This is a genomic window from Lysobacter korlensis (assembly GCF_042434515.1).
In genome coordinates, this window is sequence record NZ_JBHLTG010000001.1 from 1 (window position 1) to 910,287 (window position 910,287).

798 protein-coding genes, 4 tRNA genes, 2 other RNA genes, 7 pseudogenes and 1 riboswitch (1 of these 812 only partly in view) are annotated in these 910,287 nt (G+C 68.2%); of the genes and pseudogenes, 467 read left to right on the forward strand and 344 right to left on the reverse strand.

Features of this window, described 5'->3' with window-relative positions; genetic code table 11:
* Positions 1-144: 144 nt before the first annotated feature.
* Positions 145-1,386: a tyrosine--tRNA ligase gene (gene tyrS / locus ACFFGH_RS00005; protein WP_386663788.1), complete on the reverse strand. Its 1,242-nt coding sequence runs from the start codon at positions 1,384-1,386 to the stop codon at positions 145-147.
* Positions 1,387-1,558: 172 nt separating this feature from the next.
* Here tyrS and ACFFGH_RS00010 point away from each other — a divergent pair, with 172 nt between their 5' ends.
* Complete coding sequence (locus ACFFGH_RS00010; RefSeq protein ID WP_386663789.1) at positions 1,559-3,004, forward strand: M23 family metallopeptidase; 1,446 nt, start codon at positions 1,559-1,561, stop codon at positions 3,002-3,004.
* Between the two features lie 3 nt (positions 3,005-3,007).
* Positions 3,008-4,159: an anhydro-N-acetylmuramic acid kinase gene (locus ACFFGH_RS00015; protein WP_386663791.1), complete on the forward strand. Its 1,152-nt coding sequence runs from the start codon at positions 3,008-3,010 to the stop codon at positions 4,157-4,159.
* A 145-nt stretch (positions 4,160-4,304) separates the two neighbouring features.
* Here the strand turns inward: ACFFGH_RS00015 and ACFFGH_RS00020 are convergent, their stop codons facing one another.
* Positions 4,305-5,642 carry an AmpG family muropeptide MFS transporter gene (locus ACFFGH_RS00020; protein WP_386663792.1) on the reverse strand — a complete coding sequence of 446 codons (1,338 nt, stop codon included), beginning with the start codon at positions 5,640-5,642 and terminating at the stop codon, positions 4,305-4,307.
* Complete coding sequence (locus tag ACFFGH_RS00025) at positions 5,639-6,418, reverse strand: exodeoxyribonuclease III (RefSeq protein WP_386663794.1); 780 nt, start codon at positions 6,416-6,418, stop codon at positions 5,639-5,641. Before ACFFGH_RS00025 ends, ACFFGH_RS00020 begins: the two co-directional genes overlap by 4 nt.
* Before the next feature lie 132 nt (positions 6,419-6,550).
* Here ACFFGH_RS00025 and pyrE point away from each other — a divergent pair, with 132 nt between their 5' ends.
* Both pyrE and ACFFGH_RS00035 read left to right on the forward strand, forming a co-directional pair.
* On the forward strand, positions 6,551-7,225 hold the full coding sequence (gene pyrE, locus ACFFGH_RS00030; protein ID WP_386663796.1) for an orotate phosphoribosyltransferase: 675 nt from the start codon (positions 6,551-6,553) through the stop codon (positions 7,223-7,225).
* A 140-nt stretch (positions 7,226-7,365) separates the two neighbouring features.
* A complete protein-coding gene (locus tag ACFFGH_RS00035; RefSeq protein WP_386663797.1) occupies positions 7,366-8,040 on the forward strand; it encodes a hypothetical protein in 675 nt (224 codons plus the stop codon).
* A gap of 61 nt (positions 8,041-8,101) precedes the next feature.
* On the opposite strand, the gene ACFFGH_RS00040 is transcribed toward ACFFGH_RS00035, so the two are convergent.
* From ACFFGH_RS00040 to coaBC, 3 genes and pseudogenes are all read right to left on the reverse strand, one after another.
* Positions 8,102-10,462, reverse strand: a complete 2,361-nt coding sequence (locus ACFFGH_RS00040) for a phosphomannomutase/phosphoglucomutase (RefSeq protein WP_386663798.1) — start codon at positions 10,460-10,462, stop codon at positions 8,102-8,104.
* Positions 10,463-10,513: 51 nt separating this feature from the next.
* Positions 10,514-10,972: a dUTP diphosphatase gene (gene dut / locus ACFFGH_RS00045; protein ID WP_386663800.1), complete on the reverse strand. Its 459-nt coding sequence runs from the start codon at positions 10,970-10,972 to the stop codon at positions 10,514-10,516.
* Positions 10,973-11,114: 142 nt separating this feature from the next.
* Positions 11,115-12,310, reverse strand: a pseudogene (gene coaBC, locus ACFFGH_RS00050) (bifunctional phosphopantothenoylcysteine decarboxylase/phosphopantothenate--cysteine ligase CoaBC).
* A 209-nt stretch (positions 12,311-12,519) separates the two neighbouring features.
* On the opposite strand from coaBC, the gene radC reads away from it, so the two are divergent.
* The 4 genes from radC to ACFFGH_RS00070 all read left to right on the forward strand — a co-directional run bounded on the left by radC (position 12,520) and on the right by ACFFGH_RS00070 (position 16,353).
* Positions 12,520-13,194, forward strand: a complete 675-nt coding sequence (radC, locus tag ACFFGH_RS00055) for a RadC family protein (RefSeq protein ID WP_386663801.1) — start codon at positions 12,520-12,522, stop codon at positions 13,192-13,194.
* Positions 13,195-13,373: 179 nt separating this feature from the next.
* Positions 13,374-15,062, forward strand: a complete 1,689-nt coding sequence (gene argS / locus ACFFGH_RS00060) for an arginine--tRNA ligase (protein ID WP_386663803.1) — start codon at positions 13,374-13,376, stop codon at positions 15,060-15,062.
* Complete coding sequence (locus ACFFGH_RS00065; protein WP_386663805.1) at positions 15,063-15,860, forward strand: SPOR domain-containing protein; 798 nt, start codon at positions 15,063-15,065, stop codon at positions 15,858-15,860.
* 55 nt (positions 15,861-15,915) lie between these two features.
* On the forward strand, positions 15,916-16,353 hold the full coding sequence (locus ACFFGH_RS00070; RefSeq protein WP_386663807.1) for a hypothetical protein: 438 nt from the start codon (positions 15,916-15,918) through the stop codon (positions 16,351-16,353).
* 27 nt (positions 16,354-16,380) lie between these two features.
* On the opposite strand, the gene ACFFGH_RS00075 is transcribed toward ACFFGH_RS00070, so the two are convergent.
* Positions 16,381-17,304: an NAD(P)-dependent oxidoreductase gene (locus tag ACFFGH_RS00075; RefSeq protein ID WP_386663808.1), complete on the reverse strand. Its 924-nt coding sequence runs from the start codon at positions 17,302-17,304 to the stop codon at positions 16,381-16,383.
* 83 nt (positions 17,305-17,387) lie between these two features.
* On the reverse strand, positions 17,388-19,295 hold the full coding sequence (speA, locus tag ACFFGH_RS00080; protein WP_386663810.1) for an arginine decarboxylase: 1,908 nt from the start codon (positions 19,293-19,295) through the stop codon (positions 17,388-17,390).
* A 181-nt stretch (positions 19,296-19,476) separates the two neighbouring features.
* Here speA and speE point away from each other — a divergent pair, with 181 nt between their 5' ends.
* The 3 genes from speE to ACFFGH_RS00095 all read left to right on the forward strand — a co-directional run bounded on the left by speE (position 19,477) and on the right by ACFFGH_RS00095 (position 24,373).
* A complete protein-coding gene (gene speE, locus ACFFGH_RS00085; RefSeq protein WP_386663812.1) occupies positions 19,477-20,334 on the forward strand; it encodes a polyamine aminopropyltransferase in 858 nt (285 codons plus the stop codon).
* Positions 20,335-20,435: 101 nt separating this feature from the next.
* Positions 20,436-22,382, forward strand: coding sequence for a diguanylate cyclase (locus tag ACFFGH_RS00090; RefSeq protein ID WP_386663814.1), 1,947 nt, complete (start codon positions 20,436-20,438; stop codon positions 22,380-22,382).
* Complete coding sequence (locus tag ACFFGH_RS00095) at positions 22,379-24,373, forward strand: GGDEF domain-containing protein (protein ID WP_386663816.1); 1,995 nt, start codon at positions 22,379-22,381, stop codon at positions 24,371-24,373. The genes ACFFGH_RS00090 and ACFFGH_RS00095 overlap by 4 nt, the downstream gene beginning before the upstream one ends.
* Positions 24,374-24,725: 352 nt before the next feature.
* Here ACFFGH_RS00095 and ACFFGH_RS00100 read toward each other — a convergent pair whose 3' ends face one another.
* On the reverse strand, positions 24,726-25,064 hold the full coding sequence (locus ACFFGH_RS00100) for a P-II family nitrogen regulator (protein WP_386663818.1): 339 nt from the start codon (positions 25,062-25,064) through the stop codon (positions 24,726-24,728).
* 178 nt (positions 25,065-25,242) lie between these two features.
* Here ACFFGH_RS00100 and ubiK point away from each other — a divergent pair, with 178 nt between their 5' ends.
* Entirely contained in the window at positions 25,243-25,542 is a 300-nt protein-coding gene (gene ubiK, locus ACFFGH_RS00105) for a ubiquinone biosynthesis accessory factor UbiK (protein WP_386663819.1), read from the forward strand.
* Between the two features lie 10 nt (positions 25,543-25,552).
* On the forward strand, positions 25,553-27,064 hold the full coding sequence (locus ACFFGH_RS00110) for a YifB family Mg chelatase-like AAA ATPase (RefSeq protein ID WP_386663821.1): 1,512 nt from the start codon (positions 25,553-25,555) through the stop codon (positions 27,062-27,064).
* Positions 27,065-27,215: 151 nt separating this feature from the next.
* Here ACFFGH_RS00110 and ACFFGH_RS00115 read toward each other — a convergent pair whose 3' ends face one another.
* From ACFFGH_RS00115 to aceB, 3 genes are all read right to left on the reverse strand, one after another.
* Positions 27,216-28,238: a GGDEF domain-containing protein gene (locus ACFFGH_RS00115; RefSeq protein WP_386663823.1), complete on the reverse strand. Its 1,023-nt coding sequence runs from the start codon at positions 28,236-28,238 to the stop codon at positions 27,216-27,218.
* Positions 28,239-28,376: 138 nt separating this feature from the next.
* On the reverse strand, positions 28,377-29,699 hold the full coding sequence (gene aceA, locus ACFFGH_RS00120; protein ID WP_386663824.1) for an isocitrate lyase: 1,323 nt from the start codon (positions 29,697-29,699) through the stop codon (positions 28,377-28,379).
* A gap of 155 nt (positions 29,700-29,854) precedes the next feature.
* Positions 29,855-31,492, reverse strand: coding sequence for a malate synthase A (aceB, locus tag ACFFGH_RS00125; protein WP_386663826.1), 1,638 nt, complete (start codon positions 31,490-31,492; stop codon positions 29,855-29,857).
* Between the two features lie 116 nt (positions 31,493-31,608).
* Between aceB and ACFFGH_RS00130 the strand changes: the two genes are divergently transcribed.
* Positions 31,609-32,568, forward strand: a complete 960-nt coding sequence (locus ACFFGH_RS00130) for a LysR family transcriptional regulator (protein WP_386667244.1) — start codon at positions 31,609-31,611, stop codon at positions 32,566-32,568.
* 9 nt (positions 32,569-32,577) lie between these two features.
* On the opposite strand, the gene ACFFGH_RS00135 is transcribed toward ACFFGH_RS00130, so the two are convergent.
* From ACFFGH_RS00135 to ACFFGH_RS00175, 9 genes are all read right to left on the reverse strand, one after another.
* Entirely contained in the window at positions 32,578-33,975 is a 1,398-nt protein-coding gene (locus ACFFGH_RS00135; RefSeq protein WP_386663827.1) for a glycosyltransferase, read from the reverse strand.
* A gap of 110 nt (positions 33,976-34,085) precedes the next feature.
* Positions 34,086-34,697: a lysophospholipid acyltransferase family protein gene (locus ACFFGH_RS00140; protein WP_386663828.1), complete on the reverse strand. Its 612-nt coding sequence runs from the start codon at positions 34,695-34,697 to the stop codon at positions 34,086-34,088.
* 4 nt (positions 34,698-34,701) lie between these two features.
* Positions 34,702-35,121, reverse strand: coding sequence for an alternative ribosome rescue aminoacyl-tRNA hydrolase ArfB (gene arfB, locus ACFFGH_RS00145; RefSeq protein WP_386667246.1), 420 nt, complete (start codon positions 35,119-35,121; stop codon positions 34,702-34,704).
* 185 nt (positions 35,122-35,306) lie between these two features.
* Positions 35,307-36,035 (reverse strand): pseudouridine synthase, encoded by a 729-nt coding sequence (locus ACFFGH_RS00150; RefSeq protein WP_386663829.1) that lies wholly within the window; start codon positions 36,033-36,035, stop codon positions 35,307-35,309.
* An 8-nt stretch (positions 36,036-36,043) separates the two neighbouring features.
* Positions 36,044-37,732 (reverse strand): ubiquinone biosynthesis regulatory protein kinase UbiB, encoded by a 1,689-nt coding sequence (ubiB, locus tag ACFFGH_RS00155; RefSeq protein ID WP_386663830.1) that lies wholly within the window; start codon positions 37,730-37,732, stop codon positions 36,044-36,046.
* Positions 37,729-38,400 carry a ubiquinone biosynthesis accessory factor UbiJ gene (locus tag ACFFGH_RS00160; RefSeq protein WP_386663831.1) on the reverse strand — a complete coding sequence of 224 codons (672 nt, stop codon included), beginning with the start codon at positions 38,398-38,400 and terminating at the stop codon, positions 37,729-37,731. The genes ubiB and ACFFGH_RS00160 overlap by 4 nt, the downstream gene beginning before the upstream one ends.
* Before the next feature lie 174 nt (positions 38,401-38,574).
* Positions 38,575-39,579: a 2-alkyl-3-oxoalkanoate reductase gene (gene oleD, locus ACFFGH_RS00165; RefSeq protein ID WP_386663833.1), complete on the reverse strand. Its 1,005-nt coding sequence runs from the start codon at positions 39,577-39,579 to the stop codon at positions 38,575-38,577.
* A 145-nt stretch (positions 39,580-39,724) separates the two neighbouring features.
* Positions 39,725-41,398, reverse strand: coding sequence for an olefin beta-lactone synthetase (gene oleC / locus ACFFGH_RS00170; RefSeq protein WP_386663835.1), 1,674 nt, complete (start codon positions 41,396-41,398; stop codon positions 39,725-39,727).
* A gap of 20 nt (positions 41,399-41,418) precedes the next feature.
* A complete protein-coding gene (locus ACFFGH_RS00175) occupies positions 41,419-42,375 on the reverse strand; it encodes an alpha/beta fold hydrolase (RefSeq protein WP_386667248.1) in 957 nt (318 codons plus the stop codon).
* Positions 42,376-42,500: 125 nt separating this feature from the next.
* Between ACFFGH_RS00175 and xth the strand changes: the two genes are divergently transcribed.
* On the forward strand, positions 42,501-43,280 hold the full coding sequence (gene xth, locus ACFFGH_RS00180; protein WP_386663837.1) for an exodeoxyribonuclease III: 780 nt from the start codon (positions 42,501-42,503) through the stop codon (positions 43,278-43,280).
* An 88-nt stretch (positions 43,281-43,368) separates the two neighbouring features.
* On the opposite strand, the gene ACFFGH_RS00185 is transcribed toward xth, so the two are convergent.
* Both ACFFGH_RS00185 and ACFFGH_RS00190 read right to left on the reverse strand, forming a co-directional pair.
* Positions 43,369-43,638: a GlsB/YeaQ/YmgE family stress response membrane protein gene (locus tag ACFFGH_RS00185; protein WP_386663839.1), complete on the reverse strand. Its 270-nt coding sequence runs from the start codon at positions 43,636-43,638 to the stop codon at positions 43,369-43,371.
* A 155-nt stretch (positions 43,639-43,793) separates the two neighbouring features.
* Complete coding sequence (locus ACFFGH_RS00190) at positions 43,794-45,092, reverse strand: AMP-binding protein (protein ID WP_386667250.1); 1,299 nt, start codon at positions 45,090-45,092, stop codon at positions 43,794-43,796.
* A 147-nt stretch (positions 45,093-45,239) separates the two neighbouring features.
* On the opposite strand from ACFFGH_RS00190, the gene ACFFGH_RS00195 reads away from it, so the two are divergent.
* From ACFFGH_RS00195 to rpmG, 7 genes are all read left to right on the forward strand, one after another.
* Positions 45,240-45,842, forward strand: a complete 603-nt coding sequence (locus ACFFGH_RS00195) for a 4'-phosphopantetheinyl transferase family protein (RefSeq protein WP_386663841.1) — start codon at positions 45,240-45,242, stop codon at positions 45,840-45,842.
* A gap of 36 nt (positions 45,843-45,878) precedes the next feature.
* Complete coding sequence (gene rsmG, locus ACFFGH_RS00200) at positions 45,879-46,541, forward strand: 16S rRNA (guanine(527)-N(7))-methyltransferase RsmG (RefSeq protein ID WP_386663843.1); 663 nt, start codon at positions 45,879-45,881, stop codon at positions 46,539-46,541.
* A 202-nt stretch (positions 46,542-46,743) separates the two neighbouring features.
* Entirely contained in the window at positions 46,744-47,550 is an 807-nt protein-coding gene (locus ACFFGH_RS00205) for a ParA family protein (RefSeq protein ID WP_386663845.1), read from the forward strand.
* Complete coding sequence (locus ACFFGH_RS00210) at positions 47,547-48,470, forward strand: ParB/RepB/Spo0J family partition protein (protein ID WP_386663846.1); 924 nt, start codon at positions 47,547-47,549, stop codon at positions 48,468-48,470. The genes ACFFGH_RS00205 and ACFFGH_RS00210 overlap by 4 nt, the downstream gene beginning before the upstream one ends.
* 14 nt (positions 48,471-48,484) lie before the next feature.
* The gene (locus ACFFGH_RS00215; RefSeq protein ID WP_386663848.1) at positions 48,485-48,916 is read left to right on the forward strand and encodes a hypothetical protein; all 432 of its coding nucleotides are present in this window, start codon (positions 48,485-48,487) and stop codon (positions 48,914-48,916) included.
* A gap of 281 nt (positions 48,917-49,197) precedes the next feature.
* Positions 49,198-49,434, forward strand: coding sequence for a 50S ribosomal protein L28 (rpmB, locus tag ACFFGH_RS00220; protein ID WP_386667252.1), 237 nt, complete (start codon positions 49,198-49,200; stop codon positions 49,432-49,434).
* An 11-nt stretch (positions 49,435-49,445) separates the two neighbouring features.
* Entirely contained in the window at positions 49,446-49,610 is a 165-nt protein-coding gene (rpmG, locus tag ACFFGH_RS00225) for a 50S ribosomal protein L33 (protein ID WP_123088055.1), read from the forward strand.
* 125 nt (positions 49,611-49,735) lie between these two features.
* Here rpmG and ACFFGH_RS00230 read toward each other — a convergent pair whose 3' ends face one another.
* The 5 genes from ACFFGH_RS00230 to ACFFGH_RS00250 form a co-directional block, all read right to left on the reverse strand.
* Entirely contained in the window at positions 49,736-51,529 is a 1,794-nt protein-coding gene (locus ACFFGH_RS00230) for a GGDEF domain-containing protein (RefSeq protein WP_386663850.1), read from the reverse strand.
* A 511-nt stretch (positions 51,530-52,040) separates the two neighbouring features.
* Positions 52,041-53,843 (reverse strand): sensor domain-containing diguanylate cyclase, encoded by a 1,803-nt coding sequence (locus ACFFGH_RS00235; protein ID WP_386663851.1) that lies wholly within the window; start codon positions 53,841-53,843, stop codon positions 52,041-52,043.
* Between the two features lie 83 nt (positions 53,844-53,926).
* A complete protein-coding gene (locus ACFFGH_RS00240; protein WP_386663853.1) occupies positions 53,927-54,196 on the reverse strand; it encodes a hypothetical protein in 270 nt (89 codons plus the stop codon).
* Between the two features lie 29 nt (positions 54,197-54,225).
* A complete protein-coding gene (locus ACFFGH_RS00245) occupies positions 54,226-55,068 on the reverse strand; it encodes an SAM-dependent methyltransferase (protein WP_386663854.1) in 843 nt (280 codons plus the stop codon).
* Positions 55,069-55,130: 62 nt separating this feature from the next.
* Positions 55,131-55,664, reverse strand: a complete 534-nt coding sequence (locus ACFFGH_RS00250) for a GNAT family N-acetyltransferase (protein WP_386663856.1) — start codon at positions 55,662-55,664, stop codon at positions 55,131-55,133.
* Between the two features lie 119 nt (positions 55,665-55,783).
* Between ACFFGH_RS00250 and ACFFGH_RS00255 the strand changes: the two genes are divergently transcribed.
* Positions 55,784-59,212: a hybrid sensor histidine kinase/response regulator gene (locus ACFFGH_RS00255; RefSeq protein WP_386663858.1), complete on the forward strand. Its 3,429-nt coding sequence runs from the start codon at positions 55,784-55,786 to the stop codon at positions 59,210-59,212.
* A 16-nt stretch (positions 59,213-59,228) separates the two neighbouring features.
* On the opposite strand, the gene ACFFGH_RS00260 is transcribed toward ACFFGH_RS00255, so the two are convergent.
* The 5 genes from ACFFGH_RS00260 to acs form a co-directional block, all read right to left on the reverse strand.
* A complete protein-coding gene (locus tag ACFFGH_RS00260) occupies positions 59,229-59,828 on the reverse strand; it encodes a hypothetical protein (RefSeq protein ID WP_386663859.1) in 600 nt (199 codons plus the stop codon).
* On the reverse strand, positions 59,828-60,271 hold the full coding sequence (locus ACFFGH_RS00265; protein WP_386663861.1) for an RNA polymerase sigma factor: 444 nt from the start codon (positions 60,269-60,271) through the stop codon (positions 59,828-59,830). The genes ACFFGH_RS00260 and ACFFGH_RS00265 overlap by 1 nt, the downstream gene beginning before the upstream one ends.
* Before the next feature lie 50 nt (positions 60,272-60,321).
* The gene (locus ACFFGH_RS00270; protein ID WP_386663863.1) at positions 60,322-61,035 is read right to left on the reverse strand and encodes a hypothetical protein; all 714 of its coding nucleotides are present in this window, start codon (positions 61,033-61,035) and stop codon (positions 60,322-60,324) included.
* A gap of 223 nt (positions 61,036-61,258) precedes the next feature.
* The gene (locus ACFFGH_RS00275) at positions 61,259-61,927 is read right to left on the reverse strand and encodes a response regulator (protein WP_386663864.1); all 669 of its coding nucleotides are present in this window, start codon (positions 61,925-61,927) and stop codon (positions 61,259-61,261) included.
* Positions 61,928-61,954: 27 nt separating this feature from the next.
* Complete coding sequence (gene acs / locus ACFFGH_RS00280) at positions 61,955-63,907, reverse strand: acetate--CoA ligase (RefSeq protein ID WP_386663866.1); 1,953 nt, start codon at positions 63,905-63,907, stop codon at positions 61,955-61,957.
* Positions 63,908-64,105: 198 nt separating this feature from the next.
* On the opposite strand from acs, the gene ACFFGH_RS00285 reads away from it, so the two are divergent.
* The 3 genes from ACFFGH_RS00285 (at position 64,106) to ACFFGH_RS00295 (ending at position 67,920) form a co-directional block, all read left to right on the forward strand.
* Positions 64,106-65,512, forward strand: a complete 1,407-nt coding sequence (locus ACFFGH_RS00285) for a DcaP family trimeric outer membrane transporter (RefSeq protein WP_386663868.1) — start codon at positions 64,106-64,108, stop codon at positions 65,510-65,512.
* Positions 65,513-65,526: 14 nt separating this feature from the next.
* Positions 65,527-67,194, forward strand: a complete 1,668-nt coding sequence (locus ACFFGH_RS00290) for an MFS transporter (protein ID WP_386663870.1) — start codon at positions 65,527-65,529, stop codon at positions 67,192-67,194.
* Positions 67,195-67,512: 318 nt separating this feature from the next.
* Positions 67,513-67,920: an EF-hand domain-containing protein gene (locus tag ACFFGH_RS00295; RefSeq protein ID WP_386663871.1), complete on the forward strand. Its 408-nt coding sequence runs from the start codon at positions 67,513-67,515 to the stop codon at positions 67,918-67,920.
* Positions 67,921-68,072: 152 nt separating this feature from the next.
* On the opposite strand, the gene ACFFGH_RS00300 is transcribed toward ACFFGH_RS00295, so the two are convergent.
* Positions 68,073-68,468: an EF-hand domain-containing protein gene (locus ACFFGH_RS00300; protein ID WP_386663873.1), complete on the reverse strand. Its 396-nt coding sequence runs from the start codon at positions 68,466-68,468 to the stop codon at positions 68,073-68,075.
* Complete coding sequence (locus ACFFGH_RS00305) at positions 68,465-69,649, reverse strand: DesA family fatty acid desaturase (protein ID WP_386663875.1); 1,185 nt, start codon at positions 69,647-69,649, stop codon at positions 68,465-68,467. Before ACFFGH_RS00305 ends, ACFFGH_RS00300 begins: the two co-directional genes overlap by 4 nt.
* A 288-nt stretch (positions 69,650-69,937) precedes the next feature.
* Between ACFFGH_RS00305 and mutM the strand changes: the two genes are divergently transcribed.
* The 4 genes from mutM to ACFFGH_RS00325 all read left to right on the forward strand — a co-directional run bounded on the left by mutM (position 69,938) and on the right by ACFFGH_RS00325 (position 74,396).
* Complete coding sequence (mutM, locus tag ACFFGH_RS00310; RefSeq protein ID WP_386663877.1) at positions 69,938-70,765, forward strand: bifunctional DNA-formamidopyrimidine glycosylase/DNA-(apurinic or apyrimidinic site) lyase; 828 nt, start codon at positions 69,938-69,940, stop codon at positions 70,763-70,765.
* Positions 70,766-70,789: 24 nt separating this feature from the next.
* Positions 70,790-71,434, forward strand: coding sequence for an ECF-type sigma factor (locus ACFFGH_RS00315; RefSeq protein ID WP_386667254.1), 645 nt, complete (start codon positions 70,790-70,792; stop codon positions 71,432-71,434).
* Between the two features lie 120 nt (positions 71,435-71,554).
* Positions 71,555-73,297, forward strand: a complete 1,743-nt coding sequence (locus tag ACFFGH_RS00320; protein ID WP_386663879.1) for a serine/threonine-protein kinase — start codon at positions 71,555-71,557, stop codon at positions 73,295-73,297.
* 82 nt (positions 73,298-73,379) lie between these two features.
* A complete protein-coding gene (locus ACFFGH_RS00325) occupies positions 73,380-74,396 on the forward strand; it encodes a tetratricopeptide repeat protein (protein WP_386667255.1) in 1,017 nt (338 codons plus the stop codon).
* A 73-nt stretch (positions 74,397-74,469) separates the two neighbouring features.
* Here ACFFGH_RS00325 and ACFFGH_RS00330 read toward each other — a convergent pair whose 3' ends face one another.
* A complete protein-coding gene (locus ACFFGH_RS00330; RefSeq protein ID WP_386663880.1) occupies positions 74,470-75,090 on the reverse strand; it encodes a thymidine kinase in 621 nt (206 codons plus the stop codon).
* A gap of 223 nt (positions 75,091-75,313) precedes the next feature.
* Here ACFFGH_RS00330 and ACFFGH_RS00335 point away from each other — a divergent pair, with 223 nt between their 5' ends.
* On the forward strand, positions 75,314-77,293 hold the full coding sequence (locus tag ACFFGH_RS00335) for a UvrD-helicase domain-containing protein (protein WP_386667257.1): 1,980 nt from the start codon (positions 75,314-75,316) through the stop codon (positions 77,291-77,293).
* A 251-nt stretch (positions 77,294-77,544) separates the two neighbouring features.
* Here ACFFGH_RS00335 and ACFFGH_RS00340 read toward each other — a convergent pair whose 3' ends face one another.
* The 7 genes from ACFFGH_RS00340 to ACFFGH_RS00370 all read right to left on the reverse strand — a co-directional run bounded on the left by ACFFGH_RS00340 (position 77,545) and on the right by ACFFGH_RS00370 (position 82,196).
* A complete protein-coding gene (locus ACFFGH_RS00340) occupies positions 77,545-77,871 on the reverse strand; it encodes a hypothetical protein (RefSeq protein WP_386663882.1) in 327 nt (108 codons plus the stop codon).
* Between the two features lie 85 nt (positions 77,872-77,956).
* Positions 77,957-78,388 (reverse strand): hypothetical protein, encoded by a 432-nt coding sequence (locus ACFFGH_RS00345; protein WP_386663884.1) that lies wholly within the window; start codon positions 78,386-78,388, stop codon positions 77,957-77,959.
* 69 nt (positions 78,389-78,457) lie between these two features.
* Positions 78,458-79,216 (reverse strand): alpha/beta hydrolase, encoded by a 759-nt coding sequence (locus tag ACFFGH_RS00350; RefSeq protein WP_386663885.1) that lies wholly within the window; start codon positions 79,214-79,216, stop codon positions 78,458-78,460.
* A gap of 278 nt (positions 79,217-79,494) precedes the next feature.
* Positions 79,495-79,965, reverse strand: coding sequence for a hypothetical protein (locus tag ACFFGH_RS00355; protein WP_386663886.1), 471 nt, complete (start codon positions 79,963-79,965; stop codon positions 79,495-79,497).
* A gap of 93 nt (positions 79,966-80,058) precedes the next feature.
* Positions 80,059-81,285: a serine hydrolase domain-containing protein gene (locus ACFFGH_RS00360; RefSeq protein WP_386663887.1), complete on the reverse strand. Its 1,227-nt coding sequence runs from the start codon at positions 81,283-81,285 to the stop codon at positions 80,059-80,061.
* Positions 81,286-81,362: 77 nt separating this feature from the next.
* Entirely contained in the window at positions 81,363-81,908 is a 546-nt protein-coding gene (locus ACFFGH_RS00365) for a longin-like domain-containing protein (RefSeq protein WP_386663888.1), read from the reverse strand.
* Positions 81,909-82,119: 211 nt separating this feature from the next.
* Positions 82,120-82,196 (reverse strand) — tRNA-Arg (locus tag ACFFGH_RS00370).
* 240 nt (positions 82,197-82,436) lie between these two features.
* Between ACFFGH_RS00370 and ubiA the strand changes: the two genes are divergently transcribed.
* Positions 82,437-83,336, forward strand: coding sequence for a 4-hydroxybenzoate octaprenyltransferase (ubiA, locus tag ACFFGH_RS00375; RefSeq protein ID WP_386663890.1), 900 nt, complete (start codon positions 82,437-82,439; stop codon positions 83,334-83,336).
* 22 nt (positions 83,337-83,358) lie between these two features.
* Here ubiA and ACFFGH_RS00380 read toward each other — a convergent pair whose 3' ends face one another.
* On the reverse strand, positions 83,359-84,168 hold the full coding sequence (locus tag ACFFGH_RS00380) for a ComF family protein (RefSeq protein ID WP_386663892.1): 810 nt from the start codon (positions 84,166-84,168) through the stop codon (positions 83,359-83,361).
* 49 nt (positions 84,169-84,217) lie between these two features.
* Between ACFFGH_RS00380 and bioB the strand changes: the two genes are divergently transcribed.
* From bioB to ACFFGH_RS00405, 5 genes are read left to right on the forward strand one after another with little or no spacing between them, the layout of a single operon-like run.
* Positions 84,218-85,300, forward strand: a complete 1,083-nt coding sequence (gene bioB, locus ACFFGH_RS00385; protein ID WP_386663894.1) for a biotin synthase BioB — start codon at positions 84,218-84,220, stop codon at positions 85,298-85,300.
* A 2-nt stretch (positions 85,301-85,302) separates the two neighbouring features.
* Positions 85,303-86,517, forward strand: a complete 1,215-nt coding sequence (gene bioF / locus ACFFGH_RS00390) for an 8-amino-7-oxononanoate synthase (protein WP_386663896.1) — start codon at positions 85,303-85,305, stop codon at positions 86,515-86,517.
* Positions 86,514-87,296 (forward strand): pimeloyl-ACP methyl ester esterase BioH, encoded by a 783-nt coding sequence (gene bioH, locus ACFFGH_RS00395; RefSeq protein WP_386663897.1) that lies wholly within the window; start codon positions 86,514-86,516, stop codon positions 87,294-87,296. Before bioF ends, bioH begins: the two co-directional genes overlap by 4 nt.
* Positions 87,297-87,333: 37 nt before the next feature.
* Positions 87,334-88,248: a malonyl-ACP O-methyltransferase BioC gene (gene bioC / locus ACFFGH_RS00400; RefSeq protein WP_386663899.1), complete on the forward strand. Its 915-nt coding sequence runs from the start codon at positions 87,334-87,336 to the stop codon at positions 88,246-88,248.
* On the forward strand, positions 88,245-89,246 hold the full coding sequence (locus ACFFGH_RS00405; protein ID WP_386663900.1) for a multidrug resistance efflux transporter family protein: 1,002 nt from the start codon (positions 88,245-88,247) through the stop codon (positions 89,244-89,246). The genes bioC and ACFFGH_RS00405 overlap by 4 nt, the downstream gene beginning before the upstream one ends.
* Positions 89,247-89,295: 49 nt before the next feature.
* On the opposite strand, the gene ACFFGH_RS00410 is transcribed toward ACFFGH_RS00405, so the two are convergent.
* On the reverse strand, positions 89,296-90,279 hold the full coding sequence (locus ACFFGH_RS00410; RefSeq protein ID WP_386663901.1) for a pyridoxal-phosphate dependent enzyme: 984 nt from the start codon (positions 90,277-90,279) through the stop codon (positions 89,296-89,298).
* A 9-nt stretch (positions 90,280-90,288) separates the two neighbouring features.
* Positions 90,289-91,239 (reverse strand): DMT family transporter, encoded by a 951-nt coding sequence (locus ACFFGH_RS00415; RefSeq protein WP_386663903.1) that lies wholly within the window; start codon positions 91,237-91,239, stop codon positions 90,289-90,291.
* A gap of 195 nt (positions 91,240-91,434) precedes the next feature.
* Here ACFFGH_RS00415 and ACFFGH_RS00420 point away from each other — a divergent pair, with 195 nt between their 5' ends.
* From ACFFGH_RS00420 to ACFFGH_RS00430, 3 genes are all read left to right on the forward strand, one after another.
* Positions 91,435-91,983: a hypothetical protein gene (locus ACFFGH_RS00420; protein WP_386663904.1), complete on the forward strand. Its 549-nt coding sequence runs from the start codon at positions 91,435-91,437 to the stop codon at positions 91,981-91,983.
* 519 nt (positions 91,984-92,502) lie between these two features.
* Positions 92,503-94,407, forward strand: coding sequence for a tRNA uridine-5-carboxymethylaminomethyl(34) synthesis enzyme MnmG (gene mnmG / locus ACFFGH_RS00425; RefSeq protein WP_386663906.1), 1,905 nt, complete (start codon positions 92,503-92,505; stop codon positions 94,405-94,407).
* 289 nt (positions 94,408-94,696) lie between these two features.
* The gene (locus ACFFGH_RS00430; protein ID WP_386663907.1) at positions 94,697-96,034 is read left to right on the forward strand and encodes a sialidase family protein; all 1,338 of its coding nucleotides are present in this window, start codon (positions 94,697-94,699) and stop codon (positions 96,032-96,034) included.
* Positions 96,035-96,119: 85 nt separating this feature from the next.
* On the opposite strand, the gene ACFFGH_RS00435 is transcribed toward ACFFGH_RS00430, so the two are convergent.
* The 3 genes from ACFFGH_RS00435 to ACFFGH_RS00445 all read right to left on the reverse strand — a co-directional run bounded on the left by ACFFGH_RS00435 (position 96,120) and on the right by ACFFGH_RS00445 (position 99,183).
* The gene (locus ACFFGH_RS00435) at positions 96,120-96,644 is read right to left on the reverse strand and encodes a PA2171 family ribosome-binding persister protein (RefSeq protein ID WP_386663908.1); all 525 of its coding nucleotides are present in this window, start codon (positions 96,642-96,644) and stop codon (positions 96,120-96,122) included.
* Between the two features lie 591 nt (positions 96,645-97,235).
* Positions 97,236-97,982 carry a hypothetical protein gene (locus tag ACFFGH_RS00440; RefSeq protein WP_386663910.1) on the reverse strand — a complete coding sequence of 249 codons (747 nt, stop codon included), beginning with the start codon at positions 97,980-97,982 and terminating at the stop codon, positions 97,236-97,238.
* A gap of 22 nt (positions 97,983-98,004) precedes the next feature.
* A complete protein-coding gene (locus ACFFGH_RS00445; protein WP_386663912.1) occupies positions 98,005-99,183 on the reverse strand; it encodes a hypothetical protein in 1,179 nt (392 codons plus the stop codon).
* Positions 99,184-99,468: 285 nt separating this feature from the next.
* On the opposite strand from ACFFGH_RS00445, the gene ACFFGH_RS00450 reads away from it, so the two are divergent.
* Positions 99,469-100,200, forward strand: a complete 732-nt coding sequence (locus ACFFGH_RS00450) for a DUF4142 domain-containing protein (RefSeq protein ID WP_386663913.1) — start codon at positions 99,469-99,471, stop codon at positions 100,198-100,200.
* A gap of 201 nt (positions 100,201-100,401) precedes the next feature.
* Here the strand turns inward: ACFFGH_RS00450 and ACFFGH_RS00455 are convergent, their stop codons facing one another.
* The 7 genes from ACFFGH_RS00455 to glyQ all read right to left on the reverse strand — a co-directional run bounded on the left by ACFFGH_RS00455 (position 100,402) and on the right by glyQ (position 111,168).
* The gene (locus ACFFGH_RS00455) at positions 100,402-101,277 is read right to left on the reverse strand and encodes an MBL fold metallo-hydrolase (protein ID WP_386663914.1); all 876 of its coding nucleotides are present in this window, start codon (positions 101,275-101,277) and stop codon (positions 100,402-100,404) included.
* Positions 101,278-101,292: 15 nt separating this feature from the next.
* Positions 101,293-101,502: a hypothetical protein gene (locus tag ACFFGH_RS00460; protein WP_386663915.1), complete on the reverse strand. Its 210-nt coding sequence runs from the start codon at positions 101,500-101,502 to the stop codon at positions 101,293-101,295.
* Between the two features lie 85 nt (positions 101,503-101,587).
* Positions 101,588-105,781 carry a translocation/assembly module TamB domain-containing protein gene (locus tag ACFFGH_RS00465; RefSeq protein ID WP_386663916.1) on the reverse strand — a complete coding sequence of 1,398 codons (4,194 nt, stop codon included), beginning with the start codon at positions 105,779-105,781 and terminating at the stop codon, positions 101,588-101,590.
* Positions 105,778-107,562 carry an autotransporter assembly complex protein TamA gene (locus ACFFGH_RS00470; RefSeq protein ID WP_386663918.1) on the reverse strand — a complete coding sequence of 595 codons (1,785 nt, stop codon included), beginning with the start codon at positions 107,560-107,562 and terminating at the stop codon, positions 105,778-105,780. Before ACFFGH_RS00470 ends, ACFFGH_RS00465 begins: the two co-directional genes overlap by 4 nt.
* 272 nt (positions 107,563-107,834) lie before the next feature.
* Complete coding sequence (gene glyS / locus ACFFGH_RS00475; protein WP_386663920.1) at positions 107,835-109,910, reverse strand: glycine--tRNA ligase subunit beta; 2,076 nt, start codon at positions 109,908-109,910, stop codon at positions 107,835-107,837.
* Positions 109,907-110,254 (reverse strand): cupin domain-containing protein, encoded by a 348-nt coding sequence (locus ACFFGH_RS00480; RefSeq protein WP_386663921.1) that lies wholly within the window; start codon positions 110,252-110,254, stop codon positions 109,907-109,909. Before ACFFGH_RS00480 ends, glyS begins: the two co-directional genes overlap by 4 nt.
* On the reverse strand, positions 110,251-111,168 hold the full coding sequence (glyQ, locus tag ACFFGH_RS00485; RefSeq protein ID WP_386663923.1) for a glycine--tRNA ligase subunit alpha: 918 nt from the start codon (positions 111,166-111,168) through the stop codon (positions 110,251-110,253). Before glyQ ends, ACFFGH_RS00480 begins: the two co-directional genes overlap by 4 nt.
* Positions 111,169-111,303: 135 nt before the next feature.
* Here glyQ and ACFFGH_RS00490 point away from each other — a divergent pair, with 135 nt between their 5' ends.
* Positions 111,304-112,026 (forward strand): glutamine amidotransferase, encoded by a 723-nt coding sequence (locus tag ACFFGH_RS00490; protein ID WP_386663924.1) that lies wholly within the window; start codon positions 111,304-111,306, stop codon positions 112,024-112,026.
* A gap of 69 nt (positions 112,027-112,095) precedes the next feature.
* On the forward strand, positions 112,096-113,007 hold the full coding sequence (locus ACFFGH_RS00495; RefSeq protein WP_386663925.1) for a hypothetical protein: 912 nt from the start codon (positions 112,096-112,098) through the stop codon (positions 113,005-113,007).
* A 119-nt stretch (positions 113,008-113,126) separates the two neighbouring features.
* On the opposite strand, the gene tatC is transcribed toward ACFFGH_RS00495, so the two are convergent.
* The 4 genes from tatC to ACFFGH_RS00515 all read right to left on the reverse strand — a co-directional run bounded on the left by tatC (position 113,127) and on the right by ACFFGH_RS00515 (position 115,512).
* Positions 113,127-113,876 (reverse strand): twin-arginine translocase subunit TatC, encoded by a 750-nt coding sequence (gene tatC / locus ACFFGH_RS00500; RefSeq protein ID WP_386667259.1) that lies wholly within the window; start codon positions 113,874-113,876, stop codon positions 113,127-113,129.
* Between the two features lie 13 nt (positions 113,877-113,889).
* The gene (gene tatB / locus ACFFGH_RS00505) at positions 113,890-114,312 is read right to left on the reverse strand and encodes a Sec-independent protein translocase protein TatB (RefSeq protein ID WP_386663927.1); all 423 of its coding nucleotides are present in this window, start codon (positions 114,310-114,312) and stop codon (positions 113,890-113,892) included.
* 25 nt (positions 114,313-114,337) lie between these two features.
* Entirely contained in the window at positions 114,338-114,592 is a 255-nt protein-coding gene (gene tatA, locus ACFFGH_RS00510) for a Sec-independent protein translocase subunit TatA (RefSeq protein WP_386663928.1), read from the reverse strand.
* 89 nt (positions 114,593-114,681) lie between these two features.
* Positions 114,682-115,512, reverse strand: a complete 831-nt coding sequence (locus ACFFGH_RS00515) for a lipid-binding SYLF domain-containing protein (protein ID WP_386663929.1) — start codon at positions 115,510-115,512, stop codon at positions 114,682-114,684.
* Positions 115,513-115,688: 176 nt separating this feature from the next.
* On the opposite strand from ACFFGH_RS00515, the gene hemH reads away from it, so the two are divergent.
* Together hemH and ACFFGH_RS00525 are read left to right on the forward strand one after the other, a co-directional pair.
* Positions 115,689-116,669 carry a ferrochelatase gene (gene hemH / locus ACFFGH_RS00520; protein WP_386663931.1) on the forward strand — a complete coding sequence of 327 codons (981 nt, stop codon included), beginning with the start codon at positions 115,689-115,691 and terminating at the stop codon, positions 116,667-116,669.
* A 2-nt stretch (positions 116,670-116,671) separates the two neighbouring features.
* Positions 116,672-117,520 (forward strand): alpha/beta fold hydrolase, encoded by an 849-nt coding sequence (locus ACFFGH_RS00525; RefSeq protein WP_386663932.1) that lies wholly within the window; start codon positions 116,672-116,674, stop codon positions 117,518-117,520.
* Here the strand turns inward: ACFFGH_RS00525 and ACFFGH_RS00530 are convergent.
* The 3 genes from ACFFGH_RS00530 to ttcA form a co-directional block, all read right to left on the reverse strand.
* Positions 117,517-118,293, reverse strand: a complete 777-nt coding sequence (locus tag ACFFGH_RS00530) for a M48 family metallopeptidase (RefSeq protein ID WP_386663934.1) — start codon at positions 118,291-118,293, stop codon at positions 117,517-117,519. The genes ACFFGH_RS00525 and ACFFGH_RS00530 overlap by 4 nt on opposite strands.
* 97 nt (positions 118,294-118,390) lie before the next feature.
* Positions 118,391-119,299, reverse strand: a complete 909-nt coding sequence (locus tag ACFFGH_RS00535) for a recombination-associated protein RdgC (RefSeq protein ID WP_386663936.1) — start codon at positions 119,297-119,299, stop codon at positions 118,391-118,393.
* 200 nt (positions 119,300-119,499) lie between these two features.
* Positions 119,500-120,402 carry a tRNA 2-thiocytidine(32) synthetase TtcA gene (gene ttcA / locus ACFFGH_RS00540; RefSeq protein ID WP_386663938.1) on the reverse strand — a complete coding sequence of 301 codons (903 nt, stop codon included), beginning with the start codon at positions 120,400-120,402 and terminating at the stop codon, positions 119,500-119,502.
* 66 nt (positions 120,403-120,468) lie between these two features.
* On the opposite strand from ttcA, the gene ACFFGH_RS00545 reads away from it, so the two are divergent.
* A complete protein-coding gene (locus tag ACFFGH_RS00545) occupies positions 120,469-120,678 on the forward strand; it encodes a YdcH family protein (RefSeq protein WP_386667261.1) in 210 nt (69 codons plus the stop codon).
* Positions 120,679-120,880: 202 nt separating this feature from the next.
* Here the strand turns inward: ACFFGH_RS00545 and plsB are convergent, their stop codons facing one another.
* Together plsB and ACFFGH_RS00555 are read right to left on the reverse strand one after the other, a co-directional pair.
* Entirely contained in the window at positions 120,881-123,541 is a 2,661-nt protein-coding gene (plsB, locus tag ACFFGH_RS00550) for a glycerol-3-phosphate 1-O-acyltransferase PlsB (protein ID WP_386667263.1), read from the reverse strand.
* A gap of 258 nt (positions 123,542-123,799) precedes the next feature.
* The gene (locus ACFFGH_RS00555) at positions 123,800-124,672 is read right to left on the reverse strand and encodes a hypothetical protein (RefSeq protein ID WP_386663940.1); all 873 of its coding nucleotides are present in this window, start codon (positions 124,670-124,672) and stop codon (positions 123,800-123,802) included.
* 165 nt (positions 124,673-124,837) lie between these two features.
* On the opposite strand from ACFFGH_RS00555, the gene ACFFGH_RS00560 reads away from it, so the two are divergent.
* The 5 genes from ACFFGH_RS00560 to ACFFGH_RS00580 all read left to right on the forward strand — a co-directional run bounded on the left by ACFFGH_RS00560 (position 124,838) and on the right by ACFFGH_RS00580 (position 129,529).
* Positions 124,838-125,569, forward strand: coding sequence for a hypothetical protein (locus ACFFGH_RS00560; protein ID WP_386663941.1), 732 nt, complete (start codon positions 124,838-124,840; stop codon positions 125,567-125,569).
* A 96-nt stretch (positions 125,570-125,665) separates the two neighbouring features.
* On the forward strand, positions 125,666-126,298 hold the full coding sequence (locus ACFFGH_RS00565; RefSeq protein WP_386663943.1) for a hypothetical protein: 633 nt from the start codon (positions 125,666-125,668) through the stop codon (positions 126,296-126,298).
* The gene (locus ACFFGH_RS00570) at positions 126,295-126,765 is read left to right on the forward strand and encodes a hypothetical protein (RefSeq protein WP_386663944.1); all 471 of its coding nucleotides are present in this window, start codon (positions 126,295-126,297) and stop codon (positions 126,763-126,765) included. The genes ACFFGH_RS00565 and ACFFGH_RS00570 overlap by 4 nt, the downstream gene beginning before the upstream one ends.
* Positions 126,762-127,562 (forward strand): COG1470 family protein, encoded by an 801-nt coding sequence (locus tag ACFFGH_RS00575; protein ID WP_386663946.1) that lies wholly within the window; start codon positions 126,762-126,764, stop codon positions 127,560-127,562. The genes ACFFGH_RS00570 and ACFFGH_RS00575 overlap by 4 nt, the downstream gene beginning before the upstream one ends.
* On the forward strand, positions 127,559-129,529 hold the full coding sequence (locus ACFFGH_RS00580; protein WP_386663947.1) for a carboxypeptidase-like regulatory domain-containing protein: 1,971 nt from the start codon (positions 127,559-127,561) through the stop codon (positions 129,527-129,529). Before ACFFGH_RS00575 ends, ACFFGH_RS00580 begins: the two co-directional genes overlap by 4 nt.
* 174 nt (positions 129,530-129,703) lie before the next feature.
* On the opposite strand, the gene ACFFGH_RS00585 is transcribed toward ACFFGH_RS00580, so the two are convergent.
* The 7 genes from ACFFGH_RS00585 to ACFFGH_RS00615 are packed head-to-tail and all read right to left on the reverse strand — an operon-like array spanning position 129,704 to position 134,788.
* Positions 129,704-130,867: a glutathionylspermidine synthase family protein gene (locus ACFFGH_RS00585; protein WP_386663948.1), complete on the reverse strand. Its 1,164-nt coding sequence runs from the start codon at positions 130,865-130,867 to the stop codon at positions 129,704-129,706.
* Complete coding sequence (locus ACFFGH_RS00590; protein ID WP_386663950.1) at positions 130,867-131,421, reverse strand: DUF1190 domain-containing protein; 555 nt, start codon at positions 131,419-131,421, stop codon at positions 130,867-130,869. Before ACFFGH_RS00590 ends, ACFFGH_RS00585 begins: the two co-directional genes overlap by 1 nt.
* Before the next feature lie 10 nt (positions 131,422-131,431).
* Positions 131,432-131,839, reverse strand: a complete 408-nt coding sequence (locus ACFFGH_RS00595) for a DUF350 domain-containing protein (protein WP_386663952.1) — start codon at positions 131,837-131,839, stop codon at positions 131,432-131,434.
* Between the two features lie 23 nt (positions 131,840-131,862).
* Positions 131,863-132,531 carry a DUF2491 family protein gene (locus ACFFGH_RS00600; RefSeq protein ID WP_386663953.1) on the reverse strand — a complete coding sequence of 223 codons (669 nt, stop codon included), beginning with the start codon at positions 132,529-132,531 and terminating at the stop codon, positions 131,863-131,865.
* Positions 132,528-133,592 carry a potassium channel family protein gene (locus ACFFGH_RS00605; protein ID WP_386663955.1) on the reverse strand — a complete coding sequence of 355 codons (1,065 nt, stop codon included), beginning with the start codon at positions 133,590-133,592 and terminating at the stop codon, positions 132,528-132,530. Before ACFFGH_RS00605 ends, ACFFGH_RS00600 begins: the two co-directional genes overlap by 4 nt.
* An 18-nt stretch (positions 133,593-133,610) precedes the next feature.
* The gene (locus ACFFGH_RS00610; protein WP_386663956.1) at positions 133,611-134,375 is read right to left on the reverse strand and encodes a PspA/IM30 family protein; all 765 of its coding nucleotides are present in this window, start codon (positions 134,373-134,375) and stop codon (positions 133,611-133,613) included.
* A complete protein-coding gene (locus tag ACFFGH_RS00615) occupies positions 134,372-134,788 on the reverse strand; it encodes a YjfI family protein (protein ID WP_386663957.1) in 417 nt (138 codons plus the stop codon). The genes ACFFGH_RS00610 and ACFFGH_RS00615 overlap by 4 nt, the downstream gene beginning before the upstream one ends.
* A gap of 274 nt (positions 134,789-135,062) precedes the next feature.
* On the opposite strand from ACFFGH_RS00615, the gene ACFFGH_RS00620 reads away from it, so the two are divergent.
* The 4 genes from ACFFGH_RS00620 (at position 135,063) to ACFFGH_RS00635 (ending at position 139,285) form a co-directional block, all read left to right on the forward strand.
* A complete protein-coding gene (locus ACFFGH_RS00620; RefSeq protein WP_386663959.1) occupies positions 135,063-135,578 on the forward strand; it encodes a c-type cytochrome in 516 nt (171 codons plus the stop codon).
* A gap of 115 nt (positions 135,579-135,693) precedes the next feature.
* The gene (locus tag ACFFGH_RS00625; protein WP_386663960.1) at positions 135,694-136,380 is read left to right on the forward strand and encodes an alpha/beta hydrolase; all 687 of its coding nucleotides are present in this window, start codon (positions 135,694-135,696) and stop codon (positions 136,378-136,380) included.
* Positions 136,381-136,472: 92 nt separating this feature from the next.
* Positions 136,473-137,540 (forward strand): cell division protein ZapE, encoded by a 1,068-nt coding sequence (gene zapE, locus ACFFGH_RS00630; protein ID WP_386667265.1) that lies wholly within the window; start codon positions 136,473-136,475, stop codon positions 137,538-137,540.
* A gap of 83 nt (positions 137,541-137,623) precedes the next feature.
* Positions 137,624-139,285 carry an alpha-amylase family protein gene (locus ACFFGH_RS00635; protein ID WP_386663961.1) on the forward strand — a complete coding sequence of 554 codons (1,662 nt, stop codon included), beginning with the start codon at positions 137,624-137,626 and terminating at the stop codon, positions 139,283-139,285.
* A gap of 32 nt (positions 139,286-139,317) precedes the next feature.
* Here the strand turns inward: ACFFGH_RS00635 and ACFFGH_RS00640 are convergent, their stop codons facing one another.
* The 7 genes from ACFFGH_RS00640 to ACFFGH_RS00670 form a co-directional block, all read right to left on the reverse strand.
* A complete protein-coding gene (locus ACFFGH_RS00640; RefSeq protein WP_386663963.1) occupies positions 139,318-139,695 on the reverse strand; it encodes a sensory rhodopsin transducer in 378 nt (125 codons plus the stop codon).
* A gap of 54 nt (positions 139,696-139,749) precedes the next feature.
* On the reverse strand, positions 139,750-141,126 hold the full coding sequence (locus ACFFGH_RS00645; RefSeq protein WP_386663965.1) for an APC family permease: 1,377 nt from the start codon (positions 141,124-141,126) through the stop codon (positions 139,750-139,752).
* Positions 141,127-141,201: 75 nt separating this feature from the next.
* Positions 141,202-142,452: a threonine synthase gene (locus ACFFGH_RS00650; protein ID WP_386663966.1), complete on the reverse strand. Its 1,251-nt coding sequence runs from the start codon at positions 142,450-142,452 to the stop codon at positions 141,202-141,204.
* 99 nt (positions 142,453-142,551) lie between these two features.
* Complete coding sequence (locus tag ACFFGH_RS00655; RefSeq protein WP_386663967.1) at positions 142,552-143,262, reverse strand: DUF1499 domain-containing protein; 711 nt, start codon at positions 143,260-143,262, stop codon at positions 142,552-142,554.
* Between the two features lie 224 nt (positions 143,263-143,486).
* A complete protein-coding gene (locus ACFFGH_RS00660; protein WP_386663968.1) occupies positions 143,487-144,212 on the reverse strand; it encodes a DUF1440 domain-containing protein in 726 nt (241 codons plus the stop codon).
* 280 nt (positions 144,213-144,492) lie between these two features.
* Positions 144,493-145,413 carry a DUF305 domain-containing protein gene (locus tag ACFFGH_RS00665; protein ID WP_386663969.1) on the reverse strand — a complete coding sequence of 307 codons (921 nt, stop codon included), beginning with the start codon at positions 145,411-145,413 and terminating at the stop codon, positions 144,493-144,495.
* A gap of 20 nt (positions 145,414-145,433) precedes the next feature.
* Positions 145,434-146,114, reverse strand: coding sequence for a c-type cytochrome (locus tag ACFFGH_RS00670; protein WP_386663971.1), 681 nt, complete (start codon positions 146,112-146,114; stop codon positions 145,434-145,436).
* Between the two features lie 234 nt (positions 146,115-146,348).
* Between ACFFGH_RS00670 and ACFFGH_RS00675 the strand changes: the two genes are divergently transcribed.
* Positions 146,349-147,497, forward strand: coding sequence for a threonine aldolase family protein (locus ACFFGH_RS00675; RefSeq protein ID WP_386663972.1), 1,149 nt, complete (start codon positions 146,349-146,351; stop codon positions 147,495-147,497).
* Positions 147,498-147,518: 21 nt separating this feature from the next.
* Here ACFFGH_RS00675 and ACFFGH_RS00680 read toward each other — a convergent pair whose 3' ends face one another.
* A complete protein-coding gene (locus tag ACFFGH_RS00680; protein WP_386663974.1) occupies positions 147,519-148,871 on the reverse strand; it encodes an erythromycin esterase family protein in 1,353 nt (450 codons plus the stop codon).
* Positions 148,872-149,033: 162 nt separating this feature from the next.
* On the opposite strand from ACFFGH_RS00680, the gene ACFFGH_RS00685 reads away from it, so the two are divergent.
* The 3 genes from ACFFGH_RS00685 (at position 149,034) to ACFFGH_RS00695 (ending at position 151,738) form a co-directional block, all read left to right on the forward strand.
* Positions 149,034-150,380, forward strand: a complete 1,347-nt coding sequence (locus ACFFGH_RS00685) for an amidohydrolase (RefSeq protein WP_386663976.1) — start codon at positions 149,034-149,036, stop codon at positions 150,378-150,380.
* Positions 150,381-150,467: 87 nt separating this feature from the next.
* On the forward strand, positions 150,468-151,277 hold the full coding sequence (gene queF, locus ACFFGH_RS00690; RefSeq protein WP_386663978.1) for an NADPH-dependent 7-cyano-7-deazaguanine reductase QueF: 810 nt from the start codon (positions 150,468-150,470) through the stop codon (positions 151,275-151,277).
* Between the two features lie 101 nt (positions 151,278-151,378).
* Positions 151,379-151,738, forward strand: coding sequence for a LysM peptidoglycan-binding domain-containing protein (locus ACFFGH_RS00695; protein ID WP_386663979.1), 360 nt, complete (start codon positions 151,379-151,381; stop codon positions 151,736-151,738).
* A 259-nt stretch (positions 151,739-151,997) separates the two neighbouring features.
* On the opposite strand, the gene ACFFGH_RS00700 is transcribed toward ACFFGH_RS00695, so the two are convergent.
* Positions 151,998-152,381, reverse strand: coding sequence for a YchJ family protein (locus ACFFGH_RS00700; RefSeq protein ID WP_386663981.1), 384 nt, complete (start codon positions 152,379-152,381; stop codon positions 151,998-152,000).
* Between the two features lie 149 nt (positions 152,382-152,530).
* Between ACFFGH_RS00700 and ACFFGH_RS00705 the strand changes: the two genes are divergently transcribed.
* The 3 genes from ACFFGH_RS00705 (at position 152,531) to ACFFGH_RS00715 (ending at position 156,233) form a co-directional block, all read left to right on the forward strand.
* The gene (locus ACFFGH_RS00705) at positions 152,531-153,238 is read left to right on the forward strand and encodes a UPF0149 family protein (protein ID WP_386663983.1); all 708 of its coding nucleotides are present in this window, start codon (positions 152,531-152,533) and stop codon (positions 153,236-153,238) included.
* Between the two features lie 101 nt (positions 153,239-153,339).
* Positions 153,340-153,693: a YkgJ family cysteine cluster protein gene (locus ACFFGH_RS00710; protein ID WP_386663984.1), complete on the forward strand. Its 354-nt coding sequence runs from the start codon at positions 153,340-153,342 to the stop codon at positions 153,691-153,693.
* A gap of 308 nt (positions 153,694-154,001) precedes the next feature.
* On the forward strand, positions 154,002-156,233 hold the full coding sequence (locus tag ACFFGH_RS00715; RefSeq protein ID WP_386663986.1) for an NADP-dependent isocitrate dehydrogenase: 2,232 nt from the start codon (positions 154,002-154,004) through the stop codon (positions 156,231-156,233).
* Between the two features lie 227 nt (positions 156,234-156,460).
* Here ACFFGH_RS00715 and ACFFGH_RS00720 read toward each other — a convergent pair whose 3' ends face one another.
* Positions 156,461-156,682: a hypothetical protein gene (locus tag ACFFGH_RS00720; protein ID WP_386663987.1), complete on the reverse strand. Its 222-nt coding sequence runs from the start codon at positions 156,680-156,682 to the stop codon at positions 156,461-156,463.
* 193 nt (positions 156,683-156,875) lie between these two features.
* Between ACFFGH_RS00720 and ACFFGH_RS00725 the strand changes: the two genes are divergently transcribed.
* The 3 genes from ACFFGH_RS00725 (at position 156,876) to ACFFGH_RS00735 (ending at position 159,694) form a co-directional block, all read left to right on the forward strand.
* Complete coding sequence (locus tag ACFFGH_RS00725; protein ID WP_386663989.1) at positions 156,876-157,766, forward strand: class I SAM-dependent methyltransferase; 891 nt, start codon at positions 156,876-156,878, stop codon at positions 157,764-157,766.
* Positions 157,767-157,904: 138 nt separating this feature from the next.
* Positions 157,905-158,444, forward strand: a complete 540-nt coding sequence (locus tag ACFFGH_RS00730; RefSeq protein ID WP_386663991.1) for a pseudouridine synthase — start codon at positions 157,905-157,907, stop codon at positions 158,442-158,444.
* Positions 158,445-158,599: 155 nt separating this feature from the next.
* On the forward strand, positions 158,600-159,694 hold the full coding sequence (locus ACFFGH_RS00735) for a hybrid sensor histidine kinase/response regulator (RefSeq protein ID WP_386663993.1): 1,095 nt from the start codon (positions 158,600-158,602) through the stop codon (positions 159,692-159,694).
* A 63-nt stretch (positions 159,695-159,757) separates the two neighbouring features.
* Here ACFFGH_RS00735 and ACFFGH_RS00740 read toward each other — a convergent pair whose 3' ends face one another.
* Complete coding sequence (locus ACFFGH_RS00740; RefSeq protein WP_386663995.1) at positions 159,758-160,174, reverse strand: hypothetical protein; 417 nt, start codon at positions 160,172-160,174, stop codon at positions 159,758-159,760.
* Between the two features lie 231 nt (positions 160,175-160,405).
* Positions 160,406-162,913 carry an ATP-dependent helicase HrpB gene (gene hrpB, locus ACFFGH_RS00745; RefSeq protein ID WP_386663996.1) on the reverse strand — a complete coding sequence of 836 codons (2,508 nt, stop codon included), beginning with the start codon at positions 162,911-162,913 and terminating at the stop codon, positions 160,406-160,408.
* A gap of 493 nt (positions 162,914-163,406) precedes the next feature.
* Between hrpB and ACFFGH_RS00750 the strand changes: the two genes are divergently transcribed.
* The 3 genes from ACFFGH_RS00750 to ACFFGH_RS00760 all read left to right on the forward strand — a co-directional run bounded on the left by ACFFGH_RS00750 (position 163,407) and on the right by ACFFGH_RS00760 (position 168,481).
* Positions 163,407-164,219 carry a TatD family hydrolase gene (locus ACFFGH_RS00750; protein ID WP_386663998.1) on the forward strand — a complete coding sequence of 271 codons (813 nt, stop codon included), beginning with the start codon at positions 163,407-163,409 and terminating at the stop codon, positions 164,217-164,219.
* A 75-nt stretch (positions 164,220-164,294) separates the two neighbouring features.
* Positions 164,295-165,398 carry an efflux RND transporter periplasmic adaptor subunit gene (locus ACFFGH_RS00755; protein WP_386663999.1) on the forward strand — a complete coding sequence of 368 codons (1,104 nt, stop codon included), beginning with the start codon at positions 164,295-164,297 and terminating at the stop codon, positions 165,396-165,398.
* Entirely contained in the window at positions 165,395-168,481 is a 3,087-nt protein-coding gene (locus tag ACFFGH_RS00760; protein ID WP_386664001.1) for an efflux RND transporter permease subunit, read from the forward strand. The genes ACFFGH_RS00755 and ACFFGH_RS00760 overlap by 4 nt, the downstream gene beginning before the upstream one ends.
* Before the next feature lie 328 nt (positions 168,482-168,809).
* Here ACFFGH_RS00760 and ACFFGH_RS00765 read toward each other — a convergent pair whose 3' ends face one another.
* The 5 genes from ACFFGH_RS00765 to ACFFGH_RS00785 all read right to left on the reverse strand — a co-directional run bounded on the left by ACFFGH_RS00765 (position 168,810) and on the right by ACFFGH_RS00785 (position 175,930).
* Entirely contained in the window at positions 168,810-171,941 is a 3,132-nt protein-coding gene (locus tag ACFFGH_RS00765; protein WP_386664003.1) for a TonB-dependent receptor domain-containing protein, read from the reverse strand.
* Positions 171,942-172,380: 439 nt separating this feature from the next.
* The gene (locus tag ACFFGH_RS00770; RefSeq protein ID WP_386664005.1) at positions 172,381-173,070 is read right to left on the reverse strand and encodes an OmpA family protein; all 690 of its coding nucleotides are present in this window, start codon (positions 173,068-173,070) and stop codon (positions 172,381-172,383) included.
* A gap of 497 nt (positions 173,071-173,567) precedes the next feature.
* Positions 173,568-174,053, reverse strand: coding sequence for a hypothetical protein (locus tag ACFFGH_RS00775; RefSeq protein WP_386664007.1), 486 nt, complete (start codon positions 174,051-174,053; stop codon positions 173,568-173,570).
* Positions 174,054-174,116: 63 nt separating this feature from the next.
* Positions 174,117-174,923 (reverse strand): ABC transporter permease, encoded by an 807-nt coding sequence (locus tag ACFFGH_RS00780; RefSeq protein ID WP_386664008.1) that lies wholly within the window; start codon positions 174,921-174,923, stop codon positions 174,117-174,119.
* The gene (locus ACFFGH_RS00785) at positions 174,920-175,930 is read right to left on the reverse strand and encodes an ABC transporter ATP-binding protein (RefSeq protein WP_386667267.1); all 1,011 of its coding nucleotides are present in this window, start codon (positions 175,928-175,930) and stop codon (positions 174,920-174,922) included. The genes ACFFGH_RS00780 and ACFFGH_RS00785 overlap by 4 nt, the downstream gene beginning before the upstream one ends.
* Positions 175,931-176,025: 95 nt before the next feature.
* Here ACFFGH_RS00785 and ACFFGH_RS00790 point away from each other — a divergent pair, with 95 nt between their 5' ends.
* The 5 genes from ACFFGH_RS00790 (at position 176,026) to ACFFGH_RS00810 (ending at position 184,777) form a co-directional block, all read left to right on the forward strand.
* Positions 176,026-176,793 carry a ferredoxin--NADP reductase gene (locus ACFFGH_RS00790; RefSeq protein ID WP_386664009.1) on the forward strand — a complete coding sequence of 256 codons (768 nt, stop codon included), beginning with the start codon at positions 176,026-176,028 and terminating at the stop codon, positions 176,791-176,793.
* Positions 176,794-177,271: 478 nt separating this feature from the next.
* On the forward strand, positions 177,272-178,780 hold the full coding sequence (locus tag ACFFGH_RS00795) for an alpha/beta hydrolase (RefSeq protein ID WP_386664011.1): 1,509 nt from the start codon (positions 177,272-177,274) through the stop codon (positions 178,778-178,780).
* A gap of 97 nt (positions 178,781-178,877) precedes the next feature.
* Positions 178,878-179,624, forward strand: a complete 747-nt coding sequence (locus ACFFGH_RS00800; protein WP_386664013.1) for an ABC transporter ATP-binding protein — start codon at positions 178,878-178,880, stop codon at positions 179,622-179,624.
* Positions 179,621-180,802, forward strand: coding sequence for an ABC transporter permease (locus ACFFGH_RS00805; protein ID WP_386664014.1), 1,182 nt, complete (start codon positions 179,621-179,623; stop codon positions 180,800-180,802). The genes ACFFGH_RS00800 and ACFFGH_RS00805 overlap by 4 nt, the downstream gene beginning before the upstream one ends.
* Positions 180,803-181,060: 258 nt before the next feature.
* Positions 181,061-184,777 (forward strand): indolepyruvate ferredoxin oxidoreductase family protein, encoded by a 3,717-nt coding sequence (locus ACFFGH_RS00810; RefSeq protein ID WP_386664015.1) that lies wholly within the window; start codon positions 181,061-181,063, stop codon positions 184,775-184,777.
* 99 nt (positions 184,778-184,876) lie between these two features.
* Here ACFFGH_RS00810 and ACFFGH_RS00815 read toward each other — a convergent pair whose 3' ends face one another.
* A complete protein-coding gene (locus ACFFGH_RS00815) occupies positions 184,877-185,740 on the reverse strand; it encodes a murein L,D-transpeptidase catalytic domain family protein (RefSeq protein WP_386664016.1) in 864 nt (287 codons plus the stop codon).
* 143 nt (positions 185,741-185,883) lie between these two features.
* Entirely contained in the window at positions 185,884-186,495 is a 612-nt protein-coding gene (locus ACFFGH_RS00820; protein ID WP_386667269.1) for a DUF938 domain-containing protein, read from the reverse strand.
* A gap of 151 nt (positions 186,496-186,646) precedes the next feature.
* Here ACFFGH_RS00820 and ACFFGH_RS00825 point away from each other — a divergent pair, with 151 nt between their 5' ends.
* Positions 186,647-187,186 (forward strand): hypothetical protein, encoded by a 540-nt coding sequence (locus ACFFGH_RS00825; RefSeq protein WP_386664018.1) that lies wholly within the window; start codon positions 186,647-186,649, stop codon positions 187,184-187,186.
* 103 nt (positions 187,187-187,289) lie between these two features.
* Here ACFFGH_RS00825 and ACFFGH_RS00830 read toward each other — a convergent pair whose 3' ends face one another.
* The gene (locus tag ACFFGH_RS00830) at positions 187,290-188,975 is read right to left on the reverse strand and encodes an NAD(P)/FAD-dependent oxidoreductase (RefSeq protein WP_386664020.1); all 1,686 of its coding nucleotides are present in this window, start codon (positions 188,973-188,975) and stop codon (positions 187,290-187,292) included.
* A gap of 211 nt (positions 188,976-189,186) precedes the next feature.
* Between ACFFGH_RS00830 and ACFFGH_RS00835 the strand changes: the two genes are divergently transcribed.
* The 3 genes from ACFFGH_RS00835 to ACFFGH_RS00845 all read left to right on the forward strand — a co-directional run bounded on the left by ACFFGH_RS00835 (position 189,187) and on the right by ACFFGH_RS00845 (position 193,247).
* Complete coding sequence (locus ACFFGH_RS00835; protein WP_386664021.1) at positions 189,187-191,685, forward strand: DEAD/DEAH box helicase; 2,499 nt, start codon at positions 189,187-189,189, stop codon at positions 191,683-191,685.
* The gene (locus ACFFGH_RS00840) at positions 191,682-192,821 is read left to right on the forward strand and encodes a ribonuclease H-like domain-containing protein (RefSeq protein WP_386664023.1); all 1,140 of its coding nucleotides are present in this window, start codon (positions 191,682-191,684) and stop codon (positions 192,819-192,821) included. The genes ACFFGH_RS00835 and ACFFGH_RS00840 overlap by 4 nt, the downstream gene beginning before the upstream one ends.
* 75 nt (positions 192,822-192,896) lie before the next feature.
* A complete protein-coding gene (locus ACFFGH_RS00845) occupies positions 192,897-193,247 on the forward strand; it encodes an I78 family peptidase inhibitor (RefSeq protein WP_386664025.1) in 351 nt (116 codons plus the stop codon).
* A 5-nt stretch (positions 193,248-193,252) separates the two neighbouring features.
* Here ACFFGH_RS00845 and ACFFGH_RS00850 read toward each other — a convergent pair whose 3' ends face one another.
* The 8 genes from ACFFGH_RS00850 to egtB all read right to left on the reverse strand — a co-directional run bounded on the left by ACFFGH_RS00850 (position 193,253) and on the right by egtB (position 200,667).
* Positions 193,253-194,047 carry an ion transporter gene (locus ACFFGH_RS00850; RefSeq protein ID WP_386664026.1) on the reverse strand — a complete coding sequence of 265 codons (795 nt, stop codon included), beginning with the start codon at positions 194,045-194,047 and terminating at the stop codon, positions 193,253-193,255.
* A gap of 37 nt (positions 194,048-194,084) precedes the next feature.
* Complete coding sequence (locus tag ACFFGH_RS00855; RefSeq protein ID WP_386664028.1) at positions 194,085-194,318, reverse strand: metallothionein; 234 nt, start codon at positions 194,316-194,318, stop codon at positions 194,085-194,087.
* Positions 194,319-194,396: 78 nt separating this feature from the next.
* Positions 194,397-195,584 carry a DNA topoisomerase IB gene (locus ACFFGH_RS00860; RefSeq protein WP_386664030.1) on the reverse strand — a complete coding sequence of 396 codons (1,188 nt, stop codon included), beginning with the start codon at positions 195,582-195,584 and terminating at the stop codon, positions 194,397-194,399.
* A gap of 154 nt (positions 195,585-195,738) precedes the next feature.
* Positions 195,739-197,004: a TCR/Tet family MFS transporter gene (locus tag ACFFGH_RS00865; RefSeq protein ID WP_386664032.1), complete on the reverse strand. Its 1,266-nt coding sequence runs from the start codon at positions 197,002-197,004 to the stop codon at positions 195,739-195,741.
* Positions 197,005-197,101: 97 nt separating this feature from the next.
* A complete protein-coding gene (locus tag ACFFGH_RS00870; protein ID WP_386664033.1) occupies positions 197,102-197,407 on the reverse strand; it encodes a hypothetical protein in 306 nt (101 codons plus the stop codon).
* Between the two features lie 15 nt (positions 197,408-197,422).
* Positions 197,423-198,391, reverse strand: coding sequence for an NAD(P)/FAD-dependent oxidoreductase (locus ACFFGH_RS00875; RefSeq protein ID WP_386664035.1), 969 nt, complete (start codon positions 198,389-198,391; stop codon positions 197,423-197,425).
* Positions 198,392-198,400: 9 nt separating this feature from the next.
* Positions 198,401-199,381 (reverse strand): L-histidine N(alpha)-methyltransferase, encoded by a 981-nt coding sequence (gene egtD / locus ACFFGH_RS00880; protein ID WP_386664036.1) that lies wholly within the window; start codon positions 199,379-199,381, stop codon positions 198,401-198,403.
* The gene (egtB, locus tag ACFFGH_RS00885) at positions 199,378-200,667 is read right to left on the reverse strand and encodes an ergothioneine biosynthesis protein EgtB (RefSeq protein WP_386664037.1); all 1,290 of its coding nucleotides are present in this window, start codon (positions 200,665-200,667) and stop codon (positions 199,378-199,380) included. The genes egtD and egtB overlap by 4 nt, the downstream gene beginning before the upstream one ends.
* Positions 200,668-200,756: 89 nt before the next feature.
* Between egtB and ACFFGH_RS00890 the strand changes: the two genes are divergently transcribed.
* The gene (locus tag ACFFGH_RS00890) at positions 200,757-201,899 is read left to right on the forward strand and encodes an aminotransferase class V-fold PLP-dependent enzyme (RefSeq protein WP_386664039.1); all 1,143 of its coding nucleotides are present in this window, start codon (positions 200,757-200,759) and stop codon (positions 201,897-201,899) included.
* A 94-nt stretch (positions 201,900-201,993) separates the two neighbouring features.
* Here ACFFGH_RS00890 and folE read toward each other — a convergent pair whose 3' ends face one another.
* The 3 genes from folE to ACFFGH_RS00905 all read right to left on the reverse strand — a co-directional run bounded on the left by folE (position 201,994) and on the right by ACFFGH_RS00905 (position 205,086).
* Positions 201,994-202,581: a GTP cyclohydrolase I FolE gene (folE, locus tag ACFFGH_RS00895; RefSeq protein ID WP_386664040.1), complete on the reverse strand. Its 588-nt coding sequence runs from the start codon at positions 202,579-202,581 to the stop codon at positions 201,994-201,996.
* 189 nt (positions 202,582-202,770) lie between these two features.
* Positions 202,771-203,232 (reverse strand): hypothetical protein, encoded by a 462-nt coding sequence (locus ACFFGH_RS00900; RefSeq protein WP_386664041.1) that lies wholly within the window; start codon positions 203,230-203,232, stop codon positions 202,771-202,773.
* Positions 203,233-203,388: 156 nt separating this feature from the next.
* Positions 203,389-205,086 carry a sensor domain-containing diguanylate cyclase gene (locus tag ACFFGH_RS00905; protein WP_386664043.1) on the reverse strand — a complete coding sequence of 566 codons (1,698 nt, stop codon included), beginning with the start codon at positions 205,084-205,086 and terminating at the stop codon, positions 203,389-203,391.
* Positions 205,087-205,336: 250 nt separating this feature from the next.
* Between ACFFGH_RS00905 and ACFFGH_RS00910 the strand changes: the two genes are divergently transcribed.
* The 6 genes from ACFFGH_RS00910 (at position 205,337) to ACFFGH_RS00935 (ending at position 209,725) form a co-directional block, all read left to right on the forward strand.
* Positions 205,337-206,134: an ABC transporter ATP-binding protein gene (locus tag ACFFGH_RS00910; protein WP_386664044.1), complete on the forward strand. Its 798-nt coding sequence runs from the start codon at positions 205,337-205,339 to the stop codon at positions 206,132-206,134.
* The gene (locus ACFFGH_RS00915; RefSeq protein ID WP_386664046.1) at positions 206,134-206,883 is read left to right on the forward strand and encodes an MlaE family lipid ABC transporter permease subunit; all 750 of its coding nucleotides are present in this window, start codon (positions 206,134-206,136) and stop codon (positions 206,881-206,883) included. The genes ACFFGH_RS00910 and ACFFGH_RS00915 overlap by 1 nt, the downstream gene beginning before the upstream one ends.
* A gap of 57 nt (positions 206,884-206,940) precedes the next feature.
* Complete coding sequence (gene mlaD / locus ACFFGH_RS00920) at positions 206,941-207,486, forward strand: outer membrane lipid asymmetry maintenance protein MlaD (protein WP_386664047.1); 546 nt, start codon at positions 206,941-206,943, stop codon at positions 207,484-207,486.
* Between the two features lie 4 nt (positions 207,487-207,490).
* Positions 207,491-208,195 carry an MlaC/ttg2D family ABC transporter substrate-binding protein gene (locus tag ACFFGH_RS00925; protein ID WP_386664049.1) on the forward strand — a complete coding sequence of 235 codons (705 nt, stop codon included), beginning with the start codon at positions 207,491-207,493 and terminating at the stop codon, positions 208,193-208,195.
* Position 208,196: 1 nt separating this feature from the next.
* Positions 208,197-208,487, forward strand: coding sequence for an STAS domain-containing protein (locus ACFFGH_RS00930; RefSeq protein WP_386664051.1), 291 nt, complete (start codon positions 208,197-208,199; stop codon positions 208,485-208,487).
* A 158-nt stretch (positions 208,488-208,645) separates the two neighbouring features.
* Positions 208,646-209,725, forward strand: a complete 1,080-nt coding sequence (locus ACFFGH_RS00935) for an MlaA family lipoprotein (protein ID WP_386667271.1) — start codon at positions 208,646-208,648, stop codon at positions 209,723-209,725.
* A gap of 217 nt (positions 209,726-209,942) precedes the next feature.
* Here the strand turns inward: ACFFGH_RS00935 and ACFFGH_RS00940 are convergent, their stop codons facing one another.
* On the reverse strand, positions 209,943-211,556 hold the full coding sequence (locus ACFFGH_RS00940; RefSeq protein ID WP_386664052.1) for a DNA recombination protein RmuC: 1,614 nt from the start codon (positions 211,554-211,556) through the stop codon (positions 209,943-209,945).
* Positions 211,557-211,700: 144 nt separating this feature from the next.
* Between ACFFGH_RS00940 and ACFFGH_RS00945 the strand changes: the two genes are divergently transcribed.
* A complete protein-coding gene (locus ACFFGH_RS00945) occupies positions 211,701-212,252 on the forward strand; it encodes a DUF421 domain-containing protein (protein WP_386664053.1) in 552 nt (183 codons plus the stop codon).
* Between the two features lie 6 nt (positions 212,253-212,258).
* On the opposite strand, the gene ACFFGH_RS00950 is transcribed toward ACFFGH_RS00945, so the two are convergent.
* Complete coding sequence (locus ACFFGH_RS00950; protein ID WP_386664054.1) at positions 212,259-213,428, reverse strand: class I SAM-dependent rRNA methyltransferase; 1,170 nt, start codon at positions 213,426-213,428, stop codon at positions 212,259-212,261.
* A 242-nt stretch (positions 213,429-213,670) separates the two neighbouring features.
* On the opposite strand from ACFFGH_RS00950, the gene ACFFGH_RS00955 reads away from it, so the two are divergent.
* From ACFFGH_RS00955 to ACFFGH_RS00985, 7 genes are all read left to right on the forward strand, one after another.
* Positions 213,671-214,630 carry a TerC family protein gene (locus tag ACFFGH_RS00955; RefSeq protein ID WP_386664055.1) on the forward strand — a complete coding sequence of 320 codons (960 nt, stop codon included), beginning with the start codon at positions 213,671-213,673 and terminating at the stop codon, positions 214,628-214,630.
* A 57-nt stretch (positions 214,631-214,687) separates the two neighbouring features.
* Positions 214,688-215,476 carry a rhomboid family intramembrane serine protease gene (locus tag ACFFGH_RS00960; RefSeq protein WP_386664056.1) on the forward strand — a complete coding sequence of 263 codons (789 nt, stop codon included), beginning with the start codon at positions 214,688-214,690 and terminating at the stop codon, positions 215,474-215,476.
* A gap of 192 nt (positions 215,477-215,668) precedes the next feature.
* The gene (locus ACFFGH_RS00965) at positions 215,669-217,375 is read left to right on the forward strand and encodes a M28 family metallopeptidase (protein ID WP_386664058.1); all 1,707 of its coding nucleotides are present in this window, start codon (positions 215,669-215,671) and stop codon (positions 217,373-217,375) included.
* Positions 217,376-217,441: 66 nt separating this feature from the next.
* Complete coding sequence (locus ACFFGH_RS00970) at positions 217,442-218,131, forward strand: aspartate/glutamate racemase family protein (RefSeq protein WP_386664060.1); 690 nt, start codon at positions 217,442-217,444, stop codon at positions 218,129-218,131.
* A gap of 50 nt (positions 218,132-218,181) precedes the next feature.
* On the forward strand, positions 218,182-219,210 hold the full coding sequence (locus tag ACFFGH_RS00975) for a TIGR00266 family protein (RefSeq protein WP_386664061.1): 1,029 nt from the start codon (positions 218,182-218,184) through the stop codon (positions 219,208-219,210).
* Positions 219,211-219,370: 160 nt separating this feature from the next.
* On the forward strand, positions 219,371-220,408 hold the full coding sequence (locus ACFFGH_RS00980) for a patatin-like phospholipase family protein (protein WP_386664063.1): 1,038 nt from the start codon (positions 219,371-219,373) through the stop codon (positions 220,406-220,408).
* A gap of 158 nt (positions 220,409-220,566) precedes the next feature.
* Entirely contained in the window at positions 220,567-221,796 is a 1,230-nt protein-coding gene (locus ACFFGH_RS00985; protein WP_386664064.1) for a GGDEF domain-containing protein, read from the forward strand.
* Here the strand turns inward: ACFFGH_RS00985 and ACFFGH_RS00990 are convergent.
* Positions 221,759-222,235 (reverse strand): Lrp/AsnC family transcriptional regulator, encoded by a 477-nt coding sequence (locus ACFFGH_RS00990; RefSeq protein WP_386664065.1) that lies wholly within the window; start codon positions 222,233-222,235, stop codon positions 221,759-221,761. The genes ACFFGH_RS00985 and ACFFGH_RS00990 overlap by 38 nt on opposite strands.
* A gap of 131 nt (positions 222,236-222,366) precedes the next feature.
* Here ACFFGH_RS00990 and phhA point away from each other — a divergent pair, with 131 nt between their 5' ends.
* The 4 genes from phhA (at position 222,367) to ACFFGH_RS01010 (ending at position 227,372) form a co-directional block, all read left to right on the forward strand.
* The gene (phhA, locus tag ACFFGH_RS00995) at positions 222,367-223,257 is read left to right on the forward strand and encodes a phenylalanine 4-monooxygenase (RefSeq protein WP_386664066.1); all 891 of its coding nucleotides are present in this window, start codon (positions 222,367-222,369) and stop codon (positions 223,255-223,257) included.
* A gap of 268 nt (positions 223,258-223,525) precedes the next feature.
* Positions 223,526-223,954 carry a heme oxygenase-like domain-containing protein gene (locus ACFFGH_RS01000; protein WP_386664068.1) on the forward strand — a complete coding sequence of 143 codons (429 nt, stop codon included), beginning with the start codon at positions 223,526-223,528 and terminating at the stop codon, positions 223,952-223,954.
* On the forward strand, positions 223,872-225,686 hold the full coding sequence (locus ACFFGH_RS01005; protein ID WP_386664069.1) for a GAF domain-containing protein: 1,815 nt from the start codon (positions 223,872-223,874) through the stop codon (positions 225,684-225,686). Before ACFFGH_RS01000 ends, ACFFGH_RS01005 begins: the two co-directional genes overlap by 83 nt.
* Positions 225,687-225,752: 66 nt before the next feature.
* Positions 225,753-227,372 carry a TIGR00271 membrane domain-containing protein gene (locus ACFFGH_RS01010; RefSeq protein WP_386664070.1) on the forward strand — a complete coding sequence of 540 codons (1,620 nt, stop codon included), beginning with the start codon at positions 225,753-225,755 and terminating at the stop codon, positions 227,370-227,372.
* Between the two features lie 10 nt (positions 227,373-227,382).
* On the opposite strand, the gene ACFFGH_RS01015 is transcribed toward ACFFGH_RS01010, so the two are convergent.
* On the reverse strand, positions 227,383-228,090 hold the full coding sequence (locus ACFFGH_RS01015) for a DUF2306 domain-containing protein (RefSeq protein ID WP_386664071.1): 708 nt from the start codon (positions 228,088-228,090) through the stop codon (positions 227,383-227,385).
* Positions 228,091-228,233: 143 nt separating this feature from the next.
* Between ACFFGH_RS01015 and ACFFGH_RS01020 the strand changes: the two genes are divergently transcribed.
* The 6 genes from ACFFGH_RS01020 (at position 228,234) to ACFFGH_RS01045 (ending at position 234,674) form a co-directional block, all read left to right on the forward strand.
* Complete coding sequence (locus ACFFGH_RS01020; protein WP_386664073.1) at positions 228,234-229,340, forward strand: sensor histidine kinase; 1,107 nt, start codon at positions 228,234-228,236, stop codon at positions 229,338-229,340.
* On the forward strand, positions 229,337-229,993 hold the full coding sequence (locus ACFFGH_RS01025) for a response regulator transcription factor (RefSeq protein WP_386664075.1): 657 nt from the start codon (positions 229,337-229,339) through the stop codon (positions 229,991-229,993). Before ACFFGH_RS01020 ends, ACFFGH_RS01025 begins: the two co-directional genes overlap by 4 nt.
* Positions 229,994-230,153: 160 nt before the next feature.
* Positions 230,154-230,444 (forward strand): hypothetical protein, encoded by a 291-nt coding sequence (locus tag ACFFGH_RS01030; protein WP_386664076.1) that lies wholly within the window; start codon positions 230,154-230,156, stop codon positions 230,442-230,444.
* A gap of 81 nt (positions 230,445-230,525) precedes the next feature.
* Positions 230,526-231,569 (forward strand): class 1 fructose-bisphosphatase, encoded by a 1,044-nt coding sequence (locus tag ACFFGH_RS01035; protein WP_386664078.1) that lies wholly within the window; start codon positions 230,526-230,528, stop codon positions 231,567-231,569.
* Positions 231,570-231,689: 120 nt separating this feature from the next.
* Positions 231,690-233,183 (forward strand): sigma-54 dependent transcriptional regulator, encoded by a 1,494-nt coding sequence (locus ACFFGH_RS01040; RefSeq protein WP_386664080.1) that lies wholly within the window; start codon positions 231,690-231,692, stop codon positions 233,181-233,183.
* 777 nt (positions 233,184-233,960) lie between these two features.
* Positions 233,961-234,674: a 2OG-Fe(II) oxygenase gene (locus ACFFGH_RS01045; protein WP_386664081.1), complete on the forward strand. Its 714-nt coding sequence runs from the start codon at positions 233,961-233,963 to the stop codon at positions 234,672-234,674.
* Between the two features lie 34 nt (positions 234,675-234,708).
* Here ACFFGH_RS01045 and ACFFGH_RS01050 read toward each other — a convergent pair whose 3' ends face one another.
* Positions 234,709-235,146 (reverse strand): response regulator, encoded by a 438-nt coding sequence (locus tag ACFFGH_RS01050; RefSeq protein ID WP_386664083.1) that lies wholly within the window; start codon positions 235,144-235,146, stop codon positions 234,709-234,711.
* A complete protein-coding gene (locus ACFFGH_RS01055; RefSeq protein WP_386664085.1) occupies positions 235,139-236,242 on the reverse strand; it encodes a PAS domain-containing sensor histidine kinase in 1,104 nt (367 codons plus the stop codon). Before ACFFGH_RS01055 ends, ACFFGH_RS01050 begins: the two co-directional genes overlap by 8 nt.
* 97 nt (positions 236,243-236,339) lie before the next feature.
* Here ACFFGH_RS01055 and ACFFGH_RS01060 point away from each other — a divergent pair, with 97 nt between their 5' ends.
* Positions 236,340-238,151 (forward strand): SLC13 family permease, encoded by a 1,812-nt coding sequence (locus ACFFGH_RS01060; RefSeq protein ID WP_386664087.1) that lies wholly within the window; start codon positions 236,340-236,342, stop codon positions 238,149-238,151.
* A 27-nt stretch (positions 238,152-238,178) separates the two neighbouring features.
* Here ACFFGH_RS01060 and ACFFGH_RS01065 read toward each other — a convergent pair whose 3' ends face one another.
* Entirely contained in the window at positions 238,179-239,267 is a 1,089-nt protein-coding gene (locus ACFFGH_RS01065) for a PA0069 family radical SAM protein (RefSeq protein WP_386664088.1), read from the reverse strand.
* A 71-nt stretch (positions 239,268-239,338) separates the two neighbouring features.
* On the opposite strand from ACFFGH_RS01065, the gene cls reads away from it, so the two are divergent.
* The 3 genes from cls (at position 239,339) to ACFFGH_RS01080 (ending at position 242,013) form a co-directional block, all read left to right on the forward strand.
* Positions 239,339-240,772: a cardiolipin synthase gene (gene cls, locus ACFFGH_RS01070; protein WP_386664090.1), complete on the forward strand. Its 1,434-nt coding sequence runs from the start codon at positions 239,339-239,341 to the stop codon at positions 240,770-240,772.
* A 93-nt stretch (positions 240,773-240,865) separates the two neighbouring features.
* Entirely contained in the window at positions 240,866-241,159 is a 294-nt protein-coding gene (locus tag ACFFGH_RS01075) for a hypothetical protein (RefSeq protein WP_386664092.1), read from the forward strand.
* A gap of 68 nt (positions 241,160-241,227) precedes the next feature.
* Positions 241,228-242,013, forward strand: coding sequence for a pyridoxine 5'-phosphate synthase (locus ACFFGH_RS01080; RefSeq protein ID WP_386664093.1), 786 nt, complete (start codon positions 241,228-241,230; stop codon positions 242,011-242,013).
* Positions 242,014-242,180: 167 nt separating this feature from the next.
* Here the strand turns inward: ACFFGH_RS01080 and ACFFGH_RS01085 are convergent, their stop codons facing one another.
* From ACFFGH_RS01085 to dnaA, 10 genes are all read right to left on the reverse strand, one after another.
* On the reverse strand, positions 242,181-242,597 hold the full coding sequence (locus tag ACFFGH_RS01085; protein WP_386664094.1) for an ExbD/TolR family protein: 417 nt from the start codon (positions 242,595-242,597) through the stop codon (positions 242,181-242,183).
* A gap of 17 nt (positions 242,598-242,614) precedes the next feature.
* The gene (locus ACFFGH_RS01090; RefSeq protein ID WP_386664096.1) at positions 242,615-243,034 is read right to left on the reverse strand and encodes an ExbD/TolR family protein; all 420 of its coding nucleotides are present in this window, start codon (positions 243,032-243,034) and stop codon (positions 242,615-242,617) included.
* 39 nt (positions 243,035-243,073) lie between these two features.
* Positions 243,074-243,823: a MotA/TolQ/ExbB proton channel family protein gene (locus ACFFGH_RS01095; protein ID WP_386664098.1), complete on the reverse strand. Its 750-nt coding sequence runs from the start codon at positions 243,821-243,823 to the stop codon at positions 243,074-243,076.
* A 79-nt stretch (positions 243,824-243,902) separates the two neighbouring features.
* The gene (locus tag ACFFGH_RS01100) at positions 243,903-244,583 is read right to left on the reverse strand and encodes an energy transducer TonB (RefSeq protein ID WP_386664099.1); all 681 of its coding nucleotides are present in this window, start codon (positions 244,581-244,583) and stop codon (positions 243,903-243,905) included.
* A gap of 145 nt (positions 244,584-244,728) precedes the next feature.
* Positions 244,729-246,012 carry a tetratricopeptide repeat protein gene (locus ACFFGH_RS01105; protein WP_386664101.1) on the reverse strand — a complete coding sequence of 428 codons (1,284 nt, stop codon included), beginning with the start codon at positions 246,010-246,012 and terminating at the stop codon, positions 244,729-244,731.
* A gap of 133 nt (positions 246,013-246,145) precedes the next feature.
* Complete coding sequence (locus tag ACFFGH_RS01110; RefSeq protein WP_386664103.1) at positions 246,146-246,949, reverse strand: M48 family metallopeptidase; 804 nt, start codon at positions 246,947-246,949, stop codon at positions 246,146-246,148.
* A gap of 154 nt (positions 246,950-247,103) precedes the next feature.
* A complete protein-coding gene (gyrB, locus tag ACFFGH_RS01115; protein ID WP_386664105.1) occupies positions 247,104-249,560 on the reverse strand; it encodes a DNA topoisomerase (ATP-hydrolyzing) subunit B in 2,457 nt (818 codons plus the stop codon).
* Positions 249,561-250,130: 570 nt separating this feature from the next.
* Positions 250,131-251,234: a DNA replication/repair protein RecF gene (recF, locus tag ACFFGH_RS01120; protein WP_386664107.1), complete on the reverse strand. Its 1,104-nt coding sequence runs from the start codon at positions 251,232-251,234 to the stop codon at positions 250,131-250,133.
* A 94-nt stretch (positions 251,235-251,328) separates the two neighbouring features.
* A complete protein-coding gene (dnaN, locus tag ACFFGH_RS01125; RefSeq protein WP_386664108.1) occupies positions 251,329-252,432 on the reverse strand; it encodes a DNA polymerase III subunit beta in 1,104 nt (367 codons plus the stop codon).
* A gap of 285 nt (positions 252,433-252,717) precedes the next feature.
* Positions 252,718-254,064, reverse strand: a complete 1,347-nt coding sequence (dnaA, locus tag ACFFGH_RS01130) for a chromosomal replication initiator protein DnaA (protein ID WP_386664110.1) — start codon at positions 254,062-254,064, stop codon at positions 252,718-252,720.
* Positions 254,065-254,391: 327 nt separating this feature from the next.
* Between dnaA and rpmH the strand changes: the two genes are divergently transcribed.
* The 16 genes and pseudogenes from rpmH to ACFFGH_RS01210 all read left to right on the forward strand — a co-directional run bounded on the left by rpmH (position 254,392) and on the right by ACFFGH_RS01210 (position 271,918).
* Positions 254,392-254,532 (forward strand): 50S ribosomal protein L34, encoded by a 141-nt coding sequence (rpmH, locus tag ACFFGH_RS01135; protein WP_031374044.1) that lies wholly within the window; start codon positions 254,392-254,394, stop codon positions 254,530-254,532.
* 52 nt (positions 254,533-254,584) lie between these two features.
* A complete protein-coding gene (gene rnpA / locus ACFFGH_RS01140) occupies positions 254,585-255,088 on the forward strand; it encodes a ribonuclease P protein component (protein ID WP_386664112.1) in 504 nt (167 codons plus the stop codon).
* 55 nt (positions 255,089-255,143) lie between these two features.
* Positions 255,144-256,835 carry a membrane protein insertase YidC gene (yidC, locus tag ACFFGH_RS01145; RefSeq protein WP_386664113.1) on the forward strand — a complete coding sequence of 564 codons (1,692 nt, stop codon included), beginning with the start codon at positions 255,144-255,146 and terminating at the stop codon, positions 256,833-256,835.
* A gap of 168 nt (positions 256,836-257,003) precedes the next feature.
* A complete protein-coding gene (gene mnmE, locus ACFFGH_RS01150) occupies positions 257,004-258,338 on the forward strand; it encodes a tRNA uridine-5-carboxymethylaminomethyl(34) synthesis GTPase MnmE (RefSeq protein ID WP_386664115.1) in 1,335 nt (444 codons plus the stop codon).
* A 207-nt stretch (positions 258,339-258,545) separates the two neighbouring features.
* The gene (locus tag ACFFGH_RS01155; RefSeq protein ID WP_386667273.1) at positions 258,546-259,574 is read left to right on the forward strand and encodes an energy transducer TonB; all 1,029 of its coding nucleotides are present in this window, start codon (positions 258,546-258,548) and stop codon (positions 259,572-259,574) included.
* Between the two features lie 156 nt (positions 259,575-259,730).
* On the forward strand, positions 259,731-261,473 hold the full coding sequence (ggt, locus tag ACFFGH_RS01160; protein WP_386664116.1) for a gamma-glutamyltransferase: 1,743 nt from the start codon (positions 259,731-259,733) through the stop codon (positions 261,471-261,473).
* Positions 261,474-261,582: 109 nt separating this feature from the next.
* Positions 261,583-262,212 carry a ParA family protein gene (locus ACFFGH_RS01165; protein ID WP_386664117.1) on the forward strand — a complete coding sequence of 210 codons (630 nt, stop codon included), beginning with the start codon at positions 261,583-261,585 and terminating at the stop codon, positions 262,210-262,212.
* Positions 262,213-262,282: 70 nt separating this feature from the next.
* Positions 262,283-262,759: a SixA phosphatase family protein gene (locus ACFFGH_RS01170; RefSeq protein ID WP_386664118.1), complete on the forward strand. Its 477-nt coding sequence runs from the start codon at positions 262,283-262,285 to the stop codon at positions 262,757-262,759.
* Positions 262,750-263,310, forward strand: coding sequence for a YceI family protein (locus ACFFGH_RS01175; protein ID WP_386664119.1), 561 nt, complete (start codon positions 262,750-262,752; stop codon positions 263,308-263,310). Before ACFFGH_RS01170 ends, ACFFGH_RS01175 begins: the two co-directional genes overlap by 10 nt.
* The gene (locus ACFFGH_RS01180) at positions 263,307-265,223 is read left to right on the forward strand and encodes a phospholipase D family protein (protein WP_386664120.1); all 1,917 of its coding nucleotides are present in this window, start codon (positions 263,307-263,309) and stop codon (positions 265,221-265,223) included. Before ACFFGH_RS01175 ends, ACFFGH_RS01180 begins: the two co-directional genes overlap by 4 nt.
* Before the next feature lie 502 nt (positions 265,224-265,725).
* Positions 265,726-266,160, forward strand: coding sequence for a hotdog fold thioesterase (locus tag ACFFGH_RS01185; RefSeq protein WP_386664121.1), 435 nt, complete (start codon positions 265,726-265,728; stop codon positions 266,158-266,160).
* Between the two features lie 339 nt (positions 266,161-266,499).
* Positions 266,500-267,297, forward strand: a pseudogene (locus ACFFGH_RS01190) (lysophospholipid acyltransferase family protein); the annotation flags it as partial.
* Between the two features lie 202 nt (positions 267,298-267,499).
* Positions 267,500-268,432: a YheT family hydrolase gene (locus ACFFGH_RS01195; protein WP_386667275.1), complete on the forward strand. Its 933-nt coding sequence runs from the start codon at positions 267,500-267,502 to the stop codon at positions 268,430-268,432.
* A gap of 44 nt (positions 268,433-268,476) precedes the next feature.
* A complete protein-coding gene (locus ACFFGH_RS01200; protein ID WP_386664122.1) occupies positions 268,477-270,546 on the forward strand; it encodes a tetratricopeptide repeat protein in 2,070 nt (689 codons plus the stop codon).
* 77 nt (positions 270,547-270,623) lie between these two features.
* The gene (locus tag ACFFGH_RS01205) at positions 270,624-271,250 is read left to right on the forward strand and encodes a YbhB/YbcL family Raf kinase inhibitor-like protein (protein ID WP_386664124.1); all 627 of its coding nucleotides are present in this window, start codon (positions 270,624-270,626) and stop codon (positions 271,248-271,250) included.
* A 290-nt stretch (positions 271,251-271,540) separates the two neighbouring features.
* Positions 271,541-271,918 (forward strand): YkvA family protein, encoded by a 378-nt coding sequence (locus ACFFGH_RS01210; protein ID WP_386664125.1) that lies wholly within the window; start codon positions 271,541-271,543, stop codon positions 271,916-271,918.
* 78 nt (positions 271,919-271,996) lie between these two features.
* Here the strand turns inward: ACFFGH_RS01210 and ACFFGH_RS01215 are convergent, their stop codons facing one another.
* The gene (locus ACFFGH_RS01215) at positions 271,997-272,791 is read right to left on the reverse strand and encodes an undecaprenyl-diphosphate phosphatase (protein ID WP_386664127.1); all 795 of its coding nucleotides are present in this window, start codon (positions 272,789-272,791) and stop codon (positions 271,997-271,999) included.
* A gap of 259 nt (positions 272,792-273,050) precedes the next feature.
* Here ACFFGH_RS01215 and glnA point away from each other — a divergent pair, with 259 nt between their 5' ends.
* From glnA to ACFFGH_RS01260, 9 genes are all read left to right on the forward strand, one after another.
* Positions 273,051-274,460, forward strand: a complete 1,410-nt coding sequence (gene glnA, locus ACFFGH_RS01220) for a type I glutamate--ammonia ligase (RefSeq protein WP_386664129.1) — start codon at positions 273,051-273,053, stop codon at positions 274,458-274,460.
* A 418-nt stretch (positions 274,461-274,878) separates the two neighbouring features.
* A complete protein-coding gene (locus ACFFGH_RS01225; RefSeq protein ID WP_386664131.1) occupies positions 274,879-275,397 on the forward strand; it encodes a copper resistance protein NlpE N-terminal domain-containing protein in 519 nt (172 codons plus the stop codon).
* A 329-nt stretch (positions 275,398-275,726) separates the two neighbouring features.
* A complete protein-coding gene (locus tag ACFFGH_RS01230; protein WP_386664132.1) occupies positions 275,727-281,147 on the forward strand; it encodes a HAMP domain-containing protein in 5,421 nt (1,806 codons plus the stop codon).
* A complete protein-coding gene (locus tag ACFFGH_RS01235; protein WP_386664134.1) occupies positions 281,132-282,886 on the forward strand; it encodes a response regulator in 1,755 nt (584 codons plus the stop codon). Before ACFFGH_RS01230 ends, ACFFGH_RS01235 begins: the two co-directional genes overlap by 16 nt.
* Complete coding sequence (locus ACFFGH_RS01240; RefSeq protein WP_386664135.1) at positions 282,883-283,524, forward strand: sensor histidine kinase; 642 nt, start codon at positions 282,883-282,885, stop codon at positions 283,522-283,524. The genes ACFFGH_RS01235 and ACFFGH_RS01240 overlap by 4 nt, the downstream gene beginning before the upstream one ends.
* 46 nt (positions 283,525-283,570) lie before the next feature.
* Complete coding sequence (locus ACFFGH_RS01245) at positions 283,571-284,635, forward strand: two-component system sensor histidine kinase NtrB (protein WP_386664137.1); 1,065 nt, start codon at positions 283,571-283,573, stop codon at positions 284,633-284,635.
* The gene (gene ntrC / locus ACFFGH_RS01250; protein WP_386664138.1) at positions 284,632-286,044 is read left to right on the forward strand and encodes a nitrogen regulation protein NR(I); all 1,413 of its coding nucleotides are present in this window, start codon (positions 284,632-284,634) and stop codon (positions 286,042-286,044) included. Before ACFFGH_RS01245 ends, ntrC begins: the two co-directional genes overlap by 4 nt.
* A gap of 66 nt (positions 286,045-286,110) precedes the next feature.
* Positions 286,111-286,686: a superoxide dismutase family protein gene (locus tag ACFFGH_RS01255; protein ID WP_386664139.1), complete on the forward strand. Its 576-nt coding sequence runs from the start codon at positions 286,111-286,113 to the stop codon at positions 286,684-286,686.
* A 2-nt stretch (positions 286,687-286,688) separates the two neighbouring features.
* The gene (locus ACFFGH_RS01260; RefSeq protein ID WP_386664141.1) at positions 286,689-287,180 is read left to right on the forward strand and encodes a GNAT family N-acetyltransferase; all 492 of its coding nucleotides are present in this window, start codon (positions 286,689-286,691) and stop codon (positions 287,178-287,180) included.
* Between the two features lie 159 nt (positions 287,181-287,339).
* Here the strand turns inward: ACFFGH_RS01260 and ACFFGH_RS01265 are convergent, their stop codons facing one another.
* Together ACFFGH_RS01265 and ACFFGH_RS01270 are read right to left on the reverse strand one after the other, a co-directional pair.
* Positions 287,340-287,828 carry a P-loop NTPase family protein gene (locus ACFFGH_RS01265; RefSeq protein WP_386664143.1) on the reverse strand — a complete coding sequence of 163 codons (489 nt, stop codon included), beginning with the start codon at positions 287,826-287,828 and terminating at the stop codon, positions 287,340-287,342.
* Between the two features lie 5 nt (positions 287,829-287,833).
* On the reverse strand, positions 287,834-288,739 hold the full coding sequence (locus tag ACFFGH_RS01270) for a hypothetical protein (protein WP_386664145.1): 906 nt from the start codon (positions 288,737-288,739) through the stop codon (positions 287,834-287,836).
* 95 nt (positions 288,740-288,834) lie between these two features.
* Here ACFFGH_RS01270 and ACFFGH_RS01275 point away from each other — a divergent pair, with 95 nt between their 5' ends.
* The gene (locus ACFFGH_RS01275) at positions 288,835-290,112 is read left to right on the forward strand and encodes an acetyl-CoA C-acetyltransferase (RefSeq protein ID WP_386664147.1); all 1,278 of its coding nucleotides are present in this window, start codon (positions 288,835-288,837) and stop codon (positions 290,110-290,112) included.
* Positions 290,113-290,390: 278 nt separating this feature from the next.
* On the opposite strand, the gene ACFFGH_RS01280 is transcribed toward ACFFGH_RS01275, so the two are convergent.
* From ACFFGH_RS01280 to ACFFGH_RS01290, 3 genes are all read right to left on the reverse strand, one after another.
* Positions 290,391-291,644 carry a heme biosynthesis protein HemY gene (locus ACFFGH_RS01280; protein WP_386664149.1) on the reverse strand — a complete coding sequence of 418 codons (1,254 nt, stop codon included), beginning with the start codon at positions 291,642-291,644 and terminating at the stop codon, positions 290,391-290,393.
* Between the two features lie 35 nt (positions 291,645-291,679).
* Entirely contained in the window at positions 291,680-292,633 is a 954-nt protein-coding gene (locus tag ACFFGH_RS01285; RefSeq protein WP_386664150.1) for a uroporphyrinogen-III C-methyltransferase, read from the reverse strand.
* A 141-nt stretch (positions 292,634-292,774) separates the two neighbouring features.
* The gene (locus ACFFGH_RS01290) at positions 292,775-293,545 is read right to left on the reverse strand and encodes a uroporphyrinogen-III synthase (protein WP_386664152.1); all 771 of its coding nucleotides are present in this window, start codon (positions 293,543-293,545) and stop codon (positions 292,775-292,777) included.
* Here ACFFGH_RS01290 and ACFFGH_RS01295 point away from each other — a divergent pair.
* The 5 genes from ACFFGH_RS01295 to ACFFGH_RS01315 all read left to right on the forward strand — a co-directional run bounded on the left by ACFFGH_RS01295 (position 293,544) and on the right by ACFFGH_RS01315 (position 296,727).
* Positions 293,544-294,032: a YiiD C-terminal domain-containing protein gene (locus tag ACFFGH_RS01295; RefSeq protein ID WP_386664154.1), complete on the forward strand. Its 489-nt coding sequence runs from the start codon at positions 293,544-293,546 to the stop codon at positions 294,030-294,032. The two genes, ACFFGH_RS01290 and ACFFGH_RS01295, sit on opposite strands and share 2 nt — an antisense overlap.
* A gap of 69 nt (positions 294,033-294,101) precedes the next feature.
* A complete protein-coding gene (locus tag ACFFGH_RS01300; RefSeq protein WP_386664156.1) occupies positions 294,102-294,527 on the forward strand; it encodes a hypothetical protein in 426 nt (141 codons plus the stop codon).
* A 66-nt stretch (positions 294,528-294,593) separates the two neighbouring features.
* Positions 294,594-295,031, forward strand: coding sequence for a rhodanese-like domain-containing protein (locus tag ACFFGH_RS01305; RefSeq protein ID WP_386664157.1), 438 nt, complete (start codon positions 294,594-294,596; stop codon positions 295,029-295,031).
* A gap of 121 nt (positions 295,032-295,152) precedes the next feature.
* Complete coding sequence (gene secB / locus ACFFGH_RS01310) at positions 295,153-295,680, forward strand: protein-export chaperone SecB (protein WP_386664158.1); 528 nt, start codon at positions 295,153-295,155, stop codon at positions 295,678-295,680.
* 12 nt (positions 295,681-295,692) lie between these two features.
* Entirely contained in the window at positions 295,693-296,727 is a 1,035-nt protein-coding gene (locus ACFFGH_RS01315; protein ID WP_386664160.1) for an NAD(P)H-dependent glycerol-3-phosphate dehydrogenase, read from the forward strand.
* An 87-nt stretch (positions 296,728-296,814) separates the two neighbouring features.
* Here the strand turns inward: ACFFGH_RS01315 and ACFFGH_RS01320 are convergent, their stop codons facing one another.
* A complete protein-coding gene (locus ACFFGH_RS01320) occupies positions 296,815-297,387 on the reverse strand; it encodes a diffusible signal factor-reguated Ax21 faimly protein (protein ID WP_386667277.1) in 573 nt (190 codons plus the stop codon).
* A gap of 208 nt (positions 297,388-297,595) precedes the next feature.
* On the opposite strand from ACFFGH_RS01320, the gene ACFFGH_RS01325 reads away from it, so the two are divergent.
* The 3 genes from ACFFGH_RS01325 to ACFFGH_RS01335 all read left to right on the forward strand — a co-directional run bounded on the left by ACFFGH_RS01325 (position 297,596) and on the right by ACFFGH_RS01335 (position 299,315).
* Positions 297,596-298,630 (forward strand): LacI family DNA-binding transcriptional regulator, encoded by a 1,035-nt coding sequence (locus ACFFGH_RS01325; RefSeq protein ID WP_386667279.1) that lies wholly within the window; start codon positions 297,596-297,598, stop codon positions 298,628-298,630.
* Positions 298,631-298,715: 85 nt separating this feature from the next.
* Entirely contained in the window at positions 298,716-299,027 is a 312-nt protein-coding gene (locus ACFFGH_RS01330; RefSeq protein WP_386664161.1) for a hypothetical protein, read from the forward strand.
* Positions 299,028-299,111: 84 nt separating this feature from the next.
* Entirely contained in the window at positions 299,112-299,315 is a 204-nt protein-coding gene (locus tag ACFFGH_RS01335) for a hypothetical protein (protein WP_386664163.1), read from the forward strand.
* A 68-nt stretch (positions 299,316-299,383) separates the two neighbouring features.
* On the opposite strand, the gene ACFFGH_RS01340 is transcribed toward ACFFGH_RS01335, so the two are convergent.
* Positions 299,384-301,045 carry an alpha-amylase family glycosyl hydrolase gene (locus ACFFGH_RS01340; protein ID WP_386667281.1) on the reverse strand — a complete coding sequence of 554 codons (1,662 nt, stop codon included), beginning with the start codon at positions 301,043-301,045 and terminating at the stop codon, positions 299,384-299,386.
* Between the two features lie 83 nt (positions 301,046-301,128).
* The gene (locus tag ACFFGH_RS01345; RefSeq protein WP_386664164.1) at positions 301,129-302,634 is read right to left on the reverse strand and encodes an MFS transporter; all 1,506 of its coding nucleotides are present in this window, start codon (positions 302,632-302,634) and stop codon (positions 301,129-301,131) included.
* Positions 302,635-302,827: 193 nt separating this feature from the next.
* Here ACFFGH_RS01345 and ACFFGH_RS01350 point away from each other — a divergent pair, with 193 nt between their 5' ends.
* Complete coding sequence (locus ACFFGH_RS01350) at positions 302,828-304,459, forward strand: alpha-glucosidase family protein (RefSeq protein WP_386664165.1); 1,632 nt, start codon at positions 302,828-302,830, stop codon at positions 304,457-304,459.
* 16 nt (positions 304,460-304,475) lie between these two features.
* Here the strand turns inward: ACFFGH_RS01350 and ACFFGH_RS01355 are convergent, their stop codons facing one another.
* Entirely contained in the window at positions 304,476-305,990 is a 1,515-nt protein-coding gene (locus ACFFGH_RS01355) for a tryptophan halogenase family protein (RefSeq protein ID WP_386664167.1), read from the reverse strand.
* On the opposite strand from ACFFGH_RS01355, the gene ACFFGH_RS01360 reads away from it, so the two are divergent.
* The 3 genes from ACFFGH_RS01360 (at position 305,989) to ACFFGH_RS01370 (ending at position 312,395) form a co-directional block, all read left to right on the forward strand.
* Positions 305,989-308,835, forward strand: a complete 2,847-nt coding sequence (locus ACFFGH_RS01360) for an alpha-1,6-glucosidase domain-containing protein (protein WP_386664169.1) — start codon at positions 305,989-305,991, stop codon at positions 308,833-308,835. The two genes, ACFFGH_RS01355 and ACFFGH_RS01360, sit on opposite strands and share 2 nt — an antisense overlap.
* A gap of 69 nt (positions 308,836-308,904) precedes the next feature.
* The gene (locus ACFFGH_RS01365; protein WP_386664170.1) at positions 308,905-310,929 is read left to right on the forward strand and encodes a glycoside hydrolase family 97 protein; all 2,025 of its coding nucleotides are present in this window, start codon (positions 308,905-308,907) and stop codon (positions 310,927-310,929) included.
* 758 nt (positions 310,930-311,687) lie between these two features.
* Entirely contained in the window at positions 311,688-312,395 is a 708-nt protein-coding gene (locus ACFFGH_RS01370; protein ID WP_386664172.1) for a DUF6445 family protein, read from the forward strand.
* A gap of 701 nt (positions 312,396-313,096) precedes the next feature.
* On the opposite strand, the gene ACFFGH_RS01375 is transcribed toward ACFFGH_RS01370, so the two are convergent.
* Positions 313,097-315,775, reverse strand: a complete 2,679-nt coding sequence (locus ACFFGH_RS01375) for an alpha-amylase family glycosyl hydrolase (protein ID WP_386664174.1) — start codon at positions 315,773-315,775, stop codon at positions 313,097-313,099.
* 250 nt (positions 315,776-316,025) lie between these two features.
* Here ACFFGH_RS01375 and ACFFGH_RS01380 point away from each other — a divergent pair, with 250 nt between their 5' ends.
* Positions 316,026-318,740, forward strand: a complete 2,715-nt coding sequence (locus tag ACFFGH_RS01380; protein WP_386664176.1) for a TonB-dependent receptor — start codon at positions 316,026-316,028, stop codon at positions 318,738-318,740.
* A gap of 129 nt (positions 318,741-318,869) precedes the next feature.
* Positions 318,870-320,294, forward strand: a complete 1,425-nt coding sequence (locus ACFFGH_RS01385) for a solute:sodium symporter family transporter (protein WP_386664177.1) — start codon at positions 318,870-318,872, stop codon at positions 320,292-320,294.
* Positions 320,295-320,357: 63 nt separating this feature from the next.
* Here ACFFGH_RS01385 and ACFFGH_RS01390 read toward each other — a convergent pair whose 3' ends face one another.
* The 9 genes from ACFFGH_RS01390 to ACFFGH_RS01430 all read right to left on the reverse strand — a co-directional run bounded on the left by ACFFGH_RS01390 (position 320,358) and on the right by ACFFGH_RS01430 (position 328,926).
* Entirely contained in the window at positions 320,358-321,020 is a 663-nt protein-coding gene (locus ACFFGH_RS01390) for a bifunctional 4-hydroxy-2-oxoglutarate aldolase/2-dehydro-3-deoxy-phosphogluconate aldolase (protein WP_386664179.1), read from the reverse strand.
* Positions 321,017-322,015 carry a glucokinase gene (glk, locus tag ACFFGH_RS01395; protein WP_386664181.1) on the reverse strand — a complete coding sequence of 333 codons (999 nt, stop codon included), beginning with the start codon at positions 322,013-322,015 and terminating at the stop codon, positions 321,017-321,019. Before glk ends, ACFFGH_RS01390 begins: the two co-directional genes overlap by 4 nt.
* The gene (edd, locus tag ACFFGH_RS01400; protein ID WP_386664183.1) at positions 322,012-323,877 is read right to left on the reverse strand and encodes a phosphogluconate dehydratase; all 1,866 of its coding nucleotides are present in this window, start codon (positions 323,875-323,877) and stop codon (positions 322,012-322,014) included. The genes glk and edd overlap by 4 nt, the downstream gene beginning before the upstream one ends.
* Complete coding sequence (pgl, locus tag ACFFGH_RS01405) at positions 323,877-324,623, reverse strand: 6-phosphogluconolactonase (RefSeq protein ID WP_386664185.1); 747 nt, start codon at positions 324,621-324,623, stop codon at positions 323,877-323,879. The genes edd and pgl overlap by 1 nt, the downstream gene beginning before the upstream one ends.
* Positions 324,607-326,073, reverse strand: a complete 1,467-nt coding sequence (gene zwf / locus ACFFGH_RS01410) for a glucose-6-phosphate dehydrogenase (protein ID WP_386664186.1) — start codon at positions 326,071-326,073, stop codon at positions 324,607-324,609. The genes pgl and zwf overlap by 17 nt, the downstream gene beginning before the upstream one ends.
* A gap of 573 nt (positions 326,074-326,646) precedes the next feature.
* Positions 326,647-327,222 (reverse strand): hypothetical protein, encoded by a 576-nt coding sequence (locus tag ACFFGH_RS01415; RefSeq protein ID WP_386664188.1) that lies wholly within the window; start codon positions 327,220-327,222, stop codon positions 326,647-326,649.
* Between the two features lie 90 nt (positions 327,223-327,312).
* Positions 327,313-327,462: a hypothetical protein gene (locus ACFFGH_RS01420; RefSeq protein ID WP_386664190.1), complete on the reverse strand. Its 150-nt coding sequence runs from the start codon at positions 327,460-327,462 to the stop codon at positions 327,313-327,315.
* Positions 327,463-327,721: 259 nt separating this feature from the next.
* Positions 327,722-328,201 carry a tRNA (cytidine(34)-2'-O)-methyltransferase gene (locus ACFFGH_RS01425; RefSeq protein ID WP_386664191.1) on the reverse strand — a complete coding sequence of 160 codons (480 nt, stop codon included), beginning with the start codon at positions 328,199-328,201 and terminating at the stop codon, positions 327,722-327,724.
* Positions 328,202-328,212: 11 nt separating this feature from the next.
* Positions 328,213-328,926: an SDR family oxidoreductase gene (locus ACFFGH_RS01430; RefSeq protein WP_386664193.1), complete on the reverse strand. Its 714-nt coding sequence runs from the start codon at positions 328,924-328,926 to the stop codon at positions 328,213-328,215.
* A 263-nt stretch (positions 328,927-329,189) separates the two neighbouring features.
* Here ACFFGH_RS01430 and ACFFGH_RS01435 point away from each other — a divergent pair, with 263 nt between their 5' ends.
* The 7 genes and pseudogenes from ACFFGH_RS01435 to ACFFGH_RS01465 all read left to right on the forward strand — a co-directional run bounded on the left by ACFFGH_RS01435 (position 329,190) and on the right by ACFFGH_RS01465 (position 336,193).
* Positions 329,190-332,177, forward strand: coding sequence for a M16 family metallopeptidase (locus ACFFGH_RS01435; protein WP_386664195.1), 2,988 nt, complete (start codon positions 329,190-329,192; stop codon positions 332,175-332,177).
* 123 nt (positions 332,178-332,300) lie between these two features.
* Positions 332,301-332,615: pseudogene (locus tag ACFFGH_RS01440) on the forward strand (DUF4156 domain-containing protein); the annotation flags it as partial.
* A 226-nt stretch (positions 332,616-332,841) separates the two neighbouring features.
* Positions 332,842-333,858, forward strand: coding sequence for a 3-oxoacyl-ACP synthase III (locus ACFFGH_RS01445; RefSeq protein WP_386664197.1), 1,017 nt, complete (start codon positions 332,842-332,844; stop codon positions 333,856-333,858).
* 91 nt (positions 333,859-333,949) lie between these two features.
* On the forward strand, positions 333,950-334,192 hold the full coding sequence (locus ACFFGH_RS01450; protein WP_386664198.1) for a hypothetical protein: 243 nt from the start codon (positions 333,950-333,952) through the stop codon (positions 334,190-334,192).
* Positions 334,193-334,367: 175 nt separating this feature from the next.
* Positions 334,368-335,060, forward strand: coding sequence for a phospholipase D-like domain-containing protein (locus ACFFGH_RS01455; RefSeq protein ID WP_386664200.1), 693 nt, complete (start codon positions 334,368-334,370; stop codon positions 335,058-335,060).
* Between the two features lie 84 nt (positions 335,061-335,144).
* Positions 335,145-335,687 carry a gamma carbonic anhydrase family protein gene (locus tag ACFFGH_RS01460; RefSeq protein WP_386664201.1) on the forward strand — a complete coding sequence of 181 codons (543 nt, stop codon included), beginning with the start codon at positions 335,145-335,147 and terminating at the stop codon, positions 335,685-335,687.
* Positions 335,684-336,193 carry a hypothetical protein gene (locus tag ACFFGH_RS01465; protein ID WP_386664203.1) on the forward strand — a complete coding sequence of 170 codons (510 nt, stop codon included), beginning with the start codon at positions 335,684-335,686 and terminating at the stop codon, positions 336,191-336,193. The genes ACFFGH_RS01460 and ACFFGH_RS01465 overlap by 4 nt, the downstream gene beginning before the upstream one ends.
* 6 nt (positions 336,194-336,199) lie before the next feature.
* Here ACFFGH_RS01465 and ACFFGH_RS01470 read toward each other — a convergent pair whose 3' ends face one another.
* The 3 genes from ACFFGH_RS01470 to hemB form a co-directional block, all read right to left on the reverse strand.
* Positions 336,200-336,469 carry a YkgJ family cysteine cluster protein gene (locus ACFFGH_RS01470; protein ID WP_386667282.1) on the reverse strand — a complete coding sequence of 90 codons (270 nt, stop codon included), beginning with the start codon at positions 336,467-336,469 and terminating at the stop codon, positions 336,200-336,202.
* A gap of 135 nt (positions 336,470-336,604) precedes the next feature.
* Positions 336,605-337,429: a shikimate dehydrogenase gene (gene aroE / locus ACFFGH_RS01475; RefSeq protein ID WP_386664204.1), complete on the reverse strand. Its 825-nt coding sequence runs from the start codon at positions 337,427-337,429 to the stop codon at positions 336,605-336,607.
* A 79-nt stretch (positions 337,430-337,508) separates the two neighbouring features.
* Complete coding sequence (hemB, locus tag ACFFGH_RS01480) at positions 337,509-338,501, reverse strand: porphobilinogen synthase (protein WP_386664206.1); 993 nt, start codon at positions 338,499-338,501, stop codon at positions 337,509-337,511.
* Positions 338,502-338,819: 318 nt separating this feature from the next.
* Here hemB and ACFFGH_RS01485 point away from each other — a divergent pair, with 318 nt between their 5' ends.
* Together ACFFGH_RS01485 and ACFFGH_RS01490 are read left to right on the forward strand one after the other, a co-directional pair.
* A complete protein-coding gene (locus ACFFGH_RS01485; protein ID WP_386664208.1) occupies positions 338,820-339,659 on the forward strand; it encodes an ABC transporter permease in 840 nt (279 codons plus the stop codon).
* On the forward strand, positions 339,656-341,248 hold the full coding sequence (locus tag ACFFGH_RS01490; protein ID WP_386664210.1) for a dipeptide ABC transporter ATP-binding protein: 1,593 nt from the start codon (positions 339,656-339,658) through the stop codon (positions 341,246-341,248). Before ACFFGH_RS01485 ends, ACFFGH_RS01490 begins: the two co-directional genes overlap by 4 nt.
* A 92-nt stretch (positions 341,249-341,340) precedes the next feature.
* Here ACFFGH_RS01490 and ACFFGH_RS01495 read toward each other — a convergent pair whose 3' ends face one another.
* From ACFFGH_RS01495 to ACFFGH_RS01505, 3 genes are all read right to left on the reverse strand, one after another.
* Positions 341,341-341,589 carry a hypothetical protein gene (locus tag ACFFGH_RS01495; RefSeq protein ID WP_386664211.1) on the reverse strand — a complete coding sequence of 83 codons (249 nt, stop codon included), beginning with the start codon at positions 341,587-341,589 and terminating at the stop codon, positions 341,341-341,343.
* 87 nt (positions 341,590-341,676) lie between these two features.
* Complete coding sequence (locus tag ACFFGH_RS01500; RefSeq protein ID WP_386664213.1) at positions 341,677-342,684, reverse strand: chorismate transformation FkbO/Hyg5 family protein; 1,008 nt, start codon at positions 342,682-342,684, stop codon at positions 341,677-341,679.
* Positions 342,681-344,066, reverse strand: coding sequence for an NAD(P)/FAD-dependent oxidoreductase (locus tag ACFFGH_RS01505; protein WP_386664215.1), 1,386 nt, complete (start codon positions 344,064-344,066; stop codon positions 342,681-342,683). Before ACFFGH_RS01505 ends, ACFFGH_RS01500 begins: the two co-directional genes overlap by 4 nt.
* Positions 344,067-344,158: 92 nt before the next feature.
* Here ACFFGH_RS01505 and ACFFGH_RS01510 point away from each other — a divergent pair, with 92 nt between their 5' ends.
* The 8 genes from ACFFGH_RS01510 to fabG all read left to right on the forward strand — a co-directional run bounded on the left by ACFFGH_RS01510 (position 344,159) and on the right by fabG (position 350,716).
* Positions 344,159-344,431 (forward strand): phosphopantetheine-binding protein, encoded by a 273-nt coding sequence (locus ACFFGH_RS01510; RefSeq protein WP_386664217.1) that lies wholly within the window; start codon positions 344,159-344,161, stop codon positions 344,429-344,431.
* 10 nt (positions 344,432-344,441) lie between these two features.
* Positions 344,442-345,134, forward strand: a complete 693-nt coding sequence (locus tag ACFFGH_RS01515; RefSeq protein WP_386664219.1) for a COG4648 family protein — start codon at positions 344,442-344,444, stop codon at positions 345,132-345,134.
* A gap of 100 nt (positions 345,135-345,234) precedes the next feature.
* On the forward strand, positions 345,235-345,528 hold the full coding sequence (locus ACFFGH_RS01520) for an ApeI family dehydratase (protein WP_386664220.1): 294 nt from the start codon (positions 345,235-345,237) through the stop codon (positions 345,526-345,528).
* Positions 345,525-346,502, forward strand: a complete 978-nt coding sequence (locus ACFFGH_RS01525; RefSeq protein ID WP_386664222.1) for a lysophospholipid acyltransferase family protein — start codon at positions 345,525-345,527, stop codon at positions 346,500-346,502. The genes ACFFGH_RS01520 and ACFFGH_RS01525 overlap by 4 nt, the downstream gene beginning before the upstream one ends.
* The gene (locus ACFFGH_RS01530) at positions 346,414-347,100 is read left to right on the forward strand and encodes a LolA-related protein (RefSeq protein ID WP_386664224.1); all 687 of its coding nucleotides are present in this window, start codon (positions 346,414-346,416) and stop codon (positions 347,098-347,100) included. Before ACFFGH_RS01525 ends, ACFFGH_RS01530 begins: the two co-directional genes overlap by 89 nt.
* Positions 347,097-349,457, forward strand: coding sequence for an MMPL family transporter (locus ACFFGH_RS01535; protein WP_386664226.1), 2,361 nt, complete (start codon positions 347,097-347,099; stop codon positions 349,455-349,457). Before ACFFGH_RS01530 ends, ACFFGH_RS01535 begins: the two co-directional genes overlap by 4 nt.
* On the forward strand, positions 349,454-349,909 hold the full coding sequence (locus ACFFGH_RS01540) for a hotdog family protein (protein ID WP_386664228.1): 456 nt from the start codon (positions 349,454-349,456) through the stop codon (positions 349,907-349,909). The genes ACFFGH_RS01535 and ACFFGH_RS01540 overlap by 4 nt, the downstream gene beginning before the upstream one ends.
* 72 nt (positions 349,910-349,981) lie before the next feature.
* The gene (gene fabG / locus ACFFGH_RS01545; RefSeq protein ID WP_386664229.1) at positions 349,982-350,716 is read left to right on the forward strand and encodes a 3-oxoacyl-ACP reductase FabG; all 735 of its coding nucleotides are present in this window, start codon (positions 349,982-349,984) and stop codon (positions 350,714-350,716) included.
* A 388-nt stretch (positions 350,717-351,104) separates the two neighbouring features.
* On the opposite strand, the gene ACFFGH_RS01550 is transcribed toward fabG, so the two are convergent.
* A complete protein-coding gene (locus ACFFGH_RS01550) occupies positions 351,105-351,527 on the reverse strand; it encodes an Sbal_3080 family lipoprotein (protein ID WP_386664231.1) in 423 nt (140 codons plus the stop codon).
* Between the two features lie 144 nt (positions 351,528-351,671).
* Positions 351,672-352,430 carry a hypothetical protein gene (locus ACFFGH_RS01555; RefSeq protein ID WP_386664233.1) on the reverse strand — a complete coding sequence of 253 codons (759 nt, stop codon included), beginning with the start codon at positions 352,428-352,430 and terminating at the stop codon, positions 351,672-351,674.
* A 133-nt stretch (positions 352,431-352,563) separates the two neighbouring features.
* Between ACFFGH_RS01555 and ACFFGH_RS01560 the strand changes: the two genes are divergently transcribed.
* Positions 352,564-352,974, forward strand: a complete 411-nt coding sequence (locus tag ACFFGH_RS01560) for a hypothetical protein (protein ID WP_386664234.1) — start codon at positions 352,564-352,566, stop codon at positions 352,972-352,974.
* A gap of 48 nt (positions 352,975-353,022) precedes the next feature.
* On the opposite strand, the gene ACFFGH_RS01565 is transcribed toward ACFFGH_RS01560, so the two are convergent.
* From ACFFGH_RS01565 to ACFFGH_RS01580, 4 genes are all read right to left on the reverse strand, one after another.
* The gene (locus ACFFGH_RS01565; protein WP_386664235.1) at positions 353,023-354,696 is read right to left on the reverse strand and encodes an NAD(P)/FAD-dependent oxidoreductase; all 1,674 of its coding nucleotides are present in this window, start codon (positions 354,694-354,696) and stop codon (positions 353,023-353,025) included.
* A complete protein-coding gene (locus ACFFGH_RS01570) occupies positions 354,693-355,565 on the reverse strand; it encodes a glycosyltransferase family 2 protein (RefSeq protein WP_386664237.1) in 873 nt (290 codons plus the stop codon). The genes ACFFGH_RS01565 and ACFFGH_RS01570 overlap by 4 nt, the downstream gene beginning before the upstream one ends.
* Positions 355,558-356,334, reverse strand: a complete 777-nt coding sequence (locus ACFFGH_RS01575) for a beta-ketoacyl synthase chain length factor (RefSeq protein ID WP_386667284.1) — start codon at positions 356,332-356,334, stop codon at positions 355,558-355,560. The genes ACFFGH_RS01570 and ACFFGH_RS01575 overlap by 8 nt, the downstream gene beginning before the upstream one ends.
* Positions 356,335-356,430: 96 nt before the next feature.
* Entirely contained in the window at positions 356,431-357,636 is a 1,206-nt protein-coding gene (locus ACFFGH_RS01580; protein WP_386667286.1) for a beta-ketoacyl-[acyl-carrier-protein] synthase family protein, read from the reverse strand.
* 379 nt (positions 357,637-358,015) lie between these two features.
* Between ACFFGH_RS01580 and ACFFGH_RS01585 the strand changes: the two genes are divergently transcribed.
* Entirely contained in the window at positions 358,016-358,714 is a 699-nt protein-coding gene (locus ACFFGH_RS01585; protein WP_386664239.1) for a YdcF family protein, read from the forward strand.
* An 81-nt stretch (positions 358,715-358,795) separates the two neighbouring features.
* Positions 358,796-359,203, forward strand: coding sequence for a hypothetical protein (locus tag ACFFGH_RS01590; protein WP_386664241.1), 408 nt, complete (start codon positions 358,796-358,798; stop codon positions 359,201-359,203).
* 102 nt (positions 359,204-359,305) lie between these two features.
* Here ACFFGH_RS01590 and ACFFGH_RS01595 read toward each other — a convergent pair whose 3' ends face one another.
* A complete protein-coding gene (locus ACFFGH_RS01595; protein ID WP_386664243.1) occupies positions 359,306-361,180 on the reverse strand; it encodes a DUF885 domain-containing protein in 1,875 nt (624 codons plus the stop codon).
* Positions 361,181-361,523: 343 nt separating this feature from the next.
* Positions 361,524-363,749, reverse strand: coding sequence for a dipeptidyl aminopeptidase 4 (locus ACFFGH_RS01600; RefSeq protein WP_386667288.1), 2,226 nt, complete (start codon positions 363,747-363,749; stop codon positions 361,524-361,526).
* On the opposite strand from ACFFGH_RS01600, the gene ACFFGH_RS01605 reads away from it, so the two are divergent.
* The 3 genes from ACFFGH_RS01605 (at position 363,748) to uvrD (ending at position 372,138) form a co-directional block, all read left to right on the forward strand.
* Positions 363,748-366,843 carry a sensor domain-containing protein gene (locus tag ACFFGH_RS01605; protein WP_386664245.1) on the forward strand — a complete coding sequence of 1,032 codons (3,096 nt, stop codon included), beginning with the start codon at positions 363,748-363,750 and terminating at the stop codon, positions 366,841-366,843. The two genes, ACFFGH_RS01600 and ACFFGH_RS01605, sit on opposite strands and share 2 nt — an antisense overlap.
* A 177-nt stretch (positions 366,844-367,020) precedes the next feature.
* Complete coding sequence (locus ACFFGH_RS01610; protein ID WP_386664246.1) at positions 367,021-369,951, forward strand: sensor domain-containing protein; 2,931 nt, start codon at positions 367,021-367,023, stop codon at positions 369,949-369,951.
* 9 nt (positions 369,952-369,960) lie between these two features.
* Positions 369,961-372,138, forward strand: a complete 2,178-nt coding sequence (uvrD, locus tag ACFFGH_RS01615) for a DNA helicase II (RefSeq protein ID WP_386664247.1) — start codon at positions 369,961-369,963, stop codon at positions 372,136-372,138.
* A gap of 81 nt (positions 372,139-372,219) precedes the next feature.
* On the opposite strand, the gene ACFFGH_RS01620 is transcribed toward uvrD, so the two are convergent.
* Positions 372,220-372,612 carry a DUF805 domain-containing protein gene (locus ACFFGH_RS01620; protein ID WP_386664248.1) on the reverse strand — a complete coding sequence of 131 codons (393 nt, stop codon included), beginning with the start codon at positions 372,610-372,612 and terminating at the stop codon, positions 372,220-372,222.
* A 540-nt stretch (positions 372,613-373,152) separates the two neighbouring features.
* Positions 373,153-373,452, reverse strand: coding sequence for a DUF2782 domain-containing protein (locus tag ACFFGH_RS01625; protein WP_386664249.1), 300 nt, complete (start codon positions 373,450-373,452; stop codon positions 373,153-373,155).
* Positions 373,453-373,545: 93 nt separating this feature from the next.
* Here ACFFGH_RS01625 and polA point away from each other — a divergent pair, with 93 nt between their 5' ends.
* Entirely contained in the window at positions 373,546-376,314 is a 2,769-nt protein-coding gene (gene polA, locus ACFFGH_RS01630; RefSeq protein ID WP_386664250.1) for a DNA polymerase I, read from the forward strand.
* A 329-nt stretch (positions 376,315-376,643) separates the two neighbouring features.
* Here polA and ACFFGH_RS01635 read toward each other — a convergent pair whose 3' ends face one another.
* On the reverse strand, positions 376,644-376,832 hold the full coding sequence (locus ACFFGH_RS01635; RefSeq protein WP_386664252.1) for a hypothetical protein: 189 nt from the start codon (positions 376,830-376,832) through the stop codon (positions 376,644-376,646).
* A gap of 547 nt (positions 376,833-377,379) precedes the next feature.
* On the opposite strand from ACFFGH_RS01635, the gene ACFFGH_RS01640 reads away from it, so the two are divergent.
* From ACFFGH_RS01640 to ACFFGH_RS01715, 16 genes are all read left to right on the forward strand, one after another.
* Positions 377,380-377,865 carry a hypothetical protein gene (locus ACFFGH_RS01640; RefSeq protein WP_386664254.1) on the forward strand — a complete coding sequence of 162 codons (486 nt, stop codon included), beginning with the start codon at positions 377,380-377,382 and terminating at the stop codon, positions 377,863-377,865.
* 279 nt (positions 377,866-378,144) lie between these two features.
* Complete coding sequence (locus ACFFGH_RS01645; RefSeq protein ID WP_386664255.1) at positions 378,145-379,059, forward strand: OmpA family protein; 915 nt, start codon at positions 378,145-378,147, stop codon at positions 379,057-379,059.
* Positions 379,060-379,374: 315 nt separating this feature from the next.
* Positions 379,375-379,656, forward strand: coding sequence for a pilus assembly protein (locus ACFFGH_RS01650; protein ID WP_386664256.1), 282 nt, complete (start codon positions 379,375-379,377; stop codon positions 379,654-379,656).
* Between the two features lie 65 nt (positions 379,657-379,721).
* Positions 379,722-381,182: a pilus assembly protein TadG-related protein gene (locus ACFFGH_RS01655; RefSeq protein WP_386664258.1), complete on the forward strand. Its 1,461-nt coding sequence runs from the start codon at positions 379,722-379,724 to the stop codon at positions 381,180-381,182.
* Complete coding sequence (locus ACFFGH_RS01660) at positions 381,182-382,045, forward strand: hypothetical protein (protein ID WP_386664260.1); 864 nt, start codon at positions 381,182-381,184, stop codon at positions 382,043-382,045. The genes ACFFGH_RS01655 and ACFFGH_RS01660 overlap by 1 nt, the downstream gene beginning before the upstream one ends.
* Positions 382,042-382,857: a pilus assembly protein gene (locus ACFFGH_RS01665; RefSeq protein ID WP_386664261.1), complete on the forward strand. Its 816-nt coding sequence runs from the start codon at positions 382,042-382,044 to the stop codon at positions 382,855-382,857. Before ACFFGH_RS01660 ends, ACFFGH_RS01665 begins: the two co-directional genes overlap by 4 nt.
* Before the next feature lies 1 nt (position 382,858).
* On the forward strand, positions 382,859-383,530 hold the full coding sequence (locus ACFFGH_RS01670) for a hypothetical protein (RefSeq protein ID WP_386664262.1): 672 nt from the start codon (positions 382,859-382,861) through the stop codon (positions 383,528-383,530).
* Complete coding sequence (locus ACFFGH_RS01675) at positions 383,527-383,721, forward strand: hypothetical protein (protein WP_386664264.1); 195 nt, start codon at positions 383,527-383,529, stop codon at positions 383,719-383,721. Before ACFFGH_RS01670 ends, ACFFGH_RS01675 begins: the two co-directional genes overlap by 4 nt.
* Positions 383,718-384,563 carry a Flp pilus assembly protein CpaB gene (gene cpaB / locus ACFFGH_RS01680; RefSeq protein WP_386664265.1) on the forward strand — a complete coding sequence of 282 codons (846 nt, stop codon included), beginning with the start codon at positions 383,718-383,720 and terminating at the stop codon, positions 384,561-384,563. Before ACFFGH_RS01675 ends, cpaB begins: the two co-directional genes overlap by 4 nt.
* Position 384,564: 1 nt before the next feature.
* The gene (locus ACFFGH_RS01685) at positions 384,565-386,100 is read left to right on the forward strand and encodes a type II and III secretion system protein family protein (RefSeq protein ID WP_386664266.1); all 1,536 of its coding nucleotides are present in this window, start codon (positions 384,565-384,567) and stop codon (positions 386,098-386,100) included.
* A 2-nt stretch (positions 386,101-386,102) separates the two neighbouring features.
* Positions 386,103-387,821 (forward strand): TadA family conjugal transfer-associated ATPase, encoded by a 1,719-nt coding sequence (locus ACFFGH_RS01690; RefSeq protein ID WP_386664268.1) that lies wholly within the window; start codon positions 386,103-386,105, stop codon positions 387,819-387,821.
* Positions 387,818-388,666, forward strand: coding sequence for a type II secretion system F family protein (locus tag ACFFGH_RS01695; RefSeq protein WP_386664269.1), 849 nt, complete (start codon positions 387,818-387,820; stop codon positions 388,664-388,666). The genes ACFFGH_RS01690 and ACFFGH_RS01695 overlap by 4 nt, the downstream gene beginning before the upstream one ends.
* Positions 388,663-389,553, forward strand: coding sequence for a type II secretion system F family protein (locus ACFFGH_RS01700; RefSeq protein ID WP_386664270.1), 891 nt, complete (start codon positions 388,663-388,665; stop codon positions 389,551-389,553). Before ACFFGH_RS01695 ends, ACFFGH_RS01700 begins: the two co-directional genes overlap by 4 nt.
* A 29-nt stretch (positions 389,554-389,582) precedes the next feature.
* Complete coding sequence (locus ACFFGH_RS01705; RefSeq protein ID WP_386667290.1) at positions 389,583-389,945, forward strand: DUF192 domain-containing protein; 363 nt, start codon at positions 389,583-389,585, stop codon at positions 389,943-389,945.
* Positions 389,942-390,619: a TadE family protein gene (locus ACFFGH_RS01710; protein ID WP_386664272.1), complete on the forward strand. Its 678-nt coding sequence runs from the start codon at positions 389,942-389,944 to the stop codon at positions 390,617-390,619. The genes ACFFGH_RS01705 and ACFFGH_RS01710 overlap by 4 nt, the downstream gene beginning before the upstream one ends.
* A 20-nt stretch (positions 390,620-390,639) precedes the next feature.
* On the forward strand, positions 390,640-391,227 hold the full coding sequence (locus ACFFGH_RS01715; RefSeq protein WP_386664273.1) for a hypothetical protein: 588 nt from the start codon (positions 390,640-390,642) through the stop codon (positions 391,225-391,227).
* A gap of 649 nt (positions 391,228-391,876) precedes the next feature.
* Here ACFFGH_RS01715 and ACFFGH_RS01720 read toward each other — a convergent pair.
* The 4 genes from ACFFGH_RS01720 to ACFFGH_RS01735 form a co-directional block, all read right to left on the reverse strand.
* Complete coding sequence (locus tag ACFFGH_RS01720) at positions 391,877-393,859, reverse strand: M20/M25/M40 family metallo-hydrolase (protein WP_386664274.1); 1,983 nt, start codon at positions 393,857-393,859, stop codon at positions 391,877-391,879.
* Positions 393,860-394,115: 256 nt separating this feature from the next.
* On the reverse strand, positions 394,116-395,987 hold the full coding sequence (locus ACFFGH_RS01725) for a M4 family metallopeptidase (protein ID WP_386664275.1): 1,872 nt from the start codon (positions 395,985-395,987) through the stop codon (positions 394,116-394,118).
* A gap of 538 nt (positions 395,988-396,525) precedes the next feature.
* Positions 396,526-397,470: an oxygen-dependent coproporphyrinogen oxidase gene (hemF, locus tag ACFFGH_RS01730; protein ID WP_386664276.1), complete on the reverse strand. Its 945-nt coding sequence runs from the start codon at positions 397,468-397,470 to the stop codon at positions 396,526-396,528.
* 93 nt (positions 397,471-397,563) lie between these two features.
* Positions 397,564-399,948: a S9 family peptidase gene (locus ACFFGH_RS01735; protein WP_386664277.1), complete on the reverse strand. Its 2,385-nt coding sequence runs from the start codon at positions 399,946-399,948 to the stop codon at positions 397,564-397,566.
* A gap of 227 nt (positions 399,949-400,175) precedes the next feature.
* Here ACFFGH_RS01735 and ACFFGH_RS01740 point away from each other — a divergent pair, with 227 nt between their 5' ends.
* The 6 genes from ACFFGH_RS01740 to ACFFGH_RS01765 all read left to right on the forward strand — a co-directional run bounded on the left by ACFFGH_RS01740 (position 400,176) and on the right by ACFFGH_RS01765 (position 408,841).
* Positions 400,176-401,591 (forward strand): cytochrome ubiquinol oxidase subunit I, encoded by a 1,416-nt coding sequence (locus ACFFGH_RS01740; RefSeq protein ID WP_386664278.1) that lies wholly within the window; start codon positions 400,176-400,178, stop codon positions 401,589-401,591.
* Positions 401,588-402,601: a cytochrome d ubiquinol oxidase subunit II gene (gene cydB, locus ACFFGH_RS01745; protein WP_386664280.1), complete on the forward strand. Its 1,014-nt coding sequence runs from the start codon at positions 401,588-401,590 to the stop codon at positions 402,599-402,601. Before ACFFGH_RS01740 ends, cydB begins: the two co-directional genes overlap by 4 nt.
* Before the next feature lie 86 nt (positions 402,602-402,687).
* Complete coding sequence (locus tag ACFFGH_RS01750) at positions 402,688-402,960, forward strand: YcgL domain-containing protein (protein ID WP_386664282.1); 273 nt, start codon at positions 402,688-402,690, stop codon at positions 402,958-402,960.
* Positions 402,953-406,270, forward strand: coding sequence for an ankyrin repeat domain-containing protein (locus ACFFGH_RS01755; protein ID WP_386664284.1), 3,318 nt, complete (start codon positions 402,953-402,955; stop codon positions 406,268-406,270). Before ACFFGH_RS01750 ends, ACFFGH_RS01755 begins: the two co-directional genes overlap by 8 nt.
* Positions 406,271-406,330: 60 nt before the next feature.
* Entirely contained in the window at positions 406,331-407,257 is a 927-nt protein-coding gene (locus ACFFGH_RS01760) for an energy transducer TonB (protein WP_386664286.1), read from the forward strand.
* A 549-nt stretch (positions 407,258-407,806) separates the two neighbouring features.
* Positions 407,807-408,841, forward strand: coding sequence for a GGDEF domain-containing protein (locus ACFFGH_RS01765; RefSeq protein WP_386664287.1), 1,035 nt, complete (start codon positions 407,807-407,809; stop codon positions 408,839-408,841).
* Positions 408,842-408,999: 158 nt separating this feature from the next.
* Here ACFFGH_RS01765 and ACFFGH_RS01770 read toward each other — a convergent pair whose 3' ends face one another.
* The 3 genes from ACFFGH_RS01770 to trxA all read right to left on the reverse strand — a co-directional run bounded on the left by ACFFGH_RS01770 (position 409,000) and on the right by trxA (position 411,963).
* On the reverse strand, positions 409,000-409,512 hold the full coding sequence (locus ACFFGH_RS01770; RefSeq protein ID WP_386664289.1) for a hypothetical protein: 513 nt from the start codon (positions 409,510-409,512) through the stop codon (positions 409,000-409,002).
* 141 nt (positions 409,513-409,653) lie between these two features.
* Positions 409,654-411,390, reverse strand: a complete 1,737-nt coding sequence (rho, locus tag ACFFGH_RS01775) for a transcription termination factor Rho (RefSeq protein WP_386667292.1) — start codon at positions 411,388-411,390, stop codon at positions 409,654-409,656.
* Between the two features lie 246 nt (positions 411,391-411,636).
* Positions 411,637-411,963: a thioredoxin gene (gene trxA / locus ACFFGH_RS01780; protein ID WP_386664290.1), complete on the reverse strand. Its 327-nt coding sequence runs from the start codon at positions 411,961-411,963 to the stop codon at positions 411,637-411,639.
* A 229-nt stretch (positions 411,964-412,192) separates the two neighbouring features.
* Here trxA and rhlB point away from each other — a divergent pair, with 229 nt between their 5' ends.
* The 6 genes from rhlB to rpoH all read left to right on the forward strand — a co-directional run bounded on the left by rhlB (position 412,193) and on the right by rpoH (position 418,625).
* Complete coding sequence (gene rhlB / locus ACFFGH_RS01785) at positions 412,193-413,968, forward strand: ATP-dependent RNA helicase RhlB (protein WP_386664292.1); 1,776 nt, start codon at positions 412,193-412,195, stop codon at positions 413,966-413,968.
* Positions 413,969-414,366: 398 nt separating this feature from the next.
* Complete coding sequence (gene ftsE, locus ACFFGH_RS01790; protein ID WP_386664294.1) at positions 414,367-415,050, forward strand: cell division ATP-binding protein FtsE; 684 nt, start codon at positions 414,367-414,369, stop codon at positions 415,048-415,050.
* A complete protein-coding gene (ftsX, locus tag ACFFGH_RS01795; RefSeq protein WP_386664295.1) occupies positions 415,047-415,991 on the forward strand; it encodes a permease-like cell division protein FtsX in 945 nt (314 codons plus the stop codon). The genes ftsE and ftsX overlap by 4 nt, the downstream gene beginning before the upstream one ends.
* 4 nt (positions 415,992-415,995) lie before the next feature.
* Positions 415,996-416,844 (forward strand): response regulator, encoded by an 849-nt coding sequence (locus ACFFGH_RS01800; RefSeq protein WP_386664297.1) that lies wholly within the window; start codon positions 415,996-415,998, stop codon positions 416,842-416,844.
* Between the two features lie 3 nt (positions 416,845-416,847).
* The gene (gene ung, locus ACFFGH_RS01805; RefSeq protein ID WP_386664299.1) at positions 416,848-417,603 is read left to right on the forward strand and encodes a uracil-DNA glycosylase; all 756 of its coding nucleotides are present in this window, start codon (positions 416,848-416,850) and stop codon (positions 417,601-417,603) included.
* Positions 417,604-417,731: 128 nt separating this feature from the next.
* Entirely contained in the window at positions 417,732-418,625 is an 894-nt protein-coding gene (gene rpoH / locus ACFFGH_RS01810; protein ID WP_386664300.1) for an RNA polymerase sigma factor RpoH, read from the forward strand.
* Positions 418,626-418,956: 331 nt separating this feature from the next.
* Here the strand turns inward: rpoH and ACFFGH_RS01815 are convergent, their stop codons facing one another.
* The gene (locus tag ACFFGH_RS01815) at positions 418,957-420,072 is read right to left on the reverse strand and encodes a COG3904 family protein (RefSeq protein WP_386664301.1); all 1,116 of its coding nucleotides are present in this window, start codon (positions 420,070-420,072) and stop codon (positions 418,957-418,959) included.
* 212 nt (positions 420,073-420,284) lie between these two features.
* Positions 420,285-422,477 (reverse strand): primosomal protein N', encoded by a 2,193-nt coding sequence (locus ACFFGH_RS01820; protein WP_386664303.1) that lies wholly within the window; start codon positions 422,475-422,477, stop codon positions 420,285-420,287.
* Positions 422,478-422,921: 444 nt separating this feature from the next.
* Here ACFFGH_RS01820 and ACFFGH_RS01825 point away from each other — a divergent pair, with 444 nt between their 5' ends.
* Positions 422,922-423,872: a hypothetical protein gene (locus ACFFGH_RS01825; protein WP_386664304.1), complete on the forward strand. Its 951-nt coding sequence runs from the start codon at positions 422,922-422,924 to the stop codon at positions 423,870-423,872.
* A complete protein-coding gene (locus ACFFGH_RS01830; protein WP_386664306.1) occupies positions 423,859-424,500 on the forward strand; it encodes a DUF3106 domain-containing protein in 642 nt (213 codons plus the stop codon). Before ACFFGH_RS01825 ends, ACFFGH_RS01830 begins: the two co-directional genes overlap by 14 nt.
* Positions 424,501-424,544: 44 nt before the next feature.
* Here ACFFGH_RS01830 and ACFFGH_RS01835 read toward each other — a convergent pair whose 3' ends face one another.
* The gene (locus ACFFGH_RS01835) at positions 424,545-424,853 is read right to left on the reverse strand and encodes a DUF4286 family protein (protein ID WP_386664307.1); all 309 of its coding nucleotides are present in this window, start codon (positions 424,851-424,853) and stop codon (positions 424,545-424,547) included.
* Between the two features lie 4 nt (positions 424,854-424,857).
* Positions 424,858-426,039, reverse strand: coding sequence for a DUF3667 domain-containing protein (locus ACFFGH_RS01840; RefSeq protein WP_386664309.1), 1,182 nt, complete (start codon positions 426,037-426,039; stop codon positions 424,858-424,860).
* Between the two features lie 136 nt (positions 426,040-426,175).
* On the opposite strand from ACFFGH_RS01840, the gene ACFFGH_RS01845 reads away from it, so the two are divergent.
* On the forward strand, positions 426,176-427,567 hold the full coding sequence (locus ACFFGH_RS01845) for an MATE family efflux transporter (RefSeq protein ID WP_386664311.1): 1,392 nt from the start codon (positions 426,176-426,178) through the stop codon (positions 427,565-427,567).
* A gap of 88 nt (positions 427,568-427,655) precedes the next feature.
* Positions 427,656-429,542, forward strand: coding sequence for a signal peptide peptidase SppA (gene sppA, locus ACFFGH_RS01850; RefSeq protein ID WP_386664313.1), 1,887 nt, complete (start codon positions 427,656-427,658; stop codon positions 429,540-429,542).
* Between the two features lie 121 nt (positions 429,543-429,663).
* Here sppA and ACFFGH_RS01855 read toward each other — a convergent pair whose 3' ends face one another.
* Positions 429,664-429,882, reverse strand: coding sequence for a hypothetical protein (locus ACFFGH_RS01855; RefSeq protein ID WP_386664314.1), 219 nt, complete (start codon positions 429,880-429,882; stop codon positions 429,664-429,666).
* Positions 429,883-429,970: 88 nt separating this feature from the next.
* Here ACFFGH_RS01855 and ACFFGH_RS01860 point away from each other — a divergent pair, with 88 nt between their 5' ends.
* A complete protein-coding gene (locus ACFFGH_RS01860; RefSeq protein WP_386664316.1) occupies positions 429,971-430,747 on the forward strand; it encodes an SDR family oxidoreductase in 777 nt (258 codons plus the stop codon).
* Positions 430,748-430,816: 69 nt separating this feature from the next.
* On the opposite strand, the gene ACFFGH_RS01865 is transcribed toward ACFFGH_RS01860, so the two are convergent.
* The 8 genes from ACFFGH_RS01865 to ACFFGH_RS01900 all read right to left on the reverse strand — a co-directional run bounded on the left by ACFFGH_RS01865 (position 430,817) and on the right by ACFFGH_RS01900 (position 439,365).
* On the reverse strand, positions 430,817-431,026 hold the full coding sequence (locus tag ACFFGH_RS01865) for a KGG domain-containing protein (protein WP_386664317.1): 210 nt from the start codon (positions 431,024-431,026) through the stop codon (positions 430,817-430,819).
* 352 nt (positions 431,027-431,378) lie between these two features.
* Positions 431,379-432,125 carry a DUF4124 domain-containing protein gene (locus ACFFGH_RS01870; RefSeq protein WP_386664318.1) on the reverse strand — a complete coding sequence of 249 codons (747 nt, stop codon included), beginning with the start codon at positions 432,123-432,125 and terminating at the stop codon, positions 431,379-431,381.
* Positions 432,125-432,829: a DUF4124 domain-containing protein gene (locus ACFFGH_RS01875; protein ID WP_386664320.1), complete on the reverse strand. Its 705-nt coding sequence runs from the start codon at positions 432,827-432,829 to the stop codon at positions 432,125-432,127. Before ACFFGH_RS01875 ends, ACFFGH_RS01870 begins: the two co-directional genes overlap by 1 nt.
* 169 nt (positions 432,830-432,998) lie before the next feature.
* Positions 432,999-433,571 carry an L-threonylcarbamoyladenylate synthase type 1 TsaC gene (tsaC, locus tag ACFFGH_RS01880; RefSeq protein WP_386664321.1) on the reverse strand — a complete coding sequence of 191 codons (573 nt, stop codon included), beginning with the start codon at positions 433,569-433,571 and terminating at the stop codon, positions 432,999-433,001.
* A gap of 103 nt (positions 433,572-433,674) precedes the next feature.
* Complete coding sequence (locus tag ACFFGH_RS01885; protein WP_386664323.1) at positions 433,675-436,167, reverse strand: DNA topoisomerase I; 2,493 nt, start codon at positions 436,165-436,167, stop codon at positions 433,675-433,677.
* 279 nt (positions 436,168-436,446) lie between these two features.
* Positions 436,447-436,938, reverse strand: a complete 492-nt coding sequence (locus ACFFGH_RS01890) for a DUF494 family protein (protein WP_386664325.1) — start codon at positions 436,936-436,938, stop codon at positions 436,447-436,449.
* A gap of 63 nt (positions 436,939-437,001) precedes the next feature.
* The gene (gene dprA, locus ACFFGH_RS01895; RefSeq protein ID WP_386664327.1) at positions 437,002-438,138 is read right to left on the reverse strand and encodes a DNA-processing protein DprA; all 1,137 of its coding nucleotides are present in this window, start codon (positions 438,136-438,138) and stop codon (positions 437,002-437,004) included.
* A 78-nt stretch (positions 438,139-438,216) separates the two neighbouring features.
* Positions 438,217-439,365 carry a LysM peptidoglycan-binding domain-containing protein gene (locus ACFFGH_RS01900; protein WP_386664329.1) on the reverse strand — a complete coding sequence of 383 codons (1,149 nt, stop codon included), beginning with the start codon at positions 439,363-439,365 and terminating at the stop codon, positions 438,217-438,219.
* 165 nt (positions 439,366-439,530) lie between these two features.
* On the opposite strand from ACFFGH_RS01900, the gene def reads away from it, so the two are divergent.
* The 3 genes from def to rsmB all read left to right on the forward strand — a co-directional run bounded on the left by def (position 439,531) and on the right by rsmB (position 442,396).
* Positions 439,531-440,043: a peptide deformylase gene (gene def / locus ACFFGH_RS01905; RefSeq protein WP_386664330.1), complete on the forward strand. Its 513-nt coding sequence runs from the start codon at positions 439,531-439,533 to the stop codon at positions 440,041-440,043.
* A gap of 102 nt (positions 440,044-440,145) precedes the next feature.
* Positions 440,146-441,069, forward strand: coding sequence for a methionyl-tRNA formyltransferase (gene fmt / locus ACFFGH_RS01910; RefSeq protein WP_386664332.1), 924 nt, complete (start codon positions 440,146-440,148; stop codon positions 441,067-441,069).
* 1 nt (position 441,070) lies between these two features.
* Positions 441,071-442,396 (forward strand): 16S rRNA (cytosine(967)-C(5))-methyltransferase RsmB, encoded by a 1,326-nt coding sequence (gene rsmB, locus ACFFGH_RS01915; RefSeq protein WP_386664333.1) that lies wholly within the window; start codon positions 441,071-441,073, stop codon positions 442,394-442,396.
* 239 nt (positions 442,397-442,635) lie between these two features.
* On the opposite strand, the gene ACFFGH_RS01920 is transcribed toward rsmB, so the two are convergent.
* Entirely contained in the window at positions 442,636-443,394 is a 759-nt protein-coding gene (locus ACFFGH_RS01920) for a glycosyltransferase family 2 protein (RefSeq protein WP_386664334.1), read from the reverse strand.
* Here ACFFGH_RS01920 and ACFFGH_RS01925 point away from each other — a divergent pair.
* On the forward strand, positions 443,299-444,675 hold the full coding sequence (locus ACFFGH_RS01925) for a glycosyltransferase (protein WP_386664335.1): 1,377 nt from the start codon (positions 443,299-443,301) through the stop codon (positions 444,673-444,675). The two genes, ACFFGH_RS01920 and ACFFGH_RS01925, sit on opposite strands and share 96 nt — an antisense overlap.
* An 18-nt stretch (positions 444,676-444,693) precedes the next feature.
* Here the strand turns inward: ACFFGH_RS01925 and ACFFGH_RS01930 are convergent, their stop codons facing one another.
* Genes ACFFGH_RS01930 through ACFFGH_RS01940 form a run of 3 tightly spaced genes read right to left on the reverse strand, consistent with a single transcriptional unit; the run spans position 444,694 to position 447,670 of the window.
* A complete protein-coding gene (locus tag ACFFGH_RS01930) occupies positions 444,694-446,232 on the reverse strand; it encodes a PH domain-containing protein (protein WP_386664337.1) in 1,539 nt (512 codons plus the stop codon).
* Positions 446,219-446,731, reverse strand: a complete 513-nt coding sequence (locus ACFFGH_RS01935; protein WP_386664339.1) for a PH domain-containing protein — start codon at positions 446,729-446,731, stop codon at positions 446,219-446,221. Before ACFFGH_RS01935 ends, ACFFGH_RS01930 begins: the two co-directional genes overlap by 14 nt.
* 12 nt (positions 446,732-446,743) lie before the next feature.
* Positions 446,744-447,670, reverse strand: coding sequence for a lauroyl acyltransferase (locus ACFFGH_RS01940; RefSeq protein WP_386664341.1), 927 nt, complete (start codon positions 447,668-447,670; stop codon positions 446,744-446,746).
* A gap of 102 nt (positions 447,671-447,772) precedes the next feature.
* On the opposite strand from ACFFGH_RS01940, the gene dtd reads away from it, so the two are divergent.
* The 5 genes from dtd (at position 447,773) to ACFFGH_RS01965 (ending at position 457,165) form a co-directional block, all read left to right on the forward strand.
* Positions 447,773-448,213 (forward strand): D-aminoacyl-tRNA deacylase, encoded by a 441-nt coding sequence (gene dtd / locus ACFFGH_RS01945; RefSeq protein WP_386664342.1) that lies wholly within the window; start codon positions 447,773-447,775, stop codon positions 448,211-448,213.
* 88 nt (positions 448,214-448,301) lie between these two features.
* The gene (gene rpoD, locus ACFFGH_RS01950; protein WP_386664344.1) at positions 448,302-450,155 is read left to right on the forward strand and encodes an RNA polymerase sigma factor RpoD; all 1,854 of its coding nucleotides are present in this window, start codon (positions 448,302-448,304) and stop codon (positions 450,153-450,155) included.
* A gap of 757 nt (positions 450,156-450,912) precedes the next feature.
* Complete coding sequence (locus ACFFGH_RS01955; protein WP_386664346.1) at positions 450,913-453,885, forward strand: EAL domain-containing protein; 2,973 nt, start codon at positions 450,913-450,915, stop codon at positions 453,883-453,885.
* A gap of 266 nt (positions 453,886-454,151) precedes the next feature.
* The gene (locus tag ACFFGH_RS01960; RefSeq protein WP_386664347.1) at positions 454,152-454,868 is read left to right on the forward strand and encodes a hypothetical protein; all 717 of its coding nucleotides are present in this window, start codon (positions 454,152-454,154) and stop codon (positions 454,866-454,868) included.
* A 293-nt stretch (positions 454,869-455,161) separates the two neighbouring features.
* A complete protein-coding gene (locus ACFFGH_RS01965) occupies positions 455,162-457,165 on the forward strand; it encodes a TonB-dependent receptor (protein WP_386664349.1) in 2,004 nt (667 codons plus the stop codon).
* A 67-nt stretch (positions 457,166-457,232) separates the two neighbouring features.
* Here ACFFGH_RS01965 and ACFFGH_RS01970 read toward each other — a convergent pair whose 3' ends face one another.
* A complete protein-coding gene (locus ACFFGH_RS01970; RefSeq protein ID WP_386664350.1) occupies positions 457,233-457,691 on the reverse strand; it encodes a helix-turn-helix domain-containing protein in 459 nt (152 codons plus the stop codon).
* A gap of 265 nt (positions 457,692-457,956) precedes the next feature.
* Here ACFFGH_RS01970 and ACFFGH_RS01975 point away from each other — a divergent pair, with 265 nt between their 5' ends.
* From ACFFGH_RS01975 to hemC, 3 genes are all read left to right on the forward strand, one after another.
* Positions 457,957-458,637 (forward strand): alpha/beta hydrolase, encoded by a 681-nt coding sequence (locus tag ACFFGH_RS01975; protein WP_386664351.1) that lies wholly within the window; start codon positions 457,957-457,959, stop codon positions 458,635-458,637.
* A gap of 81 nt (positions 458,638-458,718) precedes the next feature.
* Positions 458,719-459,444 (forward strand): LytR/AlgR family response regulator transcription factor, encoded by a 726-nt coding sequence (locus ACFFGH_RS01980; RefSeq protein WP_386664353.1) that lies wholly within the window; start codon positions 458,719-458,721, stop codon positions 459,442-459,444.
* Between the two features lie 123 nt (positions 459,445-459,567).
* Complete coding sequence (gene hemC / locus ACFFGH_RS01985) at positions 459,568-460,512, forward strand: hydroxymethylbilane synthase (RefSeq protein ID WP_386664355.1); 945 nt, start codon at positions 459,568-459,570, stop codon at positions 460,510-460,512.
* A gap of 265 nt (positions 460,513-460,777) precedes the next feature.
* On the opposite strand, the gene ACFFGH_RS01990 is transcribed toward hemC, so the two are convergent.
* From ACFFGH_RS01990 to ACFFGH_RS02010, 5 genes are all read right to left on the reverse strand, one after another.
* The gene (locus ACFFGH_RS01990; RefSeq protein WP_386664357.1) at positions 460,778-461,728 is read right to left on the reverse strand and encodes a dimethyl sulfoxide reductase anchor subunit family protein; all 951 of its coding nucleotides are present in this window, start codon (positions 461,726-461,728) and stop codon (positions 460,778-460,780) included.
* Positions 461,729-461,822: 94 nt separating this feature from the next.
* The gene (locus ACFFGH_RS01995; protein ID WP_386664359.1) at positions 461,823-462,671 is read right to left on the reverse strand and encodes a 4Fe-4S dicluster domain-containing protein; all 849 of its coding nucleotides are present in this window, start codon (positions 462,669-462,671) and stop codon (positions 461,823-461,825) included.
* Entirely contained in the window at positions 462,668-462,880 is a 213-nt protein-coding gene (locus ACFFGH_RS02000; RefSeq protein WP_386664360.1) for a hypothetical protein, read from the reverse strand. Before ACFFGH_RS02000 ends, ACFFGH_RS01995 begins: the two co-directional genes overlap by 4 nt.
* Positions 462,877-465,756, reverse strand: coding sequence for a molybdopterin oxidoreductase family protein (locus ACFFGH_RS02005; protein WP_386664361.1), 2,880 nt, complete (start codon positions 465,754-465,756; stop codon positions 462,877-462,879). The genes ACFFGH_RS02000 and ACFFGH_RS02005 overlap by 4 nt, the downstream gene beginning before the upstream one ends.
* Before the next feature lie 1,000 nt (positions 465,757-466,756).
* Positions 466,757-467,473 (reverse strand): hypothetical protein, encoded by a 717-nt coding sequence (locus ACFFGH_RS02010; RefSeq protein WP_386664362.1) that lies wholly within the window; start codon positions 467,471-467,473, stop codon positions 466,757-466,759.
* Here ACFFGH_RS02010 and ACFFGH_RS02015 point away from each other — a divergent pair.
* From ACFFGH_RS02015 to ubiE, 14 genes are all read left to right on the forward strand, one after another.
* A complete protein-coding gene (locus ACFFGH_RS02015; protein WP_386664364.1) occupies positions 467,450-468,418 on the forward strand; it encodes a helix-turn-helix transcriptional regulator in 969 nt (322 codons plus the stop codon). The two genes, ACFFGH_RS02010 and ACFFGH_RS02015, sit on opposite strands and share 24 nt — an antisense overlap.
* The gene (locus ACFFGH_RS02020) at positions 468,418-469,323 is read left to right on the forward strand and encodes a patatin-like phospholipase family protein (RefSeq protein WP_386664365.1); all 906 of its coding nucleotides are present in this window, start codon (positions 468,418-468,420) and stop codon (positions 469,321-469,323) included. The genes ACFFGH_RS02015 and ACFFGH_RS02020 overlap by 1 nt, the downstream gene beginning before the upstream one ends.
* Before the next feature lie 186 nt (positions 469,324-469,509).
* On the forward strand, positions 469,510-469,854 hold the full coding sequence (locus ACFFGH_RS02025; RefSeq protein ID WP_386664366.1) for a hypothetical protein: 345 nt from the start codon (positions 469,510-469,512) through the stop codon (positions 469,852-469,854).
* A gap of 87 nt (positions 469,855-469,941) precedes the next feature.
* On the forward strand, positions 469,942-472,095 hold the full coding sequence (locus tag ACFFGH_RS02030) for a prolyl oligopeptidase family serine peptidase (protein WP_386664368.1): 2,154 nt from the start codon (positions 469,942-469,944) through the stop codon (positions 472,093-472,095).
* Positions 472,096-472,461: 366 nt separating this feature from the next.
* Positions 472,462-474,606, forward strand: a complete 2,145-nt coding sequence (locus tag ACFFGH_RS02035) for a S9 family peptidase (RefSeq protein ID WP_386664369.1) — start codon at positions 472,462-472,464, stop codon at positions 474,604-474,606.
* 608 nt (positions 474,607-475,214) lie between these two features.
* Positions 475,215-475,598 carry a YbaN family protein gene (locus tag ACFFGH_RS02040; RefSeq protein ID WP_386664370.1) on the forward strand — a complete coding sequence of 128 codons (384 nt, stop codon included), beginning with the start codon at positions 475,215-475,217 and terminating at the stop codon, positions 475,596-475,598.
* Positions 475,599-475,668: 70 nt separating this feature from the next.
* Complete coding sequence (gene lptM, locus ACFFGH_RS02045) at positions 475,669-475,902, forward strand: LPS translocon maturation chaperone LptM (protein WP_386664371.1); 234 nt, start codon at positions 475,669-475,671, stop codon at positions 475,900-475,902.
* Between the two features lie 4 nt (positions 475,903-475,906).
* Positions 475,907-476,758, forward strand: a complete 852-nt coding sequence (gene dapF, locus ACFFGH_RS02050) for a diaminopimelate epimerase (protein WP_386664373.1) — start codon at positions 475,907-475,909, stop codon at positions 476,756-476,758.
* On the forward strand, positions 476,745-477,416 hold the full coding sequence (locus ACFFGH_RS02055; RefSeq protein ID WP_386664375.1) for a DUF484 family protein: 672 nt from the start codon (positions 476,745-476,747) through the stop codon (positions 477,414-477,416). Before dapF ends, ACFFGH_RS02055 begins: the two co-directional genes overlap by 14 nt.
* 16 nt (positions 477,417-477,432) lie before the next feature.
* On the forward strand, positions 477,433-478,341 hold the full coding sequence (xerC, locus tag ACFFGH_RS02060; RefSeq protein ID WP_386664377.1) for a tyrosine recombinase XerC: 909 nt from the start codon (positions 477,433-477,435) through the stop codon (positions 478,339-478,341).
* Positions 478,342-478,527: 186 nt separating this feature from the next.
* Positions 478,528-479,079: an ATP-dependent protease subunit HslV gene (gene hslV, locus ACFFGH_RS02065; RefSeq protein WP_386664379.1), complete on the forward strand. Its 552-nt coding sequence runs from the start codon at positions 478,528-478,530 to the stop codon at positions 479,077-479,079.
* A 91-nt stretch (positions 479,080-479,170) separates the two neighbouring features.
* Positions 479,171-480,556 carry an ATP-dependent protease ATPase subunit HslU gene (gene hslU / locus ACFFGH_RS02070; RefSeq protein WP_512700299.1) on the forward strand — a complete coding sequence of 462 codons (1,386 nt, stop codon included), beginning with the start codon at positions 479,171-479,173 and terminating at the stop codon, positions 480,554-480,556.
* 107 nt (positions 480,557-480,663) lie between these two features.
* Entirely contained in the window at positions 480,664-482,538 is a 1,875-nt protein-coding gene (locus tag ACFFGH_RS02075) for a S8 family serine peptidase (RefSeq protein ID WP_386664382.1), read from the forward strand.
* Positions 482,539-482,745: 207 nt separating this feature from the next.
* Positions 482,746-483,507: a bifunctional demethylmenaquinone methyltransferase/2-methoxy-6-polyprenyl-1,4-benzoquinol methylase UbiE gene (ubiE, locus tag ACFFGH_RS02080; RefSeq protein WP_386664384.1), complete on the forward strand. Its 762-nt coding sequence runs from the start codon at positions 482,746-482,748 to the stop codon at positions 483,505-483,507.
* A 130-nt stretch (positions 483,508-483,637) separates the two neighbouring features.
* On the opposite strand, the gene ACFFGH_RS02085 is transcribed toward ubiE, so the two are convergent.
* On the reverse strand, positions 483,638-485,866 hold the full coding sequence (locus ACFFGH_RS02085; RefSeq protein ID WP_386664386.1) for a carbohydrate binding family 9 domain-containing protein: 2,229 nt from the start codon (positions 485,864-485,866) through the stop codon (positions 483,638-483,640).
* Positions 485,867-485,973: 107 nt separating this feature from the next.
* Here ACFFGH_RS02085 and ACFFGH_RS02090 point away from each other — a divergent pair, with 107 nt between their 5' ends.
* The 3 genes from ACFFGH_RS02090 (at position 485,974) to ACFFGH_RS02100 (ending at position 489,476) form a co-directional block, all read left to right on the forward strand.
* Positions 485,974-487,923: a M1 family metallopeptidase gene (locus ACFFGH_RS02090; protein WP_386664387.1), complete on the forward strand. Its 1,950-nt coding sequence runs from the start codon at positions 485,974-485,976 to the stop codon at positions 487,921-487,923.
* A gap of 116 nt (positions 487,924-488,039) precedes the next feature.
* The gene (locus tag ACFFGH_RS02095; RefSeq protein ID WP_386664389.1) at positions 488,040-488,762 is read left to right on the forward strand and encodes a hypothetical protein; all 723 of its coding nucleotides are present in this window, start codon (positions 488,040-488,042) and stop codon (positions 488,760-488,762) included.
* Between the two features lie 246 nt (positions 488,763-489,008).
* The gene (locus ACFFGH_RS02100; RefSeq protein WP_386664391.1) at positions 489,009-489,476 is read left to right on the forward strand and encodes an aminoacyl-tRNA deacylase; all 468 of its coding nucleotides are present in this window, start codon (positions 489,009-489,011) and stop codon (positions 489,474-489,476) included.
* Positions 489,477-489,552: 76 nt separating this feature from the next.
* On the opposite strand, the gene ACFFGH_RS02105 is transcribed toward ACFFGH_RS02100, so the two are convergent.
* The gene (locus ACFFGH_RS02105; protein WP_386664393.1) at positions 489,553-490,485 is read right to left on the reverse strand and encodes a carbohydrate kinase family protein; all 933 of its coding nucleotides are present in this window, start codon (positions 490,483-490,485) and stop codon (positions 489,553-489,555) included.
* A 267-nt stretch (positions 490,486-490,752) separates the two neighbouring features.
* Between ACFFGH_RS02105 and ACFFGH_RS02110 the strand changes: the two genes are divergently transcribed.
* From ACFFGH_RS02110 to yedA, 13 genes are all read left to right on the forward strand, one after another.
* Positions 490,753-491,799 (forward strand): rod shape-determining protein, encoded by a 1,047-nt coding sequence (locus ACFFGH_RS02110; RefSeq protein ID WP_386664394.1) that lies wholly within the window; start codon positions 490,753-490,755, stop codon positions 491,797-491,799.
* 210 nt (positions 491,800-492,009) lie between these two features.
* Entirely contained in the window at positions 492,010-493,179 is a 1,170-nt protein-coding gene (gene mreC, locus ACFFGH_RS02115; protein ID WP_386664395.1) for a rod shape-determining protein MreC, read from the forward strand.
* Positions 493,176-493,661, forward strand: coding sequence for a rod shape-determining protein MreD (gene mreD, locus ACFFGH_RS02120; protein ID WP_386667294.1), 486 nt, complete (start codon positions 493,176-493,178; stop codon positions 493,659-493,661). The genes mreC and mreD overlap by 4 nt, the downstream gene beginning before the upstream one ends.
* A 12-nt stretch (positions 493,662-493,673) precedes the next feature.
* A complete protein-coding gene (mrdA, locus tag ACFFGH_RS02125; RefSeq protein WP_386664397.1) occupies positions 493,674-495,845 on the forward strand; it encodes a penicillin-binding protein 2 in 2,172 nt (723 codons plus the stop codon).
* A complete protein-coding gene (rodA, locus tag ACFFGH_RS02130; protein WP_386664399.1) occupies positions 495,842-496,954 on the forward strand; it encodes a rod shape-determining protein RodA in 1,113 nt (370 codons plus the stop codon). The genes mrdA and rodA overlap by 4 nt, the downstream gene beginning before the upstream one ends.
* A 142-nt stretch (positions 496,955-497,096) precedes the next feature.
* Complete coding sequence (mltB, locus tag ACFFGH_RS02135) at positions 497,097-498,275, forward strand: lytic murein transglycosylase B (RefSeq protein ID WP_386664401.1); 1,179 nt, start codon at positions 497,097-497,099, stop codon at positions 498,273-498,275.
* A complete protein-coding gene (locus ACFFGH_RS02140) occupies positions 498,272-499,630 on the forward strand; it encodes a septal ring lytic transglycosylase RlpA family protein (protein ID WP_386664403.1) in 1,359 nt (452 codons plus the stop codon). The genes mltB and ACFFGH_RS02140 overlap by 4 nt, the downstream gene beginning before the upstream one ends.
* Before the next feature lie 46 nt (positions 499,631-499,676).
* A complete protein-coding gene (locus ACFFGH_RS02145) occupies positions 499,677-500,897 on the forward strand; it encodes a D-alanyl-D-alanine carboxypeptidase family protein (protein WP_386664404.1) in 1,221 nt (406 codons plus the stop codon).
* A 137-nt stretch (positions 500,898-501,034) separates the two neighbouring features.
* Positions 501,035-501,313 carry a DUF493 family protein gene (locus ACFFGH_RS02150; protein ID WP_386664406.1) on the forward strand — a complete coding sequence of 93 codons (279 nt, stop codon included), beginning with the start codon at positions 501,035-501,037 and terminating at the stop codon, positions 501,311-501,313.
* A 46-nt stretch (positions 501,314-501,359) separates the two neighbouring features.
* The gene (gene lipB, locus ACFFGH_RS02155) at positions 501,360-502,055 is read left to right on the forward strand and encodes a lipoyl(octanoyl) transferase LipB (RefSeq protein WP_386664408.1); all 696 of its coding nucleotides are present in this window, start codon (positions 501,360-501,362) and stop codon (positions 502,053-502,055) included.
* Positions 502,056-502,116: 61 nt separating this feature from the next.
* Positions 502,117-503,136, forward strand: a complete 1,020-nt coding sequence (gene lipA / locus ACFFGH_RS02160) for a lipoyl synthase (RefSeq protein WP_386664410.1) — start codon at positions 502,117-502,119, stop codon at positions 503,134-503,136.
* 262 nt (positions 503,137-503,398) lie between these two features.
* Positions 503,399-505,660: a carboxy terminal-processing peptidase gene (locus ACFFGH_RS02165; RefSeq protein ID WP_386664412.1), complete on the forward strand. Its 2,262-nt coding sequence runs from the start codon at positions 503,399-503,401 to the stop codon at positions 505,658-505,660.
* Positions 505,661-506,739: 1,079 nt separating this feature from the next.
* Complete coding sequence (gene yedA / locus ACFFGH_RS02170; protein ID WP_386664414.1) at positions 506,740-507,675, forward strand: drug/metabolite exporter YedA; 936 nt, start codon at positions 506,740-506,742, stop codon at positions 507,673-507,675.
* A gap of 9 nt (positions 507,676-507,684) precedes the next feature.
* Here yedA and ACFFGH_RS02175 read toward each other — a convergent pair whose 3' ends face one another.
* The 6 genes from ACFFGH_RS02175 to ACFFGH_RS02200 form a co-directional block, all read right to left on the reverse strand.
* Positions 507,685-508,872: an ABC transporter permease gene (locus ACFFGH_RS02175; protein ID WP_386664415.1), complete on the reverse strand. Its 1,188-nt coding sequence runs from the start codon at positions 508,870-508,872 to the stop codon at positions 507,685-507,687.
* 4 nt (positions 508,873-508,876) lie between these two features.
* Positions 508,877-510,037, reverse strand: coding sequence for an ABC transporter permease (locus tag ACFFGH_RS02180; RefSeq protein WP_386664416.1), 1,161 nt, complete (start codon positions 510,035-510,037; stop codon positions 508,877-508,879).
* A 15-nt stretch (positions 510,038-510,052) separates the two neighbouring features.
* Positions 510,053-510,805, reverse strand: coding sequence for an ABC transporter ATP-binding protein (locus ACFFGH_RS02185; protein WP_386664417.1), 753 nt, complete (start codon positions 510,803-510,805; stop codon positions 510,053-510,055).
* 4 nt (positions 510,806-510,809) lie between these two features.
* The gene (locus ACFFGH_RS02190; protein ID WP_386664419.1) at positions 510,810-512,051 is read right to left on the reverse strand and encodes an efflux RND transporter periplasmic adaptor subunit; all 1,242 of its coding nucleotides are present in this window, start codon (positions 512,049-512,051) and stop codon (positions 510,810-510,812) included.
* Between the two features lie 137 nt (positions 512,052-512,188).
* Positions 512,189-513,568, reverse strand: coding sequence for a leucyl aminopeptidase family protein (locus tag ACFFGH_RS02195; RefSeq protein ID WP_386664420.1), 1,380 nt, complete (start codon positions 513,566-513,568; stop codon positions 512,189-512,191).
* Positions 513,565-514,296 (reverse strand): HAD family hydrolase, encoded by a 732-nt coding sequence (locus tag ACFFGH_RS02200; protein ID WP_386664421.1) that lies wholly within the window; start codon positions 514,294-514,296, stop codon positions 513,565-513,567. The genes ACFFGH_RS02195 and ACFFGH_RS02200 overlap by 4 nt, the downstream gene beginning before the upstream one ends.
* Positions 514,297-514,470: 174 nt before the next feature.
* On the opposite strand from ACFFGH_RS02200, the gene ACFFGH_RS02205 reads away from it, so the two are divergent.
* Complete coding sequence (locus ACFFGH_RS02205; RefSeq protein WP_386664423.1) at positions 514,471-516,459, forward strand: alpha/beta hydrolase family protein; 1,989 nt, start codon at positions 514,471-514,473, stop codon at positions 516,457-516,459.
* 109 nt (positions 516,460-516,568) lie between these two features.
* Here the strand turns inward: ACFFGH_RS02205 and ACFFGH_RS02210 are convergent, their stop codons facing one another.
* The 5 genes from ACFFGH_RS02210 to ACFFGH_RS02230 are packed head-to-tail and all read right to left on the reverse strand — an operon-like array spanning position 516,569 to position 520,551.
* Positions 516,569-517,708, reverse strand: coding sequence for an AI-2E family transporter (locus tag ACFFGH_RS02210; RefSeq protein WP_386664425.1), 1,140 nt, complete (start codon positions 517,706-517,708; stop codon positions 516,569-516,571).
* Positions 517,705-518,184: a hypothetical protein gene (locus ACFFGH_RS02215; protein WP_386664426.1), complete on the reverse strand. Its 480-nt coding sequence runs from the start codon at positions 518,182-518,184 to the stop codon at positions 517,705-517,707. Before ACFFGH_RS02215 ends, ACFFGH_RS02210 begins: the two co-directional genes overlap by 4 nt.
* On the reverse strand, positions 518,181-518,726 hold the full coding sequence (locus ACFFGH_RS02220) for a phage holin family protein (RefSeq protein ID WP_386664428.1): 546 nt from the start codon (positions 518,724-518,726) through the stop codon (positions 518,181-518,183). Before ACFFGH_RS02220 ends, ACFFGH_RS02215 begins: the two co-directional genes overlap by 4 nt.
* A gap of 8 nt (positions 518,727-518,734) precedes the next feature.
* A complete protein-coding gene (locus ACFFGH_RS02225; protein ID WP_386664429.1) occupies positions 518,735-519,094 on the reverse strand; it encodes a hypothetical protein in 360 nt (119 codons plus the stop codon).
* Positions 519,095-519,114: 20 nt separating this feature from the next.
* Complete coding sequence (locus ACFFGH_RS02230) at positions 519,115-520,551, reverse strand: Do family serine endopeptidase (protein ID WP_386664430.1); 1,437 nt, start codon at positions 520,549-520,551, stop codon at positions 519,115-519,117.
* Positions 520,552-521,097: 546 nt separating this feature from the next.
* Between ACFFGH_RS02230 and ACFFGH_RS02235 the strand changes: the two genes are divergently transcribed.
* From ACFFGH_RS02235 to ACFFGH_RS02280, 10 genes are all read left to right on the forward strand, one after another.
* Positions 521,098-523,248, forward strand: coding sequence for an adenosylcobalamin-dependent ribonucleoside-diphosphate reductase (locus ACFFGH_RS02235; protein ID WP_386664432.1), 2,151 nt, complete (start codon positions 521,098-521,100; stop codon positions 523,246-523,248).
* A gap of 242 nt (positions 523,249-523,490) precedes the next feature.
* Positions 523,491-524,843: a histone H1-like repetitive region-containing protein gene (locus ACFFGH_RS02240; RefSeq protein WP_386664434.1), complete on the forward strand. Its 1,353-nt coding sequence runs from the start codon at positions 523,491-523,493 to the stop codon at positions 524,841-524,843.
* Between the two features lie 141 nt (positions 524,844-524,984).
* Positions 524,985-525,785 carry a TSCPD domain-containing protein gene (locus tag ACFFGH_RS02245; RefSeq protein WP_386664436.1) on the forward strand — a complete coding sequence of 267 codons (801 nt, stop codon included), beginning with the start codon at positions 524,985-524,987 and terminating at the stop codon, positions 525,783-525,785.
* Positions 525,786-525,863: 78 nt separating this feature from the next.
* A complete protein-coding gene (locus ACFFGH_RS02250) occupies positions 525,864-527,657 on the forward strand; it encodes an ATP-binding protein (RefSeq protein ID WP_386664438.1) in 1,794 nt (597 codons plus the stop codon).
* A gap of 182 nt (positions 527,658-527,839) precedes the next feature.
* Positions 527,840-528,364, forward strand: a complete 525-nt coding sequence (locus ACFFGH_RS02255; protein ID WP_386664439.1) for a hypothetical protein — start codon at positions 527,840-527,842, stop codon at positions 528,362-528,364.
* Between the two features lie 559 nt (positions 528,365-528,923).
* Complete coding sequence (locus tag ACFFGH_RS02260; protein ID WP_386664441.1) at positions 528,924-529,304, forward strand: VOC family protein; 381 nt, start codon at positions 528,924-528,926, stop codon at positions 529,302-529,304.
* A 197-nt stretch (positions 529,305-529,501) separates the two neighbouring features.
* Complete coding sequence (locus tag ACFFGH_RS02265; RefSeq protein WP_386664443.1) at positions 529,502-531,601, forward strand: MASE1 domain-containing protein; 2,100 nt, start codon at positions 529,502-529,504, stop codon at positions 531,599-531,601.
* A gap of 151 nt (positions 531,602-531,752) precedes the next feature.
* Positions 531,753-532,073, forward strand: a complete 321-nt coding sequence (locus tag ACFFGH_RS02270; RefSeq protein ID WP_386664444.1) for a transposase — start codon at positions 531,753-531,755, stop codon at positions 532,071-532,073.
* Positions 532,055-532,669 (forward strand): IS3 family transposase, encoded by a 615-nt coding sequence (locus ACFFGH_RS02275; protein WP_386667296.1) that lies wholly within the window; start codon positions 532,055-532,057, stop codon positions 532,667-532,669. The genes ACFFGH_RS02270 and ACFFGH_RS02275 overlap by 19 nt, the downstream gene beginning before the upstream one ends.
* A 35-nt stretch (positions 532,670-532,704) precedes the next feature.
* Complete coding sequence (locus ACFFGH_RS02280; protein WP_386664445.1) at positions 532,705-532,902, forward strand: IS3 family transposase; 198 nt, start codon at positions 532,705-532,707, stop codon at positions 532,900-532,902.
* 74 nt (positions 532,903-532,976) lie between these two features.
* On the opposite strand, the gene ACFFGH_RS02285 is transcribed toward ACFFGH_RS02280, so the two are convergent.
* On the reverse strand, positions 532,977-533,558 hold the full coding sequence (locus ACFFGH_RS02285; RefSeq protein WP_386664446.1) for a hypothetical protein: 582 nt from the start codon (positions 533,556-533,558) through the stop codon (positions 532,977-532,979).
* Positions 533,559-533,796: 238 nt separating this feature from the next.
* Positions 533,797-534,273, reverse strand: a complete 477-nt coding sequence (locus ACFFGH_RS02290) for a hypothetical protein (protein ID WP_386664447.1) — start codon at positions 534,271-534,273, stop codon at positions 533,797-533,799.
* Between the two features lie 443 nt (positions 534,274-534,716).
* Between ACFFGH_RS02290 and ACFFGH_RS02295 the strand changes: the two genes are divergently transcribed.
* Together ACFFGH_RS02295 and ACFFGH_RS02300 are read left to right on the forward strand one after the other, a co-directional pair.
* On the forward strand, positions 534,717-535,460 hold the full coding sequence (locus ACFFGH_RS02295; RefSeq protein ID WP_386664449.1) for a hypothetical protein: 744 nt from the start codon (positions 534,717-534,719) through the stop codon (positions 535,458-535,460).
* 496 nt (positions 535,461-535,956) lie between these two features.
* Entirely contained in the window at positions 535,957-537,435 is a 1,479-nt protein-coding gene (locus tag ACFFGH_RS02300) for a serine hydrolase domain-containing protein (RefSeq protein ID WP_386664450.1), read from the forward strand.
* Positions 537,436-537,483: 48 nt separating this feature from the next.
* Here ACFFGH_RS02300 and ACFFGH_RS02305 read toward each other — a convergent pair whose 3' ends face one another.
* Positions 537,484-538,764 (reverse strand): phospholipase D-like domain-containing protein, encoded by a 1,281-nt coding sequence (locus ACFFGH_RS02305; RefSeq protein WP_386664452.1) that lies wholly within the window; start codon positions 538,762-538,764, stop codon positions 537,484-537,486.
* Between the two features lie 418 nt (positions 538,765-539,182).
* On the opposite strand from ACFFGH_RS02305, the gene yiaA reads away from it, so the two are divergent.
* Together yiaA and ACFFGH_RS02315 are read left to right on the forward strand one after the other, a co-directional pair.
* A complete protein-coding gene (yiaA, locus tag ACFFGH_RS02310; protein WP_386667298.1) occupies positions 539,183-539,617 on the forward strand; it encodes an inner membrane protein YiaA in 435 nt (144 codons plus the stop codon).
* Between the two features lie 427 nt (positions 539,618-540,044).
* Positions 540,045-540,914: a hypothetical protein gene (locus tag ACFFGH_RS02315; protein WP_386664454.1), complete on the forward strand. Its 870-nt coding sequence runs from the start codon at positions 540,045-540,047 to the stop codon at positions 540,912-540,914.
* A gap of 127 nt (positions 540,915-541,041) precedes the next feature.
* Here ACFFGH_RS02315 and ACFFGH_RS02320 read toward each other — a convergent pair whose 3' ends face one another.
* A complete protein-coding gene (locus ACFFGH_RS02320) occupies positions 541,042-543,147 on the reverse strand; it encodes an Ig-like domain-containing protein (protein WP_386664456.1) in 2,106 nt (701 codons plus the stop codon).
* A 717-nt stretch (positions 543,148-543,864) separates the two neighbouring features.
* Here ACFFGH_RS02320 and ACFFGH_RS02325 point away from each other — a divergent pair.
* On the forward strand, positions 543,865-544,935 hold the full coding sequence (locus ACFFGH_RS02325) for a hypothetical protein (RefSeq protein ID WP_386664458.1): 1,071 nt from the start codon (positions 543,865-543,867) through the stop codon (positions 544,933-544,935).
* A gap of 339 nt (positions 544,936-545,274) precedes the next feature.
* Positions 545,275-546,018, forward strand: coding sequence for a DUF4184 family protein (locus tag ACFFGH_RS02330; protein WP_386664460.1), 744 nt, complete (start codon positions 545,275-545,277; stop codon positions 546,016-546,018).
* A gap of 110 nt (positions 546,019-546,128) precedes the next feature.
* On the opposite strand, the gene ACFFGH_RS02335 is transcribed toward ACFFGH_RS02330, so the two are convergent.
* On the reverse strand, positions 546,129-547,058 hold the full coding sequence (locus ACFFGH_RS02335; RefSeq protein ID WP_386664461.1) for a tetratricopeptide repeat protein: 930 nt from the start codon (positions 547,056-547,058) through the stop codon (positions 546,129-546,131).
* 226 nt (positions 547,059-547,284) lie between these two features.
* On the opposite strand from ACFFGH_RS02335, the gene ACFFGH_RS02340 reads away from it, so the two are divergent.
* Positions 547,285-548,976, forward strand: a complete 1,692-nt coding sequence (locus ACFFGH_RS02340) for a putative bifunctional diguanylate cyclase/phosphodiesterase (protein WP_386664462.1) — start codon at positions 547,285-547,287, stop codon at positions 548,974-548,976.
* 30 nt (positions 548,977-549,006) lie between these two features.
* On the opposite strand, the gene ACFFGH_RS02345 is transcribed toward ACFFGH_RS02340, so the two are convergent.
* The 3 genes from ACFFGH_RS02345 to ACFFGH_RS02355 all read right to left on the reverse strand — a co-directional run bounded on the left by ACFFGH_RS02345 (position 549,007) and on the right by ACFFGH_RS02355 (position 550,744).
* Positions 549,007-549,531 (reverse strand): hypothetical protein, encoded by a 525-nt coding sequence (locus ACFFGH_RS02345; RefSeq protein ID WP_386664464.1) that lies wholly within the window; start codon positions 549,529-549,531, stop codon positions 549,007-549,009.
* A 207-nt stretch (positions 549,532-549,738) separates the two neighbouring features.
* On the reverse strand, positions 549,739-550,005 hold the full coding sequence (locus ACFFGH_RS02350) for a hypothetical protein (protein WP_386664466.1): 267 nt from the start codon (positions 550,003-550,005) through the stop codon (positions 549,739-549,741).
* 241 nt (positions 550,006-550,246) lie between these two features.
* Positions 550,247-550,744 carry a hypothetical protein gene (locus tag ACFFGH_RS02355; protein WP_386664468.1) on the reverse strand — a complete coding sequence of 166 codons (498 nt, stop codon included), beginning with the start codon at positions 550,742-550,744 and terminating at the stop codon, positions 550,247-550,249.
* A 366-nt stretch (positions 550,745-551,110) separates the two neighbouring features.
* On the opposite strand from ACFFGH_RS02355, the gene ACFFGH_RS02360 reads away from it, so the two are divergent.
* Together ACFFGH_RS02360 and ACFFGH_RS02365 are read left to right on the forward strand one after the other, a co-directional pair.
* Complete coding sequence (locus ACFFGH_RS02360; protein ID WP_386664470.1) at positions 551,111-551,452, forward strand: hypothetical protein; 342 nt, start codon at positions 551,111-551,113, stop codon at positions 551,450-551,452.
* A gap of 355 nt (positions 551,453-551,807) precedes the next feature.
* Positions 551,808-553,328 carry an NAD(P)H-dependent oxidoreductase gene (locus ACFFGH_RS02365; protein WP_386664472.1) on the forward strand — a complete coding sequence of 507 codons (1,521 nt, stop codon included), beginning with the start codon at positions 551,808-551,810 and terminating at the stop codon, positions 553,326-553,328.
* Between the two features lie 9 nt (positions 553,329-553,337).
* Here ACFFGH_RS02365 and ACFFGH_RS02370 read toward each other — a convergent pair whose 3' ends face one another.
* The gene (locus ACFFGH_RS02370; RefSeq protein WP_386667300.1) at positions 553,338-554,135 is read right to left on the reverse strand and encodes an ABC transporter permease; all 798 of its coding nucleotides are present in this window, start codon (positions 554,133-554,135) and stop codon (positions 553,338-553,340) included.
* Entirely contained in the window at positions 554,132-554,905 is a 774-nt protein-coding gene (locus ACFFGH_RS02375) for an ABC transporter ATP-binding protein (protein ID WP_386664474.1), read from the reverse strand. The genes ACFFGH_RS02370 and ACFFGH_RS02375 overlap by 4 nt, the downstream gene beginning before the upstream one ends.
* Here ACFFGH_RS02375 and ACFFGH_RS02380 point away from each other — a divergent pair.
* Positions 554,904-555,785, forward strand: a complete 882-nt coding sequence (locus ACFFGH_RS02380) for a DUF1259 domain-containing protein (RefSeq protein WP_386664476.1) — start codon at positions 554,904-554,906, stop codon at positions 555,783-555,785. The genes ACFFGH_RS02375 and ACFFGH_RS02380 overlap by 2 nt on opposite strands.
* An 88-nt stretch (positions 555,786-555,873) precedes the next feature.
* Positions 555,874-558,204: a hybrid sensor histidine kinase/response regulator gene (locus tag ACFFGH_RS02385; RefSeq protein ID WP_386664478.1), complete on the forward strand. Its 2,331-nt coding sequence runs from the start codon at positions 555,874-555,876 to the stop codon at positions 558,202-558,204.
* 360 nt (positions 558,205-558,564) lie between these two features.
* On the opposite strand, the gene ACFFGH_RS02390 is transcribed toward ACFFGH_RS02385, so the two are convergent.
* The 3 genes and pseudogenes from ACFFGH_RS02390 to ACFFGH_RS02400 all read right to left on the reverse strand — a co-directional run.
* Positions 558,565-558,783: a hypothetical protein gene (locus ACFFGH_RS02390; RefSeq protein ID WP_386664480.1), complete on the reverse strand. Its 219-nt coding sequence runs from the start codon at positions 558,781-558,783 to the stop codon at positions 558,565-558,567.
* A 296-nt stretch (positions 558,784-559,079) separates the two neighbouring features.
* Positions 559,080-559,205: a hypothetical protein gene (locus tag ACFFGH_RS02395; protein WP_386664481.1), complete on the reverse strand. Its 126-nt coding sequence runs from the start codon at positions 559,203-559,205 to the stop codon at positions 559,080-559,082.
* 76 nt (positions 559,206-559,281) lie between these two features.
* Positions 559,282-559,488, reverse strand: a pseudogene (locus ACFFGH_RS02400) (hypothetical protein); the annotation flags it as partial.
* 603 nt (positions 559,489-560,091) lie between these two features.
* Here ACFFGH_RS02400 and ACFFGH_RS02405 point away from each other — a divergent pair.
* Positions 560,092-560,406 (forward strand): hypothetical protein, encoded by a 315-nt coding sequence (locus ACFFGH_RS02405; RefSeq protein WP_386664483.1) that lies wholly within the window; start codon positions 560,092-560,094, stop codon positions 560,404-560,406.
* 566 nt (positions 560,407-560,972) lie between these two features.
* Here ACFFGH_RS02405 and ACFFGH_RS02410 read toward each other — a convergent pair.
* The gene (locus ACFFGH_RS02410; protein WP_386664485.1) at positions 560,973-563,264 is read right to left on the reverse strand and encodes a methyl-accepting chemotaxis protein; all 2,292 of its coding nucleotides are present in this window, start codon (positions 563,262-563,264) and stop codon (positions 560,973-560,975) included.
* Between the two features lie 341 nt (positions 563,265-563,605).
* On the opposite strand from ACFFGH_RS02410, the gene ACFFGH_RS02415 reads away from it, so the two are divergent.
* The 4 genes from ACFFGH_RS02415 to ACFFGH_RS02430 are packed head-to-tail and all read left to right on the forward strand — an operon-like array spanning position 563,606 to position 570,211.
* Positions 563,606-564,310 (forward strand): GAF domain-containing protein, encoded by a 705-nt coding sequence (locus ACFFGH_RS02415; RefSeq protein ID WP_386664487.1) that lies wholly within the window; start codon positions 563,606-563,608, stop codon positions 564,308-564,310.
* Positions 564,276-565,385, forward strand: a complete 1,110-nt coding sequence (locus ACFFGH_RS02420; protein ID WP_386664489.1) for a porin PorA family protein — start codon at positions 564,276-564,278, stop codon at positions 565,383-565,385. The genes ACFFGH_RS02415 and ACFFGH_RS02420 overlap by 35 nt, the downstream gene beginning before the upstream one ends.
* Positions 565,385-569,284 (forward strand): response regulator, encoded by a 3,900-nt coding sequence (locus tag ACFFGH_RS02425; RefSeq protein ID WP_386664490.1) that lies wholly within the window; start codon positions 565,385-565,387, stop codon positions 569,282-569,284. The genes ACFFGH_RS02420 and ACFFGH_RS02425 overlap by 1 nt, the downstream gene beginning before the upstream one ends.
* A 30-nt stretch (positions 569,285-569,314) precedes the next feature.
* Positions 569,315-570,211, forward strand: coding sequence for a GGDEF domain-containing protein (locus tag ACFFGH_RS02430; protein ID WP_386664492.1), 897 nt, complete (start codon positions 569,315-569,317; stop codon positions 570,209-570,211).
* Between the two features lie 165 nt (positions 570,212-570,376).
* Here the strand turns inward: ACFFGH_RS02430 and ACFFGH_RS02435 are convergent, their stop codons facing one another.
* The 3 genes from ACFFGH_RS02435 to ACFFGH_RS02445 are packed head-to-tail and all read right to left on the reverse strand — an operon-like array spanning position 570,377 to position 574,140.
* A complete protein-coding gene (locus tag ACFFGH_RS02435; RefSeq protein WP_386664494.1) occupies positions 570,377-571,405 on the reverse strand; it encodes an ABC transporter ATP-binding protein in 1,029 nt (342 codons plus the stop codon).
* The gene (locus ACFFGH_RS02440; protein ID WP_386664495.1) at positions 571,395-573,020 is read right to left on the reverse strand and encodes an ABC transporter permease; all 1,626 of its coding nucleotides are present in this window, start codon (positions 573,018-573,020) and stop codon (positions 571,395-571,397) included. Before ACFFGH_RS02440 ends, ACFFGH_RS02435 begins: the two co-directional genes overlap by 11 nt.
* On the reverse strand, positions 573,004-574,140 hold the full coding sequence (locus ACFFGH_RS02445) for a Fe(3+) ABC transporter substrate-binding protein (RefSeq protein ID WP_386664497.1): 1,137 nt from the start codon (positions 574,138-574,140) through the stop codon (positions 573,004-573,006). The genes ACFFGH_RS02440 and ACFFGH_RS02445 overlap by 17 nt, the downstream gene beginning before the upstream one ends.
* A gap of 730 nt (positions 574,141-574,870) precedes the next feature.
* Here ACFFGH_RS02445 and ACFFGH_RS02450 point away from each other — a divergent pair.
* The gene (locus ACFFGH_RS02450) at positions 574,871-578,881 is read left to right on the forward strand and encodes a PAS domain-containing protein (RefSeq protein WP_386664499.1); all 4,011 of its coding nucleotides are present in this window, start codon (positions 574,871-574,873) and stop codon (positions 578,879-578,881) included.
* Between the two features lie 160 nt (positions 578,882-579,041).
* On the opposite strand, the gene ACFFGH_RS02455 is transcribed toward ACFFGH_RS02450, so the two are convergent.
* Positions 579,042-580,076: a hypothetical protein gene (locus ACFFGH_RS02455; RefSeq protein ID WP_386664500.1), complete on the reverse strand. Its 1,035-nt coding sequence runs from the start codon at positions 580,074-580,076 to the stop codon at positions 579,042-579,044.
* A gap of 306 nt (positions 580,077-580,382) precedes the next feature.
* On the opposite strand from ACFFGH_RS02455, the gene lepB reads away from it, so the two are divergent.
* The gene (gene lepB, locus ACFFGH_RS02460; RefSeq protein WP_386664501.1) at positions 580,383-580,946 is read left to right on the forward strand and encodes a signal peptidase I; all 564 of its coding nucleotides are present in this window, start codon (positions 580,383-580,385) and stop codon (positions 580,944-580,946) included.
* A 147-nt stretch (positions 580,947-581,093) separates the two neighbouring features.
* Here lepB and ACFFGH_RS02465 read toward each other — a convergent pair whose 3' ends face one another.
* Together ACFFGH_RS02465 and ACFFGH_RS02470 are read right to left on the reverse strand one after the other, a co-directional pair.
* Positions 581,094-581,783 (reverse strand): hypothetical protein, encoded by a 690-nt coding sequence (locus tag ACFFGH_RS02465; RefSeq protein ID WP_386664503.1) that lies wholly within the window; start codon positions 581,781-581,783, stop codon positions 581,094-581,096.
* A gap of 15 nt (positions 581,784-581,798) precedes the next feature.
* Positions 581,799-582,422 (reverse strand): RNA polymerase sigma factor, encoded by a 624-nt coding sequence (locus ACFFGH_RS02470; RefSeq protein WP_386664505.1) that lies wholly within the window; start codon positions 582,420-582,422, stop codon positions 581,799-581,801.
* 193 nt (positions 582,423-582,615) lie between these two features.
* Here ACFFGH_RS02470 and ACFFGH_RS02475 point away from each other — a divergent pair, with 193 nt between their 5' ends.
* A complete protein-coding gene (locus ACFFGH_RS02475; protein WP_386664507.1) occupies positions 582,616-583,728 on the forward strand; it encodes a GGDEF domain-containing protein in 1,113 nt (370 codons plus the stop codon).
* 5 nt (positions 583,729-583,733) lie between these two features.
* Here ACFFGH_RS02475 and rtcA read toward each other — a convergent pair whose 3' ends face one another.
* The 4 genes from rtcA to ACFFGH_RS02495 form a co-directional block, all read right to left on the reverse strand.
* Complete coding sequence (rtcA, locus tag ACFFGH_RS02480) at positions 583,734-584,753, reverse strand: RNA 3'-terminal phosphate cyclase (RefSeq protein ID WP_386664509.1); 1,020 nt, start codon at positions 584,751-584,753, stop codon at positions 583,734-583,736.
* Positions 584,754-584,829: 76 nt separating this feature from the next.
* Entirely contained in the window at positions 584,830-586,059 is a 1,230-nt protein-coding gene (locus tag ACFFGH_RS02485) for an RtcB family protein (protein ID WP_386664511.1), read from the reverse strand.
* A 263-nt stretch (positions 586,060-586,322) separates the two neighbouring features.
* Positions 586,323-586,453 (reverse strand) — tRNA-OTHER (locus ACFFGH_RS02490).
* Positions 586,454-586,700: 247 nt separating this feature from the next.
* Positions 586,701-588,245 carry an RNA-binding protein gene (locus ACFFGH_RS02495; protein WP_386664513.1) on the reverse strand — a complete coding sequence of 515 codons (1,545 nt, stop codon included), beginning with the start codon at positions 588,243-588,245 and terminating at the stop codon, positions 586,701-586,703.
* Between the two features lie 183 nt (positions 588,246-588,428).
* Between ACFFGH_RS02495 and rtcR the strand changes: the two genes are divergently transcribed.
* The 3 genes from rtcR (at position 588,429) to ACFFGH_RS02510 (ending at position 591,505) form a co-directional block, all read left to right on the forward strand.
* Positions 588,429-590,033 (forward strand): RNA repair transcriptional activator RtcR, encoded by a 1,605-nt coding sequence (gene rtcR / locus ACFFGH_RS02500; protein ID WP_386664515.1) that lies wholly within the window; start codon positions 588,429-588,431, stop codon positions 590,031-590,033.
* Between the two features lie 459 nt (positions 590,034-590,492).
* Positions 590,493-591,092, forward strand: a complete 600-nt coding sequence (locus ACFFGH_RS02505) for a hypothetical protein (protein WP_386664516.1) — start codon at positions 590,493-590,495, stop codon at positions 591,090-591,092.
* Between the two features lie 203 nt (positions 591,093-591,295).
* Positions 591,296-591,505 carry a hypothetical protein gene (locus tag ACFFGH_RS02510; RefSeq protein WP_386664518.1) on the forward strand — a complete coding sequence of 70 codons (210 nt, stop codon included), beginning with the start codon at positions 591,296-591,298 and terminating at the stop codon, positions 591,503-591,505.
* Positions 591,506-591,621: 116 nt separating this feature from the next.
* On the opposite strand, the gene ACFFGH_RS02515 is transcribed toward ACFFGH_RS02510, so the two are convergent.
* Positions 591,622-592,464, reverse strand: coding sequence for an N-acyl homoserine lactonase family protein (locus tag ACFFGH_RS02515; protein WP_386664519.1), 843 nt, complete (start codon positions 592,462-592,464; stop codon positions 591,622-591,624).
* A gap of 217 nt (positions 592,465-592,681) precedes the next feature.
* Between ACFFGH_RS02515 and ACFFGH_RS02520 the strand changes: the two genes are divergently transcribed.
* From ACFFGH_RS02520 to ACFFGH_RS02530, 3 genes are all read left to right on the forward strand, one after another.
* Positions 592,682-594,697 carry an alpha/beta hydrolase family protein gene (locus tag ACFFGH_RS02520; protein WP_386664521.1) on the forward strand — a complete coding sequence of 672 codons (2,016 nt, stop codon included), beginning with the start codon at positions 592,682-592,684 and terminating at the stop codon, positions 594,695-594,697.
* A 50-nt stretch (positions 594,698-594,747) separates the two neighbouring features.
* On the forward strand, positions 594,748-595,083 hold the full coding sequence (locus ACFFGH_RS02525) for a hypothetical protein (protein ID WP_386664523.1): 336 nt from the start codon (positions 594,748-594,750) through the stop codon (positions 595,081-595,083).
* Between the two features lie 439 nt (positions 595,084-595,522).
* A complete protein-coding gene (locus ACFFGH_RS02530; protein ID WP_386664524.1) occupies positions 595,523-596,557 on the forward strand; it encodes a sensor histidine kinase in 1,035 nt (344 codons plus the stop codon).
* A 176-nt stretch (positions 596,558-596,733) separates the two neighbouring features.
* On the opposite strand, the gene ACFFGH_RS02535 is transcribed toward ACFFGH_RS02530, so the two are convergent.
* Positions 596,734-597,852, reverse strand: a complete 1,119-nt coding sequence (locus tag ACFFGH_RS02535) for a serine hydrolase domain-containing protein (RefSeq protein ID WP_386664525.1) — start codon at positions 597,850-597,852, stop codon at positions 596,734-596,736.
* 245 nt (positions 597,853-598,097) lie between these two features.
* Between ACFFGH_RS02535 and ACFFGH_RS02540 the strand changes: the two genes are divergently transcribed.
* Positions 598,098-598,505 carry a DoxX family protein gene (locus tag ACFFGH_RS02540; protein ID WP_386664527.1) on the forward strand — a complete coding sequence of 136 codons (408 nt, stop codon included), beginning with the start codon at positions 598,098-598,100 and terminating at the stop codon, positions 598,503-598,505.
* Between the two features lie 90 nt (positions 598,506-598,595).
* On the opposite strand, the gene ACFFGH_RS02545 is transcribed toward ACFFGH_RS02540, so the two are convergent.
* The gene (locus ACFFGH_RS02545) at positions 598,596-599,171 is read right to left on the reverse strand and encodes an aspartyl protease family protein (protein WP_386664528.1); all 576 of its coding nucleotides are present in this window, start codon (positions 599,169-599,171) and stop codon (positions 598,596-598,598) included.
* A 256-nt stretch (positions 599,172-599,427) separates the two neighbouring features.
* On the opposite strand from ACFFGH_RS02545, the gene ACFFGH_RS02550 reads away from it, so the two are divergent.
* Both ACFFGH_RS02550 and ACFFGH_RS02555 read left to right on the forward strand, forming a co-directional pair.
* On the forward strand, positions 599,428-600,492 hold the full coding sequence (locus ACFFGH_RS02550; RefSeq protein ID WP_386664530.1) for a sensor histidine kinase: 1,065 nt from the start codon (positions 599,428-599,430) through the stop codon (positions 600,490-600,492).
* Positions 600,489-601,232: a LytR/AlgR family response regulator transcription factor gene (locus tag ACFFGH_RS02555; protein WP_386664532.1), complete on the forward strand. Its 744-nt coding sequence runs from the start codon at positions 600,489-600,491 to the stop codon at positions 601,230-601,232. The genes ACFFGH_RS02550 and ACFFGH_RS02555 overlap by 4 nt, the downstream gene beginning before the upstream one ends.
* A 276-nt stretch (positions 601,233-601,508) precedes the next feature.
* Here ACFFGH_RS02555 and ACFFGH_RS02560 read toward each other — a convergent pair whose 3' ends face one another.
* Together ACFFGH_RS02560 and ACFFGH_RS02565 are read right to left on the reverse strand one after the other, a co-directional pair.
* A complete protein-coding gene (locus tag ACFFGH_RS02560; RefSeq protein ID WP_386664533.1) occupies positions 601,509-602,981 on the reverse strand; it encodes a tyrosinase family protein in 1,473 nt (490 codons plus the stop codon).
* A 207-nt stretch (positions 602,982-603,188) separates the two neighbouring features.
* Entirely contained in the window at positions 603,189-603,416 is a 228-nt protein-coding gene (locus ACFFGH_RS02565) for a hypothetical protein (RefSeq protein ID WP_386664534.1), read from the reverse strand.
* A gap of 125 nt (positions 603,417-603,541) precedes the next feature.
* Between ACFFGH_RS02565 and ACFFGH_RS02570 the strand changes: the two genes are divergently transcribed.
* Both ACFFGH_RS02570 and ACFFGH_RS02575 read left to right on the forward strand, forming a co-directional pair.
* On the forward strand, positions 603,542-604,183 hold the full coding sequence (locus ACFFGH_RS02570) for a PH domain-containing protein (RefSeq protein WP_386664536.1): 642 nt from the start codon (positions 603,542-603,544) through the stop codon (positions 604,181-604,183).
* A gap of 159 nt (positions 604,184-604,342) precedes the next feature.
* The gene (locus tag ACFFGH_RS02575; protein WP_386664538.1) at positions 604,343-604,792 is read left to right on the forward strand and encodes a DMT family transporter; all 450 of its coding nucleotides are present in this window, start codon (positions 604,343-604,345) and stop codon (positions 604,790-604,792) included.
* A 142-nt stretch (positions 604,793-604,934) separates the two neighbouring features.
* On the opposite strand, the gene ACFFGH_RS02580 is transcribed toward ACFFGH_RS02575, so the two are convergent.
* The gene (locus ACFFGH_RS02580; RefSeq protein ID WP_386664540.1) at positions 604,935-605,150 is read right to left on the reverse strand and encodes a hypothetical protein; all 216 of its coding nucleotides are present in this window, start codon (positions 605,148-605,150) and stop codon (positions 604,935-604,937) included.
* Positions 605,151-605,617: 467 nt separating this feature from the next.
* On the opposite strand from ACFFGH_RS02580, the gene ACFFGH_RS02585 reads away from it, so the two are divergent.
* Both ACFFGH_RS02585 and ACFFGH_RS02590 read left to right on the forward strand, forming a co-directional pair.
* On the forward strand, positions 605,618-606,088 hold the full coding sequence (locus ACFFGH_RS02585) for a YehS family protein (RefSeq protein ID WP_386664541.1): 471 nt from the start codon (positions 605,618-605,620) through the stop codon (positions 606,086-606,088).
* Positions 606,089-606,191: 103 nt separating this feature from the next.
* Positions 606,192-606,704, forward strand: coding sequence for a DUF3833 family protein (locus ACFFGH_RS02590; RefSeq protein ID WP_386664543.1), 513 nt, complete (start codon positions 606,192-606,194; stop codon positions 606,702-606,704).
* A 90-nt stretch (positions 606,705-606,794) separates the two neighbouring features.
* Here the strand turns inward: ACFFGH_RS02590 and ACFFGH_RS02595 are convergent, their stop codons facing one another.
* Entirely contained in the window at positions 606,795-607,361 is a 567-nt protein-coding gene (locus ACFFGH_RS02595; RefSeq protein ID WP_386664545.1) for a hypothetical protein, read from the reverse strand.
* 595 nt (positions 607,362-607,956) lie between these two features.
* On the opposite strand from ACFFGH_RS02595, the gene ACFFGH_RS02600 reads away from it, so the two are divergent.
* The 4 genes from ACFFGH_RS02600 (at position 607,957) to ACFFGH_RS02615 (ending at position 611,090) form a co-directional block, all read left to right on the forward strand.
* Positions 607,957-609,762, forward strand: a complete 1,806-nt coding sequence (locus ACFFGH_RS02600) for an SLC13 family permease (RefSeq protein WP_386664547.1) — start codon at positions 607,957-607,959, stop codon at positions 609,760-609,762.
* Positions 609,763-609,833: 71 nt separating this feature from the next.
* The gene (locus ACFFGH_RS02605; RefSeq protein ID WP_386664549.1) at positions 609,834-610,220 is read left to right on the forward strand and encodes a hypothetical protein; all 387 of its coding nucleotides are present in this window, start codon (positions 609,834-609,836) and stop codon (positions 610,218-610,220) included.
* A gap of 101 nt (positions 610,221-610,321) precedes the next feature.
* Positions 610,322-610,552, forward strand: a complete 231-nt coding sequence (locus ACFFGH_RS02610; RefSeq protein WP_386664551.1) for a hypothetical protein — start codon at positions 610,322-610,324, stop codon at positions 610,550-610,552.
* A gap of 106 nt (positions 610,553-610,658) precedes the next feature.
* Entirely contained in the window at positions 610,659-611,090 is a 432-nt protein-coding gene (locus ACFFGH_RS02615; protein ID WP_386664553.1) for a BLUF domain-containing protein, read from the forward strand.
* Between the two features lie 409 nt (positions 611,091-611,499).
* On the opposite strand, the gene ACFFGH_RS02620 is transcribed toward ACFFGH_RS02615, so the two are convergent.
* The 4 genes from ACFFGH_RS02620 to ACFFGH_RS02635 form a co-directional block, all read right to left on the reverse strand.
* On the reverse strand, positions 611,500-612,807 hold the full coding sequence (locus ACFFGH_RS02620; protein ID WP_386664555.1) for a mechanosensitive ion channel family protein: 1,308 nt from the start codon (positions 612,805-612,807) through the stop codon (positions 611,500-611,502).
* Positions 612,808-612,933: 126 nt separating this feature from the next.
* Positions 612,934-613,401, reverse strand: a complete 468-nt coding sequence (locus tag ACFFGH_RS02625) for a LysM peptidoglycan-binding domain-containing protein (protein ID WP_386664557.1) — start codon at positions 613,399-613,401, stop codon at positions 612,934-612,936.
* Complete coding sequence (locus ACFFGH_RS02630) at positions 613,382-614,272, reverse strand: cytochrome c oxidase assembly protein (RefSeq protein ID WP_386664559.1); 891 nt, start codon at positions 614,270-614,272, stop codon at positions 613,382-613,384. Before ACFFGH_RS02630 ends, ACFFGH_RS02625 begins: the two co-directional genes overlap by 20 nt.
* On the reverse strand, positions 614,269-614,718 hold the full coding sequence (locus ACFFGH_RS02635) for a DUF2243 domain-containing protein (RefSeq protein WP_386664561.1): 450 nt from the start codon (positions 614,716-614,718) through the stop codon (positions 614,269-614,271). The genes ACFFGH_RS02630 and ACFFGH_RS02635 overlap by 4 nt, the downstream gene beginning before the upstream one ends.
* Before the next feature lie 292 nt (positions 614,719-615,010).
* On the opposite strand from ACFFGH_RS02635, the gene ACFFGH_RS02640 reads away from it, so the two are divergent.
* Positions 615,011-615,451 carry a DoxX family protein gene (locus ACFFGH_RS02640; protein ID WP_386664563.1) on the forward strand — a complete coding sequence of 147 codons (441 nt, stop codon included), beginning with the start codon at positions 615,011-615,013 and terminating at the stop codon, positions 615,449-615,451.
* 123 nt (positions 615,452-615,574) lie between these two features.
* Here the strand turns inward: ACFFGH_RS02640 and ACFFGH_RS02645 are convergent, their stop codons facing one another.
* Positions 615,575-616,411, reverse strand: coding sequence for an NAD-dependent epimerase/dehydratase family protein (locus ACFFGH_RS02645; protein WP_386664565.1), 837 nt, complete (start codon positions 616,409-616,411; stop codon positions 615,575-615,577).
* 471 nt (positions 616,412-616,882) lie between these two features.
* Between ACFFGH_RS02645 and hbs the strand changes: the two genes are divergently transcribed.
* Positions 616,883-617,194: a non-specific DNA-binding protein Hbs gene (hbs, locus tag ACFFGH_RS02650; RefSeq protein WP_386667302.1), complete on the forward strand. Its 312-nt coding sequence runs from the start codon at positions 616,883-616,885 to the stop codon at positions 617,192-617,194.
* Positions 617,195-617,298: 104 nt separating this feature from the next.
* On the opposite strand, the gene ACFFGH_RS02655 is transcribed toward hbs, so the two are convergent.
* Together ACFFGH_RS02655 and ACFFGH_RS02660 are read right to left on the reverse strand one after the other, a co-directional pair.
* On the reverse strand, positions 617,299-617,610 hold the full coding sequence (locus ACFFGH_RS02655; protein WP_386664566.1) for a hypothetical protein: 312 nt from the start codon (positions 617,608-617,610) through the stop codon (positions 617,299-617,301).
* 73 nt (positions 617,611-617,683) lie between these two features.
* On the reverse strand, positions 617,684-618,133 hold the full coding sequence (locus tag ACFFGH_RS02660; RefSeq protein WP_386664568.1) for an AAA family ATPase: 450 nt from the start codon (positions 618,131-618,133) through the stop codon (positions 617,684-617,686).
* Positions 618,134-618,168: 35 nt separating this feature from the next.
* Between ACFFGH_RS02660 and ACFFGH_RS02665 the strand changes: the two genes are divergently transcribed.
* Positions 618,169-618,426: a YbjN domain-containing protein gene (locus tag ACFFGH_RS02665; protein ID WP_386664570.1), complete on the forward strand. Its 258-nt coding sequence runs from the start codon at positions 618,169-618,171 to the stop codon at positions 618,424-618,426.
* Positions 618,427-618,461: 35 nt separating this feature from the next.
* Here ACFFGH_RS02665 and wrbA read toward each other — a convergent pair whose 3' ends face one another.
* Both wrbA and ACFFGH_RS02675 read right to left on the reverse strand, forming a co-directional pair.
* Entirely contained in the window at positions 618,462-619,070 is a 609-nt protein-coding gene (gene wrbA / locus ACFFGH_RS02670; RefSeq protein WP_386664571.1) for an NAD(P)H:quinone oxidoreductase, read from the reverse strand.
* A gap of 197 nt (positions 619,071-619,267) precedes the next feature.
* Positions 619,268-619,549 (reverse strand): hypothetical protein, encoded by a 282-nt coding sequence (locus ACFFGH_RS02675; protein WP_386664573.1) that lies wholly within the window; start codon positions 619,547-619,549, stop codon positions 619,268-619,270.
* Here ACFFGH_RS02675 and ACFFGH_RS02680 point away from each other — a divergent pair.
* The 4 genes from ACFFGH_RS02680 (at position 619,548) to ACFFGH_RS02695 (ending at position 622,143) form a co-directional block, all read left to right on the forward strand.
* A complete protein-coding gene (locus ACFFGH_RS02680; protein ID WP_386664575.1) occupies positions 619,548-619,775 on the forward strand; it encodes a hypothetical protein in 228 nt (75 codons plus the stop codon). The two genes, ACFFGH_RS02675 and ACFFGH_RS02680, sit on opposite strands and share 2 nt — an antisense overlap.
* A gap of 127 nt (positions 619,776-619,902) precedes the next feature.
* On the forward strand, positions 619,903-621,174 hold the full coding sequence (locus ACFFGH_RS02685; RefSeq protein WP_386664576.1) for an FAD-dependent oxidoreductase: 1,272 nt from the start codon (positions 619,903-619,905) through the stop codon (positions 621,172-621,174).
* A complete protein-coding gene (locus tag ACFFGH_RS02690; protein ID WP_386664578.1) occupies positions 621,171-621,737 on the forward strand; it encodes a DUF4166 domain-containing protein in 567 nt (188 codons plus the stop codon). Before ACFFGH_RS02685 ends, ACFFGH_RS02690 begins: the two co-directional genes overlap by 4 nt.
* Positions 621,727-622,143 carry a thiol-disulfide oxidoreductase DCC family protein gene (locus ACFFGH_RS02695; protein ID WP_386664580.1) on the forward strand — a complete coding sequence of 139 codons (417 nt, stop codon included), beginning with the start codon at positions 621,727-621,729 and terminating at the stop codon, positions 622,141-622,143. The genes ACFFGH_RS02690 and ACFFGH_RS02695 overlap by 11 nt, the downstream gene beginning before the upstream one ends.
* Here the strand turns inward: ACFFGH_RS02695 and ACFFGH_RS02700 are convergent.
* Positions 622,106-623,524 carry a saccharopine dehydrogenase family protein gene (locus ACFFGH_RS02700; RefSeq protein WP_386664581.1) on the reverse strand — a complete coding sequence of 473 codons (1,419 nt, stop codon included), beginning with the start codon at positions 623,522-623,524 and terminating at the stop codon, positions 622,106-622,108. The two genes, ACFFGH_RS02695 and ACFFGH_RS02700, sit on opposite strands and share 38 nt — an antisense overlap.
* Here ACFFGH_RS02700 and ACFFGH_RS02705 point away from each other — a divergent pair.
* From ACFFGH_RS02705 to ACFFGH_RS02715, 3 genes are all read left to right on the forward strand, one after another.
* A complete protein-coding gene (locus tag ACFFGH_RS02705; RefSeq protein WP_386664583.1) occupies positions 623,523-624,110 on the forward strand; it encodes a hypothetical protein in 588 nt (195 codons plus the stop codon). The genes ACFFGH_RS02700 and ACFFGH_RS02705 overlap by 2 nt on opposite strands.
* Positions 624,111-624,491: 381 nt before the next feature.
* Positions 624,492-625,274, forward strand: a complete 783-nt coding sequence (locus ACFFGH_RS02710) for a hypothetical protein (protein ID WP_386664585.1) — start codon at positions 624,492-624,494, stop codon at positions 625,272-625,274.
* A gap of 8 nt (positions 625,275-625,282) precedes the next feature.
* Positions 625,283-625,903, forward strand: coding sequence for a GAF domain-containing protein (locus ACFFGH_RS02715; protein ID WP_386664587.1), 621 nt, complete (start codon positions 625,283-625,285; stop codon positions 625,901-625,903).
* A 196-nt stretch (positions 625,904-626,099) separates the two neighbouring features.
* Here ACFFGH_RS02715 and ACFFGH_RS02720 read toward each other — a convergent pair whose 3' ends face one another.
* Positions 626,100-626,450 carry a hypothetical protein gene (locus ACFFGH_RS02720; protein ID WP_386664588.1) on the reverse strand — a complete coding sequence of 117 codons (351 nt, stop codon included), beginning with the start codon at positions 626,448-626,450 and terminating at the stop codon, positions 626,100-626,102.
* 77 nt (positions 626,451-626,527) lie between these two features.
* The gene (locus ACFFGH_RS02725) at positions 626,528-626,713 is read right to left on the reverse strand and encodes a DUF3606 domain-containing protein (RefSeq protein WP_386664590.1); all 186 of its coding nucleotides are present in this window, start codon (positions 626,711-626,713) and stop codon (positions 626,528-626,530) included.
* A gap of 238 nt (positions 626,714-626,951) precedes the next feature.
* On the opposite strand from ACFFGH_RS02725, the gene ACFFGH_RS02730 reads away from it, so the two are divergent.
* Positions 626,952-627,476, forward strand: coding sequence for a hemerythrin domain-containing protein (locus tag ACFFGH_RS02730; protein ID WP_386664592.1), 525 nt, complete (start codon positions 626,952-626,954; stop codon positions 627,474-627,476).
* Between the two features lie 51 nt (positions 627,477-627,527).
* Here ACFFGH_RS02730 and ACFFGH_RS02735 read toward each other — a convergent pair whose 3' ends face one another.
* Positions 627,528-628,049 (reverse strand): hypothetical protein, encoded by a 522-nt coding sequence (locus ACFFGH_RS02735; RefSeq protein ID WP_386664594.1) that lies wholly within the window; start codon positions 628,047-628,049, stop codon positions 627,528-627,530.
* A gap of 141 nt (positions 628,050-628,190) precedes the next feature.
* Between ACFFGH_RS02735 and ACFFGH_RS02740 the strand changes: the two genes are divergently transcribed.
* On the forward strand, positions 628,191-628,739 hold the full coding sequence (locus tag ACFFGH_RS02740) for a DUF4334 domain-containing protein (protein ID WP_386664595.1): 549 nt from the start codon (positions 628,191-628,193) through the stop codon (positions 628,737-628,739).
* A gap of 82 nt (positions 628,740-628,821) precedes the next feature.
* A complete protein-coding gene (locus ACFFGH_RS02745; protein WP_386664597.1) occupies positions 628,822-629,076 on the forward strand; it encodes a hypothetical protein in 255 nt (84 codons plus the stop codon).
* Positions 629,077-629,187: 111 nt separating this feature from the next.
* Here ACFFGH_RS02745 and ACFFGH_RS02750 read toward each other — a convergent pair whose 3' ends face one another.
* A complete protein-coding gene (locus ACFFGH_RS02750) occupies positions 629,188-629,820 on the reverse strand; it encodes a 2-hydroxychromene-2-carboxylate isomerase (protein WP_386664598.1) in 633 nt (210 codons plus the stop codon).
* Between the two features lie 304 nt (positions 629,821-630,124).
* Positions 630,125-630,811: a hypothetical protein gene (locus ACFFGH_RS02755; RefSeq protein WP_386664599.1), complete on the reverse strand. Its 687-nt coding sequence runs from the start codon at positions 630,809-630,811 to the stop codon at positions 630,125-630,127.
* Positions 630,812-631,005: 194 nt separating this feature from the next.
* Between ACFFGH_RS02755 and ACFFGH_RS02760 the strand changes: the two genes are divergently transcribed.
* The 5 genes from ACFFGH_RS02760 (at position 631,006) to ACFFGH_RS02780 (ending at position 634,752) form a co-directional block, all read left to right on the forward strand.
* Positions 631,006-632,271 (forward strand): cation:proton antiporter, encoded by a 1,266-nt coding sequence (locus ACFFGH_RS02760; protein WP_386664600.1) that lies wholly within the window; start codon positions 631,006-631,008, stop codon positions 632,269-632,271.
* Positions 632,272-632,378: 107 nt separating this feature from the next.
* Positions 632,379-633,278 (forward strand): aldo/keto reductase, encoded by a 900-nt coding sequence (locus tag ACFFGH_RS02765; RefSeq protein WP_386664601.1) that lies wholly within the window; start codon positions 632,379-632,381, stop codon positions 633,276-633,278.
* Positions 633,279-633,478: 200 nt separating this feature from the next.
* Positions 633,479-633,673, forward strand: coding sequence for a CPXCG motif-containing cysteine-rich protein (locus ACFFGH_RS02770; protein WP_386664603.1), 195 nt, complete (start codon positions 633,479-633,481; stop codon positions 633,671-633,673).
* A 42-nt stretch (positions 633,674-633,715) separates the two neighbouring features.
* On the forward strand, positions 633,716-634,489 hold the full coding sequence (locus ACFFGH_RS02775; protein WP_386664604.1) for an HAD family hydrolase: 774 nt from the start codon (positions 633,716-633,718) through the stop codon (positions 634,487-634,489).
* Positions 634,486-634,752 (forward strand): DUF2798 domain-containing protein, encoded by a 267-nt coding sequence (locus tag ACFFGH_RS02780; protein WP_386664605.1) that lies wholly within the window; start codon positions 634,486-634,488, stop codon positions 634,750-634,752. Before ACFFGH_RS02775 ends, ACFFGH_RS02780 begins: the two co-directional genes overlap by 4 nt.
* Before the next feature lie 4 nt (positions 634,753-634,756).
* Here ACFFGH_RS02780 and ACFFGH_RS02785 read toward each other — a convergent pair whose 3' ends face one another.
* The 3 genes and pseudogenes from ACFFGH_RS02785 to ACFFGH_RS02795 all read right to left on the reverse strand — a co-directional run.
* Positions 634,757-634,975, reverse strand: a complete 219-nt coding sequence (locus ACFFGH_RS02785; protein ID WP_386664607.1) for a hypothetical protein — start codon at positions 634,973-634,975, stop codon at positions 634,757-634,759.
* A gap of 103 nt (positions 634,976-635,078) precedes the next feature.
* Entirely contained in the window at positions 635,079-635,201 is a 123-nt protein-coding gene (locus ACFFGH_RS02790) for a hypothetical protein (protein ID WP_386664609.1), read from the reverse strand.
* 372 nt (positions 635,202-635,573) lie between these two features.
* Positions 635,574-636,346 (reverse strand): annotated as a pseudogene (locus ACFFGH_RS02795) (hypothetical protein); the annotation flags it as partial.
* A 292-nt stretch (positions 636,347-636,638) separates the two neighbouring features.
* Here ACFFGH_RS02795 and ACFFGH_RS02800 point away from each other — a divergent pair.
* The 5 genes from ACFFGH_RS02800 (at position 636,639) to ligD (ending at position 642,804) form a co-directional block, all read left to right on the forward strand.
* On the forward strand, positions 636,639-637,412 hold the full coding sequence (locus tag ACFFGH_RS02800) for a lytic transglycosylase domain-containing protein (RefSeq protein WP_386664610.1): 774 nt from the start codon (positions 636,639-636,641) through the stop codon (positions 637,410-637,412).
* A 114-nt stretch (positions 637,413-637,526) separates the two neighbouring features.
* Entirely contained in the window at positions 637,527-638,129 is a 603-nt protein-coding gene (locus ACFFGH_RS02805) for a M15 family metallopeptidase (RefSeq protein ID WP_386664612.1), read from the forward strand.
* A 194-nt stretch (positions 638,130-638,323) separates the two neighbouring features.
* A complete protein-coding gene (locus ACFFGH_RS02810) occupies positions 638,324-638,905 on the forward strand; it encodes an EF-hand domain-containing protein (protein WP_386664613.1) in 582 nt (193 codons plus the stop codon).
* Positions 638,906-639,174: 269 nt separating this feature from the next.
* Positions 639,175-640,068 carry a non-homologous end joining protein Ku gene (ku, locus tag ACFFGH_RS02815; protein WP_386664615.1) on the forward strand — a complete coding sequence of 298 codons (894 nt, stop codon included), beginning with the start codon at positions 639,175-639,177 and terminating at the stop codon, positions 640,066-640,068.
* A 3-nt stretch (positions 640,069-640,071) separates the two neighbouring features.
* Positions 640,072-642,804, forward strand: coding sequence for a DNA ligase D (gene ligD, locus ACFFGH_RS02820; protein WP_386664616.1), 2,733 nt, complete (start codon positions 640,072-640,074; stop codon positions 642,802-642,804).
* A 170-nt stretch (positions 642,805-642,974) separates the two neighbouring features.
* Here ligD and ACFFGH_RS02825 read toward each other — a convergent pair.
* The 3 genes and pseudogenes from ACFFGH_RS02825 to ACFFGH_RS02835 form a co-directional block, all read right to left on the reverse strand.
* Positions 642,975-643,175 (reverse strand): annotated as a pseudogene (locus ACFFGH_RS02825) (KGG domain-containing protein); the annotation flags it as partial.
* 93 nt (positions 643,176-643,268) lie between these two features.
* Complete coding sequence (locus ACFFGH_RS02830) at positions 643,269-643,871, reverse strand: RES family NAD+ phosphorylase (protein WP_386664618.1); 603 nt, start codon at positions 643,869-643,871, stop codon at positions 643,269-643,271.
* Between the two features lie 14 nt (positions 643,872-643,885).
* Positions 643,886-644,437, reverse strand: a complete 552-nt coding sequence (locus ACFFGH_RS02835; RefSeq protein ID WP_386664620.1) for a hypothetical protein — start codon at positions 644,435-644,437, stop codon at positions 643,886-643,888.
* Positions 644,438-644,718: 281 nt separating this feature from the next.
* Here ACFFGH_RS02835 and ACFFGH_RS02840 point away from each other — a divergent pair, with 281 nt between their 5' ends.
* Positions 644,719-645,951: a BON domain-containing protein gene (locus ACFFGH_RS02840; protein ID WP_386664622.1), complete on the forward strand. Its 1,233-nt coding sequence runs from the start codon at positions 644,719-644,721 to the stop codon at positions 645,949-645,951.
* An 89-nt stretch (positions 645,952-646,040) separates the two neighbouring features.
* Here the strand turns inward: ACFFGH_RS02840 and ACFFGH_RS02845 are convergent, their stop codons facing one another.
* Together ACFFGH_RS02845 and ACFFGH_RS02850 are read right to left on the reverse strand one after the other, a co-directional pair.
* Complete coding sequence (locus ACFFGH_RS02845) at positions 646,041-646,298, reverse strand: hypothetical protein (protein WP_386664624.1); 258 nt, start codon at positions 646,296-646,298, stop codon at positions 646,041-646,043.
* Positions 646,295-647,638 (reverse strand): sigma-54-dependent transcriptional regulator, encoded by a 1,344-nt coding sequence (locus ACFFGH_RS02850; protein ID WP_386664625.1) that lies wholly within the window; start codon positions 647,636-647,638, stop codon positions 646,295-646,297. The genes ACFFGH_RS02845 and ACFFGH_RS02850 overlap by 4 nt, the downstream gene beginning before the upstream one ends.
* Positions 647,639-648,503: 865 nt before the next feature.
* Here ACFFGH_RS02850 and ACFFGH_RS02855 point away from each other — a divergent pair.
* The 9 genes from ACFFGH_RS02855 (at position 648,504) to ACFFGH_RS02895 (ending at position 655,905) form a co-directional block, all read left to right on the forward strand.
* Positions 648,504-649,064 carry an EF-hand domain-containing protein gene (locus ACFFGH_RS02855; RefSeq protein WP_386664627.1) on the forward strand — a complete coding sequence of 187 codons (561 nt, stop codon included), beginning with the start codon at positions 648,504-648,506 and terminating at the stop codon, positions 649,062-649,064.
* 211 nt (positions 649,065-649,275) lie between these two features.
* Positions 649,276-649,731 carry a hypothetical protein gene (locus tag ACFFGH_RS02860; RefSeq protein WP_386664629.1) on the forward strand — a complete coding sequence of 152 codons (456 nt, stop codon included), beginning with the start codon at positions 649,276-649,278 and terminating at the stop codon, positions 649,729-649,731.
* A gap of 97 nt (positions 649,732-649,828) precedes the next feature.
* Positions 649,829-650,260, forward strand: coding sequence for a hypothetical protein (locus tag ACFFGH_RS02865; RefSeq protein WP_386664631.1), 432 nt, complete (start codon positions 649,829-649,831; stop codon positions 650,258-650,260).
* Positions 650,257-650,925 (forward strand): hypothetical protein, encoded by a 669-nt coding sequence (locus tag ACFFGH_RS02870; RefSeq protein ID WP_386664633.1) that lies wholly within the window; start codon positions 650,257-650,259, stop codon positions 650,923-650,925. The genes ACFFGH_RS02865 and ACFFGH_RS02870 overlap by 4 nt, the downstream gene beginning before the upstream one ends.
* Positions 650,926-651,221: 296 nt before the next feature.
* Positions 651,222-652,256 carry a tRNA dihydrouridine(20/20a) synthase DusA gene (gene dusA, locus ACFFGH_RS02875; protein ID WP_386664635.1) on the forward strand — a complete coding sequence of 345 codons (1,035 nt, stop codon included), beginning with the start codon at positions 651,222-651,224 and terminating at the stop codon, positions 652,254-652,256.
* A complete protein-coding gene (locus ACFFGH_RS02880) occupies positions 652,253-653,164 on the forward strand; it encodes an arginine deiminase-related protein (RefSeq protein ID WP_386664636.1) in 912 nt (303 codons plus the stop codon). The genes dusA and ACFFGH_RS02880 overlap by 4 nt, the downstream gene beginning before the upstream one ends.
* 149 nt (positions 653,165-653,313) lie before the next feature.
* A complete protein-coding gene (locus ACFFGH_RS02885) occupies positions 653,314-653,646 on the forward strand; it encodes a hypothetical protein (RefSeq protein ID WP_386664638.1) in 333 nt (110 codons plus the stop codon).
* A gap of 45 nt (positions 653,647-653,691) precedes the next feature.
* Positions 653,692-654,375 (forward strand): response regulator transcription factor, encoded by a 684-nt coding sequence (locus tag ACFFGH_RS02890; protein ID WP_386664639.1) that lies wholly within the window; start codon positions 653,692-653,694, stop codon positions 654,373-654,375.
* A gap of 132 nt (positions 654,376-654,507) precedes the next feature.
* Positions 654,508-655,905: an ATP-binding protein gene (locus tag ACFFGH_RS02895; protein ID WP_386664641.1), complete on the forward strand. Its 1,398-nt coding sequence runs from the start codon at positions 654,508-654,510 to the stop codon at positions 655,903-655,905.
* A gap of 226 nt (positions 655,906-656,131) precedes the next feature.
* Here ACFFGH_RS02895 and ACFFGH_RS02900 read toward each other — a convergent pair whose 3' ends face one another.
* A complete protein-coding gene (locus tag ACFFGH_RS02900; RefSeq protein WP_386664643.1) occupies positions 656,132-656,881 on the reverse strand; it encodes a M90 family metallopeptidase in 750 nt (249 codons plus the stop codon).
* Positions 656,882-656,895: 14 nt separating this feature from the next.
* Here ACFFGH_RS02900 and ACFFGH_RS02905 point away from each other — a divergent pair, with 14 nt between their 5' ends.
* From ACFFGH_RS02905 to ACFFGH_RS02925, 5 genes are all read left to right on the forward strand, one after another.
* Positions 656,896-657,234, forward strand: a complete 339-nt coding sequence (locus ACFFGH_RS02905; protein ID WP_386664645.1) for a hypothetical protein — start codon at positions 656,896-656,898, stop codon at positions 657,232-657,234.
* Between the two features lie 160 nt (positions 657,235-657,394).
* Positions 657,395-658,399 carry a biotin--[acetyl-CoA-carboxylase] ligase gene (locus tag ACFFGH_RS02910; protein WP_386664647.1) on the forward strand — a complete coding sequence of 335 codons (1,005 nt, stop codon included), beginning with the start codon at positions 657,395-657,397 and terminating at the stop codon, positions 658,397-658,399.
* Positions 658,396-659,142 (forward strand): type III pantothenate kinase, encoded by a 747-nt coding sequence (locus ACFFGH_RS02915; RefSeq protein ID WP_386664649.1) that lies wholly within the window; start codon positions 658,396-658,398, stop codon positions 659,140-659,142. The genes ACFFGH_RS02910 and ACFFGH_RS02915 overlap by 4 nt, the downstream gene beginning before the upstream one ends.
* 57 nt (positions 659,143-659,199) lie before the next feature.
* On the forward strand, positions 659,200-659,865 hold the full coding sequence (locus ACFFGH_RS02920; RefSeq protein ID WP_386664651.1) for an SPOR domain-containing protein: 666 nt from the start codon (positions 659,200-659,202) through the stop codon (positions 659,863-659,865).
* A gap of 31 nt (positions 659,866-659,896) precedes the next feature.
* Positions 659,897-659,972: transfer RNA gene (locus ACFFGH_RS02925), tRNA-Thr, on the forward strand.
* A gap of 298 nt (positions 659,973-660,270) precedes the next feature.
* Here the strand turns inward: ACFFGH_RS02925 and ACFFGH_RS02930 are convergent.
* The 5 genes from ACFFGH_RS02930 to ACFFGH_RS02950 are packed head-to-tail and all read right to left on the reverse strand — an operon-like array spanning position 660,271 to position 665,263.
* Entirely contained in the window at positions 660,271-661,047 is a 777-nt protein-coding gene (locus ACFFGH_RS02930; protein ID WP_386667303.1) for a DUF2894 domain-containing protein, read from the reverse strand.
* Positions 661,037-661,684: an OmpA family protein gene (locus ACFFGH_RS02935; protein ID WP_386664653.1), complete on the reverse strand. Its 648-nt coding sequence runs from the start codon at positions 661,682-661,684 to the stop codon at positions 661,037-661,039. The genes ACFFGH_RS02930 and ACFFGH_RS02935 overlap by 11 nt, the downstream gene beginning before the upstream one ends.
* On the reverse strand, positions 661,681-664,224 hold the full coding sequence (locus ACFFGH_RS02940) for a DUF802 domain-containing protein (protein ID WP_386664655.1): 2,544 nt from the start codon (positions 664,222-664,224) through the stop codon (positions 661,681-661,683). Before ACFFGH_RS02940 ends, ACFFGH_RS02935 begins: the two co-directional genes overlap by 4 nt.
* A complete protein-coding gene (locus ACFFGH_RS02945; protein WP_386664657.1) occupies positions 664,214-664,939 on the reverse strand; it encodes a DUF3348 family protein in 726 nt (241 codons plus the stop codon). Before ACFFGH_RS02945 ends, ACFFGH_RS02940 begins: the two co-directional genes overlap by 11 nt.
* 27 nt (positions 664,940-664,966) lie before the next feature.
* Entirely contained in the window at positions 664,967-665,263 is a 297-nt protein-coding gene (locus ACFFGH_RS02950; protein ID WP_386664659.1) for a hypothetical protein, read from the reverse strand.
* Between the two features lie 345 nt (positions 665,264-665,608).
* Here ACFFGH_RS02950 and ACFFGH_RS02955 point away from each other — a divergent pair, with 345 nt between their 5' ends.
* The 3 genes from ACFFGH_RS02955 (at position 665,609) to ACFFGH_RS02965 (ending at position 668,211) form a co-directional block, all read left to right on the forward strand.
* Positions 665,609-666,760 carry a PAS domain-containing protein gene (locus ACFFGH_RS02955; RefSeq protein ID WP_386664661.1) on the forward strand — a complete coding sequence of 384 codons (1,152 nt, stop codon included), beginning with the start codon at positions 665,609-665,611 and terminating at the stop codon, positions 666,758-666,760.
* Between the two features lie 124 nt (positions 666,761-666,884).
* Positions 666,885-667,808, forward strand: coding sequence for an arginase (gene rocF, locus ACFFGH_RS02960; RefSeq protein ID WP_386664663.1), 924 nt, complete (start codon positions 666,885-666,887; stop codon positions 667,806-667,808).
* A 229-nt stretch (positions 667,809-668,037) separates the two neighbouring features.
* Complete coding sequence (locus tag ACFFGH_RS02965) at positions 668,038-668,211, forward strand: entericidin A/B family lipoprotein (protein WP_386664665.1); 174 nt, start codon at positions 668,038-668,040, stop codon at positions 668,209-668,211.
* A gap of 222 nt (positions 668,212-668,433) precedes the next feature.
* On the opposite strand, the gene ACFFGH_RS02970 is transcribed toward ACFFGH_RS02965, so the two are convergent.
* The gene (locus ACFFGH_RS02970; protein WP_386664667.1) at positions 668,434-669,258 is read right to left on the reverse strand and encodes a hypothetical protein; all 825 of its coding nucleotides are present in this window, start codon (positions 669,256-669,258) and stop codon (positions 668,434-668,436) included.
* A 114-nt stretch (positions 669,259-669,372) separates the two neighbouring features.
* On the opposite strand from ACFFGH_RS02970, the gene ACFFGH_RS02975 reads away from it, so the two are divergent.
* The 3 genes from ACFFGH_RS02975 to ACFFGH_RS02985 all read left to right on the forward strand — a co-directional run bounded on the left by ACFFGH_RS02975 (position 669,373) and on the right by ACFFGH_RS02985 (position 672,180).
* Complete coding sequence (locus ACFFGH_RS02975) at positions 669,373-670,674, forward strand: tryptophan--tRNA ligase (RefSeq protein WP_386664669.1); 1,302 nt, start codon at positions 669,373-669,375, stop codon at positions 670,672-670,674.
* Positions 670,671-670,979: a hypothetical protein gene (locus ACFFGH_RS02980; RefSeq protein WP_386664671.1), complete on the forward strand. Its 309-nt coding sequence runs from the start codon at positions 670,671-670,673 to the stop codon at positions 670,977-670,979. The genes ACFFGH_RS02975 and ACFFGH_RS02980 overlap by 4 nt, the downstream gene beginning before the upstream one ends.
* Positions 670,980-671,085: 106 nt before the next feature.
* Entirely contained in the window at positions 671,086-672,180 is a 1,095-nt protein-coding gene (locus tag ACFFGH_RS02985; RefSeq protein ID WP_386664673.1) for a sensor domain-containing diguanylate cyclase, read from the forward strand.
* 254 nt (positions 672,181-672,434) lie between these two features.
* On the opposite strand, the gene ACFFGH_RS02990 is transcribed toward ACFFGH_RS02985, so the two are convergent.
* From ACFFGH_RS02990 to ACFFGH_RS03005, 4 genes are all read right to left on the reverse strand, one after another.
* Positions 672,435-673,913: a dihydrolipoamide acetyltransferase family protein gene (locus ACFFGH_RS02990; RefSeq protein ID WP_386664675.1), complete on the reverse strand. Its 1,479-nt coding sequence runs from the start codon at positions 673,911-673,913 to the stop codon at positions 672,435-672,437.
* Between the two features lie 83 nt (positions 673,914-673,996).
* The gene (locus tag ACFFGH_RS02995) at positions 673,997-675,028 is read right to left on the reverse strand and encodes an alpha-ketoacid dehydrogenase subunit beta (protein ID WP_386664677.1); all 1,032 of its coding nucleotides are present in this window, start codon (positions 675,026-675,028) and stop codon (positions 673,997-673,999) included.
* Positions 675,028-676,098, reverse strand: coding sequence for a pyruvate dehydrogenase (acetyl-transferring) E1 component subunit alpha (pdhA, locus tag ACFFGH_RS03000; protein ID WP_386667305.1), 1,071 nt, complete (start codon positions 676,096-676,098; stop codon positions 675,028-675,030). Before pdhA ends, ACFFGH_RS02995 begins: the two co-directional genes overlap by 1 nt.
* A gap of 202 nt (positions 676,099-676,300) precedes the next feature.
* Positions 676,301-679,846 carry a lamin tail domain-containing protein gene (locus ACFFGH_RS03005; protein ID WP_386664679.1) on the reverse strand — a complete coding sequence of 1,182 codons (3,546 nt, stop codon included), beginning with the start codon at positions 679,844-679,846 and terminating at the stop codon, positions 676,301-676,303.
* Positions 679,847-679,987: 141 nt separating this feature from the next.
* Between ACFFGH_RS03005 and ACFFGH_RS03010 the strand changes: the two genes are divergently transcribed.
* Positions 679,988-680,869 carry a tryptophan 2,3-dioxygenase gene (locus tag ACFFGH_RS03010; protein WP_386664681.1) on the forward strand — a complete coding sequence of 294 codons (882 nt, stop codon included), beginning with the start codon at positions 679,988-679,990 and terminating at the stop codon, positions 680,867-680,869.
* Positions 680,870-681,077: 208 nt separating this feature from the next.
* Positions 681,078-682,616, forward strand: a complete 1,539-nt coding sequence (locus tag ACFFGH_RS03015) for a peptide MFS transporter (protein ID WP_386664683.1) — start codon at positions 681,078-681,080, stop codon at positions 682,614-682,616.
* 112 nt (positions 682,617-682,728) lie between these two features.
* Here the strand turns inward: ACFFGH_RS03015 and ACFFGH_RS03020 are convergent, their stop codons facing one another.
* Positions 682,729-683,196 (reverse strand): MarR family winged helix-turn-helix transcriptional regulator, encoded by a 468-nt coding sequence (locus tag ACFFGH_RS03020; RefSeq protein WP_386664685.1) that lies wholly within the window; start codon positions 683,194-683,196, stop codon positions 682,729-682,731.
* A 144-nt stretch (positions 683,197-683,340) separates the two neighbouring features.
* On the opposite strand from ACFFGH_RS03020, the gene hppD reads away from it, so the two are divergent.
* From hppD to ACFFGH_RS03040, 4 genes are all read left to right on the forward strand, one after another.
* Positions 683,341-684,435: a 4-hydroxyphenylpyruvate dioxygenase gene (gene hppD, locus ACFFGH_RS03025; protein ID WP_386664687.1), complete on the forward strand. Its 1,095-nt coding sequence runs from the start codon at positions 683,341-683,343 to the stop codon at positions 684,433-684,435.
* A 139-nt stretch (positions 684,436-684,574) separates the two neighbouring features.
* Positions 684,575-685,867 (forward strand): homogentisate 1,2-dioxygenase, encoded by a 1,293-nt coding sequence (hmgA, locus tag ACFFGH_RS03030; RefSeq protein WP_386667307.1) that lies wholly within the window; start codon positions 684,575-684,577, stop codon positions 685,865-685,867.
* A gap of 98 nt (positions 685,868-685,965) precedes the next feature.
* Positions 685,966-686,622, forward strand: a complete 657-nt coding sequence (locus ACFFGH_RS03035) for a lectin (RefSeq protein ID WP_386664689.1) — start codon at positions 685,966-685,968, stop codon at positions 686,620-686,622.
* Positions 686,623-686,664: 42 nt separating this feature from the next.
* Entirely contained in the window at positions 686,665-687,618 is a 954-nt protein-coding gene (locus tag ACFFGH_RS03040) for a calcium/sodium antiporter (RefSeq protein WP_386664691.1), read from the forward strand.
* A gap of 10 nt (positions 687,619-687,628) precedes the next feature.
* On the opposite strand, the gene ACFFGH_RS03045 is transcribed toward ACFFGH_RS03040, so the two are convergent.
* Genes ACFFGH_RS03045 through ACFFGH_RS03070 form a run of 6 tightly spaced genes read right to left on the reverse strand, consistent with a single transcriptional unit; the run spans position 687,629 to position 693,448 of the window.
* Complete coding sequence (locus ACFFGH_RS03045) at positions 687,629-688,021, reverse strand: Na+/H+ antiporter subunit G (protein WP_386664693.1); 393 nt, start codon at positions 688,019-688,021, stop codon at positions 687,629-687,631.
* Between the two features lie 13 nt (positions 688,022-688,034).
* Complete coding sequence (locus tag ACFFGH_RS03050) at positions 688,035-688,256, reverse strand: K+/H+ antiporter subunit F (protein WP_386667309.1); 222 nt, start codon at positions 688,254-688,256, stop codon at positions 688,035-688,037.
* Between the two features lie 44 nt (positions 688,257-688,300).
* Positions 688,301-688,786, reverse strand: a complete 486-nt coding sequence (locus ACFFGH_RS03055) for a Na+/H+ antiporter subunit E (protein ID WP_386664695.1) — start codon at positions 688,784-688,786, stop codon at positions 688,301-688,303.
* The gene (locus tag ACFFGH_RS03060) at positions 688,783-690,312 is read right to left on the reverse strand and encodes a monovalent cation/H+ antiporter subunit D (RefSeq protein WP_386667311.1); all 1,530 of its coding nucleotides are present in this window, start codon (positions 690,310-690,312) and stop codon (positions 688,783-688,785) included. Before ACFFGH_RS03060 ends, ACFFGH_RS03055 begins: the two co-directional genes overlap by 4 nt.
* On the reverse strand, positions 690,312-690,665 hold the full coding sequence (locus tag ACFFGH_RS03065; RefSeq protein WP_386667313.1) for a Na+/H+ antiporter subunit C: 354 nt from the start codon (positions 690,663-690,665) through the stop codon (positions 690,312-690,314). The genes ACFFGH_RS03060 and ACFFGH_RS03065 overlap by 1 nt, the downstream gene beginning before the upstream one ends.
* Complete coding sequence (locus ACFFGH_RS03070) at positions 690,665-693,448, reverse strand: monovalent cation/H+ antiporter subunit A (RefSeq protein WP_386664697.1); 2,784 nt, start codon at positions 693,446-693,448, stop codon at positions 690,665-690,667. The genes ACFFGH_RS03065 and ACFFGH_RS03070 overlap by 1 nt, the downstream gene beginning before the upstream one ends.
* A gap of 224 nt (positions 693,449-693,672) precedes the next feature.
* On the opposite strand from ACFFGH_RS03070, the gene ACFFGH_RS03075 reads away from it, so the two are divergent.
* Complete coding sequence (locus ACFFGH_RS03075; RefSeq protein ID WP_386664699.1) at positions 693,673-694,530, forward strand: NAD-dependent epimerase/dehydratase family protein; 858 nt, start codon at positions 693,673-693,675, stop codon at positions 694,528-694,530.
* Between the two features lie 3 nt (positions 694,531-694,533).
* On the opposite strand, the gene ACFFGH_RS03080 is transcribed toward ACFFGH_RS03075, so the two are convergent.
* From ACFFGH_RS03080 to ACFFGH_RS03090, 3 genes are all read right to left on the reverse strand, one after another.
* Positions 694,534-695,427, reverse strand: a complete 894-nt coding sequence (locus ACFFGH_RS03080; RefSeq protein WP_386664701.1) for a DMT family transporter — start codon at positions 695,425-695,427, stop codon at positions 694,534-694,536.
* The gene (locus ACFFGH_RS03085) at positions 695,427-695,906 is read right to left on the reverse strand and encodes an Mpo1 family 2-hydroxy fatty acid dioxygenase (RefSeq protein ID WP_386664703.1); all 480 of its coding nucleotides are present in this window, start codon (positions 695,904-695,906) and stop codon (positions 695,427-695,429) included. The genes ACFFGH_RS03080 and ACFFGH_RS03085 overlap by 1 nt, the downstream gene beginning before the upstream one ends.
* 670 nt (positions 695,907-696,576) lie before the next feature.
* Positions 696,577-697,518: a phosphoribosylaminoimidazolesuccinocarboxamide synthase gene (locus ACFFGH_RS03090; protein WP_386664705.1), complete on the reverse strand. Its 942-nt coding sequence runs from the start codon at positions 697,516-697,518 to the stop codon at positions 696,577-696,579.
* 151 nt (positions 697,519-697,669) lie between these two features.
* Between ACFFGH_RS03090 and ACFFGH_RS03095 the strand changes: the two genes are divergently transcribed.
* Positions 697,670-698,002: a J domain-containing protein gene (locus tag ACFFGH_RS03095; RefSeq protein WP_386664707.1), complete on the forward strand. Its 333-nt coding sequence runs from the start codon at positions 697,670-697,672 to the stop codon at positions 698,000-698,002.
* A gap of 124 nt (positions 698,003-698,126) precedes the next feature.
* Here the strand turns inward: ACFFGH_RS03095 and ACFFGH_RS03100 are convergent, their stop codons facing one another.
* Entirely contained in the window at positions 698,127-698,960 is an 834-nt protein-coding gene (locus tag ACFFGH_RS03100; RefSeq protein ID WP_386664709.1) for an outer membrane protein, read from the reverse strand.
* Between the two features lie 176 nt (positions 698,961-699,136).
* Here ACFFGH_RS03100 and rpe point away from each other — a divergent pair, with 176 nt between their 5' ends.
* The 3 genes and pseudogenes from rpe to trpE all read left to right on the forward strand — a co-directional run bounded on the left by rpe (position 699,137) and on the right by trpE (position 702,618).
* Positions 699,137-699,823, forward strand: coding sequence for a ribulose-phosphate 3-epimerase (gene rpe, locus ACFFGH_RS03105; protein ID WP_386667315.1), 687 nt, complete (start codon positions 699,137-699,139; stop codon positions 699,821-699,823).
* Between the two features lie 214 nt (positions 699,824-700,037).
* Positions 700,038-700,979: pseudogene (yegS, locus tag ACFFGH_RS03110) on the forward strand (lipid kinase YegS); the annotation flags it as partial.
* Between the two features lie 160 nt (positions 700,980-701,139).
* A complete protein-coding gene (trpE, locus tag ACFFGH_RS03115; RefSeq protein WP_386664711.1) occupies positions 701,140-702,618 on the forward strand; it encodes an anthranilate synthase component I in 1,479 nt (492 codons plus the stop codon).
* A gap of 38 nt (positions 702,619-702,656) precedes the next feature.
* Here trpE and ACFFGH_RS03120 read toward each other — a convergent pair whose 3' ends face one another.
* Entirely contained in the window at positions 702,657-702,899 is a 243-nt protein-coding gene (locus ACFFGH_RS03120; RefSeq protein WP_386664713.1) for a DUF6582 domain-containing protein, read from the reverse strand.
* Between the two features lie 176 nt (positions 702,900-703,075).
* On the opposite strand from ACFFGH_RS03120, the gene ACFFGH_RS03125 reads away from it, so the two are divergent.
* From ACFFGH_RS03125 to ACFFGH_RS03145, 5 genes are all read left to right on the forward strand, one after another.
* Entirely contained in the window at positions 703,076-703,654 is a 579-nt protein-coding gene (locus tag ACFFGH_RS03125) for an anthranilate synthase component II (protein ID WP_386664715.1), read from the forward strand.
* Between the two features lie 109 nt (positions 703,655-703,763).
* Positions 703,764-704,795 carry an anthranilate phosphoribosyltransferase gene (gene trpD, locus ACFFGH_RS03130; RefSeq protein WP_386664717.1) on the forward strand — a complete coding sequence of 344 codons (1,032 nt, stop codon included), beginning with the start codon at positions 703,764-703,766 and terminating at the stop codon, positions 704,793-704,795.
* Positions 704,792-705,163 carry an antibiotic biosynthesis monooxygenase family protein gene (locus ACFFGH_RS03135; protein WP_386664719.1) on the forward strand — a complete coding sequence of 124 codons (372 nt, stop codon included), beginning with the start codon at positions 704,792-704,794 and terminating at the stop codon, positions 705,161-705,163. The genes trpD and ACFFGH_RS03135 overlap by 4 nt, the downstream gene beginning before the upstream one ends.
* Positions 705,160-705,951: an indole-3-glycerol phosphate synthase TrpC gene (trpC, locus tag ACFFGH_RS03140; RefSeq protein WP_386664721.1), complete on the forward strand. Its 792-nt coding sequence runs from the start codon at positions 705,160-705,162 to the stop codon at positions 705,949-705,951. The genes ACFFGH_RS03135 and trpC overlap by 4 nt, the downstream gene beginning before the upstream one ends.
* Positions 705,948-706,676 (forward strand): HAD-IB family phosphatase, encoded by a 729-nt coding sequence (locus ACFFGH_RS03145; RefSeq protein WP_386664723.1) that lies wholly within the window; start codon positions 705,948-705,950, stop codon positions 706,674-706,676. Before trpC ends, ACFFGH_RS03145 begins: the two co-directional genes overlap by 4 nt.
* Before the next feature lie 230 nt (positions 706,677-706,906).
* On the opposite strand, the gene ACFFGH_RS03150 is transcribed toward ACFFGH_RS03145, so the two are convergent.
* Both ACFFGH_RS03150 and crp read right to left on the reverse strand, forming a co-directional pair.
* Positions 706,907-707,362: a GNAT family N-acetyltransferase gene (locus tag ACFFGH_RS03150; protein WP_386664725.1), complete on the reverse strand. Its 456-nt coding sequence runs from the start codon at positions 707,360-707,362 to the stop codon at positions 706,907-706,909.
* Positions 707,363-707,365: 3 nt separating this feature from the next.
* Positions 707,366-708,055 (reverse strand): cAMP-activated global transcriptional regulator CRP, encoded by a 690-nt coding sequence (gene crp / locus ACFFGH_RS03155; RefSeq protein WP_386667318.1) that lies wholly within the window; start codon positions 708,053-708,055, stop codon positions 707,366-707,368.
* Between the two features lie 194 nt (positions 708,056-708,249).
* Between crp and speD the strand changes: the two genes are divergently transcribed.
* On the forward strand, positions 708,250-709,044 hold the full coding sequence (speD, locus tag ACFFGH_RS03160) for an adenosylmethionine decarboxylase (protein WP_386664727.1): 795 nt from the start codon (positions 708,250-708,252) through the stop codon (positions 709,042-709,044).
* 113 nt (positions 709,045-709,157) lie between these two features.
* Here speD and coq7 read toward each other — a convergent pair whose 3' ends face one another.
* Together coq7 and ACFFGH_RS03170 are read right to left on the reverse strand one after the other, a co-directional pair.
* Positions 709,158-709,799, reverse strand: coding sequence for a 2-polyprenyl-3-methyl-6-methoxy-1,4-benzoquinone monooxygenase (gene coq7 / locus ACFFGH_RS03165; protein WP_386664729.1), 642 nt, complete (start codon positions 709,797-709,799; stop codon positions 709,158-709,160).
* A 39-nt stretch (positions 709,800-709,838) separates the two neighbouring features.
* On the reverse strand, positions 709,839-710,972 hold the full coding sequence (locus ACFFGH_RS03170) for a (Fe-S)-binding protein (RefSeq protein WP_386664731.1): 1,134 nt from the start codon (positions 710,970-710,972) through the stop codon (positions 709,839-709,841).
* Positions 710,973-711,132: 160 nt separating this feature from the next.
* Here ACFFGH_RS03170 and rplM point away from each other — a divergent pair, with 160 nt between their 5' ends.
* The 5 genes from rplM to maiA all read left to right on the forward strand — a co-directional run bounded on the left by rplM (position 711,133) and on the right by maiA (position 714,003).
* Entirely contained in the window at positions 711,133-711,561 is a 429-nt protein-coding gene (rplM, locus tag ACFFGH_RS03175) for a 50S ribosomal protein L13 (protein WP_386664733.1), read from the forward strand.
* 9 nt (positions 711,562-711,570) lie between these two features.
* The gene (rpsI, locus tag ACFFGH_RS03180) at positions 711,571-711,963 is read left to right on the forward strand and encodes a 30S ribosomal protein S9 (protein ID WP_189457008.1); all 393 of its coding nucleotides are present in this window, start codon (positions 711,571-711,573) and stop codon (positions 711,961-711,963) included.
* Positions 711,964-711,987: 24 nt separating this feature from the next.
* Positions 711,988-712,062: transfer RNA gene (locus ACFFGH_RS03185), tRNA-Gln, on the forward strand.
* A 197-nt stretch (positions 712,063-712,259) separates the two neighbouring features.
* Entirely contained in the window at positions 712,260-713,246 is a 987-nt protein-coding gene (locus ACFFGH_RS03190) for a fumarylacetoacetate hydrolase family protein (RefSeq protein ID WP_386664736.1), read from the forward strand.
* Between the two features lie 85 nt (positions 713,247-713,331).
* The gene (gene maiA, locus ACFFGH_RS03195) at positions 713,332-714,003 is read left to right on the forward strand and encodes a maleylacetoacetate isomerase (protein ID WP_386664738.1); all 672 of its coding nucleotides are present in this window, start codon (positions 713,332-713,334) and stop codon (positions 714,001-714,003) included.
* 72 nt (positions 714,004-714,075) lie between these two features.
* On the opposite strand, the gene ACFFGH_RS03200 is transcribed toward maiA, so the two are convergent.
* Positions 714,076-715,173 (reverse strand): PilT/PilU family type 4a pilus ATPase, encoded by a 1,098-nt coding sequence (locus ACFFGH_RS03200; RefSeq protein WP_386664740.1) that lies wholly within the window; start codon positions 715,171-715,173, stop codon positions 714,076-714,078.
* A gap of 171 nt (positions 715,174-715,344) precedes the next feature.
* On the opposite strand from ACFFGH_RS03200, the gene ACFFGH_RS03205 reads away from it, so the two are divergent.
* The 13 genes from ACFFGH_RS03205 (at position 715,345) to ACFFGH_RS03265 (ending at position 730,600) form a co-directional block, all read left to right on the forward strand.
* Positions 715,345-715,647, forward strand: a complete 303-nt coding sequence (locus ACFFGH_RS03205) for a DUF4398 domain-containing protein (RefSeq protein ID WP_386664742.1) — start codon at positions 715,345-715,347, stop codon at positions 715,645-715,647.
* Entirely contained in the window at positions 715,644-716,573 is a 930-nt protein-coding gene (locus ACFFGH_RS03210) for an OmpA family protein (RefSeq protein ID WP_386664743.1), read from the forward strand. Before ACFFGH_RS03205 ends, ACFFGH_RS03210 begins: the two co-directional genes overlap by 4 nt.
* A gap of 376 nt (positions 716,574-716,949) precedes the next feature.
* The gene (locus tag ACFFGH_RS03215; protein WP_386664745.1) at positions 716,950-717,168 is read left to right on the forward strand and encodes an HP1242/YdcH family protein; all 219 of its coding nucleotides are present in this window, start codon (positions 716,950-716,952) and stop codon (positions 717,166-717,168) included.
* A gap of 171 nt (positions 717,169-717,339) precedes the next feature.
* Positions 717,340-718,716, forward strand: coding sequence for a pyridoxal-phosphate dependent enzyme (locus ACFFGH_RS03220; RefSeq protein ID WP_386664747.1), 1,377 nt, complete (start codon positions 717,340-717,342; stop codon positions 718,714-718,716).
* A gap of 124 nt (positions 718,717-718,840) precedes the next feature.
* The gene (locus ACFFGH_RS03225; RefSeq protein ID WP_386664749.1) at positions 718,841-720,022 is read left to right on the forward strand and encodes a cystathionine gamma-synthase; all 1,182 of its coding nucleotides are present in this window, start codon (positions 718,841-718,843) and stop codon (positions 720,020-720,022) included.
* A gap of 13 nt (positions 720,023-720,035) precedes the next feature.
* Positions 720,036-720,869, forward strand: a complete 834-nt coding sequence (locus tag ACFFGH_RS03230; protein WP_386664751.1) for an ABC transporter permease — start codon at positions 720,036-720,038, stop codon at positions 720,867-720,869.
* Positions 720,859-722,214 carry an ABC transporter ATP-binding protein gene (locus ACFFGH_RS03235; RefSeq protein ID WP_386664753.1) on the forward strand — a complete coding sequence of 452 codons (1,356 nt, stop codon included), beginning with the start codon at positions 720,859-720,861 and terminating at the stop codon, positions 722,212-722,214. Before ACFFGH_RS03230 ends, ACFFGH_RS03235 begins: the two co-directional genes overlap by 11 nt.
* On the forward strand, positions 722,214-724,034 hold the full coding sequence (locus tag ACFFGH_RS03240) for a hypothetical protein (protein ID WP_386664755.1): 1,821 nt from the start codon (positions 722,214-722,216) through the stop codon (positions 724,032-724,034). Before ACFFGH_RS03235 ends, ACFFGH_RS03240 begins: the two co-directional genes overlap by 1 nt.
* On the forward strand, positions 724,031-725,656 hold the full coding sequence (locus ACFFGH_RS03245) for a glycosyltransferase (protein WP_386664757.1): 1,626 nt from the start codon (positions 724,031-724,033) through the stop codon (positions 725,654-725,656). Before ACFFGH_RS03240 ends, ACFFGH_RS03245 begins: the two co-directional genes overlap by 4 nt.
* A gap of 11 nt (positions 725,657-725,667) precedes the next feature.
* Positions 725,668-726,732, forward strand: a complete 1,065-nt coding sequence (locus ACFFGH_RS03250) for a hypothetical protein (protein WP_386664759.1) — start codon at positions 725,668-725,670, stop codon at positions 726,730-726,732.
* A gap of 168 nt (positions 726,733-726,900) precedes the next feature.
* A complete protein-coding gene (locus ACFFGH_RS03255; protein WP_386664761.1) occupies positions 726,901-727,503 on the forward strand; it encodes a hypothetical protein in 603 nt (200 codons plus the stop codon).
* Between the two features lie 54 nt (positions 727,504-727,557).
* Positions 727,558-728,991 carry an MBOAT family O-acyltransferase gene (locus tag ACFFGH_RS03260; protein WP_386664762.1) on the forward strand — a complete coding sequence of 478 codons (1,434 nt, stop codon included), beginning with the start codon at positions 727,558-727,560 and terminating at the stop codon, positions 728,989-728,991.
* Between the two features lies 1 nt (position 728,992).
* Entirely contained in the window at positions 728,993-730,600 is a 1,608-nt protein-coding gene (locus ACFFGH_RS03265; protein WP_386664764.1) for an alginate O-acetyltransferase AlgX-related protein, read from the forward strand.
* Here the strand turns inward: ACFFGH_RS03265 and ACFFGH_RS03270 are convergent.
* Positions 730,597-731,820: a hypothetical protein gene (locus ACFFGH_RS03270; RefSeq protein ID WP_386664766.1), complete on the reverse strand. Its 1,224-nt coding sequence runs from the start codon at positions 731,818-731,820 to the stop codon at positions 730,597-730,599. The genes ACFFGH_RS03265 and ACFFGH_RS03270 overlap by 4 nt on opposite strands.
* A gap of 207 nt (positions 731,821-732,027) precedes the next feature.
* On the opposite strand from ACFFGH_RS03270, the gene ACFFGH_RS03275 reads away from it, so the two are divergent.
* The 5 genes from ACFFGH_RS03275 to ACFFGH_RS03295 all read left to right on the forward strand — a co-directional run bounded on the left by ACFFGH_RS03275 (position 732,028) and on the right by ACFFGH_RS03295 (position 737,573).
* Positions 732,028-733,077 (forward strand): glycosyltransferase family 2 protein, encoded by a 1,050-nt coding sequence (locus ACFFGH_RS03275; RefSeq protein WP_386664768.1) that lies wholly within the window; start codon positions 732,028-732,030, stop codon positions 733,075-733,077.
* A 5-nt stretch (positions 733,078-733,082) separates the two neighbouring features.
* Positions 733,083-733,469, forward strand: coding sequence for a GtrA family protein (locus ACFFGH_RS03280; protein ID WP_386664770.1), 387 nt, complete (start codon positions 733,083-733,085; stop codon positions 733,467-733,469).
* 10 nt (positions 733,470-733,479) lie between these two features.
* Entirely contained in the window at positions 733,480-734,334 is an 855-nt protein-coding gene (locus ACFFGH_RS03285) for a GNAT family N-acetyltransferase (RefSeq protein ID WP_386664772.1), read from the forward strand.
* Positions 734,335-734,344: 10 nt separating this feature from the next.
* Positions 734,345-735,118: a PIG-L deacetylase family protein gene (locus ACFFGH_RS03290; protein ID WP_386664774.1), complete on the forward strand. Its 774-nt coding sequence runs from the start codon at positions 734,345-734,347 to the stop codon at positions 735,116-735,118.
* 76 nt (positions 735,119-735,194) lie between these two features.
* On the forward strand, positions 735,195-737,573 hold the full coding sequence (locus ACFFGH_RS03295) for an FG-GAP-like repeat-containing protein (protein WP_386664776.1): 2,379 nt from the start codon (positions 735,195-735,197) through the stop codon (positions 737,571-737,573).
* A 67-nt stretch (positions 737,574-737,640) separates the two neighbouring features.
* Here the strand turns inward: ACFFGH_RS03295 and ACFFGH_RS03300 are convergent, their stop codons facing one another.
* Complete coding sequence (locus ACFFGH_RS03300) at positions 737,641-738,582, reverse strand: electron transfer flavoprotein subunit alpha/FixB family protein (protein ID WP_386664778.1); 942 nt, start codon at positions 738,580-738,582, stop codon at positions 737,641-737,643.
* Between the two features lie 102 nt (positions 738,583-738,684).
* The gene (locus ACFFGH_RS03305) at positions 738,685-739,437 is read right to left on the reverse strand and encodes an electron transfer flavoprotein subunit beta/FixA family protein (protein ID WP_386664780.1); all 753 of its coding nucleotides are present in this window, start codon (positions 739,435-739,437) and stop codon (positions 738,685-738,687) included.
* A gap of 155 nt (positions 739,438-739,592) precedes the next feature.
* On the opposite strand from ACFFGH_RS03305, the gene ACFFGH_RS03310 reads away from it, so the two are divergent.
* The 3 genes from ACFFGH_RS03310 to ACFFGH_RS03320 all read left to right on the forward strand — a co-directional run bounded on the left by ACFFGH_RS03310 (position 739,593) and on the right by ACFFGH_RS03320 (position 742,479).
* Positions 739,593-741,005 (forward strand): mannose-1-phosphate guanylyltransferase/mannose-6-phosphate isomerase, encoded by a 1,413-nt coding sequence (locus tag ACFFGH_RS03310; protein ID WP_386664782.1) that lies wholly within the window; start codon positions 739,593-739,595, stop codon positions 741,003-741,005.
* Positions 741,006-741,102: 97 nt separating this feature from the next.
* Positions 741,103-741,840 carry a CoA transferase subunit A gene (locus ACFFGH_RS03315; RefSeq protein ID WP_386664784.1) on the forward strand — a complete coding sequence of 246 codons (738 nt, stop codon included), beginning with the start codon at positions 741,103-741,105 and terminating at the stop codon, positions 741,838-741,840.
* 12 nt (positions 741,841-741,852) lie between these two features.
* Positions 741,853-742,479: a CoA transferase subunit B gene (locus ACFFGH_RS03320; RefSeq protein WP_386664786.1), complete on the forward strand. Its 627-nt coding sequence runs from the start codon at positions 741,853-741,855 to the stop codon at positions 742,477-742,479.
* Positions 742,480-742,867: 388 nt separating this feature from the next.
* On the opposite strand, the gene ACFFGH_RS03325 is transcribed toward ACFFGH_RS03320, so the two are convergent.
* Together ACFFGH_RS03325 and ACFFGH_RS03330 are read right to left on the reverse strand one after the other, a co-directional pair.
* On the reverse strand, positions 742,868-743,614 hold the full coding sequence (locus ACFFGH_RS03325) for a class I SAM-dependent methyltransferase (protein ID WP_386664788.1): 747 nt from the start codon (positions 743,612-743,614) through the stop codon (positions 742,868-742,870).
* Positions 743,615-744,046: 432 nt separating this feature from the next.
* Positions 744,047-745,672: an electron transfer flavoprotein-ubiquinone oxidoreductase gene (locus tag ACFFGH_RS03330; RefSeq protein ID WP_386664790.1), complete on the reverse strand. Its 1,626-nt coding sequence runs from the start codon at positions 745,670-745,672 to the stop codon at positions 744,047-744,049.
* An 88-nt stretch (positions 745,673-745,760) separates the two neighbouring features.
* On the opposite strand from ACFFGH_RS03330, the gene ACFFGH_RS03335 reads away from it, so the two are divergent.
* The gene (locus tag ACFFGH_RS03335; RefSeq protein ID WP_386664792.1) at positions 745,761-746,378 is read left to right on the forward strand and encodes an alpha-ketoglutarate-dependent dioxygenase AlkB family protein; all 618 of its coding nucleotides are present in this window, start codon (positions 745,761-745,763) and stop codon (positions 746,376-746,378) included.
* Here ACFFGH_RS03335 and ACFFGH_RS03340 read toward each other — a convergent pair.
* The 4 genes from ACFFGH_RS03340 to ACFFGH_RS03355 are packed head-to-tail and all read right to left on the reverse strand — an operon-like array spanning position 746,375 to position 749,882.
* Positions 746,375-747,022 (reverse strand): ABC-type transport auxiliary lipoprotein family protein, encoded by a 648-nt coding sequence (locus ACFFGH_RS03340; RefSeq protein ID WP_386664794.1) that lies wholly within the window; start codon positions 747,020-747,022, stop codon positions 746,375-746,377. The genes ACFFGH_RS03335 and ACFFGH_RS03340 overlap by 4 nt on opposite strands.
* Positions 747,019-747,945, reverse strand: coding sequence for an MlaD family protein (locus tag ACFFGH_RS03345; protein ID WP_386664796.1), 927 nt, complete (start codon positions 747,943-747,945; stop codon positions 747,019-747,021). Before ACFFGH_RS03345 ends, ACFFGH_RS03340 begins: the two co-directional genes overlap by 4 nt.
* Before the next feature lie 3 nt (positions 747,946-747,948).
* Complete coding sequence (locus tag ACFFGH_RS03350; RefSeq protein WP_386664798.1) at positions 747,949-748,764, reverse strand: ABC transporter ATP-binding protein; 816 nt, start codon at positions 748,762-748,764, stop codon at positions 747,949-747,951.
* Positions 748,764-749,882 (reverse strand): ABC transporter permease, encoded by a 1,119-nt coding sequence (locus tag ACFFGH_RS03355; protein WP_386664800.1) that lies wholly within the window; start codon positions 749,880-749,882, stop codon positions 748,764-748,766. The genes ACFFGH_RS03350 and ACFFGH_RS03355 overlap by 1 nt, the downstream gene beginning before the upstream one ends.
* A gap of 141 nt (positions 749,883-750,023) precedes the next feature.
* Between ACFFGH_RS03355 and ACFFGH_RS03360 the strand changes: the two genes are divergently transcribed.
* Complete coding sequence (locus ACFFGH_RS03360; RefSeq protein ID WP_386664802.1) at positions 750,024-751,274, forward strand: threonine/serine exporter family protein; 1,251 nt, start codon at positions 750,024-750,026, stop codon at positions 751,272-751,274.
* A 382-nt stretch (positions 751,275-751,656) separates the two neighbouring features.
* Here ACFFGH_RS03360 and ACFFGH_RS03365 read toward each other — a convergent pair whose 3' ends face one another.
* The 8 genes from ACFFGH_RS03365 to ACFFGH_RS03400 all read right to left on the reverse strand — a co-directional run bounded on the left by ACFFGH_RS03365 (position 751,657) and on the right by ACFFGH_RS03400 (position 760,940).
* Positions 751,657-752,031 (reverse strand): H-NS histone family protein, encoded by a 375-nt coding sequence (locus ACFFGH_RS03365; protein WP_386664804.1) that lies wholly within the window; start codon positions 752,029-752,031, stop codon positions 751,657-751,659.
* 123 nt (positions 752,032-752,154) lie between these two features.
* The gene (locus ACFFGH_RS03370; protein ID WP_386664806.1) at positions 752,155-753,894 is read right to left on the reverse strand and encodes a proline--tRNA ligase; all 1,740 of its coding nucleotides are present in this window, start codon (positions 753,892-753,894) and stop codon (positions 752,155-752,157) included.
* A gap of 82 nt (positions 753,895-753,976) precedes the next feature.
* Positions 753,977-755,194: a c-type cytochrome gene (locus ACFFGH_RS03375; protein ID WP_386664808.1), complete on the reverse strand. Its 1,218-nt coding sequence runs from the start codon at positions 755,192-755,194 to the stop codon at positions 753,977-753,979.
* A complete protein-coding gene (locus ACFFGH_RS03380; protein WP_386667320.1) occupies positions 755,191-755,865 on the reverse strand; it encodes a cytochrome c oxidase assembly protein in 675 nt (224 codons plus the stop codon). The genes ACFFGH_RS03375 and ACFFGH_RS03380 overlap by 4 nt, the downstream gene beginning before the upstream one ends.
* A complete protein-coding gene (locus tag ACFFGH_RS03385; RefSeq protein ID WP_386664810.1) occupies positions 755,865-756,311 on the reverse strand; it encodes a hypothetical protein in 447 nt (148 codons plus the stop codon). Before ACFFGH_RS03385 ends, ACFFGH_RS03380 begins: the two co-directional genes overlap by 1 nt.
* A complete protein-coding gene (gene ctaD / locus ACFFGH_RS03390) occupies positions 756,308-758,845 on the reverse strand; it encodes a cytochrome c oxidase subunit I (protein WP_386664811.1) in 2,538 nt (845 codons plus the stop codon). The genes ACFFGH_RS03385 and ctaD overlap by 4 nt, the downstream gene beginning before the upstream one ends.
* Complete coding sequence (coxB, locus tag ACFFGH_RS03395; RefSeq protein ID WP_386664813.1) at positions 758,842-759,939, reverse strand: cytochrome c oxidase subunit II; 1,098 nt, start codon at positions 759,937-759,939, stop codon at positions 758,842-758,844. Before coxB ends, ctaD begins: the two co-directional genes overlap by 4 nt.
* A gap of 581 nt (positions 759,940-760,520) precedes the next feature.
* Positions 760,521-760,940, reverse strand: coding sequence for a DUF4124 domain-containing protein (locus ACFFGH_RS03400; RefSeq protein ID WP_386664815.1), 420 nt, complete (start codon positions 760,938-760,940; stop codon positions 760,521-760,523).
* A 74-nt stretch (positions 760,941-761,014) separates the two neighbouring features.
* Between ACFFGH_RS03400 and pssA the strand changes: the two genes are divergently transcribed.
* From pssA to rimI, 3 genes are read left to right on the forward strand one after another with little or no spacing between them, the layout of a single operon-like run.
* Complete coding sequence (gene pssA, locus ACFFGH_RS03405) at positions 761,015-761,800, forward strand: CDP-diacylglycerol--serine O-phosphatidyltransferase (RefSeq protein ID WP_386664817.1); 786 nt, start codon at positions 761,015-761,017, stop codon at positions 761,798-761,800.
* Positions 761,797-762,159 carry a hypothetical protein gene (locus ACFFGH_RS03410; RefSeq protein ID WP_386664819.1) on the forward strand — a complete coding sequence of 121 codons (363 nt, stop codon included), beginning with the start codon at positions 761,797-761,799 and terminating at the stop codon, positions 762,157-762,159. The genes pssA and ACFFGH_RS03410 overlap by 4 nt, the downstream gene beginning before the upstream one ends.
* Positions 762,156-762,638 (forward strand): ribosomal protein S18-alanine N-acetyltransferase, encoded by a 483-nt coding sequence (gene rimI, locus ACFFGH_RS03415; protein WP_386664821.1) that lies wholly within the window; start codon positions 762,156-762,158, stop codon positions 762,636-762,638. The genes ACFFGH_RS03410 and rimI overlap by 4 nt, the downstream gene beginning before the upstream one ends.
* Positions 762,639-762,708: 70 nt before the next feature.
* On the opposite strand, the gene ACFFGH_RS03420 is transcribed toward rimI, so the two are convergent.
* From ACFFGH_RS03420 to ACFFGH_RS03430, 3 genes are all read right to left on the reverse strand, one after another.
* Positions 762,709-765,510, reverse strand: a complete 2,802-nt coding sequence (locus tag ACFFGH_RS03420; RefSeq protein ID WP_386664823.1) for a valine--tRNA ligase — start codon at positions 765,508-765,510, stop codon at positions 762,709-762,711.
* Between the two features lie 201 nt (positions 765,511-765,711).
* Positions 765,712-766,137 carry a DNA polymerase III subunit chi gene (locus ACFFGH_RS03425; protein ID WP_386664825.1) on the reverse strand — a complete coding sequence of 142 codons (426 nt, stop codon included), beginning with the start codon at positions 766,135-766,137 and terminating at the stop codon, positions 765,712-765,714.
* A 70-nt stretch (positions 766,138-766,207) separates the two neighbouring features.
* A complete protein-coding gene (locus ACFFGH_RS03430; protein ID WP_386667322.1) occupies positions 766,208-767,689 on the reverse strand; it encodes a leucyl aminopeptidase in 1,482 nt (493 codons plus the stop codon).
* Positions 767,690-767,858: 169 nt separating this feature from the next.
* On the opposite strand from ACFFGH_RS03430, the gene lptF reads away from it, so the two are divergent.
* Positions 767,859-768,950, forward strand: a complete 1,092-nt coding sequence (gene lptF, locus ACFFGH_RS03435; protein WP_386664827.1) for an LPS export ABC transporter permease LptF — start codon at positions 767,859-767,861, stop codon at positions 768,948-768,950.
* Positions 768,947-770,047: an LPS export ABC transporter permease LptG gene (lptG, locus tag ACFFGH_RS03440; RefSeq protein WP_386664829.1), complete on the forward strand. Its 1,101-nt coding sequence runs from the start codon at positions 768,947-768,949 to the stop codon at positions 770,045-770,047. Before lptF ends, lptG begins: the two co-directional genes overlap by 4 nt.
* Positions 770,048-770,351: 304 nt before the next feature.
* Here the strand turns inward: lptG and ACFFGH_RS03445 are convergent, their stop codons facing one another.
* Positions 770,352-770,804 (reverse strand): RDD family protein, encoded by a 453-nt coding sequence (locus ACFFGH_RS03445; protein WP_386664831.1) that lies wholly within the window; start codon positions 770,802-770,804, stop codon positions 770,352-770,354.
* 29 nt (positions 770,805-770,833) lie between these two features.
* Here ACFFGH_RS03445 and xerD point away from each other — a divergent pair, with 29 nt between their 5' ends.
* The 16 genes from xerD (at position 770,834) to ACFFGH_RS03525 (ending at position 790,854) form a co-directional block, all read left to right on the forward strand.
* A complete protein-coding gene (gene xerD / locus ACFFGH_RS03450; RefSeq protein WP_386664833.1) occupies positions 770,834-771,802 on the forward strand; it encodes a site-specific tyrosine recombinase XerD in 969 nt (322 codons plus the stop codon).
* A 290-nt stretch (positions 771,803-772,092) separates the two neighbouring features.
* A complete protein-coding gene (locus tag ACFFGH_RS03455; RefSeq protein WP_386667323.1) occupies positions 772,093-772,923 on the forward strand; it encodes a DsbC family protein in 831 nt (276 codons plus the stop codon).
* Positions 772,924-773,107: 184 nt separating this feature from the next.
* Positions 773,108-777,067 (forward strand): phosphoribosylformylglycinamidine synthase, encoded by a 3,960-nt coding sequence (purL, locus tag ACFFGH_RS03460; RefSeq protein WP_386664835.1) that lies wholly within the window; start codon positions 773,108-773,110, stop codon positions 777,065-777,067.
* Between the two features lie 443 nt (positions 777,068-777,510).
* A complete protein-coding gene (gene gspE, locus ACFFGH_RS03465) occupies positions 777,511-779,208 on the forward strand; it encodes a type II secretion system ATPase GspE (RefSeq protein WP_386667325.1) in 1,698 nt (565 codons plus the stop codon).
* A gap of 64 nt (positions 779,209-779,272) precedes the next feature.
* Positions 779,273-780,490, forward strand: coding sequence for a type II secretion system protein XpsF (gene xpsF / locus ACFFGH_RS03470; RefSeq protein ID WP_386664837.1), 1,218 nt, complete (start codon positions 779,273-779,275; stop codon positions 780,488-780,490).
* A 426-nt stretch (positions 780,491-780,916) separates the two neighbouring features.
* The gene (gspG, locus tag ACFFGH_RS03475) at positions 780,917-781,354 is read left to right on the forward strand and encodes a type II secretion system major pseudopilin GspG (RefSeq protein WP_386664839.1); all 438 of its coding nucleotides are present in this window, start codon (positions 780,917-780,919) and stop codon (positions 781,352-781,354) included.
* Positions 781,355-781,510: 156 nt separating this feature from the next.
* Positions 781,511-781,984, forward strand: a complete 474-nt coding sequence (xpsH, locus tag ACFFGH_RS03480) for a type II secretion system protein XpsH (RefSeq protein ID WP_386664841.1) — start codon at positions 781,511-781,513, stop codon at positions 781,982-781,984.
* Positions 781,985-782,127: 143 nt separating this feature from the next.
* The gene (gene xpsI, locus ACFFGH_RS03485; protein ID WP_386664843.1) at positions 782,128-782,565 is read left to right on the forward strand and encodes a type II secretion system protein XpsI; all 438 of its coding nucleotides are present in this window, start codon (positions 782,128-782,130) and stop codon (positions 782,563-782,565) included.
* A gap of 68 nt (positions 782,566-782,633) precedes the next feature.
* Complete coding sequence (locus ACFFGH_RS03490) at positions 782,634-783,260, forward strand: type II secretion system protein GspJ (protein WP_386664845.1); 627 nt, start codon at positions 782,634-782,636, stop codon at positions 783,258-783,260.
* Positions 783,257-784,135, forward strand: a complete 879-nt coding sequence (locus tag ACFFGH_RS03495; RefSeq protein WP_386664847.1) for a type II secretion system minor pseudopilin — start codon at positions 783,257-783,259, stop codon at positions 784,133-784,135. Before ACFFGH_RS03490 ends, ACFFGH_RS03495 begins: the two co-directional genes overlap by 4 nt.
* Positions 784,136-784,140: 5 nt before the next feature.
* Positions 784,141-785,316, forward strand: a complete 1,176-nt coding sequence (locus tag ACFFGH_RS03500) for a PilN domain-containing protein (protein WP_386664849.1) — start codon at positions 784,141-784,143, stop codon at positions 785,314-785,316.
* Positions 785,303-785,941: a type II secretion system protein GspM gene (gspM, locus tag ACFFGH_RS03505; protein ID WP_386664851.1), complete on the forward strand. Its 639-nt coding sequence runs from the start codon at positions 785,303-785,305 to the stop codon at positions 785,939-785,941. The genes ACFFGH_RS03500 and gspM overlap by 14 nt, the downstream gene beginning before the upstream one ends.
* Entirely contained in the window at positions 785,931-786,728 is a 798-nt protein-coding gene (locus ACFFGH_RS03510) for a type II secretion system protein, XpsN-like (protein ID WP_386664853.1), read from the forward strand. The genes gspM and ACFFGH_RS03510 overlap by 11 nt, the downstream gene beginning before the upstream one ends.
* 9 nt (positions 786,729-786,737) lie before the next feature.
* Positions 786,738-789,041, forward strand: a complete 2,304-nt coding sequence (gene gspD, locus ACFFGH_RS03515) for a type II secretion system secretin GspD (RefSeq protein WP_386664855.1) — start codon at positions 786,738-786,740, stop codon at positions 789,039-789,041.
* 11 nt (positions 789,042-789,052) lie between these two features.
* Positions 789,053-789,970: a glycosyltransferase family 2 protein gene (locus tag ACFFGH_RS03520; protein ID WP_386667327.1), complete on the forward strand. Its 918-nt coding sequence runs from the start codon at positions 789,053-789,055 to the stop codon at positions 789,968-789,970.
* Positions 789,971-789,975: 5 nt separating this feature from the next.
* Positions 789,976-790,854, forward strand: coding sequence for a glycosyltransferase family 2 protein (locus ACFFGH_RS03525; protein ID WP_386664857.1), 879 nt, complete (start codon positions 789,976-789,978; stop codon positions 790,852-790,854).
* A 6-nt stretch (positions 790,855-790,860) separates the two neighbouring features.
* Here ACFFGH_RS03525 and ACFFGH_RS03530 read toward each other — a convergent pair whose 3' ends face one another.
* The 3 genes from ACFFGH_RS03530 to ettA all read right to left on the reverse strand — a co-directional run bounded on the left by ACFFGH_RS03530 (position 790,861) and on the right by ettA (position 794,215).
* Complete coding sequence (locus tag ACFFGH_RS03530; RefSeq protein ID WP_386664859.1) at positions 790,861-791,361, reverse strand: hypothetical protein; 501 nt, start codon at positions 791,359-791,361, stop codon at positions 790,861-790,863.
* 213 nt (positions 791,362-791,574) lie between these two features.
* Positions 791,575-792,387 carry an orotidine-5'-phosphate decarboxylase gene (gene pyrF / locus ACFFGH_RS03535; RefSeq protein WP_386664861.1) on the reverse strand — a complete coding sequence of 271 codons (813 nt, stop codon included), beginning with the start codon at positions 792,385-792,387 and terminating at the stop codon, positions 791,575-791,577.
* Positions 792,388-792,550: 163 nt separating this feature from the next.
* Positions 792,551-794,215, reverse strand: a complete 1,665-nt coding sequence (ettA, locus tag ACFFGH_RS03540) for an energy-dependent translational throttle protein EttA (RefSeq protein WP_386664863.1) — start codon at positions 794,213-794,215, stop codon at positions 792,551-792,553.
* 279 nt (positions 794,216-794,494) lie between these two features.
* Between ettA and glyA the strand changes: the two genes are divergently transcribed.
* The 11 genes from glyA to thiL all read left to right on the forward strand — a co-directional run bounded on the left by glyA (position 794,495) and on the right by thiL (position 803,734).
* Positions 794,495-795,748, forward strand: a complete 1,254-nt coding sequence (glyA, locus tag ACFFGH_RS03545; protein WP_386664865.1) for a serine hydroxymethyltransferase — start codon at positions 794,495-794,497, stop codon at positions 795,746-795,748.
* Positions 795,741-796,253 (forward strand): hypothetical protein, encoded by a 513-nt coding sequence (locus ACFFGH_RS03550; protein ID WP_386664867.1) that lies wholly within the window; start codon positions 795,741-795,743, stop codon positions 796,251-796,253. Before glyA ends, ACFFGH_RS03550 begins: the two co-directional genes overlap by 8 nt.
* Positions 796,254-796,256: 3 nt before the next feature.
* Complete coding sequence (gene nrdR / locus ACFFGH_RS03555) at positions 796,257-796,787, forward strand: transcriptional regulator NrdR (protein ID WP_386664869.1); 531 nt, start codon at positions 796,257-796,259, stop codon at positions 796,785-796,787.
* Positions 796,784-797,905 carry a bifunctional diaminohydroxyphosphoribosylaminopyrimidine deaminase/5-amino-6-(5-phosphoribosylamino)uracil reductase RibD gene (gene ribD, locus ACFFGH_RS03560; protein WP_386664871.1) on the forward strand — a complete coding sequence of 374 codons (1,122 nt, stop codon included), beginning with the start codon at positions 796,784-796,786 and terminating at the stop codon, positions 797,903-797,905. The genes nrdR and ribD overlap by 4 nt, the downstream gene beginning before the upstream one ends.
* Positions 797,902-798,741, forward strand: coding sequence for a class I SAM-dependent methyltransferase (locus tag ACFFGH_RS03565; protein ID WP_386664873.1), 840 nt, complete (start codon positions 797,902-797,904; stop codon positions 798,739-798,741). The genes ribD and ACFFGH_RS03565 overlap by 4 nt, the downstream gene beginning before the upstream one ends.
* A gap of 97 nt (positions 798,742-798,838) precedes the next feature.
* Positions 798,839-798,993, forward strand: a riboswitch (FMN riboswitch).
* A 135-nt stretch (positions 798,994-799,128) separates the two neighbouring features.
* A complete protein-coding gene (locus ACFFGH_RS03570; RefSeq protein ID WP_386664875.1) occupies positions 799,129-799,731 on the forward strand; it encodes a riboflavin synthase in 603 nt (200 codons plus the stop codon).
* 113 nt (positions 799,732-799,844) lie between these two features.
* Positions 799,845-800,384 carry a GAF domain-containing protein gene (locus tag ACFFGH_RS03575; RefSeq protein WP_386664877.1) on the forward strand — a complete coding sequence of 180 codons (540 nt, stop codon included), beginning with the start codon at positions 799,845-799,847 and terminating at the stop codon, positions 800,382-800,384.
* 97 nt (positions 800,385-800,481) lie between these two features.
* Entirely contained in the window at positions 800,482-801,591 is a 1,110-nt protein-coding gene (gene ribB / locus ACFFGH_RS03580) for a 3,4-dihydroxy-2-butanone-4-phosphate synthase (protein WP_386664879.1), read from the forward strand.
* Positions 801,592-801,649: 58 nt separating this feature from the next.
* Entirely contained in the window at positions 801,650-802,147 is a 498-nt protein-coding gene (ribH, locus tag ACFFGH_RS03585; RefSeq protein ID WP_386664881.1) for a 6,7-dimethyl-8-ribityllumazine synthase, read from the forward strand.
* Entirely contained in the window at positions 802,144-802,602 is a 459-nt protein-coding gene (gene nusB / locus ACFFGH_RS03590) for a transcription antitermination factor NusB (RefSeq protein ID WP_386664883.1), read from the forward strand. The genes ribH and nusB overlap by 4 nt, the downstream gene beginning before the upstream one ends.
* 127 nt (positions 802,603-802,729) lie before the next feature.
* A complete protein-coding gene (thiL, locus tag ACFFGH_RS03595; RefSeq protein ID WP_386664885.1) occupies positions 802,730-803,734 on the forward strand; it encodes a thiamine-phosphate kinase in 1,005 nt (334 codons plus the stop codon).
* Between the two features lie 39 nt (positions 803,735-803,773).
* Here the strand turns inward: thiL and ACFFGH_RS03600 are convergent, their stop codons facing one another.
* The 5 genes from ACFFGH_RS03600 to ACFFGH_RS03620 form a co-directional block, all read right to left on the reverse strand.
* Positions 803,774-804,367 carry a uracil-DNA glycosylase family protein gene (locus tag ACFFGH_RS03600; RefSeq protein WP_386664886.1) on the reverse strand — a complete coding sequence of 198 codons (594 nt, stop codon included), beginning with the start codon at positions 804,365-804,367 and terminating at the stop codon, positions 803,774-803,776.
* 132 nt (positions 804,368-804,499) lie between these two features.
* Positions 804,500-805,882: an FAD-binding oxidoreductase gene (locus ACFFGH_RS03605; RefSeq protein WP_386664888.1), complete on the reverse strand. Its 1,383-nt coding sequence runs from the start codon at positions 805,880-805,882 to the stop codon at positions 804,500-804,502.
* Positions 805,879-806,406, reverse strand: coding sequence for a metal-dependent hydrolase (locus tag ACFFGH_RS03610; protein ID WP_386664890.1), 528 nt, complete (start codon positions 806,404-806,406; stop codon positions 805,879-805,881). Before ACFFGH_RS03610 ends, ACFFGH_RS03605 begins: the two co-directional genes overlap by 4 nt.
* Positions 806,407-806,409: 3 nt before the next feature.
* Positions 806,410-806,805, reverse strand: coding sequence for a YraN family protein (locus ACFFGH_RS03615; protein WP_386664892.1), 396 nt, complete (start codon positions 806,803-806,805; stop codon positions 806,410-806,412).
* A complete protein-coding gene (locus ACFFGH_RS03620) occupies positions 806,789-808,177 on the reverse strand; it encodes a penicillin-binding protein activator (RefSeq protein WP_386664894.1) in 1,389 nt (462 codons plus the stop codon). The genes ACFFGH_RS03615 and ACFFGH_RS03620 overlap by 17 nt, the downstream gene beginning before the upstream one ends.
* Before the next feature lie 87 nt (positions 808,178-808,264).
* On the opposite strand from ACFFGH_RS03620, the gene rsmI reads away from it, so the two are divergent.
* Complete coding sequence (gene rsmI, locus ACFFGH_RS03625) at positions 808,265-809,089, forward strand: 16S rRNA (cytidine(1402)-2'-O)-methyltransferase (RefSeq protein WP_386664896.1); 825 nt, start codon at positions 808,265-808,267, stop codon at positions 809,087-809,089.
* A 33-nt stretch (positions 809,090-809,122) separates the two neighbouring features.
* Here rsmI and ACFFGH_RS03630 read toward each other — a convergent pair whose 3' ends face one another.
* Positions 809,123-809,413, reverse strand: coding sequence for a hypothetical protein (locus ACFFGH_RS03630; RefSeq protein WP_386664898.1), 291 nt, complete (start codon positions 809,411-809,413; stop codon positions 809,123-809,125).
* A gap of 109 nt (positions 809,414-809,522) precedes the next feature.
* Between ACFFGH_RS03630 and rnpB the strand changes: the two genes are divergently transcribed.
* The 16 genes from rnpB (at position 809,523) to lpxC (ending at position 827,431) form a co-directional block, all read left to right on the forward strand.
* Positions 809,523-809,939: RNase P RNA component class A (rnpB, locus tag ACFFGH_RS03635), an RNA gene on the forward strand.
* A 455-nt stretch (positions 809,940-810,394) separates the two neighbouring features.
* Positions 810,395-810,841: a division/cell wall cluster transcriptional repressor MraZ gene (mraZ, locus tag ACFFGH_RS03640; protein WP_386664900.1), complete on the forward strand. Its 447-nt coding sequence runs from the start codon at positions 810,395-810,397 to the stop codon at positions 810,839-810,841.
* A complete protein-coding gene (gene rsmH / locus ACFFGH_RS03645; protein WP_386664901.1) occupies positions 810,841-811,797 on the forward strand; it encodes a 16S rRNA (cytosine(1402)-N(4))-methyltransferase RsmH in 957 nt (318 codons plus the stop codon). Before mraZ ends, rsmH begins: the two co-directional genes overlap by 1 nt.
* The gene (gene ftsL / locus ACFFGH_RS03650) at positions 811,794-812,060 is read left to right on the forward strand and encodes a cell division protein FtsL (protein ID WP_386664902.1); all 267 of its coding nucleotides are present in this window, start codon (positions 811,794-811,796) and stop codon (positions 812,058-812,060) included. Before rsmH ends, ftsL begins: the two co-directional genes overlap by 4 nt.
* Positions 812,057-813,985: a peptidoglycan D,D-transpeptidase FtsI family protein gene (locus ACFFGH_RS03655; protein WP_386664904.1), complete on the forward strand. Its 1,929-nt coding sequence runs from the start codon at positions 812,057-812,059 to the stop codon at positions 813,983-813,985. Before ftsL ends, ACFFGH_RS03655 begins: the two co-directional genes overlap by 4 nt.
* The gene (locus tag ACFFGH_RS03660; protein ID WP_386664906.1) at positions 813,982-815,454 is read left to right on the forward strand and encodes a UDP-N-acetylmuramoyl-L-alanyl-D-glutamate--2,6-diaminopimelate ligase; all 1,473 of its coding nucleotides are present in this window, start codon (positions 813,982-813,984) and stop codon (positions 815,452-815,454) included. The genes ACFFGH_RS03655 and ACFFGH_RS03660 overlap by 4 nt, the downstream gene beginning before the upstream one ends.
* Positions 815,451-816,848, forward strand: coding sequence for a UDP-N-acetylmuramoyl-tripeptide--D-alanyl-D-alanine ligase (locus ACFFGH_RS03665; protein WP_386664907.1), 1,398 nt, complete (start codon positions 815,451-815,453; stop codon positions 816,846-816,848). The genes ACFFGH_RS03660 and ACFFGH_RS03665 overlap by 4 nt, the downstream gene beginning before the upstream one ends.
* Positions 816,838-817,935 (forward strand): phospho-N-acetylmuramoyl-pentapeptide-transferase, encoded by a 1,098-nt coding sequence (mraY, locus tag ACFFGH_RS03670; protein ID WP_386664909.1) that lies wholly within the window; start codon positions 816,838-816,840, stop codon positions 817,933-817,935. The genes ACFFGH_RS03665 and mraY overlap by 11 nt, the downstream gene beginning before the upstream one ends.
* Complete coding sequence (gene ftsW / locus ACFFGH_RS03675; RefSeq protein ID WP_386664911.1) at positions 817,935-819,275, forward strand: putative lipid II flippase FtsW; 1,341 nt, start codon at positions 817,935-817,937, stop codon at positions 819,273-819,275. Before mraY ends, ftsW begins: the two co-directional genes overlap by 1 nt.
* On the forward strand, positions 819,272-820,396 hold the full coding sequence (gene murG / locus ACFFGH_RS03680) for an undecaprenyldiphospho-muramoylpentapeptide beta-N-acetylglucosaminyltransferase (RefSeq protein WP_386664912.1): 1,125 nt from the start codon (positions 819,272-819,274) through the stop codon (positions 820,394-820,396). Before ftsW ends, murG begins: the two co-directional genes overlap by 4 nt.
* Positions 820,393-821,850, forward strand: coding sequence for a UDP-N-acetylmuramate--L-alanine ligase (gene murC, locus ACFFGH_RS03685; protein WP_386664913.1), 1,458 nt, complete (start codon positions 820,393-820,395; stop codon positions 821,848-821,850). The genes murG and murC overlap by 4 nt, the downstream gene beginning before the upstream one ends.
* Positions 821,847-822,821: a D-alanine--D-alanine ligase gene (locus tag ACFFGH_RS03690; protein ID WP_386664914.1), complete on the forward strand. Its 975-nt coding sequence runs from the start codon at positions 821,847-821,849 to the stop codon at positions 822,819-822,821. Before murC ends, ACFFGH_RS03690 begins: the two co-directional genes overlap by 4 nt.
* The gene (locus ACFFGH_RS03695; protein ID WP_386664916.1) at positions 822,818-823,588 is read left to right on the forward strand and encodes a cell division protein FtsQ/DivIB; all 771 of its coding nucleotides are present in this window, start codon (positions 822,818-822,820) and stop codon (positions 823,586-823,588) included. Before ACFFGH_RS03690 ends, ACFFGH_RS03695 begins: the two co-directional genes overlap by 4 nt.
* A complete protein-coding gene (gene ftsA, locus ACFFGH_RS03700) occupies positions 823,585-824,835 on the forward strand; it encodes a cell division protein FtsA (RefSeq protein ID WP_386664917.1) in 1,251 nt (416 codons plus the stop codon). The genes ACFFGH_RS03695 and ftsA overlap by 4 nt, the downstream gene beginning before the upstream one ends.
* A gap of 262 nt (positions 824,836-825,097) precedes the next feature.
* Positions 825,098-826,318, forward strand: a complete 1,221-nt coding sequence (gene ftsZ, locus ACFFGH_RS03705) for a cell division protein FtsZ (protein WP_386664918.1) — start codon at positions 825,098-825,100, stop codon at positions 826,316-826,318.
* 204 nt (positions 826,319-826,522) lie between these two features.
* Positions 826,523-827,431 carry a UDP-3-O-acyl-N-acetylglucosamine deacetylase gene (gene lpxC, locus ACFFGH_RS03710; RefSeq protein ID WP_386664920.1) on the forward strand — a complete coding sequence of 303 codons (909 nt, stop codon included), beginning with the start codon at positions 826,523-826,525 and terminating at the stop codon, positions 827,429-827,431.
* A gap of 210 nt (positions 827,432-827,641) precedes the next feature.
* On the opposite strand, the gene ACFFGH_RS03715 is transcribed toward lpxC, so the two are convergent.
* Positions 827,642-828,091 carry a DciA family protein gene (locus ACFFGH_RS03715; RefSeq protein WP_386664922.1) on the reverse strand — a complete coding sequence of 150 codons (450 nt, stop codon included), beginning with the start codon at positions 828,089-828,091 and terminating at the stop codon, positions 827,642-827,644.
* A gap of 5 nt (positions 828,092-828,096) precedes the next feature.
* On the opposite strand from ACFFGH_RS03715, the gene ACFFGH_RS03720 reads away from it, so the two are divergent.
* From ACFFGH_RS03720 to ACFFGH_RS03730, 3 genes are all read left to right on the forward strand, one after another.
* The gene (locus ACFFGH_RS03720) at positions 828,097-829,023 is read left to right on the forward strand and encodes a M23 family metallopeptidase (RefSeq protein ID WP_386664923.1); all 927 of its coding nucleotides are present in this window, start codon (positions 828,097-828,099) and stop codon (positions 829,021-829,023) included.
* A gap of 188 nt (positions 829,024-829,211) precedes the next feature.
* Positions 829,212-831,944, forward strand: a complete 2,733-nt coding sequence (gene secA / locus ACFFGH_RS03725) for a preprotein translocase subunit SecA (protein WP_386664924.1) — start codon at positions 829,212-829,214, stop codon at positions 831,942-831,944.
* A gap of 153 nt (positions 831,945-832,097) precedes the next feature.
* Positions 832,098-833,084 carry a Nudix family hydrolase gene (locus ACFFGH_RS03730; protein WP_386664926.1) on the forward strand — a complete coding sequence of 329 codons (987 nt, stop codon included), beginning with the start codon at positions 832,098-832,100 and terminating at the stop codon, positions 833,082-833,084.
* Positions 833,085-833,190: 106 nt separating this feature from the next.
* On the opposite strand, the gene coaE is transcribed toward ACFFGH_RS03730, so the two are convergent.
* From coaE to ACFFGH_RS03810, 16 genes are all read right to left on the reverse strand, one after another.
* Complete coding sequence (gene coaE, locus ACFFGH_RS03735) at positions 833,191-833,826, reverse strand: dephospho-CoA kinase (protein WP_386664928.1); 636 nt, start codon at positions 833,824-833,826, stop codon at positions 833,191-833,193.
* Positions 833,827-833,828: 2 nt separating this feature from the next.
* Positions 833,829-834,692, reverse strand: coding sequence for a prepilin peptidase (locus ACFFGH_RS03740; RefSeq protein WP_386664930.1), 864 nt, complete (start codon positions 834,690-834,692; stop codon positions 833,829-833,831).
* A 15-nt stretch (positions 834,693-834,707) separates the two neighbouring features.
* Positions 834,708-835,961, reverse strand: a complete 1,254-nt coding sequence (locus ACFFGH_RS03745) for a type II secretion system F family protein (protein ID WP_386664932.1) — start codon at positions 835,959-835,961, stop codon at positions 834,708-834,710.
* A 3-nt stretch (positions 835,962-835,964) separates the two neighbouring features.
* Positions 835,965-837,695, reverse strand: a complete 1,731-nt coding sequence (pilB, locus tag ACFFGH_RS03750) for a type IV-A pilus assembly ATPase PilB (protein ID WP_386664933.1) — start codon at positions 837,693-837,695, stop codon at positions 835,965-835,967.
* Positions 837,696-837,805: 110 nt separating this feature from the next.
* A complete protein-coding gene (locus tag ACFFGH_RS03755) occupies positions 837,806-838,600 on the reverse strand; it encodes a methyltransferase domain-containing protein (protein WP_386664935.1) in 795 nt (264 codons plus the stop codon).
* Entirely contained in the window at positions 838,513-838,917 is a 405-nt protein-coding gene (locus ACFFGH_RS03760) for a GtrA family protein (RefSeq protein ID WP_386664937.1), read from the reverse strand. The genes ACFFGH_RS03755 and ACFFGH_RS03760 overlap by 88 nt, the downstream gene beginning before the upstream one ends.
* Positions 838,918-840,108 carry a glycosyltransferase family 2 protein gene (locus ACFFGH_RS03765; protein ID WP_386664938.1) on the reverse strand — a complete coding sequence of 397 codons (1,191 nt, stop codon included), beginning with the start codon at positions 840,106-840,108 and terminating at the stop codon, positions 838,918-838,920.
* Positions 840,105-842,123, reverse strand: a complete 2,019-nt coding sequence (locus ACFFGH_RS03770) for a hypothetical protein (protein ID WP_386664940.1) — start codon at positions 842,121-842,123, stop codon at positions 840,105-840,107. Before ACFFGH_RS03770 ends, ACFFGH_RS03765 begins: the two co-directional genes overlap by 4 nt.
* Positions 842,124-842,219: 96 nt before the next feature.
* On the reverse strand, positions 842,220-842,624 hold the full coding sequence (locus tag ACFFGH_RS03775; protein ID WP_386664942.1) for a pilin: 405 nt from the start codon (positions 842,622-842,624) through the stop codon (positions 842,220-842,222).
* 692 nt (positions 842,625-843,316) lie between these two features.
* Positions 843,317-843,979, reverse strand: a complete 663-nt coding sequence (gene rpiA, locus ACFFGH_RS03780; RefSeq protein WP_386664943.1) for a ribose-5-phosphate isomerase RpiA — start codon at positions 843,977-843,979, stop codon at positions 843,317-843,319.
* A 17-nt stretch (positions 843,980-843,996) separates the two neighbouring features.
* Entirely contained in the window at positions 843,997-844,467 is a 471-nt protein-coding gene (locus tag ACFFGH_RS03785) for an EVE domain-containing protein (protein ID WP_386664945.1), read from the reverse strand.
* Entirely contained in the window at positions 844,464-845,048 is a 585-nt protein-coding gene (locus ACFFGH_RS03790) for a 5-formyltetrahydrofolate cyclo-ligase (protein ID WP_386664946.1), read from the reverse strand. The genes ACFFGH_RS03785 and ACFFGH_RS03790 overlap by 4 nt, the downstream gene beginning before the upstream one ends.
* Before the next feature lie 98 nt (positions 845,049-845,146).
* Positions 845,147-845,332: non-coding RNA, 6S RNA (ssrS, locus tag ACFFGH_RS03795), on the reverse strand.
* Positions 845,333-845,425: 93 nt separating this feature from the next.
* On the reverse strand, positions 845,426-845,731 hold the full coding sequence (locus tag ACFFGH_RS03800; protein ID WP_386667329.1) for a cell division protein ZapA: 306 nt from the start codon (positions 845,729-845,731) through the stop codon (positions 845,426-845,428).
* Positions 845,731-845,949 carry a TIGR02449 family protein gene (locus ACFFGH_RS03805; RefSeq protein ID WP_386664948.1) on the reverse strand — a complete coding sequence of 73 codons (219 nt, stop codon included), beginning with the start codon at positions 845,947-845,949 and terminating at the stop codon, positions 845,731-845,733. The genes ACFFGH_RS03800 and ACFFGH_RS03805 overlap by 1 nt, the downstream gene beginning before the upstream one ends.
* 30 nt (positions 845,950-845,979) lie before the next feature.
* Positions 845,980-850,563, reverse strand: coding sequence for an EAL domain-containing protein (locus ACFFGH_RS03810; RefSeq protein ID WP_386664949.1), 4,584 nt, complete (start codon positions 850,561-850,563; stop codon positions 845,980-845,982).
* Positions 850,564-850,662: 99 nt separating this feature from the next.
* Here ACFFGH_RS03810 and ACFFGH_RS03815 point away from each other — a divergent pair, with 99 nt between their 5' ends.
* Both ACFFGH_RS03815 and ACFFGH_RS03820 read left to right on the forward strand, forming a co-directional pair.
* Positions 850,663-851,229, forward strand: a complete 567-nt coding sequence (locus ACFFGH_RS03815; RefSeq protein ID WP_386664951.1) for a UPF0149 family protein — start codon at positions 850,663-850,665, stop codon at positions 851,227-851,229.
* Positions 851,229-852,566, forward strand: coding sequence for an aminopeptidase P N-terminal domain-containing protein (locus tag ACFFGH_RS03820; protein WP_386664952.1), 1,338 nt, complete (start codon positions 851,229-851,231; stop codon positions 852,564-852,566). The genes ACFFGH_RS03815 and ACFFGH_RS03820 overlap by 1 nt, the downstream gene beginning before the upstream one ends.
* Positions 852,567-852,595: 29 nt before the next feature.
* Here the strand turns inward: ACFFGH_RS03820 and ACFFGH_RS03825 are convergent, their stop codons facing one another.
* Positions 852,596-852,967: a CrcB family protein gene (locus ACFFGH_RS03825; RefSeq protein WP_386667331.1), complete on the reverse strand. Its 372-nt coding sequence runs from the start codon at positions 852,965-852,967 to the stop codon at positions 852,596-852,598.
* Positions 852,968-853,001: 34 nt separating this feature from the next.
* Positions 853,002-854,336, reverse strand: coding sequence for a Xaa-Pro dipeptidase (gene pepQ / locus ACFFGH_RS03830; protein ID WP_386664954.1), 1,335 nt, complete (start codon positions 854,334-854,336; stop codon positions 853,002-853,004).
* Between the two features lie 10 nt (positions 854,337-854,346).
* On the opposite strand from pepQ, the gene ACFFGH_RS03835 reads away from it, so the two are divergent.
* Positions 854,347-857,016: a bifunctional diguanylate cyclase/phosphodiesterase gene (locus ACFFGH_RS03835; protein WP_386664956.1), complete on the forward strand. Its 2,670-nt coding sequence runs from the start codon at positions 854,347-854,349 to the stop codon at positions 857,014-857,016.
* Between the two features lie 17 nt (positions 857,017-857,033).
* On the opposite strand, the gene ACFFGH_RS03840 is transcribed toward ACFFGH_RS03835, so the two are convergent.
* The 5 genes from ACFFGH_RS03840 to rph all read right to left on the reverse strand — a co-directional run bounded on the left by ACFFGH_RS03840 (position 857,034) and on the right by rph (position 862,763).
* A complete protein-coding gene (locus ACFFGH_RS03840; RefSeq protein ID WP_386664958.1) occupies positions 857,034-857,414 on the reverse strand; it encodes a PilZ domain-containing protein in 381 nt (126 codons plus the stop codon).
* A complete protein-coding gene (locus tag ACFFGH_RS03845) occupies positions 857,411-859,546 on the reverse strand; it encodes a DUF1631 family protein (protein WP_386664959.1) in 2,136 nt (711 codons plus the stop codon). Before ACFFGH_RS03845 ends, ACFFGH_RS03840 begins: the two co-directional genes overlap by 4 nt.
* 158 nt (positions 859,547-859,704) lie before the next feature.
* A complete protein-coding gene (hemW, locus tag ACFFGH_RS03850; RefSeq protein ID WP_386664961.1) occupies positions 859,705-860,862 on the reverse strand; it encodes a radical SAM family heme chaperone HemW in 1,158 nt (385 codons plus the stop codon).
* A gap of 522 nt (positions 860,863-861,384) precedes the next feature.
* Complete coding sequence (gene rdgB / locus ACFFGH_RS03855; protein WP_386664962.1) at positions 861,385-862,011, reverse strand: RdgB/HAM1 family non-canonical purine NTP pyrophosphatase; 627 nt, start codon at positions 862,009-862,011, stop codon at positions 861,385-861,387.
* Positions 862,008-862,763 carry a ribonuclease PH gene (gene rph, locus ACFFGH_RS03860; RefSeq protein ID WP_386664963.1) on the reverse strand — a complete coding sequence of 252 codons (756 nt, stop codon included), beginning with the start codon at positions 862,761-862,763 and terminating at the stop codon, positions 862,008-862,010. Before rph ends, rdgB begins: the two co-directional genes overlap by 4 nt.
* 102 nt (positions 862,764-862,865) lie before the next feature.
* Here rph and ACFFGH_RS03865 point away from each other — a divergent pair, with 102 nt between their 5' ends.
* The 10 genes from ACFFGH_RS03865 to ACFFGH_RS03910 all read left to right on the forward strand — a co-directional run bounded on the left by ACFFGH_RS03865 (position 862,866) and on the right by ACFFGH_RS03910 (position 873,344).
* Complete coding sequence (locus tag ACFFGH_RS03865; protein WP_386664964.1) at positions 862,866-863,738, forward strand: YicC/YloC family endoribonuclease; 873 nt, start codon at positions 862,866-862,868, stop codon at positions 863,736-863,738.
* Between the two features lie 123 nt (positions 863,739-863,861).
* The gene (gmk, locus tag ACFFGH_RS03870) at positions 863,862-864,485 is read left to right on the forward strand and encodes a guanylate kinase (RefSeq protein ID WP_386664966.1); all 624 of its coding nucleotides are present in this window, start codon (positions 863,862-863,864) and stop codon (positions 864,483-864,485) included.
* A 150-nt stretch (positions 864,486-864,635) separates the two neighbouring features.
* Complete coding sequence (gene rpoZ, locus ACFFGH_RS03875; protein ID WP_386664967.1) at positions 864,636-864,935, forward strand: DNA-directed RNA polymerase subunit omega; 300 nt, start codon at positions 864,636-864,638, stop codon at positions 864,933-864,935.
* 118 nt (positions 864,936-865,053) lie between these two features.
* The gene (locus tag ACFFGH_RS03880) at positions 865,054-867,240 is read left to right on the forward strand and encodes a RelA/SpoT family protein (RefSeq protein WP_386664969.1); all 2,187 of its coding nucleotides are present in this window, start codon (positions 865,054-865,056) and stop codon (positions 867,238-867,240) included.
* Positions 867,241-867,343: 103 nt separating this feature from the next.
* Positions 867,344-867,724 (forward strand): RidA family protein, encoded by a 381-nt coding sequence (locus ACFFGH_RS03885; protein ID WP_386664971.1) that lies wholly within the window; start codon positions 867,344-867,346, stop codon positions 867,722-867,724.
* A gap of 7 nt (positions 867,725-867,731) precedes the next feature.
* Positions 867,732-869,885: an ATP-dependent DNA helicase RecG gene (gene recG / locus ACFFGH_RS03890; protein WP_386664972.1), complete on the forward strand. Its 2,154-nt coding sequence runs from the start codon at positions 867,732-867,734 to the stop codon at positions 869,883-869,885.
* A 69-nt stretch (positions 869,886-869,954) separates the two neighbouring features.
* Positions 869,955-870,890 (forward strand): nucleoside hydrolase, encoded by a 936-nt coding sequence (locus ACFFGH_RS03895; protein WP_386664974.1) that lies wholly within the window; start codon positions 869,955-869,957, stop codon positions 870,888-870,890.
* A gap of 69 nt (positions 870,891-870,959) precedes the next feature.
* Positions 870,960-871,205 (forward strand): type B 50S ribosomal protein L31, encoded by a 246-nt coding sequence (locus tag ACFFGH_RS03900; protein WP_386664975.1) that lies wholly within the window; start codon positions 870,960-870,962, stop codon positions 871,203-871,205.
* A gap of 213 nt (positions 871,206-871,418) precedes the next feature.
* On the forward strand, positions 871,419-872,744 hold the full coding sequence (locus tag ACFFGH_RS03905) for a citrate synthase (RefSeq protein WP_386667333.1): 1,326 nt from the start codon (positions 871,419-871,421) through the stop codon (positions 872,742-872,744).
* A 3-nt stretch (positions 872,745-872,747) separates the two neighbouring features.
* The gene (locus tag ACFFGH_RS03910) at positions 872,748-873,344 is read left to right on the forward strand and encodes a hypothetical protein (protein WP_386664977.1); all 597 of its coding nucleotides are present in this window, start codon (positions 872,748-872,750) and stop codon (positions 873,342-873,344) included.
* A gap of 104 nt (positions 873,345-873,448) precedes the next feature.
* Here the strand turns inward: ACFFGH_RS03910 and ACFFGH_RS03915 are convergent, their stop codons facing one another.
* Together ACFFGH_RS03915 and ACFFGH_RS03920 are read right to left on the reverse strand one after the other, a co-directional pair.
* Positions 873,449-874,102: a hypothetical protein gene (locus tag ACFFGH_RS03915; RefSeq protein WP_386664979.1), complete on the reverse strand. Its 654-nt coding sequence runs from the start codon at positions 874,100-874,102 to the stop codon at positions 873,449-873,451.
* Between the two features lie 162 nt (positions 874,103-874,264).
* Positions 874,265-876,796, reverse strand: a complete 2,532-nt coding sequence (locus tag ACFFGH_RS03920; protein WP_386664980.1) for a penicillin-binding protein 1A — start codon at positions 876,794-876,796, stop codon at positions 874,265-874,267.
* A 268-nt stretch (positions 876,797-877,064) separates the two neighbouring features.
* On the opposite strand from ACFFGH_RS03920, the gene ACFFGH_RS03925 reads away from it, so the two are divergent.
* From ACFFGH_RS03925 to tkt, 13 genes are all read left to right on the forward strand, one after another.
* Entirely contained in the window at positions 877,065-878,123 is a 1,059-nt protein-coding gene (locus ACFFGH_RS03925) for a pilus assembly protein PilM (protein WP_386664981.1), read from the forward strand.
* Entirely contained in the window at positions 878,123-878,908 is a 786-nt protein-coding gene (locus ACFFGH_RS03930; protein WP_386664982.1) for a PilN domain-containing protein, read from the forward strand. The genes ACFFGH_RS03925 and ACFFGH_RS03930 overlap by 1 nt, the downstream gene beginning before the upstream one ends.
* Positions 878,905-879,585, forward strand: a complete 681-nt coding sequence (locus ACFFGH_RS03935; protein ID WP_386664983.1) for a type IV pilus inner membrane component PilO — start codon at positions 878,905-878,907, stop codon at positions 879,583-879,585. Before ACFFGH_RS03930 ends, ACFFGH_RS03935 begins: the two co-directional genes overlap by 4 nt.
* 22 nt (positions 879,586-879,607) lie before the next feature.
* A complete protein-coding gene (locus ACFFGH_RS03940) occupies positions 879,608-880,129 on the forward strand; it encodes a pilus assembly protein PilP (protein ID WP_386664985.1) in 522 nt (173 codons plus the stop codon).
* 17 nt (positions 880,130-880,146) lie between these two features.
* On the forward strand, positions 880,147-882,102 hold the full coding sequence (locus tag ACFFGH_RS03945; protein ID WP_386664986.1) for a type IV pilus secretin PilQ: 1,956 nt from the start codon (positions 880,147-880,149) through the stop codon (positions 882,100-882,102).
* Between the two features lie 148 nt (positions 882,103-882,250).
* Positions 882,251-883,276: an AAA family ATPase gene (locus ACFFGH_RS03950; RefSeq protein ID WP_386664987.1), complete on the forward strand. Its 1,026-nt coding sequence runs from the start codon at positions 882,251-882,253 to the stop codon at positions 883,274-883,276.
* A gap of 135 nt (positions 883,277-883,411) precedes the next feature.
* The gene (locus ACFFGH_RS03955; protein WP_386664988.1) at positions 883,412-884,308 is read left to right on the forward strand and encodes a DUF58 domain-containing protein; all 897 of its coding nucleotides are present in this window, start codon (positions 883,412-883,414) and stop codon (positions 884,306-884,308) included.
* The gene (locus ACFFGH_RS03960) at positions 884,308-884,763 is read left to right on the forward strand and encodes a DUF4381 domain-containing protein (protein ID WP_386664990.1); all 456 of its coding nucleotides are present in this window, start codon (positions 884,308-884,310) and stop codon (positions 884,761-884,763) included. Before ACFFGH_RS03955 ends, ACFFGH_RS03960 begins: the two co-directional genes overlap by 1 nt.
* Entirely contained in the window at positions 884,745-885,761 is a 1,017-nt protein-coding gene (locus tag ACFFGH_RS03965; protein WP_386664991.1) for a vWA domain-containing protein, read from the forward strand. Before ACFFGH_RS03960 ends, ACFFGH_RS03965 begins: the two co-directional genes overlap by 19 nt.
* On the forward strand, positions 885,761-887,452 hold the full coding sequence (locus ACFFGH_RS03970; protein WP_386664992.1) for a vWA domain-containing protein: 1,692 nt from the start codon (positions 885,761-885,763) through the stop codon (positions 887,450-887,452). Before ACFFGH_RS03965 ends, ACFFGH_RS03970 begins: the two co-directional genes overlap by 1 nt.
* Positions 887,449-889,128, forward strand: a complete 1,680-nt coding sequence (locus tag ACFFGH_RS03975; RefSeq protein WP_386664994.1) for a BatD family protein — start codon at positions 887,449-887,451, stop codon at positions 889,126-889,128. Before ACFFGH_RS03970 ends, ACFFGH_RS03975 begins: the two co-directional genes overlap by 4 nt.
* An 80-nt stretch (positions 889,129-889,208) precedes the next feature.
* A complete protein-coding gene (locus ACFFGH_RS03980; RefSeq protein ID WP_386664995.1) occupies positions 889,209-890,534 on the forward strand; it encodes a dicarboxylate/amino acid:cation symporter in 1,326 nt (441 codons plus the stop codon).
* A 246-nt stretch (positions 890,535-890,780) separates the two neighbouring features.
* Positions 890,781-892,787 (forward strand): transketolase, encoded by a 2,007-nt coding sequence (gene tkt / locus ACFFGH_RS03985; protein WP_386664996.1) that lies wholly within the window; start codon positions 890,781-890,783, stop codon positions 892,785-892,787.
* Positions 892,788-892,865: 78 nt separating this feature from the next.
* Here tkt and ACFFGH_RS03990 read toward each other — a convergent pair whose 3' ends face one another.
* Complete coding sequence (locus ACFFGH_RS03990; protein ID WP_386664997.1) at positions 892,866-893,615, reverse strand: sulfite exporter TauE/SafE family protein; 750 nt, start codon at positions 893,613-893,615, stop codon at positions 892,866-892,868.
* A gap of 119 nt (positions 893,616-893,734) precedes the next feature.
* Complete coding sequence (locus tag ACFFGH_RS03995; protein ID WP_386664998.1) at positions 893,735-894,667, reverse strand: S1/P1 nuclease; 933 nt, start codon at positions 894,665-894,667, stop codon at positions 893,735-893,737.
* Positions 894,668-894,812: 145 nt separating this feature from the next.
* Between ACFFGH_RS03995 and gap the strand changes: the two genes are divergently transcribed.
* Positions 894,813-895,817 carry a type I glyceraldehyde-3-phosphate dehydrogenase gene (gap, locus tag ACFFGH_RS04000; protein WP_386665000.1) on the forward strand — a complete coding sequence of 335 codons (1,005 nt, stop codon included), beginning with the start codon at positions 894,813-894,815 and terminating at the stop codon, positions 895,815-895,817.
* A gap of 68 nt (positions 895,818-895,885) precedes the next feature.
* Here gap and ACFFGH_RS04005 read toward each other — a convergent pair whose 3' ends face one another.
* Positions 895,886-897,472: an MFS transporter gene (locus ACFFGH_RS04005; protein ID WP_386665002.1), complete on the reverse strand. Its 1,587-nt coding sequence runs from the start codon at positions 897,470-897,472 to the stop codon at positions 895,886-895,888.
* Between the two features lie 646 nt (positions 897,473-898,118).
* Here ACFFGH_RS04005 and ACFFGH_RS04010 point away from each other — a divergent pair.
* The 4 genes from ACFFGH_RS04010 to ACFFGH_RS04025 all read left to right on the forward strand — a co-directional run bounded on the left by ACFFGH_RS04010 (position 898,119) and on the right by ACFFGH_RS04025 (position 904,113).
* Positions 898,119-900,821 carry a DUF2339 domain-containing protein gene (locus ACFFGH_RS04010; protein ID WP_386665003.1) on the forward strand — a complete coding sequence of 901 codons (2,703 nt, stop codon included), beginning with the start codon at positions 898,119-898,121 and terminating at the stop codon, positions 900,819-900,821.
* The gene (locus ACFFGH_RS04015; RefSeq protein ID WP_386665005.1) at positions 900,818-902,188 is read left to right on the forward strand and encodes a DUF3999 domain-containing protein; all 1,371 of its coding nucleotides are present in this window, start codon (positions 900,818-900,820) and stop codon (positions 902,186-902,188) included. Before ACFFGH_RS04010 ends, ACFFGH_RS04015 begins: the two co-directional genes overlap by 4 nt.
* A gap of 81 nt (positions 902,189-902,269) precedes the next feature.
* Complete coding sequence (locus ACFFGH_RS04020) at positions 902,270-903,460, forward strand: phosphoglycerate kinase (protein ID WP_386665007.1); 1,191 nt, start codon at positions 902,270-902,272, stop codon at positions 903,458-903,460.
* Positions 903,457-904,113, forward strand: coding sequence for an HAD hydrolase-like protein (locus tag ACFFGH_RS04025; RefSeq protein WP_386665008.1), 657 nt, complete (start codon positions 903,457-903,459; stop codon positions 904,111-904,113). The genes ACFFGH_RS04020 and ACFFGH_RS04025 overlap by 4 nt, the downstream gene beginning before the upstream one ends.
* A 69-nt stretch (positions 904,114-904,182) precedes the next feature.
* Here ACFFGH_RS04025 and ACFFGH_RS04030 read toward each other — a convergent pair whose 3' ends face one another.
* The gene (locus tag ACFFGH_RS04030; protein ID WP_386665009.1) at positions 904,183-904,740 is read right to left on the reverse strand and encodes a GNAT family N-acetyltransferase; all 558 of its coding nucleotides are present in this window, start codon (positions 904,738-904,740) and stop codon (positions 904,183-904,185) included.
* A gap of 107 nt (positions 904,741-904,847) precedes the next feature.
* Here ACFFGH_RS04030 and pyk point away from each other — a divergent pair, with 107 nt between their 5' ends.
* Both pyk and ACFFGH_RS04040 read left to right on the forward strand, forming a co-directional pair.
* Positions 904,848-906,314 (forward strand): pyruvate kinase, encoded by a 1,467-nt coding sequence (pyk, locus tag ACFFGH_RS04035; protein ID WP_386665011.1) that lies wholly within the window; start codon positions 904,848-904,850, stop codon positions 906,312-906,314.
* A 177-nt stretch (positions 906,315-906,491) separates the two neighbouring features.
* Positions 906,492-907,502 (forward strand): class I fructose-bisphosphate aldolase, encoded by a 1,011-nt coding sequence (locus tag ACFFGH_RS04040; RefSeq protein ID WP_386665013.1) that lies wholly within the window; start codon positions 906,492-906,494, stop codon positions 907,500-907,502.
* Positions 907,503-907,632: 130 nt separating this feature from the next.
* Here ACFFGH_RS04040 and ACFFGH_RS04045 read toward each other — a convergent pair whose 3' ends face one another.
* A complete protein-coding gene (locus ACFFGH_RS04045; RefSeq protein ID WP_386665014.1) occupies positions 907,633-908,214 on the reverse strand; it encodes an O-acetyl-ADP-ribose deacetylase in 582 nt (193 codons plus the stop codon).
* A gap of 2 nt (positions 908,215-908,216) precedes the next feature.
* On the reverse strand, positions 908,217-909,179 hold the full coding sequence (gene cysK / locus ACFFGH_RS04050) for a cysteine synthase A (protein ID WP_386665015.1): 963 nt from the start codon (positions 909,177-909,179) through the stop codon (positions 908,217-908,219).
* 246 nt (positions 909,180-909,425) lie between these two features.
* Here cysK and ACFFGH_RS04055 point away from each other — a divergent pair, with 246 nt between their 5' ends.
* A protein-coding gene (locus ACFFGH_RS04055) for an efflux RND transporter periplasmic adaptor subunit (protein WP_386667335.1) crosses the window boundary here: on the forward strand, positions 909,426-910,287 show its 5' portion. Its footprint extends 260 nt past the window's final position; the window shows 862 of its 1,122 coding nt (coding positions 1-862); the start codon lies at positions 909,426-909,428; its stop codon lies beyond the right edge, outside the window.

A 910,287-nucleotide genomic window follows, 5' to 3' on the forward strand; every position in this document is an offset into this window, starting at 1 on the left:
CATGACAAGCGCTAAATCCACTTCGCCGTCACCAGCCCCCGACTCCGTTCAGCTCCTACCGCGAGCCACTCGGTGCCGGGGCGCGCATTCTGCACAACTGTCGGGGCCGTGGGAAGCCCGTTTTTCTGAAAGCTTCAGCGCACGTTAGTCCGCGGCGGTGAGGCTGATGCGGACGAATGTCCGCTTGCCGACCGCGAGGACAGCTTGGAAGCCCGGGGCGAATAGACGCTGGGCGTCTTCGAACACTTCGCCATCGATTCGGACGGCTCGCTCCTTGAGCTTGCGGCTGGCTTCGGAGTTGCTGGCCGTAAGCCCGGCCGCGGTCAGGAGCGCGGCGATCCGAATGCCGTCACGTGGAACCGCCACGGCCGTTATAGGAAGCGCGGAGGTGTCGCCTTCGCCGCGTACCGCCGCGTTCCATCCCGCGACCGCCTGTTCGGCGGCAGCCGGCCCGTGGAACCGTGACGCAAGCTCGTGCGCCAGGCGCAGCTTCAGGTCGCGGGGATTAAGTGTGCCCTGATCGATGTCTCTCCTTAGCTGCGACACCTCGGCCAGCGTGATCTCGAAGCTCAGCAGCTCGATCCATCGCCACATGAGCGTGTCGTCGATCTTCATCGTCTTGGTGACGATGTCGATCGCCGGTTCGCTGATGCCGATGTAATTGCCGAGCGACTTGCTCATCTTGTTGACGCCGTCGAGGCCTTCGAGCAGCGGCATCGTCAGCACGACCTGGGCGTGCTGGCCGAAGTGCTCCTGCAGACCGCGCCCCATCAGCAGATTGAACTTCTGGTCCGTGCCGCCGAGCTCGACGTCGGCCTTCAGCGCGACCGAGTCGTAGCCCTGCACCAGCGGATACAAGAACTCGTGTATCGCGATGGGCTGCTGGGCCGCGTAGCGCTTGGCGAAGTCGTCACGCTCGAGCATGCGCGCGACGGTGTGCTGGGAGGCAAGCCGGATCATGTCGGCGGCGGACATCTGCCCGAACCACTCGGAGTTGAAGCGCACCTCGGTGCGCTCGCGATCGAGCACCTTGAACACCTGCTCGGCATAGGTCTGCGCGTTCGCGAGCACGTCTTCACGTGTGAGCGGCTTACGGGTGGCGTTCTTGCCGGTCGGGTCGCCGATCATTCCGGTGAAATCGCCAATCAGGAAAATCACCTGATGGCCGAGGTCCTGAAACTGCCTCATCTTGTTGAGCAGAACCGTGTGCCCGAGGTGCAGATCCGGGGCGGTTGGATCGAACCCCGCCTTGATCCGCAGCGGACGGTCGAGCTTCAAACGGGCTTCGAGTTCCTCACGCTTGAGTATCTCGTCTGCACCGCGTCCGATAAGGTCGATTGCGTCGGTTACCGGGACAAAAGCGTTGTCGGACAAGGGCGTGCTCACTGTTCTTCCAAATATGAATGCGACGTCGTGGGTATTTACAAGTTAACGTGTCGTTAAAATGAGACGTAAGCAAAAAAACCTGCAGTCTCAAGGGTTTGACGCGACTTGCTCGTGTGTCTATGTTAGCCCCGTTACGCGGCCTACACATCTTCGCGCAGGGGAGGTTCCATTCATGACCACCGCACCGGACAACGAGCGTCGCGAGCGCTTGAAAGCCAAGCGAGAGGCCGCGCTTCACCGTCCAGTATTGGCACGGGAGCTGTCCGCCGGATTTACCGGCCGCTGGTCGCGCCGGCAGTGGGCACAGGCGAGCCTGTTCGCGACGATCGGCATGCTGATCGCCGCCATCGTACCGGGCTTCAACCCGCAGGCGCCGGTGACGACGCAGACGCCGCGCCATTCCATGGCGTTGACGCTTCCACCGCTGCCGATGTCGCGCCTGCGCGGGCAGCATGGTGACAGCTGGCAGATCGTACGCGTGTCGCGCGGGCAGACCCTTGGAAAGATCTTCGAAGAACACGGCGTGCCGGCGACGACGATGCATCGTCTGCTCGAGCATCCGGGCGTGAAGCAGGCACTGACGCGGCTGAAGCCGGGCACCGAGCTCGGGCTCGATCTGCCGGTCAACGGTGGCCTGCGCGCGTTGCGCTTCGATCGCGACGACAGCCACCGCGTCGAGCTGACGCTGGTCGGTAATGACATCCGCGAGACCGTCATCGAACGGCCGACGGAAACCCGGACGGTCGTGCTCAGCGGTGAAGTGGGCCGCTCGCTGTATCGCTCGGCACGCAAGCTCGGCCTGGACGGCAAGCACATCAGCACGTTGACCGACGAGATCTTCAAGTACGACATCGACTTCAACGAGGACGTTGGCGCGAAGGACCGCTTCAGCGTGGTGGTCGAGCAGACCTGGCGCGAGGGCGAACTCATCCGCACGGGCCCGGTGCTCGCAGCGACGTTCACCACCGGCGACAAGCTGCACTCGGGTTTCCGCTTCGAGCGCAACGGCAAGGCCGAGTATTTCACCGCCGACGGCCGCTCGCTCCGCAAGAGCTTCATCCGCATGCCGATTCCGTACGCGCGGCTGACCTCGGGCTTCGGCACGCGCCGGCACCCGGTGCTCGGCACGTCGCGCATGCACAAGGGCGTCGACTACGCGGCCGGGACCGGCACGCCGATCATGGCCGCAGGCGATGCGCGCGTTGCATTCGTCGGCTGGAAGGGCGGCTATGGCCGCGCCGTCATCCTCGACCACGGGCGCGGCTACACGACGCTCTACGGACACATGTCGAAGTTCGGCAACTACAAGGCCGGCCAACGCATTTCACAGGGCGCAGTGATCGGCTATGTCGGCAGCTCGGGCATGTCGACCGGCCCGCACCTGCATTACGAATTCCGCGTCAACGGCGTGCACCGCAATCCGCTGTCGATCACGATGCCGCCGCCGGAGCCGCTCAGCGGCGCCGCGCTGGCGCAGTTCCGCACGCAGACGCGCACCGCGCTCGACCGCATCCGTGAAGTCGAAAACATCATCTACGCCGATGTTGACGGCGACGATGACTCGAGCTCGCGCGTTGCAAAGAAGGCTGCGCCTGTAAAAGGCGGCCCGAAGGCCTGATGCGTGCCTGCGTCCGCTGCGCCTGAAAACGCAGGCCTGTTTGTCGGCCTTATTTCAGGCACGAGCGCCGATGGCATCGATGCGGCGCTGGTGCGCTTTGCCGATGAGGCAGGCGGCCTGCGCTGCGAGCTGGTGCATGGGCTCACCGCGGGCTGGACTCCGGAGCTGCGCACAAGACTGGTCGAACTCGGGCAGGGCGGCGATGCGCGTTCGCTGGAAGAACTGGCGACCCTTGACGTGCAGGTCGGCGAAGCATTCGCAGCGGCAGTGCATGCGCTGCTGGCAGCTGCGGGCACCGATGCCGGCGCGGTGAGCGCGATCGGCTCGCACGGCCAAACGATCCGGCACCGGCCCGCGGGCGCGGCTTACGACGGCCGGCATCCGTTTTCGTGGCAGATCGGCGACGCGAGCGTGATCGCCGAGCGCACCGGAGTGGCAACCGTCGCCGATTTCCGCCGACGTGACGTGGCCGCCGGCGGCCAGGGCGCCCCTCTGGTGCCGGCTTTCCATGCCGCGCTTCTGCACAGCGCTGACGAAGACCGCGCCGTGCTCAACCTCGGCGGAATCGCGAATTTCACGTTGTTGCCTGCGCATGGAGATGTGCGCGGGTTTGACACCGGGCCGGCCAATGCCCTGCTCGACGCCTGGTGCGCGCGCCATACGGGGCAGCCGTTCGACGCCGATGGCGGGCTGGCGGCGAGCGGGAACATCGACAACGCGTTGCTTGCGCGGCTGCTTGATGAGCCGTGGTTCGCGTTGCCGCCGCCGAAGAGCAGCGGACGCGAGCAATTCCATCTTCACTGGCTGGCCCCGCGCCTGAGCGGCAGCGAGACCGTCGCCGGTGTGCAGGCAACCCTGCTCGAGCTGAGCGCGGTGACAATTGCAGGCGCCCTGCAGACGCACCAGCCAGCCACGAAGCGCGTGCTGGCCTGCGGGGGCGGGGTGCGCAATGGCGCGTTGATGCAGCGGCTGCAGGCGCACCTGCCTGGGGTTGCGTTGGAATCGACCGCCGCCTTCGGGCTTGATCCGGATTACGTCGAAGCGATGGCGTTCGCCTGGCTGGCTCGACAGACCCTGCTCGGCCGCCCCGGCAACCTGCCGGCCGTGACGGGAGCGCGCGGGCTGCGCGTGCTCGGAACGCTGCACCCGGCCTGAGGCGCGCTGCATCGAGCGACACGTAGCGACGGCCTGCGGGCGTGCTTCGCGGTGCCCAGCCACGCGCAGCGTCGTGCCCTGACAGCAACGACGGCCGACCTCGGCGCCCCGACCGGCCGGACGCAGCGCTGCAGCGCGCGTCGGGCTACGGCGCGTGGGCGCCCGCCACGTCCTGCGGCTGTGAAGCTTCGCGGATGCGCCCCCACAGCCATGCCAGCAGCAGCAGCGTCGGCACCACCGTGAGCGCGCTGAGCAGGAAGAACGTGCTGTAGGACGTCGCCTCGACGATGTAGCCCGACGCGCCACCGACGAACTTGCCCGGCAGGTTCGCGAGCGACACCAGCAACGCGTACTGCGTGGCGGTGAAGTTGCGGTCGGTTAGCGAGGACATGAACGCGACGAGCACCGTGCCTGCGAACCCCTGCGAGAGGTTGTCGGCGGTAATGGCAGCGTAGAACGCCCAGATCTCCGACGGGTTCTGCGCCATCAGCAGGAACGCGAGGTTCGACAGCGCGACCATGATCGCGGCGAGGAACAGCGTGCGGCGGAACCCGAATGCCGCCACGGCAAGACCGCCCGCAAATGCGCCGGCAATGCCGGTCCACACGCCGTAGAGCTTGGAGACGGTCGCGATGTCGGCCTTGGTGTAGCCCGAGTCCAGATAGAACGGTCCGGCCATGACGCCGATGACCTGGTCGGGGAACTTGAACAGACCGACGAACAGCAGCAGCCCGAGGCCGAGCGCCAGGCCATTCGCGCTGAAAAAGCTCGTGAACGGCTGCCAGAACGCACCGAAGAAGTCGACTTTGCGCGCGACCGTCATCACCGGCGCGACCGGCTCGCGGCTGAGCAGCGTCGCAGCGATCGGCAGCGCCATGAGCGCTGCCATGACGAGGTAGGCCTGCGTCCAGTCGCCGAACTCCGCCAGGTAGAGTGCGCCGGCGCCGGCGACGATCAGGCCGATCCGGTAGCCGAGCGTGTACGTTGCCGCGAGCGCCGCCTGCGCGGACGGCGGGGCGATTTCGATGCGGTAGGCATCGACGGCCGAGTCCTGCGTCGCGCCCGCAAGCGAGGCCACCAGCACCCAGACGACGAGCTCGCTGACGCCGAGCTGTGGCTGCACGAACGCGAGTGCAGCCAGGCTGATCGCAACCACCACCTGGGCCGCGAGCAGCCACGAGCGGCGGCGGCCGAGGAACGCGGTCAGCGGAAACGCGTAGCGGTCGATCAGCGGCGCCCACGCGAACTTGAGCAGGTAGAAAAAGCTCGCCAGGCTGATCAGGCCGATGCTGCCCAGGTCCAGCCCGACGTCACGCAGGCGCGTGGACAAGGTGCTCGAGGCGATCAGCAGGAACGGCAGGCCGCTGCCGAAGCCGAGCAGCATCATGGTCAGCGCCGACGGCGTGCCGAATGCGCGCTTGATGCCGGCCCAGCCCTTGTACGACACCGGCTCGGAACTGCTGTGGTCGGCGGCAGTGCTCATGCGGTCTCGATCTCGTAGTCGACAATGAACGGGGCGTGGTCGGAAAAACGCCGCTCACGCTCGATCGCGCAGGCGCGGATGCGCTCGCGCAGGCTCGGCGTCACCAGCTGGTAATCGATGCGCCAGCCGACGTTGTTCGCGCGCGCGGCGCCGCGGTTGCTCCACCAGGTGTAGTCCTGGCCGGACGGATGCAGCGCCCGGTAACTGTCGACCCAGCCGGACTCGTCACAGCACACGGCATTGAACCAGTCGCGCTCGCACGGCAGGCAGCCGGAGTTCTTCTGGTTGCTGGTCCAGTTCTTGATGTCGAGCCTGGAGCGCACGATGTTCCAGTCGCCGCAGAGCACGTAGTCGCGGCCTGAGGCGAGCCACTCGTCGAGGTGCGCGCGCAGCCAGTCCATGACCTGCAGCTTGAATTCCTGCCGATCCTCGCGGGAGGAGCCGGACGGGATGTAGAACGAGGCCACGCTGAGGTTGCCGAAGCGCGCTTCGATGTAGCGGCCCTCGTCGTCGAACGGTGCCCAGCCCATCTCGGTGCGCACCTCGTCAGGCTCGCGGCGGCTGTAGATCGCCACGCCGCTGTAGCCCTTCTTCGACGCGTCACGGAACGCGACGCGGTAGCCCTCGGGACGGAACTTCGCATCGACCAGCTGGGACTCCTGCGCCTTGGTTTCCTGCACGCACAGCACATCGGCCTGCTGCTGCGCGAACCACTCGAAAAACCCCTTGTTGGCGGCCGAGCGCAGGCCGTTGGCGTTGAAGCTGATGATGCGCATGGAACCACGTGGCGGACGGACGACGGCGCAGCCTAGCCGATCGCAGCCGGCGCGGGGATTAACCGCCGCGGCGCTGGGTGTGACGCGACGCGTGTTTTACGATGGCCGCCCCTCCGAGCCGGTAGACCATCCGTGTCCGAGCACCGCACCCGTTTCCTGCAGCTCGCCCTGCGCGCCGATGCGCTGCGGTTCGGCGAATTCACGCTCAAGTCGGGACGGGTGAGCCCGTATTTCTTCAACGCCGGCCGTTTCGACAGTGGCGCGGCGCTCGCCGAGCTCGTGCGCTGCTACGCCGATGCGATCGACGAACGCGGCGTGGAGTTCGATCTGCTGTTCGGTCCGGCCTACAAGGGCATTCCGCTCGCCAGCGCGCTTGCCTGCGAATACGCGCGGCGCGGCCGCGACCTGCCGCTCGCGTTCAACCGCAAAGAGGCCAAGGCGCACGGTGAAGGCGGCAGCCTGATCGGCGCGTCGCTGGAAGGCCGGCGCGTGCTGATCGTCGACGACGTGATCACTGCGGGCACTGCGATCCGCGAAGCGCTGTCGATCATCGCGGCGGCAGGCGGCACCGCGGCCGGCATCGTGATCGCGCTCGATCGGCAGGAAGCTGCCGGGGGCGTCGAGGTGGGCGATGACGAGCGACGCTCGGCGGCAGAAACGGTCGCGCTCGAGCATGGCCTGCCGGTGATCGCGGTGGCGACGCTGGGCGACCTGCTCGCGTTCGCCGCCACCGACCCGCGACTGGGCGAGCACCGCGACGCTTTGCTCGACTACCGGGCGCGCTACGGCAGCAAAGCGGCGGGATGAGCCACGCAAACGGGCGCTCCCGACGCGCCCATGCGTCGACGAATGTGCCGGCGGTCGTGCTTGGCTCAACTCTTGCTTGAATATGGCCAGTGATCCCGCAAGGATCGACATCCCACGCCCCGATCGGAGGGCACCGGCCCATGCGAAAGACCTGCGCGCTGTTTATTGCCCCGCTGTTCGCCCTGCTGACCCTGCCGGCCGCGGCGCAGTCGGGCAATGCACCGGCAAAGAAGCTGTACTGCTGGAATGAGGGCGGCCGCAAGGTCTGCGGCGACGCCCTGCCTGCGAATGCGGTCGATGCTGCACGCACCGAGATCAGCGCACGCAGCGGCCTGGCCACCGGCCGGGTCGACCGCGCGCTGAGTGCCGAGGAGCGTGCGGCCGAGGCCGCTGCGGCAGAGGCCGAACGCCAGGCGGCGCTCGCGACCCAGGCGCAGCAACGACGCGAGCTGGCGATGGTCGAGTCCTACGCGTCCGAGGCCGACCTGCGCCGCGCATACGAACACCGCCTTTCGTTGAGCGAAGGCACGCTGAAGGCATCGCAGATGGCGGTGACCGGCCTGCGCCAGAGCCTGCTGACGCTGTTGCGCCGCGCCGGCGAAGCCGAGCTGATGGGCAAGCCGGTCGTGAAGCCGCTGGCCGACAACATCCGCCAGCAGCATGCCGAACTGCTGCGCCAGCAGCGCCTGCTCGCCGAACAGCAGCGCGAGGCCGACGCGATCGCAGGTGAGTTCGCGGACACGCTTGCCCGGTATCGCGAGCTCAAGGCCCCGGCCTCGGCGCCGGCGGTGCTGCCGGTCGCGAACGGCAGCTGACGCAGGCCGAGCGGCCGGCGGGTTGCGCACGACGCCGGGCGACGGCGCCGTGCGCGTTCGCTTAGAACGGCAGCGTCAGGCCGGGATCGACCTTCAGCAACTGCTCGCGGAATGCCGCCTGGATGCGGGCCAGCGCGGCGTCCGAATCGGCATCGAAGCGCATGACCAGCACCGGCGTGGTGTTGGACGCACGCACCAGCCCCCAGCCGTCCTGATAGTCGGCGCGTACGCCGTCGATCGTCGACAGCCGCGCACTTTCGAACGTGGCCTGACTGCGGAAGCGCTCGACGAATGCATGCGGATTGCCGGCCGGCGCATCGACCTTGATCTCCGGCGTCGAGATACCGTCCGGCAACGCGTTGAGCGTGTCGGATGGGCCGCCGGACTGGATTGCGAGGATCTCGAGCAACCGCGCGGCGGCGTAGATGCCGTCGTCGAAGCCGTACCAGCGCTCCTGGAAGAAGAAGTGGCCGCTCATCTCGCCGGCGAGCTCGGCATCGGTCTCGCGCATCTTCGCCTTGATCAGCGAATGGCCGGTCTTCCACATCAGCGGGCTGCCGCCGTGGCGCAGGATGTATCCGGGCAACCGGCCGGTGCACTTGACGTCGAAAATCACCAGCGCGCCCGGGTTGCGTTCGAGCACGTCCGCAGCGAACAGCATCAGCAGGCGGTCGGGAAAGATCGTGCGGCCGTCGCGCGTGACCACGCCGAGGCGGTCGCCATCGCCATCGAACGCAACGCCGAGGTCGGCGCCTTCACGTTGCACGGCGGCGACCAGATCCACGAGGTTGTGCGGCTCGCTCGGGTCGGGATGGTGGTTCGGGAACGTGCCGTCGATCTCGCAGTACAGCGGTACCACGTCAGCGCCGATCGCGCGCAGCACGCGCGGGCCCAGCCCGCCGGCGACGCCGTTGCCCGCATCGACGACGACCTTCAACGGCCGGTCGATCTGCACGTCCGCGGCGATGCGCTGGACATAATCCTCGCCGATGTCGCGCTCGCTCAGGCTGCCCGGCGTGGCGGCGCGGTGCAGGCGGTCGCTGGCGATGCGGTTGAACAGCTCGACGACCGCGTCGCCGGACAGTGTTTCGCCGCCGATCACGACCTTGAAGCCGTTGTAGTCCGGCGGGTTGTGGCTGCCGGTGACCGACACGCACGAGCCTGCGTTGAGCTGGTACGCGCCGAAATAGACGACCGGCGTCGGCGCCATTCCGATGTCGATGACGTCGCGGCCGGTCGCGCGCAGGCCGCGGATCAGCCCGTCGCTGAGCGCCGGGCCGGACAGCCGCCCGTCGCGGCCGACGACGATCTCGCGCAGTCCGCGCTCGTGCATCACGGTGCCGATCGCTTCGCCGATGCGTTCGGCGACCTCGGCGTCGAGGTTCTGACCGACGATGCCGCGGATGTCGTAGGCGCGGAAGATGCCGCGGTCGATGTCCATCGACACCGGATCCGGGTCGACCGTGGTCGCCGCGGGTCGGTCGCTGGCCGCGGCCATCGCGTGCGTCGCCGGCGGCTGCGCGGCCAGCTGCTGCAGCGTCTCGGCCAGAGTCCGTTCCGAGTCGCCACCGTGCTCATCGCGGCCCTGCCGGCCCGCACCGAGCCTCGGCGCAAACCACGCCAGCAGCGCCAGCGCGGCCAGCACGAGCGCAGCGATCGCACTGCCCAGTGCATCCAGGCCCAGCGGCCCCCCGGCCATATCCGGGGTCGCGGCCGCAACGCGCAGGTCGCTGCCTTCGATTTTGCGGGCAAGCGCCTCGGCGCCGTTCGCGAGCGCGGTGTCGCCGGATTCGACGACGCTTGCGGTGCCCTGCCGCAGCGCGAGATACGCGCCGTCCGGCACCTGCGCCGATTCGAACGCCGCGCTTACGCGCTGCAGCGGCAGTTCGGCGACGGCCACGCCGGCCAGCAGGCCGTTGGCGCGCACCGGTGCGGCAACTGCAAGCCGCGCGCTGCCGCCATCGCGTACGAGCAGCGCGACCGGCCCGTCCTCGACCAGTGCCGCTTCGAGTACCGCCAGCCGTCCGTAGGTGCCGGGCTTGGCCGAGCCCGATGCCAACGGCGAATACGCCGGGTCGAGATCCGGTGGCACCACCTCACCGTCCGTGGCGCCGGGCCACCCCTGGGTCAGCAACCGGCCAGCGGTGGCGCGATCTTCGCGTGCGATCGCGGCCTGCAATTCGGGCTGCGCGAGCTGGGTCGACAGGCGGCGCTTTTCGGCGGTCAGTGCCACGCGCGCAGCATCGACGGCTGCATCGCGGGCGGCCTTCACGGTCTCCAGTCGGGCTTCATGGCGGTAGCGCTCCCAGGCGCTCCAGGCAAACCAACCCGCCAGCAGCAGGCAGACCGCGGCCAGCACCGCGAGCAGCGGCTTGAGCTGTTGTGCTGCCTGGCGCGAACGCCCGCTCTTCAGATCGACCATCGTTGCACTCCCTCAAGCCTGCGCGGACGCGGGCGCATCCGTCGGTGTCGCTCAGCGCACGCCGGTGTGGCCGAAACCGCCGGCTCCGCGTTCACTGGTTTCGAATTCCGTTACCACCTGCAACCGGGCGCGCACGATTGGCAGCACGACCAGCTGTGCGATCCGGTCCCCCGGTTGCATCGTAAAAACCTCGCGCCCGCGATTCCAGATGCTGATCAGCAGCGGGCCCTGGTAGTCGGCATCGATCAGTCCGGTGCCGTTGCCGAGCACGATGCCGTGCTTGTGGCCCAGCCCCGAACGCGGCAGCACGACCGCGCAGAGGCCAGGATCGCCGATATGGATCGCCAGCCCCGACGGCACCAGTGCTGTGTCGCTTGGAGCGAGTGACAACGGGGCATCGAGCGCCGCGCGCAGGTCGAGCCCGGCGCTGGCTTCGGTCGCGTATTCGGGCAACGGCCACGTGCCGCCGAAGCGGGCATCGAGCAGCTTGACCTCGAGAGTGTGGTGCATGCGTGCGTTCAGTGCGGTCTGCCGGCAGTCTCGCAGATCGCCGCGCGAACCGCGCGTCGACGTGCTGCCTGCCCGCAACGACGCTGCGTCCGCAGCAGCAGCAGCAGCAGCGGCCCCGATCCGCGCTACCTGCACCGATACGTCAACGCGTGATGCCGGCCCAGCGCTCGGCGATCAGGTCCAGCAACATGTCGGCCAGTTCGGCCTTCGGGGCGGGACCAAGCGCCCGGCTGCCGTCGTTCCAGAGCACCGACAGCGCGTTGTCATCACATTCGAAACCGCACCCGGCCACGCCGACGCGGTTCGCTGCGATCAGGTCGATGCGCTTGGCGAGCAGTTTGCCGCGTGCGTATTCCTCGACGCGGTCGGTCTCGGCCGCGAAGCCCACGACGAGCGGCGGGCGCTGCGCATGTGCGGCGACGTCGGCCAGAATGTCGGGCGTGCGCACCAGCTCCAGTGTCAGCGTGTCCTGACCCGGGCGCTTTTTGAGCTTGATCGGCGCCACTTCGCGCGGGGTGAAATCCGCGACCGCCGCCGCGCCGATATAGATGTCGGCCGGCAATTGCGCGAGCACGGCGGCATGCATCTGCGCGGCCGAGCGCACGTCGATGCGCTGCACGTCATCGGGCGTCGGCAGCGAGACCGGTCCGGACACGAGCATCACGCGCGCGCCGCGGCGCGCGGCGGCCTGCGCGATCGCGTAGCCCATCTTTCCGCTGCTGCGGTTGCCGATGAACCGGGCCGGATCGATGTCCTCGAACGTCGGCCCGGCGCTGATCAGCATGCGCCGTTCGGCGAAATCGAAACCGCGCGCGTTCATGCCATCGCCTCCAGTTCTCGAACAATTGCATCCGGTTCCAGCAGGCGGCCTTCACCGGTCTCGCCACAGGCCTGCTCGCCCGCCGCGGGGCCGAGCACCGCAACGCCGCGCTCGCGCAGCGTCGCGACGTTCGCGCGTGTGGCCGGGTGGCTCCACATCAGCCGGTTCATCGCCGGCGCGACGGCGACCGGGGCCTCGCTGGCCAGACACAGCGTGCTGACGAGGTCATCGGCGAAGCCGTGCGCGAGCTTGGCGAGCGTGTTCGCGGTCGCAGGCGCGATCACGATGCGGTCGGGCCAGCGCGCGAGTTCGATATGGCCCATCGCCGCTTCGGCCTGCTCGTCCCACAGGCTGCTGCGCACCGGCTCGCCGCTGAGCGCCTGAAGCGTCGCCGCGCCGATGAAGCGCTGCGCGTTTTCGGTCATCGCCACGCGCACGCGGGCACCGGCGTCGCGCAGGCGGCGCACGAGTTCGGCCGTCTTGTAGGCAGCAATGCCACCGCAGACGCAGAGCAGGATTTTCTGACCGTGCAGGGCCGTCACTGTGGGGTTTTTCCGACGCAGCAAGCGGGCGACAGCTTACCCGAACGCGGCCTCACGCCCGAGGTCCGCGGCGGCCCGGAGGCCGCCAGACTGGTCTGCCCGGCGATCGCGGGCGCCGTGGATGCGGTCGATCCGCCAGGCGTCCCGGCCGCAAACACCCACCCGCCTTTGGAAGCCGAGAACCCATGCACATCCGCGACTGGCCCGTACACGAGCGTCCGCGCGAGAAACTCATCGCGCACGGCGCGGCGGCGCTGTCGGACGCCGAGCTGCTCGCGGTGTTCCTCGGCTCGGGCCTGCGCGGGCGCGATGCGGTCGCGACCGCGCGCGAGCTACTCGGCGCGCACGGCCCGCTGCGCACGCTGCTTGAGCGCACTCCGGCGCAGCTCGCGAAACTGCCGGGCCTCGGGCCGGCGCGCGCCTGCAAGCTTGCCGCCGCGCTCGAACTCGGCCATCGCCATCTGCAGGCGCAGCTCGAGCGTGGCGCGGCGTTGACCGACCCCGGCGCGGCGGGCCGCTATTTCGCCCAGCGGCTGCGCGGGTTGCCGCATGAGGTGTTCGCCGCGATGTTCCTCGACACGCGCCATCGCACGATCGCGTTCGAAGAACTGTTCCGCGGCACGATCGACGGCGCCGAGGTACACCCGCGCGAAGTCGCCCGGCGTGCGCTCGCGCTCAACGCGGCCGCGGTGATCGTTGGCCACAACCACCCCAGCGGCAATCCCGAACCGAGCGCGGCCGACCGGGCCGTCACCGAGCGGCTCAAGCAGGCACTCGCACTGGTCGAGGTCCGGCTGCTCGATCATTTCGTCATCGGCGACGGCGCACCGGTATCGATGGCGACGCGCGGCTGGGTCTAGCGCACGGCCGCGCCGGCGGCTGGCCAAACCTGTCGCGAGCTCTGCACGGCGGCCTCGCGCCCTAGCCGGCGTGGAGGGCCGAAACCTTGCGCGAGCGCGGCGGATCACACCGGCGTCGGTCCCGGCCGCGCGGCCCCCTCGCGTACAATGCCAGCCCTTCTGCAGGTCCCGGATCCGTCGTGAAATCCACTCTCCGCGCGCTGGTTGCGCAGGCCATCGAATCGCTGCGTGCCGCTGGCACCCTGCCGGCCGATCTCGCCACGCCCGACTTCGTGATCGAGCGCCCGAAGAGCCGCGCGCAGGGCGATTTTTCGACCAATGCGGCCATGCTGCTCGCGAAACCGGCGAAGTCGAACCCGCGCGTGATCGCGCAGGCGCTCGTCGATGCGCTGCCTGCAAACGGGGACATCGCGAAGGTCGAGATCGCCGGTCCGGGCTTCATCAATTTCCACGTGGCCGAAAGCGCGTGGCGCCGACAGCTCGCCGACGTGTTCGCGTGCGGCGAACGCTTCGGCCGCAACGAAAGCGGCCGCGGCCACCGCGCCGGCGTCGAATACGTCTCGGCCAACCCGACCGGCCCGCTGCACGTCGGCCACGGCCGCGCGGCGGTGATCGGCGATTGCATCGCGCGCGTTCTCGAGGCGAACGGCTGGGACGTGGCGCGCGAGTTCTACTACAACGACGCCGGCGCGCAGATCAACAACCTGGCCATCTCGGTGCAGGCGCGTGCGCAGGGCCGCGGCCCCGACGACGCCGGCTGGCCCGAGGACGGCTACCGCGGCGACTACATCAATGACGTCGCGCAAGCCTACCTACGCGGTGACACGGTCGAGTTCGAGGACCATGCGGTCACCGGTGCGAAGGACCCGGAAGATCTCGACGCGATCCGCCGCTTCGCGGTGGCCTACCTGCGCCGCGAACAGAACTCCGACCTGGCCGCATACGGCGTCGCGTTCGACGTCTATTTCCTCGAGTCGTCGCTGTATGCGGACAACAAGGTCGAGGAGACCGTGCGCACGCTGACCGAGCGCGGGCACACCTACGAGGAAGGCGGCGCGCTGTGGCTGCGCACGACGGACTTCGGTGACGACAAGGACCGCGTGATGCGCAAGTCCGACGGCACCTACACCTACTTCGTGCCGGACGTCGCGTATCACCTGAGCAAGTGGCAGCGCGGCTACGAGCGCGCGATCACCGAACTCGGCGCCGACCACCACGGCTCGCTCGCGCGTGTGCGCGCCGGTCTGCAGGCGCTCGATGTCGGCATTCCGCAGGGCTGGCCCGAATACGTGCTGCACCAGATGGTCACGGTGATGCGCGGCGGCGAGGAGGTGAAACTGTCCAAGCGCGCCGGCAGCTACCTGACGCTGCGCGACCTCGTCGACGAAGCGGGCAAGGATGCGACGCGCTGGTTCCTGGTCGCGCGCAAGCCCGATTCGCAGCTCACGTTCGACATCGACCTCGCGCGCAGCCAGTCGATGGACAACCCCGTCTACTACGTTCAGGTCTCGCACGCACGCATGTACGGGCTCGAGCGTCAGATGCGTGAGCGCGGCCTGTCGTTCGACCGCGACGCGGGCCTGGCGCAGGCGCTCGACCTCGACGACGCAGCCGCGCACGAACTCGTCGTGACGCTGCTTCGCTATCCGGACGTGGTCGAAGCCGCGGGTCGGGACCTCGAGCCGCACCAGCTCGCGGTCTACCTGCTCGAACTCGCACAGACGTTCCAGACCTATTACAACGACCACCAGTTCCTCGTCGACGATGCCGACGTGCGCAACGCGCGCCTCGTGCTCGCGTTCGCGACGCGCCAGGTGCTCGCGAACGGGCTCGGTCTTTTGGGCGTGCATGCGCCCGAGGTGATGTAAGTGGCAAAGCGTGGCAAGACCCAGGCGCGACGCAACCAGGGCAACGGCGGACTGCCGGGCTGGGCCTGGGGCGTGCTCGGCGTGGTGATCGGCATCCTGCTGATCCTCGTCGCGCCGAAGATGCTCAATTCCGACGGCGACGGCTTCCTGCGTCCACGTCCGAACCCCGATGCGCAGCCGGCCCCGGTCGAAAGCGCCGGGGACGAACTCGGCATTCCCGAGGCACCGGTCGAAGACGTAGGCAACGACGCGAAGGCCAAACCCGAAGCTTCGCGCAAGCAGACCGATTTCGACTTCTACACGCTGCTGCCGGGCCGCGAAGTGCCGGTGAGCGACGCCGAGCTGGCCGAAAGCGCGCGCATCGAGGCCGAGCGCGAAGCAAAGGCAAAGGCCGCGGCCGCGGCGTCCCCGGCTGCCGCCGAGACGCCGGCAGCGCCTGCGACCACGCCGCTGCCGGCCCCGGTCGAGGACACGCCGCGGCCGGCGACCGAACCGGCGACGCCTGCACCTGCACCGGCGCCGGCTGCCCCCCCTGCGCCGACCCCCGCCCCGGACAGCGCCGACGCCACCCGCTACCTGCTGCAGGCAGGCGCGTTCGAAGCGTCCGGCCAGGCTGAGGAACTCAAGGCGAAGATCGCGATGCTCGGCGTCGGCGCACGTGTCGAGTCGGCGCGCATCAACGGCAAGACCGTGTTCCGCGTGCGCATGGGGCCGTACGGCAGCGCGAGCGAACTGGCCGACGCCAAGCGCAAGCTCGCCAGCGGCGGGCTGCCGGCGATGGCAATCAAGGTCGAATGAGCGCAGCCGCGGCCGCCGTCACGCGCCTCGCGGCCGCCCATTGTCGGAGCACGGGGTGCTGACCGATTCGCTCGGCGCACCGGGCCAGCCGAAGCGAATGCTCGCGGCGGCGCTGGTCGCAGTGGTTACGATGATTGCCGGCAGCCTGCTCGTGCAGCTGTTCGGCGCGCAGCTCAACCGCGAGATCGCCTCACCGCTGGGTGCATTGCCGCTCGCCGATGTCCTCGGCGTGCTGCTGGCGATGGCGGCCGGCGGCGCGGTCGCCGGGCACCGTGCGTTCCGCTGGATCGCCGTGCTGCTGCAGTTGGTGGTCTGGGCGGCGATTATCGCGACGCTCTACCTCGCCTACGACGGCTCGCCGGTGTCGTCGCTGCCCTTGGCGGCGGTGCTGCGCCACAACGCGCTCGCACTTACCGCCAGCTTGGTCGCTGCGGGCCTGGGCGCCTGGATCGGCGAGCGGCTCGCGCAGCGGCGACGCGCGACGCCACGGTGACCGCCCGGGCGGTCACGCCGCCCGCGTTCAGCCGCGCCGCTTGAGTTCGATCAGTGCCGACGTGTCGGCTTCGCCGAAACCGCGCTCGATCAGTTCGGCGTAATCGGCCAGCGCCTGCTGCGTCACGCTGACGTAGACGCCGGCATTGCGCGCGATGCCCTGCACGATGCGCAGGTCCTTGAGCATGTGCGCGCACTTGAACCCCGGTGTGAACTCGCTGCGCAGCATCGTCGCGCCACGCTTTTCGAGAAACCAGTTGCCGGCCGCACCCGCCATCAGCGTCGGCAGCAGCTGCTCGGCGTCCAGGCCGAGCTTCTCGGCCAGCGCCAGCCCTTCGCAGACGGCCTCGTTGATGCCGGCCACGAGCACCTGGTTCACCGCCTTGGTCGCCTGCCCGGCGCCAACCGCCCCCATGTGGGCAATCCGCCCCGCATAGCTTTCCAGCACCGGCCGCGCGCGCTCGAGCACGTCGGCCTCGCCACCGACCATCACCGACAGCCGGCCGTTGCGCGCACCCTCGACGCCGCCGGAGACCGGCGCGTCCACGAACGCGATTCCCTGCGCTGCCAGCTGCGCGGCCGCACGCCGGGCGGTTTCAACCGCGGTGGTCGAATGGTCGATCACCAGCGCGTTGCGCTTGAGCACGCCGGCGAGCGCGGCGACGTTCTCGAGCACGTCGGCGTCCAGCGACACGCACAGCACGACGATGTCGCAATCGGCGAAGTTGTCCGCACTGCGCGCGGCGCGCACGCCAAGCTCGGCGGCAAGTGCATCGGCCTTGTGCTGGCTGCGGTTGCCGACCGCGGCCAGCAGGCCGCGGGCATGCACGTGCCGCGCCATCGGCGCGCCCATTGCGCCCAGACCGATGAATCCGACTTTCATGAACTTCTCCTGGTCAATGCAATACGGCCCGGGGCGGGCCCGGTGCCGATTCGAAACCCGCGATTCCACGGCCGCGCCCCGCTCCTGCAATAACGCGGGAACCGCCGTATGCAGGCAGCCGCTTCCCCCGGCTGCCGCGCCCGCCGCTGCCGTCAGTCCAGCGGCGCGTCGTCGAGGTAGGTGTAGCTGGTCAGTCCGCTCTCGAGCGCGGCCTCGAGCCGGCCCGACTCGTCGTCCGGCAGCCCGGCCGCGGCCACCCGGTCGCGGTACGACGCGCGCAGGTCTTCGAGCCGGTAGCCGACGTAATCGAGCATCACGTCGGTGGTGTCGCCGCGGCGTTGTTGCACCAGCGCGTAGCCATCGCCCTCGACCCGCACTTCGACCGCGTCGGTATCGCCGAACAGGTTGTGGATGTCGCCGAGGATTTCCTGGTACGCGCCGACCAGGAAGAAGCCGAGCCGGTAGCTCTCACCCGCCCGCAGCGCGTGCACTGGCATCGAGGTGTTCAGCGCCTCGTTCTCGACGTAGACGTCGATGCGCCCGTCCGAATCGCAGGTCAGGTCGGCGATCACGCCGCGCCGGTCCGGCACTTCGCGTAGCCGTTCGATCGGCACGATCGGGAACACCTGCTGGATCGCCCAGATGTCGGGCATCGACTCGAACACGCTGAAATTCACGAACAACTTGTCGACCAGTCGCTGGTTGAGCTCGTCGAGCACGGCCTGGTGGTTTTTCTGGCCCGGGCTCAGGCGCGCGCGAACCGCGTTCGCGATCGCGTAGAACAGATCGTCGATGCGGGCGCGATGCACGAGGTCGATCTGGCCGAGCGCGTACGCGGCGAGGCCTTCGCTGTGGTGGTGCACGGCCTCGTGGAACAGCTCGACCGCGGGGCGCGCATCGAGCTCGTCGTGGATCGCTCGCAGGTGGCGGATCACCGCGGGCTCATCGTCATGCACGTCCGGCACGCGGCCCTGCGGGGCCTTCTCGACCTCGGACACGTTCGCGATCAGCACCGCGTGGTGCGCGGTCATCGCGCGGCCGCATTCGGTGACGATGCGCGGCTGCGGCAGGCCGTGTTCGGCGCAGGCTTCGGCGAGCGGCTGCACGATGTTCAGCGCGTACTGCTTGAGGCCGTAGTTGATCGAGTAATAGCTGCGCGAGCGCGTGCCTTCGTAATCGATACCGAGGCCACCACCGACGTCCATGTAGCGCACGTTCGCGCCGAGCTTGGACAGCTCGACGAAATACCGCACGGCCTCGCGCATGCCGTTGGCGATGTCGCGCACGTTCGAGATCTGCGAGCCCATGTGGAAGTGCAGCAGGCCGAGCGTGTCGCCCATCCCCGAGTCACGCAGCTGTTTCCACAGGTCGAGCACCTGGCGCGGGCTCAGGCCGAACTTCGCCTTGTCGCCGCCGCTGTTCTGCCATTTGCCAGCGCCGAGGCTGGCTAGGCGCATGCGCACGCCCAGGCCCGGCTTCACGCCGAGCGCCTTCGCTTCTTCGATCACCAGCGGCAGTTCGGACGGCTTTTCGACGACGATGAACGTCTCCAGCCCGAGCTTGCGACCGATCAGCGCCAAGCGGATGTATTCGCGGTCCTTGTAGCCGTTGCAGACGATCACGCCGCCGGGCTGGCTGAGCGCGAGCACGGCCATGAGTTCAGGTTTACTGCCGGCCTCGAGGCCGAACGCGGTGCCGCGCGGCGACGCGCCGCCGCCGTGCTCGGCAAGCGTGCCGGCGACGCCACGGTGCTGGTTGACCTTGATCGGATAGACCGCGGTGTACCCGCCTTCGTAGCCGACATCGTCCATGGCCGAGGCGAACGCGCCCTGCAGCTTGCGCAGGCGGTCGCCGAGGATGTCCGGAAACCGCACCAGCAACGGCAGTTTCGCGCCGTTCGCGCGCGCTTCGTCGACGATCTGCGGCAGCGCCACGGCCGGGCCGTTGTCGCCGCGCGGACGGACGCTGATGCGCCCTGCGTCATCGATGTCGAAGTAGCCCTCGGCCCAGTGCGGAATCGAGTACGTCCTGCGGGCCTGATCGAGCGACCATTCGGTCATCGGTGCGTTACCGGCGGTGTGGGGGACGCGCATTCTAGCGCCCGCACCCGCGCGCGCCGGATACGAGCCGGTCACCGGCGCGCCCGCTACAATTCGCCCCCTTTCTTCGCCCTGATCGACGTGCGATGCCCGGACAGGATCGCGTACGTCTGAATGTGGCCACTGCACTGGACGGACTGGCATGAACGCTGACACGACGTGGCACTACGAAAACTTCGACCCGACCGGTTCGGCGATCGGCTACCGCATCACTCGCAAGCTCGACGAAGTGCAGTCGCCGTTCCAGAAGATCGAGATCTACGAGAGCACGGACTGGGGCAACCTCATGCTCATCGACGGCGCGATGATGCTGACGACGAAGGACAACTTCTTCTATCACGAGATGATGTCCCACCCGGCGCTGCTCACGCACGACAACCCGAAGAACGTGGTGATCATCGGCGGCGGTGACTGCGGCACGCTGCGCGAGGTGCTCAAGCACCCCGGCGTCGAGACGGCCGTGCAGTGCGACATCGACGAGCAGGTCACGCGCATGGCCGAGGAGTGGTTCCCGGAGCTGTGCGAATCGAACAACGATCCGCGCGCGCAGCTGCTGTTCGACGACGGCGTGGCGTACATGAAGAACTGCGCCCCGAACAGCGTCGACATCGTGATCGTCGACTCGACCGATCCGGTCGGCCCGGCCGAAGGCCTGTTCAACAAGGCGTTCTACGAAAGCTGCTTCGCGGCGCTGCGCGAGGACGGCATCCTGGTGCAGCAGTCCGAATCGCCGCTGATGCTGATCGAGCTGATCAAGCAGATGCGCGCGGAGATGGGCAAGGCCGGGTTCCAGTCGTTCCAGACCCTGCCGTTCCCGCAGCCGTGCTACCCGACCGGCTGGTGGAGCTGCACGATGGCGCGCAAGTTGGCGGGTGCGACTTTTTCCCTATCCGAACGTGACGCACGCCCGGATTCATTGGAGACGCTCTACTACAGTGCGGACATCCACCGGGGGGCTCAGGCGCTACCGCCGTTCGTGGCGCGCGCTTTGGGCGATTGACCGGCACCCGGTGCCGGTCCGACGTGGCGCGGGCACGGGCGGCAGCGCGTTGACGACCGCCGCGCTCCCCGCCCTGCTCGTTTCCATCCAGGCGGACTGTCATGCTCGTGCGTCGCCGCAGTCGCTGGTTGTGCCTGGTGTCCGCTGCCGCGTTGGCGGCCGGCCTGGCCGGCTGCGAGCGGTCGTCCCCGACTGAACGCACGGCCGAGGCGTTCGACCGGCAGTTCGCCTGGCTCGACGCCGACGCGACGACGCTGGATCTGAACCGCTGGCGGCGTGAGACCGCGCGGCTCAAGACGCTGGTGCCGCCCGGCGACGTGCGGCGCAGCCTGCAGTACAAGACGCTCGCCTGCCCGGCCGACTTCGACGACGTACGCGCCGGGTTCGCATTCGCCTCCACCGCGCTAGCCGAGGCGATCGCGGCCGGCGAGCGCGCCGCGCAGATCCGCCTGACCTACTGCCTGGCCGGCTACCGCGAACTCGTCGAGCCCTCGAAGGCCGCGCTCGCCGGCTACGAAGAGGGCCTGGAGCTCGCGCGCGAGACGAATGATCCGCGCCTGATTGCCGAGGGGCTGTCGCTGCGCGGCAGCGTGCGTTCGCTGCTGGGCGACCAGGGTCTGGCGCTGCTGGATTTCCTCGAGGCGCAGGCGCTGTACGAGCGCGGCAATTACCGCCGCGCAGCCGAGGCGAACCTGCAGGCGATCGCGATCGCCTACCGCCGCATGGGCGAATACGACAAGGCGCTCGAGTACCTCAATGCGAGCCGCGCGAAGTCCGCGCAACGCAAGGAGTGGGACGTGCTGGTGCTCGACCTGCTGCAGCTGGGCTTCGTGTACGAAAGCCTGGGCCAGCCCGAGCGCGCCCTGCGCATCTATCAGGAAGCCGAGCAGCTGTCGCGCCGCCATGGCTGGCGCTACAACATCGCATCCGCCCACCTCGGCATGGCAGGCGCACTCGTGCTCTTGCGGCGGTACGACGAAGCCCTGCGCATGGCCGAGCAGGCGCGTGGCGAATTCGCCGCACTCGGCGACGGCTCGAACACCGGGATGGTCGAGCTGTACGTCGGCCAGGCGCTGGCCGGGCTCGGCCGGCACGAAGCGGCGATGGCGCATTTCGACCACGCCGAGCGTGATTTCACCGCCACCGGCAACGAGCGCTACCTCGCGATGCTCTATCCCGAGCGCTCGGCAAGCCTGGAGGCAACCGGCCGCGTGCAGGCCGCAGTCGACGACTACAAGCACTTTCTCGCACTGCGCGAGGCGCTGGAGAAAAAACACAGCGACCAGCACACGCAGGTGCTTCGCTACCGTTTCGACGCGGCCCAGCGCGACCTCGACAACCGCCGGCTGGCCGAGGAAAAGGCGCTCGACGAACGCCAGGTCGCCGCGTTGCACGCCGCCCGGCGCTGGCAGTGGCTTGCCATCGGCATTGGTGCGGCACTGATCCTCGTGCTCGGCACGCTCGTCGCACGCCAGGTTCGTCGCTCGATCCGCCTGCGCGGCCTGGCGCTGACCGATGAGCTGACCGGCGTGCCGAACCGGCGCAGCATCGAGCTGTCCGGCGCGTCCGCCGTCGCCACGGCGCGCGCCGCCGCCACGCCGCTGACGGTGCTCACGGTGGACATCGACCGCTTCAAGGCGATCAACGATACCCACGGCCATTTCGCCGGCGATGAAGTGCTGATGCGCACCGCCCAGGCCTGCCAGGCCGCGCTGCGCCAGTTCGACCGATTGGGCCGGATCGGCGGCGAGGAGTTCCTCGTGCTGCTGCCCGACACCGCACTCGACCGCGCGCTGCCGATCGCCGAACGGTTGCGGCAGGCTGTCTGCGCGCTCGAGTTCGAGGACCTGGCGCCTGACCTGCGCGTGACGCTGAGCATCGGCGCGGCCGAACTGCAGCCGGACGATGCGGGGCTGGCGGATCTCATGCGCCGCGCCGACCGGGCGCTGTACCGGGCCAAGCGGCAGGGCCGCAACCGTGTCGAATTCGATGCCTCCGTTCCCGCTGCCGCGCCAACGGCCGCGGATCCCGCGCAGGCGGCACTGTGAGCGTACGACGCCTGCGTCGTGGCGCGGCCTGGCTGCTGGCCGTCGCGCTCGCGCCGTGGATCGCGGCGGACGCCCTGGCAGGCGTCCGGCCCGGCGCCGAGGCGTTCGATGCACTGTTCGCGCAGGTCGACGCCCTGCCGCGCATGCACGGCGACCACGCCGAATTGCGCCCCCAGTACGACCGCCTGCGGGCGGTACTGCCACCAGGTGACGAGGCCCGCGCGCTGCAGCTGGCGGCACTGCAGTGCGGCCTCGGCCTCTTTGGCGACGCCGCGCGCGTGGTCAGCGAAGCCGACGCGGGGCTGGCGAAGGCCGAACGGCTCGGCGACACCGAGTCGCAGGTCCGCCTGCTCTACTGCCGTGGCGACGCACTCGAGGCGCAGCGCGACGAACGCGCCGCGGTCGCAGCCTATTCGCGCGGCATCGAGCTGGCGCGCCAGGCGGGCCTGCCGCGACTGCTCGGCGAAGGGCTGGAGCTGCGCGCTGGAACCGTCTCGATCCTTGGCGAGCATGCAGCGGCGCTGCTCGATCTGATGCAGGCGCAGCGCGTGTACGAGCAGGCGCGGCTCACCGACCTTGCCGAAGGCAACGTGCTCGGCCTGGCCGTCGCATACCGCCGCATGGGCGAGTACGCCCAGGCGCTGGCCTACCTGCGGCGCAGCGAGGAGGCTGGCCGCCGCCAGCAGGACTGGCAGGTTGTCTACACCTCGCTGCTGCAGCAGGGCTACCTGCACTTCGACCGAGACGACGCGGCCGCGTCGCTGGTACCCCTGTCTCAGGCGCTGGCACTGGCCGAGCGCAAGCAGTTCCCGCGCGATACCGCGATCGCGCGCGTCGCACTCGCGGCAAGCCATGTGCAGATCGGCAAACCCGAGCGTGCGTTGCAGCTGCTATCGCAGGCCCGCGCCACACTGGATGCGCTAGGCGACCGCTCCAGCCTGGACACGTTGCTGAGCCTGCGCCGCGGCGAAGCGCTCGCCGCGCTCGGGCGCCACCGCGAGGCGCTGCAGCAGTACGCGCGGGTGGATGCAGCGCTCGCCGGCAGTGACAACCTGCGCTACCGGATCATGCTGCACCGCGCCCGCGCGCCGAGCTTCGAAGCCCTCGGGCAACCGCGTGAGGCGCTGGCCGAGTACCGGCAGTGGCTGCGGATGCAGACCCAGCTCGACCGCGTGAACCGGGGGCAGCGCGAAACGCTGATGCGGCACCAGTTCGAGCTCGGCCGGCGCGACGCCGAGTACCGTCGCTTGGCGGCCGACAAGGCGGTCAACGCGGCGCGGCTGCAGGCCGAACTGCGGTTGCGGCGCTGGCAGCGCGCCGCGCTCGCGGGCAGCCTTGTGCTGCTGCTCGTGCTGGCGGCCTTGGGCTTGGGCCAGCGCCGCAGCGGCCGCCGACTGCATGCGCTCGCGATGACCGATCCGCTGACCGGCGCCGCCAACCGCCGCAGTCTCGAGCGCTTCGCCGCGCTCGCGATCGCCGAGGCCGACCCGCGCACGCGCCCGGTCAGCGTGATTGCGCTCGACGTCGACCACTTCAAGCGCATCAACGACCGCTACGGCCATGCCGCGGGTGACGCGGTGCTGCGCCGGGTTGCTGAAGCCTGCCAGTGCGAGATGCGCAAGTGCGACCTGCTCGGCCGCACGGGCGGCGAAGAGTTCGTTGCGGTGCTGCCCGGCACGGCGCTGCCGGCTGCACGGCGCGTCGCCGACCGCCTGCTGGCCGCGGTCGGCGCGCTGGAGCTGGATCCGGTCGCGCCCGGCCTGACGATCTCGGTCAGCATCGGCGTTGCCGAATACACGATGACCGACGGCGATTTCCGTTCGCTGCTGCATCGCGCGGACGCGGCGCTGTACCGGGCCAAGCAGAGCGGGCGCAATCGGGTCGAATGCGACGACGGCAGCCGCGATGCGCGGACCGCTGGCGACCGGTGCGACGGTGCAGGGTCAGGGTGCGCATCAGCGCTCGCGGCGACTGGGCAGGCCGGGGGTTGATGCTCACGTGGGTGATGCGACGCGCGGCGCGGCGTCACTCAGCGGCTAGGGACGCACGCCTTGCGCTAGCGGCTTATGACTTGCGGCTTGCGGCTTGCGACTTGCGGCTTGCGACTTGCGGCTTGCTACTTGCTACTTGCGAACAGCGATTACTAATAGCGATCGCGAATAGCGAATCGCGGCAACCCTTGCTGGTTTCGACCGAACGCGCGCGCGCGGTCGGGGGCGTTTGATCGCTGCGGCCGCGCGCGTTATCGGTGGCCTCCGCCGCAGCGGCCGATCCGACGCGTTGATTGCATCGACCGCCCGGTCCGCCCCAACCGCTCGGCGTCGACCTCCGGCCTTGCCTGCGCTAGAGCGCGTCGGCGTCGAGCTCGCCGGTGCGGATGCGCACGACCTGCGCGAGGTCCCAGACGAAGATCTTGCCGTCGCCGATCTTGCCGGTGCCGGCCGCCTTGATGATCGCCTCGACCACGGCATCGGCCTGGTCGTCGGTGACCGCGACCTCGAGCTTGATCTTCGGCAGGAAGTCGACCACGTATTCGGCGCCGCGGTACAGCTCGGTGTGGCCCTTCTGCCGTCCGAAGCCCTTGACCTCGGTCGCGGTGATGCCGGCGACGCCCGCCTCGGCCAGCGCCTCGCGCACATCGTCGAGCTTGAACGGCTTGATCACCGCCATGACCATCTTCATTGCGCGCTCCCGGTTGCGGACGCGGCAGGATAACGCGCCCGGCGCGTGGCTTTGCCGCGCCGTTGGGCTAGAGTGCGCGCCGACCGTTCGGATTTGTCCGACAGCGCCGCGAGGCCTGCGCCGACGGCACCATGCCGGTGCCGGCCGCATGCTGAGTGCCTCGCCGCAGGAGCCTGCCATGATCGACCTCGCCCAACTCGATGACCTCGCCCGCCGCCTCAGCTCGCTGGTCCCGCCGGGGCTGCGCGGCGAGTCGACGCAGGAACTGCGCGCCGAACTGCAGCAGAACTTCAAAGCGGTGCTGCAGTCGGGCCTGGGCAAGCTCGATCTGGTGACACGCGAAGAGTTCGAGGTGCAGCGCGCGGTGCTGCTGCGCACGCGAGAAAAACTCGAGGCGTTGCAGCGCACCGTTGCCGAGCTCGAAGCCCGCGCCGGCAACCCGGCGCCCGCCGGCTCGCTGCCTCCGCCCCAGCACTGAGCCCCCCGCCATGAATCTGGCACTCGTGCACAGCCGTGCGCGATCGGGCGTTCGTGCGCCTGCAGTCCGCGTGGAAGTGCACCTCGCCGGCGGGCTGCCGCGGATGTCGATCGTCGGCCTGCCTGAAGCGGCCGTGCGCGAATCCAAGGACCGGGTGCGGGCCGCGATCGTCTGCGCGCAGTACGAATTCCCGGCGCGGGCGATCACGGTCAACCTCGCACCGGCCGATCTGCCCAAGGACGGCGGCCGCTTCGACCTGGCGATCGCGCTCGGCATTTTGGCCGCGAGCGGTCAGGTGCCGCTGGAGACGCTGGCGGGATACGAGTTCCTGGGCGAACTCGGCCTGACCGGAGAACTGCGCGCGGTCGACGGCGTGCTGCCGGCCGCGCTCGAAGCCGCGCGAGAAGGTCGCCGCTTGATCGTGCCGGCGGGCAACGGCGCCGAAGCCGCGCTCGCCGCGCATGTGGAGGCCTATACGGCGCGCACGCTGCTCGAGGTCTGCGCAATGCTCGACGGCCGCAAGACGCTGCCGCCCGCCGAGGCGGTGCCAACTGTGTCCGCCAGCGGGCCCGACCTCGCTGACGTTCGCGGCCAGGCGCAGGCGCGGCGGGCGCTCGAAATCGCGGCGGCCGGCGACCACCACCTGCTGCTGGTCGGCCCACCGGGCTGCGGCAAGACGCTGCTCGCGTCGCGCCTGCCGGGCCTGCTGCCCGATGCGTCCGAGGACGAGGCGCTGGAAACCGCGGCGATCGCGTCGGTGAGCGGCCGCGGCCTGGATCCGGCCCGCTGGCGCGAGCGGCCGTTCCGCGCCCCGCACCACACGGCGAGCGCGGTTGCGCTCGTCGGTGGCGGCGCGCAGCCGCGGCCCGGCGAGATATCGCTCGCGCACCACGGCGTACTGTTTCTGGACGAACTGCCCGAGTGGCAGCGCCACACGCTGGACGTGCTGCGCGAGCCGCTCGAGTCGGGCGTCGTGACCGTCTCGCGCGCGGCCCGCAGTTGCGAATTCCCGGCCCGGTTCCAACTCGTTGCGGCGATGAACCCCTGCCCTTGCGGATGGGCCGGCGACCCGAGCGGCCGCTGCCGCTGCAATCCGGATGCGGTGCGCCGCTACCGCGCGCGCGTGTCTGGGCCGTTGCTGGACCGCATCGACCTGCACGTCGAGATGCCGCGCCTGCCATCGGCGGACCTGCGTCCCGACGCGCCGGGTGGCGAATCGAGCGCGACCGTGCGCGAGCGCGTGCTGCATGCGCGCGCTCTGCAGCATGCGCGTGCCGGCCGGCCGAACGCACGCCTGTCGCAGGCCGAGATGAACCTGCACTGCCGGCTGTCATCCGCCGACCATGCCCTGCTCGAACGCGCGGTCGACGCGCTGCAACTGTCGGCGCGGTCGATGCACCGCATCGTGCGTGTCGCGCGCACGATTGCCGACCTCGCCGGCAGCCAGACCATCGAAACAGCCCATCTGGCCGAAGCCATCGGGTATCGGCGGGTCGACCGCGGCGAGCGGCAGGCCGCATAAAAACACAGCCGCGCAGGCGCGGCGGGCGCGACCACGGCACGAGAATGCACGCCTCACGCGTCGTTATTGATGCAGCACGTTGATGGCAGCGCGACGGGCCGGTACGCCGGCCGGGCCGCGACCGGGCAGTAAAACGTATGTCGCAGGCAGGCTATCCCTCCACCGACAGCGGCGCACTCCACTCGGCCCGGTTACCCCCGAGGCGCTTGGCACGTGCCAGTGCCGCGGCGGCGTTTGCGTACCACGCGTTCCAGTCCGCGCCAGGCGTAACCAGGCAACCGCCGATGCTCAGCGTGCACATCAGCGGAGGCGACTGCGGCACCTGCACGAGGCCGTGCGCGGTACCGATCAGAAAGTCCGCCTGACGCATCACGCCCTCCCGATCGCGCGCACTGACGAGCAGGCAGAACTCGTCGCCACCGAGGCGGCAGGCAACGTCGTCGGTGCCGGCGGCGGAGTTGAGCAGGCTCGCAACGCCCTGCAGCAGGCGGTCGCCGACGCGATGGCCGTAGACGTCATTGAACGCATGGAAGCGATCGCAGTCGATCAGCAGCAGGCCGAGGTTGCCGAGCGCGCCGCTGCGCCGGCGTTCGGCGATGTGCCGGTCGAGGCCACGGCGGTTGAGCAGGCCGGTCAGCTCGTCGGTGCGGATGAACTCATCGTGCTCGTCCGAGGTGTACGCCGGCGTGCGCAGGTCACCGAGCGCATCCTTCAGCGCATCGTGCCGTTGCTGGAGCCGGTCGATCCGTTGGCGCCCGCCGTGCACGGTATGCGCCAGCACGTGCTGCATGAATCGCAGCCCGAAACCGGGGTGGCGATCGATCAGCTGGTCGAAATCGCTGCGCTGCACCTCGATCAGCAGGCTGTCGACGATGGCGACCGCGTCGGCCTGATCGGGGCAACCTTCAATCAGCAGGCCCAGTTCGCCGAAAAACCCACAGGCCTCGACGTAGCGGGCGTCGGGTTCGCCGCCGAAATCGAGCTCGACCGCGCCGTGCGCGACCACGTACATCGCGCCGCCGATCACACCGCGGCGCATCACGATGTCTCCGGCGTGGAACCTGCGCAGGCGACCGACCTCGGCGAAGAGTGCGTACTCGTCCTCGTCGAGCACGGCCGACACCGCCGGGACGGTGTCGTATCGGGTCAACGGTGCTCGGGGGTCCTGCGACATCTGCGCTCCGGGCCGCGGCGGGGCCGGTCGCGATAGTACCGGCCCGCCGGTTGGCGGGACGGTGCCGGCCGCGGCATGAAGACCGCGGCGGGCGTGGGCGGTCCGCGCTGCCGGCGAGGCCGGCAGCGCGTGGGCCGGTCAGGCGGCTGCGCGCGTCACCACGGTCCCCGCTTTCTGCTGGTCATGGAACTGCTCTTCCTCGGTCGAGCCCTTGAGCGCGACGGTCGAGGCCTGCGCGCCCTGGATCGTCTGCGTGACCGTGTCGAAGTAGCCGGTGCCGACTTCGCGCTGGTGCTTGACCGCGGTGAAGCCGCGATCGGCCGCGGCGAATTCGCGCTCCTGCAGTTCGACGAACGCGCTCATCTGGCGGCGCGCGTAGCCGTGCGCGAGGTCGAACATGCCGTAGTTCAGCGCATGGAAACCAGCCAGCGTGATGAACTGGAACTTGTAACCGTAGGTCGCGATTTCCTTCTGGAACTTCGCGATCGTCGCGTCGTCGAGGTTCTTCTTCCAGTTGAAGCTCGGCGAGCAGTTGTACGCAAGCAGCTTGCCCGGGTACTTCGCATGGATCGCTTCGGCGAACTTGCGCGCGAATTCCAGGTCCGGCTTGCCGGTTTCGCACCACACCAGGTCCGCGTACGGCGCATACGCCAGGCCGCGGCTGATCGCCTGGTCGAGGCCGTTGTTGGTCTTGTAGAAGCCTTCAGCGGTGCGCTCGCCGGTGCAGAACGGGCGGTCGTTGTCGTCGATGTCGCTGGTCAAAAGATCGGCCGCTTCGGCATCGGTGCGCGCAACGATCAGCGTCGGCACGCCGCAGACGTCGGCAGCCAGACGCGCGGCAACGAGCTTGTCGATTGCCTCGCGAGTCGGCACCAGCACCTTGCCGCCCATGTGGCCGCACTTCTTGACCGATGCGAGCTGGTCTTCGAAATGCACGCCCGCGGCGCCGGCCTCGATCATCGCCTTCATGAGCTCGAACGCGTTGAGCACGCCGCCGAAACCGGCTTCGGCGTCGGCCACGATCGGCTGCAGGAAGTCGATGTCACCGCCGCCTTCAGCCTGCTGGATCTGGTCGGCGCGCAGCAGCGTGTTGTTGATGCGCTTGACGACCTGCGGCACCGAGTTGGCCGGATACAGCGACTGGTCGGGGTACATCTCGCCCGCGATGTTCGCATCGGCCGCGACCTGCCAGCCCGAGAGGTAGATCGCCTTGAGACCGGCCTTGACCTGCTGCATCGCCTGGTTGCCGGTCATCGCGCCAAGCGCGTTGACGAAATCCTCGGTGTGCAGCGAATTCCACAGCTTCTGCGCGCCGAGCTTGGCGAGCGAATGCTCGATCGGCACGGTGCCGCGCAGGCGCACGACGTCGGCCGCCGAGTACGGGCGCGTGATGCCGCTCCAGCGGGCGTCGGTGGCCCACTGCTGCTCGAGCTGTTCGGCGGTCGGGAGGGACGTGGTCATGGCGAACTCCTTTCGTATGGATGGTCGTATCGGGGGATTGGATGGCCATTGGCGGCCGGATTCGAAAAACACGGGGTGCAGCGGGCCGCTGCGGCGCGAAACCGCAGGGCGAATCGCTGAGCGGAAGGGCCTGCCGCGGCAGGCCCGGCGCGGATTTACTCGAGCCGCGCGTACGCGGGCAGCGTCAGGAAGTCCTCGAGCACGGCAGCGCGCGTGAGCTGCTCGAGCAGTTCGATCGCCTCATTGACGCGGCCGGCGCCGGGCAGGCCCGGCTGCGCAGCGAGCCGGCTCGGCAGGCCGATCAGCGCCTGCTCGAACAGGCATTCATCGACCGGCGTGCCGTCGTCCAGGCACAGGCCGCTCGGGCAATCGGCGGTCGGCGGGTTGGTGTGGTGCAGCCACTGCCACAGCTGCGCGCGGGCGATCTCGGCGGTCGCCGCGTCTTCCATCAGGCCGTGGATCGGCACGCAGCCCAGGCCATCGAGCCAGGCGGCGAGGTAGCGCACGCAGACCTCGACGTTGTTCTCGAAGCCGGCACGCGTGATCGTGCCCCGCGACGGGGTGATCAGGTCGTCGCGAGTCACCTCGACGTCCTCGCGGCGCACGTGGTGCTGGTTCGGCGTCGGCATGTGCTCGTCGAACACCTCGCGCGCGACCGGCACCAGCGCCGGGTGCGCGACCCAGGTGCCGTCGCAGCCGGCCTTCGCTTCGCGCAGCTTGTCGGCGCGCACTTTCTCGAACGCCGCTTCGGTCGCGACCGGATCGCCGCTGACCGGGATCACCGCGGCCATGCCGCCCATCGCATGCGCGCCACGCTTGTGGCAGGTCTGCACCAGCAGGTCGGTGTAGGCGCGCAGGAACGGTTGCGTCATCGTCACCTGGCCACGCTCGGGCAACGCCTTGCCACGGTGCGCGCGGAACGTCTTGAGGTAGGAAAACACGTAGTCCCACCGGCCGCAGTTCAGGCCGGCGATGCGACCGCGCAGCGCATGCAGGATCTCGTCCATCTCGAACACCGCCGGCAACGTCTCGATCAGCACGGTGACGCGGATCTGCCCGACCGGCAGGCCGAGCGCGCGCTCGATGAAGCCCAGCGCGTCGTCCCACAGCTGCGCTTCCTCCATCGACTGCAGCTTCGGCAGGTAGAGGTAGGGGCCGCGGTCCTTGGCGGCGAGCGCATGCGCGTTGTGGAACGCGAACAGCCCGGCATCGAACAGGCTGCCCGACATCGGCTCGCCGTCGACGGTCAGGTGCTTTTCGTCCAGGTGCCAGCCGCGTGGGCGCACCATCAGCACGGCCTGCTCGGCGAACGGCTTGAGCGCGTAGTGCTTGCCGTTCGGCGCATCGAACGTGAGCGTGCCGGCCACCGCGCGGCGCAGCGCCTGCTGGCCGGTGACGAGGTTGTCCCAGGTCGGCGTGGTGCTGTCCTCGAAGTCGGCCATGTAGACCTTCGCGCCGGAGTTCAGCGCGTTGATGACCATCTTCGGGTCGACCGGGCCGGTGATCTCGACGCGGCGGTCGCGCAGCGCCTCGGGCAGCGGCGCGACGCGCCAGGCGCCTTCACGGATCGCGGCGGTGTCGGGGCGGAAGTCGGGGGCGTTGCCGGCATCGAAGAACTTCTGCCGCTCGCGGCGCGCGGCGAGGCGCGCCTGGCGGGCGGGTTCGAACGAACGATGCAGCGCGGCCAGGAAGTCGAGCGCGGGCGGTCCCAGCAGGTCCGGCGGGGCCGACACGGCCGGTGAAAGCCGGATGTTCCGATCCGGGCCCTGATCCATTTCCATTACTGCCGCCATGCGTGCACTCCACAGTCCAGTTACCGCAGACCATGCGCCGGCGTGTGCTATACGACAAACGAGTTTTGCAAATGCGCGTTATAAGTTTTTTAAATACACATCGCCGTCACGTTGAAATGACAAATACCAGCCCCCGTTTTTCCTACAAAGGCAGCCGCCTCAAGCCCCTGCGTGCGTTCTGCCAGGTCGCCCGGTTGGGATCGGTGTCGCGGGCGGCCGAGGCGTTGTTCCTGAGCCAGCCGGCGGTGAGCCTGCAGCTGCAGGCACTCGAGCGCGATTACGGCACGCGCCTGCTTGAGCGCAGCGGGCGCCGCCTGACGCTGACGCGGGAAGGCGCCGAGCTCTACGAACTCGCCCGGCCGCTGGTCGAAGGTCTGGACAATCTCGAGGGCAGTTTCCGCGAGCGAGTGCGCGGGCTGGATGCGGGCGAACTCAACGTCGCCGCCGGCAGCTCGACGATCCTGTACCTGCTGCCGCGCATCATCGAAGCGTTCCGCGCGGCGCACCCCGAGGTGCGGGTGAGCCTGCACAACGTCACCGGCGCGGGCGGCCTCGACCTTTTGCGTTCGGATGGCGTCGACCTCGCGGTCGGCTCGATGCTCGACGTGCCGGCCGACCTCGATTACGCACCGGTCTACCGCTTCGACCCGATGCTGATCACGCCGCCTGACCACCCGCTGGCGTCCAAGCCGGAGCTGACGCTCGAGGACCTCTCGCCATACGGGCTGATCCTGCCGCCGCAGCGGCTGACGACCTACCGCATGGTCGACCTCGTGTTCCAGCGCGCGCGGGTGCCCTACACCGTCGCGCTCGAAGTCGGCGGCTGGGAGATCATCAAGCAGTACGTCGCGATGGGGCTGGGCATCAGCATCGTCACCGCGGTCTGCCTCGGCGAGGCCGACCGCGAGCGGCTGGCGGCGCGCTCGCTGGCGCAGTATTTCCCGTCGCGCAGCTACGGCGTGGTGGTGCGCAAGGGCAAGTACCTGTCGCCGCAGGCGCGTGCCTTCACCGAGCTGATCAAGCCCGAGCTGTTCGTGCGTCGCGACTACTACGCGGCCGGGCACTCCGAGCGCTAGCCGGTTGCGTCAGCCCCGGCGGCGGGTGCCCAAGAAGCCGGCCACCGCGACCGCGTCGGCGGCCATTTCGACATAGCGCAGCGGCGCGACCAGCAGCCCGCATCCGAGCGTGCGCCACCGCGGACCGGAGGCAACCGCCGCGAGCACGGCGAGCCAGACGCCCAGCTCGACCAGCGCGATCCACGCCAGCCACGAGCCGAAGCCCGCAGCGACGGCCACCACGACCGCGAGCGGCAGCAGCGCCTTGTCGAGCGCGGTGCATGCGAACGCCCAGCCCATCGGCCGGCCACGCGCATGCGTGAAACGCGCGCCGAATGGCTGCCGGAACGGCTCGGCATGGCGCCGCCGCTCGCAGCCGTGCGCGGGTTCGGCCAGCGGCGCGCGCCTGGGCATGCGCAGCAATGCGCGAAAGCGCCGGCCGGCCTCGAGAAACGCACGCGTGTACTGCAGGCGTGCCCGTGGCACCGCGGTCACGCCCTGCGCGCTATGAACGCGCGCGATCACCTCGGGCACCTGCACGGTGCGAAAGCCCTCGTGCGCAAGCGCGAAGCCGAGCAACAGGTCTTCATCGCAGGCCGAGCGCGCCTCGTCGTCGGACGCAAGGTACTGATGCGACAGCGCCGCGAGGTAGCGGCGCCGGTACGCGACCGCGCCGCAGGGATGGCAGATGCCGCCGAACGCGCGCAACTGCCCGCGGTGCACGAATCGCTGCTGCACCAGCCCCACGCATTCCCCATGGCGTTCGGCGAGCCAGCGGCTGAAGCACTGCACGCCATTGCGCGGGACCAGTGGATCGCGCCAGCGGTCGCCGCCGAGCCAGCGCCGGAATGCGTCGCTCATCGCCCACCTGCGACGATCGCTGCCACGCAACGGCAGCCGCGCGCCGCAGGCTCCGGCTACGCCCGCGCCTTCGTACAGCGCATGCACGCAGCGCTCGAGATAGTCGGGCGAGTCGATCACCGTGTCGGCATCGAGCACGACCATGACGTCGCCATCGAGCAGCTCGGCCTGCGCCGCGAGCGAGGCTGCGCGGCCGCCCGGCTCGTGCTGTTCGACGACTTCAATGCGAAAGCCGTTCGCCTGAGCGAACTCGCGCGCGAGCACGGCCGTACCGTCGCGCGCGCCACTGCAGTCCTCGACCAGGCGGATGCGGCGCGGACGCAGCGTCTGCGCGTGTAGGCCCGCCAGGCACAGCACGATCGTCGACTGGTTGCGGCAGACCGGAATCACCACGTCGACCGTCGCGGCGCGCACGTCGAAGCCGGGCCCGCCCGCACGCGCGGGCCGGTGCAGCCAACCGGTCGCACCGACCAGCGCGGTCGGCGCAAGCACGAAGCAGCCGGCCGCGAAGACCCACGGCGCTTCTGCGGCGAGCGCATGCGGCAACGGCGGAATCGATACGGCCATGCGCGGTGGATGGCTTCCGGAAGGCGGCAAGGGGACGGCATCTGACGCCCTCGACCGGGCGTCATCGAAAACTGTCACGCAATCTGCGTGCCAGCAGCGGTCAACGCAGTTCAGGGCGTGCCGTGGTGCCTGCCCTGCCACGGCCGGTACCACGCACGCAGCTCGGCGATGTCGGCTTCCATGTCCGCGCTGGTCACGAACGGCCGGCCCACGCCGATCACGCGATCGGGGTAATGGAAATACACCGGCAGCACCGGCACGTCCGCGGCGCGCGCGATCTTCCAGAAACCGGTTTTCCACTGCTCGACCGGCTTGCGCGTGCCTTCGGGCGCGATGCCGACCCAGAAGCGCTCGCTGCCGCGCATCCGCATCGCAACCTGCTCAACCACGCCACGTGCGGCGGCGCGGTTGACCGCAATCACGCCGAGCCGGCGCATCAGCGGCCCGAGCGGGCCCCAGAACAGCTGGTGCTTGCCGAGGATGCGAATGTCGAGCCCGAGCGCGAGCTTCACTGCGATGCCCCAAACGCCGTCCCAGTTGGACGAATGCGGCGCGCCGATCAGCACCAGCTTCGGCAGGTCCGGAAACTCGCCGACCACACGCCAGCCGCCGAGCCTGAGCACAGTACGCCCGAGCCAGCGCGCGAAGCGGTTGTGCTTCATGCGTGGCGCGTTCGGCGGCAACGGCGGCACGAAGCGGTCACCGCGTGGCGCGTCGTGCATCGGCTCAGTCCCAGTCGCGACGCGTGCGCCCTTGCTTGATCGAGCTGCGTTCGCGCTTGGCGCCCAGGCGCCGTTCCTTCGATCCGCGCGTCGGACGCGTCGCGATGCGCGGCTTGGGTGCGTGCAGCCCGCTGTCGACGAACGCAGCGAGCCGCTCGCGCGCATCCTGGCGATTGCGGTCCTGGGTGCGGAAGCGCTGCGCGCTGATCACCAGCACGCCGTCATCGGTCAGCCGGCGATCGCGCTTGGCGAGCAGGCGCGCGCGCACCGCGTCGGGCAGGCTCGGCGAATTGGCCACGTCAAAGCGCAGCTCGACCGCGGTCGCGACCTTGTTGACGTTCTGCCCGCCCGGCCCGGTCGAACGCACGAAGCGTTCGACGAGCTCGTTTTCGGGGATTTCAATGGAAAGCGGCGAACCGGACATGCGCGTCAATGCGGAGCGATCGCGCGATTCTACGGTTACGCCAGCCGCGACTGGCTGCACCGGCGTCACGCCAGGGCGCCGATGGGACGCTGCACGAACCGCGGCCCTGGCCTGCGCGTCGGCCGCGCGGCCTGCCCTGCTCACCCAGCCGACGAGACAAACCGCCGAGCGGTAACCGTGCGCCGTCAGCCCGCCCGGTGCGCGTCGAATAACGCCAGCGCGCGCTCGAACTGCGCATCCGGCGGCGCGATGACTTCAGTGCGCTCACCGCTGCGCGGATGCACGAATGCAAGCCGGCGCGCGTGCAGCAACATGCGGTGGATGCCGTGCATGCGGAAACTGCGGTTGTGGCGGCCGTCGCCGTGGCTGGTGTCGCCGATCAGGTGGTGAGAGAGGTGCTTGAGGTGGCGTCGGATCTGGCGGAAGCGCCCGGTCAGCGGCTGCGCTTCGAGCAGCGCATAACGCGAGGTTTCGAAGCCTGCTGAGGGCCACGGCAGCTCGCAGGTCGCAAGCCGGCGAAAGCGCGTAATGGCGGGCTTCTTCACCGGCTTGCCGGGGCCGCCATCGAGGTCGTGCTCGACCGTGAGCTCGGCCTCGGGCCAGCCGCGACAGACCGCCCAGTAGTCCTTCTCGACCTCGCGCGACATCAGCACCTTGCCGAGTGCGGAGGCGGTGTCGCGGTCGAATGCGAGCAGCAGGCAGCCACTGGTCGCGCGGTCGAGCCGGTGGACGAGGAAGATCGGCCGCCCGAACTGCTCACGCAGGCGATCGGCGGCGAAGTCGGTCTCGCCGCGCGCGAGCGCGCTGTCGTGGACCATCAGCCCGGCCGGCTTGTCGATCACCGCCAGCGCGTCGTCGGCGTACAGCACCGGCAGCGCCGCCGGCACGGCGACGGCGTCATCGAGATCACTCATTGCCGTGCTCAGCGCCGCGGTGGCCAGGCGGCCAGCAACGCACCGATGCCACCGAGCCCGGCAATCCATGCCGAGGCCGGGATCGTCCACCACTGCGGCCCGCCCGCGTCGAAGCCGTACAGCACCGCCGCGACGATCAGCAGGCCGGTGCCGAGGATCGAGGCGACCATGCGCCGCTGCAGCTCCCGCACCGACCGTGCGAGGTCGCGCAGGTCATGCGAATGCATCTGCAGGCGCTGCTCACCGGCCACCTGCTGGCTGAGCCAGGCATGCAGCAGCCGCGGCATCTCGGGCGCGCGCGTGACGAGCTCCGGCAGCTGCTTGCGGAACTCGCCGAGCAGCCGCTTCGGGCTGTAGCGTTCGAGCAGGATGCGCTGCAGCACCGGCCGGGCCACGGCCCAGATATCGATCTTCGGATCGAGCAGCCGGCCGATGCCTTCGATGTTGAGCAGCGTCTTCTGCAGCAGGATCAGCTGCGGCTGCAGCGTCAACTCGTACCGCTGCGCGGTGCGGAACAGTTTGACGAGCACTTCGGCCAGCGAGATCTCGCTGAGCGGGCGCGTGAAATACGGCTCGCAGACCGCACGCGCGGCCGCTTCGAGCTCGTCGATGCGGATGTACGACGGCATCCAGCCGGCCTGCACGTGCAGCTCGGCGATGCGGCGGTAATCGCGATTGAAGATCGCCATGAAATTCTCGGCGAGGTAGTACTGATCCTCGCTCGAGAGCTGGCCCATGATGCCGAAGTCCAGCGCGATGAAGCGCGGGTTGTCGCGCCGGGCCGGGTCGGCGTCGACCCAGATGTTGCCGGCGTGCGCATCGGCGTGGAAGAAGTTGTCGCGGAACACCTGCGTGTAGAACACGCGCACGCCTTTCGCAGCCAGCGCATGGCGGTCGATGCCGGCCGCGTCGAGCGCGGCGATGTCGTCGGACGGGATGCCGCGCACGCGCTCGAGCGTGAGCGCGCGCTCGCCTGTGTGCGACCAGATCACCTCGGGCACGTACAGATCGTCGCTGTCGGCCCAGAAGCGCCGCAGCACGCTCGCGTTCGCACCTTCGCGCTGCAGGTCGAGTTCGGCCGCGAGCGTGCTCTCGATCTCGGCCACGACTTCGCGTGGGCGGATCTTGTCGGCGTTCGGGTGGGTGCGCTCGACCAGCGTCGCCAGCGCGTTGAGCAGCCCGATGTCGGCGGCGATCTGGCGGCGGATGCCGGGCCGTAGCACCTTGACCACGACCTCGCGGCCGGGCGCATCGCCGTCGCCCGGAAGCATCGCCGCATGCACCTGCGCAATCGACGCCGATGCCAGCGGCGTGGTGTCGAAGTGCGCGAACGCCTCGGTGACCGGGCGGCCGAGTGATTGCTCGACGATCAGGCGCGCCTCGTCGCCATCGAACGGCGCAACCCGGTCCTGCAGCAGCGCGAGCTCCTCGGCCACGTCGACCGGCACGACGTCGCGCCGGGTGGAGAGGATCTGCCCGAACTTCACGAATATCGGCCCGAGTTCCTGCAGCGCCAGCCGCAGCCGTGCGCCGCGCGAACGGGCGGCGATGTCGGCCGAGGCGCGCGGCACGAATGGTCGCGCCAGCTGCAGCCAGCGCTCGGCCGGCGTGCCGTCGAGCAGGTCGTCGAGCCGGTAGCGCAGCAGCACGCGGCCGATGCGCCAGGCCCGCGCCGTCGATTGCGCGGTGCGCCTCATTCGGACGTGGTCCGGCCGCCCGGCAGCGGCGGCGCGGCGCCGCGTTGCAGCCTTGCCACGCGCGCGGCGAGCCGCTCGACATCGTCGCGCAACACGTCGACGTCGTCGTTGAACGCGTCCAGCTCGGCACGCGCGACCACGTCGCGCGACTCTTCGGTCACGTATTCGGCCGCGCTGCCGGCGAGCGCGCCGGCGGTGCCGCGCGCCTGCCGCAGCCCGGCCGCGAACGCCTTGGCGATCTGCATGCCGATCACGTCGCCGAACACTGCCGCGAATGGCTGCTGCCAGTCCGGGTCGAACCGCGCGGCCATCCGCTGCAGCCGGCGCGCGAGATCGGCGTCGCCTTCGATGCGCAGCTTGCCGACCGACGGCGCGTCCTCGCGCTTGAAGAACGGCAGTTGCGAGATCAGGCCACCGAGCGTGCCGCGCACTGCCAGATCAGGTTCGTTGGCATTGTCGACCGGGCCGACGCGCAAGCGGTCGCCATCGACGGTGATCTGCAGTGCGAGCGCCGGCGCTGCAATGCGTACGACGACGCGGCGGCCGTCGAGCGCGCGCAATCCGTCGCGGGTTTCAGGATCCAGCGCGAGCGCGCGGTTGAGTGCCGCCTCGAGCGTGCGACCGGCAAGCGGCTTGAGGGAATCCAGTGGCGAGCGTTGATCGTTCATCGGGGCATTCTAGGGCGCCTGCCCGACGCTCGCTTCATGGTGCCGGTGGAGCCTCGAGACCGACCAGCGCTTACCGCGTCACAGCGGAGTTCAGATCAGACTCGACCGTGGGCAGTGTTGCGAACCATATTCCGCAGGCGGGCATGTGCGCTGCGATGCGCGAAGCCGCGCGGATCAGTGTTCGACGTGCGACACATGGGCCGCACGCAGGCGCCGCAGTCCTTCGTCGAACGACACCGCCGGCACGTAGCCGAAGTCGCGTCGTGCCGGGCCCATGTCGTACCAGTGCGTGGTCGCGAGCTGCTCGGCGAGAAAGCGCGTGATCGGCGGTTCGCCGCGCAACGGCAGTGCATGCCACAGGCCTTCGCAGAGCGCGCCGATCGCGTAGGCAGCCGGCAGCGGCAGCGACCGGCTGACCGGTGGCGCACCGACCGCGGCGAGCAGGGCGTTGATGGTCTCGCGCATCGTGCGCGGCTCGCCATTGCTGATGAAGTACGCACGGCCCGCGCAGGCCGCGCCGGGCGCCAGGTGGTCGAACGCATCGAAATGCGCCTGCGCCGCGTTGTCGATGTAGGTCGTATCGATGCAGTTGTTGCCGTTGCCCACCAGGCGCAGCCGCCCGGCATGCGCGCGCTCGGCCAGCCGCGGCAGCAGATGGTTGTCGCCGACGCCCCAGATCAGCCGCGGCCGCAGCGCGACGGTGGCGAGTGGTGCGTCGTTCGCCGCGAGCACGGCCTTTTCGGCAATCTGCTTGGTCTTCGCGTACGGCGCCTTGAGGTCTTCGCCGTACGGCACCTCGTCGGCGCTGCCGCCTTCGACCGGATGCGTCGCGCGGTGGGTGACGCTGGGCGTTGAGGTGTAGACCAGCCGCGTGATGTCGTGCCCGCGGCAGGCGTCGATCACATGCTGTGTGCCGAGCACGTTCGCCCGGTGGTAGCTGTCGTAATCGCCCCAGGCCCCGGCCTTGGCCGCGTTGTGGAACACCGCACCGCAGCCGCGCGCCGCGGCGAGCACCGCATCACGATGCGCAAGATCGCCCTGCACCTGCGCCACCCCGAGCGCATCGAGCGCGGGGTAGCGACCGCGGCTGAGGCTGACGACCTCGTGCCCGCGCGCGCGCAGGCCGCGACACAGCGCCTGGCCGAGAAACCCGCCGCCGCCGGTGACCAGGATCCTCATGGCAATACGGCTCCGGAAGCGTGGCCGCGAGATTTGCTGCCACAAGGCCGGGCCACGCATGGCGCTTCGCCCGCGCAGCGAACACGACGGGACACGCGCGAAGTGGTAACGGGCGCGCAACGGACACCGTGGGTGGGAACGCGGCTCATGGGCGCCCCGCGATGCGCGGATGCCGGCGCGCAACCCAGGCCGCCAGCGCTTCGCGCCCGATCTTCGCGTTGTGGCGGATGTCGACCGGAAAGCGCGGATGGCGCACGAAGCAGGTGATCGACGCGGTGTGCGCATGCATCGCGCCGATCTCGCGAAGCTCGCGTTCGATGCGTGGCCACTGCGCGGGCCTCACGCCGGCCGCCAGCTCAACGCACAGCACCGGCGTCTGCGCGCCGTGCTGGCCGAGGCCAACCAGCGCGGTGCGGCGCACATGCGGATGGGCGTTGAAGACGGGCTCGGCCTGCTCGGTGTACAGCGGGCCGGTAGCGGTCTCGACGCGATGCGATTTGCGTCCGCAGAACCACAAGCGCCCGCCGGTATCGAAGTAACCCACATCGCCCATGCGGTGCACGATGCGTTCGCTGCCATCGGGCCGCGATTCGTGGATTTTCGCCAGGCGAGTCTGCACATCGCGGTTGAAATAGCAGTCGGTCGCGGTCGGGCCGGCGACGGTGATCTCGCCGATCTCGCCCGCGGACAGCACGAGCGCGTCGTCCCACTGCGCGATCGCCTCGTCGGTGATGCGCACGATGCGCACCTCGTTCGGCGCAACCGGGCGGCCCACGCAGGTGCCCGCGCCAGCCTCGGTCGCCGCGCGCGTGGCCTGCAGCTCGCGCCCTTCGATCACCGCGACCGGCAGGCATTCGGTGGCGCCGTACGGGGTCCAGAACTGCGCGTCATCGGGCAGCAGCTCGCGGATGCGCGCCACCACGTCGGCCGGCACCGGTGCGCCGGCCGAGGTCACGCGCTTCACGCCGTTCAACGGCATGCCGTAGCGCGCAAGCACGCCCATCAGTGCCGGCGAACCGAACAGCTGGTCCACGCCGAACCGCGCGATCGCCCGGTGCAGGCGGCGCGGGTCGGCCTTCGCCGGGCGGGTCGGGTCCATGTCGGGAATCACCGAGGTCAGCCCGAGTGCGGGATCAAACAGCGCGAACGGCGGGAACGTCGGCAGGTCGACGCCGCCGGCCGCGATGCCGAACGCATCGGCGAGCATGCGCACCTGCGCGGTGAAATGCCGGTGCCGGTAGACCACGCCCTTCGGCACGCCGGTCGATCCGCTGGTGAACAGGATGGCCGCGATGTCATCGGGCTGGGTGATGGCGAGCTGCGCGCCGGCTCTCGCTCCATCGCACTCGACCTGCGCGAGCGTCGCATCGCTCCAGCGCGTGCGCGCACCGGTCGTGATGCGCACTCGCGCGGACTTCGCCCAGCCCAGCAGCACGCGCGCGGCATGCGCGAGCGGAATGCCAACGAAGGCATCAGGCTGCGCTTCGTCCAGGCACTGTTTGAGCGCCCGTTTGTCGATGCCCGGATCGACCAGCACCGGCACGGCGCCGGCCTTGAACAGCGCGAACATCAGCAGGAAGAACTCCGGCGTCGGCCGCACCATCACCACGGTGCGTGTGCCGCGCACGATGCCGCGTTTGGCCAGCCCCGCGGCGATCGCGTCGCTGCGCTGATCGAGCTGCGCATAGGTCAGCGTCAGGTCGTAGCGCGCAAAGCCGCGCAGGCCCCGCCGGCCCGGGCAACGCATCGCGATGCGGTCGGGCGCTTCACGCGCGAGCCGCGGCAGCGCGGCGGCGATGTTGCATGGCTCGGTGCTCACGACGTGCCCCGGCAGTATCGCTATCGCATCGCGTCAACGCCCGACGCGCGCGGGGCCGCCGCCTGCGCGTCAAGCGGATTCGCATCAAGAAACCCGCGGATCGCCGGCACCAGAACCTCGGCCTTGTCCTCGAGCACGAGGTGGTTCGCATCGTCGAACGCATGCACCTGCGCGCCCGGCAACGCGCGCCGGAAGCCGTCGAGGAAATGCCGGTCGAACACGAAATCGCGCAGCCCCCAGCCGATGAACACCGGCCGGTCGGCGTACTGCGGCAGGCGCCGGCCGGCTTCGACCACGAGCGGCCAGGCGGCATCGCCTTCGCGCAGCGGAATGTCCTGCATGAAGCGCAGCGTGCTGATCGCATTGCCCCAGCCGTCATACGGCGCGATGTACGCGCGCCGCACCGCGGCCGGCATCGGCCGGCTCACGCCGAGCCAGGCCGCGCCGCGCGCGAACAGGTTGAATGCGCGGATCGCAAAACCGCCTGCGCGCGAATCGCGCCCGAGCGAGAGCTGCCACGGCATCGGCTTCGCGTCCGGCAACGGAAATGCCGCGGTATTGAGGATCACGAGCCGCCGCACCTGCGCGGCGTGTGTCAGCGCCCAGCCGAACCCGATCATGCCGCCCCAGTCGTGCACCGCCAGCGTCACGGGGCCTTTGATGCCCAGGTGATCCAGCAGTGCGGCGAGATCATCGATGCGCGACTGCAGCGTGTAGGCATAGCGCGGCGACGCACCGGGAGCATCGTCGGGACGGTCGGACAGGCCCATGCCGACATGGTCGGGCACGATGCAGCGATAACGGTCGCGCAGGCCCAGCACGAGCCGCCGCCAGTAATAGCTCCAGGTCGGGTTGCCGTGCAGCATCACGATGATTTCGCCATCACGCGGCCCCTCGTCGAGGAAGCTCATGCCGATCCCGGGCCGGACCTCGAACCGGTGCGGCGTGAACGGATACTCGGGCAGGTCGGCAGGCATCGTCATCATCGGCGTCCACGCGGCGCGGTCACGCGACGCAAGGCCGGCATTTTACGCCCGCCACGCTGGGCGGGCCGGTCGCGTCAATGCGGATCGGCACGTTCGCAGCCGCTAGACTGCCGCGCATGAAGATCGCCAGCTGGAACGTCAATTCACTCAATGTGCGCCTGCCGCACCTGGAAGCCTGGCTTGCGCAGGCGTCGCCGGACGTCGTGGCGCTGCAGGAAACCAAGCTCGAGGACAGCCGTTTCCCCGACACCGCGCTCGCCGCACTCGGCTACCGCAGCGTGTTCGCGGGCCAGAAGACCTACAACGGCGTGGCGATCCTCGCGCGTTCACCGATCGAAGACGTGCAGATCGGCATTCCGGACTTCGAGGACGAGCAGCGCCGCGTGATTGCCGCGACCGTCGACGGGGTGCGCATCGTCGATCTGTATGTCGTCAACGGCCAGTCGGTCGGCAGCGACAAGTACGCGTACAAGCTGCGCTGGCTCGAGGCGGTGCATGACTGGATTGCCACCGAACTGCGCACGCATCCGCGCATGGTCGTGCTCGGCGACTTCAACATCGCGCCCGACGAGCGCGACGTGCACGACCCGGCCGCGTGGCACGAAGGCCACATCCTGACCTCGAGCGCCGAACGCGACGCGCTGCGGCGGCTTTATGCACTGGGCCTGCACGATGCGTACCGCCTGCACCACGAGGCCGGTGGCGTATTCAGCTGGTGGGACTACCGCCAGGCCGGCTTCCGCCGCGACCTCGGCCTGCGCATCGACCTGACGCTGGTGTCCGACGCGCTGCGCCCGTTGTGCATCGCCGCGGGCATCGACCGCGAACCGCGCAGCTGGGAGCGACCGAGCGATCACGCACCGGCATGGGTCGAACTGGCGCCGCTCGAGGCCTGAGCGCGGCCACCACGGCGCCGGATAGCAAAAGGCCCGGCATTCGCCGGGCCTTTCGTCTACTGCGCGTACTGCGCGCTGGTGCGTTGGATTAACGCACGCGGCCGCGACGGAACAGGTTGACGATCGCGAGCAGCACGATTGCGCCGACAAGCGACATCAGCAGGCCCGACAGGCTGAAGTCGCCCTGGTTGATATCGCCACCGACGCCAAGCATGCCGCCGATCCAGCCGCCGATGAATGCGCCGATGATGCCGACGACGATATTGAGGAAGACACCCTGCTGCGCGTCGGTCCTCATGATCTTGCTTGCGAGCCAGCCGATGATGCCGCCTACGATCAGCCAAACGATGATGCTCATCATGTCAGTGTCTCCTGGGTCCGGTCAGAGGTGAAAAACGCACCCCTGCTTTGGGGGCACGACCAGTCTCTAGCGACATACGTGACGGGAACGTCAGAGGGCTTGACAACACCTGAAAGCTCATTTTCGCGCGGCTTTGACGCGCAATGCGCAACTCAGGCCTGCAGCAGGGCAAGCACTGCGTGGCGCGGTAGCTTGCCGGTTTCGTTGCGCGGCAACACCGGCACGCAGCGCAGCCGACGCGGCAGAAACACCGGATCGACCTGCATCCGCATCGCCTGCACGATCGCTTCGGGGGCAAGCCCCGGGGCCACGGCCAGCGCCGCGATGCGGCGCACGCCGGCCGCGTCGGCATCATCGAGCTGCACCACGACGCCGTCCTCGACGCCGGGCACCGCGAGCAGCTTGCGGGTCAGGTCGCCGAGCGAGGCGCGCTTGCCGGCGATCTCCAGCAGGTCCGCATTGCGCCCGCACAGGATGAAGCGCCCGTCGGGCTGCAGTTCGACCAGGTCGGCCAGGACGACCGGATCGGTCAGATGCGGCGCGTGTACCGCGGTGCCATCCGGCTGCGGCGCCAGGCGCACGCCCGGCAGCGGCGTCCAGGCCGATTCGCAGGCGGTGCGCCGGCGCGCGAGGACGCAGGTCTCGGTCGATCCGAACAGTTCACGGACCTCGCAGCCGAAGCGCGCTTCGGCGGCGGCGGCCAGCTCGACGGGCAGCGGCGCGGTTGCCGAGACGATGCCGGCCAGCCGCGGCAGCACGACCTGCGCCGCGACCAGCGCGCGCAGGTGCACCGGCGTGGTGACGAGCAGCGGCGGCACCGGCGCATCGGCCAATGCGCGCGCCACGTCGTCGGGAAAGAACGGGCGCGCGGTGTGCACGGCGAACGGCGCGAGCAGCGGCAGCAGCACCGACATCTCCATGCCGTACATGTGCTGCGGTGGCACCGTTGCGACCAGTGGCGTCACCGGCGCATGCAGCAGGTCCGCGAGCGCGGCGAGGTTCTGCGCGGTACTCGCCTCGAAGCCCGCCCAGCGTTTCGGGTTCGGCTTCGGCTGGCCGGTGCTGCCGGAGGTAAAACCGATCGCGACGCAGCCCCCGCGTTCGACCTGCGGCGACGGTCCGTCAAGCCGCGGCAGTTCGGCCGGCAGCGGCCAGAACCGCGGCGGCAATGGATCCAGCGCGGCATCGCCGATGCAGTAACTCAGCGGATGCTGCGCGAGCGCATCGTCGATCACCGCCGCCGCGCGCGAGGACGGCAGCAGCGTGGTTTGCCCGCGCAGGGCGACGGCGCAGAACGCCACGAGGAACCGGTAGCGGTCCTCGCAGAGGTTGATCGCAAAACGCGCATCCGGCAGCGCTGCCGCGACGCCGCGCACCTCGGCCTCGAACTGCGCCTGCGTGACAACGCCCGCGCCGTTGAACGCGATCGCCCGCCCGGCATCGCCGCGCATGAGCGGCGAAACCGTCGGTGCATCCAGCAGCAGCCGCTGCGCAGTGGTATCGATGACAGCGGACATGCTCGACGTCTTACTCGCGGCCTCGGCCGCTCCCCTGCGGTAGCTTACGCTGGCGCGCTCCGCCTGCGTATCCGTTCACCGATGAGCCGCCCCGTCCTCGAACGCTCCGACGGCCCGCTGCGCTGGGCCCTGCTGCCGCACCTTGCCCGCGAAGCCGCCGAGCCGATTGCGCGCGCATGGCTTGCGGCGCGGCTCGGCGTCGAGCCAGGCGAGCTGCCGCTGCAACGCGACGCACGCGGCCGACCGGGATTCGGCGAGCGGTTTTCGTTTCACGATTGCAACTGGAGTCATAGCGGCGACCGGCTGCTGGTCGCCGTCGGCGAGGGCGTGCGCATCGGCGTCGACCTCGAACGGCTGCGCCCGCGGCCACGCGCATTGGAGCTCGCGCGGCGGTTTTTCACCGCCATTGAGGCCGATGCACTCGCCTGCGTGCCGGCCGATGCGCGCGATGCGGCGTTCGTGCGGCTGTGGTGCGCGAAGGAGGCCGTGCTCAAGGCCCACGGGCACGGCCTGTCGTTCGGCCTGGATCGGCTCGAATTCGCAGCCGCCGATCGCGCCCCCCGGCTCGTCGCCTGCGATGCCGCGCTCGGCATGCCGGCCGACTGGACGCTGCGGATGTTCGAGCCCGAACCCGGCTACCTCGCGGCACTGGCCTGGCGACACGCGGCCTCGTCCGGCGGTTGAAGACCGCCCCGGCCGCAAGCCGCATACTTTGCGCGCATGAATACCCCTGCTCCCCTGCCCACCGGGCTGCGCCCGATGCTGGAATCCGGCCTCGATGCGCTTTCGATCGATCGCGCGTTCGCAGCGCCGCTGCTCGACTACCTCGCGCTGCTGGCGCGCTGGAACCGCACCTACAACCTGACCGCGGTACGCGACCCGGGCGAGATGGTCGGCAAGCACCTGCTCGACTCGCTCGCGATGCATGCGTTCGTCGAGCCGCTGGTCGCCACCGGGGGCGCACTGGCCGACCTCGGCACCGGCGCCGGCCTGCCGGGCATCCCGCTGGCGATCGTCAAGCCGGGCCTGCGCGTCACGCTGGTCGAAAGCAACGGCAAGAAAGCGCGCTTCATGCGCGAAGCGATCCGTCAGCTGGGGCTGAAGGACGTGCGCGTGGCGGAATCGCGCATCGAAGCGCTCGACGAGACGGGCGCGTATGCGGCCATCACCGCCCGCGCGCTGGCGACGCTGCCGCTGATCCTCGAACTCGGCGGCCACCTGCTCGGCGAGGACGGCGTGCTGCTGGCGATGAAAGGCGTCCACCCGGGCGACGAAATCGCCGCGCTGCCGGCCGGCTGGCGGATGCAGGCATCGCATCCGCTGCAGGTGCCGGGGCTCGACGCCGAGCGCCACCTCGTCGTGGTCGGCCGCACGCCGCGCTGACGGGGAAGTCCGGTCGCGGCGCCCGCCGTTCCGTCGACGCAGGCGCCGACACGGTCGGCGTGCTGCAAGACCCGCCACGCGGATCGCCGCACGCGTCCGGACCGGAGCCCAAGGTCTGGACGGACCCGCGGCCGTGATACCGCATAATCCCCGGTCCGGCCCCGCGCCGGCCTTCCCGTTTCCAGCCCGCAGGACGAGCCGCATGGCCCGCATCATCGCCGTCGCCAACCAGAAAGGCGGAGTCGGCAAGACCACCACCGCGGTGAACCTCGCCGCCGCGCTTGCGCGCGCGCCGCGCCGCGTGCTGCTCGTCGACCTCGACCCGCAGGGCAACGCGACGATGGGCAGCGGCATCAACAAGCGCAGCATCGAAACGTCAGTCACCGACGTGCTGCTTGGCGAGGCACCGGTGGACGATGCGATCGTGCGCACCGCCGAGGATTTCGATCTGTTGCCGGGCAACATCGACCTCACCGCGGCCGAGATTCAGCTCATGGCCCAGGACGACCGCGAGCAGCGCCTGAAAAGCACGCTCGCGCCGCTGGTGGAGCGCTACGACTTCATCCTCATCGACTGCCCGCCGGCCCTGAGCCTGCTCACGCTCAACGCGTTGACCGCGGCCGATTCGATCATCGTGCCGATGCAGTGCGAGTACTACGCACTGGAAGGCATCAGCGCGCTGCTCGATACGATCGAGGCGCTGCGCCAGCGGCTCAACCCGCAGCTGGAGATCGAAGGCGTGCTGCGCACGATGTTCGACGTGCGCAACAACCTCGCCAACGCGGTCTCGGCCGAACTCGTGAACCACTTCGGCGACAAGGTGTTCCGCACGATCGTGCCGCGCAACGTACGTCTGGCCGAGGCGCCGAGCCACGGCCAGAGCATCGTCGGCTACGACAAGGGCAGCCGCGGCGGCATCGCTTATCTGGGCCTGGCCGGCGAAGTGCTGCGCCACCAGCGGGAGCGTGACCAGGCGGCGAAGAAGGCCGCGAAGGAGACCTCCGCATGAGCGCCGCGAAGAAGCGTGGCCTCGGCCGCGGCCTCGAAGCCCTGCTGGGGCCGAAAGCCGCCGCCGAAGCGCCGGCCACCGTCGAAGACGCGCAGCCCGGTGACGTGCTGCGTTCGCTGCCGATCGAGTCGCTGGTCGCCGGCCGCTATCAGCCGCGCCAGCACTGGGACGAGGACAAGCTCGCCGAGCTGGCCGAGTCGATCAAGGCGCAGGGCGTGATCCAGCCGATCGTCGTGCGCGAGATCGCGCGCGAGCCGGGCGGCAGCGGCGTGACCTACGAGATCATCGCCGGCGAACGCCGCTGGCGCGCGTCCAAGCTGGCCGGCCTGCTCGAAGTGCCAGCGGTGATCCGCGAAGTCGACGACCGCACGGTCGTGGCGATGGCGCTGATCGAGAACATCCAGCGCGAGGACCTCAACCCGCTCGAGGAAGCCAACGCGCTGCAGCGGCTGATCGACGAGTTCGACCTGACGCACGCGCAGGCCGCTGAGGCGGTGGGCCGCTCGCGCGCGTCGGTGTCGAACCTGCTGCGCCTGCTCGAGCTGCCGCCGGAGATCCGCACGCTGGTGGAAACCCGTGCAATCGAGATGGGCCACGCGCGCGCGCTGCTCGCGCTGACGCCGCAGGCCGCGATCGCGCTTGCGCGGCAGGCCGCGGAACACGGCTGGTCGGTGCGCGAAGTCGAGCACCGCGTGCAGCAGATCACGGCCGGTCAGCTTCCCGGCCGCAACAAATCCAAGGCCGCGCGCGCCGCGCCGCAGGCCGACATCGCGAGCCTCGAACGCGAGCTGTCCGAATCGCTGAATACCAAGGTCAACGTGATGCACGGCCGCGGCGGCAAGGGGCGGCTCGTGATCCACTACACCGACCTCGACTCGCTCGAAGGCGTGCTCGAGAAGCTGCGCGGCAAGGCCGAGTGACGACTGGGTACTGCGTGTCGCTGCAGCTCGTGCACCCGCAGGCCGACCTCGCGCCGGTGTTCGCGGCACTCCGGCTGCAGCCTTCGCACCTGCATCGCCGAGGCGATGCGCGGCACGACGCGGACGGCGCGCGCCAGTGCGGCGAGTACCGGTTCAGTGCCGGCACCGCGCTGCTGTCCCCGCCCTGTGGGCCGGACGGCCGTCAGCCCGAACCGCTCGATGCCTGCCTCACCCGCGCGCTCACGGCGCTGACCGCGCACGGCCCGCTGCTACAGGCCTGCATCGACGAGGGCGGCCGCGCTCGTATTGCCGTGCGGCTCGGCGAGCGCGCCAGCACCGACTGGGCGCCGGCGGCCGCGCTGGCCGACATGCTCGGCTCGCTCGGGCTTGAGCTTGCGGTCACAACGGATGACGGCACGGCCGGCGTCGATGCCGGCGCGCGCTGACTCGCCCTCTCCGGCCGGCACTCGTTCAGACAGATGAGCAGCTAGACGCGACCGCATTTGCTCGACGCCGACACGGCCCGCATAATGCCCGGCTCGCTGCGTCCGGCGCGCCCTCACGGGTGCCCGGGCGACCGCCGGAAGCGCGATTCCGGCCCGCCATGGTGCAGCGTCCCCGCAGCCTGCTGCGGATCTCCTGCCTGTATCGCGCGCTTCCGCATCCGTGCGTTAGCGGGGCCGCCGCCTCCCTGGCCAAGGGAAGCCCAATACCTTTCGAGGTGCGTATGTCCCGTGTATGCCAAGTAACGGGCAAGCGAACGACGACCGGCAACAACGTCTCGCATGCCATGAACAAGACCCGCCGCCGTTTCATGCCGAACCTGCATGAGCGCCGCTTCTGGGTTGCTTCCGAAAACCGCTGGATCAAGCTTCGCGTGTCCGCGAATGCCCTGCGCACCATCGACAAGAACGGCATCGACGCCGTGCTGGCCGACCTGCGCGCCCGCGGCGAAAAGATCTGAGGACCTGAACCATGGCTTCCAAGCGCGACAAGATCCGACTGATCTCGACGGCCGGCACCGGCCACTTCTACACCACCGACAAGAACAAGAAGAACACGCCCGGAAAGATGGAGATCAAGAAGTACGATCCCGTCGTCCGCAAGCATGTCCCGTACAAGGAAGGCAAGATCAAGTGACCTGCAAGGCTGCGTCCTGCAGCCGGCAGTCCTGATCGGCGTCTGCAAAAAACCCGCCTTCCGGCGGGTTTTTTGTTGTCCGGCGACAGCCGCTCGGCGTGAAGCGGGCCGGCTTCGACAATGCATCAGACCGCGTGCTGCAGCGTCGTCGCGTCATCGCCGGCAACGGCCGGCACCGTATCGGGCTGCTGTTGCAGCGGCTGGTACATCGCAACACGATTACGGCCACCGCTCTTGGCGCGGTACATCGCGGCGTCGGCATGCGTTGCGAGTATTTCGTAGTTGTAGCCCGACAGCGAGGTCGCGGAGCAGCCGATGCTCACGGTGACCGGCAACGCGCAACCGAGCGCCCGCGCATCGATCTCCGCAACGGCCCGCCGCAGCGCCTTTGCGATGTGCAGCGCGCTGTCGGGATCGCAGTCCATGAGCGCCAAAGCGAACTCCTCGCCGCCGATGCGCCCGAACAGATCGCCGTCGCGGCAATGCTGCTGACCGACGCGGGCGACCTCACGCAGCACACGATCGCCAATCCCGTGACCGAGCTGATCGTTGATGCGTTTGAAATGATCCATGTCCAGCGCGAGCAGACTGACCGCCCCGCCGCGCTGCGCACGCTGGGCAAGCGCCGCCTCGACCGCTGCGCGGAAGTGGCGTCGATTGCTGAGGCCGGTGAGGCTGTCGGTCTCTGTCAGTCGCCGCAGCGCCTGGTGGATGCGACGGGCGCGCCAGAGCCACGCGGCCAGTGATGCCACCACCACGAGCAGCAGCGCGATCGCAAGCCGCGCATTCCAGGCTTCCTTACGTGCCACATCGTCGCGCAGCTGCAGCAGGCGGTTGCGCTGCGCGAGCGATTCGGTGTTGCTGGCGATCTGATGCCGGCCGAGCTGGATCGCGTACTCGCGCGCCTTGATCTCGTCGAGCCGCGCCTTGTCGGCCGCGGCGTAATGCTCGTGCTCGATCAGCGCGGTTGCGAGGTCGCCCCGGCGCTTGGCGATTTCGTAGAGCACCCGGTGCGCGCGTACGAGCGGCAGCGAATGCTCGCCACCCTGCCCCGCCAGGCCGTGCACATAACGCGCATGCGCTTCCGCCGCGACCAGGTCGCCTTGCACTAACCCGTACTCGGCGAGCAGGGCGCGCACTTCGCCGATCAGCCGCGTGTACTGCGTCGCTTCGACGGCCGGCAGCGCGCGCTCGAGCAGCCGCCGCGCATCATCGACACGTCCCTGCGCAGCCCAGTGCAGCGCAAGGTCGCGCTGGATCAGCCCGACCGCAATGGGTTCCTTCTGCCGCGCACATTCCTTGATCGCCGCCTCGACATAGGCATCGTCCACCGCGCGCCCGAGATTGAGCAGCGCCTCGATCCTCACCTGGCTATTCAAGCAACGTGAGCGCGGTGACGAGGCCTGTGCCTGCGCCCGTTCGGCATGGTGCAGGCCGAGCGCATATTGCCCGGACTGGTTGTAGAAGATCGCCGCGACGCCATGGCCCATCAGTCGCGTTTCGGCATCTGGGACCGAGTATTGCATCGCAAGCGCTCGCTCGAGGTATTGCACGCCGAGCGGGAAGTCACGTGTAACGGCTGCCGTGTTCGCAACCAGCAGCCCGGCACGGAACCGGATTGCCGGATCCTCTGCGCGTTTGAACAGCTCGCTGGCCTGTTTCAGCGTCGCCTGCGGGTTGCCGCGGATCACATTGCGGTAGGCAACGAGCAGTTCGAGATGATCGCGTTGCGCGGCGGTTGCGCGCTGCTTGTCGGTCTCGAGTTGCTTCAGCAGCGCTGCGAACTGGTTGTGGTCGCTGCTACGCACCCGGTCGGCGCGTTCGAGCAGGCTCTGGAAATCCGGCGCGGCCATCGCGCATGGCAGTGCCAGCGCCATCAGCGCCGCCATCAGCCCAGTTCGGATAGCACGTAAAGCCACGTCAGGACCGCCTTCAATCGATACCGCTCGAGCGCGTTCATCAGCGCGCCTGTTACTGCCTTGGCGCCGCATGACCTGCCGTCCGTGACCTTGCACCGCACCCTCGCTCCGAGCCTGCGGCCATCACAGGCCGTCAGGACCAGTGCAGCGTATGCCCACCGGGCAAGGCTGGGACGACTCCGCTGGTGCGGATCATCACAGAAGCTTCACGGCGCGCATGCTCCAGCCATGCAATCTGCCTGAACCCGTTCACCTAAAGTTGTGTTTTAGCGGGTCAGGCGTGAACGCGTCAGTACTGCAGTCGTGCGGACGTGGCCGCTGGGCTCAGCGCTGCCTGTATCGCCGAGCGGCAGCCGCGGGATTGACTGCTTCTCGGCCGCGCTCAGACAACGCAGGAGCGGCGGCAGCGCCGAAGCGCATCAACTCTGACACCCCGCTCGGTGCCCTTCAGGCAAGCACATCCGACAGCCTGCGCGTATGCGGCCAGACGCATTAGGCGTGCCTCGCGTACTCAGAGGGCACCGAGCACGACCTCGGCACTATCCGATTCACGCCATGCCGTTCCGGCGCCGCCCGCGGTAGGCGGCTGGTAGCGGCAGACGCGGTTGCGGCCACCGACCTTTGCTCGGTACATCGCGGCATCCGCGTGCGCGATCAGCACTTCGTAGTCGTGGCCCGACACCGAGGTACCCACGCAGCCGATGCTGGCCGATACCGGCAGCGTGCAGCCGACGGTGTTCGCATCGATGCCGGCAATCGCGCGGCGCGTCTGTTCGGCGACGAGTTCGGCAACTTCGAGGTCGCAGTCGATCAGCGTCATCGCGAACTCCTCGCCGCCGATGCGACCGAACAGGTTGCCGTCACGGCAATGCAGCCGGCCGACACGCGCGACCTCACGCAGCACCCAGTCACCGGTCGCGTGCCCGCACTGATCGTTGATCTGCTTGAAGTGATCGAGATCGAACAGCAGCACGCTGATCGGCCAGCTGCGCTGCTTAGCGAGTGCGAGCGCCGCTTCCGACTGCGCGCGGAAATGCCGGCGATTGCTGAGCCCGGTCAGGCTGTCGGTCTGCGCCAGCTGACGCAGCGTGCGATGCGTGCGCCGACCGCGCCAGCCCCAGTAGGCGAGCGAGCCCGCGAGGACGACCAGCAGTGCGATCAGCAGCCGCGAGTTCCACATGTCCTTACGCGCCACTTCCTGCTGCAGGCGCAGCAGCTGGTTCTGACTCTTGAGGAGCTCGATCGATTGATTTTTCTGCGCAACCTCGTGTCGGCTTAGCTGGAACGCATACTCACGCGCCTTGACATCGTCCAGATGCGCTTTGTCGGCTTCCGCGTACAACCGATAGTGGTTCAGCGCAGCGGGCACGTCCCCACGCTGGAGAGCCACCTGATAAAGAACTTGCCGCGCGACCACGTTCGCCAGCCAGCGAAAATCCTGCCCCTTGATCGCGACGATCGCGTTGGCATGAGCCTCGGCCTTCGCGGCGTCACCGAGCTCAAGGTGGTATTGCGCGAGCATGCTCCTGACCTCACCGACAAGGCGCGTGTATCCCGTCGCAGTGGCATCGGGCAGTGTCGCCTCGAGCAGGGCCACCGCCTGCTGTTTTTTGCCGACGCTCGCCCAGTATTCGGCCAGCGTGCTGCGAATCGCGTTGAGCGGGATGCCTTCCTTGATTGCTGCACAGTCCGCGATTGCGTCGTGTACGTCGCGATCTTCGTCAATCGCGCGCGCGAGACCATGGAGTGCCCGCACGCGGATCTGCCTGGCGATGCAACGGTTGCGAGGATCGGGCTGACTTGACAGAAGCCGGTTCGCCTGCTCCAAGGCGAGCTCGTAATGCCCGAATTCGTTGTACAGCGTGCCTGCAACAACATCGCCCATATTCCGCAGCGCCGGATCCGACACGGCGTCCTTCAGCGCCAATGCGTGATCGAGGTAGCGCAGACCCATCAAATAATCGCGATTGACGGCTGAGACGTTTGCCACCAGCAGCGCCGACCGGTACTTGAGCTCCGGCTCGGGCGCCTGATCGAACAGGGCGATCGAGTCGCCCACCACAGCCTGATAGTTCCCCTGGATGGCGTTTCGATAGTTTTGCAGCAGCCGGAGGTGGCGACGTTCGGGCTCGGTCGCGCTGTTCTGCTCCCGCACCAGGCGATCCAGCAGCGCTTGGAAGTGCGCGGGGTCGCTTCCACGCACTTTGTCAGCCTCAGCCAGCAGTCCACCGTACTCTGTCGCCACAGCACTCGGCGAGCACACGAATGCCAGCGCCATCGCAAGCAGTACTTTGTGGATCGCGAGCGCTTTCACGCCAATTGCCTCCCTGCATTGCCGACCCGGGGCCAGCAGGCGGCCTGTGACCGTAACGCGGGCCACGGCCGTGCCTGCCTTGCTCAGGCTGCCTTGACGTCGGAATCGGCCGGCGGCTCATCTCCCTCGAACGGCACGTCTTCCGGAGCGGGCTCGTCATTTTCCGGAATGGCGATGACGCAGGCCACGGTGGCGCGTGCGTGCAGTGCCGCCGCTAGCGATATCGGGTCCCGGGCCAGCAGTGCATCGCGCGCTGGCGCCTCGAAGGATATGGTCGCCGATGCGTACTCGGCATCCGTGAGCGCGCGCGGGCTGCGGCCAAGCAATTCCAAGAACTGGATGACGTTCGACATTTTGGCGTCCCTTCTTCAATCAACAGTCTTCAATCAACAGTGGACGACTCGGCCAGTAGAACCGATCGGCCCGCCAGCTGGGTCTCAAGCTGCGCCAGCCGGGCAAGCATCGCCTCGTCCGGCACCATCGTCATCGCTGGCGGCACGACGAGCGTCGAGTGCATATGCAGCTTCACGTCCGCCAACCTTTCAAGCGTGATCCGCTCCATCCGGGGCGATGCGATGGGCAGCGTGGCCGCCTCATAGACGATCAGCCCGTGCCCCGCAGGATAGTCCTCCAACAGGCGCTCAATGAGCAGCCGCCGGTGCGCCTCGGTGGTCGCGAAACGACGGCAGCTGCGATCTCCAACGATTCCAATCTGCCACAGCACCAGGTGGGCCGACGGGTCGACGCGGCGCCGGTAGAACAGGAACTGGCTCGCTTCGTAGTGCTGGCAGCCGACGCGACCGGGGTCGATACCGAGGTCGGCATAGAGACAGTCCTCCGCGGAGACTGCCGCATCCATCGACGCATCAAACCCTTCGGCGCGCGCCTTGGCGATTGCATCGTGGGGCACTGTCGCGAACACGCCAGGATGCCCGTAAAAGGCGCCACACACGGATCGGCCTGCGCGGACCTCGACGAGCATGGCCTCGACCATCTCTCGATACGTTTGCCGACGCGACTTTCCCTCGGCGTAGAAGGGCTGCAGGCTGCGCGCGTCCGGGCGCATCTGCTGCACCCACAGCTCGACGAGCGCGTCCGATGCGGCCACGAAGACGATGTCGGCCAGCTCGATATGGCCGCGTGCACGCGGGCCGAGATGCGCTCCCAACATCATCCCAAGACCCACGCAGGCCAGGCTGCCCCGTCCGATGGCGGCAGTGGTCATAGTGTCGCTCCCCGTTACGACCCGTGCACCCTACCCGGCCGAGCCGCGAAATGCCAACGGACTCAGGCCGCGCTGCGAGCCAACCAACGCGTACGTGGCAGCATCCAGTCGGCAAAGCCCGGGCGCGGATCGGGAGCAGGTATGAAGTCGAACGGCGCGAGCAAGCGGCGTGAGACACGCGTGTTTCGACCGTCGCGACACCCTGCATCGATGTACTCCAGCCCCATGGCGGCGAAGCCGTAGTCAATCGCGGGAGCGAGCGCTTCGATCGAGATCCGGCCGGTCCACGCTTCGGGCGCGAGCATCAGGCCAAGCTCGGCGCGCGAGCCGCGACGATGCAACGCCACCAGCCCGAGAGCATGGCCGGTTTGACGGCCGGCTACGGCCCAGGCGCGATGGCCAGGCGCAGCAAGCGTGTTGTGGCGACAGACGCGGGCGAACCCGGCATCTGCCGCCTCGGCCGTGAGCGGCGGACCGATTTCAGCCATGACCTGCTGACAGGTGTAGAGCCTGCGGTACAGCACGGCATGGTCGGATTCATTCAAGTCCAGCAGCCGCAGCCGTAGATTCGACGTAAGCAGCGTTGCATCGTCCATCGGCGCACTTCACGAATCAACGGACCGGCAAGATAGTCGAAACGAATCGCGGCGGATAACCGGCAGGCAGCCGGCGTTCGCCGCCCTACACTCGCCCTGTCTGCACACCGAGCCCACCCGTGATTCCAGGCTGGTTGCTGTTTCTCGCCTCGGCCGGCTATGTCGGCCTGCTGTTCGCGGTCGCCTACCTCGGCGACCGGCAGCCGGTGCCGCTGCGGCCGCGATGGCTGCGGCCGGCGATCTATGCGCTGTCGCTGGCGGTGTACTGCTCGTCGTGGACGTTCTATGGCGCGGTCGGCACGGCGGCGCGCACGGGACTGGGGTTTCTGCCGATCTATCTCGGTCCGCTGCTGCTGCTCGCGTTCGGCTGGCGCATCCTCGAGCGATTGGTGCTGGTCTCGGACGAGCACCGCATCGTCTCGATCGCGGACTTTCTGTCGTCGCGGTACGGCCGCGCGCCGGGGCTGGCGGCGCTGGTTGCGGGCGTTGCGCTGGTCGCGGCGGTGCCGTACGTGGCGCTGCAGTTCAAGGCGGTCGCGCTGAGCGTGCAGGTGCTGGCGGGCACGCCCGCGCAGCCCGCACCGCTGGCCGATCCAGCGCTGTATGTCGCGCTTTTGCTGGCGATGTTCGCAATCGCATTCGGCACGCGTGCGATCGATGCGACGGAGCATCACCGCGGCATGGTGCTGGCGGTCGCGTTGGAGTCGCTGATCAAGCTGCTGGCCTTCATCGCGATCGGCCTGTTCGCTCTTGCGCATCTGCCCGGCGAAGGCGCTTTGCCGGCGCGCATGGTGCAGGCGGCGCATGTGGTGACGGCGCCGGGGCTGCCGGCGGGATTCATCGCGCAGATGCTGATCGCGTTCACCGCGATCGTCTGCCTGCCGCGGCAGTTCCACGTCGCGGTGGTCGAGTGCCAGGACCCGGCCGACCTGCGCCCGGCGCGATGGATGTTCGGCGGCTACCTCATCGTATTCACGCTGCTGGTGGTGCCGATCACGCTGGCCGGGCAGGCGGTGCTCGATGGCAGCGGCGTGTCGCCGGACACCTATGTGCTCGCGCTGCCGCTCGCGCTCGGCGAGCGCACGCTCGCACTGGCGGTGTACATCGGCGGCTTCTCGGCGGCCACCGGCATGGTGATCGTAGCCAGCGTCGCGCTGGCGACGATGGTCAGCAACGATCTGGTGCTGCCGCTGCTGCTGCGCGGGCGCGAGACGCGCGCGCTCGATCGCACGGTGCTGTGGGTGCGGCGCGCGACGATCCTCGCGCTGGCGCTGATGGCGTATGCGTACCACCGCGGCGCGCTCGGCGAGACGCTCGCACAGCACGGGCTGCTCGCGTTTGCGGCGGTCGCGCAGTTCGCGCCGGCGCTGATCGGCGGACTGTACTGGCGCGGCGCGAGCCGCTCGGGTGCGTTCACCGGGCTGCTGGTCGGCGCGCTGGTGTGGAGCTACACACTGCTGATGCCGGCGCTCGCACGGGGCGGCGACTTCGGCGGCGACTGGCTGCTGCACGGCCCCCTGGGCGTGCAATGGCTGCGACCGGAGGAGCTGTTCGGGCTGCGCGGCTGGGACGCGCTGACGCATGGCGTGTTCTGGTCGCTGCTGCTGAACCTGGCGACGTTCGTATTCGTGTCGGCGCGGCAGCGCCCGCGGCTGCAGGAGCAATTGCTGGCGGCGCCGTTTCTGGACCCATATGCGCAGCGCCCGCCGCTGGGACCGGGCGGCTGGGCCGGCAGCGTGCGTGGCGGCGAGCTGCTCGCGCTGGCCGAGCGCATCCTTGGCGAACGCGTCGCGCGGCGTGCGTTCGACGACTACGCCGCGCAGCAGGGCCTGACCTGGCACCCCGGCACGCCGGCCGACCGCGCGCTCGCGCAGTTCACCGAGCGCCTGCTCGCCTCGGCGATCGGCGCGGCGTCGGCGCGACTGACGCTGACGAGTGCCTTGCGCGGATCGGGCATGGAGCTCGGTGAAGTTGTCGCGCTGCTCGATGAGGCCACGCAGGAGGCGCGCTTCAACCGGCAGGTGCTGACGACCACGCTCGACCACATCAGCCAGGGCGTCAGCGTGGTCGACGGCGAGCTGCGGCTGGTGTCGTGGAACCGGCGTTACCAGCAGATGTTCGATTACCCCGACGGCATGCTCTACATCGGCCGGCCGGTCGCCGACCTGATCCGCTGGAATGCCGAGCGCGGCGAGCTCGGCCCCGGCGATGTCGAAGAGCAGGTGCAGCGCCGTCTCGCGCACCTGCGCGCTGGCACGCCGTATGTATTCGAGCGCGTGCGTGCGAGCGGCCAGGTGATCGAGATGCGTGGCCAGCCGCTGTCCGGCGGCGGCTACGTGACGAGCTACAGCGACGTCACCGATTACAAGCGCGCCGAGCAGGCACTGATCGAGGTCAATGAAACGCTGGAGCAGCGTGTCGATGAGCGCACGCGCGAAGCCGAAGCCGCGCAGCAGTCGAAGACGCGATTCCTGGCCGCAGTGAGCCATGACCTGCTGCAGCCGCTCAACGCGGCGCGGCTGTTCGCCTCGGCGCTGCGCGAAAGCGACAACGTGCCGGAGCAGCAGCGGCTCGCCGAGCGCGTCGACGCGGCACTGCGCGCGGCGGAAGACCTGCTCGATGGCCTGCTGGATGTCTCGCGCCTCGACGCCGGTGCGCTGCGGCCCGAGCGCAGCGACTTCGACGTGGGCGCACTGCTGCGCGAGCTGGCCGCGCAGTACGCGCCGCATGCGGCCGCGCGCGGGCTGCGTCTGAACGTGCATGCGCCGGCCACGCCGCTGCCGGTCCTTAGCGACCGCCGCCTGTTGCGGCGTGCGCTGCAGAACTTCCTGGCCAACGCGCTGCGGTATACGCGGACCGGCGGCGTGCTGCTGGCAGCGCGTCAGCATGGCGACTCGGTCACGCTGCAGGTCTGGGATACCGGACCGGGCATCCCGCCGCACCACCTGCAGCAGATCTTCGAGGAGTTCCGACGCTTCGATCAGCCCGGCAGCGAAGGCGAGCGCGGCCTCGGCCTGGGCCTTTCGATCTGCCAGCGCATCGCGCGTACGCTCGAGCATCCGCTGGATGTGCACTCACGCGTGGGCCGCGGCAGCGTGTTCGCAATCAGCGTGCCGCGTGGATGCGCGTTACCTGCCCCAGAGCCGCTGCCCGCCGCCGGTCTAGGCGAATCGCTCGCCGGCCTGCGTGTGCTGTGCGTCGACAACGATCGCGAGATCCTCGACGGCATGCGCGCACTGCTGGTGCGCTGGGGCGTCACCGCTGTCACTGCGACCACCGTGGACGAGGCACTTGCATCGCTCGAAGCGCCTGACGCGCTGATCGATGTCGCGCTGGTCGACTATCACCTGCACGACCGCCTCGACGGACTGGGCGTGATTGCCGCGCTGCGCGTCCGTGCCGCGCGCGTGCTGCCGGCCGCGCTCGTGACCGGGGACGGAAGCGATGCGGTCAAGCATGCCGCGCGCGAGCATGGCTGCACGGTACTGACCAAGCCGGTGAAACCCGCATCGCTGCGCGCGTTTCTGGCCGCGCAGCGGGCGCGCTAGAGGCGCCCGCCATACATCAGGTCCGCAGCTGCTGGAGGATCTCGTCCAGTCGGCGGATGTCGGCGTCAAGGCGCCTGACGCGCCAGCGCTCGAACCACAGCGAGCCGAGCACGAGCGGAAACACGGCGGCGACTGATAGCCAGAGATTTCCCGCGCGCGCGGTGATCTGCCATCCGGCCGCTTCGGCGGCGGCCAGTGCCGCAAGCGCCAGCCACATCGCGACAGTGACCACGCTGCTCACTCGCCAGTAGCGCTTGGCATTGTGCGCGCGTCGGATCTGCAGTTCGACCAGCGCCTGCGGGCCGGATGCATCGGCGCCCCGCAGCCTGTGTCGCATCCAGATACCCCAGCCGGTGTAACCCAGAAGGACGAACAACAGCACGATCAGCGTCCATTCGAATGCGGACATCCGCGGCTGGGTGATCAGATGCTTGACGGTCACGCCGATCGCCACCGGAACCGACAGCACTTCCATCGCGATCATCGCGCGCATCCGCCGCGTATACGCCGCCGCCTCGCGTTCCACCGCAGCAAGATCGATTGCGGGCACCTCCCGGGAGCGCCAGAGCGCACCCAGCTCCGCCCATTCGGCGTCATCGCGATTCCGCTCATCCATCATCGCTCTCCCAACCATTCGCGAAGCTGCCGACGCGCGCGACTGAGCCGCTGCGCCACCGTGTTTTCATCGACGCCCAGTGCCTGCCCCGTCTCGCGCTGGGAAAACCCTTCAAGCGACAGCACGACCACCTGGCGCTGCCCGAGCGGCAGCCCGGCGATCGCCTCGATCAGGTTGCGACGACGCTGGCTGGTTTCCGCGGCACGGGCCGGGTCGGGCGCCGGGTCGACCCACTCGTCATCCAGCGCGTCCTCGTACCGCGCCCGGTTACGGGCGAGGTGGTCGATCGAACAGTTGTGCGCCACGCGTGCGCAGAACGTGCGCACCGAAGCCTCGCCACGCCAGCGCGGCAGCGCTTTCCACAGCGCGACACTGATCTCCTGCAGCAGATCCTGACAACGCGCGGGATCGGCTTCGTAGCTGGCCGCGATGCGCGAGAGCATGCCTCCATGCTCGGCCAGCACCGCGTCGAGGGTCGGGCTCGCGTCCAAGCTCAGTCTGCCGGGCCTGCAAACACGTCGCGGTACATCGCATAGCCGACGCAGAGTGCGCTCGGCAGCATGACAAGCAGCACCCAAGGCGCCCACAACACCAGCGCCACGAGCACGGTGGTGATCGTCGACATGATCAGCACGGGTTGCCAGTACGCGATGCTGCGCTCCACGCTCTCGACCAATGCCTGCCTGGCGGTGCGTCCGTCCAGCACGACGCGGGGCGCGACAAAGGTCAGGAAAAGCCCCGGCACCGTACCGGACGCGAACACCAGCGCCAGCTCCGGGCGCGACAGCGTCAATGCTCCCATCGCGCCCGTAGCGAGCGCAAACGCTTGGGCGGGCCCGGCGATCATTGCCGCGACGGCAAGCTGGAAGATCGCCACACTCGCGGTCAGGGCCGCTACCGCAAGCAGCGACGGCGGGCGTGCCCGCCCGAACCAGGCGCCGCCGTTCGGACGAAACACGCCAGTGCGCGCCTTGTTGTCCACCAGCACCCAGAGCCACGCGCTGGCAAGCGGCGTGACGAGCTTGGACACTCCGATCCCGACCACCGGCACCACCTGACAGGCCGCTTCGACCAGGATCGGCAGCAACGACAGCAGAAACAGGCGCACCGGGCTGCGGCGGAAGAGCGACCAGCCACCGGCCAGCCAGCTCAGAAGCCGGGCGGACCCGGTGGAATGGAGGGGCACGGGCATGGCAGCGAGCGACATCGGGACCTCGGCAGTGATTGACCTGATCCTTTAGTCCGAGCCACCGCGGAAAACCTGACAGCGCGCGAGAGGTCGGCATCGCCCGGCCTTCGCGCGAGCAGGCAAGCCACCGGGGCCCGTCGGTGCCCGCGGTTTCCGATTGTCGTGCATGCCTGCGCGAAGCCGCCGCAGTACGAGGCGTGTCGCCCGCCGCAGGGTGCGGCACTCCCGTAGCGGTGCGACGCTATTCGCCGTCCTCGGGCGGCAGCGCAATCGCCCCCGGGTCCAGCGCAAGCCGCCCCGCAATCAGCACCGCCTGCGTGCGGTTGTTCGCGCCGAGTTTGCGCAGCACTGCGGTCACATGCGCCTTGACGGTCGCCTCGGACACGTTGAGGTCGTAGGCGATCTGCTTGTTGAGCAGGCCGGCGCCTAGCATCTGCAGCACGCGGAACTGCTGCGGCGTCAGGTCGCGAAGCCGATGCGCGGCGTCGTGCTCGTCGGCGGCCGCGGCCGGTGCGGACAACGCGGCGGGCGGCGCCCACCGATCGCCATCGAGCACCGTGCCGATCGCCTCGCCGAGCGTGGCGGCGTTCGCGGATTTCGGGATGAAGCCGACCGCTCCGTGGTCGAGCGCGCGCCGCATCACCGCAGGTTCCTCGCGTGCGGACACGACCACGATCGGCAGTTGCGGATGCAGGCCGCGCAGGTGCACGAGCGCACTGAAACCCTGCGCACCGGGCATGTTCAGATCGAGCAGCAGCAGGTCGGCATCGGGTTCGGCATCGACCAGTTCATACAGCGCGGCGACGCTGTCGGCCTCGCACAGGTGCGCATCGGGCAGCACGCGCGCGACCGCACCGCGCAGCGCTTCGCGGAACAACGGATGGTCGTCGGCGATCAGCAGGGTCGGCATCGCAGCCCTCGCTTCTCCAGGCCCCGCTCAGCGCCCGCGCCGCTCGCGCACCAGCGATTCGACGACCGAAGGATCGGCGAGCGTGCTCGTGTCGCCGAGCTGATCCGGCGCATCCTCGGCGATCTTGCGCAGGATGCGGCGCATGATTTTGCCCGAGCGTGTCTTCGGCAGGCCGGGCGCCCATTGCAGATGATCGGGCGTCGCGATCGGGCCGATTTCCTTGCGCACGTGGGCGACGAGATCGCGATGCAGTTCGTCTCCCGGGCTCTCGCCGGCCACCAGCGTCACGTAGGCATAGATGCCCTGCCCCTTGAGGTCGTGTGGGAAACCGACGACCGCCGCTTCGGCCACTTTCGGATGCGAGACCAGCGCGCTTTCGACTTCGGCAGTGCCGATGCGGTGGCCGCTGACATTGATCACGTCGTCGACGCGGCCGGTGATCCAGTAGTAGCCATCGGCGTCGCGGCGGCAACCGTCGCCGGTGAAGTACGTGCCGGGATAGGTGCGGAAGTAGGTGTCGATGAAGCGCTGGTGGTCGCCGTAGACGCTGCGCATCTGACCCGGCCAGGAATCGAGCAGCACGAGGTTGCCTTCGGCGGCGCCTTCGAGCAACTGACCATTCGTATCGACCAGCGCGGGCCGCACGCCGAAGAACGGCTTCGTCGCCGAGCCGGGCTTGAGGTCGGTCGCGCCCGGCAGCGGCGTGATCAGGATGCCGCCGGTCTCGGTCTGCCACCAGGTATCGACGACCGGGCAGCGGCCGTCGCCAACGACGTCGAAATACCAGCGCCAGGCTTCGGGATTGATCGGCTCGCCGACCGTGCCAAGCAGCCGCAGCGATGCGCGCGAGGTCGACTTCACCGGCGCCTCGCCTTCGCGCATCAACGCGCGGATCGCGGTCGGCGCGGTGTAGAACAGCGTGACCTGGTGCTTGTCGATCACCTGCCAGAAACGCGACACGTCCGGGTAGTTCGGCACACCTTCGAAGATCAGCGAGGTGGCGCCGTTCGCGAGCGGCCCGTAGACGCCGTAGCTGTGGCCGGTGACCCAGCCCACATCGGCGGTGCACCAGTACACGTCGTCCTCGCGCAGGTCGAACACGCACTCGTGCGTGTAGCTCGCGTAGGCCAGATAACCGCCGGTCGTGTGCAGCACGCCCTTCGGTTTGCCGGTGCTGCCGGAGGTGTAGAGGATGAACAGCGGATCCTCGGCATTCATGCGCTCGGGCTCGCACTGCGCGCTCTGCCCCGCGACCACCGCATCGAACCAGCGATCGCGCGGCATCTGCATGTCGATCGCCGCACCGGTGTGGCGCACTACAAGCACGGTTTCGACCGAGTTCGCACCCGGCATTTTCAACGCCGCATCGACGTTCGCTTTCAATGGCACGCGCTTGGTGCCGCGCAGGCCTTCGTCGGCAGTGATCACGAGCTTGCTGCCGCAGTCCTTGACGCGGTCGGCGATCGACTGCGGCGCGAAGCCACCGAACACGACCGAGTGCACCGCACCGATGCGTGCGCAGGCGAGCATCGCGACCACCGCATCGGGAATCATCGGCAGGTAGATCGTGACGCGATCGCCCTTGCATATGCCGAGGTTGCGCAGCGCATTGCCGAGTCGGCACACGCGCTCATGCAGTTCGCGGTAGCTGATGCGTTGTGCGGGCGTCGCCGGATCGTCGGGCTCGAAGATCAGCGCAGCCTTGTCGCCGCGCGTTTCGAGCTGACGGTCGAGGCAGTTCACGCTCGCGTTGAGCTCGCCATCGGCATACCAGCGGATGCGGAAATCCGCGAGGTCGTAGCTGACATCCTTGACCTGCGTCGGCGGCCGCATCCAGTCCAGGCGCTGCGCGACGCGCCCCCAGAACGCGTCGGGTTGCTCGACCGATTCGGCGTACAACCGTTCGTAGTCATCGCGCGTGATGCGTGCCTGCGCGGCGAAGCGCGCATCGACGGGATAGACGGGGGCGGCTTCGGACATGACGCGCTCCAGCTGTCGCAAGGTCGGGTAGCCGCAGTGTGCCGCATGCATCCGGAAATCCGGCGTCGAAACCCTTAGACCATGGTCGTAGGACGACGCGAAAACCGCCGACGTACGACCAAAGGCGAATGGCGATGCAGCGCGATGCCGCCGCAGGCTGGCCCTGTCACGCAGTGCCGCGTGCCTGAAGGAGGCGTCATGGCTTCACGTCCACCCCGTCGGGGAGTGTCCGCGCGCGTGGCCCGGCGTCCGCTGGCCGCGGCGCTGCTGGTCGCGCTGGCGCTGCCGGGCGCCGCGTTCGCGCAGACCGCGAAAGAACGCGAGCTCGAGGCGCGCGTTGCCGAGCTCGAGCGCATGGTGCAGCAGCTGGTCGCCGAACGCAGTGCGCCGGCCGTACCGGTGGCGGGCCCTGCGCCGCCGGCGGCGCCGAACGCGACGGCGACCGCGGCTACTCCACCAACACCGGTGATCCAGACCGCACCGATCACGCCGGCCGCGAACCCGAACACCACGTTCACCTACGGCGGCTTCATCAAGCTCGATGCGATGGTGACCGACACCACCGGCGGTGAGATCCCCGACGGCAGCGCCGGGCGCCTGTTCTACCTGCCCGGTACGATCCCGGTCGGCGCGCCGGCTGAAGCGCGCGCGGACACCGACGTGCACGCGCAGTTCTCGCGCTTCTGGTTCAGTGCGGACACCACGCTGCCCTCGGGCGACAAGCTCAAGGGCTATATCGAGCTGGACCTGTTCGGCGGCGGCAGCAACGCGCTGCTCGGCAACGAAGTGGCGACGAACACGCACGGCGTGGCGGTGCGGCACGCGTACGTGGTCTGGAACCGCTGGCTAGCCGGTCAGGCGTGGTCGAACTTCCAGGACCCGGTCGCCCTGCCCGACGCGGTGGACTTCGTCGGCCCGACCGAGGGCACGGTGTTCGTGCGCCAGGCGCAGCTGCGCTACACGAACGGACCGTGGTCGTTCTCGGTCGAGAACCCCGAGACCACGGTGACCCCGCTGCTCGGCATCGGCCCGCGTATCAGCAGCGACGACAACCTGATGCCGGATCTCACCGCGCGCTGGCTGACCAAGGGCGACTGGGGCCACTTCACCGTCGCCGCATTGCTGCGCGAGCTGCGTTACGACAACCCGGCCACCGGCATCGACGACACCGCGCGCGGTGGCGGGCTCAGCGTATCGGGCCGCTACAACATCGGCGCGAATGACGATGTCCGCTTCATGGCCACCGGCGGCCGCGGCATCGGCCGCTACCTCGCGCTGGGCGGCCTGGCCTCCGACACGGTGCTCGCGGCGGACGGCTCGCTGGAGGCGATCGACGGATACGGCGGCTTCGTCGCCTGGCGCCACGCGTTCTCGCCGAAGCTGCGCGGCAACCTGTTCTATTCGATGGCGCACTTCGACAACGACGTCGCGCTGACCGGCTTCGGTGTGACCGAGCGTGCGCAGTCCTGGCACGCCAACCTGATCTATTCGCCGCTGCCCAAGCTCGACATCGGCGCCGAGCTGATCTGGGGCCAGCGCTCGCTCGAAGGCGAGGCCGACGGCGATCTGCGTCGCCTGCACACCCACGTCAAATACACGTTCTGACCGGAGAAACGCGCATGTCCGCCACATCCGCCAATGCCGCTGCGCCACCGCCCGGCCAGCTCACCCAAAGCCACAGGAAGGTCATCCTCGCATCCAGCCTGGGCACGATCTTCGAGTGGTACGACTTCTACCTCTACGGCGCGCTGGCCGTGATCATCGCCAAGCAGTTCTTCAGCGGTGTCAACGAAACCACCGGCTTCATCTTCGCGCTGCTCGCGTTCGCGGCCGGCTTTGCGGTGCGTCCGTTTGGCGCGCTCGTGTTCGGACGGCTCGGCGACCTGGTCGGTCGCAAGTACACGTTCCTCGTCACGATCGTGCTGATGGGCATTTCGACGTTCCTGGTCGGCGTGCTGCCCAACTACGCGAGCATCGGCATTGCGGCACCGATCATCCTCGTCGTGCTGCGCATGGCGCAGGGCCTCGCGCTGGGCGGCGAGTACGGCGGCGCGGCGACGTATGTCGCCGAGCACGCACCGAACGGCAAGCGCGGGCTGTACACGAGCTTCATCCAGACCACCGCGACGATCGGCCTGCTGCTGTCGCTGATCGTGATTCTCGCGGTTCGTGAAACCGTGGGCGTGGAAGCGTTCGAAGAGTGGGGCTGGCGCATCCCGTTCCTCGGCTCGATCCTGCTGCTCGGCATTTCGGTATGGATCCGCATGCAGCTGCACGAATCGCCGCTGTTCCAGCAGATGAAGGCCGAGGGCAAAGGCTCGAAGTCACCGCTGCGCGAGAGCTTCCTGTCCAAGAACGGCCGCATCGTGCTGCTGGCACTGATCGGCGCGACCGCGGGCCAGGCGGTGGTCTGGTACGCGGGTCAGTTCTACGCGATGTACTTCCTGACCCAGTCGCTGAAGGTCGACGCGACGACGACCTGGCTGCTGATCGGCGGCGCACTGATCATCGGCACGCCGTTCTTCGTGTTCTTCGGCTGGCTGTCGGACCGCATCGGCCGCAAGAAGATCGTCATGGCCGGCTGCCTGATCGCCGCGCTGACCTACTTCCCGTTGTTCAAGGCGCTGACCCACTACGCGAACCCGGCAATCGCCGAAGCCAGCGCCCGCGCACCGGCCGTGGTCACCGCCGACCCGGACACCTGCAGCTTCCAGTTCGATCCGGTCGGCAAGAAGAAATTCACCAGCTCCTGCGACATCGCCACGGCCGCGCTCGCGAAGGCCGGCGTGCCGTACACGATCCAGCCCGCACCCGCCGGCACCGTGGCCAGCGTCGCGGTCGGCAACGAGCGCTTTGCCAGCTACGAGGCGGCCGGGCTTGATGCGGACGCAGCAAAAGCCCAGGGCGAGGTATTCGGCAGCTCGCTGACGGCGGCGCTCACCCAGGGCGGCTACCCGACCAAGGCCGAGGACGCGCGCATCAACAAGCCGATGGTGCTGCTGATCCTGACGATCCTGGTGCTGTACGTGACGATGGTCTACGGCCCGATCGCAGCCTGGCTGGTCGAGCTGTTCCCGACCCGCATCCGCTACACGTCGATGTCGCTGCCGTACCACATCGGCAATGGCTGGTTCGGTGGCTTCCTGCCGACGATCTCGTTCGCACTCGTCGCGGCCACCGGCAACATGTATTTCGGCCTGTGGTATCCGATCGTGATCGCACTGATGACGTTCGTGGTCGGCTCGCTGTTCCTGCGCGAAACGAAGGATGTCGATATCCGCGACTGAAATCGTCGCGGACTGCATCCCCCGACGCCGGCGCAATGCCGGCGTCTTTTTTTGTGTCGGCAGGCGTGCGATCCGTTTACCCCCGCGCGCCCAACCGCGCCCATTGACCCGCGATGGTTAACCGATAATGCTCGAGCCGGATATGGCACGAGCGCTGACGATTATCGATCCAGCCTCATCCGCTTTTATGGCTCGAGTATTCGCGTGGATTTACGAATCCACGTGATTTCAACGGCCGCTACGGCATGATGACTCGGGTGCCTCGTCAAAACATAATCTTTCAGGGGCACTCCTTCCCAAATAGACAGGAGACACGCCATGAACAAGAAAATAATGGCCGCACTCGGGCTTTCCGTCCTTCTCGCCTCGGGCTGCGCCTCGACCGAGGGCATGCAGTACGCGGAAACCAACAATGGCTTCGCGCAGTGGGACCGCGACCGTAACGGCATGATCGCCAATGACGAGTTCCGCGCAGGCTTCACCCAGAACGCCTCGTTCAACGAATGGGATACCGACCGCAACGGCATGTTGTCGGATCAGGAGTTCGGCGTTGCATCGGCCGAGTGGGGCATCGGCGCGGATTCGTTCGGCGTTTGGGACGCGAATCGCGACGGCATGCTCGACAATAACGAGTTCGGCATCGGCGCGTTCAGCACCTGGGACCACGACCGCGACGGGTTCCTCAATGACGACGAGTTCGGCGTCGGCATGGGCTGGTTCGACTAATCGCCCCCCCGCTAGACCCCAAGCTGCCGTTAGCCGCGAACGCGGCTTCGAGCCTCTACGATGAGCCGGCAATCATTGCCGGCTCGTTGCCGTTTAGGCGGGCGTATCCGGCGGTTCCCGGGCGGCGGGGCCGCGATCTGACGCGCTGTAGATCAGCGCGGCGGCGCGGCGAGTTCGCGCGCGTCGAGTGATCCGTCGCGGTTGCGGTCCTGCCGTGCGAACGCCTCAGCCAAGGCCGCGCGGTGCGCGTCAAGCCTGACCGGCCTGCCGCGGCCGCCCGGCAACTCGGACGTGCTGAGCACGCCATCGCCGTTGCGGTCCATGCGCTCGAACCCGTAGCTGAGCCAGGCCTGGTACTCCGGCAGCGATACGCGGCCGTCGTGGTCGGCATCCATGCGCATCAGGTAATCGCTCGTGGCCCGCACCTGAGCCGATGGCGTCGTCGCGCCGCACACGGATGCGACTGCAAGCACGAGCGGCAGCGCGAAAAAAAGGCCCGCGCGATGCTGCGCGGGCCCTTGTCGGATGACCGACCGCAGCCGGCTCATGCGTGTGCCGGCGCCAGCGAGTAGCCCTTCAGACGCTGCGAGAACAACTGCAGCGAGCGGATGCCACTGGCTTCGGCTTCCGCACACCATGCGTGCAGCTTCGCGAGCGTGACCTGTGCATCGTTCGAGCGCTCGTCGAGCACCTGCGCAAGGCGGGCGCGGTATTCGGCCAGCGTGGCCATCTGCGGACGCTCGTCGAGCCAGGCCTGCAGCCGGGCGCGCTTGTCGTCGTCGAGCCAGCGACCGCCGTCAGCCAGCGCATTGCGCAGCGAACGCGGCAGCTTCTCGTGACGCGCGCGCAGCGCCGGCAGCGTCACCGTGCGGTAGTAGTCGGTCATCGCCTGGAAGCGGATCGCGAGCAGCGCCTTCAGCGTCTCGCTGTCGGGCATCGCGATGTTCGGGCGCACATCGAGCGATGGCGCGACGCGCAATACCTTCGCAAGCCCGACCTTCTCCAGCGTCTTGATCGCGAACCAGCCGATGTCGAATTCGAACTTGCGCAGTGCGAACTTCGCCGACGACGGGAACGCATGGTGGTTGTTGTGCAGCTCCTCGCCGCCGATCCAGAACCCCCACGGGCTAATGTTGGTCGCCTTGTCGGTGGTTTCGAAGTTGCGGTAGCCCCACCAGTGGCCGAGGCCGTTGATGACGCCGGCCGCCCAGAACGGAATCCACGCCATCTGAATCGCCCAGATCGCGATGCCGGCAAAACCGAACAGCGCAAAGCTCACGAACAGCAGCACCACCGGGCCCATCGTCGCGTGCGGGGTGTAGAGCTTGCGCTCTATCCAGTCGTCCGGGCAGCCCTTGCCGTACTTCTCGATGTCCTCGCGCTGGTCGCGCGCTCCGCGGTAGAGCTCGGCGCCACGCCAGAACACGGTCTTGATGCCCTTGACCTGCGGGCTGTGCGGGTCTTCCTCGGTCTCGCACTTGGCGTGGTGCTTGCGATGGATCGCCGCCCACTCCTTGGTGATCATCGACGTGGTCAGCCACGTCCAGAACCGGAAGAAATGCGCGAGCACCGGATGGAAATCCACCGAGCGGTGCGCCTGGCTGCGGTGCAGGTAGAGAGTGACCGAGAAAATCGTCAACTGGGTGGCGACCAGCAGGTAGAGCAACAGCGTGCCCCAGCCGGCCTGGAGGAGGCCGCCGGCAAGGAAGTCGAGCAAAGAAGCGGGCATTTCTGACTCCGGAAAACAAGGATCGACCGCTGGCGGCATATACGCCGGTCCTGGGTCTGGTTTTGATGATGCCATCGGAACGGCATTGCGCGTGTCGACAAGCTCGCGCGCGGTATTTATTGGGTGGGGGGCGTTAAGGCCGTTGCAAGCCGAACCGGCCGTGCGGCCAGATCAGGCACAAGCATGCGATGCACGACCGCAGCGCCGCGCGATTCCGCGCCGCACGGCATTCGACGGGGCCTTCCTGCATTGCAGGAACATACGGCGCGCAGGCTCTAACATCGCGCGATGCCCGAGCTGCCCGAAGTCGAAACCACCCGCGCCGGCCTGGCGCCGCACCTGCTCGGGCGGCGCGTGCTCGGCGCGACCTTGCGCCGGCCCGACCTGCGCTGGCCGATCGCACCCGAAATCTCGACCGTGCTGCCGGGCCAGCGGATCGACGCGGTGCGCCGCCGCGCGAAATACCTGCTGCTCGATACCGCCGCCGGCAGCGCGCTGATGCATTTAGGGATGTCAGGCAGCCTGCGCGTGCTGCCCGCGGCGACGCCGGTGCGTGCGCACGACCACGTCGACCTCGCGCTCGAGCCGCGTCATGGCGAAGCGGGCGCGGTGCTGCGTTTCAATGATCCACGCCGCTTCGGCTGCGTGCTCTGGCAGGCGCCGGGCACGCTGCACCCGCTGCTCGCGGGCCTTGGGCCGGAGCCGTTGTCGGACGTATTCGATGGCGATTACCTGTTCTCGCTCAGCCGTGGTCGCCGCGCGCCGGTCAAGACGTTCCTGATGGATCAGTCGGTCGTGGTCGGCGTCGGCAACATCTATGCGGCCGAGGCGCTGTTCGAAGCCGGCATCGCGCCAGCGCGAGCGGCCGGCCGCGTTTCGCGCGAGCGCTACGTCGCGCTCGCCGATGCGGTCAAACGCATCCTCGCGTATGCGATCACGCGCGGCGGCACGACGCTGCGCGATTTCATCAGCCCCGACGGCGCGCCGGGCTACTTCGAGCAGGAGCTGTCGGTGTACGGCCGCGACGGCCAGGCGTGCCTGCGCTGCGGCCACGGGTTGCGGCACGCGGTGCTCGGCCAGCGCGCCACGGTCTGGTGCGCGCGCTGCCAACGCTGAGCGAGGCTGAATCCGGCCTTGCGCGTGAAGCTCATGCATACGGCACGGAAAAACTTGCACGCTATAGTCCGCGCCACGAAGTCGTATGGAAATTCGATGACTGCCAGCGCTGATATCACGATGCTGCTGGACGCCGCCCGTGGCGGTGACCGCAACTCGCTCGATCGCGTGCTCGCGACGCTGTACCAGGAGCTGCACTCGATGGCGCGCCGGCAGCTTGCCGGTCAGCACGGGCAGACCCTGGATGCGACCGCGCTGGTGCACGAGGCCTACCTCAAGCTGATCGGCCGCCGCGAGGCGAAGTTCGACGACCGTGCGCATTTCTTCGCGTATGCGGCGTCGGCGATGCGTTCGGTCGTGGTCGATTACGCGCGCCAGCGCATGGCGCAAAAGCGCGGCGGCGATCTGCACCGCGTCACCGACCTGCCCGAGGACGTCGAAGGCGGCCTGCGGCTGGACGAGGAAACGCTGGGCCTGGACACCGCGCTGACGCGGCTGGCTCAGGTCGACCAGCGGCTCGCACAGGTCGTCGAACTGCGTTATTTCGCTGGCCTGTCCGAACTCGAGATCGCCGCGCTGCTCAAGCGTTCGGAGCGCAGCATCCGCCGCGACTGGCAGAAGGCGCGCATGTTCCTGCTCGCGTCGCTGCGCGACGAACCGGCAGGCTGATGCCCGCGCCGTTTGTCGGAGCCCGCCCGATGAATCCGCACCTGTTACGTCCCGGTCGCGCCGCAACCCGCCCCGCAGCGCGCATCATTGCGTGCTCCGGATTTTCGGCAGGCTGACGACATGGATGCCGAACGCTGGCAGCGACTGTCACCGCTGCTCGATTCGCTGTTCGAACTCGACGACGCCGAGCGCGCGGCGCAGCTGCGCCAGATGCGTGCGCAGGATCCCGCGCTGGCCGATGAACTCGAAGCCCTGATCGCGCTCGAGGAATCGCAGAGCGATTTTCTCGAGCAGCCGATCGTGCCGCAGATCATCGCGGGCCTAGGCCCCGGCAGCGTGGTCGGGCCGTATCGGCTCGAGCGGCTGCTCGGCGAAGGCGGCATGGGCCAGGTCTGGCTCGCCGGCCGTGCCGACGGGCTCTACCAGCGTCGCGTCGCACTCAAGCTTTTGCGGCCGGGCCTGGCCGATCCGAACCTGCGACTTCGCTTTACTCGTGAGCGCGAAATCCTTGCGCGGCTCGCGCATCCGCACATTGCGCGGCTGCTCGATGCGGGCATCAGCGAGAACGTGCCCTACCTCGCGCTCGAATATGTCGAAGGCGAGCCGATCACCGACTACTGCAAGCGCCACGCGACGCCGGTCGAGGCGCGGCTACGGATGTTCCAGCAGATCTGCGACGCGGTCAGCCACGCGCACGCGAACCTGATCGTTCACCGCGACCTCAAGCCGTCGAACATCCTCGTGACGCCAGCGGGCGAAGTGCGCCTGCTCGATTTCGGCATCGCCAAGCTGCTCGACAGCGAAGTGCCGCTGATCGAGCAGACGCGCACCGGCATGCGCGCGTTCACGCTGCACTACGCCGCGCCCGAGCAGATCCGCGGCGAACCGGTCACCACGATGACCGACGTGTATTCGCTCGGCGTCGTGCTGTACGAACTGCTGACCGACACCAAGCCCTACCGGCTCAAGCGCAACACCGACGCCGAGTGGGAAGAGGCGATCCTGCAGGTCGATCCGTTGCGGCCGTCGCAGACCGTGCTGCGCCGCGGCGAGAGCGAAACCGCCGAGCCGCATGTGGCGCGCCGGCTGTCGCGGTTTCTGTCGGGCGATCTCGACAACATCGTGCTCAAGACGCTGTCCAAACGGCCCGAGCACCGCTACCCGTCGGTCGAGGCGCTCGCGCTCGACCTGCAGCGCTTCGAAGCCGGGCGCCCCGTGCATGCGCGGCCGCAGAGCCTGGGCTACCGGGCGCGCAAATATCTCGTGCGTCACCGCTGGGCACTCGCCGCCGGCACGATGACCGCGACCGTGCTGGGCCTCGCGCTGGGCATCGTCGCCTGGCAGGCGCGCGAAGCGGTCACCGAAGCCAGTCGCGCGCAGGCGATGCAGGACTTCATGGTCGGGCTGTTCGAACACGCTGGCGGCATGCCTGAAGGCGGCACGCTGGACCTGCGCAGCCTGCTCGACGCGGCCGTCGAGCGCGGCGACCGCGAACTCGCGCGCCAGCCGCGCGCGCGCGCCGAGCTGCTCGGCGCGGCTGCGCGGCGGGCTCGGCGATTACCGACAGGCCCATGCGCTGCTCGATCGCCAGGCGGCGATCATCGACATCACCGACGACATCCCGGTCAGCCTGCAGCTCGAATCGCTGGCGCTGCGCGGCGAGATGCTGCGCCGGCTCGGCGAGCCGCAGGCCTGCATCGACCTGATGCAGCCGGAACTGGCGACCACGCGCCGCGAGCAGGCGCAGCTGCCCCCGCAGGCGGCCGAGTTCTACTCCCAGCTCGGTCGCTGCCGGCAGGCGGTCGGCGAGCGCCAGATCGCGCGCGTGCTGTTCGATCGCGCGCTTGCGCTGCGACGCAATGAGGCGGGCTCGACGACCGGCGAGATCGAAAGCCGCCTCGACCTCGCCAGCCTCAGTGCCGAAGCCGGCGACAGCGACGGTGCGGTGCGGGCCTACCTCGCGGCGCGCGCGCAGTTGCTGCGCGAGGCCGGCGAGAGCCATCCGCTGCTGATCCCGATCGGGCGCCGACTGGCCGCGCTGCATCGCGAGCATGGCCGGCTGCCCGCCGCCGAGCGCAACCTGCGCGACGCGGTCCGTATCGCGATCGAAACCAATGGGCCGCAGCACCCGGGCACGCTGACGGTGCGGCGTGAGCTCGGCGAGGTGCTGCTGATGCAGGGGCGCCATACGAAGGCCGCGCGCGAGTTCGATGCGGTCCACCAGGGTCTGGTCGAACGCCACGGCGAAGGCCATGCCGAACTGCGCGACAGCCACCGCATGCTCGCGCAGGCGCACTGGCAGCGCGGCGACACCGAGACTGCGGAAACCCAGCTGCGCGCGGCGCTGGTCATCAGCCGGCGCGGCGGCGACCCCGACCAGGTCGCTGAAGTGCAGCTGGAACTCGGCGAGTTGCTGCACGAAACCGGCCGTGCCGGCGCGGCGCTGCCGCTGGTGCGGCAGGCCGTCGCGCTGCGGCGTGCGCGGCACGGAGCAGCGCACGGCCTGACCGCCGATGCCGAACGGCTGCTGGCCGAAATCGATGCGAGCATTGCCGGCCCCGGCCCCGGCCCCGGCAGCGCACGCACGCGCCTGCAGCGCCCGGTCGAACGCGCGGACCTCGCGCTCGAGCCGCCGCCGGCGGGCGCGAATCAGGCAGAGCTGGTGCTGGCACGGCGCGACATCACCGCCGAAGACGCCAGCGCGCTGGCCAGGCTCGACCCTGGCGCCGGTGAGCCGGCACTGCAGCCGGCGGCGCTGCGCGCACGCGCGTCGGCCGCCGAGGCGCTCTGCAGACGCGGCGGCGACGATGCGGCGCGCGCTGCGCTGCTGCTCGACCTGCTGCTGGCGGACGTGCGCCGATACGAACCCACGGGCGGCACGATCACGCGCGAGGTCGAAGCGATCCGCAGGCAGTGCAGCCCGGTCGACGCCAACCCCGGCGGAACGGTCGCGGCCCGCTGAGCGCCGGGCTTGTGCCCCTGGCCGTTCCATCCGGATCCGGAGTTCGGCTTCCCGACGGCTCCGTGTTGGCGGCCTAGAGCGGCAGCGGCGGCTGGAGCGGCGCGATCGCCCCTTCGCCGCGCATGACCTTCTTGAACTCCGCGCGCGAGACCGACACGTAGCGCTCGTTGCCCCCGATCTCGACCTGCGGGCCGGCCTGCACCGCGCGGCCGTGCGCGTCGATGCGCACGTTCATCGTCGCCTTCTTGCCGCTGTGGCAGATCGTCTTGATCTCGCTGATCTCGTCGGCCCAGGCCAGCAGGTGCTGGCTGCCTTCGAAAAGCTCGCCGCGAAAGTCCGTGCGCAGCCCGTAACACAGCACCGGGACGTGCATCGCATCGACGACTTCGCTGAGCTGCCAGACCTGTTCGCGCGACAGGAACTGCGCCTCGTCGACCAGCACGCAGTTAAGCGCGCCGTGCGCGGCGACGTCCTCGTGCACGAGTTGCTGCAGGTCGCGATCGCGCCCGAACGCGATCGCATCCGAGCGCAGGCCGATCCGCGACGCAACCACACCGACGCCCGCGCGGTTGTCGAGGTTCGGCGTCAGGATCAGTGCGCGCATCCCGCGCTCGCGGTAGTTGTGCGCCGACTGCAGCAGCGTGGTCGTCTTCCCCGCATTCATTGCCGAGAAGTAGAAGTAGAGCTTGGCCATGAGCGCCATTTTACGGCCGGTGCGCCCGGCCGGCCCGGCCCGGCGCGGCGGCCCAGTCATCTGGCGCTGCGGCACGCCGGCTGCGTTCGCCCCGGTGCCGGCCGGTGCTGGTGTCCGCGTCGCAGCCAGGCGCGCGCGGCGCAACGCCACCGGCGCGTGCGATGTCACGGATCGGCGCGAACCCCCGCCGCTAAACTGCGCGCCCCCCGGTTCCGCGATTCCCATGCACGGCCTTAACCCCCCGCAACGCGAAGCCGTCCTGCACACCGACGGCCCCCTGCTCGTGCTCGCCGGCGCCGGCAGCGGCAAGACGCGCGTGATCGTCGAGAAGATCGCGCACCTGATCTCCGAACGGATCATGCCGGCCAAGCGCATCGCCGCGATCACGTTCACGAACAAGTCCGCGAAGGAAATGCGCGAGCGCGTCGCCAAGCGCATCAAGGGCGATGCGGCCGAAGGCCTGACGGTCTGCACGTTCCATGCGCTCGGCCTGCGCTTTCTGCAGATCGACCATGAGAAAGCCGGCCTGCGGCGCGGGTTTTCAGTATTCGACAGCGACGATTCGAACGCGCAAATCAAGGATCTCATGCCTGCGGGCAGCAAGCCCGACGTGATCGATGCGATCCGCGGGCTGATCTCGCGCGCGAAGAACGCAGGGCTTTCGCCCGAAGAAGCGATGAAAGAGGCACGCAGCCCGCGCGAGATCGAGGCCGCGACGGTCTACGACCTCTACCAGCGCCGACTGACCACGTTCAATGCGGTCGACTTCGACGACCTGATCCGGCTGCCGGTGCAATTGCTCGAAGCGCATGAGGAATTGCGCCTGGCCTGGCGCGAACGCATCGGCTACCTGCTCGTCGACGAATGCCAGGACACGAACGACGCGCAGTACCGCCTGCTGAAAGCGATTGCGGGCCCGAAGGGGCTTTTCACCTGCGTGGGCGATGACGACCAGTCGATCTACGCCTGGCGCGGCGCGAACCCGGACAACCTGCTGCAGCTGGGCAAGGACTACCCGACGCTGCGCATCGTCAAGCTCGAACAGAACTACCGCTGCTCCAACCGCGTGCTGCGCGCGGCGAACGCGTTGATCGCGAACAACCCGCACGAGCACCCGAAGACGCTGTGGTCGGATCAGGCCGACGGCGAGCGCATCCGCATCTGGGAATGCCGCGACGCCGCGCACGAAGCCGAGAAGGTCGCCAGCGAGATCCACTTCGTCGCCACCGCCAAGCGCGCGCCGTGGAGCGATTTCTGCATCCTGTTCCGCGGCAACTTCCAGTCGCGCGCGCTCGAAAAAGCGCTGCAGCTGCTGCGCGTGCCGTATCACCTGACCGGTGGCACCGCGTTTCTCGAACGCGGCGAGGTCAAGGATGCGTTGAGCTGGCTGCGCTTGATCGCAAACCCGGACGATGACGCGGCATTTTTGCGCGCGGTGCAGTCGCCCAAGCGCGAGGTCGGTGCGACCACGCTGAGCAAGCTGGCTGAACTCGCGCATGGCGCGAACATGCCGATGTCGCGCGCAGCCGAATCGGTCGGCGCGCTCAAGCAGCTCACGCCGCGCGCGGCGAATGCACTCGATGGCTTCATGGGCATCGTGCGCGACCTGCGCACGAAGTCGCGCACGCTCAGCCCGGCCGAGCTCGTGCGCGAACTCGCCGAGCGCAGCGGCCTGCTGCGCTCGATCCGCGAGCAGTGCAAGGACCAGGCGATGTTCGAGCGCCGCAAGCAGAACCTCGAAGAACTCGCCGAATGGTTCGACGGCGCGCGCAACGCGGGGCCTGGTGAGCTCGCCGCCTCGCTCGCACTGCTGTCGCACGCCGACAAGGGCGATGCCGGCAACCAGGTGCGGCTGATGAGCCTGCACGCATCGAAAGGGCTCGAGTTCCGCTACGTGTTCATCGTCGGCATGGAAGACGGCACGCTGCCGCATGAGGCCAGCATCGACGAAGGGCGCCTGGATGAGGAGCGCCGCCTGATGTACGTCGGCATCACGCGCGCGAAGGAACAGCTGTGGCTGTCGTACTCGAAGATCGCCCAGAAATGGGGCGATACGTTGCGACTGAAGCCGAGCCGGTTTTTCGATGAGCTGCCTGCTGCGGAAGTCCAACGCGACGGTGCGGACCCGGAAGCCGATGCGGTGCGCAAGCAGGAACGCGCAAGCGCGGGGCTGGCGGCGATCCGGGCGTTGCTGGACGAGTGAGCGCGGGCGGCGCGCCTGCCGCGCGCCCCGCCGTAGCGGGACTACGCCCGCTGCCGCTCCGATGCGAATGATGGGATTACGACATCCAGTGCGTGCGGCTGCTGTGTCACCGCGGTATCAGGTGGATGCGGCCGCCGACCGGATCGGAAGGTCCGGACCTTCCCGTTCTCGATCGGTCCCGCGAAGCCTTTTGACCCGCACCGGTGATCGACGGGCGCGGCCGGTATCCCCTGAGCGGCACTGCAGAACGCTCAGCCGCGCAGGCCACCGAGCTGGTCGTACCAGTCGCGGTAGGGCGTGTTCTTGACGAGGTAGCGGTTCCAGTCTTTTGCGCCATCCTGCCACCAGACCGACCCACGTTCGCCGAGCGCGGTCTTTGCCGCATCGACGGCTCGGCGCGCCTGTGCGAGGCGCTCAGGGTCATCGCTCGAGAGCGCCGCCTTGACCTCGCGTCGCGCGCCCATCAGTGCATGGACAAGCGCTTCGCGCTGGTCCGGCGGCAGGTGCGGGTTCGCCACGCGCCACAGCCGGCCGCGAACCACGATGTACCTGCCGTCCGGCGTCAGCGGATGATCCATAGGCGCCTTGTGCCTGGTGTACGCCGCTTCGAAGCGGCCGGGACCGCAGCGTGAGTTTGCCCTGCCGCAACGGCCGTACGCATTTCTACAGGCGCGCCCAGGCCCGTCGCAGCCCGACCAGATGCACGACGCCGAAGCCGAGGCAGATGGCCGAGCTCCAGAACCAGAACGCGGCGCTGTTACCCGGGAAGTACGCCATCAGCGGCATGAACGCGACGCCGCGCAGCAGGTACACGGCGGTGATCGCGCACAGCGCCACGCGGGTCAATGGCAGCTTGCGAATAACGCCTGCGCCCGACAGCGCGTACGCCGACCACACCAGCAGCATGCCGGCGATCACCAGCGTCGCGGCGGTGGGATACCAGTGGCCCGCGAGGTCCATCTGCGCCATCCGCTCACCCGCACCGAGCCATCGGTACCACGGCGCGCCGAACACGATGCAACCCAGGTGCAGCAGCGCGGCCAACGCGCTGAGCACGGCGCCGGTGACGAGAAACTTGTTGGGCGTGCGTTCCAAGTGCTTTCCTCTGCAACCAGGTGATCAGGTGAAGTCGAACCGCGAACGAGATCGGCATCGACCAAGCTGTTACATGCCGCAGCCGCCCGTTCTAATAAAACGCGAGATGAGCGTGTTGATCTGCGCCTTCAGCGGCTGCGGCCCGTCATCGGTCATGTCGTTATGACGCGATCCGGGAATCTCGACGATGCAGATCCCTGTCGAAGCCACTTCAGGCTCCGATGGTAGGACACCTGGATCGGCCTCGAAGTCGCTGGCCCGGATCGACAACACTTTCAATGAACTGCTGCGCGGCAACGGAACACGCCGGTGATCCAGCGTGATCAGCCCGGTCGCGAACCCCGGGGTATCGCGCAGCAGCAGTGACGAGATGTCGCCTCCGTTCGAGTGCCCGATCAGCGTCAGCGCCGACCAGTCGTGGTCGGGGTAGAGTCGCGACAACTCCGCCTTGGCGAACCGAAGGTTTTCGGCGCCCCGCTGCCACGCCGGGGTGCGAATGGTCACCAGATCCCCTTTGCTGTTCAACGGCGGGTCGGACGGCAGGTCGTGCTGGATCGCAACGGCCAGGTATCCCTGCGCAGCCAACGTGTCTGCGATGAACGAATAGCGTGTATGGGGTATGCCATAGCCCGGGCTGATGAATGCCACCGGGCAGGACCTTTGCGCCAGACAGGGGCTGGCCTCGACCGGAAAGTGAAGCCGCACCGACACATGGCGCGCTCGGCTTCGATCGACGAGGGTGATTGCCTCGACATCCAGCTGGGCAGCGACTGCCGAGCCCGCACAGGTGGCAAGGATGAGAACTACGGCGAGTACGGAAGAACGCATCAGTAACCTTTTCGGCGCTTGATCAGGACTGCAAGAAACGACGGGCGGGCGCGCCCCGAAGGACGTGCTTTGCTGTTGCGCACGCTGACCGCGGGTGGCGACTGCTGGTCGGCATGCGCCAGGCGGCCCCCTGCGGTGATGACACGATCAGTGCCACTCGGGAAGTCGTTCGCACACGGTTGGTGGAAGCGACGAACAAGCGGCCGCCGCAGCACATGCAAACAAGCTGCGTCGTCAGACTTCACTGCCTCTGGCGCTTGTGGGATGACCGCACGCAGCTACCGGCTGAGCTGCTTGCACTTGCAGAAGAAGTTGCCGGCTTCGACCGCCGCGACTGCGCTCTGAAAGTTTCGTTGAGGCACGCCGACAAAGGACACCTGCGTTCCCTGGTCTGCTTTGGACACCACAATGCCGCAATACAGAATGTCCGGCTCGCTGGTGTTGCGCATTGCGTACCACCTGGCGCCATCGGCGAGCCTGCCCTTGTCGACGTAAAGGCCGTCCCCGCCGGATGGCCGGGTCAGCAAGCCGCTGCTCAGCCCAAGAGCTGACATGTCGTCATTCGCCGTCCCGCACCCGCTTTTGGTGATGCGCCGGTTGACGGCGGAAAGCGAAAGCGCAATCGGGAAGGTTTCGAGGTCAGCGCGATCCGGGAAATCTGCCGGCAACACCTGGTTTTCACGTCCGGTGGCGGACGTGCTTGCGAAGCACAACAGGGCAATGGCGAGGCTGGTCAGACGCGAGCTCATACGTTTCCTTGTAGTTCGGTCTCACACCTGGGTTAAACCGCGCCGCGAGCCGGCGTCGGCCTGGACGAGTGCCCGGCCAGTAGGCACCCCGCCTCAGCGGCGGGCAGCAAGCTTCCCCTCACTCTTCAGCTTCTCCGCCTGCGTCCACAAGGCCTCGAAGATCTCGAAATAACGTTCGGTGCCCCGGTCGTCCAACGAAGTGTTCGTAAACAGCACTACGCCGACACGCTTGTCTGGATCGGCCAGCATCACTGTTCTGATGCCCGGGTCGGAGCCGTTGTGCCCGATCCTGGTGGTGTCGTACTTCGTGGCCCAGAAGATTCCGGAGTTGACCGAATCTTCCCCCTGCAGGTTGACGTTGCCCGGCTTGTTTGCGCTCGTGAACTGGAACCTGAGCATCTCGTCCGTTGAGCGCTTGTCGAGAATGCGTGCGCCCTCGTATTGGCCGTCATTCAACAAGGCGGTGAAGAATCTGGCGAGGTCGGACACCGAGGTGCGGACTCCGCCGTCCGGATACGTCGTTACCTCGTAGAGCTGGATCGGAATGCCGGGCCCTTCGGCCACATACAGTCGCGCGTGCTTTGCAGGCGGGATCTCGGACAGGGACCAGCCCGAGTTGCCCATCTGCAGGGGGTCGAAGATGTGGCGCCGGCCATAGGTGTTGAGCTTTTCCCCGACGGCGAGCTCGACGATGTAGCCGGCCAGTCCTGCTGCGATGTTCGAGTACTCGTGGTATTCGCCAGGTCTGGTTTTCAGAAAGTTGTCGGTCGAGTAGTGCTTGCCGTTGCGCTCGAAGTAGCTTCGCAGAAACCCATCAAGCGCCTCGGGAGTATCGCCACCGTAGTGGTAGGTGCGGTCGTAGACCTCTGGGCGATCCGTGATCCCCGAGGTATGCGTGGCCAGATGCCTCAGCGTGATGGGCTGGTCGGGCGCATGTGGATTGACGACCTTGAACGGCAGGTAGGTATTGATGTCCTCGTCCAGCGACAGCTTGCCCTCCTGGACCGCGCGCATCAGGGCCGCGCCGGTGAAGGTCTTGCTGATCGAGCCGGTGTTCATGACCGTGTCGGGAGTAAACGCGATCGCGTTCTCCTTGTCGGCGAACCCATAGCCCTTCACCCAGACGATTTTCTTGTCGACGATGATCGCGGCGCCAAGGCCGACGATGCCGCTGTCTTTCATCCGCTGCTCGACGACGTCGTCAATCGCAGACCTCGCGTGCGCCGATTGCACTTGGATGGGCACAGCCGCCGCAGCGTGTCCTGCAGCGAGCGCAGCGACGACTGCGGCGGTTACGGCGAGCGATTTCCTGTAGCGCATACGGTCCTTCCTTGGTGGGTTGCGGCCTAGGTTAAGCCGCGCCGCAAGCGGCGCCTGCCTGAGTGAGATTCAGCGGACTACTTATCGGTGTTCGCGCGATCGGCTTCGGCCTGGGCCTGCGCGAGTGTGGGTACGCCGAGCGCCACGCGATCGGCGTCGGTGACCGCATCGGGGTGGACCGTGTAGAGCACGAACTTGCCCGAGTCGTCCTGTATCGACTGCGTGCCGTACCACTGCGGTTGCTTGAAGCGCAGCATGAGCCTGTCCCACGATGCGGCCATCAGCCATTTGGCACTCGGGTGCTTGGGGTCCAGCGTGGCTGCGATCGTGGAGAGGGAATGCGCGAGCCGGATGTCGTCGGACGACCTTCCGTGCTGCATGACCAGCGCTGCGTTGTAGTAGTCCCACGCCGTGGTCAACCCGCCGGCCTGCAGGATTTCCAGCACCCGCTTGCGGCGCTGCGCGTCGCGCTGCAGCACGTCGGGCCACTTGTCGCTGAGCATCGGGTCGCTGCGATCGGTCTGGTCCGCCTGCTTGAGCGCGCGGAGCTCGGCGTTGTCGGTGGCGAACGCCACAAACGGAAGCGCCATCAGCAGCAAGGCGGTCGCAATCGTTTTGTGCACGGCAATCTCTCCATGGTTGCCTGACACCCGGGTCCGCCAACGCGGTGGGGCGTTGGATGCTGGGAGGCACGCAGCGGTCGGTCAAGCGGAATACGTCCGGCTCGGCCTGGAGTCACCCGGGGGTGGTGCTGTGCGGGATCGCAGGCGCGGTGCATGGACGGTGCGTCGGCCCGGACGGCCGGACGCGGCATCGGTGAGTCGCTTGGGAAGATGGCGCGCCTGGAGGGATTCGAACCCCCGACCAATGGCTTCGGAAGCCACTACTCTATCCGGCTGAGCTACAGGCGCGTGGTGCCCGGATCGGTGACACACGATACGGGCCGAGCATTCTAGCCGGAAACCGCCGAGGCAGGCCAAGCGGCCGATGACGAGGCGGTAGCGCGGCGGCGCGCCGCTCTGGTGATGGGCCATTACGGGGGCCAAACCGCTCGCATCGGCGCCCGCGCTGTCCCACTGCGCCGGTGGCGGACTGGCAGCTGGAAAGGCGCACTGCATCGGCCGCGAACGGCGGCTTGCTACCCTGTTTCGATGAGTTCCGACCCGATTACCGCGTCCGCCGGGCCGCCGCGCTGGCGGCAGAAACTTGCGCTCTACTGGCAGCTGGTCCGCGGCGACCGGCCGATCGGCTGGTTGCTGCTGCTGTGGCCGACCTGGTGGGGGCTGTGGCTTGCGGCCGAAGGTGTGCCGCCGCTGTGGACGCTGGTGGTGTTCAGCGCGGGCGTGTGGCTGACGCGCTCGGCCGGCTGCGTGATCAACGATTATGCCGACCGCTGGCTCGACCCGCATGTCGAGCGCACGAAGGACCGCCCGCTCGCGACCGGCGCGGTGCGCGGGCGTGAGGCGCTGATGGTGTTCGCGGCGTTGATGCTCATCGCGTTCGCGCTGGTGCTGACATTGAACCGCCTGACGGTGCTGCTGAGCTTCGTCGGCATCGCGCTTGCGGCGAGCTACCCATACCTCAAGCGTTACACCTACCTGCCGCAGGTCTATCTCGGGCTTGCGTTCGGCTGGGGCATCCCGATGGCGTTCGCCGCGATACGCGGTGAGGTGCCGGCGATCGCGTGGCTGCTGTATGCGGCGAACATCCTCTGGGCGACCGCATACGACACCTGGTACGCGATGGTCGACCGCGAGGACGATCTGCGCATGGGCAGCAAGTCGACCGCGATCCTGTTCGGCGAGCTGGATCTGATCGCGCAGGGCGTGCTGTATGCGCTGTTTTTGATCGCGCTCGTGCTCGTAGGCCAGCGCGCCGGGCTCGGGCTGTACTGGTGGCTCGGCGTCGCGCTCGCGGCCGGGCTCGTGGTGTACGAGTTCTGGATCGCGCGCAATCGCGCGCGCGGCGCGTGCTTTCGCGCGTTCCTGCACAACCACTGGGTGGGCTCGAGCGTGTTCGCCGGGCTCGCGCTCGACTTCGCATTGCGCTGATTCGCGGCTGGCGCGCCCACAGTTACGGCGTCCGCGCGCACACCCAAGCATCGACGCGCGCCACACCGGCGCGCCGCAATGCGCTCGCCGCGGCCTGCAGCGTCGCCCCGGTGGTCATCACGTCATCGACCAGCACGACATGGGCGGGCAGCCTGGCACCCGGCCGGACGGCGAATGCATCGCGCAGGTTGCGCCGCCTGTGCGATGCCGACAGGCACGACTGCGCGTCGGTGGCGCGGGTGCGTACCAGCGCTTCGGCGATCAGCGGAAGGCCGAGCGCGCCCGCAAGCGGGCGCGCGAGTTCCAGCGCCTGGTCGTAGCCGCGGCGGCGCAGTCGCGAGCGGTGCAAAGGCACCGGGATCAGCGCGTCCGGCCGCGGGGCCGAAGCGAGTGCCTGCGTCATCAGCTGCGCGAGCAGGCGGCCGGCCGCGAGGTCGTCGTGGAACTTGTAACGCGGCAGCAGGCGGTCGAGCGGGCGCGCGTAGACGAACGGCGCGTGCACCGCCGCCACTGCCGAGCCGCTACCGCGACGCGCAAGCCAACCGGAGCGTCGCAGGCAGGCCCCGCAGGCCGGCGCGGGCATAGGCAGCGGGATCGCGCAGCTGCCGCAGGCACTGTGGTTGCGCGGCAGCGCCTGCTCGCAGGCATCGCACAGGTCCAGCGCCTCGCTGCCGGGCTCGCCGCATACCAGGCAGCGGCTCGGCCAGAGCAGCCGGGCCGGGTCGCAGCCGAGCCAGAACCGCAGCCGCGCGCGCACGCCATCGGTCGCATCCGTGGAATGAAGCAGCCCGTCAACTTCGGGCGGACAGGTTTGGTTGACAGGCAGCGGCATGGTTTCCAGACTGCCGGCTCCGTATCGCCACGTCCGTCGGAATTTCCCCATGTCCGTTGTCAGTGAACTGCCGACCGCTGCGCCGGCGCTGCGCCATGACTTCTCGCGCAGCGAAGTGCGCGCGCTGTTCGACCTGCCGTTTCCCGAGTTGCTGCACCGCGCCGCAAGCGTGCATCGGGCGAATTTCGACCCGGCCGAAGTGCAGGTCAGCACGCTGCTTTCGATCAAGACTGGCGGTTGCCCCGAAGACTGCGGCTACTGCCCGCAGGCCGCGCGCTATCACACCGGCGTCGACGCGACGAAGCTGATGAGCACCGACGCGGTGATCGAGAAAGCGAAGCAGGCCAAGGCCGCCGGCGCCTCGCGCTTCTGCATGGGCGCGGCGTGGCGCAGCCCGAAGGACCGCGACATCCCGAAGGTCGCGGCGATGATCTCGGAAGTGAAGGCGCTGGGCCTTGAGACCTGCGCGACGCTGGGCATGCTCGAGCCGCACCAGGCGCGCGCGCTCAAAGACGCGGGGCTGGACTACTACAACCACAACCTCGACACCGCGCCGGAGTTCTACAACGAGATCATCCACACGCGTGAGTTCCAGGACCGGCTCGACACGCTCGAGCACGTGCGCGACGTCGGCATGAAGACCTGCTGCGGCGGCATCGTCGGCATGGGCGAATCGCGCGAGCAGCGCGCCGGCCTGCTGCAGACGCTGGCGAACCTGCCCGCGCATCCGGACTCGGTGCCGATCAACCGCCTCGTGCAGGTGGAAGGCACGCCGCTGGCGGGCACGACCGAGCTCGATCCGTTCGAATTCGTACGCACGATTGCGGTTGCACGCATCCTGATGCCGAAGTCGATGGTGCGATTGAGCGCCGGGCGCGAGGCGATGAGCGATGAGTTGCAGGCGCTGTGCTTCCTCGCCGGTGCGAATTCGATCTTCTACGGCGAGAAGCTGCTGACCACGGGCAACCCCGACACCGAACGCGACCTCGCGCTGTTCGCGCGGCTCGGCCTGCGGCCAATGGCGGTCGTCGAGACCAGCGGCACCGTGCATGCCGACATCGTCGAGACCGCCGGTGCGGCCGGGCTCGATGACGGGCACGGTTGCGCGAAGCGCGCTCAGGCCGGGGGCTGACCATGGCGCGCGCATCGTGGCGTGGGCGCATCGAAGCCGCGCGCGATGCGCGTGTCCAGGCCTCGCGCTCGCGTGTGCGCCGCACCGTCAGCCATCGCGACGGCGCCCGCTGTGAGCTCGACGGGCGCACGCTGCTGAATTTCTGCGGCAACGACTACCTCGGGCTCGGCCAGCATTTCGGCGTCGTCACCGCGCTGCAGGATGCCGCCGCGCGTGAAGGCGCGGGCGGGCTCGCCTCGCACCTGGTCTGCGGCCACCACGCGTTGCATACCCAGCTCGAACAGGCGCTCGCCGATTGGCTCGAAGCGCCGCGCGCGCTGCTGTTCGGCAGCGGCTTTCTCGCAAACCTCGCGGTCGTGCAGGCGCTGCTCGATGACGACGGGCTGTGCGTGCAGGACCGCCTCAACCACGCCAGCCTGATCGATGCCGCGCGCCTGACCGGCTGCCGGCTGCGACGCTATCCACACGCCGACGCCGAAGGCGCGCTGCGGCAGCTCAGGGCCGAGCCGCAGGCGATGGCGATGCTGGTGACCGACAGCGTCTTCAGCATGGACGGCGACGTTGCGCCGCTGCGCGAACTCGCGCTGGTCGCGCGCGTGCAGCAGGCGCTGTTCTACGTCGACGAGGCGCACGGCGTCGGCGTGACCGGGCCCGACGGCCGCGGCAGCGTCAGCGAAGCAGGGCTGACCAGCGCGCAGGTGCCGCTGCGCCTGGTCACGCTGGGCAAGGCGCTAGGCGGATACGGCGCGGCCGTGGTTGGCGATGCCGACCTGATCGCGCACCTGGAAGAAACCGCACGCCCGTACCTGTACACGACCGCGCTGCCACCGGCCCAGGCCGCGGCGGCGCTGGCCTCGGTGGCGCTCGCACGACGCGAAGCATGGCGCCGCGAGAAGCTCGTCCAGCTCGTCGCACGCTTCCGCACGCGCGCGGCGATCCACGGCCTGGATCTGCTGCCGTCGGACACGCCGATCCAGCCGGTGATGTGCGGCGAATCGGCACGCGCGGTCGCGATGGCGCAGGCGCTCGAACAGGCCGGCTACTGGGTCGCGCCGATCCGCGCGCCGACCGTGCCCGAAGGCCGCGCGCGGCTGCGGGTCACGCTGTCGGCGCTGCACGGCCCGTCCGACGTCGACAGCCTCGTCGACGCGCTGGCGCAGGCGCGCGACCGCACGACGCCGAGCGGCTTCAACGACAGCGCCACGGTGTCGGCGTGATCGTCGAAACCCTCGGGCAGGGGCCCGCTCTCGGGCTCGTGCACGGCTGGGCGATGCATGCGGGCCTGTTCGCGCCGCTGGTCGAACGGCTGCGCGAACACTGCACGCTGCACCTCGTCGACCTGCCCGGGCACGGCCATGCGCGCGACGATGCACGCCCGCTGGACCCCGGCGCGCTCGCAGGCGAACTCGTCGATCGCGTACCGGGTGCGGTCTGGCTGGGCTGGTCGCTCGGCGGCCAGGTGGCGCTGCGCGCCGCGCTCGACCATCCGCAGCACGTGCGCGGCGCGATCCTCGTTGCGTCATCGCCACGCTTCGTGCGGGACGAGGACTGGCCGCACGGCGTCAGCCCGACGCTGTTTTCCGATTTCGGCGATGCACTCAAGCGCGATTTCCGCGGCACGCTCGACGGCTTTCTGGCGCTCGAGGCGCTGGGCTCGAGCAGCGCGCAGGAAGAACTTCGCGGCCTGCGTGCACATGCGTTCGCACGCGGCGAGCCTGCACCGCGCGCGCTGCTCGAAGGCCTCGTGCTGCTGGACAGCTTCGACGTGCGCGACGAACTGCCCGGGCTGCAGGTGCCTAGCCTGTGGATCTCCGGTCGCCGTGACCGGCTGGTGCCCGCGGGCGCGATGCCGGCCGCCGCCGAACGCACGCCGCAGGCGCGCAGCGTCGTGATCGCCAATGCCGGGCATGCGCCGTTTCTCGGCGCCGCCGATGAAGTCGCGCAGGAAATCCTGCGCTTCATGGCCGAGGTGGCGCCCGGCCACCGCGCTTCCTGACGCGCCCGCTCGTCACCCTCCTTCCGGCCCGACGCCCGTGTCCACGCTGTTCGACCACCGCCAGATCCGCCGCGCGTTCTCGCGCGCCGCCCAGCATTACGACGAAGCCGCCGCGCTGCAGCGCGAAGTCGCCTCGCGGCTGTCCGAGTCGCTCGATTACTACGAAGACCCGGCCCACCACGGCAGCCCACCGCAGCGCGTGCTCGACATCGGCTGCGGGCCGGGTGCGATGGCGCTGGCGATGCAGCAGCGCTGGCCGAAGACGCAGGTGATCGCGCTCGATCTCGCGCCCGGCATGGCGCGCGAGGCGCAGGCGCGCTTCGGCACGCGCGCGCACCTGCTCGATTTCCGCCGCCGCCCCGCGGCGATCTGCGCCGATGCGCGCGCGCTGCCGTTGCCGGATGCGAGCGTCGATGTGCTGTTTTCGAGCCTTGCGCTGCAGTGGGTCGAAGACCTGCCGGCGGTGTTCGCCGGTTTCCGCCGCGTGCTGCGTCCCGGCGGTCTGATGCTGCTGTCGACGTTCGGCTCGGACACGTTGTGGGAGCTGCGCGAGGCGTTCGCGCATGCCGACGAAGCGCCGCATGTCAGTCCGTTCGCGACGATCGCGCAGTTCGGTGATGCGCTGATCGCGGCCGGGTTCAAGGACCCGGTGCTGGACCGCGACGAGTTCGTGCTCGGCCATGCGGACCTTGCTTCACTGATGCGCGAGCTGCGTACGCTTGGCGCTACGAACGCGATGGAGCGCCGTCGCCGCAGCCTGACCGGGCGCGCCCGCTTCGAACGCGCCGCGCAGGCGTATGAGCCGATGCGCCGCACCGACGGCCTGCTGCCGGCAACGTGGGAGGTGGTCTACGCGCATGCGTGGGGGCCGCCGGCGGGCGCGCCGATCCGCGTCGGCGGTGTCGACGAAGTGCGCGTGCCGGCTACGGGCATTCCGGTACGCCGGCGTTGACCACTGCGCGCAGCCCGCGCGCACTCGCGCTCGCGGCGATCGCGGTCGCACTGCTGTCGGCGCTGTTTTTCACCTGTACGTATGTGCTCAACCGCGCGGCCGCGGTTGATGGCGGCCACTGGGCCTGGATCGCGTCGCTGCGGTACCTGATCACATTGCCGCTGATGCTGCCGCTGATGCGCTGGCAGGGCGGCATCGCGCCGGTCTGGCATGCGATCGGCCTGCATCCGGGGCCCTGGCTGCTCTGGAGCGGCATCGGCTTCGTGCTGTTCTACACCTGCCTCAGCTTTGCTGCCGCCAGCGGGCCGTCGTGGCTGGTGGCCGGCACGTTCCAGCTGACCGTGGTCGCCGGAATGCTCAGCGCGCCGCTGCTGTACCGCAGTCGCGGCATGCGCGATGCGCGCGCACGGATTCCGCCCGCGGCGCTGCTGTGCGGGCTGGTGGTCGTGGCGGGCGTGCTGCTGATGCAGTTCGGCCAGGCCGACGGCCGGCTCGATCGCGGGGCGTGGATCGCGCTGGTCTGCGTCGCCGTGAGCGCGTTCGCGTATCCGATCGGCAACCGCGGCCTGCTGCTGCATCTGGAGCGCACCGGCATCGACCTCAACGCAACGCAACGCGTGTTCGGGATGACACTCGCCAGCCAGCCGCTGTGGCTGGCCGTTGCCGTGTTCGCGCTGCACCGCGCCGGGCCACCGTCGACCTCGCAGGTCATGCTCGCCGCGGGCGTCGCGCTCGGCGCGGGCGTGATCGCGACGGTGCTGTTTTTCCAGGCCACCGGCATGGTACGCCGCAACCCGAGTGCGCTCGCCGCCGCCGAGGCGATGCAGGCTGCGGAGATTTTGTTCGCAACGCTGATCGGCGCGCTGTGGCTCGGTGAGGCCTGGCCTCAGGGCACGGCTCTGATCGGCGCCGGACTGGTGGTCGTCGGCATCGTGCTGTTCAGCGCGGTTGCCGCCCGCGAGCCCGCGGTCGAGCTGCCGGACAGCCGGGCCGCCTGACGCGACGTCGCGCGGCCCTCAAGCCGCCGACGCAAGCAGGCCGATGCGCTCAGCGCGCCAGCGCGAACAGCGCCGGCAGCGCGTCGAGGTCGACGTTGCCGCCCGACAGCACGATGCCGACGCGCCGGCCGGCGAAGCGCGACGGATCGCGCAGCACCACCGCGAGCGGCACCGCCGCCGACGGTTCGACCACGATCTTCAGCCGCTCCCAGATCAGCCGCATCGCGCGAATGATCTCTGCCTCGCTGGCCAGCCCGATGCCGGCGCAGTGCGCGCGCAGGATCGGGAACGTCAGCGTGCCCAGCTGCGCGCGCAGGCCGTCGCAGACCGTGTCGGGCACCATGTCGGTCACGCGCTCGCCGCGCTCGAGCGAGGCGTGTGCATCCGCCGCCTGTTCGGGCTCGGCGCCCCAGACTTCGATCGACGGGTCGATTCCGTGCGCGGCGATCGAGGTGCCCGACAGCAGGCCGCCGCCGGAGACCGGTGTGATTACCACATCGAGCCGACCGGCCTCGTGCAGCAGTTCGAGCGCGGCCGTGCCCTGCCCGGCGATCACGCGCGCATCGTTGTACGGATGCACGAGCTCGCCGCCGGTCTGCGCAAGCACCCGGGCGCAACTGGCATCACGCGCGGCGATCGTCGGCGCGCACGACACCAGCTGCGCGCCGAAGTCGCGGATTGCCGAGAGCTTGATCTGCGGGGTGTTCTCGGGCGCGACGACATGCGCCGGAATGCCGCGCAGCCGACACGCAAGCGCGATCGCGGCCCCGTGGTTGCCCGAGCTCTGCGTGACCACACCGCGAGCGGCGGTGGCGTCATCGAGCCCGAACACGGCATTGGCCGCGCCGCGGAACTTGAACGCACCGATGCGCTGCAGCGTTTCGCACTTGAAGTACAGCTCGCAGCCGGCGATCGCGTCAAGGCTGTGCGAGCGCAGCACCGGGGTGACGCGTGCATGCGGGGCGATGCGCGCCGCGGCGGCGAGCACATCGTTGAAGCCGGGTGCGCCGGCGCTGTCGGGGATGGCGGTCATGGGACGATCCTAGCGTGGTGCGCGACGACGGCCGAGCAGGCTGACCGCGGCCGAGCCGGCGACCGCGAGGCCCGCGCCGGTCCAGCCCAGTGCGGTGATGCGTTCGGCCTCGAGCCATTGCGGCCACAGCGCATGCACGGCGGTCACCGCGGCGATGCACAGCAGCGGCGTGGTCGCGAGCACGGCCGACACGCGTGAGGCCTCCCAGTGCGCGAGCGCCTCGGCAAACGCCCCGTACGCGCCGACGGTGTTGAGCGCGCAGTACAGCAGCAGCCAGGCATGCGTGCTATCGAGCGCGAGCAGCGTGGCGGGCTTCGCGAACGGCAGCAGCACGACGGCGGCGATCACGTAGATCACCGCAAGCACCTGCATCGAGCCGAGCTTCACGAGCAGCTGTTTCTGCACCAGCGCGTACACCGCCCAGACGACTGCCGCGACGACGACGAGCGCCGAGCCGAACGCATAACCCGTGCTGGTCGCAGTGGCGGCAGCATCCGCCTGCAGCAGCTGGTCGCGGAAGAACAGCCCGAGCCCCGCGACCAGCAGCGCGAGGCCCGCCCACTGCGCGGGACGGAACACCTCGCCGAACACAAAGATGCCGCCGAGCGCCATCAGCAACGGCGCGAGCTGGATCAGCAATTGCGCATTGCCGGGCGAGGTGTACTGCACGCCGAGCAGGTAGAACACGTAATTGCCCAGCAGCATGAAACCGGCGAGCAGCAGCAGGGCCCAGCCGCGTCTGCCGAGCACGCCGTAGCCGCGCAGCTTGCCGCGTGCAGCCAGCCACGCACCGGTACACAGCGCGGCGACGACAAACCGGAACCAGGTCAGCGTGATCGGATCCAGCACGTCGAGCACGATCTTCAGCGCGATCGGCAGCGTCGCCCAACACGCGGCGGTGGCCAGGCTGAGCAGCAGGCCGAGCCGCCACTGGCCCGAAGCGCGGTGCAGGGAAGTCATCGATGCATCCGGTCGGAAAGCCGGGCATGCTGGCATCACGCGCGCAGTGCGACAACGACGCGAGGTGGCCGTTCGATGCATACCCACCGGCTGCGAGCTGAACCGCTCAGCCCGTTTGCGCGTGTTCCCGAAAAGTTAAGCCCGAGTTCAAAGCCGCGCGTCGAAGCTGCAGCAGTACCTTCCGGGGGATCGATCATGCTTCGCAAACTGCTTCTTCCGCTGGCCGCCGTCGCAGTGCTCGGTGGCTGCACCACGTCCGGTTACAACTACCGCGGTGGCACCGGTGACTACTACTACGGACGTCCGAGTGTCGAGTACCGCCATCATGGCTCTCCGTACGGCTATTCCCCATACGGCTCGCATTACGGCTTCGGCCTGTCGGGCTTTTATGGCTACCCGTATTACAGCCGCTTTGGGCATCCGTATTACGGGCACCCGTACTACGGCCATTCGTTCTACGGCCATCCCTACTACGGCTACCCGTACCGCCGTCCGATCGTGATCGTGCAGCCGCGTCCAGATGAAGGCACGCAGCGGACCGATAACGGCGACCGCCCGCCGCCGTGGCGCGACTTCAACGCGCGTCGCCGCATGGACCCGGATGTCGGCGCCGCGATGCAGCCACGGCCCGAGCCGGCACGGCCGATGCCGCGCGCTTCGGTCGACAGCGGTTCGCGCATGGAGCAGATGATTCGCCGCAGCCGCCAGAGCGCAGACCCGGGCCCTTCGTCGGTCGAGCCGTAAGCGCGTGGTTGTGCATTCGGGAACGTGAACGACTTGCAATTCGCCCGGCAGTGACATCAAGCTAGCGTCACTGACCGGGCGCGTCGCTTTACGACCCACCGGGCAGGTGCCTGACCCGTCCGCGCCCATGCCGGTGCCCGGTGAGAACCACGGATCCCCCCTGTTCCGTCCTCGCCGGCACCGGCGCCTCGGCGCCGCTTATACGGGCGGGGCCTGATCACGCGGCCGTCGCGTCTGGATCGGGACAAAAAAAGAGGGGCCGAACGTCCCCCGACATTCGGCCCCCCGGCTTCCCCCGCGAGCGCTTGGCCAGCCCCTGTTCCAATTCCGGCCGGCGCAGAGCGCCTGCCCCGCTGGGTGCCTTGGGTATGTCGCAGGAAGCGTGCCAAGCAGGCGCCGGCCCCGTTCCGACGCGTTAACCGTTCAGCGCTGGCGGGCTGACAGCAGGCCTGTAGCCCTTACGCACTGGCGGCCCTGAGCGCTCGCCCTACAATCCGCGCCTGCACGCAGGAGCCCGCCATGAGCGATTCGTTCTACCGCTATGACGTGATCGTAGTCGGCGGCGGTCACGCCGGCACCGAAGCCGCGCTCGCGGCCGCGCGTGCTGGCGCACGCACGCTGCTGCTGACGCACAACATCGAAACCGTCGGCGCGATGAGCTGCAACCCGGCGATCGGCGGCATCGGCAAAGGCCATCTGGTCAAGGAAATCGATGCGCTCGGCGGCGTGATGGCACGCGCGGCCGATGCGGCGGGCATCCAGTGGCGCCGGCTCAACGCGAGCAAGGGCCCGGCCGTGCGCGCGACGCGTTGCCAGGCCGACCGCGCGCTGTACCGCGCGTTCGTGCGCCGCGCGGTCGAGAACCAGCCGAACCTCACGCTGTTCCAGTCGGCAGTCGACGACATCCTGTTCGAAAACGGTTCGTCCGAGGCCGGCCGCGTCACCGGCGTACTGACCCAGGCCGGGCTGCGCTTTGACGCGCCTGCGGTCGTGCTGACGGCCGGCACATTCCTCGCCGGCAAGGTGCACGTGGGCCAGACCACGTTCGCGGCCGGCCGCGCCGGCGATCCACCGGCCACCGCGCTCGCGCAGCGGCTGCGCGAAGGCCCGTTCGTGGTCGACCGCCTGAAGACCGGCACGCCGCCGCGCATCGACGGCCGCACGCTCGACTACTCGGTGATGGAAGAGCAGCCCGGTGACAATCCGCGTCCGGTGATGTCGTTCATGGGCAGCACCGCCGACCATCCGCGCCAGGTCTCGTGCTGGATCACGCACACCTCCGAGCGCACCCACGAGATCATCCGCGCCGCGCTCGACCGCAGCCCGCTCTACACCGGCCAGATCGAGGGCATCGGTCCGCGCTACTGCCCGTCGATCGAGGACAAGGTGGTGCGCTTTGCGGAAAAGGCCAGCCATCAGATCTTCGTCGAGCCCGAAGGCCTGGACGTGGCCGAGATCTACCCGAACGGCATTTCGACCTCGCTGCCGTTCGACGTGCAGCTCGAGCTCGTGCGCTCGATCCGCGGCTTCGAGCAGGCGCACATCACCCGCGCCGGCTACGCGATCGAATACGACTTCTTCGATCCGCGCGGGCTCAAAACCACGCTGGAGACGAAGACGGTCGCCGGACTTTTCTTCGCCGGCCAGATCAACGGCACGACCGGTTACGAGGAAGCGGCGGCACAGGGCCTGCTCGCCGGCGTGAACGCCGCGCGCTTCGTGCGCGGCATTGAGGGCTGGAGCCCGCGCCGCGACGAGGCGTATCTGGGCGTGCTGGTCGATGACCTGATCACGCACGGCACCAGCGAGCCGTACCGCATGTTCACCAGCCGCGCCGAATACCGGTTGCAGCTGCGCGAGGACAACGGCGACCTGCGCCTGACGCCGGTCGGGCGCGCGCTCGGCCTGGTCGACGATGCGCGTTTTGCCGCGTTCGAGACCAAGCGCGAGGAGATCGAGCGCGAGAACGCGCGACTGGCCGCCGTCTGGGCGGCGCCGAACAACCCGCTCGGGCGCGAAGTCGCGGCGACGCTCGGCATCGAGATCAGCCGCGAGACGAATGCACGCGACCTGCTCAAGCGACCCGAGCTCGATTACGCGCAATTGATGCAGGTGCCGTCGCTCGCGCCCGGCGTCGACGATGCCACCGTTGCCGAGCAGGTCGAGATCGGCGTCAAGTACGCGGGCTACCTCGACCGGCAGCGCGAGGAGATCGAACGCGCGCGCCGGCACGAGACCACCGCGATTCCGGACGGGTTCGACTATGCGCAGGTGCGCGGACTGTCGGCCGAGGTGCAGCAGAAACTCGAGCGCGTGCGGCCCCAAACGGTCGGGCAGGCGCAGCGCATCCCGGGCATGACGCCAGCGGCGATCTCGCTGCTGCTCGTGCACCTGACGCGGCAGCGGCGCAGCCGGGTGGCGTGAGCTGTCGGCGGGCGCGTCCGAATACGGCGAGGCGGTGCGAGTGCTTTGCACGCGGATCTCTTCGCAGCGCGCGGCCTGACGCCAGCCGTGATGTCGCTGCTGCTGGCGCACCTGCCGCACCTGACGTGGCAGCTGCTCGGCCGCCGAGGCGGCTGGTGCTGCACCGAGGCGCAGGTTTGGCGCGGACGCGGCCCCGCTGCCCGCGCTCGTCACACCCACTGACGCACGGATAGACGTAACGCTGCGCCCTGCGGTACCGGCAGGCGCGCCGCTCGTTTATGTTGGGCGCATGAAGACTTCCCCGCTTGCTCCGCTTGCCCTGCTGGCCGCGCTCGCCGTCAGCGCCTGTGACCGTGGCCGACCGGCCGACGCTGCTGCCGCTGCTGAATCACCCGCGCCCGCCACGGCGCCAGCGAAGCCCGTCGCAGTCGCGCTGCGTGACTGGCCGCTTCCCGCCCCGCCCGGCGCGGCGCAGCCGGACCTGGTGCGCGCACCCGATGGCAGCCTGCTGCTGTCATGGATCGAGCGCGACGGTAAACAGCATCAGTTGAAGTTCGCACGCTGGCGCGACGATGCGTGGTCGACGCCACGAACGATCGCGCGCGGCAGCGACTGGTTCGTCAACTGGGCCGACACGCCGCACATCACGCAAACTGCCGACGGCGCGCTGTGGGCGCACTGGCTGCAGAAATCCGCCGCCGCGCCGTATGCGTACGACGTCGTGCTCACCCGCTCGGGCGATGACGGCGCGACCTGGTCCAAACCGGTGCACGTCAATGACGACGGCACGCCGACCGAGCACGGCTTCGTCTCGCTGTGGCCGGCATCGCACGACCGGCTCGGCATCGCCTGGCTCGATGGAAGGCGCACCGCGGGCGCCGATGCGCATGGCGGCCACGACGACCATGCGGCCGCGACACCGGCGGCGATGATGACGCTGCGCACTGCACGCTTCGACGCGGGCATGCAGCGCCACGACGAGCGCGAACTGGACCTGTCGACCTGCGACTGCTGCCAGACCGATGTCGCGGTCAGCGCGCGCGGGCCCGTGATCGCCTACCGCGATCGCACGCCGGACGAGATCCGCGACATCCAGGTGGCCACGCTCGACGGCGGGTTCTCGCCCAAGCGCGTGCACGCCGACAACTGGAAGATGCCGGCCTGCCCGGTCAACGGCCCGTCGCTCGATGCTCGCGGTGACACGGTCGTGGTCGGCTGGTACACGGCGGCCGGCGACGTACCGACGCTGCGCCTGGCGCGCTCGGTCGACGGCGGCCAGCGCTTCGCCGCGCCGGTTGATGTCGATGCCGGCACGCACGTGCTCGGACGCGCGGACGTCGCGATCGATTCCGATGCGGTGTGGCTGCTGTCCACGCGCGAGGACGCGGGCGCGCAGTCCGTGCAGCTGCGGCGATTTGCTCCGACGCTCGAGGGCGCGCCGCAGCTGGTCGAGGTCGCGCGCCTGCAGGGACGCGGACGCGGCACCGGCTTTCCCCAGCTCGCGCCGGGCCCGGACGGTATGCACGTGGTCTGGACCGACCTGGTCGAGGGCCAGCCGCGGCTCGCAGGCGCACGGGTCTCGGCCGCGGAAAACGACGCCACCGATACCGGCATCGCGCGTCGCTGAGGTTTGAAAACGCGAACGGCCGGCGCGTGTCCCGCGCCGGCCGTCGCCGTCCTACTGGGTGCGGTTCTACCGCGCCCCGATGCAGTTACTGCAGGCTCTGCGAAGCGGCCTGCCCGGCGAGCTTGCGCTCCTTGAGCTGCTGCATCATCTGCAGGCCGCCCTCGAGCAGCTCCTTCTTGCGCAGCTGCATGCGCTCGCCGAGTTCGATCAGCTGGTCCTTGTCGAGCAGCTCCTTCGCACGCGGGAACAGCTCTTCTTCCTCTTCCTGCGCGTGGTGCTCGACGAGCTCCTTGAGCACTTTCGCGCGCCCGGAGAACTTCTCCGAGGTCACCTCGGTATTGAGCAGATCCGGCAGCACCAGATCGCCCGAGGCGCGGTGCTCTTCGAGCGCTTCGAAATACATCTGCTCGTCGTCCGACTTCTTGCCGGCTTCGCGGAATGCGGGGTAGAAAATTTCTTCTTCGATCGTGGCGTGCACTTCGATTTCAGTCGCGAGCTTCTGCAGCAGCTCGGTGCGGGTCTTTTCCGCACGGCTGGTGGTCTTGGCCAGCTGGCCGAGCAGGTCGCGAACCTTCGCGTGATCGGAAAGCAGCAGTTCAATAGCGTCCATAAGGTGTCCTTGCGGTCTGGCTGGGTTACCCGCGGCTACCGTCGCACCGGCAACGTGACAACAACGTCTGTCGGAGCGCGCGCGCATGACTCTCCGATGACCGCGATTTCTTCGCGCTAAGGCACTCGTGAAACGGCCGCGCTTTCGATCAGCAAACCCGGGGCCATCGCTTTAGAAGTGCACGCGCGATTCACCACTTTTCGCAGTGGCTGTGGGCAGTGCACTGCGCGTGAGACACAAACAAAAAGGCCGCGCCCCCGTTACCGGGGTCGCGGCCGTTACATCAGCGTCGGCATCGCCTTCGATGCCGCTCTCTCGTGTCATTCGTCGTGGTCTTCGAGCATAGAAAAACATCGAGGATGTCTACGAAATGTCGAAATAAAACGTCATCCACATGACCGCAGTTAAACGATTAAGCTCGGCTGGCCGGAGACGTTGCGCTCGTCAGCGTGGCTACACAACCGGCTGCGGACCGCAGCAGTCGCGCGCCCCGTCCGCAACGAACACACAGGCGGTAACAGCTCATAAAAAATAAAGCGCCCCAATGCCCGGGGCGCTTTGCAGCCGACCGTGTCGGCGTAACCGATCGCCTCAGCCCGCCTTGGCTTTGGAGTCACCAAGCGCGCGTTGGTGGATCGCGGCCGTGAACCAGCCGCGCACGCGCTCTTCGTGCTCGAGTTCACGCACATGCGCACGGCTGAATTCGTTGGCGAGTTCTTCCTGGCCGAAGCCGTCCATCAGGCTGACCAGCAACTCCCACGACGCGGTGTCGATGCGCTCCACGGCGAGCAGCGTTTCCAGCGCCTGCGCTGTCGTCGTGCGCGGGTCGTTCATGACCTGCACCAGCCCGAGGGCCTGCACGCCGGTGATGTCGGCGCAGGGCGTCTGCGTGGTCGAATCGCCGCCGAGCCGCTCGATCGCATCGCAGAGCAGTGCGAAGTGCGAAGCCTCGTCATCACGGATCTCGCGTAGAGCCGCTTCGGTCAAACCCGGCGGCAAATCTTCGGCGCCGTCGAGCTTGCGCAGCATCGCCTCATAAATGCGCACGCCCGAGCGCTCGTACGCGGCGCGCTCGCCGAGCTTGTCGAGCAGCACATGCATGCGGTGACCGCCAAGCGCTTCGACGGCGGCACCGAACATGCCCTTGATCGAGGTCGGCGGCGGCACCGAACCGACCGGCTCGGCGTCCTCGCGATACGCGCGTCGCAGTGCGTCGGCATCGATCGCCGGCGCTGGCGCATCGGCCTGCAGATCGAGCTGTTCCAGCAGTTCGTCCGCAAGCAGGGGCGAGGTCTTCAGCCCGGTGCGGTTCATCCCCATCGAAATCTTGTCCTGCATGGTCGAATCCTCGAATGCGTGCTCAGGCGTGGCCGATCTGGTTGACGCGCGTGGACAGCTCGGTGCCGGGGCGCCAGTGGTACCCGGCTGCGACCGCTTCGGTCGGCGAGCCTTCGGAGTTGAGGTGTTCGCGGTAGGCGAGCGTCGCTTCGCTTTCCTGATCGCGCGGCACGTACTCGGTGCCGTTCGCGCGCAGGTCGACTTCGCCGGACAGCACGCCGCGTACGAAATCGCGCTGGCTGTCGAACGGGATCGGGTCCGGCAGTTTTTCCGGCAGCAGCTCCATCGGATCGCGCCGCTCGACCTGCTTGAACAGGTCCATGACGTAGCTCAGGTGGCCCAGTTCGTAGTCGAGGAAGCGCTCCCAGATCGCGCGGATGCGCGGGTTCTTTTCCTGCTGCACGCAACCGAAGTAGTTGTAGACCTCGTTTGCCTCGTGCATAAGCCATTGCTCCATCCACGTCTGGCGCGGATCGATGATCGACTCGTACTGGGTGACGTGCTGCTCCTCGATCGACGCGATCTCCGCATACAGCATGCGCGCGACCGGATCGGTGAACAGCGGGCCCACGTTGAGGTAGTAGTTCTGCGTCTGCTGCTCGGCCGCCATGATCGTCAGCGCATGCAGCTTGCTGAGCGGATGGGCGGTGCGTGCGTCCATCGGCGTGCGCAGGTCATCCTCGGGCGCGCGGTGCTCCATGATGGTCGGGCGGCCCGGCAGGATGTCGGTGTAGCACTGCAGGATGTTGTTCGCGTCCTTGCCTTCGAGCCGGTCGAGCATCGCCGAGTAGCGATACAGATGGTCGAAATCCTCGAGCAGGCCGAATCGGTAGGTCTGCGCGAGGTACTCGTCGGGCTCGCGCTGCGCGACGGCGGCGGTGACCTCGATCGCGACCTGCTCATAGGCGATCGTCGTTTCCAGCGGCGAGTGATCGGCGCCGAGCAGCCAGTTGATCGTCGTGGCCTGGTGCTGCTCGACGCGGCGCAGCTTCGCGAGCGGCGCGCGCAGGTCCTGATTCATGCGTGCGGCCGAGTGCGAAAAGCGCAGGGCCTCCATTTCCAGGCCGGTCAGCAGGATCACGCGGATGCGGGTAAACGCATCATCGTCGAGCTTGCTGATCGGCTTGTTGACGAGTTCGCGCCAGGTGAAGCGTTGCTGGTCGATCGGGCAGCCTTTGATATCGGTCAGGCTCAGGGCCATGGGGGTCTCCGGAAGCGGCGCGGTGCGGATGGGCGTGGTTGTGCGATGCGATGCACTTCACGTGCCATCGGATGCAGGCCCCGCGTTTCGTGCGCGCAACGCGGATATCCGGCGCATAAAGCAGCCGAACGCATGCGCAAAAGTTGCAAGGTGCGCAACCGTTTCGCGCTAGCGCGGCCGTGTCGCCGCCTTCACGTTGCGTGGAATCCCCGATGACCTAGCGTGCTGCCACCGGCCGACCGGCTGGATTGTTATGCGCGCAAGCGCCCCACTGGAGAATTCGGCATGAAAACCAAGAACCCACTGATCCTGTCCACCGCCGTGCTGTCGATGGCACTGCTGGCTGCCTGCGGTGGCGAGCGCGAAGGCGAGAACAATGCGGTCGGCGATGAGGACGTCACTGTCCCGGCCGAAACCAACACGGCCATGGTCGATGACCCGACCGCGACCGCCAGCGTCAACGACCCGCTGCTGGCCGAAGGCGCGCCGGTCGAGTCGACCACACCGGTGGCCGAAGGCGATGCGCTGGGCATGATCATTGTCGTCAACGAGCATGAAGTCGCTGCCGCCGACCAGGCCGTTGCGAAGAAGGTCAGCGCGCCGGTCAAGACCTATGCCGACATGATGCGCACCGAGCACACCGCGAACATGGAGCAGGCGCGCACGGTCGCCGGCACCGCGGGCGTGCAGGTCGGCGACGGCCCCGAAGTCGGCGCACTGCGCACGCGCTCGGAAGCGACGCGTACCCAGCTCAACGGCATGGAAGGCACGGCGTTCGAGCAGGGCTATGTCGATGCGATGATCAAGGATCATCAGATGACGCTGCAGATGCTCGACCAGCGGCTGATCCCGGGCGCGCAGAACGCGGCGATCAAGCAGTACCTGCAGACCACGCGCGAAGCGGTCGCCAAGCACCTCGAAGCGGCCCAGCAGCTGCGCAGCCAGATCGGCGGCGCTGCAGCACCGGGCGCGACCACCCCGGGCCAGGCCCAGCCGACGCCGGCTTCGCAGTCCTAAGCGTTGCCAGATGCGGTGGCCGCACGCGCAGGCGTGTGGTCACCGCAGCATCGGTGCGTGGCGTGATGCTGCGTGCGGATGCATACCCGGCGCCGCCCTTTGGGGCGTCGTCGTCGTTTCAGTGCTTTCTGATCGCAGCGTAGCCGGAAGTGGACACGGGGCACGCTGGGCACGTGCCGCAAGGGCCTGTGCGATAAGCGTCTAGCGACTGCCCGGACCGCCCACGCGCGCAGCCGTCAAACGCTCGAACTCCACCGCGTCGTGCGCGCTGAAGATGCGCACCTGGTCGCCGTGCTGCACGGCAAGCTCGCGCAGCCGCTGCTGGTTGAGCAACCTCGCGGTGCGATCGACCTGCATGACCCGTTGCAGCAGCGCGAGCCCCGGCGTGCAGCGCGGCAAGGCCGGGCCGGGCACGCTGCGCTGCGGAATTTCGTCGCGGAAGAAGTACGCATCGCCCGCGTGCAGCAACCACTGCGCACCGTCGTGCACGGCCACGCCGCAATGGCCGTACGTGTGCCCCACGAGCGGCACCATCAGGATCTCGGGCGGCAGCCCTTCGATCTCACGCACGCAGCGGAAGCCGAACCACGGCTCGCCGTGCGCGACATAGGTCTTCCACTGGATCGTCTGGTCCCACTGCCGCGGCCGATAGCGCTGGCGCGCGATAAAGCCACGCCGGTGCGTCGCGGCGTTGAGTTCCTCGGCATAGACATGCACGTGCGCATACGGGAAATCCTCGATGCCGCCGGCATGGTCGAAATCCAGATGCGTCAGCACGATGTGGCGCACGTCGCGCGTCGCATACCCCAGCCTGCGGATCTGCTCGTCAGCGGTCTCGGCCATCTCAAGCCGCGGCCGAAGCAGCGCGCGCATCGGGCGGCCCAGGCGCTCACGGGCCTGGTCGACATCCTTGCGCCCCAGCCCCGTGTCGACGAGCACGAGGCCGGCGTCGGTTTCGATCAGCAGGCAATGACAGACCGTCGTCGCGCTGCCGAAGCCGCGCGTGCGGTCATCGACCAGCCGCCCGCCGAGCGGGCACATCGTTCCGCAGTTGAGATGATGGACGCGCACCGTCATCTGCGCGAAGCCGCGTCAGTCGCCCAGCGCGCCGGGCGGCTTGCGCCCGGGCGCGGTGTCCTCGCGCGCGGCCTGGTCGGTGTACGGGTTCACATGGCCGGGATTGGGAATCGAGATGTCGCCGCCCTGCTCGGGCTGCGAGGCGTAGTCCAGCGGCTTGCGCAGCTCGCCACGCTCGTGGTCGACGGCCTCGCCCGGTGGGTGGCGGTTCGGGATCTTGCTCATGGCATCGCTCCGGTCGCGGGTGGGGCCATCCAAGCACGTCACCCGCGTTCGATCGGTGAAACGGCGCGCGCTGTTTCTGGGCGCGCTACTTCTCGATGCGGTAGTTCACCGAGCCACGGTTTTCAACCGAACTCGATTCGACCTCGAGCACGAACGCCTCCGAGATCAGGTACTTCAGCAGCAGCACCTGGCCGGTGCCGAGCAGCGATACGCCGTAGCCGATGTAGAGCTTCGGCGAGAGGTACTTGCCGATGCCGAATACGCTGCCGCCGAGCGAGCGGCTCTCGATGGTGCCGGCGTCGTCGAGGCCGATGCGCGCACCGAGCTGCGAGGCGAGCAGGCTGCCGCCGGCGGTCAGTGCGGCGTTCGCGGCATTGAGCTGGTCGCCTTCCTCGCCGGTGACGGTCGACAGCGGACGGCCCAGCGCGAGGTAGGCAAGCGCTTCGGACTGCGAGCCGCCTTCGCTGGACCACACCGACGCGCGTGGCGCCGAGGCGCGGCCGCGCACGTCGACGCCGGCGGTGATGTCGCCGATCTCGCGCTCGGCGCGGATGTCGAGAATCGGATCGTTGACCGGCCCGCCCGACCAGTTGAGCTGGCCGCGTTTGATCGTCAGCTCCTGACCGTACGCCTCATACCGGCCGTCGATCTCGAGCTGGCCGCGCGCGGTCATCTCACGGCCCGGCGCAGTGCGCACGCGCAGCTGGCCGTCGAGGCCGCCGGCCAGGCCGAAGCCGTTGAGCTCGACGTCCTCACCGAGCACCAGCGTGAGATCGAGCACGACCGGGGTTTCGAGCTCGGCGGTCGCGCCGTCGATCGGGTCGAGCACGACCACGTCGGATGATGCCTTCACCGCGCGGTCGAGCCGCTCGAGATTGATCTCCGCCGACGGCACGCGCACGGTGCCGGTCACGGTGATCGGATCGGCGAGCGGCACGGTCACGCGCACGTTCGGATCGATCACCGCTTCGAGCTGGCGCGTGTCGGCAGCGAGGAAATTCTCGCCGGTGACGTTGAGCACCAGCGGCGCGGCGCCCGATTCCAGGCCCAGGCGGCCGTCCAGCCGCAGCACGCCGTCGCCGGAGCGCACGCGCCCGGTGATCGCGGCGCTGCCATCGGGCCGCGCATCGAGCCGCGCCTGGCCTTCGCGCAGCGTGATGCCGAGCGACGGCACTTCGGTGGTGAACTCGTCCAGGCGCGCCTGCCCGCCGATCGTCGGATTCGAGCGCGTGCCGCCCAGCGTGATGTCGCCGCTGAGCCGGCCGTCGGGGTCGACGATGTCCGGCGAGAACAGCTCCATCCAGGTCAGCTCGTTGGTGTTGACGCTGATCGCGCCGGTCAGCGGCGAGTACGCATCCCAGCCGGTCGCCACGCGCGCGGCGAGGCGGCCGTTGCCGGTCAGGCCGGCAGCGAGTTCGGCATTGAGGCGCTCGGGCGTGAACGTGGCTTCGAGGGCAAGGTTGTCGTACCCGAGCAGCTCGCGTTTGGCATCACCGAGCCGCAGGCCGCCGCCGCTGGAGCGCAGCTTGGCCTGTCCGCGCCAGGCGTTGCCGACCGGCTGCAGCTGGGCATCGAGCGCGAAGTCACCGCGCAGGTGCCATTCACGCCCGTCGCGTTCGGGCAGGTAGGGCTCGACGAGGGCGAGCGACAGCCCGCTGCCTTCGACCTCGACGCCACGGCTCGGCCAGTTCGCGCTGGCGCACAGCGTGCCTCCGCCGCCGACGGCGGCCAGGCACGCGCGCTCGAGCGTCGCGCTCTGCCCGGCCCATCCGAACGAGGCCGGCGACTGCAGCGCCCAGGCGTCGCCGGGCTCGGGGTCCAGCCGCAGCGAGCCGATCGTGCCGGTCCAGGCCTGCCCGCGCCTGCGTAGCTGGCCCTCGAGCGCGAGCGCGCCGGCGTCGCCACTGGCCTGCGCCTCGAGCGACAAGGCCTCCACCGCACCGCGCGCCTGCAGCACCAGCGAATCGATCGGCAGGCCGGCCTGCAGGCCACTTGCACGCACTTCGAGTGCGCCCGGGCGGGCGCTCGCTTCCCACGGCAGCCGCCCCTGCGCCGACAGCGAATCGGCGCGCATCGCGCCCCACTGCAGGTTGTTGCCTTCCAGGTCGGCGACCACGCTCGGCGCGGTACGCGGGCCGCTGAGCTGCAGCGTGCCGCGCAGCACGCCGTCGGCGTCGGGCGCGAGGTCCGCAAGCTGCAGCGGCAGCAGGCGCACGTCCACATCGAGCACGTCGGCGATCGTGCCTTCGGCATCGATGCGGCTGTTGCCGATGCGCAGGTCGACATCGCCGCGGTAGCGCACGGGGCGCGCGCCACCCAGCCCCTCGATCGCGACCTTGGCCTCACCGCCCAGCGCGCGCCCACGCAGCGTTCCGCCCAGGCGCTCGATGTCGACGAACGCATCGAGCGGTACCGGATCGCCAGGCGTGACGTCGCGGGCGCGGCCGCGCGTGCTCAGGCGCGCGTCGACCGCGCCGTCCCAACCGTCGAGCACGAGCGAGGGATCGAAATCCGACAGCCTCGCCTCACCCTGCCACTGCAGCTGCGGTTCGGTCGCAAACGTGCCTTCGAGCGCGAGCTCACCATCGCCGAGCGACAGCGCGGCCTCGGTGGCGAGCTGCTGGCCGCGCATCGTCACCACCGCCTGGCCGCCGAGGCGGCGATCGCGCAGCTGCCCGCCGAGGTCGCGCAGCGTCGCAGTGGCATTGAACCCACCGGTTTCGAGCGCGCGGCCTTCGCTGGTCAGGGTGCCGCGCACGGCGCCATTCCAGCCCGGCGCGAAATAGCCCGGATCGAACCCGGCCAGCTGCGCGCGCAGGTCCCAGTGCAGGCGCGGGTCCCAGCCCACGGTGCCGGCCACGTCGAGCGTGCCGGTCGGCATCGCGACCTTGAACGTGGTCAGTTGCAGCTGCTGCTCCTGGCCGCGGCCGGCCAGCTGCAGCGTCGCGGCCTCGCCGTCGCGTTCGAGCCGCGCATTGCCAGCGACCGCCCAGGCGGCCTGCGTGCCGGTCAGGTCGAACGTGGCGTCGGCGGTCACCGGCGTACCGGCGGCATCGCCCCACTGCAGGTCGCGCGCACGCACGGCGTAGCGCAGCTCGCGCGCACCCGGCTCGCCTTCCTCGCCGAAATCACCGCGGCCACGCACGACGATCTCGCCGCCGAATGCGCGCACGACGAGCGGGTCGAACGCGAGCACCTGCTCGGAGATCGTGATCTGCGACGGCAGCAGCGTCGCGCTGAACGCGCCCTGCTCGACCTCGCCCTGCGCCCGCATGACGCCGCCAACGCCGCTGGCGCGCAGGTGCAGCGACAGCGGTGTCTGGCTCGGCGCGTCGGCGCCGGCCAGCAGCGCCGTGTCGAGCGCATCGGCGTCGGCGCGCAGCTGCCAGCGCGCGCGCTCGGTATCGGCCACGCGATCGTCGCCCGGGATCAGCGGCGCGCGCAGCGTCAGCGTGGCACGCACCGGGCCCGGCGCGGCGCCGGCGACCGCGGCATCCAGGTGCGTGAGATCACCACGCGCGACGAAACCCAGCCGCAGCGGCGCGCGGCGTTCCGGTGTCGGGATCACCGCGGCCGCGGTCAGGTCCATGCGGTAGTTGTCGGCCGGCGCATAGGTGCCGTCGGCGGTGAAGCGGCCACGGTTGCTGTCGATGACGAGGTCTTCGACCTCCAACGATCCCGGCTCGGCGGCCAGCCCGCCCCGCAGCCGGTCGATCGCGATCACCCGCTCACGCGCGCGGGTGACGACGAAGTTGTCGATGACGATGTCGTCCGCGCGCAGCGCGAGCGGCGGGTTGATCTGCGGCAGCACTTCCGGCCAGCGCGGCAGCTCGAACGGCTCGTCGCTCGGCGCGAGCTGCAGGTGCGCATCGCGCACGACCAGTGCATCGAGCACGACCCTGCGCCCGAACAGCGGACGCAACGCCGGATCCAGCGTGACCAGCTCGGCGGTGAACACGACCTCGTCCCACGTGAAGCGCACATCGTGCAGCGTCAGCGGTCCCGATGCCGGGCCTTCGGCCTTTTCCCAGGTCAGCGTCGCGTTCTCAGGCAGGCGCGCAGTGATCTGCCGAAGCAGCAGCTCGCGCCCGCCGATCGTCGTCAACAGCCAGTAGCCGAATACCGCGAGCGCAAGCGTCAGCAGCCCGGCGATCAGGCTGCTGCGGATCGCGAGCTTGCGGGTACGCGCATGGCGGCGTGCACGCAGCTCGGCGATGCGCGCCTCGCGCTCTTCCGGCGTCGGTGCGTCCGGGTCGTGCTTCGCGTCAGGCAGCGTCACAGCTCGGCTCCGAGACTGAGGTAGAGCTGGAACGACGAGTCCGGATCATCGAGCCCATGCGCGATGTCCACGCGCACCGGGCCGACCGGCGAGCGAAAGCGCAGGCCGACACCGACGCCGGTGCGCCAGTCGGGCGAATCATTGAATGCGCTGCCGCTGTCGACGAACACCGCCGCACCCCACCGCTCGGTGAAATAGCGCTCGTACTCGACGCTGCCGGTGACGACGTTGCGCGCGCCGATCGCGTACTGGCGTCCTTCCGGGCCGACGCGCGGGCCAACCTCGCGGTAGGCGTAGCCGCGGATGCTGCGGTCGCCGCCGGCGTGGAAGCGGATCGCCGGCGCCAGCGAGCCCACCGGGTCTTCAATCAGGGTGCGGCCGACCTCGCCGCGCAGGATCAACCGGCTGCGCTCATCGAGCCCGCGGAACCAGCGCGCGGTCGCCTGCACCTGCGCGAACGTCGCGTCCGAACCCACGCCCTCGACGCCGCCACGCAGCATCAGCGTGCCGCCGAGGCCGTCGCGCGGCTCGAGGCGGTTGTCGACGTCGATGTATTCGGCGCGGATCGACGGGAACGTAAACGTCGCGTAGCGGTAATCGACCGGCGCGTCGTCGGCCTCGACATCCTCGACGGTGTAGGCCCAGCGCTCGCGCAGCGCATGCACCGCGACGATCGCGGTGAGATATTCGTTGAGCTCGCCGCTGCGGCTGGCGACGAAATCGATGCGGCGCGTGTCCACGTAATCGGTCTGCTCGTCGGCGGCCTGCGCGCTGAACGTGTACCAGCCGTCGAACCACGCGAACGCCGGAATCCGGTAGCGCAGCGTCAGCGTCTTGCGCCTTTGCAGGTAATCGAGCTGCGCGAGCGCCTTGTGGCCGCGCATGTTGAGGTAACGCCGCTCGACGCCGAGCGTGACACCGCCACCGCTGTCGGTGCCGTAGCCGAGGCCGGCGGTGTAGACGCTGCGCTTGGCCGGCACCAGCGTGACCAACACCGGCACCTCGCCGTCCACCGCCTTTTCGGGCATGGGCTCGATGTCGATCGCGGTGAAATAATCGAGCCGGCGCAGGCCTTCACGCAAACGGTCGAGCTTGCCCTGGTGGTAATAGCTGCCCGGTTCCCAGTACACCAGCCGCTCGAGCAGCCGCTCGTAGACGATCTGCCTCGGGGTCTGATTGAATTCGACGTTGCCGATGTTGTAACGCCTGCCGCTGTTCCAGATCAGATCGATATCGGCCGCGTTCTCCGCGCGCGTGACCTCCACGCGCCGGCTTTCGAACGTGGCATCGAAATACCCGCGCTCGGCGAGCCGGCGGCTGATCTGCGCCTTGCTCGCCTCGTACACCGGATGCTCGAACACCTCGCCCGTATCGGGTTCGAACTCGGCAAGCTCCTCACGCAGGTAGCGGTCGTCACGGCCATCGCCCTCGATCGCGACGTTCGTCTCACGCACGCGCACCGGCGCGCCCGGATCGACGGTAATCGTGACGTTGACGCCACCGGCGCCCGTGGAGCGGTCGACGCGGATGCTCGGCGAGTAATACCCGAACGGCTCCAGTGCGCCGCGGGTTTCCTCCTCGGCTTCGCCCAGCAGGTATTCCAGCCGGCGGTCCGACAGATCACGGCCGGCCGCATCGACGAGCGACAGCGACTGGCGCACGTTTTCGGTCATCTCTTCGTCGAGACCGACCACGTCGACGCGGGCGACCTCCGCGGCTTGTGCAATCCCCGCGCAGGGCGCGAGCGCGGCGATCAGTAGAAGTCGGGGCAGGCAGGGCATCGACGCAGCATACGCACCGCATGTCGAGATCCTATTAAGGTCGCGTCCGCTCGCCGCGCCCATGCTCGCGCTTGGCGATGGCGTGTTTCGGGCTTTTTGCATGCCTGCAGGTGACGAGCCCGGCTGCGCCGGGCGTGCGTGTTGCACGCCGGCCACGCGATTCGAACGACGGCGCGATGACGATGCTCGCGCGCCGCCATCGATCATCCAGGGACTTCCGCGGGCCGCCGTTGCCCGCTGCCGTGACCCGCCCGCATCCGGGCGGGCGCAGGTCAGATCGACAGGTGCTCGATCGCCGCCACGCTGCCGAGGCGATCGGACAGGCGCTTGAGCAGCGCAAGCCGGTTCGCGCGCACCGCCGCATCGTCGACGTTGACCATCACCTTGTCGAAGAACGTATCGACCTGCGGACGCAGCCGCGCAAGCCGGCCCAGCACGGCGACGTAATCGCGCTGCTCCAACGATGCATCGGTCTCGGCGATCGCGGCATTGACCGCTTCGGCCAGTTCGCGCTCGGCGGCTTCGGAAAACAATGCCGGATCGATCGCGGTCGGCACGTCGCCTTCGACCTTACGCAGGATGTTGCGGATGCGCTTGTTCGCGGCTGCGAGCGCGGCCGCCTCGGGCAGCGCCGCGAATTCACCGAGCGCCTGCAGGCGTGCGTCGAAATCGGTCAGCGAATCGTGGGCGACGTTGTCGACCGCCTCGAACTGCTCGGCGGCCACGCCGCGCTCGGCGTAGTACGCACGCAGGCGGTCATAGACGAAGCGGGTGACGTCGAAGCTGCCCACGTCCTTGGCCTGCACCGGCTGCAACGCCACCGCGCGCTCGATGAGCTCATGCAGCAGCACGTCGTGGCCGCCCTCGAGCAACGTGCGCGCCAGGCCCAGCGCATTGCGGCGCAGCGCGAACGGATCCTTGTTGCCGGTCGGCCGCAGGCCCGCCGCGAAACCGCCAGCCAGCGTGTCGAGCCGCTCGGCGATCGCGAGCACCTGGCCCGGTTTCGACGGTGCGATCGCATCGCCACCGAAACGCGGCATATAGGCCTCGTCGATCGCGGCCGCGATGTCGTCCGGCGCGCCTGCGGCCTTCGCGTAGTAACGCCCGGCAATGCCCTGCAGCTCGGGGAACTCACCGACCATGCGCGATTGCAGATCGTTCTTGCTCAGCTGCGCGGCGCGGCGTGCCGATGCGGGGTCGACGCCGACATCAGCCGCCACCGCTTCGGCGAGCTGCGCGATGCGCGCGACCTTGTCGGCGATCGTGCCGAGCTTGGCCTGGTAGGTCACGCTCGCGAGGCCCTCGCCCATCGCCTCGAGACCCTGCTTGAGGTCCTCGTCGAAGAAGAACTTCGCATCGGCAAAACGCGGGCGGATCACGCGCTCGTAGCCCTTGCGCACTTCGCTTTCGTCGCGCGATGCGATGTTTGCGACGCCAACGAAACGTTCGCTGAGCCGGCCTTCGGCGTCGAGCACCGGGAAGAACTTCTGGTTCGCCTCCATCGTAGCGATCAGCGCTTCGGACGGCACCGCGAGAAACTCGCGTTCGAACCCGCAGAGCACCGCAACCGGCCATTCGGTCAGTCCGTTGACCTCCTCCAGGATGCCCTCATCGATACGCGCTGCGCCGCCGGCGGCCTGCGCCGCGGCCTCGACCTCGCTCACGATGCGCGCGCGGCGTGCGTCGGGATCGACGAGCACGTGCGCATCCTCCAGCGCCTGCACGTAAGCGTCGGGCGATGCGATCGCGACGTCGCCGGCATGCATGAAGCGGTGGCCACGGCTGGTACGGCCGCTGCGTACGCCGAGCACCTCGGCATCGACCACCTCATCGCCGAACAGCAGCACCAGCCAGTGCACGGGCCGTGCGAAACCATACTCGCGTGCACCCCAGCGCATCGGCTTGGGGATCGGCATCGCCGCAACCGCCTCGCGCACGATGTCGGCGAGCAGGTCGGCCGTCTTCGCGCCCGGCTTGACCGCACGATGCACGAAGCGCTCGCCCTTGTTGTCGCTGACCTTCTCGAGCTGCGTCCAGTCGATGCCGGCCTTGGCTGCGAAGCCCTGCAGCGCCTTGGTTGGCGCGCCATCGGCATCGAGTGCGATGTTGACGTAGGGGCCGAGTACTTCCGAGCGCTGCTCGGGCTGCTCGGTCGCAACCGCCGGCAACTGCACCGCCAGCCGGCGCGGCGAGTACAACGCCTTGGCCTCGCCGCGCTCGAACGCGACGCCGCGCTTGTGCAGCCCGTCGATCACGCCATCGAAGAACGCCTGCGCGAGCGACGGCAGTGCCTTGACCGGCAGTTCCTCGGTGCCCAGTTCGATCAGAAGCGGCTGCATCGTACTCATTCGGATTCCTGGCAAAGCGCGGCTTCACCACCCTCGGGGCCGTAGAACAGCACCCAGGTGGCGAAGTCGCTGCTGAAGTTTTCAAAACGGTGTTCGACACCGGCGGGTACGAACAGCACTTCGTCGGCACAGAACGGCTGACGGGTATCGCCGTTGATGAATTCGCCGTGGCCGGCGATCACGACATAGACCTCGTCGCGCGTGTGCGGCGTCTGCAGGTCGCGCCCGACCGGGCGGTAGACCTCGATTTCCAGCGAGCCATGCGCGAACACGCGCATGAACGGTGCTTCGCCGCCCTGCGAGAGCGCGGCCAACGCGGCCTCGGGAGTGAGGCGATCGCTCATGCCCCGGCCTTGCGAACGCCCGGAAAGCCCAGCTTCTCGCGCTGCGCGAAGTACGCCTCGGCCACGCCCTGCGCAATGCGGCGCACGCGAAGGATGTAGCGCTGGCGCTCGGTCACGCTGATCGCGCGGCGCGCATCGAGCAGGTTGAACGAATGCGAGGCCTTGCACACCTGGTCATACGCCGGCAGCGGCAGGCCGAGTTCGATCAGCTTCAGCGCCTCGGCCTCGCAGGCATCGAAGCGGTGGAACAGCTCGGCGACGTCGGCGTGCTCGAAGTTGTACGTGCTCTGCTCGACCTCGTTCTGGTGGTAGACGTCGCCGTAGGTCACCGGCGTGCCGTCCGGCCCGTAGGTCCACACCAGGTCGTACACGTTGTCGACGTTCTGCAGGTACATGCACAGACGCTCGAGACCGTAGGTGATCTCGCCGAGCACCGGCTTGCACTCGATGCCGCCGGCCTGCTGGAAGTACGTGAACTGCGTGACTTCCATGCCGTTGAGCCAGACCTCCCAGCCCAGGCCCCAGGCGCCGAGCGTCGGCGATTCCCAGTTGTCCTCGACCAGGCGCAGGTCGTGCACCTGGGGGTCGACGCCAAGCGCCTTGAGCGAGTCGAAGTAGAGCTCGACGATGTTGTCCGGGCTCGGTTTCATCGCCACCTGGTACTGGTAGTAGCGCTGCAGGCGGTTCGGGTTTTCGCCGTAGCGGCCATCGGTCGGACGGCGGCAGGGCTGCACGTAGGCGGCATTCCACGGCTCGGGGCCGAGTGCGCGCAGGAACGTGGCCGGATGGAACGTGCCGGCGCCGACTTCGAGGTCGAGCGGCTGGATCAGCACGCAACCGCGCTCGGCCCAGTAGGCGTTGAGGCGCTGGATCAGTTCCTGGAACGTCGGGGACACGCGGTGCGGTGCGGGCATGGGGTCCATTGCGCGGCGCAAAGCGCGCTAGTATAGCCACGGCCCCGAAACCGCCTGCCTTCGCGCGTCGCGACCGGCCTGCACCGTCGCGGTGGCCGCCGATCGCCCAACCTTCGCCGCTGCCAGCGAGTGCTCGTGACCCCGCCTTTCCTGATCCTCGAGACCGGTCAGCCGGTCGCTTCGATGCGCCGCCACCGCGGCTTCCCGCACTGGATTCGCGTCGCCGCCGGACTGCCGGCCGACGAAGCCGTCGCGGTGGACGTGCAGGGCGGACAGCCGCTGCCGTCGCGCGAGGGATTCGCCGGCGTGATCATCACCGGCTCGGGCGCGATGGTGACCGACCGTGAACCCTGGAGCGAAGCAAGCGCGCAGTGGCTGCGTGATGCGGCGCACGCAGGCCTGCCGCTGTTCGGCATCTGCTACGGCCACCAGTTGATTGCCCATGCGCTGGGCGGCGAAGTCGGCTGGCATCCGGCCGGCCGCGAGATGGGCACGGTGGAGCTCGAACTGCACGACAGCGCCACGCACGACCCGCTTTTTGCGGGCCTGCCCGATCGCTTCCCGGCGCAGGCCACGCACCTGCAGACCGTGCTGCGCGCGCCCGAGGGTGCCACCGTGCTCGCGCGCTCGGCGCACGATGCCTGCCATGCGTTCCGCTGGGGCACCAGCGCATGGGGCGTGCAGTTCCACCCCGAATTCAGCACCACCCACATGCGCGGCTACGTGCGTGCACGCCGCAACGCGCTGCGCGGTGAAGCGCGCGACCCGAATGCGGTCGAGCGCGAGATCCGCGCAACGCCGCATGCGCGGCGCGTGCTGCGGCGCTTCGTGCGGCACGCGAGGCATGCACTGCGGTGAGCGCAGGATCAGTTATGCCTTCGGCCCGAGCTGCTAGTGCCGGCACTTGGAAACGTGTTCAGGAGTGACGTGACGATGGAGATTCGCAAGGTTCCGGTCCGGCGAGCCATCACGTGGCTGGCTGAAGCGATTAATCTTGGTCGAGCCAACCCCCGTGCGATCTTTGGGGCCGCGCTACTGATGATTTCGACGCTTTATGGCGTCCTGCTTGTTGTTGCAGTGATTTCAACAGCTGTGTCGGGCGCAAGCTCGTCTTCCAGCCTGGCGACGAAACTGGCCGCAATGATCCCGGCATTCCTTGTGACCGTGCTCGCGCTGCCGGTTCTGATGGCAGGCCTTCTCCAGGTCATCCGGGCAGCTGAGACTGGGCAGCCGGCGCGCGCACGAGATCTGTTCCAGATCCTGAGGCAGCCGCAAGCCAAACGGCTCGCGATGCTCGGACTAATTCATATCGCGCTTGGGATTGCCGGGGCCTTGGCGGTGGCTTTGCTTGCTGGCGGAAGCTACTGGGACGATTACCTGTCCGCTGTCCAGACCGCAGCAGGCGGCGGAAGTCTTGTGCTTCCTGAGCCAGAGCATCCCCAGTTGATCTTTGTGTTGCAGCTCGTATTCAACTACATCAGCTACGCGATCATGCTGCTGGGCGTGCCCTTGATCACCTTTTCCAATGCGGGGCTTGGAGATGCGGTACGCAGCAGCCTGAGAGCCTCGTTGCTGAACATCGGCGCAAATGTGTTCGGCATCGTCGTTTTTTTTGCTGGCATGCTGCTGGCAGCGCTCGTGATCGGCCTCGTTGGCCTGCTGATCGTCGCGGTTGGCAATCTGGTTCACCCGTTGATCGGCAGCGTGTTATCGGTGGGCCTGTATCTAGCCTTCGGCACCATGCTTCTGGTCGTGCTTGTAGGGGGCGCTTACGCTGTATGGCGCGACACGTTCTCAACAGAATCAGACACACCAGCACTGACAGGCTTCGAGGCCTGAGCGTTTCGTAATTTTCCGCAGCGACACACCTCCGGTGACCGGGACGGTCGAAGCCTGATCACGGGTAGCGGATCGAACGACGGGCCGGCACTGCCGGCCCGTTTCCGTTTCGGGGCGCGTTAGCGGACCTGGTCGCGCGGGCTGACCCAGCGCGAGGCGATGATGCCCAGCTCGTACAGCAGCACCATCGGGATCGCGAGCATCAGCTGCGAGACCACGTCGGGCGGCGTGATGATCGCGGCGATCACGAAGATGCCGACGACCGCGTAGCCGCGCGCCTCGCGCAGCTGCGCCGGCGTGACCCAGCCCAGCATCACCGCGATCACCAGCGCGACCGGCAGCTCGAAGCTCATGCCGAACGCGAGGAAGATCACCAGCACGAAGTCGAGGTAGGCGTTGATGTCGGTCATCATCGCCACGCCCTGCGGCGCCATGTGCACGAGGAAGCCGAACACGCCCGGCAGCACGAGGAAGAACGCGAACGCGCAGCCGATGTAGAACAGCATGACCGCCGACACCAGCAGCGGCATCGCCAGGCGCTTCTCGCGCGCGTACAGGCCCGGCGCCACGAACGCCCAGGCCTGGTAGAGCAGCCACGGCACGGTGGCCATCAGCGCGGTGAAGAACGCGAGCTTGACTGGCGCAAAGAACGGCGAGGCGACCTCGACCGCGATCAGCTGGCCGCCGGCCGGCAGTTTCGCGAGCAGCGGCGCGGCCAGCCACGCGTAGAGCCGGTTGCCGAACGGCAGCAGCGCAACGAACGCGACCAGCAGGCCGACGACCGCGCGCAGCAGGCGCGCCCGCAGTTCGAGCAGATGGTCGAGCAGGCGCGGCTCGGCCGCTTCCACGGGCTCGGTCGACGGGTCCATGCCCGGCTGCGGATCAGCGTTCATCGGGGCGCGGTGCGGGCCTTGCATCGGTCTCGGCTGCGGCCGGCGTCACGGCATCGACAGGAGCCGTATCGGCAGTCGCCGCATCGCGGTCGCGAGTGGCCTCGGCCGGCGGATGCCAGTCGGCGTCATCGTCGGCCGCCGCGCCCATCACTTCCCGGTGCAGCGCCTGCCCTTCGCGCTGCACCCGCGCATGCGCTTCGCGCAGCTCGTCCTGGGTCTGCTGCAGGCTACGGCGCAGTTCATCCGCCGCCAGCTCGTTCTCGAGCTCGGACTTGACCGAATACCACTGCGCCCGGGCACGCCGCATCCAGAGGCCCGCGAATCGCGCCGCTTTCGGCAGCCGCTCGGGCCCGAGCACGATCAGCGCGACGACTGCGATCACGAACAGCTCGGAAAAGCCGATGTCGAACATGGCCGCGCCCGCTCAGACGCGCGGATCAGCGCGGGTCGCGACGGTCCGACGAAGCCGAAGGCTCGCGGCTGTCCTCACGCGGGGTCGCGCTGTCACGCCGGGTCTCGTCGCGCAGCTGCGCGGCCGGCCGGTCGTCGGCATCGTCCTCGCGCATGCCCTTGCGGAAGCCGCGCACGGCGTCGCCGAGGTCCTTGCCCACATTGCCCAGCCGCTTGGTGCCGAACACCAGGACCACGATCACCAGCACGATGAGCCAGTGGGTGATACTCAAACTGCCCATGGATAGTGCCCGTCAGACGTAGGAACGCAAGAATACCGCAGGCGTGTGACAGCCGATGCGGCGGACGCGACCATGGCGGTCGCGGCCGGTCACGGCAGCGGTTCGATGCGGGTCGGCTGCTCGACGGTTTCGAACGGCTGCGGTTGCGCCTGACCCGCGGCCGGCAGCGCAGGCTGCGGCTGTGCGACCGCGGCCGGTCGCGTGCTCGCGACGGTGCTGCCGCCGCGGCTCACGCGGGCCGATGCGGTGGCTTCCTCGAGGTGGTCGCGGAAATCGACGATCGCCTCCGACGGCGCAGCGGCGGTGCGGCCTTCGAAGATCATGCGCGGCGTCGTGCCGGCGCCGTAGACGGCCTGGTTCGCGGAGTCGTCGATCGTCAGCACCGCGCCGTCGAGCGCGATGCCGGCAAACAGGCCACGTGCGCGCGACCACGACCAGATCTCGGCCTTGAGCTGACCATCGGTCGCCGTTGCGGCGTTGCGGCCGACCGGACCGGCGGCGACGCCGGCGTCGGCGCCGAGCGTGATCTTGCCGTTGACGATCGAGTCCAGGCCGCGCTCGCTGCGGAACACGAGCACGATGTCGGCCGACTGCACTCCGGCCTGGAAGCCGACGCTGCCACCGGTGAGCTTGACGAAGCTCGGCGCCGACCAGCTGCCATCGGGACGCTTGACCGACAGCAGGCCGTGGCCGCGGCGCCCGCCGAAGACGAGCCCGACCTTGAGCGCATCAGGCACGACGACGATCGCGCGCGCCTCGTCGAGCAGCTTCTCGGGGATCGCCGATTCGGGGATCTCGCGGATGTCGCCGAGCACGCGCAGCGCGTTGCGTGCGCGGGCGTCCTCGGTCGGACCTGCAACGGCGGACGTGGCGACGGTCAGAGCAAGCACGAGGGCGGCGATGCGCGGCAGGCGGGGCATGTGAAACTCCACGGGGGATGAGGGAGGAAACGACTGGTTCAGGCTAGTGACGAGCGAATGAATCCCGCTGCAACCGCCGGTGGCCTCGCATCGGCGCGGCGGTGGCAACGTTGCGTTGCGTGGCCGCACGGGCCGGACGTCGGCGGCCGGGCCACGGCAGCTGTCATCCTATGCCAATGACCGCGACCGCTTCGCCCCGCTCCGACACCGCCCTCGTGCTCGTCAACCTGGGCACGCCCGATGCGCCCACGCCCGGCGCCGTGCGGCGCTACCTGGGCGAGTTTCTGCACGATCACCGTGTGGTCCAGCTCACGCGCTGGCTGTGGTGTCCGCTGCTGCACTTCGTGATCCTGCCGCTGCGCAGCAAGCCGGTCGCACACAAGTACGCAACGATCTGGCTGCCCGGCGACGACGGCGGCTCGCCGCTGGCCGTCTACACGCGTCGGCTCGCGCGCGCGGTGCAGGCACAGCTGCCGCAGTTGCGCGTCGTCGATGCGATGCGCTACGGCAATCCGGCGCTGCCGCGCGTGATCGACGAACTGCGCGAAGCCGGTGCGAAGCGCGTGCTCGTGCTGCCGCTGTATCCGCAGTACTCGACGACGACGACCGCCTCGGTCGGCGACGTCGTGGGGCGCGCCGGCGACGTTCGCACGCGCATGCTCGAGGACTACCACCTCGCCCCCGAGTGGACCGGCGCGGTCGCCGATTCGATCCGCACGCACCGCGAGCGGCACGGCGGGGGCGAACACCTGCTGTTTTCGTTCCACGGCCTGCCGCAGCGGCTGGCCGACGCGGGCGATCCGTATCCGCAGCAGTGCGAGGCGAGCGCGCGCGCGATCGCCGACGCGCTCGGGCTCGCCGCAGGCAGCTGGTCGCTGAGCTACCAGTCGCGCTTCGGCCGCGAGCGCTGGCTCGAACCGGCCACCGACGCGACGTTGCGCGCGCTTGCCGCGCGCAACATCAAGCGCGTCGACGTGATCGCGCCCGGCTTCGCGGTCGACTGCCTGGAGACGCTCGAGGAGGTGTCGCTGATGCTGGCCGAGGAGTTCGCGACGCTCGGCGGCGAACTGCGCTACATCCCCTGCCTCAATGATTCGGCCGCGCATGCCGAAGCGCTCGCACGCATCGTGCAGCGCGAACTGCTCGCCGTGGACTGAGCATGCGCGAGCTCACACTGGACACCGCGTTCGGGCGGCTCGCCGCGCTGCGCTTCGGCCACGGCGGCACGCCCGTGCTTGCGCTGCATGGCTGGCTCGACAATGCCGCGAGCTTCGTGCCGATCGCGCCGCACCTGCCGGGGCTGGATCTGGTCGCACTCGACCTGCCGGGCCACGGCGCGAGCGCGCATCTGCCCGTCGTCGCCGAGTACACGCTGCTCGCGGCCGCGCGCGCCGCGCTGGCTGTAGCCGATGCGCTGGGCTGGTCGCGTTTCACGTTGCTCGGCCACTCGATGGGCGCGGCGACCGCAACGCTGCTGGCGGCAGCCGCGCCGGCGCGCATCGAGCGGCTCGCGTTGATCGAAGCGCTGGGCGGATTGACCGAGGACGAGGACCGCACCGCGCAGCGGCTGCGCGAGGCATTCAACGTGCAGGCCGAACCGGCCGGTGCGCGCCGGCGGCTGTTTCCCGACATCGCCACCGCGGTGCGGGCGCGGCTGCAGGTCGGCGGGCTCGGCGAAGCGGCGGCGCGGCTGATCGTCGAACGCGGCATCGCGCCGGCCGCGGGCGGCAGCGGACTGAGCTGGCGCAGCGACCCGCGGCTGACCCGGCCCACCGCGGTGCGCATGACCGAAGCGCAGATGCGCGACGTGATTGCCGCGATCGAATGCCCGGTGCGGCTCGTGCATGCGCGGCCGGCGTTCCGCTTCTTCCCCGAGGCCGCCCGCGAAGCGCGCGTGGCCTGCCTGCGCAATGCACAGGTCGTCGGTATTGACGGTAACCATCACCTGCACATGGACGAACCGGCCGCGGTCGCAGCCGCGCTCGGCGACTTCCTGCGCGGCGGCTAGGCGCCTGCGCAGAGCGCGTGCAGCGCCGGTTTCAGGCCGCGGCCTCCCTCACGGAAATACGCGCGGTGCATGCGCCAGTCCGGGCAGCGCGCCTCGACCTCGCGCCAGAACGCGGGCGAGTGGTCCATGTGCAGCAGGTGGCAGAGCTCGTGCACGAGCACGTACTCGAACGCGGCCGGCGCGCCGAGCACGAGCGCGAGGTCAAGCGTCATCGCGCCATCGCGCGTCAGCGAACCCCACAGCGACGACATCATCCGGAACCGCAGCCGTGACGGTGCGCGTGGTAGACCGCCGAGGTAGCGCGGCAACCAGCGGCCGACATCGGCGCGTGCCTGCGCTTCGTAGAAATCCCGCAGTGCGCGGCGCAGCGCCGCTTCGCTGGCCGCCTCGGGCGCGGTAATCACGATCGCATCGCCTTCAAGGCCGATGCGCACCAGCCGCCCGGTCTGCCACAGGACCGGCACGGCAACGCCCCGCAGCGGCAGCTGCGCGGTCACGTGTGCCTGCAACGCGGCCGGTGCATCGCCGCGCCGGCCGAGTGCGTCGACCAGCCAGCCGTGGTGCTCGCGCAGGAATTTCGCGGCCGCCGCTTCGCTCGTTCGCAGCGGCAGCGTCAAGCGCACGCCGTGCAGGCCGACGATCAGGCGCATGCGCTTGGCGCGCGGATCGCGCACGCGCTGCACGTCGATGCAGCGCCCGTCGGGCAACGTGACGGCGAGCGTCTCGCGCGTGACCGTGCGCGGCTTCGGCGCTGCGCGAAATCCACCGATCACCGGATCACGTCCTTCATCGCCTCAGCCTCGCGCGGACGGCCAAGCCGGCACCGCGCCGTCAATCACACCCCGCCGTTCCAACGCGGTCCGCGTGGGGTCAGCCTTCCACCTTCGACAGCTTCAGCGCGCCCTCGAGCACAGTGAACAGCCGCCGCAGCTCGCCACTCATCAGCGCAAAGCGCGCATCGAGCTCGGCATGCATGTCGTCGGTGTCGTTCGATTCGAGCTGATCGACCGCACCGTCGAGCAGCTTGAACTTGCGCACGATCAGATCCTCGCCGAGCACGAAGCTGACGTGGTCATCGAGATTCAGCGCCAGCCGCGTGACCTGCTTGCCCGACTGCAGGTGTTTGTCGATCTCGGCGTTGCCGGTCAGCTCCATGCGCTGGCACTTCACAATCGCGCCCTGATCAATCGGATCGCGCAGCTCGCACTCCTCGCCCAGGCTCAGCCCTTCGGGCAGAGATTCGCCGGCCACCCACGAGGTCAGCACCGAGCGCGGCGCGATCTCGGCGTTGAGCGGCAGCGCCGGAAAGCTGCCGATCGCGCGACGGATCTCGCTGACGATGTTCTCGGCGGTCTTGCGGCTGGAGCTGTCGACCGCGACCACGCCGAGCGAGCGGTCGATCAGCGCATCGGTGCGCGACGGCTTGATGAACGCGCGCGGCAACAGCTCGGTGATCAGCTCGTCCTTGATGCGCTTGCGCGTACGGCCGCCAGGGCGACGCCCTTCCTTCGCCTCGATTTCTTCCAACTTGCGCTGCAGCATCTCGTTGACCACCGCGCCCGGCAGCAGGCGGTCCTCACCGCCGACCGTGAGCCACAACGATTCGCCCTGGCGCGCAGCCAGCAGCTCGCTGTCGCGCCCGAACGGGGAGACGAAGCCGCGGCTGGACAGCTCCAGCGGGCCCACGGGCTTGAGCTGTGCGGCGTCCAGGCCGGCATCGAGATCGTCGAATGCGGTGGCGGTCGGGAAACGGAAGAACGTCAGGTTGCGAAAGAACATTCGAGGGCCGGAGTAGGAAGTTCGGGAATTGGAAGCTGCACCGACGCATGCCGCGTCGCGCGCTCACTCGGATGCAGGGTCAGCTGCGGTACTTCATAGCCAAAGGCGCAGGCCGCGTTCGCACGCACTCAACGCCGGCCGTGTTCGATCGACCACGCACGCCGACCGCACGGGAGCGCACCGCATCAATCGACGCGTTCCTAGTCATCGGCCTGGGAGTCACGCGGATCACCCGCAAGCCATGCATGCGCATCCGGCAGCGGCGCGTCCCCAAGCGTGCCAAGGCCGAGGAAGTCGAACAGCTTCGGATCACTGAGCTGCGAGGGGCGGATGTCGCCGAGCGCGCGCGAGATCGTTTCGATGCGGCCGGGACTCTCGCGCTCCCACGCGTCCATCATCTTCTTGACCTGCTTGCGCTGCAGGTTCTCCTGCGAGCCGCACAGGTTGCACGGGATGATCGGAAAACCCTTCGCCTGCGCGTACTCGGCGATGTCGTCCTCGCGCACGTATGCGAGCGGACGGATCACGACGTGCTTGCCGTCGTCGCTCAGCAGCTTCGGCGGCATGCCGGAGAGCTTGGCGTGGAAGAACAGGTTGAGGAAGAACGTGGCGACCAGATCGTCGCGATGGTGGCCGAGCGCGATCTTCGTAAAGCCTTCGGCTGCGGCATACGTGTACAGCGCGCCGCGGCGCAGCCGCGAACACAGCGAGCACATCGTCTTGCCTTCCGGCACGACGCGCGTGACCACCGAATAGGTGTCCTGCTCGAGGATGTGGTACTTCACCCCGATCGATTCGAGGTACTGCGGCAGCACGTGCTCGGGGAAGTCGGGCTGCTTCTGATCGAGGTTCACTGCGACCAGTTCGAAGCGCACCGGCGCTTTTTTCTGCAGTTGCAGCAGCACGTCGAGCATCGTGTAGCTGTCCTTGCCGCCGGACAGGCACACCATGACCTTGTCGCCGTCTTCGATCATCCCGAAGTCGGCAATCGCGCGGCCGACCTGGTGGCGCAGGCGCTTGGCGAGCTTGTTCAGCTCGCGCGCGCGGCGCTGCTCGGCGCGCACATGCGGGCGGGGCTCGAGAAGGGGCAGGATCGTGCTCATGGACCGTGCATTCTACCGGCCGCGCCTGCCATGCCGCTGAAGCGCGGGCGCGCTAAGCTGCGACGCATGCTCGAAAATGCCGATCCCGCCGAGATCACCCGCATGCTGGTCGACCTGCGCCAGCAACACCGCGACCTGGACGCGGCCATCGAGCGGCTGGCCGCGGACGCACGCGCCGACCAGCTCGCCGTTCAGCGGCTCAAGAAGCGCAAGCTCTGGCTGCGCGACTGCATCGCCCGGCTCGAAAGCGCGCTGATTCCGGACGAGCCTGCATAAGCTCGCCAAGCTATCGCTGGCGAAGCGGCGCCGCCGCTCGACCCTGAACCGGTTGAGCTTCGACTCCGCGGAAGCGGTCGCGTTTGCGCCATCGCCCGGCGATGGACCGGCCGTGGGCTCCGCGTGGCAACTGGCCTGACGAGCCGATCGCGACAGCAGTCCCTCCACCCCGACCGGCACCACGACAGTCAGTCGCCGCGCATCAGTCCTGACGCGCGGTGCGCGCCGCGGACGCGGCTTCCGGGCTGACCTTCTCGATGCTATGGCGCAGCTCGCGGCCAAGGATCACCTTCGCATCGCGCGCCCAGGCTTCCAGCCGCTCGTCGAACACGAGCTTGCCGTTCTCGTCGGTGCGCACCAGGCGCAGTTCGCGGGTCTTCTGGATGAAGCCGCGGAACAGCGTCTTGTCGAAAAACTCCGGCGCGGCCGGCGCGTACAGCAGGCTCAGGCGCTGGGCGGCGAGCTGGCACAGCGTCTCGAGCTCGCCCGCGCTGAGCGTGCCCGGGCCGTTCTTCACCAGCACGGACGTGGCGATGTAATAGCGCTCGAAGGCCTGCTGCAGCGAGTGGCCGATCGCGCGCAGGCGGAACACCTCGTCGCTCTGCGCGGAATTACGCGCGAGCACGCCGCTTTCGTCGTCAGGCAGCTGCAGCAGGCCTTCGCTGACGAACAGGCCGATCGTGCGGTCGAGCCGCTGCACGAATTCGTCCTCGCTCCACGGCAGGAACAGCTCGGCCTGCAGGAACGGATACACGCTGCGGCCGAGTTCGAGCACGCGCGTGCGGCTCATGCGGCGGTTGTGCTGGAAGCAGCATGCAATCCACGCCGGCGCGGTGAACAGGTGCAGCACGTTGTTGCGGAAGTAGCTCAGCAGCACCGCCTTTTCGCCGTTCACCGCAAGCACGTCGCCGAGCGGGTGCGCGGTGCGGCTGAGCACGCCGATCTCCTCGCCGTGGGCGACGATCTCGGCCGGCGTATGCGGCGTCACGGTGACGCGGTCCGAATACGGCAGCTCGGCAAGCACGCGCTTGCTCAGCGTGATCTGCGCAAGCAGGTCGGCTTCGCCCATCGCGTGCTTCGGCGTGGACAGCAGCGCGAGCGCGAGCAGGTTGATCGGGTTCACGTCGGCCGCGCGGTTGATGTTGACCTGGATGCGCTGGGCAAGCGTGTCGACGGTGGTTGCAAGCCAGGCCGGCTTTTCGTCTTCCCCGACTGGAGCGCCGTCCCAGGTCGAGGCGTGCTCTGCCAAAACCTCATTCAGCCGAATCGGCTCGCCAAAGTTCACGACTACCTGCCCGTAGTTGCTGCGCAGCACCTTCGGAATGCCAGTGACCAACTGCCAGATCGACTCCTTTTCCTTCGGCTTGCCGGACAACTCATCAAGGTAGCTGCGGCCCTCCATGATTTTTTCGTAGCCGATATAGATCGGCTGAAACAGTACCGGGCGCGTCGGCTGCCGCAGGTAGGCGCGCACCGTCATCGCCAAAGACCCGCCCTTCGGTTGCAGCAACCGGCCCGTGCGCGAACGTCCGCCCTCGATGAAGTATTCGATCGAGTAGCCGCCAGCAACCAGCTGCGCCATGTACTCGCGGAAAACAGCCGAATAAAGCGCATTACCTCGGAAGCTACGTCGCGCGAAGAATGCACCACCCTTGCGCAACAGCGTGCCCACCACTGGCAGGTTGAGATTGACGCCCGCAAAAATGTGGGGCGGCACGATACCCCGTGTGTAGAGCAGGTAGCTGAGCAGCAGATAATCCATGTGGCTGCGATGGCTGGGCACGTAGACGACTTCGTGTCCCGGCGCGTCCTGCTTGAGTTTGTCCAGGTGGTGCACCAGCACGCCGCGGTAGATGCGGTTCCATACCGGCGTGAGGATGAAGCTCAGCGAGCGCACCACCGGATGCGAATAGTCGGCCGCGATTTCGTACGCCATCGCGTGCGCTTTTTTCCACGCCTCGTCGATCGAACTCTTGTCGCGCCGCGCCTGGTCGGCGATCGCCTCGCGCACCGGCTCGGCGGTGAGCACCCGATCGACCAGCAGGCGCCGCGTCGACAGGTCCGGCCCGATCACGGCCGCGCGGATCAGCCGGAAGTGCGTACGCAGCACGCGCGAGAGCTTGCGCACCGTGCGCTCGGACGGCAGGCCCTCGGCGATCACGCCACGCAGCGAAACCGGCGGGCTGAACCGCACCAGCGTGTGGCGGCCGTTGAGCGCGATCGCAAGCAGCCGGCGGAAGCGGCCGACCAGCGTCCAGTTTTCCGAGAACAGCACCGAGAACCAGCCGCTGGCCTTGTCCGGTGCGCGACCGACGAAGATCGACACCGGCACCAGCTGCACGTCGAGCGACGGGTCGTTGCGGTGCGCATCGAGCAGGCGCGCGAGCGAGCCCGAATGCGTCTTCGCCGGTGGCGGCGCGTTCGAGAGCGTGTTCGACAGCGCGGCCGGCAGCGGCGCCAGCGCACCGCCGGCATTGCGGCGCGACAGTGCGACATAGGCGCGCTTGCGGCCGACCGGGTCGCCCGGCAGCGGCTGCAGCGGCGACGGCAGGCCCGCCTCGCGGCAGGCGCGCTCGAGAATCAGCGCGTTCGACAGGCCGTAATCCTCGAGCACGTAACAAACCGGCCCGCCGTTCCAGTCCGGCGCATGCTCGCGCGGCGTCTGCGGCTCGATCTTGAGATCGACCCACGGCGCCATAACGCGGCCCAGCAGGCGCATCCACCAGGCCGGCCGCGCCGCCGGGGCCGGCGGATCGAACGGGCCCGGATGCGCGTCATGGCCGTCGCTGTGCTGCGCGGGCGTGGTGTGCTGCACGGGCGCGCCGGCGTCCGCCGGAGGCAGCGGAATGACCGGCTGCGGCATCGGCAGTGGGCGAGCCTCGTCGGAGATCGCAGCCGCGTGGGTGGCGGCGGATGCCGCATCACCGGCGGCGCTGCCTGCCGGCGCATTCGGATCGACAGCGGCTTCGCGGGCCATGCCGTCGGTGGCAGCGGCCTGGGGCTCGGGGCGATTACCGGCAACACCGGACGCGTGGGGAAACGGCAGGGGCGTTTGCTTGTGCATCGGGCGCATTATGCCGATTCAACCGCCCGCGCCAGCGGCGGGCGCAGGGGGCGTTCTTCAGTGCGGTTGCCGCGCCGCTTCGGTGCGCGCATGGGTGAGCACGTCGGCGAGGTACCAGCGGCCGTCGATGCGCTGCAGTTCGAGCCCCGCGTCGATCGGGCGTTCGGCCAGCCGGTAATGCAGCTTCACGCGGGCGCGGTCGCCCTTGTGCTCGACGAGCTCGACCCGCGCGTCGTCGAGTGCGCGGTCGAAGTCCAGCCCGTAACCGGCGAGCACCTGTTTGAGCGTGCCGAAGAACGGACCGAGCCGCTGCAGGCTGCCGGCCATGCCCGCCTGCTGCCAGGCCGGTGCGCGGTGCAAGCCGGTGCGGCGGGCGGCGGCGGCCAGCCGCGTGATTGCCGGGTTCGCGCGGTCGGTGGCGCCGAGCGGCGCCTGCCGGCCCCAGTCGCTCAGCGCTTCGACGAGCGCGATGTAATGCGCGCGCTCGTCGTCGCTGTAGCCCGGCTCGGCCTTGAGGTGGCGCACGCCGAGCAGGCCAAGCGTGGTGGCGGCCGAGCGCAGTTCGGAATGCGCGCCGGCAAATTCGCGGCGGTAGCTCGCGCGCAGTTTGCGCTCGGCGTCCGGCGCACCCAGCGCGGTGAGCAGGCCGGGCAGGCGGTCATCGAGCGGCAGTTCGGTCAGCGGCCAGCGGCTGCGGTCTTCGCGCCAGGCGCGATCGAGCTCGGCGTACAGCGCCGGCGGCACCGAATGCCGCGCATAGCCGGCCAGGTCGCTGCGATGCAGCTCACGCAGGCGCTGCTGGACCGTCGCCACCGGCCCCGGCGGTGGCAGGCCCGGCACCGGTGCGGGCGCCGTGGCGCGCTCGCAGCCGGCAACGGCGGCGAGCAGGCACAAGGCGGCAGCAATCAGGCGGATCCGGATGCGGTGCAATGGGCGACTCCCCAGGCGCGTGCCGCATCTTGGCCACGGCCGAGGCATGCGACAAGCCAACCCGGTCGCGGTTCGTTGCCCGGGCTGGACAGTAAGCGTCGGGATCTGCCCTGCAGAGCCAGCTGCGGCCGGGCCGCGGCATCGGTTTGACGTCTCGCGCAGAGCGTGCGCTGCGTCTCGGACTGTACGGACGCCTGGCACAAGCGTTTGTGGAATACTTGGCACGCAAGTTGCGACAGGCGTCGCGTACTGGCCAACCGCCCATCACACCGCATCGCGCTGGAGAACGACGTGAACCTGTTCAAAGCCTCCCTGCTGGCCGCCGCCGTGCTGGCGACCGCCCCGCTGGCCGCACGCGCCGAGTCCGATTTCGTCAACGGCTCGGGCGACGCGTCGGCCCGCCTGGATTTCCGCGTGACGATTCCGCGCGTGCTGTTCCTGCGCGTCGGCACGGGCGCTGACGCCACCGACAACACCAACGTCAACCTGATCGAATTCGCGCCCGGCGCGGCGACGCTCGGCGACGGCACCGCCGTGGCCGGTAGCGGCGGCGACCTCGGCGGCGGCGCCGTCACTGCGAAGGTGATCGGCAACAACGGCACGATCACGCTCAAGGCGACGACCACCGGCGCGCTGAGCAACGGCAGCGGCGACAGCATCCCGTTCAGCCAGATTATCACCACGCCGACCGCCCTGAGCAGCGCGACGCCGCTGGCCGCGCCGCAGCTCGCCAATGGCGAGTCGTCGATCACGATCACGCCCGACAGCGGCAAGGTCGTGAAGCAGGACGCGCGCTGGACCTTCAGCTACGCGAACACCGTGACCCCGGCGCCCGGCACCTACGGTGGCGTCAACACGAACAACGGCCGCGTGACCTACACCGCATCGATGCCGTAACCGGCAACGCCGCGAAGCGATGCCAGGGAATCGGCTGCCTCTCGCGGCCGGTTCCTTTTCTTTATGTAACCCCGGGACGACCGTCCGGAGCCCGCGATGAGTCTGCGCCGCACCAAAACCGCGCTGCCCGTGCTGCTGGCCTGCCTGGTCTGCACGTCCGCGCAGGCCTTCGTGGTTGCCATCAGCTCCAGCCCGCGCTCGATGTTCCTGCGCGTCGGTGACGGCGGCGCGGGGACCTTCGAATCGAACAACGGCCGGCCGGGCGAGTCGGCGGTGGTGAACCGGGTATCGGCCGACGTACCGGCGGCGCTGCTGGCGTCGGGCACCGGCTTGCTGCCGATGGTCACCGACGCGACCCAGCTCACGAGCTCGTACGAGGGCTACGCGTTCTGCAACGAGAACCAGATCTACGTCGGCGGCTTCGTGCGCGGCGGCCAGAGCGATGGCGTGCTGCGTGTCGACGCGCCGGCCGGGCTGATCAACACCAGCAGCGGTGACACGATCCCGTTCTCGCGCATCAGCTGGACCGCCAGTGGCAACGGCGACGGCGACTCGGCTCAGCCGATCCCGAGCGGCGTGTTCGACGCCGTCGACGGCCCACAAACGCTGGCGACGTTCGCCCGCAACACGTTCCGCGAGAGCTGTCACAGCTTTTCGCTCGCGATCGCCGACGTGGTGCCGGCCGGCCGCTACGAAGGGCGCGTCACCTATACGTTGTCGGCGCCATGAAGCGCAGCCATATTGCTATTGGGCTACTGCTCGCGACGATGCCGTTCGCGGCGTCGCTGGCGGGCACCGCGTATCCGGTCGATGACAGCGGCAGCCGCGTGCTCGGCGGCGAAGTGCGCATGCGCTGGGACGATGCGCGCGGCGACCGCCACCGACCGCCGACCGTGTCCGGCTCGGTCGCGGTGCAGGTGCGGCTGGACGTCACCGAATGGCAGGGCCGGCAGGGGCGCATCTTCATGACCCTGCCGCCGCAGCCCGCCGGCCGCGTCGATGCGAGCTGGACCACGCGCGGCGTGCTGCTGCCCGGCGCCTTGCGCGACGGCGGCCGCACGCTGGTCTATGCCGGGCCGATCCGCGGACCGGCGATCGAGGACACCCAGCAGCTGGTGATCCAGGCCGACGGCGGGCGGCTGACGCGGCCCGAGCAATTGCAGTTCGCATTCGAAATCGAGTTGGAGTCCCCGTGACCGCACGTTCCTTTCCGCGCGCACTGCTTGCCGCCTGCGGCCTGGTGCTGTCGACCGCCGCGCCCGCGCAGGGTTTTTCCGCGCTGGTGACGCCGCCGCGCTTCGAGGATTCGGTGAAGCCCGGGGCGACGTACCGCAACGTCATCGAAATCACCAACGTCTCCGACCGCGCCGCACGCTACACGCTGCAGACCGCCGACTGGACGCTTGATCAGGGCGCCTCGGCCGTGTTCTCGAGCGAGCTCGCGCCCGGCAGCTGCCGGCCGTGGGTCGGCATCGAGGCGCCGGAAATCTCAGTCGCCCCGAACGCGAAGCGCCGCTACCGCTTCGAGGTCGCGGTGCCGGCCGACGCGCCGGCCGGTGAATGCCGCTTCGCGATCATGATCGAGGGCGACCCGACCGCGGCGTCCGGCCCGGTCGCGGTGCCGGTGTCCGGCCGCATCGGCGTGATCGTCTACGTCGCGATCGGCGATGCCGCGCCGCGGTTCGAACTGCTCGGCAGCGCCACGCGCGAGCACGAAGGCCGCGTGGTTCCGGTACTGCGCGTGCGCAACAGCGGCCAAGCGCACGGGCGCATGGACGGTTTCATCGAAGGCCGCGACGCGAGCGGCCGCAGCTACGCATTCGCGCCATCGAACCAGCCCGTGCTGCCCGGCGAAACGCGCGAGATCGTGCTGATCCCGCAGCACGACACCGAAGGCGCTGCGGCGCCGACGCTCGCATACCCGGTGCGCATCGACGGCGAGCTGGACATCGGCGCGCAGCGGCTCGACATCGAGACGACGATCCCGCGATGAGCCGCTGCGGCTGGCCGCTCCGGCACACGCTCGCGGCCGGCCTGTCGGTGGCGATCGCGGCCGCGTTGGGCGCAGGCCCGGCGTCCGCAGCAAGCGGGCAACCGCCCTACCGGGACCGCGTGATCGCGCCGGACCAGCTCGAACCGCTGCCGCCGGACGACGAGGCCGCGCCGCAGGACCTCGAGGGGCCGCCGCGGTCGCTGCGCATCGAAGTGGCGACCAGCCGCACCGAGCGCGGCGATGAGCGTTTCGACGAGCACGGGATCGCGGCGACGGCGTTCTGGGAAAGCCTGACGCTGGGCAGTTTCTCGCTGGACGGTACGCTGTTCTGGAGCGACCGCGAGCGTCTGCGCGGCGGCGACGCGGTCGGCGGCACCGCTGCGCTGTGGCAGCGCCAGCTGCACGTCGACGGCGGTTGGCGGCTCGACAACGGCATCGGCGTGCTCAACACGCCCGCGCTGCCGTTGGTGCGCAGCCAGCCGCGCTTCTACCTGCCCACCGCGCCGCTGGCCGGGATCAGCACCGACTGGACCCGCGGCGACCTGCAGCTGCTCGGCGCCTGGGGCCGCGCCGGCATCCACACCGGCTCGCGCGTGCTCGGGTTCGACGCGGCCGAGGGCACGGTCGGCACGCTCGGCGCGCAGTGGCGCTGGTCGCCGTGCTGGACCGGCGCTGCGACCGCGCTGCTCACCGACGGACGCATCGTGCCGAACTCGTTCGGCGAGGCCACACTCGAGGACGGCCGCACGCGTGCGTTCCACGCCGCGACCGCATGGCTCGGCGAACGCGACGGCCTGCAACTCAACCTGCTGTCGAGCAGCGGCGATCGTCGCGCGGCGGCGGGCGGCTGGGTCGATGCGACGGCCCGGCGCGGCCGCTACCTGCACAGCTACGGCGTATTCCGGCTCGAGCCCGAGCTCAGCTGGGGCGCGCTGCCGATCAACAACGACGTCCAGGGCGGCTATTACCGGCTGGGTTACCAGTACGGCCGCTGGCTCTGGAACGTCGGGCTCGACCGCATCGGGTCGGTTTCCGGCAACGGCTTCGACGGGCTCTACTCGACCGCATTCGTGCGCCACCAAGCGACGAGCACGGTCGGCTACGGCGGCAGCCTGAGCCTGCGGCACGAGGCCTCGCTTTCGCACAGCGCGCAGACGTTCGTCGACAAGCGCACCGGCTTCGGTCAGACACGCCTGCAGCTGGACCACGCCAACAGCAGCAGCGGTGATTCGGACTGGCAACTCGGCGTGGACCACGCGTTCGCGTTGCGTGGCGGCGCGCGGCTGTCGGCGTCGCTCGCATACGGCGCGCTGTCCGAGCGCGATGGCGACTCCGGCACGACGACGGCCGCACTCAGCGGCGGGCGGGAGTTCGGCGACGGCTTCTCGCTCGACGGCAGCCTGCGGTGGCTCAGCGCCGACGGCGTCAATGCCCGCCGCGGGCTGGACCTCAACACCACCGCGAACTGGCGCATCAGCCCCCGCTGGTCGCTGTCGACCACGCTCTACCAGAACCGCGGGGCGCGACGCTCGCCGTTCGTGATCGATCCATTGGTGACCGAAACGCCATTCATCTCGTTGCCGCGCGAGCGCGCGCTGTTTTTGACGCTGCGCTACGAGCGTCAGGCCGGGCGGCCGCAGGGCGTGATCGGCGGCCTGCCGGGCTCGGCGACCGGCAGCATCGCCGGCGTGCTTTTCCTGGACGACAACGGCGACGGCGTGCGCGCGGCGTCCGAGCAGCCAGCGGTGAACGTCACCGTCGTGCTCGACGGCCGCTACTCGATCCGTACCGACAGTGCAGGCCGGTTCGAATTCCCGCGGGTTGCGGTCGGCCCGCATCGTCTGGACATCGTGTCGGACAACCTGCCGCTGCCGTGGTCGTTCGACGAGGCATCGGCGAACCGCGTCGTCGATGTGCGCGTGCGCGAAGCGGCGCGGGTCGAGGTCGGCGCAGTGCGACCGCGTTGAGCCGGGCGCAAAAAAGAAAAAGGAGGCCGGAGCCTCCTCAAATCCGGCCGGGGCCGGAGGACAAATCGGTGCATGGCGCCGGCCGAAGCCGGACCGCGGCAGGTTAAAGCCCCGTTAAACTTAATGCAACACTTTAAGTTTGCGCGCTGAGTGGTTGCGCTTGCTGACCTTGCCTCAGCCGAGGATCGCATGCGGCACGAAGCGCGAGCCGTCCTGGGTGATCAGCCCTGCGTCCTCGCGCAACCCGATGCCGACGGCCTGATCAGCCACGACCCAGCTGCCGACCAGCGGATACTGGCCGTCGAAGCACGGCAGCGGATGGAACGCCTGCCGGATGCGTGGCGCATCGTCATACGGGCCTTCGCTTGCGATGCGGGTGCCGTCGGGCTGCACTAGTTCGACGTTTGCGCCTTCGCGCGAGAACAGCGGCTTGCGCACCCAGCCCGGCGCAAGCGGCGCGCCGTCGTCAAAAAACGCCGGCAGCAGGTTCGGATGGCCTTCGTGGCGCTCCCACAGCAGCGGCAGCACGCCCTTGTTGCTGAGCACGGCCTTCCACGCCGGCTCGATCAGCTGCACGCCGGACGCCTGCAGCTTCGGCCCGTACTCCTCGACGAACATCCATTCCAGCGGATAGAGCTTGAACAGCGTGCGGATCACGCGGTCGTCGAGGTCGGTGAAGTAACCGTCTGCGCTCATGCCGATCTGCTCGATCGCCAGCTCGATCGTCTCGATGCCGACCTGCTCGGCGCAGTCGCGCAGGTAGCGCACCGTGCCGCGGTCCTCGGCCGAATGCTCGACCGCCGCGAAATGCACCGGCGTGCCGATCCGGCCCTCGCGCGCGAGCGTGGCGAATGTCTCGCACAGCGCTTCCTGCACGCGGTTGTACTGGTCGGCATCGCCCGGCAGCGCGCCGCTGGCGATCAGCTGCTCCAGCCACACCCACTGGAAATACGCGCTTTCATACAGCGAAGTCGGCGTGTCGTAGTTGAACTCGTAGAGCTTGGCCGGGCCGGTGCCGTCGTAGGCCAGGTCCATGCGGCCGTACAGGTGCGGTTCGCGTTCGCGCCATGAGGTCGCGATCCAGTCCCAGAACGCGCGCGGGATCGCCAGCCGCTCGAGCAGCTGCTCGGAGCCGACCACCTCGTCGACCAGCGCCATCGCCATGTCGTGCAGCTGCTGGGTCGGCGTCTCGAGGTCGTCCTCGATCTGGCGCAGCGTAAACGCGTAATACGCCGACTCGTCCCAGTACGGCGCGCCGTCGATCGTATGGAAGACGAACCCCAGCGACTCGGCCTGCGTGCGCCAGTCCGGGCGCGGTGCGATCGCGATGCGTCGCATCAGCCGCCGACCCCGCGGCCGCTGCCGAAGCCGCCGCGCGCGGTCGCACTCGAACCGAAACCCGACCGGGACACGGTCACCGCACGCGCCGGCAGCGCGACCTTGCCCTTGCTGCCGCTGACGTTGCCGATGCGGTTGCCGGCGAAGTCGCCGTTGGGCTTGTAGTAGCCGCCGCGGTAATCGCGGTACAGCGGCGATGCGGCGCCGACCGGGTAATAGCCGCGCGGGCTCAGCGCGCTGCCGATCAGATACCCCATCAGGAACCCGCCCATCGGCGGGTGGTAGACCGTCTGGCCGCCCTCCTCGACCGCGACGCAGTTTTCGAACTGCTGGTCGCATTCAACGCGGCTTTCGAAGCGCGGTGCGATGCGCTCGTGTTCGGCGCGCGCAGCGAGATAGGCCTGCTCGCACTGCTCGACCGATACGGTGTCCTGGCTCCGGCACTGCTCGACCGACGAGAGCACCTGGCCGGTCGGCTCGCTCTCGCAGCCGGCCAGCACGACCGGCACGCTCGCGGCCATCAGCACCAGCCGCAGGTTGCCCGAACGCTTCATTGCAGCCTCCTTACGGCGTCATCGCCGCGGCGTTGATCAGCCCGACGCTGATCGACACGCCGGCCGCGAAGATGCCGCCGGCGATGACGTTATCGGTGATCTCGTGCGAGATCCGCGGCAAGGCCGCGCGCGCGAGCAGGTAGGCGACCACCTGCACCGCGCAGGCAGCCGCGCCCCACATCAGCGCGTCGAGCAGGCTGACCGAATGCTGGATTGCCGCGTGCAGCGGCAGCGCCAGGCCCACCAGCGTGCCCGCGTACGCAGTCGCGGCCGAGGCGTTGCCGGCGCGGATCAGCGCGAATTCCTTGTGCGGCGTGATCAGCGACACCAGCACCGCCGCGGCGATCAGCACGCCCAGACCGGTGCCGAGGTAGGCGAGGAAATCGATGAAGCTCGGCGCGTTGATCGGGGCGTCCATGGCGGATCCTTGTGCGAAGGCGGTCAGGTGATGTCGAGGTCGGCGGTGTTGAGGTCCAGGCCGATCGCGTAGGTGATGACGAACTCGTTCGGGCCGTAGTCCTCGGCGGTGACGAGCAGGAACTCGTCACGGTCGAGCTCGGGCACCGGGCGGCGGTAGAGCATCGCGTAATGGGTGAGGTCGTCGTCGCGGCGCGGCGGGTCGTGGCGGAACAGCACTTCGTCGTAGACCACCGCCGGGATGCGCGCGCCGCCGCTGTCGGCACTGAAGTCGCGGTGCCAGCGGCGGCCGGCGAACTCGATCTCCGGCGCGCCCAGGTGCGGATGGCCGGTGACGAACGCCTGGAACTCGCGCTGGCTCTGCGGGTTGACCGTGTCGACGAACACGAACGCCTTGATGCCTTCGATCGCGCCATTAGCAGTGCTGACCTGCACGTAGGCATCGTCGTCGAGGTAGAAGCGGTGCAGCGCATGGCCGCCGCCGAGGTCGATGTGGCCGTAGCACGGAATGCCCTGGTGGCCTTCCGGCAACTTCGCGCTCAGCGCCTCGGGATGGGCACGGTAGACCAGCGTGTCGAGCGCGACCCGGCCGTTGATGCGAAAGCCGAGCGGCAACGTCTCGGGCAGCGCGGCATTGCGGTCCGGCAGCGGCGGCGGCGAATTGCGGCCGCGGATCCAGTCCAGCCAGTTCATGCGACCTCCGCGGCAGGGGCCGGCCAGGCGAAGCGATCGCTATCGATGCGCCGGTCGGCCAGGTAGTACAGCAGCGAGCCGGCCGGGACCTGCGCCTGCTCGCCGGGGTTGAGCACCGGATCGACGCTGCCCGGTGCGCGGTAGCCGATCCACAGCGCGGCCTGCGCGCGGAATGCAGCGGCCAGGCGCCCGGCTTCGAGCGAGGCCACACCGTCCGGCATCGGCAGGCTGAACTGCGTGGCGCCACCCGCGCAGAGCCACTGCGTGGCGACCAGCGAACTGCCGGCGTCCTGCGCGGCACGCGCGATCACGTCCACATGCAGCGGCCGCGTGCATTCGACCCGCGGGTAGTGACTGTTCACCAGCCGCGATGCGGTCTCGCCATCGAAATGCGCGACCACGTGCGCCGCCGGCGTCGGCCCCAGCTGCGCCATCACAGCAAACACTGCGGCGAGGGTCTGGTCGTCGCTGCCGCAATGCACGATTACGCGCGCGGCGCGGGTCAGTGCGGCGCGCTGGTAGCCGTCGAAATCGGCATACGACTCGACCGCGACGAAGCGGATGCGGTCGGGCAGCGGGTTTTCAGCTACGCCCTCGGCGATCAGCACGATGCCTTCGTCATCGGTGCTGCAATCGCTGAGCAGCAGTTGCACGAGCCGCGCCGATTCGCGCCCGCGCCAGCCCACGAGCACCGTATGGCCGCGCATGTCGGTGTATCCCATCCGGCCCACCTGATGTCGTTTCCAGAAATTCAGCAGCGTCGCGCTGCTCTTGCCGAGCACCGATGCGAACAACGCAACCGCGCCGGGCATCACGAAGAACGCAACCACGTAGCGGCCGGCGGTCGTGCCTGGCGACAGGTCGCCGTAGCCGATCGTCGTCGCGGTGGTCATGTACCAGTACGGAAAGGCGTCCAGCCCGAGCAGCTTGGCTTCACCGGCCGCGGCCAGCAGCAGCCAGCTGCCGAGCATGTGCAGCACGAGCGCGGCGACCAGCACCGCCCAGCTGACGCGGCGCAGGTGCGTGCGCAGCGTGCGGACGATGCGGCCGAGTACGAACACCGACGCAGCCCTGCCGGTTTACTCGCGCCGCACCCGGTCGGCTTCGGTCGGCGTCAGCGTCGCGGTCAGCACCTGCTGGTCATGGCCGAGCTGGCCGGCCGGCTTCTCGCGGAAGCGGTCGAGGATGCTGTCGACGTTGCCCGACGACGGCAGCAGGCCGGCGCTGGCCAGCTTCGCGTCGAGGTCGTTGTCGCCGGACTCGGCCTCGAGCTGGGCGGCGGCCTGTATGCGCGCGCCGCGCTCGGCCTGGCGCTGCTGGATGCGCTCGAGCGAGTCGAGCGCGGTCACGACCTTGCCGTTCGCACCCGAATGCCGCGCGGCCACTGCGCCCTGCGCGCGCTGCACGGCCTCGGTCGCCTTGACCGTGTCGACCTGCTGCTTGACGCGCGCGAGCTTGCGCTCGGTCTCGGTGATCGCGGTCTTCAGCGCGCGGATGCTGTCGTCGTACTGCGCCAGCGTCTGCACGTCGTTCTTGAGGTCGGTCTCGACCGTCGCGAGGCGCTCGGCGACTTCGCGCGCGAGCGCTTCGTTGCCCTGGCGCAGCGCACCGGCGATGTAGTTCTCGTACTCGGCCTTCTTGGCCTGGCGGTCGGCGCTGCGCGTGGCAAGCAGCTGCCGCTGCGCCATGACCTTGGTCAGCTCTTCCTTCGAACGCACCAGGTCGTTGCCGGCATCGCGGATTTCCTGGTCGAGGATTTTCAGCGCGTTCTTGTCGACGACGGCTTGGCCGGCCTCGTGCGCGGTACCGCGGAACAGGGTGAGGATTTTCTGCAGCAGGCTCATTCGGACACCAGATAGGGCTTGAGGGCTTCGATCGCATCGATCGCGTTGTCGGCGAGCGTGCGGACTTCGAGTTCGATCTGCTCGGCGGTCGAGTCGGGCGCCAGTTCGCCGAACACGATGTACGTGTCGCGGTCGTTGATCGTGGTCAGGCCGAGGTTCGACAGCGGGTTGAGCGGGTTCAGGCGCATGCACGCCTCGTTGAAGCCGGCGCGGTCACGCACCTGCTCGGCCTCGACCAGCGGAGTGGACACGAACACCTGCCGGTCGGTCAGCGCGATCGTGATGCCGAGGTCGCCGCAGTCGGGCAGCGTGACCTGCAACGCGCCGTCGGCGGTCGGCACTTCCTCGACCTGACCGGCCCCGAACGAGGCCTCCAGGTATTTGCACAGCTCCTGCGTGGTCCAGCGCGACATGCCCAGCTCCCTGTTGGTGGCCCGCGGCGGGCGGTTGGACACCGACCGGCGACCGCGGTGAGTCCCCGGTTATAGACACAGCCCCCCGCAGGCGCAAGGCGCAGCGGTCACCCCGGCCTGAATCCAGCCGCCCGTGTGTGATCGGGCCGCACGGTCGGTGGTAAACTGCCGCGCTAGGTCGTGCCCGCCCGCGGGAGACCGAACCGACCCGACGCCGCCGGCGCGGGATCAACGACGGCATTGCGCGCCTTGCGGCGCGTGCAACAGGTGGATCGTGCGCAACTACGACCTCGAGTTCCTCAAGAAATTCTCGATGGTGATCGGCTTCCTCATGCTGGTCACCCTCGGCCTGATCCTCGGTGCGGCCTATCTGCACAGCACGCTGCCGCAGGAAGCCGACGTCTCGTTCGCGCGGCGCACGTTCCAGCGCATCGCACCGGTGGGCTCGGTGTATGCGGGGGCGACCGGCGCGGCTGCGCAGGCCGCCGCCGCACAGGCTGCCGCTGAGGCTGCCGCGTCGCAGGTCGCCTACGGCGGCACGCTCGACGGCTCGGTGATCTTCGGCAACCTCTGCGCCGGCTGCCACAAGTCGGGCGCGGGCGGCGCGCCGACCATGGCGCGCGCGCAGTGGACCGGTCGCCTCGCCCAGGGCAACGACGTGCTGTACCGGCACGCGATCGAGGGCTACACCGGCTCGGCCGGCGTGATGCCGGCGAAGGGCGGCAACCCGGCGCTGACCGACGAGCAGGTGACCGCGACGGTCGACTGGATGCTCGCCAACCTGCAGTAAGCCGGTTTCGAACCGCGCTTTTCCGACGCCGCCTCCGGGCGGCGTCGTCGTTTCAAGCACACGCCTCGCTCCAGCCTGCTGACGGCCCATTCACTGCGCTCCGTATCATGCCGGAATGACCTTCCCCGCATTTCCCACCGCCGAGTCGGCGATCTTGTCGCTCGACGGTCCGGCCGGCCCGCTCGAACTCAGCGTCGAACCGCCCGACGCCGACGCGCCGGCGCGCCCGGTCGTCGCGATCGTCTGTCACCCGCTGCCCACCGAGGGCGGCACGATGCACAACAAGGTGGTGACGATGACGGCGCGTGCGCTGCGCGAAAGCGGCGTGGCGACCGTGCGCTTCAATTTCCGCGGCGTCGGCGCGTCGGCGGGGACGTTCGACGAAGGCGTGGGCGAGGCTGACGACCTGCGCGCAGTCGCGCACTGGGTGCGCATCCAGCGGCCCGACGCGCAGCTGTGGCTGGCCGGTTTCAGCTTCGGCGCGTACGTCTCGCTGCGCATGGCGGCCGAACTCGCGCCGTCGCTGCTGATCTCGATCGCGCCGCCGGCCGGGCGCAGCTGGGACTTCCTGTCGATCGCGCCGCCGCCCTGCCCGTGGCTGGTAATCCAGGGCGAGGCCGACGAGATCGTCGACCCGCAGGCCGTCTACGACTGGCTGGACGGCCTGCGCGAGCTACGCTATCCGCCGGAGCTGGTGAAGATCCCCGACACCAGCCACTTCTTCCACCGCAAGCTGATGGACCTGCGCGGGGTGATCAAGAACGGCGTGCGGCCGCACCTGCCCGAGGCGGCGTTTCCATGAGCGAGCAGCGCCACCGCCATCGCACGCCACCGACGACGCCGGGCGCCCCGTCGGGATCGACGTCCGAGCAGAACCCGACCGGCCTGCCGTCGATGGTTTACGCGGCCGGCGTCGCGCGCGGCGACTGGACGCCGGACCCGGCGCAGCAGCCGGCGCTGCGCGAGCTCGATCGGCTGCACGAGGCACTGGTCTCGCCGCCGCGGCGGCGCCTGCTCGATGCGCTGTTCGGCCGCCCTGCACCGGCGCCGACCGGGCTGTATCTCTGGGGCGGCGTCGGCCGCGGCAAGACGTTCCTGATCGACCTGTTCTTCGACAGCCTGCCGATCGAACACAAGCGCCGCACGCATTTCCATCGCTTCATGCGCGAGGTGCATGCGCAACTGCGCACGCATGCCGGCGCGCGCGATCCGCTTTCGGTGATCGCACGGCAGTGGCGCGAGAACCTGCGCGTGCTCGTACTCGACGAGTTCTTCGTCAACGACATCGGCGATGCGATGCTGCTGGGCCGGCTGCTCGAACGCCTGTTCGCCGAAGGCGTCGCGCTGGTCACCAGCTCGAACACCGAGCCGAAGAACCTCTACCTGCACGGCCTGCAGCGCGAACGCTTCCTGCCGGCGATCGACCGGATCGAGCAGCACTGCGCGATCGTCCACCTCGACAGCGCGAACGACTACCGCCTGCGCGCGCTGACGCGCTCGCCGGTCTACCGCACCCCGCTGGACGAGCAGGCCGAGGCCTGGCTGGCCACGCGCTGGATCGAGCTGACCGCAGGCGCGCCGCGCGTGGACGGTCCGCTGGTGATCGAGGGCCGGACGATCCCGGTGCGCGCACTCGCCGAAGGCCATGCGTGGTTCGACTTCGCCGCGCTCTGCGAAGGCCCGCGCGCGGCGAGCGATTACATCGAGATCGCGACCGAGTGCCACACCGTACTGGTCGGCGGCATCCCGCGTTTCGACGGCCGCAACGACGATGCGGCACGCCGTTTCGTGCACCTGGTCGACGAGTTCTACGACCGTCACGTCAACCTGGTCTGCACCGCGGCCGCCGCGCCGGACCGGCTCTATGCCGGCGACCGGCTCGGGGGTGCATTCGAACGCACGGCCTCGCGCCTGACCGAGATGCAATCGGCGGACTACCTCGCGCTCGAACACCGGGGCTGACCACGCCGGCGTGCGGTTGCGCCATCACCGCGCGCTGCGGTCGCGTCTGCTAGAACCGGGCCGACTCCAAACGCCCGGTCACGATGGAAGTTCTCTGGCATCGCAACGCGACGATCTACCAGGTCGATCCGTCGCTGTTCAAAGACGGCGACGGCGATGGCTGCGGTGATTTCCGCGGCCTGCGCTCACGACTGGACCACCTGCGCCTGCTCGGCGCCGACTGCCTGTGGCTGATGCCGTTCTACCGCTCGCCGTTTCGCGACGGCGGCTATGACGTGGTCGATCATCTCGACGTCGATCCGCGCTTTGGCGACATCACCGATTTCATCGCGATGATGGAACGCGCCGACGAGCTCGGCATCCGCGTGATGGTCGAACTCGTGGTCCAGCACACCTCCGACCAGCATCCGTGGTTCCAGCAGGCGCGCTGCGATCGCAACTCGCGCTACCGCGATTACTACATCTGGTCCGACGAGCCGGTCGACACCGGGGTCAGCACGGCGTTTCCCGGCGTCGAGGACGGCGTGTGGACCTGGGACGAGCAGGCGCAGCAGTACTACCGCCACGTGTTCTATTCGCACCAGCCCGACCTCAACATCGCGAACCCGCGCGTGCGCGAGGAGATCTGCCGGATCATGGGATTCTGGCTGCGCCTGGGCGTGTGCGGGTTCCGCATCGATGCGGCGTCTTACATGATGCGCTCGGCAAGCAACGCCGATCCGCGCGATGGCGGCCTGTGGTGGCTCAACGAGATGCGCGATTACGTGCGCCAGCGCAGCCCGTCGGCGATCTTGATGGGCGAGGCCGATGTCGGCGTGCACGAGTATTCGGAGTACTTCAAGGACGGCCGCCGGCTGACCTGGCTGCTCGATTTCTGGCTCAACAACCACATCTTCCTCGCGCTTGCGCGCGGTCGCGCGCAGCCGCTGAACGACGCGATCGAAACGCGCTCGCCAGCGCCGGGCTTCTGCAGCCATGTGCAGTGGCTGCGCAACCACGACCAGCTCGATCTGGACCAGTTGCAGCCCGAGGAACGCAAGGAAGTGCTGGCCGCATTCGCACCCGATGAGGACATGCGCATCTACGGACACGGCGTGCGACGCCGGCTGGCACCGATGCTCGGCGGCGATGCGCGCCGCATCGCGATGGCGCACTCGCTGCTGTTCTCGCTGCCGGGCGTGCCGATCGTGCGCTACGGCGAGGAGATCGGCATGGGCGATGACCTCGCGCGGCCCGAGCGGCTCGCGGTGCGCACGCCGATGCAGTGGAGCCGCCGCCGCAACGGCGGGTTCTCCGCCGCCGCGGCCGATGAACTCGTCGTCGCGCCGGTCGACGACGCCGACTACGGATATGCGCGCGTCAACGTGGAAGCCCAGCTCGGCGTGCCCGGCTCGGTGCTGTCGCAGACGCAGACGTTCATCCGCACGCGCCAGGGCATGCGTGAGCTGATCGGCGATGCCTGCCTTGCGAAATGCGATGCACCGTCGGTGTTCGGCGTGCGCTACGACGAGCCCGAGACCGGGTCGGTCGCGGTGCTGTTTACGAACCTCGGCGCCGAGCCGGTCTCATTCGAATTCGATGCGCCCGATCTGACCACGCTGGTCGACGTGCTCAGCGATCGGCCGTATCCGCCGATCGAGGGCTCACCGCTGCGCATCGAGATGGATGGCTACGGCTACCGCTGGCTGCGCCACGAGGAACTCACGCTGCCGCCGGGCCACCGCGGCCGGTCACAGGACGAATAAGGCGATCACGCGGCCGCAGTGCGGCCGGCGGATCAATCGGCGGCGAACGCGATCGTCGTGATCAGCGCGTTCTCGGCCTGACGCGAATCCAGTCGCGTGTGCTGCACGACGATCGGCACGTCGGACTCGATCACGCTCGCGTAGCCGGTTTCCTTCGGAATCGGCTCGGGATCGGTGAGCTCGTTGAAGCGCAGGTGGCGCGTGCGACGCGCGGCGACGGTCAGGCGATACGGCCCGACCGGCTCGCGGTCTTCGAAATAGATCGTCAGCGTGACCTGCGCATCGCGGTCCGATGCGTTGAGGATGCAGCAGGTTTCGTGGCTCTCCATCGCAGGCTCGGGGCCGTTGCTGTGGCCGGGGATGTAGCCCTCGGCGATCGCCCAGCGCCTGCGTCCAATCGATGTGTCCATGCCGGTCTCCCAGAAATCCGCGAGCGGCCGCGTGCGGCCGATCGGAGTCCGACGCTAGCGGGGCGGACGCGAGCGGTCCGTGATCGGCACGTCGACCGCGGGCTTGCGCCGGCGCAGGCCGACCAGCGCCGCGTAGATCGCGCCGAGCACGACGAGCGACACGCCGATCGCGCCCCATTCGCGTGCGCTCAACGTCGCCAGGATCGCGGCCATCGTGACGATCACCAGCAGCGGGATCGCGGGGCCGCCGGGCAGCACGAACGGTTCGCCCGCGCCGCGCAGCCCACGCGCCTGCGCGCGCCAGGCCGACAGCGCGACCGCGATGAACAGCAGGCAGATCGCGCCGCCGGACACCAGTGCGAGCGCTTCGAAGCTGCCTGCGAGCGCGAGCACGAGTGCGATGCCGGCGTGCGCGGCCAGCGCGACGCGCGGTACCCGGTAACGCGCATCGACGCGATCGAATGCGCGCGGCAGGTAGCCGTCGCGGCCGAGCGCGAACAGCAGCCGGGACGAGGCGAACAGGTTGCCCATCAGAAAGCCGGTCATCGACACCGCCGCGGTTGCCAGCAGCAGCCCGCGTCCGGGCGTCCACAGCGCACCGGCGGTCTGCGCGATCGGCGCAGTGCTGCCTTCGAGCGCAGGCCCGAGCACGCCCTGGCAGACGACCTGGATGCCGACGTAGAGCGCGACCACGAGCGCGATCGCGCCGAGCGTCGCGCGCGGCACGTGCCGCGACGGGTCACGCAGCTCGCCGGCCGGGATCAGCGCGGTTTCCATGCCCGAATACGCGAACACGACGAACACCATCGATGCGCCGAGCGCGCTCCAGGTCGCCGCATCGGAGGTCAGCGGCGTGGCCCAGTCGATGCGACCCCAGTCGACGAACGCAAGCCCGATCAGCGCGAACGCGAACAGCGGCAGCAGCTTGAGCGTGGCCAGCACGTTGATCGTGCGCGAGCCGAGCTTCACGCCGAATGCGTTGAGCGCGAACAGCGCGGCATACGTGGTCACCAGCAGCAACGTGCGGGCGATGCCTTCGCCGAACACCGGCCAGGCATTGCCGGCCTGCTCGGCCAGCGCGGCGGCGACGCCGGCACTGGACGAGACGTTGCTGATCCACATCAGTGCACCGGCGATGAAGCCCGCGAACGGGCCGAACGCGGTGGCCGCGTACATGTACGGCCCGCCAGTGGCGACCACGCGGCTGCCGACGGCCGCAAAGCACAGCGCGACCGGCACGATCGCGAGCGCGCCGGCGATGAACGCGACCGGCGCAGCCTCGCCCATGCGCGCGATCAGCAGTGCCGGCAGCATGAAGATCCCGGCGCCGACGATGATGTTGATGATCGCCGCGCCGAGCGCGAACGGGCCGAGCACACGCACGAGCGCGGCTTCGCCATGCAGCGGTGGACGGGACGCGGTCGTGTTCATCGGCGTGCCGATCGAGGGAGGAAGCGCGAGCGTCGCACGTGCGCGGGCGGGTGTCGAAACCGGCCCGCGCCGCGCTTACATCAGGTGCCGCAGCGCCGGCAGGTACTTCTCCGACGAGCCGGTGTTGACCGCAACGACGCGTTCGCCGCGGTGCAGCAGGCCGCGGTCGAGCAGCTGGGGAATCGCCGCGAGGCAGGCCGCGCCTTCGGGGCTGATCCACCAGTGGGTCTGCTGCCACACACGCGCGAGCTCGGCGGCGATGTCGGCCTCTTCAACCGCAACCGCGGCGCCGCCGCTTTGACGGATGATCTGCAGCACGCGGAAATGGCCGACGCCGCCGGGCACGTTGAGCCCGAACGCAACCGTCTGGCCCGCGTCGAGCGCGGTGGTGTCGTCGGCGCCCTCATCGAACGCGCGCACCAGCGGCGTGGTCTGCGCGCTCTGGATGCACAGCATGCGCGGGCGGCGCGAATCGATCAGGCCCAGCGCCTCGAGCTCGTCCCAGGCCTTCCACATGCCGAGCACGCCGGTGCCGCCGCCGGTCGGGTAGATCACCGCATCGGGCAGCGACCAGCGCGTCTCGCCCGGTGCCGGCTCGGCAAGCTCGAGGCCGAGCGACTTTTTGCCTTCGATGCGCCAGCCCGGTTCCTGGAACGTCGCGACCGAGAAGTAGCCCTGCGGCACGTAGTGCTGCTTCAGGTACGCACCGGCCTCGCGGATCGTCGGGCCGACGAGTTCGAGCTTCACGCGGTCCGGCCATTGCTGCGCGGCGGCGGCGACGCTGCCGAGGATCGGCATCGGCGTGTCGGGCGGCATCGCGACCGCGACCGACAGCCCGCCCTCGAGCGCGTAGCGGGTCAGCGAATCGCCGGCGTTGCCCTGCGTCGGCACCGACAGCCGGTTCAGCCCGAGCCGGCGCGCCTGCGCGGCGACCATCGCCATGCCGCGGTCCTTGAAGCTCTGGGTCGGATTGGCGCCGAAGCCCGGATGCGCCTTGCCTTCTTCCTTGACCTGCAGCGCAAGGCCGGCCTGCGCGGCGAGCGGGTGATGGCGGTAATCCAGCAGCGGCGTCGCGCCGCCACCGATCGGCACGATGTGCGCGGCGTCGGCGGGGTCGTTGACGTCCAGCGCCATCAGGCCGCCGAAGCGCCACAGGTCCTGCCGCGCCGGGTTGTACCAGCGCGCGTCGGGCTGCTCGGCGGCGAGGCGTTCGAGGTCGAGCACCATTTCGACCGGGCGGCCGTCGACCGGGTCGAGGTTCATCGGCACGTCGGCCGAGTACTCGGCTCCGGACGCAAGGCCGCGCAGGCAGCGGACGTAGGACATGGATACGGGCTCCGGCAAAGGACAGCCCCGAAGTCTCGGCGATTTGCCGTGACCCCGCTTTGCACGAGGCCGCGGCAATGCACTGCGCGGGCCCGCGACTCAGCCGCCGAGCGTGTCCAGGTACGCGCGGATGCGCTTGGCGTTTGCGCCGACATCGCTGCCGCCGACGCGCGACAGCGAACGCACGTCGATGCGGCTGCCGGCGCCGTCGGCCTCGACGCGGATCACGACGTCGTCCTTGAAACCGAACCAGAACGTGGTGTCGGTCGCTTCGATGCGGCCGGTCGCCGGGTCGGCCGCGACGATCTCCCAGCCCATCGAACGCGCCGCCTGCAGTGCGCGGTCGAACGCCGCTGCTGGCGGCGCCTCGAGGCGCAGCGGTTGCAGGTCGGGATAGGCGGCCTGTTGCTGCTGCGCGATCTCCGCCCCGCCGTAGGCGACCGGATTGGTCGCATCCTTGCGCAGCGGCAGCACCGCGAGGAACTCGGGCGGGCGCTGCGTATCGGTCGTGATGTCGTGAATCGGCGGCACCGACTTCACCTGGCGCATGAACATCCACGGCACGGCCGCGACCGCGACGCCGAGCACGGCCGCCAGCAGCAGCGCGCCGGTGCTCGCACGTCGCTGGCTCGGGATCAGCAGCAGCACGATCGCAACTGCGGCACCCGCAAGGCCCAGGTAGGCGGCCCAGCGCAGCATCTGCAGGCCGATGCCGAAATGCCAGGCGTCCAGCCGCGTACCGGGACCGGCGACCAGCAGCACGATGGCCGCGATGACGCTCAACGCCAGGGCGATGCGGGCGGGTTTCATGGCGGCTCCGGGCTGCGGTCGTGGGCATGCAGTGTGAGGCCAGGCACTGCAGCCGCGTCAACGGCGCCGGGCCGGACGGGCCCCGGTGCTGCGCGGCACAGCGCGAAACGCCAGCCCCCTTGGCGGGCGCTGGCGTCATCGCAGGACTGGCCGGGGCTGCGCGTGCAGGCGCCGGCGATCGGGACGCAGGGCCGCGTCATCGCGACCCTGCCCCGCGTTGCCGCTTACAGCGTGCGCGAACCGATCCCGGCGCCGCTCGACGGCTGCGGCGGTACCGGTTCGAACCCGGCCACGAGCGTCTCGTCCGCGGTCAGGATCGTCGCCTCGTCCTGGTCGGCGACCACTACCGTTTCGGACACGGACATCACCGCGGTCGTCGAGCCGATCGTTTCGATGTCCTCGGCATTCTGGAGCGACGCATTACGCCGGCCCTTCATCTTGCGGACCAGCGCATCGGTCACAAGGCCGTAGACCAGATGCGCGACCAGGCCGCGGGCGTGGGCCTGCCACGGGTAGGCGGTGGGCTTGGCGGACCAGCCCATCAGCGGGTTCATCCCCTCGTCGTGCAGCAGGAACACGCCGGTGCCGAACAACGCGCCGCGGCCCTTGGTGATCATCGGGTAGCGCGACTGGAAGGCCGAGTACAGCATCGCCGGTCCGATGCCGAGCGTGTAATGCACGGCCTTGCTGACCTTTTTGATCTGCTGCGGCGAAGGATTCGAGCCCAGGCGCTCGGCGGCACGGATCGTCATCACTTCGGCCGGCGGCTTGCCACGCGGGCGAACCGACTCGGTGCGCCGTCGCGCTTCGTCGCTCTCGTGTTTGAAGTTGAACCAGTCGACGCGGTCCATGACCCAGATCGCGGCGGCGCCAGCGACCGCGCCGATCATGAGGTCGGCCAGCAAATTGTCTGACCCGGTCTGTGAGGTGTTGGATTCCATTGTCTGCATTGCGCGCACTCCTGTAGCGGGGGGGCAGGTGGCGGTACCGTCCCGCATGACGCGAGGCGCTGCGGCGCCGCGGTGCGGGGAAAACCACCTGAGTTACATCCCACCGTAGGCGGCTGCGGCGAAAGCCCGGATGACTTCGATGTGATCGTGGTGCTAAGCCCGTCCGTGAGCGGCGCGAACGCCGAGGCCCTGATTGCTGCAGCGGCCGGGGCGTAAAATTCGCAAGAAATCCAGTGGCCTTGCTTCGAAACCGCGCCGATGGCGAACCTTCGAGCGCGTGCTAGCGCGTCGACGAAGCGGCGTCTGCGCGCGAGGCGCAGCCGTAATAACCGCGGTACCCGACGTCGAGCCCCGCAGCCAGCGTCAGCACCGCATCGGCCTCGTGCACCGTCAGTCCGCTCAGGGCCTTGGCCGGTGCGCCCGCGTGCGGATCGATGCGCAGCCTCACGCCATCGGCGGTCAGCACCACACCGTTCGCGAGGTCCTGCTTCGGATCGATCGCACTGTCCAACTCGACCAGGCGACCGTGCAGCTTGATGACACCGCCGGCCGGTGTGAACGCGGCCACGGGGCCGGCCGCGCGCGAGTAGCGGAAGCTGCAATGCGGCCCGCGCCCGAGCACTTTCTCGATCTCGGCCTGATCAAGCTCGGCCAGGTCGGTCTTCGCGATTTCCGCCTGCGTCATCGCCTCATGCGCCGGCACGACACGCGGCGCCGCGGCGGCTTCGTCGAGCGCTTCGACTTCACCGGCGCCGGACTCGATCTGCGCGACGAGGTATTTCATCTCGGCGATCTCGCGGCGCTGCGCGGCGATGATCTCGTCGGCAAGCTTGCGCACGCGCGGATCGGTGATCTGCGCGCGTTCACTGGTCATCACCGCAATCGAATGGTGCGGAATCATCGCCTTCATGTAGTCCACGTCGTTCACCGTGGACTGGCTGCGCACCAGCCACAGCGCCAGCGCGAACACGACCACGCTTCCGGCGAAGATCGCGATGTTGAGCGCACGCCGCGTGTACATGCTCAGCATGAAGCCGAGCATGATCGCGGCCATCGTCGCACCCATCAGCAGCGCCATCCACGCGCGCGTCTCGCTCCAGAACACGTGGTCGATCGCATACGTGGTGAGGTACATCAACCCGAACATCACCACGGTCGAGGTGGCGATCATCGCGGCGAAGCGCCAGTAGGACATCTGCATGCGAGCGCCTCCGTGCGGGTTCAGTGGTGGTCTTCGGCGGAATCGGGGCCGTGTTCGTGCGGCGCATCGTGCGGGTCGGCCGGTGCCTGCTCCGATGCAGCGCCGTGTGCATGCGGCGCGCCTGCGGGTGCTGCGCCGCCATGCGGGTCGCTCGCCTTCTGCGGCCCATGCGCATGCGCCGGGCCGAATGCGCGGTACTGCTCCGGCGTCATCGCCGGCAGCCGCTCGACGAACGCGGCGATGTTCCACAGCGTGGCGTCGTCATGCGTTTCGCCGAACGACGGCATGCCGGTGTACTTCAGGCCGTGTTTGACGATCCAGAACACCTCGCCCGGCTCCCACTCGTCCGCTTCCTCGACGAGCAGCGGCGGACGCGGCAGCATGCCGCGGCTCCATTCGGCTGGATCAGCGCCCGGGCCGCCGTGGCAGTGCTCGCACATCGCCTTGTACTCGCCGGCACCGGCAGCCACATCCGCACGCGCGAGCCACTGCGTGTCGGCCACCTCGGGCGCGCGCGAACGCACCGACGAACGCATCGTCGTATCGAGCAGCCAGTGCACGCCTGCGGTGTGGTCGCGGCTGGCGGCCACGTTGTACGCGCCGGTATAGGCCACCGTGAGCGCGATCAGCAGCAGCGCGAGCAGCGTCACAATGATGCCGATCAGCAGGCCTGCGCCGAGGTGTTTACGTTCCGGGTGCATGGGCATCGCCTCGTAGTCGCTTCGAAGACGCGCGGCGCGGTCGATGCAGCGCCGCGCAGCGTCGACCCGACCCTACGCCTGCGCCGATCAACGCACGGTCACGCGATGCGCGTGCCGCGATGCATGGCGGCGGTGTTTTGGCGGTCGTGGTCGTCTGGGTCAGCGCGCACCGGCCAGCGGTTGACCCGCGCCCGGCGGCGCCCCAGCATCAGCGCTCGTCTTCGGGGGACATACATGGATCGTCGACAGTTCCTGGCCGCGGGCGGCCTTGCAGCGGCGACGCCGGTGCTCGCGCACGCGTTCGGTGCAGCCGGCGCCACGGCCGATGGGTCCGCGCCGCAAGCGGTCAACTTCGTCTCCGACGGACTCGGGCTCGACCCGCGCGAGTACGCCGCCGCGCTGCAGCAGGCCGCGGCCACGCTGACGCCGGACTACTACTCCAGGGGCGGGTTCATTACCGAGCTGGAACATGCGTTCGCGCAGCGGCTCGGCAAGCAGGCGGCGCTGTTCGTGCCGACCGGCACGCTCGCGAACCAGCTCGCGGTGCGCAAACTCGCTGGCACGGATCGGCGCGTGCTGGTGCAGGCCGAAAGCCACCTCTACAACGACAGCGGCGACTGTCTGCAGACGCTCAGCGGTCTGAACCTGATCCCGCTCGCCGCCGGCCGCAGCACGATCGCACTCGACGAGGTGAAGCACTGGGTCGAACGCACGGCGAGTGGCCGCGTGGAGACGCGCGTGGGCGTGATCTCGATCGAAAACCCGGTGCGCCGGCGCGACCACGAGATGGTCGACATGCGCGAGCTCGAACGCGTATGCGACTACGCGCGCACGCACGGCATCCGCCTGCACCTCGATGGCGCGCGCATGTTCAACCTGCCGCTGCATTCCAAGCGCACGCTGCGCGAGCACGCGGCGCTGTTCGATACCGTCTATGTATCGCTGTGGAAGCACTTCAACGGCGCATCGGGCGCGATCCTCGCGGGCGACAAGACGTTCATCGACGGGCTGTTCCACGAGCGGCGCATGTTCGGCGGTTCACTGCCGCAGGCCTGGCCGCAGGTCGCGCTGGTGCCGCAGCACTTGCAGCGCTATGAGGACGATTACGCCCGTGCCTGGCAGGCCGCCGAGCAATGGCTGTCGCAGCTCACCGCCGATCGCCGCTTCAAGGCAGAGCGCGTGCCGAACGGCACCAGTCGTTTCTACCTCACTGTGAGCGGTGTCGCGCCGGATGCATTCGCCGCACGGCTGGCCGAACGCGGCATCGTGCTGCCACCGCCGCATCCGGACACCGGCGCATTCGGGCTTCAGCTCAACCCGACGATCCTGCGCACGAGTCCGGCCGCGCTTGCCCGCGCCTTTGTCGAGGCGGCAACCGGGTAAAGCCTGCGCGGCTCGGCGACGCTACAGCCCGCTCGGGAAGGTTTCCGGCGGCTCGTTGCCGGGCGTCCACTGGTGGCCCGGTTCCAGCGGTTCGAGCGCGCGGGTGGTATCGACATGGATCATCCAGTCGAACTGGCTCGGCAACGCGGTATGGAAGTAATGGCTCAGGCGTTCGGTCTGTGGCCGGTAGATCACGCCGATCGCGCGCTGCAGCCGCGGCGTCTGCAACTCTTCCAGCGACGGATCATCGAGCCGCAGCTGGAACGCGGGCCGGCCGATCTCGTGGAACAGCGCTTCGTAGCTGCCGTCCAGTCCGGGACGCACGCGCTTGAGCCGGGCCGGGTCGCCCCAGTCGTCGGCCGCGGTCACGGTGCCGGTGTAGGTGCTGAACCCCACGAGCACCGCCTGCGTGTCGTAGTGCTGGCGCGCAAGCTGGCCGAGGTTGAGCTCGCCGCGGCGGCCCATCTCGGTCGCACGCGCATCGCCCAGGTGCGAGTTGTGCGCCCACACCACGACCTTCGCCGGCCGATCACCGCTGCCGCGCTGCATTAATGCCTGCAGCGTTTCCATCATGTGCGTGTCGCGCAGGTTCCACGACTCGTCGCGGCCGCGGAACATGCTGCGGTAATACGCTTCGGCATTCGCGACCAGACGCGCGTTCTGTTCGGCGAAGAACAGCTCGTCGTCGCTGTCGCCGGCTTTGGCGGCGCGGCGGCTGAGCTCCGTCAGCTGCGCGATGACCTCGTCCTCGCACGACTCGCCCAGGCCGAAACTCGCCGCATAGCCATACGCCTGCGGGTCTTCGCCGTAGTGGTCGAAGCACGAGTAGCGATGGCGGGCGCGCTGCGCGGCGTCGGGGTCGGTTTCCTGCAGGTAATCGAGCACCGCGTCGACCGAGCTGTGCAGGCTGTACAGGTCGAGGCCGTAGAAGCCGACCTTGTCGCCATCGACGCGGCCGCGGTTGTGCTGCTTCAGCCATTCGACAAAGCCCAGCACCTCGGTGTTGCGCCACATCCAGGTCGGAAACCGCTGGAAGTCGCCGAGCGCGGCGCGGCCATCGGCATCGGGCGACTCGCCACGCACGTAGCGGTTCACGCGGTACGCGTCCGGCCAGTCAGCCTCGACCGCGACCGCGGTGAAGCCTTTTTCCTCGATCAGGCGGCGGGTGATCTGCGCGCGCAACTCGTAGAACTCGTGCGTGCCGTGCGAGGCCTCGCCGATCAGCACCAGCGGCGCGTCACCGATGCGCTCGAGCAAAGGATCGAAGTCCTGCCCGTGGACATCCAGCGGCAGTGCGGACGACTGCAGCGCGGCCTTCAGCGCGGCCGGGACGTGCTTCGATGACGACGCCTTTCGGTCTCCGAACGGGAACATGGGTCGATCTCGGGCGGGCCTTCGATGCTCGCCGGGCCGGGGTGATCCGTTCGCGAAAGCGGCCTGTACGCGTTCAAGTTGCCGCGTGCAGCCACCTGCCCGGGCAATGTCGCGGGCGCGGCACTGGCGCTAGCATCGGGCGAAGCCTTCCGGAGTTCGCCCATGCGCCTGTCCCGCCCCCTCGCTTCCCCCGTCCTGCTCGCCTGTGCATTGGGCGCGCTTGCCCCGAGCGCGGCAGCGCAGCAACGCCCTGAAGTCGACGCTGCCGCGGGCGCGGTGCGCGATGCGGTGGTCGCGTGGCGGCGTGATTTCCACGCGCATCCCGAACTGTCCAACCGCGAGGAGCGCACCGCCGCAACGGTCGCCGACGCACTGCGCAAGCTCGGCCTGAAGCCGCGCACCGGCATCGCCAAGCATGGCGTGGTCGCGATCATCGAAGGCGGCAAGCCCGGCCCGAAGATCGCCCTGCGCGCCGATATGGACGCGTTGCCGGTGACCGAGCAGACCGACCTGCCGTTCGCATCGAAGGTCACCACCACGTTCGCAGGCCAGACCACCGGCGTGATGCATGCCTGCGGCCATGACGCGCACACCGGCATCCTGCTCGGCGTCGCGAAGGCGCTCGTCGCGATGAAGAAGGATCTGCCGGGCCAGGTGATGCTGGTGTTCCAGCCCTCCGAGGAAGGCGCGCCGGCCGGTGAGGAAGGCGGCGCATCGCTGATGCTGAAAGAAGGCCTGTTCAAGGACTTCAAGCCCGATGCGATGTTCGGCCTGCATGTGTTCTCGACGCTGCCGGTCGGCACGGTCGCGGTGCGCGGCGGCCCGCTGATGGCGGCGTCGGACAAGTTCACGATCAAGGTCAAGGGCCGGCAGACGCATGGCTCGCGGCCGTGGGGCGGCATCGACCCGATCGCGGCCGCGGCCGACATCATCGGCAGCGCGCAGACCGTGGTCAGCCGCCGCACCGATATCGCGAAGCTGCCTGCAGTGGTGAGCTTCGGCTCGATCCACGGCGGCATCCGCTACAACATCATTCCCGACGAGGTCGAACTGGTCGGCACGATCCGCACGTTCGACGAAGGCGTGCGCAAGACGATCCACACCGACCTCGCGAACGTCGCCACGCACGTCGCGGCCGCGCACGGGGCGAGCGCCGAGGCCAGCGTGCCCGACGGCGCCGGCAACCCGGTCACGGTCAACGACCCGGAGCTGACCGCGCGCATGCGGTCGAGCCTGGTCGCCGCGCTCGGTGCGGACAAGGTGATCGAGCCGCCGCTGCAGATGGGCGCGGAGGACTTCGCCTATTACGCGCGCGAAGTGCCCTCGATGTTCTGGTTCGTCGGCGCGACCTCGCCAGGCATCGACCCGCTGAAGGCGCCGAGCAACCATTCGCCGAAGTTCCTGCTGGACGAAGCCGCGCTGGATGTCGGCGTGCGCACGATGCTGCAGGTCTCGCTCGATTACCTGCACGGCAAGTCCAACGCGACGGCGAGCGCGGCCGGCGGCTGAACGCAGCAATGACCACCGTCGCCCGCTGCGCCGCGATGCGTAGCGGGCGGCGCGTTGCACGGGGCCCGGCCGCGCGATAATCGCGGCATGAGCACCCAAGACCTTCCGCTCGGCCGCACGGTCGATTACCCGCGTGCGTATGACGCCGCGCTGCTGTATCCGATCGCGCGTGCACAGGGGCGCCGCGAACTCGGGCTAGACGATGGCGCGCTGCCGTTCATCGGCAGTGACCGCTGGAATGCCTACGAACTCGGGTGGCTCGATGGGCGCGGCAAGCCACGCGTGGCGACCGCGACGTTCACGGTGCCGGCCAACTCGCCGAACCTCGTCGAGTCGAAGTCGCTGAAGCTGTACCTCAACTCGTTCAACGCAAGCCGCTTCGACGGCGCCGAAGCGGTGCGCGCGACGATCACGCGTGACCTGTCCAAGGCCGCCGGCGCACCGGTGCATGTCGCGTTCGGCCTGCCCGCGATCGACCGCGGCGTGCCGGCCGAGCTGGTCGACGGGCTCGACATCACGATCGACCAGTACGGCCCGCCGAATGCACAGCTGCTGAAGGCCGGCGGGGAAAGCACCGAGGAAACGCTGGCCAGCGCGCTGCTGAAGTCGAACTGCCCGGTGACCGGCCAGCCCGACTGGGCAACGGTGAGCATCCATTACCGCGGCCCGCGCATCGACCGAGAAGGCCTGCTGCGTTACGTGGTGTCGTTCCGCGACCACTGCGAATTCCACGAGCAATGCGTCGAGCGCATCTTCTTCGACCTCATGCAGCACGCGCGCTGCGAAGCGCTGTCGGTCGAAGCGCGCTACACGCGCCGGGGCGGGCTCGACATCAATCCCTGGCGTGCGACGCCGGGCTTTGCGATGCCGCACGCGGGGCGCGACGAGCGGCAGTAAGTCGGCAACGTTGCGCGTGATGTGCGGACGGCTTCACGCCGGCCCGATCACTGCTTAACGAGGCGGGTGCGATGGTGGCCTTGTCAAAAGGGGACAACGCCATGAACCAGAACCGTCCTCCCGGCACTTCGCAGCCTCCGACCGGGTCCGGCAGCAGCGCGTCGCGCCCGCTGGATCTATCGAACGTCGGCAGCAGCAGCGACACCGTGCCGAGCCTGCGCCCGGACTCGTCGAAGCTCGAAGGCGGCAGCAGCGGTGCACCGCTGACCGCGTCGGACACTGCACGCCGCACGATCCGCGTCGAGCACGGCGACACGCTTGCGGCGATCGCGCGGCGCGTCTATGGCCACCCGAGCCGCTGGCCGCTGATCTTCGATGCGAACCGTGACCGGCTGGATGATCCCGAACTCATTTACCCGGGCCTGATCCTGCTGCTGCCTGATGCCCCACCGGACGCCTGAGCCGCCGATGCCCGATCCGCGATCAATCGTGACCCACACCCGCGTCGCCGCCGCTCCGGCGGCGTTCGGTAGCTTTGCGGGTTTTGAGTTCGGTGATCGCAAGGACGTGGACGTGGACGCGACCGGCCGGCACCACGTCCAACCCGATCACGGGAGGCGACGCCTGCGTCGAATCCCTGGTTTCGCCGTGCGCTGACTCCCTCTCTCCGGTCCACGCACGGACTTGGGCGCGACAGCAACGTCGCGCCCTTTTGTTGTTTCAGCGCCCGGCGCCGGCGGGGAACTCACCATCGACGTAATACCAGCGCCCGCCTTCGCGCACGAAGCGGCTGACTTCGTGCAGCCGCACTGCCGGTGCGCCGCCGCTGCGGGCGCGCGCGACGAACTCGACGGTCGCCGCATCGCCTTCGGCGACGTGGCGGCGTACGTCGAGACCGAGCCAGCGCATCGACGGGTCCAGATCGAGCGCGTCCGGCCGCGTGTCGGGATGCCAGCTCGCGAGCAGGTACGCGGCGTCACCCCGCACGAACGCGCTGTAGCGCGAGCGCATCAGCGCCTGCGCATCCGGCGCTGGCTCGCCTGCATGGAAGCGGCCGCAGCAGGCGTCGTACGCACGATCGGGCGAGCAGGGGCAGGCGGTCATCGGGGCAGGCATCGTCGGCAGGCGCGGCATGGTACGGCGATCCCCGCTGCCGGCGGCATCGCTGAAGCCCAGCGGACACGACGGCCGCTTCGACCTGCGCATCGCAGCCGCGCCGACTACCATGCACGCCTTTCCCCGCCGGTGCCGCCATGAACGCTCCCAGCCACCTCGACGACGACCAGATCGAACGCCTCGCCGAACTGCTCGAGCAGCGCGCGGTGCCGTTCAAGGGCTTCAACCTCGAGGCGCTGGACGGCTACCTCTCCGCGCTCGCGGTCGGGCCCGACACGGTGCCGATGTCGGAGTGGGAACCGCAGGTCTGGGGCACCCCGCCGCGCTGGCGCGATGCCGACGAGCGCGCCCAGGTTGAAGCGTTGCTGCTCGGCCACTGGAACATGGTCACCGCACGCGCGCGCTTCGAAGGCGAGGACATCCCCGACCACCTCGCGCCGCTGCTGTGGCTGCCCGAGGAGGCCGAGGCCGAACAGCCCGACGAGCTCGACGTCGGCCACGACTGGGCGCTGGGCTTCTTCCGCGGCGTCGAGCTGCGCGAAGCGCAGTGGGAGGCCTGGCTCGACGAGCACGACTGGATCGACGAGATCTTCGCGCTGCTCGACCGCCTCGTCAGTGGTGAGGTGATCGGCGAGGACCCGACCCAGCCGCCGGCGCCTGTCGATTACCGCGAGCGGCTGGAGATCATCGCCGGCCTGCCTGCCATGCTCGCCGACCTGCACCACCACCGCATCGACGCGCTCACGCCGCGCGAGCCGATCCGTCGCGCAGCGACGCCGGACCGCAACGCACCCTGCCCCTGCGGCAGCGGCCGCAAGTACAAGAAGTGCTGCGGCGCCGGCTGAGCACCACGACCGCACGCCCGCTGCGCAGGCCGCGTCGCTCGCGGCCGCGCCCTGCATTACCTCGTCCCGTTTCCTTCAAGACCCCCGCCGATCCCGCTGCCATGGCTGTCCACCCGTGCCTGTCCTGCGGCGCCTGCTGCGCGGCGTACCGGGTCGTGCTCCACTGGAGCGAGACCGACCCGTCGCTCGAGCTGCACACGCCGGCAGAGCTCACCGAACCGCTGGACCCGCACCGCGTCGTGATGCGCGGTACGTACTCCGCCCCCGTGCGCTGTCAGGCGCTGCGCGGCGTGGTCGGCCGCGACGCGCACTGCGGCATCTACGCACAGCGCCCCAGCCCCTGCCGCGACCTGCAACCGGCGTGGCTGCATGGCGAGGCGAGCCCGCAATGCGACCGGGCCCGGCAGGCGCATGGCCTCGCGCCTCTGGACCCGTCGAGCTGGCGGGCAGCCTGACCGGCCGCGCTTGCACGGCCGGCGCAGGCGCAAGCGTCCCGCGTCGAGACCGCCCGCTACGTAGAGCCGTGAGGATCCACCGGCGCGCCACTTCTGCTGCCGCTTCGCAGCGTTTGCTGGCGCCTGGGCCTGAGTTCATGACGATCGGGTCTTTTGCCCCGCGCCGGACGAACCGCGACAATGCCCGACCGAGTTGCACGCATCGGCCCCACGCGTGCACTGCCCGGCTTCCGATCGAGGACGCTGCCCGCCCCAGCCGGCGCGGCACCGTTCGTCCCGCCAGACCTGCAAGCGAGCACTACGCCCCCATGTCGAACACGCCGAAGATCATCTACACCCTCACGGACGAAGCGCCGTTCCTCGCCACCCAGTCGCTGCTGCCGATCGTCGAGGCATTTGCCGGCACTGCGGGCATCGATGTCGAAACCCGCGACATTTCGTTGGCCGGCCGCATCCTCGCGCAGTTCCCCGAGCGCCTGACCGATGCGCAGCGCATCGGCGATCACCTCGCCGAGCTCGGCCAGCTCGCCACCACGCCCGAAGCGAACATCATCAAGCTGCCGAACATCAGCGCGTCGGTGCCGCAGCTCAAGGCCGCGATCCGCGAGCTGCAGCAGCAGGGCTATGCGCTGCCGGACTACCCGGAAGAGCCTTCGAACGACGAAGAGCGCGACATCAAGGCGCGCTATGACCGCACCAAGGGCAGCGCGGTGAATCCGGTGCTGCGCGAAGGCAATTCCGACCGCCGCGCGCCGGTGAGCGTGAAGAACTTCGCGCGCAAGCATCCGCACCGCATGGGCAAGTGGAGCAGCGATTCGAAGTCGCATGTCGCGCATATGCGCGATGGCGATTTCTACGGCAGCGAGCGCTCGACCACCGTGCTCGACGCCGGCAACGTGCGCATCGAACTGGTGCGCGCCGACGGCCAGACCGTCGTGCTCAAGGAAAAGACCGCGCTGCAGGCCGGCGAGATCATCGACGCATCGCGCATGAGCGCGTCGGCACTCAACGCATTCATCGACGAGCAGATCAACGACGCGCGCGAAAGCGGCGTGCTGTTCTCGCTGCACCTGAAGGCTACGATGATGAAGGTCTCCGACCCGATCATGTTCGGCCACGTGGTCAAGCGCTTCTACGCGCCGGTGCTGGAAAAGCACGCCATCGCGCTGGAGTCGGCGGGCTTCGATCCGAACAACGGCATCGGCGATCTGTACGCGCGCCTGCCGGCGCTCGACGAATCCGTGCGCCGCGACATCGAAGCGGAAATCCAGGCGCTGTACGCGCAACGCCCGGGCCTGGCCATGGTGAACTCCGACAAGGGCATCACCAACCTGCACGTGCCCAGCGACATCATCGTCGACGCATCGATGCCGGCGATGATCCGCGACAGCGGCAAGATGTGGAACGCGGCCGGCGAACTGCAGGACACGAAGGCGGTGATTCCGGACCGCTCGTACGCCGGCATCTACCAGGCCGTGATCGAGGACTGCAAGCAACACGGCGCGTTCGATCCGGCGACGATGGGCAGCGTGCCGAACGTCGGCCTGATGGCGCAGAAGGCCGAGGAATACGGCTCGCACGACAAGACGTTCGAGATCGCGGCCGCCGGCACCGTGCGCGTCGTCGACGCCGCGGGCAACACGCTGCTCGAGCACAGCGTCGAGGCCGGTGACATCTGGCGCATGGCGCAGACCAAGGACGCGCCGATCCGTGACTGGGTCAAGCTCGCGGTCACGCGCGCGCGCCTGAGCAATACCCCGGCCGTGTTCTGGCTCGACGCGAACCGCGCGCACGACAAGCAGGTGATCGCGAAGGTCGAGCAGTACCTCGGCGAGCACGATACGAGCGGGCTGGACATCCGCATCCTCGCACCGGTCGAGGCGATGAAGTTCTCGCTCGAGCGCACCCGTGCGGGCCAGGACACGATTTCGGTCACCGGCAACGTGCTGCGGGATTACCTGACCGACCTGTTCCCGATCATGGAGCTCGGCACCAGCGCGAAGATGCTGTCGATCGTGCCGCTGATGGCCGGCGGCGGCCTGTTCGAAACCGGTGCCGGCGGCAGCGCGCCGAAGCATGTGCAGCAGTTCGTCGAGGAGAACTACCTGCGCTGGGATTCGCTCGGCGAATTCCTCGCACTGGCCGCGTCGCTCGAACACCTCGCCGAACGCCACTACGACACGCGCATCCGCGTGCTCGCCGATGCGCTCGACGTCGCGAACGGCCGCATCCTCGACGAGAACCGCTCGCCCGCGCGCAAGGTCGGCCAGCTCGACAACCGCGGCACGCACTTCTACCTCGCGCAGTACTGGGCGCAGGCGCTGGCGACGCAGAACGACGATACGCAGCTGAAGGCGAAGTTCGCCCCGCTGGCCGAAGCGCTGACGACGAACGAGGAGAAGATCCTCGGCGAGCTCACCGCCGTGCAGGGAAAGCCGGTCGAGATCGGCGGTTACTACCACCCGGACGTGGCACGCATGGCTGAAGCGATGCGTCCGAGCGCGACGCTGAACTCGGCGCTGGCGTCGCTGGCGGCCTGAAGGCGGTTCGCTTGACGGTCCGGACCTGTGTCCGAGCCGTCAGCCGATAGTGGCCCGCAGCGGCTACGCCTACCCTGCGGGAGGCGTAGCCGCTGCGGGCGCCCACGCGCTGCGCTGCGCCTGTCGTTCGCTAGCGGGCGCAGTAGTCGAATGCTCGGCTTGCACCAGTGCTGCGCTGCTCCGCTGAGAACATTCGTGCGGCGCGCGTGCGATGCACGGCGACGCGCTCACGCGGCGCGGTCATAGCTCGCAAGAAACCTCAGCACGGCGCGCTCGTGCTCGATCGTGGAAAGCGCGGGGGCATCGGCCATATGCAGGGGCGGACACACCGGTGGTGCGGTGCGCGCGCTGCGTACGCCGTAGCGTCCCGTGAACCGCGGGGGGCGCATATCGCGACCGGCCGCGGCAGTGTGCGGTTCGAATAACCACTCGCTCTTGAACAGCTGCATCACGCATCTCCTTGCTGGGCGTCGGCCGGCCCGCTGAGGCGGGTGGTCCGTGGATGGCGCGCAGGCTACGAAGGGCAGATGACCGCTCGGCGCCAGTGGTTTTGCAGCGGTGTGTCGCCGCTGTGGCTGGTGCGCATGGCCCATGCACGCGCGCCCCGGTAGGCTGTTCAGCCCTGTTGCCTGGAGTCATCGCATGAAACGCCTGCTGCTCGCCGCGCTCGTTCCCGCCCTGCTGACCGCCTGCGCCACCAATCCGTCCACGCCGGCGGCTTCGGCCGAGGCTTCCGCATCCACCAGCGCTTCGGCGAGCAGTGCCCCGACGCCGGGCAAGGTGATACTGGCCGACCTCGATTCGGCGATCGCCGGCGACTGGCGCAGCGCCGAGAACCGCGCCCGTGACGCGCACCGCCATCCGCGTGAAACGCTGGAGTTCTTCGGCATCGCGCCGAACCACACGGTCATCGAGATCACGCCGGGCGCCGGCTGGTACAGCGAGATCCTCGCGCCATACCTGCGCAGCGGCCAGTACATCGCGGCCGTGGTCGATCCGGCTTCCCAGAAAGAGGAGCGCGCCAAGGCGTACTACACCAAGTCCAACGGCGAGCTGGCAGCAAAGCTCGCTGCCGACGCTGCGCGTTTCGGCACCGCGCGCACGGTGACGTTCAATCCTGCCCAGCCACAGTTCGGCGCACCGGGCTCGGCCGACGCGGTGCTGACGTTCCGCAACGTGCACAACTGGCGCATGGCCGGCACGGCGGACGCGATGTTCAAGGGCTTCTACGACGTGCTCAAGCCCGGTGGCGTGCTCGGTGTCGTCGAGCACCGCGCGAAGGGCGACATGCCGGCCGACGACAAGTCCGGCTACGTCGGCCAGGCGCAGGTGATCGCGCTGGCGCAGGCAGCCGGGTTTGAACTCGCGGGCCAGAGCGAGATCAACGCCAATCCGCGTGACACCAAGGACCACCCGAATGGCGTCTGGACGCTGCCGCCGAGCAAGCGCCACGATGCCGGCGATGCAGCGAAGTACGAGGCGATCGGCGAAAGCGACCGCATGACGCTGCGCTTCCGCAAGCCGGCGCGCTGAGCAGTCGCGAGCTGATCGTCGTTCGCGCCGCGGCCGCCGGTGGGCTGCCGCGGCACGGTCCGTGTCGATGCGATTCGGGCGCGTAGCCGTTCAACGCGCCAAAGCAACGCCGCGCTATCACCGAGTCACGAGCCCAGCGTGCTGATCGCGTTCAATAAACCCTATGGCGTGCTGTGCCAGTTCACCGACCGCAGCACGCCGCCGCGGCCGACGCTGGCGGGCTTCGGCCTGCCGCCGCAGGTGTATGCGGCAGGCCGGCTGGACCACGACAGCGAAGGCCTGCTGCTGCTCACTGACGATGGCGGCCTCGCGCACCAGCTGACCGATCCGCGCCACAAGCAGCCGAAGACTTACTGGGTGCAGGTCGAGGGCGAACCGGACGAAGCGCAGCTTGCCGCGCTGCGCAGCGGCGTGACGCTCAACGACGGGCTAACACGTCCGGCGCGCGCGCGCCGCATCGATGCGCCCGGGTTGTGGCCGCGCGATCCGCCCGTGCGGTTCCGCAAGACCGTGCCCGATGCGTGGCTCGAACTCGAGCTGCGCGAAGGCCGGAACCGGCAGGTTCGCCGCATGACCGCCGCGGTCGGCCTGCCGACGCTGCGACTGGTGCGCGTGGCGATCGGGCCGCACCGGGTGGACGGCCTTTCTCCCGGCGAATGGAAAGTAATTACTGGATGAGGCTGCAACGGGATTTTCGCTTCGCCTTCACGCAGCGTGCAGGTCTTGTTCATCAAGCTGACCGCGCATCACAGGTGTACAGGGGAGCTTCTGTTAACGTTTGTTCCGTTTGCATGACGGTCGCGCGCCACGCCTGACCCGCCACCAAGGACCTTATGGCCGCTGCTGCCGCCAATTCCGGCCGGATTCTCGTCGTCGATGATCAGGCGGCGAACCTGCGTGTCGTCAGCATGCTGCTGACGCGGCAGGGCTATGACGTCGCGACGGCCGAGAGTGGCGAGCGCGCGATCGCGTCATACACCGAGTCCGAGCCCGACCTGATCCTGCTCGACATGATGATGCCGGGCATGGACGGGTTCGAGGTGCTGCAGGCGCTTCGCAAGCACGAGCGCCCGCTGCGTGCGCCGGTCGTGTTCGTCACCGCCGCGCACGACCGCGACCTGCTGCTGCGGGCATTCGACGCCGGCGTCGTCGATTACGTCACCAAGCCGTTCCTGCCCGAGGAGCTGCTCGCGCGCGTCAACGCGCATATCGGCCTCAAGCTCACCCGTGACCGCCTCGAGCGCGTTGCGCGCGAGCGCGAGGAGCTGGTCAACCTCGTCGCACACGACCTCAAGAACCCGCTGACCAGCGTGCTGTTCGCGAGCGACCTGCTGCGCACCGGCGGCTGCAAGCCCGAGCGCGTGCCGCGATATCTCGAGATGATCCACGAGAGTGCAACCGATGCGCTCGGCTACATCCGCCACTACCTCGAAAGCCGCGCCGGCCAGCAGGCCGCGGCGCAGGCACACGCTTCGGCGAGCCTGGCCGAGACGATCGACTGGCTGCTGCGCCGTTACGAGATCCAGCTCGAATCCAAGGGCCTGCACGTCAAGCTCGTCCCGCCGCCGGCGGATGCGCGCGTGGCGATCGACGAGCGCGTGCTGCGCCAGGTCAGCGAGAACCTGATCACCAACGCGATGAAGTACGCGCCCGGCAGCGAACTGACGCTGATCGGTCGCGCCGGCCCGCCGGGCTTCTGGCAGCTGATCGTTGCTGACCGCGGTCCGGGCATTCCGGCCGGGCGCCAGCGCGAGCTGTTCAAGCCGTTCGTGCGCCTGCATGAGGAATCGCACGATGACGGCATCTCCAGCGGCCTCGGCCTTTCGTTGGCCAAGCAGATCATCGCCAATGCCGGCGGCCAGCTCTGGTACGAAGACCGCAAGAGTGGCGGCGCGCGCTTCGTGATCGAGCTACCTCAAGCCGCCTGATCCGCACACAACGGCGGTGGCGCAGGCGCCACCGTGATCCTGCAACCGCTGATGCGTCAGCGGTCAGTACGTGCTGGTCGAGTTGTCGCTGGTCGCGTCACGTGCAGCACGTGCGGTCGCGGCGCGCTTGCGGGTACCGACCGTCGACGTGGCCTTGCGCCGGTTCGGCACTTCGGTCGCGTTGCGTGCTTCAATCCGCGTGGAGCGGCCCAGGGACGCACCCGTTACGGTGCCGGTTTCGATGTTGCCGCGCTCGGCGCGGGCGCTGCGGCGCTTGGCTGCATACCAGAGCAGGCCTGCACCGGCGACGGTCGCCACGGCCACGGCCGGGTGGCGGCGCACGAACATCCCGGCGACACGTGCACCGGTCTTCACCGCACCGAACTTGGCGCCGGCAGCGAGCAGCGCCTCGGCGCTCGGCATCATCACCTTCAGGCTGTCACCGACGGCCTTGGTGCGGCCGACGACACGATCGGACATGGAAGCTTTTCTGAACATGGACAATGTCCTGCAGCGGGAGCGGAATGCAGTGTCGATCCGCGCTCGTTGAAGCGACGTGAGCAGCGACGCGTCGTGTTGGATGCTCATGGCGGATGCAACCACGTTGCAGCCGATGCAGCTGTCCGTCATCGCTGGAACGAAGTGCGATCGGCAGTGGGATGCCTTGCGCTGGGGTACACGTCGCGAAGTGCACGCGGCGATGACTGCCGCTCAGTGCGCCCGCGGCTTCGCGCGGTGCGTGGCGGTCGCGGTCCACGGGTCGTCGGGCCAGGGGTGCTTCGGGTAGCGGCCTTTCATCTCTTTCCTGACCTCGGGATAGGTGCGCTCCCAGAAACTGCGCAGGTCCTGCGTCACCTGCAGTGGCCGCCCCGCGGGTGAGAGCAGGTGCAACGTGAGCGGCACGCGCCCCTCGGCGATGCGCGGCGTGTCGGCCAGGCCGAACAGCTCCTGCAGCTTGACTGCGAGCACCGGCGGCACCGGCGCGTCGGCCGCATCATCGAACGCGTACTCGATGCGCCGGTCCATTCCGGACGGCACGACGATGCGCACCGGCGCGAGTGTGTCGATGCGCTGGCGCAGCGACCAGTCGATGCCCGACTTCAGCGCCTCGCCGAACGCGGCCTCGTCGAGTGCATCAAGCCGCGTCTTGCCGCTCAGCGCAGGCTTGAGCCACCTCTCGAGCGATTGAAGCAGTGCGGCATCGGACAGGTCGGGCAACGCATCGAACTCCGGCAACCACGCGCGCAGGCAACGCGCGCGCGCGCGCCACTGCATGAGGCCTTCGGTCCACGGCAATGCATCGAGTCCGAGTTGGCGCACCGCGTCGACCAGCGCATCGGCGTAACGCGACGGGTCGGGCTTCGCGAGCGGCCGGCTGTCGATGACGATCCGGTCGAAGCGCCGCTCGCGCACCGCGGCAATGCCCCGCGCATCCGCATCCCAGACCACCCGGTCCTCAGTGATGAAACGCTGCGGGAATTCGCGTTCCAGCCGCGCCTCGTCGAGCGGCGCCGCCCGCAGCACGCGCGCGTCGCGGGCCTCATCACGCAGCTCGCTGATCACGATCCAGCGCTCGCCGAACAGCGCGCTGTCATCGAACAGCTTCGCGCTGCGGCCGTTCGCAAGCTGGTAGCGCAGCGGATCGGCCGGGTGCTGGCGCGCGATGCGATCCGGGAACGCATGCAGCAGCACGTCGCCGAGCGCATGCGCGGGCACCGTAGTCGGCGGCGATGCATCCAGGTGCAGGCGGCGGCGCCACTGCTTCGCGGCCTGGTCGAGCGCGGCGAGCGCGCCTCTGGATGCATCGGCCGGCGCACGCCCGGTGCGGAAAGCCGCAAGCGCCTGCCAGCGCTCGACCAACGCATCCGAGCGCGACCGCAGCGGATCGCGCGCTTCGATCAACGCAGCGAGGTCACAGGCCAACGCCTGCTCGCGCGCATCGGTCGGTGCCAGCAGCATCGCCGCGAGCCGTGGGTGCGTGCCGAGCGTGAGCATGCGCCGGCCCAGCGGCGTGACCGCCACGCCATCGAGCGCGCCGAGCCGCTGCAGGAGTTCGCGTGCGGCCGCGAGTGCGCCGGGTGGGGGGGCGTCGGGAAAGCGCAGGTCCGCATCGCCCCAGGCGGCCAGTTCGAGCGCAAGCCCGGCCAGTTCGACCTGGGCCAGCTCGGGCCGGCGTTGCGGCTCGAGCCGCTGCGATTGGGGCCACAGGCGGTAGGCCCAGCCCTCGGCGACACGACCGGCGCGACCGGCGCGCTGGTCGGCCGAGGCCTGCGCGATCGGCACGACGTCGAGCCGCGCGAAGCCGCTGTTGGGGTCGTAGCGCGGCTCGCGCGCAAGCCCGGAATCGATCACCGCGCGCACGCCCGGCAACGTGACGCTCGATTCGGCGACGTTCGTCGCCAGCACGACGCGTCGCCGGCCATCTGCGGCCGGCTGCAGCACACGCGACTGCTGCTCGACCGGCAGTTCGCCGTGCAGCGTGAGTACCTCAATACCCTGCAGCTCGGTCGAGCCCGCCAGCGCGCCTTCGGCACGCGCGATCTCGCGCTGGCCCGGCAGGAACACGAGCACATCGCCCGGATGCGCCGCGACCGCGTGTTCGACCGCGCGGCGAGTCTGATGCTCGATCCCCTCCTCGCGCCGCGCCGGAAAGTGCTGCACCGACACCTGATAACTGCGGCCGGCGCTGGCGAGCCGCGGCGCATCGAGAAACTGCGCCAGCCGCTCGCCGTCGAGCGTCGCCGACATCACCACGATGCGTAGGTCCTCACGCAGCTGCGCCTGCACGTCGAGTGCGAGCGCGAGGCCGAGGTCGGCCGCGAGGTGCCGCTCGTGGAACTCGTCGAACAGCAACGCGCCGACGCCTTCGAGCATCGGATCGTCCTGGATCATCCGCGCGAGGATGCCTTCGGTGACGACCTCGATCCGCGTCGCGGCCGAGACGCGGTTCTCGAAGCGGATCCGGTAGCCAACCGTCTGCCCGACCTCCTCACCGCGCTGGCGCGCCATGAACATCGCCGCCGCCCGCGCGGCAACGCGGCGCGGCTCGAGCATGACGATCTTCTGCGTGCCGAGCCACGGCGCATCGAGCAGTGCCGGCGGCACCTGCGTGGTCTTGCCCGCGCCCGGCGGCGCTTCGAGCACGAGGCGTGTGTGCGTGGCGAGGCTGTCGCGGATCTGCGGCAGCAGTTCGTCGATCGGGAAATGCGGGGTGCTCACGCGGGAAGGATAGGTGTTGGAGGTGTTCCCGGTCGAAACGAGAGCAGCGCCGCTTTGGTTGCGGCACTGCGCGTGAGGTGGCCCATCAAGGGTGTTGCTGCGCCCTCCTGACGACATCCTGTCTTTAAGTCGGGTCGTGGGCCATCCATGGCCCACTCTCCGCAACACCCTTGATGGGCCACCTCACGCTCACGATTTTCTGCGCGCTCTGGCGACTGCTTTCAAACGACCAGGGCAGAGGAACTGCAAACGCGACAGCAGCGTGGGAGCCGGGGTATTGCGTAAAGCCGGCCATGGATGGCCGGCGCGCGAGTCAGGGCAGGATGAGCATGGACCGCTTGCGCGGCACTGCCGCGCGTCCGTGCGAATGCCCGGTGCGCTGCACCGGGCTGGAGGAGCCGCGACGTGGCGGCCCTGACCGAGCGGAGGGCAAGACCCCGGCTCGCGCGCTGCCTGCAGCCGAAGCCACGCATGCCCCCGTTAGAATTCCTCCATGCAACTCATCGACATCGGCGCCAACCTCACCCACGAATCCTTCGACCGCGACCGCGACGCCGTGTTGGCCCGCGCCCGCGAGGCCGGCATCGTGCAGATGGTCATCACCGGCGCCAGCCGCGAGCACTCGCCGAAAGCGCTCGAACTCGCGAAGGCTCACCCGGGCTTCCTGTTTTCGACCGCCGGCGTCCACCCGCACCATGCGGTCGAATACACCGCTGAATGCGACGCCGAGATGCGGGCGCTGCTGGAACACGACGAGGTCGTCGCGGTCGGCGAATGCGGGCTCGATTACTTCCGCGACTTCTCCCCGCGCCCGGCGCAGCGGCGCGCGTTCGAGCAGCAGCTGCAGATCGCGGTCGATACCGGCAAGACGCCCGACTCTAGAAAGCCACTCTTTCTGCACCAGCGCGATGCGCACGACGACTTCGTCGCGATCATGCGCAACTTCGAAGGCCGCCTCGGCCCGGCGGTCGTGCACTGCTTCACCGGCACGCGCGAGGAAGCGTTCGCGTACCTGGATCACGACTGGCACATCGGCATCACCGGCTGGCTCTGCGATGAGCGCCGCGGCCAGCATCTGCGCGAGATCGTGCCGCACATCCCCGGCCATCGCCTGATGATCGAGACCGATGCGCCCTACCTGCTGCCGCGCACGCTCAAGCCGATGCCGAAGGACCGTCGTAACGAGCCCGCATTCCTTGCGCACATCGTCGAGGAACTCGCGCGCGACCGCGGCGAAACGGTCGAAGCGGTCGCCGCGCGCAGCACCTCAACGGCACGCGAATTCTTCCGCCCGCCATCCCCCTGACGGCACTTCGCCGGTCACATACCGGCCCGTATCCTAGGCGGCTGCGGGCCCAGGCCCGGTCGAAGGAAACGGGGAATGATCCGACACTGGCTGGCGGTGGCAACGGTGTGTGCGGCGCTGGCCGCGTGTGGCAAGGATGCGCAGGAACCGGCCGCGGATGCGGCGCCGTCCTCGCTCGCCGTCACGCTGCAGCCGGCGCGCATGCAGGAGCTCGAGCGCGCGATCGCGGTGTCCGGCCCGGTGACGGCTTGGGAAGAGATGCAGCTCGGCGTCGAGGTCGGCGGGCTGCGCGTGACCGACCTGCATGTCGACGTCGGCGAGCGCGTGCGCAAGGGCGAGCTGCTGCTCGAACTCGACGCCCGCACGATTGCCAGCGAACTCGCGCAGGCGCGCGCCGCGCATGCCGAAGCAGCCGCCGCGGTCGAACTCGCTCAGGCGAACCTGCGCCGCGCCGAGAAGCTTGCCGCCGAGCAGCTGATCAGCGCCGCCTCGCTCGACGAGCTGCGCGCGGCCCGCACGCAGGCCCAGGCCCGACAGGCCACCGCACGGGCCGCGCTCGACGCCTCGCAGCTGCGCATGGACTTCACCCGCCTGCGCGCGCCCGACGACGGCATCGTGTCCAAGCGCCTGGTTGAACCCGGTCAGGTGGTCGCCGCCGGCAGCGAACTGCTGCGTTTGATCCGCGATGGCCGGCTCGAGTGGCAGGCCGAGCTTGCGGCCGATGAGCTCGCGCGGGTGTCGGTCGGCGATCCGGTCGCGCTCGAGGCGCCCGGCGGCGCGGTGGCCGAAGGCCGCGTACGCGCGGTCAGCCCCGGCGTCGACGCTGAAACGCGCACCGGCACGATCTACGCCGACCTGCCCGACCCCGAAGGGCTGCAGGTCGGCCAGTTCGTGCCCGGCCGCATCGCGACCGGCGCCGGCCGTGCGCTGACCGTGCCGGCCGCGGCTGTGGTCGAGCGCGACGGCTATCCATACGTGTTCATCGTCGGCAGCGACGGCGTGGCGAAGCGGCTGCGCGTACGCATCGGCACGCGCGCTGGCGATGCGGTCGAGATCCTCGACGGCCTCAAGCCCGGCACGCCGGTCGTGGTGCGCGGCGCGGGCTTCCTCGGCGATGGCGATCGCGTGCGCGTGGTTGCAGAAGGCGCGAGCCCGGCCACCCCGCAGGCCGCGTCATGATCAACGTCTCGGCGTGGGCGATCCGCCGGCCATTGCCGGCGTTGATGATCTTCTTCGTGCTGTGCGTGGCCGGCCTGTGGGGCTTCTGGAAGCTGCCGGTCGCGCGCTTTCCGGATATCGCGTTCCCGATGGTGACGGTGACGATCGCGCAGCCCGGCGCATCGCCTTCGCAGCTCGAAACCGAGGTCACGCGCCTGGTCGAGGACCAGGTCGCGACGATCACCGGCGTCAAGCGCGTCATGTCGACCGTGACCGAGGGCGTGAGCTCGACCGCGGTCGAATTCGAACTTGAAACCGACCTCGCGACCGCGCTCGATGACGTGCGCGACGCGGTCAGCCGCATCCGCAGCGATCTGCCCCAGGACATCCAGGAGCCGATCATCGGCAAGGTCGACATCGGCGGCGCACTGATGACCTACGCGGTCGCGTCCGATCGCATGGGCGTGGACGAGCTGAGCTGGTTCGTCGATCGCGAAGTCACGCGTGCGATGTACGGCGTGCCCGGCGTCGCGCGTGTCTCGCGCCAGGGCGGCATCGAGCGCCAGATCCGCGTCGACCTCGATCCGCAGGCGCTGCTCGCGTATGGCGTGACCGCCGGCGAGATCAGCCAGCAGATCGCGCGAAGCCAGGTGGAACGCCCCGGCGGCCGCGCCGAACTCGACGCACGCGAACAGGTGATCCGCACCGTCGGCACCGCCGCCGATGCACAGGCGCTGCGCGCGTTCTCGATTCCATTGCGCGACGGTCGCGCGGTGCGACTCGACGCGCTCGCGCGGATCACCGATGGCGCCGCCGACCCCAGCCAGGTCGCGCTGCTCGACGGCAAACCGGTGGTCGCGTTCTCGCTGTCGCGCACGCGCGGCTCGAGCGAGCTCGAGGTCGCCGAAGACGTGCGCGAGACGCTGACCCGGCTCGAGGCCGAGCATCCCGGCATGCGCTTCCAGCTCGTCACCTCGATGGTCGAGGAGGCCGAGCGCTCGTACGAATCGTCGATGACGATGCTGTTCGAAGGCGCACTGCTCGCGCTGATCGTCGTATGGCTGTTCCTGCGCGACTGGCGCGCAACCTGGATCTCCGCGCTCGCGCTGCCGCTGTCGATCATCCCGACGTTCGCGGTGATGTATTTCTTCGGCTTCACGCTGAACCTGATCACGCTGCTCGCGCTCAGCGTCGTGGTCGGCATCTTGGTCGATGACGCGATCGTCGAGATCGAGAACATCGTGCGTCACCTGCAGATGGGCAAGCCGCCGCTGCAGGCCGCGCGCGAGGCCGCCGACGAGATCGGCGTGGCAGTGATCGCAACCTCACTGACGCTGGCCGCCGTGTTCGTGCCGGTCGCGTTCATGCCGGGCATCCCGGGCAAGTTCTTCCGCGAATTCGGCTGGACCGCGGCCGCGGCGGTGCTGTTCTCGCTGCTGGTCGCGCGTTTGCTCACGCCGATGATCGCGGCCTACCAGCTCAAGGCCAAGCCGCATGCGGAAACCGAAGGCCCGCTGATGCGGCGCTACCTGCGCCTTGTCGATGCGGCGCTGCGCCGGCGCTGGCTCACGCTCGGCATCGCGACCGCGTTCTTCTTCGCCTCGCTCGCGCTGATCCCGTTCATCCCGACCACGTTCATCCCGTTCTCTGACCTCGGCCGAAGCAACCTCAGCCTGGAACTGCCGCCGGGCACGCCGATCGAGGAAACCGTGCGCGTCACCGAGCAGGCACGCGCGCGGCTGGAAACAATTACCGAGTTGAAGCAGGTCTATACGACGATCGGCAGCGTGCTCGACATCGGCGATCCGGGCAAAACCGGCGTCGGCGAAGCGCGCAAGGCGACGCTCGTGCTCGACTGGGGCCCGCAGGACGACCGCGAGCGCGACCAGAAAGCGCTCGAGCGCGTCGCGCGTGCGAAGCTGGCCGACCTGCCGGGCGTGCGCATCAGCTACATCAGCTCCGAGCCGGGCGAGACACTGCAACTCGTGCTCGCCGGCGACGATCCGCAGCGCCTGCAGGACGCAGCGACCCAGCTCGAACGCGAGCTGCGCACGCTGCCGGGCCTCGGCAGCGTGAGCTCGTCGGCCTCGCTGCTGCGACCGGAGCTCGTGATCCGGCCCGACCCGGCGCGCGCGGCGGACCTGGGCGTATCCACTGCCGACATCGCCGAGGCCGCGCGCATCGCGACCAGCGGCGATTACACCCAGCGCCTCGCCAAGCTCAACCTGCCCGAACGGCAGGTGCCGATCCGCGTCGGCTTCAACGAAGACGCGCTGAGCGATCCGGCATTGATCGGCCAGCTGCGCGTGCCGGGCACGAACGGGCCGGTGCCACTTGCCGCCGTTGCCGACATCGAACGCGGCAGTGGCGCGGCGCAGCTCTCGCGCTACGAGCGCCAGCGCAACATCACGTTCACCGCCGAGCTCAATGGTCGCCCGCTCGGCGAGGTCATGGCCGAAGTCCGGCAACTGCCGACCGTGCGCGATCCGCCACCGGGCGTGGTGTTCCTCAACACCGGTGACGCGGAAATCTTCGTCGAACTTTTCGCCGGCTTCCTGCTCGCAATGGCCGCCGGCATCGCCTGCATCTACATGGTGTTGCTGCTGCTGTTCAACCATCCGCTGCAGCCGGTGACGATCCTCGCCGCAGTGCCGTTGTGCGCGGGCGGCGCGTTCGGCGCACTGCTGATCACCCAGCACTCGTTGTCGCTGCCGGCCCTGATCGGCCTGCTGATGCTAATCGGCATCGCAACGAAGAACTCGATATTGCTCGTCGACTACGCGGTCATCGCCGAGGACGAACACGGCATGAGCCAGCACGACGCACTCGTCGACGCCTGCCGCAAACGCGCGCGCCCGGTGATCATGACCACGCTCGCAATGGGCGCCGGCATGCTGCCGATCGCGCTCGGCTTTTCCGGCGATTCGAGTTTCCGCGCACCCATGGCCGTCGCGGTGATCGGCGGTTTGATCACCTCGACCCTGTTGAGCCTGATCGTGATCCCGGCGACGTTCAGCGTGCTGGATGATCTGGGCGACTGGTTGCAGGCGCGACTGCGTGGTGGGCGCCAAGGGCCGGTAGTGCCGGCTGTTAGCGAGCATTGAGCCGATGGCACATCGCGACGGCTGGATCTGTCGCACCGCGGACGCGCTCGTCAGGGGGCGCGACCTCAGGGTTTGCGTGCCCGCTTATGACCGCGCGGGAAGAGGCCGCCCATAAGTGGTGCTTTCCAGAGAGCTCAATGGGGCTTTGCCGTCGCCACGCTAGGCTTTTCCTACTTGGGCCCGCGAGCTGGATGAGGCAGTAGGCTGACCACTGAGCCGCGGCGCGCCGCGAACCGACCCTGATTAGGCAGTGGCTTTGCGTAGTCGCCTCCACAAAAAGAAAGCCCGGCATAGCGCCGGGCTTTCGGGTACTGCATGACCTAGGAACTTAGAAGTTCCACTCGGCCGCCAGGTTGAAGCGACGGCCCAGCTGGTCGTACGTACCGATGCCGATCGTCGGGAACGGCGGCTCTTCGTTCAGCAGGTTCGTGACGGCGAAGCGCACGCGCGTCGTGTCGCTGAACTTGTAGTTGACGCCGGCGTTGAACAGCCACTGCCCGTCCACGCGCAGGATGTCGCGGCTTTCGGGCGTGAAGTTCACGTCGTAGTAGCCACCGCTCGTGTAGTTCGCCGAGAACGTTGCGCCCAGCTTTGCGCGCAACCAGCCGAGGTTGAGCTGGTAGTTCTCCGTGACTCCGATCTCGCTCGCCGACTCGTCTTCGACGATGCGGTTGTTCGAGCTGACCAGGGTCTTCGGGAAGTACGCGTTCGCCGACACCGTGAAGCGGCCGAGACCATCGGTGTCGAAGCCGTAGCGGATCTCGCTCGAATAGCCTTCGAAGTTCAGGTAGGCGCCATTGACGTAACCGCTCGTGACGAACGTGATCTGGCCCGGACCTGTGGTTCCCGGCGCATTGCGCGTCAGCAGGCTGCAGAAGCTGTTCGCGTTCGGCACATCGGCCGCGTTGAAGTCGTCGTTGTCGAAGCAGCCGCTTGCGATCTCGTTGCCGTTCAACGAGACGATCGCGTCCGTGATCTCGATGTTGTAGTAGTCGGCCGAGACCACTAGGCCTTCCGCGAACGATGGTGCCCAGACGAAGCCATACGTGACCGAATCAGCGCTCTCGTTCAGCAGGCCAGGGTTGCCGCCGGAAGAGCCCTGCACCGACGCCAAGCGCGCGTTCGACGTGAAGCTCGCCGGGTTGAGCCCGTAGAAGTTGTAGAAGGCGGCGCAGTTCGCGGCGCGCGTGGCGGGCTTGGTGCCGGCGTTCACGAGCGTCGAGTCACACGGATCCTGCACGAACGTGAAGATCGGCGAGACCGGGGTGAACAGCTCGGTGATCGCAGGTGCACGCAGCGAGCGGGTGAAGTTACCGCGCAGCTCGAGATCGTTGAACGGCTTCCACTGCAGACCGTAGGTGTACGTGTCGAACTCACCGTTGATCTCGTTGTCGACCTGGCGGTACTTGCCGGTCAGGTCCAGCTTGCGCAGGCCGAGCCAGTTGTTGTCCGGGCTGACCAGCGGAATCAGGACTTCACCGAACACCTCGTTGGTCGTGAACTCGCCACCGTTCGGGGCAATCGCCACCGACCGCGTCAGGCCCTGGGCCAGGACCGGGTCGGCCACGAACAGGCCGCTTTCGGTACGGCGCTCGTAGCCGAGCGCATACGACAGCGGGCCGCTCCACAGTTCGACCAGCGTGCTGGCGATGTTGAAGTTGTACACCTCCTGCTCGAGCAGCGACTCCGACTGCGTACGCGCGGTCACGTAGTCACGCGCCGCCTGGCTCGGACGGCCTTCGCCGAACAGGTCGAGCGGGACGCAGTTCGGGTCGGCGATCGGGCGGCTGTTGACCGCAAGGTTCTGCGAAGCCGTCAGGTAGATCGCGTTGTTCGCGTTCGGGTTGCAGACGATCTGGCCGGCGGCATTCACCGACACGTTGATCGCGTTGATGAAGTTCTGCTGCAGCAGCGAGGTGCCGAAGAACTGGGTCAGGTTGCGGCCGTAGTTGGCCGACGTTTCCCAGTAGAAGATGCGGTCGGCGAACTCGAAGTCACCGTCGAGGCCGATGACGGCCCGGCCCAGCTCGGTGGTGCTGCTGGCGGCGTTCTCGACGAGGTCGCGCGAGGCACGCGAGAACGCGAACTGCGTGATGCCGTTTGCCGCGAGCGTGGCACGGGCTTCCGGCGTCAGCAGCGGGTGCGTAGCCTGCACGCGCAGCGCGCCGCTGGCGCCGCCGAACAACGGGGCGTTGTACGCGGACTGGTCCGCGAGCTCGGTCGACTCCGCGTTGTAGAACGTGCCTTCGAAGAACACATCGATCGCGTCGGTCAGGCCGAAGCGCGCGGTCGTGTTGAACGTGAAGCGCTCGAGGTCGGACGTGATCTGCCCCTGCTCCACGAGGTTCAGGCCGTCGCCGCCGCTGGCGTTTACGGAGTCGAACAGCGTCCCGGTGTTGTAGGGGACGAGACGGCCGTTGGCATCGAAGCCAAGGAACACGTTGCGCTGCGGGCCAAAGCCGCGCGGCGTGATCGCATTGATCGTCTGCCCGCCGACGATCGGGTAGATGTAGCCGCCGGGCGCGGTGCCCCAGATGCGACGCTGGACAGCCAGCACGGAGTTCGGAATGCCGTCGGCATTACCCGTGTTGAACGGCACAGTCGGGTCGAAACGACCGTCGTTCCCGGGCGTGCGGCCCGGCTGAGCCGTGTTGACCAACGATGCAAGCGGATTGGTCGCGAAGAAGTAGCCGTTCGCGTAGAAGTCACGCTCGCGCTGCAGCACGCCGTTGACGTTGTCGTACGACAGCGAGAACGTCACGTTGCCGCGGCCGTCAGCGAAGTTCTGTCCGGTCAGGGCCCAGACGTTCTGCCGGTGGTTGTCGAACTCGGAGGTGACACCGTAGTTCGCGCCGAATGAGGTGCCCTCGTAGTCCTTGCGCAGGATCAGGTTGACGACGCCCGCGATTGCGTCCGAGCCGTAGGTCGGCGCGCCGCCGACGGCGAGGTTTTCGACACGCTCGACGAGCTGCGACGGCACGACGTTGAGGTCGACCTGCAGGCCGGGCGCTGCCGGGCCGAAGATGCTCGGCGCGTTGCTCGAGACGAAACGGCGGCCGTTGACCAGGGTCAGCGTGCGATTGGTGCCCAGGCCGAAGCGATTGACGAAGTTGACGCCTGGGCCGAACGTCGACTGACCACCCTCGGGCGTGATACCGGCGCCGAAGCCCGGGATCTCGTTGAGGGCGTCGGCAACGTTGGTCAGACCACGCTCGGCGATGTACTCGCGCGTGACGACCGTTGCGGGCTCGAGGGTGTCGAAGCCGGCACGGCGGATGCGCGAACCGGTGACGACGACAGTGTCGAGGTCGGTGGCGGCTTCGGACTGTGCAGCCGCGGGCTGCGCATCTTCTTCGTCGGCCGGTGCGGTCTGGGCGAATGCGGGCGCTGTAAGCGCCATGACAATGCCGAGCATCAGCGGGCTGCGGCGAAGGAAAGCGGAGGTGCGTTGACGCGACATGGATCGGCCCTTGGTAATTACCCGGCCGACCGACATGGTGGGCGGGGGACCGATTAATACTTCTTTAACCAAACGTTTTTCAATACGTAACGTCTGAAACTTGAAGCACTGCCTATTTTGGGCAAGTGGAACGCCTGAGTCGCACTAAAAGCGTGACAGAGGGCACGCTTCCGCCAAGCGCGTGCTGCGGCGCACAATCAAGATGCGCGGTGTTGGCCGGCCCAGCGCTTCGGGACGTAATAAACACAGAGGTTGTGCTCCGGAGTGACGCCCGTATCACGCGTCCTGTGAAGGCGGCGCAACAAAGACCGTCTGTTGGTGTGTCAGCTCTGCAACTTACTTCACGCTTGAGCAATCGCCCCCCAGCGCGCCGAACGCGACCACGATTCAGGGGCAGCAGTCGACTTAAAGGCGGGCAGCCAACTCGACAGCCCGGACGTCAGCGCTTCCTGAGCTCTACGCGACGGTTCTTTGCGCGGCCGTCCTCGCTGCCGTTGTCGGCAACAGGCTGCGTGGCGCCGAAGCCCTTGGCCGAAAGACGCCCGGCATCGATCCCTTCGGCGACCAAAGCCGCAACTACGGCCTTGGCACGCGCGTCAGACAGTCGAAGATTGTGCGAGGGATCGCCACTGTCGTCGGTGTGGCCGCCCACCGCGATCCGCAGCGCCGGGTCGTCGCGCAGCATGCGGGCCGCCTCCGCGAGCTGCGGTTGCGACTCGGCAAGGATCTCAGCCTTGTCCGTGGCGAAGTTGACGTGCAGCCTGACCGTTCCCGTACTGTCGAGTTGCTGCTTCAACTCGGCCGCCGGGAGCAGCGTCGCCGTCGGCGTAAAAGGCCGCGTCTCGACCACCATCCATGACGCCGGGAACTGCGGCGAGTGCCGCAGTTGGATCCAGATATCACGATCTGCACGCCGGATCAGATAGGTGTTCGCGGCACTGAACTCCAGCCACAGCAGCGCACCCTCTAAGCGGTCGCGGATCGCCTGCGGGATCTGCTCGACCGCCGCTGCGGGCACTTCCGACTCCGTGACCTTGACGCCACCGACGGACGCCACGAGTTGGTCGAGGTTCCGGCTCAATTCCAATGGCGAAAACGGCTTGCCGCCTTCGGTTTCGAAGCTCGACATGTATACCTTGCCTTCGACCCATCCCATACGGTCCCCGGTCCAGACCGGAACGCGCTCGTACTCCATCGTCTGCGCGCGCGGCTGCGTACCCCGCTGGGAGCTGGATAAAAGGAAGCGCCCCCAACGGCCGGTCACTGACCGGGACGGCAGAGATGTCGAACGCCTGGCTAGACGGTACCGAAGCGCCCGGCGCTGCGGCGTCCGCAGCGACCTCGGACGCCACCGGCGCGGCCGCTGGAGCGGATGGGGCCGTGCTCTCGCTCTGCTCGGTGCAACCCGCGAGTAGCGCTGCGGCCACGGCGAATGCAATGAAGCTTCTTGCAACCGTGATCTGGCTCCGATGATTGTTTATCGATCAGGTAGCGCGCTACGCCGACCCGGCTACGCGTTCGAGCGCCACGGCACTCCGCTGCCGCGGCGGCGGTACTGAGTGAGAAGGTCCGGCAACGAATGCCGACGCCCGCGGCGAGAAGCCCGCAGGCCGGCGCCCGATGACGTCAATTGGCGACGCGCGGGCCCGTGGCTTCGACGTCGGCCTTCATCTGCTCGGCCGTCTGGCGCAGCTGCGCGCAGACTTCCGCACGCTGCTGTGCGGACATCGCCTGCAGCTTGCGCGTGGACTCGGCTTGGGCGGCGTCGAACTTGCGATCGAAATCGGCGGCAGGGACACCGTTCGCGATCATCTCTGCCCGCGCGTGTTCGCGCGCACGCTCGAGCGAGCCCGAGATATCCCCGCCTTCGCACGCGGATCCGACCACGGCCATAGACGCGACCATCCGGATCATCGGATCAGTGAGTTCCGCGGGCATCGCGTCACCCGACGGCACCGGTGCCGACACGTTGGTGGTGTCCACCGCAGCGGCTTCGGTGCTCAGGTTCGCATTGGCCGTCGGCAGGGGCGCGGCGTCTGTCGCCGACGGTGGCCGGTTGCAACCGGCAGCCAGGGCGACCGCGATGCACAACACGGGCAGGCTCGTCTTCATCAGTCAATTCACATCCTGTGGGGAGCCGGAGTTTAGCCGACGCCGCCCGTGCGCCGGCCGCCGTCAGCTCCGCAATCCCACCCCACGCTTGAGCAGCCACAGCCCCAGCGCGCCAAGCGCGACCACGAAGCCCAGCATCAACGCATACGCGATGCCAACCGGCACGTCGCTGTGGCCGATCAGGCCGTAGCGGAATGCGTTGACCATGTAGAAGATCGGGTTCAGGTGGGTCGCGGCCTCGGCCCAGCCCGGCAGCAGCTTGACCGAATAGAACACGCCGCCGAGGTACGTCAGCGGGGTCAGGATGAAGGTCGGCACGATCGCGATGTCGTCGAACTTCTTCGCGTAGACGGCGTTGACGAACCCGGCCAGCGCAAAGATCGTCGCGCCGAGCAGCACCGTGCTCAGCGTCACCAGCGGATGCGGGATGCGCACGTCGGTGAACAGGAACGCGATCGCAAGCACGATCGCACCGACCATGAGCCCGCGCAGCACGGCGCCGGCGACGTAGCCGATCAGGATCACCCAGTTCGGCATGGGGCTGACCAGCAGCTCCTCCACGTGGCGACCGAACTTCGCGCCGAAGAAGCTCGATGAGATGTTGCCGTAGCTGTTCTGGATCACGCTCATCATGACCAGGCCCGGCACGATGAAATCCATGTACGGCAGGCCGTCCATCGTGCCCACGCGCGAGCCGATCAGGCCGCCGAAGATCAGGAAGTACAGCGTCATCGTGATCGCCGGCGGCACCAGGGTCTGGCCCCAGATGCGCAGGATGCGGTGGATCTCGCGGCGGACGATGGTGCGCAGCGCAATCAGGTTGCGACGCATCGTCGTGACCGGCGCACGCGGAGCAAGGGTGGTGCTCATGGGCAGTTCTCCGGCAGGATCGGCGCCTGGTTGCCGAGCGGGCCCTTGTCGGCGTTCTCGCCGGTCAGGCGCACGAACAGCTCCTCGAGGCGGTTGCTCTTCGTCCGCATCGAGCGGACCCGGATGCCGGACTCGTTCAATGTCGCGAACACGCGATTGAGGTCCATCGCGCGCGGCATCTCGATGTCGAGCGTGTGATCGTTCGCCGCGACGAGCGCCGCCCCCGGGATCGATGGAAGCGCCGGCGGCAGACTGCCGTCGATGTCGAGCAGGAAGCCCTCGACGTCGAGCTTGGCGAGCAGCGTGCGCATTGGCCCCTGCTCGACGATGCGGCCGCGATCGATGATCGCGACGTTGCGGCACAGGCTCTCGGCTTCCTCGAGGTAGTGCGTGGTGAGGATGATCGTGGTGCCGGCGGCATTGATCTCGGTCAGCGTCTTCCACATCCCGCGGCGGATCTCGATGTCGACGCCGGCAGTCGGCTCGTCGAGGATCAGCAGCCGCGGCTGGGTCATCATGGCCCGCGCGATCATCAATCGGCGCTTCATGCCGCCCGACAGCGTGCGACTCATGACCGTGGCCTTTTCCCACAGGTGCGCGCGGCGCAGCTCGACCTCGGCGCGGCGCAGCGCCTCCTCACGGGGGATGCCGTAGAAGCCGGCGTAGTTCACGAGGATGTCGAGCGGCTTCTCGAACATGTTGAAGTTGATTTCCTGCGGCACCAGGCCAATCAGACGCATCGCCGCCGAGCGCTCGCGCACCAGGTCGGTGCCGAAGATCCGCACCTCGCCGCTGCTGGGGTTTACGAGCGAGCTGACGATGCCGATCAGGGTCGACTTGCCGGCGCCGTTCGGGCCGAGCAGCGCGAAGAAATCGCCGGGCGAGACTTCAAGCGACACGCCCTTGAGCGCTTCGACTCCGGTCTTGCCGGGGCCGCTGTAGGTCTTGCGCAGGTCGCGGATCGAAAGCGCCGGCGCAGCGGCCGCAGCCGCCGGGTTCTGGGTCATGGTTGGGCCTGTGCCGCAAGCCGGGCGGCGATGCCGGTAGTATAGGCGGCCCCGTGGCGACGCTCTGGCCACGCAGCGTTGCAGCGACAGCACCCGTGGCGATCCAGCACTTTCCTTTGAAACTCGTCTCGCGGCGCATGCTCGCGCCGACGGTCGGCCATTACGTGTTCGTGCGCGATGACGGTGCGCCGCTGGATTTCATCCCCGGCCAGTTCATCCAGGTGCATTTCCAGTACGCCGACGGCACCGCGACCAAGCGCTCGTATTCGCTCGCGACGATCCATGACCACGCGCTGGGCCCGGGTGAGGCGGTCGAGATCGCGGTCAGCTACGTGCCCGGTGGCGCGGCGACCGCGCTGTTCGAGGGGCTCGAGATTGGCGGCGTCGTCGACGCGAGCGGACCGTTCGGGCGCTTTTGCCTGATGCCGCAGGACACGAACCGGCGCTACCTGCTGATCGGCACCGGCACCGGCGTGACGCCGTATCGCTCGATGCTCCCGGAACTCGAACGGCTGATCCGCGAGCGCGGCATCGAGGTCGTGCTGCTGTTCGGCGCGCGCAACCCGACCGAACTGCTTTACGGCGACGAGTTCCGCGCGTTTGCGGCCAAGCATCCCGCGAACTTCCGCTTCGTGCCGTGCTTCTCGCGCGAACTGCCCGAGGCCGGCTCGCCGCAGGCCCACGCCAACGTGCGCCACGGTTACGTGCAGCAGTTCCTCGACGAGTTCGCGCCCGATGCGCAGGGCGACATCGCCTACCTGTGCGGCAATCCGAACATGGTCGACACCTGCTTCGAGGCGCTGAAGGGGTTTGGCCTTTCGGTGCCGCAGATCCGCCGCGAGAAGTACGTCAGCAGCAAATAGGCTGGCGAATCGGGCAATACGCGGCATTCCAGCGCCAGACGTTGCCGCCGCGCCAGCAGGGCTCCCGCGGGATCGATCGACCCCGGGTGTGCAAGCGCCCTACCGCGTCGCAGATCGCTGAGGATTGCAACCTCGCCCGACACTGGCCACGCCGCAATCGGCGCCCGGCGGTGATCGCACGGATCGGCCGATCCACACGTTACTCGTGCGAATGCGAAGCGGGCGGGTGCTGCGGACCGCGCCGCATGCGGCAGCAGTGGCCGGCATTGGTCGATCCGCTCTGCGCGGCGTCCATGTTCCGCGGGGAGGTTGTGGCCTGGCTTGTGGCCCGCAGCTTACCCGCGCGCCATAACGCGAGGATCGGGACCGCTTCGCGCGGCCGGCTGCGCCCCAGCCCCTGCTATCGGTCAGGTTTTACCCGCTGTGCCCGTCTGTCATTCTGCTTGGGCTTTACCAAGGACGAGAAGGGGACCCGCCCGTGTTACGACCGATTACCGCCGCGCTCGCCGCGGCGCTGCTGCTGTCCGGCTGCAATGACGCCGCTTCGCCCGGGCCACGCGCCGGCAGCGTGACCGAACGCGTGTTCGGCAAGATCCGTTTCAGGCCCTGCTCGCTCACCAGCCCGCAGAGCACCGAGAGCGTGGAGGCGCAATGCGCGCGGTATGCCGTGCCCGAGGACCGGTCGAAGCCCGACGGGCGCAAGGTCATGCTCAACATCGCGTGGCTGCCGGCAACGCAGGAAGGCGCGGCGCAGCCGGACCCGGTGTTCCTGCTCGCGGGCGGCCCGGGCCAGGCCGCGACGGAAGTCTGGGCGCCGATGGACCGCGCATTCGCCGAGGTGCGCAAGAACCGCGACGTGATCCTCGTCGACCAGCGTGGCACCGGGCAGTCCAACCCGCTGACCTGCAAGGACGAGGAGGGGCAGCCCGCTGCGGTGGCCGATCCGGGCACGCGGGGGGCGGAGACGGTGGAGTTCGTAAAGCGCTGCCTCGCCCGGCTCGACGCCGACCCGCGCTTCTACACCACCACCGAGGCCGTGCAGGACCTCGAGGCCGTGCGTGCCGCCCTCGGCGCGCCGCAGGTGAACCTCATCGGTGTCTCCTACGGCACCCGGGTGGCCCAGCAGTACACCGCGCGCCACCCGGACCGCACGCGCACGATCGTGCTCGACGGCGTCGTGCCGAACGAGCTGGTGGTGGGCGGCGAGTTTGCCCGCACGTTCGACCGCGCGCTGGGCCTGCAGGATGCGCGTTGCCGCCAGGATGCAACGTGCAAGGCGCGCTTCCCGACCGAACTGCGCTCGCAGTTGCGCCAGCTGAAGGCGCGGCTGGAAACCGCGCCAGTGCCGGTCGAGTACCGCGACCCCGGCACCGGCGAACTCGAGCAGGGCACGCTGACGGCCGACACGCTCACCGGCCTGAGTCACGCGTTCTCGTACATGCCGCAGCTGGCCTCGCTGCTGCCCGTGGTGCTGGATGAAGCCGCGCAAGGCCGCTACGCGCCGTTGATGTCGCTGTCGAAGCTGACCGAACAGATGATGGGCGGCCAGATGAGCCGCGGCATGCAGCTGTCGGTGGTCTGCGCCGAGGACGCCGACCGCTACCGCGCCGACCCGGCCGACGCCGGCACCGTGCTCGGTCCGGATCTGGCGACGATGTTCTTCTCCGCATGCGAGGCCTGGCCGAAAGGCCGCCGGCCGGCGGATTTCAACCAACCGCTGGCGTCGCCGGTGCCTGCCTTGCTGATGTCGGGCGAACTCGACCCGGTGACGCCGCCCGAGTACGGCGAGCGCGTGCTCAAAGGGTTGCCGAACGCACGTCACGTCGTGCTGCGCGGCCAGGCCCACAACGTCTTCCTGGTCGGCTGTATGCCGAAACTGCTCGCCCGGTTCATCGAGTCGGCCGATGCGAAGGCGCTGGATACCGCCTGCCTCGAAAGCGTGGACTTCGTCCCGCCATTCACGAGTTTCAACGGCTGGGAGCCGTGAGCGCCGCGACACGCCGGTGGCGCCGATCGCTTTTGTCCGATCGCGCTGTGCGTGCCCGTGCTGCCCACCTCCCGCCCCATTCCGAATCCGGTTGCCCATGATCATCGCGAACGATCTGCATAAATCCTTCAAGACCCGCACGGGCCTGGTGCGCGCCGTGGATGGCGTGAACTTCCAGGCGCGCGACGGCGAAATCACCGGACTGCTCGGCCCGAACGGCGCCGGCAAGACCACCACGCTGCGCATGCTCTACACCCTGATGCAGCCCGACCGCGGGCAGGTGCTGGTGGACGGCGTTGACGCGACACGCGACCCCACCGCCGTGCGCCGCTCGCTGGGCGTGCTGCCGGACGCACGCGGCATCTACAAGCGGCTGACCGCACGCGAGAACATCGCCTACTTCGGCGACCTGCACGGCCTGCCGCGCAGCGTGATCGCCGAGCGCACCGCTGCGCTTTCAAAGGCGCTGCAGATGGACGACATCCTCGAGCGCCAGTCTGAAGGCTTCAGCCAGGGCCAGCGCACGAAAACCGCGATCGCACGCGCGCTGGTGCACGACCCGAGGAACGTCATCCTCGACGAGCCGACCAACGGCCTGGACGTGATGACCACGCGCGCGATGCGCGGCTTTTTGCAGCAGCTGCGCAGCGAAGGCCGCTGCGTGATCTTCTCCAGCCACATCATGCAGGAGGTCGCCGCGCTGTGTGACCGCATCGTCATCATCGCCAAGGGCCAGGTCGTGGCCAGCGGCACGGCCGACGAACTGCGTGCGCAGACCGGCGAGGCGAACCTGGAAGACGCGTTCGTGAAGGCGATCGGCTCCGAGGAGGGCCTGCAAGCATGACATCCCTGAAGATGATGCTTGCGGTCATGCGCAAGGAATTGCTCGATATCTCGCGTGACCGGCGCACGCTGGCGCTCGCGCTGCTGATGGGGCCGCTGCTGTATCCGGTGTTGATGCTGGGCATGGGCGCGCTTGGGGAAAAGCGCGCGAAAACGCAGCTCGACAAGGTGCTGGAAGTTCCTGTCGTCGGGGCGGAGCATGCGCCGAACCTGATGGGTTATCTCGCTACCCACGGCATCAAAGTGGTCACTCCTCCAGCGGAGATAGAGGCCGCGATCGCACGTCAGGATGTCGACGTCGCACTCGAGATCCACGGGGACTTCGCTGACGCTTGGCGGGAAGGGCGGCCGGCGCTGGTGGAAATCATCCAGGACACCACGCGCCGCGATGCGGACATTCCGGTCAAACGGCTCAAAGCGGCACTGGTGAGCTATGGCAGCCAGGTCGGAGCGTTGCGCCTGCTCGCGCGCGGTGTCGCGCCGCAGGTGGCCCAGCCGATCAACGTCGGTACGCGTGACGTCGCAACCCCGGAAGCAAAACAGGGGCTGATACTGAGTACGCTGCTGCCATTGCTGCTGATTTTTTCCGCTTTTCTCGGCGGTGCCTACCTGATTCTGGACGCGACGGCAGGCGAGCGCGAGCGGCAATCACTCGAGCCCTTGCTCGCAACGCCCGCACAACGCGGCTCGATCGTGAGCGGCAAGATTGCGGCCGCATGCGTACTCGGACTCCTGACGCTGCTGCTGACGCTGCTCGCATTCAAGCTTAGCGCGCAAGTCGCTACCGGCACGGCGCGAATGCTGGACGTGAGCTTCCCGGCCATCGGCAAGCTGCTGCTGATCCTGATGCCCCTGGTTTTCATCGGGACATCGCTGCTGACGTTGATCGCGGCATCTGCAAAGAGCATGAAGGAAGCGCAGAGCCACATGACCTGGCTGTTGCTTCTGCCGATGTTTCCAACCTACTTCCTGGCAGTGAATCCGCTCAAGATGCAGGCGTGGCATTTCGCGGTCCCCTTCCTTGCTCAGAATCAGCTCATCGTGCACGTGATCCGTGCAGAGGTGATCGACGCCCAGACCTGGGCAATCTATGTGGCCGCCGGCTTGGGTCTTGCCGCACTGCTGTGGTTCGCCGCGGTATACCGCTATCGGCAGGAACGCGTCGCGATCTCGGGGTAGGTGCGTGTGCCCGTGCCTTCATGGGCGCGGGCACGCCACGCAGGTCAGGCACTGACGGCGGCGCAGGCAAGCGGCGATCGCCCGCTCGCGCGCCAGTCGCTGGACGCGCACCCGAACCATGCTCACGCGTACGGACGGTCGCGGGTTTGGCGGCTGCTACAATCACGGGGCTTTGCCCGGCCGTTTTGCTGAATGCGCGGCCGGGCGCTTCGTATCCCGTACGCCATCCCGTGGCCCCCGCCGCGCCGGAGCATCCGCATGACCCAGACCGTCGAACTCACGCCGCCGCCCGCGGACCCCTCGTCCGTGCCTGTGGCCGACACCCGCCCGCAGGTCGATGGCAGCTACACGCTCGACGACAAATACAGCCGGCGCGACGGCCGCATCTACCTGTCCGGCGTGCAGGCGCTGGTGCGACTGCCGCTGATGCAGCGGCTGCGCGACCAAGCCGCGGGCCTGAACACCGGCGGCTTCATCTCCGGCTACCGTGGCAGCCCGCTCGGCGGGTTCGACCTGGAACTGTGGAAGGCGAAGAAGCACCTCGCCGAGGCCGGCGTGAAGTTCACGCCGGGCCTCAACGAGGACCTCGGCGCGACGATGGTCTGGGGCAGCCAGCAGACGAATCTGTTCCCGGGCGCGACGGTCGAGGGCGTGTTCGGCATGTGGTACGGCAAGGGCCCGGGCGTGGACCGCTGCGGCGACGTGTTCAAGCACGCGAACGCGGCCGGCACCGGCAAGCTCGGCGGCGTGCTCGCGCTCGCGGCCGACGACCATGCCTGCCGCAGCTCGACGCTGCCGCACGGCTCCGAGCACGAGTTCGTGTCGGCGATGATGCCGGTGCTGAACCCGGCCGGCGTGCAGGACATCCTCGACATGGGCCTGGTCGGCTGGGCGATGAGCCGCTTCACCGGCCGCTGGGTCGGCTTCAAGACGATTGCCGAGACCGTCGAATCCTCGGCCTCGGTCGACGTCAATCCGCTCGCGCTGCAGATCGTCACGCCCGACGATTTCGAGATGCCCGCGGGTGGGCTCAACATCCGCTGGCCGGATCCGCCGCTGGAGCAGGAAATGCGCCTGCACCAGTACGCGGTCAAAGCCGCGCAGGCGTTCGCGCGCGCAAACAAAATCGACCGCATCGTGCTCGACGCGCCGGACGCGCGCTTGGGCATCATCACCACCGGCAAGTCGTACCTCGACGTGCTGCAGGCGCTCGAGTACCTCGGCCTCGATCAGCGCGCCTGCCGCGAGCTCGGCATCCGGGTCTACAAGGTCGGCATGACCTGGCCGCTGGAGCCGATGGGCCTGCGCGCGTTTGCGAAGGGCCTGAGCGACGTCGTCGTCGTCGAGGAAAAGCTGTCCTTCATCGAAAGCCAGATGAAGGAGCAGATGTACAACTGGGCCGAGCGCCCGAGCGTGGTCGGCAAGTACGACGAGGCCGGTGAGTGGATCCTGCCGAGCACCGGCGAACTCACGCCGGCGCGCATCGCGAAGGTCATCGCGCGGCGCATCCAGAAGTTCCACGACTCCGAGCACATCCGTGCGGTGCTGTCGTGGATGGAGCAGAAGGAATCCGAGCTTGCGCTGCCGCGCGCTCAGTTCCCGCGCGTGCCGCATTACTGCTCCGGCTGCCCGCACAACACGTCGACGAAGGTGCCGGAAGGCTCGCGCGCGCTTGCGGGCATCGGCTGCCATTACATGGTCACGTGGATGGACCGCGACACCGACACGTTCACGCACATGGGCGGCGAAGGCGTGACGTGGGCGGGCCAGGCGATGTTCACCGACACGCCGCACGTGTTCCAGAACCTCGGTGACGGCACGTACTTCCACAGCGGGTCGCTCGCGATCCGCCAGTCGGTCGCCGCCGGCGTCAACATCACCTACAAGATCCTCTACAACGACGCGGTCGCGATGACCGGCGGGCAGCCCGTCGACGGCACGCTGACCGTGCCGCAGATCGCGCAGCAGGTGCGCAGCGAGGGCGTGCAGACGATCGTTCTTTTGAGCGACGACATCGAGAAGTGGTCGGATAAGTCGATCTTCCCGAGTGGCGTCGAATTCCTCGACCGTCGCGAGCTCGATTCGGTGCAAAAGCGCCTGCGTGAGATCAAGGGCGTCAGCGTGCTGATCTACGACCAGACCTGCGCGACCGAAAAACGCCGCCGCCGCAAGCGCGGCAAGATGGTGGATCCGCAAAAGCGCGTGGTCGTGAACTCGCTGGTCTGCGAAGGCTGCGGCGATTGCGGCAAGAAGAGCTTCTGCGTATCGGTGCTGCCGAAGGACACCGAGTTCGGCCGCAAGCGCGAAATCGACCAGAGCAACTGCAACAAGGATTTCTCCTGCACCGAAGGCTTCTGCCCAAGCTTCGTGACCGTTGAAGGCGGCACGCTGAAAAAAGGCAAGAAGGTCTCGGCCGCCGAGCGCCTGGCGAACCTGCCGGCACCGAAGTTCGCGTCCAACCTCGCCCAGCCCTGGAACATCCTGATCACCGGCGTCGGCGGTACCGGCGTGGTCACGATCGGCGCGCTGCTGGGCATGGCCGGGCACCTGGAGGGCAAGGGCGCGAGCGTGCTCGACCAGACCGGCCTTGCGCAGAAGGGCGGCGCAGTCACCACGCACATCCGCATCGCGAAGCAGCCGGCCGACATCCACGCGGTGCGCATCGCGGCCGGTGAGGCTGATCTGGTGCTCGGCTGCGACATGGTCGTGGTCAACGATTACTGGGCGCTGTCGAAGATCCGCTCAGGCCGCAGCAACGTCGTGCTCAACAGCTACGAAGCGATGCCCGGCACGTTCACCACGCGGCCGGACATGCAGTTCCCGGCGGCCGACATCGTCGATGCGGTGCGCCGTGCGCTCGGTGGCAACGAGCAGGCCGGTGAGCGGCTGGCGCTCGTCGACGCGACGCAGCTTGCGACTGCGCTGCTCGGCGATGCGATCGCGACGAACCTCTTCATCCTCGGCTATGCATGGCAGCGTGGCCTCGTCCCGGTGTCGTTCGACGCGCTGATGCGCGCGGTCGAGCTCAACGGCGCGGCGATCGAGATGAACAAGACCGCGTTCGCCTGGGGCCGTCTGGCCGCGATCGACCCGGCCGCCGTCGCCGAAGCCGCGGGCCTGGTGCGCAAGACGCCGACCGCGTCGGAAGCGATGCCGCATGCACTGCCGATGCTGTCGCCGGGCGAATGGGAAGGCCACGAGTCCGGCAGCCCGAGCGCGCCGCGCAATACGCGCGACGGCGTCGAGCTGCGCCACGTTCCGGCGCATGCGAGCGGCGACAACGTCGCGTTTCTGCCGCTCGACGATGCGCGCCTGTCGCGCTCGCTGGACGAGCTGATCGCGCGCCGCGTCACGTTCCTGACCGAATACCAGGACGCCGCGTATGCGCGGCGCTACTCGGATTTCGTGGCGAAGGTGCGCAGCACGGAACGCGAAAAAGCGCCGGGCAGCACCGACCTGACTGAAGCGGTCGCGCGCTACGCGTTCAAGCTGATGGCCTACAAGGACGAGTACGAAGTCGCGCGCCTGTACACGAGTGGCGAGTTCAAGCGCCGGCTCGACCAGCAGTTCGAGGGCGACTACACGCTCAAGTTCCACCTCGCGCCGCCGCTGCTCGCGAAGAAGGATGCGAACGGGCACCTGGTCAAGCGCGCGTACGGCCCCTGGGTGTTCAGCGCGTTCAAGCTGATGGCGAAGCTGAAGTTCCTGCGCGGCAGCGCGCTCGACATCTTCGGCCGCACCGAGGAGCGCCGCATGGAGCGCCGGCTGATCGAGGAGTACTTCCGCACGATCGAAGGCCTGCTCGGCAAGCTCGATCGCGGCAATGTCGACCTCGCCGCCGAAATCGCTTCGATCCCCGAACAGATCCGCGGCTACGGGCATGTCAAGGAAGCGCATCTTGCGAAGGCGAAGACGCGCGAGGCCGAACTGCTGCGCGAATGGGACAACCCGCTGCGGCTTGTCCAGGTCGCGTAAGCGGCCGCGACGGTACGAAAAAGCCCCGCTTCGGCGGGGCTTTTTTCATGCATTGACCGATGTGATCCCCCGCAGCCGACGAGCAGTGTCAGCCGCGATTCACTGTGCCGCGGCAGCGGTCGATGCCGAGCCGCCACCGCCGGGAATCGCCTGCCGCGCCGACGCATAGATCTCGCGCCCGTTGCGCCCGCTGCAGCGGAAATGGCGCGAGCCCGACAGCCACGCATCATCGGGGTAGTACGCGAACAGCATCTGCCCGTGCTTGAGCGTGTCGATCATCTGCCGCGCCACTTCAGGGCGTACGGCCGGGCAGCCATAGCTGCGGCCGAGCCGGCCCTGCCGCTGGGCCTGGGCCGGGTCGACGTATGGCGCGCCGTGCATGACGATCAGGCGGTCGCGCGCGGCGTCGTTCACGCCTGCATCGAGGCCGTCCATGCGCAGCGAATAGCCGTTGCCGCCGACATAGGTTTCGGCGGTCGTGAACAGGCCGAGGCTGGTCTGGTGGCTACCGTCCCGATTGGAAAACGCGCGCGCGTGGTTCTCACCGCTGCCGCGTCCGTGTGCGACATGCTCGCGATGCAGCAGGCGTGCGCGTTCGACGTCGAACACCCACAAGCGCGGCTGCGTGGACGGGCGCGAGTAGTCGATGACCGCGAGCTTGTCGCCCGGCTTGGTGCCGCTGCGCGACGCGCATTCGCGTGCTTGGAGCGCGAGCGCTAGCACGCCGGGGTCGAGGTCGGGGGCGATCGCCTGCAGACGGGTCAGTCGCGTATCGATGGCGGGCTGCGGCCGTGGCGCGGGCGTTACCGTTTCGGTCGGAGACGCAACTATCGCGTTGGTCGGAGGCACCACTATCGGCGCGGCCGGCTCGGGCGCGTGGACGGTGTGGGACTGCGGCGCGCGATGCGATGAGCAGGCAACCGCCGCGGCAAGCGCGGCCGTGATCAGGGCAGGTCGAAGCATCGGCGCAGGATACGGATCGCGCCGCCCCTGCGGCTGAACGATCGATCGCGGCGACGGCAGTCTGTGCCGATATCCACACAATCATGTACGGCAGTTTTGCTGATCGGCGCCGTCATCGCGCTTCGAGCCTCAACCGTGCGAAATCATCCGCGCGTCCACACCAGGCAGCGATTGTTCGCCGGCATTTCGATATCGGCGTGGAGCTGCAGACCGATCGCGCGCGCCTGTGCATCGACCGCTTCGAAATCGCGCACGCCCGCGCGCGGATCACGCTCGCGCAACCAGACATCGAACTGCGCATTGCTCTCGCTTGTGAAGCGGCCGCCGTAGTTGAACGGGCCGTAGGCGATCACCGTCGCATCGGCCGCCAGCACCGCATCGAGTCCCTCAAACAGCGCCACCACATCGGGCCAGCCCATGATGTGCAGCGTGTTCGCAGTGAACGCCGCATCGAACAGCGCCTCGCCGCGTTCGCCCGCGGGCCACGGGCCGGTGGCGACGTCGAGCGTGATTGGCGCGGGTGTGTTCGGCAGCGCGGCCTCGTCGAGCCATGCGCGGATGCCCGGCAACTGTTCGTCGCGATCGCTGCACTGCCAGCTCAGCCACGGCATGGCCGCAGCGAAGTGCACCGCGTGCTGGCCGGTGCCGCTGCCGATCTCCAGCACCGCATGACGCGCGCGCAGTTGCTCGCGCAGCACTGCGAGGATCGGATCGCGGTTGCGTTCGCAGGATGGAGCGTTCGGTTTGGTGGCCATGGCGTTCGCTGCGGACGGGCCTGCCGTTCTACGCGCGCAGGCGGCAGGCCGCAATCACGAGCCGCGCCCTCTTCACGCCTGATGTCCGCACGCTTTGGTGAACTGGCCCAGCCGCGCCGGCGATGGGGCCGGAGCTGGAACCGGAGGCACGATGACACTGCAGCTGGAAACGCAATGGCCGGGCTGGTCGTCGGAACGGACGCTGGTGCTTCCGATCCCACCCGAGGTCTGGAAGCCGCCGCTGGCGCCGCTGGAACTCGACGGACTCGAGTTCGAGCCCAAGGACGAGCTGCACGTGACGCTGGTAGGCCCCGCGCTGGGTCGGCAGATCCACGAAACGCTCGGCGAGCGCTTCCGCACCTGCGCGGTGCGCGCAGCGTTCGATGCGCTGGACTGGCGTTTCACCCGCACCGGTGAACTGCTGCGGTTGCAGAAGACGGTGCGGTTGAAGTCCGGCGATCAGTACGTCGCGAATTCGATCATTGAATTGGTGCAGATGCCGGCGATGGCCAAGTTCCACCATGCGCTCGGCGATCTGCTGGGCCGCAAGCTCACGGTTCCGCCGCCGCACGTGACGCTGTACACGCACGGCCGCGACCGCGGCATCGGCGTGCCGAGCACCGCGAAGATGCGTGCCTGGACCCGGCGGCGCGTGTCGCCGGACGAGATCGTCGAACCGATGATGTCCTGAGCGTTTCTTCGGCCGGGCACATTCGTGGGCCCGGCCGCGCCGCTTTGCAAAACCCGATGAATCCGTAGCGGCCGGCGCGTCGCGTACGCCGCTTTCAGGCCGCCTACCGCATGCCGCGCCCGACGATGTCCAGCGCGAGCGCCTCCGCGGTGCGGATGCCATCGACACCGGCCGACAGGATGCCGCCCGCGTAGCCGGCACCTTCGCCGGCCGGAAACAACCCACGCGTGTTGAGGCTGTGCCCGTCCTCACCGCGCGTGATGCGCACCGGCGACGACGTGCGCGTCTCCACGCCGGTCAACACCGCATCGTGCATCGCGAAACCGCGGATCTGTTTTTCGAACGCGGGCAGCGCCTCGCGGATCGCCGCGATCGCATAGTCCGGCAGCGACGGCGCAAGATCGCCCAGGCGCACGCCAGGCTTGTATGACGGCAGCACCGCGCCGAACGCGCTCGAGGCGCGGCCCTTGATGAAGTCGCCGACCAGCTGACCCGGCGCTTCGTATTCGCCGCCGCCGAGCTCGAACGCACGCGCCTCCCAGTGCCGCTGCAGCGCGATGCCCGCGAGCGGGCCTTCGCCGTATGGCGCGAAGTCTTCGGGCGAGATGCCGCACACGATCGCCGCATTCGCATTGCGCTCGTTGCGCGAGTACTGGCTCATGCCGTTGGTGACCACGCGCCCGGGTTCGCTCGCCGCAGCGACGACGGTGCCGCCCGGGCACATGCAGAAGCTATAGACCGAGCGGCCGTTGCGGCAGTGGTGCACGAGCTTGTAATCGGCCGCGCCAAGCAGCGGATGGCCGGCCTGCGGGCCGAAGCGCGCGGCGTCGATCAACGACTGCGGGTGCTCGATGCGAAAGCCGATCGAGAAAGGTTTTGCTTCGACGAACACGCCGCGCTTGTGCACCATCGCGAACGTATCGCGTGCGCTGTGGCCGAGCGCGAGGACGACGTGGTCGGCGCGCAGCTGCTCGCCGCTGTCGAGCGTCACGCCGCGCACGTGGCGCACGCCTGCGCTGTCGGTCTCGATCAGCAGGTCATCGACGCGATGGCTGAAACGGATCTCGCCGCCGAGCGATTCGATCGTGGCGCGCATTTCTTCGACCATCGAGACCAGCCGGAACGTGCCGATGTGCGGCTTGCTCACATAGCTGATTTCCTCGGGCGCGCCGGCCTTGACGAATTCGTCGATGACCTTGCGCCCGTAATGCTTCGGATCGCTGATCTGGCTCCAGAGCTTGCCGTCGGAGAACGTGCCCGCGCCGCCTTCGCCGAACTGCACGTTCGATTCCGGGTTCAGCACCTTCTTGCGCCACAGGCCCCAGGTGTCCTTGGTGCGCTCACGCACGGCCTTGCCGCGCTCGAGGATGATCGGCTTGAAACCCATCTGCGCGAGCACGAGGCCGGCGAACAGCCCGCAGGGGCCCATGCCGATGACGAGCGGGCGCAGCGGCAGGTTTTGCGGCGCGCGCGCGACGAACTTGTACGAGGTGTCGGGCCTGGGCCCGACCTTCGCAAGCGAACCCCGGCCGCTGTCCCCGTCGCGCGCGAACTCGGTCGATTCCGGGTCGAGCTGCAGGCGCGCGAGGATGTCGGCCTCGCGCGGGGTTTCGACGTCGACCGAGTAGATCAGCACGATCGCGCCGCGGCGGCGCGCGTCGTAGCTGCGGCGCGCGACCGTGTAGCCGGTCAGTTCGTCGGCCGCGATGCCCAGCCGGGCGCAGATCGCCTCGGCGAGCGCCGCCTCGGGATGGTCCAGTGGCAGCTTGATGTCGGTGAGTCGAAGCATGGATCGCATCCGGTCGGGCCGGCATTTTAGCGCCCGTCGGTGGATGGCCTGATCCGGGGCGCGGCCTTGTCGCGGCGCCCGGGCCCGGCGGGCGTCGCTCACGCGCGCAGGGCCCAGCGCGAACCGGCCCCGGGAGTCGGCGCTCCGGGCCGCCTGTCTCACCGGATGAGAATCGGTTCGGGTGCACTGCGCGCTTTCACGGGAGACGCGGATGGCACCGGGACAGGCACTGGCGCAGCAGATCGAGTCCGACGAGCGCGCGCTCGCACTGCTGCCCGGCGCACGCGGCCGCGGTGACGGCGCGGCGCTGAGCCAGGCGCTCGCGCGGCGCTACAAGGACCGTGTTACCGGCAGTTTCACGATTCCCGGCAACGAAGGCCGCTACGCGCCGATCCCCGCCGACGTGCCCGAAGCGCTGGCCGCGGCGCTGCGCGCCCGCGGCATCGAGCAGCTGTACGCACACCAGGCGCAGGCCTGGCACGCGGCGCAGCGCGGCGAGCACGTTGCGGTGATCACCCCGACCGCCTCGGGCAAGTCGCTGTGCTACACGCTGCCGGTGGTCAGCGCGGCAATGACCCAGCGCGCGAAAGCGCTGTACCTGTTTCCGACCAAGGCGCTGGCGCAGGACCAAGTGGCCGAGCTGCTCGAGCTCAACCGCGCGGGCGAGCTGGGGTTGAAGGCATTCACGTTCGACGGCGATACGCCGGGCGATGCGCGGCAGGCGATCCGCCTGCACGGCGACATCGTGGTGTCCAACCCCGACATGCTGCACCAGGCGATGCTGCCGCATCACACGAAGTGGGCGCAGTTTTTCGAGAACCTGAAATTCGTGGTGATCGACGAGATCCACACCTATCGCGGCGTGTTCGGCAGCCATGTCACGAACGTGCTGCGAAGGCTCAAGCGCATCTGCGCGTTCTACGGCGCGAACCCGCAGTTCATCCTGTGCTCGGCGACGATCGGCAACCCGCAGTCACATGCGCAGGCGCTGATCGAAGCGCCGGTGCATGCGATCACCGAATCGGGCGCGCCCACCGGCGATCGACACGTGCTGCTGTGGAACCCGCCGGTGATCAACCCCGACCTCGGCCTGCGCGCATCGGCGCGTTCGCAGAGCAACCGCATCGCGCGGCTGGCGATCAAGTCCGGGCTGAAAACGCTGGTGTTCGCGCAGACGCGGCTGATGGTCGAGGTGCTGACGAAGTACCTCAAGGACGTGTTCGACCACGACCCGCGTAAACCGGCCCGCATCCGCGCCTACCGCGGCGGCTATCTGCCGACCGAACGCCGCGAGGTCGAGCGCTCGATGCGCGCGGGCAACATCGACGGCATCGTCAGCACGTCCGCGCTGGAACTCGGCGTCGACATCGGCAGCCTCGACGTGGTGATCCTCAACGGCTACCCCGGCAGCATCGCGGGCACCTGGCAGCGCTTCGGGCGTGCCGGGCGCCGGCAGCAGCCGAGCCTGGGCGTGCTGGTCGCGAACTCGCAGCCGCTGGACCAGTACGTGGTGCGTCATCCGGACTTCTTCGCCGATGCGCCGCCCGAACATGCGCGCACCGCGCCGGACCAGCCGCTGATCCTGTTCGACCACATCCGTTGCGCCGCGTTCGAGCTGCCGTTCGTCGAAGGCGACATGTTCGGCCCGGTCGAGCCGGACGTGTACCTCGAAGCGCTCGCCGAGACCGAGGTCGTGCACCGCGAGGGCGCGCGCTGGGAGTGGATCGCCGATTCGTACCCGGCCAACGCGGTCAGCCTGCGCTCGGTCGCCGACGGCAACTTCGTGGTCGTCGACCGCAGCGGGGGCCGGCAGTCGATCATCGCTGAGGTCGATTACTCGGCCGCGGCGCTGACGTTGTACGAAGGCGCGATCCACATGATCCAGTCCACTCCGTACCAGGTCGAGAAGCTCGACTGGGAAGGCCGCAAGGCGTACGTGACGCGCACGCACGTGGACTATTACACCGACTCGATCGACTACACCAAGCTCAAGGTGCTCGAGCGCTTCGACAGCATGGATGCCGGCCATGGCGATGCGCAGCATGGCGAGGTGCATGTCGTGCGCCGCGTCGCCGGCTACAAGAAGATCCGCTACTACACGCACGAGAACATCGGCTACGGGCCGGTCAATCTGCCCGACCAGGAGCTGCATACCACCGCAGCGTGGTGGCAGCTGCCGCAGGCGGTGCTGCTGGCGTGGTTCGCGTCGAAGCAGGACGCGCTCGATGGTTTCCTCGGCGCGGGGTACGCGCTGCACATCGTGGCGACGGTCGCAGTGATGGCCGACGCGCGCGACCTGTGCAAGGCGGTCGGCAACGGCGACGGCGCGTGGTTCGCGACCAGCGACGGCGCAGGGCGCGGCCAGCTGCGCGGCGTGGAAGGCAATGCGATCGCGGTGAGCGAAGTGCAGCAGTTCGTGCCGACGGTGTACCTCTACGACAACTTCCCTGGTGGCGTGGGCCTGAGCGAGCCGCTGTGGACGCGGCAGGCCGAACTTGTGCAGCGCGCGACCGAACTGGTCGACCGCTGTGACTGCCGCGCCGGCTGCCCGGCCTGCGTCGGGCCGGTGCTCGCCAGCGACGAGCAGCGCGACGGCCTGACCCCGAAAGCGCTCGCGCGCCGCGTGCTGCGCCTGCTGGCAGTGCGCGAGCGGCGCGAGCCGGAAGAGGCCGTGCTCGACTTCGACGACGGCCCGGTGGGCGATCCATGAGCGTCACGCTGGAAAAGCTCCGCGCGCTGAAGCGGCAGGCCGGTGCGACGGTCGCCACGCCGGCCGCGCACGGGGTGAAGCCGTCGGCGCCGGCGGGCGGCGCGGCGGCGGGCGCCGACGGGCAGGCCGTGACGCCTTGCAGCTCCGGTAACGCCGCGCCGGCGCCACTGGCCGCGGGTGGCCGGGTGCACGCGTCGCCGCATGCTGCGTCTGCCGAGGCAGCGCCGTCGCTGCTCCCGCATAGCGACAGCGTGACCGGGCCATCAACGAACGCCACAGCGGCTGCGCCTGGACCGCAAACGGCCCCGCATGCGGATCGCGCGACCGGCGAGCCGCGGGCTGCAGCCAGTGCACCTCGAATCCCCGCAGGCCCGGCTGCCGTCAACCCCGCGCTGAATTCGCTGCGCCGCCTGCTCGGCGTGCGCGAGCGCAGGCCGTCGGCGCCGATCGTACGCGGCCCGCTCGACCGCGACCTTCCCGGCGACGAGATCGCGCCGGGCCTGCGCCTGATCGAGACGCGGCTGGCATTCGCCTCGCCGTCGGCCGCACTGCCGCTCGCGTTCGCGCGCCGCGACGATGCGGTCGATCCGGCTTCGCTGATGTTCTTCGACACCGAGACGACCGGCCTCGCTGGCGGCACCGGCACACGCGCGTTCATGATCGGCGCGGCCGACTGGCATGCGGGCGGCTTCCGCATCCGCCAGCTGATGATCACCACGATGGCCGCTGAGGACGCGATGCTGCGCGAGTTCGCATCGTGGCTCGCGCCGGGCACCGTGCTGGCGAGCTACAACGGCCGCAGCTACGACGCGCCGCTGCTGAAGACGCGCTACCGGCTGGCACGGCTGTCGGACCCGCTGCACGGGCTGGACCACCTGGACCTGCTGCACCCCACGCGCCGGCGCTACCGCGGGCGCTGGGAGAACTGCCGGCTCGCGACGATCGAGCGCGAACTGCTGAGGATCGTGCGCGAGGACGACCTGCCCGGTTCGCAGGCGCCGATGGCGTGGCTGACCTACCTGCGCGGCGGCGCATCGACGCTGCTGCGGCGTGTTGCGGCGCACAACCACCAGGACGTGGTGACGCTCGCAAGGCTGCTGCTGCAGCTCATCGAGGCGCAGGCGGCCGACCGGTAACCGGCGTGCGCGACGTTTACGTCGTACACACATCCGCCGCCGCAGTCTCAGGCTCCACCGTGAGGAAGCCCCGCCATGATCGAACGCCGTCGCGCCGAACGCCGTCCGTCCCGCCTTGAACGGCAGGGCCTGGCCGTGCCGCTGCTCGTGTTGATTCTGTCGGTGGGCGCCTGTGCCACGATGGGCCCGCCGCCGGCCCCGGCGGCGCCGACCGCGGGAGCGAACATGTGCAATGCAGAGGCGGTGCGCTGGGCGATCGGGCGTGAGCCGACGCAGGACGTCGTCGAACGCGCCCGCATCGAATCGGGTAGCAGCGCGGTGCGCGTGATCCGTCCGGGTGATGTGGTCACGATGGACCACCGTACCGACCGGCTGAACCTCGACGTCAACGCCAGCAACGCGATCACCGGCGCGCGCTGCGGCTGACGCCGCTAGCGGGGCGGCTCGCGCGAGGCGGCGAGCTCCTCGCGCAGTGCGGCCAGCTGGGCTTCGAGCCGCGCCAGTGCGGCCTCATCGGTCGGTGGCGGCGGCGCTGGAGCGTCACGGCCGACAAAGAAGCTCGCCAGCATCGCGGTGACGTAGCCGAACACCGTGAACGCGTACAGCGACAGCAGCACGCACAGCACGCGTCCGGCCGTGGTCTGGGGCCATTGCTCCGACCCCATCGTGGTCATGATCATCGCCGTCCACCACAGCGCGTCACCGAAGCTGTTGATGCCCGATGCGGCCGAGTCGCGTTCGAACGCGAACATGCCGGCGGCGCCGATGAACGTCACCACGACCGTCAGCGCGATCACGTAACCGGCGCCGCGCCGACGCATCGCACGGCCGAGTGCGCGCATGCCGCGGTTGAACGTGCCGACCACCCGCACCAGCCGCACGCTGCGCAGCCAGCCGGCCGCGCGCATGAACCGCGCGACGCGCAACACGCGGAACACCCGCAGCGCCGGCAGAACCAGCGCGACGGCCGACAGCCAGTTGCGCTTGAGGTAGTTGGACTTGTCCGGCGCCAGCGTGAACTCGACCAGGAAGTGGGCGATGAACACGATCCAGATCGCGTTGACCGCCCACTGCAGGCTCGCGTTGAGCCCGCGCACTTCGTCGATCACGAACAGTGCGATCCACGCGAACGACAGCAGCAGCATCGGCAGTTCGAGCCAACGCTCCATGCGCCGCAGCCAGGTGGCGCGCCGGGGAGCGCTCGGCGAAGCGGACGTGCCCTTCATCGACTGATCGCGGAACTGCTCAGGTCGCGCTGCCTGTTCAGATGCGGTCGTCGATGCCGCGCACGCCCGATTCGCGTGCGCAGTGCGCGCAGCAGTACATCACCGCATCGTGTTCGGCGCCGTGGCCGATGATGCGCACGCCACAGCGCGCACAGGCCGGCGCGAGGGCATGGATCGCGCATTCGAACGAGTCGAACGTGCCGCTGCGGTCCGGCATCGTCACGGTGAAGGCCTTGTCGTAGTCGTTGCCGCAGGTGTCGCAGCGCGCCATGGGCGTCCTCCGGGTCGGGATCGTGCAGTGTCGGCCGCGGCACCGCGCGTCACGGTGAAGGCGGTGCGCCCGGCGTGGTCAACGGCGGCTGCGGGTACGCGCTCGTTTGGCGCGTGCGGCGCGGCGACGCGCGCTGCGCAGGAACTGCAAAGTCACGCGCTCCCACTGCCGCACACCGCGGGCGTGTTCGCCGATGCGCTGCAGTGCGCCGCTGCGCCAGCCTTCGAACACCGCCGGATCGATGTACGACTTGCGGCACACCGCCGGCGTGTTTCCGAGCGCGCGCGCGACGCATTCGACAACCTCCTTCTGGGCGGCGACCAGTGCGCGTTCGCTGCAGGTGCCGTCATCACCGACCGGCAGCGGCGTGCGCGAAAAAAACCGCACCGCGGTCAACGTGCCGCCCCAGGTGCGGAAGTCCTTGGCGGTGAACGCCTCGCCCATCGCATCGCGCAGGTAGTCGTTGACCTCGTCCGATCCGACCGGCTGCAGCTGGCCGTCATCGTCGCGGTACTGGAACAAGGCCTGCCCCGGCAGTTGCTGGCAGCGCTGCACGAGCCGGGCCAGGCGCGCATCGTCGAGCACGATCTCGTGCTCGAGCCCGGCCTTGCCGCGGAAACGGAACCGCGCACGGCCGCCCTTGAGGAACGCCACGTGGCGGTTGCGCAGTGTGGTGAGTCCGAACGACTTGTTCGTCCGCGCGTACTCGTCGTTGCCGACACGCACGAGCGTCTCGGCCATCACCGCGATCACGATCGCCAGCACCTTTTCGCGCGGAAAACCGCTGCGGGCCAGATCGCTCCGCAGCCGCCGGCGCAGCTTGGGCAGCGCTTCGCCGAACTCGACGATGCGGTCGAACTTGCCCTCGCCGCGCACCTGCTGCCAGCGCGCGTGGTAGCGGTACTGCTTGCGTCCGCGCGCATCGCGGCCGGTGGCCTGCAGGTGGCCGTTCTCACGCGGACAGATCCACACGTCCGTGTAGGCGGGCGGGACCGCAAGCGCGCCGATGCGCTGGAGCGCCACTGCGTCGGTGATTCGCTCACCACCGGGGCCGAAATACGCGAACGCTTCGCCGATGCGCTGCCGCGTGATGCCGGGCGAGCGGTCGCAGACGTGCACCAGGCCGGCATCGCGTGCGCTGCGGGCGTTCGCCGGATCGGCAGCCGGCAGCGGCGGCGCGAGTGGCACGCGCTTGCGCCGTGCACGCACGATGCGCGCATCGCGTCCATGCGGCTGGCTGGCCGTCTCGAGCGTCAGCGCGGGCATGCGCAGCAGCGCCCGCTCACGCGGGTTCGCGACGGGTGGCAGATGGGACGCCGGGTCGACACGGTGACAGTGGTCCAGACGGTGCGTCGGCCTTCGACCCTAGGCGCCGCCGTGTGACCCGGGTATCAAGCCCGGCCGCTTTCCGTATCCCTGTTCAGGCGGCGTCAGGCTGCGGCTGCAGCACCGGCGCGCGCTGTGGTGCATGCCGACGCGCGACCAGCCATGCGGCCAGCAGGCAGGCACCCGCCAGCGCGAACGGTGCGCCCGGTGCGTGCACCGGCGCCGACGGCGCGATGAACCACGCGAACACGCTGGTGAACACGGTCGGCCCGGCGATACCGGCCAGGCTCACCAGGCTCGACAGCGCGCCCTGGATGCGCCCCTGCTCGGCCGGGTCGATCTGGCGCGTAATCAGCGCCTGCGTGGTCGGCGTGGCCATGCCCCACAACGCAGTGACCGGAATCGCGGCGATGAACCAGGCCCCGGTGGGCGCGATCGCATAGGCGATCGAGCCGAGCGCGCCGGCGCCAAGGCCGACCAGCAGCGTGCGCCGCTCGCCGAACCTGCCCACCGCGCGCTTCACCAGCACCGCCTGCACGAGCACGCTCATCACGCCGACGACCGCGAGCACGCTGCCGACCGATTGCGGGCCCCAGCCGTAGCGGTAGTCGGCAAACAGCACGAACACGCTCGGATAGACGTAATGCGCGAAGTTGATCAGCAGCACCACGCCCGCGAGCCCGAGCACCTGCGGATAGCGCCGCAGCAGCGCCAGCGCGCCGAGCGGATTGGCCTCGCGCCAGACCAGTCGCGTGGTGCGGCGCTCGGGCGGCAGCGATTCGGGCAGCACGAACAGCCCATACGCGAAGTTGACCAGCGCGAGGATCGCCGCGGCCCAGAACGGCCAGCGCAGGTCGATCGCGCCCAGCCAACCGCCGAGCGCCGGGCCGATGATGAAGCCAAGCCCGAACGCCGCCCCGATCAGGCCGAAGCTCTGCGCGCGCTTGTCGGGGCTGGTGACGTCGGCGATGTAGGCGTTCGCAGTCGTGAAACTCGCCGAGGTCACCGCCGAGATCACCCGGCCGACCAGCAGCCACGGCAGCGAGTTCGCGAGCGCCATGAACACGAAATCCAGGCCCAGCCCAAGGCAGGACAGCAGGATCACCGGCCGGCGGCCGTAGCGGTCCGACAGTGCGCCCTGCACCGGCGCGCTGACGAACTGCACCGCGGCGAAGACGGTGCCGAACACGCCGACCCAGCGTGCGGCATGCGCGGTGTCGCCACCGACGAAGCCTTCGATCAGGTGCGGCAGCACCGGGATGACCACCCCGAACGCGAGCACGTCGATCAGCACGGTGATGAAAATGAACGCGAGCGCGGCCGGGCGCGCGGCGCGCAGGGCGGAATCTGGAGCGGTCACGGGACTCGCCGGTCGGCGTGCGGGGCGGCAGTCTAGCGCGCGCTCATTGCGCCGGCAGGCCCCGACCGGGCCTGCGCGTTGTTACGCCACAGCGTGCCTACTGCCGTTTGCGGCGTTCGCGCAGCAGCCGCTTTTCGGCGTCCTCGGGCGAGATGCTCACCGCCCAGTAGAACCCGGCCTGCGGCAGCAGCGCGTTCGTGCCTTCGCCTTCCTCGACCTGCAACAGAACGTTCTCGATCGAATCGGACGGTGCGTCGGGGTTGATGCTCGGGGCGCGGCGGCCCACGAAGCGCAGGTCTTCGGAGGCGAACAGGTCGACAGCCTCGGCGAAGCTCAACGGCATGCCCTGGCCAGCCTCGGCGTACGAGGTGCGCCCATCGCGGATCAGCCACATCGTCGGCATGAGCATTCCTTCAGGTCAGGGTGCCGGGCTCGGCAGGTCGGGCGCGGAAGCCGGCTGGCTGGCGCGGTTCTCACGGAAATTGCGCGGCAGGCGGTTGTGCACGGTGGTTGCGGCGATCGCCGCATGGCCAACCGCGACCGCGATCTGGTTCAGTGCGCTGACCACGTCGCCGATCGCATACAGCCCTTCGACCGACGTCTGCTGGTGATCGTCGACGATCAGCTCGCCGTTGTCGTCGCAGCGCGCGCCGAGCGCGTGCGCCAGGCCGGCCTGCGCCTCGCCGCCGAGCACCGGGTACAGCGTGCTGAAGCGCTGCGGCTCGGCATCGTCGAACTCGACCACCGCGCACTCGCCATCGAATGCCATCGCGTCGGCCGGCGGATGCACGGTGATGCCCGCATCGCGCACCTGGCGCTCACGCTCGCTCTCGAGGCGCTCGTCCTCGAGCGGCACGACGCTGACGTCCGGCGAGAACGTGCGCAGGAACAGCGCGTGCCCGACCGCCTCGTTGACCGGGCCGTAGACCGCGATGCGCGCGTCGCTGGCCTCGTAGCCGTCGCAGACCGCGCACAGGCGCACGACGCCGGCATCGATCGCCGCGGGCAGGCCCTGCAGCGCCGGCATCCGGTCGACGATGCCGGTCGCGAGGATCACGAAGCGCGCACGCCAGTGGCGGCCGTCGCCGGCGATCACCTCGAACGAGCCATCCTTGTCCCGCTTGAGCTGCTCGACGCAACCATCAACGATTTCGGTGCCGTAGCCGGTCGCCTGCTCGCGCATGCGCTGCAGCAGCGTGGTGCCGTGCACGCCCATCGGGAAGCCGGGGCAGTTGTGGCTCGTGGGAATCCAGCGCGCGCGGCTTGCGCCGGCATCGACGACCAGCACGCGGCGGTGGAAACGCATCAGATAGGTCGCTGCGGTCAGCCCGCCCGGGCCGGCGCCGACGATGAGGCAATCGAGCATCTCGGCGGTATTCGTATCCATCGTCATGCCTTATGCCTGCAGCAGTCGCAGGCCGAACCAGTCACGCGCATCGTTCCATCCGTCGACCACGCGCAGCCCGGCCTGTGCCGCAAGCTCCGCAAAGCGCTCATCGGTGTACTTGCAGCTGTATTCGACGCGGATCGCCTCGCCCGCCTCGAACGTGAACTCGCGCCCGGCCACGTGCACGGTCTGGCCGTACTGGCTCACGAGGTCGGTCTCGATCCGTCCGCGCTCGCGCGCGTACACCGCGCGGTGGCGGAAGCCGTCGAGCTGGAAGTCGCTGCCGATCTCGCGGTTGAGCCGCGCGAGCAGGTTCAGCGTGAACTCGGCGGTGACACCGGCCGCATCGTTGTAGGCCGCTTCGATCAGGCTCGGGTCCTTGTCGAGATCGATACCGATCAGCGCCTGTCCGCGCGGGCCCATCGTCTCGCGCATCGCCGCAAGCAGCTCGACCGCCACGTCGTCGGTGAAGTTGCCGAGCGTGGAGCCCGGGAAGAACACCAGCGTGCTACGCGCATCGTGCATCGGTTCGGGCAGCGGCACCGGACGCGTGAAGTCGGCGCAGACCGGCAGCATCTCGATGCGCGGAAACTCCTCGGCCAGCCGCGCGGTGCTTTCGATCACCGTCGTGCGCGAGATCTCGATCGGCGTGTAGGCGATCGGGTGCTGCAGGGCATCGAGCAGCAGCCGCGTCTTGCGCCCGCTGCCGGTGCCGTATTCGACGACGTGGACCTCCGGCCCGATCGCCGAGGCGATGTCGCCGAGGCGGTCTTCGAGCAGCTCGAGTTCAACGCGGGTGACGTAGTACTCGGGCTGGCGGGTGATGCGCTCGAACAGCTGCGAGCCACGCGCGTCGTAGAAGTATTTCGACGATAGGCGCTTGGGCGTTGCCGACAACCCGGCGATCGTGTCGCCGAGGATGTCGCTGGGGGTCGGGCGTAGATCGGTCAGCCGCCAGGTCGGCAGCACGGGTGCGGTCATCGCATTCATGCAAGGTCCTTTGCCAGTCGCAGGCCGGAGAACTGCCAGCGGTCAGGCGGAAAAAAGAAGGTGCGGTAGCTCGCGCGCAGATGGTCGCGTGCGCTGGCGCAACTGCCGCCGCGCAACACCCATTGCCCGCACATGAACTTGCCGTTGTATTCGCCCAGCGAGCCCGGCCACGGCTTGAAGCCGGGATACGCGGTGTACGCGCTCGAGGTCCATTCCCAGACATCGCCGTAGAGCTGCTGCAGGCCGTCGCCCGCACCAGTCGCGCCCTGCGGATGCAGTGCATCGCGCTCGACGAAATTGTCAGCCGGCGACGGGACGCGCGAACCGGCCGCGCGCTCCCATTCGAACTCGGTCGGCAGCCGTGCGCCGGCCCAGCGTGCGAACGCATCGGCTTCGTAATAGCTCAGGTGGCTGACCGGCGCATGCGGGTCAAGCTCGCGCATACCGCCCAGCGTGAATTCGCGCTCGAGGTCCTCGTCCCAGTACAGCGGCCGCGTCCAGCGCTCGTCCTGGATGCGTGCCCACGCGGCGCTGAGCCACAGCGACACGGTCGTGTAGCCGCCCTCGTCGATGAACTGCCGGTACTCGGCGTTCGTGACCGGCCGATTCGCGAGCGCGAACGGCAGCGACAGCATGCGGTGGCGTGGTGACTCGTTGTCGTACGCGAACTGCGCACCGCCGGGCCAGTGCGGCGCGCCGATCTCGACGACCGCCTCGTCATAGCGCTGCCAGTCGAGCGGCGTTGCACGTGCACGCATGTGCACCAGATCGTCGCGGTAGGCCGGGCGCAGCGGGTTGTGTGCGAACGCGTGCTTGATGTCGGTCAGCAGCAACTCCTGGTGCTGCTGCTCGTGGTGCAGGCCGATCTCGATCGTGTGCAGCGTCAGCTCGTCGAACCCGCCACGCTCGAACGCACGCTGCATGCGCGCATCGATCTCGTCGCGGAACGCGCGCACTTCATCGAGCGTTGGACGCGTCAACAGGCCGCGATGCGGGCGCGCGTGAATCGGCCCGACGCTCTGGTAGTAGCTGTTGAACAGGAGCCCCCAGCGCTCGTCGACGACGCGATAGCCCGGTTGCGTCGCGAGCACGAATTGCTCGAAGAACCACGTGGTATGTGCGAGGTGCCATTTGCTCGGGCTGGCATCGGGCATGCTCTGCACCGTCGCGTCCTCGGCCGACAGCGGCGCAGCCAATGCCGTGCTGCGCGATCGCACGTGCCGGTAGCGTTCTGCAAGCACGGCGGCGGTCGACGCAGAGGCGGCGGTGGCATCGAGCAACGACATGGTGCCGAGCTTATGCATGCGCCGCGATGGCCCAGTGACGAAACAGCGATGCACGCTGCCGCATAGTGCGCAGTCTCGCTGGAGCTTCGATGCACGCTTCCGACCTGCACAACGCGAAGGCCGCATTCCTGCTGCCGCCCGAGCTGCTCTACCTCGACACCGCTGCGCATGGGCCGAGGCTGCGTGCAGTGCAATCGGCGGCGCAGGCTGCGCTTGATGCCGGCGCTACGCCGTGGACCACGTGTTGGGATGAATGGGAAGCGCAGGTTGAACGCGTACGAGCGCTCGCGTCACAACTGTTCGATGCGAACGGCGATGCGGTCGCGCTGGTTCCATCGGCCGCGTACGGGTTGTCGATCGCTGCGCGCAACCTGCCACTTACACGCGACGAAGCCGTGCTCGTGCTCGCCGATGCATTCCCGTCCAACCTGTTGCCGTGGCAGCAGCGCTGCCGCGAGGTCGGCGCGCGCATGCATGGCGTCACGCGCGGCGATGACGCGACCGCAGCGGTGCTCGCCGCGCTCGATGGCGATGCGGCGGTGCGCATCGTGTCGCTGCCGCAAGTGCACTGGCACGACGGTTCAAGGCTGGACCTCGACGCGATCAGCGCGGCCGTGCACGCACGCGGCGCGGCGCTCGTGCTCGACCTCAGCCAGAGCTTGGGCGCGATGCCTGCACAGATCGCGCGCTGGCGTCCGGCGTTCGCCGTATCGGTCGGCTACAAGTGGCTGCTCGGCCCGCATGGGCTGTGCTACTTCTGGGCGGATTCGCACTGGCGCGCACACGGGGTGCCGATCGAACAGCACTGGGCGGCGTACGAGGCGCGTGCGGACTGGTCATTCCGTGCTGATGGAGCCAACGACTACCGTCCGGGTGCGCGCCGCTTCGATGCCGGCGAGATCACCGACGTGCAGCGGCTGGCAATGGCCGAGGCAGGCCTGACACAGGTACTCGAGTGGGGCGTCGATGCGATCGCGCATCGGCTCGGCGGCTGGACGGCCGCGCTACGCGAAGCGCTGGCCGATGATGGCTTCGATGCGCCCGCCCAACCCGGCCCGCATATCACCGGTCTGCGTCCGCGGAGCGTCGAGCCTTCGGTGTGCATGCAGGCGCTGCGTGCGGCCGGCATCGTCTGCACCGCTCGTCACGGGGTGCTGCGCATTGCGCCGCACCTGCATGTAGACGCTGACGATATCGACCGCGTCGCACGCGTGCTGCGCGCGGCGGGCTAGGACCCGTCACCCGGCACGAGCCGCGTCCGGTCCGGCCTTACGTGGCGCGGCCCGCTCTTACTCGGGGCGGCGCCAGTGCTGCACCGCATTGCTCTCAGCGGCGATTGCCCTGGATGAACTGCAGGAACTCCGCCCGCGTGCGCGCGTCTTCGCGGAATGCGCCGAGCATCGTCGACGTCGTCATGCTCACGCCGCGCTTGTGCACGCCGCGCGTGGTCATGCACTCGTGCGATGCCTCGACCACGACCGCGACGCCGCGCGGCTGCAACACGTCCTGAATCGTCTCGGCGATCTGCGCGGTGAGCTTTTCCTGCACCTGGAAGCGGCGCGCATACGCATCGACCACGCGCGCGAGCTTGCTGATGCCGACCACCTTGCCGTCGGGCAGGTAACCGACATGTGCCTTGCCGATGATCGGCGCCATGTGGTGCTCGCAATGGCTTTCGAACTCGATGTCCCGCAGCACGACCATTTCGTCGTAACCGGCCACCTCTTCGAACGTGCGCGCCATGTACTCGCGCGGGTCGAGGCTGTAGCCGCCGAACCAGTCCGAATAGGCCTTGACCACGCGCTTGGGCGTATCGAGCAGGCCTTCGCGGTCCGGGTCCTCGCCGGCCCAGCGCAGCAGCGTGCGCACCGCGGCTTCGGCTTCCTCGCGCGAGGGCTTGTCGTTGACGGCCATCGTCGACGGTCCTGTGTAATCAAACGGACGCGCATGCTACCGCGCATGGCACGGAACTGGCATGCAGCCGCATGAACGGGCCGTTCGAGCCATACAGCGCACGGCCAGCCGGCGTGCACGTCGATGTGCGGCGGACGGCCGGCGCCGGCATCCATCGCCCGGCGCGGCCGTCGCGGTCCAGCAGCAGGCTCAGCGTCCGTCGCGGTCGGCGTCGCCCGGCAGCGCGCGTTCGATGTGGTGCCAGCCGTCGCGCACCGCGCTGCGTGCCTCGGTCCACTCCAGGCGCGAGTCGCCCCGGGTGTCGGACCACTCCCGCTCGAGATCGGGTTCGACCTCGTCGAATTCCCGGCCGCGGTACTGGCCGAACGTGCTGTAACCGTAGGTGTAGGCCGGGCCGTAATCGTCCCAGTCGCGTTCGCTGTTGTAGTACGGCGCGTTGCGGTACTCGCGCTGGAAGTGCTCGGTGTAATCGGTCGGGTTGACGGCCTCGGCGATCGAGTCGCCGGCCTTCGCGCCGACCACGCCGCCGGCGACCGCACCGATCACGCTGCCGATCGGGCCGGCCGCGGCGCCGAGCGCGGCGCCGGTGATCGCGCCGGCAACCGCACCGGTGCCGGCGCCGATGCTGTGATCTTTCTTGACGTTGCTCATGGGGTACTGCTCCGTTGCGGTGGGTCGCCGCGCCCTCGGCAGCGGTCGAGCCGAACGTAGGCGCCGCCGGATGCAACAGCAGTGAAGAAAACCGCCCTGAGGCACTACCCCGGTTGAACGTGCTGCACGGTTTTGCTGCGAGTCAGCCTCGACCGCTCAAACGGCCGCGAATACAGGCAGGTTCTGGCCGTGATCGACCGTGCTCACGGTGTTGCCGCCGAGCGCGCTTGCACGCTGCGCCGCCTGGGCCGCGCGCTGCATCAGGCCGGCGACGGGCTCGCCGGTGACAGCGGTCGCGATGCCGGCGCTCGCGGTGATTACGAACGACTGCCGGCCAACGCGGAACGGCGCGCCGGCGATCGCCTCGGTGAGTTGCCGCGCGAGCGCTTCGGCCGCGTTGCGCTCACAGGCGCGGACCACGGCGAAGCGGTAGCGACCGATCCGGGCGACGACGTCGTCCGGCCCGAGCCGTGCGCGCAGCCGCGTGAAGCCCTGCCGCAGCAGCACGTCAGCCACCGCCGGTCCGTGGCGATCGTCGATGAGGGCCAGGTCATCGAGGTCGAGCATCAGCAAGCAGTAACGCCGCGCGCCAAGCCCGCCGAGCTGGCGCCAGGATTCGAGCAGGCGGTCGAGCGCGGGCGCGGTGTGGGCGCCGGTCACCGCGTCGAGGTCGGGCGAGCGTTGCGCATGCCGGATCGCGCGGTCGCGGTTGGCCGCGTGCCGGCCGAGCGCGAACGCGAGCACCGTCGATTCGGCGACCGCGATCAGCGGCAGCGCCGTTTCGGCCCAGGGCGCCATCACCAGGCCGAGCTGGTCGGCGGCCACGAGCGCGGCGCTTGCGACCAGCGGCGTCCACCCGAGCAGGTAGTAACCGGCATAGGTGGCCCGGCGGCGCCAGACCAGCATCGCGATGCCGAGCACCGTGGGCCCGCTGATGATCAGCAGCACGTTGCCGGCCGTGCAGTACCAACCGTGCACCTGCGTGCGTCCGATCAGCAGCGTGGCGAGCAGCGCCACGTGCAGCCAGAACAGCCACCGCAGCAGCTGCGATGCGCGCGGCGCGATGGAGTCGAGCTCGAGGATGCGGCGGGTGAATACCAGCTGCAGGCTCACCGCAAGCGTGGCCACCGCCCAGCGCCCGGTCGCGCCGTGCACGACGAACGGTTCAAGCACGCCCGTCGTGGCAGCGTCGCCGGCCAGCAGCACCACGTAGGTCGCGATGCAGACCAGGTAACCGGCATAGCTGAGGTACAGCAGGTCGCGGAAACGCAGGTAGATCGCGAGCGTCACCAGCGCGATGGCCAGCAGGACGGCGGCCGCGCCGACGGTGAGACGCGCGCCAGCGCGCTGTTCGCGAGCTAGCTGCGCGGCTTCCACCAGCCGCACGCGCATCGGCTCGGTGCTGGAACCGGTCACGTGCAGGTAGGCGACGCTGGCCGTGGGCCAGCCGTGCGGCAATGCGAGCGACCAGCCGCGACGCAGCGCGGTCGCCTGCCCGGGGGCCGCGTCACGCGTGGCCGGCCCGACCCGGCGTGGAGCGGCGCCGGGGGGATGGAACGTGAGTTCGCCCAGATGCTCCGCGCCTTCGACGACGAACACCCAGCCGGCGCCGGCGTCGATGCGACCGTGGCAGGTCAACCGCAGCCAGTGCCCGGTCGAGCGCCGTGGCAATCGCACGCGTAGCGCTTCGCCCCGCGTGGTCGCCTCCGACCGGTGCAGCACCGGCACCGCCACGGGCGGACTGTCGACTGCCTCGGCGGTGTAGAGCAGTTCGGCCTGCAGCCTGCACGCGCCTGCGGGCCCGGTGAACAGCAGGGCCAGCAGCAGCCAGAGGGCAAGCTTGGGTCGATCCATCGTGCTGACTCCTGGGCGCGTCCGTCATGCCGCGGACCGGGCTTTCACGTGATCTTCACACGATTCTATGGGTACACGTGGCCCGCTGGCGGGACCGGACATCTCCCCGCGGTCCGCCCGCAGCTGCGACAATCCCGACCGCATACCCCCTGTTCAGGCGTCGGAGGGCAAGCTGCCCGGCGTTTTGCCTGTCGCCGGGGATGCGACCGGCAGGCCTGCCGCCCGAACCGCGACCAAAGACTCCGAGCCCATGACCGCTTCCGATGCGATCGTCCGCCTCCGCCAGCTGCGCCTCGAGCGCGGCGAGCGCGCGGTGCTGCGCGGCATCGACCTCGACATCGCGCGCGGCAGCGTCGTGGCGCTGTTCGGCCCGTCCGGCAGCGGCAAGTCGACACTGCTGTCGGCACTGACCGGCGAGCTCGCCCCGGCTGCGGGCTCGGTCGAGGTGCTCGGCCAGCCGGTGCCATCTGCCGGTCGCGCGCTGCTGGAGCTGCGCAAGGGCCTGGGTGTGCTGCTGCAGGGCAATGGCCTGCTGACCGACCTGACCGCCGCCGAGAACGTCGCGCTGCCGCTGCGCATGCACACCGACCTGCCCGCGCCGGTGATCGAACGGCTGGTCGCGATGAAGCTGCATGCGGTCGGCCTGCGCGCGGCGGCGGATGCCTACCCGCGCGAACTGTCCGGCGGCATGGCCCGCCGCGTCGCGCTTGCGCGCGCACTCGCGCTCGACCCGCCGCTGATGATCTACGACGAGCCGCTGACCGGCCTGGACCCGATCGCCTGCGGCGTGGTCATGAGCCTGGTGCGCCGGCTCAACGACACGCTCGGGCTGACCAGCATCGTCGTTACCCACCACGTGCACGAGACGCTGCCGGTCACCGACCATGCGGTCGTGATCGCCGACGGCGGCATCGTGTTCTCGGGCACGCCCGCCGAGCTGCAGGGCTCGACCGACCCGCTCGTGCGCCAGTTCCTCGACGGCCAGCCCGACGGCCCGATCCCCTTCGACAGCCGTGGCGCCGGCGCCAACCGACAGGACGCCGCCTGATGCCGTTCACCACCGCCACCCGCTCGGTCGGCCGCGCCGGGCTGTTCGCGTTCTCGGTGCTGCGCGCATCGAAGCCGACCGCCGATTTCTTCCGCGAGCTGATCCGCGAGATCTACAAGATCGGCGCGCGCAGCCTGCCAATCATTGCAGTCGGCGGCGCGTTCGTCGGCCTGTCGGTCACGCTGCTCGGCTATCGCGCGCTCGACACCTACGGCGCGAGCAACCAGGTCAGCGCGATGCTCGGCTTGGGGATGTACCGCGAGCTCGGCCCGGTGCTGACGGCGCTGCTGTTCATCGGCCGCGCGGGCTCGTCGATCGCTGCCGAACTGGGCCTGATGCGTGCAACCGACCAGATCACCGCGCTCGGGCTGATGGCGATCGACCCGGTCGGCCGCGCGGTTGCGCCGCGCTTCTGGGCGGCGGTGCTCAGCGTGCCGCTGCTCACGGGCTTTTTCTGCAGCTTCGCGATCAGCGCCAGCTATTTCGAATCGGTGCACGTGATCGGCCTGGATGCCGGCACGTTCTGGCAGGTGCTCAAGGACAGCGTGGACTTCACGCGCGATTTCCTGATGGCGTTCGTCAAGGCCGCGGTGTTCGGCGCGACCGCCGCGCTGGTGGCCGCGTACGCGGGCTACCACGCCGAGCCGACGATCGAGGGCACGTCGGTCGCCACCACGCGCGCGGTGGTCAATGCCTCGCTGCTGGTGCTGATGTTCAATTTCGTCATGTCGGCGCTGCTGTTCAGGTGATGCGCGTCGTCCAGGCCGCATGTCATCTGCGGACTCTTCAAATAGAGGTGGGTTTCCATGAGTAATCGCTCTCCCCGCATCGAATTCGCCGTCGGCGCATTCCTGCTGCTCGCGCTCGCCTCGCTGCTGGTGCTGGCGCTCGCATCGACGAACGGCAAGTGGGGCTTCGGTGCCGACCGCTATCCGCTGATCGCCCGCTTCACCACGATCGGCGCGCTGCGCCCGAACGCGCCGGTGAAGATCGGTGGCGTGACGGTGGGCCAGGTCGCCGACATCCAGGTCGACCCGGTCAAGTACGACTCGGTCGTGACGCTGGCGATCGACGAGCGCTTCGCGGACCTGCCCGGCGACACCGCTGCCGGCATCTTCACCAGCGGCCTGCTCGGCGAAAGCTACGTCGGCCTGGCGCCGGGCGGCGACCCCGAGCCGCTCAAGCCCGGCGACGAGATCTACCTGACCCAGCCCGCCGTCGACCTCATGCAGCTGGTCGGCAAATACATGTTCAGCGGCGGTGCCGCTGGCAGCGGCGACGATGCCGCCGCCGTGGACGCAGCGACCGATGATCCGGCCGCCGACACCGCGCCCGCCCCCGCACAGGAGTGACCCGATGACCCGCAGCCCCCTCATGATCCCGACCCACCTGCGTTCCGGCGCGACCCGCCGCGGCCTGCTCGGCCTGCTGCTCGGCGCCTCGCTGGTGGCCGCGGCGCCCGGTGCGTATGCACAGAAAGCCGCGCCCGCCGCCGCAACCGCGCAGGCCGGCTCGCCAAGCGCACTCGTGCTCGATAACAGCACGCGCGTGCTGTCCACGCTCGAAGCGCGTCGCAACGAATTCACCAAGAACCGTGCGGCGCTGCGCCAGTTCATCGCCGGCGAGTTCAACCAGATGTTCGACCGCGACTACGCGGCGCGCCTCGTGCTCGGCACGCATGGCCGCGGCGCATCGGATGCGGACGTCAAGCTGTTCGCCGATGCGCTGACCGACAACCTGATGCAGCGTTACGGCTCGTCGCTGCTGGACTTCAACACCCGCCTGAAGGTGCGCGTGAAGTCCGAAACCCCGATGCGTAACGGCGCGATCGTCAAGGTCGATACCGAACTGCTGCGCCAGGGTGGCGAGCCGGTTCCGGTCTCGTACCTGATGCGCCGCAGCGGCAGCGGCTGGAAGGTGTTCGACGTGATGGTCGAAGGCGTGAGCTTCGTGCAGACGTTCCGCAGCCAGTTCGACGGCCCGCTCAAGCGCAAGCCGATCGCACAGGTCGCCGCCGACCTGCGCGCCGGCAAGCTGCAGGCCGACGCCGCGACGAACTGACGTGGCAGCGAGCCCCGACATGCCGGCGCAGCTGCGCCGTGACGGCGATGCGCTGGTGTTCTCTGGCGCATTGCTGCGCGATGCCGTATCCGGCCTGTGGTCGCAGTCGCGGTCGCTGCGGGACGGTGCGCAGCGCATCGACCTGACCGGCGTCAGCCGCATCGACAGCGCGGGGCTCGCGCTGGTCGCCGAACTCGCCGACGGCCGGTTGCCGGTCGACGGCGAGCCGGTCGGCCTGGCCGAACTGCGCGGCGCGTACCGGCTCGGCGCAACGCTGGGTTTCGCGACCTAGCCCGTCCGGCAGGGTCGACCGGCCGCGGCCGGCGTTAAACTTTCGCGATGAACGCTCCCTTCACCCTGATTCCCGCACCCGGCGGTCGCCGCCGGCGCGGCCATGCGCTGCCGGCCGCCCTGCTGCTGGCCACTGCCGGTTTCCTCGCGCCGCCCGCCATGGCCCAGAGCGCCGAGCCGCTGCCGGCCGACCCGCCAGCGACGGGAGCGACCAGCGCCGAGACGCCGCCCGCGGTCGATTCGAACGGCGCTGCGGATGGATCGGGGCCTGAGGCTGCGCCTGCGCAGCAGCAGGACCGCAACGGCGCGGCCGACGTGGCGCCGGCGCTCGACACGATGGCGCTGCCGGCGCCCGGCGAGCCCGTGCACGCGGCGACGGCCGGTGCAGCCTCCGACCAGGCCGAACCGGCCGAGGGCGCGCTCGATCCGGCCACGCCCGATGACACCCGCACCCAGGCCGAACGCGACTTCGATGCGCTCTACGGCCCCTACGATCCGGTAGCCGATCCGTCGCTGCCACCGCCTGCGGAGGTTACCGGCGCCTACGATCCGTGGGAGCCGTTGAACCGGCGCGTGCACCGCCTCAACAGTGCGGTCGACCGGGCCGTTGCGCGGCCGCTCGCGCGCGCCTATGTCGCGGTCGTGCCGCGTCCGGTGCGGCTCGGCGTCGGCAACTTCTTCAACAACCTCGGCCAGCCGGTGTCGGCGGTCAATGCGCTGCTGCAGGGCAAGCCGGAACAGGCCGCGCAATCGCTGGGCCGGTTCGTGCTCAACAGCACGCTCGGCATCGGCGGCATCTTTGACCCGGCCAGCGACGCGAAGCTGCCGAACCGCAGCGAGGATTTCGGCCAGACGCTCGGCGTCTGGGGCTGGAAGCGCTCGCGTTACGTCGAGCTGCCACTGTTCGGCCCGCGCACGGTGCGCGACGTGTTCGGCCTGGTCGGCGACGCGCCGCTGAGCCCATTGCGCCAGGTCGAGGCCGACACGCTGCGCGTGCCCATGCAGGGCCTGCAGCTGGTCGACGTGCGCGCGCAGCTGCTGTCGACCGACAGCCTGCGCGAAGGGGCCGAGGACGACTACGCGCTCGTGCGCGACGCGTGGACGCAGCGCCGCGACTACCAGATCTTCGGCGACCGCATGCTCGAGACCGATGAGAGCCTGCCCGAGTACCTGCGCGAGGAGAACAACCCGACCGTGCCGGTGGACGCGATGCCCCTGATGCCGAGCGACGGCGGCTGAGGTATCTGAAGCAGGCACCGGCCACGTTTCGCGGGTGGTGCCAGGCGCCCTTTCCGAAGCATCGCCCGGCAGGGCGGTCTTACGTCGTCAACGCGGCGTAACCCATGCCGTCGATCAACCTGCGCCGTCAGTGAGCACTAGCGACACGTGGTCCGGCCTGAGAACGCAAGCCTAAGCCTGACCTCGTAGGCCGACGCGGCAATCGCCGCGCCCGCGCTCACTCCTTCTTCGCCCGCTCACCCGGCGTGGCTTCGGTCACCTGCTTGAGCAGCGTCTGCCCGACCGCTTCGATCTCGGTGTCGGCATCCGGCGCGAGCAGCTCGGGCAGCTTGCCCTTGTTCGGCTTCACGCCGAGGCTGACCAGGCGCTTGGCGCGCGGGATCACCGCCATCTTCGAATCGACCAGCCGGCGCTTGGCCGCGCTGAACGTCTCGTCGGCCGCGCGCAGGCGTGCACCGATCTTCTCGAAATCCTCGAGGAACGAGGTCAGCGCATCGAGCAGCAGCCCGCCCGCCTTGTTGATCTCCTCGGCCTGCTTCTGGATCCGCTCTCGCGTCCACAACCCGTCGACCACGCGCAGCAGCGCCATCAGCGTATTCGGCGAGGCGAACACGATGCGGCGCTCGAACGCGTAGGTCTGCAGCGAGCCGTCGGTGCCGAGCGCGCCCGACAGCGCACCTTCGATCGGGATGAAGGCAACGGTGACATCGAGCGCCGCCTCGCCGAACAGCTTCGGGTACTGCTTGTCGGCCAGCTCGCGCACGTGCTGACGTAGCGCGACTGCATGGCGGTGCATCGCTTCGTGGTGCGCGTCGATGTCGTCGGCGTTCATCGCCTGCTCCCAGGCGACGAGGTTGACCTTGCTATCGACCACGATGCAGCGGTCGCCCGGCAGGCGCACGACGATGTCCGGGCGGTGACCGCGGCCATCCTCGCCGGTGACCTGCTTCTGCCGCTCGTAATGCACGCCGTCCTCGAGGCCCGAGCCGCGCAGCACGCTTTCGAGCATCAGCTCGCCCCAGTCGCCGCGCACTTTCGCGTTGCCGCGCAGCGCCTTGGTCAGCGCCGCCGCCTGCGCGGCCATGTCCTGGTTCAGCGTGCGCAGCTCGCCGAGCGCACCGACCAGCGTGGCGCGCTCCTTCGCCTCCTCGCCATACAACGTGTCGACGCGCTGGCGGAACTCGCCGAGCTGCTCGGCGAATGGCTTGAGCAGCGTTTCGATATCGGCCTTGGACTGCACGGTCGCGTGGCGGATGTTCTTTTCGAACACGGCGCCGCGCTCTTCGAACGCCTTGCCGGCGAGCTGCGCGAATGCGTCGCTGAGCCGCGCCTGCGCCTCGTCGACGAACTGCTGCATCTGCGCGCGGGCTTTCTCGGCGTGGGTCAGATGCGCGCTCGCTTGCGAATGCTCGGACTGCAGACGCGCGTATGCACCGGACTGCTCGTCGAACTGCGCGCGCAGGCGCTCGAGCTGGACGCTGCGGTCGTTGAGCTCGGCGCTTGCCGATGCGCGTGCGACACGTTCGGCCTCGAGCGCGGCACGCGCGGTCTCCAACCGCGCGCGCAGTTCGGCGTGCTCGTCGGCGAGCTGTGCATGCGCGTCGGCCGCTGCGCGCAGCGCGCCGAGCGCTTCGCCGTCCTCACGCGCACGCGACCGCGCCTGCTCGAGCTCCGCCGCGAGACGGTCGCGTTCGGCGGTCAGCGCCTGCAGACGCGCATCGGCATCGGTGGGCCGGCGCTGCAGGCGCATCAGCGCGTAGCCGACGAATAGAAGCGCAAATGCGGCCAGCGCGAGGATCGCGTAACCGGCAACGGGCGGGATCGGGTTCATGACGGCCTCCGGTGCCGAAAAACGGTACAGCGTAGGGTCAACACTGTCTCAGCACGTGAGACCGACCAGATCGCCACGGCTGGAATCACCGCCCGCCGACTGCGCCCGTGGCGTAATGCCGGCTCGACCCGAGCGAGGATATCGATGGACAGCAGCATGTTCTTCGAAAACTGGTCGGCGCTGGGCCGCACGCTGATCATCGGCGTGCTGGCGTATTCGATCGTGGTGGTGTTTCTGCGCATTTCCGGCAAACGCACGCTGTCGAAATGGAACGCGTTCGATTTCATCGTGACGATTGCGCTGGGCTCGACGCTCGCGTCGATCATCATCTCCAAGGATGTCGCACTCGCGCAGGGCGCACTCGCCCTTGGTGTGCTGATCGCGCTGCAGTTCGTGATCACCTGGCTGGCGGTGCGGGTGCCGTGGTTGCGCCGCCTGATCAAGTCCGAGCCGGCGCTGCTGCTCGACCGCGGACGCATCCTGCACGATGCGCTCAAACGCGAGCGGGTCAGCGAATCCGAACTGCGCGCCGCGGTGCGGGCCAACGGCAACGTATCGATGGAAGACGTCGAGGCCGTCGTGCTCGAAACCGACGGCACCTTCAGCGTGATCAAGAGCGGCGGTGACGGTTCACGCTCGGCGCTGGAAGGCGTTGCAGGCGCAGGTCCAGCCCGCGCCGAGCAGGCCGAACGCTGAGCGCGCTCAGTCCAGCACGCGGCAGAACACCGCCTTGAGATAGCGCGACTCCGGCACCTGGGCCAGGAACGGGTGGTCGGAGCCAGCGCCGGCGATCTTGAGCACCTGCACCGTGCGGTTCGAATAGAACGCCGCCCGGCGCAGCATGTCGAGGAACTGCTCCTCGCTGACCAGGCCCGTGCACGAGAACGTCGCAAACAGCCCGCCGGGTTTCACGCAGCCGAGCGCGAGCTTGTTCATGTCGAGGTATTTCTTCAGCGCCGGGATCACCTGCTCGCGGTCGCGCGTCATCTTCGCCGGGTCGAGGATCACCACGTCGAACAGATCACCGCGGATGCCGGCATCGCGCATCCACGGAAACACGTCAGCCTGCACGAACTTGACCCGCACGTTGTTGAGCTTGGCGTTGCCGCGCGCGATTTCGAGCACGTCCTCGTCGATGTCGATGCCGACCACTTCGCTTGCACCACGCACCGCCGCATACACGCCGAAGCCGCCGGTGTTGCAGCACAGGTCGAGCACGCGCTTGCCCTCGACCCGCTCGCTGAGCCACTGGCGGTTCTCGCGCTGGTCGGCGAAGAAGCCAGTCTTGTGCGCGCCGGCCGGATCGGCGCGGAATTTCACGCCGTACTCGGTGATCACGCTCGGCGGCACCGCGGGATTGCCGCGGAAATCGAAGCTTTCCTGCTTTTGGACGTGCTCGTCGGCGAAGCTGTAGAAGCGGCAGCCCGGGAACTGCTCGGAAAGTGCCGCATAGATCCACTCGCGGTGGCGGAACATGCCGGCCGAGAAGAACTCGACCACAAGCAGGTCGCCGTAACGATCGACCACCAGGCCCGACAGTCCGTCGCCCTCGCTGTGCACGACGCGCCAGGCGTCGCTGACCTGGTCGAGCTTGAGGAACTCGCGGCGCAGCTCCACCGCCGCGGCGATGCGCCGCGAAAACCACGCGGCATCGACGGTGACCGCCGGATCGCTCTCGAGCATGCGCAGCGCGATGCGCGAGTGGCCGTTGTAGAACCCGCGGCCGATCCATTCGCCGTCCACGCCAACGACATCGACAATCGCGCCGGGGCGGGGTTTCTGCGCGGGCTTGTCGACGAGGCGCTGGAAGATCCACGGATGGCTGGATTTCCAGGCGTTCTTGAGACGGACGGTCGGGTTCGGCGTATTCATCGCGGCATTGTAGTCGCGGCCTTGACCGCGGACCGGAACAATCGCTTAGCATCGGCAACTGAAGGGGAGTAGCTCCCACACAGCGGTGCCGTCATTACGGGCTCGCGGCCGTCTAGGCCGACGCCCCGGTACCGCGGCAGGCCTCCGGCCTGCGAGCGAGACCTTCGCCGATCCGCGGCGAAGGTGCGTCCGAGTGACGCAGGTTCGACCGCGGCCCGTCGTGTCCGCCCGGAGCCCTCGTCATGGAAACCATCGCAAGTCCGTTGTTATGGAGTGCGTTCGGCGCGCTCGTTCTCGCTGCCCTCGTGATCGACCTGGTGCTGATGCGCCACGGCGGTCCACACAAGGTCACGTTCCGCGAAGCGCTGCTGTGGAGCATCGGCTGGGTCGCGCTCGCCCTCGCGTTCGGCGGCTGGCTGTGGTGGTACGTGTCCGGCCAGTCCGGCGCGGACGCAGGCCAGCGCATCGCGCTCGAGTATCTGACGGGCTACCTCGTCGAGAAATCGCTCGCGGTCGACAACATCTTCGTGTTCCTGATGTTGTTCAGCTATTTCGCCGTGCCCGAGGAGCAGCGCCAGAAGGTGCTGATCATCGGCGTGATCGGCGCGATCTTGCTGCGCGCGGTGATGATCTTCGCCGGCGCGCTTTTGCTGCAGAAATTCCATTGGGTGCTGTACGTGTTCGGCGCGTTCCTGCTGCTGACCGGGGCGAAGATGCTGTGGGCGGCCGGCAAGCAGCCGGACCTGGAATCCAACCCGCTGCTGCGCTGGCTGACCTCGCACGTGCCGATGACGCGGGGCTACGTCGGCGCGCGCCTGTCGGTGGTCGAAGGCGGGCGGCGGCTGTACACGCCGCTGTTCATCGTCGTGGTGATGGTCGCGATCACCGACGTGATCTTCGCCGTCGATTCGATCCCGGCGATCTTCGCGATTACCGAAGACCCGTTCATCGTGCTGACCAGCAACGTGTTCGCGGTGCTCGGCCTGCGCGCGATGTTCTTCCTGCTCGCGGGCCTGGCGGACCGTTTCCACCTGCTGCCGTACGGGCTCGCGCTGGTGCTGATGTTCATCGGCACGAAGATGCTGATCGTCGACCTGGTGAAGATTCCGATCGCGGTGTCGCTGGGCGTGGTGGCGGCGACGATCGGCGCGACGATCGTGCTCAGCCTGAAGCGGCCGGCAAAGATGCCCGAGCTGCGCTGAGGCACACGAGCGAGCGGCCGGCTTGCAACGCGGCCGTTCGACCGCCATGTGCGAACCATGCACCTGCCCGACCACGACCTGCCCACCGATTCGCCCGACCAGCGCGCGGCCGATCGCCGCCGCTGGCTGCGCGCGTTCAACCTGAGCCTGGCCGCGGTGCTGGTGCTCGTCGCGGTGTTCAGCGCGCAAGGCGCGTTCGACCTGCGGGCCTGGACCGTGCAGCCGTGGGCGTGGTCGAACTGGCGCGGCCTGCTCGGCGCGCCGCTGCTGCATGGCTCGTTCGAGCATCTGGCTGCGAATGCGATCGCGCTGCTGATGCTCGGCACGCTGACCGGCGGGCTGTACCCGCGCGCGGTGGCTCGCTCGCTGCCGCTTGCGTGGATCGGCTCGGGCCTCGGGGCGTGGCTGCTCGGCGATGCCGGCTCGTATCACCTCGGCGCGAGCGGCGTGACGCACGGGCTGATGTTCCTGCTGCTCGGGCTGGGGCTGCTGCGCCGCGATCGCCCGTCGGTGGCGGCGGCGATGATCGCGTTCATGTTCTACGGCGGCATGCTGCTCACTGTGCTGCCGCGCGAGGCCGGCGTGTCGTGGCAGTCGCACCTGGGCGGCGCGATCGCCGGCTTCATCGCCGCGTGGCTGTGGCGCCGTGCCGATCCGGCGCTGCCGCGCAAACGCTACAGCTGGGAGCTGGAGGAGGAGGCCGCGGCAGCCGCGGCCGAGGCGCAGCGCAACGAGTTCGAGCGCCCGCGTCCGGACGACGTGCCGGTGCTGTGGCACCGCGAGCCGGTGCGGGGCCAGGTGCTGCCATTCCGGCCGCGGACGGGGCCGGGCGAGCAGGGCGACTAATTCCGGGCGGCTGCATGGCGGTACCGGGCCGTTGCGTGCGCGCCCGGCTGCGGATCGGCTGCGGGCCACTTCTCCCCGCGGCAAGTGGCCGACCGGCCTGCGTCATGCCGGACGTGGCGGCTCGGCGTTGTGGTCGCAGGCGCGGCCCGCCCGTAGCTGGCGATGCGCCTGCGGGCACGGCAAGCTGGGCCGATGACCGCTTCCCGCCCGAACCGCCGGCTCCTCGCCCATCCCGCCGTCGTCGGCCTCGCCATCGCCCTGCTGGCTGCCCTGATCGCCCTCGTGCTGGTCGTGCGCGAGCGCCGCGCCGACGCGGTCGACCGGCCTGTGCCGGGCATGGCGGGCACCGCCGCCCAGCGCATCGAGGCCGATGTGCGCTTCCTCGCCGACGACCTGCTCGAAGGTCGCGAAGCGGGCACGCGCGGCTACCAGCTCGCGTCGTTGTACGTGGCCGAGCGCATGCGCGCGATCGGGCTCGAGCCCGGCGGCGAGGACGGCAGCTATTTCCAGCGCGTGCCGCTGCTGCGCGCGCAGCGCCTGGCCGACGGCGGCGAGCTGCGCATCGAGCGTGACGGCGCGGTACGCACACTGCGCTTTCGCGAAGACTTCCTGCCGGCACTGAACTACAACGCAGCCGACGCGCGCATCACCGCACCGGCGGTGTTCGTCGGCCAGGGCGTGAATGCGCCGTCGCCAAAGCACGACGATTTCCGCGGCGTCGACCTCAGCGGCAAGATCGCGGTGCTGTTCGCCGGGGCGCCGGCGAAGTTCGACAACGACCGCCGCGCGTTCTACTCGTCCACGCGCGAAAAGCTTGCCGAGCTCGTGCGCCGCGGCGCGGTCGGTGCGGTGTTCGTCGCGACCGACGAGGACGAAAAGCGCCGGCCGTGGGCGCGCGGCGCCGCGGACTGGGACCAGCCCGGCATGCGCCTGCGGGGACCCGACGGCCGCGGCATCGACACGTTCCCCCAGCTGCGCGTCGTCACGAACGTCAATGCGGCCAGCGCCGCCGCACTGCTCGGCCGCGACCCGGCGCCGCTGTTCAAGGCCGTAAACGACGGCACGCTGGCGCCATTCGAACTGCCCGGCACGCTGACGCTCGCCGCGCGCACGCAGATCACCGCGGACGAGTCGCGCAACGTCGTCGGCCGCCTGCCCGGCAGCCACCGCACGCTCGCCGCCGAGCATGTCGCGTTCACCGCCCACCTCGACCACGTCGGCATCGGCACGCCGGTCGATGGCGATGCGATCTACAACGGCGCACTCGATAACGCACTCGGCATCGGCATCATGCTCGAGGCCGCGCGCGAACTCGCCGCGCGCCCGGTCAGCCCGCGCCGCTCGTCGCTGTTCATCGCGCTCACGGCCGAGGAAAAAGGCCTGCTCGGCGCCGAGTGGTTCGCCAGCCATCCGACCGTGCCGCGCGAGTCGATCGTCGCGAACGTCAACATGGACATGCCGATCCTGCTGACGCCGACCACCGACGTGATCCCGATCGGCATCGAGCACTCCACGCTGCAGCCGATCGTCGAACGTGCCGCGCGCGAGGTCGGCGTCGAGCTGTCGCCTGATCCGTTCCCGGAACAAGTCGTGTTCGTGCGCAGCGACCAGTACGCGTTCATTCGCGCCGGCATTCCGGCGGTGTATCTGGACGGCGGCATGGAGGCGACGCAGCGCGGCATCGATGGCAAGGCCGCGTTGCAGGGCTTTCTCGACGAGCACTACCACGAGCCCAGCGATGAGGCCGACCAGCCGATCCAGTACCGCGATGCGGCACGGCTGGCGCGGCTCAACGCGCGCATTGGCGAGCTGATCGGCAACGGCGCCCAGCGGCCGCGCTGGAACGCCGGCGATTTCTTCGGCGAACGCTTCGCCCCGAAGTCCGCGCCCGCGCAGTGACTGCCGGCACGGGTCGCGCGGGATCATCAGCGCTACCGTAAGGTGGCCACCCCACCTGCGGATCGCATGAAGACACTTGGCCTCATCGGCGGCATGAGCTGGGAATCGACGGTTCCCTACTACCGCCTGATCAACCAAATCGTCGCCGAACGCCTCGGCGGCCTGCACTCGGCCCGGCTGCTGCTCTACAGCGTGGATTTTGCCGAGATCGAGCAGCTGCAGCGCGCCGGTGATTGGGATCGGGCCGGCCGCGTGCTGGCCGATGCCGCCTGTGCGCTGCGCGCCGGTGGCGCCGAGCTTCTGGTGATCTGCGCGAACACGATGCACCTGGTTGCCGATGCGGTCGAAACCGCAAGCGGCCTGCCGCTGGTGCACATCGGCGATGCGACCGCTGACGCCGTAAACGCCGCCGGGCTTACGCGCATCGGCCTGCTCGGCACGCGCTTCACGATGGAGCAGCCGTTTCTGCGCGAGCGCCTGCAGCGCCACGGGCTGGAGGTGATCGTGCCCGACGAGGCGCAGCGCGAGACCGTGCACCGCGTGATCTACGATGAGCTCTGCCGCGGCCGCATCGAGGACGCCTCGCGCGAGGCCTACCGCGCGATCATCGCTTCGCTGGTCGAGCGCGGCGCGCAGGGCGTGATCCTGGGCTGCACCGAGATCGGCCTGCTCGTCGCACCGTCCGATGCCACGGTGCCACTGTTCGACACCGCCGCGCTGCATGCGCGTGCGGCCGCGCTTGCGGCGCTGGCCTGAGCCCCGCGCCTGACTACACTCTCCGTCACTTTCGCCCAAGGATTGCCGCGATGACCCAGTGGTATTTCGTTCCCCCGCATGGCACCGACCGCGTCGGCCCGCTCGACGAGCTGTCCGCGCGCGACTTCGCGCAGCGCCACCCCGACGCGCAGGTCTGGCGCGAAGGCATGAGCGGCTGGAAGCCGGTGCGTGCCGTGCCCGAACTGCTCACCGGCAGCGGCGGCCCGCCGCCGCACATGCCGCCCCCGCCGGGCGCAGGCATGGGTGGCCGCAGCCGCAGCGACGAGATCGATTACCGCATCGTCGGCAACGACATGCCGTTCGTGGAAGTCGAGCTCGACCCGGGCGAAAGCGCGATCGCCGAAGCCGGCGCGCTGATGTACAAGGACGCGAGCGTGCAGATGGACACCGTCTTCGGTGACGGCTCGCACTCCGGCCAGGGCGGCGGCTTCATGGACAAGCTGTTCTCGGCCGGCAAGCGCGTGATCACCGGCGAGAGCCTGTTCACGACGATGTTCACCCACACCGGCACCGGCAAGGCGCGCGTTGCATTCGCCGCCCCGTACCCGGGCACGGTGCTGGCGATGAAGCTGTCCGACCACGGCGGCCGGTTGATCTGCCAGAAGGACAGCTTCCTCGCCGGCGCGCGCGGCGTGTCGGTCGGCATCCACTTCCAGCGCAAGATCCTCACCGGCCTGTTCGGCGGCGAGGGCTTCATCATGCAGAAGCTCGAAGGCGACGGCTGGGTGTTCGTGCATGCCGGCGGTACGCTGATCGAACGCCAGCTCGCACCGGGCGAGCGGCTCGACGTCGATACCGGCTGCGTGATGGCATTCGAGCCGAACGTGAGCATGGACGTGCGCCCGGTCGGCGGCATCAAGAGCATGCTGTTCGGCGGCGAAGGCGTGTTCCTCGCGACGCTGACCGGCCCCGGCAAGGTCTGGCTGCAGTCGCTGCCGTTCTCGCGCATGGCCGGCCGCATGCTGGCGGCCGCACCTCAGGGGGGCGGCGCCGACCGCGGCGAAGGCTCGATGCTAGGCGGCCTGGGCCGCTTGCTGGACGGTGACAACCGCTTCTGATGGTGAGTGCGCGAGCGGGCCCGACGCCCGCTCGCTGCCGGATCGGTCTTCGGCAGGCAACGGCGGCGATGCCACGTTCGACCTGCCGAACCGGCCCGGTCGGATGCGGTTCGGACTGCGATCGCTATCCTGCGACCGCTCGGCAAACCCACGGCTTTCGATGACCGCGACCCGCACTGCGCGCTTTTCCCTGCCGCTGACCGCCGCGCTGCTGCTCGGCGCGTGCGGCGGCGCGAACGTCAAACCCACGCTGCCGGCTGCACCGGCCAAGCCGGTAGTGGCGCCGGCCTCGGTGCCGCAGGTCCGCATCGGCCTTGCCCTCGGCGGCGGGGCGGCGAAGGGCTTTGCCCATATCGGCGTGATCAAGATGCTCGAGGCGAACGGCATCCGGCCCGACGTCGTGTCCGGCACGAGCGCCGGCAGCGTGGTCGGCGCGCTGTATGCGAGCGGCATGGATGCGTTCCAAATGCAGACGAAAGCGTTCGAGCTCGACGAAGCCTCGATCCGCGACGTCAGCCTGTTCTCCGGCGGCGTGGTCAAGGGCGAGAAGCTGCAGGGCTACGTCAACGAACTGGTCGGCCAGCGCAAGCTCGAGGCGATGAAGCGGCCGCTCGCTGTCGTCGCCACGCGGCTGGAGGACGGCCAGCGCACGGTGTTCACGCGCGGCAACACCGGCCAGGCCGTGCGCGCGTCGAGTTCGATCCCGGGCGTGTTCGAGCCGGTGAAGATCGGCAAGGCGACCTACGTCGACGGCGGCGTGGTCAGCCCGGTGCCAGTCGACGCCGCGCGCGAACTCGGCGCCGAGTTCGTCATCGCGGTCGACATCTCCAGCAAGGCCGGTGGCAAGGCGCCCAGCAGCCTGTTCGGCAACGTCAACCAGTCAATCACGATCATGGGCCAGAAGCTCGGCGCGCTCGAGCTGCAGCGCGCCGACGCGGTGATCCGCCCGGCCGTGCTCGACATCGGCGCGACCGATTTCGAGGCGAAAAACCGCGCGATCCTCGAAGGCGAACGCGCGGCGCTGGCCGCCCTGCCGCAGATCAAGGCCAAGCTCGCGAAGCTGCAGCAGGCGCGGCTGTCCGCCGCCCAGGCGAAAGCGCGGACGCAGGCCGCCGAGGCCGCCGCAAAAGCGCGCGCCGAATGCGAGGCCAGGCAGGGCCGGCTCGGCCGCATGCTCGACCGCGACGCCTGCGGCTGAGCAAAGGGTCGGAACCGCATGCATCTCCCGCCGCTCCGGCACCGGGATACGCCCGCACTGTGACCGGCGTTCGCGTTCGCGCGATCACGCGGTATGCGGTGTCAATGCGAGGCGGTGCGCGCCGATAACGTGTACGTGCCGCTCCGCTCGAACCGGGCGTGGAATCCGATCTCATGCGCCCGATCGACATGCTGTCCGCCTACATCATCGCCGGGGTCGGCTCCCTGCTTGGCGCGATGATGATGCTGATCGCGCGTCAGGCCGAGCCCTCGCAGCGCGCACCGCTCAACCAGTGCCTGTACGGTTTCCTGATCCTCGGCGTCGGCCTCGCGCACAACGCATTCACCGACACGGCGGTGCGCTGGCCGATTCTGTTCGGCGCGGCCGCCTCGCTCGTCGGTACCGCGCTGATTGCGCGCGGACTCGGCTGGATGGTGTCGGCGCGCCCGCCGCGCTTCGGCGCGCTGCCGACCGCGGTGTTGCTCGCCGGCCTCGTGATCGCCGCATGGCCATTGCCGCCGCGCTGGTTCGGGATCGTGTTCCACGCGATCTTCCTGATGTTCGCAGCGAGCCTCGCGTATGCGACGCGGCATGCGTTGCTGCGCCCGCGGTCGGCGGCCGAGCGTGCGGTCGGCGTGATCTGCGCGCTGTATGCGCTGACCTGGGCGCAGACGCTGTGGTACGCGATCGGCTACCGCGGGCCCGAGCTGCGCCACCTCATGTACATGCCCGAGCCGATGCTCACGATGTTCGCGGTGACGTACGCGCTGATGCCGCTCCTGGTCGGCGCGCTCGTGCTCAACCTCGCGAACGCGCAGCTCGGCGCACGGCTGAACCGGCTCGCAAGCACCGACGAGCTCACCGGCCTGCTGACCCGTCGCGCGCTGCACGAGCGTGCGCAGCTCTGGCACGCGGAGGTGCGTGCGCGCGGCCAGACGCCGGCGCTGCTGCTCGTCGATATCGACTACTTCAAGCAGATCAACGACAGCCACGGCCACGAGTGCGGCGACGCGGTGCTGCGTGCGGTGTCCGGCCGCATGCGCGGCCACCTGCGCGGCGACGCACTGATCGCGCGCTGGGGCGGCGAAGAGTTTCTCGTGCTGCTTGAAGCCTCGCACTGCCGCGATGCGGCGGCGGCGGCCGAGCGGCTGCGCGCGGCAGTGGGTGATGCACCTTTTTCGATCGGCGCGCTGCGCGTGCCGGTGACCGCAAGCCTCGGTCTGGCCGCGTGGACCGACGACACGCAGTTCGCTCGTGCGGTCGCCGCCGCCGATGCCGCGCTGTACACGGCCAAGCGCGGCGGCCGTAACCGCGTTGCCATTGCCGACGCCTGCGAACCGGCCGACGCGCTCAGCGCGACGGCAGCGGCATCCCGCCGGACGCCTTGACCGTCCGCAGCACGAAGCTCGAGTTGACGTCGGCGACGCCGGCGTCGTTGAGCAGGCGGTCGAGCAGGAAGCGCGAGAAATGCTCGAGGTCGCGCACGACCACGTGCAGCAGGTAGTCCATGTCGCCGGTCAGCGCATGGCAGGCGACCACCTCGTCCCAGCCATTGACCAGTTCGACGAACTGCGCGATCGAGGCCGCGTCATGGCGCGTGAGCTGCACCCGGACGAACGCCTGCAGCCCCAGGCCTAGCCGCTCGGGATCGACCTGCGCGCGGTAGCCGGCAATCACGCCGTCGCGCTCGAGCCGCTGCACCCGGCGCAGGCAGGCGGAGGCCGACAGGTGCACGCGCTCGGCCAGCTCGGCATTGGTCAGCCGCGCATTGCGCTGCAGCTCGGCGAGCAGCAGCAGGTCGGTGCGATCGAGCTCGGCTTCGGGCACTTGATGCGATCTCAACGCGGGATACGCAATGATATTGCGCGCCCGCCGCAGTTATGCGCAACAACGCAACCATGTTGCGTGCGTATCGCGCTAGGTTGTATGTCCATCCTCGATTCCCAGGGAGCGCCCCCATGAACGCCACGCCGGCCCGCGTCGAACACCAGCTCACCGACAAGGGCTACGTGCCGGTCTACACCACTGCGGTGATCGAGCAGCCGTGGAGCACCTACAGCACGACCGACCACGAGGTCTGGGCGACGCTGTTCGCGCGCCAACGCGAGGTGCTGGTCGGTCGCGCCAGCGACGAGTTCCTGCGCACGCAAGCCTCGATGGGCATGACGCCCGATCGCATCCCGAAGTTCGACGAGCTCAACAAGCTGCTGCGCAAGGCCACCGGCTGGGAGCTGATCGGCGTGCAGGGGCTGCTGCCGGAGCTGGATTTCTTCGATCACCTCGCGAACCGCCGCTTCCCGGTGACCTGGTGGATCCGCAAGCCCGAACAGCTGGACTACCTGTCCGAGCCGGACCTGTTCCACGACCTGTTCGGCCACGTGCCACTGCTGATGAACCCGGTGTTCGCCGACTACATGGCCGCCTACGGCCGGGGCGGCGTGAAGGCGCACGGAATCGGCGGCGAGGCACTGACCTACCTGACCCGGCTGTACTGGTACACGGTCGAATTCGGGCTCATCAAGCAGGCCGACGGCCTGCGCATCTACGGCAGCGGCATCGTGAGTTCGAAGGGCGAGTCGATCCATTGCCTCGAGTCGAACGCGCCGAACCGCATCGGCTTCGACCTCGAGCGCATCATGCGCACGCGCTATCGCATCGACACGTACCAGAAGACCTACTTCGTGATCGACAGCTACGAGCAGCTGATGGAAGCGACCAGCCCGGACTTCGCGCCGATCTACGCCAAGCTCGACACGCTGCCGTCGATCCCGGCCGGTGATGTGCTGCAGACCGACACCGTGTTCAACCACGGCACCGGCGAAGGCTGGCTCAGCGACGGCGACGTCTGAGTGCGGCCTGCCCGGATGTGTCCGGCCGTGGCGGAACGGCGGAGCTGCGCCCCGGGCCACAGCCGGGCCGCCGCATGATTCAGTTGTTGCCTGCGCCTGCGTCCTACAATGCCGGCCCGCGCCCGCAGGCCGTCGACGAGTCCGTGTTCTGACTGCTTCCCTGCTCACGCGCCTGCGCGCGGCGACGGCCGAGGTGCATGCGCGCATCGATTCGCAATTCGCGAACGGGCTGCTCGACCCGGCCAGCCACGCGCGTTATCTGTGTGGGATGCACCGCACGATTGTCGCGTTCGAATCCGGCACGGTCGCCTGGCGGGACCACAGTGAATGGCGCCGCTGGCTCGAGCCGGCGCGCCGCCCACTGCTCGAAGCCGATCTGCGCGAACTGCAGCTGACCCCGCTCGAACCCGCCGAACCGACGCATTTCGCCTGTGAGCCCGGGCTGCTCGGCGCGCTATACGTGCTTGAAGGCTCGGCGCAGGGCGCGCGGATGATGATGCACCAGCTGCGCCAGCACGGCGCCGAGACGGGCGTGCACTTCCTGCAGGCGCATGCGCATGACCCGCGCCGCTGGCGCGCCCTGCTGGCCCGGCTCGAGCAGGGCGCCGACACCGATGCAGCAGCCGCCGAGGCCTCTGCGCTGCGCATGTTTACACTGGCCGAAGCGGGCTTCGCGCTTGCCGCCAAGAGGACCTGACATGCAGCCGACCGACGCCGTCGATTACCAGCGTGCGCTTGCGCAGTGTGCGAGCGAACCGATCCAGTACGCGGCCGCGATCCAGCCGTCCGGCTACCTGCTGTCGTGCTCGGCCCCGGACTGGGTGGTGCGGCATGCCTCGGCGAACTGCAGCGAGCTGTTCGGCCAGCCGGCACGCGAGCTGTGCGGGCTGGGCCTGGGCAAGCTGCTCGACGACGCGATGATCGACGCGGTCGCGCGCGCCGCGGCCGACAGCGGCGTCGGCCAGCGGCCGGTGACCGCGTGCGCCGGCAACCTCGGCCCGCGTGCGGAGATTTTCGAGTTCGCCGTGCATCGCGAGGACAACCTCGTGCACATCGAGATCGAACCGCAGGGCATGCGCGCACGGCTCGGCGCGAACGAGCTGTCGCAGCAGATGATCGCGCGGCTGGTGAACGTCGATGACGATGACCAGTTCCACCGCTGCGTGGCCGAGCAGGTGCGCCTGGTGACCGGCTTCGACCGCGTGATGGTCTACCGCTTCCTGCACGACGACGCCGGCGACGTGATCGCCGAGTCGCGGGTCGGCGAGATCGACCCCTACCTCGGCCTGCGTTTTCCGGCCTCCGACATCCCGCCGCAGGCGCGCGCGCTGTACCTGAGAAACCGCATCCGGGTGATTTCCGACGTCGACTACCGCCCGGTCCCATTGGTGCCTGCAACGCTGCCGAACGGGCGGCCGATCGACCTGTCGCAGCACGCGCTGCGCAGTGTCTCGCCGGTGCATCTGGCCTACCTGCGCAACATGGGCGTAGCGGCGTCGATGTCGATCTCGATCGTCGTCGACGGTCGCCTCTGGGGCCTGATCGCCTGCCACCACCGCACTGCGCGCGTGGTACCGCCGGCGGTGCGCGGCGCCGCCGACCTGTTCGGCATGTTCGTGTCGATGCGCATCGCCGCGCGCGAGCTGCAGCGCACGATGACGTACGAGGACCTCGCCGGTGCGAGCCGTGATCACCTCGAGTCGCGTCTGGTGCACGCGCGCATGCCTTCGCTTGCACTCACGACCGAACTCAACCTGCTGCAGCACGCAGTGCCGAGCGAGGGCGTGGCGATGCTGCGCAACGGCGAGTGGAGCAGCACCGGCCGCGTGCCGACCCGCGCCGGTCTGGATGACGTGATGACCTGGCTGCGCCGCATCGGTGCCGCCGGCGTGGTGTCGACGGCCGACATCGCCGAGTGGCACGGGCAGCGCGACCGTCGCAGCGACGACGGCCTGGCCGGCGTGCTCGCGCTGCCGCTGGACACCGAGTGCGGCGACTGGCTGCTGTTTTTCCGTCGCGAGCAGCTCGAGGACGTGCGCTGGGCCGGACGCCCCGACGAGCCGTTCCAGATCGACGCGAGCGGGCTCAAGGTCGGCCCGCGCACGAGCTTCGGCACCTGGCGCGAAACCATGGTCGGCCACGCACGGCCGTGGAGCACGACCGACCTGAGGCTCGCCGAACGCCTGCGGCTGATGCTCAAGCACCGCTGCACGGCGCGCGATACTGGCCCATCGATCGGCACGCTGGCTGGCGAGCGCGCGCAGCTCGAACTCGGCGAGCTGCAGAACAGCCTCGACCAGCTGGCGCTGCTTTCGCATGGGCTGCGCGACCTCGACAGCGCACACGCCGAGCGCCTGCTGCTGCAGGTGCAGCGCCTGCAACAGCAGCTGCAGGTCAGCCTCGGGCTGGAATCCTCGCGCGACACCTGATGCGGCGCGTCTGGCTCGATCGCCGCGCAGTGGCGCGTGGCCCGGTCCGCGTCGGATAGGCCGGGCATGGACATGCACCAGGCGCAGGCAGCCGTGAAAGCGGCCAAGTCCGCCAAGCCCGTTTCCGGGCCGGGCGTGTGGTGGCGCTGGCTGCGCCAGTGGCGGCGCGCGCACCTGCAGGTCGACCGCGCGGCGGTGCTCGAGCACGTCGAGGACGCCGGCGCGCTGCGGCCTCGCTACGGCTTCATGATCGTGATGTCGGCCGGCATCGCGACGCTCGGCCTGCTGCAGAACTCGGTCGCGGTGATCATCGGCGCGATGCTGATCTCGCCGCTGATGGGCCCGATCGTCGAGATGGGCATGTCGCTGGCGACGTTCGACTTCCGCAAGCTGCGGATGGCGCTGACGACGCTTGCCGTGGGCCTGGCCTCGTCGCTGCTGGTCGCGGTGCTGATCGTCGCGTTCTCGCCGCTGCAGGAAGCCACGCCGCAGATCCTCGCGCGCACCGAGCCGACGCTGTTCGACCTGCTGGTCGCGGTGTTCTCGGGCCTGGCCGGTGCGTACGCGACGATCACGCGTAAAGGCGAGACGATCGTCGGCGTTGCGATCGCAACCGCATTGATGCCACCGCTCGCGGTGGTCGGCTACGGCATCGCCGCGAACAGCCCCGGCATCGTCGGCGGCGCTGGTTTTCTGTTCATGACCAACCTGCTCGCGATCGCGCTGTCGGTCACGATGATGGCGCGCTGGTACGGCTTCGGCCACGAGGACACGCCGCGCCAGACCGCGCTGCAGGCGACGCTGATCGTCGGCACGTTCCTCGTGCTGTCGGTGCCGCTCGGGCTTGCACTACGCGATATCGCCGCACGCAGCTTCGTCGATCGCACCGTGCGCACCACGCTCGATGCCGCCGCGCGCGAAAGCAACGGTCGCATCACCACGCTGCGCGTCGACCGCGACGGCCGCACGTTGAATGTCGACGCGGTGCTGCTGACGCCGAAGCACCGGCCGCGTCTGGAGCTGCAGCTCGAGCAACAGCTCGAGCGCGAGATCGGCCAGCCGGTCAACGTGCAGCTGCGCGAAGTGCTGACTGCCGACGATGCCCAGCTGCAGGCGCAGCAGGCCACGCTCGCGCAGCTGCGCGACAGCGTCGAGCAGTTGCAGTCGGCGGCCGTGCGCGACGAGCAGGCGCGCAGCGCACGCGACCGCGCGCTCGATGCGGTGCGTGCACGCGCGCTCGAACACCTGGGCCGGTTCGACGTGCTTGCCGATGGCAGCGTGCGCTGGCAGCTGCAACCGCAGGCCGGTCTCGATATCGCGGCGGCACGCCGGCTCGAACGCAGCCTGCAGGCCGACGCGGCAGTGCCGGTGCAGGTGATCCCGGCACTGCAGGCGTTGCCACCGCTGGTGTTCGATGACGACAGCACCGAGCTCGACGCGCGCCTGCGCGCTCGCATCGCCGACGTCGCCTGGGCGCTCGACCGCTGGCAGGTAGGTGCGGTGCGGGTAACCGGCCACGGCGGCAACAGCCGCACGGCGCTGGCACGTGCGCGGGCCGTCAGTGAAGCGCTCGGGCTGCCGATCGAGGTGCTACCCGAGGCGGCCACCGCCGAGCAGTCGCGTGAGCTGATCGCGCTCGACGGTCGCGATGCGGTGCGCTCGGTGCGCGTCGCGCCGAAGCTGTAGCGCGCGCCGGTCAACCCGGCCCGGCCGCCTGCGGTGCAACGCCCGGCCCGACGGGCCGTCGGCGACGGTAGTGACGGTCAAGCCACCACTTGGCCGCCAATGCGGCCACGAGCGGCCCGAACCATGACGCGTAGTGCAACGCGGTGCCGTTGACGGCCGGCAGCAGCCGCGGCAGTCCGAGCGACAGGAAGGCGATATGCGTGGCCACCCCGGCGGCGAGCACCGCGCTGTAATGCTCCTCGCGCCACCACATCGCGTGCTGCGAAAGGCGCGCGCGCTTGCGCAGCATGTTGGCGCCGGTAAACAGCCCGACCGCGGAAAACCCGATCAGCAGCGGTTGGCCGGCATGCAGCCCGAGCAGCAGCACGGCAGCGCCCGAAGCCATGTTCGCGAATGCAAGCGCGCGGTAGACCAGTCCGGTGTAGCGCTGTACCGAGCCACGGTCGCGCACCGCACGCCACAGCTGCCAGGTCGCGGTGACGGTCAGTACCAGGAGGTAGCCGAGGAATGCGGCGGCGATCGGATGGCCGTCGATCAAACGCTGCGCGACGAGTGGAACGCCGCTCAGCACAACCGCGGTCATCGCGAGCAGATACACCCGGCCGACCAGCCGGTGCGTCGCACTGCCCTTGCGCATCGCCGCGTTGATCCAGAACGTGATCAGCGCAAGGACGCCGGCGGATACGTGCAGGGTGACGAACACTGTGTAGCCGGCCATGGCGGACTCCGATCGACGGGACACCAGCGTCGCGCCCGCGGCGGGTCGATCGCAGTGCCTGCGGTCATTGCGGCGACCTGCCGGAAGTCACTTTCTGCAGCCGCTGCGTTGCGGTCGGCCGCTGCACGGCCCAGCATGGCGGCATGCGCTCGCATCTGGCCTTGCTGCTCCGCCCCCTGAACCTTGCAGGCCTGTGCACGCTGTTCGCGGTCGGCCTGTCGCTGCAGTGGATGCCCGCCGAACATGCGACGACCGGCGCGCTGCTGCTGGGCGGGTTCACGCTCGCGTTCATACTGCACGACGTGGTCGACGTGCGCAGCCGGGCGCTGGGTCATGTGCTGCTGGTGATCCAGCCGCTGCTCGCGATCAGTCTTCTGTGGTTGTCCCCGCGTGTCGGCACCGCGCAGGTGCTGCTGGTGATCTGGGCCGCGGCGATCACGCTGGCATGGCCGATGCGCGTGGTGCTGGTGGCGCTGGTGGTGGCCGGCGGCGCGAGCTACCTCGTGCTCGATCACAAAGGGCACCGTTCAGCGCTGGTGATCGCGCTGCTGTATGCCGGCTTCCAGGCCTTTGCGATGTTGTGCGCGCACTACGCGGCGACCGCGGAGCGCGCACGCGCGCAGCTGGCGCTGGTCAATGCCGACCTGCTGGCAACGCGTGCGCTGCTTGCCGACAGTGCGCGCGACGCCGAGCGGCTGCGCGTTGCGCGCGAGCTGCACGACGTCGCCGGCCACAAGCTGACGGCGATGGCGCTGAACCTGCGCGCGCTGGCCGGCGAGCCCACGTTCGCCGAGCGCGGCGAGTTGCAGGTCGCGCAGCGCATGGCCAGTGAATTGCTCAGCGATATCCGCAGCGTCGTGCATGCGCTGCGCGACGCACGCGGCCTCGACCTCGCCACCGCGCTGCATGCGTTGGCCGCGCCCCTGCCGCGCCCACGTCTGCTGCTCGAGATCGACGACACCCTGCGCGTAGACGATCCCGCGCTGGCGGACACCGTGCTGCGCCTCGTGCAGGAAGCACTGACGAACAGCGCGCGCCACAGCACCGCAACGCAACTGCGGGTGCGGCTGTATCGCGATCGCACGCAGCTTGCGATAACGATCGAAGACGATGGCGTCGTGCACGGTCCGCTGCGCGAGGGCAACGGCCTGGCCGGCATGCGCGAGCGCGTGAGTGAGCACGGCGGTCGCTTCACGCTCGAGCCAATCAATGGCGGACCGCTGCGCATCTGCGTCGAGCTGCCGGCATGAGCGGCGACCGGGCCGAGCGTGACAACGTGCTGCGGGTCGCGCTCGCCGATGATCAGGCGCTCGTGCGCGCCGGCCTGCGTGCGCTGCTCGAACGGCAGGGTATCCACGTCGTGTTCGAAGCCGACCACGGCGGCGCAGTGCTCGAGCAGCTTTCGCAGCATGCAGTCGATGTCGTACTGAGCGACATCCGCATACCCGGCATCGATGGCATCGCGATGCTCGAGCAGCTGCGCGCACGCGGTAACGCGACACCGGTGCTGCTGCTGACGACATTCGATGACAGCGAGTTGCTGCTGCAGGCCAGCGAGGCCGGTGCCCAGGGCTTTCTGCTCAAGGATGCCGAGCCGACGGAACTGCGTGACGCGATCGCGCGTGTCGCGCGCGGCGAAGCCCTGCTGCAGCCGGTCAGCACCGAGCCGGTGCGTGCGCGTTACCGCTACCACGCCGGCGACGCACCACGCGCACTGTTCAGCGAGCGCGAGGTCGCCGTGCTGCGCCTGCTCGCAGGCGGCTATTCGAACAAGGAAATCGCGCGTGCGATGTTTCTCGCCGAAGGCGCGGTCAAGAACTATGTGTCAGTCATTCTTGAAAAGCTCGACACACGCGATCGCACGCGCGCCGTGCTGAAAGCGATCACGTTGCGGGTGATCTGAACCGGCGTGCGCTCGCGCCGTGTTGCGCCGCTGCTACAAGCATCATGAACATCGCTCGCGCCTGCCGACGCGCAGCTAACGCGCGAATACCGATCATGCGCGCCCCGCCTGAGCCGGTCGATCCATGATGAATCCAGCTGCCGATGTCCTGCACGATGCAATGGCCCAGATTGATTCGCTCGCCGAGCAGGCCATTCAGCGCGCAGGTCAGGGCGTCGATCCGTCGATCGAGCGGCGCCTGGATGCCGCCGCGCGCCGTGTGCTGTCCACGCTCGACGATAGCGACCCGACGGCGCCGGCTGCACTGCGCGATACGGTCGAGATGGCCAAGCGGGTCATGGAAGCTGCCGATCCGGAAGCGCCTCGCATGATGCTGGAGCTTGCGCGCAAGGGCCTGACGCGCGCGCTGCGCCGCCATGACGCGCAAGGTGACCTCGCGAGCGCCGCATAAGCACGAAGGCGCAAGCGTAGATCGAACGCTTCACGCCCATCGGCGACAATAGCCGCTTGTCTGTCACTGGTATCCCTGACCATGTCACCAAGCACGTCTGCCGTTTCCCTGACCCGTTTCCTGATCGAGGCCGAGCGCGAAGGCCAGATCCAGCCGGACCTGCGGCTGCTGATTGAAGTCGTCGCGCGCGCCTGCAAGTCGATCTCGATCGCGGTCGGCAAGGGCGCGCTCGGCGGTGTGCTCGGCGATGCCGGCACGCCGGGCGAGGCGAGCATCAACGTGCAGGGCGAAGCGCAGAAGAAGCTCGACGTGCTCAGCAACGAGATCCTGCTCGAGGCCAATGCCTGGGGCGGCCACCTCGCCGCGCTTGCATCGGAAGAGATGGACCACGCGGTGATGATTCCGCAGGACTACCCGCGCGGCCGTTACCTGCTGCTGTTCGATCCGCTCGACGGCTCGTCGAACATCGACGTCAATATTTCCGTCGGCACGATCTTCTCGGTGCTCGCCTGCCCGCAGGACATCGATTCGCCCTGCGACGAGCATTTCCTGCAACCCGGCACCGCGCAGGTCGCGGCCGGTTACTGCACCTATGGCCCGAGCACGATGCTCGTGCTGACCGTCGGCCACGGCACGCATGCGTTCACGCTCGACCGTGAAGTAGGCGGCTTCGTGCTGACCACGCGCGGCATGCGCATTCCCGAGGACACGAAGGAATTCGCGGTCAACATGTCGAACCAGCGCCATTGGGAACCGGCGATGCAGTCGTATGTCGGCGATCTTCTCGCCGGCAAGGAAGGCCCGCGCGGCAAGGACTTCAACATGCGCTGGGTTGCCTCGATGGTGGCCGACGTGCATCGCATCCTGACCCGGGGCGGGATTTTTTCTTACCCGCTCGATGCCAAGTGCGCCGATAAAGGCGGCAAGCTGCGCCTGATGTATGAAGCCAACCCGATGAGCATGCTCGTTGAGCAGGCCGGTGGCGCTGCCAGTACGGGACGTCAGCGCATGCTCGAGGTAAGGCCGACGCATCTACATCAGCGCGTACCGGTGTTTCTCGGCAGCCGGAACGAAGTGGAAATGGCCGTGCGTTACCACCTCGAGCGTGACGCAGCAGCCGCCTGACACCTCGCTTCGCATTGTCGTCACCTGTATCGTGCTTTGGCCGGTTGCGACGGATGACCACGTTGTCCGTCGTTGCCCGGAGGAGTCATTGCGTACGCAGTGACGGGCATGGAGAGGTAGATGTCGAACGATGGAATGAGGGTTTCGGGATATTCCGAAACACATGCGGGCGCATCGACACTGATGGCGCCAAGCTCGAGGTCGGTGCCGCTGGGCAACGACCGTGACGACGACGAGGTCGCGGGGCGCGACCTGATCTATGTCACGCATGGCGGGGCCGGCCGTGTACTGACATTAGGCCGGCTGCAGCACATGGGCTGGCGTTTGCATCGCGCACCGGATGCGCGCGCGACGCTGCGCATCCTGCAACGCAACCCCGAGCGCGCGTTTGCCGCATTGATCGACCTGCGTGAGGGCTTCTGCGCGCAGGATCTGGCCGCGTTCGGTGCGGCGCTATCGCAGAGCAACGTCGGTTGGGTCGCAGGCGTGGAAACGCGCCAGCTCGAGGACGAGCCGGTGCGCCGGCTGATCCGCGACTACTGCTACGACTATGTGACGATGCCGTGCCCGGAGTCGGTGCTCGACACCGTGATCGGTCACGCGCATGGGATGGCGCGGCTCGCCTGCAAGGGCGGTGAGACGGTGTCCGACGGCGACGTGGACGGCATCATCGGTGACAGCCCGGCGATACGGATGCTCGCGCGTACGCTGCGCAAGGCCGCCATGACCGATGCACCGGTGTTCATTGCCGGCGAGACCGGTACCGGCAAGGAGCTCGCCGCGACCGCCGTGCACCGGCAGTCGCGCCGGTCCGCGTATCCGTTCGTTGCGATCAACTGCGGCGCGATTCCGCACAACCTCGTGCAGTCGGAACTGTTCGGCTACGAGCGCGGCGCATTCACCGGCGCGCAGGCGCGCAAGCTCGGCCGCATCGAGATGGCGAACGGCGGCACGCTGTTCCTCGACGAGATCGGCGACCTGCCGCTTGAAAGCCAGGCGTCGCTGCTGCGCTTCCTGCAGCAGGGCAGCATCGAGCGGCTGGGCGGGCACGATCAGATCAAGATCGACGTGCGCATCATCTCGGCCACGCACCACGACCTTGAAGCCGCGGTTGCGGGAGGCCGGTTCCGTGCCGACCTCTACCACCGCCTGTGCGTGCTTCGGCTGCAACAGCCGCCGCTGCGCGAGCGCGGCAGCGACATCGACAAGCTCGCCGAGTACGCACTGCGCCGGTATTCACAGGAGGGGCAGCGCACGCTCAAGGGCTTCGCGCCCTGCGCACGCCACGCGCTGCACACGCACCCGTGGCCGGGCAACGTACGCGAGCTGATCAACCGCGTGCGCCAAGCGGTGGTGATGGCGGAAGGCCGGCTGATCACCGCTGCCGACCTCAACATCGACAGCACGAGCTCGAGGCCGCCGCCGACGCTCGAAGAAGTACGCGATGCGGCGACGCGCGGGGCAATCGAGCGCGCGTTGCATCGCAACCGCGGCCGGCTTATCGACACCGCACGCGAGCTCGGCGTTTCGCGCGTCACGCTCTACCGTTTGATCGGCCGTCACGGCCTGCGCGGTTCGGAAGCCGACGAGCCCACGTCGGTCGGCGCGGCCTGATGATCGCCATGGCCGCTGCGGCGGCCGCTGGCACCGAGTTGCGCAACGGGTTGTGACTTGATGCCGAGCGGGTCGTCAGCCGCTCGGCCGGCTGAAGTCGGGCGGCTCTACTGCGGCTGTGTATCGCTCCGCTGCGCGTGGCACTGCCTGTCGCACTTCTGCCTGTCGCACTGCTGCATGTGGCCCCGCTGCATGCCGCATGCTGCACTCGGGGTTTCGGCCTGTTGTCGTTCCACGTGATCCACTGCTGCGCGACGCGCCGCGGCTCAGCGGTGCGTCTGATCGTGCATGCGCTTAGGTGGCACTGCTGCATGGCGTACTGCTGCACTCGAGCGTGGGCCAGGACACGGGCGAGAACAGCGGGTACACAATTCGGAACGCAGGGGACATGGCGGCGACGCGACCGTCGTGCGGGCGGGAGGGCTGGGCACGCATCCTAAGTCCCCGGGTTTGGCCCCCGATCGACCGGGCTCTCGATGCAGAGCGATTTCCGTGCCAGCTCGGTAAGTAGTCGAATCGCAAAGCTTTACCGGTCCGACGATTAGCGGTTAGCCCGCCTGTTCAGCAAAGCCTTGCAATTTTGCATGCGGCGATCACCTTGATTGACGCCAGCTGAGCCGGTCGCGGTCGCGCTCCTACACCGAGAACGCCGCCGTCACACGCGAAATATCGTCCGCGCAGGCTCGGAGACTCGAACTTGGAGCTGTTGCGTTTTTGGATCGTCCCGCAGCGCGTGCGACCATGGCCGCTCCCCCGGCGTTTCGCGTACCGACTGCCATGACCGACGCTTCCGCACCGTCCGACTTCATCGAAACCTACGACAGCGTGCTTGATGCGTCGTGGTGTGCCGCGCTCGTGGAGCGTTTCAAGTCCAGCGGCCAGGACCAGCCCGGCCTGGTCGGCGGCGGGCTAATGCCCGACCTCAAGGACAGCCGTGACCTGACGATCAGTGGCAAGCCCGAGTGGGTCGAGGTCGAGAACGCACTGAACCGGGCCGTGTTCGGCGGGCTTCTGGCCTATCTGCGGCGTTACCCGCATACGCTGATCGCCCCGTTGATGCTCGAGGTACCGGGCCGTGACGGCGCACGCCACCGGCTCACGCCCGAGCGCGTGCGCGAGATGAGCGACGACGACCTATCTCCGGTCGTGCAGACCGTGTTCCGGCCAGGCGCGATCAACCTGCAGCGTTACACCGCCGGCCGCGGCGGTTACCCGTACTGGCATTGCGAGCTGTACCCGCGCGATCCCCGTGGCGAGACGCTTCACCGCCACCTGCTGTGGACGATCTATCTCAACGACGGGTTCGGCGAAGGCGAGACCGAGTTTCTCTACCAGCAGCGCAAGGTCACGCCACGCACCGGCTCGCTGCTGCTGGCCCCGGCGGCGTTCACGCACACCCACCGCGGAAACCGGCCGCAGGGCGGGGACAAGTTCATTGCCACGAGCTGGGTGCTGTTCCAGCGCGCCGAGCAGTTGTTCGGCGGCGGCTGAGCGATGTGCGAAGCCGGGTCAGCCCCGGCAGCGATCAGCCCGGCTCGCGCGGGTGGTTGAGGACGAGCCAGTACAGGCCGACCTGCTTGACCGCCCAGACGAACTGCTCGAAGTCCACCGGCTTTTGGATGTAGCTGTTCACGCCGAGCGCATAGCTGGCTTCGACGTCGAACGGCTCGGTGCTCGTGGTCAGCACGACGACCGGCAGCGTGCGGGTCGCATCATTGGACCGGATCGCCTGCAGCACTTCGCGCCCGTCGATCTTCGGCAGGTTCAGATCCAGCAGCACGATCGACGGCAACTCCTCGGCGTTGCGCCCGGCGTACGCGCCGCGTGCAAACAGATAGTCGAGCGCTTCGGCGCCGTCGCCGACCACGACAAGCCGGTTCGCGACTTTCGCTTCGTCGAAGGCAAGCCGGGTCAGCTCGACGTCGTCGGGGTTGTCTTCGACCAGCAGGATTTCTTTATGCATCACTCACCTTGTCGGCGGTCGCGGCGGACGGCAGTTCGATCGTGAAAACGCTGCCGGTGTCCGGCTGCGACTCGGCGCGGATCCCGCCGCGGTGGCGTTGCGCGATGCATTGCGCGATCGCCAGCCCGAGGCCATGGCCGCCCCCGTGTTCAACGCCATGCAATCGCTGGAACGGTTCGAACAGCTTGTGAGAATACTGCATGTCGAAACCGCAGCCGTGGTCGCGCACGTGCACCTGCAGGCGCGCGCCGTCGTGTTCGCCGGTGACCTCAATCCGCGCCGGCTCACCGGGCCGCACGAATTTCCACGCATTACCGAGCAGCTGCGTGAACATGAGTTTAAGCAGCCGCTCGTCACCCCAGGCCACCAGCCCCGGCTGCACGTGCAGCTCGGCGTCGCGCTCCGGGTCGGCCTCGCGCAGCTCCGCGCCGACCCACTCGGCCACCAGACTCAGATCGACCGCGGCGGGCCGCAGTTCGGCCTGCATCGCACGCGAGTACTCGCCGAGCGCGACGAGCAGGCTGCTCATGCGCTCGGCCGCGGCGCGGATGCGGGCGAGGTGATTCCGGTCGGTGTCGTCCAGGCGCTCGGCGGCGCGCTTGGCGAGCAGCATCGAGAAGCTTTCGATCGAGCGCAGCGGCGCACGCAGGTCGTGGGCGACCTTGTCGGCAAACAGCTGCAGCGGCCGGCGCATGGCGTCCTCGGCGGCGCCCGCGTCATCGGCGGGATCGAGCTGCACGATGGCCGCATCGATCGCGCCGTCGCTGCCGGTGACCGGGGTGATGCGGGTGCGCAGTCGGCATGTCCCGTCGTCGCCGTGGCGCCACACACGGGCGCTGTCGAAGCGGGCGCCGTCGCGCAGGCAGGCGTCGAGGTCGGCACGCAGGCGGTCACGCTCGTCATCGGCCACGCACAGCGCGGCGGCCGTGCCCAGCGGGCAGGCATCGCGGTCACCGAGCAGTCGTGCGAACGCGGCATTGGCGTCGATCCAGCAACCCTGCGGGTCGATCAGCGCGATGCCGCTGTCGAGGGCCTGCAGTGCGTTCCGGTAACGGTCGCCGTGCATGCCGCTCGACGGAGCGGAAGGGTTGGCCATTCAAACCTGATGCAGCGTGGCTGGCGCGGATTCTAGCCCGATGTCGTGACGGGGCGGTGCATGGGCACTGCATGCGACCTAGCGCACAATGCGCGCCATGCCCCATATCGACCTACAACAGGCGGTGTTCCTGCTGATCCTGGCGGGTGCGCTTTATCTGTTCATCACCGAGCGGCTGCGCGTCGACGTCACCGCAATGCTGACGCTGCTCGCGCTGGTGGTCACCGGCGTGCTCGACGCCAAGCAGGCGCTGTCGGGCTTTGCCAGCGAGCCGGCGATCATCGTCGCGGCGGTGTTCGTGATCTCCGGCGCGCTCGCGGCGACCGGCCTGACCGAGCGCATCGGCCAGGGCATCGGTCGCGCCGCGGGGCAACGCGAGTCACGTGCGATCGCCGTGGTGATGCCGACCGTCGCCGCACTGTCGTCGTTCACCCACCACGTGATGGTGACCGCGATGATGCTGCCGATCCTTTCGCGGTTCGCGCATTCGCGCGGCTTGTCGGTCTCGCGCCTGCTGATGCCGATGTCGTTCGCCGCCTCGCTCGGCACGACGCTGACGCTGGTCAGCGCACCGGCGTTCTTGCTGGCGGCGAACATGATCGAACGCAATGGCGAACCGGGGCTTGGGATCTTCTCGATCACGCCGATCGGCGTCGCGCTCGTACTGATCGGTGTGGCGTACATGCTGGTCGCGCGCTGGCTGCTGCCGAAGCATTTCGGCGGTGCTGGCGAAGGCGACTACCTTCGGCTGGACCGGTACCGCACCGAGCTGCTGATCGTCGAAGGCTCGCGCTGGAGCACGCGGCCGCTCGCCGACCTGCAGAAGTCGCTCGGCGACAAATTCCGCCTGCTGGGCTGGATGCGCGACGGTAAGTTGCGTGCCGACCTCACGCCGACCAGCCCGCTGCTCAGCGGCGACGTGCTGCTGGTCGAGGCGTCAGCCGACGCGCTGGCATCTCTGCACGACGATGAGGACCTCGACCTCTACGCGGTCGCGCGCTTTGGGGACCACGCCGGCGGCGAGGGCGAGCCGCAGCTCGTGCAGGCGCTGGTCGCGCCGGGCTCGGAGTTCATCGGCCACTCGATCGGCGAGCTCAACTTCGCACGACGCTTCCATGCGGTGATCGCCGGGCTGTGGCGTCGCGACGAGTACATTGCGCCGCGCCTGGCCGATGCACGGCTGCGCGAGAGCGACCTGCTGGTGCTCTGGGGCCGGCCGGCACGGTTTGCCGAGCTCGCCGCGCACCACGGCTTTTTGATGCTGGTGCCGTTCGCGGGTGAGGCGCGCCGGCGCGTGCGTGCGCCGCTCGCGCTCGCGATTCTCGCCGTCACCGTGCTGGCGGCAGCGACCGAATGGCTGTCGGCGCCGCTTGCGTTCCTGCTCGGCGCGGTCGCGATGGTCGCCACGCGCTGCGTCGACATCGACCAGGCTTACCGCGAGATCGACGTGCGCATTTTCGTGATGATCGCCGGCGTGATTCCGCTGGGCATCGCGATGGAAAAGACCGGCACCGCGCAGCTGCTGGCGGACGGCTTGCTGCAGGTGGTGGCCACGTGGTCGCCGCTCGCGGTGCTGCTGGTGCTGTTCACGCTGGCAGCGCTGCTGACCCAGATCCTGTCCGACGCGGCGACGACCGTGCTGCTCGGGCCGATCGCGATCGAGCTTGCCGAATCGATCGGGCTGCCGGCGACACCGTTCGTGGTCTGCACGGCGCTCGGTGCGGTAGTCGCGTTCCTGACCCCGATCGGCCACCACGGCAACCTTCTGATCCTCGGGCCCGGGCAGTACCGCTTCAACGATTTCCTGCGCATCGGCCTGCCGTTGACGGTGCTGATCGCGCTGGTGTCGGCGTGGATGTCGCGCTGGCTCTGGCTCGGCGGCCCGCTGTGGCCCGCAGTCGGCGGCTGAGCGCGGCTCGAAGGCGACAGGGCGAAGTCAGAACAGCTCGCCCTGCGGCGAGGGGCGCCGCGGCGGCGTAAAGCGGCTTGCGTCGAGCGCCGGCAGCCGGCCGTAACCGAGGCGCCGGTGGGCCTTCTTGAACCGCTGCTCGATCAACTGCGCGAACGGGCCCTGCCCGCGCATGCGGCGGCCGAACGCCGCGTCGTAGTCCTTACCCCCGTGCATCTGCTGCACCAGGCTCATCACGTGCGCGGCGCGGTCGGGATAGTGCAGTTCCAGCCACTCGCGCCAGACCTGCTTGAGCTCGTGCGGCAGCCGCAGCAGCACGTAGCCCGCGCCGCGTGCGCCGTGCTCGTATGCCGCTTCGAGGATGTGCTCGATCTCCGCGTCGGTGATCATCGGCACCACCGGCGCGACCATGACGCCCACCGGCACTCCGGCCTCGTGCAGCCGGCGCATCGCACGCAGCTTCGCGTGCGGCGCGGCGGCCCGCGGCTCCATCCGCGAGACAAGGCGGTTGTCGAGCGTGGTGATCGAGAAATACACACTGACCAGCCGCTCGCGCGCCATCGCCGCAAGCAGCTCGAGGTCGCGTTCGATCAGCGCGCTCTTGGTCACGAAGCTCACCGGATGCCGGCATTCCGCGAGCAGCTCGAGCACCTCGCGGGTGATGCCGTAGCGGCGCTCGATCGGCTGGTAGGCATCGGTGTTGATGCCCAGCGCGATCGTCGATGGCACGTAGCCGGGCTTGGCGAGCTCCTCGCGCAGGCGCTCGGCGGCGTTGGTTTTCGCGAACAGCCGGGTCTCGAAATCGAGCCCGGGTGACAGGTCCAGGTACGCGTGGGAGGGGCGCGCGAAGCAGTACACGCAGCCATGCTCGCACCCGCGGTACGGGTTGACCGACTGGCTGAAGCCGACGTCGGGCGAGTCGTTGCGCGTGACCACGCTGCGGGCGCGTTCTTCGGTGACCCGGGTCTGCGGCCTGCCGGCTTCGGCAAGGTCTTCGTAGACCGAACCCCAGCCGTCGTCCTCGCCATGCGCGCGCGTGCGTTCGAACCGACCGGGGACCTGCGATGCCGCGCCCCGGCCCTTGATCGGCGACTGTGCTTTGCGGGCGTCGTCCATGGCGCCTAGGCTAGCGCTTGCCGTCGCAGCCGTTGCGACCGCCGCTGCAGATTGCGAAGGAGACGAACGCGTTGGATTCACTGTGGGGTTTCTGGTGGGACGTGGCCAGCACCGTCGACCCCGGCATCTACCTGACGCTGGGCTGGGTCGTCTATGTGCTCGGCCTCGGCCTGTGGATCGTCCTGCAGAAACGCGAGCCCGCCGCAACGCTGAGCTGGCTGGTCAGCCTGGCCGCGCTGCCGTATGTCGGCTTTGTGATCTATTACGTGTTCGGCCCGCAGCGGATCCGGCGCCAGCGCGTCCGGCGCGGCCGCAACCGCGCGGCGCTGCCGGCGCCGCCGGTCGGGCACAGCCCGAGTTCGGACTCGCTGGAGCTCGCGCGGGTCGCACGTGCCACGACCGGGCTGCCCGCCAGCAGTGCAACGCGCGTCGAATTGCTCGTCGACGGTGCAACAAAGTACGACGCGCTGCTGGCGGCGGTTGCCGAAGCGCGCGAGCACGTGCATCTGGAGTACTACATCTTCAGGCCCGATCACACGGGCGCCGCGCTGCGCGATGCATTGGCGGAGCGTGCTCGCGCCGGGGTCAAGGTGCGCCTGCTGCTCGACGCGGTCGGCAGTGGCCGGGTGAGCAAGCGGTTTCTGCGGCCGCTGATCGAGGCCGGTGGCGAGGTCGCGTGGTTTCATCCGATGCGTCTGCACTGGTTCTGGAAGCGTCCGTGGGTGAACCTGCGCACGCACCGCAAGATCGTCGTCATCGATGACCGGATCGCGTTCACCGGCGGGATCAACATCACCGACGAGCAGGACGAACGCTTCGACGGCGAGGCCTACCACGACCTGCACCTGCGGCTCGAAGGCGAGGTGGTCAGCGCGCTGCAACTGGTGTTCGTCGAAGACTGGGCGTATGCGACGCACACGCCGCCACTGCCATACCCGCACGCGGTGCTGACGCCGGGCCCGGTCGCGGCGCACGTACTGGTGTCGGGACCGGATTCGCCATGGGAGCCGATCCACCGCGTGCATGTCGGCGCGATTCATGCCGCCCGTCGGCGGGTGTGGCTCGCAACGCCGTATTTCGTGCCGGGCGAGGCGGCGATGATGGCGCTCACGTCCGCGGCGCTCGGTGGGCTCGACGTTCGGCTGATCGTGCCGAAGGTGTGCGACAGCCGGCTGGTGACGTATGCGACGCGCTCGTACTTCGACGACCTGTTGCAGGCCGGGGTGAAGATCCACGAGTACGGCCCGCGCCTGATGCACAGCAAGGCCCTGCTGTGCGATGACGATCTTGCGATCATCGGCAGCGCTAACTTCGACCACCGCAGTTTCCGGCTCAACTTCGAGGTGTCAGTGCTGTTCCGGGACCACGCGGTTGCTGCCGCGCTCGCGCAGCTACTGGAGCGGGACCTGCAGCACGCCCCGCGCGTACGCGACGATCGTGACCGCCCACTGCTGCGTTGCCGGCTGCCCGAGGCGCTGGCGCGCCTTGTCTCGCCGCTGCTGTAGCCGGACCAGCGGTCGCGCCGACCGAACGGCCGGTGCAGTCATCACGGGCACCGCAGCTACACTCGTCGCGTTCCCGGACAGTAAGGACCGAAGATGCCTTGGCTCTATCTGCTGGTCGCACTCGCTGCGCTCGTGGGTGCATTCAATACGACATCGGTGGCGCTGCTGATGGTGTGCCTGCTGGCGGCGGCCGCGGCGCTGCTGGCCTGGGTAATGGGGCTGCTGGCCCAGCGCGTCGGCAGCCGCAGTCGCGATGAGGCGGCGATGATCGATCCGGTCGAACTGCATCGGCTTCGCGAACAGGCCGAGGCGCGCCGACTTGCGGCGGCTGCGGAGTCGGGCTTGGGCGCCACCGGAACCGGCACGCAGGCCGAACCGCGACGCTGACAGGATGCGCCGCCTGCAGCGTTCGGAACCGGGCTGCAGGCCGCGGCGACTGACGCTACAGTGACGGGATGACCGCCCTCAGCGTCAACGTCAACAAGATCGCCGTCCTGCGCAATTCGCGCGGCGGCGCCGAGCCCGATGTCGTACGCGCCGCAGCGGCTTGCCTCGACGCCGGCGCGCACGGAATCACCGTGCATCCCCGCCCGGACGCGCGCCATATTCGAGCGGATGACGTCTACGCGCTGGCCGCGCTCACCGCGGCGCGGGGCGTTGAGTTCAATCTGGAAGGCAATCCGTTTGCGCCGCCGCGAGCGGGCTATCCGGGGTTTCTCGCGCTCTGCGAGCAGGTTCGGCCGGCGCAGGCGACGCTCGTGCCCGACAGCGATGCGCAGCTGACGTCCGATCACGGCTTCGACTTCACCCGCGACGGCGCGCGTTTGCGTCCGCTGGTCGATGCGCTGAAAGCCCTCGGTTGCCGCGTAAGCCTGTTCGCGGACGCGCACGGCGACAAGGCGCAGCGCGCTTCAATCGCGGAAGCGGCGTCGATCGGTGCCGACCGCGTCGAGCTATATACCGGGCCATATGCAGAGGCGTTCGAGGGCGGGAGCAGTGAGGCGATGCTTGCGCGCTTTGCAGAGGCAGCTCGGATCGCACAGACGGCCGGCCTCGGTGTCAACGCGGGTCATGACCTGAGCCAAGCGAACCTGGAGGCATTCTTGAGCGCGGTGCCGGGCGTACTTGAGGTCTCGATCGGGCACGCGTTGATAAGCGAAGCGCTGTACGCGGGTCTGCCGGCAACAGTGCACGCGTACGTCGCGATCGTTGATCGAGGCCTTGGCGCGAAACGCGCGTAAGGCTTCCGGATCCGGGTCGGCTCTTCGGTTTCACCACCGCGCAGCGGCGACATGCAACTGCGGCTCGCGCATGTCGCGACCGCTGCAGGCCTCGTGGCCACTGTAGACGTCATAAAAAAACGCCGCCCGAAGGCGGCGTTTCCAATCACGACGGTAAGCGAGTCGGCTTACTTCTGGACGAAGCCGATCTTCTGCATGTCCGCATTCTTCGCCGAGGCGAGCACCTTGGCCAGAATGCCGTAGTCCGCATCGCCGCTGGCGTCAATCTCGAGCATCGGCTGGTTGGTCGGGTCGCGCTGGACCTCGACCTCCATCATGTTCGCGATCGTCGGCAGCGGATACGGCGTGTCATTCCAGAACACCTGACCCGAGGCGTCAATGCGCAGCCGGATCGGCTCCGGCGGCGTCTGAGGATTCACCGGAGGGTTGATCGACTTCTGCGGCAGGTTAACGTCGATCGGGTACGACAGCGTCGGCGCCGTCACCATGAAGATGATCAGGAGCACCAGCATCACGTCGACGAGCGGAGTGACGTTGATGTCGGACATCGCAGTGCCGGCACCGGAACCACTACTGAAAGCCATCTTGAATCTCCGGTTGCTTAGCGTTCTTTGACCGCGACGAAGCCGACCTTACGCATGCCCTGGGCCTGCGCAATCCGCACGACTTCATTGACGATGCGGTACTTCGTGGTCTTGTCACCGCGGACGTTGATTTGCGGCTGCGGAGTCTTCTGCGCTTCGATCGACAGGCGGCTCTCGAGCAGGTCCTTCGTGATCGGCTCGTCGTTCCAGAACAGCGAGCCGCTCTGCTGCACCGCGATGTTGATCGGTGGCACCGGAGGTGCCACCGATTCCCAGTCGTTGAGCGTGGCCTCTGGCAGTTCCACTTTGACTTTATGCGTCATCAACGGCGCCGTGATCATGAAGATGATCAGCAGCACCAGCATCACGTCGACCAGCGGCGTGACGTTGATCTCGGCCATTGGGCCGCCGCTGTCATTGCCTGAACTGAAGGCCATGTCCGAACTCCAACTGCAGAAGGTTTACGAGGCTTAGACTCAGCGCTTCGCCGCGAGTTCACCGACGCGCGAGCCGGTGGCGAAGAAGTCATGCAGGTCGTGTGCGAACGTATCGAACTTGTTGTTCGTAACGCGATTGAGGCGCACGAAGAAGTTGTACGCAAGCACGGCCGGAATTGCGACGAACAGACCAATCGCGGTCATGATCAGCGCCTCACCGACAGGGCCCGCGACCGCGTCGATCGACGCATTACCGGTCGCGCCGATCCGGACGAGAGCGTGGTAGATGCCCCACACGGTACCGAGCAGACCGACGAACGGCGCGGTCGCACCGACGGTGGCGAGCACGGTCAGACCCGACTCCAGGCGTGAGCTTTCGCGGGTAACGGCCTGACGCAGGGCGCGGTCGACGAACTCCGAGCGGTTCAGCGACTCGACGAGACGCGAGCCTTCGTGACGCTGGTGGTGGGCAGCAGCCTGCGCGGCATCGAGCGCGATCTTCGAGAACGGCTCGCTGCGCGGCTGCTCTTCCATGTAGCGGATCGCGTCCTGCGCGTTCGGAGTCTCCCAGAACGTGCTGACCACGCGGTCGGAGTTCGACTTCAGGCGCATGTTCTTGATGACGTTCATGACGATCCAGAAGATCGACATGACGGACATGAGCAGGAGCGTGAGGAACACGACCCAGCCGACGAGATCGAAGTTCTGCAGCACATTGGCAAAGCCCATCTGCTGGAACCCTTCGGCGCCTCCAGTGGCAGCAGCAGTGGTGGTGGCTTCCTGAAGCATGACGCTTACCCTTATGTCGTGGAAAGGAAAGAGTTGAACGAAATAGGTGGAGCGAAATTCTTAAAGCAACTCGATTCGATCAGGCCGGCGGTACAAAGTCGACCGGGACCCGCACGCGGCTGGCGACCGGCTTGCCGCCTTCCATTGCCGGACGGAAGCGCCACTTGCGTGCTGCCTCCATCGCTGCGCGGTCCAGATTACGGTTGCGGCTCGACTTCTCGACCGAGACGTCCAGCACGTTGCCTTGGCCGTCGATGCTGATGATCAGCACCACGGTACCACCTACACCCTGACGGGCTTCGGTCGGCGGATAGCGCGGCGGATTCATCGACCGCGACGACGGATCGACCGCGCCTTCGGTGTTGAGGTCCGTAGCCGGCGCTGGAGGCGCTGGAGGCGCTGGAGGCGGCGCCGGGACGTCAATCGGCGTCGGGTCGTCGACGACGATCGGCGGCTCTTCCGGCGGCGGCGGCAACGGGGTCGGCTGCGGCGGCGTCAGCGTCTTCGGCGGCGTCAGCGGCTTGATTTCTTCCGGTGGCGGCGGTGGCGGCGGTGGCGGCGGCGGTGGCGGCTTGATGAGGTTGACCATCGTCACCTCTTCTTCCGCCTCGTCGATCGTGGGAGGGGTAACCGGCGCCAACATCAGAAGCAATGCCGCAACGTGCACGGCGAGTGCGGACGTGATACCGGCGATACGCGCCCAGTTCAACCCGTCTTCTTCGCGGTCGTGTTTCTTGTGGATTTCGAGGTCTTGCGTCATGCGCCGTCAGCTCGGGAGGGGTTTTCCGCAACACCTGATGCGCCGCGGGCTTGCACATTTCCGCGGGTTCAACTCCGCGGGAACTTCCTAGCATATACCAAAGGCCGCGCTTGGTTCCAAGCGCGTTTTGACATTATCGATTCGCTTACTTGGCTGGCAACGCGAGAATCTTCTTCGCATCGTCCGGCTTTTTCAGTCCTTTTGCGATTGCCTGCTTCGCCGCATCCTTGGCGTCGGCAATGCGGTTTTCCTGCCACAGCATGCGCGCAAGATTGAGATACGTCTCGCCGGTTTCCGCAAGCGGAGCAGCCTTCTTGTACGCCTCGATCGCGGGCCCAGTCTGCTCAAGATCATAATGCGCCTGAGCCAGTGCTAGATACGTCTGGTGATCCGGCTTGAGGACACCTTTCTGCAGGCCATCGTTGATGACCTCGACGACCTTGTTCTGCTTGCCTTCCATGTTGTAGTACGCGACGTAGAGGTTGCGATAGTCGCGCTCTTCGGTCAGCTGGCCAGCAGCGCGCAGCTTCTCGTACACCGCCGCGCCCTGATCGAACATTTCGTTCTGCAGGTAGACGGCAGCGAGGTTCATCTGTGCCCGCTTGTCGTTCGGGGTCTTCGCGGCGACGCTCTCGGCAACCTTGACCGCTTCGGCCGACTGGTTGTTCTCCAGGTACGCGCCCATCAACAGCTGCAGCCATTCCGCACGGGGCTCGGGCGAAGCGTCGATTGCCTGCTTGAGGACGGTCACGGCCTCCGGGTAGCGCTCAAGGCGATAGAGCGCGTTGCCCTTGAGCACGAGGTGCTCGGGCTTCTGCGACTTGGTCTCGTTGAAGAAGCGGTCGAACGTAGCGAGCGCGGGCTCGAACTCGTCGTCCTGCAGCTGCAGCTGTGCGAGCGTCAGCAGCGCGTTGTAGTGGTTGTTGTTGTCCAACCCGTTCGCTTCGACTGCCTGCTGCATGTAGCGCTTGGCAGCGGCGGTATCGTCAACTTCCAGCGCCGCCTGTGCAGCGACCTGCGCGGCGAGTGCGCGCTCGTACTCGTTGGCCTTCGGATCGGCCATGATCTCGTCAGCGAGCTTGCGCGCTTCGGCAGACTTGGACTCATCGAGGAAATTGAAGATCTTCTGCAGTTTCGGGCCGATCTTCGCAGACGCCTTTACGGCCGGCGGCTGCCTCGTCGCGTTGGGGTACTGCGCGGCGGGCGCCGTGCTTTCGGACTTGCTGCCGGACTTGCTGCGCGCATTCGCCTTTTCGCGCGCGTCGGACCTGTCGCGGCCGCGATTCCATGCAGACGAGCGCGACGGATCTTCGGTCGCGGACTTCGGCTCAGCTTCGCCAGCGCTCTGGGCGAACACCGCCGGAGCCGGCGCAATCAGCGCTGTGAGCGCAGCCGCCAGCAGGCTATGGCGAATCTTGGAATGCTTCATACGGTCACCTGGGAGTCGGGGACGCCGCGGAGCGGAGTCCTGGAAATACGGGTAGCGGTACGGCCGCGGCCGGTCACGCTAACAGAAACGTTCCGGAGCGGGGAATGGGGACGTCGAGCTCGATCGTTACGGACTAGCCGCAGTTGGGCGCGCGACCGCTCGCCCGGGCCTGCTGATGGACGGGCGTGAGCTCAGTGGCGCGGTTACGCAATTCGTCGAGACGTTCGCGTGGATCGGGATGCGTGGACAGGAACGCGGGACCACGTGCCCCGCCGACATCAATCATGTTTTCCCACAAATTCACCGCCTGGCGCGGATCGAAGCCGGCGCGTGCCATGAGCTGCTGACCGAGGATGTCCGCTTCGCTTTCCTGCGCGCGGTTGTTCGGCAGCAGGAACAGCCCCTGCGCCGCAGCGCCACCGAGCTGGTTCGCTGCCTGGGCAGCGCCTTCGCCATACTGCGAGCCGAGGATCGCACTGCCGATGCCGAGCAGGGTTTGCGTCCCGAGCTGGCGGGTGATGCGTTCGTCGTGGTGTCTGGACACGACGTGGCCGATCTCGTGCGCGATCACGGCTGCGAGCTGGTCCTGATTGCGCGCGACTTTGAAGATGCCGGTGTTGATACCGACCTTGCCGCCAGGCAGTGCGAACGCATTCGGGGACTCGTCGGCGAACAGCGCGACGTCCCACTGGGCCTGCCATTCGCTCGGCAGCTGACGCGTCACCGCATCGACCACGCAGCGTACATACGCGTTCTGGCGTGCGTCACCGCCCTGTCGGTTGCTTGCCTTGGCCTGGGCGAACGCCTCCGCACCCAGACGATTGAGTTCGGCTTGGGACACCGCACCGACGCGCTGGGTACGGCCGGTAGGCGACGTTGCGGTCGCGCATGCAGTGACAAGCGTGGCGATCGCGGTCGCGAGCAGGAGCTGTTTCATGGCGGTTCCCGTGTTCACGATCGCTGGTTGTAGCGGTCGAGACATCAATGCTCCGTCAATTCACGGACGAGGCAGCGGGAACGCCCATCTGGCAATGCACCGGGCCGGTCGATGCCGGCCCGGTGTGCGGCTTCTGCGCGGTGAACGCGCGGCGTCAGACGTCGAGGTTGGCGACCTTGAGCGCGTTTTCCTCGATGAACTCGCGGCGCGGCTCGACGACGTCGCCCATCAGCGTCGAGAAGATCTGATCTGCGGCGACCGCATCCTCGATCCGGACCTGCAGCAGGCGACGGGTCTCGGGGTTCACTGTGGTATCCCACAGCTGCTCCGGGTTCATTTCGCCGAGTCCTTTGAAGCGCTGGATCTGGCGGCCCTTCTTCGCTTCGTCGAGCAGCCACGCCTGCGCCTGTGCAAAAGTCGTAATCGGCTGCGCGCGGTTGCCGCGCTGGATCTGTGCGCCATCACGCACCAGACCGTGCAGCAGCCTCGCGGCCTCGCGCAGCGCGCGCAGCTCGCCTTCGAAGGCCGCAAGCGGCAGCACCTGGGTATGTTCTACGCCCATGTGCATGCGGCGGATCAGCAACGATCCCTGGCGCCCTTCCTCGCCCGCATGCAGTTCAAGCCGGTAGCGCGGCCTGCCAAGTCCGGTGCGGTTCAAGCGCGTCTCCAGCGCATCGAGCTCGACCCGCGCCGCGTCCGCGTCGCCGAAGCGGCTGGCGTCGATCGGCGCCGTGTCCAGCAGCGCTTCGAGCACGCTCGAGTCGAACCGGTGCGCATTGCGGCCGATGGTGTCGCGCGCGGCCGCGTAAGCGAGCAGGAGCTTCTCAAGCGCCTCCCCGGTGATCGCGGGCTCGCCATCGGCAGGAATCAGCGAGGCGCCCTCGACGGCATTGCCGGCGAGATACGCATCAAGCGCGGCGTCGTCCTTGAGGTAGAGCTCGGTCTTGCCCTGCTTGATCTTGTACAGCGGCGGCAGGCCGATGTAGATGTGGCCGCGCTCGATGAGTTCGGGCATCTGCCGGTAGAAGAACGTCAGCAGCAGCGTGCGGATGTGGCTGCCGTCGACGTCCGCGTCGGTCATCAGGATGATGCGGTGGTAGCGCAGCTTGTCCGGGTTGTACTCGTCCTTGCCGATGCCGGTGCCGAGCGCGGTGATCAGCGTGCCGACCTCGGCGCTGCCGAGCATGCGGTCGAAGCGGGCGCGCTCGACATTCAGGATCTTGCCCTTGAGCGGCAGGATCGCCTGCGTCTTGCGGTTGCGGCCCTGCTTGGCCGAGCCACCGGCCGAGTCACCCTCGACGATGAACAGCTCGCTGAGAGCCGGGTCTTTTTCCTGGCAGTCGGCGAGCTTGCCGGGCAGTCCCGCGATGTCGAGGGCGCCTTTGCGACGCGTAAGGTCCCGTGCCTTGCGCGCGGCCTCGCGGGCGCGGGCCGCATCGACGATCTTGCCGGCGATCGCGCGCGCCTCATTCGGGTTTTCTTGCAGGAACTCCTGCAAACGTGCACCGAACGTGTTTTCAACGACCGGTCTCACCTCGGATGAGACAAGCTTTTCCTTCGTCTGGGATGAAAAGCTCGGGTCAGGCACTTTGACGGACAGCACTGCGATCATGCCTTCGCGCATGTCGTCGCCCGACAACGCGATCTTGGCCTGCTTCGCGATGCCGTTTTGTTCGATGTAATTCGACAGCGTGCGCGTCAGCGCGGCGCGGAAGCCCTGCAAGTGGGTGCCGCCGTCCTTCTGCGGGATGTTGTTGGTGAAGCAGAACATCGTTTCCTGGTAGGAGTCGGTCCACTGCAGCGCGACGTCGACCGTGATGCCGCTCTGCTCGCCCGAGACCGAGATCACGTGCGGATGCAGCGGCGTCTTGAGGTGCGCTAGATGCTCGACGAACGAGCGGATGCCACCTTCGTACTCGAAGACGTCCCGCTTGCCGTCGCCGCGCTCGTCGGTCAGGACGATGCGCACGCCAGAGTTCAGGAACGACAGCTCGCGCAGTCGCCGGGCGAGGATGTCGTAATGAAACTCGACGTCGGTGAAAATCTCGACCGCGGGCTTGAAGCGGAGCAACGTGCCGCGGCGAGTCGATGGCTCGACCGGCCTGAGCGGGTATTGCGGCTCGCCCAGCGCGTATTCCTGCTGCCAGTGATGGCCGTCGCGCCAGACCTCGAGCCAGAGCTTCTCGCTGAGTGCGTTGACGACTGATACGCCGACGCCATGGAGACCGCCCGACACCTTGTAGCTGTTGTCGTCGAACTTGCCGCCGGCGTGCAGGACGGTGAGGATCACCTCGGCCGCGGAGACGCCCTCTTCCTTGTGAATATCAACCGGAATGCCGCGACCATTGTCGGATACGGAGCACGAGCCGTCGGCATGCAGCGTGACAAGCACTTCGTTTGCATGCCCGGCCAGCGCCTCGTCGATTGAGTTGTCGACGACTTCGAACACCATATGGTGCAGGCCGGTGCCGTCGTGGACGTCGCCGATGTACATGCCAGGCCGCTTGCGCACCGCTTCCAGGCCGCGCAGGACTGTGATTTTGCTGGAATCGTAGGTCTGCGTTACGGGCGCGGCTGCGTTCGTGTCTTGGGACGGATCGTGTTCAGTCATTCGGCAACAGGCTCCGGCGACACGGCCGGAGGGCGCGCGTCGACATACTTCAGGGGACGTCGCAGGAGTATAGCGGAGCCCGGCTCACCAGCCGCGACGCGGCCAAACGGGTGTTTACTCGTGGGGGCAGCGGTGGCGGATCAGCGCTTGGCTGTCAGCGTATGTTCCACGTGGAACGCGACGGTTCCGCGCGTCGCTAGTTTTCATATGTAGAGTGGCACAGCACTGCTCGGCGGGGAGCCGGAAGCGGCGGCGTCCGAACTCTGCTGACGTGCTGTCTAGCGGCAAGTGTCCTGCCGGGGACTCTAGGATCGCGGAGCGTTCCACGTGGAACGCGGAGTGCCGTGCTCCGCATGCTCGCCCCGGGCCGAGAAACCGCGTTCCACGTGAAACAACTCCCGCCGGGCGCGCTTCGGTCGTCCCGGCGCGCCGAGCCGCCGCGCAATACAGCCTGTTCGCGTTTAGCAGCCCGGAGGCCGGAAAGAAAAGCGCCTTTAACTGAGCAAGGACGGGCCCCGGACGCCATCACGCCCGGCTTGGCACACGACTGCAGGCCGCACCGGCGGGGGGTCAGGCGTCGAGGGCGCGGATGTCCCCGCGAGTGACACAGAACGTTTTCTCCACACCCGCCGACCTAGAAAACCACCTAGGTGCGTCGGTCCCGGTAATGAAGACCTGCGGGTGTGCGGCCGCGAGCCACTCGAGCACGCGCGCCTGATGCTCCTGGTCCAGCTCGGACGCCAGGTCGTCCAAGGCCACGACAGGCCATTCGCCGGCCAGCTCGGCATGACACGCGGCTTGGCCGAGCAGTGCGCAAAGCGCAGCCAGCTTCGCCTGACCTCGCGAAAGATGGGCCCGCGACGCCACGTTCGCGAATTCGATCCGCCAGTCGGCACGGTGGGGCCCGACCGACGTGTGTCCGGTTGAAATGTCACGGTCGCGTGCAAGCAAAAGCGCATCCGCAAGCGGAAGCTCGTCACGGCGCCAGCCGGGTTGGTAGGACAGCGCGGTGGCTCCAAACATGGGGGTGAGGCGCTCGGCTAATGCGCTAAACGCGGGTTCGACCCGCTCAAGGTAGCTTTGCCGAAAGTCCGACAGCGGCTCACCTGACGCCGCGAGCTCGCGGTCCCAGGCCTCAAGTTGCCCCAGCGCCGGCGCGCGTGATTTGAGGAGTGCATTGCGCTGCCGAAGGGCTCGCGCGTAGCGTCGCCACACCGCAGTGAAGGCGGGTTCCACGTGGAACAGCCCCCAGTCCAGAAATCGCCGACGGGGCTCCCCACCGCCGCTGACCAGTGCATGGCTGCCCGGCTCGAACGTTACCACTGCCAAGGCGGCGCACAGGTCGCCTAGCTGAGCGACAGCCTGCCCGTCCAGCCGCCCGGACCACTCCTGCCCGCTGTGCCTGACTCCTGCGCGGCGGGTCCGCGCGCTAGGACCCTGCTCCCGCTCCGACCATTCCACGAACACTTCGAGCGCCTCAGTACCGGTACGGACCAGCCCGTCGCGTACGCGGCCGCGGAAGCTCCTGCCGTACGCCATGAGGTGCAGCGCCTCAAGCACGGTCGTCTTACCTGCGCCGTTGCCACCGATGAGCAAGTTGAACCCCTGCGCCGGCCTGAGCTCCGCGCTGAGCACCGCCCGCACGTTGCGCAACTCCAGCCGTTCCACCCTCATTCGTCGACTCCGCGAAAAACGAAAACGCCCGGACCGGCCGGGCGTCTCCAATTGATTGTTCCACGTGGAACAGACCGCCAAGCGGCCCAACGCATCAGAGCCGCAGTGGCATCACTACGTGTCGGCACCGCTCATTGCTCGCCTCGCGCACGAGCGCTGACGAGTTCGCGTCGCGTAGCGCCAGCACCACTTGCTCGTCCTTCAGCGCCGACAAAGCATCCAGCAGGTAGTTAACGTTGAAGCCCACCGCCAGGTCATCGACTCGCGTGTCGGCTTCGACCTCCTCCTGCGCCTCTTCCTGCTCCGGATTGTGGGCGCTGATCTTCAGCTGACCCGGCGACACTTCGATGCGGACGCCGCGGTACTTCTCGTTGGACAGGATCGCCGCACGCTGCAGCGACGCACGCAGCACTTCGCGGTCAATGCGCACCTCCCGGTCGGCGCCGATCGGAATCACGGCCTCGTAGTCCGGAAAACGCCCGTCGATCAGCTTGCTCGTAAACGTCACATCGTCGCGTTTGACCCGAAGATGCCCGCGGCCCATCTCGAGCTCGAGAACCCGATCCCCGCCCTCGAGCAACCGCTGAAGTTCCTGCACGCCCTTGCGCGGCACGATGATCTGACGCTTGGTCTGCGCGCCCATCCCCTCGAACCCCGACTCGCAGAGCGCGAGGCGGTGCCCGTCGGTCGCAACGCAACGAAGCGAGTTCTCGCGCAGGTCGAACAGCAGACCGTTGAGGTAGTAGCGCACGTCCTGCTGCGCCATCGCGAATGCGGTGCGCTCGATCAGCTCCTTCAACGCCGCCTCCGGCACATGCACGCGCTCGGTGGCTTCGACCTCATCGATCGAGGGGAAATCACCGGCCGGAAGGCTCGACAGCGTGAACCGTGAACGTCCCGCCTGCACGGTGACCTTTTCCGCCGTCTGCGACACCGTGACTTTGCTCCCGTCCGGCAGTGCCCGGACGATCTCGAACAGCTTGCGCGCCGGAATCGTCGTTTCACCGTCCTCCGCATCGTCCACCACCACGCGGGAAATCATTTCGACTTCCAGATCTGTACCGGTCAACGACAGCTGGCCGGCCTGCACCTGGACGAGCAGGTTCGCGAGGACCGGCAGTGTCTGCCGGCGCTCGACGACGTTGACGACCTGCGCGAGCGGCTTGAGAAACACTTCGCGTTGAAGGCTGAAACGCATCTGGACCCCGTCCCCGTACCAATACAAAAGAGTGGATTAAATCAAAAGCTTGGTGGCGGTGGAGGGCCGAAAAAGCCGGGAAAACCGCCTTAAGCCTTTGAATACTAAAGATTTATCGGCGCTGGAAAACCCGGTAGAACTGGGCCTGCAGCACCCGGACAAGCTGTGGACAACTCTACCGCACGGTGAGTGTCCGCGATCTGTCCACAGCTTGTACCCGCTGGCTCCACCGCTTATCCGCCCAAGGCCACCTGATTGCTGCAACGGCGGCCTACTGCCCGTCGATTACTCGCTCAGCTTGCGGATCAGCTTGTCCCAGTCCTCCCGCAACTTGCCGTCGGTCTCCATCAGCGTGCGGATCTGCCGGCAGGCATGCAGCACGGTGGTGTGGTCGCGGCCGGCGAACGCGTCACCGATCTCGGGCAGCGAGTGCTCGGTCAGCTCCTTCGTCAACGCCATCGCGACCTGCCGCGGCCGGGCGAGCGAACGCGTGCGCCGCTTGCTCAGCAGATCCTTGATCTGCAGGCCGTAGTAGTCGGCGACGGTCTTCTGGATATTCGGGATGCCGATCGCCTGCTGCTGTGCGCGTAGCAGGTCGCGCAACGTCTCCTGCGCGAACTCGACCGTGATCGCGCGGCCGGTGAAGTTCGCACGCGCGACGAGCGTATTGAGCGCCCCTTCGAGGTCACGCACGTTGCTGCGCATCTTCTTGGCCAGCAGGAACGCAACTTCTTCGGGGATGTCGGCGCTGCGCTCGCGCGCCTTGCTGAGCACGATCTGCGCGCGGGTCTCGAAATCCGGTGGCTCGATCGCAACCGACAGCCCCCAGGCCAGACGCGACTTCAGACGCGGCTCGAGCCCTTCGACCTCGCGCGGGTAGCGGTCGCAGGTCAGGATGATCTGCTGCTTGCCGTCGAACAGCGCGTTGAACGTGTGGAAGAACTCTTCCTGCGTGCGGTCCTTGCCGGCGAAGAACTGGATGTCGTCGATCAGCAGCGCATCGACCTGCTGGAACTGGCGCTTGAACGCATCCATCGTCTTGTCCTGCAGCGACTTCATCATCGCGCTGAAGAACTGCTCGGACCTGAGGTACATCACGCGCGTGCCCGGGTTGTTCGCGCGCATCGCGTTGCCGGCCGCGAACATCAGGTGGGTCTTGCCCAGGCCGGTGCCCCCGTACAGCAGCAGCGGGTTGTGGGCGCGGTCGCCGGGCTTGAGCGCGGCCTGGCACGCCGCGGCACGCCCGAGCTGGTTGCTGCGGCCTTCGACGAAATTCTCGAACGTGTAATGGCTATCGAGATGACCGTTGAAGGACTCGATCGCCTGTATCGCGCGCGGCGGTGCCGGTTCGGCTGCCGCTGCGGGCTGCGCCACGACCGGGGCCGGCGCGGCCGCGCGCGGCAGCGAGCCGATCTCGAGGCTGACCTCGTCGCTACCGGCAAAGTACGAAAGCAGTTCGCGGATGCGCGGCAGGTAGCGCTCGCGCACGTGCTCGACCACGAATGCATTCGGCGCAAACAGCACAGTCGTGTCGTTGCGGCGCGTCGCCTGCAGCGGTTTGAGCCAGGTGTGAACGTCCTCGATCGGGAACTCGGCTTCGAGGCGTTCGAGACAGCGGGGCCAGGCATCCATCGTGCTTTTTCGTGCTCGCTACGGTCCGCCGTGCAGCGGACGAAAAGCGCCGGTCGCGCGGCGTAGAGGGCCGCGGCGGACTGGCGTCAGGGATGGCGCAGACTATCACCGCACCGGGGCGCGGAACAGGACTTGTCCACAGGCCGTGCGCGGAGTAATCCACAGGCTCGGCGGGCGCACCCGGACCGGAACCACGAGCGCCGCGGGCCGGAGCCAGCCTGGCGTGCGGCAGCGTTATGGTGAGCACGAGCTTTGACCGGTTGACCCCGGCGCAGACATGTCGCTAGACTTCGCGGTTCTCTAACGCCGTCAACGCAGAGCCGAATCATGGCCACCAAGCGCACCTACCAGCCCAGCAACCTCAAGCGCAAGCGCGACCACGGTTTCCGTGCCCGCATGGCGACCGCCGACGGCCGCAAGATCCTCGCCCGCCGCCGCGCCAAGGGCCGCAAGCGCCTCTGCGCCTGAGCCTGACACGCCCCGTGCGAGCGGCTGCCGATTGCGGCCGACCGACGTGGGCGTGAACCGCCGCTTCCCGCGCGCCGCGCGGGTTCGCGTGCGGTCCGATTTTGATCGCATCTTCAAGCACGGCCGGCGCGTGGCGCTGCCCGTGCTTGCTTTGCATTGGCATGCCGACGCGCATGCGAATGGCGACGAACAAGTTGCGGCCAGTGCTGCCGATGGGCCCGTTTCCACCGCCGAGGCCGTATCGCCGCGTGCCGAAGCCCGACTCGGGCTTGCAGTGTCGCGCAAGGTCGACGCGCGCGCCGTCGTGCGCAATCGCATCAAGCGCCAGTTGCGCGACAGCTTTCGCCACCACCGCGCCTGGCTGGCGCCCGGGGACTATGTGGTCGTGGCGCGCCCGGGTGCGGCCGCGCTGGCATCCGAGGCGTTGCGCAGCGCGTTCCTGGGTCTGCTGCGGCGCGCCGGTGCGCTGACCGACCCCGCGTTGCCGCCCGTCTCCCTGCCCGGCACAATGCCCGCCGCGGCTTGCACCGATCGCGTGCAACCCCCATCCCGCTGACCCGCCTCTTCCGATTCCTGCGCCGAGCGATTCCGCCGGCCGAGCCTGCCTGCCCATGAACCAGACCCGCGCCTTCCTGATTATCGCCTGGCTGATGGTGGCGACCCTGCTGTGGATGGAGTGGGGCAAGGAGCGCAGCGCACCGCCGGTCGTGGCGACGCAGAATGCAGTTGGCGCGGTCCCGTCCGCGGACCAAGCCGGCGTGCCTGCTGTGCCGATGGCGCCGGGCACCATACCGACGCCGGTATCGGGCCCGGGGCCGGCGGCTCCGGTAACGGTCACGACCGACGTGCTGCGTGTCGCGCTCGACGGTGGCGAGATCGGCCAGGCCGACCTGCTCGAGCACGGGCGCTCGAACAAAGACGACAGCGAGCCGGTGCGCCTGTTCGCGCAGGACCCGGCGAACTACTTCGTCGCCCAGAGCGGCTGGGTCAGCAACAGCGGCGCGGCGCCGAGCCATGAAGGCGGCTTCGCACTGCAGGCGCCGCAGCGGGAGTTCACGCTTGCGCCGGGCCAGAATGAACTGGTCGTGCCGTTCGTCTGGACCGGCCCGAACGGCGTCACGATCCGCCGCACCTACACGTTCCGCCGCGGTGATTACGCGGTGCAGGTGCGCGACGAGGTGATCAATCGCGGCACCGCGCCGTGGCAGGGCTTCGTCTACCGCCAGCTCAGCCGGGTTCCGCGTGCACTCGAAAATGCCGGGCCGATGAGCGCGGCCGGCTACAGCTTCCAGGGCGCCGCGTGGTACAGCGCCGAGGACAAGTACGAAAAGCGCGACTTCGAGGACTTCGTCGAGGACGGCCCGCTCAACAAGCAGGTCAACGGCGGCTGGATCGCGATGCTCCAGCACCATTTCTTCGCGGCGTGGATCCCCCAGTCGGACGCGACCACGACGTTCTCGCTTGCGACGCCGACCGGCGGCGTCGGCACCGAATACCTGATCCGCTCGCTGGGCCCGGCCGTGTCGGTCGCCCCCGGTGCCAGCGCCGCCACGCAGGCGCGGCTGTGGGTGGGCCCGAAGCTGATCGCCGGCATCCAGGCGCAGAAGGTGCCGGGTCTGGAGCGGGCGGTCGACTTCAGCAGCTACGGCTGGCTGGCGACGCTCGGCGATGGCCTGTTCTGGCTGCTCGCCAAGCTGCACGGCCTGTTCGGCAACTGGGGCTGGGCGATCATCGGCCTGGTGGTCGTGATCAAGCTGATCCTGTATCCGCTGTCGGCGGCGCAGTACCGCTCGATGGCGAAGCTGCGCAAGTTCCAGCCGCGCATCGCCCAGCTCAAGGAGCGCTTTGGCGACGACAAGCAGGGCTTCCAGGTCGCGATGATGGACCTGTACAAGAAAGAGAAGATCAACCCGGTCGGTGGCTGCCTGCCGCTGCTGGTGCAGATGCCGGTCTTCCTCGCGCTGTACTGGGTGCTGCTCGAGTCGGTCGAACTGCGCCACGCGCCGTGGATCGGCTGGATCAACGACCTGACCGCGCGCGATCCGTTCTTCGTGCTGCCGGCGATCAACATGGCGCTGATGTGGGCGACGCAGAAGCTCACGCCGGCGACCGGCATGGATCCGATGCAGCAGAAGATGATGCAGCTCATGCCGCTGGTGTTCGGCGTGATGTTCGCGTTCTTCCCGGCCGGCCTCGTGCTGTACTGGGTGACGAACGCCGGTCTCGGCCTGCTGCAGCAGTGGTGGATGGTGCGCCGCTACGCCGAGCCGCCTGCAAAGCCCGCCGCTTCAGCTGCGAAATGATCCATGACGAAGCCCGCCGCAAGGCGGGCTTCGTATTTGCGTCGCCTATCGCGCCGAAGCGGCCCCGGCGCGATGCAGCGGACCGCCACACCCGGCAGCGATGGGACGACAGCGGCGCGCAGTGCCCCCCGCTCAGGCATCATGCGCCGCGCCCGGGAGGACCATCGAATGCATGACCGCGACACGATCGCCGCAATCGCGACCGCCGCCGGTGCAGGCGGCGTCGGCATCGTGCGTCTGTCGGGCCCGCAGGCAGCGGCGATCGCACGCACGCTTTGCGGCCGCCTGCTCCGCCCGCGCCACGCGCACCACGTGCGCTTCGCCGATGCCGACGGCAGCACGATCGATGACGGCATCGCGCTGTACTTCGCGGCGCCTGCGAGCTACACCGGCGAGGACGTGGTCGAGCTGCAGGCACACGGCAGCCCCGCGGTGCTGCAATGGCTGCTCGCCCGCTGCGTCGCGCTTGGTGCGCGGCATGCGCGGCCCGGCGAGTTCAGCGAGCGCGCGTTCCTTGAAGGGCGGCTCGACCTGGCCCAGGCCGAAGCGGTCGCCGACCTGATCGCGGCAAGCGATCTGCGCGCTGCCCGTGCGGCCCGGCGCGCGCTCGATGGCGAGTTCTCCACGCGCGTGGACGCGCTCGCCGATGCGCTGTTGAACGTGCGCATCCACGTCGAGGCGACGATCGATTTTTCGGACGAGCCGATCGACACGCTCGGCGGCGCGCAATTGCGCGCGGGCTTAGATGCGCTCGCAGGCGATCTGCACGCGCTGCAGGGCGCTGCCGAGCGCGGCCGGCGGCTGCGCGACGGGTTGCATGCCGTGATCGTGGGCCCGCCGAACGCGGGCAAGAGTTCGCTGCTCAACGCGCTGGCCGGTAGCGACCGTGCGATCGTGACCGACGTCGCCGGCACCACGCGCGACCTGCTGCACGAAACCGTGCGTATCGGCGGCGTCGAGTTGAAGCTGGTCGACACGGCCGGCCTGCGCGAGGGCGGCGATGCGATCGAGCGTGAAGGCATGCGCCGCGCGCGCGCCGAGCTCGAGCGGGCGGACCTTGCGATTGTCGTCCTCGACGCACGAGCCCCGGCGGCCGGAAAGGCAGCGGTCGATGCGGCGGTCGCCTGCGTGCCGCAGCGGCTGTGGGTGCACAACAAGGCCGACCTGCTGGGCGCGGCGCCGACCGGCGCGGAGCCCGATACGGTGTTTGTCTCTGCACTGACCGGCAACGGGCTGCAGACGCTGCATGCCCGCTTCACCGCGCTTGCCGGCGCTGCCGATGCGGACGAGGGCGCGTTCACTGCACGCGCGCGCCACGTCGATGCACTGCGACGTGCGGCCGAAGCACTCGCTGACGCGCGCGCTCAGCTCGATCACGAGTTGCTGGACCTGTGCGCCGAGTCGTTGCGGCAGGCCCACGAAGCTCTGGGCGAAATCACCGGACGGGTTCGCGCGGATGACCTGCTCGGCTACATTTTTTCGAGCTTCTGCATCGGCAAATGACGCGCGTCGCCCGCCGACCCGCGTCAACTTCTGCCGCAATTTTGCTGAATGCACCTGACCGCGGTCACAGATCAAAACGCGGTGGCCGCGCGCGCTTTGCGGCGCTTGACAAACGTGCGGCCCTGTCGCGTCCTAACGCATATGCGCTTCGAAAGCGCGGTACCTCTGGGGAGAGTGGTGATGACTGTGCAAATCCAGACCACGGCGATGCGTCGCCGGGCGATTGTGTCCAACCTGACGCTGGCATTGGCGCTCGGCGTGGCGCTGGCCGGCTGCGGCAGCGATGAAGCCGCACCGACCGCCACGCAGGCGGCAGGCAAGGCGGCCCCGGTGGTCACGGCCGAGAACGCGGTCTCGGCGCAGGTTGCCGCGATGACCCCCGAGCAGCTGCGCGAAGCGGCGAGCACGGCCTACCGCGAGAACCGGTTGTACGCGCCGGGTGGCAACAACGCGGTCGAGTACTACCTCGCGCTGCGCGACAAGCAGCCGGGTGATGCGGCGGTGTCGAGCGCACTGACCGACCTGCTGCCGATGACCGTGATCGCGATCGAGCAGAGCGTCAGCCGCGACGACTTCGCCGAGGCCCAGCGTCTGTCAGCGCTGCTCGAGAAGGCCGACCCGCAGCATCCCGCACTCGGCCGCCTGAAGACGAGCATCGTCACCCAGCAGGCGACTGCGGCCAAGCGCGCCGAGGAGCAGAAGCTCAGCGCCGAGCAGGAAGCGCTCAAGCAGGCCGAGGTTGAAAAGCAGCGCATCGCCGACCAGCAGCGTCAGCAGCAGGAAGCCGCGCGCCAGCTCGCCACCCAGCAGGCCTCGCAGAGCCAGCAGCAGGCAGCCGACCGCCGGGCGGCCGAGCAGCGCGCTGCCGAGCAGCAGCAGGCCGCGGACCAGCGTGCGGCCGAACAGCGCGCCGCCGAGCAGCGCGCGGCCGAGCAGCGCACCGCCCAGGCCCGTACCGCCGCCGCGCAGCCGGCTGCATCGACCGAACTGCGTGCACTGTCGACGCCGGCGCCGCGCTTCCCGAGCGAAGCATTGCGCTCGGGCCAGTCCGGCGAGGTGCAGGTCGAGTTCACCGTCGCGCCTGATGGTTCGGTGCTGGACGCACGCGTCGTGCGCGCGAACCCGCCGCGCGTGTTCGACCGCGAGGCGGTCAACGCGGTCAAGCGCTGGAGGTTCCAGCCGGTCGATGCGCCGGTCACCACGCGGCGCACGATCAGCTTCAAGCCGGGCGAGTGATCGACCCGCTCCGCGAAAAAGCCCGGCGCCCGCCGGGTTTTTTCGTTTTCTGGCCGCTTGTAGGCCGGACTGAACGGATACGCGCCTGCGGGCGCCCGCGCCGTGCATCGACGCGAAAGCCGCGGCAGACTCGGGTTTTTACGCCGCGAGCCTCCCATGCGCCGACTGCCTACCGCCCTTGTTCCGCCCGCCGCGCTCACGCTCGGGGTCGCACTCGCGTTCGCCAGCACGTTCGCCGGCAAAGCCCATGCTGCCGACCGCGTCACCGGTGAGCCGTTCGCGACCCGCAGCGAGGTCTACGCGCCGAATGCCATCGCGGCCACCTCGCATCCGCTTGCGACACAGGTCGCGCTCGACGTGATGAAGGGCGGCGGTAGCGCGGTCGATGCCGCGATTGCCGCAAACGCCGCGCTCGGCCTTATGGAGCCGACCGGCAACGGCATCGGCGGCGACCTGTTCGCGATCGTGTGGGATCCGAAGACCAAAAAGCTCTACGGCTACAACGGCTCGGGCCGCTCGCCGAAATCGCTGACGCTCGCCGAGTTCCAGCGCCGCGGGCTGACCGACATTCCGGCCCATGGACCGCTGCCGGTCACGGTGCCGGGCACGGTCGATGGGTGGTTCGCGCTGCACGAGAAGTTCGGGCGCCAGCCGATGGCGCAGAACCTCGCGCCCGCGATCCGCTACGCGCGCGAAGGCCACCCGGTGCACGAGGTCATCGCGTACTACTGGGATCGCTCGGTGCCGCGCCTGTCCAAGTGGCCGGGCTTTTCTGAGCAGTTCACTGTCGACGGCAAGCGCGCGCCGCGCGTGGGCGAGATGTGGAAGAACCCGAACCTCGCCAACACGCTGGAAAAGATCGCCAAGGGCGGGCGCGACGCGTTCTACAAGGGCGACATCGCACGCACGATCGATGCGTACTTCAAGGCCAACGGCGGCTTCCTGTCGTATGAGGATCTCGCCGCGCACCGCGGCAACTGGGTCGAACCGGTCAGCGCCAGTTACCGCGGCGTCGACATCTGGGAGCTGCCGCCGAACGGGCAGGGCATCGCCGCGCTGCAGATCCTCAACCTGCTCGAGCCCTATGACCTGAAGAAGTACGGCTTCGGCAGCCCCGAGCATGTGCACCTGTTCACCGAGGCGAAAAAACTCGCGTTCGCCGATCGCGCGGCGTCGTATGCGGACCCGGACTTCTACCAGGCGCCGGTCGCGCGGTTGATCTCGAAGGAGTACGCCCGCGAGCGCGGCAAGCTGATCTCGCCCGACCGCGCCGCGAACGCGGTCGAGCCGGGCGTGATTCCCGAGCTCAATGAAGGCGACACGATCTACATGACCGTCGCCGACGACCGCGGAATGATGGTCTCGCTGATCCAGTCGAACTACCGCGGCATGGGCAGCGGCATGGCGCCGCCGGGACTCGGCTTCATCTTCCAGGACCGCGGCGAGCAGTTCGTCCTCAAGCCCGGTCACGCGAACACCTACGCGCCCGGCAAGCGTCCGTTCCACACGATCATCCCGGCGTTCGCCACGAAGAACGGCAAGCCCTGGATGAGCTTTGGCCTGATGGGCGGCGCGATGCAGCCGCAGGGCCATGCGCAGATCATCGTCAACCTCGTCGACTTCGGCATGAACCTGCAGGAAGCCGGCGACGCGCCGCGCATCCACCACGACGGCTCGACCGAGCCCGCGGGGCAGAACACCGCGATGACCGACGGTGGCGTGCTGGAACTGGAAACCGGCTTTCCGTACGAGACGATCCGCGCGCTGATGCGCAAGGGCCACACGGTGAAGTTCGCCGACGGCCCGTTCGGCGGCTACCAGGCGATCATGGTCAACCCCGAAGGCGGCTACATCGCCGCCAGCGAATCGCGCAAGGACGGCCACGCAGCCGGTTACTGATCGCGCGGCGGGCCACGCGGCAGGATGCCCCCCGCGTGGCTGAGCCGTGATGACCTGCTGCGCATGTGCGGTGTAGGCTCGCGTCGAACGCTGGGGCGGAGAGGACGCGATGAGGACCGTGCTGGTCGCCGGATCGAAAGGCGGGGTCGGCAAGACCACGGTGGCCACCCACCTGGCCGCATATGCGGCGCTCAACGGGCGCAATACCGCGCTGGTCGACCTCGACCCGCAGCACTCGTCGATGCGCTGGGCGCAGCGCCGCCTGCAGATGACCAGCCCGGTGCTCGGGATCGACGGGGCCGGCCGCCGCAACTGGCCGGACCGTCTGCCGGTGGACACCGGCTATGTCGTGGTCGATGCGCCTGCCGGCGCGATGGCCGACGGGCTCGCGACCGCGCTCGAGCAGGCCGATGTGCTGGTGGCACCGGTGCCGCCGTCGACGCTCGACATCGAGGCGACGGTGACGTTTCTCGATTCGCTCGCGGTGCATCCGCGCGTGCGCCGTGGCGATCTGCGCGTGGGCCTGGTCGGCAACAAGCTCAAGCCCTGGACACAGGCGAGCCAGCAGACCGTCGAACTGCTGCAGAGCTGGCCGTATCCGCTCGTCGCGCAGCTGCGCGACAGCCAGGCATATGTGCTGATGAGCGCGCTCGGCAAGAGCCTGTTCGATTACCACTCGGCGAACGTGCGCGACCACCAGGCCGACTGGCAGCCGCTGCTCGACTGGATCGACCGTTGAGCCCCGCCGCCGCAACGCGGTCGCAGGCGCGGCCTGCGCCCCTGTCCCGATTTCCCGAAGCGAGGTTCCGATGCGCGAATTGATCCTGCTGCGCCACGCCCATGCCGAACCGGCCCGCACCGGCCAGGCCGACCTCGACCGCAGCCTGGCGCCCGAGGGCGTTGCCGAAGCCGAGGCCGCAGGGCGCTGGCTGGCCGAGCAGGGCAAGGTCCCTGACTGCGTGCTGTGCTCGCCCGCGCGGCGCACGCGCGAAACACTCGAGGCCGTGCTCGGCACGATCGGCTACGTCGAGCAACGGCTGGAACCGGCGATCTACGAAGCGACGCCCGGCACGCTGATCGCGCTGGCCGACGCGCACGTGCATATCGGCCGGTTGATGCTGGTCGGCCACAACCCGGGCCTGGAGCAACTCGCGGCGCTGATGCACAGCGGCCAGAGCGGCGACTACCGCGGCATGCCGCCAGCAGGCATCGCGGTGCTGAGTCTGCCGGCCGACGCCGAGATCGAGCCCGGCATCGCGAAGCTCAGCGCGTTCTGGTGGCCGTGATCCGGAGCGCATGCGCCGTACTGCTCGGGCTGGGACTGCTTGCGGGCGACGCGCTCGCCGCCCAGGCCGATCCTGTTGAAACCGCAGTCTCGTTCCAGCTGCGTACGCGCTGGGGCCAGCGCGTCGCCGGCACGTTTCCCGAGCGCGAGGCCACCGTCGAGCGCCTTGCCGACGGTCGCCACCGCGTCCATGTCGTGCTCGCAACCGGATCGGTCGAAATCCTGGCCTCGCCGCGTTACACGCAGCTCGCGCGCGGGCCGCGCTTTTTCGACGCCGAGCGCCATCCGCAGATCACGTTCGTGTCCACCGCGTTCGCTCCGGAGCTGCTCGAGCGCGGCGGGCCGCTGGGCGGCACGCTGACGCTACACGGCGTCAGCCGCGAGGAAACCTTCCAGGTCGAACCTTCGGCCTGCGCACGCCCGGGCCATGACTGCGACGTCATTGCGCACGGCACCGTCCAGCGCGACGATTACGGCCTCGACGGCCTGCAGATGATGCTCGGCAACCGGGTCCACTTCACTTTGCGCGTGCGCCACGCCAAGGGTTCATGAGTCTGCTGCAACGTCTTGCGCTCGCGTCGCTGATCGCCCTGCTGCCTGCCTGTGCCACGCTTACGCCCGCCCAGCGCGAACACGCGGCGCGGCTTGTACTCGAAGCGCGCCCACAACAGGTCGACTGCGACCGTGCCGATGCCTGCGCGCAGCCTTCGCCGTTGCGCGCGCTTGCCGCGGAAGCGTTCGCGCAATCCACGCCCGAAACGCCGCGGCACTATGCGCTGCTGCTCGATCGCGGCACCGATGCGCTGCTCGCGCGCATCAACCTGATCCGCAGCGCGACCACGGCGATCGAACTGCAGACCTACATCTTCGATGAAGACGATGCCGGCCGGCTCGTGCTCGACGAGCTGATCGCGGCAGCGCGCCGGGGCGTGCGCGTGCGCGTGCTGATCGACCAGCTGGCCGCGCTGCGACACGTCGATACGCTCACCGCGCTTGCAGCCGCGCATGCGAACTTCGAAGTGCGCCTGTACAACCCGGTGCTGCAGCGCGCACGCACCAGCTATCCGCAGTACGTGCTCGCCGCCGCCTGCTGCTGGCGCGGGCTCAACCAGCGCATGCACACCAAGCTGCTGCTCGTCGATGGCGCGGTCGGCATCAGCGGCGGGCGCAACTACCAGGACGAGTATTACGACTGGGACCCGGAGTACAACTTCCGCGACCGCGACGTGCTGGTTGCCGGGCCGACCGCGCGCGTGATGGACGTGGAGTTCGACGCGTTCTGGAACGATCGCCGCAGCGTGCCGGTCGAGCGCCTGATCGATATCGGCCGGCGCGTGTTGCGCGAGGGCGTGCCGACGTTGCACCCGGCGCAGTTCGAGCAGCCCCAGCGCGCCGAGGCGATGCGCGTGGATGCGGGCGATGAGGCGCTGGTGCAGCAGCGGCTGGCCGACCGCGCGTTGCCGGTCGGCGAGGTGCGCTACGTCTCCGACCCGCCCGACAAGCACGAGGGCGAAGGCCACGAACACGCCGCGGCGTCGGAATCGCTGCGCACGTTGATCGAGTCGGCGCGCGAGGAAGTGATGCTGCAGACACCATATCTCGTGCTTTCCAAGCCCGCGCAGCAGATGTTCCGCGAGATGCAGGAGCGCGCCGATCCGCCCCGCGTGATCATCTCCACGAACAGCCTCGCATCGACCGATGCGTTCATCGTTTACGCGCTGTCGTACAAGTACAAGCGTCGCTACCTGCGCGATTTCGGCTTCACGATCTACGAATACAAGCCGTTCCCGCTCGATGCGCCGGTCGACCTCGCCGCGACCGGCGTGGCCTTGCCCGCATCGCAGCCGGCCGGTGTGCCCCACGCCCGGCGACCGCGCCATCCGCAGGGCAGCGCGACCGAGCGCGAACGCTACCGCCACCTGTCGCGCGAATACGCGGCATTGCGCTATGCGCGTCGGCGCGCGAACGAGCCGGTGCCGCTCCGGCGCGCCGGCGTGCGCGTGGGCCTGCATGCGAAGTCGCTGGTGATCGACCGCCAGGTGGGCGTGGTCGGCACGCACAACTTCGATCCGCGTGGCGACGAGTACAACACCGAAAGCGCCGTCGTGATTCGCGACCCGGCGTTCGCACGCGAACTGGCCGCAAGCATCGAGCGCGACATCGCGCCGGCGAACTCGTGGGTCATCGCTCCGCGCGACAAGCCGCCCGTGCTGTCAGGACTCGACTACTCGCTCGGCAAGGTCTCCGAGCACCTGCCGGTGTTCGACCTATGGCCGGTGCGCTATGCGACGAGCTACGAATTCATGCCGGGGCCCGCATGCCCGCTGCCGGTGCCGCCGGATACGCCCGGCTTCCGTGCGTGCTACCGGCCGGTTGGCGATTTCCCCGAAGTCAGCCTCGGGCTCAAAGGCCTGACGACGCGGATCTTCACCGCGTTCGGCGCCGGACTGGCACCGATCCTGTAGGCCGTTCGGGCGCGGGCGACCGCAATATCGCTGGCGACCGCCTTCGCAGCCTGAGACGCGCGCGACACCGGCGGTACTCGGACTCCGGAGACGTTGCTCAAGTGTGGTCGACTTGGGTCGTCGGTTTCGAGTCCTTCGGCGCAGTCCCGGTCCGGCCCCAAGCAGCCAAGTGGCACGAGGAAACAAGACCCCCGGCTACGGCCCCGACAGCGGCCGTGTCGCCGCCCGAGGCTGTATTTCGAGCCGGGTATGGAAAGGTCGCCTAACGCTTGAGCCCGGCAGCCCGGCAGCCCGGCAGCCCGGGAGCCCGGCACGCCCCTCAAGCGGCGGCGAAACGCCGCCGAGCCAACGGCCGAGTGCGCCAGTGAGGCGGCCGCCGTGGGACCATCCCCCGCGCCCCACGCCCGGCCGCAGGGCGAACTGACATCCGGCCCGCCGCATCCACCCTGCACTGCCGTGTCCGCGCTCGCGGCCGCGCCGGCCGCTCGGCTAAGGTGGCGGCATGAACGACCCTACGCCCCTCTTCAAGAACCCGCCGAGCCTGGACGCGCTGAACGCGCTGTCGAACGAGACCGCGATGCAGCCGCTCGGCATCGTGTTCACAGAGATCGGCCCGGACTTCCTGCGGGGCACGATGCCGGTCGATGCGCGCACGCGACAGCCCTATGGCCTGCTGCACGGCGGCGCTTCGGTGCTGCTCGCCGAGACGCTGGGCAGCACGGCCGGCAATCTCTGCACAGGCGAGGGCCGCCGCTGCGTCGGCATCGAGATCAACGCAAACCATCTGCGCGCAGTGCGCGACGGCCACGTCACCGGCACCGCCCGTGCACTGCATGTCGGGGGCCGCACGCAGGTGTGGGAGATCCGCATCGAAGACCCGCGTGGCCGGCTGGTGTGTGTATCGCGCCTGACGCTGGCGGTGGTCGCGGCCGACTGAGTGAGCCTCGCGACGGACTGCGTCGCGTGTCTGCCAACCGGATTCAATTACCCGAGGGCCGAAGCGGTAAGCGCCAAGTGCGAGGTGCCAAGCGGCAAGCGGCAAGCGCCAGGTGCCAGGTGCCTAGTGCCTAGTGCCTAGTGCCGAAGCGTGCCCAGCGGATCGATGCTTCTGGCGCCACGGCGCCCGCGCTACACGCGCGCGGCCGCGCCCGCCGCAGCTGCCCAGGCACTTCTCGCGCTCGCCAGTAAGCGCGCTGCGTCAGCGCTGCTGACCGTAAGTGCGCGCTGCGGCCGAGCCCGCTGGCCGCCCCCGCACCCCTCCGGTATCGTTCCGCCGATGACCGCGCCGCCCCCGCCCCCCGGCGCCGCCGTAACGCCTCGCGCGCCGGCCGCCCGCTTCCTGCGTTATCTGATCCGCGTGCCGATGCTGCTCTGGCACGGCCTCGTGCACCTGCCGCTGACGCTGTTGCTGCTGACGCCGCTGACGGCCGGCCTGAACCTGGGCGGCGAACGCCTCGAGCACCGGGTCATCGGCGCGTGGTCGACCGGGCTCATGCGCATCTTCGGCTTCCGTCTGCGTCGTATCGGCACCCCGTTGCCGGACGCGGTGATGTTCGTCGCCAACCACGTCGGCTGGGTCGACATCCCGATCCTGCACAGCCAGCGCATGATGGGCTTCGTGGCCAAGCGCGAAATCCGCAGCTGGCCGCTGATCGGCTGGATGGCCTCGCGCGGGGAGACGATCTTCCACCACCGCGGCAGTACCGAGTCGCTGGGCGGGGTGATGGAGACGATGGTCCGCCGCCTGCGCTCGGGCCGCGCGGTCGGCGTGTTCCCGGAAGGCGGCACGCGCAGCGGCGGCGAGGTCGGACCGTTCCACGCGCGCATCTTCACTGCCGCGGTCGACGCCGGCGTGCCGGTGCAGCCGGTCGCGCTGCTTTACGGCGAACACGGCAATGCGCAGACCATCGTCGCGTTCGCGCGCGGCGAGCATTTCCTCGGCAACTTCCTGCGCCTGCTCGGCGAGCCGGCGCGGCTGGCCGAGGTGCACTTCCTCGAACCGATTCGCCCGGGCGAAGCCGACGGCCGGCGCCGCATCGCCGAGCTCGCCCGCGAACGCATCGTCGCGGCGCTGGGGCCGGCCGTGGGCGGCGCTGCACGACCGCGACGGGCCAGTGCGGCGGTGGCCGCCGAGCCGATCGATTGAGCCACCGATGAGCGGGGAACACGCCGCCGCAGCCGCGGCCGCGACCACACGCGGCCGTCCGTCCGGCCCGCTGCCGACCGCGGCCGATTACCGGCCGCCGCGCCCACTCCGCAATCCACACCTGCAGTCGATGCTGGGCTCGAGCCCGCTGCGGCGCCGGCACGGCGAACAGGCGCTTGCCGCCAGCGGCGCGGTCACGACCGAACACCTGATCGACGCCGGCGACGGAGTCCGCCTGCACGGCCTGCACAGCGCGCGCCCGGGCGTCGCCCCTCGCGGACTCGTGCTGCTGCTGCACGGCTGGGAAGGCAGCGCCGATTCGAGCTACATGCGGCTGACCGCGGTGCAGTTGCTCGCGCGCGGATTCGAGGTGTTCCGGCTCAACTTCCGCGACCACGGCGATACGCACCACCTCAACGAGGAGCTGTTCCACTCCAACCGCATCGACGAGGTCGTGCGCGCGGCGGGCGAAGTCGCGCGGCGCTTCAACTGCCGGCCGATGAGCGTTGCCGGCTACTCGCTCGGCGGCAACTTTGCGTTGCGGCTCGCGTTGCGTGCGCCGGCGGCCGGGCTTGCGATCGCCCATGCCGCTGCGGTCTGCCCGGTGCTGGATCCGGCCCGGACCATGGACGCGATGGAGGCCGGCTGGCCCGTTTACGAACGCTATTTCCAGCGCAAGTGGCGGGCCTCGCTGCTGCGCAAGCGCGCGCTGTTTCCTAGCCGGTTCGAGGTCGACGACCACACGCTCGGCCTGCCGCTGCGCGCCCTGACCCGCTGGCTCGTCGAGCGTCATACCGAATTCGGCACGCTCGAGCGCTATTTCGACGGCTATTCGATCGGCGGCGCGCGCCTGGCGGGCCTTCGGGTGCCGGTGAGCATCATGACCTCCGCTGATGACCCGGTGATACCGGTCGCGGACTTCGCCGCGCTGCAGCTGCCGGACACCGCAACGCTCGAGATCGCCCGTTGGGGCGGGCACTGCGGCTTTCTCGAAAACCTGCGCCTGCACGGGTTCGCCGAGCGCTGGGTCGCCGCGCGGCTGGTGGCGGCCGCGGGGCGCTGAGCGGCGTCGCTACAATTCCCGCCCCAACCCAGCCTGAGTGCCCCATGTACGAATCGATCATCGATGCACTGCGTCGCGGCGAAGCGGCGACCGCCGTGGCGGCGGCTCGGGATGCGGTCGCGCAGCAGCCGCGGGATCCGGTCGCGCACCGGGTGCTGAGCAGCGCGCTGCAGATGAGCGGCGACCAGGCCGGTGCGATCGCCGCGATCGATGCCGCGCTCGCGCTCGCGCCCGAGGATGCCGAGGCGCACCTCGAACGTGCCAGCCTGCTGATCAGCACGCCCGCGGTGGACGAGGCAGAGGCCGCGCTGGCGCGCAGCGTCGGGCTCGATCCGAACCAGTTCCCAAGCTACATCCTGCAGGGCCACCTCGCGCTAGGCCGGGGCGACCTGGCCGAGGTGCAGCGCCTGGCCCGCACGGCGGCGCGTATCGCACCGAAGCATCCGCAGGTGGCCGCGCTCGAAGGCACGCTCGCGTTGCGCCGGGGCGACGCGGACCGCGCGCTTCAGGTCCTGACCGAAGCCGCCCGCGCGCATCCGCTGGAGCCAACCCTGATCCATGCGCTCGGGCACGCCTATCTGGCCAAGGGCCAGCTGGACAATGCCGAGCGGGCGTTCCACGTGGTGCTGCAGTTCGATCCCGATTCGGCTCCGCTGCGCGTGTTCATCGCCAGGCTCGCGGCCCAGCAGGGACGCTTCGGGCAGGCGGCCGCGGTGCTCAAGCCGGCCCTCGCGGCCCCCGATGCTGCGGCCGAGTTGCACCGCTTTGCGGGCGAACTCGAATTGCAGGCCAATCGCCCGGCGGCCGCGCTTACGCACCTGAAGGCCGCGCTCGCGTCACTGCGCGACAGCCGCACGCTGAATGCGCTGGGCGAAGCCTGGCGCCGGCTCCGCGCCGACGAGGATGCGCGCAGCACGCTCGATGCGTCGCTCGCGGAGCATCCGCAGGACGGCGACCTGTGGCGTGCGCGGCTGCTCGTCGAAACCGCCGATCCCACCCGCGCACGCGCCGTCGCCGAGCGCTGGTGCGCCGCGATGCCCGATTCGCTCCCCGCGCTCGAAGCGCACATGGTCACGCTCGACTCGTCGGGTCACCGCGACGAGGCCGAAGCACTCGCGCTGCGCATCACCCAGCTCGAGCCCGGACGGCTGCAGCCGGAGCTCTACGTGATCGAGATGCTGTTGCGGACCGATCCGGAGGCCGCAATCGAGCGCATCAACCGCCTGTTGCAGCGCGCCCAGGACGATGCGGTCAGGTATGCCCTGCGACAGCTGCTCGGACGCGCGTTCGATGCAGCCGGCCGGCCTGAAACCGCGCTTACGACCTGGATCGAACTGCAGGGGGAGCTGCGCGCGCGGCGTCCGGCCCTGCCGCAGCCTGCCCCGCCCGTGACCGAACTGCCGGCGCTCGCACCGCTGCCGGACCCGACGCCGGCCGTGCTGCTGCTGTGGGGCGCACCCGGCTCGCTCGTCGAGCGCGTCGCGGCGACGCTCAATGCCGCCGGCGCGCCGCTGCTGACGGACCGCTACGGTGCGCAACCTCCGCAGGATGGGTTCCAGCGCTACGACACCGCCAGCGAGCTCGCCAGCGGTCAACTCGATGGCGCGCAGTTCATCAGCGAATGGCGCGGCCAGCTGCGCGCACGCGGGATCGCAGATGCGAACGTGTTCGACTGGCTGCTGTGGTGGGACAACGCGCTGCTGGCGGCGCTGCGCCTGCACCTGCCCGAGGCGCTGGTACTGATCGCGCTGCGCGATCCGCGCGACATGCTGCTCGACTGGCTCGCGTACGGCATCTCGGCACCATTCGCGCTCGAATCGCCGCTGGCCGGCGCGCGCTGGCTCGCCGAGGTGCTCGGACAGGTCGCTGAATTGCACGAGGCGGACCTGTTCCCGCACCGGCTCGTGCGCATGGACACGATCGCGGAGGATCCGACGGCTGTTGCCGGGGTGCTGAGCGAGGCGCTCGGCATTGAGATCCGCGCGGTCGCCGCCCGTGCGTTCGGGCCGCCGCGCTTCGCCCCCGGCCATTGGCGCGAATTCGCCGATGCGCTGGCCGAACCGTTCGCGCTGCTCTCGCCGGTGGCGCAGCGGCTGGGTTATCCCACCGCCTGACGCACCGGGCCAGTGGCGCCTGCCGCGCCGCTGACGCCGCCGCAAGTACCGTCTGCCAACCCCCACGGAGGTCACCGATGCGCATCACCAGCGAAAGTTTCGAGCACGGCCAGCGGCTGTCGGCCGAGTACGCGGCCGGCCAGCGCACTGCCGACGGCGTCGGCTTTGCCGCCAATCGCAATCCACAGTTGCGCTGGGACGACGTCCCGGACGGCACGAAGTCATTCGCGCTTTTGGTGATCGATCCAGACGTGCCGACGGTGGCCGAGATGGTCGGCAAGGAAGGCGTCGAGATCCCCGTCGACCAGCCGCGCACGGAATTCTTCCACTGGGCAATGGTCGACATCCCGGCCGACGTGCGCGAGATCGCCGCGGGCGCATACAGCGACGGCGTCGTGCCGCGTGGCAAGGCCGCCCCCGATGGCCCGGCCGGCAGCCGCCAGGGCCTGAACAGCTACACCGGCTGGTTTGCGGGCGACGCGTCCATGGCCGGTGACTGGCGCGGCTACGACGGCCCGTTCCCCCCGCCGAACGACCTGCGCCTGCACCGCTACTTCTTCCGACTGTTTGCGCTCGACGTCGAGCGGCTCGACGTGCCCGATCGCTTCGAGGGCACCGACGTGCTGCGCGCGGTGCAGGGCCATGTGCTTGCGGAGGCCGCGGTCTACGGCACCTACTCGCTGCATCCGGGCGTGACTGGCTGAGCGATCGGGGCCGTGATCGGCGGCCGGACCGCCTGTTCGACCGGTTTGGCCGCGCGGCCGCCGCACCCACCGAGCCGGACCGCAGCGGTCCGGTTCGACGTATCGTCGTGCCGCAGACGGCAGACGGCAGACGGCAGACCGCAGACCGCAGACCGCAGACCGCAGACCGCAGACCGCAGACCGCAGCCGACTGAAGCATGGCGCTTTGCGACTAACGACTAGGGCTGAGGGCTAAGGACCGCCGCGCCGCAACGACGCCGCAGCCACGGCCGCCCGGCCAGCATCGTCCAATGACCGCCCTCGACCGCCTGCGCGAGCGCGCCCGTGCCCTGAAGCGGCAGACGCTGACGGTGTATTTCGTTGCGCGCGACCCGCGGCTGCCTTGGCCGGTGCGGCTGGTCGCGCTCGCGGTCGCCGCCTATGCGCTCAGCCCGATCGACCTGATCCCGGATTTCATTCCGGTGCTCGGCCTGCTCGACGACATCGTGCTGATTCCGCTCGGGCTCGCGCTCGTGCTGCGGCTCACCCCGCCCGCACTGCGCGATGAGGCCCGCGCGCGCGCCGAGGCCGTCGCCGATCGCCCGGTGAGCCGCGGCGCGGCGGTCGTGATCGTGCTGGTGTGGATGGCGCTGCTCGGGCTCGCGTGGCGGGCGTTCGCCAGCCGCTAGCCAGACCGATCAAGCACTGACCCGCGGCCGGGTAACCGCCGCGAGCGTCCCGCCAGTGAGCAGGTCCGCCAGCCCGGATCAGCCGCCGCTGGGCAGCAGGAACAGCAGCGCGCCGCCGAGCACGATGCGATAGATCGCAAACGGCGTGTAGCTGTGGCGTTTGACGTAGGCCAGCAGCCAGCGGACGACGACGAAACCGGTCGCCGACGCGGCCACGAACGCGAGGCCGAGCTCGCCCCAGGCCTCGCCGCGCCCGCCGGACTCGAGCACGTGCTCGAGCAGCGCGTAGCCGCTGGCGGCGAACATGGTCGGAATGCCGACAAGGAATACGAACTCCGTCGCCGCCGAGCGCTGGCCGGTGCCGGCGAGCATCGCCATGAAGATCGCCGCGGCCGAGCGCGAGGTGCCCGGAAACACGCCGGCGACGACCTGCGCCAGGCCGACCAGCACCGCGACCGTCCAGGTGATGCGCGCCGACTCCGGCCGCCGTGCGGCCACGCGCTCGGCGATCAGCATCCAGATGCCGCCGACCACGAGCGCGGTCGCGACCGGCGTCACCGTCTCCGGCAGCTCCCAGCCCGCCAGCCGCACCGGCAGCCCGACCAGCGCGGTCACCGCGAACGCGGTCGCGATCTTGAACAGGTAGTCGCGGTTCTCCGGGTCGCGCAGGTTCGTAGCCAGCGCCCACAGCCGCTGCCGGAACACGAGCGTGATCGCGAGGATCGCGCCGGCCTGAATCACGATGTTGAACAGGTCCGACCGCGCGCCGAGCCAGTGCTGTGCGATCAGCAGATGGCCGGTGCTGGAGATCGGCAGGAATTCGGTGATGCCTTCGATGATGCCGAGCAGCAGCGCGGCGAGCAGGTCGGTCATGGGTGGGTCGCAGCGGAGACGAAAAAGGCGGGCCGGGCCCGCAGCGCGGCGGAGCATAGCTCATGCAATGTGTGCACCATTTCAGTGCGCCGAGCCCGGTCATGCACCAAGGCGGTGCAGCACGATGCTGCAACCGGTGCCATCCGCCCTGATGGCACGGCGCGTAGGCGCGGCTCGAGCTTGGCACGGCCCTTGCGATACCCACCCGCAACGCCGCGGCCAACCGGTCGCCGCCCTGCCCATGCTGCCTGGAGTCGCCATGTCGATTGAGAACGTCGAAAAGCTCATCCGTGACCACAAGGTCGAATTCGTCGACCTGCGCTTCGCCGACCTGCGCGGCGTGCAGCACCACGTGACGTTCCCCAAATCCATCATCGAGCCGGGCCTGTTCGAGGACGGCAAGATGTTCGACGGCTCCTCGATCGTGGGCTGGAAGGGCATCCAGCAGTCGGACATGGTGCTGCTGCCCGATGCGTCGAGCGCGTTCCTCGACCCGTTCACCGCCGACCCGACCCTAGTGCTGGTCTGCGACATCCTGGACCCGGCGACGATGCAGGCCTATTCGCGCGATCCGCGCGGCGTGGCCAAGCGCGCCGAGGCGTTCCTCAAGTCCTCCGGCGTCGCCGAGCAGGCGTTCTTCGGACCGGAGCCGGAGTTCTTCATCTTCGATTCGGTGCGCTACGCGAACGAGATGGGCCATACGTTCTTCCACATTGATTCGGAAGAAGCGGCGTGGAACTCGGGCCGTGAATACGCGGGCGGCAACACCGGCTACCGGCCGGGCGTGAAGGGCGGTTATTTCCCGGTCGCGCCGCTGGATTCGCTGCACGACATCCGCGCCGAGATGTGCAAGACGCTCGAGGCGATCGGCATCGAAGTCGAAGTGCACCACCATGAAGTCGCGAACGCGGGCCAGTGCGAGATCGGCACGAAGTTCAACTCGCTGACCAAGAAGGCCGACGAGCTGCTCGCGATGAAGTACGTGATCAAGAACGTCGCGCACCGCAACGGCAAGACCGCGACGTTCATGCCCAAGCCGATCGTTGGCGACAACGGCAGCGGCATGCACGTGCACATGAGCCTCGCCAAGGGCGGCACGAACCTGTTCTCCGGCGACGGTTACGGCGGCCTGAGCCAGATGGCGCTGTGGTACATCGGCGGCGTCTTCAAGCACGCGCGCGCGCTCAACGCGTTCTGCAACTCGACGACGAATTCGTACAAGCGCCTGGTGCCGGGCTATGAGGCGCCGGTGATGCTGGCGTACTCCGCGAGCAACCGCTCCGCATCCTGCCGCATTCCGTACGTTGCGAACCCGAAGGCGCGCCGCATCGAGATCCGCTTCCCCGATCCGATGAACTCCGGCTACCTGATCTTCGCCGCGCTGATGATGGCGGGCCTGGACGGCATCCGGAACCAGATCGACCCGGGCGCGCCGTCTGATAAGGACCTCTACGACCTGCCGCCGGAAGAGGAAAAGAACATCCCGACCGTCTGCCACAGCCTCGACCAGGCGCTGGAAGCACTCGACAAGGACCGCGACTTCCTCAAGGCCGGCGGTGTGTTCACCGACGATCTCATCGATGCGTACATCGGTTTGAAGATGAAGGAAGTCACCGCCTTCCGCGCGGCGACGCATCCGCTGGAATACCAGATGTACTACGCGATCTAAGGCGCCGCGGCAGCCGGATAACTACGGCTCGGACCGGCGGATGTCCGGCCCGGCGCACCGCGCCGGGCGTTCGGAGCAGGCGCGCGGCAGTGCCGCGCAAGCGCCTGCTCCTCACCCGCTCGAATACCAGATGTACTACGCGATGTAAGGCGTTAGGGCAGCCGGACATCCACGGTTCGGACCGGCGCATGTCCGGCCCGGCAGGGCGCAACAGGCGCTCACCGATCCATCGCACGCACCTAAACCAGCCGCATCACGCCTGATGCACCACCACACGGCCCGGAGCGATCCGGGCCGTGTGCGTTGCGATGCCTGCGGCCCACGTGCCCGTGCGCCGCGCGCGCCAGCCGGTTTCACTATCGCCCGACGTGCCAAACAGTAGCGTCCCAGGCTCCCTCTCCTAAGGCAGGACGCGGCAATGGCAGAGATCAACATCGAACGAAAGAAATCCATCTGGCCCTGGATCATTGCGGCGCTGATCGCCGCGCTGCTGATCTGGGCAGCGATGGAGTTCTTCGACCGTGACGAGCCGGTCGATGACACCGTCGGCGCGGTAACCGCCGATCAAACCGCCGCTGCGCCCGCGGCCGTGGCACCGGCCACGACCGAGCCGGTTGCGCCGGACGCAGCGGCGATCGCGGCAGCTGGCACGACGCCCGCCGCCGGCACCGAAGGCTTTGCGGGTACCTACATCAGCGACAGCATGCAGCTGAGCCTGACCGCAGACGGCGCGTATGTGATGCAGGAAAGCGCCGCCGGCGAAGGGCGCGGCACCTGGATCCACGAGGCGAATGCGAACGCCCTGCACCTGAAGCCGGCCGACGGCTCGCAGGACCGTTATTTCCGCGTCGAAGGCCCCGGCACGCTGATCCCGCTGAACCCGGACGGCCAGCCGGCAGCCCAGATGGCCCCGCTGAACCGCCGCGCCACGCAGTAAATCGCGCCGGCACCAGTTGGACCCAGCACTGAAAAGGCCGGCGATTGCCGGCCTTTTCATTTGCAGAGGCCGCCCGATCCTGTGGCTAACACGTGGCCCGCCCGCGCACTTATGGCGCACGACCGCCACGCCGCCGGCCCCTCCAAGCGGCCCGCCCCGCGCGGCTCGCGGCCCCGCCGACCGGGCGGACGCAGCCAAGCCGAGCCGGCGAATTGCCCCCATTCAAACTGTCGAGTCCGTGTGAAGGCCGCAACAAGGGCGGCAGCTCAGGACCCCGCTACACTCCCCGGTCCTTGCCCGTGGGGAACGGGCCATGCCGAAGTGCTGCCGTGTCTGAAATCATTACCGCGGTCCGTCCCGCGATTGCCACCGGCGTCGATCCCGACGCACTTCACCAGTTGCTGTCTGCGATGGTCGCCATGCGGGACGGCGATTTCAGCGTGCAGCTGCCGCGCCATTGGGAAGGCCTCGAAGGGCGGCTGGCCGATGCATTCAACGACATTGTCTGCCATAACCGGCAACTGGCCGCCGAGCTCGACCGCGTGGGCGACAAAGTCGGCCGCGAAGGCCAGACGCGCCAGCGTGTGCAGTCGGGCCAGGGCGCGGGGGCGTGGGCGCAGATGGAGCGCTCGGTCAACGAATTGATCGACGACCTGGTGCGCCCGGTCGAAACGATGACCGAGGCAATGGCCGCGGTGGCGAAGGGCGATCTGTCGCGCACCGTCCCGCTCGAGGCCGACGGCCGGCCGCTGCAAGGCGAGTTCCTGCGCTCGGCGAAGATCGTCAACCGCATGATCGAGCAGATGGGCGAGTTCGCGTCGGAAGTCACGCGCGTTGCGCTCGAAGTCGGTACTGCCGGTCGCCTCGGTGGCCAGGCCCAGGTCAAGGGTGTGTCCGGCGTCTGGAAGGAACTGACCGACTCGGTCAACCAGATGGCGAGCAACCTCACCGCGCAGGTGCGCAACATCGCCGAGGTGACGATCGCGGTCGCGAACGGCGACCTGTCACGCAAGATCACCGTCGACGTGCGCGGCGAAATCCTGCAGCTCAAGGAAGCCATCAACACGATGGTGGACCAGCTGCGCGGCTTCGCATCGGAAGTCACGCGCGTGGCGCGCGAAGTGGGTACCGAAGGCAAGCTCGGCGGCCAGGCGATCGTGCCCGGCGTCGCCGGCACCTGGAAGGATTTGACCGACTCGGTCAACGCGATGGCGTCCAACCTGACCTCGCAGGTGCGCAACATCGCCGAGGTGACCACCGCGGTCGCGAAGGGCGACCTGTCGCGCAAGATCACCGTGCATGTGCGCGGCGAAATCCTGCAGCTCAAAGAAACCATCAACACGATGGTGGACCAGCTCAACGGCTTCGCATCGGAAGTCACGCGCGTGGCGCGCGAGGTCGGCACCGAGGGCAAGCTCGGTGGCCAGGCCGCGGTGCCGGACGTCGCCGGCACGTGGAAGGATTTGACCGACCACGTGAACTCGATGGCGTCGAACCTGACGCTGCAGGTGCGCAACATCGCCGACGTGACCACCGCGGTCGCAAAGGGCGACCTGTCACGCAAGATCACCGTGGACGTGCGCGGCGAGATCGCCGAGCTCAAGGACACGATCAACACGATGGTGGACCAGCTCAACGGGTTCGCCGCGGAAGTCACGCGCGTGGCGCGCGAGGTGGGCACCGAAGGCCGACTCGGCGGTCAGGCGCAGGTCACCGGCGTCGCCGGCACCTGGGCCGACCTCACCGACTCGGTCAACGCGATGGCGAGCAACCTCACCTCGCAGGTGCGCAACATCGCCGAGGTGACCACCGCGGTCGCGAAGGGTGACCTGTCGCGCAAGATCACCGTGGACGTACGCGGCGAGATCGCCGAGCTCAAGGAAACCATCAACACGATGGTGGACCAGCTCAACGGCTTCGCATCGGAAGTCACGCGCGTGGCGCGCGAGGTCGGTACCGAAGGCAAGCTCGGCGGCCAGGCGCAGGTGCCGGGCGTCGCAGGTACCTGGAAGGACCTGACCGACAACGTGAACTCGATGGCGGGCAACCTGACCAGTCAGGTGCGCAACATCGCCGAGGTCACGACCGCGGTCGCGAAGGGCGACCTGTCGCGCAAGATCACGGTGGACGTCAAAGGCGAGATCGCCGAGCTCAAGCAGACCATCAACACGATGGTGGACCAGCTCAACGGCTTCGCTGCGGAAGTCACGCGCGTGGCGCGCGAGGTCGGCGCCGAAGGCAAGCTCGGCGGCCAGGCGCAGGTGCCGGGCGTCGCAGGTACATGGAAGGACCTCACCGACAACGTCAACTCGATGGCGTCGAACCTCACGACGCAGGTGCGCAACATCGCCGAAGTTGCGACCGCGGTGGCGAAGGGCGATCTGTCGCGCAAGATCGCGGTCGATGCGCAGGGCGAGATCCTGCAGCTGAAAAACACGCTCAACACGATGGTGGACCAGCTCAACGGGTTCGCCGCGGAAGTTACGCGCGTGGCGCGCGAGGTCGGCACCGAAGGCAAGCTCGGCGGCCAGGCGCAGGTGCCCGGCGTCGCCGGCACGTGGAAGGACCTCACCGACAACGTCAACTCGATGGCGTCGAACCTCACCACGCAGGTGCGCGGCATCGCCAAGGTGGTGACCGCGGTCGCGACCGGCGACCTGCAGAAAAAGCTGATGGTCGAGGCGAAGGGCGAAATCGCCGAACTCGCCGACACGATCAACGGCATGACCGAGACGCTGGCGATCTTCGCCGACCAGGTCACGACCGTGGCGCGCGAGGTCGGTGTCGAAGGCCGCCTCGGCGGTCAGGCGAACGTGCCGGGCACGGCCGGCATCTGGAAGGATCTGACTGCGAACGTGAACCAGCTCGCGGCGAACCTCACCACGCAGGTGCGCGCGATCGCCGAGGTCGCAACTGCGGTGACGCAGGGTGACCTCACGCGCTCGATCACGGTGGACGTGCGCGGCGAAGTCGCCGACCTGAAGGACAACATCAACTCGATGATCGGCACGCTGCGTGCGACCACCGAGTCCAACCGCGAACAGGACTGGCTCAAGACCAACCTCGCGAAGTTCAGCGGCATGATGCAGGGCCAGCGCGACCTGATCACGCTGGGCCGCATGCTGCTCGGCGAGCTCGCCCCGCTGGTCAACGCGCAGCAGGGCCTGATGTATGTCGTCGAGACCGGCGGCACGCATCCGCGCCTGCGTCAGCTGGCCGGTTACGCCGACGCGGCGATGTCGCCGCTGATGCATACGATCGAGTTCGGCGAAGGCCTGATCGGCCAGTGCGCATCGCAGGGCCGCATGATCGTCGTCGATAACGTCGCACCCGGCACCGTGCGCATCCAGTCCGGTCTGCTCGACGTGCTGCCGCACAGCGTGATCGTGCTGCCGGTGCTGTTCGAAGACCAGATCAAGGCCGTGATCGAACTCGCCTCGCTCGGCGAGTTCACTGCAAGCCAGCGCAGCTTCCTCGAGCAGCTGTCCGACAGCATCGGCATCGTGCTCAACACGATCGAAGCGACGATGCGTACCGAGAGCCTGCTCGCGCAGTCGCAGCAGCTGGCGGGCGAGTTGCAGGCGCAGCAGAAGGAGCTGCAGCAGACCAACGAGGACATCGCGCTCAAGGCCGCGCTGCTGGCCGAGCAGAAGGCCGAGGTCGAAACCAAGAACCGGCAGATCGAGCAGGCACGCCGCGCGCTCGAGGAAAAAGCCGCCGAGCTCGCGCTGACCTCGCGCTACAAGAGCGAGTTCCTCGCGAACATGTCGCACGAGCTGCGCACGCCGCTGAACTCGATCCTGATCCTTGGCCAGCAGCTGGCTGAGAACCCGGAAACGAACCTCACGCCGCGCCAGGTCGAATTCGCGCGCACGATCCACGGCGCCGGCACCGACCTGCTGCATCTGATCAGCGACATCCTCGATCTGTCGAAGATCGAGTCGGGCACCGTGACCGTCGACCGCGAGGAGGTCGCGTTCTCGCACCTGCGCGAAAACCTCGAGCGCGGCTTCCGCCACGAAGCCGAGCGTCGCGGGCTGGAGTTCTCGGTCGGCATGGCGCCGTCGCTGGGCCGCTCGCTCACGACCGACGCCAAGCGCCTGCAGCAGATCCTCAAGAACCTGCTCTCGAACGCATTCAAGTTCACCGAGCGCGGCAGCGTGCGGCTCAGCGCGCGCCCCGTGCGCACCGGCTGGACGCCGGGCCATCCGGCGCTCGACGCTGCACCGCAGGTCGTCGCGTTCGAAGTGGCCGACACCGGCATCGGCATTTCGGCCGACAAGCAGCGCATCGTGTTCGAGGCGTTCCAGCAGGCCGATGCGGGCACCGCACGCAAATACGGCGGCACCGGCCTGGGCCTGGCGATCAGCCGCGAAATCGCGGGGCTGCTCGGCGGCGAGCTCAAGCTTGAAAGCACGCCGGGCGAAGGCAGCACGTTCACGCTCTACCTGCCGCAGCATTTCACCGGCGACGCGGCAGCGGCGACGGCGCATGCGGACAGGCCCACGACGCTCGCGGCACTCGAGGATCTTGCGCCCGTAGCGGTGGAGGACGATCGCAACCAGCTCGATCCGCAGCGCCCGACGCTGCTCGTGGTCGAGGACGATCCGCGCTATGGCAGCGTGATGCGTGACCACGCGCGCACGTCGGGCTTCAATGCGCTTGTCGCGATGAGCGGCGCCGAAGCCCTGCGGCTGGCGCGCGAGTGCCACCCCGACGCGGTCTCGCTCGATATCTTCCTGCCCGACATGCTCGGCTGGGCGGTGCTTGCGCGGCTCAAGCAGGATCCGGACCTGCGCCACATCCCGGTGCAGATCGTCACCGTTGATGAGGAGCGGCATCACAGCCTCGAACGCGGCGCGTTCGCCTACCTTGCCAAGCCCGCATCCAGCGAGCTGATCGGCGAGGCGCTCGACCGCATCCGCCGTTACACACAGCCGCGCACGAAGCGGCTTCTGATCGTCGAGGACGATGCGCGCGAACGCATGAGCATCGAGGCACTGATCGGCCACGACGATGTCGCGATCGATGCGGCCGGCAGCGGCGCCGAAGCGCTCGCCAAGCTCGAAGAGAGCGAATACGACTGCATCGTGCTCGACCTGCGCCTGCCGGACATGAGCGGCTTCGAACTGCTCGAAAAACTGCAGGACGCACCGGCCGTGCGCCAGGTGCCGGTCGTGGTGTTCACCGGCAAGGAGCTCAGCGCCGAGGAAGACCGCCGGCTGCGGCGCATGGCCAAAAGCGTGGTGATCAAGGGCGTGGAATCGCCCGAGCGGCTGCTCGATGAAACCGCGCTGTTCCTGCATCGCGTGGTCAAGAACCTGCCCGCCTCGCAGCAGCGCATGGTGCGTTCGCTGCACGAGTCCGACGATGCACTGCGCAACCGCAACGTGCTGGTGGTCGACGACGACGTGCGCAACATCTTCGCGCTGTCGAGCGTGCTCGAACGCCACGGCATCCACGTCATCACCGCCGGCACCGGTCAGGAAGCGATCGAGAAGGTCGCCGCCGATCCCTCGATCGACCTCGTGCTCATGGACATCATGATGCCGGGCCTGGACGGCTACGACACAATGCGGGCGATCCGCGCCCAGCCCGATTCGCGCGCGCTGCCGATGATTGCGCTGACCGCGAAGGCGATGAAGGGCGATCGCGAGAAGTGCCTTGAAGCCGGCGCCTCGGATTACCTCGCCAAGCCCGTCGTCACCGACGAGTTGTTGGCGATGCTGCGGCAGTGGCTGCACCGCTGATGGTCGCCATGCCCACCACGCCGGTCGAACCGGTCAACATCCTGCTGGTCGATGACCAGCCGGGCAGGCTGCTGTCGTATCGCGCCGTACTCGAGCCCCTTGGCGAGCACCTCGTCGAGGCGAACTCGGGCACCGAAGCGCTCAAGCGGCTGATGGATGGCGAGTTCGCGGTGATCCTGCTCGACGTCAACATGCCGGGCATGGACGGCTTCGAGACCGCGAACCTGATCCACCAGCATCCGCGCTTCGAAAGGACGCCGATCATCTTCGTCACCGCGGTCAACGTGACCGACATGGACCGCCTGCGCGGTTACAAGCTCGGCGCGGTCGATTACGTCAGCGTGCCGGTGATCCCCGAGATCCTGCGCAGCAAGGTGATGGTGCTCGTCGAGCTCTACCGCAAGCGCCGTGAGCTGCAGAACGCGAACGAGCGCCTGGCCGCGGCGAACGAAGCGCTGCAGGTCGAGAAGGCGCGCGAACTCGAGGCGCTGAACGAGTCGCTGCGACTGGCGAACGCGCAGCTCGCCGCGCGCAACGCCGAGCTGCAGGCGCAGATCGCCGTGCGCGAAGGCGCCGAGGCCAGGTTGCTCGAACTTGATCGCCGCAAGGACGAGTTCCTCGCCACGCTCGCGCACGAGCTGCGCAACCCGCTGTCGTCGATCGGCAACGCGATCAGCATGTTCGGGCTGATGTGCAGCGCCGAGGGGCAGATGGGCGGCGCGGAAACCACCCGCCTGCACGAGACGATGCAGCGCCAGCTCGCGCTGCTGGTCCGGCTGATCGACGACCTGCTCGACGTCGCGCGCATCAACCAGGCCAAGCTCGCACTGCAGCCCGAACCGACCACGCTGCAGGCGGTGCTGGAATCGGCCGTCGAGACCACCGCGCCGCTGCTCGAGGCCGGTCGCCATGCGCTGCAGATGCACGTGCCGGCGAACGCGATCGCGTTGCAGGCCGACCGGCACCGGCTGTCGCAGGTGTTTTCGAACCTGCTCAACAACGCGGTCAAGTACTCCGACGGGGGCCAGCCGATCAAGGTGCAGGTCGAACTCGACGGCGACGAGGTCGAGGTCTGCATCGTCGACCGCGGCATCGGCCTGCGCGCCGAGGACGCACGCGGCATCTTCGAGCTGTTCACCCAGGTCGACACCTCGGTCGAGCGCGCGCGGGGCGGCCTTGGCATCGGCCTGACGCTGGTCCGCCGCATCGTCGAGATGCACGGCGGCGACGTGCGCGCCGAGAGCGAAGGCCTCGGCCAGGGCTGTCGCTTCGTCGTGCGCTTGCCGGTCGCGCAGGCGCAGCCGGTCGCGGCGCCGAAGCCGCTCGCGGCCAGCGGCCCGAGCGTGCCGCGGCGGCGCGTGCTGGTCGTCGACGACAACCACGATTCGGCCGACACGCTCGCGATGATGCTCGAGCTGCTTGGTCACGAGGCACGCCGGCTGTACGACCCGCAGGCCGCGGTCGAGGCGGTCGCGCAGTTTGAGCCGCAGGTCGTGTTCCTCGATATCGGCATGCCCGGCCTCAATGGCTACGAGCTCGCGCGCCGGCTGCGCGCGGCGCCGGGTGGCGGCAGCCTGGTGCTGGTCGCGGTGACTGGCTGGGGCCAGCCCGAGGACCGCCGGCGCACGCACGAGGCGGGTTTCGACCATCACCTCGTCAAGCCACCGGAGGTCGAGGCGATCCAGCGCGTGTGCCTGGCCGTGCCGGACGCGGCCAGAACCGGAGCGCCGGTCGCATGAGGCGTTGGACCGATCGCGTCGCGCACGATCTGAAGGGCCCGCTCGCGCCGATCCAGACCGCGACGTTCCTGCTGCGCAGCGACGTGCTGCCGCCGGAACGCCAGCGCGAGCTCATCGACGTGATCGACCGGCAGACGCGCCGGCTCAACCGCATGATCGAGGAGTTCGGCGACTGGAACCGCGCCGAACAGCAGCGCCTCGTCGGCCAGCGCGTGCGCACGCCGCTCGCGATGGTGCTGGATCTGGCAATCGGCAGCGTGCCGGGCCTGTCGACCGATCCGCGCTTCGCAGCCGGCCTGGAAGCGGCGGAAGTCGAGGCTGACGAGTCGCGGCTGGTGCAGCTGTTCAACACGCTCCTCGCGCACCTGTCCGCGCGCGATCCGGCCCATTCGCCCGAGTTGCACGTCGAGCCCGCGCCCGCTGGCCTGCGCGTCGTGCTCGCAGACCGCGGACCGGCGCTCGACGAGGCCGGGGCCGCCGGCCTGTTCGACGCGCCGCTGCCCGCGCCGGCGGACGAAGGCCTGGGCCTGCGGCTGCTGATCGCCGATGCGATCGCGCGCGCGCACGGCGGCCAGTTGCGCGCGTCCCCCCGCGACGGTGGCGGGCTGCAGTTCGAATGCGAGCTGCCGCTCGCCTGAGCCCGCGCGCCGGGGCGCTCGCGGGGCCATGCACTACCATGGCGCGATGCCCGCGGCCGCGCCCGACTTCGACCAGCTGACCACGCCCGTCGCGTGGCTTGATGCGGCCGGCCTGCTGCGCGACTGCAATCAGGCGTTCGCGCGCTGGCTCGCGGTCAGCCCGCGCCGGCTGCGCGGCGCGACGATTGCCGCGCTCGACGCCGAGGGCCGGCTCGCGGAGCCGCTCGCCCGTATCGCCGCCGGCGAAGCCGCGCCGCTGCGCCTGCGCCGCGTGCGGCTGCGTTATCCCGATACCGATGACCGGTTTGCCGACGTCTGGGTCAGCGCCGACGACGCGGGCGGCGCGCTGCTCGAGGCGCATCCGGTCGACGAGTTCCCCGGCGGCGATCCGGCGCTGCTGCTGCCGTCGGCGCTGTCGGCCTCGCTGAAGGGGCTCGCGCACGAGCTGCGCAACCCGCTGGCCGGCCTGAAGGGTGCCGCGCAGCTGCTCGGGCGGCGCATCGGTGCCGGCGACCTTGAATCGCGCGAGCTCGTCGGCCTGGTCGACAGCGAGATCGCGCGCCTGACCGCCCTGCTCGACCGGCTGCTGAGTCCGGCGCCGCCGCGCCCGCATGCGCCGCTGAACATCCACGCCGTGCTCGAGGGCGTGCTGAGGCTGGCCGAGAACGATGCGGGCTGGGCCGTGCGTCTGCTGCGCGATTACGACCCGAGCCTGCCGGAATTCAACGGCGATGCCGACCGCCTGACCCAGGCCGTCTGGAACCTCGTGCGCAACGCGATCGAGGCCGGCGCGAACCAGGTCACGCTGCGCACGCGCGCCGAGCACGGCCTGCGCATCGGCGACGTGGCACATGCGGTCGCGCTGCGGCTGGAGATCATCGACGACGGCCGCGGCGTGCCCGACGAGCTCGCCGAGCAGCTGTTCCTGCCGCTGGTCTCCGGGCGCGCCGAAGGCAGCGGCCTGGGCCTCGCGCTCGCGCAGCAGGTCGCGCGCGAGCACCGCGGCTCGCTGGCCTACCGCTCGCGGCCCGGGCATACCGTGTTCACGCTGCTGCTGCCGATGCAGCCGGCCGAGATGCGTCGCGACGCACTCGCAGGGGCAGCCCGATGAGCGCCGGCGCGCGCCTTTGGATCGTCGATGACGACCGCAGCATTCGCTTCGTGCTGGCCGCGGCGCTGCGCGAGGCCGGCCATGCGGTCGAGGCATTCGACAACGCCGCCGACGTGCTCGCCGCGCTCGATGCCGGCGCGCCGCCGCCGCAACTGCTGTTCACCGATGTGCGCATGCCCGGCGACGATGGCCTCGTGCTGCTCGACAAGCTCAAGGCGCGGCTGCCGCAGCTGCCGGTCGTGGTGATGAGCGCCTACACCGACGTCGCCAGCACTGCCGGTGCGTTCCGCGGCGGCGCGCACGAGTTCCTGTCCAAGCCGTTCGACCTCGACGATGCGGTCGCACTCGTCGAGCGCACGATCGGCAGCACCGAAGCGGCGGCGATCGAGCCAACCGCCTCCGACCTGCCCGACGCCGCAACGCTGGTCGGCGACGCGCCGGCGATGCGCACGCTGTACCGCGCGATCGGCCGGCTCGCGCAGGCGCCGCTGTCGGTGCTGGTCACCGGCGAAACCGGCACCGGCAAGGAACTCGTCGCGCGTGCATTGCACCGCGAGTCGCCGCGCGCGCACAGGCCGTTCGTCGCGCTCAACACCGCGGCCATCCCGTCGGAGCTGCTCGAGTCCGAACTGTTCGGCCACGAGGCCGGCGCGTTCACCGGCGCGACGCGGCGCCACGTCGGCCGTTTCGAGCAGGCTGACGGCGGCACGCTGTTTCTCGACGAGATCGGCGACATGCCGCTGCCGCTGCAGACGCGCCTGCTGCGCGTGCTCGCGGGCGGTGAGTTCTTCCGCGTCGGCGGCCGCGAGCTGATCCGTGTCGACGTGCGCGTCATTGCCGCGACCCATCAGGACCTCGAGGCACTCGCGGCCGACGGGCGCTTCCGCGCCGACCTGCTGCACCGGCTCGACGTGGTGCGGCTGCGCCTGCCGCCGCTGCGCGAGCGGCGCGAGGACGTTGCGATGCTGGCCGAACGCTTCCTCGCACTGGCCGCCGCGAAGTTCGACGCACCGGCCAAGCGGCTCGCGGCCGAAGCGCTGGAACGGCTGCAGGCGCATGCCTGGCCCGGCAACGTGCGCGAGCTGGAAAACCTGTGCTGGCGGCTGGCCGCGCTCGCACCGGGCGAGGTCGTCACGGTCGACGACGTCGCCGCCGCGCTCGGGCCGGGCGCGGCTGCGGGCGCCGACGCCGGTGCACTGCCATGGGATGCGCAGCTGGAAGCCTGGGCCCGCGACCAGCTCGCGCAGGGGCGCACCCAGCTGCACGCGCTCGCACTCGAACGCTTCGAGCGCGCGTTGCTCGACGCCGCGCTTGCGCACACCGGCGGCCGCCGCGCCGAGGCCGCGAGCCGCCTCGGCCTGGGCCGCAATACATTGGCGCGCAAGCTTGGACCCGACCGTCGCCGCTGAGGCCGGCTCACCCATCGCCGATCGCCGCTGCGCTAGCCTTGCAGGCCCCGAAACCGGAGTCGACCGATGAAAGGCCTGCTGCTCGCCGCCCCCGCCGTCCTCGCACTCGCCGCCTGCACCACGACGCCGCCGCCCTCCGAAGGCGCCGCCTCGGCTCCGGGCTCGACGCCGCCCGCCGTTTCGACCGCGCGCTCGGCCACGGTCAACCTGGCGTCCGCGTCGGCCAGCCTGGTCAGCGGGCGACTGACCGCGGTGCCGATGGGTAACGGCGTGCACTTCACCGGCGAAGTCGGCGGCCTGACGCCGGGCAGCACGCATGCGATCCACGTGCACGAGCGCGGTGACTGCAGCGCGGCCGACGCCAGCAGCGCCGGTGGCCACTTCAACCCGACCGGCGCGCCGCACGGCAAGGTCGACGCCGGCGCCCACCATGCCGGCGACATGAACAACATCGTCGCCAATGCGCAGGGCGTCGCGCAGGTCAGCGCGCATGCCGAGGGCGTGACACTGGGCGGCGGCGCGGCGAACGACGTCGCGGGCCGTGCCGTGATCGTGCACGCCAAGGCCGATGACTACCGCAGCCAGCCGTCCGGCGAAGCCGGCGCGCGCGTGGCCTGCGGGCTGATCAACGCGCAGCGCTGAGCATGGATGCCACGCTGCGGATCCGCGAAGCGAGTGCGCACGATGCCGAGCGCCTCGCGCAATGGGCGATCGCGATGGCCTGGGAGACCGAGCACAAGCGACTGGACGAGGCGGTCGTGCTGGCCGGCGTCGAAGCCGGCCTCGCCGATCCGGCGAAATCGCGCTACTTCATCGCGATGCGCGAGGTCACCGTCGCCGGCCGCGAAACGATCGGCGAAGCGGTCGGCACCTTGATGCTCACGCGCGAATGGAGCGACTGGCGCTGCGGCGACTGGTGGTGGATCCAGAGCGTGTACGTGCCCGAATCGCACCGCCGCCAGGGCGTGTTCGCCGCGCTGTACCGCCATGTCGAGCAGCTCGCGCGCGCCACCGACGGCGTCGTCGGCCTGCGCCTGTATGTCGAACACGGCAATGAAACCGCGCAGCGCACCTATGCCGCGCTCGGCATGCGCGACGCCGGCTATCGCCTGCTCGAGCAGGAGTTCGGACACTGAAGTAGGGCCCGGGCCGGGCGCCGCGACTGCCGGTTGCGGTGTTCGAGCCTTGAACCCCACGCGTTCGACCGCGGCCCGCGAGTGGGGCGCCGTGCGAGAGGTGCGGGTTGGCTTTGCCGCGGTCCGGCTGGCAACCGCCGCTGCCCGATGCGATACGCGCTACAGCGCCGGCGTCTCGCCGCCGCTGTATTCGCGCTTGCGCCCCGCATGCGCATCGAACAGCGCACGATGCGCCCCGTATGACCACGCGTCGCTGCGCGTGTAATACGACGCGACCCAGCCTTGCAGCGCATCGAGCATCGCGTCCTGCTGCGCACGCGACGCGTATTTGTGCGGCTCCCACTCGCGACGGCGGTTGTTCGCCAGGCAGGCGTCGAGCCCCGGATTGAGAAACACGAGCTCGTCGCAGTGGTGCGCGGCGATCTCGACGAGCTCGCCGTAGCAGCCCTCGACGATCCACTGCGGATGCGCATCGACGAACGCCTGCAGCTCGGCGCGCACGACGTCGGCCGGACGCGCGACCGCGATCTGCCCGGGCTCCCAGACGATCGAGTCCAGGTCGAGGTGCTCGAACCCGCGCTGCGCGGCAAGCGCGCGCGCATAGGTGCTCTTGCCCGAGCCGGAGTTGCCGAAGACGACGATCTTCAAGCCGATCAGCCCAGCGCGGCGCGGCAGTCTTCGCCGGCGCTGCAGTGCACGAAATGCACCGCTACGCCATGCGCGCCGAGCACGGCGGCGATCTGGCGCTGGCGGCGTTCGAAATGGCCGAACCGGCGATGCAGCCGTTCGCGCGCCTCGTCGCTGTCGCAGGTCGACTCCGGCGCGTAATGCGCGTGCCAGGCCTGCGGCGAAAACAGCGCGATGCGCGCCTCGCCGCCCGTGTAGCGCACCAGCGGTTCGGGCGGCGCGTCGAGCCAGGTTTCGCCCTCGGGCTCGAGCAGCGCGGTTTCCAGCACCGGCCACAGCGGCGCGAGGCCGGCATGCTCGTACTGCAGCGCCATCATCGCGGCCAGATCGTGCGCGGTCAGGTAGCGCGCGTGCTCGACCAGCAGACCGAACGAGCCCTGCGCGGCAAGCGCGGTCGCCGCGCCGGCCATGCCGCGCTCGAGCAGCTCGCGCTCGAACGCATCGCCAACCGTCGCGACGGTGTCGGCGTCGCCGCCGAGCACGAACGGCACCAGCCGCAGCGGCCCGCCGGTGTAGTCCGGTGACGGCGTGAGCGCGCCGGGCAGCCGGCCTTCGTGGGTCCCGAACGCGATGATGCGGCCGCCTTCGCCGCCCGCACGCGGGGCGCGCGCGGCCAGCTGGTCGAGCTCGCGGTGCAGCGGCCAGCCCGGCCGCAGCAGTTCGACCGGATCGTAATGCGCGCCGACCGTCAGCAGTTCGAGGCCGGCGGCCTCGGGTGCGAAACGCGCGAGGTCATGCGCGATCAGTTCGGCCAGCTCGCCAGCCTCGGCCTGCGCCAGATGCGGCGAGGCCACCGGCGCGTCGCCGCGCAGTTCGAGGGCGAGTGCACCGAGCACGTGCACCGCGGAGGGATCGGACGAAGCTGAACTCATTCGATACGCAGGCGTTTGGTCGCTCGCAAAGGCGGCGCTACACTCCGGCGCATTATGCCCGCGCCGCCCCGCGGGCTGCCGTGAGGAGCTTTCCGATGCTGCAAGGCCGTCCCGTCGCCGTGCTCGGCGGTGTGCGTATTCCGTTCTGTCGCCAGAACACCGCCTACGCCGACGTCGGCAACCTCGGGATGTCGATCCGCACGCTCGGCGCACTGGTCGAGCGATATGGCCTGCACGGCGAGCGCATCGGAGAGGTCGCGCTCGGTGCGGTGATCAAGCATTCGGCCGACTGGAACCTCGGGCGCGAAGCCGCCCTGTCGTCGGGCCTGTCGCCGCTGACGCCGGGCATCACGATGCAGCGCGCCTGCGGCACTTCGCTCGATACGATCGGCCACGTCGCAAACAAGATCGCGCTCGGGCAGATGGAGTCCGGCATCGGTGGCGGCTCGGATTCGACCTCGGACGTGCCGATCGTCTACGGCAAGTCGCTGCGCCGCCGGCTGCTGGCCGCGAATGCAGCGCGCACGCCGCGCGACAAGCTCGCCACGTTCCGCGGCTTCCGCCTCAACGAACTCAAACCCGATTTTCCCGGCGTGGCCGAGCCGCGCACCGGCAAGAGCATGGGCGAGCACTGCGAGGACATGGCCAAGCAGTGGAACATCCCGCGCGAGGCGCAGGACGAGTGGGCGCTGAGTTCGCACCGCAAGCTCGCGGCCGCGTACGAGCGCGGTTTCTTCGATGACCTGGTGGTGCCGTTTCGTGGCGTGACCCGCGACAACATCCTGCGCCCCGACAGCACGCTCGAAAAACTCGCCGCGCTGAAGCCGGCGTTCGACCGCACCAGCGGCCGCGGCACGCTGACCGCTGCGAACTCCACGCCGCTGACCGACGGCGCCGCGGCCTGCCTGTTCGCCTCGCCCGAGTGGGCGCAGGCACATGGCATCGAACCGCTGTGCTGGCTGCGCGACGTGCACGTGGCCGCGGTCGATTTCGTGCATGGCGAAGGCCTGCTGATGGCGCCCACCGTCGCGGTGCCCGAAATGCTCGCGCGGAATGGGCTGACGCTGCAGGACTTCGACATCTACGAGATCCACGAGGCATTCGCCGCGCAGGTGCTGTGCACGCTGCGCGCATGGGAAAGCGAGGAGTACTGCCGCAACCGCCTGGGCCTGGATGCGCCGCTCGGGTCGATCGATCCGGCGAAGATCAATCCGAACGGGTCCTCGCTCGCGACCGGCCATCCGTTCGCCGCGACCGGTGCGCGCATCATCGCCACCGCCGCGAAGGAACTCGCCCAGCGTGGCGGCGGCCGCTGCCTGGTATCGATCTGCACCGCCGGCGGCATGGGCGGCGTTGCGATCCTCGAGCGCTGACGGCTGACGGCTGACGGCTGACGGCTGACGGCTGACGGCTGAGGCGGGCGCGACGCCTGACTACCCGCAGGCGCCGTCGCAAAAATCTGCGCTCCGACCGAGCCCGGCCGCGCACCAGCGGTGTACTCGCGTGTCGAGCCGGTCGCATCCCCGACCGCGTTTGGCGTTACGCATCACCGACGATGCGTACGAGCGCGAATCGTTGGACGCGGCCTAGTGCCATTGCGCAAAGCCGGCCACCGTCGGCAGTCCGCCTTAGCCGCGCAAGCGCGAAACGCTCAACCGCGCAGGCGGGGTACGCCGTGCTCGTCGCGATCTTCGGCCACTACGCCATCGTGCAGCGCACGCGGATGCAGCTCGCGGCCCGGCAGTTCGACCAGCGCATCGCCGCGACCCGCACGCAATGCATTCGCGAGCGCGATGCGGGCCCGGGTGTCGTCGCCGACAGCCGCATAGCCTTCGCCGAGTGCTTCCCATGCCGGCCGGCCCGCGCCCTGCGCGATCGCGCGGTGCAGGTAGTCCTCGCTCTGCGGCCACAGGCCCTGTTCGGCATTGAGCCGGGCCAGCGTCAGCAGCAGGCCGGGGCTGCGCGGATGCGCCTGCAGCCAGCGCTCGGCGCGCTCGCGGCGGTGCTCCAGCCGGCCGATCGACAGGCGGCCGTACATCGCGGCCAGTGACTCATTCCAGTTAGCGTCGAGCGCGTCCTCGATGCTCTTCGCGGCCGCTTCGTCCCAGCGCAGCGCCGCCGCGCGCTCGGCATAGGCGGCCACGATCGCGGGATCGCTGCGCAGCGGCTTGGGCATCGCGTCCCAGCGGTCGGCCAGCGCGTTCGCATCGCCGGCCTCGCGCAGCCCGGCCTCGGCCCAGGTCGCTTCGTGACGGGCGAGCTGCGCCGGAGGCCAGACATGCTGCTGGCGCAGCGCACCTAGCAGGCCGTATGCCTCGCCGGCGCGGCCGAGCCGGGCGAGCGCGTCGGCGCGCAGCGCCAAGCCGCGCGGAGGCAGCGGCTGCGCGGCCGGTGCATCGAGCGCGGTGAGCGCATCCGATGGCCGGTCGTGTGCGAGCGCGAACTCGGCGAACGCCACCGCGCGCATCCCGGCATGCTCTTCGGGCAAGGCATCCAGATACTGCTGGGCCAGTTCCATATCGCCGCGCGAGGCGGCCGCGCGTGCCGCGCCGATACGCGCCAAGCCCGCGCCTTCGTCGTGCTCGGCCGCGCCAAGCAGGGATTTCTCCGCACGCGACCAGTGGCCGTGCTCGAGCGCCTCGAACCCGTCGGTCAGCAGCGCGCGGTTGCGGCGCTCGCGCCGCCGCCGCACTGCGGCAATCGGCAGCGTGACGAGCTTCCAGACCAGCCACAGGCCGAGCAGCACCGCGATGCCGACGAACAGCGCGACCGCGAGCGTGGTCGTGTAGTCGTAGCCGCGATAGCGCACCAGCACCAGGCCGGGGTCCTGCACCAGCAGCTGCGCGGCGAACGCCGCCAGCAGCGCAAGCACGATCCAGAACAGAAGATTGCGGAACAGATTCATCGGGTCACCTGTGCGGCCGGGCGGGCGCGACCGGATCAACGGGCCGGGCGCAATTGCTGAAGCTGAACCAGCGTGCTGCCGAGCGTAGGAAACGCGGGTGAAAGCCTGGTCGCGGCGAGCGAGCGCAGTTCAGCCTGGTGGCGACGGCGTGTGGGCGAGTCCGACCACAGCCGGATGAGCCACTCCTCCGCGCGCTGCAAGGCGGCCCGGTACGCCGCGGCGTCGCGTCGTTCCACGGCGGCGCGGGCCAGCGTGAGCTCGAGCTGCAGCGCGGCGCGGGCGGCGCCGCGCTGGTCCGCCGGGATGCCGGGCTTCGCGTCGCTGCGGCGGATCCGGACGATGCGCGACAGCGCGCGCCGCCACCACGGCTGCGGCCCTGCGTCAGCGGCCTGCGCTGGCGCGGGCTCGTCGGCAAGCGCGTCGCCGAGTGCGGTCAGGCGCGCGAGCACCTTCCGCCGCGGTTCGGCCGCCGGGTCGGCAAGCGCGGCGCGCTCCTGCGCCAGCGTCTGCCGCAGGCTCACGAGGGTCGGGTCGGCGACGCTTTCAATCACATCGCTGGCCAGTGCGTACGCGCGGCGCGCGCCCTCTACGTCGCCGGCCACCTGCAGCCGCTGCAGGCCAAACGTCAGCAGCAGCTCGGCCTCGTCGAGGCGCAGCCCATGAGCCCCGCTCTGGCCTGCCGCCGCGAGTTGCTGGACGCTGTCTTCGAGCAATGCCGCGCGCTGGCCGACCGCGAGCAGTTCGTCCCGCAGCACGCGGTTGGTCGCATCGGCGTGCTGCAACCGCTGGTACTGCGCACGCTGGTCGCGGCGCATCGCATCGAGCCGCTGCTCGAGTGCGCCCAGCCGCTGGTCGGCCTCGCGCAGGCGCGCCTGCTGACGGGCGTCGTGTGTTCGCCAGAACCACGCGCCTACTGCGAGCGCGCCGCCGAGTACGAGGACGAGCAGCCACGGCCACCAGGCCCGACGCTGGGAAGGATTCGAAGGCACGGAGGAAACCACGGCGGCGAAGGCGGAGGCGCGGTGCGATGCTACCTGAACGGATGTTCAGGCCGGGCGCGGCCGTGTTGCGAGGGCATGTCGGACCTCCCCGCGTGATGGCGATCGCGGCGACGCGGCTGCTTCGCAGCCTCAGCCGGCCGCCACCGGCAGCCGCGCCGCCGCAACCAGCTGCCCGGGCCGCGGTCCCGCGGCCACCGTGATATCCCCAAAGCCGAGTTCGCTGGCAAGCGCGGCCAGCCGCGTGCTCGCCGCCAGTACCTGCGCGCTGCGCAACCGGTCCGCGGCCGAGTCCGGCAACGCACGCAGCGCGAGCTGCAGCGCGTCGCCGCTCGACAGCGCGAGCGCAAGCGGCGCATCGACGCGGCACAGCATCGCAACCGCGGTGGGCGCCGGCGCGACCGGCAGCCGTGCATACACATCGGCGCGTCGCAGCCGCGCGCCGCGCGCCTCGAGCGCCGGCGCCAGCAGGTCGCGACCACCGGGCGCGGTCACCAGCCCGACCTCAACCCCGTCCAGCGCCTGCAGCACCGGCAGCGCGAGCACGCCTTCGCTGTCCATGCGCTGCGGCACTTGCACCTCGCGCACCCCGGCGCGGCGCAGCGCCGCCGCGGTGCCGGCCCCGACCGCGCACCACTGCCGGCCAGGCCCGACCGGCAGCGCCCGCAGCTTCACGGCCGCGCGCACGGCCGCCGGACTCGTGAATACCACCGCCGGCGCGGCCAGCGCCGCGGCCAACGCGCGCTGCGTCGCGGCGCCGCGCCGCAGCTGCAGCCGCCACGGCGAAAGCGCGATCAACCCGGCGCCGGCGCGCGCGGCCGCCTGCCGCAGGCCGCCGTGCTCACCGCGCGGTCGCAGCGAGATCACGTACCATCCGGGCCCCTTGCGTGGTCGATCGGCCATGCCTCCAAGCTTCGCACAGGCCCAGACCGCGATGACCGACGCCACCCTCGCCCGCCTCGCCCACCACTACCAGTCGATGCCGCCGGTTGCGCTGATGCAGCTGTCGGTCACCGGCTACGAGGACGGCCGCCTGCGCCTGCACGCGCCGCTGTCGGTGCACGTCAACGACAAGGGCTGCGCGTTCGGCGGCAGCCTCGCGTCGATGATGACGCTCGCATCGTGGGGTCTGGTGTCGCTGAAGGTCGAGCAGGCCGGCCTCGATGCCGACGTCTACGTCGCCGACAGCCAGCTGCGCTACCTCGCGCCGCTGTTCGCCGACCTGGACGTCGAAGCCGAGCTCGCCCCGGAATCGAACTGGAAGGTCTTCCTCGACACGCTGCGCCAGCGCGGCCGCGCGCGCGCCGGACTCGTCGCCCGGGCGCGCCTGCCGGAAGGTGGTAACGCGACCGAGTTCACCGCGCGCTACGTCGCGATCCTGCGCCGCTGAGTTCCGGCCGCGGTAAACCGGGCTAGCATGGCCGCTGGCCCCCGACGCGACCCGCCGATGCCCGTCCGCATGCCCCGACCTGCGCGATCCGCGCTGCTGTTGCCGCTGCTCGCCCTGGCCGGCTGCGCGACGACGATGAACACCACCCAGCGCGATGCGCTCGACCGCAACCAGTACGCGTGGTCGGCGGCGATCCGCTGGGGCGACATCGACGGCGCGGTGACGCTGATCGACCCGGAGCGGCTGAAGACCAACCCGCCGAGCGCGCTCGAGCTCGAACGCTACAAGCAGGTGCAGATCTCCGCCTACCGCGACGTCGGCGAAACGCGTGATCTCGAAGCCGGCACCGCGGCGCGCGAGGTCGACATCGGCGTGATCAACCGGCATACCCAGGCCGAGCGCACGGTGCGCTACCGCGAGAACTGGGGCTGGGACGCCGAGCGCAAGACCTGGTGGCTGACCAGCGGCCTGCCGGACCTGTGGGCCGGGCAGTAGCCGCGCTTTTGCGCCGCCCGGGCGCGTGCGCCACAATCGCCGGCCTTCCGCCCTCCGCGTGATCCCGTGACGCCCGACGAACTGCTGGCCTTTGCCGGCCGCCACCCTTACCTGTCGATCGCGCTGGTCGGCCTGACGATCGCCCTGATCTACACCGAGATCACGCGGCTGTTCCGCGGTTACAAGGCGCTGCGCCCGGCCGAGCTGACCTCGCTGATCAACCGCGAGAACGCGCTGGTGATCGACCTGTCGGCGACGAAGGAGTTCGAAAAGGGCCACATCGCCGGCAGCCGCTCCGTGCAGCCCAGCCAGTTCGACCCTGAAAGCAAGCTGCTGGCGAATGCGAAATCGCTGCCGGTGGTCGTGGTCTGCCGCACCGGCCAGGGCTCGGCCGATGCCGCCAAGCGCCTGAAGAAGGCCGGCTTCGAGCAGGTCTACTGGCTCGACGGCGGCATCATGGCCTGGCAGCAGGCCGACCTGCCGCTGATCAAGGGCCGCGCCTGACCGCGCCCGCCCGGCCTTGCGGCCGGGGTTCCACGCCCCCATTCCGACGCCGGCGCAGGCTTCCGGAGCCCGCGCACACGCGTGCCATAATCGCCCACTTTCTGCCTGCTGGAGCTCCACGATGACCGACGAAACCCTGGGCGGCGCGTCCGCCGCGACCGATGCCGCCGAGAACAACGGCCCCGCGTTCACGGTCGAAAAGCTCTACGTCAAGGACGTGTCGTTCGAAGTCCCCGGCGCGCCGGCGGTGTTCAACGAAGCCGCGCAGCCGCAGCTGCAGATGAACCTCAACCAGAGCGTGCAGCGTCTGAACGACAGCGCCTACGAGGTCGTGCTCGGCATCACCCTGACCTGCAGCGCGAACGAAAAGCCGATGTACCTGGTCGAGGTGAAGCAGGCCGGCGTGTTCGGTCTGTCCGGCTTCGATGCGCAGACGCTCGACGCGATGCTCGGCACCCACTGCCCGAACGTGCTGTATCCGTACGCACGCCAGCTGATCAGCGAGCTGATCCAGGCCGGTGGCTTCCCGCCGTTCTTCCTGCAGCCGATCAACTTCGATGCCCTGTACGCCGAAGGCCTGCGCCAGCGCGCGGCCCAGATGCAGCAGGAAGGCGGCCTGGCCGGCGCCGAGACCGGCGGCACCGCCTGAGTCCTGCGCCACGTGGAGCCTAATGCCGCGCCGAAGCCCGCGGTCGCGGTGCTCGGCGCCGGGTCCTGGGGCACCGCACTCGCTGCACTGATCGCCCGGCACGGCCACCCGGTCGTGCTCTGGGGCCGCAACCGCGAGATCGTCGCGGCGATCGATCGCGACCACGAAAACCCGCGCTACCTGCCGGGGCTCGAACTGCCGCCGACGCTGCGCGCGACCGGCGACCTGGCCGAAGCACTGGCCGGGGCCGAGCTCGTGCTCGTGGTCGTGCCCTCGCACGCGTTTGCCGAGACCCTGCATGCACTGGCCCCGCACCGGCCAGCCGGCGCGGGCGTGGCCTGGGCGACGAAGGGCTTCGAGCCCGGCAGCGGCCGCTTCCTGCACGAGGTCGCGGCCGAGGTGCTTGGTGACGACGTGCCGCTCGCGGTCGTGACCGGCCCGTCGTTCGCGAAGGAAGTCGCGGCCGGCCTGCCGACCGCGCTGACCGTGCATTCCGACGACGCGGCGCACGCGCATCGCGTTGCGGCGGCGCTGCACGGCCCGGCGTTCCGTGCCTACACCGGTGACGACATGCGCGGCGCCGAGCTAGGCGGCGCGATGAAGAACGTGCTCGCGGTGGCGACCGGCGTCGCCGATGGCATGCAGCTCGGCCTTAATGCACGCGCCGGGCTCATCACCCGCGGGCTCAACGAAATGATGCGGCTCAACCATGCGATCGGCGGCCGTTCGGAAACGCTGATGGGCCTGGCCGGGCTCGGCGACCTGGTGCTGACCTGCACCGGCGACCTGTCGCGCAACCGCCGCCTTGGCCTCGCACTCGGCCGCGGCCAGTCGATCGACGAGGCCGTCGCGCAGATCGGCCAGGTCGTCGAGTCGGTGCAGACCGCCGATGAAGTGATGCGTCTGGCCGACCGCTTTGGGGTCGAGCTGCCGATCGCGAGTGCGGTGCAGGCGGTGCTGCATGGCCGGCTGACCCCAGCTGACGGGCTGCGCCAGTTGCTCGCGCGCGAACAGAAGGCCGAGTACCCACGCGACCCGCTGTGCTGACCGCCGCCCACGCAGGCAGGTACAAGAAAAAGCCCGGCCGAAGCCGGGCTCTTGCGGGTCTGGCGGCGCAGCCGCCGCGTCCGGCGATCAGAACGTGATGCGCGGGCCGACAAACATCTGGGTGTCGCCGCTGGCGAACTTGACGTCGCCGGACACGCCCCACATCGGGCTGAACTTCACGTGCGCGCCGACGCGACCGTAGAAGTCACCGTCGAAATCGTCGCCGTCTTCCCACCCGGCCAGCGCATAGCCTTCAAAGTTCGGCGCAAGCGCGCCGCGGACGCCTGCCTCGACGCTGTAGCCGTCGAAGTTCTCACCGGCCACGTCGGCGCGCTCGTAGGCAACGCGGGTCAGCAGGTCGGCATTCGGGGCGATCTGGTGGTTGTAGCCAACGCCGGCGCGCCACAGGTCGATGTCGAAGCCGTCGTTACGCACGCCGCCGACCGTGAAGTCGTCGGTTTCCTGGCCACTGAAACCACCGAACAGGTGGAAGTTCGGCGCAATCGCGATCGAGCCGTTGCCGCCGAAGCCTTCGGCATCGCCGAAATCGGTATCGGTGCGGACGTAGCCGCCTTCGGCGTAGGTGTAGGACAGGCCCTCGGCGGCCGAAGCTGCGAACGGCACCGAAGCGAACAGGGCAAGGGCGAGCAGGGACTTCATGGACTTCATGGCGAGCACTCCGTTTTGGCCGCGTGTTAATAGAAAGTTATCGCGGCGGGTGAGGTGCAGTATTCGCAGCTGGGCCGAATCCAAACTGAATTTTTAACAGTCCAGTTCAGCGCCAGTGGGGCGTTGTTATGGTTGCGTCAACGTCCGGTCTGCGGCGCTGGCTCGCAGTAGACTGCCCCCTTCGCTCGAGTTTCGACCCATGCGCCGCAAGACCAAGGCCACTTCGATCGACATTGCGCACCGTGCAGGCGTCTCGCAGGCGACGGTGTCGCGCGTCCTCAGCGGCAGTCCGCTGGTCAATGCCGAGACCCGCAAGCGGGTCGAGGCGGTCGCGCGCGAGCTCAACTACAAGGTCGACCGGCACGCGTCGAGCCTGCGCACGCAGCGCTCGGCGACGCTCGCGCTTTTGCTGTTCGAAGACCCGACCGCGGACGAGTCGCACATCAACCCGTTCTTCCACGCGATGCTCGGCTCGATCACGCGTGCCTGCGCGCGCCACGGCCAGGACCTGCTGGTCTCGTTCCAGCAGCTGTCCGACGACTGGCATGCCGATTACGAGGACAGCATGAAGGCCGATGGGATGATCCTGCTCGGCTACGGCGACTACCTCGAGTACCGCGACAAGCTGCAGTCGCTGGTCGAGCAGGGCACGCGCTTCGTGCGCTGGGGCGCGGTGATGCCCGGCCAGCCCGGCGTTTCGATCGGCTGCGACAACCACGCCGGTGGCCGGCTGGTCGGCGAGCATCTGCTCGCGCTCGGCCGGCGGCGCATCGCGTTCCTCGGCGATGCATCGAGCCATTACCCGGAATTTTTCGAGCGCTACCGCGGCTGCGATGCAGCGCTGCAGGCGGCCGGGCTGGCCATGGACCCGGCGCTGCAGGTCGATGCGGAAAGCTCGGAAGAGGCCGGTGATGCGGCGGCGCGTACGTTGCTTGCGCGCGGGCAGGGGTTCGATGCGGTGTTTGCGGCGAGCGACCTGATTGCGGTCGGGGCGATGCGGGCGCTGGCCGAAGCGGGGCTGCAGGTGCCTGCGGACGTGAGCGTGGTCGGCTTTGACGATATTCCGATGGCGCGCTTCACGCGGCCGCCGCTGACGACGGTGGCGCAGGACACGACGCGGGCGGGTGAGCTGCTGGTCGAGACGTTGCTGCGGCAGGTGCGCGGTGAGCCGGCGGAGAGCACGTTGTTGCCGGTGACGTTGGTGGTGCGGCGGTCGTGCGGGGCGGGGCAGTAGTCCGGCCGGGATTGGGCGTCGGGCTGGCCGCGTTCGCCATCAGCACGCGGTTGGCGCGGGGTGGGCTTGCTTGGTCGGGTTGGGCGTGCTCGTTTTCCTTGCGCCAGAGGTTGGACGCGACGCTACAGGCAACAGCTTTCGCCTGAAGGCGAGTCACTTTTCTTTGCTGGCTCAAAGAAAAGTAACCAAAAGAAAGCGCCTTTCCCGTGAGGTCAAAATCTTCGGCGCGGTCGGACGCTGCACCGGGATTTTTCGAAAGAACATCCATGTTCCTTCGAAAAACGCTCGACGTCGTGTCGAGCGCCCTTCGGGTCTACGGTTGCTTCGGCGGTTGGAAAGCGGGTGCGACGGCAACGGCAACGCGATAGCCACGGCGCTTGTGCTGCGGGCAACGTGAGGTCCGACGGCGTGTACGGCGAGCGCTAGTCGGCGACGGTGGCGCCTGCGAGCTGTGGCGCCGGATCTGGCGACGAGCGCGGTATTGCCAAAGACTCAACGGCAACGGCAACGGCAACGGCAACGGCAACGGCAACGGCACCAGTACCAATACCAGTACCAGTACCAGTACCAGTACCAGTACCAGTACCAGTACCAGTACCAGTACCAGTACCAGTACCAGTACCAGTACCAGTACCAGTACCAGTACCAAAACCAGCGCTCGCGGCCGGATCACCCAAGAACGTGACGTCTCGCGTGCATCTGCCCCCAGCTAACGTCGACAGCTGACCGCCAAGCGGCGTGACGCCGCACTTCTCAGCCGCTGCGCCTCGCGCGCTGCATTGCGTCGTTGAGGGCCTCGCGCAGAGTTGGGTCGGTGACGGGAGCGTCCAGCACATAGACTTCGACGCCGTGCGCCGGCACCGTGGCGTCGAGCACGCCGTCCGCGCTCACGTCGACCTTCCCACCGGCAAGCGCCGCACGCCACGCTCCGGGCTGCAGGTGCTTGCGGATTTCGAAGCGCGCCGGTGCGTCGCCCTTGTTCAGCAGCACGAGCGCGACCTGCTGGGTCGCGCCGTCCTGCAGCACGCGATAGAACGCGGCGCGGTCGTCCTTGAACTCGAGGTTGACCTGCAATCCGCGCTGCAGCGCCGGCGTCTGCGCGCGTAGCGTGGCGATGCGCTTGAGCGACTCGCGGATCGGGTGGCCGACCGCCGCGTCGACTCGCGGCTGGCCGAAGTAGTTGCGGTTGCCGGCGTGCTCGGCGCTGCCGCGCTCGAAGCCGACTTCGGAGCCGTAGTAGATGACCGGGATGCCACGCGCGGTGAACAGGAAGTTGTGTGCGTCGATGAAGCCCTTGTCGCTCGCATCGATGCGCGGCATGTCGTGGTTGTCGTAGAACGTCATCAGCTCGTACGGGTTCGCGTACGGGCCGTCCGTCAGGTACAGCCGCTCGGCGACGCGTTCGTAGCCCGCGCCCTTGCCACCGAACACTTCGACCAGCCGCTCCTTGAGCGGGAAGTCGAGCACGCTCACGCCCGCATTGCGCGGCAGCGTGTGCTGCGCGATCGTCGCCGCGTCGTGGTCGAACGCTTCGGCGAACATGAAAAAGCCCGGGCGTTTTTCGCGGATGCGCGCGGAGAACGCATTCCAGAATTCGTGCGGCATCCAGCCGATCGTGTCGATGCGGAACGCGTCGGCGCCCTGGTCGATCCACTTCGAATACGCGCCGACGAAGTAATCGAGCACTTCGGGCCGCGTGGAATCGATGTCCGACAGCTGCGCGAGCCCGCCGCCGGTGTTGTACCAGCGGTGCAGCGGGTTGTTCTTCGGATCGAGCTTGGACGGATGCAGGTTCTGGTGATCGGCCAGCAGCTGGCCGTCCGCCCCGTAGATCTCGCCGAACTTCGGCTGGTCGGCCGGCATCGTGTACGCGGGCGAGCCATGGTTGGCGACGATATCGAGCACGGTCTTCAGGCCGCGCTGCTTGAGCCCGGCGGTCAGTGCGCGGAAATCCAGGCCCGGGCTTGGCAGATGCTCGTCGAGCTCGTAGAAGTTCACGCCCCAGTAGCCGTGGTAGCCGGTCTTGCCGCGGTCGGTGTGCATGCCGCCCCACTTGACCGCGTCACCGCCGGTGAATGCTTCATCCGGGTTGTCGACGATCGGGGTCAGCCACAGCGCGCCGAAGCCCATGTCGGCGATGTAGTGGGCGTTGTCGAGGATGCCTTTGAAGTCGCCGCCGAGGTAGCCGATGTTTGCACTGCGGCCCTTCGGTGCGCCGGGCACCGGACGGTCGAACGTACGATTCGCGCCGCCCTGCTCGCGTTGGTCATTGGAGGGATCGCCGTTGACGAAGCGGTCGGTGACGACGAAATACACCGCATCCGATGCGAACGGCTCGGTGGTGCCGATATAGCTTGCCACCGCTTGGGGCTCGGCTGCGTTCGCCTCGAGCGCTGCAGGCTCGGCAGCCGACATCGCGGGCGTGCTCGCGCAGCCGCTGCCGAGTGCGAGTGCAGCGAGCAGTCCCGCGGTCAGCGCGCCGCGCGCGGGGCCCGGCCTCACGAGCCTGCTCCCACGGCTGCTGCACCACCGCGCGGTGCGTACACCGGCTCGCGCACGCGCAGTACGAACAATCCCGAGATGATCATGCTCACGCCACCGATTGCGAGCGCCTGAATCGGCTCGTTGCCGAGCAGGCTCTTGAGAATGAAGCCCAGCAGGCTGGCGGCAACCAGCTGCGGGATCACGATGAAGAAATTGAAGATGCCCATGTACACGCCCATCTTCTGCGCCGGTACTGCATCGCTGAGCAGCGCATACGGCAGCGACAGGATCGATGCCCACGCGAAGCCGACCCCGACCATCGACAGCAGCAGCCACATCGGATCGCGGATGAACAAAAACGACAGCAGCCCAAGGCCGCCGAGCACGGTGTTGACGAGGTGGCTCACGCGCAGGCCCCAGCGCTTGACCATGCGCGGGATGATCACCGCGGCGAGCGCCGCGAAGCCGTTGTAGGCGGCGAACAGCACGCCGACCCAGTTCGCGCCTTCGTTGTACGCGGCCGAGGCGGTGTCGGAACTGCCGAAGTGCACCGAGGTGACTGCGGCGGTCGTGTAGATCCACATCGCAAACAGGGCGAACCACGAGAAGAACTGCACGACCGCGAGTTTGCGCATCACCAGCGGCATGTCGTGCAGGTCGGTCATGATGCTCGCGAATGCGCTATCGCCGCGGATGAAGCCCAGTGCCAGCAGCGCCAGGCCATACGCCGCGATGCCGCCCCCGAGGATGTAGAGCTGCTTGTCGAGTCCGAACGCGGCCACCGCGACGAGCCCGGCGACACCGATCGCAAGCCACACCAGCCCCTGCATGCGAAGCCGCGATGGGTCCGCCGGACGACGCGCGAGCGGCGGCGCTTCGTCGTAGGCGCGCAGCTGCTCTGGCGGATATTCGCGCGTGCGCAGCACCGTCCACAGGATCGACAGCAACAGCACCGCCGCGCCGAAATAGAACGCCCAGCGCACCGTGTCGGGTACTTCACCGGGGCCTGCGGTGTTGCCGACGCCGAACTTCGCGAGTGCGAATGGCAACAGGCTTGCGATCACCGAGCCGATGCCGATGAAAAAGCTCTGCATCGCATAGCCGGTCGCGCGCTGCTTGACCGGCAGCTGGTCGCCGACAAACGCGCGGAACGGCTCCATCGAGATATTGATCGACGCGTCGAGCACCCACAGCAGGCCGGCGGCGATCCACAGTGTCGGCGAGTTCGGCATCGCCAGCAGCGCGAGCGTCGCGAGCACGGCGCCGATCAGGAAATACGGACGACGCCGGCCGAGCCGCGTCCAGGTGCGGTCGGACATGTAGCCGACGATCGGTTGCACGATCAGGCCGGTCAGCGGCGCGGCGATCCACAGCACCGGAATCGCGTCCATCTCCGCGCCGAGCGTCTGGAAGATGCGGCTGACATTCGCGTTCTGCAGGGCGAACCCGAACTGGATGCCGAGGAATCCGAAACACATGTTCCAGATCTGCCAGAACGACAACTGCGGCTTTTGATTCATGAAATGTCCAAACGGCGGGGCAGGCGTAGACGGGACGCCTGTTGGGCCCCGACCGTAACCGATGCTAGTCAGCGATCGCACCGCACCATCGCGCGATGCAAACGTATTCAACCCCGAGCGTGGCTGCGGATCGGCTCGTCACCGGCGCGCGCATGGAATAGTGCGCCTCTGAAAAAAGGAAATGGAACGGTCGATGTCGAAAGCGCAGTCATGGTGGCGCGGTGCGGTGATCTATCAGATCTACCCGCGCAGCTTCCTCGACACCAATGGCGATGGCATCGGCGATCTGCCGGGCATCGTCGAGAAGCTCGACTACGTCGCCAGCCTCGGCGTCGATGCGATCTGGATCTCGCCGTTCTTCAAGTCACCAATGGCGGATTTCGGCTACGACATCGCCGACTACCGCGCGGTCGATCCGATGTTCGGCACGCTGGCTGACTTCGACCGGCTGCTCGAGAAAGCGCACTCGCTTGGGCTCAAGGTCATGATCGACCAGGTGCTGAGCCACACTTCGATCGAGCACGAGTGGTTCAAGCAAAGCCGCGAGAGCCGCGAGGGCAACAAGGCCGACTGGTATGTCTGGGCCGATGCGAAACCCGATGGCACGCCGCCGAACAACTGGCTGTCGATCTTCGGCGGCGTGGCCTGGCAGTGGGAGCCGCGGCGCTGCCAGTACTTTTTGCACAACTTCCTCGCCAGCCAGCCGGACCTGAACTTCCATAGCCCGGCCGTGCAGCAGGCGCAGCTCGACAACGTGAAGTTCTGGCTCGACCGTGGCGTCGACGGCTTCCGCCTTGATGCGATCAACTTCTGCTTCCACGACGCGCAGCTGCGCGACAACCCGCCCAAGCCGGAGGAACTTCGCACCGGGCGCGGCTTCTCCGCCGACAACCCCTACGCGTTCCAGTACCACCACTACAACAACACCCAGCCCGAGAACCTGCCGTTCCTCGAGCAGATCCGGCAGTTGCTCGATCGCTATCCGGATGTCGCCGCGCTCGGCGAGATCTCGTCCGAGGATTCGCTCGCGACGATGGCCGAGTACGTGATGCCCAGCCGCCTGCACATGGGCTACAGCTTCGAACTGCTGACCGACGACTGCACCGCGGCGTACGTGCGCGAGACCGTCGAGCGGCTGGAAGCGCAGATGGTCGATGGCTGGCCCTGCTGGGCGATCAGCAACCACGACGTGCGTCGCGCGGTCACGCGCTGGAGCGCGGCCACCGGCGACGGCGATGCGGACGACGCGCTTGCGCGCCAGCTGGTCGCGCTGGTGTGCTCGCTGCGCGGCTCGGTCTGCCTGTACCAGGGCGAGGAGCTGGGTCTCACCGAGGCCGAGGTGCCGTACGAGCTGTTGCAGGACCCCTACGGCATCGCGTTCTGGCCGAACTTCAAGGGCCGCGACGGCTGCCGCACGCCGATGCCGTGGGACGGCGGCGAGCAGGCCGGCTTCACCGAAGGCGAGCCGTGGCTGCCGGTCGCCGATGCGCATCACCCGCGCAGCGTCGCCAAGCAGGAGAACGATCCGGATTCAGTGCTCAACGCGGTGCGTGCGTTCCTGCGCTGGCGGCGCGAGCAGCCGGCGCTCGTGCTCGGTTCGATCCGTTTCCTCGACACGCCCGAGCCGGTGCTCGCATTCGTACGCGAACATGACGGCCGGCGCGTGCTCGCCGCGTTCAACCTGTCGGCAGCGCCGGTGGAATGTGCGCTGGCGATCGACGCGGCCGTCTCGCCGATCGCGGCGCCCGGCATGGTCCCGGGCGGTTGCGACGGCGCCCGCCTGCAACTGCCGGCCCGTGGCGCGCTGTTTGCCGAACTGGCCTGAGCGCGCGGCGCGGGCTTCAGCCCGGCGCCGCCGCGCAGTGGCGCGCAATGAACGCCTCGTGCGTCGGCATCGCTTGCACGCAGTTGCCGATCACGCCGCGGATGTTCTCCAGGTACTCGCTGATCTTCTCTTCGGAGTACAGGTCCACGAGCGCGTGGTAACCGCGCGGGATCACGCGCTGGCCGTGCAGCACCTGCACCCAGCTCGGCTCAGCGAACAGCTCGTTGCCGTTGCGGAACACGCGGCCGTTGCTGCGGAACAGCTCCATGCGACGGGTCACCGACTCGGGCACGTCCATCGTGCGGCAGTAGTCCCAGAACGGCGTGTCGCTGCGTTCGGTCGCGTGGTAATGCACGATCAGAAAATCGCGGATCGCATCGAACTCGACGTCCGAGTGCAGGTTGAATTCGTCGATGTCGTGCTGGTCGAAGCCGGCCGACGGGAAGAACGCGGTCAGCCGCGCGATCGCGGACTGGATCAGATGGATGCTGGTCGATTCCAGCGGCTCCATGAATCCGCTCGACAGGCCGATCGCCACGACGTTCTTGTTCCAGAACTTGCGGCGCTTGCCGGTGACAAAGCGCAGCATGCGTGGCTCGGCGAGCGCTTCGCCCTCGAGGTTGCGCATCAGTGTTGCGGTCGCCTCGTCCTCGCTGATGAAGCGGCTGGCGAACACATGCCCGTTGCCGACCCGATGCTGCAGCGGAATGCGCCACTGCCAGCCGGCCTCGCGCGCGGTCGAGCGCGTGTACGGCGTGATCGGCCCGCCGTGCGTGCACGGCACCGCGACGGCGCGGTCGCACGGCAGCCAGTGGGTCCAGTCGATGTAGCCGGTCTTGAGCGCCTGCTCGATCAGCAGCCCGCGGAAACCGGAGCAGTCGATGAACAGCTGGCCCTCGATGCGGCGGCCGCCGTCGAGCGTGACCGCCTCGACGAAGCCATCGCTGCCACGCAGCGAAACGTCGACGACCTTGCCTTCGATGCGCTCCACGCCACGCGCCTCGGCGTAGCGGCGCAGGAAGCGCGCGTACAGGCCGGCATCGAAGTGGTACGCGTAGGCGATGTCGGCGAGCGGCGAGTTCGGCCGGTCGGTGACCGCGCGCATGAACTTGTTGTGCCGGCTCGCGAACGTGGTGATCGAGTAATCGTCGAGCGGCGCGGCCTTGCCGGCGGCGTGCATCTTCAGCCAGTACTGGTGGAACGGCACCAGCCCGAGGTCCTGGCCGATCTTGCCGAAGCCGTGAACGTAGCTGTCGCCGACCTGGCCCCAGTTCACGAACTCGATGCCGAGCTTGAACGAGCCCTGCGTCTCGCGGACGAACTGCGCCTCGTCCAGTTCGAGTGCCTGGTTGAACAGCTTGATCATCGGAATCGTCGCCTCGCCAACGCCGACGGTGCCGATCTCCTCCGATTCCACGAGCCGGATCGAGTAGTCCCGGTTCAACACCTTCGACAGTGCCGCGGCGGCCATCCAGCCCGCGGTGCCGCCGCCAACGATGACGACTTGCGTGATGCGATCCCCAACCGACATGCCTGACTCCCATTCCCAGAAGACCCACGCGTGCGCGAGCGCCACCGTGGCGGCCCATTCTGCGTCGGTGATGCGGCGTGCGTCGCGGGCGCGCGTCGCTGGATACGTATTCAGTCCGCTCGGCGTCGCACTTCTGGCCTGCCTCGCGGCGAGCCCGGTCCGCGCGCAGGCCACGCCCGCCGCCACCGCCGCCGATTGCAACGCAACCGAGCGCGCACGCACGCTGGTGCCCGCCGCGCGCACCGGCACCGACGCGCGCGCCTACTGGCTCGACCGCGAGCGGATGCGCTGGCCCGGCAAGCCGGCCGACGGGCGCTATCGCCTCGTGTTCTCGGCCGACGGCCGGCTGGTCGCCGAGCCCGGCCAGCGCGTGCTCGGCGCCGACATCGCACTGACGCCGTCGCAGGCCGGGTCGCTGCCGCCCGACGTCGCCGAGCGGTTCAAGTTCGTCGCGCCCGGCGCCACGCTCGCGCTCGATGCGCGGGCCGCCGCGACCGTCGCAAGCCATACCGCCGGCCAGTGGCTGCTCGTGCACGAGGACGCGCGCGGACACGTGCTCGACGCGACCGGGCTGCAGTGGCCGGGCCTGCTCGATGACGTGTACACCGGCGCCCGTCAGGCCGACCTCGGGCTGCGCGTCGATGATCAATCGGCCCGGTTCGGCGTCTGGGCGCCGACCGCCCGCAGCGTCGCGCTGTGCGTGTACGACACCGGCGCCGCGCCCGCCGCGAACGCCGTACCGCTGCGACGCGACGCGGCCACCGGCGTCTGGTCGGCCACGCTGCCGGGCGACCTGCGCGGCGCGTACTACACCTACCTCGTCGACGTGTTCGTGCCCGGCACGGGGCTCGTGCGCAACCACGTGACCGATCCGTACTCGGTGAGCCTCACCACCGACTCGACCCGCAGCTACATCGCCGACCTCGACGATCCCGCACTTGCGCCGCCGGGCTGGCGCGGCCACGCGCGCCCCGATGCGCCGAAGTCGCTGACCGACATGGCGGTCTACGAGCTGCACGTACGCGATTTCTCGATCGGCGATGAAACCGTGCCGGCCGAACACCGCGGCAAGTACCTCGCGTTCGCCGACACGGACTCGAACGGCATGCGGCATCTGAGCGGCCTGCGCGAGGCCGGGCTCACCGACATCCACCTGTTGCCGGTGTTCGACATCGCGACCGTGCCCGAGGCCGGCTGCGTGACGCCGCAGATCCCGAACGCCGCGCCCGACAGCCCCGCGCAACAGGCGGCCGTGTCCGCCGTCGCCGCGCGCGACTGCTTCAACTGGGGCTACGACCCGTACCACTTCAACGCGCCCGAAGGCAGCTATGCGAGCGACGCGGCCGACGGCGCCGCGCGCATCCGCGAATTCCGGCAGATGGTGATGGCGTTGCACGCCGCCGGGCTGCGCGTCGGGATGGACGTGGTCTACAACCACACGACCACGTCCGGCCAGAACGCGAGTTCGGTGCTCGACCGCATCGTGCCGGGCTATTACCACCGGCTCGATGCAAACGGCACGGTCGAGCGCTCGACCTGCTGCGACAACACCGCGACCGAGCACGCGATGATGGCCCGGCTTATGGAGGATTCGATCGCGCTGTGGACGCGGCAGTACGGCATCGATTCCTACCGCTTCGATCTGATGGGCCACCAGCCACGCAGCGCGATGGAGGCGATCCAGGCGCGGCTGCAGCGCGAGAACGACCGCGAGATTCCGCTGATCGGTGAAGGTTGGAACTTCGGCGAGGTCATGGACGGGGCGCGCTTCGTGCAGGCTTCGCAGAACTCGCTCGGCGGCACCGGCATCGGAACGTTCAGCGACCGCGCACGTGACGCGCTGCGCGGCGGGGGCTGCTGCGACAGCGGCAAGGATCTGCTGAGCCAGCAGGGCTATCTCAACGGACTGGTCTACGCACCGAACGTCCATGCCGATCCCAAGCGTCCGCGCAGCGACCTGTTGCACGCGGCCGACCTCGCGCGCGCGGGGCTTGCCGGCACACTGGCCGATTACGAAACCACGTTCGCCGACGGCCGCACCGCGCCGCTGTCCAAACTCGACTACAAGGGTCAGCCGGCCGGCTACGCGAGCCAGCCCGGCGAAGTCGTGAACTACACCGAAAACCACGACAACCTGACCCTGTTCGACCTCAACGCGCCGCGCCTGCCCGAAGGCACCAGCCGCGAGGAGCGCGCGCGCGTGCAGGCGCTCGGCGCGGCGTTCGTCGCGCTGAGCCAGGGCATGGCGTATTTCCATGCCGGGCAGGACGTGCTGCGCAGCAAGTCGCTGGATCGCAACAGCTTTGACTCAGGCGACTGGTTCAACCGGCTCGACTGGACCTACCGCGACAACGGCTTCGCCGCCGGCCTGCCGAAGGCCGAGGAAGGCGAGAAGGACTGGCCGCTGCTCGCACCGGTGCTGCGCGATGCATCGATCAAGCCGACGAAACGCGAGATCGAATGGACGCGCGATGCGTTCCGCGACTGGCTGCGCATCCGCGCGAGCACGCCGCTGCTGCGGCTGACGAGTACGCAGGATGTGCAGCAGCGGCTGCGCTTTGCGAACACGGGTCCCGAACAGAACCCGGTCGTGATTGCGGGCCACCTGGATGGTCAAGGTCTGCCTGGCGCGCGCTTTTCGCAGCTGCTGTACCTGATCAATGTTTCGCCCGAGCCGCAATCGCTGGTGCTGCCCAGCGAGGCCGGCAAGCGATACGTGTTGCATCCGGTGCAGCGCGATGCCAATGCGGCCGACGCCCGCCCGCGCGAGCAGGCCCGTTTCGACTCCAGAAGCGGTCGCTTCAGCGTGCCGCCGCGGACCGCTGTCGTGTACGTGATCGAGTAAGCACTTCCGCACCAACCGGCCGCCGCCGTGCTGTGCGGTGGCGGCTTTCCAAGTTGACGAGGACACCCGATGCGCCTGTTGATTCTGTTCGCCCTGAGCTTCGCCGCGTTTGCGACGCATGCCGAAACCGTCGCGAGCGTGGAATCGCCGGACAAGGTGCTGCGTGTCGAACTGGACCTGTTCGAAGGCCGGCTCGGTTACCGCGTGACCCGGCTCGGCGAGCCGGTCATCAACACCTCGCGGCTGGGCTTCCAACTGCGCAATGCCGAGAAGATCGAGCGCAACCTTGCGCTGACATCGCAGGCCACGCGCAGCGTCGACGACACCTGGGAGCAGCCCTGGGGCGAGCGCCGCGTCGTGCGCAATCGCTACAACGAGTTGCGTGCGCGGCTGACCGAGACGATCAACAACAAGCGTGCGATCGATGTCGTGTTCCGCGTCTACGACGACGGGCTGGGCTTTCGCTACGAGTTTCCGGAGCAACCCCAGCTCACCGACGTGATCATCGATGACGAGCTCACCGAGTTCGATGTCGCGCAAGCAGCGACCGCGTGGTGGATCCCGGCCGGCGAGTGGAACCGCTACGAATACCTCTACAACGAAACGCCGCTGCGTGAGGTCGGACGCGCGCATACGCCGATCACGATCCGCACCGAAGGCGGGCTGCACGTCTCGTTCCACGAAGCCGCGCTCGTCGATTACTCGAGCATGTGGCTGCAGCGCATCGAAGGCCAGCGGCTGCGCGCGCAGCTCGCGCCGTCGGCGGACGGTTGGAAGGTGCGCCGCCAAGCGCCGTTCCACACGCCGTGGCGCACGCTGCAGATCAGTGACCGGGCCGGCGCGCTCGTCGAATCGAGCCTGATTTTGAACCTCAACGAGCCGAACACGCTCGGCGACGTGAGCTGGGTCAAACCGAGCAAGTACGTCGGTGTGTGGTGGTCGCTGCACCTGGACACTGAAAGCTGGGCGACGGGCAAGAAGCACGGCGCGACGACCGCGAACGTCAAGCGCTATATCGATTTCGCCGCAAAACACGGCTTTCGCGGCGTGCTCGTCGAAGGCTGGAACCCGGGCTGGGATGGGCAGTGGTTCGGCAACGGCTGGGACTTCGACTTCACCCGGGCCACACCGGCTTTCGACATCGAGCAGCTCGGCGCGTATGCGAAGCGAAAAGGCGTGCACCTGGTCGGCCACCATGAGACCGGCTGCGCGGTCAGCCACTACGAGCGCCAGCTCACGCCCGCGTTCGAGCTGTATGCGCGGCATGGTGTGGATTCGGTCAAGACCGGTTACGTCTGCGACGCCGGGCAGATCGAGCGGCAGGAGGCACCCGACGGGCCCGTGGTGCGCGAATGGCATGACGGGCAGTGGATGAGCCGCCACCACCTCAACGTCGTGCAGGAAGCGGCCAGGCACCGCATCGCGGTCAACGCGCACGAGCCGATCAAGGACACCGGGCTGCGCCGCACCTATCCGAACTGGCTCGCACGCGAAGGCGCGCGCGGCATGGAATACAACGCCTGGGGTAATCCGCCGAACCCGCCGCGGCACGAGGTCGACCTCGTGTTCACCCGGCTGCTGTCGGGCCCGATGGATTTCACGCCGGGTGTGGTCAGCCTCAAGGGTCGCAACGGGCAGAAGATCCAGAGCACGCTGGCCAAGCAGCTGGCGAACTATGTGGTGCTGTACAGCCCGATCCAGATGGCGGCCGACCTGCCCGAGCATTACGAGGCGCGGATGGATGCATTCGCGTTCATCAAGGACGTGCCGGTGGACTGGGAGGACACGCGCGTACTCAACGCGTCGATTGGCGATTACGTGACGATTGCGCGTAAGGACCGCGCGAGTGCGGACTGGTATCTGGGCAGCGTCACCGATGAGCACGGGCGCGTGTTCGAGCTGCCGCTTGCCTTCCTGGAGCCGGGGCGGGTGTATGAGGCGCAGGTGTATCGCGATGGTGATCGCGCGGATTGGCAGAGCGCGCCGTTCGAGTTTGTGCGCGAGACTCGGCGGGTGACGAGTGGGGATACGTTGACGGTGCGGTTGGCGCCGGGTGGGGGGCAGGCGGTGCGGTTTCGCGCGTTGGGGCGGTGATTTTTGCTCGGGTGGGAGGAGGTTGGTTGTGATCGTGATTCGAGCGTGGGGGATGGGAGCGGAAGCTTTCGCCTGACGGCGAGTTACTTTTCTTTGCTGGCCCAAAGAAAAGTAACCAAAAGAAACGGCCTTTCCTCGTGAGGTCAAAATCTTCGGCGATTGGCGATGTGGCACCGGGATTTTTCGAAGCGACATCCCTGTCGCTTCGAAAAACGCTCGACGTCCTGTCGAGCGCCCTCCGGGTCTGGGTGGCTTGAGTGGCTTCAGCGGCTGCGGGTAGCTGCGTTGGCGTGCGCGGGGGACGTCGATCGTCAGGAGCGCGGTGTTTGTTGCAGGTTGGGCGCGCGGGTGGGCCGGGAGGTCTTCGATTCCGGTATCGACACGAACACAAACACTGACTCGAACCTGGTGCCGTGCCGTGCCGTGCCGTGCCGTGCCGTGCCGACATCGACATCGACATCGACATCGACACCGATACCGATACCAACACCAGCACCAGCACCAGCACCAGCACCAGCACCAGCACCAGCACCAGCCTCGGCCTCGGCACTCGCACCTGCCCCGCATCTGCACCTGCACCAGCGCGCCCAAGTTCGCACCAGCGCCAACGGCGATTCCGGTAGGGACAGCCACCTGCGCGGGACAATCGCTACGATCCGCGCGACCATCCTGCTCGCGCACTCACGCACTCACGCACTCACGCACTCACGCACTCACGCATTTACGCATCTACGCCCTCACCCGCAGGACCCGCCGCCATGTTCAACCCGAGCCCGCGCATCGAGTGTTTGCCGATCACGCCGCGTCAGGCGTGCTGGGTGATCGACGATGCGCTGCTGGATCCACAAGCGTGGATCGAGCAAGCAGCGGCTGAGGCCGGCGCGTTCCGCGAGGCCGCGCACAACGCGTTTCCTGGTCCGGAACGTGCACTGCCTACGACGTTATCCAATGCGCTCGCCACCTTCTTCGATGCGCATCTGCGCAACCGGCTTGGTGCGCGCCGGACCGTGCGCATGCACGCACGGTTCTCGCTGGTGGCGCGTGCGCCGCACACGCTGGCACCGACGCAGCGCATTCCGCACGTGGACCGGCTCGCGCTCGAGCCCGGCCAACGTGCGTTCGCGAGCGTGTTGTATCTCTTCGACGACCCGGCGCTTGGAGGCACGGCGTTCTACCGGCCGCTCCGGCCGCCGGCGGAGATGATCGGCCTGCTGCGCGATTCGGCGCAGCTCGACGGCGATGCGTTTACGGCTCGCCACGGCATCGGGGCCGGTTACCCGGGCCCGTCGGAGTGGTTCGACCGCGTGCTCGCGGTGCCCGCGCGCTACAACCGGCTGATCGCCTACGACGGCACGGTGTTCCACGCCGGCCAGATCGATTCGCCACTGCGGCTGTCGGCCGACCCGCGCCAGGGCCGGCTGACGGTCAACGGCTTCTTTGTGTGCCGAATGCCGGCCGCTGCCTGAGCCCGGTGTCGTGGCGCGAAAACGCTGGTCGCGCCTCGTGCGGCGCCGCGCTGGTCGCGCCGCGCGCGTCGATCAGGATGACCGACGACCGACGACCGACAACCGACAACCGACAACCGACAATCGACAAGCGACAAGCGACAAGCGACAAGCGACAAGCGACAAGCGACAAGCGACAAGCGACAAGCGACAAGCGATAAGCGACAAGCGACAAGCGATAAGCGATAAGCCGGTCTGCCGGCTGTCAAAGGGCCACACACGGACGCCGGGATCGGAGAGTTTGACTTGCCGCGCCGCTGCCCGGGAACGCTAAGACGCCGACCGAGGGACGCGCCTTGCTGTTGGCGCGTGACGCTCGGCGATCGGACTACCGACCGCAGGCCTGTCGAAGGGCCGCACGCAGCCGCGGACCGGGAGCTTGGCCTGCCTCGCCGCCGCGTGGCAGCGGCACGTCTTCGACCGAGGGACGTGCGCTGCTTAGGGCCGCGCTGTTTGCGCGTCAAATTCGTCGATCAAGGCAACCGATCCGCAACCCTGCGTGCAGGCTCCCGCAGGCACCTGACCGGAAGCCGTGCCGCCCTGCCGAAGTGCCGAAGTGCCCAGGTGCCCAGGTGCCCAAGCGCCGCAGTCCCGAGCCGCAGCATCGACTCAACTTCGACCGAAGTCGACCGAAGCTGCGGGCCTCCTCACTCGCCGCAGACTCAGCGAGCCGGCCCCAGCAGCACGCTCGCCGAATCCATCACCTTCGCATCGCCCGCCTGGCCACCGCCGAATGCCGCAGCCCCGGCCTGCGCCTTGAGCGGCCGGTAGCCGCCGTCGTAATCCCAGGTCGTCACATGCACGCGCCCGCCGGCGAGCGTCGCCGGGTCGCCAAGTGCGCTGGCCGGAAACGTGAACGTCAGCGTGCGCGCCTCAGGGTCGACGGCAAGGTCCGCGACTGGCGCGACCGGCGCCCCCTCATGGTCTGCGCGCGCGCCGTCGGCGGCGAACAGCGCGTTCGACCAGCCGTGCGCGCGCCAGCGGCGGTGCCAACGCATGCCGCCGGGCAGCGACGCGTCCTGCAGCGGCATCACCGTGCTGCCGCCGTCGCGGCCGGGTAGCTCGATGAAGCCGGTGACCGCGACATGGTCGAAGCCGTTCGCGGGGTTCCAGGCACGGCTCAACGCCCGCAGCGTGACCTCCACGCGCAGCGCGCCGCCGGCGGTCCAGGCGCGCACGCGCTCGATGTCGGCCGGGCGCAGCTCACGCCAGCCGGCGTCGAGCGGGTAGGTGTAACGGCCGTCGGGCCCGGCGTCATCGCCGACCGGATCGGCCGTCTCGCCGGCCGGGCGCCAGTCGAGCGCGACGCGGAATGGCTGCGACGCAGATGCCGCGCCGCGCACGGGGTCGTACGCGACCACGCGATGCTCGATCGCCGGGTCGACCATCGCGTCGGTGCGCACGCGCGCCTGCCAGCGGCCGTCGCGATCGACCGTGATCGTGTTCGCACGATCGAGCCGGCCGTCGACGACGAGCTGCACTTCGCGCGCCCCCGGCGCCTGCCCGCCGACGTCGAAGTCCGCGGTCACCGGAGACGCCGGCAACGCTGCCAGTTGCGGCGTCGGCGTCGCGGCAGGCGCTTCGACGCGTTCGCGCTCGACCTGCCAGACCTGCCCACCGCGCGGCGGCAACACCAGCGTCAGCGTGCCATCGGCACCGACCACCTGCCGCGTCGGCATCCCATCGATGCCGAACGCACCGCGCAGCACCGTACCGCCCGGCAGCCCGGTCGCCAGCCGATCGAGCAGCACCGGCGCATCGGCGCTGTTCAGCACGACAAGCGCCGTTGCTGCCTCGCCGGCGGGCGCCTGCGCGCGCGTGTCGCTGGCCGGGTCGTAATCCATGCGCCAGGCGATCGCGCCGGCCTCGGCCGTGTTCGCGGTCAGCACGCGCGGTGCGCCGCGCGACAGTACGGGGTTCGAACGCCGCAACGCGATCGCGTCGCGCAGATAGCGGTACAGCGGCGCCGCAGCGTCGAAGTGGTCGCGCCCGCCACTGCCGTGGCCGCCGGCAAACATCGACGCGCGCTGCGCGGTGAAGCCCTGCTCGGTGCCGTAATAGATGACCGGGATGCCCGGCAGCGTCAGCATCGCGAGCAACGCCTGCTTCAGCGCCGCCTCGCTGCCGCCGGCGAGGAAGCGGTCGACGTCGTGGTTGTCGACGAAACTCGGCATGCGCCACGGATCGGCATGCAGCGACATCATCGACTCGACGCGGTGGCGCAGCTCCGCGGTCGGCCGCCCGCGCGCGAACACGTCCGACAGGCTGCCGTACAGCGGGAAGTTGATCATCGCCGGCAGCCCGCCCGGCGTGCGCATGTACGCATCGAGCTTGCGCGCCTGCACGTCGCCGAACGCCTTGTCGGCGCCGAAGCCTTCGCCGAATGCGAGCAGGTCCGACCGGCCGGTGGCCGCCGCGACCTTCGCCACGCCCGGCGCAGCGGGATCGGCCGAATGCAGGAAGTCGGCGAAGAACTCCGCCGGCACGTGGAACGCGGTGTCGACGCGCAGCGCATCGACACCGGCCTCGCGGATCCAGAACCCGTACGCGTCGCGCAGCGCCGTGCGTACGACGGGGTTTTCGGTGTTCAGGTCGTCGAGCCCGGCGAGCTGCCACTCGAGCTCCTGCGTCCGGTCGGTGTAATCGCGGATGTCCGGCGTCCAGTGGTAGATGCCGGCCGCACGATGCGCGGGGTTGCGCACATCGTTCAGCGAGAACGGCGCCTGCACCGGCGCGGTGCGGCCGTCGGCGGTCGGGTGGACGACGAAGTGTCTGGTCGGGTCTTTCTGATCCCACGTGCCCGAATAACCGGTGTAGTTCGCGACGTGGTTCACCACCACGTCCTGCACCAGGTACATGCCGCGCCCGTGCAGCGCACGCGAGAGTGCCCGGTAGTCATCGAGCGTGCCGAAGTGCGCGTCGATCGACTTGAAATCATGCGCCCAGTAGCCGTGGTAACCGCCGTACCCCGAGGCCGTGTTCCACCACTGGTTCGCGACCGCCGGCGTGGTCCACAGCGCGCTCGCACCCAAACCCTGGATGTAGTCCAGTCTGCGTACGAGCCCGGCCAAGTCGCCGCCGCTGAAGCGCGCGCCGTCGTTCGGGTCGTACTCGCCCGCGCCCTGATCGTTATTGCGCGGATCGCCGTCGTCGAAGCGGTCGATCATCGCGAAATAGATCACCGCGTCGCGCCAGTCGGGCGAGGGGACGTGCAGTGGGCCGGGCCCGGCTGCGAGCGCGGTCGACGTGGCCAGAGTCAGCGCGACACCACAGGCAACCCGTCGTACGCGCGGCGTGGCGCACGCACGCAAAAGCGCACGCATCGAACTTGGACTCGGCATCGGCTCTTCCTCGGCGAAAACGCCCGACCTACGGGCGCAACTCCGCAGAAACTATTCCACGCGTGTGAGGCTTGCGGCAGTGCACAACGCACGGAAGTGCATGAATACGTTTGCAGCGGAACTTGCAGGGCGTAACTGAGGATTAACATCGATCTGCGCTCGCGGTGCGTGTTTTGCACCGGTTTGTCGCCCCGATTCCGTGGCCCCGCCGCACGGCCGGTCCATCAAACTTTGCAGTGGGAGTAGCACCGTGGTTCTCAAACGCAATCTGCTCAGCGTCGCACTCGCTTCGGCGACATGGATGATCGCTTCGGGCGCCCAGGCGCAGGTGCAGGCCCCGCCTGCCGACCCCGTCAGCGCAGAAGCCGAAGTCGCCGCGACGACGCTCGACCGCGTCCAGGTCACCGGTATTCGCAGCGCGATCGAAAAGTCGATCGACACCAAGAAGGACGAGACCGCGATCGTCGAAGCGATCTCCGCTGAAGACCTCGGCAAGCTGCCGGATGCGTCGATCGCCGACTCGATCGCACGACTGCCCGGCCTGACGGCGCAGCGCTTCGGCGGCCGCCCGCAGGAAATCAACATCCGCGGTTTCTCCGGCGATTTCTCGACGACGACGCTCAACGGCCGCGAACAGGTGAGCCTCGGCAACAACCGTGGCGTCGAATTCGACCAGTATCCGTCCGAGCTGATCCACCAGGTCGTGGTCTACAAGACCCAGGACGCATCGCTGATCGGCCAGGGCCTGTCGGGCACCGTCGACCTGCGCACCGTGCGCCCGCTCGAATACGGCGAGCAGACCGTTGCGGTGAACGTGCGCGGCGATCTCAACGATGCACGCGGCGGCGAGGAGTACGGCAACCGCTTCAGCATCTCGTATATCGACCAGTTCGCGGACAACACGGTTGGCCTCGCGCTCGGCTATGCGCGCTTGAACAACCCGATCCAGGAGGCCCAGTTCGAGGCATGGGGATACGCTGACGGCGTGCTCGGCGGCGGCAAGCTGTACGAGAACGACACCGAGAACGAACGCGACGGATTCGTCGGTGTGCTCGAGTTCAAGCCGAGCGACATCTATGCGACTCGACTCGACGTGTTCTACTCGAAGTTCGACAAGATCCAGCGCAAGCGCGGCATGGAGTTTGGTCTCGTGTTCGGCCCGCCGGGCGCGCCGGACAGCCGCACGGACAACGCCAACGGCACGGCGGTGCAGGCAACGTTCGATAACTTCCGCCCGGTGATTCGCAACGACTACAACGCGGCGAAGGATGACCTGTTCTCGCTCGGCTGGAACCACGACCTCAAGCTCAGCGAAGCGTGGACGCTCAACGCGGACGTCAGCACCTCGAGCGGCGTTCGCAACGAGCGGATTCTGGAAACCTATGCCGGTCTGCCGGCCGGGGTAAGCGACACCGTCGGCATCACGTTCAATCCGGACGGCTATTTCGAGCTCGACACCGGCTTCAACTATGCCGACCCGAACATCCTGCGACTGACCGATGCCGGCGGCTGGGGCCAGGACGGTTACATCAAGGATTTCGAAGTCACCGACACGATCAACTCGGTGCGTCTGGACCTGGAGCGCACGTTCGAGTCCGGCTCGTTCAGCAGTCTGGAGTTCGGCGTCAACCTCACCGAGCGCACGAAGTCGCGCGCTTCAAACGAGAACTTCCTGTGCCTGCGCGCCGACTGCGCGACGGGCGCTGAAGTCGCGATCCCGACGCAGTTCGGAACCGACTCGGGCTTTACGTTCGGCAACCTGGGCGGCCTGTACGGCTACGACGCGCTCGAAGCGTTCAACGCGCTGTATTTCCGCCGGCAAAACGTCAACAACGGCGACATCAACCAGAAGAACTGGGAAGTCGACGAGCGCATCGTCACCGCCTACGTGCAGGGCAACCTCGACTTCGACGTCGGCGCCGTCCGCGTGCGCGGCAACGTGGGCGTGCAGGCCATTAACGTGGAGCAGAGCTCCAGCGGTGTGTCCACGTTCCAGGGCGTCACGCTTGATCAGCCGGCAACCCGCGGCGCGAACTACACCGATTACCTGCCGAGCCTGAACCTCAACTTCGAACTGCCCGCCGACCAGCTCGTGCGGTTCGGCGCCGGCAAGCAGCTGGCCCGCCCGCGTATGGACTTCCTGCGCGCAAACGCAGGCTTCAGCATCAACCCGAACCAGACGAACCAGGAGACCTGCCAGGCGCTGGGCCTTACGGCGCCGTGCGTGGTGTTCGAAGGCGGCGGCGGCAACCCCGAGTTGCTGCCGTACGAGGCCTACGCGTACGACCTCTCGTACGAGAAGTATTTCGCGGAGAATCGCGGCTACTTCAGCGCTGGCGTGTTCTACAAGGACTTCAGCACCTACGTGCTCGAAGTGCGCACGCCATTCGACTTCAGCCAGTTGCCGATTCCCCCGGGCGTCACCGGCCCGCAGCCGACGTCGCCGATCGGGCCGTACACGACGCCCGTGAACCTAGACGGCGGCAAGTTGCAGGGCTATGAGCTGGCCGTGTCGCTGCCGTTCGATATGTTCTGGGCACCGCTCGAAGGGTTCGGCATTCAGGCGAACTACTCGTACGTCGAGAGCGAGGTGGTTCCGTTCGAGGGCGAAGACCCGATCACGTTCCCGGGCCTGTCGAAGCACATCTCGAACGCGACGGTCTACTACGAGCGCTTCGGCTTCTCGGCTCGCGTGAGCCACCGGCGCCGTTCCCGCTTCCTCGGTGAAGTGCAGGGCTTCGGCGGCGACCGCGCATTCGAGCAGTTCCAGGGCGAAGGCGTCACCGACCTGCAGCTCGGTTATGAGTTCGAAGAGGGCCCGCTCGCGAACCTGTCGCTGTTGCTGCAGGTCAACAACCTCGAGAACGAGCCGTTCCGTGGCAATTTCGACAACCGCGAGGACCGTCCCCGCAAGTACTTCGAATACGGCCGCACCTACCTGCTCGGTCTGAACTACCGGTTCTGAGCCGGCTCGGAACTGTAAACGGCTGACCCCGGGGCCCCTGTCGGTTCAAGCGAACCGCGGGGGCCCTTTTTTATTGCGCGGCGGCCGGCGCCGCATGAAGATCGACGCCGGCCGCCCAGGAGCATTGCCATGCGCATCGACCCGATCCAGCTTGCCGTCTTTCTCGGTCTCACGGCGCTCGTCGCGCTCGCCACGTGGTGGCGATGCCGGCGCGAACCGCGAGGCGCGAGTGAGTCCAAGGACTACTTCCTCGCCGGCGGCACGCTGGCCTGGCCGTTCATCGCGGGCTCGCTGCTGCTGACCAACCTCAGTGCCGAGCAGATCGTCGGCATGAACGGCGCGCAGGCGATGCTGGTGGCTTGGTGGGAGTTCGGTGCGGCCGCGGGCCTGCTGATCCTCGCCCACGTGCTGGTGCCGATGTACTACCGCTACAAGTGCACCACGACGACCGAGCTGCTCGAGCGCCGCCTCGGTGACCCGGGCCTGCGCCGCGCGGTGTCGGTGCTGTTCATGCTCGGCTACATGTTCATCCTGCTGCCGGTCGTGCTCTACACCGGCGCGGTGTTCATGAAATCCATGTTTGGCGTTGACCTGTCGATCCTGACGATCGCGATCCTGTTCGCGCTCGCCGGCCTTGCGTACGCCGCGTTCGGCGGGCTGCGCGCGATCGCGATCTCCGACACCTACAACGGCCTTGGGCTGCTCGTGCTCGGCATCGCGGTGACCGCGTTCGCGATGCATGCAGTCGGCTGGGACCTGTCGGGCGTGCCGGCCGAGCGTTGGACGCTGGTCGGCAGCACGCAGTCCGACATCCCGTGGCACACGCTGCTGACCGGCATGGTGTTCATCCACGTCTTCTACTGGGGCACGAACATGGTGATCGCGCAGCGCGCGCTCGCCGCCGGCTCCGTGCGCGAGGCGCAGAAGGGCATCTACGCGGCGGCCGCGTTCAAGCTGCTGACTCCGCTGATCGTCGTGCTGCCGGGCATCATCGCGTTCAAGCTCTATGGCGACGTGGATGACGTCGCGTACGGGCGCCTGGTCGGCGACGTGCTGCCGGGCTGGATGTCCGGTGCGTTCGCGGCGGTGATCGCCGGCGCGGTGCTGTCGAGCTTCAACTCGTGCCTGAATTCGGCCGCGGCGCTCTACACCTGCGACATCCACCTGACGAAGATCAACCCGAACGCGGACGCTCGCCGCATCGGCCAGATCGTCGCGCTGGTGTTCGCCGTGGTGTCGGTCGCGATGGTGCCGCTGTACCAGCATTCGCAGAGCATCATCGCGACGCTGCAGCAGCTCAACGGCCTGTACTCGATGCCGGTGCTCGCCGCGTTCGTGGTCGCCGTGCTGTTTTCGAATCTCGATCCGCGCGCGCTACGTGGCGGCCTGCTGTTCGGCGTCGCGCTGTATTCGGTGTTCACGTTCGTCTGGAGCCCGCTGCACTACATCCACCTGATGTTCATCACGCTGGTCGCGACGATCGCGGTGATGTGGGGTGGCAGCCGGTTGCTCGCGCCGCGGCAGACGCCGCACGTGGCGGCCGGCGCGCGCTGAGTCGCAGGGCGGGCAGGCGAATCATCGCCTGCCCGGCCGTCGGTCGCTCAATCAATCAACCAATCAACGAGTACGCAGCCCGGCCGCTTCGCGCGCCAGCGCACCGATGCGCGACCAGTCGCGCGCGGCAAGCGCATCGTTCGGCACCATCCACGAGCCACCGACGGTGACCACGTTGCCGAGTGCGAGATAGCCCGGCGCCTTGCCCGCATCGATGCCGCCGGTCGGGCAGAACTTCGCCTGCGGAAACGGACCGGCGAACGAGCGCAGCGCATTGATGCCGCCGCTGGATTCGGCCGGGAAGAACTTGAAGCGCCGGTGGCCGCGTTCCAGCCCACGCATCAGCTCGCTTGCGGTCGAGACCGCCGGGATCCACGGCAGCATGCTGGCGTCGGCCGCATCGAACAGCGCATCGGTCGCGCCCGGCGAAATCGCGAACGTGCCGCCGGCCTCGCGCACCGCATCGAGGTGCACAGGTGTCAGCACCGTGCCGGCGCCGACCGCGGCCTCGGGCACCTCCACCGCGATGCGGCGGATCGCCTCGAGCGCGTTATCGGTGCGCAGCGTGACTTCGAGCACCGGCAGGCCGCCGTCGACCAGCGCACGCGCCAGCGGCACCGCATCGTCGACATGCTCGATCGCGAGCACCGGCACGACCGGCGCGCGGGTCAGGATCGCGTCCACGCGCTCGGCGCGCAGTTCGGGGGTGGTCCAGTGGGCAGTCATGGCAGCTCCTTGCTTGCCGGCTGGCGCAGCGCCACCGCCGCGCCGAGCAGGCCGGGATTGGAATGGGTGATGACCTGGATCGCGACCGATTCGAGATAGGCCGCGAACCGGCCCTTGGCGAGGAAGCGCTCACGGAACGCGCTTGAACGCAGGAACGGCACGAAGCGCGGCACGATGCCGCCGGCGATCATTACCGTGCGTGCGCCGTGGATCAGCGCCGCGTCGCCGGCGACGCTGCCGAGCACCGCGCAGAACCGCGCCAGTGCGCGCCGCGCCGCGACGTCGCGGCCGGCCAACGCGAGCCCGACGATCTCGGCCGGGTCACGCAGTGAGTCGACCTGGCCGGTATCGGCATGGGTCGCGCCGCGCAGCACCGCATCGACGTGCGACAGCCCCTTGCCGCACAGCACGCGCTCGTTCGAGGCGCGGCCGTGGTGGGCGGTCAGCCAGCGTGCGATCAGCGCTTCCTCGTCACCGATCGGCGCATAGGTGACGTGGCCGCCTTCGGTTTCGACCACCTGCCAGCCGCGCGCTTCCGAGCCGACCAGCATCGCCACGCCCAGCCCGGTGCCCGGGCCGATCACGGTCACCGGCCCGCGCAGTGGCGCGCCCGGCGGGCCGTGCAGTGCGATGCAGTCCTGCGGCTGCAGCGCGGGCACCGCCCAGGCGACCGCACCGAAATCGTTGAGCAGCAGCAGCTGGTCCAGATCGAGCGCCTCGCGCAGCTCGCCGCGGCTGAAGCTCCAGGCGCGGTTGGTCAGGCGGATCTCGTCGGCATCGACCGGCGAGGCGACCGCAATCGCCGCGCGCCGCGGCTGCACGCCGACACTGTCGAGGTAATGCCGCGCCGCGTGCTGCAGGCTCGCAAACCCTGCATTGAGCAGGGTCTGCGCGTGCAGCACCTCGGTGACGGGCGCATTGGCATCCACGAGGGCGAAGCGGGCGTTCGTGCCGCCGATATCGGCGATCAGCTCGTACTGCACCGCTGCACTCATGCGGCGATATCCGGTGAAGCGGCCAGCGCCGCCTGCTTCGCGGCATCGTTCGTGAAGAGGCTGCAGGCGCCTTCCTCGGCCGTGCCGGACTGCGCGCGCATCAGCGCGAACAGCTCGCGGCCCATGCCGAAGCCATAACGTGACAGGTCACCGGTCTCGATCATGCGGGCATTCCAGGTCGTCTCATCGACGTGGGCCTGCATTGTGCCGGCATCGGCGTCGATCTCGACAATGTCGCCATCACGCACGCGGCCGATCGGACCGCCGTCGAGCGCTTCGGGGCTTACGTGGATCGCCGCAAGCACCTTGCCCGACGCGCCGGACATGCGCCCGTCGGTCAGCAGCGCGACGCGCTGGCCACGGTCCTGCATCACGCCCAGTGGCGGGGTGAGCTGGTGCAGCTCGGGCATGCCGTTCGCCTTCGGCCCCTGGCCGCGCACGACCGCGACAAAGTCGCCCGTCAGCGTGCCGGCGCGGAACGCTTCGAGCAGGTCATCCTGCGAATCGAACACCCGCGCGGGCGCCTTGATGCGGCGGAACTCGGGCCCGACCGCGGAGATCTTCGACACCGCGCGACCGAGGTTGCCCTGCAGCAGGCGCAGGCCGCCTTCGGCATCGAACGCCTCGCTCATCGGGCGCACGACGTCCGGGTCCAGCGACTTCGCCGGCGGCTCGCGCCAGCGCAGTTGCAGGTCGTCGAGGTAGGGCTCGAGCGTCTGCTGGCGCAGGTCGCCGCCATGCACGCAGAGGATGTCCGGGTGCAGCAGGCCGCCGTCGATCAGCTCGCGGATCACGAAGCCCAGTCCACCTGCGGCCTGGAAGTGGTTCACGTCCGCCGCGCCGTTCGGGTAGATGCGCGCCAGCAGCGGCGTCACGCGCGACAGCTCGTCGAGGTCATCCCAATTGATCACCACACCGGCCGCGCGCGCCATCGCGACCAGATGGATCGCGTGGTTCGTCGAGCCGCCGGTCGCGGCCAGGCCGACCATCGCGTTGACGATCGACTTCTCGTCGACCGCCTTCGCAAGCGGACGGTAGTCGTCGCTCATCGCGGTGATGCGCAGCGCCTGTTCGGCCGCGGCCACGGTCAGCGCATCGCGCAGCGGCGTGTTCGGATTGACGAACGCCGTGCCCGGCATGTGCAGGCCCATGACCTCCATCAGCATCTGGTTGGAGTTCGCGGTGCCGTAGAACGTGCAGGTGCCCGGGCCGTGGTAGCTGCCGGACTCGGCCTCGAGCAGCTCGTCGCGCGTGGCCTCGCCGATTGCATAGCGCTGGCGGACGGCGGCCTTTTCCTTGTTCGGCAGGCCCGAGGTCATCGGGCCCGGTGGCACGAAGATCACCGGCAGGTGGCCGAAGCTCAGCGCGCCGATCAGCAGGCCCGGCACGATCTTGTCGCACACGCCCAGCAGCAGCGCCGCGTCGTACATGTCGTGCGAGAGCGAGACGGCCGTGGCGAGCGCGATCGTGTCGCGCGAGAACAGCGACAGCTCCATGCCGGTGCGGCCCTGCGTCACGCCGTCGCACATCGCCGGCACGCCGCCGGCGACCTGCGCACTGCCACCGGCGGCGCGCGCCGCGGCGCGGATCAGCGTCGGGTACTGCTCCATCGGCTGATGGGCCGAGAGCATGTCGTTGTACGAGGTCACGATCGCGATGTTGCCGCCGGTGCCGGCGCGCAGCATCGGCTTGTCGGGGCCGGCGGCGGCGAAGCCGTGCGCGAGGTTGCCGCAGCTCAGGCGGATACGCGCCGGGCCGTTGTGGCGGGCCTCGTCCATGCGGCGCAGGTAATCGGCTCGCAGCGCGCGGCTGCGTTCGACGATGCGGTCGGTGACGCGGTCGACGACGGGGTGCAGGGACATCAGGGACTCCAGTGCAGGTGCAGATGCGCCTGCGGCGCCTGCAGGACGATCGCGATCGGATGCGCGTGCACGTCACCCGATGCGAGGGCCCGTTCCAGCACGCCGCGCTTGGCGTCCCCGGTGATCACCACATGCAGTTCGCGTGTGCGCAGCAGGCGCTTCGCCGTCAGCGTGATGCGGGCGAATGGCGCCTCCGGTGGCAGCGGATCGGGATCGATGCGCAGCGCATCCTCGTGCGTCTGCAGATCGAGCGCGGCCGCCAGCTGTGCGGCCCCGGGGAACAGGGAAGCAGTGTGGGCATCGGCGCCCATTCCAAGCACGACCGCATCGAACGGCTGCGCGCGTGCGTTCAGCTCGCGCTGCGCGAACATCGCCGAGGCCTCCGCATCGCCGTCCGGCCGCGTCAGCGTGATGATGCTGATGCCGTTTGCATCATGCAGCGCGTTGCCGAGCTCGCTGAGGTTGCAGGCCGGATGCTCGTGCGGCACGCAGCGCTCGTCGGTCGGCACCGCGACCACGCGGCCCCAGTCGATGCCCGGCATGCCGGCCAGGTGCCGGTACGCCGGCAATGGCGTGCGGCCGCCCGCGAGCGCGAGCCACGCCAGTGCGCGTTCGTTCAACGCATCGACACAGATCGCCGCGAGCTTTTCCGCCAGCCCGGCGCCAAGCCGCTCGGCCGAGCTGTACTCGTGCCACTCGGGCGTCGCGCGTGCTCCGGTGGAGCGTGGGTCAGTCGAGCCAGTCATGGCCGTGCTTCTCGGTCAGGGTGTGGGCGCTGGCCGGGCCGTTGGTGCCGGCCGGGTACGGTTTGGGCGTGATGCCGGCGCGGCGCCAGCCGTCCTGGATCGCATCGACCCATTGCCACGCGGCCTCGGTCTCGTCGCGGCGCACGAACAGCGTGCCGTTGCCTTCGATCGCATCCAGGTACAGCCGCTCGTAGGCCAGCCGGCGACGCGCCGATGCGAACTCCTCCTGCATGTCCATGTCCAGCGCGACCTGGCTCAACTGCAGGCCGTGGCGGTCCAGCCCAGGCGTCTTGTTCATCAGCCGCAGCTCGATGTGCTCCTCGGGCTGCATGCGGATCACCAGCGCATTCGGTGCCAGCTTCGAGGCGCCCGCATCGAAGATCGAATGCGGCACCGAGCGGAACTGCAGCACGATCTCGGTGCGCCGCTGCGGCATGCGCTTGCCGGTGCGCAGGTAGAACGGCACGCCGCGCCAGCGCCAGTTGTCGATGTGCGCGCGCAGCGCAACGAAGGTTTCGGTCGTGCTCGCGCGGCCGAGTTCTTCCAGGTAACCGGGCACCGCCTTGCCCGCGACCGCACCGGCCGTGTACTGCCCGGTCACGGTCTCGCGCGCGACCTCGTCACGGCCGATCGCGCGCAGCGAGCGCAGCACCTTGATCTTCTCGTTGCGCACCGCGGTCGGCTCGAAATGCGTCGGCGGCTCCATCGCGACCAGGCAAAGCAGCTGCAACAGGTGGTTCTGCACCATGTCGCGCATCGCGCCGGATTCATCGTAGTAATCGCCGCGGCCTTCGACGCCCACGGTCTCGGCCACCGTGATCTGCACCTGTTCGACGTGGCGGGTGTTCCACAGCGGCTCGAACAATGCATTGCCGAACCGCAGCGCGAGCAGGTTCTGCACCGCTTCCTTGCCGAGGTAATGGTCGACGCGGAAGATCCGCTCCTCGTCGAACACGCGGCCCACGCCATCGTTGATCGCGATCGCACTGGCGAGGTCACGGCCGATCGGCTTTTCCAGCAGCACGCGCGTGCCCGGCCCGCCGAGGCCCTGCGCACCGATCGCATCGCAGATCGGCGCGTAGAAGCGCGGCGCCGTGCTCAGGTGATAGACCACGTCGCGTTCGTCGCGCAGCGAATGCAGGCGCTGGCCGAGCGCCTCGAACGAGGCCGCATCGCCGAGCGCCGCGGCCTGGTAATGCACGCGTGCCAGCAGCCGTGCCAGGCAGTCCTCGTTGCGCTCGGACTCGGGAATGAAGCGCGCGATCGCCTCGGCCACCGCATTGCGGAAGCTCCCATCATCGTGCTCGCTGCGCGCGGTGCCGAGAATGCGCAGCCCCTCCGGCAGCATCCCCTCGCGCTCGAGGCTGTACAGCGACGGCAGCAGCATGCGCTGCGCCAGGTCACCGGTAGCGCCGAAGATCGTAAACAGCGAGGCAGGCTGGCGATTCATGCACGGTCCCGTAGAGGTTGTCTGTCAGCTTAGCCAAGGCACCCATTAAACGAGGGTGCATACGTTTGCACCGGTGGGCGCAGCCGTCTTGGCTTTTGCAGCGGGGGCCGGGGTGCCCGGGGACACTGAAACAGATCGGTGTCAGCCGTCTTTGGTCCGGCGTATCCGCACCGAGGCCTACCGCTGAAACGCTTGGGTCAGCAACCTTAACGCAGCTTCGGGCCTTATTCGACGCGGGCGTCTCTAACGCCGTGGTGACAACTCCACTGCCCACACAAGCGCTCGTCGGGACCGTAAGCCCGAGCCTCTCTCCACACTCATGTATGGCTCAGGCTGCCCGGCCGTTTGAGAAGGTGGCTAGGTGCCGGAAGCGGCTGGCTCGTGGCGGCGTTCAAGCCGAGCAATGCGGCCCATGCCATCGCGCCCCGTCGCCTGGGCCTGCAGGCGCTTCGCGCCCGGACAGGTAAATCGGGCCCCTGCGCCGATCGCACGACAGCAGGAGCGCACAGCCGGCCGTGGCCGACTGTGCGCTGTGAATGGATCAGTGGCCGACCCAGCGGAACGACATGTGCGTCAGGCATCGTTGACGCCGGACGCGAACACCCGGACGTTGAGCTTGAGCGTGGTCGGCTTCAGGAAGAACTCGCGCGCCTGGGCGTCGGTCAGGCCGTAGTAATCGACCAGGTTGCGCCGGGTGAGGTAGCCGCCGATGCAGGTGCGGGAGGAGGTGTGACGCGTGATCGTGCGCTCACCATTGTCGAGCAGGGCATCCACGCCTGCGCTGGAAGCGTAGATCTCGAGCTTGCCTGCGAGCGGCGCACCGGTCTCAGGATCGATCAGGCCGGCCGCGTTGAGCACTTCGTTCTCGACCGTGATCGTCGGGTACACGCGTACGTACGCGCCGCGGTTATCCCAGCCGCTGGTGTTGGACAGCGACGCATGGATGGTCGGCGTCTGCCAGTGGCACAGCATGGATTTCATGCTGCGGCCCGGCAGGGTCATCCGCGCAACGTCCTCGAACCTGCCCGAGCCCGAGCCCATCTGCGGATCGACCGGAATGCACAGCGTCTCGGGCGGCTCGCCGGGGTAGGGGGTGCAATTCGGACCCGCGACGATCGTCGGCCCGGCCATCAGGCCCAGCCACTTCACCGGCTGCCCGAAGGAATCGGCACCACCGACGTCGAGCGCCTGCTGCCGCGCCGCACGTGCCTCGAGCTTCGCGATGTCCTGGCGCCACTGCTATTCCTTGCCCGAGGGCGCATCAAGCGAGGTGCCAATCTCCTCCCTCAGGTCTTGCATCTGATGGCCCTTGGATACCGAGCCGCCCGCCCACGCGCCGACGGCGGCCGCGGCCGCCATGGCCGCGACAACCAAACTGGTTTTACGCATTGCTGCTCCTTGAATTCCCCTGGCGGCGTCGTGCCGCCGGCGGACTATAGGGGCAGCTTGAAAACTGCGAAAGCGGTCGCGCTTCGGCCGCCGACGGCCGGCATCGGGCGTGTTCCGGCTCGGCGCGGCTGCGCGCTCAAAGGCCGCAGAAAACTATGCACGGCGGCGAAAAGGTAGGAACGGCCGGGGCCAGGCTGCAGGGACCACCGGCTCGCTGATCGGAAGGGCGGCGACAGGCAGCGCGTGCGCCACTGCACCGTCACGCCCCGCCCTCATACCCCATCTGTCGCCACGCCTCGAACACCACCACCGCAACCGCGTTCGACAGGTTGAGGCTGCGGTTACCCGGCCGCATCGGCAGGCGCAGGCGCTGGTCTTCCGGCAGCGCATCCAGTAGTTCGCCTGGCAAACCGCGGGTTTCCGGGCCGAACACGAACGCATCGCCGGGCCGGTAGGCGACGGTGTCGAAGCGGGTGCGGCCGCGCGTGCTGAGTGCGAACACGCGTGGCGGCGCGCCATTCGCGGCTTCGATCGCGGCGAGCGCGGCCGGCAGGTCGTCGTGCACCTGCAGCGTCGCGTACTCGTGGTAGTCGAGCCCGGCGCGCTTGAGCTGGCGGTCCTCGAGTTCGAAACCCAGCGGGCGCACCAGGTGCAGGTGCGCGCCGGTGTTCGCGCACAGGCGGATCACGTTGCCGGTGTTCGGCGGAATCTCGGGCTGGAACAGGATGACGTCGAACATCGGCGGTCGGCTTACCAGGGCATCGGGTCGCCGTTGTAATCGAAGAAGCGCCCACTCTGCTCGAGCTCGGCGTCGTCGATCACGCGCAGCAGGCCTTCAACCGCCTGCGTGGGCGGGATCTGCGCATCGGGGCCGCCCATCTCGGTCTGCACCCAGCCCGGATGCAGCGCGAGCACGACGATGCCGCGCTCGCGCAGCGCGTTTGCGAGCAGGCGCGTGGCCATGTTCTGCGCGGCTTTCGAGATCGCGTAGGTGGGCGTGTAGAAGCCGGTCGTGTTCTCGATCGAGCCTAGCTGCGAGGAGATGTTCGCCACGCGCGCGCCGTCTTCGAGCGCTTCGCTGAGCGCCTGGGTCAGCAGGAACGGGCCGCTCGCGTTCGTGCGCAGGCTGTCGTCGAGATTCGTCGAGGTGACGTGGCCGAAGCGCTCGCCCGAATGCAGCACGCCGGCGTTGTTGATCAGAAGGTCCAGGCGGCCGTCGACGACCAGCGGCAGTTCACGCACGAGTTCGGCGATCGACTTCGCCTCGGTCACGTCCAGCGGCAGCACGTGCAGGCGGCCGGGGTACTCACCGGCAAGGTGGTTGAGGTCGTTCGCGCGGCCGGGGCTGCGCGCGGTGGCGACAACTTCGGCGCCGCGTTCGAGCAGTTGCCGGCAGAACTCCAGGCCGATGCCGCGGTTCGCGCCGGTGACCAGGCACTGGCGGGGTTTGGAGGACGGAGCCATGGGAACCTCGTGGGGGCGGGGCAGAGCGGCGAGTGTACGGGCGCGTTGCGATGGGGGCTGTCGAGGGCGCAGGCCCCGGTCGAGACGTTGAGCGCACGTCGCGACTGCCCGGCATCGCAGCGTTCGGTCCTGCCATCGCGCGCTGAAGCCCTGCACCGGCGACCCCCACCATGACCTGTGGCCCACGGGCGCTGCGGCCGCGGCCGCTACGATGCACGGTCGCCTGGACGGGGTTCCGGGTCTTCCACCTTCAGGAGTGCCGCATGTCCGCAGCTTCGTATCCGCGCGCCGTCGCCCCGCGCGCCACCTTCTCCCGCCGCGTCCTGGCCGTCTCGCTTGCCGCCGCGCTGACCGGTGGCGCATGCATGCCCGCGTTCGCCCAGGCCCAGGCTGCGAAGGCGCCGGCAACGGCGAGCGTCGACATCCCGTACGAGGAGTTCACGCTGCCCAACGGCCTGCGCGTGATCGTGCATACCGACCGCAAGGCGCCGATCGTCGCGGTCAACCTCTGGTACCACGTCGGCAGCAAGGACGAGCCGGCCGGTCGCAGCGGCTTCGCGCACCTGTTCGAGCATCTGATGTTCAACGGCTCGGAAAACCACCCGGGCGAATATTTCGAACCGTTCGAGATGGTCGGCGCGACCGATATGAACGGCACCACGAACACCGACCGCACGAACTACTTCCAGAACGTGCCGACCACCGCGCTGGACATGGCGATGTGGATGGAATCCGACCGCATGGGCCATCTGCTCGGCGCGATCGACCAGAAGCTGCTCGACGAGCAGCGCGGCGTGGTGCAGAACGAAAAGCGCCAGGGCGAGAACCAGCCCTACGGCCAGGTCTGGGAGAAGCTCAACCGCGCGCTGTACCCGAAGGGCCACCCGTACCACCACAGCGTGATCGGGTCGATGAACGACCTCAACGCGGCCTCGCTCGAGGACGTCAAGAACTGGTTCCGCACCTGGTATGGCCCGAACAACGCCGTGCTCGTGCTCGCCGGTGACATCGACGTAGCGACCGCGAAAGAAAAGGCAATGAAGTACTTCGGCCACATCCCGGCCAGCCCGACGATGGCGCAGCCGAAGGTCGACGTCGCACGCCGTCCGCAGCCCACCCGCGAAGTCATGCAGGACAAGGTGCCGCAGACGCGCGTCTACCGCGCGTGGAACGTCGCGCCGACCGGCACCGTCGACATCGATCGCCTGCAGCTGCTCGCGCAGGTGCTCGGCGGCAGCAAGAGCTCGCGGCTGGATGCGCGCCTCGTGCACCGCGACAAGCTGGTCGACAACGTCAGCGCCGGCGCGTACGCCTCGCAGCTGGGGTCGAACTTCATGATCATGGCCGAGGTCAAGCAGGGCGTAGACCCGAAAAAGGTCGAGGCGATCATCGACGAGGAGCTCAGGAAGCTGCTTGCCGAGGGCCCGACCGCGGCCGAGCTCGAGCAGGCCAAGACCGTCGTGCGCGCCGGCTTCATCCGCGGCATCGAGCGCATCGGCGGCTTCGGCGGCAAGGCCGACGTGCTGGCCGAGTGCGAGGTGTTCACCGGCGATGCCGGCTGCTTCCGCGAATCGCTGCAGACGGTTGCGAACGCGACGCCGAAGCAGCTCGCGCAGGCCGGTAAGCAGTGGCTGACCGGCAACGGCAGCCACACGCTCGTCGTCGAGCCCGGTGAGCGCACCCCGCTGGCCGAAGAGCCCGCCGCGACGCCCGCGCCGCTGACGCTGCCGCCGGTCGACAAGAAGTACACGACCACCGCGAGCACGGTCGATCGCTCCAAGGGCGTGCCGGTGCCGAACGAGTACCCGCAGCTGAAGTTCCCCGACCTGCAGCGCGCGACGCTCGATAACGGCGTCAAGGTCATCCTCGCCGAGCGCCACGACGTGCCGGTGGTGCAGTTCAACCTGCTTGTCGATGGCGGCTACAAGGCAGACACGCTTGCAAACGGCGGGGGCAACAAGCTCGGCACCTCGAGCTTCGCGATGAGCATGCTCGACGAAGGCGCGGGCGAGTACGACGCGCTCGGCTTCGCGAACCGCGCCGAAGCGCTGGGTGCGAGCCTGGGCGCGGGCGTCTCGCTCGACGGCGGCACCGCGTACCTGTCGGCGCTGAAGGAAAAGCTGGACCCGTCGCTGGATCTCTTCGCGACGATGCTGCGCGAGCCGCGCTTCGATGCGAACGAGATCGATCGCGTGAAGGCAAGCTGGATTGCCGGCATCAAGCAGGAGAAGGCGCGTCCGAACACCGCCGCACTGCGCGTGCTGCCGCCGCTGCTGTACGGCGAGGGCCATGCGTATGCGATCCCGTTCACCGGCTCGGGCACCGAGGCTTCGATCGCCTCGCTGACGCGTGATGACCTGCTCGGCTACCACCGCACCTGGATGCGCCCGGACAACGCGACGATCGTTGTCGTCGGTGACACGACGCTCGGCGAGATCGTGCCGCTGCTCAACAAGCACCTCGGCGACTGGAAGGGCGAAGGCGCGTCCACGCCGAAGGTCGACGTTGCGAACGTTGCACTGCCGGCCAAGCCGCGCGTATTCCTGATTGACCAGCCCGGCGCGGTGCAGGCGAACATCTTCGCCGGCCACCTGATGCCGCCGACCACGGACAAGAACGCGACGAAGCTCGACATCGCGAACGAGGTCATCGGCGGCTCGTTCACCGCACGGCTCAACATGAACCTGCGCGAGAACAAGCACTGGTCGTACGGAGCACGTACTTCGCTGAGCAACGCGCTCGGTCAGCGGCCGTGGCTCGCGGTCGCGCCGGTGCAAATCGACAAGACCGCCGAGTCGATTGCCGAGATCCAGCGCGAGGTCAGCGAGTACGCGACCGGCAAGGCGCCGCCGAGCGAAGCCGAGATCAAGAAGATCCAGGCCAATGAAGTACGCAGCCTGCCCGGTGCGTACGAGACCGCGTCGGCGATCGCCGGCACGATCGTCGGCAACGTGCGCTACAACCGCCCGGACGATTACGTCGTGCAGCGCGTCAACGAGATCCAGTCGCTGACGCCGGCGCAGGTCGCCGAGGCCGCGAAGGCGATCGACCCGAACGCGTTGACCTGGGTCGTGGTCGGTGACCTCAAGCAGATCGAGCAGCCGGTGCGCAAACTCAACCTCGGCGAGGTGCAGGTGCTCGATGCCGATGGCAAGCCGGCCGCGCGTGGCGCAGCGCCCGCGAACGGCGCGCCCGCGGCCGGCAAGTCCGACGCGAAGCCAAAGGCGGACAAGCCCACGACCGGCAAGTAACGCACTCAATCAGGCTGCGTCGCCGGCGCCACCCGGCGTCAGCGCACGCCCCGCAAGCGGTCATCGCAAACCTGCGCAGGCCGGGCCACAATCCCGGCCTGCGTCTTTTCCGAGGTCTCCTGCATGCGCATCGTCCTGCTCGCCGCTTTCCTGACCGTCGCCACCGGCTGCACCTGGGTGCACATGGCGCCGGGCGCCTCGTCGGTACGCGTGCTCTCGGCAGGCGCGGCGCCGACCGGCTGCGAAAAGCGCGGCGAGATCGCGGTGTCGGTCAAGGACCGGGTCGGGTTCTACGAGCGCAACGAACTGCGCGTGCGCGAGGAGCTCGAAACGCTCGCACGCAACGAAGCGCCGGGCGTGCAGGCCGATACGATCCAGCCGATCGCGCCGCCGTACGAAGGCGAGCAGCGCTTCGCGGCATGGCGCTGTGGCGCGCGCACCGGTGCGGCCGCGCCGGCCACGACGCCGGCCACCGGTACTGCCCAGACCTACCCGCTCGGCGGCGGTCGCTGAGCACGGCCGCGCGGCGGCATTCGGACGCGGCGCGGCAGGCTTAACCGCAGGCCAGCACTGGGGCTGGCCCCGTTCAGTCTTGGGCTGCCATACATGCACGTACGGCGCGAAGCAGATAACCTGTCGCGCTCGCTGCTTGCAGGACCGCCCAATGCTGTTCCAACACGTCGCCATCGCCGGTCTTGCCCATATCGATGCGCCGCGCCGGTTGGGCTCGGACGAGATCAACGCGCGCCTGAAGCCGACGCTGGATCGGCTGGGCATCAAGGCCGACGTGTTCGGCGACATCGCCGGCATCCAGGCACGGCGCCTGTGGGACGGCGAGATGCAGGCCTCGGACGCAGCCACGCTGGCCGCGGTCAAGGCACTTGCCGACGCGGCGATCGAGCCCGACCGTGTTGGCCTGCTGGTCAACACTTCGGTCAGCCGTGACTACCTCGAGCCGTCCACCGCCTCGATCGTCAGCGGCAACCTCGGCCTGCCCGATACCTGCCAGAACTTCGATGTCGCGAATGCGTGCCTGGCGTTCATCAACGGCATGGACATCGCTGCGCGCATGATCGAGCGGGGCGAGATCGACTACGCACTCGTCGTCGACGGCGAAACCGCCGACCTCGCGTACGAGAAGACGATCGAGCGCATGAGCCGCGCCGACGTCACCGAAGAGGACTTCAAGAACGAGATGGCCACGCTGACGCTCGGCTCCGGAGCGGCGGCGATGGTGATGGCGCGCGCCGAACTCGCGCCGGGCGCACCGCGTTACCGCGGCGGCGTCACGCGCGCGGCGACCGAGTGGAACAAGCTGTGCCGCGGCAACCTCGACGGCATGGTCACGGACACGCGCGTGCTGCTGATCGAAGGCGTCAAGCTTGCGCAGAAGACGTTCCAGGTCGCCAAGCTCAAACTCGGCTGGGTGGTCGAGGAGCTCGACGAGTTCGTGATCCACCAGGTCAGCAAGGTGCACACCGCCGCGTTCACCAAGGCGATGGGCATCGACCCGAAGAAGGTCATGACGATCTTCGGCGAGCACGGCAACATCGGCCCCGCCTCGGTGCCGATCGTGCTCAGCAAGCTGCGCGAAATGGGCCGCCTCAAAAAGGGTGACCGCGTCGCGCTGCTCGGCATCGGTTCGGGGCTGAACTGCTCGATGGCCGAAGTGGTCTGGTAAGCCGGCCGGACGGTTCGCCCGCCGTCATGATTTCCGGTGCGCAGCGCCTGCTGCGTGCCCTCTGCGCTCCACACACGCCAAGGGAATGCCCGTGACCGAGCCCCGCAGCCACCTCGACATCGCACTGGCCTCGATTCCGGTGTTCAGCAACGACGGCCTGCTCGACATGGCTGAACTCGACCGCCTGCTCGCACTCGCCGAGCGCGATGGCTCGTTCGACGAGGACGAAAAGCGCGTGCTGGGCCGCATCTTCGCGCAGGCCGAGCAGACGCGACTGGATCCCGCGGTGGGCGCCCGCATCGCACGGCTGCGCGCCGAGCTTGGCATCGCCTGAGGCGGCTGACGTAAGGCCGGTCCTGCCGTGACCGGCCCGGCCCCAGCGCAGTGATAGCGGGCCGTGGTGGCGCAAGCGATCGTGACGCGCCGCCAGGCCTGTGGTGGTGTAGCTCGCAGCGGTCGCTGCGGTGCAGGTTTGACCCTTATCGATCTTCAACGCGTTCGGGGCTGAAATGGATTTCCACCAACTGGACCGGCTGCTCGCCGACACCGCGGCCGATGGCGTGCTCGACACCGACGAGAAGCTCGAGCTGCGTGAAGTCGGGGCAACGCTGGATTCCGAACGCCTGCGTTACCTGCGCAACCGTGCGTTTGCGATCACGCGTGATGTCGTTGCAGCCGATCCAACGCGGGCACTCGATTCGCTGCGATGGCTCGAACAGGTGGTCCGCACGCTGGATCTGTCCGCCGCGGTTGCGGTCGCGAGCAGCAGCGTGTTCTTCTCGCCCGGTGACAGCTGCCTGCGCAAGCTGCGCGAGCTGTGTCGCACAGCGAAGCGTCAGCTCGACATCTGTGTGTTCACGATCGCCGATGACCGGCTCACCGAGGAGATCCTCGACGCGCACCGGCGCGGCGTGGCGGTGCGCATCATCAGCGATGACGACAAGCGCATCGACGACGGCAGCGACATCATCCGGCTCGCCGCGCAGGGCATCGAGATCCGGCTCGACGACAGCCGCTTCCACATGCACCACAAGTTCGCGGTGTTCGACGGCCGGATCCTCGCGAACGGCAGCTTCAACTGGACCCGCACCGCGAGCACGAGCAACAACGAGAACCTCGTCGTCAGCGAGGACGCGTACCTGGTGCGCTGCTTTGCGGGTCAGTTCGACACGCTGTGGGACAGGTTCACGCGGCTGCGCTGAACCGCCGCGTGAGCCGGTTCACTGAACCGGTGGAAATCGCCCGGCGCGCGTGAAGCCCGCTGCGGCGGCGCCTACAATCGCCCGATGAGCATCCGCCCCTACCTCGATACTGTCCCCGCCCTCGGCGAGCGCGTCTACGTCGATCCCGCCTCGACCGTCATCGGCCGCGTCACGCTGGCCGACGATGTTTCGATCTGGCCGACCTGCGTCGTGCGCGGTGACGTCAACACGATCGCGATCGGTGCGCGCACGAACGTGCAGGACGGCACCGTGATCCACGTCAGTCACGACGGCCCACACGCGAAGCTCGGCGGCTATGCGACCGTGATCGGCGCGGACGTCACGATTGGCCACAAGGCGATCGTGCATGCCTGCACGATCGAGGATGCGGTGCTGGTCGGCATGGGCGCGATCCTGCTCGACGGCGCAGTGGTGCGAAAGCACGCGTTCATCGGCGCCGGTGCGCTGGTAGCGCCCGGCAAGGTGGTCGGTGAAGGCGAGCTGTGGCTCGGCAACCCGGCCAAGAAGGTGCGCGTGCTCAGTGACGTCGAGATCGAAGGGCTGTACTACAGCGCGCAGCATTACGTGCGGCTCAAGGACCGTTACCTGCAGGCCGGCGAGGCGTGACCGACGCGGGCGCCTGGCCCCGCATCATCCCGCAGGCGGCGCGCGCGAACCTCGCGCTCTACGGTGCCCTGGCCGGCGCGGTGTCGCTGTTCGGGTCGGTGCTGCTGGCCACGCTTGCGGGCGCCGCTGCGGACGGCGCCGGCTTCGCGGATGCGACGCAGGGCCTGCCCGACTGGGACGCGAATCTGCTCGACCTGTTCGGCCTGGTGGTGTTCGCGCCGCTGGTAGAGACCGCGTTGCTCTCGGCGCTGCTCGCCATCCTCGGCCGCTTCATCCGTCAGCGCGTATGGATTGCCACGATTGCCGCGCTGGTCTGGGGCGGGCTGCATGGCGCAGTCGCGCCGCTGTGGTTTTTCGGGACGGTCTGGGCGTTCTTCGTGTTCGCCTGGAGCTACCTCGCCTGGCGTCCGCGCTCGTATTGGCATGCCTTCGCGGCGGCCGCGATCCCGCACGCGCTGCAGAACTCGGCCGCGTTCGTGGCGATGGCGCTCGCGCCCGCGACCTAGCGCCGCTCAGTCCGGACGCGTGGCCTGCTCGAGTGCATCGAGATGCGACACCGCGTGCTCGCGGGAAGTGCCACACATGTCGGCGCTCGGGCGCAACGCGCCGCACACGGCCGGGCGCTCCGGCTGTCCGAACAGCCGGCAGCGCAGTGCGTCGTCGAGCTGCACGCACGGAACGCCCGCCGGCTTGCCATCCGGCATGCCCGGAATCGGTGAGCTGATCGACGGCGCGATGCAGCAGGCGCCGCAGCCATCGCGGCAAGACGGCTCTACGCGGATCGGCACGTCGAGCGCGCAGCCCTCATCGCGCAGCACGGCCGCCAGAACACGCCTGCCCGGCCGCGCCACATCGCCCGCGGTGCCGTCCGAATCGGTCATTAGCGGGCCGCGCATTCGATCGGCGCGCAGCTGCATTCAGCCGCCGTCGTCTGCGCGCAGCATCGCGTAGACGGGGTCGGTGTTCGGTCGGATGCCGTGCCAGCGCATGAAGCTTTCGGCGGCCTGTTCGACCAGCATGCCGAGCCCGTCGACTTGCACGCCCGCACCGGCGTCGCGTGCCCAGTCGAGGAACGCGGCCGCGGCCGCGCCGTAGCCGAGATCGACCGCGGCGCTGCCCGTGTGCACGAGCGAGGCGGGCAGCGCGACGAGTCCATCCCCGCGCGCCGCCGCTGTCGCGTTGATGACCAGGTCGAACGCGCCAAGCATCGGCAGCGAATCGAGACCGCATGCGCGCGCCGAAGCGGGCGCGTCGATTGCATCGAGCAACGTACGCGCGCTTGCAGGCGTGCGGTTTGCGACGACGAGCGCGCCGATGCCTGCATCGAGCAGCGCGGGCGCAACGCCGCGCGCGGCCCCGCCGGCGCCGATGATCAGCGTGCGCCGGCCATGCAGGTCCAACCCGTGGCGCGCCTGCAGGTCGCGCACGAGGCCGACTCCGTCGGTGTTGTCGCCGTGCCATGCATTGCTGGCGCGCACCAGAGTGTTGACGGCGCCCGCCCGGCGCGCGCGGTCGCTGACCTGCTCGCACAGCGCCGCCGCGGCGAGCTTGTGCGGCAGCGTCACGTTCGCGCCCAGGCCACCGGCGCGTCCGAATGCGGCGACCGCTCCAGCGAAGGCGTCCGGTGACGCATCGATCTTGGTGTATTCGAGTTCGATCGCGCATTGCGCGGCGAACGCGGCATGGATGCGCGGCGAGCGTGAATGCGCGACCGGATGGCCGAAGACCGCGTAGCGTTTCATTGCGCCGTCCCGCACTGGATCAGCTCCTGGCCGGCACCTGCCGTGTCGGCCGCGGCGGCACGCATGCCGCCGGTCATGCTCAGCTCGCCTCGCGCAGCCAGCGCGCGGCGTCGAGCGCGAAATAGCTCAGCACGCCATCGGCGCCGGCGCGCTTGATGCTCGCCAGTGCTTCGAGTGCGCAGGCGCGCTCGTCCAGCCAGCCGTTCGTGGCCGCGGCCTTGACCATCGCGTACTCGCCGCTGACCTGGTAGACGAACGTCGGCGCGCCGAACTCGTCCTTCACCCGCCGCACGATGTCCAGGTACGGCAGGCCCGGCTTGACCATCACCATGTCCGCGCCCTCGGCGAGATCGAGCGCGACTTCGCGCAATGCCTCGTCGCTGTTGGCCGGGTCCATCTGGTACGTGTACTTGTTGCCCTTGCCGAGCGCAGCCGCGCTGCCGACCGCATCGCGGAACGGGCCGTAGAACGCGCTTGCGTACTTCGCGCTGTAGGCGAGGATGCGCGTGTGCACGTGGCCGCCGTGCTCGAGCGCGGTGCGGATCTCGCCGATCCGCCCGTCCATCATGTCGCTCGGCGCGACCACGTCGGCGCCGGCGCGTGCATGGCTCAGCGCCTGTTTGACGAGCGCGTCGACGGTTTCGTCGTTGACCACGTAGCCGGATTCATCGACAAGGCCGTCCTGGCCGTGCGAGGTGTACGGGTCGAGCGCGACGTCGGTGATCACGCCCAGCTGCGGGAAGCGCGACTTCAGCGCGCGCACCGCACGCTGCACGAGGCCTTCGTCGTCCCAGGCCGCGGCCGCGTCGAGCGACTTCGCCTCGGGCGCGGTCACCGGAAACAGCGCGAGCGCCGGCACGCGCAGCTCGCTGGCCTGCTCGGCCACGCGCAGCAGCTCGTCGAGCGAAAGGCGCTCGATGCCGGGCATCGAGCCGACCGGCGCGCGGCCCGCGAGTTCGTGCACGAACACCGGGTAGATCAGATCGTTCGCGGTCAGGACCGTCTCGCGCATCAGCCGGCGCGAGAACTCGTCGCGGCGCATCCGCCGCGGGCGCGTGTAGGGGTAGCTCATGGCGCGCATGATACGCGCGCGGCCGGCGGCCCCGGCGCGCGCGGACGGCTTGCTTGGCACGCGCAGTGGCGCAGGCGAGCGTCGCGCGACGCTCGCCCGAACGCTGGGCCGAGCCCTCACAACCACGATGCAATTCGATGGACAGGTCCTGCAGCGCGTCGCGTAGCGTGCCGCGGTAGCGCGCGCAGCCCGTCTTCGGCCGCGCGGCCGCTGCCGACCGCCTGCGGCGCCGATCGCAGCAGCGCCGATCGCGATCGCAGTCCCGTTCCATGCCCGCATGCGTCGCACCGGCCTGGCCCCGCCGCTACGATGCGCGCGATGCGATCGCTGCGCTCCCTTCCTCCCGTCGCCCGCGCCTGCCTGGCCGGGCTCGCCGTGCTTGCGCTGCTGTGCTGGCTCGGCCCTGCGCTGGCGGCGTTCGATCCGCACACGCCCGACTGGGACGCGCTGTCGGTCGCGCCTGGCGTGGCCGGGCACTGGTTCGGCACCGATGCGATCGGCCGCGACGTGTTCGCGCGCACGCTGGCCGGTGGGCGGCTGTCGCTGACTGTGGGCCTGCTCGCCAGCGTGGTCGCGCTCGTGCTCGGGCTTGGCTACGGCGCGATTGCCGGGCTTGCCGGCGGCCGCGGTGAACGCGCGCTCGTGCGCGTGCTCGACGTGTTCAGTGCGATCCCGTTCCTGCTAGTCGTGATTCTGCTGCTGACGCTGTTCGAGCGCTCGCTCGCGCTGCTTCTGCTCGCGATCGGCGGCTATGTGTGGATCGATCTTGCGCGGGTGATGCGCGCCGAGGCCGCGCGCCTGCGCGAGGCACCGTTCGTGCTTGCCGCGCATGCGGCCGGTGCGCGCTTTGATCAGCGCCTGCGCTGGCACGTCTTGCCGAACCTGCTGCCGCTCGCGTTCGTCTACCTCGGCCTGATCCTGCCGCAGGCGATCCTCGTCGAAAGCTTCCTCGGCTTTCTTGGCCTGTCGGTCGATGAGCCCAGCGCGAGCTGGGGCACGTTGCTCGCCGAGGGCGTGCAGGAGCTCGACTCGGCGCCATGGACGCTGCTGTTTCCCGCGGGGTTTCTGGTGCTGACGCTGGCGCTGTTCCAGTTCCTCGGCGACGGCCTGCGCGACTGGCTCGATGTGCATGCATCCCGTGGCAGCGCCGCCGCATGAGCGCGCTGCTGACATTGCGCGAGCTGACCGTGCGCACGGGCGAGCGGGCGCTGCTCGGCCCGCTCGATCTGGAACTGCATGCAGGCCAGTGCCTGGGCATCGTCGGCGAGAGCGGCAGCGGCAAGAGCCTGACCACGCTGGCGTTGCTAGGCCTGTTGCCGCCGGGATTGCAGGCGCGCGGCGCGCTCGAGGTCGATGGCACGGCGGTCGCGATCGGCACGCGCGCGCATGCGGCGCTGCGCGGTCGCGGGCTGGCCTGGGTGCCGCAGGACCCGCTCGCGGCTTTGCATCCGCTGCGCACGGTCGGCGCGCAGCTGTACGAGACGCTGCGCGTCGCACGCGGCCTCGCGCGCCAGGCCGCGCGCAACGAAGCGCAGGCGCTGCTTGCGCGCGTCGAGCTGCCGGGCCCGGCCGCCGCGCTCGACCGCTACCCGCACCAGTTCTCGGGTGGGCAGCGCCAGCGCATCGCGATCGCGCTGGCGCTCGCATTGCAGCCGCGCGTGCTGATCGCCGACGAACCGACATCCGCGCTCGATGCCCGCATCGCACGCGGCATTCTCGAGCTGCTCGACGCACTGCGCCGCGAGCACGGCCTCGCGCTCGTGCTCGTCAGCCACGACCTGCCGCTGGTTGGGGTCTATGCGCAGCGCCTGCTCGTGCTGCAGCGCGGGCACGTGGTCGAACGCGGCGCGACCGCCGATGTGTTCGAGCGACCGCAGCATGCGTATACGCGCGAATTGCTCGCAGCCGACCGGCTTGCGCCGGTGCCGCCTGCCGCGACCGCGCCTTCGCTGCTGCTGCGCGCGAGCGGGCTGCGCGTGCGTTACCGCGGCGCGGCGCGCGATGCGCTGCAGGACGTGTCGATCGAACTGCACCGCGGCGAGGGCCTTGCGCTGGTCGGCGAAAGCGGCAGCGGCAAGAGCACGCTCGGCCGCGCGGTGCTGCAGCTGCTGCGCGGCATGCACGGGCAGGTGCACTGGTTCGATGGCGAGCGCGCCGTCGAGCTGACCGGACTGCGCGCTCGCGAACTGCGCCGGCTGCGCGCGCGCATCGGCGTGGTGTTCCAGGACCCGTTCGCCTCGCTCGATCCGCGGTTGCCGGTTGCCGAGATCGTCACCGAGCCGCTGCGCATCCACGGCATCGGCGATGCGCGCGTGCGGCGCGAACGCGCGTCCGCGTTGCTGCATTCGGTCGGTCTGGGCGATGACGCGCTCGACCGCTATCCGCATCAGTTCTCCGGCGGCCAGCGCCAGCGCATCGCGATTGCACGCGCCTTGGCGACCGACCCGGACCTGCTGGTCTGCGACGAGGCGGTATCCGCGCTGGATGCGCACCACCGCGCCGCGATCCTCGCGCTGCTGGCCCGGCTCAAGGTCGAGCGCGGGTTGGCGCTGCTGTTCGTGACGCATGACCTCGGCGCGGCCGCCGCGGTCGCCGAGCGCATCGCCGTGCTCGAAGACGGCCGCATCGTCGAAACCGGTGCAATGCAGGACGTGCTGCGAGCGCCGCGTCATCCGCACACGCAGGCGCTGCTCGCGGCGCGGCCGGCCACGCGCGTCGAGGCCGTGCCGGCAGGCGTCGAGGGCTGACGTTCGGGGTCGTGCGCGCCGCCGCGTGCGCCGGGTGGGACGCGGCTACCACGCAGACCGACTCAGATCAGGTCGGCTCAGTTCAGGCCAGCTCAGATCAGGCCGCCACCGATGCCAAGCCGGGCGATGCCGACGAGGATCACGATGACGTTGAGCACGAGGCCCGTCTTCGCACGTCCGCGGTGGCCCGGGCGGCTCATGCCGATGCCGATCGCGGCAATCACCGCGCCGATCGCCGCGAACGGGATCAGGAACCAGTTGCCCCAGCCGAGAAACGGGATCAACGCGATCACCATCCAGATCATCGCGACGATGCCCCACAGCAGGCTGATCAATCCCATGGCGGTGCTCCTTGTGGTGGAGCCAGCAGCTTAACGCGATCGCAGCTCTGGCTCTGCCGGAACGCGTGCATGGGCGACATCGTGTGGCTAGCGGTGGACGCCGTCGATCTCCACGCGCAGCTCGCGCCGGCACACCGCGGCATGCAAAACGATGCGCGGCACGTCGGGGCCGAGGCGCGCATCGAGCGCGGCGGCGACGGTTTCGAGCTCGTCGCGATCGCGCACGTAGACCTTCAGGCGCGAATCCGGCCCGAACCGCGCCGGCAGCGATGGCCGGCGCGCGCGCGCGGTCGCCAGCAGGCTGTCGAAGTTCGCGAGCGTCTCGTCGATCTGGGCGATGACGCAGTCGGCATGCAGCGAGCGGTGGCCGACGATCGAAGCCGTGCCCGACAGCAGCAGCGGCAGGTCCCCGGGCGGCAGCATCGCGCGCGCGAAGCTCGGCGGTTGCGGGCCGTATTCGCGCGGGTAGCAGTACGCGCTGAGCTGACGCGGGTTTTCCAGCGGCGTGCCCGGCACGCGTGCGGCCAGCCAGTAGACCTGCAGACGTGATCCCGCCGCGCCCGGACGCGGGCGGCCGATCGCGGTCGCGGCCGGCAGCGGCCCCTCGATCGCCGTACCGAGGCCGTAGCCGCGGCCCAGGCAGAACCGCTTGTAGCGCTCGTCGTCGCCGTCGCCTTCGGTGATGCCGTCGAGGTAGTTCCAGACCCGCAGCAGATGCGGGTAGCCGCTCGCGGCGGTGAATGCGAGCAGCTGCCGGTACGCCTCCTGCGAGGCCGTGCCGATCGCATCCGGGTCGTCGCCGGCTTCTTCGACTTCGAGCGCCCCGAACTGCAGCGCGCCATCGTGCGACCACGCGATCGCACCGTCGCGTCCGTGTTCGACCGCGCGATCGCTGCGCCAGACCTCGAATGGCGCCGCGCCGTGCGGCGGCAGCTGCACGCGCAGGTAGCGCGGATCGGCATGCACCGGCGCGGCGTCGCCGAAGCCGAACGCGGCCAGCACGCGCGCATCGCCGAGCACCTCGGCCAGCGGCTGCGTGAGGTAGTCGACGCGCAGCACCGGCGCGTTTGTTTCAACCAGCGGGGCGGCGCTCATGCGCGTTCGGCCGCCGCGCCCGGTTGCAGCGTCTCTTCGGTGAACACCACGCGCGCCTGCCGGCGGCGATGACGCCAGTCGCCGAGCGCCTGCGCGGCACCGCCGAGCGCGGTCAGCAGATAGATCAACCGGAACACGCGCAGCCGCCAGCGCACCGCGGCGCTGTCGAACACGTCGCCGGCGAGCATCGCGATCACCGCATCCTCGACGCGCAAGGCGTTACGCGGGTTCGAGAACAGGCGCTTCATCGTCGGCGTGGTGAAGCGGTAGATGAACCACTTGAACTCGCCGAGCCCGCGCGAGAGATGCCGTTCGAGCCGCGCCATGCGCGCGCGTTCGCAGGCTGGATCGCGCAGCGCGGCATCGACCGCATCGGCGCCGAGCTCGGCGCTGTTCATCGCCAGGAATACGCCGGACGAGAACATCGGGTCGACGAATGCCCACGCATCGCCGAGCAGCACCCAGCCCGGCCCGCTCATGCGCGTGCATTCGTACGCGTAGTTGCCGGTCACGTGCACCGGCGCGACGCGCGCAGCGCCCTGCATGCGCGCGGCCGCGGCCGGCACCGACTGCAACGTGCGCATGAGGAAGCCTTCGCTGTCGCCGCGGCGCTGGCGCAGCGCATCGGGCGTGCAGACCGCGCCGACGCTGGTCACGCCATCGCGCAGCGGAATCATCCAGATCCAGCCATGCGCGTGGCGGATGATCGTGACGTTGCCGGCATCGTCGCCGGGGCGGGGCTCGACGCCCTCGAAGTGGCTGAACACCGCCGCCGACTGGTGGCGCGGATTCTTGCGCTTGAACTTGAGCTGGCTGCCGATCGCGGTATCGCGCCCGCTTGCATCGACGACGAAGCGCGGCGCGAACACCAGCGCCTCGCCATGCTCGCCGGTCGCGTGTACGCGCTGGGGGCGGCCGTCATCGCCGAACTCGATCCTGCCGGCGCTGGTGCGCTCGCGCGCATCGACGCCGGCCTCGCGGGCGTGCTCGAACAGCAGCGCGTCGAACTCCTCGCGCCGGACCTGGAACGCGTAATCGCAGCGCGCGCCGAGTGCGCGGTCGAAGCGGAACGTGTTGTAGCGGCCGTCGTCGAGCGGAAAATCCGCGCCGCGCTTGAGCACGCCGATCTCGCGTACGCGGTCGAGCACGCCCAGTCGCTCAAGGATCGGCATGTTCATCGGCAGCAGCGATTCGCCGATGTGGAAGCGCGGATGCGCGGCTTTTTCGAGCACGGTCACGCGCCAGCCGCGCCGCGCGAGCAGTGTCGCCGCAGTGCTGCCGGCGGGCCCGCCGCCGATCACGAGCACGTCGGTCTCGATCGGCGCACAGGCGGGGGCGGCGCCGACCGCGGTCGCGTCCATGGGGCAGAAGCTGGAATCCATCACGCCATGATATCCGGGGCGCTTCGCGCGGTTGCGCCGGACCGCGCGATGCCGGATCGTGGCGCCTTTCGCAGCCTGCCCTGGATCACCCGATGTCCGCACAAACCCCCGCCGAAGCCGAACTCGCCCAGCTGCTGGTCGACAGCCTGAACCTCGAGGGCGTCGAGCCGGGCGGGATCGACCCCGAGGCGCCGCTGTTCGGTGCCGGGCTTGGGCTGGATTCGATCGACGCGCTCGAACTGGCGCTCGCGATCAGCAAGCGCTACGGCTTCCAGCTGCGCAGCGACAGCGACGAGAACCGCCGCATCTTCGCGTCGCTGCGTTCGCTTTCGGCGCATATCGAACAGCACCGCGTCAGCGCCTGAGCCGACCGACGTGTCCGGCACCGCCGCCGCGCAGGTGCTCCTCGCGGTGGCCTATCCGTTTCTGGCCCACTGGGCGAGCGAGCGCGGCGGTGGCCTGCCGGCCGCGCTGACGCTGGCTGACCTTGCGCTGCTGGTGCTGATCGGCCCGCTCGCGCGCGGCAGCGTCTGGGCGTGGGTGCTCACCGCCGGGCTCGGCGCGATGCTTGCCCTGAATGTGGAGTCGCGCTGGCTGCCGGTGCTGCTGCTCGCGCCGCCGGTGGTGTTCACTGGGCTGGTTGCGTGGTGTTTCGCGCGCAGCCTCGCGCCGCCGCGCACGCCGCTGATCACCAAGATCGCCGCCGCGATCGAATACGACGACCCGGCGCAGATGCCGCCTGCGCAGCAGCGCTACACGCGTGCGCTGACCGCGGCCTGGGCCTGGCTGCTCGCCGGGCTCGCGCTCGCGAACCTGCTGCTGGCGCTGATCGCAGTGCCGGATGGCGTGCTCGCCCGGCTCGGCCACGTGCCGCCGATCGCGATTTCGCAGACCACCTGGTCGTGGTTCGCGAACCTGCTCAACTACGGCGTGGTCGGCGGCTTCTTCGTCGGCGAATACCTGCTGCGGCACCGATTGTTCCCGCAGCGCAACTACCGCAACTTCGGCGAGTTCCTGCGCCGCATGGCCGGGCTCGGGCCGCAGTTCTGGCAGCGCCTGTTCGATTGAGCCCGCTGATCGGCCGCTGATCCGGTTAGAACCGGCGGCTGCCGCCACGGCCGGCACACGCTCGCTTATCCTGTGCGGCCTTGCTCGACCCCTGCGCCCGATGCGCTTTTCGATCGCCCCCGACCATCCCTGCCTGCCCGGGCATTTTCCGGGGCGTCCACTGGTGCCGGGCGTGGTGATCCTCGACCGCGTGATCGAAGCGGTCGAGGCCGCGCATGGCCCGCTTGATGCGCTGCGCCTGCCGCAGGTCAAGTTCCTGCAGCCGCTGCTGCCGGGCGAGACCGCCGAGATCGAACTCACCCCGGCCGCCGACGCGCCGCGCTGGCGTTTCAGCGTGCGCCGCGGCGAAACCGTACTCGCAACCGGCGAAGTCGCCGCCGGAGCCGCGCCATGACCGCCGACTGGACCCGGCGGCCCGAAGGTGGCGGCAGGTTCGCGCTGTGGCTGATCCGCTCGATCGCGCGCTATGGCGGTCGCGCGCTGGCGCGCCCGCTGCTGTGGCCGATCACTGCGTATTTCCTGATCAAGCGCGGGCCCGAGCGGCGTGCATCGGCCGCGTATCTGACGCGCGTGCTGGGCCGGCGCGCAGGCCTGCCGCAGGTCGCGCGCCACATCCATACGTTCGCCTCGACGATCCTCGACCGCGTGTTCCTGCTCAGCGGGCAGCTGCGCCGGTTCCGCATCGGCATCGACGGACTCGAGGCGCTGCATGCGCAGATCGACCTCGGGCGCGGCGTGCTGCTGTTCGGCTCGCACCTGGGCAGCTTCGACGTGCTGCGCGTGCTCGCGCGCGAGCGCCCCGACGTGCAGGTGCGCGTCGTGCTCGACAAAGGGCACAACCCCGCGGTCACGCAGCTGCTCGATGCGCTGAATCCGGAGATCGCACGCAGCGTGATCGATGCCGGACAGGACGGGCCGTCGATCGTGCTCTCGATCAAGCAGGCGACCGATGCCGGCGCGCTGGTCGCGCTGCTGGTCGATCGCACGCGCCCGGGCGAGGCGTCGGTGGCCGCGCCATTCCTCGGCCACACCGCGCAGTTTCCGACCGCGCCGTGGCTGATCGCCACGCTGCTCGGCGTGCCGGTGTGCCTCGCGTTCGGACTGTACCGCGGTGGTCGCAACTACGAGCTCGCGTTCGAGCCGTTCAGCGACGGGCTGGCGGCGGACCGGCATAACCGCCAGGCATTGCTGCGCGATTGCGTGCAGCGCTACGCCGCGCGGCTGGAGCACCACGCCCGCCGCGCGCCGTACAACTGGTTCAACTTCTTCGACTTCTGGCATGCCGATGACGCTCATTCCCCGTCGCCCGACCCTGCGCCGGCTCGCAGCACTGCTGCTCGCCGCGACGCTGCCGCTCACGGCGGCTGATGCGCACGCGGCGCCGGTCGCCGCCGACTGGATCCTGTCGCGGATCGCACGCCCGGCGCCGATGCGTACGCCGTTCGTCGAGCTGCGCGGCTCGGCGCTGCTGAAGACGCCGCTGCGCATCGCCGGCGAATACCAGCGCCCGGACGCGCACACGCTGGTGCGCGACGTGCGATCGCCCTACGCCGAGACGACCACGATCGCCAGCGGCACGGGCGGGGGCGGTGACGTCACGATCGCGCGTGCGGGCAAGTCGCCGCGGCGGTTTGCGCTGGCGCGCGCGCCCGAACTGGCCGCGCTGCAGGCCAGCTTCGGTGCGCTGCTGGCCGGCGACCGCGCGCAGCTCGAACAGCACTACCGCATCGGCGCGGCCGGCATGCGCGAGCGTTGGACGCTGACGCTGACGCCGAGGGACGCGGCGCTGGCGGCGAAAGTGCAGGGCATCACGCTGTACGGCCGTGGCGCCGAGCTGCGCTGCATCGAGACGCAGATGCCGAAGCAGCCGCTGCAACGCACGCTGCTCGCCGGCGCCGCGCGTGCCGCCACCGAGGTGCACGATGCGGCCGCGCTCGCGGCGCTGTGCCACGGCCGCGGCGCTTGAGCCCGTCCGCGCGCCGACTGGCGCTCGCGTTCGCCTGGCTTGCGCTGCTCGCGCTGGCAGGCCTGTGGATCGGCCGCCAGCTGGAGATGACCGGCGACCTTCGCCGGTTCATGCCGGCCGCGCGCACGCCGGCGCAGAAGCTTCTGATCGACGAACTCGGCGAAGGGCCGGGCTCACGCCTGCTGCTGGTCGCGATCGCAGGCGATGAGCCGGCCGCGCTCGCCGCGCAGTCCGATGCGCTGCGGCGCGCGCTCGCGACCGATCCGCGTTTTGCGGTGGTCGCGAACGGCGACGACGCCGGGCTCGAAGCGATTCCCGAGCGGCTGCGGCCGTACCGCTACCTGCTGACCCCGTCATTCGACGCGCGTGCGCTCGATGCCGACCTGCTGGCCGAAGCGCTCGAAGAGCGCGTGCAGGACCTGGGTTCGCCGGCGGCGGCGCTGATCGAGCCGCTGCTACCATCGGACCCGACGCTGGAGACGCTCGCGCTCGCCGACGCCTGGCAGCCCGAACACCTGCCGCAGCGCCTGCACGGCGTGTGGTTCGACCGCGCGGGCCGGCAGGCGCTGCTGCTCGCGCAGACGCATGCGGCCGGCTTCGACCCGACCGGCCAGGCCGAGGCCGTGCACGCATTGCGCGCGGCATTCGCGCAGGTGCGTGGCGACAGCGCGTCGCAGCTCGAGCTCAGCGGGCCCGGCGCGTTCTCGGTCGAGATCGGCGGCCGCACGCAGCGCGAGGCCAGCCTGATCGGCACGATCGACAGCTTCGTGTTCATCGCGCTGATGTGGCTCGCCTACCGCACCTGGCGCGCGCCGCTGCTCGGAGGGCTGCCGCTCGCTAGCGGCGGCCTCGCCGGGCTGGCCGCGGTCGCGCTCACGTCCGACGGCGTGCACGGCATCACCGTCGCGTTCGGCTTCACCCTGATCGGCGTTGCGCAGGACTATCCGATCCACCTGTTCAGTCACCAGCGCCCGGGGCTGTCGCCGTGGACAAACGCGCGCGCGCTGTGGCGCACGCTCGGCACCGGCGTGGCGTCGACCTGCATCGCGTACCTGACGTTCTTCGTTTCGGGCGTGGAGGGCCTGCGCCAGCTCGCGGTGTTCACGATCGTGGGCCTGGCGACCGCCGCGCTCGCCACGCGCTTCGTGCTGCCGGCGCTGATCGATGCCGACGGCCCCGGCGCGTTCCGCGACGTCGCGGCCTCGCGGCGACTGGCGCGCCTGTGGGACCGCGTCGAGCGCTGGCCGCGGCTGCGCGCGCCAGGGTATGCGGCGCTTGCCGCACTCGCGATCGCGGTGGCCGCGCTGATGCCCGGTTCGTTCTGGCAGAACGACCTGTCCCGGCTCACGCCGGTGCCGGCCGATGCGCTGGCGCGCGATGCGCGGCTGCGCGCCGAGCTGGGTGCGCCCGACGTGCGCTATGTGATCGTGCTGCAGGGTCGAAACACTGAAACCGTGCTGCAGGCGTCCGAGCGGCTGCGGCCCGCGCTCGAGGCCGCACGCACCGAAGGCGCGCTCGAAGGCTACGACCTTGCCGCGCGCTACCTGCCCAGCGCTGCGACCCAGCGCGCGCGCCAGGCGCGTCTTCCGTCACCCGAGGCGCTCGACGCTGCGCTGTCGCAGGCGCTCGCGGCCAGCCCGTTCCAGCCCGATGCGTTCGCGCCGTTCGCGGCCGACATCGAGCGCGCGCGCACCGCCGCGCCGCTGCGCGCGACCGACCTCGCCCGCACGCCGCTCGCGAGCACGATCGACGGCCTGCTGCTGCAGCGCAGGGGCCACGCGACCGCGCTGGTTTCGCTCAACGGCATCGCCGACGTGGCCGCGGTTGCGCGCATCGCCGAGCGCCACGGCGCGCAGCTGCTCGACCTCAAGCACGCATCCGAGTCGCTGGTGGCCGCCTATCGCGAGCGCGTGCTGTGGGCGCTCGCACTCGCGGCCGTGCTGCTCGCGTTGACGGTCTGGGCCTCGCTGCGCACGCCGCGCCGCGTGCTGCGCGTGCTCGCACCGATGGCACTGACCACGCTGCTGATCCTGGCGGTGTTGCGCGCGTTCGGCGTCGAACTCAACCTGTTCCACCTCGTCGCACTGATCCTCGCCGCCGGGCTCGGGCTCGACTACGCATTGTTCTTCGACCATGCCGGCGACGAGCGCGAAGAACAGCTGCGTGCGCTGCATGCGACCGCGGTCTGCAGCCTGACCACGATGCTCGTGTTCTCCCTGCTCGCGCTGTCGACGATTCCGGTGCTGCGCGCGATCGGCAGCACCGTCGCGCTCGGCGTGGTCTGCAATTTCGTGCTCGCGTTGCTGATCGTGCGGGGGCCGGCCCAAGGCGCGCACGCGACGGAGACTTCCCGATGACGACACCGACCGCCGCGTTGCAACGCGATGCGATCGCGGCTTTGATTCCGCATCAGGGCGCGATGTGCCTGTGGGACGAAGTGCTCGACTGGGGTGCGCAGTCGATCCGCCTGCGGGCATCGAACCACCTCGATCCGGCCCATCCGCTGCGCAGCGGCGACCGCCTGCATGCGGTGCATCTGTGCGAATACGGCGCGCAGGCGATGGCCGTGCATGGCGGGCTGCGTGCGCAGCAGGCCGGCGGAGTCGCGCGCCCGGGCATGCTCGTCGCGCTGCGTGGCGTGCAGCTGCATGTGGCGCGCATCGACACGCTCGTTGCGGCGATCGAATGCGAGGCGCAGGTGCTGGTCGAAGGCGACGGTGGCTGGCAGTACGCGTTTCGCATCACGCACGAAGGCGCGTTGCTCGCCGAAGGCCGCGCTGCGGTGCTGCACGGGCCCGTGCCCGGCTGATCGGATGCGTTGAAGTCGCGGCGCGCGGTCCGCTCCGCGACAATCGCGGTTTCGATTCAGACGGACACCGCCATGACTTCACCGACCTTGCGCCGCGCCCTCGTCACCGGCGGCAGTGGCGATCTCGGCAGCGCGATCTGCATGCGCCTGGCCGCCGCCGGCCTGCACGTGATCGTGCATGCGAACGGCAACCTTGCACGCGCCGTGCAGGTCGTCGACACGATCCGCAGCGCCGATGGCAGCGCCGAGGCGATCGCGTTCGACGTCGCTGACGCGGACGCGGCGCGTCATGCGGTCGAGTCGTTGCTTGAAGCCGGACCGATCCAGGTCGTCGTCAACAATGCGGGCATCCACGACGACGCGCCGATGGCCGGCATGAGCCAGGTGCAGTGGAAGCGCGTGATCGACGTGTCGCTGCACGGCTTCTTCCACGTCACCCAGCCGCTGCTGCTGCCGATGGCGCGCACGCGCTGGGGCCGCATCGTCAGCGTGTCATCGGTTGCGGCGGTGCTCGGCAATCGGGGCCAGAGCAACTACGCCGCGGCGAAGGCGGCGCTGCACGGCGCGAGCAAGTCGCTCGCGCGTGAGATGGCCGCGCGTGGCATCACGGTCAACGTCGTCGCCCCCGGCGTGATCGAAGGCCGCATGGCGAGCGAAGCGTTCCCGCCCGAGGCGATCAAGCAGATCGTCCCCGCCGCGCGTGCCGGCCGCCCCGAGGAAGTCGCCGCGCTGGTGGGTTTTCTGTGCTCCGACGACGCCGGCTACATCAACGGCCAGGTGATCGGAATCAATGGAGGGATGGGGTGAGCGGCCGCGCTTGCGATGGTCCGGTGGACCATCGCGCGGCCGCGAACGCCCGCCGCCCCGCGGCGGGCCGGGGCGTACACCCCACACCCTGCGATGCCTGACGCGCTTGCGATGGTCCGGTAGACCATCGCGCCCTCGCGAACGCCCGCCGCCAAGCGGCGGGCCGGGACGTCCAGCTCACATGCGGCAATGGCTGACGCGCTTGCGATCGTCCGGTGGACCACCGCGCGTCCGCGAACGCCCGCCGCCAAGCGGCGGGCCGGGACGTCCACCTCGCGCCCTGCGATGCCTGCGGCACTCGCGAGGCGTGTCCTTCCGGCGGCCGACCCGAAGCCTTGAACAAGCTTCCGGGGCAGGGCTCAACGACCATGCACAGCAATCATCGGCGTTATTGGAACAGCTCGTTTACCAGCCCGGCGATGCGCTTTTCGCCGCTTCCAAACTTGTCGAGGCGACCGCCACCAGCTCGGCCGTCGTAGAGAGCCTTGCCGGCCTCCGCGCCGTCGCGGTACACGACGATCTCGGCGTAATTCAAGTAGATCGCGAGGTCCCATGACCAGCGCCCGGTATAGGTGCTCGTCAGCCTGCAAGAGTCGACTGCGCTGCCTTTTGGAAGCATGCGGACCGTAAAGCCGCGCGCCTCCAGTTCCCGACGGTACGTTTGCAAGAAGCCTTCTCGGACGGCGGGGTCTTCGATAAGGCAGATCTCCCTTTCGCTCGCGACGGTCGATACCGGTCTGACCTCGCGAGTGATCGAGCAGCCGGTCGCCACCATTGCGACCAAGGCAACCGTCAGCAGCTTGTAGCGCATTGTTCTGTTCCCTGAAAGAGTTGGGAGTCGCACGAGTACCGCTGTCGAAGCACGCTGTCGAAGCACAGCGCTTTTGCAAAGCGATCAGTCGGAATGAGCGCCTCCGAAGCCGCTCATTCCGCTGACCGCTCGGCTCCAACTCTGTTACTGCACCCCGAAGTCGTACGCGACTGCGGCGATGCCCGGCTGCATGAAATACGCCCAGAAGCCCATGCCCGACGGCAGCTCGGGCGAGACGATGAACGCGTATTCCTGGCCGGCCTGCAGTGGCTTTTCGGGCTTGATCAGGTAATGGCCACCGCCGAGCTCCTCGCTGACGACGTTGATCTCGCGATCGCTGCTGTTGCCGTCGAACACGACATAGCGGCCGCCATCCTTGTTGTCGGCCATGTGCAGCAGGCGCACCTTCAGCGGATCGACGCTGGTGACGAACGACGGCTGGCCGTCAGTGCGCACGCGCGCCTTCGAACCCTGCACGGTCATGAACGTCTCGGAGTTCAGGAACGCGCCGGCGACCGGGATCCAGCGGCGGCGGTTGGACACCTCGGCGGTGACGCGCACCGGGCTGATGTTGACTTCTTCGCCGGTGGCGTTGCGCCAGGCCAGGCTCTGGCGGCTGGAGTCGCTGGTGCGCGCGACCGGGCCCGACGACGCGGTGCCGGCCTGCACCATCTTCTGTACGAGGCTGGCCGGCACGCCGGCCTTCTTGAGCTCGCCGAGTGCCTTCGGGCTGGTGTCGAAGCGCGTGCGCGAGCTTTCGATCTTCGCCGCGATCACGCCCTCGTCGAGCCCGAGCTTGACCATTTCGACCACGGCCGCGTTATCGACCGGCTCGTTCGCATGCGACTGCGTTGCAACCAGCAGCCCGAGTGCGAGCGTTGCCGTCAGGATCCTTCTGTTCATCCGTGTAGTCCATGTGGTCAGGAGGCGCGGAATTTGGCATCCAGCTCGAGCATTCGCAAGCGCTGGCCCTCCACGTTGCGTACAGCATCGCCGTGCCAGCCTCGAAGCCTCCAGGCGATGCAGCAGGCTCGATATGCGAAACGCGATACTGGCGACGTTGCTGGCGGTGGGCCTGAGTGCCTGTGCCAGCACCCAGAAAGTCATGCTCGGCGCCGCGCGCCCGGCGATTTCGCCGCAGCAGGTGCAGGTCTACCAGGCGCCGCCGCGACGCTACGAGGAGATTGCGCGGCTCGATTCGTCGAGCGCGGTCGGCTTCGGCACGCAGGGGCAGACGAACGCGGCGATCGACCGCCTCGTGCGTGAGGCCGCGGCGCTTGGCGCGAACGGCGTGCTGCTGCTCGGTGTCGACACCGTCGGCTCGCCGGTCAGCCTCGGCGTCGGTGGCGGCTCGTTCGGACGCAGCGGCGGGGTGTCGGTCGGCGCAGGCGTGCCGACCGCACAGCGACGCGCGGCCGGCATCGCGATTCACGTGATCGAGCCCTGACCGATCTCGGGTAAACCCGCGACGGCATCCGCCGTCGCACGAAGGCGCTCAGGCCAGCTCGGCGGCCACTTCGCGCTGCGGCAGCGCATACCACTCGGGCGACAGCAGCGGCGCGGTCGCCTCGGCGTCGGCATCCGTGCCCAGCACCGCAGCAAGCGGCGCAGTATCGAGGCCCGGGTGCTGTGCGCGCGCATGTTCGAGCAGTTCGCGCGCAAGCCTGCGCATCAGCTGCACGTTGGCACGGATGCGCTCGACGAATGCGGCCTCGTCGAGCCGGTCGTTCAACGCGCGGTTGAGCTCGTTGAACCAGCCGATGCGGTACTGGTCGAGCATGCGACCGTCGAGCTGCGAAGTCGCCGGCCGCTCCGCGCGGTTGCATTCGCCCCAGGCACGCAGCAGCGGCTGCATCTCGCGGTTCAGCGCGCTTGCGAGCGTGAACTCATCGCGCAGCCGGCCCAGCACCGCGAGGTCGCACTGGCGCTGATCGAAATACAGCGGCGCGAGCAACGCCCAGTAGAACGTGTAGTCCCAGATCACTTTCAGCGGCATGACCTGCGCATCGCCGAACAATGCGTACTGATCCTGGTACAGGCTCAGCGTGTTTTCGTAGAACGACACGTACAGCTGCTCGTACATCGACGCATACGGCGCAAACGGCGTGCCGGCGCGGTCGCGCGCGATCAAATCGCAGATGTAGGTATTGCTGAGCGCGATGAAATCGCTGCCCGGCGAATAGAACGGATCGAGGAACAACCCGGCCTCGCCGGTCAGCGCCCAGCGCTCGCGCGAGAACAGCTGCGCGCAGCCGTAGGAGAAATGGCGCAGGAACATGAAATCCTGCAGCCCATGCTCCGGCGCGGCGAGCGCGCGTGCCAGCCGCGGCTGGTGCTGCTGCAGCCACGCCATCGCTTTCGCGTGCGTGTTCATCGTCTCCAGCGGGTGCATGCCCGCATCGCAGACGATGCCGATCGAATGCGCGCCGGACGACAGCGGAATCATCCACACCCAGTAGCCCGGGCCGCAGAGGTGGTTCGTCGAACGCCAGCGGTCCGGCGGCGTGCAGCGGGCATGCCAGGCCGCGTCGCCGGACCAGTCGTTCGGATCAAGATGGCCGTCGACGCGCCACCAGGCTGCGTTCGCATCGTGCGCGTTCGGCTGCGCCAGCCCGAGCTTGCGCTTGACCAGTCCCGCGCGCCCGCTCGAATCGACCAGCCAGCGCGTGGCCAGCGCATGCGACTGGCCGTCGCGCTCGTAGCGCACGCCGTGGTCCGCATCGCCGCTGGCAGCATCGAGCCCGCGCACGATTGCGCCGTCGATGAAATCGATGCCGCGCTCGCGCACGAGACCGCCGAGGTAGTTCTCCAGCCGGCCGCGGTCGATCTGCCACGACGGCGTGGCCAGGATGCGGCTGACGCCGATCTCGGTGCAGCGGTCGATGTCCTCGCGGCCTTCGCTGAAGAAGAACCGGAAACCGAACTTGCGGATGTGCTCGCTGTCCAGGTGCGTCTGCAGGCCGAGCACGTCGGCGAGGTAGTGCGCACCGATCTCGACGGTCGATTCGCCAACCTTGAACGCGGCCTCGCGCACCGGATGACGGTGCCGTTCGAGCACGACGATGCGCAGCGCGCCGTCCTGCTGGCGCAGCTGCAGTGCGAGCGTCAGCCCGGCCAGGCCGCCGCCGAGAATGACGACGTCGGCCCGCGAGGCGGTGTCCGTGCTCACGGCGAGCGCGCGTGGACCTGCGTGCTCGGCACGCGCGTGAACTCGCCGCTGGGATCGTCGATCACCGGCGGGTGGGCGCGGACGCGGCGGTAGATGGCCAGCATGCCGCCTTCGCGCAGCACCTGCATCACCACGTGCGAGGTGATGCGCCACAGATCGCGCAGCGGATGGAAATGGCTCTTGCGGAACTGCTGCGGCGAGTCGCTGCACTGGTAGCGCGATTCGATCGGCACCGATACGCAGCGCACGCCGAGCTTGCGCGCGGCGGAGATCAGGATCTGCGCCTCGTAGACGAAGTCCTCGCCCGGCACATCGCCGAGCGCGGCGACCGCGGCCGGATACAGGCGCTGGCCGCTCTGCGTGTCCGCGATCTGGAAGCCGCAGCCCCAGGCGATGCCCCAGTCGCCGAACTCGTTCGCGAGCCGGCGGTGGGTCGGCTGCAGCGAGCGCTTGCGCAGCCGTGCGCCGATCACGATATAGCCCGGGTAGCGGTTGGCCGCATCGATCAACCGCGGCAGGTCGCTGCCGGCGTGCTGGCCGTCGCCGTCCATCGTCAGCACCGCGGCAAAGCCGCGCCGCAGCGCCTCGGCAAAGCCGTCGCGCAGACTGGCGCCCTTGCCCATGCGGCGCTCGTGGCGCAGCAGGATTACCGGCAGGTCCTTGATCTGCTCGCAGGTGCCATCGGTCGAGCCGTCATCGATGACGATCACGTTCGGGCAATGCGCCAGTGCGTCCTCGACGACGCCGCGGATGCGCAGCTCCTCGTTGAGCGCGGGAATCACGACGGCGACATTGTGCGAATCAAGCCGTACGACTGCGCGCCCGGTCTGCGAATGCTGCGCCACCGGCTGTTGAACCGTTTCAGACATCGACCACCTCCACCTGCAGCACCCGCCCCGGACCGGCCTTCAGCCGGGTTCGTGGTTCCCCGCCCGCGAGCGCCTCGAACAGCGGCAACATCGGAGCCATTGCATTGCCGCCCGCCACCGTAGCAAGCGCGCCGCCAACATCGGCTTCACCGTCCTCCAGCCACGCCCGCAGCGCGGGCGCGCCCGGGCGCCCGGTGCGCGAAAGCACCAGTGCGCCGCCGAGCAGGCCTTCGCTGCGCGAGACCTGCGCGAGCGGGCCGGCCGATGCGCCGTCGAAGCCGACCAGCAGCACGGCGTCGGCGCCGGTCGCGAGCTGCACCATCGCATCGAGCAGGCCCTGCGCGAAACTCGCATCGAACGCGCTGATCGCCGTCGCCGCGCACATCGCGCCGGCGCCGATTGTCCAGTAGCCGGCCGCGGCGTTGTGCACCGAGTTGTGGAAGCGGATCGGCGAGACCGTCGCCGGCGCGGTCGCGAGCGTCGAACAGATGTAATCGGTGATCGTCAGGTCGCCATGGGTCGAGGCGAACACCGACGGCAGCGTGGCCGGATCACGGCCGGCCATGGTGCAGGCCGACAGCGCGACGTCGAGCGCGACCGCGACCGTATCCGGCGCGCGGCGGCGCTCGTTCGGCGCCAGCAGCTGCGGCGACGGGCGCGACGGCGCCTCGCCCGGGCGCACGCCGTCGCGCACGAATGCGCGCGCCGCGTCCCAGCCGGGCAGGCCGCGTGTCCAGAAACCGATGCCTTCGAGCGAGGCGCACAGCACGGTCATGCGTTCAGATCGTCCGCGCAAAGGCCGCCGGCAGCGGCATCGAAAAAGGGCGGACGCGCACGATGTGCGCGCGATGCATGCGGCGCCTGCTCATGCACGCGCGAACACCAGCGAGCAGTTGTTGCCGCCGAAGCCGAACGAGTTGTTCATCGCATAGCGCAACGAATCACTGCGCGCATTGCCGAAACGGATCTGCGGCCCACAGGCCGGGTCCGGCTGCGAACTGCCGAGCGTGCCGGGCAGCTCGCCGTGTGCGAGCGCGAGCAGCGCGAACACCGACTCGACGATGCCGGCCGCGCCGAGCGTGTGGCCGGTGAATGCCTTCGTCGAGCTCGCATGCAGCGTGTCCGGAAACAGCGCCGCGACCGCGATCGCTTCGACGCGATCGTTTGCCGGCGTCGCAGTGCCGTGCAGGTTCAGGTAGCCGACGTCGCCCGCCGCGATGCCCGCGCGCGCGAGCGCTTCGCGCATCGCAAGCTGCGCGCCGAGGCCTTCGGGGTGCGGCGCCGACATGTGGTGCGCGTCGCTGGATTCACCATAGCCGCGCAGCTGCAGTTCACCGGTTTCGCCAGCGGCGCGTTCGAGCACCGCAAAACCACCGGCCTCGCCGAGCGACAACCCGACGCGGGTGGCGTCGAACGGGCGGCAGGGTTCGGATGCAACCAGCTGCAGCGAATTGAAGCCGTACAGCACGCTGCCGCAGAGCGTGTCGACGCCGCCGACCAGCGCGGCATCGACGATGCCGGTCTCGATCAGGCGCGAGGCCTGCGCGAAGACTTTCGCGCTCGACGAACAGGCGGTCGCGACCGTAATGCACGGCCCGCGCAGGCCGGTCACGTGCTGCAGGAAGCCGCCGAGGGAATGCACGGTATGCACGTTCGGCCGCGCCATGCGCACCGAGAACGCGGCCGCGTCGCCATCGCCTTCGAGGCCGGCATACGCGTCTTCGGTTTCGCCGATGCTCGAGGTCGAGGTGCCGACGACGATCGCGACGCGCTCGGCGCCGTGGCGGGCGACAAGTGCGTCCAGCGCCTCGGTGATGCCGTCCTGCTGCAGCGCGAGCCACGCGAGGCGGTTGTTGCGGCAGTCCCACTTCGCCAGTTCGGCCGGCAGCGCGAGGTCGTCGAGCCCGTCGACGCGGCCGATCCAGCACGGCAGCGGCGCGCCGTCGGTATCGGGACCCAGGTCGTTGCGGCGCAGGCCGCTGCGGCGCGAGCGCAGCCCGTCGAGCTGCGCCTCACGTCCCCGCCCGAGCGCGGTGGTGGCCGTGTATGCGCGCACGGCAAGCGGCGCGATCGGCGTCAGCGCGGGCAACGGCGGCAGCAGGGTCACGCGAGGCTCCGGAACAGCGGGTCGGCAGTATAGCCAGCGCCTGTCGCGCGGCCCCGCGGCGCACGCGCCGAGGCTGAACGAGACAGCGGTGGCGGTGGGGAAAGCGGGACTGGAGCAAGCCGCGAAAGGGCCGCAGCTGGAGCCGCAGAGGAGTGCAGAACCGGAACAGCACAGCGCCGGGCGCGCCCGCTCCAGAGCCGCGGTGCGGGCTCGTCGCTCGACCTTGAGTCCGCAACGGCTTATGCGTCCGTGACCGCGCCGCATGCACCGTCGTGACCGCCGGCGCATTTCGCACCGCCGCGGCGGCCGTAAACTCGAGCCCGGTTCCACTGCCTCTGCGTCGATGACGACCCGCGCCACCCACCGCATGCGCCTGTTCGGCGATCTCGATGTGCTGCACTCGGGCATCGTTGCGATCGCTGCGTGCGTGCTGACCGCGGGGCTGGTCTACGTCGGCTACCTGCTGCACGTCTGGCGCACGGCGCGTCGCGCGCCCTGCCTGCCCGAGCGCGGCGAGTGCGTGCTGCTGTTCGGCAAGCACGCCCCGCAGGGCCGCATCGACCGCGACTTCGAAGCGCGCCTGGACCGTGCGGTGTCGCTCTGGCAGTCCCGTCCGCCCGCGCACGTCGTGCTGCTCGGCGGTGGCGCGCAGGGTGAGCCCAGCGAGGCCGAGGTCGCACGTGCCGAGCTGATCGCGCGCGGCATCGCGGCCGATGCACCGCTGCAGCTCGAAGCGGCCTCGCGCGATACGTTGCAGAACCTGCGCAATGCGCGCGGCCTGCTCGGTGACACGCTCTACGTCGACGGCATGCGCCGCCGCGTCACCCTGCTCAGCAGTCGGTATCACCTGGCGCGTTGCGCCCTGTTCGCACGCCAGCTCGGTTTCGACGTCGAGCTCTGCGCCGCCGAGCCCAGACTCCAGCTCGGCCCGCGCATGGTCGCCCGCCTCGCAGGCGAGGCCGCCTATGTGTGCTGGAGCGACCTCGGCACGCGCTGGGCACGGCTGATCGGGCACCAGCGTATGCTGGCGCGCGTCACGTGACCGGCCGCGCCGGCTGACCGCGGCATCGCCCGGCACGGACGCCAATCATTCGGGGACAACCAGGGAAAAGGGGAACCAACGATGCCGATGTTGCGGGTGTTGCTCGCTGTACTTTCGCTGTTCGCATTTGCCGGTGCCGTGCATGCACGCAGCGCCGAACTCGTCGATCCCGATCCGGTCGCGATCCCGACGGGGCTCTCGTCCGAGCAGGTCGCCAAGGACATCAAGCGTGCGCTGCTCGCGCGCGGCTGGTCGGTCACTGCCGAGCAGCCCGGCCAGGTCGAGTCCACGCTGAACCTGCGCGACCACGTCGCGCGCATCCGCGTCACCTACGACGCGTCGCAGGTGCGCTTTGCCTACGTCGACAGCAGCAACCTCGACTACCGGCAAAAGCGCGGCAAGACGTACATCCACTCGAACTATCTGGGCTGGGTCGGCTTTCTCGTCAACGATCTGTCGACCAACCTGCAGCTGTCCAGCCAGGGCTGACCGCGGCTCGGGATAGCGGGCAGCGGCGCAACGCCGCGCCGCGGCCCGGCTGCCCGGAGCGAATGGACGTGGCGACAGCAGGTCGCCACGTCCTCACCGGTGTCAGCGCTTTGCTTTCTGCGCCGGGATGAACTGCTCGCGCACGGCCCGGGCCAGCAGGTCCGGTGGCAGCAGGCCCTGATCGAGCAGGAAATCGTTGAACGCCTTCCGGTCGAATTTGTCGCCGAGCGCGAGCTCGGTTTCCGCGCGCAGCGCGAGGATCTTCGAGCAGCCGTAGAAGTAGCTGCCGGCTTGCCCGGGCGAGCGCACGGTGTAGCGGTCGACTTCCTGGCGCGCCATCGCCTTCGACAGCCCGACCTCCTCGGTCAGCACCTTGAACGCGGTCTCGCGATCGATCAGCCCGAGGTTGAGCATCGGGTCGAGCATCGCGCGCGCGGCGCGCAGCAGGCGGAACTGCAGCGCGAACAGCTGACCCTCGAGCGGCTCGTACGGCACCATCTCGGCTTCGGCATACAGCGCCCAGCCTTCGACGTTGACCGAGTTGAACGCGTACAGCGTGCGCGCCAGCGAGATGCCGCGCTCGACCATCGCGGTGAACTGCAGCTCGTGGCCCGGGCGGCCTTCGTGCGCACTCAGTGTCCATGCAACGGCCGGGAAGTTGAAGTCGTCGTAGGCCCCGTCGAGGCCGGCGTTCGGGTTGCCGAGCGGCAGCACGAACGTGCCCTGCTGGCCGGTGTTGCCGATCAGCGGCGCGGGTAGGAAATGCGGCGCCGGCTGCGCGGCGCTCTCGGCCGCGGTGCCCAGGCGCATCTGCATCGGCCGCTGCGGCAGCGTGACCACGTCGTGCTCGCGGATCTTTTCCTCGAGCGCCGGCATCACGACCTCGCGGTAATGCGATTCGAGCTTGTCGTCGGGCAGCGTTTCGCGCTTGAGCGCGCGCATCACCGCGACGTATTCGGTGTCCTTCAGGCCCTTTTCCTTCGCAACCAGCGGCGCGAGCTGCTGCATCGCCGAGCGGGTTTCCATGTAACCGACGCGTGCCCGGTCGACCAGCACCAGCGGATCCACATCGATGCCGACGTTCTTGAGCTGCAGCGCATACAGCTCCGGCGGCAGTTCGTAGTTCGTGCGCGCACTCGGCAGCACAGTCGTGCGCGACCAGTCCGCGTATTGCCCGAGCTGCGTCCGCAGCGCGGCTAGCGCGGGCTTGGCCTCGGCAGCCAGGCCGTACTTCGCGAACAGCTCCTCCAGACCCTTGAGGTAGGTCGGCAGGTTCGCGAGTGATTGTTCGACTTCGATCTTCGTCGGCTGCAGGCGCTTGGGGTCGCCTGCAGCTTCGGCATAGCGCTCGCGCGCGAGCGTCGCGAGCGGCTGCGTGTCCGCGGTCAGGCCGGCGTAGCGGCGCAGGCGCTCGACCGCGTTGCGACGGCGCTCAGCTGGCACCTGTTCGCTGAGCAGGCCCTTGATGCCCTGGAACACCGTCTGGCCGACATCCATCCACGGCAGCGTCAGCCGCTCGTTGATCTCACTGGCCTCGATCGCGTCGTTCGCGGCCTGGATCAGGATCGCCAGGTCCTGCTGCACGTTCGGATCGCGCTCGGTCTTGGCCTTGGCGACGAGCTCGTCGCGGGCCTTCGCGGTCGCCGCGCGGAAACGTTCGGCGTGGCCGGGCCGGAAATCGAACACGTGGGTGTCGAAGCCGGGCACGCCGAAGAACGACATCTGCTCGGGCGTGAACGGTGCCTGCGCATCGAGCAGGATCTGCGCGTACTCGTTGCTCTGCTTCACCCAGGCCGGGGCCGGTTTCGCGGCCGGTGCCGGTGTGGCGGGCGCGGCCTTCGCGGCCGGCGCGGCGGCTTGGGCGAACGCGGGAAGCGGGCTGAGCAGCGCCAGCGTGACGGCGAGGGCGAGCGGCTTGAGCATGGCAACCTCCGGAGGGAATCGGGTCAGCATCACCGCGGACGCGGGCGCCGCCATGCGTCGAACGTCACGGCTGCGGCATCGCGCCTCGCGCGGTCAATCGAGCGGCCGCAGCAGACTGCGTGGCCGCCGATATCGAGGCGGCGAACGTAGTGCGCCGCTCGTTTTGGTCGTGCGACGGTTCGTTCGTGCCGATGCTGGTCTAGGCCCGGCCCGGTGGCAGTGGGCCGGCGGACCGGCGGACCGGCGGACCGGTGAACGGCGTACCCACAGCGCCAACCCGGTACCGCCAGCACGCCCGCATCGCCCCAGCGCCACGTAACTCAACTCAACTCAACTCAACTCAACTCAACGCGCGCCCTTCCAGCGGCCCGCTGCAGGCCGCCGGTGCAGATCCGCATTACGGCTTCAGGCAGCGCGCGAAGAAGTCCTCGGTCACGCGCAGCCGGTGCAGCAGATCGGCGCCCTTGAGCCCGTGCTTCGCGCCCGGGTAGGTCATCAGCTCGAACGGCTGGCCGCGCTGCTGCAACGCGCTCATCACCGCCGTCGCGTTCGAAAACAACACGTTGTCGTCGGCCATGCCGTGGACCAGCAGCAGCTTTGGTGCGTCGGGGCCGACCAGGCCGTCGATGTGCTCGAGCACGCGCGCCTTGCGGTAACCCTCGACGTTTGCCGCCGGCAGGTTCATGTAGCGCTCGGTGTAATGGGTGTCGTACAGCGCCCAGTCGCTGACCGGCGCGCCGGCCACGCCACAGGCGTACGCATCGGGTGCCTGCGCGAGCAGCATCAGCGTCATGTAGCCGCCGTTCGACCAGCCATGCACGCCGATGCGTTCGCCATCGACCCACGGCTGCGTGCGCAGCCATTCGACGCCGCGCTTCTGGTCCTGGACCTCGACCGTGCCCTGACGCCCGTACAGCGCGCCACCGAATTCGGCCCCGCGCCGCGGAGTGCCGCGGTTGTCGAGTGAGAACACCACGTAGCCGTTCTGCGCGAGGTACTGGTTGAACCAGTGATCGCCGCGCCCCGGCCAGCTGCGCGAGACCGTCTGCGCGGCCGGCCCGCCGTAGACGTACACGACGACCGGATACTTTTTGGACGGATCGAACCCGGCGGGCTTGATCAGGCTGTAATGCAGCGGCGTCTTGCCGTCGGCCGCGGTCAGCGTGCCGAACTCGACCGGCAGGTGCGCGGCGCGGAACGGCGCGTACGGGTGCTTGGCATCGGCGAGGTCGTTTTCGACCAGCGCGGCGATCTTCGTGCCGTCGTTGCGGTGCAGGGTGAGCTGCGGCGGCGTGCCCGGCCCCGACCAGCTGTCGACGTAGACGCTTGCATTGCCCGCGAAGCTCGCCGCATGCATGCCGTCCTCGCGCGAGACGCGCTCGATCGCACCGCCGGCCAGCGGCACGCGGTAGACCTGCGTGTCGAGCGGTGAATCCTTGCCGGCTGCGAAGTAAACCTGGCCCGCCGCCTCGTCGACCGCGAGCACGCCATCGACCGGCCAGTTGCCCGAGGTCAGCGCGGTCGCGTTGCCGGACGAGTCGACCAGGTACAGGTGCTCGAAGCCGCTGCGTTCGCTGTTCCACAGCAGCCGCCCGTCCTTCAGGAAGCGCAGGTCGTTGTGCAGCGGCACCCAGGTCTTCGAGGTCTCGGTCACCAGCGTGCGCTGGCGGCCGCTGGCGAGTTCGGTTTCGATGAGCTCGAGCTTTTTCTGGTCGCGCGACTGGCGCTGGAACGTCAGTCGCTGCGGGTCGCGCCAGTCCACGCGCGCGAGGTAGATGTCGGGGTTCTTGCCAAGGTCGACCCAGCGCGGCTTTGCGCCGGCTTTCGGCGCGATCACGCCGAGCTGGATCGCCACGTTCGGATCGCCGGCCGCCGGGTAGCGCTGCTCGATCACCTCGGTGCGGTCGGGGTAGACCTCGTGGCGCCTCTGCACCGGCACCTTGGATTCATCGATGCGCGCGAACGCGATCGCCGAGTCGTCGGGCGCCCACCAGTAGCCGGTGTGGCGGTCCATTTCCTCGTCGGCAACGAACTCGGCCACGCCGTTGGCGATCACGTCGCTGCCGTCCGAGGTCAGCTGGATCTGCTTGCCGTTGGCGAGATCGATCACCCATAGGTTGCGATCGCGGATGAAGCTGACGAAGCCGCCCTTCGGCGACAGCTTCGGGTCGGTCGCAAAGCCTTCGCCGTTGGTGAGCTTGCGCACCGCGTCCTTGCCGGACTTCGACAGGTCGTAGAGGTAGAGCTCGCCGCCGAGCGGGAACAGCAGCGACTTCGCATCCGGCGCCCACTGGTAATCGACGATGCCGCTCAGCGCGGCGATACGCTGGCGCTCACGACGCGCTTTTTCCTCGTCGCTGAGCACTTCCACGCCCGGCAGCACGTCGTTGGAATCGACGAGCATCGCGCTGCGGCCGGTGGCGATGTCGTAGGCCCACAGGTCGAGCCGGTTCTTGTCGTCGGGCTTGCCGCGCAGGAATGTCACGCGGCTGCCGTCGGGCGCGATCTTCGGCTTGAGCAGGCTCGGGCCCGACAGCGACACGTCGCCCGTGATCGCCTCGAGCGTGAGGCGGCGTTCGGGCGGGGGCGGAGTGGCAGCGGCGGCATCGGGCGTCGGGGTCATGCAGGCGAGCACCGTGGCGAGGGCAAGGGCGGGGGCGGTCCAGCGTCGGGTCATCGGCAATTGTTGCGACGGTGAAACTCCCGAGTGTAAGCGTGGCGGCGTAGAAGCACGTTGCCATGACGGGCCATTGCGGATGATGGGGGCGGCCGCACAACCGATGGGCAGGCCCATGCAAGGACAGGATCGGACGACCCCGGGACTGCTTCCCGCACTTGCGCTAGCGATGGCCGCGTACCACCTCGGCGCGCAGTGTGGAGGACGCACGACACGGGCACTTGCGCAGGAACTGGCGCAGCTGCGCGCGAGCAACGCGCGGCTGCAGCATGCCGAGCGCCTGGCTGGCATCGGCCAGTACGTCTGGAACGTCGACACGGGCACGCTGTGGTGGTCGCAGAACTGCTATCGCATCTACGGGCTCGACCCGGACGATGGCATCCGCATCGAGCGCGCGTTCGATGCGATCCATCCCGATGACCGCGACACCGCGCAACGCGTGACCGAAGCGGTGCTCAAGGGCGGCCGCCCGACCGAGATCGAACTGCGCATCGTCCAGCCGGACGGCTCGGTGCGCCACATGCTGTCCTCGGGTGAGGCGTACGTCGAAAACGGCGAGCGCCATGTGTTCGGCGTAATGAAGGACGTGACCGAGCTCGAGGACGCGCGCCGGCGACTGCTCGATGCACAGGCCAACTACCAGTTCCTGTTCGACCACAATCCGATCCCGATGTGGCTCTACGACCGCGAGCAGCTGACGTTCCTCGCGGTCAACGAAGCCGCGCTTACGCAGTACGGTTACTCGCGAGAGGAGCTGATCGGTCAGTCGCTTTCGATGATCCGGCCGCCCGAGGAGGCCGCCGCGGCGAAGCAGGCCGCCGCACGCGCGAGCTCGCAGCAGCCGCAGGGGCGCGTCTGGACGCACCTGCTCAAGGACCGATCGCGGCGGCGGATGGCGGTGTTCACGCATGACATCGAGTTCGAGGGTCGACCGGCACGTCTGGTCGCGGTGCAGGACGTCACCGAGCGCGAGCGCAGTGAGGAACGCTTCCGGCTGATCGCGCGCGCGACCAGCGACGCGGTGTTCGACCTGGACCTGCGCCATGGCGAGCTGTGGTGGAGCGATTCGCTGTACGCGCTGTTCGGCTACGAGCCCGATGCGCTGCACATCAGCCGGGCCACCTGGCAGGCGCTGGTACACCCCGATGACATCGATCGCGTGACCGCGAGCTTCGAAAAGGCGCTGGCGTCGACATCGGGGGAGTGGCGAGCGGAGTACCGCTTTCTGCATGCGCGTGGCGAGTACGTGCAGGTACTGACGCGCGGAATGATCCAGCGTGATTCCGATGGCGCCGCCGTGCGCATGGTCGGCGGCATGCTCGACGTGACCGATACGCGCCGGTATGAGTCGATGCTGCGACTGCTGCAGCGCGCGGTCGACGCGGCCGACAACGGCCTGCTGATCACCGATGCATGCGCGCCCGATCATCCGGTGGTGTACGCGAATCCCGCATTCGAACGCATGACCGGCTATGCCCCCGACGAAATCCTCGGGCGCAACCCACGCGTGCTGCAGGGCGACGATCGCGACCAGCCGGGCAATGCCGCGATCCGGGACGCGCTCGCCGGCGAACGCGAGGTGCGCGCGTTGCTGCGCAACTACCGCAAGGACGGCACGCTGTTCTGGAACGAGATGTACCTTGCGCCCGTGCGCGACGAAACCGGCGCGCTGACCCATTTCGTCGGCGTGCTCAACGATGTCAGCGACCGCCAGCAGTTCGAGGACCGGCTGGCGCACCGCGCGACCCACGACACGCTGACCGGCCTGCCGAACCGCGTCCTGCTCGAGGACCGGCTGCAGCAGACACTGCTCGCGGCCGACCGCGCCGGCGAGTGCGTCGTCGTGGTGTTCATCGACCTCGACGATTTCAAGCTCGTCAACGACAGCTTGGGCCACGGCGCCGGCGACCTGCTGCTGCGCGAGGTCGGCCGCCGCCTGCAGGCCGCGGTGCGCGAGGCCGATACGGTCGGTCGCTTCGGTGGCGACGAGTTCGTCGCCGTGCTCGGTGCCACCGGCGGCGCCGAGCAGCCGGCCGAGCTCGTCGCCCGCCTGATGCGCGCGCTCGTCGCCCCGATGCAGCTCGGCGACGTGCGCCACCTGCTGAGCGCGAGCACCGGCTACTGCGTCTATCCGGGTGACGGCCACGACGCCTCCACGCTGCTGCGCCGCGCCGACCAGGCGATGTACGAGGCCAAGCGGCGCGGTCGCAACCGCGCGGTGGCCTATCGGCCCGCGTTCGACGCCACGCTGTCGCGACGGCTGCAGCTGATCCACCAGCTGCGTGACGCGCTCGAGCGCGACGAGTTCGAACTCGCGTTCCAGCCGCAGGTCGCGGCCGATGGGGAGATCGCCGCGCTCGAAGCACTGGTGCGCTGGCGCCATCCCGCACGCGGGCTGCTGCTGCCGGCGGAATTCATCGCGGTCTGCGAAGACAGCGGGCTCATCGTCGAGCTCGGGCGCCGCATCCTGCGCGATGCGGTGTGGTGCCAGCGCCGCCTGGCCGCGGCGGGCTTCGGCCACATCCGCATCGCGGTCAATGTTTCCGCCGCCCAGTTCACCGATGACCTCTACGACGATGTCGCGCAGGCCCTGCATGGCCGCCCGCTCGCCGACGGCGGCCTCGACCTCGAGCTGACCGAGCGGGTGATCATGGACAGCCCGGCGCACGCGATCGAGCTGATGCAGCGGCTGGCCGGCCTGGGCGTGAGCTTTTCGATCGACGACTTCGGCACCGGTTATTCGAGCCTGGCCTACCTGAAACGCTTCCCGATCCAGCGGCTGAAGATCGACCGCTCGTTCGTACAGGACCTCGGCCAGGACGCCAGCGACGCCGCGATCTGCCAGTCGATCATCAGTCTCGCGCGCGCACTCGACCTGCACACGGTCGCCGAAGGTGTGGAAACCGAGCAGCAGCGCGACTGGCTGCGCGAGCGCGGCTGCGAGGAGCTGCAGGGCTATCTCTGGGGAAAGCCGCAGCCGTTCGAAACGCTGCTGCCGGCCCTGCAACACGGCCGCTGGGGAGCCCGGCCGCATGCATGACCGCGCCGCGCACGGCGCGTTGGACAGCGCATACGGGCGCTGCCGCACGAAATCGACACCACGTTTCGCTGCCGGTCGGATAGAGTCGGCTCGAGCAGGCGCTGCCGCGCCGCGCCGCATCGGCGTCGCGCTGCATGGGCCTGCGGGAGCATCATGCAACCATCAGGGGGAGGGCATGTGCAGGCAATAGAGTTCGGTCTAGCGGTGCTGGTCGGCGTACTCGCGATCGTGGCGATCGCGCTCTACGCGTACCGCCGCGGCGCCCGCCAGGGCCGCGCGCGCGAGGCGGCGCTGACCGGCCGGCTGGCGGAACTCGAATCGGCGAACACGCGGCTGCGTCACGCCGAGCGCCTGGCCGGCATCGGCGAATACGACTGGAACGTCGAGACCGGCGCGCTGTGGTGGTCGGAAAACTGCTATCGCCTCTACGGCATCGACCCGGCCGGCGGCATCAGCATCGAACGCGCGTTCGGCGCGATCCACCCGGACGATGCCGAGCTCGCGCGAACGTCGACCGACGCGCTGCTGGCCGGCGGGCCGCTGACGGAGCACAAGCTGCGCATCGTGCGCCCGGACGGCTCGGTGCGCTCCATGCTGTCCGGTGGCGAGGTGTACCGCGACGGCGGCCAGCTGCACGTCTTCGGCGTCATGAAGGACGTCACCGACCTGGCGGACGCGGACGCGCGGCTCGCGCGTGCCGAGGCCCAGTACCGCTTCCTGTTCGAGCACAACCCGCTGCCGATGTGGGTGTTCGACCGCGAAACGCTGCGCTTTCTCGCGGTCAACGACGCGATGCTGCGGCACTACGGCTATGCGCGCGAGGAGCTGCTCGCGCAGTCGCTGGAGTTCATGCACCCGCCTGACGAGGCCGAGGCCGTGCGCGCGGCGGTGCGCTGGGAAAGCGCCGAGCGGCCGCAGGGCCGGGTCTGGACTCACCTGCGCAAGGACGGCCGCCGCGTGCGCACGGCGATCTATCCGCACGACATCGAATTCTGCGGGCGCCCGGCGCGCCTGGTCGCCGCGCAGGACGTGACCGAGCGCGAACGCAACGAGCAGCGCTTCCGCCTGATTGCGCGCGCCACCAGCGACGCGGTCTACGACTACGACATCGAGCACGGGCGCCTGTGGTGGGGCGAATCGTTCTACGCGCTGTTCGGCTACAGCGCGGAAACCCTGTCGCCCACGCTCGACGCCTGGGCCGAGCTGCTGCACCCGGACGACGCGGTGTGGACCAGCGCCAGCTTCGCCGCCGCGCTCGAATCGCCCGAGGCCGACGAGTGGACCGCCGAGTACCGCCTGCGCCGCAGCGACGGCCGCTACGCGCAGGTGCTCGAGCGCGGACTGTTTTCTCGCAACAGCGAAGGCCGCGCGGTGCGCATGGTCGGTGGCCTGCTCGACGTCACCGAGCAGCGCCGCTCCGAGGCCGACCTGCGGCTGCTGCGCCGCGCGGTCGAGGCCGCGTACAACGGTGTGGTGATCGCCGACGCGCGTGAGCCGGACCTGCCGATCGTCTACGTGAACCGGGCCGCCGAGGCGATGACCGGTTACAGCGCATCGGAGATGCTCGGCCGCAACTGTCGCTTCCTGCAGGGCGATGATCGGGATCAACCCGGCATCGACGCCATACGCCAGGCGTTGCTCGAGGCGCGCGAGGCCCGCGTGCTGGTGCGCAACTACCGCAAGGACGGCACTCTGTTCTGGAACGATTTCCAGATCGCGCCGGTCCGCAACGAGCGCGGCACGCTCACCCATTTCCTTGGCGTGTTCAACGACGTCAGCGAGCGCCAGCGCTACGAAGAGCAGCTCGCGCACCGCGCCACCCACGACGAGCTGACCGGGCTGCCGAACCGGTTGCTGCTCGATGACCGCCTGCAGCAGGCGATCCTCGGCTCGCAACGCTACGGCCGCGGTACGACGGTCGTGTTCATCGATCTCGACGACTTCAAGCTCGTCAACGACAGCCTCGGCCACACCGCCGGCGACGCCGCGCTGCGCGAGGTCGCTCGGCGGCTGGAAGGGGTGGTGCGCGACACCGACACCGTGAGCCGCTTCGGTGGCGACGAGTTCGTCGCGGTGCTGACCGAGCAGTCCTCAGCGAACGGCACGCTCGAGGTGATCCGCCGCATCAGCGCGGCGCTGGCGCAGCCGATCGCACTGGGCGAGGTCTCGCACACGCTGACCGCGAGCATCGGCTACTGCGCCTATCCGCAGGACGGCGAGGACCCGGAAACGCTGCTGCGCCACGCGGACCTCGCGATGTACCAGGCCAAGCGCCACGGCCGTAACCGCGCGATGCCGTACCGCGAGGAGTTCGATGCGAGCGTCGCGCACCGGCTGCAACTGCTGAACCAGCTGCGCGACGCGCTCGAGCGGCGCGAGTTCGTACTCGCGTTCCAGCCGCTGTTCGCGCCGGACGGCCGCCCGGTCGCGCTCGAGGCGCTGGTGCGGTGGCAGCATCCCACCCGCGGCCTGCTGCTGCCGGGCGAGTTCATCGGCATCTGCGAGGAAAGCGGGCTGATCGTCGAGCTCGGCCGGCGCATCCTGCGCGAGGCCGCGCGCCATTACGCGCTGCTGGTCGAGGCCGGCCTCGGCGAGCTGCGCATCGCAGTCAACGTGTCGGCCGCGCAGTTCACCGACGAGCTGTTCACCGACATCGAGTCGACGCTGCAGGAGTTCACGCTGCCACACGGCGTGCTCGAGATCGAACTGACCGAAAGCGTGATCATGGAAAGCCCGACGCGTGCGATCGAGCTGATGCAGCGGCTCGCCGCGCTCGGCGTGAGCTTCTCGGTCGACGACTTCGGCACCGGTTATTCGAGCCTGGCCTACCTCAAGCGTTTCCCGATCGACCGGCTCAAGATCGACCGCTCGTTCGTGCAGGACCTCGGCGTCGACGACGACGACGCGGCGATCTGCCAGTCGATCATCGGGCTGGCGCATTCACTCGACATCCGCACCGTCGCAGAAGGTATCGAGACCGAGCAGCAGCTCGCCTGGCTGCAGGCGCGCGGCTGCGACGAGCTGCAGGGCTACCTGCTGGGCCGGCCGCAGCCGTTCGAGACCGTGCTCGCACTGCTCCGCCGCAGCCACGGGAGTGCGGCCGGTTAAACTGCCGGCATGGATGTCTCCCACCTGCTCGACGCGCTGAACCCGGCGCAGCGCGAGGCCGTCTCCGCGCCTCCCGGTCACTATCTGGTCCTCGCCGGCGCCGGCTCCGGCAAGACGCGCGTGCTGACGCACCGCATCGCCTGGCTCAACGAGGTCCACGGCGTGCCGACCCACGGCATCCTCGCCGTCACGTTCACGAACAAGGCCGCCGGCGAGATGCGGCACCGCGTCGACGCGCAGCTGCGCGGTGGCGCGCGCGGCATGTGGATCGGTACGTTCCACGGCCTCGCGCACCGGCTGCTGCGCCTGCACTGGCAGGAAGCGAAGCTGCCCGAAGGCTTCCAGGTGCTCGACTCGGATGACCAGCAGCGCCTCGCCAAGCGCGTCGTGCAGCAGCTCGAGCTCGACGAGACGCGCTTCCCGCCGCGGCAGCTTGCGTGGTGGATCAACGCGCAGAAGGACGAGGGCCGCCGCCCGCAGCACCTGCAGGGTGGCGCGGACGAGTGGAGCGACACGATGCGCCGCTGCTACGCGACCTACCAGGAGCGCTGCGACCGCGCGGGCCTGGTCGACTTCGCCGAACTGCTGCTGCGCGCGCACGAGCTGCTGCGCGACAACCCGGCGTTGCTCGCGCATTACCGCCACCGCTTCGGCGAGATCCTCGTCGACGAGTTCCAGGACACCAACGCGATCCAGTACGCATTCGTGCGCGTGCTGGCCGGCGAGAGCGGCCACGTGTTCGTGGTCGGCGACGACGATCAGGCGATTTACGGCTGGCGCGGCGCGAAGGTCGAGAATGTGCAGCGCTTTTTGCGCGACTTCCCCGGCGCGCAGACGCTCAGGCTCGAGCAGAACTACCGCTCCAGCGCTAACATCCTCGAAGCCGCGAACGCGGTCATCGCGCACAACCCCGACCGGCTCGGCAAGAAGCTCTGGACCGATACCGGCACCGGCGAGCCGATCGATCTTTACAGCGCGTACAACGAGATCGACGAGGCGCGCTTCGTCGTCGAACGGTTGCGCCAGTGGGTGCGCGACGGCGGCAGCTTCGGCGAGGTCGCGATCCTCTACCGCAGCAACGCGCAGTCCCGCGCATTCGAAGAAGCGCTGATCGGCGAACAGGTGCCGTATCGCGTCTACGGCGGGCTGCGCTTTTTCGAGCGCGCCGAAATCAAGGACACGCTGGCCTACCTGCGCCTGGTCGCGAACCGCAGCGACGACGCCGCGTTCGAGCGCGCAGTCAACACGCCCACGCGCGGCATCGGCGAGCGCACGCTCGACGAGGTGCGGCGCCTCGCGCGCGGGCTCGGCCTGCCGCTGTGGCAGGCCGCGCAGGCGCTGACCGGCGGCACGGTGCTCGCCGCGCGTGCACGCAATGCGCTGGCGGGGTTCGTGAACCTGATCGACTCGCTGCAGGCCGACGTCGCCGAGATGCCGCTGCAGGAGAAGATCGATCACGTGCTCGCCCGCTCGGGCCTGCGCGAGCATTACGCGAACGAGTCGCGCGGCCAGCTCGATTCGCGCACCGACAACCTCGACGAGCTCGTCTCGGTCGCCTCGCGTTTTATCCGCAGCGATGACGACGACGCGGCCGCGATGCCCGAACTCGTCGCATTCCTCAGCTATGCCGCGCTCGAGGCCGGCGAAGGCCAGGCCCGCGCCGACGAGGACGGCGTGCAGCTGATGACGTTGCACAGCGCGAAGGGGCTCGAATTCCCGCTGGTGTTCCTGGCTGGCATGGAAGAGGGCCTGTTTCCGAGTTCGAAGTCGAACGAGGAGGCGGGCCGGCTCGAGGAAGAGCGCCGCCTTGCGTATGTCGGCATCACGCGTGCGCGCCAGAAGCTCGTGCTCACCTACGCCGAGGCGCGCCGCATCCACGGCCAGGACATGTACGGCATGCCCTCGCGCTTCCTGCGCGAGATCCCGGCCACGTTACTGCATGAGGTACGGCCGAAGGTGCAGGTGTCCCGGCCGGTCTACACGCCGCGCCCGCGTCGCGACTGGGGCCATGCGCAGCTCGAAACCCCGACGCTGCCGCTCGGTGCAAGCGTGCGCCACCCGAGCTTCGGCACCGGCACCGTGACCGATTACGAAGGCAGCGGCGCACATGCGCGCGTGCAGGTCAATTTCGACGACGCCGGCAGCAAGTGGCTCGTGGTCGCGTTCGCAAACCTGCAGCCGGCCTGATCGCGCGACGGTGTCGCAAAAAAAACGGCGCCCGAGGGCGCCGTTTTAGTTATCGCTGGAACACGATCGCTGAAGCAGGCCTCAGGCCATCGCCGGCACACCGTCCGCGTCGCCAGCCTTCGGGTCGGCGCCGAAGCGGTTGTCCCCACGCGTGCCTTCGCTTGCGTACCAGACGATCAGCACGATGAAGCCGATGACCGGGATCAGCCCGATCAGCATCCACCAGCCGCTGCGGTCGATGTCGTGCAGGCGGCGTGCGCCGACCGCGAGACTCGGGATGATGATTGCCAGCGCGTAGATCGAGCCGAGCGTGCCCATCGTGCCACCGAGCATCGTCAGGCCTGCCATTACATCGACGATGCCGAGCACGATCGAAACGATGACGCTGAACAGCAGGAACATCCAGTATTCCTTGCGACGCGCGCGACCGCTGAAGTCGAAATACTGCTTCAGCACTTTCAGGTACCAGTCCATCGTTTTCCCCTTCAGTTGGATGAGTGCCTGGCCGTTTCCCCTTCCAGGCCGGCTGATCGTAACAGCGCCGGGCCGGCACGCACGCTGCGACGCGCCATCACTCCGGAACCACCTCGCCCATGCGATGGATACCGGCCCCACCGGTCATGAGTCCACGCGATGCCCGTCAAGATCCGCACCACCGGCTGCCTGTTCAGCATCATTGCTTCGATCGCGCTGACGGTCGTGCTCAATCTCGCACTGCGCGGCTGCGCCGGCTGACGTCGCAGCGGTGCGTGGCGACACGCATGCGTCGTACCGATGGTCGAAGCGACGGACTGTTACCCGCGCGAGCGCGCCACGCGCCCCGACACGCGGTAGGCGCTGAAGATCAAGAACGTGCGGTCGCCCATGCTTACGGGCGCGTCGTGCAGCCACCAGGCCGGTGTACGTAGCAGGGCCAAGCGCGGCCGATTGGCGGCGTCGCGCAACGACACCTGCGGCAGCGCATGACCGGCCTCAGGCAGGCGCCGAGGTCCGGCTACGCCACGCTCGAACGACTTACCAGCCGAACAGCTTGTAATAGACCGGCGAGATACCTTCGTTGTCGCCACGCGTGGCATCGACGCGGCCGTCGCCGTCTTCGTCGATCAGGTAATAGGTGACGCCGACAGCCGGCGTGACCTTGACGATCTGCAGCAGGCCGGCAACCCGGTATTCCTCGATCAGATCGCCGTTCGCTTCGGTGCGGGTCGTGACCTGCGCACCCTCGAGGCGGGTGGTCGGGTCATCGGCGAGGTCCGCGGAGGTCGCGCAGCCGGCTATCAGCGCGACGGTCAGGGCAAGGGCGGCTGGGCGCATGACGCGTCTCCGGTTCGGGTCTACAGGATACGTCCGCCCGGTGAAGCAGCCGCGCACGCAGCCGCTGCGGACACGCCGCGTAGAATCGCCGGCATGAAACGACTCGTGCTGATCGACGGTTCCAGTTACCTCTACCGTGCGTTCCATGCGCTGCCGCCGCTCACGAACGAGCACGGCGAGCCGACCGGCGCGCTGTTCGGGGTGGTCAACATGCTGCGCTCGACGCTGGCCGAGCGCCCCGATTACGTCGCCTATGTGGTCGATGCGAGCGGCCCGACGTTCCGCGAGGAGCTCGACCCGCAGTACAAGGCCAACCGTCCGCCGATGCCCGACGAGCTGCGCGCACAGGTGCAGCCGATGTGCGACATCGTGCATGCGCTCGGGCTGACGATCCTGCGCGTACCCGGCGTCGAGGCCGATGACGTGATCGGCACGCTTGCGGTGCAGGCGGCCGACGAGGGCATCGACGTCACGATCTCGACCGGCGACAAGGATTTCGCCCAGCTCGTGCGCGACCCGGCCGAAGGCTGCGGGATCTCGCTGGTCAACACGATGACCGGCGGGCGGATGGACTGCGTTGCGCGCGTGGTCGACAAGTTCGGCGTGCGACCCGACCAGATCGTCGATTACCTGTCGCTGGTCGGCGACAGCGTCGACAACATCCCCGGCGTCGACAAATGCGGCCCGAAGACCGCCGCGAAGTGGCTCGCCGAGTACGAAACCCTCGACGGCGTGATCGCGAATGCCGGTTCGATCAAGGGCAAGATCGGCGAGAACCTGCGCGCGGTGCTCGAGCGGCTGCCGTTGAACCGAGAACTGGCGACGATCCGCACCGACGTCGAACTCGAGCAGCGCGCGACCGACCTCGTGCTGCGCGAGCGGGACCTCGATGCGTTGCGCGGGCTGTATGCGCGCTACGGCTTCAAGCAGGCGCTGCGCGATCTCGACGGCGGGGGCGGCAGCGACGACGCGGGCAGCATCCGCAACACCGCGGCCGGCTATGCACGCGCCGCCACACCGGTCGCAGAGCCGCTCGATCCCGCGCTGGCTGCGCCCGGCGAGTACGAGACCGTGCTCACGCGCGAACAACTCGACGCATGGATCGAGCGCGTGCGCGCGGCCGATGAATTCGCATTCGACACCGAGACCGATTCGCTCGATGCGCTGCTGGCGAACCTCGTCGGCATCAGCCTCAGCGTCGAGCCCGGCGCCGCCTGCTACATCCCGCTCGCGCACAACTATCCCGGCGCACCGGCGCAGCTGGACCGCGATGCCGTGCTGGACGCGTTGCGGCCGCTGCTCGAGGACGCCGGCCGCCGCAAGATCGGCCAGCACGGCAAGTACGACCTGCACGTGATGCGCCGGCATGGCGTCGACGTGCGCGGCTATGCCGATGACACGATGCTCGAAAGCTTCGTGCTCAACGCGACCGCGACGCGGCACGATATGGACTCGCTGGCCAAGCGCTACCTGGGCTACGAAACGGTCAAGTACGCCGACGTGGCCGGCAAGGGTGCCAAGCAGATCCCGTTCCCGCAGGTCGCGCTGGACGATGCGACGCGCTACGCCGCCGAGGATGCGGACGTAACGCTGCGCCTGCACCGCGCGCTGTCGAAAAAACTCGAGGCCGAGCCGGCGCTCGCACGCGTCTACCGCGAGATCGAGATGCCGCTGGTATCGGTGCTCGAGCGCATCGAGGCGAACGGCGTGCGCGTCGATGCCGATGAGCTTCGCCGCCAGTCGAACGACCTGAGCCGGCGCATGCTCGAGCTTCAGCAACGCGCGACCGAGCTCGCAGGCCGCGCGTTCAATCTCGATTCGCCGAAGCAGGTCTGCGCGCTGCTGTACGACGAGCTCAAGCTGCCGGCGGCGGTGAAGACGCCGACCGGGCAGCCGAGCGCGAACGAAGAAGCGCTGGAGGCGATCGCCGACCAGCACGAGCTGCCGCGCGTGATCCTCGACTATCGCGGCCTGGCGAAGCTGCGCAGCACCTACACCGACAAGCTGCCGGAGATGATCAACCCGCACACCGGCCGCGTACACACGAGTTACCACCAGGCCGGCGCCGCGACTGGCCGGCTCGCCTCATCGGATCCGAACCTGCAGAACATCCCGATCCGCACCGAGGACGGCCGCCGCATCCGCACCGCGTTCGTTGCGCCCGAAGGCCGTCGCATCGTCGCCTGCGATTACTCGCAGATCGAGCTGCGGATCATGGCGCACCTGTCCGAAGACCCGGCGCTGCTGCGGGCATTCACGTCCGGGCTCGACGTGCACACCGCGACCGCGGCCGAGGTGTTCGGCAAGACCGTCGAGACGGTCGAGGCCGGCGAGCGCCGCGCCGCGAAGGCGATCAACTTCGGGCTGATGTACGGCATGAGCGCGTTCGGCCTGGCCACGCGCCTGGGCATCTCGCGCGGCGAGGCGCAGGACTACATCGGGCTCTACTTCGCCCGCTACCCCGGCGTGCGCGACTACATGGAGCGCACGCGCCAGCAGGCGCGCGACCAGGGCTATGTCGAGACCGTGTTCGGCCGGCGCCTGTATCTGGACAACATCAACGCGCGCAACCAGGGCCTGCGCTCGGGCGCCGAGCGCGCGGCGATCAACGCCCCGATGCAGGGCACCGCGGCCGACATCATCAAACGCGCGATGGTCGCGGTCGATGCGTGGCTGGCCGACCACGGCGAGCGCGCGTTGATGGTGCTGCAGGTGCACGACGAGCTCGTATTCGAGGTCGACGAGGCGTTCGTGCCGGCACTGATCGAAGCCGTCACAGCGCGGATGGCCGCTGCCGCCGAGTTGCGTGTGCCGCTTGAGGTCGAAAGCGGGGTCGGCGAGAACTGGGATCAGGCCCATTGAGCGTCCGCGCTTATCCCGATCCGGCCCGGAATTTAGCCGGATCGGGGCGAATGAATCGATTCTGAATCTTACAAAGCGTTAACGGTCGTCTTCACATAACGTGCATGTTGCCGATGGTCTTATAGCCCCCGACAGATGCAACGTCTGTCGCAGATCTCTCCCCTCCCCTGGAGTGATCCGGAGCGAAGGCCCCTCCCCAGGCCCAGCTCCCCAGCCCCGCCGGCCCCCCCTGCCTGCGGGGCTTTTTATTGCCCGAAATTCGGCCTTTGCTGGGTCAGGCGCACGATCCCCCGGCCGCCCCCGAGCGGCCTGCGCCAAGGCCAGGCGAGTTACGGCAGGGCAGGGCAGGCCGGATCGGTACCGGCAAATCGTGCACATACCTTCTGCCGGCACGCGACGCCGCGCGTGGTGTTCGCCTTCGGACAGGCGCGCAACAGGGACTGCACATCCTGCGACGCACCCGCATGGTCGCCCTGCTTGAGCCGATCCTCGCGACGGATCTGCACCAGCTCGTCCATCGGCGTCGGCCGCCCGCGGCCGTCACGCGGCGCCTCGGACTGTTCGATGTTGTGCACCAGCGTGGCGAACAGGTCGGACTGCGCCGAAGGCGGGGCGCAACGCGCAACATGGCCGGCGCAGAGTCCTCTATAACTCTGCCCGCAGCGGCGGTCGCGCTCCTGCGTCGTTATTGGCGGCTATCACCCTCCTCGCGAGGTCACCAGTCACCAGAGTTCCCACTCTGCTGCACTCGGGGAACAACCTACTGAGAGATCACAACTAGTGCGCGGGCTCAATCACCTGCTGGCTACTGCGCGCGCTCTGCAGGAGGTCAATGCATCCAAAGAGGGCCGTCATCCTGACCCGGCTGACCTACCTCGGCGGCCTGAGCAGCCACAGCGACGTCCCGGTCGGCATTGCGTGTGTGCTGATGCTCGACTTCGTGGTCGCGCTTGGAGCGCTGGGGCTTTGTTGCTCAAGCGTGGGGCGGCGCTGCGTAGCTGACGGCGGTCGACCCGCGGGCGGCGTCGGCTAAACTCCGGCTCCCCACAGGATGTGAGTTGACCGATGAAGACGAGCCTGCCCGTGTTGTGCATCGCGGTCGCCCTGGCTGCCGGTTGCAACCGGCCACCGTCGGCGACCGACGCCGCGCCGCTGCCGGCGGCCGATACGGACGTGAGCACCGAAGCCGCTGCGGTGGACACTACCAGCGTGCCGGCACCCGTGCCGTCGGGTGACGCGATGCCCGCGGAACTCACTGATCCGATGATCCGGATGGTCGCGTCAATGGCAGTGGCTGGCTCTGCGTGCGAAGGCGGAGATAGCTCGGGCTCGCTCGAGCGTGCGCGCGAACACGCGCGGGCAGAGATGATCGCGAACGGTGTCCCGGCCGCCGATTTCGATCGCAAGTTCGACGCCGCCCAAGCCGAGTCCACGCGCAAGCTGCAGGCGATGTCGGCGCCACAGCGTGCGGAAGTCTGCGCGCAGCTGCGCCAGACGGCCGAGCAGATGAAGGCCGACATCGAAGCCACGGGCCCGCGCGTCGCCAATTGACGTCATCGGGCGCCGGTCTGCGGGCTTCGTACCGTGGGCGCGGCTGCCTGTTGCCGGACCCCGCACTTCCCCGTGCCGCCGCCGCGGCAGCGGACTGCCGCGCCAGGTCGAAACGCGTAGCCGGGTCGGCGTAGCGCGTGCCTGATCAATCAACAGAGCAATTGGAGCCAGATCATGGTTGCAAGAACCTTCATCGCGTTCGCCGTAGCAGCAGTGCTACTCGCAGGTTGCACCGAGCAGGGCGAGAGCGCGGCCCCGCCTCCGGCGACGGCCGCGCCGGTGGTCTCCGAGGTCGCTCCGGACGCCGCAACACCCGCCGCTTCGGCACCGACCAGTCAGGCATTCGATGTCTCCGCCGTGCCCGTCAGTGACCAGCCGTTGGGATCGTTTCCTTTTATCCAGCTCCCGGCCGGTTACTCAGCCACGGGCGCGCAAACGATGGAGTACGAGCGTGTTCCGGTCTGGACCGGGGACCGCATGGAATGGGTCGAAGGCAAGGTCTACATGTCCAGCTTCGAGAACGAAGAAGGTAAGCCGTTTTCAGCACTGGAGTTGAGCCGGAATCTCGAGCAACTTGTGACGTCCGTAGGTGGCGTCAAGGTCACGGAGTCGGAAGTGCCCGCAGCGGCGGTCGAGCAGATCCCGCAGGCGACTCGCGACCGGTTGGAGGGTGCACTGCTGTGGTTGGAATTCAGTACGGCGAACACGTATCTGATCCGGCGTGCAGATCGTGATGTCTGGATCCAGCTGAGGCACTCGCCGCAGTTCCCGGCGTCATGGATGGTGGTCGAGACCCGGCCGTTTACGGCGACGGCGAAGCTGCTCCCGGCGGCCGAGTTGAAGCAGCAACTCGACAGTACGGGAACGGTCAGGCTGCACGTCAACTTCGCCACGGACAAGGCTGAGATCCTTGCCGAGTCGCAACCGCAGCTCGCGGAGGCGGCCCGCATGCTGCGCGACGACCCGGCGCTGCGGATCGCGGTGGGCGGCCACACCGACAACAGTGGTGATCTCTCGCACAATCTTCGACTGTCTGACGCGCGTGCCAAGGCCGTAGTTGCGGCTTTGGTCGCCGAAGGAATCGATGCCGGGCGTCTTTCGGCCAAGGGCTTCGGCGCCACCCAGCCTGTTGCCGACAACGGCAGCGAGGACGGCCGCGCAAAGAACCGGCGCGTTGAGCTCTCGAAGCGTTGACGCCTAGCGCTGTCGATCTGGCCGCTCGCCTTTGATGGGTGGAACTGCGGCCCCTGCGCCTGTGTCCGCCCTGGTCAGCCAACGCAACCGGGCTGGCCGCTGCGCCGGTTCTCCGCAAAACGCACGCTGAATGTGACCTACGTCTTGCTAATGACATTTACTGTCGGTACATTCGGAACTGCCGGAGAAACTGACGTTGTGCGTCAGGTTTTCGGTAACCCGCCCAACTTGGTCATCACAACGGATGTGACGATGTCTTGCGCAGTGCAGTCTGCGCGGTGCATGGCGCGCGCGTCCGCATAAAGGAATATCACCATGCGCATTGAACGTCGTTTCGGCTCCCGCAATCGCCAGTTCGGTCAGGGCATGACCGAATACATCATCATCGTGGCGTTGATCGCCATTGCCGCGATCGGTGTCTACACCGCGTTCGGCAAGGTCACCCGCGGTCAGATGAGCGTGATGACCAGTGAGTTGGCTGGCCAGACCAGCGCCAGCGGCCGCACTGCGACCACGCAAGGAACGACCAAGGCCAATACGCAGGCTGCGGCGGAAAAGAACCTGTCGAACTACGAAGCAAGCAACCGCGGCAACTGATGTCGTGACCGAAGCGGCCGCAGGCATCGCCGCGCGGCCGCTTCTGCTTCGTTCGAGGGTCCAGCATGGCTCGCAGACTGTTTGTCGCAGCCCGTTCCCACCAGGGGCAGGCGCTTCCTTTGATTCTGGTGTTCCTGATCGTGCTGTGCGTCGGCGCGCTGATCACGTTCAACACCGGCCAGGTGGTCAACAAAAAGGTCGAACTGACCAATACTGCGGACGCCGCCGCGTACAGCGTCGCGGTCGAGCAGGCCCGCGCGTGGAACCTCGCGGCGTACCTGAACCGGGGGCGCGTCGCCAACGAGGTCGCGATCGCACAGGCTGTTAGCCTCAACTCGTGGCTGACACAGATCAACGTCTCGGCACATAACTTCAAACAGGTCGCGAGGGTGTTGTCCGCGATCCCGGTGATCGGTCCGGCGTTCGCGGCCGTGGCCCAGGCGTTCGAAGCCGCCGACCAGGCGCTGCGGGGCATCCGAACCGGTGTGCGCACGGGATCACAGGGGCTGATCGGAGGCCTGGACACGGCTAACGCCGCGTATGCCACCGCCGCCTATGGCGTGGTCGAGGCGCTTTCGACTGCGAGCTCGGTGCAGACCGCACGCGACGTGGTCGCGGAGAACTCCCCGCGCGCCGACATGCGCGCGATCGCCACCACCGCGCTCACCGCTCAGTTGCTCAGCGCGCGTACGACATATCTGGATGCGTTCGACGTCCCATCCTCGTCCGGCCGTGGCGCGCGCCGCACCAGCGTGGGTGGGGAGCGATACCGGAACGTTGTCATGGAGTCCCGCGATGTGTTCACGCGCAACCGCAAGGATGATTGGCGCGTGCTCGACGCCAACGGGGGCACGGATCTCGTGGAGTACGATCGCTGGGCCGCGGTTGACGTCAACGAGATCGATTTTTCTTACGGCCTGGATGCGTTCAAGATTCCGGTCGGCTGGGGCGGAGCCCAAGCGCTCGGCAACACCAGCCAGCCCCGTTTCTACCCGGGCATCCGGACGCGCGGGCGCAACGGCTGGTACTCGGACTACAGCAGGCGCCGCTTCCGCCCGTATAACGGCGTCAGCCGATATGGCATCGCCGGGCGTAAAGTCGAAGCCGACCCGGGCGGACGCCTCGTCGGGGATAGCAAGCGCGACGCGTACTTCAGCACCTACAGGAACGGCATCGCGCACCGCTACCACGACGTACAGCGCGGGCGGGCCGAGACGCCGGAGGACGGCCCGGTGTTTACCGTCGAGGTCCAAACGGGCATGGGCGATGCTCGGACGACGACCGCGCTGGGCGTCGGCAGCGGCCGCATGGCAATGCGCGAACAGCCGCGTGGCAACCACATGCGGGCGGTCGCCAGCGCACAGGTGTACTTCAATCGCCCGCACCAGTACGCGGCGTTCCGACGCATCGTCTGGGGCCGCCGGGACAATCGCTTCGAGGCGGGAAGCCTGTTCAGCCCTTACTGGCAGGCGCGGCTGGTGGACACGCCGCCCGCATTGCAGACCTCCTTCGCTGCAGCGCCGTGATGACGCGCACGCTCGCCCGCGCTTCCATGCTGTCATGCGCTATCGCGCTTGCAGGGTGCAGCTCTGACGCGGCCCAACCCGAGGATACCAAGCCCGGAGCGGCCCCGACCGAGGCTGCCGCGCGAGACGACGCACGCACGGAGCGCACCGTGCCGGTCAGCGTCGAATTGCTTCTGGAAGAGCTCGAGGATGGCCGCAACGCCCCACAGCAGAACTACCGCCTGACGGAATCTAGATGCCGTGAAGCGGGATGGCCGGTTCGCTCGCTGTCGGGTGAGCAGATCGCGCGGCTCGGCACCGCGACGCTCGAACTTAGCCTCGACAGTAATCGCCGACTCGCGCGCGAGACGCGCTGGAGCTGGACGTCGCCGGGCAAGCAGCTCGAAGACCTGTGTCTGTTCGAGTTCCGGGAACAGGTGGTCGAGAACTACATCGACCGACAGGTAACAGGTCATAGCGGTGACGAGTTCACTCCCGGCTGGCAGCAGGAGCCGGTGACCGCAGACGAGTTCGAGCTTCTACCAATCGATGCGGCACAGGCCGCCGAGGGCCACGCGATCGCGGCCCAGGCCGGCTGGCAGGATCAGGGCGCGATGTCGGTCGCCGGCCAACCATGCAATCGCTGGAGCAAGGACGGCGTCAGCGTCTGCATGTGGGCCGAGGGTGCGCGCATGGGCCTCTCAACCGATCCCGTCGTGCACTCCGCTTCGACGATGCCCGACAACTCACCAAGCGGAATCGTGCTCGCGCAGGAGCCGGCAAACGGCAATGGCACCCGCGTCACGACACGCCGCTTCACCGCGGGCGAGTCGTTGCCCCCGAGTGCATTCGTTCCGGTCACCCGCAGCCGAGGTGGACAATGACCCGATATGCCCCATGCCATCCGAGGCGCCAGCGAGGCCAGGCACTGACGGAACTGGCGGTTGCCGCCGCGGTGCTCGTGCCGCTGTTCCTGCTGGTGCCCATCGTGGCGAAGTACGGCCATATCAAGCAGATGGCACAGCAGTCCGCGCGAAATGCAGCTTGGGAGGCCACGGTCTCGCGCAACTACCGGATGGCGTCGGCCGCCGCGATCCAGGCGAAGATGCTCGATCGCAGCTTCGCCCGCGCCGACGCGGCGATCGTCAGCACGACGTCCGGCAGGCGGCAGGGCCGCTTCGACGACCCGATGCTCGATACCTTCTCGGGCCGCGCCCTGCTCGAGCGCGATAACGCACGCGTAACCCGGTGGCGCGAACGCACCGCGCCCGGCGCGGCGAGCCGCGCCGTGAGCCGCATTCCCGGGCTCGTGCCCGGCGCGTTCCCCCCGAATCGGAACGGCTACGTGACCGCAGAGGTCGAGCTGCGTATCCGCGAGCTTCAGACCAGCGATGGCGGACGCGCCCGGTACCTCGCGCCCATGGATCAGCTCAACCTGGTGCTGCGAAGCCGGCAGTCGCTTGTAGCCGACGCATGGAACGCGTCAGGCCCACGCTCCGGACGCCGCAGCGTGACGTCGCAGGTCAGAACCCTCGCGCCGACCACGTTGCTGGCGCCGCTCAGCCGCGTCTTCGACACGGTCGGCAGCCTGCCGCTGCCGATCATCGGCAAGCTCGATGATCTGGACATCGGCACTGTCGAGCCCGACATCGTTCCGCACGACCGCCTCAGGCGCTACCCCGTGCGTGCACGCTGACATGAAATTGCTGATCCGACTGGCGGCGGCGATCGTCCTGCTCTGTGGGGGATTGCCCGCCGCCGCCCAAGACTGGCCATCCGTGCCGGTACCCGCCGACGCCGCGGGTTACTGGGTGACCGAGCACATGCTCTACAACGGGCTGAACATGCGCGCGAGCCGCTTCGAGATCGCGCAGCCGCTCGCCAAGGTCGAAGCGTTTTATCGCGACGCATGGGGCGCCCGTATGGCGCGCACCCCATGGCGCAACAAGACGATTCTCGGCCGCGCCGAGGGACGGCACTACATCACTGTCGAGTTGACGCCTGCGGGCAATGCGACGCGCGGGCAGATCGGCGTGATGGAGATACCGCGCGAGGCGCCCCGCACTCCGCCCGGCAGCGGATTTCCAATGCCTTCGCAGACGAAGGTATCCGAAGACATCGTCTACCTCGACACGCCGCAACGCACGAGAACGCTCAACATGGAGAATGCGTTTTCGCCACTCCAGAATGCGCAGTTTTACTCGCGGACGATGAAGGCCCGCGGCTACGTGCCCGAGCGTGGCTCTACGCCCTGCACGGCTGCCAGCGATCAATGCATCTCGTTCTACAGCCGCCATGACGCGAAGCTGATGCTCTCATTCAAGCGCGTCGCCAGCGGCAGCAACCTGGTCGCGGTGCAGAGCCGATGAAGTCTTGCAACGTTCCCCCGCCGCGATGCGCCGAGCAGGGTCAAGCGACCGTCGAATACACCATCGTGGTCCTGCTGTCGGTCACGGTGCTGGTCGCGCGTCCGGACGTGATCGTGGAGCTCGTCCGCGTACTGCGTGATATCTACCTCGCGTTTGTCTACGCGATCTCCCTCTCGTCATTGCCAATTTGAATCGAGCCGTCGTGAAGCCCATCAGACCCAACATCAACCGCAACCTGATCTACATGATCGTCGCGCTCGTGCTCGCGGCCATCGCATCGCTGGTCGCGGTTCGCTATGTCCAGACCGTCGTCGCCGAAAAGACACGCGACGACCAGGTGCTGATGGAGGTGACGGTTCCGAACGAAGACCTGCCCCAGGGCACGATCCTTCGAGAGGACCAGCTTTCCCTGCGCGCCGTGCCAGCCGACTTCGTGCCAGCCGATGCGCTTACGCCAGAAAACTATGAGATGTATGCAGGCCGCGTGCTGCGCAACGCGGTCCGTGCCGGCGCACCGTTGAGCGCGGGCGCGCTGTCACCGCTGTACGACCAGTTTTCGCGTGTCATTCCGAAAGGAAAGGTCGCCTATACGCTCAGCGTGGACGAGAACAACTCCATCTCCGGAATGATCGCGCCCGGCGACATGATCGACATCCTCTTCCTGAAGGATGGCGAATCCGGTCGCGAGGGTGCGCGTTTGTTTCCGCTGTTGCAGCAGATCAAGGTGCTCGCAACCGGCACGCGGGTTGGCGAGAAGGTCACGCCCGAAGTCGAAGGCGCGCCGGACGTGGAAGGCTACTCCAGTGTCACGTTGGAACTCGACCACTACCAGGCCAAGCAGCTTGCGGTTGCATCCAAGGCGGGGAACCTGCGCGTGCTGCTGCGCGAGATCACGGACAACTCGCCGGGCATGGCAAATGGCCTGAGCGAGCGTGATCTGTTGCGCTCGCTCGGGGGGGAAGGATCAGCGCCGGCCCGTGCACGGGCGGCGCAGGCGAGCGGTATCGAATTCATCATCGGCGGTCGGGGCTGACATGCAATACATAGCAACAGGTGGCGCCAACGCGCGCCGCCACGGGGTCGCGTTGTCCATTATTTGCGCGGCGCAGCTCGCGCTCGCGACCGCGGCCGCGCAGCAGCCAGCCGATGTGCAGGTGCCCGTCATACAGGCGACGCCAGTCCAGGCGCCGGTCGCGACACCTGAAGAAGGAAGCAACGCCACCCTTGATCCGACACAGGCCCGGTTCGACGAAGTCCTCCTGCAGCAGCCCGCTGCATCCGCGTTGCATGGGGACGGGCGCGCGTCGTCCGCCACGCCGCTGCCGGACGTCCTACGCCTGTTCGCCGGACAGGCGGCGGTGCACCGCGTGCCCGGCGCCCTGCGAAGGGTCGCCGTCGGCAATGGCGAGGTACTGAGCGTCCACACCGTGGGCCGCAACGAGGTGGTGCTCATCGGCACGCGTGGCGGCGAGACCACACTTCATCTGTGGTTGAGCGACGGCACCCAGCGCAGCATTCCGGTCAGTGTGTCCGCCGACAGCAGCGACGCGGTAGCGGCGACTGTCCGGACATTGCTCGGGAACGTCCCTGGGCTGACCGTCATGCCGGTCGGTGCGAACGTCGTGGTGTCCGGAAACGAGCTTGACGAGGGGACCGGCCAGCGGCTCGCTGCAATCCAGAAACTGTATCCGCAGGTGCTCAATTTCGCGAGCGTGGACCCTGTGGGCATGCGTCCCATGGTGAAGATGGACGTCCAGATCATGGAGTTCAACCGCAACGCACTCGAAGAGCTCGGGATTCGCTGGGACACCGCGATCGCCGGGCCGCTGGGTGGCGTGATCAAGGACGTGACCACCAACCCGTTCTTCCGCGTGCTGCCCGGGAGCAACCGGACGTTCGACGACCTGCGCGACACCCTCCCGCCCCGGCTGCCCGGCACGCAGGCGTACTTCGGCATCGCATCGACCATCGCCTCGTCGATCAACCTGCTCATGAGCCAGGGCAAGGCCTGGGTGCTCGCGTCACCGCAGCTCAGCGTGCGTAGTGGCAGCGAGGCGACATTCCTCGCGGGTGGCGAAGTGCCGATCGTGGTGCCCAGCCTGCTCGGTACCACGCAGATCGAATACAAAGAGTACGGCGTGCGACTCAACATCCAGCCGTCGGTGAACGACCAGGGGCAGGTCTTCACGAGCGTCATGGCCGAGGTCAGCCGCATCGACCCGTCGGTTTCCGTCCAGGGCGTTCCGGGCTTCCTTACCCGGCGCACGCAGTCGGAGATCAATGTCCACACCGGCGAGACCATCGTGATCTCGGGGCTGATCGACACCTCCGCAGCGACCTCGGCCGACAAGTTCCCGCTGCTCGGCGATATCCCGGTGCTCGGCCGCCTGTTCCGCTCCGACGGTTTCCGGGGCCAGCGAACCGAACTGGTCGTGTTCGTCACGCCACGCGTCGTGTCTCCCGCGTCGCCGGAGAACCAGGAAAGCCTGAGGCACGGTCAGCGCATACGTGATTCGGTCGACGACGAGATCAGCCGTCGCCAGAAGAAGATGATCGGAACGGGCGGCTGAACATGTTCGACGTCCTCATCCACGCACCGGGCCGTGAGCCGCGCCGCGTACAGTGCATGCATCGTGAGTGCGGCATCGGTCGCGACGACGCGAACCTGGTGATGCTGCAGGGGTGGACGATCGCGAGTCGGCACGCATCGCTCAGCCGCGAGGACGACGGTGTTTACATCCTCTCGCTCGGCGGCCAGGCGCCGATCATGGTCAACGACACGCGCGTGACCGCACGCCACGGGCCCCTGCACAGCCGCGACGAGATCCGGATCGGCGACTATCTGCTGCGGATCTCCGGCGACGAAGCATCGCGCGTGGTTCAGACGCCGCCACTCGCCCGTGATTTCAATGTCGGGCTGTCGGCTGCGGCCCCCGCATCGGAGCCGCTGGCCGTCGGCGCGCCCAGTCTCTCCACCGCGCTCGCGGTGCCCGTGCAGCCGCCGCCGGATCTGAACGCGTGGCGCGCGAAGGTGCATGCCGCGCTCGTGCGCCAGATGGACCTGCGCCGGGTCGACGTGCGCAGCATGAGCGACGAGGCGCTGCGCGACAGCACCGTCAACATGGTCGACGAAATCCTGCAGCGTGATTTCAGCGACCTGCCCAAGCACATCAATCCGCGTCGCCTCGCGAAAGAAGTGCTCGACGAGGCGATCGGCCTGGGGCCGCTGGAGGACCTCATCGAGGACCCGACGGTCACCGAGATCATGGTCAACGCGCATGACGAGATCTTCGTCGAGCGCGGCGGCCGCATCGTGCGCTCGGACGTCACGTTCACCAGCGAACGCGCGGCACTCGCGGCAATCGAGCGCATCGTGACCCCGCTTGGACGGCGGATCGACGAAAGCTCGCCGCTTGTGGACGCCCGGCTGAAGGACGGCTCGCGCGTGAATGCGGTGATTCCGCCGGTGGCGCTGCGAGGACCGAGCATCAGCATCCGCAAATTCGCGAAGCGTGCGCTGGTCGGCCAGGACCTGCTCAGCTTCGGCTCGCTCGACCCGGCGATGCTAGAGTTCCTCGAAATCGCGGTGCGTGAACGACGCAACATCGTGGTCTCCGGCGGCACCGGGTCCGGCAAGACCACCCTGCTCAATATCCTGTCGAACTTCATCCCCGACCACGAGCGAATCGTCACGATCGAGGACGCCGCCGAGCTCAAGCTCGTGCAGCCAAACCTCGTCGCGCTCGAGGCGCGCCCCGCGAACATGGAGGGCAAGGGGCAGATCACGATCCGAGACCTGGTGAAGAATGCGCTGCGCATGCGACCCGACCGCATCGTCGTAGGCGAGTGCCGCGGTGGCGAGTCGCTGGACATGCTTCAGGCGATGAACACGGGCCACGAGGGCTCGTTGACGACCGCGCATGCGAACAACCCCCGCGAAACGCTCTCGCGACTTGAAGTGATGGTGATGATGGCGGGCATGGACCTGCCGATGACCGTCGTGCGCGAGCAGATCGCGTCGGCCGTTGACCTGATCGTGCATCAGAGGCGCTATCCGTGCGGCACCCGCAAGGTGAGCCACATCACCGAGGTAACCGGCGTCGAGAGCGGCACGATCCAGCTGCAGGACGTGTTCCTCTTCAAGCCGACGACCTACAGCGGCGGCGACGGCAAGGTCGTCGGTAATTTCGTCGCGACCGGCGCCGTGCCGGAGTTCTACGAGGAGCTTGCGCAGCGCGGCGTATCGGTGGATCTCGGAATCTTCAGGAACGGACGGGGTGCGCCTGCATGAGTCTTTGGCTGGTGGTTGCACTGATCTTCGCCTGCTTCGCGGTCGGCGGCTTTCTCGTCGTGCAGGCCGCGGATCGCTTCATGAAGCGTTACCGCGAGAACTTCCTCGACCAGGCACGTCTGAACCTTGCGGACATGTTCCTGTTCATGGATCCGACGCAACTGTTCATCTTCAACATCGTGCTGCTCGTGGCCGTCCCGGGCCTGCTGTGGCTCATTACCGGCAACCTGTTCGTTGCGATCGTGATTTCGGTGTTGCTCGCCGTGCTGCCCCGCCGGGTCTACGCGTGGATGAAGCAACGCCGGCTCGACCGCATCCAGGAACAGCTCCCTGATGCTTTGCAGATGATCGCGGGCAGCCTGCGCGCGGGCGTCGGATTCAACCCTGCGCTGGAAGTGATGGTGCATGACGGCCAGCCGCCGCTGGCGCAGGAGCTCGCGCTGGTGCTTCGTGAGCAGCATCTCGGCGTTCGCACCGAAGAGGCGCTCGAGCACTTCAGCCAGCGCGTGCCGATCATGGACGCCGCTCTGTTCGTCGCGGCAGTGAACGTTTCGCGCGAGGTCGGCGGCAACCTGGCCGATACGCTGTCGACGCTTGCCGAGACGCTGCGCCGACGACTCATCATGGAAAACAAGGTCAAGTCACTGACCGCCCAAGGCCGCCTGCAGGGCATCGTAATGGCGATGCTGCCGGTGTTCCTGATCGGATATCTCAGCCTGGCGTACTCCGAGACAATGCGGCCAATGTTCAGCGCCTGGCATGGCTGGGCCATCCTCAGCATTGGTGTCGTGATGGAGTACCTCGGCTATCGCATGTGCCGCAAGATCATGACGATCGACGTATGAACTGGATGCTCGCCCTCGTTGCGGTTACCGCTGCCGCTGCTGTGCTACTGGTGCTCGTGGGTTCGCGCGGCATGTTGCGCGAGGTCGAGACCAGCGACCGCAGTTACCAGGATCCGCTTCCCCGAGCGCTACAGCTGTTATGGCCGCTCGTCACTATCGCAACACGTTTCATCGCGCCCCGGCTGAAGACGGTGCATTTCGAGCGTACCCATCGCCAGTTGCAGGCTGCGGGCCAGGACTACCTGCTTACACCCGAAGAGTTCTACGGTTTACGTATCGTCAGCCTGGTCATCGCGATTTTGTTCTTCCTCGCGTGCGTGGTGATGCTCGACGCGCTGGGTCCGCGCAGCGTCTTCCTGTCGCTCGTTCTCGGCGGCATGCTCGGCTGGGTCTATCCGCAGATCTGGTTGGCTGATCAACGCAAGCTGCGACAACGCAGCGTGGTGCGCGACCTGCCGGTGTTTCTGGACTTCATCACGATGGCGGTCGAGGCGGGCCTGAACATTACCGGCGCGATCGAGCAGTCGGTGTCGAAAGGTCCGCGCGGCCCGCTCTCTCAGGAGTTTTCGCGGATGCTGCGCGATCTGCGCGCCGGACTGTCGCGGGCCGACGCGCTCAGACGCATGGCGGACCGCATGGACATTCCGCAGATCAGCAACTTCACAAGCGCGTTGATCCAGGCGGACAAGGTGGGGGCGAACCTAAGCGAGACCCTGCGCGCCCAAGCCAGCCAGCGTCGTGAGGAGCGCTTTCTGCGCGCGGAAAAGCTCGCGCTGGAGGCACCGGTCAAAATGATGCTGCCGCTTGTGATGTTCTTTTTTCCGCTGATCTTCCTGTTCATCGGGTACTTCATCTATTTGAAGATGCTCGAGGAGGGATTGCTGTGAAATTCCTGAGTGCCCGCTCGGGCCGCCTCGTGCGGGAACAGGGCACGGACATCCCCCGAGCCTGGCTCGCCGACCGCTGGTGGCCCCGATTCCGGGGCCTGCTCGGGCGCCCGCCACTAGCCCGGGACGGCTCGCAGGCCCTCGTGCTCACACCTTGCGCGAGCGTCCACACCGTCGGAATGCGCTATCCGCTCGACCTCGTTTTCCTTGACCGGCATCAGTGCGTACTCGCTTGGCGCGAATATGTAACACCGTGGCGCGCGCGCGCGTGCAAAGGCGCAGTAGCGACTATCGAATTACATGGCGGTGCGCTGCGGGACCTCGCACCCGAACTGCACGAGCGCTGGGTCTGGCAGCCCGATGTCGTAACCACCGAAGGAGGTATTGCATGACGCGCCGTCTCCGCGGTCCCGCACGTCGTTTGGCGACCGGCCAGGGCATGGTCGAATTCGCCATTGTCGTGCCGGTACTGATGTTTCTGATTCTGTCGGTCGTGCAACTGGTGTTGCTGTACCGCGCCAAGGCGACGGTGGATTACGCCGCGCTCGAAGCCGCGCGCGCGGGCGCAGTGCACGGTGCGTCCAAGGACAAAATCGAGGCCGGTTTCGCCCGCGGCATTACGCCGCTGTTCGCCACCGATTCCAGCGTCGGGGGCGCCATGGCAGCTTGGGGGAGGGCAAAGGGCGAAACTTGGCGGTATGCGGACATCGAGATCATCAGCCCGAGCCGCGCGGCATGGAACGAGTTTCGAGAGCTCCAGCATGACGGGCGGTACGCGTTGCCGAACGACAGCCTCGCGTTCCGCAGCAATAGAGTGGGCCGCAGCGGCGTAAACGTGCAGGATGCGAACGTGCTGAAGATCAAGGTGACATACCGCTATCCGCTAGTCGTTCCATTCGTCGGGTGGGTGCTTAAGGGTAAGTCTGAACGGATCAAGGTTGACAGCCCTGTCGAGCGTGCTCGGATGCAAGCGCTTATGTACGACGACCGCCTTCCGATCGAGTCCTATGCGATTGTGCGTATGCAGTCGCCGATCGGCGAGCGCGCGGCGCAGAGACTACCGTGAGCCGGGCGCGCGCTGCAGCGATGGCGTTGCTTTTCGCCGTCGCCATGGACCTGCGTGCCGCCACGCCTGTGGAGGGAAGCGCGGAGGTCGTCACCAACGCGCTAAGCGTGCTCTCCGGGCGCGCCAGGGGGGAATTGCAGACGGTCAATGTGTATTTCCGCGACGCCCAACTCCGCATCGACTTCGTCGGCGCGCGTGGTGGGACATACAGTCTGGTTCGCCCGACTGTCGGCGGCCCATTCCTCCTATTGGACACACGAGGCGGTGCAATTCCGCTGCCAGGACACGACTTCCCGCTTGTGTTCGATCCAGTCCGCCCCAGTTCGGGTATGGGCCTGATGAGCGACTGCCGCAAGCTGCGGGAAGGCATATACGCCGGCCGCAACGCGGTGCAGTGGCGATACCGGGGCGCTCGCCGCCGCGGGCCGGGCGGCAGTGACGCCGGAAGCATGTGGCTGGACGCTCAGACCGGTCTGGTCCTCGCTTACGACGCCGAAGGAACCGGGCGAAACCGGCCTAGCTGGGATGTTCTCAAGGTCCAATATAAGGCGCAGCCCGACGCCGTGTTTGCACCGGGGCCCGCCGAGCCAAGACCACGCCGCGGGTAACGCATCTGAGCCCCGTCCATCGTAGCTGCGACACAGCGCTGCGAGTTCTTGGGCGGCACACGGTAGATCGGCCAAACCGTCTGCGTCACGTGAGCCCCTGCTCGGCGTCTTAGATGCATGGCGCCGTTTGCTGCTGCGCAACCGCCGAAGGGCGCCGACACGACTCGCTGTGTAAACCCAATACGTTGTTCATGTCGGCGGTGCGAAACATGGGCTGCTGATCAGTCAAGCTGGCGCGGGGGCCGGTGGTGGTGGTGGAGCCGGTGCGGTAGGCAAGCGGTTCGCTGGTCGCTGTGCTCATAACGTCGTCCATAGGCGCACTCCCGCAATGCGGTCTCGATGAAGCGCTCGGTCTTTCCGTTCGTGCGCGCGGGGTGTAGGCCCGTGTGCGGATGTGGCGCAGGCCCAGCCTCCGCAGTAGGCGGCGGGACGGACGTGAGCGGTAGCACGAGCTGCCGTCGCTCATAACGCAGGTAAAGCGTACGCCCAGACCGCGGCAACCGTGAAGGCTGCCGATCACGGAGCGGCAGGCACTCATGCCGCTTTCGTTGGACAGCACGCAGCCGTGTTCGGCCCGCGATGCATCGCCCCATGAGATGGCACTGCCCGGCCGCACTAACGGCCGGACAGTGCCGACGTCGCACACACGTCAGAACGTCACACCCCAGCTATCAATCCGCCCGGTGTCACCCGCGTAGTTGTCGTTCACACGCAGCTTCCAGGTGCCGTTGAGCGGTTCGCTGGAGAGGTTGACCGTGTAGGTCGTCGCGATGTTGTCGGCGCTGCCGCCGGAGCGGTTGTGCAGGATGTAGACCGAGCCGTCCGGGGCAATCAGGTCGACTTTCAGGTCGCCGATATACGTATGGACGATGTTGACCGCGACCTTCGCGTCGGACGGCGCGTTGCCGCTGCGACCGGAGACCGACACCGGGCTTTCGACCGTGGCGTTGTCGCGGATCGCGTAGTCGGCGCCGTTGCTGTAGGTCTGCGTCGCGCCGCCGCTGCCGTAGCTGCCGCTGAGGCTGAGGCCGGAGAACGCGCTGTAGCCGTAGACGAGCACGTGGTAAGTGCCGGCCTGGGCAGTGGTGATCGAACACGACTCGGCATTCGTGCTGCCCTGAGAGCGGCAGTCGTAGCTCGTCGTGCTCGCCTGGCTGCCGAACTTCACGTACAGGTCCGCATCGCCCGAGCCGCCGCCAGTGACGAACTTCAGGCCGGATGCGCCGGCCGGGACCTGCATCGTGTAGCGCAGCATTGCACCACGCGCGCCGGACAGACCGGTCACGGCGACACCGTTTTCAAGTGTATTGCCGCCACCGCCGCTGCCGCCGGTCTTGCCGAGCTCGCCGAGAAACGCGAGCCCGAGCCTGGCGAATTTGACGCTGTGGCGCGCGCTGTCGCCCATGTTCGAGAGCGTGTCGTTCGCGGTGTGGATTTGCGAGAACGGCCGCCCACTGCTGTCGCCGCCTTCGAACATCATCGCCGCGGGGTAACCGGCGTTCGTCCACGAGGCGTGGTCGGAGCAGCCGTAGCCGCAGGTGTAAGTGCCGCGGGTGTGGCCCATCGGGGCGAGGTAGGTGTCGAACAGGTTGACGACGAAGGTCTTGAGGTCGGCGTTCGAGTAATCGGTAACGAGCTGCATCTCCTTGGGCGCGCCGGCGTTGTAGTTCGTCATGTCCAGCTGCAGCACGCCGACGACGTTGCGGCCCTGGGTCTTGAACGACTGCGCGATCGCTTTCGAGCCACGCAGGCCCACTTCCTCGGCGGCGTAGCCCATGAACTTGACGGTGCGTTTGGGCTTCCAGCCGCTGGCGAGCGAGACGCGGATGATCTCGGTCAGCGTTGCGATGCCGGAGGCATCGTCGTCCGCGCCGGGCGCGCGCTGGCTCGTGCTGCCGCCGGCGCTGGAGTTGATCGAATCCAGATGCCCACCGATCACCACGATTTCGTTCGGCAGCTCGCTGCCCTGCACGGTCAGGATGACCGACGGCTGGGTGGAGCAGTCGCCGCACGCGGTGAACAGCTCGGTCGTCACGTCGCTGCGCCCGGCGGATAGACCCTGCCAGGCGTTGCGGATCCACTCGGCCGAGGACTTGCCGGTGCTGCTGGTGTAGTAGCGGTTCTGGTAACCGGACAGGTGGTTGATCGTGTCGTAGATGTTGCGTTCGACGACCTGCGACAGCCATGGATCGACGGTGGCGCGGTTGTCGATCGGATAGCTTGCGAGGAAGGTGCCGTTGACCGACTGCGCGGCGGCGTCGGAGCGGATGAACGCATCGGCCTCGGCCTGGCTGTTGAATGCGAAATAGCCGCCGCAGCGCTTTTCATTTTCGTGCACGAAGCGGGTGATGTCGTCGAGCTGGTGCGCGCGGACCGGCAACATCACCAAGTCCTGGCCCAGGCTGTCGCGACGGCCGATCGCGGCGCCGTTGCCGGTGATGGACTGGATGCCGCGGCGGTAGAGCTCGCGTGAGGTCACGATGTAGACCTGCGCGAACGGGTCGGGGCTGCGACCGGGCGCGGCGGTCGTGTGGACATGGTCGTTGTAGGGCGCATGCGTCTGCGCTGCCACGGGGGCGCTGACGAGCATCGCGAGCACGGCCATGAGCACGGCGGGGCGCGGCAGTTTCATCGGGTCGACTCCTTCGCATCCGTCCGATGGGACGGTCCTTTGGGATGGACGCACAGCCACGCGGGCACGCGTCCGGCTGGATGAAGCGCTGATGCCTGCGCCCTGCAGGCAGGGCGCCCCCTTGTCGCACCAGCTTTGGTCGGCGTGGTGACGCGGCGGGTCGCCGCGTACCGGATGCATCGCGCGGATCGCCCGCGCAATGCGGTGACTCGGATAAGGACCGCCACGGCCTGGGCCGCGGCGGTCCGCTTACGCATCAGAACGTGACGCTCCAGCTGTTGATGTAGCCGGTGTCGGCCGAGTAGTTGTCGTTCACCCGCAGCTTCCAGGTGCCGTTGAGCAGCTCGGTCGACAGGTTCACGGTGTAGGTCGTGTTGATGTTGTCGGCACTGCCGCCCGAGCGGTTGTGCAGCACATAGACACTGCCGTCCGGCGCGACCAGGTCGACTTTGAGGTCGCCGATGTAGGTGTGCACGATGTTGACTGCGACCGGCGTCGAGCTCGAGCCGTATCCGCTGCGGCCGGAGATGCTGATCGGGCTTTCGACCGTGCTGTTGTCGCGGATCGCATAGTCCGCGCTGTTCGTGTACGTCTGGCCGCCGCCTCCGCTGCCGCCGCAGCCGGACGGCACGGTGCCGGCGTTGACGCCGACCGCGCTGAACGCGGAGACCACGTCCGAGCCGTTGTAGCCCAGGTCGCAGGCCGCGCGCACGACATCGGCGGCGCCGCTGTTGAAGTTTTCGGTCGAGCTCCAGTACAGGTCGTTCGCCCGCGCGAATGCCTTGAAGCCCCTGGGCACATCCCAGCCGGTCTTCTTCGACAGCAGACAGAACGCCTTGTTGTACACGCCGCTGGAGTAGTGCACGTTCATGCCGGTCGTGTAGTTCGCGGCGTTGTCGATCGACCTGCCATCCTGCGGCGGGTTGCACATGTAGCGCAGCGAGCCGCTGCCCTTCACGATGTCGTAGCCGATCAGGTAGTCGTTCGCGCCGCGGTCATAGAACTCGGCGGCCTCGCCCGAAATATCCGAGAACGCTTCGTTGATGCCACCGGACTGGTTGGAGTACTGCAGTCCCGAGTTCTGCTCGGTGTAGCCATGGCTGACTTCATGTGCGGCGACGTCGAGTGAGACCAGCGGGTAGAACTTCGTCGCGCCATCGCCGAACGTCATCGACGAGCCGTTCCAGAACGCGTTCTCGTAGTTGTTGCTGTAATGCACGCGCATCGTCAGCTGGAACGTCAGCGGCGCCTGGTTCATGTACGCGCGGTACATGTTGAACACGACCGCGCCGAAGTGGTGGGCATCGTTGAGCGGCGAATATGCGCCGTTGATCGCCTTGACCGTGTTGGTCGGGCAACCGAACGAGAACGCGGTGCTGCCGCTGGTGCCGTGATTGAGGTTCACGGTTTTCACGTTCGTGTTGTTCATCGTGCAGGTGCTGCCGGACTGCGCGACGTTGAGATAGGGCAGCCCGCTGCCGTAGGTGTACTGGCCAACCTTCTGGTTGCCGCCGGGGCCGCCGGCGCTCGCATGCGTCAGGCCTTCCCAGCGCTCGATGATTTCGCCGGTGTTCGCATCGATCAGCGCATGCGGGCGCGTCGGGTGGCCGTCATTGTCAAGGAAGTACGAGGTCAGGTACGCGAGCCTTGCACCGTTGCCGCGCGGCACCACAAACAGTTCAGCGCGCTGGTTGATCGCGGCCTGCATCTGCCCCGGCGGGACGCCGTGTGCCTGCATCAGACGCCCGATCGCCTGCGCGCCGCGCAGCTTCGGTGCCACCGATGCGAGGTCGAACGCGAGATCGCGTGCGATTTCGCCGTGTGCGCTCAGCGCATTGCCGCTGGCGTCCTGTTCGACGGTCACCACATGGCCATACACCGGCACGCCGCGGTACATCTGCTGCATGCGGACGGTGCGCGTGCCCTTCACGGTCGGCGCCGACTTGCGCGCCTGCAGGCTGGCCTGCGGGCCCAGGCCCAAGCGTTCGGCGAGCAGGTTCTGCGGGACGGCGTTGAGCGGCTGCGAACGCAGTGCAACGCGCTCCGCAGCGCCCGCCTGAAGGGAAACAACCAAGCCGATTGCGACGGCGAGCATCGAGACTGCGGTGGTGCGGGGATGAGCTGACATCACGAGCGACTCCTTGATCGATGGTGGGACGCACCGCGGCGCGGTGCGAACGTCCGGCGGTCCGCGCCGGTCCTGCCATCCACTCGATCAGCCGGGCCGTGCCCGTGCGTTCAGTGCCCACCCGGAACTTCAGGCGGCCACCCGCAGGTCGCTGGCGACCGTCGAGGGGATCCTGTCGGCTCCCCCCGGTGCCAACAGGCGCAACACTAGGCACCGATTGCGCACGCATGCACGAAGCAGGGTTGCGAGGCCGGCTTTCAAACCGCCGCCCGCAGGTTCTGCAATTCGAAAAAGCCTTGATGCAGCAAGTCTTAAAGCGCGCGGGGCGCTGTCAGCCCGGCGACCACGCCACAAAGATGAATGCGACGTTCATAGTGCGCCGCAACATGAAAGTCCGGTGATGAGCCGCGACCGGCGTGCGCCAACCGACTCTGCGGTGCCAGATGCCGGTCTGTAGCGCTGAGAGCCCCGGAGCGCTGGAGATCGACCTTCACTGCGCGCATCCAGGCGCGAGCGTCCCGCGAACGCGCCGCTCCGGTCAGCCGGGTCCCGCGGGATCGGCGAGCCAGTCGCGCGGGCTCAGGTACGCGGCCAAGCGCGCCTCGTCACTGTCCGGCCCCGGCGTATAGCCGTACTCCCAGCGCACGCGCGGCGGCAGGCTCATCAGGATCGATTCGGTGCGCCCGCCCGATTGCAGGCCGAACAGCGTGCCGCGGTCGAACACGAGGTTGAATTCGACATAGCGGCCGCGACGGTAGAGCTGGAACTCGCGCTCGCGTTCGCCGAACGGCATGGCGGCGCGGCGCTGCACGATCGGCAGGTAGGCATCGAGGAAGCCGTCGCCGACCGCGCGCAGGTAGCCGAAATCGCGCTCGAAATCCTCATGCAGATCGTCGAAGAACAATCCGCCGACGCCGCGCGTCTCGTTGCGGTGCTTGAGGAAGAAATACTCGTCGCACCAGCGCTTGTGCGCCTCGTAGCGCGCCGCGCCGCCGAACGGCTCGCACAGCTCGCGCGCGGTGCGGTGCCAGTGCAGCACGTCCTCATCGAACGGATAGAACGGCGTCAGATCGAACCCGCCGCCGAACCACCACGCCACCGTTTCGCCGTCGCGCATTGCACGGAAATGCCGCACGTTCGCGTGCGTGGTCGGCAGGTAGGGATTGAGCGGGTGGAACACGAGCGACACGCCGACCGCACGCCATGAGGCGCCGGCCAGCTCCGGCCGAGCGGCGCTCGCCGAGGGCGGCAGCTTCGTGCCCGATACGTCGGAAAAGCCGATGCCCGCCTGCTCGAACACCGCACCATCGCGCAGGATGCGCGTGCGCCCGCCGCCGCCTTCGGCGCGCGTCCAGGCGTCCTCGACGAAGCGCGCGCGGCCGTCCGCGGCTTCGACCGCAGCGCAAAGCCGGTCCTGCAGGCCGGTGAGGTAGTCGCGGACGCGGTCGAATTCCGGTCCGGGCGCGGTCGCATGTTCGATCATGAGGCGCATTCTACCGGCGCCATTGCGGCGCCCTGAAACGCATTCGGGCGACCTGGGCCGCCCGTTTGCGTCGCGCCGTCGAAGCGGCCGGGGTTACTTCTTCACCGCCTCGTCGAACAGCTCATAGATGCGACGGTACTGGTCGTACCAGGCTTCCGGATGCGCATAGGCATGGCGTTCGAGCGGATAGCTCGCGAGCTCCCACTTGTCCTTCTTCAGCTCGATCAGCCGCTGCGCGAGCATCACCGAATCCTTGTAGAACACGTTGTCGTCGATCATGCCGTGCGCGATCAGCAGGTGGTCCTGCAGGTTGTGGGCGAGTTCAAGCGGCGAGCTGCGCTTGTAGGCTTCCGGGTCGAGCACGGGCGTATTGAGGATGTTGCTCGTGTACTCGTGGTTGTACTGCGACCAGTCGGTGACCGGGCGCAGCGCGGCACCGGCCTTGAACGTGCCCGGCTTTTTGAACAGCGCCATGAACGTCATGAAGCCGCCGTAGCTGCCGCCGTAGATGCCGGCACGGTCGCGGTCGCCCTGCTTGTTCTTGACGATCCAGTCGAGGCCATCGAGGTAATCGCGCAGCTCGGGCGTGCCCATCTGCTGGTAGATCGCCGTGCGCCAGTCGCGGCCGTAGCCTTCCGACGCGCGATAGTCGAGGTCGAGCACGATGTAGCCGTCCTGCACGAGCAGGTTGTGGAACATCTGTTCGCGGAAATAGACCGGGTACTTGTCGTGCACGTTCTGCAGGTAACCGGCGCCGTGCACGAACATCACGACCGGATACTTCTTGCCCGGCTCGAGCGTCTTCGGGCCGTAGTACTTGCCCCAGATCGCGCCGGCGCCATCGCTGGACGGGATCTGCACGTACTCCGGTTCGATCCACGTGCGCGCCTTGAACTCGGCGGAGCGGGTGTCGGTGAGCGTGCGCGCTTCACCGCCGGCAGCGTCGACCACCGCGAGCTGCGGCGGCAGGTAGCTGTCCGAGTGCCGCACGAGCAGCTTCGAACCATCCGGCGAAAGCGTGAAGTCCTCGACGCCGTCGAGCGAGGTCACCTCGCGCACGGCGCCGCCGGCCGCATCGACCGCGCAGACTTCGTAGTCACCGGGCCAGGCGCGGTTACAGGTGAAGTAGAACGTGCGCCCGTCGCGCGAGAGCTGCGGCGAGGAGACCTCCCACTTGCCCGAGGTAAGCGCGCGCGGCTTCGCACCATCGGCGAGGTACAGGTGCGAGTAGCCGGTGTGTTCGGACAGGAACCACAGCCGGTCCGCGCCGTTCGCACCCGGCAGCCAGCCGAATTCGTTGAAACCCCAGTTGATCCAGGCCGCGTCGGTGAGGCGGTGGCGGGGCTCGAGCTTCTGGCCGGCCAGATCGACCGTCGCCAGCCAGCGGTCCTTGTTGTCGACCGCGCGCACCAGCAGCGCGGCCTGGCGGCCGTCGTCGCTCCAGTGGATCGCGGGGCCGGTGCCGTCGCCATCGGTCTCGATGCGCGCGGCGCGGTTGCCCTTGAGCGGATCCTGCTTGGCGGCCTTGCGCATTGCCGCCAGCGGATCGACATCGATGCCGGGCAGCGCGTCGAACTTCAGCTCGGTCGCCTTGCCCTGCGCGACGTCGACCAGCCACAGCCGGTGCGCGAGCGGGGCATTGCGGCCCACGCGCGTGCGGACCTCCTCGAACTCCTCGTAACCGGACTCGGTCACGTACTTCGGCATCTTGCCGCGCTGGCCCGCGTCGGTGCCCTTGGGCTCGGTGACCACGAGCATCCAGCGCGAGTCAGGCGACAGCGCGCTGTCGACGATCACGACGTCATCGCCGAGGTAGACCGCTGCCGGTGCGCGGGTGGGATCGGCGGCCCGCCACTGCTCGTCCTGCACGCGTGCGGCGTCGCGGCGGTCGCGGTCGTTCTTGAGTGTTTCGATCAGGCGCAGCTGGCGGTCGCGCAGGTCGTCGGGCTTCGGCGCCGCGGCCGGGTCCTTCTCGGCCTTGACCAGCGCAGCCTGGCGCACGGTTTCGCCGGCCTTCCAGCGGTACCAGTCGTTGCCGGTGCGGAACACGAGCTCGCCCGACTCACTCCACTGCGGCAGCGCTTCGGCCGCATCGGTGCGGGTGACCTGGGTGAGTGCGCCGCTGCGCAGATCACGCACGAACACGTCGCCGTTGCGCACGAACGCCATGCGCGCGCCGCGCGGGTCGTAGACCGGCTGCGAAGCGTCGGCCTCGGCGCGTACCGCGCCGTCGAGCTTCTGCGCGGCGCCGCCCGTGATCGGCTGGCGGTAGGTGTCGCGGATCGTCGCGCCTTCGCGCTTGAGCGTGTAATACGCATCGCGGCCATCCCATGACCACCATGCCATCTCGACCGGAGCGCCGATCCAGTCCGGATCGGCCATCGCCTGGTCGAGGGTGATCGGCGTGGGTGCGGCATCGGGCGCCTGCGCGAACGCGGCGGTGGACGACAACAGCAGGGCAAGCGGCAACAGGCGCATTACGGACTTCCAGCAAGCGGGACCGCAGGGAGGTTAGCAGTCGCAACCGTGTAGGGACCGGCGCGGCCATGCCGAGTTCCGCACCGGCAGCTTCGGCAAAACCCGGCGTCATCGCGCGTTCAATCGCCGCGTTGCATCCGGCAGCGCATGGAGTGAAGAAGTCCGCCATGCGCCGCAGTGCACAATCCCCGCGCGGCGCTTCCCCGCGCGCCGCGGAGGCGCAATGCGTGGATGCTCTGCTGCTCTCGCGGATCCAGTTCGGCTTCGTGATTTCGTTCCACATTCTGTTCCCCGCCTTCACGATCGGCCTCGCGAACTGGCTCGCGTTCGTGGCCTGGCGTGCGCTGCGCACCGGCGATTCGACGTGGCGCGACCTCTACTTCTTCTGGCTGAAGATCTTCGCGATCTCGTTCGGCATGGGCGTGGTGTCGGGCATCGTGATGAGCTTCCAGTTCGGCACGAACTGGGCCCAGCTCACCGAGCGCGCGGGCAACATCATGGGCCCGATCATGAGCTACGAGGTGCTGACGGCGTTCTTCCTCGAAGCCTCGTTCCTCGGCGTGATGCTGTTCGGCTGGAAGCGCGTCTCGCAGCGCATGCATTTCTTCGCAACCTGCATGGTCGCGCTGGGCACCTTGATCTCGATGTTCTGGATCCTTTCGGCGAACAGCTGGATGCACACGCCGGCCGGCTACAAGATCGTCAACGGCGTGTTCGAGCCGGCGAACTGGTGGCAGATCGTCTTCAACCCGTCATTCCCGTACCGGCTCACGCACATGGCGCTGGCCGCGTTCATCACGACCTGCTTCGTGGTTGGCGGCGTATCGGCGCGCTACCTGCTGCGCGGCGAGCACATCGAGCAGGCCAAGCGGATGCTGCGCTACGCGGTCGCGTTCGCGGCAATCACGGTGCCGATGCAGATCCTCGTCGGCGACCTGCACGGGCTTGAGGTGCACGAGTACCAGCCAACCAAGCTTGCCGCGATGGAGGCGCACTGGCGCAGCGAAGGCGAGGGCAAGGGCGTGCCGTTGGTGCTGTTCGCAGTGCCGAACGAAGCGGCGGAACGCAACGATTACGAGATCGCGATCCCGCGCCTGGGCAGCATCATCCTCACCCATTCCTGGGACGGCGAGATCCTGCCACTCACCGCGGTGCCACCGGAGCTGCGGCCGCCGGTTGCGCCGGTGTTCTACGCGTTCCGCGTGATGGTCGGCATCGGCTTTGCAATGCTCGCGCTGGTCGCGGCCTCGGCGTGGGCCTGGCAGCGCAAGCGCCTGTTCGAATCGCGCTGGATCCTCAAAGGCTGGCGGCTGATGACGTTCGCCGGCTTCGTCGCGATCCTCGCCGGCTGGTACACGACCGAGATCGGCCGGCAGCCCTGGGTGATCTACGGGCTGCTGCGTACATCCGATGCACTGAGCCCGAACATCACCGCCGCAGCGGTGCTGTCGTCGCTGATCGCCTACATGCTGGTCTACGCGATCGTGTTCGGCGCCGGCACCTGGTACATCTTCAAGCTCGTCCGCAAAGGGCCGCAGCCGCACGAGCCGGCACCGACCGGCGAAGGCGGCAACAAGCGCCCGATGCGGCCGCTGTCGGTCGGCAACGAACAGCCCGATGAGATCCGGGAGGCACGGTCATGAACTGGGAAACCGTATTGCCGGTGCTGTTTTTCGGCGTGATCGGTTTCAGCACATTGATGTATGTGCTGCTCGACGGCTTCGTGCTCGGCCTCGGCGCGCTGGCGCCGTTTGCCGAAGACGAGCACCAGCTCGACCACATGATGAACACCGCCGCGCCGATCTGGGATGGTAACGAGACCTGGCTCGTGCTCGGCGGCAACGCATTGCTCGCGGCGTTCCCGCCCGCGTTCGGCATCATCATGTCCGGGCTGTACCTGCCGGTGCTGCTGATGCTGCTCGCGCTGGTGTTCCGCGGCGTCGCGTTCGAGTTCCGCTTCAAGGCCGTGCGCGGCAAGCGCTTCTGGGGCGGGGCGTTCGCGCTGGGCTCGATGTTCGCGGCATTCGCGCAGGGCGTGATCCTTGGCGCCGTCGTCGAAGGCATGCCGGTGCAGGAAGGCAAGTACATCGAAGGCGTGTTCGGCTGGTTCAGCCCGTTCTCGATGCTGACCGGCGTCGCGCTCGTGTTCGGCTATGCGCTGCTCGGCTCGACCTGGCTGATCCTCAAGACCGAGGGGCGACTGCAGAAGCTTGCGCGCCATATGGCGCGGCCGCTGGTGCTGGTCGTGGTCGCGTTCATGGGCCTGGTCAGTACCTGGCTGCCATTCCTTGACTCGCGGATCATGGCGCGCTGGTTCGAAGGCGGGAATTTCTGGTGGCTGTTTCCGGTGCCGGTACTCGCGCTCGTGAACGCGTGGCTGCTGTGGCGTGCAGCGATGCGCGAAGGGCGCGACGCGGCGCCGTTCGTGCTGACGCTGACGTTTTTCGGACTGGGTTTCGCCGGCCTCGTGCTCGGCATCTGGCCGAACATCGTGCCGCCGGACCTGACGATCTGGGAGGCGTCGTCGCCGCCGTCGTCGCAGATCTTCGTCGGTGTCGGCATGGTGATCCTGCTGCCGGTGATCCTCGGCTACACCTGGTGGGCGTATCGCGTGTTCGCCGGCAAGATCGCGGCCGACGTCGGTTACCACTGAATCAACCTGCGCAACCGCCGGCGTCCGCGGTGCGGAGCTGACGGTATGCTGTGCTACGAGTCACGTTTTGCGGAGCCGCGGCGCCCATGCAAGCCTACGTCTACAAGAGTCTGCGCAAGTACGACACCTACGTGTTCCTTCCCGAGCGTGACGATTTCGCGCGCCTGCCCGAACCGGTGCGCGCGCAGCTCGGGCCGCTGCAGTTCGTGCTCGATGTCGCGTTGACGCCGGGCCGCCGCCTGGCGCGCGCAAGCGCCGACGAGGTCCGCGCGAACATCGATGCCCACGGCTTCCACCTGCAGATGCCGCCGCTGCCGGCGGCCGATCCGATGAGTGACGACTGGGGCACGGATGCCTGAGTCCCGGGCGAGCAAGCGCAGCGTCGCGTTGCTGATCGCCGGTGCCGGCGTGGCGGCACTGACGGGTCTGGGCGGCTGGGTGGCGGCGCTGGCCGGTATCGGCGCACAGCCGCTGTTCGCGTTGGCGGTCGCACCGAAGGACAGTGCACGCGAACATCGCCGTGATGGCCTGGCGTTGCTGCTGCTGTGGGCGCTCGCGTTCGCGCTGGTCGCCGCCGCCGCAATGCTGCCGCTTTCGCAGCTGATGCGCACCGGCACGCTCGGGGCCGCATTCGCGCTGAGCGCGGTCACCGGTCTGGTGTTGCTTGCGCTGTGGCGGCTGTGGCCGCTGTGGCGCGGGCTTGAACGCGACGGCGGCGCGCTGTCGCGGCACCTGCCTGCGCTGCAGAGCGAAGACGTGGGCGCGTGGCGTGGGCTCGGCGCGGCGGTGGTCGTGGTAGCGCTGCTTGCCACGGTGCTCGTGCTCGCCTGGCCCGGGCTTCTCGACGGGACCGCGCGCTGGATCATCGGCGTGTCGCTCGCGCTGGTATCCGCGCCGCTGCACCTGCTGCTGCAACGCATCGCGCCGCCGGCTGCGGCGGAGCCGTGGCAGCCGGTCGCCGAACACTTCGATGCCCGAGCCGACGCACAGGCGCTTGATGACACGCCAGCGGTTACCGAAACCCCTGCCGTCGAAGCCCGACCGCCGGCCGACCCGGCCGAACTGGCAACGGCGCTGTATTCGGCCGCACGTACCGGCCGCGTCGAGCGCGCGCTCGAGCTGGTCGAAGCCGGCGCCGATCTGCGTGCGCCGCCTCCGCCGGGACGCGACCAGCGCAGCCTCGCGGTACTCGCCGCCGTGCTGCCGGACCTGCGGCTGCTGCGCGCGCTGATCGCGCATGGCATCGATCTCAATCGCTCGCACGCGGGCATGACGCCGCTGATCGCGGCCACGCGCGACAGCTGGCATGGCCGGCCGGATGCGGTGATGACGCTGCTCGCGAACGGGGCCGACCCGCGCACCCGCGACGCCGACGGCAACACGCCGCTGCACCATGCCGCGCGCAGCTCGGACCCGGGTGTGGCCGCGCTGCTGCGCGACGCGCAGGCCGAGCTCGAATCGCTGAACCACGAGGGCCTTTCGCCGCTCGGGGTGGCCTGCGCGGCCGGCAACTGGAGGCTCGCAAAGTTCCTGCTCGAACGCGGCGCCAGGCCCGAACCCGCAGACGGGCAGCCGGCGCTGCTCGCTGCGGCGGGCGGTGAGGATGACGATCCGGCCGGCGTGCAGCTGCTGCTTCGCTACAAAGCCCGTGTCGGCGCGCGCGATACCCGCGGGCGCAGCGCGCTTCATGAAGCGGCGCTGGCCGGCCATGTCGAGATCGCGAATGCACTGCTCACCGCGGGCGCCGATGCGACCGTCGCCGATGCCGAAGGCCGTACGCCGTTGCTCGAGGCCGCACGCGGCGGCCATCTCGAGCTGCTCGAACTTCTGATCGCGCACCTGCCGCACGGCATCGCGGCCGAAGCCGCCGCCACCGATGCGCGCGGCCGCAACGCCCTCGCACTTGCGTGCGCAGCCGAGCAGGCGCCGCCGGAACTGATCGCGCGCCTGCTCGAGCTCGGCGTCGACCCGCAGCAGCGCGACGCCGAAGGCCTCAGCGCCGTCGACGTTGCCGCCGCGGCCGGGCGCTGGACGCTGGTGGCGATGCTCGATGCGGGCTACGCATTGCCGACCTCGGTCGCCAGCGCGGAAGCGGCCGATGCGCCACTGCCGAATCTCGCGCCGTTCGCGCTGCTGCGCGAAACGCTGCGCGAAGGCCGGCCGGATACCAGCCTGCTGCCGCTGGTGACGGCGGACGAGCTCGGCACGCTGCTGCATGACGACGGGCTGGCGATGACGCCGGCCCCAGTCGAGTGGCTGCTCGCCCACGGCGCCGATCCGTACACACGCGACCGTCGTGGCGACACGCCGCTGTTCGTGCTGCTCGGCCGCGGCAGCCGCGCGATTGCGTCGCTCAACGTGATGCTGCGGCGCGCGGTCGCGCCCGCGGGCGCCGGTGGGCTTGCGCGTTTTCTCGCCGGTTGCGTGGGCGATGGCAGCACGCCGGGCGCGGAAGCGTTCGCGCTCGACCTGCTCGACCGCGGCGCCGATCCGTTCGCGCGCTCTCCGGCAGGCGACCCGCCGCTGGCGCTGGCCGTTCGGCTGGGCTGGATGGGACTGGTCGACAGGCTGCTGGAGACGGGCGTCGGGCTCGACGCTCGCGACAGCCACGGCATGAGCGCGCTGCACTTGGCCGCCGCGCTCGGACGCGCGCCCGCACTGAAGGCATTGGTACGCCGCGGCGCATCGCCGGACCTGCTTGCGGCCGATGGCCAGACCCCGCTCGGGGTCGCGCTGTCGGCCGGCCGCCGCGATCTGGCCGACTGGCTCGACTGGCGTGGCTGGCCGCTGCCGCGCCGCGCGCTGCAGCCGGCCGACGTGCCGTCCGCCGCGATCGTCGGCGACGCCGACGCCGTGCGCCGCCTGCTCGATCTGGGCCTGTCGGTCGATGCCGTCGACAGCCAGGGCTGCAGCGCGCTGCTGCGTGCCGCGGGCGGTGGTCATCGCGCGGTCGTCGACCTGCTGCTCGCGCGTGGCGCCGACCCGCAGGCCACGGCGAACTCCGGCGCCACGGCGTTGTCGGCTGCGGTCAGCATGCGCCACGCCGAGATCGTCGACCGGTTGCTCAGGGCCGGCGCGCCGCTCGAACAGCGACTGCCGGGCGGGCTGACCGTGCTGATGGTGGCCTGCGCACTCGGCCTGCCGGATCTCACGGCGCGCCTGCTCGCGTCCGGCGCGGACGTGCAGGCGACCGATGCCCAGCAGCGCACGCCACTGCACTGCGCGGCGATGTACGGCTTCGGGGCCCGCGACCGCACGCGCCTGGTCGCGCTGCTCGACACGCTGCTGCTCGCCGGTGCCGAGGTGGATGGCGTCGCCGATGGCGCAACGCCCTTGCTGCTGCTGCTCGGTGCACGTGCCGAGCCCGGCAGCGCTGCCGACGAGGACGTGCTGATCACCGGCCTCGAGCGCCTGCTAGACGACGGTGCCAGCCTCGACGCGCAGGACCCGCGCGGCTTCGGCCCGCTGCACCTCGCTGCGTTGCACGGGCTGGTGCGCGTCGTGCAGCGCCTGCTGCGCGCCGGCGCCGACCCCGAGCGCCGCGACACGCTCAATCGCACGCCGCGCGATATCGCACTGATGCGCGGCTTCATCGACATCGCGGCCGAGCTCGTCCCGGTGGCCGGCGGTCAGGTGTCGATGGCGCGGTTCCTGCGCGAGAACCGCTGACGCGGGTCCCTAGGGCCTCTGCCATGCAGCGGTCGCGTCTTTCGCTGCCGTCGCCATGCCTTGCATCCGCCCACGGCCGGGCATCGCTGCGGCAAGCGCGTGGGCGGCGCTATGCTTGTGCTTCGGACCCGAGAATGGATTTGCCCAATGAGCCGATGGATCGCGTTGATTGTCCTGTGCCTTGCAATGGGGGCGGCCGTGTCGGCCAACGGCCCCCGCGCGGTGCGCAAGCAGGCCGAATCGAGCCTGCTGGTGAAGGGCTCAATCGATATCACCGCCGACGGCGAGGTGCTCGCCCACACGCTGGAAGGCGGCGATACGGTGCCGCCCGCCATTGCTGAAATGATCGGTAAGCGCGTCTCAGAATTGCGCTTCGAACCGGTCGTGCTGCAGCCGGGCACGAGTCGCGCGCGTGCGCCGATGACCGTGCGCGTGGTCGCCAAGAAGCTCGACGATGACCGCTATGCGCTGCAGGTGCGCGGCATGCAATTCGGCTCGCACGCGCCCGGGGAGACCGTCTCGTCCAAGAGCTTGCCTCCGCCGAGCTACCCGGAATCGGCGGCATGGGGCGGCGTCGGCGGTACGGTGTACGTGGTCGTGCGCATCGGGCGCGACGGACGGGTAGAGGATGCGATTGCCGAACAGGTGAACCTGCGCGTGATCGACAACGAGTCCGCAATGACCAAATGGCGGCAGGTGCTTGCGCAGTCGGCCCTGCAGGGGGCGCGCAAATGGACGTTCACGCCGCCGCAGCGTGGCGAGGCCGCCGACGCTCCGTACTGGTCGGCGCGTGTGCCGGTCGATTACGTCGCACCGGGCCAGTCCGTGCCCAACGAGTACAAGTGGCACGCCTATATTCCCGGTCCACGGACCGCGATCCCGTGGGAGCCGGAAGTCTCGGCGGCAGGCGCGGATGCGCTGGCAGCCGGCGGAGTCCATCCGATCGGGCAGGGCCTGCGCCTGCTGACACCGATCGGCGAAGGCTGATCGAGCCGCAGCGATGCTGGGGCGTTGCTGCATCGGACAATCCTGCTCGAATCCGCGCCACGCTGGTGATGACGGTCACGCTCGCGGCAGCGTGTCGGCTCGCGCCACGGCGCACAGGCCGAAATGGCCGTCGCCATAGGTGACTCAGCGTGAGCTGATAGATGCCGGCGCGTTGCCGACCGGGGGCGAGTCCGCCGGTGCCGCGCCAGCGTCGCCCCGGTCGCAGCGGCGCTACTCGCAAACGCCTCTCGCAATCGCCGCCCGACCGGCTGTTGGGCTTCACGCCCTTGTCGAGCGCCGCGCTCATGCCGTAGGACGCCGCCTGCCGCTCGCGGCGGTCGGCACGTCGGCTTGCGTACAGGGTCAAGCGCGAGGGCCGCGACCGGGCCGTGATCGACGACGTCAAACCGGCTGCCGGCTGAAGCCCGAACTATTCCGATTCAACTCCCCGGCCGGACGGCCGATACCTGCTCCGAGTGCCCCGGGTCCGCGGGCGCAGCGGCAGGCGATGCGATCGCCGCCGTCGTCAGGATCGATCGAGACCGCCCCATGCCGTGGCAACGCCTGCAATCCGATTTCCGCTTCGCGCTGATCACGCTGTTCGGCGCACTGGCGACCGTGTGCCTGCTGCCGATCGCGGGGTACCGGTTCGCCACCGGGGACGTCGCGGCGGGCGTGATCGATCTCGTCGTGGTGGCGGTCATCGCCGGCAGCGTCGTCTACATGTGGCGCGGAGGCAGTGTCGAGTGGGCCGGGCGCGCGGCCGCGGGCATCGGCGCGATTGGCGTGATTGTGGTGGCGTCGCTCGTCGGTCTGTCGGGCCTGCTATGGACCTATCCGGCCGTGGTGGCAGGCTTTCTGCTCATCGAGCGCCGCCATGCGATCGCTTATGGCGCGGTCACCGTGCTGATCGTCGCAGCCACCGGGCAGGGGTTCGACAGCGGCTTCATGCGGGTCGCGTTTGCGGTCACCGGCTTGGTCGTCGGCCTGTTCGCGTACATCTTCGCCCACCGCACCGAGCACCAGCGCATGCAGCTCGAACGGCTCGTCACGCGCGACACGCTGACCTCGGCGGCGAACCGGCGCGCGATGGAGCAGGAGCTGCCGATTGCGGTTGAAACGAGCCGCCGCGGCAACGTACCGGTCAGCCTGGCGGTGCTCGACATCGACCACTTCAAGCGCATCAACGATGGCCACGGGCACGAGACCGGCGACCGAGTGCTCGTCGACTTCGCCCGCGTCATCGGCGCAGCCACGCGGCGGGGTGACCGGTTGTTCCGCTACGGCGGCGAGGAATTCGTGCTGCTGCTTCCCGGTATCGATACGACCGCGCTCGCATCGCTGTGCGACACGCTGCGTGCACGCGTGGCGGACATGGTCGAGGTGGACGGGCGGCCGATCACGGTGTCGATCGGCGCGGCCGAACTCGGTGCGCGTGAAAGCGTCAGCGAGTGGCTCGCGCGCGCCGACAGCGCGATGTATCGCGCCAAGCGCGACGGCCGCAACCGCGTCGTCGTCGCACCCTCGCAGGTCGAGGCGACGGTCGTCGACCTGCTGCAGCGGCAGGCGGCGCTGCGCGACTGAGGGACGGCTGATTCAAGCTCCGCGATCACGCGATCACGCGATCACGCGATCACGCGTCGCGAGTCGCGAGTCGCGAGTCACGAGTCACGAGTCACGAGTCACGAGTCACGAGTCACGAGTCACGAGCGCGCAGCGCCCGGCACGTAACGCCCGGGGCCTCAATGCATGGCCGTTGTGCCGGACTGCACCGCAAGCGGGCAGGCTTGGCCGCTTGCCTCCGCGACGTCGGTTCCGCGCGCGGCAATGCCGCCGAGCACGCGTCGCATCGCATCGAAACGCCGTGCAAGCTGCGCGAACAGCTCGGCATGGCCAGCGCGTGCCAGCAATGAGACCTCGCCATACGCCGCCTGTCCGAGCGCGGCGTAGTAGCCCGGCTGCACGTTGCGCCGGCGCGCGAGCCGCGGAAACAACCCCGCGATCAGCAGGCAGCGGTCACCGACATCACGCAGCGCGTCGGTCCGCGCACGGCCGACCAGCTCGAGGCCATGCAGGCATTCCAGCGCCATCGTGCGTCCGCCCAGCAGCGCGTCGTGCTGGTGCCGATGCAGCACGAACACCAGGTAGCTTTCGACATCATCCGGCAGGCGCACGTGCATGCGCGCTTCGCCGTCGCGTACAAGCTCGTACCACAGCTCGGTGGTGGCTCCGGTGTGCAGGGTCCGGTCCGGCATGTCGTGCTCCCCTCGCTGGCCGATGGCGTAGGGCCAGAGTTAGCACGCAGCGAACACGTTAAACGGCGCCGCCGATCACAGAGCAGCACGCAAACGAAAACGCCCCGCAATGCGGGGCGTAATCGTTCATGCAAAGCGGGTTTAACGCTTCATCGAACTGAAGAACTCGTCGTTCGACTTCGTGGTCTTCATCTTGTCGAGCAGGAACTCCATCGCCGCGATCTCGTCCATTCCGTGCAGCAGCTTGCGCAGGATCCAGATCTTCTGCAGCAGCTCCGGCTCGATCAGCAGGTCCTCGCGGCGGGTGCCCGAGCGGTTGATGTCGATCGCCGGGTAGACGCGCTTTTCCGCGATGCGACGGTTCAGGTGCACTTCCGAGTTGCCGGTGCCCTTGAACTCCTCGTAGATCACCTCGTCCATCTTGCTGCCGGTGTCGATGAGGGCCGTGGCGATGATCGTCAGCGAGCCGCCTTCCTCGACGTTGCGCGCCGCGCCGAAGAAGCGCTTCGGCCGGTGCAGCGCGTTCGCGTCGACACCGCCGGAGAGGATCTTGCCCGAGCTCGGCACGACGTTGTTGTAGGCACGTGCCAGGCGGGTGATCGAGTCGAGCAGGATCACTACGTCCTTCTTGTGCTCGACCAGGCGCTTGGCGCGCTCGATCACCATCTCGGCAACCTGCACGTGGCGCGCGGCCGGCTCGTCGAACGTCGAGCTCACCACTTCGCCGCGCACGGTGCGCTGCATTTCGGTGACTTCCTCGGGACGCTCGTCGACCAGCAGCACGATCATGTGCACGTCCGGGTGATTGGTCGTGATCGCCGTGGCGACCTGCTGCATCAGCATCGTCTTGCCGGCCTTCGGCGGCGAGACGATCAGTGCGCGCTGGCCTTTGCCCTGCGGCGCCATCAGGTCGAGGATGCGGCCGGTGATGTCCTCGGTCGAACCATCGCCGCGCTCGAGCCGGAACTTGCGGCGCGGGAACAGCGGGGTCAGGTTCTCGAACAGGACCTTGTTCTTGCTCGCCTCGATCGGCTCGCCGTTGATCGTGTCGACGATCGACAGCGCGAAGTAGCGCTCGCCGTCCTTCGGGAAGCGGATGCGGCCCGACAGATGGTCGCCGGTGCGCAGGTTGAAACGGCGGATCTGGCTCGGCGAAATGTAGGTGTCATCCGGACCGGCGAGGTAGCTCGCCTCGGCCGCGCGCAGGAAGCCGAAGCCGTCGGGCAGGATTTCCAGCACGCCATCGGCGGCAACACCTTCGCCGTGGCGCGTGAGCACCTTCAGCAGCGCGAAGATCACATCCTGCTTGCGCGCGCGGGCGACGCCTTCCTGGATGTTGAGCTGGTCGGCGATCTCGAGCAGCTTCGGCGCCGGCATGCGCTTGAGGTCGCCGAGCGAATACGCCGGGAAGCCCTCGGGCACCTGCGGGTGCGGGCGCGGTACGAAACTGTCCTGACGATCGCCCTCGTCACCCATGCCGCCATCACGGCCACCGCGGTCACGGTTGCGGTCGCGGCGGTTGCGGAAGCGGTCGCGGCGGTTGCCGCGATTGCCCTCGAACTCGCCGCGCTGGCCGTTCTCGCCCTGCGCCTGGCCCTGGTTCTGGCCGTTCTGGCCCTGCTGCGCATTCTGGCCGGACGACGCATTCTGGCCGGACTCGGCGTTGCCGCCGTTCGACTCGCGGGGCGCTTGCTCACGGGAGCCCTGCTCACGCGGGGCCTGCTCGCGCGGCGCTGCGGCTTCGCGCGGCGCAGGGGCGGATTCGCCGGCTGGCGCAGCGGCAGCGCGCGGCGCGGCCGGCGCGTCGAGCGGAAGCTGCTGCGGCTTGCCTTCGGCGGCCGCGGCGGTGTCGGCTTTCGGGGCGCGCGGCTTGCGCACGCGCTTCTCGGCGATTTCGCCGGCGTCTGTGGTGTTATCGGACAAGCGTGGAATCCTCGCTAAGCGGCGAGCGCTCGCAGGCGCGAGCGGGGCGTCAGGGACGGTATCGAAGACGGGGTGCGGCGGACGAGTGCGCGCCGGATGTCGCGGAAGCTAGCACCGCCATTGCGAATTACGCAAGCGGCGGCGCCAGGCGGCCATGGGCCGATTCATGCAGCCGGCGCGGCCAGCCCCGGCTGCAGGCGCTCAGAGCGCCTTGTCGAGCATCTGGCTCAGCTGCGCCTTGCCGACCGCGCCGATCTGCGTGGCCTGCACCTGGCCATCCTTGAACAGCAGCAGCATCGGGATCGAGCGCACGTGGTACTTCATCGCCGTTGCGCGGTTGTGGTCGACGTTGACCTTCACGATCTTGACGCGGCCGTCATAGCTTTCGGCCAGCTCGTCGAGCGCCGGCGCGATCATGCGGCAGGGGCCGCACCATTCGGCCCAGAAGTCGACGAGCACCGGCTCGGACGACTGCAGTACCGCGGATTCGAAGTCGGCATCGCCGACGTGCTTCACTTTCTCGCTCACGGGGATCTCCTGTGGGGACGGAATGGATGCCCGGGCGCGCCGGCCGCTGGCACGCAGGGGCATACGGTAGACTGGGGCTCAACGCGGCATTGGCCGGCGATTTTCGCCCGTGCCGGCCGACCGATATCTTGCTCGCGTGGCACCTGACCGGCCCTGGCAGTCTGCGTCGCCGCCGCCACCCACGCAAGCCACGATCCACGCCGCGCACCGCGCGCTGACAGAACAGGCCATGAGCGACAAGCCTTTAACCGACATTACATTCTCCTCATTCGACCTCCATCCGACCCTGCTGGCCGGGCTCGAGGCCGCCGGGTTCTCACGCACCACGCCGATCCAGGCGCTGACGCTGCCGCTGGCCCTGCAGGGCCGCGACGTGGCCGGGCAGGCCCAGACCGGCACCGGCAAGACGCTCGCGTTCCTGGTCGCGGTCGTGAACCGCCTGCTGACCCGGCCCGCGCTGGCCGACCGCAAGCCCGAGGACCCGCGCGCGCTGATCCTCGCCCCGACGCGCGAACTCGCGATCCAGATCCACAAGGACGCTGTGAAGTTCGGCGACGAGCTGGGGCTGAAGTTCGCGCTGGTCTACGGCGGCGTCGATTACGACAAGCAGCGCGAGCTGCTGCAGAAGGGCGCGGACGTCATCATCGCCACGCCGGGCCGGCTGATCGACTACGTCAAGCAGCACAAGGTCGTGTCGCTGCATGCGTGCGAGATGTGCGTACTCGACGAAGCCGATCGCATGTTCGACCTCGGCTTCATCAAGGACATCCGCTTCCTGCTGCGCCGCATGCCCGAGCGCACCACGCGCCAGACGCTGCTGTTCTCCGCAACGCTGAGCCATCGCGTGCTCGAGCTCGCATACGAGCACATGAACGAGCCCGAGAAGCTCGTCGTCGAGACCGAATTCATCACCGCGGCGAAAGTGCGCCAGAAGGTGTACTACCCGTCGGATGAGGAAAAGCTCCCGCTGCTGATCGCGTTGCTGTCGCGCTCCGAGGGCGCGCGCACGATGGTGTTCGTCAACACCAAGGCGTTCGTCGAGCGGGTCGCGCGCTCGCTGGAGAAAGCCGGCTACCGCGTCGGTGTGCTCAGCGGCGACGTGCCGCAGAAAAAGCGCGAGTCGCTGCTGAAGAAGTTCCAGGCTGGCCAGCTCGAGATCCTCGTGGCAACCGACGTCGCCGCGCGCGGCCTGCACATCGACGGCGTGTCCCACGTCTACAACTACGACCTGCCGTTCGATGCCGAGGACTACGTCCACCGCATCGGCCGCACCGCGCGCCTGGGCGCCGAGGGTGACGCGATCAGCTTCGCCTGCGAGCGCTACGCGATGAGCCTGCCGGATATCGAGGCCTATATCGATCAGCGCCTGCCGACCGAGCAGGTCACGGCCGACATGCTGGTGGCGCTGCCACGCGCGAAGCGTGAGGCGATTGCGGACGAAGCCGGGGCCGACGAGGGCGAAAGCATCGGTGCGATCTTCAAGGAAGCGCGCGAGCAGCGCGCGGCCGAGGACGAGCGCCGTGGCGGCGGTCGCAGCCGCGCCGGCGGCCCGTCGCGCAGCGGGTCCGGCGGACGTGGCGAAGGCCGCGGTCGCACGGGCGACAAGCCGCGCAGCCCCCGCCCGCCGCGCGAGCCTGTTGCTACGACGCCGGCCGACGAGCCGGCCACCATCGTCGTCACGCCCGAGCAGGTCACCGAGACCACCGGAATCGACGCGACCGAGCGCGCACCCCGCAAGCGCCGCCGGCGTCGCGGTGGCCGCAAGGTCGCCGAAGGCGCCGAGGAGGCTGGCATGCTGCAGCCGGCCGCGGCGATGGATGGCCGGGCGGCCGGCACGATACCGACCAACCCGCCCAAGGCGCCGCGCGCGCGCAAGGCGGCCGAGCCCGCCGCCAAGACGCCTGCCCCCGCATCGGCGGCCGAGCCGGCCAAGCCCGGCCTGCTGCGTCGACTCGGGCGCGGGCTCAAGTCGCTCGTAACGCGCGCACCGCGCTCGCAGCACTGATCGGGGCTAGCGACTGTGGCGACCGCTTGCGGTCGCTGCGGTCGACCAGAGGCTGATCGGGCCGCAGCGCTGCCGTTGCGGGCCGCCGCACGTCGTTTGCGGCGGTGTCGAACGGCGACGTGGCAGTGCCGCTCGCCGGCCGGCATCCGAGCACCGTGGCTTCGGTGTACGGCCGGTCGATGACGGGCATCGGATCGGGCCCAAATTCGAATTTCCGGTTCCGCACTCCGCACTCCGCACTCCGCCCAGCGTCTGGCACGTCGGCGTGCAACCGCTGCGATCTCCCGCCCCGGCGCAGCTTCGACCTGCGAGCTGCACCGGTGTGAGGCCCATTCGTGGGGCGGCCGGCCATCGGCTTCTGCGATACTGCCGCCTCTTCGCTTGAGGCACGCTCCCCCATGCCGCTCCTGCGTTTCGACAACGTCAGCAAGCGCTACGCGAACCGCGAAGCTCTCGTCGACGTGAGCTTTTCGGTCGAACCCGGCGAGATGCTGTTCGTGACCGGCCACTCCGGTGCCGGCAAGAGCACGCTGTTGCGCCTGATCCACCTGACGGAGCGGCCCAGCCGCGGCACCGTGCTGCTCGCCGATCGCAACCTCGGCAAGACGCGCGGGCGGCGGATCGCGCTGCACCGGCGCGAGATCGGCGTCGTGTTCCAGGACCACTGCCTGCTCGCCGACCGCAGCGTCGCCGACAACGTCGGCCTGCCGCTGCTGCTGCGCGGGCTGCCACGTGCGGACACCGCCAAGCGCGTGCGCGTAATGCTCGACAAGGTCGGTCTCGGTGACCGCGGCGGAGCGTTGCCGCACCAGCTTTCGGCCGGTGAGCAGCAGCGCGTCGGCATTGCGCGCGCGGTTGTCGGCGAGCCGACGCTGCTGGTCGCCGACGAGCCGACCGGCAACCTCGACCCGACGCTGTCGGCCGAAATCCTGTCACTGCTCGAATCGCTCGCAGAGCGCGGCACCGCGGTGCTCGTTGCCAGCCATGACCTCACGCTCGTGCGCCGCATGCGCAAGCGCGTGCTGGTGCTCGACAACGGCCGGCTGGTGGACGACATCGCCCCGACGGAGCTGGCGCCATGAGCGCCGCGACGCGCACCGCCCTGCCACGCCGTTCCGGGTTCGGCACCTGGTTTGACCACCACGTCTACAGCGTCGTTGCGAGCATCGGCCGGCTTGCGCGCCGGCCCTGGGCGACCGGGCTGACGGTCGGCGTGATGGCGATCGCGCTCGCGCTGCCGCTCGGGCTGTCGATCGTGCTCGCGAACGTGGCGCGCTTTGCCGGCGATGTGCAGGAGTCGCGCGTGATCGGCGTTTACCTCGACCCAGGGCTGCCGGCCGGACGAGCCCGGGCGATCGCGGCGACGCTGCGCGAGCGTGCCGACGTCGCCCGGGTCGAATACCGGTCGCCCGAGGACGGCCTGCGCGAGCTGCGCGATCGCGGCGGCTTCGGCGAGGCGCTCGAGGCGCTGGACGCCAATCCGCTGCCGGGCCTGCTGCAGGTGACGCCGGCCGGGGACGGCGCCGCCCTGGCGGCCCAGCTCGCCAAATTGCCCGAGGCCGACCTGGTCCAGCACGACGTGGTCTGGCGCCAGCGCCTGCGCGACTGGCTGCGGCTCGGCACGCGGTTGGCGGCCGTGCTCGCGGCGCTGCTCGGCGTCGGCGCGCTGCTCGTGGTCGGCAACACCGTGCGGCTGGACATCCAGTCGCGGCGCGAGGAAATCGCCGTGCTGCAGCTGCTCGGCGCGACCGACGGTTTCATCCGGCGCCCGTTCCTGTACCTCGGCGCGTGCTACGGCGCACTGGCCGGGCTGATCGCGCTGGCGCTGCTGACCGCAGCCGACCTTGCGCTGCGCGCGCCGGTCGCGCAACTGGCGCGCAGCTACGGCAGCGCGTTCGAACTGCAGGGCTTCTCGCCACTGCACGCGGCCGCCGCGGTCGTCGGCGCTGCGCTACTGGGCTGGCTTGGCGCGGGGCTGGTTACCGGCCACTATCTGCGCCAGACCCGGCCGACTTCGACCTGAGCCCATGACGACCGGACCGACCGACCTGCGCCACCTCGCCACCGACGCGCCCCGCATCATGGTGGTCGACGGCTCCCGGCTGGTGCGCAAGCTGATCGGCGACGTGCTGGTGCAGGAAGTCGCGAGCGCGGTCGTGGTGCCGTGCGCGGGCATTGCCGAAGCGCGCGAAGCGCTCGCCGCCGGGCCGGTCGACCTGGTCACGACCTCGCTCGCGCTGCCCGACGGCGATGGCATCGCGCTGGCGCGCACCGTGCGCGAGACCGGCAGCCAGGCCTACGTGCCGGTGATCGTGGTGTCGGCCGATGCGCAATCGCATCTGGAGGCGCGGCGCTTCACCGAGGATGTCACCGACTACTTCGACAAGTCGCTCGGCTTCAGTGCGCTTGCCGCGTTCATCCGCGGCTACGTGCAGCCGCAGCCGATCCCCGGCGCGCGCGTGCTGTACGTCGAAGACAGTCGGGTGGTCGCGCTTGCGACCAAGCGCATGCTCGAACGGCATGGCATGACCGTGCTGCATTTCGTCGGGGTGGAGGAGGCGCTGGTCCACCTCGAATCCTGCCGCGGCAACGACGACCCTGGCGCCGACCTCGTGCTCACCGACGTCTACCTCAAGGGCGAGCTCAGCGGGCACGACCTGCTCGAGCGGCTGCGGGGCGACTTCGGCTACGGCAAGCGCCGGCTGCCGGTGCTCGTAATGACCGGAGATGCGAATCCCGACAACCAGAGCGGCCTGCTGCGTGCGGGCGCGAACGATCTCGTACTCAAGCCGATCGAGGAGCGCCTGCTGGTCACCAAGACGCTGTTCCAGCTGCGGCTCGCGCGACTGACGGACGCCGCATCGCCGGCGGACTGAGCCATGGCGAGCGACCGCGTCCAGCTCGAGTCGTCATGGAAGGCGCGCATCGGCGACTGGTTCGAACGCGAGGACATGCGCGCGCTGTCGGGCTTCCTGCGCGAGCGCCGCGCGGCAGGGGCGACGGTGTACCCGCGCGGTCCGGACATCTTTGCCGCATTCGAGGCCTGCCCGTTCGACGCGACGAAGGTCGTGATCCTCGGCCAGGACCCCTACCACGGCCCCGGCCAGGCGCACGGGCTGTGCTTCTCGGTCAGGCCTGGCGTCGACGTGCCGCCGTCACTGGTCAACGTGTTCAAGGAGCTCGAGCGCGACCTCGGCATCCCGCGTCCCGACCACGGCTGCCTGTTGCCCTGGGCTCGCCAGGGCGTTCTGCTGCTGAACGCGGTGCTGACCGTCGAGGCCGGGCGCGCAGGCGCGCATCAGGGCCGCGGCTGGGAAGGGTTCACCGACCGCGTTGTAGAACTGCTCAACCACGAGCGCGAGCATCTGGTCTTCCTGCTCTGGGGCAGCTACGCGCAGGCCAAGGGCAAGGTTATCGACCCGCGCCGCCATCGCGTGTTGAAGGCGCCGCATCCTTCGCCGCTGTCGGCGCACCGGGGGTTTATCGGATGCGGGCACTTCTCGGCGACGAACGAGTACCTGAAGCGCACCAAGCAGCGACCGATCGACTGGCGACTGCCGCCGCGTGCCGCACTCGAGCTTGATAACGGTTGTGCTACAGCTGGGGCGGCCCCATCTGGATCACGGCCGAGTTGATCCGGCGGTTACGTCTGCTTTGACACAATCCTGTAGTCATGGAGCGCGCCATCGTTCTATGAATGCAACATTGCAGGACCTTTTGGCCTATTTAGCAGTCCCATGTCTCGACTGCTAAGATGACGACCATGACCCAGACCCCCGCTGCAAACGCTCTGATTGCGAACAACCTGCCGATCCCGGCCTTGAACGGGCTATCGGCGCTGGGCTCGCTTGATGCCTATATCAGCGCCGTCCACCGCATCCCGGTGCTCAGCGTCGATGACGAGCAGGCGCTGGCGCGCCGCTACCGTGACGAGAACGATCTCGACGCGGCGCGTGAGCTCGTGCATTCGCACCTGCGCTTCGTCGTGCACGTCGCGCGCGGCTACAACGGCTATGGCCTGCCGATGGGCGATCTGGTCCAGGAAGGCAACATCGGCCTGATGAAGGCGGTCAAGCGCTTCGACCCCGATCAGGGCGTGCGTCTGGTCAGCTTCGCCGTGCACTGGATCCGCGCGGAGATGCACGAGTTCATCCTCAAGAACTGGCGCATCGTGAAGGTCGCGACGACGAAGGCGCAGCGCAAGCTGTTCTTCAACCTGCGCAAGTCCAAGACCCGGCTGGGCTGGATGAACGCCGAGGAAGTCAGCGCGGTTGCGCGCGATCTCAACGTCTCCGAGCGCGAAGTGCTCGAGATGGAATCGCGCCTCTCCGGTCGGGACATCGGCTTCGACCTGCCTGACGATGCCGATGACGACCATGCACCGCCGTCGCCGGCTGCGTACCTGCGCGCGAACGAGGAAGACCCCTCGCAGATCTACGAGCGCGAGGACGAGGAGGAGAACCAGCTCGACGTGCTGCGCGAAGGCCTAGCCGAGCTCGACAACCGCTCGCGCGACATCGTCAAGCGCCGCTGGCTCGACGGGGAAGGCAAGGTCACGCTGCAGGAACTGGCCGACGAGTACGGCGTATCGGCCGAGCGCATCCGCCAGATCGAGGCGAACGCGTTGAAGAAGATGCGCGCGCTGTTCGCGGCCTGACGCAGGCTGCACTGCAGTAAAGCCGGGGCCCGGTCGGAGACGATCGGGCCTTTGCGTTCGCGGGGTCGGTCGCGGGTCGCATCGGCGAAACGCGTGGCCAGGTAAGTGCACGCGTTGCAGCGGTCACCAGTGATCCAGCGTCGTACGACGCATCGCCAGCATCGGGCGAATCGATTGAGTGGGTGATTCGCACCCCGGCTACTGGCAGGGATGCAGGACCGCCAGCAAGAAGCTACTGCGCCGCGACGGTCGGTCGATCCCACGCCGCCGGCGCCGTTCGGTGCTGTTCCGTACGGGCCTGCAATCATTCCGGCCGAAGCCGGACGTGCGCTCAGCGGCTGCGCGTCGCCGCGCCTGCGGTCGGGCCGTCGGGCTTGGTGGTCGCCTTCGCGAGGCGGTCCGGCGTCGCTTCACGCACGGCCTCGGCCATCGGGCCGTCGTTCGGGCAGGTCGCATCGGGGAAGCCGAACCGCTGGCTGAGCCGCGCGCCGCACTGCGACTGCTCCTCGAAGCCTTCGCCGGGATCCTTCAGGCACTCGCGCTCGAACGCGTATGCGAACGCATCCCGACGCTGCACGAATTCCTTGCCGCAGCGGCGCATGACGACGATGCGGTTGAGGTCGGACTGCGCGGCGTTGATGCCGTTGAGCCCGTAGAGCTTGAGCTCGTCGGCCGTCAGCAGACGCAGGTCGCGGTTGGGCACGGTCATCATCAGATCCGCGAGCGCGGCAGCGCCGCCGTTGCGCTCGAGGTATTCGGTGACATCGCCGTGCACCTGCTTGAGCTCGGCGCGCAGTTCGGCACGCGAATTCGCCTGCGAGCGGTCACGGATCAGCCGGTGGATGCCGACCTTGCCGGTGATCGATCGCGTGTCGCCACCGGCGAGCACGAGCACACAGGCGCTGTGGCAGATCGCGTCCTCGCGCACCCAGATGTCCCAGCGCGTGTTCGCCATGACGTCGCCGGCGCGGATCGCTTCCTCGACGTGGCCACCGGTCGAGGAGATGTCGAGCACGCGGGTCTTGATCTCCATGCGCTCGGCCATCGCCGCCACGCGCTGCAGCAGGGCAGTGAAGCCGGCGCCGATCTTGCCGTCGTAGCGCACACGTACGCGGCCTTCGTCGCGGCAGGGCGAGAGCGCGTCGACGAGCGCGAAGAACGTCAGCGATTCGAGCTTCTGGCCTTCGCCGTCGGCCTCGTAGTCGAAGCTGCAACTGATGCGCGCGGTGCCGGATTCCAGGGTCGCGTCAGGCCAGTACGTGCTGGTCATGACGTCTTCGGGCGCGGCTGCGGGCACCGGGTCGACCACGACGTCGGGCGTGCCGTCGGCATCGTTGCCGAACGTCACCGGCGGGCGCCCGTCGCTGCCATTGCCGCTGCATGCCGCCAGCGCCAGGCACAGCCACAGGCTCCACGATTTCATCCGCATGCGCTCAATTCCGGTCACTCCTGCATGGTGCGCGATCCAGCATCTGCGCTGTGTCGTTGCCGCGGGGCGGGCCCGGCGCAGCGCGTGTCCATTGAACCGCGTTCGACACACGAGTGCGTCAGATCGGTTTTACGTGTTGGGCCTGCAGACAGGCAAACGCAACCGTACTACGTGGCGCATGCGGTCGCTGGATTCGTGAACCCCGCCGCGAAACGCGCGCGCATTGCAGGTCAGTACAGGTCGACCGGATCGACGTCGAGCGACCAGCGCACCCGCCGCGCCTCGGGCGTTTCATAAAGCGTCGGGATCGCCAGGTCGAGCGCGGCGTGCAGCGACGGGCGGTCCGGCGCAGAGACCAGCAGCTGCAGCCGCTGGTAGCCGGCGCGCCGCGGCATCGGTGCCGGCAGCGGGCCATGAAGCTGGACTTCCGACAGCTCGAGGGCCTCGCGAGCGCGCTTGAGGAACGCATCGGCGAGCTCGATGCGCTGCGCCTCGGCGCGCAGCAGCGCGAGATGCCCGAACGGCGGAAACCCGGCCGCTTCGCGCTGGGCCAGCTCGGCCTCGGCGAATGCGTGGTACCCGCCCTCGAGCAGGATGTGCAGCAGCGGATGGCCCGGGTGGTGGGTCTGCAGTAGCACCTGCCCGCTGCGCTGCGCGCGGCCTGCGCGACCGGACACCTGGATCAGCAGCTGCGCGAGCTTCTCGGGCGCGCGGAAGTCCGCGCTGAACAGGCCTTCGTCGATGCCGACGACCGCGACCAGTGTCAGGTTCGGCAGGTCGTGGCCCTTGGCGAGCATCTGCGTGCCGACCAGGATGCCGCGGCCGCTGCCGAACCCGGCCAGATGCTGCTCGAGCGCATCACGGCGCTGGGTGGTGCCGCGGTCGATCCTGAGTACCGGCACGTCGGGAAAGCGCTCGCCCAGCAGTTCCTCGATGCGTTCGGTGCCCGCGCCCTGCGGCTGCAGCGCCAGGCCGCCGCAGTCCGGACATGCGTTCGGGGCGGGTCGGCGCGCGCCGCAGTGGTGGCACTGCAGGCGCCGGCCGTGGGCGTGCACGGTCATCGGGCTGCCGTGGGTCGGCGTGCTGCACCGGGCGCACTGCGCGTTCCAGCCGCAGTCGTGGCACAGCAGCACCGGCGCGTAGCCGCGGCGGTTCTTGAACACCAGCGCCTGGCCATCGGCCGCGAGCGCCGCGTCGATCGCTTCGAGCAGCTCGTTCGACAGCCCTGCATGCAGCGCGCGCTTGCGCACGTCGAGCACTCGCACGCGCGGCGGCCGGGCCAAGCCGGCGCGGTGGGTCAGGCGCAGGTGGTGGTAGCGGCCGAGCTCGGCGTTGCGCAGCGACTCCAGCGACGGTGTGGCGCTGCCGAGCACGACCGGAACGCCGAGCGCCTTCGCGCGCACCAGCGCGAAATCGCGGGCGTGGTAGCGCAGGCCGTCGAGCTGCTTGTAGCTGCCGTCGTGCTCTTCATCGACCACGACCAGCCCCGCCTGCGGCAGCGGCAGAAACACGGCCGAGCGCGTGCCGACCACGACCCGCGCTTGCCCGCGCAGGCACGCGGCCCAGGTGCGCGCACGTTCGCCATCGGACAGGCCCGAATGCAGCGCGTGCACCGGCACGCCGAGGCGGGCCCGGAAGCGCGCCAGTGTCTGAGGTGTCAGGCCGATCTCCGGGACCAACACGAGCGCCTGCCGGCCCCGGGCGAGGCAGTCGGCGATCGCATTCAGGTAAACCTCGGTCTTGCCACTGCCGGTCACGCCGTCGAGCAGCAGTGCGGCGAAGCCGGCATGTTCGGCGACGATCGCGTCTACAGCGACCCGCTGCTCGTCGTTGAGCTCGGGCCCGGGCTCGGCCGGGAGGGCGGCGTCGGCCGACGCTACTTCGACCCGTTCGGCCAAGCCGCGTGCGGCAAGCGTGCGTGCGGCAGCGCGCCAGCCCGCAGCGGTCTCGTCGAGCTCGGCTTCGCCGACGGTGCCGGCGCCGAGCCGCGTGGCGAATTCACGCGGGCGCCCCGGCCGCAACGTGGCCTCGCGCCCGGCCTCGGTGAGCCGCCAGCCCCAGCTGCGCGTGTCCGGTAGCGCTTCTCCATGCCGCAGCAGAGTGGGCAGCGCGGTCGCGAACACCTCGCCGAGCGGCGCGTGCAGGTAGCGCGACAGCCAGCGCAGCGAATCGAACAGCTCGCCGGCGAGCAGTGGCGTGTCGTCGAGCAACTCGAGCGCGGCCTTGAGCTCGGCCTCCTCACGCTCGGGCGGTCCAACGGCGGCGATCACCCCGACCAGCTCGCGCTTGCCCAGCGGCACCCGCACGCGCCGGCCGACGTCGTCCGGCCCGACCGTGTGGCCATCCGTCGGGCGGTAATCGAAGCGGCGCGGCAGTGGCACCGGCAGCGCGACACTCCAGACGAGGCGGGGGCGTTCAGCCATGCCCCAGTCTAGCGCCGCAGTGCGTGCAGGCCGACGCGTTCAGTTGCATCGAACTGTTGGGGCCTACGTCACAAAAAAAGCGCAAGTCAGCGTCAGTAAAGCTTTTTCCGCGTTATCCACATCCGCTGTGGATAAGTCTGTGCATCGCATGTCGGCAGTTGGACGGGAGCACGCTGGGACCGGGCTTTCCATCAGGTTGGTCAAAAAAACGCCATATGCCTATTATCCTTATTATTCAACAGCTTAGGCTATGGGGCTTGATCCTTCGGCCGTTCTGTGCGTGGTTAAGGCTGTGTGATGAGGCGGCAGTACGACGCTGTGCACAACGAGATCATGCTCGAGCCCGCGTGGGGCCTGGGAGAGCACGCAACGGCGCAAAGTCAAGTGAAGCCCCGCCGCGGGGGTGCTCCGGCTATGATGCGCGCCGATTCCGAGGCAGCCCCGATGAGCACTCTTTCCGTCGACGTGGGCCGGCCGGCGCTGCCCGGCGCAGTCACCGCGTTTCTGCGTGGCGTCGAACGTCGGGCCCTCGTGCTCGCCGAACTGCAGGCGGGCGGGGCCGCGCGCGGGGACGCAGCGGTCACCGCCACCGCGCGGGAGTTTTCCGGATGGGCCGTCCAGCGCCCGCTCGCGCAGTGGCCGCTTGCATTCTGGTCAAGCCTGCTCGGCAACCCGCTGCTGCACGGCGCGCCCGCCCCGGTCGACGGCGCGGGCTGGACCGGGCTCGCGGCCGGTCCGCGCGCCGCGCTGCTGCTACGGCTCGCGGCGGGCCTCGACGAGGCCGATGCCGCGAGCGTGCTCGGCGTCGGCCTGCCGGCTTATCGGCTGGCGCTGCAGCGCGCGGTCGAGCAGCTCGGGGGACCGGAGGCGCTCGAAGCATTCCACGCGCAACTGCAGGCCCGCATCGAGGCCGTGGCGACCGAGCGCGTGCAGTTACTTGCCGGGCCCGACGCCCAGACGTCGGCTGAGATGCCTCCGGCCTCGACGGAGGCTGCAGGCCCGCGTGCGCCGCGCGCGGTGCTGCTCTCGCTCTGGGCGCTGCTGGCGGCCTGCATTGCCGCGTTCATCGCCACGTTCTGGTGGGCGCCGGCACCGGCCGGACGGACGCAGGGCCCTGCACGCATCGAACCGCTGCCTGCGCCGGCCGCGCCCGCGGCGCGCTACCGGCCGGATGCGGCGCTGCTCGTGCACCGCGACTTCGCGCTGCTGGTCGATGCCAGCGCGGCGCCGATGCTCACCGAGCTGGAGTTCTACAGCTGGCTCGCTGCAGGCGCAGGCGCCGGCACGGCCGCAGCCATCGATGCCTCGCTCGCCAGCGCCAGCGGGCTGCCGCCGGCCATCGACACAGCGGCCGGTACTGCCGGTGAACTGGAGACCGTCGATGCGCCGCTCTAGCCGGGGATTGCTCGCGCTGTGCATGCTCGGTGCGGCCGTGACGGCCGCCTTCGCCGCGGCGCCGGATCTGTCGGATTTCGAACGCGTGCTGCCGCTGCTGCAACCGGCCGAGCGCAGCCGACTGCAGCAACGCGCCCTGACCTGGCGCCAATGGAGCCCACACGAACGCGCCGCGCACGCCGCCCGCACCGCGGCATGGGACGCCCTGCCGGCCGCCGAGCGTGGCGAACGGCGCGAGCGCTACCTCGCTTGGCGCGCGCTGCCGACCGCCGAGCGGACCCGCATCCTGCACGCACGCGACGCATTCGCCACGCTCGACCCCGCACGCCGCGAAGTGCTGCGGGCGCAGTTCGCCGCGCTCGACGGCAGCGAACGCCGCGGGTGGCGCCTCGGCCCTTCGCTGGGCGCCGATTACCCCGCGCTGCAGCCGCTGCTCGCGCAGGTGCCGTCCGATCAGCACGAACCGCTGCTGCGCGTATTGCGCGCGATGGAGCCTCGCCAGCGCATCGACCTGGCGGCCCTCGCGCAGCGCACGCCCCCGAACGAGCGCGAGGCACTGCGTCGTGAACTGCTGTCGACCTCGGCGGCGAACCGCGAGGCTTGGCTGCAGGACCGGCTGATGCGCTGACACCATGCGCTGCCGCGCCTGGCAGCGCATCGGGCGGGCAGCCGCTACAGCGGCAGGGATGCCAGCACGCGGCGGTTTGCGCTGAAGCGATCGCCAAAGCGCGCGACACCGTCGGCGCGCAGCCTCGGCGCGTGATCGCGCAGGTAGGCCTCGAGCGCGGCCGCATCGACGAGCCGGTACTGCACGCAAAAGCCCACGCGTCCTGCGCTTGGCGGCGGTTCGCGCAGCTCGAAGCACGACGCACCGGTGAAGCCATCGAGCGCACAGATCTCGTCGATATGCGGGCGCAGCCAGGCCAGGTAGTCGTCGCGCAGTTCGCGTTCGACCTCGACGTTAACCTCGTAGACGATCATCGATTCAGCTCCCACTGGTAAGACCGGCCAGCACCGCATACAGCGTCACCAGCAGCACAAGGCCCAGATACACCCCGCCGAGCACCAGGTATTTGAGCGTCGTTTTCGGCCAGCCCTGGCGGTACACGTTCTTTTGCATCAGCAGCAGGTACAGCGGCAGCGACACCGTCGCGAGGAACTGCAGCAACCCCCACACCGGGCCGAGCACCGGCACGCGTGATGCGGACTCATCGCCGATGCCGAGCAGCACCAGCGCCGCGACCCCGAGCAGCAGGAACACGTGGCTGTACAGGCCGACGACCAGGTGCTCGAGGTAACTCCAGCCGGCGCGCACGTACAGCAGCTTGAGCAGCAGCGCGAACACCGGCACGAGTACGAACAGCGCGGCCGGCAGCGCCGCGAGTATCAGGCGCGCCGCATGGCCGGCGTTGGCCTGCATCTCGTTCGAATTGCGCACCGCATTCGCGGCGCGGTGATTGAACCAGCGGTCGGCGAAGTCGGGCAGCCAGCCGACATCCACGAGGTTCGATCGTGCGTCCCAGCCGCGTGCAGGATCGGCAAGCCGCCCGCCGTACCGGGTCATCACCATCGCGATGGCGTCGCCTGGCGCGTTCCAGCCGCGTTCGGGGTCCGCTGCTTGCACTGAGCGGATCTTCGCAGCCGGCGCGCCGAGCTCGGCCATGCGATCGGCGGCGCGACGCCGGATGCGCGCCTCGGCAGCTTCGAACGCGGCATCGACACCCGTCAGGCCGGCCGTATCGCTGCGAATCACCTCGAGCCGGGCCAGTTCGCTGTCCAACGCGGCCTCGACCGCCTCGACCGTCGATGCGCGCGCGAATGTTGGCAGGTCGTCCGCCGCTGCGGCCCCGGTTCGGTCCGACGGCGTCGCCAGCCCGGCCAGGAAGAACGTCGCCAGCGTCGTGATCACGAACATCCGCAGCGGCGCGATGTACCGCGCGCGCTGGCCGGCCAGGTAATTGCACGCGACCCGGCCCGGCACGAACAGATCGCGCAGCGTGCGGAACACACGGCCGTCGAGATGCCAGAACGATTCGAACACCTCCTCGACCGCATGGCCGAGGTGGCGCAACGGGTTGCTGGCCGATTGGCCGCAGGCATGGCAGTAGCGGCCCTGCAGCGCAGCCGTGCAGTTCTCGCAACTGGCAGGTAGATCGGTGGCGTGCATTGCGGTCCCTGTCGCGCCAAAGCCGCTTGCATTGCATCACGTCTCGGCGCATGCGTCAGCGGCACGGACGAGCAAGCCTCTGGCCGCCGCTAAGATGCATGCCCGCGCGCCCTCGCTGCGCCCTGCACTGCGTCCGATGACCGCCACCGATTCCAGCCCGCGCCGTTTGTCGGCCGAGGTCCGCACGACTGCGGTGCTCGCTGCGCCGCTCGTGGCAGGCCATGTCTCGACCGGGCTGATCAGCTTCGTCGACAGCGTGATCGCCGGTCGCCACGGCACGCAGACACTCGCTGCGGTCGCTGTCGGCACCGCGCTGTTCTGGCTGCCGGTGATCGTGCCGATGGGCACGCTGATGGCGTTGCCGCCGTCGGTCTCGCAGCTCGACGGCGCGGGCCGTCGCGGCGAGATCGGCGCGCTATTTCGGCAGTCACTGTGGCTCGCGCTAGCGCTTGGCCTCGTGCTGTTCGGCTTTTTGACCGCAGTCGTGTACGCGCTCGCGCCGATGGGCATCGCACCGGAAATCATCCCCGGCGCGACCGCGTTCCTGCACGGCATCCGCTGGGGCGTGCCGGCGCTGACGCTGTTTCTGTGCATGCGCTATCTCGCTGAAGGCATGCACTGGACGCTGCCGACGATGGCGCTCAGCGCGGCCGGGCTGTTCGTGCTGCTGCCGCTCGGTTATGTGCTGACCTTCGGTGAGTACGGCCTGCCCGAACTCGGTGCGGGCGGGCTCGGGATCGCATCGGCCGCGATGCTGTGGCTGCAGGCGATCAGCTTCGCCGTCGTGCTCAAGCGGGCGCGACGGTTCGACGACCTCAATCTGTTCGAGCGCTTCGACCCACCGCAGTGGCCAGCGATGCGCGGGCTGCTCGGCACCGGCCTGCCGATCGGCGTCACCGTGCTGATGGAGGGCAGCCTGTTCATCGTGACCGCGCTGCTGATCGGCCGCCTCGGTGACGTGCCCGCCGCGGCGCACCAGATCGCGATCAACGTCGCTTCGCTGAGCTTCATGGTGCCGATGGGCCTGGCCGAGGCGACCACCGTGCGCGTCGGCCATTCCCTTGGCCGCGGTGACGTGGCCGGTGTGCGGCGTGCCGCCTGGGCGGGCCTGGTGATCGTGATCGGCACGCAGGTGCTGTCGGGCACTGCCTTGCTGCTCGGCAACGAGTTCGTGGTCGGCTTCTACACGCAGGATGCGGCGGTTGCCGCGCTGGCCGCCACGCTGCTGCTGTATGCAGCGGCGTTCCAGTTTCCCGACGGCATCCAGGTGCTTTCGGCCGGCGCGCTGCGCGGGCTGCGCGACACGCGCGTGCCGATGGTGCTGGCCGGGCTCGCGTACTGGGGCATCGGCATGCCGCTCGGTGCCGGGCTCGGCCTGGGGCTGGGCTGGGGGCCGACCGGCATGTGGCTGGGCCTGATCGCCGGGCTCAGTGTCGCGGCAGTGTTACTTGGGTCACGTTTTCTGCGTGCCAGCGCTCCGGCCCGGCTTGCAGCGCAGGGCAATGCCCCCAGTTCGGCTGAACGGTAAAGTGCCGGTGGGGAATTCGATGACCAATGGCGGGTGACCGCCTGTTGCGTGGCCGTTACGCTGCCCCGGTCGTCTAGGAGTCTGTGCAATGAATGATGTCCGTCGCCGCGGCCCGGTCGCGCGTTTCTTCGTCGGCCTGTGGGACACGGTGAACTTCACCCGCCGGCTGGTCTTCAACCTGCTGTTCATCGCGCTGCTGTTCCTGGTCGTCGCGCTGATCGGCGCCGGTGACCGCAGCGCGCCGCTGCTCGAGCGCACTACGCTGGTGATCGCGCCGGAAGGCCGGCTGGTCGAGCAGTACAGCCTCGATCCGGCCACGCGTGCGATCAACCGCACGCTCGGCGACGAATCAAGCGAAGTCCAGCTGCGCGATCTGCTGCGTGCGCTCGATGCGGCGCGCACAGACAAGCGCATCGAACGCGTGGTGCTCGACCTCGACGGCCTGCAGGCCGATGGCATGGCGTCGCTGCGCGAGGTCGCGAACGCGGTCGCGCGGCTGCGCGCGAGTGGCAAGCAGGTGGTCGCGTTCTCCGAGGCGATGGACCAGAAGCAGTACCTGCTGGCTGCGCAGGCGAACGAGGTCTATCTCGACCCGATGGGCGGCCTGCTGCTGGAAGGTTTGGCGCGCTACCGCCTGTATTACCGCGAGGCGCTCGAGGACAAGCTCGGCGTCGACATGCACCTGTTCAAGGTCGGCGAGTTCAAGTCCGCGGCCGAGCCCTACGTGCTCGATTCGGCGTCGGATGAGGCGAAGCAGGCCGACCTGTTCTGGATGAACGACGTGTGGCAGCGCTACCTCGTCGATGTTGCGAAGGCGCGCAAGCTCGATCCGCAGTGGCTGGCCACGCAGGTCGAGCAGCTGCCGGCCGAGGTGCAGGCCGCGAACGGCGACCTCGCGCAGTACGCGCTGAGCCACAAGCTGGTCGACGGACTGAAGACGCGCGAGGAGTTCGACGAACTGCTGACCGAGCGCGGCGTCGCCGATGTCGACGAGGACAGCGGCTTCCGTCAGGTCTCGTTCGAGGGCTACCTCGGCCATATCGACCGTGCGATCAAGGCAGCCGACCTGCGCCCGCAGGTCGCGGTCGTCGTCGCGGAAGGCTCGATCACCGGCGGCGAGCAGCCGCCAGGCACGATCGGCGGTGAATCGACCGCGGCGCTGCTGCGCGACGCGCGTGACGACGAGAACGTCAAGACCGTCGTGCTGCGCGTCGACTCCCCGGGCGGTGAGGTGTTCGCCTCCGAGCAGATCCGCCGTGAGGTGGTCGCGCTCAAGGCCGCCGGCAAGCCGGTCGTCGTATCGATGGGCGACCTGGCCGCGTCGGGCGGTTACTGGATCAGCATGAACGCCGACCGGATCTACGCCGATCCGTCGACGATCACCGGTTCGATCGGCATCTTCGGCCTGATCCCGACGATCCCGCGCGCGCTCGACAAGATCGGCATCCACGCTGACGGCGTCAGCACGACCGGCATTGCCGGCGCGTTCGACGTGACCCGTCCGCTCGACCCGACAGTCGGGCAGGTGATCCAGTCGGTGATCAACAAGGGCTACCGCGACTTCACCGGCAAGGTCGCCGAAGCGCGCGGTCGCGAGATTGCGCAGGTCGACGCGGTTGCGCGCGGCCGCGTCTGGAGCGGTGCGCAGGCGCGCGAGCGTGGCCTCGTCGACGAGCTCGGCGGCCTGCAGACCGCGATCGACGATGCTGCGGCGCGCGCCAAGCTCGGCAAGCCCGATGACTACCGCGTGCGTTACGTCGAAAAGGCTGCAACGCCGTTCGAGCGCTTCTTCGCCGACGTTGCGCAGAGCCGCATCGGTGGGGCGCTGCTGCGTGACTCGGACCTTGCACGCGGCCTCGTCGCCCGCATGCTGCCGCAGGCAGCGGATGACCTGGCGTTTCTCGAACGCGTGATGCAGGCACGCCGCTCCGGCATGCCGGTCAAGGCGCTCGCGCACTGCTTCTGCGCGCTGTAACCGCGCCGCCGCATCGACGCGGCGTGCGGTGACCCGAAGGGTTGCGGTGGCTCGGCTACCGCAACCCGTTCGTTTTCTGGCGGCGCCGAAAAGCGCCGTTACACACTGGAACTAGTTCCGATCAGCCGCCCGCGGCGTCGACCTGGGCGCCAAGTGCCTGCGCGCCATCGTCGAGCGTGGCCTGCACGCCCTTGGCGCGGTCGAGTGGTGCATGGAGTGCGTCACGTGCCGAGGCGCCGACCTGTGGGTCCGGCGGCGCGGACTTGTCCGGCGGTTGCGGGGGGCGGTCGCAGGCCGCGAGCACGGCGACGACGGCAAGCATGAAAGCGATGCGGAGCATGGGCGGTTTCCTCCCGGGAGCTGCCGCTATGCTACGCGCCGCGCGGTGACTGCCGCGATCGATGCCCGACGGCAACGCAGGAGATGCGATGGACCCGAACCGCTGGCGACTGGACGGACAGCTCGCGCTCGTGACCGGCGGCAGCGCCGGCATCGGTCGCGCGATCGCGCGTGAACTGCTCGGTTTCGGGGCCGACGTGTTGCTTGCCGCGCGTGACGCGTCCGCGCTCGAGTCCACGCGCGCCGAGCTGGTCGAAGAGTTCGGTGATCGCGACATCCAGACGTTCGTTGCCGACGTCGCCAGCGACGAGCAGCGACGCGAGCTGCTCGACTGGGTCGAGGATTTCGGCGACGGGCTGCACATCCTGGTCAACAACGCCGGCGGCAATCTCAGCAAGCCGGCGACCGACTATGCCGACGATGAGTGGCGCGAGATTTTCGAGGTCAACCTGTTTTCCGCGTTCGAACTGTCGCGTTATGCGCATCCACTGCTGACGCGCCATGCCGCGTCGAGCATCGTCAACGTCGGCAGCGTGTCGGGCCTTACCCATGTGCGCACGGGCGCGCCGTACGGCATGAGCAAGGCCGCGCTGCACCAGATGACGAAGAACCTCGCGGTCGAGTGGGCCGAGGACGGCATCCGTGTCAATGCGGTCGCGCCGTGGTATATCCGCACGCGCCGCACCTCCGGCAAGCTGGCCGACCCCGACTATCTCGATGACGTGCTGATGCGCACGCCGCTCGGCCGCATCGGCGAGCCCGAGGAGGTCGCCGCTGCAGTCGCGTTCCTGTGCCTGCCGGCGGCGTCATACGTGACCGGCGAATGCATCGCGGTCGACGGCGGATTCCTGCGTTATGGATTCTGAGCGGCGCGCTGGCGGATCATAAAAAAACGCCCGCTGATGCGGGCGTTTTTTACTTGAGGGCAGTCAGCCTCAGCGGTTGTTGCCGCCGCGGTTACCGCCGCCGTGCGAGGCTTCGCCGCCCTTGCGGCCGATCTCGGACATGTGCTGACGGTCCTGGCTCACCGCTTCGCCGCCCTTCTGGGCGATCTTGCGCTGCTGGTTGTCATCCATGCTCGCAAAGCCGCGGTTCGAATTGCCGTTGTTGTTGCCGCCCTTGTTCTGATTGTTGTTGTTAGCCATCGTGGTGCTCCTTCTTGTCTGGCGATGCTCGCGGCGCACTGCGCTGCGCGATACATACGTCGGTTTGGGGTGGCTCTCGGCGCAAACGTGTGTGCACCGGAGCAGGGTCGACGTTACGCAGGCGGCAGTTAGCGATGCGGGTAGCCGTGGTGAAAGCGGCCTTAGTCCAACCCGAGCGTGGCGAACTCGAGCGATAGGGACAGGCGCTGTTCATCAGCTCGTCGTGCAGCGCTGCGGCTGCCGCAACGCGGACTCGGCGTCATCGGTAATTGACATGCAGCGCCGTGAAACGCCGACGGCGCATGCGCGGTGCGCTCGCGCTACGAGGCGAACGCACCGCTCGAGCACGGGCTCAGAGCCCGCAGACGCTGTCCTCGACGATCGAACGTACGCGGTCGATCTCGACCGTTGCGGTTTCGCGCTCATCGAGACGACCGAACGTCAGCGCCGCGTCCATTTCGCGCAGGCGCTGGCGCCAGCGGTCGCAGAGCGTTCCGGCGGCGACCGGTTCGCACCGGTCGATGACCACTTCGCACGCCGTGCCCGCGGCCGGCGCGGTGCCGCCGAGGCCGGTGGTCGTCAGCGGGGCGCAGCGCGGTGCCGGCGTCGCGACTTCGCTGAGGTAGACGCCCGTGTCGGGCGTCCGGCATTCGAACAGCGCCGGCGGTGGCCGACGGTCCGTCTCGGCCGCCACCGGCGCCACGCCCAGCGCGGACGGGGCCGGCACGCCGGTGGTTTGCGGGGGCACCGTGAGAGTGGCCGGCGCCGTGGTCGGAATCGCGGTGGTCAGCGGCACCGGCGGCAGCGTCTGCGACGGCGGCCCGGCGGTCGGTGCGGACACGGGCTGAACTGCCGGGGTTGTAGCAGGCGCGTCGTTGCGCGCGGCGGCCGCGGTCGCGGCGGGTGGCGCGGCGGCGGGCGCAGGCCGGATCACCCGCCGGTCATCCTGGGTGGTGCCAGACGGACAGGGGCGATCGTTCTGGACGATCACGGCGCCGTCGGCGCCGGTGCAGCGGTAGATCACCATCCGCTCCTGCGCAGCCGCTGGCGATGCGCCCGCAGCGAGCAGCAGCAGCGGCAACAGTCGATTCGTATGCATCAGTTCGCTCCACAGTCGGTGGCCAGGCGGGCGTCGATGCCGCGCTGTTCCGTAGTGATGCGTACACGCTCGCTCTGCAGTGCGCTGTGATAACGACGGTCGAGCTCGTAGCGGCGGTCGCTGAGCCGTGCGCAGACCTCCTGCGGCGGCAGCGGATGACAGGCATCGCGCACCCAGGCGCCGGCCGGGTAGGCGATCTGGAGTGGCGGGACGGGGTGATGGTGGTGGCCGCCGTCACCGATGCGTACGTCGTAGCGGCCGTCGCGACCGATCCGTCCGCCAACGCGCGCCTGTACGCCCCCGTGCACATACGGCCGGTAGCCGTCGCCATGCCCGAGCGGATACCCGAGCGTCCACAGGGGCACCCAGCGCGGCTGCCCGGCATCGTTCTCGCTGGTGTAGTGCTCGCCGTCGGGCGTCACGCATTGGTACAGCGGCCGCGGCGGCGTCACCACGACGATGCGGGTGCGCTCGGCGGGCGCGGCTGGCGGTGCGCTCGCTGCCGGCGCGGCTGGCCGCGCCGGCGGGTCGGTCGGCCGCTGCATCGTCCGCGCCTGCTGCTGCTCGCCCTTGCGGCAGGGCGTGTCGCGCAGCGTCAGCCGGCCGTTCGCGTCAGTGCATCGATAGATCACCAGCTCGGCCGCAGCGGCGCCACCGCTCGCGGTCAGCGCCAACAGCAGACCGGCCACACGCTTGAGGTTCATGGCTGCATCCTGCACCTGCGCAGCGGAGGCTGGAAGTGGCGGGCCTGCGCGATGCCGGCTGCGCTTGCCGCGCGTTCAGCCTGCAGGCGCCCCGCAGAGCTGGAGATGTGCCGGCCAGCAGCCCTCAGGTCGCGCGCCTTGGAGCGCACTTGTAAGCGAAACCGCCGCACTAGAGCCGCAACACTGCGCCGCTGCGCGCGTCGCGGATCGCGGTCGGTCGCGCGAGCCCGCCGGTCTCCCCACCCACGATGCCGTCAAGCGACGTCCGCAGCGCCGCATCCAGCGCGTCCAGCGTCGCCGGCGGCGGGGCGCCGGCCGGGTTCGCGCTCGTCGACACCAGCGGCCCGCCGAACGCCGCGCACACCGCCACCACCACCGGGTGCGCGCTGACCCGCACGGCGACGCCCGCGTGCACGCCGGTGATCCAGCGCGGCACGCGCGACGTGGCAGGCACGACCCAGGTATTCGGGCCGGGCCAGCTCGAACGGACTTCATCGGCGCAGGCGGGCGGCAGCGCATCCCAGCCCAGCAGCCCGTCGAGCTGCTCGAACGCACCGGCAATCAGGATCATGCCTTTTTCGACCGGCCGGTCCTTGAGCGTGAGCAGGCGCCGCACCGCCGCTTCGTTGAACGGGTCGCAGCCCAGGCCCCAGACGGCCTCGGTCGGATACGCGAGCACCGCGCCACGGCGCAGCAGCGGCGCCGCATCCGCGGGCGACAACAGATCAGGATGTGTGTCCATGCGACGAGCTTAGCGTCGCAGTGCGCGCCGGCACAGTCGGCCGGCGACCCCTGCATCCGGAGCTGCAGGAGGCGAAACCGGGACACGCCCGGCTCCGACTCGCTCAGCGGGCTTTCGCGGCTTTCTTCGTCGCAGCCGGCTTTTCGGTTGCAGCCTTCTTGGCGACCTTCTTCGTAGCCTTTTTCGCTGCCTTCTTGGCGGCTTTTTTCGCCGGGGCTTTCTTTACCGCCGCCGACTTCGGGGCCACCTTTTTCGCAGCCGGTTCCTTCCTGGCAGCGGCCTTCTTCGCGAATCGCCCGCGCATCGGCTTGCCGGTGTCGGCAAGCATCTGCGTGACTTCCTCGAGCGTCAGTGACGCGGGCTCGCGGTCCTTCGGGATGCGGCCGTTGAGCTTGCCGTCACTGATGTACGGTCCGAAGCGGCCGTTGAGCACCTGGATATCGCTGCCGTCGAACGACTTGATGATGCGGTTGCGCGCGATCTCTTCCTTCTGTTCGATCAGGAACACCGCGCGGTCGAGCTCGATCGTGTACGGGTCGTCTTCCTTCGGCAGTGACGCGTACGTGCTGCCACGCTTGGCGAATGCACCGAAGCGGCCCACACCGACGCTGACTTCCTCACCGTTGCTCTGGCCGAGCTTGCGCGGCAGCTTGAACAGCTCCAGCGCATCCTCAAGCGAGATCGTATGCATGCTCTGGCCGGGGCGCAGCGACGCGAACGTCGGCTTGTCCTCGGCGTCTTCCGCGGTGCTGCCGATCGCGCAATACGGTCCGAACCGGCCCAGTCGCACGCTGACCGGTTTGCCGGTTTTGGGATCGGTGCCAAGTTCGCGCGCGCCGGTCGCTTCATTGCGGTCGACCGACTCCTTCTTCTCATCGACGAGCTGCTTGAATGGCGCCCAGAACCGCTCCATCAGCGGGATCCAGTCCTCTTCGCCGCGGCTGACCGCGTCGAGTTCGTCCTCGAGCTTGGCAGTGAAGTCGTAATCGACGTACTGCGCGAAGTGGCCGGACAGGAACTTGCTGACCGCGCGACCGACATCGGACGGACGGAAGCGCCGGCTCTCGAGTTCGACATATTTGCGGAACAGCAACGTCGCGATGATCGACGCGTACGTCGACGGCCGGCCGATGCCGTATTCCTCGAGCGCCTTGACCAGCGAGGCTTCGGAAAAACGCGGCGGCGGCTCGGTGAAATGCTGGTCGGCGTGGATGCGGTCGAGCGGGATGCGGTCGCCGGTCTTCATCAGCGGCAGCTTGCGACCCTCGTCGTCCTCTTCCGAGGTCTTGGTGTCCTTGCCTTCCTCATAAACCGCCAGAAAGCCCGGATCGACGACGGTCGTGCCCGAGACGCGGAAGCTGTGCTCGCTGCCCGCGGCGAGGTCGACCGAAACCGTGTTGAGCGTGGCCGGCACCATCTGGCAGGCGACGGTGCGCTTCCAGATCAGCTCGTAGAGCCGGCGCGCGTCGTCCTCGAGATAGCGTGCAACCTGCGACGGCGTGCGCAGCGCGGAACTCGGGCGGATCGCCTCGTGCGCTTCCTGCGCATTCTTGGATTTGGTTTTGTATTCATTGGGCTGGTCCGGTACTGCACGCGCACCGAAGTCGCGTGCGATCACGTCGCGGATCTCGGCCACGGCATCCTGCGACAGGCTTACCGAGTCGGTACGCATATAGGTGATCAGGCCGACCGTGCCTTCCTCGCCGATCGACACACCCTCGTAGAGCTTCTGCGCAACCTGCATCGTGCGCTTGGTCGAAAAGCCGAGCTTGCGCGCGGCTTCCTGCTGCAGCGTCGAAGTTGTGAACGGCGGCGCCGGGCGGCGCTTGCGCTCCTTGCTGGAGACGTCGGTGACCTGCAGCGCACCGTTCGCGGCCTTGACCAGGCGCTGGCGCGCGGACTCGGCGGTCTCGCCGTCAGTGATCGTGAACTGCTCGAACTTCTTGCCGTCGAGTTTGGTCAGGCGCGCGGTGAACGGCTGCGATGGATGCAGGCACTCGGCTTCGATCGACCAGTATTCGCGTGCGACGAACGCTTCGATCTCTTCCTCGCGCTCGACAATCATGCGCAGCGCCGGCGACTGCACGCGACCGGCCGACAGCCCGCGCTGCACCTTGCGCCACAGCACCGGCGAGAGGTTGAAGCCGACGAGGTAATCCAGTGCGCGGCGCGCCTGCTGCGCATCGACGAGCGGCGCTGCGATCGAGCGCGGCTTCGTCATCGCTTCCTTAATCGCGCGCGGCGTGATTTCGGTGAACACCACGCGCTGCAAGGACTTGTCCTTGAGCAGGCCGCGCTCTTTCAGGATCTCCGCGATGTGCCAGCTGATCGCCTCGCCCTCGCGGTCCGGGTCGGTCGCCAGGAACAGGTGGTCCGCCGACTTCGCTGCCTTTGCAATGGCATCGACGTGTTTTTCGTTCTTGTCGATGAGGTCGTAGCTCATCGCGAAGCCGTGCTCAGGATCGACCGCACCTTCCTTCGGCACCAGATCGCGCACGTGGCCATAGGAGGCCAGCACGGTGAAATCCTTGCCGAGGTACTTGTTGATCGTCTTCGCCTTGGCCGGCGACTCGACGATCAGGAGGTTCTTGGCCATGTCAGCTCCGCGGGCACTTCGGGCCCGCATTTCATTTCGCAAAGAAGGCAACGCCCGCGGCACGGTCGGCGCGGGCGTTCGGAAGTCGCTTTTTCTAGTGGAATCATGCCGCGGCCGCGGCGTCAAGCGCCGGCTGCGACTTTCCCGCCGATCCGCCTGCCGGCGTCGCATCCCCGGGCCGGCGTTGACGGCCACGCGGGTCCCCAAGCGGCCATTCTGCCGCCTGGCTGGGCCTTATGTCCCGTCCGGCGTTCGGTGCCGGGCCGGCCCGGTGAAGCGTCAATGCACGCTTTCGGGCTCGTCCTCGAACATCTGCGTTTCCATCCAGGCATACGCTGCCTCGCTGCCGGGCTGGTTGAACAGCACCATCAGCACGACCCACTTAAGGTCATCGAGGTCGAGCTGGTCCTGGTCGAGCGCCATCGCGCGGTCGAGCACGAGCTCGCGCTGGTCGGGCGTCAGCACGCCGTGCTGTTCGAGAAATAGCAGGAAGCCGCGGCTTTCGACATCGAGCTTGTCGAGTTCCGGGCCATGGAAGATGCGCACCGGGCCGTTCGCGCGCGCGGGCACGGACGCCGGGCGCTGCTGCGCCAGCGCATCGAGCCAGTCGAAGGCCTTGTTGATCTCGGCGGGGGAAAACCCGGCCTGGGCCAGTTCCTTGAACAGCGGGCCGCTCTGCAGCGAATCCCGGTCATGGGCCAGATCGGCGTCCTCGGTCGTGAAGTAATGCTCGAACAGGTAAAGCAGGACGTCCAGGATGCTCTCTTTCATTTCCCTCGGCCTGCGCCGCACGCGGCGCGGTGGGCGGAACCTGCTGGCAAACCCCTGCGATTTTCATCGAATGCGGGAATAACGGCCGTGCTGCGTCACGATCCGGCCTTCAAGCTCCATGGCCAGCAGCATGGAGGACAGGCCGGCAGGCGTCAATCCAGTGCGGACCACCAGCTCGTCCATGGCAACCGGGTCGGTTCCAAGGGCGGTCCAGACGCGGCGCTCATCCGTACCGGCAGGTGGTGCGGAAGGCCCGACTGGCGATGCATCGTCGGTGTCAGTGTGAATGGGGGTGCCCAGCCGCACCCGCAAGTCCGCGGCGAGCTGGGTGGCCACGGCGGCCAGCGCCGCAGTCACTTCGTGTTCGGCTTCCACCAGCGCAGCGCCCTCGCGGATCAGCCGATGGCAGCCGCGCGCGAGCGGATTGTGGATCGAGCCCGGCAACGCGAACACCTCGCGCCCGGCTTCGGCCGCCAAGCGCGCGGTGATCAGCGCCCCCGAGCGCTCGGCGGCCTCGATCACGACCGTGCCGAGCGACAGGCCCGCCAGGATGCGGTTGCGGCTGGGAAAGTGCTCCCGGCGCGCGCCGGTGCCCGGCAGGTGCTCGCTGACCAGCGCGCCCGCGGTCGCGATTGCGGCATGCAGGCCGCGGTTGCTCGGCGGGTAGGCGATGTCCGGCCCGGTGCCCAGCACCGCGACCGTCAGACCACCAGCGTCGAGCGCGGCGCGATGGGCCGCCGTGTCGATGCCGGCCGCCAGCCCGCTACCGACCGCGAAGCCGGCCTTCGCGAACGCACGCGCGAAACGCGCGGCGTTGTCGCGCCCGCCCGGCGTCGCGCCGCGGCTGCCGACCACCGCAACGGTCGGGTGCCACAGGTATGCAGGGTCGCCGGCTACGAACAGCGCCAGCGGCGGCGAGGGTCCGCGCCGCAGCAGCGCGGGGTAGTCCGGGTCGTGCCAGCCGATCAGGTGGTGGCCCGGCTCGGCCAGCCAGGTCCGCGCGCGTTCGATCGCCGCGGGCTCGGGTGATCGCAGCAGCGCGACCTGCGCCTCGCCCAGCCCGGCCGCGCGCCAGCCACAGGGGCCGAGTGCGAGTGCCGCGGCCGGCGCTGTCGTGGTTTCAAGTAGCCGGCGACGCGGCGCAACCGGCCCGCCGCAGGCGATGAGCGCAAGCAGCGCAGTGGAATCGGAGTCATGCATCCGCGCAGCGTGGACCGGATACGACGACGGCGCCCGAGGGCGCCGTCGCATGGGCGGGTAGGAAAACCCCGCGCTGTGTCAGTACGGCGCGTCCGGATGCTTGAGCTCGTAGCCGACGCGGGTCGGCCGGATGCCATCCATCACGAGGGCATAGCTGACCTTGTCGAACGTACGGAACACCATCAGGTGGCTCGCGAACTCGTCCGGCAGGCGCACGCGGTCGGCGCGGCCGAACGTATCCTCGCTGCGATCATCACCACGCTTGGGACGGTCGGCGACCGTATTGCCGACGCGCCAGGCCGAGAACACCGTGCCGTTGTCGACGCCGTCGCGTGCACCGACCGACAGCGCGACCACGTCGCGCGGGCCGCCGGTGGTCAGCATGTCGGTGACCGCGAGCACGCGCGCCTTGCCGTACTCGATCGCCTGCTTCGGTGCATGCGGTACGAAGTACGGATCGTACGGCTGTGCCTCGACCGGGATCAGGCGATCGCCGACGCGGACTTCGCGTGCTGCGTCATCGAGCAGCAGCGTGGCCGCTTCGATGCCGCCGACCGCACCGCGGCTGACCGTGCCGACGTTCTGCTGTGTCAGCTCGATGCCGAGCAGTTCGCTGTTCTTCGACGGTCCGGCCTGGTACGCCCAGTACGGCGGCACGCCGGCGTCGGCGCGGCCGCGGAAATCGAGATCACGCACGTCACGGCCATCGCAGCACTGCTTGCGGTCCAGGCGCGTGTAACGCACGGTCGGGCGCACTACCGCGTAACGCTGGCCCGGCTGCGCATTCTCGAGTCCCTTGACGTAAACCACCTGGCCCTGCACGGCGCGCAGCTGGTCTTCCTCAATGGCGACCACGTACGGCATGCCTTCGATCGAATCGACGACGCGCAGGTTCTTGAGGAACGGTTCGATCTGCGCCAGCGGAACGCCCGGCACCGGCGCTTCGGTGCGCGCACCCGGCTGCTGCACCGCGACCCGGTCGAGGTATGCGAGCGACAGCACATCGCCCGGATAGATCAGGTGCGGGTTGCGAACCTGCGGGTTCGCCTGCCAGATCTCCGGCCACAGCCAGGGGCGCTGCAGGAACTGGCCTGCAATGTCCCACAGCGTATCGCCGCGCTTGACCACATATGTATCCGGATGATCGCCGCGCATTTGCGCCGCCACCGTGAAAGTTGCGATCGTCAACATCGCAGCGGTCAATACCGTGCGGATGGGTCTGAACATGGCGGCCCCTCTGCCTAAAATCCCCTGAGCAACACCTGACGCAGTGCGTCAGACGGGGGCACTATAGCCCAGAAAAAGCTCGCGCTTGCAAGCGTTTCCGGTGCTTTCCGGGGCTACAATCTGACCGCATCTTGTGGATGTGACCTGCACCCCCATTTACCCGTCATGACCCTGCTCACGATCCTTGAATTCCCCGATCCGCGCCTGCGCACCGTCGCCGCGCCGGTCGATCCCGCGCAGGTCACCACGCCTGAGTTCCAGCGTCTGCTCGACGACATGTTCGAGACGATGTACGACGCGCCCGGCATCGGGCTGGCTGCAAGCCAGGTCGACGTGCACCAGCGCTTCATGGTGATCGACCTGTCCGATGACAAAAGCGAGCCGCAGGTGTTCATCAATCCCGAGATCGTCGAGCGCGACGGTGAGCAGGTCTATCAGGAAGGCTGCCTGTCGGTGCCGGGTATCTTCGCCGACGTGACGCGTGCGAACTCGATCCGTGTGCGTGCGATCGGTCGCGATGGCCAGCCGTACGAACTCGATACCGATGGCCTGCTCGCGGTCTGCATCCAGCACGAGATGGACCATCTGGCCGGCAAGCTGTTCGTCGATTACCTCTCGCCGCTCAAGCGCGAGATGGTGCGCAAGAAGCTGGCGAAGGCCAAGCGCAGCGCGGCCTGACCGGCGGCGCAGGCCGGGGCGGGGTTCGGGGACAGCGGGTTCCGGCGCCGGTCATGAGCGCTGCATCGCCAATCCCGACCCCTGAATCCCGAGCGACGCCGCATGAGAATCGTTTTTGCCGGAACCCCCGACTTTGCCGTGCCCTGTCTGCGCGCCGCCGCGCAGCGCGGTGAGGTCGTTGGCGTCTACACGCAGCCGGACCGTCCCGCCGGTCGCGGGCGCGGTCTGACGCCATCGCCGGTCAAGCGCGAGGCCCTGCTGCGCGGCCTGCCGGTGCTGCAGCCGGAAAACTTCAAAAGCGCCGAGGCCAAGCGCGAGCTGCGTGCGCTGCAGCCCGACCTGATGGTCGTAGTGGCCTACGGCCTGATCCTGCCTCAATCGGTGCTCGACATTCCAACGTACGGCTGCTGGAACGTGCACGCCTCGCTGCTGCCGCGCTGGCGGGGTGCGGCGCCGATCCAGCGCGCGATCGAAGCCGGCGATACGCAAAGCGGCGTATGCCTGATGCAGATGGAAAAGGGCCTCGACACGGGCCCCGTGCTGCTGTCGCAGTCGCTGCCGATCGGCGATGCCGACACCGGCGGGCAGTTGCATGACCGGCTGGCCGAACTCGGCGCGCAGGTGCTCGCCGACGGCCTTGGGCTCCTGCGCGCGGGCATTCGCCCGGTAGCGCAACCACAGCCGGACGAAGGCGTGACGTATGCGCACAAGCTCGAAAAATCCCAGGCGCGGCTGGACTGGTCGCGGCCGGCCACCGAGCTTGCCAATCGCGTGCGTGCCTTCAATCCGTGGCCGATGGCCGAGGCGATGATCGAAGGCGAGCGCGTGCGCGTGCATGGCGCAGTTGCGCAGCCGCTCCAGCACGCTGCAGCACCGGGCACGCTGCTCGCCGCTGGGCGTGAGGGCCTCGACATCGCCTGCAGTGAGGGCGCGCTGCGGATCCGCGTGTTGCAACGCGAGGGCGGCAAGGCGATCACCGCGGCCGACTACCTCAACGGCCGTCGCGACCTGCTCGCGCGAGCCTGACATGGCGAAGCCCGACGCTCCCGCAGCCGGTGTAGCGTCGCGCGTGGCGGCTGCGCGCGTGCTCGATGCCGTGTTGCATCGCGGCCGTTCGCTGAAGGCCGAGCTCGCCACCGCGCTTCCGCAGCTTGCCGACCCGCGTGATCGCGCGCTGGTCGAGGCGATCTGCTTTGCCGCGTTGCGTCGGCTCGGGCAGTTCGATGCCGCGCTCGCCGCATGGATGTCGCGCCCGCTGCCGAAGCGCGACCTCGAGCTGCGCGCGCTGCTGTACGTCGGTCTAGCCCAGCTCGAACCGATGAGGCTGCCCGCGCACGCCGCGGTCGCTGCGACCGTCGATGCCGCACGCGCGATCGGCCGCACCCACCAGTCCGGCCTCGTCAACGCGTTGCTGCGCAGGGCGCTGCGCGAAGGCCTGCCGGCGGTCGATAACGCAGCGGCATGGCCGGCGTGGCTGCACTCGCGCCTGCTCGCCGACTGGGGCGATGAGGCGGGCAGCATCGTCGCCGCGAGCATGAACGAGCCGCCGCTCTGGCTGCGCGTCAATCGCCGCCAACTCATGCGCCACGAGTACCGCGCGCAGCTTGCCGAGGCCGGCATTGAAACCGACGTCGACGATGCGCTGGCCGACGGCTTGAAGCTGGCCGCGTCGATCGCGGTGGCCGCGTTGCCGGGCTTCGCCGATGGCGTCGTCAGCGTGCAGGATGCGGCCGCGCAACTCGTCGCCGATGCGGTTGCACCCGCGCCCGGCGCACGCGTGCTCGATGCCTGCGCCGCGCCGGGCGGCAAGAGCGCGCACCTGCTGGAACGCGAGCCTTCCCTGGAACTCACCGCGCTCGACGTCGACGCGCGCAGGCTGCGCAGCGTCGCCGAGACGCTCGGCCGGCTGAAGCTGCTCGAACGCGCGCGCCTGCGGGCCGCTGACGCGACCGACGTGGCGGCATGGTGGGATGGCCGGCCGTTCGATGCGGTGCTGATCGATGCGCCGTGCTCGGCCACCGGTATCGTGCGTCGCCAGCCCGACGTGTTGCTGCATCGGCGCGAGTCGGACCTTGTTGGGCTGCTCGACACGCAGGCGCGGCTGCTCGATGCGTTGTGGTCGACCGTCGCACCTGGAGGCGTGCTCGTCTACACGACCTGCTCGGTGCTCAAGGCCGAGAACGAAGCGCAGGTTGATGCGTTTCTTGCGCGTACCGGCGATGCGCAGGCCGAGCCACTCGACGAGCGCTTCGGCCGCGCTGCAGGTCCGGGTCGGCAGCGCCTGCCGGGCGAGCGCGGCTACGACGGGTTTTTCTACGCGCGGCTGCGCAAGGGCTCATCCGGAAGCACGTGATGGTCCCAGTGCCTGATGCTGTGTCCGGTCGCGCCATATAGACGAGATGTTCCGGCCGTGGTTCCTCCACGACGGGCGCGGCCATGCGTGCTGCTACGGAGCACCGAGCATCGAGCAACAGGCAACAGGCAACAGGCAACAGGCAACAGGCAACAGGCAACAGGCAACTGGCAAGCGCTCGCTGCTCTGCATCCAGTCGGTCGAGCTCAGTACGCCGAACCCCACGCCTGCGGAGAAGCTCAGCGCCCCGCCTCGCGCAGCAGCGTGTACTTCAGCCGGGCATAGCGCATGTGCATCACATGGAAGCGCAAACCGGGGAGCCCATCGATCAGGCCGCCGCGCACGATGAGGTTCTTGATCGCGTACGCGAGCGCGGCCATCGCGCCACGACCGGGCAATGCACTGCGGCCACGCGCGGCCTGCTCGTCGGCCCACAGCCGCGCATAGCGCTGCAGCTTGCGCCAGTACTCATCGGGATTGCGTGCAGTGTCGTGTTCGAGCCGGACCGACGAGCGGGTTTCGCGTTGGCCCTGCACGTCGAGATACTCGTGCACCGGCCGGATCGCATGCCGAAGATGTGAGCGGAACAACCGCTGCACCGGCTCACGCGCAAAGCTGCCGCCCCGCATCGCATGGCCGAGGTAGTGCGTGCGCCGCAATAGCAGCCATACGTCCGACGCTTCGATATCGCGATCGAACAATGCACGCACCGCCTGCTGCGCGTCGGGTTCGAGCCACTCGTCCGCATCGAGCAGCATTACCCATGGCTGCGATGCAAGCGCGATCGCGGCGTTCTTCTGTTTCGCGAAGCCCTCCCACGGCCGCTGCTCGACGCGCGCGCCGGCCGCCCGCGCGATCGCGGCGGTGCCATCGGTCGAGCCCGAATCGAGCACGATGACCTCATGGCAGACCGGCACCAGCGACGCGACGCAGCGCTCGATGCGATCGGCTTCGTTGAACGTGATCACGACGCCGGACAGCGCGGGCTTGGACAGCATGGGCAACTCCTTCGACGCGAAAGTATAGGCCGCGCCAAGTGGCACCCGGCCGTGCAGCCGCCTGTGGGAAACTGCGGCCCCGCCGCGTCCGATCCACTTGTTCCCATGCCGCCATCCTCCACGCGCGATGCAGCATTACGGCCTGCCGATGCATTGCAGGGCAGTCCGGCGCGCCGCGTGCGCGTGCTGCACTTCGTGACCGGCGGATTTTCCGGAGGCGCGACCCAGGTCGCGATCGCGCTCGTCAATGCAGCGCGCGACAGCGACACGATCGAGCCTTTACTCGTGCTGCGCCGCAAACGGCACACCGACCCGACGCGAATCGCCGAGCTAGAGTGCGCGGGTACGCCGGTCGCGGTCGTGCCCGGCGGGCTCACGCTAGCGACGGTCTGGGCGCTGGTGCGGCTGTGCCGGCAATTCCGGCCCGATGTGCTGGTGGCACACGGCTTCAGCGAGCACCTGTGGGGCCGGTACGCCGGGCTGCTCGCGCGGGTGCCGCAGCTCGTGCATGTCGAACACAACACACGCGAGCGCTACACGCGCTGGCGGCTCGCACAGACGCGCTGGCTTGCGCGGCGCACCGCGCGCATCGTCGGCTGTTCCGAAGGCGTGCGCCTGCGTCTGCTCGAACTCGGCATGCCCGCGGCGCGGACGATCGCGATCCCGAACGGCATCCGTCTGGAGCCGTTTGCCGACGCCGATTCGATTGATTTCATGCAGCGCTTGCCCGGCATCGTGATGGTCGCGCGCTACTCGAAGCAGAAAGACCACGCGACGCTGCTGCGTGCGGTCGCGTTGTTGCGCGAACGGGGTCTGAAACCGGAGGTCTGGCTCGCCGGTGGCGGCAAGGCGCTGCACCAAAAGCCGGTCGAGCGCCTGGCAGCCGAGCTCGGGTTATCGGAGCAGGTGCATCTGCTCGGCGTGGTGCGCGACGTGCCGCAGCGGCTGATGGCGCAGCGCATCTGCGTGCTCAGCACGCATTACGAGGGCATGCCGCTTGCGCTGATCGAGGGCATGGCTGCCGGTTGCGCGGTGGTTGGCAGTGCGGTGCCCGGCGTGCGGGAGGTGATCCGCGATGGCGAGGACGGGCATCTGGTGCCCGAGGGCGATGCGGCTGCGCTCGCCGACGTGCTCGAACGGCTGCTGCGCGACGACGCACACGCACAGCAACTCGGCCGCGCCGCGCGTGCAGCCGCGATCGAGCGCTACAGCCGCGAACTCATGAACCAGCGGTACGAGCAGCTGTTTCTCGAGCTTGCAGGCGGCGTCGACGCTGCTTAGCGGCGCGCAGCTGCGCGGTCACCAGCGCAGCGGCCGCTTTGCGAGCATCTGCGCAAGCGATGCGTGCAGCGCGCGCGCCTGCGTTTCGGGCATGAACCGGATCCGCAGCGGAGGCGCGAACGCGCCTGCGCCCGCCGTGTCGAGCCACAGTGTTGCCGTGCCGCAGCGCCGATCCAGCGGCGAACGGGTCAGCTGCAGCGACTGCAGCTTGTCGATCTCTGCAAATCGCCAGTAACGCGACCACCAGCCTTCGCGCACCGCGACGATGGCCGGGTTGACGGCATAGCCCGCCCGCTGCGCCCGCGCGCGGGCCGCGAACCACGACACCGGCAACCACGCGAGCACGAGTGCGCCCCAGCTGCCCAGATACCAGCCAAGCACGGCCGAGGCGAGGACGGTAAGAAGCGCGTCGGGCATCCAAAGCCGCCACGCATGCGGCGGCAGCGACTGCCAGTCGAGCGCATGCCAGTCGCTGTGCGGCAGCAGGTGGGTGATCAGTGCACCGCAGGCCTCGGGCGTCGCAATCGGCGCCAGCTCGCGTAGAGCGCGCTGTTGCTGCTGGTCCTCGGCAACGGCGGTGTCGACTTCGAGGCTGCGGCGGCCCAGCATTCGGTGCATCACACCCTCGCGCAGGGTGAAGGCCTGGATGCGCCGACGCGACGCGCTGGTGCGCCAGCGCGCAAGCAGGCCGTGTTCGACCGTGAGGCGGCGCCCGTGCTCGCTGAGCCGGAAGCCCGAGTACTGCAGCAGCGCCAGCACGATCGACAGCAGGCGCAGTGCAAGCACCGCAAGCACGAACAGGCTCGCGGCGCCGAGTGCGTAGGTCGACAGCGAGGCCTCGCCCTGCATTGCCCAGCCGAATGCGCGCTCGCCCCATTGTTCGAACAGGTTCGGCAGCGCGCGTGGCGTCATTTGCGACACACCGGCCACGGCCGCACCGACGACGATCAGCCCGCGGTTGGACACCAGCCCGAGCCGGACGACTTCAGCGGTCGGCAGGCTGAGCAGGGGCGGCGCGGCCTCGGCACCGGCCGCCACGTCGGCAGTCGTGATGCCGCGGCGGCGGATCAGCGATTCCAGCGCAAGTGCATCATCGAGCCTGAGCACGCGCATCTGTGCTTCGGGCTTGCGCCCGCCCGCCGACTCCAGGCGCACCTCAGCGACGCCGAACACGCGGTGCAGCATTGATTGCTGCAACGCGACGTTGTGGATGCGTGAGAACGGGATCACCCGCAGGCTGCGCTCGAGCAGGCCGCTGCGCACCACGAGGCTGTCATCGGCCACGCCGTAGCGGTAGGTGAAGTACTGCCACAGCGAGGTGAGCGCGAGCACGCCGACGCCGATCAGCGGCCACAGCTCGTTACGATCGCCCTGGCCGAACACGAGCAGTGCGATCAGTGGTGCGATGAACTGCTTGAGCTGCTGCAGCAGCACGAACAGCCACGACATTGGATGCAGCCGGTGCTCGGCCGCGGGTGCACCCGCGATCGCCTCGCCCGCGACGGGGCCGGGCTCGGTCGCAGGCGCGCCGGGTGTCACGGGCTCAGGCGCCGTCATCGTCGATCTGCCCCGACAGCCGTTCGCGCAGCCGCTCGGCATCGTGTTCGTCGAGGTTCGGAATCGTGACCGCGCTGTTGCGCGTGCCGGCGGTGTGCACGACGAGCGTGGCCAGCGCGCGTCGGCGCTGCAACGGGCCGCGTTTGAGGTCCAGGTGCTGCACGCGCGTGGCCGGCACGCGCGTTTCACGCTGCCACAGGCGGCCGCGCTGGATTGCGAGACCACTGTCGTCGAGCGTCCAGCGCACGTGGCCGAATTGTTTGATGCCGAGCCAGAAGCCGGCCAACGCGCCGATCACGAAACCGACCAGCGCGCCGAGCAGCAGCGCATCGGCGGTCAAATGGCCGATAACGCCGCCGAGCGCGGCCGCCGGCAGCGCGAACGACGGCGCGACCGCAAGTACGAACAACGGCCGTGCACGCCGCGGAAGCGGCTGCCATCCGGGCGCTGCAGACGCGTCGTGCACGGCGGTAAGGTCGGGCGCGGTGGCCTCGATCATGCGGGTGGATCCTCAGTAGCAATCAGGCCAGTACGGATTGTCTTCGCCGCTGCCGGGTGGGCGCAGCGAGTAGCGCTTGTAGGTCCACTGGTACTGCGCCGGATCGCGGCGCGCCACGCGTTCGACCGCCAGGTTCAGCGCTGCAACCGAAGCCTGCACGTCGGCGTCGCCGATTGCCTGGGGCATCGCTTCGACGTGCAGCGCGAACTGCGGGCCGCGGGCATCGATGCGCTCGCAGTACGCGATCAGCACGGCTGCGCCGGTGCGCGAGGCCAGGCGCCCGAGCAGGGTCATCGTCAGCGCCTGCACGCCGAAGAACGGCGCGAATTCACCGTCGCCCTGCTTCGGTTGCTGGTCCGGCAGGATGCCGACGACGCCACCGCCCTTGAGTCGGCGCAGCAATTCGCGCACTGCCGTGCCTTCGGCCCGTACCTGGGTCACGCGATCGGCATCGCCATGCGCGGCACGAACGCGGTTGAGGAATGCCTCGCCGACCTTCGATTCCGGCGGTGCATACAGAATTGCCAGCGGCGTACGCACGGCCAGCCACTGGTTCAGCAGCTCCCAGTTGCCGTAATGGGGCGCCGCGATGATCACGCCGGCGCCGCGCGCGATCGCGGCATCGAGCAGTTCGGCCCCGTGCACTTCGCGGATCAGCGCGAGGTTCTCCGCATGTGGCCGGGTCCAGAAGCGCAGCGTCTCCAGTGCCTGCCGCGACGTGCCGCGCACGATCGCCTGCTGCAGCTGCGCGCGCTCGGCCGGCAGCAGGTCGGGGTAGGCCAGTTCGAGGTTGTGACCGGTGACGCGCGCCTCTCGCGAATTGCGGCGCAACGACCGCATCGCGATCAAGTCCGCGAGTGAAGTCAGCCAGCGCCACGGCAACCGCATCAGCCAGGCGGCCAGGGCATGCAGCAGGCGGGCGGCGGTCGCGTCGTTCATCGCCGCAGTGTAAGCCCAGCGCCTGCGCGGCCCGGCCGCCATGCGGGTTGACCGGGGCCGGGGTGCACGACACGATCGCGGCCCTTTCGGCGGAAGTCAGCGATGCTCGTCCTGATCCAGCGCGTCACCGAAGCCGCCGTGCGCGTCGATGACGCGATCGTGGGTGCGATCGGTCCCGGCCTGCTGGCACTGGTCGGCATCGAGCCCGGGGATGGCGACGCCGAGGTGGCGCGCATGGCCGATCGACTGCTCGGTTACCGCGTGTTCGCCGACGCTGCGGGTCGCATGAACCTCGGCCTTGGCGATGCCGGTGGCGCGCTGCTGCTGGTCAGCCAGTTCACACTTGCGGCCGATACGCGCAGCGGCATGCGCCCAGGATTCAGCACTGCTGCGGCTCCTACTGACGCTGAACCGGTCTTCAACCGGTTGGTCGAGGCCTGCCGTCTGCGGCATGCCGGAGCGGTGGAAACCGGCCGCTTCGGTGCCCATATGGTCGTAAGCCTGGTCAACGACGGCCCGGTGACGTTCCTGCTGCGGGCCTGACCGCGCGCCAGCCCCGTGGGGTCGGTCCGCAGTGCCGCCTGCTATACTGGAACGTTCAGTATCCCACTTCCGAGCGGTAGCACAGCCCATGGCCAACGAACGTCAGGCCCCCCAGTCCGACATCAAGCAACTGATCAGCAAGGGCCTGGAGCAGGGTTACCTGACCTATGCCGAGGTCAATGACCACCTGCCCGACGACCTCGTCGATCCCGAGCAGATCGAAGACATCATCGGCATGATCAACGGGATGGGCATCGAGGTCCACGAAGTGGCGCCCGATGCCGAGACCCTGTTGCTCGCCGGCGAAAGCGGCAGCGGCCGCGAGGTCGACGATACCGCGGCCGAGGAAGCCGCCGCGGCGCTGACCGCGCTCGACACCGAGGGCGGCCGCACGACCGACCCGGTGCGCATGTACATGCGCGAGATGGGTACGGTCGAGCTTCTGACCCGCGAAGGCGAAATCGCGATCGCCAAGCGCATCGAGGAAGGTCTGACCCAGGTCCAGGCCGCGCTGGCTTCGTTCCCGGCCACGATCGCGTCGATCCTCGAAGACTACGAACAGCACAAGGCCGGCAAGAAGCGCCTGGCCGAGATCGTGGTCGGCTTCAACGATCTGATCGAAGAGGCCGAGGCGCCGCCGGTTCCCGAGGCCGACGTCGATGTCGAAGCGACCGATGACGACGAGGAGGAAGACGACACCGCCGATACGGCGGACGAGGCGCCGACGGGTCCGGATCCCGTCGAAGTCGCGACGCGCATGGAGGCGATGGCCGCCGACTACGCGAAGTTCGTCAAGGCCTACGCGAAGCACGGTGCGGGCCACAAGGCCGTATCGAAGCTGCGCGAGGACATGGCGGCGGTGTTCGTCACCCTGAAGCTGCCGCTGCCGCTGACCGACGTGCTGGTGCGCAGCCTGCGCGAGACCGTGGCGCAGGTGAAGGAGCACGAGCGTCGCATCCTCGACCTGGCCACGCGCCAGGCGAAGATGCCGCGCAAGGATTTCATCCGCGCATGGGAAGGCAACCAGACCAACCTCGAGTGGGTCGACGAGCTGCTCAAGCGCAAGCAGAAGTGGTCGTCGGCGCTGCGCGACGTCAAGGACCAGATCATCGCCGAGCAGCAGGCCACGATCGAAGTCGAGCAGAAGGCCCAGCTCACGCTTGCCGAGATCAAGGACATCAGCCGCGCGATGGCGTACGGCGAAGCGAAGGCGCGCAAGGCCAAGAAGGAAATGGTCGAGGCGAACCTGCGCCTGGTGATCTCGATCGCGAAGAAGTACACGAACCGCGGCCTGCAGTTCCTGGACCTGATCCAGGAAGGCAACATCGGCCTGATGAAGGCGGTCGACAAGTTCGAATACCGTCGCGGCTACAAGTTCTCGACCTACGCCACGTGGTGGATCCGCCAGGCGATCACGCGCTCGATCGCTGACCAGGCGCGCACGATCCGTATCCCCGTGCACATGATCGAGACGATCAACAAGCTCAACCGCATTTCGCGTCAGATGCTCCAGCAGTACGGCCGCGAGGCCACGCCGGAGGAGCTGGCGAAAGAGATGGACATGCCCGAGGACAAGATCCGCAAGGTCATGAAGATCGCGAAAGAGCCGATCTCGATGGAGACGCCGATCGGCGACGACGAAGACTCGCATCTGGGCGATTTCATCGAGGACACCAATGTGGAGTCCCCAATCGATGCGACGACCAACATCAACCTGACGGAAACCGTGCGCGACGTGCTCGCCGGTCTGACGCCGCGCGAAGCGAAGGTGCTGCGCATGCGCTTCGGTATCGACATGAACACCGACCACACCCTCGAGGAAGTCGGCAAGCAGTTCGATGTCACGCGTGAGCGCATCCGCCAGATAGAGGCGAAGGCGCTGCGCAAGCTGCGTCATCCCTCGCGCAGCGAGCAGCTGCGTTCGTTCCTCGATATCGAGTGATTCGAAGCGCTAGCTGATGGTTCAAAGGCCCCGCGTCTGCGGGGCCTTTTTTTTTACGCGGTGCCGGCGTCGCGATGCCTTGCGCGGCCTGCATCGGCCCGGACTCGAGCACCTGCTACCGCGGCGGGAGCCGGGCGCGAGCAGGCAGGTCCACTCGAGAACGCACCGAGACGCCGATCGCCTGCTGGCGCTTGCCGCCCCAGTCGCCGCCGCGAAGGCCCGCCCCTGCGCTACCATGCCCGCACGGGCCTATAGCTCAATGGTTAGAGCAGGGGACTCATCGAAAGGTGCCGCCACGCGGAAACGCGTGGACGGGAACGGGATGAATTCAGGGAACCCTCAGCGGCGCGCATTGCGCGGACGGTGGCAACCCTGAGCCAAGCCGGCGGTACACCGCCGGAAGGTGCAGAGACTACCTGGGGGCTTCAGCGCCCTTGATCACAGGCTCGAGCGTCCCGCACCCTCCCAGCCTCGCGCTGCGGGTGAAGAGATAGTCCGCGCCGTCGGGAAACCGATGGACCACGCGAATCCCTTGGTTCCAGGTTCGAGTCCTGGTGGGCCCATTCCCGTCTTCCCGAAACGGCCACGCGGCCTTGCAGCCGCGGCATGGGCCGCCGCGTCGTGCCTTGCATCGCTTCCACGACGCAGGACACGGTTTGCGGCCGCGGTCTCAAGGAAATTGCACATAGGCCCGATAACGCTTGATATCGAACCTTGGCGCATGCGGCCCGGGCAGACAGCGATAAGGGGAGACGCTGTGGGGACCCTGTTGAAGATCATGCCCGGCCAGAGCCCGGCGCCTACCCGGCGCGGCTTCGGCAGCTTCCTGCGCTACCTGCTCGATGCGCAGGACATTCCTGCGTTCGCCGCTCGTGCGGGCGAATACCTGAACGACCAGGGTCTGACCGGGGTCATGCTCGGCTGGCGCCTGGGCGCCGGCGAGCTGGACTTCCTCGATCAGGCCGCACTCCGGCCCGAGGACCGGGGCCTCGCCATCGCCGCGCGCCGCAACGGGGGCTGGGCCTGCGACGATGCGGCTCGCCGGGTCGCGTGTCGCATCCAGGCCGATGAAGGCCGCTACGCGCTGGGCCTGCTCGCTGACGGTACGTCGGCGTCGCGCGATGAGATCGAAGCCCACGCCGACCTGCTCGCACCGCTCGCCGCGGCGATCTTCGAAAAAACCCTGCTACGCGGTTCGCTTCATCAGCTTGCCCACTCCGAGCAACTGCAGTCGGCGCTGTTCACGATCGCCGACATGGCCAGTTCCGACATGGACCTGGGCGACATGCTGCGCGAGCTGCACAAGATCGTCGGCCGCTTCATGTACGCCGAGAATTTCTACATCGCGCTCTACGACGAAGGCGTCGACGCGCTGCGCTTCATCTACCTGCTCGACACCACCGATCCGATCATCCGCGATGCGAACCAGTTCACCCCCATGTCCGAAATGGAAAAGGGGCTGACCTGGTACCTGGTGCGCGACAAGAAACCGTTGATGGGGTCGATCGAGTCGATCCGGGGCCAGGTCTCGGGCGCGATGCGCGAGATCGGTGTCGGCTGCTTCGACTGGCTCGGCGTGCCGGTGATCTTCGGCGACCGCGTGCGCGGCGTGCTGGTCGTGCAGAGCTACATCGACCGGCCGCGCTATACGCAGGCCGACCAGGCGCTGCTGGGCTATGTGGGCAGCCACATCCTGACCGCGGTGGACCGCAAGCTCGCGCAGGAGGAGCTCGAACGTCGCGTCGAGGAGCGCACCCAGGCATTGCAGCTGGAAGTGATCGAGCGCCAGCGCAGCGTGCGCGTACAGGAAATCCTGTTCCGCATCGCCGAGCTGTCGCACACGGCGACGAACCTCGACGAGTTCTATGCCGCGGTGCACGGCATCGTCGGCGAGTTGCTCGACGCGCGGAACTTCTACATCGCTACGCTCTCCGACGACGGCGAACACCTGGATTTCCCGTATTTCGTCGACCAGTTCGGCACCTGGGCGCAGAGTCGCCGGCTCGGGCAGGGCATCACCGACTACGTGATGGAACGCGCCAAGCCGTGGCTGATCGATTCGGACGATGCCGTGGCCCGTGGCGAACTCGATGCGCTCGTCGACGCCGGACGCATCAAGTGGTTCGGCCCGGAGTTCGTTGCGTGGCTTGGCGTGCCGCTGATGGTCGGCGACCGCGCGATGGGGCTGCTGGCAGTGCAGAGTTACACCGCCGGTGTGCGCTTCAGCGAGCGTGACCAGGAGCTGCTGACGTTCATTTCCTACCAGATCGCGAACGGGCTCGAGCGCCAGCGCGCCGCGGCCGAGCGCGAGCGCACCGCCGCTGCGCTGCGCGACGCATATGCGGACCTCGAACGGCGCGTTGCCGAGCGTACGGTCGAGCTGTCCGAGCAGATCGAGGTGCGCGAGCAGATCGAGCAACGCCTCAAGCACGAAGTGCTGCACGATTCACTGACCGGGCTGCCGAACCGCGCTTACCTGCGCGACCAGCTGGTGCGCGCGCTGGCCCATCGCGAACGCGATCCTGAGTACCAGTTCGCAGTGCTGTTCATGGATCTGGACCGCTTCAAGGTGATCAACGACAGCGTTGGCCACCTGGTCGGCGATGGCCTGCTCAAGGAAGTCGCACGCCGGTTCTCGGGCTGCGTGCGTGGCGGCCGCGACATGGTGGCGCGCCTGGGCGGCGACGAGTTCGCGATCCTGATGGAGCTCGACAACAACGAAGGCGCGATGCGCATGGCGCAGCGCGCGATTGCCGCGCTGCGCGAGCCGATCCGCGTCCAGGGCAAGGAGCTGTTCACCGGTGTCAGCGTGGGCATCGCACTCAGCGCCGCGCATTACACGTCGCCGGAAGAGCTGCTGCGCGACGCGGATATCGCGATGTACCGCGCGAAGTCCGGCGGCCGGCACCGGTTTGAGGTCTTCGACGAAGAACTCCATGACCAGGCCCTGCAACTGCTCGAAACCGAGAGCGACCTGCGGCGCGGAATGACGCGCAACGAGTTCGTGCCGTACTTCCAGCCGATCGTGCGCCTGACCGACGGCGGTGTGGTGGGCTACGAGGCGCTGATGCGCTGGAACCACCCCGAGCGTGGCGTGCTGGCGCCGGGCGCGTTCCTGCAGGTCGCCGAGGCGAGCGGCATCACCGAATCGCTCGACTGGCAGATTTTCGAGCACGCGATGCGGATGATCCCGCGGCTGCTCATGCCCGGTCAGTACGTCAACCTGAACTTCTCGCCGCGGCATTTCCGCTCGCCGGATCTCGACGAGCGCTTCCTGCGCCTGGTCGAGGCGACCGGCGTGGCGCCCTCGCAGGTGCGCATCGAGGTGACCGAAGGCGCACTGCTCGAAAATCCCGAGCAGATCGGCGCGGTGTTCAGCCGGCTGCGCGACCGCGGTGTCCACGTTGCGCTCGACGACTTCGGCACCGGCTATTCGTCGCTGAGCTACCTGCACCGTTTCCGGATGCACACGCTGAAGATCGACCGCTCGTTCGTCAGCGACCTGCGGCCCGAGGAGGAAGGCGGCAGCTGCGCGGTCGTGCGCGCGATCCTCGCGCTGTCGCATTCGCAGCGCATGGACGTGGTGGCCGAGGGCATCGAGACCGATGCGCAGCGTCGCGAGCTGCTGGCGTTGGGCTGCGAACTCGGGCAGGGGTATTTCTTCGCGCGGCCGCAGTCGCTCGAGACGATCCTGTCGGCGCGCCGGCCGGTGGGCTCCACTCCGGATTGATGGGCCCGGCCATCGTCGCTGCGTGAGCGGTGGCGATCGGGAAGGGCCTGCGCTCGCCGCATCGCGCGCTACGCCGCAGGCCGCCGCATGTCCGTAGGCAACGCACGCGTCGCGCCCGCGGCCCGATTGCTGCTGACCGGCAGCCTGCATCCACGTCACATCGCACTGCGTAACTTCGACTGTGCCCGCGTGGCGCGCTTCGGCTCTGCTTGCAGCCGGCGCGTCGAACAGCCCCTTTGTCGAGGCGCCAGTCGATCCGGATGGACGTGTTCCGCCCCGCTACCGCCAGACCATGCCGCCGCCCGGCGCCCGAGTGGTCGCTGCTGCAGGTCGTTACGGTGCTCGTCGCGTTGGTGTTTGCCCTGCAGGGCCTGGCTACCGCGGCCAAGCGGATGTGGGCGCCGACCCACTACCACGTCGACGTCGTGATCGCGTCGCCCGCGTCGCCCGCGTACGGAGTGGCCGAGTCTGCAAGCGAGCATGTCGATGTCGATGTCGATGCGCCAGCAGGTCATGCGGTTTCTGCAGCCGCGCCAAGCGCCGCCGTGACATCCGCACAAGCCGTCGACGCGGGCCGCGTGCACGCTGCTGCGCATCGGCACCGGGCGTCGCACCGCCATCCGCATCCGCACACCGATTCCCAGCCGGATCGCGAAACCGCCGATCACGTCCCTACTCACGCCAGCCTGTCGGTGGATCCAGCCCACGCTGCCGCAGCAGATGCAACGGCCAGCGCGCACCGTCACGCCGCCAGCAACGGACACCGCCACGCAGCCGGTCGCGCCGACGTCGTGATCGTCGACGAGGGGGCCACGCACAGCAGCGCCGCGAATACCGTGTCCGGCCTCGAGAACGTGTGGTCGCTGCTTCCAACCGGCGTCGAGCTCCCAGCGCCCGCGCAGGGCCTACTGCGCGTCGCGGCGCGCCCGGTCGCGTACGTCGCGCACCGGCTTGACCGGCTCGACCGCCCTCCTCGCGTCTAGGCCAGCGACATTCGGCGATCCCGGCTGCCCACCGGGCAGCGCGCGCTTCGATGCCGACCGAGTCGGTAGTCGAGTGATATCCCGCGCGAAACGGGTCGCCCGCATCCGCCCCTATGCCGCCGGTGACCTGCGCCGGCCGACGCCACCCGTGGCGCGACGCGCATGCGCCGCGCCGGGAGAACCCAATGAAATCCACCCAACCCCGCATGGCCGGCGCCCCTGCGCGGCGATGCAGTACCCCCGCATGGCAGGCCCTGTCCGCCGTGCTGCCGTTCGCGTTGTCTGCTGGCCCCGTGGCCGCGCAATCCTCCGGCGCGGCTTCACTCGCCGCGACCGACCTCGACCGCGTGACCGTGGTCGGCCGCCGCCTGAACCTCGTCGGCGAGGCGGTCAGCGCGTCGGAAGGCTCGGTCAGCCAGAGCGACATCGCCGACCGCCCGATGCTGCGCACCGGTGACCTGCTCGAATTCGTGCCCGGCCTCGTCGCAACCCAGCACTCGGGAAGCGGCAAGGCAAACCAGTACTTCCTGCGCGGATTCAACCTCGACCACGGCACGGACTTCGCGACGTTCGTCGACGACATGCCGGTCAACATGCGCACGCACGGCCACGGCCACGGCTGGACCGACCTCAACTTCCTGATTCCCGAAGCGGTCGAGGAACTGACCTACCGCAAGGGCACGTATTACGCCGATGTCGGCGATTTCTCATCGGCAGGCACTGCGCGCTTCCGCATTGCCGACGAACTTGCCGACGGGCACGTCGCCCTGACCGTCGGCGAGCACGGGTACGGGCGCGTGGTCACGGCAGATTCCAACCCGCTTGCAGGCGGCCAGCTCCTGCACGCCGCGGAACTCCAGGTCTACGACGGCCCATGGCAGGACATCGACGAGGACGTGCGCAAGGGCAGCGCGCTGCTGCGCTACAGCGCGCCGATCGGTGGCGGGCGCGGGCACGTGATGCTGATGGGCTACCGCAACGAGTGGAATTCACCCGATCAGATCCCGCAGCGCGCAGTGGACCAGGGGTTGATCTCCACGCTTGGTTCGCTGGACACCACGGTCGGCGGCGAGGCATCGCGTTACAGCCTGTCCGGCGGCTGGAGCGGCGCTGCGTTCGGCGGGCAGTTGCGCGGCAGCGTGTATGCAATTGACAGCGCGCTGGACCTGTGGTCGAACTTCACCTACCTGCTCGACGATCCCGACAACGGCGACCAGTTCCAGCAGATCGACGAGCGCCGGGTCTACGGCTTTGCGTTGTCGCAGCAGTGGGAGCGCGGACGCAGCCGCTGGCGCATCGGCGCACGCGGTCGCTTCGACGACATCGATCGCGTCGCGCTGCTGCGCAGCGTCGCGCGGCAGCCGTTCGCCACCGTGCGGGACGACCGCGTCGAGGAAGCCAGCCTTGGCGTGTTCGTCGCGAACGAATGGCGCATCAACGACCGCTGGCGCAGCTATGTCGGCGTGCGCCATGACGAGTACGACTTCGACGTCGACAGCTCGCTGCCGGTCAACTCCGGGCGCGCTCGCGCCGGCCAGACGTCGTACAAGGCGAGCGTTGCCTACGAGCCGCGCGACGGCATGGAGCTGTACGCCAGCGCGGGCACCGGCTTCCATTCCAACGACGCGCGCGGCACGACGATCCGCATCGACCCGGTCACGCTCGAAGCGGTGGAGCCGGTCGATCCGCTGGTCGAGTCGGTGGGCGCCGAGCTTGGTGCGCGGCTGTTTTTCAGCGAGCGGTTTCACGCCACGGTCGCGTTGTGGGCGCTGCGGCTGGATTCGGAGCTGCTGTTCGTCGGCGATGCCGGCACGACCGAAGCCAGCCGCCCGAGCCGGCGCGAAGGCATCGAGCTGGGCATGTACTGGTTCGGCAGCCGGTATCACACCGCGAATATCGAAGCGTCGTATTCGCGCGCGTCGTTCCGCGACGACGACCCGGCTGGCGATGCGATTCCCGGCTCGATCCCGCTTGTCGTCAGTGCCGGCGTCACCGGGCGCTACGCACGCGGCTGGACCGCAAGCGCGCAGCTCAAGCACTTCGGCGCCTATCCGCTGATCGAGGATGCAAGCGTCAAGTCCGATGGCTCGACCATCGTCAACCTGCGGGTCGGCCGCGAATGGAAGCGCTTCGGCGCGTTCGTCGACGTGCTGAACCTGCTCGACAGCGGCGATCACGACGTCGATTACTTCTACGCGTCGCGACTGCCCGGCGAGCCGGCCGACGGCATCGAGGACATCCATTTCCACGTGTTCCCACCGCGCAACCTGCGGTTGACGCTGGAGTACCGCTTCTAAGTTTGTGTGGCGGCGCCCATGCCTTGCGGCACCGGGCCGAAGGCCCGGCGTTTGCGGCCTGGTGGGCTTACTCGCCCTTGGCGGCCCGCTTCGGCGCGCCGCCGTCGAGTTCGGCAAGCCGGGCCTGCGCTTCGCGCTTGCCGATCGAGCGCAGCCCGGCCAGCACGGCGAGCTGCGACTTGCGGGGTACGGCCTTGCCGCTCTCCCAGTTGTAGACCGACTGGCCGCTGGCACCGGCCAAGCGGCCGAAGTCCGCAGCCGACAGGCCCAGTCGTGCGCGCAGCGAGCGCAGCCCCTTGGCGACGAAGCGCGTAGCGGCCGGTTCGGCGTCGTCGTCCTTGACCGCCGGTGCCGGCCGGCTCGCGGCCTTCGTCTGCCGCGACAGTTGCGCGACCTGACGCTTGAGCTCGGCGATCTCGCGCCGGTAGCTGCTGTTGGCCTTTTTCAGCGGTTCGACCTGCGCCTTGATCTCCTTGCGGGCCAGGCGGGTGATTTCGTTCTTGAGTGCGGAACCCAGGCTGGACATTGCATTCCCCGGTGTCGAAACGGTCGAGTCTAGCTTCCATCCGTGCACGGGCGCGCGTATTTCCCGCGTACGGCCGCTTCCGTCGAGCCGCCGACGCGCCCTGACACGGCACTCGCGACTCGCGGTCGCAGGCGTCGCTGCACTGCGCCGCAGCCCAAAAACGCAGCTTTTTCAGCTGAGTAAGCGCAGGGATCGCACGCTGCGATCTCGCCCGGCACTGCCCGCCCGGCTGGCCACGACCGCCCCTTGCCCCGACAATGACCGAATGAATACTTCGCAGAACGCATTGCTCGAAACGCTCGAGCACGAAACCGGCCCGCAGCCGCAATGGACCGTGCTGTGGCTGCATGGCCTTGGTGCGGACGGCCATAACTTTGCGCCGATCGTGCCCGAACTCGTCGGCCGGGACTGGCCGGCGGTGCGGTTCGTGTTTCCGCACGCGCCGGTGCGGCCGGTCACGATCAACAACGGCGTGCGCATGCGCGCGTGGTACGACATCCGCGACTTCAACCTCGCCAACCGTGCCGATCGCGAAGGCGTGGAGCAGTCGATCGCGCAGGTCGAGGCGCTGATCGCGCGCGAGGTCGAGCGTGGCATCGACCCGTCGCGCATCGTGCTGGCCGGCTTCTCGCAGGGCGGGGCGGTCACGCTGGCGGTCGGGCTGCAGCGCACGCAGCCGCTGGCGGGGCTGGTCGTGCTGTCGGCGTACCTGACCGCGGTGCCGAACGCCGACGACGTGCCCGAAGCGGCGCGCCGGCAGCCGGCGTTCATCGCGCACGGCAGCCACGATCCGGTGGTGCCGTTCATTGCCGGGCAGCAGAGCACGGGCGTGCTGCGCGAGCTGGGCTTCGATGTCGAATGGCATGCGTACCCGATGGCGCACCAGGTCTCGGCCGAGCAGATCGCGGACCTGCGCGCCTGGTTTGTGAAGCGCTTCGCAGGCTGAAGTCCCACGCCGAACGCGGCCGGGTGTCCGCGGCCGCGTTCAGCGCTACCATCGAGCCGGTTCCATCGCATGGGGCACGGCATGAACGTGGTGATTGCGGACGACGAGCCGCTCGCGCGCGAACGGCTGCGGACTCTGCTCGGTGAACAGCCTGGCGTGCACGTGGTCGCGGCGGTCGCCGACGGGCCGGCGGCATTGCAGGCCTGTGCCGAGCACCGGCCCGACCTGGTGCTGCTCGACATCTCGATGCCCGGTATGGACGGGCTCGAGACCGCACGCCACCTCGCTGCGTTCGAGCCACGCCCGGCGGTGGTGTTCTGCACCGCGTTCGACAAGCACGCACTGTCGGCGTTCGAGGCCGAGGCGATCGATTACCTCGTCAAGCCGGTGCGCGCCGAGCGCCTGGCGGCCGCGCTCGACCGCGTGCGCCGCTTCGCAGCCGGGCGCGTGCGCGCCGGTGACAACGTCGGCGGGCGGCGCAAGCACCTGTGCGCCCGTCTGCGCGGCAGCCTGCGGCTGATTCCGATCGAGGACGTGCACTACCTGCAGGCTGAGGAGAAATACGTCGTCGTGCATCACGCGCGCGGCGAGGACCTGATCGAGGAGTCGCTCAAGTCGCTCGAGGAGGAGTTTGGCGACCGCTTCGTGCGCATCCACCGCAACTGCCTCGTGGCGCGCCATGAGCTGGTCGAGCTGCGCCGCAGCAACGACGGCCACGTGCAGGCGGTACTGCGCCACGCGAAGCAGCCGCTCGAAGTCAGCCGCCGCTGCCTGACCGCGCTGCGCGAGCAACTGCAGCAGATCTGATCCGGCCCCTGCGTTCGGCCGCTGCCCGTGCGGCCGTGCCGCGGGTCTGCACCCGGCCCCCGTCGCAATCATGCGATTGCACGGCGTGCCGGTCCTTGCCCCCCAATGGCCGATAATGCGCGCATGCAGATCCTGCGCATCGCCACCCGCAAGAGCCCGCTCGCCCTCTGGCAGAGCGAACACGTTGCCGCCGCCCTGCGCGCGGCCCACCCGGGTCTCGAGGTCACGCTGGTGCCGATGAGCACGCGCGGCGACGAGGTGCTCGATCGATCGCTCGCCGCGATCGGCGGCAAGGGGCTGTTCCTCAAGGAGCTCGAGCTTGCGATGCAGCGCGGCGAAGCGGACTGCGCGGTGCATTCGCTGAAGGACGTGCCGATGGAGCTCGAGCCGGGCTTCGTGCTGCCGGCCATCCTCGAGCGGGCCGATTACGCCGATGCGTTCGTGAGCAACCGCTATAACGGCATCGATGAGCTGCCGCAGGGTGCCATCGTTGGCACTGCCTCGCTGCGCCGCCAGGCCCAGCTGTGCGCCCGCCGACCGGACCTCGTGCTGCGTGACCTGCGTGGCAACGTCAACACACGGCTCGGCAAGCTCGACGCGGGCGAATACGACGCGATCGTGCTGGCCTGCGCCGGCCTGCAGCGGCTTGGCTTCGACGCACGCATCCGGGCGCGGCTCGATTCACCGCAGTGGCTGCCCGCACCTGCGCAGGGCGCGATCGCAATCGAGTGCCGCGACGACGATCCCGCCACGGCGGCGCTGTGCAGCGTGCTCGACCATGCGCCGACGCGCACCTGCGTCGAAGCCGAGCGCGCGATGAATCGTGCGCTGCACGGCAGCTGCCACGTGCCGGTGGCGGCGTTCGCCGAGCTGCGAGGTGAGCGCTTGCACCTGCAGGGGCTGGTCGGCTCCGCGCACGACGGCCACAGCGTCCGGGCGCAGGATGAAGCCTCCGCGCAACACGCTGAGCGCCTCGGTATTGCGGTTGCGCAGGCGTTGCTCGACCAGGGCGCGGGCGCGCTGATCGCAGCCGAAGCCGAACCCGATACCGGGCCGTTCCGCTCCTGATCGGCGGTGCCTGGCAGGCGTGGCGAGCGCGGGTCAGGCGCCGTGCATGCCGACGGGACTGGCGGGCTGCATAACCGCTGACGCAGCTGCACTTTCACCCCGCGGACTGCATAAGCAGAGCCGCGCCAAGCGCAAGAACCGCGGCAAGCGAACCGGCATCAACGCCGGAAAGCCGCGGAACTGTAGTGCCTGAAAGCTGCACACCGGGACGCCGCTGTCGCGCACGAGCACGCTCGTGCCGCCGCCTCGCAATGCTCGACCGCGCTCAGTAGTACAGCGTCACCAGATGGCGTGCCTGGGCAAAAAACAGCCAGCGCTCGACGAACGTGCCCAGCAGCGCCGACACCGCTGCAAGCGGCAGCGCGATCACGGCAGCGGCCGGCAGCAGCAGCGCGATGATCGCAGCGATCAGCGGCACCGCGCCGAACAGCACCCGCGCGATCGCGCGCAGCCGCTGCGCATGTTTGCGCGCAAGCACGAAGCCCATCTCGCGCGTGAGGTAGTTGTCTTGCGTGTGCGGGCGTTCGAACACGCTCGGGTCGCGGCCGGGCAGGCCGATCGCATCGCCGCGCGTGAGCGGCAGCGGCGCCGCATCGATCGCGCGCCAGTAGCCGTGCTTGAGCGCGAGCGCCACCGGCGCGGCAATCACGAGCAACGCCGCCCATCCGCGCGCATCGCCTCCGCCGATCGCAACGCCCGACGCGATCAACGCCGCGCCACACAGCAGCGCGAGCAGCAGATACACCGGCAGCACCGCGCGGTGGCGCCATGCCGGCACCGGTTTGAGCGAGGCGTAGATCATGGCCGTGCAGACGACAGTCGCGATCGCGCCCAGCAGCGCCAGCACCGCCGAAGCGATGCCGAGCGCACTGCCGCGCGCTACGGTTGTCGACGCATCGCCCGCGATCGCCTGCGGCAGCAGCGCCGCCGCGAGCGCGAACGCGGGCACGTACGTCGCCACCGCGCATACGCCTTCGCGCGACAGCCACGAGGTGCGCCACTGCGAAAACGCGCGCCATGCGCGCTGCGGCTTGCCGAGATGCCAGAGCGAGCTCAGCAGGCCGACGGTAATCAGAACGAGCGCGAGCGGCAGCAGTGCGAGCAGCACGCGCGCCGGCGCGGCTTCGCCGAGCACGGCCAGCGCAATCAGCGCGAGCAGGCCGTAGCCGGCCCCCGAAAGCGTGCTGAACAGAATGACCGAGAACGCCGGATGCATCAGCCGCCCGCCTGTTGCATGGCAGCGCCTGCATCGGACGATGCAAGCCGATGCGACGTTGCGATCGGCAGCCGCTCCCAAACGCGCGCCGAGCTCATCGCGACAGCACCCGGTCCAGCCAGCGCAGCACCGGCGGCAATGCGTTCGCATCCAGCGCTTCGGTCGGCACTTCGGCCTCGTCCGCCGGCCCCGTACGACGTGGGCGCGGTGGCAGGTACTTGTTGACCGGCTGATAGCCGAGCTGTGGCATCAGGTCGACGCCGCCGCGCTCGGCCACGAGCCTGGACACGTTCGAGTCGGGATCGCCGAGGTCGCCAAAATGGCGTGCGCGCGTCGGGCAGGCCTGCACGCACGCGGGCTGACGCTCGGCTTCATCGAGGTGCTCGTTGTAGATGCGGTCCACGCACAGCGTGCATTTTTTCATCACGCCTTCGACTTCGCTGTACTCGCGTGCGCCGTACGGGCAGGCCCACGAGCACAGCTTGCAGCCGATGCACTTGCTCTCATCGACCAGCACGATGCCGTCCTCGGCGCGCTTGTAGCTCGCGCCGGTCGGGCACACGGTCACGCAGGCCGGCGTCTCGCAATGCAGGCAGCTGCGTGGGAAGTGCAGCGTCATCGCCGGTTGTGCGCCGAGTTGCGCGAGCGGGGCAGGCGAGCTGCAGGCATGCGTGTTCGAGGTCGACATGCCGAGCGCATCGTGTGCGCCGGGGTCATGCGCGGGCGTTGCGAAATCGGTCGCGGCCAACTCGTAGCTGTGCACGCGGTTGAACCACACGCCGGTTGCGTCGCGGCCGTAGGGTTTCTCGTCGGTCAGCGGCGCAGCGAAACCGGCGGCATTCCATTCTTTGCATGCGACCGCGCACGCATGGCAGCCGACGCAGGTGTCGAGATCAATCACCAGGCCGAGCTTTTTCTTCGACGGCGGCGGCAGCGCAGTCATCGCCGGCGAGGACCCTTGATCAGCCACAGCCCGAACGCGAACAGCAGCAGCGGCACCAGCAATGCGGAGACGAACAGCATCAGCAGGTCCGACGAGCTGCGCACATTACCGAGCCCCGGGGGATCGACGAGGCCGGTAGCGAGCAAAACGACTACGACGAACGCGAGCGCGATACAGGCCCAGCCCAGCAGGATGCGATTGGGGTTCACGGTTTGTCTCCAAGCGCGCGGGCGCGGCGCAGGTCGGCGCCGTAGCGCAGCGGCCGCTCACCGGCGGTGCCAAGTTCGAGCGGCGCGAACTGCGGCTGGCTTGCAGCGGCTGCGGGCGCCTCGGCCCGTTCAATGTGCACGCGCAGATCGAACCACGCGGCCTGGCCGGTGACTGGGTCGGCATTCGCGTAATCGCCGCGGGGGGTGATGTCGGAAATTAGATGGTTGAGCAGGAAGCCCTCGCGGCCTTCCGGCGCATTTTTTTCCAGCCGCCATGCACCGCGCCGCTTGCCGATCGCGTTCCAGGTCCAGATCGTGTCCGGCTGCACATTGGACGCGAACTTCGCCTGCACGGTGATCGCGCCGATATGCGAGCGCACGGTGATCCAGTCCTCGTCGGCAATGCCGAAGCGCGCGCCGGTATCCGGATGCAGGTACATCCAGTTGCGTGCGGCGATCTGCCGCAGCCAGGCATTCTGCGCATGCCAGGCGTGGTACATGAACATCGGCCGCTGGGTGATCGCCGACAGCGGGAAGCGCGTCGGTAGGTCCTCGATCTGCGCGCCTTCGAACGGCTCGTACCAGATCGGCAACGGATCGAAATACGTCGCCACGCGATCGCGGTGTTCGGCCGGCGGTTGCTGCGCGCCGAAGCCCTGCGCCGCGAGGCGGAATTTCTGCAGCGTCTCCGAATACAGCTGCAGCACGATCGGATCGCCATGGCCCAGAAAGCCCATGCGCTGCGCCCAGTCGAGGTAGCCGCGGTTGGCCATCTTGTAATAGCGCGCCGATTCGGGGATTTCGCTGCGCCAGAAGCTGCCGTTCTCGATGTAGCGATTAAGCTGCTGAGGGTTCGGCGCGCCCTTCGCTTCAAGCGAACCGTCCTCGCCACGCCAGCCCGCGAGCAGGCCGACGCCCGGTGCGCGCTCATGGCGCACGAGATAGTCGGCGTAATCGCGGTATTTCGGCGAGCCGTCGGCTTCGACCAGACCCGGCAGGCCGAGCCGTGCACCGAGCTCGATCAGCACCGACTGGAAGCCGCGCACGTCGCGCGTCGTGCCGGGCGTGGGCCCGGGCTGCGTGGCCGGATCGAACACCGGATGGCGGATCGCGTCGGCCGCGCCGTCGGCATCGGAGATCGGCCGGTCGAGCAGGCTGATCGCATCGAAGCGTTCGAGATACGTCGTGTCGGGCAGCACGAGGTCCGCGTACGCGACGGTTTCGGATGCGTACGCATCGGCGTAGATGATGTGCGGGATGCGGTACTCGCCGTCGTCGCCTTTGTCGGTCAGCCAGCCGATCGTCTCGGCGGTGTTCATCGACGAGTTCCAGCCCATGTTGGCCATGAACATCATCAGCGTGTCGATGCGGTACGGATCGCCAGCCCAGGCGTTGCGGATCACCGTGTGCATCATCCCGTGCGCACTGAGCGGGTACGCCCACGAGAACGCATGGTCGATGCGGCGCGGCCGGCCGTGTTCGTCGACGAGCAGATCCTCGGGGCCGTGCACGAAGCCCAGCGGCGCGGCATCGAGCGCGCCGTTGGCCTGACGCGCCTTGCCGGGCCGGTTCGGCGGCGGGATCGGCTTCGGGAACGGCGGCTGGTAGCGGAACGAGCCCGGCGTATCGACGGCGCCGAGCAGCATCTGCAGCAGGTGCAACGCGCGGCAGGTGTGGAAACCGTTGCTGTGCGCGCTGATGCCGCGCATCGCATGCATCGACACCGGTCGGCCCGGCATGCTCGCGTGTTCGCGGCCGTGCGCATCGGTCCATGCGATCGGCAGCTCGATCGTCTGCTCGAACGCGGTGTCGGCTAGCTCGCGCGCAATGCGACGGATCGTCGCGGCTGGGATGCCGCAGCGTTCGCTGACCGCATCGGGCGAATACTGCGGGTCGAGGTAGCGCTCGGCGATCAGGTGGAACACCGGTACTGCGCGGCGGCCGTCGGGCAGCGCGACTTCGCCGACCACCGCCGGATTGACGTCGATCGAATCGGCACGCGCCGGCGCGTTGCGTGCACGATCCCAGCAAAGCGGGGCACCGCTTTCATCGCGTGCGAACAGGCCGTCATCGGCCTGGCCTTCGTTGCGCACGACCAGCCAGTGCGCATTTGCATAGCGCACGAGGTAGTCGAGGTCGATGCGGTCCATGCGCAGCAGCTCATGGATCAGTGCGAACGCGAACAGCCCGTCGGTACCGGGCCGGATGCCGATCCATTCGTCCGCGATCGCGCCGTAGCCCGTGCGCACCGGATTGACCGCGATGATCTTCGCGCCGCGCGTCTTGAGCTTTCCAAGGCCGAGCTTGATCGGGTTGGAGTCGTGGTCTTCGGCCACGCCCCAGAGCATCAGCAGCTTGGTGTGGTCCCAGTCGGGTTCACCGAATTCCCAGAAGCTGCCGCCGAGCGTGTACAGCCCGCCTGCGGCCATGTTGACCGAGCAGAACCCGCCGTGGGCCGCGTAGTTGACCGTGCCGAACTGCTGCGCCCACCAGCCGGTCAGCGCCTGGCTCTGGTCGCGGCCGGTGAAGAACGCCAGCTCGTCGGGATTGCGCGTGCGGATGTCGCCGAGCCAGCCGGCCGCGATGTCCAGTGCCTCGTCCCATTCGATTTCGCGGAACTCGCCCGAACCGCGCGGGCCGACCCGTAGCATCGGTTTTTCGAGCCGGGCCGGCGAGTAGTGCTGCATGATCCCGGCCGAGCCTTTCGCGCACAGCACGCCGCGGTTGACCGGGTGCGCTGGGTTGCCCTGGATGTAACGGATCTGCCCGTCCTGCAGCCACACCTTGATGCCGCAGCGGCAGGCGCACATGTAGCAGGTCGTGGTGCGGACCTCGTCGCCTGGAGTCGGCGAGAGGTCGAGCTCGGGCTCGCGCATGGAAGCCGCGTCGGCGGGAACGGCGAAAGAGGCCGACAGCTTAGCGGATTCGCGCCCATACCCGACGCCATTGCACCGCCACGGTCAGCGGACAAGCCGGTTGATGAAGCCGGCGTGCGATGAGGAAGCGCCGCGAATACCGCGTCATTACGCGTGCTGCGTACTGCCGGGGCTTAATTGCAGACCGTGGCACCGGGAGGTCTTAGCAGGGCCCGCATGCGACATCGGATGCGTGGATCACGCTGCGCAGTATCCCGAGCCCGGGCGCGGACGGCCGCAAGCGCGGCAAGACCTTCGTGCTCGCCAAACTCGGCCTGTGCAGGCGCCCCGTGACGGGCGACAAAGGCGCCGCTCGTGGTCGATCGCCTGATCGAGCCGGCGGTCATCACCGCCGGTCACGTAAGCGACGATCTCGCTGCGATAGCGTTCGCAGTCATCCCCGTAGTCGCCGCCGATCATCCGGCCGACCGCGGCCACCACGTCGGCCGCCGAGACCGGTTTGCGCATGCGGAAGCGCTCCGGCGACGGCGGGGCGGTCGGCAAGCGGACCGGCGGCCGGTACCTCGACCGGTGCATTGGCGTGAATCCAGGCATCGGTCGAGGCAAGGATCGCCGCGCTCGTTGCCGTGCTGTCGGCCGGCGCCGTCGGGTCCGCTTCAGGCTCGGGTAGGCGGGCATCGCGCGGCGGGGCGAGGACGTCCTGTGCCTGCAACGCCGAAGACGTGCGACGCGCCGACTGTCGAGGCACCGGCACGGCCGGGCGATGCGGTGGGCGAGGCGCGGGCGCGATCCAGACCACCTCCACTGCCGTGTCCGGCGGCGCTGGAGGCCCGTGCCTCAAACGAGGCAACAACACGCCGCCCAGCGTATGCAGCGCAAGTGCTATCGCGAGCGCGACTGCCGCGTCGCGCCGTTCTCCGGTCCTGCCGAGCATCCATGTCTCCTGGTCGGAGGCGCAGCATGCATGAGCTTGGATTAAATGCGGGTTACCCGGCCGCGCTTACGGTGGAGGTTCGACGTCGATCGCGGCGTCGTTGAAGCGCGAATAGCGAACCAGGGTGGCGGCCCCGTCTGGCGTCTCCTGCGTGAGGATCTGCACCGGGTAGCCCGTGCCCGCCACCCACAGCAGCACGCTGGCCTCGCCGGCGGGGTCGCGCTGGATGCGGAACTTGCGTGCCTGCACGCCGGCGACCGTCTCCTCGCTCAGCACCACGACTTCCATCCGGTCGGCGTGCTCGGCCAGCCGCGCCGGGTCGCGCCAGCGCGTCAGCACGTCCTGCGGCAGCGGCGCCTGCACGGCCTTGCCGTCGAGCTGGCGGTAGAGCTGGTCGCCGATAACCACGAGCTGCTCGCCACCGGTGCGGATGCGGTAGCGCCCCGGTGCCTCGAACTCCAGTTGCTGCTGCACGCGGCCGTCCGAGCTGACCAGCGAGGCGTGGTAGCTGCGCGCGGTGAGCAGTTTATCGATCGCTGCATTCACCTCTTCGCGCGGCCCAGCGCTCCACACTGGGCTCGACAGCAGCATGCCCACGAGCGCCGCAAGGCGACGGGCCCGCGGGCGTCGGACACCGGGCCGGCGCGTACTGTTTGCCAAATCCAGCATTGTGGTGCGGTGTCCGTGCAGTAGCGGCCGGGATGAGGCCGATGCCATGCTTAACGCAGGACGTTGCTCCAGCCAGCCATCGGGAACGCCATGGAACGCATCGAACGCATTCACGCCTTGCATCGCATCCTCAGCGCCGCCCGCTATCCGGTCACGGTGCAGCGGTTGCAGGAAGAGCTTGAATGCTCGCGCGCGACTGTCTACCGCGACCTTGCCTACCTGCGCGATTACCTGATGGCGCCGGTGGTCGGCAATGGCGAGGCCGGGTTCCGCTACGACACCAGCGAAGGCAACCGGTTCGAATTGCCGGGCCTATGGTTGAGTTCGGAAGAACTGCATTCCCTGCTCGCTGCCCAGCAGTTGCTCGTGCGCAGCGGTGGTGGCGTGCTGTCGAACGCGCTTGCGCCGCTGCAGCAGCGCATCGAGAAGCTGCTCGATGAACACGCCGGCGGCCGCCGCGTGCCGGTCGAGCGCGTGCGCGTGGTGCCGCACCGGTTGCGTCGGCTCGACGAGGCGGCGTTCCGCAACGTCGCGACCGCCGTGCTCGACCGCAAGCAGCTGGTGTTCGATTACCGCGCGCGCTCGACCGACGAAAAGACGCGCCGGCATGTCTCTCCGCAACGGCTGACCCATTACCGCGACAACTGGTACCTCGACGCTTGGGACCACGAACGCGAAGGCCTGCGCAGCTTCGCGGTGGACCGCATCGCCACCGGCCGCGTGCTCGACGAGCCGGCGCGCGACGTGCCCGATGACGAACTCGACCGTCAGCTCGCGTCGAGCTACGGCATTTTCTCGGGCACGCCGAAAGGCTGGGCCACGATCGTGTTCAGCCCGAAGGCCGCGCGCTGGGTGGCCGACGAGCACTGGCATTCGCAGCAGCAGGGCCGTTTCCTGCCCGACGGCCGCTACGAGCTCAAGGTGCCCTACAGCACCGGCCGCGAGTTGCTGATGGACGTCATGCACTACGGCAGCGACGCCGAGATCATCGACCCGCCGGTGCTGCGTGAGCAGGCCCGCGCATTGCTCGCGCTTGCGCTGAGCAACTACGAGCGTTGATGGCCGGCGCCGACGCGCCACGGATCGAGCCCGGCGAAGCTGTTGCGCTCGTGCTTGGCACCGGCGGTGCCCGCGGGCTGGCGCAGATCGGCGTGATCGAGGCGCTGCGTGCGCGCTCACTGAACATCGTTGCGATCGCGGGCTCGTCGAGCGGCGCCCTTGTGGGTGCGCTGCATGCGGCCGATCGGCTCGATGCGTTCCGCGACTGGCTGCTTGGGATGAGCCGTCGCGAAATGCTGTTGCTGCTCGACCCGACGTTCGGTGCGCCCTCGCTGCTCGCCGGGCGCCGGCTCATGGCTGCGCTTCGCGAGATTGCGGGCGACCCGCGCATCGAGGACCTGCCGGTGGACTTCACCGCAGTCGCCGTGGACCTGATGCGCCAGCGCGAGGTCTGGCTGCGCGAGGGCAACCTCTGGGACGCGGTGCGCGCGTCGATCGCCATTCCGGGCGTGTTCGCGCCTTACCGCATCCATGGGCGTGAACTCGTCGATGGCGGCCTGCTTGCGCCGCTGCCGATCACGGCGACGCGGCTGTCGGACGCGCACCGGCTCATCGCGGTCGACATGCACGGCTGGCCGCAGCGACCGTCCGGTGCGCCGGCCGATCCGCAGCGCGAGGACGCCGAGGTGGCGCCACCGCGGTCGCGCCTGTCGCGATGGTTCGCGCGCCAGTTGTCGGGCCCGGCGTCGAAGGCCTCGCCGTTCGGGTTCTCCGAACTGATGGCGCGCTCGCTGGACACGATGCAGGCGCAGATCGCGCGCGTGCAGCTTGCACTGGATCCGCCCGAACTCGTGATCCGCATTCCGCGCGACGTCTGCCAGTTCTACGAGTTCTGGCGCGCGCGTGAGCTGATCGACATCGGCCGCGCCCAAGCCGACCGGGCGCTGGACGCGGCCGGCTACTGAACTGCGGCGGGATTGGCTGGCTTGGGCCGCTTCCTGCGGCCGAGCCCGGCCAAATCCGCGCGTCAACGAACCTCCCGCCGCGGTCGCCCGATGGCGAAACGCCGCCACTGCGGGCCTTGTTTAGCGGTCGCAACGGATGAGATGAACAGGGGCGAAGGTCGCTCCACGTCCTCACCTGGAGCCGCCATGCACCCGATCCCGTCGCCTGCCACCGCCCGTGCCGAAGCTGCGTCCGATGCGGTCGATCCGCGGCTCGATGAACTCCTGCGCGGCGCCGTCGCGGTCGGCCTCGCGCTGGTGCTGCTGCTACCGGCCGCACGCGGTACGCACGCCGTGATCGGCTGGTTGCCGCTGTGGCTGCTGGTGATGCCTGCGAGCGCCTGGTGGGCGCTGCACCGCTTCCGGTTGCCACGCCCGCAGGCGAGTCGCGCTGTGCCTGCGCCGGCGACGCGCTCTCCGCGGCGTGCGCCGGTGCAGGCGCGTCGGCGTGCCCGCGTCGCCACAGCAGCGCGCATGCCTCACGCCGCCTGATCGCGCCGGCGCTCGCCACGGCGCGCAAGCTCGTCGTTCGCGACGGCATGCTAGGTTTCCGGCTTTCCATCATTCGCCGGAGTTGCCATGCCCCTGCCGTCCCAGGCCCGCGTTCCCGTCTGGATCCATGCCGGCGTCGCCGCCGCGCTCGCGGTCGCGACGCCCGCATTCGCAGCAGGTCCGCAGGCGGCCGGCGCCAAGGAGGCGCAAGTGAATCAACCGTCCGACCGCTACCAGTGGCTCGAGGACGTCGGCGGCGAACGCCAGCTTGCCTGGGTACGCGAGCGCAACGCCGCGGCCGAGGCCGAGCTCGCCGCAACGCCGCAGTTCAAGAAGCTCGAGGGCGAGATCCGCTCGATCCTCGACTCCGACGCGAAGATCCCCGCGGTCGAGAAGATCGGCCCGTACTACTACAACTTCTGGAAGGACAAGCAGCACGAGCGCGGCCTGTGGCGGCGCACGACGCTGGAGGAGTACCGCAAGGACAAGCCGAAGTGGGAAACGGTGATCGACCTCGATGCACTCAACAAGGCCGAGGGCGAGAACTGGGTCTGGCACGGCGCGAACTGCCTCAAGCCCAAGTACGAGCGCTGCCTGGTCGCGCTCTCGCGCGGTGGCGCCGACGCCGACGTGACCCGTGAGTTCGACATGACCACGAAGAGCTGGGTCAAGGACGGCTTCTTCCGTGACGAAGCGAAGGGCGCGCTCGGCTGGATCGATCGCGACAATGTCTACGTCTACACCGATTTCGGCCCAGGCTCGATGACGAGTTCAGGTTACCCGCGCATCGTCAAGCAGTGGACGCGCGGCACGCCGATCAGTGCGGCGAAGGTGGTCTACGAAGGCAAGCCCGATGACATGTACATCGCGGCGTTCCATGACGACACACCGGGCTTCGAACGCGATTTCGTCAGCCGCACGCTCGCGTTCTACAACGACGAGATGTACCTGCGCGGTAAGGACGGCACGCTTGCGAAGATCGACGCGCCGAACTCGGCGAACAAGTCCGTACACAAGGACTGGCTCGTGCTCGAGCTGCGTGAGCCGTACCAGGCCGGTGGCAAGACCTATCCGGCCGGCAGCCTGATCGCCGCGAAGTTCGATGACTTCATGGCCGGGAAGCGCGAATTCACCACGCTGTTCGAGCCGACCCAGCAAAGCTCGCTCGCCAGCTTCACCTGGACCAAGAACCACCTCGTGCTCAACGTGCTCGAGGACGTGAAGAACAAGCTCAGCGTGCTGACGCCGGGCGAGGGCGGGTGGGCGCGACGCGAGTTCCCGGGTGCGCCGACGTTCGGCACGATCGGCGTGAATGCCGTCGACGCCGACGAGAGCGATGCGGTCTGGATCACCGCCACCGATTACCTCACGCCGAGCACGCTGTCGCTGGCGCAGATCGGCGAAAAGCCCGAAGTGCTGAAGACGATGCCGACGTTCTTCGATGCGTCGACGCACGAGATCGAGCAGCACTTCGCGACCAGCAAGGACGGCACGAAGGTGCCGTACTTCCTCGTCAAGCCCAAGGGGCTCAAGCTCGACGGTACGACGCCGACGCTGCTCTATGGCTACGGCGGCTTCGAGATCTCGCTGACGCCGGGGTATTCGGGAAGCGTCGGCAAGGGCTGGCTCGAGAAGGGCGGCGTCTACGCGGTTGCGAACATCCGCGGCGGTGGCGAATACGGCCCGCGCTGGCACCAGGCCGCGCTCAAGCAGAACCGTCACAAGGCGTATGAGGACTTCGCGGCGGTCGCGCGCGACCTGATCGATCGCAACATCACCTCGCCCAAGCACCTCGGCATCCAGGGCGGCAGCAACGGCGGCCTGCTGACCGGCAACATGCTCACGCAGTACCCGGAGCTGTTCGGCGCGGTCGTCGTGCAGGTGCCGCTGCTCGACATGCAGCGCTACCACAGGATGCTCGCGGGCGCGTCGTGGATGGCCGAGTACGGCAACCCCGACACCGACGACTGGAAGTTCATCCAGACGTTCTCGCCGTACCACCTGTTCGATCCGAGCAAGGACTATCCGCCGACGCTGTTCACGACCTCCACGCGCGATGACCGCGTGCATCCGGCGCACGCACGCAAGATGATGGCGAAGATGCTCGATGCCGGTAAGGACGTGCGCTACTACGAGAACATCGAAGGCGGCCACGGCGGTGCGGCGAATAACGCCCAGCTCGCGCATATGAGCGCGCTTGCGTTCACCTTCCTCTGGAACCAGCTCAGCGATCCGTCCTGAGTCTTGTATCAGGCTGGCCACCCGCACGCTGCTGTGCGCGTGGCCAGCCGCGGTTCTCACGCCCGGCGTGCATCGTTTCAGCTCCGCGAGCGTCCGCGCAAACCGAGCCAGGATGCTGCCGGCGGTTGCGTCATTCTCCGCTGAGAGCCGCGCTGCGCCGCTTGTGAATATCGCCTCGGCAAGCGCCGCGCGGATCGAACGTGTAATGGCGCGGCCTCTAGCCATCCAGCCCAAGAGACAACGGTCATCTGCCTTGCCGACACACCGGCCTGCGGGACAACACGCACGCGTTGTTCCTATGATGAGGCCCAGCTTCACCGCGCCCCGTCGGGTCGCGGTTGCACTCCGAGTATCCGGACCCCATCGATGAAAGCCTCCCCCTTCCTGTTTGCGGCCACGTTACTCATGACTTCCGTTTCTGCTTCCGCTACTCCACCCACCCCGCCCGATGCCGTCCAAAAGCCGTACGAGGTCAAGGCGCCGCACGGTGCGACGCGCAATGACGAGTACTACTGGCTGCGCGATGACACGCGCAAGAACCCCGACGTCATCGCCTACCTCAACGCCGAGAACGCGTACGTCGACACGACGATGCAGCGGCTCAAGCCGCTCGAGGACAAGCTCTACGAGGAAATCGTCGGGCGCATCAAGCAGGACGACAGCTCGGTGCCGTACCGCGAGCGTGGCTGGTGGTACTACTCGCGCTTCGAAACCGGCCAGGATTACCCGGTCTACGCACGCCGCCAGGGCACGATGGACGCGGCCGAGCAGGTGATGCTCGACGTCAACGAGATGGCGAAGGGCAAGGACTACTTCAGCGTCGGCGACTGGGTGGTCAGCCAGGACAACAAATTGCTGGCCTGGGCCGAGGACGACGTGGGCCGCCGCCAGTACACGATCCGCGTCAAGAACCTCGAGACCGGCGAAATCTATGAAGACCGGATCAGTGGCGTGTCGCCGAACCTGGTCTGGGCCGACGACAACAAAACGCTGTTCTACATCGAGAAGGACCCGGAAACGCTGCTGACCAAGCGCGTGAAGAAGCACGTGCTCGGCACGCCGGCGTCGCAGGACGAGCTCGTCTACGAAGAAGAAGACGAAAGCTTCTACATGGGCATTGGCCGCACGCGCGATGACAAGTTCATCTGCATCGGCGTGGAAAGCACGGTGTCCAGCGAAAGCCGCTGCGCGCCGGCCGCGAACCCGGCCAGGTTCACCGTACTCGCCCCGCGCGAGCGCGACGTCGAATACAGCGCCGACCACCACGACGGCCGCTGGGTGATCCGCACGAACGAAGGCGGCGCGAAGAACTTCAAGATCATGACCGCGCCGACCGATGCGACTTCGCGCGCGCAGTGGAAGGACTGGATCGAACACCGCAACGACGTGTTCATCGAAGGCTTCGAGCTGTTCGATGGCTTCACCGCCATCGCCGAACGCTCGAATGGCCTGGAGCGGCTGCGCCTTCTGAAGGGCGAGGGGCAGGAGGAATACGTCAAGGCCGACGAGCCGGCCTACAGCATGGGCCTGGCGACGAATGCCGAGCCCGATACCGACTGGCTGCGCTACACCTACACCTCGCTGACCACGCCGGCGACGACGTACGAGGTCAACACCAAGACCGGCGAGCGCAAGCTGCTCAAGCAGCAGCCCGTGATCGGTTACGACCCGGAGAAGTACGTCACCGAGCGCGTGTGGGCTAACGCGAAGGACGGCACGAAGATTCCGGTTTCGATCGTCTACAAGAAAGGCTTCAAGAAGGACGGCACCGCGCCACTGCTGCAGTACGCGTATGGCAGCTACGGCAACTCGATGGACCCGGCGTTCAACCTGCCGGTGGTGAGCCTGCTCGACCGCGGCATGGTCTATGCGATCGCGCACATCCGCGGCGGCCAGGAGATGGGCCGCGACTGGTACGACCAGGGCAAGCTGTTCAACAAGAAGAACACGTTCACCGACTTCATCGACGTCACCGATTTCCTGGTCAAGGAAGGCTATGCGGCGAAGGATCGCGTAGCGGCCTATGGCGGCAGCGCCGGCGGCCTGCTGATGGGCGCGATCAGCAACATGGCGCCCGACAAGTACCGGCTGATCCTGTCGCAGGTGCCGTTCGTCGACGTGGTCACTACGATGCTCGACCCGACGATCCCGCTGACCACGAACGAATACGACGAGTGGGGCAACCCGGAGCAGAAGGACTACTACGAGTACATGCTGTCGTATTCGCCCTACGACAACCTGAAAAAGCAGGCCTATCCGGCGATGTTCATCGGCACCGGTCTGTGGGATTCGCAGGTGCAGTATTTCGAACCGGCCAAGTACGTCGCGCGCCTGCGTGACCTGAACACCTCCGACAAGCCGGTGCTGTTCCGCACCAACATGGACGCCGGCCACGGCGGCAAGTCCGGCCGCTTCCGTCGCTACCGCGAGCTTGCCGAGATGTATGCCTTCACGCTCGATCAACTGGGGGTCGAGGGCGGGAGCGCAGAGGCTGCGGCGGCCGTGAAGTAGTCGGTCCGCTGCAATCTGGCGTTGCGCAGGCGGCTCGGCATTCGTTTCGCCTCACTGCGGCGTTGACGCCACTGATCGCCTGCAAAAGCCACGCCGCCTGTCCCGAGCCCGGGGCCGGCCGGCGAGGCGTATTGCTCTCGGCTCGGTCGGGCCATCCTGGCCCGACTCGCCGCGCCGGCCATCCATGGCCGGCTCGTCGCAATACACCCCGTCGGCCCGCCCCTCGGAAGAATTATGGTGGGTGCGGTTCAAGAGCTTCTTCGCGCTGCCATTCCGCTCATCAACTTGAGCGGTGAACGATCTGATTTGAGTCCGCGAGCAGCATTCCGTGGATAGGTTTTTACGTTCAGCATGGCGTCCCGGAACTCGACGGCGCCGTCAATCTCGCGCTTGAAGAATGGCGTTTGAAGCTCCGCTTTTCTTCAGGACGCCTAGGCAATATCCGAGGGTTCGGGCGGCGGAGCAAATGCGTGAAGCGGGCCATGGATGGCCCGAGCCGCGAGTCGGGCAGGATGCCCGACCGAGCGGAAAAGCGTTCCTCCGGCGCCCGGACCCGGGCCGAGAGAGCCCGCACACGAGTGCTTTAATCACCCAACCCGAAGCGAGAAATGTCACCACCCGCGCCGAACCGCTTCCGCTGGGCCTGGTGGCTGCTCGCCTACGCCGCGCTCGGGCTCGGAATCATCGGCGTCGCCGTGCCCGGTCTGCCGACGGTGCCGTTCGTCCTGTTGTCGGCGTACGCGGCGGCGCGTGGTTCCCAGCGCCTGCATGGCTGGCTGCTTGCGAACCGCCGCTTCGGCCCGATGATCCGCGACTGGCAGGCACACGGGGCGGTGGGCGCCGGCGCGAAGCGCGCGGCGATTGCGTCGATGGCGGTCGCCGCGGTGGTCATGCTGCTGACCGCGCCCCGCATCTGGATGGCGGCCACCGGAATCTCGATCATGGCGGTGGTGGCTGTCTGGCTGTGGCGGCGTCCCGAACCTCCGCACTGACCGAGTGCTTCGACGCGGCACGTGACCGCGGGCGCTTGGCAGCCGTGGCAAGCCCGCTACACTCCGCGGCATGACTGCCAAGACCTTCGCCGTTCTCCTTGCGTCGCTGCTGTTGGCCGGCTGCGGCAACAAAGGCCCGCTCGTGCTGCCATCGGTGCCGGTGCCCGAAGAAGGCCCGCTGCCGGAAGCCGCGCGGCCCGTGCCCGATCCCGACGCGCTGCCACAGGTCGAGCCCGAAGCCGATACCGGCGTCGATGCGATCGAGCCGAACGACATTCCGGCCGATCCGCCGATGGCGGGCTGAGCTGATGACCGCGGCGTTGTTGCGCTTCACGAAAATGCACGGGGCCGGCAACGACTTCGTCGTGCTCGATCTGCGCGGTGGTGCGCCGTCGCCGGACGCCGACCATTGCCGTGCCCTCGCTGACCGCCACACCGGCGTCGGCTGCGACCAGATCCTCACGATCGAAGACGCCGAGCAGCCCGGTGCGGTCGCGCGCTACCGCATCTGGAACAGCGACGGCACGCCCTCGCAGCAGTGCGGCAACGGCGCGCGCTGCATCGCGGCCTGGCTGGTGCGCGACGGCGCGGCAGGGTCGGGCGAGTTCATGCTCGACAGCCCGGCCGGGCGCCATGCGGTGACGCCGCTGGGGCAGGGGCAGTACCGCATCGCGATGGGCATGCCGCAGTTCGATCCGGCGCAGGTGCCGTTGCACGGCTTTGCGACCGCGCAGGACCAGTACGCACTCGAAGTCGACGACACATTGCTTGCATTCGGTGCAGTGTCGATGGGCAACCCGCATGCGGTGATCGAGGTCGACGACGTTGGCGCGGCGCCGGTCGCGTTCGTTGGTGCGCGGCTGCAGGCGAGCGGCGCATTCCCGCAGTCGGCGAACGTCGGCTTCGCGCAGGTCGTCACGACCGATCGCATCCGCCTGCGCGTGTACGAGCGCGGCGCCGGCGAGACACTCGCCTGCGGCAGTGGTGCCTGCGCCGCAGCCGCCGTGCTGATGCGGCGCGGCCGCGTCGGGCGGGACGTGACCGTCGCGCTGCCGGGCGGCGAGCTGCGAATTGAATGGCCGCACGATGGCGCAGTGCTGTCGATGACCGGGCCTGCGGCATTCGTATTCGAAGGGGAATGGATCGATGATCGACATTGACAAGCTGGGCGCGCACGAAGTCGCCGCCTGGCTTCGCCGTCACCCGCGCTTCCTGCAGCAGTTCCCCGATCTTGCGCTGACGCTCGTCGTTCCGCGCGAACAGGGATCGGCCTCGTCGCTGGCGAGCTACCAGCTTGAAGTGCTGCGCGACAAGAACCGCGAACTGTCGCGGCGGCTGCATGAGCTGTTCGCGCTTGCTCAGGAAAACGAGCGCCTGAGCGTACGCACGCACCAGCTCACGATGCTGCTGATGCGCCAGCGCAGCGCGGCCGATTCAGTGCGCGCGTTTGCCGCAAGCCTCGCCGAGGACTTCAGCGGCGATCTGATCCGTCTGGTGCTGCTGCAGCCGGTCGAAGGCCTCGCCGAGGCCGATTGGTGGCAGGTGATCGCCGCCGACGACACGCGACTGCAGCCGTTCCGTGATTGCCTGGCGACTGGCGAGCCGCTGTGCGGGCGATTGCAGCCTGAAAAACACGCGCTGCTGTACGGCGCACGCGGCAGCGAAGTGCAGTCCAGCGCGCTGATCGCCGTGCCGGGCATTGGCCTGGTTGCCGTCGGCAGCCGCGATGCGAACCGGTTTTTCCCCGGCATGGGCACGGTCTTCCTGCGCATGATGGGCGAAGCGCTCACGGCCGCGCTCGCACGCTTCGCCGACTGACGCGGGAGCGATCGCGGTGGCGGCAGGTCCGGCGCAGAGTCCGGTCGACGGGTTTCTCGACTACCTGCGCGTCGAGCGCCAGACCTCGCCGCATACGCTCGATGCTTACCGCCGCGACCTTGCCGCGCTCGCCGAGTGGTGCACGGCCCAGGGCATCGATGATCTGCCCGGCCTGCAGCCGCCACAGCTGCGCGCCTTCATCGCCGCCGAGCACCGGCGCGGACTGTCGCCGAAAAGCCTGCAGCGACGCACGTCGGCCTGTCGCAGCTTCTTCGCCTGGCTGCTGCGCCACGGGCGCATCGCGGCGAACCCGGCTGCGCAGATCCGCGCGCCAAAGTCACCGCGCAAGCTGCCGCAGGTGCTCGACGCCGACGAGGCGAACGCGCTGGTCGAAGTGCCGACCGATGTGCCGCTCGGGCTACGCGACCGCGCCCTGCTAGAGCTGCTGTATTCGTCGGGCCTGCGCGTGAGCGAGCTGTGCGGGCTGCACTGGCGCGATCTGGACCTCGCCGACGGGCTGGTCAACGTGCTCGGCAAGGGCCGGCGCCAGCGCAGCGTGCCGATCGGCTCGCACGCGCGCGCCGCGCTTGGGCAGTGGCGCGAATCCACGGGCGCCGCTCACGACGCGCCGGTGTTTCCCGGTCGAAACGGCGGCACGATCACACCGCGTGCGGTGCAGCTGCGGATCAGCCAGCTCGCCCAGCGCCAGGGGCTGTTCAAGCGCGTGCACCCGCATCTGTTGCGGCACTCGTTCGCGAGCCACATCCTCGAATCCTCGGGCGATCTGCGCGGCGTGCAGGAACTGCTCGGGCACGCGGACATCGCGACGACGCAGATCTACACCCACCTCGATTTCCAGCACCTGGCAAAGGTCTACGACGCCGCGCATCCTCGCGCGCGCCGCAAGCGCGGCAGCGACGAATAATCCGCCCGCTGCGCTCGTCGCAACGAGCGCAGCCGGTGGTGGTGGCATCTCCCGGCCGTAGCTACGCGGGTTCGGCCGAACACCAGCGATCCATGCGCCGACTTCTGGTGGCCAGCCCATCACAGCGCAAGCTCTTGACCTCGACGATCGCGGCCCCCACCTCGTTCGGACACCCACGGAGGCCGCATGGATCCCAGCCACAACCCCCACGTGTTCTACGCCACGACGATCCTGTCGGTGCGCCGCGATGGCCGCGTCGCGGTCGCGGGTGACGGCCAGGTCACGCTCGGCAATACGGTGATGAAGGGCAACGCGCGCAAGGTGCGCCGGCTCGGCCGTGACGGACACGTGCTGGCGGGCTTCGCCGGCGCGGCGGCCGATGCGTTCACGCTGTTCGAACTGTTCGAGGCCAAGCTCGAAAAACATGGCCAGCTCACGCGTGCGGCGGTCGAGATGGCAAAGGACTGGCGTACCGAGCGGCGCCTCGGAAAGCTCGAAGCCCTGCTGACCGTCGCCGACAAGGAAACCTCGTTGATCATCTCCGGCACCGGCGATGTGATCGAGCCCGAGGACGGCATCATCGCGATCGGTTCCGGCGGTCCGTTCGCGCTGTCGGCCGCGCGTGCGCTGGCGCTGCACACGCAGCTGGACGCGAAGACGCTCGCGGTCGAAGCGCTGAACATCGCCGGCGACGTGTGCATCTACACCAATCGCAACATCGTCGTCGAAGAGCTCTGAGCCGGCATCGCCGGCCCTGCGTTTCGCCTCGCGACGACACCCCATCCCGACACTGGTTTCCCGCCCGAGCGGGAGCGAAGAGCCCTGACCCATGCCGCATCGACCCGATACGTCCAACGCCACCATGACTCCGCGCGAGATCGTGCAGGAGCTCGACCGCCACATCGTCGGTCAGCACGACGCCAAGCGCGCGGTCGCGATCGCGCTGCGCAACCGTTGGCGGCGCATGCAGCTCGAGCCCGAGCTGCGCAATGAAGTGATGCCGAAAAACATCCTGATGATCGGCCCGACCGGCGTCGGCAAGACCGAGATCGCGCGCCGCCTTGCGACGCTTGCGAACGCGCCGTTCGTGAAGGTCGAAGCCACGCGCTTCACCGAGGTCGGGTACGTCGGCAAGGACGTCGAGCAGATCATCCGTGACCTTGCTGACACTGCGGTCAAGCTCTATCGCGAGCAGGCCAAGCAGCGCGTGCGCACGCAGGCCGAAGAGCGTGCCGAGGAACGCATCCTCGATTCGCTGCTGCCCAAGCGCAGTGTCACGACGGTGTTCGGTTTCGGTGGTGAGGAGCCGCAGGAATCGGAGGCCTCGGTGCAGGAGAGCGAGACCCGCGCGAAGCTGCGCAAGCAGCTGCGCAGCGGGGCGCTCGATGATCGCGAGATCGAGATCGAAACGGCGATCAACGTCGGCGTCGACATCATGGCGCCGCCGGGCATGGAGGAAATGGGCCAGCAGCTGCGGCAGATGTTCTCCCAGGTCGCCGGCGCGAAGACGCACAAGAAGACGCTGCAGATTCGCACCGCACGCGAGCAGTTAATCGAGGAGGAGGCCGGGCGCTTGGTCAACGAGGACGACATCCGCGAAGCGGCGATCGATGCCTGCGAGCAGCATGGCATCGTGTTCATCGACGAGATCGATAAGGTCGCCAAGCGCAGCGATGCGGGCACGATGGGTGGCGACGTCTCGCGCGAAGGCGTGCAGCGCGACCTGCTGCCATTGGTCGAAGGCTCGACCGTGTCGACGAAGTACGGCTCGGTCAAGACCGACCACATCCTGTTCATCGCGTCCGGCGCGTTCCACCTCGCCAAGCCGAGCGACCTGATTCCCGAGCTGCAGGGGCGTTTTCCGATCCGCGTGGAACTGACCGCGCTGACGAAGGACGACTTCGTGCGCATCCTCACCGAGCCGAAGGCGGCGCTGACGACCCAGTACGTCGAACTGCTGCAGACCGAGGGCGTCACGCTCAAGTTCGCGCCCGAAGCGGTCGAGCGGCTCGCCGAGATCGCCGCGCAGGTCAACGAACGGCAGGAGAACATCGGTGCCCGGCGATTGCACACGGTGCTCGAGCGTCTGCTCGACACGCTGAGCTTCGAGGCCCCCGATCGCGGCGGCCAGGCGGTGACGATCGACCGGGCATACGTCGACTCGCACCTGGGCGAGCTGGTCAAGGATCCGGACCTGAGCCGCTACATCCTCTGACGCAGGCGGTCGGGCGTCGGCTGGCGCCCGAGCGCTTGGGGGAGGGATACCACCCATGCGATTCGACAGATCGGGTAGAGCGGAGCACTGGCTGATTTGTCTCATCTGTGCTGCATCGCAACACGGCATTCAGCTTTTGTTCTGCTAAGGTCGGGACACGCGTCACCACGGAAGGGCGCACGCGGTCTCACTTCCACCCCTTTCTGGAGATGCACTTGATGAAGCACAACACACTTGCCCTCGCGCTTGGCGCGGCCGCCCTGCTTGCCTCGGCCACCTCGTTCGCGGCAAAGCCCGACCCGAACCGGGTCATGGTGAAGTTCAAGCCTGGCGCCGCAGCGCAGGCCGAATCGGCCGTGCGCGCCGCGGGTGGCCGCGTGCATCTCAAGCTGAACCGTCAGAACGTCATTGCGGTGTCCGTCCCCGCGACCGCGCTGCAGGGCCTGCGCAACAACCCGAACATCGAGTATGTCGAGCTCGACGCGCCGCGCTACCCGCTCGGCCAGACCACGCCGTACGGCATCAAGAACGTGCAGGCGCCCGAGACCTGGGCTGTCGGCCCCCAGGGCAGCGGCATCAAGGTCTGCGTGATCGACTCGGGCATCAACGCGAACCATGAGGACTTCGCGGGCGTCGAAATGACCGGCTACGCGAGCAGTGGCCAGAGCTGGAACACCGACAGCTGCGGCCACGGCACGCACGTCGCCGGCACGATCGCCGCGGTCAACAACTCCACCGGCGTCGTCGGCGTGAGCCCGGGCAAGGTCGGCCTGCACATCGTGAAGGTGTTCGACGGCGAGACCTGCGCCTGGAGCTACGCGTCCACGCTCGTTGACGCGGCAACGCGCTGCGGCGATGCGGGCGCGAAGGTCATCAACATGAGCCTCGGCGGCGGCGCCGCGAGCCGCACCGAAGAAGCCGCGTTCAACGACCTCAACGCCAAGGGCGTGCTGAGCATCGCCGCGGCGGGCAACGACGGCAACAACCGGTCGAGCTACCCCGCGTCCTACGCGAGCGTGATGTCGGTGGCCGCGGTCGACCAGAACAACGTCAAGGCCGACTTCTCGCAGTACAACAGCGCGGTCGAGATCGCGGCGCCGGGCGTCGGCGTGCTCAGCACCTATCCGTTCCGCGACGCGGCGCTGTCGGTCGGCACCACGGACTACATGGCGTCGGCGCTGACCGGTTCGATGCAGGGCACCGCAAGCGCCGCGCTCGTTGATGGCGGACTGTGCAACGCGGTCGGCAACTGGAGCGGCCGTGTGGTCCTGTGCGAGCGCGGCAGCATCAGCTTCGCCGACAAGGTCAACAACGTCACCGCCGGCGGCGGCGTCGCGGCCGTCATCTACAACAACGTGTCCGGTGGGTTCTCCGGCACGATGGGCGACGGCGTGACCTCGAAAATCCCAGGCCTGACCATCAGCCAGGAAGACGGCCGGGCTCTGGTGGCAAATTCCTTGGGCCAGACCGGTAACGCGAGCACGGTGTACGAGGCGAACACGAGCGGCTACGCGTACCTCGACGGCACGTCGATGGCGACGCCGCATGTGGCGGGCTCCGCCGCGATCGTCTGGAGCGCGAACCCGGGCGCGACGAACACGCAGGTGCGCGACGCGTTGAACTCCACTGCACTCGACCTGGGCACGGCCGGTCGTGACGTCAACTACGGCTATGGCCTAGTGCAGACGTTCAAGGCGGCCGAGAAGCTCGTCGGCGGTGGCACGACCGATCCGGTGACGGCACCGACCGGCCTGACCGCGACCAACAAGGGCACGTCGAAGGGCAAGCTCCAGGTCGGCCTGGCGTGGGCGGGTGGCGACGTGACCGTGGACATCTTCCGCGGCAACACGAAGATCGCCTCGGCGACCAGCAACACCGGCGGTTACACGGACTCGGTCAAGGTCCGCGGCAGCGGCACGATCACCTACAAGGTCTGCAACGCCGGCACCACGAGCTGCGCGAGCGCTTCGGTCAGCTACTGATCCAGCGCCTGCTGTAACCAGAAGGGCCCGCGCATGCGGGCCCTTTTGTTTTGGAGCGGACACAGGTCCCAGCGGAACGCCGCGATGCCACGCGTCTGGCCCGCCGAGCGACCGGTCGGGGTTGCGCGTTCACTTGACGCGCTTGCCCGCGCTGCACGCGTGCGACGAATCGGCGGCGAGCCGTCGCGACGGTGCGATAATCGCCGCATGAGCGACCAAGACCCCCGCAGCGGCACCACCCATTTCGGCTTCCGCGACGTGCGCGTCGAGGACAAGCAGAAACTCGTCGGCGAGGTGTTCTCGTCGGTCGCGCGCAAGTACGACCTGATGAACGACCTGATGTCGCTCGGCATCCACCGGGTCTGGAAGCGCTACTTCGTCGCAACCTCGCAGGTGCGCCCGGGCGATCGCGTGCTCGACCTCGCCGGCGGCACCGGTGACATCGCCGCGCTGTTGCGCGACCGCGTGGGCCCGTCCGGCAGCGTCGTGCTCGGTGATATCAACGGCGCGATGCTGCGCGTCGGCCGCGACCGCATGATCGATCGCGGCCGCGTCGCCGGCTTCGAGTACGTGCAGTGCAACGCCGAGAAGCTGCCGTTCCCGGATGCGAGCTTCGACCTGATCACGATCGCGTTCGGCCTGCGCAACGTCACCGACAAGGACGCCGCGCTGCGCGAAATGGAGCGCGTGCTCAAGGTCGGTGGGCAGGTCCGCGTGCTGGAGTTCTCGGAGGTCAAGGCCGAGTGGTTCAAGCCCGTGTACGACTTCCATTCGTTCAACGTGCTGCCGCGGCTCGGCCAGCTGTTCGCAGGCGATGCGGGCAGCTACCAGTACCTCGCCGAGAGCATCCGCAAGCATCCGCCGCAGGACGAGCTGCGCGCGATGATGGAAGCGGCCGGTTTCGCGCGCTGCAGTTACAAGAACCTGTCGACCGGCATCGTCGCCGTCCACACCGGCTACAAGGTCTGAGACCGCTCGTCGCCATCCACGCCGGCTGCAAGGTCTAAACCCGCTCGCGGGTGGTCCGCATGCCCGGGCCGCTTCGCGCGGTCTGGGTGCATCGGCCGATCGCGGCGCCGTTACGGTTGACGCCGCTGCATCAGCCGCCCGGCTGCCATGCGTAGCTGAGCTTGAGGAACACGCCGCGGTCTCGGTCCGCCAGCCGCACCTGGTCATCGTCGGCATAGCCGCCGTGCGAATAGCCCAGGTAGGCTGCGGTGCGCGGATTGAGCTTGTACGAATACAGCAGCTGCGCGGCGATCTCGCGGCTGCGGCGCTCGACGGCAGTCGTATATAGCGCCTGATCGCGCTCGACCTCGCTGGCCTGCACCGACAGGCGCAGGCGCTGGCGCGGATCGAGCTGCCAGCTCGCGCGCGAATCGAGCACCACCGCGCGGAACGCAGTGCCGCCGTCGCGCTCGAGCGTCTGGACGTTGCCGTCGAGCGATACGTTGATGCCCCGGCCGATGTCGAGCCCGAGCTCGGCGCCGATCTGCGTGTAATCGCCGAGCCGCGATGCGCGCAGGTCGAGCTGGGTTCCGGTCTGCGCGAACAGCTCGGTGCGCACGCCGGCCCATGGCGTGGCTTCGAGGTAGAGCGAGCGGAACGTCTCATCGAACATGCGGCCGTTCCAGAAACGCTCGCGTGTGCCGGCGCCGACCTGCGCAGCGCTCTGACGCGGCCCGCGTACGCCGACCGAGGCTTCGACCTCGCGCTCGAGCACCTGGCCGTCGCTGCGATGGGTGATGTCCCAGTCGCCGCCGACCGTCACGCGCGTTATCGCCGCGCCGTCGGCGCCGTACCAGTGGCGGTTGGCGCCGGCGACGCTGCGGTCGAAACCGACCTGCGAGATGAAGCCGAGGTCGGCGCGGAAACCCGGATCGATGCGCGTGTGGTGCAGGTGTGCATTCCACTCGCGGTTGCCGAAGTTGTAGCGCGCGACGAGTGCATCGCCGGCGGGCGCCGCATCGTCGAGCGCGATCTCGCCCGGATAGCGTGAGTCGCTGCGCAGCCACTGGCCGCTGAGCGAGTGGCTGCCGCGCTGCCAGCGGCCGTCGAACCCGGCCAGCGCGTTGCGGTATTCGTCGCCGCTGCGCAGCGACATCACCGCGCCGAGGCTGGCCTGGCCGTCGAAGTCGTGCCGGAAGCGGGCGAACGCCGCATCGGAGGCCTGATCGAGCAGGCGGAAGCGCGAACCGAGCGCGCCCGGAATCAGCAGCTGCGTGACCGCGTCGCGCGCGAGCACCGCGCCGTATGCGTTCGAGCCCAGGCGGCCGGTGACACGCACGCCGACATCCGGGTCGGCGATCTGGCGCGTGTACAGCACCTGCAGCGGTGTGTTGAACGTGTCCGCCGCCTCGAGGAAGAACGGCCGCTTTTCCGGGAAGAACAGCGCGAAACTCGTGTTGAGGTCGAGCTGCGCGGAGTCGGATTCGACCTGCGAAAAATCCGGGTTCAGCGTTGCGCTGAGCGTAAGGTTCGGGCTCGGCGTCCAGGCCACGTCGACGCCGGGCTCGATCTGCGTGCCGTCGCTGCGCCAGTCGGCGCCGTCGCGCGTCTGCGCATGCGCGACGGTCAGCGTCGGGGTGATCTCCAGGCCGCGGCCCTGGCGGATACCGGCAAAGCCCTCGAGCTTGCGCATCGTGCACAGGTCACAGCGGGCGCCGCGCTCGATGCGGTGGTCCGCATAGAGGTAGCGATGCTCGCGCGGGCGCACCCGCAGGAAGCGCACGCCCCAGCGGCGCGCGCCGTCGGCGGGACGGAACCGCAGCGTCGCGAACGGAATGCGCATCTCGACGCGGTAGCCCGAGTCGGTGATCTGCGCGGCGCTGGTCCACAGCCCGTCCCAGGCGTCGTCCTCGTGGCCGCTGGCCTCGTCCTTGACGAGGTCGGCCTGCACGCCGAGCGGATTGACGAAGAACTCGTACGCGCGGCGCTGGTCGTCGAACGTGTCGAGCATGATGCCGGCGAAGTCATCGCGGTACAGCGAGTCGCGGTCGCGCAGGAACGCGCGGATCTTCGCCGGGTCCGGATCGCGCGCGTCGAACGCGACCAGCAATGCGTCGTCGGTGTAGGCGATGTAGGCGGTCGTCGCGACCGCTGCATCGCGGTTGTCGCCGGGCTGGATCTCGTACGCGAGTTCGACCTGCGTGGCCTGTTGCCACGCGGCCTCGTCAAGCTGGCCATCGACGACGATGTCGGCATCCACGCGCGGCGCGACCACCGGGCCGTCCGCCGCGCGCAGCGGCGCGGCAACGCAGGCGGCGTACAGGGAGGCGGACACGGCGGCAGCCCGCACGGGGCCGCGGAAAGAAGTCAGGAGAGGCATGCGCGAAAGCCTAACGTGGCTCGCCGCTGAGCACCGGTGCGGAAAGTCATGCCGCCCGCCGCGGCCGTGACGCTAAACTCGACCGGTCAACGCCATACGGGTTCCCCATGCGCATTTCCAGCCTGACGCTTTGCCTTGCCGCCGTGCTCGCCACCGCCTGCTCGCCCGAGGTGCCGGCCCCGGCCGCCACATCCCCGGACGCGTCCGCCACCGCGCCTGCCCCGGCGAACACGAACGCGACCGCGATCGTCGACGAGCATTCCTACGCCGAGCCCGACAAGGTCCGCACCAAGGACATCGCGCTGCTGCTCGATGTCGACTTCGCTGAAAAGCAGCTTGAAGGCAGCGCGACCTACACCCTGGAGTGGCTGGATCCGAAGCACGGCCGGCTTGTGCTCGACACTCGCGATCTGACCATCGAGAAGGTCGTCGGCGAGCGGCCTGACGGCAAGTGGACCGATCTCGTCTACACGGTGGATCCTGCCGACAAAGTCCTCGGCAGCCGCCTTGTGATCGCGGCGCCGGAGCGCAACAAGCGCATCCGCGTGACGTACAAGACCTCGCCGGAGGCCTCGGGCCTGCAGTGGCTCGAGCCGTCGATGACCGAGGGCAAGAAGCAGCCGTTCATGTTCAGCCAGTCGCAGCAGATCCATGCGCGTTCGTGGGTGCCGCTGCAGGACACGCCGCAGGTGCGCTTCACCTACACCGCGAACGTGACCAGCCCGGAGGACACGATGGTGCTGATGAGCGCCGACAACGATCCGAAGGCGCCACGCGATGGCGAGTACAGCTTCAAGATGCCGCAACCGATCCCGTCTTACCTGCTCGCGATCGCCGCGGGTGACCTCGTGTTCAAGCCGATCAGCGAGCGCAGCGGCGTTTGGGCCGAGCCGAGCGCGGTCGACAAGTCGGTGAAGGAGTTCGAAGACACCGAGAAGATGATCGTCGCGAACGAGCGCCTGTACGGCCCGTACCGCTGGGACCGCTACGACATGCTCGTGCTGCCGCCGTCGTTCCCGTACGGGGGGATGGAAAACCCGCGCCTGTCATTCATCACGCCGACCGTCATCACCGGCGACAAGTCGCTGGTCGCGCTGATCGCGCATGAGCTTGCGCACAGCTGGTCGGGCAACCTGGTGACGTTCTCGACCGCGAAGGATGCGTGGCTCAACGAAGGATTCACCTCGTATGTGGAGAACCGCATCATCGAAGACCTGTACGGCCGCGAGCGCGCCGACATGGAGAACGTGATCGAGCGCAACGAGCTGGCCAGCGAGTACAAGGAAATCGACCCGAAGCTGCAGGTGCTCGCGGTCAAGCCCGGCGTGCTTAAGGACCCGGACGACAACTCGAGCGCGACGGTCTACACCAAGGGCGCGTGGTTCCTGCAGTTCCTCGAACAGCGCTTCGGGCGTGAGGTGTTCGATCCGTTCCTGAAGAACTATTTCGACCACTTCGCGTTCCAGTCGATCCCGACCGCGACGTTCGTCGACTACCTGCAGAAAAACCTCATCGACAAGCACCCGGGCAAGGTGACGATGCAGGAAGTCGAGCAGTGGATCTACGAGCCGGGCGTGCCGGAGTTCGCACCGAAGATCGCCTCGCCGCGCTTCGACGCGGTCGACGCGGCTCGCAAGGCGTTCCTCGACGCGGGCACGCTGCCCGACAAGGCGATGACCGACAAGTGGGTCACGCAGGAGTGGGTGCACTTCATCGAGGGCATGCCCGAAAAGCTCACCGCCGAGCAGATGGCCAAGCTCGATGCCGGGTACAAGTTCACCGGCACGCGCAACGGCGAGATCGCGCAGCGCTGGTATCCACTCGCGGTGCGCAGCGGCTATGCGCGGGCCAATGACGAGATCGCGCAGTTCCTGCAGACGATCGGCCGCCGCAAGCTGATCATGCCGACCTACAGCGAGCTGGTAAAAACGCCCGCAGGCCTGAAGCTGGCCGAGGCGACATTCGCGAAGGCGCGCCCGGGCTACCACCCGATCACGACCGGCTCGGTCGAATCGGTGATTGCCAAGGCCAAGCAGCCCGCTGCCGGCGCGAACTGACCTGTCCGGCGCCGCACGGTGACTTCGCCGGGTGGTGCCGCACCGGATCAAGTCGCGATGCCGCGGTGTCGACGCGGCCTGCGCAACGATGCTCACTACCTGATCGGAGACCTGCGATGACGACCAGACCCGGACTCCTGCTCGCCGCCGCGCTCGCGCTTGCTGCATGCAGTCCTGCCGAAGACCCGGCCGCGCAAGCCGCGGCGCAGGCCGCCGCGAGCGAACAGGCCGCCGAGGAGGCAGCGAAGCAGTTCGAGGCCGAATTCGCCAAGCAGAACTGGGGCCTGGCGCGTGCGCACGGCGACGTGTTGATGGCGAAGTACGCCGACACGAAGGCCGCCGCGCGCATCAAGCCACAATACGAGGAGGCGAAGGCGAACGCCGATGCCGAACGCGAGAAGCGGCGTCTGACGGGCCTTTGGACGTACCAGACCGAAGCGGTCCCCGGCGGCAAGCAGCTGTCGGCCGCGATCTATGCGAAAGAGCCGGTCGACACCGGTGGCAGCGGCGCGCAGCCGGTGCGATTGATCTTTCGCGATCATCCGGAGTGGGGCGACAGCAGTTACCTCACGCTCGAAGGCGGCGATTTCAACTGCTACGGCGGCTGCCGGGTCAAGGTCACGCTCGATGAGGGCAAGCCGCGTTCGATGGCCGCAAGCCGCCCGGACACCGACGAGGCGATCGCGATGTTCATCGAGGACGAGAAGGCGCTTTGGAAGATGGCGCAGCAGGCCGAGAAGACGCTTGCGGTCGAGTTCCCGGTCAAGGCCGGCGGCACGCGCACGGCGGTGTTCGAAGTCGGCGAACTGCAGCCGGACAAGCTGCCGGGCTGGAACTGAGCCGGTAGCCGCGGGGCTGCACCGGGCAGCGCGGTGACGCGTAGTCCAAGCGGTCGATAACGGTAGGAACACGCGGGCGCCGCGAATGCCGAACGGCCGCGGCAGCCATCACGCGCAACGATCGTCTACGGGCCTAGCGTGGTGGCGTGCGGGTGTGCCCGCACGATTGCGGTGCAGGACGCGCCCGCACCATCCGTGCGGCGGCCGGATCGCAGCGGAAGCGCGCGGTCGCCCGGGAGCACGACCATGCTCAGCCCACGACTGCATTCGTTTCTCGACGAGACCCACAGCCACTACACGACGCTGCATCACGAGCGCACCGTCACCGCGCCGCACACCGCCGAGGCGGTGCGGGTGCCGCGGCAGCAGTTCGCGAAGACCGTGATGCTCAAGGTCGACGGCGCACTGGCGATGTATGTCATGCCGTCGAACTTCCACGCCGACCTGCACCGCATCGCGCTCGCGCTTGCGGGTGCGAACGTCGAACTTGCGCACGAGGACGAGTTCCGCGGCCTGTTTCCTGACTGCGAACCGGGCGCGATGCCGCCATTCGGCAACCTCTACGGGGTGCCGGTGTATGTCGACTCGCGGCTCACCGAACAGGACCGCATCACGTTCAACGCCGGCACGCATACCGATGCGGTGCGCATGCCCTATGCGGAGTTCGAGCAGCTCGTGCAGCCGCAGGTGCTGTGGCTGACGCACATGATGTGAAGCGAGGCGCGTGATCGCACGGCCCGCAAACGACAACACCCGCCGCAGCGGGTGTCGGAGGCTTGCGCGTCGGCGCTTACAGCGCGTAGCCGAACTGTTGCTTGAACTGCGCGGCGAACTCGTCGTACGTGAAGCGCTGGTTCTGTGTGCCGGGGTGTTCGACCTTCAGCGCGCCCATCAGCGAGGCCATGCGCCCGCAGGTCGGCAGCTCCAGGCCGCGCATCAGGCCGAGGATCAGGCCGGCGCGGTATGCATCGCCGCAGCCGGTCGGATCGACAACCTGGCGCTCGTGCGCCGGCGCCACTTCGTGCACGCCGTCACCGGTGTGGATCTGCGAGCCGCGGGGGCCACGCGTGGTGATGTAGGCGCGCACCTTCGATGCGATCGTCGCCTCGTCCCAGCCGGTGCGCTCCTGCAGCAGGTTCGACTCGTAATCGTTGACGACCACGTACTGCGCAAGCTCGATGAAGTGGCGGAACTCCTCGCCCGAGAACAGCGGCATCGCCTGGCCCGGATCGAAAATGAACGGTATGCCGCACTCGGCGAACTCGGCCGCGTTCTGCAGCATGCCATCACGGCCGTCAGGTGCGACGATGCCGAACGTTACGCCATCGACATTGCGCACGTGGTTGTCGTGGCTGCGGCTCATCGCACCCGGATGGAACGCGGTGATCTGGTTGTTGTCGAGGTCGGTCGTGATGAATGCCTGCGGCGTGAACATGTCATCGATCACTCGCACCTGGTCCAGGCGGATGCCGCATTTTTCGAAGTGCGCGGCATACGGTGCGAAGTCCTGACCGACCGTGGCCATCGGGATCGGATCGCCACCGATGAGCTTGAGGTTGTAGGCGATGTTGCCCGCGCAGCCCCCGAACTCGCGGCGCATGCGTGGTACCAGGAACGACACGTTCAAGATGTGCACCTTGTCGGGCAGGATGTGATTCTTGAACTGGTCCGGAAACACCATGATGGTGTCGTAGGCCAGCGAGCCGCAGATCAGGGCAGACATCGGAGGTCCTTGGATGTGGTCGGGCAAACGGCGCACAGGGTAGCGGCTGCACCGGCCGCCAGCCAGCGCGCATTTGCATTGCCAGCCCAAGCGATCGGTGCACGGCGTTTTCGTGACCCATGGCTGGCATTGCGAACCCGGGCTGACGAAGCACGGCGTAAACCGCCCCAAACCGCCGGTTTTCCTTGCCGGGGTGGGGGGGCGTTGCTAGGCTAGCCCGCCTGTTTTACCTGTATTGCCAACCCCTTTCCGGCCGGCCTTTTCTCGATGTTCAAGAAGTTTCGCGGCATGTTTTCCAATGACCTGTCCATTGACCTGGGCACGGCGAACACCCTGATCTATGTGCGCGGTCAGGGCATTGTCCTGAACGAACCGTCGGTCGTCGCCGTGCGTCAGGACCGCCTCGTCGGCGGCAATCGCTCGGTGGCAGCGGTCGGTGCAGAGGCCAAGCAGATGCTCGGCCGCACGCCAGGCCACATCACGACGATCCGGCCGATGAAGGACGGCGTCATTGCCGATTTCACCTACACGGAAGAGATGCTCAAGCACTTCATCCGCAAGGTGCACCGCTCGCGCTTCATGCGTCCGAGCCCGCGCGTGCTGGTGTGCGTGCCGTGCGGTTCGACGCAGGTCGAGCGCCGCGCGATCAAGGAATCGGCCGAAGAGGCCGGCGCGCGTGAGGTCTATCTGATCGAGGAGCCGATGGCGGCTGCGATCGGTGCCGGCATGCCGGTCACCGAGGCACGTGGCTCGATGGTCGTCGACATCGGCGGCGGCACGACCGAAGTCGCGGTGATCGCGCTCAACGGCATCGTGTATTCGGCCTCGGTGCGCATCGGTGGCGACCGCTTCGACGAGGCGATCATCGCCTACGTGCGCCGCACCTACGGCACGCTGATCGGTGAAGCCACCGCCGAGCGCATCAAGCTCGAGATCGGCTGCGCCTATCCGCTGCAGGAAGCGCGCACGGTCGACGTCTCCGGCCGTAACCTCGCCGAGGGTGTGCCGAAGATGATCACGATCAGCTCGAACGAAGTGCTCGATGCGCTGCGCGAGCCGCTGTCGGGCATCGTTGCGGCCGTCAAGCTCGCGCTCGAGCAGACCCCGCCGGAGCTTTGCGCCGACGTCGCCGAGCGCGGCATCGTGCTGACCGGCGGTGGCGCACTGCTGCGCGACCTCGATCGCCTGATCAGCGAGGAAACCGGCCTGCACGTGCAGGTGGCCGATGATCCGCTGACCTGCGTCGCACGCGGCGGTGGCCGCGCGCTCGAGCTGGTCGACATGCACGGCAACGAGTTCTTCGCGCCCGAGTAAAGCGACACCGGGGAATCGGGGGCCGGGCGGTCGCAGCGCGGCGCCCGGCCCATGGCACGTAACGCCGGCCGGCTCGGCCGGCCGCGGCGCCGGGCTCCGCACACCGCTTCCGATTCCCGATATTTCTTTCTGGCTCCCCGCTTCACAGTGCCCTACGCCGGTTCCCCCACTGCTGCCCGACCTGGCGATGTCACCGGCACGCTGCGGTTGATGGCCTATCTCGCCCTGTCGCTGGTGCTGGTCGTGCTCGACCACCGCGGCGGCTGGCTGCACCGCGCGCGTGAGCAGGCCGGTGTGCTCGTGCAGCCGCTGTGGGCGGTGGCCGGCCTGCCGGGGCGCATGACCGAACGGCTCGTCGAGGACGCCGGCACGCTGAGCCGGCTGACGGCCGAGAACCGCGAACTGCGCCGGCAGGCGCTGCTAGACCGTGCACGCATGGCGCGCATGCAGACGATCGCCGCCGACAACATCCGCCTGCGCCAGTTGCTCGCCGCCGCGCAGCGCGACCGCCTGGATGCGCAGCTCGCGCCGATCCTCGACGTCGACCTCGACCCGACGCGCCAGCGGCTGGTGCTCGCCGCCGGCAGCGGCGACGGCGTGCGCGTGGGCCAGACCGTGATCGATGCGGGCGGCCTGCTCGGCCAGGTCGTGGAGGTCACGCCGATGCATGCCAGCGTGCTGCTGGTGACCGATCCCGACCACGCGGTTCCGGTGTCGATCGCGCGCAACGGCGTGCGCCTGGTTGCGTATGGCCGCGGGCGCAGTGACCTGCTCGCGCTTGAAAGCGTGCCGCTGTCGAGCGACATCAAGATCGGCGACCTGCTGGTGACGTCCGGGCTCGGCGGGCGCTTTCCGCCCGGCTTCCCGGTCGGCAAGGTGACCTCACTCAAGCCCGACCACAGCCGCGCGTTCCTCGTCGGCGACGTCCGACCGGCGGCCGAGCTCGACCGTGGGCGCGACGTGTTGCTGCTGCGTTCGGTGCCTCCGCGTGTGGTTGATGCCGCCGCCGCGGCGCCGCAGGGCACGCCGGCCGTCACGGGCGCGCCCGCAGCAGCACCGGCGCCGGCCGCCACCGGCACCGGCACCGGCACCGGCACCGGCACCGGCACCGGCACCGTGCCGCCGCGGACGGCTCGTCCTGCAACGACGCCAGCGCGGCGTGCGTCGCCCGCGGCTCCCGTTTCCGGCGCAGCGCGGACTCCGGCCGCCGCGACGCCGGCGCCCGACGCTGCATCGCGTCCGCCCGTGCAGGCACCGGCTGCCCCGCCGGCCGCCGCGCCCCAACCCGCCGATACAACCGACGCCGCACGCCCCGCCACCAACGCGGACCCGGCGGATGCGCCGCCGGCCGCGCCCGATCCCGACGGGGAGGGCCGCTGATGCGCGGACATTCGCCCTGGGCGCTGCCGCTGAGCGTGCTGGCCGCGCTGCTGCTCGGCCTGCTGCCGCTGCCGGAGCTGCTCGCGCCGCTGCGGCCGTACTGGCTCGCGCTCGTGCTCGCGTACTGGCTGATCGAGACGCCGGACCGCGTCGGGCTCGGGTTTGCGTTCACGGTCGGCCTGATCTCCGACCTCACGTTCGGCAGCCTGCTCGGCGAGCAGGCGCTGCGGCTGGTCGTGATGGCGTTCATCCTGCAGCGCTTCCGTGCGCGGCTGCGGTTCTTCCCGCTGTCGCAGCAGGCGCTCGCGATCGGCGGGCTGCTGCTCAACGACCGCATCATTGCGGCGGGCCTGCATGTCGTGCTCGGCGCACCGACGCTGCGGATCGAGTTCTGGCTTTCACCACTGACCGGCATGCTGCTGTGGGCGCCGGTGTTTCTGCTGCTCGACGCATTGCGTCTGGGCGGCTGGCGGGGGCGCTGAGCGATGCGCTGGATGAAATCCCGCCCGCGCCGGCGCGTGCTGAAGAACGTCGCCGCCGAAGCCGAGCGCTTCCGGCAGCGTTCGGCGATCGCGTTCCTCGGTGTCGTGCTCGCGCTCGTGGGCCTGGCGGTCTGGTATTTCCGCCTGCAGGTGATCGAGCACGAAGAGTACGCAACGCGTTCGGAGGCGAACCGCATCAAGCTGCAGCCGGTCGTGCCGGGTCGCGGGCTGATCTATGACCGCAAGGGACGCATCCTGGCCGACAACGTGCCGGCCTACCGGCTGGACGTCACGCCGCGCGAGGCCGGTGACCCCGCGAAGTGGCTGCCTGCGCTGAAAGGCATCGTCGAGCTCAGCGAGGACGACATCGAGCAGTTCGAAGAAGCGCGGCGCGCATCGCGCGGCTTCAAGCCGATCACGCTGAAGCTGCGCGTCAGCGAAGAGGAAGCCGCGCGTTTCGCGGTCGATCGCTGGCGTTATCCCGGCGTCGAGCTCGTCTCCTACCTCAACCGTCGATACCTCTACGGCGAGCTGTTCGCGCACGTGATCGGCTATGTCGCCCGCATCGACGAAGAAGACGCGGCGAAGATGGGCGAAGCGAACGCGGCGTTCTCGCACAGCGGCAAGACCGGGCTCGAGCGGTTCTACGAGGAGCAGCTGCGCGGACGCATCGGCTACGAGAAAGTCGAGACGAACGTCGACGGGCGCGAGCTGGGCCTGGTCGGGCGCGTGCCGGCCGTGCCGGGCTCGGACCTGCGGCTGGGCATCGACCTGGACCTGCAGCGCGCGATGGTGATCGCGTTCGGCGACAGGGACGGCTCGGCGGTCGCGGTCGATCCGCGCACCGGCGAAGTGCTGGCGATGGTCAGCATGCCGGGCTACGACGCGAACCTGTTCGTCAACGGCATCTCGCACGCCGACTACCAGCGCCTGACCACCGATCCGTCGCGGCCGCTGTTCAACCGCAACGTGCTTGGCGGCGGCCCGCCGGGCTCGACGATCAAGCCGCTGGTCGCGCTTGCGGGCCTCGATAGCGGCATGCGCAAGCCCGAGGACCGCGTGTTCTCCACCGGCGAATTCCGCATTCCCGGGCAGAGCCGCGGCTATCGCGACTCGTCGGGCGGCGCGGGCTGGACCGACATGCGCAAGTCGATCTCGCTGTCGGTGAACTACTACTACTACAAGCTCGCGTACGACATGAAGATCGACCGGCTGGCGCACTTCATGCGCCGCTATGGCTTCGGCGAGCCGACCGGCATCGACCTGGCGGGCGAGAACCCCGGCATCGTGCCGTCGCCGCAGTGGAAGGCAGGGCGCACCCGCGAGCCGTGGTACCCCGGTGAGACCGTGATCGCCGGCATCGGCCAAGGCTATTGGATCTCGACCCTGTTGCAACTCGCGCGCGGCACCGCGGCGATCGCCGACGACGGCCGCCTGCGCCGGCTGCATCTGGTGACCGATCGCCGCGATGGCTATCGCGCGCCGTGGAAGCCGCTGCCGCAGCCCGCGCCGAAGCTGATCACCGACAATCCCGCGAATCTGCAGGCGGTGCATGAAGGCATGGTCGCCACGATTCACGGCCAGGGCACTGCCACCGCGATGGCGCGCGGCGCGCCGTACATGATGGCCGGCAAGACCGGCACCGTACAGAAGATCAGCCGCAAGGCCGGCGGCAAGAGCGTCGATCCGCGCTCGCTGCCGTATCACCTGCGGCACCAGGCGCTGTTCGTCGGTTACGCCCCGGCCGAGAACCCGACGATCGCGGTCGCGGTCATCGTCGAGCACGGCGGTTACGGCGGCAGCACCGCCGCGCCGATCGCGCGCAAGGTGTTCGACGCCTGGCTGCTGGGCAAGATGCCCGAGCCCGACCCGGAGAGCACGCGCCAGCTGCCGCCCGGCACGCTCGACGGTATCCCGGGGTCGATCGCGCCGCCGCCGACGAACCAGGCCGCGCCGCGCAGTCCGGTTGCGCCCACCAGCCCTGCCAAGCCCACGGCGAACGCACCCGCAACGCCGGGCGCTTCCGTCCCCATGGGTGGAGCCGCGGCGCGCCCGCCGACCGCGTCCGGCAATGCCGCATCGCGGCCGGCCGCGGCCACGACGCCGTCCACATCAGCGCCTGCGACGCCGCGCCCACAACCGCGCAGCGCCTCGCCGTCGGCCCCGCCGGAACCGCGCCGTTGAACGTGATCCTGCGCTGGCTGTTCGGCCTGATCGCGCGCTTCATGCGCACGGTCGACCTGCCGCTGCTCGCAGCGCTGCTGGCGCTGATGGTGATCGGCCTGGCCGTGCTCTACAGCGCGGCCGACAACTCGATGCGCATGACCGTCGCGCAGGGCGCGCGCTTTGGCGTCGGCCTTGCCGCGATGTGGGCACTGTCGCGCATGCCGCCGAACCAGCTGCGCAACTGGACGCCTGCGGTGTTCATCGCGTCGCTAGTGCCGCTGGTCGCGGTGCTGTTCATCGGTGACGGCAAGCACGGCAACCACTGGATCGACCTGGGCGTGTTCTTTTTCCAGCCGGCCGAACTGCTCAAGCTGAGCCTGCCGATGATGGTCGCGTGGTACCTCAACCGCGAGCTGTTGCCGCCGCGGTTGAGCACGGTACTCATCGCGGGCGTGATCATCGCCGTGCCGACGCTGCTGATCCTCGAGCAGCCCGACTTCGGCACCGGCATGCTCGTCGCGGCGAGCGGTGCATTCGCGCTCTACCTCGCAGGCCTGCCATGGTGGTGGTTCGGCGCGGCTGCCGGCGGTATGGCCGCGATCGCACCGGTCGCATGGTTCTGGCTGCTGCGGCCGTACCAGAAGGACCGCATCCTGACATTCCTCGATCCCGAATCCGACCCGCTCGGTACGGGCTGGAACATCATCCAGAGCAAGATCGCGATCGGCGGTGGCGGGTTTACCGGCAAGGGCTGGGGCGAGGGCACGCAGGCGCATCTGAACTACCTGCCCGAACACACGACCGACTTCATTTTCGCCGTGCTCGCCGAGGAGTTCGGCTGGGTCGGCGTGATCGTCGCGCTCGCGTTGTACCTGTTCGTGATCGGGCGCTGCCTCTGGATCGCAAGCGAGGCGCGCGATGGTTACTCACGTCTGCTTGCCGGCGCGCTCGGGCTTGCGTTCTGCGTCTACGTGATCGTCAACGGCGGCATGATCTCGGGGCTGCTGCCGGTGGTGGGTGTGCCGATGCCGTTGCTGAGCTATGGCGGCACGTCCGCGGTGTCGTTGCTCGCGGGCCTTGGCGTGGTAATGGCGGTACGTGCGCACCGGCCGGTGCATGGTCACTGAGCACATGCGTAACGTGCATCCGCAGCCTGAGAAAACAGCGTCGAACGCGTCCGCGCATTCGTCGCCGAAGCTGACTCGAGCATTCATTTTTGAATCTGCGCTCGGGTTTGGAGGCTTGGAGCTGCGTGCTACCCTCGCGCCGATGAGCCGAAGCCCCTCCGCCCGACGCATCGTGACCTGCGCGCTTGCGCTAGCCCTTGCGGGCTGCGCCACGCAGGCCCCGCCACCGATTGCACAGGAGCAGGCCGCCGTCGCGCCGCCTGCTCCGCCGCCGACGCTGCCGGTCTTCAAGCCGCCCGGCACGACGCCACTGCCGGATCCGTATCCGCAGATGCCGCTCGAGCAGGCGCGCGCGATGTTCGTGCGCGATACCGCAGCGAAATACGGCGTTGATGCGGCGCACATCGAAGCCGTGCTCGCACGTGCCCAGATGCGCGAACCGATCATCAAGGCCATGTCGCGTCCGGCCGAAGCCAAGCCGTGGCGTGATTACCGCCCGTTGCTGGTCACCGATGCGCGCATCAACGGCGGCCGTGCATTCCTCGAAAAGCACCGTGAGAAACTTGCACGCGTGGAAGCGAAATACGGCGTGCCGGCCGAGGTCATCGTCGCGATCATCGGTATCGAGACCAGCTTCGGTGCGAACACCGGCAAGTACCCGGTTGTCGATGCGCTGTACACGCTCGGCTTCGCGTACCCGCGGACCGGCGATCCGGCCAAGGCCGATCGCGAAGCGCGCCGCGAGGCGTTCTTCCGCAACGAGCTTGGCATGCTGTTCGCGCTCGGCAAGGCTGAAGGCTTCGACGTCGGCACGCTGACCGGCAGCTATGCCGGCGCGATGGGCTGGGGCCAGTTCATGCCGTCGAGCTACCTCGAGTTCGCGGTCGATGGCGACGGCGATGGCAAGCGCGACCTGTTCAACAACCTCGACGATGTGTTCGCTTCGATCGCGAACTACTTCGTGCAGAAGGGCGGCTGGGAGCGCGGTGGCCCGGTGGTTGCGCCCGCGCTCGTCGCTGCCGATGCGAAGCCGTTCGCGCCTGAAGGCTTCGAGCCGGCGTACACGCTCGCCGACCTCGCAGCGCTCGGCTACCGCCCGGCGACGCCGATGCCGCCGCAGCAGGCCGCTACGGTCGTCTACCTCGACGGGGCCACGGGGCGCGAGCCGTGGATCACGTTCCGCAACTTCTACGCGATCACGCGCTACAACATCTCCAAGCACTACGCGATGGCCGTGCACACGCTGGCCGAGGCGATTGCCGGGCGGCAAATGCCGCCCGCCGCGCAGGTGCTGGCGCCGGCCGGATTACCTGGCGCATGAGGGCGCTCATCCTTGCCACGGCGGCCCTCGGGCTCGCCGCCTGCGCCAGCGCGCCGAAGAAGACGGCCGAGTCCGCTTCCCAGCCCCCATTGCCGCCGCTGGCGGTGCCCGCCGCATCTTCCGCGCGGGCGTTGCCGCTGCCGGTTCCGCCGAAGGCCTCACCGTACGCGGCTGCGAAGGAAGATCCGCGCACGCGTGGCGATTACGTCGCGGGTGGCCTGTACAAGCCCGGTGTCGCCGACAGCACGCCCGACTATGTGCCGGACGTCGATGCGATTCCCGAGCCCGACGTCATCGCCGTGCCGCGCTCGCGCGTCGGCAACCGCTCCAGCTACACCGTGCTCGGCAAGACCTACTACGTGCTCGACGACAGCCGTGGCTACGTAGAGCAGGGCATTGCGTCGTATTACGGCCAGAAGTTCCACGGCCGCCGCACCTCGAACCTCGAGGTGTACGACATGTACGCATTCACTGCGGCGCACAAGTCGCTGCCGCTGCCGAGCTTCGCGCGCGTGACCAACCTCGATAACGGCAAGTCCGTCGTCGTGCGCGTCAACGACCGCGGCCCGTTCCACGACGGCCGCGTGATCGATCTGAGCTACGCCGCCGCGGTGAAGCTCGGCATCACCCACCAGGGAACCGGCCGCGTCGAAGTGCGCGCCGTGCATCCGGGCGACAACGGCACGATCTTCGCGGGCAAGGGCAAGCGCGCGCCGGCGATGGGTGCGGTCAACACCAGCCCCGGCGTTGTGCGCAGCGCGCTCGACCGCCTGGTCGCGGCAATCCCGGCCGGCCGCAAGCAACGCAAGATCGCGGGAGCCGAGTCTGCAGCGGCCGCGGTGTCGACGACCCAGGTTGCAGGCGCGACCCCGGTCGCCAGCGCGGACGCGTCGGCTGCGTCGTCCGCCGACGCGCGTTTCGACATGCGCCGGGACGGCAAGCCGATGGGCGCCGACGAGTTCGAGGCGTGGATGAAGGATCGCCAGATCCGCGTCGCGACCGGCCAGCCGACCGCCCTCAAGCCATCTGCGCCGACGCCCGAAGCGGCTGTGTCCCAGGCCGTCGTCCCTCAGGCGGTGTCGGAAGCGCCGCAGGCGGTAGCGGCTTCAGCGAGCGCGGTGACCGAAGGGCTCATGCTGCAGGTCGCAAGCTTCGGCGCACGCAACAACGCCGACCGAGCGCTCACGCTGCTGCGCGAGGCCGGCATCATCGGCGCGCGCCTGCAGGACGGCGTCGCGAACGGCCAGCCGGTGTGGCGCCTGCGCATCGGCCCGGTGGCCGAAGCCGGTGAAGCGGAACTCGCGACGCGGCTCGCCAGTCTGGGTTTCGGCCCGCCCAGGCGCGTACGCGACTGACCTCGAATCGATCCGCCGGCGCATTGCCGGCTCCGGAGACAGACCCATGAAAGCCCGTTCCACCCTTGCCGCTTGGGCCGCTTCCGCCGCGCTGACCGCAGTGTTCGGCCTGGCCCTGGCCCAGTCGCCGGCCGCCCAGCCGAAGCCGGCCGATGCCCCACGCGCGCTCAGCGACTCGCTGCCGATTCCGCCGCCGCCGAAAGTGGTGGGCAAGGCGTGGATCCTGATGGATTCCGCCAGCGGCAACGTGCTGGCCGGTGAAAACATCGACATGCAGGTCGAACCGGCGAGCATCACCAAAGTGATGACGAGCTATGTCGTCGCCGCCGAGATGGCCGGCGGCAAGGTCAAGCCGACCGATCCGGTGATGATGAGCGAGAACGCCTGGCGCGAAGGCGGCGCGGGCACGGACGGCAGCTACTCGGGCTTCGAGGTTAACAAGACCGCACCGCTCGAGCAGATGGAAAAGGGCATGGTGATCCAGTCCGGCAACGATGCCGCGATCGCCCTGGCCGAACACATCGCCGGCAGCACCGACGCGTTCGCCTCGCTGATGAACCAGTACGGCCAGCGCATCGGCATGAAGAACACGAACTTCGTGAATCCGCACGGCCTGCCGGCCGAGGGGCATGTCACGACGGTGCGCGATCTCGCCGTGCTCGGCCGCGCGCTGATCCGCGATTTCCCCGAGGCGTACTCGTACAACAAGATCAAGTCGTTCACGGTCGGGCCGATCACGCAGGCCAACCGCAACCTGCTGCTGTGGCGCGACCCGTCGGTCGACGGCATCAAAACCGGCCACACCTCGAGCGCGGGCTACGGCCTGATGGCCTCGGCCAAGCGCGGCGATCAGCGCCTGATTTCGGTCGTGGTCGGTTCGACCAGCGAGAAGCAGCGCGCCGACGACAGCCAGGCGCTGCTGAACTGGGGCTTCCGGTTCTTCGAGACGCACCGCCTGTTCGAGCCGGCCAAGGCGATCGCGACCCAGAAGGTCTGGAAGGGCGAGGAGAACGAACTCAAGCTCGGCCTCACCGCGCCGATGCTCATCACCGTGCCGCGCGGCCGCTACGACCGCCTGAAGTCGACGATGGACGTGCCGAGCACGCTGGTCGCGCCGATCAAGAAGGGCCAGCAGATCGGTACCGTTAAGGTCACGCTCGACGGCAAGCCGGTCGCGCAGCGCCCGCTGGTCGCGCTCGAAGCGGTCGAGGAGGCCGGCTTCTTCAAGCGCCTGTGGCATGAACTGCTGATGTGGTGGGAGTCGTAACCGTCTGCCGCCGCGATTTCCCGCCGGCGGCTGCAACGCTCCACTGATCCTCGAAAGGCCGCCACAGGGCGGCCTTTCGTTTTCCGCGGCGGCTGCCGGCTCTTGGGTCGCCCTGCTTCCGCACCCATAATCCGCGCATGGAAATCCATTCCGACAATCCCGAGCACGGGTTCCAGTTCCCGGGCATGTTCGAACTGAGCGCGATGGGCCTGGCGCAAACCGGGCTGGAGCGCGCGCTGCCGCAGCGGCTGCGCGACGCCGGCATCGAGGTACTCGACGGCGCCGTGCAGGCCCGCCAGTCGTCCGGCGGCAAGTACGTGTCAGTGCGGGTTGCATTCCTGGCCGCGAGCCGCGAGCACTACGACCGCGCGCACCAGGTGCTGCGCGACCACCCGGACGTGAAGTGGACGCTCTGATCCGCGCAGCCGCCGCAAATCGATCCCCGGTCGCACGCGCTACCTCATGAATGCGCTCGCGCACCCGGTCGCGGCGTCTGACGGCGCTTCGGCGCGGCCCGCCGCGCGCGTGCGCGACCTGGGCCTGCAGCCGTACGAGCCCATCTGGCGCGCGATGCAGGCGTTCACCGATACACGCGGCGACGACACGCCCGACGAGCTGTGGCTGGTCGAGCATTCGCCGGTGTTCACGCTTGGCCAGGCCGGCAAGCCCGAGCACGTGCTGATGCCGGGGAATATCCCGGTGCTGCAGGTCGATCGCGGCGGTCAGGTCACCTATCACGGCCCGGGCCAGCTCGTGGTCTATCCGCTGCTCGACCTGCGCCGGCTCGACATTGGCGTGCGCGAATACGTCGAGCGAATCGAGCAGGCGGTCATCGACACCCTCGACGAGTGGAACATCGAGGGCGCGCGCCGCGACGGCGCGCCCGGCGTTTACGTGAACGGTGCAAAAGTCATGGCGCTCGGTATCCGCGTGCGCCGCGGCTGCACGTTCCATGGGCTCGCGTTCAACATCGCGATGGACCTCGAGCCGTTCCGCCGCATCAACCCCTGCGGCTACGCCGGTCTGCAGGTCACCTCGGTGGCCGATCTCGGCGGGCCGTCGGGTATCGCGGCGGTCAAGCCGGTGCTGCTGGAGCAGATCGCACGCCAGTTCACGCTCGCGCTCGAGCCCTGCGACGCGCCGACCTCGCAAACCTGAGAAAATACGGGCCCGGCCGCGGCTTCCCGCGCCGGTCTGTCCGCCTTTCGAGAACACTGCCATGACCGACGCCGCCTCCAGGACCATCCCGCTCGCGGTCGTCGGCACCGACACGGCGACGCAGCCGGCCGCGCTGCAGCAGGGCGTCAAGCAGCTCGGCGGCGACAAGATCGCGCGCAGCCCGGTGCAGTTCGCCGACGCGCCGCTGCTGCGTAAACCTTCCTGGATCCGCGTGCGCATCCCGTCGGGCAACTCGGTGCAGCAACTCAAGGCCAAGCTGCGCGAGAACCGCCTCGTCACCGTATGCGAGGAGGCCAGCTGCCCGAACATCCACGAATGCTTCAGCCACGGCACCGCGACGTTCATGATCCTCGGCGAGGTCTGCACGCGCCGCTGCAGCTTCTGCGACGTCGCCCACGGCCGTCCGAAGCCGCCGGATGCGAGTGAGCCGCTGAGCCTGGCGACCACGGTCGCGGACATGGGCCTGAAGTACGTCGTGGTGACCAGCGTCGACCGCGACGACCTGCGCGACGGCGGCGCCCAGCACTTCGTCGACTGCATCCGCGCGATCCGCGAGCACAGCCCGCGCACGAAGATCGAGATCCTCACGCCGGATTTCCGCGGCAAGGGCCGCATGGACCGCGCGCTCGAGATCCTCGCGACGAGCCCGCCGGACGTGTTCAACCACAACGTCGAGACCGTGCCCGAGCTCTATCGCAACGTGCGGCCCGGCGCGGACTACCAGTGGTCGCTGACGCTGCTGCAGCGCTTCAAGGCGCAGCATCCGGAGGTCGCGACCAAGTCCGGCATCATGCTGGGCCTCGGCGAGGACATGGAGCAGGTGCAGGGCACGCTGCGCGACCTGCGCGCGCATGACGTGGACATGATCACGATCGGCCAGTACCTGCAGCCAACGCCGCACCACCACCCGGTGCTGCGCTACTGGACGCCCGAGGAGTTCAAGGCACTCGAGGACTACGGCATGTCGCTGGGATTCACGCATGTCGCCTCGGGCCCGCTCGTGCGTTCGTCCTACCACGCCGACCGCCAGGCGATCGACGCGGGTTTCGTCGCCGCATAGACACGCGCACGATGCAACGCAACGTTGCATCCCGCCGCGCCGGCATACCGTATCGATAACGGCGATGTAACCCGTCGCTCACGGCTGTGCGCGCAAGCTGGGTTTGCCGATGAACGGCGACCTGCCGCAGTGCCCGGCCCGGGTGTGGCGCAGGTGACAGGCTCGGCAACTTTCGGCACTGTGGAGTTGTCGAAAGCCGTACGAAGCTGACGACATTCCCCTGCTGTACTAGCCAGGCCGCGCAGGCCGCGATCGCATGCCTATGAAAGCACTCTCCCGCCGTACCTACCTGTCCGCCGCGCTGCTGCTGGCCGCGCCGCTCGCGCTGCTGGGCGCCGATACGCCGGTGGTTCCGCCGGTCGCATCGCCGGCAACCGACGCGCAGGCCGACAAAGCGCTGATCGACAAGGCGAAGGTGACTTCGTTGCCGGCGGCGCCGACGACCGACCAGGTCACTGCGGCGAAGCTCGTGTACGGCCTGCTGTCCGACAGCCGCTACGCCTACCGGCCGCGCCCGCTCGATGACGCGCTGTCGACCGACATGTACGAGCGCTACCTCGAATCGCTGGATGGATCCAAGCAGTTCTTCACTGCGGCCGACATCGCGAAGTTCGACGCATACAAGCTCAAGCTCGACGACGCGATCAAGGCCGGCCGCCTCGATCCCGCGTACGCGATGTTCTCGCTCTACCGCAAGCGGGTCGACGAACGCGTCGCGTACGCGCGCAACCTGCTCAAGCAGGACATCTTCGAGTTCGAAGGCAGCGACCGCTTCGAATACGACCGCGAAGAGGCCGCTTGGCCCGCCGACACCGCTGCGCTCGATGCGCTGTGGAAGCAGTCGGTGCGCAATGATTGGCTGCGCCTGAAGCTCGCGGGCAAGAAGCCCGACGAGATCCGCAAGACGCTCGACAAGCGTTATACGAACCTCGCCAGCGGCATCGCCGAGCTCAAGGGCGAGGACGTCTTCCAGACGTTCGTCAATTCGTACGCGAACGCGATCGATCCGCACACCGATTACTTCACCCCGCGCTCGGCCGACAACTTCAACCTGTCGATGTCGCTCTCGCTCGAGGGCATCGGCGCGGTGTTGCAGCGCCAGGACGACGTGGTCGCGATCCGCGAGATCGTGCCCGGCGGTCCGGCCAGCAAGTCCGGCAAGGTCAAGCCCGGCGATCGCGTGGTCGCGGTCGGGCAGGGCGAGAGCGGGCCGATGGAAGACGTGGTCGGCTGGCGCATCGACGACGTGGTCGCGAAGATCCGCGGCGAGAAGGGCACGAAGGTGCGGCTCGACGTGATCCCGGCCGAGGCCGATCTGGACAGCAAGCCCGCGCGCGTCGTGATGGTGCGCGAGAAGGTGCGGCTCGAGGACCAGGCCGCGAAGTCCGAGATCCTGACGATCCCGGCCGGCGCGTCGGGGCAGGCGGAAAAGCGCATCGGCGTGATCGAGTTGCCGGGCTTCTACCAAGATTTCGAAGGCCGTCGCCTCAACAAGGGCGACTACGCCTCGGCCACGCGTGACGTCGCCAAGCTGCTCGCCAAGCTGCGCGCGGAGAACGTCGATGGCGTCGTGCTGGACCTTCGCAACAACGGCGGTGGCTCGCTCAACGAAGCGATCGAACTGACTGGCCTGTTCATCGACCGTGGTCCGGTCGTGCAGGTGCGCGAGTCCGGTGGGCGCGTTAGCGTCGAAAGCGACCAGGACGCTGGCATCGCATGGGAAGGCCCGCTCGCGGTGCTGATCAACCGCGGCTCGGCGTCGGCATCGGAGATCTTCGCCGGTGCGATCCAGGACTACGGCCGCGGCCTCGTGATCGGCGAGACCAGCTTCGGCAAGGGCACGGTGCAGAACCTCGTCGACCTCGACCGTTGGCCGGCAAACGAGGCCGCGCGCTTCGGCCAAGTCAAGCTGACGATCGCGCAATTCTTCCGCCCCAGCGGCGGCTCGACGCAGAACAAGGGCATCGTGCCGGACATCACGTTCCCGGCGTCGGTCGATGCGAGCGAGTTCGGCGAGAGCACCTACGAGAACGCGCTGCCGTGGACGCGCATCGCGGCGGTGCCGCACACGCGCTACGGCAACTTCGCGCCGCTGCTGCCCAAGCTCGACGCGCTGCACGAGGCACGCACAAAGGGCGACCGCGAGTTCCAGTGGTGGGCCGAGGACGTGGCGCAGTTCCGCGAGAAGCAGGCCGAGAAGTCGATCTCGCTCAACGAGGCCGAGCGCCGCGCCGAGCGTGACCGCGAGGACACCAAGCGCAAGCAGCGCCAGGCCGAGCGGCTTTCCCTCGGACTCGCGCTTGATCCGCTTGCCGATGACAGCGCTGATGATGGCCTGCAGGCCGGCGAACGCGACCTGCGCAAGGACGTGGCGCGCGAGAAGGCGGCCGAGGACCGCCCGGATCCGCTGCTGCGCGAGTCGGCGGCGATCCTGGCCGATGCGATTCGCCTGCTCAACAACGACGGCAAGCTGTCGGCGCAGGTGCTGCCGACCGCGCAGCAGCCGGGGCATTGGGCGGACTGAGCGCAGACATTGCTGTTTGAGCAGAAAAAGGCCCGGGAAACCGGGCCTTTTTCTTCGGGTGGCACTGCAGGCGCGAGTGTAGGTACCAGCGTGACAAGTCGTTTCTTGAGCCGTGAGCCGTGAGCGGGAGGCTAAGTGCAGCGCCGCTTTGGGTGAAGCAGGATGTTGCCGCTTGCCGCTTGCCGCTTGCCGCTTGCCGCTTGCCGCTTGCCGCTTGCCGCTTGCCGCTTGCCGGTTGCCGGTTGCCCGTTGCCCGTTGTCCGTTGTTAGGAGTCGGTTGTTGCTTCTTTCTAGTCGCCTTTGCACTTCAGCGTGACCCAAACGCCGAGTCGGTCGTCGACCCGAAGGGCGGCGGGCATGGATGCCCGCCGTTTTCCGACTGAGCCAAGGATTGGCGAATCGGAAAATCCCGAGCAGCCGTCCGATCGCCAGCTGTAGATCCCTCGGGGAAAAGCCCTTTCTTTTGGTTACTTTTCTTTGGGCCAGCAAAGAAAAGTGACCCGCCGCAAGGCGGAAGCCCTTGCTCCAAACGCTGTTGGCTTAAGTCGCGAAAAAAGCGCGTGCGCAGCGCGAGCTCCAGCTTCGACATGACGTTCGGCCGCGCTCGCAGCGACATGCGAGGAGGAGCAACAGCTTCCGCCTGCGGGCGGGTCACTTTTCTTTGCTGGCCCAAAGAAAAGTAACCAAAAGAAATGGCCTTCCCCGGCAGGGCACAGGCTCGCGATCGGATAGTCGCCGGGGATTTTCCGATTCGCCATTCCATGGCTCAGTCGGAAAACGGCGGGCATCCATGCCCGCCGCCCTCCGGGTCTACGGGTGACTCGGCGCTTGGGTTCCGGCCAAGATCAACGGCAGCAAGCAGCAAGCAGCAAGCAGCAAGCAGCAAGCAGCGACAAGCAGTGCAGGGCGCGCAGCCCGACCTCAGGGAGCCCGGAGCCCGAATCATCTATCGACGAGCGACGAGCGACGAGCGACGAGCGACGAGCGACGAGCGACCACCCCGAGCAAACAGCCATGCCCGGACGTATCGGCCGTACCTGCCGTAGCCGACAATGGCGCTCCGCCCGCGCGACGCCTGCATGAACGCCCCTGTCGACCCTGCCCCCAGGCCCGTATCCGCGCTCGCGGTAGCCGCCGCGCTCGTCACGCTCTACGTGCTGTGGGGCTCGACCTACCTCGCGATCCGCTTCGCGCTGGAAAGCTACCCGCCGTTCCTGCTCGGTGCGATCCGCATGTCGATCGCCGGCGCACTGATGTATGCGGTGCTGCGTGCGCGCGGTGCGCGGCCGCCGAGCGCGAAGCAGTGGCGCACGCTCGCGGTGCTGTCGATCTTCATGGTGCTGCTGTCGAACGGTCTGGTGAACCTGGCCGAGACCGAGGTCGGCTCCGGTATCGCAGCAATCGCGGTCGCCTCGATGCCGCTGTTCGCCGGCGTGTTCGCGATGCTGCGCGGCCGCCACCCCTCGCGCATCGAATGGGTCGGTCTGGTGATCGGCTTCCTCGGCGTGATCTGGCTCAACGCCGGCAGCGAACTGTCGTCGTCGTGGCTGGGCCTGGTGTGCCTGACGATCGCGCCGATCGCCTGGGCCTGGGGCTCGATCTGGAGCCGCGACCAGGACCTGCCCGAGCCGTTCATGTCGGCGAGCGGCCAGATGCTCTGCGGCAGCGTGTGGATGCTGCTCGCCGCGCTGCTGCACGGCGAGGGAATGACCGTGGCGCCCACGCTCGACGCGACGCTCGCGCTCGGCTGGCTGATCGTGGCCGGATCGATCTTCGGCTTCACCGCCTACATCTGGCTGCTGCACCACGTGCGGCCCGCGCTTGCGACGAGCTACGCGTATGTGAACCCGCCGATCGCAGTGCTGTTCGGTGCGCTTCTCGGCGGCGAGGTGTTCACGCTCAACGACATCGGCGCGATGGCGGTGATCCTGGTTGGCGTGGTGATCATCACGCTGTCGAAGGCGCGCAAGGCCAAGCCCGTGGTGCCGGCGGTGCCAAGCGAGCCGCCGGCCTAGCCGCGCCGATCAGGTCGCCCGCAGCGCTTCGGTCACTGGAATACGCGCTGCGCGCAGCGCCGGCATCAGGCCGCCCAGGAAACCGATCAGCAGCGCCCACAGCAGGCCCTGGATCACGAGGTCGGGCGTTACCGCGAAGTTGAACGCGACCTGGGTGAACGAGCCCGGGCTCAGCGTCGACACGCTGTAGCCGTTGAACAGCACGTACGCGAGCACCGCACCGACCAGCCCGCCGCTGACCGCGAGCACCAGCGCTTCGGCCATCACCGACGCGATCACGGGCAGGCGCCCGAACCCGAGCGCGCGCAGCGTGCCGATCTCGCGCGTGCGTGCCGACACCGCCGAGTACATCGTGTTGAGTGCGCCGAACAGCGCACCGAACGCCATGATCACCGTGATCACATTCGTAAGCATGCGGATCAGCCCGGTCAGCGTTTCGGATTGTTCGCTGAAGAAATCGATCTCGCGCTCGACGTCGACGGTGAGCTGCGGGTCGTTGAGCAGGCGCGCCTTGAAGCTGTCGAACGCCGCGCCGTCCGGCAGTTGCACGAGCACCGAGGAGTAGCCGGTGCGGCCGAACGCGCCCTGCACCGATTCGGTATCGGCCCACAGCTCGGATTCGTGGCCGTCGCCGTCGGATTCGAATGCGCCGACGATCGTCCAGTACGAGCCCTTGAACAGCAGCCGCTCGCCGACGTCGAGCCCGGCGAACTGCTGCTGCGCGCTGCGTCCGACCACCAGTTCCTGCAGCCCGGGCCTGAAGCGCCGGCCCTCGACAATGCTGATTTCCGGCCGCAGCTCGAACGCGTTCGGCTGCACACCACGCAGCGTGACGTTGGTGCTGCCGCCTTCGCCTTTGCGCGCGACTTCGGTGATCACGATGATTTCGCCCGATGCGAGCGGCAGGCCGCTGCGCCCGCGCACGATCGCCGGGTCCTGCTTGATCAGCGTGACGAGCTCGCGGTCGATGAAGCTCGACAGCTCGGCGTTGCTGCCCGCGCGCAGCACGACCGCGCGGTCGGCGCGCCCGGTCGTGCCGAGCGTGCGTGTTAGCCCGGCCGACATCGACAGCATCGCGACCAGCACCGCGACGACGCCGGCGATGCCGACGACGATGACGAGAGAGGCGCCCCACCGCTGCGGAATGCTCTGCAGGTTCATCGCGACGATTTCGCGGATCTGGCGCAGGGTGTTCATGTGCTCAGCGCCCCGCCAGCGCGTCGACGATCTTCAGCCGCTTCGCGCGCAGCGCTGGCGGCAGGCCAACCGCGCTAGCGAGCACCACCACTGCGCCGAGCACGAACAACCACACCCGCTTGTCCGGCTGCAGCGGCGGAAACTGCGGCGGCAGGTTCGCGGTGATCACCGCGGCCAGCAGCATCCCTAAGCCCGCGCCGAGCAGACACAGCAGCAGCGCTTCGGCGAGCACCAGCCACAGCACTGTGCGATCGGTGAAGCCCAGGCACTTGAGCACCGCAAGTTCGGGAATGCGCTCGCGCACGGCCTGGCTCATCGTGAAGCCGGTGAGGATCAGGATCGTGAAGAACACTGCGCCCGAGATCGCGTTCATGATGAAACCGATGTCGCCGAACTGACGCACGAAGTTGAGCTGGAAGTCCTGCTCGTTCTGGCTCTTGGTTTCGTCGGCCGAGTTCGCGAAGCGGCGGTCGATCTCGGCCGCCACACGCGGCGAATCGAGCGGATCGGCGACGCGCACGACGAACACGCCGGCCAGTCCTTTCGCGCGCGGATTGCGCGCTTCGTCGAACTGCCCGTAGTTGAGGTACATCAACTGCGTCTGGTCCTGCCACTTCTGGTCCTTGCCGTCGAAGATGCCGACCAGGCGCCATTCCCAGACACGGCTGCCGTCGGCCTTGGTCCAGATGAAGCTGTTGAGCGGGATGATGTCGCCGATCTCCCAGCCGTACTGCTCGGCAAGGTTGCGTCCGACGATCGCGCCGTCCTGGGTCGAGATGAATGCGCGCCACTGCTCTTCGGGCATCACCCACTCGGGGTAGGTTTCGCGCAGCCGCTGCGGGCCGACCACGAACTGCGGAAAGCCCATGCGCTCGTCGCGGTACTGGCCGCCGAAGAACTGCGAAAAACCCACGCGCTCGACGCCCGGGATCGCTTCGAGCTGCGGCAGCAGCCGCATCGGCAGCGGCTGGGTGAAGCTCGTCTTCGCCTGCACGATCAGCCGGTTCGCGCCGAGAAAATCAGCGCCGCCGGCGAACAGCGAATTGACCGCCTGCAGCAGCCCGATCAGCAGGAACGCGGCGGTCAACGACAGCAGCGTGAACACCGTGCGCGTCTTCTTGCGCAGCAGTGCGGTCCATACGAGCGGGAAGTACTTGCGCAGCACGATCGTGGCCCGGCCTCAGTGCGGTGCCGCGCCGTCGATGAGCGTGCTGTCGACCAGCGTGCCCTTGTCCAGGTGCACGGTGCGGCGCGCGTACTCGGCCGCCTTCGGGTCGTGCGTGACCATCACGATCGTCTTGCCGAACTCGCGGTTGAGTTGCTGCAGCAGCGTGAGCACTTCGTCCGCGGTCTTTCGATCGAGATCGCCGGTGGGCTCGTCGCAGATCAACAGCAGCGGGTCCGACACCAGTGCACGTGCGATCGCGACGCGCTGCTGCTGGCCGCCGGAGAGTTCATTCGGTTTGTGCTTGGCGCGCTCGCCCAGGCCCACCAGATCGAGCGCGAGCTTCGCGCGGCGCGTGCGCTCGGCCGCGCCCATGTCGGTCAGCAGAAGCGGCAGCTCGACGTTGCGCTGCGCGCTCAGCACCGGCATCAGGTTGTAGCTCTGGAAAATGAAGCCGACCGTGTTCGCGCGCCATGCCGCGAGCGAATCGCCGTCGAGGTCGTCGATCGCGACGCCATCGACGCGCAGCTCACCACCGCTAGGCGAGTCGAGCCCACCGATCAGGTTCAGCAGCGTGGTCTTGCCGGAGCCTGATGGCCCCATCAGCGCGACGAAATCGCCGTGCGGGATGTCGAGGTCGATGTGGTGCAGCACTTCGATGCGCTGCTTGCCGCGCTCGTAGACCTTCGTGAGGTCGCGGATCTCGACCAGCGGCGTCGTACCGCCGCGTGCCGGCTCGGGCCCGATATGTGGCGCGTCGGTGGGCATCGCGCTAGCGCTTCGCTTCGGCGTCGGTCGCCACGCGCTGGCCGTCGCGCACGGTCGCAGGATCGAGCACGACCTTTACGCCAGGCTCCAGGCCCGCGCTCACGCGGCGGTCCGCATCGCGCGTTTCGGCGAGCTGCACCTCGCGCCGCTGCGCCTTGCCGTCGACCACGACGAACACGTGGCCGGTCTTCGCATCGGCCGCGTCCACGCCTTCGGGCAGCGCGATCGCGCGGCTCGGAATCCAGCTGCCGGTCGGCTTCGGTGCATCGGCCGCGTTCTTTTCGAGAAAGCTCACGCGCACGCCCATGTCCGGCACGATGCGCGGGTCTTTTTCCTTCAGTGCGATGCGTACCTTGACCGTCGCCTTGCTTCGGTCGGCGGTCGGGATGATCGCGATCACCTCGCCGGGAATGCGCCAGTCCGGATACGCGTTGAGCACGGCCTCGACCGGCATGCCGGGTTTGACGCGGCCGATGTAGGCCTCGTTGACGTCGACCTGCACCTCGAGCGAATCCATGTCGACGATCGTGCCGATGCCGGTGCGCGTGAAGCCGCCGCCGGCGCTGATCGGCGAAACGATCTCGCCCGGCTGCGCGGCCTTGGCGGTGATCACGCCGGCGAACGGCGCGCGCACGACGGTGTTGTCGACGCCGATGCGCGCGACGTCGAGCTGCCGGCCCGCAACCGCGGCATTGCGCTCGATCGCGGCGCGCTGTGCGCGCAACCCATCGCGCTGCGCGATCGCCTGTTCGTACTGCGCGCGTGAGACGAGCTTCTGCTCGACGAGTTCGCCAAGCCGGCGCTCCTGCGATTCGGCCTCGCGCAGCTGCGCCTGCACCTGGCCGATCTGGCTGCGCGCGGCGGCGACCTGCGCGGTGGCAAGGTCCTGCTGCGCGCTCGCATCGATCGGGTCCAGCGTCGCGAGGATCTCGCCCTCGGCGACCTTCTGGCCTTCCTCGATGCGCACTTCGCGCACCTTGCCGGTGATCTTCGACGACACGGTCGCGATGCGGCGCGGCACGATGTAGCCCGACGCATCGAGCACCGAGGCATTCGCCGGGTCGGCCGCGTCACGCGCGCTCGTCGTTTCGACCGTCACCGGACGGTTCATGCCGAACACGACGAACGCGCCGATCAGCACGACCGCGAGCGCGACGAGGAAGGGCCACTTGCGGCGTCGCGGCTTCGTCGCGTCCCTGCGGCGGTCGATCTTCAGTTCCTTCAGCAGGTCAGCCGGTGCCGTCATCGTCCTCGTCCGTCGCAAACCGGCACGTAGTGTGACCGGGGCCGCGGGCCGGCGTCATCGTGCCGGACGTCATTGCATGCAGCTGCCGTCGCCCACTGGACCACGCGCGGCGCACCGGCACCACGCATTGCAGGCGGTCAGGCTGCGCCGTAGCGCGCCTCGAGCATCGCGAACGCAGCGCGCAGCGCCTGCGCCTCGCCGCCGGCGGGTCGCCCCGGGCGGTCGGCATCGTTCCAGCTGTAGACGTCCAGGTGCGCCCACGGCGTCTGCGCCGGCACGAAGCGCTCCAGGTACAGGGCTGCGGTAATGCTGCCGCCCATCTTCGACGGGCCGGAGTTCGCGATGTCGGCGATGCCGCTTGCGAGGTAGCGCCAGTACGGACGCCACAACGGCATGCGCCACAGCGGATCGCGCAGCTGCGTGCCGGCGTCCAGCCACGCCTGCGCCAGCGCGTCGTCGTTGCTGTACAGCGCCGGCAGGTCCGGGCCGAGTGCGATGCGCGCCGCGCCGGTCAGCGTGGCGAAGTCGAGGATCAGCTCCGGCTGCAGCTCGCCCGCATAGGTCAGCGCATCGGCGAGGATCACGCGGCCTTCGGCGTCGGTGTTGTCGATCTCGACGCTGATGCCGGCACGCGTGGCGATTACCTCACCTGGCCGCAGTGCATCGGGCCCGATCGCGTTCTCGACCGCGGGCACGAGCAGCGTGAGCCGCACCGGCAGGCGCCGCGTCATGATCAGCTCGGCCAGCGCGATCGCATGCGCGGCGCCGCCCATGTCTTTCTTCATGTTGCGCATGCCGTCGGCCGGCTTGATGTCCAGCCCGCCGGTGTCGAAGCACACGCCCTTGCCGACCAGCGCAACGTGCGGGTGCTCCGGGTTACCCCAGTACAGCGCGATCAGCCGCGGCGCGCGGTGCGAGGCGCGACCCACGGCATGGATCGACGGGAAGTTCTGCGTCAGCAGGTCTTCGCCGCTGACGACCTCGATGCGTGCACCGTGCCGCTCGCACAGCTCGCACACCACCTGCTCGAGCTGGTCCGGGCCCATGTGCTCGGTCGGCGTGTTGACGAGGTCGCGCACGCGGATGCAGGCGGCCAGTTCGGCGAACACTGCCGACGCGTCGTCTTCAATTACCAGCTGCGCCGGCGTGCGCAGCGGCGCCTTGTAGCGGCTGAAGCGGTAGCTGCCCAGTCCCCAGCCCAGCTGCACGGCCGCCAGCGGCGCGGCATCGAACCGGCCTGCCAGCCGCCACGCGCGCGGCGGCAGCGCAAGCGGCGCATGGGCGTACGCGAACGGGTCGAGTGCATCGGCCACTCCGATCACCGCCGCGGCTGCGCGACCGTCCGCATCCGGAATCACCAGCGCGCTGGACGGCGCACCGTCGAAGCCGTGCGCATCCAACCAGGCGCCCGTGGTGGCCGGCTGGGTGTCGCGCCACTGCGCAAAGCCCGCGCGATCGACGATGTGCAGCGGCAGTGCATCGGAGGAAGAGTCGGTGAAGCCCAGCGGCAGGTTCATGCGTTCGCGGCATCCGGCAGTTGGGCCGCATCCAGCCAGTCGGCCAGCGCGGCGAGGGTGGGGAATTCGAGGTCGGGTCGTACGTCGTCACGTGGCCAGCGACGCACCGGGTCCGCATGCTCGACGCGGTTGATCCAGCACGTGCGCAGCCCGGCGCGATGCGCGCCGACGACGTCCGTTTCGATGTCGTCACCGACATGCAGCACCTGCGCAGGCTCGCACTGCAGGCGTGCACACGCGGCGAGGAAGATGCTCGGGTCGGGCTTCGCGCATCCGTGCTCGCGCGCGCCGAGCTGGAAGCGGAACAGCGGCATCAACCCGATCCGCGTCAGGCAGGCATTGCCGTTGCTCAACGCCGCCAGCGGTACACGTGCGGCCATGCGCTCCAGCGCGTCGACGCTGTCGGCGTAATGCTCGACCTCGCAGCGCGCGGCGAAGTACGCCTCGAACGCCGCATCGACCAGCCCGACGTCATCACCGGCCTCGCGCAGCATGCGTTCGAGCGTGATCAGCCGCTGGCGGGTGAAGTCATGCGACAGGTGCGGATGCTCGGCATCGACCTGCTCACGCAGCACGCGCCGCGCCTCCATCGGCCAGCGCGCAGCCGTGCGCGGTGCGTGCTCACGCAGCCAGGCATCGAGCGCAGCCTCGGCGCGGACGATCGACGGCACGACCGGCCAGATCGTGTCATCGAGGTCGAGGGTGATCGCACGGATGGGGAACGTCATGCGCTGATTCTACCGACGCGGTCCGGATCGGATGTCCACGGGTTGCCCGCGTCGGCCCGCAGGCCGCCGCAACGGCTTCAGCCGGTCCGTTCAGGCAACCCGCGAGCCGGCTGCTGCACCGTTTCGACAAGCCCTTCACAATGCGCACTGGCTCGACCATTCAAGGACCGCGTTGTGCTCAGGAAGATCGTTCTAGCCGCTGCCATCGGCAGCATCTGCGCCCCGTCGCTGGCGCAGGAAGCGTCGCCCCGCAAGCTCGAGACCTCGGGCGCGCTGTTCGGGGTACGCCCGTCGGTCGAGGACATCGACCTGTCACCCGACGGCAAGCGCATCGTCTACGTGACGCCGGGCCGGGGCCGCACCAGTGTTGCGTTCGTCGCCGAACTGGACGGCTCGAAGCAGCAGGCTGCGCTCGAAGTCGACGGCAACCCGGAGCGGCTGCGCTGGTGCAAGTTCGTCACCGACCAGCGCCTGGTCTGCAATATCTCGGGCCAGGCGGACGCCGGCGGCGTGCTGGTGCCGTTCTCGCGTCTGCTCGCGCTCAACATCGACGGCAGCAATCAGAAGCCGTTAGGTCAGCGAACCAGCCAGTTCGACGCGAGATTGCGCCAGTTCGACGGCGATATCCTCGACTGGATGCCAGCGAGCGGCGGGTCGGTATTGATGGCACGCGACTACGTTCCAGAACGCGGCAAGATGAACACGAACGTGCAGCGCCGGAAGGACGGGCTGGGTATCGACCGCATCGACACACTTACGATGGCGGTCAAGCCCGTGGAATCCCCGCGCAAGGACGTGGACTCCTTCATGACCGATGGCCGCGGCGTCGTGCGCATGAAGAGCTTCGTGCCGGTCCGCGGCGCCACCGGCAAGCTCGATGCCCGCACCGTGTTCTCGTACCGGCTGCCGGGCTCGACGGAGTGGCAGCCGTTCTCGACCTGGGATGAAAGCGAAACGGGCATGTTCCCGGTCGCGATCGAAGCCGACACCAACTCGGCGTACGCGCTCAAGAAGCTGGACGGGCGGCTCGCGCTCTACCGGGTCAAACTCGACGGATCGCTCGCAGCCGAACTGGTCCACGCCCATCCGAAGGTCGACGTCGACGGTGTCGTGCGGATCGCAAACGGCGAACGGGTCATCGGCGTGACGTTTGCCGATGAAATGCGTGAGACCGTGTATTTCGATCCCGAATACAAGCGCCTTGCCGCGTCGTGGGGCAAGGCGCTGCCGAAGCTGCCGATCATCAATTTCGTCGGCGCATCGAGCGGCACCGCGAAGCTCCTGGTGCGCGCTGGCAGCGACTCCGACCCCGGGCGTTACTACGTCTACGACCGCGCCAGCCGGTCCCTCAACGAGGTCATGCTGGAACGGCCGACGCTCGAAGGCGTGCAGCTTGCGAACGTCAAGCCGATCACCTATCCGGCTGCGGACGGCACGGCGGTGCCGGCGTACCTGACCCTGCCTCCGGGCAAGGAAACCGCCCGCGGGCTGCCCGCCGTCGTGCTGCCGCATGGCGGCCCGTCCGCACGTGACGAATGGGGCTTCGACTGGCTCGCGCAGTACTTCGCACACGAAGGCTACGCGGTGATCCAGCCGAACTACCGCGGTTCGGCCGGCTACGGCGACGACTGGCTGCAGGAGAACGGTTTCAAGAGCTGGCGCACGTCGATCGGCGACGTCAATGCGGCGGGTCGCTGGCTGGTGTCCGAAGGCATTGCGGACCCGGCGAGGCTCGCGATCGTCGGCTGGTCGTACGGTGGCTACGCTGCACTGCAGTCGGCCGTCGTCGAGCCGGAGCTGTTCAAGGCGATCGTGGCGATCGCGCCGGTAACCGATCTCGAGATGGTCAAGAGCGATGCGCGCGATTACACCAACTCGCACAACGTCTCCGAATACATCGGCAGCGGTCCGCACGTCACCGAGGGCTCGCCCTTGCAGAACGCCGGTCGCTTCAAGGCGCCGGTGCTGATGTTCCATGGCGACCTGGACCTCAATGTCCGCGTTCGCCATGCGCGCGCGATGGATGCGAAGCTGAAGTCGGAAGGCAAGGCAAGCGAGCTCGTGGTCTACGAAGGACTCGAGCACCAGCTCGCCGACTCGAACGCCCGCGCGCTGATGCTCGATCGCATCGGCGGCTTCCTGAAGGCGAACCTGCAGAAGTAGTCGCGACGCGATGAACCCGGTCGGGCCGCCGCGGCATGGCGGCGGCCCGATCCGCATCCGGCACAGCGGCCGGAGCGCCGGATGCCCGTCGGGCGTCCCGCAAGGCGGCCTACTCCAGCAGCCGCGCCCACCCTTCCATGCCTTCCACGCGTGCGAGCACCAGCTTCACGCAGACCAGCAGCGGCACGGCCAGCAGCAGGCCGATGATGCCCCACAGCCAGCCGAACACCATCAGCGCCAGGATCAGCACCAGCGGCGACAGCCGCATGCGGCGGCCGAGGATGATCGGCGTGATGATCTGGCCTTCGAGCGTGTGCAGCACCAGGTAAATGCCGGCCGGCATCAGCGACTGCCAGAGCTCGTCGAACGTCACGAAGCCCATCAGCAGCATCGTCAGGATGCCGATCAGCGGCCCGACATACGGCGCGAAATTCAGCAGCGCCGCCATCGTGCCCCACAGCAGGGCGTCCTGCGCGGGCAGCTTCAGCAGCAGGTGCAAAATGCCGGCGAACACCAGGCCGACCACCGCGTTGATCACGCTGATCGTCAGCACGTAGCGCGAGATCTCGCGTTCGATCGACTGCAGGATCTCGACGGTGAGCTTTTTCTGCTGGCGCGTTGGTAATAGGGCGACGACGTTCCGCTGCAGGTTCTGCCCGTACACCATGAAGAAGAACGTCAGCAGCACCACCGCGAGCACCGATGCGAGCAGCTTCGGCGTTGCGCGCAGCATGCGGTAGGGGTCGTTCGCTTCGGCCTGCACGACCTGTACCGTGCGTCCGCCGGCTTCGCCGCCTGCCGCGCGCGCGATGTTCTGCGCGGCCTTGTTCGCGTCCTGCATCGGCTTGGCCAGGTCGCGCAGCTTCGGCGCGAGCCTGCGCATCTCGCGCGGCACGTCGCGCACCCACTCGGCCGCCGGGTGCACCAGCTGCTCGCCAAGCGTGTACGTGCACGCGATGCCGGCCCACAGCACCAGCACCGCGCCGAGAAAGCGCGGCACCAGCAGCCGCTGCAGGCCACGGATGATCGGGTTGCCGACCAGCGCGAAGAAACCCGCCAGCAGCACCGGCAGGAACAGATCCTGGGCCGCCCACAGCACTGCACCGACCGCGATCGTCGCGATCACGACGCCCGCAGCCGACGAACGCGGCCGCGGCGCATGTGCAGACGCGTGCGCCAGCTGTGCGTGGTCGATATCGACCGGGTGATGACCGGGCGGCGGCGCGGAAGGTGGGGGCGCCGCGCTCATCGGCGCGACGCTTCGGCAGCGGACGACGTGGCCCGCGCCGATGCGGCCGCAGCGCTGGCGACATCCTCGGCCGATTCGGCCGCGTGTTCGGCTTCGCTTGCGGCCATCTGTGCGTTCACGCCCGCGATCAGGCTGGACACCGTCGACAGCATGCGCAGGAAACCGCCGCCGTTCGCGAGGACGCGTCCGGGCTGGAGGCGCCCGAACAGAAAACCGCCTGTGACACCCGCCACCAGAATGCGCACCGGCGTCCAGCCCGCACGCCAGGTTGCATGCAGCTGGCGCCAGTCGGCGGCCACGGCGCGCTCGCTTGCTTCGAGCGCATCTTCGGCCTGTTCGACCTTTTTGATCAGCTGCTCGAAGTTCCTCACCGAATGGGCGGTGTGCTTCGCCGTGCGGCGGTTTGCGGACAGCGTCGGGTCCGCCGACCTGGCGGCTGCCTGCTGTTCGGTGTCGGACGTGTTCGGCGAACTCATGGCGGGGTCAGGTCGATCCCGCGTTCGTCCTTCGCGGGCGGGTTTTCCGCCAGGCGATCGCTCGCCGCGCGGGTCGATTCGGGCGAGCCGGGGTCGGGCATGTAATCGGCCAACTCGCCGAAGCCCAGGCGCGCCAGCTGGCGTCGCGTGGCGCGCAGGCGGGTGTGTTCGAAGTAGTACAGCGTGCGCCACGCCGCATACGCGGTGACTGCCAGGCTCAGCGTGGCGGTCGACAGCAGTGCGACCGACCACGGCCAGTCGAGATGGCGGACCAGCGCGACGATCAGCGCGGTCATCAGCAACAGCCAGGCCGAGCCGCCGAATACGATCGCGATCGCGATGAACGCGACCGCCCGGCCGATCGCACTGCGTGCAAGTGCGACATCGGCCGAGACCAGGGTCCGCAGCGCCTTGGATGCATCGCGCGCGGACGCGGCGCCGGACCGGCCGGCGTCGCGCAGTTCGCGCAGCGATTCAAGCAGGCCCGGCGCGCGGCCACGCGCACCCGGCGTGGACTCCCCAGGTTCCCCCGTTGCGTGCACGGCGGTGATTATTTGCTGCTGCGACCGAGCTTGGAGATCAGCCAGCCGGCTGCGAACGCAACGCCGAACGATGCAAGCGGACGCTCGCGAACGAGTTCGGCGGCGGCGTCGGCAAATTCGCGGCCCTTGTCCATCAGCTCGTCGAACTGCTCGCCTGCCAGCTGCGTCGCGCGCTCACCGGCGGCCAGGCCGGCCAGTGCCCCATCGGCGAGATCGGCCTTGACCGCTGCCTTGCCGAGGCGAAGCTCCTCACCCGCCGCACTGGCTGCATTGCGCACGGCAGCACTGGCATCGACCGCAGCCTGTTTCAGTTGCGTGCCGCATTCGCCAAGGTTGGTCATGACCGGATCGGTCGAGGTGGGGCTCATGGGTGGTCTCCTGGAGCGGGTTATTGCACCGGCACCAAGTATGGCCGGTTGCCGCGCACGATGCGCAGAATCAACTGTGCAGGAGCTTGCGTGAAGTTGGCGCGGAAACCGGCGAGATCCGCGAAGCGACCGCTGCTCGCCTCGATGACCACGTCACCGGCCTGCAGCCCGTTGCGCGCCGCACGGCTGCCGCGCGCGACCGATTCGATCAGCACGCCCGACAGGCCGCCCTGGCGCAGTCGCTCGGGCAGCTCGGCGAACGTCGCACCCGCCAGGCGCGGATCGATCTCCGCGCCCGCGGTCGAACGCGGCTGTTCGCGCAGCGTCGCGGTCAGTTGCAGCGGACGGCCTTCGCGCACGACATCAAGGCGCACCGCCCGACCGATACCCTGCAGGCCTTCGAAGTTGCGCAATGCATCGGGCGTGTCGATGCGCTGGCCGTTCGCACCGACGATCACGTCGCCGACTTCGAGCCCGGCCGCCTGCGCGGCGCTGCCGGCATATACACGCGTCACCACTGCACCGCGCGGGTCGGTGACGCCGAGCGCCTTCGCGAGCTGCGGATCGACGTGCTGCGATTCCAGGCCCAGCGTGCCGCGGCGCACTTCGCCGGTGGCGACGATCTGCCGCATCACGTCGTTCGCGAGATTGGACGGAATCGCAAAACCCAGGCCGATGTTGCCAGCCGCCGAGCCGCGCGGGTTGAAGCTCGCCGTGTTGATGCCAATCAGCTGGCCATTGAGGTTCACCAGCGCGCCACCCGAGTTGCCCGGATTGATCGACGCATCGGTCTGGATGAAGTTCTGGTAGCCCAGCCCGCGCAGGCCGCTGCGGCCGACCGCCGACACGATGCCAGAGGTCACCGTCTGGCCGATGCCGAACGGATTGCCGACCGCGACGACGAAATCACCGACCTGCAGCGCGGTCGAATCGGCCAGCGGCACCGCGGTGAGGTTCTGCGGCCGGATCTTCATCACCGCGATGTCGGTGTCCGGGTCGGAGCCGACGAACGCGGCCTGCAGCGTGCGGCCGTCGCTGAGCGTGACCGACACTTCCTCCGCGCCTTCGACCACGTGGTGGTTCGTCAGCACCAGCCCCTGCGCCGCATCGACGATCACGCCCGAGCCGAGCGATTCGTTGATGCGCTCCTGCGTGAGCTCGGGATACAGACGACGGAAGAACGGGTCGTTGCCGAACGGGCTGACGCGGATGCGCTGCTTGGTGTGCACGCTGACGACGGCCGGCGTGACGCGCGCCAGCATCGGCGCGAGCGACGGCAGCGGCTGGCCGGCCACCGAGGGCGGCAACGCGGCCACGGTCGGCTGCAGTGCGGCGGCGGCCGGTGCGGCCTGCGCAGGCGACGGCGCCTCGCGCAGCGCGGTGGCGAAGAAGCCGCCGAACGCGGCGGCCAGCGACAGGGCGAGCAGGGTCTTGGCGGGCGGATTCGGGCGGGGCATGCGGAAACGGTCCGGGTCGACGGTCAGTGAAGGCGATGTCGCGGCGCTTGCGGCTGGATTCAAGTCGACGCCAGCGCGCGCGGCTGTGGGCGCAGTCTCGACCGTGGCTCCGAAACCGTCGATGAAGCCGTCCCGGGCGAATTTTTCGCAGGCCGCGCACGAGGCCCGCGGGGCGCGGCGCGCAGCGTTTTTCAAGGGGGGCGGACGGGTGGTTCGACCGCAATTTCGGCGTTGACTTCGACCCGGGCCGCGCGTAGTTTTGCCCGCTCACGCAGGCACTACATATTGTGGCTGTAGGGTTGCAGAACCCAACCAAGGGGGGTTGTGTTCCGCAATGAGGATCGACGCGCGCCATGCAGAATCCACTCATTCCAGTGCTTCGGCGCACGTCCAGCCCCGTTGTTTTCATCGCGCGCGCAGCCGTTGCCGGCTACGCGGTCCATGCCATGGCCGGCCGCTGCCGGCCGGCGGCACGGGCCTAGGCGCATTCACTTTCAGAACGAGGCCGCGGGTTCACCCTGCGGTCGACAGGAGTCAGGGCAAAGCATGAGCACGGTGCGTCTCGAGATGGTCAAGACCCAGCCCCTGCGGGAAATTCCGATGCAACCGGCCTCGCTGGACATCTGGGACAAGAAATACCGGCTCAAAACGAAGACCGGGGAGGCGATCGACGCCGATATCGACGCGACCTACCAGCGCGTCGCGAAAGCGCTCGCCGAAGCCGAGCCGACGGCCGAGAAGCAGCAGTACTGGATGGAGCGCTTCACCTGGGCGCTGCGCCGCGGTGCGATTCCCGCTGGCCGCATCACGTCCAATGCCGGCGCGCTCGAGCACAAGCCCGCCACTTCGACGATCAACTGCACGGTGAGCGGCACCATCGAGGACTCGATGGACGGCATCCTCGAGAAGGTCCACGAAGCGGGCCTGACGCTGAAGGCCGGCTGCGGCATCGGCTATGAGTTCTCGACGCTACGTCCGCGCGGCGCGTTCGTCGCCGGCGCCGGCGCGTACACGTCCGGCCCAATGTCGTTCATGGATATCTACGACAAGATGTGCTTCACCGTCTCGTCGGCTGGCGGCCGCCGTGGCGCGCAGATGGGCACGTTCGACGTCAGCCATCCGGACGTGAAGGACTTCATCCGCGCCAAGCGCGAAGACGGCCGGCTGCGCCAGTTCAACCTCTCGCTGCTGATCACCGACGGCTTCATGGACGCGGTCGCCACCGACGCCGACTGGCCGCTCGTGTTCCCGGTCAACATCAAGGAAAAGGGCGACCTCGACCTCGACAACGCCGAGCAGGTCGTCTGGCGCGAATGGCCGACGCACCGCAACTACGTCACCCGTGACGACGGGCTGGTCGCCTGCAAGATCTACGGCCACATCAAGGCGCGGCACCTGTGGGACATGATCATGGTCTCGACGTATGACTACGCCGAGCCGGGGTTCATCCTGATCGACCGCGTCAACGAGATGAACAACAACTGGTGGTGCGAGACGATCCGCGCGACCAACCCCTGCGGCGAGCAGCCGCTGCCGCCGTACGGCGCCTGCCTGCTGGGCTCGGTCAACCTCACCAAGTTCGTGCGCAACCCGTTCACCGAACAGGCCACGTTCGACTGGGAGGAATACAAGGAAGTCGTGCGCGTGTTCACGCGCATGCTCGACAACGTGGTCGAGGTCAACGGCCTGCCGCTGGAGCAGCAGCGCGCCGAGATCATGCGCAAGCGCCGCCACGGCATGGGCTTCCTGGGCCTGGGCAGCACGGTGACGATGCTGCGCATGAAGTATGGCAGCCAGGAGTCGTGCGAGTTCACCGAGCGCATTGCGCGCGAGATGGCCGTCGCCGGCTGGGAAATGGGCCTGTCGCTCGCCAAGGAAAAGGGCCCGGCCCCGATCATGGAAGAGCGCTTCGCCGTGACCGCCGAAATGCTGCGCAAGCGCCCCGAGATGGCGGCCGATGGCTGGCAGGTCGGGCAGGAGATCGAAGGCAAGGTGCTGCACGCGAAGTACAGCCGCTACATGCAGCGCGTCGCCGAAGTCGCGCCCGAACTCGTCGAGGAACTGGCCGAGACCGGTGCGCGCTTCACCCACCACAGCTCCATCGCGCCGACCGGCACGATCTCGCTGTCGCTCGCCAACAACGCCTCCAACGGCATCGAGCCGAGCTTCGCGCATCACTACAGCCGCAACGTGATCCGCGAAGGCAAGAAGTCGAAGGAAAAGGTCGACGTCTGGTCGTTCGAGCTGCTCGCCTACCGCGAACTCGTCAATGCCAAGGCGATGCCGTTCGCCGAGGCCCCCGACGCGCAGCTGCCCGACTACTTCATCGCCGCCGATGACATCACGCCGAAGGAGCACGTCGACGTGCAGGCCGCGGCGCAGAAGTGGGTCGACAGCTCGATCTCCAAGACCGCGAACGTCCCGACCGACTACCCGTACGAGGACTTCAAGGACATCTACCGCTACGCGCACGAGCAGGGGCTGAAGGGCTGCACCACGTTCCGCTTCAACCCCGCCGCGTTCCAGGGCGTGCTGGTCAAGGAGACCGACCTCGAGAACACGATGTACCGCTTCGAGCTCGAGGACGGCAGCGTGGTCGAGGTCAAGGGCAACGAGCAGATCGAATACGACGGCGAGATGCACACTGCCGCGAACCTGTTCGATGCGCTCAAGGAAGGCTATTACGGCAAGTTCTGATCGGGCGCCCGATCAGCCGCTGACCCCGGAAACCCGCAGAAAACCGCGGGTTTTCGGAACCCAAGGCGGCAGCGGCACAGCGTCCGAATCGCTCCACGGCACCTCGCGCGGCCGGTTTTCCGCGCGGTTTCCCGCACTTTGTAGCGCGAGCTTTCACCGGCCATTGCCTGCAACGCGGGTATAGCATCGCCCGGTATCACCATTGACCTGCAGCACTCACTTTTCGCCCGCGAGGAGGGCACATGAGCAACGGGAATGGAGTCACGGCGACCTCGTCGCAGGCCGTCGAAACCGACAGCGAGACCGCAAGCAGCAGCGGCGAAGCGATCGTCGACACTGCCGGTAGCGCGGTGGCGACCGTGGTCGAGACGGCCGAAACCGCGATGACCGCGGTCATCGAAGCAGCCGACCAGGCCCGCCAGGCCGTCAGCGACGCCGTGGACGATGCCATGCGCCGCCTCGAGGATGTCAGCGCCCAGGCGCGCGAGCAGGCGCAGGCCGACGACGAGTCCGGCAGCGAGGAGGAATCCGGTAGCAGCCAGGCAGAGTCGGGCATCGACGACGAGCCGGGCATGGAGGACGACTCGGGCGACGAGCAGGAGTCGGGCGACGACGAGTCGCGCAACGACGGCGATGCGGGTGACGACGACACCGCGCCGACCGGCGCCGCTGCCGACGTCGCAGTCCCGGGCAAGGCTACGAGCAAGAAGGCCGTCGCCAAGAAAGCAGCAGGCAAGAAGGCCGCGGTGAAGAAAGCTGCCGGCACCCAGTCCGCAGCCAAGAAGACCGCCGGCACCGGCGGCGCGAAGAAAGCCGCTGCGAAGAAAACCGCGCAGCGCGCCGGCGCATCGGAGTCGGCATCGGTGACCAAGAAGGCCGCGGGCAAGAAGGCGGCCGCGAAGAAGGTCGCCGCCAAGAAGGCCCCTGGTAAGAAGACCGCCGGTAAGAAGGCGGCAGTCAAGAAGACTGCCGGCGCCAAGACCGCCAGCCGCAACACGGTCGGCAAGGCCGCCAGCCGCATGGCCGGCTCGTCCACCACCAAGAAGGCCGCAACGAAGAAGACCGCGACCAAGAAGGCTGCAAGCAAGAAGACCGCAGCGAAGAAGGTTGTCGGCAAATCCACCACCCGTAAGGCCGTCGGCAAGCAGGGCGTCGGCAAGAAGGCGGCTACCAAGAAGGTGGCAAGCAAGAAAGTTGCGAGCAAGAAGGTTGCGAGCAAGAAGGTCGCTAGCAAGAAGACCGTCGCCAAAAAGGCCGCAACCAAGAAGGCCGCAACCAAGAAGGCCGCAACCAAGAAGACCGCCGGTCGCAAGGCGGTCGGCAAGAAGGTCGCTGCCCGCAAGACGATCGTCAGCAAGCTGCCGACCAAGAAGGTCACCACCAAGCAGGCGATCTCGCGCAAGGCCGCCAAGTCGGCGCTGAAGAAGACCGTCGGCAAGACCGCGACCAAGAAGGCCGCCGGCAAGAAGGCCGCGAAGAAGACCTCGGCGGGCGTCCGCCCGGTCGGAACGCGCTCCGTCTCAACGCGTGGTGGCGTCCGCAGCGCAGGCCGCACGGCCGGTCGCACCGCAGCGAAGAACCCGGGCCGCGGCTGAGCCCACGCAACACGCCGGCCGCCGACCACGGCGGCCGGCGCATCGATCCACGCAGTACCGCAGTACCGCAGCACGCAAGAATTCCGCAGTACCCGGCACTACATCAGCGCAACCGCACCGCTCACGCACCAGGACCACTTCATGGCCGTCAAGATCGACAAGAAAATCAAGGGCTACGCCGTCGTCACGCCCGAGGACAAGGCGAAGGAGGCCGCCAAGGCCGAGCAGCCCGCGCCGCGCGCCGAACCCGAAGCCCGCCAGGCCGCCGAAGTGATCCACATGCACGAGCGCGTCGAGCGCCCCGACGTGCTGATCGGCTCGACCTACAAGATCAAGACGCCGCTGGTCGAGCACGCGATGTACGTCACGATCAACGACATCGTGCTCAACCCCGGCACCGAGCACGAGCTGCGCCGTCCGTTCGAGGTGTTCATCAACTCCAAGTCGATGGACCACTTCCAGTGGATCGTCGCGCTGACGCGCATCATGTCGGCCGTGTTCCGCAAGGGCGGCGACGTCACGTTCCTCGTCGACGAGATGAAGGCCGTGTTCGACCCGCGCGGCGGTTACTTCAAGGCCGGTGGCGTGTACATGCCGTCGCTGGTCGCCGAGATCGGCGCCGTCGTCGAAGACCACATGAAGTCGATCGGCCTGATCCACGACCCCGAGATGAGCCACGAGCAGCGCGCGCTGATCGCCGAAAAGCGCAAGCAGTACGACGCGCTGACCTCAAAAAAAAACTCTGACGTAAGCCAGCCGGCGGACCTGTTCCCGGAGCCGGCGGTGCATGCGCCCAAGCGCAGCGAGGACGTTGAAGTGACCGGCGAGGGCGCGAGCTTTCCGCCTTCCGCGGTGATGTGCCACAAGTGCAACCAGAAGTCCGTGGTGATCATGGACGGGTGCGCTACTTGTTTGAATTGTGGGTATAGCAAGTGCGGGTAATGGCACCGCAATGACGAATACAAGAGAGGGTCAGGCGAGTCCTGGCCCTTTTTCTTAGGCGCAGCCGGTAGAAAAGACATGGCGACCACCCGGGCTAGTTCGAAGCTGCCGCCAAAGGCGGCGAATTTTCAGGTTGATACGCGCCTCGCCGTGCTCCTAGGCGACAGTTATGCGTCAACAGAAAGAGCACTGAAAGAGCTTGTAGACAACGCCTGGGACGCGGACGCAGAAAACGTCTGGGTCACCTTTCCAAAAGCGATGACCAAGGAGCCAATCGTCATCCACGATGACGGCGCGGGAATGACCGAATCTGAGCTTCGCTACGAATACCTATTTATCGCGAACGACAGGCGCTCGAGGAAAGGCGAGACCACGCCCCAAAAGAAGCGCAAGGTGAAGGGACGGAAAGGCGTAGGTAAGTTCGCAGGCCTAATTGCCGCGCAGATGATGTCTGTTGTGACGCGCGTTCGCGGAACTGAAACGGCAATCGTTATTGACCGGAAGGTTCTACAGCAGGCCGGTCGCGAGATCGAAGCAGTGCCTATCGAGGTGTCAGTGCGCCCGTGCGAGCAAGGCAGCCACGGAACGACACTAACACTTAGCCAGCTTGACCAGAATTTGCACTTCCCGTCCGCGGACAAATTCCGCCAACTGCTTATGCGTGACTACGGGCGTGAAGAAGGGTTCTCGATCTACGTCGATGGAAAGCGCCTCGACTTGGCAGATGTCGGAGGCTCAGTAACAGAGTGCGTTCAGTCGATTGCGGACGTCGGAGAGGCGAAGTTGCGTTTCGCCGTTTCGGACGAGAAGGGTCGGCTCAAGGGCGCAGGAATAGTCATTCGCGTTAAAGGTCGAGTCGTTGGTAAACCAACATTTCTTGGTCTTGATCAAGCCGATGACTTTCCGAAATCCCTGCTCAGCCAAATTTATGGCGAGATTGAGGCTGATGGCCTTGAGAGCGACCTTACGGGTGACTTCGGCTCAATTATTGAAAACAGTAAAGCGTTTGAGTCCATAAGAAGCTGGGCAGAACCAATTTTACGCTTGCAGGTGACGAGCATTTATCGCCGGGAAATGCAGTTGGCAAAAGCCCGGCTTAAGCAGAAGATTGATCGTCGTTTGGCATCTCTCCCTGAGTACAAGCGTCAGTACGCAGAAGTGGCTTTAAGTAAAGTGCTGCACAAGTTCTACGGCGAGAGCGAGGATCGTCTAGAGCCGCTTGTCAATGTCGTTCTAGACGCCGTCGAGCAAGACGACTATCGCCTGATTCTAGAGAAAATAGACGAAGCAAAAGATCAGGATGTGACTGCCTTTGCCGAGGCATTGCAGCAGTTTGGTCTTGTAGACCTTGCGCACATTGCGGAGCAAGCCCGCAACAGGCTGCGTTTGCTGGACTTCTTAGATGAGCTTCGCTCTAAGCCTCAAACAGATGAGCTCGTAATGCATAAAGCTATCGAGCAAAATCTATGGCTGCTAGGAGAAGAATACGGCCTTCTTGCGTCGAACAAGACGTTTAAGAGCATCGCTGAGGATGTGGCAAGCAAGGTATACGCAGGAAAGCGTGCCACTGAGCGCCCTGATCTATTGCTTGCAGGTAACGTATCAAAGCAGCACGTATTGATCGAGCTTAAGAACCCGTCCATGACGCTCAGTTTTGAGCACTATCAACAGGCGACCCGATACCGTCACGAGTTGAGCTCGTACATATCCGGTCACATGAAGGTGTGGATCATTGGTGGTCGCCGAGGCGAAAACGCGCTGCCAGCGAGCCATGAGCCCGAGATCTATCTGTCAACGTTCGCCGAAGTTATCGCGAACGCCCGTCGACAAGTTGAATGGTTACTCGAACGACTTGCTGCGGCACCCGCGTGACGAAAGCCGGTCCGGTAACGGCGATAATGGGGTCACGGTTAAGCAAAGGGGTCAGGTTCATTTCTTAAGGGGAAAAGGGGTCAGGTTCATTTCTTTGGAGTTTGAACCAGCCCCTTTTGCTTTGGCGCAATGCCCTCTAGCGCGCATCCGGCTGGCAGGCGAGATTACGGAGCAGTTCGACGGTGGACGAGGTGCCTTCGTCCGGGCTGGATGTGACGCTCGCCGATAACGGCACTGGTGACGGGATCAGGTTCACTTCTTACTGGGTTTGCAAGGTGGCGGATACGAGCAGCAGCTTCAAGCACATGGTCGAGGCGGCTGTCAGCTCAGCGAGCGGGACTTTATCGCTAAGAGGGGCTGGCTTCCTTGAGTCCCAGAGTCCTCGCGGGGGCGTGGATCAGGGGTTGATTTTTATCGATGACCGGAACGGACTGGCTTTGCTGTTCGTAAATCTGCCAAGCCAAGGTGAGCGAAATTGCTATGTCGCTCAAAAGGGCGAAACGCCGACGTTGCCACCTAGCACAAGGTGGACGCCCTATCGCCAATTGCTGATCGAAGAGCCTTGGGGGTGTGCCCAAGAGAAGATGGAAAGGGCTTTGAAGCAGATTCAAGAAGGCGATCTTCAGGATGTGCCTGATTGGGTTTCCATCGTGTGTGAGATCGGAACGAATTATTCGTTGATCACTGAGCGCTGCAAGCCAGCTTAGCCCAGGAACGCCCCTTGCCGGCCAGATAACGGGGTCAGGTTCACTTCTTTGACAAGCTGGTGCTTCGCTTCGCTTCGCTTCGCAGTCGTGGCGAGACGGCGGATCACAAGGATCTGCTTGGCGGCAAAGGATCAGCAGGACGCGCACTGGATATGACCGGCCCCGGACGCAACGAGAGCTATCGCGGATGTTCGTTAACTGCGCAGGCTATGAGCTCCAAGGGCGGAGTGCACCACCGAGCTTGGGTGTGCGTGACCGACGCGGCCGGGCTGTGGCGGGGCCCGTTCATAGACTACGAGACCGTTTTATCGACCGAAGACAAAGCGCGGGACGCGGCAATTCGCATCGGCAGAGAAGTGATAGATGCTCAGTTAGACGCGCGCCCTTGCCGATGGCAGCCAGTGAGCGGCCGCTGGGGTGATCTGCCCAGCAAGTAAGACGGCTAAGGGGACGGAAGCAGTAAAACAAAGGGGTCAGGTTCATTTCTTCACCGCCCGACCCACGGGGGTCTAGCAAACGGGCCTGAAGCCGCTGAGCCCGGCGGCCGGAGAAGCAGTCAGTGCGAATCGACCACATCACGCTGCTCGTGACATCGCTGGACGCATCGATGCGGTACTACGACACGCTGCTGCCGCTGATCGGCTTCACCAAGCAGCGCGACCACGTCTGGACCGACGGCGACGGGTTCTACCTGCAGTTCAACGAGGCGCGGCCCGGGACATCGCCGTACGAGCGTTATGGCGCGGGCATGAACCATGTCGGCTTTGCAGCCCGCTCGGCGGACGAGGTGGCGTCCATCCGTACCGCGATGCAACAGGCCGGCTTCGAAGTTCCGGACCTGCAGCATTTCGGCGACGTCACCGCGCTGTTCATGCGCGACCCCGACGGCATCCGCTTCGAAGTCACGTATTTCCCGCCCGGCGTAGCGCCGGTCGACTAAGCCGAAGCCCGAGATAAGGGGGCGGGTTCATTTCTCCGAAATTTGAACCTGGCCTTTTTGCTCGGCATCGGTCCCTGCGCTCCCTCCCGCCAAAGGGACGGCGCCCAAAGCTCGCTTCGTTCAGCGCCGTGGTCGGCTTCGCACCGGCATTGGAAGCGCTCGCCGGCTGCTTCACACCCCTTTCGTACACTGCCCCGATGAACCACATGCATGCCTCTGCCTGGCGGGCTGCAACGGCAGCAGCTGGTTTACTCATCGTCTACTTTCTGACCGCAGTTCTCTCCCTGCAGTGGGCGACGGTCAAAGGGGCCGGGGCCGCAGTCTGGATCCCTGCAGGCGTCGGCATGGTCGGGCTACTGTTCGGAGGGATCCGGCTGTGGCCGAGTATTTTTATCGCGCGTCTGCTTGCCGGCTTCGCCACCGGAAGCGAGCAGCCGATCTGGGCGGAACTGGGCATTGCCGCGGGGAATGCCGCTGCCACCGTACTCGGGGTGTGGCTGCTCCAGGGCCGAGGCGGCGGAATTCCCCGCCTGGACTCCCTTCGATCCATGTTGCGGTTTCTCGCGGCGGGCGCGCTGATCCCGTCCGCTCTCGCAGCAACCGTCGGCGCGACCTGCGTGGTTGTTTCGTCGGACCTGGCGGCAGCGGATTTCCCACTGGTCTGGCTGCGCTGGGCTTCGGCGAACGCCGCATCGGTCATGGTCATCACCGGGCTCGCGCTGGCGTGGTGGCACGAGCGGCCCACGGCCGGCGAGCGGTGGCACCTGGCTGCCATCGTGTCGGTCAACACCGCTGCGGCGTTCCTGATCTTCCACACGGGGCCGGACTATCCATTCCGGGCCTGGCACATCTACCCCTTCCTCATCTGGGCGGCGCTGGCGCTCAGGGTCGTCGGGGCGAGCAGCGTGCTGCTGGTGGTGGGGTGCGCTGCCGTAAGCGGCGTGCTGGCCGATGTGGGCCCGTTTGCCAATATCGCCGCCACCGCAATCAGCGCCCTGATGCATGTCCAGCAGTTCCTGGTGCTGACGGCGAGCACCATATTGCTGCTCAGCGCCGTCGCGGATGAGCGCCGCGGCAAGAGCGCGCTGCAGAAAGCGCAGGCCGAACTCAGCGAGCTCAACCGGGTACTGGAAGAGCGCGTGCAGGAGCGCAGCGAGGCCCTGCGGCGCAGTGAGCGCGCCCTGTTGCAGGCGCAGAAGCTGGAGGCGCTGGGGCAGCTGACGGGCGGCATCGCGCACGATTTCAACAATCTGCTCCAGACCATCAATACCTCGTTCGAGCTGATCACGCGTCAGTCGGGCTCGCCGGAGAAGATCGAGAAGGTTGCGGTCATGGGAAAGCGGGCCACGCAGAGCGCGGTCAAGCTCACCCGCCAGCTGCTCACGTTCTCCAGGACGCAGGAGCTCGAAAGCGAGGTCATCGAGCTGGGGCCATTCCTGGAGAACATTAAGGATCTGGTGCGAACCTCCGTCGGTTCGGCAGTGACGCTCGCGCTCGACCTGGAGCGCGCTGGCGGCGTTCATGTGTCGACTGATCGGAATCAGCTGGAGCTGGCGATCATCAATCTCGCGGTGAACGCCCGGGATGCAATGTCGGGCGGTGGTCGCCTCGAGATCGGAGCCACAGACGCGTTCTACCGGCAGGAGCCGGATATCCCGGACGGGCGGTACGCACGTATCTGGGTGCGCGACACGGGGCACGGCATGGCCGAGGACGTTCTGGCCCGGGCGTTCGAGCCTTTTTTCACCACGAAGAAGGTGGGCAGTGGCACGGGGCTGGGCCTGAGCATGGTGTATGGGTTGGCCAAGAAATCCGGGGGCAAGGCGGTGGTGGAATCGGCCCCGGGCCAGGGCACGACGGTGTCGATCATCCTGCCGCGCGTAGAGCCAGCGGGGGAGGCGAGCAGCGCGGCCACGCACGCTGCGCCGCGATCACTGGCGGGCGTGCGGGTGCTGCTCGTCGACGACGAAGCCCACGTGCGAAGCGCCATCGCCGCGATGCTCGCCGAGCTCGGGTGCCATGTGGCGGAAGCACAGTCCGCGGCGGAAGCGCTCGCGCGGATTGAACAGGAGCATTGGGGCCTGATCGTGCTCGACCACACCATGCCCGGGATGCTGGGCGCCGAGCTCGCGCAGCGTATACGGCAGCAGGGAAAGGACACGCCGATCGTACTTGCCACCGGCGCCGCGAATATCGAGAAGCTGCTGCCCGGTGACCTCGTCCGCGTTCACCTGTTGCGCAAGCCCTTCAGCATCACCCAGCTCCATCAGGCCGCTGACTTGGCGCTTGCGAGCTGAACCATGCGGCCAAGGGGGGGGCGACCAAGCGGCCAAGGGGGGGGGCGACCAAAGCGTGAAAAGGGGTCAGGTTCTTTTCTTGGAAAAGCGAACCTGGATTGGCCCGCCTTCCACAGACACCTGAGAATGGGGACGGCCCCGGAGGTGTTGGATGGAAAGGCAGCGGTTCACTGCGGAGTTCAAGCGCGAAGCAGTGCGCTTGATGGAGCGTGGCGATAAGCCGGTGGCGCAGCTCGCCCTGGAGCTGGGCGTGCCGCGCAACCGGCTCTACAAGTGGCGCGACGCGTTGCAGGCCGAAGGCGAGCAGGCATTCCGTGGCTCGGGACGCAGATCGCCCCAGCAGCAGGAGCTGGCGCAGCTGCGAAAGCAGGTCGCTCGGCTCGAGCAGGAAAACACAATCCTAAAAAAAGCGACGGCGTACTTCGCGAGCGCGTCCAAGCGCGGTACGCCTGGATCGACGGACAAAGGATGACCTACCCGCTGGCCGACCTGTGCCGTGCGCTGCAGGTGTCGGTGAGCGGCTATCACGGATGGAAGCAGCGCGCGCCAAGCGCACGCAAGCAAGCTGACGTGCGCCTGGCAGCGGTCATTGCAGCGACGCATCACGAGCTGCGCGAGCGCTACGGCAGCCGCCGCCTGTGGCGCGAGCTGCGCGAGCGCGGCATCGAGTGCGGCCGACACCGCATGGATCGGCTGCGTCGCGAGCACGGCCTGTGGACGCGTCGGCGCCGTCGCTTCATGCGTGCGCGTGCTGCGTACCAGCGCACGCCGGCCGCGCCGCGTCTGTGCACGTGGCCATTTGCGGCGACTGCGCCTGACCGGCTCTGGGTGGGCGACATGACCGTGCTGCCGACGCGCGAAGGACCACTGCACTTCGCTGTGCTCGTCGATGTCTGCAGCCGTCGCGTAGTGGGCTGGGCGATGGACGATCACCAGCGCTTGGACCTGACCGAGCGGGCGCTCGACATGGCCCTGCACCACCGCAGGCCCAAGCCCGGCCTAATCCTTCACCACGACCGCGGCAGCCGCGCTACCGGGCAAAAGCGGAGGCAGCGAAAATCCAGCTGAGCATGAGCCGGCCGGGTATGCCTTACGACAACGCGATGGCCGAGAGTTTCTTTGCCACGCTCATGCTGGAACTGACCGACGACAAGCCGTTCAAGAACCGCGAAGCCGCACGTAGTGCGGTGTTCGAGTATGTCGAGCTGTTCTACAACCGCATCCGCATGCATTCGGCGCTGGGCTACCGATCACCGATGCAGGCGGAGCGGGATTACCAAACGGTCAGGTCTGTATCCTGACTACCCGTCTGTGGAATGCGGGGCAGTCCAACCTGACCCCTTCTGCGTCCTTCGTTTGCCGGCCTAGCAAAGACCTAGAAGCTCGCACGTACTCCGAGCTTGTACTCCGTCCGCAGATCGCCGATCTCAAGGCCGCCGGTCACGCCCCAGGTGTCGCCCAGCTTGACGAGGCCGCCCAGCTCTCCGGCATAGCGCGTGCTGTCGAGCGTCTGATCGGTGTAGTGCGCCTTGGCCCACGCTTCGGTCCGCGTCCCCATCTGGCCCCGCACCCCTGCGCTTATGCGCCCGGTGTTGACGCCGTAGCGTCCGATTTCGTCGCGCAGGTAGCCCGCTTCGCCTAGAACCTCGACGCCGGGCGCGATGCCGTGCGCATAACCGATGCCGAGCTGCATCCTGGACTGGTCCAACCCCCGGAATGGGCCGTCACCGCTTCCCGCGCGGTAGCCGCCGAAGCCGTAGGCGCCCGTGGCACCCAGGGCGACCGAGCCCTGTATATAGCCACCGTCGAAATTCGTATCCCGGAGCATCCAGCCAAACCCGTCCTCGGTAAGCCGGGCAGCCCCGACTTCAACGTGGGTATGCGATAGATCGCCAGCGGATGCGAGGCAGGGTGCAGCGGCCGCCATCATGGCGACCAGCGCGTGCGGGTACTTCATGAGAATCCTCCATGCTCATAGCCCGCATGACGCGGGGCGGTCCAGTGCGGAGCGCGCATGAAAGACTGGGCGGGGACGCGTTTGGTTCTCGGCAGGTTGCCAATGGTTCAGCTTGCGGCACCTGGATCAGCGGGTCAGGTTCGCTTTAGCGAAGTCGCGCTCGAGAACGCGTATCTCGCCGAGTAGCGGGTCAAAGCCACTCGTTTGGAATTCAAGCCTGATCCTGCTGCTCGTTTACTCAGAGCGGTCCGATAAAGGGCAAGCCTTCGCTCGCGCTGGCCGCGGCACAGTTGCGTGCGTGCAGGTCCGCCTCATCGAGCTGCGGCAGCAGCGTGACCAACGATCGTCCCGCCTGCGCGCTCTCGTGCACGGCGTCCAGAAGCGTGGTGGTCGAGACAAGCGCGTCGCGGCATGCGCCGAGCGGGCGCGAAGGATCGAGTTCAACCGCATCCAGCTGGGCCACCAGGCTGCGCGACATGGTTTTCGCAGTCGACACGGCGGCAGCGAACTGGCCGTTCAACAGCGGCTCGTTCTTCAGCTCGCCCAGCTCCCGCTCGCCCGTGATGTAGGGCCGGACGCCTGACAGGGATTTCTGCGTGAACTGTTCGATCTGCTCGGCCACGAGTTGGGCTTTGAGGGTTTCGACCTCGGCCTCGTACCCGCATCCAGCGAGAAGCGCGGTAGCGATTGTGAGGATCAGGCGCGATTGGTTCACGGAAAGTCCTTTTCGAGTTTCGTGTAAAGGCGAGCGGAGATGCGTGTCCGTGCGCCGCGCGCGCGGAACCGAGCGATGCCTATTGTCGGGCGTTTGGCGGGTTTTTGCTCCCGCCAGCATTGGCTTCAGTTTCGCTTTCTCTACGAGCCGGCTTTTCGCCGTCGTCAGAGCCGAAACCGAAGATCGCCACCGTTCACGCCGGTGCGCGAGCTGCTCCTGTTGCGGCGGGACTAACCGAAACTATTGCGCCGGACTTGTCCCGCTCGGACGTGAGCGCCTGTTCGTTCCTGCCGGTTGGAATGCTCATCAAGCTTTACCGGCGTGGGCAGGGCAATATCACCGGCTCCGGCAATACCGGCAGCAAGGGCGCGTGAGCGGGACCCTGCCAGGGGTGGCGGGCCGCCTACGCGCCGCAGTACATCAACTCAAAGGGGAGCAACACGATGGGAAAGGGATTCTTGCGATCGCTGGGTCTGGTCGCAGCACTATGGGCGGGCGTTGCGTCGGCCGAGGCGGTAACCACCGTCAAGGTGGGGGATGCGGAACTGCAGGTGCCCGTTGAAGACGGATACCTGGCCGCCAGCGTCAGCGCGCCGACGCTGTATTCCATGTCGCAGGCAGGCCTGCCGGTTACGCACCGGTTGGTGGAAGGGTTCATGAGCCGGGCCGATCTCAAGCGCGTGCTCATCGGTCAGCGGCCTGAGCAGGTGTTCTACCAGGTGCAGGTGATGCGCGACGCCGAGCAAGTCGAGCTCAGTGAGCAGGAGTGGCAGCAGGCGCGCCCGCAGATCGCCCAGAGCATGGGAGCGGTCGACATGCAGGCGCTCGCCGACTCGATGCAACGTGGCGCGAGTGAGCGCATGAGCGAGACGGCCGGGCTCGATGTCGAAGTCAGTTTCGGCAAGGTGGGCGCGCCGACGTTGTATGGCGATGATCCGAACTCGCTTCGCTTCGTGATGCTGCTGCCCATCAACGGACAGGTCGCAGGACAGCAGCACGCCGTCACGCTCGAGTGCGCCGGGGCGGTCGCCCGCGTCGGCGGCAAGCTGCTGTTCCTGTTTGCGTACCGCGACCACACGGGCGGGGCGGATGCGGCGACGGTGAGGACGGCCCTTGACCGGTTCGTCGACCGCACCGTTGCGCTCAACTCTACGGTGGCGGGTCAGGCGGAAGGCGTGGCCAAGTAGGTAGATAGCGAAGTCAGGGAATTCTCTGGCGCCGTACGTGTATCGGGGCTGGTTCACTTCGCTGAGGCGCTGACTTTTGCGCTGCGACTTGTCCCCGGACGCTCGCCGGTGCGGTACGGCGCATCGCAACGGGGTCAGGTCTGCTTCCTCAGAAGCCCGACCAATCAGAAACAAGTCGGGTTCAGTTTTTCAGGAATCGAACCCGACTCTTTCGAGCATTCGCCGACAGGCTCGAAGGGCAGGGGCCCTCGAAAGCATGGGGGGCGCAAGTCGAAGGCATTGGGGGATGCAGGTAGAGAGCGTTCGACGAACGCTCGATAGCGGCGTACCGCCAGGCCGAACTGCGTCCGTGCTTCTTGCAGTTATGTCCGCTTCCGGCCTGCAACGGCCGACAGGCTTCTGCCTCCCTTATCCTCGGCCGGTGAACCACGCCGCCGCGCGCCTGTCGTCAACCGACGAAGGCCAGGTGCGTTGTCATGGACATAGGAGGTCCACCATGCACCGAGCCATACCCTTCATCTCGGCGGCGCTTGCCGTCACTGCCGCTGTCTCGGGCAGCGCCAACCCGCTTGCGGCAGGCGCCCGCGTTGATGGGCGCCACATCGCCGATCGCCTGTTTGCCGCGCTGGTCGAAGCGAACGGGGTCCCCGGCATGGGCGCTGCCGTTGTGCTCGATGGCGCGGTGGTCTGGACCGGAAGTACAGGCATGCGCGATGTTGAAGCCGGGCTGCCTGTGGATCCGAATACCGTCTTTCGCCTCGCCAGCGTCTCCAAGCTGGTCACCGCGACGGCCGCAGCGAAACTCGGCGAAGCGGGGCGGCTCGACCTCGACGCGCCGGTCCAGTCCACGCTGCCGTGGCTGCGGGCGCACTGGGCGCCGCTGACGGCGCGCCAGCTCGCAGCTCACACCGCGGGCCTGCCGCATTACCAGGACATCGACCAGGGGCTCGGCGCGCAGCACTACGCCACCGTGCGCGACGCGGTCGGCATCTTCGAAGGCCGCCCGCTGCTTACCGCCCCGGACAGTGCGTACCACTACTCGTCCTGGGGCTACACGCTGCTCAGCGCTGTGGTCGAAGCGGGAGCGGGCGAACCCTTCCTCGACTACGTGGGCCGGGAGGTGGCGCCGGGCCTGGGAATCGGTGCCGTTGCGCCCAACGATAACAACCCGGACGCGTCGGCTACCTACGGGTTCGTAGATGGCACGGCGGCGCGGCTGCCGGCGCATGACTTCAGCTACACCTGGGGCGGAGGCGGGCTGGCCGCGACGCCGCGGTCGATTGCGCTGTTCGGAAGCCGGGCCGTCGATGGAACGATCGTGTCGCGCGCGACGTTCGACGCGATGTTGCAACCTGCTCGCCTGTCGGATGGATCCACGGTACGCGAGCGCGACTACGAGGTCGGGTTTGGATGGCGCGCCGGCCGCGACATCGATGGAAACCCGATCGCCCACCATGCGGGCACGACCGTAGCAGCCCGCAGTGCGCTCGTCGTCTGGCCAACGCGGGGCGTCAGTGCCAGCGTGCTGTCCAACGCGCAGTGGACGTCGTCGATCGAGCGCACCGCGGAGATGCTCGCGGCACCGTTCCATACGAGACCCACGGCTGACCGCCAAGGCGGCGCGTCGTGCCCGGTGGACGCCGTTGCCTACGAGGCCGAGTTCGAAGGCGCACGATTCAACGGCACCGCGACGTTTACTGATCAGGACGGCCTCTGCAGTGGGCGAATCACGCTGACCGAGGGACCATTGCGCACCTGGTTGAACGGCTTCCCGCAGCGCGATGCGGATGCACTGGACATCATCGGCGTGCATCCCCGGGCCGGCATCAGTCGCGCCGCTCTGGTGACACCGATCGGCCTGCACGACCTGCGCACGGACATCGACGGGCGCACGCTACGCGTCAACTTCGGACCGAACCGCTCGCTCGTCGTTCGACTCAACGCAAAAGCGGCAACGGCAGTTAAGTCAGGCTGACTGCCGCCGCCCGTTCTGCTCAGGCCGAAAGTGGCCCGGTGTCGCGACTTACAGCAGCTCGTTGATGCTGTACGCCGCGTAGTCCTTCAGCTTGTGCCACGCGCCGCGCCTCCGCCATTGATCGAGCTTCACTTCGATCGCATCGGCCGCATAGCGTTCGAAGATCGAGTCGAGTTGGCCGGCGAGTCCGCGATCGAGGAGGCCAAGCGTGATCTCGTCGTTCGTCTCGAACGAGCGATCGTCGAAGTTGCTCGAGCCGACCGCGCTCCACACGCCATCGACCGTCATCACCTTCTGGTGCAGCAGCGCGTTCGGGTACTCGAACAATCGCACCCCGGCTTGCAGCAGCCGGTCGAAATTGCGGTGGCCGGCGTGCTGCACCATTGCGTTGTCCGAGCTGCCGGTCGTCGGCATGAGCACGCGCACGTCGACGCCGCGCGCCACCGCTTCGCCGAACGCGACGATCGTGGCGGGCTCGGGGATGAAGTACGGGTTCTGGATCCAGATGCGCTTCTTGGCAAGGCAGATGACCGTGTGGTGCAGCACCTTCACCGCGGGCGCTGAACCCTCGGGTTTGACGAACGCGGCGTGGATGATGAGGTCGCCTGCCGGTGCCAGCGGTGGAAACACGGCGTCGCCCGCGAACAATTCGCCGGTGTGACCCATCCAGTTCTCGCTGAAGGCCGCCTGCACTGCGTGCACGATCGGCCCGCGCAACCGCAGGCTGATATCGGTCACGCCGCCGGGGCCGATCTCCTGCGCCCAGTGATCGACGATGCAGTGGCCGCCGACGAACGCCTCTCGGCCGTCGATGATCACCATCTTGCGGTGGGTGCGGTCGTTGATCATGCCGAGGTGACGCAGCGACCGTTTGTGGAAGAACTCGACGCGGCAACCGGCGGCGCGCAGTTGCTCGGCGATCGGCCCGCGCACCTGCTTGCTGCCGATCGCGTCGAGCAGCACCCGCACGGCGACGCCGGCGCGGGCGCGTTCGGCGAGCGCTGCGGTCAGTCGCCGACTAAGCGCCCCGTCTTTCCACAGGAAGGTTTCAAAGTGCACGGTGCGGCGCGCGGTGCCGATCGCAGCCAGCATGGCGTCGAAGAACGCCGCGTTTTCGAGCAGTTCTACTGCATTGCCGGCGATGGGCGTGGCGAGCGAGAGGCCGGCCAGCGACGGCACCAGCTCGTCGATCGGTTGATCGCAGCTGACGCGAAGCACCGGGTCGGTGTGCCGGCGGACCGACCACAACACGAGGCCGAGCACGACCACCAGTGCGCCCGACAGCAGCGCGAATATGGCGGCCCAGCTCTCCGGCAGCGGCAGGTTCATGGGCAGGCCCGCCTGACAGACAGAACGGTGTCGGACGAAGTCGAGCGGGTCATCGGTCGCCGTCGATCGGAAGCTCGAGCGACGTTACGTGCGTGGTTGTGAGTGGGATCAGAAGGCGTCTGATGGGGGCAGGCCCGCTGGCCGGGAACAAGACGGCGGGTCTGCTTGCTCGATCACCAACCACGGCTCCGGGGTGCCGCGTCCAGTACCGGTGAGCCCGCCCGCGTGGCCCGGTTGGGGTCGCGGTGTGCGGCGTCACCGGGAGCGCCGATGTCGCCGCCACTCCCGCGAACGCGGATCGACCGATGGCCTGTTCTATAGTGCTCGGCGTTGCGTGATCGGCGGGGAGCCGGACGCCGGGCACGAACATCCGGGGCGCGCAACGTCGTCTTCCAACCAAGCAAAGGGGAATTGCGTGATTTACCGTCAGATCCAGCGCCCGACGGGCGCGTTCATTGGGGCATCGTGGTTGGCGCTTGCGGCGGGCGTGATTGCGTTTGTCGTTGGCCTGTGGAACGCCCCGATGGCGCTCAACGAGAAGGGCTATTACTTCACGGTGTTGATGTACGGGCTGTTCTCGGCCGTGTCGCTGCAGAAGTCGGTGCGCGACCGGCTCGAAGGGGGTGCCGTGACCGGGCTGTATTACGGCCTGTGCTGGGTGTCGCTGGGACTGTGCGTGATGTTGCTCGCGATCGGGCTTTGGAATGCGACGCTCGCGCCGAGCGAGAAAGGCTTCTACGCAATGGCGTTTCTGCTCGCGCTGTTCGGGTCGGTGGCGGTGCAGAAGAATGTGCGTGATCTCGCATTGCTCGGTGATTCGAGCGAGGCGCGGGAGCCGGTGACGGAAAGCTGATTCGCCACCAGCGACGGGCGCGCTTTCTCGCGCGCTTCGCGATCAACATGGTCGGCAGGGGTTGGGTTCGTGCGCTTGCAGCGCGGGCCTGACCCCCGATCAGTTTCAAAGCCCGGTCGCCCTTGCGAGTGCGTGGGCGTCCGCTGCCGTTTGATGGCTCGGGCGGGGCTTCGTGCTGGTGACGAAGTGTCTGTTCCTGTGGAGGGCGTGCCCACCACCTTTCAAACCCGGGCGCCACTTAAGTCGCACGTTGCACGTGCGGGTTCGTCCCGCTTGTTTCTTAGGTCAAAGTGCAGGCTGCACGGCGCGCATTAGCACTGCAGCAGGCTCATGCGTGCAAAAAAACAACATTCACTGAGGGCTCCGTTTCACACATGACGGCGGCGCGGCTTCCTAGCCTTTCAGCTCCCCACCGCCCGGAGCCGTCATGACCTCCCCCGTTCTGCGTCGCCCTGTCGCGATCGCGTTGTCGCTCGTGTTTGCGGCCGCCCAGACCTTCTCGACCGCTGCAGCCGCCGAAGTCGTCGTGGACGGCCCGCACTATGTGGCATTGCCTATTTATGCCCCGCAGGCAAACCGCACGAGCCTGGTCCAGACCTTTCGCGCCGAGGACCCGCGGATCCGCTTCGGCTTCGAGTTCGGCGTCTTCCATGGCGACAACCCCGAACTCTTCGACCCCTTCGGCGGAGTCACGCTGGTCTATCGCCTGTACGAGGGTGACACGTCGCTGAAGCGCCTGATCGCAACCCGCTACGTGGCAATGCCGCATGAGTTCGTCGACTCGGAGGACGCCTCCTCGAATGTTGGCTTCGTCGAGGCTGATTTCTCGCAGGTGCGGCTCAAGGTGGGCCGGCAGTATTCGATGCAGGTGACGCGGGACCCGAAGCCCAATGTGCACATCGGCGTTTGGGCCGCCGAGGGCAGTCCGTACGCGCACGGCATCGGATACAACCCGCCCGACGAGGATCCCAATACTCCAAGGGAATTCGACGCGGACTTCGACGCCTACTTCCGGATGACCCCGGTCACGACGACGCCGTGCGCTCGCACGCGGGCCCTGCGTAGCCGGATCTCGAGTGCACCCGGCATTTCGGCGCAGGACCGCAAGCGGTTGAACGCCAAGCTGACCGAGTCGCTGGTGAAGCCGTACCTGCCCTCGTACCAGAAGACCGCGTGCACGCAGCTCGACAGTTTCATCAAATATGTGGACCAGCATTCGCACCGGTTCAATGACGCGACCGCGGTCTATCTGTTCGACCGGGCCGACCTGATCAGGAAGAGCATTCCCTGCCGGTGAGTGATTAAGCCAAGCGCCGCCTGCGGCCGACGCTGCGGCGTCACGGCGTAGCCAGGTACGCCGGCGCGGCATAAAAAAAGGACGGGCGCACGGCAAAGCCGGCGCCCGTCCTTTTTTCGGCAGTGGATCAGTTGCGGTAAAGCGTCAACGGTCTCACTGTGCGACGCGTCAGGGGCTGGGCGGGGTAGCGCGCTGACGCGTATTCCTCTTCGACGAGATACTGCCGGTCATGCATGGATGCCAGCACCGTCCAGCGCCTGAACGTCACCGGGCACTGGCCGTCGGCACTGACCAGCGCACAGTCGCTTTCCGAAACGACAAGGGCGTCACCTTCGTAATAGAAGCCCCCTTCGTACTGCTTCAGCAAGGCGCCTTCGCTGTCGTTCGCCCACGCAAACCGCAAGATGTTTGTATAGCCGGAGCCATCGGATGAGCGTTCCTCGCCTCTCCCGTCCGCGAACGAAAAGCGCACGGTCCACGGGTCGAAAAGACTCAACGGTGCAGTCCATGCCAGGCCCGGGGACCATGCCGAGCCTGCCGACAGCAGCGGTAGCTCCGTGGTGGGCGTCTGCAAGCGAACCGACTGCTGGTAATGGGCGACGTACTTGGTCACGCCATTGACTTCGGCCACGCCGCGGCTGATCACGCCTGATGCGTGCTCGTTCTCGCGCGTCACGCGGACGTACTGCGTGGTGACAGGCCCTTGGCGCAGCACGATCGCGCCCGCTTCATTTCGCCTCCATTCAAACGATCCGCCCGGGACACGCTGAGCCGGTGTCCCGGAGCCATCGAGTGACGGCCCAAGCGCCTCAATACGACCGCTACCAGAAGCATCAAACGAGTGCACCGGGTAGTCGCAGTACCCGAACCCGGTCTGCAAGTCCGGTCGCAGGCAATACATCGCGAACGTTGCGCGTCCCGCAACCTCGGCAGCCGAATACGGGGCTACGGGCAGCTGTTCGTACCCGACCCATGTCGTGAAGCGCCGGGTAACGCGGTCAAGCGTCGGCCGGTCGGGGTGGACGAGAGCGATTGTGTCCTGCTGGAAGTACTGGTCGCCGTGCCGCCCCTCGAACAGCTTGATCAGCTTGCGGCTGGTCAGGTATCGCAGCTGGCGGATACTGGCGTCGCGGGTGCGAACGGTCGTTTCAGACAGAAGGTACTGACCGGAGGGGATAAACGTCGCGCGCCCGTGCTCGTCCGGCATAGGACTGAGTGGCGCGGCTTCGCGAGCATAGCCGTCAATAAAATTGACCTTGCCATCCGCGGTCGGTTCGATCAGCTCGACGCTGCGAATGCCGTCCCTCGAGGTCGACCCGATGTCGTCCCAGAGAAGCACCTGGGCCCGGTCGAATGAGCCTGCCGCAGGCGGCACGGTCTGTTCGGCCTTCAGCGCGGGGCGGGGGAAGTCGATCCCAACCATGGTGTCGGGCGGATTCCATTCGCGCCTGACTCGGCCGGGAGCGCTCGCATAGGTCAGCGCATCCACCCCCGCCGGCAGCGGATACCGGCCTGCGTCAACCGTGTCCAGGAAATCGGCCAGCTGCAACGTTGAAGTGATGTCCGCGCTCAGCAGTGCAGCTTCATACGCATCGTCACTGTCGGGCACGTCCCCATAAGCAGCAACTGCATGAGCCATCTGCGCAGAGGACAGAAAGCTCACCGTGACTGCATTGCTCTCGGCGCGCTCAAGCACCTGGTCGGTGCCTGCCGACTGGCGAAGACGGCCGAACGTGCCGAGATAGCTTTGCAGCCTCAACGACGACCCGGCCTCCGCGCCACGGGCCTCTACTACGGCGACCTCGTGATCTGCGAACCCGAGGCCCTGAACGCGGTAGCTGCCGTCGTGCGCCGTCGTGGTCGTGTATGTGCGCTCCCCCACCCGCAGTTCAACCTGCGTCGGAGCTTGCTGGGATCGCACCACGCGTCCGAGCACAGCGATCCGCTGGCCGATCGCCACCGTGACCTTGCCGTAACGGGGCGATCCGCCGCGTCGCGATTTGGCCTGGTAATAGAAGTCGACCGTGGACATCACGCCATCGGGCGCGGTGTAGGCAACCGTGTTTCCTACGATCCGGGCCGTGCCGGTGGCCGGCTGCAGCACGCGCAGAAGAACCCGATCGCCTTCGAGCGTCTGGTCGTTCGCGAGCACATCGATGACTACCGTGTCGCCTGCCGCCACTGTGGCGGAATCGGCGGCGAGCCGCTCGGCGCGCATGAGGCCGGGAGCCATCTTGACTGCGGCTTCGCCGGGCTCCGCCCCGTGCGGACTTGTGTTCTCCACCGCTGCCCATGCCGCAAGCGAAGCGACTACCAACGCACCACCCACGTGGCGCCCATATCTTCCGTGCATACGATCCCAGTGCTCCGATGACGGCGCGACCCCCAATGCTCGCGCCTGCGCGGATTATGAGGCACACGTCACGCTCCCGGGGGGGCTGCGCCCCGCGGAATGGTGGGCGCAGGCCTTGGTGCCAACGCAGCCAGGACCGCAGTGTTGCTGTTGCTGCCTTGCTTTCGGGGCCGAGGCGCGACGCTCGGGCCCTTTTGCCAGCCTTGATTCCCAGTCCGACCGCTGCCGCTGAGGCATGCGGGCGTGGCGGCGCCTGCCGGGAGGGCGAACAGCGACCCGCCGGTTAAGGGGAAATCCCACGGCGGGCGATACCCGCTGTGCTTCCCGCTCGCTCGGCGCAGTGGGTTACGAGTGGCCCCGACGGGGCGGGCTAAGCAAGCAAGCGGTCTGATGCGTTGGGATTGCACTTGTCTGGCGGGCCTGGGTCTCCGGCGCCGGCCTTGTGACCAGATCCCGGGCCAAGCCCCTCCATGGACCACGCACAGCCAGCCGTCACAGCCGGCTCATTGGCGACCCGACTGCAGATCGGCCCGTTCGGTTTCCTTTCCGAATCAAAACTTGGAAGATGGCCGTCTTCACCCAACATTCACAACAGCCATGATCCGAAGAGCCTCGCTCCGCCTCTCCTGCCTGCTGCTGATTGCGCTGGTCCCGCTTCAGGCCTTGGCAGCGCCGAAGGCCGTTCTTACTGCGCCGCACATGGACGGTCCAACCCGGGTGGAGTTCTCCACCGAAAAGGTGTCCAAGTGGACCGACCTGCCGCTGGGCACCTACCGCGTGCCCAACAGCGACGTGATCATTTCCGGCCATCAGAAAGGCGGTGCGGCGCCGATGCTGCTGTTCGGGCTGGTAGGCGTTGCCGTCCAAGGCGCGGTCAATGCACAGAACGGCAAGGAGGCCATGGCCTCCGCTGAGCAGGCGCTGACCTTCTCGATGCATGACCAAGCCACAGAGATGCTGCAGGGGCTGCTGGCGGAGAACGATTACGCGGGCAGGTTTACTGCCGCGGAAACCGGGCAGCGCAAGTTCGAGGTCACCGGCGCTGTGGTGCTCAGCTTCGCGAACCAGGCCGAGGCGCTGCCGTACGTTACGCTCCGGGTGAAATTGCTGGACGACAAGGGCAAGAAGGTCTGGACGACGCGTTACATCACGTCGGAAGGCGCACGCAAGCCGGTCGTAGGCGAGGGCAGTTGGACCGCCAACGGCGGCGCCCTTTTGCATTCGCATGTAAACACGATGCTGGAGCTGGCGCTTCGGACCATGCTGAAGGATATCGCCGAGCCTTATCCGCGAGACGAAGCCTCGCTGGTCACTGCGAAGGGCTTTTTTCCGCACGTCAACAAGCCGCTCCAGGTCGTCGGCTACAAGCTGGCCGAGGAAAATGGCCGCATGCTGTTCCTGCCCAAGCTCGGCACCAGCATCGTCTTCGCTGGCGTGAATGTCCTCGACACGCGCACCATGGCGCTGGCGCCTACGGTCAAAGGCGACGCCCCGCTGAAGCTGCTCAAGGTCGACGATCCGGCACTGCAGTTGCAGGCTCGCGTATCTGTCGAGCCGGTTGTGGCAACCACTGCCGCGATTGAGGCGCCGGCCGCGATCGATGCTGAGGTGGAAAGTTCGCCGGACGCCGGCGCCGCGGTCGAGCAGGAAGCCGAGGGCGGCCAGTGACGCGTTGAATGCGGATCGCAGGCAGCAGCAACGCCGGGCATGATCGCGAAGGGGCGGGGCCGATCTCCTCAAGGTCGGCCTCGCTCCTTTTTTTCAGGAACTGAAGCCATCAACAGCCGCGCTGGTGGCGTATCGGTCGTATCTCGCGGCCTGGATTCTCCCCCGGGCAGAATAGAGGCGGCGCCCGGGTGCCCTCCGCAGATCCCGGCAGGCCGGGATCCAACCGAGGTGTCCAGGGCGCCGGTTTGCGGCGCGCACCAAGCCAGGGCTTACGACGGAAATGGGAAACACACGTAACGGTAATCAGCCTCGCTTCCGGCGCTTTCCGAGTCGTCACCAATGCCGCTGACACCTTCGCACGCCGCTGCCGCGCTGCTTCTTGTACGGGTCCTGCCGCGCTTGCCGCTAGCCGCACTCGTCATCGGCAGTATGTCGCCCGACTTCGAGTACCTGCTGCGGCTTGCGCCGCGTGGTGAGTTCGGACACACCTCTACAGGCCTGCTCGTGTTCTGCCTGCCGGTTGGGCTTGTCGTATGGGCCATCTATCGCGCGTGGGTCCGACCCGTCGTGCTCGACCTGATGCCGCCCGGCCTCGCTGCGGGATACGCATGTGGCTGCAATGCGAGTTGGCTCGGCGGCGCGCTGGCAGTGTTGCTTGGTGCGCTGAGTCACGTGGTCTGGGACGCGTTTACGCATGCCGATGGCTTCTTTGTCGCTGTGCTGCCTGCGCTCGCGTCGGAGGCGCTCCCGAGCGTGTTTCCGGGGCTTCGCTGGTACAAGCTGCTTCAGCACGCCAGCACCGCGGTGGGTGCGATCGCTATCGTGTGGCTGGGGCTGCACTGGCTAAGGAGTCATCCGCCATACGCGCGTCACTTCGCCCCCGGGCAAGCGAAGCGTGCGGCTGCTTACCTCACGCTGGTGGTGCTCGTCTCTTGCGTGGGTGCACTGTTGAACGGCGCCCGCGCGGTTGACCGCGGGCTCGCCGCGACACTTGGCTACGCCGCAGTCGGGGGCATGGTTGGCTTTGCGCTCGCGTCTGCTGCGTTGGCGACGTGCTGGCGTACGGCGGCGTTAACCAGGTAGAACAGCCAGGAAGCCGGAGGATGGCGGCTTAGGTCCACGTCTTGGATTACACGGCGCGACGGCGCGCCATTCCACAGAGCCGAATCTGGGACGGGCCGGCTCGACGTCGTCTAACCGTCCCCGATGCGTGCAAGCGCCAGCCCGGCAGCTTCGCGCCAGGCCGGGCTGTATTTGCGGCCCGTGGCGGCGGCCAGCAGAGCCGAACGCACGGACTGCTTGCGCGTGGAATGCCGGTAGCCGGTCACGACCGCATCGACGGCCATTTCGCGCTTGCCCAGCTCGGCATAGGTCTGGCCGAGGTTGAGCCAAGTCGCGGCGCGGGTGGGGGCAATGTCCAGCGAACGCTGGAACTGGGAGCTCGCCTTGTCGTGCTCGCCGGCGAGCATGTAGGCGTAGCCGAGGTTGCCGAGGATTTCAGGGTCGCGCGGCTGCAGCGCGACGGCGCGCTCGAGCGAGACGATCGCCTGGTCCGGCCGGTCCGAGTTGATCAGCGCGATGCCTTCCTGGTTGAGGCTGCGTGCCTGCATCGGGTCGCGCGCGGTTGCGGCCGTGCGCGGCGTGTCCGGGCGCGATGGTTCGGCGCGAGGCGCTTGCGCCGGCTCGGCACGCATCGGCTCGACCGGGCGTGGCGCGGCCGCGGTGGCGGTCGCCGGTGCGGGTTCGCCACGCACGGGCTCGGCCGGGCGCGGTGCGGGCTGCGCGGGGGGCGGGCTGGGCGGCTCCATCACGACCGCCGTGCTCGGGCGCTCTTCGGGCTGGGGCAGCGCATCTTCGACGAGTGCCGGCTCCGGTTCCTCGCCGACCAGCACAGCCTCCTGCTCTGCGGTCGTGGTCGCCGCCGGCGCCTCATCGATGCCCGGCTCTTCACCGCTCTCCCAAGGCGGCCGCACGACGACTTTGTCGATCACGTGCGGCGTCCTGCCCGTGTCGGACTCGGCCATGGACTGTTCCGGCTCGTCGCTGCTGCACGCGCTCAGTGCGAGCGCTACTGCGAGCGTGAGGCCGAGCCGGGGTATCGCGCTGTCGGTGGGAAGTGGCATGCGCGGACGATAGGAGCGGCGTTGTTCAAGCTCCGTAGAAGGGATGTGCTCTCGCGGCGACGCATCGTCGGGCGTTCAGGTGGATCGCCATCCTTGAAGCGCAAGCCTGGGGTTTGCAGTAACAACACACTGAGCCCGCCGCGCGACAACGTTGTCCGCTTTCGGCCCACGCCTACGTGGCCTACATGGATAGCAAGTACGTCCGCCTGTCAGAAGGAGTCGTGCTGTGGCGAGTTCCGGTAGGCCCCATTGGACGCTTTCGGCGCTGCTGGACAGCATGGCCGAGCATGCGGTTGTGGTGCTGAGCCGGAGCGGAAAGATCGTCCATTGGAACCGCGGCGCCGCGCGCCTGCTGCAGTACTCGCCCGATGAGGTTGAAGGCGAGTCGCTGAGCCTGATCTTCGACTCGATCGATCGCATGCAGGGCACGCTCAAGCATGAGCTGCGCACGGCGCTGGTCGAAGGCAGTTACAGCGAAAGCCGCTGGTACCGCCGCCGCGACGGCACCCTGGTCTGGGCAGACGGCACGCTGTCACCCATCAAGAGCCCGTCCGGCAAGCTCGCCGGTTTCGTCACCGTGCTGCGCGATGCGACCGAGCGCAAGCGCCACGAAGAAGAGATCCAGCGCCTGGCGCGCATTGATGCATTGACCGGCGTCGGCAATCGCCATGCATTCAACGAGCAACTGCGCAGCATGGCCGACTCGGCGCTGCGTCGGCAGCAGCCGCTGGTGCTGCACATCGTGGACCTGGACCACTTCAAGGAGATCAACGATCGCTGCGGGCATGCGGCCGGTGACCAGGTGTTGCGTGAGGCGGCTACGCGCATGGGCAGCCTGATCCGCAGGACCGACTTTCTTGCCAGGCTCGGCGGCGACGAGTTCGCGGTGATCCAACCCGATGTGCAGGCGCCCGAAGATGGTGCGCGCACTGCGCAGACGCTGGTCGATGCGCTGGCCGAGCCGTTCTACATCGATGAGACCGAGGTGTTCATCGCGGGCAGCATCGGCGTTGCGGTGTTTCCGCACGACACGGTGGAGCTTGATCAGCTGATCAGCCTTGCGGACTCGGCGATGTACCGCGCGAAGCACTCCACGCGCGGCGCGTACCGGTTTGCATCCAAGCGGCTGGATGTAGTGGCACATCAGCGTTTCCGTGACCGCATCCAGCTCAACCGCGCGGTGCGCACCGGCTCATTCGACCTGCATTTCCAGCCGCAGATCGACGGCGCAAGCCAGAAGGTGCACGCGGTCGAGGCACTGCTGCGTTGCACCGATCCCAAGCTTGCCCATCGCTCTCCCGCCGAGATCATCCAGCTGGCGCGAATGGCGGGACTGATGGAGCCGATCAGTCTGCTGGTGCTGGAGAAGGCGTGCGCGCAGACGCGTGCCTGGCGTGCGGCCGGGTGGGAGGCCATCCGCATGTGCGTGAATCTGTGTGCCGAGGAAGTGGCCGACCCGCGCTTGGCCGACTACGTCGAGGCCGCGCTCGACCGGTCGGGCCTGGATGCCTCGGAACTGGAAGTCGAGCTGACCGAGCGGCAGATGCTCGACTACAGCCGCAACGACACCAGTAGCCTGGACCGCCTGCGCGAGTGGGGTGCGACGGTTGCGATCGATGACTTCGGCACCGGCTATTCGGCCCTGAGCTATCTGACATCGCTGCCGGTGGACCGGATCAAGCTGGATCGCGAGTTTGTACGCAAGCTGCCCGACGATCCGCAAAGCTGCCTGATGGCGCATGGCGTCATCGCGCTGGCGCATGCGCTCGAACTGGAAGTGGTGGCTGAAGGTGTGGAGACCGCGCAGCAGGCCGCGTATCTGCAGGGCGCCGGCTGCGACGCGCTGCAGGGGTATTTCTACTGCCACCCGCTACCGGGCCAGCAGCTGACCGACTGGATGATGCAACGCGAGCACTGACGCAGGCGGGCTGGTGCGCCGATGCGCGGCTCAGACCGGTTCGCGCACCCGCAGCGCCTGCAGCACGTCCGAGGATGCGCGGCTGGTGTAGTCGGCGCCGATGCGCAGGTCCTGGTGGATGCCGGCCAGCCCGTGCAGCATGCCGTCGACCGTGGTGTTCAACAGCGCGACATCGATGACCGCGACCGGGGCGGCGCCCACGCGATGCACTTCGGTGACATCGACCAGCAGGCGCAGCGCAAGGCGCAGGCTGCCTTCGCGGCGTTCGAGGAAATGGAACCAGTACGGCCACTGGTCGGTGAGCGCCCGGAAGAAGCGGCGGGAAGCGGCACTTTCGTACGGCTGCTTGCCTGCGTACCCCTCGAACACGAGATACACCCGCCCTTCGAATTTCTGGGCGAGCACCGGGTCGTCGGACAGGCGCATGAGGTGGTCGATCGTGTACCCGACGCGATCGCTCTCGACCTCGCGGCGATTGAGCACGACCACCAGCGCGTCTGCCCGCAGCAGCTCTTCGCGGTCGGCGCTATGCAGATAGGCGAATGATGTGGACATGCGTGCGGCACCTTCGGCGGCTCCCTCGCCGATGCCGCAATTTAACCCAGACCGCGAGCGGCGCGGGACTTCAGCGGCCTGATGCGCCCGTTCGCGATCTGCGCGGTGTGCATGCGCAAGGCCGATCGGGGCCAGGGCGCGGGTTCGGGCGCTGCACTGCTGCCCCGGGTTGCGACCTGCTCGCCGCGTTCCGACCGGCGCTGCGCGTCACTCGTGCATCGAATGGCTCAGCGCGTTGCCATCGCCGAAGGTCGGGGGCGGAAATGCGCCGTAGATGCGTGCCCGGCTCAGCGCCAGGCGCCGACTGACGGCCACCTCCTCGGCGGGCCACGTCATTCCGCGGACGCGGGCGGCCAGGCCATCAAACCCCGCCAGCACGTCGGCAAGCGCGGTTCCGTTGGCAATCTCCATTTCGACCCAGAGATCCACGTTCTCTATGGCCGTTCGCAGGTTGGGTGGCAACAGGTTCGACATTGCAAAACGTCATCTTTTTTTGATTCGGGGATGGGCTCGCTCTAAAGGCAAAACCTCGGGGAACTCGCGGGGTTCGCAAGTCGGTTATCGGGTGGTGATAGCGGGAGGCAGTCGAAGCGATGTATCGGCCCGCAGCGAGACCATCTTCGCGCAGGCGCTGTAAAAGCTAGGTTCAACCGGCAACAGCATTTCGTAAGCTGCCTGAACGACCCGGGCGCGCATGGGCCGACAACACTCGTGCTTACGGCCGCCGGTGTTTGTAACTGCCACCACGCCGCAAAGGCACCACGCCATGCCCCTCGTTCGGATCGGTGGGCTGCGCGTCGGGGTCGGCCGGCCTCTGGCTTTGCACTCTCAAAATGCGCGCGAATTCGAGCATCGGGGCCATCCGGTCGTCGCCCCGCTCGACGGCATCGACCACGGCTTCGGCCAGGTCCGCCCATGCAGCGATCGCATCGCTGCCGAGCTGGCTCATCAGCTTCGTTTCGACGTCTGCGAATTCGACGTGGCGCTCGGCCAGCAGCCGCAGCGCCCTCGGCACCGCGTTCGGCGGGTGTCCACCCATCCTTCGATAGGCGCGGGCCACGCCACAGGCGAGTCCGGCAGTGAGTTCACTCGGGTCATGCGGCTCGGCGACGCCTGCAGAGTGGGCTTCCAACCGGCGCGCCTTTCCGAACTCCTGCAGAAACTTGGCAACCTGCGCGGCGATCCACACGTGATCGGCGACTGGGCCAGGCATTGCAACTCCAAAGCGGAAAGCGACGTGTCCAATAGCGCGAAAGAAGCTAAGCGATGGTGCAAGCGGCAGTAGTTACAGCAATGAAACAGCATGCGCTTCAGAAACCGCTCAGCATCGACGCGTCTTCGATGCGGGATTCGACCGTTTTTGCAGGGGTTTTATCGTAATTACAACTTGCAGCAGGCGACGCCGATCGCCGACGCGCCCGATTGCGGCCGCGCGTGGCAACGACGGGGCGCCGAGGCCGAAACTGCGCTGTCTGAACGGGGGCGATTGCGACACCGGCGTCTTCGCATGGCCTCGACCGACCCCGGTCAAGCCTGCACCGGCGCGACCGTGCGCCATCCAAGTTGACGAGGAAACACGATGAACACGAGCAAGGCACTACTCGCATTGGCGCTCGGCCTGGCGCTGGCCGCCTGCAACGACAATCCGGCAGGTGAAGCGGCCGAAGCCGCGGGTGAGGCCCAGGAGGCAGCGAGCGAGGCGGCCGCAACCGGCGACGCCGTGGCCGCGGACACGGCGCAGGCCGCAGCCGACGCAGCAGCTGCCGCAGCCGAAGCGGCACGCGCGGCGACGCCGGCGCCGGGCGTGGAAGGCGGTGAGCTGGGCGATGCAGCCGAGCAGGCGGCCGAGGCGGCCGAGGAAGCCAAGGACGCTGCAGAGGAAGCGAGCGACGCGGCCCAGGAGAACGGCGTCGGCGGTTGATCCGCCGGGCGCGTTGGAAGCGGCCTCGCGTATTCAGGCCGAGGCGCTTTGCAGTGACTGCGCAGTGCATCAGCAGGGCCGGGGGTCATTTCCCGGCCCTGCTGTTTGAGGACCGTCCACTCGCGACGGTGTAGGCGTCGAGTTGCTCGACCCGCAGTCGACGCTCCCAACGAAGCCATGCACGAGGCGTCACGAAGCCTCTCGCCGAGGCCGGCAACAATCCCCTCCGCCATTTTTGATGGCAGACGTGCGGCGCATGCATCGGACCTGCCAACGGGCGGGCCTGCAGCCGCGGTGATCCGCAGATTCGTGACGAACCACGGTGGCTGATGGCTCTGGATAGGTTGGGCGGTCGATGAACGTGCTGGTGATTCTTGGCCATCCGCGCGTGGACAGCTTCTGCGGGGCGCTGGCCGAGGCCTTCGGCGCGGGCAGCCGGGCGGCCGGCGTGGAGGTGCGTCGGCTGGATCTGGCGACGCTGGATTTCGATGCGCACCTGCACACGCGTTCTCCGAACGATCAGCCGCTCGAGGACGACCTGCGCCAGGCGCAGGAGCTGATTCTCTGGGCCGATCACCTGGTATTCGTCTATCCCACCTGGTGGGGCACGGCGCCTGCGCTGCTCAAGGGGTTTCTGGACCGGCTGATGACGCCGGGCTTCGCATTCAGGACGACCGAAGGCGGCACGGGCTACCAGGGCCTGCTGCAGGGCCGTTCGGCCCAGCTGATCACCACGATGGACACGCCGCCGCTGGTGCACCGGCTCATCTACCGCCAGCCGGGCCGGAACGCGCTGGCTCGCGCCACGCTGGGGTTCTGCGGTGTGCGCCCGGTGCGTTCGCTGGTGTTCGGTTCGGTCAAGCAGGCCGACGATGCGCAACGCCAGGCATGGCTGGACCGGGCCGAGCAGCAGGGGCGGGCGCTTGCACATGGCCGCATCACGCCTTTCGAGCAACTGGGGCATAAAGCGGCGGCGTGGCTGCGCAGCCTGCGGCTGCAGTTCTATCCGATGTCGTGGGTGGCATACGCGATCGGTGCGCTGGCGGCCTCGCCGGGTGGGCAGGTCTTCAAGACGCCGGTGTTCTGGATCGGCTACCTCTGCCTGTTCCTGCTGGAAGTCGCCACCGTGCTGGTCAACGAGGTGGTCGATCTGCCCACCGACCAGCGCAACCGCTACTTCAGCACCTTTACCGGCGGCTCGCGGGTGCTGGTCGATGGCCTGCTGGGCGTGCGCGAGGTAAAGCGCGGCATCACTGCAGCGCTGCTCGGGCTTGTCGCCAGCGCGGCATGGCTGGTGTCGGTATCGACCGCGCCGGCGGTGGCCGTGCTGGCAACGCTGGGCATGCTGGCCGTGTTCGCGATCGGCTACACGGCGCCGCCGTTGAAACTCAGCTATCGGGGCCTGGGCGAACTCGATGTCGCAGCGACGCACAGCATCGGCGTGTTGCTGTGCGGTTATGTGTTCCTCGGCGGGACATGGAGCGACCCCGCACCGTGGCTGCTCAGCGTGCCGCTGCTGCTGGCGACGTACCCGTCGATCATCCTGGCCGGAATACCCGATCTCGAGTCCGACGCGTCGGCCGGCAAGCGCACGCTGGCGGTGCGCCTGGGGCACAAGAACGCGCTGCGACTGGCGCTGGTTTTCGTACTGCTGGCCGCCGCGGCCGCGCTGGTCTGGGAAGTCCTCGGGCTGGGCGGCGGTGCCTATGACGGCATTGTCTGGCCGGTGCTTCCGCATGCCGCGCTGCTGACGTGGCTGCTGGGGCGGCGGATCCGCGGCAAGCACGTGCCCGGCCGCATCGACGGCCTGATCGTCGCGACGCTCGGCTATGTGATCTGGTTCGGGCTGATCCCGCTGCTTCGGCTGGCGTCCTGAAGGGCCGGTCTAACGCCGCGGCGGCTTCAGTCGATCTATGCGCAGGCGTTCGCGATCGTCGAACAGCCTGCGTGAGCCCATGGCCACCGCAACGAATGTGCCGAAGCCCGTGCCGGCCGCGATCAGGAACATGATCAGGATCTGGTACTTCACCGCTTCGACCGGCGGCGCACCGGCAAGGATCTGTCCGGTCATCATGCCGGGCAGGCTGATGATGCCCGCAGCGACCATGCCGTTGATGATCGGGGTCATGCCGGCACGCATGCTCTCCTGGCGAATGTCGGCGATCGCCTGTTTCGCCGTCGCGCCGAGCATCAGGCGGCCTTCGATTTCGCCGCGGCGGCGGTACGTGCTCTCGGTCAGCCGCTCAAGGCTCAGCGCCACGCCCGTCATCGTGTTGCCGAGCAGCATGCCGAGCAGCGGAATGCTGTAGCGCGGCTCGTACCACGGCGTGGGCGAGACCATCGTGGTGAGCGCGAGCACCGTCACCGCGCACGACGAAGCCGCCATCGCGAGCGTTCCAAGCCCATAGCCCCACCAGCCCGCGAACGGGCGCGCCTGCCGCGCCATGACCTCGCGCCCGGCCAGCAGCACCATCACGCCGGCGAGCGCGGCGACCCATTCGAGCCGGCTGAGCGAGAACAGCACGTCCAGCACCAGCCCGATCAGCGTGAGCTGCAGGGCGGTGCGGATGGCCGCCACCAGCAGCGTGCGCTCGATGCCCAGCCGGCTTCGCCAGCTCAGCGCCGCGAGGATCAGCACCAGCGTCGCCGCCAGGGCCAGATCACTCCATTCCAGCCGGATCATCGCGTCCAAAGCGGCACCAGCACGCCGTTGCGGATCGACAGTGCGCGCGAGGCGACGCGCTCGAGCTGCGCTTCGTCATGGCTGACCCAGAGCATCGAAATGCCGCGGTCGCGCCGTTGCCGCGCCACCCATTGCTCGACACGGCGGGTGTTCGCGTCGTCCAGGTTCGCGGTGGGCTCGTCGAGCAGCGCCACCGGAGGGTCGACGGCGAATGTGCGCAGGATCGCCAGCCGCTGTCGCTCTCCACTGGACAGCCGCGACACCGCGAAGTCGATCGCCTCCGGTGGCAGGTCCAGCGCCTGCAGGTCTTCGCTGCTGGCGACGAAATGCTCGCCCACCCGCTCGGCCCACCAGTGGCTCTCGGACGGCAGCAGCGCCACGCATCGTCGCCATTGCGACGGCGTAAAGCGCATGCGGTCGCGGCCGTTGAGCCGCACGTCGCCCTCGTTCGGATCGAGATCAGCGATCGCACGCAGCAGCCGGCTTTTGCCGCAACCGGACGGACCCATCAGGCCCACGCATCCGCCGGGATGCAGCGTCAGGCTGATGCCGGAGAGCAGGCCGAAGCCCAGCGATTGGATTTCTAGGCGTGTGTCGGTCATGGACTCCCTTCTGCCCGGCACGCTATCGCGGCGCGCGCTGTCGCAGCGTCGAGGGCGCCGAATTAACGCCCCGTATTCCACGATGAGCTCAACCGTAAAGAGGGGCCGCCACGCCATGTCCAGTCGCTGCAAGCCGGTTACCCGAAGCCTCGCCGCCAGCGTGGTCATGCTGGCGCTGTGCTTCGCGCAGGCGCCCGCGTTCGCCGCGGAGATCGACCCCGCGAAGATCCATGAAGCCAGCGGCGCGCAGGCGAAGAAGCAGCCCGACGGCGTGGTCCGCATCGGCTGGCCCCGCGACGACGTTCCGGTCGTGGTCGATGGGCTGAAGCTGCCTCCTGCGGCCGGCCTGGGCTCGTGGGCCGCGTTCGCGCCGATGGGCGAGCAGGCGATGGTGATGGGCGACACCGTCGTGTTCGAGGACGAAGTCGACGCGGCGATGGACGCGGCGTTCAAGGCCGGGCTCGACGTGACCGGGCTGCACAACCATTTCTTCTTCGACAAACCGAAGGTGTATTTCATGCACATCGGTGGCCGCGGCGAGCCTGAGCCACTGGCGGCAGGCGTCAAGGCGGTCTGGGATGCGATCAAGGCGGTGCGCAAGCAGCGCCCGCAGCCCGCGACCGGCTTCGGCGGCGCGGTGCCGCGCGTGGGCAACCTCGATGCCGACGCGATCGGACAGGCGATCGGTCACCGCGCCGAGGTCAACGGGGATGTCGCGAAGGTGACGATCGGGCGCGAGGGCCGCATGCACGGCGAGACGATCGGCGCATCGATGGGGCTGACGACGTGGGCCGCGTTCACCGGCTCGGATCAGCTCGCCGCAGTCGATGGCGATTTCATCATGAGCGCCGAGGAAGTCCAGCCGGTGCTCCGGGCGCTTCGCGAGGCGGGGTTCCATGTCGTCGCGCTCCACAACCACATGGTGGGCGAGCAGCCGGCGTTCTACTTCGTCCACTTCTGGAACAAAGGCCCCGCGCTCGAACTCGCGCAGGGGTTTCGCCGCGTGCTCGACGCGCAGGCGCGGGTAGCGCAGGGCGGGCGACAGTAGCCCTGCACGCCGGCCCGTAGGCCGCGGTCCGCATGCGTATAGTTCGAAACTGCGCACCCACAAAAGCTTCGCCGCAGTGAGAACCGACGTGACCGATCGCGATCCGACTGCGACCGAAGACCCTGCCCGGGACGGCGCTCGCTCGGACGGCGGGCGGATAGGGGCCGAAGCCAGACTCAACGCGTTGCTCGCGGCGACCTCGGACGTGGTCTACCGCATGAGCGCGGACTGGAGCGAGTTGCAGCCGCTCGATGGCCGCGGCCTGGTGGCCAGCAGCGACGCGCCGATCCGCGACTGGATGCAGCGCGTGCCTGCCGACGAGCATGCGAGGGTCAAGGCCGCGATCGCGGCTGCCATCGCGACGAAAGGCGTGTTCGAACTGGAACATCGCGTCTTCGGGCCCGACGGAGGCGAAACCTGGACGCACTCGCGCGCGGTTCCGATCCTCGACGAGCGCGGCGACATCGTCGAGTGGTTCGGCCTTGCCCGCGACGTCACCGAGTCCAAGCGGGCGCAGGATGCGCTGCGCGAAAGCGAGCAGCGTTTCCGTGCCCTGTTCGAGCAATCCACCGGCGGCATCGCACAGGTCGACCTCGAAGGCCGGTTCGTGCTCGTCAACGATCGTTATTGCGAAATTGTGGGCCGATCGCGGGAAGAGCTGCTGACGCTGCGCATGCAGGACCTCACGCATTCGCAGGATGTGGGCGGGAATGTCTCGCTGTTCGCGCAGCTGGCGCAAGGCCTGATTGCGGACTTCACGATCGAGAAGCGCTATGTCAGGCCCGACGGATCGGCCGTCTGGGTGCAGAGCGCGGTCTCCGGGGCTCGTGGTGCCGACGGCCGCGTGCGCTACATCACGGCGATGGTGGCCGACATCACCGACCTGAGGGTCGCGCGCGAGCGCCAGGCGGCGCTTGCCGCGCAGCGACAGCTCGCGCTCGATGCCGCCCGGCTCGGCTGGTGGCAGTACGACCTGGCGACGGGCCTGGTCACGCACGATGCGCGCTACGCGGAAATCTACGGCCTCGAAGGGCCCGGCCCGCGCCGCGCGGAGGAGATCGGTGCGCTGCTGCACCCCGAGGACGCGCCGCGCCTGTGGGCGGCCGTCGAGGCGGCGGTGCACCCGGTCGAGCCGCAGCCGTATGCGGTCCAGTTCCGGATCAATCGCCCCGACGGCACGCTGCGTTGGCTGGAAGCGCGTGGTATCGCCTCGTTCGATGGGCAGGGCGAATCACGCGTGGTGTCGAGCTTCGTTGGCACTGTCGCCGACGTGACCGAGCGGCACCTCGCGGAAGAAGCGCTCGCGGAAGCCAGTCGGCGCAAGGATCAGTTCCTCGCGACGCTCGCACACGAGCTGCGAAACCCGCTTGCGCCGATCTCGAACGCGTTGCAGGTCTGGCCGCTGCTCAAGCAAAAGCCGGAGGAAGCAAGCCGGCTGCGCGACATGATGGGGCGACAGGTGCAGCAGATGGTTCGCCTGATCGACGACCTGCTCGACGTGTCCCGCATCACCCGCGGCAAGATCGAGCTCAGGAGGGATCGCGTCGACCTTTCGGCCGCGGTGGAGGGCGCAGTCGAAGCGCTCAAACCCTTCGTCGACGCGCACCGCCACGAACTGACCATCGCCTTGCCTGCCGAACCGGTGTTTGTCGACGCCGACCTCGGCCGGCTCGTCCAGGTCTTCGGCAACCTGCTCCACAACGCGGCCAAGTACACCAGCCCGGGCGGACGGATCCAGCTGAGCGCGAAGCGCGAGGGCGAGGCGGTGGTCGTGGTGGTGCGCGACAACGGCTGCGGCATCCCGGGCGAGATGCTCGGCGGCGTGTTCGAGATGTTCGCCCAGGTCGACCAGTCGCTCGGTCGGACCCATGGCGGCCTGGGCATCGGGCTTACGCTCGTGAAAAACCTTGTCGAGCTGCATGGCGGCACGATCGAGGCGATCAGCGAAGGCCCGGGGCGCGGAAGCGAATTCGTCGTCCGGCTTCCCGTCGCGACCGAAGAAAGTACGGTGTCCGCGCCAGCCTCGACGCCCGCCAAATCGCTCCCGACGCCGCCGTCGCACCGGGTGCTCGTGGTTGATGACGTCGAGCCGTCGGCAAACACGCTGGCCCTGATGCTCAAGTGGCTCGGGCAGGAGCCACGCGCGTGCTACGACGGCGCCTCGGCGCTCAGCGCGGTGGAGGAGTTCCGGCCCCGTGTCGCGTTTCTGGACATCGCGATGCCGGGCATGGACGGCTACGAACTCGCGCAGCGCATCCGCGCCATCCCGGGCTATGCGCCGGTGCTGGTGGCCCTGACCGGATACGGGCAGCAGGAGGACCGCCAGCGCGCGTTCGCCGCCGGGTTCGACCATCACCTCGTCAAGCCGACGACAGTGGAAGCCCTGCATGAGCTGCTGATGACCGTGCTGGCTCGTTGATCGGCGGGTGACGTTGGCAAGCTGGGCCCGCGTCAGCAGCGCAGTCTGAAGCGAGGATTGATGAAGGCCTCGCCCGCGAGGTTGCGCCCCTAGAGTTCGTGCTCGTCGTGCTCGTCGTGCTCGGCATTGATGTAGCTCGGGCTTCCGCGCCCCGGATTGGCACTGGCCGCCGACGCCGCCATCCGCGTGCTTTCGTCGACCGTGCTGGTTGCCGGGCGGCCGGGTGGCCACGTTGGACGCGACTACCGGAAATGTTCGCGCTTTGCACATTCCAGCCCTGCATGCGGCTGGCGCCGGTTCTCGATTCGATGTTCTGCGTAGCCGTGCCGCTCTGGACGTTAGCCTTGAGTTTCGCGCCGTCTATCGAGCGGTTTCGCTTCGGGCCTGCACCGGCTCGTCGGCCGGCGTCGCCAAGGGACGCACATGCGTGACCAGATTGAGCAGCGTCCTGCCCGGCTCCTCCCACGGAATCATGTGCGCCGCATGTTCGAACCAGATGCCTTTCTTGTACGGCGCATCCGCCTGCTCGAGCCAGGCCGCCGTGGGCGCCGATGGCGTGGTGTAGTCGTGCCGGCCCATGGACATCACCATCGGATCGGAAACCTGCGCACGTCGGTGAAATCCACCTGCAGGTACTCATCGAGCACCTTGTCCAGCGGGAACACGCTGCCGTGAAAAATGCGCGGCGGTCTTCGCAGCCGTATTCGGGCGAGAGCAGTGACGCGCCGTAGTAGTACTTGGATTCCCCATCGCGATACGCCGTCAGGCCGCCGTACTGTTGAGGCCATTTCCGCGCGGTGATTATTCGATCGCGCGTGATCGGCAAGCGCCCCGGATTCGGTGCGATGGACTCAAGCTCGGCAATGGCGGTTTTGTCACCGCTTGTTCGCCTGCTCCAGACCGTGTTCGAAACTCAGGCGCTCGTTCTCGCGTGTGTTGATCACCTGTCCCATGCCGACGTACGCGTGGAACAGGTCGGGGCGCCGAAGCGCGGCCTGCATGCCCACCATCGTGCCAGCCGTGTCCGACGAGAATCAGTTTGTCCTTGCTGTACTTCGTGCGCAGGTGCTCCGCGACTTCGATCGCGTCGGCCACATAGCGGTCGATCCAGAGCGTGTGGGCGACTGAGGGATCATCGCGGTTGCGGGCATGCGTCTTTCCGGCGCCGCGCTGGTCCCAGTGTGCGACGGTAAAACCTCCTCCATCGGCCGCTGGAACTGCCAGTGACTCGGCATGGCCGGTGATGCCGGCCCGCCATGCACGAACAGCAGCAGGGGATTGGATCGGTCCTCCCCACGCACGTCGACCGCCTGCGGAATGCCGCCGATGTCGGTGAAATACGACTCATCGATACCGTCAGGCGTAACGATGCGCCTGAGGTCTTTCACGACGGCTCTGGCGTCTTCATAGGATTTTTCTTCCGGACATTGCCGGGCATGGATAGCAGCGCTTGCGCTCGCCAGCAGCGCGAGCAGCAGAAAGCGGGTCAGCATCGGAGAGTCCTCCGTGTGGCGCGGGCCTGTGACTACAAAACCGCGTGAGCGCATAACTTGCAAGCTGTCCCTGGCGCGAATGCGTAATGCAGGTCATCCCCGGCTTGTTGGGGCCCGGTCAGTACGTGGATCTCAACTTCTCGGCGCGCCACTTCCGATCGCCCGCCATCGATGAGCGCTTCATGGCGCTTGTGCAGGCCAGCGGCGTGCAGAGCGCGCAGGCGCGTCGAGGTGACGGAGGACGCGCTGCTCGACAATCCCGAATTGGTCTCGGCAGCGCTAACAGGCGCCGGCAGCCTGCCGGGCGGACGGCCGTCTTCGTGCGCCGCTCGTATCCAAGCTGGGCCGGAGGTCACGGCAGCGTTCGCTATGCCGGGGCAAGCTAGGCAGCTGCATGGGCTACTACGCTTTCATCACCCGCGGAGAGACGCGGCGCTACTGCGCACGCCTACCGGACTTTCCGGAGGTTACCGCGTGGGCCGATTCCCTCAACGCGATGCCCGGCGCCATCACGGCGGCCGTGCGGGAGTGCGTCGGTGATCTGCACCCGTTCCGACTGCCGCAGCCAACGCCGTTCCAGTCACTTCCGAGAATGGAAGAGGCTCTGGACGGGTTCTGGCTTCTCGTCGAGCTGAAGGCGTCCCGCGCCGAGCGGGCAGCGGGAGAAGACGCCGAGGTCGCACTGTCGACGCCTCGGGACGAGGACTAAGGGGACTGCCGGTCGACCGCGGCCCATGCACCGCGCAACCGGTCCTTCCCGCACAGCGTTAACGGCCGTTGAAAGCCTGGGTGCCGCTCACCCGCGGAAGCTGCGTCGAACTGAGCAGGTTCCCTGATCAGTCGGGCGGTTCCAATGCATGACAGTTTTCGAGATCAAAGCGGTTGCCATTGCCTTGGTAGCGCTTGTAGCCCTGATGTGGGCGCTGACCTTCATTGATTGCTGGTGGCGCGATCGGCAGCGTAGCGTCACGCGGCGCGCCGACCACAAGTCCGGAAGAAGGCGGCCGTAGGGGCGGGTGCTCCACGGCGACGCTGATGTCCTATCGGGAGCGCCCATCCGGTGTCAGCCTGCCTCACGCTACGAGCGGCTGAGGCGTCAGAGGGCGCCGGACCTGACGTACGGCCTTTGAACATCCAGCCCATGCGTTTGGCTGCGAAGCACAGAAAAGTCGAAACAAGCAGGGTGGGCACGACCCAGCGAAGGTTCATCGGCTGGCTCAGGCAGGGCGGATGGCCTTCCATCCGCCCTGCGCGATAGGGCCGGGTATGCCTGCCTCAGAATTCCTGCCAGTTGCCGTCGTTGCCCGCCATGCTTGGAGCGCTTCGCACTGCTCGCTTGGCGTGATGGCTCGATGGCCGCGCCGTGTGGCCCGCGAGCGCTCCTGACGCCGCGCGCTTCGCTTCATGCGGCTGCCGCATCCCATGCTTGTTGCGCGTACCCGTGGCTGCGGCTTGAGGCATTGCTGAGTCCGCAAGCTTGAATACGGCGACCGTCTGCACCAGTTGTTCGGCCTGCTGCTCGAGCGCGCGCGCCGAGGCGGTGGCTTCCTCGACGAGGGCCGCGTTCTGCTGCGTGCCTTCGTCCATGTGGGTGACTGCCTGGTTGATCTGCTCGATGCCGGCGCTCTGCTCGACCGATGCGGCCGCGATGTCGGCGATGATCCCGGTCACGCGCTGCACGCTCTCGACGATGCCGGTCATCGCCTGTCCGGCCTGGGCCACCAGCTCGGCGCCCTGGTCCACCTTGAGCGAGGACGCGGCGATCAGCTGCTTGATGTCCTTCGATGCCGTGGCCGAGCGCTGGGCCAGCGAACGGACTTCGCTGGCGACCACCGCAAAGCCGCGGCCCTGGTCACCGGCGCGCGCCGCTTCGACGGCCGCGTTGAGCGCGAGGATATTCGTCTGGAACGCGATGCCCTCGATCACGCTGACGATGTCGGCCACCTTGCGCGAAGACGCCTCGATCTCGGCCATCGTCGACTGCACCTGGCCCACGACCTCACCGCCCTGCGTCGCCACCTCGGCCGCGCCACGTGCGAGGCGATTGGCATGGTTGGCATTCTCGGCGTTCTGACGCACGGTGGAGGTGAGCTCCTCCATCGAACTGGCGGTCTCTTCCAGCGCGGCCGCCTGCTGCTCCGTTCGCTGCGACAGGTCGGTGTTGCCGGAGGAGATCTCGCCTGCGGCCGAGTTGATCGAATCCGATGCGTCCTTGATCGTCCGGGCAATCTGCGTCAGCTGATCGACCGTGGTGTTCGCATCGTCCGCCAGGCGGCCGAGCTGGCCCGGCAGCACCACGTCGACGCGACGGGTCAGGTCGCCATCGGCCACCGCCGACAGCACGCGGCCCACTTCGCCCAGGCCCGAGTCGACGGTCGCCATCAGCGTATTGAAGCGTTCGATCAGTGCACGGTTGCTGGAGCGCTCGGCATCGCCGCGGTAGGTGAAGTCACCGGCCATTGCGGCATCCACCAGCGTCTGGATCTCGGCATTGACCGCGATCATGCCGGCCTTGACCGCATCGACCGAGGCCGTCACCTGCGCCTTCTTGCCCGGGTAGCGCTCGATGTCCTGCGACAGGTCGCCACGTGAATACGCCGTCAGAAGGCCGGTCAGACGCTCGATCACCGCCAGCTGCGATTGGACGAGGTGATTCACGCCTTCGGCCATGCGGCCGTATTCGCCGGGGAAACGCGCGGCATCGACGCGGAAGTCGACATCGCCCGCGTCCTGCTGTCGCCCCATTTCGACCTGCGCCGACGCGAAGTCCTTGAGCCCGCTCTGCATGCGGTTCATCGCGCCCAGCAGCTGCGCGCCCTCGTCGCGGCCGAATACCTTGAATTCGTTGTCCAGCCGGCCTTCGGCCACGGCGTCCGCGACCTGGACGGCCTTGCGCACGGGCCGCGTGATCGAGCGGGAAATGACTACGCCCAGTGCGGTGCCCGCCAGCATCGCGATCGCAAGCGCGGCGAGAATTGCCATGACTGCGTTGTCATAGACCTGCTCCCCTCGCTCGGCTGCGGCGTTGGCGCCGCGCACGTTGAGGTCGGCCAGTTTGGTCAGCACATCGCTCAGTGCGTAGTAGTGCTTCCTGGACTCGGTGGTAAGCAGGGTGCGCGCCTCTTCCGTGCGGTTCTGGCGCGAGATGACCAGCAGCTGTTCATGCATCTTCGAGTAAGCGTCCCACTCTCGGGAGAACGCGTCGTACAGCGCACGCTCCTTCTGGTCGCTGATCAGTGGCTCGTAGGTCGCGCGCATGTCCGCGACCAGCCCCTGGTAATGGACGATGCGCTTTTCGACGGCCGCCATGTCCTCGTCGGAGGTCGACACGACGTGCGCGAACTCCTGCGTGCGGAAGTAGGCGGTCGCGCCATTGAGGTCGGACGTCACGCGCACACTGGGCAGCCAGTTGCTGCGGATCTCCGCAGATACGTCGTGCATCGCCTGCATGCGTGTAATCGCGAAAACGCCCAGCAACGTCATCAACGCAAGAATGAGCCCGAACCCCAGCAGCAGCTTGTGGGCGATCTTGAGGTTGGGCAGCCAGTTCAGGCGGAGGAAGTTCATCGGGGTTCTCTGGTTGGCGTGGGCCGGGTCAACGGCGAAGTCAGGCGTGAAGATCCCGCCCGGTGATAGGCAGTCGTGTCACTTCAACGGCCGTACGCCGCCGTACTTGAATGCCAGGCACACGCTTCAGCAGAAGAATTTCGGATCTGGAAGCGCGCGCACATCAGCGCCGGGCATGGGCTCCGCTCGTGGCCTGATTTTCAGCCGCCGCTCACAAGTCCATCGGCGTGTGACGGCCGCAGGTGTCAACGCGAGCGACTGGTTGCGGGCGTCGCAAGGCATCACCGCGCCGGCGCCCAAGGTCGGGATTCGGGCTCGCGGCCCGCCGCGGGGCAACCGCCGTGATCGCCGTCGCGTTTTGCGTGATCCACGCGCTGTCACAGCGTGGCGCGCGTACTTCGGCTGTAAAGCCGCTGAATTTCGGCAGTCGTTGGTCGTTACCGATTGCACTGCATATCCACGTGCACCTTATCGGCCATCACCTTGGAGGCCTCATGCTCGATCCGGCACTGCCGCAGAACGAAACCCGGCGCCTTCAGGTACTCCAGGCCACGGGCTTCCTTGGCCCAGGCTTGATCGACGACCTGCAGCCTTACGTGCGCATCGCGCGTGCGTTGTGCAACGTGCCGATCGCGGCAGTCTCGCTGATCGACCGCGACCGCCAGTGGTTCAAGGCCATGGACGGGCTGGATGTGGAGGGCACGCCGCGCCGCTTCTCGTTCTGCGCGCATGCGATTTTGCAGAAGGGGGTGTTCTACATCTCCGACGCCACTCACGACGAGCGTTTTGCGGACAACCCGCTGGTACTTGGCGATCCGGGCATCCGCTTCTATGCCGGCTGCCCGCTGTTCATCGAGGACGATCTCGGCATGGGCGCCCTGATGGTGATCGACCGCAGGCCGCGCACGCTGGATGCCGACACGCTGTTGCGCCTTCGCGACCTCGCCGACTGTGTGCAGCGTGCGCTGTCGCATCGGATGCGCCTGGCGATCGGTTCGTGCAGCGTCAGTCATGCGCCTGCAGGGCAGTGCGGCTTCATGGCATAGCCCGCGACGTGTCGTTCAACGGCATGGCGTTCAACGGCATGTTGAAGCGGACACGTGCGCAAGCTCGTGCACAAGTGTGCGGACCTCAAGACACACGCTGCCCGGTCGTTATCGGGATCAGTCGCCGAGCGTTGCCCGGCCCCGCGCCTTCCAGCGCGAGCGTACCGTCCTCCTTTCAACCGTCACACCACCGGGGATAACCTGCATCTCGGGCAAACGGGGTACCGATGTGTCGCGGATCGATGCCAGGCCTTTAGGGATCGTACTGTTGCTTGCCGCTGCGCTCTGGCTCGTGCTGGGCGCGCCGCTGGCCTCGCGCCTGCCGGATGATTACAAGGCAGAGCTGTACTTCAATTCCCTCGCCCGCGCGCGCGAAACCCCGACCGGCCAATGGGAGCGCATCGCGCTGGTAGGCCGGCGCCTCGATACGACGCTGCTGAGCACTGAGAACCGCAGCATCATCCAGTCCGATGGCTACTGGGCGCTGCCCGGGGGCGAGCTGTACTTCGAAAACGCGGGCGTCTACGCGGTTGACCGCGAGACGCGGCAGAACCTGTCCGGGCTTGGCGACGTGGAGCGCAGGGGCGTGTTCATGTTCCCGCCCGGCCTTGCCGGTGGCTCGCACGTGCTCTGGGACTCGCAACTGGCCGGGCCGCGTGACGTGCGGTTCGAGCGCTTCGCCGAAGTCGACGGGATGCGGGTGCACCGGTTCAAGTTCCGCGTCAGCGCGCTGGACGAGACCTCCGGCTACGGCCACCTGCCGGATGTTCCCGAACGTTACCGGGCACTGACCAACGCCGAGGGCGTGCTGCACGTCGAGCCCAAAAGTGGGGTCATCGTCGACTACAGCGAAAGCGGCCGCAGCTCGTTCGCGACGCCCGAAGGCAGGCTCGTCGCCCCGTTCTTCATCTGGACCGCCCAGTTCACCGAAGAGACGCAGCGCAACCAGCTGCAAAAGGCGCGGCAGGCCCGCCAGCGCCTGTGGCTGCTGCAGACGCTCGTTCCGCTCCTGCTTGCCGCGGCCGGTGCAGGCCTGTTGATCTTCGGAACGCTGGCTGCCCGGAGGAAAGGCTGATGCTGCGTCGGATAGGCCTTACGCCGCGCGTTTTCATCGTCTTCGTCGCGTTCGCCGCGACGCTCGTGGTCGGTCTTGGCCTGCTGGCGAACCGCAGCGGGCGCGAGTCGCTGAAAGCCGCGGCGATGTCCGAACTGCTGTCCACTGCGATCGTGCGCGAGGGGCGCATTCGCGAATGGGTCGGCGAACAGACCCAGGCCATGGAAACCATGGCCGCGTCGCCGCTGCTTACGCAGGCCGTGCGCACGCTGGCCAGCGCGCCTGCGGGCTCGGCCGAGCAGCGCGAGGCGTACGCGACGGTGGCAGGCGAACTCGAGGCCCGGCGCGCGGTGCACCCCGGCCAGCACCAGATGCTGGGCCTGATCGATGCGCGCAGCGGCCGCATCCTCGTGTCCACGCTAAAAGCGGCCGAAGGCGCCAGCCGCGCGAATTACCCGTTCGTCACCGAAGGGCGCAAGGCAACGTACGTGCAGTCCGCGTTCGTGTCGCCGCTGCTGCAGCGGCCCACCATGGTGATCAGCACGCCGGTGCAGGGCGCGGACGGCGAACCGCTTGCGATCCTGGCCATATGGAACGCGCTCGACGAGGTCAATTCGATCGTACGCAGCCAGAGCGGTCTGCACCGCACGGACGATGCGTACCTGGTCAACAGCGCCGGGCAGTTCGTCTCCCAGCCGCGCCTGCTCAAGCGCGACGTCGTGCTGCGCGAGGCTGCGCGCACGCACTCGGTCCGGCAGTGCCTGCAGGGCCGTCGCGGCATCACCGTCGCGCCCGACTACCGCAAGCGCGACGCGGTCATCGTGTACCGCTGGATGGCCGACCAGCAGCTGTGCCTGGTCACGAAACAGGATCTGGATGAAGTGCTCGAGCCGGCGCGCGAGTTCGGCCGACAGCTGGCGGTCTTCGGGGCCCTTGTCCTGCTGCTCGCCTCGGGCTTGGCGCTGATGCTGGCGCATACGATCGTGCGGCCGGTCAAGGTGATGCTCGAGGGCGTGAAGCGGTTCTCCGGCGGCGAGCGCGACCTGCGGCTGCCGGTCGAAGGCCAGGATGCGCTCGCGCAGCTCGCATCCGAATTCAACTGCATGGCGACCACGATCGGCGAGCGTGAACGCGAGCTGCGGCTCAACGCCGAGCGCCTGGAGGAGATCGTCGCGATGCGCACGGCCGCGCTCGCCGAAAGCGAGGCGCGGATCCGATTGCTGCTCGATTCGACGGCCGAGGCGATCTACGGCGTCGACCGGAAGGGACGGTGCGTATTCGTCAACCGGGCCTGCATGGAATTGCTGGGCCACACCGACGCCGACGAACTGCTGGGCGAGGACATGGCCGCGCTGCTGCGCCCCGTCGCAGGCCCGGACGCGGGCGCGCGTTCCGGGCAGGCGCTGCAGATCCACGACACCGAAGACGCGCTGGAAGTCAGCGAAGTGCTGCTGCAACGCGCCGACGGCACGCCGCTGATCACGCAGCTGTCGGCGTATCCGATGCGGCGCGGCGATGCGCGGGTCGGCACCGTGGTGACCTTCCTCGATATTTCCGAGCGTAAGCGCGCCCAGCGCGAACTCGACCGCTTCTTCTCGCTGTCGATCGACATGCTCGTCATCATTTCGATGGACGGGTATTTCCGGCGGCCGAACCCGGTGTGGGAGCAGGTGCTGGGCTATACGCTCGACGAGCTCAAGAGCAAGCCGTTCATCGACTTCGTGCATCCCGACGACGTCGAAGCCACGCAGGCCGAAGCCGCGCGGCTGGCGGCTGGCGAGATCACGGTCTCGTTCGAGAACCGCTATCGCGCAAAGGACGGTAGCTACCGCTGGATGCTGTGGCATGCCACGCCCTCGCTCGAGGACGGCGTCATCTATGCCGCAGCCTCGGACATCACGCGCCTGAAGGAAACCGAAGCCGAGCTGCAACGCGCCAAGCAGGCGGCCGAAGCCGGCAGCCGCGCGAAGAGCGAGTTCCTGGCCAACATGAGCCATGAGATTCGCACGCCGCTCAACGGCGTTCTGGGCACGGTCGGCCTGCTGATGAGCACGCCGCTGGACCGGCACCAGCGCGAGCTTGCGCGGCTTGCCAGCGCGAGCGGCGAGACGCTGCTGACGATCATCAACGACATCCTCGACTTCGCGAAGATCGAGGCCGGCAAGCTGTCGCTCGAGCAGCTGCCGTTCGACCTGCTGCAGACCGTCGAAGAGGTCAGCGGCATGACCGGGCTGCAGGCGGCGGACAAGGGGCTGGACCTCATCGTGCGCTACCCGGCCGAGGTGCCGCGGCAGTTCGTCGGCGACCCGGGGCGCCTGCGCCAGGTGCTGGTGAACCTCGTCAACAACGCGATCAAGTTCACCGAGCGCGGCCACGTGCTGGTGGACGTGTCGGTGGAGTCGTGCAGCGATTCGGTGGCGCAGCTGGTGATCGAGATCCAGGACACCGGCATCGGCATTTCGCCGGACGAGCAGGCGCGCCTGTTCCAGAAGTTCAACCAGGCCGACGTGTCCACCACGCGCCGCTACGGCGGCACCGGGCTGGGGCTGGCGATCAGCCATGAACTCGTTCGCCTGATGGACGGCGAGATCGGCGTGCGCAGTGCACGCGGGGAAGGCTCGACGTTCTGGATCCGCGTCGCTTTGCCGGTGCAGCAGGGGGCGGCCACCCAGACGGTGCCGGTGGACCTGCGTGGCACGCGCGTGCTGATCGTCGACGACAACGCGGTCAACCGTCGCGTGCTGCACGAGCAGATCCTGCAGTGGGGCATGCGCAACGGCAGCTGCGCCTCGGCGCACGAGGCACTGGTGGCGCTGCGCAAGGCGGTCGACGAGGGCGACCCGTACCCGATCGCGATCCTCGACTACCAGATGCCCGACATCGACGGCGAGATGCTGGCACGCGCGATCAAGGCCGACCCGGTGCTGCGCGATGTCGCGCTGATCATGCTCACCTCGCTGGGCACGGGCGACAACTCCAGCGGCCTGCAGGAGATTGGCTTCGCCGCCTACCTGTCCAAGCCGGTGCGGCAGTCCGACCTGCTCAACGCGCTGAGCCGCGCGCGCGGAGCGCAGACGGGCGGTGGTCGTTCCGAATCGCAGCAGCGCGAACCAGCCCAGTACGGGCCGCGCAAGCTCGACGGTGGCCATGTGCTGCTGGTCGAGGACAACGTCACCAACCGCTACATTGCCTCGCTGATGCTCAAGGACCTGGGATGCCAGGTCGACGTGGCCAGCGACGGCCGCGAAGCACTCGCGCGACTGGAGCAGTCCGAATACGACTTGGTGTTCATGGACTGCGAGATGCCGGTCATGGATGGCTTCGAAGCGACCGGGTGCATCCGTGCGCGCAGTGATGCGGTCGCCCGCATTCCGGTCATCGCCGTGACCGCGCAGGCCATGCAGGGCGATCGCGAGCGCTGCATCGCCGCTGGCATGAACGACTACATCACCAAGCCGGTGCAGATCCGTGATTTCCGCGCCGCGCTCGAGCGCTGGCTGCCGACCGAGCGCGTGCTGCGCAGCCGGCCGGCCGACGAGGCGGAGGCATCCCGGCAGGCGCCGGCCGCCGACGAGGCGCTGCCGACACTCGATGCGAACGTGGTCGCGCAGCTGCGGGAGCTGGCGCAGGCCAGTGATCCGACGTTGCTGTCACAGATATTCGAAGCCTTCCAGGCGGACACTGCGCAACGCATCCGGACACTGCGGGAAGCAAGCGCAGAGGCCGATGCGGACCTGCTGCGCCGCACCGCACATGCGCTCAAGGGGGCCAGTTCGAACATCGGCGCCGCGCGTATGGCGGCGCTTGCGCAGAGTCTGGAAACACTTGGCCGCCTGGGAACCGTGACGGGCAGCGACCCGCTGATCGACCAGCTGCAGGCCGCCTACGAACAGGTACGTGCGGCGATCGAGCGCCTGTGACGTGCGCTTTTTTCGAGAGTTGAGTAACTAATGAAGATTCTGGTGGCCGAAGATGACGCGACCTCGCGGCTCGTCCTCGGCGCAACGCTGCGGTCGCTCGGCCACGACGTGACCACCGTCGAGGACGGTGCTGCCGCGCTCGAGGCCTGGCGCCGCGAGGAGTTCGGCCTCGTCATTTCGGACTGGCTGATGCCGTTGCTCGACGGTCCCGGCCTGTGCCGCCATGTGCGCGCCGAGCGTCGCCCGCACTACACCTACGTGATCCTGCTCACCTCGCTGGAGGGCAAGGGCAATTACCTGTCCGGCATCGAAGCCGGGGCCGACGACTTCATCACCAAGCCGCTCGATCGCGAGGTGCTGGCCGCGCGGCTGTCGGTGGCCGAGCGCATCATCGGCCTGCACGAGGCGCTGCGGATCGAGGCCACGCGCGATCGCCTGACCGGACTGCTGAACCGCGGCGCGATTCTCGACGAGTTGCAGCGCGAGCTGCACCGCGCCGTGCGCGAAGACGGCCCGACCGCGACGATGCTGCTCGACATCGATCACTTCAAGCGCGTCAACGACACCTACGGCCATCTGGTCGGCGATGTCGTGCTGCGCGAGATCGCCCGGCGCCTGCAGCTCACGCTGCGCCCGTACGACCGCGTCGGGCGCTTTGGCGGCGAGGAATTCGTCGTGCTGATCACCCACGGCGATGCCGAGCAGTCGGCCCTTATCGGCGAACGCATCCGCGCGGCCGTGGCGGCGGAGCCGGTCGAAGTACCGGGCGGGCAGCCGGTATCGGTCACCGTCAGCATCGGCGTCGCGATCGGCCAGGGCTCACCCGACGATGCCGACCGGCTGCTCGCCGCGGCCGACCTTGCGCTGTACCGCGCAAAGGCGAACGGTCGCGACCGCGTGGAAGTGGAGCCGCTGGCAGCGCTGTAACGCGCGATCGGTGCGGCCTGTACGTCGAGCGCCATAGAGAACATGGCGCTGATGTGCGCGCCACCGTGCGCAGCATAGGTACCGTGAAGCCCGCGGCGCAGAGCCGGGCGATCGAAACGCTCGCCCGGTCGATGGACCCGTTCGCGCTCGTGCGAGCGTTTTGCGCTACGCGAATACCGACAGTGGGCCTTCGAGCGCGATCGGCACCGACGCACCTTCGGCCGGCGCGTTGGAGCGGTGGAGCAGCGCCTTGAGTTCGCGGCCGTCGTCGAGGCGCAGCACGCACAGGAATGCATCTCCGCGGAACCGGCGCTCGATGACCTGAGCGATGCAGGGTCCATCGGGCACCACGCGAACGTTCTCCGGGCGCACCAGTGCCTCGACTGCGGTGCCCAGCGGCCACGCGCCGCCTTTGCACCCCACCTCCCCGACGGCGCAATGCACGCGGCCGTGCCCGACCACCGTGCCGGGCAGCAGCGTGCCTTCACCGACGAAACCGGCGACGAAGCGCGAAGCCGGGCTGTCGTACAGCGTCGAAACGTCGCCCCACTGCTGCAGCCGCCCGTCGCCGACAAGGCCGATCACGTCGGCCATCGCGAACGCCTCACTCTGCGAATGCGTGACCAGCAACGCGGTGGTGCCGGTGCGCTTGAGCGCGGCGCGCACGTCGCGGGCAAGCCGGTCGCGCAGTTCGGGGTCCAGGCTCGCGAACGGCTCGTCGAACAGCAGCATGCGCGGCTCGGGCGCGAGTGCGCGGGCCAGCGCGATGCGCTGCTGCTGCCCGCCGGATAGCTGGTGCGGATAGCGGTCCGCCTCGTCGGCCAGACCCACGAGGGCAAGCATCTGCGTCGCGCGGTCGTGCGCTTGCGGTGCCGGGCTGCGGAACAGCCCGAGCCGCACGTTCTCGCGCGCGGTGAGGTGCGGCAGCAGCGCGTGGTCCTGGAACACCATACCGATCCGCCGCTGCTCCGGCGGCAGGTGGGCGCCAGGCCTCGACAACGCGGCGCCTTCGGCCAGGATCGCACCGCGCGCGAGCGGCTCGAAGCCCGCGATTGCGCGCAGCAGTGTCGTCTTGCCGCTGCCCGATGGACCGAGCAGGCAACCGATCTGTCCGGGCTGCAGGCTGAAGGACACATCGTCGAGCACGATGCGCCCGCCGTAGCCCACTGCCGCGCGATTGACCTCAAGCCGCATCCTGCCTCCGACGCGTCAACAGCATCACCGGGACCAGGCCCGCCAGCACGATCGCGAGCGACGGCAGCGCAGCGCGCGCCCACTCGCCTTCGTTGGTCAGCTCGAACACGCGCGTGGCGAGCGTGTCCCAGCCGAACGGCCGCATCATCAGGGTGATCGGCATCTCCTTCATCACGTCGACGAACACGAGCAGGCCCGCCGCTGCGAAGCTGCCGCGCAGCAGCGGCCAGTGGACGTGGCGCAGCTGCCGCGGCCCGGTCAGGCCCAGGCTGCGGCTGGCATCGACGAGGCCCGGGCGGATCCGCAGCAGGCCACCGGCCACCGGCGCATGCGCCACGGCGAGAAAGCGGATGCCGTAGCCCACCAGCAGCAGCGCGAGGCCGCCCTGCCACATCGCATCCATGCCGGTTTCATTCGCAAGCCACGTCGAAAAACGCGCCACCGGCACATACAGCCCGACCGCGAGCAGCGCGCCAGGCAGGCCGTAGCCGATCGTGGCCAGACGCGTGACCGCGGCACTTGCGAGCCCGGGCCGGGTACGCGCGGCCATCGCGACAGCGAACGCGGCAGCGGCGGTCAGTGCGGCGGCAACCATGGCCAGGCCCAGCGCATTGGTCACTGCTTCCACGTAGCGCGCATCCAACTCACCGAGGTGGCGCGCGGCATTCCAGAGCAGGCGTGCGGCCGGAACTGCAAAAGCGACCGTCACCACCAGCCCGCACAGCGCACTCGCAAGCCACGCGTGGCGACCAAGCCGCAGCCGCGTCGACTCGGCATGGCCGACCGTCGCGAATGACTGCCGCCGGCGCAACGCGGCCTCGATCGCCACCAGCGCGATCACGAACACGAGCATCACCGCTGCGATCTGCAACGCGGTGTCGGGAGAAAAAAGCGCAAACCACGCCTTGTAGATCGCGGTGGTGAACGTGTCGTAGTTGAACGCCGCGACGGTGCCGAAGTCCGCGAGCGTTTCCATCAGCACCAGCAGCGTGCCGCCGGCCACCCAGGGCCGCGCCAGCGGCAGGCTCGTCGAAAGAAACGCGCGCAACGGGCTCATCCCCAGCGAACGCGCGACCTCGAGCGCGCGACTGCCCTGGCTGGCAAAAGCCTCGCGGGCGACGAGATACACGTAGGGATACAGCGCGAACGTCAGCACCACGATCAGGCCCGCGCGCGAGCGGAACGGCAGCTCGGGCGCGCCCAGCTGCCGCAGCAGCGTGCCGACGGGACCCGAGTAATCGAACAGCTCGATGAACACCGTCGCCAGCACATAGCCGGGAAAGACGAGCGGCAGCACCAGCAACCAGGCAAATACACGCCGCCCCGGGAAATCGCACAGGGCCACGAGCGCCGCGAGCGCCGTGCCCAGCACTGCGCTCGCAATGCCCACGCCCAGCAGCAGCCAAACCGTGTTGCGGCCCACCAGTGGCAGCACGTGCGTGAGCAGGTGGTCGAGCGTGGCCGGATCGGGCCGCGCGAGTGCGGCGAGCGCCGACAGCAGTGGCACCAGGCTCGGCAGCGACAACGCGACGGCGAGCCACAACCACGGTGCCCGGGCGGGGCCGGGCACCGCGAAGCGCGTCAGCTCAGGAGCGGGATCAGCGGTAGCCTGCACGGTCCATCAGCTTGACCGCCTCGGCCTGCAGGCGGCCGGCTTCGGACACGTTGATCACGTCGGCCTTGTAATCACCCCAACCTTCGACCAGCGGCGCGGCCTCGATCTTCGGGTTGGCGGGATATTCCATGTTTTCGTTCGCGTACAGCGCCTGCGCCTTCTCGGACGAGAGCCATTCGATGAACGCGCGCGCCGCTTCAGGGTTGTCCGAATGCTTGGTCACACCGGCGCCGGACACGTTGACGTGCACGCCGCGGTCGCCCTGGTTCGGCCAGAACGGCTTCACGGCCAGCTCCGGTTTGTCGCGCTGCTGGCGACCGAGGTAATAGCTGTTCACGATGCCGACGCTGCAACGCCCGGCCTCGATCGCCTCGATCACTGCGACGTCGTTCGCGAACGGCGGCGCGGCCAGGTTCTCGGCCCAGCCCTTCACCACCTGCTCGGTGCGCTCCGGCCCGAGCGTCGCGATCATCGTGGCGACCAGGCTCTGGTTGTATTCGGACTTGCTGGTGCGCAAGCACAGCTTGCCGCGCCACTTCGGGTCGGCCAGGTCTTCGTAGGTCGACAGCTCCGTCGCCGGGACGGCCTTCGGATCGTGCACGATCGTGCGCGCCCGGACCGACAGGCCCACCCAGCGGTTTTCCGGATCACGCAGGTGGGCCGGGATGTTGGCCTGCAGCGTCGGAGAGTCGATCGGCTGCAGCAGGCCCAGGTTGGCGGCCTGCCAGAGATTGCCCGCATCGACCGTGATCAGCACATCGGCCTGCGTGCGGTCGCCTTCGGCGCGCAGACGCTCCATCAGCGGGGGCGCCTTGTCCGTCAGGTAGGTGACCTTGGTGCCGGTCTCCTTCGTGTACTGATCGAACAGCGGCTTGACCAGCTGCTCGTTGCGCGAGGTGTAGACAACCAGTTCTTGCGCCGCGGCCGGGGCGGCCGGCTTCGCGTCTGCAGCAGCCGGCTGCGCTTCGGGCTCGGCCTGCTTGCCGCAGGCTGCGGTCAGGACAAGGAGCGAGACAGCCAGGACGGAAAATCGCATTTGCAAGCCTCTTCTGATTCGATTGGGAGTAAACGGCAGGGCCCCGACGCACGTATGGCCGCTCGGCACCCGGCACTGCCGCAATGGCGAACGGGACGGAACCTGTCCTGGGACGTCCGACCCGCGCGGCTGTATCGGCGCGGGTCCGTCCGCATACCGCATGGGTCCGGCCCGACCAGCGCGGCCGCGCCCGGACGCTGAGTCATGGCGAAGGCGGCGCGATCCGGCCCGCGGTTGGGCACGGATGCCAACCGCCGCCGGCTTCGGCCGCCTTATGCACATGCCCTACAACCGGCCCATGATCCGGCCGCCGGGGCCACGGGTCAAACGAAAACGGTTCGCATCTTCTGCCCGTTTCGCTCAACGCACAGACGAACACAAGCACCGCGGAAACCTCGCGTCGCGGAAGCGACCAGGCTCAAGCGCGATACGGGCGCGGCGACCCAGGCAGCGGCGGCGATCGCGGGGGTTCATTTCAGCCAGATGCGCCGGATAGAGATCCACACAAGCCGTCATGCCGCGGCAGCCCATCGTCGTGCCAGACGTGCGGCAAGCCGCGTTGACGGGCCTGCTTTCAGCGGAACGGACGAGGTTATCAACCTGAGACCTGTCATGGGTCGCGGTTCAAGCCGACATCCGCAGGTGCGCCGTCACGACGGTCGAGCCACAAGCGAACTGACGGCTTTCGATAGCACCGGCCCCAATGCGTGTCGCACGGATGTCGTTTGACCACCGCATGCAGCTGAATGGGAGGAGGCAAAGCAACGACGACGCGGCCGCTACCATCTACGCCTGCCCGAAATCGGCTCCCCGAATGAAGCGCACCCCGTTCCTGTTTTCCGCTGGCACCCCGATGGCAGCACGCTGCCGCGAGTACCCGTGGGCAACGTCGGCCCTCGGGCAGCCTCAGACGTGGGACTCGGCGCTGAAGACGCTGGTGCCGATCATCCTGGGCTCCAACCAGCCCATGTTCGTCGCGTGGGGCGCATCGCGCACGCTGATCTACAACGACGCGTACGCCGAGTTGCTCGCCAACAAACATCCCGACGCGCTGGGCCGGGATTTTCTCGAGGTCTGGCACGAAATCCGGGAGGACCTGCGTCCGATCGTGGAGGGTGCCTACGCCGGCACGCCAGTCCAGATGGATGACATCGAGCTGTGGATCGAGCGGCGCGGCTATCGCGAGGAAACCCACTTCTCGTTCTTCTATTCCCCGGTTCGCAACGAGCACGGGGAGATTGGCGGCTTCTACTGCGCGTGCAACGAGATCACCACGCAGATCCTCACGGAGCGGCGGATTGTGGAGAGCGAAGCCCACCATCGCGGCGTGCTCGAGAACATGGACGAGGGGTTCACTCTTTTCGATCGCGACTTCACGATCCTCGAGGTCAATCCGGCGGCCCTGCGTATCTTGGGGCTGGCGCGCGAGCAGATGGTCGGGCAGAACCATTGGGAGCTGTTTCCCGGCACATGGGAAGGCATGGTCGGTGCGCTGTATCGCCAGGTTCTCGCCGAGCAGCGGCCGGGCTCGGCGGAGCATCTCTACCGTTTTCCGGACGGTCGCGATGTCTGGTTCGAAGTGCGCGCTTTTCCGGTCGGGGACGGCTTGGCATCCCTCTTTCGCGACGTGACCGAGTCCAAGCGGCTTCAGCACGAGGCCGAAGCCTCTGTTGAACGCGTGCAGCTGGCGCTCGAAGCGGGCGCGATTCTAGGCACGTGGATGTGGGACATCCAGAACGGCCTGATCGTGGGCGACGAGCAGTTCGCATTGAGCTTCGGGCTCGACAAGGCCGTGCTGAAAGCCGGTGCGCCACTCGATTACGTCTTTCGCAACATCCATCCAGACGACCAAGAGGTCGTTCATTCCGCTATCAACGAGGCAATCGAGCAGTGTGGCCTCTACCGTTGTCAGTACCGGGTATTTCGTGACGGCGAATACCGCTGGGTGGAGGCGAATGGCCGTGTCGATTGCGATCACACAGGTGCGCCGGTCCGCTTCCCCGGGGTTCTGCTGGACATCGAGGACCGGCGGCGGATCGAGGCCGAGCGCGACGCGGCAACCTCGCTGCTTACGACGTTTATCGAGGCGGTCCCGGGGGCGGTGTATGCCAAGGACCTTGAAGGCCGCTATCTAGTCGCGAACCGCGGCACCGCAGAAGTGCTCGGGGGCGCATTCGGCCAAGTCATCGGGCGGACCGACCTTGATCTCCTGACGGACCCTGGCGAAGCGGCCACGCTCATGGAACGGGATCGGCAAATCATGGCCTCCGGAGTGACCCGGCAGGCGGAAGAGGCCGTTCGTTGGGCTGACGGCACGCCCGCGATCTGGTGGACGACGAAGGCCCCTTTACGGGACGCGGAAGGAAAGGTCATCGGCCTGGTCGGCACCAGCGTCGACATCACAGCGCGCAAAGCCACGGAAGACGCACTCCGCCTTTCGGAGCAGCGCAGCGCGCTCGCGATCGAGGTTGCGCAGCTCGGCACCTGGCGCTGGGATGTGTTGTCCGGCTCGGTGACGGTCGACGACCGCTGCCGACAGATGTTCGGCCTGGCCGGCAGGCGGTCGTCGTTCGAATTCGACGATCTGCAGCAGCGCATCCACCCTGACGACTGGCCGGTGGTCGAAAAGGCACTGGCGTCCGCCCTCGATCCGGCAGGGACGGGCCACTACGCCGAAGAGTTCCGCTGGTTGCACGCGGACGGGCGGGTCGTGTGGACGAGTTCGCGCGGCATCGCGATCTTCGAAGGCGGATGGGGCAGTCGACGCGCCGTCGCGATGATCGGCTCGGTCATCGACATCACCGAGCGCAAGCAATTCGACGAACGACGCGGTCGGCTCCTGGCCCGCAAGGCGTTCCAGCTGGACCTCTCCGATCGGCTGCGCCACGTGGGAGACGCGGACAGCATGATCGAAGGGGCAAGCGAGTTGCTAGGCAAGCACCTCGGCGCCATCCGGGTCCTTTACGCAGAGGTCAACGACCCGGAAGGAACGGTCTTCCTGCGCCGGGACTGGACGAGCCCGGGCACCCTCAGTGTCGCGGGCGACACAAAGACAATGGACGACTTTGGTCCGGCCATCGTCGCCCAGCTTCGTGCAGGGCTTGTCGTTGCGAATCACGATGTCACACGTGACCCCCGAACTGCGGAAAGCACGGCGGCCTACCAAGCTTGGAACGTTCGAGCACATCTGCTGGTGCCGGTGATCCGCTCGGGCGAGCTGAGGGTGGTGCTCGCGGTGCACAGCGACACCCCACGGGAGTGGTCGGACGACGAGATCGAGATCGTCCAGGACGTCGCCGAGCGGACCTGGCTGGCGGTGGAAGCCGGGCGAGCCGAAGCCGAACTGCGCGCCGAACGCGACCTCAGTCGCGCGATCTTCGACAGCATGGAAGAAGGCTTCGCGATCTTCGGTGCCGACTGGACGATCATCGACGTCAACGAGATCGGCGCGCGGATCGCGCGGCGCACGCGCTCCGAAATGGTCGGGCGTAACCACTGGGACGCATTGCCGGAAACGGTTGGCACCCCGCTGGCTGCCATGTACCGACGGGTGATCGCGACGGGGGCATACGAAACGTTCGAATACCTCCATGAGCTGCCCGGCGAAGAGTCTCGCTGGATCGAGATCCGCACGTACCGGATTTCCAGCGGGGGCCTGGTGGTGTTCTTCCGCGACATCAGCGATCGCAAGCGCATCGAGCAGGAACTCAACGACGCGGTCCGCCGGCGGGACGAGTTCCTGGCGATGCTCGCGCATGAACTTCGCAACCCGCTGGCCCCGATCCGTGCAGCCGCGGATGTGCTGTCGATGCCGTCGATGGACGAAGCACGGATCAGGAAGACCAGCGCGATCATTTCCCGGCAGGTCAACCACATGACCAGCCTGGTAGACGATCTGCTCGACGTCTCGCGCGTGACCCGTGGCCTTGCGGTGCTGGAGAAGGAGCGCGTGAACCTGAAGTGGGCCGCGTCCACTGCGATCGAACAGGTGCGTCCGCTGATCGAGGCCCGGCGGCATCACCTGACCGTGCAATCGCCGCCCGGCAACGCCGATGTGTCCGGCGATCCGAAACGTCTCGTGCAGGTGCTGACGAACCTGCTCAACAACGCCGCCAAGTACACGCCTGAAGGTGGCCACATCGCACTGACGATCGAGGTCGAGGGCGAGAACATCTCGATCACCGTGGCCGACGACGGCATCGGCATGTCAGCTGATATGACCCGGCGTGCGTTCGCGCTGTTTTCCCAGGCCGAGCAGACGTCCGACCGCAGCCAGGGTGGCCTCGGCATCGGACTGGCGCTCGTCAAGAGCCTGGTGGAGCTGCACGGCGGCACCGTGTCCGCAACCAGTGCCGGCGCAGGCAAGGGCAGCCGGTTCACCGTCTGCCTGCCCAGGCGATCGGTCGAGTCCGGCCCGGCCTACGAGGACGGCGACGCCGCGCTGCCGGCCGTATCCGAGAAGCTGCGCGTACTGATCGTCGACGACAACCAGGACGCCGCCAGCATGCTCGAGATGTTTCTCGAAGCCTCCGGTCACTCGGTGGTCACCGAGCACGGCTCGCGCCGCGGACTGGAGCGTGCACTCGCCGAGCAGCCCGATGTGTGCCTGCTGGATATCGGTCTGCCCGACATGGACGGCAATGAACTCGCGCGTCGGCTGAGGGCGCGGCCGGAAACGCAGCAAACCGTGCTGATCGCGGTGACGGGCTATGGCCAGGATTCGGATCGGAAAAGCACGGCGGAGGCCGGCTTCGACCACCATCTGGTCAAGCCGATAGATCCGTTGGTGCTGACCGGGCTTCTCGCGGCCGTAAGGGCGCGATAGGTGGAAAGCTTGTCATGACTTCCACATCTGCGAGATGCAGCTACTGCAGCGTCGGCCGTGGCTTCGGCGTCAAAACGCGCGTTGCCCATCCCGAAAGACCAGGCGAGCCGGCTGCTGCACGCGGAGCCATGCGCGCCACCAGCCAGCAGCGCGCTTCACTTCAATCGTTCCGGCAGCGGGCGTCTATCTCGGCAATGAGCCCGACCGGGTCGTCCACGCCGAGGTAGATCTGCTCGACGACGCGGCAACCCGCCAAGCCCGACACGCGCGTACCGGGTGCGAGCTTGATCAGCACGTTGGCTTCGCCCATTCCGATCAGACGCATTCGTCCCTTGGCCCTGCGCACCGTGTCGCGGGTCGGCGCGGCGGTGGCGATGGTTGGCCACTCGATCAGAAAGTCGCTTGCGACGCCGTACCGTACGTGCAGGCCGCGCTCGGTCACGCTGAGCGGGCGGTAGAGCGTGGCGCGGTACTCGGCCAGCATGAAGAGCAATCCGTACACGGACAGCCCCGTGGCGACCGCAGCAACGGTCGGATTGAACAGGTAGATGAAAAAATGCGCGATCGGAATCTCGGCGCCGATGAGGATGAGAAACCCCATCTGATTGCTCGCATTCATGCCCTGCTTGCCGACATGGAAGTGGCGAATGCCGGGGAACGCGTGCCGGATCGGCCGCCTTAAAAGCCCATACAACCAGACCCGGCTCTCGAGCCGCAGCAGCCTTGCGAAAGCGCTGTTTCCAAACCGCTCGTCGATGGCCCGGTCGAGCGACAGTTCAAGATTCTGGCTGTGGTGTTCGCGGGCGACGCGGGTGAGCACCAGGGTTATCAGGCCGAGCTGGAACACCACAACGACGCCCAGTGCGACGTATCGAAGATCCTCCACGATCAGCCACGCGTGCTTGCTCTCGGCCGGAAGGATCAGGCTGCCAGCCAGCGCGCCCAGGCTCACCAGTGCGAGCGTCCTGACGACAGCGGCCTTGCCCTGCCTCCAGTTGAGCGCGAGGAATACGAGCGGCACGAACAGCAGCAGGTCGATCATGACCGGCCACTCGGGGGCGGGGCCCGCCGAGAAATGCGCGTAGTTGCGAACCAGGAAGGCATTCGCGGCAACCACGGCAGCCGCAAAGGCGATAAATCCGATACGGCCCCGGGCGCGCGGCGTGTGCTCGGATGGGCTGGCAATGGCGCTCATGATTGGGACGCTCGGTTTTTTCATGGCGGCGATCAGCTCCAGTTTCCCACAGGCACCGGGGCGCGCTGTTGGTGACTGCATCGGGGCGCAAGCGAATAGCAAGTAAGCATCGGCAGCCGCTGGCAAAAAACGCGGACATGGCAGGCTTGATCGGCGCCGCTGCCATCGTGACCGTGCCATCAGTTGGGTGGGTCTACCGGGAACTCCATGGCCGCCATCCGGTCAACAGCGGAGCCACCCACTGCAAGGACTCACATGCCTACCCAGGATGAAGCAGCGCGCCGGTCCGCTAGGTTTCGCGAACTCATGTCGCTGCTGGCGATGGTCGGTCTGATGTTTGTCACGCGGTCCTCGTTCGCCAACCACTACGTCGTGCCTACGGGCTCGATGGAGGGCACGCTGGTGCCGGGTGACCGGGTCGTCGTCGACATGTCGGCGTACGGGCTGCGAGTGCCTTACACGGAGCTCGTTCTGATCGAGCGCGATACGCCGCGGCCGGGCGATGTCGTGCTGCTGCCTTCTCCCGCCGACGGCACGCGCCTGATCAAGCGGGTCGTCGGCGTTGCGGGCGACCATGTCGTGATCCGGGATGGGCATCTGATGCGCAACGGCAAGCCTGCTGCGCTGGACGGCAGCGGCCTTGTGGAGCAGATCGGCCGCCAGCAAGTGCCGATCAAACTGCTGTCGGGCGGCGGGCCCGATGTCGAACTCGTCGTGCCCCCCGGCTACGTCTATGTCGTGGGGGACCACCGCGGCAACAGCCTCGACAGCCGCATGTTCGGTCTGGTGCCGCAGAAATCGGTCTATGCGCGGGCGCAGGGCGTGTTCTGGCGCTCCGGCGAAGGTCCTGTCTGGAAGGACCTTCACTGACATCGCGGCTGCATCGACGCGAGCAGCAATCGCATGCGACCGGATGCCGGTCGAGTGTGTGGCAAACCGGTTGTGGCTGATCACCCATCGCTGGCCGACCACGGCCACGTGCGGCCGCACTTCGCCCCGGTCAGTCAGTCATTTCGGCTATGCGGTTTCGCTAGCGTCCGTGGCGCTGCCGCTCTCAAGTGCCTGCAAGCGGCGAAGCTCGGAATCGGCCGCCACCAGGCTGCGCCCGGCCATGCCACGGCGCAGCCGTGCGTAAAGCTCCGGCCGGTTGCGTGCCCAGCGATCGAACAGCCACGTGGCCGCCAATCCGGCGATGCCGCCACCGATCATCCAGGGCAGGGCGGGCGCAACGCGCGCGAGAAAGTCCACGCCGACCCACGCGAAGGCGACCGCCGCGAACGGGATCCACAGCAGCCACCAGGCAAGCCCCAGCGCCGTGCTGCCGGTGACGTAAAGCTTCTGCAGACGCACCATGCGCTGCTGCAGCGCGACCACGGGCGCCTCGTAGTGCAGGCGCGACAGCGCACCCAGCGTCACTCCACCGAGCAGGATCGTCGCTACGCCATACGCGTGCAGGACGAGCGCGGAGACGAAAAGATGCGTCGGATCGCGATAGGTCGTCCACACCGGCACTGCCATCAGGATCAGGCCGATGCCGATCAGCATCTGGGACACCTGTCCCCATGCGAGCGGGCGCAACCGGCGCCGAAGCGACTCGAAAGCGCCCCTGCGGGCCTGTTGCAGCAGCAGATCGTTCTGCCGCTCGACCCGGCGGTCGAGGACCTGCCATGCGGCGTGGAGGCGGTCGAGGTCGATGGATGTATTCATGTAGGCGGCTCCTGGTCAGGAAACATGCGCGCACAGGCGCTGGCGGATGCGGCTGATGCGCGTGGTGACATTGGTGACGCTGATGCCGAGGATGTCGGCGATCTCGTTGCTGCTGCGCGCCTCGAGATGCAGAAGCAGCAGTGCGCGGTCTTCGCGATCAAGGCTGGACATCACCTGCGATAGCAGCAGCATCGCTTCGGTTTCTTCGACGCTGCCGGTCGTGGCGGCCGCGCTGTCGATTTCCGCGGCGTCGCCAACTGCGAAACAGCGGCCTTTTGCCGACTCCGCCCGGGCATGCGCCATGCCGGTGTTAAGCGCGACGCGGTACATCCACGTGGTGAACGGCCGGGTGCGGTCGTAGCCGGGAAACGCGCTCCACAGTTGTGTTGCGATCTCCTGCGCAAGATCGGTGCGATCGGCTTCAGTCCAGGCGTAACTTGCCGCCACCTTGAAGACGATCTTGCGGTGCTCGTGGAGCAATGCCGAGAATTCGGCGGCGGCGTCTGCCGAAGCGATGGTCACATCTGGGTGCATTCCGGTTGCCGGCAGTCGTGTCTGAACCATGATTAGCGTCAGCAGCCGGTTTGTCACAGCGCGGCCAGGCGCCGCGTGCGGCTGGTCAATGCCCGGCTGCGACATCGGGCACGGGCTGTGCTTCTTGCCGCGACCCGCGTGGGGCGCGTCCCGGGCCAATCTGCGACCGGCCCCTCCTTTCAGCACGGGCGCGGCGCGGGTGCGTGACGGGGGTCCCCATCGGCAGTTCAGGCGCCCTAGGCCGCGCCGTTAATTGCTGAGTGCGTCGGCTCGACGCCTGCAGAGTGGTGGAGTTCCGTTGCCCCGTTTCTGGCTACGTACTGTGGAGATCCTCGCAAGCCGCGATCCTCGGCGCCGCCTGCGCCTGATCCAGTGGCTGATCGCGAGCTTCGTCTACGTGGGCGCCGCCACGTTGCTGATCACCGGCGTCGGCCAGGGGTGGATGAGCACGGGCGCCCTGAACCTGTGGCTGGGATTCGTGGCGGCTGTGATCGTGACGAGCTATGTCGCCCTGCGCAGCGGCTGGACAGAGCGCCTGCAAGACCCGTCGCTGACCGTGTGGCAGCTGTCCATGGGCGTGATCGCGGTCAACTGGGGCTACCTGATCTGCGGGCCCATGCGCACGTCCGCGCTGTTTCCGATCATGGTGATCTTCGCGTTCGGCGCATTCACCCTGCGCTGGCGCCAGATCGCGTTCGTGACGGTCTTTGCGGTGTCGAGCCTGGTGGCCGCAGTCGCGGCGCGATGGATGTTCCCGGAGTGGGTGCCCGCGCAGGGCGAGGTGGCGCCCGAGCGCGTGGATCTGAACAACATCCTGATGCTGATCATCGTGCTGCCCGCGCTGGCGGTGATCGCTGCAAGGCTTTCGGCGCTTCGCCAGAAGCTCAGGGACCAGCGCGAGGCGCTTGCGAAGGCGCTGTCCGACGTCGAGCGGCTGGCCACCAGCGATGAGCTGACCGGCATCGCGAACCGCCGCTCGATCAAGATGCTGCTCGAGCGCAGCGTGGCGATGTCGTCACGGCAGCAGATGACGTTCTCGATCGCGATCCTCGATATCGACTATTTCAAGGCGATCAACGACGAGCTTGGCCATGCAGCGGGCGATGGCGTGCTGAGGCAGTTCGCAGCGCTCGCATCCGGGCAGCTGCGCACGACCGATCTGGTCGGCCGCTGGGGTGGTGAGGAATTCCTGTTGATCCTTCCCGGCGGCACGCGCGGCATGCTGCACGTCATCGAGCGTATCCGCACCAGCATTCGCGGCGGGTGCCTGGAGTCGCGAAGCGTGACGTTCTCGGCCGGCGTCGCCCAGCACATGCCGGGCGAAACCGTGGATGCGCTGCTGGCGCGCGCCGATGCAGCGCTCTATGACGCCAAGCGCGACGGACGCGATCGCAGTTCCGTCGCCGCGTAGAGCGCTCAAGCCGCGACGCGCACCCGCCAGCGATCCGGCCCGTCCGGTTCGCAATCGATCTCGACCGCCACGAACTTCTCGATCAGCGCGGCGTTGCTCAGCAGGTGATCGCTCGCCACGCAGGTGGTGAACTTGCCGCCGCCTGCGAGCGCCATTGGCAGCAGCAACTGGTCGGCCAGGTGCTCGGCCACGCAGGCCTGCGAGTCCAGGTAATGACGCACCTGCGCGGCGAGCCGCTCGGCCACTTTTTCCGCCGGCAGGCCACGCTCGCCGTAGCCGGTGAAGAGCTCGACGTGACCGGCGTGTTCGACCCGCACCATCACCGCGTTGCCGGGCCCGACTGCCGGCCGCACGCTGTGCAGGTGCAGCCGGTCCTCGGCCAGGCCGAGGCGTTTGCCGAGCACCGCAAGTTCGCGCCGCCCGATGCTGGCCGCCAGCGCCGACAGCAGCGCGGTGGCTTCGACCGACACCAACGGTCCGCGCTCGCCGAACGCGGCGACCTGCAGGCCCGGGCACGGCTCGATCGTTGCGACGACCGCGCCGCCACCGGCCGGGTAGAAGCCATGCGACTCGAGCGCGACATCGGCGCAGACGCCGATCCGCCGCAGCGCGGGCAGATACGCGTGCTGGATGAAGTCGGCACTCGGTGCCATCGGATTGTGGGTGCCGCCTTCCAGACGCACGCGCGAGGAGGCGCCTGCCCGCCAGAATGCGGGCAGCAGCGTCTGCAAGACGAGCATCGTCGAGCCGGCGGTGCCGAGTGCGAACGTGTAATCACCCGGCACCACTGCGCCGGGTACGAATGTGAGATCGGTCGAGCCCAGCGTCGCGCCGGTCGCCTCGCTGCCGCTGATCGCGCATGCCGCCTGCACCGCAGTCAGGTGCTGGCGCATCAGTCCCGGGCGCGGCCGTGCGGCGCGGATGCCGCGCATCGTGAAGCCGGTGCCGGTGCACAGCGCGAGCGTAAGTGCCGAGCGCAGCAGTTGGCCGCCGCCACCGCGGCCGTCGAGTTCGAGCATGTCCATCGATATCCCCTGCCCGGGCGGTGGGCCGCCCGGGGTCTTCCTTTCCATTGTCGGGCCGGCGCCGGCCGCGCGCGAATCAACCCTTGACGCAGACCACCTGCCGCAGCGTGTGGACGATCTCCACCAGGTCGCTCTGCGCGGCCATGACCGCCTCGATCGGCTTGTACGCCCGTGGCGACTCGTCCACCACGTCGGCGTCCTTGCGGCACTCCACGTGCGCGGTCGCCTGCGCGTGCTCCTCGACCGTGATCAGCTTGCGCGCCTGCGTGCGGCTCATGACGCGCCCGGCACCGTGGCTGCAGCTGTGGAAGCTATCGGGGTTGCCAAGCCCGCGCACGATGAAGCTCTTCGCGCCCATGCTGCCCGGGATGATGCCGAGCTCACCCTTCTTCGCACTCACCGCACCCTTGCGGGTCACGAAAATGTCCTGCCCGAAGTGGTGCTCACGACTGACGTAGTTGTGGTGGCAGTTCACCGCCTCGGCCTGCGCCTCGAACGGCTTGTCGATCTCGCCGCGGGCCGCATCCACGACATGCTGCATCATGATCTGCCGGTTCGTACGCGCATAACGCTGCGCCCAGTCCACCGCGAACACGTAATCGTCGTAGTGCTCGGTGCCCTCCGGCAGGTACGCAAGGTCCTGGTCGGGCAGGTTGATCATGTGCCGGCGCATGTCCTGCTTCGCAAGTTCGATGAAGTGCGTGCCGATCGCATTGCCAACACCACGCGAACCCGAGTGCAGCATGAACCACACGCGCTGCTCCTCATCGAGGCAGACCTCGACGAAGTGATTGCCCGTTCCCAGCGTACCGAGGTGGTGCAGGTTGTTGGTGTTCTTCAGGCGCGGATGACGCTGCGTGATGCGCCTGAAGTCCTCCGACAGCGTCGACCATCCGGCAACCGCCTGCTTCGGCGGCGTATCCCACGCGCCCTTGTCGCGCTTGCCACGGCCGACCGTGCGCCCGTGCGGCACCGCACGCTCGATCGCGCTGCGCAGGCCCGCAAGATTGTCGGGCAGATCGTCCGCCATCAGCGTCGTGCGCGCGGCGATCATGCCGCAGCCGATGTCCACGCCAACCGCGGCCGGGATGATCGCGCCGATCGTCGGCACCACCGAGCCCACCGTCGCGCCCTTGCCCAGGTGCACGTCAGGCATGACCGCGATGTGCTTGTGGATGAAGGGCAGCTTCGCGATGTTGCGCAGCTGCTCGCGCGCCTCGTCCTCGAGCGGAACGCCGCGCGTCCAGGTCTTGATCGGCGCGTAGCCCTTGTCGTGGATGACGTCGTAGTTCTTGATGGTGTTCATGATGCTTCCTAGCTTGGATGGCGGGCGCTGGACGCCCGCTGAAAAAGGTGCGGTGACGAAGGTGGTGGAACTCTCTGCACGGTCGGCTAGAGCCGCACGGCAGTGGGAATCGAACCCAACCCTGTTAAGGGGAACCGATGTAGTTCCACCGGCATTCACCGCGAAACGGTGCTACGGCGTGACGCCGCAGCGAGCTTGCACTGGTCCTGCCGCGACAAATCGAAGTGGAATCGACTGCTCTAACCGCTGAGCTACCGCCTTTCGACGGGCGGGAATCGAACCCGCGACCGATGGAATTCCACAGGCATTCGCATGACGGACATTCTTGAAGCTGTCGGCGACGCGTCCGACGAAATGGATGGAACATCCTGCTCTACCGCTGAGCTACCGCCTTTCGGCGGGCGGGATTCGAACCCGCGACCTGGAGCTTAGAAGGCTGTAGTTCCACCGGCATTCGAACGCGCCGTCGACATTGGTTGGATACGGATGGCAAACATTGGCCTGACTGCCCGAGTCGAACGGGCGAAACCCATGTAGTCAGGCCGGCATCCGGCCGTATCCGAAACTCGTGTGTCTAACTCCTTGATGCAAATTTCTCGTCACCGGCCCGGCCGGCCCCATTGCCGGCCGGGCGCTCCCGCCTACAGTTCGATCGCCTCGATGCGCTGGGTCCAGCGCTCCGCAGACCCGCCCCCGACGTGGGCCGAGAGCAGTTCGAACACCGCGTCGCTGAAACCACCGACGTGCAGGACGTCCTCGCGCTCCACCGTCTGGCTGGTGGTGTACGGCTGCAGGTCGATGCAGACCAGTCGCGCATCCGGGCACCGCGCCTTCAGCCGGGACCATTCGCGCATCGTCTGCGTCGCGCCACCGCGGGTGTCACGCCAGCTTTCGTTGTCGGACACCAGCACCACGAGATCGACTTTTGCCTTGTCCTTGTTGAGCCGGGCGAGGGGCGCGCTGACGGACGTACCGCCGCCGCACAGCGCGGCCAGTTGCCCCGCCTGCGTCACCACGCTGTCCCGCGGGTTCAGCCGGATATCGCGCACCTCGGTGTCGAACGGCAGTACGCGGGCATTCGGATTCGTACGCAGCAACGAGGCCGCCACCAGCGCGGCCACGTCGACGCAGCGGGCTGCCGTGGTCGAACCGCGGCGGTAGCCCGTGACCGGGGACGCCATCGAGCCCGACACGTCGACTGCCACTGTCACGTTGCCGGCGATGCGCGCGACCTGTCGGGTCGCGACTTCCATCGCGTCCTGCAGCGCCTCGGTGATCGCCGGCGGCAGCGACGCCGCGGCCCGGTACGCCATCAGCAGCTGGTACGGAAACACGCGGGCCCGTGCGATCGCAGCCGGGTCGCGCAACCGCGTCGCGACCTCCGCCGCCACCGACGCATCCTCGAAGACGCCATTGCGCGCGAACGTGTTGAGGTTCATGCGCAACGTCTGCCAGGAAGCGCGCCGGGCCAGCGTCGTCCAGTGCTCACGCGTCAACGGCAGCGACGTGTAGTACTGGAACGGCAGCTCGGGCAGCGGCCCCGTCGGCTCGCGCTTGAAGGCCTCATACGCCTGCACGGTCGCCGGCAGCGCTTCCTCACGGTACGGGCGACCGACGATCCAGGCATAGAGCGCCTCCCGCTCGGCGTCGGCCGGCTTCGGGTGCACCATCCGGATCACGTCCGCGAGCGAGGGCCGCTGACCGACCGCCGCGGCGACCAGCGCATCGGTGGACGCGTTCGCGATCCACTCCTGCACCAGGCGCTTGGGCCGGGAGCCGAGCGACTTGCGCCCGACCCGTCCGCTTCGAAGGATCTGCACGACGTTGCGCAGCATCCGTCCGTTGGTCACCACGCGCGGGAACGCCGCGGCGAACAGGTCGGGATCACGCAGGCTCAGCGTCGCGAGCAACAGCGCCGGCATGTCCTTCATGTGCGCGACCTCGCGGGCATAGACCGCGGCACGTGCGACGAAGGCCGGTGACACCTGCGAGGCCAGCATCAGCACCGTCGCAAGTTGGGTCTCGTCGGTCGCGTAGAACGTACCGTTGAGGCACCCGGTCGCGGCGTACAGCGCCAGGGCGCCCTCGGGCGTGCGCCGGTAGGCGGGCGCTCCTTCACCGTTAACGGCGTCGGTCGACGGCAGCAGCGCGCCACGGATCGATTCGAAGAGATTGGTGTTGGCCATCGTCGGGCTCCTGCAGGAACAGCCTGCGTCTTGCTGTAGACACAGCAATCGCCGTGCCAACTTCGGGCCAGTTCGACAAAGAACTTTATTTACAAAGGGTTAGCGTCTTGCCCTGCGTATGCTGCCCCGACTCGGCGTCCACGACGCATATACTTATGTATCGAAGTTTATCGGCTCGTATACATGGCGAAGCGGCAGGTCATCATCGGCATGCTCGGTACCCAGCTCGACGCCGGCACCGGCCCGGGGCGGTGGGAGAAATGGCGCCCGACCGTCGCAATAGCGATGTATGAGGACTTCCTCGTCGACCGCTTCGAGCTCGTGGTCGACGAGCGCCGCTACAACGCGCTCGCCGACTGCGTCGCGCAGGACATCGCGCAGGCCTCGCCGCAGACCGTCGTCCGCCGCCACGACATGCACCTCGCCGATGCCTGGGATTTCGAAGCGGTCTACGCGACGCTGCACGACTTCCTGCGCGCATACGACTTCCAGCCGGAGGACGAGGACTACTACGTCCACATCACGACCGGCACGCATGTGGTGCAGATCTGCTGGTTCCTGCTCACCGAAAGCCGCCACTTCCCCGGGCGGCTGCTGCAGACCTCGCCGCCGCGCAAGCAGGGCGGCGGCGACGCCGGCACCTACAGCGTCATCGACCTCGATCTATCGCGCTACGACGCGATCGCGCAGCGGTTCGCGCAGCAGCAACTGGAAGACCGCGCGCTGCTCAAGAGCGGCATCGCGACGCGGAACCCGGCGTTCAACCGCATGATCGAGCAGATCGAGACCGTGGCGACCCGCTCGAAGGCGCCGATGCTGTTCATGGGGCCCACCGGTGCCGGCAAGAGCCAGCTCGCGAAGCGGGTGTTCGACCTCAAGAAGACCAAGCACCAGCTGCCGGGGCGCTTCGTCGAAGTGAACTGCGCGACCCTTCGCGGCGATGGCGCGATGAGCACCCTGTTCGGGCACGTCAAGGGCGCCTACACCGGCGCCGTGAGCGACCGCGCCGGACTGCTGCGGTCGGCGCATCAAGGGCTGTTGTTTCTGGACGAGATCGGCGAGCTCGGGCTCGACGAGCAGGCCATGCTGCTGCGCGCGCTCGAGGAAAAGCGCTTCTTTCCTGCAGGCGGCGATCGCGAGGTGGAGAGCGACTTCCAGCTGATTGCAGGCACCAATCGTGATCTACAGGACGCCGTGGTCGAGGGGCGCTTCCGTGAGGACCTGCTCGCCCGACTCAACCTGTGGACCTATCGCTTGCCTGGCCTCGCTGAGCGCATGGAGGACATCGAGCCCAACCTGGAGTTCGAGCTCGAGCGCTGGTCACGCGACCAGCGCCAGCGTGTCACGTTCAACAAGGAGGCGCGCGCCCGTTACCTCGCGTTCGCGATGTCCCCGGAGGCAAGGTGGGCGGGCAACTTCCGCGACCTCGGTGCATCCGTCATGCGCATGGCGACCCTGGCCACGGCCGGCCGCATCCAGCTCGACGTGGTCGACGAGGAAATCGGGCGCCTGCGCCGGCAGTGGCGCACCGGTCTGCCGGCCTCACCGCTGGATGGGCTGTTGCAGCATCCCGATGCGCTTGATCCGTTCGATCGGGTCCAGTTGGAAGCGGTAGTCGCCGTGTGTCGGCGCTCGAGGTCGCTGTCGGCCGCAGGACGCGAACTGTTTGCAGCGTCGCGGACGCAGCGTGCGAGCACGAACGATGCGGATCGCCTGAGGAAATACCTGGCTCGCTTCGGCCTCGACTGGGCCAGCATCAGGTCGATCGAACTTTCCGGAGCGATGTAGGGCGCGGCCGGTACGCCTTAGGGGCCAGCAGTTGCTGCGCACCGCGGCCGTGGGGCTCTCGTCGATCAGGTCGGTTTGCATCGGCCTCGAGCCAAGCCCGACAACGGGCTTGTCATGGCGTCTGTGACGCGTAATGGTCAGGCGCGTCTCACCACTTGCGCTCGCTACCGCTGGTCGGGAAGTGCCGGTGCCGCGTTCGTTTGCGCGTAGGTTGGGTTGTCCGCGCGATGTGCACGGCGCGTCATTTACCTCCGGATGGAGGCTCAGCGTCAGGCGGCGGTTCCCCTGAGGCTCCTTGTACGTAGCATCCCGCCGCATTTGCAGTGCCCGCGACCTACGCAGCCCGCCGAGTTTTCAGGTGGCCGCATGCAATTCCTCGTTTTCCTTCGCGCAGACACCGCCCTTCTCGTCGTGCCAACCGTCTTCAAAGCGCCACTCGTCAGCCGGGTAGGCGGTGAATTGGTGCCGCTGGGCGAATACAACTTCGATCTCGACCGGCTCGACCCTCGCGTCGCTATGGACCTCGGCGATCAGGGCTATGCCGTCGTCCGCGGAGAGGACTGGGCCAACCTCGAAGTTGCGCTGCAGTTGGCGGCGCGCGGCGCGTCGGTCGAAGCGCAACCGGGTGGGCCGCAGCCGTGCTGCGTCGATCAGAACGCCGTGGGGATGGCGCTGCAACAGGGGTCGACGCTGACTGCGCAGGTGTACGAAGGTCGCGATGGCGTGCTGAGGCTGGTCGGCAGCAACATGCGTCGCCCATGGGTGGGCGCGGGCGATGCGCCGCATTACGAGGTCGGCGAGGCATGCCTGGACCTCAGCGCACTCAGTGGCGATTTGCTGGATGCGATCGCCCGGCAAGGGCATGGCGCTGCGCATGGGCGCGATCGCGACGCGGTGCTGCGATCGGTAACCAGGTGGGCCGAGCCGAGGACCCCGCTCGTTGGGCGGCTGCTCGGTTCCGATGACCGCGGCTTAAAGTCGACCGCCAAAGGCCCGGACGACCGCAGCCCGCCAGCGGCAACAACGGGCGTCCCGAAGCCGCCCGAACACGCGGCGTAGCGCTCGCCACGCACTGGTACGGATACGCGCTTTCAAAGAACACAGGCGCCTTCGAATCCGAGGCCGCGTTTACTGCGAGGCGACCGCCGCATTCAGCGTGACCGATGCCTGAACTGCGCGCGGGATTTCACAAGCTCCGCAGAGGCGCGGGTCTAGCGTGAAAGCTGCCGCCGCATCACCGGGGACGGCAAAGGATCACAGGCATGACCATCAAGCACATCGAACAGAATCACCAGGCCGCAACGGCCACGGGGTCCGCCATGGGCGCGCTACTCGGCGCATCGCTCTGGGTCGTCGTCGGGCCTATCGCGGCTGCCGCCTGCGCGGCTGCAGGCGCTATCGCAGGCGCAAAAGCCGGATACGCAGTGGCGCGGCTGTTGCAGGCCTCGCCGCGCGCGCGGCGCCGGCACTGAGCGAGCGGTGGCGAAGGCGATCGTCTTGACCGCGATACAGGTCGGGCCCGGTCGCCTCACGTCCGCGAACCAGCGGCCTTGCGGCCGCTGATGTCGCAACGGGCACGCGCAACCGCTTACTTCGCGAACTCCGGAAACACCGGAAGCTTCTCCACGTCGCGTGGGTCGTGCTGGATGATTACGGTCGCATCGAGGTTGTCGGCGATTTTCTTGAAGCGGTCGAGCGAGGCGAGCGAGTCCGCACGGTTCGCGTTCCAGGTGGGAATGCCATCGCTGCGGTAGTTCTCGTGGAAATGCGTCACGTCGCCGGTCAGCAGCACGTGGCCTTTCTTCTCGAGCTTGACCAGCAATCCGTGGTGCCCCGGCGTATGGCCGGGCAGGTTGATCATCAGCACGCTGCCGTCGCCGAACACGTCATGCCGGTCGCGGATGAGCGGTTCGACTTTGCCGCCGCCCGCCGTCCACGGTGCGAACGGGGCACGGCGCGTCGCGAAGTCCTTCGCATCCATGCCGGCCGGTGGTGTGGACGCGCGCATCATGTCCCAGTCGCCTTGGCCGATCAGCAGCGTGGACTTCGGAAACGAGGCGAGCTGGCCGGTGTGGTCGAGGTGGTGGTGGCTGACGCCGACGAAGTCGACGTCCTCGGGCCGCACCTTGATGCGTGCAAGCTGGTCCACGAGCGACACCTTCGGCGCGCGCGGCGTGCCGTCGACCGCATTGCCGGCGTCCCACAGCAGGTAACGATCGCCGTTGCGGATCAGGTAGCAGCTGTAGGTCAGCGGCAACTTGAGCTCGGGGTGCTCCATCGTGTCGGAGAACGACGCCACGCTGACCGGCTCGGGCTGACCGCCGCAGTCCAGCCGCGCCAGCGCGACCTCGGCCGCCTGGATGGAGAACATCGCGCCGCATAGGACGGCGGTCGCGAGAAGTCTGCGCACAAGAGGTTTGCGGATGGACATGGTCGCTCCTGGTGATGGGCAAGGGATCCGGTCGCCGCATTGCGGCAGCCGGTAAGGACGGCATTGGGCAGGGCCACAATGCCTGACCACGGAGCGCCCGTCAGCGCGTGCCGCTTGGCTCGGACCTGGGCCTGCCCGGCCTGCATCAAGCGGGTGGTCGCGGCTCGCGTCGTGCGGCCACTACACTACCGCCGCTTGGAAGCGCAGGGGAGCGCGGATGAACAGGAAGTGGGCAGCGGTACTGGGCGTGTGTCTGGGGATGGCTGGGCTGTTGCAGGTGCCGGTGTCGGCATCGGCTGCGCCGCAGGTGAACCTCGAAAATTATCTGCGACGCGACGGCTATGGGCGCATCAAGATCTCGCCCGACGGGCTGTATTACGCCGCAACGGTGCAGCTCGAGGACCGGGGCGGACTGGTGATTGTCCGGCGCGCCGATCACAAGGTGGTCGGTGGCGCGACCGGCCCGAAGCACTCGCTGGTCGACCGCTTCTGGTGGGCCAAGGGCGACCGGGTGGTGCTGTCCACCGCGGAGCGCTTGGGCAGCCGCGACCAGCCGTATCCGACCGGCACCCTGTACGCGCTCGGCGTCGATGGCAGCCGGGTCAAGACGCTCGTCGGCCCGAAAACCGAGCCCGGGCTGGTCCAGACGTATGGCGATACCGGGCCGTGGGAGATGGCCTCGCTGATCGATACCTTGCCGCATGACCCCGCACACGTGCTGATTGCCGCGTGGGACATGGGAGTCGACCCGAAGACCCGCGTAGAGAAGCTCGACGTGTACACCGGCAGGCGGTCCACGGTGGCAACCGCGCCCGTGCGGCGTGCGACGTTCATCACCGACGTCGCCGGCCAGGTCCGTTTTGCCGAAGGCGCGCGTGACGACAACGCGCGCAAGCTGTTCTATCGCGACAACGACGCAAGCGAATGGCGCCTCATCAACGATGAGGCGCAGAGTGGGCACTACGAATCCGCACTGGGGTTCGCCGCGGATGGGGTCACCGCCTACCTGCAAGTGGCGCAAGCCGACGGCCCGGATGCGACAGTGGCCTGGAACACCCGGACCGGCACCCGAACCCAGGTGCAGCGCAACCCCACCGTGGATCCGTACGACACCGTCCACGACCGTGATGGCCGTGCACTGATCGGCCTGCAGTACATGGGCGAGGGTGTCCGGACGCGCCTGTTCGACGAGACCACCGAGACCGCGCGCGTCTACCGCGCGCTGGGCAAGGCGTTCCCGGATGCCGCGGTGACGATCACGTCCTATACGCGCGACGGCCGGTACGCGCTGGCCCAGGTGTGGAACGACCGCACGCCCGGCGACACCTATCTGTTCGACACGCACGCGATGACGGCCAAGGGCGTGTACGTCGCCCGTGAGTGGTTCAACCCGACGCAGCTGTCGGCCGCGCGCGCCGTGACGCTCAAAGCCCGCGACGGGCTGTCACTGCACGGATACCTCACCCCGCCCAGAGGCGCAGGCCCGGCCGGACCGTGGCCCATGGTGGTTTTGCCGCACGGCGGACCGTTCGGCATCTTCGACGAGTTCGCATTCGACGACGACGCCCATCTGCTGAGCGAAGCCGGATACGCGGTGCTTCGAATCAACTACCGGGGCTCGGGCAATTACGGCTCGGCGTTCAAGCAGGCGGGCGCGCGTGAGTGGGGCGGCAAGATGCAGGACGACCTCACGGACGCCACCCGCTGGGCCATCGAGCAGGGCATCGCCGATGCCTCGCGCATCTGCATCGTCGGGGCGAGCTACGGAGGATATGCAGCGTTGATGGGCGCTGCACGCGAGCCCGAGCTGTACCGTTGCGCAGTCGGCTACGTAGGCGTCTACGACCTCGAGGCGATGCATCGGGAAGATTCGCGTACGGCGCGCTGGATGCGCACGTGGGCGGATGACTGGCTCGGCGAGCGCAGCTCCCTCAAGGCGCGCTCACCCATCCACATCGCCGAGCGGATCACCGCGCCCGTGCTGCTCGTAGCCGGCGGCGAAGACCGCGTTGCGCCGATTGCGCACAGCAAGAAGATGGAGCGGGCACTGCGGGCCGCGGGCAAACCGGTCGAGACTTTCTACGTCGCAAGCGAAGGGCATGGCTTCTACGCCGACGAAAACCGGCGTGGCTATCTGACCCGGTTGCTCGATTTCCTCGCCCGGCACCTGGGCGGCAGCACCGCCGCAGATGCAGATGCGCAAGCCAATAAAAAGACGGCAGCGAAAGGCTGAGCTGGGATTGAGGGCGACCGCATGTTTCCGCCACGGCCGGTGACCCTCCCATGCTCCTGATTCCCATCGGCAGCGCCGGCAGGGTGCTGACGTTCGACGTGACCGAGACCCATGCATGCGATACGTGCGGCGAGCCGCGCGAGTTCGAGCTGCGGCTTCGTTACGAGTGGGGATCGCTGTTCTACCTGCCGGTGTGCGTCACCGAGCGGCAGTACCAGCTGGTGTGCCCGGTGTGCAGGCACGGCTGGCTGATCGAACGCCGCTCGGGCGAGGCGATGCTCGGCGGTGACCCGATTCCGTGGCGGCATCGCAATGGCTGGATGGTGATTGCCGGAATCGCGCTGGTCGTCGGCGTGGCGATCGCGCGCCGGTATGGCGCGATATGACGGACGGCACGGCGGTTTTCAACGTGCAGGGCGGCGGGGCGTAGGCCCAGGCTGAGCCGTCTGCCTCAGCCAGGCGAACGGGCTTGAGCACGCCGGGTCTCGTCCGCGCGTTCGCCGCCTTCGCTGCATGGCCGATTCCCATGAGCTGCTAGAGTCGTCCATCGACCGCGCCCACGATCCCGCGTCGAGCCATTGCGCGCCCATCCGTAGTGCGCATCGCATGGACGCAGGCCGGCTTCCACTCGCGGCCATCCGGGCGGGCAGAACACCGCCGTAGCGGATCACGCATGCCAGGCGTGGCGAGCGATCGGCGGCCCCCAGCCAACGCACGGGTTAAACACCACCCATGAGACTGTCTGTTTTCATCCGCACGGAGATCGAGCTGATCCTCTCGGAATGGGATGGCTTCGCACGCCGTAATGCGCCGGTCGGCTCGGACTTGTCGGACCTGGTGCTGCGCGACCACGCAAAACAAATGCTGCTCGGCATTGCAGTCGACATCGAAACCGCGCAGAGCGACGAGCAGCAGACCCGCAAGTCGCAGGGGCTCGGCGAAGCGAGCGCTGCCCGCAGCGCGGCGTCGATCCATGGATCGCTGCGCCAAAGCCATGAGTTTTCACTGATCCAAGTGAGCGCCGAATTCCGGGCGCTGCGGTCGACGGTGCTGCGCCTGTGGCTGCCTGGCGTGGATGACATGTCGGAGAGCACCGTGCGTGAAGTCGTCCGCTTCAACGAATCGATCGACCAGGCGCTCGCCGAATCGATCGTCGCGTACGGCGACGCCAGCACGCACGCGCGCCAGCTGTTTCTTGCGGTGCTCGGCCATGACCTGCGCTCTCCACTGGCCAACATGGCGCTGACCGGCGAGATGCTGGCGCGGGAAGGCCTGTCCGCGCAGCAGCTCGCGCAACTGGCGAAGACCGTGCAGCGCAGCTCACGGGTGATGAAGGGCATGGTCGATGATCTGCTCGGCTACACGCGCACGCAGCTCGGCAAAGGCTTGTCGATCACGCAGGGCCGGTGTGATCTGGCCGAGGCGCTGGATGCCGCCATTGCCGATGCGGCGGCGACCTATCCGCAGACGTGCTACGAACTGGAGGTCACCGGCGGGCCTGCCGGCCACTACGACGCGACGCGGCTGCACCAGTTGTTCGTGAACCTGCTCGTCAACGCCGCGCAGCACGGCGCGAGGTCGCGCCCGGTGACGGTCAAGGCCACGGCGACGCCCGGATGTAATCGTATCCGCATCACCAACCAGGGCACGGCGATCCCCGAGGCCGCGCTGAAGGCGATCTTCAAGCCGCTCGTGCAGTTGGCCGACGATGACACGTCCGATACCCGGCCGAAGACCAGCCTGGGCCTTGGGCTGTTCATCGCGCGCGAGATCGCCGAAGGCCACGGCGGCCGGGTGAGCGTGGAATCCGACGAGGTGCGGGGTACGACGTTTACCGTCGAGCTGCCACGCGACGAGTAACGGGTCGACTAACGCGTTCGGTTCTTCGTAGAGACCCCGCACGACTAACGGGGTCGGATTTGGTTCTTCGTACAGAGGGTCGGGAGACCGGGCCTGGCTGAAGCATAAGCAGCCCGGCTTCGCGTGCCTTCGGCTCGTGCAGAGGCGCGCCAGACGCGACCGAACCCACATGCGCTTCAGTCGGCGCCCGGGTGCCTGTCGAACACGAACCGCTCCAGAAACGCCTGCGCGAACGGCGAGCGTTCGACCGCTGCCGCATCGAGCGGATTGCCCCAGTGCAGGCCTTCGCCGTTCGCGAGCAGGATCAGCGTGAGCCCGCGCGCGGGCACCTTGAGGTACAGCGCCGAAAAGCCGGCTTCCTCGTCCCAGCCGGCATGCCAGACGAGCTTTTCGCCCCGGTAGTCCTGCACGTACCAGCCGTACGCGTACGGCAGCGCGGAGCCGTCCTCGGCTTTCGCAGGGGTGAACAGCTTCGCCCTCAACGCAGGGCTGCCGAGTTCACCGCTGTCCAGCGCGATGTCGAAGCGCGCAAGGTCCTCGACGGTGGATACCACGCCCGCGCCGCCGGCGAGATGCCGCCCGGGCCGGCGGCGCGCGATCAGGTCCCCATCCTCACCGACGCCATAGCCCTGGGCCATATCGAAGAACACATCCATCTTCGCCCGGTCCCACTGACTTGCCATCGTGCGTCGCATACCAGCCGGCTCCAGCACATGGGTATCGAGCAGGCGCGCCATCTGGTTGTGGCCCCGATCGATCGCTTCCACCGGCTGTCCGTACTTGTGCGCGATATAGCGCGACAGCCGCGAATACATGAAGGGGTTGTACAGAAACCGCGTGCCCGGCTCGCCATTGACCGTGTGATGCAGGATCTGGTCAATCGTGATCGGCGCATCGCAGCGCAGGTCACGCCCAAATGGCAGCGGGGATTGGGTGAGCCACCCGCAGAACCCGTCCCAGCCCTCGACCTCGTTGATGCGGTCCTGCAGGTCGATCACGCCGTCCTCGGCAAGGCGCAGGAACAGCAGTCCCATGAACGGCTTGGTCACCGATGCGATCCAGAACGGCGTATCGGTCGTGACCGGAACCTCGTCGTTCGCGACCCCGTAGGCGCGTTTCCACACAAGTTCGCGATCCTTGACGATCGCGGCCGACAGTCCCGGCAGCCGGTGCTCGTTGCGCAGTTGTTCGAGACTTGCCTCGAACCCACGCGCATGGGATTCGAACGATTCGCCACGCGCAGCGAGCGGTGCGAACAGGATCAGGGCGAACAGGGCCAGAAAAGTGATCCGCACGATGGCTGTCTCCTGCTTCAGGTTCACGGGCGCCGGTGCGTGACAACGATTGGCGCGGTGCCCGGCATTATGCGCGGCGCGCTGCGGTGGCCCTCGGGCGTCGGGCGGAATGCGTAGTCGGGCCCTGGCTTTGCCCAAGCGCAGAAGGCGATGCATCGTTACGCGGTCCCCGCACCGCGTGGCGCACACTTTCGCGAACACGCGTTCGCCGTTACCCGGCTCGCAGCCCCTCGCGGAGGTTTTTGATGAAAGCAGCGTCGCTTCTCGTGCTTCGTATATCGCTCGGGCTTTTGATGGTGTTCTGGGGGCTCGACAAGATCGTCAATGTCGAGCACGGGCTGGAAGTGTCGCGGCACTTCTACCTCGACCTCTTCTCGTCGGCGGCACTGCTCAAGGTGTTCGGCGCGTTGCAGATAGCGCTCGGGCTTGCTGTCGTGCTGGGCTGGCTGCGCCGCTTCGCCTATCCGCTGTTGCTGCTGATCACCGGGGTGACGCTGCTCGGCGTGTGGCGATCGGTGGTCGATCCCTGGGGCTGGTATCTGGAAGGCGGCAATGTGCTGTTCTACCCGTCGCTGATCATCTTCGCGGCCGCATGGGTGCTGTACTGCTTCCGCGACGAGGACACGCACTCGGTCGACCGGCGCCGTCACTGACGCCGAAAGCGGAGGGCAGACTTCGTTAACGAAGTGGCGAGCCCGCGCCTGCACCGATCGCCGGTTCGCCGCCACGCACCGCTGTCGGTATCAGCGTGCGCCTGCCGCCCCGTTGCACACCGCAACACGCTTCGAGCGCTGGTCGATCAGCACGACCGCGTCCTGCAGCGCATGCGCGCCGACCAGCAGTTCCGGAAATTGCGCTGACACGCGCACCTCCACGTTCGACAACTGCACATCGCCGATGCGGAACGGCCCCTTCACCGTCGCCCGCTGAGTCTGGACTTTGCCGTTGGTGAGCTGACCGGGGCCGGCATTCTCGAGTCGACCGGTGCCGACCTGTGCATGCAGCGCGCTCGGCAGGACGAATGCGACATTGGCGCCGGTGTCGAGGTTGCCGACGGTTTGCAGTTCGCCGATCGAAACCGGAATGCGGAACGCACGCTCGTAGGGCAGCGCGTTGTTATCGTCGGGCGCCAGCGCATGCGTGCGCGTGAACGACAGCGTCTTCGCCGGGTAGTCGATGATCAGCAGCCCGTCTGCGAAGAACTCGCGCGCGATGATTCCGGACGTTGCGGACCACCAGCCGCGGGTGCGCGACCAGTACATCTGCCTGCCGGATGGCTCGAAGCTCAGGCGCCATTCCCACGCGTCGGTCGATACCACGCCTTCGCCGAACTTGACCGGCGGGGGGCACGCCTCGTCCGCAGCAGCGGCGGTGAGAGGAAAGGCGAGGCAGCCAGCCACCAGGGCAGATCCCAAAAATGCGTTCCGTTTCATCGCGGCGTCTCCGTTGAGGAGTCGCCACGCTGCACCCGCACGCGGCGTCGGAACGATGGCCGGGACGAATGCAGGGAAACCAGGGACGAACGCCGCAGGCGCGGTTGCGACGCGCGGGCCGGGCGTCTAGCTTGATCGGCACATGCGCGGATTGACCTCACCAGTGCTGCTCGCGGTGGTCGCCTGGTGGGGTCTGAATGGCCTGATCTGGACGGCCCAGGTGCTGAGCATGCGCTCGACGATGGGGCAGCCGGCCGCGTGGAGCGACGTGCTGCGCATGGAAATGGTCAGCGCCGCGCTATGGGTACCGGCGACGCTGTGGCTGCTGTGGTGCACGGCCCGGGTACCGATCGAACGCGGGCGCCGTGGCGTCGCGACCGCGTGCCTGCTCTCGGCGGTCGCGGTCGTGATCGTCTACCGCGCGGTCGCGGTCATGGTGCTGGACCCGTGGGTGGGCTGGTATCCGGCGGCGCCCGTGTGGCGCGGCGTGTTGATGACCAGCGTCTTCAACAACCTGCTGATGGGCTGCCTGATCGTCGGCGTGGGGCATGCGCGCGTCTACGCCCTGCGCTCGCGCGAACGCGAGCGGCAGGCCGAAGAGCTGCAGGCCAGGCTTACCCAAGCGCGGCTGGACGCGCTGGCCGCGCAGCTCAACCCGCACTTCCTGTTCAACGCGTTGAACTCGATCGCGGAAATGGTTCACCACGATGTCGACGCGGCCGACCAGATGCTCGTGAATCTGGGCGCGCTTCTGCGGCACAGCCTGGAGTCCACGCGCCAGCAGCTCACCTCGCTTCGCGACGAACTCGGCGTGGTCGAGTGCTACATCGAGATCGAGCAGGTGCGCCTCGGCGAGCGCTTGCAGTTTCGCCGCCATGTCGATGCCGCGGTGCTGGATGCGCAGGTGCCGCGCCTGATGCTGCAGCCGCTGGTCGAGAACGCGGTGACCCACGCGGTTGCGCTGCGCAAGACGCCGGGAACGGTCGAGGTCAGCGCCGCCCGCGACGGCGACCGGTTGATGCTCGAGGTGCGCGACGACGGGGCCGAGCAGGCGCCTGCGCCCGGCTTCGGCGTGGGCCTGCAGAACACGCGCGCGCGACTGCAGTGCCTGTATGCGGACGCGCAGAGCCTGCAGATTGTTCCGTGCGCGGGCGGCGGTACGCGCGTGCAGGTGTCGCTGCCGCTGGCGATGGGCGGGGCCTCGTGAACGCCGCACCGCTGCGTGTGCTCGTGGTCGATGACGAGCCGATGGCGCGTGCGCGCCTGCGTCGGATGCTCGGGGCCGAGCCCGGCGTGCACATCCTCGGCGAATGCAGCGACGGCGCCGCTGCCGCCGATGCGTTGGGCAGCCTCAAGCCGGATGTCGTGTTTCTCGACATCGAAATGCCGGGTCTGGACGGCTTCGCTGCGCTCGATGGTGCGGCCGCGTGCTGGCGACCGCATGTCGTGCTGGTCACCGCCTACGCCTGTCATGCGGTGGCCGCGTTCGATCGCGGCGCCGTCGACTACCTGCTCAAACCCTATTCACGCGAACGGCTGCGCGTTGCGCTCGACCGCGCACGCGCCGAGCGTGGGCGCGATCAGCCCATGCCCGATGCCGGCTTCGCCGAGCGCATTCCAGTCCCGGTCGGGCATCGCATGCGCATGGTGGTCGTGCAGGCAATTGATTGCCTGGTGGCCCGTTCGAACTACGTCGAACTGCACCTCGGGCCCGAGCGACTGACGCTGCGCGAAACGATGTCCGCAATGGAGTCTCGCCTCGACCCGAAGCGGTTCGTCCGCATCCACCGCTCGCGCATCGTGCGCATCGATGCGGTCGCCGATATCGAAACGCTGGAATCCGGGCAGTACCTGTTCCGCCTGGCAAGCGGAGCGCGGCTCGGAAGCGGCCCGGCTTACCGGGACCGTGTGCGCCAGGTGTTCGGCCTGCGGGGCCTCCATAGCTAGAGCCGTTCACGATTCATCCTCGGCGCGCAGCACGCGGGCCGTGGGCGATCCGGTTGAGCGAGCGGACGTGTCGCACGTCAGTGGATACCACCCGCAACCGGGTGGTCAATGCACGCCGCAAAACTAGACGCGGCCGTCGAGCCTGCAGGACACTGCCGCGCAAGCAACCGTTGCGGTAATCGCCCGTGCATCCGCAAATCGCCCCGGTCAGGCGTTCTGCCTGACCGGGGCGATCCAATCCGCTTCAGCCGGCCGGGCAGGCCGGCCGGCGATGCATCACTGCCAGATCAGCTGGATCGTTCCCACCAGCGGCTTGGCGCCCGGGGTGGGCTGGCCGCCCGGAACGAACGCGACCTCGAGCGGGGCCTTCGACGCGCCACCATTCGCGGCGATACGCTGCAGGATCTCGGTGACGTCGAAGCTGTAGAAGTTCTCACCGAGTGCTTCGTCGAGGTTGCTGTTGCCGTGATCGTGGAACTCGGCATCGAAGAAGTGGATGTTGCCGGCATACACACGCGGGCCGATGCCACCGCCGCGCGGCGACAGGTACACGTGGTACAGCACTTCCGGCTGCGCCCAGGTGTGCAGGTCCTTGACGATCAGCCAGGTGCGGCGTGAACCGCTCGGGTCGAGCGCGGTGGCGGGCTTGCCATCTTCGAGCCTGACGATCGAGCGGATCGGCCGGGCGGCCAGCTCGACCGACGGTGCACTGCCGATGCGCTCGGCCACCGTGCCCACCGAACGGCGCGCTGCGCTGGCGGTCATCAGGGTCGCGCTGCCCTCGCGGCCGTCGGGGCCGATGTGGCGGTCGTAGCGGTAACCGAGCACGTTGGTGTCGAAGAAGTCGCGCAGCCGGCCCGTGACGCGCTGGCCCTTGCCATCGACAAACACGAACTCGCGGTCGCGCCAGCTGCCCGAGGTCGGGTTCGGGTTGCCGTTCGCGTTCCAGCTCGCCCACATGCGGTCGATGTTCGCGTGATGCACCCAGAACAGCGCGTCCTGCGCCGCATACGGCACTGCGCCCATGTTCTTGCTGGTGCCGGTCAGCACGTGGATGCGGCCGTGCACGCCCGAATCGATCGCGCGGCAGAAGCCCTGCACGCCGTCGATCGTGCTGTAGTGCGTCTTGGCCATCGCGACGCTGATGTCCATCGGGTCGCCAGGCTGGCCCTGGTGGATCGGCTGCCCGGAGTTGGCGAGGCTGGTGCGGAACGAACGGTAGAACGTGCCGAACAGCGGGTCGTTCGGCAAACGGAACTCGACCGGCACGACGCCGCGCTTGGCCGGGTCATGCGAGGTGTAGTTCCAGTACGGCAGCGCGAAGTCCGGGCGCCCGGTGATCTCGCGCACGATCTCCTCGAAGAAATACACGTACATGCGGTGCCAAGGCATGAAGTTGTTCGCGTTCTGGCCCGCATGCGACTGGCAGGTATTCCACGTCTCCTCGGCAAACATGCCCAGCGTCGTCGTCGGTCCGCCGAGCAGGCGGCTGATCTCGTCGGCTTTGGTTGTGTTGCCGTTGACGAAGTGCGTGTACCACTGCCAGAGCCAGCCTTGGGGCCGCTTGCCCGGCAGCGCCTTCATCTTCGCCACGCCCTGCGCAAGGATGCGCAGCATTTCGTGCCCCTCGGGGCTCGAGAGGTCATAGCGGATGTGGGTGGTATTGGCGTGCACCTTGCCGGCCAGCCAAAGGCCGACGGGCACGGTTGCAAGGCCACGGATGAACGAGCGACGGGATACTGACGTCATGGTTTGACCTCGATTGCGTGGCGTCCAGCCTGAACCGGTGATGCGCACTCCATGGCGCGACGTGGGCGCCTCGGAGGACGCTCCATATTGGTAGCAACGCAATCGCGAAAAACAACGGACACGAAAAAATTTTTTTATTTAGGGAGCTCAACAGCGCGCGAAGAGACACTGTTTTTCCCACCTATCTCAAGCGCAAACATGACTGCTTCATGTTTTGCTGAGTCCAATTTCACGGGGCGGCGACACGGGTTTCGCGGAATCGATCTCGACGCGCTTTGTTTTATGAAAGCCTGTGCTTGAGATTCTGTTGCTCTGCGTCTGGCGGCCGGCCATACCGCCGAGCTTCTTTTTCCGGTTCAACGATTCAAGAATGACCTCAAGCTTGCCGTCTACCGAAGCGCCGGGTTGCGCGCGGGAGGGGTCGCGCAGCGCCACGCTGAACGGGATCCGCGCGCATGCGCTCGCGCTGGTCTGGGCTGGATGACGTCCGGGTCTTGTAGCGCTACCGCCGCACTGGTACACCACAGCCGGCACCACGCCCATCAAAAGGACTGAACCCCATGTTTGGAAAAATCGCGTCCGACGCACTCGGCCTCAGCGACATCGGCGTCATCATTTCGCCGGCGGAGTACGCCAAGGTCGACGCTGACGATTACCTTTTCCACGAGGACGGCGAGCGGATCTTCTTCCTGATCAAGTCGAAGAAGGACGAGTACTGCTTCACCAACCTCGCACTGATCCACGTCGACGGCGAGTCGGCGGTGTCGAGCAAGCGCAGCATCAAGCGCTACGACTACGCAAGTCAGCGTGTCGGCGAGGTGCTGATTGAAACCGCGGGCACGATGGATCGTGACGTGGAGCTGAAATTCCGCCTTGGCGACGCGGTGTTCAGCATCGACGTCAAAAAGCAGTTCCTTGAGCAGGTCAAGGACATCTACAAGGCGCTGATCGCGATCGGGCGCCAGCAGATGCGCGACATGGGCAGCCGCGAAAACGCGGTGCGCACGCTCGATGCACTCGGCGGCATGCTGAAGCTCGGCAACCTGGCGAACGAGGGCGCGGTGGTCGCGCACTACGATGCGATTCTCGATGCGCTGAACACTGCGACCCAGGTACGTCACCACACGAAGGATTTCTCCGACGTGTTCGAACGCTACATCCACAACGGTGCGCCGCCGCCGCGCGTGACGACTGCAGGCTGATCGCTGCGGCTTCCTGCGGCCGGCCATCGGTCAGGTCGCACAAGGATTTGATCAAGGGTCGGGCCTGTCTCCTACGGGAACCGGCCTGACCTTTTTGCATGGGGTTTCGCGTGCATCGCGGTGTGTGCGGATCCGCACCGACGATGAAAGGCCACGTCCATGAACCCCACCATTGCGCTGCCGATACTGCTGGTGCTGCTGGCCGGCGCGATGATCGCGCTGCAGGCTCCGACCAACGTGATGCTCGCGCGCGCCGGCGGCTCGCCGGTGCTCGCCGCGCTGATCTCATTCGCGGTCGGTACCGCTGCGCTGCTGGTCGCATGGCTGGCGAGCGGCAACCGGCCGGGGCTGGCCCCGTTCTCAATGCTGCCGTGGTACGCGTGGGTGGGCGGTGTCTACGGCGCCGTCTATGTCGCGATTGCCGCCTACGCGGCGCCGCGCATCGGGCTGGCGTCGCTGATCACGATCGGCATCGCCGGACAGATCGTAATGGCGCTGTGGCTGGACCACATTGGCGCGCTGGGCCTGATGCGCCAGCCCATCAGTGCCGCACGCGTTGTCGGTGCGCTGCTGGTCGTCGCCGGCGTGGTGCTGGTGCGAAAAGGCTGAAGCGAAACTGGTGAAGCGCCACGGTCGAGCGTCAGTCGATGCGAGGCGCGAGACGTGCGTTGCGAACGCCGGTATCGGGTTCGCGTCCGGCCCGGCCGGAGCGGAACCGGACGATAGGCCCGGTTCCGCTCCGACGTTCCGGTCAGCCGCGCATGCGCGTTGGCACGGCGACGGGGCGTGGTGCGTTGGTGGTGGCTTCATCGACACGCGTGAGCACGCGCGTGGTGCCGAGGCGTTCGATGCGCCCGCCGTTGCGGCGGAAGGCGGCGAGGTCGTCCGCGATGCGCTCACTGGTGATGTCGCGGGACAGATCCGGGGCGCGGCGTGTGCGCGGGGACGTGCGGGGGCTCAGGCTCATGGCAGGCTCCTGTCGTTGCAGTCGCGACGGGCGCGACGGGAACGGCGGATCGCCGAGGCGATCGGCCGGGCAGAGCGGCCCGCAAGGGGCCGCGCATGGCGTGGACATGGCCGCCGCGGGCGGTCGGCGCAGTCGAGGGAAACGCCCGGGGCCGATGCCCCGCATGCCACGCAGGCTCCCGATAAACCGCGCAGCGGCACATCGGCGGGAGCCGGTTTCGAACGATCGCGATGACGCCAAAGGCGCCGCGATTGCGAGGCGATTATACCAAGCGTGCCCGGACGGCCTCTTCACCATGCAGGCGCGCGTACGCTGCAGCACTCGCCACTGCAGCGTCCGGCGGGCCGCGTTGGCACTCGCGCTGCGCGGCGCGGCGTTCGCCCGCGCCCGCAGCGTCGGCGGTGGACGCGGTCGCGTTCTTGCGGTCTCATCGCGCCTACGCCGGCAGTCACGCCCAAGGAAGCGTCATGATCAACAACGATGTACTGCGCAGCGTGCGCTACATACTCGATCTCAGCGACGCCCATGTCGCCGACATCATCAAGAATGCCGATCCGAATATATCGATCGACAAATCCGACGTGCAGGCGATGCTGCGCAAGGAAGACGAAGAAGGTTTCGTCGAGTGCAGCAACCGCTTGCTCGCGCTGTTCCTCGATGGGCTGGTGATCCACTGCCGTGGCCGGGACGAAAGCCTGCCGCCGCGGCCGCCGGAAAAGCGCGTCACGAACAACGTCGTGCTCAAGAAGCTGCGCGTTGCGTTCGAGATGAAGGACACCGACGTGCTGCGCGTGTTCGAGGCCGCTGGACGGCCGGTCACCAAACCCGAGCTCAGTGCGCTGTTCCGCCAGCCCGACCACAAGAACTTCCGCCTCTGCGGCGATCAGTTGCTGCGGTATTTCCTCAAGGGGCTGACGCTGTACGCGCGCGGCGCGTAGCCGCGCCGCACAGCGATTCCGCCCACCGCGGACGAACGCGGCGCTTCGGCGCCGCTCGCCCGCTTTTGGCGCCGTGCTCACCGCCGCCATGCAGAGATAAGGCATGCGTCCCGCTCTTGCCGCCCTGCTGCTCGCCTGTCCGCTCGCCGTCGCGGCTGCCGCGACACCAGCGCCGCAGGCCGATCCCGTATCGCTGTTCGAAGGCCGCTCGACCGGGCGCGGCGAACTCACGCTGCTGTTCGGCGATGCGCGGCCGTTCCGCGTCGAAAGCCATGGGCGGCAGCAGGCGGACGGCTCGTTCCGGCTCGACCAGGTGGTGAACTTCGAAGGCGAGGCGCCACGCAAGCGCCACTGGATCATCCGGCCCACCGGCGAGCAGCAGTTCACGTTCACCCTCAGCGATGCGGCCGGGCCCGGCACTGCGGTCGTTGAAGGAAAGCGGCTGACGCTGCGTTATCCGGTCAATCGCGCCGGCGTGCGCATGGAACAGGTGCTCGAGCCGTTGCCCGATGGGCAGTCGATCGCGAACACCGGGACGGTCCGCTGGCTCGGCATTCCCATCGGGCATCTGCGCGAGACGATCACGCGCGACACACCGATCGACCCGGCGCGTTAGGTCGACCTCGTCCGGCCGCGCTCGATCCGTTATCCCTGCAAGCGGCGCGTGCGTCGCCTGCAGGGATGTGGCACGGAAGCCAACGTCCGCTCAGTCGTACTCGACCAGCACCGTCAGCAGCACGATGCGGCCGGTGAACGTACCGGCGCGGTGGATCTCGACGCTCCACCACGGCGCGGCGCCGCTGAAGCCGCCGCCGACGGGCGCGAGCTGCGCCCATTGTTCGTAATGCGTGTCCGAGTTGGCCGGTACCAGCGCGGTAACGTTGCCGCCGTAGGTTTCGTATCCGCCTCCGGCGCGCAGCGAGACCGGCGTCAGCGAAAAGCCGACCGTTCCTGCGTCGTCGATCGGGATGTAATGGAACACCACCACGCGCACCGGGCCGCCGCGGTAATCGAGCGGGCGCGGGATCACGAACGAGGTGTAGCCGCCGGTCCAGTTGAGCCCGCGCTCGGCAGGCGAAATCGCGCCGCTGCGGCCGAGTGCCTCGGCAGGGATCACCAGCCGCCGTGGATACAGCGCGCAGGGGCCGACGGCGGGGCACAGCCTCGGGATCGGGCGGAAGATCGGCGGCGCAGCGCTCGCGGGCACCGCGGCAAGCAGGCACATCGCGGCCCCCAGCACGGCGGGGCTGGCCAGGCGGGCAATCGGTTTCATCAACGTGTCCTCGACACTCGGCGCGATGCGGGCCGGTCCGCACGCTCCGGAACAGGGCCGTGCCGCGCGATGTCCGGCGGGCGACGACACGGATTGCGAGCCGCTGGTGCGCATGCACACGAGCGGCTCCTGCGCCCGCGAAGCGGCGTTGTGGCGGCAACGTCGGCCTTGTGCGCTGGCGCGCATGCATGATGCGCTTGCATGCGCGCGTGCGGTCCGCTCGAGTCGCGTATCAATGCGGAAACATCCGCGTGGGCGTCAGCACATGCGCTCTCACTCGCGCATAGCGCCGCGCGTGGTGCGGTCCAATCGCATCGCGCGATGCGTAACACGTGCATCTGCGCCTGCATCCCAGGGCTGCAAGCGCGCATGCATTGGTGTAGATCGCGTCGCTCGCGGTCGACGTGTCACGACGCAAACGGCTAGATATTTCGATGCGGTCCGCCGCTGGCAACGCGACAGCTCGGCTTGACCGTCACGTGCGCACACGCAAGATGGGTGCTCCCCAGTGCCGCTGGTCGCGTGCGACGCCTGTCCAAGGGGAGGGTCTTTAATCGCAGCGCGGCTCGCCGAATTTCGCCGAGGACGCCGCCGGATGTATGCGCAGTTCACTGCTCTGATCGCCCCGTACAGCGCTGTGCTCGGGCTGGTGCTGCTGGCCGCGTTGCTGGCCGGTTTCATTCTCGAGCGGTTCCCGCCCGTGGTCATCGCAACCGCCGGCGTGGCGGCCTCGCTGATACTTGGCTTCATCGACATCGACGACGTGCTCGGTGCATTCGCGAACGCGGCGCCCGTCGCGATCGCGGCGTTGTTCATCCTGTCCGGTGCGCTCGTGCGAACGGGCGCAATCGAAGCGCTGGTGGGCGTGCTGATCGAGCGGGCGAAGAAAAAGCCGCGTGCAGTCGTGGCGGAACTGTTCGGCGGCACGCTGTTCTCGGCCGCGTTCATCAACAACACGCCGGTCGTGATCATCCTGACCCCCGTCATGCGACGCCTGGCGCGTACCGTCGGCGTGGCTTCGACCCGGCTGCTCATACCGTTGTCCTACATCGCGATCCTCGGCGGGCTGCTGACGCTCGTCGGCACGAGCACCCACCTGCTGGTCGACGGTGTCGCGCAGGAACTGGGGCAGCCGGCGTTCGGCATCTTCGAGATCACCGGCGTCGGGCTTGTCGCCGCACTCGGCGGCATCCTCGTGTTGATGGTCCTCGGGCCGTGGCTGCTGCCGTCACGGCCGGATCGGGATGCGGAGCAGGACCAGGGGCACGACGTCCTGTCCGAACTCGCCGTCCGGGAGCGATGCAACGCGATCGGTTCGACGATCGGAAGCATCCATGCGCTGCGGCCGTCCCGCGTCAAGGTGCTCGGCGTCAAACGGGAAGGCGAGACGTACCGGCGTGGCGTCGAGGCGATGAAGCTGCGCGCCGGCGATCACCTCATCATCAAGGCATCGCCACATGAGCTGGCAGCCCTGGCGTCCGGCGAGGACTATCTGGTCGGCATCGGCGGATTACGCGGCGGCAATGCCCTGTCGACCCGCAAGCGACCGACCGACGTCAGCCTGTTCTCGACGACGATCGCGCCAACCCATCCGAGCGTCGGTCACCGGCTCGCCGAAATCCCCATGCTGTCGCGCCTGCCGATCCGCATCCTAGGCCTGTCGCGCCATCGGCACCTGCCCGGGCCGGACCTGCCGAACGCGCGGATTCGTGCAGCCGACACGTTGCTCATCGCGGCGCGCGGACCCGAGCTGGAATCGCTGCGCGAAAACGCGCACCTGCTCGGTGTCTCGGTGGCGCAGGCCGCACCCTACCGGCGTAGCAAGGCCCCGATCGCGCTCGCGGCGCTGGTCGGCACGATCCTGCTCGCGGCAACCGGTGTGCTGTCGATCGCGGTCGCGGCGATCCTCGCGGTCGCGCTCCTGCTGCTGACGCGCTGCATCGATCCGGAGGAGGCGTGGAGCTCGATCGATGGCAATGTGCTCGTCCTGATCTACGCCATGCTCGCCGTCGGTGCCGGGCTGCAGAACGCCGGCAGCGTCGACCTGGTGGTCGACAACGTCTCGCCATTGCTCGCAGACGTGCCGCCACTGGTGCAGCTTCTGATCGTGTACGCGATGACTTCGCTGCTGACCGAGATGGTCACCAACAACGCGGTCGCGGTCATCATGGCGCCGGTCGCGATCGGATTGGCCGAGCAACTCGGCATCGATCCGCGGCCGATGCTCGTCGCGGTGATGTTCGCCGCGTCGGCCAGCTTCGCTACGCCGGTCGGCTACCAGACCAACACGATCGTCTATGCAGCTGCGGATTACCGGTTCGTCGATTTTTTCAAGATCGGCCTGCCGATGAACCTCATCGTCGGCCTGTGCTCCTGCCTGGGCATCTACTTCCTGTTCTGACGTGCCGCGTCGTCACGGCTGCCTAATCCGCACAGCGGCAACGTAAAGCCGTACTCGCTCCGGGCAAGACGATGCAGACGACCCCCGAATCCCGTGGTCCCTCCGAATCCCGCGGTGGTCCCGAAACCCGCGGTCCTTCCGAATTTGCCGAGGCGGCGCGAATCGCCGATCTGCGGCTCGAGCAGTGGTACGAAGCGCGCAGGCTCAAGCTGCCGCTCGAAGTGCAGGCCGAGTTCACGTCCATGGCGTTCGAGGCGATCGCACGCGACCGCACGCGCGACCCCGAGGCGGTGATGGACGACCTGATCGACGAGCTGGACCAGCGGCTGGGCCGAATCCAGTCCTCGCAGCGCAGCGATGGACGTGCATCGCGCCGCGCACGGCCGTCGTTGTTGCAGCGGCTGCGCAGGCCGTTTGCGCGCACGCAGGATGACGACGGGCGAAGCCGGCGCCACTGAGCGAGGCGCGGGGCGGGCGAGCCAGCTTGCATGAAACGTCCGTACACCCGCAGCGACGCATACTCGAACATACAGACGACCCAAGCGAACACAGGTGACCCATGCCCATCATGCGAAAGATCGTGAAACTGGCGGTTGGCTACGCCCTGACCAAGGCACTTGCGCGACACGGCGGCCCGAAGGGCCTGCTCAACGCGGTGATGTCGTCGGCCAGCGGTGCGCGCGGCCGCGGCGACTACCGTTCCGGCAGCGGCTACTCGGGCGATGACTACCGTCCCGGCAGCGACAACACCGGGCGCTACAAGCGCGGCTCTCGCCGGCGGGACTTCTAGCGCATCAAGGTGAGAACGGCCGACACATTGCAGGCGCGACCGCTCGCGGTCGTGCATGGCCTGTGGGAGACTGGCTGACGCCCACGGTGCAGCCACCAATCGCCGCATGCTCGATGCCATCGTCTACACCAGCCGCGCGACCGAAGCGCTGACCGACACCGAGCTGGAGCTCGTGCTGCTGCGCTCGCGCACGCTCAATGCCGCGCGTGGCCTGACCGGCGCGCTGCTAAAGCGTGGCGACACCATCGTCCAGTACCTTGAGGGCGAGCCCGAGGCGCTGGGCCGCACGTTCGCGCGGATCGCGCAATCGCCTCTGCATCAGGACGTGAACACCGTGGCGCGCGCGACCGGTGTCGATCGGCACTTCACCACCTGGCACATGGGCTTTCGCGATTTCCAGCGCCACCATCTGCGCGATGCCTCGACCACCGAGTGGATCGCCGCGGTGCCCGCAATCGAGGACGTCGAGCCCGGCAATGCGGCGCTGGTGCGCCTGGTCGAGCTATGGCACGAGCTGGGCACTTCGCGTTCGGCGTGACCGAGTTACCCACGCCGTTGCGCCCCGCGCCGTTACTGTCGCGCCTGCCTGGGCAGTGGCTGCGCTGCATGTGTTCATCTGCGCGGACGCGGGCGCCCGGGTTCTGTGGGATGCTGCGCGCGGGCGCAGCCTTTCTGCGAAGTGACGAGGTGTGTGATGAGTAAGGGCCTGGACCGCAAGAAAGAGCAGAAGAAGAAACCGGCGAAGACGATGAAGGAAAAGCGCGCCGCGAAGGACGAGAAGAAGAACACGCACAAGCAGTTCGCACCCGAATAAGCGGTGCGCCGGCAGCGGAACGAAGCGGTGTATCGGCGGCAGGCGATAGCGGGGGGCGCGCCGGTTGATCGCGTTGTATGCGCTGCCGAGCACGTGCGGCGCTCGTGCCATGACAGGTGACGCTACATCACCGTCAGGAGCACGCCGGCGTCTGCGGAGCCTGCGACCCGTCGGCTGAGCCGGCACGCAGCCGCGAGGGTGGTCCCTCCCCGAGCAATGCCGACAGCTCGGCGCCGCCGGGCTGCTGGTACAGCCGCAGGCCGAACTCCGGCAGCGTCGCGAGCAGATGGTCGAAGATGTCGGACTGCACGTCCTCGTATTCCTGCAGGTCCGTCGTTGCGGTGAAGCAGTAGATCTCGAGCGGCAGCCCGGTCGGGCCCGGCTCGAGCTGGCGCACGAGCAGCCTCATGTCGTTGCGCACGTCCGGGTGCTCGCGCAGGTACGCAGCGACGTAAGCGCGGAACGTGCCGAGGTTTGTCACGCGGCGCGTGTTGACCGGGTCGCGCCCGGCCGCCAGCAGATGTTCGTTGTGGGCCGTGAGCTCTTCGCGTTTGCGCTCGAGGTAGTCGTCGATCAACGCGATGCGCCGCAGCGCCTCGCGTTCGTCGGGCTCGAGAAAGCGCACCGAGGACTGGTCGATCAGCAGTGCGCGCTTGATGCGCCGGCCGCCGCTTTCCTGCATGCCGCGCCAGTTGCGGAAGCTCTCGCTCATGAGGCGGTAGGTCGGCACGGTGGTGATCGTGTTGTCCCAGTTCTGCACCTTGACGGTGTTGAGCACCATCTCGATCACATGGCCGTTCGCGCCGAGCGCGGGCATTTCAATCCAGTCGCCGACGCGCAGCATGTCGTTGGTCGTCAGGTGCACGCTGGCGACCAGCGAAAGAATGGAGTCCTTGAACACGAGCAGCAGCACGGCGCTCAGCGCACCGAAGCCCGACAGCAGCAGCAACGGCGAGCGCTCGATCAGCGTTGCGACCGCGACCACCGCAGTGACCGCGAACACCACGATCTTCGCCATCTGCACGTAGCCCTTGATCGGACGCTCGTGCGCGTGGCGGCCCTTACGTTCGTAGCGGGCGTTGACCGCATCGAGGAAATTGCTGACCGCCAGCGCGAGCACGATCGCAACGAACGCGAGCGCGATGTTGCGCACCACGACCTGCACGTCACGCTGGATATCGGGCAGTGCGCCGGCCGCGGCGTAGACGACCAGCGCCGGCACGACATTGGCCAGGCGCCGCAGCACCTTATGGCCCAGCAGTTCCTCGTAGCCGTCGCCGGGCAGTCCGTGCAGCACGGCAGCCACCACGCGCACCAGGCAATGCCGCGTCAGCCAGTTGGCGAGCCACGCCGCCACGCCAAGGGCAGCAAGCGCGAACAGCGCATGCGCATAGGGCTGCCGATCGAGCGGGACGAGGGTGTCCAGCAGGGAAGAAAGCATCGGGGCACCGTAGCAGCGCCATCCGTACGGGCACGTCGAAGGCGCGCGACAGCAGTGCGAATCAGGTGCAAAAAAGGGCCAGGTCTGATGCCTGGCCCTTTCGCATACAGCTGTGACGCAATGCCGTCAGTGCAGTGACTTTGCATCCGGAATCACCAGCACCTGGCCGGGATGGATCAGGTCGGGGTCGCTGATCTTGTCGCGGTTGGCCTCGAAGATGAGCTTCCAGCGGTCGGCGCGACCATAGACCTGCTGGGCGATTTTCGACAGGCTCTCGCCCTGCTGCACGGTGTGGGTGCGGGGCTTGGCCGCAGCGGCCGGCGTCGGTGCCACGGTGCCGGTCTGCGCAGTGGCGGCCGGTGCGGGCGGGGCCGCACGCGTGGTGCCGGCCGCGCCGGTGAGCGGCGAATTCATCGCCTGCGCGCGTGGGGACTGCGCGGCGCGTGGCTGGGCCGTCTGGGTCGGGCGTACGGCGGGGCGGGTCGTGGTCTCGGCCTTGACCGTCTTGTTCTTGCTGACGTCACCGCGCTCGAAGAACTTCGAGAACGCGCGGGAAATCGGATTCGAGGATTCGTTATCGGGGTTGCGGCTCATGCGCTGGCTCCATCGGTCGATGGCCCGACGATCGCAGCGCGCGTGTTATGCCCGCATGGTCGACACGTGACCACGCGCGGCTTTGATTCATCGACCTCGGGCCAGCGCCACGGTAAGCGCGCGGACGTCTCCACCACAGCGCAAGCAGCGCGGCGAGCAGCAGCATCTCGGCCAGATCGCCGCCGTAGTACATCCACTGCGCGGCCGCGCGGATTTCCTCGAGCGTGGCATGCGTGCCGCGTGGCCAGCCGTGTACGTACATCAGCTTGGCGAGCACGCTGTGGATCGCAATGCCGACGAACAGCACCAGGCCGCGCACGCGCAGCGACGGGCGGTGCGGCGCGGGGTCGGGGCCGGCGATGGCCCAGCTGAACAGGCAGCCGGCCGCCACGAAGTGGTAATGCACGAGCGCATGCAGCCACGGCTCGCGTTGCGACATCGCGAACAGGGGCGTCGCATAGAGCACGACCATTCCGCCGACGTTGAGCGCGAGCGTGGTGATCGGATGGGTCACGAAACGCAATGCCCCATGGCCGAGCACGCGCACCACGCGTCGCGCCGCCCGCGTCGGCAGGCTTGCGAGCAGCAGCGTGACCGGCGCGCCAAGCACGAGCAGCAGCGGCGCGAACATGCCCAGTAGCAGGTGCTGCGCCATGTGGCCACGCAGGTCGGCATGTGCCCAGCCGACGACCGGCGTGGAGAACCCCACGAGCAGCAATGCCGCGCCAGCGCCAAACGCGGCCGTGCGCCATGGACTCCAGTGTGGGCGAAGGGCCGCCGCGCGCGCATACAGCGCCGCGATCGCGACGATCAGCAGCCACACCAGCCACAGACCGATGCCGGTCGACGCGTGCAGGTGTGGCGTGGTCACTGCGTTCGCGCAGTGCGGTCGCGCCCGCGCCAGAGCCAGAGGCCGATCAGTAGCAGCGCCACCCCGGCCGCGTTCCACGCAAGGTCGTACATCAGCAGGTTGTCGACGCCGTAGCGCACCTGGTGCACGCGCAGCACCTTGTGGTCGATCAGGCCGTCGAAGAGCTGGAATCCGCCCGCACCGATCAGCAGGCCCGACCAGGCCGCCCTGCGGTCGATCGGACCATCGCGCCGCACATCGGCATACAGAAAGAACCCCGATACCACCGCGACCAGCTCGGCCGCATGCAGCAGGCCATCGGTGAACAGCGCCACCGTCGGCGTCGAGCGGTCATAGAAGTGATGCCACGCCAGTAACTGGTGGAAGATGATCTCGTCGACGGCCGCCATCAGGCCGATGCCGATGACCAGCGTGGCGCGGAACAGGCGGGCTCGGTGGTCGCTCACGGGCATCCTTCAGGCGTTCGGCCTGGTCATTCTTGACGGGCGCCGTGAACCCGCAGTGCAGCCGGGCGTGGATGGTGTCGCGACACAGCTCGCCCGCGAGATGCGGCCGGCGGGTGCGCCGAGGTCATGGGCGGGCTGGCGTTGATCCTTGCCCCGACCCCCAATCGGACACGGCATCGAACCGAGCGTCATGCATCGCGGCCGGCGGCGATGCATGGCAGACGTGCCTGCGTGCGCACTTGCTGGCAAGCTGCGCCCGGGGCCGACGTGTCGATCGGCAAGGACGCGGACGATGGCATTGGACACCTGGGTTTTCCTTCATCCGCTGCGACGCGCGGACGACGTCGCCGTGCTGCTGCTGCGGCTGGTCACCGGTGCGTTCCTGATCCACGGCGTCTGGGACAACATCACCGATGCCGCGCGCATGCAGGAGTTCGTCGAGTTCCTCACGACCCACGGTTTCGCCGCACCGGCGTTCATGGCGCGGCTGTCGGTGTGGGTGCAGTTCGGCATCGGCCTGGCGTTCGTGGCCGGCCTGCTGACGCGCTGGGCAGGCCTGCTGTGCGCCGCAAACTTCATCGTCGCCTGCGTGATGGTGCACTGGTCGCAGGACCTGCGTGGCTGGTGGCCGGCGCTCGTGCTGGTGTTGATCGGGTTGTTGCTGGCTACCCGCGGCGCAGGGCGCTACTCGCTGGATGCGGTGCTCGGCGGGGCGGAGCGGTCAGTTCGGTAAGCCGGCATGTTGCCGTCGGGCCATGCTGGCATTCGGCTGTACACGACGCGGAGACTTACGAGCCGACGGAGGCGTCGCCGGTAACCGTCGGTACGCACGTGTACGCCGCGACGCGCGACGCGCTCAAGCCTCACGCATCACGAGCGACGCATAACCACTGCGGAAATCGGCATGGCGCGGCTGCCAGCCGCTCGCACGCAGGCGCGCATTCGACACGCGGCGACCGCTGACGGGGCCGCGTTCGGCGGGCACTGGCGGCAGGCCCTCCGCATCGCGTATCCACGCGAACAGCTCGTGTTCCAGCGCAGGCACGTCGTCGGTGCCGCAGTACACCGGCTCGATATCGCTCAGGTCCAGCAGGTGCGACAGCGCCGTGGCGGCATCGTCGACGTGGATGCGGTTGGTCCAGTGCGGCCGCCCCGGCGTGCCCGCCCGTGCGCGCCGCAGTAGCGCACCGCGGCCCGGCCCGTAGAGCCCGCTCAGCCGCAGCGCCGTGCCGCCGGCATGCAGCTGCGCGCGGTGCTCGGCCTCGTGCAGGACGCGTCCGTTGAATGCCGGCGGACGCGCCGGCGTGGCCTCGTCGACCCATTCGCCCTCGACCTCGCCATAGACCGCGGTCGAGGACACGAACACGACGCGCCGCGCATCGACCGTATCGACGAGGCGCTGCAGCCCGTCGACGAACAAGGCGCGGTAGGTCGCCTCGTCGCGGTGATCGGGGGCGGCGCAGAACACGATCGCGTCGACCGCACGTGGCAGCGAGGCCAGTCCCTCGCCGCTGATCAGGTCGGCGCTGACGTTGTGCACGCCTGCGGCCGCCGCGAGTGGTCGGCGCCGCAGCGCCAGCACCGCGTCGCCCCGCGAGGCACGCAGCTGCGCCAGGCGTTGGCCGACATCGCCCGCCCCGGCGATCAGGGTCGTGGGGCGATCGGATTCAGGTATGCCAAGCGGATGGCTCATCGCGCACAGTGTTCCAGATGCGCGGGCACGATGCGGCCGGTCGCAGGTCGCAGGTCGCAGGTCGCAGGTCGCAGGTCGCCAGTCGCCAGTCGCCAGTCGCCAGTCGCCAGTCGCCAGCGCTGGCGCTGGCGAAGGCCGTGGCACCGGGCCCGGCTCCGGCACGCGGCGTGAACCGCCTGCGCTGGGCAAGGCGCCACACCGCAGACCTCCCAGCCCGGCCGGAGGCGGCCCCGTCTGCGGCCACACCCGTGCTGCACCGCCGCACAGCGGGCGTCCGGGCCCGCCCATCGGGCACCGGCAGGCGGCGCCTCGACCCGCGGTCCGGGGCGTCCTGACGGGGTGTTCGGCGACCGATCGCGTCGTTTTCAGCGAAAAACCGGCCGGCCGGGGGCCTCCGTGGGCCGCCAAGTCCCGGCAGGACTGGGTTTGCGGCCCTTGGCAAGGGTGTTTCTCGGCGCGTAATAGCGCATCATTGCCGCCCTTCGAACCCGAAGCACCCAGGAGTATCCATTGAACAAGTCGGAACTGATCGAAAAGATCGCAGAGAAGGCGCAGATCTCGCGCGGCGCAGCGAACACCGCGCTCGACGCCACGATCGCAGCCGTCACCGAAGCCCTGAAGAACGGCGAGACGGTTTCGCTGGTCGGCTTCGGCACCTTCGAAGTCCGTGCCCGCGCCGCGCGCCAGGGCCGTAACCCGAAGACGGGCGAGACGATCAATATCGATGCCGCGAAGAACCCGGCGTTCAAGCCCGGCAAGGCACTCAAGGACGCGGTCAACTGATCGCACCTGCCTGACGCGGTACCCCGATGCCCGCCTCGCGCGGGCATCGTGTTTTATGGGCCGGCGCCATACCGACCGAGCGCGCCGGGCCGCGCCGCCCGCACTTACGGCAGCGTGAACTTGCGCATGCTGCGCAACGGCCAGATTGAAGTGAACGCGGCGCCGCCGAACAGCCGGAATGCGGCCGAAACGCCCTGTTCGACACCGAGCCGTTCGAGCACGTCCTTCGCGCGGCGGAACGCCTGCCGCGGATCGGCCGTCAGCATGAAGATGTTGATCTCCTTCGGGCTGACGTCGTGCCCCTCGAGTTCGACGCTGTCGCCGAGCGCGGCTTTCAGCTCGTCCTCGAGCACGGCAAGGAACGCCTCGTCGGCGAGCGACTTGCGCCAGAGTTTGATCACCAACTGGTAGTCCATGCGGCGATGATAAGCGGCGCGCATGAAGGCCATGCCGCGCCCGCGATACGGCATACGCCGCGCTGCGCATTGATCAGGCCGGCGGGCGCATCGGCGTGACCACGAAGCCACGCGGCGGGACCAGCTCCACGCGGTCGATGCGCGCAAAGCCTTCGTCAGGCGTTGGTGGTTGCAGGCGCTTGTAGGTGCCGAACACGCCCGCCGCCGGCACTGCCACGCGGCCGCTGCGTTGCTGGTTGCGTTCGAACGCCGCGCGCGGGTCGGTGGCGAAAAAATAGCCGGTCACTTCGAAGCCGGCCGCCAGCGCCGGCGCGATGTAGCGGGCGCGCTCCTCGACGGTCGGGTTGGTGTTGTCGATGACAAAGCGTTGCCTGGCGTCGATGCATGCGGCCAGCAGCCGCCGCTCACGGTGCCGGGTCCGCAGCATGTCCAGATTGATGCGCAGGTGCGTATCGAAAAACCGTTCGAGATAGAACGTGCTTTTGCCCGAGCCCTGTATGCCGCAGAAGATGACCGCTTGCATGGCCGCCAGCGTACGGCCCGCGCGGCCGGAAGCGCGTGACCGCGGCCCGGGTCGGTGGCGCCGCGCACTGCCCGAAGCTCGATCTCGACGACGGAATCGACCCGGGCACGATCGAAGCGTTCAACAACCAGTACCGCTACGTGAACGCAACGCGCGATGGCGAGGGCGACCCGGTGCTGCGCTTTGATTTCGAGCTGCTGCACACCGCGCACCAAGGCCACGTTCTGAGCCAGATCGATACCTGGGAAAGCCTGCTCGACGAATTCGTCCGCGTGACCGGCTGGCGCGACTGAGCGCGGCGCGCTTGCACCGCGCGCCTGCAGCAGGTTCAGCCTTGCCCTGGCGCAAGCCGGTTGGCGATTTCCGCAACGTGCCGGCCCTGGAAGCGCGCGCCTGCCAGCTCGTTCTCGCTGGGCTGGCGCGAGCCGTCGCCACCGGTGATCGTGGTCGCGCCGTAAGGGGCGCCGCCGCTGATCTCCTCGAGCGTCATCTGGCCCTGGAAGCTGTAGGGCAGGCCCACCAGCACCATGCCGAAATGCAGCAGGTTGGTGTGGATCGCGAGCAACGTCGTTTCCTGGCCGCCGTGCTGCGACGCGGTCGACGTGAAAGCCGAGCCGACCTTGCCGATCAGCGCGCCAGTGGCCCACAGGCCGCCGGTCTGGTCGAGGAAGTTCGCCATCTGCGATGCCATGCGCCCGTAGCGCGTACCGACACCGATGATGATCGCGTCGTAGCTCGGCAGCTCGTCGACACGCGCGATCGGTGCTTCCTGGTCGAGCTTGTAGCCCGATGCACGTGCGACCTCCTCGGGGACCAGTTCCGGCACGCGCCGGATGTCGACCTCGGCGCCGGCTTCGCGCGCACCTTCGGCAACGGCCTGCGCCATGCGTTCGGTGTGGCCATAGGACGAGTAGTACAGCACCAGGACCTTGCTCATGCGTTCCTCCGGATGGCGTCATGCCCGACAAGGGCGACGCGTTGCGGGAAGTGGGCCTGTACGAATGCAGCGCTCATCGGCCCGGGAAGCGTTCGAGTAAACGTATGAAGCCGTCATGCGAACGTGACCACAGGCGCGACCGGGAAAAGCGCGACACGACTGCCACGTCCCGTAACGGATGGCGATAACGCGCGTCGTCATGACCGGGCCATCGGCACGATCGCGCTAGCCTTGCGGTTCCATGCCGATAGCGCCGTCGCCCTGCCATGCCTTTCGTCAACGAATACATCGCCGATGACGATCGCGTGCGTTACCGCTTCGACGAGATCGACGAGTGGCCGGTTATCGGCGCGGCGTATGCCGACAGCTGGACGATCGATCGCGAACGCGGCATCCACCTGCGCCCGCTCACCGTCGGCCGCGAGGACTGGGCCGCGCTGACCGGCTGGACCCTGTGGTGGCGCGGCCACCTGCTGCATGTCGCGCTGGAGCGCATCGCCGCGTCGGGAAGCTGGGAAGGCCCGCTCAACGCACTGGAAGCTGCACGCGCTGCAGGCATTCGCATCGAATGCATTACCGCCCGAACTCGAGGTCAGGCGCGAGGAAATCGTCGCCGATCTTGCGCAGGCGCTGCAGGCGTACGGCGAGGACGGCCTGGTCGGCCCGCGTGTGCAGCACACATTGACGCTGACGCTGGATACGTGAGCGTGCCGGCCGCGCGTCGGTAAACAGCGGCGCTGGGCCGCGATGCGCAAGCGCATCGCGGGCGGCGTGGCCGCGGCGTCACTAGAATGCGCAGGTATCCATCTCGCACGGGACGCGGGACAGCCAGATGAGCAAGCGTTTGCGGGTTGCGGTCGTGGGCTACGGAACCGGCGGGCAGGCGACCGCGCTGCTGCTTTCGCGCGATGGACACCATGTCGAAGTCTTCGAGCGCACGGCCACCCTCGGGCCGGTCGGCGCGGGCTTTCTGCTGCAGCCGGTGGGGCAGCTGGTGCTCTGGGAACTCGGCCTGCTGGACGCCGCGTTGCACTACGGTGCGCCGATCAGCCGGCTTTTTGGGGAGACCTCGACCGGGCGCGCGGTCATGGACATGCGCTACGGCGAACTCGATCGCCGGCTGTTCGGGCTCGGGCTCCAGCGCGGCGCGCTGTTCTCGCTACTGGACGGGGCATGGAGCGAGCAGCGCCACCTGCACTGCGGCGTGCGCATCACCGACATCGACGCTGAAGCCGGGGCGGTGATCGATGCTTCGGGCCGGCGTCATGCGGGCTTTGACCTCGTGGTCGTCGCCGATGGCGCGGCCTCGGCGCTGCGCTCGCAGGTCGCGCCGCCTTCGCTCGATCGCGCCTATCCCTGGGGCGCGCAGTGGTGCCTGGTGCCGGCCGGCGGCTGGCGATCAACGGACGTGCTCGAGCAGCGCTACATCGGTGCGCGGCGAATGGCCGGCATGTTGCCGGTGGGCACGCGGCCGGATGACCCGGTGCCGCGACTGAGCTTTTTCTGGAGCCTGCCGGTGGCCGAGCTCGATGCCGCCGCGGTCGATGCAACCGCCTGGCGCGCCAGTGTGGGCGCCGTCTGGCCCGAAGCGCTGGAGCCGTTGGCGACGACCAAGGTCCCCGCAGGCCTGGCGCAGGCGCGCTACCGCGATACCGTGCACACGAGCTGGCATCGCGGGCGGGCTGTGCTGCTGGGCGACGCCGCGCATGCGATGAGCCCGCAACTGGGGCAGGGCGTGAACATGGCCCTGCTCGACGCGCACGCACTGCGCGAAGCCGTGCGCGCGTGCGACAGCGTCGACGAGGCGCTGCGCCGCTACGAACAGACGCGGCGCGCGCATGTGCAGATCTACCACTTCTGGAGCCGCTGGCTGACGCCTTTGTTCCAGTCCGAGCGCGACGGCTGGGCGCGGCTGCGTGATCTCACGTTCTATCCGATGTCGCGCATGCCCGGCGGGCGCGGGCAGATGCTGCGCGTGCTGTCGGGCACGCGTCGCGGCTGGATGGGAACGATGCCGTTGCCGACCGCGTTTCTCGACGCGCTCGAGCGTGGCGGTCTCGCGCGGCTGCAACCGACGCCTGCGTTGGAAGCGGGGGCGGCATGAGCGCGGCACCGGCAGGCGGGCGCATCGCGGCCACGACCGCGCAGTCTCCGCTGTTCCAGCGCCTGCTCGCGCAGCGCTTTGCGATGTTGCCGCCTGCCGTGCAGCGGCTGCATCTCAAGCAAGGCCGTGCGTCGTACCACGGCGAGGTGCAAGTCGAGCGCGGCACCGGCGGGCTTTCGCGCCTGTGCGCATGGGCGACGCGGCTACCGCCCGCGGGGCGGGGCCCGGTCGTGGTCGATATCGAATCCGAAGGTGCCTGCGAGCGCTGGACGCGCCACATCGGCGGCCACGCGATGCGTTCGCGGCTGTGGGCAGCCGACGGCCTGCTCTGCGAGCAGCTTGGCCTGGTGACGTTCGGCTTCAGGCTCGATGTCGAGTCCGCAAGCCTGACCTGGACGGTCGCGCGCGTCCGCGTGTTCGGAGTGCCGCTGCCTGTTTCGATGTTTGCGCGTGTAGCCGCGCGCGAGTCGGAGGTCGACGGGCGCTACACGTTCGACGTGCGCGCCGCGCTTCCGCTCGCGGGCGACCTGGTGCACTACCGGGGGTGGCTGGATGTCGCGTAGCCACGCGCCAGCGGTCATCGTGTTCGATGGGGTCTGCGTGCTGTGCAACGGCTGGGTGCGCTTTCTGCTGCGCCACGACCGCCAGCGGCGTTACCGCTTCGCCACCATGCAATCGGCTGCCGGCCGCGGCCTGCTCGCGCAGCACGGGCTGGACCCGGATGATCCGGCATCGTTCCTGCTGATCGACGAACACGGCGCCTGGACCGATGCGCAAGCCATCGCCCGGGTTCTGGCAGGCCTTGGCGGGCATTGGCAACGAACGTCGGCGCTGCTCGATGCCGTGCCGAAGCCGCTCGCGGATCGCGCCTACCGGTTCGTCGCCCGCAACCGTTACCGCTGGCTGGGGCGGCGCGAGCAGTGCATCGTGCCTAGCGCTGAGGAATCGGATCGTTTTCTCGACCCGTGACCTCGTGCACCGACGTCTGGATCGGATGCGCCTGCAGCGGCTGCATGAATTCCTCGAGCGTGAACAGGTCCAGGCATGCGCGGGCGCCTGCACCGGCAAGCGCGCCGCGTGCAAGCTTGCGCGCAAGCACGACAGCGGCGGTCGCCGGAATCTGAGGCCCGCTGCCTGCGGTCGCGACGATCTGCCAGCGTAGGCGCAACGGTGCGCCGTCGTGCCCGGTGCCGGCGAGGTCGACGGTCATCACGCCGGTGTCGCTGCCTGCATCGAGCCACGCCTCGCTGATGCGCAGCAGCGGTGCGGCCAACGCCGCGAGGTTCGGCACCAGGCGCGCCCGCACCAGCCAGCTCACCAGCCACAGACCGAAATGCATCCGGCGAAGTTGGAGACCTGCGCGGAAATCGCAGTGCCGCAGCTGCGGATACCGCGCCGGCAGCACGGCCAAATCCGGCACATCGCAGCGGGCGAACCAGCGCGCACCGGCACCGGGCAGCACCATGCGCTTGAGCGACTGCCAGCCATGCACCTGCCGCCAGCGGCCCTCGATCAGCGCCGGATATGGGTGCCCGACGTAGCCGAGGATCGCCTGCGTGGTCGCAAGCCCGCGCGCGGTGCGATTGCCGGGGCTGATCGCCGACTCGACTGAGGTGAGCTCGGCAAAGCGGGGCTGCAGCGCGGCGACCACTGCTGCCGAAAGGCCCGGCACGCTGCTGGCGCCGCTGATCACCCAGCGCTTGCAGGCGCGTGCACGCGCATCGAGGCGATCGATCCCCGCGACGAATTCGCGCCCGTCGGCCAGGTCGATGTAATGCGCCCCGCAGTCCAGCGCCGCCTCCGCGACCCGATAGTCCCGCTGCTGGAACGGGCCGGCCGCATGGATGACGAGCCCTGCGCCGAGTCGCGACAGCTCGTCGGGCAGGTTGGGGGACTCGACATCCAGCGTCGCCGTCGAGATCGGCGCGCATGCGCCATGCCCCACCAGTCCCGTCGCAAGCGCATCGGCCGCGGCGCGGTTGCGGCCGGCCAGCACCAGGTCCACCGCATCGTCGTGCGAAAGCGCGGATGCGATCCGCCGTCCGAACTGGCCGTATGCGCCGATGATGAGAATGCGCAGTCGCGGCATCGGCAAATCGTAGCCGCGATCGAAAGCGCCTGCGGCCGTATCGATGCGCGTTGGGCAAGCGGCCAGGGCAGCGGACCTGACCAGCGCCCCTGTGTCCGGCCGGGCCGGGCTGACGCCAGGCGCCGTAACAGGGCACCATGTGCGAGCCGGGCCGGCCTCGAGCGGGCCCGGTCGCCGTTTTGCTTCCGCATGGGCCGCGTCATGGGCCCGGCGATGTTGACCAGGGAAGGGGCCACCTCTTAACGAGTAGACCCACCGCATGCATCACAGTGCCATTCCACGCACGGGCCGCGACGCGGGCTCGGCTCCGGTTCGCTCCAGACCCCGGCGGATCGACATCGATCCACTCTGGCTGGACTTCGGACCGGACGATCCGCTCGAAGCCGAGCGCTGGCTCAACGACTGCGCCGCCTGTGGCGCGTCACCGAGCCTCGTCTTCGAGCAGCAGGCCCACCAGGTGCGCTGCGCCTGCGGCGCAAGTGCGACGCCAGGCAAGCTGCCGTTTACCGCGGCGTTCAACTGGAACAAGTCGCCGGGCTCGAAACACCCGCCGTACCAGGCGTTGCCGTTCTTCCAGCTCGAAGCGCTCGACATCGACGATGCGCGCGTGAAGCTCAACACGATCCGCGACTACCTTGTCGAGCAAAAGCGCCACTGCGAAAGCGAGATCCGCGCGCGCCGCGATGTCGGGCACCGCTATTTCCAGCGCATCAAGGCCTACCTGGCGTGGTCGATCTACGCGCTGGGGCTGGTCAGGGAGCAGGAACTGGCACAGCAGGATGCGCCCGCAGATCACGAGGCCGACCATGCGACCGGGCCGCGCCCGGGCACCGTCGGGCCGCACTGACCCGTTGAACGGCCGTCCCGGCACCGCGAGGCGGGCTGCGCGGCCGGGCGTTACCGACCGCCGCGCGTGCCGCGGCGGTTTCGCCCGTCCGAGCGGCGTCCCGGCCGCAGGGCGGCGAATCCATCGAGGGGCGGATCACTAGGCGGCAACGCGCCGTGGACCGATCCCGCAGGACGCACCCGGACTCGCTCCGGGATTGTTCGACGACGAACGGCCGCCGGGGCCCGGCGCGCGGGCGGTATGATGCGCGCCCATGCCTGCCGGGGAGCAGGCGCCCGTGTCAGTTCGCTCGCCGGTTGCCGACGTGATGTCTGCATCACCGACAGGTCGCTGCGGCGCGCGGCGTCCGGCGCAGGCGCGGCACTTTTCCAGGGATCGCCAATGACGCTCGGACGCACTGCCTCGCTGCTGCTCTCGCTCGCCGTGCTGGGTTGGGCCGTGTCAGTGATGCGCGATCCGTTGCGTACGCGCCTGCCGCTGGGCTCGACCGATCTGTCGGCGCAGCAGGCCCAGCTCGACAGGCTGACGGACGAGCAGCGCCAGCTGGTGCTGGCCTATGTCGAACGCAGCGGCGGCGACGTGCTGCCGGCGCGGTTTGCCGATCCCGACGTTCCGCTGACCGCACGTACGTTCGGCGAAGCGATCGAACTGCAGCGCCGCTTCGTCGCGATGACGCGAGAGGACGATGCGCGGGCCGCTGAGCGTGATGCGGTACGCGAGCGCGAACTTGCGCCGCTGCGCAACGCGCTCAAGGCGCAGCTGCTGAGCCGGCAGCTGGTGCCGCCGATGCAGGCGCTGCATCCGTCCGGCAACTCCTTCGGCTCCGCGGCGTCGGCTGCAGGCGACGAACCGCCGGTGCTGGTGACCACCTACCGCATCAGGAACGGCACGCCGTACACGATCGATTCGTTCGAGGCAGGCGCGCATGTGCATCGCGCCGGCGCGCGATTTTCCTACGTCGGCGCGCTAGACGAGTGCTGGATCGAACATCGTGAGCCGCTGCATCCGGGCAGCAGTGTCGACGTGCGCTGCGGTGGCCGAAGGACGGCTTCGGCCGACGTGCAGGCGTACGCGCGAATGGCCGCACGTGAGCTTGCGATCGAATGGATCCCGAAGAAAATCCGCTTCGCCGGTGGCTCGACGCTCGAGTACTCCGGCCACTGATCTGCACGATGTGCGCAGCGCAGCGCGGCGCCGACGCGGATGCCGACCGACCCAAGCCCTTACAGCGGTACCCGCCCTTGATAGCTCCGACCCTTCCTGGAAACGAACCGCAGCGGCTCGCCGCCGTGCATGCGATCGGCGCGGTCGACACCGCGCTCGAAGCGCAGCTGTCGCGGTTCGTTCGGCTCGCGAAAGCGATTGTCGACGTACCGGTCGCGGCGGTCGCGCTGATCGATGAGGACCGCCAGGTGTTTCGCGGCTGCGCGGGGCAGTGGATCCGCGAAAGTCCGCGTGAGCTGTCGTTCTGCGCGCACGCGATCCACGAATCGGCGCTGCTGCAGGTGCCGGATGCCTCGCTGGATCCGCGCTTCGTCGACAACCCGCTGGTCACTCAGGCGCCGGGCATCCGCTTTTACGCGGGTTTTCCGCTGTGTCTGTGGGACGGGCTGGCGGTCGGCGCGTTGTGCCTGATCGACTTCCAGCCGCGCGAACTCAGCGATGCGCAGAAAACGCATCTGCGCGACCTCGCCGACAGCCTGCAGCGCGAACTCACGCTGCATGTGCTGCTGCGCGACCTGGCCAATCTGCAGCACAGTGCAGCGCGGGTCGCTGCCGACGTCACTGCCTGAAGCATTCCAGGCGCCGACATTGCAGCGCGCCTGCAGCACGGAACGCAGAGCTCGCCCAACTACCGAAGCTCGGCTGCGGGATCTCCCGTCAGCTGGATCGGCTGCACTGCATCGTGGCGCTGCCTGATGGGTGGTGCGGCTGCATGAGATGCATACGCAGCCCGCAGCCCGCAGCCCGCAGCCTGCTGCCCGCAGCCTAATCGATCATCTCGTCATAGCCGCGGCGGTCGATCTGCGACGGGCTCAGCAGGTCAAAGCGGTGCTGCCGGTGGGCGCTGTCGACGATCACATGCACGATTCCGTCTTCGAAATGCACCGAGGCACCCGACCCGCCCGCGAACGCGGTGCGCAGTTCCTTGAGAAACACGCGATCCAGTGACGGGTCGACATGCGGCGCCGCGAGCACGCGCATCGCATGCACGTGACGCCGGTACGCCTCGTCGTACGCATCCGCCGGTTCGGTCCCGCGCGGATCGAGGCGCGTGATCGCCTCGGCGTGCTCGAGGATCGATTCGGCGGTTTCGGCGTAGGAGTTGTCGGAGCTCATGGACGGTGGACGCTGGAGGGCCGCGCATCGTGCAGCGCATGCGCGGCAATTGGAACCACCCGCCGCGCCTTCATCGCTCAGTCGTGGCGCTGGCTCAGGTGCAGGCGCACGTCCGTCGCGCGCTCACCGACCGCACTCACTGCTTCGCGAAGCTCTTCGTTGTTGCAGTCGAACTCCTCGCACCAGTAGCGCGCCTCGACGTCGTCGTGGAAGTTGACGCGCTCGGGGTCGGCGGGAACGCGGTTGCCGTGGTGGTGGGTCATGCGGGTTGATCCGGCAGCGGAAGTGCCTGGATTCAAGCAGCCCCGGCGTGAAGCCTGCAGATCGACGGCGGGTGGATGGCTGCTCGCGCATGTCTGCCAGCGCATCCGCAGAGCCGATGCCGAAGGGCACATGAGCCCGTTCTTCGAAGCGCAAGCGTTCGCGCCGCTACAGCCGGTTTCACCGCTGCGATACCGAAGCCGCGTTCGAATGGCCACAGCCATCCGAGGAGACAGCCAAATGCGCAACATTCTTGACACGCTCAAATCCGAACACGACGAGCTTCGCAGCCTCTACCAGCAGCTCACCGCCACGTCCGACGAGCGCGACGACGAGCGCCGCGGCCTCGTGCAGCGCATCGAATCAGTGCTGATCCCGCACGCGAAGTGGGAGGAGCTGGTGTTCTACCCGGCCTTCGGCGAGCGCGCCAACCACGAGCAGCAGCTGCTGTATTCGGCAGCGATGCAGGAGCACCGCGCGATCGAGCAGAGCGTGCTGCCTGACCTGCATGCGGCCGACTTCGACAGCCGCCAGTTTGCCGGCTCGGCGAAAGTGCTGGCCGAGCTGACGACGCACCATGCCGAAGAGGAAGAGACGCAGATCTTCGCGGCCGCGCGCACGATGTTCAGCCCGCAGGAACTGGCCGAACTCGACGAGCAGTACGAGGAATGGAAGGAGTCGGGCGTGGCAACCGCGCTGGAGATGCACGCCAAGGTCAAGACCGCTGCGAAGTCGATCTTCCGCATGCCCCGCGCGCCGGGTTGATCGGCAGGCGGCGACGCCGCGGGCTGTTGCCCGCCGGCGTCGTGGCCGGGGTCAGCTGAGGTCGAGCGCCTTGAGGATCTCGCGCGAGGCCTGCAGCGTGTGCTCTTCATCAAGGTCGAGCCGCTGCTGCAGCCCGTCCATTGCGCCGAACAGACGCAACAACGTCGCATCCAGCCGCTCCGCGACGACCGCAGCACGTGTCGCACCGTCGTCGCCTTCGATGTTGACCACGTCGACGAGCAGGCGCAGCGCGATGCCGAGGCTGCCGCGCTCGCGTTCAAGGAAGTGGAACCAGTACGGCCATTCCTCGGTCACCGCGCGGAAGAAATGCACGCATTCCTCGATGTGGTAGAGCTCGCGCGGATCGTCGTCGTAGCCTTCGAAGACCAGGAACACGGCCCCTTCCATGCGGAGCGAAAGATCGTTGTCGTCGGACATCTGCATGAGCCGGTCGACGGCCTGGCCGATCAGGCCCTGCTCGACGTCGTGGCGGCTGAACACGCAGACCGCGCCGGTCGCGGCAGCGAAATCCTGCTGGGTGGCTTGCTGGATATAAGCGAACTGGGGAGTCATGACTGCAATGCACGTAATACCGGTGATTACCCTAACGGTCCGCACCGTAGCTGCGGGTGATCGCGAACGCGGCCGCGTTGCCGTGCAGTCAGCGAACGTCGCCGTCGCGCATATACCGGCGGGTGCGCAATGAACGCGCGCATGGAGAGCCCTGCCGCGACGCCACACTGGCTGGCATCGGCTCGCGGCCGAGGCACGACCCTGACCGATGCGCTTGCGATGTTCGATGCGCTCGAGCCGGTCACCGTCGACGCCATGATCGGTCGCTGGAGCGGCTACGGTCTGAAGACCGGACACGTACTGGACGGCATGCTCGAGGCGTTCGGCTGGCGCGGCAAACAGTTCGTCGATGCCGAAACCGTCCACCCGCTGCTGTTCGCCGATGCGCAGGGCAAGACGATCGCGATCGATCCGCGGCGCCTGCCGATCCGGCTTGCGACGCGGCTGCAGGTGCAGCGCATTCCCGGCGTGCGCAGGGCGTTCGAGCTTGCACAGCCGTTGCTGTGCACCGAGCAGCCGGCGGCGCGCCTGAGGCTGATGCATTACCGCGGCGGCGTCACTGCCGCGATGCTGTACGACGGGGTGCCGATACACGACGTGTTCCGCCGCATCGATGATGAGCGCGTGCTCGGGCTGATGGACTGCCGGTATTTCGAGTCACCGTTCTTCTTCGTGCTGGAGCGCGCGTAGGTGCGCGAGGTGACAGCACCTTCGTACAGCCCCGTGTAGGCTCGGGGCCGGCGGGCGTTCCGACCCGGATCAGGAGCAGGCAATGGAAAACGAGGAACTGGTGAACTCGGTTGCGCAGGTCGTGGGCCAGGCAATGGGCGAGATCTCCGTCGGCGTCGCGATGGCGGTGCTGGCACTGACCGACGCGGTGTCGAAGCAGCCCGGTATCGATAAGCAGCGCCTTTTCACCGACATGCTCGAAGGGCTGCCGGAAGGCGAAGGCATGGCGCACAACGCACTGCACGTGATCCGGCAGTCGCTGCAGCAGGTGATGGCCGACCCCAGCGGCACGCCGTAAGTCGGGCGCCGTGACGCCGGCCGCTTCCACGCGGCCGGGCGGGCGCGGCGTGCCCGGTGATACCCGTAGTACAACCCTGCGGGTTGCAGCCGTGCCGCGGCTAAGTGCCGATCAGGCGCTGCGGCGCACGGCCGCGACGGGAATCGCGTCGAGCCGGCGCATCTCGTCGCTGTCGAAATAGGCCGGGTCGGCGAGGTAGTGCTCGAACATCGCGGTCGCGTCCTCACCCCAGAACAGCCGCCCGTCGACGACGAGGCTCGGCACGCCGAACACGCCCTGCGCGATCGCGCGCTCGTAGTTCGCCTGCAGCAACGCCTTTGCGGACGGATCGGAGAGCGCCGCGGAGATGTCGTCGATGCCGAGTGCGGCGGCCACCGGCGCTAGTGCCTGCGCGTCGTCCGCGCGATGGCCGTCGCGCCAGACGTGGTTGAACAGCGCATCGATGGCGGCCGCATTTGCGTCCGCGTATGCACACAGACGCAGCGTCGGCAGCGGGTTGAACGGGTGTGCCTCCGGGAACCGCAGCGGTACGCCGGCGCGATCGGCTTTCCACTGCACGTGGCGGTAGGTGAAGCGGCGCTTTTCGGGAATCTCGGCCGGGCCCTTCTGGCCGTGGTGCTGGAGCAGCGCGGCCAGCAGCACCGGCCGGCAGGTGATGTCGCTGGCGCAGGGCAGGCTGCGCAGCCGCTGCCACTGCAGGTATGCGAACGGCGACAGGAAGTCGAAATACCAGTCGATGGCCACGCGGCGCTCCGGTGCAAGGGGTCGATCGTGCAAGCCTAGCCGGTCGCAAAGATCGGCGGCGCGGCCCGCGTTTGCGACGCGGTCAATGCGACGACATACGTTGCACGCCGCACGGCACTTCGCTGCATGAAGCTGGCCGCCGGCGCGGCATGCGTGGCTGCTGTGCCATGCCCGGGGTTGCCGGAGTTGCAACCCTCGATGCTCGCCGCCGCAGCCCGCCTCGGAGGGCCGGGCTGCACGGGCCGCGTCATGCGCGGCCGACGCCGGCCCGGGCTCGCGCCGGCGTCAGCTCGTCGGCGAAGCCTCAGTCCTTTCCGCCCTTGCCGTTGCCGTTGCCTTTCCCGTTGCCATTGCCCTTTCCGTTGCCGTGGCCCTTCCCCTCGCCCTTGCCGTGGCCCTTGCCCGCATGTTCGGGCTTGCCGCGGCCGCCGCGATCGTGGTCCGGCTTCGCGTGGCCCTTCGCCGGGCCACGGTCATGCGCACGGTGGTCCTTGCCGCCGTCCCGGCGCGACCAGTCGATGCGATCGTTTCGATCCAGCGACACCGGATAGCCCCAGCGGTCATACGTCGCGACGGTGCCGCGCTTGAGCGCATGGAATTCGGCCGAGCCGGGCTTGATACCCATGCGCTTGGCCACCGCGCCCCAGCCCTGGCCGGGATCGCGGTCGTACTCGCGCACGACGTCGACGCAGGGCAGCCGCAGCGCACGGGCGATCGCGCAGGCGTAGTAGACATCCGCCGGCGCCCAGCCGCGGCGCTCGAGCAGATCGACGACCAGCGGGCGCGGCGCGCCGTAGTAACGCGTGAGCTCATCGACGAACGGGTCGCGGTGGCGGCGGCCGTAATCGTTGATCTCGCCCAGCCGCGTATCGACCCACACGTCGCCGGTGCGGATGTTGTAGCCGATCGTCTGCGCAGCGGCTGGCGCACCGAGCGCGCCGAAGCCGGCGGCCAGTGCAAGGGCGAGCCATCGGGTGCGGATGGGGGTCATGGGTCGTCTCCGTTCGTTGAGGGCTCCGATTGTTACGGTCGCGGCTGAAACCGAGGTGAGGCGCGCGTCGCGCGTTGGCGCTTCCGTTCAGTTTGGAGACGCGTGCCCGACGTCGCGAGGGCCGCATTTCGCCACCCGCTGTGTCATGGCCTTCGCATGCGATCGCGCACGCTGCGCGACGTTCGGGAGGGCGCATGGATCCTTACAAGTTCGTGTTGTTACTGACCGGTGTCGCGTTGCTCGGTGCCGCCTGGCTGCCCCATCTGCTCAAGCGCAGCGCGATGAGCTTTCCGGTGGTGTACGTGCTGCTGGGCGCGGCGCTGTACGTGCCGGACCTGCCGCTGCCCAGCCCGGACCCGATCCAGTACAGCGTCATCGCCGAGCGGGCGACAGAGCTCGTCGTGCTCGTCGCGTTGCTCGGTGCCGGCATTCGCATCGACACGCGCTTTCACTGGCGGCGCTGGCATCTGACCTGGCGGCTGCTGGGCATCGCGATGCCGATCACGATCATCGGCGCGATGTGGCTCGGCCATGAGGTCATGGGCTACAGCCTCGCAGCGGCAGCGCTGCTCGGCGCGGTGCTCGCGCCGACCGATCCGGTGCTGGCGACCGACCTGCAGGTCGATGCGCCCGGCGAAGGCGGTGAGGACCCGGTGCGGTTCGGGCTGACTTCCGAGGCCGGGCTCAACGACGGCCTCGCGTTCCCGTTCGTGTGGCTCGCGATCGGGCTGGCGACCGCATCGGCCGAAGGCACGGCGATGGATTGGGCCCACTGGTGGTCGATCGACGTCGCGTGGCGCCTGCTCGGCGGCATCGCGGTCGGCTGGGCGATCGGGTACGGGCTGATGCACCTGATGTTCCGCACCGAGCGCGAGGATGCGCTGAGTCGCAGCAGTGACGGCCTGACCGCGCTCGCGATCATCCTGATCGTCTACGGCGTTGCCGAGCTGGTGCATGTGTACGGGTTTCTCGCGGTGTTTGTCGCCGCAGTGGTGATCCGCCAGTTCGAGCGCGAGCACGAGTACCACAAGACACTCAACCTGTTCGCCGAGCAGTGCGAACGCCTGCTGATGGCGCTGTTGCTGATCGCGTTCGGCGGCGCGCTCGCGATCGGCATCCTCGGCTCGTTGAGCTGGCGCGAGTGGGTGGTCGCGCTTACGGTCGTGCTCATCGTGCGCCCGCTCGGCGGCTGGCTGTGCCTGCTCGGCTCCAACCTCGAGGGGCGCGAGCGCCTGGTTATCGCGGTGTTCGGCGTGCGCGGCATCGGCTCGTTCTACTACCTCGCGTTCGCCATCAACCACGCCGAATTCGCCGAGCGCGACTCGCTGTGGGCGGTGGTGTCGCTGGTGGTGCTGATCTCGGTGCTGCTGCACGGCCTGACCGCGAAGCCGATCATGCGCCAGCTCGACTGGTGGCGGAACCTGCGCCGTCGGCGCGCCCGCGCGCGCGACATCGGCTAGCCGCGTGCCGCGCGGGCCGGGTCTGCAAACGTATTCGGGCCGGCGCCTCAAGGGCCGATCGATGGGGCGCGCCGTACAGTAGCGGGCCCGCCGATCGATCACCGCCCATGCCCGTCAGCACCGAGCGCTACCGCAACCCCGCCGGCCTGTCACCGATCGTCGCCGGCTGCTGGCGCATGGCCGACTGGGGCTATTCGACGGCCGAACGGGTGCGCTGGATCGAAGGCGCACTGTCGCTCGGCATCGATTCGTTCGACCACGCCGACATCTATGGTGACTACGCGGTCGAGGCGCTGTTCGGCGAAGCGCTCGCGGCGGCGCCGGGCCTGCGCGACCGTATCCGCCTGGTCAGCAAGTGCGGCATCCGCCTGGTGGCCGCGCAGCGTCCGCAACACCGCATCAAGTCGTACGACACATCACCTGCACACGTGGTCGCTTCGGTCGAGGCATCGCTGCGTGCGCTGCGCACCGATCGCATCGACCTGCTGCTGATTCACCGCCCCGACGCGCTGATGGACCCGGCCGAGCTCGCGCGCACGTTCGACGACCTCAAGACCGCGGGCAAGGTGCTGCACGTGGGCGTGTCGAACCATGCGCCCTCGCAACTGGCGCTGCTGCAGCAGTTCCATCCGCTGGCCGCGCACCAGATCGAACTCTCCCCGCTGCAGCTGGCCGCGCTGCACGACGGGACGCTCGATCAGTGCCTCGCACTCGGGTTGCGGCCGATGGCCTGGTCGCCGCTTGGCGGCGGACGGCTGTTCACCGGCGGCGACGCGCAAGCGCAGCGCGTGCGAAGTGCGCTGGCCGAGCTCTCGTCGCGCCACGGCGCGTCGATTGCGACGCTCGCGTATGCATGGGTACTGCGCCATCCGTCCGCACCGCTGCTCGTCACCGGCACCGGGCGCATCGAAGGGCTGCGCGAAGCGGTGGCCGGGCTCGAGCTCGAACTGCCGGCCGAGGACTGGTACGCGATCTGGGAAGCCAGCCAAGGGCAACCGGTGCCCTGAGCGCTGCGGCCGATCACCGCGCGACGACGTTCCCGCCTGCGCCCTGAGCGGGCGACCGCGCATGCCCCGGCCGCACCGCAAGCGATCGCGTCATGTTTGCATCGCATCCGTATCATCGACTCGGGTGCCCGCGGGCCCCACCGCGCACGCGGCGCGGCGATCCCAATCCTGCAAACCATCCGCGACGAAGGAGGTGCACGATGCTGGTGAGCGAATTCGAACGCGTGAAATGCCCGTACTGCGGCGAGTACACCGTGCTGTCGATCGAGCCCGTGGCCGAAGACCAGCGCTACGTGGAGGACTGCTCGGTGTGCTGCCGGCCGATGATGGTCGACGTGCATGTCGACGAGGACGGCGTTCCGCTGGTCACGGTCGAGTCCGAAAACGAGGCCTGATCCACCTGCGCTGCGGTCGTACGCGGCCGGCATACTGTCGCGATGCATGATCGTGATTCCGGCCGCGACGACCGCGGCATCCGCCTGGTCGGTTTCGACGCCGACGACACCCTGTGGCGCAGCCAGGACTATTTCGACGCCGCGCAGCTCGAGTTCGAGCGCATCGTCGGCCGGTATGTCGACCTGCAAGACGCACGCGCGCATGAGCGGCTCTACGCAATCGAGGCGCGCAACATCGCGCTGTTCGGCTATGGCGTGAAGGGCATGGTGCTGTCGATGATCGAGGCCGCGGTCGAGATCACCGGCGAGCGCATCAGTGCCAGCGACCTGCATCGCATCGTCGGGCTCGGCAAGGACCTGTTGCAGCATCCGGTCGAACTGCTGCCGGGCATTCGCGAGGCGGTCGAGACAATCGCCGGGCAGTTCGACGTGGTGCTGATCACCAAGGGCGACCTGTTCCATCAGGAAGCCAAGGTGCGCCAGTGCGGGTTCGCGTCGCTGTTCCGGCGCATCGAGATCGTCAGCGAGAAAGATGCTGCGACGTATGCGCGACTGTTCGAGGAGTTCGCCCTGCAGCCGACACAGTTTCTGATGGTCGGCAATTCACTGCGTTCCGACATCGCGCCCGTGCTCGGGCTCGGCGGCTGGGGCGTGCATATGCCGTATCACACGACCTGGGTGCACGAAACCGAAGCGGTGTTGCCCGCCGATGCCGACCTGCGCATGCGCCGGGTGGAGGCTGCGCACGCCTTGCCCGCTGCCGTTCGCGAACTGGCCGAGGCGAGCCTTGAGCTGACCGACGAGCGCGGTCCATGAGCCCAGTGCTGGATGCGCGCGCGCAGCGACTGCTGCCAGCCTGCCTGGCCACGTTCATGTCCGCATTCGTCGCGGCCGTGGTGACGGCGATCAATACGGGCATCGATGGTGCGTTCCTGCTGCGCTGGCTGCGCGCCTGGTCCGTCGCATGGCCGGCGGCGGTTATTGCCGCCTATGCATTCCGCCCGCTTGCAGCGCGTTGCGCGGCGGTGCTCGCACGCTGGAGCAGGCCGCGCGGCGAGGGCGCGCGCGAGCGGCGGTAAGGTCTCAGTTGTCGAGGCCGGGAACCGTCGGGCCGTGGTCGACATGCAGCGCGTGCTCGCCGGCGGGCGTCAGCGAAGGCGCGCCATCGTCGTGCTGCAGCATGCCCTTCGCGGCCAGCGCGTCGCGCAGCCCGGGATCGATCGAAGCCGGATCGCGCGCATAGCGGCGCAGGGCGTCGATCTCATCAACCGTCAAAGGCGTGGGCTGGGCGCTGGTGGTCATCGCGGTCGCTCGCTGCAGGCGGAGTGCCAGTCTGGAGCGGGCGTGGTCGGCCGGGCGTGACGCGGGCGCAGGGTCAATCGGTGCCGCAGACGCGGCCGCGGGCTTAGCTCAGGCCCGGGGTGCCATTGGCGACGGCCCAGACCACACCGCTGACCAAAGCCAGCGCCAGCATGGCGCGTTCTGCGAGTTCAAGACGGTCGGGGCGGGCGGCCTTGCGCGTGCTCATTGGATGGGACTCCTGTACGACGGAGCCAGTGAACCGCGCCGACGGGGGGCGGGTCCGCGAACCGCGTCACAGCGAGGGCAGTCGCGCCGCAGCGCGTGCCGACACTGCGTAGCCGATCACATGGGCTTACGCGTGCATTGCATCGCTGCAGGGGTGGCGGCTCGTATACAGGCAGTCGCGCTGGCAACGGCGCCGCGGTATCGATATCTGCGCGCGGCTACGGGGCACGTTGCACGCGGTGCATTGCCGACGCCTGCGCCAGTTGCCCACGGTGTGTTCGCGGTCGCCACCGCATACACCGCCGCAAAGTACCCACAGCAAAAGACCGGCACGAGGCCGGTCTTTCGCAAAGCGCTGTGGTGCGGGGCTCAGCGGCCGTCGCGGTCCGCGTCGCCGGGCAGCACGTGCTCGACGCTGTGCCACGCATCCTTGGCGGCGTACTTCGCCTTGTCCCAGCTCAGGTTGGAGCTGCCGCGGTGGCGGTCCCAGTCACGGCCGAGATCGGACTCGAGCGAGTCATCCCACTGGCGGTCGCCGTGGTGGCTGCGCGAATACAGGCCGTAGCGGTAGGCCGGACGGTAGTCGTCGAAGCCCGCGCCCGAGTTCGTGTCGCGGTATTCGCAGGTGTCGAACTTGCTTTCGAAGTGGCGATCGGCCGCATCGTAGGTGCGGTAGGTGCGGTCGCTGCGGTCCCACGAATCACGTACGGCGTGCTTCGCGTTGTCCCAGTCCAGGCGCGATGCGCCGCGGTTCTTCGACCAGCCTTCGCGCAGGTCCGACTCGAGCGAATCGTCCCAGTCGCGACCGGCATGCTGCGTGCGCGCATTCGCGCCGAATGCATAGGCCGGGCTGTAGTCGTTGTCGTAGTCGTAGTCACGGCTGTAGTACGGACGCGTCGATGCGTTCTCGCGCCAATACTCGTTCTCGGCGGTCGGGTCCATCTGCTCGGCCACACCCTTGCCGGCCAGGCCGCCGGCAACGGCGCCGACGCCACCGCCGACGAGCATGCCGATCGGGCCGAAGATCGCGCCGGCCAGCGCGCCGGCGGTCGCGCCGCCGGCTGCGCCGACGCCGGTACCGACCGGGTGGGAACCGGGCGCGCCGGAAATCGGATCTCGATTCATATCACGGGTCTGATTGGTCATAGGTCTCTCCTTGTGTAGGCAGGCATTGCGGTTGGGGCTTGAACGGTCCGGCGCATTCGCAACTGCAGGCCGATCCACATGCCGTGTCGACCGCGCGGGCCATGCTGTGCGCATCAGCTGCACGCATCGTTCGGCGATCACCACCGGCCCCAAATGCAACGCCTGCGTCGGGGAATTCCACGCTACAGCTGATGTCGTTAGCGGCTACGTAGCGCCACGTGAGCGCCGCGCTAACAATCCACCCAACGATCAGCACACTCGCGCGCAGGCAGTGCGCGCTAAGGTGCGCCGCATGTTCGCCAGGTGCCGACCGCTGTCGTGTTCGTTCGTGCTCGCGCTGGCGATGGTGGCGGGCACTGTCGAGGCACGCACGGTGTATCGCTGCGAACGCGACGGCACGGTCAGCCTGTCGACCGCGCCGGAGCCGGGTTCGCGCTGCGAGCCGCGCGAAGTGGCCGATGATGCGGTGAGCCTGCCGAACCTCTGGGGCGCGCTCGGCATCGTCAAGGGCACGTTGTACGAACGCATCGAGGACGGGCGCCCCGTCTACGGCACACGGCCGCTGCCGGGTTCCAAGCGGGTGCTCGGCTTCACGGTGCAGACGCCGCCTCCGCCGCCATCGGCACCGACGCCAGCTGCAGATAGCGCGCCGGCACGGCTCGACCGTTACCCGGCGCAGTTCCGTGCCGCCGCGCGCCGTGCCGGCGTCGACGAAGCGCTGGTGCGTGCGGTCGCTCATGCCGAAAGCGGCTTCGACCCGGTGGCCGTATCGCCGAAGGGCGCGCTGGGCGTGATGCAGCTGATGCCCGCGACCGCGCGCGAGCTCGGCGTGCAGGATCCGTTCGCGCCCGCGCAATCGATCGACGGTGGCGCGCGCCATCTGCGGCAGTTGCTGCGCCGCTACGGCGGTAACCTCGAACTCGTGGCCGCCGCATACAACGCAGGCGTGGGTGCGGTGACGCGCCATGGCGGCGTGCCGCCGTATGCCGAAACCCGCGAATACATCCGGCGCGTGCTTGCGCTGCATGCGCGCTATCGCGCCGCGCTCTCGGCTGCGGGGGGCTAACGCGGCTTCGATTCGCGCCGCGGCGCATCGCGGTGCACGCTGGAATCACGCACGTGGCACAAGGCTGATGAGCGACGCGACCTGTCAGGCGTCGCGCATTTCAGGCTCACTTCGATGAGCGACCGGCTGTCCCACACCGACGTGCTGTTTACCCAGCGGCTGCTGCGCATGCAGGGGCTGTACGACGGTGCGCCCGACGGCGTGTGGGGGCCGCGCACGCAGGCTGCGGCGCTGGAGTTCGAACGGCGCTCGCTGATCCTGCGCGCCGAACTGGGCGAGTTCGATCCGCGCAGCGAACGCCATATCCTCGGCCTGACGCTGATCGCACAGGCCGAGGCGCGGCGCTTCATGGCGCGCGTGAGTGGGCATGGAGTGGACGTGCGCATCATCTCCGGCACGCGCAGCTATGCCGAGCAGAACCTGCTGTTCCGCCAGGGCCGTTACGGCAACCCGGGGCCGGTCGTCACGCATGCCAGCGGTGGCCGTAGCCGCCACAACTTCGGCATTGCCTGGGACATCGGCGTGTTCACGGCCGAGGCCGGCTATTCGCGGCACCCGCGCGATTACGCCGAGGTCGCGCGGCTCGGGCTCAGCGACGCACTGCAATGGGGCGGGGACTGGCCGCGGTTTCCCGACCCGCCGCATTACGAGCTCGACCTTCGCATCGACCTGGCGGCGCTGCGCGAGCGCTTCGAACGCGGTGAGCCGGCGGTCTGACCCACCGTCGCCGCGTGCGTGATGACGCGCTGCAGCGCGACTCGACCGGGAACCGGCGGTGGCCCGCGCAGCAACGTTATAGAGGCCTCTCAGAGGCGTTAAACCGATGTTTGCTACGGCCGTGGTCACCGTGCGTACACCCGGCGCGCGCAGCATGGCCGTCGTTCTGCACGGGCGATCCGAAGGAGGAGCCAATGAACCGCACGATCCACACGCTCGCAATCGCCACCCTGGCTGCGCTTGCCGCGCCGACCGTCTGCGCGCAGTCCGGCGACACCACCCAAGTACGCCAGGCGACGGCGACCAATCAGGCCACGCAGACCGGCGCGGTCGTCCGCGAGTCGCTGCTGACCACGAACGCACCGGTGGGCGAGCAGCTCGACCAGAGGACGCCGCCGCCGGTGGCCGGCGCGGAGGAAGAGGAAGAGGCGATGCGCCGCGACCGCCGCCGCGCACTGAAGCTCAACCTCAAGCCGCCGCGCGCCGCGGCGGCGAGCGCGGCCGCCCAGCGTGGCGCCTGGAGCGAACTCGATGCCGACGGCGACGGCCGCGTCAGCCTCGCCGAGGGCGAGGTCAACGCCGATTTCAAGAGCAGTTTCGAAATGATGGACGCCGACCACGACGGCTTCGTCAGCGACGTCGAATACCGCGCGCATGCACGCGCCAATGCAACGCGCGGCCGCGACGATGCGGTGCGCCACGACCCGACGCTGCGTAGTGGCGTCGGTGACACCAGCCGCGATCCCGAGGCGGTCCGCACCGACGACGACGAGTAACGCGAGCGCGCGTCAGCGTTCCGGCGAAAACGGCGCCCACGGGCGCCGTTTTCGCGTTGTGGGCGAGCCACGCGCCTCCCACCGCTCCGGGCTGCAGCCGTGCCAGCTGCACCGGCCAGCGCGAGCCCACGTGGGCCCGCGCCACGCCTGCCTGTCGGGCCCATAACCATCGAAACGCATGCCGTGCGCCTCCGGCCGAGGCTTCACCCGGTGCGGACGAGGCAAGCGCGATCGTGCGGACTGCCTTTACGCGCGCGAGGAAACCCGCCATGGCCCGTCCGATCTGGTCCGGCTCACTGTCGTTCGGACTGCTCAACATCCCAGTCCGATTGATGGCGGGCGAGCGCCGTACCGACATCTCGTTCCGCATGCTCGATGCGCGCACGAATGACCCGGTGCGCTACGAGCGCGTCAATGCCGAGACCGGTGACGAAGTGCCGTGGAAGGAAATCGTCAAGGCGTACGAATACTCCAAGGGCAACTACGTCGTCATCGAGAAAAGCGATATCGACCAGGCCGCCGGCGAGCACGACGACACGATCGCGCTGGATGCATTCGTCAACCGCGACGCGATCCCGGCAGCGTATTTCGAAAAGCCCTACCTGCTCGTGCCGGGCAAGAAAGCCGAGAAAGGTTACGTGCTGCTGCGCGAAGTGCTGCGCAATTCCGACCGGGTCGGCATCGGCCGCGTCGTCATCCGCACCCGCGAGCACCTGGCGATGCTCACCGTGCAGGACGACGCGCTTGCGCTGATCCTGCTGCGCTTTCCACAGGAGCTCGTCGACCCGACCGAGTACGAGGTCCCGCAGGGCGACGCCGCGGATTTCGGCGTGAGCGCGAAGGAGCTGAAGATGGCGCAGGCGCTGATGGAATCGATGACCGACGAGTGGGATCCATCGCAGTACAAGGATGAATTCCGCACGCGTCTGCATGCAGTGATCCAGCAGCGCATCGCCGAGAAGGGCCGCACGGTCACGATCGAGGACACGCCCGAAGAAGAGGCGGAGGTCGCGACCAACGTGGTCGACTTCATGGCGCTATTGCAGCAGAGCCTGAAGAAAAAAGGCGGCGACGGCGATGAGGCCCCGGCCGGCAAGACCGCCGCGCGCAAGACCACGAAGAAGGCGTCCACCGGTACGCGCAAATCGCGCAAGCAGGCCTAAGCGATGGGCCTGACCGAATACCAGCGCAAACGTCATTTCAACCGCACGCCCGAGCCCAGCGGCGCGTCGGCCACACCCGCGCCCGAGGGCGAGCGCAGCTTCGTGATCCAGCTGCATCACGCGAGCGTGCGGCATTACGACTTCCGGCTCGAAATCGATGGCGTGCTGCGCAGCTGGTCGATTCCGAAGGGGCCCTCATTGCGTCCCGGCGATCGTCGCCTCGCGGTCGAGGTCGAGGACCACCCGCTCGATTACGCCGATTTCAGCGGCCAGATTCCGAAAGGCGAGTATGGCGCCGGCCACGTGGCGATCTTCGATGCCGGCTGCTGGGTGCCAGAGGGTGACCCGGCCGACGCGATTGCCCGCGGCAAGCTCGAATTCCAGCTGTTCGGCGAGCGCCTGCGCGGGCGCTGGAACCTGATCCGCACGCGTCGCGACGCAAGCAAGCCGCAGTGGCTGCTGATCAAGCGCACCGACGAGCACGCCGCCGACCTCGAGGCCGATGACCTGCTCGACGGCATTCCGGAGCCGCCTGCGGCTTCACCGGGCGCGTCGACTGAACGCGGCCGTCAAATCCGCGCCGCGCATGCCGATGCGAACCCCGAATCTTCCAAGGCACCGGGCGTGAAAAAACGCAAAGCACCATCGAAAACCGTGGCCAAATCGAGCAGCGGTACCGAAGCGTCCGCGCGGAAAGCCCCGGCGAAAGAAGCCGGTGCCGCAGGCACCAAGCGTCGTGCCCGCGCATCGACTTCAGGTTCGGACAAAACGCTCGATGCTCTGCGCGAACGTGCGCGCAAGCTTGCCGATGGACGTCGCATCGAATCGGTCGAGTTCGCCGAGCCGATGCTGACGATCGCCGCCGACGAGGCGCCGGCTGGCGAGGACTGGGTGCATGAGTGGAAGTGGGACGGCTACCGGGTGGTCGCGTATGCCAGCGACGAGCCGCAGCTGTGGTCGCGCAACGGTCTGAGCTGGACCGCACGCGTGCCCGAGATCGTGCAGGCGCTGGGCGCGCTGGGCATCGAAGCCGAGCTCGACGGCGAGCTGATCGCGGTCGACGAGAACGGCTACAGCACGTTCAACGGCCTGCAGCAGGCGCTCAAGGACGGCGAGACCTCACAACTGCGCTACTGCGTGTTCGACCTGATGAGCCTGGACGGCCATGACCTGCGTGAAGCGCCGCTGGTCGAGCGCAAGGCGCTGCTGCAGGAACTGCTCGACGGCGCCGATGCGCGGCTGTTCTTCAGCACGCATGTGCGCGGGCAGGGGCCGGAGCTGTTCGAGGCCGCGCGCGCGCGTGGCATGGAAGGCATCATCAGCAAGCGCGCCGATTCGACCTACGTGAGCGGCCGTTCGTCGCACTGGCTCAAGGTCAAGGCGGTGGAAACGCGCGACTTCATCGTGGTCGGCTGGTCCGACCCGAAAGGCTCGCGAAAGGGGCTGGGCGCATTGCTGCTTGCGCAGCGCACCGGGGGCGAGCTCGTCTATGCGGGCCGCGTCGGCTCGGGCCTGGGCGCGCAGATGCTGCGCGACCTGCCGCGCCGTCTACGCCGGCTTGCCACCGATACCCCGCCGGTGACGTTGCCCGGGCACCTGCCGCGCCCGGCGGGACAGGTGCAGTGGGTGCGGCCGGAGCTCGTGGTCGAGGTGATCTTTCGCGGCTGGAGCAAGGAAGGCCTGCTGCGGCAGGCGACGTTCCACCGCCTGCGCGACGACAAGCCGGCCGACGAGGACACCGCGGGTGACCGGCCCGACGCCGCGGTGCCGGGTTCGAAGGCCGCCAAGCGCGCGTCACCGGAGCCCGCGGACGCCAGGCCCGCTGCGACGAAGGCGCCGCGCAAGCAGCCTTCGCGCAGCAAGGCCAAGGATGCGGACGAGGACGCCCTGCCGACGCTGAGTTCGCCCACCCGCGTGGTCTACCCCGACGCCGGCTACACCAAGCAGGCGGTCTGCGACTACTACCTGTCGGTCGCCGACCGCCTGCTGCCGGAGATCTCCGGGCGGCTGCTGTCGATCGTGCGTTGCCCCGAGGGCATCGACGGCCAGCGCTTTTTCCAGAAGCACGCCGGCCGCGGCTTCGGCGATGCGGTGCATCGCCATACCATCGTCGAAAGCAGTGGCGAGGAAGCCGGCTATTTCTACGTCGACAGCGTGGCCGGGCTGATGCAGCTCGTGCAGATGAACACGATCGAGTTCCATCCCTGGGGCTCGACGGTCGATGCGCTCGAACGCCCGGACCGCATCGTGTTCGACCTCGATCCCGATCCCGGCGTGCCGTGGACGCGCGTGAAGCAGGCTGCCGTCGAAGTGCGCGATCGCCTGGAGGAAGTGGGTCTGGCGTCCTACCCCAAGCTCACCGGTGGCAAGGGCGTGCACGTGGTGGCCCCACTCGCCCCGAAGGCCGAATGGGAGCAGGTGCGCGTGTTCTGCGAAGCGTTCGCCGATGCGATGGTGCGTCAGGCGCCGAAACGGTTCGTCGCGACGATGAGCAAGGCCAAGCGCGAAGACCGCATCTTCATCGACTGGCTGCGCAATGGCCGCGGCGCGACCTCGGTCGCGAGCTGGTCACTGCGTGCGCGTGCCGGTGCGCCGGCCGCGGTGCCGCTGACCTGGGATGAGCTGGCGAGCGAGCGCAAGGCGGCGCGCGTCACGCTGGCGGATGCCGGTTCGCGTGAGCTGCCGTCGCTGGTGGAAGAACTCGTCGCGCGGCAGCAGACATTGCCGCTGCAGTAGGGCAGCACGGCCCCGGACGGTTGATCCGCGTCCGCGGGCGGGCTGTCAGTGTGTGCTATGTGCGGCGCGAATGCCGCAGTGCCGGCGTCGGGCGACGCCGGCACGAACGGTCATGCAGATCAGTGCGTGCGCTCGCTGCCACCGCTGTTGCCGTTCTCGGCCTGCATGCGGCGACGCGCATTGGCGGCGCGTGCACGTCCGCCGAGACGGCCGGCTTCACGGGCCTGCTGCGAGTCGAACTCGTGCGCGTTGCCGCTGCGATGCGCGGCGCGTCCGCCTTTGCTCGAGATCGCGCGCTGCTTTTCCGCATCCATGCTCGCAAAACCGCGGCCGCTGCGCGGGCGTTCGTTGTTGGATGGGGCTTGGGTCATATCGGCCATGGGTCAACTCCAGTGTGGCGCGGTGCGTAACCGCAGGGGGGGGAAGTAAAACGGGCAGGGTCCGTCGCGTTGCTGTTCGCCCGATCAGTAGCGCAGGCGCGGGTCGATGTGGAACGGGTCGATCGCGCGGATCTTCACTTGACCGGCGTCGGGGTGTTCCGGATTGACCAGCACGTTGCGTTCGGGTGCGCAGAGCACGCTCGGCACTTCGAGTGCGAGCGAGCGCTTCTCGCGCGCCCAACCGTCACCGACCGCGCGCACGTCGTCGCGGTACGGGCGCTCACGCCACTGCGCCGGAAGCGTGTCGATCGTCGTGACCGCTTCGCCCGGCAGCATCGCGGTGACGATGACGAGGTCCTCGGGCGAATCGCCCTCCAGGTGCGCGAGGAACTCCATCGCGGCACCGGCGGCGCTCGTCGAGGCATAGGCCGCGCAGACGTCGTCGCTGGTCCAGCGGCCGCCCTTGCGGTTGCGCTCTACACCGAACGCATCGTCAGCGTGGCTGCGCTCCACGACGCGGTACACCAAGCGGGGGCCGGGCGCGCTGTGCTCATGCTCCTCGACGGAGGGGGCCGCCACGACCGGCTGCTGCATCGACACGGGGTCGCTGGCGGGGAACGTGTCGGCGACTGCAGCGTCGAGATCGTTCTCGGGGGTCGGCGGTGGCTCGCGCTTACCGGTACTCATCGAATTGAAACTCCTCAGGATTGCGGTGGCGTGGTCGCGTCGGTGGGCGCGGTAGGGTCGACCATCGTCGGTGCGCTGGTCGGGCCGGCCTGATTAAGGCAGTCCGTCAGTGCCTGGCCGGTGAGGCCTTCGCATGCACCGATCACGGTGCCGGCCGGCGGCAGCGCGGCGCCCGCGGCAGCCGGATCAGCCGGCGAGATCACATCGGGTGCATCGACGGCGCCCGGGCCCACTCCGGCTTCGGCGGATGCCGGCGGTGCGACCGCCTCGGCCTCGCGGTCGTTGCAGGCGGTCATCGAAAGCGACAGTGCCACCAGCGCCAAAAGGGTCAGCAGTTTCATCGTCGTGTTCCTGTTGATCGCGGAAGGGTTTGTCGCGGGAAACATGGGGTGCGGAAACAGTTGCAGGAGAAGTCGTCTCGGAAGTACTGGAGCAATCTCCATGCCACAGCCGTAGAGGCCACTGCGCCGTGCTCGCGCCTCGCTGTGCACCGCCACAGGCATGAAAAAAGTTCGCGCGAATGCACAAAGCCCGAGCACAAGGTGCAGCGGCGGCGCCGCGTGCACCGCTCGATTGCACCGCCGCGTTGGCACGTGAATTGCGGCATCCCTGCAGTTCCCTGCGGCGCGCGTCGCGTGCGGACCGACGGTAATGCGCGCAGTCGGTGCAGGGCTTCACTCCGGGTCGCGCGATCAGGCGCGGACCATCCATCCCAATGCAGGAGGACAGACCAGTGCGTGACAACCAGGTCGGCAATGAATTGAAGGAAGTGGCGCAGGACGTACTGCGCCTTGGCGTGCGATGCGTACAAGCAGGTCGCACTTGGCTAAGTGACAGGAGAGAAGAAATGGCAAATCGCAACAACGATCAGGGCAATGACTACGGCCGCCAGCGCGGGCAGCAGTCGCAGGACCACGATCAGCAGCGTTACGGCCAGTCGGGGCCGTCGCAGTTCGCCGGTGACTACCAGAGCCAGAGCATGGAGCAGGGCTGGGACAACGACCGCGACAGCGACCACAGCCATGTCTGGACCGGGCCCGGCGCCGGCGCAGGGCGCGAGCAGGGGCTGGGCCAGTCCTCGAACAATCGCCAGCAGTTCGGTGGCCGCGAGCAGGGCTACGGCGGTTACGACACCCAGCGCAGCGGCTACGGTCAGGGTGAGGGCTACGGCTCGCAGGGCGCGCAGGCGTACGGCACCCGGACGGGACTGGGCGGATCGCAGAGCGCAGGCGGACAGGGCCAGGGCTACGGCCAGCAGGGCTACGGCCAGAGCCGTGGATACGGTTCGCAGGGCTATGGCGGGCTGCAGGGCGGTTTGCAGGAGCACGGCTCGCGCGGCCGTAGCAACGATTTCAGCCAGGGCTACGGCCAGGGCTTCGGCACGCAGGGCTACGGCCAGAACGATCGCAGCCATCAGCAGCAGGGCCGCTACGGCCAGCCCTCGCAGTACGGGCAGCAGCAGGGCTTCGGCGACCACGTCGGCCATGGGCGTCACGAGCTCGGCAACGAGACGATCGGCTCGGGACGCATCGGCGGCTTCGGTGCGGTCGGCAACCGCACTAGCAACTACGGTGGCGCGCCGATGGGTCAGGGTTACGGCAGCAGCTCGGGCTACGGCATGGGTGGCGAGGAGTATGGCCAGCAGTACGGCTATCGCGATGAGGACCGCTCCGGCTCGCAGTTCGGCAGCTTCGGTCAGGGTCAGACCCACCGCGGCCGTGGGCCGAAGAACTACACGCGATCGGACGATCGCATCATCGACGACATCAACGAGCGCCTGACCCACGCCGACGACATCGACGCCAGCGAGATCCAGGTCCGCTGCGAGGGCGGCAAGGTCACGCTCGAGGGTACGGTCGACCACCGCTGGATGAAGCACCGCGCCGAAGACATCGCCGATTCGTGCAGCGGCGTGAAGGACGTGGACAACCGCATCACCGTGCAGTCGTCCGGTTCGCGTGACAACGATTCGCAGGGTCTCGGCGGCTCGCAGTCGTCACAGGGCCAGGGCCGCACCAGCGGCACCAGCCAGTCCACGTCGGGCGCCGGCAAGACGGGCGGATCGACGCAGCAGCATTGATGCCGCGTCAGCAGTAAACAAAAGGCCTGCGCCATTGGCGCAGGCCTTTTTCATCGCGGATCCAGCGGCCGGAACCGGTACGTCGCGAGTCAGTCCTGATCGCCCGGATCGCGCTGCAGCAACTGCGCGCAGCGATAGCACGCGGCTTCGGTGCGGCGGATATTCTCGAGCGCTTCGCTGGCATCGCCGCCCTGCACGAGCCGACGCGCTGCGGCGGCCGCCATCATCGCGGTGTTGAGTTCGTTGCGCAGCTCGTGCATCCAACGGCCCGCAGTGCTCAGCTGGAACGCTGCCGAAGCGGCTGCAGTGGAAGAGGGCGTCGTTGGTGTCTGCGGCGTCGAGCTCATGGCGTTCCTTCGTGGCGCAGCGGCGCATCGCCGATCCGCGCGAGCTGATTGTGGATGGTGCGTACGCTCACTCCGAGCGCGCGCGCGGTCTGCGTTTTATCGTGGTTGAAGCGCGCAAGCGTCTTCAACAGCATCTCGCGCTCGACCTCAGCGTACGTCATGCCCACCGTGAAGGTCACCGTCATCTCGTCCTGATGCATCGGTGCAACACGCCGGCCCGGCATCGCAAGGCGCACGGTGTCGCCATCGCTGAGCACGTAGGCACGCTGGATCGCGCTGCGCAGTTCGCGCACGTTGCCCGGCCAGCCGTGCTGCATCAGCACGCGGTGCGCGTCCGATGCCAGGCGCTTGTGCTGCCCGTACTGCTGGTTCAGCCGGTCGACGAACACCTGTGCGAGCAGCAGCACGTCATCGCCACGCGCGCGCAGCGGCGGCATCGTGACGATGAAGTCGGCAAGCCGGTAGAAGAGGTCCTCGCGCAACACACCTTTTTCGATCGCGACTTCCGGGTCGCGGTTCGTCGCCGCGACGATGCGCACGTTGACGTCGATCGGATCGAGCCCGCCGACGCGGGTGATCTGGCCCGTCTCCAGTGCGCGCAGCAGATACACCTGCAGCCCCGGCGGCATCTCGGTGATTTCATCCAGGAACAGCGTGCCCTGGTGGGCCTGCTCGAAGTAACCGATGTGGCGATTCGCCGCGCCCGTGAAGCTGCCGCGCTCGTGGCCGAACAGGTGGCTGGCGAGCAGCTCCGGCGCGATCGCGCCGCAATTGACCGCGACGAACTTGCCACGCCGCGCGCTTTGCTCGTGCACCGCGCGTGCGATCAGCTCCTTGCCGGTGCCGCTTTCGCCGGTGATCAGCACCGAAGCGGTAGTCGGCGCGACCTTGCACAGATCGCGCACGATGCCCTGCATCGCTTCACATTCGCCGATCAGCCCGCCGAACGCCGACGGCAGCGGCCGCGGCGTGCGCGTACGGGCGTCGGCCAGCAATGCATCGAACTGGATCGGGCACAGCGGCTTGATCAGGTAGTCGACAACCGGCATCGATACCGCTCGCGCGGCCGATTCGATCGACGGCGTGCCAGTGACGATCGCGACGCGGCCGCTGTGCTGCGCCAGGTCGAGTTCGTCGAGCAGATCAAAGCCCGAGCCGTCCGGCAGCTCGAGATCGAGCAACATCAGGTCGGCGCCGTCGCGATCGATCAGCTGACGCGACTGCTGCAGCGAATGCGCGAGCGTCGCCCGGAACCCCCGCGTGCGCGCGAAGTCGGCTGCCGCGTTCGCGAAGTCGACATCGTCATCGACGATCAGCACAGAGGGGAGGGACGGGGTCATCACGCGGGTCCATCAGATACAGGTCCGCACCGTAGCGCGGGCGCAGTTAACGGCACGTGTGAGAAGCGGTGAACTTTCTGCCGGCCGGCGCAAAAAATTCGGACCCGGGCGGCAGGTGCTGCCCCGGCACCGTCGAGGCGCCGTCGTCTGCGTTGGCACAGCGGTTGCGTGTGAAGGCGGTCGCCCGCGGCCGAGGTGCGACCGTAAATGGTCGAGCTACGTGGCTCGGTTTCAGTGGGTCGTTGCAGAACAGCGCGCGCCGGCAGTCATAGATGTCATGGACGCGATTGGTTCGCATAGTCGGCATCCGGCATGGCGGGACACGCTCGAGCGCGGGCCGCGACTTCCCAGCGGTTGCGCCGTTCACCTGCTGGCGCCGTCAGCGCCGCGGTTCGGAGGTCGGTCCCAACGCCCTTGGTGCTGCGACGTCACCAACACCGGCGTACCGGTGCGGCCCCACCGGGGCAAAGCGCGGCCGATTGCTGCGATGAAGGTCGCATTTCACGCGCCGAAAGAACGCGCCGCTGCCCGTGAATTTGTAAAGGTTGTGTTCGATTCAGCCAGCGCAAGCGTTCTGGCGTTGCGGCGCCCCGGAGAAAAAGCCCGTCATTTCGGCCTTTCCGAGGCCCGACACCGCGCAAGCAGCACGAAACCGTAGTGCTTTGGGTTAAGGCCGCGTCGTGGCTGCGATTTGCGCATCGAGTCCGTTCATTTTCTGCGCGGCAAGGTGCGCCCCGCGGTAACGCAACCTGCCGCGTTACCGATCCCCCGCGTTATCGACCCTGCGTCAAAGACCACCGCGACACAGACCACTGTTACCGGGCAACTGCCCATATCCCCCAAAAGGTCCATCAAGGAGCTACGCATGTCCAAGCTTTCCCGCAACTCGCTGCTGGCCGCCGCTTCCGCTCTTGCCATGCTGTCGGCTCCGCTGGCGTTCGCCCAGTCGACCGATGCGGCCGCCACCCAGCAGACGGACGTCTCGGCTCAGGCCGCCGGCACCCAGGCCGACGTTGCTACGTCGACCGCGACCGACGCGCAGTCGACCGGCGTCGAGACCGCTACCGAGGCAACGACGGACACGGGCACCGAGACCGCCACCGACGCAACGGCGAACGCCGGCACCGAGACCGCAGCCGATGCGACCGCTGACGCCGGCGCGAATGCCGATGCAGGCGCGAATGCGACCGCGAACGCCGGCGGCCAGAAGACCTGGGCCGACATCGACACCGATAAGGACGGCAACATCAGCAAGACCGAAGCCGCTGGCATGCCGGCGCTCGATCGCGTGTTCGCCGACGCTGACGGCAACGCCGACGGTTCGCTGACCGCCGACGAGTACCGCGACTACGCCGCCAAGGCGGGCGCCCAGTCGAACGCCGAAGCCGGCGCGACGGACGAGACCGCGACGGACGAGACCAAGTAATCACGTAACCGGTTGCACTGCGATCTGCAGTGAACGCGGGGCGGCCTTCGGGTCGCCCCGCGTTTTTTTTGTGCATATCCGGGTGGTGTCGATCCGCAACGGCGGCTGAGCCAAACGCGGCCGTAGCCTGAAAATTAAAAACCGGTTCACGCAGCGCGACGCATGGTCGGTCCCGGGCCCGCCGTGGGGCGGGCGTTGAAGGAGAACGATGATGGCCATGATTCCCCGCTGGCTCGCCCCTGCCGTGCTCGCCACCGGACTCGGCATCGCCGGCTTGTCGCCGGCACCCGCGCACGCGCAGAGCGGCGATGAGCTGGTGCGCGTAATCGTCGACGTCGCGGACGTGATCATGCGCGGCGACCAGCCGTACTACCGCCATGGCAACTATGGCCGTGACGATCGCCTCGTCGTAAGCCGTGACCGCTACGGCCGCCCGGTCTATTACCGCCAGTCACCGTATGCGGACCGCTATCCGACCGGCTATGGCTACGGGTATGGCGATGACCGCCGCGACGTTCGACGCACCAAGTGCAACAAGCACGGTAAGTGCAAGGTCGAGTACTACGACCCGCGCCATGACCGACGTAATGACCGCGCGTACTACCGTGACGACCGCCGTCGCTATGAAGTCGCACACGAGCGCTGGCACGATCGCTACGACGACTGACCCATAAGTCCGACCGGCGCCGCCAGCGCGGCGCCCGTGCGGTACGGCCGTGCCTGGTGCTAGCCTTTCACGCCATGGCCGCTGCCGGACACTCGCAATGAAAGTACTGACTACCCTGGCGGCGATGCTGCTGGCCTGCGCGTTCGCGCCGCAGGCGCAGGCCGCGCGGCTGCTCGACTGCGAGATGAGATTCTCGATGTCGGGCTGGTCGGCGTTCTACAAGACCAGCTCCGGCACCGGCACGGTGAGCTGCAACAACGGCCAGCGCATGCAGGTCAAGATCGCCAGCAAAGGCGGTGGCATCAGCTTCGGCAAGTCGCGGATCGTCGATGGGCGAGGAGAGTTCTCCGGCATCCAGCGCATCGAGGACGTGCTCGGCACCTACGTGACGGCCGAAGCGCATGCCGGCGCGGTCAAGTCGACGAAGGCCCAGGTCATGACCAAGGGCGAAGTCTCGCTTGCGCTCGGCGGCAAGGGCGAAGGCTGGGACGTGGGCGTCGCGTTCGGCAAGTTCACGATTTCGCGTTGATCACCGAACGCATCAGGCGACCGCATGCGATGAACGTCTTCCGTCTCTCCGGCTGCCTGCTTGGTCTCGTGCTGGCCTGCGCGACGGTGCCCTCGTACGCGCAGGAGTCCGCACGCGCGCCCGGCACCGGCGATGCGGCAGTGGACCGCCAGCTGGCCGACATCGACCGCTACGGCGCGCGTTACCGCGATGCGTTCGTCGACGAGCTCGTGCGTTACCACGGTGCCCCGCGCGACTTCGTGCTGGTGCTGGTCGAGCGCGACTGGCCGCTGGGCGACATCTACTACGCCTGTGCGCTCGCCTACGTCGCCGGCCGACCATGCCGTTACGTTGCCGATCGGTATGCAGGCGGCGACGCGGTGGACTGGCAGGCGCTCGCGCAGCAACTCGGCGTCGAGCCCGATTCGCCGCAGTTCGGCCGACTCAAGCGCGGCATCGCGTCGAGCTACCGCCGCTGGGGCCGCCCGCTGCCGCTGGAAAGCGTCGCGCCGCCGCCGCGTCCTGCGCTGCCGAAAGACGCACTGCCCGAACCACCGCCTGCGCGTGGCCCGGGCGCGGGCGCGCCGCTCACGCCACCCGGAGGCCGTGAACCAGAAGGCGCTGCAAAGCGCGGTGACCGCTCCGGGCAGCCGAAAGCCGCAGGCGCGGCAGTGCCGCGTAGGTAGGCCGCTCGTCGCAAGCGGATTCGGGTCTGCCCGCGAGGCGCGGTCCGATCCGCTCGGCAGCCTCCCGTACGCAAACGCCGCAGCGCTGCAGGTCGTGCGTAGCGCCTCGCACGTTCTCCGACATGTCCGCCCGGTTTCCGACCGCCGCGTATCCGGACGCGTCCATTCGCCGCAGCCATGATGCGGGTACCGGGAGGACGGCGGCGCTGCCGTAAGATGACGCCCTCCGCGCAACCGCCGCGCCGGGCCCCGCAGGGCCGGGCGCTGGCCACCCGTTGCCGCTCTGCCCGATACCGATGACCGAGTTCCCGACCCCCGACGTGCAGCGCGACGCGTACGCCCGATCGATCCCCCTGTCGGTCGCCCCGATGATGGACTGGACCGACACGCATTGCCGCGTGTTCCATCGCATCCTCGCGCCGAACGCACGGCTGTACACCGAGATGGTGCATGCGAACGCGGTGATCCACGGCCATCGCGATCGACTGCTCGCGATGGATCCGGTGGAACACCCGGTCGCGCTGCAGCTCGGTGGCAGTGAGCCGGCGCTGCTCGCGCAGGCCGCGCGCATCGGCGCCGAGCACGGCTTCGACGAGATCAACCTCAATTGCGGCTGCCCGTCCGACCGCGTGCAGGCCGGACGCTTCGGTGCGTGCCTGATGCGCGAACCCGCACTCGTCGCCGACAGCGTCGCGGCAATGGTGGCCGCCTGCGACGTGCCGGTCACCGTCAAATGCCGGCTCGGGGTGGACGAGGACAACGAGTACGAACGCTTCGCCGCGTTCGTCGACACCGTCGCACAGGCCGGTTGCCGCATGTTCGTCGTGCATGCGCGCAACGCGTGGCTCAAGGGCCTGTCGCCGAAGGAAAACCGCGAGGTTCCGCCGCTGAAGTACGACTGGGCCTACCGCCTCAAGCGTGAACGGCCCGACCTGCAGATCGCCGTCAACGGCGGCATTGCGGAATTCGACGCGGCAGGCCGGCACCTGCAGCACGTCGATGGCGTGATGCTCGGGCGCGCGGCCTACCACGACCCCTACCTGCTGCATCGGCTGGACGCGGCGTGGTTCCCGGTGACCTCCGGCCCGGTACGCACACGCGCCGAGCTGCTGCGCGCGATGCGCCCATACGTCGAAGCGCAGCTCGAGCGGGGCGTCTACCTCAAGCACATCACGCGCCACGTGCTCGGCCTGTTCGGCGGCGAGCGCGGCGGCCGCGCATTCCGCCAGGTGCTCAGCGAGGGCGCGCACCGGCCGGGTGCGGACTGGTCGCTCGTCGAGCGCGCACTTGCACTGACCCATTCCGATGACCACACGGCGAGCGCAGCATGATCACCCGCGACGGCAATGCCTTTGTTGAATTCGCGCGCAGCTGCGTGCCGGACTTCGGCCCTGCGACCGCGCGGGCCGCGTTCCTCGTCGCGCCCGACGGCTTCCGCCTGGCCGAGCAGTCGGCCGCCGACAACCGCTACATGGCCGACGCCGCCGAATTTGACGCCACGCGTGCGTCGATGCAGCACCGCGAACTGCACCGCGCGCTCGCGCAGAAGCTGCCGGTCGTGTGCTTCGCCGGCGATCCGGCCACGCCCGATGCGCTGTTTCCGAACAACGTGTTCGCGACCGCACCGGGACGCTACGTGGTCGGCCGTATGCGCCACCCCGTGCGCCAGCGCGAAGCCACGCGCGCCGATATCCGCGACTTCTTCGGCAATGTGCTGGGCTATGCGCCGGTCGATCTGTCGCAGCAGCCGCATCCGTGCGAGCTGACCGGCGCGCTGGTGATCGACCGTGCGCGCGGGCTCGGCTTCGCCGGCCTGTCCGAGCGCTGCGACGAGGCCGGTGCACGGCTGATGCACGACGCGCTCGGCCTGCGCGCAACGTTGATGATCGACCTCGCGCCCGGTGAATACCACACCAACGTCGTGCTCGCGGTACTGGCTGGGCGCGCAGCGCTCGTGTGTCCGGATGGATTCGCCGATCGCGTGGTTGTGGACGTGATCGAAGCGCTGTACGCGCCGCACGTGGCGCAGTTGTCGGCGGGCGAGCACGCCGGGTTCGTCGCGAACGCGATCGCGGTATCGCCCGACACCGTGTGGATGAGCGCGCAGGCGGGCCGGTCGCTGTCGGACGCCACGCGGGCCACGCTGGCCGGTGCAGGCTTCGACGTCGGCACGGTCGAACTCGACGCGATCGAGGCTGGCGGTGGTTCGCTGCGGTGCTGCGTCGGTGAGGTGTTCTGACGGCGTCCGATGAATGCGGACCATGATGTGAAGAAAAAGTTCAGATCGGATTCACCGGGCCGTTCAAAGAATGACCCTGCCTTTGCGGCTGCAAAGCCCGGTTCCGGCCGCCAGAGAGTCAAACCATGTCCTGCCACGCATACCGCCACATGTCCCGAATTGCCCTGATCCCGTTCGCGCTCGCCGCTGCGCTGGCAGCGCTGCCGGCCGCGGCGCAGGACCCGCGCGACGCCGGTCATGACCGCAATCACGACCACCGCCGCGATGACCGCCGCGCGCTGGCCGATGCGGTGCGCAGGATCGAGCGCGAAACGCGCGGTGAGGTGCTCAGTGCCGAGCGGGTCCCGTTCGACGGACGCGACGTGAGCCGGGTCAAGGTCGTTGATGCGAGCGGTCGGGTCCGGGTCTACATGGACGACCCGCATGTCCGGCATGAACGGCAGCCGACCCGTACACGTGGCCACGACGGGAACAGCGACTAAGCTAGCTGAACGGCGGTCATGGACCGCACAGCTACGGAGTCCCCCATGCGTATCCTGCTGGTCGAAGACGAGGCGCCGCTGCGCGAGACGCTGGCTGCCCGGCTCAAGCGTGAAGGTTTCGCGGTGGATGCCGCCCAGGACGGTGAAGAAGGCCTGTACATGGGCCGCGAAGTGCCGTTCGACCTCGGCATCATCGATCTCGGCCTACCGAAGATGTCCGGCATGGAGCTCATCAAGGCCCTGCGCGACGAAGGCAAGAAATTCCCGGTGCTGATCCTGACCGCGCGTTCGAGCTGGCAGGACAAGGTCGAAGGCCTCAAGCAGGGCGCCGACGATTACCTCGTCAAACCGTTCCACGTCGAAGAGCTGCTCGCCCGCCTGAACGCGCTGGTGCGCCGCGCGGCCGGCTGGAGCAAGCCGATGCTCGAGTGCGGCCCGGTCATGCTCGACCTCGCCGCGCAGACCGTCAGCGTCAACGGCAGCAATGTCGACCTGACCAGCTACGAGTACAAGGTGCTCGAGTACCTGATGATGCACGCCGGCGAGCTGGTCTCGAAGGCCGACCTGACCGAGCACATCTACCAGCAGGATTTCGACCGCGATTCGAACGTGCTCGAAGTCTTCATCGGTCGCCTGCGCAAGAAGCTCGATCCGGACGGCACGCTCAAGCCGATCGAAACCGTGCGTGGCCGCGGCTACCGCTTCGCGATCCCGCGCAGCGGCGAGTAAGCGCGGTCCGTCCGTGGTCGCCACGCCGGCTCGCGCCCGCGCGATGCCGGCTGGCCCACGCGGCGCCGGATTTGTAGGCTTGCCCGCGATGGCCGCCACCTTGTCCATGACCTGTACGCCCGGGCGCCCCGCATGAACTGGGGGCGCCCGCGATCACTTCAGGCCCGCCAGCAGCTCGCCGCCAGCGCGAGCCTGATCGCGTTCCTCGCGCTGGCCGGCTACGCGCTGGACCGTGCATTCATCCAGACCGCCGAGAGCAACCTCGAACAGCGGCTGCAGAACTACGCGCTCGCCTACACCGCCGATACCGAGTTCGGCCGCGACGGTGAACTGATCGAACCGTACGACCCGCCCGATCCGCGCTTCAACCGCCCCGGCAGCGGGCTGTACGCGCAGATTGCGCTGCCGAACGGCAGCTGGTCGTCGGCCTCGACCGAAGGCCCGACGCTGCCGCCACCGCGCATGCTCGAACCGCAGGAAAAGAAATTCGAGCGCGCGCTGCCGATCACCGAGATCAACGGCGAACCCGGCGAGGCCTACCGTTACAGCTACGGCCTGATCTGGGGCGCGGCTGGCGATCGTCGCGCCGAGTTCCGTTACACGATCAACATCCTCGAAGACACCAGCACGCTGCGCCGGCAGGTCGCGGTGTTCCGCGAATCGCTGTGGCGTTACCTCGGCGGCGCGGGGCTGATCCTGCTGCTGCTGCAGGGTGTGATCCTGCGCTGGAGCCTGATGCCGCTGCGGCGCGTAATCCATGAACTCAAGCGCGTGCAGCGCGGCCAGGCTTCGCGCATGAGCGAGCAGCACCCGCGCGAGCTCGAGCCGCTGACCGAAAGCATCAACGCGTTCATCGAGACCGAGCGCGAGAACCTCGACCGGCAACGCAACACGCTGGCCGACCTCGCGCACAGCCTGAAAACGCCGCTCGCAGTGCTGCGTGCGCGCCTGGACAACCCGGCGGGCGAGGACGAGCTGCGCGAGGAAGTGGCGACGCAGGTGCGGCGCATGAACGACATGGTGTCCTACCAGCTCGCGCGCGCCGCGCGCAGCGGCCATGCACTGTTCGCCGCGCCGATCGCGATCGAGCCGCATGCCGAGCAGATCGTGAAGGGGCTCGAGAAGGTCTACGCGGGCAAGGGCGTACTGTGCGAATTCGAGATCGCCGACGGCGTGCAGTTCCACGGCGAGCCCGGCGACCTGCAGGAACTGCTCGGCAACCTGCTCGAAAACGCCTTCAAGTGGGCGAACTCGCGCGTGCTGCTGACCGTGCGGCCCGAGCAGGCTGCGCCCGACCGGCGCCCCGGCCTGCTGCTGGCGGTCGATGACGACGGCCCGGGCATCCCGCCGGAGAAGGTCGGCCTGATCCTGCAGCGCGGCGTGCGTGGCGACGAGCGCGTGCAGGGCCACGGCATCGGACTGGCGATCGTGCAGGACCTCGTGCGCGGCTATCGCGGCACGCTGGAAGTGTCCAAATCCGAAGAACTCGGCGGTGCACGGTTCGAGGTGCGGTTGCCGCCGGGGTTGTAGCGCGCGCCGTTGCGCGTCGTGGTCGGTCGCAGCGTTTGTCCGCGTGACGGGTGCGTCGCTCGACTGGCTGGCCTCCGTTTACAGCGTCGGCGAAGTGCTGTGGCCGACCTTTCGACGACAACGCGTCCGCGAGCTGAGGCCGGGTGACCGGCGACTGCGTGTGCGTTGCAGGTGGGCGATCTATTCGCGACGCTGCGAAACCGGCCGGCCGCCGTTCCCGCCAGGCTCACTCGAACGGCGACGGTCCGTACAGACTGCGCAGGTGCGCGGCCACGGCAGGCATCGTCTCCTGCAGCGCAGCGGGATGGCTGAAGTGGTACTCCGTCGCGACGGCGAAGAATTCCTCGGGCGCCTCGGCCGCGTAGCCGTCGATCGCGGTGTCCTTGCCGGCGTCAACCTGCGCGGCGAGCGCATCAAAGGCCGCCTGGAAATCACGCGCCCACTCGCGCTGCCAGCTGCCGCGCAGCGGCGGGGTGCCGTCGAGCACGCCGTCGAGCGCATCGAGCTTGTGCGCGATTTCGTGCGCGGCCACGCAGTAGCCGGCATCGGGCTCGGCGCAGTCGGCCGCGACGTCGGCCCAGGACAGGATCACCGGCCCGGCATCCCAGGCCTCGCCGATGAGTTCGTCTTCCCATTCGTGCATGACGCCGGCGGCGTCGACGTGGCTGCGGTTTACCCGGAATGCATCGGGATAGACGATCAGCTGCGACCAGCCACGCAGGCCGCGCTCGCCGATCTCGAGCAGCGGCAGGCAGCACAACGCGGCCAGCGTGCAGCGCTGCACCGGGTCCAGCACGAGGTCGCCAACCGGTGTGATGGTCTTCTCGTGGAAGAACCGCGCGGACAGCGATGCGAGGCGCTCACGCCGCGGCGCGTCGAGCGCGCGTACCCAGGGCACGGCCGCGCAGGTATCGCGCCAGAGCGCGGGGTCGATCGGTTCGGGTTGTGGCCGCAGCCGGCGAAACAGTCCGCGCAAGGCGTCAGCGGAACATGCCGGGCAGGAAGCTGTGCCAGCGCAGCGACGGACGTGCGTTCGAATCGCTGTGCAGCGCCGGTCGCGACCGGCCCTCGCGAACCGGCGGCGTGGTGCGCGCCGGCCGCAGCCTGTCCTTCGCGGCCACCCCGGCCGGCACCGATTGCTCGGCGCAGCTCTCGCCGTTCGGCGAGCTGTGCTTGATGTCCCGCGCGGACACGCTGCCGCTCGAGCAGGCGATCAACAGGCAAAGACAGAGGCGGGAAGGCATGGCGGAAATCCTTGGCGGAGCGGTGAGCCGGCACGGCTGCCGGGATCCGACCCGGTCGGATGCGGACTATACCGACATTCGATGACGCCCGGCCCCGCGCGCGATCGCAGCCGACGGGCGGTCTGCCGCGGGCCGATGACGGGCTGCCGATCGATGGGCGGGGCTCGCACGCGGCGACCGCATAATGGCGGCATGCCCCAGCAATCCAGCGCCCCGGCGCCCACCCCGATGCGTTCGCCGCCGCCATGAATGCGGCCGTCGACGAGCGCGCGCTGCTGCAGCGGCTGATGGCCGGCACGGTCTCCGGCGATGCGCTCGCGCGCGAGTTCAACCTCACGCGCGCGGGCATCTGGAAGCGCATCGCCGCGTTGCGCGATGCCGGCGTGGCCGTCGAGGCCCAGGCCGGCCGCGGCTACCGGCTGGCTGCTCCACTCGACCTGCTCGATGCCGATGCGATTGCCGCTGCGATCCTCGGCCCCGCCCGCGCAGCCCTGGACGCGCTCGAGGTCGCCTGGTCGATCGATTCGACGAACAGCGAGCTGCTGCGCCGGGCCACCCCCGCGCATGGTGCGGCGGCGCTGCTCGCCGAGCGCCAGACCGGGGGACGTGGGCGCCTGGGGCGCAGCTGGGCCTCACCGCTCGCGGCCCACATCTACCTCTCGGTCGCGCGGCGTTTCGGCGACGGCCTTGCACGGCTGGGCGGGTTGAGCCTGGTGGCGGGCATCGCCACGGCGGAGGCGCTGCACGGGCTCGGCTTCGCGTCGGTGCGGCTGAAATGGCCGAACGACCTGGTCGTGGTCGACACCGCTGGCCTGCGCAAACTCGGTGGCCTGCTCGTCGAAGGCGGCGGCGAACATGCCGGGCCGGTGCGCGCGGTGATCGGGCTGGGGCTCAACGTGCGCATGCCGGACACGGCCGCGCAGGCGATCGACCAGCCCTGGTGCGATCTCGCCACACTGGCCGCGCCCGCCACGACGCCAGCGCGAAACGAGGTTGCCGCGGCCGTGCTCGGGCATCTGTTGCCCGCGCTGGACGAATTCGATGCGGTCGGTCTGGGGCGGTTCCTGCCGCGCTACGCCGCGCTTGACGCGTTGCACGGCGAGACGGTCGAGCTGCGTGGTCCCGCCGGCATCGAGCGCGGCACCGTACTCGGGTTGGCCGAGGACGGCGGGCTGCGGGTGCAGCTGGCATCGGGCGCCGAGCGACGTGTGCATTCGGGGGAAGTCAGCGTGCGCAGGAGTGCGACATGAGCGAGTGGCTGTTCGATCTCGGCAACACCCGCCTCAAGTGCGCGCCGCTGCTGGCCGACGGCCGCGTCGGTGAGGTGCAGGCGCTGGCACACCGCGAGGCCGACATCGCGGCCGAGCTTGAACGCGTGCTGCCGGCACGGATCGACGTCGCGCACATCGCAAGCGTCGCGTCCGAGGCACTGCGCGTGGCCCTGATCGAAGCGCTGGTGCCGCGTTGTTCGCGCATCGGGCTGGCAGGCACGCAAGCCGCGTTCGCCGGGCTCTGCATCGCATACGCACAGCCGCAACGGCTGGGGGTCGACCGCTTCCTTGCGATGCTCGGTGCCCGGATGGCCGAGCCGGGGCCGGTGCTCGTCTGCGGCGTCGGCACCGCGCTGACGCTCGACCTCGTCGATATCGACGGCCACCACCACGGCGGACGCATCGCCCCATCCCCGACGCTGATGCGCGAAAGCCTGCATCAGCGCGCGCCGCAACTGCCGCCCGAGGGCGGGGTTTACCGGATGTTCGCGACCGACACCAATGACGGGCTTGCGTCGGGCTGCGAAGGCGCGGCGCTCGCGCTGATCCGCGAAACGCATGCAGCTGCAACCACGCTGCTGGGCATGTCGCCGAAGCTGATGCTGCATGGCGGTGGCAGCGAGTGGCTCGTCGCGCGGCTTGAAGGCGCTGTGCTCGCGCCCGCGCTCGTGCTCGAGGGGCTTGCGGGCTGGGCCATCGCCGAATGGCCACCGCAGGCGTGAGGCCATCTGCACAGCGCCAAGGCGGTGCGTGCACGGCTGTTGTCTAGAATCCCCGGCATGCTTGCCCGCGCACTGTTCGTCCTGCTGATCGTCCTCAACCTGGGGGTCGCCGCCTGGTGGCTGTGGCATGAGCCGGGCAGTGGCGCCGCGATGGCAGGAGCGGGGGGCGATGTCCCGCGCCTGGAGTTGCCGAGCGAGCGCGCCACCGCCGTGGCGGCCGATGCTGGGGCTGAGCCGGCCCCGCCCGCTGCACCGCTGCCGGCCGACGCCGTCTGCGTCGGGTTGGGGCCGTTTGCCGATGCGACCACAGCGGTTGCCGCGCAGACGCGGCTCGCGCCGCAGGTGCTGCAAAGCCGCATCATTGAGCGCAGCGTCGGCACCGTGCGCGGCTGGCGCGTACTCGTCCCGCCCCTGCCGGGCGCGACCGAGGCCGAGGCCATGGCCGAGCGCATCGCGGCCGCGGGCTTCACCGATTACTTCGTGATGCGCCGCGGTGCGGAGACGAATGCGGTCGCGCTGGGTCGCTACCAGAGCGAGTCCGCCGCGCGCCGCCGCGCCGATGCGCTCGTCGCGGCCGGATTTCCCGCGCGTGCCGAGCCACTGGGCGCGACGCTTCAGCCCTGGCTCGAGGTCGCATTGCCCGCCGGCGGCGACGCCACGGCGCTGCAGACCGTGGCCGGCGTCGCGCAATCGCAGCCGCTCGCCTGCGAGACGCTGCAGTGAATGCCGCGCGCCGCGTTAGAATGCGCCGTGCGCCGGCTTAGCTCAGTTGGTAGAGCAACTGATTTGTAATCAGTAGGTCGTCAGTTCGATTCTGACAGCCGGCACCATGGAGTCGCCTCCGGGCGAGCAATACGCTCCGGGATACGGCCAAGAACCCCGCGAAAGCGGGGTTTTTTTGTGTCACGGCGCGTGGTGTGCCGAAACACCGTGCTGTACAGATCGTGCGAGTTCCAAGCGGCGCCAACGCCTGCAAGCGGGCAGTGCGATGGCGAGGAAATGAGCAGGATCGACAGCAGCGCGATCGAGGCCGATGCGACCCGCCTGCACTAACCCCGCAAGGTGTGCACTCGACGGCTAACGAGCCCGTCGGACGCACGCAGCTTCAGGAGGCGAGCATCAAGCGCATCAGGCGCGACGGCTGCGCGGCTTCGGGCGGGGGCGCTTTCCGCTACCGGTCGTCGATGAGGTCGCCTTCGCTGCCTGTGTTTCGTGCACGGCCATGCCTGCCAGCCATGCCAGTGTGTCCACGTATGCCATGAACGGCTGAAGGTACTGGGGCGACTCATCGCTCAGCAGGGTCAGTGCGCGATGCACGAGGCTGGCGGAATTGAGCGGGCCGGCGTTCTCGGGCGCTTCTTCCAGTGCCTGGCGCAGCTGGCTGTGGGAGCGGGCTTCGGTGCACAGCCGGCGCACGTCTTCCAGACTCGAGACGGCGGCTGCCGTAGATGCATCGATGGAAGCGCTAGCGTCGCGAGGATGCAGGGCGCCGGCGTCGCGAGCGACGGGGTGGCTTGAAATGTGCTCGAGCAGGTCGGACAGCGCGCTGCGACGATGCGAAGACGCCGCTAGGTCGTAACTGTCGGTGCCAGTGCTACCAGCACCAATCCCAATATCGATGTCGCCATCGCCATCGCCATCGCCATGGCCATGGCCATGGCCATCCTCGCACTCGCACTCGCACTCGCACTCGCCAACGCCGCAGTAGGCCGCGAGGTCAACGGCATACGCACCGACCAGTTCGGCGAGCCGCGCGTCCAGCAGGCAGCGAACGCCACCGCGCTGCGACGCAGCCCGACGCGCCAGCGCATCGATGTGGTGGAAGCGCACCGGGTCCATCCGGTTTGCGCCCTGCTGGCGCCACGCATCCAGCGTCGCGTGGATGTCCGGCACGCTATCGCTCATCGGCACCGGCGCCCGGCTTCTTCGGCTTCGGCATCGGCGCGATTTCGACGCGCCGGTTGCGTGCCCGCCCAGCCTCGTCGACGTTTGAGCTGACCGGCTGCTGCGAACCGAACGCGGCCGCGAACAGCGATTCGGCGGGCACGCCCGCGGCGATCAACGTGCGGGTCACCGTCAATGCGCGCTGGGCCGACAGCTCCCAGTTGTCGGCGAACTGGCCGTTGCCGCCGCGCACCTGCCGGTTGTCGGTGAAGCCACTGACCATCAGCACTTCGTCGCGGCTGCGCAGGTATGCGGTCAGCGGACCGGCCAGGCTCTTGAGCAGCTCCCGTCCCTCCGGTTGCAGCTGGTCGGAACTGAGGTCGAACAGCACATTGCCGCGAATGCCGATGCGGCCGTCGACCAGCGTGACGCGGCCGCTGGCCAGCGGCACCGCGAGCGCCTGCTCCAGCGTCTGGTTGCGCTGCGCCTCCTGCTCGCGCCGGCGCACTTCCTCGCCCAGTCGCTGGGTCAACTGCATCTGCATGCCGATGACGCCGACGAGGATCAGCACGAACACGCCGAGCAGCACCGACATCAGGTCGCCGAACGCGGCCCAGATCGGCGCGGCGGTGTCGTTGTCGTCGAACTCCACGCTCATGCGGCGTCGGCCCCGGCCGATGCGCGTGGACGCGCCAGTTGCTGCAGCTCGCCGATGATCTGCTTCTGCGCCAATACGCTCAGGTCGACCACTTCGCGCGCCTGGGCGACGTAGTACGCGAGCTGTTCATCGCTGCGTGCGAGCGATTGGCCGAGTGCGTCCTCGACCGCGTGCAGGCGCGCCACGAGTTGCTCGTTCGCCTCACCGAAGCCCTGAACGGCCGCGCCGAGCACATCGCCCAGGCTCGCGACTTCAATCGCGCCTGCGGTAATCCGGTCGGCGGCCGCATCGAGCCTGGCGGTTTCGGTTTCCACATGGCCGGTGAAGCGCGTCGCCACGCGTTCGAGCGCATCGGCCGAGGTGCTGATCAACGCATCGACGGCAGCGCGCTGTTCGGCCGATGCGTGGTTCACCGCGCTCAGTAGCGTCTCGACCGTGGCCAGCAGCCGTCCGCGCTCTTCCAGCATCGCGGTGTCACGAACCATGCTTTCGGACAGGTTCTGCCGCAGCTCGGCGATCACGGCCGCGGCCGCCTTCGGCGCTTCGGCGGCGTCGTGCACGAGGCGCGAGATCTCTGCGATCGTTTCGCGCGCATGCGCCTGTGTCTGCGCCCCCAGCGTCGCCTGCAGCTGCGCATGCGACTGCTGCACGGCGCCCAGCAGCGACGCGGCGTGTGATTCGAACGTGGCAACCGCAGTGGTCAGTGCCTGCTCGTTCGATCGTGCAAGGGTTTCGCCCACCGCGCTCTGCCGCGACAGGGCTTCGGTCCATGCGGCCGTGGCGCTGTCGCTGGCCGCTTCGAATCGCGCCGCGATGGTGTCGACCAGGCCTGACGAGGCTTCAGCGCGTGCGTCCAGCGCCGCCTGCAGATCCGCATGCGATTGCTGTACTGCGTCGACCAGCGCCGCGGCGTGCGATTCGAACGCGGCCGCGGCGGCGGTGAGCGCCTGACGGTTGGTGTCGGCAAGTGCCTCACCCTGCTCGGTCTGCTGCGTAAGCGCCTGGTTCCACGCAGCGGTGGCGTGGTCGCTGGCTGTTTCGAACCGGGTCGATATGCGGTCCACGACGTCTGTGGAGCGCTGCTCGAACGTTGCGGCGAACTGCTCGAGCGAGCCCCGCAGTTCATGCAGCAAAGCGTCGCTGGACTGGCGCTGCTGCGCGAGCGCGTCGGTCCAGAGGTCCGCGACGGTCGCGGTGCTGTCGTGCAGGCCGCCGGACAATGCCTCCAGCTGGCGCTGCATCGCTTCGGCGACGCGGTCGTGCAGCGACGCGGCGTGCTGTGCAAGCGCGGCCATCGTGGTTTCCACCACCGGCTGCAGGGCGGCGCTGGCGGCCCGCGCGCTGTCGGCGACGCTGTCTTTCAGCGACTGCTCGACGGAGGCCGCCAGGCGCGCATGGACGGCTTCGGCGCGGTCGTGGAAGGCCGTCTGCTGGGCCATCTGGCGCTCATGCGCAGCGAGGCTCTGCTGGGCGCTGTCCTTCACCGATTGCTCGACGGAGGCTGCCCAGCGCGCATGGACGGCTTCGGTTCGCTCATGGAACGCCGTTTGCTGGGCAAGCTGACGCTCGTGCGTAGCGAGACTCTGCTGGGCGCTGTCCTTAACCGATTGCTCGACGGAGGCCGCCAGACGCGCATGGGCGGCTTCGGTGCGCTCATGGAATGCAGTCTGCTGCGCAAGCTGATGCTCATGCGCGCCCAAGCTTTGCTGGATGCTGTCCTTCACTGACTGTTGGATCGATGTGCCCAGACGTGCATACGCCGCTTCGGTGCGGTCGTGAAATGCCGCCTGACTCGCGACCTGTCGCTCGTTAGCCGCCAGGCTCTGCTGCTCGATTGCGGCCATCGTTGCCTGCAACTGGTCGACCAGTGCCGGCATCGTGTCGACCTGGCGTTGCAGCAGCCTGAACGCTTCCTCGCGCTGGTGCGTCCGCGAATGGTGGCGCAGGGTCGTCGCGATCGCCGCGTCGAGCGCCTGCGCCGCAGCGGCCCGCTCGCGTCGGCACAGCGCTGACAGCAACCCGAGCATCGCCGACGCCGCGACGCCCGCGATCGAGGTGCCGAACGCAAACGCCAAGCCCTTGACCGGCGCCGCGAGCGAGGTGCGGATCGCCTCCAGGTCGGTGGCGCTTTCCAGCGCCAGCCCAGTGCCGCGCAGCGTGGTCATCATGCCCAGCAGTGTGCCGAGCATGCCCAGCAACACCAGCAGGCCGACCAGGTAGGGCGTCAGCGCCGGCGCCGGCAGCGGTACGCGTTCGCCTTCGATGCGCTGGCGTACCACGTAGCGAAGCGAAGCGGGCAGGGGTGCGAGCCAGTCGTCCAGGCGCGCCACCGGTTCGGACAGGTCCGCCACCGCTTGCGCCAGCGAGGCGGTGGCTTGCCGGTAGCGGTGCAGTTCCAGCCCGCCGGCCACGTAGCAGGCGCCGATCAGCAGCACCACCGACAGCGCCAGCAGGCTGGCGCCGATGTACCCGGCGGCGATCCAGCCCAACGCGAGCAGGCCGGTGAAAAAGACGGCGGGTTTGAGCAGGTTATTGGGCATGGTGTCCAGCAGGGGCGGTGCGTAGGGCCGCGAGCAGGCCCTGGGTGGGTTGCATCCGGAGTTCGAGCTCGGCGTGCAGCAGCTGTTGCATGTCTCGACGGAACACGTCCAGCCATGTGCGCGACGTGCGTAAGGCAGTGCTTGCGGATGGCGCGGGCCTGTCCGGCGATGTTTGCGCCGCTTGCCGCAGCCGCTCGAAGTGCTGCCCGAGAAGATCTGCAATGGGCCCGAGCAGCGCGCGCTCATGAGGGGTCAGCGCCTGCTCCATCACGGCATCCATCGCGGCCAGCCGGGCCTGCGGGCCGCCACGCAGCGTCAGACGCGCCCGCATGCGGCCGCGCAGGTGCCGTATGTCCGCATCCATGATCTGCTGCATGGCGACGTAGCGTTGGCGATAGAAAGCGGCGTCCGGCGGGTCCGTTTCGACGCCCGTGGCGATGAATGCCCGATCCCCTTCGATGACGCGGATCAGTGCCGCACGCACGCGAGCGCATTCGCCGTCATCGCCGAGCGGGTGGCTGTCATCACCAACCGCCGGCGAGGCGGGTCGCGCATCCAGTGCGGCGGACAGCGCGACCGCCTGACGCCAGTCGACCCACTGCGCCAATCGGGACGCAAGGGACGCTGGGGGCGGGGGTGTAGCGGTGCCGCTGATCTGTGCGAGCAGGCGGATCAGCGCCGGGCCGTGGGCCTGCGCCCGTGCGGGAGATTCCACTGCGTGTACGCGGCTAAAACGCGGATTTTACATGGGTTGGTGCAGGTCCAAGGCGGGACGCAGGTTGCGAATCACCCGGCGCGCTGGGTTGCCGATACCGGACACGCGCGGTAGCAGGCGGCCCATCCGTGAAGCCGGCACCGTAACCGAGGAGCGTACGGGCTTTGAATTGCTCGACCACGAAGCCATCGATTGCGCCAAAAGCATCGTGTCCGGCCGCGTTTGCACGCCCGGCCGGCAAAGGGCTTGCTCGACAAAAAATTGCATCAGCATCGGTTCGACGAGCGCCCGCATTTCAGAACCGGCGGCCGTAAGCGCGAGCATTGAGGTCGCCTGAACACCCGCGCCGCAGCCTGCGTCAGGCTGAACCGCGTGAGTAGAGGGGCTCGCACGAACGTTCAGTCTGCGCGCGCCTGGCGCAAGCGACTGGGGCATTCGCAATCGCCGTGACGCTACAATGGCGGCCGCTTTGCCGGCGGGGTACCCACCGGCGAACGGGAGGCATCTGCAGAGGCATGCAGATCGCCTCGGTAATGATCAAGATGGCGCCAGTCGGTTGATTGAATTTGCGGTGCCGACAGCGAACGTGTCCGGATGTCACGGCGCGACATTTCGCGCTGGCTGCCGTGGGCCGAGCCGCTGTATCGAAACGATGGAGTTGCGGCTGGCATGATGAACCAAGCGCTCGAGTATGTGCCTGCGCCCACCTGGACCGCCGACGACGACGGCTCGGTGGATTGGGTCAATTCACGGTTCACTGCCTGCTTCGGGCAGGCGGATGCCGTGCCGGCGCAGTGGACGCAGGCGGTGCATCCGGCGGACACCTCGGTCGCCGAGGCCGCCTGGCGGCAGGCGGTCGCATCGGGCGAGCCGCTGCAGGTCACGGTCCGGCTGCTCGTGTCGGGCGGGTTGTACCGCTGGTTCCGCTGCAGTGCGCGCTGTCATGTCCAGGACGGCCGCCGGCGCTGGGTCGGGCTGCACATCGACATCGACCAGATCCGCCGCGAAACCGAACTGCGGCAGGCCTCGCTCGAGCGCATGCAGCTCGAGCGTGAGCGGCTGCGCGCGATGTTCGCCGAGCTGCCGGTTGCGGTGACGGTCTATCGCGGCCGCGAGCACCGCATCGAGCTGATGAATCGTGCGTCGATCGACCTGCTCGAAGGGCGCAACCTCGAGGGCCGCACGCTGTCCGAAGCGTTTCCGGAAGTGGTCGAGCAGGGACTGGTCGCGATGCTCGACCGCGTGCTCGAAACCGGGGAAACCGTGCAGCAGCGCGAGTTCCCGATCCGCTTCGATCGCAGCGGCAACGGCCACCTCGAACTGGGTTGCTTCGATTTTTCGCTGCAGCTGCTGCGCGATGCCGACGGCACGCCGGCCGGTGTGCTGAGCTGTGCGGTGGACGTGACCGCGCAGGTGCGGTCGCGCAGCGATCTCGAACGCCTGGCTGCCGAGCGCGCGGCGGTGCTCGAGCAGCTCAATGTCGGGATCATCACCACCGACGAGCAGGGCCGCATCGATTTCGTCAACCAGCGCGCGTACGAGCTGCACGGCGTGGCGCGGCTGGATGTCTCGCCGGAGGACTATGCAGCGGCCTATGCGCTGCTGCGCGAAGACGATACGCCGTACCCGAGCGAGCAACTGCCGCTCGCACGCGCCGTCATGCACGACGAGCACGTCATCGATGCGCGCTGGAAGATCCGCAGGCCCGACGGCAGCGTGATCACCGTGCAGGGCAACGCGCGGCCGATATTCGACGAATCGGGCACGAAGCTCGGCGCGGTGCTGACCGTGCACGAGCCGCACGACGACCTGCGCGCGTAGCGCACAGCGCATCCGGGCCGCCGCAGCCGGCGGCCGTACAATGGCCGGGTCTGCCCACGTGCAGGCGTTCGCAGGCATGCGCTGTCGCGCGATGCCATTCCGACGCCCTCCACCGGAGAATTCCATGGTCTATCGTTATCCGCCCGTCTCGATCATCGGCGCACCGACCGACGTCGGCGCCGGCCACCGCGGTGCACGTCTCGGTCCGGACGCGCTGCGCATCGCGGGTCTGCACGAAGCGCTGATCGGGCACGGTGTCGAAGTCATCGACCGCGGCAACCTGATCGGCCCGCACAACCCGTGGACCGAAGCGGTCGACGGCTACCGCCACCTCGGCGAGGTGGCCGAATGGAACCGCATCGTGATGGAGGCCGTGCTCGCCGAGCTGCGCCTCGGCCGCATGCCGATCATGCTCGGCGGCGACCACTGCCTCGGGCTGGGGTCGATCACCGCGGTGGCGCGCCACTGTCGCGAGACCGGCAAGAAACTGCGCGTGCTGTGGCTGGATGCGCATGCCGACTTCAACACCAGCACGGTCACGCCGTCGGGCAACATCCACGGCATGCCGGTCGCGTGCCTGTGCGGTCTCGGCCCGCAGCCGCTGACGCATCTGGGTGGCGACGCGCCGGCGATCACGGCCGACGTGGTGCGGCAGATCGGCATCCGCTCGGTCGACGCCGGCGAGAAGCAGCTGATCAAGGAACACGGCCTCGACGTCTACGACATGCGTTACATCGACGAAGTCGGCATGAAGCGGGTGATGGAAGAGGCGCTCGAAGGCCTCGACGATGACACCCACCTGCACGTGAGTTTCGACGTCGACTTCCTCGATCCACTGATCGCCCCCGGCGTGGGCACGACCGTGCCGGGCGGGCCGAACTATCGGGAGGCGCAGCTGGTGATGGAAATGATCGCCGACACCGGCCGCATGGCATCGCTCGACATCGTCGAACTCAACCCGGTGCTCGACACGAAAAACGCCACCGGTTTGCTCGCTGTCGATCTGGTCGAGAGCCTGTTCGGCAAATCGACGTTGATGCGCGACTGATCGGCGACGGGGCTGGCAATCGCGACGGGGTTTAGGGCGTGTCGCGTACGCACACGGGCCGGCAACAACGGCAGAGCGGCCTGAACGCGTGCAGTCCGGCGTTGATCAGGTTGCACATCGGCTTCACGGGTGGTCGCGTCTGATGATGGCGCAGGCGCAGTGCGAGCGTGGCCTGGCGAATCTGACCCGGGGCCCAGCCCCAACCCCGTGTGAATCGAAGGAGATTGCGATGAAGCGAGTGATCGGAATGATGTTCGTGGCCCTGTTCTCGGTGGGCACCCTGACCGCATGCAACACGATGGCCGGCCTCGGTGAGGACGTCCAGGAGGCAGGTGACGAGCTGCAGGACGAAGCCATCGCCTGTAAGGATGGCAAGACCGCTACGGGCGAGGATTGCCTCTAAGCCTTGCGGTTGCGAACGAACCGGCCGGGCAACCGGCCGCGAGTTCGATGGTGTCGCTGTCCTGCTGACTGCCTGACCGGCCCACCGCCGGGAAAGTGCCGCACAGGGCCGTATACACCGCTGGCGCTCCCGCGCCTGACCTCCAAAGACGAAGGGCCGGCAGCAATGCCGGCCCTTCTGCGTTCGCGTCTGTGCTCTACGTTTTTGCGCTATGCCGCGGAGTTACCAGCGGCCGGGCGGTTCGGGAACGAATCCGCCGGGGAACGCACGCGGGTCGTGGCGGCGTCGACCGTAATAGCCACCGCGCGGGACGATGCCGCGTGCGGCCAGTGCGTACTCGTCGTCATAGCGCAGTTCGGTGACCTGCACCGGATGGCGGCTCGCACGCACGAAGCCGGTGCGACGGACCGGAGCGTATTCGCGATAGCCATGGCCGGTGCCGATTGATTGCGCACGGGAGCCGGCCATTTCCGGCGCGTCCGTAGGCGCCTGCGCCGGCGCTGATGCCGTCGGCGCATCTTCCGTGAGCGGCCGGTCGCCGTAGCCGCCGACGCGCGGCGGCCCGTAGTAGCGGTGGGCTTCTTCGAATACCGCCACGCCGATCACGCCGACGTCGTAGGGCCGCCCCGTGCGCGCGGCATAACTGTCGCCGAAGTCGCTGAAATAGAACTGGGCGATGTCGTGCATCGACTTGCGCCAGCCCGCGACCTCGGTGCTCTGCCACGGCTCGAGCACATAGCCGCCCTGGCCCGGGTGCGCGCTCTGGCCGGACAGCGCGTTGACGCCGTCGACGCTGAGTACGACGAGCACCCGTTCGGGGCTGCGATTCGTCAGACGCACCGAGTACCGGTGCCCGGGCGCGCCCGGCACCCACCACTGTCCGCGGTGGGCGTAGCGCGGCAATTCGTAGCCCGCGTCGCGGTCGATCAGGCTGACTTCGACGGGGCCGCCCCGGTGGTAGTCGCGTGCCAGCGCCGGAGCGGTGGCGGCGAGCAGCAGCGTGGCGGCGGCGGTCAGGGCGGCGCGGAAGGTGGAGCGTGCGGTCATCGTCGTGACTCGGTGGATGGTCGAGCCAATCAACGCATGCCGGAGCTGAACGGGGTTGCGATGGCGCCGGGAGCCACGCGCTAAACTCACGGCCCCGTAGTTCGCCGTTCAGCAATGACCCGCACCCGCGTACTCACCGGCATCACGACCTCCGGCACGCCTCACCTGGGCAACTACGCCGGCGCCATCCGCCCGGCCATCGTTGCCAGCCGCGATGCGGGTACCGAGAGCTTCTACTTTCTCGCCGACCTGCATGCGCTGATCAAGGTCACCGACCCGGCACGCGTGCAGCGCTCGACGCTCGAGATCGCCGCCACCTGGCTCGCCTGCGGGCTCGAGCCGGAGAAGGTCTGGTTCTACCGGCAGAGCGACATCCCGGAGATCCCCGAGCTGACCTGGCTGCTGACCTGCGTGGCCGGCAAGGGCATCCTCAACCGCGCGCATGCCTACAAGGCCGCAGTCGATCGCAACCGCGCCGAAAGCGAGGACGATGACGCAGGCGTGACCGCGGGGCTTTTCATGTACCCGGTGCTGATGGCCGCCGACATCCTCGCGTTCAACGCGAACAAGGTGCCGGTCGGGCGTGACCAGGTGCAGCACATCGAGATGGCGCGCGATTTCGGCCAGCGTTTCAACCACCTCTACGGCGAGCATTTCACCCTGCCCGAGGCGGTGATCGAGGCGCAGGTGGCGACGCTGCCGGGCCTCGATGGCCGCAAGATGAGCAAGAGCTACGACAACACGATTCCGCTGTTCGCGCCGCCGGCTACGCTGCGCAAGCTGATCATGTCGATCGTCACCGACTCGACCGAACCCGGCGTGCCGAAAGACCCGGACAGCTCGAACCTGTTCGCGCTGTACCAGGCATTCGCGAGCGAGGATGAAACCGCTGCGATGCGGCGCGCGTTTGCCGATGGCATCGCCTGGGGCGACGCGAAGCAGTCGTTGTTCGAGCGCATCGATGCCGAAGTCGCGCCGATGCGCGAGCGCTACGAAGCGCTGATCGCGAAGCCGGCCGAGATCGAGGCAATCCTGCGCGACGGTGCGCGCCGCGTGCGCGAAACACATGTCACGCCATTCGTGACGCGGCTGCGCGAAGCGGTCGGCCTGCGCGATCTGTCGCGTATCGGCCCGGCCGCGGACACTGCCGCCAAGGCCAAGCCGGCGCTGCCGGTGTTCAAGCAATACCGCGAGGCGGACGGCCGTTTCTACTTCAAGCTCGTCGATGGCGAGCGCGTGCTGCTGCAGAGCGGCGGCTTCGATGCGCCGAAGGACGCTGGCCAGCGCGTGGCGGCGCTCAAGCGCGAAGGTCGCCTCGATGCGGCCGATGAAGCGGTGATGCTTGGCGACGGCATCGCACGCGAGGAAGTCGATGCTGCGTTGGCCGCATTGCGCGAGGCGGCGGAGCAGGCATGAATCCGCTGGTCGAGATCAACCTCGCGTTGATCCTGTTCCTGCCGTGGTTCGGCATCCTCGGCGCGTTGTACTGGTGGGTGCCGCGCGCGCCGCGGCCACGGGCGCGCATCGTGTTCGATGTGATCGCGCTGCTGCTTGCGGTTGTCGCGTTCGTCGCGACGGTGCACTGGGCGCATGCGGCCGCCGACCCGGTATACGGCGCAATGTGGCGGCAGGTGCTCGCGACCGCGGTCGGTTACGCCGTGTTCCTCGGCGTACTCACGCTTGCGTTCGTGCTGAGGCGGCGCTGGCTCGTCCGTCGCTGAGAACAACCACGCCGGTTTGAACCGCGGCTGCGTGCTCGCGGCACCGCGCCCTTGAGGTGCAGTCCGCTGTGCGGCCGCTCACGCAGAGGGCGCTAGCCTTCGCGTCATGCCCAGCGATTCCAACGTGCAGGCGCTCGACGGGCGTGAGCCGGCGAGGCTGGCCGCGCTCGCCCGTTACGCAATCCTCGATACGCCGCCGGAGCAGGCGTTCGACGATATCGCGCGTCTGGCGATGATGGTTTGCGGCACCCAGGCGGCCGCGGTTGCGCTGGTCGATCGCGACCGGGCGTGGTTCAAGGCCGCGATCGGCGTGGATGCGCGCGAACTGCCGCGTTCGCAGGCGATCAGCGAGCGCATCCTGCGCACGCGCGCGACGGTGGTCATCAGCGAGATGCTGGCCGATCCGCGTGGCGCCGCGTCGCCGCTGCACATCGGCGAGCGGCCGGTCCGGTCGTTTGCCGGCGCGCCGCTGCTGACGGCCGACGACCACGTGCTGGGCGCGGTCTGTGTCGCCGACGATGCGCCGCGCACGCTCAGCGCGCTGCAGCGCGAAGGCCTCGAGGTGCTGGCGCGGCAGGCGATGCAGCTGCTCGAACTGCGCCGTTATGCGATGGACCAGCGCCGGCAGCTCGACGAGCGCGACGCGACCGCGCAACGGGTCGAACGCGCGCACGCCGAACTCGAAGCGCAGCATGCACGCCTGCTGGATACCGCGCGACGCGACCAGTTGACCGGCCTGCTCAACCGCAATGCGCTAGCGCAGCTGCTGCAGGATCCCGATCAGGTGCAGCGGCTGCAGTCGTCCGGTTACTGCCTGATCCTGATCGACGTCGACCACTTCAAGCAGGTCAACGATCGCCATGGCCATCTGCTGGGCGACCGCGCGCTGCGCGCCGTGGCCGATGTCGTCAGCGCGTCGGTTCGGGAAACGGATGTCGCCGTGCGCTACGGCGGCGAAGAATTCCTGGTCGCGCTGCCCCGCACCGACCTTGCGCATGCCACCGAGATCGCACATCGGATCCGGGAGCGGGTGGAAGCCACGGCGCTGCCCTTCGTACTCACGGTCTCGATCGGCGTCGCCCCCGGCGATCCCGAACTTGATCGCCCGGAGCAGGTGTTCGACCGGGCCGACCAGGCGCTTTACCGCGCCAAGGCGTCGGGCCGTAATCGCGTCGTCGTCGACGATACCTTGCGTGTCTGAGTCCGCGCTGCCACAGCGCGGCGATCGGGTCGTTCATACAAATACAGCGAGCCGGTGAACGGCTCGCTGCTGGCAGGGGCTTGCATTGGCAGCGGCGAGCATCCCGGGCGCACCGTCGCGCTCAGGCGTGGCCCCGCCATCGGCCTCGTGGGCGGTGCACGCGGCGCCGAGCGCATCGGCATCCGAACCGAGCGCACGCGGGTGCTCCCCGCGTGCGCATCCCCGACGTTAGCCGGTACAGCCGCCGCAATCCCTCAGTTCGGCAGCGCCATGTCGTCGAGCAGCGCCTTGAGGAAGCGTGCCGCCTCGCCGCCGGTGCAGGCGCGGTGGTCGAACGTCAGCGAGATCGGCATGCGGCGGTGCACTTCGATGCCGCCCATGACCGCGACCACGTCGTGCGAGAGCTTGCCCGCGCCGACGATCGCCACGCACGGCGGCACCACGACTGGCGTCGCGTAGCGGCCGGCGAACATGCCGAAGTTCGACAGCGAGATCGTGTAGCCGCTGAGCTCGCTCGGCGGGATGCTGCGGTCCTGTACCTGCGTGCGCAGGCGCTGGATCGCGGTGCGGATGCCGGCGCCGTCCAGCACGTCGGCATTGCGCAGCGCCGGTACGAACAGCCCGTCGTCGGTGTCGACCGCGATGCCGATGTCGACCTGCGGATGCATCGTGCGCGAGAGGTTGTCACCGTCGAACCAGGCGTTGAGCGCGGGTACGGCCTTGCAGGCCGCGACGATCGCGCGCACGAGGCGGGCGGTGATGTCCTGCTTGCCGCTCCAGGCGTGCAGGTCGGCGTCGTCGACGAGCGTGGTCGGCACGACCTTCGCATGCGCGTCGGCCATCACGCGCGCCATGTTGCGGCGCACGCCCTTGAGCTGCTCGGGCTGGCCGGTGGCCTGCACGCCCGGCGGCTGCGTGCGCATCGGCTTGCCGGACTGCGAGAGCGTGCTGCGTGCTTCGGACTGCTGCGGCCGCTGCTGCTGTTGTTGCTGTTGCTGTTGCTGTTGCTGTTGCTGTTGCGGTGCCTGCGACTGGGCCGGCGCCGCCGCCGCCGCGCGTGCGCCGCCACCGGGCTGCGCCTTCGCGCTGCCATCGGCCGCGGCCTGCTTGACGTCGTTCATCGTGACCACGCCATCCGCGCCGGTCGCGCGCACGCGCGTCAGGTCGACGCCGAGCTTGCGTGCAAGCGCGCGCACCGCCGGCATTGCCTTGACGCCACCGACGTTGAGCGCCTGCTCGCTGCGCACCGCATCGGACGACTGCATCGCACCCACTACCGTGCCCGCATCGCTGCGCTCGCCGCCGGTGCTCTTCGGTGCGGGTGCGGCATCGTGCTCAAGTGCGCCGCCGTCCTGCGAGGCGACCAGCCGGTCGTCGGGCATCGGATCCTGCGTGCCGACGCCATGGCTGCCGGCCGGGGCGTCACCGTCCGTATGGCCGCCACCGTGATGATGGCCGGTGTCCTGGCCCTCGGCGCGCTGCGGCATCGACGGATCGACTTCGAACTCGGCGAGCATCTTGCCGGTGATGATCACATCGCCCGGGCCACCGGCCAGGCGCAGCACCTTGCCCGAGACCGGCGAGGGCACTTCGACCACGGCCTTCGCGGTTTCCATCGAAACGAGGTTGTCGTCGAGGCGGATCACGTCGCCTTCCTTCACGAACCACTCGACGATCGTCGCGTCGGGCAGGCCTTCGCCGAGGTCGGGCAGCAGGAACGTCTTCTTCGTCATTTTTTTCTTGTCCATGGGGCGGGCCCGGCCCGCCGCTGTTGAAGTTCATCCTCGGCCCCGGCGAGTGCCGGGGCCGCTGCCGATCAGCTCGCGGCCATCGCGCGCTTGGCCGCCGCCACGATGCGGTCGACGCTCGGCAGGTACTTCATCTCGAGGCGGAACAGCGGGATGTGCGTGTCGTAACCGGTCACGCGCTCGATCGGCGCGACGAGGTCGAACATCGACTCCTCGGCCAGGCGCGCGGCGATCTCCGCGCCGAAACCGGCGGTCTTCGGGGCCTCGTGCACGATCACGCAGCGCCCCGTCCGGCTGACCGATTCGGCGATCGTCGCGAAGTCGAGCGGGCGCAGCGTCGCGACGTCGATGACTTCGGCGCTGATGCCGTCTTTCTCGAGCTTTTCCGCAGCTTCGAGCGTTTCCTTGACCTGCGCGCCCCAGGTGACGAGCGTGACATCGGTGCCGTCGCGCAGCGTGTAGCACACGTCCAGCGGCAGCGCCTCGCCGTCATCCGGCACCAGCTCCTTGTACTGGCGGTAGATGCGCTTGGGCTCGAAGAAGATCACCGGGTCGGGCTCGCGGATCGCGGCCAGCAACATGCCGTACGCGCGCTGCGGTGAGGACGGCATCACCACGCGCAGGCCCGGCACGTTGGTGAAGATCGCTTCGTTCGCCTCGCTGTGGTGTTCCGGCGCGCGGATGCCACCGCCCCACGGCACGCGCAGCACCATCGGGCAGGTCAGGCGGCCGCGCGTGCGATAACGCATGCGTGCAGCGTGGCTGACGATGAAGTCGACCATCGGATACATGAAACCGTCGAACTGCGCCTCGGCAACCGGCTTCATGCCCTGCGAGGCGAGGCCGACGGTGAGGCCCGCGATCGTCGTTTCATCGAGCGGCGTATCGAGCACGCGCTCGGAGCCGAACGTCTGCTGCAGGCCGGCCGTGGCGCGGAACACGCCGCCGTTGACGCCGACGTCCTCGCCGAGCACGAGCACGCTCGGATCGTTGCGCATCTCGTAGGCGAGCGCCTGCGTGATCGCTTCGATCAGCGTGATCGCGGCGGGCGCCTTGGCTTCGTTCGCGCCCTGGGTCTGTGGATTGACGGCAGCGTTCATCAGCGGCCCTCCTGTGCGAGCGCGAACGCGCGCTGGGTCTGCAGGTCGGCCGGCATGTCGGCGTAGAGGTAATCGAACATCGCTTCAACCGGCTGCACCGGCGTCTCCAGATAGGCGTTGATCTCGACGTCGACCTTCTTCGCGCATTCCTCGGCCCAGGCTTTTTCCATCTCCTCGTTCCACACGCCCTGTGCGGTGAGGTAGGTGCGCAGGCGCGGGATCGGATCACGCGTCCAGGCGTCCTTGACCTCGGCCTCGTCGCGGTAACGACGTGCGTCATCGGCGGTGGTGTGATCGTGCAGGCGGTAGGTCATGAACTCGATGACGCTGCCGCCTTCGCCGTTGCGTGCGCGTTCGCTCGCGCGGCGCATCGCTTCAAGCACGGCAATCAGATCGTTGCCGTCCACCTGCAGGCAGTGCAGGCCACCGGCCAGGCCCTTCTGTGCGAGCGTCTCGGCGCCGGTCTGCGCCTTGCGCGGCACCGAGATCGCCCAGCCGTTGTTGATCACGCACAGCACCAGCGGCAGCGTGTAGGCGCCGGCGGAATTGAGTGCGGCGTAGAAGTCGGTCTTCGACGAGCCGCCATCGCCGCAGCAGGCCACGGCCATGCCGTCCTTCTTCTGCAGCTTCATCGACAGCGCCGCACCGGCCGCCATCAGGCACTGCGTCGAGATCGGCACGCACCAGGGGTAGTCCTGCTTCATGCCGGAAAAATCGTTGCCGCGCTCGTCGCCGCCCCAGTACATCAGCACTTCGCGCGGCTGCACGCCGCGCATGAACTGCGCGCCGTACTCGCGGTAGCTCGGCGCGAACACGTCGTCGGGGCCCATCGAGCCGCCGATGCCGACGTGCGTGGCCTCGTGTCCAAGGCAGGCCGCGTACGTACCGAGCTTGCCGGTGCGCTGCAGCGCGATCGCCTTGCCGTCGAACACGCGCACGAACAGCATCTGCTTGAACAACGGCAGCAGTGAAGCAGGGTCACGGAACGCTTCGGGGATCTCGGCGACAGGCTGGCCGTCGGGGCCGAGGTATTGCAGGTATTCGATCTCAAAGCTCGCGGCGAGCGCCATCGCGGTTGCATCCTCGACATCGGGAAAGTGGCCGATCATAACGATGCTCGCGTTAAATCCCGTTGCGCGCTGCGGCATGTCGCGGCGCAAAAAAAACGCGGCCGAAGCCGCGCCTTTTTTGCGTTTTGTGCGCGTCCGTTGCGCAAGTCGTTGATGCGCATCGGGCCGCACGCGAGGCGTACGGCCCGATCGACGGGCCCCGTTACTTCGGTGAACCAATCACGCGCACGTTGTGCACGGCTTCGTCGTTCTCCACGGCCGGGTCGGTGCCGGCCGACGACACGCGCGCGGTCACGGTCAGCAGGCGATCGCCACTGCGCGGCGGGGCGACGATCGAGAAATCGATCGCCTGTGCCTGGCCCGCATCGAGCCGCGTCGCCGAGCAGACCGCGCGGAAACCGGCCGCCTCGTCGACGATCGGGCACGACCAGCCCGCCGGTGCAGCCAGACGCAAGTTGCGTGCCGGCACGTCCGCGCTCAGCGTCAAGGTCGGCACGATCGCCGGGTCCGGGCCGGCGCTGCCGACCACGACGCGATAGGCGCCGCGCGTTCCGCTGCGCAGGTGCTTGTCCGGCCCGTACAGCCCCGTATGCAGGTCGGCGATCGCGGTGATGTCGAGCGACGCGGTGGCCGCGTTGTTATCGACCACCGGATCGATCGACTCGGCTTCCGCGGCCGCCGCAAGCGTGAGGCTGCGGCCGACGAGGTCGGCCGTCGCGGTGGCGCTGAGGCGGAACGTCGCGTCGGCACCGTGCGCGAGCGACCCGCTGATGCAGGTCAGCACCGTGCGGCCGTTCGACGCCTGCGGCGCATCGCAGTTCCAGCCGGTCGGCGCAGTGACGGTCAGGCCGTCGAGCTGGGCATCGAGCTCGAAGCCGACGCCCGGCCGATCGGCCTGCTCGGGGCCTTCGTTGCGCAGCACGACGTCGAACGCGAACGTCTGCCCGATACGCGCCGGGCCGGACGTGACCGCGGTCAGCACCAGGTCGGCGCGGCGGCGCGGGAAGAACGTGGCCACCACCGGGTCGTGATCGGACAGGCGCGACGGCGAAGCGGCGTCGTTGCGGTTGACCTCCGGGAAGTCGGCGTTGATGCGCGCGTGGTCCAGGCCGATTTCACGCGTGGCGACGACGAGCGCCTCGTTGACCAGTACGTGGTCCAGCGTCTGCGCGTTGCCGCCGAACACGAACGAGTAGCGCTCGTGCGCGGGCTCGAGGCCGCCGAGGTTGATCAGGTCCGGATCGACGAGGTCCACGCCGTCGGCGAGCACTGCGGTCTGCTCGTCCGGCGTCGGCGTGCCGGTGATGACGTTCATCGCATCGACGAGGCCGTCGTTGAACTCGAACGCATTGAAATCGCCGAGCACGACCAGACGCGCATCCGGGTCGCGCACCTGCCGACCGTTGAGGTAGGCGGCGAGGAACTCGGCCTGGCGCTGGCGCTTGCTGCGCGTGCGCTCACCGGATGCGGTGTCGTCACCGGCGCCGTTGAGCGAGCGCTGGTGCACCAGCACCACGCTGACCGGGAACGCGCGGCCGTCGGCGTAATGCACGGTCGCATCGAGCGCCAGCGGCGGACGGTCGTTGAGCAGCTGCGTTTCGCCGTCGGGCGTGGTCCAGGTCGTGTCCTTGCCGACCTGCGCGACCGTATGCACGGCGACGCGCGGCGTGGCTTCGCCGACGTTCGCGGATTTGACGAGGAAGCCGACATCGATGCCGCCGAAATCGTTGCCGTCGAGCAGGTGCGCGCCGTACTGCGGGTCGGGCTGCCCGGCGGCGACCGCATCGGCGTTCACGCGCGCAGCAAGGCGCTGCAGCACTTCGAGGTTCTCGACTTCGACCAGGCCGACGATGTCGGGCGTCTTCAGCGCATCGCGGATGCCCAGCGAGGCCTTCGCGAGACGGCGTTCGAACGCGTCCACAGTCAGCACTGGCTCGCCGACCGACGGGTCGTTGTTCTCGTCGAAGAAACGTTCGAGGTTGTACGCCGCCACCGTGAACGCGTCGGCCTGCGCGGCATCTACACCGTGCGGGCTTGGGGCGGCACCGATCGCGGGCGCCGCGTCGGGCAGGATCGTGTAGCGGCGGAAGCCGTAGTCGAGCACGCCGGTCAGCCCGGCCAGTTCGGTGCCGGCCGCGACGTCCAGCGCCGGTGCGCCGATCGCGTCACTGTCGACGCTGATCAGTTCGGGGTTGAAGTCCCAGCGGGGGATCGGCGGGATGGAGCCTGCGGGCGGCGCGTCAGGCGCCTGGATGCCGGGCTCGCGGAACGGCCGCGGCAGGCCGGCAACGACGCCGTGGAATACGCCATTGCCCTGACCGCTCGCGTTGCGCTCGTTCGTGAAGCCACCGGTCGGCGCGGTGACGGTAAAGCGCGGCACCGTGACCCGCATGCCTTCCAGGAGTTCGAGCTGGTCGACCGCACCGGCCGGGCTGGGCAGCGTCGCGGTCAGTTCGACCGGCGCCGGCAGCGGGTAGGTCGCATCGCCCTGGCCGATGACGGCCACAGCGCCCGCGAGCTGGGTGATCGGTGCCTGGCCACGGTCCTGGCTGGGCACGAACTCGGTGACGACGCCACGCACGACGACGAGGCGGCCGACCGCAGCCGCGGCCGGCGGCGCGCTGCGGGTGAACACGAACAGGCCCTCGCTGGTCGCCTCGCTGGCGTCGGCATCAACCGGCTGGCTCTGCAGGAAGAAACCATTGCTCTTGCGTCCGGTGACGATGCCGCGCGTGGCGACGGTCTCGCGCACGAGCGGCGACTGCGCGCCGTCGCCCTGGATCGCGGAAATCGGGGTCAGCGTGTAATCGTCATTGACGATCGTACCGACGGCTTCGACATCGCCAGCCGCCGCGCCGGTGATCTTCGAAAGCACGAGGGTGAACGTCTCGTCGGCCTCCTCGCGCGCATCGCCCTGGATTGCGACGTTGATCTGCGCGCGCGTTTCGCCACGCGGAATGGTCACCTCGCCGCTGGCCGCGAGGTAATCGCCATCGGCGACCGTCGCGCTGCCATCGAGCGTCGTGTAACGCACGCGCACGCCGCCCTTTCCGGCCGGCTGCGTGAGTTCGACCGTGAATGCGAGCGTGCGCGTGCCGTCGGCGCCTTCCTCGATCGAGGCATCGGCCACGTTGAGCGTGCGCGTGCCGCCGCAGACCTTCGCCATGCTGGCGCTGTTACGCGGCATCGGCGCGGCGATTTCGAAATCGCTGCGGTTGTCACCGTCGTCGGTGCAGCCGCCGTCGAGGCGGATCGCGGCGGTGATGCCCGACAGCTGCGCCGTCGGCGAGCCTTCGGCGCAGCTCGCGCCACCGAACCCGACAAGATCCACCACGCCGCCAGGGCAGGCGCCGCTGAGCGCCGCGCCGCTGTCGACGAGCGCTACCTTGCCGGCGGTGCCGGACATCGCGATCGTGCCGGTCGCATCCGGAGGCGGCAGATTGACGCTGCCGCCCGAGCCGGCGGCCTGCTGGACCAGGTAATAGCCGCCAGCGGCGATCGAGCCCGTCAGCGGCGTGCGCTGCCAGCTAGAACCCGCCGCCGAGGCGTACTGCACCGACCAGCCCTCCAGGCTCACCGCGGCGTTGCCGTTGTTGTGCAGCTCGATGAAGTCCTGGCGCAGCGTCGCGCCGGAATTGCCGCCGCCGCCATAGACCTGGCTGATCACCACCTGTGCGTCCGCCGCGCCGGACAGCGCGAGACCCACGGCCACTGCCAGCGCCGAAGCGCGCCCCGAATGCCTGTGCATACTGATTCCCCTGGAGTAGTGGCCCGGACCGGCCGGGCGCAATCGTGCCCGAATTGTTGACCTCGAGCATGTCAGGACCGTGACGCACGTCCTGCCACGGGCGATGCGCTACCCTTTCCGACCGGCCATGGGCAGCGAGCGATGAGCGTCGAGAACAACCAGCGCGACCTGGAAGGCGGCATCCACACCGACTTTGCCGAAAAGCTCAGCTACGCGGGCTACCTGCAACTGGACCGGTTGCTGTCGTCGCAGCGGCCGCTCAAGCAGCCCGCGCAGCACGACGAACTGTTGTTCATCGTCCAGCACCAGGTGTCCGAGCTGTGGATGAAGCTGCTGATCCACGAACTGAAGGCCGCGATCGCGCAGCTGCACGCCGACGACCTGGGCGCGACGCAGAAAGTGTTCTCGCGCTGCAAGGCGATCCTGCGCCAGCTCACCGAGCAGTGGTCGGTGCTGGAAACGCTGACGCCATCGGAGTACATGCAGTTCCGCGACATCCTCGGGCCGTCGTCAGGCTTCCAGTCGCTCCAGTACCGCACGATCGAGTTCCTGCTCGGCAACAAGAACGCCGCGATGCTCGCGGTGTTCGCGCACGACGAGGCCGCGCATGCGCAGCTGCGCGAGGTGCTGGAAGCGCCGAGCCTGTACGACGAGGCGCTGCGCTACCTCGCCCGCCACGGCCATGCGGTCCCGGAATCGCACGTCGAGCGTGACTGGTCGCATCCGCACGTGTCCGATCCGGCGCTGCTGCCGGTGTTCGAACGCATCTACGAAACCACCGACGCGCACTGGGACGCGTACCACCTGTGCGAGGACCTGGTCGATCTCGAATCGCAGTTCCAGCTGTGGCGGTTCCGGCACATGCGCACGGTGATGCGCATCATCGGCTTCAAGCACGGCACCGGCGGGTCGACCGGTGTGGGCTTCCTGCGCAAGGCGCTGGACCTGACGTTCTTCCCTGAACTGTTCGAAGTCCGCACCACCATCGGGCCGGGCGGCGCGTACGGGCTGCCGGTGAGCTGAGCGCAGGTCACGTTCGCGCGCGTCTGCCGGGCGGCGCGGATGCGCAATGGCCGGAACATCCGGCAACGCACGTGCACTAGAACTTGCTGCACCGCGACATTGGCGCGGTTTGACGGGGTGCTCGAGCTTCGGACATGCTCCGGTCGTTGCGCCCGGCTTCGCCGGAGCAGCGCCATTCGCCCGACTTGCTCTGACAGGAATTACTGAAATGAGTGCACAAGTTCCCAATGCTGCCGAGCCCATGGGGCCACCGCAGCACGCGCCGACCGGCACGCCTCCCGATCCGCCGAGTTTCCCGCAGGTCATGGGGCATCCCCGGCCGCTGTGGATGCTGTTCATGTCGGAATTCTGGGAACGCTTCGCGTTCTACGGCATCCGCTGGGCGCTCGTGCTCTACATCGTGGCGCAGTTCTACAACGGCGATCCGTCCGGCGAGCAGCCGGCAGGCTTCATCTACGGCGCGTATCTCGCGCTCGTGTACGCAACGGCGATCTTCGGCGGCTACATCGCCGACAAGGTGATCGGCTACCAACGCTCGATCCTGCTCGGCGCGATATTCATGGCCGCCGGGTTGTTCATGATCTCGATACCGAGCGACGAGATCTTCAAGCTCGGACTCGCCACGATCGTCGTCGGCAACGGCCTGTTCAAGCCGAACATCTCGACGATGGTGGGCAAGCTCTATTCGGTCGGCGATGAGCGCCGCGATTCGGGCTTCACGATCTTCTACATGGGCATCAACGCCGGTGCGCTGATCGCGCCGGTGCTGACCGGCTGGCTCGCCGAGCAGGTGTTCGGCACGGACGGCACGCCGGCGTACAAGGTCGTGTTCATTTCGGCCGGCATCGGCATGCTGATCAGCCTCGTGTGGTTCTACTTCGGCCGCAGCCAGCTCAAGGGCATCGGCCTGCCGCCGGCGGGCGCCGAAAGCATGAGCCGCACGTGGATGACCGCTGTCGGCGGCGTGCTCGCTGTCCCGCTGATCTATTTCCTGCTCAGCGTGGGCGCCGACACACTGCAGTGGATCCTCAGCGCGCTGTTCGTCGGCCTGGCGGTGATGCTGATCGCGGAAGGCGTGCGCAATGGCGCCGTCGCGCGCGACAAGGTGATCGCGATGTTCATCATCTTCGCGTTCAACATCCTGTTCTGGATGTTCTTCGAGCAGGCCGGCAGTTCCTTCACGTTCCTCGCCGACAAGATCGTGAACCGCGATTTCGGCGATTGGACGTGGCCGGTGGCCTGGTTCCAGAGCGTGAATTCGATCGCGATCATCGTGTTCGCGCCGATCATGGCCTGGCTGTGGGTGCGCCTGGGCCGTGCGAATCCGTCGATCCCGCGCAAGTTCGGCCTCGGCCTGATCTTCAACGGCCTGGCTTTCCTGCTGCTGATGTTCGCGCTCGGCAGTCTGGTCAACGACGCCGGCATGATCCCGTTCTGGACGCTGTTCATGGTCTACGTGATCCAGTCGATCGGCGAGCTGTGCCTGTCGCCGATCGGCCTGTCGATGGTGACCAAGCTCGCGCCGGTGCGCCTCGTGGGCCTCGGCATGGGTGGCTGGTTCCTGTCGACCGCGATCGGCAACAACCTCTCGGGCATCTTCGCGGGCCACGTGAGCGGCGAAAGCGGCATGGACGTGCAGTCCGCGCTGTCGGGCTACACGTTCGGCTTCTGGGCGCTGGTGGTCCCGGGCGTGCTGCTGTTCCTCATCGCGCCGCTGATCCAGCGCCTGATGCACGGCGTGAAGTAACCGGATCTGCCGCGCCGGCACTGCCGGCACGGCGACGGATCGACCGAAACGGCGGCCTTCAGGCCGCCGTTTCTTTTTTTGCGTGTATGCCTGCGTGCGCAGCGCCTGCCGATCACTCCGGCAGCGCGTCGGCCTCGGCCTGTAGTTCGAGTTCGTCGAGCCGGTCGAGCAGCCGGAACAGCAGTGCGCGTTCGTCCGGGTCCATCCCGGCCAGCAGCCGCTGCTGGAACGCAAGCGCATGCGGCGCGACCTCGTCGAAGATCGCGCGGCCGGCGGGCGACAGGCGCAGCACCGAGCGGCGGCGGTCGGCGCCGTCGGTGTCGCGCTGCAGGCGGCCGGCCTCGAGCAGGCGCGCGACCGCGCGGCTGACGGCTACCTTGTCCATCGCCGTGCGCTGCGCGACCTCGCCGGCCGATAGGTCCGGATAGCGCCCGAGCACGGCGATCACCCGCCATTCGGTGATGCCCAGTTCGAAGCGTTCGGAGTAGACGCGGGCGATCGCGCCGCTGACCCGGTTGCTGAGCACCGACAGCCGGTAGGGCAGGAAATGCTCGAGGTCGAGTTCGGCCGGGGCGGTCATGCGGCACTGCGCCTTGCAAATGGTTTCATCTGAAACTATAAGGTACGCGACGTCAGCGCAAGCGCCCTATGCCGGATGCGCCGGACGACCCATTCGCAAGAGCCCGCACGCCCGTGCGGGCGCCACGAGGCCAGGAGCTTTGCCATGAACGCCCAACCCAATCTCGGCATGCAGGTCACCACGTTCGAGAACCCGCTCGGGATCGACGGTTTCGAATTCGTCGAGTTCGGCGCGCCGGAAGGCCAGGGCGCGATGCTGCACGAGTACTTCCGCAAGATGGGCTTCACCGCGGTGCTGCGCCACAAGTCGCGCGCGATCACGGTGTACCGCCAGGGCGGGGTGAACTTCCTCGTCAACGAAGATCCCGACAGCTTCGCAGCCGACTTCGCGAAAGCGCACGGCCCCTGCGCCTGCGGCTTTGCGATCCGCTTCCAGAAGTCGTCCGACGAGGTCTGCCAGGTCGTGCTCGGCAACGGTGGCGAGGCGATCGACAACAAGCCCGAGACCAAGGCCGTCGATGCGCCGGTCGTCAAGGGCATCGGCGATTGCATGCTGTACCTCGTCGACCGCTACGGCAGCGCCGGCACCGTCTATGACGCCGACTACGAGACGATCGAAGGCGCCGACCAGAACCCGAAGGGCTTCGGGCTGACGTTCATCGACCACCTCACGCACAACCTCTACTTCGGCAACATGCAGAAGTGGTCGGATTACTACGAGCGGCTGTTCAACTTCCGCGAGATCCGTTACTTCGACATCAAGGGCGCGAAGACCGGCCTGGTGTCGAAGGCGATGACCGCGCCGGACGGCGTCGTGCGCATCCCACTCAACGAGTCCAGCGACCCGAAGAGCCAGATCAACGAATACCTCGACGCCTACAAGGGCGAGGGCATCCAGCACATCGCCTGCTTCACCGACGACATCTACGAGACGATCGAGGCGATGCGCGAGCAGGGCATGGAATTCCTCGATACGCCCGATACGTATTTCGACGTGATCGACCAGCGCATCCCGGAGCATGGCGAGGACGTCGAGCGCCTGCGCCGCAACAAGATCCTGATCGACGCCGACCCGGAGACGAAGAGCCGCAAGCTGCTGCAGATCTTCACCCAGAACGCGGTTGGTCCGATCTTCTTCGAGATCATCCAGCGCAAGGGCAACGAGGGCTTCGGCGAAGGCAACTTCCAGGCGCTGTTCGAGAGCATCGAGCGCGACCAGATGAAGCGCGGCGTGCTCTGAACCACGACGCCGGAGGCCTGCGATGAACACCCAGCCGCGTGAAGCGAACGACGCCGCGACCGCGCATGCGATCGAGGATGCCGAGAACGTGATCCCGATCGCCGAGGCCCGCGCCGATCGCATCGGTGCGACCGGTTACATGAGCGGTTTCGGCAACGAATTCGCGACCGAGGCCTTGCCCGGCACGCTGCCCATCGGGCGAAACTCGCCGCAACGCGTCGCGCATGGTCTGTATGCCGAGCAGATCTCCGGCACCGCGTTCACCGCGCCGCGCGGTGAGAACCGGCGCAGCTGGCTGTATCGCATCCGCCCGGCAGCGATGCACGGGCCGTTCGAACTGTACGAAGGGCCGGCGAAGGCGTCGTTCCACAACGATTTCAACGCAGGCCCGGTAACGCCGGACCAGCTGCGCTGGAGCCCGCTGCCGGTGCCGCCGTCCGACACGCCCCGCGATTTCGTCGATGGGCTGTTCACGATGGCCGGCAACGGCGGCCCGGCGGCGCAGCACGGGATTGGCGTGCACCTGTACGCCGCGAACCGCGACATGGACGGACGCTGGTTCTACGACGCTGACGGCGAGCTGCTGATAGTGCCGCAGCTCGGGCGCCTGCACATCGCCACCGAAATGGGGGTGATCGAGGTGGAGCCGCAGGAAATCGCGGTGATTCCGCGCGGCGTGCGGTTTGCCGTGTCGTTGCCCGACGGCGAGGCGCGCGGCTATGTCTGCGAGAACTTCGGCGCGTTGCTGCGATTGCCCGACCTCGGCCCGATCGGCAGCAACGGGCTTGCGAACCCGCGCGATTTCCTCACGCCGCAGGCCGCGTACGAGGACCGAGAAGGCCGCTTCGAGCTGATCGCGAAGTTCCAGTGCCACCTGTGGCGCGCGCAGATCAGCCATTCGCCGCTCGACGTCGTCGGCTGGCACGGCAACTACGCGCCGTACAAATACGACCTGCGCCGGTTCAACACGATCGGCTCGATCAGCTTCGACCATCCCGATCCGTCGATCTTCCTCGTGCTGCATTCGGCCAGCGATACGCCGGGCACGAGCAACCTCGACTTCGTGATCTTCCCGCCGCGCTGGCTGGTGGCGCAGGACACGTTCCGCCCGCCGTGGTTCCACCGCAACATCGCAAGCGAGTTCATGGGCCTGGTGCACGGCGCGTACGACGCGAAGGCCGAAGGGTTCGCGCCGGGCGGATGCTCGCTGCACAACTCGATGACCGGGCACGGTCCGGACGCGGCGACGTTCGAGAAGGCATCGAACGCCGACCTGTCGAAGCCCGACGTGATCCGCGACACGATGGCTTTCATGTTCGAGTCGCGTGCGGTCATTCGCCCGACCGCGCAGGCGCTGGATGCCGGGCACCGTCAGCGCGATTACCAGGCGTGCTGGGCGGGGCTGCGCAAGCACTTCAAGGCGCCCGCATAAGCGTCGGCACGGCAGCCGGTCCATCCGACGACCGCGGCCATTCGCGTTGCTTTCACCGCTCGCGGCTAGGCTGCGGCGGTCTGCTACGGAGAATGACGATGGACCTGCGCCTGCTGTCGATTCCGCTGCTGTTCGCCCTGGCCGCGTGCTCGGGCGAGCCGGAGGCCGACGACGCGCAGGCGCCCGCCGCGGCGCCCGCGGTGCCGGCCGGCACGGCCGCCGCGCCTGCACCAGCGTCGACGGCCGCTACGGTCTCCACCGCCGAACGCACGCCACTGCCGATCGCGCCCGACGCGATTGCGTACTTCGGCTTCAAGACCGCGCCGTTCGGCTCGGACGAAACGATGCTGCGTTCGGCTTGGAATGGCGAACTCGTAAAGCAGGGCCCACAGCAGGCCGACGGCTGCTATTACCTCTACCCGCAGGCTGGGGCGCAGGCGCCTGGGCCCGGTCGCCAGAGCCTGGGCTTCATGTTCGAACGCGGACGCTTTGCACGCATCGACGTCGACGACCCGGCGCTGATCGCGCCCGGTGGCGGCCGCATCGGCATGAGCACGCACGACATCGCCACGCGCTATGCGCAGCGACTCGAAGTGCAGCCGCACAAGTACGTCGACGGTGCGCAGTACCTGCGCGTGCCGGATGCCGGCGGCAGCGGCCAGGTGCTGCTGTTCGAAACCGACGCCAATGGCCAGGTCACCCGCTGGCGCATCGGTGCGCCGCCGCAGATCGATTACGTCGAGGGCTGCGCATGAGGCGGCCGGACCGGCAGGGGCCGATGATTACGGAGCTGCGCAATGTTTGAGGCGATCGGCCTGTTCCTGCTCGGGCTGGTGTTGCTGGCCCTCGGTGGCGACTCGGTCGTCAAGGGCGCTTCGGGCCTGGCGCAGCGCGCGGGGCTTTCGCCGTTCACGACCGGCCTGTTGCTGGTCGCGTTCGCGACGTCGTTGCCGGAGCTCGCGGTCAATCTGCATGCGGTCGCCAGCGGTCAGCAATCGCTGGCGCTCGGCAATGCGGTCGGCAGCAACATCGCGAACGTCGGCCTGACCTTGGGCCTTGCAGCACTCGCCGCTCCGCTGGTGGTCGAATGGCGGGCGCTGAATCCGCTGTGGCTGGTGCTCGTCGTCGCGACCGTGGTGTTGGCGGTGCTCGGGCTGGACGGTGGCATCTCGCGTATCGAAGGCCTCGGGCTGGTGGTCGCGTTCGTTGCGGTCGTTGCGTTCGCGATGCGCCGCGCCGGCGAGGAATCACCTGAGGTGCGCGCCGAGATCGAGGATTACGCGCGGACCAGCCAGGAGCTCGGTCAGAACCTGCTGCGTTTCGTGGCTGCAGCTGCGCTGCTGTATTTCGGCTCGCGGTTCGTGGTGCGCAGTGCGCAGCCGCTGGGCGAGGCGCTGGGCCTGACACCGCTGCTGATGGGCCTGCTGCCGGTTGCGATCGGCACCGCGCTGCCGGAGGCGGCGGCCGCGATCGCTGCGGCCCGCCGCGGCCAGGGTGACGTGGTCGCCGGCCATGTGATCGGCTCGAGCCTGTTCAACGTGCTGGTGGTCGTGGGCGTGGTGGCGATGATCAATCCGCTGCCGATGCCGGGCTCGTTCGTGCGCCTGGAATTGCCGGCCGCGCTCGCGTTCGCGCTGATGCTCTACCCGGTGCTGCGCGGCGACCTGCGCGTGAGCCGGCGCGAGGGCGCGGTGCTGCTGGTCGCGTTCGCGGCCTGGGTCGTCTACGAGTTGCTGCTGATCAACCGCTGATCGGCGACGGTCACGACCGCGGCTGCCGCTCCCGCGCTTCCACCGGCGCGTCCGTCGCGACCGCGTCGGCCAGCGATGCCGCTGCCGGCGGCGGCTGCGGCGGGCGCTGCTGCGGCATCAGCCGCAATGCCGCGCGTGCCATCAGGTGCGCGCTGATCGGCGCGGTCAGGAACAGAAACAGCGTGATCAGGATTTCGCGAAGGCCCAGGCCGTCGCCGCGCAGCGCATGGAAGCCGATCGATGCGACGAGGATGCAGCCGACGCCGAGCGTCGTCGCCTTCGTCGGCCCGTGCAGGCGCTTGAAGAACTCCGACAGCTTGACCAGCCCGAACGAGCCGATCAGCACGAAGACAGTGCCGATCGCGAGCAGCGTCACCAGCAGCAGTTCGACGACGAGGTTCATCGCGTTCTCCGGCTCATTCGACGATGTCCCGGCGCAGCACGTACTTGCTCAGCATCACAGTGCTGACGAAGCCGAGCATCGCGATGATCAGCGCCGCTTCGAAATACACCGACGAGCGCAGGTGCATGCCGAACAGGATCAGCGCGGCGATCGCGTTGATGTACAGCGTGTCCAACGCGAGGATGCGGTCCGCAACTGTCGGCCCACGCACCAGCCGCCACAGGCTGAGCAGCATTGCCAGGCCGATCACGTGCAGCGCAATGAAGACGGCGGTTTCGATCACTGGAAGATCTCCATCAGCGGCGCTTCGTAGCGCGCCTTGATCGTCGCCAGCAGCGCTTCGGCATCGGCCAGGTTGAAGCAGTGGATCAGCAGGTGGCGGCGGTCGTCGCTGAGTTCGGCCGAGACCGTGCCCGGTGTCAGCGTGATGATGCTCGCCAGCGTGGTGATCGCGTGCAGGTTGGTCAGCTCCAGCGGCAGCCACACGAAGGTCGGCGTCAGCGCACGCTCCGGCCCGAGGATGCGCCGCGCGACTTCGATGTTCGACAGCACGATGTCCCACAGCACGCGCCGCAACAGCACGAGGATCAGCCGCGTACGACCGAAGTGCGCACGCTCGGGCTGCAGCAGGCCGGCCACCAGCGGCAGCGCGATCGCGAGCACGATGCCTAGCGCGAGCTGGCCGGCGCTGAATTCGGCCACCAGCAACAGCCACAGCACCAGCACGGCGATGCTCAGCGGCGGCGAGGGCAGGAAGCGGCTCATGGCGATGGCATCCGCAGCTGGGGCTGCGTGGACTGCGCGGCCTCGATGTAGCGTTCCGGCGTCAGCAACTGGCGCGCGGTGGCATCGACATAGCCGACCACCTCGCCACCGGCGAGCACCAGGCCGATGCCGTACGCGACCAGCAGGCCGGTCGCCGCGAGGTGCAGGCTGGCCGGCGGGGCCGGCCGCGCGAGGTGCGCGGGCCACGGCTCGGCGCGCCAGAACACCTGGCTGCCGGTGCGCGCCAGCGCGACCAGGCTCATCAGACTGGTCGCCAGCACGATCGTCCACACCCAGCCGCGCAGCTCATCGGGCACTGCCGACAGGATCATCAGCTTGCCGATGAACCCCGAAAACGGCGGCAACCCGACGACCGAGACCGCCGCGATACCGAACAGCCCGCCCAGCAGCGCGGCATGGCGCAGCGGGCCGGCGCTGTCGAGCAACTCGCCGATGCGACCGCGCTGGCGGCGGATCAGATCGACCACGAGGAACAACGCGGCCGCGATGAACGTGCTGTGCAGCAGGTAGTACAGGCCCGCGCCGACCGCGTCGGGCGTGCCGAGCGAGAACGCGATGAACAGCGTCGCCGCCGAGGCGATCACCAGGTAGGCAACCTGCATGCGCAGCGTCGTCGCCGCGAGCGCGCCCAGCGTTGCCAGTACCAGGGTGATAAGGCCCGTCGGCAGCAGCCAGTCCCAGGCCCAGCCGGCCAGTTCGCCGGCCGTGCGCCCGAACACGAGCGTGTACACGCGCAGCACCGCATAGACGCCGACCTTGGTCATGATCGCGAACAGCGCGGCCACTGCGGCCGGCGCGCGCGAGTACGCACTCGGCAGCCACAGGTACAGCGGCAGCAGCGCGGCCTTGCCGCAGAACACCACCAGCAACACGCCCGACGCGGCGCGGATAAGCGCCAGGTCCTCGGCCGGGGCGGTCGCCGCGCGCAGCGCCATCTCGGCCATGTTCAACGTGCCCAGCAGCCCGTACAGCAGGCCCAGCGCGATCAGGAACAGCGTCGAGGCGGTGATGTTGAACACCACGTAGTGCAGCCCGGCGCGGATGCGCTGGCCGCGACCGCCGCTGAGCAGCAGCCCGTACGAGGCGATCAGCATTACCTCGAAGAACACGAACAGGTTGAACAGATCGCCGGTCAGGAACGCGCCGTTGAGGCCGGCGAGCTGGAACTGGAACAAGGCATGGAAATGGATCGCACGGCGGTCCCAGCCCGCGCAGGCGTACATCAGGCACGCCGCGCCGAGCAGCGCGGTGGTCAGCACCAGCATCGCGCCGAGACGGTCGGCGACCAGTGCGATGCCGAGCCGCGCCGGCCAGTCGCCGACGAGATAGAAATCGATCGCGCCGGCATCGGCGCGTGCGAGCAGCGCAATCGCGACCGCGATCAAGGCGCCCATGCCGATCCAGCCGAGCACGCGCTGGGCAACGATGCCGTGGCGTTCGACCCACAGCAGCAGCGCACCGACGACCAGCGGCACCACGATCGCAAGCGCGGGCAGGTGCTCGATCACGGCATGCCCTCGCCTTCATCGCCCGCATCGACGTGGTCGCTGTGGTTGTCGGCGCGGCTGCGCATCGCGACGACGATGGTCACTGCGGTCATCGCGAACGCGATCACGATCGCGGTCAGCACCAGCGCCTGCGGCAGCGGGTCGGTGTGGTTCGCCAGCGTGTGCGCAACGCCTTCGCGCAGCAGCGGCGGCTTGCCGACGACGACCCGGCCGGCCGCGAAGATCAGCAGATTCGTGGCATACGACAGCAGGGTCAGGCCGAGGATCACGTCGAAGCTGCGCGAACGCAGCAGCAGGTAGACGCCGCCGGCGGTCAGCGCGCCGATCCCGGTGGCAAGCGCGAGTTCGATCACGTGCGCTCCCCGCGGTGTCGGGCTGCCGCACGCGGAGGCCTGACCGTGCCCATCATGGACAGGATCAGCATCGTGCCGCCGAACACGACCAGGTACACGCCCAGGTCGAATGCGGCCGCGCTGGTCAGCGGAACCTCGCCGATCAGCGGCAGGTGCGGCTCGGCATGGCCGCTGGTCAGGAACGGATACCCCAGCAGCATCGGCGCCACACCGGTGGCGAGCGCGATCAGCAGGCCCACGCCGATGCAGCGCGTGTAGTTGAAGCCCAGCCGCGATTCCACGTACTGCGAGCCCAGCAGCACGTACTGCAGCAGCAGCGGGATCGCGAGCACGAGGCCGGCGATGAAGCCGCCGCCCGGTTCGTTGTGGCCGCGCAGGAACAGGTAGGCCGATACCGCGAGCGCCAGCGGGAACAGCAGGTGGCTGAGGTTGGCCGGCATCGGCAGCTGCGCCGCCGCCCCCGGCACCACCTCGTCGGGGGCCAGGCGCGCACGCCGCAGCAGCGCATGCACGACCAGGCCGGCAATGCCGAACACGGTGATCTCGCCCATCGTGTCGAAGCCGCGGAAGTCGACCAGGATCACGTTGACCACGTTGTGCCCGTACGCTTCGGGCAGCGAGCGCAGCAGCAGTTCGCTTGCGACGGTATCGCCGCTGCGCGTCATCACTGCATACGCGAGCGCGGCGACCCCGAGCCCGACCGCGCCCGCGATCAACGCGTCGCGCCCGCGGCGCAGCGCGGTGTCGGTGCGCGCGGACTCCTGCGGCAGGTAGTTCAGCGCCAGCAGCATCAGCGCGATCGTCACCATTTCGACCAGCAACTGCGTCAGTGCAAGGTCCGGCGCCGACAGATAGACGAACACCAGGCTCACGCCCAGCCCGACCGCGCCGACGACGATCAGCGCGAGCAGGCGCTGGCGGTGCACCGCGACCGTCGCCGCGGCGCCGACGATCAGCAGCAGCCACACGACCCAGCCGACCGCCGACATCGGCGCATCCGGGCGCGGCAGCGACTGCAAAAGCCCCGGCAGCACCGGCGCGATCGCAACGGCGAGCAGCGCGACGAGCACCCACCACAGCGAGCGCTGCAGGCCGCCATCGGTCAGGCGGAACGTGATCTCGCGTGCCACGCCGAGCAGGATCAGGCCCTGGCGGCGGAATACCTGCCGACCCAGCGCCCGCCGCACGACCGCATGCAGGTCGAACAGCCTGCGCAGGCCGAAGTAGAGGATCGTGCCGCCGATGACGCCGCCGATGCTCATCAGCAGCGGCAGGTTGATGCCGTGCCACAGCGCGAGGCTGTAGTACGGCGTGGCCTCGCCGAGCACCGCATGCACCGCGGCCGACAGCACCGGCGCGATCGTCCAGGCCGGCGCGATACCGACCGCGAGGCACAGCACGACCAGCACCTCGACCGGGATCTTCATGAAGCGCGGCGGCTCATGGATCTCGCGATCGACCTGTGGTTCGGTGCGGACCAGGAACGTGTCGTGCACGAAGCGCAGGCTGTAGGCGACGCCGAACACGCCAGCCAGGAATGCCGCGACCGTGACGGCCAGCCGCACGCCGTCCGAACCGCCGAGCTCCAGCGCCTCGGCGAAGAACATCTCCTTCGACAGGAAGCCGTTGAGCAGCGGGATACCGGCCATCGCGAGCGCCGCGATGATCGCCAGCGTGCTGGTGAACGGCAGGTACTTGCGCAGGTTGCCGAGCCGGCGCATGTCGCGCGTGCCGGTCTCGTGGTCGATGATGCCCGCGGCCATGAACAGTGAGGCCTTGAACGTGGCGTGGTTGAGGATGTGGAACAGCCCGGCCACCACCGCCAGCGGCGTCGACAGGCCGAACAGCAGCGTGATGAGGCCCAGGTGCGAGATCGTCGAATACGCGAGCAACCCCTTGAGGTCGTGCTGGAAGATCGCGTACCACGCGCCGATCAGCATCGTGGTCGCGCCGATGCCGCTGACCACATAGAAGAACTCGTCCGTGCCCGACAGCACCGGGTGCAGGCGCGCGAGCAGGAATACGCCCGCCTTCACCATCGTCGCCGAGTGCAGGTAGGCCGACACCGGCGTCGGCGCGGCCATTGCGTGCGGCAGCCAGAAATGGAACGGAAACTGCGCGCTCTTGGTGAAGATCGCCGCGAGCATCAGCGCGAGCATCAACGGGTACGTCGGTGCCGCACGGATCACATCGCCGGCCGCGAGCACCACGTCCAGCTCGTAGCTGCCCACCGCCTGGCCGATCAGCAGCACGCCACCGAGCAGCGCCAGACCGCCCGCGCCGGTGATCGTCAGCGCCATGCGCGCACCTTCGCGCGCCTCGCGATCGTGCGACCAGTAGCCGATCAGCAGGAACGAGCTGATCGAGGTCAGCTCCCAGAACACCGCAAGCAGCAGCAGATTGCCGGCCACGACCATGCCGAGCATCGCGCCCATGAACAGCAAGAGGTAGGCATAGAACTTCGGTGCGTCCTCGCGCTCGCTGAGGTAGTAGCGCGCGTACATCACGACGAGCCCGCCAATCGCGAGCACCATCAGCGCGAACATCCACGCCAGCCCGTCCAGCCGCAACGAGAACGCGAGTCCGATCTGCGGGATCCAGTCGTGCCATGCCGCCGGGGTGTCGCCGCGCAGCACGTCCGGAGTCAGCGCGGCGAGCACCAGCAGGGCGGACAGCGGGGCCGCGCCGGCCAGCCAGCCCGTCGTCACGCGCGACACATGGCGCATGAGCAGGACGATGGCGGCAAACGCGAACGGCAGGGCGAGCAGCAGTTCCAGCATCGGGCTCCGGAGGCAGGGCGCCGCGGCGCGGACTCGGGATGACAGGGGATCGGGGATCAGGACGCGAGCGGGGCTTCACGTCGCGGACGGCGAGTGTACCCGATGGGCTTGCAGCCCCTGCGTATGCATCGGGCCATCGACGCGGCGCGCGAGCTGTCGCGGTGATGGCGCATCATGTCGCGCCGCCGTCGCTACGACGGGCGGCAGATTGCGGAGGAGCGTGCTTGCGTCAGGTCCTGGTGTTCGGAGGCAGTGGGCAGATCGGCCGACCGCTGCTCGCGCGGCTGCGCCGCGATGGGTGGCGGGTGTTCGCGCTGTCGCGCGAGCGCCGCGCGGACGAGCCCGGCCTGCACTGGCTGGCCGGCGACTTCACGCAGTCCGATCCGCTGCCGCGCCGCATCGATGCGGTGATCAGCTGCGGACCTCTCGATCTGTTTTCGCACTGGCTCGAACAGGCCGAGCTGGACTGCCGGCGCGTGATCGCATTCGGATCGACGAGCATGGCGACCAAGCGCGAATCGGCAAGCGCGGCCGAGCGCGAACTCGCAGCGCGCCTGCACGCCGCCGAGGCACGCGTGTTCGCGCGCGCGGGCGAGCTCGGCATCGCCGCGACGTTGCTGCGGCCGACGCTGGTCTACGGGGCCGGGCGCGACGCCACGCTGACGCGCATCGCCGGCCTCGCCCAACGCTGGCGCTGTTTCCCGCTGCCGCGTGGCGCAATCGGGCTGCGGCAGCCGGTGCATGTCGATGACCTTGCAGCGGCCGCGCATGCCTGTCTTTCAAGTCCGGCGAGCCACGGCCGCGCCTACGACCTGCCGGGCGGCGAAACGCTGCCGTATCGCGAGATGGCCGCGCGCGTACTCGCCGTGCTGAAGCCGCGGCCGAGGCTGATCGAGCTGCCGTCGCCGGTGTTCAGGCTGGCCGTCGCGGCCGCGCAGGTGAGTGGTCGCGCGCAGGGGCTGGATCTGCAGGCGGTCGCGCGCATGCGCAGCGATCTCGTGTTCGATGCCGCGCCCGCGCAGCGCGACCTCGGCTATGCGCCGCGGATGTTCAGGCCGACGCCGGAGATGTTCGAGCCGTAGGGCTTAGGGCGCGTCGCCGGGCGCCGGCGGACGCGGCCGCCCCGTCGCAAGCCGACGCAGCGCGATCATCAGCACGCCGCCAAGCACCATCGCCCCGCCCACGAGCAGCCGCGGCCCCGGGCGGTCGCCCCAGAACGCGATACCGAGCCCGACCGCGAGCAGCGGCGTCAGCAGCAGCCATGGCGTGACCAGTGCGACCGGATGGCGCTGCACGAGCACGTAATACAGGCCGTGCCCGAGCAGTGAGGCCCCGAACGCCGCGTACGCCGCGCCGGCCCAGCCCACCCAGCTCACCTGCGGCAGTGCCGCCAGCGCGCCGGGCTCGATGACCGCACTGATCACAAGCAGCGGACCGAGGCTGATGACACCCATCCAGCCCTGCTGGCTGAAGACGTCCAGATCGCGCAGGCCCTTCATCAGCACGGTGCCGAGCGCGAGGAAGAACGCCGACACCAGCATCAGTACGAGCGACGCGGGCTCATCGAGCACCAGCGGGTCGAAGCCGAGCACGAGTACGCCGGCGAAGCTCATCGCGATCGCCAGGCCCGTGCGCCAGCCGAAGCGCTCGCCCAGCCAGAACCAGCCCAGTATCGCGGTCATCGGCACGTAGCTCTGCATGACAATCGCCGGCGACGACAGGTCACCCGCGAGCCGCAGTGCGGAGAAGCTCAGCCCGAAATGCAGCACGCCGACGCTGAGCCCCACCGCGAGCAGGCGAGGCCACTGCCCGGGCGACGGTGCCTTGAGCCATGGCAGTAGCACGAGGGTGAGGATCGCAAAGCGCAGCGCGGTGAACAGAAAGGGCGGGATTTCCCGCAACGCCAGCGCCGAGAGCAGGAAATTGCCCGCCCACGCCAGCACGATGATCGCGACAAGCGCGAAATCACGCAGCGGCATCAGTACGCCCAGCCGAGCTTGCGGTACAGCTTGGCCAGCACCCAGGCCGGCCCGATCAGCAGGTAGGTGAGGTCGGTCAGGAAGCTCGGCCGCCGGCCCTCGAGCTTGTGGCCGATGAACTGGCCGATCCAGGCGACTGCAAACACCGCAACCGCGAGCCACAGCAGCGACGTGCGCCCGAGATCGGCATACAGCGTCCGCGCGAGCAGGCCGAACACGACGAACATCACCAGCATCCCCAGCCCGATACGCCGCGACGCGCGGTAATAGAACAGGAGCGTCGCGAACATCGCCATGCCGGCCCAGAAGCCATCACGAAACCACGTGCCGGGGGCCGGGATGCACCACAGCAGCGCGATCACGCTCCAGACGATCGCCGGCACGCACACGACGTGGATGAGCTGGTTAGTCGCGTTGCGGTGGTCGCCCGAGTAGCTGGCAAACCAGCGGTCGATCGGGCGGGCGGAAGTGGAGTCCATGGAAGCGTCCTGCGGTGAATGCGACGAGCTTGCGCTGCGATACCGCATGGTTCAAGGACGGAAGCTGGCGCTTTGCTACGGACGATCGGCGTACTTGCCAGGCGCCCGGCCGTCGCCGCCAATAAACCCGATTTGCCACGCGCGCTGCGACGACACGCATCTGCGAAGACGGCGTGTGAAACGACATAGTCCGGCCCACCCCGCGTAAGAAAAAACGCGCGAAACCCCACGAAGCCCGGCCCTCCACCGCACGAAGGACGACGACACGCGCGGAATCCATTGGGCGGGACCTTCGGCGCCACGGATGGCGCCGAAGAGCCTCCATGGATGGATTTACGGCGTGTCCTGCCCAATGGATTCCGTGCGGGGCGGCGGCCCCGTCCGAAGCGACGCAACCGTTCTCCTGCACATATCGTCTGCTGGTACGGTGCAGGTGGGCTGAGGAGCGGCAAAAGCATCGCTGCGCCGACGGCCCGCGCATCACTCAAGCCAATTCGGGACACGCTGCAAGTACGTCCATGTAAGCTCTTCGGCGGCATCCATGCCGCCGAAGGTCCCGAATTGGCTTGAGTGATACGCGGGCCTGCAATGTCGGCGCATGGAGGGCGTCGAGCTCCGACTGCAGCCGCCGGCTCCGGACCTCGATTCCGACTTCGACTTCGACGGTTGGTCAGTCGACCGAAATACCCGCCAGCTTCTGCAGCGCCTCGGCGTACTTCGCACGCGTGCGCTCGATCACCTCGCTCGGCAGTGCCGGGCCCGGCGGCGTCTTGTCCCAGTCGAGTGTCTCTAGATAGTCGCGAACGAACTGCTTGTCGTAGCTCGGGGGACTGGAGCCGACTTCGTACTCGTCGGCCGGCCAGTAGCGCGAGGAGTCCGGCGTCAGCATCTCGTCCATGACGTACAGCCGGCCATCGACGTCGGTGCCGAACTCGAACTTCGTATCGGCCAGCAGGATGCCGCGCTCGGCCGCGTAACCGGCCGCAAAGCGGTAAAGCTGCAGCGTCGCGCGTCGGACCGCTTCGGCCAGGTCGGGGCCGATCATGTGCACGACGGTATCGAAATCGATGTTCTCGTCGTGGTCGCCGACCGCCGCCTTCGTCGATGGCGTGAAGATCGGCTCCTGCAGTTTTTCCGCCTGGCGCAGCCCGCCCGGCAGCTGGATGCCGCTGATGCGGCCTGTCCGCTGGTAGTCCTTCCAGCCGCTGCCGATCACGTAGCCACGCGCGATGCATTCCACGGGCACGGGCTTGAGCCGCTTGGTGACGACGGCGCGGCGCGCATACAGTGATGCGTCCGTGCCTTCGGGCAGTACCGATGCGACGTCGATGCCGGTCAGGTGGTTCGGCACGATGTGGTCGGTGCGGTTGAACCAGAAATTGCTGATCTGGCACAGCATCTCGCCCTTGCCCGGGATCGGGTCGGGCAGCACCACGTCGAACGCGCTGAGCCGGTCGGTGGCGACCATCAGCAGGTACTGCCCGGGCGGAGTACCCGGCGGCAGGCGCTCGGCGGGCAGGTCGAATACGTCGCGCACCTTGCCGCGATGGCGCAGCGGCAGGTCGGGCAGGTCGGAGACCGAAAGCGATGGTCGCGATGATGAGGTGGACAACGCGGAAGCCCTATGCATGGCGGACGGGCCCTGCCATCGCCGCGCGCACGGGCGCGACAGGGGCGGTGAGTGTACGCCGGTCGCGGTCGCCGTGCTTCGACGCGTACGCGCCGGCTAGACTGGCGGCGTTCGAACGCCCGGGTACGGACCGATGCGACGCTGGTACGGAAAACTGCTGGGCGTGATTGCGGGCATCGCGCTGCTGCGCGGGCATCCGCTGCTCGGCGCGGTGATCGGGCTGCTCGTCGGACATGCGATCGATGCCGACTGGTTCGCGACGCGCCGTGACGACCCGTACGCCGTGCTCGGCGTCAGCGAGCGCGCCTCCGATGCGGAGGTCGAGCAGGCCTACCGGCGCCTGATCGGGCGGCATCATCCCGACCGCCAGTCAGGCGAAGGTGCGAAGCGCCGCGAGCAGGCCGAGCGACGCGCACGCGAGATCAACCGGGCCTACGACCGCATCCGCACCCTGCGCGGCCGGTAGCGCACGCCGATTCCGGCCCGCCATCAGCGGGCCGGTGTGCCAGTCCCGGGCACGCCGTGCCGAAGCGGACCGCACCAGGAGCGTAGTGCGGTCCGCGCCGGCACGACGCGGTTCGGGTGAAGCGTCAGAAGCGGTAGCCGACCGTCACGCGCACGCTGTCGAGGTCGAAGTCCTCATCGCTGCGGCGGAAGTCGGTGCCCGCGGCGTTGGCGAGGATGAACGGGTTCGTCGCCGGGGCCGGGCCGGAGGCGCGGACGCGGTATTCGTCATCGTTCAGCCGCGTGCTGACGTACTCGACGCCGACCGTCCAGACGTCATTGAAGCGGCGCTCGTAACCCAGGCCGAACTGCGCGCCCGAGGCATCGCTGTCGCCGTTGTCGGTGAAGGTGTTGACGCGGTTGCTGCTGAAGAACGCGTTCTCGACCTTCGCCCAGGCGTAGCCGCCGGTCGCGTAGACGAGGTTCTCGTTGCCTTCGCCGAATGCCATGCCGACGCGTGCACGCAGCGCGGCGAGCGAGTCGATCTTGCGCACCGCGGTGTAGCTCGCAGGCGTGGTGCTGAACGCGGTCAGCGCATCACGCACGTCGTTCATGCCCAGCTCGCCGACAACGCCGAAAACCCAGGTGCCCGCCTGCCAGTCGTAGCCGGCACGCACGCCCCAGTCGGCGCCGCCGTTGTTGCCTTCGCAGCCTTCGCCCGGCGTCGGGCCACGCGAGACGCCGTCACAGGCGCCCGGCGAGAACGCATCGGCGCCGGCCACCGTACGCACGGTGTCGCCGAACGCGCCGTCGAGGTTCGTGTCGAACAGGAAGCGGTCGCCTTCGTCGTCCGGTTCCATGACCACGCCGGCATGCGCGCCGACGTAGCCGCCGGTCCAGTCGTCGCCGGACTGGGCGAATGCGGGGGTGGCCGCCAGCGCGGCGGCGAGAACGATCAATCGGGGCAGGGGTGCCTTCATTGCAATCTCCATGGGGGATGGGAAAGAGTCTTCATGGCGCCGAACTGGCACGGCGTTGCCCGCCGGCCACGACGCCTTAAGTGAGCTACGCCCGGAACGTCGTTCCGGATGCAGCGCTTTGCCGCCAGCAGGGCGGGGGAGCGACAATGGGCGTCTTTCCCATCGGGCTTCCCGCCATGCAGTCGACCGTCATCGCCCCTTCGATCCTGTCGGCGAACTTCGCCAAGCTCGGCGAGGAGGTCGATGCCGTGCTCGCATCTGGCGCCGATTGGGTTCATTTCGACGTGATGGACAACCATTACGTGCCCAACCTCACGATCGGTCCGATGGTCTGCGAGGCTCTGCGTAAGCACGGCGTGACTGCGCCGATCGACGTGCACTTGATGGTCGAGCCGGTGGACCGGATCATCCCTGACTTCGCGAAGGCCGGCGCGTCGATGATCACGTTCCATCCCGAGGCGAGCCGGCACGTTCACCGCACGATCCAGCTGATCAAATCGCATGGCTGCCAGGCCGGGCTGGTGCTGAATCCGGCAACGCCGGTCGACGTGCTCGACTGGGTGCTCGAAGAGATCGACATGGTGCTGCTGATGTCGGTCAACCCGGGCTTCGGCGGGCAATCGTTCATCCCGTCCGCGCTCGACAAGCTGCGCCAGGTGCGCGCAATGATCGACCGCAGCGGCAAGCCGATCCGGCTCGAGATCGACGGTGGCGTCAAGGCCGACAACATCGGCGAGATCGCCGCGGCCGGGGCCGATACGTTCGTCGCGGGCTCGGCGATCTTCAACGCGCCCGGTGCGGCCGAGCACGGCTACGCGGATGTCATCGAGCGCATGAAGCGCGCGGTCGAGGCGGTGCGCTGAGCCGACGCGGCCCGGCGAACACGCATGAAAAAGCCGATGCCCGTGAAGGCATCGGCTTGGAAGATTGGAGGCTGATCCTGCCTCCGTCCGTCGTCCCTGCGATGGCCTTCCATGCTCCGGATTGACGATGACCGTTGTGTGACGCCGATGTGGCGCGCCGATGACGCGCGCGGCTTCACGGGCCAACTTTTGAACCGCTGCTAGGCTGCCGGCCATGTCGACTGTCGACCGTACCCGAGCACCGTGCTGGCGGCTGATCCTCAACGGCAAAGCGGTAGCCGACGAGGAGGTGCGCGCCGCGGTCACGCTCGTGCGAAGCCGCGGTGTGGACCTCGGCGTGCGCGTGACCTGGGAGTCCGGCGACGCCGCGCGCTACGTCAACGAGGCGATTGCCGATGGCGTCGACACCGTGGTCGCCGGCGGCGGTGACGGCACGCTGAGCGAGGTCGCCGGTGCGCTGGCGGTCGCCACGGGCGATGCCGGCAGCTTGCCGAGCCTCGGCGTGCTGCCGCTCGGCACCGCGAACGATTTTGCCGTCGCCGCGCATCTGCCGGTCGACCCGGCCGGGGCCTTCGAGCTGATCGACCGCCAGCCCGCACGCCCGATCGACCTGCTGCGCATCGTCGCGGAAGGGCGCGAGCACTGGTGCGCGAACCTCGCCAGCGGCGGCTTCGGCACTCAGGTCACGCTCGAAACCGACGACGGCCTCAAGCGCGTACTCGGCGGGCTGGCCTATCTGATCACCGGCATCGCGCGGATCGGCAGCATCGAGCCGTTGCATGCGAACTTCCGGGGCCCGGATTTCAGCTGGGAGGGCGAGTTCATCGCGCTCGGGCTCGGCAATGGCCGCCAGGCCGGCGGTGGGCAGGCGCTGTGCCCGGATGCGAGCCTCGACGACGGCGAACTCGACCTCACGATCGTCCCGCCGCTGACCGGCGCGGTCGGGTCGATGGTCGGCACGCTGATCACCGAAGGCAAAGAGGCCGCGCTCGACCGCGTCGCGGTCCAGACGCGCCTGCCCTGGGTCGAGATCGAAGCGACCGAGCCACTGACGCTGAACCTCGACGGCGAGCCGGTGCAGGCTCGCGCGTTCCGCGTCGAATGCGTCGCGGGCCGGCTGCGCATGCACCTGGGCGCCGACTGCCCACTGTTCGGAACGGCGCCCGCCGTCGACGCGATGGCCGGGTTGCGCGACGCCCATGTAATCGCATATCCCCAGCACCCTTCGTCCTGAAGCCGACCGAGCGGGACAGGACCCGGCTCCGGTCGCGCTGGCATACTTGCGCCCCGCTTCCACGCGCTCGCGCCCGGCCCGCATGCACCTCGACGCCGAACAGTTCCGCCGGCTCGCCGACGCCGGCTACACCCGCATCCCGGTCGTGCGCGAGGTGCTCAGCGACCTCGACACCCCGCTGTCGGTCTACCTCAAGCTCGCCGACGGGCCGCACACCTACCTGTTCGAATCGGTCGAGGGCGGCGAGCGCTTCGGGCGCTACTCGATCATCGGCCTGCCGGCGCGCCGCGTGTACGCATTCGCCGGCCATGCGCTGTACGTGACCGACTGCGGCGAGCTGGTCGAATCGCGCGAGGTGGCCGACCCGTTCGCCGAGGTCGAAGCGCTGCGCGCGATGCATTCGGTGCCGAAGGTCGAAGGGCTGCCGGGTTTCACCGGTGGCCTCGTGGGCTGGTTTGGTTTCGAATGCATCCAGTACATCGAACCGCGGCTCGCGCGCGGCGGCAAGCCCGACGAACTCGGCACACCCGACATCCTGCTGATGCTCAGCGAGGAAGTCGCGGTGTTCGACAACCTCAAGGGCCGGCTGTACCTGATCGTGCATGCCGACCCGAGCGAGCCGCAGGCGTTCGCACGCGCGAACCGCCGTCTCGACGAGCTCACCCACCGCCTGCGCCAGGGCGGGCCGGGGTATCCCGAGACGCTCGACCCGGCCGGCCTCGACGAAGGTGACTTCGTATCCGGTTTCACGCGCGAGGGCTTCATCGCCGCGGTCGAGAAATCGAAGGAATACATTCGCGCCGGCGACATCTTCCAGGTGGTGCTGAGCCAGCGGCTGTCGGTGCCGTTCAAGGCGCGCCCGGTCGATGTGTACCGCGCGCTGCGTGCGCTGAACCCGTCGCCGTACATGTACTTCCTCGACGTCGGCGACATGCAGGTCGTCGGCTCATCGCCGGAAATCCTCGTACGCCAGCAGGGCGACGAAATCACCGTGCGCCCGATCGCCGGCACCCGCCCGCGCGGCGATACGCCCGAGCGCGATGCCGCGCTCGAAACGGAGCTGCTCGCCGATCCGAAGGAACGTGCCGAGCACCTGATGCTGATCGACCTGGGCCGCAACGACGTCGGCCGCGTGAGCAAGCCCGGCACGGTCGAGGTCGGCGAGCAATTCGTGATCGAACGCTACAGCCACGTGATGCACATCGTCAGCGAAGTCACCGGCAAGCTGCAGGACGGGCTGAGCTACGCCGACGTGCTGCGCGCGACGTTCCCGGCCGGCACCGTCAGCGGCGCGCCGAAGATCCGCGCGCTCGAGGTGATCCGCGAGCTCGAACCGGTCAAGCGCAACGTCTACGCCGGCAGCATCGGCTACATCGGCTGGCATGGCGATGCCGACACCGCGATCGCGATCCGCACCGCCGTGATCCAGGACGGCCGCCTGCACGTGCAGGCCGGCGCGGGCATCGTCTACGACTCCGACCCACAGGCGGAGTGGGAAGAAACGATGAACAAGGGGCGCGCGCTGTTCCGCGCGGTCGCGCAGGCGGCGAAGGGGCTGTGATCGCGCGGTTGCCCGCGGATACGGGCCCGACGCGGCGTTCAGTCGTTTCCGAGTTCGCGCCAGTCGTCGACGCTGACTTCAACGTCGTGGCGCCGCGCCGCGGCCTTGATGCGTTCCCAGGCTTCGTCGCGCTCCTCGTCGGTCACGCCTTTGACCTGGTTGAAGCGCCCGATCGCACTGCGCACGTGGCCGGCGTCTTCCAGCGGCTCCTTGCGCTGCTTCGGAAACGCGAACTGCTTCCTGTCGAGGTTGTCGCGTTCTTCCGCATCCAGCTCGGCCATTTCGCTGCTCCGTCCGACATTTCGTGCTGTCCGTTATCGCGGCCGGGCCGTGAACGGTCCGTATCAGATCGCGTCTCGCGCCCGACGCCGCGCGCGGTGTTTACGCGTTTGCGGGTGCCCGGACGCGCCGATAGATTTTCCCCTCCCATCACGCCGCCCAGCGGCCGGGTGTCGCCGTGCTTTTGATGATCGACAACTACGACAGCTTCACCTACAACCTCGTGCAGTACCTGCAGGCGCTCGGGGCCGAGGTGAAGGTGGTGCGCAACGACGAGTTGTCGGTCGCGCAGATCGAGCAGCTTGCGCCCGAACGCATCGTGATCTCGCCGGGCCCGTGCACGCCGAACGAGGCAGGTGTCTCGGTCGACGTGCTCAAACACCTCGGCCCGCGCATTCCGGTGCTCGGCGTGTGCCTGGGCCACCAGAGTCTGGGGCAGGCCTATGGCGGCGAAGTGGTGCGCGCGAAAACGATCATGCACGGCAAGACCTCGCCCATCCGGCACGAAGGGCAGGGCGTATTCACCGGTCTGCCCGATGCATTCCAGGCCACGCGCTACCACTCGCTGGTCGTCAGGCGTGAAAGCCTGCCCGACTGCCTCGAAGTGACCGCCTGGACCGACGGCGAGGACGGCTCGTTCGACGAGATCATGGGCTTGCGCCACAAGGAGCATCCGGTCGAAGGCGTGCAGTTCCATCCCGAGTCGATCCTGACCGAGCATGGCCACGCGATGCTGAAGAACTTCCTGGAGCGCTGATCCACGTGGTCACGCGTGCACTGCGGGCAGACGGGGCCCTGGGCCCGGAGCGATGGCGTCGCTGATGCCGTCGTCCGCCTGAGCCCGTCCAATCCGCTTCGAGAATCCCATGCCCATCACCCCGCAAGAAGCGCTGCAGCGCACGATCGAACACCGCGAGATCTTCCACGACGAGATGGTCGAGCTGATGCGCATGATCATGCGCGGCGAGGTCTCGCCGGTCATGACCGCCGCGATCCTCACCGGCCTGCGCGTGAAGAAGGAAACGATCGGCGAAATCGCCGGCGCCGCGACCGTATTGCGCGAGTTCGCGCAGCCGGTGCGCGTGGATGACCGCCGCAACATGGTCGACATCGTCGGCACCGGCGGCGACGGCGCGCACACGTTCAACATCTCGACCGCGTCGATGTTCGTGGTCGCCGCGGCCGGCGCAAAGGTCGCCAAGCACGGCAACCGCAGCGTGTCGTCGAAGTCGGGCAGCGCCGACGTGCTCGAAGCGCTCGGCGCGAAGATCGAGCTCGCGCCCGAGCAGGTCTCCGAGTGCATCTCGCGCTGCGGCATCGGCTTCATGTTCGCGCCGGTGCATCACCCGGCGATGAAGGTCGTCGCGCCGGTGCGGCGCGAGATGGGCGTACGCACGCTGTTCAACATCCTCGGCCCGCTGACCAACCCCGCCGGCGCGCCGAATATCCTCATGGGCGTGTTCCATCCCGACCTCGTCGGCATCCAGGTGCGCGTGCTGCAGCAGCTCGGCGCGCAGCGTGCGCTCGTGGTCTGGGGGCGCGATGGCATGGACGAGCTGTCGCTCGGCGCCGGCTCGCTGGTCGGCGAGCTGCGCGACGGCGTGGTGCGCGAATACGAAGTCCATCCCGAGGACTTCGGCATCGCGATGGCCGCCAGCCGCAACCTGCGGGTCGAGGACGCAGGCGAATCGAAAGCGATGGTCCTGCAGGCACTGTCCGGCAACGACGGCCTGCCGCGCGAGATCGTCGTGCTCAACGCAGGCGCGGCGCTGTACGCGGCCGGCATCGTCGGTTCGATCGCCGAGGGCACGGTTCGCGCACGTGAAACCATCGCCTCCGGCGCTGCTCGCGCGAAGCTCGACGAATTCGTCGCCACCACGCGCGCGCTTTCCGCATGAGCCTGCCTCTGGCCGGAGCACATGGCAGCGCGGGCTTCGCATCGACGCCGCCACCACCGTATTTCGCGGTGATCTTCACTTCGCGGCGTACCGACGTCGACGCCGGCTACGACGAGGCGGCCACGGCGATGGCGCGGCTTGCCGCGGCGCAGCCGGGGTTTCTCGGCGTCGAGTCCGCGCGCGGCAGCGATGGCGTGGGCATCACTGTCTCGTATTGGGCCAGCGAGCAGGCGATCGCGGCGTGGCGTCGCCATGCCGAGCACGTGGCCGTGCGCGAGCAGGGCCGCAGCCAGTGGTACGAGCATTTCGAAGTCCGCATCGCCCGCGTCGAGCGCGCGTACGCCGGCCCGACCCAGGAAAACCGATGAGCGACATTCTCAACACCATCCTTGCGCGCAAGGCCGAAGAGATCGAGCAGCGCAGCCGCGTGCGCTCGCTTGCCGACCTGCGCGCACGCGCCACCAACCTGCCGCCGACGCGGGGCTTCGTCGACGCGATCCGGCGCAAGCGCGACGCTGGCGAATCGGCGGTGATTGCCGAGGTCAAGAAGGCGAGCCCGTCGAAAGGACTGATCCGCAAGGACTTCAAGCCGGCGGAGATCGCGCGCAGCTACGAGGCAGGTGGCGCCGCCTGTCTGTCGGTGCTGACCGACGTCGATTTCTTCCAGGGCAGCAACCTCTACCTCGGAGAGGCGCGCGCCGCGTGTTCGCTGCCGGCGCTGCGCAAGGATTTCACGATCGATCCCTACCAGGTCTACGAAGCTCGCATGATCGGCGCCGATGCGATCCTGCTGATCGTCGCCGCACTCGAGGATGGGCCGATGATCGAAATGGCGAATCTCGCGCACGAGCTCGGCATGGACGTGCTCGTCGAAGTGCATGACATCGACGAGCTCGAGCGTGCCTTGCAGACCGACTGCGAGCTGATCGGCGTGAACAACCGCAACCTGCGCACGTTCGAAGTCTCGCTCGATACCACGATCGCGCTGCGCGAGGCGGTGCCGCCCGACCGTACGCTGGTCACCGAAAGCGGCATCGCGACCCCGGCGGACGTCGCGCGGATGCGCGCCGCAGGCATCAACACGTTCCTGGTTGGTGAAAGCTTCATGCGCGAGCCCGATCCGGGCGCGGCCCTGAAGCGGATGTTCGCAAAATGAGCGTCGCCGGCACGCGCTACCCCGCCGCACGCGCCGAGGCGCCGCTGGTCGTGTTCGATTTCGACCACACGCTGTACGACGGCGACTCCGGTGGCGATCTGTTCGCCTGGCTCGTGCGTCGTACTTGGTGGCGCACGGCGCTGGCGCTGCTGATCGCGCCGATCGCCGCGCCGATGATCGCGTTCCTGCCGACCCGGCGCCGTGGCATCGGTGCATTCGTCTGGGCCGGTACGGTGGGTTTCCATCGTCGCCGCGATCTCGATGAGCTGATCGACCGCTACGTGCTGCTGCACGACGCGCAGATCCGCGAACGCCTGCTGCCGGTCGCGCTCGACGTGCTGCACCGCCACCGCGAGGCCGGCGACCGCGTCGTGATCGCGACCGGCGCGCCGCCCGAACTTGCGCGCGCGATCCTTACGTTCGTCGCGCACGAGGACGTGCCGGTGGTTGGGACGAAGGTCGGGCCGCGCCTGTTCGGCGTGATGGCCACGCGCCACTGCCACCACGAGATGAAGATGACGATGCTGCGCGAAGCCGGGTTCACCGGCGACGTGGCCATCGCCTACTCCGACAGCAGTGCTGACATGCCGCTGCTGAAAACCGCGAAGCGGCCGGTGGTCGTCAACCCCAAGCCTGACAAGGTCGATACGTTCAGGCGCGAGCTGCCGCCGGGGACGCCAATCCTGAACTGGGGAATTCCAAGCCGGGGCGGGGAGCCGGGCTGATCGCGGCAACCGGATCGGCGTCCGGCGGCGCGGCGCGGCGAGACCTGCCGGCGCCGCGCTCAGCGGAGCGCGACGCGTACCGACGCGGCAGTGGTGCCACGGGCAGGGCGTAAGGCAGGCAGCGAGTCTAAGCGGCCGACCGGGTGAGGTGGACCGGCCCGGATCGGCGCGCAGGAGGCGGCTCCGGCCGCCCCGTGGGAGGTTTGTCTGCGTCAGTCGCGTCAGTCGCGTCAGTCGCCGAGCAGCTTGACGAAGCGCAGCGAGCCTTCGCTGTAGCCACAGCCACGATAGAACGCATGCGCGCCCTGCCGCTGCGGGCCGCTGGTGACCTCGATCCGCGACACGCCCGCCTGCCGCGAAAGCACCTCGACCTCGCGAAGCAGCCGTCGGCCGATGCCCTCGCGCTGGCAGTCGTCGCCGACGATCAGCGCGGTGATGCGCGCCAGGTCGGCGCCGTGCGCGACCGAATAGACCATGTTCAGCGAGATCAGTCCGCACGCGTGACCGTCGCGCTCGGCGATCAGCAGGTGCTGACGCGGATCGCCGAGCACGGTCACGATGCGATCGGCGGCCTCGTCGCGGTTGCACGGATAGCCGAGCTGATCGAGCAGGCGCGCGACGTCGCTCGCGTCGCCGATCTTCGCCGAGCGGACCACGGTCGGATCGGGAGACTCGTTCGACGCCATCGCTCAGCGGGTCCCGAACAGCACGACGGTCTTGCCGCGCGCGTGCAGCTTGCCGTCCGCCTGCAGCTTCTTGAGCACGCGGCCGGCCATTTCGCGCGAGCAGCCCACCAGGCGCGACAGTTCCTGCCGCGAGACGCGCAGCTGGGTGCCCTGCGGGTGGCTCATCGCCTCGGGCTCCTTCGCCAGGTCGTGCAGCGTGCGCACGATGCGGTCGGTGACGTCGAGGAACGCCAGGCGGCCCGCCTTGCGGCTGGTATCGAGCAGGCGGCGCGAGATCTGCGACGCAATCGCGTAGAGCAGCTTCGGCGCATCCGCGGCCAGCCGGGTCAGCAGCAGGTCGTAGAAGCGCTCGTGGCCGATTTCGGCCAGCTCGCAGGCGCTGCGCGTGCGCAGGATCACCTCGCGGTGCTCGTTGTCGATGAACAGGCCGAGCTCGCCGACGAATTCACCGGCGCCGAAGTACCCGAGCACCAGCTCGCGGCCGTCTTCTTCCTCGGTGATGATGCTGACCGAGCCGGAAATCACGTAGTACAGCGTGCTCGCCGGGTCACCGGGCCGGAACACGTCGGTGCGCGACGGGTACCTGCGGCGGTGGCAGTGGGCGAGGAAACGTTCGATCACGGCGGCATCGGGCAACAGCGGGCTGCTGGAGCGTCGTGCGGGCGTGAGATGGGCGACCGACTCGACTGGCATGTATATAGGCCCTTGGCTGACTGTGATCGAGCTTAAGCGCGAAGCGTGAGCTTGGGCAAATATCGCACCATCGGCGTTTTCGGGATCATCACGCGTCATGGCCGCTTTTCGCCGCGTTCAGCGCCCGCATTACGCAGGGCGGAGCGATTGGCGCATAATCTACTGTTCCTATCGCGTCTCCGGAATCGCCGCCCGTGGTCAAGCCGCTGCCACGCCTGAGGTTGCAGGGTTTCAACAACCTCACCAAGGCTCTGTCGTTCAATATTTACGATGTCAGCTTCGCCGCGTCCGAAGAGGAGCGCCAGCGCTACATCGAGTACATCGACGAGGAATACAACGCCGATCGGCTCACCCAGATCCTGACGGACGTGGCCGACATCATCGGCGCGAATATCCTCAACATCGCGCGGCAGGACTACGACCCGCAGGGCGCGTCGGTGACGATCCTGATCTCCGAGGAGCCGGTGATCGACAAGCGAGATGCCGGCAAGGAGATCATCTCCGACGCGGTCGTCGCGCACATGGACAAGTCGCACATCACGGTGCACACGTATCCGGAAACCCATCCGGACAACGGCATCGCGACGTTCCGCGCGGACATCGACGTGGCAACCTGCGGCGTGATTTCGCCGCTGAAGGCGCTGAACTACCTGATCGAAAGCCTCGAGTCCGACATCGTCGTCATGGACTACCGGGTGCGCGGCTTCACGCGCGACGTCAAGGGTCGCAAGCACTACATCGACCACAAGATCAACTCGATCCAGGACTACCTGGCAAAGAACATCAAGAACCGCTACGAGATGCTCGACGTCAACGTCTATCAGGAAAACATCTTCCACACGAAGATGCATCTGAAGGAGTTCGACCTCGACAACTACCTGTTCGAGGAAAAGGCGCGCAACCTGTCATTCAAGGACCGGATGAAGATCGAGGCGCGCCTCAAGCGCGAGATCGAGGAGCTCTACCACGGCCGCAACCTCGTGGATTGAGCCCAACGCTTGGATCGCTCGAAAAAGGCCCGCCAAAGCGGGCCTTTTTTGTGTAGGCAGGCGCGGTGAGCCGTGGCGGCAGCCGGCAGCGAGCCGGGGCGCGCCAGCGCCGGTTACACGCGGTAGGCGACCGTCTTCATGATGCGCGACGCGAGTGCCATGACCGACGGAATCGGCGGCGGCAGCATGCGGGCGCCGGCGTGCTCGGCCTGGTCGGCATGGCGCGCCTCGTCGGCTTTCATGACCCCAAGGATTGCCCGGCTGCGCAGGTCGGCCGGGGGCAGTGACTGCAGGTGCTCGTCGATGTGCGCCTCGACCTGCCGCTCGGTCTCGACCACGAATCCGAGGTTCCAGCCGTCGCCGCGCAGCCCGGCCAGAGCGCCGATCGCGTAGCTGCCCGCATACCAGACTGGGTTCAGCAGGCTTGGTCGGCTGTCGAGTTCGCGCAGTCGCTGCTCGCACCATGCGAGGTGGTCGGTTTCCTCCTGCGCCGCGGCGAGCAGGTGCTCGCGCGTGCGCACATCGCGCGCGACCGCGGCCTGGCCGCAATAGAGCGCCTGCGCGCAGACCTCGCCGACATGGTTGATGCGCATGAGCCCCGCCGCGTGGCGCCGGTCGTGTTCCTCGAGCGTGAGGTCTGCCGCCTCCAGTGACGGGTTCGGGCGTTGCGAGGCCGGCCGCGCGAAAACGGTTTCCAGCGCGCGCTGGGCATCGGCGAGCACGCGGTCGACGGGGGTCAGGGAGCGGGGTCTCATGCGGGGCAGTCTACGGCGTCGCCATGACGCGGTCGTCGATCAGTGCGCGAGGGCGCTGGCCAGCAGTTCGAGCGGGTGCTCCACCGGCACCGTCGAGGCGCCAGCTAAGTGGAGCCGGCACCCGATGTTCGCGCTGAGCAAACGCGTGGCCCCGCTCGCATGCAGCTGGTCGATCAACGGCTCGCGGTAGCTTGCTGCCCGCTCCGGCCCGGTGATCATCTGCAGGCCGGCTGCGCCGCAACAGCCGTACCCGGCGTCGAGCTCGACCACTTCCAGCCCCGGCACCTGCGCCAGCAGCCGACGAAGCGCAGGCACCGAGCGCACGACATTGCGCTGCGTGCACGGCAGGTGCAGGGCCACGCGTTCGCGCCGCTCGCGGAACCGGAGTCGGTGCGATTGCGTCGCCAGATAGTCGAGTGCATCGACGACCGTCTGGTGTCCAGTAAGCGCATGCCGCACCGAGTCGTGGCATCCGGTCGCAAGCGTGAGCACCGTGCTGGCGCGCGCGAACGCGGCGCGGTTGGCCGATCCCATCGTCTCGGCGGCGGCCCGGTCGCCGGCATGGGCGTGCAGCGCGCCACAGCAGTGCTGGCCTGCAGGGATGACGAGCGATACCCCGATTGCCGCGCACAGGCGCTGCAACGCGTCGCGTGCGGGCGGCTCGTAGCTGTTCGCGACGCAGCCGACGAATACGGCAACGGTCTCGTCTGATGGGGGCGCTGGCAAGGTGGTCGACGGCGCCGGCGGGCGCGGCAACCGGCGCATGCGGGCTGGGAGGGCGGCGAACAATCGGCGATAGGTTGCAAGCCCAGCGCTGAGCAGGCGCGGGTGTCGCCCCACTGCCTCAATTACTCGCTGCCGGACCGGTGGTGGCCGGCGCAACCGCTGACTGACGCGTGCCTCGACCAGCAGCGCGCCGAACTCCACGCCTGCCGGACACACGGATTCGCAGCTGCGGCAGCCCAGACAGTGGTCCAGGTGCACGTCGCCTGCCGGCGTCGGATCGACTGTATCCAGGGCCCAGGCGCGCGCGAGTGCGATGCGGCCGCGCGGGGATTCGGATTCCAGCCCATCGTGCCGGTAGGTCGGGCAGGCAGGCAGGCACAGGCCGCATTGCACGCAGCGGTCAGCCAGGGCGACCAACGGGTCGACAGACGTCACGGGCTCGGGCATCGGTTTCGATGCTATCACGCGGGTTCACAGCGCTTGCACAACGTTACCGCCGCCGCTATGATCCCGCCTCTTTCGTTCCGCTCCACAACGCGAGGCGAGGTTCCGCAGGCGTCCTGCCTGGATGGAACTAGCCCGACCAGGTACCCCTACCAGACACGTCATGAAGACTTTTAACGCCAAGAACGAGACCGTCCAGCGTGACTGGTACGTGGTCGATGCCGAAGGCAAGACCCTCGGCCGCCTGTGCACTGAACTCGCGCGTCGCCTGCGCGGCAAGCACAAGCCCGTCTATACCCCGCACGTCGATACCGGCGATTACCTCGTGGTAATCAACGCCGAGAAGATCGTCGTCACCGGCAACAAGCTGCAGGACAAGATGTACTACCGGTTCACCGGTTACATCGGCAACCTGAAGTCCGAGACCCTCGGTCAGGCGCTCGAGCGCCACCCGGAGCGCGTCATCGAGATCGGCGTCAAGGGCATGCTGCCGAAGAATCCGCTCGGCCGCGCGATGTACCGCAAGCTCAAGGTCTACAAGGGCTCCGAGCATCCGCACGCCGCCCAGCAGCCGCAGCCGCTCGAATTCTAAGGTCACGATATGGCACTCCAGCAGAACTACGGCACCGGCCGCCGCAAGTCCTCGACCGCTCGCGTTTTCCTGCGCAAGGGTTCGGGCAACATCACCATCAACCAGCGCCCGATCGACGAGTTCTTCGGTCGCGAGACCGCGCGCATGATCGTGCGCCAGCCGCTCGAGCTGACGCAGTCGACCGACAAGTTCGACGTCGTCGTGACGGTAGCCGGCGGCGGCATCACCGGCCAGGCCGGCGCGATCCGCCTCGGTATCTCGCGCGCGCTCGTCGAGTACGACGAGACGCTGAAGAACGAACTGCGCAAGGCCGGGTTCATGACTCGCGATGCGCGTGAAGTCGAGCGTAAGAAGGTCGGTCTGCACAAGGCCCGCCGCGCTACGCAGTTCTCGAAGCGCTAATTTTTGCGCTAAGATTTGTTCCATAGCCCCGTCGCCAAGCGGTAAGGCACCTGACTCTGACTCAGGCATTCGGTGGTTCGAATCCATCCGGGGCTGCCAGATCCGCGGAACTCCGGTTCCGATAAAAAAACCCGCCGAAAGGCGGGTTTTTTGTTGTCCGGTCGGACTGATTCGCAGGGCCGGCCACCTCCGCCAGCGTCGCGCAGCTGCGCTGCGGCCGACCAATACGGCCATCAACGGGCGAAGCCGTTACAATTGAAACCATTCCGCCGTCAGGCGTCCGGATGCGAGGTCCCATGAAGCTTGGTTCACTCAAGGAAGGCGGCCGCGACGGCACGCTCATCGTTGTTTCGCGCGATCTGCGCCGCGCGGTTCGCGCCACCGGCATCGCCGAAACGATGCAGCGCGCGCTCGAGGACTGGTCCAATGCCGCGCCGCGCCTGAACGCACTGTCCGACGCACTGAACAGCGGCGATGCGGCCGATGCGTTCGACCTCGACGTTGCAGCGCTCGCCGCTCCGTTGCCGCGCGCCTACGAGTTCGTCGACGGCAGCGCCTATCTGCCGCACGTCGAGCGCGTCCGCCGCGCGCGCGGTGCCCAGGTGCCCGAGAGCTTCTATTCCGACCCGCTGATGTACCAGGCTGTCAGTGCGGGTTTCTATGGGCCGCGTGATCCGGTGCGCGTAACCAGCGAGGACTTCGGTATCGACCTCGAGGCCGAGATCGTCGTGATTACCGACGACGTGCCGATGGCGGTGTCCCCGGAGCAGGCGGCGGGCCACATCCAGCTTGTGGGCCTGATCAACGACGTCAGCCTGCGCAACCTGATCCCGAACGAGCTCGGCAAGGGCTTCGGCTTTCTGCAGTCCAAGCCGCGATCGGCACTGAGCCCGGTGTTCGTGACGCCGGATGAACTCGGTGACGCATGGCGCGACGAGAAGCTGCACCTGCCACTGGTGACGCACATCAACGGGGAGTGGTTCGGCGCGCCCGAGGCCGGGGTCGATATGCAATTCAGCTTCGCGCAGCTCGTCGCGCATGCCGCGAAGACGCGTCCGCTGTCGGCCGGCACGATCGTCGGTTCGGGCACCGTGGCGAACGAGGACACCTCGCTCGGTGCGTCGTGCTTCGCCGAAAAGCGCACCGTGGAAACGCTTGAGCACGGGGCCCCGCGCACGCCGTTCATGAGCTTCGGAGACGTGGTCCGGATCGAAATGTTCGACCGCGACGGCCACAGCATCTTCGGCGCGATCGAGCAGCGCATCGAGCCGGCGGCAGCCTGACGCGATCGCACCGCAACCGCCAAAGCCGGTGTGGCGATCGGCCGATGGCCGGGCTAAGGTGTCTGGCGCAACCGGGAATGATGGCGTGAGCGAGCAACTGCGGCTGTATTCGTACTGGCGGTCGAGCGCGGCGTACCGTGTGCGGATCGGCCTGAACCTCAAAGGCCTGCGCTACGAAACCGCGCCGGTGCACCTGGTGCGGGACGGCGGCGAGCAGCACTCGCCGCAGTTCCGCGAGACGAGCCCGCAGGGCCTCGTGCCGGTGCTGCAGCACGGCAACCGCATGATCCGCCAGTCGATGGCGATCCTCGAATACCTCGACGAGACCTGGCCGGACGCGCCGCTGCTGCCGACCGTGAGCCGCGACCGCGCACGCGTACGTGCGCTGGCGCAGATCGTCGGCTGCGACATCCATCCGCTCAATAACCTGCGGGTGCTGCAGTACTTCGAAAACACCTGGGGCGTGCCGCAGGCCGAGCGTGACGAATGGGTGCGCCACTGGATCGACCAGGGCTTTGCTCCGCTGGAAGAGATGCTCGCGGGGCACGTGTCGACCGGCGAGTTCTGCGAAGGCGACGTGCCGACAATCGCGGACTGCTGCCTGGTTCCGCAGGTCTACAACGCGCGCCGCTTCGGGCTGGACCTTACGCGTTATCCGACGATCGCCCGCATCGAGGCTGCATGTCTCGCGCTGCCGGCGTTCGATGCCGCCCGGCCGGAACGCCAGCCGGACTGCCCGCAGGCCGCAGCGTCCTGACAGGGGAGCTGCGGTGCGCCACCGGGCTGTCCGTTGACCGCCCCGGCCCGCGCAGATCCGGCTTTCGTAGCGCTAGAACACGTCCGCGTACGGGTCGTGTTCGCCGACCGTGCCTTCCGACAAACGGAACTTCAGCGCCAGCCCTTCGCGCGAATCGGCCGCGCGCAGCGCTTCTTCCTGCGAAATCCGGCCTTCCTTGTGCAGCCGGTACAGGCACTGGTCGAACGTCTCCATGCCGGCCTCGAGCGATCCTTCCATGGCCTGCTTGATCTCATGGATCTGGCCGCGGCGCATCAGGTCCCGAACGTGCGGCGTATTGATCAGCACTTCGGTCGCTGGCAGGCGGCGGCCGTCCACGCCGACCACAAGGCGCTGCGAAATCACCGCGCGCAGGTTCAGCGCGAGGTTCATCAGCACGTTCTTGTGCGCCGATTCATGGAAGAAATTCAGAATGCGCTCGAGCGTCTGGTCGGCATTGTTCGAGTGCAGCGTCGCCAGGCACAGGTGGCCGGTTTCGGCGAATGCGATCGCGGCCTCCATCGTCGTCGAGTCCAGGATCTCGCCGATCAGGATCACGTCCGGCGCTTCGCGCATCGCGTTCTTGAGCGCGTTGTGGAACGCGTGCGTGTCCAGCCCGACTTCACGCTGGTTGACGATCGACTGCTTGTGTTTGTGCAGGAACTCGATCGGATCCTCGATCGTGAGGATGTGACCGGCCGCGTTCGAGTTGCGGTGGTCGATCATCGACGCGAGCGAGGTGGATTTGCCCGAGCCGGTGCTGCCGACGATCAGCACCAGTCCCCGCGGGGACATGATGATCTCCTTGAGCACCTGCGGTAGCTGCAGGTCCTCGATCGTCGGAATCACGCTCTTGATCGCGCGGATGACCATGCCCACTTCGCCGCGCTGCTTGAACACGTTGACGCGGAAGCGGCCGGCGTCCGGAAGCGAGTAGGCCATGTTGAGCTCGAGTTCACGCTCGAACTCGGGCACCTGGCCTTCGTCCATCAGTGAGTACGCGATCTTCTTGACCATTCCCGGTGGCAGGCCGGTGTTGCCGAGCGGCTGTAGCTTGCCTTCGACTTTCACGTACACCGGCGCGCCGGTCGTCAGGAACATGTCCGACGCGTTCTTTTCCATCATCAGCTTCAGAAAATAGCCGATGTCCATGTGCGCACCTCGATTTTCCGCGGGCGTTGCATACACCGCGAAGGCATGACGACAATGGCCGCGCCAATCCCCCAAATCCAGGCACGGCACACGATGAGCCCAAGCTTCGCATACTTCACCAGACCGCTAGCGTGCCTCGCGTTCGCTTTTACGATTGCCGCGTGCGCGTCCATGCCGCCTCCCACCGGTGAACTTTCAGCGGCGCAACAGGCAGTCACGCGCGCCGATGGCGCCGATGCCGACCAGTACGCCTCGCAGGAAATCGCGCTTGCTCGCAGCGAGCTTGCCCAGGCGCAGGCAGCGCTGGGCGAGGGGCGCGAAGACGAGGCCCGTCGTCTCGCGCTTGCCGCAGCCGTCGATGCCGATCTGGCCTATGCCCGCAGCCGCGAAGCGCTCGCCACCGCCGAGCTGCAGCAGCGGCGTGCGGAAGTCACGGAATTGCGTAACCGGCTGCAGTCGGGAGACCGCCCATGAAGCGCGCCACTTTGATTCTGCTGCTGGCGGCCTCGTTACCGCTGTACGCCCAGGAAGCCGACGTTGCCGCGTTCTCGCAGCGCATCGCCGCGCTCGAAGCCGATCCGCAGGCCTCGTCGCTGGCAGCCTACGAACGGCTGCAGGCGCGGCAGGCGATCGAGGCGCTGGCCCAGGCCCGCAGTCGCGATCGCGGTGCCGCGCGGTATGTTGCCGAGCGGCGCGTCCAGATTGCCGAGATTGCCAGCCGCACCGCCGCGATGCAGCGTGAAGTCGACCGGCTCGATCGCGAACGTGCCGAGCTGCTGGTCGAGGCGAGCCGGCAGGATGCGGCACGTGCACGTGCCGAGGCCGAGCGCCTGCGGATTCAGGCCCAGATCCAGGCCGAGGAGGCGGAGCGGCTGCGCCAGCAGGCGGCCGCCGACGCGCTGGCGACGCAGCAGGTTACAGCCGTGCTCGAAGGCGTGACTGACGCCCAGACCGCCAAGCTCAACGCCGCGCGCGAGAAGCAGGCAGCACTCGCGCGTGAGGAGGCCGAACTCGTCGCAGGCGCGAAGCTGCCTTCGTCCAGCCGCGCTGATGGCAGCGAAACGTTCACGCTTGCTGGCGACGCGTTCGCTTCGGGGCAGGCGACCCTGACGTCGGCCGCGGCCGGCCAGGTCCGCGCACTGGCCGCGCTGTTGGACGCCATGCCGGCGGCGAGCGTAACGATCGAGGGCCATACGGATAGTCAGGGCGCATCAGACGCCAACCTCAAGCTCTCCCAGCGTCGCGCCGACGCAGTGCGGGACACGCTGGTCCGTGAAGGCGTACCGGCCCGTCTGGTGCGGGCGATCGGGCGCGGCGCGGCCGAGCCGGTGGCGGACAACGCCAGCGCCGCCGGACGCGCCCGCAACCGGCGCGTCGAGATCCTGGTTTCATATAAATAACCTTTTCTAGACAAGGGCTTACGAGCGCACCGCCACGCGCGGTGCCGCCTCCACCGCCGCGCTGAACCGTCGGTCGGACGTCGGTTGCAATATCGGACAGCAGCGCTTGTCGGGCTCGAGCGGCAGGAGTAGGGTCGGAGCTGCCAGGTGGTTTCCGCCGCCTGGTGGAGAGCCAGGCCGATGATGCGTACGTCCCGTTCCGACGGGCTCAGCCCGCAGGATGCCGCCGCCGGACACCCCGGTGCTCCGGCAGTTACGTCTGGCCAACCCGACCCGATCACGAACGCCCCGGCCGCAAGGTCGGGGCGTTTGCGCATCCGGGCCCTCCGTGACCGGCCGCGTGCCGGACAGTCAGCACTTACCGAAGGAGGCTTGCATGTTCGAAGAACAGCCGCAGCAGGAGCTCGACTCGCTCTTGAAGAGCAACCCGGAATTCAAGCAGCTCTACCAGCGCCATCGCGACCTCGATAAAAAGGTCATGGATGCCGAACTCGGCGTCCTGCCGATCGACGACATCAGCCTGATGCAGATGAAGCGCCAGAAGCTCGCGGTCAAGGACCGTCTCGCGCGAATGTACGAAGCCCGGCTGCAATGACGCACTGACGCCGCGCCGTGCAAGCGGGCAGGCTCAGGGGAGCGCCGGCCCGCTCGCTTGCCTGGCAGGCAACCTCGCCTTCTGTGCAGAGTCATTTCGCCGGAAATCGCGGCACCGTCGGTTAAGATCGCGCGGTCCGCCGCGCCAGGCGCGGCCTGTGAAGTGCACCGCATGCCCATCCATTCTTCCGTGCTCGAACTCATCGGGCGCACCCCGATCGTCAAGGCCCGCCAGCTCGATGCCGGCCCTTGCGAGCTGTATTTCAAGCTCGAATCCCAGAATCCGGGCGGCTCGATCAAAGACCGCATCGGCCTGAAAATGATCGAGGCTGCGGAAGCGCGCGGCGACATCAAGCCCGGTGACACGCTCGTCGAGGGCACTGCCGGCAACACCGGTATCGGCCTTGCGCTGGTCGCGCAGCAGAAGGGCTACAAGCTCATCCTCGTCGTGCCCGACAAGATGAGCCGCGAGAAGATCTTCAACCTCAAGGCGATGGGCGCGCACGTCGTGCTGACGCGCTCGGACGTGGCAAAGGGCCATCCGGATTACTACCAGGACATGGCGGAGCGCCTCGCGCGCGAAACGCCGGGCGCCTACTTCATCAATCAGTTCGGCAACGCCGACAACCCGGCCGCGCACGAACACGGCACCGGCCCCGAGATCCTCGAGCAGATGGCCGAAGTCGGCGGTGTCGACGCGGTCGTGTTCGGCTGCGGCAGCTCGGGCACGATGACCGGCCTGTCGCGTTGCTTCGCTGAGCGATCGCCACACACCGAGCTCGTGCTGGCCGACCCGGTGGGCTCGATTCTCGAGGAATACATCAATCGCGGCACGCTGTCGGACAAGTCCGCGAGCTGGATGGTCGAAGGCATCGGCGAGGACTTCCTGCCCCCGATCTCGGATTTCACCCGCGTCAAAAAGGCTTACGCGGTCAGCGACAAGGAGAGCTTCCTGACCGCGCGCGAGCTGCTGGAGAAGGAAGGCATCCTCGGCGGCTCCTCGACCGGCACGATCCTCGCTGCGGCGCTGCGTTACTGCCGCGAACAGACCACGCCAAAAAAGGTACTCGTGTTCGTCTGCGACACCGGCAACAAGTACCTGTCGAAGATGTACAACGATTACTGGATGCTCGATAACGGCTTCCTCGAGCGCCAGCCGTCGGGCGACCTGCGCGACTTGATTTTGCGCCCGTACTCCAAGCGCGACACCGTCGTCGTCGGCCCGAACGATCTGCTGATGACGGCCTACCAGCGTATGAAGCTCTACGACGTCAGTCAGTTGCCGGTGATGGAAGGCGACCAGCTGATCGGCATCGTCGACGAGTCCGACGTGTTGCTGCACGTCTATGGCGATGAAGCCCGCTTCCGAGATCCGGTCTCGACCGCGATGGTCAGCAAGCTCGACAAGGTCGACGTGGCTTCGCCGGTCGAGGCCCTGCTGCCGGTGTTCGATCGAGGCCACGTCGCGATCGTCACCGAGGGCGATCGCTTCCTCGGCCTGATCACGCGTATCGACCTGCTGAACTATCTGCGGCGGCGCGTGCAGTAGCCGCTCGGGTGTGACGCTGAACAGGACGTGCCGTCCTGTTCAGCTTTACCCCGAAGCCTTCGTGGGTCGGGCCTAGGGGCGCGGTGCTAGAATCCGCGGCCGCGTTTGCGGCAAGGACTGGATCATGACGACTCACGACGACTCCGCTTCGGCGCGCAAGCACGCGCTCGGCACGCTGGCGATCCACGCCGGCCAGTCTCCGGACCCCAGCACCGGCGCAGTGATGACGCCGATCTACGCGACCAGCACCTATGTGCAGTCCAGCCCCGGCGAGCACCAGGGCTTCGAGTACTCGCGCAGCCACAACCCCACGCGCTTCGCGTACGAGCGCTGTGTCGCCGCGCTTGAAGGCGGCAGCCGTGGCTTCGCATTCGCGTCCGGCCTTGCTGCGACCTCGACGATCCTTGAGCTGCTTGATGCCGGCAGCCACGTCATCGCGATGGACGACGTCTACGGAGGCACCTACCGCCTGTTCGAACGCGTCCGTCGTCGCAGCGCAGGGCTCGACTTCAGCTGGATCGACCTGACCGACCCGGCGAGGTTCGAAGCCGCGATCCGACCTGAAACTCGCATGGTCTGGATCGAGACTCCGACCAATCCGCTTCTCAAGCTCGTCGACATCGAGCAGATCGCCGCAATCGCGCGCAAGCGCGGGCTGATCGTCGTCGTCGACAACACGTTCTGCTCGCCGATCCTGCAGCGCCCGCTCGAACTCGGCGCGCACATCGTCATGCATTCGGCGACCAAGTACCTCAACGGTCATTCCGACATCGTCGGTGGCATGGCCGTGGTCGGCGACGATGCCGAGCTCGCCGAGAAGATGGCATTCCTGCAGAACGCCGTCGGCGGCGTGCAGGGACCGTTCGACAGTTTCCTCGCGTTGCGCGGCTTGAAGACGCTGCACCTGCGCATGAAAGCCCATTGCGAGAACGCGCAGGCGCTCGCCGAATGGCTCGAAACGCACCCGGCCATCGAGCGCGTGGTCTACCCGGGCCTGAAGTCCCATCCGCAGCATGAACTCGCCAAGCGGCAGATGGATGGCTTCGGCGGGATGGTCACGATTTTCGTCAAGGGTGGGCTGGACGCTGCGAAGCGCTTCTGTGAGCGCACCGAGCTGTTCGCGCTGGCCGAATCGCTTGGCGGCGTCGAAAGCCTCGTCAACCACCCGGCGATCATGACCCACGCGTCGGTGCCGCCGGAGCGGCGCGCACAGCTGGGGCTGTTCGACAACCTCGTGCGATTGAGCGTCGGCGTGGAGGACGTGGCCGACCTGCAGGACGACCTTGCCACCGCGCTCGGTTCGTGAAGGCACCGCACGCATGATCCAGGAGTCTTCCGCGCCGCCGGCGGGGCTGGGCCACCTCGTGGGATCGCTGCACCAGCACCGGCAGCTGATCGCCCAGCTGACCCGGCAGGAGATCGTCGGTCGTTATCGGGGCTCGATGCTCGGCATGCTGTGGAGTCTGGTCACGCCCATCCTGATGCTGCTGATCTACACCTTTGTGTTCAGCGTCGTCTTCGGCGCGCGCTGGAGCGGGCTCGAGCAGGGAGGCAAGGCCGGGTTCGCCGTGGTGCTGTTCGCGGGCATGGCAGTGTTCAACGTGTTCTCAGACGTCGTTGTGCGTGCGCCGACGCTGGTGATGGCGAACACCAACTACGTCAAGCGCGTCGTGTTTCCGCTCGAGATCCTGCCCGTCGTGCAGATGGGCAACGCGCTGTTCCACTTCCTGATCAGCCTGCTCGCCTGGCTCGTGGCGGCGTGGTGGATCCTGGGCGGTGTGCCGGCGACGGCGCTTCTGCTGCCCGTCGTGATCGGGCCGCTGATCCTGGGAACGCTCGGGGTGGCGTGGCTGCTCGCATCGCTTGGCGTGTTCGTGCGCGACATCGCGCAGACGGTGGGCTTGCTGGTGACGGCGATGCTGTTCCTGACGCCGATCTTCTACCCGCTCGAAGCGATCCCCGTCGAATACCGGGATCTCATACGGCTCAATCCGCTGACCCACGTGGTCGTGCAGGCCCGTGACGTGCTCATCGAGGGGTCGCTGCCGGGCGCGGGCACCCTCGCATTGCATTGGGGCGCGGGCCTTGCCGTACTCTGGCTCGGGTTCGCCTGGTTCCAGAAAACCCGCAAGGGGTTTGCCGATGTCGTCTGATGCCCCTGCGATCAGCGTGCGCGGAGTCAGCAAGTGCTACCCCGTCTATGCACAGCCCGCAGACCGCCTGCGCCAGTTCATGATGCCCCGGCTGCGCCGCATGGCCGGTGCGCCGCCGCGCCGCTACTACGACGAGTACTGGGCGTTGCGCGATGTCAGTTTCGACGTCTACCCCGGCGAGCAGCTGGGCGTCGTCGGTCGAAACGGTGCGGGCAAGTCGACCCTGCTGCAGATCATCTGCGGCACCCTGACGCCGACCACCGGCACCGTCGACGTTTCGGGGCGCGTGGCTGCGCTGCTCGAGCTGGGTGCGGGTTTCAATCCCGAGCTCACCGGCGCCGAGAACATCAGGCTCAACGGCAGCGTTCTGGGCCTCAGCTCGGAGCAACTGGACCAGCGGTTCGACAGCATCGTCGCGTTTGCGGACATTCCCGGCTTCATCGAGCAGCCGGTGAAGAGTTATTCCAGCGGCATGTTCATGCGGCTGGCGTTCTCCGTCGCGGTGCATGTCGAGCCAGACGTGCTGGTGGTGGACGAGGCGCTCTCGGTGGGCGACGAGGCCTACCAGCGCAAGTGCCATGCGCGCATCAAGACCCTGCGAGACCGGGGCACGACGATCCTGTTCGTCTCACATTCTGCCGGGCACGTGACCGAGGTCTGTGACCGCGCCGTCCTGCTCGATCGTGGACGGCTGCTGTGTGCGGGCAGTGCGAAAGACGTGATCTCGCGCTACCAGAAGCTGCTCTATTCCAAGGCCGGCAGCGACGATGCCGATCCCGTTTCCGACGCCGGGGATGAGCGCGCAGATGGGCGTAGCGATGCGGCGCTGCCGGCAGGCACAGGTCGGCCGCGACTCGACGAGGCCTTCTGGGACGAGGGCTTGGCTCCGGAGAGCACAGTCGTTTACTCGTCGCGCGAGTGCAGCATCCACGATGCGCACCTCCAGAGCCTGGCGGGCGATCGGGTCAACGTGCTGCGGCCGGGCGAGGAGTACGTCTACACCTATCGTGTGGATTTCGATCAGCCCGCTGCGGGCGTACGCTTCGGCATGATGGTGCGCAGCCTGACAGGCGTCGAGCTGGCGGGGGCGGTCAGCCACCCCGAAGGAAAGCCGCTTGAGGTCGTGGCATCTGACGCTTCGGTGCAGGTGCGGTTCCGGTTCCGCAATCTTCTCAACCCCGGCACTTATTTTCTCAATGCCGGCGTCGTCGGCCTGCAGGGGGAGGAGGAGAAGTTCCTGGTGCGCTACATGGACGTGGCGATGTTCCGCGTGATGCGTGACCCCGAAGCGATCTCGACCGGCTTCGCGAATCTCGACGTAGAGCCGAGCCTGGAGTTCCTCTGATGCGATCGCAGGGAACGCCTGAAGCCGTCTTCGTGCTCGGGATGCACCGCTCGGGCACGTCGGCCACGGCGGGGGCCTTGGCTCGGCTGGGTGTGCGCCTGGGAGACCGGCTGGTGCCGCCAGCGCCCGACAACCCGGACGGCTACTTCGAGCACGCGGCGATCGTCGGGATCAACGAATCCCTGCTCGACTCCCTGGAGCGCAGCTGGGACGACGTCCGCGCGCTTCCGCCCGCATGGTGCGAGAGTCCGGCAGCGCATGCGGCGGCGGCGGCCGTTGAGGCCGTGCTCGGCGAACTCGATGGCCAGGGGCTGTGGGCACTGAAGGACCCGAGAATGAGTCGGCTCCTGCCTCTATGGACCCATTCGTCGCTGCTCGAGCGGCGGTCTGCAGCCTGCCTGCTCGTGATTCGCGACCCGGACGAGGTCGCCGCATCCCTCGAGACCCGCGACGGCATGCCCGCGATGCAGGCCCATATCCTCTGGCTGCGCCATGTGCTGGAAGCCGTGGAGGCGTCGTCCGCAATGCCGAGGACGGTAATCGCGTACACGGAGCTGCTGGCCAGTCCCGGCGCGACCCTGGAGCGTGCCGCATGCCGTCTCGGCATCGACCTGCCGGGCGATCCGGCAAGCGCCGGCTTGGAGGGGTTCCTGCGCGCTTCGGCGCGCCATCACCGCCATGACGGTCCCCGCACGGCTCGTACACCCTGGCATGCACTGGCTCTCGAGTGCTATGGGCTGATGACTGCAAACGCTGATCCCTGGGATCGGCTACCGGCGATCGGCCAGCGTTTTGAGGCGCTGTGCGCGACGGATTCGGTGTGGATCGAATGCTTGGGGCAGGCTGCACGTGCTTCGGACCTCCAGCGGCGTCGTCTTTCCGAACACGCCAACCGGATGGAGCAGCACGCGGCGGCACTGCAGCTCCGGATGGATCTGACCGATGCAGCTTTGGCTTCGGCCGAGCATATGTCGCTACAGCGGATGGAAGAGGCGCAAAAGCTGCGCAGCCAGCTGGACGAGACCGAGTCGGCGCTGGCCGTGGCCGAGCAGCTTTCGATCGAGCGCCTCGATGAGGCGCAGAAGCTGCGCAACCAGCTGGACGAGACCGAGCCGGCGTTGGCCGTGGCCGAGCAGCTTTCGATCGAGCGCCTCGATGAGGCGCAGAAGCTGCGCAACCAGCTGGACGAGACCGAGTCGGCGCTGGCCGTGGCCGAGCAGCTTTCGATCGAGCGCCTCGATGAGGCGCAGAAGCTGCGCAACCAGCTGGACGAGACCGAGCCGGCGTTGGCCGTGGCCGAGCAGCTTTCGATCGAGCGCCTCGATGAGGCGCAGAAGCTGCGCAGCCAGTTGGACGAAACCGAATCGGCGCTGGCCGTGGCCGAGCAGCTTTCAATCGATCGCCTTGAAGAGGCGCGACAATTGCGCGTCCAGCTCGATGCGACCGAGAGAGCAGTTGTCGAGCTTGAAAACCTGTCGCTGACGCGTTTGCACGAGCTGGAATCGACCCGCCGGCAGCTGGACGAGACCGACCGTGCTCTGGGGCGGGAGCAGAGTCGCTCGGTCGAACGACTGGGTGCCTGGGAGGCGGCGGTGGCCCGCGCCGATGCCCTCCAAGCGGAGGTTCAGACGCTGTCCGATGCGCTGGCCTCGGCCCGTAATGACGTGGAAGCGCTCTCGGCCGCGCTGATTGCGAGTCGCAACCAGATCACGCAAGTTGAAGAGGAGCTGGCGCGGATCCGCTCCAGTCTCGCTTGGCGGGCAAGCCAGGCATGCCTGTCGATTTTGTCACAGCGCGGCGACAAGAGCGGCGTCGCGTGACCTATCGCTACGCGATCGACTCGCTTGTCGTCCGCAATGGCCGCTGTTTCGGCTGGGGCTGGTTCATCGACGACCTCCTGCCCGCGCGGAGCTGCGAACTGCGCGTGCCGCTGGTTTCTGGCGATGAGCAGATGATCGCCTGTATTCCGGGCGGTATGCGTGAGGACCTGCGTGAAGCGTTTCCCGCTGTCCGGCATGCAGCGGCGGCGGGATTCCTGATCCAGGGCAGGCTCAGTCCCGATCTGGCTTATGACCGCGCTGCCGTGCTCGTCGCTACGCTCGTCGATGGGTCGCAGCGACGATGCGAAGTTCCGGCGTCACTGCTGTCGGCCGACGTCGGCGAACCGGGCGCAGGCATCGGTGGGGTGTTGGCTTCCTGGCAGCGGACGCTCACGACGGTGCCGGCGAGCGTGCGCGCGAGGGGCTGGAAGGCCACGGCCCGGGCAGCGGTGAGCCGCGGGCGCGAGCAGCTGCAACGTGTCGAACGTCAGTGGAGGCTGCGCCGCCTGGGCTCCGCGTCAGGACGCAGCGCTCTCGTGCTCGACCATGCGATGGGCGGCGGCGCCAACCACTACCGGACAGGGCTGGTCGCCCGGCTGTCCAGTACGGCGGACCACGTCGTCGTCATATCGCCGCTGCTGCATTTGCTGCAGTACGAGGTCGAGTACCACAGCAACGGACGCGTCGATCGATGGGCCGTCGACAGCCTCGCACCGGTGCTGGCAGCGCTGGAGACCGCACCTCAGCTCGACATCCATGTCAACGAGCTGGTGTCTTTCGAGGATCCTCTCGCGTTGATGGTCTGGTGCCGCGCACGAAGGCAGCAGCAGCGCGGCGAACTCGTCATGTACGTGCATGACTATCACGCAGTCTGCCCCGCCTGGACTCTGATTGGCACAGATGGCGCGTTCTGCGATATCCCGTCCCCCGACGTCTGCCGGCAATGCCTGCCCCGCAATTTCGCCAATACGCTCGGCTTCTCCCAGGATATTCCTGTCGATCGCTGGAGATCGGCATGGGGCGAATTCCTCGGCGCGTGCGACCGCGTCATCGCCTTTTCGCGTGCATCCGTCGCAATCCTGCACCGGGCGCATCCTCAACTGCCGCTGTCGCGTATTTCCGTCGAGCCGCATCAGGTCGATACTTCCGCCTTGCGCAAGGTCTCGGCCACTTCCGGGCCGCCCCTCGTCATTGCGGTGGCCGGTCACGTGAGTGCAGCAAAAGGCGCCTTGATGCTAGGCGAGATGGCCAGGCTGATGCGCATGAACGAGCTGCCGATGCGCATCGTCGTCTTCGGAACACTGGAACACCACGATCCATCCGATGGCATCGAGGTGCTTGGAGCCTATTCCCGTTCCGACCTGCCCGCGCTTCTGGAGCAGGAGCAGGTCGGGATCTGTTTTCTGCCGTCGGTGTGCGCGGAGACCTTCTCCTTCGTCACGGCCGAGTACATGGCGATGGACATGCCGGTCGCCGTGTTCCCCGTGGGGGCGCCCGCCGAAAGGGTCGGCAGCTATCATAAGGGGCTTGTCATCAGTCGCATTGACGCGGAGGCCGCGGTGGCCGAGATCGCGGCGTTCGCCGCGCGGATATGGCCAGACGCGTATTCCGCGCAAACATAAGGATCATGCCCATGGGAAAGACCATCGCGTTCACTTCGGCAGCGGTGAACTACCTGCCGAAGGTACGCAAGCTGTTTACTTCGATCAGGCGATACCACCCCGAGTTCGAACTGGTACTCGCGCTTGCGGATGAACTGCCCGCTTCGCTCGATCTCAGCGCCGAGCCTCTTGACGAGGTGTTGGCGCTGGCAGACCTCCCGATCGATGACAAGCGTCGTTGGACGTTTTTCCACTCCATCGTGGAGCTGGCGACCGCCATCAAGCCATACGCCCTTCTCGACCTGCTGGCGCGCCCGGATGTGGATCGTGTCCTTTATTTCGATCCCGACATGGTGCTGTTCTCGCGGCTCGATGATCTGCTCGGCCGACTTGACGGAGCGAACGTCGTGCTGACGCCTCACCTGACGCGTCCGGAGACCGATCTCGAGGCCATTCGCGACAACGAGATTTCCGCCCTCAAGCACGGCGTCTACAACCTCGGGTTTCTTGGCGTGAGGGATCAGCCCGAAGGCCGACGGTTTGCGCAGTGGTGGGCCGATCGGATCTACCATTTCTGCGTGGCGGATATCCCGGCCGGGCTGTTTACCGATCAGCGCTGGATCGATCTCGCGCCGGCATTCTTCGACGGCGTAGACATCCTCAAGAGCCCCCGCTTCAACGTGGCCACTTGGAATCTCACGAAGCGCGATCTGTCAGGGGATCTGCAGTCCGGGTTTGTCGTCGACGGCGAGCCGCTGGGCTTCTACCATTTCACCGGCTTCGACAGTGGCGCACATCGCGCGATGGCAACCAAGAATGCGCCCGGCAACACATCGGTCGACGCGCTCGTACAATGGTATGCCGACGAGGCGCGGTTCGACGCCGATGAGCCGGTTGCCAAGCTGCCTTGGGCGTATGGGGCGTACAGCGATGGCAGCCCGATCCCCTCGGCGCACAGAAGGATCTACCGCGCCCGGCCGGATCTCCAGGCGGCGTTTCCCGATCCTTTCGTTGCCGGTCGTGGGAGCCTGCGGGAGTGGATGCTGCTTCAGGGCCCCTTGGAACATCCGGAACTGGCGGAAAAAAAAAGTCCCTGACATCCCTTATGCCGGGGACGCGAGCAGGCTCGGGACTGTTCCATGCAGTCCGGCGTTTCCGCGCACTGGTCCTCCTGTTCGGCGTGCGCCCAGCAGTCGTGTTGGCCCTCAGGGCCGTACGGCGACGACTCAGTCATATGAATGCTCCACTTTGATAACGGAATGCCTATGAACGCCTCGAAGTTTCTGAATGCTCTGTCGATTGCAGCGCTGGGAATGGCGCTGGCCGGCTGCAGTGAGCGACCTGCAACCGCGCCAACGGCCGGAACCGGTCTTGCGTCCGCGTCGAACGGCGCTGCCGATACGGACGCCAATGCCGCTCCAGTGGCGGGCCCCCAGTTCGAGGCCAGCACCGATACGCCCGCGCTGACGGCGCTAGCTTCGCGAGGCACCTGCTCGCTTGAAAACGTGGTGGATACCAGCACGCAGACGCCGAGCGCGGGTGACGAGCCCAACACCTACCGGGCCGGCCGAGGTGCAACCTACCGCCTGATCGGGTTCTCTACCGATTCCGAACAGGGTGCAGTGCCCTCCGAAGTGCAGTTGCTTCTGCACAGCGCTGGCCAGTCCTACGCGCTGGCAGCCCAGGGTGGGCTTGAGCGCCAGGATGTCGCGTCGTATTTCAAGAAGCCCGGACTTGCCAATGCGGGCTACCAGGCCGACGCGGGTTTTGCCAACGTGGTGCCGGGCCGATACGAGGTCTTTGCGGTCAATACGTTCGGCAGTGATCGAATCCTGTGCCCGACGCATCAGGCGATTATCGTCGAATAAGATCGACAGTTGACGAAAAAGAGGCGCGTGGGCGCCTCTTTTTTTGGGTGACGTATGCTCTTCAGTTCTATCGTTTTCATCGCGTATTTCCTGCCCGCCTTCCTCGTGTTCTATTACACGATGGGCATGCGTACCGCGGCGTTGCTTACCGGCAGCGTCATTTTCTATGTGTGGGGTGAAGGCCCGTACGTCGCCCTGCTCGCCGGCCTGATCGCACTGAACCATGTGGTCGCGCATCGCATTGCAAAGGCGACGCCGGAGCGGGCGAAGATCTGGCTGGCAGGCGTGATCGGCACCAATCTCGCAGTGCTTGCTCTGTTCAAGTACGCCGGGTTCATTGCGGAATCGGTCAACTCGCTCGTTGGCGCCACCATGCTGCCTGTGCTCGATCTGCGCTTGCCGCTGGGTATCTCGTTCTTCACTTTCCAGCTCATCTCTTACGTCGTAGATGTGCACCGGCGTGAGGTCCAGCCCGAGCGCAACCCCATCGCCTTCGCGACCTACATTCTGATGTTCCCCCACCTGATCGCAGGGCCGATCGTCCGATATGCGGACATCCGCTCCGAACTGCAGCAACAGGGAAGGCACGTCCGTACGGGGCTTGGGGTGCAGTACTTCTGCGTGGGGCTTTCGCAGAAGGTGTTGATCGCGAACAGCCTCGCTCCCGTGGCGGACCATGCCTTCTCGCTTGGGGGCAATCTGGATGCCACGATGGCATGGCTGGGAGCCCTCAGTTACACGCTTCAGATCTATTTCGACTTCTGCGGCTATTCCAACATGGCGATCGGCCTGGCGTTCCTGCTGGGCTTCACATTTCCCAAGAACTTCGATTATCCCTACGCGGCTCAGTCGATCAGCGACTTCTGGCGCCGATGGCACATGTCGCTATCGTTCTGGTTCCGCGACTATGTCTATATTCCGCTCGGTGGTAATCGCGGTAGCCAGCCAAGGGTGCTGATGAACCTGCTGGTCGTGTTCTTCCTGACCGGCTTGTGGCATGGCGCGGCCTGGAATTTCATCGTCTGGGGACTCTTTCACGGCATGTTCCTGCTGACAGAGCGCCTGGGGTTCAATAAGGTGCTTCAACTGCTGCCGAGGCCCGTGACCGTCGTCTACACGATGCTGGTCGTCACGGTGGGCTGGGTCTTCTTCCGCGCGGAAGATCTGACGAGCGCCATGTTCTATCTGTCGAAGATGGCCGACGTTACGGCGTTCTACGAGCCCCTGATCGAATCCCGAGTGCTGATGTCCGCGCAGTTCTGGTTGGCCCTCGGCTGCGGAATCCTGCTTTCGCTGCCGACACTGCCGGCACTCATGGGCCGGCTCAGGCGTCCGTTGTACGGGTGCTCATCCGTCATTCCAGAGCCGCGCCTCGATACCCTCCGGGTTGCTGTTCTGCCGGCGCCACTGCTGCTGGCGGGCCTGTTCCTGTCCATTGCCCTGCTCGCCGGCACTTCGCTCAATCCCTTCCTGTACTTCCGCTTCTGACATGCCCGACATTCAGACCCAAGAGCCCCGTCGCTGGGGGCTGGTAAGCGCCGCCGTCGCCATGCTTCTCGCGCTGCATGCAGTGCCGCGCTTCCTCGACGCACCCGCCATTGCGGAAAACCGCGAGCTTGCATCGTTGCCAGCCTGGCCGGCGGCCGGAGCGGACTGGTGGGCGCTTCCAAAACAGCTTGATACCTACGTGCAGGACCGGTTCGCGCCACGAGCGCATCTGATCGGTGCACTCAACTGGTTGAGGATGCAGGCCGGCGACTCCGGCTCCAGCCGGGTCGTCGTAGGGCGCAATGGCTGGCTCTTCTACAACGATGGCTCCCACCTCGGAGCCGCGCGTGCCGCCACGCCGCTTCTGGATTCGGAGGTGGACCGTTGGGTCAGCACGCTGCAGGGCCGCGTCGAGCTGGCTGCGGAGGCGGAAATCCCTTACGTCGTCCTCGTTCCGCCGGTGAAGGAGCGTGTCTATCCGGAAAATGCACCGTCCTGGATGAAGGACGGCGGTGCAGCCGTCGATGGAGAGCGTCTTAGAAAAGCGGCCGAGGCGCGCGGTCTCAACAACGTGCTGTACCTTACGCCCGCCATGGCGCGCGCACGGCGCTCGCATGAGCCGGTGTACAGCCCGTACGACATCCACTGGACCGGATTCGGCGCCTACGAAGGTTATGTCGAGCTGGCGAACCACCTGAAAAGCCGGGGCGTTCCCATCGAGGTATGGCCGCTTTCGCGCTACACACGCACCGATCAGCCGGGCAATTTGCCGCGTGACGTCGCACTGATGCTTGGCGTCGCCGATTTCGTCACACACGAGTTCCCGAGTTTCGCGCATGCGGAGACATCAGGCCAGCTGAAGACCGAGTACCTGACGCAGAGGCATGACTGGACAGGCGCCCGTGTCATCGACACTGGTCATTCGAATAAGCCGGTATTGCTCCTTACCGGCGACTCGTTTTCGAATGACCTGTTGCCCTTTCTGTATCCGCACTTCAGTCGCTTGATCGTCGCCCATAACCAGGATGGTTATTTTCGCCAGGATCTGATCGAGCAATTTAGGCCCGATGCGATTGTTCTGGAAATCCTCGAGTCGGGCGTGCGTCATGCGATGACGCCAGCACTCGATCCCGAGTCCATGCGTGCGGGCCGGGATGCCGATAATTCGAAAAACGCTTTGTCGGCCGCGAAGGCAGTTCAAGTCCGTCCCTTTCGATGGGAGAGTGTTTCTGCTGCCGCGCTCTCGCAATGGAAGAATGCTGAGCCGACCGCGTGCAACTTCGAGGTCGCACGACGTTCTGGATCCGGGAGCGCTCCGGGGCTGAGTCTAGAAGGCTGGATGTTTGCTTCCAAGACTGTTTCCGGCAGCGGCAAGACCAGCTTGGTACTCGCGGACGGAGCGGGGAATGCATGGGTTATTGCGAGCGAGCACGACTTACCGCGACCGGACGTCGCAGCCCATTTCGGAGCTGCGGAGGCGGCTGACAGCGGCTTCAGTGTCGACGTTCCAGTGCCTCCGGGTGCAAAAGGAAAGCTGGAGGTGTTCGCAATCCGGGAGCACGGCCCCCGCGTCCTTCTGTGTCCGACAATACGGACCGTAGAGAGCTAGCGGCAGCGCTCCCGAATGGGCGACTGCGGTCGCAGCAGTGCAAGGGCGAGCAGCGCCGAGCAGGGAACCAGCAGATAAAGGTAGCGGAAATCGCACGCAATCGACGTCGGCAGGTATCCGCCGACGAAAACCCCGAGGCCTGCGATCCAGGGCAGCAGGGTCCATCGAGTTTCCGGATCGCGGCGCCAGACGAGTACTGCCAACACCAGGCCAAGCCCGATATAGAACCAGTGGCGCCACAGCGGCGTAGCGACGAGCGGCTTGACCAGCGAGAACAGCCGTGAGTCGCGCGCTTCCTGCTCGGGCCTGAATCCGGACTCTGCGAGGTACTCGGGAATACCATCGGTTCCCACGTGAACCGGCAGGCACCGCCACGGATCCTCGAAGCCCAGCAGCCACGAGAAGGCCGACAGGCGATGCGCGATGTACGCTGCCGGGTGATCCGCGACGGCATTCGCCCATGCGTCGCCTTCGCCAGACGTCTCCACCTGTTCGAACATCGACTGGATCGCCGGCGAGCCAAGTGTATCGATGCGTTCGCCGGTGTAGCGATCATGCAGCTGCGCAAGCGCTTCGCTGCCAGCGCCGGACCGCGACAGGGGCCCCGCACCTTCCGCACGTACTTCGATACCGGCCAGGTCATACCGTTTGATCAGGCGCGTGCCGATGCTGACATCGTCGCCCTGGGCGGTGTAGATCGAGCCGGTGGCGTTCTTTTCGAAGCTGGCTTCGACGGCGGCGCGGACGCCGAGATAACCGAGCACCACACCGGCGAGGACTGCGAGCCCGGCAATTCGCCGCCGACCGGGCGTGCGCCAACCTGCCTGTATCACCAGGTACGCAGGCGAGATCGCGAACAGGGGAAGAAGCACGATTCCCTGCTGGCGCACCAGCGGTATCGGAAGCAGCATTGCGAGTGCGAGCACGGCGAATCCAAGCCGGGCTCCGCGCGACTGATGCAGGGCGGCAATACTCAGGCCGAGCGAGGCGGCACACAGGGAGCCCAGCAGGACGTCTTTCCAGACGATGCCCACGTAGGTGAAGACGACAGGGTTCGCGATGACCGCAAGGGCCAGTATCCAGCGCCACCAGGCCCACTCCCCGCCGTCCTGCGATCCAACGGCGAGTCGGAAGGCTCCATAGGTGGCTGCCGCATTGAGGGCGACAAAAAGGGACGTGCCCACCGTGCCCAGCCCGAGCCAGTACAGCAGCGCACTCATGAATGGAGGTGCCCAGCTCGTAATGCGTCCGCTGATCGCCTCGTGGAGCTGGATCGTACTGTCTACGGTGAGGTGGCCGGGGCTGTGGAGCGCTACAGCGAGCAGTGCGAGGGCGGCGCATCCAGCCGACAGCGTCGTGATTGCAACGCGGGCCGGGACGCGGTGGGCGGTGAGGACAGAAGCATGCATCCGCGTATACTAAACGACATGTCGTCTACCGATTCTTCGTTGCTTTTGAAGTCACCCGTTTCCGTCGCGTCGCGGGACCCCGCGGTGGATGCGCGGATCGCTGTGGTGGTGCCCGCCTACAGGGTGAAGCGCCATGTGCTTCAGGTCATTGCCTCGGTACCTGCTGGCGTGGAACGTATCTACGTGGTCGATGACGCCTGTCCCGAGGGGTCTGGCGTGTTCGTCGAAGAGCAGTGTCGGGACCCGCGCGTTACCGTGCTGCGTAATCCCGTAAACCTTGGCGTCGGTGGCGCCGTAATGCACGGGTACCGTCGTGCAGCCGAGGACGGCGCCGATGTCGTGGTGAAGATCGACGGTGACGGGCAGATGGATCCGGCAATGCTGCCACGCATGGTCGGCCCCATCCTGCGAGGCCAGGCCGACTACACCAAGGGCAACCGGTTCTACGATCTGCGCTGCATCAGCCGTATGCCGCGTGCCCGCCTGTTCGGTAACGCCGTGCTGTCTTTCATGGCGAAAGCATCGTCGGGTTACTGGGACGTTTTCGATCCCACGAACGGGTACACCGCGATCCATGCACGCGTGGCGGCGCTGCTTCCTCACGAGAAGATCAGCGCGCGCTACTTCTTCGAGACGGACATGCTGTTCCGGCTGGGAACGTTCAGGGCGGTCGTGGTGGATGTCCCGATGGATGCCCAGTACGGAGACGAGGTCAGCAACCTCCATATCCGCAGGGTGGTTGGCGAATTTCTGTTCAAGCACATCCGGAACTTCGGCAAGCGCGTCTTCTACAGCTACTTTCTGCGCGATCTTTCGATCGCCTCCCTCGAGCTGGTGATCGGACTCGCCATGGTCCTGTTCGGAGTCGTCTTCGGCGCATGGCAGTGGTACGAGTCCTGGATGGCCGGCATGGCGACGCCGGCCGGCACCGTCATGCTCGCGGTTGTCCCGGTGCTCGTAGGGTTGCAGTTGCTGCTCGCGTTTTTCGCGTATGACATCGCGTCGGTCCCCAGATTGCCGCTTGCGGACCGGTTGGCCGGCTATATTCCAGGCCGGGGTAACAGATGAGGGCGATGACGCCGCTGTGGCGTCAGGGGTTGGGGTACGGCGCTGTCGGAGGCCTGCAACTGCTGCTCGACTGGCTGTCCTTCGTCGCGCTCACCGCGATCGGAATTCCTGCTGCCGTATCGAACGTTGTCGGGCGTATCGCAGGTGCGGTGCTCGGGTTCTGGTTGAACGGCGTCATCACGTTCCGGTCCGAAGGTGCCAGTCGCCTGGGTTGGGCGCGTTTCGGGCGTTTTGCCGCATCCTGGTCGCTGATGACGGTGCTGAGCACTCTGGCGGTGCACTACATCAACGCCCAGGCCGGCCTGCAATGGGCCTGGCTCCTTAAGCCGGCGGTCGACATCGTTCTGGCTCTGCTGGGATTCATCGCATCGCGCTACTGGATCTATCGTTGAAGGAGGCAGGATGCGCTTTGAACGTTCCCGATTCTCGGAACAGGCCCTGGCCCGGTACGCCAGCCTCTTCGCCGCGTGTTTCCCCACCGCGCACAAGTTGCAGCGCATCGACTACCTGCGCTGGCTCTACCTCGACAACCCGCTGGGGGAGGCAGTGGGTTTCGATGCGTTCGATGGGGAGCGGCTGGCCGCGCACTACATCTGCACGCGGGCGCAGGTGAGCCTCGAGGGGCGGCCGGGCCCCGCGCTGCTGTCCCTCAATACCGCGACCCATCCCGACTTCCAGGGGCGCGGGCTTTTCACGAAGCTGGCGGAGCTCACCTATGAGACGGGCGCCAGTGAGGGATCCGGTTTCGTCTACGGCGTTGCCAATGCGAACAGCACCCCGGGCTTCCTGCGGAAGCTGGGCTTCGGTCTGGTCGCGCCGCTGGAGGCCCGGTTCGGTGTCGGGCCATTGGGCCGTTTCGATTGGGAACGGATCGCCAGGGAGGCGCGCTTCCGCCAAGCCTGGACGCCCGAGTATCTCCGCTGGCGACTGGCCAACCCTGCCAACCCTGTCGCGGTGCGCGTCGAGGATGGCCGGCGCATCGGCGTCTCCGCGGCGACGGGCACTCCGATGCTGGAGGCATGGGCCGAGATTCCGGCCGTACCGGACCTGCGCATCACGCCGCGGCGAGGCGCACCCAGCGCCAGGCTCTGGCTGGGGCTCATGCCGCAAGGCGCCGGGCGTCTCGGCCTGTTTCCACCGGTGCCGTCACGTTTGCGTCCCTCGCCGCTGAATCTGATTTTCAAGCCCCTGGCCGGCGGGCCGGTGCCGCGGAGCGGTGAAGTGGCCTTCTCGTTTCTCGACTTCGATGCATTCTGACCCCCAGGCTGTGGTCGTATTCCTGTTCGCCCATCCGGACGACGAATTCGCATGCTCGATGTGGATCCGGGGTCTGGTGCGGCAGGGCCGTCGCGTTACTTGCGCGTACCTCACCGACGGCGGATTCGGTGGCCAGGCGACCGCTCGACGTGAATCGGAAAGCCTGCGTGCTCTTGCCATGCTCGGAGTGCGCGCGGCCGACGTCCGTTTTCTCGGGCGGGAACACGGCCTGCGCGACGGGCAATTGCATTCGAGGCTCCAGGACGGATGGGAGGTCCTGATGCAGTGGCTGGACGGGTTGGGAGAGGTCCAGTCAATCGTCGTGCCCGCATGGGAGGGCGGACATCAGGATCATGATGCGGTTCACCTGCTCGGCGTGCTCGCAGCTGCCGCACTCGGGGTCGAGGATGTCGAGCAAATTCCGCTCTATACGGGTCAGGGCCTGCCGGGGCCGTGGTTCAGGGTGCTCGCGGTGCTCGACTCGAATGGTCAGGCGGAGTTTTACCGGGCTTCGCCGCGTGAGCGCCTCGAGGCGGTTTTCCTGTGTCTATCCTATATCTCGCAGTGGAAGACCTGGCTCGGTCTGCTGCCATTCTTCGCATTGCACATGCTGGCGACAGGACGATTTCCCCGGCAGAGAACGTCCCTCGAGCGTTTGCGGGAACGTCCCCACCCCGGGCCGTTGCTGTACGAGCGCAGGGGCTTTCTGACCTATGCAGAATTCAGAACGCGGGCTGACCATTTCATGCGTTCGGATGCCCGGGCTCGTCGCTTCGTGACCTGAGTTGCATTAATCGATCCTGCCCCCCCAGCATGCTAGCGGCGCGCGCATTCTGCGCGGAGCATTCGTGGGTGCGGACATGAAAACGATCGGGTGGTGGGGAGCGCTGGGGGCTTTTACGCTCGCGCTTGCCGGATGTTCAAAGGGCGACCTTGCCGGAGGTGATGTGGCCTTCAGAGCGGCGGGGCCGGCCGCCGCGGAAGCGGGTCTGGCTGATCCGGCCGTTTTGCCGCGGCGCAGTCCGGCGCTCGGCAGCTTCGCGACGCTGCCAGACCGCGGAGCCTTTGCTCAACCCGACGCCCTCCGGCACGTCCGTCGAGAGGGCGCCTACGCCTGGCATCCCGTCCAGCTCAGCGAAGAGCATGCGATCAACGCAATCGGTTCAGGCGAGCTCGTCCTGCCCGCACCGGATGGTCAGGTGCTACGCCTGAGCTATGGTCACCATGTTGAACACGCCGATGGCAACTGGAGCTGGTTCGGACGCGATCGGCAGGGTCGCGATGCGATCATCACCTTCGGCGAGAAGGCCGTCTTCGGATCCATTCCGAACGGTGATGAGGAGCCACTTCGACTCATCGTCGCCGGCGGCCGGTCCTGGATGCTGGAAACCGATCGTCGAGCACTGGCGCATGTCGACAACGACCTGACCCGCCCGAAGCACCCGGATTTCCTGCTGCCGCCTGAGACGCCGGTCGTCGACGAAGGCCGTGTCGCCGCCGCCGCGGCGGCCATGGAAGCTTCGACGGGCACTAGTGCGCCCGTCATCGATCTCGTCCTCGGCTACACGGCGGGCTTCGCGTCCATGCTGGGCGGAGATTCGCAAGCGCGAACGCGCCTGACCTACATGGTGGATCTGACCAATCAGGCCTTCAAGACCAGTCAGGTGAATGCCCAGGTCCGCCTCGTCCACGCGATGCTGGTGGACTATGCCGACAATACCGCGAATGACAATACGCTCACGGAGCTTTCCGGCTACAAGTCCGGTAGCGGCTGGATTTCGGTGCCTGCCGCTTTGCAGCCGCTGCGCGACGCCCGTGAAAAGTACGGCGCCGACATGGTTTCGCTGGTTCGCCGGTTCAACCAGTCGACTAACGGAGGCTGCGGTATCGCCTGGCTCATCGGCGGCAGCCGCAGCACCTACGAGGTTGCCGACCATCCGTTCGCATACTCGGTCGTGAGCGATTCAGGCGGCAACCTCTATCCCGACGGCGGCTACGTCTGCCGCGACGAGACTCTTGCGCACGAGCTGGGTCATAACCTCGGTTCGCAGCATGACCGCACCACCGCGACGGATAACGGTACGCTCAAGTACGGCGCATTCGATTATTCGTTCGGAATGAAGAGCGGCGCCGGTGCAAGCAATTTCTACACGATCATGGCGTACGGGGACAGCGGCCAGTACAAGAACCGAGTGTTTTCCAATCCGCGCATCTCGATCTGCGGCGAATATCCGTCCAACTTCGCATGTGGCGTCGAAAACACGGCCGACAACGTGCGCAGCCTGAACCAGACGCTGGCGATTGCAGCAGGGTTCCGTGCGACGGTGGTGCCGATGAACGCCAAGGCGGTCCGCAACGACCTCAATGGCGACCGGAAGGCGGACATCGTATGGCGGAACGCGGCAAACGAGCTGCAGGCCCACTGGATAATGAGCGGGCCGGCAAGGGCCGCGGTCGCTTACAAGGCGGTCTCGTCGATCTATCGGATCATCGAAACCGGCGACTTCGACGGCGACGGCCGCGCCGACCTGTTGTGGACCAACAACACGAACGACCTCTTGTGGATCTGGCGCAGCCGGGGTGACGGACAGTACGACGTGCACTTCGTCGATGGCTATCCGCCAGGCTGGACGGTGGAGGGCGTGACCGATCTCAACGGCGACGGCAAGTCAGATCTCGTCTGGCGCAACAGTTCGCTGGGTCTGTTCGATTACTGGCTCATGAACGGTGCGACCCGCGTTGCGTCCGGGGTGAAGCAGGCGGTGTCGCCGATCTATCGCATCATCGGCACCGGCGATTTCGATGGCGACGGTCGCGGCGATCTGCTCTGGACCAACAACACCAACGATCTGCTCTGGACGTGGCGCAGTCGTGGTGATGGCCAGTTCGACGTCAACCTGGTGGACGGATATCCGCAGGGCTGGAGCGTCAAGGGGGTCGCCGATCTCAATGCGGACGGCAAGGCCGACATCGTCTGGCAGAACCCGGGGCGCGAGTTGATGGCGTATTGGCTGATGAACGGCCACGTGCGGATCGGCAGTGCGGACCGGTCCGTAGGATCCGCCTACCGGATCGTGACCACCGGTGACTACGATGGTGATGGCCGAGGTGATCTGCTGTGGACCAACAACAGCAATGATCTGCTGTGGATCTGGCGCAGCCGGTCCGACGGTGGATTCGATATCCAGTTCGTCGATGGATATCCGTCGGGCTGGGCGGTGGTCGGCGCAGGGCTCTGAAGCCGACCCGCCAACGCAAAAAGGCGCGGCCATGGCCGCGCCTTTTTGTTTGGGGCCCAGCGTTTGTTCAAACAGCGGCCTGCAGCTCCGGCAGGATCTGGAACAGATCCCCGGCCAGCCCGATGTCCGCGATCTCGAAGATCGCCGAATCCGGATCCTTGTTGATCGCCACGATCGTGCCCGCGTCCTTGATGCCGGTCAGGTGCTGGATCGCGCCGGAGATGCCGACGGCGATGTACAGCTCCGGGGCGATGATCTTGCCGGTCTGGCCGACCTGCAGTTCGTTCGGCACGTAGCCGGCATCGACCGCCGCGCGCGAGGCGCCGACCGCCGCGCCGATCCTGTCGGCGAAGTCGTAGATGACCTTGAAGTTCTCCGCCGAGCCGACGCCACGGCCGCCGGAAACGACGCGTTTGGCGCTCTGCAGGTCAGGGCGATCCGAGCTGCCGGCGGCGAGCCCGACGAAGCGCGTATAGGTCGGCAGCGCCGCCTCGACGTTCGCCGCTTCGACCGCAGCGCTGCCGCCGCGCGCGGCTTCAGGCCACGAGGCAGTGCGCACCGTGGCGACGACGATCTGGTCGGCCGGCGCCTCGACGGTGATGATCGCGTTGCCGGCGTAGATCGGGCGCTTGAATGTGTGGCTGCCTTCGACCGCCATGAGGTCGGACACCTGGTTCACGCCGAGCAGGGCGGCGACGCATGGCATGACGTCCTTGCCGAACGTCGTGCTCGGGCCGAACACATGGGTGTAGCCCGAGGCGAGCGCGGCGACCTGCGGGGCGAGCACCTGCGCGAGCGGGTTCGCGTTCGCCTCGTTGGCGACCGTGAGCACGCGCGACACGCCGGCGATCTGCGCGGCTTCGGTGCCGATGGCGGCTGCGTCCCCAGCGCCGAGCACGACCACGTCGATCGCGTCCGGGTTGAGCGCCTGCGCCGCCGACACGCACTTGGCGGTGGAGGCGTTGAGCTTGCCGCCGAGGTGCTCGGCGACGATCAGAACTTTGGACATGGCAACAATCCTTCTTGAAGCGGGCGGGCTCGCGTCACTGCAGGCGGTTCGCGCGCGCTCACCCGGGCCCCGTCCCGCGTGCGGGACAGGAGGTGGGAAGCATCAGAGCAGGCCGCGGGACTTTAGCGTCGATACAAGCTCGGCCGCGTCCTTGACCATGACGCCCTTGCTGCGCTTCGGCGGCGGGGCGAACTGCGTGGCCTTGAGCCCGGCGCTGACTTCGACGCCGAGGTCGGCGAACGCGATCGTCTCCAGCGGCTTGCTCTTGGCCTTCATGATGTCGGGCAGCTTGATGAAACGCGGCTCGTTGAGGCGCAGGTCGGTGGTCACGACCGCTGGCAGGTCTACTTCGAGCGTCTCGAGCCCGGCGTCGACCTCGCGGGTGACGGTGGCCTTGCCGCCCGACACTTCGACCTTCGACGCGAACGTCGCTTGCGGGCGGCCCCAGAGCGTGGCCAGCATCTGGCCGGTCTGGCTCGCGTCGTCATCGATCGCCTGCTTGCCCAGGATGACCAGGTCCGGCTGCTCGCGTTCGACGAGCTTGAGCAGCGTGCGCGCCGCGGTCAGCGGCTGCACGTCCGTGCCTGGCTCGACGACCACGTGGATCGCGCGGTTCGCGCCCATCGCCAGGCCGTTACGCAGGTGCGCCTGGGCATCGGCTGGGGCGATCGTGGCGACCACGACCTCGGTCGCGATGCCCTTGTCGCGCAGGCGCAGCGCTTCTTCGAGCGCAATTTCGTCGAACGGGTTGGCCGACAGCTTGACGCCGTCGGTGACGACGCCGGTGCCGTCAGGTTTGACCTGGATGCGGACGTTGTAGTCCACCACACGCTTGTAGCCGACGAGAATCTTCATCGAGTCGGGGTCCTTGATAAGGCGCGGCCGTCGCGGCCAAGACCCGACATTCTAGCCGAGCCGGCAGATGGCCGCAGTCACCCTGCGCTGATCGGGTAGGCCGAGGCTTGGAGCCCGGCTATCCTGAGCGCTGGCGTCGGAGCGCAGGACAAGTAATGCTTTTTCCGGTGGTGTTGAGCGGTGGCAGTGGCACGCGGCTGTGGCCGCTGTCTCGGCAGAACCAGCCCAAGCAGTTCCTCAACCTGATGGGCGACCACTCGCTGTTCCAGGAAACCGTGCTTCGGGTCAGCAAGCTGCCGCAGGCGCGGCCGCCGGTCACCGTCTGCAGCGAAGACCACCGGTTCATGGTCGGTGAACAGCTGCAGGCGGTCGGTGTGCCCAGCGGCGGCATCCTGCTTGAGCCGGTCGCCCGAAACACCGCGCCGGCGATCGCGCTCGCCGCCCTGCACGTGCTCGCGCAGGATCCGGACGGCACGATGCTGGTGCTGCCCGCCGATCACCTCATCGAGGACGAGGCCGCGTTCCGCAGCGCGATCGATGCCGCGCTGCAGCTCGGCGACGACGGCTGGCTGGTGACCTTCGGCATCCGGCCCGACTACGCCGAGACCGGTTACGGCTACATCCTGCGCGGCGAGCCGCTGGGCGAGGGCGGCTACCGGATCGCGCGCTTCGTTGAAAAGCCTGATCAGGAAACCGCCCAGCGCTACGTTGCGGAGGGCACCTACGCCTGGAACTCGGGCATGTTCCTGTTCAAGGCGCAGCGCTTCCTCGACGAACTGGCCCGCTTCGCGCCGGCGATGCTCGAAGCGGTGCGGAGCGCGTACGCCCAGGCGAGCATCGATCTCGACTTCACCCGGATCGGGCGTGAGGCATTTGCAGCCAGCCCGAGCGATTCGATCGACTACGCGGTGATGGAGAAAACCGACCACGCCGCCGTGGTGTCGGTCAGCTGTGGCTGGAGTGATATCGGCTCGTGGTCGTCGTTGTGGTCGGTCGCCAAGCGCGACGAGAACGGCAATCGCCACGAGGGCGACGTGATATCCGTCGATACGCGTGGCAGCCTCGTGCGCGCGTCCGACCGCCGCATGATCGCCACGCTCGGCGTCGAGGATCTGGTGATTATCGATACCGCCGACGCGACGCTGGTGGCGCGCAAGGATCGGGTCCAGGACGTCAAGACGCTGGTCGACCGACTCAAGGCCGACGGTCGCACCGAGCACCTGTTCCACCGCAAGGTCTACCGGCCGTGGGGCAGCTACGACTCGATCGCGGTCGGCGAGCGCTTCCAGGTCAAGCGCATCGTGGTCAAGCCCGGTGCCGCGCTGAGCCTGCAGAAGCATGCGCAGCGCGCCGAGCACTGGATCGTCGTGTCGGGCACGGCGGAGGTGACCTGCGGCGAGCGCGTGTTCGACCTGCACGAGAACGAAAGCACGTTCATCCCGCTCGGCAGTGTGCATCGGTTGCGTAACCGCGGCAGCGAGCCCGTCGAGCTCATCGAGGTGCAGTCCGGCGGGTACCTCGGCGAGGACGACATCGTCCGGCTCGAGGATGTGTACGGCCGGTCCTGACCGCGCGGTGCGTGCCTGTAGGTCCTGCCCGAAAGTGCAGTGCGGCCGCGCCCGCGTCGCACGCTAGACTTTCCCGTCCCCGCAAAGGAGTTGTCCGATGGCCGAGGCCACCCAGGTGCCCGCTGGCGGTACCGCGAAGAGCAAGCTGTATCCGAGTGCCGAAGAAGCGCTGCGAGGCGTCGTTGCCGATGGCCAGACGCTCGCGGTCGGCGGCTTCGGCCTGTGCGGGATTCCCGAGGCGCTGATCGAGGCGCTTCGCGATTCGGGCGCCAAGGGCCTGACCGCAATCTCGAACAATGCCGGCGTCGACGGTTTCGGCCTCGGCCTGCTGCTTTCGACGCGGCAGATCCGCAAGATGATTTCGTCGTACGTCGGCGAGAACAAAGAGTTCGAGCGCCAGTATCTCGCCGGCGAGCTCGAGCTCGAATTCAACCCGCAGGGCACGCTGGCCGAGCGCCTTCGCGCCGGCGGTGCAGGCATCCCGGCGTTCTTCACGCGCACCGGCTACGGCACGATCGTCGCGGAAGGCAAGGAGACGCGCGAGTTCGACGGCCAGATGTACGTGATGGAAACCGCACTGCGCGCCGACGTGTCGCTGGTCAAGGCGTGGAAGGCCGACAAGGCCGGCAACCTCGTGTTCCGCAAGACCGCGCGCAACTTCAACCCGGCCTGCGCGATGGCCGGAAAGGTCTGCATCGCCGAAGTCGAGGAGATCGTCGAGGTCGGCGCGATCGACCCGGACCACGTGCACCTGCCCGGCATCTACGTCGACCGAATCGTCCACAACCCGACGCCTGAAAAGCGCATCGAACAGCGCACCGTGCGCGCCGCCTGAGGAGACCGAACCATGCCCTGGACCCGTGACCAGATGGCGCAGCGCGCCGCCCGCGAACTCACCGACGGCGCCTACGTCAATCTCGGCATCGGCCTGCCGACGCTCGTGGCCAACTTCATTCCCGAGGGAATGGACGTATGGCTGCAGAGCGAGAACGGCCTGCTCGGCATCGGCCCGTTTCCGACCGAGGACGAGGTCGACGCCGACCTCATCAACGCCGGCAAGCAGACCGTCACCGCGCGTGCCGGCGCCAGCTATTTCGGCAGCCATGACTCGTTCGCGATGATCCGCGGCGGCCATATCGACCTGGCGATCCTCGGCGCGATGCAGGTCACCGATAAGGGCGACCTCGCGAACTGGATGGTGCCCGGCAAGATGGTCAAGGGCATGGGTGGGGCGATGGACCTGGTCGCCGGCGTCAAGCGCGTGGTCGTGCTGATGGAGCACACCGCGAAGAACGGTGAGCACAAGATCGTGCCCGAATGCACGCTGCCGCTGACCGGCGTGGGCGTGGTGAACCGCATCATCACCGAACTGGCGGTGATGGACGTGACCGCGGACGGGCTCAAAGTGGTCGAGCTGGCGCCGGGGGTCGAAATGGATGAGCTGCGGCAGAAGACCGGTGTTGCGCTCGGTTGATGCTGATAGGGCTGTCCGTGTAGCGCAACAGAACAATGCCTATCGTATCGGTGCTGCTGTCGGCTCTCGCGCAGTCGACGGCGCACTAACCCCCTCATTGCAGCACTGCGGGGCGGGCTGCTCCCGTCAGACCTTGGAGGGGGCGTGCAGAGCGTTGAATCTGCGGTCACGAAGCATTTGGCCCGTGGCGGTCGCATACACCTGCAGATTGCCCGGCGCCGTTAGCGTCTCTACCGGCAAATGCTACCGCCGAGGGGTCTGCCCAATGGCGCGGCAGGTCATCGTTGGGCTCTCGGGTTCAAGATATCTCGTAAGCCAGTGAAAGGCTCAGGATTGCACGCCAAGACCACGCTGACGCCCAGCTGATCTCGGGCGCTCGACAGAGTGCTTACTTTTCCAGATAAAACGTTTCCCGCCATCCTTCTCGGTAGTCGACCATCCATTCCGAATGCTCCGGCTTCTGGTCGAAATGCTTGGGCCACTCGTACCGCGAGCAGCTGTAACCGAAGTGATGTGCCATGTACTCAATGGCGCCCCGGCTGGGCCTGCCTACCAAGGTCTGCCCACTTCTTGTCAGCGAGTCGACCCAAGCCATTTGCTGGTCGGCGACCGGCTCGCGGAACATCTGGATCTGGTTCGGGTTACCGAACACTGCCCGGGGGTCGTTGCCCTGCGCGGCTGTTTGACCCCCGCTGTCAGGGCATATTTCCGTGTCGATGACCACAAATCGGGCGCCTGTCCGCTCGATTAGATCCAACAGCTCGGCATGTCGGAGGGTGTGATAGAAGAAGCCGAGGCAGAGCACGACGTCGAACTGCGGACCTTGGAGATAGTCGAATACGTCTGCCTGAAAGAACGATGCCCGGTTGTCCGCCACACCGTAATGGGAAAGTGTTTGGCGCGCGTTCTCGATCAGTTCCGCGCGTGGCTCGACGCCCGTGACATGCGCAGCACCTGCTTCGAGTGCCGCAAACGACCAGCGTCCGTCGTGACTGGCAATATCGAGAACCCGCTTGCCGGCTAGTAGTGCCCTGTTTCGTTCAATTATCGCGGTGTGTCGGCCGTTCAATCGATGGGGATACGGACTGGTCCTGCTGGTGTCGAGGAAACGCGCGTAGCGATTGAAAAAGCCCATGGGCGGAATCCAGTTTGGCGGGTTGGTCGGTGGGGCAGAAGTCGGCGCCAAGCGTGATGGCGGCGGTTTACAGCGAATAGTGATCGAAGCTCGAAGAATTTAGTCAGATGTGACGAGACAGGCCGCGCCTGGCGGGCTGATTGGCGATCCCAGGCTCGTTGCTTTTTGCCCTTATGCGGCATTGAACGAGTTGCTGGTCGGCTTGCTGAGCAGAGCTTATGACTTGGCCGCGCGCCGTAACTGTCCTAATGCAATCTACATCCCTGGTTTGAACTGCGGATGCGGAAAGGGTTTGCTCTCGATGCGGTGTGGCAGCCCAGCAGCGCGCTGACATCGATTAAGCGGGTCCGGCCGAAGCGCGATTTTCACAAGAAAGTCTGAAGCCAGCCGTAGATGCACGACCGTAAGGCGCTATGACGTAGATCAGGCCGGTCAGAGATTCTGGTAATTCGGCCCCGATCCGCCCTCCGGCGTCACCCAGTTAATGATCTCGTATGGATCTTTGATGTCACACGTCTTGCAGTGCACGCAATTCGCGGCGTTGATCTGCAGGCGCTTGCCGGCCTCGGCGTCTTCGACGATCTCGTAGACGCCGGCGGGACAGAAGCGGGTGCACGGGTTGCCGTATTCGACGGTGCAGCGCTCGACGCAGATCGAGGTGTCGAGCACGTGCAGGTGGACCGGCTGGTCCTCGTCGTGCTCGGTAGCGGCGAAGTAAACGCCGGCAAGGCGGTCGCGGGGGGCGAGGGTGCGGTCGGTGTAGTGGCGGTCGGGCGACTCGTACTCGGCCAGTTTTTCCATCTGGCACCAGTCGGGCTTGTTGCGCCAGGTCCAGGGCGAGCGGCCGTTCGTAGCGGTTTCCCAGCCGGCGTTGAGCAGGCCGAACCACATACCTTTCTTGAAGCCGGGCTTGACGTTGCGGACCTTGTAGAGCTCGGCCATTGCCTCGGAGGCGCGCAACTTCGCGTCGAATCCGCTCGGCGACAGCTGCGACGCCGCGAGGTGCTCGGCGGCGAGCATCCCTGAGCGGAACGCCTGGTGGGTGCCCTTGATCTTGGGCACATTGAGCAGGCCGGCGGTGTCGCCGATCAGGATCGCGCCAGGCATTTCGCAGGTCGGCAGCGACTGCCAACCGCCGGTGACAATCGCGCGTGCGCCGGCGGACACGATGTTGCCGCCTTCGAGCAGCGGCTTGACCATCGGGTGGTTCTTCCACTGCTGGAACGCTTCCCACGGCCGGTATTCCGGGTCCTTGTAATCGAGTCCGCTGACATAGCCGAGCGCGATGCGTCCCTTGTCGAGGTGGTAGAGGAAGCTGCCGCCGTAGGTGGCGGTGTCGGCCGGCCAACCGAGCGTGTGCACGATCTTGCCGGGGGTGACGCGGTCCTCGGGTACCTGCCATAGCTCTTTGATGCCGATCGAGAACGTCTGCGGGTCGTGGCCTTCGTCGAGCTTGAATTGGCGGATCAGGCGCTTGGTCAGATGCCCCCGCGCACCTTCGGCGAGCACGGTGACCTTGGCGCGGATGTCGATGCCGGCCGTGTAGCCGGGCTTGTGCGAACCGTCCTTCGCCACGCCCATGTCGCCGATGCGTACCCCGATGACCGCACCGGATTCGTCATGCAGCGTCTCGCTGGCGGCGAAGCCCGGGTAGATCTCGACGCCGAGGGCCTCGGCCTGCGGCGCGAGCCAGGCGCACATCGCGCCGAGGCTGACGATCACGTTGCCGTGGTTGTTCATGCCGGGCGGAACGGGGAGCTTGCGACCGCCGTCGGGGCTCAGCAGCCAGAACTCGTCCTCGGTCGCCGGGATGCAGATCGGCGGCGGGTTGTCGCGCCAGTTCGGCAGCAATGCGTCGAGCGGCCCCGTCTCGATCACCGCGCCGGACAGGATGTGCGCGCCGATCGTCGAGGCTTTTTCGATCACGCAGACCGAGATCTCGGGGTTCAGCTGCTTGAGGCGGATCGCGAACGACAGCCCGGCCGGACCCGCGCCGACGGTGACGACGTCGTATTCCATGACATCGCGTTCGACCTCGGGGGCGCTGGACTCGCTCATGCTGTTGCTCCGGATACGTGTTGCCTGGACCGTGAATTGTCGCGGGTTTGCGGGGCTGCGCCAAATCGCGGCGTGCTAGCGTCGCTGCATGCCGCTGACACCGCTGCCGCTGCCCGGGGCCGACCTCGCGTTCGATGCGCGCTGGCTGCCGGCCGACGAGGCCGACGCGCTGCTGGCCTTGCTGCGCGGGACGATACCGTGGGAGGTGCATCGGATCCGTCTATTCGGTCGCGAGCACCCGGCGCCGCGCCTGAGTTGCTGGATCGGCGATCCCCAGGCGAGCTACCGGTACTCGGGCACGCGGTTCGAACCCAGGCCGTGGCCCGACGCACTGCAGCCGCTACGCATGCGCCTGGAGCGCGAACTCGGCATCGGGTTCAACAGCGTGCTTGCGAACCTCTATCGCGGCGGCAGCGATGCAATGGGTTGGCACAGCGACGATGAGCGCGAACTCGGCGAGACGCCCGTGATCGCGTCGCTGAGCCTGGGGGCGACGAGGCGGTTCGTGCTCAAGCACCGCACTGATGCCGATCGCCGTCTCGCGCTCGAACTGCCCCATGGCAGTCTGCTGGTGATGGCCGGACAGACGCAGCGGCATTACCGCCATGCGCTGCCTCGCACCGCACGCACGGTGGGTGAGCGCCTGAATCTCACCTTCCGCCATGTCGAGGCCGTGCGACTCCGCGCGGCCCGCAGGACGGGCTAGCGCGACTGCTGCTGGTGGTGCGCCTGCCCGGAAGTCAACACCCAACCTGCGAGCTCACGGCTGACCTGCGCAAGCGATTGCTCGAATGCACTGACCGCCTGCGGCACCGCGGTGCCCGCGGCCGGCTCCGCCTGCATGAATGTGCGCGACGCGACGACGCGGTCGTCGGTTGCGTGCAGCAGTTTCGCGTTGACCTCGACGACTGCGGCCGGGACGGCGTCGCCGCGGTAGTCGGACTCGAACCGGCGCAGATCGAGCACGAGCCGGTAGTCGGCGTTGATGCCGGTACCCGGCCGCGCGACCGCGCCGATCTTTCCCGAGTCCTCGAGCGTGCGCATCAGCGCGTCCTCGAGCATCTCGGTCGGCCGTCGGGCCCAGCTTGCACCCTTATAGACCTGCAGCTCGTTCGGCACCGGGCGAACGGCGATGCGCTGGCTGTCGGTGACGCTGGCGGCACTATTGGCTGAGACGACGAGCTGCCACGGCACCGACGGCCACGACGGGTCGGGTTGGATGGCCGGGGCGGGCGCATAGATCGAGGGCGCTTCCCCTCCGTCGAGCAACGACGAGCAACCGGTGACGGCGAGCAGCGAGGCGCACATCGCCGCGAGGATCAGCGGGGCACGGAAGGCGGGACGAGTCATTTCGGTTCGAACTCCTTCGGGCCGTCGCGGCCGAGCAGGTAGTCGGCCGCACCGCCGTCGAGGCCGTCGCTGACGCGGCGCAGGTCGCGGATCAGCACGCGCAGCTCGCTCAGCGTTGGACCGACCTGGGCCAGCCCATCGCGGGTGAATGTCCGGATCGGTGCGCGGTTTTCCTCGACGATCGTCTGGGCGCCTTCTGCGGTCGCTTCCAGTCGCGTCAGGGTGCGATCGAGCTTGACGACCAGCGCGGGCAGCTCATCGACGAACTCGCGGTCGAACTCCTTGACGACCTCGTTCGCGTTCGTCGCGGTCGCTTCGAGCTGCGCAGTGGCCTGGCGCGTGTTGATGATGACCGCGCGCAGGTCTTCGCGCTGCTCGGCCACCGTTTCGGTCATCGTTTCGATGTTCTCGAGCGTATTGGTCACGCGCGCGACGTTCTCCGCGCTCAGCAGCTCATCCAGGCGTGCGACCAGGCGGTTCGCGGTGTCGGCAATGTTCTGCAGCGCCGAGGCTTCGGTGCGGATGATCGGCGACTCGCGCGTGTCGACCGCGTCCAGCCTCGGGCTGGCCGGGCTGCCGCCGGTGAGCTGGATGAAAGGCGAGCCGGTGATGCCGCTCATCGACATCTTCGCGCGCGTATCGGCCTTGACCGGCGCGTCGTCCTGCACGCGCAGCTTCGCGAGCACGCGACGCGGATCGCGCGGTGAGAGCTTGAGCTCGCTGATCGTGCCGACCGCGATACCGTTGTACTGCACGAGGCTGCCTTCGGACAGGCCGGTCACCGGCTCGTCGAACACGACCGTGTAGGTCTGCCAGCTCTTTTCCGACGAATACTTCGCGGCCCACAGCGCGAACAGCAGCAACGCGATGGAAGCGAGCAGGGTGAACGCGCCGATCAGGACGTAGTTGGCCTTGGTTTCCATCAGCTACTCCCGTTGGCGGGCATCGCGCGCCGCGCGCGCCCGGGGGCCATGGAAATACTCCTGCACCCATGGATGGTCCAGTGCCTCGACCTCCTCGCGCGGGGCACAGGCGATAACCCGGCGGTCGGCGAGCACGGCAATGCGGTCACAGATAGCGTAAAGCGTGTCGAGGTCGTGTGTGATCAGGAACACCGTGAGCCCGAGCGCCTGCTGCAGCGTGAGGATCAGCCGGTCGAACGCGGCCGCGCCGATCGGGTCGAGCCCGGCGGTGGGTTCGTCGAGAAACAGCAGCGGCGGATCGAGCGCCAGCGCACGCGCGAGCCCGGCGCGCTTGCGCATGCCGCCCGAGAGCTGCGAAGGCAGCTTGTTGAGCGAGTCCGCCGGCAATCCGGCCAGTTTCACCTTCAGCAGGGCCAGCTCGTAATGCAGCGAATCGGACAGCTCGCGGTGGTACTCGCGCAGCGGTACCTGCACGTTCTCGCCGACGGTCAACGACGAGAACAGCGCGCCGTCCTGGAACAGCACGCCGGTGTTGCGTTCGATGCATTTGCGAAGCTCGGGATCGGTACTGCGTGCATCGATGCCGAGCACTTCGATCTCGCCCTCGTCCGGCTTGCGCAAGCCAAGGATCGAGCGCATCAGCACCGATTTACCGGTGCCCGAGCCACCGACGACGCCGATGATTTCCCCGCGCCGCACGTCGAGGTCCAGCCCTTCGTGTACGACCTGCGCGCCGAACCGGTTCAGGAGACCGCGCACGCGGATGATCGGCTCTTCATGCGACGGTTTCGTTGCCGGGGTCGGATCGGGCGCGGACATCAGAAGCCGACCTCGGTGAACCAGATCGCGAAGAACGCGTCGAGGATGATTACCAGCGAGATCGCCTGCACCACCGAGGACGTGGTGCGTTCGCCGACCGACTGCGCCGTGCCCTCGACCTGCAGGCCTTCAAGGCAGCCGATCAGACTGATCACCAGCGCGAATACGGGCGCCTTCACCAGGCCTACGATGACGTTCTCGAGTTCCATGGTTTCGTGCATGCGCGCAACGTACTGCTGTGGCGGAATGTCCAGCCCGTACGCGCCGACGGTCAGGCCGCCGAGCAGGCCGGCGATCATGCCGATGAAGGTCAGCAGCGGCAGCATGACCACCAGCGCGAGCACGCGCGGGATCACCAGCAGGTCGACCGGGTCCATGCCGAGCGTTCGGATCGCGTCGACCTCCTCGCGGCTGACCATTGCGCCGATCTGCGCGGTGAACGCGCTCGCGGTGCGGCCGGCGAGGATGATCGAGGTCAGCAGCACTGCGAACTCGCGCAGGAACGCGACGTTCACGAGTTCCACCACGTAGATCTGCGCACCAAAGTCGGCAAGGATGGTCGCGCCCAGGAATGCGACCACCGCACCAACGAGGTAGCACAGCAGCGCGACCAGCGGCGCCGCATCGAGGCCGACCTGCTCCATGTGGTGCACGGTGGCGGTCATCCGGAACCGGGTCGGTTCGCGCACGGTGCGCGCAAGCTTGACCAGGAACTCGCCGAAAAAACCGATCAGCGCGAGGAATTCTTTCCAGTTGTCCGCGACCGCGAAGCCAAGCCGGCCGAGCGCAGCGGCAACGCCGTATTCGCGTGGCGGTCGCGGGCGGTCGTCGGCGACATCCTCGATCGCGCTGACCAGCGTGCGGTGCTGCTCGTCGAAGCGGAAGCTTTCGAAATCCAGCCCGCGCCGGTGCGCGAAACGCATCAGTTGCAGCACGGCGACCGAGTCCAGTCGCGCGACATCACAGGCGTCGACGACGCGCACGTCTTCCGGCGCCTGCTCGAGCCGCTGGCCGAGCACCACCGCGTGTTCGAGCGTCCATTCGCCGGACAGCCGCAGGCGCGACGGGTCGCGGTCATCGGCGTGGGTCTGCGGCGGTTGCGCGACGGGAGCGGTCATCGGACTCGGTGGACGGCGATGGCCGGAGCATACAGGCTCGCGTAGAAGGCCCGGTCAAGCCGGCCGGACGCCACGATGGCAGTGCAGTGCCGAGACGCCGTACCGAGACGGACGGTCACGGTCCCATGCCATGCTTGAGCGATGCCAACACCCGCGCCCTTGAGTTCGGCAACCTATGCCGAGCGCATCCGTTTCATCATCGAGCTCGCCCGCCGTCTGCACGCGTACGGCACGACGGCGCAGCGCTTGGAGGGCGCGATTTCCGCGGTCGCTCAGAAGCTGCGCGTCGAATGCCAGCCGTGGACGAACCCGACCGGCATGATCCTGACCTTCAGCGATCCGCAGCGCCCGCTCGGCGAGGCCGATACCACGCGCGTGGTGCGTCTGCCGCCCGGCGAGAACGACCTCTACCGCCTCAGCGAGACCGACCGCATTGCCGAAGAGGTGCTTACCGGCCGGCTCGACATCGCAAGCGCGCTGGCGGCGATGAACGCGCTCGACCGGCCGCCCGGCCCGCGCGCACGCGCGATGCAGGTGTTCGGCTTCGGGCTGGCGGCGGCCGCGGTTGCGGCATTGCTGCGGCTGCCATGGCTGGACATTGGCGTCGCGGCGTTCAATGGCCTCGCGATCGGCCTGCTGGTGCAGCTGTCGGATTTCAGGCCGCGTCTGAAGGAGGGGCTCGACGCGATTTCAGCGACGCTGGCCGCGCTGGTGGCGGTGCTGGTCGCAAGCTTTGTGGCACCGCTGAACCAGAACACCGTGATCATCGCGTCACTGATCGTGCTGTTGCCGGGCCTGTCGCTGACGAATGCGGTCAACGAGCTGACGAGCCAGCACCTGGTGTCGGGCACCGCGCGTTTTGCCGGCGCAGTGACGACGGTGATGCAGCTCGCGGTCGGCACGCTGCTCGGGTTGTACCTCGCGCAACTGATCGGGCTGGAGCCGCAGATCAGAGCATCGCGGACGCAGCCGGCTTGGATGGAATGGGTCGCACTGGCGCTTGCGGCGTATGCGTTCGCGGTGCTGTTCCGCGCCGATCGACGCGATTATCCGAAGGTGATGGCGGCCGCGGCGGGTGGTTATCTGATCTCGCGCATGGGCGGGCTGGCGTTCGGCAGCCCGGCCGGCGTGTTTCTCGCCGCGCTTGTGATGACCGCGATCGGCAATGCCTACGCGCGCTGGTGGAACCGGCCCGGCGCGATCATCCGCGTGCCCGGCATCATCATGCTCGTGCCCGGCAGCGCGAGCCTGCGCGGCCTGCTGAGCCTGATCCAGCAGCAGGACGTCAACGCGGGCCAGGAAGCGCTGCTGACCGTGCTGAATATCCTGCTGGCGCTCGTGGCGGGTCTGCTGTTCGGCAACTTGCTGCTCCCGTCGCGGCGCAACCTGTAGCGTCTCCAGCTATAGCGCGTGCAAAGGTCGTGTTCGATTTCGACCTCGCGCTGACCACTCGGACACCGTCGACCGCTTCTTCCGCTGGGTGCTGAAGCGCCATTTGCGCGGCCATGGTCGGCGACCTGTACCGAACGTCCTTTCGACCCGCCCGCGCTCGAACTCAACGGCATGCGTTATCTCGTCAGCCCGGCACCGGACGCGGCCGGCCGGAGCGAGCGGCCGCGATGGTGGTGTTGGACTGGAAATAGACGCGGCGCAGTCCCGTCGGTTGGCAAGCAGCGATGTGGGTAACGGGTCAGCCCGGACCGACGTCAATGTTACGGAGCCCAAAACCCAAAACGCCGGCGCATGCCGGCGTTTCGGACCCGTGGTGGCGGATTTACTGGATCAGGAATTCGTCCGCGCTACGCCCCTGGCTGGTATATGCGGCCAGCCAGCGCGGCTGCTTGCCGCGGCCGGTCCAGGTTTCAGCCGGGTTATCGGGGTTGCGGTATTTCGGGGCGACCTTGCCGGTGCTCTTGCCGGCCTTCTTCGTGGCGGCCTTGCTACCACGCGGTGCGCGCTCGCCCTGGGTCTTGGCGCTGCCGCCGAACAGTTCCTGGATCGAATAACCCTCTGCGCGCGCGAGCTGGGTCAGCTTGTTACGGACCGTGGCGATCGGCTTGCGCTTGGCCAACGTCGTGCGGCGCTTCTTGGCTTGGTTGATCAGCGCGTCGAGTTCTTTCGCGGACAGGCTGTTGATGTCGATTGCCATCAAAATCTCCGGGGTAAGGCGAATTCGGGCGCCACGCGGCGCAGTCGGGCCATGGTAATCGGCCCGCCGCGTGGCTGTAAACGATTGCAATAATCCCGGAGAAAGTCGCCGTGCAGCTGATGTTTATGCGGCGGGCAAAATGGCGGATTTAGCCGCGCCCAGCCGCGCCACCACATCGGCGCGGGAGAGGTTTTCCGATTCGGCGGCCGCACGGTGACGGTATTCGTACGTGCCGGCCGCCAGGCCGCGCTCGGACACGACGATGCGGTGCGGAATTCCGATCAGCTCGATATCTGCAAACATCGCGCCGGGACGCAGCCCGCGGTCGTCGAGCGCGGTCTCGATGCCGGCCGCGCTGAGCTCGGCATACAGCGCCTGCGCGGCTTCGGCCACGGCTGCATCGTTTTTCGGGTTGATCACGCAGACCATCGCCTGCCACGGCGCCATCGATTCAGGCCAGAGGATGCCGCTCGCATCGTGATTCTGCTCGATCGCCGCGGCCACAATGCGCGATACGCCGATGCCGTAGCAGCCCATCGCCGGCGTCGCCGCCTTGCCGGTTTCGTCCAGCACCGTGCAGCCCATCGCCTGCGCATATTTGCGACCGAGCTGGAATACATGGCCAACTTCGATGCCGCGCGCGATCGACAGCGTGCCGTGGCCATCGGGCGAGGCATCGCCTTCGACGACGTTGCGGATATCGGCGACCAGCACCGGCTCGGGCAGGTCGCGGCCCCAGTTGACGCCGGCGAGGTGATAACCCGCCTCGTTCGCGCCGACCACGAAATCCGCCATGGACGCGACGGCGCGGTCGGCGACGATCTGGATCGGGCGCGCGGAGTTGACCGGGCCCAGAAAGCCCGGCTCGCTGCCGAGGTGCTCGGCAATTTCCGCCTCGTTCGCGAGCCGGTATTCGGCCAGCCCCGGCAGCTTGGCGAGTTTGATCTCGTTGGCAACATGGTCGCCGCGCACGAGCGCGAGCACGAACTGCGGGTTGTTTTCCGCGTCCACGCCCATCAGTGCGATCGACTTGACCGTGCGCGACAGGTCGATGCCGAGCAGTGCGGCGACGTCCTCGCAGGTCTTCTGGGTCGGGGTCTCGACGCGGCGCATCGATTCGGTCGCGGCGGGACGCTCGCCCGGCGCGAGCGCTTCGGCGAGCTCGACGTTCGCGGCGTATTCGGTATGGCTGGAGAACGCGATTGCGTCCTCGCCCGAATCGGCGAGCACGTGGAATTCATGGCTGGCGCTGCCGCCGATCGCGCCGGTGTCGGCGAATACCGCGCGGAACTTCAGCCCCAGCCGCGTGAATATGCGGCCATAGGTGTCGTACATATTGCGGTATTCGCGCGCCAGGTCCTCGTCGGTGAGGTGGAACGAATACGCGTCCTTCATCAGGAACTCGCGCGCACGCATCACGCCGAAGCGCGGGCGGATTTCGTCGCGGAATTTCGTCTGGATCTGGTAATAGGTGACCGGCAGCTGCTTGTAGCTGGCCAGCTCCGCGCGTGCGAAGTCGGTAATGACTTCCTCGTGCGTGGGGCCATACGCGTATTCGGCGTCCTTGCGGTCCTTGATCTTCAGAAGCTGGCCGCCGAAGCGCTCCCAGCGGCCGGTTTCTTCCCACAGTTCGCGTGGCTGCACCGACGGCATCAGCAGCTCGATCGCGCCGGCGGCATTCATTTCCTCGCGCACGATGCGCTCGACCTTGCGCAGCACGCGCAGGCCCAGCGGCGACCAGGTGTAGATGCCGGCGGCGAGCTTGCGGATCATGCCGGCCTTGAGCATCAGCCGGTGGCTGACGATCTCGGCATCGGCGGGGGTTTCCTTGCTGGTGCGGAGGTGGAACTGCGACAGGCGCATCGGCGGGCTTCAAGCGGACGAGGCGGGCATTTTGCCATGCGCGGCCGGATGTGCCGGCTCGGGCGCTGCAGCGGAGCGGCGGTTATGGCGCTGCGGGCGGCTGGCTCGGCGCGCTGGCGTAATACGCGGCGAGTGCGTCGATCTCGTCGGCGCTCAGCGTCGCGGCGGTGATGTGCATGATCGGCGCGTACGCGGTGCCGCCGCGATGGCCTTGCTGGAACAGCTCCAGCTGAAGCGCGAGGTAATCCGCGTACTGCCCGGCCAGGTCGGGGTAGACCGAATTTCGCGCGACCGCGCCGGGGCCGTGGCAGTGCCGGCAGGCGGGGATGCGGCGCTCGCCGATGCCATCGGTCGCAATCGTGCGGCCGCGCGCGATCGCCGCCGGATCCGCCACGGTGCGAAGTTTCGCTGCCCCGACGACAGGGCCTATGCCGGTGTTCGCAAGCGACGCGTAATGCCGGGCCAGGGCGCGCATCTGCGCGTCGCTGAGCCCGGCCGCGATCGGCTGCATCACGCCGCTGTGGCGCTCGCCGCGTGCGAATGCCTGCAGGCTTGCGTACAGATAGGCCTCGCGTTGGCCGGCGAGCTTCGGAAACGCACCGGTCCCGCGTCCGAGCCCGTCATCGCCATGGCAGCGCGCGCAGTTGTCGAGCGTGGTCTGCGGCGGCATCGCGAGTGTGCTGAGGAACGCGCCGTCGCGACCGATGCCCGCTTCGGGCGTGGCATCGCCGTACGCGAGCCGGCGGTACTCGACCGGATCGAGTTCGGGCAGCTGCTTCAGGAACGCGACCATCGCCCAGACCTCGTCCTCGCGCTTTGGCGCGGGCCAGGCTGGCATCGCGGTGTACTTCAGGCCGTGTTTGACGATCCAGAACATCGCGGCGGGGTCGAGGTTCTGCACGTCCTTTTCGAGTAGCGGCGGCGTCGGCAGCATCTGCCGCGCGATCAGCGAACGCGGCTGCCCCGGTGCGCCGTGGCAGGGCGCGCAACCGGTTGCGTAATGGCCGGCGCCTTTAAGTACGAGCGCGGGCTCGTCGAGCGGCGGCACGTTCTTGCCGAGCGTGCGCATGCGCACCGTGTGGGTCATCACCATCTCGAGAAAGACGCGCGTGACCGGCCAGTGCGGCTGGTTCGCGGCGATCGATGGCAGCCCCAATGCGATGAACAGCAGGCCGCCGATGCCGAACGCGACCGCGATGCCAAGCACGCGGCAGACCGCGGCTTTCCAGCCGTCCTCGGTCAGGCATCGCCACGCGCGACGTGGCCAGTAGGCAAGCGCGCCGAGCAGCAGCCGGATCATCGTGGCGCTCCGCGTCGATCGCGCAGCAGCGCAGCCAGCAGCACCAGCCCGCCGGCAAGGTAGGCCGTGCCGCCGACGGCCAGCATCAGCACGCCGCCGAGCTGCTGGTCCTCCAGTGCGGTGAGGCCGAACCGCGAGGCGATCGCCGCCGCCTCACCGTGCGCGTACAGCGGCCGCGAGGCGCCCGCCAGCAGCACGCCGAGCAGGGTCATGTGCATCGAGGTCAACAGCAGGCCACCGACGCCGGCGGCTGCGCGGTCGCGCGAGTGCGCGCCGCCGAACGCCGACAGCCAGACCAGCAGCCCGGCCAGCAGGAAGCTTGCCTGCTCGGCCACCAGCAGCAGCGCGCTCTGGCGTGCGGCATGGTGCAGGGCGGGCGCGTGCCAGGCCCAGACGATCACCAGTTCGAGCACCGACGTCGGCACCGGCGCGAACAATGCGGGCGCACGGCGGACCGGATCGATGCGCGCGCCAGCCAGGCCGATCGCGATCAGCGGCGCGGCAACCGCGACGACCAACACGTGCATGCCCATGTGTGCGGTGAACAGATGCTGCGACCACTGCGGCAGCGGCCCCAGCCAGGCGGCGCCGAGTACGGCCGCACCGAGCGCCAGCAGCAGCCGTTGGCGCTTCTGCGCGCGAGGCAGCGGCGCGAACGCGACCGCCGCCATCACCGGCAGCTCCCGATGATCATCACGGCGAAGCTCTGGTAGACGACGGCAATGAAGCTCAGGCCGCACAGCAGCAGCGTCGAGAAGCCGAGGAAGCGGTGCCGGTCAGCTGCGGTCGGCGCATCGTGTGGCGCTGTTGCCGAACCCCAGCGGTGCTGCCGCAGCCCGCGCCAGCCGAAGAACGCGATCAGCGCGAGCGCAACGACGGTGTAGCCCACGATCACCCAGCGCGCCGTGCCCAGTGGCGCGACGCGCGAGGCCTTGGCGCACCACACCGCAGCGGTGACGTACGAAGCGAGCAGGTGCAGCGCCCAGACCGTCGGGCCGGTGGTCAGCATCCACAGCGTGCCCTGGTTTTCCGGCAGCCCGGCCTCGGCGCGCGCGCGGCCGGGCTCGTCGGGCGATTCGCGGTTCGGGTCGTGGTGGGCGGATTCGGTCATCGTCATGCGAGCAACGGAAAACCGGCGATTACCGCCACCGTCACCAGCGCGGTGACGGCAATGAAATGCCAGTACAGCGTGACGTTATGGATGTCGATGTCGTGCACGGCGGTCATGCGCCCGGCGGCGCGGCGTGCGATGCAGTACAGCTGCATGATCACGCCGGCGGCCGCATGCACTGCCGTCCAGCCTGCGAGCACCCAGACCGTGGCCGGGTACGCATGCTCGGTCGGGTCGAGCCCCGTCAGCCACGGGCCGGCCAGCAACGCCGCGCCGCCGGTCAATGCGAGCAGCGCGGCGAGCGTGGTTGATGCGTAGAAGCCGGCCTTCGCATCACGCCGGTTGAGGCCGCGCGCCAGCCAGGTCAGCAGCCAGGACGCGAGCAGCAATGCCAGTGCAATCGAAGGCCACAGCACGCCGGGACCGACCGACGGATCCGGCGGGAAATCATCGTGGATCGTCCAGAAGAAGAAGTAGCCGAACACGAGGCTGGAAAACGCCGTCATGTCGCCGACCATCGTGATGAACATCGCCCACCAGCCGACCGACTTCGGGCCCGAGGCGTACAGCGGCAGCGTCAAGTCGAGGCCAACGTCTTTTGCAGGCTTCTCCGGCTGCTGCGCGGTGCCGGTCCACAGCCACACGAGGATCGTTGCGAGCGCGAGCACGGCACTGATGCCGGCGGCGACGTACATCTTGAACACCGGGAAGATGAAGGCCCCGCCGGTGAACACCGCGGCCCAGAACGTCACGAACGTCGGGCCCGGTACGCGCAGGCATTGCTGCGGTTCGGCATCCAGCGTGGAGGTGATCAGCGTCTCGCGCTTTTCCTCCGCCGCATCGGGCAGGTAATAGCGCCCGGTATCGACCTCTTCCATCAGCTGCGGCTGGTCCCACAGCGGATAGCGCCCGCGGATGATCGGCACCGAACGCACGCCCCAGGGCTTGGCCGGCATTTCGGTCAGCCACTCGAGCGTGCCGGCCTGCCACGGGTTGCGTGGCGAGAGTTCGCGCTTGCGCGCGCTGCGCACGGCATCGAACGCGACGACCGCGACGCCGGCCGCGAATACGAATGCGCCGATCGTGGAGATCAGGTTCAGCACGTCCAGGCCCTGCCCGCCGGTGTAGGTAAACACCCGTCGCGGCATGCCGATCAGGCCGGTGAGGTGCATGGGCAGGAATGCGATGTTGAAGCCGGCGAACATCAGCCAGAACGCGACTTTGCCGGGCTTTTCCGACATCTGCCGGCCCGAGACCATCGGAAAGAAGTAGTACAGCCCCGCGATCACCGGAAACAGCATTCCACCGATCAGCACGTAATGCAGGTGCGCGACGATGAAGTAGGTGTCGTGTGCCTGGAAGTCGAACGGCGCGACCGCGACCATCACGCCGGTCAGCCCGCCGATCACGAAGATCGCGAGCGCACCGAGTACGAACAGCATCGGCACCGATCGCACGACCTTGCCGGCCAGCACCGTCGCGAGCAGCGCGAAGATCTGCACGCCGGTCGGCAGCGCGACGGCTTCGGACGCGGCCGAGAAGAACGCGAGCGAGATGTTCGGCATCCCGGTCGTGAACATGTGGTGCACCCACAGCCCGAAGCTGATGAAGCCGGTGCCCACCGCGGCCAGAACGATCCAGCTGTAGCCCACCACCGGCCTGCGTGCGAACGTCGGCACGATCATCGCGACCAGCGCGATCGAGGGCAGGAAGATGATGTAGACCTCGGGGTGACCGAAGATCCAGAACAGGTGCTGCCACAGCAGCGGGTCGCCGCCGCGGTCGGCATCGAAGAACGGCCAGTCGAAGCCGCGCTGCAGCTCGAACATGAGGTCCCCGGCGATCAGCGGCGGGAACGCGAGCAGGATCATCACCGCGACGACGAGGATGTACCACGCGTACAGCGGCATGAGGTTCAGTCGCATGCCGGGCGGGCGCGTCTTCAGCACGCCGACGATCAGTTCGACCGCCGCGGCGATCGACGCCACCTCGATGAAGGAGAGGCCCAGCAGCCAGATGTCGGCGCCATAGCCGTCCTGGTATTCGATCGTCAGCGGCGGGTACATGAACCAGCCGCCCTTCGGCGCCGCGTTGAAGAAGATCGAGCCGGCAACGAATACGCCGCCGATCACGAAGCACCAGAACCCGTACGCGGACAGGCGCGGGAACGGCAGGTCGCGCGCGCCGAGCAACTGCGGCAGGATCAGGATCGAGAACGCCTCGAAGATCGGCACGGCGAACAGGAACATCATCATCGAGCCGTGCAGCGTGAACAGCTGGTTGTACGTATCGGCGCTGACGAAGTCGTTGTCCGGCACCGCCAGCTGCGTGCGCATCAAAAGCGCGAGCACGCCGGCGAACAGGAAGAAGATGAACGACATCGACGTGTACCAGAGGCCGACCTCGCTGTTGTTGACCGCAGACCAGTAGCGAAAGCCCTTCGGCGTGTACCAGGCGCGGCTCAGCCGCTCTTCCTGCCCGCGGCGCACGTGCTCGGGTGGCAGCGGCGCGATCGCCGGCGTGTCCTGCGACGCGCTCATTGCAACGACTCCAGATAGGCGGCGAGGGCGTCGACCTCGTCCGCCGGCAGCATGCCGAACGGCGGCATCAGCACGTCGGGCTTGACCGCATGCGTGCGTGCGACCCAGCGGCGGAACGCGGGCGGTGTATTGGGCAGCACGCCGGCTGCGAGGCTGAGGCGGCTGCCGACGTGGGTCAGGTCCGGGCCCAGCACGCCATCGGCCGGCGTGCCGCGCACGGTGTGGCAGGCGCCGCAGCCATTGCTCGCGAACGCCTGCTGTCCGCGCTGCGTGATCGGCAGGCGCGGCGGCGCGGCGGGTATCGCCTGGTGGCGCAGCCAGCGCTCGAACGCGTCGGGCTCCATCACCACGACGACGAACTCCATGTACGCATGCGACGCGCCGCAGAACTCCGCGCAGGCGCCGCGGAACACGCCCGTGCGCTGCGGCTCGATCACGAGCGTGTTCACGCGCCCCGGAATCATGTCGACCTTGCCGGCCAGCGAAGGGATCCAGAACGAGTGGATCACGTCGGGGCTCACGAGCCGGAACTGCGTGCGCTGCCCGACCGGGATGCGGATTTCATTCGCCAGTTCGATCGCCTCGCCACCCGGGGGCAGGTAGCGCACGCGCCACCACCACTGCTCACCTGAGACTTCCACCTGCACGGAGCCCGGCGAGGCGGGCGCACGCAGCGCCGGCATCAGCGTCAGGCCATAGATCAGCAATGCGCCAAGGACGACGGTGGGCGTGACCACGCCACCGCCGATGATCAGCCAGCGCGCCGCCCGTGGCCCATGGCGCTCCGCCGCGGCGCGCGTTGCGTACAGCGCGACGCCGACCACGGCGACCCACACCACCACCGCGCCGGCCAGCATCACCCAGAACAGGCGCGCGACGCGCTCGGCTTCGACGCCGGCCGGGGCGAGTGTCGACTGGGGATTCGAACAGGCGGTGAGTACGAGCGCCGCGGCTGCCGCAAGCAGCAGCGCGGCGTGTGAACAGCATTGGCTATGACGACGGACCGGGCAGCCGGCTGCGCGGGCGGCACCGCCGCGTGTCGTGGCCGCAGATGCTGGGGCGCTGCAGGCTGGAAAGCGGCTCGCCGCCGTCACGCAACGCGCCCACGGGATCGGGTGGCACGGGCGGCAGGTGCCGCACTGCGGTTATTGCGACGGCCGGGCGATGTGATCGCACCGAGGACCGGGCATGCGCCACCCGCCGACCCACGCACGGGGCGACAGCAGGCTGCGCTGGCAGCGGGTCGGAATGAAGTGGAGCGACTGGGCACGGTGCGCGACTGGCCTGTCGGGACCATTGCAGGGTGGAGCGCGACCGGGCAAAGAAACGTGAACAACGCGGCGCGGATGTGTGGTCGCGCGTGTCGTGGCCAAGGATAGATGCGCGCCTACGGCAGTCGCACTGCGCTGCTGCGGGACTGCCGTTGGCGCTAGCCGGTCATCGATCAGGTACGAGCCGAGCCTAGATGCAGGCGTGCAGGTGCACGCCAGGGGGACGCGAGGCCGCGGACGCGGACCCGTCAGCATCGGTTGGCTGGCGCCTACGCGCGTACTACCAAGTATAGGCGAAGGCCGCCACGCGTGCCCGCCCCAGCGAAAAGCCGGTGGCTACAGAAACGCCGCGCGCCCGGATCGGCCGTGGCTCACACCGCCGGGTCCGGACGCCGCGTGATCGCTCAGCTGGTCTTCGCCGCCGATGCGCTGATCGGAGAGGCTTCGCAATGCACGTTGATCGCCGCCTGCGCGAGCTGCACCTGCGCCGCGCGCTGCTCGGGACTCATGACCCCGTCGGGCTTGCCGTCCTTGTCGGCATCCAGGCCGACCGGGCCGCTGCCCTGCAGCACCTTGAGGTTGCCGCGCGCGTTCGTGCAGTTCGCATTGACGACCGGCTTGGCCGCCACCGCGGGGGTTTCGCGCTGGCCGCCGAGCTTGCGGGTGGTGTGTTTCTGATCCGGCGGAAGATCGGTGTAGTGGGTCACGCCCTTGGCGTCCTTCCACTGGTAGATCTTCGAGGCCGAAGCCGGCAGGGCGAGCAGCAGGCCGACCGCGAGCCAGCACAGGCGGCGGATCGGGGCGCGGCGGGGGACGCGGTTCATGACGGCTCCGGGGGCGGAAATCGGCCCGATTGCAGCACCCCGGCGCACACCGGGCAAGCAGTACACTTGAAAAGATGGACCCGACGCACATGCCCGCGCCTCCAGCGAGCCGGCCACGCAGCCGCGGCATCTACCTGTTGCCGAATCTGTTCACGACCGGCGGGCTGTTCGCGGGCTACTACGCGATCATCGCGGCCACCCAGGGCCGGTTCGCCGACGCCTGCATCGCGGTGTTCGTCGCCGCGCTGCTCGACGGCCTCGACGGCCGCGTCGCGCGCCTGACGAACACCCAGAGCGAGTTCGGCGTGCAGTACGACTCGCTCGCCGACCTGATCAGCTTCGGCCTGGCCCCGTCGCTGATCATGTACCACTGGGCGCTCGCGTCGATGCGGCTCGACGGCGTCACTCCCGGCAAGATCGGCTGGATCGCCGCGTTCCTCTACGCCGGCTGTGCGGCGCTGCGGCTGGCGCGCTTCAATTCGCAGGTCGGCCAGGTCGACAAGCGCTGGTTCATCGGGCTTGCGAGCCCCGCTGCGGCCGGACTGGTCGCGAGCTTCGTCTGGACCTGCGTCGATTTCGGCCTGGACGGTTCGCAGCTGCGCTACGCGGCGCTCGCGGTGACGGTCGTGGCCGCGCTGCTGATGGTGAGCCGGCTGCGTTACTACAGCTTCAAGGCCAGCGGCCCGCGCAACGACCGCGTGCCGTTCCTGGCAATCATCGTCGCGCTCGCGGCGCTGGTCGGCGTTGCGATCTATCCGCCCGGCGTGCTGCTGACGATCTGCGGCGGCTACGCGATGGCCGGGCCGATGTATGCGATCTACCGGCGCGCCCGGCGCCTGCCGGCCGAGGGGCAACCATGACCGCGCCGTGGGATGCCCAGCAGCGTGAGTGGCTGCAGGCGATGGGCTTCGACGTGCTCACGCTTCAGGCGCAGGCGGCTCCGGCCGTGCGTGAGGCACCGGCGGTGCAACCCGCATCGCAGGCTCCAACGCCGACGGCCGAGACCGAGATAGACCCCGCCGCGCCGCTGATCCAGGCGTTGCTGCGTGCAGCACGTTGCGACATCGAGGCGATCGTGGTGGCAGAGGTGATGATGATCGATGGCGGACTGTCGCGACTGCGGGCCGACCCGGCTGCCAAGCGTGCGCTGTGGCCTCGATTGCGCGCACTGCGTGCGAAGACAGCGGCCGGGAGTGCTGATCGCGGGGCAACGCGATGAACGCGCTCGCACAGGCCGCAGCGCCCGGCATCACCCTGCGCCCGATGCGCGAGGACGACCTGGACGCGGTCTACGAAATCGAGATCCGCGCCTATCCGTTTCCGTGGACGGCCGGCATCTTCCGCGACTGCCTGCGCGCCGACTATCCGTCGTGGGTGCTGCTCGAGGACGACCGGGTCATCGGCTATTTCCTGTTGAGCCTGGCCGCCGACGAAGCCCACGTGCTGAACGTCTGCGTGGCGCCGGAGCGCCAGGGCCGGGGGCACGGTCGTCGGCTGCTGCGCTCGATCCTGCAGCTTGCGCGCGGACGTGGCGCGCAGCGGGTGTTTCTGGAAGTGCGGCCGACGAACCACGGCGCGATCGCGCTCTACGACTCCGAAGGTTTCAATGAGATCGGCCGCCGCCCGCGCTACTACCCGGCCGCGAACGGGCGCGAAGACGCGCTGGTGATGGCGATCGAGCTGCTGCCGCCGGAATAGGCCCGGGCCGTGCCGCGACGCGCGGCGGCCTTGCGCTCCCGCCATTACGCCGGCCGCGCGGATACGGCGATCAGAGCTTCTCGCGCTGCACGGCCAGTGCTTCACGCTGCGCGTTCCAGTCGGCCAGGCGCTTGCGTTCCTGCTCGACCACCGCCGGCGGCGCGTTGCTCACGAACGTTTCGCTCGAGAGCTTGCCATTGCACTTGGCGATCTCCGCATCGACGCGCTTGAGCTCTTTGTCCAGGCGGGCGCGCTCGGCATCCAGATCGACCAGGCCTTCCAGCGGCACCAGCAATTTGAGTTCGCCAACCACGGCCGCGGCCGAAGCCGGTGCGTCGTCGGCGCTTTCGATCAGGTCGATGCGTTCGAGCTTGTTGAGGAAGCGCAGCTGCGATTCGAAGCGCTGCACGCGCATGCGTTCGGCATCGCCAGCGCCCGCCACCAGCAGCGTGACCAGCTTGGCCGGCGGCACGTTGAGTTCGCTGCGTACGCGGCGCAGGGCCGAGACCATGTCCTTGAGCCACTCGACGTCATCGGTCGCTTCGCCGAACTCGGCGACATCGAGATCGGCTGCGCTCGGATACGGCCGCAGCATGATCGTCGACTCCGCGATGCCGAGCTTCGGCGCCACCGCCTGCCACAGCTCCTCGGTCACGAACGGCACCAGCGGGTGCAGCAGCGAAAGCAGGCGCTCCAGCACGTACAGCAGCGTGTGCCGCGTGCTGTCGGCCGCCTGCGCGTCGTCGCCGTTGAGCGCGGGCTTGGCGAGTTCGACGAACCAGTCGCAGAAGCTGTTCCAGGCGAATTCGTACAGCGACTGCGCGAGCAGGTCGAAGCGGTAGTCGGCGAAATGCTGTTCGGCCTCGGCCGCGACGCGCGCGAGCTGCGCGAGGATCCAGCGCTCGGCATCGGTCTTCGGCTGCGGCATGCCGCTGAAGCTCGCGCCTTCGGTGTTCATCAGCACGAAGCGCGTGGCGTTCCACAACTTGTTGCAGAAGTTCTTGTAGCCTTCGGCGCGACCCAGGTCGAACCGGATATCGCGCCCGTGCGTGGCGAGCGCACAGATCGTGAAGCGCAGCGCGTCGGCACCGAACGCGGGAATGCCGTTCGGGAATTCCTTGCGCGTGGCTTTCTCGATCTTCTCGGCCATCTTCGGCTGCATCAGGCCGCTGGTGCGCTTGGCCAGCAGGTCCTCCAGCGAAATGCCGTCGATCAGGTCCAGCGGATCAAGAATGTTGCCCTTGGACTTGCTCATCTTCTGGCCCTGCGCGTCGCGCACCAGGCCGGTGATGTAGACGTGCTTGAACGGCACTTCGCCGGTGAAGTGATCGGTCATCATGATCATCCGGGCGACCCAGAAGAAAATGATGTCGAAGCCGGTGACCAGCACGCTGGACGGCACGTAGCGCTCGAAGCCGCGCTCGCGCATCAGCTCCGCATTCGGCCAGCCCATCGTGCTGAACGGCCACAGTGCCGAAGAGAACCACGTTTCCAGCACATCGTTGTCCTGCCTCAGCGCGAAATCGCTGCCGAGGCCATGCGCCGCGCGCACTTCGTCCTCGTTGCGGCCGACGTAGACGCGGCCGGCCTCGTCGTACCACGCCGGGATGCGGTGGCCCCACCAGAGCTGGCGGCTGATGCACCAGTCCTGGATGTTTCCCATCCAGTGGCGATACGTATTGATCCAGTTGCCGGGCACGAACTTCACGGCTCCGCTCTCGGCTAGCTCCAGTCCTCGCGCGCCCAGCGTGTCCATCTTCACGAACCACTGGTCCGTCAGATACGGCTCGATCACCTGGCCGGTGCGGTCGCCGCGTGGCACCTGCAGCTTGTGCGGCTTGGTCTCGACCAGCAGGCCGGCAGCCTCCAGATCGGCGAGCACCGCCTTGCGTGCATCGGAGCGATCAAGGCCGCGGTAGGCGGCCGGCACGCCGGCCTCGTCGGCCATCGCGCCGTCGATCACCTTCGCATCCAGCGTGAAGATGTTGATCAGCGGCAGCGAATGCCGCTGGCCGACCGCGTAGTCATTGAAGTCATGCGCGGGCGTGACCTTGACCACGCCGGTGCCGAACTCGCGGTCGACGTATTCGTCGGCAATCACGGGGATCTCGCGACCGGTCAGCGGCAGGGTGACGGTGCGACCGATCAGCTGCGCGTAGCGCTCGTCTTCGGGGTGCACCATCACCGCGGTGTCGCCGAGCATCGTTTCCGGGCGCGTGGTCGCGACCACGAGCGAGCCGCTGCCATCGGTCAACGGGTAGCTGATCGACCACAGCGAGCCGTCTTCTTCCTCGTTGACGACTTCCAGGTCGGAGATCGCCGTCTTCAGCACCGGGTCCCAGTTCACCAGGCGCTGGCCGCGGTAGATCAGGCCCTGCTCATGCAGTTTCACGAACGCCTCGGCCACCGCGTCGGCCGCCATCGGGTCCATCGTGAACACGCTGCGCGTCCAGTCGCCGGACGTGCCGAGCCGGCGCATCTGGCGCTCGATCGTGTCGCCGGATTTCTGTTTCCAGTCCCAGACTTTCGCGATGAAGCCGTCGCGGCCGAGCGAATCGCGCGTCTCGCCGTTGCCTTCGAGTGCGAGATTGCGCGAGACCACCATCTCGGTCGCGATGCCGGCGTGGTCGGTGCCCATCTGCCACAAGGTGTCCCGGCCGAGCATGCGGTGGTAGCGGATCAGCGCATCCTGCAGCGTGTGCTGGAACGCATGACCCATGTGCAGCGTGCCGGTGACGTTCGGCGGCGGCAGCAGGATGCAGTACGGCTCGCCTTCGCCGCGCGGCTGGAATACGCCGCTCGACTCCCACTGCTGGTACAGGCGGGTCTCGAACTGGGTCGGGTCGTAGCTGGGCGAAAGGGCAGTGGTCATGGAGGTGCGCAACCGGAAATCGATGTTTGATACGTGGCCGGTGCATCGCTGCGTTGCACCGGTTCGGGATGGCGTCGCGGCGTTCGCGAATGCGGCGCGGCGGTGGGCAGGTCCGCGTTCCGCAAGGCGTACTGCGCGCCGACGCGAAAGCGTTTGGCGTTGAAGCCGGCGCGAAGCACGACCGGCGCCGTGCCGCAGCGCTTACATATCGTATTTCTTGAGCTCGAGCCCGCGCGCCTGGTACTGCTTCCAGCGCTCTCGCAGCGGCCCGCGGGCGGACTCGTCGGCCGGCACCACCTCGAGCACGCGGTCGAAGCTGCCCTGCACCGCGGCGTCGCGCAGGTTGATCACCAGCGGCCGCATCGGCGCATCCGCGGACGGGCCGGCGATCAGGACGTCGGCCTCGTCCTCGTCCTCGTCGAGCCCGGCGATCTGATGCGGGATGTATGCGTCCTCGCCCATGTCCCAGAGCAGGTCGTCGAGTGCCTCGGCCTGCGCGTCGTCGCGCGCGAGGATCAGCGTCGGCAGCCCGGCGGCATGCGCCTTGCGCACGAGCTCGCAGACCAGCCGCAACGGCTGCTCGCGGAAACGCGGCGTGGTGATGAGGTAGAAGTCGGCGCGGGGCATCGGCGGTCAGGCGGGCAGGGCGGATGGGCGGGCGACGACGGCAGGATCACCGTCGCGCCCGCATCGGGCGTCACGCGCCAGCGCGATCGATCAGCCACTGCGACAGCAGGCCGACCGGACGGCCGGTGGCCATGCCGCGCTTGCCTTCGTCGTTGGCAACGCCCGCGATGTCCAGGTGCGCCCAGCGCTGGCCTTCGGCGAAGCGCGCCAGAAAGCAGCCGGCCGTGATTGCGCCGCCCCAGCGGCCGCCGATGTTGTAGACGTCGGCGAACGTGGACTCGAGCTGGGTCTGGTACTCGTCCCACAGCGGCAGGCGCCACGCGCGGTCGAACACGTGCTCGCCGGCCTGCAGCAGCTCGTTCGCCAGGTCATCGTGCTTGGTCATCAGGCCCGCCGCGAAGCGGCCGAGCGCGACCATGCATGCGCCGGTCAGCGTCGCCACGTCGACGATTGCCGACGGCTCGAAACGCTGCGCATAGGTCAGCGCATCGCAGAGGATCAGGCGGCCCTCGGCGTCGGTGTTGCCGACCTCGATCGTCTTGCCGGACATGCTGGTGAGCACGTCGGACGGGCGATAGGCATCGGCGTCGAGCATGTTTTCCACGGCGGGCACGATCACGGTCAGGTTGATCGGCAGGCGCATGCCGACCGCCGCGACGAACGTGCCCATGACGTTCGCGGCACCGCACATGTCGTACTTCATCTCCTCGACGCCGCCCTGCGTCTTGAGGTTGACGCCGCCGCTGTCGAATGTGATGCCCTTGCCGACCAGCACGTAGGGCTTGGCATCGCCGGCGCCACGGTACTTGAGCACGATGAGCCGCGGCGGATTGGCCGAGCCGCGCGCGACCGCGAGCAGCGAGCCCATGCCGAGCGCCTGCATCTGGTCGCGATCGAGCACTTCGCATTCGGTGGTGTCGAAGCGCGCCGCGAACTCCTGCGCCTGCTGCGCAAGGTAGCCCGGGTTGCAGATGTTCGGCGGCAGGTTGCCGAGCTCGCGGGCGAACTTCACGCCCGCGGCGATCGCCGTGCCCTGCGCAAGCGCTGCGGTGTCCGAGCCGCTGAGGCTCACGCGCCGCAGGCCCGGTTCGATCTTGTTGCGCGACTGCTCGCCGAGCGTCGCGGTGTAGCGGTAGCAGGCGTGATCGCAGGCGATGGCCGCCTGACGGATCGCCCAGGCCGCATCGCGGCCGGCGACGCCGACTTCCGGCAGCGTCAGCAGTGCATGCGTGACCGGGCCGGTCTTCAGCGCACGTGCCGCGTCGCCGACGGCCTTCAGGTACTGCGGCACGCCGAACTTGGACGTCTCGCCAAGGCCGACCACCAGCACACGCGGGCTGCGGACGTTCGGCAGATCGTGCACGAGTGCGGTCTTGCCGGCCTTGCCACTGACATCGCCGCGGGTGAGCAGCGCACGCAGGCGGCCGCCGCTGGCTTCGTCGAGCGCCGTGCCTGCAGGCGTCAGCGACTGGTCGGAAAACGCACCGACGACGATGCAGTCGGCTTCGACAGCATGGGGGGCGTCGCGGTTCAGGTCGAATTCGAGGGACATCCAGCAGATTCCGGGCAAGAGAAGGGGGCGGGGGTCCCCAATCGGGGATTTCCGTACAATCCGGCGCTTGCCCGCGGCCCCCGGCATGACTGCCGTCGTCGGGCCCGCGGCGTTCGCAACGCCGGTTGACGCTACCGTGAACCGCCCGAGTCTAAAGCAGCCCCCGCTGATGCCCAAGCTTGACCGTTACCTGCTGAGCGAGTTCGCCCAGTCCACCTTCGCTGCGCTGGTGGTGCTGCTGGTCGTTTCGCTGGGCGGGGTGTTTACCGACGTGCTGGCCGACATCACCCGCGGGCGCGTCCCGGCCGGGATGATGTTCTCGCAGCTCGGGCTCGTGCTGCTGAACTGGCTTCCGATCATCCTGCCGCTGGCACTGATGATCGGGCTGATGCTTGCGGTTGGCCGTCTGTACCGCGATTCGGAGATGCCGGTGATCGCTTCGATCGGTGCCGGCCCGGCGCGGCTGCTGCGGCCGCTGCTGTGGGTCGTGGTGCCGGTCATCGCGCTGGTCGCGGCCAGCTCGCTCTGGCTTGGGCCATGGGCCGAGGCCGTATCCAAGCGCATGATCAGCGAGGCGAACCGCAACATGCTTGCCTCCGGGCTAGAACCCGGCCGCTTCACTTCGCTGTCCAACGGTGGCGTCGCGTTCGTCGGCGGCATGTCGGCCGATGGCAGCCGCTTCGACCGCGTCTTCATCTACCGCCAGCGTGGCGATCGGATCGACGTGGTCACCTCGAACGAGGGCGAGCTGCAGGTCGACGACAGCGGCCGCCGCTACCTGCAGCTGATCAACGGCTTCGAGGTCGAAGGCCCGGTCGACGGAGGCCTGGATTTCCGCCTGATGCGCTACCGGCGCAATGAAGTGCAGCTGCCGGCCGGCGAGTCGCGCTTCGATCCCACTGATCCGGAGCTGATGACCACGCCGGCGCTGCTCGACGATCCGCGTCCGGAGGCCCAGGCGCAGCTTCATCGCCGCATCGCCCCGCCGCTACTTGCGCTCGCGTTCGCGCTGATGGCGGTGCCGCTTGCACGCAGCACGCCGCGGCAGGCGCGCTACGGACGCGTGCTGATGGGCTTTCTCGCATACCTGGTGGCGACCAACCTGATGCTGATGGGCACGCGCTGGATCGAGGACGGCAAGACCCCGTCCGCGCTCGGGCTGTGGTGGCTGGTCGTGCCGCTGCTCGCGTTCGCGCTGTGGCTGTATTTCGGTGACGGCCGGTTGCGCCGCTCGCGTGCACCGAAGGTGGCCCGCGCATGAGGCTGCTGCCGCGGATCCACGACGTCTACGTCGGCAAGGCCGTGCTCGGCACCGTGCTGCTGGTGTGGGGCGTGCTGCTCGGGCTGGACGTGGTGCTGAGCTTCCTGGGCGAATTCAAGGACGTCGGCAAGGGCCGCTACGGCATCGTGCAGGCGATGGCGAACATCGCACTGACCATACCGCGACGCGCGCATTACCTCTTTCCGTATGCGGCCGTGATCGGCGCGCTGATGGGACTGGGTCAGCTCGCGGCGAGTTCCGAGCTGACCGCGCTGCGCGCGGTAGGCGTCTCGCGCCGGCGCGTTGGCCTTGCGATGGCGGGCGCGATCGGCGTGCTGACCGTGCTTATGGTGATCAACGGCGAGACGCTCGCGCCCTGGGCGCAGCGCAACGCCGATGCGCTGGAGGCGTCGGCGAAGTCGGACAACATGATCGTCGCCCAGTACTCGGGCATCTGGGCACGCGAGGGTGACGTCATCCTCAATGCGCAGGGCGGGCAGGAGCGCGACAACGGCACCGATCGCTGGCTCGAACTCAGCGATGTGCGTCTGTACGAATTCGCCGAGGACGGCAGGCTGGAGTCGATGGCGGTGGCAAAGGTTGCCGAACACCGCCCTGGCAACTGGCTGCTCAAGGATGTCACCCGCACGACGTTCCAGGCCGATTCGGTGTCGCGCACGCAGGTCGCGCAGGAGCAGTGGGCCTCGCAGCTGGACGCCGCGGCATTGACCGCGGGCACCGACAAGCCGCGCTACCTCGCCGCCGGTGAGCTGCGCCGCGCGATCGAGTACCGCAAGCGCAACGCGCTCGACGCGAGCGAATTCGAAGAGCACTACTGGGGCCGCTGGTTCTACGCACTCAACGTGCTCGCGCTGTGCCTGGCGGCGGTGCCGTTCGCATTCGGCACGCTGCGTAGCGGTGGGCTCGGCAAGCGCCTGTTCGTCGGCATCGTATTCGCGCTCGGCTTCTGGCTACTGCAGACGCAGTTCGTGCGGCTCGCGGGCGTGTTCAAGTTCGACTTCCGCATCGCCTACCTGCTGCCGACGTTGATCATGCTCGCCGTCTCTGCCGCCCTGTTCCGAAAGCGGAGTGGGTGAGGCAGCGCCGCTTGCGCGGCACTGCCGCGCGCGCTGCCGAACGCCCGGCGCGCTGCGCCGGGCAGGGAGAGCGGACGCTGCTTGCGATCGTCCAGTGGACGATCGCGCGTACGCGAGCGCCCGGCGTCACGCGCAGGGCCGGACGAGCGAAGCACCCGCATGTGGTGAATCACCGAAGTCCGGTGCCGCGCGCGCTGCCGAACGCTCGGCGCGCTGCGCCGGGCAAGACGGGCGAATCACCCGCATGCGGTGAACCATCCAGGTTCAGTGTCGCGCGCTGCTTCTAAAAAAGGAGCCCCGCCGCTCAGCCGGCCCGCTTCGGCTCGCGAATCATCCGCGTCCCGCTCGCACGGTCGTGCCACGTAAGCCGATCGCGATCGATCCATGCCCACCAGAACCCCGCACCTGCGAGCAGCAGTGACAGCGTGCCGGCACCGAACCGCACGAGTAGCGCCGGCAGCGCCGCGGCTTGGCCGTCACGGCCGACCACCCGGATGCGCCAGGGCCGCATGCCGAGCGTCTGGCCGCCCCGACGCCAGCTGATGACCGCATACGCGCCGGTCGCCGCCCAGCACGCGATCCACAGCAGCCACTGCAGTGCGCTGAACGCCGCAAGCGGGCGGTTGCCGTGCGCGACCAGGAATGCCGCCGCGATTGCCATCCAGACCGCAGCGACAGGCCACAGGTCGTAGAACAGTGCCAGCAGGCGCCAGCCGATCAGGGGAGCGGGAGGTTCGGTGATCGGGTTCGCTGCCATCACAAAAGCATAGTCGCTAAGCTCGGGCGATGACCGGTCCGACTGCCCGCCGCCGTACCGCCGCCGACCGGCGCCAGCAGGCGATGGCGCTGCCTGCGCTGCCGGATGCCGATGCCCGGGCGATCGACCGTTTTCTCGATGGACTCTGGGCCGAGCAGGGCCTGGCGCGTGCAAGTCTCGACAGCTATCGCCGCGATCTGCAGGGTTTCGCGCGGTGGCGCGGTGGCCGCGACGGCGGGCTGGCCGGGGCCGACCGCGCGGCGCTCTTCGACTACCTCGCGTGGCGCACGCGCGAGGGGTATTCGCCGCGCAGCAACGCGCGGCTGCTCTCGGCGCTGCGCGCGTACTTCGGCGCCTGCGTGCGCCACGGCGAGCGCGCCGACGACCCGACCGCACTGCTCGAACCGCCCGGGCTGCCGCGATCACTGCCGAAGGCGCTATCCGAAAGCGAGGTCGATGCGCTGCTTGCCGCGCCCGATGTACAGGCCACACTGGGTCTGCGCGACCGCGCGATGTTCGAACTGATGTACGCGTCGGGGCTGCGCGTAAGCGAACTCGTCGACCTGCCGGCAACGGCGGTCAACCTGCGCCAGGGCGTGCTGCGCGTGACCGGCAAGGGCAGCAAGGAGCGCCTGGTCCCACTGGGCGAAGAGGCCCAGCACTGGCTCGAGCGCTACCTGGCCGAAGCACGCCCCGCGCTCGCGGCCGGCCGCGCGTTGGCGCCGCTGTTTCTCGGCGTCCGCGGCGAAGCACTGACGCGGCAGCAGTTCTGGGGGCTGGTCAAACGCTACGCGGTGCTCGCTGGAATTGACCCGGCACGGATCAGCCCACACGGCCTGCGCCACAGCTTCGCCACTCATTTGCTCAACCGCGGCGCCGACCTTCGCGCGCTGCAGATGCTGCTCGGCCATAGTTCGTTGTCGACCACGCAGATCTACACCTTCGTCGCACGCGAGCAGCTCAAGCGCCTGCACGCGAAACACCACCCGAGGGGGTGAGCGAGGGCTGTTCGCGCGGCACTGCCGCGCAGCCCTCGCGAACGCCCGGTGCGCTGCACCGGGCAGGACGGGCGAAGAACCCGCATGCCGCGAACCACCGAGGTCCGGTGTCCGGCCCCGACGTCCCCCGACCTCGCCACCCCAAGGCCACACCATCCCCCAGCCCCACCATTACTGAACCCCCCCAACACCCGCAGTCCCGGCCGCTCCCCGCATTGACGGGCCCACGGTTCGCCCATGCCACAATCGGCCCGCCGCGCGAGACGGTCGCGTGCCAGACAGGACTTTCGATGAAGCGCATCCTCCTCGCCGCGCTCGGCGCGATCAGTCTTTCCGCATGCGCGCAGGCCCCTGACAGTACGAAGACGCCCGAGCGCCCCGCGGCACAGGCTGCCGGCCCAGCGGCGCAGGCGCCGGCGGCCGAGGCGGGCACGCCGGACGCGCGCGCGATCGAAGCGATCCGCCGGCTGAATCCGCAGGTGCAGATCGACCGCATCGACAGCGCGCCACTGCCGGGGTTCCGGCAGGCCATCGTCGGCGGGCAGGTCGTCTACGTCAGCGACGATGGGCGCTATGTGTTCGTGCCGGGTCCGAACGGCGCGCTGTTCGACGCTACCGCCAAGCGCAACCTCAGCGAGGACGCGCTGGCGTCGATGCGACAGGATCTGCTGAAGAAGATTCCCGAAGGGGAGCGCATCGTGTTCGCGCCGCCGAATCCGGTGCATACGGTCACTGTGTTCACCGACGTCGCCTGCGGCTACTGCCAGCGGTTGCACGCCGAGATCGCCGAGTACAACCGGCAGGGCATCGCGGTCGAATACCTCGCGTTCCCGCGCATGGGCATCGGCAGCGAGGACTACAAGACGATGGTCTCGGTCTGGTGCGCAGCCGACCGCCGCCAGGCGCTGACCAAGGCCAAGAGCAACGGTTCGGTGCCGCCGAAGACCTGCAAGACCACCGTCGACATGCAATACGACATCGGCCAGCGCGTCGGCCTGACCGGCACGCCGATGATCCTTTCGGAGGACGGCACCCAGCTCGGCGGCTACGTGCCGCCGGCGCAGCTGCGCGAAGCGCTCGACAAGCTCGCCGCCGAGCGCAAGGCAGCGCCGACCATCTGAGCCGCCTTGCCTCCGGGCGCTTGCCGGCCGGCGTCAGCCCGGCCCGGCATGCGCTCGCCGCGGGCGGTGACGTGCCTGCGGGCTTCGGCATGAGGACGCCGCGCCCGGCGGGCACCGTGTCGTAACCAAGCCCGCCGCGGCGCTCCGCTACAATGGCCGGCCCGTCGACCACGGTTCACCGGACATGATCGTCCTCGAGGGCGCCTCCGCCCTGTCCGCGTTCCGCCGCGAACGCCTGCAAGCCCGCCTCCAGTCCCTCCATGCCGACGTGCGCGTGCTCGGCGCCTGGCATGTCTACTGGGTCGATCCCGAAACCGGCGCCGAACCCGACCGCGATGCGCTCGCGCGCATCCTGCAAGGCGGTTTCGATGCGGCCGGCCGCGCGGAAGGCGTGGTGTCGCGGTATGTGACGCCCCGGCTCGGCACGCTGTCGCCGTGGGCGAGCAAAGCGACCGAGCTGCTGCGCGGCGCCGGCCTGCCGGTGCACCGCGTCGAGCGAGGCACCCGCTACGACCTGTCCGGCTGGCCGGGTGACGCAGCGACGCAGGGCCAGCTCGCGAAACTCCTGCACGACCCGATGACGCAGTCGCTGCTCGAGGCACGCGAGGATGCGATCGCGCTGTTTACCACGCCGGTGCGCGGCGAGCTCGAGCGCATTGCGCTGGATGAGCTGGAGATCGCGAACACGCGCCTGGGCCTGGCACTGGCCGACGACGAGATCGCCTACCTGCGCGAGCGCTATACCGCGCTGGGCCGGCAGCCGTCGGACGTCGAGCTGATGATGTTCGCGCAGGCGAACTCCGAGCACTGCCGCCACAAGATCTTCAATGCGTCGTGGACGATCGACGGACGCGAGCAGCAGCACTCGCTGTTCCGCATGATCAAGCACACGCATGCGCAGACGCCGCAGCACACGCTGTCGGCCTACAGCGACAACGCGGCGGTCGTCGAAGGCTACGCAAGCCGCCGCTTCCGCCCGGACCCGGCGACGCACACCTATCGCAGCGAGGCCGAGACCGACTCGGCGTTCTGCATCAAAGTCGAGACCCACAACCACCCGACCGCGATTTCGCCGTTTCCTGGCGCGTCCACGGGCGCCGGTGGCGAGATCCGCGACGAGGGCGCCACCGGCCGTGGCGGCAAGCCGAAGGCGGGCCTGGCCGGTTTCTCGGTCTCGCACCTGCGCATCCCGACGCTGCCGCAGCCGTGGGAACACGCGCGTGCGCTCAACCCGCGCATGGCATCGGCATTCGAGATCATGCTCGACGGGCCGATCGGCGCGGCCGCGTTCAACAACGAGTTCGGCCGCCCGAACCTGGTCGGCTACTTCCGCAGCTTCGAGCTTGACGAGAGCAGCGACGGCGCGACGCTGACGCGGGCGTACGACAAGCCGATCATGCTCGCCGGCGGCCTGGGCGCGATCGACCGCGTGCAGGTGCGCAAGCTCGGCATGCAGCCGGGCGACGCGGTCGTCGTGCTCGGCGGCCCGGCGATGCTGATCGGCCTCGGCGGCGGCGCAGCCAGCTCGGTCGCATCCGGCGAAAGCCATGAAGCGCTCGATTTCGCGAGCGTGCAGCGCGACAACCCCGAGATGGAGCGGCGCTGCCAGGAAGTCATCGACGCCTGCGTGGCGCGCGGTGAACAAAACCCGATCGCGACCGCGCACGACGTCGGCGCGGGCGGCCTGTCGAACGCGGTGCCGGAGCTGCTGCACGATTCCGGCCTCGGCGGTGTGATCGACCTCAATCAGGTGCCCAGCGACGATCCTTCGCTGTCGCCGATGCAGCTGTGGTGCAACGAGTCGCAGGAGCGGTACGTGCTCGGCGTACCGCCCGCGCGGCTCGACGAGTTCCGCACGATCTGCGAACGCGAGCGCTGCCCGTTTGCCGTGGTCGGTTACGCGACCGCGCAGGAGCGGCTGGTGGTCGGCTACGGCGCGACGGTCGAGGCCGTCTATGGCGAGGCCGCGTCCGATGAAGCCCGCGAGCCGTATGCGATCGACCTGCCGATGGACGTGCTGTTCGGCAAGCCGCCGAAGATGCACCGTGATGCGAAGACCCCGCCGCCCGCGCCGTGGCCGATGCTGCAGTGGCATGGGCTGGACCTGAGCGACGCCGCGCTGCGCGTGCTGTCGCATCCGACGGTGGCCTCGAAGAGCTTCCTGATCACGATCGGCGATCGCAGCGTCGGCGGTCTGACCGCGCGCGACCAGATGGTCGGTCCATGGCAGGTGCCGGTGGCGGATTGCGCGATCACGCTGGCGGGCTTCGACGGCCATGCCGGCGAGGCGATGGCGGTCGGCGAGCGCACGCCGCTGGCGTTGCTCGATGCCGGCGCTGCGGCGCGCATGGCGGTCGGCGAGGCGATCACGAACCTGTGCGCCGCGCCGGTCGATTCACTCGACCGCATCAAGCTGTCGGCGAACTGGATGGCGGCCGCATCGCATCCGGGCGAGGACGCGAAGCTGTTCGAAGCCGTGCGCGCGATCGGCCTGGAGATGTGCCCGGAAGTCGACCTCAGCATTCCGGTCGGCAAGGATTCGCTGTCGATGCAGGCGCAGTGGTCGCGCGAAGGCGAGGCCCACAAGTCGGTCTCGCCGGTATCGCTGATCGTCACCGCGTTCGCACCAGTGCGCGATGTGCGCACGCAGCTCACGCCGCTGCTCTCGCGCGAGGACGGTACCGAGCTATGGCTGATCGGGCTCGGCGCAGGTAAGCAGCGCCTCGGCGGGTCGGTGCTCGCGCAGTGCCACCCCGACGCGCGAGTTTCCAGCAGCGCCGCCACCTTGCCGGCGTTCGCCGCGGTCAGCGACCGCAACGACACCGGTACGCCCGATCTCGACGATCCGCAGCGCCTGCGTGATTTCTTCGACCTGATCCGCGACGCCCGCGAATCCGGCCTGCTGCACGCCTACCACGACCGCTCCGACGGCGGCGCGTTCGCGGCGCTGTGCGAAATGGCGTTCTGCTCGCGCCTCGGCCTGGACATCAACCTCGATGGCTGGGGCGAAGACCCGTTCCGCACGCTGTTCAACGAGGAGCTCGGCGCGATCGTGCAGGTCGCGATCGAAGACCGTGCCGAGTTCGCCGACCTCGTCGCGCGCCATGGCCTGATCGACTGCGCGCAGCGCATCGCCAAGCCGACCACCGCGCCGACCGTGCGCGTGCGGGCCGGTGACGAAGTGCTGGCCGAGTGGCGCTGGGACGTGCTGTTCGACGCATGGTGGGCGACCAGCCATGCGATGCAGAAGCTGCGCGACAACCCCGACTGCGCCGATTCCGAACGCGCGATCGCGCGTGACTTCAATGCGCCGGGCCTGAAGCCGAAGCTCACGTTCAATGCGACCGAGAACGTCGCGGCGGCGTATTTGAATGCCGGTGCGCGGCCAAAGATCGCGATCCTGCGCGAGCAGGGCGTCAACAGTCAGATCGAAATGGGCTTCGGTTTCGACCAGGCCGGTTTCGAGGCCGTCGACGTGCACATGAGCGACCTGATTTCGGGCCGCTTCGACCTCGCCGACTTCAAGGGCTTCGCGGCCTGCGGTGGCTTCAGCTACGGCGACGTGCTGGGTGCCGGGCGCGGCTGGGCGACGTCGATCCTCGAGCGCAATGCGCTGCGCGAGACGTTCGAAGCGTTCTTCACCCGCACCGACACGTTCGCGCTCGGCGTCTGCAACGGCTGCCAGATGTTGAGCCAGCTCAAGCCGATCATCCCGGGCGCGGCCCACTGGCCGCAGTTCCTGCGCAACCGCAGCGAGCAGTTCGAAGCGCGCCTGAGCCTGCTCGAAGTCGCAACGTCCCCGTCGCTGTTCCTCGCCGGCATGGAAGGCTCGCGCATCCCGGTCGTGGTGTCGCACGGCGAAGGCCGCGCGGCGTTCGACAGCGAGACCGATGCATCGGCGGCAATCGTGTCGCTGCGCTACATCGACGGCCACGGCGCGCCGGCAACGCAGTATCCGCTGAATCCGAACGGCACCCACAACTCGGTGGCGGGCCTGTGCACCGACGACGGACGCGTCACGATCCTGATGCCGCATCCCGAGCGCACGCTGCGCACCGCGAACTTCAGCTGGGCCCCGGCCGGTTGGCCGGACGAGTCGCCGTGGATGCGGATCTTCCGCAACGCACGGCGCTGGGTCGACTGACCGGCGCAGTGCTGCGCCCAGCCGATGCGGCCGGCGTGCAGCGCGTGGCATGACCCGCGCAGCCGGATCAGGGCGAAGTGACGCAATAACGCGCGCGCTGCGCGCGGATTGCGTCGTCAGGTACGGCCGGTGGCCAGCGGGCCCCCCGACGCGCTGGCATGTTCCGCCGGCGCCCTCGTGTTCGCGGCCCGTGAGCCCGAGCCGATCCATAGCGTTTCGGCTCAAAGCCCCGCTGTGACGCCGAAGCCGGGCTGCCATAAAGCGCGTCCAGACGCCGTTCTGGCCGCCCGCCGCGCCGCTGAGGCCGCCAAGGCGACACAGGCGAAGCGGCGCGGCATCCACGCGTGCAATGGAATGTGGGACACGGTTTTACGCTCCGGGCTGCTACATTCGGGAGATCCGCGGAGGACGACGTGAACGCAGTCGCGAACCCATCCAGTGCCATCCCAGCCGAACCCATTGCCGGAGAGCGCGTCGTCGACGCGTTGCTGGCGAAGGGCCGCCTCAAAGAGGCCGACCTCGTGCGCGCCCGCCGCCTGCAGACCGAAACCGGGGGCGACCTGCTCGCCCTGCTGGGTCGGCTGGGGCTGGTGTCAGAGCGTGACCACGCAGAAACCGTGGCGGAAGTGCTCGGCCTGCCGCTGGTCAGTGTGAAAGACGCGCCGGAGCTGCCGCCGGAAGGCGTGGCGCTGACGCAGAAGTTCATGAAGCAGTTCCACGTCTGCCCGTTGATGGAAACCGAGCAGACCGTCGACGTGCTCGCAGCCGACCCGCACGACGCCTACACGCTCGACGCCGTGCGTCTGGCGACCGGGCGCGAGGTGCGGCCGCATGTGGCGCTGCGCTCTGAGATCGACGACCTCATCGAACGCTGGTACGGCCAGGGCCGCAGCGCAATGGGCGCGATCGTCGAAACCGCCGAGGGCGAGGGCGGTGGTGATCTCGACGACGTCGAACACCTGCGCGACCTCGCGTCCGAAGCGCCGGTGATCCGGCTCGTGAACCTGATCATCCAGCGCGCTGTCGAATTCCGCGCGTCGGACATCCATATCGAGCCGTTCGAGAACCGCCTGAAGGTGCGCTACCGCATCGACGGCGTGCTGCAGGAAAGCGAGAGCCCGCCGGCCAACCTCACCGCTGCCGTGATCAGCCGCATCAAGATCATGGCCAAGCTCAACATCGCCGAGCGTCGTCTGCCGCAGGACGGCCGCATCATGCTGCGCGTGCAGGGCAAGGAGCTCGACCTGCGCGTGAGCACGATGCCGACCTCGCATGGTGAATCGGTCGTGATGCGTCTGCTCGATCGCGAAACCGTCGTGTTCGATTTCCAGCGGCTCGGGTTCACCGAGAACTTCTTGCCGCAGTTCCAGAAAGTGCTCGAACAGCCGCACGGCATCCTGCTGGTGACCGGCCCGACCGGCTCGGGCAAGACGACCACGCTCTACACCGCGCTGAGCAAGCTCAACACCTCCGACGTCAAGATCATCACCGTCGAGGACCCGGTCGAATACCAGATCGAGGGCATCAACCAGATCCAGGCCAAGCCGCAGATCGGCCTGGATTTCGCGCACGCACTGCGCTCGATCGTGCGTCAGGACCCGGACATCATCATGATCGGCGAAATGCGCGATCTGGAAACCGCGCGTATCGCGATCCAGTCCGCGTTGACGGGCCATTTGGTGCTCTCCACGCTGCACACCAACAACGCCGCCGGCGGCATCACGCGCCTGCTCGATATGGGCGTCGAGGACTACCTGCTGACCTCGACGGTCAACGGCATCCTCGCGCAGCGACTCGTGCGCCGGCTCGAGCCGCTGCATGCCGAGCGCTACCCAGCATCGCCCGAGGAAATCGAGAAGTTCGACCTGCGCCGCTACCAGCCCGAAGGCGAGATCTACCTGTACCACCCGCGCCCTTCGGAGCTGTCGCCGACCGGTTACCTGGGGCGCACCACGATCATGGAATTCCTTGTCATGAACGACGAGATCCGCCGTGGCGTGATGCGTCATGCCGGCATGGGCGAACTCGAGCAGCTCGCACGCCAGGCCGGCATGCGCACGATGTACGAGGACGGCATCATCAAGGCGATGGGGGGCCTCACGACGATCGAGGAAGTGCTGCGCGTGACCGAGGACGCATGAGCATGCATGTGATCGCTTTTGCCACGCTGCGCGCATCCGCGCAGCGTTTCGGATAAGCCGCCCCATGCCGCTCTATCACTACAAGGCCCTCAACGCGCGCGGCGAAATGCTCGATGGGCAGATGGAAGCCGCCAGCAACGCCGACGTCGTGCAGCGATTGCAGGAACAGGGCCATCTTCCGGTCGAGGCCAAGCTCGCGAGCGAGATGGGCGCCGTATCGGTGTGGAAGGGACTGTTCAAGCCCAAGCCCTTCGCCGGCCCGCGCCTCGTGCAGTTCACCCAGCAGCTCGCGATCCTGCTGGGTGCGGGCCAGCCGCTCGATCGCGCGCTGACGATCCTGCTCGAGCTGCCCGAGGACGAGGCGGCCAAGCGCGCGATTTCCGATGTGCGCGATGCCGTGCGCGGCGGTGCATCGCTGTCGGTCGCGCTCGAGCGCCAGCACGGCACGTTCTCGCGCCTGTACATCAACATGGTGCGCGCGGGCGAGGCCGGCGGCAGTCTGCAGGAAACGCTGTCCCGCCTCGCCGATTACCTCGAGCGTTCCCGCGCGCTGCAGGGCCGCGTGGTCAATGCGCTGATCTATCCGGCGATCCTCGTCGTGATGGTCGGCCTGAGCCTGCTGTTCCTGCTCGGTTACGTCGTGCCGCAGTTCGCGCAGATGTACGAAAGCCTCGATGCGGAACTGCCGCTTTTCACGCAGATCGTGCTCGGTGTCGGGCTGTTCGTGCGTGACTGGTGGATCGTGCTGATCGCGTTGCCGGCGCTCGCGCTGTGGTGGTTCGATCGCAAGCGGCGTGATCCGGCATTCCGGCTCACATTCGATGGCTGGTTGCTGCGCCAGCGCTTCGCAGGCGGCCTTGTGGCGCGCGTGGAAACAGCGAGGCTGGCGCGCACGCTCGGCACGCTCGTGCGCAACGGGGTGCCGCTGCTGACTGCGCTCGGTATCGGTCGCAACGTGCTCGGCAACCTCGTGCTCGCTGCCGATGTCGAGGGCGCGGCCGACGAGGTCAAGAACGGCGTCTCGCTTTCCAATGCGCTCGGACGCGGCAAACGCTTCCCGCGCCTGGCGCTGCAGATGATCCAGGTTGGCGAGGAGTCCGGCGCGCTCGACACGATGCTGGTCAAGACCGCCGAGACGTTCGAGCACGAAACCTCGCTTGCGCTCGACCGCATGCTCGCTGCGCTGGTGCCGATCGTGACGATCGTGCTTGCCGGCGTGGTCGGCGTCGTCGTGCTCGCCGTGCTGACCCCGCTCTACGACCTCACAAATGCGATTGGGTGAGCGGCCGCTGCTTGCGATGGTCCGGTGGACCATCGCGCGGCCGCGAACGCCCGGTGCGCTGCACCGGGCAGGGCGGGCGAAACAGGTGCACGCCATGAATCCCCGGGGCCCGGTGCGGCGCTGCCGCGCGCGCCGCCGAACGTCGGGTGCGCTGCGGGCCGCACGGACGAAGCACTCACGCGCTGCGCATCTCGAAAGTCCGCAACCCAAGGCATGCAGCAACTGCACGTCGGCATTCACCACTCGGCGCTACACCGGCCGCAATTGCCATGCTCCCGCATGACCGCTCAAGCTCGACCGCATACGTTCCAGTCATGGCAGGGAACCGACACTCCCATGCATGATCCAACCCAGGCAGGAACGCAACCGCGTTCCGCACCGGTCCTGACCGCACACCACGGCCACCCCCAACCCAGGATGCCCGCCATGCGAAACCTCCGTTCCCGTACACGCTCGCCGTCGCCTGCTCTGCAGCGCGGCATGAGCCTGATCGAAATCATCATCGTCATCGTGCTGATCGGCGCGGTGCTCACGTTCGTCGGCAGCCGCGTGCTCGGCGGCGCGGACCGTGCGAAGGCGAATCTCGCCAAATCGCAGGTGCAGACGCTCGCGGGCAAGATCGAGTCCTACCAGATGGACACCGGCAACCTGCCGGGCTCGCTCGACGCGCTGGTGGCCCAGCCGGCCGATTCGGGCGGCTGGCTCGGTCCGTACGCGAAGCCGGCCGAGCTCAAGGACCCGTGGGGTAACGAGGTGCAGTACCGCGCACCGGGCGCGGACGGGCGCGACTTCGACCTCGTGATCCTCGGCAAGGACGGCCAGTCCGGCGGCGACAGCTACGACGCCGACATCGCGTACGAGTGACGCGCGCCGATGGACCTTGCAGGCGCCGCAGCGGACGCAGCGCGACCCTGGACTGAACGGGGCGCACCGTCAGGCGCGCTCATCCGGTTCACCGCTGGTGCCGCGTACGCGAACGCACCGGCGAGCGGCACAGGCTTGCGGCCGCTCTGGGTCGTCATGCGCGCGCGACGCCCCGCAATGCACGGCCAGCGCGGCGTGTCTCTGCTGGAGATGCTGCTCGTCGTAGCGCTGATCGCCGCGATGAGCCTGCTGGCTGCAGGCGCGCTGGGCGGTGGCTTCGCCGGCATGCAACTGCGTTCCAGTGCGAAGGAAATCGCCGCGCAGCTGCGTTTCACCCGGACGCATGCGATCGCGACCGGCGAGCCTCAGCGCTTCGTGATCGACCCTGGTGCGCACCGGTGGCAGGCGCCGGACGGGCGCGAGGGCGAGATCCCGGAAGCGCTCGGCGTGCGCTTCTACGGCGCGCGCCAGGTGCAGCCGTCGCGCGGGGAAGGGGCGATCGTGTTCTTCCCCGACGGCGCATCAACCGGCGGCCGCGTGCAGCTCAGCCGCGAACAGGCCGGCTGGAACGTCGATGTCGCCTGGCTGACCGGCCAGGTCCGCCTGCGCCGCGCGCAGGTGCAGCCTTGATCACTCGCATGCCCTGCGTGATCCGCTCTCGGCTCGCCGCGGCGCCACGCAGCGCTGTTGGCGGCAGCGATCCCCCGACGCTCGATGCTGCGGGATCTGCGGGATCTGCGGGCCACGCAGGCGCGTTCGGGACGCAGCGCCGCATGGCGTCCCGGCGGGCGCGACCGCCACGCCAGCGCGGCTACACGCTGATCGAAGTAATCGTCGCATTCGCGCTGCTCGCACTCGCGCTGACGCTGCTGCTCGGCACGCTGTCGGGCTCGCTGCGCCAAGTGCGCTGGTCCGGCGATGCCGGCCGCGCGGCGTTGCACGCGCAGACACTGATCGACCAGCTCGGCGTCGGCGAGCCGCTGCGTCCGGGCACGCGCGGTGGCGAGCTCGAAGGCGGCCGCTACCGCTGGACGCTCGAGGTCGAGCGTTGGCGCGATCAGGCGATGCCGGCCGCGCCGCAGGACCCGGCCGCGCCGCAGCTGCTCGAACTCAGGCTCGCCGTGCAATGGGGCGAAGGTGGCCCGCGCGAGCGCCTGCAACTGCGAACGCTGCGGCTGCAGCCGGCGGGTCTCGAGGCCTCCTTGCCATGAGGGCGCGGCCGCGCGTTGCCCGCGTACTTTCCATCCGGCGTCCGGGCAGGTCCGCGCCCGCCCGTCGCATGCGCGGTTTCACCCTGGTCGAAATCCTGCTGGCCACGGTGCTGCTCGCCGCCGGCCTTGCGCTCGCGTTCGCGACGCTGGTCGCGGCCACGCGCAGTGCCGGCCGCGGTGAAACGATGGCCGAGCAGAGCGAGCAGCTGCGCGCGGTCGAGGGATTCCTGCGCGCCCGGCTGACGGCAGCGCGCCCGGCCGCGTTCGGCTTCGACCAGGCCAGCGCACTGCCGCAGCGCTTCATTGGCGAGCCCGATCGCATGCGGTTCGTGGCCGACCTGCCCAATTACCTCGGACGCGGCGGCCCTTATCTGCACGATTTCGCGATCGAGGACGCGGGCGACGGCCAGCGGCTCGTGCTGGGCCTGCAGATGGTGCAGGCCGGCAATGTGGTCGAGGAGGAGTCACGGCCGCCCGAGGTGCTGGTCGAGGATCTTGAGTCGGCGCGCTTTCGCTACCGCGCGCTCGATGCCGAGGGCCGGCTCGGCGAATGGAAGGAGCGCTGGGACACGCCCGAGCAGCTGCCGCTGCTGGTGGAGGTCACCCTGCGCGATGCCAAGGGCCGGACGTGGCCGCCGCTGGTTGTCTGGCTGCCGCTCGCGGTCGGGATCGACGGCGTGGGAGCGACGCTGTGATCCGCGAGCGCGGCGCCGCGCTGCTGCTCGTGCTGTGGCTGATCGCGTTGCTCACCGCGCTGGTCGGCGGGTTCGCGCTGATCGCCCGTACCGAGCACCTGCAGGGCCAGGCGCTGGTGCGCGGGGTGGTCGGCAGCACCGCTGCGCGCGCAGGGCTCGAGTACGCGCTGACCCGGCTTGCCCAGGCTGATGTGCGCCGGCAGTGGCGTCCCGACGGGCGTCCGTACGAGTGGCGCTTTGGCATCGCGGACCTGGAAATCACGATCATCGATGAGGACGGCAAGGTCGACCTCAACCAGGGCGACATCGGCCTGCTGTCGGCATTGCTGGTCGCGACCGGCGTCGAACAGGCGCAGGCCGGCCGCCTCGCTGCCGCGATCGCGGACTGGCGCGACCCGGACCTGCTGACGCAGCCCGCTGGCGGTGCGGAGGATCCCGATTACTCAGGCGCCGGCTTGCCCTACGGCGCTAAGGATGCCGAGTTCGAAAGCATCGCCGAACTTGAGCAGGTGCTGGGAATGACGCCCGAGATCTACGCTGCGCTTGCACCGCACATCACCATCTACAGCGGCCGCTCGCGGCCTGAACCCGCGTTTGCCTCGGCCGAGGTACTTACAGCGCTGGGGATGGACGGTGAACAGATGATCGAGCAGCGCAGGCGCTGGGATCCATCGAGTGGGCAGCCGCCCCCGGGCGTGGCTGGAGAGGCCTTGCTGAACGGAAGCCCGAGCGGAACGTATAGTATCCGGAGCCGAGCACGCCTCCCCGATGGGCGCCGCGCGGAGCTTCGCGCCGTCGTGCGCGCCGGCAACAGCTCGGCGCCGGGGCTGGCGTACACACCGTTGCGCTGGGAGGAAGGAGTTTCAGGACGATGAACCGCATGGCTGACAGCCGTCTCCGTGACCGGCTCGGGCGCTTCGGCGCGCGGCTCGGCGGTTCTGCGTTCACGGCCGGTGCCGGTGGCTTCTTCGGCTGGTGGTCGCGCTCGCTGCTGTCGTGGCTGCCGATGCGCATGCGCGTCGCGCTGGGCATGGATCGCGGCCGCCTGTTGCTGCAGCGCGAAGGCGACTCGGTCCACCTGCGCCTGCAGCGCCTCGGCGAGGTGCGCGACCTCGGGCACCTGCCCGGTCTTGCCGACACACTCGGCACTGGAACGCCAAACGCCGATCCGCTTGCTGGCCTGCTCGCGCCTGCCGCAACCAAACTGCCGCGCTGGCTGGTGCTGCCCGCAGCCAGCGGCCTGCGCCGCCGCCTGCTGCTGCCCGCCGCGGCCGCCGACCGGCTCCGCGACGTGGTCGGGTTCGAGATCGAGCGCCAGACCCCGTTTGCCGCCGACGCGGTCGCATTTGACGCACGCGTTCTCGGCCGCCGCGAGAGCGACGGACAGATCGAGGCCGAACTCGTCGTCGTGCCGCGCACCACGCTGGACCCGCACCTGACCGCACTCGGCCCGCTTGCATCGACGCTCGCCGGCGCCGATGTCGCGGCGGCCGATGGTGTGCCGCTGGGCATCAACCTGCTGCCGCCGGCGCTGCGCACCACCACCGCCGATCCCTGGCGGGTCTGGAACCTCGCGTTCGCCGCGCTCGCGCTGCTCGCCACTGCCGCGCTGCTGTGGCAGTTGCTCGACAACCGCCGTGACGCTGCCGACCGCCTTGAAGCCCAGATCGAACAGCGCGCCGCGCCCGCCCGCCGTGCTGCGGCCGAGCGTGCCGAACTTGTCGCACTGCTCGAAGGCCAAGCCTTCCTCGATCGTCTGCGCGCAACGCGACCGACCGACGTCGAGATCATCGAAGAGGTCAGCCGGCGCCTGCCGGACGGCACCTATCTGGAAAAGATCGCCATCGAGGACGACCGCCTGACCCTGATCGGCCTGAGCAACGAGGCCGCGGCGCTGGTGAGTCGCCTGCAGGGCTCGCCGCTGTGGCGCTCGCCGGCGCTGGCCGGCGCACTGATGCCCGACCCGAGCAGCGGCCGCGACCGTTTCACGTTGACCGCCGAACTCACGCCCGAAGCGGCTAAGACCACCCCGGAGGCCGCCCGTGGCAACCGCTGACCGTGATCGCTGGTTGGCGCTCGGGCTGCTGCTGGCCGCGCTGGCAGTGGCCTATGCGGTGCTCGTGCATCCGTGGTGGACCGTGCCGATGCTCGAGGCCGAGTCGCGGATCGAAACCCTGCAGCAGCGCGAGCTGCGCCAGCGTATGCAGCTGCGTCAGGCCCCGCTCGTGCGCGAACGCCTGGCGCAGGTGCGCCAGCAGCTAGGCGGCCGCCCGGGCTTCCTGCCCGAGGCCAGCGCTGAGCTGGCCACGGTCGGGCTCGTGCAGCGGCTTGAAACCGCGGTCGCTCAGGCCAGCCCCGGCAACCGCAGCTGCGCGATCACCAACCGGTCGCCAGTCGCCGATCCCAGCCGCGAGCGCTACAGCCGAGTCGTCGTGCAGGCGCGCCTGCGCTGCGGCACGCCGGAACTTGCCGCCGTGCTGCACTCGCTCGAGAGCGGCACACCGCGGCTGTTCGTCGGCAATCTCAACGTGCTCGCGCAGCGGCATTTCTTCGGCGCCGGCGGTGAGCCGAGCGGTGAGGGCGGGCTGGACGTGAGTTTCGACCTCTACGGCTACCTGCAGCCCGGCGCGAAGCCGGCCTCCAGCACCGACGTGCCCGCGGAGGATGTGAATGCGCTTTGAGGACGCACCGCCGCGCACCTGGCTGCTTGCCACGCTTGCAGGCTGGGCCGTGGTCAGCTGGGTGCTTGCGCTGGCCGGCATGGGCACGCGGGTGGAGATGCTGCCCGAAGACACGGGTTTGCTACGCCCGTTGCCACCGCTGCGCGCACCGGCCACCGAGCGGCTTGGGCCGCTCGCGCAGTACGGCGAGATCGGCGCGAGGCCGTTGTTCTCGACCGATCGCCGGCCCAAGGCGTTCTCGCTTCGGGGTGACGGCGCAGGCGAAGCGGAGGCCGCGAAGTTCGACTTCCAGCTCACCAGCGTGCTGATCACGCCGGCGCTGCGCATGGCGATCCTGCAGCCGCCGGATGGCAGTAGCTCGGTTCGGGTGCGGGTGGGCGAAGCGCCGGAGTCGCACCCCGGCTGGCGCCTGGGCACGCTCAATCCACGCAGCGCGGTGTTCGAAGGCCCCGACGGCGAACGCACGCTCGAGTTGCGCGTCTTCAATGGCCAAGGCGGCCAGCCTCCGACGCCGAGCGCGCCGTCGACACCGCGCCGCGCCGGCGGGCCGGACGCCAACGGCGCCGCGGTTCCGCCGCCGCGCCCGATCATCGAGCCGCCGCCTTCTTCAGGCACGCCGCCCGAAATGGTGGGACCAAAGCCCGCACCGGAGCAGCCGGCCACCCCACCCGCCAGTCCCCCGCCGTCGACCGACCAGGCGCAGATGGAAGCAATCCGCCAGCGCATCCAGGCGCGGCGCGAACAGCTCCGCCAGCAGCAGTCCCAGACGCAACCGCCGGCCAAGTAGAGTCCCCGAATGAAGCCATTGCCCACGTCCCGCATCGTCCTGCGCAACGCCGTCCTGGCCGTCGCGATCACCAGTCTGGTGGCCTCGTGCGCGACCGCGCCGGTGCCGCATGTCCGTCGCGACGACACCTACATCACCTCGCAGGTGACCGGGCTGAACCGCGGGCCGGGGGCGGCCGCGACCCCGGCGGCACCGGGCGCAGTCGGGCCGGACGGCACCGTGGCGGCGACGCCGCTCGAGGAAGACGATGCCGGGCCGAAGGCGCAGATCCGGCGCGGCACTGGCCAGGTCATCAACCACGCCGCCGCCAGCGCGCCGCGGCCGGCCCCGCGCGGCGGCAGTTCCGGCGCGGCGACGTTCAACTTTGAAGGCGAATCGCTGCATGCAGTCGTCAAGGCGATCCTCGGCGACATGCTCGGGCAGAACTACGTGATCGCACCGAGTGTGCAGGGCACCGTCACGCTTGCCACGCCGAAGCCGGTCAGCTCCGCCGATGCGATGCGGCTGCTGGAAATGGTGCTGGGCTGGAACAACGCGCGGCTGATTTACAGCGAGGGCCGCTACAGCATCGTGCCTTCCGATCAGGCGCTGGGCGGCAACGTCGCGCCGCGCGTCGGGCCGGCGCTGTCGGCACGCGGCTTCGAAGTACGCACCGTGCCGCTCAAGTACGTGTCGGCGACCGAGATGCGCAAGATCCTCGAGCCGTACGCGCGGCCGAACGCGATCGTCAACGTCGACAACGGCCGCAACATCATCAGCGTGGCCGGCAGCCAGGCCGAGCTCGAGAATTACCTGCGCACGATCGCGACGTTCGACGTCGACTGGCTCTCGGGCATGTCGGTCGGGGTGTTCCCGCTGACCTCAGGCCGCGCGTCGCGCGTGGTCGCGGATCTGGAGCGCGTGTTCGGCGAGCAGAGCAAGTCGCCGGTGGCCGGTATGTTCCGCTTCATGCCGCTCGAAGGCGCGAACGCGATCATGGTGATCACCTCGCAGGCCGATTACCTCGACGACATCCAGCAGTGGCTCGAGCGCATCGACAGCGCAGGCGGCCAAAAGCAGCTGTATTCCTACGAGCTCAAGTACATCAAGGCGCGCGACCTGGCGGACCAGCTGTCGGAGGTGTTCGGCGGTGGTCAGTACAACGCGGGCGGCGACGCCGGTGCCCCACCGTCGCTGATGCCGGGGCTCGACGCGGTCGAGCTGGAGGATCGCGAAGGAGGCGCCACCGCGACGCTCGGTGATCGGGGCGGTGCCAACGAGGGTTTCAGCGACAGCGCGGCGCCCGCTGGTACCGGCGGCAACACCGGCATGCTGCAGCTCGGCAATGCCGACAACCGCAACGGCAGCGTGACGCTCGAGGTCGATGGCGACCGCGTCGGCGTGTCGGCGGTGGCCGAGACGAACACGCTGCTCGTGCGGGCAAGCCCGTCGGCATGGAAGTCGATCAAGGATGTGATCCAGCGACTGGACACAATGCCGTTGCAGGTGCACATCGAGGCGCAGGTCGTTGAAGTGCAACTCAGCGGGGCGCTGGAATACGGCGTCAACTGGTTCTTCGAAAACGCCGTCAGCGATCCGATTGCCGATGGCGGCGCCGGCCTGCCGAGCGCCGCCGGGCGCGACGTCTGGGGCGATCTGCGCGGCAGCATCCGTCCGGCGACCAGCACGGGCGGCATCGGCGGGCTGGCGTGGACGTTCCTCGGTCGTGACGCAGCCGCGGTCATCAGTGCGCTCGACCAGGTGACCGACCTGCAGGTGCTGCAGACGCCGTCGGTGTTCGTCCGCAACAACGCCGAGGCGACGCTCAATGTCGGCAGCCGGATCCCGATCGAATCGGTGACGGTGGACCCGGGCACGGGTGGTGGCGGCATTGCCTACAGCCAGGTGCAGTACCTGGACACCGGCATCATCCTCAAGGTGCGCCCGCGTATCACGCGCGAGGGCATGGTGTTCCTCGACATCGTGCAGGAGGTCAGCTCGCCCGGCGCGCGTGAGCCAGGCCAGCGCAATGTGCGCATCGACACGCGTCGGGTGAAGACCGAGACCGCAGTGCCCGACGGCAACACGGTCATGCTCGCCGGCCTGATCAGCGATGGCGTTACGCGCGGCACGTCCGGCCTGCCGGGCCTGGCGCGCATCCCGGTCCTCGGCGGTTTGTTTGGCCGACAGACCTCGCGCACCGAGCGCAACGAGGTCATCGTGCTGCTGACCCCGAAGGTCGTGCGCAACCCGGTGGAAGCGCGTGAGCTGACCGACGAATACGGCCGCCGCTTCCGTGCGCTGGAGCCGCTGTACCGCCAGCCGAAACAGTGAGCCCGCCCGCGATGGCGCATGCCGGGTCCGGCGCCACATTGCCGCTGGTCGTCGTGCCAGTGGGAACCGACGAGGCCGCGCTCGACGGCTGCCTTGCCGCGCTCGATCGCACGACGCCCGCGGGCACTCGGGTCTGGCTTGCCGATGACGCACAGGCAGGCCCGCGTGCCCTCGCGCTGATCGAGCGCTGGCGGCGGGATACTCCGCTGCGCGCCGATTACACTCGGCGCGCGCGCAGCGTCGGTGAGGTCGCCCATCTCGACGAGGTGCTGTCGGCCTGCGGCGATATCGACACCGTCGTGCTCGCATCCGATGCGATCCCCGCGCCCGGCTGGTTGTCGCGCATGGCGCAGACGTTGGCGAATGACCGCGCCATCGCAACGGTCACCCCGTGGAGCAATGCCGGCGAGGCCGCCTCATGGCCGCGCATCGGCGAAGTCGCGCCTATGCCCGGTGATCTGCACGCGATCGCGGCTGCCGCTGCGGCGATGCCGCTTGCCGCGCCCGAGCTGCCGGCCGCGGTCGGCCATGCCGTACTGCTGCGCGGCATTGCCCGCCAGCGCGCCGGCGGCCTCGACACCGCCGGATACGGCTCGTGGTACGCGGCGCTAACCGACCTGTCACTGCGGTTGGCCGGCCTCGGCTGGCGCAATGTGTTGTGCGAGAACGCATTCGTCGCGCGCCTTGGCGAAGGCCGTCCCGCCGATGGCGACATGCAGCGCCTGGCGGCACGCTGGCCGGACTGGCATCCGCGGCTCGCGAACTTCGTCATGCGCGATCCACTGCGTGTCGCCCGCGAGCGACTGTGCGCACTCGCGGCCATGGCGTCCACGCCCGGGCTGCAGCCGGAGCTGTTCGACGGGCTTGCGGTCGCGTTCGACCGGCCGGTCATCAGGTCCGCCGAAGCGGCCTGCGAAGCGCAGGCGTAAGCGTGGTGGCAGACGACCCGCGATCGATCGATGCGATCGTGGTCACGTACCACAGCGCGTCCACGATCGACGAATGCCTGCGCCGGCTGCGCGCCGCCGATGGCGTCGGCGCAATCCGCGTCGTCGATAACGATTCGCGCGACGACACGCTTGCGGTCGTGCAGCGCCACGCGCTGGCCGACTCGCGCGTCCGCTTCGTCGCCAATCCCGACAATCCCGGGTTCGCGGTCGCCTGCAACCAGGGCGCAAGCCAATGCGACGGCGCCTGGCTCGCCTTCATCAACCCCGACTGCATGGTCGAGCCCGACACGCTCTCGCGCATGCGCGCGCTGGCCGACCAGCCCGCACCGATGCTGCTGGGCGCCGACCTCGTCGACGAACAGGGCGTGCGCGACGACGCAGCGCGGCGGCGTGACCCGGACTTCGCCGCACTGCTGCGGCGCGTGTTCGTGCCAGCGGGACTGGGCCGCCACCGCGCCGCGCTCGCGCTTACGCCCGACGACGCCTGCGAACTGCAGCCCGTCGACGTGGTATCCGGCGCGCTGATGCTGATGCCGAGGTCGCTGTTCGCGCGCATCGGCGGGTTCGACGAAGGCTACCGGCTGCATGCCGAAGACCTCGACCTGTGCCGCCGGGCCCGCGACGCCGGAGCGACGGTCGCGGTCGCAAACCACGTGCGCGTCGTCCACGTGCGCGGCGTGTCCAGTCGCGCGCGGCCGGTGTTCGTGGAATGGCACAAGCATCGCGGCCTGTGGCGCTATTTCCGCAGGTTCGAGGCGCCGCACCGGCAGGCGGTCGTGCGCGGTGCGGTCTTCGCGGTGATCTGGCTGCGTTTTCCGCTGGCTGCGGTCGCGGCGCGGCTGCGTGCCGGGCGGGCGCGCTGATCGGCCTCAGCGGTCCAACCGCAGTTTGACCTGCAGGCCGAGCGTGGTCGGCGTGACGTCGGGGATCTCCGGCAGCACGATCAGGTTCGCGCCGATACGCCCGCGTTCGATCTTCACCACCAGCCCGCCCGCGGGCGCGATGCCGCCGTCGTTGTAGCCCGGATAGCCGGTCACCGCGCCGACCATGCCGCCGACGCGCACGTACCGGCCGAACTGCAGCGGCGTGTACTGGTAGAGCGCGTACAGCGAATTGCGATCGACGGAATTGCGGAAGTAGCCGGCCGCAACCGCGTGCCGCGGCTGCCACTGCACCTCGACGCCGATGCCTGGGTTGAACTCGTTGAAGCGCTCGCCGGGAGGAAGAAACCCGCTTTCGTCCCCGAAATGGTAGGACCCGAGGTTCACGTCCAGCCACCACTGCGGCTCGGGGCGCTGCTGCGCCTGTGCGGCGCTGGCTGCGGCCATCAGGGCCAACACGGTCGCGCATACCGTTCGCTTGATGATCATCGTCCGCTCCGGTCGATCAGACCTCACACGCTCGCATCGGCCGCGTCAGCGTCGCGACAACGGGCGGGTCTTCGCTCTTCTGAGCGCCGCCTTGGATGCGAGCTACAAGGCGCACCTGGGGTAAGGCGTCCATCGCGCAGGCTAACGACCCGGCCAGGATGGTGGATCGGGCTGGGCTGGACTGTCAGGCCGGCAGGTTCGGCACGCGCAGGGTCAGCGGTATCGGTTGATCTCGTCGCGCAGCGTGCCTGCCGCTCGTGCGGCCGCATCGGCGAAATCGTCGCCGTTCGACGCGTAGAGCACCGCCCGGGAGCTGCTGATGATCAACCCGGTGCCGTCGGCGGATTTCGCGTTCGATACCACTGCTTCCACATCGCCGCCCTGCGCGCCCACGCCGGGCACGAGCAGCGGCATCGCGCCGACGATCGCACGCACCTCGCGCAGCTGTTCGGGCCAGGTCGCGCCGACCACGAGTGCGCAATTGGAATGCGTATCCCATTCGACCGCGATCTTCTCGGCCACATGCTGGTACAGCGGCCGCCCGGCGACGAGCAGGTCCTGCAGGTCGGCGGCGCCCGGGTTCGAGGTGCGGCACAGCACGATCACGCCGCGGTCGGCACGGTCGAGGAACGGCTGCAACGAATCGCGGCCCAGGTAGGGATTCGCGGTCACCGCATCGGCGCCATAGCGGTCGAACGCCTCGGCCGCGTAGTGCTGCGCCGTGCTGCCGATGTCGCCACGCTTGCTGTCGAGGATTACCGGAACGCCGGGATGCTGCGCATGGACATGCGCGATCAGCCGGGCAAGTGCGTCCTCGGCGCCGAGCGCGGCGAAATGCGCGATCTGCGGCTTGAACGCGCAGACGTACTCGGCGGTTGCATCGACGATGTCGCGGCAGAATTCGAACACCGCATCATCGCGGCCGAAAAACCGCGCCGGGAACTTCGCCGGCTCAGGATCGAGCCCGACGCAGACCAGCGAGTCGGCTGACTGCCAGCGGGTGTGCAGCTGCTGCATGAAACTCATCGAAAACTCCTCTCCAAGCCGGGCGATACCTTAGCGCCGCATCGTGCGGATGTGCCTGCCCGCATGATCCGTGTGGCGACCGCCTGCGATGCGCATGCAACCGCGTGGCCTGTCCCCACATGCGAAACGCCCGCCGGTGAGGGCGGGCGTTCGCGGGTCGTGCTTACTTCAGCGCCTTGAACCGCAGGCGATGCGGCTGCGCGCCTTCCGCGCCGAGGCGACGCTTCTTGTCTTCCTCGTACTCGCGGTAGTTGCCCTGGAAGAACTCGACGTGCGAGTTGCCCTCGAACGCGAGGATGTGCGTCGCGATGCGGTCCAGGAACCAGCGGTCATGCGAGATCACGAACGTGTTGCCCGGGAACTCGAGCAGCGCGTCTTCCAGCGCACGCAGCGTTTCGATGTCGAGGTCGTTCGACGGTTCGTCGAGCAGCAGCACGTTGCCGCCCTGCAGCAGCGTCTTGGCCATGTGCAAACGACCGCGCTCACCGCCCGACAGCGAGCCGACGAGCTTCTGCTGGTCCTGGCCCTTGAAGTTGAAGCGGCCGATGTAGGCGCGCGACTGGATCTCGATGCCGTTGATATTGAGGATATCCAGGCCGCCGGAGACTTCTTGGAACACGTTGTGGTTGCCTTCGAGCTTGTCGCGGCTCTGGTCGACATAGGCAAGCTTGACGGTCGGGCCGATGTCGATCGTGCCCGAATCAGGCTGCTCCTTGCCGGTGATCATCTTGAACAGCGTCGACTTGCCGGCGCCGTTCGGTCCGATGATGCCGACGATCGCGCCCGGCGGAACCGAGAAGCTCAGGTCGTCGATCAGCAGGCGATCACCGAACGACTTGGTGACGTTCTTGAACTCGATGACCTTCTGGCCCAAGCGCTCGCCCGGCGGGATGAAGATCTCGTTCGTCTCGTTGCGGCGCTGGTAATCGACCGATTGCAGCTCCTCGATACGCGCCAGTCGCGCCTTGCCCTTGGAGCGGCCGCCCTTGGCATTGCTGCGCGCCCATTCCAGTTCCTTGGCGATCGCCTTCTGGCGTGCCTTTTCCTGGTTCTCTTCGCGCTTGAGGCGGTCTTCCTTCTGCACCAGCCATTCGGTGTAGTTGCCCTTCCACGGAATGCCACGGCCGCGGTCGAGCTCGAGGATCCACTCGGCCGCGTTGTCGAGGAAGTAGCGATCGTGGGTCACTGCCACCACGGTGCCGGTGTAGCGCGCAAGGAACTGCTCGAGCCACTCGACCGATTCGGCATCGAGGTGGTTCGTCGGTTCGTCGAGCAGCAGCATGTCCGGCTTCTGCAGCAGCAGGCGGCACAACGCGACGCGGCGCTTCTCACCACCCGAGAGCTTGCCGACGATCGCGTCCCACGGCGGCAGGCGCAGCGCATCGGCCGCGACTTCAAGCTGGTTTTCCAGCGTGTGCGCGTCACCGGCGGCGAGGATCGCTTCCAGACGCTCCTGCTCCTTCGCGAGCGCGTCGAAATCCGCGCCTTCCTCGGCATAGGCCGCGTAGACCTCTTCGAGTCGTGCCTGGGCCTGCAGCACTTCGCCGACGCCTTCCTCGACCGCCTGACGCACGGTGTGCTCGGGGCTGAGCTGGGGCTCCTGCTCCAGATAGCCGACCTTGATGCCCGGCTGCGGTCGCGCTTCGCCGGAGAAATCGGTATCGACGCCGGCCATGATGCGCAGCACGGTCGACTTGCCCGCGCCGTTCAGGCCCAGCAGGCCGATCTTCGCGCCCGGGAAGAACGACAGCGAGATGTCCTTGATGATCTGGCGCTTCGGCGGAACGGTCTTGCTGACGCCGTTCATGGTGAAGATGTATTGCGACATGGGCACTCCGGTCGATCACGGCGCCGCGTTTCTAATCGAAAACGTGGCGAAGCGGGGCAGGCGGCGGCGACCTGCGCGGGGCAGGGCCGGAAAGGTCGGGATAGCCGGCAATTATACGGGCCGGGCGGGGCGGGCCACAGCCGGTCGCTGCCATATGGCTGGGGACGCTTCAGCCGGCGCGCAGCTCCTGCGGCGGCGGGGCATGCGGATCGACAAGGATCGGCCCAGCCGGAGCAATCCCGTTAAACTTCCCGTCCCCTACAGCGTTCCGGAGTGGCGATGTTCGCGCGCGATGCCCGTATCGAAGGTTATGACCCCGAACTCGCCCAGGCGATCGCGAACGAAGCCCGCCGGCAGGAAGACCACGTCGAGCTGATCGCGTCGGAAAACTACGCCAGCCCGCGCGTGCTCGAAGCCCAGGGCAGCCAGCTCACGAACAAGTACGCTGAAGGCTACCCGGGCAAGCGCTACTACGGTGGCTGCGAATACGTCGACGTCGCCGAGCAGCTCGCGATCGACCGCTGCAAGCAGCTTTTCGACGCTGACTACGCGAACGTGCAGCCGCATTCGGGCTCGCAGGCGAACCAGGCGGTGTATTTCGCGCTACTCAAGCCCGGCGACACGATCCTCGGCATGAGCCTGGCGCATGGCGGGCATCTCACGCACGGTGCGAAGGTCAATGCGTCCGGCAAGCTGTTCAACGCGGTGCAGTACGGCGTCGACGAGAACGGCCTGATCGATTACGCCGAAGTCGAGCGCCTCGCGCAGGAGCACAAGCCGAAGATGCTGATCGCGGGTTTCTCAGCGTATTCGCGCATCGTCGACTGGGCGCGCATGCGGCAGATCGCCGACAGCGTCGGTGCGATCTTCTTCGTCGACATGGCGCACATCGCCGGCCTCGTTGCCGCAGGCGTCTACCCGAGCCCGCTGCCGCATGCGCACGTCGTCACCTCGACCACGCACAAGACCCTGCGCGGTCCACGCGGCGGCATCATCGTGGCGAAGAATCCGTCCGAGGATCTCACCAAGAAGCTGCAGAGCATCGTGTTTCCCGGCATCCAGGGCGGCCCGCTGATGCACGTGATCGCCGCCAAGGCAGTCGCATTCAAGGAAGCGCTGGAGCCGGAGTTCAAGGCCTATCAGCAGCAGGTCGTGCGCAACGCGCAGGCGATGGCGAAGGCGCTGGTCGAGCGCGGCTACAACATCGTGTCCGGTGGCACCGACAACCACCTGATGCTGGTCGACATGATCGGCCGCGAGGTCAGCGGCAAGGATGCCGAGGCCGCACTTGGCCGCGCGCACATCACCGTCAACAAGAACTCGGTGCCGAACGACCCGCGTTCGCCGTTCGTGACCTCGGGCCTGCGCCTGGGCACGCCGGCGGTGACCACGCGCGGCTACGGCGAGGCCGAGTGCGTCGATCTCGCGAACTGGATCGCCGACGTGCTGGATGCCCCGAACGATGACGCGGTGATCGAGCGCGTGCGCGGGCAGGTCGAGGCGCAGTGCCGCAGGTTCCCGGTGTATGGGTGAGCACGGATCCAGGGGCGGCGTCATCCGCGCGGCAATCGTCGCGCTGTGCGCCGTCTACCTGGTTCCGCTGACGCTCGTATCGGCCTACCTGACGCTGATGCTGCCCGCCGCGTTCCCGCTGGGCTGGCCCGGCGAGGCACGGGCGCAGTTCAACGGGGGTTTTCTGCTTGCGTTGCAGGCCGCGTTCGTTGGCTCCGTCATCGTCGGTTGGAACCTTGCTCTGGGTTCGCTGCGCGGCGGCTGGGCCTGGGTCCGCAGCCGCTCACGGCTGCTGCAACTGGCCGGGCTGTTCGCACCGGTGTACCTGATCTATCTGGTCGCGAAGAGCGCGTACCGCGCGTATCACTTCGTCGAGTCGGGCGGTGCCGGTGAATTCACTGCGCTGTACGCAGCCCAGCTTCCGAACTACGGTTATGCGATTGCATGGTCGCTGCTTTGCCTGGCTCTGCTAGCGCTGATGCGAAAGGCACGGGCAGCGGATCCGTACTGCGGCGGAATCGCATAAGCCATGCATTGCCCCTTCTGCCAGCACCACGATACCCGCGTGATCGATTCGCGCGTGTCCGAGGACGGCGCGACGATCCGGCGTCGCCGCGTCTGCGAGGCCTGTGGTGAGCGGTTTTCGACACTGGAGACGATCGAGCTCAAGCTGCCGGCGATCATCAAGTCCGATGGCAGGCGCGAGGCGTTCGATGCGCGCAAGCTGCGCAACGGCTTTGATCGCGCACTGCAGAAGCGGTCGGTGTCGGAAGAACAGATTGAGGCGGCGGTGCGCGCGGTCGTGCACCAGCTGCGGATGACGGCCGAGCGCGAGCTGGCGTCGCGTCGCGTCGGCGAGTTCGTGATGGCGGAACTGCGCAAGCTCGACCACGTTGGCTACGTGCGCTTCGCGTCGGTGTACCGGGCATTCGAGGACGTCGCCGACTTCCGCGAGGAATTGGACCGGCTCGAGCGCGACGCGCCGGCGGGTGAAACGCAGCTGCCGCTGCTCGATGGCGAGCCCGCACCGTCGGCGCGCGCTCGCAAGCGGTCGCCATGACGGCTTCCGGCGCCGCGTCAGCCTCTGCGGGTTTCTCGACGATCGACCACGTGCTGATGACGCGCGCCCTGCGGCTGGCCGCGCGCGGGCGCTACACCACCCGGCCGAATCCGATGGTGGGCTGCGTGCTCGCCCATGGCGAGCAGGTGGTCGGAGAGGGGTGGCACATCCGCGCGGGCGGTCCGCACGCGGAAGTGCATGCACTGCGCGCAGCGGGTGGTGCGGCGCGGGGTGCGACTGCGTACGTGACTCTCGAACCCTGTGCCCACACCGGGCGAACGGGGCCCTGCGCGAATGCACTCGTCGAGGCCGGCGTCGCGCGCGTGGTCGCCGCGATGCGCGATCCGTTCCCGCAGGTCGATGGCGCTGGATTCGACCGGCTGCGCGCGGCCGGCATCGCGGTCGAAAGCGGGCTGCTGCAGGCACAGGCGCGTGAGCTCAACGTGGGTTTCCTGTCACGCGTCGAACGCGGCCGCCCGTGGGTGCGCGTCAAACTGGCCGCAAGTCTCGATGGGCGCACCGCGCTCGCCAGCGGCGAATCGAAATGGATCAGCGGCGCGGCCTCGCGCGGCGACGTGCAGCACTGGCGCGCCTGCGCCGGTGCGATCGTGACCGGCTCGGGCACTGTGCTCGCTGACGATCCGGCGCTGACCGTGCGCTTCGAGGACGGCACCGACTGCGTGCCGCCACTGCGCGTCGTGCTCGATGCGGGGCTGGCGACGATCGGTCGCGGACGAGTGCGCGAAGGCGACGCGCCGACGCTGTACGTGCACGCGCCTGATGCCGGGCGGCCACGCGATCTGGACGCCGAAATGATGTCCGCGCCGGTACACAACGGCCGCTTGGACCTGCACGAAGTGCTGAAGCTGCTGGCTGCGCGCCAGGTCAACGAGGTGCTCGTCGAATCCGGCGCGACGCTGGCCGGCGCGTTTCTCGCGGCCGGGCTCGTTGATGAGCTCGTGCTGTACCTCGCGCCGGTACTGCTGGGTGCGCAGGCACGGCCGCTGTTCGACGGGCTGGACATCACGACGATGGCGCAGAAGCTGCAACTCCAGGCCATCGACACCCGGCAGGTCGGCAACGACCTGCGCCTGCGGCTGAGGCCGGCAGCGCCATGAGCACGCGCGACACCGGCGGCACCGCCAGTGCCGGTCAAGCGTCGCCGGGGTTCAAGGATCACTTCTCCACGATCGCAGGCACTTACGCGGCCGCGCGCCCCGGCTATCCGGATGCGCTGTTCGACGCGCTCGCGGCAGTCGTGCCGGCCGATGCGCGGGTCTGGGAGCCTGGATGCGGCAGCGGGCAGGCAACGCGCGGGTTGGCGGCACGCTTCGCGCAGGTGCATGCAACCGACCCGAGCCCACAGCAGATTGCGCAGCACTGGGGCAACGCTGGCGGGCAGGGCGCGGACGGGGATCAGGCGGAAGCGGCCACGGGGAACCTGGCCGTCGCAGTCGAGCCCGGTGAGCGCGCCTCGCTCTCCGACGGCAGCGTGCAACTCATCGCGGTCGCGCAGGCGCTGCACTGGTTCGATCGCGCGCGGTTTTTCGCCGAGTGCGAACGCGTGCTCGCACCCGGTGGCGTGCTCGCGGCGTGGGGCTATCCCGATTTTCTCGTGCCTGACGCAATGGACGCGCCGATCGGCGCATTCCGCGCCCGCATCGAGCCGTACTGGCCACCCGAGCGTGAACAGGTCGACGCGCGGTATGCCGGATACGACTGGCCGTTTCCGGCGGTCGATGCGCCGCAGCTGCAGCTCGAGGCGTGCTGGACGCTGCCGCAGTTCCTGCAGTACCTGGCCAGCATGTCGGCGTCCGCACGCTGCCAGGCCGCGACCGGCATCGATCCGGTGGCCGAGCAGGCCGATGCACTCGCGGCCGCATGGGGCGCACCGGCGTCGAGCCGCGTTATCCGCTGGCCGCTGTTCCTGCACCTGCGGCGCAAGCCGGGCTGAGCGCCCAGCGGCGCCGCTCGCACGCATCGACCGCCACGCCGGGCGCCGGGCGCCGGGCCACACGGCTACAATGCCGCGGCCGGTTCGCCGGCATCCATGACGTCTTCAGGGCGGGGCGAAAATCCCCACCGGCGGTAGGTACGGCCCTTGAGGTCGCACGAGCCCGCGAGCGCTTTCGCAACCTGCGGAAGGTCAGCAGAGCCGGTCCAATGCCGGGGCCGACGGTCAAAGTCCGGATGAAAGAAGACGGCTTTCGCGGTTCCGGCATGTGCCGGGCGCGCTTGCCTCATGCCTTGAGGCGTTTTTCGCCTATTCCTGCGAGAAACGTTTCATGTTCAAGAACTCCGCAATCGCAGTACCCGCGCGCGCTGCAAGGACGGTGCGCTGATGTTCACCGGGATCATCGAAGGGGTCGGCGCAGTCGCCTCGATCGAGCCGCGCGGCGGCGATGTGAGGCTGCGCATCGATGCCGGCACGCTCGCGTTCGACGAGGTGCGCCTCGGCGAGAGCATTGCGGTCAACGGCGTGTGCCTGACCGTCGTCGAGTTCGATGACGCGTCGTTCGAGGCCGATGCCTCGACCGAGACGCTCGCGCTCACGACACTCGGCCGCCTAGGCCCGGGTGCGCCGGTCAACCTCGAACGCGCGATGCGGCCGAACGACCGCCTCGGCGGGCATCTGGTCAGTGGCCACGTCGACGGCGTCGGGGCAGTCGTGTCGGTCCACGAGGACGCGCGCGCGCAGCGCTGGCGCTTTTCCGCTCCGCCCGCGCTGCTGCGGTACATCGCGAAGAAGGGCTCGATCTGCGTCGACGGCGTGAGCCTGACGGTCAACGACGTCGACGATGCGGGCTTCGAAGTCGCGCTCGTGCCGCACACGGTCGCGCACACGGCGTTTTCGGCCGCGCGGGCGGGCGATGCCGTGAATCTCGAAATCGATCTCGTGGCGCGCTACGTCGAGCGCCTGCTGCAGGGCCGCGCAACCCCCTGAGGCAGTTCCTTCAGCCTGAGCCTGCGAAAGCGCGGTCCATGCCCTCAAGTCATGCCGGCCGTGGCCGATAGCCACCGTAAGTCCGGCATCTCGCAGGGGACAGGGGAAAGGCAATGCACGTGGTCGGCGCGCTGAACGTAGAAGACGCCCGTCTGGGCATGGTCAAGGCGCTCGGGCTGCTGGACACGCCGGCCGAGGAGCGGTTCGACCGTTTCGTGCGGATCGCGAAGAAGCTCTGCAACGTCCCGATGGCCGCCTACACGATGCCCGATGTCGACCGGCACTGGTTCAAGAGCACGCAGGGCCTGGGGGGCGCGTCGCAGACGCAGCGCGAGGACTCGTTCTGCGACTACGCCGCTTGCCAGCGCGGCGTGTTCTATGTGCCCGACATGCTCGAGGACGCGCGGTTTGCGAACAATGTGCTCGTTGCCGGCCCCCCGCACGTGCGTTTCTACGCAGGCGCTCCGCTGTTCGTCGAGGACGTCGTCGTTGGCACGCTGTGCGTGCTCGACGTTCGCCCGCGTTATTTCGACGATGAAACCCTGCTGCGACTGCGCGATCTCGCCGATTGCCTGCAAGTGGAACTGCAGACGCGGCTTGCCCGCCTGCGTCAGGATCCGGCGCGCATGTCCTGCGCTGCGATGACGGGCTGAGCCGGCGGCAGGGCCGCGGCAGGCGCAGGACGAAGCGTTCCGGCGCGACGCGGGGTGGGCGCAGCGTAAAATGGCGCTTTCCCCACGGCCGCGCCTCATGTCCTTTTGCCCGATCCCCGAACTGCTCGAGGAAATCCGCGCCGGCCGCATGGTCGTCATCGTCGACGACGAGGACCGCGAGAACGAGGGTGACCTGATCATGGCCGCCGAGCTCGTACGGCCGCAGGACATCAACTTCATGGTCACGCATGCGCGTGGCCTGGTGTGCCTGTCGCTGACGCGCGAGCGCTGCCGCCAGCTCGGCCTGCCGCCGATGGTGCAGTCCAACACCTCGCCGCACCACACGAACTTCACCGTTTCGATCGAGGCGGCCGAAGGCGTGACCACCGGCATCAGTGCCTACGACCGTGCGCACACGATCCGCACCGCGGTGCGCCCCGATGCCGGCGCGCGCGACCTCAGCCAGCCAGGGCATATTTTCCCGCTGACGGCGCAGCCCGGTGGCGTGCTCAACCGCGCCGGCCACACCGAGGCAGCGAGTGATCTCGCGCTGCTGGCGGGTCTGGAGCCGGCCGGCGTGCTGGTGGAAATCCTCAACCCCGACGGCAGCATGGCGCGCCGGCCGGAGCTGGAGGCGTTTGCGCGCGAGCACGGGCTGAAGATCGGCTCGATCGAAGAGCTGATCCGCTACCGTTTGGAAACCGAACACACGGTCGAGCGAGTCGATGCGCGCGAGATCGAAACCGAGCATGGAAATTTCCAGCTGGTCAGCTACCGCGACCGCCTCAGCCGGGCGCTGCATTTTGCGCTGCTGCGCGGCGAGGCGGACGCGCAGACGCCGACGCTCGTGCGCGTGCATGTGCAGAACCCACTCGCCGATGCGTTGCACTGGCGCCGCGCCGACTTCGGCCCTGCGGTGGGCGACGTGCTTGCCGCGATCGCGCGCGAAGGCCGTGGCGCGCTGGTGCTGCTGGGCGACAACGCCGACCCGGAAGCGTTGCTCGCGCGCATCCGCGAAGCGCCGCAGGTCGATGCGGCCGAGCCGGAGCGGGGCCATGCGATCACCGAATGGCGTCGCAATGGCGCAGGCGGGCAGATCCTCGCCGACCTCGGCCTGGGCAAGCTGCGCGTGCTCGGCACGCCGCGCAAGCAGATCGGCTTGGCCGGGTTCGGGCTGGAAGTGGTCGAGTACGTCGAGATGCACTGACCGGCCCCGCATCGCGTACCCCGTAAACTACGCGCCCACTGCCCGACCGAAGACCCCGATGGCCCATTACGAAGGCGACCTGCGCTGCCCGCCCGGCGCGCGGTTCGCGATCATCGCCAGCCGCTGGAATCCGCGCATCACCGATACGCTCGTTGCCGGCGCGCGGCAGGCATTCGCCGGCCATGGCGTGGCCGAGGACGCGGTGGACGTGGTGCGCGTGCCCGGCGCGTGGGAAATCCCGCTCGCGGCCGCGCGCATCGCCGCGGACGGCGCGCATGCGGCCGTGGTCGCGCTCGGTTGCGTGGTGCGCGGCGATACCCGGCATTACGAACACGTCGCGGACCGGTGCGCCGAAGGGCTGATGCGCGTGTCGCTCGACTACCGGCTGCCGGTGGCAAACGGCGTGCTCGCCGTCGAGCGGCACGAGGATGCCGAGGCACGTGCAGGCGGCAACCATGGCAACAAAGGCGAGGAGGCCGCGCTGGCGGCACTGGAAATGACCCATCTTCTGCACCAACTGCCGTCCGCGGCCGGCATGACCGGAGCCGCGCGATGAACCGCCGCCGCCCCGACGGAATCGATCCGGTTGCGCGGTCGCGTGCGCGTCGGCGCGCATTGCAGGCGGTGTATGCCTGGCAGTTGTCGGGTTCGCGCGTGAACGACGTGATCGCGCAATTCGCGCACGAGCAGGCGCATGAAGTGGCCGACCTCGAGTACTTCGAGGACCTCGTGCGCGGCGTGGACACGAACCACGAGGTGCTCGACGAAGCACTCGTCCCGTTTCTCGATCGCGACATCGAGCAGGTCGACCCGGTCGAGCGCGCCGCGCTGCGCATCGCTGCGTACGAACTGCGCATGCGCGCCGACGTGCCGTACCGCGTGGTCATCAACGAGGCGATCGAAAGCGTGAAGCGCTTCGGCGCCGAGCACGGCCACACCTATGTCAACGGCGTGCTCGACCGCGCCGCAGCCGAATGGCGCGCGGTCGAGGTGAAAGCGGGGCGGCGCTGAGCCTCGGGATTGCGCAGCGTTTGATCGCGCGGCGCCTGCTGCCCTGCGGTTGCGGGCGCTGCGGTTGTGTTTGTTCCCTGATGCGTAACCCCAGCGCCGGCCTACATACGCTGCCGGAAACGACGCCATGAGTACGGACCTGCCCGTGCTCGCCGAGTTCGAGCTGATCGACCGCATCCGGAGCCGGCTCGCGCACCGCGACGACGTAGTGCTCGGCATCGGCGACGATGGCGCGATCGTGCAGCCGCCTGCAGGCCAGCAGCTCGTCATCGCCATGGACACGCTCAACAGTGGCGTGCATTTCCCGCATGCCACGCCGGTCGACGCGATCGGCTGGAAAGCGCTGGCGGTGAACCTGTCGGACCTGGCCGCGATGGGTGCACAGCCGGCCTGGTGCACGCTTTCGCTGTCGTTGCCGCAGGCCGACGCGGCGTGGATGGACGCGTTTCTCGACGGGTTCCTTGCGCTGGCGCGAATGCACGATGTGGCACTGATCGGCGGCGATACGACACGCGGGCCGCTTTCGATCAGCGTGGCCGTGCACGGGTTCGTCCGGCGGGACGCCGCGTTGCGTCGCGCCGCCGCCCGGCCCGGTGACGAGGTCTGGGTGAGCGGCACGCTCGGCGATGCGGCGGGCGCGCTGGCGTTGCTGGGCGCCACGCCGCTCGAGCCCGCAGCATCGGCGCCAACTGGCGACGCCGCTACCCTCGGCGAACTGCAGGTGCGGCTCGACCGGCCGACGCCACGGGTCGCGCTCGGCCGCGAGCTTGCGGCCTTGGCCCACGCATGTATCGACGTGTCGGATGGGTTGCTCGCCGACCTTGCGCATATCGCTTGCGCCAGCGCGGTCGCAATTGAAATCGAGCTATCTGCATTGCCGGCCTCGGACGCGCTGCGGGCGACCTTCGACAGCGAGCGCGTCAGCGAGCTGCAGGCGACCGGCGGTGATGATTACGAGCTGTGCTTCACGGCGCCGGCTGCAAACGCCGAACGCATCGCACAGCTTGCCGCGTCATGTGACGTGCGATTGACGCGGATCGGCCGGGTGGAGGCCGGTGCCGGCGTGCGCGCAGTCGACGCGGCGGGCCGCGTGTGGGAACCGGCGCGCACGGGCTATGCGCACTTCGCGTAAGCCCTGCGCCTCTGCGCACTCGATCAGCCGCACGCCGTCCTAACGCGTGGTGCCAAGCACCGTGTCTACGCGCTCGCGCAACGCCGGCAGCACTTCGTCCTCGAACCATGGATTCACTTTGAACCAGCCCACGTTGCGCGGGCTCGGGTGCGGCAGCGGCAGGTAGCGCGGCATGTACTCGGTCCAGGCACGCACCGTTTCGGTCAGCGTGCGCTTGCGCTGCGCGCCGAGAAAGTACGCCTGCGCGTACTGCCCGATGAGCAGGGTCAGTTCGACGCCGGGCAGCAGCGGGAGCAGGCGGGGGTGCCAGGTTTGTCCACATTCGCGACGCGGCGGTGCGTCCCCGGATCCGGCCCGACCCGGATAGCAGAATCCCATCGGCACGATCGCAACCGATGCAGCGTCGTAGAACGTGGCCTCGTCGATGCGAAGCCAGTCGCGCAGGCGTTCGCCACTCGCATCCGTCCATGGCACGCCGCTCGCGTGCACGCGCGTTCCGGGCGCCTGCCCAACGATCAGCAGGCGCGCGGTCGGCGATGCCTGCAGCACGGGTCGGGGGCCGAGCGGCAGGTGCGCTTCGCAGAGGCGACAGGCACGGATATCGCCGAGCAGGGCATCGAGACGTTCGGGCATCCGGCAAAGATGCGGGCGAACGCGTCGGGAACAAAGCCGCGATTGCAACGGATGGGGTGACAGTAGGTAGCGCTGCTTTCCTCAGGCCCGCAGGTGGCGTCGGGCCGGCGTCCACAACCGTCGATTCCGGCCCTACGGCAGCAGCTTGCCCGGATTGAGGATTCCATCCGGGTCGAACACACCCTTGAGCTGACGCATCAGGTCGAGCGTGGGCGCGGTCACCGCCTGCGGCATGAACTCGCGCTTGGCCAGGCCGATGCCGTGCTCGCCCGACAGCGTGCCGCCGAGCGACAGCGTCAGCGCGAACACGCGCGAAAGTGCTGCTTGGGCGCGCTGCGACTGCCCGGCATCGGCCGGGTCGAAGAGCAGGTTCACGTGCAGGTTGCCGTTTCCGGCGTGTCCGAAGCAGACAATCGGCAGGGCCGCTTCGCGGGCGATCGCCTGCACGCCGTCGACGAGCGCGGGAATGCGCGAAACGGGCACGACCACGTCCTCGTTGATCTTGCCGGGCGCGAGCGTGCGCAACGCCGGCGACAGGGCCTTGCGCGCCGCCCAGAGCTTCTCCCGCGCGGCGGGGTCGGCGGCATCGTCGAGCATTACCAGCCCTTCGCCCGCGGCTGCCTGCATCAGGGCCTGGATCTCGTGCGGCAGCGTCTGCGGATCGCCATCGGCTTCGATCATCAGCAGCGCGCCGGCGTCGGCAGGCAGGTCGGCGCCGCCGACATCACGCGCCAGCCGCACCGCATGCGCGTCCATGAACTCGAGCATCGACGGCGTAGCCGGTTGCGCCATCAGCCGTGCGACCGCCGCCGCTGCGCTCGAGACATCGCGGTACACCGCCCTCAACGCGCGCCGCGCGCCCGGGGCGGGCGTGAGTCGCAGGCTGGCTTCGACGATCAGGGCCAGCGTGCCCTCGCTGCCGACCAGCAGGCGGTGCAGGTCGTAGCCGGTCGAGCCCTTGGTCGTTGCAGTGCCGCAGACGATGAGCTCGCCGGCGCCAGTCACGGCGGTCAGCGCGAGCACGTTGTCGCGGCTGGCGCCGTACTTGACCGCGCGCGGTCCGCCGGCATTGCAGGCCAAGTTGCCGCCGACCGTGCTGAACGCGGCGCTGGTCGGATCCGGCGGCCAAAACAGGCCGTGCGGCGCGAGTGCGGCCTGCAGGTCGCCGTTGAGCACGCCGGGCTCGACGATCGCGCAGCGGTCGCCGGGGCGCATCTCCACGATGCGGTTCATGCGCTCGAGCGACACCACGACGCCGCCGGCCACGGGGACCGAGGCGCCGGTCGTGTTCGTGCCGCGACCGCGCGCCACGACCGGCACGCGGTGCACGCGGCAGGCACGCACGAGCGCAAGCACCTGCTCGCGCGTGCGCGGCAGGGCGACCGCATCGGGCAGCGCCTGCCGGCGGGAGTTGTCGTAACCGTAGGTCAGGCGCTCGTTCGCATCGGTGCGCCAACCGTCGCCGAGCAGCGTCGACAGTTCAGCGGCCAAGCGGGCCGGAAGGGGCGAGTTCATGACTTGGCGCGCGGGCGCCGCAGGCGCAGCGCAAGCGTGGCCGCGATGAGTGGCAGCCACACCCAGAGCATCTCCGAGGCCATCACCACCGCGCCGCGCCGGCTGAAGAAGCCCGCGCCGATCGGGGAGACCTCGATCGGCCGCCACGGCGCGAATACCCGTGCGCCGTCGACCGGCCACCACAACGCGACGCCCAGGCCGCCGTCGGTGAACGCATCCAACAGCGGATGGCTGGCGGCCGAAAGCGCGATCCACGCGGCCGCACGTATCCGTGGCGCGCGCACGAGCGGAGCCGCGAGCGCGGCAAGCAGGCCGAGCGCCGCGGCAAATGCCAGCGAGTGGCTGGCGCCGCGGTGGCCGAACGCATCGGCATATGGAATGCCCAGCATGAACGCGATCACGTCCGCGTCCGGCAGCATCGCAACGACCGCGCCGGCAGCCAGCAGCCGTGGTGGGATGCGGGCGGCCCCTAGCGCCGCGCCGAGCGCGAGCGGCACCAGACCGTGGGTGATGATCGTCGGCACGGGTCAGACGTCATCGGCGCGGAACGCGTCGCGCAGCCAGTTCAGGCGTGGCGACGCCGGGTCACCATCGGCCTCGACCACGTCGAAGCGGCAGGGCGCATTCGCATAACGGCGGTGCGCGAGCAGGAACAGCTGCGCGGCCCGCACGATCTTGCGGCGCTTGCGGCCGTCGATCGATGCGGCCCCGCCGCCAAAGCCCGAGCTTGCGCGGTAGCGCACTTCGACGAACACCAGCGTTGCGCCGCCGCGGGTCTGCGGGTCGAGCATTACGAGGTCGAGCTCGCCGAGCCGGTAGTTCGCATTCGCGGCGACTGGTTCCAGCCCAGCGGCGAGCAGGTGCGCGCAGGCGGCGGCCTCGACCGCCGAGCCACGCGCGCGGCAGTCAACCGCGGCCGGCATCCGACAGCGGGACCGGATTGCCGCCGCTGAAGGTCGACCAGGCAGGGGTGCGCTGCACGTTGCCGAAGCCATCGACGCGCAGCACGCCGGTGGCGCCTTCGACGCGCCCGTCTGAGGCAAGTGCCAGATGCTCGAGGTAGGCTGTCAGCAGCCAGGCATCGACGCCGAACGCGAACAGCCGCGCGGCCGGTCCGCGCGCGCTCGGCAACCGCTGGCCGACGCTGCCGGCCGAGGGCAGGCCGCGAACGCCGCGGGTGGTCCAGGGCTCGGTCGGGAATGCGATGCCGTCGAGCACACGGTCCTGCTCGGCCTTGCCCGTGCCCGACTGCAGTTGCGAGGTCGCCACGCGCGGGCGGTCGCCGAGCCCGGCGAGCGCGAGCTTCGGCATCAGCGTGCGTGCGGTGCTGCCGCGGGTGGCAAGGAAGACCGCATCGATGCCGCCTTCCTTCTGCGCGAACGGCGCGAAGTCCTCGGTGCTGCCGCTGGCCACGTCGGTGACCGTGCCGCCGCGTTCGGTGAGACGCTCGCGCAGCGCCGCGATCGCGCGACGCTGGGTGTCGTCAGCGCCGCCGATTGCAAGCACGCGCCGTGCGCCGCGCGCGAGCAGGTATTCGGCGGCCGCGAGGCCTTCGTCTTCCGGCGACAGCGAGAAGCTCGCGTTTCCGGCCGGCGGATTCACCGTGCCACGGTTCAGTGCGAGCACCGGCACCGGCAGGTTGCCGCGCTGGAAGACGGCGCTGACTTCCTCGCGGCCGAGCGGCCCGATCACGAAATCGCTGCCGGCCGCGACCGCACGGTCGTATGCACCCATCGCGCCGCCGGCAGTGTCGTAGAACGTGATCTCCGGGCGCCGGCGCTGCTCGCTGTAATACGCAGCCAGCAGGCCGTCGCGCACCGGCGCGGCCGCGACCGCGAGTTCGCCGGTCAGCGGCAGCAGCACGCCCAGCCGCACGGGCGGCCGGTAGCCGTCGCGGTCGGCCGCAGGGCGGTTGCCCGCGTCGAACTTCCATGCCGCGCGGTCGAACGGGCGCGGCAGTGCCAGTCCGCGGCGCAACAGTGCGCGGCCGGCATAGTTGTAGAGCGGGTCGCCCTCGGGCATCGCGGCCGCTGCACGCGCGAGCGCAGCGTTGTCGAGCTGAGACAGCAGGCGCTCGACCTCCGCGTCGTTCGCGTTTCGGGCCGCGCCGCTGAGCTGCTCGCCGGCACGCACGAGTGCGCGGGCTTCGTCGATCTGCTGCGGCTCGCGGACGCTCGCGGGCGGCTCGCCGGCCTGCTGCGGTGCGGTGGTCGCGCAGCCGCCCAGCGCGGCGGCAAGCACTGCAATCGCGCAGATCCGGTGCAGTCGCCTGCGGGAAGTGGCGGACGTTGTCATCGCAAGGCTCATCAGGGGCAGGCGCCGCAAGCGCGGCGTTTCCGGGGGACCGGGTAGGATTCTACCCGGCCCCCTAGTGTGAGCACGATGCAAACCACCGGCACGCTGCACGTCGTCGCGACCCCGATCGGCAATCTCGGCGACCTTTCCCCGCGTGCACTCGAAGTGCTGGGCTCGGTGAGCGCGGTCTGCGCCGAGGACACCCGCCATACCCGGCAGTTGCTCGCGCATTTCGGGCTCGAGCGGCCGCTGGTTGCGCTGCATCAGCACAATGAGGACGCACAGGCGGCGCAGCTCATCACCCGTCTGCAGGCCGGCGAATCGCTCGCGCTCGTGTCCGATGCCGGCACGCCGCTGGTCAGCGACCCGGGGTTCCGGTTCGTGCGCGCCGCGCGCGAGGCCGGCGTGCGAGTGTCACCCGTGCCCGGCGCCTGTGCCGCGATCGCGGCGCTGAGCGTGGCCGGGCTGGCATCGGACCGGTTCGCGTTCGAAGGCTTCCTGCCGGCAAAGACCGGTGCGCGCCGCGAGCGCCTCGCCCGGCTCGCGTCGGAGACGCGCACGCTGCTGTTCTACGAAGCCGCGCACCGGATCGACGAAACGCTCGAGGACATGGCCGCCGCGTTCGGGCCCGCCCGCCACGCAGTGCTCGCGCGCGAGCTCACCAAGCTGTTCGAAACCGTGCTGGACGGGCCGCTGGAAGCCCTGCTCGCTCAGGTGCGCGCTGACCCGAATCAGCGGCGGGGAGAATTCGTGCTGGTGATCGACGGCGCCGGTGACGATGCCGAAGCGCGCACCACCGAAGGCAGGCGCCTGTACGCGAAGCTTATTGAGCACCTGCCGCCATCGACCGCGGCGAAGCTCGCCGCCGAGCTCAGCGGGGCACCGCGCAAGGCGTTGTACGGCGGCGGCTGAGACGGGCGCGCCAAGGTGGTACGCCCGTTTCCGTCACAGGTGACGGAGTAGGTTGCACTCGTTCATCTGTTCCATGTTTGCCGCGTCATTGACACACTCGAAATCCTTTCGCGTATAGGTTTCACCGGCGGCGCAGGCATCGAGCACGACCTTGCGGTGTGAAGCGTCTTCCACCTCAGCCATGTCGACTCCGACTCCCGCCGTAACAAGTTGATTCATGCGGTCGTTGAGCTGGCTGCATTCGGCAGCGCTAAGCGCGGGCCCGTCTGCAGCCTCACTCTGGCAGCCGGCCAGGCCGGCTGCGACCAGCAGCCATGCGGTCAAATGAACTCTCATCCCCTGTTCCCCTTGATCAGCCCGGTACGGGCTTCGCATTGTGCGTCCGGCTTGCGGAGCATGAACAGGGGGAGGGCGTGCGAGAATAGCTGTTGGCGGAGTCGGCCAGGCAGTCGCGTCATTCGAAAGAATGCCGAGGAAAGTCCGGGCTCCACAGGGCACGGTGCCAGGTAACGCCTGGGCGGCGCGAGCCGACGGAAAGTGCAACAGAGAGCAGACCGCCGAACGGTCCTGTCGTTGTGGGGTGCTTGTCGAACGAAGGTTCGAGCAAGTGGCTCCGCACTGCCGAAAGGCGGAGGCAGGATGCGTGGCAAGGGTGAAACGGTGCGGTAAGAGCGCACCGCGAATCCGGCAACGGATCGGCACGGCAAACCCCACCGGGAGCAAGACCAAATAGGGAGACGATGCCGCGGCCCGCGGTGTCTCCGGGTAGGTTGCTTGAGCGCTGCGGTGACGCAGGGCCTAGAGGAATGACTGCCCACGACAGAACCCGGCTTATCGGCCGGCTCCGCCACTTTTCTTCCCGACCGACCCCGTGCACGCAATCGGGATGCCTGTGCCCTGCGCATCGGGGCGCGCGCTCCGGGGCCGCCAGCGGGAGGCGCCCGCCGTCCCCTGAAGGGCCTGAGCAACCGGCTTTTCGAGCGCAAAGCTCAGCCATATCAGCGACTTATGGTCGCGTTTCACAGAACCCTAAAGACCCTACCTGAATGCTCGAGTCTCAAAATATGAGACGAAACAAGAGGTAGTGGATAAGTCTTGAATAAGACTGTGAAGTGTCTCGTAAACCCTTGACTTCATTGGTGAAATTTATCCGCCAAAGTTGTTGACAACGTTGTAGAGCCTGCCTAAGGTGGGCACCTGAGGGGAAACCGGGTTTTTTGTGGTTTTCGGTGGCTGAAGCTCATCCTACCCGGCGGGCTTCGGCAGGGTGAACCGTCCGTAGAGGCGGACTACCAAAGGTGCTCCATGTTCCAGGGCGAAACCGCCATCACGATCGACGACAAGGGCCGGCTGGCGGTGCCCACCGCCTACCGTGACCTCGTCGCGCGTGAATGTGGCAATCGCCTGGTCATCGCCTACAACCCGTTCGAGTCCGGCAGCCTCTACATCTACCCGCAGCAGGTCTGGGAGCGCGTGCGCGACCAGGTCAATGCACTGCCCAAGGCCAAGGCCGTCAACCGCAGCATGCAACTCAAGCTGGTCGGCGCCGCCGCCCAGGTCGAGCTCGACGGCAACGGCCGTATCAGCATTCCCGCCAGCCACCGCTCCGCGGTCGGCATCGAAAAAAAGGCAGTGCTGCTGGGCATGGGCGACAAATTCGAACTCTGGAGCGAGCAGGCGCACCACGCGCAGATCCGTCAGACCATCTCTGACGCCGATCTGACCGAGGAGCTGCTCGACCTGCAGCTGTGATGGCGGGTGGCCACGGGGCCGATGCGGCACCCGGCCACCTTCCGGTGATGTACGCGCAGGTGCTCGATGCACTGCGCGTGCAGGGGGATGGCACGTATCTGGATGGCACGTTCGGGCGCGGCGGTCACGCGCGCGGCGTGCTTGGTCAACTCGGGCCCGGGGGCCGGCTGCTGCTGATGGACAAGGATCCCGAAGCGATCGCGGTCGCCGAGCGCGAGTTCGCGGCCGATCCGCGCGTGTCGATCTTCCGTGGCAGCTTCGCGCAACTCGCGCACTGGGACGCCACCCAGGGTGGGCTCGACGGCGTGCTGCTCGACCTTGGTGTGTCGTCGCCGCAGCTCGACGTGGCCGCGCGCGGTTTCAGCTTCGGCAAGGACGGCCCGCTTGACATGCGCATGGATCCGGACAGCGGTGAAAGCGCGGCCCAGTGGCTCGCGCGCGCCGATGATCGCGAGATCGCCGATGTGCTCTGGCGCTACGGCGAGGAACGCATGAGCCGCAAGATCGCGCGCGCCATCGTCGCGCGTCGCGACGAGCAGCCGCTCGTGCGCACCGCCCAGCTCGCCGACTTGATCGCTTCGGTGATGCCGCGCGGCAAGGAAAAAATCCATCCCGCCACGCGCAGCTTCCAGGCCATCCGCATCTTCATCAATCGCGAACTGGCCGACCTCGAAGCCGGGCTCGAGGCGGCATACGCGCGCCTCAACGCAGGCGGGCGCCTTGCGGTGATCAGCTTCCATTCGCTCGAAGACCGCATCGTCAAGCAGTTCTTCGCACAGCATTCGAAGGCGCCGCCCGGCGACCGCCGCATGCCGGTGGAGCAGTCGTTCACGCCGACGCTGCGCACGCTGGGCGGCGCGGAAAAGGCCGATGAGGCCGAGCTTGCGGTGAACCCGCGCGCACGCAGCGCCGTGCTCCGTGTGGCTGAAAAGCTGCCGGTGCAGGAGGCCGCATGACGCTGCGCATCGTGCTCGCCGTGCTCGTGGTCGCGAACGTCGTCAGCGCGCTCGCGGTCGTCTACGCGCGCCACCAGCATCGCCAGTTGTTCGTGCATCTGAGCCGGCTCGAGAAGGCGCGTGACGAGCTCAACATCGAGTTCGGCCGGTTGCAGCTCGAACAAGCCACGTGGGCCGAGAGCAACCGCATCGACCAGGTCGCGCGCGACCGTCTTGGCATGAAATTTCCTGAAGGCGCCGAAACCGTGGTGATCCGCCCATGAGCAGCCGCGGCCCGGACCGCCCTCGCGGCCGCCCCACGGAAGGGCGCCCGTCGATCAAGTCGCTGTTCAACGGCGGCGAGCCCGCACGGGTGCGCGGTCGCGCACAGTTCAACCTGCGCAAGCGGTTGGCGCTGGTCGTCGGCACGCTCGGGCTGTGCTCGGTCGCGTTGATCGGTCGCGCGCTCGACCTGCAGGTGATCAGCAACGAGTTCTACCGCGAGCAGGGCGACGCACGCGCGCTGCGCGACATCCCGATCCCGACCTCGCGCGGCATGATCACCGACCGCAACGGCGAGCCGCTCGCGGTGTCGACGCCGGTCGAGTCGGTCTGGGGCAACCCGCAGGAACTGCTCAAGCATCCGCAGCGGCTGCCCGAGCTTGCGCAAGCACTCGGCACGCCGGCCGACGAACTCGCCCGCAAGCTCAGCCAGCGGGCCGACAAGGAGTTCTTCTACCTCAAGCGTCGGATCAACCCGGACGAAGCGCAGGCGATCCTCGCCCACAAGATTCCGGGCGTTTTCAGCCAGCGCGAATACCGTCGCTTCTATCCCCAGGGCGAGGCACTCGCGCACGTGCTGGGCTTTACGAATATCGACGACCGCGGTCAGGAAGGGCTCGAGTTGGCGTTCGACGACTGGCTGCGCGGCAAGCCAGGCAGCAAGCGCGTGATCCGCGACGGCGCCGGCCGCATCGTCGAAAGCGTCGATCTGGTCAGCGCGGCGCAGCCCGGCGGCGACCTCACGCTCACGATCGACCGGCGCATCCAGTTCCTCGCCCATCGCGAACTGCGCAACGCGCTGCAGCGCACCGGCGCGAACGCGGGCTCGGCGGTCGTGCTCGACGTCGAGACCGGCGAAGTGCTCGCAATGGCGAACCTGCCGACCTACAACCCGAACGCGGTCGCCTCGACGCCGGTCGACCACCGCCGCAACCGGGCCGTGACCGACGTGATCGAGCCAGGCTCGACGATGAAGCCGCTCACGGTCGCGGCCGGGCTCGAGGCCGGCGTGATCACGCCGACGACGCTGTTCAACACGAATCCGGGCTGGATCGCGAACGGCCGCTACCGCACCACCGACCACCACAATTACGGCGTGCTCGACACCACGGGCGTGATCCAGAAGAGCTCGAACGTCGCCTCGGCGATGATCGTGCACAAGCTCGAGGACCGCTTCTTCTTCGATTTCCTCGCCCGCTTCGGCTACGGCCGCAAGCCCGGCAGCGGATTTCCCGGCGAGTCCTCGGGCGTGCTCGCGCCGCCGGAGAAGTGGTGGGGTACGACCAAGCAGGGCATGTCGTACGGCTACGGCCTGTCGGCGACGCCGCTGCAGATTGCGATGGCCTATGCCGCACTTGCGAACGGCGGCCGCCTGCTGACGCCCACGTTCGTCAAAGGCGAGCGCAGCGAAGAGCGCCAGGTGCTCGATCCGGCAATCGCTGCGCATGTGATGGCGATGATGCGCACCGTCACCCAGACGGGCGGCACGGCCACGCAGGGCGCGATCCTCGGCTACCACGTTGCCGGCAAGACCGGCACCGCACGCAAGTTCAATGCAAGCGGCGGCTATTCACGGCGCTACGTGTCGTTCTTCGCCGGTGTCGTGCCGGTCGCGAACCCGCGCTTTTCGATGGTGGTCGTCGTGAATGACCCCGATCCTGCAAAGGGCTACTTCGGCGGCCTCGTGTCGGCGCCCGTGTTCAAGAACGTCATGGAAGGCGCGCTGCGGTTGATGGACGTCGCCCCGGACGACATCGATACCTGGCTGGCCGCGCAGGCCGAGGCTGAAGCGAAGCGGCTCAAGGCGAACGGCGGCAAGCCCGTCGCGGGCGCACCGGTGCTGCCGGTGACGGCGACCGCGCGCGTGACGACCGCAACCGCAGTGTTGCCGGCGTTGCCGGCGCCCGTGCCGGAGGCCGCACCGTGAGCCCGGCAATGCGCCTGAGCGAACTGCTGCCCGATCTCGAAGGCATCGCCGCCGATCTGTCGATCAGCGGCCTGGTGCAGGACAGCCGTGAGCTGCGCGCAGGCGACGCATTCGTCGCGATCGAAGGCTTCGGTCGGCACGGTCTTGCGTTCGCCCAGCAGGCACGCGACGCAGGCGCCGCCGCGGTGCTGTTCGAGCCGCCCGCACCGGCGGACCTGCCGGCGCCCGCCGACGCGGTGCCGGTGCCGAACCTGCGCGCACGCCTGGGCGAGATCGCGGACCTGTTCCACGGTCGGGTGACCGAGGCGATGACCGTCGTCGGCGTCACCGGCACGAACGGCAAGACCTCGACGGTGCAGCTGCTCGCGCAGGCCTGGAGCCTGCAGGACACCTGCGCCGGCACGGTCGGCACGCTCGGCGCGGGGCTCTACGGCCAGACGACGCCGACCGGTTTCACGACGCCGCTCGTGCTGCGCCTGCACGCGCTGCTGGCCGAGCTGCACGACGCCGGTGCACAGGCAGTGGCGATGGAAGTCAGTTCGCACGCGCTCGACCAGGGTCGCGTCGATGGTGTGCACTTCGACGTTGCAGTGTTCACCAACCTCACGCGCGACCACCTCGATTACCACGGCGACATGGCTGCCTACGGTGCCGCGAAGGCGCGCCTGTTCGCGTGGCCGGGGCTGCGTGCGGCCGCGATCAACCTCGACGATGCATTCGGGCGCGAGCTGCATGCCTCGCTGCCGGCCTCGGTGCACGGCATCGGCCTGAGTTCGCGCGGTGCCGACGGCGCGGCGCTGCGCGCGGAAAACCTGCGCCTCGATGCTTCCGGAATCGCGTTCGACCTTGTGACCGACGCATCGCGGCACGCGGTGCAGTCGCGCCTGCTTGGCCGGTTCAATGTCGATAACCTGCTCGCCGTCGCCGGCGCGCTGCTTGCGCTCGACCAGCCGCTCGAACGCATTGCGCAGACGCTGTCGCAGCTGCAGCCGATCCATGGCCGCATGAACCGCCTAGGGGGCGAAGGTGCCCAGCCGCTCGTCGTCGTCGATTACGCACACACGCCCGACGCGCTTGAACAGGCGCTGTCGTCGCTGCGTGCGCATGTGCGTGGTGAACTGGTGTGCGTGTTCGGCTGCGGTGGCGAACGCGACCGCGGCAAGCGGCCGCAGATGGCTGCGATCGCCGAGCGGTTGGCCGAGCGCGTGATCGTCACCGACGACAACCCGCGCTGCGAATCGGGCGATGCGATCGTTGCCGACATCCTGGAAGGCTTCCGGGAACGTGCCGCCGTCACCGTCGAGCGCGACCGCGGCGTAGCGATCGCGACCGCGATCGCGCATGCCGGCCCCAACGACGTCGTGCTGATTGCCGGCAAGGGACACGAGCCCTACCAGGAGGTCGACGGCGTGCAGCACCCGTTCGACGACACCCGCATTGCCCAGGCAGCGCTGGAGACCAAGCCGTGAAGTCGATGCCTCTGTCCGAAATCGCCGCCGCCACCACCGGCCGCCTGGTCGGGCCGGACCGCAGCGTCGATGCAGTCGTGACCGACACGCGTACGCTGTCGCCCGACACCGCGGGCGGCGCGCTGTTCGTCGCGCTCAAGGGCGAGCGTTTCGACGGGCACGATCATGTCGCGGCCGCGGCCGCTGCCGGTGTCGGCGCAGCGCTGGTGTCGCGCGAAGTCGACGTGCCGATCGCGCAGGTCGTGGTCGCCGATACCGAGCGCGCGCTCGCCGAGTTGGCCGCGTCCGTGCAGCGCAAGCGGGCCACCCGCGTGGTCGCGATCACCGGCAGCAACGGCAAGACCAGCGTCAAGACGCTCGTGCTGTCGATCCTGCAATGCGCCGGGCGCGCGTACGCGAACCCCGGCAACCGCAACAACGAGATCGGCCTGCCGCTCGCGGTGCTCGATGCGCCCGAGGACGCCGAGTACGCGGTGTACGAGATGGGCGCCGGTAAGCCCGGCGACATCGCCTACCTGACCGCGATCGCGCGCCCGGACGCGGCGATCGTCAACAACGTGGCCGCGGCCCACCTCGAGCGCATGGGCAGCCTGCTCGGCGTGGCCGAGACCAAGGGCGCGATCTACGACGACCTCGCCGAAGACACCGGCGTCGCGGTCATCAACGCGGACGATGCGTTCGCTCCATATTTCACCGCCCGCGCCCGCGGTCGCCGGCAGCTGCGGTTCGGCCTGGAATCGGATGCGGACGTCACCGCGCGCGCGATCCAGCCGACCGTCGACGGCTCGCAGTTCACGCTGGCCACGCCGCAGGGCGAGGCCGACGTGGCCCTGGCACTGCCGGGACGACACAACGTGCTCAATGCGCTCGCGGCCGCTTCGCTCGCACTCGGCCTCGGCGTTTCGCTCAACGCGGTGGCGCAGGGGCTCAACGCCGCGCAGCCGGTGGCCGGACGCCTCATCACGCACCGGCTGTCGAACGGCGCGGTGCTGATCGACGACAGTTACAACGCGAACCCCGGCTCGCTGGCCGCGGCGATCGACACGTTGGCGGCCGCCGGTGGCGAGCGCTGGCTGGTACTCGGCGACATGCGCGAGCTCGGCGCCGACGCCCAGGCGCTGCATGCCGACGCCGGCGCACGCGCCAAGGCCGCCGGCATCGGTCGGCTCTACACGCTCGGCCCGCTGAGTGCGGCCGCCACCGAAGCCTTTGGCGCCGGTGCGCTGCATTTTGAAAGCCACGATGCGCTTGCGCGCGCGCTGGGCGCCGAGCTGCGCGAAGGGACGCGCGTGCTCGTGAAAGGATCGCGCGGAAGCGCGATGGATCGCATCGTGACCGCGCTGCTGGCCGGGGATGCCAGCAGCGCCGTCGAAGGACGTACCAATGCTTCTTGAGCTTTTCCGCTGGCTCGAACAGCTGCAGAGCCTGTTCGGGCTGTTCGGCTACCTCACGTTCCGCGGCATCCTCAGCGCGCTGACCGCGCTCGCGTTGTCGTTGTGGTGGGGCCCGGCCGTAATCCGCCGACTCGGCCAGCTCAAGGGCGGCCAGCCGATCCGCACCGACGGTCCGCAGTCGCACTTCTCGAAGGCCGGCACGCCGACCATGGGCGGCGCGCTGATCCTGCTGACGATCGTCGCATCGGTGCTGCTGTGGGGCGATCTGCGCAACAAATACGTGTGGCTGGTGCTGGCGGTGATGCTCGGCTGCGGGGCGATCGGCTGGTGGGACGACTGGATCAAGATCGTCAAACGCGATCCGAACGGCATGCGTTCGCGAACCAAATACCTATTGCAGTCGGTGATCGGCCTCGGCGCCGGTCTTTTCCTGTATCTGACGGCCGACGTGCAATCGGCGACCACGCTCTACATCCCGTTCTTCAAGAACGTCGCGCTGCCGCTGGTTGGCGTGGGTGGCGTGATCTTCTTCCTTGCGATCGCATACCTGTGGATCGTCGGGTTCTCGAACGCGGTCAACCTCACCGACGGGCTGGACGGCCTGGCGATCATGCCGACCGTCCTGGTCGCGTGCGCACTCGGCGTATTCGCGTACGCATCGGGTCACGCGGTGTTCTCGACCTACCTGCAGATTCCGCAGGTGCCGGGCGCGGGTGAGCTGGTGATCATCTGCGCGGCGATCGCGGGCGCAGGCCTCGGCTTTCTGTGGTTCAACACCTATCCCGCGATGGTGTTCATGGGCGACATCGGCGCGCTCGCGCTCGGCGCCGTGCTCGGCACGATCGCGGTGATCGTGCGGCAGGAGCTGGTGCTGGTGATCATGGGCGGCATCTTCGTCGTCGAAACGCTCTCGGTGATGATCCAGGTCGCAAGCTTCAAGCTCACCGGCAAGCGTGTGTTCCGCATGGCGCCGATCCACCACCATTTCGAGCTCAAGGGCTGGCCCGAGCCGCGCGTGATCGTGCGCTTCTGGATCATCTCGGTCGTGCTCGTGCTCGTCGGTCTCGCGACGTTGAAGGTGCGCTGATGGAACTCTCCGCCCGCCAGGCTACCCGCCTCGACGCGATCCGCGGCCGTTTCGACGGCTGGCTGATCGCGCTCGCCGGCGCGCTCGCGTGCCTGGGCGTGATCATGGTCGGCTCGGCCGGCATCTCGGTCGGCGAAAACCAGGGCGTCGGCGAGTTCTACTACCTCAGCCGCCACGTCGTGTTCCTCATCGTCGGCATCGGCCTCGGCGTGTGGATGATGGGCACGCCACTGAAGACGATCGAGCAGCACAGCCAGTGGCTGCTGCTCGCATGCTTCGTGCTGCTGCTGGTGGTGTTCATCCCCGGCCTGGGCAAAAGCGTCAACGGCGCGCGCCGCTGGATCAACCTCGGCGTGTCGAACTTCCAGGCGGTCGAGGCGGTCAAGCTGCTCTACATCGTCTGGCTCGCGAGCTACCTCAAGCGTTACAGCGAGGAGGTCACGGCGACCTGGGGCGCGATGCTCAAGCCGCTCGGCGTCGCGGTCGCGCTGGTCGTGACGCTGATGATGCAGCCGGATTTCGGTTCCTCCTCCCTGCTGCTCGCGATCACCGCGGGCATGCTCGTGCTCGGCGGCGTCAACATGCCGCGCATGTTCGGCCCGGTGCTGGTGCTGCTGCCCGCGCTTGCTGCCGTGGTCATTACCGAACCGTACCGCATGCGGCGCATCACCTCGTTCCTCGATCCGTTCAAGGATCCGTTCGGCGAGGGCTACCAGCTGTCGAACGCGTTGATGGCGGTCGGTCGCGGCGAGTGGTTCGGCGTTGGCCTCGGCAGCTCGGTGCAGAAGCTGTCCTACCTGCCCGAAGCGCACACCGATTTCATCATGGCCGTGATCGCCGAGGAGCTCGGTTTCGCCGGTGTCTGCCTCGTCGTCGCATTGTTCGCCGGCCTCGTCGGCCGCGCGTTCTGGATCGGCCTGCAGTGCGTGGAGATGCGCCGTCATTTCGCGGGCTATTGCGCGTTCGGTATCGCGCTGTGGATCGGCCTGCAGAGCTTCGTGTCGATCGGCGTGAACCTTGGTTTGCTGCCGACCAAGGGCCTGACGCTGCCGCTGATCTCCTCGGGCGGGTCGAGCGTGCTGATGACCTGCATGGCCCTCGGCCTGCTGCTGCGCGTCTCGTACGAGCTCGACCGTGCGCGCCGGCAGGTCGCCCGTGCCCGCGGTGCAGTCGAGCCGGCGCAGGCCGCGCCGCCGGCATCCAACGGCGCAACGAAAACAAAGCCATCGCTGGCGCCTGCACGCCCGGCCGCGAGCGTGACCCCGCTGGTGCCGGCCGCCGCCCGCGGCACCAGCCGCCTGCGCGAGCGCGTCGAGCCGACGTTCGGGAGGACCGCATGAGCCCCAGCCCGATGCGTCCCGTGCTGATCCTCGCCGGTGGCACCGGTGGCCACATCTTCCCGGGCCTTGCGGTCGCGCATGCGCTGCGCGAGCGCGGCGCGCCGGTGCGCTGGCTCGGCGCCGACGGCGGCATGGAAACGCGACTGGTGCCGCAGCACGGGATCGAGATCGACACGATTCCGGTACGCGGCGTGCGCGGCAAAGGCTTTACCACGCTGCTTGCGGCGCCGCTCAAGGTGATGCGCGCTGTCGCGGTCGCACGTCAGGTGCTGCAGGCCGTACGCCCGTCGGCGGTTGTGAGCTTCGGTGGCTTCGCGGCCGGACCGGGCGGCATCGCCGCCCGCCTGGCAGGCGTGCCGCTGATCGTCCATGAGCAGAACCGCGCGCCCGGCATGACCAACCGCGTGCTCGCGCGCACGGCCGTGCGGGTGCTGACCGGTTTCCCCGATACGTTCGCGCGGATCGCGACGGGCGTACAGGAAGAAGTCGTCGGCAATCCCGTCCGCACCGAGATCGCCGCGATCGCGCCGCCGGAGTCGCGCTTCGCCGGCAGGCAGGGCCCGCTGCGCATCCTCGTGCTCGGTGGCAGCCAAGGCGCGCGCGCGCTCAATGCCGCGGTGCCGGCTGCGATTGCGGCGCTACGTGACACTGCCACGTTCGAAGTCCGCCATCAGTGCGGTGAGAAGATGCTGGAAGACGCACGCCGCGCGTATGCCGACGCTGGTGTCGACGCATCGGTCGAGCCCTTCATCGGCGACATGGCCGCGGCCTACGCATGGGCGGATCTGGTGATCTGCCGCGCCGGCGCGCTGACGCTGGCCGAAGTCTGCGCTGCAGGCGTGGGTAGCGTGCTGGTGCCGTTCCCGGCGGCGGTCGATGACCACCAGACCAAGAACGCGAACTACCTCGTCGAACGCGGCGCCGCCGTACTGCTTCCGCAGACGGATGATCTCGCGCCGCGCGTCGTCGACACGCTGCGCCGGCTGTCCGGCCGCGCCGAACTGCTGACGCTCGCGCAGGCCGCGCGGGCGATCGCCAAACCTGACGCCGCCCGCCACGTCGCGGGCATCGTCCTCGAATACACGGGCGCCGCAGCGGCCCGCACGGAGCCCGCGGCATGAACACTGTCCTGCGTGAACGCCTGCGCGAAGCCAGTCGCCTCGCCACACCGGCCGCGGTCAACGGCACGCGTGTTCACTTCGTCGGCGTCGGCGGCACCGGCATGAGCGGTATCGCCGAGGTGATGTGCACGCTCGGCTATCGCGTCTCGGGCTCGGACATGGCCGACAACGCGGTCACGCGCCGGCTTGCCTCGCTCGGCATCGACGTTCGCCGCGGCCATTCCAGCGAGAACGTGCGGGGCGCCGACTGCGTCGTCGTGTCGAGCGCGATCAAGCGCGACAACCCCGAGCTGATCGAGGCCCGTGCGGAGCGCATTCCGGTCGTGCCGCGCGCGGAAATGCTTGCCGAGCTGATGCGCTTCAAGCGCGGCATCGCCATTGCGGGCACGCATGGCAAGACCACGACGACCTCGCTGACTGCGAGCGTGCTCGGTGAAGGTGGACTCGACCCGACGTTCGTGATCGGTGGCCAGCTGCTCGCGGCCGGTGCGAACGCGCGGCTCGGCACCGGTCAATGGCTGGTGGCCGAGGCCGACGAGAGCGACGGCAGCTTCCTGCGCCTGAATCCGCAGGTGGCAGTGGTCACCAACATCGACGCCGACCATCTGGAAAACTACGGCGGCGATTTCGCGAAGGTGCGGGCCGCGTTTGACGAGTTCCTGCACAGGCTGCCGTTCTATGGCCTCGCGGTGCTGTGCATCGACGATGCCGAGGTTGCCGCGCTTGCCGCGAATGCCTCACGCCACGTGATGACCTACGGATTCTCCGAGCAGGCCGACGTGCGCGCTGAAGACGTGAGCCAGCAGGGCGCGCGCATGCATTTCACGCTGCGTCTGCCCGACGGCACGCGCTGCCCGGTGACACTCGCGCTGCCTGGCCGCCATAACGTGCAGAACGCGCTCGCCGCGGCCGCGGTCGGCTGGGAGCTCGGCGTCGAGCCCGCGAAGATCGCGCACGCGCTGGAGAACTTCGCGGGCATCGGCCGTCGCTTCAACCTGCTCGCGCAGGTGCCGCTGCGTGACGGTGGCAGCGCGACGGTTGTCGACGACTACGGCCACCACCCGAAGGAGCTCGAGGCGGTGTTCGCCGCTGCGCGTGGCGGCTGGCCTGACAAACGCCTGGTCGCGGCATTCCAGCCGCACCGCTACAGCCGTACGCGCGACCTGTTCGATGATTTCGCCGCGGTGCTGTCGTCGGTCGATGCACTCGTGCTGACCGAGGTCTACCCGGCCGGTGAAGCACCGATTGCCGGCGCCGATGCGAAGTCGCTCGCACGCGCGATCCGTGCCCGCGGCCGCATCGATCCGGTCGTGGTCGGCGGCGCGGGCGACCTGCGCGCCGTGCTGCCCGACGTACTGCACGACGGCGACCTGCTGCTCGTGATGGGCGCCGGCGACATCGGTCATGCGGCGCAGCAGATCGCGGTCCACGGATTCACGGGAGAAACCAAGTGACGCTTCAGTTCCAGTCCCCGCGCGTCAGCGATCCGGCCGTATTCGGCCGCGTTGCCGTGCTGATGGGCGGCACCAGTTCCGAACGCGAGGTCTCGCTCGATTCGGGCCGCAACGTGCTCGAGGCGCTGCGCGCGCGTGGCGTCGATGCATTCGCGGTCGACGGCATTCCCGCGCTGCTCGAGGCGATCCGTGGCGGCAAGGTCGACCGCGTCTTCAACATCCTCCACGGCAACAAGGGCGGTGGCGAGGATGGGGTGCTGCAGGGTCTCTGCGAGGCGCTGCAGGTGCCTTACACCGGTTCGGACGTGCTCGGCTCGGCGCTGAGCATGGACAAGATCCGCACCAAGCAGGTCTGGCTGAGTTTGGGCCTGCCGACGCCGCGCTACGTGCGCCTGGGCAAGGGCGCGGATGTGCACGCGGCGGCGCGCGAGCTGGGCCTGCCGGTGATCGTCAAGCCCTCCTGTGAAGGCTCGAGCGTGGGTGTGTCGCGCGTGCACGACGATGCCGGGCTCGATACCGCGGTCGAACTCGCCGCGCGCTATCCCGGCGAGCTGCTGATGGAGCAGCTCGTCGTCGGTGACGAGCTCACGGTCGCGGTGCTCGCCGACGGCGACGCGCATCGCGCGCTGCCGTCGATCCGCATCGTGCCCAAGGGCGAGTGGTACGACTACAACGCCAAGTACATCGCCGAGGACACGCAGTATCTCTGCCCGGGCCTCGATGGCGCCGACGAAATCGAAATCCGCCGCATCGCGCTGGCTGCGTTCGTCGCGGCCGGCTGTCGCGGCTGGGGCCGCGTCGATGTCATGCGTGATCGCGAAAGCGGCAGGTTCTACCTGCTCGAGGTCAACACCGCGCCGGGCATGACCAGCCATTCCCTGGTGCCGAAGGCGGCGCGCGAAGTCGGCGTCGAGTTCGAGGAATTGTGCTGGCGCGTGCTCGAATCCAGCCTCGGGGCTGATCGCGGGTGATTGCGGTCCTGCGCCTGTTGGGTTGGCTGCTTGCGGTCGCGCTCGTCGCGCTGCCGGTCGTTGCCGTGCTCAACGGCTGGATCGGCGCCGGGCGCTGGCCGCTGACGAAGCTGCGCGCCACCGGCGAGTTCGAGCGTGTCGACACCGCATTGCTGCGTCGCACGCTGCTTCCGTATGCACGCAGTGGCTTCTTCGCGGTGGACCTCGACGCCGCGCAGGTTGCGGTTGCGAAGCTGCCGTGGGTCGAGCATGCCGAAGTGCGCAAGCGCTGGCCGGACGTGCTCGAAGTCCGCGTAACCGAACACCGTCCATTCGCGCGTTGGGGGCGTGATCGCGTGTTGTCCGAGCAGGGGCGCCTGTTTGCAGCCAAAGGAGTCGACCTGCCACCGGGGCTGCCGCATTTCAGCGGTCCCACCACGCGCATCAGCGACGTCGTCGCGCTGTACAACGATGCCACCGCATTGTTCGCGCCGACCGGCATGCCGGTGCGCGTTGTCGAGCTGGACGCGCGCGGCAGCTGGACGCTCGCGCTCGACAACGGCACCGAGGTGGTCGTCGGCCGCAACGAGGCGCGCGCGCGTATGGCCCGGTTCGTACGGCTGATGCCGCAACTCGTTGCGCAACCCACCCAGCGGCTCGTGCGCGCGGACCTGCGCTACACGAACGGTTTCGCGCTGTCGTGGCAGCCGGTGCCCGCCGCCGAGCGACCCCTGAATCCAACCCCGTCGCCGGCCGCGGCGGTTCCCCGCTCTCAAGGACAGACATGAACCGCAAGGGCGACAAGTCGCTGATCGTCGGACTCGATATCGGCACCTCCAAGGTGGTGGCGCTGGTCGGCGAGTATTCGCCCGACAACAGCCGCGCGGGCACCCCGATCGAGGTGATCGGCATCGGTTCGCACGAGTCGCGCGGCCTGCGCCGCGGCGTCGTGGTCGATATCGAATCGACCGTGCAGTCGATCCAGCGTGCGATCGAGGAAGCCGAGCTCATGGCCGGTTGCGAGATCCGCTCGGTCTATGCATCGATCTCGGGCAACCACATCCAGTGCCGCAACTCGCAGGGCATCGCACCGATCCGCGAAGGCGAGGTCACGTTCGCCGACCTCGACCGTGTGCTCGATGCCGCCAAGGCGGTCGCGATTCCGGCTGACCAGAAGATCCTGCACGCAATCCCGCGCGACTACGTGCTCGACGATTCGCAGGAAGGCATCCGCAATCCGATCGGCATGACCGGCGTGCGCCTGGAAGTGCATGCGCACCTGGTGATCGGCGCGCAGTCGGCTGCCGCGAACATCACCAAGTGCGTGCAGAAGTGCGGCCTGCACGTCGACAATCTCGTGCTGGGCGTGCTCGCCTCGAGCCAGGCCGTGCTCACCGCCGACGAGCGCGAACTCGGCGTCGTGCTCGTCGACATCGGCGCGGGCACGACCGACATCGCGGTGTTCGTGCAGGGCGCGATCGCGCATACCGCGAGCCTGCCGATCGCCGGCGACAAGGTCACCGAGGACATCGCGCACATGCTGCGCACGCCGACACCGGAAGCCGAGCAGATCAAGGTCCGCTACGCCTGCGCGCTGGCGCAGATGGCGACGGCGGAAGAGTCGATCCAGGTGCCGAGCGTCGGCGACCGGCCCCCGCGCCGGATGCCGCGCGCGTCACTCGCGCAGGCGGTGCAGGCGCGTTACGAGGAAATCTTCGAGATGGTGCAGGCCGAACTGCGCCGCTCGGGCTTCGAGCAGCACGTGCGCGCCGGCATGGTGCTCACCGGCGGTGCTTCGAAGATGGAAGGCGTCGTCGAGCTTGCCGAGGAAATGCTGCAGATGCCGGTGCGTGTCGGCATCCCGCAGCACGTCACCGGCCTCGGCGAAGTGGTCGGCAACCCGGTGCATGCCACCGGCGTCGGCCTGCTGCTGATGGGCAGCCAGATCGAACACCCGCGGAGGCCGACCCTGTCGGCCGGTCGCGCGGGCACGCTGCTCGGCCGGTTGAAGAACTGGTACCGCGGCGAGTTCTGAGCATCAGCCGCGGCAGCGGAATCAGGAACAAGCGAACAAGCGAACAAGCGAACAAGCGAACAAGCGAACAAGCGAACAAGCAACAACGCAGGTGATGGGGCGGGGGCGGAAAATTTTGCAGGGCAGGCAGTAACAGCGGTAACGGTCATCAAAAACAGCAACTCATAACCAATAAAGCCGGCGGCGGAACGCGGCATCGGTCGGAAGGCAGGTTTCCGGCTAGACCCCGCTTCCGAATCCCGGCACCCAAGAGGACACGGACATGGCGCATTTCGAACTCGTAGAAAAGATGGCTCCCAACGCGGTGATCAAGGTCATCGGCGTCGGCGGCGGCGGTGGCAACGCGGTCGCCCACATGGTCAACGGCAGCGTGGACGGGGTGGAATTCATCACCGCGAACACCGACTCGCAGGCGATCAAGAACTGCGGCGCGAAACTGCAGCTGCAGCTCGGCAGCAACGTCACGAAGGGCCTCGGCGCCGGCGCGAACCCGGAAGTCGGCCGCCAAGCCGCGCTCGAGGACCGCGAGCGCATCATGGATGCACTGCAGGGCGCGGACATGGTGTTCATCACCGCCGGCATGGGCGGCGGCACCGGCACCGGCGCGGCACCGGTCGTCGCGCAGCTCGCAAAGGAAATGGGCATCCTCACGGTGGCCGTGGTCACCAAGCCGTTCCCGTTCGAAGGCCGCCGCCGCATGCAGGTCGCGCTCAAGGGCATCGAGGAGCTGTCGCACCACTGCGACTCGCTGATTACGATCCCGAACGAAAAGCTCATCACCGTGCTCGGCCGCAACGCGACGATGATCCAGGCGTTCCGCGCCGCGAACGACGTGCTGCTCGGCGCCGTGCAGGGCATCGCTGACCTCATCGTGCGTCCGGGCCTGATCAACGTCGACTTCGCCGACGTGCGCACCGTGATGAGCGAGATGGGCCTGGCGATGATGGGCACGGGCGCCGCACGTGGCGATGACCGCGCGCAGGCCGCCGCAGAAGCCGCGATCCAGAACCCGCTGCTCGACGACGTCAACCTGTCGGGCGCGAACGGCATCCTCGTCAACATCACCGCCGGTCCGGACTTCACGATGGCCGAGTTCGACGAGGTCGGTCGTACGGTCGAGCAGTTCGCATCGGAAGACGCGACCGTCGTGATCGGCACCGTGCTCGATCCGGACATGCAGGACGAAGTGCGCGTCACCGTCGTGGCAACGGGCCTCAACCGCGCGGTCGCGCGTCAGGGCCGCCCCGAGCGCGAGTCGCAGCGTGCGCCGATCCAGCTGGTGCGCGATGGCACGACCGGCATGCCAATCGGCGGCACGGCCGATGCGTACAGCGCGCCGCAGGCACCGAGCTTCAGCCACGGTCTGCGCAGCGGTTCGGCGCGCACCGCGTCCGAGCCCGCGTCGACGCCGGCCGTGGCCGACTTCGGTGGCAGCGACAGCTACCTCGACATCCCGGCGTTCCTACGCCGGCAGGCCGACTGACCGTTCAGCCATGTCCTCCAGCGCCCGGAAACGGGCGCCTTGGGCCGGCGGGTGCAACGTCCCCGCCGGCCGTTTTGCGTATTCACGCAACAGTGCGGCCCGGAATTTTCCGTTAAGGTTCAGCCACCTGCGTGCTACGCTTGCCTCGCTTTGGCAGGCGGCCCATAGCGGCTGCAGCGCCGTTACTCACCCGGGCAGATCGCCATGCTGCGTCAACGCACCCTCAAAAACGTGATCCGCGCCACCGGCGTCGGCCTGCACAGTGGCGAGAAGGTGTTCCTCACGCTGCGTCCGGCTCCGATCGATGCCGGCATCCGGTTCCGTCGTGTCGATCTCGACCCGGTGCAGGAGATTCCGGCCAATGCCGACCTGGTCACCGAAACCACGCTTTGCACCGGCCTGACCTGCGGCGCCGCGAAGGTGCAGACCGTCGAGCACATCCTCTCGGCGCTCGCCGGACTCGGCATCGACAACTGCTACATCGAACTGTCAGCGGCCGAGGTGCCGATCATGGACGGCTCGGCGGGGCCGTTTGTATTCCTGCTGCAGTCGGCAGGCATTGCCGAGCAGGACGCGCCCAAGCGTTTCATCCGCATCACCCGCCCAGTCGAGGTGCGCGAAGGCGACAAGGTCGCACGCTTCACCCCGCATGACGGCTTCCGCCTCGGCTTCACCGTCGTGTTCGATCACCCCGCGATACCGGCGTCGCGTTCGCGTGCCGAGATCGAGTTCTCGACCGCCTCGTACGTCCGCGAAGTCAGCCGTGCACGGACGTTCGGCTTCATGCGTGATCTCGAATACATGCGCGAGCGCAACCTCGGGCTTGGCGGCTCGATGGACAACGCGATCGTGCTCGACGATTACCGCGTGCTCAACGACGACGGCCTGCGCTACGCCGACGAGTTCGTGCGCCACAAGATCCTCGATGCGGTTGGCGACCTCTACCTGGCCGGCAAGCCGATCATCGGCGCATACGAGGGCTACAAGTCCGGGCACGCGTTGAACAACAAGCTCGTGCGCGCGCTGCTTGCCGAGCGCTCCGCCTGGGAAGAAGTGAGCTTCGGCGCGAGCGAATCCGTGCCCCAGATGTACGCGATCCCGGCCCTGGCCTGATCCGCCGCGCCTCGCGGCGCCTGCTTTCCGCGCCCGTAGCCACCCTTGGCCCTGCCTGCCGAGGGCACGCGTGTGTCCGATGGATTAACGTTTTTCTTCCAATCCCTTAGCGATTGGGACCTGAACCCTTAACAATCGAAGCGGATTCCGCCGTTAGGATGCGCGGGGCCTTGAGATGTGACCGGCTTCGCAACCGGACCCATCCGCTCGCTACCGTCGACCCCGCCTCGTGCGCGGTTCCGGTGGTACGTCGAGCGAAGCCAAGGCTGTCCGCAGCGCCTCCCGGGCGTGGTCGGACATCGGCACTGGCGGTCGGGTCGCGGGCTCCGCGACGGCTACCGGCGCCACCGTCGTCTTGACGACGACGTGTTGTACGTCAAGCCCGAAGGAACGGGCGACGTCGAGCAGTTCCGGGGCGGCCAACCGCAGTTTCGCCCGCCAGACCGGAGCATCGACGACAAACACGAGCTTCCCACCGTCGACGTTGGCGAGTCGCGCATGCGCGGCCAGTGATGGCGGGAGGCAGGGACGAAACCGACGGTCCAGCCCGTCGAGCCACAGGGCTCGCCGGATCGGGTCGCCTGCGGGTCCGCCAAGCAGCGCGTCGAACGCCTGCTTCGGAACCGAAGGCCGGCGCGGGGTGGATCGCGAATCGGACATCGAATATGACCTATCAAAACAGCCTGACCCACCTGAAGGCCAAGCTGGCCGGCCAGTGTACGAGCTTGCTCCGTAACACCGGCGAACCTGGCGGAGGTCGCCGCGGGCTCACGCTGATTTTCGTGCTTCTTACCGGCATCGCGCTCGGGGCCGGCATCGGCGTCGGCAGCACCCTTCACCTGCGAACCGAGCTTGCAGAGCAGCAGCGCCGGGTGCAGGCCGACCGCCGCGAAGCGCAGCGGGAACTCAACGCACTCGCCGCCCGACTGGGTGAACTGCAGGCCGAGGCGAACCGCCTCAACGCGCTCGGCGAGCGCCTGACCCGGGTCGGACAGCTGCAGGACGGCGAGTTCGATTTCACCCGCCCGGTCGGCGTGGGTGGTCACGACGGGGCCGTACGAGACATGCCGCGCGTCGAGCTCGAAGCGGGCATGGACGCATTGTCGGCGCAGTTCCAGGCGTCCGGGCAACAGCTCGCAGTGCTCGAGTCGCTGCTGTTCAATCGCCAGCTCGATCTGAATTCGGTGCCGTCGCGCGAGCCGATCTCCGACAGCTACATCACCTCCGGCTACGGCGGCCGCGCCGACCCGATCCTCGGCGGCACCCAGTTCCACAAGGGCATCGATTTCGAAGCCGATGTCGGCGATCCGGTGCTCGCGGTCGCCGATGGCGTGGTCAGCTTCTCGGGCGATCGCCCCGGCTACGGCAACACCGTCGAGATCGACCACGGCAACGGCTACGTTACCCGCTACGCGCACAACTCCCGGCTGAGCCGGCAGGTCGGCCAGCTCGTGCGGGCAGGCCAGGAGATCGCGAAAGCCGGCTCCACCGGCCGCTCGACCGGCGCCCACGTGCATTTTGAAGTGTGGGAGAACGGCCGCGTGGTCAATCCGCACCAGTTCCTGCGGCGCGCTTCGGTGCGGCGCGGCTGAGCTCGCCGAAACCAGGCCCGGGGAGACCGGGCCTGGTCCTGGCTGGACCGCTTGATACGCGGCCTGGCCACCCCAAGCTACAATGGTCGATGCCGTGAAGGGCGCCCCGCGCCCTTTTTTATTGCCGCTGCCTGCCGGATGACTCCATGCCGGCGGGCCGGTCCCGACACCTTCTTCCGGCCCCATCGATGCTCAACAGTTTGCTTACCCGCGTTTTCGGCAGCCGCAACGATCGACTGCTGCGACAACTGCAACGCTCCGTCGAGCGCGTCAACGTGCTCGAGCCGGAGATGGAAAAGCTCACCGACGAGCAATTGCAGGCGAAGACGCCCGAGTTCAAGCAGCGCATCGAAAACGGCGAGTCGCTCGACAAACTCCTGCCCGAAGCGTTCGCGGTCTGCCGCGAGGCGAGCAAGCGCGTGCTCGGCATGCGCCACTACGACGTCCAGCTGATCGGCGGCATGGTGCTGCACCTGGGCAAGATCGCCGAAATGCGCACCGGCGAAGGCAAGACGCTGGTGGGTACGTTGCCGGTCTACCTCAACGCCCTGGAAGGCAAGGGCGTGCATGTCGTCACGGTGAATGACTACCTGGCGCGGCGTGACTCGGCGTGGATGGGCAAGCTCTATAACTGGCTAGGCCTGTCGGTCGGCGTCGTATACCCGGGCATGCCGCACGGCGACAAGCACGCCGCCTACGCCTGCGACATCACCTACGGCACCAATAACGAGTTCGGCTTCGACTACCTGCGCGACAACATGGCGCTGTCGAAGGACGACCGGTTCCAACGCGGCCTGCATTACGCGATCGTCGACGAGGTCGACTCGATCTTGATCGACGAGGCACGTACGCCGCTGATCATCTCCGGTCCGGCCGACGAGTCGCCCGAGCTGTACATCAAGGTCAATCGCATCGTTCCCAAGCTCACGCGCCAGGCCACCGAAGAGGGCGAGGGCGATTACTGGGTTGACGAGAAAGGCAAGCAGGTGCACCTGTCCGAATCCGGGCAGGAGCACGCCGAAGCGCTGCTGCGCGAGGCCGGCATCATCAGCGAGGACGACAGCCTGTACTCGGGCACGAACCTCAGCGTCGTGCACCACCTCAACGCGGCGCTGCGAGCGCATGCGATCTACCAGCGCGATGTGGATTACATCGTGCGCGACGGCGAAGTCATCATCGTCGACGAGTTCACCGGCCGCACGCTGGCCGGTCGTCGCTGGTCAGACGGCCTGCATCAGGCGGTCGAGGCGAAGGAGGGCGTGCCGGTCCAGCGCGAAAACCAGACGCTCGCGTCGATCACGTTCCAGAACCTGTTCCGTATGTACAAGAAGCTGGCCGGCATGACCGGTACGGCCGACACGGAAGCCTACGAGTTCCAGAACATCTACGCGCTGGAAGTGGTCGTCATCCCGACTCACAAGCCCGTGCAGCGAAAGGACAACCCGGACGCGGTGTTCCTCAATCGCGCCGGCAAGTACCGCGCAGTGCTCAACGAGATCAAGGAAGCGAACGCGAAAGGCCAGCCGGTGCTGGTCGGCACGACCTCGATCGAAGTCTCCGAGATGCTGAGCCAGCAGTTACGCGACGCTGGCATCCATCACGAGGTCCTCAACGCGAAGCAGCACGAGCGCGAGGCGCAGATCGTCGCGCAGGCGGGCCGTCCTGGTGCGATCACGATCGCAACGAACATGGCAGGTCGCGGTACCGACATCGTGCTCGGCGGTTCGCTCGAAGCCGAGCTTGCACAGATTGAAGCGCAGACCGGCGCGCCGGTCGACGAGGCGACGAAGGCAAAGCTCAAGGCCGAGTGGCAGCAGCGGCATGACGCGGTTAAGGCCGCCGGTGGCCTCCATATCGTGGGCACCGAACGCCACGAATCGCGCCGCATCGACAACCAGCTGCGCGGCCGCGCCGGTCGTCAGGGTGACCCGGGTTCGTCGCGCTTCTATCTGTCGCTTGAAGACAATCTGATGCGCATCTTCGCCGCCGACTGGGTGCAGAAGGCGATGGCACGCATGGGCCTGAAGGAAGACGACGTCATCGAGTCGGGCCTGGTCACGAAGCAGATCGCGAACGCGCAGCGCAAGGTCGAGGCGCACAACTTCGACATCCGCAAGAACCTTCTCGATTACGACGACGTCAACAACGACCAGCGCAAGGTCATCTATGGCCAGCGCAACGAGTTGCTAGAAGCCGAGAGCGTCGAAGAGAACGTCGAGGGCATCCGCGACGACGTCGTGGCCGATACGGTCGCGCGGTTCGTCCCACCGAACTCGGTCGACGAGCAGTGGGATCTGCCGGGGCTGGAAGCCGCGCTAGCCGAGGACTTCGGCGTGCAGCTTTCGCTGCAGCAGCTTGCGCAGCAGCGCAGCGAGCTGTCGGCCGAGGACATCGAGGACGAGGTCAGGCAGGCGGTCGCGCGCCACTTCGCCGAGCGCGAAACGCAGCTCGGCAGCGAGACGATGCGCCTGCTCGAGAAGCACATCATGCTCAACGTGCTCGATCAGAGCTGGAAGGAGCACCTCGCGCGCATGGACTACCTGCGCCAGGGCATCCATCTGCGGGGTTACGCGCAGAAGCAGCCGAAGCAGGAGTACAAGAAGGAAGCGTTCGAGCTGTTCTCGAACATGCTCGACAAGGTCAAGCGCGAAGTCGTCATGCTTCTCGCGCGCGTGCGCATCCGCAATGAGGACGAGGTCGCGCAGATGGAAGCGGCCGAGCGTGCGCAGGCGCAGCAGCAGGCGCAGCAGATGCAGTTCCGCCATGCCGACATGGGCGGCCTGGGCGCGGGCGAAGAAGCAGCGCAGGTCAGTGCGGTCGAGGCGACCGGAAACGACGCATTCATGTCGGTCGGCCGCAACGAACCGTGCCCCTGCGGTAGCGGCCGCAAGTACAAGCACTGCCACGGGCAGCTCGCCTGATCTGCGCGTCGCGTTCGGTGCGGTGCATTGCACCGCTCGACGGCCGATGAGCACCGGCCGGCCGCCGCGCGGCTGGCCGGCACCCTGATCGGTCGTGACGGGCTGCTTCCATTGGGCGCGGTATAACGCCGGCCCGCGTTGCAGACTCCGTGCATGCCCGCTCCTGATGCCGTAACTATCCCGCCGCGAATCGAAGTCGTCGCCGGCGTCATCCGCGACGCGCGCGATCGTGTACTGCTCGCCCGGCGTACCGAGGGGCGCGATCTTGCGGGCCTCTGGGAATTCCCGGGCGGCAAGCTCGAAGCCGGTGAGTCACCCGAGACTGCGCTCGTCCGCGAGTTGCACGAAGAGCTCGGGATCGACGTGGAGGTTGGCGCGGCTCTTATGCGGGTGCCTCAGCGCTATCCGGGCAAGCGGCTTGAGCTCGATGTGCGCTGCGTCGACCGCTGGCAAGGCACGCCGCGTGGCCGCGAGGGGCAGGCGCTCGCATGGGTGCCGGTGGAAAAGCTGCCGCTGTACGAGATGCCGCCCGCTGACCGGCCTGTTGTGGCAGCGCTGCTGCAACCCGATCGTTACCTTGTCACGCCCGAACCCGGCGACGATACCGATACGTGGTTGGCGTCACTGATGCAGGCGCTGGGGCAGGGGATCCGGCGCGTGCAGTTGCGCTCGCGTGCGATGGAGCCGCGCGGGTGGCATGAGCTGGCTGCTCGAGCCGTGCAGCTTTGCCGCACGGCCGGCGCCGAGGTGCTCGTCAACGGTGACGTCGAGCTCGCGCGTGCGCTTGAAGTGGGCGTGCATCTGCAGGCAGCTCAGCTTTTGCAGCTAAAGCAGCGGCCGTTGCAGGATGGCGCGCGCGTAGCAGCGTCCTGTCACGACGCGCTTGAGCTTCAAGCCGCGGAAGCGATCGGATGCGACTTCGCGGTTGTCGGTAACGTTGCGACCACGCCCAGCCACCCGGGGCAGGCGGGGATCGGATGGGCCGGCTTCGCTACGCTACGCGAGCAAACTTCGCTGCCGCTGTACGCCATCGGCGGGGTTGGCCCGGCGGACTTGGCACAGGCACGCGCGAATGGCGCCCAGGGAGTCGCAGCGATCCGTGCACTGTGGCCGGCTGAGTCCGATCTCGCCGAAGGCTGACTTAGATTGCCGTAGAGCGTGGGGCGCCAACGGATGATGGTCGTGTACCTACGCGTGCCATACCTCGGCCACGTACTGCTCTCCGCCCGTGGCCGTCCTTTCCGCTTCAGCTCGCCACGTCGGCCACGCTTTTATGCGCGACAAGCAACCGGTAGCGACGATCGAGCGCCACGACGTGGTCATCGATTGCGTCGAGCCCGCCGGCATTGACGATCACGTCGTCCGCTATGGCGAGGCGCGCAGCCCGCGTCGCCTGCGCTGCAATCATGTGATCAGCCAGTGCGACGCTGCTTCCGTCGCGCTGCATCAGACGCGCGCGTTGCGCTTCGAGCGGGGCATCCACCACGACGATCCGGTCGATCCACGGATAGGACGCGCGGCCGCCACCCTCGGCAAGCAGCGGAATCGCGACGACCGCGTACGGGCCGCTCGCGTACTGCCACTGCGTCTGCAACAGGCTGCGCACTCGCGGATGCACGATCTGCTCGAGCGTGCGGCGAGCCGCAGGATCGGCGAATACGCGCTCGCGCATTGCACTCCGATTGAGCGCACCGTCGGGCTCGAGCACGCCCTGGCCGAATGCAGCAACGACTTCCGCCAACCCGGGCGTCCCAACCGCCACGGCCGAGCGCGCCGCGACATCCGCATCCGCCACTGCGATGCCGAGCCGTTCGAACCGCCGCGTGACCTCGCTTTTACCCGAGGCCACGCCGCCGGTCACCGCGACGCAATACGTCGCCACGCTCAACCGAAGCCGGAATAACGCATGTAACCCGAGACGATCTGCTCGCCCCAGAAAAACGCGATCCAGCCCGCCACGGCAAGGTAGGGACCGAACGGAATCGGCGTCGCGCGGTCGCGACCCTTCATCGCGAGCCAGATCGAGCCGATGATCGCGCCGACCAGCGACGAGAGCAGGATCGTCGGCAGGATGCCCTTGAGCCCGGTCCAGGCCCCGATCGCCGCCAGCAGCTTGAAGTCGCCGTGGCCCATGCCTTCCTTGCCGGTGATCTGCTTGAACAGCCACCACACGGTCCAGAGGCTCAAGTAGCCGAGCACTGCGCCTAGCAGCGCGGGCTTTGTCGGCATGTATAAGTTGTCGGCCGCCGCGATCAGACCGAGCCACATCAGCGGCAACGTCAACTGGTCCGGTAGCAGCTGCGTTCGCAGGTCGATCCCGGACAGCGCGATCAGGAAGCCGGTGAAGACCATCGCGCCGAAGCCCTGCCAGCCGAAGCCGAAGCGCCATACGCACGCCACGAACAGCAGCATCGTCAGCAGCTCGACCAGCGGATACTGCATCGAGATACCGGTGCCGCAACTGCGACACCGCCCGCGCAGCGCCAGCCAGCTGAAGACCGGGATGTTCTCGTACCAGGCGAGCTGGCGCTTGCACTGCGTGCAGTGCGAACGCTCGACGACGATGCCCGGCGGCGGCGGATCGTAGGCCTCAGGCTCGCCGAGCATTTCGCGGCTGTCGCGCCGCCACTCCCACTCCAGCCGCTTCGGCAGCCGGAGGATCACGACATTGAGGAAGCTGCCGACAAGCAGTCCGAAACCGGCCGCGAGTGGATAGCCGAGGCCGGGGTTGTGGTCGAGGAAAGCCATCCCTGGATTATGCCGTCAGACGACCGCGCCGAGCTTGAAGATCGGAAGGTACATGCCGATCACGAGGCCGCCGATCAGCACGCCGAGCACCACCATGATCATCGGCTCGAGCAGGCTGGACAGCGCATCGACCGCGTTGTTGACCTCCTGCTCGTAGAACTCGGCCACCTTGAACAGCATCGTGTCGAGCGCACCGGCTTCCTCGCCGATTGCGGTCATCTGCACAACCATGTGCGGAAACAGGTTGACCTGCTTCATCGCCACGTTGACTTGGTAACCGACCGAGACGTCGTCGCGGATGCGCTTCACTGCCTTTTCGTACACGGTGCTGCCGGTTGCGCCCGCGACGGTGTCCAACGCCTCGACCAGCGGGACACCGGCCTTGAACGTGACGCCAAGCGTGCGTGCGAATCGGGCGACTGCAGAGTTATGGAGGATCTGGCCGACAACGGGCAGCTTCAGCACCGTGCGGTCGAGGAAATGGGAGAACGCGAGCGAACGCTTTTTCGCCGCCACGAAACCCATCACAGCACCTGCCAGGCCGAGCAGCATCAGCCACCACCAGCTGATCATGAACTCGCTCATCGCGATTATCATGAGTGTGAAGGCTGGCAAGTCGGCGCCGAAGCTCGAGAACACCTCCTTGAACTGCGGTACCACGAAAATCAGCAAGATCGCACTCACGATCAACGCGACCGCGAGTACGGCGATCGGATAGAACATCGCCTTCTTGATCTTGCCCTTCAGTGCCTCGAGGTTTTCCTTGTACGTCGCTACGGTGTCGAGCACCGTTTCGAGCACGCCGGCGGATTCACCTGCACGGACCAGATTACGGTACAGCTCGTCGAACTGCACCGGATGCTTGTTCATCGCCTCGTATACTGAAGAGCCGCCTTCAAGATCGGCTCGTACACTGTTGATGAGCTCCCTAAATTTAGGGTTCTTGTGACCGCTGCCAATGATTTCGAGAGAGCCAACAATTGGCACGCCCGACTTCATCATCGTGGCGAGCTGGCGACTGAACACCGCAATATCCAGCGAAGTAATGCGCTTGCCAGTGCTGCCGAAGAGGGCCTTCGGTTTGAGCTTGACGACCTTGGGCGTAATGCCCTGCCGGCGAAGTTCTGCCCGAACGAGGTTCGCACTGTTGGCCGGCTGCTCCCCCTTCATAGTGATGCCGCGCTTGTCCGTGCCCTCCCAGACAAAGACCGGCATCGCGTCGGCGCGGCGGATGGTTTTGGGTTTGGCAACGGCTCGTGATGCGGACATGGCTTAGTCCTTTGTAACTCGGTTGATCTCGGCGAGGCTGGTAACGCCTTTCTTGACTTTCAGCAAGGCCGACTGGCGCAGGTCCCGGATGCCGGAACGTCGCGATGCTTCGGCAATCTGCATCGCATTGCCACCGTTCAGCACAATGGCCTGGATCTCATCGGTCATCGGCATAACTTGGTAGATACCGGTACGGCCCTTGTAGCCCTCAGTGCAATCCGGGCAGCCGACGGCTTCGTAGATCGTCATGCCGGCGGCAATCTCGTCCTGCGTGAAGCCTTCGGCGAGCAGGGCGTGGTCGGGCAGTTTGGCCGGACGCTTGCAGTCATGCAGGCGACGCGCAAGGCGCTGGGCGATGACGAGGGTGACCGACGAGGTGATGTTGTAGGGCGCCACGCCCATGTTCATCAGGCGCGAAATCGTCTGCGGGGCGTCGTTGGTGTGCAGCGTCGACAGCACCATATGGCCGGTCTGCGCGGCCTTGATCGCAATTTCGGCAGTCTCGAGGTCACGGATTTCGCCGACCATGATGACGTCCGGGTCCTGGCGCAGGAAGCTGCGCAGCGCGGCCGCAAAGGTCATGCCGCGCTTTACGTTCATCTGCACCTGGTTGATACCGGGTACGCGGATTTCAACCGGGTCCTCGGCCGTCGAAATGTTGCGCTCCTCGTTGTTGAGGATGTTCAACCCCGTGTATAGCGAAACGGTCTTGCCGGAGCCGGTCGGACCTGTGACAAGGATCATGCCGTATGGGTTGGCAAGCGCTTTCTCGTACAGCGCACGCTGGTCATCCTCATAGCCGAGCTTGTCGATACCAAGCTTGGCGGCGCTGCCGTCGAGGATACGCAGCACGATCTTCTCGCCGAACATTGTTGGCAGCGTGCTCACGCGGAAGTCGATCTGCTTTGTCTTCGAGAGGTTGAGCTTGATACGCCCGTCCTGTGGAACGCGCTTCTCGGCAATGTCGAGCTGCGCCATCACTTTGAGGCGTGCCGCGATACGGGAATTCAACTTCTGCGGTGCCTTGGCGACCTGCTTAAGAATTCCATCAATTCGCAAGCGAACCCGGTAGTCGGTTTCGTAGGGTTCGAAGTGAATGTCGGACGCCCCGCGCCGAAGCGCATCAACTAGCACCTTGTTGACGAACTTGACGACCGGAGTGTCGTCGGTCCTTGCGTCGACACCTGCCTCGTTCGGCCCCGCTAGATCCTCGTCGCTGCTACCGATCTCGAGATTCTCGAGCCCCTCGCTGTCTGGGCCGCCGTCGCTCAGCGTGTCGTTGTTCTCCTGCCACTTGTCCAGGTGACGCCGAATCGTTTCGTGGTCAACAAGGATCGGCTCCACGGCAAGATTCGTATGGAACTTGATCTCGTCCAGCGCCTGAACATTCGCCGGATCGTCGACCCCGACAAAAAGGCGCCCGCCGCGTTTAAACAGCGGGAGTACCTGATGTTTACGGAGCAGCTCCTCACTGACGAGCTTGATGGCCGCCTGCGCCGGGTCCATCGCGGCAGCATCAAACAGTGGCACGCCGAACTCAACCGAGTTTGCCGCCGCGAGCTGGTTGGAGGTAACGAGCCGTCTCTCGCTCAGATAGGACGCCAGCGGCTTGCGCTCCGCGCTTGCAGCACTCATCGCGGAACGCGCGGCGGCCTCGTCCATCGCCCCGTCCAGAACTAGACGACGGGCGATGCCGGTAATTCCTACCAGGTTGGCAGTTGCAACGGCAGACATGGAGTCTTTCCCAGGTAACTCCTGGATGACTTTACTGGATCGGCGGCCGAGGCGAGCCAGTCACCGCTTGACTTGTGCTGCTTGTCACGGACCGCTTCGTAGAAGGCCCGCTAACGGGCCTGAAAAGGGTCCCCGTCCGGTCGGGGTCTCATAAACGCCAATATGTTGCTACGTGCCCCTAAAAGATACGCATGGCGCACATCCACGTGGTTGACGCCGGCCTCAGTGCACAGGCGTACCAGCTCGTCGGTACCAAGTAGGTTGAGGTTGCGTTCCTGCGCTAGCTCGACATGGCCGAGCATGCGAAGAAGGGATCGGAACTGACGTTTCGGCAACCAGTGAAGCAATGGCAGGGTCGTATGGAATTCAATCGGAAACCAACGGTTGGGTGTCGTAATGAAAGCCCCTATTCGCGCAACGCGATGAAGCTCCGACAGAAACTTTGTCTGACGCTCTGCCGAGCCGACATGCTCTAGCACGGCGCTACTGTGGACAAAGTCGAAGCTGCACGACTCAAAAGGGAGGTCGCAGCCATCACCGACGACATACCGAAGGCCGGGATATAAGTCCTCAAGAAAAGATGCGTCGTCGAGACCGCACGCAGTGATACGTTCCTTGTTTGGCAGCCACATCTCCAAATAGTTCGACGCGAGATGGCTTCGGTCGGAGGTTACGCCAACATCAAGCACTGAATGGTGGGGCTCTACCCCGTAGCCCAGAAAAGCTTCGTACATCCGGCGACGGACCCTTACGGTAACCCGGTCGATCAGGCCTCCACCGCGTCGACTATTGTATTGAGCATCAATCGTATGGCGAATCACAGTGATATCCGCTGACGGAAGACAAACTTTGACTGGATGACATAGGACACGCCTATCCCTATCCCCCCTGCCAGCGCCAGCCATAATGCTGAAGGGCCGAAAAATCGCTCGAGGGTGGTAGCGCTCGTGGCAATAATCACCCCATTAGCCACCTGAAGGCCCGCATAAGCGGGGAGGGACGTGGTTAATCGCGCGGAACTTTTAAACGTAAGGTGGCGTTGAAGGTGATAGGTCGGCAGTAGGGCCACGGATACACCCACCAATGCACTAAGGCCGATGCTCAGGTTGGTGTGCCGAGTGGTCGCCCAGGAGACGGCGTAATAGATTACATATCCTGTGGCTCCAGCGGCCAAGAACCTGGCCAGGCGCCATAACCGTGTGACAGCGCCGGCCCAGCTCATCTAACGTCCTGGACGGGTGTCTATGATTGCCGCCAAGAAACCCGAGAATGCGAGCTGAGCTGCTAGCGCTACGGCACTACACGCCAGAATAAGTACACGCGCCAGAGAGGCAAACTCGAGTTCTCCTAGCCCCGCCTCCCACCAGCTGTGCAACGAGTAGGCGATGCCGGTCAGCCCGGCAAACCCAAGTAGAGCGGCAGGGATGAGAGAGTCTTCAAGCGTTCGGAAGATCGGCAACCGGTCGAGTACTGCTTTAGGTGGCAGCAGGCCCTGCGCGGCGGCGAAGCGCCGGGCCAGCACTGCGAAGGTGGTTGCTTGCGCACCGACGAGCGTCAGCAGGCAGCCGACGATCAGGCTATGAATGTCTAGCGTGATGCCCGGTGCAAGGCGGGCAGGGCCGGATGCCAGCGTAACCGCTAGGACAAGGCCTAGTGCCATAGCCAGAAGCCCCGGGTAAAGAAACAGCCAGCGGGGGCTGTACATCAGCAGGAATCGTAGATGCCTCCAGCCGTCCCGCCATGTGCGCAAATGGGGCGCGCGCGACCGTCCGTCGGGACTTAGGGTGGTCGGAACTTCGCGGATAGTAAGGCCGGCCACAGCAGATTTGACGATCATTTCGCTCGCGAATTCCATCCCGCGCGAGGAAAGACGGAGCCTGCGGATAGATTCGGTCCTAAACGCGCGTAGGCCGCAGTGGAAATCGCCGGCGTCGACATTGAAAAAAAGTCTGCCGATAAAGGTAAGCACCGGATTTCCTAGGTACCTATGCAGTACGGGCATCGCACCGGGCGCGATACCACCCCGGAAGCGGTTGCCCATCACTAGGTCGGCGCCTTGGTCTAGCTGGGTCAGGAAAGGCGCGAGCGCACTGAAATCGTAGCTCTCGTCCGAATCGCCCATAACGATGTACGCGCCGCGTGCGGCCTCGATGCCGTGGATGAGCGCAGCACCATATCCCTTGATCGGGACATGGATAACCTGTGCTCCAAGCTGTCGTGCAATCTCGATTGAGCCGTCAGTGCTCCCGTTATCCGCGACCAAGACTTCGCCCTGCACCCCATGATCCGCCAAGAATCGTTGAGCCTTAGCGATACATGCGGCCAGTGTTTCTGCTTCATTGAGGCACGGCATTAGAATCGTTAGGCGCAGGGGGGAAGTGCCCGGCGATGAATGCGCAGCAAGATTGCTCATAGCGGCCCCATGTCATGGAGGGTGGTGATGGAGGCGACCCCGCGTCGTCCTCTTTCGGGGAGCGAGCAATCAAAGGTTGCGAGATCGCGCGCCCAAGAGTCGAGTCTTCCGATAACCTTTACCTTGCCTTGCCCGGTGAGCCAGTAGCGCACCGTCCGATCTTCTAGATGCACCGAAACGAGAACGTTGTCATATTTTGTATAGGAGCGGTACCACTGAGTGCCCAAGCCTTCGGTCTGAGGTCCTGGAGGATAGAAAAGATCGGGGCAGCGAGCCTCGAGTGTCGTCATTACTGCTGAGGCCGCATTCCGGCGTTGCTTAAGGTCCGGAGACGGCGGTGCCGGTGTCAGTCGGCAAATGAAAATACGGCGACTGCGCTGGGGCGGCAGCTGTCGGTTCACCACCTCGATCAACTTGCCGGGTAGCGGCTTTGCATTGTCGATTCGGACGATGCTGCAGGAGCTGGCGTCAATGCGAAGGCCGACACGGTCAAGCAGGGCTGACTTTTGTTCTGCCATCGTTCTGACGCTTGGTCGCGTGCCCGGTAGCGGTGCTTCTTTAAAGACCGCGAAGGCGCGCTCAGGATGGCGCATTAGCAGTCGCTGGAAGCGTGCGAATGCAGGGCCTTGGCTCGGGATCGAATGATGGCTGCCGATGAGGTTGATATAGGTCGAATCCGGATGCAGGTGCCGGACTAGGTACGACTGCGATTGTGCGTCCAAGGAAACATAGGCGCCCGGGAGCGAGCGGTGTTGTCTTGGTAGCTCGACCGGGATCCACGCCTCCGTCCACCTTTGTGCTCCCCAGCGTTCCACGCCTGCAGAGTATGTGTTGAACCATTGCAAGACTAGGGCGACAACGGCGGCAATTCCGGCAGCCTTGAGGGGAAACAGCCGTCCCACTAGCAAAGCGAATGCGGGGCCAAGCAGCATGAACAACGGCAGTGCGTAACGGCCGTTGCTGGAGGTCGCAAGCCATGTGAGCGCTGCTGCGGCCAGAAACACCCAGAATCGTTCCGGTGAGGCACTCGGTTGGGCGTCGGCAACCTTCGCAGGCGAGCGGCGAGCCACGTATATAAGAAGCGAAGCGGCTGCAAGAACGCTGACTGCCGCGGGCAGTAGGTCGGGCGCGGCAACCTCCACGTATATCCAGGAGTTGTGCTGAAGAATTCGGAAGGGAAACGCCAATAAATCTGCGGGCTCCTGGGGGATGAAGCGGACGATGTTGCCGTCGTATGGTGCGAAGAGTGGTGATTTAAATGCGCCGTTGAGCAGCGGAAATATTGGATTGCCAAGCTCGCTACTCAATATGGCTCCCCAATGCGCGTAGGCGACCAGGAACCCTATGACCATGGCGGCTGCGGCCGCCGCGGTCTCCCATGCCCATCGCCAGCCATACGGACGTCGGCAGATCGCAAGGGTCAGCCCAAGAGCGGCGGCGAATGCAATGTTCGTAAGCTTGAGGCCTGCTGCGAAGCCGGCAAGGCCAGCCGCTGCAAGCGCCAGCGTCCAATGCTCCCGGCGTAAGAGTAGCCACACCGAAGCGAGTACCGCGACGGACGCAGTCGGGTCCACAAACGTAGAACCGAGGTGCGATAGGAATATTGGGGATGTAGCACCAAGCAGGAAGCCTGGGATTAGTAGGCGACGCTGCTCAGGTGGAAGCGACCGCGCCAGTTCCATGCAGATCAGCATCAGCAACAGCGCGTTCGCCGAATGGATCAGTGCGAGCCCAACGCCTATGCCCGCACTGTTCAGGCCGCTACGCAGCAGCGCTTCGAATGGAGCGTAGATCAATGGATTTTGATAGCTCTGAATTCCTGCGGGAAAGAAGTCGCGGTCGAGCCTGTCGCCTGTGGAGGTGAAGGCTAGATAGTCGTGGTAATTCAGCAGGTCCCAGTTGACATCGCGTCCGAACACGAGCGTCAGTGCTACATAGGCAACGGCCGCCACGAGCCACGCCAGAGTAAGGCGCATGGTGCTGGGCGGTGGCATCCTTGCGAAACTCTTGGTCATCTTGGTTGGGCGACGGCTAGAACCGTTCCGTTGGGCGGGATCAAAAAGAAGCCCCGCTGTGGCGGGGCTTCGGTACAGCCAGTCGCAGTAGGGGGCTTACTGCTGGCAGCTGCCGGGGCGGTACTTCGCCGCGACGGTGCCGCCGCAGGTCCAGGTCACCTGGCCATTCGGCCGCAACTCGCCGGTCAGTACAATGTTACCTGTAGCGTCCGGCACGGTCGAAACGGCCGTGAGCGTGCGGTTAGTCGCATCCCAGGTGACACCACTGACATAGGTCGAGGACTGGGTTTCCGGAACCCAAGTCGACGGCGGCAGCGAGCCAGTAGACGCGGCGTACTCGGAGACGGCTGTGCGTGCTGATGATGCCGCAAGCATCACTTCCGAAATCTTCGCTTTCTTCGTGTAGTCGCTATACGCCGGCAGCGCAATCGCGGCCAGGATGCCGATGATCGCGACGACGATCATCAGTTCGATCAAGGTAAAGCCCTGCTGCTTCTTCATGGTGTATCCCCTAGGAGGTTGTGATCTTCACGTGCCTGCATGGCGGGCGTTCCGGTCCATCGGCTTGCCGTGCTTAGCTGCACGTGCCTTGAAAGAATACGCACAAGGCGTGCCAATGCACGGATGCGGGGCGGCGGAGTTTCGATCTGAAACGACGGTCACGATTGTTTCGGCCCGGTTCACAATGTCGTGACGCTGAGCGTCAGTTGCGCGATGCAGGAGTGACGCGGGGCGTCACTTTTTCGGGGCATTCGCGATAGGTCTGCGCGGAATCAGGCTTTTAGCAAGGCGAATTTGCGCTTCGAATGGCTACTGTTGAGGGGCCAGCCGATTTGGTCGGTCGCTCGAGGTAGCGACGACCTCTGTGCTACGCGCACTGGCGATCGCAGCGAATTTGGTCCGATGGGCATCGAGTGACCGCGGCGTCCTGCCACCGCGGATGCCGCCGCGGGGTGCCGCACGGCCCGCGCAGGGCAGGCCGGCGACGGCGGTCGACCAGGGCATCAAGAGGGAGTGCAGTTCCGGTCCCCGCCCCAAGTCGCAGCTCAGTTGGGTTGAAGCAACAACCTCAACTGGCAAATCGTCGTGGACAACAGTCGGCAGGCACCCAACGACATCGACAACACCATGCTGTGGCTTGGGCGTTCGCGAACTACCAAGCGCCACTGCCGCTCAGTCTCCAAAAAACGCCCTCAGAGCACCCGCGGCGGTTCCCCGCCGACAATCACCACATCCGCAGGCCGCCTTGCGAACAGGCCGACGCTGACAACGCCCGGGATCTGGTTGATCGCCTGTTCCAGCGCCACCGGATCGGTAATCGCGAGACCGTGCACGTCGAGGATGGCATTACCGTTGTCGGTCACGACGCCGCGGCCTTCCGCGTCCTGCCGCCAGACGGGCTGCGCGCGCGTGATTGCAAGGAGCTCGCGGGCAACGAGGCTGCGCGCCATCGGGATGACTTCGACTGGCAGCGGAAAGCGGCCGAGCACGTCGACCTGCTTGGCCGGATCAACGATGCAGACGAACTTCTCGCTGGCCTCGGCGATGATCTTTTCGCGCGTGAGCGCGGCGCCGCCGCCCTTGATCAGGCGCTTGTGCGGGTCGCATTCGTCGGCGCCGTCGACATACAGCGACAGCGGGCCGGTCGAGTTCAGGTCGAGCACTTCGATGCCGAGCGCGCGCAGGCGCTGCGTGCTCTGCTCCGAACTCGACACCGCGCCTTTGATGCGGTCGCCGATGCGGCCGAGCGCGTCAATGAAGTACGCGACCGTCGATCCGGTGCCGACGCCGACGATCATGCCGTCCTCGACGTACTCGATGGCTTTTTCGGCGGCCTGGCGCTTGGCTTCGGTCATGGGGCTTCCAGTAAGGGTTATTCGAGCGAGAGCAGGTGCTGCCACTGCGCGGCAGTCACCGGCAGGATCGACAGGCGGTTGCCACGGCGGATCAGTGCGAAATCCTCGCCCAGTGCATCGGCTTCGCGCTTGATCTCGTCGAGCGTGACGGTGCGCTTGAAGCGCCGTTCGAACGTGACGTCGACCATGTGCCAGCGCGGTTCTTCCTGCGTCGCCTTCGGATCGAAGTAGTGCGACGCCCGATCGAACTGGGTCGGGTCCGGGTACGCAGTGCACGCGACCGTGGCGGTGCCGACGATGCCGGGCGGGCTGCAGTTGGAGTGGTAGAACAGAACGCCGTCGCCGACCTGCATCGAGTTGCGCATGAAGTTGCGCGCCTGGTAGTTGCGCACACCGGTCCATGGTTCGGTGCCCACGCGCGCAAGGTCGTCGATCGAGAACGTGTCGGGCTCGGATTTCATGAGCCAGTAGCGGCGGCGCGCGGTCATGCGGAGGCGGGGCGTTCGTAGGTCCTGGAGGGTGTGCAGACCACGTCGAGTGCGACGTCCCAGCTGGCGCGGTCGAGCGCGTCAACCTGCTGTTCGTCGAACGCGGCACCGACTAGCCATGGCGGCGCTGGTGAGTCGAGGCGGAAAGCAAGGGCGCGATCGTACCAGCCGCCGCCCATCCCGAGCCGGTGGCACTGCGGGTCGAACCCGACCAGCGGCATCACGATCAGTGACAGATCGGCGGCCTCGAGCAACGAGGCGGGCGCGACGTCGGGCTCGGGAATGCCGTAGCGATTCGTGACCAGCGGATCGCCGAAGCGCCACGGCGCGAAACGCAGCGTGCCGGGCTGCAGCACCGGCAGGCAGTAGACGCTTCCTTTCGGCAGACGTGTCTGCCATGCATGCAGGGCGATTTCCCCATCGGATGCCCAGTAGCCCGCGACGTAGCCCGAGGTCGGCGCACATGGAAGCGACAGCAGGCGCGCCGCGAGGCCTTCAGCGGCAGCGATGCGTTGCGGAGCGGTCAGGGAGCGGCGTCGGGCGCGCAGTTCAAGGCGCAGGGCATCGCGATCGGACGTCATGCGGAACCGGTGATTCGACACGGAGGGAAGTCGGAGCGCAGCGGTGCTGCTGCCCCAGTCGTCCCGGCTGCGGATGACCTGCAGCGGGACTCAAAGAAAAGTCCTCCACCATGGCGATGCGTGCGAAACGACCTTGAACCCGGGGTTCAAGTGGGAGTGCTGGGATGCCGTCGGGCGTTCCGCTCGAAGGCGGACTTGCACACCAGGCACCCGTTACACACCCGCGGTCGCAATTAAGGGACAAGGCGAATGTTTGCGCACGCCGTCGCTCACAGCAGAGGACGTGGAGGCAGTATACGCACGCCGCAGTCGCCTGCGCATCCGTTCGTCGGCAGCGGTCGGGCGTGATTCATCGCTGTGCTTGTGCGATGAAAAGATCAGCGCGCTGCGGGCTCGAGCAGGCCATCGAGTCGGCGGTTGAGGTCGGCCAGAGTACGCGAGAGCTCGCGGTCGCGGCCCTCGCTGTCATGTTTGAGTTGCTGCACCTCATGCGCGAAGTTCAGCGCCGCGAGCACGGCCACGCGGTCGAGTGCGACCATGCGGTTGCTGCCACGGATCTCGCGCATCTTCGCGTCCAGCAGGCGAGCGGCCGCTACCAGGCTGTCGCGCTCGTCGGGCGTGCAGCCGACCGTGTACTCGCGGTCGAGCAGGCGGATCGTGACCGGTTCGGAAGCGGTACGCATCATGTGTGCTGCTCCAGCGATTTCAGGCGCGCAATCATGGCTTCGACCCGCACGCGCGCCTGCTCGTTCTTCGCGAGCAGGGTGGCGCGCTCGCTCGCAAGCTGTTCCTGCTGCTGGCGCAGGCTGCGGTTCTCGTCGGTCAGCCGTCGCAGTCGTTCGGACAGCATTTCGACCCGGCTGACGAGCTGCTCGAGCTGTGCGTTGAGGTCGGCGTCCATGGCGGCAAGATAGCAGCCCGGGTCATCCGGTCAAGGCGCGAGCACCGCAGGCCGCGGCTCCGGTGTCCAAGAGCGGATGAACGCGACGCAGGCGTCCGGATCGAGTGGCCGGGCAAGCCAGTAGCCCTGCACCTCGTCACAGCCGTGATCGCGCAGGAACTGCACCTGCGCGGGCGTCTCGACACCTTCCGCGACGACCGTCAAACCCAGCGAATGCGCCATCGTGATGACGGTGCTGGTGATCGCTTCGTCATCGACGTCATGGGTGATGTCGCCGATGAATTCCTTGTCGATCTTCAGCGTGCTCAGCGGCAGCCGCTTGAGATAGGCAAGCGAGGAATAGCCCGTACCGAAGTCGTCGATCGCGATACCGACGCCGAGTTCGCGGAACGCCTGCAACGTCGCGGCGGTCGCCTGCGCGTTCGCCATCAGCACGCTTTCGGTCAGCTCCAGCTCCAGGCAGTTCGCCGGCACGCCGCTGTCTTCGAGCGCGTTCGCGACCACGCGTGTGAAGTCGCTGCGCAGCAGCTGCAACGCCGACACGTTCACGGCCATCGTGAGGTCGGTCAGGCCCAGGTCGCGCCAGCGGCGCAGCATGTGGCAGGCCTGGTGCAGTACCCATTCGCCGATCTCGAGAATGAGGCCGCTTTCCTCTGCCAGCGGAATGAATTGCGCCGGCGGAATCTCGCCGTGTTCCGGGCTGCTCCAGCGCAGCAGCGCTTCGACGCCGGTGATGCGCTCGTCGCGCAGCGAAAGACGCGGCTGGAACACGAGGCGCAGCTCGTTGCGCTCGATGACGTTGCGAAGCGCGCCGGAAATCGTGGCCCGCCGCCGCACTTCGACGTCCATGCCTTCGTGGTAGCGCATGAAGGTGCGCCGCCCGATCGCCTTGGCCTGGTACATCGCGGTGTCGGCGTGCTTGAGCAGGTCGGTCGGCACCAGTGCGTGATCGGGATAGAGCGCGATGCCGATCGACGGCGAGATCGCGAGGTCCTGCCGGTCGTCGATGTCGAGCGGCGCGCCGAATGCGCGGATGATCTCGGCTGCGACCTGCTCGGCCTGCTCGGCGCTGCCGATGCGCTCGAGTACGACGGTGAACTCGTCACCGCCCAGTCGCGCGACCGTGTGCTGGGGGCCGACGATCTGCTGCAGCCGCGATGCGGCCGCGCGCAGGATGCGGTCGCCGGTGGCATGGCCGAGCGAATCGTTGATGTCCTTGAAGCGGTCGAGGTCGAGGAACAGCAGTGCGATCTTGGTGTCGTGGCGGCGGGCGCGGACGATTGCGCGTGACAGGCGCTCGGACAGCAGCGTGCGATTCGGCAGGCTGGTCAGGGTGTCGTAGTTCGCGAGGTAGCGCAGCTCCTGCTCGGCGCGCTTCTGGTCGGTGACATCGGCCAGCACCGCGACGTAGAGGTCGCGCGAGTCGCCGGTGTCCTCGACCGCGCTGGCCTGCAGCCAGCACAGGAATTCGCTGCCGTCCTTGCGTCGCTGCCACAGCTCGCCGGACCAGTGGCCCAGGCGTTCGAGCTCGGCACGCATATGCCGGTACAGCTCGGCGTCGTGCTGGGGGCTGTCGAGCACGCGCGTGGGCCGGCCGATGACTTCGGTGTCGCTGTAACCGGTCATGCGCGCGAACGCGGGATTGACCGAGACGAACGTGAAGTCGCGGTCGAACACCGCTACCGCCTCGGCCATGCTGCGCAGGACTTCGCTGGCGACGCGGCGCTCGCGTTCGGCGCTGCGGCTGGCGTTGATGTCGCGTGCGGTCCCCGAAACGCGCAGTGCGCGGCCATCAGCGTCGCGCTCGACCACGCGACCGCGTGCGCGAACCCAGCTCCAGCGGCCGGGACCCACGCGGATGCGGTGCTCGGACAGGAACAGCGCGGCCTGTCCGCGCAGGTGGCGGCGCAGCTCGTCGAGCACGCGCGGCAGATCGTCGGGATGGATCTCGTGGTTCGCCTCGAACTGGCTCTGCATGCCGATGAATGGCGTCGGGCCGACCTCCTCGTCGACGCGCATCCGGTGCAGGGCGCGGGTGCGCAGGTCGAAGTCCCAGAACTGTTCGCCCGAGGCCCACAGCGCGAGCTTCAGTCGTTCTTCGCGCTCGCGGATCTGCGCGAAATAGCCGCGTTCACGCAGCCGGCGCAGGTGCAGTTGCCAACCGAGCAGGCCGAGTGCTGCAAGCGCCATGATCGCCGCCGCGGCCAGCACGAGCGGGTGACGCCAGAGCGGCGCTGCGACCTGTACGGGGATGCGCAGCTCGTTCGGGTTCCAGCCGTTGTCGTGGCTGCCCGCCTGGGCGCGGAACACGTAATCGCCGGGCGGCAGGCGCGTGTAGGTGATGTCCTGCTGGATGCCGTTGTCGATCCAGTCGCGATCGAACCCGTCCATCCGGTAGCGGTAACGCGGCTGCGCCGCCGGCGAGTAGTCGAGCGCGCCGATGCGCAGGCGCAGCAGGTCGGAGGTGGCCGGCACCTCGATGCGCTCCGGTCGCCAGAGCATGCCGTCCTGGTCGGGTGCGTCGCTGTCGATGCGGGCCGACAGCAGGCGCAATGGCGGCGTGTAGGTCGAGTCGCGCTCGCGCGCCGGATCGAACAGGTTCAGCCCGCTGACGCCGCCGAACGCCAGCCGGCCGTCTGCGAGGTAGCCGACCGCGCCGCCATTGAATTCGAGGTCCTGCAGCCCGTCGGCGATCCCGTAGTTACGGCGGCGTCCGCTGCGGATGCCGAAGCGGACGATGCCTTGGTCAGTGCCGAGCCACAGCCGCCCGGGCGGGCGCTCGGCGATCGTGAACACGACCGGCACACCGGAGTCGCCGGCGCTTTCGGCCAGCGGGTGCACGAACGAGATGTGCTCGCCACCGTCGGGCCGGGTGCCCACGACGACCCGGCTCAGGCCGGCGTGCGATCCGACCCAGATCTGGCCGGCCGCGTCCTGGTGCAGCGCGCGCACGATGTTCGCCGGAAGGCTGGTCGCGTTGTTCGGGACGTGGCGGAACTGCCGCACCCCGCCGGTGGTCGGATCGAGCACGGCAAGCCCGTCGCCGGTGCCGACCCAGATGCGGCCGCGGCGGTCCTCGAGCAGTGCGAACACGACCGGGTGGGGCAGCGAGGCGGGGTCGCCGGCACGATGGCTGTACTGCGCGACGCTGCCGTCCTGAGGCCGATACCGCACGAGGCCGCGGCCATGCGTGCCGAGCCAGAGATCGCCGTTGCGGCCGACCAGCACACTGCGCAGCGATACACCCGGCAGGCCCGGCAACTCGACGCGCTGAAGCTGCAGGCGCTCGGTGTCGAAACGGTACAGGCCCTGGCTGGTCGCGAGCCAGAAACGGCGCTGGCCCGCGTCGGCGATCGCCTGCACCCGCGCGCGGGGGCTGATGGCGGCCGCGGGCGCGTCGGGCAGACGCTCGGTGTGGTCCTGGAAACTGTCCGATGCCGGCTCGTAGCGCAGCAGCCGCGCATTGTCGGTGCCGAGCCAGAGGCTGCGGTCGTCGTCCTCGGCGATCGCGCGGATGCTGTCTCCGGTAGCGAAGCCGACGCTGGTCTTGCGATGCGGGCCGAGCACATAGCTGAAACGGGTGCCGCGTGTATCGGCAACGCCAACGCCACGGAATACGCTGCCCGCCCAGAGCATGCCGCCGGCGTCGATGAACAGCGTTTCGATCGTGTTTTCCGGCAGGTTTGCGGACGAGCGCGTCTCCGCATGCAGGCGGCGCGTCGCTCCGGTGTCCGGATTGAACCGCACCAGGCCCTTGCCGAACACCGACAGCCACAGGTGCCCGTCCGGAGCCTGCGCGATCGAGCGGATCTCGCCGCCGTCGCGTTCGTCGCCCGCGCCCGGCCAGATGCGTCGCAGCGAGCGGCCGTCAGGCTCGAGACGGTCCAGCCCGTCGAGGCGGCCGACCCAGAGACGGCCGCGCGCATCGACCTCGAGGCTGCGCACGGGCGCCGCCGGCCCGACCCGGATGACCTGGCCGTTGGCGGCCACGTGGTGCAGCCCGCTGGACGCGCCGAACCACACGCCGCCGTCGGCAGCGGGGACCAGGCTCTGCGAGGACGTCAGGCCGCTGGGTTGATCGGCGAGCGGCATCACCGTGCGCGAGGTGCCCGTCCGCGGATCGAGCTGTTTCAGCCCGGCGCTGGTGCCGATCCACAAGCGGTCGCCCTGCGGCAGCACCGCGCGGACCTGGCCGTCAGCGGGCGTGGCATCCGGGCCCGGCGTGTAGCGGCGGATCGAGCCGGTGTCGAGGTCGACGGACGAGACGTACTGCGAATTCGTGCCGACCCAGAGCCGCTGCGTGTCGTCGACAGCCAGCGCCGTGATGAAGCTGTCGGGCAACGTCGCGGCATCACGCGGATCGTGTCGGAACGCGGTGTAACGCTGGCCGTCGAACCGGTGCAGCCCGCCCTGGGTGCCCACCCAGATGAAGCCCTGGCCGTCCTGCACGATCGCCGTGACCGAACTCTGCCGTAGCCCGTGCTCGCGACCGAGCCGGTTGAAATGGAAATCACGCGTCCCGGCCCGCGCGTCAGGTGCCCATGCCGGGGAAACCAGCAGGGCCGCGAGCAGACATAGCGCAATTGCGAGGGCGGAAAACGGACGCACGGACACCGTTGCGCTTCAGCGGAGGCCAGTGTGTCGTGCCTGCAACGGCGGGGCAACCGCCGGTGCGTTCGCTACACTGGCGGCGTCCCCCACCTGATCGATGCCGTGCACGACGACGCGCTCCCGTCCGCGGGCGAACTGCCCGACCTTTCCGCCGTTGCCGCTGAAATCGCGCGGCTCTCGCTGGCGACTTCCCCATCCGAACTGCATGGCGCCCTGTGCGGCTGGCTCGCCGGAGGCGGCGGCAGCGTGCGCGAGTGGCCGGCCCGCGTGCTCGCCGACGATGCGCTGCCGGCGCCTGCAGCCGGCGGTGCACTGGATACGCTGCGCACGGTCAGTGCCGCCCAGCTCGCCGATCGCAGCTTCGAGTTCGACCTGCTGCTGCCCGGTGAGGACGCGTCGCTGGTCGAGCGCAGCGGCGCGCTGTTCGACTGGTGCCGCGGCTTTCTCGGCGCATTCGGACTGGCGGCCGGCAGTGCCAAGACGCTGTCAGACGAAAGCCGCGAAGCGCTCGGCGATATCGCCAAGCTGGCCGCGGCTCAGCCGCAGGACGAGGGCGATGAAGAGGACGAGGAAGCGCTCGTCGAGATCGAGGAATTCGTGCGCGTCGCCACGCTGCTGCTGCATGGCGACTGCGTGCTCGCGGCGCAGCACCGCCAGAGCCTGAACTGATGGCGTCCGCCAGCGGCATCCCGGCCGCGAACCACGCGCGCCGGCGCAAGCAGTTGATGCGTCTGGCCGGTGAGGACGCGATCGTGATCGTGCCCGCGGCGATCGAGCGCATCCGCAGCCGCGACACGTTCTATCCGTACCGGCAGGATTCCGACATGTGGTACCTGACCGGCTTTCCCGAGCCCGAATCGGTGCTCGTGCTCGTGCCCGGCCGCAAGCACGGCGAAACGCTGCTGTTCTGCCGCGAGCGAGATGCCGAGCGCGAAGGCTGGGACGGGCCGCGTTTCGGACCGGAAGGTGCGGTCGAGGCGTTCGGCCTTGACGACGCGTATCCGATTACTGATCTCGACGACATCCTGCCGGGCCTGCTCGAGGGCCGGTCGCGGGTGTACTACCACTTCGGCCGCGACCAGGAGTTCGACCTCAAGCTGATCGGCTGGCTCAACCGCGTGCGCGCGATGGTGCGCCAGGGGGCGCAGCCGCCCCACGAGTTCCTCGAACTCGGCCACCTGCTCGACGAGCTGCGGCTGTTCAAGGACGCCGCCGAGATCAAGCTCATGCAGCGCGCGGCCGACATCACCGTGCTGGCGCATGAGGCCGCGATGCACGCCGCGCGGCCTGGCATCCGCGAGTACGAACTGCAGGCCGAGATCGAGCGCGTGTTCCGCATGCACGACGCGGTGCCTGCATACGGCAGCATCGTCGGCGCGGGCGCGAACGGCTGCGTGCTGCATTACCACGCCAATAACGCTGCCGCGCGCGACGGCGACCTCGTGCTCATCGATGCCGGCGCCGAATACCGCAGCTACGCCGCCGACATCACGCGTACGTTCCCGGTCAACGGGCGCTTCACTGAAGCCCAGCGCGCGCTGCACGACCTCGTGCTTGCCGCACAGGCTGCGGCGCTTGCGCAGGCCCGGCCCGGCGTGGCGTACGAAGCGGGGCACCTGGCCGCGGTCGAAACGCTCACCGATGGTCTGCTGCGGCTCGGCCTGCTGCGTGGAAAGCTGGGCAAGAACATCGCCGACGGCAGCTACAAGCGCTTCTACCGGCACAAGACCGGGCACTGGCTCGGCCTGGATGTGCACGACGTCGGCGAGTACCGCATCGATGGCCAGTCACGTTTGCTCGAGCCGGGCATGGTGTTCACGATCGAGCCCGGCCTCTACATCGCGCCGGACGATGCCACCGTGGACGCGAAATGGCGCGGCATCGGCATCCGCATCGAGGATGACGTGCTGGTCACGAAGGACGGGCACCGGGTGTTGACCGACCGTCTTGCACGCAGCGCCGACGAGATCGAACACTTCATGGGATCGTGCCGACGCGCTGCCTGAATGGGCACCGCCGCCGGCCGCTTACCGCATCAGGCTGCGCGCAGTGAGTGCGCGAGCTGCGCGCCGAGCCAGACCAGCGACAGCCCACCGACCAGCGTGACCGCGAGGTAGCCGAGCATCACCCCGCTGCGCGCGCCGCGCGCGAGCAGCAGGCACTCGAGCATCAGCGACGAATACGTCGTCAGCGCACCGAGCACGCCGACGACCAGGAACGCCCGCCATGGCAGCGCGGCCGTGCCCCGCTGCTCGAGCCAGATGGCGATGAAGCCCGCGAGAAACGATCCAGCCAGGTTTGCGGCAAGCGTGCCCCACGGCAGGCCATCGCCCATGCGCTTGAGCAACCAACCGCCCAGCCAGTAGCGCCCGGCAGCGCCGAGCGCGCCGCCGAGCATGACCAGCATCAGTGTCGGAAGACCGGGCGACACGCCGAAGCGCTCAGCTCGCTGCCGCCTCGGCGTACGCGTCGCGCGTGAGGTTGATCGGGTCGCCGTCGGTGCAGACCACGTCGTCCTCGATGCGGATGCCGCCGTACGGACGGAACTGCTCGATGCGGTTCCAGTCCACCGCATCCGCATGCGGCCCCTGCCGCAGTCCGTCGAGCAGCAGCTCGGCGAAGTAGATGCCCGGTTCAATCGTCACGACCATTCCGGGCTCGAGCACGCGCGTCAGCCGCAGGTAGGGATGGCCTTCGGGCTTGGCGATCGTGCCGCCGCGGTCGGATTCGGCGAACCCGGCGACATCGTGCACCTGCAGGCCGATGCCGTGGCCGATGCCGTGCGGGAAGAACACGCTGCTGACGCCGGTCTCGAGCGCGGCCTCGGGCGAGAGCCGGCTGATCCCAAAGTTTTTCAGGATGCCCGCCAACGCGAGGTGGGCGTCGAGATGGATGCGCTTGTAGTCGATGCCGGCGCGCACCTGCGCGCACATGCGCTGCTGCGCGGCATCCACCGCATCGATGAGCTGCTGGAACTCGCTGCCGGTGTCGCGGGCGTAGGTGCGCGTGATGTCGCTCGCGTAGCCCGCATGCGCGGCGCCTGCATCGATCAGGAAGCTGCGCGGGTCAGCGGGCGCGTCGCGGTCCAGCTCGGTGTAGTGCAGGACTGCGCCGTGTTCGTTGAGCGCGACGATGTTGCGATACGGCAGCTCGAACGCGTCCTGACGCGCAGCCGCGCAGTACGCGAGGTGGATGTCGAACTCGCTTCCGCCGTTGCGGAACGCCGCCTCGGCCGCGCGGTGTGCACGCACGCCGGTGCGCGATGCGCCACGCATCATCTCGATCTCGTACGGCGTCTTGAACGCGCGGTGGTACTCGAGGTACTGCACGACCGCAGGCGGATTGTTCGGCACGTAATCGCCGAGCGCGCTCTGCGGCTCGCCGAGGATCGCGCAACGTGCGGCGTCGGCCGGCAGGTGCTGTGCGGCTTCTTCGGGCGTGCGGATCACGACGATGTCGAAGTGTTCGACCCAGTAGCCGCTTGGCGCTTCCGGTACCACGTGCCAGTAGTCGAACGGCTGCAGGTAGACGAGCTTCGGCTTGCGGCCCGGGGTGAATACAAGCCAGCTGCCGGGGTTGCGGGTCAACGGTGCCCAGGCCTTGAACTGCGGATTGACCGCGTACGCGTAGTCGCGATCGTCGAACACCTGGTAATGCAGCGTGCCGCTGGGAACGACGAGATGATCGAAACCACCGCGCTCGAGTGCGCGTTCGCTGCGTTGCTGCAGTACGCTGACGTGGGCGGCGTAAGCCGTGCCGATATCTGAGGCGATCATGGAGGGTCTCTTGGAAGCCTCGAAGGATTCTGACGGATTCGCGCAGGACCCGCAGGAGCCGCCAGAACAGGGATGGAACCACTGGCAGGCCGGGCTGTGGAGCCTGCTTGCGCTGCTGGCCGGGCTTGCGTTGTCGGTGTGGCTGGCGCAGATGCAGCAGCAACGCGTCGACGAACGTCGTCGGCAGGGGCTGGAGCAGGTGGCGAACGACACCCATGCGGCGCTGCGTGACCGGATCGAAGAGGCGGCGCTGCTGCTGCGCGGATTGCAGACGATCTACGCGACGTCGCAATCGGTCGAGCCCGACGAATTCGCAGCAAGCTTCACCAACCTCGAGCCGCAGACGCGCTTCCCGAGCCTGCAAGCCTTTGCGTATGCGCAGCGGGAGCGGCGTGATGGTCGCGACTTTTTTCCGGTCGTGCTCGTCGCGCCGCTGCCGGAAAACGAACGCCTGCTCGGCCTGGACGTGACCAGCCAGCCGGAGAACCTGAAGGCATTGCTGGGTTCGGCAGCCACGAACCGCCCGGCGCTTTCTGCACCATTTCCGCTGCTGCAGGCCGCCCCGGGCCAGGGCCGGTCACCTGGCGTGGTGCTGCGCCTGCCGGTCTATCGCAGCGGTCCCCCGCCCGTTACGCCGGCGCAGCGGCTCGAACGACTGCAGGGTTCGCTGGCGGTGTCGTTTCTCGTGAACGATCTGATCGCCAACGCAGTGCCGGCGCAAAGCCGCCAATTGCTGCATCTGCAGGTGACCGACGTCACCAGCGAACGTTCGCAGCCGCTGTACGACTCGCATCCCGCCGCGCATGACCCGGTTGCGTTCGACTGGCAGCGCAGCGTCGAGATGGACGTCGGCGGGCGCACCTGGCAGCTCGACATGCACCCGCTCGAGCATGCGGTCGCGCGGCTGGACTGGACGCAGTCGCTGCTGCTGCCCGGCATCTGCGCCAGCGTGCTGTTTGCGCTGCTGGTCGGTTCGCTGGTCAGCACGCGCCAGCGCGCATTGTCGCTGGGCGAACGCATGAGCCGCCGCTATCGCGCGAGCGAAGCGCGGTTCCGCGCGCTCAACGACCTGCTGCCGGCACTGGTGCTGCTGGCGCGTAGTCGCGACGGCATGGTCATGTACGCGAACCAGGCCGCGCAGCTGCGCTTGGGGCGGCACGTCCGCACGCTCGCGTTGGCCGATCTGTTCGATGAGGACGAGCAGCGGGCGCAGCTTCGCCGCAGCGACCATCCGGGCTGCAGCAACGCCGAGGCCTTGCTTCGCAGTGCGAACGGCGACCGCTTCTGGGCCTCGGTCTCGATCGCGCCGGTCCAGCTCGATGACGAGCAGCAGCTGCTGATGGTTGCGTCGGACATTTCCGAGCAGCGCCAGCTCACCGAGCTGCTCGGCTACCAGGCGACGCACGATGCGTTGACCGAGCTGCTGAACCGGCGCGAATTCGAACGTCGCGTCGATCACGTGCTCGCCGGCATCGCCGCCGGCGCGCCGCCGTGCGCGCTGTTTTTCATCGACCTCGACCAGTTCAAGCTGATCAATGACACCTCCGGCCATGCGGCCGGCGACCAGCTGCTCGTGCAGCTGGCCGGCGTGATGCGTGACCAGCTGCGCGGCGGCGACGTGCTCGCGCGCCTGGGCGGTGACGAATTCGGGGTGCTGGCCACGAGTGTCGAGGACCTCGAGGGCGCGAAGCTCGTCGCCGGGCGCCTGCGTGAGGCGGTCGATGCGTACGCGTTCATCTGGGAGCAGCGCAGCTACACCATCAGCGCGAGCATCGGCGGTGTGATGGTCGAGCATGCCGAGGCGAACCCGAAGGAGCTGTTCGCGCAGGCCGACACTGCGTGCTATCTCGCGAAGGAAGCCGGCCGCAACCGCGTGCATTTCTATCGCGAGCAGGACGATGAAGCCGCGCGCAGGCGCAACGAGATGCAGTGGGCGCACCGGCTGCGCTGGGCGATTGATGAAAACCGGTTCCTGCTGCAGTACCAGGAGGTGTGGCCGCTGGCGCTCGACCTCGACGCCGGCGCGCGCATTGAATTGCTGCTGCGGTTCCGGGAGGAAAACGGCCAGATCGTCGCGCCCGGTGCATTCATCCCGGCGGCCGAGCGCTACGGATTGATGCCGATGATCGACCGCTGGGTCATCGAAGCCGTGCTCGGCAACTTCGACCGGCTGCATCCCAGCGGCACATCGTTGCAGTTGGCAACGATCAACCTGTCGGGCGCAAGCATCGAGGACGAGGCGCTGTCGTCACTGATTCTCGAGCTGCTGCAGCGCCATGCTGTCGACCCTAGGCGCGTGTGCTTCGAGATCACCGAAACCGTCGCGGTGCGTAGCTTCGCGCAGGTCACGCGGTTCATCGAGCCGCTGCGCGCGGTGGGTTGCCGCATCGCACTCGACGATTTCGGTGCGGGCATGTCCTCGTTCGGCTACCTCAAGAGTTTGCCGCTGGACATCATCAAGATCGATGGCAGCTTCATCCGCGATCTGACGCACGACTCGATGAGCCGGGCGATCGTGCGCGCGGTGACCGACATCGGCCACGAGCGCGGGTTCAAGATCGTTGCCGAATGGGTGACCGGCTACGCGATCGCCGATGCGCTCGCGGAGATCGGCGTCGACTACGCCCAGGGGTTCGGCCTGCACCGGCCGCAGACCGTGGTGTTCCAGCGCGAGAGCTGACCGGCGGGCCTGGCCCGTCAGTCGTAGCGGCCGCCCGGGGCGTCGAGCCAGTTGCGCAGCTGCTGCAGCTGCAGGTCCGGGATCGAGATCGCCCGAAGCCCGACCCACGCCTGGCCCGAGCCCGTGCTGCGGTCCTGCCACAACGCATGCATGCCGGCCTCGACCGACAGCAGCGCACCGCCGTGCATCGATAGTGAGTAACGGAACTGGTAGAGCGCATCATCGACGAGCGGGGCCGTCGCGATCAGCAGCATGCCGGTTTCGGAGAGGTTGCCGATCCGTCCGACGATCGCGTCGGTCATCGCGTCGGTCACCAGCACGGTGCCTTCGATCCGCCGCCGGCGCGCGCGACGGAGGTTGTGCACGTTGCCGGCGGACTGCAGTACGTGCGGGCTCATGACGCGGCCGCCGTATCGTCGTGGCCGAAGCGACGGAGGCTGGCCAGCGTGGCTTCCCAGGCGCGATCGACGACGCTGCGGCCGTCGTCGCCGACCGGTCGGGCCGCGCCTTTTGCGAGCATGCGCGCCAGTTCGTCGAGCGTGTATTCGGCTGCGCGCTGGCCGCGGCGGTTGACGAACAGCGTGGCGTTCGTGACCGGTCCGATCCACGCAAGCCGCCGCCTGACGGAGGTGCCCGCCTCGTCGATGAATTCGAACTGGCCGCCTGCGCGCATCGTGCGCAGCAGCTCCAGTTGCGCCTGTTCGTCGGGCTCGAGCGGGGCGGACGGGCGGATCTCGGGCAGCGCCTGGCCGCCGAGGCGCGCACGCGCCTTCAGCCGCATGACCAGCTCGGTCCTGGAGGCCGCCGAATCCTCGTCCAGCCCGATGCCGGCGCCCAGGTGCGATGCAATCGCCGCCGCTTCTTCCTCGTGATAGCCGATCAGCGTCAGCGCCTCTCGGATGCGCACGTCGAGTCCTGCCGGTGGCGGTTCACCGACGGCCACCGCGATGATCTGGCGGGTCGTGTCCATCTGCACGCTCCACTCGGCGCTGGACGCGTCGTGGCGCAGCAGCGTCAGCGTCAGCACATCGGCCCAGGCCTGGTGGATCAGCGCCTGCAGCACGCGTGGCAGGGACCGCTCGCCGAGCAGGCCCCGGATGAGCGCCGCGGCACGCTCGCGCGCGTCGGCCAGCCGCTCCTTGCCGCGAGCCGACTCGACCTGGCGCCGCTCGGCCACTTCGCTGCGCCGCGCGAGTGCGCGTAGCTGCTCCTGTATCGCTTCGTTCGCGGCTTCGAACGCACGCGGATCGTCGTCGTTGCGTTCGATCACCTGGTTGACGGCGTGTTCGAGCGCGCTGCGAAGCTGCGGGTCGAGGTCGTCGTCCGCGGACCCGAGCACGCCGGGCGCGGCGACTGCCTCGAGCAACTGTCGTGCGGGATGCTGCGGCCGGTCGAAAAACGCGTGGTCCTGCAGCGCCTCGCGCAACACCGTCGCCTGCAGGCGCTCAAGCAAGGCGACGCTCGCGCTGCCGGGACGCAACTGTCGGGTGATCTGGGCGTGCATCAGGCCGAACAACTCGAATACATCGGCGTCGATCGGCGACAGCACGCCCGCGCCGCTGGCCTCGAACCGGCGCTGCAGTTCATCACGAAGCCGGTCGATCGGCGGCAGTGGACGGCCCTGCAGCGGGGCGAGCGCCGCGACGACCTCTTCGGTCGGGACGGTGGCCGCATGGGCCTGGCCCATGCCGGGATTGGCACGCAGCCGCTCGATCAGCCCACGTCGGCGCGCGAGCAGTTGCTGCATGAAATCGAACGATGCGGCCGGCGGCGCGATTGCGTCCGCGACGGCAGGCGCCGGTGCGGCCGGCGTCGGGTCAGCAGCCTCGCCGTGCAGCCGGGGTTTGGTGCGCAGCGGCACGAACGTCATGCTCGGCAGCACGTTGTGCTGGGCCAGCGAGTCGTTCATCACCGCGGCGAGTGCTTCGTAATGCGCGAGCACGCGCTGCTCGAAGCTCTGCAGCAATGTGAGGCGGGTCTCCGGGGCGATCTCGAGCGCCTGGGCGGCCTGCGACAGCAGCACGGTCATGCGATGCGGGCCAACCGGCAGGTGCTCGGCGTCGAACGCCGGTCGCGCGCCCAGCACGCCGAAGCGCTGGCCCAGCAGCTGCAGCGGCAGGCCTGCGCGGGACTCGTAGCGGATCGTGATCGCGCGCAGCAGCGCGTCCTCGCTGGCCTCGTCGTCTTCAAGCAGCCGCAGCTCCCAGGTGGACGACGGTCCTACTGCGCTCGACGGGGGCGGGGCGACAGGCGCGACCGGCTCGCGGATCGCCGCGAACTCGGCTTCGAGCAGATCGATGAAGCGCGGGCCCAGTCGGTCGCGGTTGCGCTGCAGGGCACGCAGCTGACCGAGCCGCTGGACGCGGAGGGTCAGGTCGTCGGTCTGTTCGGCCGATCGATGCAACTGCTGTTCGATCTCGTCCAGTACGCGCTCGAGTGGGCCGGCGACGTGGTCGAGCACGAGCGATAGCACGGCCTGCAACGCGTCGCGAACTCGACGCGGCAGCGCGGCCGCGGCAAGCGAGGGCATCCGGTGTGGGCTGACAAACGGCTGCAAAGGTGCGGGCACGGTTCCCCCGGGTCGATCCATCTGAACATGCGCGGGCGGTGCTGTCATCCGGCGCGGGCCTCGCTGCAACGTCCTGCAGCGCCTACCGTCGCGTTGCAAGAACCGTTCCCGCCGCTTCGTCAGGATTCCGACAGGAACAGTTCAACCACGTCGTTCGTGAACCTGCGCCCCAGTTCGGTCGGCCGCACCAGTGCGCCCTCGCGTTCCAGCCAGCCGCGTTCTTCGGCGATGGCGAGCGACGGCTCGATCGCCGCGACCGGCAGCCCGGTGCCGTAGATGAAGTCGTCCAGCGCGAAGCCATCGACGAGTCGCAGCGCGTTGAGCATGAACTCGAACGGCCGCCGGGCCGGTTCGATGCGGTCATCGCCCCCGATCGCGTCGGGCGTGCCCGCAGCGGCGAGGTAGCGCGCGGGGTGCTTGAGTTTCCAGCGCCGCAGGATCGTCTGCTCGTGGCCAAGCGTGAGCTTGCCGTGCGCGCCCGCGCCGATGCCGAGGTAATCGCCGTAGCGCCAGTAGTTGAGGTTATGCGCGCAGCGCCGGCCCGGGCGGGCATAGGCGCTGACCTCGTACTGGCCGTAGCCGGCCCGGGCGAGCAGCTGCTGGCAGCGCTCCTGCATGTCCCAGCCGGCGTCCTCGTCGGGAATGCCCACGGGCGGGCGGGCCGCGAACACGGTGTTCGGCTCCAGCGTCAGCTGGTAATGGCTGATGTGCGTCGGCTGCAGCGCGAACGCGCGTTCGAGGTCGTGCTCGGCCATCGACAGTGTCTGCTGCGGCAGCGCGTACATGAGGTCGAGGTTGATGTTGTCGAAGCCGGCATCCTGCGCGAGCCGCACTGCGGCCTCGGCTTCGCCACTGTCGTGGATGCGGCCCAGCCGCTGCAGGCAACCGTCATCGAAGCTCTGGATGCCGAAGCTGAGCCGGTTGACGCCGGCAGACCGGTAACCTTCGAACCGGCCGTACTCGGCGGTGCCCGGGTTCGCCTCCATCGTGATCTCGCAGCCCGGCGCGAAGCGCAGCCGGCTGCTGGCGCCCTGCAGGAAGCGCTCGATCTGCTCGGGCGGCATCAGGCTCGGCGTGCCGCCACCGAAGAACACTGTGTGCACGGTGCGGCCCCAGACCAGCGGCAGGTCGAAATCCAGGTCCGCCAGCAGCGCGTCGACGTACTGCGCGAACGGCAGTTCGCCGCGCTGCTCGTGCGAGTTGAAATCGCAGTACGGGCATTTGCGTACGCACCACGGAATGTGGACGTACAACGAGAGCGGGGGCGGGGTCAGCATCACGAGGCGGATTGTCCCATCGGGCGAAGCCGCGGCGAGGGTGGCGGCGGGTAGGGTTCAGGCGGAGGTCGGCTGCGGGCGGCGTGGTGGGGCTTGCTGGGGCAGGCGGGTCGCAGCTGGCGCGAGGGCGATCAGGGCGGCCGCGGTTCCGGGCTGGATAGGGCTGGCTTCGGGTGGGTGCGTGGGGGCGTGAGCCGAACGGCGGGCTGTAGCGGCGCCCCGCCGTCGGGGCTTCCTGCCCCGAGTTGGGGCCGTGCGCCATCCATGGCGCACTCGCCACGACAGCCCGCCGCCCGGCTCACGCGTGGCGATTCGATGCTTCGGTTGGGGAAAGGCGCCTGCATTGCCTGCCGCCTGTCGCAGACCTCAGACCTCAGACCTCAGACCTCAGACCTCAGAGATCAGACCTCAGAGATCAGAGATCAGAGATCAGAGATCAGAGATCAGGCCTTGCGGCGCATCGTCGCCCTACGCACCCGTCGCTTGCGTCGCCCCTGCGCCGTTGCTGCGCACCCGCCCAGGTCAGTCTGCCGCCGGCTCCGCCAGCTCCACCGGACTGTCCTGCAGCAGACGCGCACGCAGTGCAGCCAGCGCCTGGGCACGGTGGCTGATGCGGTTCTTCAGCGCCGGATCGAGCTGCGCGGCGCTGCAGCCGTGCACGGGGTCGAAGAACACCGGGTCGTAGCCGAAGCCGCCGTCGCCTGCGACCGCCTCGAGGACGCGTCCGCGCCAGACGCCTTCGGCCACCAGCGGCTGCGGATCCTCGGCATGGCGCAGCAGCACGATCACGGCATAGAAATGCGCGCCGCGCTGGTCTTCCGGTACGTCCTGCAGGGCGGCGAGCAGCTTGGCGATATTTGCCTGTGCGTCGCCGTGCGTGCCGGCATAGCGTGCCGACAGCAGCCCGGGCGCCCCGCCGAGCGCGTCCACACACAGGCCCGAGTCGTCGGCAAGCGCCGGCAGCCCGGTCAGGCGCGCGGCGTGGCGCGCTTTCAACAGCGCGTTCTCGACGAAGGTCAGGCCGGTTTCCTCGGCATCGCTGACGCCGAGCTCATGCTGCGCGACCCATTCGATGCCGCTGCCGGCAAGCAGGTCGGCGAACTCCGCAAGCTTGCCGCGATTGCCGCTCGCGACGACGATCCGTTTCACCTTGCAAGCGCCTCGCGCTGGATCTCGACCAGCTGCGCAATCCCGGCTTCGGCCAGCGCGGTCATCGCGTTGAGCTCGTCGCGTCGGAACGCATGCCCTTCGGCCGTGCCCTGCAGCTCGATGAAGCCGCCGCCGTCGTTCATGACCACATTCATGTCGGTGTCGCAGTCCGAGTCTTCAGCGTAATCGAGGTCGAGCACCGGAACGCCTTTCCAGATGCCGACCGACACGGCCGCGACGGCGCCGAACACCGGGTCGCGCCGGTTGCTGCCGGACTTGATCTCGCCGCGCGCCTGCAGCCAGCGCACCGCGTCGACAAGCGCCACGTATGCGCCGGTGATCGCGGCCGTGCGCGTGCCGCCGTCGGCCTGCAGCACGTCGCAGTCGAGCGTGATCGTACGCTCGCCCAGCAGCTTGCGGTCGATGCACGCGCGCAGCGAGCGGCCGATCAGGCGCTGGATCTCGAGCGTGCGTCCGCCCTGTTTGCCGCGTGCGGCCTCGCGGTCGTTGCGGGTGTTCGTCGAGCGCGGAAGCATGCCGTACTCGGCCGTGACCCAGCCTTCGCCCTTGCCGCGCAGGAACGGCGGCACCTTGTTCTCGACGCTCGCGGTGCACAGCACGCGTGTGTCGCCGAAGCTCACCAGCACCGAGCCCTCGGCATGGCGCGTAAACCCGCGCTCGATGCGGACCTCGCGCAGTTCATCGGGGCGCCGACCACTGGGTCGGAGGATGGTCTGCGTGCCAGCGCTCATGCCGGTTTTTACCGATAACGGGGCGAGCGAGCTTACCATTCGCCCCTTTCCGGCCGGCCGGCCGGTGCCCAGCGCCGCCCCGTAGCGGGTGAGGAGACGCCCGTGATCCGCAGCATGACCGCTTTTGCCAACGCCGAGCGCAGCACTCCATGGGGCACGCTCGCCTGCGAGCTGCGTTCGGTGAACCACCGCTTCCTCGAGCTCGCCGTACGCCTGCCCGACGAGCTGCGCGTGTTCGAGCCGCTGCTGCGCGAGCGCGTCGGTGCGCGGGTGACCCGCGGCAAGCTCGACCTGGTGCTGCGGCTGCGCGCGCCGGAAGGCGAGGGCGGGCTGCAGGTCAACCCGGTGCGTGTTCGCGAGCTGAGCGCGCTGGCGATCGAACTGTCGGCGCAGTTTCCGGGGCTGCATACCCATTTCACCGACCTCGTGCAGTTCCCGGGCGTGCTGCAGACGCAGGCGGCCGATCCGGCGGAACTGCAGGCCCAGGCACTCGCGCTGCTCGATACGGTGCTCGATGAATTCATCGCGGCGCGCGAACGCGAGGGCGCGAAGCTGCAGGCGGCGATCGCCGAGCGCATCGACGGCATCGCGCGCATCGCAGGTGACGTCCGCACGCTGATGCCGCAGATCCGCACCGGCCAGCGCGCGAAGTTGCAGGCACGCCTGGGCGACCTGCTGCAGGGCAGCAGCGTGGCAGTCGACGCCGGCCGCATCGAGCAGGAATTCGTGCTGTGGCTGCAGAAGCTCGACGTCGACGAGGAGCTCGATCGGCTGGACGCGCATGTCAGCGAGGCCCGGCGCGTGCTGAAGCTGCGCGAGGCGGTCGGTCGGCGGCTGGACTTCCTGCTGCAGGAGTTCAACCGCGAAGCGAACACGCTGGGCTCGAAGTCGGTCGATGCGCGCAGCTCCGCGGCGGCCGTGGAGCTCAAGCTGCTGATCGACCAGGTGCGCGAGCAGATCCAGAATATCGAGTAGAGCGCAGGCCCCGCCGCGGCGGATTTGGCGGCCCGCAAAAGCGGGTAGGATTCACGGCCCGGTTCCGCTTCGGTGCGCGGCAGCGAAGTCCGGATCGACCCCGAGCCCTGAGATCCCGGCCCTATGCGCGGAACCCTCTTCATCGTCGCAGCGCCATCCGGCGCCGGGAAATCGAGCATCGTCAACGCGGTGCTCGCACGCGACCCGAACATCGCCCTGTCGATCTCGTTTACATCGCGCGCGCCAAGGCCCGGTGAGCGCCACGCCGAGCATTACCACTTCGTCAGCGCCGGGCAGTTCGAGGGGATGGTCGCTGCCGGCGACTTCTTCGAGCACGCCCGCGTGCACGGCGACTGGAAGGGCACGGCCCGGCAGTCGGTGGAGCCGCAGCTTGCGTCCGGACGCGACGTGCTGCTCGAAATCGACTGGCAGGGCGCGCGGCAGGTCCGGCAGAAGGTGCCGGGCGCGGTCAGCGTGTTCATTCTTCCGCCGTCGCGGCAGGCGCTGGAGCAGCGCATGCGCGCGCGCGGGCAGGACAGCGAGGCCGTGATCGCGCAGCGGCTGGCAGCGGCGCGCGAGGAGATGAGCCATTACGGCGAGTTCGATTACGTGATCGTCAACGAGCACTTCGACGTCGCGGTCAGCGAGATGTGCGCGATCTTCACCGCCAGCCGCCTGCGTCGTGAACCGCAGGTGGCCCGGCACGCGCGCCTGATCACCGCGCTGCTCGCCGACGAGCCGCGCTGATTGCAGGTCGGCCGACCGTCAGGCGTCGATCACTGGCGGGCCGGGCTAAGCGACTGATTCATAAGCGGCAGCTTGCCGCGGCTGCCCGGCGTCGCTACACTCGCCGGTCCCTTGTATCCGCAGCGACGGCCTCCGGCCGCCGGGAGCCCCATGGCCCGCATTACCGTTGAAGATTGCCTGGAAGTGGTCGACAACCGCTTCGAACTCGTGATGATGGCCGCCAAGCGCGCGCGCCAGCTCGCCAATGGCGTCGAGCCGCAGCTCGACAACACCGAACACAACGACAAGCCGACGGTGATGGCGCTGCGCGAGATCGCCGCGCGCCGCATCGACAACGACTACATCGACGCGGTCGAGAAGGCCGAGCGTGAGCGCAAGGAGCGCGAGGCGATGGAGTGGGCTGCTGCCGAAGTCGTCGCTGACGAGGACATGTCGAAGAACGACGACTGACCTGCGCCGCCGGCTACGGGCCGGCAGCGACGAAATCCGGCCCCGCACTGCGGGGCCGTTTTGTTTGCATTTGGCAAGCGCGTTGCGCGGCGGCGCATGCCCCGCGTAGATTGCCTTCATGATCCCTTCCACGTCCGCCGCCCGCGCATCCGTGCCGGCCGTGCCACCGGCTGCCGGCGACGACGCGCGGGTGCCGGACTACGTCGCTGAACTCGAACGAGCTGCGCATTACCTCAATGACGAGCAGCGCGCGGTGCTCAGGCGGGCGTGGTCGGTCGGCGCCGCCGCGCATGCCGGCCAGACACGGAAGTCCGGCGAGCCGTACATCACGCATCCGGTCGCAGTGGCCAAGGTGCTGGCCGACCAGGGCCTGGATGTTGAGACGCTGATCGCGGCGATCCTGCACGACACCCTCGAGGACACGCCGCTCACGCACGAGCAGCTCGTCAGCGAGTTCGGTGCCACGGTCGCCGAACTTGTTGACGGCGTCACCAAGCTCGACAAGCTGCACTTCCGCGATCGTCAGGAAGCCGCGGCCGAAAGCTTCCGCAAGATGCTGCTCGCGATGTCGCGCGATCTGCGCGTCATCCTGATCAAGCTTGCCGACCGCCTGCACAACATGCGCACGCTCGGCGCGCAGAGCATGGAGGCGCGCCACCGCATCGCGCGCGAGACGCTGGAGATCTATGCGCCGATCGCGCAGCGGCTCGGCATGAACCTGATCAAGGCCGAACTGCAGGACCTCGGCTTCCGCGCGCTGCACCCGTGGCGCCATGCAGTCATCGAAAAACGCATTCGCACACAGCCGGTGGTGCGGCGCGAATCACTGGTGCAGATCGAGGCGAACCTCGCCCAGCGCCTGGCGAAGGAAAAGCTCAACCATCGGCTGATCAGCCGGGTGAAGTCGCCCTGGAGCATCTATTCGAAGATGCGCGCCGAGCACAAGAACTTCACACAGGTGATGGACGTGTTCGGTTATCGGGTCGTCGTGCGTTCGGTGCCTGATTGCTATCACGCGCTCGGCGTCGTGCATGCGGCGTACAAGCCGCTGGATTCGCGGTTCCGCGACTTCATCGCGATCCCGAAGGCGAACGGCTACCAGTCGTTGCACACGGTGCTGTTCGGCCCCTACGGCTCGCCGGTCGAAGTGCAAATTCGCACCGAGGAAATGGACCTGGTCGCCGAGCGCGGCATCGCGGCGCACTGGTCGTACAAGCACGGCGGCGAAGGACCGAACAGCGCCCAGAGCCGTGCGCATCACTGGATCAACGGGCTCGTCGAATCACAGCGTTCGACCGGCTCATCGCTGGAGTTCCTCGAGAACGTCAAGGTCGACCTGTTCCCCGACGAGGTCTACCTGTTCACGCCGAAGGGCGACATCCTGTCGCTGCCCCGCAACGCGACTGCACTGGATTTCGCGTATGCGGTGCATACCGACATCGGCAACCATGCCGTGACTGCGCGCGTCGATGGGCGCCTGGTCCCGCTGCGTACCAAACTCTCGAGCGGCCAGCGCGTCGACATCATCACTGCGAAGGCATCGCTGCCGAAGCCGCAGTGGCTGGAGTTCGTGGTGTCGGGCAAGGCGCGCACCGCGATCCGGCAGCAGCTCAAGCAGCTCGAACATGAGGACGCGGTCCAGCTCGGTCACCGCATGCTCGACCGTGCGCTCGAGGTGCTTGACACGTCGATCGAGCGGCTGCCGGCCGCGCGGCTGGATGCGTATCTGCACGAGCATCGCTATCCGCGCCTCGAGGCGCTGCTGGCCGACATCGCGCTCGGCAACCGCATGCCGCAGCAGGTCGCTTCGACCCTGGTACGCGAAGCGGCGGGGCGGCAGCGCATCGTTGCTTCAGGCCTGCCGGAGGACAAGATCCTCATCACCGGCGCCGAGCGCGGCGTGGTGAGCTTCGCGAACTGCTGCCTGCCGGTGCCCGGCGATGAAATCATGGGCTACCACACGGCCGGCCGGGGCGTGGTGGTGCATCGCCTCGAATGTCCGAACGTCGCCGACTACCGCAAGTCGCCCGACCGTTGGGTGGCGATCGGCTGGGACCGCGAGGTGCGCGGCGATTTCGGCGCGGCGCTGCGCGTCGAGCTCGACAATCGCCCCGGTGCGCTTGCGCAGGTGGCGGCCGCGATCGCCGAGGCCGGTTCCAACATCGACCGCGTCGAATATCTCGAGCGCGACACGAACCTGGCAGTGCTGCGCTTTGCGATCGAGGTGGGCGACCGCCGCCACCTCGCCGACGTGCTGCGGCGGGTGCGCCGACTGGGCGTCGTGCTCGGCGTACAGCGCATCTGATTCAAGGTGTGCGGCCCGGGCGGCCCATGCGCCGGGCCGGCGTGTCGCGCCGCATGAGCCGGTGGCCTGTACGATTCACGTCCCTTCCCACGTCCAGACCCGCATGGCCCAGATCATCCACACCGACCGCGCCCCGGCCGCCATTGGTCCATACTCGCAGGCCGTCCGCGCCGGCAACACCGTCTATTTTTCCGGCCAGATCGCGCTCCACCCGGAAAGCGGCGCGCTGGTCGAAGGCGACGCCGCTGTGCAGGCGCGGCAGGCGTTCGACAACCTGCGTGCGGTCGCAGAGGCAGCTGGGGGTTCACTCGCGCAGATCGTTCGGCTCGGCCTGTACCTGACCGACCTCGGCGAGTTCGGCGCGGTCAATGCAGTCATGGCCGAGTACTTCCAGGCACCGTATCCGGCCCGCTCGACGATCGAAGTCGCTGGCCTGCCGCGCGGCGCGGCGTTCGAGGTCGATGCGGTCATGGTGCTCGACTGAGCCTGCGATGCCGCGCCCGCGTCCCGCACCTGCGCTTGCGGCGCTCGGTGAGACCCCGCTGACGACGCTGCCGGGCTGCGGCCCGAAAGTCGCCGAAAAGCTCGCTGCGCGTGGCCTCGTCACGCTGCAGGATCTGTGGCTGCAGCTGCCCCGGCAGTACGAAGACCGCACACGGATCACGCCGATCCGCGCCCTGCAGCCCGGGGTCGCCGCCCAGGTCGAAGGCCGCGTGGAAGCCGTCGAGCGCGGTTTCCGCTATCGCCCGACCCTGCGCGTGGCGATCGTCGACGATTCACGCTCGACGCTGGTGCTGCGCTTTTTTCATTTCCGTGCCGCGCAGGTCTCGCAGTTCCAGCCCGGTGTAAGGCTGCGGTGCTACGGCACGCCCCGGCCGGGCCAGAACGGTCTTGAAATCGTGCACCCAAGTTATCGGGTGCTCGACGACGACGAAGGCAGCGAGCTCGGCAACGCGCTTGATCCGGTCTATCCGACGATTGAAGGCCTGGGGCCGGCTTCGCTGCGCCGGCTGATCGGCCTTGCGCTGGATCGCCTGCCCGGCGACGACGCGCTCGAACTGCTGCCGTCCGACCTGCGCATCCGCTTGCGACTTCCTTCGCTGCGCGAGGCGCTGCTGACCGTGCACCGCCCCCCGGCCGATGCCGACGTGGGTGCGCTGCTGGCCGGCACGCATCCGGCGCAGCGCCGCCTCGTCATCGAGGAACTGCTCGCCCATCACCTGAGCCTGCGGCGCCAGCGCCTGGCCCAGCAGTCGTACGCGGCGCACGCGCTGTCCGACACCGCGCTGGCGCAGCGCCTGCGCGCGGCCTTGCCGTTCGCGCTCACCGGCGCGCAGGAGCGCGTGTTCGACGAGATCCTCGCGGACCTGCGCCGGCCGCAGCCGATGCTGCGGCTCGTGCAGGGCGATGTCGGATCGGGCAAAACGGTCGTGGCCGCGCTCGCCGCGACGCTTGCGGTGGCGGCTGGCCGGCAGGCCGCACTGATGGCGCCGACCGAACTCCTCGCCGAGCAGCATCTGAACAACCTGCGCGCATGGCTCGAGCCGCTCGGGGTGCGTGTGGCGTGGCTGGCCGGCAAGGTCACAGGTCGCGCGCGAGCGAAAGCGCTTGCCGAGGTCGCGGAAGGCGATGCGCAGCTTGTTGTCGGCACGCATGCGCTGATGCAGGAGGGCGTGGTATTCCGCGACCTCGCGCTTGCGATCGTCGACGAGCAGCACCGGTTCGGCGTGCATCAGCGGCTGGCGCTGCGCGACAAGGGCGCCGGCGGCGTGGTCGGCGCGGAGTCGGTGGTCCCGCATCAGCTCGTAATGACCGCCACGCCGATCCCACGCACGCTCGCGATGGCGGCCTATGCCGACCTGGACCTGTCGGCAATCGACGAGCTGCCGCCCGGCCGCACGCCGGTGCAGACCGTGGCACTCAGCGCCGAGCGCCGCCCCGAACTCGTCGAACGCATCCGGCGCGCGTGCGCCGAAGGCCGCCAGGCCTATTGGGTCTGCACGCTGATCGAGGAAAGCGAGGAGCCCGGCAAGCCCGGGCAGGGCCGCGGCATGCGCATCGAGGCGCAGGCCGCGCAGACCACGTTCGAAGCACTGTCGAGCCAGCTGCCGGGCCTGCGGGTCGGGCTCGTGCACGGCCGGCTCAAGCCCGCTGAAAAGCAGGCGGTGATGCGCGCATTCAAGGATGGCGAGATCGACCTGCTCGTGGCGACCACGGTGATCGAAGTCGGCGTCGACGTGCCGAACGCATCACTGATGATCATCGAAAACGCCGAACGCCTCGGCCTTGCGCAGCTGCACCAGTTGCGTGGACGCGTGGGGCGGGGCAGTGCGGTGTCGAGCTGCGTGCTGCTGTACCAGTCACCGCTCTCGCAGTTGGCGCGCGAGCGTCTGGAGACGATGCGCGAAACCAACGACGGCTTCGTGATCGCCGAGAAAGACCTCGAGCTGCGCGGCCCGGGCGAGTTGCTCGGCACGCGCCAGACCGGCCTGGCCGGATTCCGACTGGCCGACCTGGGGCGCGATGCGGACCTGCTGCCGCAGGTGCACGAGGCCGCCGACCAGTTACTCGCAACCTCGCCCGTGATCGCCGAGCGCATCGTCGAGCGCTGGATCGGCAGTGCAACACGTTACGCATCGGCCTGATTGTCGGGTGCGACAGGTTCCCGGTCGTCGTATCGCCGAGTGCACGGGTGCAGCATTCATAATCATCCGATGACTTCGACCACTCCTCTTCTGATCGATACCGATCCCGGCGTCGATGACGCCCTCGCCCTGCTGATGGCGTTCAACGACCCACGCCATTCGGTCGTGGGACTCACCGTTGCCGCGGGCAACGTCGGGCTGCGGCACACCGTCGCGAACGCGCTCAAGCTCTGCGAGGTCGCTGGCGTCGACGTGCCGGTTTTCGCCGGATGCGCATCGCCGTTGTTGCACCCCGCACGCGATGCCGCCTACGTGCACGGGCAGGACGGCTTCGGCGACGTCGGCTACGCGCCGGCGGTACGCGGCGCCGAAGCCGAGCACGCCGCGCTTGCGATCCTTCGTCTGTCGCACGAGCACGCCGGACAACTGCTGCTGGTTGCCCTGGGGCCGCTGACCAACATCGCGCTCGCGCTCAGGCTCGATCCGACGCTGCCGCAGCGCATCGCGCGCATCGTGGTCATGGGCGGCGCCGTCAGCGCCCACGGCAACATCACCGCCGCGGCCGAATTCAACATCGCGTTCGATCCGGAAGCGGCGCACATCGTGTTCTCGGCGTTTCCCAAGATCGAGCTGGTCGACTGGGAAGCCGTGATCGCGCATGGCCTGCTGCACACGCAGGTGGACGAGTGGCTGCGTGCGGACAGCCCCCGCGCCCGCTTCTACGACGACATCTCGCGGCAGACGCGGGCGTGGTCAGCCGAGCGGCGGGGCGAACGCTGGCACTCGGCTGACGCACTAGCGATGGCTTATGCGCTTGCGCCGGGCGGGACGCTCAAGCTGGTCGAGCGACCGGTCGTGGTCGAGCTCGACGGACGCCACACGCGTGGCGCCACCGTGGTCGACTGGCAGCGGCAGATGGGCGGGCACGACAACGCGGCCATCCTCATGCGCTACGAGCAGGTCCGTTTCGAGCGGATGATCCAGGCGGCGCTCGCCGCCTGCTGACGGGCTTGCGTAGTCCGCAACCTGGCAGCTATACTGCCGCGCTTTCCCCGCAGACGATTGGTGAGTGCCATGAAGGCCGGCATCCATCCCGAATACCGCGACGTCATCTTCCAGGACGTCACCACCGATTTCCAGTTCCGCACCCGCTCGACCCTTGGCAGCAAGGAATCGATCAAGTGGGAGGACGGGCAGGAATACCCGCTGATCAAGGTCGACATCTCGTCTGCGTCGCACCCGTTCTACACGGGCAAGCAGAAGCTGCTCGATACCAGCGGCCGCGTGGACAAGTTCCGCAAGCGTTACGCGCAGAAATAATTCCGCCGGCATCGCCGACCGGATTGCGAACGGCCGCCCTTGGGCGGCCGTTTTGCATTTCTAGGCACGAGCGCCGGATGCGCCGCCATACGCCGATGGTCCAGTGCCGCAGCCGGGTCCGTACGGCACCGTTGTGCGATAATTGTGCGACGCGGCATCCGGCTTTTCGGACCGCGGTCTTGTCCCCCTTCCATGCCGCGGCCCACTCACGGCATGCCGACTGAGGAGTGCCCCGTGTCCGTTTCCGATCTTTCCACGCTGCAGCAGGCCACGCTTACTGCCGGTGACCGCGACGTCAGCCTGCCCGTGCAGCACCCGACCGTGGGCGCGCCCTGTATCGATATCGCCAAGCTCCCGAAGGAAACCGGCTGCTTCACCTACGACCCGGGCTTCACTGCGACCGCGAGCTGCAAGTCGGCCATCACCTACATCGACGGCGACGAGGGCGTGCTGCTTTACCGTGGCTACCCGATCGAGCAGCTGGCCGAGAAGTCGAGCTTTCTCGAAGTCGCGTACCTGCTGATGAATGGCGAACTGCCGACGACGGAGCAGTTCGCGTCGTTCGAGCACGAGGTCACGCATCACACGATGATGCACGAGGCCTTCAAGAGCTTCATCGGCGGTTTCCGCCACGATGCTCATCCGATGGCGATGCTGGTCGGCATGCTCGGCTCGATGGCGAGCTTCTATCACAACGACCTCAACCTCGACGATCCCGAGCAGCGTCGCCTGGCCGCGATCCGACTGATCGCGAAGGTCCCGACGATCGCTGCCGCCTGTCACCGTCATTCGATCGGCTGGCCGATCCGTTATCCGCGCAACAACCTCGAGTACACCACGCGCTTCCTGCACATGATGAAGGAAGTGCCGAGCGAGCCGCTCGAGCTCAATCCGGTTGCCGCGAAGGCGATGGATCTTCTCTTCATCCTGCATGCGGACCACGAGCAGAACGCGTCGACCTCGACCGTGCGTCTGGTCGGTTCGACCGGCGCGAACCCGTACGTCTGCGTCGCCTCGGGCGTCGCGGCGCTGTGGGGGCCGGCGCACGGCGGTGCGAACGAAGCCGTGCTGAAGATGCTCGCCGAGATCGGCCGCCCGGAAAACGTGAAGTCCGCGGTCGACAAGGCGAAGGACAAGAACTCCGGCTTCCGACTGATGGGCTTCGGCCACCGCGTCTACAAGAACTACGATCCGCGTGCAGCGCTGGTCCGGAAGATGACGCACGAGGTGCTCGGTGCGCTCGGCGTCAACGATCCGCTGCTCGACGTGGCGATGAAGCTCGAGGAGGCAGCGCTGCAGGACGAGTACTTCGTGCAGCGCAAGCTTTACCCGAACGTCGATTTCTACTCGGGCATCATCTACAAGGCGCTCGGGATCCCGGTCGAGATGTTCACGGTGATGTTCGCGATCGCGCGCACCGCCGGCTGGGTCTCGCACTGGCTCGAGCAGCAGAACGATCCGGAAAACAAGATCGGTCGCCCGCGTCAGATCTACACCGGCGCGACGACGCGCGACTACGTCGGCATCGACCAGCGCTGAACCTTGCAGCGCATCGGGTCCGATGCAGCCCCGAAGCCGCGGCAGGTCCGCGGCTTCGTCGTTTTCAAATGGCTGGTCTACGCGTTGCTCGCCATCGATGTGGGGCTCTACGCCACGCAGGGCACGGCGACCGAAATGGTCGACACCGCCGCGTGGCTCGTGCTGCTGCTCTTGTTTGAATGGGAGACCGGTGGCTGGCCGTTGCGGCCACGCACGAGGCGCGCCCTGCACGCGGTGCGGCTGCTCGCCTCGGCCGCGATTGTCTGGGCGTGCCGGGACTACGCGTTGCAGCGCGAATGGCTGGACTTCGCGAACGCACTGACGTGGCTCGCCGTCGTGTTCGCGCTGGAGCTTGAAGTTCGGGTTGCAGCGACACGGATCGGTTTCCACCGCGTCCGGCGCGCAATCACCTGGATGCTCTACGCCGCGCTCGGCGGCTTCATCGTCGCCTGGCTCTGGCAGGCACAGGGGCAAGTGGCCGGGGCCTGGCTCGATGCCTGGGATGCGAGCCTCTGGCTGGCGGCATTTATCGCGATCGAACTCAACGTGTTCGCGCTCGGTGCGGCGAACGATCGCACCCATCGCGTCCGCAACGGCTGATCCCGCTCGCAGCGTCGACCGCTGGATGATGCGCCGCGCCGCTGCGCGCCCCCAAATGGCTGCGGAAATGCTCGGAGCCAGGAACTCGAAGCTGCGCACCGCCCTTAGCGGCGCAGTTCGTAGCTTTGGATCTCCGCCTCGGCTAGCAGCTGGCGTAGCTGCGCCGCAGACGCGCGACGCATCGGTTTTTCATCCACTGCGGCAAGGGGCGCTTGGCGCAGGATGTCGAGCGGCAGGACGGTCAGGTCGAATGTCAGGCCTTCGGCGCTGAAGACCCACACCGGGAAATCCGCTTCGCGTTCGCGATCCAGCCGTAGGCGTCGGCTCCGCAGCACGGCCGGTATGCGGTGTTCGTCAAGGAAGCGGCTGACCGCGTCGGCATCGTCGCAGTGCAGATGCAGCGAGACTGCCGTGTGTGCATCCGCCGTGCCGTCGAGCACGGCGCCGACCAGGCGTGGCTCAAATGCGGAGAAGAACGTGACCGCCCGCAGCGCGGCCTCGCGGCATTGCTGGGTCAGCGTGTCGCCATCCTTCTGAAACAGGCGCTGGTACTCGCGCAGCGCGTCCTCGATTTCGCGGTTGCGCGGCAGCGACGCGTCGTCGTGGATGCCGAGTCGCTCGGCCGCTTTGAGCTTGGCCTGGTGGTAATCGCGCAAGCCGCCTTCGGCCATCAATCGGGCCGCCTCGTGGGCGAGGCGATGGCGGCGTTCTCGGGTGCGGGTCTGCGCGTGCTGCGCGTGGCGGGCGTGGCGGTGCATGGAACCTCCGCAGCGGACGCGACACCGACGGTTATCCGTCGTGGCCGGCCGTAGCGACCGGCACCGGCACGCTACCACGCATGAGGTGAACGGTTATTGCGGCCCGGATCGCGTACCGGGCCGCCCTTTACGCGGCGGTCGAGAAACCGCGCGGCAGTGTGGTCAGAAGATGTCGAACGATTCCTCGGACGGAACCTCGTTGCCATCGATGCCGTAATCGATCTGGCTTTCCATGCGTTCGAGGTCCTCGGCCTTCACCCATTCGATCACGCCGCCCGTTCCTTCCGGGATCAGCGTGCCGTTGGGCGCGACCGCGACCTTGACCATGCCGGCCGGCGGCTCGTTTGGAACGATCGGCTGGTCCTTGAGCGCGACGCGCATGTAATCGATCCAGATCGGCAGCGCCGCCTTGCCGCCGTACTCGCGATAGCCGAGCGACTTGAAGTCGTCGCGACCCACCCAGACCGTCGTGACGAGCGGGCCACCGGCGCCGGAGAACCACGCGTCGCGATGCTCGTTCGTCGAGCCCGTCTTGCCACCGATGTCCTCGCGTTCGAGCACCTTGGCCGCCGTGCCCGTGCCGCGCTGCACGACGTCGCGCAGCATCGACGTCATCTGGTACGCAATGCGTTCGTCGATCGCGCGCGGCGCAAGCTTGACGTTTGCGGGCAGCGTGGGCTTCGGCGCCACGGTGGCAACCGGAGCCGCCTTGGCCGCGTCCGCTGCCGGTGCGGTCGTCTGGCCCGGAGCCGGGCCCAGATCGAACCCGGCGACCTCGGTCGTCGGGGCGGGGGCCTGGCCGCCGGCCGCGGTCGCGGTGCCGCCACAGCCGTGGCAGCCCTGGGCCGGCGTTTCCTTGAACAGGCGTGCGCCGTCGCGGTCTTTCACCTCGTCGATGAAGTACGGCGTGATGCGGAAGCCGCCATTCGCGAACACCGCGTAGCCGCGTGCAACCGACAGCGGCGTTAGCGATGCGGTGCCGAGCGACATCGACAGGTTCGGCGGCAGCTGCTCGGGCTCGAAGCCGAAGTGGCTGATGAACTTGCGCGCATAGTCGACGCCGATCGCATCGAGCAGACGCACCGACACGAGGTTTCGCGACTGCACCATCGCTTCGCGGATCCGCATCGGGCCGGCGAAGTTGCCGGTGTCGTTTTGCGGGCGCCACAGGTGGCCGCGGCGATCCTTGAACACGACCGGTGCGTCGAGCACGATCGACGCCGGATTGAAGCCGCGTTCGAACGAGGCCGCATACAGGAACGGCTTGAAGCTCGAACCCGGCTGGCGGCGTGCCTGCGTTGCGCGGTTGAACTTGTTCCCCGCGAAGCTGTAGCCGCCCGACAGGGCACGCAGCGCGCCGGTCATCGCTTCAAGCGAGACCAGCGTCGCCTGCGCCTGCGGCAACTGGTCGAGGCGGTAGCGCGGCGGATCTTCGCGCTCGGGCTCTTCGCCGGCCTTGGCCTCCTCACCGGGCTTCGTCTCGACCTTGATCTGCCGCACGCGAACCATGTCGCCGCGCTTGAGCGTGGCCGGGCTCTTGCTGCCCCAGCCCTGGTTCGCCCCGAGTTCAATCTCGCGCCCGTCGCCCAGCACGAGGTTCGCGCGGCCATCGCCGGTGCCGAGCACGATGGCCGGCAGCAGTTCGCCCTGGGCGGGGATCGGACGCAGGCGGCGCGCGGCAGTCGCTGCGTCCTCGTCAGCTGCAAGGTCGAACTGCTGCTCGACGCCGTGCCAGCCGCGGCGCTGGTCATACACATGCAGCCCGTCGCGCACGGCCTTGTCTGCTGCGACCTGCATGACGGGATCGATCGTCGTGGTGACGTGGTAGCCCTTGGTCAGTGCTTCCGGACCATAGCGCGCGATCATCTCCTGCCGCGCCATCTCGGCGACATACGGCGCGTAGACCTGTACCGGGCGCTCGTGCGGCTTGGCATGCATCGCGACGGCCTTTGACTGCGCGGCCTCCGCTGCGCTTACGAAGCCCAGTTCGGCCATGCGATCGAGGATGTAATCGCGGCGAAGCTTCGCGCGTTCGGGATTGCTGAGCGGATTGCCACTCGATGGAAACTTCGGAATGCCGGCAAGCGAAGCCATCTCGTCGAGGTCGAGCTCGCTCATCTTCTTGCCGTAATAGAACTCGGCGGCGGCGGCCACGCCGTAGGCGCGGTTACCGAAGAAGCTCTTGTTGAGGTACAGCTCGAAGATCTCGTCCTTGCTGAGCTCGCGCTCCATCCGCATCGCGAGCAGCATCTCCGCGAGCTTGCGCGTATAGCTGTATTCCGAGCTCAGGAAGAACTGGCGCGCGACCTGCTGGGTGATCGTCGAACCGCCCGGCACGCGCTTGGCGTCGGTGGTCGCGAGCAGCCACACCGCGCGGCCGATGCCCTTGTAGTCGATGCCGTGGTGATCGTAGAAGCGCGCATCCTCGATCGCGATGAATGCCTGCTTCAGTCGCTCGGGCACCTCTTCGATATCGACCGGGTAGCGACGTGTCTCGCCGAACAGTGCCATCAGGCGACCGTCGCGCGCGTATACGTACATCGGCTCCTGCATCTCGACGTTGCGAAGCGCTTCGACGTCGGGAAGCTTGGGAGCGATCAGGAAATACAGCGTGCCGAGCGCAAGCACTCCGAGCAGGGTCAGGCCGGCAAGCGCGTACAGCGCACCGCGCAGCAGGCGGCGGAAACGAGGCATCGAAGCGGATTCCGATTGCATGAGTCGGGGGCGTGGAGTATAGAGCCCGGCGACGCGGTGCGGCCGGGCGGGGGAAGGGGCGAGTCAGCGTCTGTGCAAGGGTGTGAGCACCGTCGCGTCGCGGCGGGAAAGTGACGCTCCGCGGCAGCCCAAACGGCGTTTTTGGCTAGCCGGTCACGAAGCGAAGGTTGCCAGCCTGTGAAAAGTCCGTTATCAAAGCACTGCTGCACAAAGTGCGCGTAAGCACTTGTGGCTGGGGAGAAAAAGCGTGGGGATCATCACAAAAAGCCAGCCGCCGCTGGTCGGTGTCGACATCAGCTCGACCGCGGTAAAGCTGCTTCAGCTTGCGCGCGTCGGCAACCGCTACCGCGTCGAGCATTACGCGGTCGAATCACTGCCGCCGAACGCGGTGGTGGAAAAGCAGATTGCCGAGGTTGAGGTCGTGGGCGAGGCGATCAAGCGCGCCCTGTCTCGATCGGGCTCGCGCGCCAAGTTTGGCGCCGCGGCCGTCGCTGGCGCGTCGGTCATCACCAAGATGATCCCGATGCCCGCCGAACTCGGCGACGACGAACTCGAGGCCCAGGTCGAACTGGAAGCCACGAACTACATTCCGTACCCGATCGAGGAGGTCAACCTCGATTTCGAGGTGATCGGCCCGATGCCGAACGCGCCGGAGTCTGTCCAGGTGCTGCTGGCTGCATCGCGATCGGAGAATGTCGAGATGCGTGCGTCCGCGCTGGAGATCGGCGGGTTGACGCCGCGCGTCGTCGACGTCGAGGCGTTTGCGATCGAGAACGCGTTCGCGCTGCTCGCCGACCAGCTCAACACGCCGAAGGATGGCCTCGTGGCGCTGGTGGATTCCGGCGCGACGATGACCACGCTCAACGTGCTGCGCAACGGGCGCAGCCTGTACACGCGTGAGCAGGTGTTCGGCGGCAAGCAGCTGACCGACGAGATCATGCGCCGCTATGGCCTGAGCTACGAGGAGGCCGGACTCGCCAAACGCCAGGGCGGTTTGCCGGAGAGCTACCAGTTCGAAGTGCTCGAGCCGTTCAAGGAGGCGATGGTCCAGCAGATCAGCCGCCTGCTGCAGTTCTTCTATGCCGGTAGCGAGTTCAACCGTGTCGATCAGATCGTGGTCGCCGGCGGCAGCGCCGCGATTCCGGGCCTCGCGCAGTTGGTCGAAGAGCAGCTCGGCATTGCGACGATGATCGCCAACCCGCTCGCGCAGATGACGCTGGGGCCGCGCGTGCAGGCGCAGGCGCTCGCGCAGGACGCGCCCGCGCTGCTGATCGCCTGTGGCCTGGCCCTGAGGAGCTTCGACTGATGGCACGCATCAACCTGCTCCCGTGGCGCGCCGAGCGGCGCAAGCAGCGCCAGAAAGAGTTCGGGATCATGCTCGGCGTCGCGGCCGCGGCCGCGCTCGGCGTGAGCCTGCTGATCTCGAGCTTCTATAACGCCCAGATCGAAGGCCAGAACGAGCGCAATGCCTACCTGAGGACGCAGATCGAATCGGTCCAGAAGGAGATCGACGAGATCAAGCTGCTCGACGAGAAGCGCGCAAAGCTGCTCGCCCGCAAGGAAGTCATCGAGAGCCTGCAGGCCGACCGGTCGCAGATGGTCCACCTGTTCGATTCGCTGGTGCGCACGATCCCCGACGGGGTGGTGCTGACGTCGGTCAAGCAGGACGACAAGACGCTGACGTTGGAAGGGCGCTCGCAGTCGAACGCGCGCGTGAGTACCTACCTGCGCAACCTCGAAGGCTCGGGTTGGATGAGCCGCCCGGAGCTTTCGATCATCGAGGCGAAGGGTAGCGACAAGGGCCTGCCGTACGAGTTCAAGCTGCAGGTGCAGCTGGCGAACCCGAACGGAGCGAAGGAGGGGGGCGAAGGCGATCCGGCTACGCCGGCAGCGGACTCAGCGCCGGTTGCAGTGCCCGGTGCATCGGCAGAGGTCCAGCCACAAGCAGCTGCGACGGCGCCCGCGCCTGCTGCCGCACCGGCTCCGGCTCCGGCCGCGTCGGTCCCGACTGTCCCGCCCGCCACGGATTCCGCACCTGCCGGGCTTGATTCGCCGTCGAAAGCGCCGGCAATCGAAGGAGCCGCGTCATGAGCGCGAAAAAGAGCATCAATCTCAAAGAACTCGACATCAACAACATCGGGGCTTGGCCGCGACAGGCGCAGATCGGCTTCGCTGCGATCGTTGCGCTCGTGATCATCGGCCTGTGGTGGTACCTGTTCATCAGCGACAAGCGCACCGAGCTTGAGGACCTGGAGCGGCAGGAAACCGACCTGCGCGCCGAGTTCGAGACCAAGCAGGGGCGCGCCGCAAACCTCGAGCCGCTGAAGCTGCAGCTTGCGCAGATGGAGCAGCAGTTGCAGCAGATGCTGCGCCAGCTGCCGAGCAAGAACGAGATGCCCGATCTGATCGTCGACATCTCGCAGACCGCGCTGGCTACGGGCATCACGAATGAGCTGTTCCAGCCCGGTCCTGAAGAGCCCAAGGAGTTCTACGCCGAGAAGCCGATCGCGCTGCGCATGGTGGGTTCGTATCACCAGTTCGGCGGCTTTGTTTCCGGCGTGGCGTCGCTGCCGCGCGTAGTAATCATGACGATGCATGACATCCAGCTGAAGCCGCGCGGTGAAAGCAAGACCGGCGAAGGCATCACCGTCAATGCGCCGCTGGAGCTGTCGGGCACCGTGAAGACCTATCGCTACCTCGACGAGGAAGAAGTGGCAGCGCAGCAGCCGGCCGCCGAAGGCGCCACGAAGCCGGAAGGGGGCAACTGATATGGGCAATGCTTCCAACCGCATGACGCGCACCAGCATCGCGCTGCTGACACTCGCGATCGCACTGTCGGGCTGTGCGCGTGACATCACCAGCACGCCCGGCGACGCGCCGAATCTCGAGTCGTGGATCGCCGAGGTCAAGGCACGCCCGGCTCCGCCGCTGGATCCGTTGCCGGTGATGCAGCAGTTCGAGACGTTTGAATATTCCGCGCAGTCGCTGCGCGATCCGTTCAGCAACGCATTTACCGATGAGGGCGCTGCCAGTGGGCCGCGCCCCGATTCGACCCGGCGCAAGCAGGTGCTCGAGCAGTTCCCGCTCGACAGCCTGGACATGGTGGGCACGCTCGGAAAAGGCAGTGGCCTGATCGCACTGGTGATGGCACCCGACAAGGTGACCTACCGCGTGCGGCCGGGTGCGTACATGGGGCAGTCCGACGGCCGTGTCACCTCGGTGTACGAGGACCGGATCGAACTGGTGGAACTGGTGCCGGACGGCGCTGGCGGTTGGCTGGAACGCCCGGCCACGCTGGCGCTCGAAGATTAATGATTGGGGATAGCAAGATGACCGTATTTAATGCAAAGCGCACGCGGCCGGCATTGCTGCTCCGCACCGGGGGCGTCGGCCTCGCCATCGGCCTGGTCGCCGCGAGCAGCGCCGTCAGCGCGGGCGCTCCTGCGGCCGGCGGCAGGTTCGTGCCGACGTTCGTCGCGCAGGTCGCGCCGGCTGCCAGCCTCGATCCCGCCAAGCAGCTGCCGGGCACCGTCGCGGTGTCGGACATCGACTTCAAGCGCGGTGACGGCGGCGCGGGTCGACTGATCCTGCGCTTCAGTGGCGAGGGGGCGACTCCGGACCTGCGCCAGCAGGGTTCGAACATCGTCATCAGCGTCGCGAACGCGGAGCTGCCCGACAGCCTGCGCCAACAGCTCAACGTGGCCGACTTCGCCACGCCGGTACAGCGCATCGACGCCCGTACTTCGAGTGCCGGCGCCCAACTGATGCTCGCGGTAGACGGCGAATACGAGTCGATGGCGTACCAGACCGGACGCGAGTACATCGTCGAGATTTTACCGAAGGCACGCACGGCCGGCCGCACGAACCCGGCGGCCACGGGCGCCGCTGCGGCTCAGGCGAACGCGGCCGCCGCGCCGGGCCGCCCGTACAGCGGCAAGCCGGTGACATTCAACTTCCAAGACGTGCCGGTACGTACGGTGCTGCAGCTGGTGGCCGAGGAGTCGGGCCTGAACCTCGTGGCCAGCGACACCGTGCAGGGCAACGTGACGCTGCGGCTGGTGAACGTGCCGTGGGACCAGGCACTCGACATCGTGCTGCAGGCCAAGGGCCTCGACAAGCGCCGCAGCGGCAACGTGGTCTGGGTCGCGCCGCAGCCGGAACTCGCGAAGTATGAGCAGGACCGCGAGGACGCACGGATCGCGCTGGAAAACCGCGTCGATCTGGTGACTGAATACGTGCAGATCAACTACCACAACGCGACGCAGATCTTCAAAGCGCTGACCGAGGCGAAGGGCATGGGTGGCGGCGGTGGTGCGGGCAGCCCGGCCGGAGGTTCGAACCTCGATAACGGCTTCCTGTCACCTCGCGGCCGCATGGTGGCCGACGAGCGCACAAACACGCTGATGATCAGTGATATCCCCAAGAAGATCACACAGATGAAGGAACTCATCCGCGTGATTGACCGTCCGGTCGACCAGGTAATCATCGAAGCGCGCGTGGTCGTGGCGAACGAGACCTTTGCACGCGAGCTGGGCGCGAAGTTCGGCATCAATGGCGCAACCGGTTCGCCGGGCGATCGTAGCTCGCTAGGCTTCGGTGGCACTGCCGCTGCGTCGTCTGCGAATGCACTGGCGCGGCAGGAGGGGGTGCTCACCGGTGAGCGACAGGAGCTCGCCCGCGATCTGATCACGAACCTCGGCGTCACGAACGCGGCCGGCGCGCTCGGCCTGTCGATCCTCAACGCGGGCTACCTGCTCGACCTCGAGCTGTCGGCAATGCAGACCGAAGGCCGTGGCGAAGTGGTCTCCAATCCGCGCGTCGTCACCAGCAACCAGCGCGAGGCCGTGATCAGCCAGGGCCAGGAAGTTGGCTACGTGACGGTCCAGCCGGCGGCTGTCGGTGGCGTGGCGACCCCGAGCGTTCAGTTCAAGGAAGTGCTGCTACAGCTGCGCGTCACCCCGACGATCACCGGCGACGGTCGCGTCTTCCTGAACATGAACATCAAGAAGGACGAGGTTGAAGGCTTCGTCGATACGTCGATCGGCGACGTGCCGATCATCGGCAAGAGCGAGGTCAACACCGCGGTGCTGATCGAGGACGGGCAGACCGTGGTGGTCGGCGGCGTCTACGAGTTCAACAGCCGCGAGGACGTGTCGAAGGTGCCGTTCCTCGCCGACATCCCGTTCCTTGGCGTACTGTTCAAGAACAAGTCCAAGATCAAGCAAAAGGCCGAGCTGCTGATCATGGTGACCCCGAAGGTGCTGCACGTCGCGCAGCGCAACTGACCGCCGCCCGGCAGGCCTGTCCTGCGACGGAAACGAACAACGGGGCCGCTGGCCCCGTTGTTCGTCGTGGCGCCGCGGTTTCAGGCGCTCGTGAACCTTCCTCACGCGCACGCGGTCAGAATCGGTCCGAGCCAGCCACGGGATCGACATGGACCGAGCCGACACCGCACCCACGCCGACGCCGGAATCCGGACCGGATACCTCATCCACGCTGCAGCGCCGCTTCGCCGGGCTGCGCGAGGCGCTATCGGCGCAGATCGTCGGGCAGGCCGCGCTCGTCGAGCGGCTGCTGATCGCACTGCTGGCCGACGGCCACCTGCTGGTCGAAGGCGCGCCGGGTCTGGCGAAGACGACCGCGATCCGGGCGCTCGCCGATGGCCTGGAGGCCGACTTCGCCCGGATCCAGTTCACGCCCGACCTGCTGCCGGCCGACCTGACCGGTACCGATGTGTGGCGGCCGCAGGAGGGGCGGTTCGAGTTCCAGCCCGGCCCGGTCTTCCACCCGGTGCTGCTGGCCGACGAGATCAACCGCGCACCGGCGAAGGTGCAGTCCGCGCTGCTCGAGGCGATGGGCGAACGCCAGGTCACGGTCGGCCGCGCGACGTACCCGCTGCCGGCGCTGTTTCTCGTAATGGCGACGCAGAACCCGATCGAGCAGGAGGGCACGTTCCCGCTGCCGGAAGCCCAGCTCGACCGTTTCCTGATGCATGTGCGGATCGGGTACCCCGCGGCCGGGGCCGAAACCGAGATCCTGCGGCTGGCTCGGGACCGGGCGCGTCAGGGAGCGGCCGTATCGGCGCGGCCGGCGTCGCGGCTGTCGGTCGATGAAGTGTTCGCTGCTCGCGCCGCCGTGCTTGCGCTGCACCTGGCGCCTGCGGTCGAGCGCTACATCGTCGAAATCGTGCTCGCCACGCGCGACGCTTCGCCATACGACAAGGCGCTTGCCGGTCGCATCGCCTGGGGCGCGAGCCCGCGTGGTTCGATCGCGCTGGAGCGCTGCGCCCGCGCCCATGCCTGGCTGGCGGGGCGTGACTATGTCACCCCGGACGACGTGCGTGCGATCGCGCCCGATGTGCTGCGCCACCGCGTGTTGCCGGGCTTCGAGGCGACCGCGGAAGGCTGGGATGGCGACCGCCTGGTCCAGGCGCTGTTGCGCCAGGTGCCGCTGCCTTGAGCGCGGTGAGCGTGCGCGGGGCGTGCCGCTTCACAGGCGTCGCAGGTGCGGCGTCGGCTGCGCCGTACCCGTCACGCGTCGCGCAGCGGTGCTCCGTGCATCGCCGCGCCCGCGCGCAGGAACGGTCGGGCCGGCATGGCTGATGGCATCGTGCCGACGCTGGCTGAACTGGTCGCGCTGCGCGCTGCGGTCGGTCGCCGCCCGGCTGCGCGGTCCGGTCGGTTCGGGGCAGCCGGGCCGGCACGCTCGTCGCTGCGCGGCCGCGGCATGGAGTACGCCGAGTCGCGCGAATACTCGGCCGGCGACGACGCCCGCCACATCGACTGGCGGCTGACGGCTCGCACCGGGCGCGCCCACACCAAGCTGTTCCAGGTCGAGCGCGAGCGCATGACGCTGGTCGTCGCCGATACCTCGGCGGCGTTGTATTTCGGTACCCGCGTGCGGTTCAAATCGGTGCAGGCCGCGCGGGCCGGCGCACTGGCGGCCTGGGCCGCGGCGCGCGATGGCGACCGCATCGCGGCGTTGCGCGGCAGCCTGCGCGAGCCCGCAATCGCACCTGCTTCGGGGCCCCGAGGCGCACTGCATGTGATCGACGCGCTCGCCCGCTGGTACGCGCGTCCGCCCGACGATGACGCCGGCCTGCCGGTCGCGCTCGAGCACGCCCAGCGGCTGATGCGCCCGGGCTCACGGCTGGTGCTGCTGGCCGACCCCACCAGCGTGGCCGGGGTGCCCGATCACCGCTGGCCCGCGCTGTCGCAGCATCAGGATGTGGTGGTCGTGCTGCTGACCGACCCGCTGGAGACTGACCCGCCCGCGCAAACCGTGCCGTTCGTGCGTGCCGGCGGCACCCTGGCGCTGGACCTCGGTGCCTCGCCCGTGCGCCGGGCGTGGCGGAAGACCTTCGTCGAGCCCGTCGCGACCGCGCTCGAATCACTGGCGGCGCGCGGCATCCGTGCGCGGGCGCTGTCGACGGCCGAGCCGAGTGAGGCCTGGCTGTCGCTGCTCGGCTCACCGCGGCCGCAGGGGGCGTGATGGTGGGCGCGACGCTCGTGCTGCGCGACATCCACCAGCCGCCGGCGCCGCCGTGGTGGCCGCCGGCGCCAGGCTGGTGGTGGCTGGCGGCCGGCATTGTCCTGATCGGCCTGATCGCGCTGGCACTGCACCTGCGGCGTCGCCGGCACCAGGCGGTGCGTGCGCGCTTGTTCGATAGCGGATTGAAGCCGGCGCGGACACCGGCCGAGCAGGTGGCGGCGATGTCCGAGCTGCTGCGGCGCGCGGCGCGCGAGCGAGACCCTGATGCCGACCGCCTGCAGGGCGACGCCTGGCTCGAGCGGCTGGACGGCAACGATCCAGCGAAGCCGTTCTCCACCGGGCCCGGGCGCCTGCTGCTCGACGGCGCCTTCCGTCCCGACGTCGATCCGCAGCAGGTCGAGGCCGTCCGGCCGCTGGCCCGCGCGCGTTTTCTCCAATGGACGGCGCGGCGATGAGCGCATGGGTCGACCTGCTCACCTCGTTCGCGTGGCCGTGGTGGCTGCTCGCGCTGCCACTGCCGTGGCTGTTGCAACGCTGGCTGCCGGCCGCGGCGCCGCAGATCGCGGCGCTGCGCGTGCCGTTCGGCGCGCGGCTGGACGACGTCGCGGCCGCCGCTCCAGGCCGCCGCAGCCGCGGGCCCGGTATCTGGGCCTGGCTTGCCTGGGCCCTGCTGTGCATCGCGGCCGCCCGGCCCCAGCAGTTGGGCGAACCGGTGACGCCGCCGTCGCGCGGGCGGCAGATGCTGCTCGCGCTCGACCTGTCGGCCAGCATGAGCGAGCCCGACATGGAGCTCGGCGGGCAGCCCGTCGACCGCCTGACCGCGGCCAAGGCCGTCATCGCCGACTTCCTCGACCGCCGTGCGGGTGACCGGATCGGTCTGCTCGTGTTTGGCCGCCGGGCCTACATGCTGACCCCGCTCACGCTCGACCGCGACAGCGTGCAGGACCAGCTCGCCGACGCGGTAGCGGGACTGGCCGGGCAGGAGACCGCGATCGGTGACGCGCTCGGTCTGGCGGTCAAACGGCTGCAGAAGCAGCCGGCCGGGCAGCGCGTGGTCATTCTGCTGACCGACGGCGTCAACACCGCCGGCCTGCTGGATCCGCAGCGCGCGGCGCAGATTGCGCGCGATGCCGGCGTGCGCGTGCACACGATCGCGTTCGGCGGCGAGGGCGGGCTGTCGCTGTTCGGGTTCCAGCTGCCGATGCCGGGCGCGGGTGACGAGATCGATGAGTCCGGCCTGCAGGCGATCGCCGAGCGCACCGGCGGCCGGTTCTTTCGCGCGCGCGACACTTCCGACCTGGTCGGCATCTACGAGGAAATCGACCGCCTCGAGCCGGTTGCCGTGGCAGGCCCATCGGTGCGGCTGGTGATCGAGCGATACCCGTGGCCGCTAGGGGCGGCCTTGGCCTGCGTACTGATCGGCCTGCTGTGGCCGGCGAGGCGGACCGCGTGATGATCGACCCGACCGCACTGCACCTGTTGCGACCGCAGTGGCTCTGGGCGCTGCTCGCGCTGCCGTTGCTCGCGTGGCTGTGGCAGCGCCGCGGCCGCGCGCACATGCCGTGGCAGGACGCGGTCGACCCGCACCTGCTGCCGCGCCTGATCGAAACCCCTGCCTCGCGGCGCAGCCGGCTGCACGGCGCGATCGCCGCGCTCGGCTACGTGCTGGCGGTGCTCGCACTCGCCGGTCCGAGCTGGCGGCAGGTCGAGCAGCCTTTGAGCCAAGGCGGCACGCCGCTCGTGGTCGCGGTCGACCTGTCGTCGGAAACGCTGGCCACGGACCTGCCGCCGTCGCGCCTGGCGCACGTGCGCGCCAAGCTCGCCCAGTTGTTGCAAGCTCGAAGCTCGGCGCCGGTCGGCTTGGTGGCCTACGCCGATGACGCGTTCACCGTGGCGCCACTGACCGACGACGCCGCAAACGTCGGCCTGTTCCTCGATGCACTTGCGCCGGACGTGATGCCCGTCGACGGCCGCCGCACCGACCGGGCGATCGAACGCGCGGTCGAACTGCTGCGCCGGGCCGGCTACCCGCAGGGCGAGATCGTCCTGTTGACCGGCGACGCGGAGGCCTCCGCGCGCGAAGCGGCCGCGTCCGCGGCGCGGGCCGGCTACCGCGTATCGGTGCTCGGCCTCGGTACCGACGCGGGCGCGCTGGTCCGCATGCGCGATCGCGCGATCCGCCAGGTACGCCTCGAAGACCAGGCGCTGCGCGCGCTGGCCCGCGCCGGCGACGGCCGCTACGCGCCGCTGCAGTCGGACCCGGGTGATCTGCGCGAGCTCGGACTGCTGGATGCGGGTGCGTCCCCGGGCTCCGAATCCCGCGCGAGTGCGGGCCGGGTCTGGCAGGACGAAGGCTACTGGTTGCTGCCGCCGCTGATGCTGCTGGCGCTGTTTGCGCTGAGGCGCCGCGCTGGCGTGCTGCTGGTGCTGTTGTGCGTCGGTCTGCCGTGGTCGCAGGCCGAGGCCTCGAGCTGGTGGCAGCGCCCCGACCAGGCCGCATACGAGCGGCTGCTGGCCGGAAACGAGGCCTACCGGCGCGGCGACTTCGATCGCGCGGCCGCGCTTTACCGCGGTATCACGATGGCGGACGCGCACTACAACCGCGGCAACGCGCTGGCCAAGTCCGGCGAGTACCGCGACGCGATTGCAGCCTACGACGAGGCGCTGAAACTTCAGCCGGGCATGGCCGATGCGATCGCGAACCGCCGCGCCGTGCTCGCCGCGATGAAGCGCCAGCCGCCGCCAGCGCCGAAATCCGGCAAGCAGCAGGGCGGCAAGGGCAACAGCCAGTCCGACCGCGGCGCGCAGCAGAAAGACGGCGAAGGGCAGCGCAAGCAGCCGCCCCAGTCCTCGCCCGAGTCTTCGCAATCCCAGCCGCAACCGCAGTCCGGCGACGCGCGCGAGCAGCAGCGCCAGGCCGACGCCGCGCAGCGCGAACGGGTGCAGCGTGCGCTGCAGCAGCGCAAGCCCCAGCGCAGCGGCGAGCCCGTGCCCGGGAAAGCCGAGACGCCGGCCGAGCGCGAGCAGCGCATCGCGAACGAGGCCTGGCTGCGCCGCGTGCCCGACGACCCGGGCGGGCTGCTGCGCGCCAAGTTCCGGCTCGAGCACCAGCGCCGCCAGGAGCAGACGGAGCCGACCCCATGACCGCCGCACGCATGAGCCGCTGGCTGGTGATGGCGTGGCTGCTGCTCGCCGCCGCGCTGGTGCACGCCGCGCCGAAGGCCTGGCTGGACCGCAACCGCATCGCGCTCGGCGAAACCGTCACGCTCAACATCGCCACGACCGAAACCGCAGCGCCCGAATTCGGCCCGCTGGAGGGCGACTTCGCCCCGCACGGGCATACCAGCGAGCGTCGCTTCGAGCTGGTGAACGGGCAGGCCACGATGCGTTCGCTCTACAGCGTGGCGCTGCGGCCGGCGCAGGCCGGGCGGGTCACGATCCCGCCGATCCGCGTCGGTAACACGGTGACGGCGCCGCTGGTGCTCGAGGTGACACCGGCTGCCCAGGCGATCCCGGCCCGGGCGGGCGACGACGTCTTCATCGAGAGCGGGCCCGACGACCTCGACCCGTACGTGCAGCAGGCCGTCGGCTGGGTGGTGCGCCTGTATTCGGCCATCCCGCTGGTCTCAGGACACCTCGACCAGGCGGCGCCGGCGGGCGCGTCGATGCAGCGCATCGGCGACGACGCGCAGTACACGCGCGAGCTCGGCGGACGGCGCTACACGGTGGTCGAACGCCGGTACCTGCTGGTGCCCGAGCGCAGCGGAGAACTCGCCGTGCCGGGCGCCGTATTCGAGGGACGCGGCGTCGGCGGCATGTTCGATTCGCTGTTCGGCGACCGCGGCGGCGAGCTGCGCGCCCGCGCCGCGCCCCGGGTGCTGAGCGTGCAGCCGGTGCCGGCCGGTGCGCCGCAGCCCTGGCTGCCGCTACACGATCTGCGCCTGAGGTACACCACCACGCCCACGCAACCGCAGGCCGGCCGCGCGGCGACGCTCGCGGTCGAGCTCGTCGCCGATGGCGCGCTTGCGGCGCAGCTGCCCGAGCTGGAGCTGCCCGCGATTGACGGCGTGCAGGTCTTCGCCGAGCCGCCGCAGTCCGACGAGCGCTTCGTCGACGGCCGCCCGCAGGTCACGCTGACCCGGCGCTTTTCGCTGGTGCCCTCGCAGGCCGGCCCGGTGCGGCTGCCCGGGCTGCGGCTGCCGTGGTGGGATATCGCAGGCGGCGCCGTCCGCACGGCCACGCTGCCTGCGCTCGACTGGCAGGTGCGCCCGGGCAGCGCAGCCGCGGCAGCGACGGCCGGGCAGGGGGCCTCGGACCCGCCTGTTGCCGGTAGTGCCGCCCCCGGGCAGGCCACCACCGACAGGCAACGCATCTGGGTCGCAATCGCGCTGGCATTCGCAGGGCTGTGGCTGCTGACGCTCGTCTGGGCCGTCCATCGGCGCGGCCAGCGCGCCGGCTCCGGCGTCGCGCCAGCGGCAGGCTCGGACACGGCGACCAAGTCGACCGCGGTTGCCACGCCAGCGAAACCCGGCCTTGCGCAACTGCGCCGTGCGATCGACGCCGGCGGGCCCGAAGAGATCGTCGCCATCCTTCAGGCAATGGCGGATCCGCCGATTGAGCGGGTCGACGCGCTGCAGTCCCGGCTCGATGACGAAGCCCAGCGCGAGGCGCTGGACGCGCTGCAGCGCGCCCGCTGGGGCGGCGGTGACGTGTCGGCCGCGCGACAGGCGGTGCGCGCCGCATTCGCAAAGGGGCCGCGCTGGGCCGCGTCCCAGACGCCCGCGAAGCCGCCACTGCCACCGCTGTACCCGGAGCGCTGAGCGCCGCACGGTGCGGTTATCCTCAACAGACTTCTGGCGCGACCATCAGGCGCGCGAACACTTCAGGAATCGCCCGACCCATGAGCGAGCACGCCACCACCGCCCGCGCGCCGAAGCTGTCCCTCCACACCCGGATGCTGATCGGCTTCGTGATCGGCGCCGGTGCCGGCCTGCTCGCGAACTTCTACGCTGCCGACGCCGGCTGGCTCGAGGGGCTGGTGACCTATGTCGCCGATCCGATCGGCCAGTTGTTCCTGCGCCTGCTGTTCATGCTGGTCATCCCGCTGGTGTTCTCCGCGCTGATCCTCGGCGTGGTCGAGATCGGCGACCCGCAGTCGCTCGGCCGCATCGGCGGCAAGACGCTCGTGTGGATCCTCGCGGTCACCGCGATCGCGGTAACGATCGGCCTGGTGCTGGTCAACCTGCTGCAACCCGGCCTCGGCCTGCCGCCGGAACTGGCCACCTCGCTGCTCGCCGAATCCGGCGAGCGCACCGCGGACATCGCCGGCAAGGGCGGGGCGATTTCGGGCGTCGACCTGCTGCTCAACATCGTGCCGAAGAATCCGATCGCATCGGCGGCCGCGGGCGATCTGATCGCGGTGATGTTCTTCGCGCTGATGTTCGGCATCGCCGCCACGGTGCTGCGCACTGACAGCACGCGCCTGTTCGTCGGTGCGGTACAGGGCATCTACGACATCTGCCTCAAGCTCATCGGCTGGATCATTGAACTTGCCCCGTACGCGGTCGCCGCACTGCTGTTCTCGATCACGTCCAAGCTCGGTTTCGACGTGATGGTGCAGCTCGCGCGCTTCGTCGGCACTGTGCTGCTCGCGCTGGGCATCCACTTCTTCATCGTTTTCCCGGTGATGCTGATGGTGTTCGGCCGCACCTCGCCGCTCGCGTTCTTCCGCGGCGCGCAGCCGGCGCTGCTGACCGCGTTCTCGACCTCGTCCTCGAGCGCAACGCTGCCGACGACGCTCGCGGTCACCGAAGAGCGCCTCGGCGTGCCACGCCGCGTTGCGCGTTTCGTATGCACGCTCGGCGCAACCGCGAACATGAACGGGACCGCGCTGTTCGAAGGCATTACGGTGCTGTTCCTCGCGCAGTTCTTCGGCATCGAACTGAGCCTCGTGCAGCAGATCACCGTGCTGGTGCTGTGCATCTTCGGCTCGATCGGCGCGGCCGGCGTGCCCGGCGGCTCGCTGCCGGTGATCGCGATGATCCTGATGATGTTCAACATCCCGCCCGAAGGCATCGGCCTGATCCTCGGCGTGGACCGCCTGCTCGACATGTGCCGCACGGTGGTCAACGTCGGCGGCGACATGGTCGGCTCGGTCGTGATCGGCCGTACCGAAGCCGGGCACGACGCACTGCCCGGGGATGCGCCCGGCCACGCGCAGGGCTGAGGCGGGCGCCGCAGCAAGCGGCTTCCACCGGCCGGCCGACACCCCCGGCCGGGCGTAAGCCATCGAACGGCCGCGCGCCAGGCGCGGCCGCACGGACGAGGTGGATAGGCCAGACGGCAGCCGGCCAGCGGCAGGGCCGCGGAATACGTTGCGAGGCGACATCGGGGCGCCCGGATGGGACAATGCGCCGCCCGCGCGGCCGTGTCCTTGCCGCCGGCGCGCCTTCCGCCGCTCCCAGACGACCCCATGCCGACGCCTGATTCCCAGCAGCCCGCCCGCCGCGACCTCGCCAACGCGATCCGCTTCCTTGCCATCGACGCGGTGCAGGCCGCCAACTCCGGTCACCCGGGCATGCCGATGGGCATGGCCGACATCGCCGAAGTGCTCTGGAACGACTACCTCAGCCACAACCCGGACAACCCGGGCTGGGCCAACCGCGACCGCTTCCTGCTGTCGAACGGGCACGGCTCGATGCTGCAGTACGCGCTGCTGCACCTGGCCGGTTACGACCTGCCGATCGAGGACATCCGCAACTTCCGCCAGCTCGATTCGAAGACGCCGGGCCACCCCGAGAACTTCATGACGCCGGGCGTGGAAACCACCACCGGCCCGCTGGGCCAGGGTTTCGCGAACGCGGTCGGCATGGCGCTGGCCGAGAAGCTGCTCGCGCAGCGCTTCAACCGCGACGGCTTCGAGCTCATCAACCATCGCACCTACGTGTTCATGGGCGACGGCTGCCTGATGGAAGGCATCTCGCACGAGGCCGCCTCGCTGGCCGGCACCTGGGGCCTGAACAAGCTCGTCGCGTTCTGGGACGACAACAAAATCTCGATCGACGGCAATACCGACGGCTGGTTCACCGACGACACGCCGGCGCGCTTCGAGGCCTACGGCTGGAACGTGGTGCGCGGCGTCGACGGTCATAACGCCGATTCGATCAAGGCCGGCATCGAGCAGGCACTGGCCAGCACCGACAAGCCGACGCTGATCTGCTGCCGCACCACGATCGGTTTCGGTTCGCCGAACAAGGCCGGCAAGGAATCCAGCCACGGCGCACCGCTGGGCAAGGACGAGATCGCCGCCACGCGCGAAGCGCTGAACTGGCCGCACGGCCCGTTCGAAATCCCGGCCGACGTGGCTGGCGTCTGGCGCGCGAATGACGCCGGCGCCGCGCGCGAGCAGGCGTGGAATGCGCTGTTCGAGCGCTATGCCGCGCAGTTCCCGGACGCCGCTGCCGAACTCACCCGCCGCCTGCGCGCCGAGCTGCCGGAAGGCTTCCTCGATGCGGCCGATGCGTACATCGCCAAGCTACAGGCCGAAGGCCCCGTCGTGGCTTCGCGCAAGGCCTCGCAGATGGCGATCGAAGCGTTTGCGCCGCTGCTGCCGGAACTTGTCGGCGGCTCGGCCGACCTCGCGCATTCCAACCTCACGCTGTGGAAGGGCAGCAAGTCGGTTGCGACCGACGATCCGAACGCGAACTACATCTATTACGGTGTGCGCGAGTTCGCGATGACCGCGATCAACAACGGCCTGGAGCTGCACGGCGGCTTCATTCCGTACGACGCGACGTTCCTGGTGTTCAGCGATTACGCGCGCAACGCCGTGCGCATGAGCGCGCTGATGGGCGCGCATGCGATCCACGTCTACACGCATGACTCGATCGGCCTCGGCGAGGACGGCCCGACGCACCAGCCGATCGAGCACCTCGCCTCGCTGCGCTACATCCCCGACAACGACGTGTGGCGCCCATGCGACGCCGTCGAATCGGCAGTGGCGTGGAAAGCCGCGCTCGTGCGCAATGACGGTCCGAGCTGCCTGGTGTTCTCGCGCCAGAACCTGCCGCACCAGCCGCGCAGCGAGCAGCAGGTGGCCGACATCGCGCGCGGCGGCTACGTGCTGCGCGAGGGCGGCACGACGCCGCGCATCATCCTGATCGCCACGGGTTCGGAAGTCGGCCTTGCGATGCAGGCGGCCGAGCAGCTCGGCGACGATGTGCGCGTGGTGTCGATGCCGTCGCCGGAAGTCTTCGAGCGCCAGGACGCGGCGTACCGCGAGTCGGTGCTCCCGCGCGATGTGCGTCGCCGCGTCGCGATCGAGGCCGGCACTGCGGACTACTGGTACAAGTACGTCGGCCTGGATGGCGCGGTGGTCGGCATGCACGGCTTCGGTGCCAGTGCACCGGCCGAGAAGCTGTTCCCGCACTTCGGCTTCACGGTCGAGCGGGTGGTCGAGGTCGCGCGCACGCTCGGCTGATCCGTGCCCGATGTCGTGCAGGAGAAAGGCGGCCTCGGCCGCCTTTCTCTTTTTCGGGAGGATCGCAGCGAATCGCGCCTAGGCCAGCAGCAACTTCCCCGCGGCCACCAGCAGCACGACGCCGAGCGCATGGCGCAGCCCGCGCACCGGCAGCCATTTCAGACCGAGCTGGGTGCCGATCACCGCGCCGATCGCCACCGCGCCGAGCCACAGCGGCAGCGCCGGCGGCAATGTGCCGGTGGCCTGCAGCAGTCCGGCCAGTGCGGTCAGCGAGTTGATCCACACGAACGCCACCGACGTGCCGCTGGCCTCGCGCGTCGGCATCCAGTGGGCGAACAGCAGCAGCGGCGTCAGGAAGATCGCGCCGCCGGTACCGGTCAGGCCCGACAGCACGCCGATCGCGCCACCCGTAAGCAGGCCGATGAGCCATGGCACGCGACCGCCGGCCGCAACGCGATCCTCGCGCTCGGCGCCGGACGCGCTGCGGAACACCCCGGCTGCCGCGACCAGCAGCACGAGACCGAGCAGCATCGAATAGCTGTCCTTCGGCAACCTGAGCTGCGCTGCGAAGTACGCAGCCGGGGCCGATGCGAGCACGAACGGCAGCACGTTGCGCCATCGCACATGCCCGGCACACGCGAACCGCACCAGGCCAATTCCGCCGACCAGCAGGTTGAGTGCGAGCGCCGTCGGCCGCACCTGCTCCGGCGCGAAGCCGAGCAGTGCCATCGCCGCGATGTAACCGCTCGCGCCCGCATGGCCGACGGACGAATACAGCACCGCGACGAGCAGGAACAGCGCCGCAAGCCACCAGGTCGAATCGATCATCGCGCGCTCGTACGCAGTGCAGTCGCTGGCCGGATCAGCATGTGCAGCCGCCGGGGCAGCCGATCATCCAGGGCCGGGCAAGCCACGCAGGCTTCTCAGCGGCGTGCAGTGCTGTCCGCTCAGCGTTCCAGCGCGTCGTTGAGCAGCGTGGCGAGCCGGTACCCGGCCTGGCGCACGCGCTGTTCGGCGAGCGGGCGCTTGGAATCGAGGTAGCGATGATCGAGCTTGTGCCCGCGCGGATACAGCGCGCTCGCCTTGACCGTGCGGCAGGACTCGGCCGCCCACGACTGCGGCGTGCCGACGGGCGTGTCGTGCGGCGGCCACGGCAGCACATCCAGCTTCCGGGCATAGGCCGGCAGTTCGAGGCCGGGCGAGCCGAGCACGTAGTAGTCCCAGATCGAATGCAGGTTCGTGCCCATCACGCCGTTTTTGTAGTCCTTGCGTGCATAGGCTTCGGGTTCGAGCGGCGTGCGCAGGCTGATCTGGAAATCGTTGCCGCCCTTGTCGGTGCGGCTGTTCGCATGCAGCGGCTGGTGCACGTCGCCAACGAAATGCACGAGAAACTTAAGCGCCTCGCGTCGTGCGGCGAGCGGCTGCGACCGGTCGGCAAGGATGCGGCGCTGCGCCTCGATCGCGCCGACAACGCACTGGCCGTCCTTGCAGTCGCGCTCGAAGTCGATGCGGCAGCTTCCCGGCGTCGTCTTGACGTAATGCCAGGCGGCAGTGCGCTTGAACTGCTCGGGGCTGCTGGAGCGCAGCGTATCGGCCCAGGTCGCCACGCCGGCCAGCGTCGGGTCGTCCTCGCCGGCCAGCAGGCGCGCGACCTCCTGCTTCGCCTCGGGCGTGAGGTGGCGCTCGGCCAGCTCGCCAATCAGGCGATGGCCGAGTGCGCTCCATGCCGCGGCGGGCGTCGAGGCGAGCAGCAGGATGAGGGCGGCGACGAGGGCAGGGGTGCGTTTCATCCGGCCATGATATCGGCCGATGCAGGGCCCCGACCGTGCCGGAAACGGGGTTTGGCGCACACCGCAGCGATCGCAACCGGTGTGGTTCACGCATGCGATGTCGCGCAGGTCGGGCGCTGCGAGCGGGCGCGGCAGGCACGCAATGCGCCGTCGATCCGGGCGTGCGCTCGGGCTTCGCAAGCTGTCTACAGCCCCGGTCGGCTAAAATGGCGGACTTTCCCGTGCAGGAGTTGTCATGGCGATCAAGGTGGGTATCAACGGCTTCGGCCGCATCGGCCGGAACGTGCTGCGTTCGGCCGTGCAGAATTTCGCAGGCGAGATCGAGATCGTTGCGATCAACGACCTGCTCGAACCCGATTACCTCGCCTACATGCTGCGCTACGACTCGGTGCATGGCCGCTTCGACGGCGACGTGTCGGTCGAGGACGGTCAGCTGGTCATCAACGGCAAGAAGATCCGCCTGACCCAGGAGCGCGACCCCGCGAACCTCAAGTGGGACGAGGTCGGCGCCGACGTCGTCATCGAGTCGACCGGCCTGTTCCTCGACAAGACCACCGCACAGAAGCACCTCGATGCGGGCGCGAAGAAGGTGATCCTGTCGGCGCCGTCGAAGGACGACACGCCGATGTTCGTCTACGGCGTGAACCACCAGAAGTACAACGGCGAGGCGATCGTCTCGAACGCGTCATGCACCACGAACTGCCTCGCGCCGCTCGCGAAGGTGCTCAACGACAAGTGGGGCATCAAGCGCGGCCTGATGACCACCGTGCATGCGGCTACGGCCACGCAGAAGACCGTCGACGGCCCGAGCAACAAGGACTGGCGCGGCGGCCGCGGCATCCTCGAGAACATCATCCCGTCGAGCACGGGCGCAGCGAAGGCCGTTGGCGTCGTGATCCCCGAGCTCAACAAGAAGCTCACCGGCATGGCGTTCCGCGTGCCGACCTCGGACGTGTCGGTGGTCGATCTGACCGTCGAGCTCGAGAAGTCGGCAACCTACGCCGAGATCTGCGCGGAAATGAAGGCGCAGAGCCAAGGCGCGCTCAAGGGCGTGCTGGGCTACACCGAGGACAAGGTCGTCGCGACCGATTTCCGCGGCGATGCGCGCACGTCGATCTTCGACGCCGAAGCCGGCATCGCGCTCGACGGTACGTTCGTCAAGCTCGTGAGCTGGTACGACAACGAGTGGGGCTACTCGAACAAGTGCCTCGAGATGGTGCGGGTCGTCGCGGGCAAGTAAGCGCGACCGGGTCCGAATCGAAAGCCCCGCCGATGCGGGGCTTTCTTTTTGTGCGGACGGGCCGCGCGCTACGCGGCGCGCCGGTCGTTACGCCGATCCGTGGCGCGGCGGTCACCCATGCGCCGGTCGCTGTCGTGTGCGCCGCCGTCGCGGTGCTCGCCCTCCTGTGAGCGCACGCGCATCTGTCGTCGCTCCTGGATGAGCCGCCCCGCGGGGAATGCGACCGCCGCGCGCAGCCCGGCCACCGGCGAGGCGTTGCGCACGCCGCGCCTGGCGACGTTGAGTACGTGCTGCACCATCTCGCGACGTGGCACTTCGCCCTGTTCGCGTACGAACGACAGCCGGTGCATCGAATACAGGCCGAATACCGCCGAGATCAGGAAGAAGAACTGCCACCAGCCGATCGAGATCGTCACCAGTTCGAGGGCGCCGCCGGGCGCACGCCAGTCCATGTACAGGCGCAGCTCGCGCCGTTCGAAGAATGTCGCAAACAGCCCGCCGAGCAGTGGCGCGGCGCCGGCCGCCAGCGCGGTGACGAGCGCGTTCGTGGCGACGTACGCCGTCGCGGCGCCGCGCGGCGCCATCTTCATGCTGATCGCACTCGATGCCAGCGCAACGCCGGCCGAGGTCATGCCCATCAGCACGTGCAGCACGATCAGATAGGTCGACGTCCAGCCGCGACCACCGATCTCGCCGGCGAGCGACATCGCCGCGATGCATGCGATGAACGCCGGCGCCGCGAACGTCAGCACGGTCTTGTTTGTGAAGCGGTCCGACAACCGGCCCCAGGTGCGCAGCACCACAATGTTCGCCAACTGGCTGACGATGCTCATCACCAGCACGAAGCCGGCCGAGAACCCGAGCTGGCGCATCATGAACACGGTGAAGAATGGCGCGGCCAGGTTGACCGCGAACTGCCACGACGCGAAGAAGCGCAGCAGGCGCACGAAGTCGGGGTCGTGGAACGGCTGCGCGAACAACGCGCGCAGGCGGCGGCCCGGCACCGGCGCCGGCATTGCCGGTTCCGGCACCTTCGCGAGTTGCCACGTGCTCACAAGGCTCGATACGAACCCGATCATGTAAAGCCCGGCAAACGCGAGTGGAGTACCGCCACCACCGTTCGGGCCAGCGAAATGCAGCGCGCCGGCGGCGAGCGCCGTGCCGACGATGCCGAGCACCGTGGCCCAGATCGTGCGCTGGGCGAAGAAGTTGCCCATGCGCTCTTCGGGCACAAGGTCGCGGATCCACGAGTTCCAGGCGCAGCCGGCCACCGCGTTGAACGCGCAATGCACGGTTTCGCCAACCACCAGCAGCGTCAGCGCGAGCGTGCGGTTTTCCATGAAGCCGAGCACCGCCATCAGCGGCAGCGCGAGCCGCGCCATGAACAATGCCACGATCGACACCAGCCGCCGCGAGCGCACGCGCTCGAGCAGGATCACCGCAGGCGCCTGCAGCAACTGCGTGAGGAACGGGATGGCGGCCAGCACGCCGATCACCGTCGACGACGCACCCAGCAAAAGCGCGTACGCGACAAGCACGACACCACTGTTGAGCGTGCCGACGATCGTGGAGAACGCGGCATCGAACATGAGGCGACGCGTGCCGTGCTCGAGGTCGTCGTGTGTGATCTCGGGCTGGGTCGCGGCGAGTCTCATCGGGCAGGCGGTCTCGTCGGGCGGGCCCCGAACTAGAGCAACCTTTCCGTGACGGGCTGGTCCATCTTGCGTTAGAAGTTCGGTCGAACTGGACCACGCTTACGTGGCCGATCGCTCGTCGATCCTGCTCGCGAACATGCACGCGACAAGGCAGGCGCATTCGCTGACTCCGCCGTCAGCAGCGCGGCGGTGCGGATCCAGCGTGCGTCGAACTTAGGTGTGCTGGCGCCGTCGTGGAACCGGCGACCAGGCGGGGTGCGACACGCACCGGGCCGAACGCATGCATCAGAACACCGCTGCAGCTGCACGAGTCACCACCCTCGCGTCGAAGCGCGGCGGACATAGGAACTCGGGACCGCAAGCCCATCCACCAGGCCCGCCGGCCAAGCCCGCGAGCAGCGTCATCCGGCCGGCATCACAGGCGTCGAAGGCGCGGCCAAGATGGTGTGGCGCGAGTGCTTGATAAGCGCCACATATCGAGATCCACCGCCGGTCGGCATAAGCATTGCTCCAATGGCCCGGACCGGGGGACTGGTGTACCGTTTTGCGCGGTTCAGTGGTTCTGCGGTGCGGCCAAGCCGCAACGCCGAGGCTGCAAGGAAGCAAGGCGTCGTATCGACGTGGCGACCCACAGGGGGGAAGTCCAATGGAAGGATGGTTCGGGTTGCTGGTGCTCGCGCTGCTGTCGGTGCCGGTGCTGCTGGTTGTCGCACTGGTCATGATTGCGGGCCTGCGCTCGCGGGTCACCACGCTGGAACTGCGCATCGCGCAGCTGCAGGCTGATCGCGACGTCCAGAGCGGCTCTACGCTCGGCGACTGGATGCAGCGGCAGGCGGGAGCAGGCGCTGCGCCCACCGCGCGCGCTGCACCCGCGGCTCAAACGCCGCCCGGCGCGGTCGATACGCCACCGCCGCCGGTCGCGCCTCCGCTGGTGCCTCGCCCGGAAGCGTCGCGCGGGGCGCCTTCACCGTTGCCGGCACGGCCGCAAGTCGAAGCAAGGCCCGCTGCCGCCCGGGCACAGGCCGCACGGCCCGATCCCATCGCACTGGCCGCGCGCGCAGCGAGGCGCTGGTTCACCGAGGGCAACGTACCGGTGAAGGTCGGCATGCTGGTGCTGATGGCCGGCGTGGCCGCACTGCTCAAGTACGCGAGCGACCAGGGCTGGATGACGTTGCCGATCGAGCTGCGGCTCGCCGGCATCGGCTCGGCGGCGCTTACCGCGCTCGTGTTCGCATGGCGCCAGCGCGACGCCCGTCGCGGCTTCGCGCTCGCGTTGCAGGGTGGTGCGATCGGCGTGCTGCTGCTGGTCGTGTTCGCGGCATCGAAGCTCTACCAGTTGCTGCCCGCGGGCGCGGCGTTCGGGCTCAGCGTCGTGCTGGTCGCCGGGCTGGGCGTGTTGTCGGTACTGCAGAACGCGCGCGTGCTCGCCGTGCTCGGCCTGCTTGCTGGCTTCCTCGCGCCGATCTGGCTCTCGACCGGGCAGGGCAGCCATGTCGCGCTGTTCGGCTATTACGCATTGCTCAATACGGGCATTTTCGCCATCGCCTGGGTGCGCCCGTGGCGCATGCTCAATGCGCTGGGCTTCGCGTTTACGTTCGGCATCGGCACGCTTTGGGGCGTACTGAGCTACCGCCCGGAGCACTTCGCGACCGTCCAGCCGTTCCTGCTGCTGTTCTTCGCGTTCTACCTGCTGATCCCGATTCTGTACGCCCGCCGGCGCGCACCCGGCCGGCGCGATTTCGTCGATGGCTGCCTGCTGTTCGGCACGCCGCTGGTCGCGTTTTCGCTGCAGGCCGCGTTGCTCGAAGGCGAACGGCTGCCGCTCGCGTTCTGCGCGGTCGGGCTCGGCGCGCTGTATGCGGCGCTGGCGACATGGTTGCGACGGCGCGAGCATTTCGAGCCGCTGGTGGCGCCGTACGCGGTACTCGCGGTGGGCTTTGCAACGCTCGCTGTACCGCTCGCACTGTCGGCGCGCGCGACTGCGGGTGTGTTCGCACTCGAAGGCGCGGCGGCCGCGTGGCTGGGCCTTCGGCAGCAGCGGCGCCTGCCGCAGCTGGGCGGCGCGCTGCTGCAGGTCGCGGCGGCGGTTGCGTTCTTTATCGGCGGCACGGATGTGCCTGCAGGTGCCCCGGCCATTGCGAATGCCGCGTTCATGAGCGCAGCGCTGATCGCGCTCGCGGGATTTGCCAGTGCGTACAGCTACCGGCGCGAAACCGGCACTAACGTGGCGGCGGCGTACTACCTCTGGGGGCTCGCATGGTGGCTCGGAAACGGGCTGGGCGAGATTGACGGCTTCCTCGTCGCGGTCGCGAAGGCCGACGCCGCGTTGCTGTTCCTGGTCGCCAGTGGCTGGCTTGCCGCGGTCATGCACCGGCGCGAGCCTGCCCCGGCACTGGCGTGGACCGCGATGGCCGCGCTGGCGTGCGCACTGCCGCTCGCATGGCTGCAGGCCGCGGCGCATGCGCAGCCGTTCGCAGGTCTCGGCGCGCTCGCATGGGTTGCTTACGCGCTGGCGGGCGCGTCAATGCTGAGGATTCTCGGCACGCAGGTCGAACGCGGGCTCGGCGCGGCGCATTCGGCCTGGCTGCTCGCGTGGGCGCTCGCACTGTCGCTGGCGCTGCACGAGATCGCGCAGCAGACGGGCCTCGGCGGTGGTTGGCGCTTCGCGCTGGTCGCGCTGCCGTGGCTGGCGCTGGCGGCGGCCGCGCAATGGCGGCCGGGTCGGGTGGCGTGGCCGCTCGCGCATGCGTTCGATCAGTGGCGGGCACCGCTTCAGCAGGGTTTGATGACCGTGGTCGCGATCGGCAGCGCGATGGCACTTTTCCACGCCGCGCAGAGCACGCCGCTGCCGTGGCTGCCACTGCTCAATCCGCTCGAGCTGGCCCAGCTGGCCGCGCTTGGGGTGCTTGCCGGCTGGCTCGCCTCACCGCTGGCACCGGTGCTCTGGCGCGAACGGCGCATCCCGCTGCTTGCTGGCGCTGCATTCGCGCTCGTGAGCACGACCACGCTGCGCACGGCGCACCACTGGGGCGGTGTCGACTGGGATGCCGGGATGCTGTCGACCAGCCTCGTGCAGACCAGCCTGACGGTCGTCTGGAGTCTGCTCGGGGTGTTCGGCTGGATCGTCGGTTCGCGCCGGGGGCAGCGCACGCTCTGGCTCGCGGGCGCCGTGCTGATGGCGGTGGTACTCGCGAAGCTGCTGCTGATCGATCGCCTGCATCTGGGCAACCTGCTCGGCATCGTGTCGTTCATGGCGTACGGCGTGCTGTGCACGGTGGTTGGGTACTTCGCGCCGGCACCGCCGCGCGCGGCGACTGTCACGCTCGCGGCCGACGGGAGCCCGGCATGAAGCGCCTAATGGCCTGCATCGCGCTGCTGCTGCCGATAGTCGCCCTCGCGACGCCCCGCGGCGACTACGCCTGGCAGTGGCCGCTCGCTGCGGCGCGGTCGGACGACGGAGCCTTCCGGGTCGTGCTCGACGAGACCGTCTACCGGCGTATCCGTACGCCGACGCTGCGCGACCTGACCGTCATCGATCGCAACGGCGCGGCGATGCCCGCGTCGCTGATCGCGGCCGCTCCGCCCGCGGCGCGGGTTGCGCCGCGGCGGCAACTGCCGTGGTTCGCGTTGCCGCCGCCCTCGCGCAGTACCGCGGACGGTCATTGGTCCCTGGTTACCGAGGCCGATGCGGACGGTCGCCTGCGGCGGGTGGACGTACGCGGCGGCGCGCCGCAGGCGCCCGGTGCGCCGCAGGGGGCGTTGCTCGTCGATGCCAGCAGCGTGCGTGCTCCGCTGGCCGCGCTCGAACTCGAATGGCGCGATGTGGGCGCAGTCGATGCCGGCTACCGCATCGAGGCCAGCCACGACCTCGAGCACTGGCGCACCCTGGCTACGCACGGCCGACTCGTGGACCTGCGCCAGGACGGCCGCCGGCTGCTGCAGCAGCGCATCGAGTTCAGCGATGCGCCGGTCGCGCGCTATCTGCGCCTGACCCCGGAGCCGGGCGCCGCCGGCCTTGAAATCACTGCGGTCACTGCAGAAGTCGCGGTTGCTGCACCGACCGTCCCGCCGCGCTGGCTTACGCTATCGCCGCGCCCGGCGGCCGCGGAGTCTTCGCAGCAAGCGACGGTCTTCGAATACGAGCTGGACGGGCGTTTCCCGGTGCATACCGCCGATGTCGAGCTGCCGGGCAACCACGCGGTCGAGTGGCGGCTCGAAACACGCGACGACCCCGAGGCGCCGTGGCGCGCCGTGGCAGGCCCATGGATCGCGTTCCGCATCGGCGCATCGGCCAGCAGCACGCACTCCGCTCCGCAGCCGCTCGCGCGGCTCGTGCGCGATCGTTACTGGCGCCTGCGTTCGAGCGCGCCGATCAGCGGATCGCCGGTGTTGCGGCTCGGTTACCGGCCCGAATCACTGGTGTTCGTCGCCCAGGGCGCGCCGCCGTACACGCTGGTGGCCGGCAGTGCCGAAGCGCGTCGCGCCGACGCTCCAGTGCCGGCGCTGCTCGATGCACTGCGTGCTGCGCGCGGCACCGGCTGGCAGCCGGCCATGGCCCGGCTCGGTGCGATGCGCGAACTCGCAGGCGAGGCGGCGCTGCGCCCGGTGCGCGACTGGAAGGCATGGCTGCTGTGGAGCGTGCTGGGGCTGGCGGCAATCACCGTGGCGGCCTTCGCGGCCAGCCTGTTACACGCACCGCGTCCTGCGCGGGGCTGAGCCGGCGTTTTCCATCCGGACCGGCCGCCGCGACAATACGCGGCTTGGCCCACCGTGCCGTCCCAGTCCAGGAGCTTTGCCTTGACCATTCTTCGCATGACCGACCTCGACCTCGCCGGCAAGCGCGTGCTGATCCGCGAGGACCTCAACGTGCCCATCGAACGCAGCCAAAGCGGCGAGGCCCGCATCACCTCCGAACAGCGCATCCAGGCGGCACTGCCGACGCTGCGCGCTGCGCTGGAAAAAGGCGCTGCGGTGATGGTGATGTCGCACCTGGGCCGGCCGAAGGAAGGCGTGTGGAGCCCGGAGGATTCGCTCGAGCCGGTCGCGAAGCGGCTGTCGGAACTGCTCGGCGTCGAAGTGCCGCTGGTGCGCGACTGGGTCGGCGGCGTGGAGGTGAAGCCCGGCGAGATCGCGTTGCTCGAAAACTGCCGCATGAATGTCGGCGAGGGCAAGGACGACGAGGCGCTGTCGAAGGCGTACGCGGCGCTGTGCGACGTGTTCGTCATGGATGCGTTCGGCACCGCGCACCGCGCGCAGGCCTCCACGCATGGCGTGGCCCGGCACGCGAAGATCGCCTGCGGTGGCCCGCTGCTGATGGCCGAGCTCGATGCGCTTGCGAACGCGCTCGAAACGCCGGCCCGCCCGCTTCTCGCGATCGTTGCCGGCAGCAAGGTGTCGACGAAGCTCGAACTGCTGTCGTCGCTGGTCGGCAAGGTCGACCAGCTGATTGTCGGCGGCGGCATCGCGAACACGTTCATTGCTGCGATGGGCCATGACGTCGGCAAGTCGCTGGTCGAGCGCGACCTCGTCGACACCGCGAAGCAGATCATGGCGCAGGCGAAGGCGCGCGGCGCCGACATTCCGGTGCCGACCGACGTCGTCGTTGCGCCCGAGTTCAAGGCCGACGCGCCGGCGACCGTGAAGCCGGTCGATCAGGTCGGCGCGGACGACATGATCCTCGACATCGGCCCGGACACCGCGGCGCGCTATGCCGAGCTGATCCGCAATGCCGGCACCGTGGTCTGGAATGGCCCGGTCGGCGTGTTCGAGTTTGATGCGTTCGGCCGCGGCACCGAAGCGCTCGCGCGTGCGATTGCCGAGAGCTCGGCCTTCTCGATCGCCGGTGGCGGCGACACGCTTGCAGCGGTCGACAAGTACGGCATCGAGCAGCAGGTCTCCTACATCTCGACCGGCGGCGGCGCATTCCTCGAGTTCCTCGAAGGCAAGACGCTGCCGGCCGTGGCCGCGCTAGCGCAGCGCGGCGCTTGAGCGGGCCGGTCAGCGCGTCGACGCTGCTGTTCGACCTCGACGGCACGCTGATCGATTCGGCCATTGGCATCACCCGCTGCGCGGCGTACGCGTTCGAGCAGCTGGGTGAGCCGGTGCCGGACGATGCGACGCTGCGCAGCTGGATCGGGCCGCCGCTGCGCGACAGCTTCGCGCCGTTGCTGCACGACTTCGCCCGCATCGAGCGCGCGGTCGAGCTGTACCGCGAGCGGTACGAAGTTGCCGGCTGGTCCGAGCACGTCGTGTACGCGGGCATTGCCGGCGCGATCGAGTCGTTGCATGCGGCCGGGCATCGCCTGGCCGTCGTGACGGCGAAGAACGAGCCGCATGCGCGCAAGATCGTTTCGCATCTGCCATTCGGCCATCACTTCGACAACGTGATCGGCGCAACGCTGGACGGGCGCCTGAGCCACAAGCCCGAACTGATCGCCGAGGCGCTCGAACGCCTCGGCGTGCCCGCGTCCGAGTGCTGCATGATCGGCGACCGCCGCATGGACATGGACGGCGCAGCGTTCCATCGCATGCCGGGCGTCGGCGTACTGTGGGGCTTCGGCAGCGAGGACGAGCTGCGCGGCGCCGGCACACGCGTGCTCGCGGCCGCGCCTGCGCAACTGCCGAGCCTGTTCACACGCTGACCGCTCGTTCGGGCTGAGCTACGAAGGCGCGGTCGGCCCTGGGTTGGCCGCGTTCCGGTGCAGCGAGTGTCACGGCCGCGTGGCTGCTTCGCCGGCCCGCCAGTCACGTGCAAGCAGACCGTAAAGCACGGTGTCGCACAGCTCGCCGGCCACGTGCCAACGCTCACGCAGCAGCCCTTCACGCACGAAGCCCAGCTGCTCGACGAGGCGGCACGACGCGGCATTGCGCGGATCGATGTCGGCTTCGATACGACGAAGCCCGAGCACATCGAACGCATGCGTGATCACGAGCTGCACCGCTTCGCGCGCATAGCCGTGGCCCCAGTGGGCAGACGACAGCGCATAGCCGATCTCGGCCCGGCCCTGCTCGCGGTTGATGGCGTACAGCGTGACCGCGCCGATCAGACGGTCGTCGGCCGGCAGCGCGATCACGCGGCAGAGCATCCGGTCCGGGTCGCGGCCGGCCTTCGCGCTCTCGAAATACGCTTGCGCCTGCGACAGGTCGGTCCATGCCGCGAAGCTCCAGTACCGCATCACGCGCGGGTCGGAGTGCAGCGCAAAGAACTGCGGCAGGTCGTCGTCGCGGAACGCGCGCAGTCGTACGCGCAAACCGTCGAGTACGGTCATGTCCAGGTCGTTATCAGGGCTTCGGCAGGGCTTGCTCATCGCATACGTATGCAGTCAACGTGGTATCCGTGCTGTGCTAGCTTGCCGCGGAATCTTGGAGTCATGCCATGAGTGTAAAAACGCGTCGTACGAAAATCCTGGTCACCCTCGGACCGGCAACCGATCCGCCGGGCGTGCTCGACGCGCTGCTCAAGGCCGGGATCGACTGCGTCCGGCTCAACTTCTCCCACGGCGACCCGTCCGACCAGATCGAGCGCGCAAACGCGCTGCGGGCAGCCGCCAAACGCGCCGGGCGCGAGGTGGGCATCCTCGTCGACCTGCCCGGGCCCAAGATCCGCATCGAGCGCTTCACCGAAGGCCGCGTGCAGCTGAAAGCGGGTGAACGCTTCGACCTCGTGGCCAGCAACGACGCGCCGGAAGGCAACGAGCGTGAGGTCGGCGTCAGCTACCTCGGCCTGCCAGGCGATGTCGCGCCCGGCGATACGCTGCTGCTCGACGACGGCATGATGCAGATGCGCGTCGAGCGCGTCGAAGGCGAACGCATCATCACCACCGTGCTCAACGACGGTGCGCTGTCGAACCGCAAGGGACTCAACAAGCTCGGTGGCGGCCTGTCGCTTGGCGCGTTGACCGAGCGCGACTGCGAGCTGATCAAGATCGCGGCCGAGATCGGTGCCGACTTTATTGCCGTCTCGTTCTGCCGCACCGCGCAGGACATGGAAGACGCCCGCCGCGTTGCACGCGAAGCCGGCAGCGATGCGTTCCTCGTATCGAAGATCGAGCGCGCCGAAGCGATCGAGAACCTCACCGAGATCATCCAGGCCAGCGACGTCGTCATGGTCGCGCGTGGTGACCTCGGCGTCGAGATCGGTGACGCCGAACTGCCGGGCCTGCAGAAGAAGATCATCCGCGAGGCCGTGCGCTGCAACCGCGTCGTGATTACTGCCACGCAGATGCTGCAGTCGATGGTCGACAGCCCGATCCCGACCCGTGCCGAAGTGCTCGACGTTGCGAACTCGGTGATCGACGGCACCGATACAGTGATGCTGTCGCAGGAGAGCGCGGCCGGCAAATACCCGGTCAAGTCGGTCGAGGCGCTGGTGCGCATCTGCCTCGGCGCCGAGCGCACGTTCGCGCACGACACCGATTTCGAAGCCGCGCCCCGCAACCTCGAGCGCGCCGACCAGGCGATCGCGATGGCGGCGATGTTCCTGTCCGAGCACATCGGTGTGCGTGCGATCGTCGCGATCACCGAGTCCGGCGGTACGCCGCGGTATCTGTCGCGGTTCCGCTCGCCGTCGCCGGTATTCGCGCTGTCGAACGACGCCGGCGTGCGCCGCCGCATGTCGCTGATGCGCGACGTCACCGCGGTGCCGTTCGAGATCGGTGGCATGGGCGCGCGCGAAGCGGCCCGGCGCGCGGCGAAGCAGCTGTTCGATGCGGGGCTGTTCGAGGTCGGCGACCAGCTGATCTTCACCAGCGGTGAAACCATGGGTCAGCATGGCGCGACCAATACGCTTCGCCTGCTGCAGATCGGCGAGAACGGCGTGGCCGAGGGGCTCGGCGAGCTGTAACGCGGCCCACGCGCCCGCATTGCGGCCGCCTGCAGCGGGCGGCCGCCCGACCACATGTGTCGTCGATGCAACTGCCTTGCAGGCGGTAGGCCAGGCCGTGTGCGAACGCTTCACACGGTGCGCACTTGGCGCGACCGTTATAATTGCGGGCTTCCTTCCGCTCCCGCAGGACGTCTCATGAGCATCGAACAGCTGGCCGAAACCGCACTGGCCATGGTGGCCCCGGGCAAGGGCATCATCGCGATCGACGAGTCCACCTCCACCATCAAGAAGCGCTTCGACAGCGTCGGCATCGAGTGCACCGAGGAGAATCGTCGCGCCTACCGCGAGATGCTGCTCGGCACCCCGAACCTGAGCCAGTACATCTCCGGCGCCATCCTGTTCGACGAAACGATCCGCCAGTCCACCAAGGACGGCGTACCGTTCGCGAAGCTGATGATGGACAACGGCATGATCCCGGGCATCAAGGTCGACAAGGGCACGCATGCGCTCGCCGGTTTCCCGGGTGAGGTCGTGACCGAAGGCCTCGACGGCCTGCGCGGCCGCCTCGAGGAGTACTACAAGCTCGGCGCGCGTTTCGCGAAGTGGCGCGCGGTGATCAACATCAGTGACGACGCGCCGTCGGGCACCTGCATCGACGCGAACACCCACGCGCTCGCGCGCTACGCCGCGCTGTGCCAGGAGCAGGGCCTGGTGCCGATGGTGGAGCCGGAAGTGATCATGGACGGCAGCCACGACATCGACACCTGCTACGAGGTCACCGAAGTCACGCTGCGCTCGCTGTTCGCATCGCTGTACGAGCATAACGTCATGCTCGAGGGTACGATCCTCAAGGCATCGATGGTGATCCCGGGCACCACCAGCGGCGAGAAGGCCTCGGTCGAGGAAGTCGCCGCAGCCACGCTGCAGTGCCTGAAGTCGACCGTGCCGGCGACGCTGCCGGGCATCGTGTTCCTGTCCGGCGGCCAGTCCGACGAGGACGCGACCGCGCACCTGGACGCAATGAACCGCATGGGTCCGAATCCGTGGCCGCTGTCGTTCTCGTACGGCCGCGCAATGCAGTCGGCAGCGCTGAAGCTGTGGGCGCAGGACCTGCAGGGCAACATCGATCAGGCGCGCCAGACCGTGTTCGACCGCGCACGCGACAACGGCCTGGCAGCGCTCGGCCAGTGGAAATCGGCTGCCTGAGTTTGGCTGCCCGACGCGCTGCTCCGGTAGCGCGGTGAAACGAAAACGCCGGCGATGAGCCGGCGTTTTCATGTCCGGATCCGTCCGGGAGCGAGGCGGACGGCCGGCTGCGACCGCGCTTGTTTGCGCGTTACATCGAGCGACGCACGCTCGGTGCCGGTTCGGCGGTACCCAGACGCGTGGTGGCCGAGCCGCCTTCGAGCTCGACCCGGTACAGGTCGGCCATGACCCGGTCGGCGCAGCAGAAGATCACGCGTGCCGGCCGTGGATTGGCATCTTTCCAGGCATGCACTTCGGCCACTGCGATCTTCACCGCCTGCTCGGGCGGATAGCCGTACGCGCCGCAGCTGATCGCCGGGAACGCGATCGAGCTGATCTTGTGGTTGAGCGACAGCTCGAGAACGCTGCGGTAGCAGCGCGCAAGCAGCTCGGGTTCGCCGGCTTCGCCGCCCTGCCAGATCGGGCCGACGGTGTGGATGACGTGGCGCGCCAGCAGCCGGTAGGCGCCGGTGATCCGGGCCTCGCCGACCCGGCAGCGGATGCCGGGCTCGACTTCGGCCAGTCGCCGGCATTCGGCGAGCAGGCCCGGGCCTGCCGCGCGGTGGATTGCGCCGTCGACGCCGTTGCCGCCGAGCAGCGTTTCGTTTGCCGCGTTGACGATCGCGTCGGCCGCAACGACGGTGATGTCGCCCTGGATGACTTCAATTCCCATATCTACGCTCCTTCCAGCTCGGAGAGCCAGTCGTCGTCCGAACCTTCGCCGATGTTTTCGAAAAGGAAAGTGGAGAGGTAACGCTCGCCGGTGTCGGGGAGCATCGCGAGGATCACCGCGCCTTTGTCGGCTTCCTGGGCAACCTTCAACGCGGCGGCGACCGTGGCGCCGGCAGAGATGCCGACGAACAGGCCTTCCTCGCGTGAAAGTCGCCGCGCGGTGTCGCGCGCGAGCACGTCATCGATCGGCCGCACCGCGTGGGCAGCGTCGCGATCGAGTACCTCGGGCACGAAGTCGGGCGTCCAGCCCTGGATCTTGTGTGGCTGCCAGTCGGCGCCGGACAGCAGGGCCGCGCCCGCCGGTTCGCAGGCGGTAATGCGCACTTCGGGGCGTGCTAGCCGCAGCATCTGGCCGACGCCGGTCAGCGTGCCGCCCGTGCCCCAGCCGGTCACGAAGTGATCGAGCCGGCGGCCGGCGAAGTCGCGCAGGATTTCCGCGGCGGTCGTCTGGCGGTGGTAGGCCGGGTTGGCAGGGTTGGCGAACTGGCGGGCGAGGAACCAGCCATGCTGCTCGGCCAGTTCGGTTGCGCGGCGCACCATGCCGGTGCCGCGTTCGGCTGCGGGCGTGAGGATGACTTTCGCGCCGTAGGCCTTCATCAGCTTGCGGCGCTCGACCGAGAAGCTGTCGCTCATCACCGCGACGAACTGATAGCCGCGCGCTGCGCAGACCATCGCCATCGCGACGCCGGTGTTGCCCGAGGTGGCCTCGATGATGGTGTCGCCGGGCTTCAGCGCGCCGCGCGCTTCGGCATCGAGCACGATCGCGAGTGCGAGCCGGTCCTTGACCGAACCACCGGGGTTGAACGATTCCACCTTCGCGTACAGCTCGACACCCTGCGGCGCCAGCCGGTGCAGGCGGACGATGGGTGTGTGGCCGATGGTGTCGAGGATGCTGTCGAAGATCATGCGCGGTTCTCCCTGGGGGAAACGTCAGCCGCCGCCAACGACGGCCGCGTCACGGTGCGTCATGCATCACGGCCCCATCGTGCGCCCTGTCACGCTTCCTGTCGAGCCACCTTGCCCGATCCCGTTCAGGGCTTTGCCCGGTCGGGCCGCGTGAGCCGTGCGCTTCGTGCCGCCATTGGCTGCCACGAAGGAGTGAGGGATGCGGGGCTAGACTCGCCCGCTTGCCGTCCCCCACCGGTCCCAACGATGCCCAGTCCGCGTTCCGTCGGCGCCTTTCCGCACGCCGCTGCTGTGTTGATGCTCGTCCTGCTGGCCGCCTGCACCGGTGGCGACGATGCCGCGCCTGGTCGCGGTGGTGGCGGTGGCGCGCGCGGCGGCGGGGGCGAGGACCGTCCCGTGCCGGTCACGACCGCGCAGGTACAGCCGCGTGCGTTCAGCGACACCGTGCAGGCGCTCGGCACCGTGCAGGCCCGCGAGTCGGTGACGCTGACCGCGAAGGTCAGCGAAACCGTTGAGCGTGTGCATTTCGACAGCGGTGAGGTGGTCAAGGCCGGCGCGCCGCTGATCACACTGAGCGGGCAGGCCCAGCAGGCGTCACTGCGCGAGGCGCAGGCGACGGCCGAAGAAGCGGAGCGTTTGTTCCAGCGCCAGAACGAGCTGGCCGGGCAGCAGCTGATCGCACGCTCGCAGCTCGACGCGCAGCGCGCGACGCGCGATGCGGCGCGGGCGCGCGTGGCGCAGATCCGCGCACAGCTCGGCGACCGCACGATCCGCGCACCGTTCGCCGGCGTACTCGGCCTGCGCCAGGTCAGCCCCGGCACCCTGGTTACGCCGGGCACGGTAATCGCCACGCTCGACGACACCGCGCGTGTGCACGTGGATTTTCCGGTCCCCGAAACGCAGCTTGCGCAGGTCGCGCCGGGACAGGCGCTGACTGCGACGAGCGCGGCGTATCCCGGCCGCCGCTTCGACGGCACGGTCGCAACGGTCGACTCACGCATCGATGCCGGCACGCGCGCCGTCACCGTGCGCGGCGATTTCCCGAATCCCGAGCGCCTGCTGCGCCCTGGCATGCTGATGGAAGTCACGCTGTCGCAGGCCGAGCGCC

What these genes read in the sequence shown, in the direction of transcription:
- ACFFGH_RS03955 (WP_386664988.1), top strand. Translation starts at nt 883,412, where the DNA reads ATGGCTGATGGCATCGTGCCGACGCTGGCTGAACTGGTCGCGCTGCGC.
- ACFFGH_RS02660 (WP_386664568.1), bottom strand. Translation starts at nt 618,133, where the DNA reads ATGCAAGCGGTCATCTTCTGCGGCATACAGGGCTCGGGCAAAAGCACG.
- ACFFGH_RS00900 (WP_386664041.1), bottom strand. Translation starts at nt 203,232, where the DNA reads ATGAGCAACGTCAAGAAAGATCACAGCATCGGCGCCGGCACCGGTGCG.
- ACFFGH_RS01920 (WP_386664334.1), bottom strand. Translation starts at nt 443,394, where the DNA reads ATGCTGTCCAAGCCCGCGCTGTCCGGCGTCGTGATCACGTTCAACGAA.
- ACFFGH_RS01225 (WP_386664131.1), top strand. Translation starts at nt 274,879, where the DNA reads ATGGCAGAGATCAACATCGAACGAAAGAAATCCATCTGGCCCTGGATC.
- ACFFGH_RS03235 (WP_386664753.1), top strand. Translation starts at nt 720,859, where the DNA reads ATGTCGTCTGATGCCCCTGCGATCAGCGTGCGCGGAGTCAGCAAGTGC.
- ACFFGH_RS02225 (WP_386664429.1), bottom strand. Translation starts at nt 519,094, where the DNA reads ATGAGCCCCACCTCGACCGATCCGGTCATGACCAACCTTGGCGAATGC.
- ACFFGH_RS01075 (WP_386664092.1), top strand. Translation starts at nt 240,866, where the DNA reads ATGCCTTGGCTCTATCTGCTGGTCGCACTCGCTGCGCTCGTGGGTGCA.
- ACFFGH_RS02950 (WP_386664659.1), bottom strand. Translation starts at nt 665,263, where the DNA reads ATGCTCGCGCTTACGGCCGCCGGTTCTGAAATGCGGGCGCTCGTCGAA.
- ACFFGH_RS00675 (WP_386663972.1), top strand. Translation starts at nt 146,349, where the DNA reads ATGGATCGTCGACAGTTCCTGGCCGCGGGCGGCCTTGCAGCGGCGACG.
- ftsW (WP_386664911.1), top strand. Translation starts at nt 817,935, where the DNA reads ATGGAACTCTCCGCCCGCCAGGCTACCCGCCTCGACGCGATCCGCGGC.
- fmt (WP_386664332.1), top strand. Translation starts at nt 440,146, where the DNA reads ATGAGAATCGTTTTTGCCGGAACCCCCGACTTTGCCGTGCCCTGTCTG.
- ACFFGH_RS02195 (WP_386664420.1), bottom strand. Translation starts at nt 513,568, where the DNA reads ATGAACCTGCCGCTGGGCTTCACCGACTCTTCCTCCGATGCACTGCCG.
- ACFFGH_RS03990 (WP_386664997.1), bottom strand. Translation starts at nt 893,615, where the DNA reads ATGATCGATTCGACCTGGTGGCTTGCGGCGCTGTTCCTGCTCGTCGCG.
- ACFFGH_RS00320 (WP_386663879.1), top strand. Translation starts at nt 71,555, where the DNA reads ATGGATGCCGAACGCTGGCAGCGACTGTCACCGCTGCTCGATTCGCTG.
- ACFFGH_RS01505 (WP_386664215.1), bottom strand. Translation starts at nt 344,066, where the DNA reads ATGGATTCCAGCTTCTGCCCCATGGACGCGACCGCGGTCGGCGCCGCC.
- ACFFGH_RS02865 (WP_386664631.1), top strand. Translation starts at nt 649,829, where the DNA reads ATGAAAGTACTGACTACCCTGGCGGCGATGCTGCTGGCCTGCGCGTTC.
- ACFFGH_RS02760 (WP_386664600.1), top strand. Translation starts at nt 631,006, where the DNA reads ATGGATCCTTACAAGTTCGTGTTGTTACTGACCGGTGTCGCGTTGCTC.
- secB (WP_386664158.1), top strand. Translation starts at nt 295,153, where the DNA reads ATGACCGACGAAACCCTGGGCGGCGCGTCCGCCGCGACCGATGCCGCC.
- ACFFGH_RS00840 (WP_386664023.1), top strand. Translation starts at nt 191,682, where the DNA reads ATGAGCGTCACGCTGGAAAAGCTCCGCGCGCTGAAGCGGCAGGCCGGT.
- ACFFGH_RS00100 (WP_386663818.1), bottom strand. Translation starts at nt 25,064, where the DNA reads ATGAAGATGGTCATGGCGGTGATCAAGCCGTTCAAGCTCGACGATGTG.
- bioB (WP_386663894.1), top strand. Translation starts at nt 84,218, where the DNA reads ATGTCCGTTGTCAGTGAACTGCCGACCGCTGCGCCGGCGCTGCGCCAT.
- ACFFGH_RS02165 (WP_386664412.1), top strand. Translation starts at nt 503,399, where the DNA reads ATGAAAGCACTCTCCCGCCGTACCTACCTGTCCGCCGCGCTGCTGCTG.
- ACFFGH_RS00805 (WP_386664014.1), top strand. Translation starts at nt 179,621, where the DNA reads ATGACATCCCTGAAGATGATGCTTGCGGTCATGCGCAAGGAATTGCTC.
- ACFFGH_RS02520 (WP_386664521.1), top strand. Translation starts at nt 592,682, where the DNA reads ATGAACAGGAAGTGGGCAGCGGTACTGGGCGTGTGTCTGGGGATGGCT.
- ACFFGH_RS03740 (WP_386664930.1), bottom strand. Translation starts at nt 834,692, where the DNA reads ATGGCTTTCCTCGACCACAACCCCGGCCTCGGCTATCCACTCGCGGCC.
- ACFFGH_RS01010 (WP_386664070.1), top strand. Translation starts at nt 225,753, where the DNA reads ATGGACATGCACCAGGCGCAGGCAGCCGTGAAAGCGGCCAAGTCCGCC.
- ACFFGH_RS04030 (WP_386665009.1), bottom strand. Translation starts at nt 904,740, where the DNA reads ATGACCGTACTCGACGGTTTGCGCGTACGACTGCGCGCGTTCCGCGAC.
- hemB (WP_386664206.1), bottom strand. Translation starts at nt 338,501, where the DNA reads ATGAGCTACCCCTACACGCGCCCGCGGCGGATGCGCCGCGACGAGTTC.
- ACFFGH_RS03100 (WP_386664709.1), bottom strand. Translation starts at nt 698,960, where the DNA reads ATGAAGGCACCCCTGCCCCGATTGATCGTTCTCGCCGCCGCGCTGGCG.
- ACFFGH_RS03120 (WP_386664713.1), bottom strand. Translation starts at nt 702,899, where the DNA reads ATGGCCGAGCTGGATGCGGAAGAACGCGACAACCTCGACAGGAAGCAG.
- ACFFGH_RS00850 (WP_386664026.1), bottom strand. Translation starts at nt 194,047, where the DNA reads ATGAAGGGCACGTCCGCTTCGCCGAGCGCTCCCCGGCGCGCCACCTGG.
- ACFFGH_RS02270 (WP_386664444.1), top strand. Translation starts at nt 531,753, where the DNA reads ATGGAAAGGCAGCGGTTCACTGCGGAGTTCAAGCGCGAAGCAGTGCGC.
- ACFFGH_RS01865 (WP_386664317.1), bottom strand. Translation starts at nt 431,026, where the DNA reads ATGGCTAACAACAACAATCAGAACAAGGGCGGCAACAACAACGGCAAT.
- glnA (WP_386664129.1), top strand. Translation starts at nt 273,051, where the DNA reads ATGTCGATTGAGAACGTCGAAAAGCTCATCCGTGACCACAAGGTCGAA.
- ACFFGH_RS03200 (WP_386664740.1), bottom strand. Translation starts at nt 715,173, where the DNA reads ATGGACATCGGCTATTTTCTGAAGCTGATGATGGAAAAGAACGCGTCG.
- hslU (WP_512700299.1), top strand. Translation starts at nt 479,171, where the DNA reads ATGCCGCATCGACCCGATACGTCCAACGCCACCATGACTCCGCGCGAG.
- lptF (WP_386664827.1), top strand. Translation starts at nt 767,859, where the DNA reads ATGCCCAAGCTTGACCGTTACCTGCTGAGCGAGTTCGCCCAGTCCACC.
- ACFFGH_RS03265 (WP_386664764.1), top strand. Translation starts at nt 728,993, where the DNA reads ATGCCCGACATTCAGACCCAAGAGCCCCGTCGCTGGGGGCTGGTAAGC.
- ACFFGH_RS03375 (WP_386664808.1), bottom strand. Translation starts at nt 755,194, where the DNA reads ATGATCCGGCTGCTGCTCGGCGCGCTTGCCTACTGGCCACGTCGCGCG.
- ACFFGH_RS02140 (WP_386664403.1), top strand. Translation starts at nt 498,272, where the DNA reads ATGAGGGCGCTCATCCTTGCCACGGCGGCCCTCGGGCTCGCCGCCTGC.
- rpoH (WP_386664300.1), top strand. Translation starts at nt 417,732, where the DNA reads ATGACCCAGACCCCCGCTGCAAACGCTCTGATTGCGAACAACCTGCCG.
- ACFFGH_RS00515 (WP_386663929.1), bottom strand. Translation starts at nt 115,512, where the DNA reads ATGCCCCGCCTGCCGCGCATCGCCGCCCTCGTGCTTGCTCTGACCGTC.
- ACFFGH_RS01155 (WP_386667273.1), top strand. Translation starts at nt 258,546, where the DNA reads ATGCGTCGCCGGGCGATTGTGTCCAACCTGACGCTGGCATTGGCGCTC.
- ACFFGH_RS00535 (WP_386663936.1), bottom strand. Translation starts at nt 119,299, where the DNA reads ATGTTCTTTCGCAACCTGACGTTCTTCCGTTTCCCGACCGCCACCGCA.
- ACFFGH_RS02790 (WP_386664609.1), bottom strand. Translation starts at nt 635,201, where the DNA reads ATGAGCACGCGCAAGGCCGCCCGCCCCGACCGTCTTGAACTCGCAGAA.
- ACFFGH_RS02655 (WP_386664566.1), bottom strand. Translation starts at nt 617,610, where the DNA reads ATGGACTACCAGTTGGTGATCAAACTCTGGCGCAAGTCGCTCGCCGAC.
- ACFFGH_RS03095 (WP_386664707.1), top strand. Translation starts at nt 697,670, where the DNA reads ATGCGACGCTGGTACGGAAAACTGCTGGGCGTGATTGCGGGCATCGCG.
- ACFFGH_RS01605 (WP_386664245.1), top strand. Translation starts at nt 363,748, where the DNA reads ATGCAGGCGAGCACCGTGGCGAGGGCAAGGGCGGGGGCGGTCCAGCGT.
- ACFFGH_RS02055 (WP_386664375.1), top strand. Translation starts at nt 476,745, where the DNA reads ATGATCGACATTGACAAGCTGGGCGCGCACGAAGTCGCCGCCTGGCTT.
- ACFFGH_RS01770 (WP_386664289.1), bottom strand. Translation starts at nt 409,512, where the DNA reads ATGCCGGACCGGACCCTGCACACCGGAGCCACCACCGAGCTGTGGTAC.
- ACFFGH_RS00815 (WP_386664016.1), bottom strand. Translation starts at nt 185,740, where the DNA reads ATGCTTCGACCTGCCCTGATCACGGCCGCGCTTGCCGCGGCGGTTGCC.
- aroE (WP_386664204.1), bottom strand. Translation starts at nt 337,429, where the DNA reads ATGAAACGCTACGCGGTCTTCGGCCATCCGGTCGCGCATTCACGCTCG.
- ACFFGH_RS00440 (WP_386663910.1), bottom strand. Translation starts at nt 97,982, where the DNA reads ATGCAGGACAAGATTTCGATGGGGATGAACCGCACCGGGCTGAAGACC.
- ACFFGH_RS02525 (WP_386664523.1), top strand. Translation starts at nt 594,748, where the DNA reads ATGCTCCTGATTCCCATCGGCAGCGCCGGCAGGGTGCTGACGTTCGAC.
- ACFFGH_RS01040 (WP_386664080.1), top strand. Translation starts at nt 231,690, where the DNA reads ATGTCGAACGATGGAATGAGGGTTTCGGGATATTCCGAAACACATGCG.
- ACFFGH_RS02880 (WP_386664636.1), top strand. Translation starts at nt 652,253, where the DNA reads ATGATCACCCGCGACGGCAATGCCTTTGTTGAATTCGCGCGCAGCTGC.
- ACFFGH_RS03950 (WP_386664987.1), top strand. Translation starts at nt 882,251, where the DNA reads ATGGACCGAGCCGACACCGCACCCACGCCGACGCCGGAATCCGGACCG.
- cysK (WP_386665015.1), bottom strand. Translation starts at nt 909,179, where the DNA reads ATGATCTTCGACAGCATCCTCGACACCATCGGCCACACACCCATCGTC.
- ACFFGH_RS00410 (WP_386663901.1), bottom strand. Translation starts at nt 90,279, where the DNA reads ATGACCGCCATCCCCGACAGCGCCGGCGCACCCGGCTTCAACGATGTG.
- rimI (WP_386664821.1), top strand. Translation starts at nt 762,156, where the DNA reads ATGAACGCGCTCGCACAGGCCGCAGCGCCCGGCATCACCCTGCGCCCG.
- ACFFGH_RS02805 (WP_386664612.1), top strand. Translation starts at nt 637,527, where the DNA reads ATGAGCGACCGGCTGTCCCACACCGACGTGCTGTTTACCCAGCGGCTG.
- ACFFGH_RS03040 (WP_386664691.1), top strand. Translation starts at nt 686,665, where the DNA reads ATGTTTGAGGCGATCGGCCTGTTCCTGCTCGGGCTGGTGTTGCTGGCC.
- ACFFGH_RS00700 (WP_386663981.1), bottom strand. Translation starts at nt 152,381, where the DNA reads ATGACCGCCTGCCCCTGCTCGCCCGATCGTGCGTACGACGCCTGCTGC.
- ACFFGH_RS00445 (WP_386663912.1), bottom strand. Translation starts at nt 99,183, where the DNA reads ATGGCCCTGAGCCTGACCGATATCAAAGGCTGCCCGATCGACCAGCAA.
- xpsI (WP_386664843.1), top strand. Translation starts at nt 782,128, where the DNA reads ATGGCGTCCCGGCGGGCGCGACCGCCACGCCAGCGCGGCTACACGCTG.
- ACFFGH_RS00340 (WP_386663882.1), bottom strand. Translation starts at nt 77,871, where the DNA reads ATGGATCATCCGCTGACGCCGGACGGCAGGTACATCGTGGTTCGCGGC.
- ACFFGH_RS02095 (WP_386664389.1), top strand. Translation starts at nt 488,040, where the DNA reads ATGACGACCAGACCCGGACTCCTGCTCGCCGCCGCGCTCGCGCTTGCT.
- ACFFGH_RS01345 (WP_386664164.1), bottom strand. Translation starts at nt 302,634, where the DNA reads ATGAATCAAAAGCCGCAGTTGTCGTTCTGGCAGATCTGGAACATGTGT.
- ACFFGH_RS01665 (WP_386664261.1), top strand. Translation starts at nt 382,042, where the DNA reads ATGACCCGATATGCCCCATGCCATCCGAGGCGCCAGCGAGGCCAGGCA.
- glyS (WP_386663920.1), bottom strand. Translation starts at nt 109,910, where the DNA reads ATGAGTACGATGCAGCCGCTTCTGATCGAACTGGGCACCGAGGAACTG.
- ACFFGH_RS01520 (WP_386664220.1), top strand. Translation starts at nt 345,235, where the DNA reads ATGCGCTTTTCGATCGCCCCCGACCATCCCTGCCTGCCCGGGCATTTT.
- ACFFGH_RS00695 (WP_386663979.1), top strand. Translation starts at nt 151,379, where the DNA reads ATGAACCAGAACCGTCCTCCCGGCACTTCGCAGCCTCCGACCGGGTCC.
- egtB (WP_386664037.1), bottom strand. Translation starts at nt 200,667, where the DNA reads ATGTCGTTGCTCGATGCCACCGCCGCCTCTGCGTCGACCGCCGCCGTG.
- ftsX (WP_386664295.1), top strand. Translation starts at nt 415,047, where the DNA reads ATGAGCGCCGCGACGCGCACCGCCCTGCCACGCCGTTCCGGGTTCGGC.
- tsaC (WP_386664321.1), bottom strand. Translation starts at nt 433,571, where the DNA reads ATGGACACACATCCTGATCTGTTGTCGCCCGCGGATGCGGCGCCGCTG.
- ACFFGH_RS02345 (WP_386664464.1), bottom strand. Translation starts at nt 549,531, where the DNA reads ATGTCCACATCATTCGCCTATCTGCATAGCGCCGACCGCGAAGAGCTG.
- ACFFGH_RS03050 (WP_386667309.1), bottom strand. Translation starts at nt 688,256, where the DNA reads ATGCTGCTCAGCCTGTGGCGGCTGGTGCGTGGGCCGACAGTTGCGGAC.
- purL (WP_386664835.1), top strand. Translation starts at nt 773,108, where the DNA reads ATGATCGTCCTCGAGGGCGCCTCCGCCCTGTCCGCGTTCCGCCGCGAA.
- ACFFGH_RS00205 (WP_386663845.1), top strand. Translation starts at nt 46,744, where the DNA reads ATGGCCCGCATCATCGCCGTCGCCAACCAGAAAGGCGGAGTCGGCAAG.
- ACFFGH_RS00955 (WP_386664055.1), top strand. Translation starts at nt 213,671, where the DNA reads ATGGAAACCATCGCAAGTCCGTTGTTATGGAGTGCGTTCGGCGCGCTC.
- ACFFGH_RS03790 (WP_386664946.1), bottom strand. Translation starts at nt 845,048, where the DNA reads ATGACGTCCGATCGCGATGCCCTGCGCCTTGAACTGCGCGCCCGACGC.
- ACFFGH_RS03295 (WP_386664776.1), top strand. Translation starts at nt 735,195, where the DNA reads ATGAAAACGATCGGGTGGTGGGGAGCGCTGGGGGCTTTTACGCTCGCG.
- ACFFGH_RS02265 (WP_386664443.1), top strand. Translation starts at nt 529,502, where the DNA reads ATGAACCACATGCATGCCTCTGCCTGGCGGGCTGCAACGGCAGCAGCT.
- murC (WP_386664913.1), top strand. Translation starts at nt 820,393, where the DNA reads ATGAACACTGTCCTGCGTGAACGCCTGCGCGAAGCCAGTCGCCTCGCC.
- ACFFGH_RS00270 (WP_386663863.1), bottom strand. Translation starts at nt 61,035, where the DNA reads ATGTCGCTCGCTGCCATGCCCGTGCCCCTCCATTCCACCGGGTCCGCC.
- ACFFGH_RS03255 (WP_386664761.1), top strand. Translation starts at nt 726,901, where the DNA reads ATGAACGCCTCGAAGTTTCTGAATGCTCTGTCGATTGCAGCGCTGGGA.
- plsB (WP_386667263.1), bottom strand. Translation starts at nt 123,541, where the DNA reads ATGCCGCAGCCGGTCATTCCGCTGCCTCCGGCGGACGCCGGCGCGCCC.
- rpmB (WP_386667252.1), top strand. Translation starts at nt 49,198, where the DNA reads ATGTCCCGTGTATGCCAAGTAACGGGCAAGCGAACGACGACCGGCAAC.
- ubiK (WP_386663819.1), top strand. Translation starts at nt 25,243, where the DNA reads ATGATCGACCTCGCCCAACTCGATGACCTCGCCCGCCGCCTCAGCTCG.
- tatC (WP_386667259.1), bottom strand. Translation starts at nt 113,876, where the DNA reads ATGGACCCGTCGACCGAGCCCGTGGAAGCGGCCGAGCCGCGCCTGCTC.
- ACFFGH_RS01990 (WP_386664357.1), bottom strand. Translation starts at nt 461,728, where the DNA reads ATGCATCCGGCGTTCTCGGTCATTCTGTTCAGCACGCTTTCGGGGGCC.
- acs (WP_386663866.1), bottom strand. Translation starts at nt 63,907, where the DNA reads ATGTCCGAAGCCGCCCCCGTCTATCCCGTCGATGCGCGCTTCGCCGCG.
- dut (WP_386663800.1), bottom strand. Translation starts at nt 10,972, where the DNA reads ATGCACCACACTCTCGAGGTCAAGCTGCTCGATGCCCGCTTCGGCGGC.
- mrdA (WP_386664397.1), top strand. Translation starts at nt 493,674, where the DNA reads ATGAAATCCCGCCCGCGCCGGCGCGTGCTGAAGAACGTCGCCGCCGAA.
- trpD (WP_386664717.1), top strand. Translation starts at nt 703,764, where the DNA reads ATGCCCATCACCCCGCAAGAAGCGCTGCAGCGCACGATCGAACACCGC.
- ACFFGH_RS03615 (WP_386664892.1), bottom strand. Translation starts at nt 806,805, where the DNA reads ATGCCGGCCGCGGTTGACTGCCGCGCGCGTGGCTCGGCGGTCGAGGCC.
- ACFFGH_RS00570 (WP_386663944.1), top strand. Translation starts at nt 126,295, where the DNA reads ATGAAGCGCAGCCATATTGCTATTGGGCTACTGCTCGCGACGATGCCG.
- ACFFGH_RS02700 (WP_386664581.1), bottom strand. Translation starts at nt 623,524, where the DNA reads ATGCGGTGGGTCTACTCGTTAAGAGGTGGCCCCTTCCCTGGTCAACAT.
- ACFFGH_RS01755 (WP_386664284.1), top strand. Translation starts at nt 402,953, where the DNA reads ATGCCTGAGTCCCGGGCGAGCAAGCGCAGCGTCGCGTTGCTGATCGCC.
- queF (WP_386663978.1), top strand. Translation starts at nt 150,468, where the DNA reads ATGAGCACCCAAGACCTTCCGCTCGGCCGCACGGTCGATTACCCGCGT.
- ACFFGH_RS01445 (WP_386664197.1), top strand. Translation starts at nt 332,842, where the DNA reads ATGCTGTTCCAACACGTCGCCATCGCCGGTCTTGCCCATATCGATGCG.
- ACFFGH_RS03410 (WP_386664819.1), top strand. Translation starts at nt 761,797, where the DNA reads ATGACCGCGCCGTGGGATGCCCAGCAGCGTGAGTGGCTGCAGGCGATG.
- ACFFGH_RS03305 (WP_386664780.1), bottom strand. Translation starts at nt 739,437, where the DNA reads ATGAAGATTCTCGTCGGCTACAAGCGTGTGGTGGACTACAACGTCCGC.
- ACFFGH_RS00970 (WP_386664060.1), top strand. Translation starts at nt 217,442, where the DNA reads ATGAAGACACTTGGCCTCATCGGCGGCATGAGCTGGGAATCGACGGTT.
- ttcA (WP_386663938.1), bottom strand. Translation starts at nt 120,402, where the DNA reads ATGAGCACGATCCTGCCCCTTCTCGAGCCCCGCCCGCATGTGCGCGCC.
- ACFFGH_RS02100 (WP_386664391.1), top strand. Translation starts at nt 489,009, where the DNA reads ATGCTCAGCCCACGACTGCATTCGTTTCTCGACGAGACCCACAGCCAC.
- ACFFGH_RS03260 (WP_386664762.1), top strand. Translation starts at nt 727,558, where the DNA reads ATGCTCTTCAGTTCTATCGTTTTCATCGCGTATTTCCTGCCCGCCTTC.
- ACFFGH_RS01430 (WP_386664193.1), bottom strand. Translation starts at nt 328,926, where the DNA reads ATGGCTCCGTCCTCCAAACCCCGCCAGTGCCTGGTCACCGGCGCGAAC.
- ACFFGH_RS00845 (WP_386664025.1), top strand. Translation starts at nt 192,897, where the DNA reads ATGATCGAACGCCGTCGCGCCGAACGCCGTCCGTCCCGCCTTGAACGG.
- ACFFGH_RS01765 (WP_386664287.1), top strand. Translation starts at nt 407,807, where the DNA reads ATGCCGTGGCAACGCCTGCAATCCGATTTCCGCTTCGCGCTGATCACG.
- ACFFGH_RS01100 (WP_386664099.1), bottom strand. Translation starts at nt 244,583, where the DNA reads ATGACGCAAGACCTCGAAATCCACAAGAAACACGACCGCGAAGAAGAC.
- ACFFGH_RS01360 (WP_386664169.1), top strand. Translation starts at nt 305,989, where the DNA reads ATGCCTGACTCCCATTCCCAGAAGACCCACGCGTGCGCGAGCGCCACC.
- ACFFGH_RS03430 (WP_386667322.1), bottom strand. Translation starts at nt 767,689, where the DNA reads ATGTCCCTCGAATTCGACCTGAACCGCGACGCCCCCCATGCTGTCGAA.
- ACFFGH_RS03820 (WP_386664952.1), top strand. Translation starts at nt 851,229, where the DNA reads ATGGCGTCCGCCAGCGGCATCCCGGCCGCGAACCACGCGCGCCGGCGC.
- hslV (WP_386664379.1), top strand. Translation starts at nt 478,528, where the DNA reads ATGGATCCCAGCCACAACCCCCACGTGTTCTACGCCACGACGATCCTG.
- ACFFGH_RS02085 (WP_386664386.1), bottom strand. Translation starts at nt 485,866, where the DNA reads ATGCCTCTCCTGACTTCTTTCCGCGGCCCCGTGCGGGCTGCCGCCGTG.
- ACFFGH_RS01600 (WP_386667288.1), bottom strand. Translation starts at nt 363,749, where the DNA reads ATGACCCCGACGCCCGATGCCGCCGCTGCCACTCCGCCCCCGCCCGAA.
- speE (WP_386663812.1), top strand. Translation starts at nt 19,477, where the DNA reads ATGAACGCTGACACGACGTGGCACTACGAAAACTTCGACCCGACCGGT.
- ACFFGH_RS03490 (WP_386664845.1), top strand. Translation starts at nt 782,634, where the DNA reads ATGCGCGGTTTCACCCTGGTCGAAATCCTGCTGGCCACGGTGCTGCTC.
- ACFFGH_RS01105 (WP_386664101.1), bottom strand. Translation starts at nt 246,012, where the DNA reads ATGAAGCATTCCAAGATTCGCCATAGCCTGCTGGCGGCTGCGCTCACA.
- ACFFGH_RS02315 (WP_386664454.1), top strand. Translation starts at nt 540,045, where the DNA reads ATGACCTCCCCCGTTCTGCGTCGCCCTGTCGCGATCGCGTTGTCGCTC.
- ACFFGH_RS02250 (WP_386664438.1), top strand. Translation starts at nt 525,864, where the DNA reads ATGGCGACCACCCGGGCTAGTTCGAAGCTGCCGCCAAAGGCGGCGAAT.
- ACFFGH_RS02675 (WP_386664573.1), bottom strand. Translation starts at nt 619,549, where the DNA reads ATGCAGCAGGTGGCCGCGCCACCACAGGGTCCAGCCGGTCAGCGCGGC.
- zapE (WP_386667265.1), top strand. Translation starts at nt 136,473, where the DNA reads ATGGTTTACGCGGCCGGCGTCGCGCGCGGCGACTGGACGCCGGACCCG.
- rpmH (WP_031374044.1), top strand. Translation starts at nt 254,392, where the DNA reads ATGGCCACCAAGCGCACCTACCAGCCCAGCAACCTCAAGCGCAAGCGC.
- ACFFGH_RS01240 (WP_386664135.1), top strand. Translation starts at nt 282,883, where the DNA reads ATGAGGCGTTGGACCGATCGCGTCGCGCACGATCTGAAGGGCCCGCTC.
- ribH (WP_386664881.1), top strand. Translation starts at nt 801,650, where the DNA reads ATGGCCCATTACGAAGGCGACCTGCGCTGCCCGCCCGGCGCGCGGTTC.
- ACFFGH_RS03045 (WP_386664693.1), bottom strand. Translation starts at nt 688,021, where the DNA reads ATGAACCTCGTCGTCGAACTGCTGCTGGTGACGCTGCTCGCGATCGGC.
- hemF (WP_386664276.1), bottom strand. Translation starts at nt 397,470, where the DNA reads ATGATCGAACATGCGACCGCGCCCGGACCGGAATTCGACCGCGTCCGC.
- ACFFGH_RS03015 (WP_386664683.1), top strand. Translation starts at nt 681,078, where the DNA reads ATGAGTGCACAAGTTCCCAATGCTGCCGAGCCCATGGGGCCACCGCAG.
- ACFFGH_RS01540 (WP_386664228.1), top strand. Translation starts at nt 349,454, where the DNA reads ATGACGACACCGACCGCCGCGTTGCAACGCGATGCGATCGCGGCTTTG.
- ACFFGH_RS03340 (WP_386664794.1), bottom strand. Translation starts at nt 747,022, where the DNA reads ATGACTCGTCCCGCCTTCCGTGCCCCGCTGATCCTCGCGGCGATGTGC.
- ligD (WP_386664616.1), top strand. Translation starts at nt 640,072, where the DNA reads ATGGGCCTGACCGAATACCAGCGCAAACGTCATTTCAACCGCACGCCC.
- ACFFGH_RS02580 (WP_386664540.1), bottom strand. Translation starts at nt 605,150, where the DNA reads ATGAGCCTGAGCCCCCGCACGTCCCCGCGCACACGCCGCGCCCCGGAT.
- ACFFGH_RS01355 (WP_386664167.1), bottom strand. Translation starts at nt 305,990, where the DNA reads ATGTCGGTTGGGGATCGCATCACGCAAGTCGTCATCGTTGGCGGCGGC.
- ACFFGH_RS01005 (WP_386664069.1), top strand. Translation starts at nt 223,872, where the DNA reads ATGCAGCAGCCGCCGAGGCCTCTGCGCTGCGCATGTTTACACTGGCCG.
- ACFFGH_RS03325 (WP_386664788.1), bottom strand. Translation starts at nt 743,614, where the DNA reads ATGGGCTTTTTCAATCGCTACGCGCGTTTCCTCGACACCAGCAGGACC.
- ACFFGH_RS00245 (WP_386663854.1), bottom strand. Translation starts at nt 55,068, where the DNA reads ATGACCACTGCCGCCATCGGACGGGGCAGCCTGGCCTGCGTGGGTCTT.
- rpiA (WP_386664943.1), bottom strand. Translation starts at nt 843,979, where the DNA reads ATGACCGAAGCCAAGCGCCAGGCCGCCGAAAAAGCCATCGAGTACGTC.
- ACFFGH_RS00380 (WP_386663892.1), bottom strand. Translation starts at nt 84,168, where the DNA reads ATGCCGCTGCCTGTCAACCAAACCTGTCCGCCCGAAGTTGACGGGCTG.
- ctaD (WP_386664811.1), bottom strand. Translation starts at nt 758,845, where the DNA reads ATGAGCGCGTCGCAGGACACGCCGGCGATCGCGCCGCTGCCACCCGAG.
- ACFFGH_RS02695 (WP_386664580.1), top strand. Translation starts at nt 621,727, where the DNA reads ATGTCGCGTAGCCACGCGCCAGCGGTCATCGTGTTCGATGGGGTCTGC.
- ACFFGH_RS01530 (WP_386664224.1), top strand. Translation starts at nt 346,414, where the DNA reads ATGCCGATGACGCTCATTCCCCGTCGCCCGACCCTGCGCCGGCTCGCA.
- ACFFGH_RS00545 (WP_386667261.1), top strand. Translation starts at nt 120,469, where the DNA reads ATGCTCGAAAATGCCGATCCCGCCGAGATCACCCGCATGCTGGTCGAC.
- mnmE (WP_386664115.1), top strand. Translation starts at nt 257,004, where the DNA reads ATGCATGACCGCGACACGATCGCCGCAATCGCGACCGCCGCCGGTGCA.
- coq7 (WP_386664729.1), bottom strand. Translation starts at nt 709,799, where the DNA reads ATGAGACCCCGCTCCCTGACCCCCGTCGACCGCGTGCTCGCCGATGCC.
- ku (WP_386664615.1), top strand. Translation starts at nt 639,175, where the DNA reads ATGGCCCGTCCGATCTGGTCCGGCTCACTGTCGTTCGGACTGCTCAAC.
- ftsL (WP_386664902.1), top strand. Translation starts at nt 811,794, where the DNA reads ATGACGCTGCGCATCGTGCTCGCCGTGCTCGTGGTCGCGAACGTCGTC.
- ACFFGH_RS03500 (WP_386664849.1), top strand. Translation starts at nt 784,141, where the DNA reads ATGGCTGACAGCCGTCTCCGTGACCGGCTCGGGCGCTTCGGCGCGCGG.
- ACFFGH_RS01720 (WP_386664274.1), bottom strand. Translation starts at nt 393,859, where the DNA reads ATGAAACTGCCGCGCCCCGCCGTGCTCATGGCCGTGCTCGCGATGCTC.
- ACFFGH_RS00820 (WP_386667269.1), bottom strand. Translation starts at nt 186,495, where the DNA reads ATGGCCACCAAACCGAACGCTCCATCCTGCGAACGCAACCGCGATCCG.
- ACFFGH_RS03570 (WP_386664875.1), top strand. Translation starts at nt 799,129, where the DNA reads ATGTTCACCGGGATCATCGAAGGGGTCGGCGCAGTCGCCTCGATCGAG.
- ACFFGH_RS00890 (WP_386664039.1), top strand. Translation starts at nt 200,757, where the DNA reads ATGCACGCTTCCGACCTGCACAACGCGAAGGCCGCATTCCTGCTGCCG.
- lipB (WP_386664408.1), top strand. Translation starts at nt 501,360, where the DNA reads ATGAATGCGCTCGCGCACCCGGTCGCGGCGTCTGACGGCGCTTCGGCG.
- ACFFGH_RS03975 (WP_386664994.1), top strand. Translation starts at nt 887,449, where the DNA reads ATGACCGCCGCACGCATGAGCCGCTGGCTGGTGATGGCGTGGCTGCTG.
- ACFFGH_RS02365 (WP_386664472.1), top strand. Translation starts at nt 551,808, where the DNA reads ATGAACGTGCTGGTGATTCTTGGCCATCCGCGCGTGGACAGCTTCTGC.
- ACFFGH_RS03765 (WP_386664938.1), bottom strand. Translation starts at nt 840,108, where the DNA reads ATGAGCAATCTTGCTGCGCATTCATCGCCGGGCACTTCCCCCCTGCGC.
- ACFFGH_RS02730 (WP_386664592.1), top strand. Translation starts at nt 626,952, where the DNA reads ATGCGCAACATTCTTGACACGCTCAAATCCGAACACGACGAGCTTCGC.
- ACFFGH_RS04040 (WP_386665013.1), top strand. Translation starts at nt 906,492, where the DNA reads ATGAGCATCGAACAGCTGGCCGAAACCGCACTGGCCATGGTGGCCCCG.
- ACFFGH_RS00415 (WP_386663903.1), bottom strand. Translation starts at nt 91,239, where the DNA reads ATGACTTCCCTGCACCGCGCTTCGGGCCAGTGGCGGCTCGGCCTGCTG.
- ACFFGH_RS01935 (WP_386664339.1), bottom strand. Translation starts at nt 446,731, where the DNA reads ATGATCGAGGCCACCGCGCCCGACCTTACCGCCGTGCACGACGCGTCT.
- ACFFGH_RS00715 (WP_386663986.1), top strand. Translation starts at nt 154,002, where the DNA reads ATGTCGAACACGCCGAAGATCATCTACACCCTCACGGACGAAGCGCCG.
- ACFFGH_RS01670 (WP_386664262.1), top strand. Translation starts at nt 382,859, where the DNA reads ATGAAATTGCTGATCCGACTGGCGGCGGCGATCGTCCTGCTCTGTGGG.
- ACFFGH_RS02975 (WP_386664669.1), top strand. Translation starts at nt 669,373, where the DNA reads ATGACCCGCACCCGCGTACTCACCGGCATCACGACCTCCGGCACGCCT.
- ACFFGH_RS01110 (WP_386664103.1), bottom strand. Translation starts at nt 246,949, where the DNA reads ATGAAACAGCTCCTGCTCGCGACCGCGATCGCCACGCTTGTCACTGCA.
- ACFFGH_RS03330 (WP_386664790.1), bottom strand. Translation starts at nt 745,672, where the DNA reads ATGAGCGAGTCCAGCGCCCCCGAGGTCGAACGCGATGTCATGGAATAC.
- ACFFGH_RS02620 (WP_386664555.1), bottom strand. Translation starts at nt 612,807, where the DNA reads ATGCTTTCTTCCCTGCTGGACACCCTCGTCCCGCTCGATCGGCAGCCC.
- uvrD (WP_386664247.1), top strand. Translation starts at nt 369,961, where the DNA reads ATGGATGTCTCCCACCTGCTCGACGCGCTGAACCCGGCGCAGCGCGAG.
- ACFFGH_RS02485 (WP_386664511.1), bottom strand. Translation starts at nt 586,059, where the DNA reads ATGAACACCATCAAGAACTACGACGTCATCCACGACAAGGGCTACGCG.
- ACFFGH_RS01495 (WP_386664211.1), bottom strand. Translation starts at nt 341,589, where the DNA reads ATGGGATTGATCAGCCTGCTGTGGGGCATCGTCGCGATGATCTGGATG.
- rocF (WP_386664663.1), top strand. Translation starts at nt 666,885, where the DNA reads ATGGTCTATCGTTATCCGCCCGTCTCGATCATCGGCGCACCGACCGAC.
- ACFFGH_RS02720 (WP_386664588.1), bottom strand. Translation starts at nt 626,450, where the DNA reads ATGAGCTCCGACAACTCCTACGCCGAAACCGCCGAATCGATCCTCGAG.
- ACFFGH_RS01710 (WP_386664272.1), top strand. Translation starts at nt 389,942, where the DNA reads ATGACGCGCCGTCTCCGCGGTCCCGCACGTCGTTTGGCGACCGGCCAG.
- ACFFGH_RS02845 (WP_386664624.1), bottom strand. Translation starts at nt 646,298, where the DNA reads ATGAGCTCGACGCCGCAGACACCAACGACGCCCTCTTCCACTGCAGCC.
- tatA (WP_386663928.1), bottom strand. Translation starts at nt 114,592, where the DNA reads ATGGGCAGTTTGAGTATCACCCACTGGCTCATCGTGCTGGTGATCGTG.
- ACFFGH_RS04010 (WP_386665003.1), top strand. Translation starts at nt 898,119, where the DNA reads ATGGAAGGATGGTTCGGGTTGCTGGTGCTCGCGCTGCTGTCGGTGCCG.
- ACFFGH_RS02150 (WP_386664406.1), top strand. Translation starts at nt 501,035, where the DNA reads ATGGAAATCCATTCCGACAATCCCGAGCACGGGTTCCAGTTCCCGGGC.
- ACFFGH_RS00775 (WP_386664007.1), bottom strand. Translation starts at nt 174,053, where the DNA reads ATGAAGACGAGCCTGCCCGTGTTGTGCATCGCGGTCGCCCTGGCTGCC.
- dnaN (WP_386664108.1), bottom strand. Translation starts at nt 252,432, where the DNA reads ATGCGTTTCAGCCTTCAACGCGAAGTGTTTCTCAAGCCGCTCGCGCAG.
- ACFFGH_RS02200 (WP_386664421.1), bottom strand. Translation starts at nt 514,296, where the DNA reads ATGACGTTCCCCATCCGTGCGATCACCCTCGACCTCGATGACACGATC.
- ACFFGH_RS01320 (WP_386667277.1), bottom strand. Translation starts at nt 297,387, where the DNA reads ATGAAGTCCCTGCTCGCCCTTGCCCTGTTCGCTTCGGTGCCGTTCGCA.
- ACFFGH_RS03085 (WP_386664703.1), bottom strand. Translation starts at nt 695,906, where the DNA reads ATGGACTCCACTTCCGCCCGCCCGATCGACCGCTGGTTTGCCAGCTAC.
- ACFFGH_RS02025 (WP_386664366.1), top strand. Translation starts at nt 469,510, where the DNA reads ATGCACCCGATCCCGTCGCCTGCCACCGCCCGTGCCGAAGCTGCGTCC.
- ACFFGH_RS02370 (WP_386667300.1), bottom strand. Translation starts at nt 554,135, where the DNA reads ATGATCCGGCTGGAATGGAGTGATCTGGCCCTGGCGGCGACGCTGGTG.
- ACFFGH_RS01060 (WP_386664087.1), top strand. Translation starts at nt 236,340, where the DNA reads ATGCCCCATATCGACCTACAACAGGCGGTGTTCCTGCTGATCCTGGCG.
- ACFFGH_RS01820 (WP_386664303.1), bottom strand. Translation starts at nt 422,477, where the DNA reads ATGGCTGAACGCCCCCGCCTCGTCTGGAGTGTCGCGCTGCCGGTGCCA.
- arfB (WP_386667246.1), bottom strand. Translation starts at nt 35,121, where the DNA reads ATGTCCGGTTCGCCGCTTTCCATTGAAATCCCCGAAAACGAGCTCGTC.
- ACFFGH_RS02940 (WP_386664655.1), bottom strand. Translation starts at nt 664,224, where the DNA reads ATGCCCAATAACCTGCTCAAACCCGCCGTCTTTTTCACCGGCCTGCTC.
- ACFFGH_RS00855 (WP_386664028.1), bottom strand. Translation starts at nt 194,318, where the DNA reads ATGGCGCGCTGCGACACCTGCGGCAACGACTACGACAAGGCCTTCACC.
- ACFFGH_RS02465 (WP_386664503.1), bottom strand. Translation starts at nt 581,783, where the DNA reads ATGAATACATCCATCGACCTCGACCGCCTCCACGCCGCATGGCAGGTC.
- pyk (WP_386665011.1), top strand. Translation starts at nt 904,848, where the DNA reads ATGAGTGTAAAAACGCGTCGTACGAAAATCCTGGTCACCCTCGGACCG.
- ACFFGH_RS03825 (WP_386667331.1), bottom strand. Translation starts at nt 852,967, where the DNA reads ATGCTGGTCATGCTCGGCGGCGCGCTCGGCGCTGCCGGGCGCTACTGG.
- oleD (WP_386663833.1), bottom strand. Translation starts at nt 39,579, where the DNA reads ATGAGGATCCTGGTCACCGGCGGCGGCGGGTTTCTCGGCCAGGCGCTG.
- ACFFGH_RS00455 (WP_386663914.1), bottom strand. Translation starts at nt 101,277, where the DNA reads ATGACGGTGCGCGTCCATCATCTCAACTGCGGAACGATGTGCCCGCTC.
- ACFFGH_RS01685 (WP_386664266.1), top strand. Translation starts at nt 384,565, where the DNA reads ATGCAATACATAGCAACAGGTGGCGCCAACGCGCGCCGCCACGGGGTC.
- ACFFGH_RS01980 (WP_386664353.1), top strand. Translation starts at nt 458,719, where the DNA reads ATGAACGTGGTGATTGCGGACGACGAGCCGCTCGCGCGCGAACGGCTG.
- ACFFGH_RS02920 (WP_386664651.1), top strand. Translation starts at nt 659,200, where the DNA reads ATGCTTGCCCGCGCACTGTTCGTCCTGCTGATCGTCCTCAACCTGGGG.
- ACFFGH_RS02570 (WP_386664536.1), top strand. Translation starts at nt 603,542, where the DNA reads ATGTTTGGAAAAATCGCGTCCGACGCACTCGGCCTCAGCGACATCGGC.
- ACFFGH_RS00935 (WP_386667271.1), top strand. Translation starts at nt 208,646, where the DNA reads ATGGCCCAGAGCGCCGAGCCGCTGCCGGCCGACCCGCCAGCGACGGGA.
- ftsZ (WP_386664918.1), top strand. Translation starts at nt 825,098, where the DNA reads ATGGCGCATTTCGAACTCGTAGAAAAGATGGCTCCCAACGCGGTGATC.
- ACFFGH_RS02890 (WP_386664639.1), top strand. Translation starts at nt 653,692, where the DNA reads ATGCGTATCCTGCTGGTCGAAGACGAGGCGCCGCTGCGCGAGACGCTG.
- ACFFGH_RS00330 (WP_386663880.1), bottom strand. Translation starts at nt 75,090, where the DNA reads ATGGCCAAGCTCTACTTCTACTTCTCGGCAATGAATGCGGGGAAGACG.
- ACFFGH_RS01550 (WP_386664231.1), bottom strand. Translation starts at nt 351,527, where the DNA reads ATGCGCTACAAGCTGCTGACGGTTGCCTTGGTCGCAATGGTGGCGACC.
- ACFFGH_RS01390 (WP_386664179.1), bottom strand. Translation starts at nt 321,020, where the DNA reads ATGACTGCCCACTGGACCACCCCCGAACTGCGCGCCGAGCGCGTGGAC.
- ACFFGH_RS03335 (WP_386664792.1), top strand. Translation starts at nt 745,761, where the DNA reads ATGCCGCTGACACCGCTGCCGCTGCCCGGGGCCGACCTCGCGTTCGAT.
- phhA (WP_386664066.1), top strand. Translation starts at nt 222,367, where the DNA reads ATGAACGCCACGCCGGCCCGCGTCGAACACCAGCTCACCGACAAGGGC.
- ACFFGH_RS00785 (WP_386667267.1), bottom strand. Translation starts at nt 175,930, where the DNA reads ATGACCCAGAACCCGGCGGCTGCGGCCGCTGCGCCGGCGCTTTCGATC.
- ACFFGH_RS00195 (WP_386663841.1), top strand. Translation starts at nt 45,240, where the DNA reads ATGAGCCGCCCCGTCCTCGAACGCTCCGACGGCCCGCTGCGCTGGGCC.
- ACFFGH_RS03360 (WP_386664802.1), top strand. Translation starts at nt 750,024, where the DNA reads ATGCCAACACCCGCGCCCTTGAGTTCGGCAACCTATGCCGAGCGCATC.
- ACFFGH_RS01275 (WP_386664147.1), top strand. Translation starts at nt 288,835, where the DNA reads ATGCTGCAAGGCCGTCCCGTCGCCGTGCTCGGCGGTGTGCGTATTCCG.
- ACFFGH_RS03190 (WP_386664736.1), top strand. Translation starts at nt 712,260, where the DNA reads ATGAAGCTTGGTTCACTCAAGGAAGGCGGCCGCGACGGCACGCTCATC.
- ACFFGH_RS00595 (WP_386663952.1), bottom strand. Translation starts at nt 131,839, where the DNA reads ATGGACGCCCCGATCAACGCGCCGAGCTTCATCGATTTCCTCGCCTAC.
- ACFFGH_RS02970 (WP_386664667.1), bottom strand. Translation starts at nt 669,258, where the DNA reads ATGACCGCACGCTCCACCTTCCGCGCCGCCCTGACCGCCGCCGCCACG.
- ACFFGH_RS01280 (WP_386664149.1), bottom strand. Translation starts at nt 291,644, where the DNA reads ATGAATCTGTTCCGCAATCTTCTGTTCTGGATCGTGCTTGCGCTGCTG.
- ACFFGH_RS03280 (WP_386664770.1), top strand. Translation starts at nt 733,083, where the DNA reads ATGACGCCGCTGTGGCGTCAGGGGTTGGGGTACGGCGCTGTCGGAGGC.
- ACFFGH_RS03745 (WP_386664932.1), bottom strand. Translation starts at nt 835,961, where the DNA reads ATGTCCGCATCACGAGCCGTTGCCAAACCCAAAACCATCCGCCGCGCC.
- ACFFGH_RS03960 (WP_386664990.1), top strand. Translation starts at nt 884,308, where the DNA reads ATGGTGGGCGCGACGCTCGTGCTGCGCGACATCCACCAGCCGCCGGCG.
- ACFFGH_RS03285 (WP_386664772.1), top strand. Translation starts at nt 733,480, where the DNA reads ATGCGCTTTGAACGTTCCCGATTCTCGGAACAGGCCCTGGCCCGGTAC.
- ACFFGH_RS02360 (WP_386664470.1), top strand. Translation starts at nt 551,111, where the DNA reads ATGAACACGAGCAAGGCACTACTCGCATTGGCGCTCGGCCTGGCGCTG.
- ACFFGH_RS01825 (WP_386664304.1), top strand. Translation starts at nt 422,922, where the DNA reads ATGAGCACTCTTTCCGTCGACGTGGGCCGGCCGGCGCTGCCCGGCGCA.
- ACFFGH_RS00355 (WP_386663886.1), bottom strand. Translation starts at nt 79,965, where the DNA reads ATGAGCTCGCGTCTGACCAGCCTCGCCATTGCCCTGTTGTGCTTCGCA.
- ACFFGH_RS01340 (WP_386667281.1), bottom strand. Translation starts at nt 301,045, where the DNA reads ATGTCGGCTGCCGAGCCTGCAGCGCTCGAGGCGAACGCAGCCGAGCCC.
- ACFFGH_RS03605 (WP_386664888.1), bottom strand. Translation starts at nt 805,882, where the DNA reads ATGAACTCGCCCCTTCCGGCCCGCTTGGCCGCTGAACTGTCGACGCTG.
- ACFFGH_RS00635 (WP_386663961.1), top strand. Translation starts at nt 137,624, where the DNA reads ATGGAAGTTCTCTGGCATCGCAACGCGACGATCTACCAGGTCGATCCG.
- ACFFGH_RS03005 (WP_386664679.1), bottom strand. Translation starts at nt 679,846, where the DNA reads ATGCACAGGCATTCGGGGCGCGCTTCGGCGCTGGCAGTGGCCGTGGGT.
- ACFFGH_RS01625 (WP_386664249.1), bottom strand. Translation starts at nt 373,452, where the DNA reads ATGCGCCCAGCCGCCCTTGCCCTGACCGTCGCGCTGATAGCCGGCTGC.
- ACFFGH_RS01845 (WP_386664311.1), top strand. Translation starts at nt 426,176, where the DNA reads ATGACCGCCACCGATTCCAGCCCGCGCCGTTTGTCGGCCGAGGTCCGC.
- xpsF (WP_386664837.1), top strand. Translation starts at nt 779,273, where the DNA reads ATGCCGCTCTATCACTACAAGGCCCTCAACGCGCGCGGCGAAATGCTC.
- ACFFGH_RS02715 (WP_386664587.1), top strand. Translation starts at nt 625,283, where the DNA reads ATGTGCGCAGCGCAGCGCGGCGCCGACGCGGATGCCGACCGACCCAAG.
- ACFFGH_RS01085 (WP_386664094.1), bottom strand. Translation starts at nt 242,597, where the DNA reads ATGGCTTTCAGTAGTGGTTCCGGTGCCGGCACTGCGATGTCCGACATC.
- ACFFGH_RS03915 (WP_386664979.1), bottom strand. Translation starts at nt 874,102, where the DNA reads ATGCACCGCCACGCCCGCCACGCGCAGCACGCGCAGACCCGCACCCGA.
- ACFFGH_RS02860 (WP_386664629.1), top strand. Translation starts at nt 649,276, where the DNA reads ATGGCCATGATTCCCCGCTGGCTCGCCCCTGCCGTGCTCGCCACCGGA.
- ACFFGH_RS01205 (WP_386664124.1), top strand. Translation starts at nt 270,624, where the DNA reads ATGCGCATCACCAGCGAAAGTTTCGAGCACGGCCAGCGGCTGTCGGCC.
- ACFFGH_RS02380 (WP_386664476.1), top strand. Translation starts at nt 554,904, where the DNA reads ATGCTGGCGCTGTGCTTCGCGCAGGCGCCCGCGTTCGCCGCGGAGATC.
- ACFFGH_RS02895 (WP_386664641.1), top strand. Translation starts at nt 654,508, where the DNA reads ATGAACTGGGGGCGCCCGCGATCACTTCAGGCCCGCCAGCAGCTCGCC.
- ACFFGH_RS00110 (WP_386663821.1), top strand. Translation starts at nt 25,553, where the DNA reads ATGAATCTGGCACTCGTGCACAGCCGTGCGCGATCGGGCGTTCGTGCG.
- ACFFGH_RS01180 (WP_386664120.1), top strand. Translation starts at nt 263,307, where the DNA reads ATGAGTCTGCTGCAACGTCTTGCGCTCGCGTCGCTGATCGCCCTGCTG.
- ACFFGH_RS02035 (WP_386664369.1), top strand. Translation starts at nt 472,462, where the DNA reads ATGAAAGCCTCCCCCTTCCTGTTTGCGGCCACGTTACTCATGACTTCC.
- ACFFGH_RS01195 (WP_386667275.1), top strand. Translation starts at nt 267,500, where the DNA reads ATGCTGGGCTCGAGCCCGCTGCGGCGCCGGCACGGCGAACAGGCGCTT.
- ACFFGH_RS00665 (WP_386663969.1), bottom strand. Translation starts at nt 145,413, where the DNA reads ATGCAGATGTCCTACTGGCGCTTCGCCGCGATGATCGCCACCTCGACC.
- ACFFGH_RS02830 (WP_386664618.1), bottom strand. Translation starts at nt 643,871, where the DNA reads ATGAGTACCGGTAAGCGCGAGCCACCGCCGACCCCCGAGAACGATCTC.
- nusB (WP_386664883.1), top strand. Translation starts at nt 802,144, where the DNA reads ATGAACCGCCGCCGCCCCGACGGAATCGATCCGGTTGCGCGGTCGCGT.
- ACFFGH_RS01455 (WP_386664200.1), top strand. Translation starts at nt 334,368, where the DNA reads ATGGATTTCCACCAACTGGACCGGCTGCTCGCCGACACCGCGGCCGAT.
- ACFFGH_RS01095 (WP_386664098.1), bottom strand. Translation starts at nt 243,823, where the DNA reads ATGCTTCAGGAAGCCACCACCACTGCTGCTGCCACTGGAGGCGCCGAA.
- ACFFGH_RS03805 (WP_386664948.1), bottom strand. Translation starts at nt 845,949, where the DNA reads ATGGACGCCGACCTCAACGCACAGCTCGAGCAGCTCGTCAGCCGGGTC.
- ACFFGH_RS02305 (WP_386664452.1), bottom strand. Translation starts at nt 538,764, where the DNA reads ATGAACCTGCCGCTGCCGGAGAGCTGGGCCGCCATATTCGCGCTGCTG.
- ACFFGH_RS02850 (WP_386664625.1), bottom strand. Translation starts at nt 647,638, where the DNA reads ATGACCCCGTCCCTCCCCTCTGTGCTGATCGTCGATGACGATGTCGAC.
- rsmI (WP_386664896.1), top strand. Translation starts at nt 808,265, where the DNA reads ATGCAAACCACCGGCACGCTGCACGTCGTCGCGACCCCGATCGGCAAT.
- ACFFGH_RS02215 (WP_386664426.1), bottom strand. Translation starts at nt 518,184, where the DNA reads ATGAGTTCGCCGAACACGTCCGACACCGAACAGCAGGCAGCCGCCAGG.
- rtcR (WP_386664515.1), top strand. Translation starts at nt 588,429, where the DNA reads ATGGCGAAGCGGCAGGTCATCATCGGCATGCTCGGTACCCAGCTCGAC.
- ACFFGH_RS01020 (WP_386664073.1), top strand. Translation starts at nt 228,234, where the DNA reads ATGCGCTCGCATCTGGCCTTGCTGCTCCGCCCCCTGAACCTTGCAGGC.
- ACFFGH_RS00430 (WP_386663907.1), top strand. Translation starts at nt 94,697, where the DNA reads ATGAAGACTTCCCCGCTTGCTCCGCTTGCCCTGCTGGCCGCGCTCGCC.
- ACFFGH_RS00925 (WP_386664049.1), top strand. Translation starts at nt 207,491, where the DNA reads ATGACCCGCAGCCCCCTCATGATCCCGACCCACCTGCGTTCCGGCGCG.
- ACFFGH_RS00470 (WP_386663918.1), bottom strand. Translation starts at nt 107,562, where the DNA reads ATGCCCTGCCTGCCCCGACTTCTACTGATCGCCGCGCTCGCGCCCTGC.
- ACFFGH_RS00240 (WP_386663853.1), bottom strand. Translation starts at nt 54,196, where the DNA reads ATGTCGAACGTCATCCAGTTCTTGGAATTGCTTGGCCGCAGCCCGCGC.
- ACFFGH_RS00090 (WP_386663814.1), top strand. Translation starts at nt 20,436, where the DNA reads ATGCTCGTGCGTCGCCGCAGTCGCTGGTTGTGCCTGGTGTCCGCTGCC.
- ACFFGH_RS00945 (WP_386664053.1), top strand. Translation starts at nt 211,701, where the DNA reads ATGGACAGCAGCATGTTCTTCGAAAACTGGTCGGCGCTGGGCCGCACG.
- ACFFGH_RS01510 (WP_386664217.1), top strand. Translation starts at nt 344,159, where the DNA reads ATGTCCGCACAAACCCCCGCCGAAGCCGAACTCGCCCAGCTGCTGGTC.
- yedA (WP_386664414.1), top strand. Translation starts at nt 506,740, where the DNA reads ATGAACGCCCCTGTCGACCCTGCCCCCAGGCCCGTATCCGCGCTCGCG.
- ACFFGH_RS03845 (WP_386664959.1), bottom strand. Translation starts at nt 859,546, where the DNA reads ATGCCCTCGCTTGCCGCGGCCGCGCTGCCGCGTCGAGTTCGCGACGCG.
- pdhA (WP_386667305.1), bottom strand. Translation starts at nt 676,098, where the DNA reads ATGGCGCTCGCCGCGAGCTTTGAGATCGAATACCTGCAATACCTCGGC.
- ACFFGH_RS03530 (WP_386664859.1), bottom strand. Translation starts at nt 791,361, where the DNA reads ATGATCATCAAGCGAACGGTATGCGCGACCGTGTTGGCCCTGATGGCC.
- ACFFGH_RS03275 (WP_386664768.1), top strand. Translation starts at nt 732,028, where the DNA reads ATGTCGTCTACCGATTCTTCGTTGCTTTTGAAGTCACCCGTTTCCGTC.
- ACFFGH_RS00685 (WP_386663976.1), top strand. Translation starts at nt 149,034, where the DNA reads ATGCGCCTGTCCCGCCCCCTCGCTTCCCCCGTCCTGCTCGCCTGTGCA.
- ACFFGH_RS00615 (WP_386663957.1), bottom strand. Translation starts at nt 134,788, where the DNA reads ATGTCGCGCTGGACCACGCAGGAGCTGTGCAAATACCTGGAGGCCTCG.
- ACFFGH_RS01035 (WP_386664078.1), top strand. Translation starts at nt 230,526, where the DNA reads ATGTCACCAAGCACGTCTGCCGTTTCCCTGACCCGTTTCCTGATCGAG.
- ACFFGH_RS03800 (WP_386667329.1), bottom strand. Translation starts at nt 845,731, where the DNA reads ATGCGTACCGCTTCCGAACCGGTCACGATCCGCCTGCTCGACCGCGAG.
- ACFFGH_RS03655 (WP_386664904.1), top strand. Translation starts at nt 812,057, where the DNA reads ATGAGCAGCCGCGGCCCGGACCGCCCTCGCGGCCGCCCCACGGAAGGG.
- ACFFGH_RS03880 (WP_386664969.1), top strand. Translation starts at nt 865,054, where the DNA reads ATGATCCCTTCCACGTCCGCCGCCCGCGCATCCGTGCCGGCCGTGCCA.
- lpxC (WP_386664920.1), top strand. Translation starts at nt 826,523, where the DNA reads ATGCTGCGTCAACGCACCCTCAAAAACGTGATCCGCGCCACCGGCGTC.
- recF (WP_386664107.1), bottom strand. Translation starts at nt 251,234, where the DNA reads ATGAGGGTGGAACGGCTGGAGTTGCGCAACGTGCGGGCGGTGCTCAGC.
- def (WP_386664330.1), top strand. Translation starts at nt 439,531, where the DNA reads ATGACCCTGCTCACGATCCTTGAATTCCCCGATCCGCGCCTGCGCACC.
- ACFFGH_RS02355 (WP_386664468.1), bottom strand. Translation starts at nt 550,744, where the DNA reads ATGCCTGGCCCAGTCGCCGATCACGTGTGGATCGCCGCGCAGGTTGCC.
- ACFFGH_RS01025 (WP_386664075.1), top strand. Translation starts at nt 229,337, where the DNA reads ATGAGCGGCGACCGGGCCGAGCGTGACAACGTGCTGCGGGTCGCGCTC.
- ACFFGH_RS03010 (WP_386664681.1), top strand. Translation starts at nt 679,988, where the DNA reads ATGAGCGTCGAGAACAACCAGCGCGACCTGGAAGGCGGCATCCACACC.
- ung (WP_386664299.1), top strand. Translation starts at nt 416,848, where the DNA reads ATGGCGAGCGACCGCGTCCAGCTCGAGTCGTCATGGAAGGCGCGCATC.
- ACFFGH_RS00285 (WP_386663868.1), top strand. Translation starts at nt 64,106, where the DNA reads ATGGCTTCACGTCCACCCCGTCGGGGAGTGTCCGCGCGCGTGGCCCGG.
- ACFFGH_RS01840 (WP_386664309.1), bottom strand. Translation starts at nt 426,039, where the DNA reads ATGCACGCCACCGATCTACCTGCCAGTTGCGAGAACTGCACGGCTGCG.
- ACFFGH_RS03400 (WP_386664815.1), bottom strand. Translation starts at nt 760,940, where the DNA reads ATGAACCGCGTCCCCCGCCGCGCCCCGATCCGCCGCCTGTGCTGGCTC.
- ACFFGH_RS03620 (WP_386664894.1), bottom strand. Translation starts at nt 808,177, where the DNA reads ATGACAACGTCCGCCACTTCCCGCAGGCGACTGCACCGGATCTGCGCG.
- ACFFGH_RS00140 (WP_386663828.1), bottom strand. Translation starts at nt 34,697, where the DNA reads ATGCACGACGCGCCACGCGGTGACCGCTTCGTGCCGCCGTTGCCGCCG.
- ACFFGH_RS02605 (WP_386664549.1), top strand. Translation starts at nt 609,834, where the DNA reads ATGCAGACGACCCCCGAATCCCGTGGTCCCTCCGAATCCCGCGGTGGT.
- ACFFGH_RS03970 (WP_386664992.1), top strand. Translation starts at nt 885,761, where the DNA reads ATGATCGACCCGACCGCACTGCACCTGTTGCGACCGCAGTGGCTCTGG.
- ACFFGH_RS03930 (WP_386664982.1), top strand. Translation starts at nt 878,123, where the DNA reads ATGGCACGCATCAACCTGCTCCCGTGGCGCGCCGAGCGGCGCAAGCAG.
- glyA (WP_386664865.1), top strand. Translation starts at nt 794,495, where the DNA reads ATGTTCGCGCGCGATGCCCGTATCGAAGGTTATGACCCCGAACTCGCC.
- ACFFGH_RS00835 (WP_386664021.1), top strand. Translation starts at nt 189,187, where the DNA reads ATGGCACCGGGACAGGCACTGGCGCAGCAGATCGAGTCCGACGAGCGC.
- ACFFGH_RS00965 (WP_386664058.1), top strand. Translation starts at nt 215,669, where the DNA reads ATGACCGCTTCCCGCCCGAACCGCCGGCTCCTCGCCCATCCCGCCGTC.
- ACFFGH_RS03940 (WP_386664985.1), top strand. Translation starts at nt 879,608, where the DNA reads ATGACGCGCACCAGCATCGCGCTGCTGACACTCGCGATCGCACTGTCG.
- ACFFGH_RS00590 (WP_386663950.1), bottom strand. Translation starts at nt 131,421, where the DNA reads ATGAAGCGTTCGGGCAACCTGCGGCTGGTGCTGATGGCCGCGAGCGTG.
- yidC (WP_386664113.1), top strand. Translation starts at nt 255,144, where the DNA reads ATGAACCAGACCCGCGCCTTCCTGATTATCGCCTGGCTGATGGTGGCG.
- ACFFGH_RS00825 (WP_386664018.1), top strand. Translation starts at nt 186,647, where the DNA reads ATGACACTGCAGCTGGAAACGCAATGGCCGGGCTGGTCGTCGGAACGG.
- ACFFGH_RS02855 (WP_386664627.1), top strand. Translation starts at nt 648,504, where the DNA reads ATGTCCAAGCTTTCCCGCAACTCGCTGCTGGCCGCCGCTTCCGCTCTT.
- ACFFGH_RS01170 (WP_386664118.1), top strand. Translation starts at nt 262,283, where the DNA reads ATGCGCGAATTGATCCTGCTGCGCCACGCCCATGCCGAACCGGCCCGC.
- thiL (WP_386664885.1), top strand. Translation starts at nt 802,730, where the DNA reads ATGAGTACGGACCTGCCCGTGCTCGCCGAGTTCGAGCTGATCGACCGC.
- ACFFGH_RS00450 (WP_386663913.1), top strand. Translation starts at nt 99,469, where the DNA reads ATGAAAACCAAGAACCCACTGATCCTGTCCACCGCCGTGCTGTCGATG.
- ACFFGH_RS00655 (WP_386663967.1), bottom strand. Translation starts at nt 143,262, where the DNA reads ATGAAACCCGCCCGCATCGCCCTGGCGTTGAGCGTCATCGCGGCCATC.
- ACFFGH_RS03510 (WP_386664853.1), top strand. Translation starts at nt 785,931, where the DNA reads ATGCGCTTTGAGGACGCACCGCCGCGCACCTGGCTGCTTGCCACGCTT.
- ACFFGH_RS02585 (WP_386664541.1), top strand. Translation starts at nt 605,618, where the DNA reads ATGATCAACAACGATGTACTGCGCAGCGTGCGCTACATACTCGATCTC.
- ACFFGH_RS04045 (WP_386665014.1), bottom strand. Translation starts at nt 908,214, where the DNA reads ATGGGAATTGAAGTCATCCAGGGCGACATCACCGTCGTTGCGGCCGAC.
- pyrF (WP_386664861.1), bottom strand. Translation starts at nt 792,387, where the DNA reads ATGAGTTTCATGCAGCAGCTGCACACCCGCTGGCAGTCAGCCGACTCG.
- ACFFGH_RS03315 (WP_386664784.1), top strand. Translation starts at nt 741,103, where the DNA reads ATGGCCGAGGCCACCCAGGTGCCCGCTGGCGGTACCGCGAAGAGCAAG.
- ACFFGH_RS02775 (WP_386664604.1), top strand. Translation starts at nt 633,716, where the DNA reads ATGCATGATCGTGATTCCGGCCGCGACGACCGCGGCATCCGCCTGGTC.
- ACFFGH_RS01165 (WP_386664117.1), top strand. Translation starts at nt 261,583, where the DNA reads ATGAGGACCGTGCTGGTCGCCGGATCGAAAGGCGGGGTCGGCAAGACC.
- ACFFGH_RS01365 (WP_386664170.1), top strand. Translation starts at nt 308,905, where the DNA reads ATGCGCCTGTTGATTCTGTTCGCCCTGAGCTTCGCCGCGTTTGCGACG.
- ACFFGH_RS00175 (WP_386667248.1), bottom strand. Translation starts at nt 42,375, where the DNA reads ATGCCTGCCGACCTGCCCGAGTATCCGTTCACGCCGCACCGGTTCGAG.
- ACFFGH_RS00755 (WP_386663999.1), top strand. Translation starts at nt 164,295, where the DNA reads ATGATCCGACACTGGCTGGCGGTGGCAACGGTGTGTGCGGCGCTGGCC.
- ACFFGH_RS02455 (WP_386664500.1), bottom strand. Translation starts at nt 580,076, where the DNA reads ATGAGCGCCATTGCCAGCCCATCCGAGCACACGCCGCGCGCCCGGGGC.
- ACFFGH_RS02615 (WP_386664553.1), top strand. Translation starts at nt 610,659, where the DNA reads ATGCTCGATGCCATCGTCTACACCAGCCGCGCGACCGAAGCGCTGACC.
- ACFFGH_RS00950 (WP_386664054.1), bottom strand. Translation starts at nt 213,428, where the DNA reads ATGAATACGCCGAACCCGACCGTCCGTCTCAAGAACGCCTGGAAATCC.
- ACFFGH_RS02800 (WP_386664610.1), top strand. Translation starts at nt 636,639, where the DNA reads ATGTTCGCCAGGTGCCGACCGCTGTCGTGTTCGTTCGTGCTCGCGCTG.
- ACFFGH_RS02040 (WP_386664370.1), top strand. Translation starts at nt 475,215, where the DNA reads ATGTCACCACCCGCGCCGAACCGCTTCCGCTGGGCCTGGTGGCTGCTC.
- ACFFGH_RS03775 (WP_386664942.1), bottom strand. Translation starts at nt 842,624, where the DNA reads ATGAAGAAGCAGCAGGGCTTTACCTTGATCGAACTGATGATCGTCGTC.
- ACFFGH_RS00265 (WP_386663861.1), bottom strand. Translation starts at nt 60,271, where the DNA reads ATGCTCTCGCGCATCGCGGCCAGCTACGAAGCCGATCCCGCGCGTTGT.
- ACFFGH_RS01715 (WP_386664273.1), top strand. Translation starts at nt 390,640, where the DNA reads ATGGCGTTGCTTTTCGCCGTCGCCATGGACCTGCGTGCCGCCACGCCT.
- ACFFGH_RS03150 (WP_386664725.1), bottom strand. Translation starts at nt 707,362, where the DNA reads ATGGCGTCGAACGAGTCTCCCGATCCGACCGTGGTCCGCTCGGCGAAG.
- ubiB (WP_386663830.1), bottom strand. Translation starts at nt 37,732, where the DNA reads ATGAGGCGCACCGCGCAATCGACGGCGCGGGCCTGGCGCATCGGCCGC.
- ACFFGH_RS03445 (WP_386664831.1), bottom strand. Translation starts at nt 770,804, where the DNA reads ATGGCAGCGAACCCGATCACCGAACCTCCCGCTCCCCTGATCGGCTGG.
- mlaD (WP_386664047.1), top strand. Translation starts at nt 206,941, where the DNA reads ATGAGTAATCGCTCTCCCCGCATCGAATTCGCCGTCGGCGCATTCCTG.
- rsmG (WP_386663843.1), top strand. Translation starts at nt 45,879, where the DNA reads ATGAATACCCCTGCTCCCCTGCCCACCGGGCTGCGCCCGATGCTGGAA.
- ACFFGH_RS03730 (WP_386664926.1), top strand. Translation starts at nt 832,098, where the DNA reads ATGCCCGCTCCTGATGCCGTAACTATCCCGCCGCGAATCGAAGTCGTC.
- ACFFGH_RS02020 (WP_386664365.1), top strand. Translation starts at nt 468,418, where the DNA reads ATGGCCGGCGCCGACGCGCCACGGATCGAGCCCGGCGAAGCTGTTGCG.
- ACFFGH_RS01870 (WP_386664318.1), bottom strand. Translation starts at nt 432,125, where the DNA reads ATGCATACGAATCGACTGTTGCCGCTGCTGCTGCTCGCTGCGGGCGCA.
- ACFFGH_RS01490 (WP_386664210.1), top strand. Translation starts at nt 339,656, where the DNA reads ATGAGCGCGCTGCTGACATTGCGCGAGCTGACCGTGCGCACGGGCGAG.
- ACFFGH_RS01065 (WP_386664088.1), bottom strand. Translation starts at nt 239,267, where the DNA reads ATGGACGACGCCCGCAAAGCACAGTCGCCGATCAAGGGCCGGGGCGCG.
- ACFFGH_RS02955 (WP_386664661.1), top strand. Translation starts at nt 665,609, where the DNA reads ATGATGAACCAAGCGCTCGAGTATGTGCCTGCGCCCACCTGGACCGCC.
- hemW (WP_386664961.1), bottom strand. Translation starts at nt 860,862, where the DNA reads ATGCTGACCCCGCCCCCGCTCTCGTTGTACGTCCACATTCCGTGGTGC.
- ACFFGH_RS03080 (WP_386664701.1), bottom strand. Translation starts at nt 695,427, where the DNA reads ATGCCGCTGCGTGATTTCGCGCTTGTCGCGATCATCGTGCTGGCGTGG.
- xth (WP_386663837.1), top strand. Translation starts at nt 42,501, where the DNA reads ATGAAGATCGCCAGCTGGAACGTCAATTCACTCAATGTGCGCCTGCCG.
- ACFFGH_RS00875 (WP_386664035.1), bottom strand. Translation starts at nt 198,391, where the DNA reads ATGGATACGAATACCGCCGAGATGCTCGATTGCCTCATCGTCGGCGCC.
- ACFFGH_RS02230 (WP_386664430.1), bottom strand. Translation starts at nt 520,551, where the DNA reads ATGCCCCGCCCGAATCCGCCCGCCAAGACCCTGCTCGCCCTGTCGCTG.
- gap (WP_386665000.1), top strand. Translation starts at nt 894,813, where the DNA reads ATGGCGATCAAGGTGGGTATCAACGGCTTCGGCCGCATCGGCCGGAAC.
- ACFFGH_RS03755 (WP_386664935.1), bottom strand. Translation starts at nt 838,600, where the DNA reads ATGGCTGGCGCTGGCAGGGGGGATAGGGATAGGCGTGTCCTATGTCAT.
- ACFFGH_RS01675 (WP_386664264.1), top strand. Translation starts at nt 383,527, where the DNA reads ATGAAGTCTTGCAACGTTCCCCCGCCGCGATGCGCCGAGCAGGGTCAA.
- gspG (WP_386664839.1), top strand. Translation starts at nt 780,917, where the DNA reads ATGCGAAACCTCCGTTCCCGTACACGCTCGCCGTCGCCTGCTCTGCAG.
- ACFFGH_RS01970 (WP_386664350.1), bottom strand. Translation starts at nt 457,691, where the DNA reads ATGTCCAGCCTGGGTTCCGCACTCAAGAACGAAATCACCCGCCTGGCC.
- ACFFGH_RS01270 (WP_386664145.1), bottom strand. Translation starts at nt 288,739, where the DNA reads ATGAGTTCAGCTTCGTCCGATCCCTCCGCGGTGCACGTGCTCGGTGCA.
- ACFFGH_RS01860 (WP_386664316.1), top strand. Translation starts at nt 429,971, where the DNA reads ATGGACCCGAACCGCTGGCGACTGGACGGACAGCTCGCGCTCGTGACC.
- ACFFGH_RS00705 (WP_386663983.1), top strand. Translation starts at nt 152,531, where the DNA reads ATGAACGCTCCCAGCCACCTCGACGACGACCAGATCGAACGCCTCGCC.
- ACFFGH_RS02640 (WP_386664563.1), top strand. Translation starts at nt 615,011, where the DNA reads ATGGCATTGGACACCTGGGTTTTCCTTCATCCGCTGCGACGCGCGGAC.
- ACFFGH_RS03170 (WP_386664731.1), bottom strand. Translation starts at nt 710,972, where the DNA reads ATGCCCGAGCCCGTGACGTCTGTCGACCCGTTGGTCGCCCTGGCTGAC.
- ACFFGH_RS00420 (WP_386663904.1), top strand. Translation starts at nt 91,435, where the DNA reads ATGCTTCGCAAACTGCTTCTTCCGCTGGCCGCCGTCGCAGTGCTCGGT.
- rph (WP_386664963.1), bottom strand. Translation starts at nt 862,763, where the DNA reads ATGAGCGCTGGCACGCAGACCATCCTCCGACCCAGTGGTCGGCGCCCC.
- ACFFGH_RS00360 (WP_386663887.1), bottom strand. Translation starts at nt 81,285, where the DNA reads ATGCGCTACAGGAAATCGCTCGCCGTAACCGCCGCAGTCGTCGCTGCG.
- ACFFGH_RS00915 (WP_386664046.1), top strand. Translation starts at nt 206,134, where the DNA reads ATGCCGTTCACCACCGCCACCCGCTCGGTCGGCCGCGCCGGGCTGTTC.
- ACFFGH_RS03350 (WP_386664798.1), bottom strand. Translation starts at nt 748,764, where the DNA reads ATGTCCGCGCCCGATCCGACCCCGGCAACGAAACCGTCGCATGAAGAG.
- ACFFGH_RS02450 (WP_386664499.1), top strand. Translation starts at nt 574,871, where the DNA reads ATGAAGCGCACCCCGTTCCTGTTTTCCGCTGGCACCCCGATGGCAGCA.
- ACFFGH_RS02295 (WP_386664449.1), top strand. Translation starts at nt 534,717, where the DNA reads ATGGGAAAGGGATTCTTGCGATCGCTGGGTCTGGTCGCAGCACTATGG.
- murG (WP_386664912.1), top strand. Translation starts at nt 819,272, where the DNA reads ATGAGCCCCAGCCCGATGCGTCCCGTGCTGATCCTCGCCGGTGGCACC.
- ACFFGH_RS01800 (WP_386664297.1), top strand. Translation starts at nt 415,996, where the DNA reads ATGACGACCGGACCGACCGACCTGCGCCACCTCGCCACCGACGCGCCC.
- mnmG (WP_386663906.1), top strand. Translation starts at nt 92,503, where the DNA reads ATGAGCGATTCGTTCTACCGCTATGACGTGATCGTAGTCGGCGGCGGT.
- pgl (WP_386664185.1), bottom strand. Translation starts at nt 324,623, where the DNA reads ATGACTGGCTCGACTGACCCACGCTCCACCGGAGCACGCGCGACGCCC.
- ACFFGH_RS02705 (WP_386664583.1), top strand. Translation starts at nt 623,523, where the DNA reads ATGCATCACAGTGCCATTCCACGCACGGGCCGCGACGCGGGCTCGGCT.
- ACFFGH_RS01290 (WP_386664152.1), bottom strand. Translation starts at nt 293,545, where the DNA reads ATGGCCGATCGACCACGCAAGGGGCCCGGATGGTACGTGATCTCGCTG.
- ACFFGH_RS02985 (WP_386664673.1), top strand. Translation starts at nt 671,086, where the DNA reads ATGCCCAGCGATTCCAACGTGCAGGCGCTCGACGGGCGTGAGCCGGCG.
- ACFFGH_RS02560 (WP_386664533.1), bottom strand. Translation starts at nt 602,981, where the DNA reads ATGACGTCAGTATCCCGTCGCTCGTTCATCCGTGGCCTTGCAACCGTG.
- dnaA (WP_386664110.1), bottom strand. Translation starts at nt 254,064, where the DNA reads ATGGATGCCTGGCCCCGCTGTCTCGAACGCCTCGAAGCCGAGTTCCCG.
- ACFFGH_RS02240 (WP_386664434.1), top strand. Translation starts at nt 523,491, where the DNA reads ATGAGCAACGGGAATGGAGTCACGGCGACCTCGTCGCAGGCCGTCGAA.
- ACFFGH_RS02280 (WP_386664445.1), top strand. Translation starts at nt 532,705, where the DNA reads ATGGCCGAGAGTTTCTTTGCCACGCTCATGCTGGAACTGACCGACGAC.
- ACFFGH_RS01725 (WP_386664275.1), bottom strand. Translation starts at nt 395,987, where the DNA reads ATGTCAGCTCATCCCCGCACCACCGCAGTCTCGATGCTCGCCGTCGCA.
- ACFFGH_RS03840 (WP_386664958.1), bottom strand. Translation starts at nt 857,414, where the DNA reads ATGAGCCCGCACGTACTGCAGTCCGCCGGCAACGTGCACAACCTCCGT.
- ACFFGH_RS02610 (WP_386664551.1), top strand. Translation starts at nt 610,322, where the DNA reads ATGCCCATCATGCGAAAGATCGTGAAACTGGCGGTTGGCTACGCCCTG.
- zwf (WP_386664186.1), bottom strand. Translation starts at nt 326,073, where the DNA reads ATGAATCGCCAGCCTGCCTCGCTGTTTACGATCTTCGGCGCTACCGGT.
- lipA (WP_386664410.1), top strand. Translation starts at nt 502,117, where the DNA reads ATGACCGACGCCGCCTCCAGGACCATCCCGCTCGCGGTCGTCGGCACC.
- ACFFGH_RS01200 (WP_386664122.1), top strand. Translation starts at nt 268,477, where the DNA reads ATGTACGAATCGATCATCGATGCACTGCGTCGCGGCGAAGCGGCGACC.
- ACFFGH_RS02780 (WP_386664605.1), top strand. Translation starts at nt 634,486, where the DNA reads ATGAGCCCAGTGCTGGATGCGCGCGCGCAGCGACTGCTGCCAGCCTGC.
- ACFFGH_RS03355 (WP_386664800.1), bottom strand. Translation starts at nt 749,882, where the DNA reads ATGACCGCTCCCGTCGCGCAACCGCCGCAGACCCACGCCGATGACCGC.
- ACFFGH_RS02405 (WP_386664483.1), top strand. Translation starts at nt 560,092, where the DNA reads ATGGGCTACTACGCTTTCATCACCCGCGGAGAGACGCGGCGCTACTGC.
- ACFFGH_RS00040 (WP_386663798.1), bottom strand. Translation starts at nt 10,462, where the DNA reads ATGGTCGATCTGAAGAGCGGGCGTTCGCGCCAGGCAGCACAACAGCTC.
- ACFFGH_RS00975 (WP_386664061.1), top strand. Translation starts at nt 218,182, where the DNA reads ATGACCCAGTGGTATTTCGTTCCCCCGCATGGCACCGACCGCGTCGGC.
- ACFFGH_RS00350 (WP_386663885.1), bottom strand. Translation starts at nt 79,216, where the DNA reads ATGCGTTCTTCCGTACTCGCCGTAGTTCTCATCCTTGCCACCTGTGCG.
- ACFFGH_RS01185 (WP_386664121.1), top strand. Translation starts at nt 265,726, where the DNA reads ATGAACGACCCTACGCCCCTCTTCAAGAACCCGCCGAGCCTGGACGCG.
- ACFFGH_RS03225 (WP_386664749.1), top strand. Translation starts at nt 718,841, where the DNA reads ATGACGACTCACGACGACTCCGCTTCGGCGCGCAAGCACGCGCTCGGC.
- ACFFGH_RS00905 (WP_386664043.1), bottom strand. Translation starts at nt 205,086, where the DNA reads ATGGATCGACCCAAGCTTGCCCTCTGGCTGCTGCTGGCCCTGCTGTTC.
- ACFFGH_RS04005 (WP_386665002.1), bottom strand. Translation starts at nt 897,472, where the DNA reads ATGAGACTCGCCGCGACCCAGCCCGAGATCACACACGACGACCTCGAG.
- sppA (WP_386664313.1), top strand. Translation starts at nt 427,656, where the DNA reads ATGAATGATGTCCGTCGCCGCGGCCCGGTCGCGCGTTTCTTCGTCGGC.
- ACFFGH_RS02470 (WP_386664505.1), bottom strand. Translation starts at nt 582,422, where the DNA reads ATGTCGCAGCCGGGCATTGACCAGCCGCACGCGGCGCCTGGCCGCGCT.
- ACFFGH_RS01350 (WP_386664165.1), top strand. Translation starts at nt 302,828, where the DNA reads ATGTCGAAAGCGCAGTCATGGTGGCGCGGTGCGGTGATCTATCAGATC.
- ribB (WP_386664879.1), top strand. Translation starts at nt 800,482, where the DNA reads ATGTCCTTTTGCCCGATCCCCGAACTGCTCGAGGAAATCCGCGCCGGC.
- lepB (WP_386664501.1), top strand. Translation starts at nt 580,383, where the DNA reads ATGTCGCTGCTGGCGATGGTCGGTCTGATGTTTGTCACGCGGTCCTCG.
- ACFFGH_RS01370 (WP_386664172.1), top strand. Translation starts at nt 311,688, where the DNA reads ATGTTCAACCCGAGCCCGCGCATCGAGTGTTTGCCGATCACGCCGCGT.
- ACFFGH_RS03885 (WP_386664971.1), top strand. Translation starts at nt 867,344, where the DNA reads ATGGCCCAGATCATCCACACCGACCGCGCCCCGGCCGCCATTGGTCCA.
- mraY (WP_386664909.1), top strand. Translation starts at nt 816,838, where the DNA reads ATGCTTCTTGAGCTTTTCCGCTGGCTCGAACAGCTGCAGAGCCTGTTC.
- ACFFGH_RS03770 (WP_386664940.1), bottom strand. Translation starts at nt 842,123, where the DNA reads ATGACCAAGAGTTTCGCAAGGATGCCACCGCCCAGCACCATGCGCCTT.
- ACFFGH_RS02680 (WP_386664575.1), top strand. Translation starts at nt 619,548, where the DNA reads ATGTCGCGCTGGAGCGCATCGCCGCGTCGGGAAGCTGGGAAGGCCCGC.
- ACFFGH_RS03935 (WP_386664983.1), top strand. Translation starts at nt 878,905, where the DNA reads ATGAGCGCGAAAAAGAGCATCAATCTCAAAGAACTCGACATCAACAAC.
- ggt (WP_386664116.1), top strand. Translation starts at nt 259,731, where the DNA reads ATGCGCCGACTGCCTACCGCCCTTGTTCCGCCCGCCGCGCTCACGCTC.
- ACFFGH_RS00830 (WP_386664020.1), bottom strand. Translation starts at nt 188,975, where the DNA reads ATGCTTCGACTCACCGACATCAAGCTGCCACTGGACCATCCCGAGGCG.
- ACFFGH_RS01560 (WP_386664234.1), top strand. Translation starts at nt 352,564, where the DNA reads ATGCGAAACGCGATACTGGCGACGTTGCTGGCGGTGGGCCTGAGTGCC.
- ACFFGH_RS00770 (WP_386664005.1), bottom strand. Translation starts at nt 173,070, where the DNA reads ATGTCGAGCTTCGAAACCGAAGGCGGCAAGCCGTTTTCGCCATTGGAA.
- ACFFGH_RS03035 (WP_386664689.1), top strand. Translation starts at nt 685,966, where the DNA reads ATGGACCTGCGCCTGCTGTCGATTCCGCTGCTGTTCGCCCTGGCCGCG.
- ACFFGH_RS00435 (WP_386663908.1), bottom strand. Translation starts at nt 96,644, where the DNA reads ATGGACGCTATTGAACTGCTGCTTTCCGATCACGCGAAGGTTCGCGAC.
- ACFFGH_RS01650 (WP_386664256.1), top strand. Translation starts at nt 379,375, where the DNA reads ATGCGCATTGAACGTCGTTTCGGCTCCCGCAATCGCCAGTTCGGTCAG.
- ACFFGH_RS01485 (WP_386664208.1), top strand. Translation starts at nt 338,820, where the DNA reads ATGCGATCGCTGCGCTCCCTTCCTCCCGTCGCCCGCGCCTGCCTGGCC.
- ACFFGH_RS02145 (WP_386664404.1), top strand. Translation starts at nt 499,677, where the DNA reads ATGAAAGCCCGTTCCACCCTTGCCGCTTGGGCCGCTTCCGCCGCGCTG.
- ACFFGH_RS01590 (WP_386664241.1), top strand. Translation starts at nt 358,796, where the DNA reads ATGCCGATGTTGCGGGTGTTGCTCGCTGTACTTTCGCTGTTCGCATTT.
- ACFFGH_RS01050 (WP_386664083.1), bottom strand. Translation starts at nt 235,146, where the DNA reads ATGCATAAAGAAATCCTGCTGGTCGAAGACAACCCCGACGACGTCGAG.
- gyrB (WP_386664105.1), bottom strand. Translation starts at nt 249,560, where the DNA reads ATGACTGAACACGATCCGTCCCAAGACACGAACGCAGCCGCGCCCGTA.
- ACFFGH_RS00735 (WP_386663993.1), top strand. Translation starts at nt 158,600, where the DNA reads ATGGCCGCTGCTGCCGCCAATTCCGGCCGGATTCTCGTCGTCGATGAT.
- ACFFGH_RS02430 (WP_386664492.1), top strand. Translation starts at nt 569,315, where the DNA reads ATGAAGATTCTGGTGGCCGAAGATGACGCGACCTCGCGGCTCGTCCTC.
- ACFFGH_RS03905 (WP_386667333.1), top strand. Translation starts at nt 871,419, where the DNA reads ATGCCGACTGAGGAGTGCCCCGTGTCCGTTTCCGATCTTTCCACGCTG.
- ACFFGH_RS03145 (WP_386664723.1), top strand. Translation starts at nt 705,948, where the DNA reads ATGAGCGTCGCCGGCACGCGCTACCCCGCCGCACGCGCCGAGGCGCCG.
- wrbA (WP_386664571.1), bottom strand. Translation starts at nt 619,070, where the DNA reads ATGAGCAAGGTCCTGGTGCTGTACTACTCGTCCTATGGCCACACCGAA.
- ACFFGH_RS02550 (WP_386664530.1), top strand. Translation starts at nt 599,428, where the DNA reads ATGCGCGGATTGACCTCACCAGTGCTGCTCGCGGTGGTCGCCTGGTGG.
- ACFFGH_RS01425 (WP_386664191.1), bottom strand. Translation starts at nt 328,201, where the DNA reads ATGTTCGACGTCATCCTGTTCCAGCCCGAGATTCCGCCGAACACCGGC.
- ACFFGH_RS00335 (WP_386667257.1), top strand. Translation starts at nt 75,314, where the DNA reads ATGCACGGCCTTAACCCCCCGCAACGCGAAGCCGTCCTGCACACCGAC.
- ACFFGH_RS03320 (WP_386664786.1), top strand. Translation starts at nt 741,853, where the DNA reads ATGCCCTGGACCCGTGACCAGATGGCGCAGCGCGCCGCCCGCGAACTC.
- ACFFGH_RS01750 (WP_386664282.1), top strand. Translation starts at nt 402,688, where the DNA reads ATGCAAGCCTACGTCTACAAGAGTCTGCGCAAGTACGACACCTACGTG.
- ACFFGH_RS03070 (WP_386664697.1), bottom strand. Translation starts at nt 693,448, where the DNA reads ATGCTGGAACTGCTGCTCGCCCTGCCGTTCGCGTTTGCCGCCATCGTC.
- ACFFGH_RS03055 (WP_386664695.1), bottom strand. Translation starts at nt 688,786, where the DNA reads ATGAGCCGCTTCCTGCCCTCGCCGCCGCTGAGCATCGCCGTGCTGGTG.
- ACFFGH_RS02595 (WP_386664545.1), bottom strand. Translation starts at nt 607,361, where the DNA reads ATGAAACCGATTGCCCGCCTGGCCAGCCCCGCCGTGCTGGGGGCCGCG.
- secA (WP_386664924.1), top strand. Translation starts at nt 829,212, where the DNA reads ATGCTCAACAGTTTGCTTACCCGCGTTTTCGGCAGCCGCAACGATCGA.
- ACFFGH_RS01735 (WP_386664277.1), bottom strand. Translation starts at nt 399,948, where the DNA reads ATGCGCCTGTTGCCGCTTGCCCTGCTGTTGTCGTCCACCGCCGCGTTC.
- ACFFGH_RS03980 (WP_386664995.1), top strand. Translation starts at nt 889,209, where the DNA reads ATGAGCGAGCACGCCACCACCGCCCGCGCGCCGAAGCTGTCCCTCCAC.
- ACFFGH_RS00565 (WP_386663943.1), top strand. Translation starts at nt 125,666, where the DNA reads ATGAGTCTGCGCCGCACCAAAACCGCGCTGCCCGTGCTGCTGGCCTGC.
- ACFFGH_RS03920 (WP_386664980.1), bottom strand. Translation starts at nt 876,796, where the DNA reads ATGCCTCGTTTCCGCCGCCTGCTGCGCGGTGCGCTGTACGCGCTTGCC.
- ACFFGH_RS02575 (WP_386664538.1), top strand. Translation starts at nt 604,343, where the DNA reads ATGAACCCCACCATTGCGCTGCCGATACTGCTGGTGCTGCTGGCCGGC.
- ACFFGH_RS00660 (WP_386663968.1), bottom strand. Translation starts at nt 144,212, where the DNA reads ATGCAGACAATGGAATCCAACACCTCACAGACCGGGTCAGACAATTTG.
- ACFFGH_RS00115 (WP_386663823.1), bottom strand. Translation starts at nt 28,238, where the DNA reads ATGTCGCAGGACCCCCGAGCACCGTTGACCCGATACGACACCGTCCCG.
- ACFFGH_RS02245 (WP_386664436.1), top strand. Translation starts at nt 524,985, where the DNA reads ATGGCCGTCAAGATCGACAAGAAAATCAAGGGCTACGCCGTCGTCACG.
- recG (WP_386664972.1), top strand. Translation starts at nt 867,732, where the DNA reads ATGCCGCGCCCGCGTCCCGCACCTGCGCTTGCGGCGCTCGGTGAGACC.
- ACFFGH_RS02995 (WP_386664677.1), bottom strand. Translation starts at nt 675,028, where the DNA reads ATGAACGCTGCCGTCAATCCACAGACCCAGGGCGCGAACGAAGCCAAG.
- ACFFGH_RS02320 (WP_386664456.1), bottom strand. Translation starts at nt 543,147, where the DNA reads ATGGCTCCCGGCCTCATGCGCGCCGAGCGGCTCGCCGCCGATTCCGCC.
- ACFFGH_RS01080 (WP_386664093.1), top strand. Translation starts at nt 241,228, where the DNA reads ATGACCGCCCTCAGCGTCAACGTCAACAAGATCGCCGTCCTGCGCAAT.
- ACFFGH_RS01030 (WP_386664076.1), top strand. Translation starts at nt 230,154, where the DNA reads ATGGCCCAGATTGATTCGCTCGCCGAGCAGGCCATTCAGCGCGCAGGT.
- ACFFGH_RS02015 (WP_386664364.1), top strand. Translation starts at nt 467,450, where the DNA reads ATGGAACGCATCGAACGCATTCACGCCTTGCATCGCATCCTCAGCGCC.
- lptG (WP_386664829.1), top strand. Translation starts at nt 768,947, where the DNA reads ATGAGGCTGCTGCCGCGGATCCACGACGTCTACGTCGGCAAGGCCGTG.
- ACFFGH_RS00260 (WP_386663859.1), bottom strand. Translation starts at nt 59,828, where the DNA reads ATGGATGAGCGGAATCGCGATGACGCCGAATGGGCGGAGCTGGGTGCG.
- dusA (WP_386664635.1), top strand. Translation starts at nt 651,222, where the DNA reads ATGACCGAGTTCCCGACCCCCGACGTGCAGCGCGACGCGTACGCCCGA.
- ACFFGH_RS03760 (WP_386664937.1), bottom strand. Translation starts at nt 838,917, where the DNA reads ATGAGCTGGGCCGGCGCTGTCACACGGTTATGGCGCCTGGCCAGGTTC.
- ACFFGH_RS03420 (WP_386664823.1), bottom strand. Translation starts at nt 765,510, where the DNA reads ATGACCACTGCCCTTTCGCCCAGCTACGACCCGACCCAGTTCGAGACC.
- ACFFGH_RS02905 (WP_386664645.1), top strand. Translation starts at nt 656,896, where the DNA reads ATGCCGGGCAGGAAGCTGTGCCAGCGCAGCGACGGACGTGCGTTCGAA.
- ACFFGH_RS02785 (WP_386664607.1), bottom strand. Translation starts at nt 634,975, where the DNA reads ATGACCACCAGCGCCCAGCCCACGCCTTTGACGGTTGATGAGATCGAC.
- ACFFGH_RS00525 (WP_386663932.1), top strand. Translation starts at nt 116,672, where the DNA reads ATGCGCGAGCTCACACTGGACACCGCGTTCGGGCGGCTCGCCGCGCTG.
- ACFFGH_RS01420 (WP_386664190.1), bottom strand. Translation starts at nt 327,462, where the DNA reads ATGCGTAAAACCAGTTTGGTTGTCGCGGCCATGGCGGCCGCGGCCGCC.
- ACFFGH_RS03215 (WP_386664745.1), top strand. Translation starts at nt 716,950, where the DNA reads ATGTTCGAAGAACAGCCGCAGCAGGAGCTCGACTCGCTCTTGAAGAGC.
- ACFFGH_RS01635 (WP_386664252.1), bottom strand. Translation starts at nt 376,832, where the DNA reads ATGGACGAGCTGGTGCAGATCCGTCGCGAGGATCGGCTCAAGCAGGGC.
- ACFFGH_RS03020 (WP_386664685.1), bottom strand. Translation starts at nt 683,196, where the DNA reads ATGACCGCCCCGGCCGAACTCGACCTCGAGCATTTCCTGCCCTACCGG.
- ACFFGH_RS01015 (WP_386664071.1), bottom strand. Translation starts at nt 228,090, where the DNA reads ATGGCCGGCTACACAGTGTTCGTCACCCTGCACGTATCCGCCGGCGTC.
- ACFFGH_RS00765 (WP_386664003.1), bottom strand. Translation starts at nt 171,941, where the DNA reads ATGTCGCGTCAACGCACCTCCGCTTTCCTTCGCCGCAGCCCGCTGATG.
- glyQ (WP_386663923.1), bottom strand. Translation starts at nt 111,168, where the DNA reads ATGCCCGCACCGCACCGCGTGTCCCCGACGTTCCAGGAACTGATCCAG.
- ACFFGH_RS00585 (WP_386663948.1), bottom strand. Translation starts at nt 130,867, where the DNA reads ATGCGACGCATCGCGATCGCACCGCGCCCGGACTGGCGCACGCAGGCC.
- ACFFGH_RS00190 (WP_386667250.1), bottom strand. Translation starts at nt 45,092, where the DNA reads ATGCGCGGCGATGCCGGGCGGGCGATCGCGTTCAACGGCGCGGGCGTT.
- ACFFGH_RS02105 (WP_386664393.1), bottom strand. Translation starts at nt 490,485, where the DNA reads ATGTCTGCCCTGATCTGCGGCTCGCTGGCCTACGACACCATCATGGTG.
- ACFFGH_RS03965 (WP_386664991.1), top strand. Translation starts at nt 884,745, where the DNA reads ATGGACGGCGCGGCGATGAGCGCATGGGTCGACCTGCTCACCTCGTTC.
- ACFFGH_RS02685 (WP_386664576.1), top strand. Translation starts at nt 619,903, where the DNA reads ATGAGCAAGCGTTTGCGGGTTGCGGTCGTGGGCTACGGAACCGGCGGG.
- ACFFGH_RS01595 (WP_386664243.1), bottom strand. Translation starts at nt 361,180, where the DNA reads ATGGCGGCGCCCGCGTCCGCGGTGATGCTGACCCGATTCCCTCCGGAG.
- ACFFGH_RS01210 (WP_386664125.1), top strand. Translation starts at nt 271,541, where the DNA reads ATGACCGCCCTCGACCGCCTGCGCGAGCGCGCCCGTGCCCTGAAGCGG.
- hmgA (WP_386667307.1), top strand. Translation starts at nt 684,575, where the DNA reads ATGAGCGGTTTCGGCAACGAATTCGCGACCGAGGCCTTGCCCGGCACG.
- ACFFGH_RS01900 (WP_386664329.1), bottom strand. Translation starts at nt 439,365, where the DNA reads ATGTTCAGACCCATCCGCACGGTATTGACCGCTGCGATGTTGACGATC.
- ACFFGH_RS01975 (WP_386664351.1), top strand. Translation starts at nt 457,957, where the DNA reads ATGAATACTTCGCAGAACGCATTGCTCGAAACGCTCGAGCACGAAACC.
- ACFFGH_RS00810 (WP_386664015.1), top strand. Translation starts at nt 181,061, where the DNA reads ATGACCCAGACCGTCGAACTCACGCCGCCGCCCGCGGACCCCTCGTCC.
- ACFFGH_RS01385 (WP_386664177.1), top strand. Translation starts at nt 318,870, where the DNA reads ATGCGCATCGACCCGATCCAGCTTGCCGTCTTTCTCGGTCTCACGGCG.
- ACFFGH_RS02840 (WP_386664622.1), top strand. Translation starts at nt 644,719, where the DNA reads ATGGCAAATCGCAACAACGATCAGGGCAATGACTACGGCCGCCAGCGC.
- tatB (WP_386663927.1), bottom strand. Translation starts at nt 114,312, where the DNA reads ATGTTCGACATCGGCTTTTCCGAGCTGTTCGTGATCGCAGTCGTCGCG.
- ntrC (WP_386664138.1), top strand. Translation starts at nt 284,632, where the DNA reads ATGAGCGCCGGCGCGCGCCTTTGGATCGTCGATGACGACCGCAGCATT.
- ACFFGH_RS01620 (WP_386664248.1), bottom strand. Translation starts at nt 372,612, where the DNA reads ATGGACTGGTACCTGAAAGTGCTGAAGCAGTATTTCGACTTCAGCGGT.
- gmk (WP_386664966.1), top strand. Translation starts at nt 863,862, where the DNA reads ATGCGCGGAACCCTCTTCATCGTCGCAGCGCCATCCGGCGCCGGGAAA.
- ACFFGH_RS02725 (WP_386664590.1), bottom strand. Translation starts at nt 626,713, where the DNA reads ATGACCCACCACCACGGCAACCGCGTTCCCGCCGACCCCGAGCGCGTC.
- hemC (WP_386664355.1), top strand. Translation starts at nt 459,568, where the DNA reads ATGCAGATCCTGCGCATCGCCACCCGCAAGAGCCCGCTCGCCCTCTGG.
- ftsA (WP_386664917.1), top strand. Translation starts at nt 823,585, where the DNA reads ATGAACCGCAAGGGCGACAAGTCGCTGATCGTCGGACTCGATATCGGC.
- cydB (WP_386664280.1), top strand. Translation starts at nt 401,588, where the DNA reads ATGAACTGGGAAACCGTATTGCCGGTGCTGTTTTTCGGCGTGATCGGT.
- ACFFGH_RS03565 (WP_386664873.1), top strand. Translation starts at nt 797,902, where the DNA reads ATGAGCACGCGCGACACCGGCGGCACCGCCAGTGCCGGTCAAGCGTCG.
- ACFFGH_RS02810 (WP_386664613.1), top strand. Translation starts at nt 638,324, where the DNA reads ATGAACCGCACGATCCACACGCTCGCAATCGCCACCCTGGCTGCGCTT.
- pepQ (WP_386664954.1), bottom strand. Translation starts at nt 854,336, where the DNA reads ATGATCGCCTCAGATATCGGCACGGCTTACGCCGCCCACGTCAGCGTA.
- ACFFGH_RS01325 (WP_386667279.1), top strand. Translation starts at nt 297,596, where the DNA reads ATGCGCCGCAAGACCAAGGCCACTTCGATCGACATTGCGCACCGTGCA.
- ACFFGH_RS03370 (WP_386664806.1), bottom strand. Translation starts at nt 753,894, where the DNA reads ATGCGCCTGTCGCAGTTCCACCTCCGCACCAGCAAGGAAACCCCCGCC.
- ACFFGH_RS02600 (WP_386664547.1), top strand. Translation starts at nt 607,957, where the DNA reads ATGTATGCGCAGTTCACTGCTCTGATCGCCCCGTACAGCGCTGTGCTC.
- mreC (WP_386664395.1), top strand. Translation starts at nt 492,010, where the DNA reads ATGGCCTATCTCGCCCTGTCGCTGGTGCTGGTCGTGCTCGACCACCGC.
- ACFFGH_RS01045 (WP_386664081.1), top strand. Translation starts at nt 233,961, where the DNA reads ATGACCGACGCTTCCGCACCGTCCGACTTCATCGAAACCTACGACAGC.
- ACFFGH_RS03900 (WP_386664975.1), top strand. Translation starts at nt 870,960, where the DNA reads ATGAAGGCCGGCATCCATCCCGAATACCGCGACGTCATCTTCCAGGAC.
- ACFFGH_RS03455 (WP_386667323.1), top strand. Translation starts at nt 772,093, where the DNA reads ATGAAGCGCATCCTCCTCGCCGCGCTCGGCGCGATCAGTCTTTCCGCA.
- ACFFGH_RS02350 (WP_386664466.1), bottom strand. Translation starts at nt 550,005, where the DNA reads ATGTCGAACCTGTTGCCACCCAACCTGCGAACGGCCATAGAGAACGTG.
- ACFFGH_RS01245 (WP_386664137.1), top strand. Translation starts at nt 283,571, where the DNA reads ATGCCCGCGGCCGCGCCCGACTTCGACCAGCTGACCACGCCCGTCGCG.
- trpC (WP_386664721.1), top strand. Translation starts at nt 705,160, where the DNA reads ATGAGCGACATTCTCAACACCATCCTTGCGCGCAAGGCCGAAGAGATC.
- mutM (WP_386663877.1), top strand. Translation starts at nt 69,938, where the DNA reads ATGCCCGAGCTGCCCGAAGTCGAAACCACCCGCGCCGGCCTGGCGCCG.
- lptM (WP_386664371.1), top strand. Translation starts at nt 475,669, where the DNA reads ATGACTGCCAAGACCTTCGCCGTTCTCCTTGCGTCGCTGCTGTTGGCC.
- ettA (WP_386664863.1), bottom strand. Translation starts at nt 794,215, where the DNA reads ATGTCGCAATACATCTTCACCATGAACGGCGTCAGCAAGACCGTTCCG.
- ACFFGH_RS01700 (WP_386664270.1), top strand. Translation starts at nt 388,663, where the DNA reads ATGAACTGGATGCTCGCCCTCGTTGCGGTTACCGCTGCCGCTGCTGTG.
- ACFFGH_RS02420 (WP_386664489.1), top strand. Translation starts at nt 564,276, where the DNA reads ATGCGCCTGCAGGGCAGTGCGGCTTCATGGCATAGCCCGCGACGTGTC.
- xpsH (WP_386664841.1), top strand. Translation starts at nt 781,511, where the DNA reads ATGCGCGCGCGACGCCCCGCAATGCACGGCCAGCGCGGCGTGTCTCTG.
- rpmG (WP_123088055.1), top strand. Translation starts at nt 49,446, where the DNA reads ATGGCTTCCAAGCGCGACAAGATCCGACTGATCTCGACGGCCGGCACC.
- ACFFGH_RS01000 (WP_386664068.1), top strand. Translation starts at nt 223,526, where the DNA reads ATGCACCGCACGATTGTCGCGTTCGAATCCGGCACGGTCGCCTGGCGG.
- ACFFGH_RS02690 (WP_386664578.1), top strand. Translation starts at nt 621,171, where the DNA reads ATGAGCGCGGCACCGGCAGGCGGGCGCATCGCGGCCACGACCGCGCAG.
- ACFFGH_RS01090 (WP_386664096.1), bottom strand. Translation starts at nt 243,034, where the DNA reads ATGGCCTTCAGTTCAGGCAATGACAGCGGCGGCCCAATGGCCGAGATC.
- ACFFGH_RS00670 (WP_386663971.1), bottom strand. Translation starts at nt 146,114, where the DNA reads ATGCACCCGGAACGTAAACACCTCGGCGCAGGCCTGCTGATCGGCATC.
- ACFFGH_RS03365 (WP_386664804.1), bottom strand. Translation starts at nt 752,031, where the DNA reads ATGGCAATCGACATCAACAGCCTGTCCGCGAAAGAACTCGACGCGCTG.
- ACFFGH_RS03385 (WP_386664810.1), bottom strand. Translation starts at nt 756,311, where the DNA reads ATGACGATGACCGAATCCGCCCACCACGACCCGAACCGCGAATCGCCC.
- ACFFGH_RS01995 (WP_386664359.1), bottom strand. Translation starts at nt 462,671, where the DNA reads ATGACTGCGCTGCCGCCGCCGTCGAAGAAAAAGCTCGGCCTGGTGATT.
- ACFFGH_RS02235 (WP_386664432.1), top strand. Translation starts at nt 521,098, where the DNA reads ATGAGCACGGTGCGTCTCGAGATGGTCAAGACCCAGCCCCTGCGGGAA.
- ACFFGH_RS01585 (WP_386664239.1), top strand. Translation starts at nt 358,016, where the DNA reads ATGACGACCCGCGCCACCCACCGCATGCGCCTGTTCGGCGATCTCGAT.
- ACFFGH_RS00460 (WP_386663915.1), bottom strand. Translation starts at nt 101,502, where the DNA reads ATGAGCAAGATCCCGAACCGCCACCCACCGGGCGAGGCCGTCGACCAC.
- polA (WP_386664250.1), top strand. Translation starts at nt 373,546, where the DNA reads ATGAAACGACTCGTGCTGATCGACGGTTCCAGTTACCTCTACCGTGCG.
- ACFFGH_RS02110 (WP_386664394.1), top strand. Translation starts at nt 490,753, where the DNA reads ATGTTCAAGAAGTTTCGCGGCATGTTTTCCAATGACCTGTCCATTGAC.
- ACFFGH_RS01460 (WP_386664201.1), top strand. Translation starts at nt 335,145, where the DNA reads ATGAGCATCCGCCCCTACCTCGATACTGTCCCCGCCCTCGGCGAGCGC.
- ACFFGH_RS01640 (WP_386664254.1), top strand. Translation starts at nt 377,380, where the DNA reads ATGAAGACGAGCCTGCCCGTGTTGTGCATCGCGGTCGCCCTGGCTGCC.
- ACFFGH_RS03380 (WP_386667320.1), bottom strand. Translation starts at nt 755,865, where the DNA reads ATGGCGGCGGTCGCGTTCGCGCCGCTGCCTCGCGCGCAGAAGCGCCAA.
- ACFFGH_RS00020 (WP_386663792.1), bottom strand. Translation starts at nt 5,642, where the DNA reads ATGAGCACTGCCGCCGACCACAGCAGTTCCGAGCCGGTGTCGTACAAG.
- ACFFGH_RS02540 (WP_386664527.1), top strand. Translation starts at nt 598,098, where the DNA reads ATGAAAGCAGCGTCGCTTCTCGTGCTTCGTATATCGCTCGGGCTTTTG.
- ACFFGH_RS00960 (WP_386664056.1), top strand. Translation starts at nt 214,688, where the DNA reads ATGCACCTGCCCGACCACGACCTGCCCACCGATTCGCCCGACCAGCGC.
- ACFFGH_RS03220 (WP_386664747.1), top strand. Translation starts at nt 717,340, where the DNA reads ATGCCCATCCATTCTTCCGTGCTCGAACTCATCGGGCGCACCCCGATC.
- ACFFGH_RS00650 (WP_386663966.1), bottom strand. Translation starts at nt 142,452, where the DNA reads ATGTCCTACGTCCGCTGCCTGCGCGGCCTTGCGTCCGGAGCCGAGTAC.
- ACFFGH_RS01695 (WP_386664269.1), top strand. Translation starts at nt 387,818, where the DNA reads ATGAGTCTTTGGCTGGTGGTTGCACTGATCTTCGCCTGCTTCGCGGTC.
- ACFFGH_RS02175 (WP_386664415.1), bottom strand. Translation starts at nt 508,872, where the DNA reads ATGAACACCCTGCGCCAGATCCGCGAAATCGTCGCGATGAACCTGCAG.
- ACFFGH_RS01375 (WP_386664174.1), bottom strand. Translation starts at nt 315,775, where the DNA reads ATGCCGAGTCCAAGTTCGATGCGTGCGCTTTTGCGTGCGTGCGCCACG.
- rsmH (WP_386664901.1), top strand. Translation starts at nt 810,841, where the DNA reads ATGGCGGGTGGCCACGGGGCCGATGCGGCACCCGGCCACCTTCCGGTG.
- ACFFGH_RS03230 (WP_386664751.1), top strand. Translation starts at nt 720,036, where the DNA reads ATGATCCAGGAGTCTTCCGCGCCGCCGGCGGGGCTGGGCCACCTCGTG.
- ACFFGH_RS00625 (WP_386663960.1), top strand. Translation starts at nt 135,694, where the DNA reads ATGACCTTCCCCGCATTTCCCACCGCCGAGTCGGCGATCTTGTCGCTC.
- fabG (WP_386664229.1), top strand. Translation starts at nt 349,982, where the DNA reads ATGACTTCACCGACCTTGCGCCGCGCCCTCGTCACCGGCGGCAGTGGC.
- ACFFGH_RS01890 (WP_386664325.1), bottom strand. Translation starts at nt 436,938, where the DNA reads ATGAAAGAGAGCATCCTGGACGTCCTGCTTTACCTGTTCGAGCATTAC.
- folE (WP_386664040.1), bottom strand. Translation starts at nt 202,581, where the DNA reads ATGGCCGTCAACGACAAGCCCTCGCGCGAGGAAGCCGAAGCCGCGGTG.
- ACFFGH_RS00210 (WP_386663846.1), top strand. Translation starts at nt 47,547, where the DNA reads ATGAGCGCCGCGAAGAAGCGTGGCCTCGGCCGCGGCCTCGAAGCCCTG.
- ribD (WP_386664871.1), top strand. Translation starts at nt 796,784, where the DNA reads ATGACGGCTTCCGGCGCCGCGTCAGCCTCTGCGGGTTTCTCGACGATC.
- ACFFGH_RS00295 (WP_386663871.1), top strand. Translation starts at nt 67,513, where the DNA reads ATGAACAAGAAAATAATGGCCGCACTCGGGCTTTCCGTCCTTCTCGCC.
- hppD (WP_386664687.1), top strand. Translation starts at nt 683,341, where the DNA reads ATGAACGCCCAACCCAATCTCGGCATGCAGGTCACCACGTTCGAGAAC.
- ACFFGH_RS03550 (WP_386664867.1), top strand. Translation starts at nt 795,741, where the DNA reads ATGGGTGAGCACGGATCCAGGGGCGGCGTCATCCGCGCGGCAATCGTC.
- ACFFGH_RS00610 (WP_386663956.1), bottom strand. Translation starts at nt 134,375, where the DNA reads ATGAGCCTGCTGCAGAAAATCCTCACCCTGTTCCGCGGTACCGCGCAC.
- ACFFGH_RS00290 (WP_386663870.1), top strand. Translation starts at nt 65,527, where the DNA reads ATGTCCGCCACATCCGCCAATGCCGCTGCGCCACCGCCCGGCCAGCTC.
- ACFFGH_RS02745 (WP_386664597.1), top strand. Translation starts at nt 628,822, where the DNA reads ATGGAAAACGAGGAACTGGTGAACTCGGTTGCGCAGGTCGTGGGCCAG.
- ACFFGH_RS02330 (WP_386664460.1), top strand. Translation starts at nt 545,275, where the DNA reads ATGCCGCTGACACCTTCGCACGCCGCTGCCGCGCTGCTTCTTGTACGG.
- rpsI (WP_189457008.1), top strand. Translation starts at nt 711,571, where the DNA reads ATGGCACTCCAGCAGAACTACGGCACCGGCCGCCGCAAGTCCTCGACC.
- ACFFGH_RS00725 (WP_386663989.1), top strand. Translation starts at nt 156,876, where the DNA reads ATGAAACGCCTGCTGCTCGCCGCGCTCGTTCCCGCCCTGCTGACCGCC.
- ACFFGH_RS02770 (WP_386664603.1), top strand. Translation starts at nt 633,479, where the DNA reads ATGCTGGTGAGCGAATTCGAACGCGTGAAATGCCCGTACTGCGGCGAG.
- dprA (WP_386664327.1), bottom strand. Translation starts at nt 438,138, where the DNA reads ATGCATGACTCCGATTCCACTGCGCTGCTTGCGCTCATCGCCTGCGGC.
- ACFFGH_RS02375 (WP_386664474.1), bottom strand. Translation starts at nt 554,905, where the DNA reads ATGACCACGCTGGCGGCGAGGCTTCGGGTAACCGGCTTGCAGCGACTG.
- ACFFGH_RS02090 (WP_386664387.1), top strand. Translation starts at nt 485,974, where the DNA reads ATGCGCATTTCCAGCCTGACGCTTTGCCTTGCCGCCGTGCTCGCCACC.
- ACFFGH_RS03425 (WP_386664825.1), bottom strand. Translation starts at nt 766,137, where the DNA reads ATGCCCCGCGCCGACTTCTACCTCATCACCACGCCGCGTTTCCGCGAG.
- ACFFGH_RS01855 (WP_386664314.1), bottom strand. Translation starts at nt 429,882, where the DNA reads ATGCTCCGCATCGCTTTCATGCTTGCCGTCGTCGCCGTGCTCGCGGCC.
- ACFFGH_RS01255 (WP_386664139.1), top strand. Translation starts at nt 286,111, where the DNA reads ATGAAAGGCCTGCTGCTCGCCGCCCCCGCCGTCCTCGCACTCGCCGCC.
- ACFFGH_RS02425 (WP_386664490.1), top strand. Translation starts at nt 565,385, where the DNA reads ATGCTGCGTCGGATAGGCCTTACGCCGCGCGTTTTCATCGTCTTCGTC.
- ACFFGH_RS01300 (WP_386664156.1), top strand. Translation starts at nt 294,102, where the DNA reads ATGCCCCGACCTGCGCGATCCGCGCTGCTGTTGCCGCTGCTCGCCCTG.
- speA (WP_386663810.1), bottom strand. Translation starts at nt 19,295, where the DNA reads ATGACCGAATGGTCGCTCGATCAGGCCCGCAGGACGTACTCGATTCCG.
- ACFFGH_RS02285 (WP_386664446.1), bottom strand. Translation starts at nt 533,558, where the DNA reads ATGAAGTACCCGCACGCGCTGGTCGCCATGATGGCGGCCGCTGCACCC.
- ACFFGH_RS03310 (WP_386664782.1), top strand. Translation starts at nt 739,593, where the DNA reads ATGCTTTTTCCGGTGGTGTTGAGCGGTGGCAGTGGCACGCGGCTGTGG.
- ACFFGH_RS03270 (WP_386664766.1), bottom strand. Translation starts at nt 731,820, where the DNA reads ATGAGTGCGCTGCTGTACTGGCTCGGGCTGGGCACGGTGGGCACGTCC.
- rpoZ (WP_386664967.1), top strand. Translation starts at nt 864,636, where the DNA reads ATGGCCCGCATTACCGTTGAAGATTGCCTGGAAGTGGTCGACAACCGC.
- ACFFGH_RS00035 (WP_386663797.1), top strand. Translation starts at nt 7,366, where the DNA reads ATGCGAAAGACCTGCGCGCTGTTTATTGCCCCGCTGTTCGCCCTGCTG.
- ACFFGH_RS00010 (WP_386663789.1), top strand. Translation starts at nt 1,559, where the DNA reads ATGACCACCGCACCGGACAACGAGCGTCGCGAGCGCTTGAAAGCCAAG.
- ubiA (WP_386663890.1), top strand. Translation starts at nt 82,437, where the DNA reads ATGAGTTCCGACCCGATTACCGCGTCCGCCGGGCCGCCGCGCTGGCGG.
- ACFFGH_RS01295 (WP_386664154.1), top strand. Translation starts at nt 293,544, where the DNA reads ATGCCTCCAAGCTTCGCACAGGCCCAGACCGCGATGACCGACGCCACC.
- crp (WP_386667318.1), bottom strand. Translation starts at nt 708,055, where the DNA reads ATGCCAGTCGAGTCGGTCGCCCATCTCACGCCCGCACGACGCTCCAGC.
- ACFFGH_RS01940 (WP_386664341.1), bottom strand. Translation starts at nt 447,670, where the DNA reads ATGAACGACGCGACCGCCGCCCGCCTGCTGCATGCCCTGGCCGCCTGG.
- xerD (WP_386664833.1), top strand. Translation starts at nt 770,834, where the DNA reads ATGACCGGTCCGACTGCCCGCCGCCGTACCGCCGCCGACCGGCGCCAG.
- edd (WP_386664183.1), bottom strand. Translation starts at nt 323,877, where the DNA reads ATGTCCCTGCACCCCGTCGTCGACCGCGTCACCGACCGCATCGTCGAA.
- aceA (WP_386663824.1), bottom strand. Translation starts at nt 29,699, where the DNA reads ATGACCACGTCCCTCCCGACCGCCGAACAGCTCGAGCAGCAGTGGGCC.
- ACFFGH_RS01830 (WP_386664306.1), top strand. Translation starts at nt 423,859, where the DNA reads ATGCGCCGCTCTAGCCGGGGATTGCTCGCGCTGTGCATGCTCGGTGCG.
- ACFFGH_RS00680 (WP_386663974.1), bottom strand. Translation starts at nt 148,871, where the DNA reads ATGTTCCCGTTCGGAGACCGAAAGGCGTCGTCATCGAAGCACGTCCCG.
- aceB (WP_386663826.1), bottom strand. Translation starts at nt 31,492, where the DNA reads ATGGCGGCAGTAATGGAAATGGATCAGGGCCCGGATCGGAACATCCGG.
- ACFFGH_RS02590 (WP_386664543.1), top strand. Translation starts at nt 606,192, where the DNA reads ATGCGTCCCGCTCTTGCCGCCCTGCTGCTCGCCTGTCCGCTCGCCGTC.
- nrdR (WP_386664869.1), top strand. Translation starts at nt 796,257, where the DNA reads ATGCATTGCCCCTTCTGCCAGCACCACGATACCCGCGTGATCGATTCG.
- ACFFGH_RS00800 (WP_386664013.1), top strand. Translation starts at nt 178,878, where the DNA reads ATGATCATCGCGAACGATCTGCATAAATCCTTCAAGACCCGCACGGGC.
- ACFFGH_RS02765 (WP_386664601.1), top strand. Translation starts at nt 632,379, where the DNA reads ATGCCCGTCAGCACCGAGCGCTACCGCAACCCCGCCGGCCTGTCACCG.
- ACFFGH_RS02990 (WP_386664675.1), bottom strand. Translation starts at nt 673,913, where the DNA reads ATGACGAAGAAGACGTTCCTGCTGCCCGACCTCGGCGAAGGCCTGCCC.
- ACFFGH_RS00150 (WP_386663829.1), bottom strand. Translation starts at nt 36,035, where the DNA reads ATGAGTGATCTCGATGACGCCGTCGCCGTGCCGGCGGCGCTGCCGGTG.
- ACFFGH_RS02645 (WP_386664565.1), bottom strand. Translation starts at nt 616,411, where the DNA reads ATGAGCCATCCGCTTGGCATACCTGAATCCGATCGCCCCACGACCCTG.
- gspD (WP_386664855.1), top strand. Translation starts at nt 786,738, where the DNA reads ATGAAGCCATTGCCCACGTCCCGCATCGTCCTGCGCAACGCCGTCCTG.
- ACFFGH_RS03785 (WP_386664945.1), bottom strand. Translation starts at nt 844,467, where the DNA reads ATGACCGCGCGCCGCCGCTACTGGCTCATGAAATCCGAGCCCGACACG.
- mraZ (WP_386664900.1), top strand. Translation starts at nt 810,395, where the DNA reads ATGTTCCAGGGCGAAACCGCCATCACGATCGACGACAAGGGCCGGCTG.
- glk (WP_386664181.1), bottom strand. Translation starts at nt 322,015, where the DNA reads ATGAGTGCAGCGGTGCAGTACGAGCTGATCGCCGATATCGGCGGCACG.
- ACFFGH_RS00185 (WP_386663839.1), bottom strand. Translation starts at nt 43,638, where the DNA reads ATGAGCATCATCGTTTGGCTGATCGTAGGCGGCATCATCGGCTGGCTC.
- radC (WP_386663801.1), top strand. Translation starts at nt 12,520, where the DNA reads ATGCACATCCGCGACTGGCCCGTACACGAGCGTCCGCGCGAGAAACTC.
- ACFFGH_RS02625 (WP_386664557.1), bottom strand. Translation starts at nt 613,401, where the DNA reads ATGAGCCGCAACCCCGATAACGAATCCTCGAATCCGATTTCCCGCGCG.
- ACFFGH_RS03205 (WP_386664742.1), top strand. Translation starts at nt 715,345, where the DNA reads ATGCCGCCTCCCACCGGTGAACTTTCAGCGGCGCAACAGGCAGTCACG.
- ACFFGH_RS02885 (WP_386664638.1), top strand. Translation starts at nt 653,314, where the DNA reads ATGTCCCGAATTGCCCTGATCCCGTTCGCGCTCGCCGCTGCGCTGGCA.
- ACFFGH_RS01555 (WP_386664233.1), bottom strand. Translation starts at nt 352,430, where the DNA reads ATGAACAGAAGGATCCTGACGGCAACGCTCGCACTCGGGCTGCTGGTT.
- ACFFGH_RS00025 (WP_386663794.1), bottom strand. Translation starts at nt 6,418, where the DNA reads ATGCGCATCATCAGCTTCAACGCCAACGGCCTGCGCTCGGCCGCCAAC.
- ACFFGH_RS00305 (WP_386663875.1), bottom strand. Translation starts at nt 69,649, where the DNA reads ATGCCCGCTTCTTTGCTCGACTTCCTTGCCGGCGGCCTCCTCCAGGCC.
- ACFFGH_RS01055 (WP_386664085.1), bottom strand. Translation starts at nt 236,242, where the DNA reads ATGGCCAACCCTTCCGCTCCGTCGAGCGGCATGCACGGCGACCGTTAC.
- ACFFGH_RS01525 (WP_386664222.1), top strand. Translation starts at nt 345,525, where the DNA reads ATGACCGCCGACTGGACCCGGCGGCCCGAAGGTGGCGGCAGGTTCGCG.
- ACFFGH_RS01885 (WP_386664323.1), bottom strand. Translation starts at nt 436,167, where the DNA reads ATGGCCAAGAACCTCCTGATCGTCGAGTCGCCGGCCAAGGCGAAGACG.
- ACFFGH_RS01690 (WP_386664268.1), top strand. Translation starts at nt 386,103, where the DNA reads ATGTTCGACGTCCTCATCCACGCACCGGGCCGTGAGCCGCGCCGCGTA.
- ACFFGH_RS03895 (WP_386664974.1), top strand. Translation starts at nt 869,955, where the DNA reads ATGACTTCGACCACTCCTCTTCTGATCGATACCGATCCCGGCGTCGAT.
- ACFFGH_RS01435 (WP_386664195.1), top strand. Translation starts at nt 329,190, where the DNA reads ATGTCCGCAGCTTCGTATCCGCGCGCCGTCGCCCCGCGCGCCACCTTC.
- rtcA (WP_386664509.1), bottom strand. Translation starts at nt 584,753, where the DNA reads ATGGACATGCTCGAACTCGACGGCCGCGGTGGCGGCGGCCAACTGCTG.
- pilB (WP_386664933.1), bottom strand. Translation starts at nt 837,695, where the DNA reads ATGTCTGCCGTTGCAACTGCCAACCTGGTAGGAATTACCGGCATCGCC.
- ACFFGH_RS01500 (WP_386664213.1), bottom strand. Translation starts at nt 342,684, where the DNA reads ATGAGCGCCGCCCCGCTGGTTGAAACAAACGCGCCGGTGCTGCGCGTC.
- ACFFGH_RS02755 (WP_386664599.1), bottom strand. Translation starts at nt 630,811, where the DNA reads ATGACCCCCATCCGCACCCGATGGCTCGCCCTTGCACTGGCCGCCGGC.
- ACFFGH_RS00580 (WP_386663947.1), top strand. Translation starts at nt 127,559, where the DNA reads ATGAGCCGCTGCGGCTGGCCGCTCCGGCACACGCTCGCGGCCGGCCTG.
- ACFFGH_RS03720 (WP_386664923.1), top strand. Translation starts at nt 828,097, where the DNA reads ATGACCTATCAAAACAGCCTGACCCACCTGAAGGCCAAGCTGGCCGGC.
- ACFFGH_RS02495 (WP_386664513.1), bottom strand. Translation starts at nt 588,245, where the DNA reads ATGGCCAACACCAATCTCTTCGAATCGATCCGTGGCGCGCTGCTGCCG.
- ACFFGH_RS03135 (WP_386664719.1), top strand. Translation starts at nt 704,792, where the DNA reads ATGAGCCTGCCTCTGGCCGGAGCACATGGCAGCGCGGGCTTCGCATCG.
- ACFFGH_RS02410 (WP_386664485.1), bottom strand. Translation starts at nt 563,264, where the DNA reads ATGAACTTCCTCCGCCTGAACTGGCTGCCCAACCTCAAGATCGCCCAC.
- ACFFGH_RS00980 (WP_386664063.1), top strand. Translation starts at nt 219,371, where the DNA reads ATGACCGCGACCCGCACTGCGCGCTTTTCCCTGCCGCTGACCGCCGCG.
- ACFFGH_RS02710 (WP_386664585.1), top strand. Translation starts at nt 624,492, where the DNA reads ATGACGCTCGGACGCACTGCCTCGCTGCTGCTCTCGCTCGCCGTGCTG.
- ACFFGH_RS02390 (WP_386664480.1), bottom strand. Translation starts at nt 558,783, where the DNA reads ATGGGCCGGCACGACTACACCACGCCATCGGCGCCCACGGCGGCCTGG.
- rsmB (WP_386664333.1), top strand. Translation starts at nt 441,071, where the DNA reads ATGGCGAAGCCCGACGCTCCCGCAGCCGGTGTAGCGTCGCGCGTGGCG.
- ACFFGH_RS03300 (WP_386664778.1), bottom strand. Translation starts at nt 738,582, where the DNA reads ATGTCCAAAGTTCTGATCGTCGCCGAGCACCTCGGCGGCAAGCTCAAC.
- ACFFGH_RS03945 (WP_386664986.1), top strand. Translation starts at nt 880,147, where the DNA reads ATGACCGTATTTAATGCAAAGCGCACGCGGCCGGCATTGCTGCTCCGC.
- ACFFGH_RS02185 (WP_386664417.1), bottom strand. Translation starts at nt 510,805, where the DNA reads ATGCCCACCGACGCGCCACATATCGGGCCCGAGCCGGCACGCGGCGGT.
- ACFFGH_RS00645 (WP_386663965.1), bottom strand. Translation starts at nt 141,126, where the DNA reads ATGAACACGACCGCGTCCCGTCCACCGCTGCATGGCGAAGCCGCGCTC.
- ACFFGH_RS02735 (WP_386664594.1), bottom strand. Translation starts at nt 628,049, where the DNA reads ATGACTCCCCAGTTCGCTTATATCCAGCAAGCCACCCAGCAGGATTTC.
- ACFFGH_RS00870 (WP_386664033.1), bottom strand. Translation starts at nt 197,407, where the DNA reads ATGCCGACGATGTGGCTGATCCGCGATGGGCGCACCTCGTACGCCGAG.
- ACFFGH_RS00640 (WP_386663963.1), bottom strand. Translation starts at nt 139,695, where the DNA reads ATGGACACATCGATTGGACGCAGGCGCTGGGCGATCGCCGAGGGCTAC.
- ACFFGH_RS03715 (WP_386664922.1), bottom strand. Translation starts at nt 828,091, where the DNA reads ATGTCCGATTCGCGATCCACCCCGCGCCGGCCTTCGGTTCCGAAGCAG.
- trpE (WP_386664711.1), top strand. Translation starts at nt 701,140, where the DNA reads ATGCACCTCGACGCCGAACAGTTCCGCCGGCTCGCCGACGCCGGCTAC.
- ACFFGH_RS02395 (WP_386664481.1), bottom strand. Translation starts at nt 559,205, where the DNA reads ATGCAGGCCGCGCTTCGGCGCCCCGACCTGTTCCACGCGTACGTCGGC.
- ACFFGH_RS00750 (WP_386663998.1), top strand. Translation starts at nt 163,407, where the DNA reads ATGCAACTCATCGACATCGGCGCCAACCTCACCCACGAATCCTTCGAC.
- dtd (WP_386664342.1), top strand. Translation starts at nt 447,773, where the DNA reads ATGCTCGTCCTGATCCAGCGCGTCACCGAAGCCGCCGTGCGCGTCGAT.
- bioF (WP_386663896.1), top strand. Translation starts at nt 85,303, where the DNA reads ATGGCGCGCGCATCGTGGCGTGGGCGCATCGAAGCCGCGCGCGATGCG.
- ACFFGH_RS00135 (WP_386663827.1), bottom strand. Translation starts at nt 33,975, where the DNA reads ATGGCCGTATCGATTCCGCCGTTGCCGCATGCGCTCGCCGCAGAAGCG.
- hemH (WP_386663931.1), top strand. Translation starts at nt 115,689, where the DNA reads ATGACCGCGACCGCTTCGCCCCGCTCCGACACCGCCCTCGTGCTCGTC.
- ACFFGH_RS03575 (WP_386664877.1), top strand. Translation starts at nt 799,845, where the DNA reads ATGCACGTGGTCGGCGCGCTGAACGTAGAAGACGCCCGTCTGGGCATG.
- ACFFGH_RS02325 (WP_386664458.1), top strand. Translation starts at nt 543,865, where the DNA reads ATGATCCGAAGAGCCTCGCTCCGCCTCTCCTGCCTGCTGCTGATTGCG.
- ACFFGH_RS00250 (WP_386663856.1), bottom strand. Translation starts at nt 55,664, where the DNA reads ATGGACGATGCAACGCTGCTTACGTCGAATCTACGGCTGCGGCTGCTG.
- ACFFGH_RS00275 (WP_386663864.1), bottom strand. Translation starts at nt 61,927, where the DNA reads ATGCCGACCCTGCTGATCGCCGACGACCATCCGTTGTTCCGCGAAGCG.
- ACFFGH_RS00300 (WP_386663873.1), bottom strand. Translation starts at nt 68,468, where the DNA reads ATGAGCCGGCTGCGGTCGGTCATCCGACAAGGGCCCGCGCAGCATCGC.
- mltB (WP_386664401.1), top strand. Translation starts at nt 497,097, where the DNA reads ATGAGCCGAAGCCCCTCCGCCCGACGCATCGTGACCTGCGCGCTTGCG.
- ACFFGH_RS00780 (WP_386664008.1), bottom strand. Translation starts at nt 174,923, where the DNA reads ATGAGCACCACCCTTGCTCCGCGTGCGCCGGTCACGACGATGCGTCGC.
- ACFFGH_RS00480 (WP_386663921.1), bottom strand. Translation starts at nt 110,254, where the DNA reads ATGAGCGATCGCCTCACTCCCGAGGCCGCGTTGGCCGCGCTCTCGCAG.
- ACFFGH_RS01260 (WP_386664141.1), top strand. Translation starts at nt 286,689, where the DNA reads ATGGATGCCACGCTGCGGATCCGCGAAGCGAGTGCGCACGATGCCGAG.
- ACFFGH_RS00160 (WP_386663831.1), bottom strand. Translation starts at nt 38,400, where the DNA reads ATGAACGATCAACGCTCGCCACTGGATTCCCTCAAGCCGCTTGCCGGT.
- rpe (WP_386667315.1), top strand. Translation starts at nt 699,137, where the DNA reads ATGCAGTCGACCGTCATCGCCCCTTCGATCCTGTCGGCGAACTTCGCC.
- ACFFGH_RS00740 (WP_386663995.1), bottom strand. Translation starts at nt 160,174, where the DNA reads ATGTCCGATCGTGTCGTCGGCCGCACCAAGGCCGTCGGTGACAGCCTG.
- ACFFGH_RS02915 (WP_386664649.1), top strand. Translation starts at nt 658,396, where the DNA reads ATGAGCGAGTGGCTGTTCGATCTCGGCAACACCCGCCTCAAGTGCGCG.
- ACFFGH_RS04015 (WP_386665005.1), top strand. Translation starts at nt 900,818, where the DNA reads ATGAAGCGCCTAATGGCCTGCATCGCGCTGCTGCTGCCGATAGTCGCC.
- ACFFGH_RS03600 (WP_386664886.1), bottom strand. Translation starts at nt 804,367, where the DNA reads ATGCCCGAACGTCTCGATGCCCTGCTCGGCGATATCCGTGCCTGTCGC.
- ACFFGH_RS01925 (WP_386664335.1), top strand. Translation starts at nt 443,299, where the DNA reads ATGGCAGACCGGCACCAGCGACGCGACGCAGCGCTCGATGCGATCGGC.
- ACFFGH_RS02435 (WP_386664494.1), bottom strand. Translation starts at nt 571,405, where the DNA reads ATGCGGCTTGAGGTCAATCGCGCGGCAGTGGGCTACGGCGGGCGCATC.
- ACFFGH_RS02740 (WP_386664595.1), top strand. Translation starts at nt 628,191, where the DNA reads ATGGAGAGCCCTGCCGCGACGCCACACTGGCTGGCATCGGCTCGCGGC.
- ACFFGH_RS01930 (WP_386664337.1), bottom strand. Translation starts at nt 446,232, where the DNA reads ATGACGGCGCCTGAGCCCGTGACACCCGGCGCGCCTGCGACCGAGCCC.
- ACFFGH_RS01835 (WP_386664307.1), bottom strand. Translation starts at nt 424,853, where the DNA reads ATGATCGTCTACGAGGTTAACGTCGAGGTCGAACGCGAACTGCGCGAC.
- ACFFGH_RS01215 (WP_386664127.1), bottom strand. Translation starts at nt 272,791, where the DNA reads ATGACCGACCTGCTCGCCGCGCTGCTGCTCGGCATCATCGAAGGCATC.
- rhlB (WP_386664292.1), top strand. Translation starts at nt 412,193, where the DNA reads ATGAGCGACAAGCCTTTAACCGACATTACATTCTCCTCATTCGACCTC.
- ACFFGH_RS01875 (WP_386664320.1), bottom strand. Translation starts at nt 432,829, where the DNA reads ATGAACCTCAAGCGTGTGGCCGGTCTGCTGTTGGCGCTGACCGCGAGC.
- rpoD (WP_386664344.1), top strand. Translation starts at nt 448,302, where the DNA reads ATGGCCAACGAACGTCAGGCCCCCCAGTCCGACATCAAGCAACTGATC.
- rplM (WP_386664733.1), top strand. Translation starts at nt 711,133, where the DNA reads ATGAAGACTTTTAACGCCAAGAACGAGACCGTCCAGCGTGACTGGTAC.
- ACFFGH_RS00910 (WP_386664044.1), top strand. Translation starts at nt 205,337, where the DNA reads ATGACCGCTTCCGATGCGATCGTCCGCCTCCGCCAGCTGCGCCTCGAG.
- ubiE (WP_386664384.1), top strand. Translation starts at nt 482,746, where the DNA reads ATGAGCGACCAAGACCCCCGCAGCGGCACCACCCATTTCGGCTTCCGC.
- ACFFGH_RS03210 (WP_386664743.1), top strand. Translation starts at nt 715,644, where the DNA reads ATGAAGCGCGCCACTTTGATTCTGCTGCTGGCGGCCTCGTTACCGCTG.
- ACFFGH_RS03250 (WP_386664759.1), top strand. Translation starts at nt 725,668, where the DNA reads ATGGGAAAGACCATCGCGTTCACTTCGGCAGCGGTGAACTACCTGCCG.
- ftsE (WP_386664294.1), top strand. Translation starts at nt 414,367, where the DNA reads ATGCCGCTCCTGCGTTTCGACAACGTCAGCAAGCGCTACGCGAACCGC.
- ACFFGH_RS02510 (WP_386664518.1), top strand. Translation starts at nt 591,296, where the DNA reads ATGACCATCAAGCACATCGAACAGAATCACCAGGCCGCAACGGCCACG.
- tkt (WP_386664996.1), top strand. Translation starts at nt 890,781, where the DNA reads ATGCCGACGCCTGATTCCCAGCAGCCCGCCCGCCGCGACCTCGCCAAC.
- ACFFGH_RS00720 (WP_386663987.1), bottom strand. Translation starts at nt 156,682, where the DNA reads ATGCAGCTGTTCAAGAGCGAGTGGTTATTCGAACCGCACACTGCCGCG.
- ACFFGH_RS03520 (WP_386667327.1), top strand. Translation starts at nt 789,053, where the DNA reads ATGGCGCATGCCGGGTCCGGCGCCACATTGCCGCTGGTCGTCGTGCCA.
- ACFFGH_RS01660 (WP_386664260.1), top strand. Translation starts at nt 381,182, where the DNA reads ATGACGCGCACGCTCGCCCGCGCTTCCATGCTGTCATGCGCTATCGCG.
- ACFFGH_RS02335 (WP_386664461.1), bottom strand. Translation starts at nt 547,058, where the DNA reads ATGCCACTTCCCACCGACAGCGCGATACCCCGGCTCGGCCTCACGCTC.
- ACFFGH_RS02005 (WP_386664361.1), bottom strand. Translation starts at nt 465,756, where the DNA reads ATGCGCGAGCCCGAGCTCGACCTCTCGCCGACTCCAGGCGACGAGGTC.
- ACFFGH_RS00710 (WP_386663984.1), top strand. Translation starts at nt 153,340, where the DNA reads ATGGCTGTCCACCCGTGCCTGTCCTGCGGCGCCTGCTGCGCGGCGTAC.
- ACFFGH_RS02910 (WP_386664647.1), top strand. Translation starts at nt 657,395, where the DNA reads ATGAATGCGGCCGTCGACGAGCGCGCGCTGCTGCAGCGGCTGATGGCC.
- ACFFGH_RS00860 (WP_386664030.1), bottom strand. Translation starts at nt 195,584, where the DNA reads ATGCCCGCGCTGACGCTCGAGACGGCCAGCCAGCCGCATGGACGCGAT.
- ACFFGH_RS00130 (WP_386667244.1), top strand. Translation starts at nt 31,609, where the DNA reads ATGACAAATACCAGCCCCCGTTTTTCCTACAAAGGCAGCCGCCTCAAG.
- ACFFGH_RS00760 (WP_386664001.1), top strand. Translation starts at nt 165,395, where the DNA reads ATGATCAACGTCTCGGCGTGGGCGATCCGCCGGCCATTGCCGGCGTTG.
- pssA (WP_386664817.1), top strand. Translation starts at nt 761,015, where the DNA reads ATGGACCCGACGCACATGCCCGCGCCTCCAGCGAGCCGGCCACGCAGC.
- ACFFGH_RS00940 (WP_386664052.1), bottom strand. Translation starts at nt 211,556, where the DNA reads ATGAACCCGATCCCGCCCGTTGCCGGTTACGCGATCCTCGCGCTGGCC.
- egtD (WP_386664036.1), bottom strand. Translation starts at nt 199,381, where the DNA reads ATGAATGCGATGACCGCACCCGTGCTGCCGACCTGGCGGCTGACCGAT.
- ACFFGH_RS02190 (WP_386664419.1), bottom strand. Translation starts at nt 512,051, where the DNA reads ATGACGGCACCGGCTGACCTGCTGAAGGAACTGAAGATCGACCGCCGC.
- ACFFGH_RS03345 (WP_386664796.1), bottom strand. Translation starts at nt 747,945, where the DNA reads ATGGAAACCAAGGCCAACTACGTCCTGATCGGCGCGTTCACCCTGCTC.
- ACFFGH_RS00600 (WP_386663953.1), bottom strand. Translation starts at nt 132,531, where the DNA reads ATGAACTGGCTGGACTGGATCCGCGGCCGCAATTCGCCGCCGCCGCTG.
- ACFFGH_RS02965 (WP_386664665.1), top strand. Translation starts at nt 668,038, where the DNA reads ATGAAGCGAGTGATCGGAATGATGTTCGTGGCCCTGTTCTCGGTGGGC.
- ACFFGH_RS02930 (WP_386667303.1), bottom strand. Translation starts at nt 661,047, where the DNA reads ATGAGCGATAGCGTGCCGGACATCCACGCGACGCTGGATGCGTGGCGC.
- dapF (WP_386664373.1), top strand. Translation starts at nt 475,907, where the DNA reads ATGACCGCGGCGTTGTTGCGCTTCACGAAAATGCACGGGGCCGGCAAC.
- ACFFGH_RS02515 (WP_386664519.1), bottom strand. Translation starts at nt 592,464, where the DNA reads ATGTCCATCCGCAAACCTCTTGTGCGCAGACTTCTCGCGACCGCCGTC.
- ACFFGH_RS03240 (WP_386664755.1), top strand. Translation starts at nt 722,214, where the DNA reads ATGCGATCGCAGGGAACGCCTGAAGCCGTCTTCGTGCTCGGGATGCAC.
- ACFFGH_RS01655 (WP_386664258.1), top strand. Translation starts at nt 379,722, where the DNA reads ATGGCTCGCAGACTGTTTGTCGCAGCCCGTTCCCACCAGGGGCAGGCG.
- ACFFGH_RS01570 (WP_386664237.1), bottom strand. Translation starts at nt 355,565, where the DNA reads ATGTCTGAAACGGTTCAACAGCCGGTGGCGCAGCATTCGCAGACCGGG.
- ACFFGH_RS02980 (WP_386664671.1), top strand. Translation starts at nt 670,671, where the DNA reads ATGAATCCGCTGGTCGAGATCAACCTCGCGTTGATCCTGTTCCTGCCG.
- ACFFGH_RS02300 (WP_386664450.1), top strand. Translation starts at nt 535,957, where the DNA reads ATGCACCGAGCCATACCCTTCATCTCGGCGGCGCTTGCCGTCACTGCC.
- ACFFGH_RS02935 (WP_386664653.1), bottom strand. Translation starts at nt 661,684, where the DNA reads ATGAGCGTGGAGTTCGACGACAACGACACCGCCGCGCCGATCTGGGCC.
- ACFFGH_RS02030 (WP_386664368.1), top strand. Translation starts at nt 469,942, where the DNA reads ATGCCCCTGCCGTCCCAGGCCCGCGTTCCCGTCTGGATCCATGCCGGC.
- ACFFGH_RS02210 (WP_386664425.1), bottom strand. Translation starts at nt 517,708, where the DNA reads ATGAGCGCGGCGCCCCCACCTTCCGCGCCGCCGCCCGGTCATCACCCG.